The sequence below is a fragment of the Mesorhizobium sp. M8A.F.Ca.ET.057.01.1.1 genome (assembly GCF_003952565.1).
GTDB lineage: Bacteria > Pseudomonadota > Alphaproteobacteria > Rhizobiales > Rhizobiaceae > Mesorhizobium.
The window spans coordinates 114,201-983,914 of record NZ_CP034454.1; the positions used below are offsets into that span (position 1 = coordinate 114,201).

Annotated in this window: 731 protein-coding genes, 4 tRNA genes, 1 other RNA gene, 91 pseudogenes and 3 riboswitches (1 of these 830 only partly in view); of the genes and pseudogenes, 484 read left to right on the forward strand and 343 right to left on the reverse strand. The window is 61.4% G+C overall.

Translation table 11 applies throughout. The features are described from left to right. Nucleotides 1-633: the 3' portion of an SAM-dependent methyltransferase gene (locus EJ077_RS00565; protein ID WP_208699182.1), read on the forward strand. 630 nt of this gene lie to the left of the window's left edge; 633 of the gene's 1,263 nt are visible here — the last part of the coding sequence; its start codon lies beyond the left edge, outside the window; the stop codon is at nucleotides 631-633. Nucleotides 634-889: 256 nt separating this feature from the next. Here EJ077_RS00565 and EJ077_RS00570 read toward each other — a convergent pair whose 3' ends face one another. Then, nucleotides 890-1,630 carry an MOSC domain-containing protein gene (locus EJ077_RS00570; RefSeq protein ID WP_208699184.1) on the reverse strand — a complete coding sequence of 247 codons (741 nt, stop codon included), beginning with the start codon at nucleotides 1,628-1,630 and terminating at the stop codon, nucleotides 890-892. Nucleotides 1,631-1,638: 8 nt separating this feature from the next. Further along, nucleotides 1,639-3,594 (reverse strand): acetate--CoA ligase, encoded by a 1,956-nt coding sequence (gene acs / locus EJ077_RS00575; protein ID WP_208699186.1) that lies wholly within the window; start codon nucleotides 3,592-3,594, stop codon nucleotides 1,639-1,641. Nucleotides 3,595-3,900: 306 nt separating this feature from the next. On the opposite strand from acs, the gene EJ077_RS00580 reads away from it, so the two are divergent. After that, nucleotides 3,901-4,173: an usg protein gene (locus EJ077_RS00580; RefSeq protein WP_023784217.1), complete on the forward strand. Its 273-nt coding sequence runs from the start codon at nucleotides 3,901-3,903 to the stop codon at nucleotides 4,171-4,173. Between the two features lie 328 nt (nucleotides 4,174-4,501). Here EJ077_RS00580 and EJ077_RS00585 read toward each other — a convergent pair whose 3' ends face one another. Both EJ077_RS00585 and EJ077_RS00590 read right to left on the reverse strand, forming a co-directional pair. Then, nucleotides 4,502-5,536, reverse strand: a complete 1,035-nt coding sequence (locus EJ077_RS00585; RefSeq protein WP_208699188.1) for an aldo/keto reductase — start codon at nucleotides 5,534-5,536, stop codon at nucleotides 4,502-4,504. Between the two features lie 55 nt (nucleotides 5,537-5,591). After that, nucleotides 5,592-6,773 carry an MFS transporter gene (locus tag EJ077_RS00590; RefSeq protein WP_208699190.1) on the reverse strand — a complete coding sequence of 394 codons (1,182 nt, stop codon included), beginning with the start codon at nucleotides 6,771-6,773 and terminating at the stop codon, nucleotides 5,592-5,594. A 121-nt stretch (nucleotides 6,774-6,894) separates the two neighbouring features. Here EJ077_RS00590 and EJ077_RS00595 point away from each other — a divergent pair, with 121 nt between their 5' ends. Beyond that, the gene (locus EJ077_RS00595; RefSeq protein ID WP_208699192.1) at nucleotides 6,895-7,800 is read left to right on the forward strand and encodes a LysR family transcriptional regulator; all 906 of its coding nucleotides are present in this window, start codon (nucleotides 6,895-6,897) and stop codon (nucleotides 7,798-7,800) included. 56 nt (nucleotides 7,801-7,856) lie between these two features. Here the strand turns inward: EJ077_RS00595 and EJ077_RS00600 are convergent, their stop codons facing one another. Both EJ077_RS00600 and EJ077_RS00605 read right to left on the reverse strand, forming a co-directional pair. Continuing rightward, nucleotides 7,857-8,906, reverse strand: a complete 1,050-nt coding sequence (locus EJ077_RS00600) for an aldo/keto reductase (RefSeq protein ID WP_208699194.1) — start codon at nucleotides 8,904-8,906, stop codon at nucleotides 7,857-7,859. 388 nt (nucleotides 8,907-9,294) lie between these two features. Beyond that, on the reverse strand, nucleotides 9,295-9,957 hold the full coding sequence (locus EJ077_RS00605; protein WP_208699196.1) for a YggS family pyridoxal phosphate-dependent enzyme: 663 nt from the start codon (nucleotides 9,955-9,957) through the stop codon (nucleotides 9,295-9,297). 153 nt (nucleotides 9,958-10,110) lie between these two features. On the opposite strand from EJ077_RS00605, the gene leuS reads away from it, so the two are divergent. The 3 genes from leuS to EJ077_RS00620 all read left to right on the forward strand — a co-directional run bounded on the left by leuS (nucleotide 10,111) and on the right by EJ077_RS00620 (nucleotide 16,116). Continuing rightward, nucleotides 10,111-12,735: a leucine--tRNA ligase gene (gene leuS / locus EJ077_RS00610; RefSeq protein WP_208699199.1), complete on the forward strand. Its 2,625-nt coding sequence runs from the start codon at nucleotides 10,111-10,113 to the stop codon at nucleotides 12,733-12,735. Further along, nucleotides 12,722-13,300, forward strand: coding sequence for an LPS assembly lipoprotein LptE (gene lptE / locus EJ077_RS00615; RefSeq protein WP_208699201.1), 579 nt, complete (start codon nucleotides 12,722-12,724; stop codon nucleotides 13,298-13,300). Before leuS ends, lptE begins: the two co-directional genes overlap by 14 nt. Before the next feature lie 329 nt (nucleotides 13,301-13,629). Continuing rightward, nucleotides 13,630-16,116, forward strand: coding sequence for a DNA translocase FtsK (locus tag EJ077_RS00620; RefSeq protein WP_208699204.1), 2,487 nt, complete (start codon nucleotides 13,630-13,632; stop codon nucleotides 16,114-16,116). 73 nt (nucleotides 16,117-16,189) lie between these two features. On the opposite strand, the gene fsa is transcribed toward EJ077_RS00620, so the two are convergent. After that, on the reverse strand, nucleotides 16,190-16,846 hold the full coding sequence (fsa, locus tag EJ077_RS00625; RefSeq protein WP_208699208.1) for a fructose-6-phosphate aldolase: 657 nt from the start codon (nucleotides 16,844-16,846) through the stop codon (nucleotides 16,190-16,192). A 91-nt stretch (nucleotides 16,847-16,937) separates the two neighbouring features. On the opposite strand from fsa, the gene EJ077_RS00630 reads away from it, so the two are divergent. The 8 genes from EJ077_RS00630 (at nucleotide 16,938) to EJ077_RS00665 (ending at nucleotide 25,760) form a co-directional block, all read left to right on the forward strand. Beyond that, entirely contained in the window at nucleotides 16,938-19,121 is a 2,184-nt protein-coding gene (locus EJ077_RS00630; RefSeq protein ID WP_208699210.1) for a primosomal protein N', read from the forward strand. Nucleotides 19,122-19,171: 50 nt separating this feature from the next. Continuing rightward, on the forward strand, nucleotides 19,172-19,867 hold the full coding sequence (locus EJ077_RS00635; protein ID WP_208699213.1) for an aspartate/glutamate racemase family protein: 696 nt from the start codon (nucleotides 19,172-19,174) through the stop codon (nucleotides 19,865-19,867). A 94-nt stretch (nucleotides 19,868-19,961) separates the two neighbouring features. Further along, nucleotides 19,962-20,357: a DUF4345 family protein gene (locus EJ077_RS00640; RefSeq protein WP_127275645.1), complete on the forward strand. Its 396-nt coding sequence runs from the start codon at nucleotides 19,962-19,964 to the stop codon at nucleotides 20,355-20,357. Nucleotides 20,358-20,603: 246 nt separating this feature from the next. Continuing rightward, nucleotides 20,604-21,164: a F0F1 ATP synthase subunit delta gene (locus EJ077_RS00645; RefSeq protein ID WP_208699215.1), complete on the forward strand. Its 561-nt coding sequence runs from the start codon at nucleotides 20,604-20,606 to the stop codon at nucleotides 21,162-21,164. After that, entirely contained in the window at nucleotides 21,164-22,693 is a 1,530-nt protein-coding gene (atpA, locus tag EJ077_RS00650; RefSeq protein ID WP_208699218.1) for a F0F1 ATP synthase subunit alpha, read from the forward strand. Before EJ077_RS00645 ends, atpA begins: the two co-directional genes overlap by 1 nt. 31 nt (nucleotides 22,694-22,724) lie before the next feature. Then, nucleotides 22,725-23,612, forward strand: coding sequence for a F0F1 ATP synthase subunit gamma (locus EJ077_RS00655; protein WP_208699220.1), 888 nt, complete (start codon nucleotides 22,725-22,727; stop codon nucleotides 23,610-23,612). A gap of 70 nt (nucleotides 23,613-23,682) precedes the next feature. Next, on the forward strand, nucleotides 23,683-25,242 hold the full coding sequence (atpD, locus tag EJ077_RS00660; RefSeq protein ID WP_208699222.1) for a F0F1 ATP synthase subunit beta: 1,560 nt from the start codon (nucleotides 23,683-23,685) through the stop codon (nucleotides 25,240-25,242). A 110-nt stretch (nucleotides 25,243-25,352) separates the two neighbouring features. Continuing rightward, on the forward strand, nucleotides 25,353-25,760 hold the full coding sequence (locus EJ077_RS00665; RefSeq protein ID WP_127873378.1) for a F0F1 ATP synthase subunit epsilon: 408 nt from the start codon (nucleotides 25,353-25,355) through the stop codon (nucleotides 25,758-25,760). Nucleotides 25,761-25,810: 50 nt separating this feature from the next. Here the strand turns inward: EJ077_RS00665 and EJ077_RS00670 are convergent, their stop codons facing one another. Then, the gene (locus EJ077_RS00670) at nucleotides 25,811-27,304 is read right to left on the reverse strand and encodes a mannitol dehydrogenase family protein (protein WP_208699225.1); all 1,494 of its coding nucleotides are present in this window, start codon (nucleotides 27,302-27,304) and stop codon (nucleotides 25,811-25,813) included. Between the two features lie 196 nt (nucleotides 27,305-27,500). On the opposite strand from EJ077_RS00670, the gene uxaC reads away from it, so the two are divergent. The 4 genes from uxaC to EJ077_RS00690 are packed head-to-tail and all read left to right on the forward strand — an operon-like array spanning nucleotide 27,501 to nucleotide 30,882. Then, nucleotides 27,501-28,913: a glucuronate isomerase gene (gene uxaC / locus EJ077_RS00675; RefSeq protein ID WP_208699227.1), complete on the forward strand. Its 1,413-nt coding sequence runs from the start codon at nucleotides 27,501-27,503 to the stop codon at nucleotides 28,911-28,913. A gap of 43 nt (nucleotides 28,914-28,956) precedes the next feature. Further along, nucleotides 28,957-29,733 carry a FadR/GntR family transcriptional regulator gene (locus EJ077_RS00680; protein WP_208699230.1) on the forward strand — a complete coding sequence of 259 codons (777 nt, stop codon included), beginning with the start codon at nucleotides 28,957-28,959 and terminating at the stop codon, nucleotides 29,731-29,733. Nucleotides 29,734-29,768: 35 nt separating this feature from the next. Further along, nucleotides 29,769-30,533, forward strand: coding sequence for a 2-dehydro-3-deoxy-D-gluconate 5-dehydrogenase KduD (gene kduD / locus EJ077_RS00685; protein ID WP_208699232.1), 765 nt, complete (start codon nucleotides 29,769-29,771; stop codon nucleotides 30,531-30,533). A gap of 10 nt (nucleotides 30,534-30,543) precedes the next feature. Then, entirely contained in the window at nucleotides 30,544-30,882 is a 339-nt protein-coding gene (locus EJ077_RS00690; RefSeq protein WP_208699234.1) for a cupin domain-containing protein, read from the forward strand. Between the two features lie 143 nt (nucleotides 30,883-31,025). Here EJ077_RS00690 and EJ077_RS00695 read toward each other — a convergent pair whose 3' ends face one another. Together EJ077_RS00695 and EJ077_RS00700 are read right to left on the reverse strand one after the other, a co-directional pair. Continuing rightward, complete coding sequence (locus EJ077_RS00695; RefSeq protein ID WP_208699236.1) at nucleotides 31,026-32,048, reverse strand: glycosyltransferase family 9 protein; 1,023 nt, start codon at nucleotides 32,046-32,048, stop codon at nucleotides 31,026-31,028. Between the two features lie 170 nt (nucleotides 32,049-32,218). Beyond that, complete coding sequence (locus EJ077_RS00700; protein WP_208699237.1) at nucleotides 32,219-33,640, reverse strand: coniferyl aldehyde dehydrogenase; 1,422 nt, start codon at nucleotides 33,638-33,640, stop codon at nucleotides 32,219-32,221. Nucleotides 33,641-33,702: 62 nt separating this feature from the next. Here EJ077_RS00700 and EJ077_RS31675 point away from each other — a divergent pair, with 62 nt between their 5' ends. Then, nucleotides 33,703-35,457 (forward strand): hypothetical protein, encoded by a 1,755-nt coding sequence (locus EJ077_RS31675; protein WP_245458598.1) that lies wholly within the window; start codon nucleotides 33,703-33,705, stop codon nucleotides 35,455-35,457. After that, nucleotides 35,454-37,295 carry a DNA helicase RecQ gene (gene recQ / locus EJ077_RS00710; protein ID WP_208699240.1) on the forward strand — a complete coding sequence of 614 codons (1,842 nt, stop codon included), beginning with the start codon at nucleotides 35,454-35,456 and terminating at the stop codon, nucleotides 37,293-37,295. The genes EJ077_RS31675 and recQ overlap by 4 nt, the downstream gene beginning before the upstream one ends. Nucleotides 37,296-37,916: 621 nt before the next feature. On the opposite strand, the gene EJ077_RS00715 is transcribed toward recQ, so the two are convergent. The 5 genes from EJ077_RS00715 to EJ077_RS00725 all read right to left on the reverse strand — a co-directional run bounded on the left by EJ077_RS00715 (nucleotide 37,917) and on the right by EJ077_RS00725 (nucleotide 42,968). Next, the gene (locus EJ077_RS00715) at nucleotides 37,917-38,360 is read right to left on the reverse strand and encodes a hypothetical protein (RefSeq protein WP_208699242.1); all 444 of its coding nucleotides are present in this window, start codon (nucleotides 38,358-38,360) and stop codon (nucleotides 37,917-37,919) included. A 3-nt stretch (nucleotides 38,361-38,363) separates the two neighbouring features. Then, nucleotides 38,364-38,531 (reverse strand): hypothetical protein, encoded by a 168-nt coding sequence (locus EJ077_RS00720; protein WP_208699244.1) that lies wholly within the window; start codon nucleotides 38,529-38,531, stop codon nucleotides 38,364-38,366. Nucleotides 38,532-39,174: 643 nt separating this feature from the next. Further along, complete coding sequence (locus EJ077_RS31680) at nucleotides 39,175-39,717, reverse strand: shikimate kinase (protein ID WP_306462658.1); 543 nt, start codon at nucleotides 39,715-39,717, stop codon at nucleotides 39,175-39,177. Continuing rightward, nucleotides 39,605-40,537 (reverse strand): shikimate kinase, encoded by a 933-nt coding sequence (locus EJ077_RS31685; RefSeq protein WP_245458599.1) that lies wholly within the window; start codon nucleotides 40,535-40,537, stop codon nucleotides 39,605-39,607. The genes EJ077_RS31680 and EJ077_RS31685 overlap by 113 nt, the downstream gene beginning before the upstream one ends. After that, on the reverse strand, nucleotides 40,497-42,968 hold the full coding sequence (locus tag EJ077_RS00725) for a hypothetical protein (RefSeq protein ID WP_245455307.1): 2,472 nt from the start codon (nucleotides 42,966-42,968) through the stop codon (nucleotides 40,497-40,499). The genes EJ077_RS31685 and EJ077_RS00725 overlap by 41 nt, the downstream gene beginning before the upstream one ends. A gap of 422 nt (nucleotides 42,969-43,390) precedes the next feature. Here EJ077_RS00725 and EJ077_RS00730 point away from each other — a divergent pair, with 422 nt between their 5' ends. Next, the gene (locus EJ077_RS00730; protein ID WP_126057614.1) at nucleotides 43,391-45,973 is read left to right on the forward strand and encodes an EAL domain-containing protein; all 2,583 of its coding nucleotides are present in this window, start codon (nucleotides 43,391-43,393) and stop codon (nucleotides 45,971-45,973) included. 314 nt (nucleotides 45,974-46,287) lie between these two features. Here the strand turns inward: EJ077_RS00730 and EJ077_RS00735 are convergent. Continuing rightward, nucleotides 46,288-46,801 (reverse strand): annotated as a pseudogene (locus EJ077_RS00735) (IS110 family transposase); the annotation flags it as partial. Nucleotides 46,802-46,923: 122 nt separating this feature from the next. On the opposite strand from EJ077_RS00735, the gene EJ077_RS00740 reads away from it, so the two are divergent. Then, nucleotides 46,924-47,136 carry a hypothetical protein gene (locus EJ077_RS00740; protein ID WP_126057615.1) on the forward strand — a complete coding sequence of 71 codons (213 nt, stop codon included), beginning with the start codon at nucleotides 46,924-46,926 and terminating at the stop codon, nucleotides 47,134-47,136. After that, nucleotides 47,036-47,318 (forward strand): annotated as a pseudogene (locus EJ077_RS00745) (transposase); the annotation flags it as partial. The gene EJ077_RS00740 and the pseudogene EJ077_RS00745, both read left to right, overlap by 101 nt. Nucleotides 47,319-47,616: 298 nt before the next feature. Here the strand turns inward: EJ077_RS00745 and EJ077_RS00750 are convergent. From EJ077_RS00750 to EJ077_RS00805, 12 genes and pseudogenes are all read right to left on the reverse strand, one after another. Next, nucleotides 47,617-48,399, reverse strand: a pseudogene (locus EJ077_RS00750) (sensor histidine kinase); the annotation flags it as partial. A gap of 29 nt (nucleotides 48,400-48,428) precedes the next feature. Further along, nucleotides 48,429-49,061: an Hsp20/alpha crystallin family protein gene (locus tag EJ077_RS00755; RefSeq protein ID WP_126057616.1), complete on the reverse strand. Its 633-nt coding sequence runs from the start codon at nucleotides 49,059-49,061 to the stop codon at nucleotides 48,429-48,431. A 531-nt stretch (nucleotides 49,062-49,592) separates the two neighbouring features. Next, nucleotides 49,593-49,817 carry a DUF982 domain-containing protein gene (locus tag EJ077_RS00760; protein WP_245454712.1) on the reverse strand — a complete coding sequence of 75 codons (225 nt, stop codon included), beginning with the start codon at nucleotides 49,815-49,817 and terminating at the stop codon, nucleotides 49,593-49,595. A 627-nt stretch (nucleotides 49,818-50,444) separates the two neighbouring features. After that, a complete protein-coding gene (locus tag EJ077_RS00765) occupies nucleotides 50,445-51,260 on the reverse strand; it encodes a hydroxymethylpyrimidine/phosphomethylpyrimidine kinase (RefSeq protein WP_126057617.1) in 816 nt (271 codons plus the stop codon). Further along, nucleotides 51,251-51,856 carry a thiamine phosphate synthase gene (locus EJ077_RS00770; RefSeq protein ID WP_126057618.1) on the reverse strand — a complete coding sequence of 202 codons (606 nt, stop codon included), beginning with the start codon at nucleotides 51,854-51,856 and terminating at the stop codon, nucleotides 51,251-51,253. Before EJ077_RS00770 ends, EJ077_RS00765 begins: the two co-directional genes overlap by 10 nt. Continuing rightward, nucleotides 51,853-52,626: a thiazole synthase gene (locus EJ077_RS00775; protein ID WP_126057619.1), complete on the reverse strand. Its 774-nt coding sequence runs from the start codon at nucleotides 52,624-52,626 to the stop codon at nucleotides 51,853-51,855. The genes EJ077_RS00770 and EJ077_RS00775 overlap by 4 nt, the downstream gene beginning before the upstream one ends. 1 nt (nucleotide 52,627) lies before the next feature. Beyond that, a complete protein-coding gene (gene thiS / locus EJ077_RS00780; protein WP_126057620.1) occupies nucleotides 52,628-52,825 on the reverse strand; it encodes a sulfur carrier protein ThiS in 198 nt (65 codons plus the stop codon). Further along, on the reverse strand, nucleotides 52,794-53,795 hold the full coding sequence (gene thiO, locus EJ077_RS00785) for a glycine oxidase ThiO (protein WP_208699246.1): 1,002 nt from the start codon (nucleotides 53,793-53,795) through the stop codon (nucleotides 52,794-52,796). The genes thiS and thiO overlap by 32 nt, the downstream gene beginning before the upstream one ends. Continuing rightward, complete coding sequence (thiC, locus tag EJ077_RS00790; protein ID WP_126063809.1) at nucleotides 53,792-55,627, reverse strand: phosphomethylpyrimidine synthase ThiC; 1,836 nt, start codon at nucleotides 55,625-55,627, stop codon at nucleotides 53,792-53,794. The genes thiO and thiC overlap by 4 nt, the downstream gene beginning before the upstream one ends. Nucleotides 55,628-55,730: 103 nt before the next feature. Beyond that, a riboswitch (TPP riboswitch) is annotated at nucleotides 55,731-55,847 on the reverse strand. A gap of 121 nt (nucleotides 55,848-55,968) precedes the next feature. Further along, on the reverse strand, nucleotides 55,969-56,196 hold the full coding sequence (locus EJ077_RS00795; protein WP_245454713.1) for a hypothetical protein: 228 nt from the start codon (nucleotides 56,194-56,196) through the stop codon (nucleotides 55,969-55,971). A gap of 662 nt (nucleotides 56,197-56,858) precedes the next feature. Then, complete coding sequence (locus EJ077_RS00800; protein ID WP_208699248.1) at nucleotides 56,859-57,158, reverse strand: hypothetical protein; 300 nt, start codon at nucleotides 57,156-57,158, stop codon at nucleotides 56,859-56,861. 668 nt (nucleotides 57,159-57,826) lie between these two features. Then, on the reverse strand, nucleotides 57,827-58,078 hold the full coding sequence (locus EJ077_RS00805; RefSeq protein ID WP_126057623.1) for a hypothetical protein: 252 nt from the start codon (nucleotides 58,076-58,078) through the stop codon (nucleotides 57,827-57,829). A 138-nt stretch (nucleotides 58,079-58,216) separates the two neighbouring features. Between EJ077_RS00805 and EJ077_RS31690 the strand changes: the two are divergent. From EJ077_RS31690 to EJ077_RS00820, 3 genes and pseudogenes are all read left to right on the forward strand, one after another. Then, nucleotides 58,217-58,739, forward strand: a pseudogene (locus EJ077_RS31690) (SMC-Scp complex subunit ScpB). A gap of 533 nt (nucleotides 58,740-59,272) precedes the next feature. Further along, a complete protein-coding gene (locus EJ077_RS00815) occupies nucleotides 59,273-59,923 on the forward strand; it encodes a DUF433 domain-containing protein (RefSeq protein ID WP_126057624.1) in 651 nt (216 codons plus the stop codon). Nucleotides 59,924-59,927: 4 nt separating this feature from the next. After that, nucleotides 59,928-60,305: a DUF5615 family PIN-like protein gene (locus EJ077_RS00820; RefSeq protein WP_126057625.1), complete on the forward strand. Its 378-nt coding sequence runs from the start codon at nucleotides 59,928-59,930 to the stop codon at nucleotides 60,303-60,305. Nucleotides 60,306-60,326: 21 nt separating this feature from the next. On the opposite strand, the gene EJ077_RS00825 is transcribed toward EJ077_RS00820, so the two are convergent. Genes EJ077_RS00825 through EJ077_RS32670 form a run of 4 tightly spaced genes read right to left on the reverse strand, consistent with a single transcriptional unit; the run spans nucleotide 60,327 to nucleotide 70,276 of the window. Further along, nucleotides 60,327-62,960, reverse strand: a complete 2,634-nt coding sequence (locus tag EJ077_RS00825; protein WP_208699250.1) for an AAA family ATPase — start codon at nucleotides 62,958-62,960, stop codon at nucleotides 60,327-60,329. After that, the gene (locus EJ077_RS00830; protein WP_126057626.1) at nucleotides 62,957-64,081 is read right to left on the reverse strand and encodes a metallophosphoesterase family protein; all 1,125 of its coding nucleotides are present in this window, start codon (nucleotides 64,079-64,081) and stop codon (nucleotides 62,957-62,959) included. Before EJ077_RS00830 ends, EJ077_RS00825 begins: the two co-directional genes overlap by 4 nt. 13 nt (nucleotides 64,082-64,094) lie before the next feature. Further along, nucleotides 64,095-69,857: a DUF3320 domain-containing protein gene (locus EJ077_RS00835; protein ID WP_416859538.1), complete on the reverse strand. Its 5,763-nt coding sequence runs from the start codon at nucleotides 69,855-69,857 to the stop codon at nucleotides 64,095-64,097. Beyond that, nucleotides 69,800-70,276 carry a hypothetical protein gene (locus EJ077_RS32670; RefSeq protein WP_416859539.1) on the reverse strand — a complete coding sequence of 159 codons (477 nt, stop codon included), beginning with the start codon at nucleotides 70,274-70,276 and terminating at the stop codon, nucleotides 69,800-69,802. The genes EJ077_RS00835 and EJ077_RS32670 overlap by 58 nt, the downstream gene beginning before the upstream one ends. Before the next feature lie 452 nt (nucleotides 70,277-70,728). Here EJ077_RS32670 and EJ077_RS00840 point away from each other — a divergent pair, with 452 nt between their 5' ends. Continuing rightward, the gene (locus EJ077_RS00840) at nucleotides 70,729-73,413 is read left to right on the forward strand and encodes an AAA family ATPase (RefSeq protein WP_126063811.1); all 2,685 of its coding nucleotides are present in this window, start codon (nucleotides 70,729-70,731) and stop codon (nucleotides 73,411-73,413) included. A 21-nt stretch (nucleotides 73,414-73,434) separates the two neighbouring features. Here EJ077_RS00840 and EJ077_RS00845 read toward each other — a convergent pair whose 3' ends face one another. Then, on the reverse strand, nucleotides 73,435-73,764 hold the full coding sequence (locus EJ077_RS00845; protein ID WP_186815491.1) for a hypothetical protein: 330 nt from the start codon (nucleotides 73,762-73,764) through the stop codon (nucleotides 73,435-73,437). 154 nt (nucleotides 73,765-73,918) lie between these two features. Here EJ077_RS00845 and EJ077_RS00850 point away from each other — a divergent pair, with 154 nt between their 5' ends. From EJ077_RS00850 to EJ077_RS00860, 3 genes are read left to right on the forward strand one after another with little or no spacing between them, the layout of a single operon-like run. Beyond that, on the forward strand, nucleotides 73,919-75,280 hold the full coding sequence (locus tag EJ077_RS00850; protein ID WP_208699252.1) for a metallophosphoesterase family protein: 1,362 nt from the start codon (nucleotides 73,919-73,921) through the stop codon (nucleotides 75,278-75,280). Between the two features lie 2 nt (nucleotides 75,281-75,282). Then, complete coding sequence (locus tag EJ077_RS00855) at nucleotides 75,283-77,349, forward strand: hypothetical protein (RefSeq protein WP_126057629.1); 2,067 nt, start codon at nucleotides 75,283-75,285, stop codon at nucleotides 77,347-77,349. Next, the gene (locus tag EJ077_RS00860) at nucleotides 77,346-78,401 is read left to right on the forward strand and encodes a hypothetical protein (protein ID WP_126057630.1); all 1,056 of its coding nucleotides are present in this window, start codon (nucleotides 77,346-77,348) and stop codon (nucleotides 78,399-78,401) included. The genes EJ077_RS00855 and EJ077_RS00860 overlap by 4 nt, the downstream gene beginning before the upstream one ends. Nucleotides 78,402-79,007: 606 nt before the next feature. On the opposite strand, the gene EJ077_RS00865 is transcribed toward EJ077_RS00860, so the two are convergent. Continuing rightward, nucleotides 79,008-80,066, reverse strand: a complete 1,059-nt coding sequence (locus tag EJ077_RS00865) for a class I SAM-dependent methyltransferase (protein WP_024504268.1) — start codon at nucleotides 80,064-80,066, stop codon at nucleotides 79,008-79,010. Between the two features lie 57 nt (nucleotides 80,067-80,123). Next, nucleotides 80,124-80,344, reverse strand: a pseudogene (locus tag EJ077_RS00870) (insulinase family protein); the annotation flags it as partial. A gap of 1,108 nt (nucleotides 80,345-81,452) precedes the next feature. On the opposite strand from EJ077_RS00870, the gene EJ077_RS31695 reads away from it, so the two are divergent. Then, a complete protein-coding gene (locus EJ077_RS31695) occupies nucleotides 81,453-81,764 on the forward strand; it encodes an extracellular solute-binding protein (protein ID WP_245456295.1) in 312 nt (103 codons plus the stop codon). 464 nt (nucleotides 81,765-82,228) lie between these two features. On the opposite strand, the gene EJ077_RS00880 is transcribed toward EJ077_RS31695, so the two are convergent. The 3 genes and pseudogenes from EJ077_RS00880 to EJ077_RS31700 all read right to left on the reverse strand — a co-directional run. Continuing rightward, nucleotides 82,229-83,683 (reverse strand): glutamate synthase subunit beta, encoded by a 1,455-nt coding sequence (locus EJ077_RS00880; protein WP_208699254.1) that lies wholly within the window; start codon nucleotides 83,681-83,683, stop codon nucleotides 82,229-82,231. Nucleotides 83,684-83,724: 41 nt separating this feature from the next. Next, a pseudogene (locus tag EJ077_RS00885) lies at nucleotides 83,725-83,888 on the reverse strand (TlpA family protein disulfide reductase); the annotation flags it as partial. Nucleotides 83,889-84,163: 275 nt separating this feature from the next. Beyond that, nucleotides 84,164-84,349: pseudogene (locus EJ077_RS31700) on the reverse strand (pyridoxal-phosphate dependent enzyme); the annotation flags it as partial. Here EJ077_RS31700 and EJ077_RS00890 point away from each other — a divergent pair. Beyond that, nucleotides 84,264-85,217 carry a TauD/TfdA dioxygenase family protein gene (locus tag EJ077_RS00890; protein WP_024504271.1) on the forward strand — a complete coding sequence of 318 codons (954 nt, stop codon included), beginning with the start codon at nucleotides 84,264-84,266 and terminating at the stop codon, nucleotides 85,215-85,217. The pseudogene EJ077_RS31700 and the gene EJ077_RS00890 overlap by 86 nt on opposite strands. A gap of 594 nt (nucleotides 85,218-85,811) precedes the next feature. Here EJ077_RS00890 and EJ077_RS00895 read toward each other — a convergent pair. Next, nucleotides 85,812-86,081 (reverse strand): hypothetical protein, encoded by a 270-nt coding sequence (locus EJ077_RS00895; RefSeq protein WP_024504272.1) that lies wholly within the window; start codon nucleotides 86,079-86,081, stop codon nucleotides 85,812-85,814. Nucleotides 86,082-87,074: 993 nt separating this feature from the next. On the opposite strand from EJ077_RS00895, the pseudogene EJ077_RS00900 reads away from it, so the two are divergent. Beyond that, nucleotides 87,075-87,221: pseudogene (locus EJ077_RS00900) on the forward strand (multicopper oxidase domain-containing protein); the annotation flags it as partial. Between the two features lie 104 nt (nucleotides 87,222-87,325). Here the strand turns inward: EJ077_RS00900 and EJ077_RS31705 are convergent. Then, nucleotides 87,326-87,454, reverse strand: a pseudogene (locus tag EJ077_RS31705) (LysR family transcriptional regulator); the annotation flags it as partial. A 370-nt stretch (nucleotides 87,455-87,824) separates the two neighbouring features. On the opposite strand from EJ077_RS31705, the gene EJ077_RS00905 reads away from it, so the two are divergent. The 11 genes and pseudogenes from EJ077_RS00905 to EJ077_RS00955 all read left to right on the forward strand — a co-directional run bounded on the left by EJ077_RS00905 (nucleotide 87,825) and on the right by EJ077_RS00955 (nucleotide 99,738). Beyond that, the gene (locus EJ077_RS00905; protein WP_029356603.1) at nucleotides 87,825-88,106 is read left to right on the forward strand and encodes an acyl carrier protein; all 282 of its coding nucleotides are present in this window, start codon (nucleotides 87,825-87,827) and stop codon (nucleotides 88,104-88,106) included. Next, on the forward strand, nucleotides 88,107-89,315 hold the full coding sequence (locus EJ077_RS00910) for a beta-ketoacyl-[acyl-carrier-protein] synthase family protein (RefSeq protein ID WP_126057631.1): 1,209 nt from the start codon (nucleotides 88,107-88,109) through the stop codon (nucleotides 89,313-89,315). Between the two features lie 853 nt (nucleotides 89,316-90,168). After that, nucleotides 90,169-90,759 carry a NodA family N-acyltransferase gene (locus EJ077_RS00915; RefSeq protein WP_024505875.1) on the forward strand — a complete coding sequence of 197 codons (591 nt, stop codon included), beginning with the start codon at nucleotides 90,169-90,171 and terminating at the stop codon, nucleotides 90,757-90,759. Beyond that, nucleotides 90,756-91,415, forward strand: coding sequence for a chitooligosaccharide deacetylase NodB (gene nodB / locus EJ077_RS00920; protein WP_126057632.1), 660 nt, complete (start codon nucleotides 90,756-90,758; stop codon nucleotides 91,413-91,415). The genes EJ077_RS00915 and nodB overlap by 4 nt, the downstream gene beginning before the upstream one ends. 15 nt (nucleotides 91,416-91,430) lie before the next feature. After that, nucleotides 91,431-92,756 carry a chitooligosaccharide synthase NodC gene (gene nodC, locus EJ077_RS00925; RefSeq protein WP_032899868.1) on the forward strand — a complete coding sequence of 442 codons (1,326 nt, stop codon included), beginning with the start codon at nucleotides 91,431-91,433 and terminating at the stop codon, nucleotides 92,754-92,756. Between the two features lie 260 nt (nucleotides 92,757-93,016). Further along, nucleotides 93,017-93,931 carry a nodulation factor ABC transporter ATP-binding protein NodI gene (gene nodI, locus EJ077_RS00930; RefSeq protein ID WP_024505873.1) on the forward strand — a complete coding sequence of 305 codons (915 nt, stop codon included), beginning with the start codon at nucleotides 93,017-93,019 and terminating at the stop codon, nucleotides 93,929-93,931. A 3-nt stretch (nucleotides 93,932-93,934) separates the two neighbouring features. Next, on the forward strand, nucleotides 93,935-94,723 hold the full coding sequence (locus tag EJ077_RS00935; protein WP_029356621.1) for an ABC transporter permease: 789 nt from the start codon (nucleotides 93,935-93,937) through the stop codon (nucleotides 94,721-94,723). Nucleotides 94,724-95,012: 289 nt separating this feature from the next. Beyond that, the gene (locus tag EJ077_RS00940) at nucleotides 95,013-95,795 is read left to right on the forward strand and encodes a sulfotransferase domain-containing protein (RefSeq protein WP_208699256.1); all 783 of its coding nucleotides are present in this window, start codon (nucleotides 95,013-95,015) and stop codon (nucleotides 95,793-95,795) included. A gap of 355 nt (nucleotides 95,796-96,150) precedes the next feature. After that, nucleotides 96,151-97,437, forward strand: a complete 1,287-nt coding sequence (locus tag EJ077_RS00945; RefSeq protein WP_126063813.1) for a dicarboxylate/amino acid:cation symporter — start codon at nucleotides 96,151-96,153, stop codon at nucleotides 97,435-97,437. A 272-nt stretch (nucleotides 97,438-97,709) separates the two neighbouring features. Then, a pseudogene (locus tag EJ077_RS00950) lies at nucleotides 97,710-98,770 on the forward strand (LacI family DNA-binding transcriptional regulator). A gap of 164 nt (nucleotides 98,771-98,934) precedes the next feature. Then, a complete protein-coding gene (locus EJ077_RS00955; RefSeq protein ID WP_024505888.1) occupies nucleotides 98,935-99,738 on the forward strand; it encodes a TIM barrel protein in 804 nt (267 codons plus the stop codon). A gap of 48 nt (nucleotides 99,739-99,786) precedes the next feature. On the opposite strand, the gene EJ077_RS00960 is transcribed toward EJ077_RS00955, so the two are convergent. Further along, on the reverse strand, nucleotides 99,787-100,704 hold the full coding sequence (locus EJ077_RS00960; RefSeq protein WP_024505887.1) for a LysR family transcriptional regulator: 918 nt from the start codon (nucleotides 100,702-100,704) through the stop codon (nucleotides 99,787-99,789). 701 nt (nucleotides 100,705-101,405) lie between these two features. On the opposite strand from EJ077_RS00960, the gene EJ077_RS32675 reads away from it, so the two are divergent. The 7 genes and pseudogenes from EJ077_RS32675 (at nucleotide 101,406) to EJ077_RS00985 (ending at nucleotide 108,060) form a co-directional block, all read left to right on the forward strand. Further along, on the forward strand, nucleotides 101,406-102,023 hold the full coding sequence (locus EJ077_RS32675; protein WP_306462657.1) for an IS110 family transposase: 618 nt from the start codon (nucleotides 101,406-101,408) through the stop codon (nucleotides 102,021-102,023). 16 nt (nucleotides 102,024-102,039) lie between these two features. Then, nucleotides 102,040-102,225: pseudogene (locus tag EJ077_RS32680) on the forward strand (IS110 family transposase); the annotation flags it as partial. Then, nucleotides 102,146-102,634 (forward strand): hypothetical protein, encoded by a 489-nt coding sequence (locus tag EJ077_RS32685; protein ID WP_306462659.1) that lies wholly within the window; start codon nucleotides 102,146-102,148, stop codon nucleotides 102,632-102,634. The pseudogene EJ077_RS32680 and the gene EJ077_RS32685, both read left to right, overlap by 80 nt. 980 nt (nucleotides 102,635-103,614) lie before the next feature. Continuing rightward, nucleotides 103,615-103,896: an acyl carrier protein gene (locus EJ077_RS00970; protein WP_126057635.1), complete on the forward strand. Its 282-nt coding sequence runs from the start codon at nucleotides 103,615-103,617 to the stop codon at nucleotides 103,894-103,896. Next, a complete protein-coding gene (locus EJ077_RS00975; RefSeq protein ID WP_126057636.1) occupies nucleotides 103,897-105,105 on the forward strand; it encodes a beta-ketoacyl-[acyl-carrier-protein] synthase family protein in 1,209 nt (402 codons plus the stop codon). Between the two features lie 762 nt (nucleotides 105,106-105,867). After that, a pseudogene (gene nifA, locus EJ077_RS00980) lies at nucleotides 105,868-106,911 on the forward strand (nif-specific transcriptional activator NifA); the annotation flags it as partial. 582 nt (nucleotides 106,912-107,493) lie between these two features. Next, the gene (locus tag EJ077_RS00985) at nucleotides 107,494-108,060 is read left to right on the forward strand and encodes a sugar O-acetyltransferase (protein WP_024505228.1); all 567 of its coding nucleotides are present in this window, start codon (nucleotides 107,494-107,496) and stop codon (nucleotides 108,058-108,060) included. A 307-nt stretch (nucleotides 108,061-108,367) separates the two neighbouring features. On the opposite strand, the gene EJ077_RS00990 is transcribed toward EJ077_RS00985, so the two are convergent. The 14 genes from EJ077_RS00990 to EJ077_RS01055 all read right to left on the reverse strand — a co-directional run bounded on the left by EJ077_RS00990 (nucleotide 108,368) and on the right by EJ077_RS01055 (nucleotide 119,867). Beyond that, entirely contained in the window at nucleotides 108,368-109,261 is an 894-nt protein-coding gene (locus tag EJ077_RS00990) for an SIR2 family NAD-dependent protein deacylase (RefSeq protein ID WP_024505229.1), read from the reverse strand. Between the two features lie 34 nt (nucleotides 109,262-109,295). After that, nucleotides 109,296-109,508, reverse strand: coding sequence for a putative nitrogen fixation protein NifT (nifT, locus tag EJ077_RS00995; RefSeq protein ID WP_024505230.1), 213 nt, complete (start codon nucleotides 109,506-109,508; stop codon nucleotides 109,296-109,298). After that, nucleotides 109,505-109,825 (reverse strand): nitrogen fixation protein NifZ, encoded by a 321-nt coding sequence (locus EJ077_RS01000; RefSeq protein ID WP_024505231.1) that lies wholly within the window; start codon nucleotides 109,823-109,825, stop codon nucleotides 109,505-109,507. Before EJ077_RS01000 ends, nifT begins: the two co-directional genes overlap by 4 nt. A gap of 85 nt (nucleotides 109,826-109,910) precedes the next feature. Beyond that, complete coding sequence (locus tag EJ077_RS01005) at nucleotides 109,911-110,105, reverse strand: 4Fe-4S binding protein (RefSeq protein WP_024505232.1); 195 nt, start codon at nucleotides 110,103-110,105, stop codon at nucleotides 109,911-109,913. A 29-nt stretch (nucleotides 110,106-110,134) separates the two neighbouring features. Next, nucleotides 110,135-111,616: a nitrogenase cofactor biosynthesis protein NifB gene (nifB, locus tag EJ077_RS01010; RefSeq protein WP_208699258.1), complete on the reverse strand. Its 1,482-nt coding sequence runs from the start codon at nucleotides 111,614-111,616 to the stop codon at nucleotides 110,135-110,137. 273 nt (nucleotides 111,617-111,889) lie between these two features. Further along, a complete protein-coding gene (locus tag EJ077_RS31555; protein WP_245467364.1) occupies nucleotides 111,890-111,961 on the reverse strand; it encodes a helix-turn-helix domain-containing protein in 72 nt (23 codons plus the stop codon). A 933-nt stretch (nucleotides 111,962-112,894) separates the two neighbouring features. Next, nucleotides 112,895-113,242: an alpha/beta fold hydrolase gene (locus EJ077_RS31710; protein ID WP_300980046.1), complete on the reverse strand. Its 348-nt coding sequence runs from the start codon at nucleotides 113,240-113,242 to the stop codon at nucleotides 112,895-112,897. Nucleotides 113,243-113,638: 396 nt separating this feature from the next. Then, nucleotides 113,639-113,938: a ferredoxin family protein gene (locus EJ077_RS01025; RefSeq protein ID WP_024505235.1), complete on the reverse strand. Its 300-nt coding sequence runs from the start codon at nucleotides 113,936-113,938 to the stop codon at nucleotides 113,639-113,641. Between the two features lie 12 nt (nucleotides 113,939-113,950). Then, a complete protein-coding gene (locus EJ077_RS01030) occupies nucleotides 113,951-115,255 on the reverse strand; it encodes an FAD-binding protein (protein WP_126080604.1) in 1,305 nt (434 codons plus the stop codon). A 10-nt stretch (nucleotides 115,256-115,265) separates the two neighbouring features. Continuing rightward, nucleotides 115,266-116,345, reverse strand: coding sequence for an electron transfer flavoprotein subunit alpha/FixB family protein (locus EJ077_RS01035; RefSeq protein ID WP_208702881.1), 1,080 nt, complete (start codon nucleotides 116,343-116,345; stop codon nucleotides 115,266-115,268). Nucleotides 116,346-116,390: 45 nt separating this feature from the next. Further along, a complete protein-coding gene (locus EJ077_RS01040; RefSeq protein WP_126063816.1) occupies nucleotides 116,391-117,242 on the reverse strand; it encodes an electron transfer flavoprotein subunit beta/FixA family protein in 852 nt (283 codons plus the stop codon). A 188-nt stretch (nucleotides 117,243-117,430) separates the two neighbouring features. Further along, the gene (gene nifW / locus EJ077_RS01045; protein WP_024505239.1) at nucleotides 117,431-117,808 is read right to left on the reverse strand and encodes a nitrogenase stabilizing/protective protein NifW; all 378 of its coding nucleotides are present in this window, start codon (nucleotides 117,806-117,808) and stop codon (nucleotides 117,431-117,433) included. Nucleotides 117,809-117,988: 180 nt separating this feature from the next. Next, nucleotides 117,989-119,200, reverse strand: a complete 1,212-nt coding sequence (nifS, locus tag EJ077_RS01050; protein ID WP_126063817.1) for a cysteine desulfurase NifS — start codon at nucleotides 119,198-119,200, stop codon at nucleotides 117,989-117,991. A gap of 346 nt (nucleotides 119,201-119,546) precedes the next feature. After that, nucleotides 119,547-119,867, reverse strand: a complete 321-nt coding sequence (locus EJ077_RS01055; protein ID WP_029356570.1) for a HesB/IscA family protein — start codon at nucleotides 119,865-119,867, stop codon at nucleotides 119,547-119,549. Nucleotides 119,868-120,452: 585 nt separating this feature from the next. On the opposite strand from EJ077_RS01055, the gene EJ077_RS01060 reads away from it, so the two are divergent. Continuing rightward, on the forward strand, nucleotides 120,453-121,589 hold the full coding sequence (locus EJ077_RS01060; RefSeq protein WP_126063818.1) for a hemin-degrading factor: 1,137 nt from the start codon (nucleotides 120,453-120,455) through the stop codon (nucleotides 121,587-121,589). A 156-nt stretch (nucleotides 121,590-121,745) separates the two neighbouring features. Here the strand turns inward: EJ077_RS01060 and EJ077_RS01065 are convergent, their stop codons facing one another. Next, a complete protein-coding gene (locus tag EJ077_RS01065) occupies nucleotides 121,746-122,978 on the reverse strand; it encodes an MFS transporter (protein ID WP_126063819.1) in 1,233 nt (410 codons plus the stop codon). A 1,307-nt stretch (nucleotides 122,979-124,285) separates the two neighbouring features. Here EJ077_RS01065 and EJ077_RS01070 point away from each other — a divergent pair. The 7 genes and pseudogenes from EJ077_RS01070 to EJ077_RS01095 all read left to right on the forward strand — a co-directional run bounded on the left by EJ077_RS01070 (nucleotide 124,286) and on the right by EJ077_RS01095 (nucleotide 131,117). Then, the gene (locus EJ077_RS01070; protein ID WP_126063820.1) at nucleotides 124,286-125,242 is read left to right on the forward strand and encodes an IS481 family transposase; all 957 of its coding nucleotides are present in this window, start codon (nucleotides 124,286-124,288) and stop codon (nucleotides 125,240-125,242) included. 265 nt (nucleotides 125,243-125,507) lie between these two features. Further along, on the forward strand, nucleotides 125,508-126,686 hold the full coding sequence (locus EJ077_RS01075; RefSeq protein ID WP_164759124.1) for a cytochrome P450: 1,179 nt from the start codon (nucleotides 125,508-125,510) through the stop codon (nucleotides 126,684-126,686). A 29-nt stretch (nucleotides 126,687-126,715) separates the two neighbouring features. Then, nucleotides 126,716-126,838: pseudogene (locus EJ077_RS31715) on the forward strand (ferredoxin); the annotation flags it as partial. Nucleotides 126,839-126,976: 138 nt separating this feature from the next. Next, complete coding sequence (locus EJ077_RS01080) at nucleotides 126,977-127,564, forward strand: nuclear transport factor 2 family protein (protein ID WP_126083656.1); 588 nt, start codon at nucleotides 126,977-126,979, stop codon at nucleotides 127,562-127,564. Nucleotides 127,565-127,712: 148 nt separating this feature from the next. Continuing rightward, nucleotides 127,713-129,314, forward strand: coding sequence for an SDR family oxidoreductase (locus EJ077_RS01085; protein ID WP_063169384.1), 1,602 nt, complete (start codon nucleotides 127,713-127,715; stop codon nucleotides 129,312-129,314). Nucleotides 129,315-129,452: 138 nt separating this feature from the next. Beyond that, nucleotides 129,453-130,504: pseudogene (locus EJ077_RS01090) on the forward strand (LLM class flavin-dependent oxidoreductase). Further along, the gene (locus EJ077_RS01095; RefSeq protein WP_029356557.1) at nucleotides 130,491-131,117 is read left to right on the forward strand and encodes a nitrogen fixation protein NifQ; all 627 of its coding nucleotides are present in this window, start codon (nucleotides 130,491-130,493) and stop codon (nucleotides 131,115-131,117) included. The pseudogene EJ077_RS01090 and the gene EJ077_RS01095 overlap by 14 nt, the downstream one beginning before the upstream one ends. On the opposite strand, the pseudogene rpoN reads toward EJ077_RS01095, so the two are convergent. Further along, a pseudogene (gene rpoN / locus EJ077_RS01100) lies at nucleotides 131,114-132,545 on the reverse strand (RNA polymerase factor sigma-54). The gene EJ077_RS01095 and the pseudogene rpoN sit on opposite strands and share 4 nt — an antisense overlap. 68 nt (nucleotides 132,546-132,613) lie before the next feature. Continuing rightward, nucleotides 132,614-133,146, reverse strand: a pseudogene (locus EJ077_RS01105) (peroxiredoxin). 1,174 nt (nucleotides 133,147-134,320) lie between these two features. On the opposite strand from EJ077_RS01105, the gene EJ077_RS01110 reads away from it, so the two are divergent. From EJ077_RS01110 to EJ077_RS01125, 4 genes and pseudogenes are all read left to right on the forward strand, one after another. Next, nucleotides 134,321-134,632, forward strand: a complete 312-nt coding sequence (locus EJ077_RS01110) for a hypothetical protein (RefSeq protein ID WP_206437555.1) — start codon at nucleotides 134,321-134,323, stop codon at nucleotides 134,630-134,632. 832 nt (nucleotides 134,633-135,464) lie between these two features. Continuing rightward, nucleotides 135,465-136,580 carry a histidinol-phosphate transaminase gene (gene hisC / locus EJ077_RS01115; protein WP_126063823.1) on the forward strand — a complete coding sequence of 372 codons (1,116 nt, stop codon included), beginning with the start codon at nucleotides 135,465-135,467 and terminating at the stop codon, nucleotides 136,578-136,580. A 94-nt stretch (nucleotides 136,581-136,674) separates the two neighbouring features. Next, entirely contained in the window at nucleotides 136,675-137,709 is a 1,035-nt protein-coding gene (locus EJ077_RS01120) for an LLM class flavin-dependent oxidoreductase (RefSeq protein WP_095484287.1), read from the forward strand. A 244-nt stretch (nucleotides 137,710-137,953) separates the two neighbouring features. After that, nucleotides 137,954-139,160 (forward strand): annotated as a pseudogene (locus EJ077_RS01125) (IS3 family transposase). Between the two features lie 13 nt (nucleotides 139,161-139,173). Here EJ077_RS01125 and EJ077_RS01130 read toward each other — a convergent pair. Further along, nucleotides 139,174-139,291, reverse strand: a pseudogene (locus tag EJ077_RS01130) (transposase); the annotation flags it as partial. A gap of 492 nt (nucleotides 139,292-139,783) precedes the next feature. Here EJ077_RS01130 and queC point away from each other — a divergent pair. The 27 genes and pseudogenes from queC (at nucleotide 139,784) to EJ077_RS01260 (ending at nucleotide 164,404) form a co-directional block, all read left to right on the forward strand. Then, nucleotides 139,784-140,482, forward strand: a complete 699-nt coding sequence (queC, locus tag EJ077_RS01135) for a 7-cyano-7-deazaguanine synthase QueC (protein WP_063170389.1) — start codon at nucleotides 139,784-139,786, stop codon at nucleotides 140,480-140,482. Beyond that, nucleotides 140,482-140,838, forward strand: coding sequence for a 6-carboxytetrahydropterin synthase QueD (gene queD / locus EJ077_RS01140; protein ID WP_126063824.1), 357 nt, complete (start codon nucleotides 140,482-140,484; stop codon nucleotides 140,836-140,838). The genes queC and queD overlap by 1 nt, the downstream gene beginning before the upstream one ends. Before the next feature lie 5 nt (nucleotides 140,839-140,843). Next, nucleotides 140,844-141,569: a 7-carboxy-7-deazaguanine synthase QueE gene (gene queE / locus EJ077_RS01145; RefSeq protein ID WP_167498746.1), complete on the forward strand. Its 726-nt coding sequence runs from the start codon at nucleotides 140,844-140,846 to the stop codon at nucleotides 141,567-141,569. Between the two features lie 770 nt (nucleotides 141,570-142,339). Beyond that, the gene (locus EJ077_RS01150; RefSeq protein WP_126063825.1) at nucleotides 142,340-143,092 is read left to right on the forward strand and encodes a carbonic anhydrase; all 753 of its coding nucleotides are present in this window, start codon (nucleotides 142,340-142,342) and stop codon (nucleotides 143,090-143,092) included. 160 nt (nucleotides 143,093-143,252) lie between these two features. Further along, a pseudogene (locus EJ077_RS31720) lies at nucleotides 143,253-143,449 on the forward strand (7-carboxy-7-deazaguanine synthase QueE); the annotation flags it as partial. A 1,051-nt stretch (nucleotides 143,450-144,500) separates the two neighbouring features. Continuing rightward, a complete protein-coding gene (gene nifH / locus EJ077_RS01155; RefSeq protein WP_024505261.1) occupies nucleotides 144,501-145,394 on the forward strand; it encodes a nitrogenase iron protein in 894 nt (297 codons plus the stop codon). Between the two features lie 87 nt (nucleotides 145,395-145,481). Next, on the forward strand, nucleotides 145,482-146,984 hold the full coding sequence (gene nifD / locus EJ077_RS01160; protein WP_024505262.1) for a nitrogenase molybdenum-iron protein alpha chain: 1,503 nt from the start codon (nucleotides 145,482-145,484) through the stop codon (nucleotides 146,982-146,984). 129 nt (nucleotides 146,985-147,113) lie between these two features. After that, nucleotides 147,114-148,655, forward strand: a complete 1,542-nt coding sequence (gene nifK / locus EJ077_RS01165) for a nitrogenase molybdenum-iron protein subunit beta (protein WP_126063826.1) — start codon at nucleotides 147,114-147,116, stop codon at nucleotides 148,653-148,655. Nucleotides 148,656-148,716: 61 nt separating this feature from the next. After that, entirely contained in the window at nucleotides 148,717-150,192 is a 1,476-nt protein-coding gene (gene nifE / locus EJ077_RS01170) for a nitrogenase iron-molybdenum cofactor biosynthesis protein NifE (protein ID WP_095489376.1), read from the forward strand. A gap of 8 nt (nucleotides 150,193-150,200) precedes the next feature. Beyond that, nucleotides 150,201-151,553 carry a nitrogenase iron-molybdenum cofactor biosynthesis protein NifN gene (gene nifN, locus EJ077_RS01175; protein WP_126063827.1) on the forward strand — a complete coding sequence of 451 codons (1,353 nt, stop codon included), beginning with the start codon at nucleotides 150,201-150,203 and terminating at the stop codon, nucleotides 151,551-151,553. Continuing rightward, nucleotides 151,550-152,047: a nitrogen fixation protein NifX gene (gene nifX / locus EJ077_RS01180; protein ID WP_063169371.1), complete on the forward strand. Its 498-nt coding sequence runs from the start codon at nucleotides 151,550-151,552 to the stop codon at nucleotides 152,045-152,047. The genes nifN and nifX overlap by 4 nt, the downstream gene beginning before the upstream one ends. A 16-nt stretch (nucleotides 152,048-152,063) precedes the next feature. Further along, nucleotides 152,064-152,543 (forward strand): NifX-associated nitrogen fixation protein, encoded by a 480-nt coding sequence (locus EJ077_RS01185; protein WP_024505267.1) that lies wholly within the window; start codon nucleotides 152,064-152,066, stop codon nucleotides 152,541-152,543. Then, nucleotides 152,540-153,355 (forward strand): response regulator transcription factor, encoded by an 816-nt coding sequence (locus EJ077_RS01190; RefSeq protein WP_063169370.1) that lies wholly within the window; start codon nucleotides 152,540-152,542, stop codon nucleotides 153,353-153,355. The genes EJ077_RS01185 and EJ077_RS01190 overlap by 4 nt, the downstream gene beginning before the upstream one ends. A gap of 95 nt (nucleotides 153,356-153,450) precedes the next feature. Continuing rightward, entirely contained in the window at nucleotides 153,451-154,323 is an 873-nt protein-coding gene (locus EJ077_RS01195; protein ID WP_126087041.1) for a universal stress protein, read from the forward strand. 842 nt (nucleotides 154,324-155,165) lie between these two features. After that, nucleotides 155,166-156,464 carry a lysine N(6)-hydroxylase/L-ornithine N(5)-oxygenase family protein gene (locus EJ077_RS01200; protein ID WP_208699260.1) on the forward strand — a complete coding sequence of 433 codons (1,299 nt, stop codon included), beginning with the start codon at nucleotides 155,166-155,168 and terminating at the stop codon, nucleotides 156,462-156,464. A gap of 13 nt (nucleotides 156,465-156,477) precedes the next feature. Next, nucleotides 156,478-156,855, forward strand: a complete 378-nt coding sequence (locus EJ077_RS01205) for a hypothetical protein (RefSeq protein WP_024505270.1) — start codon at nucleotides 156,478-156,480, stop codon at nucleotides 156,853-156,855. Between the two features lie 254 nt (nucleotides 156,856-157,109). Then, nucleotides 157,110-158,273, forward strand: a complete 1,164-nt coding sequence (locus tag EJ077_RS01210; RefSeq protein ID WP_245438181.1) for a TlpA family protein disulfide reductase — start codon at nucleotides 157,110-157,112, stop codon at nucleotides 158,271-158,273. Nucleotides 158,274-158,593: 320 nt separating this feature from the next. Then, complete coding sequence (locus EJ077_RS01215; RefSeq protein WP_245458601.1) at nucleotides 158,594-159,037, forward strand: DUF269 domain-containing protein; 444 nt, start codon at nucleotides 158,594-158,596, stop codon at nucleotides 159,035-159,037. Nucleotides 159,038-159,127: 90 nt separating this feature from the next. Then, nucleotides 159,128-159,286, forward strand: coding sequence for a CCE_0567 family metalloprotein (locus EJ077_RS01220; RefSeq protein ID WP_224571204.1), 159 nt, complete (start codon nucleotides 159,128-159,130; stop codon nucleotides 159,284-159,286). Next, nucleotides 159,283-159,599, forward strand: a pseudogene (fdxB, locus tag EJ077_RS01225) (ferredoxin III, nif-specific). Before EJ077_RS01220 ends, fdxB (EJ077_RS01225) begins: the two are co-directional and overlap by 4 nt. 79 nt (nucleotides 159,600-159,678) lie before the next feature. Further along, nucleotides 159,679-159,870, forward strand: coding sequence for an exopolysaccharide production repressor protein (locus EJ077_RS31725; RefSeq protein WP_127394248.1), 192 nt, complete (start codon nucleotides 159,679-159,681; stop codon nucleotides 159,868-159,870). A 236-nt stretch (nucleotides 159,871-160,106) separates the two neighbouring features. Beyond that, nucleotides 160,107-161,120, forward strand: coding sequence for a 1-aminocyclopropane-1-carboxylate deaminase (locus EJ077_RS01235; RefSeq protein WP_024505903.1), 1,014 nt, complete (start codon nucleotides 160,107-160,109; stop codon nucleotides 161,118-161,120). 597 nt (nucleotides 161,121-161,717) lie between these two features. Then, complete coding sequence (locus EJ077_RS01240) at nucleotides 161,718-162,875, forward strand: TlpA disulfide reductase family protein (protein ID WP_126080608.1); 1,158 nt, start codon at nucleotides 161,718-161,720, stop codon at nucleotides 162,873-162,875. Between the two features lie 324 nt (nucleotides 162,876-163,199). After that, on the forward strand, nucleotides 163,200-163,637 hold the full coding sequence (locus EJ077_RS01245) for a DUF269 domain-containing protein (protein WP_126104992.1): 438 nt from the start codon (nucleotides 163,200-163,202) through the stop codon (nucleotides 163,635-163,637). A 46-nt stretch (nucleotides 163,638-163,683) separates the two neighbouring features. After that, a complete protein-coding gene (locus EJ077_RS01250) occupies nucleotides 163,684-163,887 on the forward strand; it encodes a CCE_0567 family metalloprotein (protein WP_063169367.1) in 204 nt (67 codons plus the stop codon). Continuing rightward, nucleotides 163,884-164,201 (forward strand): ferredoxin III, nif-specific, encoded by a 318-nt coding sequence (gene fdxB, locus EJ077_RS01255; RefSeq protein WP_208699262.1) that lies wholly within the window; start codon nucleotides 163,884-163,886, stop codon nucleotides 164,199-164,201. The genes EJ077_RS01250 and fdxB (EJ077_RS01255) overlap by 4 nt, the downstream gene beginning before the upstream one ends. Continuing rightward, complete coding sequence (locus EJ077_RS01260; RefSeq protein ID WP_208699264.1) at nucleotides 164,198-164,404, forward strand: exopolysaccharide production repressor protein; 207 nt, start codon at nucleotides 164,198-164,200, stop codon at nucleotides 164,402-164,404. The genes fdxB (EJ077_RS01255) and EJ077_RS01260 overlap by 4 nt, the downstream gene beginning before the upstream one ends. A gap of 597 nt (nucleotides 164,405-165,001) precedes the next feature. Here EJ077_RS01260 and EJ077_RS01265 read toward each other — a convergent pair. Beyond that, complete coding sequence (locus EJ077_RS01265) at nucleotides 165,002-166,801, reverse strand: ABC transporter ATP-binding protein (protein WP_208699266.1); 1,800 nt, start codon at nucleotides 166,799-166,801, stop codon at nucleotides 165,002-165,004. A gap of 635 nt (nucleotides 166,802-167,436) precedes the next feature. Between EJ077_RS01265 and EJ077_RS01270 the strand changes: the two genes are divergently transcribed. Beyond that, the gene (locus tag EJ077_RS01270; RefSeq protein ID WP_245458602.1) at nucleotides 167,437-168,108 is read left to right on the forward strand and encodes a LuxR family transcriptional regulator; all 672 of its coding nucleotides are present in this window, start codon (nucleotides 167,437-167,439) and stop codon (nucleotides 168,106-168,108) included. A gap of 93 nt (nucleotides 168,109-168,201) precedes the next feature. Here EJ077_RS01270 and EJ077_RS01275 read toward each other — a convergent pair. After that, nucleotides 168,202-168,437: pseudogene (locus EJ077_RS01275) on the reverse strand (transposase); the annotation flags it as partial. A 718-nt stretch (nucleotides 168,438-169,155) separates the two neighbouring features. Between EJ077_RS01275 and EJ077_RS01280 the strand changes: the two are divergent. The 8 genes from EJ077_RS01280 (at nucleotide 169,156) to EJ077_RS01315 (ending at nucleotide 181,876) form a co-directional block, all read left to right on the forward strand. After that, on the forward strand, nucleotides 169,156-169,872 hold the full coding sequence (locus tag EJ077_RS01280; RefSeq protein ID WP_224571099.1) for a radical SAM/SPASM domain-containing protein: 717 nt from the start codon (nucleotides 169,156-169,158) through the stop codon (nucleotides 169,870-169,872). A gap of 1,055 nt (nucleotides 169,873-170,927) precedes the next feature. Beyond that, nucleotides 170,928-172,184 carry a diaminobutyrate--2-oxoglutarate transaminase gene (gene ectB, locus EJ077_RS01285; protein WP_126104995.1) on the forward strand — a complete coding sequence of 419 codons (1,257 nt, stop codon included), beginning with the start codon at nucleotides 170,928-170,930 and terminating at the stop codon, nucleotides 172,182-172,184. Then, nucleotides 172,177-173,016: a hypothetical protein gene (locus EJ077_RS01290; RefSeq protein ID WP_128204855.1), complete on the forward strand. Its 840-nt coding sequence runs from the start codon at nucleotides 172,177-172,179 to the stop codon at nucleotides 173,014-173,016. The genes ectB and EJ077_RS01290 overlap by 8 nt, the downstream gene beginning before the upstream one ends. 1,014 nt (nucleotides 173,017-174,030) lie before the next feature. Further along, the gene (locus tag EJ077_RS01295) at nucleotides 174,031-174,960 is read left to right on the forward strand and encodes a 2-oxoglutarate and iron-dependent oxygenase domain-containing protein (protein ID WP_208699268.1); all 930 of its coding nucleotides are present in this window, start codon (nucleotides 174,031-174,033) and stop codon (nucleotides 174,958-174,960) included. 176 nt (nucleotides 174,961-175,136) lie between these two features. Then, complete coding sequence (locus tag EJ077_RS01300) at nucleotides 175,137-175,556, forward strand: DUF2267 domain-containing protein (protein ID WP_135929893.1); 420 nt, start codon at nucleotides 175,137-175,139, stop codon at nucleotides 175,554-175,556. A 733-nt stretch (nucleotides 175,557-176,289) separates the two neighbouring features. Next, entirely contained in the window at nucleotides 176,290-177,972 is a 1,683-nt protein-coding gene (locus tag EJ077_RS01305; RefSeq protein WP_245458603.1) for an aldehyde dehydrogenase family protein, read from the forward strand. Nucleotides 177,973-178,897: 925 nt separating this feature from the next. Then, nucleotides 178,898-180,241, forward strand: coding sequence for an ATP-grasp domain-containing protein (locus tag EJ077_RS01310; protein WP_135931024.1), 1,344 nt, complete (start codon nucleotides 178,898-178,900; stop codon nucleotides 180,239-180,241). A 354-nt stretch (nucleotides 180,242-180,595) separates the two neighbouring features. After that, nucleotides 180,596-181,876, forward strand: a complete 1,281-nt coding sequence (locus EJ077_RS01315; protein ID WP_208699270.1) for an NAD(P)/FAD-dependent oxidoreductase — start codon at nucleotides 180,596-180,598, stop codon at nucleotides 181,874-181,876. 114 nt (nucleotides 181,877-181,990) lie between these two features. Here EJ077_RS01315 and EJ077_RS01320 read toward each other — a convergent pair. After that, nucleotides 181,991-182,985, reverse strand: a pseudogene (locus EJ077_RS01320) (IS481 family transposase). A gap of 436 nt (nucleotides 182,986-183,421) precedes the next feature. Here EJ077_RS01320 and EJ077_RS31730 point away from each other — a divergent pair. From EJ077_RS31730 to EJ077_RS01330, 3 genes are all read left to right on the forward strand, one after another. Next, on the forward strand, nucleotides 183,422-184,336 hold the full coding sequence (locus EJ077_RS31730; protein ID WP_245458604.1) for a GMC family oxidoreductase: 915 nt from the start codon (nucleotides 183,422-183,424) through the stop codon (nucleotides 184,334-184,336). 14 nt (nucleotides 184,337-184,350) lie between these two features. Then, entirely contained in the window at nucleotides 184,351-185,106 is a 756-nt protein-coding gene (locus EJ077_RS31735; RefSeq protein ID WP_245458605.1) for a GMC oxidoreductase, read from the forward strand. 360 nt (nucleotides 185,107-185,466) lie between these two features. After that, on the forward strand, nucleotides 185,467-186,630 hold the full coding sequence (locus EJ077_RS01330; protein WP_208699272.1) for a M20 aminoacylase family protein: 1,164 nt from the start codon (nucleotides 185,467-185,469) through the stop codon (nucleotides 186,628-186,630). Between the two features lie 445 nt (nucleotides 186,631-187,075). Here the strand turns inward: EJ077_RS01330 and EJ077_RS01335 are convergent. Continuing rightward, nucleotides 187,076-189,564, reverse strand: a pseudogene (locus EJ077_RS01335) (FAD-dependent oxidoreductase). 828 nt (nucleotides 189,565-190,392) lie between these two features. Between EJ077_RS01335 and EJ077_RS01340 the strand changes: the two are divergent. The 14 genes and pseudogenes from EJ077_RS01340 to EJ077_RS01395 all read left to right on the forward strand — a co-directional run bounded on the left by EJ077_RS01340 (nucleotide 190,393) and on the right by EJ077_RS01395 (nucleotide 202,624). Then, nucleotides 190,393-191,571 (forward strand): M24 family metallopeptidase, encoded by a 1,179-nt coding sequence (locus EJ077_RS01340; RefSeq protein WP_128286277.1) that lies wholly within the window; start codon nucleotides 190,393-190,395, stop codon nucleotides 191,569-191,571. 175 nt (nucleotides 191,572-191,746) lie between these two features. After that, nucleotides 191,747-192,591 (forward strand): annotated as a pseudogene (ehuB, locus tag EJ077_RS01345) (ectoine/hydroxyectoine ABC transporter substrate-binding protein EhuB). Between the two features lie 58 nt (nucleotides 192,592-192,649). After that, the gene (gene ehuC / locus EJ077_RS01350; protein ID WP_208699274.1) at nucleotides 192,650-193,315 is read left to right on the forward strand and encodes an ectoine/hydroxyectoine ABC transporter permease subunit EhuC; all 666 of its coding nucleotides are present in this window, start codon (nucleotides 192,650-192,652) and stop codon (nucleotides 193,313-193,315) included. After that, nucleotides 193,312-193,473 carry a hypothetical protein gene (locus EJ077_RS01355; protein ID WP_210212150.1) on the forward strand — a complete coding sequence of 54 codons (162 nt, stop codon included), beginning with the start codon at nucleotides 193,312-193,314 and terminating at the stop codon, nucleotides 193,471-193,473. Before ehuC (EJ077_RS01350) ends, EJ077_RS01355 begins: the two co-directional genes overlap by 4 nt. A gap of 351 nt (nucleotides 193,474-193,824) precedes the next feature. Then, entirely contained in the window at nucleotides 193,825-194,667 is an 843-nt protein-coding gene (locus tag EJ077_RS01360; RefSeq protein WP_208699275.1) for a transporter substrate-binding domain-containing protein, read from the forward strand. A gap of 139 nt (nucleotides 194,668-194,806) precedes the next feature. Beyond that, complete coding sequence (locus EJ077_RS01365; protein WP_208699277.1) at nucleotides 194,807-195,571, forward strand: hypothetical protein; 765 nt, start codon at nucleotides 194,807-194,809, stop codon at nucleotides 195,569-195,571. A 284-nt stretch (nucleotides 195,572-195,855) separates the two neighbouring features. Beyond that, on the forward strand, nucleotides 195,856-196,332 hold the full coding sequence (locus EJ077_RS32470) for an aldehyde dehydrogenase family protein (protein ID WP_281040188.1): 477 nt from the start codon (nucleotides 195,856-195,858) through the stop codon (nucleotides 196,330-196,332). 112 nt (nucleotides 196,333-196,444) lie between these two features. Continuing rightward, nucleotides 196,445-197,341, forward strand: coding sequence for an aldehyde dehydrogenase family protein (locus EJ077_RS32475; RefSeq protein ID WP_281040209.1), 897 nt, complete (start codon nucleotides 196,445-196,447; stop codon nucleotides 197,339-197,341). 848 nt (nucleotides 197,342-198,189) lie between these two features. Beyond that, nucleotides 198,190-198,855 carry an ectoine/hydroxyectoine ABC transporter permease subunit EhuC gene (ehuC, locus tag EJ077_RS01375; RefSeq protein ID WP_208699279.1) on the forward strand — a complete coding sequence of 222 codons (666 nt, stop codon included), beginning with the start codon at nucleotides 198,190-198,192 and terminating at the stop codon, nucleotides 198,853-198,855. Further along, complete coding sequence (locus tag EJ077_RS01380; RefSeq protein WP_281040189.1) at nucleotides 198,852-199,352, forward strand: ABC transporter permease subunit; 501 nt, start codon at nucleotides 198,852-198,854, stop codon at nucleotides 199,350-199,352. The genes ehuC (EJ077_RS01375) and EJ077_RS01380 overlap by 4 nt, the downstream gene beginning before the upstream one ends. Then, complete coding sequence (locus EJ077_RS32480; protein ID WP_281040190.1) at nucleotides 199,292-199,519, forward strand: hypothetical protein; 228 nt, start codon at nucleotides 199,292-199,294, stop codon at nucleotides 199,517-199,519. Before EJ077_RS01380 ends, EJ077_RS32480 begins: the two co-directional genes overlap by 61 nt. A 1-nt stretch (nucleotide 199,520) precedes the next feature. Next, nucleotides 199,521-200,333 carry an ectoine/hydroxyectoine ABC transporter ATP-binding protein EhuA gene (ehuA, locus tag EJ077_RS01385; protein ID WP_143974811.1) on the forward strand — a complete coding sequence of 271 codons (813 nt, stop codon included), beginning with the start codon at nucleotides 199,521-199,523 and terminating at the stop codon, nucleotides 200,331-200,333. Nucleotides 200,334-200,820: 487 nt separating this feature from the next. Continuing rightward, a pseudogene (locus EJ077_RS01390) lies at nucleotides 200,821-201,162 on the forward strand (helix-turn-helix domain-containing protein); the annotation flags it as partial. Between the two features lie 432 nt (nucleotides 201,163-201,594). After that, nucleotides 201,595-202,624, forward strand: a pseudogene (locus tag EJ077_RS01395) (IS481 family transposase). A gap of 224 nt (nucleotides 202,625-202,848) precedes the next feature. On the opposite strand, the gene EJ077_RS01400 reads toward EJ077_RS01395, so the two are convergent. From EJ077_RS01400 to EJ077_RS01420, 5 genes and pseudogenes are all read right to left on the reverse strand, one after another. Beyond that, complete coding sequence (locus EJ077_RS01400) at nucleotides 202,849-203,886, reverse strand: IS110 family transposase (protein WP_208699281.1); 1,038 nt, start codon at nucleotides 203,884-203,886, stop codon at nucleotides 202,849-202,851. A 322-nt stretch (nucleotides 203,887-204,208) separates the two neighbouring features. After that, nucleotides 204,209-205,371: pseudogene (locus tag EJ077_RS01405) on the reverse strand (M24 family metallopeptidase); the annotation flags it as partial. Between the two features lie 138 nt (nucleotides 205,372-205,509). Further along, the gene (locus EJ077_RS01410) at nucleotides 205,510-206,688 is read right to left on the reverse strand and encodes a GlxA family transcriptional regulator (protein ID WP_416859540.1); all 1,179 of its coding nucleotides are present in this window, start codon (nucleotides 206,686-206,688) and stop codon (nucleotides 205,510-205,512) included. Nucleotides 206,689-206,831: 143 nt separating this feature from the next. Next, nucleotides 206,832-208,229: an aspartate aminotransferase family protein gene (locus EJ077_RS01415; RefSeq protein ID WP_208699284.1), complete on the reverse strand. Its 1,398-nt coding sequence runs from the start codon at nucleotides 208,227-208,229 to the stop codon at nucleotides 206,832-206,834. 12 nt (nucleotides 208,230-208,241) lie between these two features. After that, on the reverse strand, nucleotides 208,242-209,720 hold the full coding sequence (locus EJ077_RS01420) for an NAD-dependent succinate-semialdehyde dehydrogenase (RefSeq protein WP_208699286.1): 1,479 nt from the start codon (nucleotides 209,718-209,720) through the stop codon (nucleotides 208,242-208,244). Between the two features lie 661 nt (nucleotides 209,721-210,381). Here EJ077_RS01420 and EJ077_RS01425 point away from each other — a divergent pair. From EJ077_RS01425 to EJ077_RS01450, 7 genes and pseudogenes are all read left to right on the forward strand, one after another. Continuing rightward, entirely contained in the window at nucleotides 210,382-211,344 is a 963-nt protein-coding gene (locus EJ077_RS01425; RefSeq protein ID WP_208699289.1) for an HpcH/HpaI aldolase/citrate lyase family protein, read from the forward strand. An 18-nt stretch (nucleotides 211,345-211,362) separates the two neighbouring features. After that, a pseudogene (locus tag EJ077_RS01430) lies at nucleotides 211,363-212,544 on the forward strand (malate--CoA ligase subunit beta); the annotation flags it as partial. A gap of 13 nt (nucleotides 212,545-212,557) precedes the next feature. Continuing rightward, nucleotides 212,558-213,457, forward strand: coding sequence for a succinate--CoA ligase subunit alpha (sucD, locus tag EJ077_RS01435; RefSeq protein WP_208699293.1), 900 nt, complete (start codon nucleotides 212,558-212,560; stop codon nucleotides 213,455-213,457). Between the two features lie 360 nt (nucleotides 213,458-213,817). After that, the gene (locus EJ077_RS01440; protein ID WP_208699294.1) at nucleotides 213,818-214,999 is read left to right on the forward strand and encodes a M24 family metallopeptidase; all 1,182 of its coding nucleotides are present in this window, start codon (nucleotides 213,818-213,820) and stop codon (nucleotides 214,997-214,999) included. 1,203 nt (nucleotides 215,000-216,202) lie between these two features. Continuing rightward, a pseudogene (locus tag EJ077_RS31740) lies at nucleotides 216,203-217,438 on the forward strand (FAD-dependent oxidoreductase); the annotation flags it as partial. A 113-nt stretch (nucleotides 217,439-217,551) separates the two neighbouring features. Then, nucleotides 217,552-218,676, forward strand: coding sequence for an aminomethyltransferase family protein (locus tag EJ077_RS31745; protein WP_245458606.1), 1,125 nt, complete (start codon nucleotides 217,552-217,554; stop codon nucleotides 218,674-218,676). Nucleotides 218,677-218,869: 193 nt separating this feature from the next. Beyond that, on the forward strand, nucleotides 218,870-220,330 hold the full coding sequence (locus tag EJ077_RS01450) for an aspartate ammonia-lyase (protein WP_208699296.1): 1,461 nt from the start codon (nucleotides 218,870-218,872) through the stop codon (nucleotides 220,328-220,330). A 135-nt stretch (nucleotides 220,331-220,465) separates the two neighbouring features. Here EJ077_RS01450 and purF read toward each other — a convergent pair. The 3 genes and pseudogenes from purF to EJ077_RS01465 form a co-directional block, all read right to left on the reverse strand. Further along, nucleotides 220,466-221,850: pseudogene (purF, locus tag EJ077_RS01455) on the reverse strand (amidophosphoribosyltransferase); the annotation flags it as partial. Between the two features lie 275 nt (nucleotides 221,851-222,125). Further along, entirely contained in the window at nucleotides 222,126-223,271 is a 1,146-nt protein-coding gene (locus EJ077_RS01460; RefSeq protein WP_208699298.1) for a M20 family metallopeptidase, read from the reverse strand. Nucleotides 223,272-223,309: 38 nt separating this feature from the next. Continuing rightward, nucleotides 223,310-224,503 (reverse strand): aminotransferase class V-fold PLP-dependent enzyme, encoded by a 1,194-nt coding sequence (locus EJ077_RS01465; RefSeq protein ID WP_208699300.1) that lies wholly within the window; start codon nucleotides 224,501-224,503, stop codon nucleotides 223,310-223,312. Nucleotides 224,504-224,784: 281 nt separating this feature from the next. Between EJ077_RS01465 and EJ077_RS01470 the strand changes: the two genes are divergently transcribed. The 10 genes from EJ077_RS01470 (at nucleotide 224,785) to EJ077_RS01520 (ending at nucleotide 237,527) form a co-directional block, all read left to right on the forward strand. Then, complete coding sequence (locus EJ077_RS01470) at nucleotides 224,785-225,246, forward strand: Lrp/AsnC family transcriptional regulator (protein ID WP_126057703.1); 462 nt, start codon at nucleotides 224,785-224,787, stop codon at nucleotides 225,244-225,246. A gap of 1,627 nt (nucleotides 225,247-226,873) precedes the next feature. Then, nucleotides 226,874-227,728, forward strand: a complete 855-nt coding sequence (locus EJ077_RS01480; protein WP_245458607.1) for an alpha/beta fold hydrolase — start codon at nucleotides 226,874-226,876, stop codon at nucleotides 227,726-227,728. 109 nt (nucleotides 227,729-227,837) lie between these two features. Then, nucleotides 227,838-228,785 (forward strand): arginase family protein, encoded by a 948-nt coding sequence (locus EJ077_RS01485; RefSeq protein WP_208699302.1) that lies wholly within the window; start codon nucleotides 227,838-227,840, stop codon nucleotides 228,783-228,785. 664 nt (nucleotides 228,786-229,449) lie between these two features. Beyond that, a complete protein-coding gene (locus tag EJ077_RS01490) occupies nucleotides 229,450-231,048 on the forward strand; it encodes an ABC transporter substrate-binding protein (protein ID WP_208699304.1) in 1,599 nt (532 codons plus the stop codon). Between the two features lie 5 nt (nucleotides 231,049-231,053). Then, on the forward strand, nucleotides 231,054-231,995 hold the full coding sequence (locus EJ077_RS01495) for an ABC transporter permease (protein WP_208699306.1): 942 nt from the start codon (nucleotides 231,054-231,056) through the stop codon (nucleotides 231,993-231,995). Between the two features lies 1 nt (nucleotide 231,996). Further along, nucleotides 231,997-232,878, forward strand: coding sequence for an ABC transporter permease (locus EJ077_RS01500; protein ID WP_208699308.1), 882 nt, complete (start codon nucleotides 231,997-231,999; stop codon nucleotides 232,876-232,878). 7 nt (nucleotides 232,879-232,885) lie between these two features. Beyond that, on the forward strand, nucleotides 232,886-233,887 hold the full coding sequence (locus EJ077_RS01505; protein ID WP_208702885.1) for an ABC transporter ATP-binding protein: 1,002 nt from the start codon (nucleotides 232,886-232,888) through the stop codon (nucleotides 233,885-233,887). Next, a complete protein-coding gene (locus EJ077_RS01510) occupies nucleotides 233,884-234,909 on the forward strand; it encodes an ABC transporter ATP-binding protein (protein ID WP_208699310.1) in 1,026 nt (341 codons plus the stop codon). The genes EJ077_RS01505 and EJ077_RS01510 overlap by 4 nt, the downstream gene beginning before the upstream one ends. Before the next feature lie 81 nt (nucleotides 234,910-234,990). After that, entirely contained in the window at nucleotides 234,991-236,352 is a 1,362-nt protein-coding gene (locus EJ077_RS01515; RefSeq protein ID WP_208702886.1) for a CapA family protein, read from the forward strand. Nucleotides 236,353-236,528: 176 nt separating this feature from the next. Continuing rightward, nucleotides 236,529-237,527, forward strand: a complete 999-nt coding sequence (locus EJ077_RS01520) for a succinylglutamate desuccinylase/aspartoacylase family protein (RefSeq protein ID WP_208699312.1) — start codon at nucleotides 236,529-236,531, stop codon at nucleotides 237,525-237,527. 84 nt (nucleotides 237,528-237,611) lie between these two features. Here EJ077_RS01520 and EJ077_RS01525 read toward each other — a convergent pair. Then, nucleotides 237,612-238,906 (reverse strand): annotated as a pseudogene (locus tag EJ077_RS01525) (ATP-grasp domain-containing protein). A gap of 601 nt (nucleotides 238,907-239,507) precedes the next feature. On the opposite strand from EJ077_RS01525, the pseudogene EJ077_RS01530 reads away from it, so the two are divergent. From EJ077_RS01530 to EJ077_RS01540, 3 pseudogenes are all read left to right on the forward strand, one after another. After that, nucleotides 239,508-239,672: pseudogene (locus EJ077_RS01530) on the forward strand (ATP-binding protein); the annotation flags it as partial. 203 nt (nucleotides 239,673-239,875) lie between these two features. Further along, nucleotides 239,876-240,192 (forward strand): annotated as a pseudogene (locus tag EJ077_RS01535) (IS21 family transposase); the annotation flags it as partial. A 20-nt stretch (nucleotides 240,193-240,212) separates the two neighbouring features. Further along, nucleotides 240,213-240,620: pseudogene (locus tag EJ077_RS01540) on the forward strand (ATP-binding protein); the annotation flags it as partial. A gap of 294 nt (nucleotides 240,621-240,914) precedes the next feature. Here the strand turns inward: EJ077_RS01540 and istB are convergent. Together istB and istA are read right to left on the reverse strand one after the other, a co-directional pair. After that, nucleotides 240,915-241,673: pseudogene (gene istB, locus EJ077_RS01545) on the reverse strand (IS21-like element helper ATPase IstB); the annotation flags it as partial. Between the two features lie 16 nt (nucleotides 241,674-241,689). Then, on the reverse strand, nucleotides 241,690-243,237 hold the full coding sequence (gene istA / locus EJ077_RS01550) for an IS21 family transposase (protein WP_208699314.1): 1,548 nt from the start codon (nucleotides 243,235-243,237) through the stop codon (nucleotides 241,690-241,692). Nucleotides 243,238-243,411: 174 nt separating this feature from the next. Here istA and EJ077_RS32690 point away from each other — a divergent pair, with 174 nt between their 5' ends. From EJ077_RS32690 to EJ077_RS01595, 10 genes and pseudogenes are all read left to right on the forward strand, one after another. Further along, a complete protein-coding gene (locus EJ077_RS32690) occupies nucleotides 243,412-243,756 on the forward strand; it encodes a M24 family metallopeptidase (protein ID WP_208699316.1) in 345 nt (114 codons plus the stop codon). Nucleotides 243,757-244,445: 689 nt separating this feature from the next. Next, nucleotides 244,446-245,441 (forward strand): succinylglutamate desuccinylase/aspartoacylase family protein, encoded by a 996-nt coding sequence (locus tag EJ077_RS01560; RefSeq protein WP_208699318.1) that lies wholly within the window; start codon nucleotides 244,446-244,448, stop codon nucleotides 245,439-245,441. A 951-nt stretch (nucleotides 245,442-246,392) separates the two neighbouring features. Beyond that, nucleotides 246,393-247,124 (forward strand): hypothetical protein, encoded by a 732-nt coding sequence (locus EJ077_RS01565; protein ID WP_208699320.1) that lies wholly within the window; start codon nucleotides 246,393-246,395, stop codon nucleotides 247,122-247,124. A gap of 401 nt (nucleotides 247,125-247,525) precedes the next feature. Then, nucleotides 247,526-248,701 (forward strand): M24 family metallopeptidase, encoded by a 1,176-nt coding sequence (locus EJ077_RS01570; protein WP_208699322.1) that lies wholly within the window; start codon nucleotides 247,526-247,528, stop codon nucleotides 248,699-248,701. Between the two features lie 366 nt (nucleotides 248,702-249,067). Then, nucleotides 249,068-249,276, forward strand: a pseudogene (locus EJ077_RS31750) (amidohydrolase); the annotation flags it as partial. A gap of 210 nt (nucleotides 249,277-249,486) precedes the next feature. After that, nucleotides 249,487-250,593, forward strand: coding sequence for an ABC transporter substrate-binding protein (locus EJ077_RS01575; RefSeq protein ID WP_208699324.1), 1,107 nt, complete (start codon nucleotides 249,487-249,489; stop codon nucleotides 250,591-250,593). 241 nt (nucleotides 250,594-250,834) lie between these two features. Beyond that, nucleotides 250,835-251,872, forward strand: coding sequence for an ABC transporter ATP-binding protein (locus tag EJ077_RS01580; protein ID WP_208702887.1), 1,038 nt, complete (start codon nucleotides 250,835-250,837; stop codon nucleotides 251,870-251,872). 302 nt (nucleotides 251,873-252,174) lie between these two features. Next, the gene (locus EJ077_RS01585) at nucleotides 252,175-253,671 is read left to right on the forward strand and encodes an ABC transporter permease subunit (RefSeq protein WP_245458608.1); all 1,497 of its coding nucleotides are present in this window, start codon (nucleotides 252,175-252,177) and stop codon (nucleotides 253,669-253,671) included. 415 nt (nucleotides 253,672-254,086) lie between these two features. Next, a complete protein-coding gene (locus EJ077_RS31755) occupies nucleotides 254,087-254,326 on the forward strand; it encodes a succinylglutamate desuccinylase/aspartoacylase family protein (protein WP_245458760.1) in 240 nt (79 codons plus the stop codon). Nucleotides 254,327-254,547: 221 nt separating this feature from the next. Next, nucleotides 254,548-256,131, forward strand: a complete 1,584-nt coding sequence (locus EJ077_RS01595; RefSeq protein WP_208699326.1) for an integrase catalytic domain-containing protein — start codon at nucleotides 254,548-254,550, stop codon at nucleotides 256,129-256,131. Nucleotides 256,132-256,330: 199 nt separating this feature from the next. Here EJ077_RS01595 and EJ077_RS01600 read toward each other — a convergent pair. After that, nucleotides 256,331-257,355 (reverse strand): annotated as a pseudogene (locus EJ077_RS01600) (IS110 family transposase). A 468-nt stretch (nucleotides 257,356-257,823) separates the two neighbouring features. On the opposite strand from EJ077_RS01600, the pseudogene EJ077_RS31760 reads away from it, so the two are divergent. The 3 genes and pseudogenes from EJ077_RS31760 to EJ077_RS01615 all read left to right on the forward strand — a co-directional run. Continuing rightward, nucleotides 257,824-258,067, forward strand: a pseudogene (locus EJ077_RS31760) (hypothetical protein); the annotation flags it as partial. Nucleotides 258,068-258,663: 596 nt separating this feature from the next. Then, nucleotides 258,664-259,680 carry a D-alanine--D-alanine ligase family protein gene (locus EJ077_RS01610; RefSeq protein ID WP_208699328.1) on the forward strand — a complete coding sequence of 339 codons (1,017 nt, stop codon included), beginning with the start codon at nucleotides 258,664-258,666 and terminating at the stop codon, nucleotides 259,678-259,680. Between the two features lie 352 nt (nucleotides 259,681-260,032). Further along, entirely contained in the window at nucleotides 260,033-261,205 is a 1,173-nt protein-coding gene (locus tag EJ077_RS01615) for a M24 family metallopeptidase (protein WP_208699330.1), read from the forward strand. A gap of 88 nt (nucleotides 261,206-261,293) precedes the next feature. On the opposite strand, the pseudogene EJ077_RS01620 reads toward EJ077_RS01615, so the two are convergent. Continuing rightward, a pseudogene (locus EJ077_RS01620) lies at nucleotides 261,294-261,683 on the reverse strand (transposase); the annotation flags it as partial. A gap of 511 nt (nucleotides 261,684-262,194) precedes the next feature. Here EJ077_RS01620 and EJ077_RS01625 point away from each other — a divergent pair. Beyond that, nucleotides 262,195-263,433: an ATP-grasp domain-containing protein gene (locus tag EJ077_RS01625; RefSeq protein ID WP_208699333.1), complete on the forward strand. Its 1,239-nt coding sequence runs from the start codon at nucleotides 262,195-262,197 to the stop codon at nucleotides 263,431-263,433. A gap of 177 nt (nucleotides 263,434-263,610) precedes the next feature. Here the strand turns inward: EJ077_RS01625 and EJ077_RS01630 are convergent. Next, nucleotides 263,611-263,805 (reverse strand): annotated as a pseudogene (locus EJ077_RS01630) (IS256 family transposase); the annotation flags it as partial. A gap of 283 nt (nucleotides 263,806-264,088) precedes the next feature. On the opposite strand from EJ077_RS01630, the gene EJ077_RS31765 reads away from it, so the two are divergent. Beyond that, entirely contained in the window at nucleotides 264,089-264,436 is a 348-nt protein-coding gene (locus EJ077_RS31765) for an IS110 family transposase (protein ID WP_245458609.1), read from the forward strand. Next, nucleotides 264,433-264,693 (forward strand): hypothetical protein, encoded by a 261-nt coding sequence (locus EJ077_RS31770; protein ID WP_245458610.1) that lies wholly within the window; start codon nucleotides 264,433-264,435, stop codon nucleotides 264,691-264,693. The genes EJ077_RS31765 and EJ077_RS31770 overlap by 4 nt, the downstream gene beginning before the upstream one ends. Nucleotides 264,694-264,790: 97 nt before the next feature. Here the strand turns inward: EJ077_RS31770 and EJ077_RS01640 are convergent. From EJ077_RS01640 to EJ077_RS01650, 3 genes and pseudogenes are all read right to left on the reverse strand, one after another. Further along, nucleotides 264,791-265,390, reverse strand: a pseudogene (locus tag EJ077_RS01640) (transposase); the annotation flags it as partial. Nucleotides 265,391-265,420: 30 nt separating this feature from the next. Further along, on the reverse strand, nucleotides 265,421-266,011 hold the full coding sequence (locus EJ077_RS31775; protein ID WP_416859548.1) for a transposase: 591 nt from the start codon (nucleotides 266,009-266,011) through the stop codon (nucleotides 265,421-265,423). Between the two features lie 223 nt (nucleotides 266,012-266,234). Then, the gene (locus tag EJ077_RS01650; protein ID WP_208699335.1) at nucleotides 266,235-266,489 is read right to left on the reverse strand and encodes a hypothetical protein; all 255 of its coding nucleotides are present in this window, start codon (nucleotides 266,487-266,489) and stop codon (nucleotides 266,235-266,237) included. Between the two features lie 155 nt (nucleotides 266,490-266,644). Between EJ077_RS01650 and EJ077_RS01655 the strand changes: the two are divergent. From EJ077_RS01655 to EJ077_RS32695, 12 genes and pseudogenes are all read left to right on the forward strand, one after another. Continuing rightward, nucleotides 266,645-267,153, forward strand: a pseudogene (locus EJ077_RS01655) (IS3 family transposase); the annotation flags it as partial. A 317-nt stretch (nucleotides 267,154-267,470) separates the two neighbouring features. Then, nucleotides 267,471-268,724, forward strand: coding sequence for a methylaspartate ammonia-lyase (locus tag EJ077_RS01660; protein ID WP_208699337.1), 1,254 nt, complete (start codon nucleotides 267,471-267,473; stop codon nucleotides 268,722-268,724). Nucleotides 268,725-268,739: 15 nt separating this feature from the next. Continuing rightward, nucleotides 268,740-269,891, forward strand: a complete 1,152-nt coding sequence (locus EJ077_RS01665; protein WP_208699339.1) for a CaiB/BaiF CoA transferase family protein — start codon at nucleotides 268,740-268,742, stop codon at nucleotides 269,889-269,891. Nucleotides 269,892-270,140: 249 nt separating this feature from the next. Next, a complete protein-coding gene (locus EJ077_RS01670; protein WP_245458762.1) occupies nucleotides 270,141-270,914 on the forward strand; it encodes an HpcH/HpaI aldolase/citrate lyase family protein in 774 nt (257 codons plus the stop codon). 123 nt (nucleotides 270,915-271,037) lie between these two features. Further along, a complete protein-coding gene (locus tag EJ077_RS01675; RefSeq protein ID WP_135929580.1) occupies nucleotides 271,038-271,964 on the forward strand; it encodes a LysR family transcriptional regulator in 927 nt (308 codons plus the stop codon). 203 nt (nucleotides 271,965-272,167) lie between these two features. Then, a complete protein-coding gene (locus EJ077_RS01680) occupies nucleotides 272,168-273,601 on the forward strand; it encodes an NAD-dependent succinate-semialdehyde dehydrogenase (protein ID WP_135929579.1) in 1,434 nt (477 codons plus the stop codon). A gap of 6 nt (nucleotides 273,602-273,607) precedes the next feature. Next, nucleotides 273,608-275,150 (forward strand): annotated as a pseudogene (locus EJ077_RS01685) (fumarate hydratase). A 200-nt stretch (nucleotides 275,151-275,350) separates the two neighbouring features. Further along, a pseudogene (locus EJ077_RS32485) lies at nucleotides 275,351-275,847 on the forward strand (Lrp/AsnC family transcriptional regulator). Nucleotides 275,848-276,004: 157 nt separating this feature from the next. Next, a pseudogene (locus tag EJ077_RS01695) lies at nucleotides 276,005-277,408 on the forward strand (aminotransferase). A 460-nt stretch (nucleotides 277,409-277,868) separates the two neighbouring features. Then, nucleotides 277,869-278,477 (forward strand): helix-turn-helix transcriptional regulator, encoded by a 609-nt coding sequence (locus EJ077_RS01700; RefSeq protein ID WP_245458611.1) that lies wholly within the window; start codon nucleotides 277,869-277,871, stop codon nucleotides 278,475-278,477. Further along, a pseudogene (locus EJ077_RS01705) lies at nucleotides 278,455-279,081 on the forward strand (acyl-homoserine-lactone synthase). The gene EJ077_RS01700 and the pseudogene EJ077_RS01705 overlap by 23 nt, the downstream one beginning before the upstream one ends. Before the next feature lie 22 nt (nucleotides 279,082-279,103). After that, on the forward strand, nucleotides 279,104-279,253 hold the full coding sequence (locus EJ077_RS32695; RefSeq protein ID WP_164897495.1) for a transcriptional regulator domain-containing protein: 150 nt from the start codon (nucleotides 279,104-279,106) through the stop codon (nucleotides 279,251-279,253). Between the two features lie 636 nt (nucleotides 279,254-279,889). Here EJ077_RS32695 and EJ077_RS01710 read toward each other — a convergent pair. After that, entirely contained in the window at nucleotides 279,890-280,171 is a 282-nt protein-coding gene (locus EJ077_RS01710) for a hypothetical protein (RefSeq protein ID WP_135929577.1), read from the reverse strand. 197 nt (nucleotides 280,172-280,368) lie between these two features. Between EJ077_RS01710 and EJ077_RS31785 the strand changes: the two genes are divergently transcribed. From EJ077_RS31785 to EJ077_RS01740, 6 genes are all read left to right on the forward strand, one after another. Beyond that, entirely contained in the window at nucleotides 280,369-280,473 is a 105-nt protein-coding gene (locus EJ077_RS31785) for a hypothetical protein (protein WP_245458612.1), read from the forward strand. Between the two features lie 1,385 nt (nucleotides 280,474-281,858). Beyond that, the gene (locus tag EJ077_RS01720) at nucleotides 281,859-282,770 is read left to right on the forward strand and encodes a hypothetical protein (protein ID WP_091597930.1); all 912 of its coding nucleotides are present in this window, start codon (nucleotides 281,859-281,861) and stop codon (nucleotides 282,768-282,770) included. Continuing rightward, on the forward strand, nucleotides 282,767-283,234 hold the full coding sequence (locus EJ077_RS01725; protein ID WP_091597927.1) for a hypothetical protein: 468 nt from the start codon (nucleotides 282,767-282,769) through the stop codon (nucleotides 283,232-283,234). Before EJ077_RS01720 ends, EJ077_RS01725 begins: the two co-directional genes overlap by 4 nt. Then, entirely contained in the window at nucleotides 283,235-285,235 is a 2,001-nt protein-coding gene (locus EJ077_RS01730) for a hypothetical protein (protein ID WP_135929576.1), read from the forward strand. A gap of 1,152 nt (nucleotides 285,236-286,387) precedes the next feature. After that, the gene (locus EJ077_RS01735) at nucleotides 286,388-286,930 is read left to right on the forward strand and encodes an SET domain-containing protein-lysine N-methyltransferase (protein WP_135929575.1); all 543 of its coding nucleotides are present in this window, start codon (nucleotides 286,388-286,390) and stop codon (nucleotides 286,928-286,930) included. Between the two features lie 122 nt (nucleotides 286,931-287,052). Next, nucleotides 287,053-287,790, forward strand: a complete 738-nt coding sequence (locus EJ077_RS01740; RefSeq protein ID WP_135929574.1) for a class I SAM-dependent DNA methyltransferase — start codon at nucleotides 287,053-287,055, stop codon at nucleotides 287,788-287,790. Nucleotides 287,791-288,540: 750 nt separating this feature from the next. On the opposite strand, the gene EJ077_RS01745 is transcribed toward EJ077_RS01740, so the two are convergent. Then, the gene (locus tag EJ077_RS01745; RefSeq protein WP_135929617.1) at nucleotides 288,541-290,985 is read right to left on the reverse strand and encodes a GcvT family protein; all 2,445 of its coding nucleotides are present in this window, start codon (nucleotides 290,983-290,985) and stop codon (nucleotides 288,541-288,543) included. Nucleotides 290,986-291,707: 722 nt separating this feature from the next. On the opposite strand from EJ077_RS01745, the pseudogene EJ077_RS31790 reads away from it, so the two are divergent. Beyond that, nucleotides 291,708-292,181, forward strand: a pseudogene (locus tag EJ077_RS31790) (IS481 family transposase); the annotation flags it as partial. A gap of 963 nt (nucleotides 292,182-293,144) precedes the next feature. Next, the gene (locus EJ077_RS01750; protein WP_135929616.1) at nucleotides 293,145-293,882 is read left to right on the forward strand and encodes a helix-turn-helix transcriptional regulator; all 738 of its coding nucleotides are present in this window, start codon (nucleotides 293,145-293,147) and stop codon (nucleotides 293,880-293,882) included. Nucleotides 293,883-294,428: 546 nt separating this feature from the next. On the opposite strand, the gene EJ077_RS01755 is transcribed toward EJ077_RS01750, so the two are convergent. Beyond that, nucleotides 294,429-294,710, reverse strand: a complete 282-nt coding sequence (locus tag EJ077_RS01755; protein WP_127239666.1) for a DNA -binding domain-containing protein — start codon at nucleotides 294,708-294,710, stop codon at nucleotides 294,429-294,431. A gap of 116 nt (nucleotides 294,711-294,826) precedes the next feature. Here EJ077_RS01755 and EJ077_RS01760 point away from each other — a divergent pair, with 116 nt between their 5' ends. Beyond that, complete coding sequence (locus EJ077_RS01760; protein WP_091597910.1) at nucleotides 294,827-295,060, forward strand: helix-turn-helix domain-containing protein; 234 nt, start codon at nucleotides 294,827-294,829, stop codon at nucleotides 295,058-295,060. A 478-nt stretch (nucleotides 295,061-295,538) separates the two neighbouring features. Here EJ077_RS01760 and EJ077_RS01765 read toward each other — a convergent pair whose 3' ends face one another. After that, nucleotides 295,539-295,805: a DNA -binding domain-containing protein gene (locus EJ077_RS01765; RefSeq protein WP_029354712.1), complete on the reverse strand. Its 267-nt coding sequence runs from the start codon at nucleotides 295,803-295,805 to the stop codon at nucleotides 295,539-295,541. Nucleotides 295,806-295,914: 109 nt separating this feature from the next. On the opposite strand from EJ077_RS01765, the gene EJ077_RS01770 reads away from it, so the two are divergent. Beyond that, nucleotides 295,915-296,133: a helix-turn-helix transcriptional regulator gene (locus EJ077_RS01770; protein WP_029354714.1), complete on the forward strand. Its 219-nt coding sequence runs from the start codon at nucleotides 295,915-295,917 to the stop codon at nucleotides 296,131-296,133. A gap of 739 nt (nucleotides 296,134-296,872) precedes the next feature. Here EJ077_RS01770 and EJ077_RS01775 read toward each other — a convergent pair. The 7 genes from EJ077_RS01775 to EJ077_RS01805 form a co-directional block, all read right to left on the reverse strand. Beyond that, nucleotides 296,873-297,571 (reverse strand): OmpW/AlkL family protein, encoded by a 699-nt coding sequence (locus EJ077_RS01775; RefSeq protein ID WP_135929615.1) that lies wholly within the window; start codon nucleotides 297,569-297,571, stop codon nucleotides 296,873-296,875. A gap of 38 nt (nucleotides 297,572-297,609) precedes the next feature. Continuing rightward, nucleotides 297,610-299,772 (reverse strand): prolyl oligopeptidase family serine peptidase, encoded by a 2,163-nt coding sequence (locus EJ077_RS01780; protein WP_126097363.1) that lies wholly within the window; start codon nucleotides 299,770-299,772, stop codon nucleotides 297,610-297,612. Between the two features lie 213 nt (nucleotides 299,773-299,985). Further along, complete coding sequence (locus tag EJ077_RS01785; protein WP_126097364.1) at nucleotides 299,986-300,900, reverse strand: hypothetical protein; 915 nt, start codon at nucleotides 300,898-300,900, stop codon at nucleotides 299,986-299,988. Nucleotides 300,901-301,265: 365 nt separating this feature from the next. Further along, nucleotides 301,266-301,940 carry a hypothetical protein gene (locus EJ077_RS01790; protein ID WP_127275150.1) on the reverse strand — a complete coding sequence of 225 codons (675 nt, stop codon included), beginning with the start codon at nucleotides 301,938-301,940 and terminating at the stop codon, nucleotides 301,266-301,268. Nucleotides 301,941-302,048: 108 nt separating this feature from the next. Then, entirely contained in the window at nucleotides 302,049-302,243 is a 195-nt protein-coding gene (locus EJ077_RS01795; protein WP_135918317.1) for a hypothetical protein, read from the reverse strand. A 560-nt stretch (nucleotides 302,244-302,803) separates the two neighbouring features. Next, nucleotides 302,804-303,121, reverse strand: coding sequence for a hypothetical protein (locus EJ077_RS01800; RefSeq protein WP_126097367.1), 318 nt, complete (start codon nucleotides 303,119-303,121; stop codon nucleotides 302,804-302,806). Between the two features lie 29 nt (nucleotides 303,122-303,150). After that, complete coding sequence (locus EJ077_RS01805; protein ID WP_126097368.1) at nucleotides 303,151-304,260, reverse strand: helix-turn-helix domain-containing protein; 1,110 nt, start codon at nucleotides 304,258-304,260, stop codon at nucleotides 303,151-303,153. Nucleotides 304,261-304,400: 140 nt separating this feature from the next. On the opposite strand from EJ077_RS01805, the gene EJ077_RS01810 reads away from it, so the two are divergent. After that, a complete protein-coding gene (locus EJ077_RS01810) occupies nucleotides 304,401-305,075 on the forward strand; it encodes a hypothetical protein (RefSeq protein ID WP_126097369.1) in 675 nt (224 codons plus the stop codon). Nucleotides 305,076-305,668: 593 nt separating this feature from the next. Here the strand turns inward: EJ077_RS01810 and EJ077_RS32700 are convergent. From EJ077_RS32700 to EJ077_RS01825, 3 genes are all read right to left on the reverse strand, one after another. Then, complete coding sequence (locus EJ077_RS32700; protein WP_363233801.1) at nucleotides 305,669-306,037, reverse strand: hypothetical protein; 369 nt, start codon at nucleotides 306,035-306,037, stop codon at nucleotides 305,669-305,671. 528 nt (nucleotides 306,038-306,565) lie between these two features. After that, nucleotides 306,566-307,759 carry a TlpA disulfide reductase family protein gene (locus EJ077_RS01820; protein ID WP_245458614.1) on the reverse strand — a complete coding sequence of 398 codons (1,194 nt, stop codon included), beginning with the start codon at nucleotides 307,757-307,759 and terminating at the stop codon, nucleotides 306,566-306,568. Nucleotides 307,760-307,869: 110 nt separating this feature from the next. Then, nucleotides 307,870-308,145 carry a hypothetical protein gene (locus EJ077_RS01825; RefSeq protein WP_126097371.1) on the reverse strand — a complete coding sequence of 92 codons (276 nt, stop codon included), beginning with the start codon at nucleotides 308,143-308,145 and terminating at the stop codon, nucleotides 307,870-307,872. 331 nt (nucleotides 308,146-308,476) lie between these two features. Here EJ077_RS01825 and EJ077_RS01830 point away from each other — a divergent pair. Continuing rightward, nucleotides 308,477-308,798 (forward strand): annotated as a pseudogene (locus EJ077_RS01830) (hypothetical protein); the annotation flags it as partial. On the opposite strand, the pseudogene EJ077_RS01835 reads toward EJ077_RS01830, so the two are convergent. From EJ077_RS01835 to EJ077_RS32710, 4 genes and pseudogenes are all read right to left on the reverse strand, one after another. Continuing rightward, a pseudogene (locus tag EJ077_RS01835) lies at nucleotides 308,795-309,694 on the reverse strand (aldehyde dehydrogenase family protein); the annotation flags it as partial. The pseudogenes EJ077_RS01830 and EJ077_RS01835 sit on opposite strands and share 4 nt — an antisense overlap. Next, nucleotides 309,685-310,310 (reverse strand): annotated as a pseudogene (locus EJ077_RS01840) (type II toxin-antitoxin system HipA family toxin); the annotation flags it as partial. The pseudogenes EJ077_RS01835 and EJ077_RS01840, both read right to left, overlap by 10 nt. Before the next feature lie 269 nt (nucleotides 310,311-310,579). Further along, complete coding sequence (locus EJ077_RS32705; protein WP_335930839.1) at nucleotides 310,580-311,131, reverse strand: M16 family metallopeptidase; 552 nt, start codon at nucleotides 311,129-311,131, stop codon at nucleotides 310,580-310,582. A gap of 49 nt (nucleotides 311,132-311,180) precedes the next feature. Then, a pseudogene (locus EJ077_RS32710) lies at nucleotides 311,181-311,516 on the reverse strand (hypothetical protein); the annotation flags it as partial. Nucleotides 311,517-311,841: 325 nt separating this feature from the next. Here EJ077_RS32710 and EJ077_RS01850 point away from each other — a divergent pair. From EJ077_RS01850 to EJ077_RS01870, 5 genes and pseudogenes are all read left to right on the forward strand, one after another. Next, nucleotides 311,842-312,180 (forward strand): helix-turn-helix transcriptional regulator, encoded by a 339-nt coding sequence (locus tag EJ077_RS01850; protein WP_167498459.1) that lies wholly within the window; start codon nucleotides 311,842-311,844, stop codon nucleotides 312,178-312,180. Then, nucleotides 312,170-313,486 carry a type II toxin-antitoxin system HipA family toxin gene (locus EJ077_RS01855; protein WP_126063913.1) on the forward strand — a complete coding sequence of 439 codons (1,317 nt, stop codon included), beginning with the start codon at nucleotides 312,170-312,172 and terminating at the stop codon, nucleotides 313,484-313,486. The genes EJ077_RS01850 and EJ077_RS01855 overlap by 11 nt, the downstream gene beginning before the upstream one ends. A gap of 1,442 nt (nucleotides 313,487-314,928) precedes the next feature. After that, nucleotides 314,929-315,461 (forward strand): annotated as a pseudogene (locus EJ077_RS31800) (IS21 family transposase); the annotation flags it as partial. A 10-nt stretch (nucleotides 315,462-315,471) separates the two neighbouring features. Continuing rightward, nucleotides 315,472-315,784 (forward strand): annotated as a pseudogene (locus EJ077_RS31805) (ATP-binding protein); the annotation flags it as partial. Between the two features lie 192 nt (nucleotides 315,785-315,976). Further along, entirely contained in the window at nucleotides 315,977-316,606 is a 630-nt protein-coding gene (locus tag EJ077_RS01870; RefSeq protein WP_126080679.1) for a hypothetical protein, read from the forward strand. On the opposite strand, the gene EJ077_RS01875 is transcribed toward EJ077_RS01870, so the two are convergent. Both EJ077_RS01875 and EJ077_RS01880 read right to left on the reverse strand, forming a co-directional pair. Beyond that, nucleotides 316,572-316,811, reverse strand: a complete 240-nt coding sequence (locus EJ077_RS01875; protein ID WP_165349974.1) for a hypothetical protein — start codon at nucleotides 316,809-316,811, stop codon at nucleotides 316,572-316,574. The two genes, EJ077_RS01870 and EJ077_RS01875, sit on opposite strands and share 35 nt — an antisense overlap. A 769-nt stretch (nucleotides 316,812-317,580) precedes the next feature. Further along, a pseudogene (locus tag EJ077_RS01880) lies at nucleotides 317,581-317,891 on the reverse strand (IS256 family transposase); the annotation flags it as partial. Nucleotides 317,892-318,542: 651 nt separating this feature from the next. Between EJ077_RS01880 and EJ077_RS32715 the strand changes: the two are divergent. Both EJ077_RS32715 and EJ077_RS01885 read left to right on the forward strand, forming a co-directional pair. Then, a pseudogene (locus EJ077_RS32715) lies at nucleotides 318,543-318,713 on the forward strand (DUF6499 domain-containing protein); the annotation flags it as partial. Nucleotides 318,714-318,828: 115 nt separating this feature from the next. Beyond that, the gene (locus EJ077_RS01885; protein ID WP_224570032.1) at nucleotides 318,829-319,344 is read left to right on the forward strand and encodes a DUF2285 domain-containing protein; all 516 of its coding nucleotides are present in this window, start codon (nucleotides 318,829-318,831) and stop codon (nucleotides 319,342-319,344) included. A gap of 785 nt (nucleotides 319,345-320,129) precedes the next feature. Here the strand turns inward: EJ077_RS01885 and EJ077_RS01890 are convergent. The 7 genes and pseudogenes from EJ077_RS01890 to EJ077_RS01920 form a co-directional block, all read right to left on the reverse strand. Beyond that, nucleotides 320,130-321,605, reverse strand: coding sequence for an NAD-dependent succinate-semialdehyde dehydrogenase (locus EJ077_RS01890; protein WP_135863523.1), 1,476 nt, complete (start codon nucleotides 321,603-321,605; stop codon nucleotides 320,130-320,132). Nucleotides 321,606-322,010: 405 nt separating this feature from the next. Next, entirely contained in the window at nucleotides 322,011-323,276 is a 1,266-nt protein-coding gene (locus EJ077_RS01895) for a pitrilysin family protein (protein WP_335930842.1), read from the reverse strand. A gap of 9 nt (nucleotides 323,277-323,285) precedes the next feature. After that, a pseudogene (locus EJ077_RS01900) lies at nucleotides 323,286-324,590 on the reverse strand (M16 family metallopeptidase); the annotation flags it as partial. Nucleotides 324,591-326,540: 1,950 nt separating this feature from the next. Next, entirely contained in the window at nucleotides 326,541-327,785 is a 1,245-nt protein-coding gene (locus tag EJ077_RS01905; RefSeq protein WP_050580534.1) for a sensor histidine kinase, read from the reverse strand. Nucleotides 327,786-327,865: 80 nt separating this feature from the next. Then, nucleotides 327,866-328,524: pseudogene (locus EJ077_RS01910) on the reverse strand (response regulator transcription factor). 619 nt (nucleotides 328,525-329,143) lie between these two features. Next, nucleotides 329,144-329,578: pseudogene (locus tag EJ077_RS01915) on the reverse strand (helix-turn-helix domain-containing protein); the annotation flags it as partial. 244 nt (nucleotides 329,579-329,822) lie between these two features. Next, the gene (locus tag EJ077_RS01920; RefSeq protein ID WP_245458615.1) at nucleotides 329,823-330,281 is read right to left on the reverse strand and encodes a response regulator transcription factor; all 459 of its coding nucleotides are present in this window, start codon (nucleotides 330,279-330,281) and stop codon (nucleotides 329,823-329,825) included. 754 nt (nucleotides 330,282-331,035) lie between these two features. On the opposite strand from EJ077_RS01920, the gene EJ077_RS01925 reads away from it, so the two are divergent. Continuing rightward, nucleotides 331,036-332,157: a DUF418 domain-containing protein gene (locus EJ077_RS01925; protein ID WP_126097377.1), complete on the forward strand. Its 1,122-nt coding sequence runs from the start codon at nucleotides 331,036-331,038 to the stop codon at nucleotides 332,155-332,157. Between the two features lie 1,542 nt (nucleotides 332,158-333,699). Beyond that, the gene (locus EJ077_RS01930) at nucleotides 333,700-333,912 is read left to right on the forward strand and encodes a cold-shock protein (RefSeq protein ID WP_127249593.1); all 213 of its coding nucleotides are present in this window, start codon (nucleotides 333,700-333,702) and stop codon (nucleotides 333,910-333,912) included. Between the two features lie 228 nt (nucleotides 333,913-334,140). On the opposite strand, the gene EJ077_RS01935 is transcribed toward EJ077_RS01930, so the two are convergent. From EJ077_RS01935 to EJ077_RS01960, 6 genes are all read right to left on the reverse strand, one after another. Beyond that, nucleotides 334,141-334,611 carry a MucR family transcriptional regulator gene (locus tag EJ077_RS01935; protein WP_127249594.1) on the reverse strand — a complete coding sequence of 157 codons (471 nt, stop codon included), beginning with the start codon at nucleotides 334,609-334,611 and terminating at the stop codon, nucleotides 334,141-334,143. 894 nt (nucleotides 334,612-335,505) lie between these two features. After that, the gene (locus EJ077_RS01940) at nucleotides 335,506-336,048 is read right to left on the reverse strand and encodes a tetratricopeptide repeat protein (RefSeq protein WP_245458616.1); all 543 of its coding nucleotides are present in this window, start codon (nucleotides 336,046-336,048) and stop codon (nucleotides 335,506-335,508) included. 53 nt (nucleotides 336,049-336,101) lie between these two features. Then, nucleotides 336,102-338,165, reverse strand: coding sequence for a type III secretion system export apparatus subunit SctV (gene sctV, locus EJ077_RS01945; RefSeq protein ID WP_063169272.1), 2,064 nt, complete (start codon nucleotides 338,163-338,165; stop codon nucleotides 336,102-336,104). A gap of 232 nt (nucleotides 338,166-338,397) precedes the next feature. Further along, nucleotides 338,398-339,288, reverse strand: a complete 891-nt coding sequence (locus EJ077_RS01950) for a hypothetical protein (RefSeq protein WP_127249595.1) — start codon at nucleotides 339,286-339,288, stop codon at nucleotides 338,398-338,400. A 116-nt stretch (nucleotides 339,289-339,404) separates the two neighbouring features. Continuing rightward, the gene (locus EJ077_RS31810; RefSeq protein ID WP_224570034.1) at nucleotides 339,405-339,647 is read right to left on the reverse strand and encodes a nodulation protein NopA; all 243 of its coding nucleotides are present in this window, start codon (nucleotides 339,645-339,647) and stop codon (nucleotides 339,405-339,407) included. A gap of 72 nt (nucleotides 339,648-339,719) precedes the next feature. After that, nucleotides 339,720-340,049, reverse strand: a complete 330-nt coding sequence (locus EJ077_RS01960) for a hypothetical protein (RefSeq protein ID WP_091595908.1) — start codon at nucleotides 340,047-340,049, stop codon at nucleotides 339,720-339,722. Between the two features lie 1,351 nt (nucleotides 340,050-341,400). On the opposite strand from EJ077_RS01960, the gene EJ077_RS01965 reads away from it, so the two are divergent. Beyond that, nucleotides 341,401-343,515: a hypothetical protein gene (locus tag EJ077_RS01965; RefSeq protein WP_245458617.1), complete on the forward strand. Its 2,115-nt coding sequence runs from the start codon at nucleotides 341,401-341,403 to the stop codon at nucleotides 343,513-343,515. A 542-nt stretch (nucleotides 343,516-344,057) separates the two neighbouring features. Here the strand turns inward: EJ077_RS01965 and EJ077_RS01970 are convergent. From EJ077_RS01970 to sctL, 9 genes are all read right to left on the reverse strand, one after another. After that, nucleotides 344,058-344,861, reverse strand: coding sequence for a hypothetical protein (locus EJ077_RS01970; RefSeq protein ID WP_024505378.1), 804 nt, complete (start codon nucleotides 344,859-344,861; stop codon nucleotides 344,058-344,060). 356 nt (nucleotides 344,862-345,217) lie between these two features. Continuing rightward, the gene (locus tag EJ077_RS01975) at nucleotides 345,218-346,255 is read right to left on the reverse strand and encodes an EscU/YscU/HrcU family type III secretion system export apparatus switch protein (RefSeq protein ID WP_029354843.1); all 1,038 of its coding nucleotides are present in this window, start codon (nucleotides 346,253-346,255) and stop codon (nucleotides 345,218-345,220) included. Beyond that, nucleotides 346,252-347,070 (reverse strand): type III secretion system export apparatus subunit SctT, encoded by an 819-nt coding sequence (sctT, locus tag EJ077_RS01980; RefSeq protein ID WP_126105038.1) that lies wholly within the window; start codon nucleotides 347,068-347,070, stop codon nucleotides 346,252-346,254. Before sctT ends, EJ077_RS01975 begins: the two co-directional genes overlap by 4 nt. Nucleotides 347,071-347,078: 8 nt before the next feature. Beyond that, nucleotides 347,079-347,354 (reverse strand): EscS/YscS/HrcS family type III secretion system export apparatus protein, encoded by a 276-nt coding sequence (locus tag EJ077_RS01985; RefSeq protein WP_024505375.1) that lies wholly within the window; start codon nucleotides 347,352-347,354, stop codon nucleotides 347,079-347,081. Between the two features lie 2 nt (nucleotides 347,355-347,356). Next, the gene (gene sctR / locus EJ077_RS01990; RefSeq protein WP_095486053.1) at nucleotides 347,357-348,022 is read right to left on the reverse strand and encodes a type III secretion system export apparatus subunit SctR; all 666 of its coding nucleotides are present in this window, start codon (nucleotides 348,020-348,022) and stop codon (nucleotides 347,357-347,359) included. Then, nucleotides 348,015-349,043, reverse strand: a complete 1,029-nt coding sequence (sctQ, locus tag EJ077_RS01995) for a type III secretion system cytoplasmic ring protein SctQ (protein WP_126105039.1) — start codon at nucleotides 349,041-349,043, stop codon at nucleotides 348,015-348,017. The genes sctR and sctQ overlap by 8 nt, the downstream gene beginning before the upstream one ends. 89 nt (nucleotides 349,044-349,132) lie before the next feature. Beyond that, nucleotides 349,133-349,645 carry a hypothetical protein gene (locus EJ077_RS02000; RefSeq protein WP_095486055.1) on the reverse strand — a complete coding sequence of 171 codons (513 nt, stop codon included), beginning with the start codon at nucleotides 349,643-349,645 and terminating at the stop codon, nucleotides 349,133-349,135. Continuing rightward, on the reverse strand, nucleotides 349,621-350,979 hold the full coding sequence (gene sctN / locus EJ077_RS02005; protein ID WP_024505372.1) for a type III secretion system ATPase SctN: 1,359 nt from the start codon (nucleotides 350,977-350,979) through the stop codon (nucleotides 349,621-349,623). Before sctN ends, EJ077_RS02000 begins: the two co-directional genes overlap by 25 nt. Then, entirely contained in the window at nucleotides 350,976-351,599 is a 624-nt protein-coding gene (sctL, locus tag EJ077_RS02010) for a type III secretion system stator protein SctL (protein ID WP_091595841.1), read from the reverse strand. Before sctL ends, sctN begins: the two co-directional genes overlap by 4 nt. A gap of 169 nt (nucleotides 351,600-351,768) precedes the next feature. Between sctL and EJ077_RS32490 the strand changes: the two genes are divergently transcribed. Next, nucleotides 351,769-351,990 carry a hypothetical protein gene (locus EJ077_RS32490; RefSeq protein WP_029354860.1) on the forward strand — a complete coding sequence of 74 codons (222 nt, stop codon included), beginning with the start codon at nucleotides 351,769-351,771 and terminating at the stop codon, nucleotides 351,988-351,990. Between the two features lie 244 nt (nucleotides 351,991-352,234). On the opposite strand, the gene sctJ is transcribed toward EJ077_RS32490, so the two are convergent. Both sctJ and EJ077_RS02025 read right to left on the reverse strand, forming a co-directional pair. Next, nucleotides 352,235-353,071, reverse strand: a complete 837-nt coding sequence (gene sctJ, locus EJ077_RS02020) for a type III secretion system inner membrane ring lipoprotein SctJ (RefSeq protein WP_280953371.1) — start codon at nucleotides 353,069-353,071, stop codon at nucleotides 352,235-352,237. A gap of 36 nt (nucleotides 353,072-353,107) precedes the next feature. Next, entirely contained in the window at nucleotides 353,108-353,617 is a 510-nt protein-coding gene (locus EJ077_RS02025) for a nodulation protein NolB (RefSeq protein ID WP_095486057.1), read from the reverse strand. Between the two features lie 187 nt (nucleotides 353,618-353,804). Here EJ077_RS02025 and EJ077_RS02030 point away from each other — a divergent pair, with 187 nt between their 5' ends. The 12 genes and pseudogenes from EJ077_RS02030 to EJ077_RS02085 all read left to right on the forward strand — a co-directional run bounded on the left by EJ077_RS02030 (nucleotide 353,805) and on the right by EJ077_RS02085 (nucleotide 369,320). Next, nucleotides 353,805-354,503 carry a secretin N-terminal domain-containing protein gene (locus tag EJ077_RS02030; protein ID WP_095486058.1) on the forward strand — a complete coding sequence of 233 codons (699 nt, stop codon included), beginning with the start codon at nucleotides 353,805-353,807 and terminating at the stop codon, nucleotides 354,501-354,503. A 427-nt stretch (nucleotides 354,504-354,930) separates the two neighbouring features. Then, a complete protein-coding gene (locus EJ077_RS02035) occupies nucleotides 354,931-356,742 on the forward strand; it encodes an HrpF/NolX family T3SS translocon protein (RefSeq protein ID WP_245329904.1) in 1,812 nt (603 codons plus the stop codon). 1,008 nt (nucleotides 356,743-357,750) lie between these two features. Beyond that, nucleotides 357,751-358,095, forward strand: coding sequence for a helix-turn-helix domain-containing protein (locus EJ077_RS02040; protein WP_084831489.1), 345 nt, complete (start codon nucleotides 357,751-357,753; stop codon nucleotides 358,093-358,095). Nucleotides 358,096-358,132: 37 nt separating this feature from the next. Next, nucleotides 358,133-359,470, forward strand: coding sequence for a serine hydroxymethyltransferase (gene glyA, locus EJ077_RS02045; RefSeq protein ID WP_135871343.1), 1,338 nt, complete (start codon nucleotides 358,133-358,135; stop codon nucleotides 359,468-359,470). A 57-nt stretch (nucleotides 359,471-359,527) separates the two neighbouring features. Further along, nucleotides 359,528-360,703 (forward strand): methionine adenosyltransferase, encoded by a 1,176-nt coding sequence (gene metK / locus EJ077_RS02050; RefSeq protein WP_063169265.1) that lies wholly within the window; start codon nucleotides 359,528-359,530, stop codon nucleotides 360,701-360,703. Nucleotides 360,704-360,803: 100 nt separating this feature from the next. Further along, nucleotides 360,804-361,817 carry an adenosine kinase gene (locus tag EJ077_RS02055; protein ID WP_126063919.1) on the forward strand — a complete coding sequence of 338 codons (1,014 nt, stop codon included), beginning with the start codon at nucleotides 360,804-360,806 and terminating at the stop codon, nucleotides 361,815-361,817. Between the two features lie 65 nt (nucleotides 361,818-361,882). Beyond that, nucleotides 361,883-362,917 carry an L-threonine 3-dehydrogenase gene (gene tdh, locus EJ077_RS02060; protein ID WP_126063920.1) on the forward strand — a complete coding sequence of 345 codons (1,035 nt, stop codon included), beginning with the start codon at nucleotides 361,883-361,885 and terminating at the stop codon, nucleotides 362,915-362,917. Between the two features lie 714 nt (nucleotides 362,918-363,631). Then, nucleotides 363,632-363,800, forward strand: a pseudogene (locus EJ077_RS31815) (transposase); the annotation flags it as partial. 812 nt (nucleotides 363,801-364,612) lie between these two features. Next, complete coding sequence (locus EJ077_RS02070; protein ID WP_024505585.1) at nucleotides 364,613-365,299, forward strand: response regulator transcription factor; 687 nt, start codon at nucleotides 364,613-364,615, stop codon at nucleotides 365,297-365,299. Nucleotides 365,300-365,370: 71 nt separating this feature from the next. After that, nucleotides 365,371-366,792 (forward strand): type II and III secretion system protein family protein, encoded by a 1,422-nt coding sequence (locus EJ077_RS02075; protein WP_050580548.1) that lies wholly within the window; start codon nucleotides 365,371-365,373, stop codon nucleotides 366,790-366,792. 12 nt (nucleotides 366,793-366,804) lie between these two features. Then, nucleotides 366,805-367,365, forward strand: coding sequence for a CpaD family pilus assembly lipoprotein (locus EJ077_RS02080; RefSeq protein ID WP_063169261.1), 561 nt, complete (start codon nucleotides 366,805-366,807; stop codon nucleotides 367,363-367,365). Between the two features lie 83 nt (nucleotides 367,366-367,448). Then, nucleotides 367,449-369,320, forward strand: coding sequence for an acyltransferase family protein (locus tag EJ077_RS02085; RefSeq protein ID WP_126080682.1), 1,872 nt, complete (start codon nucleotides 367,449-367,451; stop codon nucleotides 369,318-369,320). A 482-nt stretch (nucleotides 369,321-369,802) separates the two neighbouring features. On the opposite strand, the gene EJ077_RS02090 is transcribed toward EJ077_RS02085, so the two are convergent. Further along, nucleotides 369,803-370,942 (reverse strand): porin, encoded by a 1,140-nt coding sequence (locus EJ077_RS02090; protein WP_126063922.1) that lies wholly within the window; start codon nucleotides 370,940-370,942, stop codon nucleotides 369,803-369,805. A 604-nt stretch (nucleotides 370,943-371,546) separates the two neighbouring features. Here EJ077_RS02090 and EJ077_RS02095 point away from each other — a divergent pair. Both EJ077_RS02095 and hemN (EJ077_RS02100) read left to right on the forward strand, forming a co-directional pair. Further along, nucleotides 371,547-371,903 (forward strand): hypothetical protein, encoded by a 357-nt coding sequence (locus EJ077_RS02095; RefSeq protein WP_024505577.1) that lies wholly within the window; start codon nucleotides 371,547-371,549, stop codon nucleotides 371,901-371,903. Nucleotides 371,904-372,373: 470 nt separating this feature from the next. After that, nucleotides 372,374-373,699: pseudogene (gene hemN / locus EJ077_RS02100) on the forward strand (oxygen-independent coproporphyrinogen III oxidase). A gap of 234 nt (nucleotides 373,700-373,933) precedes the next feature. On the opposite strand, the gene EJ077_RS02105 reads toward hemN (EJ077_RS02100), so the two are convergent. From EJ077_RS02105 to EJ077_RS02150, 10 genes are all read right to left on the reverse strand, one after another. Continuing rightward, the gene (locus tag EJ077_RS02105) at nucleotides 373,934-375,577 is read right to left on the reverse strand and encodes an MFS transporter (protein WP_126063923.1); all 1,644 of its coding nucleotides are present in this window, start codon (nucleotides 375,575-375,577) and stop codon (nucleotides 373,934-373,936) included. Nucleotides 375,578-375,750: 173 nt separating this feature from the next. After that, nucleotides 375,751-376,734 (reverse strand): beta-ketoacyl-ACP synthase III, encoded by a 984-nt coding sequence (locus EJ077_RS02110; RefSeq protein WP_126063924.1) that lies wholly within the window; start codon nucleotides 376,732-376,734, stop codon nucleotides 375,751-375,753. Then, nucleotides 376,731-377,996, reverse strand: a complete 1,266-nt coding sequence (locus tag EJ077_RS02115; RefSeq protein WP_126080683.1) for an adenosylmethionine--8-amino-7-oxononanoate transaminase — start codon at nucleotides 377,994-377,996, stop codon at nucleotides 376,731-376,733. Before EJ077_RS02115 ends, EJ077_RS02110 begins: the two co-directional genes overlap by 4 nt. Further along, the gene (gene bioD, locus EJ077_RS02120) at nucleotides 377,996-378,631 is read right to left on the reverse strand and encodes a dethiobiotin synthase (RefSeq protein ID WP_063169254.1); all 636 of its coding nucleotides are present in this window, start codon (nucleotides 378,629-378,631) and stop codon (nucleotides 377,996-377,998) included. Before bioD ends, EJ077_RS02115 begins: the two co-directional genes overlap by 1 nt. After that, a complete protein-coding gene (locus tag EJ077_RS02125; protein WP_024505572.1) occupies nucleotides 378,628-379,767 on the reverse strand; it encodes an 8-amino-7-oxononanoate synthase in 1,140 nt (379 codons plus the stop codon). The genes bioD and EJ077_RS02125 overlap by 4 nt, the downstream gene beginning before the upstream one ends. Further along, nucleotides 379,764-380,732 (reverse strand): biotin synthase BioB, encoded by a 969-nt coding sequence (bioB, locus tag EJ077_RS02130; RefSeq protein ID WP_245454882.1) that lies wholly within the window; start codon nucleotides 380,730-380,732, stop codon nucleotides 379,764-379,766. Before bioB ends, EJ077_RS02125 begins: the two co-directional genes overlap by 4 nt. 174 nt (nucleotides 380,733-380,906) lie before the next feature. Then, nucleotides 380,907-381,788 (reverse strand): carboxylating nicotinate-nucleotide diphosphorylase, encoded by an 882-nt coding sequence (nadC, locus tag EJ077_RS02135; protein WP_024505570.1) that lies wholly within the window; start codon nucleotides 381,786-381,788, stop codon nucleotides 380,907-380,909. Between the two features lies 1 nt (nucleotide 381,789). After that, the gene (locus EJ077_RS02140) at nucleotides 381,790-383,331 is read right to left on the reverse strand and encodes an L-aspartate oxidase (protein WP_024505569.1); all 1,542 of its coding nucleotides are present in this window, start codon (nucleotides 383,329-383,331) and stop codon (nucleotides 381,790-381,792) included. Beyond that, complete coding sequence (gene nadA, locus EJ077_RS02145; RefSeq protein WP_126063925.1) at nucleotides 383,328-384,302, reverse strand: quinolinate synthase NadA; 975 nt, start codon at nucleotides 384,300-384,302, stop codon at nucleotides 383,328-383,330. The genes EJ077_RS02140 and nadA overlap by 4 nt, the downstream gene beginning before the upstream one ends. Nucleotides 384,303-384,364: 62 nt before the next feature. Further along, nucleotides 384,365-385,327 carry an NUDIX hydrolase gene (locus EJ077_RS02150; protein ID WP_126063926.1) on the reverse strand — a complete coding sequence of 321 codons (963 nt, stop codon included), beginning with the start codon at nucleotides 385,325-385,327 and terminating at the stop codon, nucleotides 384,365-384,367. A gap of 171 nt (nucleotides 385,328-385,498) precedes the next feature. Between EJ077_RS02150 and panB the strand changes: the two genes are divergently transcribed. The 4 genes from panB (at nucleotide 385,499) to EJ077_RS02170 (ending at nucleotide 388,783) form a co-directional block, all read left to right on the forward strand. After that, nucleotides 385,499-386,335 (forward strand): 3-methyl-2-oxobutanoate hydroxymethyltransferase, encoded by an 837-nt coding sequence (gene panB / locus EJ077_RS02155; RefSeq protein WP_126063927.1) that lies wholly within the window; start codon nucleotides 385,499-385,501, stop codon nucleotides 386,333-386,335. Further along, entirely contained in the window at nucleotides 386,332-387,240 is a 909-nt protein-coding gene (gene panC, locus EJ077_RS02160; RefSeq protein ID WP_024505565.1) for a pantoate--beta-alanine ligase, read from the forward strand. Before panB ends, panC begins: the two co-directional genes overlap by 4 nt. 98 nt (nucleotides 387,241-387,338) lie before the next feature. Further along, nucleotides 387,339-388,058 (forward strand): LuxR family transcriptional regulator, encoded by a 720-nt coding sequence (locus EJ077_RS02165; protein ID WP_126057768.1) that lies wholly within the window; start codon nucleotides 387,339-387,341, stop codon nucleotides 388,056-388,058. A 92-nt stretch (nucleotides 388,059-388,150) separates the two neighbouring features. After that, a complete protein-coding gene (locus EJ077_RS02170) occupies nucleotides 388,151-388,783 on the forward strand; it encodes an acyl-homoserine-lactone synthase (RefSeq protein ID WP_126057769.1) in 633 nt (210 codons plus the stop codon). Between the two features lie 366 nt (nucleotides 388,784-389,149). Here the strand turns inward: EJ077_RS02170 and EJ077_RS31820 are convergent, their stop codons facing one another. Next, on the reverse strand, nucleotides 389,150-389,398 hold the full coding sequence (locus EJ077_RS31820; protein WP_063169245.1) for a DUF6074 family protein: 249 nt from the start codon (nucleotides 389,396-389,398) through the stop codon (nucleotides 389,150-389,152). Between the two features lie 599 nt (nucleotides 389,399-389,997). Between EJ077_RS31820 and EJ077_RS02180 the strand changes: the two genes are divergently transcribed. The 3 genes from EJ077_RS02180 (at nucleotide 389,998) to EJ077_RS02185 (ending at nucleotide 391,015) form a co-directional block, all read left to right on the forward strand. Next, nucleotides 389,998-390,468 (forward strand): Crp/Fnr family transcriptional regulator, encoded by a 471-nt coding sequence (locus EJ077_RS02180; RefSeq protein WP_245454734.1) that lies wholly within the window; start codon nucleotides 389,998-390,000, stop codon nucleotides 390,466-390,468. Beyond that, nucleotides 390,461-390,595, forward strand: a complete 135-nt coding sequence (locus EJ077_RS32495; RefSeq protein ID WP_256754986.1) for a hypothetical protein — start codon at nucleotides 390,461-390,463, stop codon at nucleotides 390,593-390,595. Before EJ077_RS02180 ends, EJ077_RS32495 begins: the two co-directional genes overlap by 8 nt. Nucleotides 390,596-390,769: 174 nt before the next feature. Next, nucleotides 390,770-391,015 carry a hypothetical protein gene (locus EJ077_RS02185; RefSeq protein WP_063169243.1) on the forward strand — a complete coding sequence of 82 codons (246 nt, stop codon included), beginning with the start codon at nucleotides 390,770-390,772 and terminating at the stop codon, nucleotides 391,013-391,015. Between the two features lie 189 nt (nucleotides 391,016-391,204). Here EJ077_RS02185 and EJ077_RS02190 read toward each other — a convergent pair whose 3' ends face one another. Continuing rightward, nucleotides 391,205-391,594 (reverse strand): hypothetical protein, encoded by a 390-nt coding sequence (locus tag EJ077_RS02190; RefSeq protein WP_024505560.1) that lies wholly within the window; start codon nucleotides 391,592-391,594, stop codon nucleotides 391,205-391,207. Between the two features lie 707 nt (nucleotides 391,595-392,301). Between EJ077_RS02190 and EJ077_RS02195 the strand changes: the two genes are divergently transcribed. From EJ077_RS02195 to EJ077_RS02205, 3 genes are all read left to right on the forward strand, one after another. Continuing rightward, complete coding sequence (locus EJ077_RS02195; protein ID WP_416859549.1) at nucleotides 392,302-393,501, forward strand: cation:dicarboxylase symporter family transporter; 1,200 nt, start codon at nucleotides 392,302-392,304, stop codon at nucleotides 393,499-393,501. 171 nt (nucleotides 393,502-393,672) lie between these two features. After that, complete coding sequence (locus tag EJ077_RS32720) at nucleotides 393,673-393,957, forward strand: thioredoxin domain-containing protein (protein WP_224570942.1); 285 nt, start codon at nucleotides 393,673-393,675, stop codon at nucleotides 393,955-393,957. A 731-nt stretch (nucleotides 393,958-394,688) separates the two neighbouring features. Next, nucleotides 394,689-395,690: an ArdC family protein gene (locus EJ077_RS02205; protein ID WP_126059319.1), complete on the forward strand. Its 1,002-nt coding sequence runs from the start codon at nucleotides 394,689-394,691 to the stop codon at nucleotides 395,688-395,690. Nucleotides 395,691-395,847: 157 nt separating this feature from the next. On the opposite strand, the gene groL is transcribed toward EJ077_RS02205, so the two are convergent. From groL to EJ077_RS31560, 3 genes and pseudogenes are all read right to left on the reverse strand, one after another. After that, nucleotides 395,848-397,503, reverse strand: a complete 1,656-nt coding sequence (gene groL, locus EJ077_RS02210; RefSeq protein WP_126057772.1) for a chaperonin GroEL — start codon at nucleotides 397,501-397,503, stop codon at nucleotides 395,848-395,850. Between the two features lie 65 nt (nucleotides 397,504-397,568). Continuing rightward, nucleotides 397,569-397,862, reverse strand: a pseudogene (gene groES, locus EJ077_RS02215) (co-chaperone GroES); the annotation flags it as partial. Nucleotides 397,863-397,924: 62 nt separating this feature from the next. Further along, a complete protein-coding gene (locus EJ077_RS31560) occupies nucleotides 397,925-398,272 on the reverse strand; it encodes a hypothetical protein (RefSeq protein ID WP_063169239.1) in 348 nt (115 codons plus the stop codon). Nucleotides 398,273-399,282: 1,010 nt separating this feature from the next. On the opposite strand from EJ077_RS31560, the gene EJ077_RS02220 reads away from it, so the two are divergent. The 7 genes and pseudogenes from EJ077_RS02220 to EJ077_RS02250 all read left to right on the forward strand — a co-directional run bounded on the left by EJ077_RS02220 (nucleotide 399,283) and on the right by EJ077_RS02250 (nucleotide 407,249). After that, nucleotides 399,283-399,606, forward strand: coding sequence for a DUF736 domain-containing protein (locus EJ077_RS02220; protein WP_024505644.1), 324 nt, complete (start codon nucleotides 399,283-399,285; stop codon nucleotides 399,604-399,606). Between the two features lie 181 nt (nucleotides 399,607-399,787). Beyond that, the gene (locus tag EJ077_RS02225) at nucleotides 399,788-400,057 is read left to right on the forward strand and encodes a helix-turn-helix transcriptional regulator (RefSeq protein ID WP_024505645.1); all 270 of its coding nucleotides are present in this window, start codon (nucleotides 399,788-399,790) and stop codon (nucleotides 400,055-400,057) included. A gap of 92 nt (nucleotides 400,058-400,149) precedes the next feature. After that, nucleotides 400,150-400,602, forward strand: a complete 453-nt coding sequence (locus tag EJ077_RS02230) for a S26 family signal peptidase (RefSeq protein WP_244514236.1) — start codon at nucleotides 400,150-400,152, stop codon at nucleotides 400,600-400,602. Continuing rightward, nucleotides 400,590-401,273 (forward strand): lytic transglycosylase domain-containing protein, encoded by a 684-nt coding sequence (locus EJ077_RS02235; protein WP_024505647.1) that lies wholly within the window; start codon nucleotides 400,590-400,592, stop codon nucleotides 401,271-401,273. Before EJ077_RS02230 ends, EJ077_RS02235 begins: the two co-directional genes overlap by 13 nt. 178 nt (nucleotides 401,274-401,451) lie before the next feature. Beyond that, nucleotides 401,452-403,422 carry a relaxase/mobilization nuclease RlxS gene (gene rlxS / locus EJ077_RS02240; protein ID WP_024505648.1) on the forward strand — a complete coding sequence of 657 codons (1,971 nt, stop codon included), beginning with the start codon at nucleotides 401,452-401,454 and terminating at the stop codon, nucleotides 403,420-403,422. A gap of 355 nt (nucleotides 403,423-403,777) precedes the next feature. Continuing rightward, nucleotides 403,778-404,763 (forward strand): annotated as a pseudogene (locus EJ077_RS02245) (AAA family ATPase). Between the two features lie 17 nt (nucleotides 404,764-404,780). Then, nucleotides 404,781-407,249, forward strand: a pseudogene (locus EJ077_RS02250) (S8 family peptidase). Nucleotides 407,250-407,481: 232 nt separating this feature from the next. Here EJ077_RS02250 and EJ077_RS02255 read toward each other — a convergent pair. The 4 genes from EJ077_RS02255 to EJ077_RS02270 are packed head-to-tail and all read right to left on the reverse strand — an operon-like array spanning nucleotide 407,482 to nucleotide 410,405. Then, nucleotides 407,482-409,011 carry an E2 ligase fold family C protein gene (locus tag EJ077_RS02255; protein WP_126057776.1) on the reverse strand — a complete coding sequence of 510 codons (1,530 nt, stop codon included), beginning with the start codon at nucleotides 409,009-409,011 and terminating at the stop codon, nucleotides 407,482-407,484. 3 nt (nucleotides 409,012-409,014) lie between these two features. Beyond that, complete coding sequence (locus EJ077_RS02260; protein WP_245454736.1) at nucleotides 409,015-409,401, reverse strand: Mov34/MPN/PAD-1 family protein; 387 nt, start codon at nucleotides 409,399-409,401, stop codon at nucleotides 409,015-409,017. Between the two features lie 4 nt (nucleotides 409,402-409,405). Continuing rightward, complete coding sequence (locus EJ077_RS02265) at nucleotides 409,406-410,116, reverse strand: putative metal-binding protein (RefSeq protein ID WP_208699345.1); 711 nt, start codon at nucleotides 410,114-410,116, stop codon at nucleotides 409,406-409,408. Next, a complete protein-coding gene (locus EJ077_RS02270) occupies nucleotides 410,109-410,405 on the reverse strand; it encodes a DUF2604 domain-containing protein (protein ID WP_126057779.1) in 297 nt (98 codons plus the stop codon). The genes EJ077_RS02265 and EJ077_RS02270 overlap by 8 nt, the downstream gene beginning before the upstream one ends. Before the next feature lie 311 nt (nucleotides 410,406-410,716). Here EJ077_RS02270 and EJ077_RS31565 point away from each other — a divergent pair. The 16 genes and pseudogenes from EJ077_RS31565 to EJ077_RS02345 form a co-directional block, all read left to right on the forward strand. Further along, nucleotides 410,717-410,956: pseudogene (locus EJ077_RS31565) on the forward strand (hypothetical protein); the annotation flags it as partial. Continuing rightward, nucleotides 410,945-411,868, forward strand: a pseudogene (fni, locus tag EJ077_RS02275) (type 2 isopentenyl-diphosphate Delta-isomerase); the annotation flags it as partial. The pseudogenes EJ077_RS31565 and fni, both read left to right, overlap by 12 nt. A gap of 515 nt (nucleotides 411,869-412,383) precedes the next feature. After that, nucleotides 412,384-414,688 (forward strand): annotated as a pseudogene (locus tag EJ077_RS02280) (prolyl oligopeptidase family serine peptidase). A gap of 1,396 nt (nucleotides 414,689-416,084) precedes the next feature. Beyond that, a complete protein-coding gene (locus EJ077_RS02285) occupies nucleotides 416,085-419,039 on the forward strand; it encodes a Ulp1 family isopeptidase (RefSeq protein WP_245458618.1) in 2,955 nt (984 codons plus the stop codon). A gap of 206 nt (nucleotides 419,040-419,245) precedes the next feature. Next, nucleotides 419,246-421,270: a conjugal transfer protein TraG gene (locus EJ077_RS02290; RefSeq protein WP_024502848.1), complete on the forward strand. Its 2,025-nt coding sequence runs from the start codon at nucleotides 419,246-419,248 to the stop codon at nucleotides 421,268-421,270. Nucleotides 421,271-421,386: 116 nt separating this feature from the next. Continuing rightward, nucleotides 421,387-421,800 carry a CopG family transcriptional regulator gene (locus EJ077_RS02295; RefSeq protein WP_095488561.1) on the forward strand — a complete coding sequence of 138 codons (414 nt, stop codon included), beginning with the start codon at nucleotides 421,387-421,389 and terminating at the stop codon, nucleotides 421,798-421,800. Next, a complete protein-coding gene (gene trbB, locus EJ077_RS02300) occupies nucleotides 421,797-422,765 on the forward strand; it encodes a P-type conjugative transfer ATPase TrbB (RefSeq protein ID WP_024502850.1) in 969 nt (322 codons plus the stop codon). Before EJ077_RS02295 ends, trbB begins: the two co-directional genes overlap by 4 nt. Before the next feature lie 12 nt (nucleotides 422,766-422,777). Further along, a complete protein-coding gene (locus EJ077_RS02305) occupies nucleotides 422,778-423,086 on the forward strand; it encodes a TrbC/VirB2 family protein (RefSeq protein ID WP_126057781.1) in 309 nt (102 codons plus the stop codon). Next, on the forward strand, nucleotides 423,086-423,358 hold the full coding sequence (locus EJ077_RS02310) for a VirB3 family type IV secretion system protein (protein WP_024502852.1): 273 nt from the start codon (nucleotides 423,086-423,088) through the stop codon (nucleotides 423,356-423,358). The genes EJ077_RS02305 and EJ077_RS02310 overlap by 1 nt, the downstream gene beginning before the upstream one ends. Next, nucleotides 423,352-425,802: a conjugal transfer protein TrbE gene (gene trbE, locus EJ077_RS02315; RefSeq protein WP_126057782.1), complete on the forward strand. Its 2,451-nt coding sequence runs from the start codon at nucleotides 423,352-423,354 to the stop codon at nucleotides 425,800-425,802. The genes EJ077_RS02310 and trbE overlap by 7 nt, the downstream gene beginning before the upstream one ends. After that, the gene (trbJ, locus tag EJ077_RS02320) at nucleotides 425,799-426,524 is read left to right on the forward strand and encodes a P-type conjugative transfer protein TrbJ (protein ID WP_024502854.1); all 726 of its coding nucleotides are present in this window, start codon (nucleotides 425,799-425,801) and stop codon (nucleotides 426,522-426,524) included. The genes trbE and trbJ overlap by 4 nt, the downstream gene beginning before the upstream one ends. Nucleotides 426,525-426,557: 33 nt before the next feature. Further along, complete coding sequence (gene trbL, locus EJ077_RS02325; protein WP_126057783.1) at nucleotides 426,558-427,880, forward strand: P-type conjugative transfer protein TrbL; 1,323 nt, start codon at nucleotides 426,558-426,560, stop codon at nucleotides 427,878-427,880. Next, nucleotides 427,881-428,501 (forward strand): annotated as a pseudogene (gene trbF, locus EJ077_RS02330) (conjugal transfer protein TrbF); the annotation flags it as partial. A 111-nt stretch (nucleotides 428,502-428,612) separates the two neighbouring features. Continuing rightward, nucleotides 428,613-429,638, forward strand: a complete 1,026-nt coding sequence (trbG, locus tag EJ077_RS02335) for a P-type conjugative transfer protein TrbG (protein WP_127232321.1) — start codon at nucleotides 428,613-428,615, stop codon at nucleotides 429,636-429,638. Continuing rightward, nucleotides 429,635-430,849 carry a TrbI/VirB10 family protein gene (locus EJ077_RS02340; RefSeq protein WP_126057785.1) on the forward strand — a complete coding sequence of 405 codons (1,215 nt, stop codon included), beginning with the start codon at nucleotides 429,635-429,637 and terminating at the stop codon, nucleotides 430,847-430,849. Before trbG ends, EJ077_RS02340 begins: the two co-directional genes overlap by 4 nt. 12 nt (nucleotides 430,850-430,861) lie before the next feature. Further along, the gene (locus EJ077_RS02345; RefSeq protein WP_126057786.1) at nucleotides 430,862-431,104 is read left to right on the forward strand and encodes a DUF2274 domain-containing protein; all 243 of its coding nucleotides are present in this window, start codon (nucleotides 430,862-430,864) and stop codon (nucleotides 431,102-431,104) included. A 235-nt stretch (nucleotides 431,105-431,339) separates the two neighbouring features. Here EJ077_RS02345 and hemN (EJ077_RS02350) read toward each other — a convergent pair whose 3' ends face one another. Next, nucleotides 431,340-432,689 carry an oxygen-independent coproporphyrinogen III oxidase gene (hemN, locus tag EJ077_RS02350; RefSeq protein ID WP_126059321.1) on the reverse strand — a complete coding sequence of 450 codons (1,350 nt, stop codon included), beginning with the start codon at nucleotides 432,687-432,689 and terminating at the stop codon, nucleotides 431,340-431,342. Between the two features lie 152 nt (nucleotides 432,690-432,841). Here hemN (EJ077_RS02350) and EJ077_RS02355 point away from each other — a divergent pair, with 152 nt between their 5' ends. The 13 genes and pseudogenes from EJ077_RS02355 (at nucleotide 432,842) to EJ077_RS31840 (ending at nucleotide 446,604) form a co-directional block, all read left to right on the forward strand. Then, nucleotides 432,842-433,585, forward strand: a complete 744-nt coding sequence (locus tag EJ077_RS02355) for a Crp/Fnr family transcriptional regulator (protein ID WP_126057787.1) — start codon at nucleotides 432,842-432,844, stop codon at nucleotides 433,583-433,585. Nucleotides 433,586-434,081: 496 nt separating this feature from the next. After that, on the forward strand, nucleotides 434,082-435,701 hold the full coding sequence (gene ccoN, locus EJ077_RS02360) for a cytochrome-c oxidase, cbb3-type subunit I (protein WP_126057788.1): 1,620 nt from the start codon (nucleotides 434,082-434,084) through the stop codon (nucleotides 435,699-435,701). Beyond that, entirely contained in the window at nucleotides 435,701-436,432 is a 732-nt protein-coding gene (gene ccoO / locus EJ077_RS02365; RefSeq protein WP_126057789.1) for a cytochrome-c oxidase, cbb3-type subunit II, read from the forward strand. Before ccoN ends, ccoO begins: the two co-directional genes overlap by 1 nt. Before the next feature lie 11 nt (nucleotides 436,433-436,443). Next, entirely contained in the window at nucleotides 436,444-436,593 is a 150-nt protein-coding gene (locus tag EJ077_RS02370) for a cbb3-type cytochrome c oxidase subunit 3 (protein WP_024502864.1), read from the forward strand. A gap of 2 nt (nucleotides 436,594-436,595) precedes the next feature. Then, nucleotides 436,596-437,459 (forward strand): cytochrome-c oxidase, cbb3-type subunit III, encoded by an 864-nt coding sequence (ccoP, locus tag EJ077_RS02375; protein WP_126057790.1) that lies wholly within the window; start codon nucleotides 436,596-436,598, stop codon nucleotides 437,457-437,459. A 166-nt stretch (nucleotides 437,460-437,625) separates the two neighbouring features. Next, nucleotides 437,626-439,185 (forward strand): cytochrome c oxidase accessory protein CcoG, encoded by a 1,560-nt coding sequence (gene ccoG / locus EJ077_RS02380; protein ID WP_126057791.1) that lies wholly within the window; start codon nucleotides 437,626-437,628, stop codon nucleotides 439,183-439,185. Then, nucleotides 439,182-439,679: a FixH family protein gene (locus EJ077_RS02385; protein ID WP_126057792.1), complete on the forward strand. Its 498-nt coding sequence runs from the start codon at nucleotides 439,182-439,184 to the stop codon at nucleotides 439,677-439,679. The genes ccoG and EJ077_RS02385 overlap by 4 nt, the downstream gene beginning before the upstream one ends. Beyond that, the gene (locus tag EJ077_RS02390) at nucleotides 439,676-441,949 is read left to right on the forward strand and encodes a cation-translocating P-type ATPase (RefSeq protein ID WP_126059322.1); all 2,274 of its coding nucleotides are present in this window, start codon (nucleotides 439,676-439,678) and stop codon (nucleotides 441,947-441,949) included. The genes EJ077_RS02385 and EJ077_RS02390 overlap by 4 nt, the downstream gene beginning before the upstream one ends. Before the next feature lie 5 nt (nucleotides 441,950-441,954). After that, entirely contained in the window at nucleotides 441,955-442,110 is a 156-nt protein-coding gene (gene ccoS / locus EJ077_RS02395; protein WP_081714250.1) for a cbb3-type cytochrome oxidase assembly protein CcoS, read from the forward strand. A gap of 612 nt (nucleotides 442,111-442,722) precedes the next feature. Then, entirely contained in the window at nucleotides 442,723-443,067 is a 345-nt protein-coding gene (locus EJ077_RS02400) for a hypothetical protein (protein WP_126057793.1), read from the forward strand. A gap of 280 nt (nucleotides 443,068-443,347) precedes the next feature. After that, a pseudogene (gene ubiM / locus EJ077_RS02405) lies at nucleotides 443,348-444,528 on the forward strand (5-demethoxyubiquinol-8 5-hydroxylase UbiM). Nucleotides 444,529-444,781: 253 nt separating this feature from the next. Continuing rightward, nucleotides 444,782-445,945, forward strand: coding sequence for a GGDEF domain-containing protein (locus EJ077_RS31835; protein ID WP_245455339.1), 1,164 nt, complete (start codon nucleotides 444,782-444,784; stop codon nucleotides 445,943-445,945). Beyond that, nucleotides 445,939-446,604, forward strand: coding sequence for an EAL domain-containing protein (locus EJ077_RS31840; RefSeq protein ID WP_245454739.1), 666 nt, complete (start codon nucleotides 445,939-445,941; stop codon nucleotides 446,602-446,604). Before EJ077_RS31835 ends, EJ077_RS31840 begins: the two co-directional genes overlap by 7 nt. Before the next feature lie 1,454 nt (nucleotides 446,605-448,058). Here the strand turns inward: EJ077_RS31840 and EJ077_RS02415 are convergent. Both EJ077_RS02415 and EJ077_RS02420 read right to left on the reverse strand, forming a co-directional pair. Next, nucleotides 448,059-449,381 carry a tyrosine-type recombinase/integrase gene (locus EJ077_RS02415; protein ID WP_126057794.1) on the reverse strand — a complete coding sequence of 441 codons (1,323 nt, stop codon included), beginning with the start codon at nucleotides 449,379-449,381 and terminating at the stop codon, nucleotides 448,059-448,061. 114 nt (nucleotides 449,382-449,495) lie between these two features. Then, nucleotides 449,496-449,585, reverse strand: a tRNA-Ser gene (locus EJ077_RS02420). 333 nt (nucleotides 449,586-449,918) lie between these two features. On the opposite strand from EJ077_RS02420, the gene EJ077_RS02425 reads away from it, so the two are divergent. The 3 genes from EJ077_RS02425 to EJ077_RS02435 all read left to right on the forward strand — a co-directional run bounded on the left by EJ077_RS02425 (nucleotide 449,919) and on the right by EJ077_RS02435 (nucleotide 451,678). Beyond that, complete coding sequence (locus EJ077_RS02425; protein ID WP_127275341.1) at nucleotides 449,919-450,587, forward strand: 50S ribosomal protein L21; 669 nt, start codon at nucleotides 449,919-449,921, stop codon at nucleotides 450,585-450,587. A gap of 98 nt (nucleotides 450,588-450,685) precedes the next feature. After that, the gene (gene rpmA / locus EJ077_RS02430; RefSeq protein ID WP_013529063.1) at nucleotides 450,686-450,955 is read left to right on the forward strand and encodes a 50S ribosomal protein L27; all 270 of its coding nucleotides are present in this window, start codon (nucleotides 450,686-450,688) and stop codon (nucleotides 450,953-450,955) included. A gap of 135 nt (nucleotides 450,956-451,090) precedes the next feature. Then, nucleotides 451,091-451,678 carry a GNAT family N-acetyltransferase gene (locus EJ077_RS02435; RefSeq protein ID WP_208699347.1) on the forward strand — a complete coding sequence of 196 codons (588 nt, stop codon included), beginning with the start codon at nucleotides 451,091-451,093 and terminating at the stop codon, nucleotides 451,676-451,678. 205 nt (nucleotides 451,679-451,883) lie between these two features. Here EJ077_RS02435 and EJ077_RS02440 read toward each other — a convergent pair whose 3' ends face one another. Continuing rightward, the gene (locus tag EJ077_RS02440; protein ID WP_208699349.1) at nucleotides 451,884-452,753 is read right to left on the reverse strand and encodes an endonuclease/exonuclease/phosphatase family protein; all 870 of its coding nucleotides are present in this window, start codon (nucleotides 452,751-452,753) and stop codon (nucleotides 451,884-451,886) included. Between the two features lie 130 nt (nucleotides 452,754-452,883). Between EJ077_RS02440 and obgE the strand changes: the two genes are divergently transcribed. The 5 genes from obgE (at nucleotide 452,884) to EJ077_RS02465 (ending at nucleotide 458,387) form a co-directional block, all read left to right on the forward strand. Further along, nucleotides 452,884-453,915, forward strand: coding sequence for a GTPase ObgE (gene obgE / locus EJ077_RS02445; protein ID WP_127872161.1), 1,032 nt, complete (start codon nucleotides 452,884-452,886; stop codon nucleotides 453,913-453,915). A 4-nt stretch (nucleotides 453,916-453,919) separates the two neighbouring features. Next, the gene (gene proB, locus EJ077_RS02450) at nucleotides 453,920-455,056 is read left to right on the forward strand and encodes a glutamate 5-kinase (protein WP_208699351.1); all 1,137 of its coding nucleotides are present in this window, start codon (nucleotides 453,920-453,922) and stop codon (nucleotides 455,054-455,056) included. A gap of 3 nt (nucleotides 455,057-455,059) precedes the next feature. After that, a complete protein-coding gene (locus EJ077_RS02455; protein WP_208699353.1) occupies nucleotides 455,060-456,346 on the forward strand; it encodes a glutamate-5-semialdehyde dehydrogenase in 1,287 nt (428 codons plus the stop codon). 27 nt (nucleotides 456,347-456,373) lie between these two features. Then, the gene (locus EJ077_RS02460) at nucleotides 456,374-457,006 is read left to right on the forward strand and encodes a nicotinate-nucleotide adenylyltransferase (RefSeq protein WP_245458619.1); all 633 of its coding nucleotides are present in this window, start codon (nucleotides 456,374-456,376) and stop codon (nucleotides 457,004-457,006) included. A gap of 88 nt (nucleotides 457,007-457,094) precedes the next feature. Continuing rightward, nucleotides 457,095-458,387 carry an MFS transporter gene (locus EJ077_RS02465; protein ID WP_208699355.1) on the forward strand — a complete coding sequence of 431 codons (1,293 nt, stop codon included), beginning with the start codon at nucleotides 457,095-457,097 and terminating at the stop codon, nucleotides 458,385-458,387. Here EJ077_RS02465 and EJ077_RS02470 read toward each other — a convergent pair whose 3' ends face one another. Further along, nucleotides 458,388-459,239 (reverse strand): mechanosensitive ion channel family protein, encoded by an 852-nt coding sequence (locus EJ077_RS02470; protein ID WP_135917109.1) that lies wholly within the window; start codon nucleotides 459,237-459,239, stop codon nucleotides 458,388-458,390. 242 nt (nucleotides 459,240-459,481) lie between these two features. Here EJ077_RS02470 and rsfS point away from each other — a divergent pair, with 242 nt between their 5' ends. The 7 genes from rsfS (at nucleotide 459,482) to alr (ending at nucleotide 466,532) form a co-directional block, all read left to right on the forward strand. Beyond that, entirely contained in the window at nucleotides 459,482-459,859 is a 378-nt protein-coding gene (gene rsfS, locus EJ077_RS02475) for a ribosome silencing factor (RefSeq protein ID WP_023777607.1), read from the forward strand. 82 nt (nucleotides 459,860-459,941) lie between these two features. After that, complete coding sequence (gene rlmH, locus EJ077_RS02480; protein WP_208699357.1) at nucleotides 459,942-460,424, forward strand: 23S rRNA (pseudouridine(1915)-N(3))-methyltransferase RlmH; 483 nt, start codon at nucleotides 459,942-459,944, stop codon at nucleotides 460,422-460,424. 153 nt (nucleotides 460,425-460,577) lie between these two features. Beyond that, nucleotides 460,578-461,927, forward strand: a complete 1,350-nt coding sequence (locus EJ077_RS02485) for a murein hydrolase activator EnvC family protein (protein WP_208699359.1) — start codon at nucleotides 460,578-460,580, stop codon at nucleotides 461,925-461,927. 1 nt (nucleotide 461,928) lies between these two features. Then, the gene (locus tag EJ077_RS02490) at nucleotides 461,929-463,260 is read left to right on the forward strand and encodes a S41 family peptidase (protein ID WP_208699360.1); all 1,332 of its coding nucleotides are present in this window, start codon (nucleotides 461,929-461,931) and stop codon (nucleotides 463,258-463,260) included. 189 nt (nucleotides 463,261-463,449) lie between these two features. Continuing rightward, on the forward strand, nucleotides 463,450-464,646 hold the full coding sequence (locus EJ077_RS02495; protein ID WP_208699362.1) for a divergent polysaccharide deacetylase family protein: 1,197 nt from the start codon (nucleotides 463,450-463,452) through the stop codon (nucleotides 464,644-464,646). Between the two features lie 155 nt (nucleotides 464,647-464,801). Next, the gene (locus EJ077_RS02500) at nucleotides 464,802-465,317 is read left to right on the forward strand and encodes an RNA pyrophosphohydrolase (RefSeq protein ID WP_208699364.1); all 516 of its coding nucleotides are present in this window, start codon (nucleotides 464,802-464,804) and stop codon (nucleotides 465,315-465,317) included. 75 nt (nucleotides 465,318-465,392) lie between these two features. Further along, nucleotides 465,393-466,532 carry an alanine racemase gene (gene alr, locus EJ077_RS02505; protein ID WP_208699366.1) on the forward strand — a complete coding sequence of 380 codons (1,140 nt, stop codon included), beginning with the start codon at nucleotides 465,393-465,395 and terminating at the stop codon, nucleotides 466,530-466,532. 64 nt (nucleotides 466,533-466,596) lie between these two features. Here alr and EJ077_RS02510 read toward each other — a convergent pair whose 3' ends face one another. After that, nucleotides 466,597-466,797, reverse strand: a complete 201-nt coding sequence (locus tag EJ077_RS02510) for a hypothetical protein (RefSeq protein ID WP_208699368.1) — start codon at nucleotides 466,795-466,797, stop codon at nucleotides 466,597-466,599. 10 nt (nucleotides 466,798-466,807) lie between these two features. On the opposite strand from EJ077_RS02510, the gene rnk reads away from it, so the two are divergent. From rnk to EJ077_RS02525, 3 genes are all read left to right on the forward strand, one after another. Then, nucleotides 466,808-467,227, forward strand: coding sequence for a nucleoside diphosphate kinase regulator (gene rnk / locus EJ077_RS02515; protein ID WP_208699370.1), 420 nt, complete (start codon nucleotides 466,808-466,810; stop codon nucleotides 467,225-467,227). Between the two features lie 14 nt (nucleotides 467,228-467,241). Then, nucleotides 467,242-467,787, forward strand: coding sequence for a nucleoside-diphosphate kinase (locus EJ077_RS02520; protein WP_208699372.1), 546 nt, complete (start codon nucleotides 467,242-467,244; stop codon nucleotides 467,785-467,787). A 116-nt stretch (nucleotides 467,788-467,903) separates the two neighbouring features. Further along, nucleotides 467,904-469,160 carry a D-amino acid dehydrogenase gene (locus EJ077_RS02525; protein WP_208702890.1) on the forward strand — a complete coding sequence of 419 codons (1,257 nt, stop codon included), beginning with the start codon at nucleotides 467,904-467,906 and terminating at the stop codon, nucleotides 469,158-469,160. Nucleotides 469,161-469,234: 74 nt separating this feature from the next. Here EJ077_RS02525 and EJ077_RS02530 read toward each other — a convergent pair whose 3' ends face one another. The 3 genes from EJ077_RS02530 to EJ077_RS02540 form a co-directional block, all read right to left on the reverse strand. Next, a complete protein-coding gene (locus EJ077_RS02530) occupies nucleotides 469,235-471,388 on the reverse strand; it encodes a phospholipase D-like domain-containing protein (RefSeq protein WP_208699374.1) in 2,154 nt (717 codons plus the stop codon). Further along, nucleotides 471,385-471,828, reverse strand: a complete 444-nt coding sequence (locus EJ077_RS02535; RefSeq protein ID WP_208699376.1) for a hypothetical protein — start codon at nucleotides 471,826-471,828, stop codon at nucleotides 471,385-471,387. The genes EJ077_RS02530 and EJ077_RS02535 overlap by 4 nt, the downstream gene beginning before the upstream one ends. Nucleotides 471,829-472,081: 253 nt before the next feature. Further along, complete coding sequence (locus EJ077_RS02540) at nucleotides 472,082-472,963, reverse strand: LysR family transcriptional regulator (protein ID WP_208699378.1); 882 nt, start codon at nucleotides 472,961-472,963, stop codon at nucleotides 472,082-472,084. A 205-nt stretch (nucleotides 472,964-473,168) separates the two neighbouring features. Between EJ077_RS02540 and EJ077_RS02545 the strand changes: the two genes are divergently transcribed. From EJ077_RS02545 to EJ077_RS02555, 3 genes are all read left to right on the forward strand, one after another. Further along, the gene (locus EJ077_RS02545; RefSeq protein ID WP_127872153.1) at nucleotides 473,169-474,665 is read left to right on the forward strand and encodes a CoA-acylating methylmalonate-semialdehyde dehydrogenase; all 1,497 of its coding nucleotides are present in this window, start codon (nucleotides 473,169-473,171) and stop codon (nucleotides 474,663-474,665) included. Between the two features lie 497 nt (nucleotides 474,666-475,162). After that, nucleotides 475,163-475,465, forward strand: coding sequence for a hypothetical protein (locus EJ077_RS02550; RefSeq protein WP_208699380.1), 303 nt, complete (start codon nucleotides 475,163-475,165; stop codon nucleotides 475,463-475,465). Between the two features lie 330 nt (nucleotides 475,466-475,795). Continuing rightward, nucleotides 475,796-476,107 carry a hypothetical protein gene (locus EJ077_RS02555; RefSeq protein WP_208699382.1) on the forward strand — a complete coding sequence of 104 codons (312 nt, stop codon included), beginning with the start codon at nucleotides 475,796-475,798 and terminating at the stop codon, nucleotides 476,105-476,107. 8 nt (nucleotides 476,108-476,115) lie between these two features. Here the strand turns inward: EJ077_RS02555 and EJ077_RS02560 are convergent, their stop codons facing one another. Then, the gene (locus EJ077_RS02560; protein ID WP_208699384.1) at nucleotides 476,116-476,808 is read right to left on the reverse strand and encodes a GntR family transcriptional regulator; all 693 of its coding nucleotides are present in this window, start codon (nucleotides 476,806-476,808) and stop codon (nucleotides 476,116-476,118) included. Nucleotides 476,809-476,877: 69 nt separating this feature from the next. Here EJ077_RS02560 and EJ077_RS02565 point away from each other — a divergent pair, with 69 nt between their 5' ends. The 13 genes and pseudogenes from EJ077_RS02565 (at nucleotide 476,878) to EJ077_RS02620 (ending at nucleotide 491,583) form a co-directional block, all read left to right on the forward strand. Then, nucleotides 476,878-477,771 (forward strand): dihydrodipicolinate synthase family protein, encoded by an 894-nt coding sequence (locus EJ077_RS02565; RefSeq protein WP_208699386.1) that lies wholly within the window; start codon nucleotides 476,878-476,880, stop codon nucleotides 477,769-477,771. 182 nt (nucleotides 477,772-477,953) lie between these two features. After that, nucleotides 477,954-479,204: an NAD(P)/FAD-dependent oxidoreductase gene (locus tag EJ077_RS02570; protein ID WP_208699388.1), complete on the forward strand. Its 1,251-nt coding sequence runs from the start codon at nucleotides 477,954-477,956 to the stop codon at nucleotides 479,202-479,204. A 31-nt stretch (nucleotides 479,205-479,235) separates the two neighbouring features. Continuing rightward, the gene (locus tag EJ077_RS02575; protein WP_208699390.1) at nucleotides 479,236-480,237 is read left to right on the forward strand and encodes a 4-hydroxyproline epimerase; all 1,002 of its coding nucleotides are present in this window, start codon (nucleotides 479,236-479,238) and stop codon (nucleotides 480,235-480,237) included. A 335-nt stretch (nucleotides 480,238-480,572) separates the two neighbouring features. After that, nucleotides 480,573-481,475, forward strand: a complete 903-nt coding sequence (locus tag EJ077_RS02580) for a branched-chain amino acid ABC transporter permease (protein WP_208699392.1) — start codon at nucleotides 480,573-480,575, stop codon at nucleotides 481,473-481,475. Between the two features lie 49 nt (nucleotides 481,476-481,524). Then, nucleotides 481,525-481,758, forward strand: a pseudogene (locus EJ077_RS32725) (DUF3382 domain-containing protein); the annotation flags it as partial. A 192-nt stretch (nucleotides 481,759-481,950) separates the two neighbouring features. Next, nucleotides 481,951-483,075, forward strand: a pseudogene (livM, locus tag EJ077_RS02585) (high-affinity branched-chain amino acid ABC transporter permease LivM); the annotation flags it as partial. Beyond that, complete coding sequence (locus EJ077_RS02590; RefSeq protein ID WP_245458620.1) at nucleotides 483,075-484,568, forward strand: ATP-binding cassette domain-containing protein; 1,494 nt, start codon at nucleotides 483,075-483,077, stop codon at nucleotides 484,566-484,568. The pseudogene livM and the gene EJ077_RS02590, both read left to right, overlap by 1 nt. Further along, the gene (locus EJ077_RS02595) at nucleotides 484,568-485,296 is read left to right on the forward strand and encodes an ABC transporter ATP-binding protein (protein WP_127276520.1); all 729 of its coding nucleotides are present in this window, start codon (nucleotides 484,568-484,570) and stop codon (nucleotides 485,294-485,296) included. Before EJ077_RS02590 ends, EJ077_RS02595 begins: the two co-directional genes overlap by 1 nt. Before the next feature lie 16 nt (nucleotides 485,297-485,312). Then, nucleotides 485,313-485,660 carry a DUF6867 family protein gene (locus EJ077_RS02600; RefSeq protein WP_149907541.1) on the forward strand — a complete coding sequence of 116 codons (348 nt, stop codon included), beginning with the start codon at nucleotides 485,313-485,315 and terminating at the stop codon, nucleotides 485,658-485,660. Nucleotides 485,661-485,797: 137 nt separating this feature from the next. Beyond that, entirely contained in the window at nucleotides 485,798-486,916 is a 1,119-nt protein-coding gene (locus EJ077_RS02605; RefSeq protein ID WP_208699396.1) for a branched-chain amino acid ABC transporter substrate-binding protein, read from the forward strand. Between the two features lie 287 nt (nucleotides 486,917-487,203). After that, nucleotides 487,204-490,662 carry a pyruvate carboxylase gene (pyc, locus tag EJ077_RS02610; protein WP_208699398.1) on the forward strand — a complete coding sequence of 1,153 codons (3,459 nt, stop codon included), beginning with the start codon at nucleotides 487,204-487,206 and terminating at the stop codon, nucleotides 490,660-490,662. Between the two features lie 162 nt (nucleotides 490,663-490,824). Continuing rightward, a complete protein-coding gene (locus EJ077_RS02615; RefSeq protein ID WP_140702457.1) occupies nucleotides 490,825-491,085 on the forward strand; it encodes a DUF2312 domain-containing protein in 261 nt (86 codons plus the stop codon). A 48-nt stretch (nucleotides 491,086-491,133) separates the two neighbouring features. After that, the gene (locus EJ077_RS02620; protein WP_208699400.1) at nucleotides 491,134-491,583 is read left to right on the forward strand and encodes a hypothetical protein; all 450 of its coding nucleotides are present in this window, start codon (nucleotides 491,134-491,136) and stop codon (nucleotides 491,581-491,583) included. A gap of 41 nt (nucleotides 491,584-491,624) precedes the next feature. Here EJ077_RS02620 and EJ077_RS02625 read toward each other — a convergent pair whose 3' ends face one another. Further along, nucleotides 491,625-492,134 carry an arsenate reductase ArsC gene (locus tag EJ077_RS02625; RefSeq protein ID WP_208699402.1) on the reverse strand — a complete coding sequence of 170 codons (510 nt, stop codon included), beginning with the start codon at nucleotides 492,132-492,134 and terminating at the stop codon, nucleotides 491,625-491,627. Between the two features lie 166 nt (nucleotides 492,135-492,300). On the opposite strand from EJ077_RS02625, the gene EJ077_RS02630 reads away from it, so the two are divergent. Continuing rightward, a complete protein-coding gene (locus EJ077_RS02630) occupies nucleotides 492,301-492,648 on the forward strand; it encodes a hypothetical protein (protein WP_245458621.1) in 348 nt (115 codons plus the stop codon). Between the two features lie 66 nt (nucleotides 492,649-492,714). Here EJ077_RS02630 and msrB read toward each other — a convergent pair whose 3' ends face one another. The 4 genes from msrB to EJ077_RS02650 all read right to left on the reverse strand — a co-directional run bounded on the left by msrB (nucleotide 492,715) and on the right by EJ077_RS02650 (nucleotide 495,795). Then, nucleotides 492,715-493,119 (reverse strand): peptide-methionine (R)-S-oxide reductase MsrB, encoded by a 405-nt coding sequence (gene msrB / locus EJ077_RS02635; RefSeq protein WP_027141754.1) that lies wholly within the window; start codon nucleotides 493,117-493,119, stop codon nucleotides 492,715-492,717. Between the two features lie 104 nt (nucleotides 493,120-493,223). After that, nucleotides 493,224-494,414 (reverse strand): vWA domain-containing protein, encoded by a 1,191-nt coding sequence (locus tag EJ077_RS02640; RefSeq protein ID WP_208699404.1) that lies wholly within the window; start codon nucleotides 494,412-494,414, stop codon nucleotides 493,224-493,226. Nucleotides 494,415-494,416: 2 nt separating this feature from the next. After that, the gene (locus tag EJ077_RS02645; RefSeq protein ID WP_208699406.1) at nucleotides 494,417-494,863 is read right to left on the reverse strand and encodes a GNAT family N-acetyltransferase; all 447 of its coding nucleotides are present in this window, start codon (nucleotides 494,861-494,863) and stop codon (nucleotides 494,417-494,419) included. Between the two features lie 92 nt (nucleotides 494,864-494,955). Further along, nucleotides 494,956-495,795 (reverse strand): AAA family ATPase, encoded by an 840-nt coding sequence (locus tag EJ077_RS02650; RefSeq protein ID WP_127278130.1) that lies wholly within the window; start codon nucleotides 495,793-495,795, stop codon nucleotides 494,956-494,958. 144 nt (nucleotides 495,796-495,939) lie between these two features. Between EJ077_RS02650 and ssrS the strand changes: the two genes are divergently transcribed. The 6 genes and pseudogenes from ssrS (at nucleotide 495,940) to EJ077_RS02680 (ending at nucleotide 499,120) form a co-directional block, all read left to right on the forward strand. Beyond that, a non-coding RNA gene (gene ssrS, locus EJ077_RS02655) (6S RNA) lies at nucleotides 495,940-496,095 on the forward strand. Nucleotides 496,096-496,191: 96 nt separating this feature from the next. Next, nucleotides 496,192-496,778, forward strand: a pseudogene (locus EJ077_RS02660) (5-formyltetrahydrofolate cyclo-ligase). 66 nt (nucleotides 496,779-496,844) lie between these two features. Then, nucleotides 496,845-497,669, forward strand: coding sequence for a TIGR00282 family metallophosphoesterase (locus tag EJ077_RS02665; protein WP_208699408.1), 825 nt, complete (start codon nucleotides 496,845-496,847; stop codon nucleotides 497,667-497,669). Nucleotides 497,670-497,747: 78 nt separating this feature from the next. Continuing rightward, nucleotides 497,748-498,515 (forward strand): TerC family protein, encoded by a 768-nt coding sequence (locus EJ077_RS02670; protein WP_208699410.1) that lies wholly within the window; start codon nucleotides 497,748-497,750, stop codon nucleotides 498,513-498,515. 135 nt (nucleotides 498,516-498,650) lie between these two features. Next, a complete protein-coding gene (locus tag EJ077_RS31845; protein WP_245458622.1) occupies nucleotides 498,651-498,821 on the forward strand; it encodes a BrnT family toxin in 171 nt (56 codons plus the stop codon). Between the two features lie 11 nt (nucleotides 498,822-498,832). After that, complete coding sequence (locus tag EJ077_RS02680) at nucleotides 498,833-499,120, forward strand: BrnA antitoxin family protein (RefSeq protein WP_208699412.1); 288 nt, start codon at nucleotides 498,833-498,835, stop codon at nucleotides 499,118-499,120. A gap of 5 nt (nucleotides 499,121-499,125) precedes the next feature. Here the strand turns inward: EJ077_RS02680 and EJ077_RS02685 are convergent, their stop codons facing one another. The 4 genes from EJ077_RS02685 to EJ077_RS02700 are packed head-to-tail and all read right to left on the reverse strand — an operon-like array spanning nucleotide 499,126 to nucleotide 500,930. Beyond that, complete coding sequence (locus EJ077_RS02685) at nucleotides 499,126-499,593, reverse strand: SRPBCC family protein (RefSeq protein WP_208699415.1); 468 nt, start codon at nucleotides 499,591-499,593, stop codon at nucleotides 499,126-499,128. Further along, the gene (locus EJ077_RS02690) at nucleotides 499,580-499,975 is read right to left on the reverse strand and encodes a hypothetical protein (RefSeq protein ID WP_208699417.1); all 396 of its coding nucleotides are present in this window, start codon (nucleotides 499,973-499,975) and stop codon (nucleotides 499,580-499,582) included. The genes EJ077_RS02685 and EJ077_RS02690 overlap by 14 nt, the downstream gene beginning before the upstream one ends. A gap of 50 nt (nucleotides 499,976-500,025) precedes the next feature. Then, entirely contained in the window at nucleotides 500,026-500,418 is a 393-nt protein-coding gene (locus tag EJ077_RS02695; RefSeq protein WP_208699419.1) for a VOC family protein, read from the reverse strand. A gap of 29 nt (nucleotides 500,419-500,447) precedes the next feature. Beyond that, nucleotides 500,448-500,930 carry an SRPBCC domain-containing protein gene (locus EJ077_RS02700; protein ID WP_208699422.1) on the reverse strand — a complete coding sequence of 161 codons (483 nt, stop codon included), beginning with the start codon at nucleotides 500,928-500,930 and terminating at the stop codon, nucleotides 500,448-500,450. Between the two features lie 51 nt (nucleotides 500,931-500,981). Between EJ077_RS02700 and EJ077_RS02705 the strand changes: the two genes are divergently transcribed. From EJ077_RS02705 to EJ077_RS02715, 3 genes are all read left to right on the forward strand, one after another. Then, on the forward strand, nucleotides 500,982-501,305 hold the full coding sequence (locus EJ077_RS02705; protein WP_208699424.1) for an ArsR/SmtB family transcription factor: 324 nt from the start codon (nucleotides 500,982-500,984) through the stop codon (nucleotides 501,303-501,305). 200 nt (nucleotides 501,306-501,505) lie between these two features. Next, nucleotides 501,506-502,255, forward strand: a complete 750-nt coding sequence (locus EJ077_RS02710; RefSeq protein ID WP_208699426.1) for a YebC/PmpR family DNA-binding transcriptional regulator — start codon at nucleotides 501,506-501,508, stop codon at nucleotides 502,253-502,255. 17 nt (nucleotides 502,256-502,272) lie between these two features. Beyond that, nucleotides 502,273-502,569, forward strand: coding sequence for a SelT/SelW/SelH family protein (locus EJ077_RS02715; protein ID WP_208699428.1), 297 nt, complete (start codon nucleotides 502,273-502,275; stop codon nucleotides 502,567-502,569). A 23-nt stretch (nucleotides 502,570-502,592) separates the two neighbouring features. Here the strand turns inward: EJ077_RS02715 and EJ077_RS02720 are convergent, their stop codons facing one another. The 3 genes and pseudogenes from EJ077_RS02720 to EJ077_RS02730 all read right to left on the reverse strand — a co-directional run bounded on the left by EJ077_RS02720 (nucleotide 502,593) and on the right by EJ077_RS02730 (nucleotide 504,118). Beyond that, complete coding sequence (locus EJ077_RS02720) at nucleotides 502,593-502,754, reverse strand: hypothetical protein (RefSeq protein WP_208703199.1); 162 nt, start codon at nucleotides 502,752-502,754, stop codon at nucleotides 502,593-502,595. A gap of 59 nt (nucleotides 502,755-502,813) precedes the next feature. Next, nucleotides 502,814-503,290, reverse strand: coding sequence for a DUF1772 domain-containing protein (locus EJ077_RS02725; protein ID WP_208699430.1), 477 nt, complete (start codon nucleotides 503,288-503,290; stop codon nucleotides 502,814-502,816). A gap of 1 nt (nucleotide 503,291) precedes the next feature. Further along, a pseudogene (locus EJ077_RS02730) lies at nucleotides 503,292-504,118 on the reverse strand (NmrA family transcriptional regulator). A gap of 121 nt (nucleotides 504,119-504,239) precedes the next feature. On the opposite strand from EJ077_RS02730, the gene EJ077_RS02735 reads away from it, so the two are divergent. Next, on the forward strand, nucleotides 504,240-504,869 hold the full coding sequence (locus tag EJ077_RS02735; RefSeq protein ID WP_208699432.1) for a TetR/AcrR family transcriptional regulator: 630 nt from the start codon (nucleotides 504,240-504,242) through the stop codon (nucleotides 504,867-504,869). A gap of 154 nt (nucleotides 504,870-505,023) precedes the next feature. Here the strand turns inward: EJ077_RS02735 and rpmE are convergent, their stop codons facing one another. Then, a complete protein-coding gene (gene rpmE / locus EJ077_RS02740) occupies nucleotides 505,024-505,245 on the reverse strand; it encodes a 50S ribosomal protein L31 (RefSeq protein WP_096451251.1) in 222 nt (73 codons plus the stop codon). A 205-nt stretch (nucleotides 505,246-505,450) separates the two neighbouring features. On the opposite strand from rpmE, the gene EJ077_RS02745 reads away from it, so the two are divergent. Beyond that, nucleotides 505,451-507,250, forward strand: coding sequence for an ABC transporter transmembrane domain-containing protein (locus EJ077_RS02745; RefSeq protein ID WP_208699434.1), 1,800 nt, complete (start codon nucleotides 505,451-505,453; stop codon nucleotides 507,248-507,250). 17 nt (nucleotides 507,251-507,267) lie between these two features. Here EJ077_RS02745 and EJ077_RS02750 read toward each other — a convergent pair whose 3' ends face one another. Then, entirely contained in the window at nucleotides 507,268-509,172 is a 1,905-nt protein-coding gene (locus tag EJ077_RS02750; protein WP_208699436.1) for a DUF3857 domain-containing protein, read from the reverse strand. Between the two features lie 219 nt (nucleotides 509,173-509,391). Next, a complete protein-coding gene (locus tag EJ077_RS02755; protein ID WP_208699438.1) occupies nucleotides 509,392-510,876 on the reverse strand; it encodes a carboxypeptidase M32 in 1,485 nt (494 codons plus the stop codon). Between the two features lie 142 nt (nucleotides 510,877-511,018). Between EJ077_RS02755 and EJ077_RS02760 the strand changes: the two genes are divergently transcribed. Next, nucleotides 511,019-511,372 (forward strand): DUF1304 domain-containing protein, encoded by a 354-nt coding sequence (locus EJ077_RS02760; protein WP_136092533.1) that lies wholly within the window; start codon nucleotides 511,019-511,021, stop codon nucleotides 511,370-511,372. Nucleotides 511,373-511,464: 92 nt separating this feature from the next. Here EJ077_RS02760 and EJ077_RS02765 read toward each other — a convergent pair whose 3' ends face one another. The 10 genes from EJ077_RS02765 to EJ077_RS02810 form a co-directional block, all read right to left on the reverse strand. Then, nucleotides 511,465-511,890, reverse strand: a complete 426-nt coding sequence (locus tag EJ077_RS02765; protein ID WP_208699440.1) for a hypothetical protein — start codon at nucleotides 511,888-511,890, stop codon at nucleotides 511,465-511,467. 249 nt (nucleotides 511,891-512,139) lie between these two features. Beyond that, nucleotides 512,140-513,171 (reverse strand): peptidoglycan -binding protein, encoded by a 1,032-nt coding sequence (locus EJ077_RS02770; protein WP_208699442.1) that lies wholly within the window; start codon nucleotides 513,169-513,171, stop codon nucleotides 512,140-512,142. Nucleotide 513,172: 1 nt separating this feature from the next. After that, entirely contained in the window at nucleotides 513,173-514,198 is a 1,026-nt protein-coding gene (locus tag EJ077_RS02775; protein ID WP_136092531.1) for a MotA/TolQ/ExbB proton channel family protein, read from the reverse strand. 179 nt (nucleotides 514,199-514,377) lie between these two features. Continuing rightward, nucleotides 514,378-515,064, reverse strand: coding sequence for a PAQR family membrane homeostasis protein TrhA (locus EJ077_RS02780; RefSeq protein WP_208699444.1), 687 nt, complete (start codon nucleotides 515,062-515,064; stop codon nucleotides 514,378-514,380). A gap of 84 nt (nucleotides 515,065-515,148) precedes the next feature. Beyond that, a complete protein-coding gene (locus tag EJ077_RS02785; protein WP_136092530.1) occupies nucleotides 515,149-515,949 on the reverse strand; it encodes an inositol monophosphatase family protein in 801 nt (266 codons plus the stop codon). An 86-nt stretch (nucleotides 515,950-516,035) separates the two neighbouring features. Then, nucleotides 516,036-516,602 (reverse strand): elongation factor P, encoded by a 567-nt coding sequence (efp, locus tag EJ077_RS02790; RefSeq protein WP_027141779.1) that lies wholly within the window; start codon nucleotides 516,600-516,602, stop codon nucleotides 516,036-516,038. Between the two features lie 165 nt (nucleotides 516,603-516,767). After that, complete coding sequence (locus tag EJ077_RS02795) at nucleotides 516,768-517,808, reverse strand: tetratricopeptide repeat protein (RefSeq protein ID WP_208699446.1); 1,041 nt, start codon at nucleotides 517,806-517,808, stop codon at nucleotides 516,768-516,770. Nucleotide 517,809: 1 nt separating this feature from the next. Then, nucleotides 517,810-518,457, reverse strand: coding sequence for a thiamine phosphate synthase (locus EJ077_RS02800; RefSeq protein WP_208699448.1), 648 nt, complete (start codon nucleotides 518,455-518,457; stop codon nucleotides 517,810-517,812). An 84-nt stretch (nucleotides 518,458-518,541) separates the two neighbouring features. Beyond that, nucleotides 518,542-519,144 (reverse strand): PH domain-containing protein, encoded by a 603-nt coding sequence (locus EJ077_RS02805; protein WP_208699450.1) that lies wholly within the window; start codon nucleotides 519,142-519,144, stop codon nucleotides 518,542-518,544. 68 nt (nucleotides 519,145-519,212) lie between these two features. Next, the gene (locus tag EJ077_RS02810; protein ID WP_208699452.1) at nucleotides 519,213-520,118 is read right to left on the reverse strand and encodes a DMT family transporter; all 906 of its coding nucleotides are present in this window, start codon (nucleotides 520,116-520,118) and stop codon (nucleotides 519,213-519,215) included. A gap of 129 nt (nucleotides 520,119-520,247) precedes the next feature. On the opposite strand from EJ077_RS02810, the gene EJ077_RS02815 reads away from it, so the two are divergent. From EJ077_RS02815 to EJ077_RS02825, 3 genes are all read left to right on the forward strand, one after another. Continuing rightward, complete coding sequence (locus tag EJ077_RS02815; protein ID WP_127872137.1) at nucleotides 520,248-520,700, forward strand: Lrp/AsnC family transcriptional regulator; 453 nt, start codon at nucleotides 520,248-520,250, stop codon at nucleotides 520,698-520,700. A gap of 91 nt (nucleotides 520,701-520,791) precedes the next feature. After that, nucleotides 520,792-521,520: a class I SAM-dependent methyltransferase gene (locus tag EJ077_RS02820; protein WP_208699454.1), complete on the forward strand. Its 729-nt coding sequence runs from the start codon at nucleotides 520,792-520,794 to the stop codon at nucleotides 521,518-521,520. Nucleotides 521,521-521,638: 118 nt separating this feature from the next. Beyond that, nucleotides 521,639-522,409, forward strand: a complete 771-nt coding sequence (locus tag EJ077_RS02825; RefSeq protein WP_208699456.1) for a sulfite exporter TauE/SafE family protein — start codon at nucleotides 521,639-521,641, stop codon at nucleotides 522,407-522,409. A 14-nt stretch (nucleotides 522,410-522,423) separates the two neighbouring features. Here EJ077_RS02825 and EJ077_RS02830 read toward each other — a convergent pair whose 3' ends face one another. Beyond that, nucleotides 522,424-522,975, reverse strand: a complete 552-nt coding sequence (locus EJ077_RS02830; protein ID WP_208699457.1) for a DUF2269 family protein — start codon at nucleotides 522,973-522,975, stop codon at nucleotides 522,424-522,426. Nucleotides 522,976-523,302: 327 nt separating this feature from the next. Between EJ077_RS02830 and EJ077_RS02835 the strand changes: the two genes are divergently transcribed. From EJ077_RS02835 to EJ077_RS02865, 7 genes are all read left to right on the forward strand, one after another. After that, on the forward strand, nucleotides 523,303-523,683 hold the full coding sequence (locus EJ077_RS02835) for a hypothetical protein (protein ID WP_208699458.1): 381 nt from the start codon (nucleotides 523,303-523,305) through the stop codon (nucleotides 523,681-523,683). Nucleotides 523,684-524,066: 383 nt separating this feature from the next. Beyond that, nucleotides 524,067-524,600: a DUF1465 family protein gene (locus EJ077_RS02840; RefSeq protein WP_208699460.1), complete on the forward strand. Its 534-nt coding sequence runs from the start codon at nucleotides 524,067-524,069 to the stop codon at nucleotides 524,598-524,600. 94 nt (nucleotides 524,601-524,694) lie between these two features. Further along, nucleotides 524,695-525,204, forward strand: a complete 510-nt coding sequence (gene ruvC / locus EJ077_RS02845; protein WP_208699461.1) for a crossover junction endodeoxyribonuclease RuvC — start codon at nucleotides 524,695-524,697, stop codon at nucleotides 525,202-525,204. 13 nt (nucleotides 525,205-525,217) lie between these two features. Continuing rightward, nucleotides 525,218-525,838, forward strand: coding sequence for a Holliday junction branch migration protein RuvA (ruvA, locus tag EJ077_RS02850; RefSeq protein ID WP_208699468.1), 621 nt, complete (start codon nucleotides 525,218-525,220; stop codon nucleotides 525,836-525,838). Between the two features lie 239 nt (nucleotides 525,839-526,077). Beyond that, nucleotides 526,078-527,202, forward strand: a complete 1,125-nt coding sequence (locus tag EJ077_RS02855; protein ID WP_208699470.1) for an RNA ligase — start codon at nucleotides 526,078-526,080, stop codon at nucleotides 527,200-527,202. Nucleotides 527,203-527,247: 45 nt separating this feature from the next. After that, a complete protein-coding gene (ruvB, locus tag EJ077_RS02860) occupies nucleotides 527,248-528,279 on the forward strand; it encodes a Holliday junction branch migration DNA helicase RuvB (RefSeq protein WP_208699472.1) in 1,032 nt (343 codons plus the stop codon). A gap of 200 nt (nucleotides 528,280-528,479) precedes the next feature. Continuing rightward, nucleotides 528,480-529,376 carry a metallophosphoesterase gene (locus EJ077_RS02865; RefSeq protein ID WP_208699474.1) on the forward strand — a complete coding sequence of 299 codons (897 nt, stop codon included), beginning with the start codon at nucleotides 528,480-528,482 and terminating at the stop codon, nucleotides 529,374-529,376. Nucleotides 529,377-529,384: 8 nt separating this feature from the next. On the opposite strand, the gene EJ077_RS02870 is transcribed toward EJ077_RS02865, so the two are convergent. Further along, nucleotides 529,385-530,635, reverse strand: a complete 1,251-nt coding sequence (locus tag EJ077_RS02870; protein ID WP_208699476.1) for a glycoside hydrolase family 5 protein — start codon at nucleotides 530,633-530,635, stop codon at nucleotides 529,385-529,387. A 53-nt stretch (nucleotides 530,636-530,688) separates the two neighbouring features. On the opposite strand from EJ077_RS02870, the gene ybgC reads away from it, so the two are divergent. The 9 genes and pseudogenes from ybgC to ftsH all read left to right on the forward strand — a co-directional run bounded on the left by ybgC (nucleotide 530,689) and on the right by ftsH (nucleotide 540,614). After that, the gene (gene ybgC, locus EJ077_RS02875; protein ID WP_208699478.1) at nucleotides 530,689-531,159 is read left to right on the forward strand and encodes a tol-pal system-associated acyl-CoA thioesterase; all 471 of its coding nucleotides are present in this window, start codon (nucleotides 530,689-530,691) and stop codon (nucleotides 531,157-531,159) included. A 259-nt stretch (nucleotides 531,160-531,418) separates the two neighbouring features. After that, entirely contained in the window at nucleotides 531,419-532,129 is a 711-nt protein-coding gene (gene tolQ, locus EJ077_RS02880; RefSeq protein WP_015315267.1) for a protein TolQ, read from the forward strand. A gap of 11 nt (nucleotides 532,130-532,140) precedes the next feature. Then, the gene (tolR, locus tag EJ077_RS02885) at nucleotides 532,141-532,593 is read left to right on the forward strand and encodes a protein TolR (RefSeq protein WP_208699480.1); all 453 of its coding nucleotides are present in this window, start codon (nucleotides 532,141-532,143) and stop codon (nucleotides 532,591-532,593) included. A gap of 7 nt (nucleotides 532,594-532,600) precedes the next feature. Continuing rightward, entirely contained in the window at nucleotides 532,601-533,758 is a 1,158-nt protein-coding gene (locus EJ077_RS02890; RefSeq protein WP_208699482.1) for a TonB family protein, read from the forward strand. Between the two features lie 40 nt (nucleotides 533,759-533,798). Continuing rightward, entirely contained in the window at nucleotides 533,799-535,109 is a 1,311-nt protein-coding gene (gene tolB, locus EJ077_RS02895) for a Tol-Pal system beta propeller repeat protein TolB (RefSeq protein WP_127872129.1), read from the forward strand. Nucleotides 535,110-535,357: 248 nt separating this feature from the next. Further along, nucleotides 535,358-535,864, forward strand: coding sequence for a peptidoglycan-associated lipoprotein Pal (pal, locus tag EJ077_RS02900; protein WP_127279987.1), 507 nt, complete (start codon nucleotides 535,358-535,360; stop codon nucleotides 535,862-535,864). 179 nt (nucleotides 535,865-536,043) lie between these two features. Beyond that, nucleotides 536,044-537,137, forward strand: a pseudogene (gene ybgF, locus EJ077_RS02905) (tol-pal system protein YbgF). Nucleotides 537,138-537,195: 58 nt separating this feature from the next. After that, nucleotides 537,196-538,563: a tRNA lysidine(34) synthetase TilS gene (gene tilS, locus EJ077_RS02910; RefSeq protein ID WP_208699484.1), complete on the forward strand. Its 1,368-nt coding sequence runs from the start codon at nucleotides 537,196-537,198 to the stop codon at nucleotides 538,561-538,563. A gap of 122 nt (nucleotides 538,564-538,685) precedes the next feature. Further along, nucleotides 538,686-540,614 (forward strand): ATP-dependent zinc metalloprotease FtsH, encoded by a 1,929-nt coding sequence (gene ftsH / locus EJ077_RS02915; protein WP_127279662.1) that lies wholly within the window; start codon nucleotides 538,686-538,688, stop codon nucleotides 540,612-540,614. 200 nt (nucleotides 540,615-540,814) lie between these two features. Here the strand turns inward: ftsH and EJ077_RS02920 are convergent, their stop codons facing one another. Beyond that, nucleotides 540,815-541,273, reverse strand: coding sequence for a hypothetical protein (locus tag EJ077_RS02920; RefSeq protein WP_208699486.1), 459 nt, complete (start codon nucleotides 541,271-541,273; stop codon nucleotides 540,815-540,817). A gap of 235 nt (nucleotides 541,274-541,508) precedes the next feature. Further along, the gene (locus EJ077_RS02925; protein ID WP_208699488.1) at nucleotides 541,509-542,363 is read right to left on the reverse strand and encodes a hypothetical protein; all 855 of its coding nucleotides are present in this window, start codon (nucleotides 542,361-542,363) and stop codon (nucleotides 541,509-541,511) included. A 369-nt stretch (nucleotides 542,364-542,732) separates the two neighbouring features. Here EJ077_RS02925 and glmM point away from each other — a divergent pair, with 369 nt between their 5' ends. The 5 genes from glmM (at nucleotide 542,733) to serA (ending at nucleotide 549,268) form a co-directional block, all read left to right on the forward strand. Beyond that, a complete protein-coding gene (gene glmM, locus EJ077_RS02930; protein ID WP_208699490.1) occupies nucleotides 542,733-544,085 on the forward strand; it encodes a phosphoglucosamine mutase in 1,353 nt (450 codons plus the stop codon). A 239-nt stretch (nucleotides 544,086-544,324) separates the two neighbouring features. Continuing rightward, nucleotides 544,325-545,176: an outer membrane protein gene (locus tag EJ077_RS02935; RefSeq protein ID WP_208699492.1), complete on the forward strand. Its 852-nt coding sequence runs from the start codon at nucleotides 544,325-544,327 to the stop codon at nucleotides 545,174-545,176. A 208-nt stretch (nucleotides 545,177-545,384) separates the two neighbouring features. After that, a complete protein-coding gene (locus EJ077_RS02940; RefSeq protein WP_208699494.1) occupies nucleotides 545,385-546,167 on the forward strand; it encodes an outer membrane protein in 783 nt (260 codons plus the stop codon). 259 nt (nucleotides 546,168-546,426) lie between these two features. Then, entirely contained in the window at nucleotides 546,427-547,602 is a 1,176-nt protein-coding gene (locus EJ077_RS02945; protein ID WP_208699496.1) for a phosphoserine transaminase, read from the forward strand. Between the two features lie 64 nt (nucleotides 547,603-547,666). After that, the gene (gene serA / locus EJ077_RS02950) at nucleotides 547,667-549,268 is read left to right on the forward strand and encodes a phosphoglycerate dehydrogenase (RefSeq protein ID WP_208699498.1); all 1,602 of its coding nucleotides are present in this window, start codon (nucleotides 547,667-547,669) and stop codon (nucleotides 549,266-549,268) included. A gap of 161 nt (nucleotides 549,269-549,429) precedes the next feature. Here serA and EJ077_RS02955 read toward each other — a convergent pair whose 3' ends face one another. Further along, nucleotides 549,430-550,332: a DMT family transporter gene (locus EJ077_RS02955; protein ID WP_208699500.1), complete on the reverse strand. Its 903-nt coding sequence runs from the start codon at nucleotides 550,330-550,332 to the stop codon at nucleotides 549,430-549,432. Nucleotides 550,333-550,543: 211 nt separating this feature from the next. Between EJ077_RS02955 and EJ077_RS02960 the strand changes: the two genes are divergently transcribed. Further along, entirely contained in the window at nucleotides 550,544-551,842 is a 1,299-nt protein-coding gene (locus tag EJ077_RS02960) for an adenylosuccinate synthase (RefSeq protein WP_127279499.1), read from the forward strand. Nucleotides 551,843-551,917: 75 nt separating this feature from the next. Continuing rightward, the gene (locus tag EJ077_RS02965) at nucleotides 551,918-553,669 is read left to right on the forward strand and encodes a hypothetical protein (RefSeq protein ID WP_208699502.1); all 1,752 of its coding nucleotides are present in this window, start codon (nucleotides 551,918-551,920) and stop codon (nucleotides 553,667-553,669) included. 26 nt (nucleotides 553,670-553,695) lie between these two features. On the opposite strand, the gene EJ077_RS02970 is transcribed toward EJ077_RS02965, so the two are convergent. The 4 genes from EJ077_RS02970 to EJ077_RS02985 form a co-directional block, all read right to left on the reverse strand. Next, nucleotides 553,696-553,995, reverse strand: a complete 300-nt coding sequence (locus tag EJ077_RS02970; protein WP_208699504.1) for a CcdB family protein — start codon at nucleotides 553,993-553,995, stop codon at nucleotides 553,696-553,698. After that, nucleotides 553,995-554,237 carry a type II toxin-antitoxin system CcdA family antitoxin gene (locus EJ077_RS02975; RefSeq protein WP_208699506.1) on the reverse strand — a complete coding sequence of 81 codons (243 nt, stop codon included), beginning with the start codon at nucleotides 554,235-554,237 and terminating at the stop codon, nucleotides 553,995-553,997. Before EJ077_RS02975 ends, EJ077_RS02970 begins: the two co-directional genes overlap by 1 nt. Before the next feature lie 85 nt (nucleotides 554,238-554,322). Beyond that, the gene (locus tag EJ077_RS02980) at nucleotides 554,323-556,140 is read right to left on the reverse strand and encodes an ABC-F family ATP-binding cassette domain-containing protein (protein WP_208699508.1); all 1,818 of its coding nucleotides are present in this window, start codon (nucleotides 556,138-556,140) and stop codon (nucleotides 554,323-554,325) included. A gap of 1 nt (nucleotide 556,141) precedes the next feature. Beyond that, the gene (locus EJ077_RS02985; protein WP_208699510.1) at nucleotides 556,142-556,786 is read right to left on the reverse strand and encodes a thiamine diphosphokinase; all 645 of its coding nucleotides are present in this window, start codon (nucleotides 556,784-556,786) and stop codon (nucleotides 556,142-556,144) included. Between the two features lie 86 nt (nucleotides 556,787-556,872). Further along, nucleotides 556,873-556,987: riboswitch (TPP riboswitch) on the forward strand. Between the two features lie 43 nt (nucleotides 556,988-557,030). On the opposite strand from EJ077_RS02985, the gene thiB reads away from it, so the two are divergent. The 4 genes from thiB (at nucleotide 557,031) to EJ077_RS03005 (ending at nucleotide 562,132) form a co-directional block, all read left to right on the forward strand. Continuing rightward, nucleotides 557,031-558,029 (forward strand): thiamine ABC transporter substrate binding subunit, encoded by a 999-nt coding sequence (thiB, locus tag EJ077_RS02990; protein WP_208699512.1) that lies wholly within the window; start codon nucleotides 557,031-557,033, stop codon nucleotides 558,027-558,029. A gap of 8 nt (nucleotides 558,030-558,037) precedes the next feature. Continuing rightward, the gene (gene thiP, locus EJ077_RS02995) at nucleotides 558,038-559,663 is read left to right on the forward strand and encodes a thiamine/thiamine pyrophosphate ABC transporter permease (protein WP_208702893.1); all 1,626 of its coding nucleotides are present in this window, start codon (nucleotides 558,038-558,040) and stop codon (nucleotides 559,661-559,663) included. Then, nucleotides 559,656-560,432, forward strand: coding sequence for a thiamine ABC transporter ATP-binding protein (thiQ, locus tag EJ077_RS03000; protein WP_208699514.1), 777 nt, complete (start codon nucleotides 559,656-559,658; stop codon nucleotides 560,430-560,432). Before thiP ends, thiQ begins: the two co-directional genes overlap by 8 nt. Before the next feature lie 230 nt (nucleotides 560,433-560,662). After that, nucleotides 560,663-562,132, forward strand: a complete 1,470-nt coding sequence (locus EJ077_RS03005; protein WP_023784820.1) for a M48 family metalloprotease — start codon at nucleotides 560,663-560,665, stop codon at nucleotides 562,130-562,132. Between the two features lie 15 nt (nucleotides 562,133-562,147). Here the strand turns inward: EJ077_RS03005 and EJ077_RS03010 are convergent, their stop codons facing one another. Then, entirely contained in the window at nucleotides 562,148-563,011 is an 864-nt protein-coding gene (locus EJ077_RS03010; protein ID WP_127279395.1) for an RNA polymerase factor sigma-32, read from the reverse strand. 313 nt (nucleotides 563,012-563,324) lie between these two features. Here EJ077_RS03010 and EJ077_RS03015 point away from each other — a divergent pair, with 313 nt between their 5' ends. The 3 genes from EJ077_RS03015 to EJ077_RS03025 all read left to right on the forward strand — a co-directional run bounded on the left by EJ077_RS03015 (nucleotide 563,325) and on the right by EJ077_RS03025 (nucleotide 565,683). Beyond that, nucleotides 563,325-564,098 (forward strand): amino acid ABC transporter substrate-binding protein, encoded by a 774-nt coding sequence (locus EJ077_RS03015; RefSeq protein WP_208699516.1) that lies wholly within the window; start codon nucleotides 563,325-563,327, stop codon nucleotides 564,096-564,098. 137 nt (nucleotides 564,099-564,235) lie between these two features. Further along, a complete protein-coding gene (locus EJ077_RS03020; protein ID WP_208702894.1) occupies nucleotides 564,236-564,916 on the forward strand; it encodes an amino acid ABC transporter permease in 681 nt (226 codons plus the stop codon). Further along, nucleotides 564,913-565,683: an amino acid ABC transporter ATP-binding protein gene (locus tag EJ077_RS03025; protein ID WP_208699518.1), complete on the forward strand. Its 771-nt coding sequence runs from the start codon at nucleotides 564,913-564,915 to the stop codon at nucleotides 565,681-565,683. The genes EJ077_RS03020 and EJ077_RS03025 overlap by 4 nt, the downstream gene beginning before the upstream one ends. A gap of 99 nt (nucleotides 565,684-565,782) precedes the next feature. Here the strand turns inward: EJ077_RS03025 and EJ077_RS03030 are convergent, their stop codons facing one another. From EJ077_RS03030 to EJ077_RS31850, 7 genes and pseudogenes are all read right to left on the reverse strand, one after another. Beyond that, a complete protein-coding gene (locus tag EJ077_RS03030; protein ID WP_006327799.1) occupies nucleotides 565,783-566,364 on the reverse strand; it encodes a CarD family transcriptional regulator in 582 nt (193 codons plus the stop codon). A 368-nt stretch (nucleotides 566,365-566,732) separates the two neighbouring features. After that, the gene (gene fdxA, locus EJ077_RS03035; protein ID WP_095089463.1) at nucleotides 566,733-567,071 is read right to left on the reverse strand and encodes a ferredoxin FdxA; all 339 of its coding nucleotides are present in this window, start codon (nucleotides 567,069-567,071) and stop codon (nucleotides 566,733-566,735) included. Nucleotides 567,072-567,306: 235 nt separating this feature from the next. Next, nucleotides 567,307-567,693, reverse strand: a complete 387-nt coding sequence (locus EJ077_RS03040) for an RNA-binding S4 domain-containing protein (RefSeq protein ID WP_208699520.1) — start codon at nucleotides 567,691-567,693, stop codon at nucleotides 567,307-567,309. A 13-nt stretch (nucleotides 567,694-567,706) separates the two neighbouring features. After that, a pseudogene (locus EJ077_RS03045) lies at nucleotides 567,707-571,092 on the reverse strand (helicase-related protein). A 728-nt stretch (nucleotides 571,093-571,820) separates the two neighbouring features. Then, on the reverse strand, nucleotides 571,821-572,546 hold the full coding sequence (gene phbB, locus EJ077_RS03050) for an acetoacetyl-CoA reductase (RefSeq protein WP_127277284.1): 726 nt from the start codon (nucleotides 572,544-572,546) through the stop codon (nucleotides 571,821-571,823). Nucleotides 572,547-572,670: 124 nt separating this feature from the next. Continuing rightward, nucleotides 572,671-573,855, reverse strand: a complete 1,185-nt coding sequence (locus EJ077_RS03055) for an acetyl-CoA C-acetyltransferase (RefSeq protein ID WP_208699522.1) — start codon at nucleotides 573,853-573,855, stop codon at nucleotides 572,671-572,673. Between the two features lie 23 nt (nucleotides 573,856-573,878). Next, nucleotides 573,879-574,037 (reverse strand): hypothetical protein, encoded by a 159-nt coding sequence (locus EJ077_RS31850; RefSeq protein ID WP_245458623.1) that lies wholly within the window; start codon nucleotides 574,035-574,037, stop codon nucleotides 573,879-573,881. 120 nt (nucleotides 574,038-574,157) lie between these two features. Here EJ077_RS31850 and phaR point away from each other — a divergent pair. Beyond that, nucleotides 574,158-574,765, forward strand: a pseudogene (gene phaR, locus EJ077_RS03060) (polyhydroxyalkanoate synthesis repressor PhaR). A gap of 96 nt (nucleotides 574,766-574,861) precedes the next feature. Here phaR and EJ077_RS03065 read toward each other — a convergent pair. After that, the gene (locus tag EJ077_RS03065) at nucleotides 574,862-575,281 is read right to left on the reverse strand and encodes a rhodanese-like domain-containing protein (protein WP_208699526.1); all 420 of its coding nucleotides are present in this window, start codon (nucleotides 575,279-575,281) and stop codon (nucleotides 574,862-574,864) included. A gap of 96 nt (nucleotides 575,282-575,377) precedes the next feature. Between EJ077_RS03065 and ftrA the strand changes: the two genes are divergently transcribed. Beyond that, a complete protein-coding gene (gene ftrA, locus EJ077_RS03070) occupies nucleotides 575,378-576,388 on the forward strand; it encodes a transcriptional regulator FtrA (protein ID WP_245458764.1) in 1,011 nt (336 codons plus the stop codon). Between the two features lie 16 nt (nucleotides 576,389-576,404). On the opposite strand, the gene EJ077_RS03075 is transcribed toward ftrA, so the two are convergent. Continuing rightward, nucleotides 576,405-577,547, reverse strand: coding sequence for a citrate synthase (locus tag EJ077_RS03075; RefSeq protein ID WP_208699528.1), 1,143 nt, complete (start codon nucleotides 577,545-577,547; stop codon nucleotides 576,405-576,407). Between the two features lie 92 nt (nucleotides 577,548-577,639). Here EJ077_RS03075 and EJ077_RS03080 point away from each other — a divergent pair, with 92 nt between their 5' ends. The 6 genes from EJ077_RS03080 (at nucleotide 577,640) to EJ077_RS03105 (ending at nucleotide 585,593) form a co-directional block, all read left to right on the forward strand. Further along, a complete protein-coding gene (locus EJ077_RS03080; RefSeq protein ID WP_208699530.1) occupies nucleotides 577,640-578,728 on the forward strand; it encodes a citrate synthase/methylcitrate synthase in 1,089 nt (362 codons plus the stop codon). 222 nt (nucleotides 578,729-578,950) lie between these two features. Next, on the forward strand, nucleotides 578,951-580,081 hold the full coding sequence (locus tag EJ077_RS03085) for a patatin-like phospholipase family protein (protein WP_135917151.1): 1,131 nt from the start codon (nucleotides 578,951-578,953) through the stop codon (nucleotides 580,079-580,081). Nucleotides 580,082-580,373: 292 nt separating this feature from the next. Next, complete coding sequence (locus tag EJ077_RS03090) at nucleotides 580,374-580,781, forward strand: hypothetical protein (RefSeq protein ID WP_208699532.1); 408 nt, start codon at nucleotides 580,374-580,376, stop codon at nucleotides 580,779-580,781. 118 nt (nucleotides 580,782-580,899) lie between these two features. Next, entirely contained in the window at nucleotides 580,900-582,075 is a 1,176-nt protein-coding gene (locus tag EJ077_RS03095; RefSeq protein ID WP_208699534.1) for an efflux RND transporter periplasmic adaptor subunit, read from the forward strand. Between the two features lie 71 nt (nucleotides 582,076-582,146). Next, entirely contained in the window at nucleotides 582,147-585,317 is a 3,171-nt protein-coding gene (locus tag EJ077_RS03100) for an efflux RND transporter permease subunit (protein WP_208699535.1), read from the forward strand. Between the two features lie 117 nt (nucleotides 585,318-585,434). Beyond that, on the forward strand, nucleotides 585,435-585,593 hold the full coding sequence (locus tag EJ077_RS03105) for a DUF3309 family protein (protein WP_208699537.1): 159 nt from the start codon (nucleotides 585,435-585,437) through the stop codon (nucleotides 585,591-585,593). Nucleotides 585,594-585,636: 43 nt separating this feature from the next. On the opposite strand, the gene EJ077_RS03110 is transcribed toward EJ077_RS03105, so the two are convergent. Then, complete coding sequence (locus EJ077_RS03110) at nucleotides 585,637-586,596, reverse strand: SDR family oxidoreductase (RefSeq protein WP_208699539.1); 960 nt, start codon at nucleotides 586,594-586,596, stop codon at nucleotides 585,637-585,639. A 94-nt stretch (nucleotides 586,597-586,690) separates the two neighbouring features. Here EJ077_RS03110 and EJ077_RS03115 point away from each other — a divergent pair, with 94 nt between their 5' ends. After that, entirely contained in the window at nucleotides 586,691-587,605 is a 915-nt protein-coding gene (locus tag EJ077_RS03115; RefSeq protein ID WP_208699541.1) for a LysR family transcriptional regulator, read from the forward strand. Here the strand turns inward: EJ077_RS03115 and EJ077_RS03120 are convergent. The 3 genes from EJ077_RS03120 to EJ077_RS03130 all read right to left on the reverse strand — a co-directional run bounded on the left by EJ077_RS03120 (nucleotide 587,563) and on the right by EJ077_RS03130 (nucleotide 590,019). After that, nucleotides 587,563-588,744, reverse strand: coding sequence for an MFS transporter (locus tag EJ077_RS03120; RefSeq protein ID WP_208699543.1), 1,182 nt, complete (start codon nucleotides 588,742-588,744; stop codon nucleotides 587,563-587,565). The genes EJ077_RS03115 and EJ077_RS03120 overlap by 43 nt on opposite strands. A gap of 98 nt (nucleotides 588,745-588,842) precedes the next feature. Further along, entirely contained in the window at nucleotides 588,843-589,151 is a 309-nt protein-coding gene (locus EJ077_RS03125; RefSeq protein ID WP_135882165.1) for a DUF1244 domain-containing protein, read from the reverse strand. A gap of 70 nt (nucleotides 589,152-589,221) precedes the next feature. Continuing rightward, nucleotides 589,222-590,019 (reverse strand): N-formylglutamate amidohydrolase, encoded by a 798-nt coding sequence (locus tag EJ077_RS03130; protein WP_208699545.1) that lies wholly within the window; start codon nucleotides 590,017-590,019, stop codon nucleotides 589,222-589,224. 287 nt (nucleotides 590,020-590,306) lie between these two features. On the opposite strand from EJ077_RS03130, the gene EJ077_RS03135 reads away from it, so the two are divergent. Both EJ077_RS03135 and pyk read left to right on the forward strand, forming a co-directional pair. Continuing rightward, nucleotides 590,307-590,753 (forward strand): DUF1036 domain-containing protein, encoded by a 447-nt coding sequence (locus EJ077_RS03135; RefSeq protein WP_245458765.1) that lies wholly within the window; start codon nucleotides 590,307-590,309, stop codon nucleotides 590,751-590,753. After that, nucleotides 590,750-592,183 (forward strand): pyruvate kinase, encoded by a 1,434-nt coding sequence (gene pyk / locus EJ077_RS03140; protein ID WP_208699548.1) that lies wholly within the window; start codon nucleotides 590,750-590,752, stop codon nucleotides 592,181-592,183. Before EJ077_RS03135 ends, pyk begins: the two co-directional genes overlap by 4 nt. A gap of 34 nt (nucleotides 592,184-592,217) precedes the next feature. Here pyk and EJ077_RS03145 read toward each other — a convergent pair. The 4 genes and pseudogenes from EJ077_RS03145 to ykgO form a co-directional block, all read right to left on the reverse strand. Further along, nucleotides 592,218-592,681: pseudogene (locus EJ077_RS03145) on the reverse strand (hypothetical protein). Nucleotides 592,682-592,723: 42 nt separating this feature from the next. Further along, the gene (locus EJ077_RS03150) at nucleotides 592,724-593,791 is read right to left on the reverse strand and encodes an alpha/beta fold hydrolase (protein WP_208699550.1); all 1,068 of its coding nucleotides are present in this window, start codon (nucleotides 593,789-593,791) and stop codon (nucleotides 592,724-592,726) included. An 83-nt stretch (nucleotides 593,792-593,874) separates the two neighbouring features. Further along, nucleotides 593,875-594,483, reverse strand: a complete 609-nt coding sequence (locus EJ077_RS03155; protein WP_208699552.1) for a tetratricopeptide repeat protein — start codon at nucleotides 594,481-594,483, stop codon at nucleotides 593,875-593,877. A 109-nt stretch (nucleotides 594,484-594,592) separates the two neighbouring features. Continuing rightward, on the reverse strand, nucleotides 594,593-594,718 hold the full coding sequence (ykgO, locus tag EJ077_RS03160; protein ID WP_006203764.1) for a type B 50S ribosomal protein L36: 126 nt from the start codon (nucleotides 594,716-594,718) through the stop codon (nucleotides 594,593-594,595). A gap of 242 nt (nucleotides 594,719-594,960) precedes the next feature. Between ykgO and EJ077_RS03165 the strand changes: the two genes are divergently transcribed. Then, on the forward strand, nucleotides 594,961-595,380 hold the full coding sequence (locus EJ077_RS03165) for a lysozyme inhibitor LprI family protein (protein ID WP_208699554.1): 420 nt from the start codon (nucleotides 594,961-594,963) through the stop codon (nucleotides 595,378-595,380). A 16-nt stretch (nucleotides 595,381-595,396) separates the two neighbouring features. On the opposite strand, the gene EJ077_RS03170 is transcribed toward EJ077_RS03165, so the two are convergent. The 11 genes from EJ077_RS03170 to EJ077_RS03220 form a co-directional block, all read right to left on the reverse strand. Continuing rightward, nucleotides 595,397-596,473, reverse strand: a complete 1,077-nt coding sequence (locus EJ077_RS03170) for a 5-(carboxyamino)imidazole ribonucleotide synthase (protein WP_208699556.1) — start codon at nucleotides 596,471-596,473, stop codon at nucleotides 595,397-595,399. Beyond that, on the reverse strand, nucleotides 596,470-596,967 hold the full coding sequence (purE, locus tag EJ077_RS03175; RefSeq protein WP_208699558.1) for a 5-(carboxyamino)imidazole ribonucleotide mutase: 498 nt from the start codon (nucleotides 596,965-596,967) through the stop codon (nucleotides 596,470-596,472). The genes EJ077_RS03170 and purE overlap by 4 nt, the downstream gene beginning before the upstream one ends. 98 nt (nucleotides 596,968-597,065) lie before the next feature. Beyond that, nucleotides 597,066-597,977 (reverse strand): anti-sigma factor family protein, encoded by a 912-nt coding sequence (locus EJ077_RS03180; RefSeq protein WP_208699560.1) that lies wholly within the window; start codon nucleotides 597,975-597,977, stop codon nucleotides 597,066-597,068. Further along, the gene (locus EJ077_RS03185) at nucleotides 597,974-598,513 is read right to left on the reverse strand and encodes a sigma-70 family RNA polymerase sigma factor (protein WP_208699562.1); all 540 of its coding nucleotides are present in this window, start codon (nucleotides 598,511-598,513) and stop codon (nucleotides 597,974-597,976) included. The genes EJ077_RS03180 and EJ077_RS03185 overlap by 4 nt, the downstream gene beginning before the upstream one ends. A gap of 46 nt (nucleotides 598,514-598,559) precedes the next feature. After that, the gene (locus EJ077_RS03190) at nucleotides 598,560-598,763 is read right to left on the reverse strand and encodes a hypothetical protein (RefSeq protein WP_208699564.1); all 204 of its coding nucleotides are present in this window, start codon (nucleotides 598,761-598,763) and stop codon (nucleotides 598,560-598,562) included. Nucleotides 598,764-598,901: 138 nt separating this feature from the next. Then, nucleotides 598,902-600,107, reverse strand: a complete 1,206-nt coding sequence (locus tag EJ077_RS03195; RefSeq protein ID WP_208699566.1) for an aminotransferase class V-fold PLP-dependent enzyme — start codon at nucleotides 600,105-600,107, stop codon at nucleotides 598,902-598,904. A 25-nt stretch (nucleotides 600,108-600,132) separates the two neighbouring features. Beyond that, nucleotides 600,133-600,594, reverse strand: a complete 462-nt coding sequence (locus EJ077_RS03200) for a RidA family protein (protein ID WP_208699568.1) — start codon at nucleotides 600,592-600,594, stop codon at nucleotides 600,133-600,135. Nucleotides 600,595-600,632: 38 nt separating this feature from the next. After that, nucleotides 600,633-601,427 (reverse strand): amino acid ABC transporter ATP-binding protein, encoded by a 795-nt coding sequence (locus EJ077_RS03205; protein ID WP_208699570.1) that lies wholly within the window; start codon nucleotides 601,425-601,427, stop codon nucleotides 600,633-600,635. Nucleotides 601,428-601,431: 4 nt separating this feature from the next. Further along, nucleotides 601,432-602,082, reverse strand: coding sequence for an amino acid ABC transporter permease (locus EJ077_RS03210; protein ID WP_208699572.1), 651 nt, complete (start codon nucleotides 602,080-602,082; stop codon nucleotides 601,432-601,434). A gap of 1 nt (nucleotide 602,083) precedes the next feature. Continuing rightward, a complete protein-coding gene (locus tag EJ077_RS03215; RefSeq protein ID WP_208699573.1) occupies nucleotides 602,084-602,749 on the reverse strand; it encodes an amino acid ABC transporter permease in 666 nt (221 codons plus the stop codon). A 73-nt stretch (nucleotides 602,750-602,822) separates the two neighbouring features. Next, on the reverse strand, nucleotides 602,823-603,653 hold the full coding sequence (locus tag EJ077_RS03220; protein ID WP_171892286.1) for a transporter substrate-binding domain-containing protein: 831 nt from the start codon (nucleotides 603,651-603,653) through the stop codon (nucleotides 602,823-602,825). 169 nt (nucleotides 603,654-603,822) lie between these two features. Here EJ077_RS03220 and EJ077_RS03225 point away from each other — a divergent pair, with 169 nt between their 5' ends. Continuing rightward, the gene (locus tag EJ077_RS03225; RefSeq protein WP_127278463.1) at nucleotides 603,823-604,611 is read left to right on the forward strand and encodes an IclR family transcriptional regulator; all 789 of its coding nucleotides are present in this window, start codon (nucleotides 603,823-603,825) and stop codon (nucleotides 604,609-604,611) included. A gap of 29 nt (nucleotides 604,612-604,640) precedes the next feature. Here EJ077_RS03225 and EJ077_RS03230 read toward each other — a convergent pair whose 3' ends face one another. After that, complete coding sequence (locus EJ077_RS03230; RefSeq protein ID WP_208699575.1) at nucleotides 604,641-604,844, reverse strand: YdcH family protein; 204 nt, start codon at nucleotides 604,842-604,844, stop codon at nucleotides 604,641-604,643. A 240-nt stretch (nucleotides 604,845-605,084) separates the two neighbouring features. On the opposite strand from EJ077_RS03230, the gene EJ077_RS03235 reads away from it, so the two are divergent. The 5 genes from EJ077_RS03235 (at nucleotide 605,085) to EJ077_RS03255 (ending at nucleotide 608,680) form a co-directional block, all read left to right on the forward strand. Next, the gene (locus EJ077_RS03235; protein WP_127278461.1) at nucleotides 605,085-605,264 is read left to right on the forward strand and encodes a YdcH family protein; all 180 of its coding nucleotides are present in this window, start codon (nucleotides 605,085-605,087) and stop codon (nucleotides 605,262-605,264) included. A 348-nt stretch (nucleotides 605,265-605,612) separates the two neighbouring features. Continuing rightward, a complete protein-coding gene (gene ispG, locus EJ077_RS03240) occupies nucleotides 605,613-606,866 on the forward strand; it encodes a flavodoxin-dependent (E)-4-hydroxy-3-methylbut-2-enyl-diphosphate synthase (protein ID WP_208702896.1) in 1,254 nt (417 codons plus the stop codon). 5 nt (nucleotides 606,867-606,871) lie between these two features. Continuing rightward, entirely contained in the window at nucleotides 606,872-607,726 is an 855-nt protein-coding gene (locus EJ077_RS03245; RefSeq protein WP_208699577.1) for a lytic transglycosylase domain-containing protein, read from the forward strand. Nucleotides 607,727-607,761: 35 nt separating this feature from the next. Beyond that, nucleotides 607,762-607,878 carry a phosphotransferase-like protein gene (locus EJ077_RS03250; RefSeq protein ID WP_245458624.1) on the forward strand — a complete coding sequence of 39 codons (117 nt, stop codon included), beginning with the start codon at nucleotides 607,762-607,764 and terminating at the stop codon, nucleotides 607,876-607,878. Nucleotides 607,879-607,927: 49 nt separating this feature from the next. Further along, nucleotides 607,928-608,680 carry a Stf0 family sulfotransferase gene (locus EJ077_RS03255; protein WP_208699579.1) on the forward strand — a complete coding sequence of 251 codons (753 nt, stop codon included), beginning with the start codon at nucleotides 607,928-607,930 and terminating at the stop codon, nucleotides 608,678-608,680. Between the two features lie 15 nt (nucleotides 608,681-608,695). On the opposite strand, the gene EJ077_RS03260 is transcribed toward EJ077_RS03255, so the two are convergent. Both EJ077_RS03260 and EJ077_RS03265 read right to left on the reverse strand, forming a co-directional pair. Next, complete coding sequence (locus EJ077_RS03260) at nucleotides 608,696-611,029, reverse strand: response regulator (protein ID WP_208699581.1); 2,334 nt, start codon at nucleotides 611,027-611,029, stop codon at nucleotides 608,696-608,698. Between the two features lie 171 nt (nucleotides 611,030-611,200). Then, nucleotides 611,201-612,118 carry a polyprenyl synthetase family protein gene (locus EJ077_RS03265; RefSeq protein WP_208699583.1) on the reverse strand — a complete coding sequence of 306 codons (918 nt, stop codon included), beginning with the start codon at nucleotides 612,116-612,118 and terminating at the stop codon, nucleotides 611,201-611,203. 221 nt (nucleotides 612,119-612,339) lie between these two features. Here EJ077_RS03265 and EJ077_RS03270 point away from each other — a divergent pair, with 221 nt between their 5' ends. After that, nucleotides 612,340-613,101 carry a biosynthetic peptidoglycan transglycosylase gene (locus EJ077_RS03270; RefSeq protein ID WP_208699585.1) on the forward strand — a complete coding sequence of 254 codons (762 nt, stop codon included), beginning with the start codon at nucleotides 612,340-612,342 and terminating at the stop codon, nucleotides 613,099-613,101. A 141-nt stretch (nucleotides 613,102-613,242) separates the two neighbouring features. Then, nucleotides 613,243-613,425, forward strand: a complete 183-nt coding sequence (gene rpmF / locus EJ077_RS03275; protein WP_008834724.1) for a 50S ribosomal protein L32 — start codon at nucleotides 613,243-613,245, stop codon at nucleotides 613,423-613,425. A 148-nt stretch (nucleotides 613,426-613,573) separates the two neighbouring features. Here rpmF and EJ077_RS03280 read toward each other — a convergent pair whose 3' ends face one another. Further along, on the reverse strand, nucleotides 613,574-613,807 hold the full coding sequence (locus tag EJ077_RS03280) for a hypothetical protein (protein WP_208699587.1): 234 nt from the start codon (nucleotides 613,805-613,807) through the stop codon (nucleotides 613,574-613,576). On the opposite strand from EJ077_RS03280, the gene EJ077_RS03285 reads away from it, so the two are divergent. From EJ077_RS03285 to EJ077_RS03310, 6 genes and pseudogenes are all read left to right on the forward strand, one after another. Continuing rightward, a complete protein-coding gene (locus EJ077_RS03285; protein WP_208699589.1) occupies nucleotides 613,788-614,282 on the forward strand; it encodes an Lrp/AsnC family transcriptional regulator in 495 nt (164 codons plus the stop codon). The two genes, EJ077_RS03280 and EJ077_RS03285, sit on opposite strands and share 20 nt — an antisense overlap. A gap of 5 nt (nucleotides 614,283-614,287) precedes the next feature. Next, a complete protein-coding gene (locus EJ077_RS03290) occupies nucleotides 614,288-615,145 on the forward strand; it encodes a transporter substrate-binding domain-containing protein (protein ID WP_208699591.1) in 858 nt (285 codons plus the stop codon). Between the two features lie 103 nt (nucleotides 615,146-615,248). After that, nucleotides 615,249-615,908 carry an amino acid ABC transporter permease gene (locus tag EJ077_RS03295; RefSeq protein WP_208699593.1) on the forward strand — a complete coding sequence of 220 codons (660 nt, stop codon included), beginning with the start codon at nucleotides 615,249-615,251 and terminating at the stop codon, nucleotides 615,906-615,908. Then, nucleotides 615,905-616,579: an amino acid ABC transporter permease gene (locus EJ077_RS03300; RefSeq protein WP_208699595.1), complete on the forward strand. Its 675-nt coding sequence runs from the start codon at nucleotides 615,905-615,907 to the stop codon at nucleotides 616,577-616,579. Before EJ077_RS03295 ends, EJ077_RS03300 begins: the two co-directional genes overlap by 4 nt. A 31-nt stretch (nucleotides 616,580-616,610) precedes the next feature. Then, nucleotides 616,611-617,563 (forward strand): annotated as a pseudogene (locus EJ077_RS03305) (agmatinase). 151 nt (nucleotides 617,564-617,714) lie between these two features. After that, nucleotides 617,715-618,116, forward strand: a complete 402-nt coding sequence (locus EJ077_RS03310) for a hypothetical protein (RefSeq protein ID WP_027141869.1) — start codon at nucleotides 617,715-617,717, stop codon at nucleotides 618,114-618,116. A gap of 3 nt (nucleotides 618,117-618,119) precedes the next feature. Here EJ077_RS03310 and EJ077_RS03315 read toward each other — a convergent pair whose 3' ends face one another. The 3 genes and pseudogenes from EJ077_RS03315 to EJ077_RS03325 all read right to left on the reverse strand — a co-directional run bounded on the left by EJ077_RS03315 (nucleotide 618,120) and on the right by EJ077_RS03325 (nucleotide 619,544). Continuing rightward, a complete protein-coding gene (locus EJ077_RS03315) occupies nucleotides 618,120-618,551 on the reverse strand; it encodes a GlcG/HbpS family heme-binding protein (protein WP_208699597.1) in 432 nt (143 codons plus the stop codon). Nucleotides 618,552-618,683: 132 nt separating this feature from the next. Continuing rightward, the gene (locus EJ077_RS03320) at nucleotides 618,684-618,947 is read right to left on the reverse strand and encodes a hypothetical protein (RefSeq protein ID WP_208699599.1); all 264 of its coding nucleotides are present in this window, start codon (nucleotides 618,945-618,947) and stop codon (nucleotides 618,684-618,686) included. Nucleotides 618,948-619,023: 76 nt separating this feature from the next. Next, a pseudogene (locus tag EJ077_RS03325) lies at nucleotides 619,024-619,544 on the reverse strand (winged helix-turn-helix transcriptional regulator). 92 nt (nucleotides 619,545-619,636) lie between these two features. Between EJ077_RS03325 and EJ077_RS03330 the strand changes: the two are divergent. The 4 genes from EJ077_RS03330 (at nucleotide 619,637) to EJ077_RS03345 (ending at nucleotide 622,178) form a co-directional block, all read left to right on the forward strand. Further along, a complete protein-coding gene (locus tag EJ077_RS03330; RefSeq protein WP_208699601.1) occupies nucleotides 619,637-620,473 on the forward strand; it encodes an alpha/beta fold hydrolase in 837 nt (278 codons plus the stop codon). A gap of 89 nt (nucleotides 620,474-620,562) precedes the next feature. Next, nucleotides 620,563-621,219, forward strand: coding sequence for a glutathione S-transferase family protein (locus EJ077_RS03335; protein WP_208699603.1), 657 nt, complete (start codon nucleotides 620,563-620,565; stop codon nucleotides 621,217-621,219). 5 nt (nucleotides 621,220-621,224) lie between these two features. Beyond that, nucleotides 621,225-621,548, forward strand: coding sequence for an ArsR/SmtB family transcription factor (locus EJ077_RS03340; protein WP_208699605.1), 324 nt, complete (start codon nucleotides 621,225-621,227; stop codon nucleotides 621,546-621,548). A gap of 165 nt (nucleotides 621,549-621,713) precedes the next feature. Further along, a complete protein-coding gene (locus EJ077_RS03345) occupies nucleotides 621,714-622,178 on the forward strand; it encodes an SRPBCC family protein (RefSeq protein WP_208699607.1) in 465 nt (154 codons plus the stop codon). 32 nt (nucleotides 622,179-622,210) lie between these two features. Here the strand turns inward: EJ077_RS03345 and EJ077_RS03350 are convergent, their stop codons facing one another. The 3 genes from EJ077_RS03350 to EJ077_RS03360 all read right to left on the reverse strand — a co-directional run bounded on the left by EJ077_RS03350 (nucleotide 622,211) and on the right by EJ077_RS03360 (nucleotide 624,037). Continuing rightward, complete coding sequence (locus EJ077_RS03350) at nucleotides 622,211-622,474, reverse strand: ArsR/SmtB family transcription factor (RefSeq protein ID WP_019861642.1); 264 nt, start codon at nucleotides 622,472-622,474, stop codon at nucleotides 622,211-622,213. 31 nt (nucleotides 622,475-622,505) lie between these two features. Next, nucleotides 622,506-623,753, reverse strand: a complete 1,248-nt coding sequence (locus tag EJ077_RS03355; RefSeq protein ID WP_208699609.1) for an MFS transporter — start codon at nucleotides 623,751-623,753, stop codon at nucleotides 622,506-622,508. A gap of 89 nt (nucleotides 623,754-623,842) precedes the next feature. Next, nucleotides 623,843-624,037, reverse strand: a complete 195-nt coding sequence (locus tag EJ077_RS03360; RefSeq protein ID WP_135920009.1) for a DUF1192 domain-containing protein — start codon at nucleotides 624,035-624,037, stop codon at nucleotides 623,843-623,845. A gap of 120 nt (nucleotides 624,038-624,157) precedes the next feature. Between EJ077_RS03360 and EJ077_RS03365 the strand changes: the two genes are divergently transcribed. The 4 genes from EJ077_RS03365 (at nucleotide 624,158) to EJ077_RS03380 (ending at nucleotide 627,675) form a co-directional block, all read left to right on the forward strand. Then, the gene (locus EJ077_RS03365; protein WP_127278220.1) at nucleotides 624,158-625,168 is read left to right on the forward strand and encodes an NAD(P)H-quinone oxidoreductase; all 1,011 of its coding nucleotides are present in this window, start codon (nucleotides 624,158-624,160) and stop codon (nucleotides 625,166-625,168) included. Nucleotides 625,169-625,348: 180 nt separating this feature from the next. After that, nucleotides 625,349-625,489, forward strand: coding sequence for a DUF1127 domain-containing protein (locus tag EJ077_RS03370; protein ID WP_064987068.1), 141 nt, complete (start codon nucleotides 625,349-625,351; stop codon nucleotides 625,487-625,489). A 262-nt stretch (nucleotides 625,490-625,751) separates the two neighbouring features. Then, nucleotides 625,752-626,834, forward strand: coding sequence for a helix-turn-helix transcriptional regulator (locus EJ077_RS03375; protein WP_208699612.1), 1,083 nt, complete (start codon nucleotides 625,752-625,754; stop codon nucleotides 626,832-626,834). A gap of 145 nt (nucleotides 626,835-626,979) precedes the next feature. Beyond that, entirely contained in the window at nucleotides 626,980-627,675 is a 696-nt protein-coding gene (locus EJ077_RS03380) for a DUF1013 domain-containing protein (protein WP_127278222.1), read from the forward strand. A 64-nt stretch (nucleotides 627,676-627,739) separates the two neighbouring features. Here the strand turns inward: EJ077_RS03380 and EJ077_RS03385 are convergent, their stop codons facing one another. The 4 genes from EJ077_RS03385 to EJ077_RS03400 all read right to left on the reverse strand — a co-directional run bounded on the left by EJ077_RS03385 (nucleotide 627,740) and on the right by EJ077_RS03400 (nucleotide 629,846). After that, nucleotides 627,740-628,459: a helix-turn-helix transcriptional regulator gene (locus EJ077_RS03385; protein WP_208699615.1), complete on the reverse strand. Its 720-nt coding sequence runs from the start codon at nucleotides 628,457-628,459 to the stop codon at nucleotides 627,740-627,742. Between the two features lie 72 nt (nucleotides 628,460-628,531). Next, the gene (locus EJ077_RS03390; RefSeq protein WP_208699617.1) at nucleotides 628,532-628,939 is read right to left on the reverse strand and encodes a hypothetical protein; all 408 of its coding nucleotides are present in this window, start codon (nucleotides 628,937-628,939) and stop codon (nucleotides 628,532-628,534) included. Nucleotides 628,940-629,004: 65 nt separating this feature from the next. Beyond that, on the reverse strand, nucleotides 629,005-629,595 hold the full coding sequence (locus EJ077_RS03395) for a DJ-1/PfpI family protein (RefSeq protein ID WP_208699619.1): 591 nt from the start codon (nucleotides 629,593-629,595) through the stop codon (nucleotides 629,005-629,007). An 83-nt stretch (nucleotides 629,596-629,678) separates the two neighbouring features. Continuing rightward, nucleotides 629,679-629,846 carry a hypothetical protein gene (locus EJ077_RS03400; RefSeq protein ID WP_015315361.1) on the reverse strand — a complete coding sequence of 56 codons (168 nt, stop codon included), beginning with the start codon at nucleotides 629,844-629,846 and terminating at the stop codon, nucleotides 629,679-629,681. Between the two features lie 263 nt (nucleotides 629,847-630,109). On the opposite strand from EJ077_RS03400, the gene EJ077_RS03405 reads away from it, so the two are divergent. Together EJ077_RS03405 and EJ077_RS03410 are read left to right on the forward strand one after the other, a co-directional pair. Further along, complete coding sequence (locus EJ077_RS03405; protein WP_208699621.1) at nucleotides 630,110-631,063, forward strand: ring-cleaving dioxygenase; 954 nt, start codon at nucleotides 630,110-630,112, stop codon at nucleotides 631,061-631,063. 97 nt (nucleotides 631,064-631,160) lie between these two features. Continuing rightward, nucleotides 631,161-631,340: a hypothetical protein gene (locus tag EJ077_RS03410; protein ID WP_189521867.1), complete on the forward strand. Its 180-nt coding sequence runs from the start codon at nucleotides 631,161-631,163 to the stop codon at nucleotides 631,338-631,340. Between the two features lie 27 nt (nucleotides 631,341-631,367). On the opposite strand, the gene EJ077_RS03415 is transcribed toward EJ077_RS03410, so the two are convergent. The 7 genes and pseudogenes from EJ077_RS03415 to tkt all read right to left on the reverse strand — a co-directional run bounded on the left by EJ077_RS03415 (nucleotide 631,368) and on the right by tkt (nucleotide 640,936). Continuing rightward, on the reverse strand, nucleotides 631,368-632,081 hold the full coding sequence (locus EJ077_RS03415) for an SGNH/GDSL hydrolase family protein (RefSeq protein WP_208699623.1): 714 nt from the start codon (nucleotides 632,079-632,081) through the stop codon (nucleotides 631,368-631,370). Nucleotides 632,082-632,219: 138 nt separating this feature from the next. Continuing rightward, nucleotides 632,220-632,956: pseudogene (locus EJ077_RS03420) on the reverse strand (DUF899 domain-containing protein). A 178-nt stretch (nucleotides 632,957-633,134) separates the two neighbouring features. Next, nucleotides 633,135-634,160, reverse strand: a complete 1,026-nt coding sequence (locus tag EJ077_RS03425; RefSeq protein WP_208699625.1) for a class I fructose-bisphosphate aldolase — start codon at nucleotides 634,158-634,160, stop codon at nucleotides 633,135-633,137. Nucleotides 634,161-634,307: 147 nt separating this feature from the next. Next, nucleotides 634,308-635,504: a phosphoglycerate kinase gene (pgk, locus tag EJ077_RS03430; protein WP_208699627.1), complete on the reverse strand. Its 1,197-nt coding sequence runs from the start codon at nucleotides 635,502-635,504 to the stop codon at nucleotides 634,308-634,310. Nucleotides 635,505-635,655: 151 nt separating this feature from the next. Next, nucleotides 635,656-637,535, reverse strand: a pseudogene (locus EJ077_RS03435) (potassium/proton antiporter). A 186-nt stretch (nucleotides 637,536-637,721) separates the two neighbouring features. Next, nucleotides 637,722-638,732 (reverse strand): type I glyceraldehyde-3-phosphate dehydrogenase, encoded by a 1,011-nt coding sequence (gap, locus tag EJ077_RS03440; RefSeq protein ID WP_208699629.1) that lies wholly within the window; start codon nucleotides 638,730-638,732, stop codon nucleotides 637,722-637,724. 212 nt (nucleotides 638,733-638,944) lie between these two features. Further along, entirely contained in the window at nucleotides 638,945-640,936 is a 1,992-nt protein-coding gene (gene tkt / locus EJ077_RS03445; protein WP_208699631.1) for a transketolase, read from the reverse strand. 261 nt (nucleotides 640,937-641,197) lie between these two features. On the opposite strand from tkt, the gene EJ077_RS03450 reads away from it, so the two are divergent. The 4 genes and pseudogenes from EJ077_RS03450 (at nucleotide 641,198) to EJ077_RS03465 (ending at nucleotide 643,738) form a co-directional block, all read left to right on the forward strand. After that, nucleotides 641,198-641,470, forward strand: coding sequence for a DUF4164 domain-containing protein (locus EJ077_RS03450; protein WP_015315371.1), 273 nt, complete (start codon nucleotides 641,198-641,200; stop codon nucleotides 641,468-641,470). Nucleotides 641,471-641,481: 11 nt separating this feature from the next. Beyond that, nucleotides 641,482-641,847: a cell division protein ZapA gene (locus EJ077_RS03455; RefSeq protein ID WP_027141889.1), complete on the forward strand. Its 366-nt coding sequence runs from the start codon at nucleotides 641,482-641,484 to the stop codon at nucleotides 641,845-641,847. 213 nt (nucleotides 641,848-642,060) lie between these two features. Beyond that, on the forward strand, nucleotides 642,061-642,720 hold the full coding sequence (locus EJ077_RS03460) for a peroxiredoxin (RefSeq protein WP_208699633.1): 660 nt from the start codon (nucleotides 642,061-642,063) through the stop codon (nucleotides 642,718-642,720). A 146-nt stretch (nucleotides 642,721-642,866) separates the two neighbouring features. Further along, nucleotides 642,867-643,738 (forward strand): annotated as a pseudogene (locus EJ077_RS03465) (MBL fold metallo-hydrolase). 81 nt (nucleotides 643,739-643,819) lie between these two features. Here the strand turns inward: EJ077_RS03465 and rpoH are convergent. After that, the gene (gene rpoH, locus EJ077_RS03470) at nucleotides 643,820-644,731 is read right to left on the reverse strand and encodes an RNA polymerase sigma factor RpoH (protein WP_015315375.1); all 912 of its coding nucleotides are present in this window, start codon (nucleotides 644,729-644,731) and stop codon (nucleotides 643,820-643,822) included. A 189-nt stretch (nucleotides 644,732-644,920) separates the two neighbouring features. Next, the gene (locus EJ077_RS03475; RefSeq protein ID WP_208699635.1) at nucleotides 644,921-645,976 is read right to left on the reverse strand and encodes an RluA family pseudouridine synthase; all 1,056 of its coding nucleotides are present in this window, start codon (nucleotides 645,974-645,976) and stop codon (nucleotides 644,921-644,923) included. A gap of 26 nt (nucleotides 645,977-646,002) precedes the next feature. On the opposite strand from EJ077_RS03475, the gene EJ077_RS03480 reads away from it, so the two are divergent. From EJ077_RS03480 to EJ077_RS03490, 3 genes are all read left to right on the forward strand, one after another. Beyond that, nucleotides 646,003-646,386, forward strand: coding sequence for a fimbrial protein (locus EJ077_RS03480; RefSeq protein ID WP_127277834.1), 384 nt, complete (start codon nucleotides 646,003-646,005; stop codon nucleotides 646,384-646,386). A 13-nt stretch (nucleotides 646,387-646,399) separates the two neighbouring features. Further along, a complete protein-coding gene (locus tag EJ077_RS03485) occupies nucleotides 646,400-646,807 on the forward strand; it encodes a VOC family protein (protein ID WP_208699637.1) in 408 nt (135 codons plus the stop codon). 90 nt (nucleotides 646,808-646,897) lie between these two features. Continuing rightward, nucleotides 646,898-646,972: transfer RNA gene (locus EJ077_RS03490), tRNA-Glu, on the forward strand. 6 nt (nucleotides 646,973-646,978) lie between these two features. On the opposite strand, the gene EJ077_RS03495 is transcribed toward EJ077_RS03490, so the two are convergent. Further along, nucleotides 646,979-647,392 carry a hypothetical protein gene (locus tag EJ077_RS03495; RefSeq protein WP_208699639.1) on the reverse strand — a complete coding sequence of 138 codons (414 nt, stop codon included), beginning with the start codon at nucleotides 647,390-647,392 and terminating at the stop codon, nucleotides 646,979-646,981. A 613-nt stretch (nucleotides 647,393-648,005) separates the two neighbouring features. On the opposite strand from EJ077_RS03495, the gene EJ077_RS03500 reads away from it, so the two are divergent. Beyond that, on the forward strand, nucleotides 648,006-648,308 hold the full coding sequence (locus EJ077_RS03500; protein ID WP_208699641.1) for a hypothetical protein: 303 nt from the start codon (nucleotides 648,006-648,008) through the stop codon (nucleotides 648,306-648,308). 15 nt (nucleotides 648,309-648,323) lie between these two features. Further along, nucleotides 648,324-648,692, forward strand: a complete 369-nt coding sequence (locus EJ077_RS03505) for a hypothetical protein (protein ID WP_208699643.1) — start codon at nucleotides 648,324-648,326, stop codon at nucleotides 648,690-648,692. A 44-nt stretch (nucleotides 648,693-648,736) separates the two neighbouring features. Here the strand turns inward: EJ077_RS03505 and EJ077_RS03510 are convergent, their stop codons facing one another. After that, on the reverse strand, nucleotides 648,737-648,952 hold the full coding sequence (locus EJ077_RS03510) for a hypothetical protein (protein WP_208699645.1): 216 nt from the start codon (nucleotides 648,950-648,952) through the stop codon (nucleotides 648,737-648,739). Nucleotides 648,953-649,138: 186 nt separating this feature from the next. Between EJ077_RS03510 and EJ077_RS03515 the strand changes: the two genes are divergently transcribed. The 8 genes from EJ077_RS03515 to phoB all read left to right on the forward strand — a co-directional run bounded on the left by EJ077_RS03515 (nucleotide 649,139) and on the right by phoB (nucleotide 660,242). Then, nucleotides 649,139-649,375 carry a hypothetical protein gene (locus EJ077_RS03515; RefSeq protein ID WP_135882130.1) on the forward strand — a complete coding sequence of 79 codons (237 nt, stop codon included), beginning with the start codon at nucleotides 649,139-649,141 and terminating at the stop codon, nucleotides 649,373-649,375. A gap of 584 nt (nucleotides 649,376-649,959) precedes the next feature. Then, a complete protein-coding gene (locus EJ077_RS03520; protein WP_208699647.1) occupies nucleotides 649,960-654,510 on the forward strand; it encodes a PAS domain-containing protein in 4,551 nt (1,516 codons plus the stop codon). A 530-nt stretch (nucleotides 654,511-655,040) separates the two neighbouring features. Beyond that, nucleotides 655,041-656,096, forward strand: a complete 1,056-nt coding sequence (gene pstS, locus EJ077_RS03525; RefSeq protein ID WP_127277560.1) for a phosphate ABC transporter substrate-binding protein PstS — start codon at nucleotides 655,041-655,043, stop codon at nucleotides 656,094-656,096. 66 nt (nucleotides 656,097-656,162) lie between these two features. After that, nucleotides 656,163-657,146, forward strand: a complete 984-nt coding sequence (gene pstC, locus EJ077_RS03530; protein WP_208699648.1) for a phosphate ABC transporter permease subunit PstC — start codon at nucleotides 656,163-656,165, stop codon at nucleotides 657,144-657,146. Nucleotides 657,147-657,149: 3 nt separating this feature from the next. Next, the gene (pstA, locus tag EJ077_RS03535) at nucleotides 657,150-658,001 is read left to right on the forward strand and encodes a phosphate ABC transporter permease PstA (RefSeq protein ID WP_208699650.1); all 852 of its coding nucleotides are present in this window, start codon (nucleotides 657,150-657,152) and stop codon (nucleotides 657,999-658,001) included. Further along, on the forward strand, nucleotides 657,998-658,801 hold the full coding sequence (gene pstB, locus EJ077_RS03540; RefSeq protein WP_127277554.1) for a phosphate ABC transporter ATP-binding protein PstB: 804 nt from the start codon (nucleotides 657,998-658,000) through the stop codon (nucleotides 658,799-658,801). The genes pstA and pstB overlap by 4 nt, the downstream gene beginning before the upstream one ends. A 25-nt stretch (nucleotides 658,802-658,826) precedes the next feature. Then, the gene (gene phoU / locus EJ077_RS03545; RefSeq protein WP_208699652.1) at nucleotides 658,827-659,534 is read left to right on the forward strand and encodes a phosphate signaling complex protein PhoU; all 708 of its coding nucleotides are present in this window, start codon (nucleotides 658,827-658,829) and stop codon (nucleotides 659,532-659,534) included. An 18-nt stretch (nucleotides 659,535-659,552) separates the two neighbouring features. Next, entirely contained in the window at nucleotides 659,553-660,242 is a 690-nt protein-coding gene (phoB, locus tag EJ077_RS03550; protein ID WP_032917568.1) for a phosphate regulon transcriptional regulator PhoB, read from the forward strand. Nucleotides 660,243-660,485: 243 nt separating this feature from the next. On the opposite strand, the gene EJ077_RS03555 is transcribed toward phoB, so the two are convergent. Continuing rightward, on the reverse strand, nucleotides 660,486-661,730 hold the full coding sequence (locus tag EJ077_RS03555; RefSeq protein ID WP_208699654.1) for an ROK family protein: 1,245 nt from the start codon (nucleotides 661,728-661,730) through the stop codon (nucleotides 660,486-660,488). A gap of 264 nt (nucleotides 661,731-661,994) precedes the next feature. Between EJ077_RS03555 and xylF the strand changes: the two genes are divergently transcribed. The 4 genes from xylF (at nucleotide 661,995) to EJ077_RS03575 (ending at nucleotide 667,134) form a co-directional block, all read left to right on the forward strand. Then, nucleotides 661,995-663,035, forward strand: a complete 1,041-nt coding sequence (gene xylF / locus EJ077_RS03560; RefSeq protein WP_208699656.1) for a D-xylose ABC transporter substrate-binding protein — start codon at nucleotides 661,995-661,997, stop codon at nucleotides 663,033-663,035. 142 nt (nucleotides 663,036-663,177) lie between these two features. Further along, nucleotides 663,178-664,530: a sugar ABC transporter permease gene (locus EJ077_RS03565; RefSeq protein WP_208699658.1), complete on the forward strand. Its 1,353-nt coding sequence runs from the start codon at nucleotides 663,178-663,180 to the stop codon at nucleotides 664,528-664,530. Nucleotides 664,531-664,540: 10 nt separating this feature from the next. Beyond that, the gene (locus EJ077_RS03570; protein WP_208699660.1) at nucleotides 664,541-665,353 is read left to right on the forward strand and encodes an ATP-binding cassette domain-containing protein; all 813 of its coding nucleotides are present in this window, start codon (nucleotides 664,541-664,543) and stop codon (nucleotides 665,351-665,353) included. Nucleotides 665,354-665,493: 140 nt separating this feature from the next. Then, complete coding sequence (locus tag EJ077_RS03575) at nucleotides 665,494-667,134, forward strand: CHASE domain-containing protein (protein WP_208699662.1); 1,641 nt, start codon at nucleotides 665,494-665,496, stop codon at nucleotides 667,132-667,134. Between the two features lie 145 nt (nucleotides 667,135-667,279). Here the strand turns inward: EJ077_RS03575 and EJ077_RS03580 are convergent, their stop codons facing one another. The 5 genes from EJ077_RS03580 to EJ077_RS03600 all read right to left on the reverse strand — a co-directional run bounded on the left by EJ077_RS03580 (nucleotide 667,280) and on the right by EJ077_RS03600 (nucleotide 670,711). Then, nucleotides 667,280-667,525 (reverse strand): YMGG-like glycine zipper-containing protein, encoded by a 246-nt coding sequence (locus EJ077_RS03580; RefSeq protein ID WP_027141909.1) that lies wholly within the window; start codon nucleotides 667,523-667,525, stop codon nucleotides 667,280-667,282. A gap of 83 nt (nucleotides 667,526-667,608) precedes the next feature. After that, nucleotides 667,609-667,935 (reverse strand): hypothetical protein, encoded by a 327-nt coding sequence (locus EJ077_RS03585; protein WP_135863092.1) that lies wholly within the window; start codon nucleotides 667,933-667,935, stop codon nucleotides 667,609-667,611. Nucleotides 667,936-668,364: 429 nt separating this feature from the next. Then, nucleotides 668,365-669,399: a sensor histidine kinase gene (locus EJ077_RS03590; RefSeq protein WP_208699664.1), complete on the reverse strand. Its 1,035-nt coding sequence runs from the start codon at nucleotides 669,397-669,399 to the stop codon at nucleotides 668,365-668,367. Between the two features lie 158 nt (nucleotides 669,400-669,557). Beyond that, nucleotides 669,558-669,722, reverse strand: a complete 165-nt coding sequence (locus EJ077_RS03595) for a DUF1328 domain-containing protein (protein WP_010911886.1) — start codon at nucleotides 669,720-669,722, stop codon at nucleotides 669,558-669,560. A gap of 194 nt (nucleotides 669,723-669,916) precedes the next feature. Next, nucleotides 669,917-670,711, reverse strand: coding sequence for a response regulator (locus EJ077_RS03600; RefSeq protein ID WP_208699666.1), 795 nt, complete (start codon nucleotides 670,709-670,711; stop codon nucleotides 669,917-669,919). A gap of 221 nt (nucleotides 670,712-670,932) precedes the next feature. Here EJ077_RS03600 and EJ077_RS03605 point away from each other — a divergent pair, with 221 nt between their 5' ends. Together EJ077_RS03605 and EJ077_RS03610 are read left to right on the forward strand one after the other, a co-directional pair. Beyond that, entirely contained in the window at nucleotides 670,933-671,136 is a 204-nt protein-coding gene (locus tag EJ077_RS03605) for a NepR family anti-sigma factor (protein WP_140755009.1), read from the forward strand. A gap of 3 nt (nucleotides 671,137-671,139) precedes the next feature. Continuing rightward, nucleotides 671,140-671,691 carry a sigma-70 family RNA polymerase sigma factor gene (locus EJ077_RS03610; protein ID WP_208699668.1) on the forward strand — a complete coding sequence of 184 codons (552 nt, stop codon included), beginning with the start codon at nucleotides 671,140-671,142 and terminating at the stop codon, nucleotides 671,689-671,691. A 43-nt stretch (nucleotides 671,692-671,734) separates the two neighbouring features. On the opposite strand, the gene EJ077_RS03615 is transcribed toward EJ077_RS03610, so the two are convergent. Further along, a complete protein-coding gene (locus EJ077_RS03615; protein WP_245458625.1) occupies nucleotides 671,735-672,115 on the reverse strand; it encodes a response regulator in 381 nt (126 codons plus the stop codon). A gap of 151 nt (nucleotides 672,116-672,266) precedes the next feature. On the opposite strand from EJ077_RS03615, the gene EJ077_RS03620 reads away from it, so the two are divergent. The 3 genes from EJ077_RS03620 to EJ077_RS03630 all read left to right on the forward strand — a co-directional run bounded on the left by EJ077_RS03620 (nucleotide 672,267) and on the right by EJ077_RS03630 (nucleotide 673,952). Beyond that, entirely contained in the window at nucleotides 672,267-673,028 is a 762-nt protein-coding gene (locus tag EJ077_RS03620) for a Crp/Fnr family transcriptional regulator (protein WP_208699670.1), read from the forward strand. 125 nt (nucleotides 673,029-673,153) lie between these two features. Beyond that, nucleotides 673,154-673,480 (forward strand): DUF883 family protein, encoded by a 327-nt coding sequence (locus tag EJ077_RS03625; protein WP_208699672.1) that lies wholly within the window; start codon nucleotides 673,154-673,156, stop codon nucleotides 673,478-673,480. Nucleotides 673,481-673,490: 10 nt separating this feature from the next. After that, complete coding sequence (locus EJ077_RS03630) at nucleotides 673,491-673,952, forward strand: hypothetical protein (RefSeq protein WP_208699674.1); 462 nt, start codon at nucleotides 673,491-673,493, stop codon at nucleotides 673,950-673,952. Between the two features lie 26 nt (nucleotides 673,953-673,978). Here EJ077_RS03630 and EJ077_RS03635 read toward each other — a convergent pair whose 3' ends face one another. After that, the gene (locus EJ077_RS03635; RefSeq protein ID WP_245458626.1) at nucleotides 673,979-675,511 is read right to left on the reverse strand and encodes a sensor histidine kinase; all 1,533 of its coding nucleotides are present in this window, start codon (nucleotides 675,509-675,511) and stop codon (nucleotides 673,979-673,981) included. A gap of 155 nt (nucleotides 675,512-675,666) precedes the next feature. Between EJ077_RS03635 and EJ077_RS03640 the strand changes: the two genes are divergently transcribed. Next, entirely contained in the window at nucleotides 675,667-675,840 is a 174-nt protein-coding gene (locus EJ077_RS03640; RefSeq protein WP_208699676.1) for a hypothetical protein, read from the forward strand. Nucleotides 675,841-675,869: 29 nt separating this feature from the next. On the opposite strand, the gene EJ077_RS03645 is transcribed toward EJ077_RS03640, so the two are convergent. Next, nucleotides 675,870-676,790, reverse strand: a complete 921-nt coding sequence (locus EJ077_RS03645; protein WP_208699678.1) for a diacylglycerol/lipid kinase family protein — start codon at nucleotides 676,788-676,790, stop codon at nucleotides 675,870-675,872. Nucleotides 676,791-677,040: 250 nt separating this feature from the next. On the opposite strand from EJ077_RS03645, the gene EJ077_RS03650 reads away from it, so the two are divergent. After that, on the forward strand, nucleotides 677,041-678,327 hold the full coding sequence (locus tag EJ077_RS03650; RefSeq protein WP_208699680.1) for a PRC-barrel domain-containing protein: 1,287 nt from the start codon (nucleotides 677,041-677,043) through the stop codon (nucleotides 678,325-678,327). 27 nt (nucleotides 678,328-678,354) lie between these two features. On the opposite strand, the gene EJ077_RS03655 is transcribed toward EJ077_RS03650, so the two are convergent. Beyond that, nucleotides 678,355-679,914: an alkaline phosphatase family protein gene (locus EJ077_RS03655; RefSeq protein WP_208699682.1), complete on the reverse strand. Its 1,560-nt coding sequence runs from the start codon at nucleotides 679,912-679,914 to the stop codon at nucleotides 678,355-678,357. 226 nt (nucleotides 679,915-680,140) lie between these two features. Between EJ077_RS03655 and EJ077_RS03660 the strand changes: the two genes are divergently transcribed. The 4 genes from EJ077_RS03660 to EJ077_RS03675 all read left to right on the forward strand — a co-directional run bounded on the left by EJ077_RS03660 (nucleotide 680,141) and on the right by EJ077_RS03675 (nucleotide 683,157). After that, complete coding sequence (locus tag EJ077_RS03660; protein WP_208699684.1) at nucleotides 680,141-681,073, forward strand: VOC family protein; 933 nt, start codon at nucleotides 680,141-680,143, stop codon at nucleotides 681,071-681,073. Between the two features lie 3 nt (nucleotides 681,074-681,076). Then, nucleotides 681,077-681,697: an alpha/beta hydrolase gene (locus EJ077_RS03665; protein ID WP_208699686.1), complete on the forward strand. Its 621-nt coding sequence runs from the start codon at nucleotides 681,077-681,079 to the stop codon at nucleotides 681,695-681,697. Between the two features lie 4 nt (nucleotides 681,698-681,701). Next, nucleotides 681,702-682,001: a GNAT family N-acetyltransferase gene (locus EJ077_RS03670; RefSeq protein ID WP_135882118.1), complete on the forward strand. Its 300-nt coding sequence runs from the start codon at nucleotides 681,702-681,704 to the stop codon at nucleotides 681,999-682,001. Between the two features lie 97 nt (nucleotides 682,002-682,098). Then, nucleotides 682,099-683,157, forward strand: a complete 1,059-nt coding sequence (locus tag EJ077_RS03675) for a dipeptidase (protein ID WP_208699688.1) — start codon at nucleotides 682,099-682,101, stop codon at nucleotides 683,155-683,157. 7 nt (nucleotides 683,158-683,164) lie between these two features. Here EJ077_RS03675 and EJ077_RS03680 read toward each other — a convergent pair whose 3' ends face one another. From EJ077_RS03680 to EJ077_RS03695, 4 genes are read right to left on the reverse strand one after another with little or no spacing between them, the layout of a single operon-like run. Further along, on the reverse strand, nucleotides 683,165-683,413 hold the full coding sequence (locus EJ077_RS03680) for a hypothetical protein (protein ID WP_208699690.1): 249 nt from the start codon (nucleotides 683,411-683,413) through the stop codon (nucleotides 683,165-683,167). A 2-nt stretch (nucleotides 683,414-683,415) separates the two neighbouring features. Continuing rightward, nucleotides 683,416-684,675 carry an aminomethyltransferase family protein gene (locus EJ077_RS03685; RefSeq protein WP_208699692.1) on the reverse strand — a complete coding sequence of 420 codons (1,260 nt, stop codon included), beginning with the start codon at nucleotides 684,673-684,675 and terminating at the stop codon, nucleotides 683,416-683,418. A 3-nt stretch (nucleotides 684,676-684,678) separates the two neighbouring features. Then, nucleotides 684,679-686,244 (reverse strand): phytoene desaturase family protein, encoded by a 1,566-nt coding sequence (locus EJ077_RS03690; protein WP_208699695.1) that lies wholly within the window; start codon nucleotides 686,242-686,244, stop codon nucleotides 684,679-684,681. Further along, the gene (locus EJ077_RS03695; protein WP_208699697.1) at nucleotides 686,231-687,850 is read right to left on the reverse strand and encodes a phytoene desaturase family protein; all 1,620 of its coding nucleotides are present in this window, start codon (nucleotides 687,848-687,850) and stop codon (nucleotides 686,231-686,233) included. The genes EJ077_RS03690 and EJ077_RS03695 overlap by 14 nt, the downstream gene beginning before the upstream one ends. Before the next feature lie 279 nt (nucleotides 687,851-688,129). Here EJ077_RS03695 and EJ077_RS03700 point away from each other — a divergent pair, with 279 nt between their 5' ends. The 5 genes from EJ077_RS03700 to EJ077_RS03720 all read left to right on the forward strand — a co-directional run bounded on the left by EJ077_RS03700 (nucleotide 688,130) and on the right by EJ077_RS03720 (nucleotide 693,275). Next, the gene (locus EJ077_RS03700; protein WP_208699699.1) at nucleotides 688,130-688,930 is read left to right on the forward strand and encodes a methyltransferase domain-containing protein; all 801 of its coding nucleotides are present in this window, start codon (nucleotides 688,130-688,132) and stop codon (nucleotides 688,928-688,930) included. 27 nt (nucleotides 688,931-688,957) lie between these two features. After that, a complete protein-coding gene (gene betI, locus EJ077_RS03705; RefSeq protein WP_245458627.1) occupies nucleotides 688,958-689,650 on the forward strand; it encodes a transcriptional regulator BetI in 693 nt (230 codons plus the stop codon). Nucleotides 689,651-689,693: 43 nt separating this feature from the next. Beyond that, nucleotides 689,694-690,776 (forward strand): ABC transporter substrate-binding protein, encoded by a 1,083-nt coding sequence (locus EJ077_RS03710; protein ID WP_208699703.1) that lies wholly within the window; start codon nucleotides 689,694-689,696, stop codon nucleotides 690,774-690,776. A gap of 115 nt (nucleotides 690,777-690,891) precedes the next feature. After that, the gene (locus EJ077_RS03715; protein ID WP_208699705.1) at nucleotides 690,892-691,968 is read left to right on the forward strand and encodes an extracellular solute-binding protein; all 1,077 of its coding nucleotides are present in this window, start codon (nucleotides 690,892-690,894) and stop codon (nucleotides 691,966-691,968) included. Further along, nucleotides 691,965-693,275, forward strand: coding sequence for a flavin monoamine oxidase family protein (locus EJ077_RS03720; protein WP_208699717.1), 1,311 nt, complete (start codon nucleotides 691,965-691,967; stop codon nucleotides 693,273-693,275). Before EJ077_RS03715 ends, EJ077_RS03720 begins: the two co-directional genes overlap by 4 nt. Here the strand turns inward: EJ077_RS03720 and EJ077_RS03725 are convergent. From EJ077_RS03725 to EJ077_RS03735, 3 genes are read right to left on the reverse strand one after another with little or no spacing between them, the layout of a single operon-like run. Further along, nucleotides 693,239-694,312: an ABC transporter ATP-binding protein gene (locus EJ077_RS03725; protein ID WP_208699719.1), complete on the reverse strand. Its 1,074-nt coding sequence runs from the start codon at nucleotides 694,310-694,312 to the stop codon at nucleotides 693,239-693,241. The two genes, EJ077_RS03720 and EJ077_RS03725, sit on opposite strands and share 37 nt — an antisense overlap. 52 nt (nucleotides 694,313-694,364) lie before the next feature. Further along, the gene (locus EJ077_RS03730) at nucleotides 694,365-695,186 is read right to left on the reverse strand and encodes an ABC transporter permease (RefSeq protein WP_208699721.1); all 822 of its coding nucleotides are present in this window, start codon (nucleotides 695,184-695,186) and stop codon (nucleotides 694,365-694,367) included. Then, a complete protein-coding gene (locus EJ077_RS03735; RefSeq protein WP_208699723.1) occupies nucleotides 695,183-696,100 on the reverse strand; it encodes an ABC transporter permease in 918 nt (305 codons plus the stop codon). The genes EJ077_RS03730 and EJ077_RS03735 overlap by 4 nt, the downstream gene beginning before the upstream one ends. 267 nt (nucleotides 696,101-696,367) lie before the next feature. On the opposite strand from EJ077_RS03735, the gene EJ077_RS03740 reads away from it, so the two are divergent. Further along, on the forward strand, nucleotides 696,368-697,786 hold the full coding sequence (locus tag EJ077_RS03740) for an aminotransferase (protein ID WP_208699725.1): 1,419 nt from the start codon (nucleotides 696,368-696,370) through the stop codon (nucleotides 697,784-697,786). A 143-nt stretch (nucleotides 697,787-697,929) separates the two neighbouring features. On the opposite strand, the gene EJ077_RS03745 is transcribed toward EJ077_RS03740, so the two are convergent. Then, entirely contained in the window at nucleotides 697,930-698,688 is a 759-nt protein-coding gene (locus EJ077_RS03745; protein ID WP_208699727.1) for an SDR family oxidoreductase, read from the reverse strand. A gap of 31 nt (nucleotides 698,689-698,719) precedes the next feature. Next, the gene (locus EJ077_RS03750; protein ID WP_208699728.1) at nucleotides 698,720-699,751 is read right to left on the reverse strand and encodes an aldo/keto reductase; all 1,032 of its coding nucleotides are present in this window, start codon (nucleotides 699,749-699,751) and stop codon (nucleotides 698,720-698,722) included. A gap of 225 nt (nucleotides 699,752-699,976) precedes the next feature. On the opposite strand from EJ077_RS03750, the gene EJ077_RS03755 reads away from it, so the two are divergent. Beyond that, nucleotides 699,977-700,483, forward strand: coding sequence for a TetR/AcrR family transcriptional regulator (locus tag EJ077_RS03755; RefSeq protein ID WP_127872168.1), 507 nt, complete (start codon nucleotides 699,977-699,979; stop codon nucleotides 700,481-700,483). Between the two features lie 44 nt (nucleotides 700,484-700,527). On the opposite strand, the gene EJ077_RS03760 is transcribed toward EJ077_RS03755, so the two are convergent. Then, on the reverse strand, nucleotides 700,528-701,730 hold the full coding sequence (locus EJ077_RS03760; RefSeq protein WP_208699730.1) for an aromatic ring-hydroxylating oxygenase subunit alpha: 1,203 nt from the start codon (nucleotides 701,728-701,730) through the stop codon (nucleotides 700,528-700,530). Nucleotides 701,731-702,168: 438 nt separating this feature from the next. Here EJ077_RS03760 and EJ077_RS03765 point away from each other — a divergent pair, with 438 nt between their 5' ends. Next, complete coding sequence (locus EJ077_RS03765) at nucleotides 702,169-702,576, forward strand: hypothetical protein (protein ID WP_208699732.1); 408 nt, start codon at nucleotides 702,169-702,171, stop codon at nucleotides 702,574-702,576. 135 nt (nucleotides 702,577-702,711) lie between these two features. Here EJ077_RS03765 and EJ077_RS03770 read toward each other — a convergent pair whose 3' ends face one another. Both EJ077_RS03770 and EJ077_RS03775 read right to left on the reverse strand, forming a co-directional pair. Further along, entirely contained in the window at nucleotides 702,712-704,799 is a 2,088-nt protein-coding gene (locus tag EJ077_RS03770) for a PAS domain S-box protein (protein ID WP_208699734.1), read from the reverse strand. 79 nt (nucleotides 704,800-704,878) lie between these two features. Then, nucleotides 704,879-705,652 carry a response regulator gene (locus tag EJ077_RS03775; protein WP_189343576.1) on the reverse strand — a complete coding sequence of 258 codons (774 nt, stop codon included), beginning with the start codon at nucleotides 705,650-705,652 and terminating at the stop codon, nucleotides 704,879-704,881. A gap of 45 nt (nucleotides 705,653-705,697) precedes the next feature. Here EJ077_RS03775 and EJ077_RS03780 point away from each other — a divergent pair, with 45 nt between their 5' ends. Next, nucleotides 705,698-706,399, forward strand: a complete 702-nt coding sequence (locus EJ077_RS03780) for a response regulator transcription factor (RefSeq protein WP_208699736.1) — start codon at nucleotides 705,698-705,700, stop codon at nucleotides 706,397-706,399. A gap of 71 nt (nucleotides 706,400-706,470) precedes the next feature. On the opposite strand, the gene EJ077_RS03785 is transcribed toward EJ077_RS03780, so the two are convergent. Beyond that, on the reverse strand, nucleotides 706,471-706,638 hold the full coding sequence (locus EJ077_RS03785; protein WP_127275745.1) for a hypothetical protein: 168 nt from the start codon (nucleotides 706,636-706,638) through the stop codon (nucleotides 706,471-706,473). A 41-nt stretch (nucleotides 706,639-706,679) separates the two neighbouring features. Then, on the reverse strand, nucleotides 706,680-707,012 hold the full coding sequence (locus EJ077_RS03790) for a hypothetical protein (RefSeq protein ID WP_208699738.1): 333 nt from the start codon (nucleotides 707,010-707,012) through the stop codon (nucleotides 706,680-706,682). Nucleotides 707,013-707,355: 343 nt separating this feature from the next. Between EJ077_RS03790 and EJ077_RS03795 the strand changes: the two genes are divergently transcribed. Further along, on the forward strand, nucleotides 707,356-707,811 hold the full coding sequence (locus tag EJ077_RS03795) for a L,D-transpeptidase (protein ID WP_127275743.1): 456 nt from the start codon (nucleotides 707,356-707,358) through the stop codon (nucleotides 707,809-707,811). Nucleotides 707,812-707,919: 108 nt separating this feature from the next. Here the strand turns inward: EJ077_RS03795 and EJ077_RS03800 are convergent, their stop codons facing one another. Beyond that, a complete protein-coding gene (locus EJ077_RS03800) occupies nucleotides 707,920-711,003 on the reverse strand; it encodes an efflux RND transporter permease subunit (protein ID WP_208699740.1) in 3,084 nt (1,027 codons plus the stop codon). Further along, nucleotides 711,000-712,358, reverse strand: coding sequence for an efflux RND transporter periplasmic adaptor subunit (locus EJ077_RS03805; RefSeq protein WP_208699742.1), 1,359 nt, complete (start codon nucleotides 712,356-712,358; stop codon nucleotides 711,000-711,002). Before EJ077_RS03805 ends, EJ077_RS03800 begins: the two co-directional genes overlap by 4 nt. 145 nt (nucleotides 712,359-712,503) lie before the next feature. On the opposite strand from EJ077_RS03805, the gene EJ077_RS03810 reads away from it, so the two are divergent. Beyond that, the gene (locus tag EJ077_RS03810) at nucleotides 712,504-713,037 is read left to right on the forward strand and encodes a TetR/AcrR family transcriptional regulator (RefSeq protein WP_208699744.1); all 534 of its coding nucleotides are present in this window, start codon (nucleotides 712,504-712,506) and stop codon (nucleotides 713,035-713,037) included. A gap of 39 nt (nucleotides 713,038-713,076) precedes the next feature. Here EJ077_RS03810 and EJ077_RS03815 read toward each other — a convergent pair whose 3' ends face one another. Continuing rightward, complete coding sequence (locus EJ077_RS03815; protein ID WP_208699746.1) at nucleotides 713,077-713,517, reverse strand: Lrp/AsnC family transcriptional regulator; 441 nt, start codon at nucleotides 713,515-713,517, stop codon at nucleotides 713,077-713,079. A 131-nt stretch (nucleotides 713,518-713,648) separates the two neighbouring features. Here EJ077_RS03815 and EJ077_RS03820 point away from each other — a divergent pair. The 7 genes and pseudogenes from EJ077_RS03820 to EJ077_RS03850 all read left to right on the forward strand — a co-directional run bounded on the left by EJ077_RS03820 (nucleotide 713,649) and on the right by EJ077_RS03850 (nucleotide 723,671). Continuing rightward, a pseudogene (locus EJ077_RS03820) lies at nucleotides 713,649-716,704 on the forward strand (aminotransferase class III-fold pyridoxal phosphate-dependent enzyme). Between the two features lie 117 nt (nucleotides 716,705-716,821). Further along, on the forward strand, nucleotides 716,822-717,829 hold the full coding sequence (locus tag EJ077_RS03825; RefSeq protein ID WP_208699748.1) for an amino acid ABC transporter substrate-binding protein: 1,008 nt from the start codon (nucleotides 716,822-716,824) through the stop codon (nucleotides 717,827-717,829). A gap of 200 nt (nucleotides 717,830-718,029) precedes the next feature. Beyond that, on the forward strand, nucleotides 718,030-719,100 hold the full coding sequence (locus tag EJ077_RS03830) for a LacI family DNA-binding transcriptional regulator (RefSeq protein ID WP_208699751.1): 1,071 nt from the start codon (nucleotides 718,030-718,032) through the stop codon (nucleotides 719,098-719,100). Nucleotides 719,101-719,122: 22 nt separating this feature from the next. Further along, on the forward strand, nucleotides 719,123-719,869 hold the full coding sequence (locus EJ077_RS03835; protein ID WP_208699753.1) for a transporter substrate-binding domain-containing protein: 747 nt from the start codon (nucleotides 719,123-719,125) through the stop codon (nucleotides 719,867-719,869). Nucleotides 719,870-719,934: 65 nt separating this feature from the next. Then, nucleotides 719,935-721,587, forward strand: coding sequence for an amino acid ABC transporter permease (locus EJ077_RS03840; RefSeq protein ID WP_208699755.1), 1,653 nt, complete (start codon nucleotides 719,935-719,937; stop codon nucleotides 721,585-721,587). Continuing rightward, on the forward strand, nucleotides 721,568-722,971 hold the full coding sequence (locus tag EJ077_RS03845) for a GH1 family beta-glucosidase (RefSeq protein WP_208699757.1): 1,404 nt from the start codon (nucleotides 721,568-721,570) through the stop codon (nucleotides 722,969-722,971). Before EJ077_RS03840 ends, EJ077_RS03845 begins: the two co-directional genes overlap by 20 nt. Before the next feature lies 1 nt (nucleotide 722,972). After that, complete coding sequence (locus EJ077_RS03850) at nucleotides 722,973-723,671, forward strand: SDR family oxidoreductase (protein ID WP_208699759.1); 699 nt, start codon at nucleotides 722,973-722,975, stop codon at nucleotides 723,669-723,671. A gap of 40 nt (nucleotides 723,672-723,711) precedes the next feature. Here EJ077_RS03850 and EJ077_RS03855 read toward each other — a convergent pair whose 3' ends face one another. The 6 genes from EJ077_RS03855 to EJ077_RS03880 all read right to left on the reverse strand — a co-directional run bounded on the left by EJ077_RS03855 (nucleotide 723,712) and on the right by EJ077_RS03880 (nucleotide 729,920). Then, the gene (locus EJ077_RS03855) at nucleotides 723,712-724,821 is read right to left on the reverse strand and encodes an ABC transporter ATP-binding protein (protein WP_208699761.1); all 1,110 of its coding nucleotides are present in this window, start codon (nucleotides 724,819-724,821) and stop codon (nucleotides 723,712-723,714) included. After that, on the reverse strand, nucleotides 724,808-725,746 hold the full coding sequence (locus EJ077_RS03860; RefSeq protein WP_208699763.1) for a PfkB family carbohydrate kinase: 939 nt from the start codon (nucleotides 725,744-725,746) through the stop codon (nucleotides 724,808-724,810). The genes EJ077_RS03855 and EJ077_RS03860 overlap by 14 nt, the downstream gene beginning before the upstream one ends. Beyond that, complete coding sequence (locus EJ077_RS03865; RefSeq protein ID WP_208699765.1) at nucleotides 725,746-726,768, reverse strand: SIS domain-containing protein; 1,023 nt, start codon at nucleotides 726,766-726,768, stop codon at nucleotides 725,746-725,748. The genes EJ077_RS03860 and EJ077_RS03865 overlap by 1 nt, the downstream gene beginning before the upstream one ends. Next, nucleotides 726,765-727,610, reverse strand: a complete 846-nt coding sequence (locus tag EJ077_RS03870) for a carbohydrate ABC transporter permease (protein WP_208699767.1) — start codon at nucleotides 727,608-727,610, stop codon at nucleotides 726,765-726,767. The genes EJ077_RS03865 and EJ077_RS03870 overlap by 4 nt, the downstream gene beginning before the upstream one ends. Then, nucleotides 727,610-728,494, reverse strand: coding sequence for a carbohydrate ABC transporter permease (locus tag EJ077_RS03875; protein ID WP_208699770.1), 885 nt, complete (start codon nucleotides 728,492-728,494; stop codon nucleotides 727,610-727,612). The genes EJ077_RS03870 and EJ077_RS03875 overlap by 1 nt, the downstream gene beginning before the upstream one ends. A gap of 187 nt (nucleotides 728,495-728,681) precedes the next feature. Next, nucleotides 728,682-729,920 (reverse strand): extracellular solute-binding protein, encoded by a 1,239-nt coding sequence (locus EJ077_RS03880; RefSeq protein ID WP_208699772.1) that lies wholly within the window; start codon nucleotides 729,918-729,920, stop codon nucleotides 728,682-728,684. 218 nt (nucleotides 729,921-730,138) lie between these two features. Here EJ077_RS03880 and EJ077_RS03885 point away from each other — a divergent pair, with 218 nt between their 5' ends. Next, nucleotides 730,139-731,353: an ROK family transcriptional regulator gene (locus tag EJ077_RS03885; RefSeq protein ID WP_208699774.1), complete on the forward strand. Its 1,215-nt coding sequence runs from the start codon at nucleotides 730,139-730,141 to the stop codon at nucleotides 731,351-731,353. 107 nt (nucleotides 731,354-731,460) lie between these two features. Next, on the forward strand, nucleotides 731,461-733,071 hold the full coding sequence (locus EJ077_RS03890) for an inorganic phosphate transporter (protein WP_208699776.1): 1,611 nt from the start codon (nucleotides 731,461-731,463) through the stop codon (nucleotides 733,069-733,071). A 228-nt stretch (nucleotides 733,072-733,299) separates the two neighbouring features. On the opposite strand, the gene EJ077_RS03895 is transcribed toward EJ077_RS03890, so the two are convergent. Both EJ077_RS03895 and EJ077_RS03900 read right to left on the reverse strand, forming a co-directional pair. Next, entirely contained in the window at nucleotides 733,300-734,460 is a 1,161-nt protein-coding gene (locus tag EJ077_RS03895) for a patatin-like phospholipase family protein (RefSeq protein WP_208699778.1), read from the reverse strand. Further along, a complete protein-coding gene (locus EJ077_RS03900; RefSeq protein WP_208699781.1) occupies nucleotides 734,453-735,241 on the reverse strand; it encodes an acetoacetate decarboxylase in 789 nt (262 codons plus the stop codon). Before EJ077_RS03900 ends, EJ077_RS03895 begins: the two co-directional genes overlap by 8 nt. Before the next feature lie 222 nt (nucleotides 735,242-735,463). Here EJ077_RS03900 and EJ077_RS03905 point away from each other — a divergent pair, with 222 nt between their 5' ends. From EJ077_RS03905 to EJ077_RS03920, 5 genes are all read left to right on the forward strand, one after another. After that, nucleotides 735,464-736,255, forward strand: a complete 792-nt coding sequence (locus EJ077_RS03905; protein WP_208699783.1) for a 3-hydroxybutyrate dehydrogenase — start codon at nucleotides 735,464-735,466, stop codon at nucleotides 736,253-736,255. A gap of 66 nt (nucleotides 736,256-736,321) precedes the next feature. After that, nucleotides 736,322-736,654: a metallophosphoesterase gene (locus EJ077_RS31855; RefSeq protein WP_245458628.1), complete on the forward strand. Its 333-nt coding sequence runs from the start codon at nucleotides 736,322-736,324 to the stop codon at nucleotides 736,652-736,654. Then, nucleotides 736,585-737,079 (forward strand): hypothetical protein, encoded by a 495-nt coding sequence (locus tag EJ077_RS03910; protein ID WP_245458629.1) that lies wholly within the window; start codon nucleotides 736,585-736,587, stop codon nucleotides 737,077-737,079. Before EJ077_RS31855 ends, EJ077_RS03910 begins: the two co-directional genes overlap by 70 nt. Nucleotides 737,080-737,238: 159 nt before the next feature. Beyond that, on the forward strand, nucleotides 737,239-738,237 hold the full coding sequence (locus EJ077_RS03915) for a Bug family tripartite tricarboxylate transporter substrate binding protein (protein ID WP_208699785.1): 999 nt from the start codon (nucleotides 737,239-737,241) through the stop codon (nucleotides 738,235-738,237). A 20-nt stretch (nucleotides 738,238-738,257) separates the two neighbouring features. Beyond that, entirely contained in the window at nucleotides 738,258-740,231 is a 1,974-nt protein-coding gene (locus EJ077_RS03920) for a tripartite tricarboxylate transporter permease (RefSeq protein ID WP_208699787.1), read from the forward strand. A gap of 98 nt (nucleotides 740,232-740,329) precedes the next feature. On the opposite strand, the gene EJ077_RS03925 is transcribed toward EJ077_RS03920, so the two are convergent. Together EJ077_RS03925 and EJ077_RS03930 are read right to left on the reverse strand one after the other, a co-directional pair. Then, nucleotides 740,330-741,799 (reverse strand): class I adenylate-forming enzyme family protein, encoded by a 1,470-nt coding sequence (locus EJ077_RS03925; protein WP_208699789.1) that lies wholly within the window; start codon nucleotides 741,797-741,799, stop codon nucleotides 740,330-740,332. After that, nucleotides 741,796-742,851, reverse strand: a complete 1,056-nt coding sequence (locus EJ077_RS03930; RefSeq protein ID WP_208699791.1) for a phosphopantetheine-binding protein — start codon at nucleotides 742,849-742,851, stop codon at nucleotides 741,796-741,798. Before EJ077_RS03930 ends, EJ077_RS03925 begins: the two co-directional genes overlap by 4 nt. 301 nt (nucleotides 742,852-743,152) lie before the next feature. Between EJ077_RS03930 and EJ077_RS03935 the strand changes: the two genes are divergently transcribed. From EJ077_RS03935 to EJ077_RS03955, 5 genes and pseudogenes are all read left to right on the forward strand, one after another. Beyond that, nucleotides 743,153-744,481: an NAD(P)H-dependent oxidoreductase gene (locus tag EJ077_RS03935; protein ID WP_208699793.1), complete on the forward strand. Its 1,329-nt coding sequence runs from the start codon at nucleotides 743,153-743,155 to the stop codon at nucleotides 744,479-744,481. A gap of 2 nt (nucleotides 744,482-744,483) precedes the next feature. Further along, entirely contained in the window at nucleotides 744,484-745,512 is a 1,029-nt protein-coding gene (locus EJ077_RS03940) for a thiamine pyrophosphate-dependent dehydrogenase E1 component subunit alpha (protein ID WP_208699795.1), read from the forward strand. Beyond that, nucleotides 745,512-746,510, forward strand: a complete 999-nt coding sequence (locus EJ077_RS03945) for an alpha-ketoacid dehydrogenase subunit beta (RefSeq protein WP_208702900.1) — start codon at nucleotides 745,512-745,514, stop codon at nucleotides 746,508-746,510. Before EJ077_RS03940 ends, EJ077_RS03945 begins: the two co-directional genes overlap by 1 nt. Nucleotides 746,511-746,513: 3 nt before the next feature. Beyond that, nucleotides 746,514-747,900 (forward strand): annotated as a pseudogene (locus EJ077_RS03950) (pyruvate dehydrogenase complex dihydrolipoamide acetyltransferase). A 171-nt stretch (nucleotides 747,901-748,071) separates the two neighbouring features. Beyond that, nucleotides 748,072-749,187, forward strand: a complete 1,116-nt coding sequence (locus EJ077_RS03955) for a DUF930 domain-containing protein (protein WP_208699797.1) — start codon at nucleotides 748,072-748,074, stop codon at nucleotides 749,185-749,187. A 32-nt stretch (nucleotides 749,188-749,219) separates the two neighbouring features. On the opposite strand, the pseudogene EJ077_RS03960 reads toward EJ077_RS03955, so the two are convergent. Next, nucleotides 749,220-749,444, reverse strand: a pseudogene (locus EJ077_RS03960) (HAD family phosphatase); the annotation flags it as partial. 177 nt (nucleotides 749,445-749,621) lie between these two features. On the opposite strand from EJ077_RS03960, the gene EJ077_RS03965 reads away from it, so the two are divergent. Beyond that, nucleotides 749,622-750,695 carry a DUF930 domain-containing protein gene (locus tag EJ077_RS03965; RefSeq protein ID WP_208699799.1) on the forward strand — a complete coding sequence of 358 codons (1,074 nt, stop codon included), beginning with the start codon at nucleotides 749,622-749,624 and terminating at the stop codon, nucleotides 750,693-750,695. On the opposite strand, the gene EJ077_RS03970 is transcribed toward EJ077_RS03965, so the two are convergent. Together EJ077_RS03970 and EJ077_RS03975 are read right to left on the reverse strand one after the other, a co-directional pair. Further along, the gene (locus EJ077_RS03970) at nucleotides 750,696-751,370 is read right to left on the reverse strand and encodes an HAD family hydrolase (RefSeq protein ID WP_208699801.1); all 675 of its coding nucleotides are present in this window, start codon (nucleotides 751,368-751,370) and stop codon (nucleotides 750,696-750,698) included. A gap of 101 nt (nucleotides 751,371-751,471) precedes the next feature. Further along, nucleotides 751,472-752,113, reverse strand: a complete 642-nt coding sequence (locus EJ077_RS03975) for a hypothetical protein (protein WP_140616780.1) — start codon at nucleotides 752,111-752,113, stop codon at nucleotides 751,472-751,474. Between the two features lie 192 nt (nucleotides 752,114-752,305). Between EJ077_RS03975 and EJ077_RS03980 the strand changes: the two genes are divergently transcribed. From EJ077_RS03980 to ptsP, 5 genes and pseudogenes are all read left to right on the forward strand, one after another. Next, entirely contained in the window at nucleotides 752,306-752,743 is a 438-nt protein-coding gene (locus EJ077_RS03980; RefSeq protein WP_015315467.1) for a transcriptional regulator GutM, read from the forward strand. Between the two features lie 53 nt (nucleotides 752,744-752,796). Then, nucleotides 752,797-753,558, forward strand: coding sequence for a PTS glucitol/sorbitol transporter subunit IIC (locus EJ077_RS03985; RefSeq protein ID WP_013892733.1), 762 nt, complete (start codon nucleotides 752,797-752,799; stop codon nucleotides 753,556-753,558). Nucleotides 753,559-753,574: 16 nt separating this feature from the next. Further along, the gene (locus tag EJ077_RS03990; protein WP_208699803.1) at nucleotides 753,575-754,579 is read left to right on the forward strand and encodes a PTS glucitol/sorbitol transporter subunit IIB; all 1,005 of its coding nucleotides are present in this window, start codon (nucleotides 753,575-753,577) and stop codon (nucleotides 754,577-754,579) included. Between the two features lie 27 nt (nucleotides 754,580-754,606). Then, a pseudogene (locus tag EJ077_RS03995) lies at nucleotides 754,607-754,986 on the forward strand (PTS glucitol/sorbitol transporter subunit IIA). 57 nt (nucleotides 754,987-755,043) lie between these two features. Further along, nucleotides 755,044-757,014 (forward strand): phosphoenolpyruvate--protein phosphotransferase, encoded by a 1,971-nt coding sequence (ptsP, locus tag EJ077_RS04000; RefSeq protein WP_208699805.1) that lies wholly within the window; start codon nucleotides 755,044-755,046, stop codon nucleotides 757,012-757,014. A 42-nt stretch (nucleotides 757,015-757,056) separates the two neighbouring features. Here the strand turns inward: ptsP and EJ077_RS04005 are convergent, their stop codons facing one another. Next, on the reverse strand, nucleotides 757,057-757,857 hold the full coding sequence (locus EJ077_RS04005) for a hypothetical protein (RefSeq protein ID WP_208699807.1): 801 nt from the start codon (nucleotides 757,855-757,857) through the stop codon (nucleotides 757,057-757,059). Nucleotides 757,858-758,160: 303 nt separating this feature from the next. Here EJ077_RS04005 and EJ077_RS04010 point away from each other — a divergent pair, with 303 nt between their 5' ends. Further along, nucleotides 758,161-759,066, forward strand: coding sequence for a sugar-binding transcriptional regulator (locus EJ077_RS04010; protein WP_208699809.1), 906 nt, complete (start codon nucleotides 758,161-758,163; stop codon nucleotides 759,064-759,066). Here EJ077_RS04010 and EJ077_RS04015 read toward each other — a convergent pair. From EJ077_RS04015 to EJ077_RS04025, 3 genes are read right to left on the reverse strand one after another with little or no spacing between them, the layout of a single operon-like run. Beyond that, entirely contained in the window at nucleotides 759,053-759,904 is an 852-nt protein-coding gene (locus EJ077_RS04015) for a TIGR01459 family HAD-type hydrolase (RefSeq protein ID WP_208699811.1), read from the reverse strand. The genes EJ077_RS04010 and EJ077_RS04015 overlap by 14 nt on opposite strands. After that, nucleotides 759,901-761,175, reverse strand: a complete 1,275-nt coding sequence (locus tag EJ077_RS04020; protein ID WP_208699813.1) for an FGGY-family carbohydrate kinase — start codon at nucleotides 761,173-761,175, stop codon at nucleotides 759,901-759,903. Before EJ077_RS04020 ends, EJ077_RS04015 begins: the two co-directional genes overlap by 4 nt. 15 nt (nucleotides 761,176-761,190) lie before the next feature. Continuing rightward, nucleotides 761,191-762,231: a class II aldolase/adducin family protein gene (locus EJ077_RS04025; RefSeq protein ID WP_208699815.1), complete on the reverse strand. Its 1,041-nt coding sequence runs from the start codon at nucleotides 762,229-762,231 to the stop codon at nucleotides 761,191-761,193. Nucleotides 762,232-762,412: 181 nt separating this feature from the next. Here EJ077_RS04025 and EJ077_RS04030 point away from each other — a divergent pair, with 181 nt between their 5' ends. The 9 genes from EJ077_RS04030 to EJ077_RS04070 all read left to right on the forward strand — a co-directional run bounded on the left by EJ077_RS04030 (nucleotide 762,413) and on the right by EJ077_RS04070 (nucleotide 770,532). Then, nucleotides 762,413-763,195, forward strand: coding sequence for a DeoR/GlpR family DNA-binding transcription regulator (locus tag EJ077_RS04030; protein ID WP_208699817.1), 783 nt, complete (start codon nucleotides 762,413-762,415; stop codon nucleotides 763,193-763,195). Further along, nucleotides 763,192-764,571 (forward strand): FGGY-family carbohydrate kinase, encoded by a 1,380-nt coding sequence (locus EJ077_RS04035; RefSeq protein WP_208699819.1) that lies wholly within the window; start codon nucleotides 763,192-763,194, stop codon nucleotides 764,569-764,571. Before EJ077_RS04030 ends, EJ077_RS04035 begins: the two co-directional genes overlap by 4 nt. After that, nucleotides 764,568-766,112 (forward strand): sugar ABC transporter ATP-binding protein, encoded by a 1,545-nt coding sequence (locus tag EJ077_RS04040; RefSeq protein ID WP_208699821.1) that lies wholly within the window; start codon nucleotides 764,568-764,570, stop codon nucleotides 766,110-766,112. The genes EJ077_RS04035 and EJ077_RS04040 overlap by 4 nt, the downstream gene beginning before the upstream one ends. Continuing rightward, nucleotides 766,109-767,107 carry an ABC transporter permease subunit gene (locus tag EJ077_RS04045; RefSeq protein WP_140754407.1) on the forward strand — a complete coding sequence of 333 codons (999 nt, stop codon included), beginning with the start codon at nucleotides 766,109-766,111 and terminating at the stop codon, nucleotides 767,105-767,107. The genes EJ077_RS04040 and EJ077_RS04045 overlap by 4 nt, the downstream gene beginning before the upstream one ends. Nucleotides 767,108-767,186: 79 nt before the next feature. Next, nucleotides 767,187-768,125 carry an ABC transporter substrate-binding protein gene (locus EJ077_RS04050; RefSeq protein WP_172735568.1) on the forward strand — a complete coding sequence of 313 codons (939 nt, stop codon included), beginning with the start codon at nucleotides 767,187-767,189 and terminating at the stop codon, nucleotides 768,123-768,125. A 74-nt stretch (nucleotides 768,126-768,199) separates the two neighbouring features. After that, nucleotides 768,200-769,093 (forward strand): sugar phosphate isomerase/epimerase family protein, encoded by an 894-nt coding sequence (locus EJ077_RS04055; RefSeq protein WP_208699823.1) that lies wholly within the window; start codon nucleotides 768,200-768,202, stop codon nucleotides 769,091-769,093. Between the two features lie 115 nt (nucleotides 769,094-769,208). Next, nucleotides 769,209-769,562 carry a cupin domain-containing protein gene (locus tag EJ077_RS04060; RefSeq protein ID WP_208699825.1) on the forward strand — a complete coding sequence of 118 codons (354 nt, stop codon included), beginning with the start codon at nucleotides 769,209-769,211 and terminating at the stop codon, nucleotides 769,560-769,562. 22 nt (nucleotides 769,563-769,584) lie between these two features. Continuing rightward, on the forward strand, nucleotides 769,585-770,238 hold the full coding sequence (locus EJ077_RS04065; protein ID WP_208699827.1) for a hypothetical protein: 654 nt from the start codon (nucleotides 769,585-769,587) through the stop codon (nucleotides 770,236-770,238). A 99-nt stretch (nucleotides 770,239-770,337) separates the two neighbouring features. Further along, nucleotides 770,338-770,532, forward strand: a complete 195-nt coding sequence (locus tag EJ077_RS04070; protein ID WP_208699829.1) for a hypothetical protein — start codon at nucleotides 770,338-770,340, stop codon at nucleotides 770,530-770,532. On the opposite strand, the gene EJ077_RS04075 is transcribed toward EJ077_RS04070, so the two are convergent. From EJ077_RS04075 to EJ077_RS04085, 3 genes are all read right to left on the reverse strand, one after another. Further along, complete coding sequence (locus EJ077_RS04075; protein ID WP_208699831.1) at nucleotides 770,524-771,102, reverse strand: cytochrome b; 579 nt, start codon at nucleotides 771,100-771,102, stop codon at nucleotides 770,524-770,526. The two genes, EJ077_RS04070 and EJ077_RS04075, sit on opposite strands and share 9 nt — an antisense overlap. A gap of 115 nt (nucleotides 771,103-771,217) precedes the next feature. Next, nucleotides 771,218-771,294, reverse strand: a tRNA-Arg gene (locus EJ077_RS04080). A gap of 85 nt (nucleotides 771,295-771,379) precedes the next feature. Further along, nucleotides 771,380-772,543: a M20 aminoacylase family protein gene (locus EJ077_RS04085; protein ID WP_127872191.1), complete on the reverse strand. Its 1,164-nt coding sequence runs from the start codon at nucleotides 772,541-772,543 to the stop codon at nucleotides 771,380-771,382. A 215-nt stretch (nucleotides 772,544-772,758) separates the two neighbouring features. Between EJ077_RS04085 and EJ077_RS04090 the strand changes: the two genes are divergently transcribed. Both EJ077_RS04090 and EJ077_RS04095 read left to right on the forward strand, forming a co-directional pair. Further along, nucleotides 772,759-773,925, forward strand: a complete 1,167-nt coding sequence (locus tag EJ077_RS04090; RefSeq protein ID WP_208699833.1) for a D-alanyl-D-alanine carboxypeptidase family protein — start codon at nucleotides 772,759-772,761, stop codon at nucleotides 773,923-773,925. 4 nt (nucleotides 773,926-773,929) lie between these two features. Next, nucleotides 773,930-775,069, forward strand: coding sequence for a CobW family GTP-binding protein (locus EJ077_RS04095; RefSeq protein ID WP_208699835.1), 1,140 nt, complete (start codon nucleotides 773,930-773,932; stop codon nucleotides 775,067-775,069). 9 nt (nucleotides 775,070-775,078) lie between these two features. Here the strand turns inward: EJ077_RS04095 and EJ077_RS04100 are convergent, their stop codons facing one another. The 5 genes from EJ077_RS04100 to EJ077_RS04120 all read right to left on the reverse strand — a co-directional run bounded on the left by EJ077_RS04100 (nucleotide 775,079) and on the right by EJ077_RS04120 (nucleotide 779,027). Continuing rightward, nucleotides 775,079-775,312 (reverse strand): sulfurtransferase TusA family protein, encoded by a 234-nt coding sequence (locus EJ077_RS04100; protein ID WP_208699837.1) that lies wholly within the window; start codon nucleotides 775,310-775,312, stop codon nucleotides 775,079-775,081. A gap of 5 nt (nucleotides 775,313-775,317) precedes the next feature. Beyond that, nucleotides 775,318-776,634 (reverse strand): L,D-transpeptidase family protein, encoded by a 1,317-nt coding sequence (locus EJ077_RS04105; protein WP_208699839.1) that lies wholly within the window; start codon nucleotides 776,632-776,634, stop codon nucleotides 775,318-775,320. 237 nt (nucleotides 776,635-776,871) lie between these two features. Next, nucleotides 776,872-777,822 carry an acetyl-CoA carboxylase carboxyltransferase subunit alpha gene (locus EJ077_RS04110; protein ID WP_208699841.1) on the reverse strand — a complete coding sequence of 317 codons (951 nt, stop codon included), beginning with the start codon at nucleotides 777,820-777,822 and terminating at the stop codon, nucleotides 776,872-776,874. 98 nt (nucleotides 777,823-777,920) lie between these two features. Then, on the reverse strand, nucleotides 777,921-778,838 hold the full coding sequence (locus EJ077_RS04115) for a site-specific tyrosine recombinase XerD (RefSeq protein ID WP_208699843.1): 918 nt from the start codon (nucleotides 778,836-778,838) through the stop codon (nucleotides 777,921-777,923). A gap of 36 nt (nucleotides 778,839-778,874) precedes the next feature. Continuing rightward, nucleotides 778,875-779,027 (reverse strand): hypothetical protein, encoded by a 153-nt coding sequence (locus EJ077_RS04120; protein WP_015315495.1) that lies wholly within the window; start codon nucleotides 779,025-779,027, stop codon nucleotides 778,875-778,877. Between the two features lie 211 nt (nucleotides 779,028-779,238). Here EJ077_RS04120 and EJ077_RS04125 point away from each other — a divergent pair, with 211 nt between their 5' ends. The 3 genes from EJ077_RS04125 to EJ077_RS04135 are packed head-to-tail and all read left to right on the forward strand — an operon-like array spanning nucleotide 779,239 to nucleotide 781,875. After that, nucleotides 779,239-779,850 (forward strand): shikimate kinase, encoded by a 612-nt coding sequence (locus EJ077_RS04125; protein ID WP_208699845.1) that lies wholly within the window; start codon nucleotides 779,239-779,241, stop codon nucleotides 779,848-779,850. Continuing rightward, nucleotides 779,847-780,983 (forward strand): 3-dehydroquinate synthase, encoded by a 1,137-nt coding sequence (gene aroB / locus EJ077_RS04130; RefSeq protein ID WP_208699847.1) that lies wholly within the window; start codon nucleotides 779,847-779,849, stop codon nucleotides 780,981-780,983. The genes EJ077_RS04125 and aroB overlap by 4 nt, the downstream gene beginning before the upstream one ends. Before the next feature lies 1 nt (nucleotide 780,984). Then, entirely contained in the window at nucleotides 780,985-781,875 is an 891-nt protein-coding gene (locus tag EJ077_RS04135; RefSeq protein WP_208699849.1) for an HlyC/CorC family transporter, read from the forward strand. Between the two features lie 95 nt (nucleotides 781,876-781,970). On the opposite strand, the gene EJ077_RS04140 is transcribed toward EJ077_RS04135, so the two are convergent. The 3 genes from EJ077_RS04140 to EJ077_RS04150 are packed head-to-tail and all read right to left on the reverse strand — an operon-like array spanning nucleotide 781,971 to nucleotide 786,803. Continuing rightward, complete coding sequence (locus tag EJ077_RS04140) at nucleotides 781,971-783,512, reverse strand: SpoVR family protein (protein ID WP_208699851.1); 1,542 nt, start codon at nucleotides 783,510-783,512, stop codon at nucleotides 781,971-781,973. 8 nt (nucleotides 783,513-783,520) lie between these two features. Then, a complete protein-coding gene (locus EJ077_RS04145; protein WP_208699853.1) occupies nucleotides 783,521-784,834 on the reverse strand; it encodes a YeaH/YhbH family protein in 1,314 nt (437 codons plus the stop codon). A 19-nt stretch (nucleotides 784,835-784,853) separates the two neighbouring features. Continuing rightward, nucleotides 784,854-786,803, reverse strand: a complete 1,950-nt coding sequence (locus tag EJ077_RS04150) for a PrkA family serine protein kinase (RefSeq protein WP_208699855.1) — start codon at nucleotides 786,801-786,803, stop codon at nucleotides 784,854-784,856. A gap of 317 nt (nucleotides 786,804-787,120) precedes the next feature. On the opposite strand from EJ077_RS04150, the gene EJ077_RS04155 reads away from it, so the two are divergent. Both EJ077_RS04155 and EJ077_RS04160 read left to right on the forward strand, forming a co-directional pair. Then, a complete protein-coding gene (locus EJ077_RS04155) occupies nucleotides 787,121-787,921 on the forward strand; it encodes an alpha/beta hydrolase (protein WP_208699857.1) in 801 nt (266 codons plus the stop codon). 116 nt (nucleotides 787,922-788,037) lie between these two features. Further along, nucleotides 788,038-789,590: pseudogene (locus EJ077_RS04160) on the forward strand (acetolactate synthase large subunit). A 7-nt stretch (nucleotides 789,591-789,597) separates the two neighbouring features. Here EJ077_RS04160 and EJ077_RS04165 read toward each other — a convergent pair. After that, the gene (locus tag EJ077_RS04165) at nucleotides 789,598-789,900 is read right to left on the reverse strand and encodes a BolA family protein (protein WP_127276016.1); all 303 of its coding nucleotides are present in this window, start codon (nucleotides 789,898-789,900) and stop codon (nucleotides 789,598-789,600) included. A 177-nt stretch (nucleotides 789,901-790,077) separates the two neighbouring features. Between EJ077_RS04165 and EJ077_RS04170 the strand changes: the two genes are divergently transcribed. The 6 genes from EJ077_RS04170 to EJ077_RS04195 all read left to right on the forward strand — a co-directional run bounded on the left by EJ077_RS04170 (nucleotide 790,078) and on the right by EJ077_RS04195 (nucleotide 795,727). Further along, a complete protein-coding gene (locus tag EJ077_RS04170; RefSeq protein ID WP_208699859.1) occupies nucleotides 790,078-790,707 on the forward strand; it encodes a J domain-containing protein in 630 nt (209 codons plus the stop codon). 123 nt (nucleotides 790,708-790,830) lie between these two features. After that, a complete protein-coding gene (gene cobS / locus EJ077_RS04175; RefSeq protein WP_127276014.1) occupies nucleotides 790,831-791,817 on the forward strand; it encodes a cobaltochelatase subunit CobS in 987 nt (328 codons plus the stop codon). A gap of 11 nt (nucleotides 791,818-791,828) precedes the next feature. Next, nucleotides 791,829-793,727, forward strand: a complete 1,899-nt coding sequence (cobT, locus tag EJ077_RS04180) for a cobaltochelatase subunit CobT (protein ID WP_208699861.1) — start codon at nucleotides 791,829-791,831, stop codon at nucleotides 793,725-793,727. Next, nucleotides 793,724-794,752: an esterase-like activity of phytase family protein gene (locus EJ077_RS04185; RefSeq protein WP_208699863.1), complete on the forward strand. Its 1,029-nt coding sequence runs from the start codon at nucleotides 793,724-793,726 to the stop codon at nucleotides 794,750-794,752. Before cobT ends, EJ077_RS04185 begins: the two co-directional genes overlap by 4 nt. Before the next feature lie 113 nt (nucleotides 794,753-794,865). After that, nucleotides 794,866-795,246, forward strand: coding sequence for an ArsR/SmtB family transcription factor (locus EJ077_RS04190; protein WP_208699865.1), 381 nt, complete (start codon nucleotides 794,866-794,868; stop codon nucleotides 795,244-795,246). Then, nucleotides 795,161-795,727 carry an SRPBCC family protein gene (locus EJ077_RS04195; RefSeq protein ID WP_245458630.1) on the forward strand — a complete coding sequence of 189 codons (567 nt, stop codon included), beginning with the start codon at nucleotides 795,161-795,163 and terminating at the stop codon, nucleotides 795,725-795,727. Before EJ077_RS04190 ends, EJ077_RS04195 begins: the two co-directional genes overlap by 86 nt. A gap of 153 nt (nucleotides 795,728-795,880) precedes the next feature. On the opposite strand, the pseudogene EJ077_RS04200 reads toward EJ077_RS04195, so the two are convergent. The 3 genes and pseudogenes from EJ077_RS04200 to rpmB all read right to left on the reverse strand — a co-directional run bounded on the left by EJ077_RS04200 (nucleotide 795,881) and on the right by rpmB (nucleotide 797,706). Next, a pseudogene (locus tag EJ077_RS04200) lies at nucleotides 795,881-796,554 on the reverse strand (spermidine synthase). A gap of 3 nt (nucleotides 796,555-796,557) precedes the next feature. Beyond that, nucleotides 796,558-797,241: a queuosine precursor transporter gene (locus EJ077_RS04205; RefSeq protein ID WP_208699867.1), complete on the reverse strand. Its 684-nt coding sequence runs from the start codon at nucleotides 797,239-797,241 to the stop codon at nucleotides 796,558-796,560. A 168-nt stretch (nucleotides 797,242-797,409) separates the two neighbouring features. Further along, on the reverse strand, nucleotides 797,410-797,706 hold the full coding sequence (rpmB, locus tag EJ077_RS04210; protein WP_010911765.1) for a 50S ribosomal protein L28: 297 nt from the start codon (nucleotides 797,704-797,706) through the stop codon (nucleotides 797,410-797,412). 260 nt (nucleotides 797,707-797,966) lie between these two features. Between rpmB and EJ077_RS04215 the strand changes: the two genes are divergently transcribed. The 3 genes from EJ077_RS04215 to EJ077_RS04225 are packed head-to-tail and all read left to right on the forward strand — an operon-like array spanning nucleotide 797,967 to nucleotide 800,406. After that, complete coding sequence (locus EJ077_RS04215; RefSeq protein WP_208699869.1) at nucleotides 797,967-798,755, forward strand: DUF3108 domain-containing protein; 789 nt, start codon at nucleotides 797,967-797,969, stop codon at nucleotides 798,753-798,755. A 44-nt stretch (nucleotides 798,756-798,799) separates the two neighbouring features. After that, the gene (locus tag EJ077_RS04220; RefSeq protein ID WP_208699871.1) at nucleotides 798,800-799,735 is read left to right on the forward strand and encodes a DMT family transporter; all 936 of its coding nucleotides are present in this window, start codon (nucleotides 798,800-798,802) and stop codon (nucleotides 799,733-799,735) included. Then, nucleotides 799,732-800,406 carry a lysoplasmalogenase gene (locus EJ077_RS04225; RefSeq protein ID WP_208699873.1) on the forward strand — a complete coding sequence of 225 codons (675 nt, stop codon included), beginning with the start codon at nucleotides 799,732-799,734 and terminating at the stop codon, nucleotides 800,404-800,406. The genes EJ077_RS04220 and EJ077_RS04225 overlap by 4 nt, the downstream gene beginning before the upstream one ends. Here EJ077_RS04225 and EJ077_RS04230 read toward each other — a convergent pair. Together EJ077_RS04230 and gloB are read right to left on the reverse strand one after the other, a co-directional pair. Next, nucleotides 800,381-800,821, reverse strand: a complete 441-nt coding sequence (locus tag EJ077_RS04230) for a cupin domain-containing protein (RefSeq protein WP_208699875.1) — start codon at nucleotides 800,819-800,821, stop codon at nucleotides 800,381-800,383. The genes EJ077_RS04225 and EJ077_RS04230 overlap by 26 nt on opposite strands. A 22-nt stretch (nucleotides 800,822-800,843) precedes the next feature. Continuing rightward, a complete protein-coding gene (gene gloB, locus EJ077_RS04235) occupies nucleotides 800,844-801,611 on the reverse strand; it encodes a hydroxyacylglutathione hydrolase (protein ID WP_208699877.1) in 768 nt (255 codons plus the stop codon). Nucleotides 801,612-801,871: 260 nt separating this feature from the next. On the opposite strand from gloB, the gene EJ077_RS04240 reads away from it, so the two are divergent. The 3 genes and pseudogenes from EJ077_RS04240 (at nucleotide 801,872) to EJ077_RS04250 (ending at nucleotide 805,512) form a co-directional block, all read left to right on the forward strand. After that, the gene (locus tag EJ077_RS04240; protein WP_208699879.1) at nucleotides 801,872-802,660 is read left to right on the forward strand and encodes a class I SAM-dependent methyltransferase; all 789 of its coding nucleotides are present in this window, start codon (nucleotides 801,872-801,874) and stop codon (nucleotides 802,658-802,660) included. Between the two features lie 132 nt (nucleotides 802,661-802,792). Continuing rightward, nucleotides 802,793-804,609, forward strand: a pseudogene (locus EJ077_RS04245) (ABC transporter ATP-binding protein/permease). A 99-nt stretch (nucleotides 804,610-804,708) separates the two neighbouring features. Beyond that, nucleotides 804,709-805,512, forward strand: a complete 804-nt coding sequence (locus EJ077_RS04250) for a DUF1194 domain-containing protein (protein WP_208699880.1) — start codon at nucleotides 804,709-804,711, stop codon at nucleotides 805,510-805,512. Between the two features lie 64 nt (nucleotides 805,513-805,576). On the opposite strand, the gene EJ077_RS04255 is transcribed toward EJ077_RS04250, so the two are convergent. From EJ077_RS04255 to EJ077_RS04265, 3 genes are all read right to left on the reverse strand, one after another. After that, nucleotides 805,577-806,500 (reverse strand): glycosyltransferase family 2 protein, encoded by a 924-nt coding sequence (locus EJ077_RS04255; RefSeq protein ID WP_208699882.1) that lies wholly within the window; start codon nucleotides 806,498-806,500, stop codon nucleotides 805,577-805,579. A gap of 327 nt (nucleotides 806,501-806,827) precedes the next feature. Next, a complete protein-coding gene (gene metW / locus EJ077_RS04260) occupies nucleotides 806,828-807,442 on the reverse strand; it encodes a methionine biosynthesis protein MetW (RefSeq protein WP_027143503.1) in 615 nt (204 codons plus the stop codon). Between the two features lie 121 nt (nucleotides 807,443-807,563). After that, nucleotides 807,564-808,733 (reverse strand): homoserine O-acetyltransferase MetX, encoded by a 1,170-nt coding sequence (locus EJ077_RS04265; protein WP_135883492.1) that lies wholly within the window; start codon nucleotides 808,731-808,733, stop codon nucleotides 807,564-807,566. A 106-nt stretch (nucleotides 808,734-808,839) separates the two neighbouring features. Further along, nucleotides 808,840-808,917, reverse strand: a riboswitch (SAM riboswitch). 137 nt (nucleotides 808,918-809,054) lie between these two features. Between EJ077_RS04265 and hisC (EJ077_RS04270) the strand changes: the two genes are divergently transcribed. Together hisC (EJ077_RS04270) and EJ077_RS04275 are read left to right on the forward strand one after the other, a co-directional pair. Further along, the gene (hisC, locus tag EJ077_RS04270) at nucleotides 809,055-810,164 is read left to right on the forward strand and encodes a histidinol-phosphate transaminase (protein WP_208699884.1); all 1,110 of its coding nucleotides are present in this window, start codon (nucleotides 809,055-809,057) and stop codon (nucleotides 810,162-810,164) included. A gap of 22 nt (nucleotides 810,165-810,186) precedes the next feature. Then, nucleotides 810,187-811,122, forward strand: a complete 936-nt coding sequence (locus tag EJ077_RS04275) for a prephenate/arogenate dehydrogenase family protein (protein WP_208699886.1) — start codon at nucleotides 810,187-810,189, stop codon at nucleotides 811,120-811,122. Between the two features lie 99 nt (nucleotides 811,123-811,221). On the opposite strand, the pseudogene EJ077_RS04280 reads toward EJ077_RS04275, so the two are convergent. Both EJ077_RS04280 and EJ077_RS04285 read right to left on the reverse strand, forming a co-directional pair. Then, nucleotides 811,222-812,149: pseudogene (locus EJ077_RS04280) on the reverse strand (sugar kinase). 130 nt (nucleotides 812,150-812,279) lie between these two features. Continuing rightward, complete coding sequence (locus EJ077_RS04285; protein WP_208699888.1) at nucleotides 812,280-813,278, reverse strand: DUF2125 domain-containing protein; 999 nt, start codon at nucleotides 813,276-813,278, stop codon at nucleotides 812,280-812,282. Between the two features lie 152 nt (nucleotides 813,279-813,430). On the opposite strand from EJ077_RS04285, the gene EJ077_RS04290 reads away from it, so the two are divergent. The 3 genes from EJ077_RS04290 to EJ077_RS04300 all read left to right on the forward strand — a co-directional run bounded on the left by EJ077_RS04290 (nucleotide 813,431) and on the right by EJ077_RS04300 (nucleotide 815,738). Beyond that, nucleotides 813,431-813,952, forward strand: coding sequence for a gamma-glutamylcyclotransferase (locus EJ077_RS04290; protein WP_208699890.1), 522 nt, complete (start codon nucleotides 813,431-813,433; stop codon nucleotides 813,950-813,952). 122 nt (nucleotides 813,953-814,074) lie between these two features. After that, complete coding sequence (locus EJ077_RS04295) at nucleotides 814,075-815,022, forward strand: aldo/keto reductase (protein ID WP_208699891.1); 948 nt, start codon at nucleotides 814,075-814,077, stop codon at nucleotides 815,020-815,022. Nucleotides 815,023-815,114: 92 nt separating this feature from the next. Then, nucleotides 815,115-815,738, forward strand: a complete 624-nt coding sequence (locus EJ077_RS04300; protein WP_208699892.1) for a LysE family translocator — start codon at nucleotides 815,115-815,117, stop codon at nucleotides 815,736-815,738. A 3-nt stretch (nucleotides 815,739-815,741) separates the two neighbouring features. Here the strand turns inward: EJ077_RS04300 and EJ077_RS04305 are convergent, their stop codons facing one another. Together EJ077_RS04305 and EJ077_RS04310 are read right to left on the reverse strand one after the other, a co-directional pair. Continuing rightward, nucleotides 815,742-816,545: a lysophospholipid acyltransferase family protein gene (locus EJ077_RS04305; RefSeq protein WP_208699893.1), complete on the reverse strand. Its 804-nt coding sequence runs from the start codon at nucleotides 816,543-816,545 to the stop codon at nucleotides 815,742-815,744. A 68-nt stretch (nucleotides 816,546-816,613) separates the two neighbouring features. Continuing rightward, the gene (locus tag EJ077_RS04310; protein WP_208699895.1) at nucleotides 816,614-817,516 is read right to left on the reverse strand and encodes a LysR family transcriptional regulator; all 903 of its coding nucleotides are present in this window, start codon (nucleotides 817,514-817,516) and stop codon (nucleotides 816,614-816,616) included. A 115-nt stretch (nucleotides 817,517-817,631) separates the two neighbouring features. On the opposite strand from EJ077_RS04310, the gene EJ077_RS04315 reads away from it, so the two are divergent. Both EJ077_RS04315 and EJ077_RS04320 read left to right on the forward strand, forming a co-directional pair. Beyond that, nucleotides 817,632-818,102, forward strand: coding sequence for a DUF1348 family protein (locus EJ077_RS04315; RefSeq protein WP_208699897.1), 471 nt, complete (start codon nucleotides 817,632-817,634; stop codon nucleotides 818,100-818,102). A gap of 151 nt (nucleotides 818,103-818,253) precedes the next feature. Further along, nucleotides 818,254-818,886: a pyridoxamine 5'-phosphate oxidase family protein gene (locus EJ077_RS04320; protein WP_208699899.1), complete on the forward strand. Its 633-nt coding sequence runs from the start codon at nucleotides 818,254-818,256 to the stop codon at nucleotides 818,884-818,886. Between the two features lie 7 nt (nucleotides 818,887-818,893). Here the strand turns inward: EJ077_RS04320 and EJ077_RS04325 are convergent, their stop codons facing one another. The 3 genes from EJ077_RS04325 to ftsE form a co-directional block, all read right to left on the reverse strand. Next, complete coding sequence (locus EJ077_RS04325; RefSeq protein WP_208699901.1) at nucleotides 818,894-819,619, reverse strand: YdcF family protein; 726 nt, start codon at nucleotides 819,617-819,619, stop codon at nucleotides 818,894-818,896. Nucleotides 819,620-819,727: 108 nt separating this feature from the next. Next, complete coding sequence (locus tag EJ077_RS04330) at nucleotides 819,728-820,714, reverse strand: cell division protein FtsX (RefSeq protein ID WP_208699903.1); 987 nt, start codon at nucleotides 820,712-820,714, stop codon at nucleotides 819,728-819,730. After that, a complete protein-coding gene (gene ftsE, locus EJ077_RS04335; RefSeq protein WP_010911739.1) occupies nucleotides 820,707-821,366 on the reverse strand; it encodes a cell division ATP-binding protein FtsE in 660 nt (219 codons plus the stop codon). Before ftsE ends, EJ077_RS04330 begins: the two co-directional genes overlap by 8 nt. Nucleotides 821,367-821,556: 190 nt before the next feature. Between ftsE and EJ077_RS04340 the strand changes: the two genes are divergently transcribed. The 3 genes from EJ077_RS04340 (at nucleotide 821,557) to EJ077_RS04350 (ending at nucleotide 823,371) form a co-directional block, all read left to right on the forward strand. Further along, a complete protein-coding gene (locus EJ077_RS04340; RefSeq protein WP_208699905.1) occupies nucleotides 821,557-822,201 on the forward strand; it encodes a hypothetical protein in 645 nt (214 codons plus the stop codon). A gap of 182 nt (nucleotides 822,202-822,383) precedes the next feature. After that, nucleotides 822,384-822,926: a hypoxanthine phosphoribosyltransferase gene (hpt, locus tag EJ077_RS04345; RefSeq protein ID WP_127279434.1), complete on the forward strand. Its 543-nt coding sequence runs from the start codon at nucleotides 822,384-822,386 to the stop codon at nucleotides 822,924-822,926. A 73-nt stretch (nucleotides 822,927-822,999) separates the two neighbouring features. Beyond that, the gene (locus tag EJ077_RS04350) at nucleotides 823,000-823,371 is read left to right on the forward strand and encodes a response regulator (RefSeq protein ID WP_208702902.1); all 372 of its coding nucleotides are present in this window, start codon (nucleotides 823,000-823,002) and stop codon (nucleotides 823,369-823,371) included. On the opposite strand, the gene EJ077_RS04355 is transcribed toward EJ077_RS04350, so the two are convergent. Next, entirely contained in the window at nucleotides 823,372-824,319 is a 948-nt protein-coding gene (locus EJ077_RS04355; RefSeq protein WP_208699907.1) for a DMT family transporter, read from the reverse strand. Between the two features lie 225 nt (nucleotides 824,320-824,544). Between EJ077_RS04355 and EJ077_RS04360 the strand changes: the two genes are divergently transcribed. Continuing rightward, nucleotides 824,545-825,420 carry a LysR family transcriptional regulator gene (locus EJ077_RS04360; RefSeq protein WP_208699909.1) on the forward strand — a complete coding sequence of 292 codons (876 nt, stop codon included), beginning with the start codon at nucleotides 824,545-824,547 and terminating at the stop codon, nucleotides 825,418-825,420. Between the two features lie 21 nt (nucleotides 825,421-825,441). Here EJ077_RS04360 and EJ077_RS04365 read toward each other — a convergent pair whose 3' ends face one another. The 5 genes and pseudogenes from EJ077_RS04365 to argH all read right to left on the reverse strand — a co-directional run bounded on the left by EJ077_RS04365 (nucleotide 825,442) and on the right by argH (nucleotide 832,238). Next, a complete protein-coding gene (locus EJ077_RS04365) occupies nucleotides 825,442-828,036 on the reverse strand; it encodes a TIGR02302 family protein (protein WP_208699911.1) in 2,595 nt (864 codons plus the stop codon). Between the two features lie 212 nt (nucleotides 828,037-828,248). Then, on the reverse strand, nucleotides 828,249-829,190 hold the full coding sequence (locus tag EJ077_RS04370; protein WP_208699912.1) for a threonine/serine dehydratase: 942 nt from the start codon (nucleotides 829,188-829,190) through the stop codon (nucleotides 828,249-828,251). A gap of 28 nt (nucleotides 829,191-829,218) precedes the next feature. Further along, nucleotides 829,219-830,486 (reverse strand): annotated as a pseudogene (gene lysA, locus EJ077_RS04375) (diaminopimelate decarboxylase). Between the two features lie 27 nt (nucleotides 830,487-830,513). Beyond that, nucleotides 830,514-830,720, reverse strand: coding sequence for a lipoprotein (locus EJ077_RS04380; RefSeq protein WP_015315543.1), 207 nt, complete (start codon nucleotides 830,718-830,720; stop codon nucleotides 830,514-830,516). A gap of 117 nt (nucleotides 830,721-830,837) precedes the next feature. Further along, nucleotides 830,838-832,238, reverse strand: coding sequence for an argininosuccinate lyase (gene argH / locus EJ077_RS04385; RefSeq protein WP_208699914.1), 1,401 nt, complete (start codon nucleotides 832,236-832,238; stop codon nucleotides 830,838-830,840). A gap of 37 nt (nucleotides 832,239-832,275) precedes the next feature. Here argH and EJ077_RS04390 point away from each other — a divergent pair, with 37 nt between their 5' ends. Continuing rightward, nucleotides 832,276-832,956, forward strand: coding sequence for a thiol:disulfide interchange protein TlpA (locus EJ077_RS04390; protein WP_208699916.1), 681 nt, complete (start codon nucleotides 832,276-832,278; stop codon nucleotides 832,954-832,956). An 18-nt stretch (nucleotides 832,957-832,974) separates the two neighbouring features. Here EJ077_RS04390 and EJ077_RS04395 read toward each other — a convergent pair whose 3' ends face one another. Then, a complete protein-coding gene (locus EJ077_RS04395; protein WP_208699918.1) occupies nucleotides 832,975-835,425 on the reverse strand; it encodes an EAL domain-containing protein in 2,451 nt (816 codons plus the stop codon). Between the two features lie 163 nt (nucleotides 835,426-835,588). Next, the gene (locus EJ077_RS04400) at nucleotides 835,589-835,807 is read right to left on the reverse strand and encodes a hypothetical protein (RefSeq protein ID WP_245458631.1); all 219 of its coding nucleotides are present in this window, start codon (nucleotides 835,805-835,807) and stop codon (nucleotides 835,589-835,591) included. Nucleotides 835,808-836,061: 254 nt separating this feature from the next. Here EJ077_RS04400 and EJ077_RS04405 point away from each other — a divergent pair, with 254 nt between their 5' ends. The 5 genes from EJ077_RS04405 to EJ077_RS04425 all read left to right on the forward strand — a co-directional run bounded on the left by EJ077_RS04405 (nucleotide 836,062) and on the right by EJ077_RS04425 (nucleotide 841,330). Beyond that, entirely contained in the window at nucleotides 836,062-837,414 is a 1,353-nt protein-coding gene (locus EJ077_RS04405; RefSeq protein WP_208699920.1) for an extracellular solute-binding protein, read from the forward strand. 105 nt (nucleotides 837,415-837,519) lie between these two features. Further along, nucleotides 837,520-838,404 (forward strand): carbohydrate ABC transporter permease, encoded by an 885-nt coding sequence (locus tag EJ077_RS04410; RefSeq protein WP_208699922.1) that lies wholly within the window; start codon nucleotides 837,520-837,522, stop codon nucleotides 838,402-838,404. 7 nt (nucleotides 838,405-838,411) lie between these two features. Beyond that, nucleotides 838,412-839,326, forward strand: coding sequence for an ABC transporter permease subunit (locus EJ077_RS04415; protein ID WP_208699924.1), 915 nt, complete (start codon nucleotides 838,412-838,414; stop codon nucleotides 839,324-839,326). Between the two features lie 13 nt (nucleotides 839,327-839,339). Further along, nucleotides 839,340-840,440: a sn-glycerol-3-phosphate import ATP-binding protein UgpC gene (locus EJ077_RS04420; RefSeq protein WP_208699926.1), complete on the forward strand. Its 1,101-nt coding sequence runs from the start codon at nucleotides 839,340-839,342 to the stop codon at nucleotides 840,438-840,440. 29 nt (nucleotides 840,441-840,469) lie between these two features. Beyond that, nucleotides 840,470-841,330: a phosphodiesterase gene (locus EJ077_RS04425; protein ID WP_245458632.1), complete on the forward strand. Its 861-nt coding sequence runs from the start codon at nucleotides 840,470-840,472 to the stop codon at nucleotides 841,328-841,330. Here the strand turns inward: EJ077_RS04425 and EJ077_RS04430 are convergent. The 5 genes from EJ077_RS04430 to EJ077_RS04450 all read right to left on the reverse strand — a co-directional run bounded on the left by EJ077_RS04430 (nucleotide 841,323) and on the right by EJ077_RS04450 (nucleotide 847,694). Next, nucleotides 841,323-842,405, reverse strand: a complete 1,083-nt coding sequence (locus EJ077_RS04430) for an ABC transporter ATP-binding protein (protein WP_208699928.1) — start codon at nucleotides 842,403-842,405, stop codon at nucleotides 841,323-841,325. The genes EJ077_RS04425 and EJ077_RS04430 overlap by 8 nt on opposite strands. After that, the gene (locus EJ077_RS04435) at nucleotides 842,402-843,982 is read right to left on the reverse strand and encodes an ABC transporter permease (protein ID WP_208699930.1); all 1,581 of its coding nucleotides are present in this window, start codon (nucleotides 843,980-843,982) and stop codon (nucleotides 842,402-842,404) included. The genes EJ077_RS04430 and EJ077_RS04435 overlap by 4 nt, the downstream gene beginning before the upstream one ends. Before the next feature lie 172 nt (nucleotides 843,983-844,154). Next, nucleotides 844,155-845,162, reverse strand: coding sequence for an iron ABC transporter substrate-binding protein (locus tag EJ077_RS04440; protein ID WP_208699932.1), 1,008 nt, complete (start codon nucleotides 845,160-845,162; stop codon nucleotides 844,155-844,157). A gap of 120 nt (nucleotides 845,163-845,282) precedes the next feature. Beyond that, entirely contained in the window at nucleotides 845,283-846,635 is a 1,353-nt protein-coding gene (locus tag EJ077_RS04445) for a hypothetical protein (protein WP_208699934.1), read from the reverse strand. A gap of 9 nt (nucleotides 846,636-846,644) precedes the next feature. Continuing rightward, the gene (locus EJ077_RS04450) at nucleotides 846,645-847,694 is read right to left on the reverse strand and encodes a hypothetical protein (RefSeq protein ID WP_208699936.1); all 1,050 of its coding nucleotides are present in this window, start codon (nucleotides 847,692-847,694) and stop codon (nucleotides 846,645-846,647) included. Between the two features lie 439 nt (nucleotides 847,695-848,133). On the opposite strand from EJ077_RS04450, the gene EJ077_RS04455 reads away from it, so the two are divergent. The 3 genes from EJ077_RS04455 (at nucleotide 848,134) to EJ077_RS04465 (ending at nucleotide 851,470) form a co-directional block, all read left to right on the forward strand. Next, nucleotides 848,134-848,685, forward strand: a complete 552-nt coding sequence (locus EJ077_RS04455) for a sigma-70 family RNA polymerase sigma factor (RefSeq protein WP_208699938.1) — start codon at nucleotides 848,134-848,136, stop codon at nucleotides 848,683-848,685. Nucleotide 848,686: 1 nt separating this feature from the next. Next, nucleotides 848,687-849,325: an NrsF family protein gene (locus tag EJ077_RS04460; protein WP_208699940.1), complete on the forward strand. Its 639-nt coding sequence runs from the start codon at nucleotides 848,687-848,689 to the stop codon at nucleotides 849,323-849,325. A 165-nt stretch (nucleotides 849,326-849,490) separates the two neighbouring features. After that, the gene (locus EJ077_RS04465) at nucleotides 849,491-851,470 is read left to right on the forward strand and encodes a PAS domain S-box protein (RefSeq protein WP_208699942.1); all 1,980 of its coding nucleotides are present in this window, start codon (nucleotides 849,491-849,493) and stop codon (nucleotides 851,468-851,470) included. A 9-nt stretch (nucleotides 851,471-851,479) separates the two neighbouring features. Here the strand turns inward: EJ077_RS04465 and EJ077_RS04470 are convergent, their stop codons facing one another. The 7 genes from EJ077_RS04470 to EJ077_RS04500 all read right to left on the reverse strand — a co-directional run bounded on the left by EJ077_RS04470 (nucleotide 851,480) and on the right by EJ077_RS04500 (nucleotide 856,995). Then, a complete protein-coding gene (locus EJ077_RS04470) occupies nucleotides 851,480-852,358 on the reverse strand; it encodes a 3-hydroxybutyryl-CoA dehydrogenase (protein WP_208699944.1) in 879 nt (292 codons plus the stop codon). Between the two features lie 210 nt (nucleotides 852,359-852,568). Further along, nucleotides 852,569-853,498 carry an electron transfer flavoprotein subunit alpha/FixB family protein gene (locus EJ077_RS04475; protein ID WP_208699946.1) on the reverse strand — a complete coding sequence of 310 codons (930 nt, stop codon included), beginning with the start codon at nucleotides 853,496-853,498 and terminating at the stop codon, nucleotides 852,569-852,571. 23 nt (nucleotides 853,499-853,521) lie between these two features. Then, on the reverse strand, nucleotides 853,522-854,271 hold the full coding sequence (locus tag EJ077_RS04480) for an electron transfer flavoprotein subunit beta/FixA family protein (RefSeq protein ID WP_208699948.1): 750 nt from the start codon (nucleotides 854,269-854,271) through the stop codon (nucleotides 853,522-853,524). Between the two features lie 205 nt (nucleotides 854,272-854,476). Beyond that, nucleotides 854,477-855,277 carry a rhomboid family intramembrane serine protease gene (locus EJ077_RS04485; RefSeq protein ID WP_208699950.1) on the reverse strand — a complete coding sequence of 267 codons (801 nt, stop codon included), beginning with the start codon at nucleotides 855,275-855,277 and terminating at the stop codon, nucleotides 854,477-854,479. A gap of 33 nt (nucleotides 855,278-855,310) precedes the next feature. Beyond that, on the reverse strand, nucleotides 855,311-855,892 hold the full coding sequence (locus EJ077_RS04490) for a cob(I)yrinic acid a,c-diamide adenosyltransferase (RefSeq protein ID WP_208699952.1): 582 nt from the start codon (nucleotides 855,890-855,892) through the stop codon (nucleotides 855,311-855,313). Between the two features lie 19 nt (nucleotides 855,893-855,911). Beyond that, nucleotides 855,912-856,103, reverse strand: a complete 192-nt coding sequence (locus EJ077_RS04495; protein ID WP_127277870.1) for a twin transmembrane helix small protein — start codon at nucleotides 856,101-856,103, stop codon at nucleotides 855,912-855,914. 25 nt (nucleotides 856,104-856,128) lie between these two features. Next, the gene (locus EJ077_RS04500) at nucleotides 856,129-856,995 is read right to left on the reverse strand and encodes an SDR family oxidoreductase (RefSeq protein ID WP_208699954.1); all 867 of its coding nucleotides are present in this window, start codon (nucleotides 856,993-856,995) and stop codon (nucleotides 856,129-856,131) included. 58 nt (nucleotides 856,996-857,053) lie between these two features. Here EJ077_RS04500 and EJ077_RS04505 point away from each other — a divergent pair, with 58 nt between their 5' ends. Next, a complete protein-coding gene (locus tag EJ077_RS04505; protein ID WP_127277868.1) occupies nucleotides 857,054-857,905 on the forward strand; it encodes a YihY/virulence factor BrkB family protein in 852 nt (283 codons plus the stop codon). Nucleotides 857,906-858,029: 124 nt separating this feature from the next. Here the strand turns inward: EJ077_RS04505 and EJ077_RS04510 are convergent, their stop codons facing one another. Both EJ077_RS04510 and gluQRS read right to left on the reverse strand, forming a co-directional pair. Then, complete coding sequence (locus EJ077_RS04510; RefSeq protein ID WP_208699957.1) at nucleotides 858,030-858,902, reverse strand: DMT family transporter; 873 nt, start codon at nucleotides 858,900-858,902, stop codon at nucleotides 858,030-858,032. 150 nt (nucleotides 858,903-859,052) lie between these two features. Continuing rightward, nucleotides 859,053-859,928, reverse strand: coding sequence for a tRNA glutamyl-Q(34) synthetase GluQRS (gene gluQRS, locus EJ077_RS04515; RefSeq protein ID WP_208699959.1), 876 nt, complete (start codon nucleotides 859,926-859,928; stop codon nucleotides 859,053-859,055). 75 nt (nucleotides 859,929-860,003) lie between these two features. On the opposite strand from gluQRS, the pseudogene EJ077_RS04520 reads away from it, so the two are divergent. Next, nucleotides 860,004-860,644 (forward strand): annotated as a pseudogene (locus EJ077_RS04520) (DNA-3-methyladenine glycosylase). 187 nt (nucleotides 860,645-860,831) lie between these two features. Continuing rightward, nucleotides 860,832-861,389, forward strand: a complete 558-nt coding sequence (locus tag EJ077_RS04525) for an HNH endonuclease (protein ID WP_027031236.1) — start codon at nucleotides 860,832-860,834, stop codon at nucleotides 861,387-861,389. 160 nt (nucleotides 861,390-861,549) lie between these two features. Here the strand turns inward: EJ077_RS04525 and EJ077_RS04530 are convergent, their stop codons facing one another. Next, on the reverse strand, nucleotides 861,550-862,068 hold the full coding sequence (locus tag EJ077_RS04530; protein ID WP_127872244.1) for a disulfide bond formation protein B: 519 nt from the start codon (nucleotides 862,066-862,068) through the stop codon (nucleotides 861,550-861,552). Between the two features lie 79 nt (nucleotides 862,069-862,147). Further along, nucleotides 862,148-862,741, reverse strand: a complete 594-nt coding sequence (locus EJ077_RS04535) for a YqaA family protein (RefSeq protein ID WP_208699961.1) — start codon at nucleotides 862,739-862,741, stop codon at nucleotides 862,148-862,150. A 269-nt stretch (nucleotides 862,742-863,010) separates the two neighbouring features. Here EJ077_RS04535 and EJ077_RS04540 point away from each other — a divergent pair. Beyond that, nucleotides 863,011-863,095 (forward strand) — tRNA-Leu (locus EJ077_RS04540). Between the two features lie 230 nt (nucleotides 863,096-863,325). Here EJ077_RS04540 and EJ077_RS04545 read toward each other — a convergent pair. The 6 genes from EJ077_RS04545 to EJ077_RS04570 all read right to left on the reverse strand — a co-directional run bounded on the left by EJ077_RS04545 (nucleotide 863,326) and on the right by EJ077_RS04570 (nucleotide 869,561). Then, nucleotides 863,326-863,691, reverse strand: a complete 366-nt coding sequence (locus EJ077_RS04545) for a GtrA family protein (RefSeq protein WP_208699963.1) — start codon at nucleotides 863,689-863,691, stop codon at nucleotides 863,326-863,328. A gap of 4 nt (nucleotides 863,692-863,695) precedes the next feature. Next, nucleotides 863,696-864,646 carry a WxcM-like domain-containing protein gene (locus tag EJ077_RS04550; RefSeq protein WP_208699965.1) on the reverse strand — a complete coding sequence of 317 codons (951 nt, stop codon included), beginning with the start codon at nucleotides 864,644-864,646 and terminating at the stop codon, nucleotides 863,696-863,698. Next, nucleotides 864,643-865,581 carry a glycosyltransferase family 2 protein gene (locus EJ077_RS04555; RefSeq protein WP_210212151.1) on the reverse strand — a complete coding sequence of 313 codons (939 nt, stop codon included), beginning with the start codon at nucleotides 865,579-865,581 and terminating at the stop codon, nucleotides 864,643-864,645. The genes EJ077_RS04550 and EJ077_RS04555 overlap by 4 nt, the downstream gene beginning before the upstream one ends. Then, on the reverse strand, nucleotides 865,578-866,708 hold the full coding sequence (locus EJ077_RS04560) for a DegT/DnrJ/EryC1/StrS family aminotransferase (protein ID WP_208699967.1): 1,131 nt from the start codon (nucleotides 866,706-866,708) through the stop codon (nucleotides 865,578-865,580). The genes EJ077_RS04555 and EJ077_RS04560 overlap by 4 nt, the downstream gene beginning before the upstream one ends. Nucleotides 866,709-866,880: 172 nt before the next feature. Next, on the reverse strand, nucleotides 866,881-868,161 hold the full coding sequence (locus tag EJ077_RS04565; RefSeq protein WP_208699969.1) for a GNAT family N-acetyltransferase: 1,281 nt from the start codon (nucleotides 868,159-868,161) through the stop codon (nucleotides 866,881-866,883). Then, nucleotides 868,161-869,561, reverse strand: a complete 1,401-nt coding sequence (locus EJ077_RS04570) for a lipopolysaccharide biosynthesis protein (protein ID WP_208699971.1) — start codon at nucleotides 869,559-869,561, stop codon at nucleotides 868,161-868,163. The genes EJ077_RS04565 and EJ077_RS04570 overlap by 1 nt, the downstream gene beginning before the upstream one ends. Nucleotides 869,562-869,714 lie beyond the last annotated feature (153 nt).

Below are 869,714 nucleotides of genomic sequence, written 5' to 3' on the forward strand. Positions count from 1 at the left end.
GGCCACGGTGTTTCGCTGTCCGAAGGACAGACCCGGCTGGCGCGTGAGCGCATCCGCGCCGAAGGGCTGGAGGAAAGGATCACCATCGACATCAAATCCTACACCGAGCTCGACGGCAGCTACGACAAAATCTCGTCGATCGGCATGTTCGAGGCGGTTGGCCTCGCCAACCACGACACCTATTTCTCGACCGTCCACCGGCTGCTGAAGCCCGGCGGCGTCTACCTGCATCATGCGATCACCCGGCGCGGCAAGGGCAGCGCGAGGAAGACGCTGCGCAAGGGCGCGGAGTACAAGGCGCTGATCAAATACATCTTTCCCGGCGGCGAGGTCGACACGATCGGCATGACGCTGGGCAATTTGGAGGCGCACGGTTTTCTCGTCCATGACGTCGAGAACCTGCGCGAGCACTATGCCCGCACCTGCAGGCTGTGGGCCGAGCGCCTGCGGGCACGGTTCGACGAGGCGATCGCAGAGGTGGGCGAGCCCAGGGCGCGGCTATGGCTGCTTTACCTGGCCGGCTGTTCGATCGCGTTCGAACGCGCTTCGGCGCAGATATTCCAGACCGTCGTCACCAAACGAGCGCGCGGCCCGAGCGGACTGCCACCGACGCGAGCTGACCTTTATCGGTAGTGATGTGTCTGATTCGGCGCCGGAACCCTCGCGCTTCGTCATCCTCGGGCTTGACCCGAGGATCCGTGCCGCGACATCCGCCGCGGATGCAGCGGAAGAGAATTCTGAACCGTTGCAACGCTTTAGCGCCACGGCATGGATCCGCGCCGCGCCGCGCCGCGTCGCTTCGCTCCTTGCTTCGCGCTGGGATGACGAAGGCGCGGAGGTTTCTTTCAATCTCCAAGGTGGGCGGTACGCTCGCTTCGCTGTCGGAGGTCTACAGAAACCGCATCGGCGCACCGATATCGACACGGCCGGGTTGGTCGACGGTGCAATAGACGCCGAGATTGTGGGCGTTGTAACGCACCAGATTGCGCAGGATGCCGGGATCGTTGTCGAAACCGTCCTGGGCGATGATGGTGAAGCCGCAGCGGCGGCACGGCTCGGAGATGGTCAAGACGAGGTCGCCGATGGCGAGCTTGCGGCCGATCCATTCCGTTTCGGGAAACGAGCCGTCGACCGGGGCCATGTCGACGACGATGTTGGGACGAAAGCGGCGCGGATCTGCGGCCCCGTCCGGATGCAGCGCCTTCAACCGCGCCAGGGATGCCGTGGTCAGGAGATGGATCGGCGCCTTCTTGTAGCGCGCCTGCGTCAGCGGGCCGGCATAGGCGGGCGGGGCGTTCTCGCGGCCGAACGGGCGAATCGAGGCGGCAAAGCCAAGATAGTCCGACACCGCGCGGTCGCATTCGGGGCCTGGCGCGCTGAGCCAGTCGCCGCCGGGAACGGCGATTTCCAATACGCGATCATGGCTCAACCGGGTCCTGATGCGCGGCACCTTGTGCCACTTGGCGTCACGATCGGGCCGGGCGATCTCGTTGTCCGACGTATCGACGAGGCCGAACATACGGTCGCCCTCGATACTGTCGGTGCCGACCGCTATCGCCTCCAGCCGCTCGCCGGCGAGCGAACTCGCCGGATAGCGCCAGAGTTCGGCAACGCTGCCGATCGCGGCCATGGCCGGCGTCAGCCCTTCTTGTTCTGCCGGTTGGCGACGAGGTCGTCGACCACGGCCGGATCGGCAAGCGTCGAGGTGTCGCCAAGGGCGCCGAAATCGTCCTCGGCGATCTTGCGCAGGATGCGGCGCATGATCTTGCCCGAGCGGGTCTTGGGCAGGCCGGGCGCGAACTGGATCTTGTCGGGCGTGGCGATAGCGCCGATCTCCTTGCGGACATGGGCGACAAGTTCCTTGCGCAGATCTTCGGTCGCTTCGACGCCCCTCATCAAGGTGACGTAGCTGTAGATGCCCTGGCCCTTGATATCATGGGGATAGCCGACGACTGCTGCTTCCGAGACTTTCTCATGGCTGACCAGCGCCGATTCGACCTCGGCCGTACCCATGCGGTGGCCGGAGACATTGATGACGTCGTCGACGCGGCCGGTGATCCAGTAATAGCCGTCCGCATCGCGGCGACAGCCGTCGCCGGTGAAGTACTTGCCCTTGTAGGTCGAGAAATAGGTCTGCACGAAGCGGTCGTGATCGCCATAGACGGTGCGCATCTGGCCCGGCCAGGAATCGGTGATGCAGAGATTGCCGTCGGCCGCACCCTCCACCACCTTGCCCTCGCCGTCGACCAGCTGCGGCTTGACGCCGAAGAAGGGCCGCGTCGCCGAACCCGGCTTGAGGTCGGTGGCGCCGGGCAGCGGCGTGATCAGGATGCCGCCGGTTTCGGTCTGCCACCATGTGTCGACGATCGGCACCTTGCCATCGCCGACGACGTTGAAATACCACTCCCAGGCTTCCGGGTTGATCGGCTCGCCGACCGAGCCCAGCACACGCAGCGATTTGCGCGACGTCTTCTTCACCGGGTCGTTGCCGGCGCCCATCAGCGCGCGCAGCGCCGTGGGCGCGGTGTAGAAGATGTTGACCTTGTGCTTGTCGATGACCTCCCAGAAGCGTGACTGCGAGGGGTAGTTTGGCACACCTTCGAACATCAGCGTGGTGGCGCCGTTGGCGAGTGGCCCGTAGACGATGTAGCTATGGCCGGTCACCCAGCCGACATCGGCAGTGCACCAGTAGATGTCGCCGTCATGGTAGTCGAAGATATATTGGTGCGTCATCGACACATAGACGAGATAGCCGGCGGTGGTGTGCAGCACGCCTTTCGGCTTGCCGGTCGAGCCCGACGTGTAGAGGATGAACAGCGGATCTTCCGCCTTCATCTTCTCCGGCTTGCACTCGGACTTCACCGTCGCGACTTCGTCGTGATACCAGACATCGCGGCCCGGCGCCCAGCCGATCTTGGCGCCCGTGCGGCGCACGACCACGACATTCTTGACCATGACGTGGTGCTTGGCGGCGATTTCGATCGCCTTGTCGGTGTTGTCCTTGAGAGGAATGGGTTTTCCTCCACGCAGGCCTTCATCCGATGTGATGACGAAGGTCGATTCGCAGTCGACGATGCGGCCGGCGAGCGCATCCGGCGAAAAGCCGCCGAAGACGACCGAATGGATGGCGCCGATACGCGTGCAGGCCAGCATCGCGTAGGCCGCCTCCGGGATCATCGGCATGTAGATGGTGACGCGGTCGCCTTTCTTGACGCCGTGCTTCTTCATCACATTGGCGAGCCGGCAGACGTGTTCGTAGAGCTCGTTGTAGGTGATTTTCTTGTCGTCGTAAGGGTTGTCGCCTTCCCAGATGATGGCGGTCTGGTCGCCGCGCTTCTTCAGGTGGCGGTCGATGCAATTGTACGAGACATTGGTCTGGCCATCCTCGAACCACTTGATGGAGACCTTGCCGTCGAAGGAGGTGTTCTTGACCTTGGAAAAGGGCTTGAACCAGTCGATGCGCTTGCCGTGCTTGCCCCAGAACTTGTCCGGGTTCTTCACGCTGTCGGCATACCATTTGAGGTAGGTGTCATTGTCGATCAAGGCGTTCTTCTTCCACGCCGGCTGGACGCGATGGACATGAACCTCGGACATTTCTTGGCTTTCCTCCCGAACCAATCCGCCGGCTTGAAACGCCTGCGGGATCGCGGCGACGCAGCCGCGAATTCGGCGGCATTATTACCAGTTCCGCCGCGACGGCAACATTAGACGTTGGATTCGCGCGGCGGGATGCCGCAGGGGCGCTTTTCGAGACTGTCAGCACTCGACCAGGTCCGCTGCTAACTGCATGTTTTTGCGGGAAAAGTTCGCTTTACGATCAAGAAAAATCAATAGACAGTTAAGTAACGGCGCGCACAATTGGTGCCAGGGAGGAAAGGAGAATCAACCTTGGGGACCGCAATGCGCGACCATCTTGAAATGGACCTGATGCTCAAAGGCTACGGCCTGACCACGGCCAAGATTCTTTATCATTTCCCCGACCACCCGCATCTCCTGCAGAGCTTCGTCTGGCAGGACTACGACATCGCTCCGAAGTTTCCGGTGCTGATCCGGTTCATCGAATTCTGGAAAGCCAAGCTGGATGGGCCGCTGCATTCGGTGGTCTATACGCACCAGAAGCTGATCGCCCCGAATGAATGGCGCAAGGTGGATGGAGAGTTCGTCCTGCATTAGGGGCAGTAGTGCCGGCATTTTTGTCGACCGGTAATGATTGGCGGTAACGCCCATCAGTTCGTCATCCACGGGCGGAGCAAGGAGCGTAGCGACGCGGCGCAGACCCCTGGAGCTGCTTCGCAGTCCAAAGGATCCATGCCGCGACTTCCGAGCGCCGTAGCGTCCAGAATTCTGCTCCGCCACGATCTTCGACCAAGTTCACGGCATGGATCCTCGGGTCTTCGCGACGCCGCTTCGCGGCTGCTTCGCCCGTGGATGACGAAGTTGAGGGGGGCTTCGGCTACTCGCCAATGTCCATGATGATCCCGAAACGTAGGATCCCAACCAATCACACCGCCGGCGGGTTCAACCGCGCGAAACCTTCCTGGCGCCGATAGGGAAAATACGGATAGGGGGCGGTGACTTCGCTCGCCGCGTCCAGCGTCTTGATCTGCTCCGGCGTCAGCGTCCAGCCGACGGCGCCGAGGTTCTGGCGCAGTTGCTCCTCGTTGCGGGCGCCGATGATAACAGATGAAACGGTCGGGCGTTGCAGCAGCCAGTTGATGGCGATTTGCGGAACCGTCTTGCCGGTCTCCTCAGCCACCGCATCGAGCGCATCCATGACCCGGTAGAGATGCTCGTCTTCGACCGGCGGGCCGAAGCTCGCGGTCTCGTGCAGGCGGCTCTTTTCCGGCAAGGGCTGTCCACGTCGGATCTTGCCGGTCAGGCGGCCCCAGCCGAGCGGGCTCCACACCAACGCGCCGACGCCCTGGTCGAGGCCGAGCGGCATCAGCTCCCATTCATAGTCGCGGCCGAGCAGCGAATAGTAGACCTGATGCGCGACATAGCGTGGGTAGCCGTGCGTCTGCGCCAGGCCGAGCGACTTCATCACTTGCCAGCCGGAGAAGTTGGAAACGCCGACATAACGCAGCTTGCCGGAGCGCACGAGGCCGTCCAGCGTCGCCAGAACTTCCTCGATCGGCGTCCCGGCATCGAAGGCGTGCAGCTGCAGCAGGTCGATATAGTCGGTGCCGAGACGCTTCAGCGCGGCGTCGACCGACTTGATCAGCCGCGAGCGCGACGAGCCATGGTCGGCCGGCCCGTCGCCCATCGGCAGCGCGGTCTTGGTCGAGATCAGCACCGCGTCGCGGCGGCCTTTTATCGCCTCGCCGAGCACCTCCTCCGAGGCGCCGTTCGAATAGACGTCGGCGGTGTCGAAGAGGTTGACGCCGGCCTCGAGGCAGATGTCGATAAGCCGCCGGGCTTCTTGCGCGTCGCTGTTGCCCCAGGCGCCGAACAGTGGGCCGGAGCCGCCGAAGGTTCCTGCGCCGAATGAAAGCGCCGGGACTTTCAGGCCCGATGCGCCGAGACGTCGATAGTCCATTTTCTTGCTCCTGGTGGTTTGTGAAGAGGTGAGGCGATTCGGATGTCGGCCGATGTCATGACCGGACAGGGACAGGCGCGCCGAGCCTGGCGCCGCGATCGAGGCGCAGCGCCAGTCCGGCCACGGCGAGCGCCGCGAGCGGCAGCAGGGCAGCGACCCAGGTGAGCGAACCCAGCCCAAGGCCATGGGCGATGACCGCGCCGCCAAGCCAGGCGCCGGCGGCGTTGCCGAGGTTGAAGGCGGCGATGTTGAAGGACGAGGCGAGGCTCTGGCCGGCGCCTTGCGCCTTTTCCAGCACCCACATTTGCAGCGGCGCCACGGTGGCGAAGGCCGCTGCACCCAACAGGCCGACATAGAGAACGGCCATGACCTGGCTGTGGATGGCGAAGCTCATGGTCGCGAGCACAAACGCCAGCACGACGAGACTGCCCAGCACCGCCGGCACCAGCCAGCGGTCGGCGACCTTGCCGCCGGCGAGGTTGCCCGCGATCAGGCCGCCGCCGAAGACGAGCAGGATCGGCGACACGGCGGCTTCCTTGAAGCCACTGATCTGCGTCAACAGCGGCGCGATGTAGGTGAAGACGGCGAAGACGCCGGCATAGCCGAGCACGGTGGTGGCAAGCCCGAGCAGGACCGGCGTGCGGCGCAGCACGGCGAGATCGGCCCGCAGGTCGCTCTTCTCGGGCGCGACCTGGCCGCGCGGCACCAGGGCCAGGATGACGGCGAAGGCCGCGAGGCCGACCGCGGTCACCGCCCAGAAGGTCGCGCGCCAGCCGAAGGCCTGGCCGAGCCAGGTGCCAAAGGGCACGCCGAGGATGTTGGCGATGGTGAGGCCGGTGAACATCAGCGCGATCGCGGAAGCCTTCTTGTTGGGTGCGACCAGGCCGGTGGCGACGACCGAGCCGACGCCGAAGAAGGTGCCGTGGGCAAAGGCAGTGATGATGCGGGCGCCCATCAGCGTCCAGTAATCGGGCGCCAGCGCACAGGCGAGATTGCCAATCGTGAAGATCGCCATCAGAGCCAGCAGCACGGTTTTGCGCGGCCAGTTGCCGGTGGCGATGGTCAACAAGGGTGCACCGATGACGACACCGAGCGCATAACCCGAGATCAATTGGCCGGCGGCCGAGATCGACACACCAAGATCCTTACTGACATCGATGAGCAGGCCCATGATGACGAATTCGGTGACACCGATGCCAAAGGCACCGGCGGCGAGGGCATAGAGAGCAAGAGGCATGGCGGTTCGTCCCATCTGTGGGCAAAGGACGCTTGGCCCGCGCCCGGCCCGGAAGATCGTGATCCGCCATGTTGTGAACCAGACTTGCTCAAGGCATATTTTCTGTGAAATAGATTCACAGATGGCCCGACCCGATATCAACCGCTCCGGCGAGATCGAAGTGTTCGTGCGTGTCGTCGAGGCGGGCAGCTTCTCGGCCGCGGCGCGACGGCTGCGCATGACACCGTCGGCGGTAAGCAAATTGATCGCACGGCTCGAAACCCGGCTTGGCGCGCGGCTTGTCAGCCGCTCGACGCGCAAGCTCCAGCTCACGCCGGAAGGAACGGCCTTCTACGACAGCGGTGTGCGCGTCCTCGCCGACATGGATAAGGCCGAGCGTGAAGCCGCGGCAGGAGCCGCGCCGCGCGGCAGGCTGAGGGTCAACAGCTACGTGCCGTTCGGCCAACATCGGCTAATGGGGCTGCTGCCGCGCTTTCTGGAGCGCTATCCCGAAATTTTCGTCGAGGCTGTGCTGACCGACAGCGTGATCGACCTACTGGAAGAGCGCGCCGATGTCGCCATCCGCGCCGGGCCGCTGCGCGAGTCACGGCTGGTGGCGCGCAAGCTCGGTCAAAGCCGGATGGTGCTGGTCGCGGCACCTTCCTATCTCGAAGCACACGGGACGCCGCGTGCGTTGTCCGATCTCGAGCGCCACAACATGCTCGCCTTCGGCTTCGTGCGGCATATCGACGGTTGGCCTTTTGTCGATGCGGCAGGCGCGCCGATCATCATCCCGGTTGTCGGAAACCTGACATTGACCGATGGCGAGGCGATGCGGCTGTCCGCGCTTTCGGGGGCGGGCATCGCGCGGCTGGCGCGCTGGCATGTCGAGCCCGACATTGCCGCCGGCCGGCTGGTGCCGCTGCTGGAAGATTTCAACCCCGGCGACGAAGAGCCGACCCATGCCGTCTTTGTCGGCCAGGGCAAGCATCTGCCCGCACGAGTGCGGGCTTTTCTCGACTTTCTTGCCGAGACGGTTCGGCTGTAATCGAAGCCGCGCGTCCATGAGACACGCGGCTTCGAGAAGGCTGGCTTTCCCGCAGGCTATGCCTTCGGGACGAAGGGCGCCGGACGCCGGCCGGCGCCCTGGCGCTCGACCATCCAGCCGGGATATTCGGCCGGCAAGGCGCTCACTTCATCCAGCCTGGCGAGATCGTCGGCATCGAGCTTGAGGCTGGTGGCGGCGAGGTTTTGTTCGAGCTGCTCCATGCGGCTGGCGCCGATGATCACGCTCATGACGAACGGTTTGGCCAGGACATAGCCGAGCGCCACGGTGGCGACGCTGACATCATGCTTCCTGGCGACCTCGCGCATGACGGCGACCGCCGCCCAGGCACGCTCCTCGTTGACCGGCGGGAAGTTGAAGGAGGCGCGGCGACCCTCGCCATTGCCCGGCGCGCCAGGGCCGTATTTGCCGGACAGCAGGCCGCCGGCCATCGGCGACCACACCATCAGGCCGAGCTTCTCCTCGTTGATCAACGGCACGATCTCGCGTTCGAGGTCGCGGCCGGCGATCGAATAATAGGACTGGATGGTCTCGAAGCCGGCAAAGCCCCTGCGGTCGGCGATGCCGAGCGCCTTGGCGATGCGCCAGGCCTGCCAGTTGGACACGCCGACATAGCGGACCTTGCCGCTGGAGACGAGATCATCGAGTGCCCGCAGCGTTTCGTCGATCGGCGTCACCGCGTCGGTACCGTGCAATTGATAGAGATCGATATGGTCGAGTTGCAGCCGTTCGAGGCTGGCATCGACCGAATCCATGATGTGGCCGCGCGAGGAGCCGCGCTGGTTCGGCCCGTCGCCGGTGGCGGCATGAACCTTGGTGGCGATGACCACGGTCGACCTGGCAATGCCGAGGTCCCGGAGCGACTGGCCGAGCAGGCGTTCGGACTCGCCGAACGAATAGACGTCCGCCGTGTCGAAGAAGTTGACGCCGGCAGCGATCGAACGGCCGACGATCTCGTTGACGCCCTTCTGGTCGAGGCTGGCGATCAGGCCCCATTGGGCGTTCTGGCCGGCGGCGCCGAAGGTCATGGTGCCGAGGCAAAATTCGGAAACGAAAAGCCCGGTATTTCCAAGCTGATTGTAGCGCATGGCGAAAGCTCCAGAGAAATGTGCGATGACACAAAACAAATAAGAACGGTACGTTTCGTTTCCAGTGCTGGCGTAATGGACCAGTCGCGGTTGGCATCATAGGTCCGTGAATTGTCGGTTGGCTACGAAGTAAATGTTCCCAGCGCGGCTGGCAGCCATGATTTCTCGGAACCTTGGAGATTGGCCGAAACATTTCTCACTTCGTCATCCACGGGCGGAGCAGCCGCGAAGCGGCGTCGCGAAGACCCGAGGATCAATGCCGCGACCTTGCTGACGGTTGCAACGGAACAGAATTCTGGACCTTCGCGACGTTTCGGAGTCCCGGCATGGATCCTGGCGTCTGCGCCGCGTCGCTTCGCTCCTTGCTCCGCCCCAGGATGACGAAGGCCTACCGGCTGCCGAAGATCGCCGAGCCGACCCTTACGCTGGTGGCGCCAAAGGCGATCGCCGTTTCGTAATCGCCCGACATGCCCATCGACAGTCTGGCGACGCCGGCTTCCTTGCCGAGCTTCTCCAACAAGGCGAAGTGCGGACCGGGATTCTCGTCGGCCGGCGGAATACACATCAGGCCTTCGATGGTGAGGCCGTGGACTTCCCGGCAGCGTTTGACGAAGGCGACCGCCTCGCGCGGTTCGATGCCGGCCTTCTGCGGTTCGGAACCGGTATTCACCTGGACATAGAGTTTTGGCACCCGGCCTTGCCGGACAATTTCCTTGGCGATCTCGGCGGCGATCTTTTCGCGATCGACCGTCTCGATGACGTCGAACAGTGCCACCGCCTCCTTGGCCTTGTTCGACTGCAGCGGGCCGATCAGGTGCAATTCAATGTCGGGCAAAGCTTCCTTCAGCGCTGGCCATTTGCCTTGTGCTTCCTGGACGCGGTTCTCGCCGAAGACGCGCTGGCCGGCCTCGATCACCGGTTGGATGTCGACGGCGTCGAAGGTCTTGGAGACCGCCACCAGCGTCACCGCGCCGTCTCTACGGCCAGCCTCCTGCTCGGCGGCGGCGATCTTCGCCTTGACCGCGAAAAACTGCTGAACGGTGTCGCCCATATGCAAATCCCGCTGTTTTGACCCGCGTTTTTGGCCGCCGCGATGCCCATATGGTTGACGGGTTTGCCAAACCATGGTGAACACCCGGACCACATTTCGTGAACTGCCGGGCTCTTGCCCGCAGTCCGCATGCTTTTAAGTGAAAAACGTCCCATGGCAACCGAACGATACAATCCGCGCGCGTCAGAACCCAAATGGCAGAGGGCCTGGGCGGAAAAGAAGCTTTTCGAAGCGCACAATGATGATCCGCGCCCGAAATACTACGTGCTGGAAATGTTCCCCTATCCGTCGGGGCGCATCCATATCGGCCATACCCGCAACTATACGATGGGCGACGTGGTGGCGCGCTACAAGCGGGCCAAGGGCTTCAACGTGCTGCATCCGATGGGGTGGGACGCCTTCGGCATGCCGGCCGAAAACGCCGCCATGCAGAACAAGGTTCATCCCAAGGAGTGGACCTACCAGAACATCGCCACCATGCGCGAGCAGCTCAAGGTGATGGGCCTGTCGCTGGACTGGGCGCGCGAATTCGCCACCTGCGACGTCGATTACTACCACCGCCAGCAGATGCTGTTCCTCGACTTCGTCGAGAAGGGGCTGGTGACGCGCAAATCCTCCAAGGTCAACTGGGACCCGGAGGACATGACGGTGCTCGCCAATGAGCAGGTCATCGACGGGCGCGGCTGGCGTTCCGGCGCGCTGGTCGAACAGCGCGAATTGACGCAATGGTTCTTCAAGATCACCGATTTCGCGCAGGACCTGCTGGATTCGCTCGACGGCCTCGACGAATGGCCCGAAAAAGTGAAGCTGATGCAGCAGAACTGGATCGGCCGTTCGGAAGGCTTGCTGATCCGCTGGCCGCTGGCGTCGGAAATTGCCGGCGAGCACGAGCTTGAGGTCTACACGACGCGGCCCGACACCATTTTCGGCGCCTCGTTCATGGCGATCGCCGCCGATCATCCGCTGGCCAAAAAGGCCGCCGAGACCAATCCGGCTTTGGCGAAATTCATCGACGAAGTCCGCCATATGGGCACTTCGGTGGCGGCGCTGGAAACGGCCGAGAAGAAGGGTTTCGACACCGGCATCCGCGTCGTCCATCCCTTCGACGATACTTGGACGCTGCCGGTCTACGTCGCCAATTTCGTGCTGATGGAATACGGCACCGGCGCCATCTTCGGCTGCCCGGGACATGACCAGCGCGACCTCGACTTCGCCAACAAATATGGCTTGCCGGTGGTGCCCGTGGTGATGCCGGACGGCGAGGACCCGTCGGCTTTCCAGGTGATCGACGTGGCCTATACCGACGATGGCGCGATGATCAACTCGCGCTTCCTTGACGGCATGACTCCAGATCGGGCTTTCGACGAGGTCGCCAGGCTGCTGGAACAAAAGACCATCGGCAATCGCCCCATGGCCGAGCGCAAGGTGAACTTCCGCCTGCGCGACTGGGGCATTTCGCGCCAGCGCTACTGGGGCTGCCCGATCCCGATGATCCATTGCGAGGATTGCGGCGTGGTGCCGGTGCCGAAGGCCGACCTGCCGGTCAAGCTGCCGGACGACGTCGATTTCGACCGGCCGGGCAATCCGCTCGACCGTCACCCGACCTGGCGGCATGTGAAGTGCCCGCAATGCGGCAAGGACGCGCGCCGTGAAACCGATACGATGGACACGTTCGTCGATTCGTCCTGGTATTTCGCCCGCTTCACAGCGCCGTGGGCGCATGACCCGACCGATCCCAAGGCAGCGAACGAGTGGCTGGCGGTCGACCAGTATATTGGCGGCATCGAGCATGCGATCCTGCATCTGCTCTATTCACGCTTCTTCACCCGCGCGATGCGCGAGACCGGCCATGTCGACCTGGCCGAGCCGTTCAAGGGCCTGTTCACGCAAGGCATGGTGGTGCACGAAACCTACCGTGTCGGTTCGGCATCGAACGGCCGCTGGCTGGCGCCGACCGAAGTGCGGCTGGAGGATGTCGACGGCAAGCGCCGCGCCATCGACATCGCCACCGGCGAGGCGGTCACCATCGGTCCGCTCGAGAAGATGTCGAAGTCGAAGAAGAACACGGTGAGCCCGGAAGACATCACCGACGGCTACGGCGCCGACACGGCGCGGTGGTTCATGCTGTCGGATTCGCCGCCCGAACGCGATGTCGAATGGACCGACGACGGCGCCGCCGGCGCGCACCGCTTCATGCAGCGCATCTGGCGGCTGGTGTCGACGGCGGCCGAGACGCTGGCAGGCATCGCACCGAAGGCCGCCAATGATGGCGAGGCCGGAGCGGTTTCCAAGGCCGCGCACAAAATCCTGAAGGCAGTCGGCGAAGACATCGAGAAGCTCGCCTTCAACCGTGCCATCGCCCGCATCTATGAACTGGCCAACGCGCTGACCACCCCGCTCAACGAGGTGGCGGAAGGCAAGGCCGATACGGCGCTGAAAAGCGCCTGCCGCGAGGCCGTGGAGATCATGGTGCATCTGATCGCGCCCGTGATGCCGCACCTTGCCGAAGAGTGCTGGGAGGCGCTGGGCGGCACCGATCTGGTCGCGGAAAGGCCGTGGCCGGTCTTCGATCCGGCGCTGGTCGTCGACAACGAAGTCACTTATCCGGTGCAGGTCAACGGCAAGAAGCGGGGGGATTTGACAATTGCCCGCGACGCGGACCAAGGTGCGGTCGAAAAAGCGGTCTTGGCTCTCGACTTCGTGCAGAAAGCACTTGAAGGTAAGGCTCCGTGCAAGGTGATCATCGTGCCGCAGAGGATCGTCAATGTCGTTGCCTGATCGGGAAAAGACAGAGTTGAGCCGTCTGCTTCGCCGCGTCGCGCTTGCCGGTCTTATCGGCTCGCTTGCGCTCGTCTCGGCCTGCCAGGTGCGGCCGCTCTATTCGAGCGCGCCGCTGTCGACCGGCTCCAGCGCCAATGCCGAGTTGGCTTCGATTGCGGTCAAGCCGGTCCGGACGCGTTATGCCCAGCAGGTGCGCAACAATCTGATCTTCGGGTTTGGGCGCGGCGCCGGCGAACCGGCCTCGCCGCTTTATTCGCTCGATCTCGGCGTGACAGAAGCTGTTGAATCATCGGCGCTGGTCCAGGTTGGAACCGATCAAGACGAGCCGACCGCCGGTTCGGTGACGCTGACCGCCGGCTACACGCTAACCGATGCGAAAACCGGCGCGGTGATCGCGGTCGGCAAGCGGGCGATCACCTCGTCCTTCGACAGGCCGCGTCAGGAGTTTGCTTCCTACCGCGCGCAGATCGACGCCGAGAACCGTGCCGCGCGCGAACTGGCCGAAGCCCTGCAACTGTCCATCGCCCAGGATCTGGCCCGGCACGGCAAGACGGCCAGCTAGCGCGAGTCATCGTCTTAGAAGAGGGCCGAATCGCCCTCTCTCCTGGATCCTCATTTCCTGTTCCCGGGGATTGAACCGTAGGCAGCCGGGCTGTCTGGCGGCATGAAATTTCCGTCCGATGGTTGTCAGGCGAGCAAAGGCTCGTCCCTTTCCAGTAGCCGCATTTGGATGAGCAACCGGTCGTGGAAACACCATCGGGTACTCAAGTCCTCATCGTGCGGCGTCGCCGCGAAAGATACGTCTCGATCGCTGAAGCGACGCTGACGGGAAGCAACTGTTAACCACTCGCTCCCTATTGCTCAGCAGACATTTCACAGTGAGTCTTGAGCATGGAAGCCAGGCGTTTTTCTCGGGTCAATTCGTTGCACGCAGTTTCGCCCGATGACCCCCAAGGAGAGCGTTCCGGCGGCCCGCGCGGCAAGGCGGATGTTGGCCAGTCCGGTGCTTCCCACGCAGGTCATTCCGGGCGGGTTGCCGATCTCGGCGGCGACACCGAAAGCCCTGCCTGGCAAGAGTATTTTTTCCTGGCGCCCAATGTGCGTTTTACACGCACGCCGGACTATGAACCCAAGCATCGCCAGCAGCACGACGAGGTTGCCGGGGAGGGTCGCCCGCAGGCGCTCCCGACGCAGCAGGCCGGGCCTGGCGCCGTCATGCATCGCGGGCCGTCACCGGCCGGGTCCGCCCAGCCAGCGCGCGGCGGCGAGACGTCGCAAGGCGTTGTGCCCGCGGCTCCGAAGGTGCCCGCAACGGCAGTGGCCACGCGTCCGGCGCCCGTCGTCCGGAATGGCGCGCCGGTCAATGCAGCCACCGCTGAAAAAGCCCGGCGGCCCTATCTTTCGGATCACGCCTTCTTCGAGGGCCTGGCTCCGCTTCTGGTCGATGTGACGTCACCGGTCCGGCAGGTCAGCCCGGCCCCGCGCGCACCGGTCGCGGCTCCGCCGGTTGCCGCGGCGCGGGCCGACATCTCCGCGTCCGCCGCGGCCGATGTCACCGCCTTGTTCCGTGTCATCGAATGCCTTCCCGGCCAGGCACCGTCCGCCCCGCCCGACGTCTTTCCGGCCAACTCCAACAAGGCCGTGGCCGAGCCGTCCGTTCCGGCGCGCAGGACTGCCCGGCAGGCTCGGATGACCACCGCCGTCGCACCTGCCGCAAGCAACGCCGCCCCGACGCCCATTGCGCAACGCGTGGGCGAAGCCGTCCCCGCAGCGCGGGCGCCGTCGCTGCCCATGGCTGGCAAGGTTGCTCAGCCGGAGACGGGCGAAGGCTACGAGCTTCCCTCGGAGGAGCTGCTGCAGCAGCCTCCCGAGGGCCAAGGCTTCTACATGTCGCAGGAGCGGCTCGAGCAGAATGCCGATCTCCTGGAAAGCGTGCTGGAGGATTTCGGCGTGCGCGGGGAGATCATCCACGTACGCCCCGGCCCGGTCGTCACCCTCTACGAATTCGAGCCGGCGCCTGGCGTCAAATCCTCCCGCGTCATTGGTCTCGCCGACGACATTGCCCGCTCCATGTCGGCGGTCTCGGCGCGCGTCGCCGTGGTGCCTGGCCGCAATGTCATCGGTATCGAGCTGCCGAATGAGACCCGCGAAACCGTCTATTTCCGCGAACTGATCGAATCGCAGGGCTTCCGCAAGACCAGCTGCAAGCTGGCGCTTTGCCTTGGCAAGACCATTGGTGGCGAGCCTGTCATCGCCGAACTGGCGAAGATGCCGCACCTGCTCGTCGCCGGCACCACGGGCTCCGGCAAGTCGGTCGCCATCAACACCATGATCCTGTCGCTGCTCTACCGGCTGAAGCCGGAAGAATGCCGGCTGATCATGGTCGACCCGAAGATGCTCGAACTGTCCGTCTATGACGGCATCCCGCACCTTCTGACCCCCGTCGTCACGGATCCCAAGAAGGCCGTCACCGCGCTCAAATGGGCGGTGCGCGAGATGGAGGACCGATATCGCAAGATGGCGCGGCTCGGCGTGCGCAACATCGACGGCTACAACGAGCGCGCCGCCCAAGCCCGCGACAAGGGTGAGACGGTCGTCATGAGCGTGCAGGCCGGCTTCGAGAAAGGCACCGGCGAGCCGCTGTTCGAACAGCAGGAAATCGACCTTGCGCCGATGCCCTACATCGTCGTCATCGTCGACGAGATGGCCGACCTGATGATGGTTGCCGGCAAGGAGATCGAAGGCGCCATCCAGCGCCTGGCGCAGATGGCGCGGGCCGCCGGCATCCACCTGATCATGGCGACGCAGCGGCCGTCGGTCGACGTCATCACCGGCACGATCAAGGCCAATTTCCCTACCCGCATCTCCTTCCAGGTCACCTCCAAGATCGACAGCCGCACCATCCTGGGCGAGCAGGGCGCCGAACAGCTGCTCGGCCAGGGCGACATGCTGCACATGATGGGCGGCGGGCGCATCGCCCGTGTGCACGGCCCCTTCGTTTCCGACGCCGAGGTCGAGCATGTCGTGGCACATCTGAAGGCGCAGGGCCGCCCCGAATATCTGGAGACGGTGACGGCCGACGAGGATGAAGAGGAAGAGGAAGGCGACCAGGGAGCGGTCTTCGACAAGGGAGCCGTTGCCGCCGAGGATGGCGATTCCAGCTATGACGAGGCGGTCAAGGTGGTGTTGCGCGACAAGAAATGTTCGACGTCCTACATCCAGCGCCGCCTCGGCATCGGCTACAACCGCGCCGCTTCACTGGTCGAGCGCATGGAGAAGGAAGGTCTGGTCGGCGCCCCCAACCATGTCGGCAAGCGCGAGATCATGGCGGGCAAGCGCCAGCTGGCGGCCGCGCCCGCCGATGACGACGCGGATTGAGCGGCAGGCCGCCACGAGACGCCAATAAAAAAGGCCGGTTGCCCGGCCTTTTTTGTATCTGGTGTCGGACCGCTCAGCCGATCTTCTGGCCGGTCTTGGCCCAGTCGGCGAGGAAAGCGGCAAGGCCCTTGTCGGTCAGCGGATGGTTGACCAGTGCCTTCAGCGTCGCCGGCGGCGCGGTGATGACGTCGGCGCCGATGAGAGCCGCCTGCTTCACATGGTTTACCGTGCGCACGGAAGCGGTCAGGATTTCGGTCTGGAAATCGAAATTGTCGTAGATCTGACGGATCTCCTGGATCAGCTCCATGCCGTCCGAGCCGGTGTCGTCGACGCGGCCGACGAAGGGCGAGATGAAGGAAGCGCCGGCCTTGGCGGCGAGCAGCGCCTGGTTGGCCGAGAAGCACAGCGTGACGTTGACCATGCGGTTCATCTCGGTGCGGATGGTCTTGCAGGCCTTCAGGCCGTCCAGCGTCAACGGCACCTTGATGCAGACATTGGGCGCGATCTTGGCCAGCACTTCGGCCTCAGCCATCATCTGCTTGTATTCGATCGCCACGACTTCCGCCGAGACAGGCCCTTCGACGATGTCGCAAATCTGCTTGGTGACCTCGGCGATCTTGCCGCCCGATTTCAAGATCAGCGAAGGGTTGGTTGTGACGCCATCGAGCAGCCCCAGATCGTTCAGTTCCTTGATCTCTTTGATATCGGCGGTGTCGGCAAAAAATTTCATGGCGGGTCTCCTGACGATTTCGTCGTGCTTGGGAGGGCACGTTCAGCGTTGCTCTTTGATCTAGACCAAAGTCAGGGCAAGGTCACGCCTCATGATCGAAGATTCGCCCTTTGTCGCGGCCGCACCGGTGCTGGTGCCGATGCCGGCCGAACGTCCCTACACCTATGCCGTGCCGGCCGGCATGCGGGTGGTGCCGGGTTCGATCGTGCGCGTGCCGCTTGGGCCGCGCCAGGTCGCCGGTATCGTCTGGGACGGCGCGGTCGAGCAGGTCGATGCCAGGAAATTGCGCCCGATCGAGCAGGTTTTCGACTGTCCGCCGATCGACCGCGCCATGCGCCGATTCGTCGACTGGGTGGCGCAATACACGCTGTCGGCGCCGGGCATGGTGGCGCGCATGCTGCTCAGGGCGCCGGAGGCCTTTGATCCCGAACCCTGGATCGAAGGGCTGCAGCGCACCCTGCTTGTGCCCGACCGGATGACGGATGCCAGGGCACGCGTGCTGGAGACGGCCGAGGGTGGGTTGGCCTGGACGCGCTCCGGCCTCGCGCACGCCGCCGGCGTGTCGTCGACGGTGATCGAGGGGCTCAAGGCGCAAGGCGTGTTCGAGACGGTGATGATCCCGCCGCGCCCGGTGGTGGCCGCGCCTGACCCAAGCTATGCCGTTCCCGAACTGATGCCGGACCAGAACGAGGCCGCGTCATTGCTGCGCGCCAATGTCGCGGCCGGCGAGTTCAATGTCGCGTTGCTCGACGGCGTAACCGGTTCGGGCAAGACGGAGGTCTATTTCGAGGCGGTGGCGGCCGCGCTAGAGCAGGGCGGCCAAGTGCTCATCCTGCTGCCGGAAATCGCGCTGACGCATGCCTTCCTCGAACGCTTCCAGCAGCGTTTTGGCGCCAAGCCGGCCGAGTGGCATTCCGACCTGCCGCCGCGCATGCGCGAAAAAGTCTGGCGGCAAGTGGCGGAAGGCGGCGTGCGCGTCGTCGCCGGCGCGCGCTCGGCGCTGTTCCTCCCATTCAAGCAGCTTGGCCTGATCGTCGTCGACGAGGAGCACGACCCCGCCTACAAGCAGGAAGACCGCGTCATCTACAATGCGCGCGACATGGCCGTCGTGCGCGGCCATATAGGCGGCTTCCCCGTGGTCCTGGCGTCGGCGACGCCATCGGTCGAGAGCCGGGTCAATGCCAGCCAGGGCAAATACAACAGGGCCGTTCTGTCCGCTCGCTTCGCCGAGGCGGCACTTCCCGACCTCAAGTCGATCGACATGCGGCGCGCGCCGCCGGCGCGTGGCGGCTTCCTGTCGCCGGTGCTGATCGACCATATGCGCCGGACGCTTGAGAAGAAGGAGCAGTCGCTGCTGTTCCTCAACCGGCGCGGCTACGCGCCGCTGACGCTGTGCCGGGTCTGCGGCCATCGCTTCGGCTGCCCGGTGTGCTCGGCCTGGCTGGTCGAACACCGCTTTCGCGGGCAGTTGGTCTGCCACCATTGCGGTCACAATGAGCGCCGTCCCGAAGCCTGTCCGGAATGCGGCACGCTCGACCACCTGGTTGCTTGCGGGCCGGGGGTCGAGCGCATCGCCGAGGAGGTCGTCACGCATTTCCCGGACGCGCGCACCATCGTGCTGTCGTCGGATATCATGGGGGGTGTACGACGGCTGCGGCTGGAGCTGGAGGCAATCGCCAATGGCGAGGCCGATATCGTCATTGGCACGCAACTGGTCGCCAAGGGCCATAATTTCCCTGATATGACGCTGGTCGGCGTCGTCGATGCCGATCTCGGCCTTGCCAATGGCGATCCGCGCGCCGCCGAGCGCACCTTCCAGCTGCTCAGCCAGGTCACCGGCCGCGCCGGCCGCACCGGCAAGAAGAGCCTGGGCCTGCTGCAGACGTTTCAGCCCGACCATCCGGTGATGCGGGCGATCGTCTCCGGCGACGACGAATCTTTCTACCAGCGTGAGATTTCTGAACGCGAACGCGCTGCCTTGCCGCCCTTCGGCCGGCTGGCCGGCGTCATCGTCAGCGCGGTGACGCGGGCGGAGGCGGAAGGCCATGCCCGCGGCCTGCGCCGCGCAGCGCCCGAGGCGTCGGACCTGTTCGTGCTCGGGCCGGCGGAGGCGCCACTGTCCCTGCTCGGCGGCCGCCACCGCTTCCGCCTGCTGATCCAGGGCGAACGGCGCGCCGACATGCAAGGGTTTATCCGGGCCATGCTGGCCAACGGACCGAAGCAGCGCGGCTCGGTCCGGGTGCAGGTCGACATCGATCCGCAGAGCTTTTTGTAGGGACGCAATTTCAGCTACAGCTGTCTCGGCGGGAGAAACGGAAAGATCAGATGAAAACCCTTGGCCTGCTCGGCGGCATGAGCTGGGAATCGACCGCCATCTATTATCGCCTGCTCAACGAGACCGTGCGCGGGCGGCTTGGCGGGTTGCACTCGGCCAAGCTTCTCATGTGGTCGTTCGACTTCGCCGAGATCGCCGAGCGCCAGCATCATGGCGATTGGGATGGTGCCGGCATGCTGCTGGTCGATGCCGCGCGCAAGCTCGAGGCCGGCGGCGCGCAAGGCCTGCTTTTTTGCACCAACACCATGCACAAGCTGGCCGACCAGGTGCAGGCGTCGGTCTCGATCCCGCTGATCCACATTGCGGACGCCACCGCAGTTGCGATCAAGCGCGCCGGCATGCGGCGCCCGGCCCTGCTGGCAACGCGGTTCACCATGGAGCAGGACTTCTACAAGGGCCGGCTTGCCGACAAGTATGGCCTGTCGCCAGTCGTACCCGATGCGGCCGGCCGCGACATGGTGCATGGCGTCATCTATGACGAGCTTTGCCAGGGCATTGTCTCCGAAGCCTCAAAGGCCGCCTATGTCGCCGAGGCCAACCGCTTGCGCCGCGAAGAGGCCGCCGACAGCCTGATCATGGGCTGCACGGAGATCACCATGCTCATCGGCCAGGGCGATTTCGACATTCCGGTTTTCGACACGACCCGCATCCATGCCGAGGCGGCGGTGGAATTCGCGCTCGGTTGATGCGGGTCACCTAAAGTGCCTTGAGCCATCTGGCGCGGCATTTTTCCTCCGCTAGAATGCCCGGAATTTCAAAACAGGCATTTCGAGGGACACGATGGATTTTGCGCTTCCATGGCCGACGAGCCAGGGCGAATGGCTGGCCTGGTCGAGCGCGGTCTTCACCGTGTTGCTCGGCCTTCTGTTTTTCCTGGCGCCGGGGCTGGCCTTCCGCATCCTGCGCCTGCAGGCGAAACCCGAGAAGGCGGCGGCGATCGCCGAGGGACGGGGCCGCATGTCGGGCTTCTATCTCGGGGTCGGCCTGTGCTGCATCCTGCTCGCGCAGCCGCTGGTCTACATGGCGCTCGGCTTCTCCTGGCTGTTCACTGCCTTCGGCCGGCTGCTGTCGATGATGTCGGATGGCGCCAATACGCCTTTCAATTGGGTTTCCATTGTGGTGGAATTGGCGCTCGCGGCCTTGCCGCTCGCCTTTGCCTTCGGCTTTGTGCCCTGAATCCAAGGGTATTCCGGCGCGCAGGACCCTGATCTTTCGCCGGATGCGACAATAGTGCCTGAAAACCATGCGGAACGACGCATTGCGGTCTTAAAATGCCTGTGCTAGACGGCAATCGACTTTCGGCCGGGGATAGCGGAAGCCGCGCCTCCGTGCTTGAAAAAATGCAGTAAGGTCAAAGATTTAGCCAGAGTTTTTGCTCGCGCCAACAATCTGCGGCCTGTCAGACAAGAGAAAAGACGGTCCGTGGCCCAATCGTCATCGCCAATCTCAGGTGTCGCAGAACGCTATGCCGGTTCGCTGTTCGAACTGGCATCGCAGGCAAATTCCGTGGCCAAGGTCGAGGCCGACCTCAACGGTTTCGAGGCACTGCTCGCGGGCAGCGCGGATCTCGCCCGGCTGATCAACAGCCCGGTGTTTTCCAGCGAGGACCAGGCCAAGGCCATCGCGGCGATCGCCGACAAGGCAGGCATCACCGGCCTGACCGGCAATTTCCTGCGCGTCGTCGCCAAGAATCGCCGCCTGTTCGCGGTGCCCGGCATGATCAAGGCGTTCCGCCAGATCGCGGCGGAAGCCCGTGGCGAGGCCGCCGCCGAAGTCACGTCGGCTCATGAGCTGACCGCGGCCCAGCAGACCGAACTCAAGGCGGCGCTGAAGAGCGTTGCCGGCAAAGACGTGGCCATTTCCGTCACCGTCGACCCGTCGCTGCTCGGCGGGCTGGTGGTCAAGATGGGCTCGCGCCAGATCGATACGTCGCTCAAAACCAAACTCAATTCGCTCAAGCTTGCACTGAAAGAGGTCGGCTGATGGACATCCGCGCCGCGGAAATTTCCGCAATTCTGAAAGACCAGATCAAGAATTTCGGCAAGGAGGCCGAGGTCTCCGAAGTCGGACAGGTGCTGTCCGTCGGTGACGGTATCGCCCGCGTCTACGGCCTCGACAATGTCCAGGCCGGCGAAATGGTCGAATTCCCCGGCGGCATCCGCGGCATGGCGCTCAACCTCGAAGCCGACAATGTCGGCGTCGTCATCTTCGGCGCCGACCGCGACATCAAGGAAGGCGACACCGTCAAGCGCACCGGCGCCATCGTCGACGCGCCTGTCGGCCCCGGCCTGCTCGGCCGCGTCGTCGACGCGCTCGGCAATCCGATCGACGGCAAAGGCCCGATCAAGGCGGTCGAGCGCAAGCGCGTCGACGTCAAGGCGCCCGGCATCATCCCGCGCAAGTCGGTGAACGAGCCGATGTCGACCGGCCTCAAGGCCATCGATGCGCTGATCCCGGTCGGCCGCGGCCAGCGCGAGCTGGTCATCGGCGATCGCCAGACCGGCAAGACCGCCATCATCCTCGACACGATGCTCAACCAGAAGTCGGTGCACGACAACGGCCCCGAGAAGGAAAAGCTCTACTGCGTCTACGTCGCCGTCGGCCAGAAGCGCTCGACCGTCGCGCAGTTCGTCAAGGTGCTGGAAGAGCGCGGCGCGCTCGAATATTCGGTCATCGTCGCCGCCACCGCTTCCGATCCGGCGCCGATGCAGTTCCTGGCGCCGTTCACGGCCTGCACCATGGGCGAATATTTCCGCGACAACGGCATGCATGCGCTGATCAGCTATGACGATCTGTCGAAGCAGGCCGTCGCCTATCGCCAGATGTCGCTGTTGCTGCGCCGCCCGCCGGGCCGCGAAGCCTATCCTGGCGACGTCTTCTACCTGCATTCGCGCCTGCTCGAGCGCGCCGCCAAGCTCAACGACGATCTGGGTGGCGGTTCGCTGACCGCGCTGCCGGTCATCGAGACGCAGGCCAACGACGTGTCGGCCTACATCCCGACCAACGTGATCTCGATCACCGACGGCCAGATCTTCCTCGAAACCAACCTGTTCTTCCAGGGCATCCGTCCGGCCGTCAACGTCGGCCTGTCGGTGTCGCGCGTCGGTTCGTCGGCGCAGATCAAGGCGATGAAGCAGGTTGCCGGCTCGATCAAGGGCGAGCTCGCGCAGTACCGCGAAATGGCCGCTTTCGCGCAGTTCGGCTCGGACCTCGACGCCGCCACGCAGCGCCTGCTCAACCGCGGCTCGCGCCTGACCGAACTCCTGAAGCAGCCGCAGTTCTCGCCGCTGAAGACGGAAGAGCAGGTCGCGGTGATCTTCGCCGGCGTCAACGGCTATCTCGACAAGCTGCCGGTCAACCAGGTCGGCAAATTCGAGCACGGCCTGCTCAGCCACATGCGTTCGGCCGGCAAGGACGTCCTCGACGCCATCCGCAAGGAAAAGGCGCTGTCGGACGATCTGCGCGCCAAGCTGAAGGCCGAGATCGACGCCTTCGCCAAGACCTTCGCCTGAGCGAAGTGCAAGACGGGATCAGGTTTGAAGCATGCCTTCATTAAAAGACCTTCGTAACCGTATCGCCTCGGTCAAGGCGACGCAGAAGATCACCAAGGCGATGCAGATGGTCGCCGCGGCGAAGCTGCGCCGTGCGCAAGAGGCGGCGGAAGCGGCGCGTCCCTATTCGGAGCGCATGGGTTCCGTCCTGGCCAACATCACCCAGGCGGTCGGTGGCGGGGGCGATGCCCCGGCGCTGATGACCGGAACCGGCAAGGATGACGTGCATCTGCTCGTCGTCTGCACCGCCGAGCGTGGCCTGTGCGGCGGCTTCAATTCGCAGATCGCCCGTCATGCCCGCGACCATATCCGCCGGCTTCTGGCCGACGGCAAGCAGGTCAAGATCATCTGCGTCGGCAAGAAGGGTTTCGACATCCTGCGCCGCGACTATGCCGCGATGATCATCGAACGCGTCGATCTGCGCGAGGTCAAGACGCTCGGCTTCGTCAATGCCGATGCGATCGCCCGCAAGGTCATCTATCTGTTCAACGAGGGCGCCTTCGACGTCTGCACGCTGTTCTACTCGCAGTTCAAGTCGGTGATCAGCCAGGTTCCGACCGCGCAGCAGATCATTCCGGCAGCGTCCGCCTCTTCGGCTCAGCCCGAAACGGCGGATGGCGCCAGCGCCGTCTACGAGTATGAGCCGGAGCCGGGGGAAATCCTGTCCGACCTCATCCCGCGCAACATCGCTGTGCAGATATTCCGTGCGCTGCTCGAAAACGCAGCGGGCGAAATGGGCGCCAAGATGAGCGCCATGGACAATGCGACGCGCAACGCCGGCGAGATGATCAACAAGCTGTCGATCACCTACAACCGCCAGCGGCAGGCGCAGATCACCAAGGAACTGATCGAAATCATTTCGGGCGCCGAGGCGCTCTAGGCGCGGTCAGCGGGTCATTGGCCCGCGAACAGGACCGCGTGAGAAACAAAGGACGAAAAGGGTAAAGACGATGGCGAAAGCAGCGACCCCGAAGACAGCAGCCCCCGCGAAGGCGGCCAAGGCAGCGGCAGCAAAGGCGGCTCCGGCCAAGGCAGCAGCAGCGCCGGCCAAGGCCGCCGCTGCCAAGACGCAGGCCGTGGCCACCAAGGCCACCGGCGTTGTCGGCAAGGTCCGCCAGGTCATCGGCGCCGTCGTCGACGTGCAGTTCGGCGAGCATCTGCCGCCGATCCTGAACGCGCTCGAGACCAACAATGTCGGCAACCGACTGGTGCTCGAAGTTGCCCAGCATCTGGGTGAAAACACGGTGCGCTGCATCGCCATGGACTCCACCGAAGGTCTGGTGCGTGGCCAGGAAGTGCGCGACACAGGCGGCCCGATCGCCGTGCCGGTCGGCCCGGGCATGCTCGGCCGCATCATCAACGTCATCGGCGAGCCGGTCGACGAAGCAGGCCCGGTCGACGCGGTCGAATTGCGCTCGATCCATCAGCCGGCTCCGGCCTATATCGAACAGTCGACGGAAGCACAGATCCTGATCACCGGCATCAAGGTGCTCGACCTGCTCGCGCCCTACGCCAAGGGCGGCAAGATCGGCCTGTTCGGCGGCGCCGGCGTCGGCAAGACCGTGCTGATCCAGGAACTGATCAACAACATCGCCAAGGCGCATGGTGGTTACTCGGTGTTCGCCGGCGTCGGCGAGCGCACCCGCGAAGGCAACGACCTTTACCACGAGTTCATCGAATCCGGCGTCAACAAGAAGGGCGGCGGCGAAGGCTCGAAGGCGGCGCTGGTGTACGGCCAGATGAACGAGCCGCCGGGCGCGCGCGCCCGCGTCGGCCTGACCGGCCTGACGGTTGCCGAATATTTCCGCGACCAGGGCCAGGACGTGCTGTTCTTCGTCGACAACATCTTCCGCTTCACGCAGGCGGGTTCGGAAGTGTCGGCTCTGCTCGGCCGTATCCCGTCGGCCGTGGGCTATCAGCCGACGCTCGCCACCGATATGGGCGCGCTGCAGGAACGCATCACCACCACCACCAAGGGCTCGATCACCTCGGTGCAGGCGATCTACGTGCCGGCCGACGACTTGACCGACCCGGCGCCGGCGACCTCGTTCGCCCACCTTGACGCGACGACGACGCTGAACCGTTCGATCGCCGAAAAGGGTATCTATCCGGCCGTCGATCCGCTGGACTCGACCTCGCGCATGCTCGACCCGCTGGTCGTCGGCGACGAGCATTATGCCGTTGCCCGCCAAGTGCAGTCGATCCTCCAGCGCTACAAGTCGCTGCAGGATATCATCGCCATCCTGGGCATGGACGAACTCTCGGAAGAGGACAAGCAGACCGTGGCCCGCGCCCGCAAGATCGAGCGCTTCCTGTCGCAACCGTTCTTCGTCGCCGAAGTGTTCACCGGCGCGCCGGGCAAGCTGGTCGACCTCGCAGACACCATCAAGGGCTTCAAGGGCCTCTGCAACGGCGACTATGACCACCTGCCGGAAGCCGCCTTCTACATGGTCGGCGGCATCGACGAAGCGGTCGAGAAGGCACAGCGCCTCGCGGCTGAAGCGGCTTAATCAAGGGAATAGGGAGTAGTCAGTAGTCAGTAGTGAATAGCAGCTGGGTGATCGGACGGTTGTCCTCTCTCCCTACTTCCTACTCACTATTCCCTACTCACTAAATTGACATGGCTGAAGCTTTCAAGTTCGAACTGGTCTCGCCGGAGCGCCTGCTGGTTTCCGCCGAGGTCGAATCCGTCGTCATCCCGGGCGCCGAGGGCGAGATGACCGTCATGGCCCATCACGCGCCGGTCATGACCACGATCAAGCCGGGCGTCGTCACGGTGAAGAATGCCTCGGGCAGCGAAGAACGCTATGTCGTGTTCGGCGGCTTCGCCGACATCGTCCCGGCTGGCTGCACGCTGCTGGCGGAATCGGCTGTGGCGGTGAAGGATGTCGACCGCGCCGACCTCGCCCGCCGCATCCAGGAAGCCAGGGAAGACGCGGCCGACGCCAAGGACGACCAGTCGCGCAGCAAGGCGGAACAGTTCCTTAGCCAGCTCACCACGCTGGAAGGCGCAATTCTGCCGGCCTGAAATCCACACCAATGACTTGATGAAAAGCGGGGCCTTGCCCCTCTTTTTGTTTATATGCCCAAGGCGGCGAAGGCCAGAGTCGGACCATCGCGCCGCAAGTGGACGAGATGCACCGCCGTGAGTTCGATCAGCGTCTGGCGTTCGGCGTGATCCCCGGCGAAGCCGGCCAGATCGAACACCGCCGTCACGGTTTCGTTCGCCGGCAGCTGCTGGTTCAAAAGCGCGGTCAGCGCCGCATCGAGCGGATCGGTGAAGTGGCCCTCCGGCAAGGTCTTGCCGCGCGCCGCGCAGGCGGCGATCCAGGCTGCGACCACCAGCGTGAGATGGACGAACTCGGTGCCGGCTTCGAGGCACTCGATGGCCGAGGCGATGATGCGCTGCGGCAGTTTCTGGCTGCCGTCATTGGCGATCTGCGCCGTGCGGTGGGCAAGTGCCGTGTTCGAAAAACGCTCGGCAAGCTCGGCCGTATAGGCCGATGTGTCGAGGCCGGCATCACCAGGCAATGTCGATTTGGCCTCCTCCCACAGCGCATCGACGAACCGCCGGATCGCCGGATCGGCGAAGGCGCGATCGACCGTGGCGTGGCCGCTGAGCAGGCCAAGATAGGCGATGCCCGAATGCGCACCGTTGAGCAGCCTCAGCTTCATGTCCTCGAAGGGGGCGACATCGCCGACCATGGTGACGCCGAATTTTTCCCAGGCCGGGCGCCCGGCCGGGAAATCGTCCTCGATCACCCATTGGCGGAAAGGTTCGGTCATCACTGGCCAGGCGTCCTCGATGCCAAGTTCGCCTGATATCCGCGCCCGGTCGGCATCGGTCGTGGCCGGCACGATGCGGTCGACCATGCTCGAGGGAAATGCGACCTGACCGGCGATGTGGCCGGCAATTCCAGCACCGCCCGCCGAACCAGGAGTGGCATCGCGCAGTGTGGCGAATTCGATCAGCAGCCTGTGCAAGGTGGCGCCGTTGGCCGGCAGGTTGTCGCAACAAAGCACGGTAAAAGGCGGGGTGCCTGCGGCCAGCCTCCGGGCGAGCGCTTCGGTCAGAAAACCATGCGCCGTCTTCGGCTTTTGCGGATTCGCCAGGTCGTGGACGATGTCGGGATGCGCCGTGTCCAGCCCGCCACCGGCCGCTCGCAAATAGGCTTTCTCGGTGATGGTTAGCGTCACGATGCGGGTGCGCGGATCGGCAAGCACCGCCAGAACCGCGGCCGGGTCCTCCGGCGCCACCAGCAGCGAGCCGATCGAGCCGATGACATGCAGCTTCTCGCCGCCGCTGCCGCGAACCGCCAGTGTGTACAGCCCATCCTGCGGCGCCAGCGCGTCGCGGGTGTCGGCGCTGCGCAGCGACACGCCTGTTATGCCCCAGCCCGTCTCGCCGGCGGCCAGGCATTCATCGATGTAAGCAGCCTGGTGGGCGCGGTGAAAGGCGCCGACGCCGAGATGCACAATGCCCGGCGTAATCGCGCTACGATCGTATCGAGATGCGGCGACCTTGGCCGGCAATGCCTGCGCCGTACGGTTGGAAAGGCGACGATCTGTCATAGGTTTTGCGGCACTCATCTCGGGGAATGGCTGGGTCATGGAACGGCTGGTGACCCACGGGCGGATCGCAAGCGGCGTAACATCGGCGGCGCCTGCCGACAATGCTCAGCATTGCTCAAAAGTCATCATACAACAATCCAATTTTTGTATGTTGACATTATTTCCAGCCAACCCTACCGATAGCGACCCTGGGAGGATGCCCGTGGCACTGACGAATGCGGATTTGCTGTTTCCAGCCGAGGCGCGTCCGCTCTCGATCGCCCGCGATCTCTATGCCGGCATCAAGGACCTGCCCATCATCAGCCCGCACGGCCACACCGACCCGCGCTGGTATGCGCTGAACGAGCCGTTCCCCGATCCCGCGCAACTGCTCATCGTGCCGGACCACTATATTTTTCGCATGCTGTTCAGCCAGGGCGTGCGGCTGGAGGCTCTCGGCGTGCCGACGCTCGATGGCGCGCCCGTCGAGACCGACGGCAGGGCGATCTGGCGGCTGTTCGCCGAGCACTATCATCTCTTCCGTGGCACACCGACCCGGCTGTGGTTCGACCATGTGCTTGCGCATCTGTTCAGCATCGAAGAACCGTTGAGCGCCGAAACCGCGGATCGCCATTACGACACGATCGCGACGGTGCTGCAGTGGGAGAACTACCGCCCTCGCGCCCTGTTCGAGCGCTTCAACATCGAGGTCATCGCAACGACCGAAGGCGCGCTCGACGACCTCAAATGGCACCAGATGATCCGCGACAGCGGCTGGGAGGGCCGCGTCGTCACCGCCTATCGGCCGGACGCCGTCGTCGATCCCGATTTCGAAGGGTTTTCGGTCAACCTCGACCGGCTCGGCGAGATCACCGGCTGCGACACCGGGACCTGGGCCGGCTATCTCGATGCGCACCGCCAGCGCCGCGCCTTCTTCAAGAGCTTCGGCGCGACCTCGTCGGATCATGGCCATCCCACGGCCGAGACCGCCAACCTTTCCGACGCTGCGGCGCAGGAGCTGTTCAACCGGATTCGCTCCGGCTCGCAGGACGAGCGTGAACGAAAGCTGTTTCGCGCCCAGATGCTGACCGAAATGGCCAAGATGAGCCGGGACGACGGGCTGGTGATGCAGATTCATCCCGGCTCCTGGCGCAATCATTCGGCGGGTGTTTTCCAGAAATTCGGCAGGGACAAGGGCTTCGACATCCCGACCCGCACCGATTATGTGACGGCGCTGAAGCCGCTGCTCGACTGCGTCGGGCTCGAGCGCGACCTGACCGTCATTCTGTTCACGCTGGATGAGAGCAGTTACGCGCGCGAGCTGGCGCCGCTGGCCGGCGTCTACCCGGCGCTGAAACTCGGACCGGCCTGGTGGTTCCACGACAGCCCGGAAGGCATGCGCCGTTTCCGCGAGATGACCACCGAGACCGCCGGCTTCTACAACACGGTCGGCTTCAACGACGACACGCGCGCCTTTCCGTCGATCCCCGCCCGTCACGACGTGGCGCGCAGGGTCGACTGCGCGTTCCTGGCGCGCCTCGTCGCCGAGCACAGGCTGCGCGAGGACGAGGCGCATGAACTCGCGAAGGAGCTTGCCTACACGCTTGCCAAGACGGCGTATCGGCTTTGAGCCGGATGCCTTGGTTGACGAGCGTGTTCAAATGGGGGGCGACATGGCATCGGATACCGCAACCGACCTCAGGGTCGGACGAAAACCCAAACTGTCGGAGACCGTGGTCGGGGCGATCCGCAAGCAGTTGCAGGCGGGCGAGATCCTGCCAGGGCAGAAGCTGCCGACCGAAGGCCAGTTGACCGAAACGTTCGGCGTCAGCCGCACCGTGATCCGCGAGGCGCTGGCCAAGCTTGCAGCCGATGGTCTCGTCGAGCCGCGCCAGGGTGCCGGTGTCTTCGTCATCGAGCGTGTCTCGACGATGTTCGGCGCGCTCGCCGCCGATATGGGGACGAAGGATTCGATCGCGCTCAACGTGCTCGAGGTACGCCTGGCGATCGAGATCGAATCGGCCGGGCTCGCCGCCATCCGCCGCATCGCCGCGCAGGAGGCGGCGATCCAGGAAGCCTTTTTTGAGTTCGAGCGGCTGCTGCTGGACAGCGAGCCGACCGAGGCCGCCGACCTCGCCTTCCACCGGGCGATTGCCAGCGCCACCAGCAATCCGTTCTATGTCGAGATGCTCGACGTGCTCGGCCGGCGCGCCGTTCCGTCTGAACGGACCACGCCCTGGTCGATCGAACTCGTCCAGTCGCAAGACTATCAGCGAGGGCTGCAGCGCGAGCATCTGGTGATCCTGAACGCCATCATTTCAGGCGATGCCGAGGCCGCGCGCGAAGCGATGCGCACGCACCTCACCGCCAGCCAGCAGCGCTATCGCGAGCGCCTGCATGCCAGGCAGGCCTTCCATGTCAGTTCGGTCAAGGCCGCGGCCGGCGAATGATAGAATGAGACGACCGATAGAATGAGACGAACGGCATGAGCGACTTCTCCGCTTTCAGCCTGGCCGGCAAGCGCATCCTGGTCACCGGCGCCAACACCGGTATCGGACAGGGCATCGCGCTCTCGATCGCGCGCGCCGGCGGCGCGGTGATCGGGGTCGGCCGCTCGTCGATGGCCGATACCGCCACCAAGGTCGCGGCTCTGGGCGGCGAATTCAAGGCGGTTGCCGCCGACCTTGCCGACACCGGAGCGGCCGGACCGATGCTCGATCGTGTCTGGGGCGAAAGCGGGCCTCTCGACGGGCTGGTCAACAATGCCGGCATAATCCGGCGCGCCGATGCCGTCGACCTGACGGAGGCCGACTGGGACGATGTCATCGACGTCAATTTGAAGACGGTCTTCCTGCTCAGCCAGTCCTTTGCCCGACGCGTCCTTGCCGACGGGCGCCAGGGCAAGATCGTCAACATCGCCTCGGTGCTGAGTTTCCAGGGCGGCATCCGCGTCGCGTCTTATACTGCCTCAAAGCATGGCGTGCTCGGCATCACCCGTCTGCTCGCCTGCGAGTGGGCGGCGAAAGGCATCAACGTCAACGGCATAGCGCCGGGTTATATCGAGACCAACAACACGCAGGCGCTGCGCGCCGATCCCGACCGCAGTGCCGCCATCCTCGGGCGCATTCCCGCCGGGCGCTGGGGCGAGCCGGGAGACATTGGCGATGCCGCCGTCTTCCTGCTGGCGCCGGCCTCGAACTACATGCATGGCACGGTGGTGCCAGTGGACGGCGGCTGGCTGGCGCGGTGAGGAGATGGCGATGACCGAGCCTAAGATTTTCGCGCAAGCCGGTGAGGGTGCCTGGACGCCGACCCCGGACGGCAATCGCCGGCGCGTGCTGCTCTCCACCGACGAGCTGATGATGGTCGAATTCGGCTTCGACAAGGGTGGCGTCGGCGCGCTGCATTCGCACCCGCACGTCCAGGCAAGCTATGTCGCCGAAGGCCGTTTCGAAGTGACCATCGACGGACGCACCGCAATCCTGGAGACCGGCGGCAGCTTCATCGTGCCGTCCGGCCTGGTGCACGGCGTCAGGGCGCTGGAGGCGGGACGGCTGGTCGACAGTTTCACGCCACACCGCGCCGATTTTCTCGCCTGACCCGGCCGCCGGCGATTTCCCGGCCAATGAAAAACCCGCACTTCCAAGGAAGCGCGGGTTTGTTGCCTGGGCGCCAATGGCGCCGCGGTACTCAAAACATCACCGCAGGACCGGAAACCTGCCGGATCATGGTGAATATAGACTTAATGCGCCGCGGGCCGCGGGTGGTCGCGGCGGCTGGTGGCCAGCAAGCGGTGCGTCGCCTCGAGGATCGCCTCGACCGGCGTGTCGGAGATATTGGCGGACCGCCCGCGCCTTGGAGCGGTCACCACCTCGACCCTGTTTGACAGCGGCCGCCACCGTTCGATGTTGGCCCCGTGGTTGATAATGACCGTCGGCGTCATGACGGTGGCGAAGAGGTGGCCCAGGCCGCCTTCCATGCCGACATAGGCTGCAGCCATTTCGCCGAGCGCCAGCAAGAGGTCGCCGAATGCCTCGACATCGAGCCCAAGGGCCGGCCCGATGGTCGCCAGCCGGCTTTCCCTGGCGGCCAGGCTTTGCGGGGTCGGTCCGCCGCCTGGGGTGACCAGGTACAGCACCTGGTAGCCGGCCTCGATGAAGTTGGCGGCGATGGCGGCGACCTGGCCGTCGCTCATGATCTTGTTGCTGCCCCTGGAATTGCCGCCGAGCAGGACGAGCGGGCGCTGGTCCGCGCCGCGAATCTTGCCTGCCAGAGTGCGGGCAGCCTGCGAAACCTCGAGCCTGTGGTCGAATGGCAGGTGTCGGCCGGCCAGGCGTTCGACGAGCCTGTGGTAGCGCCAGGCATTGTGCTCGGGCCGCAATGTCCATCTGGCGCCCCAATGCGAGGACAGAAGGTGGCCGGCGAAGTTGGGTTCGTATGAAACGCCACGCGCGGCGAGCCGCAGTTTGGTCACGATGTGACCGGGCACGCCGGTGCGGAAATCGACGACCGTCATTGGCCTGCCCGGCCGCGCAAATTCAGCGAGGATGGTCGAAAGCGGCACAATCGTCCTGAAATCATCGACCAGGGGCGCGGCATGTCTGCGCAGCACGCCCGTGAGCGATGATTTGCGCATGCTGCCATAGACGATCTGGCTTTGCGGAAAAGCCGTTCTTGCCGCCCGCAGCGCCGGTATCCTCAGCAGCCCGTCGCCAAGGGCGTCGTTGCGGACGTAGAAAATCAGCAGCGGCGCCGGCAATTCCATGACCAGGCGGATCCGTCAGGGTCGAGTTGGAGAGGGCAACAAGCTTCGAAAGGTCGTGCAAGAAGACAGCAAATCCCGGCCGAATCCAGAGCCAATATGCCGCCAGACCTCATAAAAGGGGCGGCGCCAACAGATATCGTGGTCGCCCGCCTCGCCGTCCCCGACAATGGTCAGGTGATGCGCCTCAGCAGGCCGAAAAGCCGTTCGAACGTCTTGCCATAGGGCGGGCGCAGAAGGGCTCCCGCGCTCAGGCGCGACTGCATGAAGACCGGCTTCTCCTTGCTGAAGCTGCGGAAGCCCCATTCGCCGTGATAGGCACCCATGCCGCTGGCGCCGACACCGCCGAAGGGCTGGTTCTCCTGCACCAGATGCAGCATGCAGTCGTTGATGGTGACGCCGCCGGCGACGGTCTCGCGCAGGATGCGCCGGCGGTTGCCGCTGTCGTTGCCGAACCAGTAGAGCGCCAGCGGCCGGTCGGCCCGGTTCACATAGTCGATGGCGTCGTCGACAGTGGCGTATTCGACGATCGGCAGCACCGGGCCAAAAATCTCCTCGCGCATCAGCCGCAGGTCCGGCCCGGCGTTGCTGACCAGGGTCGGCAAAAGCTTCCGGCCCGTGGTGCCGAGGTCTTCGCCGGCCGGGTTGATCTCGGTGACGTCGGCGCCGGCCTCGCGGGCTTCCGCGATCATGGCGAGCAGGCGCTGGTAATGCCGGTCGCTGATGATGGCGGTATAGTCGGGGTTGTCGCGCAGCGAGGGGTAGAGCCGCGCCACCGCGATTGCGAGCTTGGCCGCGACCGTGGCTGCCTGGCCCTTGGGCACCAGCAGATAATCCGGCGCGATGCAGGTCTGCCCGGCATTCAGCAGCTTGCCATAGGCGACGCTGGCTGTTGCCGCCTCGAGATCGCAGGAAGGGTCGAGGATAGCCGGCGATTTGCCGCCGAGTTCGAGCGTGACCGGGGTCAGGTTGGCGGCGGCGGCGATGGCGACCTGCCGTCCGACCGGGGTCGAACCGGTGAATAGCAGGTGGTCGAACGGCAGCGACACGAAGGCCTTGCCCATCTCGGCATCGCCGGTGATAACGCTGAGCTCATCCTGGGCGAAATGCTCGCCGGCCAGTCTGACCAGCAGTTCGGAGAAAGCAGGCGTCAATTCGGAAGGCTTGACCAGGACGCGGTTGCCGGCGGCGAGCGCTGCCGTGACCGGCGCGACGGCGAGTTGGAAGGGGTAGTTCCAGGGCGATACGATGCCGACCACCCCAAGCGGCTGCGGCAGAAGGCGGTTTTTGCCCGGCAGGAAGGGTAAGGTGGTGGCGACACGACGCTCCCGCATCCAGCCGCCGACATGCGCAAGCGCATGGCGAATGCCGGCGCGCACGACAAACAGTTCCGCAAGCCGCGTCTCGTGCGACGAGCGGCCGCCGAAGTCGGCGTCGATCGTGGCGCAGATTTCGGTCTCATGCCGCTCGGTCAGTGCCAGCAGGCGCCTGAGGCGGTCCTTTCTCAGGCCGAGGTCCGCAAAGGGCTGTTTCTCGATGGCGGCGCGCTGCATCCGGAACCGCTCGCCGAGGACATCCTGTCTTGCCTGCAGCATCGCGCCCTCCCTTGCTCCTGCCCAGCTTACATCAGGGCCAGCCTGAATCCAGTCAGGAGCACATGCCGCAAGGAGAGGCGAGGCTGACATGGCTGGTTGACCTTCCGTTTGCATCCATGCCGTTGTATCGAATGCGGCAAGCTGAAATCTCCGACAAGGGCGCGTGGCGCATGATTCCGCAAATTCGTGTCACGGCCATGCGACACGGACCCATCATTACGCCGGACATGCTGCCCGGCAATGACGGGGCCAACATCAACGGGCCGTCGCTGATCAGCATGCCTGACCGGGTGCCCGGCCGGCTTGGTGCCTACTATCTCTACTTCGCGGACCACACGGGGGCCTATATCCGCCTCGCCTACTCCGATTCGCTGCATGGGCCTTGGCGCATCCACCCCGGCGGTGTGCTGTCTCTTGATCAATGTCCATTCATCGTCGGGCACATCGCCTCGCCCGATGTTCACATCGACCAGAAGCTTCGCCATTTCGTGATGTATTTTCACGGCCCGGCAAAATCCGGTGAAGGCCAGATTACCTTCGCCGCGACATCCGTCGACGGGCTTCGTTTCACTCCGCTTTCCGAGCCGCTCGGGCCGTCCTACGCGCGCATCTTCCGTCACGATGGCTGGTGGTACGGTTTGCTTGGGACGGGAGCGATCACCGTCTATCGATCGACAAACGGCATTTCGGATTTTCAACGGGGTCCGGTCGTGCTGCCTGCCATGCGGCACGACCTCGCCCCACGGCATGTCGCGCTGCAGAAATCCGGCCGCTGGCTACGGGTCTATTACACGCGTCGGGGCGACGCGCCGGAACGGATCCTTTACGGCACAATCGATCTCGCCGAGGATTGGCGGGACTGGACCGTGCGGGGCGACAGCGAAGTGTTGCGGCCGCTGACGGAGTTCGAAGGGGCCGGCTTGCCGATCCGCCCCAGTCGGACCGGCCCAGCCCAGGACAGCGAAAACGCGCTACGCGATCCGGCCATTTTTGAACAGGATAATCAGACCTGGCTGCTCTATGCGGTCGCCGGAGAAAGCGGAATCGCCCTGGCCGAGCTTGGCTTTTCCGAGGTGCAAGCTGCGGCGGCCCGGAGGCCGATCGCGGCGTTACGCCGCCGCGCAAGGCGGCTTTTCTGGCACCTTCGACAGAAGGCGCCAATGCTGCCTTCGGCAATGAGATCCCGAAATAGAATTTTCATCGCCGGCTGCGCGCGCAGCGGCACCACGCTCAGCCTCAATCTGATGGGCTGTTTTGAGGATATCTATGTCCATACCAGCGAAGCGCCGTACCAGACACTGATCGAACTGGATCGCTACCAAGCCAACCTGGTCGTAAAACGCACTTTCGTGAGCTATAGGGATCTTGAAGATTTGCCCGCCTCGGTCGGCCTGATCTATTGCGTACGGCATCCTTTCGACGTGCTGACCAGCTCTCATCCGGAGACCGTCGATCTGCGGCCTTTTCACGTAACCATGGAGCGTTGGGAGGCGGAGTATGATGGTTTGATACGGCTGCGACAGGCCCAGCCGGAGAGAGTCATCTCCCATTTGCGCTATGAGGACGTGATCGCCGAATCGGACATCGTGCAGGCTAGGATTGCCCGATCCTTCGGCCTGGCGCCGGCTACGCTCTTCAGCCGCGATGCAAACAATCCCATCAGGTCCACCTCGCTGAGAAAATGGGAGCGCAATGAAGCGTTCAGGACCTATCTGCGCGGCCTGCCGCCGTCGTTTCTCGATCGCGTGGACGGCTTCTGCCGGGAGTTCGGCTATGACAATTCGGCCGGCATATTGACGACGGAATTGGCTGAATGACGGAGGCAACCGGCATTCTGGCCAGGGACCCCAAGCGGCACGTCCTGAAGGACGTGTTCGGCTTCGACGATTTCCGCCCCGGCCAGGCCGAGGTCATGGACGCGCTGCTCGGCGGGCGCCATGTGCTGGCCGTTATGCCGACGGGGGCCGGAAAATCGCTCTGCTACCAGGTTCCGGCGCTGGTGCTGGGCGGGCTCACCCTCGTCGTCTCGCCGCTGGTGGCGCTGATGCAGGATCAGGTCGCGGCGCTGCGGCTTGCCGGGGTAGCGGCCGATACGATCAATTCCTCGCTTGACCGCGAGGCCAATGTCGCGGCCTGGCGTCGCGTCGCTTCGGGCCAGACGCGGCTGCTCTATCTGGCGCCGGAGCGGCTGATGACCGAGCGCATGCTCGAGGCGCTCTCCAGGCTCGACGTCAGCCTGATCGCCATCGACGAGGCGCATTGCATCTCGCAATGGGGTCCGGCATTCCGGCCCGAATATGAAGATCTATCTCGGTTGCGCGGCATCTTTGCCAATGTGCCGATCATCGCGGTGACGGCGACGGCCGACGAGAGCACGCGCACCGACATCGCCACCCGGCTGTTCGCCGAGCGGGTCGAGACGCTGGTGCTGGGTTTCGACCGGCCCAACATCAAGCTGGCCATCGAATCCAAGCAGGACAGCAAGCGGCAATTGCTGCGGTTCATCGAGCGCCATGCGGGCAAGAGCGGCATCATCTACTGCCTGTCGCGCAAGAAGACAGAGGAGATGGCGGCCTTCCTGGAGAAGAACGGCGTCAGAGCGCTTGCCTATCACGCCGGCATGAGCAAGGACGCGCGTGAGGCGAACCAAAACGCCTTCATGACGCTCTCCGGCGTCGTCATGGTGGCGACCATCGCCTTCGGCATGGGCATCGACAAGCCCGATGTCGCCTATGTCTTCCACACCGATATGCCGGGCAGCCTGGAAGCCTATTACCAGGAAATCGGTCGTGCCGGCCGTGACGGGCGCAAGGCCGAGGCGCATATGCTCTACGGTCTTGGCGACATCCGCATGCGGCGGCTGTTCATCGACGACGAGGACGCCTCACCAGATCACAAGAGACGGTCGCATCGCCGGCTCGACACGCTGATCGGTTATTGCGAGACGGCGCAGTGCCGCCGCCAGGTGCTGCTCGGCTATTTCGGCGAAGAGGCTCAAGCCTGCGGCAATTGCGACAATTGCCTCGATCAGGCGCCGCGCGCCGACGGCAGTGCCGAGGCGCGGAAAATCCTCGCGGCGGTCGAGCAGACCGGCGAGCGCTTCGGTGCGGCCCATGTCATCGACATCCTGCTTGGCCACGAGACCGAGAAGGTGCTGGCGCGGGGCCATCAGGCGCTGAGCAGTTTTGGCACCGGCGCCGCGCACAAGAAGACAGTGTGGCTGTCGCTGGTCCGGCAACTGGTGGCCGGCGGGTTCCTGATGCCGGATCCCGAGGGCCATGGCGGTCTCGCCATCTCCGAAAGCGGCCGCGCGCTCGGCCGCGGCGAGATTGAATTCCGGTATCGCGTCGAGACGCGGGACCCTCTCGCGCGCGGCAGGAAGCGTTCCGGGGAAGGCTCCGCCGCCGACGACGAAGGCGTGGATGCCTCGCTGCTGGCGGCGCTCAAGGCGCTGCGGCTGCGGCTCGCCAAGGGGCGCCAGGTGCCCGCCTATGTGGTGTTTTCCGACCGCACGCTGATCGACATGGCCGCCCGCCGCCCGCGCGACCTCGACGCCTTCGCCGAGGTGAATGGCGTCGGAGGGGCGAAGCTCAAGGAGTTTGGGGCGGTTTTTCTGGCCGCGATCGCGGCGCATCGGCCCGACGGGGCAGGCTGAGGATCAGGCTTGGCGATGGGACTGCCTTCAGCTGCTGTTAGGCTACCCCGCCTCCGCCGAAACGACGGCCACCGCCATACTTCCGACGGTGTACCGATTGTTTGCGGATCGAACTTACCCACCCGCTCTCTTCTCCCAGACGACGACATGCGTCTTCGGCAGACGGGATCTGAGGCGTTTCTATGGGATTGTCATTTGAGGATGATGTAGAGCGGGATGAGGATTGCCAAGGCGGCGACGCCAATAGGTTAGTGATCATGCGCCGCCGCAGCGACGTGTCGGAATCTACGCAAAACCCGCCCCTCATTATTGCGCCAACTCAGCATCGCGTAATCAAGGCGCGAGCGCAGGCATCGGCTAAATTAGATGCTCAGGTTAGTCCGGCAGGGGTTATGAAGGCGCGAACGGCTACGTGGCCTCGTCCACCAGAGCAGCGCCGGCCCGATAGCGATGCAGCGGCTCGGCGTCCTTGCAAGAGTTGCCTGATGGCGCCGAGCCTAACCGGCGAGAGACTGGTAGGGGGCACGGCATCCCGCTGGCCAGGATGATCATGCGCCTTCCTCCAATAGAAGCGAAGTTATCCGAATGAATGAAATAGGAGGTATCCTTAGCGCGACCACGTCAGCGCCTCGCCAGTATGATCAAGGCGGCTGAAACGATCGCCATCACGATCACGAACAGCGCACCGACCTCAACCAATTTATACATCAGGGGGTCACTGGGGAGCGGTTCGTTCGCCATGCGAGCGATCAACCGTCGGGCACGTTCGTCCTCTTGGCGAGTTTCAGATTTCGCCTTGCACGCATCAAGCAACTCTTGGGCGTAGAGTTGTCTGGAGTCTTCCGAAGCGACCTGCGAATTGGTGCCCAACCAAACTTTGAACAAGTCGGGCTTGATGCGCATGGTAGCGTAGCTTAGCCCCTCCAAGCTCTCCATATGCGTCGCATCGAAATTCGCGTGCCACTCTTCCCAAGTCGGGGGCATATCATCGGCACCAGGAAGTTGCCGGATAAGTGGATAATCTTCTGGGGTGTACACCGGTAAGACCGGCAATACCCGCACCACTTTCTAACCCGCCAAGGCGCGCACGATGGCGAAGCCCACGCCGATCGCAAGGCCCGTGGCGAGGCTTTCGGCAATGCGGATGACAAAGGCGCCGTAGCGCTCGCGCAAACACGCTGGCGGGGCTCTCAGGACAGCAGGAATGTCGAAAGTGCGTTCCATGCCGAGCAACATAGATCGAAACCGGGACTCTGTGAATCCCCTCGATATGGCGTCATCGAACCCGGACGGGGGCGGTCAAGACGGTTTTAGCAGTGATCTCGCGTACCACAACTGGTTAATCAAAATCCGGTTAAGCGAAGTAATATCATTCTGCAAGCGAAACGAATTAGCCCGGCGGCCTCGGCTTCCGGACTTTTTGTGGGCATGCGACGGTTGTTATTGATGTTGTGGCGGAGAGGGAGGGATTCGGTTTCACGCCTATCCTGCTGAAAATGCTAATCTTTTCGCGCTTTTTGTTACGCAGTTTGTTACACTGCTACAACTGCGATTTACAATCGCTCTTTTGAGCTCGCCTGCCCAATCCATCTTATCTGTCGAAACCGACGCAATGGCGCGGCGGTGGATTGGGTCACTCTGTCATAGTATCCGCGCTTCATTAAGTTGACGATGCCGTTTAGACTCGGAGCTGATCCTTTCCGGTCGATCACCAGGATTTGGCGCGCGACCCGGCACCGGCGGTTCGTCTTTGTACGTTTGTGTCATCCAGGCCGGATCAACTCGGCCATCAGGCTTCTCACGACTTATGCATGCGTTTCCCACTTTTATTAGCATTCGGTGCGAACCCGCACCCTGCACCAAACCTGCGACGCCTAAGCTATCGTCCTCGACTTGAGCGTTCCCTGCTTCTCGTGGAAGACGCTAAATTCGCTCGTGCGTTATTGCCGGCCAGCAAAGGCTGCGGGTCGGCGGTGAGGGTGTCGAGGAGCGGCGGCCGTTCCCTTTCACTCAATAGTGCCGCCGGCGCCTGGATGGTTTCCACGACGCCGCCCCCGCAATCGTAGCCGTTGTGATGATCATCGTGCATGCGCTGAGCTGTTGGGGACATGCTGATGGCGGTGCCGGAAGCACCGGAGACATGTGATATCTCGGCAGCGGGCAGAGCGGCTTCTCTGTCGCTGCACAGGAAAGCGTAGAGTTCCTTCACGCAAATGCGGGCGTCCTTCTTGTCTTTTTGAAAGGGCGGGACGAGGGGCAACCTGATATCGGCCTTTTGGTAGAACGGACTGCGCTCTTCGTACAGCTGGTCAACCTTCTGCTCGATGTCGGCGCCTTGCAGCAGCGGCCGGCTGGTGTCCCTCTCGAGGCGCCTGCGGAGCTCTTTCAGCTCGGGTGTCGAGCCAGATCGACCTCGCCTTATTAAGAATCAGGGCTTGATTGGACTCCTTGCCAAAGCAGCCGCCGCCGGTTGCGATGACGATGGGGCCTCTCTCCAGCTGCTTGGCGAGCTCTTTGGTCTCCAGGTCCCTGAAGTGCGCCTCGCCACGGCCAGGGTCGGCGAACATCTCCATCAGATTGCCGTGATCGGCGACGATATGCTTATCGATGTCGACAAACTCCACCCCCAACTCCTTGGCAAGCTGGGCGCCGATGGTCGACTTGCCGCTCGCCGGCATGCCGACGAGCACGACCGGCCGCGTACCGAGGGCCGCGAGGATCTCGCCGGCTTGCGGCGAGCGAGCGACCGCAATCTGTTGTCTTGCGACGATGGGCGACCTGGAGGTCCCTGCCGCCCTCGACCTGCTTTCTCCTGACGAGTCCCAGTGTAATATCTCCCAGGCACCACGGGGAATGGGGACTAGCTGTGAGCTCTGCGCGCGGTGCGCGAGCTCGGCCCGATAACTGGCCGGCGTAGGGAACTCGACCTCGAAGCGATAGTTCTGCGCGGTTCTGAACGTCGTGTGAACGCCGCGTAACCGCGGCCTGTCCATCCTGATGACCCAGTTGGTGGTCTCGACCTCGCTGCAGTCCCGCTCCTCGAAGGCCAGTGCCGCCTTCCTGAAGGCGCGCGTAAAAGCCTCGTCCGGGATCTCGAAGACATGGCGCACGGCATTGGTGACCAGTTGGGCCTCCGGCGCCGTGCTCACGCTCTGGCCGGTCAACTCGTCGGCTATCCAGACCTGCCCGCCCGACCGTTGGTCAAGATGCGGCACCTTCACCTCGATGCCGTCCTGCCGCAAAAGCTCGGCAACCGCATGCACAATTTTTGGTAATCGCGCTTTCTTGCGCTTCGGCGGGGGCGGCTTCGAGCCTGGCCCGCTCAAGGGCCTGTTCGCTGCTCAGCGTTATCGTGCTGGCGCGGTCGTCTTCGGCCGAGATTGCTAAGGCGCTGAGCAGAATGCGCTTTTCGACGGCGAGTCTGATCGAGGCCTCCATGACCGATGCCGCCAGCGTGGGGTTGTCCTTCAGATCCGCCAGGCTGCCATCGACGTCGAACCGGCCCTGGTGGAGCTTTGCCGCCTGCGCCTTGACATATGGCGCCGACTTGAAGCCCGGCCTCTGCTCCAAGAGCCGCTGCAATTCGGTGGTTTTTTGCATGAACACCCGCGCACCGGTATCGGACTTGTAGGCGTCAGTGCCGACCTTGATGCCGACGCTCAACAGATTGATGGCGCTTTCATGCAGCTTGACTTCCGACTGCTCATGAGCCGGCTCGCTATTGAGCTGCAGGTTCCAGTCCTGGAGCTCGGCCACTAACAACGCGGCCAGTTCGCAGGCCACCGGATGCCTGGCGGCCTTGCTGTCTTCCCTCGCCCTGGCGATGAGCTCATGGAGGGCCTGGCCATCCGGCCGATCTTCCTGCAACAGTGCGCGGATGTCGGCCTTGAGCTCATTATGAATGCCCTCGTAGGTGCCGAAGATGGCACGCTCGGCAAACCAGCGTTGCGCCTCCAGCGGCTGCGCCAGCACGTTGCGCTGCAGGCAGCTGTAGGTCTCCAGCACCAGCCCGGTGGCCGACAGGATCTGCTTGGACCGGGTGAACTGGTAGCCGCTTTTCTCAATGGCCGGCGTGTGCGACTTCGGCGGCTTCATCGAGGCGATGCCGCGCGCCTGCAGCTGCGCGTCGAACTGGCGCACATGCTCGTAAAGGCGAGGCTGGTCGCCAATGATGACGACGGTGTCGCCATCAAAATCGCCGTCGAGCATTTTTTGTTCGACGCTTGGAACCGCAACCAAAGAGCCGGGCGCGAACACCTCCGTCGCCTGCAGGATGCCGACGCACTCGAGCGCGGTGTCGGCCTTGACCCGGTCCTTTTCCTCCAGCCAGTACGAATGGCACTTTACGTCCTCGGCAGACATCACGACCCCGCGCTCGGCGAAGTCCGCCGGCCACATTTCGTCGGGCACAACGATCAAGATGCCTTTGGCAAAGAAGGTCGGATCGTCGGCGGCAAGCCCAGCCCCCGACCTGTGCGCGAAGTTGAAGCTATATTGGAAGGCCACGCACCGATCCAGGAACGCCGCGGTCCGGTCGCCATCGCGCGCCGACCTGACCCGGTCGGCGGCGAACGGGCGCAGGTTGGGCTTGTCATAGGGGGAGCGTCCGACAAGCACGCCAGCGTCACGGGTCAAGGTCTTGCTCTTGCCCGTCGGCACATGCAGGCATTCGTCGCTGGACGGCACGGCGATAGCGCTCGAACCCTCGATATGCCCGCCCGTGACCGTCCGGAACAGCTCCTCGGCGGTGAGGCTTTGATGGGTTTCGAGCCAAGCCTGAGCCTTCTCGCGGGTCTCCTGTGCTACCTCGACGCTACGCGGATAATGTTGCAGCGCCGAGGGCGGTACCGCCGATTGCCTTTTATCGGCATAGGCAGGCATCCGCTCGGGAGCGTCGTGGCGAGCCCGGGCAATGGACGGCATGCGCTCGGCCAGTGAGGCCCTAATGAAGCCGCAGCCGTCATGCGGCCGCAAGGCGATCTCGCCGTCTCGCCCCTCGAACCGGAAGGGATGCACTGCGCCTGCGGGATGGTCGGGCAGAAGGGACAGCTTGAAGCACCCTTCCAGCGCATAATCATGGGGGCCAATGTCGGGGATGCCCGGCGGCGCGGCAAATCCGCGGCGCTGGGTATAGTAATAGGCTTCCTTGAACGGCGCCCAGGCCCGCGACAGCTGCTCAAAGGCCGTACCCGGAGCCGTCTCGGCATAGGGGATCGCCAAAAGCTTGCCGCTTGGGGCCTCTGCGGCCGTGAAAGGCAGGTGAGAGGCAAGCTGGTTCAGGCTCTTTTGCGGCGGCTTCAGTTTGCTGCCGCCGAACAGGTCCATGCGGTAGGGCACGCCCTCCACGGTGAACGTGCGTGTCAGCATGGCTCCAGTCGGAGTTCCCTTTAGCTGCACCGCCACCACCTTCACCGCGCCCGAGGTCAAGCGGTGGAAAATGGAATAGCGCAACTCGGCTTCGCTGGCCAGCGGCCGGCCTTGCATGTCGACCACCGGCAGCCGCATCAGTCCGGCATCGCCTTGCGGCGGTCTCGGCTCGTGGTCCATGGCCTGAAGGACCCGATGGACATCGAAGCTGGAGGCTGCATGCTGGGCCTGGATCATCGATGCGTTCTGCGCCATGAAGGTGTCGAGCGCTTCGAGCGGCTCCTTCGCCTCGATCTCGGCGATCACGCTCGAGTTCGCGCACCGCCTCGGCGCGCGCCGCGGCGCTCCTTCCTCGGCTGATGAACACTGCCGATCATAGATTCGACTGCCAGCCTCAAAGCCCCATCGTCGTGCATAATATGGGCTGGCCTCGCTACATTCGAAGGGGATCGAAGGCCGATCCCACGGTGCGGTGAAAGAAGCTGCAAGCGGCTTCCAAGACTAGGTGCGAGCACCTCGATCTCATTGTAGGCCCGTCATCGGATCATATGGAAATCGGTGAGCTTCATCCGCCGGCCTTTTACAACGTGGTTTGGTCGATCCTCTAGGGGATTACGCAGTCTTAAGCCAGCATTAATACCTTAGACGCGACACTAGGAATACTTTTACTATTCGCTAAAGCTCGATGCTATTTGACGAGGACTGGTCTTGCGTTTGCAGTTTTCTAGATGAGAGGGCTAAAGGACATTAGCGTCGGGACCAAGCTCTCGTTGGGCTTTGGGCTGGCGCTGCTGTGCGTCGTGGCCGTGGGAGTATTTGGGGTCGCGCAACTGCGATCACTCAACAAGGTCACGAGCGAGATCACCAGCGTTTGGTTGCCCCAGGTCCAGATCGTCGGCGAGATGAAGCGCAACCTCGCGGAACACCAGCTCTATGCGACGTTGCGCGTGCGCACTGCCGAGGCTGCGCAGATAGCCGGCATTGAGAAGGAGATGGCGAGGGAAAGCGACGAAATACTGCAAGGTCGGCGCGCCTATCGCCGGAGTGCCGGATCGCTGGCCGAGCAGCAGCTGTTCGACCAGTTCGTCAACCTATGGACGGCCTACGAAGATTCCCTGACATCGATTTTCCCGCTCCTCGAAACAGGAGGGCGAACAATGGCTGTCAAGGAGTTCGAGACGGTATCGCTCCCGACCGTTGCCGCCGCCACGCAGCGATTGGACGACCTGCTGGCCCTCACCAACGAGCGCAGCACGGCCGCGGCGGTGATGGCGGACAGGACCTACACCGTTGCGCAAAGATTGACTTGGCTGGCAGTTCTTTTTGCCGCCGGGTGTCTTGGTGGGCTTGTCGCCTGGATACGCCACAATGTCAGCAAGCCGATCCTCGCCGTGACCGAGGCGATGCGTTGCTTGGCGCAGGGCGAGCGCCGTTCGAGTCTCATTGCGCTGAAAAGGGATCGGCAGGACGAGGTTGGAGTGCTGTTCTCGGCCTTTGCCGGCTACCGGGCCAGCCTGGAGCGCAGCGATGCCTTGGCCCGAGAAGCCGAGCTGGAGCGGCAGCAATTGGCCGCGGCCGCCGCCAATATGCCCGTAGGGCTTTGCATGTTCGATGCGGAGAGGCGGCTGGTTCTGTGCAACCAAAGCTACGCCGATCTCTACCATGTGCCGGAGCCCCTGACTCGTCCCGGCACGCCGTGGATCGATTTGATGCGGTTCCGGATCGCGGCGGGCCTCTATGCCGGCCATGACCCGGAAAAGTATGTGCAGCAGCTGACGGAGACCATCGATCGCGCAGAGCGGACGGTGAGCCTGGTGGAACTCAGGGACGGACGCACCATCGACCTCATCCATCAGCCACTGCCGGGCGGCGGGTGGCTTGCCACTCACCATGACGTGACCGACTTGCGGCGGAGCGAAGCCAAGATTTCATACATGGCGCGCCACGACGGACTTACCGAGCTTCCAAATCGCATATTGTTCCGCGAACGCGCCGAGGAGGCTTTGGTCGAGATGCGGCGTGATGGTAGCAAGATTGCTTTCCACTGCCTCGATCTCGATCATTTCAAGATGGTCAACGACACGCTGGGGCACCCGGTTGGCGACGCCTTGCTGAAGGAGGTCGCCGCCAGACTGAAACAGGTGGCCCGTGAAGGCGACACCGTGGCAAGGCTCGGCGGCGATGAGTTCGTGATCATTCAAACCGCGGTTGATCAGCCGGTCGAGGCGACAGCTCTTGCCCAACGGGTCATTGATGGGCTGAGCGCACCTTATGTCGTCGATGGCCACGGGGTTATGATCAGCGCCAGCATCGGCATCTCGATCGCGCCGGACGATGGCATTGACGCCGACCAACTTCTCAAGACCGGCGACATGGCGCTCTACCGGGCGAAGGCGGAAGGCCGCGGAACCTACAGGTTCTTCGAACCGGAAATGGATGCGCGCATGCAGGCGCGGCGGTTTCTCGAACTCGACCTGCGCGAAGCGGTGGTGCGGCAGCAGTTCGAAATCTACTACCAACCGCTCCTCAATCTCGACCGCGGCGAGGTCAGCTGCTTCGAGGCGCTGCTGCGCTGGCATCACCCGACGCGCGGCATCGTATCCCCGGGAGAATTCATCCCGCTGGCCGAGGACATCGGCCTCATCGTCCCGATCGGTGAATGGGTTATCAAGCAAGCCTGTCTCGACGCGGCAAGCTGGCCCGGTAGCATCAAGGTCGCCGTCAATCTGTGCCCGGCGCAATTTCGCAACGCGCGCTTGCTCTCCACCATCGTCGAGGCATTGGATATCTCGGGACTGCCCCCCAGCCGGCTTGAGCTTGAGATCACCGAGACAGTGCTGCTGGCCAACAGCCAGGCGACTCTCTCGATGCTGCAACATATCCACATGCTCGGCGTTCATATCGCGATGGACGACTTCGGAACCGGATATTCGAGCTTGAGCTATCTGCGCTCGTTCCCATTCGACAAGATCAAGATCGATCAATCCTTCATCACGGACGCCGGAGATATCGACAGTTCCGTCGCCATCATTCGAGCGGTCACGAGCCTCGGCAACAGCCTCGGGATGCAGACCACCGCCGAGGGCGTCGAGACCGTGGAGCAGCTGGAACGGGTCCGAAGAGAAGGCTGCACCGAGGCGCAGGGCTTCCTGCTCAGCCGCCCGCTGCCCGCGCGGGACATCCCCGCGATGCTGGAGCGGACCCGCGCCGTGGTGGCGGGCGAGATCATTGAGACCGAACCCGAAACGTCAGGCGAGCGAGACACGGACAAGCCGGGCAGGCGTCGCAGTAGGGCGTCTGTCCCCGCCTAACCGGGATGCAAGCGAAAAACAGTGCCAACGAACATGAGTTTGCCGGCCTAGTTCAGGCCGCCACTCGGATCATGTCGATAGCGGGTGTGTAGGTCGGCGCGGCTCGAAATTAGGTGTGCTGAGCGCCGGTCAAAGTGGGATTAGCTTGTCATATCGATTATGGGATCCAGGTTGAACCCGACTTGCAGGACTCTGCTCGTAACCGAGCAGATCAACCTCACATTCGGTCGCTGCTCTTCACGGCTGCACCAACATCCCGCCTACGGCCGCTGGGCTCGGGCGACGAGACCATTCTGAGTGAGCGGCGTTTTATATACCCGTTCGGTCGTCAGTACCTTGCGTTCACGACAGATACGCCGGCGATCCTCCTGCTCCGGTGTTGGCTCTTTGACCATTGCACATATGCGCGGTTCGCCTCGCTTGAAGGCAAGGAGAGACGAGCGTTTCACCATCGATCTTATCGGTTTTGGCTCGGCGACTGCGACGAGACACTGCGATAGAAGCGGGATCAACGACGTAGCTCTCGATCCCCGCCTTGCTCAGAACCCGATGGATCCAGGAGCCATCGAGCCCGGCTTCCTGGATAGCGACGACGGGGAAGTCTGGCCCCATGCGTGCTCTTGCCTTCTCTCGCACGCTATCGAAGCGACGGAACAAGGCGGATAAATCACCACTGGGGACACTGTGTTTCGACAACTTCTCGCCGCCACCTGGCGACAACGACGAGATCAGCCAGGTTGAACGGCTGAGCTCCAGCGATACGAAGATTGCGCCCAGACCAGTCCGGATAGCAGTCAGAGTTTCGGATCGGTCGGCCACTACATGCATGGTGTTCCTCCGCGGGGTGTTTGTTAGCAGCGTCACTCTGCCAGAGCACGCGCCGCTATCCATCCGTCGCCATGGGATCTGGTGATTGTTCATGTCGCCGATTCCCGCGAAGGAACGCCACCATGACCAAGATTGAAAGTAAGACCGCCAGCGCTGCCGTCAAAGACATTCTGCTTTCAGACCCGGACGGACTTCACGAAATGATCCGTGCGGTGATGCAGGAGGTGCTCGAGGCCGAGATGGACGACGGTGGAGGAGACCATCGAGCGCACGCTGACCTTCTTTTGCCTGCCGCGCCAGCATCACAAGCATCTCAAGAGCACCAACATGCTTGAACGGCTCAATGAGGAAATCCGCCGGCGCACCTATGTCGTGCGCATCTTCCCCAACGCCGAAAGCTGCCTGCGCCTCGTCAGGGCGCCGGCTGTCGAAACCAACGAAAACTGGATGGAGGCCCTACATCAACATTGACGACCTGCGCGAGCACAAGAAGCTCGCTCTACGCCAAGCCGCATGACCAGCATCGTGGCCGCCCCATTTTGCAGAACTTGACGCACACAACCGCCACTTCGAGTTTACCGACCGCACCGAGTCATCCACGCAAAGACCTGCGCAGCGTCAGCTTCAGAGCTTGGTCCCACCGGCTGAACGCCAAAAAAGCGGATCTTGGCCATCGGAAGCGCCCTCAACCGACTGAGAGGTTTCGGCTTATGCGATGCGACTGGCAGTCCTGCGCTCCGGGGACAAGGCCGTGGCGGCAGAAGATCCCCTGGACATCAGGCGATGTCCGGAAGGCAGCATCGTAGTAACGGTTTTTACGCCGCTCGCGGCACGCGCGAGGTGAACGTCGCCCGGGTGACCGACACGCTGGTGCCGTCAATATCGCTGATAATCTCCACCCTGGCCTCCAGTTGTTTCACCAGTGCTTCGACGATGGCTGTTCCAAGTCCGGTAGCCGGTACGTCGTTGGCGATCTTGCCGACGCCATTGTCCGAAACCGTCAGTTTCCAGTCACTGCCCGCGGTCTCGTAGCTCACCTGGATGCGAGCGCCGGTTCTCTTCTTGGGGAAAGCATATTTGATGGCGTTGAGCACGAGTTCGGTGACAATTAGTCCCAGACTGACTGCCCTTTGCGAATCTATCCTGCCGCCTTCGGCCATTACGGTGACCGTGATCGGCTGGGCTTCGCCGACCATCGACGAGGCGAGGCTGCTGCACAATTTCGGTAGGTAAGAGCCGACATCGATCTCGTCGACGCCGGCGGAGGTGTGGAGATGGCGTTGCACCTCGGCCACGGACAGAACGCGCTGATGGGCGTCCTTGAGATGCTGGCGCGTCTCTTCCGACGTCACCGAGCGTGCCTTCAGCAACAGGATCGAGGCAATGATCTGCAGGCTGTTGGCAACCCGATGCTCCATCTCGCGCAGCAGGACGTCTTTCTGCCGAAGCAGGTCTTCGGTGCGACCGAGCAGTTCTTCCTTCTCCCGCTCGATGATACGACGGGCCGTTATGTCATTGAAGGCGAGAAGGATGGTGATGGCCGAACTATGGTCGTAAAGCACCTTGCGGGCATTGAGCAGCATGGTGCGACGGCCGATCCGCGTTCCTGAGCCATGCTTGCCTCCCTCTATCCCTTGATCTGGATCTTCTTCGGCCGATCCGCCTCCGGCCGGTGCAACTCGACTTCGAGCAGCCCGTTGGCGAAACGCGCCTCGACCCGTTCCGGGTCGACGCGGAATGGCAATTGCACTGTCCGGGAGAAGGTCCCATAGGCGCGCTCACGGCGGTGCCAGACGGATTTCTCGTCCTCCGTTCGAGGCTCGCGCGTTCCCTTCAATGTCAGAATGTTCTCGCGCACCGTGAGGCCGATTTCGTCAGGTGATATCCCCGGCAGTTCCGCGGCCACCGCCACGCTGTCCTCGCCAGTCCAAAGATTGATCGGCGGAAACTCCTGAGCGGCGCTGGCGGTCAGCCCGGCCAAACGCTGGTTTACTTCCTGTTGCATGCGCCGCATTTCCACAAACGGATCGAACCCGATGCGGCCGAAATCCGACAAAAGCATGTACATCCTCCTATGATTCACGACCTTGCATGATTGCCACGCGCGACACGTGCGTGCGCACCGGAAGCGGAATCGATCGATGGCAACAGGAGGGGCGATCAGCACAGAGACCGAGCGGCCCGATCGCGCAACCTCGCAGAATGCGAGAAAGAGGGGTTCGGGCAGACGCCGGAACACATCCTCCTTGCGAAGCGACATGAACCGAACTCGATCCACCGTAGGGCCGGACCGTCATTCCCGTGCCAGGACCCGATAGCGGCATCCGGCTTTATCATTAGGTGGCCCCAAATGGCCTTTCACGAGGTGATCTTTGACATTCCACCAGTCACCTCTTCGGCAACAGCGGGGTCCCTTCGAATCCGTAGCCACGTTGCCTCTAGTCGCTGATTTGGCTTCCCTTTGCGCAACTGTCGGGATCGACGAAGCGTCCCGAATTGCACCGCGGTTCGATCAACTGATCGCAGGCGACGCGCCGCATCGTCATGGTAGCTGACGAATGAATCGGCATGACACGTCGCAGTGACCGAGACATCAAGCCAGCACCTATGTCGGCTTGCCGCAAGTCAAAAGAATCCAGCCCTGCGTGCCGCGTTCGCTGACCTTCGCCAGTGACGCCATTTGCATTTCGGCCGGACAGATGGGCACAGACATGTGCAATTCCCGCATCGCCCATTATTGGAACTCACAAGGCGGCGTTCTTTCCGTCTTGGCGAGCAGCGGGCCAACGCGTTACCGGCGGTGATCTTCCTGCAGCTTTAAATCAGTCGCCACCAACGACGAAATCAGATTTGGCCAGCACGCCGGCAATCCTGGCAAATCCCACAATGCTTGCCGCGCCTGCTCGGGTGTCATCTGTCCGGCGATCGCTGCGTTGCTGCTTCTCACCGCGCAACTGAATACCGGTCCCCGACGCGCTTTTGGCCACTGATTCAGGAATACGAGCGCTTCGCGCACTGTGTTGATGTCGTGACGACGTCGTTGGTCTTAACCTGGACCGGCGATAGGAAAGCCAGACCGGTTATTCTTACCTCCCTGCGATCGCACGCTGGATCTTTCATTCGGTGGTTGGTTGCGTGACAGGTTTCGAACGTTAGGTCTTGTTTTCTCTGGAAGATCGGGCTGTACGACATAATCCAAATGTTGCGACGCAGCGAAGGCTTCTGCTGGTTCCCGAGTTGAAAAAGCCAGTTGCACCTGGATGAGTGTGTCGCCGCCACCCAATAGCCCATCAGATGTTCAATGGCAGGCGGCGTCCGACGCTCGAACAGCAAGCGCCACGGCCGGCGGGTAGCCGATGCCACAGCTTTGGAGCTGCCCCGGATACTATTATAAGACCGATTGACGCGGGGCTCGACGCGTTTGCGGCAAATAAGCTCGAGTGTGGACAGAGATGTGACGTTCTATTGAGTCGCTGACCCAATCGGTAGCGACCTGGTGATCCACGCAACCAATTCCGGTCGTTTCTGTCACTAAGAACTCGATATTCGCTATTTGCACCTCGAAAGTCGCATAATTGGCAGTGAGAAACTCAACGCGTTGTGAGGATGGCATAGAGAAGCAGTAGCCCCTTCTCTAGTCTCGCTACGGGAAAAATTCTGGAAAATGGGTCTGCTTGGCTGGACGCAGAACGCTGTGGTTATTCAGCCGGCATTTCTGAAGCCTCTCCAAGACAAACAGCTTGCCTTCGCGCACGCTGTCTTCGAGCGGCTTCGGCTTCGCCAGATGCGCCGCAATCGCGCTGGCCAGCATGCAACCTGTCCCGCGCATCGATGTGGCAAGGCGCGGTGCATCGAAGCGGATGGGTTCGTGCCCGGAGCGTAACAGAATATCGGTCGACCGGGTTCCCGACGCATGCCCACCCTTGATCAGCAGGGCTTGAGGGCCGGCGGCCAGCAGTCTTTTTCCTTGTTGGAGCGCTCCGTCCTCATCCACTGCCAGTTCGGAGCCACTAAGGAGCGCCAGTTCAGGGAGGTTGGGCGTGACAATGCAGCAAAGCGGCATAAGATCGCGCTTCATGGCAGCGATAGCGCCTGCTTGCAGAAGTGCGCGGCCTGAGGTGGAGGCCAGCACAGGGTCGAGTACTGCGGGGACATGCGGAAATTTGCGCAGCACTGCGGCAACGGCAACAATGATCTTGGCAGTCGCCAGCATGCCGATCTTGATTGTGGCCACGTCGTTGGCCTGCAGCGCGGCGCACATCTGATTGGCCACCAGGCTAGGTGGCGAATAATAGATTTCGATCACGGCGTCATGCGTTTGCACCGTTAGCGCTGTGACGGCGAGACAGGTGCGCACGCCAATGGCAGAGATCGTCTCGATATCGCGTGCAATTCCAGCACCGCCACTGGAGTCCGATCCACCGACGACAAGCACATGTGGTTCTCGCCTCAGCGCCATTGGTCCGTCTTTTCGATCCATTCTCGCGTGCGCGCCTCGGGGTCGTCGTTGAGCGTGATGTCGGTCACCACCGCCGCGCTGTCCGCGCCAGCCGCAAAGACACCGTCGAGCCGCTCAGGGTTGAGGCCACCAATGGCGACCAATTGAAACGGCGCGACCTGGCGCTTCCATTCGCTGATCCGTTCGACCCCTTGCGGCGCCCATTTCATCTTCTTCAGGATGGTCGGATAGATGGGTCCAAGCGCTATGTAGTCAGGCTCGGCGGCCATCGCCGTTTCCAGCTCCTGATGATCATGTGTGCTCAGTCCGAGCCTTACGCCGGCTGCCCGTATCGCCAAGAGGTCAGCGGTCTGCAAATCCTCCTGGCCGAGATGTATGAAGTCGCAGCCTTCCTCGATTGCCAGGCGCCAGTGGTCGTTGACGATGAGTTGGCACTGGTATCGAGCACACAAGGCCTTCGCGGTGCGGATCTCCGCGCGCAACCCAGCCTCATCCACGGTCTTGATGCGCAGTTGCAGAAGCCGGACTCCGAGTGGGACCAGCCGTTCGATCCAGGCAGCGCTGTCGACGATCAGATAAAAGGGATCGAGCTTCATGAAAAAACGGCCCTGCCGACCATCGGTGTCGATGGCACGGCGACGTCGCGCGGTTCGAGCATTCCCGAACTGAACGCCTCACGACCGGCGTCGACCGCCTTACCGAAAGCACGCGCCATGCCGACCGGATATGCCGCCTTGGCGACCGCTGTGTTCAGGAGCACGGCGTCAAAGCCGAGTTCCATGACGGTGGCCGCGTGCGACGGCCGTCCGAGCCCCGCATCCACAATCAGCGGGACGCCAGGGAAATATCCGCGCATCGAGCGCAGCGCCGTCATGTTGACCGGTCCCAAGGCGGAACCGATCGGTGCGCACCACGGCATCAGGACCTTGCAGCCCGTTTCCAGCAGCCGCTCGGCGACAACGAGATCGTCGGTGGTATAGGGGAATACCGCAAAGCCGTCCTCGCACAGGATGCGGGCGGCTTCAACCAGACCGAACACATCCGGCTGTAGCGTGTCGTGATTGCCGATCACTTCGAGCTTGATCCAGTTGGTGCCGAAGACCTCGCGCGCCATTTTCGCGGTGGTGACGGCTTCCTTGACGGAGAGGCAGCCGGCGGTATTGGGCAGGATTCTGGCGCCCAGCGAGCGGATCAACGACCAGAATTGTTCGCCGGCTCTACCGCCCGCCATCTCACGCCGCAACGAGACGGTCACCACCGACGTGCCCGACGCCTTGACTGCATCGGCAAGGATGGCCGGCGAAGGATATTGAGCGGTGCCGAGAAGCAGGCGCGACGAAAGCTCGGTTCCATAAAGCTCCAACATGCTAGCCGCCCTGCATGGGCGAGAGGATTTCGATCCGGTCGCCGTCGCTCAACTGGAACTCCGTGCGGTTGGCTTTGTGCACGAGGTCGCCGTTGACGGCGGTGGCGAGCCAATCGCCCTCATAGTCGAGCGCGGCAAGCAACTCGGCCAGCGTGGTGGCGGCAATCTCACGCGCCTCGCCGTTGACCATCAGTTTCATGAGCATGCTCCTTGGTTCTGTCTTGACTGAAAACCAGGCCGGCAGCCTGGCGCGCCATGGCGGGGGCGAGGAGAAAACCGTGACGATAAAGACCGTTGATCGCGATGATCTCACCGTCTGTTTCGACGCGTGGCAAATTGTCGGGAAATGCCGGACGGACACCCACACCGGTTTCAACGATCTCGGCCTCACCAAAGGCCGGATGGAGGGCATGGGCGGCGCCCAGCAGCTCCATCATGGAACGCGCCGTCACCGGTCCGGCGCTCTGGCTTTCAATCATCGTCGCTCCGATCATGAAACGGTGATCGGTGCGCGGCACGGCATAAAGCGGAAAGCGTGGATGAAGCAAACGGACCGGCCGCGACAGCGAGACATCAGGCGTGCGAAGGATCAGCATTTCGCCGCGAACACCGCGCAGCCTGTCATCGGCCGCTGCCATTCCCATGCAGTCTATCTGACGGGCGAAACCCGAAACAGGCCGGGCGTCGCAGCCGAAGTGGAATTTGACACCCATGGTCGCAAGGTTGTCATGAAGTGCCGCCATCGCCTGGCGTGGGTCGAGGTGAGCCTCGTTGGGGAAGAGCAATCCACGCCGGAAGCGGCCGGCGAGGTCGGGTTCCAGGAGCGCAATTTCGTTTTCATCGACGCGCCTATGCCCTGACGTGCGACTGGCGAACCGGTCAAGCTCACCGGCATCACGCGTCGCGGCCACGACCAATGTCCCGGCCCGTGTCACCTGACCCGACAGCACCGCATCCCACCAGTCGGCAGCGTCGCGTCCGAGATCCAGCACCGGCTGCTCCGCGCTTTCGCGCTCGCACCATGGCGCCAGCATGCCGCCGGCGAACCACGACGCGTTGCCGCCAAGGCCATGCCGCATCTCGGCGACTGTGACCGTCGCGCCGCGGGCGGCGAGTTCGAAAGCGACGGTGAGGCCGGCAACGCCGGCCCCTTTGACGAGCACCCTCATGATGGTTTGGGAGCCTCCGGCACGACCGGTACGCCAGTCTCGTCCGCCGGCATGTAGAGATCGCCGCCCTCCCGGTATTTTGCCGCCATTGCCGCCATGCCTTCCTTCTGAGCCTCGGCACGGATGTCGTGGGAAATGCGCATGGAGCAGAATTTCGGCCCGCACATCGAACAGAAATGTGCCAGCTTGTGCGCCTCCTTGGGCAAGGTCTGGTCGTGGAAGGACCGTGCGGTTTCGGGGTCGAGCGACAGGTTGAACTGGTCCTCCCAGCGGAACTCGAAGCGCGCGCGCGAAAGGGCATCATCCCTGGTTTTCGCTGCCGGATGGCCCTTCGCCAGATCGGCTGCATGGGCGGCTATCTTGTAAGTGATCACCCCAATCTTGACGTCGTTGCGGTCGGGAAGGCCGAGATGCTCTTTCGGCGTGACGTAGCAAAGCATTGCGGTGCCGAACCAGCCTATCATGGCGGCACCTATCCCTGAGGTGATGTGGTCATAGCCCGGCGCGATGTCGGTCGTCAGCGGCCCCAACGTGTAGAACGGCGCCTCACCGCACACTGCGAGCTGCTTGTCCATGTTCTGCCTGATCTTGTGCATGGGGACATGGCCCGGGCCTTCGATCATCACCTGGCAGTCCTTTGCCCAGGCAATCTTGGTGAGTTCTCCAAGTGTTTCCAGTTCGGCGAATTGCGCCGCGTCGTTCGCATCGGCGATTGAACCGGGACGAAGGCCGTCGCCGAGCGAGAAGGAAACGTCATAGGCTCTGGCGATGTCGCAGATCTCCTCGAAATGCTCGTAGAGGAAGCTCTCCCGGTGATGGTGCAGGCACCATTTGGCCATGATCGAGCCGCCGCGCGAGACGATGCCCGTGACCCGGTCGACGGTCAGCGGTATGTAGTGCAGCCGCACGCCGGCGTGGATGGTGAAATAGTCGACGCCTTGCTCGGCCTGCTCGATCAGCGTGTCGCGATAGACCTCCCAGTTGAGGTCCTCGGCGATGCCGCCGACCTTTTCGAGCGCCTGATAGAGCGGCACCGTGCCGATCGGCACCGGTGCATTGCGCACGATCCAGTCGCGGATGTTGTGGATGTTGCGGCCGGTCGACAGGTCCATCACCGTATCGGCGCCCCAGCGGATCGCCCACACCATCTTTTCGACCTCTTCGGCCATCGACGATGTGACAGCCGAGTTACCGATGTTGGCGTTGATCTTCACCAGGAAATTTCGCCCGATGATCATCGGTTCGCTCTCGGGATGATTGATGTTGGCGGGAATGATTGCGCGTCCGCGCGCCACCTCGTCGCGCACGAATTCGGGTGTGACGAAATCTGGGATCGCCGCGCCGAAGGCTTCGCCGTCGCGTTGCAGCTTGCCGCGCATCACCTCGCGGCCGAGATTCTCGCGGATGGCTACGAACTCCATTTCTGGCGTGATGATGCCGGCGCGCGCATAGGCAAGTTGGGTCACCGCCTTGCCCTGCTTGGCCTTGAGCGGCCGATTGCGTATCGGAAATTCCGGTGTCAGGCGCTCGCCGGTGGCGAATCCATTGTCTTCCGGCCGGACGTGGCGGCCGTCATAGGCTTCGACATCGCAACGCGCCGTGACCCATTCGTGGCGAAGCCGGGCAAGGCCTTTTTCGATGCTGGTTTGGACTGATGGATCGGTGTAGGGGCCGGACGGATCGTAGACGGTGACGGGCGGTTCGCCGGCCGTCGGATGGACGGAAATCTCGCGCATCGGCACCCTGATCTGCGGGTAGAGGACGCCGGGCTTGTGGATTTTCCGCGAGGCGGGCAGTGGTCCCGTCGACACGGCGGGGGTGAGGGCATTCATCGTGAGGCTCCTTTGCTCATGCATTGGAGACCCAGTTCTGTGCCGGAAGGATGAAAAGACGCTTCTGTAGACCTGCTGCAGCAGGACCTCGGGCGTAAACTCCCGCAAAGCGCTTGCACCGTCCCTACGCCAGTATGAACTGGATCAGGTTCAACGGGTCACTGCGCCGCGAAAGCCAGCAGTATCTCAGCCCCTTACCGGGACTCCCCTGGTGAATGCCTCAAGTTGAATGGGCCGGTGCTGCTTTGTCAAGCGCCTTCGGGCGCCTTCGGGCGCCTTCGGCCGGTGGCGACGTCCGGCGGCCGGCCGAGCGGAGAGCTCGCGCATGCATCGGGGACAAGTCACGCCCCGTAGACCAGGGCTGGAATGGCCAAAGTCTCATTCGCTTCGTGAAGGATGGAAAAACTGTATCGGCCATGTGCGTCGAGATCGACCGAGTAGCTCAGGCGGTCACGGATGTGGTTATCCTGGTCGAAGGCGACGATTTGCGGCTTCAGCGAGGTGATTTGCACCACGTCCAGGTAGATGGAGTTGCAGATATGATCTGGTCGTCGGGCTGGCAGGTGCAAGCGGCCGCTCTATTCAGGATGCGGCATCGGCGGCGTTCCCGATACCAATGATATCTTGCGGGCAACTTATGCAATCACCGGCTTCGTAAAACCCGACGGCGGCGGCCGTGTCCTGGCGCTGAGGATGTGCCGCTGTTCCAGCAGAGAAATCGCGTGGGCGCGGAGTTTTCGCTCTGCGAGGAAGAGTTGACGCAATCGTTTAGCTTGCTTGCAGTTCGTAGAGACCCGCCTTTGAAAGCAACTAAGCTATTGCATTGATATGTTGGTGCGCGATCGATCGCTACATAGCCGGCCGCCATTATCCGAGTATTGATCCGCCGGTGTTCGTGTTGCCGTATATGGCAATCCCTGCGAGATCGTCGCGGCCGGATCGGCCGCACCCTCTAGTCATAAAAGGGGAAGCGACCGAGAATTCCGCTGCCGAAAACTTCTCTGGCTTGGCTATGCATGCGGTAGATGAGATCGCCGCCTACCGCGACCTGGTCGAGGAAGGCATCGACGCCCAGTTCGGACAGCCTGGTTATCGCAATGCGTTAGCGGCTCAGACTTGCGGTCTCGAGAGCGGCCTTTGGGGGTCACCTCTTTTTTGTTTCAGAGGTTGGAAGACGGCTGCTCGTTACCCAATAGAAATGGCGACTACGGAACGCGATCGATCGCGGCCATCAGGAAACACCTGTCTTCGGCTCAACCTCGACATGGCGTCCGATCGACCGCAGATATACAGCTATCTCGTCCATGAGATGATCGCGTTCGCCGTAGATCTCAGCAATCCTGCGCAGCTGTGGCTCGACGGACCTCCGTTGCGCCGGCGTCAAATCAGCATCGCCAAAGACATATCCCAAGTTGCCAATCGCGCAAATGTTGCAGCCGGCCTCCACAACTGCTTGCACGAATGCCGGAATGTCTTTTCTTGCATAGTCTTCATGTCGAACCTCTCGTGAATGGCGTGCTTGCGCGCCCATGCTGCCTTTTCAGCGTGTCCTCTGGGCGGCGCAAGCCTTGAGCGTAATTGTGCCGGGCAACCTCGACTATCCCGTCTGCCACGCTCTTTAGAGTCGGTGGGGTCTGGTGATTGCAGGCTGGGCCACTCAAAAGCCTGCAAGAAGAAAGTCATGGCGACCATTGCTCAAGATCGCGAGGGTGCGTGCAAGACCTTCCGTTGGCAGTCATGCACGCTCACCCAGCAACTGGGTATTGAGCAACTGGGTCTCACGTCGCGGGTCTCGTGTGCTTCACAGCCGAAAATAAGGTACCACCGTGGCTATTCTCAAGTGCAGGCTACCTCTTCAGGACACGGCGGAGTGCCTTCCGACGCACCCCTGGTGCAACGTGCGACCTAACGAGACACATCTCGTTCGCGTTCCCTCGACCTTTCTTCGTATTGCTGCTTGCCCTGCGATTTCAGGCCCTCTGCTAGCTTCTCGGCCGCTCTTTGGCCTGCAATGTCACTATTCAAGATCATATCCGACATCCCTGGATGGTCATAACCGTAATGCGCATGCAGTTTCCCTCACGAGCAGCGCCTATCCGTCGATTAGTTCGTCTTCCGGAACCCGAAGCCCTTTTTATCCGGCGTACCTATCCACCATTCAACCGGTATACCTTTCCCAACTTTGGCGGACCATTTACCTCAGGCATGATCATCTCGCGTGACATTTTTTTTGGCGCCATCATCGCACGTGGCATTTTCTAAAAACCAAGACGTGTCAATTTGTAAAATCAAGGATGCGGCCGCGCCCGTTGCGAGGATTTGCAGGTAGCTCTTCAGCCCCAACACGATGTGTGAGGCGGCGGTGGAAAAGGCAACCGACGGCGTCGACGCGTCCTTTGATGATCGCAAGCGATATGCTTCGTCGCGAGCCCAGATTGCGGTCTCGGGCACAAGGCGAGATCACAGTTCTGCGATCTGTGGTAACGCGAGCCCGCAAAGCGCCGCTGCGGCCACCGCTTTTGGAATCTGGACGAGATTCGTCGTCGTCTGAGATCAGTTGATCGAGCAGTTCGCGCGCGCGGGACGCGCTTGCGGTGCAGTCTCTCCCGCGAGCTCGCCCGTGACCTTCTCATCGACGACATCCGAGAGCTGCGCGGACGGCCCTATGACCTCGTCGCTGTCGCCGGCGGCTGGAAGCACCTGACACGGCCGGCCTATGCCGATGCCATCCGCGCCTGCGGAAGCAGCGGGCGTGCCGTGGACCTGACGTGGTCGGACGTGCTGATGCTGATGTGCATCGGCACTTCCAGCCGATTACCCGCGCCGAATTGTCGTCGGTTTTCGGGAAGTAATCAGTCGCGACCTGATCGGCCATCTGCGGCACCGGCCTGATCGCGTCGAACCCGCGCAGTCCGACGCCCGGCGCTCCCTACACCTATGTGACGACAAAAGCGTCCTGCTCGAGTTCGGCCTCGACACGCTTCGCGATCTCCCGGACTGCGAGGCGCTCGAGGATGCCGGGCTGCTGAGCAGAGATGAGCTGCTTGCTGGTGAAATTATGCCAGAGTTGGCTAGTGGCCATGAGGATGCGGGTTTGGATACGGAGGAATAGCTTGGCGCTGCAGACGCTGTGGCCACCGGGCTTGCGAGTGCTTCCAGCTTTCCATAGCGAATCTAGCGCGCCCAAGGGCGTCCGAAATTTGTAGGCAAATTTCGGACATGGACACGGTCAGCGACGTCAAGCAGGCAGCGGTATGCGGCCTCTGCACCGCTGTCGCCCAAAAATTCGTGGCCATGGGCAAGCCCCACTTGAGACCCCCAGAGAGAACGCTCGTGAGCGATGGAAACGGTTTTGGTCCAAAGCTTGATACAGATGGCCTGCAGATGGGTGTAGGGTTTCAAAGCGCTCGAAGACGCGCCTTCGCAGAGTTAAAAGTCCGCGACGAACTCGTGTGTCGTTTGTCGCCAACTGCAAATTCGATAGTTAGCGCAATTATACTGCGCCGAGTCTGCCATCTCGAGCCCCAAGGGTTTGTGAGGCCTCTCGGCTCACCACCGCCTTTGCTAACCGCCGTGATTCCAAAGACGCGTGCCTTTACGGAGGGGGTCAAACGGCCTATATTATTCTTTATAAGGAGAAGAATAATGGGCACACTTGCTCGCATCTACACCCCCGCAGAGGCAGCCGCCGTCAGCGGGATAGGAATCAAGGCCGTGCACAATGCGATCGACAAACGCATTGTCGATACTGTGCCAAGCACTGCTCGGCGCATCGGTGGGGTCGTCCGACGGGCATTGACCGGCGAGGATTTGCTGCGGCTCAAGCTTTGGTATGGCGTGGGTGCGACATTGCCCGCTGATCGTCGCTACCGCCTGTTCGAGGAAATCAAAGCTGCCCCAAGGGCCAAGACCGTAAGGGCCGACGACCTGCTGATCGTCGACGTCGCCGAGGCACGTAAACAGCTCAAAGCGCGCATCGTGGATCTTGATGAAGCGGAGGCCGCCATCGGCCGCGTTAAAGGGGTGATGGGCGGAGAGCCTGTCTTCAAAGGAACCCGCATCCCTGTTCGTATGATCACGACGATGCTAGCGCAGGGCGCAGATGAAGCGGAGGTTCTGGAGGGATATCCGAAGCTAACGCCGCGCGTGATTGAGCTCGCCAGAATGTGGGTCGCCGCGCACCCGGTTCGTGGGCGGCCTAAGAAGCTGGTCGAGCAGGGCGTGAAAATAAAGTCGTCGAAGCGCGTGGTTTTGAAGGGCGACCCAGGTCCGTCGGCCAGGTCGAGACGCGTGTGACCTCGTGAGGTTTCTGATCGATGAGTGCCTGCACACGTCTCTGGTTGCGGTAGCCCAAGAACGCGGACATGAAGCAAACCACGTCAACTGGCTTGGGCTAAGCGGCGAAACCGACTGGGACCTCATGCCGCTCATTATCGATGAGGATTTCACCTTCGTCACCAACAATGCTAAGGACTTCAGGAAGCTCTATGCCAAAGAACCGGTTCACGCCGGCCTGATTATCGTCGTCCCTCAGGTCGGGCCTGAAAAACAGAGAGAGCTCTTCGATGCTCTCCTCGAGGATCTTGGCCCAGAGGAATTCCTGATTAATGAAGTTATCGAAATCGAGATCGAAAACGGCATTGCAATCGTAACACGATACGATCTGCCGTCGCCCTAGCTGAGGCTGCGCGATCTCCGCTTATGACCGACCCGGTTGCCAGTCGCTCATCTGCAAAATGTTACCGCCGAGTTTTGCAAACGCGCGTTGGCGGCAGGAGAAAACGAGAATCTGCTGATCGTGTGATTGACGATGCAAAGCGTCGAACATGCGCTCGATGCGGTCGTCATCGGAATAAACCAAAGCGTCATCCAGGATAACCGGTGTGGGTCGGCCGTCGCGGGCAAGCAAACGGGCGAAGGCCAGACGTGTCAGAACCGAAAGCTGTTCTCGCATGCCGCCACTCAACCTATCGACATCCTCATCCTGACCATTGCGGCGAACGGTCTGTGGCAACAGTGTGTTCTCGTCGAACACTATGGAGATGTCATCGAATAGCAATCCAAGCAGCGGTCGCAGCTCGGACATGACCGGCTTCAGATAAAGATCGCGTGCCGTCGAGCGCGCAGCGACCAGCGTCGTGCGCAGCCGGTCGAGGACGGCTTTTTCGAATTCGAAGCGTCTCGCTCGCTCTCCAGCGATTTCCAATTTTTCTGTGGCCTCGCGCAAAGCTTCTTCCACCGCGTCGTCGGACCGAGTGCGAATATGGCCATTGAGATCGGCCAGGGTTACACGCAACTGACTTGCTTCCTGTGTGGCGGCATCCTGAACCGAACGGGCGCGGCGCAGAACGGCTTCAGCGCTGGTGAGATCGCGAGCGCCGTCGCGCAGGGGAGCAGCGCGCATTTCGGCCGCTTCGCGCAGCTTTTGTCGTGCGGTGGCCTCGGTGAGCAGCAAGCGCCCCTTTTCCTCGCGCGCTGCATCGGGTCCCAATATGACCTCGAGGCTGGTCAGTTCCGCCTGGATGGTGACATAAGCCGTCTCCGCAGCCATGACAGCCTCGTCGGCATGGCTGCGCAAAGGCAAGGCCTCGCGCACGCTGTTGCGTGTTGTCGCCACACGCTGCTCGGCTGCGGCATGATGTTGCCGGATCTGTTCTGGATCGACTTTGAGTTCGAGGTCCCCGGCCCCGAGGGCACTCAGACGAGCAAGCTCCTCGTGTAATTGCTGTATCCCCTTGGGCGCGAGATCGGCAAGTCGCTGACGCGCCAAGCCCAGTTCGGTAGCTTTGTCGCGCGCTTCCACTAGGCGCTGGCGTGCCGTCCTGAGGCTATCGACACCGAGGGACGCAAGCAGGCTGCGGTGCTTCGCTTCGGCGTCTTCGATGGTCCGGTCGGCCTGCTGCGGCCGATTCGATCGCAGGGTCAAGGCTCCGATGCCGGCAATATCCAGGCGTACGGTGCCAGCAAAGCTTTGGTCTTCTGCATGGGGCAAGGGCTTGGCATCGATGGTCACCAAATCGGCGGCGCCGTCCCGGTATTCCATGCATAGCGTCGGCAGGGTTGCCAGGTGAGCTGCACGAAGGCTGGCGATCTCGATTTCGAGCGCCTGGAGTTGCTCGACAGCTTGTTCCGGCACCGCCAGCATCGCCAGTGCTGCCTCTCCATCTTCGATCTGGGTTCTGGCGACTTCGGCTTGTTTCAACCGGTTGTCCGAGCCGGCCAGTTGTTCGGCAGCGTCACGCGCCAAAAGAGTCGCATCCAGCCGCGCGAGCAATTCGCGTGCTTCGCGCTCTTCCAGTTCGGCTGCTTGAACTTCGCCCATCGCTTGTTCGTTTTCGGCAATGGCAGAAGCGCGCCGATCGAGAACCTCACTGCGGCGAAGCTGCGCAATCGTCGACTGCTGGCGCAAATCCGTGGCTCGTTTGAGCGCGGTCCGAAAACTATCGAGGGCCTGCTGCGCCGCGTCGTGGTGAATTGCGGCAAGGGCAGCTTCCGCCTCGGCGGCTTTCAAGGCTTCGCTGTGCGATTTGGCGGCCTCGACTGCGGCTTCCGCGGCCGAGATGGCTTCCCGCCGAGTGGCGCCTTCTTCGGGGTTTTCAAGCTCAGACAGACGCGCCAACGCCATGCGCCGCTTGTCGAGCGAATCGCGCAGACCGGTGACTTCGGCGCTGAGACGCTGCTCGTCTTTCACCAGCTTGTCACGCTCGTCGAGCGCTGCCGCATAGAGACCGCCGCTCTTGGGACGCAGCGTTGACGTAACCAGGCTATAGAGTTCTTCTTCACATGCCGCGGCGATTTCGGCCATGCGTCGCCCGCCGGTCAGGGCTTCAACTTCCCCCTGAACCGAGGACAGTAGGCTTTCGCGCACGCGTCTTTCGCCGTCCTCCTCGCTTTTGCTGCGCCTTTCGATGCCGGTGACCCCTTGGCGAACCCAGAGCAATCCTGCCGGTCCTGCGCTTCCGCCATGGATTAGTTTGCCGATAAAGGCTTCGGCCTCATCGGCTTGAGCCAACAGTCGCCCGCCGTCGAGGTCAATAACGCTGGCCAGCCTGCCGCCATAAAACTGCTTGGCAAGTCGATAGCGTCCTTCTGAAGTGGTGATGTCGGCCTCCACCACCGGATTGCCCCCACTGTAAGGCCGCAACAGTCGCACGCCTTCGGGTGTGCCCGTGTGAGGCTGGAAAAAGAGTGCGTGCAGCGCTTCGAAGAAGGTTGATTTGCCGAACTCATTGACCGCGCAAAGCACGTTGACGCCGTCGCCGATGTTTTCGATGGCGACGCCTTGCCCGGCGAACCGTTTGACGTTGTGGAGCCGAAGGGCCGTAAGTTTCATGATCCCATCGCCTCGCAATAGCTGAACAACCGAACCAGTGCTTCTCGCGATATGTCGCGTTCGACAGCCGACCGGGTTTCGTCGCTGCTTTCATCCAACAGTGCCTGCGCTGCCTCGCGAAGGGCACCAGAGCGGTCGATCCGATCCAAATCGCCACTTTCGCAGTCGGTCGCGAGCCCGTCCCCGTCCAGTTCCAGATAGGCGAAGTCGGGCGCGGCTACCGCGATCGCCGCTTGAAGGATCGTTCGCCCACTTAACCGCACCCGGCCAGACGCGGCAATTCGCAGCAAAGTCTGACGCCGCAGATGAGCCGGTGGAAGCAACGCTTCAAATGCCGCGGCGCTGTCGTCGCCAGACAGCAGATGCAGGGGAGCGGTTTTCCAGGAAAAGCTAGCTGTTTCAACGGCCACGATCTCGGGCACGGCGCCAGGCCCGGCAATGGAAACGACAAGGGCCTGACCGGGTGTATCATGCTTGAAACGGTCAGGTTCGGGCGCACCGCTATAACGGCTGCGCTCATTGATGGTGACGGGTCCGTGCCAGTCGCCAAGTGCCAGATAATCGAGGCCGGCCTTAGTCGCGCGATCTGGTGCAATGACATCGGACGCTGCTGAATCTTCGGAAAAGTTCTGAATAGCGCCATGAGCAAGGCCGAGCCGGATGGCGCCTTGCGGCGTCGCGGCGCTGTTCATCCACTCGGTAAGGTCGCGACCGGGTCTGCGGGTGGTGCAAGGTGCAGGCAGCAGCGCCACGTCCGCGCCAATGGTCAGGGTTTCGGGCCGCGTCGCCAGCAGGACATTGTCCGGCACAACGCTGTCCGCTGCACTCCACAATTGATCAGCCAACAGGGAATCATGGTTGCCAGGCAGCAATATCCAGCGCAGAGGCGCGCTCTGGCTCATCTCGGCCATGGCCTGCCGCAACATCGCTGGAGTGGGCGTTTCGGTATCGAACGTATCGCCGGCCAGAAGTATGGTGGATGCACCATGGACGCGTGCCTGCTCTGCCAGCCGGCTGATCGCGCCATGGCGCGCTTCACGGAGCCGCCCGCGCAGATCCTCTGGCATGTTGCCGAACCGCTTGCCGATATGAAGATCGGAGCTGTGGATGAATCGAAACATGGAGTCTCCGAGACTATGTCGATGCCAGGTTGCGCTGGGCGCGATCGATGGCTTCATCCAGCCGGGAGCGTGAAATCGCCGCAAGTCGCTCGACACCGAGCAGACGTGCAAGGTCGAGAGCGGGGTCGGACTGTTCCAGAATGTCCTCGTTCGCAACGACGACAGCGGCCAGCTCGGCGATTGGAATGTCGGCAATGGACCGGCGGGCATCGGCATCGAACGGCATGCGATAATCAAGCAGGTCGACCACCGTCCCTCTCTTCCATAGGAAGCTGCCGCTGGATTCTTCAGTTCTATCGAACTCGCGCAGATGCAGGTCGATCCGCTCCCGAATCTTGTTGCCCGTTCTGAGCCAGCCATGCGCCCGTGCGATGCGCTGCGCAAGGACGTCATCTCGCAGAGGTCCTTCCTGCTCGATCACCGCGTCGACCATGGACCGCAGCGTGCCTCGGTAGACGAAGTCATAAAACTGATCCGGGCTGGTGGAAAATCCGGTTAGATCAGTCAGGCGATAACGGCCGCCCGTCGGTACGGTATCATGCGTCGAATGCGCGGCCGCAGGCAAAATTCCTGCAGATGCCGATGGGCGCTCTCCCGTCGCGAGGGGAGCGGCGACAAGTTCTGGCTCTGATTTTATCGACGGATGTTCCGGTTCGCCGGCCGATGCTAGGTCTTCGGCTGGCAATGGGTCCATGGGGTCGACCTTATGTCCCATGTCCCAATGGATCGCGGCTTCACTTTCCTGTTGTTCAGCCTGTTTGCGACGGCTTTCCTCGAGCAGCGCGGCCAGGCTGGCATGAAGCCTCTCGGTGCAACCTTCGAGATCAAACCACCAATCGGTTGACCATACCCGGACAATGTTCCACCCGAGGCCGCGCAGGACCTGCTCGCGGACCTTGTCTCGATCTCGCGCCGTGGCAGAACTGTGATAGGTCGCGCCGTCGCATTCGACCCCAGCCAGATAGGCGCCGGCGAGATCGGGATGCCGGATCCCTATATCCACTCGAAAGCCCGAAATGCCGACTTGAGGAACGATGGTCCATCCGCGCTTCTCAAGCTCGGCAGCGACGGCCTCCTCGAAAGGGGATTCCAGGGCTCCGACCGATCCGCGTTCCTGCGCTGGCAATGCCACAGCGCCGCGTTCGGCAAAATCGAGAAAGGCTTTGAGATGCTGTACGCCGATCGCTTTGGTTCGGTTGGGGTCGATCTGGTCGGCGGCAAAACCTGAAAATACGATCAGTTCCTGCCGCGCACGCGTCACCGCGACATTCAGCCGGCGTTCGCCGCCGTCCCGATTCAGCGCGCCGAAATCCATGCTGCGCTTGCCGGCATTATCTTGCGAAAAGGTGATCGAAAACAGGATTATGTCACGCTCGTCCCCTTGGACATTTTCCAGATTCTTGACGATGGCGGGCTCAATACGCTCGTCGGCAAAGAACCATTCAAGCTCCGGCTCTGTCTGGCGTGCCTTGTCGAAAAGGTCGAGGATGAGCGACTGCTGTTGCGCGTTGAAAGTGATGACTCCGAGCGTGGGTCGGTCCTTTTCCGGTAGGGCCAGCCAACGCCGCATCCTGCTGACCGCCTCGTCGGTTACCGCTTGGGCTTCGATTCGATTGGTGCGGCTTTTGCCACGGTCATAGATGCCGGTCGTGATTTTTCGCAGCTGAACTGCCCGATCTTCCACCGTTGGCGAAGGGAATGTGATGAGCCGGTTCTGATAGTAGTGATGGTTGGAAAAGGCGATCAGCGACTCATTGCGGCTACGATAATGCCAGCGCAGGTCACGTACCGGGATGCCGGCCGCTTTGGCTTCGTCGAGAATGCTCTCAAGATCCTTTTCGTGTTCGACGACTTCCTCGTCCTCCTCGTTGCGGCCAAAGAAATTGGTGGGCGGCAACTGCTTGGGATCGCCTACGATTATGGTTTGATGGGCTCGCGCGATGGCACCGACGGCGTCCCAGGTGGTGATCTGCGATGCTTCGTCGAAAATCACCACGTCGAACAGGGCTTGGTCGGGCGGTAGATATTGAGCGATTGAAAGAGGGGACATCAGCATGCACGGCGCGAGCTTGGCAAAGCTCGTCGGCATCGCGCCAATCATCTCGCGGATTGACCGGCTGGGCCGCTGCAATTCCATCTGATGGCGCAACAGGCCCAACTCGGAATTGCGCGGGACGCCTTGCACAGCCGGCAAACCATGAGCGATGGCACTGATGACGCGAAGGCTTGCTTGAGCGCGGACAAGATCGTCGATTTCCCGGAAATCTTCGATGGCGTGCTCGTGCTGGAAGCGACGGAAATTCCGCAGCACCGGATCGGCATCCAGCGTGGCCGGCAGCCACCAGCGTACATAGGCCAGGCGGAACGCGGATTGAGCTTCAGCTGGTCGCACTAGACCCGCCTCGATATCGTCGACCAACGCTCCCAGATTGTGACTGACAGCCCTGCGACGAATGCCGCACCACGAAGTCCAGTCCCGGAGAAGATGACGGGCGTCGAGCAAGTCTCCCATCGCAGTCGTCAATTCGGTCAGCGGGTTATCATGTTCTGCCCAAGAAGGCGTCTTTCCAGCAGGGATCGCAAATTGGGTCTTGGCAGCCTCGAATGCTGCAGAAGCCGCAAGGAAGCGGGCTGCCCCATAGCGCATCGTGCTATCTGCTGCACCGCTTCGCAGGCTCGGGGCGGTTGCTTGCAGGAGCGCTTTGAAATCCTCCGTGCCGAGGCCGGGCAGGCGTAGCGTCTGTCGAAGCCTTTCGGCCATCGAGAGTATCTGATCGATACGGTGGGTGTCGGTATCAAGTGCGGCAAATCCGATCGGCTTCCCAGATAGGATGTTGGCTTCGACAGTGGCCCGGCGGTCCTGCATCAGGCGCAACAGCAGCAAGTCGTGCTGAGGATCGGCTACCCCCTCTGTGACATAGCCTTGAAGCAGCTTCTGGACTTTGCGTTTGCCCAACTGACTGTTTGGCCAGAATGCAGAAGCGGCCTGCTGCCATTGCTGCTCTATGTCCTCCACCCGTATGCGCGCAACGGCAGCCTCGTCATAGCGGGCCGACAGGTCCTTGCGAGACTTGCGATAGTCTCCGATTGCCTCATTGAGAGTGGCGAGGGCTCTCCGCAACTGGGCGAAATCTCGATCAAAGACAATGCTGACGTCATAGCCGGCACTGTCCTGGAGTGCCGCTGCTAGTTTTCGCAGCGCTTCGAGCTCCGCTTTTGACGCGTCGCCTTTGGCGCGCAGGCCGATGCTCACCAGGAAGGCGTCGAGTGCGGTCGCTAGAACCTCGGACGCATTCTTGAGGGTCTTTGCCCCTTCGAGCAAATTGTCCTGCCAGCCTGACGTCCACTCGGTGACATCTATAAGACGCAAGACCGACCGCATCTCCACCGACTGAAATGCGAGACCTGTTTCGGCGGCAATATGCTCCAGCGCCAGCCGGTTTGCCTCGTCATGGGAATCGCGCGATGGCCAGGACAATCTCGGAGCGTGCTGCCGCTTGTTCTTGAGAGCGATGCCGAGCGCCAGATAAGGCGTCAGACCATTGACATGGTGCCGATGCAGCGCTTCGACATAGGCATTCAGTTCGTCGCGACGGACGCGAAGCCGCTCGTTGATCGCAATCCACTCCGCTGCGTCCACGCGCACGCCGCTTTCCCAGCTGATCCTGAGCTGGGTGAGAAAGTTGCGTCGGTCCGCCTTGCTGGAATGGAGTTCGAGACAATGCGCGCCCAGGCCATGTTCGCGCAGGCGGCGATACACCACATCGAGCGCCGCCGTCTTCTCGGCCACAAACAGCACGGTTTTGCCAACTGAAAGACAGTTGGCAATCATGTTGGCAATGGTCTGGCTCTTGCCAGTGCCGGGAGGACCGATGATGACAAAATCGCGACCCTCAGCGGCGGCAAGACTTGCGGCGGTCTGTGAGGAGTCGGCCGGCAGCAGCAAAACCATGTCGGACGGGGCATAGTGCCGGTCGAGTTCGCGCTCGTCGCGGAATGATGCGCCATTGCCCTCGAAAGCTATCTCCGGCGTGTCGATCAGATGGCGCACGACACGGTTTTCGCGCAGCGCATCGGTACGCTCGACCAGATCCTTCCACATGAGAAACTTGGCGAAGGAAAAGGTCGACAGCGCCGTCTCGTCCACCACCTCCATGCCGGGGACGTCGCGCACTGCCTGGCGCATAAGACCGAGCAGCCTCGGCACATCAACGCCGCTTTCGTCCTCGGGCAGCTCACCGGAAAACTGTGGCAGTTTGAGCTCGAAGTCGCGTTCGAGAAACTGCAACAAGGTTGCGTTGAATCGCGGTTCATCTTCATGGAAGCGCAAGGTAAAATGCGATGTTGCGCTGCGGCGCTCGATTTTGACCGGTACGAGCAGCAATGGCGCGCGATAGCTGCGCTCGTCCTCGGCCTTCTTCTTCCAGCGCAGGAAGCCGACCGCCAGGAAGAGCGTATTCGCGCCGCCCTCGGCAAAATCGTTGCGCACTTGCCGGTAAAGATCGATCAGCCGGGATTCCAATTGACGCCCATCGAGCGTCGACGGGAGCTCGTCGCGCAGAAGCGCTTCCGCGGCAAAGCCACGCTGGAGGTCACGTCCGTGCACCTCGCGATAGAGGACAGCATCCCGCTCGCCCAGTGGATTCTGTTCGGGGAGCGAAATCAGCCGGATCGAAGCGCCTGCCATCAGACGGTCCTCGAGGTAGCCGACGTCAGTACAAAGAAACGGAATTGTCTTCTTGGAGTCCGGAAAATTGAGCAGGCGGTTCCGCAGTGTCAAATCGAGGAGCTTTTTCTGCCAGCGGTCGATCCGTCCGGCCGCTGTCGTCGGCTTTACCTCGACGATCTCGACCGGCAGGGCTACCACGGCCGGTGCGGCTGGCAACGGCAACGCGATTTCGGTTGCCGCCTCTGCATCCACGCTGCGGCGCGTCGGTTCGTGCGAAGCAAGCGGTGTGATGCCGCCGCTGCGCGAGCGGCGTATATCGATGGCTGCGACAAAGGTGGCTACCTGCGTTTCGTCGAGCCGCTGTTCGATTGCGTGTTGGGCAGCCTCCAACGTCATCGCCGGCCGATGCGTCACGCCTGTCGTCTCAAACACGATGAGTTCGCGCGATGCCAGCGCCTTGCGGACCTCCATGGCATCGGGTTCAATGGCGTTGGCGAGCGTCCTTTGTGTCATCCAGACGCCGACGGCCGCGTGTCCCTGAAACATCAAAACGACGGGATGCAAGCCCGTCGCCTCCAGGGCGGACGCGAATAACAGACTGGTATCGAGACAGGTTGCCAGCTTTTCTGCCGTAATAATTGAGGGACGTCGAATTTTTTGGCCGCGGCTTTCGAAGCTCGCAGGTGGCTCTGCATAATGCAGCGATAGGCCAGCAATGGCCGAATAAATTGCGGCCGCCAGCATGAATGCGCGTTGCGGATTGCCGCTTTGATAGCCATCGAGGCTGGAAGGATGACCATGCGCTGCGAGCAGCTCCGCTGCGGAACGCAGCAGTCCTGCGATCGCCGGGTCGTTCGGCATGACGAATGCGGCGAGCAATTGCGCCATATCGACGACGCCACCCCATTCGTCGCGGGCAAGCAGGCGCACCGCAACGCGCTGCTCGGCCAGCACTGCGCCTCCTGAGGTTAGGCGCAACGTTATCTCCCCGCGCTCAGCCTCGTTGAGACCGGCCAGATAGCCGGCGTCGAGATCGATTTTTCGATCGCTTAAGGGAAGCCGGTCGCCAGCAACGATCCGATCAATTGTCCAGCTTTTGGCGCGCAAAAAAGGGGGTTCGATGTCAGCTCGAGAGTGCATTTTTCGAAACCCTGCTGGGTCGGGTTGTTGAGCGCGATAGACCGGATCACCGGAATAGCATTTTGGAAGGACGCATATGTAAAGCTGGCGGCGATGTCCGCCACGACTTCTATTACGGGCGCGGCTGATATACCGGCAGCATCGCCAGTCTCCGAACTCGTTTCCATACCCCATCCCCTATTTTCATTTACGATAGAACTTTGCCGCCAGAATTTGAAAGTAAATTCTCGGTATGGTCGCCGCTTATGTCCAGCAGCATAGATTTCTAAAAGTGTTACCGCCCAGATAACGGTCGAAATGGAGACAGGCGATAATCGGTCGTCACGATTGGAGGGGATCCAAAAGTCGCGGAAATCGGAGCGCCGGCGCACGCTGCTGAAACCCAAGACGGGCAGGACGTCATCCGCAAATGTGTGGCGGTCCGGGCGCCATGGACCAAGCGTTGCGCGCCTATCGCGAGCGCTGTCGTGGCGCCTATCGCGGACTCGGACCCAGCCCGACAGTGACGGCGAACCTCGATCGGCCTATCGGTGAGGCGGTCGAATTCCGCCCATAGACTATCGAAAGGCACGCACTTCCAGCTCTATCTCCTCGTACGCGTTGCCGGCTACCTAAATTCGTGCGCGCGGTCCAATGCCTTTGATTGCTGATGTCGTTGTGGAGACGTTTGATCGCTGAAGCATTTGTTTGCTGACCTAGCGGCGCGGGGGGAGGTCATTTATTGGGTACATCTCCAGCACTCTATGTGCGATCGCGAGGAAAATTTGTCCAGACAAGCGAATTCATCGAATCTGGACTAATCAATAAGTATAATGATGGTAAGATTCGGGGGGCAGGAATGGCCGAGGTTGGACTTTTGGAATGGGCGGATAAGCAGCCCGACTGGATTAGGGATGCCTTAAGAAGACACGCCGCGCGGCCGGGCTTCAACCTCGAGCAGGAGGATAAGGCCGGTGTAACAGCTCGGGTCCGCCACGTCGGTGGATTTACCGCTGATCTGCCCGAATGCTCTCCGCTCTCGGCGGAGCATTTGAGGGCCAACAGTTCGAACGAGCCGCGCGCGGTGCTTTGCTCACTCGGCCCCGTCAAGCATTTGAACCGCCTCGCCGAAGAGCAGCAACTGCGTTTCGCCACCGATGGCATCACCATTATCTACGGCGACAATGGAAGCGGAAAGAGCGGCTATTGCCGGATCGCGAAGAAGCTTTGCCGTAGTCTGACGGCGGATGATCTTCTTGGCAACGTGTTCGAGATCGGCACCAAACCGCCAGCCGAAGTGCTTGTCCGGTTTCTCGAAGAGGGTGCTACGGAACCGACCCCCATAACCTGGAAGGACGGAACGCTGCCCCCCGCGTCAATTGCACGGATCTCCGTTTTCGACTCCGCGAACGCTCGCCTCTACGTCGATAAGCAAAACCGTATCGGTTTTCTGCCCGCAGCCATCGCGCTTCTCGAAAGCCATGGACGTCACCGCACCGAGCTCGAAGCCGACTTCCGGGAAGAAATCAAAGCGATCGAAAAGAACCTAAAGACACCATTGCCGAGTGGGTACACAGCTGCCGGCGCGGTCGTAAAGCTGCTGGCTCGTCTCGAAATCAAGTCAAAGGACGTGATGCCTTCCGCAGCCGAAATCAAAAACCTCGCTGCCCTCTCAGAGCAGGACATGGCTGATCTCGCTGGCCTCGAACAGGCTCTGGCAAGCGACCCTTCAACGATGGCGACAAAGCGTCGGCGTGCCAAGGCGGCCTTGGAAAAACTGCTGACTGCATCTGAACAGATCGACGCGGCTCTCTCAGCGGCGGCCCTCGAGATTTATCGCAATCTATATGCAACAGCCGATTCTACAGCGCAGGCTGCACAACTTGCCGCCTCAGGAGCGTTCGCGACTATGCCGTTGAGCGGCGTTGGGCTTTCTCCCTGGCGGTATATGTTCGACCATGCACGAGCCTATTTAGCGAGCGTCACTGGCATCGATCATCAGCACTTGCCAGATCAGGAAGGCGATCGTTGCATGCTCTGCCAGGAGCCGATGACGGCGGACGCCGCGGGGCGGATCCAATCCTTCAATGACTTCGTAACGGGCGCCGCAAATAAGGCGGCGCAAGTCGCATCTATTGCCCATGAAGAGGCCCTGCGCCAAATCAAAGGACTCACCATTGCGACCGGGGAGGCGGTTGAGGCGGCTCTCGGAGAGTTTGGCGATCTGTCCGCCGCACGCAAGGCGATGGTGGCCCTGATCTCGGCATATTATGTCGAGGCAGGTAAAAGGCGTGATGCAATTGTCGTTGCGGCTGCGCTGTCCGAGTACGCTGCGTTCCCGCAACTTGCGGCGCCAGTTGCATCGAAACTCCGAACGGAGGCGGAGGCGCTAGAGGCCGAAGCGCTGACGGACGACAAGGCAGCGGCCGACGACGGGAACCGCGCTACCGATCGAGCTCGTCGCGATACACTCAAGGATCGGAAAAAACTGGGCGACGATCTCACCATCGTTCTCGCGCGCTTGGCGAATCTCGAAGAGCGGCGCAAGCTTCTCTCATGCTGCGATGCTGTCGAAACAGGCTCGGTGTCACGGCAGATGACGTCGCTTCGACGAAGCCTCGTCATGCAGGATCTCGAAAAGCGCGTCGTCGCCGAGATTGAGACTCTGGCGTTAACGCACATCCCGTTCGCAGTTAATGATCGTAGTCAAGATGGGCAGAGCTATTTCGAGGTCGGGCTCAACGCGGCAAAAGCGATCTCAAACAGCAAGGTCTTAAGCGAAGGAGAGCAGCGCGCGCTTGCCCTGGCCTGTTTCTTAGCCGAGGTCGGAGGAGACACATCGCGTCAAGGCATGATCATCGACGACCCCGTGTCATCTCTCGACCATGTTCGGATCAGGCGGGTCGCGGCAAGGCTCGTAAAAGAAGCGGCCACAGGACGTCAGATTATTATTTTCACCCATAATCTTCTGTTCTTCAACGAGGTGGTTGACGCAGCTGCGCAGGCCAATCCGCCGATTCCCCTTGTTCGAAACTACATCAACAAGTCCGAATCTGCCGGTTTTGGCTTGATTAGCGAAACTGACGAGCCGTGGATCGCACAGTCTGTCACGAAGCGCATCGAGACTCTCAAGACGCGCCTGAAGAGCTTCGACGGCGCCACTGATTTCACCACCGATGCTTGGCGAAGGTCAGCGAAGGATTTCTACAGCGATCTTCGGGAAACCTGGGAGAGGCTCGTTGAAGAAATCCTGCTCGGTAAAGTCGTCGAGCGATTTAACAGCGATGTCAAGACACAGAGCCTGAAGGGTGTGGTGGTCGAGGACGAAGACCACAAGCGAATCTATTGGGCCATGAAGCGAGTTTCGGAGCGTTCTGGACATGACATGGCGTCCGCCAAGGCCATTCCAGTTCCAACACCAAACGATATGAAGAGCGATCTTGATGGAATTGACCAATATCGTATCGACACCACCAAACGAAAAAAGGATGCCGAAAAGCGCCGGATTGAATTCGAACAGCCTCCCAAGGCGACTGTACTCTAGCCTAATGACTATTGTCGTGTATTACTGGCCCTCACTGGCTTCATCCTGCTGCGCATGCCGGTGTCCGCCTGCCGCGGGCGAAGCCGACGTGACGAGGAAGTATCGCGAGGGCGCCAAGCCATCAATGGCTGTGCGCTCGCTCTTCATCTTGGATTTCAGCGCCGAGAAGCCTGACCGCTGGTAGTGCTTCGCCTGCACAATGTCGCCGCCGGCAAGGGCATGTCGACCATCCATCGCGTCGTCCGGTCCCTCGGGAAAGGCCTCGAAACGCTTGTCGATCTCGCGACCTACGAGGTCGCGGGCCAAATCCTCAAACTCGTTATGGGACAAACTCGAGAAATCATAAGCCATGCGCCCAGATTGAGTGCCCATTTGGTGGGCAGACAAGCAACCGGGGGCACAATTGCGTCGTGCCTCTCCATTACCAACAAAAAGATAAACGCGCTTTCCAGGCGATGCGGTCGGATGATCGTTTCGCGCTTGGCAAAAGCGAACGGATTAGTCTATGGCTCTCGGCGGGGGGCGAGTTATGCGACGGGTGCGAATCCTTCAAGTAGGCGATATTCACTATCCGGATTGGCATCCTTCCTCTAGCAACATCGATGCCAAGGATAGCAAGTTCGCTCCGAAAATAACGCAGAAGCTACGCGCGTCTTCGCTGCGTGCCGTCTTGACGAAGCTTCGGCGGCTGACGACTTCGAAGCCCTTGGATTCGATCGCCTTCATGGGGGATTTCACGAGCCGTGGCGACAAGACTTTCATTGCTTCGGCATTCCAGCATTTCACGTTGCTCTGCCGCGCACAGGGGCGCAGTTCAAAGGCGCTTCCGTTGATATTCGTACCGGGAAATCACGATGTGAACCGTGATGACGCGCGCGAACTTGGACCGACTGAGAAATTCAGCGAAATGGCGAGTTTAGCCGCCCGCTTGGGTTGGCAGACCGTTCCCGTGGACCAACCCGTGCACTTCAGACTTCCGACAGGATCCGCAGGCGCAAACTTCATCCTCGTCAACACAGCGATAGGCAGTTGGGAGCTTCAGAACCTTCCCGCGTTCCTTCGTGATCGTCTCGAGGCACTCGGTCCTTCTACAGAACCTGTAGATCTCGGCTCGCCGGACACCTCGGGACATTCGCCCGCGACACCTCCCAGCGATCCAGACAAGGAGGCGTCCGACGACGAGTATTACGGTCAGATGGACACGCCATACATCTCGCGTGAGATGCTTGCAGGCCTACAGGAATTGCTCCAGCAGCCCGACATGCGTTACGGCATCATGATCGGCCATCACAATCTGCTGCCACAAAAGACTCCGCGCATTACGCCATACGCGGAGATGCTCAACAGCGGATTTGTCAGAACTCAGCTGCTGCAGGGCAACAAGCCTATCGTCTACCTGCATGGACACATACATGCCGATCCGGTCGAGATCGTCAACGATCCAAGGTTTCCGGACGGCAAATTGATCTGCATCTCAGCACCAGAGATACAGTCAGGTTTCAATGAGCTCGTCTTCTTCACGACCGATCAGGGAGAGCTCGTCGGCATCCGACTTATACCCTACCGCACCAATGTCGCCGACGGGACGGTCATGGAAGGCGAACATTGCTTCATCTCGACTATGTCCAACGGCAAGGCCTTTCTGAACAACGACACGTTTGACCTGATGCGCCGACTGCGCGACCATGCCACCAGGCGCGGGAATGGGTTACTCTTCTGGGACGAGATCACTGAGATTGCCGCCTCCGCCGAGCTCGGGCTAGATTTGGAAGACTCTCTTCTGATGCTCCAAGCGGCGCGCTTCGTCGAGATAGACGGCCTCACGAAGGCAAACTCGGCTTGGCGCATTAAGGTAAGGGACGAATAGAGATGGAGAATCCGTTCGGCCCCAACAGGATCGAGTACGAAAGTCGCCCGATACTGTGGTTCAGTCAGAAGTCGGCCTTGATTTCTGCCGCCGCCAAGCCGGTCTTCGTCGCAGGGACGAGAGGCAGCGGCAAGACCAGTATTCTTCGCTCGCTTTCCACAGTTCATATCCTCGAAGACAAAAGTCTCGCGGACCAAGTCGGCAAGCTCGGCTGGTATGGCGTCTTCTTCCAGCTCAATGAGACATTTTCGCCCCTAATCGACAACGCGGTTCTGAACCTCATTCCGGAGCGGATACGCTTCGACACGGCCGCCGTGATCCCGCGGCAATTCGTAATCTTCTCTCACTATCTGGAGCTGAAGATAGTCGAACGCCTGCTCGAGAGCATCAGCCAGCTCAGACGCGACAGCCACTTGAAATACCGGGCCTCTGAAGATAGGGACGTCGCCTTGGCACTGCATCGCGAAGTGCTGCACTTCATACCCCAACCTGCCCGTCTCGACTTCTTCAGCATAGATGAGCTGCGGGGTGGGATAACCCGGTACGTCGACGAATGCTTCAACGCGTTCTTCTTTGCCGCCGATGAGGGAGCGACCGGCTTCAGAGCGACAGACCCTGGCGCGATCATTAACAAGGTCGCGACCGCGATCACCCCACTTTTAAATGGCCCATCTTTCGCCGGTGACAGGGCGCCCTTCTTCAAGATCCTGATTGACGACTGTGAGGCACTGACACCGCTCCAACAGCAGTTCCTGAACACCTTGGTGAGGAAGACGCGCGGCAATGTGAAATGGGTCCTCGCCTACATCGGCGGCCTTTACGACACGATCCGGACGATCATACCCGGCCAGTCGCTCTCGAATGCTGACCGGGACGTCGAGAATCTTGATTCAGTCGATCCGAGGGAGTTCGCCACGCTGTGCGAGAACGTGTCGTCGCTTCGGCTCTACTATGCGCTTCCTGACCATCTGCGGAGTGATCTCAAGCGCAACGATGCGCTCAGCGCGTTTTCGCTCAAAAACCGGCTGGGGCGGCTTTCCGTCAATGACATCATCGAGCGGGTTATCATATCGGGTCATTCCGAGGGCAGAGAAGAGCTTGTGGCACTCGCTGATGCAGCACGTGAATTCCTCTCCGTGAATTTGAGGACGGCGGATCAGCAGCAATTCCTTCTTGATCGAAAAGCGCGCCCTTATGCCGAAGGGCTGGCGCTCGCGCTCATGAACCCGGAAATCAAGCGCCGGCCCATGAGCAAGGCGGATGCTTCAAATCTGAAGAGGTCGATCGCCCGGAAACAGGGATGGGCTTTTCTGAAAGCGTGCCAGATGCTGCGTCTGCATGACTACCCGTACGTAGGGCACCAGATCATCACATCATTGAGCGACGTCTGTATACGCGATTTCCTTGATATAATGGGAGAGATCTTCCGCCGCAGTGTTCCGAGTTCCAGTGATCCACGAAAACTGGTGGAATTCATCAACTCGGATTTACAGATTCATCTCGAACAGCAGAGACAGGCTGTGAACGCCGCCTCTCAACGGAAGCTTGATGGACTTCAGGCGCTTTCACATCCGTACGAAGAAGAGAGCGTGCGCATGGTGCGGGCGTTGGGTTACCTGACCGCTCGCCTCCAGACAGAGTTTGCCGAAGAAAATGCTCTAGGAACGACAGAGAGAGGCATTTTCAGGGTTGATCTAAAGGAAATGCGCTCGCTGGTGAACCGACTGGAGCAACCCAGCGGAAAACTGGACGAGGTCCTGCGTCGGGCGGAAAGGGATGGGTTTATCCGGGAGGTCTCCGCCGCCGGCAACTTTGAGGTGGACCGCGCCGACCCCGCATCGAAGGAGATGCTGATCAGATTGCATCGGCGATTTGCACCTTACTTCGGGTTCTCCTATCGCGGCCCGTACGAAATCAACACAATCCCTGCGGCGCAGATGGTCGACCTGCTTTTTACCAGGCATCGGCTCCCAGAAGACTGGGCCGACTCGGTGTTTAAGGAGCTCGTCGCGCGGCCCGCACTCAAGACCGAATTCCAGCACTCGCTTTTCGAGAGCGATCTCGAATGACCGCTTCAACTGTCGAGTATCGAGTCTTCGGCCATCTGGCCGTCACTGAGAAGGCGAGAGATGCAGGTACCTGCGAAACGATGGAGGCAGATATCGCGATCGTCGCGCTTGGATGGGAAACGCGTTTCGCCGCGTTCGAAAACCATCTTGACCTGAAGGTCGGCAAAATCGTGGTTCTGGACTTTGCTCTGAAGGAAGCGAACGTCCCAGCCGTCGAAGAAAACCGGCGAAAGCTCATCGCTATGGGTACCCGATGGGGCGTCGAAGTGACTGCGATCACCCTCGAGCCTTCCATCGAGTATCAGAAGAACATCAATCTCCTCGATCACCTGCTCACTCAGATGGCCGCTTCATGTGGCTCATACGAAGGAAGCCTGCGGAAGGTTTTCGTCGAGTGCTCGACGATGCCGCGAATCTACATCCAATGGCTGATTGCGGTGGCATTCAAGAAAATGTCGATTCAGTCTCTCGAATTCGGGTACGCCGAAGGTATCTACGGGAACGCGATCGGCAAAGAGGATTTTTCCAGCGGCTTGGACCGATACGTCACCGTCCCTCATCTTCAAGGCAGCGGAGGAATGGGCGAAGAGAAAGTCCTGCTCGTGGGGATCGGAGGAGATGCCGACGTATTCTACGGATTGATCGATATCGTCAGTCCGGAACGGATCTCGCTCCTCGTCCCAAGAAGCGAGAAGAATGCGCATATCGATGCTTTGCTCGATCAACAGGTGGCCAAGGTACGTGAAACCCACCGGCTCGAAGATGGCGAAGTTCGCGACATCCAGGCTTTCGGGCTGATGGCCCACCTCGATGCTTTCGAGACGTATCTCGACGGGTTCGGCTCGCGTGCGGTGGTGAACGTTTTTGTCAGCGGCCCGAAGGTTCAGGCCATCGCTGCTGCCGTGCTCGCCTGCTCCGACAGCCGCGTCCATCTCAAGGCACGAATTCCCACCTCCTATGCCCATCGTGAAGTCTCAGCGAATGGGCGGTATCATATCTATAGGCTGATTGACCTGACATCCCCTGCCTGCAGCCTTCCCGGGACGTTCTGACACGATCTTGCATTCGAGTAGCATCATGGTCCCAGTAGCCGTTCCGCCAAGCCTTCAGCGCATGTTCGTGTCGCCCGATCCGGTCGATGGGGGACTAATTCCCACTTAGAAGCTGCTCTACATCAGATCAGGGGAAATGCAGACTGGCAGAATTCCATAATTAGCGACTCAAAACATATACTCAGGCGAGACTGTTTAGCATAGAAATAGTGAGCGCTCTCCAATATGTTAGGCTCTGTCGCAGTAGCGCAACAAGCTCAGTCTTTGGATGGGTGGTATGAGGATGAGACGACTGAATGTGTACAGGCTCAGTCATTTTATCGAGGCTCTCGTTTTTGTCGTAAGCGCGTTCGGTGCGACGTGGCTTACCAGCTTTGTGAACGCGCCATGGTGGGCATATGTGATTATAGCGGCCATCACTATGGGCATGTTCGTAGCCGTGCGTCGGGTCCTTTCTGAGCCGCAACGTATGGGACTCTTGGCACACAACTCGGCAGCGACCTCTGCGTGAACCCAGGCGCCTTGAAAATGTCCCCGATGCGTCCGGATTTTTGGCGGTGATCTTCAATCAAATGCGATGAGCTGCAATTTCTGGCGACGGCCACGCTAAGGGCGGGCCTCCAGCACCATGTTGAACGGTGTCTCCGCGGCGCGACGCAATCGCTTGAAGCCGCCGCCGGTCACAACCTTGCGCAGCCTCGCCTCACCGGCCTGGGCTCCAAGCGCGAGCCCGACTTCCTGCGACACGGATGCGGGCGTGCACACGAAAGTGGAAGCGGCATAGTAAACGCGGCCGACGGGATTGAGGTTCGCCGCCAGATGATCATGCGCGAACGGCTCGACGATCATCCACGTGCCGTCCGGCTTGAGCGATCCGTGGACATGGGTGGCGGCGCCCGTCGGGTCGCCCATGTCGTGAAGGCAATCGAAGAATGTGACGAGGTCATACGTTCCGGGATAGCTCTTGGCGGCCGCCACGTCGAACCGCGTGTTAACGCCGACGCCGGCTACCTCGGCCGCCTTGCGGGCGCGCTCAATCGAGGGGGCATGATAGTCGAAGCCGACGAAGCGCGAATTGGGGAAGGCCTGTGCCATGAGCACGGTCGATGCACCATGACCGCATCCAACATCCGCGACGTCCACGCCGCGTTCGAGCTTCTCGACGACGCCCTCCAAGGCCGGCAGCCAGGAGTCGATCAGATTGGCATTGTAGCCTGGACGGAAGAACCGTTCCGTACCGCGAAACAGACACGCGCTATGATCGTGCCACCCGACGCCCTTGCCGGACTGGAATGCCTGCCTCACCTTTTCTTCATCGAGCCACAGCGCGGACAGGAACTCGAATGCGCCTGCCATGAAGGCCGGGCTGTCTTCATCAGCGAACACCAGCTCTTGCTCGGCGTTGAGATAGAATTTGTCGCTCGCTTCATCGTAGTCGACGTAACCCGCCGCCGCCTGCCCGGAAAGCCATTCCCTTACGAGGCGTTCCTGGGTGCCGGTGCGTGTCGAAAGTTCGGCGGCCGTCATCTTGCCGCCTTCGCGCAATGCCTTAAACAGGCCGAGTCTGTCCCCCAGCAGGACTCCCGCGCCCGTTGCGATCGCACCGAGATCGCCGACCATTTTCCCCAAGAATGCGTCCAACTTTTCCTGATTCGCTTCAGACATCTGAATCTCCCTTTGGGTTCAATCTCTCCAGGCGACGGAGCCGTGCTCGTCATGAGGCGCCTTGAGCATCAGATGCTCGAAGACATGCAGATATCCCCGGCGGCTCATCCGCGCTGCCGATCCTGCACCAGACCATATCGGTGACGAGCGGCGCGGTGGTCGGGAATGACAGCCACCTCCATGCCGTTGAAAAGCAGGAAATCCGTCACTTTGCCCTCGTCGGTAACCGGCGGAGCCGGAGTGGTCGTCACCAGGGCAAGCCCTGTTGCAGCAGGTATCCTTGGGCAGCCTGTCAGAACATCGATGACTCCGGTTGTGGTGCCGGGGCGGGCGATCAGGGGCCAAGTGATTGTTCCGCGGCGGCTGTATGTTGTGGTAAGGTGATCATGCGAACTCTTGTTGGTCGGTCACGTGTTTTGCGGATGACCCGCATGTACTGTGCCAAATGAGAAAACCATTCAAACGCAATCCAGTAGATCTGACTGTATCCGACATTGTCGGAATTTGGACATCGCCGAACGCGAAGCGCTCGGGGCTTGTGACGATACTTGAGCGTGCTGCTTCGGAGGAGGGATGCGCCTCGAACCGGCCGCGAGGCCTTTTTCTGGCAACGGATATTCCGGCCGGGTTAGGCCGCGAGGAAAGCGACGGTGAATAAGAGGTAGAGGACCAACCGTTTTGAGCGGGTAGTTGCCGTGTTGCGCCCCCAGGCAAAGGCCAGCACCACGGAGCAGTATTTCTGGTGGCGATACTACATCGCCTTTAAGTGCCGGTTACCCGTTTTTACCCAGTTGGCCTGGTGCATTCAGAGCGAGGTCGTTGGAAACCGCTTATTGTGGCTATGAGCAAACTCGGGATGGAGGAGTGGACCCAAAAATTGGCAAAATGCCCCAGGGAGGATTACATGGGTCGCTCATTCCCCGTACTCGTTACAGGTGCGCGTCGCTACGCAAACAGCTTGCTTTTGACTTGGCGTTTCTTGCCGTTTCGGCATCGCTCACTAATTCGGCCGCTGCCGACACCGTGAACTGGCGTCAATTCGAAGGGACCAGCATAACTTGGGCCTACGACATCCACCCCTATGCGGATGCTCTCGCTGCGCAACTTTCCGGAGTTCGAGAAGCTGACCCGGCATCAAGGTCACGCCGGAACTCTACCCAGACGATTCTTACTGGAACAAGATGACGATCCAACTGACGACGAAGTCGCCAGCATGGGATGTGTTCGGCACTGGCATTCAGCCCGCGTAGGACCTCGCTCCGAGTGGCGCCTGCTGGACAAATACCTGAGTGATCCGAAGCTTACCGATGCTGGATACGACTACATTCGGACATGATCAAGAAGTGCGCGGCTCCTTCCTTCGCCAATGATAACTGGAACCAGGTCGTGGACGGCATCTCGTCCGGCCGCACCGCGATGACGATCGACTCAAAAATGTTCGGCTTCTGGAACGATGTTGCGGGGAAGCCGGCATCCGGCAAGATCGCCTTCGCTCCGCCGCTGCACGCACCGAGCGCCACGAGCTTGGATTCTGACATCTGGATCTGGGCTCTCGCCATGAACGCGGCTTCCGAAAAGAAGGGCACGGCCTGGCTGTTCATCCCGTGGGCCACCTCCAAGCAGGTGGCGCTCAAGGGTGCCCTTGCTGGCCAGCTCGTCAATCCGCCGCGCACGTCGACCTGGCAGGACGATACCTAGACTAAGTACGCTTCGCAGCCCGAGTTCAACAACTTCGTTGACAGCTTCAAAAAGATACAGGATCAAGCCGCGCTGGCTTTCACACCGCGTGTCGGCTTCGGCGAAGCCATGAACGCATGGGCCGTGGCGATGCAGAAGATGGCAAACGGCGATGACGTCGAGACGACGTTGAGGGCGCTTGCCGAAGAAATCCGCACTGGCCTCTGATCAAAAGGAACAGGGCAGTACTATTGCACTGCCCTGTTCCCGCCAACGGCGGAGATCACGCCGTGTCACCCCAAGCACTTAAACCCAGCGCTGCTTCGCCCGGCCGCGCCGACGATTTTTCTTGGCCGCCAAGGCGGCAGCCTGCGGCCGGGGCCACAACCGAAACGACCACGGCGATCAGTCCGTAAGCTGCCCGGGGCAGCGGAAGGGCGGAAAGCGCCTTCAGGTGGCCGCACAAGTAGGGTCTCGAGACGGACTCAGCGCGGCAGCACGCTCGATCCCATCAGCGCCTCATCGATGGCGCGCGCCGCCTGGCGGCCCTCGCGGATCGCCCAGACGACCAGCGACTGGCCGCGCCGCACGTCGCCCGCCGCATAGAGCTTTTCGACGCTGGTCCTGTAGTCCCGGTCATTGGCCTCGACATTCTTCGAGCGGCGGCTGTCAATGGCGATCTTCATCTGGCCGGCCAGTTCCGACACCGGCCCGCGAGCGGCTGGCCCGGCAAAGCCGATGGCGATGAACGCGAGATCGGCACGAATGACGAATTCGCTGCCGGCGATCGGCTTGCGCTTTTCGTCGACCTCGCAGCATTTGACCCCGGTCAGCTGGCCGTCTTCGCCGATGAACTCGAGCGTCGCCACCTGAAACTCGCGCTCGGCGCCTTCGGCCTGCGAGGACGAGGTGCGCATCTTGGTCGCCCAGTAGGGCCAGACCGAAAGCTTGTCTTCCTTTTCCGGCGGCTGCGGACGGATGTCGAGCTGGGTGACGCGGACCGCGCCCTGGCGGAAGGCGGTGCCGACGCAGTCGGACGCGGTATCGCCGCCGCCGACGACGACCACATGCTGGCCGCCGGCGAGGATCGGATGCGACGGCCACGCCACCGACTGGATCGGTTCGCCGCCGACACGCCTGTTCTGCTGCACCAGATAGGGCATCGCGTCATGCACGCCGCCGAGATCGTCGCCGGGAATGCCGGCCGCGCGCGGCGTTTCGGAACCGCCGCAATAAAGCACCGCGTCATGTTCGGCGAGCAGCTCGGCAACCGGCTTGTCGACGCCGACATTGACGCCGCAATGGAAGGTGACGCCCTCGCCCTGCATCTGCTCGATGCGCCGGTCGATATAGTGCTTCTCGATCTTGAAGTCGGGAATGCCGTAACGCATCAGCCCGCCGGGCCGGCTCTCGCGCTCATAGACATGGACGTCGTGGCCGGCGCGGCCGAGCTGCTGGGCAGCCGACATGCCGGCCGGGCCGGAGCCGATGACGGCGACGCGCTTGCCGGTCTTCTTCTCCGGCGGATAGGGCCTGATATGGCCGGTCTCGTAAGCCTTGTCGGCGATCGCCTGCTCGACCGTCTTGATGGCGACGGGAATGTCCTCGAGGTTCAGCGTGCAGGCTTCCTCGCAAGGTGCGGGGCAGATGCGGCCGGTGAATTCCGGGAAATTGTTGGTCGAATGCAGGTTGCGGATCGCATTGTCCCAGTCCCTGTTGTAGACGAGGTCGTTCCAGTCCGGGATCTGGTTGTGGATGGGACAGCCCGTTGGCCCGTGGCAGAACGGAATGCCGCAATCCATGCAGCGCGCGGCCTGTTTCTCGACCTCCTTGTCCGACATCGGCAGCGTGAATTCACGGAAATGCCGGATGCGGTCGGAGGCCGGCTGGTACTTGTGCACCTGCCGGTCGATTTCGAGAAAGCCTGTTACCTTGCCCATAGTCCAGCTCCTGCTGTCCAGATGGCGCGCCTGGCGACGCCCTGCAGCTGGATCAGATGGGGCATCCCGTCCACACATGGGCCGCACCAAGTTGCCCAAAATTCGACTATGTACACTTGCCGGGCTCAAAGCTCGTGAGGGGCTCGCCATGCAGCCAGTTCTCGACTCTAATCGAAGGAGCCGGGGACTCCATCTGCAATACCACGTTGCGGTCCAAAGCTATTTCCAAAGGTTTCTGCACGAGCTGGTTTCCTCTCAGAGACGGCACACGGGTTCAGGGAGGAGCGCATCGCTCGTCTTGCCCCATTAAGTGCAGTCACAGTCACTCAGTCTCAAAAGCCATGCCAACGCGCTCAGCGCGCAGTTAGCGCCCATTGCTTCGAAAAACCTCGTCAGTGCCCAGATGTTGGTTGTAATGAACCTGACATTTGTCTGACGCTGTCAGCTTTTGGACACGCGATCACGCGCTTCGTGCCGCCAGGCCAGGCCGAGCCCTGTGTTGCCAGCGGTCGCTTCGATGATTGTACCGCCCGGCGCGAGCTGGCCACGCTGTTCGGCATTAACGATCATCGACAACGCAATGCGATCCTTGATCGATCCGCCGGGATTTTGGCTTTCGAGCTTGACGAAGAGAATTCCTGACTCCGACGTTGTACCGCTGACCAGCCGTGTTGGAGCTGAAATCAGAGGAGTTCGCCTTGGTGGAGACCTTTCGGACGCAGCGATAGCAGCCATCAACCAGCTTCTTCTAAAACACAAGGTGATCTTCTTCCGCGGCCAGGAGCATCTCGACGATGCGGAGCAGGAATTGTTCGCGCGGCGTCTGGGTAACCTTGTACCTCATCCCACGCAGGGGCCGGCAGCCGGCACGGCCTCAATCCTCAATCTCGATTCCGGCCGTGGCGGTGGCAGGGCAGACCAGTGGCATACCGATGTGACTTTCGTCGATGCCTATCCGAAATTCTCGGTCCTACGTGGCGTCGTCATTCCGGCGGCGGGGGGCGACACGATCTGGTCCAACACGCACGCCGCGTACGAGAATCTGCCGGCGCCGCTCAAAATATTGGCGGACAATCTGTGGGCTATTCATAGCAATGCCTACGACTACGCAGCCGTGCGCCCGCGCGCCACAGCCGAAGAGAAGAAGCACTTCGAGGAAGTTTTCACATCGACGATCTACGAGACCGAGCATCCGGTCGTGCGCGTCCATCCGGAAACCGGGGAGAAGTCGCTGCTGCTCGGCAATTTCGTGCAGCGCCTCGTCGGCCTTTCCAAGAGCGATTCCGCCAAACTCTACGAGGTGTTCCAGTCCTACGTCACTGCCCCGGAAAATACCGTGCGGTGGCGCTGGCAAGTAGGCGACGTCGCTATCTGGGACAACCGTGCTAACCAGCATTATGCGGTCAACGACTATGGCGACCAGCACCGGGTTGTGCGTCGCGCTACGGTTGACGGTGACGTTCCGATCGGCGTCGACGGTCGCCGCAGTATAACCCATGTCAAGGCAGCCAAGCCGGCGGCGAAGGCAGCCTGACCGTCTGAACAGGGTAAAGATGAAAACTTCGTATCGCCGCGGCCATATCGCGCTGCTTAACCGCCCCACAAAGCCTTATGATTTCCGAGAAGCAAGGCGAGTTGCGGGCTCGAGGCTTGGCCCGAAATCGAGGTCCTGCAGCGTGGCGCATGGCTCGAGTCGCTGCTCGTGGCCCCGCTGCAGCGGTACAGGTCCCCCACCGCCCCACCATCTCGCCCGCCCTGCACCTCGGATAGCGATCATTCACCGTTTGTTCATTATGATAGCGCACGATCATAACTGGACATGCTGGTAGCTCGTACATGCCTGAAGGCCCTGCGCGCCGACCCAGCGCCGGGGCCTTTTTACTTCCGCAAAATCGATTCCAGCAACGCGGGCACTTCGCAGGATGTCGGAATCCCGCGCTTGCGATGATACGCCGTACAGCGAATTGCGCGAGTCAAACGAATTTGGGTTTCTCAAATATAGAATCGTCGATACCGATCCTGATGGATCGAGCCTCGACGACGAAGTCAACCATCTTCAAACGGAATTATTCAACATTGCCGAGAGCTCCCGGTGTGCCGTCGAAGCCGACATTGGGGAGGTCAGCGGTCACCAACGATCATGGTGATCGCCAGCATCTTTCGTATTCACATAACCGTCGGCCTTGTACTTTCCCGAGGCCATGACATGAGTGGGTCTTCCAAGCACCGATTTGGCCCGGTAGGATTTGCAGGGGGCGCGGACAAGCGGATGAACAAACGGAATGATGCCGGAAAACTGCGCGCGCCTGCTGGGATTTAGCCGACCGTCGATAGGAACATAGCCCTGGTCGACGGCTTTCTGAAGGGCAAGAGTTTCGCCGACCTGGCTCAGGAACATGGCTTGTCGACAACGAGGGTGCGCCAAATCATCGAGAAGGCCGATCGGCTCGTGGGCGGCGCATTCAGACCAAGACTGAAACGTCCAACGCCTCGCCTCGGTCCGATTTCATGGTCGACTATCCCTATGTGTGCAAATGGCCGAGAAGCACCGGCTGGGTAGCGTCACGCCGCATCATTCTTTGCGGAGCTGGAGCGCGCGGGATCGCTGGAGCGGCTGGTGAAAGCGGTTGCCGGGGCGCACAACACGTGAGCTGGCGCCTCGTGTGGCAAAAGGAGAGGGCGAGAGCCCATGGCCTGCAATGAAGCGATCAAGCATTGCGATCGTGGAACCAAGCTAGTCGACCATCCGGACCGCGGCCTTCAATGCCAGCTCGCCTTGGAATCGGCCTTCCAGGAATTGGCTGAGCGCGCAGCGGAATCCGGCTGGACCGAGGAGATAGCCACGCGCTCCTCGAACTCGCCGGCGCGCGCCTCAGGAGCGACTCCGCCAATGACAGACTGAGAGGACGATTAATCGTGCCAGGGCAACGAGAGAGCGGCAGGTTCAAGAAGCTTCGCCTGAACCGATAGGAACGTCGCTGCGCCAATAAAATTGGCGGTGAAGGCTGACCGCGGCCGAGTCGGGCAAGCGAGCGAAGTGCTGAAATAAGGGCGTGAGAATCCAAGACATCGTTTGTAGAGAGCATCGAGCTTCGCGAGATTGTGGTACAGGATCGACCGCAGGTGTTCTCGCAGCGCTCGCAGAACCCGGGATTCTTCCGCGGCACCCGCCAAGGCGAAGAACGGTCAGAGTTGCACGATAACGTTTAAAAGCGAGCCTTCCTCCGAAAGTCTGCGCGCGCAGTTCCACGGTCCGATGCGCTTTCATAGCTATTCCAATCGCCGCGCCCATCCTCTCCCGGATCAGGTCCAGCGGGTCTGCAGTGCATGCGCCCCCAAAGTGGACGCCATTGGGCCGGGTGAACCGGGCTCGATTGCGCGCCGAAGGCCCGTTCCAGGCCCGGAAATCCGGGTCCGTCAGGGCGAGCGCGTGCGGGTCGAGGTAGAGAACGGCCTTGCCGAGAAAACGACCGTGCACTGGCATCGCGTGCGTGTGCCACATGCCATGGATGGCGTGCCTCACCTCACGCAGAAGCCCGCGAAAAGGCAACGGAAGATCTAGCATTTATGGGGGAAATGTTTTTTCGGAGTGCTTGACCCGCAGGAAGGGCAGGGCATGACTGCCTATCGCCCGACCCGGCCGGCCGCACTCATGACCGGCTGGGCTCGGTTAATCCTGCATGCCGCGCCCATGAGGTTGCGCTCTGTCGGGAGTGCGTCGAGCACAACGACGAGATGTAGTTCACGATCTTTGAAACGCGTGTCAACCATCCAAAGTGTGGATGCCTTTCATCGAAACAAACGATTTCATCAATGTTCTGGAATCCTGCATGGGCAGAACAGAAACCGCCCGAAAGGAGATTTTTCATGCGCTCTACCGGGCAGTGGAGTGCTGGGAAAGGGAGTTGCAACTGACCGGGTCCGACTTCTTCCGAGTCTATGGACAGACTGGGAGACGCGCACGGTGTAGCGGCTCACATCGTCATACTGCACCTACGCCACACACCGGCCGGACCTGATCCGGCTTTATGAGCATTGGGCTTTGTCAGTTGCCCAAGCGTGATGGCTTTCGCGACGCGGCGCGCCTCAGGAACTGAGCCGCGTCCAGGTCGAAACGCGGGAAAGAAAGACAGGAAACAGAATGGCCGATCAATTCGCAACGGACGTCATTGCCCTGATCAAGAAACGCGCCGAGTCGGAGAGCGGTGAGGGAATGCCTGCGTCATTCGTCGGCGAGATAACAATCGCCACGGAACTGGACGCGCTCGGGTTTGATTCGCTGGGTTTGGCGGACGTCCTCTGGGATGTGGAGCAGGCCTACGGCATCAAGATCGACATGAACACGGCCGATGCCTGGTCCAATCTCAAGAATGTCGGCGACGTCGTGGAAGCCGTCCGCGGCTTGCTTGCGAAGGAGGCTTGAATGGACAGGCGCGTCGTTATCACCGGAGTGGGCGGCCTGTGCGGACTGGGCACCGACGCCGCCTCTATGTGGAAAGAGATGCGCGAAGGCCGCTCCGCCATCGGCCCGATCGCCAATTCCGAGCTTCATGACCTGGAGGGCATGACCGGCGCTGAGATCAAGGCGCTGCCCCAGCACGACATCAACCGGGGGCATCTCATCTCCATGGACCGCTTCAGCTTGCTCGCCGTGCTTGCAGCGCGCGAAGCCATGCGGCAGGCCGGACTTTCCTGGGACGAGGGGAATGCCCATCGCTTCGGCGCGACAGTGGGCGTCGGATTTACCGGTTCATACGCAACAGAACAAACTTACCGCTCACTGCTTTTGGGTAGCGCAATCCGTGCTGAACTCTTCACTGGAGTAAAGGTGATGCCCAGCGCCGCTTCCGTCCATCTTAGCTTGAGCCTCGGCTTGCGCGGGCCGGTCTTCGGGGTGACCTCCGCATGTGCCTCGGCCAACCATGCGATCGCCTCGGCGGTGGACCAGATCAAGCTGGGCCGGGCCGACGTAATGGTTTCCGGAGGCAGCGACGCACCCTTCGCATGGGGCGTGCTGAAAGCATGGGAAGCAATGCGCGTGCTTTCACCCGATACCTGCCGGCCCTTCTCCGCCGATAGGAAGGGCCTGGTGCTGGGCGAGGGTGCGGGCATGGCCGTGCTGGAAAGCTACGAGCATGCCACGAGGCGTGGTGCCACAATTCTTGCCGAGATCGCCGGCGTCGGCCTTTCCGCCGATGCCTTCCACATTGCCGCGCCATCTGTCGAGGGGCCAGCGTCGGCGATGCGCGCCTGCCTTGCCGATGCCGGGCTGAATGCCGAGGACGTCGACTACCTCAACGCGCACGGCACCGGTACCAAAAGCAATGATCAGACTGAAACGGCGGCGATCAAGCGTGTGTTTGGAAACCACGCTTATTTGATGTCCATCTCTTCCACCAAGTCCACGCACGCGCATTGCCTCGGCGCAGCGAGCGCGCTTGAAATGATCGCCTGCGTGATGGCAATCCAAGAGGACGTCGTGCCGCCGACCGCCAACTATCGCGAGCCAGATCCCGCTTGCGACCTCGACATCACACCCAATGTGCCGCGCGAGCGCAAGGTGCGCGTCGCCATGAGCAACGCCTTCGCCATGGGCGGTACGAACGCAGTTCTGGCATTCAGGCAGGTGTAGAAGCCATGCAAGACGCCTCATTTGAGGTCACCTGTCGTATCTAGCTGCTTGCCGGACCACTATGTGAAGCGAGCGCTATTGGCTGCCTCTGCGATGCGGGAATTGGCAGCGGACGTCTCACGATCAAACAGGCATCTGCTTGTAGAATTCTTTTAATCGTGAAGCGGCGCGAGTGCGCTATCCGTTGAGGTGAGCAAGGCCGGCGCCCTGGGTGAGCGCTGGTGTCGGGTGGTGGAAAGTACAGGGGGAGCTGTGTGGCCCCCTCTTTCTCGGCCTCGACGATGTGCGAAGGAGCCTGTGCGGCGAACGGGCCGACGCCCCAGGCTCAGAACCTGGGCGAACCTAACTCCCGCCAAAGGACAGCCCAGAGCTGGATACACGAAAGAGATACTGAACCCGCGAATCAGATTCTGATCAATCGTCGTGTCTGAGCTCCGCTCGGCTCTTACGGAGATAATCGCGCGGCCCGGCAACGGCCGCGCGTGCCGCGGGCGTGAGCTTTGCGCTTCGTCAGAAGTGCCTCGAGCGTGACGACGATAATTGACCAGCCATATGGAACGCATTCGCCCAGTTATCCAAAGCGTGGATACCTTTCATCTAAACAAAGGATTTTACCGTTTTTGCTGCAGGTCCCATAGAGGCGCTTCAAGTTGGAAAGATAGGTAGTTCCCATGGTTGCGTTGGATCCGAGGAGCATCATCTGGTGTGCGGGGCGCACAAAGTCAGTCGCATCTGCATTACGGCTTGGTCTTTCGGCGGTCTCCACAAGTTACGCCCCGTTGGTGCGATGCCAATTATTTAACCAATGCTTGGACATTTATCTCAACCAGACAGCTCCAAGGTGAGGTCTTCCATGCGCCCGAATGTCGATTGGAAGTTGTGCTGGGAAAATGAGCTGCAACTGGCCGACCATGTCGAACTCTCCGACTTTTTTCGAAAGACCTATGGACGGACTGGCGCCTTCAACGCGGAGCCATTCGAAGGCGGCCGCAGTTGGGCCGGCGCGAGGCCGGAATTCCGCGCAATCGGCTACGACGCGCATGGGGTAGCGGCTCACATCGGCATGCTGCGGCGCTTCATCAAAGTTGGCGAGGTCGACTTGATCGTCGCTGAATTGGGCCTGTACGCGGTTCGTCCGGATCTTGAAGGGCTCGGAATCGGTTTTTCGATGCGCGTGGCGTACCCAGTGCTCCATCAGTTGGGTGTTCCATTCGCTTTCGGCACGGTTCGGCACGCGCTGCGAAACCATGTCGAAAGATTCTGCAGAGCCGGCCTCGCGAACATTGTGTCGGGCGTTCGCGTACGATCGACCCGTCCAGATGTGCATCCCGACCTGCCGCCCACGCGCCTGGAAGACGTACTCGTGTTGGTTTCGCCGATCGGACGCTCGATGGACGAGTGGCCGTCCGGTACCCTGATCGACCGGAACGGTCCGGAACTATGAAGCCTCTGGACTACATATGCGAAGGGCAGAGTGACAATGCCGATGGCACTGCAGAGCGCAGCGTCTATCTGACGTTTGACGATGGTCCCAATTCATTTTTCACACCGCAGATACTCAATGTGCTGGCGCAACATCAGGTGACGGCGACCTTCTTCGTTGTTGGGGCCTACGCGGCCGACGAGCCGGAACTCGTTCGCCGAATTATTACAGACGGGCACGGTATAGCCAACCACACGATGACTCATCCGGACCTGGCCAAATGCGGGTCCGTCGAAGTCGACTGCCAGATAGTTGAGGCAAACAGAGTCATAGGGATGGCTTGCCCGCAGGCCATGGTTCGGTACTTTCGTGCACCGTATGGCATCTGGACCGAAGAAGTAATCGCTGCATCAGCGGGTGCGGCATTGGCGCCCGTCCATTGGTCCATTGATCCACGCGACTGGTCTCGCCCCGGCGTTGACGCCATCGTCGACAGAGTGCTCGCCGATATCCGGCCGGGCGCAATCGTGCTGTTGCACGACGGGTGCGCTCCCGACGAATTGCAACCAGGCAATCAAGCCAGTCTGCGCGACCAGACGGTGACAGCGTTGTCACGCCTAATTCCAGAATTGCACGGCCGCGGATTTGTAATCCGATCACTTCCTCAACACCCCTGAACAAACAGAGATCCTATGGACCTTCTCACCACAGCCAGTACTGTTGCCGTTTCGTCTTATGCGGTGCTCTCGACTGTTTACAGAGGCATGCAAGCGGTCTACTCCCAACCGGAAAATGTTACGCCGCCGTCGGAAAGCTTGTTCGGATCCGACCGTTGGCCGAGCGTGGATGTCATTATCCCCTGCTACAATGAGGACCCGCGCACACTCGCGGCGTGTTTAGCTTCCATTGCAAATCAAGATTACGCCGGAACATTTCAGGTCTATCTGGTTGACGACGGTTCTGGAAATCGTAATGCCGTCATCCCGGTACATCACGCCTACGAGGGCGACCCGAGATTCAATTTCATTCTGCTCCGCGAGAATGTTGGCAAACGCAAGGCGCAGATCGCCGCCATCCGCCGCTCATCTGGAGATTTCGTGCTCAGCGTCGACTCTGACACGACACTTGCGTCCGACGTCATCACAAAGCTTGCAGTAAAAATGCGGGATTCCATGGTCGGAGCGGCCATGGGCCAGCTGACGGCATACAACCGCAGCGACACTTGGTTGACCCGATTGATCGATATGGAATACTGGCTGGCTTGCAATGAGGAGCGCGCGGCGCAAGGTCGCTTTGGTGCGGTCATGTGCTGCTGCGGCCCATGTGCAATGTACCGCCGGTCTTGTCTCCTTTCTCTGCTGGATCAATACGAGACGCAGCTGTTCAGGGGGAAACCAAGCGACTTCGGTGAAGACCGTCATCTTACGATCCTCATGCTGAAAGCAGGCTTTCGAACCGAGTACGTTCCAGGTGCCGTCGCGGCGACAGTCGTTCCGGACAAGATGGGACCTTATTTGCGCCAACAACTCCGCTGGGCACGAAGCACCTTCCGGGACACGATGCTTGCGCGAGGTCTACTGCGTGGCCTGGATCGCTATCTAACTTTGGATGTGATGGGAGAGAATCTCGGCCCATTGTTGCTCGGCATCGCGGTAGTAACGGCGCTCGGTGAGCTACTATTTTCACATACAGTAAATTGGTGGACGGTGCTGGCTATTGTCACGATGACCATAATCAGATCTACGGTGTTATCTTTCCGCACTCGGCAGCTTCGATTCATCGGCTATTCAATGCACGCGTTAATCAGGATATTCCTGTTGATCCCCTTGAAGGCTTACGCCCTGTGTACATTGAGCAATAGCGATTGGCTGTCGCGTAAAAGTGTTCCCCTGCCCAACAGGAGCACAAAGGAAATCACAAGCGCGATGCCGCTTGCCGGAGCAAATGCTGCGGGCAATTCTGGAATTGCGGAGTCACTTCATACTGCAGATCTTTCGCTCACAGCTGGTGAAGTCTGACGGCCTTGCAGCGCCGAGTGACCGAGTAAGTTGTGTCAGTCGACACGGGGTGAAGCTTTCGAGTTACCTATGGTCAGAACGGGAACTATCTGGAAGCGACACGTGGCATCTTGACGTTATTCTTTGGCGGAAGCGATACACGCGTCGCTCCGGCCGCGACTTTCCAAAGGTGCCATCTCAAGGCGGTGGCCTGCTCTGAACCAGAATTCGCAAGTAAGCTGCCGGTGGCCAATCGGACTCATTCCGCTTGAGATAGACGCATGTCCAATGTAGCAATCGACCTTACCGGCGTAACCAAATTATTCGGAAACAAGCTCGTTGTGGACGGGCTGTCCTTCACCGTTGCATCGGGAGAGTGCTTCGGTCTGCTGGGGCCGAACGGCGCAGGCAAGAGCACGATTGCGCGTATGCTCCTCGGTATGACCCGGCCTGACGCGGGTGATATAACAGTCCTCGGTCTACCAGTGCCGGCACGCAGCCGCTTGGCCCGCAAGGGCATAGGCGTGGTCCCGCAGTTCGACAATCTCGACCTGGAATTTACGGTACGCGAGAACCTGTTGGTGTTCGGGCGCTACTTCGGCATGAGTACAAGAGAGATCAACGCCGTCATCCCACGGCTCCTCGAGTTCGCTCGCCTTGAGAGCAAGGCGGATTCACGTGTCGGCCTGCTATCCGGCGGGATGAAGCGGCGCCTGACGCTGGCACGTGCTCTGATCAACGACCCCCAGTTGCTTGTGATGGATGAGCCCACGACCGGCCTCGACCCGCATGCCCGCCATCTGATCTGGGAGCGACTTCGTTTCCTGCTGGCGAGCGGAAAAACGATCATTTTGACCACCCATTTCATGGAAGAGGCTGAGCGGCTTTGTGATCGGCTGTGTGTTCTCGAGCGGGGACGCAAGATCGCCGAGGGCAGTCCTCATGCGCTGATCGACGAGTACATTGGGTGCAACGTGATCGAGATCTTCGGCGGCAATCCACAGGAGCTGATTTCGCTGATCAGACCGTACGTTCAGCGTGTCGAGGTAAGCGGCGAGACGCTCTTTTGCTATGCGCCTGAGCCGGAGGATGTGCGCATCCAGCTTCGCGGTCGAGCGGGTCTGCGTATTCTAGAGCGTCCACCCAGTCTGGAGGACGTTTTCTTGAGGTTAACCGGACGTGAGATGGAGAAGTGAGCAATGGGTGAACGTTTTGCGGCCGCTCTACCCGCCAACGCCTGGAACTGGATCGCGGTGTGGCGCCGCAATCATCTGGCATGGAAGAAGGTGGCATTTGCTTCAATGCTCGGCACCCTTGCTGATCCGATGATTTACCTTTTCGGGCTCGGCACTGGCCTTGGACTGTTGGTAGGCCGCATCGAAGGTGCATCCTACATCGCCTTTCTGGCAGCCGGCATGGTTGCGACGAGCGCGATGACAGCATCAACCTTCGAAACAATTTACGCGGTTTTCGGTCGAATGCGCGATCAGGGCACTTGGGAAGCAATCCTGCACACACAACTTACCCTCGGCGACATCGTTCTCGGTGAATTGACCTGGGCAGCCACAAAGGCCTTTCTGGCCGGTACGACAATTGCGATTGTTGCCGCCGCGCTAGGTTATGCCGCGTGGACGTCGGTTCTCTACGTGCTGCCGGTCATCGCTCTCACCGGGTTCGCCTTTGCGAGCCTGGCCATGCTCGTCATCGCGCTCGCGCCCAGTTATCACTATTTTATTTTCTATCAGACGCTTGTCATCACACCCATGCTGTTCCTTTCGGGCGCGGTTTTTCCAGTCGGCCAATTGCCAGGAGTGTTTCAGCAGATTGCGGCCTTCTCGCCGCTGGCGAATTCTATCGATCTAATCCGTCCGGTGATGCTCGGCCGCCTGGGCGACAATGTAGGGCTGCATATAGGCGCACTTTGCATGTTCGCTGTATTGCCTTTTTTTCTGTCGGCTGGACTGTTTCATCGACGACTAATGCGTTGACGCTTACCTACGCCCATCAACGAGAAGGAGGTCCGCAATGCCGGATTGCAAACTGCCCCCAGCGGCCCGGAGGCATGCGTGTGCCAGGAATCGCGAGTGGTACAACAACGCCGAAGCCGGGCGCCACCCAGCCGCTGCAGGCACGCGCCCATCTTCGCGACCACACCTCGGAGTACAGGCTGGGTGGTGAGGCGCGCGGACCCACCCGGAGCGTTCAAGCGATAGCAGCCAAGCTTCTTGTGCGCGTCCCCAGACCGTCGCGGCCATTATTTAGTTGGATACACATGCAATGACCCACAACGAACCAACTCCTGAGCCTTTTGTGATCCTTGCTATGCCAAGGACCGGAACACACTATTTAGAAGAATTGCTAAACGAGCATCCGACCGTTCTGAGTAACGGTGAGTTGCTAAACGAATATGATCCCAATTGGCCCAGCACGGATCGCCTGCTAGGCACGGATCGCGAGCTTCTTGAGCTTGCCTATGTGCGCTGCCCTATGCGCGACTACAAGAATGTGACGCATCTTGGCTGCAAGATCAATGAACCTCAGTTTCGCGAGCGTCCAGCATTCTTTGCGGAATTAGCTCGTTGGCCAGCACTCAAGGTCATCCTCGTTGTTCGCCGAAACGTATTGGAATCGCTCCGATCCTTTGTGCAGGCCAGGGAAAGCGGTCAGTGGCTGAAGTTCAGCTCGGACAACGATACCGCTCGGCCACCGAGCGTCAGGTTGTCAATCGCCGACTGTGAGGCTTATTTCAAAGCCGCCGACGATTTTCACGCTCGCGTTATGGACTCCTTCACGTCGACCAACCTGCTTGTAATGGAATACGAGAGCCTACTTCACGAACCTGCCCAATGCTTGGGAGCGGTTTGGGATTTCCTGGGCGTTCCAGCGCTTGAGCCATCAGATAACGCCATCTTGCAGCGCCAGGAAACGCGACCGCTTGATCAAACGGTGGAGAACTTTGACGAGTTGCGGATTCACTTCGCACGCGGACCTTATTCAAGATTTTTGACCTCGGAGATTCAATGCGCTCCTACGCTTAATCGCTTGTACCGCGTGCTCTGATGGGCGTGTAGGATATCCTGCAGTTTGCGCGCATTCCGTTCCAAAACTGACAAACCAAAGTCACCAAGGCAACCGGCAGTCGATCTGCGGCGAACATCAAAGGGCACGGGCGCAAGGCGACCTGGTCAATTCCCTCTCTGATGAAGCACTTCCTCAGACGCGATCTTTGGCGAGCCTCGAGTGCAGAATTCCGGCAAGGTGGAGGGTTCCAGTGCGCAACTGCACCAATCTCGCTGGACGGGACAGGCGTCCAGTTGGCACGGCGCTTGCTCCGAGATGACAGCAGCGCTCGACCGGAGCGCAGCATGGGAGAAGGAGGAGCCCCCACCCCGATCCGGTCAGGGAGAGAGAAACGATGTTGGTTCCAAGAGTCCCCCGCGCGATCGCAGCGCCCCGCAAGCGCCATTTTGCCCGGACCTACGTGCAGGTACTTGCCGCCATGGTCCTTGGAGCCGCAATTGGCTACCTCTATCCGGAAACCGGCCAAAGCCTGAAGCCGCTCGGCGATGCCTTCATCAAAGTCATCAAGATGATTATCGCACCTGTCATCTTCCTGACAATTGCGACCGGCATTGCCGGCATGAGCGATCTGCAGAAGGTCGGCCGAGTTGCCGCCAAGGCGATGGTTTATTTCCTTACCTTCTCGACGCTTGCACTCGTTGTCGGGCTGATTGTCGCGAATATCGTTCAGCCTGGCGCCGGCCTCAACATCGATCCGGCCTCGCTCGATGTCGAAGCCGTTAAGGGCTATGTGGCCACGGCTCACGAGCAGTCCGTGACCAGCTTCCTGATGAACATCATCCCGTCAACGATTGCCAGTGCCTTCGCGGAAGGCGACATCCTGCAAGTCTTGTTCTTCTCGGTCTTGTTCGGCATTGCTCTGGCGATGACCGGAGAGACGAGCAGGCCGGTCGTTACCTTTCTCCAGGCGCTCACCGCCCCCATTTTTAAGCTCGTCGGCATTCTGATGAAGGCTGCACCCATCGGCGCCTTCGGCGCTATGGCCTTTACGATCGGCAAATACGGAATCGGTTCGGTGGCCAACCTCGCGATACTGGTCGCGACGTTCTATCTGACCGCCTTCCTCTTCGTGTTCGGGGTTCTCGGCGTGGTCTGCCGCTGCAACGGCTTCTCGATCTTTTCTCTTGTCCGCTACATCAAGGACGAGCTGCTGCTTGTCCTGGCAACGTCCTCCTCGGAGGCCGCGCTGCCCTCGCTCATGGAGAAGATGGAGAAGGCCGGCGCCGCGCGTTCGGTCGTAAGTCTCGTCATCCCTACTGGATACTCATTCAATCTGGACGGCACCAATATCTACATGACGATCGCCGCCCTCTTCATCGCGCAGGCGACGAACACAGATTTGTCAATTGCCGATCAGATCCTCCTGCTGCTAATTGCGATGCTTTCCTCGAAGGGTGCGGCAGGCGTCACCGGCGCCGGCTTCATCACATTGGCCGCTACTCTGTCTGTCGTGCCGAGTGTTCCCGTTGCCGGAATGGCTCTAATTCTTGGCGTGGACCGCTTCATGTCGGAATGCCGCGCGCTGACGAATTTAGTCGGTAATGCGGTGGCATCGCTCGTTGTCGCTCGCTGGGAAGGCGAATTGGACCAGTCCCGGATGGAAGCCGCTTTCCGCGGTTAGGGTTACATCAAACGGGCTCCCCGCAAGCAAGCAATAGCGCGACGTGTAAGTCACGGCCTTCACAGCAGTCGAATTGCCGGCCTCCAAAGAGCGCTGGAAATAGTGTACTAACGCGGAGAGTAATACAACACCATGAAGCCCCTAAGCAAACGAACGGTTCACGGAAACTCATCTGGGTCCGCATGGAGCGCTGTTCGTCGAATGCGTTATCAACCGTGGGGTGTGGTAACTATTTCAGCTTGCCGCCCCAAGCCGTCGCGGGATCGCACCGGATGACGGAGGACCGGCCGATCAGAATCGCTAGGGGAAAGCGCGTCACAATTGCCGATCTCGCCCGCGAAGCCGGAGTCAGCGTAGCAACAGTCGATCGGGTTCTGAACGTCCGCCTTCCGGTGCGAGAGGAGACCGCCCAGCGGGTCCATGCGGCCGCGCACGCGATCGGCTATCATGCTGCCGGTCTCATCAAACAGCGCTTGCAGCAGCACCTGCCGCACTACAAGCTGGGCTTCATCTTGAGAAAACCTGCCCACGATTTTTACCAAGATTTCGCTCGCAATATTGAAGAGTCGGTCAGTATGGCTAAATCCTTCCACGGCCTTCCGATCATCGAGTTCGCGCAGTCACATTTGCCGCGTGACCTGCTCCCGCTTCTTAAGGACCTTGGAAGCCGCTGCCAGGCGATCGCCATGGTGGCGGCCGATCACCCGAAAATCACAGCATCAGTCGAGGAGCTCAAGGCGAAAGGTATCCCGGTATTTTCGCTGTTATCCGACTTCGCCGATGGCGTGCGCGAGGGCTACATCGGCCTCAACAACAGCAAGGTCGGACGGACTGCCGCTTGGGTGTTTTCCAAGGCCGCAAAACGGCCCGGCAAGGTGGCGGTGTTTGTCGGAAGCCATCGCTTCCAGGCGCATGCGACGCGGGAAACGGCCTTTCGTGCCTATTTTCGTGAGAACGCGCCCAAATTCGAGGTGCTTGATCCGCTCGTGAACCTTGATGAACGGCAGCTCACTTACGAAAAATTGCTGGATCTTATGCAGCGGGAACCAGAGCTCGTCGGCTTCTATATGGCCGGCGGGGTATAGAGGGAGCAATTTCCGCGCTCCGAGAAGAGGGGAGCGGTCAGGATCTCGTCGCGATCGTGAGTGAAATGACGCCGCAGTCACGTGGGGCGCTTGCGGATGACATCTTGACGATGGCGGTCGGCACGCCAATGCGCCGACTTTGCCAGGAGCTGATAATGGCAATGGAGCGGGCCATCAAAGCCGGCGTCGCGGAGAGCCCGGGGCAGACATTTCTGCCGTTCGACATTTATCTTCCGGAAAATATTTGACCTTGATGGATTTCTATCATGAGCGCCCATTTTCCTTTCACCGATGAAAGGAAAGCTCGATTGACTCGGCCGTCTCTGTCCGATCTGTGAACCGGCGTGGTTCCGTCTTGAAAGAAGCCGGATGCCGAAATGGCAGCCGCGCTTCATGGAAGGAAAGTCAAGCAATGCGCCAGGTATCGCCCCGCTTTGCACTCGATCACATGGCGGCGCCCCGCCTTGACGTCAGTGCGCTTTTCGCGCTTGCCCGTGACCAAGGCCTGACCGACGTCCAAATCCGTTACCCTCATTTCAGCAATCCTGTCGCACGCGGCATTCCGGCTGCGGACGTTCGGTTTGCCGCTACCGAAGCGGGCGTCACGATCATCTCTGTCAACGCCTTGCAGCGGTTCAACGACTGGACTCCAACGCGTCAGGCCGAGGCAAGCAACCTCGCCGATTATGCGACGGCGTGCGGGGCAGAGACGCTCGTGTTGGTGCCGGCCAACCGCAGCTCGTGGCCCACCAATAGCGAGCGCCAGGACAATCTTCGTTTCGCTCTAAACGAGATCAAGCCAATCCTCCAGTCGCGGGGTCTGATCGGTCTCATCGAGCCGCTGGGTTTCCGAACCTGCTCGCTTCGATCAAAGAAGGAAGCGGCCGAGGCCGTTGCCGCGGTTGATGGCCAGTCCGTCTTTCGCCTCGTGCACGACACGTTCCACCACACCCTGGCCGGGGAGACATGCCTGTTCTGCGAGCTTACCGGCCTGGTGCACATTTCAAGCGTAAACGACCCGACCTTCTGGATTTACCCCGATCGCTTTCTTGCAGGTTCCGACAATGGCAGCCAGATTCAGGCGCTGCTGGATGGCGGCTACGCGGGACCTTTCTCGTTCGAGCTGATCGAGGAAGTCCATTCTCTGGACGATCTCGCAGGCGCACTTGCCGCCAGCATCGACTTTATCCGGCGAGGGCTATTGTCGTCAAAGTAGATGGTGACAGGTGTAGTGACTATAGGTGCGCCTGAATTTTCCGAGGGTTCACAGCGGGGCAGCCATCCGAGATGCCTCCTGTATCATTATCTCCCGCATCCAGATGCTTGCCGGATCGCTATTGTGGAGGGCCGGCCATTGGAGGGTCTCGGTGAATGTGGGAAATGGCAGCGGAAGTTCGATAACCCGCAGGGGGAACGTTTTTTCGAAATGCCTGACCAGCCGTAAGGGCATGGTCGCTATACGAGCTGTGCCGGACACCATAGGTGGAATCATGCTGAAGCCCTGCACGGCGACCTCGACACGTCTCTTAAGGCCATGCTCAAGCAAAAACCATTCCTCGATAGACGGCTTCATCGTACGCCCGAACCTGACCGCGACGTGCCTCATCGACATGTATCTCTCGAATGTAAGCTGCTGTGGCAGCTGCTTGTTTGTGGGACAGCCTACGCACACGAGCTTCTCGTCAAACAGCGCAATGCTTGAATGCACACTCGACGTGAACATATCCGGTAGAATTAGAAAATCGACGTCACCGCGCCGGAGAAGCTCATCGGGGCTATCGTCGACAGGCAGCAGTTCGAAGCTGACGGCGGGGGCTTCCCGTGAAATACGCTCCACAAGCTTTTCGAAAAACACGAGCGTGACGAAATCGGAAAGAATGATCCTGAAGAGGCGATCGGCTCGAGCTGGGTCAAACGGATCCGAAGAAATAATCGAGCACTGGATGTGCTGGAGAGCGTCGCGAACTGCGGGGGCAAATGCTGCCGCACGCGGGGTTAGAAATCGTTCGCGACCTCTTATCGTAAACAGTTCATCGCGGAAATAATCGCGCAGTCGGGCGACGGCCGCACTCATGGCGGGCTGACTCAGGTTGATCCTGCGTGCCGCCGCCGAGAGATTACGCTCCGTCAGGAGTGCGTCGAGCACAACGAGGAGATTTAGATCAAGTCCTTTGAAACGCATGTCATCAGCCATCCATGGGATGGATGCCTTTAACCGAAACAAACGACTTTAACAATTTAGCATTCTTGCAATCTTTTGTCGCAAAAAGTTTATGATGGATGACGTTAAGGTCCGACATATGAGCCGCGTGATCTGCCGAAGCGAGCAATCGTTCGTACTGTGCAGGTCAGAGATTGGCAGTTTGAAACGCCGGGCCGATGGCGCCGGGCTATCAACCAGCGTCTTCGGCGGCCCCGACCTAGCTGGGCGTGGAATCTAATAGGGTGCACCTTTCCAGTCCGAGGCGACTGATGGGCGGTTTGATCCTAAGCTGCCGTGAGGCCTGTGCCAATTGTATCGGCGAGCCAATGCAGCAGTCCGGCAGCGTTTTTGAGAGCTGTTGTAGGCTCGGCCTAAGCCCATTGGCGCAAGCCTATCTGAACGAAGCGCTTGGCCTTGCCGCTATCCGGTATGTGATCTGTGGTGTCTTCTCGTCCTGCTGTTCTTGTTTTGGAACGCCCTTATGGTGAGCCCATCCGGGACGTGGGGCACCGGGAGCACAAAGGTGCAGGCAGGCCGTCAATAGACCGTGGGCTGAGAGCCCGAGCTCGTTACATGGCCGCCCCTGGCGACTTTCCCGGATGCGCTGCGAGCGCGGATCAGTAGATGTCGTGTTGCCCGCCAGCTCCCGTCTTTGACCGAGCCAAGAAGGAGGAACGGGCATGCTTATCATCGGACTGGATATTCACCGCGCCTTCGCCGAAGCAGTGGCATGGGAGGAGGGCAGGCTCAGGCGACTCGGCCGCGTCGACATGCGGCGCGATCTGCTGGCGGCGTTCGCCGCGAAGCTGTCGCCGAACGATGTCGGGGTGATCGAGGCCACCGGCAGCGCGACGTCCGCTGCAGCTGTGATTGCGCCGCATGTGAAGAAGGTGGGGATCGCCAAGCCGAAACAGGTGTTTATCGTTGCCTATGCCAAGATCAAAACGACGATCGACGCCGACGTTCTTGCGCAGCTCTATGCCAGCGGCTTCTTGCCAGAAGTCTGGATTGCGGACGAGCCGACGCAGGCTCTGCGTCGACAGGTGACACGGCGCAATCAGATTGTCCGACAGAGATCTCGATTGAAGAGCGTCATCCAGTCGATCCTTCATAGCCACCTGATCCGTCCTGCCCGCATGCCGACCTGTGCGGCGCCAAGGGTCGGACCTGGTAATCGAGCAGGTCGTACCGCAGGACGAGCGCCTCGCGATCGATGGGCATCTGCGCGAGTTCGACCGATTGGGCGAAGACCTCCAGGTCATCGAACGCGATCTTGTCCGCTCGGCTCTCGAGGATGAAGGCGTGAAGCGGCTGATGACCATTCCCGGCGTCGACATCACCGTCGCGCTGGCGATGAAGGGCGGCGATCGGCGACGTGTCGCGCTTCGACGATCCGCAGAAGCTCGTGACCTATCTCGGGTTGAACCCAAGCGTCCAGCAGTCCGGCCAGGTCCGGCCTACCATGGGCGGATCACCAAGCAGGGCCGTGGTCATGCGCGCGGCATGCTCGTCGAGGCGGCCTGGGCGGCCGCTCGTGCTCCCGGACCGTTGCGAGCCTTCTCCCTGCGGCGTGCGAGCCCGGCGCGGACAGCATGTCGCGGCCGTGGCAACCGCACGCAAACTCTCTGTCGTGATCTGTCATCTGTTGAGAAGGGCGAGAGTTACGCGTAGGCTCGACCCTCCCTGCATGCCAAGAAGCTTGCGCGATGTGGAACTCAAGGCCGGGAGCAAGGCTGTGCGCGGCCAAAAGGGAGCGCACGCCTACAACATAAAGAGCCACCGGGAAGAAGAGCGCCGCTGGGTGGAGCAGGCCGAGGGCGCCTATGCACGCCTCGTCGCCGGTTGGAACCCACGAGGTCCGAAGAGGGTAGGCACGGATGCCGCAAACCGGGCGCCCAGCTTGGCATAAGGGCTACGTGGCCTCAGGAAGCGTCGTCGCCAATGCAGACCATGGACGAATTCCCAGCCGATGCCGAGATGCCGGTCGACCGTGCCTGTCGCCGTCCGGTGATGCGATGCCCCCGAGCGGATGAGTTCGCCCCGGATGCTCCCGGTCACGACGCACGGGTTCGGGTTCCAAGGCGCTCAGTTTTGTTCGCGCCCAATCGGTGTAGGACGCGGCAGAAAATACGAGCGTGACGAAATCGGGAAGAATGATCCTGAAGCGGCGATTCGGTAGAGCCGGGTCAAACTATCCGACGAAATAAACGAGCACTGGATGGGCGGGAGAGCGTCGCGAACTGGAGGGCAAGAGCTCCCGGACGCAGCGTTAAGTTTGAATACCTCCGCGGACATGGTCGCGAGCTTATCGCGCAAATAATCGAGCAGCCGAGCGCCGGCCGCACTCATGACCGGCTGGGCTCGGTTAATCCTGCATGCCGCGCCCATGAGGTTGCGCTCTGTCGGGAGTGCGTCGAGCACAACGACGAGATGTAGTTCACGATCTTTGAAACGCGTGGTCAACTATCCAAAGTGTGGATGCCTTTCATCGAAACAAACGATTTCATCAATGTTCTGGAATCCTGCATGGGCAGAAGCACCTGACGCACACCGATGCCCCCACTGCCTCATGGCGTGGCGAGCGTCTTAAGAAACCGCCCGAAAGGAGATTTTTCATGCGCTCTACCGGGCAGTGGAGTGCTGGGAAAGGGAGTTGCAACTGACCGGGTCCGACTTCTTCCGAGCCTATGGACAGACTGGGAGACGCGCACGGTGTAGCGGCTCACATCGTCATACTGCACCTACGCCACACACCGGCCGGACCTGATCCGGCTTTATGAGCATTGGGCTTTGTCAGTTGCCCAAGCGTGATGGCTTTCGCGACGCGGCGCGCCTCAGGAACTGAGCCGCGTCCAGGTCGAAACGCGGGAAAGAAAGACAGGAAACAGAATGGCCGATCAATTCGCAACGGACGTCATTGCCCTGATCAAGAAACGCGCCGAGTCGGAGAGCGGTGAGGGAATGCCTACGTCATTCGTCGGCGAGATAACAATCGCCACGGAACTGGACGCGCTCGGGTTTGATTCGCTGGGTTTGGCGGACGTCCTCTGGGATGTGGAGCAGGCCTACGGCATCAAGATCGACATGAACACGGCCGATGCCTGGTCCAATCTCAAGAATGTCGGCGACGTCGTGGAAGCCGTCCGCGGCTTGCTTGCGAAGGAGGCTTGAATGGACAGGCGCGTCGTTATCACCGGAGTGGGCGGCCTGTGCGGACTGGGCACCGACGCCGCCTCTATGTGGAAAGAGATGCGCGAAGGCCGCTCCGCCATCGGCCCGATCGCCAATTCCGAGCTTCATGACCTGGAGGGCATGACCGGCGCTGAGATCAAGGCGCTGCCCCAGCACGACATCAATCGCAAGCAGTTCGTCTCCATGGCCCGCTTCAGCTTGCTCGCCGTGCTTGCAGCGCGCGAAGCCATGCGGCAGGCCGGACTTTCCTGCGACGAGGGGAATGCCCATCGCTTCGGCGCGACAGTGGGCGTCGGCGGCTTGGGCTGGGATGTGATGGAGGAAACTTACCGGGCCCTCCTTTTGGACGGCGCGAGGCGAGTTGGCATCCTCGCTGTACCCAAAACGATGCCAAGCGCCGCCGCCGGCCAGGTGAGCTTGAGCCTCGGCTTGCGCGGGCCGGTCTTCGGGGTGACCTCCGCATGTGCCTCGGCCAACCATGCGATCGCCTCGGCGGTGGACCAGATCAAGCTGGGCCGGGCCGACGTAATGGTTTCCGGAGGCAGCGACGCACCCTTCGCATGGGGCGTGCTGAAAGCATGGGAAGCAATGCGCGTGCTTTCACCCGATACCTGCCGGCCCTTCTCCGCCGATAGGAAGGGCCTGGTGCTGGGCGAGGGTGCGGGCATGGCCGTGCTGGAAAGCTACGAGCATGCCACGAGGCGTGGTGCCACAATTCTTGCCGAGATCGCCGGCGTCGGCCTTTCCGCCGATGCCTTCCACATTGCCGCGCCATCTGTCGAGGGGCCAGCGTCGGCGATGCGCGCCTGCCTTGCCGATGCCGGGCTGAATGCCGAGGACGTCGACTACCTCAACGCGCACGGCACCGGTACCAAAAGCAATGATCAGACTGAAACGGCGGCGATCAAGCGTGTGTTTGGAAACCACGCTTATTCGATGTCCATCTCTTCCACCAAGTCCACGCACGCGCATTGCCTCGGCGCAGCGAGCGCGCTTGAAATGATCGCCTGCGTGATGGCAATCCAAGAGGACGTCGTGCCGCCGACCGCCAACTATCGCGAGCCAGATCCCGCTTGCGACCTCGACATCACACCCAATGTGCCGCGCGAGCGCAAGGTGCGCGTCGCCATGAGCAACGCCTTCGCCATGGGCGGTACGAACGCAGTTCTGGCATTCAGGCAGGTGTAGAAGCCATGCAAGACGCCTCATTTGAGGTCACCTGTCGTATCTAGCTGCTTGAGGGGCGGGGCATTGTGATACAGGGAGAGCTGTGGGGTCCCTCCTTCTCGGCCTCGACGATGTGGAAGGAGCCTGTGCGGCGAAACGGGCTAGACGCCCCCAGGCCCAGAACTTGGGCGAAACCAACTCCCACCAAAGGACAGCCGGTTTAGTAGCCGAACAATGAAACCTCGCTCGACGAGCCGCCGTCTCTACTGTCTCCGGCCTCACGCGGTTGAAGCGAACAGCGCAGCAGCTACTGTTCCGCACAACTCGGATGGCAATTGGGACAAGTCCGCACATGTCGTCACGTACGCTGAACGCCGCAGGTACAGCCAAACTGGGGCGGGGCGTTTCTGCCGTTTTGATAGAATTCTATCAAACTGACAATTTTCCTTGCATAAATGCAAGGAGAGCTCGGTTGACTCCCCTCCTTTCTTGTCAAGGATGAGTTTGCAGGCTGCGGTGCGGCAGAAGCCGGACAGAACAGCGACCGGTCGAGTAAAGGCCTGCGCAAACCGCATATTGCGAGCGCCCGCGCGGAGGAAGACGCTCGTCCTGGTGAAAGGCAACGATGCTCAGGCGCCATTGCCATTTGCCGAGGGCGTCCGCGCGCCGAAAATTTCGAAGCAACAAAGGTGAGATCGAGAATGATGATGACGAAATACAACACAGCTCACCGTCCAGTGCAGTTCTACCGGCGGGTGGCGGAGTGGGATGGGCTGCCAAATGGAACGTAAAAAGATCAGCAAGGAGATGCTTGGCGATAGTCAGGCGCTGCGCAAGCTGCGTGAGCACCTTGTCAAGGTGGCCAAGGCGAAGACTACGGTCCTGTTGCGAGGTGAATCCGGAACCGGTAAGGAGCTGGTTGCCAAAGCCATTCACGAGCTCTCGCCTCGCGCCAAGCAGCCCTTCATCAAGGTCAATTGCGCGGCGCTCACCGAGACGCTTCTGGAATCTGACTTGTTCGGTCATGAGAAGGGTGCCTTCACCGACGCGAGCAGTTTGCGCAAGGGGCGCTTTGAGGCTGCCGACAAAGGCACATTGTTTCTGGACGAGATTGGCGAAATATCAGGTTCGTTCCAGGCTAAGCTGCTGCGTGTCCTGCAGGAGCAGGAGTTTGAGCGCGTCGGCAGCAACCACACCATTAAAGTTGATGTTCGCGTGATTGCCGCAACGAACAGGGACTTGGAAACGGCAGTTCAACGCAAGGAGTTCCGGCAAGACCTCTATTATCGCATCAACGTCGTCACTTTACGCGTGCCGGCATTGCGCGAAAGGCGAGGTGATATTCCGCTCTTGGCCGCTCAGTTTCTCAAGAATTTCAATACTGAGAATGATCACACGCTGACCTTCGCTCCCGAAGCGATTGAGGTGCTAATGAACTGCGAATTTCCAGGCAACATCCGAGAGCTCGAAAACTGCGTTCAACGGACGGCAGTTCTGGCGACGGGTCCATCAATCCTCAGAACTGACTTTGCCTGTTACGCGGATCAGTGCTTGGCCGCGGCGCTGTGGAAGAACGGACCGCCGACGTCAGAGAAGTCGACTACGATCCAGCCTTCCGCCGCCTGTGCCGCCCCGCCCGTCGGCGACGGGCAAGCGCCGATAGGCCCTGCCACGAGTCGTGGTAGGGTGCCCGATGCCGATACGGTCATTGCTGCCATGGAAAAGTGTGGCTGGGTGCAGGCAAAGGCGGCGCGCCTGCTCGGTTTGACCCCGCGCCAGATCGGCTACGTGCTGAGAAAACGCGGTATCGAGATCAAGCGTCTCTGAAACAACCCGCCGAGCAAGAGCTGGAGCAGGTCAAGCATTGGTGCTCTGGCGAGCCCATCGGCCAGGCTTACGAAGTGGGTGTGAACAGCGCTGCCAAGATTCCGGCCGTGTGCTTTCTACCACGTAGTCATACTGGGGCTCTGCGACTGACAAACTAAAAAGGAGTAATCCTATGGCTAGTAACTTCGCTCTACACCGCAAGGCAAATCAATTCGACGTGCCTGGATCCAGAAATAATCGATGTATTATTGGTGACACGCCAGCATGCGTAGAGGCGACGCGCAGATCTCCGCTGGCGGGACCTGGTCGATACATTAGCTGATGGCTTACCGCTCGATATCACGCAATCTGAGATGGGCATGAAAGTGAGTTCGACCGCTGGACAGTTGCCGACCTCGTCAGGTATTGGCCCCTGCGACCGGTTGATCTGCGATATCCAAATTCGCGGAAGTTGGTCGAGACGAAACTGTCGCCCCGGCTCGTGACCGACCGCGCGCCCGGCAAGACCGAGTTACAAAGTTGCCGAGGCAGTTTGATGTGCGTTCCTGCATCACTGTACGGGACACGACCTGACGGGAGACTATGATGCGTAGCCAAAAAGAAAAGATGCTCGCAGGCGAGTTTTACAATGCGGCGGATCCGGAGATCCAAGCTGACCTGTTGGCCACCGGGGCTTGGCTCAAGCGGTACAATGATACGCTGGGGCAGACCACGGGGCATTGGCATGAGCTTTTGTCCGAGCGGCTGGGAGAGGTTGGGCGCGGAACGGTCATCCGTCCGCCCTTTTTTTGCGACTACGGATTCAATATCCGCATTGGAGCCAATGCCTACATCAACTTCAACTGCGTTATTCTTGACGTGGTAGAGGTCAAAATCGGGCAAGGAACGGCAATTGGGCCTGCTGTGCAGATTTATACCGCCGATCATCCACATGATGCCGAGCAGCGGCAGGCCGGCCTGCAGGTCGGGCGTCCTGTTCACATTGGCAGCCGTGTCTGGATCGGCGGTGGAGCAATCATTCTGCCTGGCGTCACGATTGGTGATAATGCAGTGGTAGGCGCTGGCTGCGTGGTCACACGAGATGTTCCCGCCGGGGCAAAGGTAGTGGGAATTCCTGCTCGCGTGGCCGACCCACATAAACAGGCATAATCAACCTCGTTGACCCTGGAGGTGCATGCGAACTGTCGAAACTGTGCCGAATTTTTGTCGAAGCCATTGAGCGCTGCATATGTTGTCGCGACTCGGGCGCTTCAGTTCTTTTGCCACGGGGGTCACAAGATCATGTGCGTAATGCCGCCGCAACGTGCTCACGTCCCGCAGCAGCGGACCCTTTCACATCGCCCAACGAATTCAGAGCCTACGTTGTGCTGCCACTAGCATTACTACTCACGAATGTATTCCCAACTGAGTTTTCGCCCTTGGAGGCAAGCAGCGACTCACCAGCAATCGCCGGCCATTAATCCTGGCTAGCATCGACCCCGACGAGGCGAGCCGCGGCGTTGCGGATCGGCATGTCGATGACCGTGATTGCGCCTTCGGCAAGGAAACGACGTTCGTTTCTGGTCAGCGTAGCCGAATCGATCACCGCAAAATGTGGGCCAGTGGAGCGCTTCATCAGCTGTCTGGCATATGTGCGCAGCATCTGATCGTTGAAGCGGCAGCCCACGAAGAAAAAACCCCGGTTGACGCGCCGTTGCTTCACCGCGTCCGGGATCGGCGTCTGGATATCAATTTCGGTTAGGACTTCGACGTAATCGGAATCAGCCACGAGGAAGTTTGCCGCCGGCCTGACGCTGCCGTGCGGCGCATAGAGCACCGTCCTAGCCACTTGTTCGGCCTCGAGTTCTGTTCCTGACAAATCGTAAGTTCTCGTCCAGATGTTACCGATTCCGGTCGCGCGCGTCGTTCCTTGTATCTCGACAACGTCTGTTTGGCCGGCCTCTGCAAGGGCTGCTCGCATGGCGCCATCGTACCAGCTGTCGATGATGACAGACAGTTGAAGGGTTGCGAGCCAGGCGTGAAGAACGGTCGGCTCGGCGGGGGCTGCGAATATCTCCGCCATCCACGCTTGGAGAGTCCGACGATGTCGGCGCTGCTCGATAAACTGCGCGACCGACCACATATTGGTGCGAATCCTGGAAGGGGCAGGCGCCCGCTTGTTGAGGGCCGCGGCGACATCTTCAGGGGTGCAAGGTACAGGTGATTCCGGTGGGTTAAGCTGCAGAAGACCAGGACCGAGATAGGGGATCACTCGATCGGCCTTGAGAGCGCCGTTCAGCAGGTCAATCAGTTTTTTGGCAAAACTGCCCCGGACGACGACGAGATGGTCCCAGCTCAGCATCGTGTTCATACGCGTTTCCTCTCCGCCACTGAACCCACCGGCATCAGGCCCCGTCGGAAATCTTCATCGCCTCGACGGTGATCGGCAAACGCGTGTCGCGCGGAAGGTCGGGCAGCATGAGCCGCCAACCGTTCCTGAGCGTCACGGTCCCGCCCCATAAGTCAGCGTTCTCAATCTCGGTGATCGGCTCTTCGAGATCCTTCTTGGGGACATAAGCCGACAAGCCAGTAGCGGTCCTGCGAATCATTACTTTCATCCGGCTGTTCCCCCGTTGGAAATGCCTTCAGCTCCGCAGGGAACCTCGACTTTGTCGAGGCTAATGAGTTCGCGCGCTCGCATGCCGACGACCGTGCCACGATCGATCCATTCGACCGCATAGATGAAGAATTGCTGGAGAAAGGTTCCAATGTCGCGCACGTAGCCTTCGTCGCCCTTCCGCACGAGGTTTTCGCCGATCTCCTTGCCGGGATAGGTGCCGTCGTTTTTTATGTGGCGTATCGCACGGACCCGCTCACCCTGCATGAACCGTGGCGGTCTGCCGATTTCGACCTCCTGTTCGCGTCTGGACCACATGCTGTCCATTCCTTTCTCGAGGCTTTTGTTGTGGTCGCGGGTTGCAGGCGTCGTCGTGCGGCGAACCCGACCGTTTCGGTAGGAATCAAGCGGGAACGCAGGTTTTCGGTACCGGACAGACCGACACGCATTGCTGCGTATCGAAGGCCTCCTTGCATTCGGTGCACTTGTTTGGATCGATCACATAGGCGTCGCCCTTGAACTTGATCGCTTCCGAAGGACATTCGAACTCGCAGGCCCCGCATTGGGTACATTGGGATGCGATGATCTTTAAAGCCATTCTAACTCCTGGTTATCGGACGAGACGGCTCAGGCCGTCGCCGCTAGTGGTCTGATCCCAAACTCTGCCGCGTAAAGTGCGCTGACTGCGGTCTCGATGTAGTCATGGCCATAGGCGTCGGTTACGCGCAGTCCAGCTCGCGAGAGTTGTTCCTTCGGGCGATTTCCGATCTTGGCGCATAGCACTATGTGTATGCCTTCGAGCGCTGCGATGACGCCCTCGAGGATGGCTTCTTCGCCCCCGCCTCCGAGGCAATACCGCTCGACCTTCCGATGCCCGACCAAGCTGATCCCTCTAGGCGAGACTTCATAAACCTGGAATTCCTTCGCGTGGCCGAAGTGTTCGTTGACCCGTCCACCTCCCTTAGTGGCCACCGCAACCAGAAGCGACTTTTCGGAGTCTGTTGCCTTGACCATACCGATGGCCTCGCTCCTCGCCGCCTCATGATCACGGCGCTCGTGTGCGACCACCTGCCGATAGGCCTGACGCTTGCCAGCATCGTAGGCGACATCGTCGGGAATCCCGTCCAGCGTGAATTCCTGGCCACGATCTTCACCGAGCAGGCCGACAGCATCTGCCCGGCACTGCCGGCAGTGGCGCATCAACTTGGCGCCACCTTCAAGTCGATCCTGAAGAGCCATCATCTCCATTGCCGTTGGGCCGCGCTGCCCGATGAGTCCGTAGTGGGTACCGTGCGCCGGGTCCGAAATCAGAGGCATCACGTTGTGCAGAAACGCGCCCCGCTCCCTGACCATTTTGTTCACCTCAAACAGGTGCTGGTCGTTCACTCCAGGAATCATCACCGAGTTGATTTTGGTGAGGATGCCGCGCGCGCTCAGCATCTCCAGGCCCAGCATCTGCCGCGCGTGCAAGATTCGAGCGGCTTCGATGCCGAAGTAGCGGCGATTTTCATAAAAGATCCATGGATAGATCTTCGCGCCGACTTCCGGGTCGACCATGTTGATGGTGACCGTCACGTGATCAACATTCATTTCGGCAAGCTCGGCGACATGGTCCGGCAGCACGAGCCCATTAGTGGAGACGCACAGCTTTATGTCGGGGATTTCCCTGATGACGCGGTCGAGCGTTGCCTTCGTTTTCTCCCAATCGTAACAGGCATCCCCCGGCCCAGCGATGCCAAGAACCGAAAGCTGCGGAACTTTGTTGGCAACGGCGATGACCTTGCGTAGCGCTTGGTCGGGCGTCAACTTCTCAGACACAACACCAGGCCGGCTCTCGTTGGCGCAATCGTATTTGCGATTGCAATAGTTGCACTGGACATTGCAAGCCGGCGCGACCGCCACATGCATACGCGCGAAATAATGATGCGCTTCCTCCGAAAAGCAGGGGTGATCCTTGATCCTTTCCCAAATAGCCGGATCCCCTTCGCCCGGGCTGGTCGGCGACGAGCCGTAGGAGGACGATGCGCAGCCACCGGATTTCGCGGCTGCCAGAAAACCCTCGGATGTCGTGCTAGTCGGCCCCTCAATCGAAACTGTCGGTGAGGACATCAAACGGCTCCGTTGCTGGTAACGTCGCGGTTCAAGGTGCAAGAGCCATACCAACTGAAAAAAGCGGCTTCAGTTCACTATTCGGGTCGATATCGCATTGTGTCAGGCCGGCGCGACACAATTTTGTCCTGCTTGCGACAGTGCAAGTCCAAATCCGTTCAGAAGCACGAAGCACTCCTTGTCGCGCACAGGGCGCGCAAGACCACTGGCCTGACGATTGGCTCATCAGGCTCTTAGAATTTCCTTCACCTCGATACTATGCCGGCGTATCGCCTAGCCGACTTGTCGCAGCTTGAGGCCGAGAATTCGAGCCGCATTAGCCTGAACCCAGCCGGCCTTCTCCATTGTGTCGATCAGCCGTCACGCTCCGTCCGCCGCGGTCTCAGCCCCCGTCCGGCCGTATCGTTAGAATCGCAAGTGGCTATCTCGTGTTCAGGGGGCGCCGATGCGCCGAACCGGCATCGTGCTGGCCCGTGAGAGCTCGTCGATGACATTGCCACGTTCCGAAAGATTGGTTCCTTCCAGAGGAGAACGCCAAGCACGCAGTTCTCCGGCTCGGACGTTGCCGGGGAAATAGCATTGCGAGATCAGCTCAACTGCCGACGGCGCAAAGCCATGGTTCTCCATATTTCAAGGGTAAGCGCTGTGTCCTTCCAGGAGGACCCGCGATCTGTGGGCCTGCCGATTCTGAGGTGGATCGGAGATCGGCTTGTGTCTGAACTTGAACTTACGATTGACCCTGAGCGGCAGCCTCGGCGTTTTCGAGGGTGATCAACGGCGCTGTTGGTCGGCGGCATTGGTCGATGGACGACAAGGCACGGAGTCATTCCGAGACCCTGGAGCCGACGCGGTGATCTCGGAGGTTGCCCGGCGCTACGGGCTGCGGCCGCGGCGGAACGCTCGCAAGCTTGCGACGTCGGCAGGACAGGCCACTCCCGCCTAGTGGTTTCGGTGGCGCCACCGGAACGACCCGTTGGGCCTATCCGTGCACCAGAGCTCAAGGCCACGGCCTGAGAATCGGCCGCCGCTCACCCTACTTGGTTCCTCAGCCGACTGCGCTAAGAAGGAGAGCAACTTCCGTCGGCGCGAGGATCATTGCGTCGTGGCCAGTGGCGAGTTCCTGCCACGCCCAGCCATCCTGCTTCGCCACCCATTCTCGCGCTCCCGCCATCGGCGGGTGGAGTGGATTAGTGCAGACGACATAGGTTCGGGGTCTGCCGTTGCCGAGCGGGTGCTCGAGCTTAAGTCCGCTTTCGTAGGTGCCTGCCGGATGCGGTGTTATCCGGCGCCGCACCCAGTCCGTGAGCGAGTGTCCCTCGGGAATGCCGAATGCTGTTGGCGGCGGAGTCGGCATGAAGATACCCCGTCCTTCCTCCGCAACCAATTTTCGACGGGCCGCGACGATGTCGGGGGCATGGTGCTGAATACACTTTGACCGCTCTCGACGATGGCGCTGTCGAGATAAACGAGATGGCTGATATGGTCGGGTATCCGGTCGGCGGCGCCGGTGATGCTGATGCCGCCTAGACTGTGACCGACAAGGATCACATCGCTCAGCTCTTCCGTCACAATGTGGTTGACGATGTCGGTCACGAATGTGTCGGGCGTGATGTCCTTGCACAGCAAACGTGCGCGTTCGCCGACACCTGGTCGGCGTGGTCACGTGGCATCCCATCTTGCGAAGATTGGCAGCCACGTCCCGCCAACACCATCCGCCATGCCAGGCACCATGCACTAGCACATACGTCTTTGCCATGGGTTGTGCCGTTCCACTTGCTCACCGGCCGTTGTGGCTGCCATCCGGCACGATGGCCGGGCGTTGTCCCAAAGGGGCTCGACCACGTGACCGGTGGTAAGTCCGGCGCACAGGGCAGCGCCGTGGCCTGAGGACACCGCTAACGAGTCAAGGAAATTTGAATTGCGAAAGGCCAATATTCACTAGCTCTTTGCAAGTGGATGGAGAGGCTCATGGTGTGCCGCAGTTGCTCGCTGCCGGCATGCTCTTGGCACGGTCCCGGCTGATCATCCGAACTTGAACAGGACACCAAAGCCGCCGCGCGGATAGTTCCACTCGATGTCGCCGCCTTTCTCGCACAATATCCGGCAGGTGCCGCATTCCATGCAGCCGTCGGCGGTGATCTCGACTTGACCCTTGTCATTCAACTCATAGCATTTCGCCGGACAGACGTAGGTCAACGCAAGCAAGTTCGCGCTTGGCTTGTCGTGCGGTCGCACTATAATATGGGGGCGGCCGGAATCGACCAGATAGCGGTTCTGGTAAAGTTTGTCCTCGACACGAACCTTCGTCACTGCGATCGTCATCTTGTACCCTCTTCAGCGCCATGCCAATGCCAGGCGGACCGCGTCGCTGACCAACCCCCAGCGCGAGCGCGCGTTGATGAAGGCGGCCGTGGTGTTCTTTTCCTTCTCGATCTTCGGCGTGCCGTCGACACGCATGAAGTTCTGAGCGGCATGCGACATCAGCCGCGGATAGCTGTCAAAAAAGTTGCTGGAATTGGTGTGGAGCAAGGCTGGCATGTCCTTGTATTTCTTAAGATCCTTGATCACAAAGGAGTCATCCAGCATCGTCTTGTAGAGCGCAAGGTTCGCTTTGGTCATAGGACCGTTGCGGCTTTTGACTTTGATGATCGCCTCAGCCGCGACACGACCCGAGGTCATGGCAAGGTTCGAACCCTCACGGTGAATGGCATTGTTCAGTTGCGCTGCGTCGCCGACGATGACCCAACCGTCGCCGAAGAGCTGCGGAATGGCCTTGTAACCACCTTCGGGGATAAGATGGGCGGCATATTCTTTCACCTCCGAGCCAGCGATCAGCGGCCGGATCGAAGGATGGTTTTTCATCGCATCCAGGAGGGCGGACGGGCTCTCCATCGTCGCGGCGAAATCCGAGACCAGGCAGCCGATGCCGAGTGATATCGACTCCTTGTTGGTGTAAAGGAAGCCGAGCCCGGCCATGCTGCGAGAGATCGTGCCCACGGCCTCGATTACGCAGCCTTCATCGCCCTTGACCCCGAACCGCTGGCCAATGACCTCTTCGGGCAAGAAATGCATTTCCTTGACGGCAAGCGCCACGGTCTCCGGCTTCGGCATCTCGCGCAGGCCTGCGCGAGTGCCAAGCAATCCCGACACCCCTTCTGCGAGAACGACCACATTCGCGAAGACCACTCCGCCAGCCCGGTCTGTGCGGACGCCGATCACCTTGCCATTGCCATCACGGACGAGTTCCGTCGCGGTCGTCTCACACAGGACCGTCGCGCCAGCCTCGCGCACCTTGCGGGAAAACCATTTGTCGAACTGGGCGCGAATGATCGTGTAGCGGTTGGGTTTCGCCTCATTGAAGTCGTCCGACCGGTAATGAATTCCGGTGTGAGACGTGTCGTCCAACACCCAAAGTCGCTGTTCGACCAGGTGCCGCTCGAGGGGCGCATCATCCCGGAAGTCCGGGATGATCTTCTCCAGCATGTTCGCGTACATTATGGCACCCTGGACGTTCTTAGAGCCCGGATATTCCCCGCGCTCCAACTGCAGTACCTTCAGCCCCTGGCTTGCCAAAGTGTAAGCAGCTGCGTTTCCAGACATGCCGGCTCCGACCACTATGGCATCGAATTGTTCAATCATGTCCTCTCCCTCAACTCGCAAGCTTGTCTCGACTGTGCGGCGACAGCCGCCGGGTGAAGGCTTCCGTCAGTGCGGGCAGGAAGCGGATTGCATCCGTGACGATCCCGAGGTGGGCGAACTCGAAAATCGGCGCGTTCGGATCGGTGTTGATCGCGACGATGAGATCGGCCCCCTCGACCCCAACTCGGTGCTGGATGGCGCCGGAAATTCCGGCCGCGATGTAAAGCTTCGGTCGAATGGTCTTGCCAGTTTGTCCAATCTGTCGATCAGCCGGCATCCAGCCCTTCTGGACCAAGGGGCGCGAACAGCCATGCTCGGCGCCGATCGCTCGGGCAAGATTCTTCACAAGCTGAAGGTTCTCCGCCGCTCCGAGACCGAGGCCTCCCGCAACCACGACATCCGCATAGGCAAGATTTGCCATTGCCGACTGGTTATCCGGTAGGAAGCCGAGGACTTTGGTGACGATATCGTCCTCAACGAGCGACAGCTTGTGCCGCATGACACGCCCGACCGGCTTATCCACCCGTTGCGGCATAGGCATGACCCTTGGTCGCACCGTCGCCATTTGCGGCCGGTAATTTAGTGTATAGATCGTACACAACAATGAGCCACCAAAAGTCGGACGGGTCGCGGCGAGTGAACCGTCGGAATCTACATCAAGTTCGGTGCAGTCGGCCGTGAGCCCCGTCTGCAGGGTCGTCGCTACCGAGCCTGCAAGATCCCTGCCCAGTGTGGTCGCGCCGAGAAGGAGGATTTCGGGTTTATGGGTATTGACCAGATCCGTGAGCGCCTTGGCGAACGGCTCGTTCCGGTAGTCGGCGAGCGGCGGCGCATCGACGATGTAGACAAGATCCGCCCCGTAAGCGAAGGCCTCGGCAACAGCGTCCTCGACCATCTCGCCCGGCGGTCCCAGCACGACGCCCGCGAGCTGGACTTCAAGCTTGTCGGCCAATTTGCGGCCTTCGCCCAGCAGTTCGAATGATACAGGATGCACATTGCCGCGTTCGAGCTCGAGGAAGACCCACACGTGCCGGTAGTCTTTGAAATGGTCGGGAAGTTCTTTCTTTACACCGGCACGGCCGGGGGCAATGCGAGGGTGGTTTGGCTTGCGGTCGACATTTTCTGCTCCTGGCCGTCACGTGCCGCTGTTGAAGGCCAGCTCATGTTCCAGCGCCGGCCGGCGGGTTAAGATATCGGCGATGAGTTCATCGGCTATGTCCTGCAAGCCCCTTTCCGCGGTGTCGATCTGCGCCGCCCTTTCTGCCCGTGCGGTGGGGGCGAAAACACGCTTGACGACTGTAGGCGAGCCACGCAGACCGCACCGGGTGAGATCGTCAATGCCGGCGTCGGCTGCAGTCCACTTCACGACTTGCCTGCGCGCCGCGCACAGAGCCTGCTGGAGCGAGCCCCGGCGGATTTCGTTGGTGTCTTCCAGCATGGTAATGAGGCAAGGGAGTCTGCTCTTCAGCAACTGGGTGCCGCCTTCGGCGCGACGCGCGACTTCGATCTCTCGCGTATCGAGATCGATGGAGGCAATCTTCGCGACATAGGTAAGTTGCGATAAATCTAGGCGCTTGGCTATGCCCGGTCCGACCTGGGCGGTATCGCCGTCAATCGTCTGCTTGCCGGTGAAGACGATGTCCGGCCTGCCGAAAGTCTCCCCAATTTTTGCGATTGCTTGCGAAAGAGCAAAGGAAGTCGCCAGCGTATCGGATCCGGCAAAATAGCGGTCCGTCAAGAGAACTGCTCGGTCAGCACCGTAACCGAGCGCCTTTCGCAGCGAGTCCTCCGCCATGGGCGGACCCATTGTGAGCACAGTAACCTCGCCACCATGAACGTCGCGCAGTTTGAGCGCTTCTTCGAGGGCGAACAGGTCGTAAGGATTGATGATGGTCGGAACACCCTGACGCATGATCGTGTTCGTCACCGGGTGCACGCGGATCTGTGCCGAATCCGGCACCTGCTTGATGCAGATTACGATATGCATTGGCGGTTTCTCTAAGCTCCCAGTCCGGATTCGTGCTTGGCGGTTCGCCTCATTGCCTGCATCGTTCATGCCAAGTCGTCTTCCTGCCTCTATTCCAGAAGGTGGCTTCGTTTGCTTCCGAGGAGGCGTCATGAGGACTGGATTTGTCGACTTCTCGACATTGTCGCGTCGCAGCCGTGTCGGGCTCATTACTTTCCGAACCGCTTCAGTGCAGAGTCGAGCGGGACGAAGGCGCGGCCAGGTGCGGGACATATGTTTGGATCGTGGTCCCTTAGCACCTTGAACACACGTTGCGTGAGCGGCGAGGAAGTCGCGAAATCTTCGTAGGCGCGTTCCAGCTTGGCGCGCACCCGCGCGGCGATTACCTGGTTAGGCAGACCGGAGAAATCTTCTTCGGCAAGGTATTGGCCCACGCGCTTCATGATATGGAGCCGCGAGACATTCATCACTTTCGGGTCGTAGGAGACGCCAAGGCAGGCGAAGAAGTCCTCCGCGGCCGACAGGCCCTTCAGTCGCGCTAGGATATCGGTGCGATCGATCGGGCGGCTATCAGCGGAGCAGTTCATTGTATTCTCCCGGCGCGTAATTGTGGTGTCGATGCATTGGTGACATTGCTGACGGCGTGCCGACCTCTGGCACGGCGGCTGGGCAAGAGACTTGGCGATCTCAAGCTTTTCTGAAGTGGTGAAGGCGACCCCGAGTTTGACTGCTCTCCATTGCGCAGGGTCGTCACGTTGAGGAAGACCTCACGGCTCGTCGGCTATTGTGCCGCTCGGACCCGGGCCGGAATGAAGCTGTTCTGCACCTCGCCCGCACAGTCCAGCACTGGGAACGGCCCGTAGCTTCTCGGTGATCGCAGGCAGGACCTCAAGCACGCGGTCTACGTCATCTTCGCCGTTGTCACGCGACAAGGAGAAGCGGACTGCCCCACATGCCGCGTTCATAGCGATCAGAACATGGCTCGGTTCCAGTGAGCCAGAGGCACAGGCGGACCCGGCGGAACAGGCGATTCCCAGCCGGCTCAGGACAATTGGAATTGCATCGCCTTCGATACCTTCGAATCCAATGTTTGCAGTGTTTGGCAATCGCTCTTGCGGATCGCCGTTGATGGATGTGTTTGGGATGCGCTGGATGATCCCGTTCTCAAGGCGGTCGCGCAACCATTTTATTCGTTTTGTCTCGTCCATGAATTTCAAGGCGAGTTCGGCCGCCATGCCCAGTCCGACTATGCCGGGTGTGTTTTCAGTGCCTGCACGCCGGTCGCGCTCTTGGTGCCCACCCTTGATCATGGAGGAGAAGCGCACGCCACGTCTTACATAAAGCGCGCCTATCCCCTTTGGACCATGCAGCTTGTGGGCGGAGAGCGACAGCATGTCGATCGCGGTCGATTTCAGCTCAATCGGAAGCCTTCCGACCGCCTGCACTGCATCAGTGTGGAAAAGCGCGCCGACTTCCCTGGCTAGATCGGCAAGCTTAACCACGGGAAAGATCGTACCGGTCTCATTGTTCGCCCACATTATCGAGACGATTGCCACTTGTGGAGTGAGAGCGGTTCTGTAGGCGTCCAGGTCGAGCCGGCCGTGGTGATCGACTGGGATAATGTGCACCTTGACGCCGCGCGTCTTTTCAAGGTGCGCGCACAACTTCAGAACGGCCGGATGTTCAACCGCGGAAGTCACTATTTCCGTTCGGTCGGGCATCACCTCCAGCGCCGAAAGGATGGCTGTACTGTCGCTTTCAGTCCCGCCCGAGGTGAAGATGATCTCGTCCTCGAATCCCGCGCCGATGAGGGCTTGCAACTGTTGCCTCGCCTTTCTCACGGCTTCAGCAACCGATGCGCCATAGGCGTGCATGGACGAATGATTGCCAAATTGCTCCGTAAAGAAAGGCAACATCGCTCCAACGACTGCAGGATCAACCCGCGTCGTTGCGTTGTTGTCGAGATAGACAGGGTTCATGGGAGTGATCCTTCAACTGCTGAAATGATTCAAGGGTAGGCGGGCCATTGAACCTCTGGCGCATATCGTATCTGGTAAGGTGGGCGGCCGGGCGAGCGATGGCTTGGCTGACCGGTCGCTGTCGACATTGCCCTTTGGTGGCGGCATCTGCCGGGAATTCAGCTGTTTCGGGCAATTTTGTTTGCTTGCCCACGGCAACGATCGATGATCGCGATTTGGCGCATCACCGAACGCAATTGTTCCGGGCCGACAGTGCGTGTCGGCCGGTTCCAGAGCGCCGGCGGTGCCGGTTCGACGCAGTATTCCTTGGCGTCGCTATAGTCGAACATAGCCTGTTCCCTCGCAATCATTTGCAGGACTTGCCGCAGCCGCACGTCTCACGCGCATTGGGGTTATCGAAAACAAAGCCGGATGTTTCGAGCCCAGTGACGAAGTCCACGGTCATGCCGGCTGCATGGGGTTGGGAGCCTCTATCCATGAACACCTTGAGCCCATCTCGCTCGATGATCGCATCGCCCTCACGTGAGACGCTCTCCAGGCCCATTGAGTATTGGAAGCCGGCGCAGCCGCCGGCATGGACCATGATGCGAAATCCTTCCGCCGGCTCGCTGGCGCGGTAAAGAGCGGCCTTGATGGCGGCAACAGCGTTGTCGGTGAGCGTAATCATGGCTCGATTTCTCCTCGGTCCGACGTTTTCGCGGATCATCTCGCATGGACCGTGCCAAAGGGAAGACGTGTCAAAAACCGTAGGACATCCCGACGTCTCTTATGCTCGATTGCTGGGGAGACGTCCGACAACCGACACTTACTGTCGGATTTGTCGCGTCCGCGTCACAGGAAGGGCGCCTGAGTTCGCGATGCACTCACGCGTAAAGCAATGAACAGAGCCAAAGATGTTCAGAGCTTGCCGCGGAGCAACTGGCACGATTTTTGTGAAGCCTTCGTTGCGGCGGCAAAATTGCCGGCCGATTCACCTTTGGGTTGCCCTCGCAATCGAAGAACGAAGGAGAGCAATATGATCCATCAGACCCGCCTTGAGTGGGAAAGCAGCACCGCCGGTGGTACCCGAATGCTCGATCGGCCGATTGGCGCCGACCACCCAACAATCGCTCTCTACCGGCGATTGGCCGCTGACCGCCCGGAGACAGGATTCGACTGGCATGTGCCTGACGATCGATCGCGTCCGCCGTGCACACCCCTGAGGCCCGTTTTTCGATCGATCGTCAAAAGAAGAACGGGGCAGGGGTAAAACATGGATCAGCGCAAGAAGCGGTCGCCCAACGAAATCCGGCGTGCGTGGGAAGTCTGTCCGAACATTCCCGCGCGTGATTTCGCAGCCCAATTGGCCATTTCGGAAGCGGAACTGGTCGCGGCCCATTGCGGTTTCGGCGCGGCACGCATCGACCCGCGCGTCAATCACGTTCTGACGGGCCTCGAATTCGTGGGCGAAGTGACGGCGCTGACCCGCAATCAAGGTGCCGTGCACGAAAAGATTGGCGTCTTCAACAGAGTGATAACCGGCAACAATCACGCCATGGTCCTTGGTGACGAATTCGACCTTCGCGTCTTCCCGCAAGCTTGGAGGTATGGTTTCGCTGTTGAAAGGCGCCATCGCGGCGGAATCCAGCGCAGTTTGCAATTCTTCGACGCCACCGGCGCAGCAGTGCATAAGGTGCATCTCAGGCCGGTCTCCAACCTTCATGCCTATCGAAAGCTGGTGGCCGAGCTCGTATCCGCCAACCAGGAGCCGACCATGTCGCTTAAGGCGAGAGTAGCCGACCTGGGCGCGAGGACTGCGGACTGGGCCGGCACGGTGGACGACCTACGCGAGCACTGGAGCCGGCTGACTGACGTCAACCTTCTAAAGACGCTCAAGCTCAGCCGCTGCCAGGCTTTGCGCATGGTCGGCCAGGATTACGCTTGGCTGCTCGACAATGCCGCAGTTGGCGCCGTGCTCCAGCGTGCGGCCGAAGACGAATTGCCGATCATGTGCTTCGTCGGCAACCGAGGTTCTATCCAGACCCATTCCGGCTTAATCAAGTCGGTCAAGCAGATCGGGCCGTGCATCCATGTGCTGGACGAAACGTTCCGGCTGCATCTCAGGACCCACCAAATCCGTGAGGTTTGGGCCGTGCGCAAGCCGACCAATGACAGTCACGTCACCTCGCTCGAAGCATATGGGTCCGACGGCAAGATCATCATCCAGTTGTTCGGTGCGCGCAAGGAAGGCGAACGCGAGCGCGACGACTGGCGGGTTCTGGCGGAAAACCTGCCTCGTTTCCCCGACAGCTACATGAGAAAAGACCGATCGTCGTCGGTGGGACGCCGGCGCCCATCTGCCTCCGCAGCCAGTAGCCGGGCATTGAAGCCGAGACCGGGGACACGATGACGCAATAAGCGCGCTGTATTATCGCAACGCGATGAGCAGGAAGCAATTTGGCGCTGCCCCATCGACCGCATGGTTACGACGAAGCCGCGGCCTTTGGGCCGAGCTCAGAGGTGGCAATAGCGTGAACGCCGCCGACCGTCACTCCCCACCAGGCGGTCAGGTTTTGCGGTTCGGGCCGAGCAAAAATACTGTCAAGACAGCGAGGAACGTGGCAACCGCGCTGTAGACAAAGACACTGGCAATACCCGTGTGATCCACCAATAGGCCACCGAAAGTTGTGCCGGCTGCGATGGCCACTTGGAAGGTTATGACCATCAGTACACCAGCGCTCTCGGCCTGTTTCGGAGCGGCGCGTAGCACCATCCATGTCTGCAATCCGACCGGGACCGCGCCAAAAGCAAAGCCCCATACGGCAACTGCAATTGCCGAGGTCAAGGCCGATGCTCCCATAGTCAGGAGCGAGACAGCGGCTACGGCAATGAGCAGGGGCGGCAGGGCCGCGACCGCCTTGAGACTGTGTTTGGTGAGGAATGCGCCGGCTAAATTGCCGAAGACGCCGGCCGTGCCAAAAGCAAGGAACACGAGCGGGATTGACTTCTTTTCGAGCGCAGGAACGCTCTCGAGAAAGGCGCGGATGTAGGCGAAGCTGGCAAAATGGCCGGAAGCGACCAATAGCACGACTAGCACCGCAACCTTCATCGCCGGATTCTTCGCGACATCCAGCGGACTGCGGAATCTGCGCACTTCGATCGGAGGCAGTGGCGGAATGGTTACGAGTTGCACGAGCAGCGCAACGGCACTCACGATTGCGGCGACCTTGAACGAGGCTCGCCATCCCCAAATGTCACCGACATAAGCGCCGATTGGAGCCGCGCAGACGGAGGCGACAGAAACGCCGGTGAGGATGATCGACATGGCGCGCGGCATGAGGTGACTTGGAACCAGCCGCATCGCCAACGCTGCCGAAATAGACCAAAAACCACCAAGCGATATGCCAAGGACGACGCGTGCCGCCAGCAAAACCGGCAGCGACCCCGCAACCTCTGCCAGAACGTTCGACAGGATCAGCAGGAGCGTCATCGCCCAGATGACGACCCTGCGGTCCAGACGCTTTGTCACGATGGCGATTATCGGTGCCGAGATCGCCGCGACGATTGCGGTCGCTGTTAGCGCCTGTCCAGCCGTGCCCGTGGTGATACGGAGATCATGCGCGAGCGGTGTCAGAACGCTGGCGGGCAGAAACTCTGCCGTCACAAGCCCGAAGGTGCCGAAGGAAAGCGAAATGATGGCACCCCATGCAGGGCCAGAACGTTGATAGGGACTTTCTGGGTCAAGCCGATCTCGGTCGAACAAAGCCGCGTCCACTAAATCTGTCGCCGATTCGGTCATGAATGAGTTCTCCGGCTAGGAGCTGTTGCAGCAGGGGTGGCTACATCGCCGGGGATCAAAGCCGCGAGACCTTCCGGCGGCGGCCAGTCGGCATCAGTCGAGGCCTCGGCGCCCGACGCATCCGAGGCCTCATCGGAGGGCCGACGGACCCAACCGTCGACAATGCGGGAGAGTTCTCGGCGCGGTCGCATCGATCGCATTCGTCGAAGTGCGGTCTGTTCACTGCGAACCAAGCAAGCCGAACGCGGTGTCCTCGATCGAGGCCTTGATGGGGGGATGATCGACGATCTCTATATTGCTTTGAAGCAGGAAGTTCCGTCGCCATATGTGGTTATCCTGGCAGCCAGAATTGAGCGGTTGTCGCAAGCACCAAGGCGGTCGCAATGAGTGCAACGAGGCGGAAGTCTGATCGATGGCTGCGGTTCGATGGCCGCGCGATCGACAAAATTGAGGTGATGAGTTATCCCTTTTGAAGCCGTTGCTCCCAATTCTGGGATAAGGTAATTGCAGGCGGTCCCAGCAACGTCGGGCGGCCTTTTTGGTGATCGAATTCATGGGACGACACTCTCGGTCCGTGACGCATCTGCGAATGACTCCGCAAGTTCCGTGCCATCAACGACAAATCTGGCTCTGCTGAGCGGGTGGTGGAGGCACGAGCGTGGGCTATCCCAAGAGCTTGCCGCAAGGTTGTTCGAAGTTGAGGTGCCGGATAGACCGCAAATATGTCGGGCGGCCTGGGGTTGGCCAACACGAAGATGCGCAAGTTCAAAAGGACGAGCTGAACCCTTGCCGATATCCATCCGAGGCTGATCTGGAGAAGGTCAAGAACTGCGTCTTGAAGGCTTCCGCCGCACCGGCAAATGCTAAGCCAAGGTGCTGGGCAAGATGGACAGGGCCATCCAACCCGTCGACTGGACGCTCATTAATGGCGTCGGTGTGGCTCTGTAGCTGGCGAGAAAAACGCCCTGCTGAAAGACAAAAGCTCGTGTGGCCGGCTCTGAAGGACGGCCAGTGAGGCAGGCGAGGAGAGGCTATAGCCCATTCGTGTAGACTGATCTTGTCCCACGGAGGCGGCTAACCACCCCGCCAGACATCATCGAGGGGAGCGCCACTAGGCTTACCCCAAGTGTTGGTCATTTCCACCTGGGTGACCTCGGCCAAGTCACCAAGCCGCTTAGAGCAAGCTTTCGAACTGGATGCTCCCCGGGCACATGATCGGCTAGCTGTGAGCTTTCGGGAGGTTGTCCATTCGGACCGGACCGAGGAGACTGGAGTTACCACGCTTCAGCATCCATCGGAGGATCCGAATGAACATCCATAAGAATGCCCGTCTCACACCGCTGCGTCGAGAGGAGATGGCGCTGTCGGTGATAGAAGGCGCTTTCTCCAAAGCCCATGCGGCGCGTGTCTACGGCGTGTCGGCCAAGATCGTGGCGCGCTGGGTCGAGCGCTACAAGTCCGAAGGGCGGGCCGGCATGATCGACCGTTCCTCGCGGCCCGCCCATATGCCGCAGGCCACCGCTGCGTTGATCGCCGAGCGCATCATGGCGCTGCGGCGGCAACGTTGGACCGGCAAGCACATCGCCCATGAGGTCGGCGTCTCGCCCGCCACCGTTAGCCGGGTTCTCAAGCGTGCCGGACTGTCGCGGTTGCGGGATATCGAACCGGCCGAGCCGATCCGACGCTACGAGCGCGAGCATCCTGGCGAGATGATCCATATCGATATCAAGAAGCTCGGTCGTTTCGAGCGCATCGGTCATCGCATTACCGGCAAGCGCACCGGCAATGCCAGCTCGCGCGGCAGCAGTTGGGAGTTCGTCCATGTCTGCATCGACGACGCCTCCCGCATCGCCTTCTCGCAGATCCTGCCCGACGAGAAAAAAGAAAGCGCCATCGCCTTCCTCAAGGCGGCGGTGGCCTACTACGCCAGCCTCGGCGTCACGATAGCCCGCGTCATGACCGACAACGGCTCCTGCTACAGATCAAAGGCCTTCGCCAAGGCCTGCCGCGATCTCGGCCTCAAGCACGTCAGGACAAGACCCTATACACCCAAGACCAATGGCAAGGCCGAGCGCTTCATCCAGACAGCACTGCGCGAATGGGCTTATGCCATCGCTTATCCGACTTCAGATCACCGCGCCGCAGAGTTGCCGGTCTGGCTGCACAGATACAATTGGCACCGTCCCCACGGGAGCCTAAAGTCCAAAACACCTATCAGTCGCCTCGCTCTAACCGAGGACAACCTGTTGAGGCTCCACAGCTAGCGATCCCACCAGTTGAGTTGCTCCAAGTCGGTGTCTAGCTTTCTACATTCTGTGTCCGACGCTGGACAAGAATGTTGCAATCCCGACCAGCAAGTCAGCGCAGGCGCCACCTGTTGCCCAGCAAACGGCAAGGATTATCGAAAGACGAATTCGGCACGGAGCTTGCACCAACGATTGCATGCAAATGCCGACAGCATCTCATGAACGGTCTCTCGATTCTGGCGCGGTTAAATCGCGGCCGGTTCCAGATCATGTCCCGCCCGAAATGGTGAGGGACTTCAGCCTGTTTACGTCGCCCGGCATGTTGCCGACCGCTAACGGGGATCCGCATGCAGCGGTTGCTTGCGTTCATGCCGGGCCTCCGATCTTTTATTCAACCAGCAACACGCGCGACGGTCGGGGTACCTGGGTCATCACTCGCGCGAGCGACCAGCGCCGGGTGCTGCAGGACACCGAAACGTTTTCCAGCCATCGCAGCATCTTCGCCTCTGTGCTCGGCGAGAGCTGGCCGATGATCCCGCTTGAGCTCGATCCGCCATTCCACGGTGTTTTTCGCTCACTGCTCAATCCGCTGCTTTCGCCAAAGCGGGTAATGGCATTGGAGCCGGCTGTCCGGGAACGAGCGATCAAGCTGATCGACAGGATCGCCGCATCAGGCACGAGCTGCGACATCATGAAGGATTTTGCAGTTCCGTTCGCGGTCAATATCTTCCTTCGCTTTATTGGGCTTTCGGACAACGGACTAGAAACATTTGTCGGCTGGGCTAGAGATCTGCTCCACGGCGATAAGGAGCAACGACCACCCGCAGCCCGGACGATCGTGGCCTTCATCGACGAACTTGCCACCGAGCGCCGCAAGGAGCCGGTCGATGATTTCATGACCTTCATCGTGAAGGCAAAGGTCGAGGGTCGTCTGCTCAGTGACGAAGAAGTCCGTGGCATCGGCGTGCTTGTGTTCGTCGCGGGACTCGACACGGTCTCAGCAGCCATATGCTTCGACTTGGCCCATCTCGCGCGCAACCCCAAAGATCAGGAATTGCTACGAAGCGAACCGGACCGGATTGCCGTCGCTGCGGAAGAATTGCTGCGCGCCTATTCGACCATTCAGATGATCCGAGTGGCAACGAAGGATGTCGACTTCAAAGGCGCGCCGATCCGCAAGGGAGACTATGTTTCCTGTGCCACGATGATTGCCAATCGTGACCCGGCGGAATTCGAATGCCCGAATGAGATCGATCTGGCGCGCGAGGACAACCGGCACGCTGCCTTTGGCTATGGTCCCCATCGTTGTCTTGGCTCACACCTTGCCCGGCGGGAGATTGTCATTGGCCTGGAGGAGTGGCTGGCGCGCATCCCAGCCTTTCGGATCAAGACAGGGACTGAACCTATCACCTTCGGCGGCCATGTGTTCGGGATCGAGAATCTGATCCTGGACTGGTCCTGAAGTTTCAGCCAACGACATTGGAGTTCGCTATGCGTGTCGTCGTACATAAAGCCAGATGCCAGGGTCATGCGCGCTGCTGGGCGCGGGCGCCGAGAGTCTTCAAGCTTGATGACGCCGGCTACATCTTGCCCGGTGATATTGATGTTGCCGATGGGGAGCAACTGCTTGCCTCAAAAGGGGTACGAGCCTGCCCCGAACAAGCTCTGGAAGTTGACGAGCCCCCCGCTAACTCAGTTGTAGAGAGAGACACACGCAAAGTGCAGACTGGCATCGGGAAGGATAAAACAATCATACAATTCGCGACAGACCCTGTCGACCACGCGAAAATTACCGAACTGCGTGACCGAGAGGCGATCCGCAACTGCCTGTATCGGTACTGCCGCGGGATAGACCGCGCCGATGAGGCGGCGCTGCGTAGCGCATACTGGCCCGAAGCGTATGACAGGCACGGTCCCTATTGCGGACCGGCAGAGGACTTCATCCAATTTGCTCTCGGTCTGCCGGGGCACCGTAACATCCATCAAATCACGAACAGCCTGATCGACTTCATCAGTTCAGCAGAGGCCGCGGTCGAGAGCTATTTCACCGCGCTGCAACGCGGACCGGATACAGACCAAGAAATACGTCAGACGCTGCTTTGCGGCCGTTACTGCGATCTGTTTCAGAAGAGGCAGGACGAGTGGCGAATTGCGGAACGGACAGTCGTCTACGATTGGGTTGAGGAGCAAATCCCGCCAGCGATTCTTGAGGCAGATAGGTTCGGCCGGCGACAGCCGATTGGAGCACAACATCCAGACGATCCCATCTACCAGTTGCTCAAGGGTCACATCCCCACCGACCAAGATGGCGTCGAGGGTCCCCAACTGGGAGCTGCATAAGTGGGTAGAAATGGAGGATGAGCGCCCTACGGGAACGACATCTGTGTGGGGCCGCAACTGGCGGTCACTGCAACGATTTGGCTCGGCCCTTCATTCCGCCCAAGGTTGATGGGCTGAGATCACAAGCGGTCATCGTGGAGAAGCTCTCGTGAAACTGGCAGCACGCACCGTAATCATCACAGGCGCTGCGGGCGGGATCGGCCGTGCCCTGGTCGATATCCTTGCCGCGGACGGAGACACTGTAGTTGCGGTGGACCTTCCGGGCAGTGGTGTGGTTGAACTGGCTCGGGATCTCGGGTCGCCGCACGTCGGTCTGGAGTGCGATGTGTCGCGAGAGAAGGACATGCTCTCACTTTTCGGCCAGGTCGAAGCACGGTTCGCGCAAATCGATGTCCTCATCAACAATGCGGCGGTTGGACCCACGATGGATAGGATCATCGACACCGCTGTCGATACCTTCCGACGCGGCGTGACAGTGAACCTTATTGGGCCATTCGTTATGGCCCGGGAAGCGGCGCGGCGCATGAAGCCGGGCGGTGCGATCGTCAATGTGGCTTCGATGGCGGGCGTGGTCGGCAATCCCAGGCGCAACGCCTACGCAGCCTCGAAAGCTGGCGTGATCTCGTTGACAAAGTCCCTTGCATGCGAGTGGGCTATGCGAGGAATCCGCGTCACGGCGGTGGCGCCGGGCTCCGTCCGCACCCCAATGGTCACAGAACTGGCACGCGCTGGCAAAATGGACCTCGCGGCGATACGCCGCCGCGTGCCGATGGGGCGCTTGGCTCGCCCCGACGAGATCGCCAGGGTCGTGCGTTTTCTGAGCAGCACGCAGGCGCGCTACATCACCGGCTCGGTGCTGGCAGTCGACGGAGGCTGGATGTCATTCAACCAGCCGGGGGATGCTCACCCGCCGGTGGATGGTGCGCTCCAAGCCGAGCTCTCCTGTCCGGCCGAATGCACAGATGCGCGAATCGTGCTCGTCACCGGTGGCGCAAAAAGCATTGGCGCGGCCGTCGCTCGCCGCTTTGCCGCGAACGGCGACACCGTCGTGATTGCTGATAAAGATGGCACTGCAGCGGCAGAGCTGGCTACATCGCTCCCCGGCAAGCATCTGGCGAAATCGCTGGACGTGGCCGTCGAGAGCGATGTGGTGTCGATGTTCGAAGAACTGAGGGGACGCTTCGGGTATATCGATGTTCTGGTCAATAGTGCTGATACCGCCGACAGGATTGTGCCTGCGATCGAGCAACTGTCGAAACAGCTCGAACACGTCCTGGATGTCAACCTTACCGGCGCCTTCACCTGCGCGCGCGAAGCGATCAAGGCTATGCGCCCGGGCGGCGTGATCCTCAATCTCGGGTCGATCGACAGCTTTCTGCCGTTCGCGCCGCGCCATGCCTACGGCGCCTCCAAGGCGGGGATGGATATGCTGACCCGTTGCATGGCGGCCGAACTCGGGCCGGTCGGAATTCGGACAGCCACCGTCGCTCCTGGCCACATCCGCACGCCCGCACTTGCTCAGTTGGCCAAAGCCGGCCGCATCGACCTGACAGCAATCGGACGACGCATCCCCATGGGCAGGATGGGACGGCCAGAAGACGTCGCAGATGCATCGTTCTTCCTTGCTTCGTCTGACGCCTCATACATCAACGGCTCGATCCTCTACGTGGACGGCGGCTGGACCTCGTTCGGTGATGCGGGAAACGCCAGCGAACTCTATGACGAATGTTTTGCGGAGGCCGCAGGTTAATTGCCAGGCCTTCGCAGGGCGACCGGCCGAGCATTATGAAGCCTCGGCTCCACGACGCACCTGAGGTGCTTGAGATCCAAGCATGTGCATGCCGAGCACATTCCCGGTCGGCTGACGTGTCTATAACGAGGAGAAATCATGGAATTTGCCACTTTCATTCTGGCCGCCCAGCGTGGCTATCACCAATCCTCAGAAAGCGTCATCCGCAACTCCATCGAACAGGCCGTCGCTTCGGAGCAGGCTGGGTTCAACACCGCGTGGTTTGCTGAGCACCACTTCAACAATTACAGCCTCATACCATCCCCGCTGATGATGGTGGCGCACTGCGCCGGCTTGACAAGCACGATTCGCCTGGGCACTGCCGTCTGCGTGCTGCCGCTTTACCAACCGCAGCGCCTGCTGTCCGAGATCGGCTTCGCCGACATCGTTGCGAACGGCCGTCTCGAGCTCGGCGTAGGCTTGGGATACCAGCAGTTCGAGTTCGAACGGTTCGGCGTGGACATCGATGAGGCGCCGGCCGTCTTTTCGGAATACCTGGACATCATTCTCAAGGGCCTCAACCAAAACGTCTTCGAACACGACGGCCAGTATGAGAAGATCCCCCAACAGCGATTTCGGTCCGCACAGTCCAGCAGCCGACGCCGCCTATCTGGATCGCTGGCGGAGCCGCACGGATGGCTCGGGCCTACCGCGAGGGGCACAATTTTTTTGTCACAGCCTTCCACGACGGCTTAGAGACTTTGACCACACTGCGTGAATCAGTCGAGAGGGCGGCGGCATCCGAGGAAAAGAACGTCACCGACGTCAAGATATCGCTGCTGCGCTGCTGCTATGCCAGCCACGACGAGTTGGAGATCAACAGCTATCTCGACAATGCCCGCTTCCAGCGCCGGCTTTCTGAAGCCCTGCATCAGCGCCGCCAACAGAGCCACGATGGCTACCTGCTGCAGGAGACACCGACCCAGCAGGATCTGTCCTTCGAGACCATGCGCAAAAATTTGCCGATTGGCAGCGTAAATCGCGTGATTGATCGCCTGCTGGAAGAGATCGATATCTTGAAACCGGACCAGATCGCAGTTCAGACTCAATTGGGCGACTTCGACCAAAAGACGATGCTGCGCCAGATCGAGCTCTGGGGCGACAAGATCATCCCTGCGGTCAACAAGGCGCTTTGTCATGCCGGAAGCTGAAGCCGGCCGTTACGATGATGGCTGCCTATCCAGCGCGCAATGGCGTGGGTCCGAGCTAGGGAGGAGCTTCGATCAGCATGTGCTGCCCTGCGTACATTCACGTTCGCTTGAGGAGGTCCAGGCGGGCGAGGTGTTGGCGACGGAGGGGACAGGCCTTTCGTCTGTCGAATTGCGTGATGTCTTGGCCGCAACTTTCCCGTCTACCTCCAGCAGCGTATTCGCTTTGGAGGAGTTGAGCGAGCCCGAGCCGGAACTGGAAGAGGAGCTGCTACGCCGGCTGCTGCTAGCGCATGCTGCGCCGGCCGACCCGGCGAGCGGCCGCTTGGCCAAGATCATCGCCCGGCGTGCGATGCGCACGGACCATCTTTGGCGGGATCTTGGCCTCTCAAATCGCGCTGAGCTCAGCCGCCTGCTTGCCAGACATTTTCCCGCGCTGGCGGCAGGCAACACAGAAAACATGAAATGGAAAAAGTACTTTTACCGCAAGCTGTGTGAGGCCGAAGGCTTTTCGTCATGCACTGCACCCAGTTGTCGGGAATGCCAGGACTTCGAAAGCTGCTTCGGCCCGGAGGAAGTTGAGAGTCGCCTCTCGCCGACCAGGAATGCCGGTTAGTCACTTCGCTTGATCGCAGCTGCGGACAAACGCTTATCGCGGCGCCGTAGTATGGAGGAAGGGATGTTCATCGCCTCGCGATATTTGGTGACGGTACGGCGAGCGACATTGATGCCGGTCTGCTTGAGCTGAGCAACGATGTCTTCGTCGGAAAGTACCTTGTCGAGCGATTCTTCGGCGATGATTGCCTTGATCCGATGGCGGACAGATTTGGCGGAGTGCGCGTCGCCGCCCTCGCAGGATGCGATTGTCGCTGTGAAAAAATACTTCAGCTCGAACACCCCGCGCGGAGTTAACATGTACCTGTTCGAAGCCACCCGGCTTACCGTCGACTGGTGCATTTTGATCCCGTCAGCGACATTTTTGAGACAGAGAGGCCGCAGATGGGCGACGCCGTGTGTAAAAAAGGCATCCTGCTGGCGCACGATTTCGGTCGCAACCTTAAGGATCGTCTTAGCGCGCTGCTCGAGGCAGCTGATCAGCCAGTTCCCTTTTTCCTGGCAATGGTCGAGAAACGCTTTGCCTTCCGGATTTTGATTGGTCAGCTGCGAGATTTCGGCGACATAGGTGTGGTTGATCAACACTTTGGGCAGCGTGGCCGGATCAAGCTCCACCCGCCATCCACCTTCGGACTTGGGCATTACCCAGACGTCCGGTACGATGGTTTCCGGCGTCCCGGACTGGAACCGGTCTCCAGGCTTGGGATCGAGCGCGCGGATTTCGTTCCTCATGTCGAGGAGATCCTCCTCGTCGACTCCGCAACGCTGCTTCAATCCCTGAAAATCCCCCGTGCAAGCATCTCGAGATTGGCGACCAAAGCTGCCATAGCCGGGTCGAACCGGTCTTGCTGGCGCAGCTGAATCTCCAGGCATTCGCTGAGAGTTCGCGCAAAAATCCCCGGCGGATCAAATTGCTGCAAGATTCCGATGACCCGTTCCACATCAGCTTGCCGAACGTTTAACCTCCTGGCCAGATCGAAAAGGTTTACCTGAAGATAGCCAGTGTCCTCCAGATGGGCGGCGAGCTGTCCGGCAATCAGCCGCTCCTGGGGGTGAACGGGGTGAGGGCGACCTGGCGGGCGACATGGTCGTGCAATGTTTCGGTGTGGGCGGTAAACTCCTCGACGGCAGGTCGATCGTTGCCGCTACTGCGTTGCGACTTCCATTGCCCGCGCCCGCCAGACGGCCCGCCAATGGGCGATTCGCCGATTTCGCTTCTGCTTTGACTGCTCCGCTGATCCACCCCTGACAGCGGCGAATCGTCGTCAAACGGGTCAGGCTTCAAAACGGGGTTCCTCTCGAGTGCCTGCTGCACGAGCTGATGGAGTTCAGTATGCGTCAATCGCAGCAAGCGAATAGCTTCAATGGCTTGAGGCGATAAGACCATACGTTGCTTCTGGCGTTGAAGCAGGCTTGCTGAGAGATGCATGTTGAACCGTAATCTGCCGAGGATGCTCTAGTGTGTGCTTGGGTTGTGTGAGACTTGCCACTTCTGGGTCATGCCGCCGCCTTCAGTTTGTCGAGAACGTTTTGCGGGGATGAAACGCCATAGGGGTCCGTCTCGCAGTTGTCACAGAAGCCTTCCTCCTCGAACCACTGCTCCACCACGCCATCGTCGATCAGAGCGGCGTATCGCCAGGAGCGCATGCCAAAGCCCAGATTGTCCTTCGCGACCAGCATGCCCATTTTGCGCGTGAACTCGCCCGACCCGTCTGGGATCAGCTCGATCTTCTGCAGCCCCAAGGACTTTCCCCACGCATTCATGACGAAAGCATCGTTGACCGAGACGCAGTAGATCGCGTCAATTCGCAGTTCCAGAAATTGATCATAGAGTTTTTCGAAATCGGGCAGTTGGAAGGTCGAGCAGGTCGGGGTGAAGGCGCCAGGCAGCGAGAACAGGATGACGCGCTTGCCCCCGAAATAATCGTCGGAGGTCTTGTTCTCCCACCGATAAGGATTTGGCCCCCGATCGACTCATCGCGAACACGCGTGCGAAAGGTCACGAGAGGAACGTTCTTTCTGTCGGTCATTGATTTGCTCCCAGGCCAAAGTGGTACGGTGCATTTTTCGGTTAAACTGAAGCGGCATCGACTTCGGTCGACAGTTCCGGCAGCCTCGCGCCTTGGCGTGGTTGCCTCGGACCGGTCTTGTGCAAGACCGCCCCCGAGCAGGCACGTTTAAAGGCGACGAGCTTCCGCGGAGACGGGGAATTTCGCTCGCGTGCTTTATCGAGCTTTGAGAGGTAGGCATGGTCTGCAACCGTGATTTTGACTGCGTTCTATCGACCGAGTCGCAAGCGCCATGCCAATTGACCCGATGCCTTGGGTTCACTTCGGTTTTTGCAGCAACTTTCGTGTTGTGCAGTAATGCCGGTCGATATTATTGCTCAAGCAGCACTGGAAATTGGGTGCGACTCCGTTCGGCAAACCCGGCCTTTGTCCGAAGCCGGACACGAATGTCGGAAATAGCCAAACGCCAGGATCTGGGGCGGGTTAAGAAACGTTGCCGTGGGCACCGGCTTCAGCACAATTGCGCCACGCGAGCATGGCTCCCAGCGTCAATGCCGTGCAGCAGCGAGACGAAGTCACTGCAGAATATCAACCTCTGCGAAGTCGTTGAAACCCAGCATGTGCGAGCCGTTCGAGGCGCAGATCAAGGCATGCTCGAGGAAGAGCTCGTGCTCTCGGCAGCAAGTGTTGCGACGTCTGACAAGGATCGTCGCGCTTCAAGGAAAAGAACCTGAATGGTGCACGGCTTGTGAAGGCCGGCGCATGGAAATGGCTGGGCTGATCATCCTCCATGAGGGTTGAATGAAGAGCTGGCCCCTATCTCCCTCAGCTGCAACGGGGGGAGGTAGGGCATGTCCGTCTATCGCGCTGGGTAACATTCCTCGGTGAGGCAATAAGGGGGAGCAATTTCTCATTTCGGCAGACACGACCCAGCTCTCCTTTCATGCGCTGATTCCCCCAAGGGAAATCGCGACTCCAGGCTTCCTATGCAGCGAATCGCGGTGCTGTCCGATGTCCGACAATGTCGGATGCGGATCGTAGCTGGGCTAGATCCGTCACTTTGCCTCGATGGTTTCCCACTGGCCTTATATCTGCTTCGCCCCAAATGCGGCGACATAACCTGTGCGGCATCTGTGAATGGATCGACTTCAATCGAGACCTCGGAGGTCCCGATGCGCGAAGGGAGCTTGCCGATATGACGGCCACCATAGCGAACCACGGTCCGGACGACGAGGGGACTTGGATCGGCGGGCCTGCGGCGCTGGGACACCACCGCCTGGCAATCATCGATATCCAGGGCGGCCGTCAGCCGAGGATGCTCCAGGAGGATGGCCGACCTGACTTGGTGCTCGTCTACACGGGTGAGACTTACAACTACCGCGAGCTGCGTCAACAGCTGGCCGGCCTAGTCCATCGCATGAACACGAGCAGTGACACCGAGGTGGTGCTGCACCGCCCCCGCGAGTGGGGCTCTTCGGCGGGTACACTTTTTTCACGAAATCCGTGAATGTTTCTCGCGACATCATCCCGCAATCGGTGGTGCAGCGGGTGAAGAGCCCGTATCCGGCTATCCAGAATGCCGCCTACGACAAAATACTACGTACGCGGTTCACTGCGATGCTGGACGACCTAGTGCCGGCAGTGGCACCGCTGTTGTCCGTCGACAGGTCCCGCGCTTGCTCGGTGCGACCAACAACCTTAAGCGCTAGGGCGTAACCTGACCCTGCAAGATCTCCTCACCGACTATAAGGTGCGCCTCACGATCTGAGACGATGGGACAGGATGGCTAAGGAGGTGCGCCGTCTTGCATGCCCCGCCACCGAGGCGAACCCTCTTGGCTACGCGCGCCACAGCGACGCTCCATATCGTCAGGCCTGCGTCTCATGCTCAGATGAGCCGGTATTTGGCTCTCTCATCAGCAAACCGAGAGAGCCCATGCCAAGACGGAAGCAAGCAAGACGAACGAGCGTCAGAGATATCCTGCGCCTGACCCATAAACAGGGCAGTCCGGTGGGCCAGGTGGCAGAGCAACTGAGGTTCGGCAAGACTTCGGCTTCCACCTATCTGCGGGCGCTGGAGACGGGCTGTCGTGCAGGCCCTGCATGCGGCTTTGAGGACGATGCGATGTTGAAACACCGTCTGTTGCGCCGAATCGGCCGTCGGCCACACGTTGGGTCGTCATCAGGTTCTCGACAGCTTGCCGGTGTCAAATCCAAACCGTGGTCGGCGATCCCCACCAGGGTGGGAAGGCAGCGCTGATATAGCCGAACGTCGATCAAGTCACGATCAACTATTGCCTCATGTCACATGCCCTGCGGGACTGAAAAACGGAGAAGAACATGTGCGATGCAAAACTGAAGACCGTGCTTTCGCTTTTTTCGCCGGTGGCCAGCAAATTAGATGCTCTCTCGTCCAACGGACCAGCGACGGATGCAAATTGCGTTAAGCTAAATACGAACGAGAACCCGTTTCCGTTGCCGAAGAGCGTAATGCAAAGTGCAATTGCTGCGATCGAACACCAGTATCTTTATCCGGAAGACGACAATCTCAGCTTAAGGGCAGCTGCCTCCGATGCTTACGGATTTTCCAAAGATCAGGTGATTGCCGGCAACGGTTCGTCGGAGCTGCTCGGACTCATCTACAGAGCTTTCCTCGCCCCAGGAGATAGAGTGGCGATGCTGTCGCCCGGATTTTCGTTCAACCGTAAACTTGCCATGTTGCAGGGTGCCGAGTTTCTCGAAATCGCATCGAGCGAAGCTCATCCCCTGCCGATAGAAAAACTGCTGTCCGGCCCCGCAAAAGACGCGAAGTTCATTCTGTTGGCTAATCCGAACAATCCGACCGGAACATTCGTGCCGGTGGCCGAAATCGAACGCCTTGTGGAGCAAGCAGATCGCTTGGTCGTCTTGGATGAGGCCTACGTTGACTTCGCACCCGACAATGCCCTGCGCCTCGTCAATAGACATCCGAATCTTTTGATCTTGAGGACTTTTTCAAAGAGCTATGCTGCTGCTGGCGTGCGAGTCGGCTTCGGTTTCGGTCACCCAGAAATCATTGGCAGGCTGCGCAACATCCAGAATGTCTTCAACATGAACGTGATCGGGCAGGCGGTCGGGAAAAGCATTCTTGCGCATCGCCACGCCTACGAAGAGAACCACAGGCACATCAAGCATGAACGACAGCGAGTGACCCTGGCGCTGTTGCAACTTGGCTTTTCCGTAACACCCTCCCACGCAAACTTTTTGCTGGCCCGTGTGCCGGCGGGACAGGAGGGCTCATGCTGGCAAGCCGCGTTGAAAGAGCAGGCGATCCTCATCGCCAGCTTTCCTGACGTAGATTTGAAGAACTGTATTCGCGTCAGCATTGGCACCACAGAGCAGATGGACAAATTCCTTGCTGCCGCCAAACGCGTCTGTATGAGCTTTAAGAAGAATCGCGGTGTGCACAAGCATTAAGTCAATTCACATTAAGCGCCAAGTAATAGGTGCTGATATGTCGCCAGCTATGATGATTAGCGAATAAATAATAGGTAATTTGGAGAACAATTAATTGAAGAAAATTTCCGCTTCGGGCCTGACCTTCGGCATCTTCGATCATCTGGACGAAAACGGCGATGACATCGCACAACAATATGCAGATCGGCTGAGCCTAGCAGAAGCGTGCGATGGCTATGGCTTTTATGCGTATCATCTCGCCGAGCACCACTGTACGCCGCATGGCAGAGGTCCATCACCGAATTTGTTCTTAGCGAGCGTCGCCCAGCGAACCCGCAGTCTTCGTGTTGGTCCCATGGTAATGCTACTTGCGCTCTATCATCCGCTGCGTGCCTTCGAGGAGATCTGCATGCTTGATCAGTTGAGCGGCGGCAGGCTTGAACTCGGCATAGGGCGCGGCTCTGCTCCCACTGAATTGGGATACTTCGGGGTTGCTGTAGAAGCAGCACCAGAACAGTATGCGGAGGCCAGTGAGATTCTCATCAATGCGATGAAAGGCGGGACGCTTTCTTATCAGGGCCGCCACTTTGAGTTGAAAGATGTTCCGCTGACGTTGAGACCTCACCAATATCCCCATCCGCCGACATGGATCGCCACCAATCGACCCGAGCCGGCTAGCTGGGCCGCTGCGAATGGGGCAAACATCGCCTGCGTCGGACCTTCCACTTCTGTTCGCAGCGTTACCGACGCGTTCCGCGCCGCCCGAATTCACGATGCTGACATTGGCCAGCAAGCGCCATTTCTTGGATTGCTCCGAATGGTGGTGATAGGGCGTTCTGAAACAGATGCGTATTTGCTCGCAGCACCTGCCTATGAACGATGGCTCAATAGCTTCAAATTTCTATACGAACTAAATGCCATTTCCACTCCACCAAACTTGCCTTTGAACTTCGATGCAGCAATTGAAAGTGAATTGTGCGTCGTGGGAACGGCAGATTCTGTCCGAAAAGCTCTCCTTGATCAGCTGGAAGAGGCAGGTGCTAATTATCTTCTGTGTCAACTGGCATTTGGGGATTTGCCGCTGGATGCCTCACTATACACCGCATCGGCCATTCGATCCGAAATCATGGCTCGAGTTGCCGCATCGTGAATCCGTCGTGTGATTGGAGGAGCAGCGGCAGCGCTGCTCCTCATTGCGAAACGGTTGTGGGGGCCGGACTCCTGTCAGGTGTAAACCATTGGAGCACGTCCTATCTGATCCAGGTCATATCCTGCGGCTTTGAAGTAGTTGGCACATTCGGCTGGGGTGAAGAGGTCGACGACCGCGCCGAGGCCTTGCCCCTCTGATCTAATCCGGTTTGAAGTTCGTTCTGGCCCATCCAGAGGATCAGGACATGAAACGCAGCCGCTTCTCTGAAGAGCAGATCATCGGAATTTTGAAGAAACACGAGGCCGGGGTATCGGTTGGCGATCTGTGCCGCAAGCACGGGGTCAGCGACGCCTCGATCTACAATTGGAAGGCCCGCTTCGGCGGGATGGATGTCACCGAGGCTCGGCGACCTGAAGGGCTGGAGGACGAGAACACGCGCCTGAAGCGGCTTCTGGCCGACGCCATGCTCGACAATGCCGCGTTGAAGGACCTTGTGGGAAAGAAATGGTGACGCCCGCCGCCAAGCGGAAAGCTGTCGCTCGCCTGAAGGAAGGCTTCGGGATGAGCAAACGGCGGGCGTGTAAAGCCATCGGCTGTTGCCGCATGACGGTTCGCTACCAGACCAGCAGGCCGGACGACCGGGAGGTTCGCGAGCGGATGAAGGCGATCGCGCAGGAGCGTCGCCGGTTCGGCTACCGGCGTCTTCTCGTGATGCTGAGGCGGGAGGGCCTGGTCGTGAACCACAAGAAGCTGTTCCGGCTCTATCGGGAGGAGAAGCTCGCCGTTCGCCGCCGTGGCGGCCGCAAGCGGGCGATCGGGACCAGGGCGCCAATGCTGGTGCCGCTGAGGCCCGACGAGTGCTGGTCGCTCGACTTCGTATCGGACCAGCTCACCGACGGGCGCCGCTTCCGCATCCTGGCCGTCGTCGACGACTGCACGAGACAGTGCCTGGCACTCATCGTTGATACGTCTCTCTCGGGCATGCGGGTTGCCCGCGAATTGGACCGGCTCATCACTAGCGCGGCCGGCCCAGGATGATCGTCAGCGACAATGGCAGCGAGTTCACCTCGAACGCCATCCTCTCCTGGGCGGATCAGAACCGCGTCGAATGGCATTACATTGCGCCCGGCAAGCCGATGCAGAATGGCTTCATCGAGAGCTTCAACGGCCGACTGCGCGATGAACTGCTCAACGAGACGCTGTTCACCTCGCTGGCTCAGGCGCGCGTAGCCATCGCCCTGTGGCACGCCGACTACAACACCGCGCGGCCGCACTCCCAAATCGCCTGGCAGACCCCGGCCAAGTTCGCCAGCACCTTCAATCCGCGACGGTCGCTCGCGCTGCGCTATGCCAAAGGCTCCGCGCCAGCGCCCGTCGCTTCACCCGCCCAGCAGGGCACAACCCACGCCGGAAACGAACTCAAAACTGCTGGGGCAACGTCAGTCCCATAGAGCCTTGATGGTCGGCCTTTGCTCGCAGCAGCGCCTTAGGTTGGGCGAAGGCGTTCTCAATCGGATTGAAGTCGGGACTGTAGGGCGGCAGGTAGAGCAGGCTCGCCTGCGGCCTCAATCGCGCCGCGCAGGGTTCTCCAGGCGGATGTCGCCAATGTCAAATTTGCTGGCATCCATGTCGCCCTCGCTTTCTGGTTCGAGATCGGAAAATCGCCGAATAATCAGCACATCAACCTGCGCCTGAAGGAGCTCACTGCCACTTTCGGCTGGCGGGGTGTGCCGCCCCACAATTAGAATGTCAATTGTCGTGCCAACCGCACAAGCGAAGGCCAGAAAGCCAACATGTGTTCTGCGGCTTAATTAAGAGTCAGCCGATGTCGGCCGAACATCACCTTGTCTCGAAGTCGACGATCCGACAGCAGATTGCGAAAGTTGGCGCGATGCGAAACAAACTGCTGAAGCGCTCAACTTTTATTGATCACGCGTGTTGGACGCGACGCACTCCCGTTCCAATCGGGCTGAGCGCAAATTCTCCCGGTTCACAAAACTGAGTCGCTGGAGTAGTGGGGGCGCAGAGAAATCTCCGGTCGCAGCCTTACCCGGTCAAAACAAGGATACCAATGATGAAGACTCTCGCCGTCTGCTCTGGCGGATTGGACTCCGTTTCCCTTGCTCACATGGTGGCAGCGGAGCACGAACTCACCGGCCTTCTATCTTTCGACTATGGCCAACGGCACAGGAAGGAATTGGGCTTCGCCGCTCTTTGCGCGCAGCGACTGAAGGTCCCGCACCAGATCATCGACATCGGCGAAATTGGCCGTGGCCTTTCCGGCTCAGCGCTGACTAGCAGTATCGACGTGCCGGACGGCCACTACGCCGAAGACACGATGAAGATTACGGTGGTGCCGAACCGCAATGCCATCATGTTGGCAATCGCCTTCGGTCTCGCCGCCGCCCACAGCGCCGAAGCGGTGGCGGCGGCCGTGCATGGTGGGGACCATTTCATCTATCCCGATTGCCGTCCGGCCTTCATTGAAGCTTTCCAGACAATGCAAGACCGCGCGCTCGACGGCTATGCGCAGATACGCCTCTATGCACCGTATGTGAATCTCGGAAAAGCTGACATTGTTGCGGATGGCGCAAGATACGGCACCCCGTTTGCTGAGACCTGGTCCTGTTACAAGGGCGGCGTGCGTCACTGCGGACGATGCGGGACCTGCGTCGAGCGGCGCGAAGCGTTCCATCTCGCCGGGCACGCTGATCCCACCGACTACGAGGACGCCGATTTCTGGCTTGAGGCGCTGCGCAGGAGGCGCGCGTAATGTTCCACATCACCAAGGAATTCCACTTCTCGGCCTCGCATCAGCTCACCTCCTTGCCTCCCAACCATCAATGCGCGCGCCTGCACGGGCATAACTATGTCGTCGTAGTGGAGCTGTCGGCCAAGGAACTGGACGCCCACGGCTTCGTGCGCGACTATCACGATCTGGCGCCGCTCAAACGCTACATTGACGAGAGCTTCGACCATCGGCACCTCAACGACGTGCTGGGACATGAGAAGGTCACGGCGGAATGCCTGGCCAGACATTTCTATGAATGGTGCAAGGCACGTCTGCCGCAGACCGCGGCCGTGCGCGTTAGCGAAACACCGAAAACTTGGGCGGAATACCGTCCGTGACCGACATGCATCCCGCAATCCGTGTGAGCGAGATATTCGGGCCGACTATCCAGGGCGAGTGCGTGCTCATCGGCTTGCCGACGGTGTTCATCAGAACCGGCGGATGTGATTATCGCTGTTCATGGTGCGACAGCCTTCACGCGGTGGACAATCAGTATCGCCATGAATGGCTACCGATGCCGATCGATGCCGTGTGGCAAACCGTCCATGCGCTTTCCGGCGGCAGGCCGGTTATGGTCTCCTTGTCAGGCGGCAACCCGGCCATTCAGCCGTTCGGTCCCCTCATAGAACGCGGCCATCGCGAGGGCTATCGTTTTGCACTGGAAACGCAGGGTTCCGTGGTGAGGGAGTGGTTTGCGGATCTTGACGTGCTGACCCTTAGCCCAAAGCCGCCGTCCAGCGAGATGACCACCCGTTGGGCTGCGTTTGATGCATGCCTCGAAGCGGCGCAAGAGAAGCCGCAAATCGTGCTCAAGCTCGTCGTTTTCGACGAGAGTGACTATGCCTACGCCAAAGAAGTCGCGGCGAGATATCCGCACCTTCCGATCTATCTGCAACCCGGCAATCACACGCCGCCGCGCCCTGGCAGTGAAGACGCCTCTGTCGACTTGGACGGAATAATGATGCGAATGGAATGGCTTGTCGAAAGGGTGACTAGCGACAGGTGGTTCGAAGCCCGCGTGTTGCCGCAGCTGCACGTTCTGCTTTGGGGTAACAAGAGGGCGGTCTAGTCTGCGGCTTGCGTCGCACCGGAAGGCCGGGCTCCAACGGCTTGGCAGGCTCTCTTCGCGTGCCGAGTACAGCCGAGCTTTGTTCGCGTCAGCGGTCTCGCGATTGTGCGGCTGGAAACCGCCCGGACACCCCGCTGCCGGCGTGTGTCACCTTGACTCCGATGAGCTGTCGTCACGCAAAGTTGAAATCCGCAAGAACTGGCCTTCTCGCCCCACCTGCTCCGTCGCAAGCACGTCATCCCCTCATCCTTGTCCAGCTCTTATCGATGTATCTCATTGTCCGGCCTGACGCACGACTGTCAGCATGGGAATGCATCCATTGCGCAAATGCCTTCCATAAAGAAGATCGATTTCCTCACTGGCCCAACGTGAAATATAGCAACGTTTTCGTGGCGTGGGTCGGCTGCGTCGGGAGTAGCGATGAAAACGTATTAGGGTCGCCTGCGTCTCCTTGGGCAGCGAGTGTAAAGTATAGCGATGCGGCCTCCGGCGCGAACGGCAGCCGCGCAGTGATCACCTTCGCCTGTGCCTTTGCGGCGGGGGTCAAGCGCTGGTCTGCTCAAATTTTTTATCGTTTAGCTGGTTGAAACTGCTCCCGTTGCGGGCTGCAGAAGCCGGCCAGCCGAGAAACGGCAGCCGCACTTATGAAAGCACGCCAAGGCATGCGGGCATCTATCAGTTGCAAAGGACAATACTGGCCGCGCCGATTGGCCATCACGCGTCCATTAGGGCAGCCACCAACATCAGTTCGCAAGAGGAGCAAAAGTAATATGTATCGTCGTCACCTGATCAAAGGGTTGGTTGCGCTCGGCGCATGCCGGATTTGCGTTCAAGCCGCCCAAGCGACCAGTGCCCATTGGGGGTACACCGGTCCGGTCGGACCGGAGCACTGGGCTGATCTGGATAAGGAAAATTTCGTATGCTCTGCCGGCACGCAGCAATCGCCGATCAATATCAACAGCGCGGTCAAGGCGGATATCCCGCATATCGCCATCGGCTGGCACAAGGGCGGCGGCAATATGGTGAACAACGGCCACACCATTCAAATCAATATGCCACAAGGCAGCACGCTGACCCGCAGCGATCGTGTCTACGAACTGGTACAGTTCCATTTCCATGCGCCAAGCGAACATCACGTGGCGGGCAAGAGCTTCCCGATGGAGGTGCATTTCGTTCACAAGGACACGCAAAGTGGTACTCTGGGCGTGCTGGGCGTCTTTTTAACGCCCGGCGCGACAAATGCCAGCTTTGCTGCCCTTGCTGCGGCCTTTCCCGAACTGCCGAATGGGGAGGTGACGATCGACGAGGTGAATCCCAACTGGCTTCTGCCAGCCTCGCTTGGCTATTGGACTTATGAGGGCTCACTGACGACGCCGCCGTGCACCGAAAACGTCGAGTGGATGGTGGCGATGGAACCGGTTGACGTTGATCCGGCAGACATCCAGCGATTTGCCTCCCTCTACCCGTCGAACGCGCGCCCTATTCATTCACCCAATCGACGCTTCATCCTGCGCCAGAGTTGAGCGCCGCCCCAGCGGTTCCGCACGGTCCAACATTCTTGGCACAAGTTGGCGCGAAGCCTCCTCTTCCGGTCTGGCGGTCTGACGGCGCTCCCCAAGCTGGCTAGTCTAAATGATAGGGATTCGGTGCCGACACCACTCGTCCCAAAGACGTCGCGGCGAGGTTTGTCTGCAACCCGGCAATCACACGCCGCCCCGGCGTGGTAATGAAGACGTCTCTGTCGAGTCCGACGGAATATGATGCGCATGGAATCGCTGGTAGAAAAGGTGACCAGCGACAGGTGGTTCGAAGCCCGCGTCTTGCCGCAGCTGCACGTTCTACTCTGGGGTAACAAGAGGGTGGTGTATACCTTCTCCTAGCTTCGCCGCCAACTACTCGGTTTTCCGAATTGCTCTCTATATTCTTGAAGACGATGCGTTCGTTAAAGACATGTGCTGCGCACCTGGTGTAAAAGCTGCTCTCATCATGCAGAGGTCAAGCCAGTCGGGCTCATCCGAGGCTATGGCCGTGAGCACTGTTCAGTTCGGCAGAGAGGGCGCTTTTGTACACACTTTGCGATCGTGGCGGCCCCGTGGGCAGATCTGCAAGCTGCCGCGACACTAACCTCTCGAAGCCCGCCCGCCCGCCTGTTGATGCGTGTCTCCCAGTAAGATTCCTGTCCAAGAACGTGATAATCTTCTTGCCAGTGTTGTAGCTGATGTTGCCCTTGATGCCGCAGCCTACCGCGGCGGGACCAAACTCAATGGCAAGCAGGCCGGCTAGGATCGTGCAGCCAGTCGCGAGCCTCGCCCACAACGGGGTCTCACGCGCATGAGGGCGCCGACCATGGGTTCGGCGGTTCGTACGCGTATAACACGTATCTTTCTGAAAAAATCAATGCTCTCGGCTAAGCTACTGAATTATTTGGCTTCCATATAGCGCGTCGGCGGAACCAACTTGTAGACGGGCTATGAAAGGTTAAGCGCGGATGTCTATCGGCCGCCGGCGTTCCCGCTCTGTAAGCCTGCCTGAACTACCCGCGCCGCGGTCAAGCCCCAGGCTCCTGCTCATCCAGCGACCGCCCGATCAATGGCAGGCTGGAAAGACAAGAGCCGATGTCTTCCGATGGTCTCGCCATCAGCTTTGGGCTAACTTCCCCATTCTCCCGCTTCGAGCTCGACACACGGCGGTTTGGATGGCGCACGACAATCTGTGTCGGCTTTGTCGTGTCCGTGACAGACGCCTGAAAGGCCCGTTCGCGCGTTTTGCCGCCGTCTAAGCGGCTGGAATTTAATGACAAAGTTTTTTCTGGGATCGGCCGATCACGCTGGTACGCTTTTTGCGATGCTTGGTGTGAGGCGGCACGAGCTGCCTATCGGCACTTGTGTCGCGGGCAGTCGCGATGATTAGAACGAAGGAAGGAAAGCTATTATGTCAGGTCTGCGTCAGATCGCCTTTTACGGAAAAGGCGGCATCGGCAAGTCCACCACGTCCCAAAATACGCTCGCTGCCCTTGTCGACCTCGGGCAGAGAATCCTCATCGTAGGATGCGACCCCAAAGCCGATTCCACACGCTTGATCCTGAATTCGAAAGCTCAGGATACCGTCCTGGATCTCGCCGCACAGGAAGGTTCGGTGGAAGACCTCGAACTCCAGGACGTGCTCAAGGTGGGCTACAGAGGCATCAAGTGCGTGGAGTCCGGCGGCCCCGAGCCGGGTGTCGGTTGCGCCGGCCGCGGCGTCATCACCTCGATCAATTTCCTCGAGGAGAATGGCGCTTATGACGATGTCGATTATGTCTCCTATGACGTCCTCGGCGACGTGGTATGCGGCGGCTTCGCCATGCCGATCCGCGAAGGCAAGGCCCAGGAGATCTATATCGTCATGTCCGGCGAGATGATGGCGCTCTATGCCGCCAACAACATCGCCAAGGGCATCCTCAAATATGCCCATTCGGGCGGTGTGCGGCTGGGCGGGCTGATCTGCAATGAACGTCAAACCGACCGCGAACTCGATCTGGCCGAAGCACTGGCTGGCCGATTGAATTCCAAGCTCATCCACTTCGTGCCCCGCGACAACATCGTCCAACATGCCGAACTCAGGAAGATGTCGGTGATCCAGTACGCGCCGGACTCAAAGCAGGCAGGGGAATACCGCGCTCTGGCCGAGAAGATCCACGCCAATTCGGGCCAGGGTACGATCCCGACGCCGATCACCATGGAGGAGCTGGAGGAGATGCTGCTCGACTTCGGCATCATGAAGACCGACGAGCAGATGCTTGCCGAGCTTCACTCCAAGGAAGCGGCGAAGGCGGCGGCCCAGTAGTGACATTAGCGCTGCCGTGAATCGGCGCGCCTTGCAGAGAACGGCGCCTATTCTTTGAGGCGTCACCCAACCTTGAAAGGGGGACTCATGAGCCGGGAATACGAGAATGACGGTGCTCTTCATGCGAAGCTTATCGAAGAGGTGCTGTCGCATTATCCCGACAAGGCGGCGAAGCGCCGCAAGAAGCACCTCAACGTCGCAAAGAGCGGCAACGAGGCTGGCGGGGAAAGCGAGGTCCTTTCCGAATGCGACGTCAAATCGAACATCAAGTCCATTCCCGGGGTGATGACGATTCGCGGCTGTGCATATGCTGGTTCGAAAGGCGTGGTGTGGGGGCCAGTCAAGGATATGGTCCATATCTCGCACGGCCCGGTCGGCTGCGGCCAATATTCTTGGTCGCAGCGCCGCAACTACTACGTCGGTACAACGGGCGTCGACACGTTCGGGACAATGCAGTTCACCTCCGATTTCCAGGAGAAGGACATCGTCTTCGGCGGCGACAAGAAGCTGGAACAGATCATTGACGAGATTGAAGTCTTGTTTCCGCTCAACAACGGCATCACCGTGCAGTCCGAATGCCCTATCGGCCTGATTGGCGATGACACCGAGGCCGTTTCTCGCAAAAAGACCAAGGAGTATGACAAGACGATCGTGCCGGTACGCTGCGAGGGCTTCCGCGGCGTCTCGCAGTCGCTTGGCCACCACATCGCCAATGATGCAATCCGGGATTGGGTCTTCGACAAAAAGGATGTCAAGTTCGAGGCCGGCCCCTACGACGTCAACGTCATCGGCGACTACAATATCGGCGGCGATGCCTGGGCCTCGCGCATACTGCTTGAGGAGATAGGGCTGCGCGTGGTTGGCAACTGGTCGGGTGACGCCACACTCGCAGAGATCGAGCGCGCCCCGAAGGCTAAGCTCAATCTTATCCACTGCTACCGGTCGATGAATTACATCTGTCGGCATATGGAGGAAAAGTATGGCGTCGCCTGGATGGAGTACAATTTCTTCGGTCCCTCCCAGATCGAAGCCTCTCTGCGCAACATAGCCAAGCATTTTGGGCCGGAAATCGAGGAGAAGACCGAAAAGGTCATTGCCAAGTACAGGCCGCTTGTTGATGCGGTCATCGCCAAGTACCTGTCGCGCCTGGAAGGAAATACCGTGATGCTCTATGTGGGCGGCCTGCGCCCCCGCCACGTCGTCACGGCCTACGAGGACCTCGGCATGGTCATCGTGGGCACCGGCTATGAATTCGCCCACAGCGACGACTATCAGCGCACCGGCCACTACGTGAAGAACGGCACGCTGATCTACGATGACGTGACCGGCTATGAGTTGGAGAAATTCATCGAAGGGATTCGCCCAAATCTGGTCGGCTCGGGAATCAAAGAAAAATACCCGGTGCAGAAGATGGGCATACCGTTCCGCCAGATGCATTCCTGGGATTATTCAGGCCCGTATCACGGCTACGATGGCTTTGCCATTTTCGCACGTGATGTGGATCTCGCCATTAACAACCCGGTCTGGGACCTATTCCACGCGCCTTGGAAAAGAAGCCGGGGCGATGAGCGGGCGATGGCTGCCGAATAAACATTTGCTTCAGCCCCAGTCTCCCACTGAGACGGTGAACTCCCGCGGCCTCTGATCCGCCGGAGCCTGGAACGTCTTGACGTCCTGAGCTGCCGTCCCGCGCAGCCAGATGCAAAAGAGGTAATCATCATGCCGCAGTCGGCTGAAAAAATTCTCGATCACGCTCCCCTGTTCCGCGAGCCGGAATACAGAAAGATGCTCGCTGAGAAGAAGCTAAACTTCGAATGTCCGCACCCCGATGAAATCATTTCCGATCAGCGCGATTTCACCCAGACGTGGGAATACCGCGAAAAGAACCTCGCCCGCAAAGCGCTTGTCGTGAACCCGGCCAAGGCCTGCCAGCCGCTGGGTGCGGTATTCGCTGCCGCCGGCTTCGAGCGAACCATGTCCTTCGTCCACGGCAGCCAAGGTTGCGTCGCCTATTACCGCTCGCACCTGTCGCGCCATTTCAAGGAGCCTGCCGCGGCGGTCTCCTCCTCAATGACCGAGGATGCGGCGGTGTTTGGCGGCCTGAAGAACATGGTCGACGGGCTCGCCAACACCTACCAGCTCTACGACCCCAAGATGATTGCCGTGTCGACGACCTGTATGGCAGAGGTCATTGGCGACGACCTGCACAGCTTCATCCAGAACGCCAAGGACGAAGATTCAGTCCCGCGCGACTTCGACGTGCCCTTTGCCCACACCCCGGCCTTCGTTGGCAGTCATGTCGACGGCTATGACAACATGGTCAAAGGCATTTTGGAGCACTTCTGGAAAGGTCAGGAGCGTACGCAAATCGAAGGAACCATCAACATCATTCCGGGCTTCGACGGCTTCTGCGTCGGCAACAACCGGGAGCTCAAGCGCCTGCTCGATGTAATGGGCGTGTCCTATACATTGATCCAGGATGCCTCTGACCAGTTCGATACGCCTTCGGACGGTGAATACCGCATGTATGACGGGGGCACGAAGATCAACGAGGTGAAGAAGGCCCTCAACGCCGAGGCAACGCTTTCGCTGCAGCATCACAACACCCGAAAGACACTGGGCTATTGCGAGGAGGTCGGGCAGGCGACGGCCTCGTTCCACTATCCGCTCGGCGTTCAGGCGACGGACGAATTCCTGATGGAGGTCGCGGCGATTTCCGGCAAGGAGATTCCCGAGGCAATTCGCCTCGAGCGCGGCCGACTGGTAGACGCCATGGCGGACAGCCAATCCTGGTTGCATGGTAAGAAATACGCCATCTACGGTGATCCCGACTTCGTTCACGCAATGGCCCGCTTTGTCATGGAGACCGGCGGCGAGCCAACCCATTGCCTCGCCACCAATGGCACCTCGGCATGGGAAGCCGATTTGAAGAAGCTGCTAGCATCCTCGCCTTTCGGCAAGGCTGCCCAGGTTTGGGCGGGCAAGGACCTGTGGGCGCTGCGCTCACTGCTCTTTACCGAGCCGGTGGACCTTTTGATCGGCAATTCCTACGGCAAGTACCTGGAGCGCGACACCGGAACACCGCTGATCCGGCTGATGTTTCCGATCTTCGATCGGCACCATCATCACCGCTTTGCGCTCTTTGGCTACCAGGGAGCGTTGCGCGTGCTGACGACGATCCTCGACAAGATCTTCGACAAACTCGATCGCGAGACGAGCGAGACGGGTGTGACGGATTATTCCTATGACCTCACGCGCTAAGAGCCGTGGCCGGCTTTTCGCCGAGGCCATTCCTTGCCCAATGGACTGGGGAGGCTGAGCAATGTCCTCCCTCAGCGCCAAAATCAAGGACGCCTTCGATGAGCCCGCCTGCGATAAGAACCGTGGCAAAGATGCCAAGGCGCGCAAGGAGGGCTGCTCGAAGTCGCTGACACCAGGGGCGGCAGCCGGCGGCTGCGCCTTTGACGGAGCCAAGATCGTCCTGCAGCCGATCACCGACGTTGCGCATCTGGTCCATGCGCCGCTCGCCTGCGAGGGCAATTCTTGGGACAACCGTGGTGCGGTTTCGTCAGGGCCGACCTTGTGGCGGACAAGCTTCACGACCGACCTCACCGAACTCGACCTTGTGATGGGGCAGGGCGAGCGGAAACTCTTCAAGGCGATCCGCGAGATCAAGCACACATACGCGCCGCCGGCGATCTTCGTCTACTCGACTTGCGTAACGGCGCTGATCGGTGACGACATCGAGGCCGTGTGCAAACGCGCCACGGAAAAGTTCGGTTTGGCCGTGGTGCCGATCAATGCGCCTGGCCTGGCAGGCTCCAAGAACCTCGGCAATAAGCTCGCCGCCGAGGCGTTGCTCGATCATGTCATCGGCACGGTCGAACCCGACGACCCCGGACCCTACGACATCAACATCCTTGGCGAATTCAACCTCTCGGGCGAATTCTGGCTTGTAAAGCCGCTCCTCGATCGGCTCGGGATCCGGGTGCGCGCCTGCATTCCCGGCGATGCGCGTTACCGCGACATTGCTTCCGCGCACCGCGCCCGGGCGGCAATGATGGTGTGCTCGACCGCGCTGATCAGTCTTGCCCGCAAGATGGAGGAGCGCTGGGACATCCCGTTCTTCGAGGGCTCCTTCTATGGCATCTCCGACACATCGCAAGCTCTTCGAAACCTTGTCAGGCTGCTGGTGAGGAAGGGCGCCGATCCGGAGATCCTCGAGCGCACAGAGACGCTGATCGCGCAGCAGGAGGCGATCGCGTGGAAGAAACTCGAATCCTACCGGCAAAGGCTCCAAGGCAAGCGCGTGCTGCTCAACACAGGCGGTGTGAAGTCCTGGTCGGTTGTCCATGCGCTGATGGAGATCGGAATCGAGATCGTCGGCACCTCGATCAAGAAATCTACGGTGCAGGACAAGGAGCGCATCAAACAAGTTCTCAAGCACGACAAGCACATGTTCGAATCCATGGCTGCGAGCGAGCTGTACGCCATGCTCTCTGAACACAGGGCCGATATCATGCTGTCGGGCGGTCGCACGCAATTCATTGCGCTCAAGGCCAAGACGCCCTGGCTCGATATCAACCAGGAGCGCCAGCATCCTTATGCCGGCTATGACGGCATGGTGGAACTCGTACGCCAGATCGACCTCGCCATTCACAATCCGATCTGGTCTCAGGTGCGCCAGCCGGCCCCGTGGGATTGCCAGCCTGAGCTGATAGGCGAATTGCCGTGCACGAGGAACGAGACCGCGTACCTGTTTGATGAATTCGCCTGCGCGACGGCACACGAGTGTTGAGGCGACCGATGGCCCGCATCCTTCCCCAGAGCAAATCGGCGGCAGTCAACCCGCTGAAGTCGTCGCAGCCGCTGGGTGCCGCCTTTGCCTTTCTTGGCGTCGACGGTGCGATGCCGCTGTTCCACGGCAGCCAAGGCTGCACAAGCTTTGCGCTCGTTCTCTTCGTGCGGCACTTCAAAGAAGCGATTCCCTTGCAGACTACGGCGATGGATGAGGTGGCGACCATCCTCGGCGCAGCCGACCATCTGGAAGAGGCGATCCTCAACCTCAAGAACCGCACGAAGCCAACGCTGATCGGGGTGTGCACGACCGCGCTGGTGGAGACGCGTGGCGAAGATTGCGCGGGTGATATTGCCAACATCATGCGGAAGCACACGCAACAGCTTGCGGGTACGGAGGTCGTGCTGGCCAACACGCCGGATTTTGACGGCGCGATCGAAGAGGGCTGGGCCAAGGCAGTCACCGCAATGATCGAAGGGATTACGCGCTCGGGCGAACGGGCGCGGCACCCGAAGAAGATCGCAATCCTGCCCGGATGCAACCTCTCTATCGCCGACATCGAGCATATGCGGGACATGGTTGAAAGCTTTGGGCTCAAGCCGGTTATTCTGCCCGACATTTCAGGCTCGCTCGACGGTACGGTTCCTGACCGCTGGGTAGCGACCACATACGGCGGCACCAGCGTCGAAGACATTCGCGAGTTGGGCACGGCCATGCAATGCATCGCCATCGGTGAGCACATGCGCCGCCCGGCGAAAGCGCTGCACGGGTTGACCGGCGTGCCTTACGTGTTGTTCCAGTCACTGACTGGGCTGCAGGACACGGACCGCTTCGTGTCGCTGCTGTCTGCGATTTCGGGCGCGGCGGTACCGGCCCGCGTGCGCCGGCGCCGGGCGCAATTGCAGGACGCGATGCTCGACGGACATTTCCATTTCGGCGGCAAGAAAATTGCCATCGCTGCCGAACCAGACCAGCTGTTCCAACTTGCGACCTTCTTTGCTGGCCTCGGCTCCGAGATAGCCGCGGCCGTCACAACGACCGACAGGTCTAAAATTCTCGAGAAAGTCCCGGCGGTTTCGGTTCAGATCGGCGATCTCGGCGATCTGGAAAGTCTTGCCGTCGGTGCTGACCTGCTTGTCACGCATTCGCACGGGCGCCAAGCATCGGAGCGGCTCCGAATTCCGCTCATGCGCATCGGGTTCCCGGTCTTCGATCGACTAGGCAGCCAGCACAAGCTCGCAATTCTCTATCAGGGCACCCGCGACATGATCTTCGAGGTCGCCAGCATCTTCCAGGCCAACCAACACGCGCCCACTCCTGAGGCGCTTGATCCACTCCGTAATCGAGAAATATCACGATGAACGCTGTTCGCCGCCTCTCGCTGGTCAGTAGTGAGGTTTTCGCCCCGATGCCTGAACGACGTAAGGGCGCATTGCGCGTTGCGATCGCCACTCAGGACATGCAGGACCTCAACGCCCATTTCGGGTCGGCCAGGCGCTTTGCTGTCTACGACGTGACGCGCGAGGAATGGAATCTCGTAGAAGCCGTGGCCTTCGATGACGTGTCCGATGAAAGCGGGGAGCATCGGGCCGAGCGCGATGATCGCATCACGCCAAAGGTGGATGCGCTCAAGGGCTGTCAGATCCTGTTTTGTCTGGCAATTGGCGGCCCTTCGGCAGCCAAGCTTGTCGCGGCAAAAATCCACCCGATCAAAGTGGCGGAGCCCCAATCGATCCCACAGGTGCTCTTGCGCACGCAGATGATGCTCAGGACGTGTCCTCCGCCTTGGCTGCGCAAGGTGCTGGCGCGAGCGGGCATTGCCGAAAAGAAACCGTCCTTCGAGGACGAGGACTGAAAAGAGGAGGACGCCAATGCCTGACCCCGCAATCCCCCCAGCTGTCGCCGAAGACGAGGCGGCTCTTTGCACCCCGTTCGTCAAATGCCTCGTGCGGCTGATCCGTTCTCAGGATTCCTATGGCTCGTGGGAACGCAAAGCGGACGCTGAGCTGCTGGGCGACTTCATCATTACCAAGGAACAGCGCCGAGGGATCCCAATCATCGGAGATCCCGATCCCGACGTGCTGTGGAGGCTCGACAAGTACTACGCCGCCATCGGGCTTGCGATCGAGGAGCGCTGCGGCCTTATGGCATCGCCGATGATCCAGGTGAGCCATGAGGGTTTTGGTCGGGTGCTTTTCACGACCGGACGGCTGGTCGTTTTGTCCAAAACGCTGCGCGATGTCCACCGGTTTGGCTTCGAGACGCTCCTGAAGCTCGCCACGGCCGGTACGAAGCTGGTCGACGATGCGATTTCAGTCATCGAAACCTTTCCCCACGTGGCGCTGGCATGATGGGCGCGATTTTCGAGAAAGGCCATCATGACGGACCCGAGAAACTATGTTGGCCAGTCCCCTCGATCCAGGGACTCGAGGCCGACCAGGTTGTTGGGGTATCGCCGATGAAGAAGCCGCTGGTCCTGATCTGCTCGCAAGATGCCGAGTTCTATCTGCTCTACAGCCACATACTGGAGGTTGACGGTTTCAGCAGTGAGACGGCAGACGGCGCGAAGGCTGCGCTGGCCTTGGCCGAACAACGGGAGCTTCAGGCCGTAGTGCTGGATTGCGACCCAGCCAGCATAAACGGGTCCGCAATTTGCGCCCACCTCAAGCGGGAACCGCGCACCACCGACCTGCCTATCATCGCCCTGATCGCGCCTGGCGCCGAGCACCAGCACCTCGATCTCTTGAAGGCAGGCGTTGAGAGCTTTGTGCGGCCGGTGGCTCCGGCCAAGCTGCTCGACTGCCTGCGGGCGAGGCTCGGGCTGACCAAGCGTGGTCCGAACGGGGTTGAAAACGACAGTTGGATTTGTTGTGGAGGCCTGGAGATGAAGCTCGATGCCCATCGGGTTCGCGGTAATGGCCACGACATCCATCTCGGACGGATCGATTTCAACGTGCTGCGGCTTATGATTGAGGCCCCCGGCAAGGTCTTCAGCCGGGACGAGCTTATCGGGGCGGCCTGGCTGCCCAACATTCATGTCGGTGCACGCACCGTCGATGTCCATATCAGCCGAATCAGGAGGGCGCTGAAAACGGCCTTGCCCGGCAGCGTCATTCGCACCGTCAGGTCGGCCGGCTACTCGCTCGAGAAGCCGGACGACTGAAATCGGTGATCGAACGTGGTGCCGCTCTCTCTTCCTCCTGAGAGCGGTGTTGCCGCTTTGAGGCGCTCCTAACGAAGACCAGGAGAAGCAGGCAAATGGAATTTAAAAGCATATTCAGTGTGACGGGTGCTGATCATTCTGATGAGGACCTCACAACAGCTGCCGGACTGTGTGCCGAGGTCGGCGCGCACCTATCGGTACTCATTATACCGCCTCCATTGCTCTTGATGTTGTCTCCGCCCCCCGAATGGAATACAGGACGTGCACAGGCAATTGCAGTACCGAACTATCGATTTCAGCAAATCGAGAAATTTTCACAGGACGTGACCAGAATGGAAAGACGGTCCGCGGATATCCTCAAAAGGCTGAAAGCTATGTCGCTTTCCTGTGACGTTGACACCGACTATTGCGATCCGGCTAGCCTCGGTGAAGTGGCACGACAGCGGGCGCTCTGCGCTGACCTGACGATCGTTGGAGGAGACCTCCTCAACGATGAGACTCTCGGACCTCCTGTTGTCAACGGCTGCTTGTTCGATAGCGGAAAGCCGGTGCTCATCGTGCCGAAGGGCGTTAAGGCGACGCTGTCGCCTCGACGCGTGCTGGTCGGCTGGGATTCGCGTGTAGAGGCCTCGCGTGCGGTTCGGGAAGCTCTTAGTATCCTATCCGCTGCCAAGGAAGTCTGTGTCGCTATGGTCGATCCAAAGGCGCAAAACAACGGGAAAGGCGCGCAGTCTGGAGCTGACATCGCTGCCTATCTTACTCGGCACGGTGCTCGGGTCTCCGTTGACCTGCTTAAGAGCGCCGGCAAATCGGCGGGCACAGTGCTGACCCAGCACGCGAACGACATCTGTGCTGACATGATGGTTATGGGTGCTTATGGCAGCCGTGGGCTGCGTGAGCGGATTTTCGGCGGTCCGCCGAGCTGGAGCTTTGGGAAGACCACATTGCCGCTGTTTTTGGCTCGCTGATCAGCTCCGTAGGAACACCGATCAGGTCGTAGGACCGCCAACCAGTCCGAAGTCGTCGTCGGTTACCGGTCGGATTGCGGAGACATGGCTGGATCCGCGAACATCTTGCGACGCTTGTCAGAGCCAAACCGGACGCCTCGACTGCTTCACGACGCTCTCGTGAACCAACTCGTGCGAGATCGTCCGCAACGGGCAGTAAAGACGAACGGCTGCAGCAGACCGCAGCCAAGCCACAGGGCGGGTGTACCAGGAGACCCCGCCTCGTGCGCGAACCCTGTTGGAAGGCCCCTTATCAGTACCCGGACGCGCGTCAAATCGGCGGCTGTCCCTGTCAGCCTGCGGTGTGCAAGGGCCGCTGCCGCGGAGCTTCCCCTGCCCGATCGTCGGGCGTGCGACAATGTCGGATTCCAGACGAGCTGGAACTGCGCGAACTCGTTGGTTTGACAGGTCTTTATCCGGCACGCCGCATGCATGGGAGTCTCCGAAAGCATTAAGAGCCGTTATCCATGGTTACGCCCCTCGAAAGAAAGAGCCGCTTCCGTCGTGGCAGGGAAACAGCCACTCCTGGGGTGGAGGCCGGCGCTAGAAGCCGCCGTAAGATCCGGAAGAGCCGCGCGACAGCATCACACACTTTCCTTCTGCTCTTGGGTTCGGATCACGCCGCGCCGCTGTCGATGCCGCCGACATTGAGCCCAAGACCTGGAAGGCGGCACACGCTTTTGCTGTCCTCTCAGTCGGGACCGCGGCTCAAGCATGCCTGTGAGGTTCGCATTGCTCAATGCCCGGCAATCGACGTCAACATGCCGCTGAGTTGGAAAACACTCCTAGAGGAGTAAGGATAAGTGGACCTCTTTTGTATTGGTGTGGGTGCTGGACCATCTAATTTGAGCCTTGCGTGTCAGATACAGGAAGAGATTGCGCAAGGGGCACTGTTCCTGGACCGGGAGGTCGATTTCCGAGGACATCCAGGCAGCGCTTTCGATTGCGCGGAGCTCCAGGTCGGCCACTTCCAGGATCTGGTTACTCTGGTCAATCCGCGATCAGCCTACACATTCGTAAACTACCTCCACGAGAACGGGCGTCTTTACAATTTCCTCAATGCGCCATTTCACGGGGTGCTTAGAGCCGAGTTCGCCCAATATCTCAACTGGGCGTTCCAGAAGAATCCGCTTGTCCGTGGCGGCGAGGCCGTTCGCGAAATCCGCTTTGACGGCGAGTTTCGCGTGCGGACGGACAACGCGGTCCTTGATGCAAGAAACCTCGTCATCGACATAGGCAAGCAGGCGCAAATTCCGCCTCAGTTTCATGGCTGGACTGGACCCAACCTGTTCCACTCATCTGAGTTGGCCCACATCAATCCTGAGGTGCAAAAAAAGCATGTCTGCGTTGTTGGCGGCGGACAGTCGGGAGCCGAGCTGCTACTGCACCTTGTCGGCCGGCCGAAAGAACGGCGGCCCGCGGCGATCACATGGGTCTTGACGCGCGAGATGCCTTTCGACGACCACGCGTTCACAAACGGGCTGTTCACGCCATGCTTCTCGGATCGTTTTGCTGCGATGAGCGAGGTGCATCGACAGCTGTTCCTGCGGCGTTTCGCGCTTGCCTCCGAGGGCATTTCAGAAAGCAAGTTGCGCGCGGTCTATCAGGCGCTCTACCACCACGCCTTTCTCGAGCCACACCAATGCGAGATCACATTGCGGCCAAGTTGCAACGTGTCGCGCTGCATCAATGCCGGAGCAGGGCACAGGCTCACGCTGCAACGCGGCTTGGACAACATCGGAGAAGTAACCGCCGATATCGTCATCCTGGCCACCGGGTACGAGAAACCGCTGCCGGGTTTCCTAGAACCGATCGCAGATCGCCTCGAACAGATCGGCAATGAGCTCGCCATCGGCGAGGATTTTTCGGTGTACTGGGACGGACCGCGAGACCGACGCCTTTTCGTTCAGAACGCCTGCCTTGGACAGCGCGGGCTGGCTGATCCGAACTTTGGGCTGCTGGCCTGGCGAGCGCGCCGCATCCTTGACAGCCTTCTGCGGCGCGCGCCATGCGCCAATCCCGAGCATCTAGGGTTCATCAACCGTCCCTTGACGGAGTGCTGGCCCGACCTCGGAGTCGAACAAATGGGCAGCGGGATATGATTCGTCGATATTGATGATCGGCGGTGGCATTCAGGAAAGATTTCCGCCTCTGGCGGCAAAAGCGGGACGAGCAATATTCCTACGGCGTCAGATCGCTCTGCTCGCGCTTGAGCAAGGTAGCGTCGCGCGACTCCTGCTTGGCGTGAAACAGCAAAGGGCATTCAATCACGATGCAGCTTTACGTGCTGTCGGGCTCAACGCCACGTGGATCGAGCCCAACGCCGCCGTTGGCAACCGCGACGCGAATTATGACGCCGGGCCACATGCGGCGGTGGCTGCAAGGGTACCGAGCCTCTCCCGCACTTTCGACCCCATCGCCGAAGTGCGACTACTCCAGGACGCCGAAGCCGGTCTTATCGCCAGCGGGCCAGCCAAACTCTCACCTTCCTAAACGGCAGCCGCTAAGGTGAGCCGTCGAAAGCCGACATTCAGGTTAACGTCAGCTGGCCGTGTTAGGGCTCGCTTATTCAAGGCGGTACCGGCGCTTGCCGAAGCTAAGAAGGGTTGGCATGCCCTTTGCCGTGCTTGATGTGCGGCAACACGGTGAGAGCTCCGCTGAAGCAAGCGAGAGGGAGCAATGCCCTCGAGACCGTGTCCGATTTTGACTGGAAAATATTCCGCGACAAAAGAGACGAAAGGTGTGGAATGACTTTGGACACCAAGATGGAACTGCGTATGGGGTCCCCGGCTCCTGCGCTGAAAGTGGAGAACTGGCTGCGTGGCGAGCCCCTCACGAGCCTTCGGCCCGGCAAGGTCTACCTCGTTGAATTTTGGGCGACTTGGTGCCGACCATGTGTCCACGCCATGCCCCATTTGATCGAACTGCAGGAGAAATATAAAGACAGCGGATTTGAGATTATCGGAGTCGCAGCTTGCGAAAAGGCTGCAACCGCGGACGAAGCGCGGACCAACGTGGATGCCTGGCTGACCGAGAAGTTCCCGAATCTGAATTATCGGACAGCGTTCGATTGCACTGGCGAAATGAAAAAGCTCTGGCTGGAACCCAGCTCTTCGTTCGGGATTCCCACCTCGTTCGTGGTCGACCGCGACGGCCACATCGCTTATATCGGCCACCCGGCACCTCTCGATGACGTTTTGCCGAAAGTCCTTAACGGCAGCTGGCGCAGCAGCTATGAAGCGAAAGCCGTCGATGCAAAGCGAATCTCGCGTGTGCGCGAATCGTCGCTGAGTCAGCCGATATACGCCAAACTTGGGCCGGCGATGCAGGACGAGGATTGGGCAGCGGCACTATTGGCCATCGAAGAAGGCCTCGCCGTGATGCCAGACTCTTTTGATTTTCGGCGGGTTCATGCGGATATTCTGCTTCACAAGCTGCGCGACATCAAAACCGGCTTGCCGCTTATGCGCGAATTGGTCGAGGACGCGATCAACAAAAAGTTCGAAGCGATGTCTTGGGTGGTGATGGCGCTGAACCAACTCTTCCATCCCACGATCGACAACTCCCATCTTCCGCATGATGATCGCTTTGCGATGGGCAAGGAGCTCTCCGAACAGATCCTGGAACTTAATCCTCCGCAAGGCGATGGAGACTTTAAATTCGGGTGTTACTTTCCGGTCGCTCAGTATTATTACGAGAGCGGCAACAAGGACCGGGCGATCGAGTTGATCGAGGTGGCAATCAAATCGCTGGACCATTCGGAGCCAGTGCCGGACCAAACCAAACAGCGCTACCTCACCTCGTTGCTCCAAGCCCTGGCCAACTACACGGGTGAGCCTGCCTGTCACGCGGGTCTCTGTGTGGCTCCGCAAAACAAGACTTCCGAAACTCAAAACGCTGTCACTTCCTGAGCAAGGATCGCGAAGGGCATGACAATTGGAATTGAACACCGGCAAATCCGCCCGCCCAGGCGCACTTCGCAGCAATAACGTCGATGCCGCAAAAGTGCGCGGCTTGCGGCAGGTGGAATTTCCATTGCGTTTACCTCGGGTCGAACCGCGGCGCAGGCGTTCGCGCCGCGGTGAAAGGTCTCGCATTGGTGGACGTGCTCGAGGTCGGCCACGGGACACTGTTGCGTGGGATCGGCTCGCCCAAGCCATTCCCCGCCCACGCAAGCGCCCGAACCACACATCGCAGAAAAAGAGATCGTCCTTCAAGAGGAGTACTGAAATTGGGGAAAAGCGAAATTCCTCATGAACCGGTTGGCCCTGCTGTCCACGGGGACGGCGAGGCCCTTGCTTCCCCGTTCGTCAAATGCCTCCTGCGGCTCATTCGTACTCAGGATTCCTTCGGCTTATGGGAAGGCCATTCGGATGCCGAGCTGCTGGCCGAGTTCATCATCACCAAGCAACAGCAACGTGCGGTACCCTTTGGCGGCGATCCCGATCCTGACGCGCTGTGGAGGCTCGACATGTTTTACACCGCCGTAGCGCTTGCGATCGAGGAGCGCTCCGGCGTGTCGACGTCGCCGACAATAGAAATGAAACCCGTGGGGGCTTCCGGCGGTTGGGCGTTCTGTCGAGACGTCCACCGGTTCGGCTTCGAGACTTTCCGCAAACTTGCTGAGGCCGGTACGAAACTGGTCGACGATGCGACTGCAGCCATTGAAGCCTAGCCCGAGATGGAGCGCATCAAGAAACCATTGTTCCAGAAAGGATCTATGTCAGACCTAGATAGGATGAGGAAAAAAGTCTGAAAGCTCCAGTTGCGTGCAGCTATTGCCAAGATGGCATTGCAGGACCTCGTCGAGGGTCTGCCGGGCAAGTGGGCCGACATACAGGAAGTCGCCGAGAAAACCCAAGCCGTTTATGCCGAGTTGGATGTTGCCAAGAGAGAACTCGCTTCAATGAAGAATTTAGGATGATGCGCACATTCACCACCCGTGACGGCTCCATTTGGATGCCGCCGTACCTGACCTCCATCGATAGCAAACCTGCATCGGCTGCTGCCGTTGTTTCAAGGTCTGCTCGCGCGATGTCATGCATCTTCACGGCGTTGATGATGCGGGTGAAATCCTCGGCCCCTGCGATGACGAGGACGACGATTTCGACGGCAAGCTCAATCGCATGATCATGGTTGTCGATGATGCCGGCCGCTGCATCGGCTGCGGAGCCTGCGGCCGCGTCTGCCCCAAGAACTGCCAGACGCATGTTGCGGCCGACGAGCTCGCAACATGATCTGGCGAAAACCAGGGGAGCGGCGTGCACTTCATCTTTTTGTCGGCTCGTGGGGCTGGTCCTGTGCAGCAATGCGTCGATGGTTTACTTCGCTTTGGATTCGCTCCGTGTGGCAGTCGTCACGACGCTGGCCTGTTCGCTGCTGCTTCAGGCCGGCTCCTTCGGCCGCGTGCTCTTTCTGATCTGGCAGTCCTCTAGCCGCGCTCGTGGAACTCGCCACAGGGGCCAGCATGCCGATGGTTACAGGAAAGCTCGGGTACCAGTCGTCTGACTCTGATCAACTGCGGAATGCAATTTTCAGCTGTGTCCCGGCTTGGTCGAATGCCCAGCATGTGCTGCTGCTTTGATGCGCGGATGACAGGATCAGTGCTCAGACCCACACCAATTTTGGTCACCCTCTGATGACTGAGCTGATCGTATAGGGAATCTGTGTTCGGCTAACACGCGACCATACCCCTGGGCTGACCGGTGCGTAGCCGGTTCAGGTACTTTTTTGCTGGAGATAGCATGCTGGAAAAATTCGAACGTTATCCGCTCACCTTTGGACCCACGCCGATCGAGAGGCTCGACCGCCTCGGCAAGCATCTGGGCGACAAGGTGGAAATCTACGTCAAACGCGAGGACTGCAACTCCGGTCTCGCGTTCGGCGGAAACAAGCTGCGCAAGCTCGAATACATTGTGCCCGACGCGATCGCGTCAGATGCCGATACGCTCGTCACAATCGGTGGCGTGCAGTCCAACCATACGCGCATGGTCGCTGCGGTCGCCGCCAAGATCGGCATGAAATGCCTCCTGGTCCAGGAGAGCTGGGTCCCACATGATGATGCTGTCTACGACCGGGTCGGCAATATCCTCTTGAGCCGCATCATGGGGGCAGAGGTGCGCCTGGTTGACGAGGGCTTTGACATCGGCATCCGCCGCAGCTGGGAAAAGGCACTTTATGAAGTCAAGGCAAGGGGCGGCAGGCCATATGCGATACCTGCCGGCGCCTCTGTCCACAAATACGGCGGCCTGGGCTATGTGGGGTTCGCTGAGGAGGTGCGTGCCCAGGAAGAGCAGCTTGGGTTTGCCTTCGACTATATCGTCGTCTGTACGGTGACTGGTTCAACCCACGGCGGCATGCTCGTCGGGTTCGCCAAGGATGGTCGACAGCGCAACGTGATCGGTATCGATGCCTCCGCCATGCCCGCCAAGACCAAGGCGCAGGTGCTCGGCATCGCCCAAAATACAGCGAAGCTCGTCCACCTCGGAGCGGAAATTGTCGAGGCAGACGTGGTGTTGTTCATGGACTACGCGTACCCGGGTTATGGCGTTCCATCGGAGGAAACCAAAGAGGCAATCCGTTTGTGCGCGCGGCTCGAGGGCATGATTACGGACCCCGTTTACGAGGGCAAATCGATGCAAGGGATGATCGACCTCGTCCAGAGGGGCTTCTTTCCACAGGGATCGAGGGTCCTCTACGCACATCTAGGCGGCGCGCCGGCGATCAACGGGTACGGCTACACCTTTCGCAACGGCTGACGTTCGGCAGTCTGCGATTCCGCGGTCGCGCTCGAACGTGGGTAGGTAGCGTCGTTCGAGCGCTTGGCTGGAGAAGTGGAGGCAGCGACGGGCATCCACTAATTGGTACCATTACGTGCTGTCGGGGCTCAACGCCACGCGCATTGAGCGCATGCCGCCGTTGGCAACCGCGAGGCGAATTTTGACTCCGGGGCAAGAATCCACACGCGGCGGTGGCGGCACGAGGACCAAGCCGGCGAGTTCGCGCTTTCGAACTGGCGCCAAACTGCCACTGCTCGAGGACCGAGGCCAGTCTAATCACAGGCGAGCCGTCCAAGCTCTCAAGAGATAGGGCGAAACCCGACAGCGGCAGAAGACATGTCGGGTTCACGACAATCGGCCGCATTTAGCCTCGTGGAGAATTTCAAAGCATTTCCCGCCGCTTACCGGAGCTGAGGGAATTGGCACCTCCGTTGCAGCTTGATGTGCGGCAACACGGTGAGAGCTTCGCTGAAGCAAGCCAGAGGGAGCGATGCCCTCGAGACCGTGTCCGATTTTGACGGGAAAATATTCCGCGACAAAAGAGACGAAAGGTGTGGAATGACTTTGGACACCAAGATGGAACTGCGTATGGGGTCCCCGGCTCCTGCGATCAAAGTGGAGAACTGGCTGCGTGGCGAGCCCCTCACGAACTTTCGGCCCGGCAAGGTCTACCTCGTTGAGTTTTGGGCGACTTGGTGCGGACCATGTGTCGACGCCATGCCCCATTTGATCGAACTGCAGGAGAAATATGAAGGCAGCGGATTTGAGGCGGTCGGAGTTGCCGCCTGCGAACAGGGTCCTACCGCAGACGAGGCGCGGACCAACGTGGATGCCTGGCTGACCGAGAAGTTCCCGAATCTGAATTATCGTATCGGGTTCGATTACATTGGCGAAATGAACAAGCTCTGGATGGATCCCAGCTCTTCGATTGGGATTCCCACCTCGTTCGTGGTCGACCGCGACGGCCACATCGCTTTTATCGGCCACCCGGCGGAACTCGATGACGTTTTGCCGAAAGTCCTTAACGGCAGCTGGCGCAGCAGCTATGAAGCGAAAGCCGCCGATGCAAAGCGCATCGCGCATAACCAACTTGCAGCGCGCGAAATGTCGCTTACCGGGCCGATATACGCCAAACTTGAGCCGGCGATGCAGGCCGAGAATTGGACGGCGGCGCTCTTGGCCATCGAAGAAGGCCTCGCCTTGATGCCAGACTCTTTTGATTTTCGGCAGATTCATGCGGATCTTCTGCTTCACAAGCTGCGCGACATCAAGACCGGCATGCCGGTCATGCGAGAATTGGTCGAGGACGCGATCGACAAAACGTCCGACGCGGTGTCGTGGATGGCCTTGGCCCTCAACCAACTCTTCGATCCCACGATGGACAATTCCCATCTTCCGCGCGCGGAGCGCTTTGCGATGGGCAACGAGCTCTCGGAACAGATACTGGCACTCAATCCCCCGAACGGCGATGGCCCGTTTAAATACCGCCGGTACCTCCCGGTAGCTCAGTATTATTACGAGAGCGGCAACAAAGATCGCGCAATCGAGTTGATCGAGGTGGCACTGAAATCGGTGGACCGGCTGGGGCCAATTCCGGACCACACCAAACAGTACTATCTTACCCCATTGCTCGAAGCACTGGCCAACTACACGGGTGAGCCTGCCTGTCACGCGGATCTTTGTGTGGCTCCGCAAAAGAAGGCACCCGAAACTCAAAACGCAGTCACTTCCTGAGCAAGAATCGCGAAGGGACTGACAATTGGAATTGAACACTGGCCAATCCGCCCATCGAAGCTCTCTTCGCAGCAAGTATGTCGATGCAGCAGGGCGGCGGCTTGCGGCAGGTTGGATTTCAATTGCGTTGACCACCGGTCGGATCGCGGCGCAGACGATGTGCGCCGCGAATTCGCGCCGCAGGTCTCGCACTCGTGGACATGTCGAGGTCGGCCACGGGGCACTCTTGGGGTTGGCCCGCCCAAGCCATTCGTCGGCCACGCAAGCGGACCCGGAGTGGGCATCGCAGGAAAAGGAAATCGTACCTCGAAGACGAAGACTGAAATGACGAACAACGAAATTCCTCCGGTTGGCCCTGCTGTCAACAATGACGACGAGGCCCTTGCTTCCCCGTTCGTCAAATGCCTCCTGCGGCTCATTCGTACTCAGGATTCCTTCGGCTTATGGGAAGGCCATTCGGATGCCGAGCTGCTGGCCGAGTTCATCATCACCAAGCAACAGCAACGTGCGGTACCCTTTGGCGGCGATCCCGATCCTGACGCGCTGTGGAGGCTCGACATGTTTTACACCGCCGTAGCGCTTGCGATCGAGGAGCGCTCCGGCGTGTCGACGTCGCCAATAATTGGAATGAAGCCCCTGCGGGCTTCCAGCGGTTGGGCGTTCTGTCGAGACGTCCACCGGTTCGGCTTCGAGACTTTCCGCAAACTTGCTGAGGCCGGTACGAAACTGGTCGACGATGCGACTGCAGCCATTGAAGCCTAGCCCGAGATGGAGCGCATCAACAAAACCATTGTTCCAGGAAGGATCTATGTCAGACCTAGATAAGATGAGGAAGAAAGTCCGAAAGCTCCAGTTGCGTGCAGCTATTGCCAAGATGGCATTGCAGGACCTTGTCGAGGGTCTGCCGGGCAAGTGGGCCGACATACAGGAAGTCGCCGAGAAAACCCAAGCCGTTTATGCCGAGTTGGATGTTGCCAAGAGAGAACTCGCTTCAATGAAGAATTTAGGATGATGCGCACATTCACCACCCGTGACGGCTCCATTTGGATGCCGTCGTACCTGACCTCCATCGATAGCAAGACCTGCATCGGCTGCTGCCGTTGTTTCAAGGTCTGCTCGCGCGATGTCATGCATCTTCACGGCGTTGATGATGCGGGTGAAATCCTCGGCCCCTGCGATGACGAGGACGACGATTTCGACGGCAAGCTCAATCGCATGATCATGGTTGTCGATGATGCCGGCCGCTGCATCGGCTGCGGAGCCTGCGGCCGCGTCTGCCCCAAGAACTGCCAGACGCATGTTACGGCCGACGAGCTCGCAACATGATCTGGCGAAAACCAGGAGAACGGCGTTGCACTTCATCTTTTTGTCGGCTCGTGGGGCTGGTCCTGTGCAGCAATGCGTCGATGGTTTACTTCGCTTTGGATTCGCTCCGTGTGGCAGTCGTCACGACGCTGGCCTGTTCGCTGCTGCTTCAGGCCGGCTACTTCGGCTGCGTGCTCTTTTTCACGGACGTCGATGATCTGTAGAACTGTTCATTCGCTCCGCAGAGGGCCGGCGAATCCAATCTCTTCCTAAGCCCGTTGGCCGTAATCGAAAGACACGGGGCCGGCGAGTTCGTGCTCAGCTGCCACTGTGCTAGCAAGGGAACGGAATCCAATCCCGGGGCAGATGGCCAGAGTTGAGCGAAGACTGCGGTCGGAGCTCCTGCGCTTCCGGGTCTCCAAGGGGACGACTTTGCGAACCGAAGGGACTTTGAACCGTTGACGTGGCCGGCGTGCGGTAGGTTGGGCCAGCGACAGGGATCCCAGCCGGCCGGGAAGCACCGCCCTCTCAATGTGCGTTGACTTCGCTTCCTTTGGCGAAATGTGGGTAACGGCGAGGGCCGCACTCTTCCCGGGCCGTCGACATTCCCGCCCTTTTGGTGCGTGCGCCGTTAGGCGCGACAATTCGGTGCCCGCGTGTAACTGCGCGCATTCGCCGAAGCTTAGACGTGGTGCATTCCCGCTCGCCCGTTTGGCGGACAGTTCCGGCCGTGCTGGTTTTGCCGCCTAACGCCCGCCGCTCGTCACTGCCACACCCCTCTCCGGCAACGGCTCGGCGCATCGCGCAAGCCGGTTTAGCGATCAGGCCAGGCCCTTCGCGAGTTCCAACGCCTGCCGTTCGAAGAGGCGGCGGTAAATGCCACCATCGAGATTGATCAGGGCGGCATGATCGCCGTCCTCCATGATGCGGCCACGGTCGAAGACGAGCAGCCGATCGAGCGAGCGGACCGTCGACAGCCGGTGTGCGATGACGAGTGTGGTTCGGCCCACCATCAACCGATCCACCGCTTGTTGAATGAGCACCTCGGATTCCGAATCGAGGCTCGATGTGGCCTCGTCCAGAATAAGGATCGGCGCGTTCGCGAGGAAGGCGCGCGCGATCGCCACGCGCTGGCGCTCGCCGCCGGAGAGCTTCAAACCCCTTTCGCCGACCAATGTCCCATAGCCCTTCGGCAGGGGCGCGATGAATTCGTGGGCACTTGCCAGTCGTGCCGCTTGCTCGATCTCGGCCTGGCTCGCGCCAGGCCGGCCATAGGCGATGTTCTCGGCAAGCGACCTGTGAAACAGGATCGGCTCCTGCTGCACGATCGCGATCTGCGAACGAAGGGACTCTTGGGTCACCTCGGAGACGTCCTGACCGTCTATCAGGATCCGGCCGCCGCTCAGGTCGTAGAGTCTCTGGATCAGCTTCACGAATGTTGTCTTGCCGGAACCGGAGGGTCCAACCAACCCAACCCTTTCGCCAGCTTCAATCGACAGCGAACATTCGCTATAGAGCGGCAGGGGATGGTTGGCGTAGCGGAAGTGGACGTTCTCGAAATCGATACGGCCCTTCGTGATCCGGATCGGCTTGGCCTCTGGACGATCGGCAACATCCACGTGCTGATTGTGGATGGCCACCAGTTCTTCCATATCATTAACCGAGTGCTGCACGTTGCGGACATGCATGCCGGCATCACGCAGATAGCCCTGCAGGACGATGAAGGACGTGAGAACATATGCTATCTCGCCCGGCGTTGCCTGTCCATGCGACCACAGAAGCAGGGCATATCCGACCACCGCCACCCTGAGCGCAACCAAAGTTACGCCTTGGGTTGAGCCGATGATCGTTCCGCGCACCCAGCTCCGGCGCGCGCGGTGCCGCCATTTCGTCATGATATTTGCAAGCCGCTCGTCTTCGCGAACCTCTGCGCCGAAGCCCTTGACCACAGCGTTGCAACTGACCGCGTCCGCAAGCGCGCCGCTGAGCCTTGTGTCCCATCGGTTGGCAAGGCTCGCCGCTGGCGCGACATAGCCGAGCGACAGCGAAATCGAAAACGCAAGGTAGACGAGAGAGCCGCAAGCAAAGATCACGCCCATGACCGGCCAGTGCCAGCCGAGCAGCACCGTCGAGCCGATCAAGATGACAAACGACGGGAGCAGCGTGACGAGTATCGTGCTGTTGAGGAGGTCGAGCGCCCACATGCCGCGCGTTATCTTGCGCACTGTCGAGCCGGCGAAGCTGTTTGCATGCCAGTCTGTCGAAAAGCGCTGCACATGATGGAACGCTTCGGTCGCGACGTCGGAAATCATTTTCAACACCAAGTCGTTCAGGCCAATTAAGGCGACGTGGCGCATGGCAATGCCACCGAGTGCCAATGCAATCGGTACAGAGAATGCTGCAACAGCTGCCGAAGCTGGTGCTGCCGCATTAGCAGCACGAGAAACAGCGTCGATAAGTCGGCCAGAATAGAGCGGCATCAACACGTCAGCCAGCGTGGAGGCGAGCATCGCGGTCATGATGATCGCGAGCCGGGCCGGCTGCCTGTTCCAGAGGCGAACAGTGAAGGCGAAAACGTCGCGACAAGTGGCGCCGCGCCCATGGACGGGGAAACGTCTCATAGTTTCCAAGCGGGCGCATCAACACGCTCGGTCCCAAAGACGATAAAAGACAAAACTGGAATTTCGACCTCCCCCATAACAGCATCAATTTTGGCGGGCAGCTCTTGCCGCCTCACGACGGTGAGTTCAAAAGTCGTGCCAACTGAGCGGGAACATCCGAAGGACAAATTCAGCAGGTTACCGAGCCTGGAGAAAGTCAGCCGCCATCCAGTCGAATACGATTGCTACGGCTGCTCAACTCGGGAGATTGGAAAAGAAGGTCGATGTATCGATTGAACTTTGAGCTTGTTCTTGCCTCGATCAAATAAGTACAGTTGCAATGCAGCTCTCAGGCCCGGCACTTAGGTGCTGATTTCAAAAGCGCGCCGCGAATACTTTCCTGCCCATATTCCGTCAATCGAATGCTCGACTGTCGGATTGTGCGCTCCCCGACACAGTGCTGTCGGTTCGCCTCCTGGGTACCTCCCCCGTCGATTGACGACCTGAAGGAGAAGCTTCGCTCGCAAGCTGGCACGACTCTTGAGGGTACTCCAGGTGGCGGAAGGAACTCCGGCTCGAGTCCCGTTGACTTCGGATGTTGCGAGGCTGGGTTGGAGCAAACTGTGCACCAATGAGAACGCAATGAAGGAGACATCATGGAACTCCGGCGGATTGCGGTGGAGTTAGACCTATTCCTCAAGATGACTGATGATGTCGCTCAATCCGAACGGTTGTTCGAACTGTTGTCTGCGTTTGCGCTGAATTTCGATTGCCCGTGGATTGCCTATGGGTCGCTCGCATCAGAACAGAGGGTTTTCAAGCCGAACCGAGAGGGTTCTGTGGTGATGTGGAATTATCCTGCTGAATGGCAGGAGCGCTACTCGAGAATGGGCTATGCCAAAATAGACCCACTCATCAAGAAAGGTCGAAAGGAGGCGGGACCCTTTCGATGGAGCGAGGTGTATACCGATGAAAGCATAACTGAAGATGGACGCCGCGTCTTGGACGAAGCAGCAACATTCGGCTTGAGGTCAGGCGTTACCGTCCCATTACATGGCCCTGGTGGCAGCTTTAGGTTTGTGAGTTTTGCTCAATCCTCGGACTGCGAATTGCAGAATAGAGCGATCACCTACCTGCAAATGGCCGCGCTGCGGTTTCATCGGATGGTTACGAAGTTCGACACTACGACTGCGTCGGAACGAGCTCATAACCTGTCTCCGAGAGAAATAGAGTGCATTGATTTGGTGTCACAAGGAAAATCATCTTGGGAAATAGGAACTATTTTAGGCAGATCACGAAATACGATAGATTTCCATTTAAAAATGTAATGCGGAAGTTGGATGCGACCAGCAGAACGGTAGCTGTTGTAAAAGCTTTGAATCTTGGGATTATCGAACCGCCGTAGGTGCGCAGCTAGTTCTCCGCCCGTAGTAGCGCGCGTGATAGCCGAGACGCTCCGGCGTGCGCTCGCTCTTCGAAGCACCCAGCGCCTCGTCCATCTCGGCCTCGAGCACCTCCTGCATCACGGCGCGAATCACCTCGTGCAATCCATCCGGCTTCGAAAGCAAAATGTCGTTGACGCTGCTATGGCGGATTTATCTTCAGGCTTGGTCCTGGTGGCGATGCTGAGTTCGCTTCGCTGAGATTGGGCGGTCATGACAGGGTGGTGTTCAATGTCACCGATTCCTGGAAGAAATTACCATCCGTATTAAGCGACTGACGATGAGTGATGTGTGTCCAAAATCTGACAGCTGTCAGAAAACATGTCGGGTTCAATACAGCGGAGCGTCTTAGCTCTGTCGGGCTTTTCGAAGCCTATCTCGCAGTAACTGCGCGCCAGGCGCACTAGCTCGGCCTTTGCTGGTCGATGTGCGGCAATATAGTGTGAGGGCTGACCCGCATGAGAACACGGAACTCGCTCGATGAAGGATGATCGACGGCATCCAGAAAGCTTCTCTCCGGCGGGTTCGAGGGTGCTGCGCGCGCATCTCGGCGACGGGCCAGCGACCAACGGTTGAGGCTACATCTCCGGAGCGAGTGATGCCTCGAAAGATGCAATGCTGTCTCTGGTCCGACGCGCTGGAAGTTTGTGAAGGTCGGCCCGGCAAGTCGGTGAACCGGGCGGCTTAGGCTGCCAAAAAGGGTAGATGTCTGCGTTGCCTCGGTAGATCAGCAGGCGGTATCAGAAAGCCAAAGGCACACGCACACCATCGTGGCGCTTCGCAGGAAGTAGATGGGAGTAATCACCAGTGATTTTACCGGAACTTCGCTCAGCAAACACAGCCGGCAGGGTTTTGGAGATAACGACGACCACAGGATGCGTCGTAGGATGTTCATATTGTCCCCAGGACAAGTTCGCGGTCCGGCAAAGAAAAGTGTCTCATGCGAGTCATCTGGATCTTGAAGATTTCAAGCGGTGTCTGGCCCGCGTACCGACTTCCGTCGACATTGGTTTTGCGGGATACTCCGAACCTTGGCTCAATCCGGACTGTACCGAAATGGTGGAGCACGCCTTCGCCAAAGGCCATGGCATCAGGATTTTTACGACGCTGGTGGGAATGAACGGGCAGGACCTGCAGCGATTGCAAGCCTTGCGCTTGGGCGTATTCGTGGTCCATGTTTTCGATGACGGCACCTACATGAACAGCCGCCTGGTCGGAGACAAGTATCGCGATCTGGTTCGTCAACTCGTCGACGCGGACATCCCCTTGATCCGATTCGTGGCCTTGGGCGAGCCCCACCCAGATATAGCCGACATTATTCCTACCGAAGCCCTGATAAAAGCGCGGCCGGTGAGCAGTAGGGGTGGAAGCGTCGACCCTAAGATCGTTGCACCACGTCAGCCAGTGGTCGGAGCCCTAACCTGCGTGGACGCACGACAGTATCGGAATGTTCTTCTTCCAAACGGCGACGTTACCCTGTGCTCTATGGATTTTGAACGGCGTCACGTATTGGGTAACCTTCTATATGAGGGTTACTCCGCTCTGTTTGAAAAGCCAGTTTTTCGCGAAATCGTCGACCGCATGAATGGAGCAGATGGTTTTCTGCTTTGCAGGATGTGTGAATTCGCCGACCCAAACGACCGGACCTGAGTGCATGCCGGCCGAGAGGGCGTGCCTGGCAGTGCGGATGGCCCCACGACAGATGCACCTGCCCGCGGCGCACGCCATCGTGTTTTCACGTTACGCCAGTATGTTCCTGTAGGCGCGGCAGTGGGTCTCGAGCATTTCGGAGACGAGCTCATCGAAAGGTCTTCGCCTTCCAACCGAGCTTGTCGGCCTGCCTAGCTTGAGGTAACGCCGATCACAGGTCAACCATCGGTCGGATGGAAACAGTGTTAGTCGATCCCGATCAGAGCTTGATTGCTTACTCACGGCTCACCTCGTCAACGCCTTCACCCTCCCGGACGATCTCCTTTTCGACTCGCCTGAAGGCAGCAGCCCAGCTGCGGCCGGGGATGGTTGCCGTCGCGGTAGTGGACGTTCTCGAAACCGATGCGGCCCTTCGCCAGCGCGTCTCCCGGTTGCTTCCGCCTGGCCTACGAACGGGCTTTCCGTCAAGGGGGTCCACGGCGGCCCCGCCCTCTTGATCCGGCGGCTCGGGCCAGACATCGCGCAAGAGATCGGAATCCGCATTCTTCTCAAAGAGAGCGTGGCTTTCGCTGTGTCATCGGTCATCAAATAGTTTCTTGAATCAGGTTGGTGTCCGCAGCCCGAGTTTGAACGGCGAATATTGATGACCGCCGCGAAGCCGCTCGCTCGCTACGGCGCTATTGAGGAGCGCGCTCGCGAGCGGCTTCGCTACCGCCGAGCGACACAACCTCTGGCGACGCGACCCTGCTGATCTCCTTGGACATTTGTCCGGAGGCGCTATGGGCAGCGATGGGTGGTACGTCAACTACCTGATGCCATAGTAGCGATGCTTTCGCGGAAGCTTTAGAAGCCATCCTGTTGCAGCACATTCTCCGAAAGCATCCGAATGGAGGGCAACGCAACCCAACAATATTTGATGAGGATGCCGGCATCACCAGACTAACCAAGGCTGCCTCCGGCATTCTGCTCTCAATGTTAGATGACGAACATCTACCGCGAGCAACCAGCCATTAATCGCTCTCTTCTTTGAACGACCCAAGTGCAGAGGACTCAATATGAACACCGACCCTTTCACGGCCCATGAGTCCAACGTTCGTCGCTACGGTCGGTCGTTTCCCGCCGTCTTTGCGAGGGCACTTGGGGCCACCATCTGGGACGAGACCGGTAACGCATACATCGACTTCCTCGTTGGGTCCGGGGCGCTCAATTACGGGCACAACAATCCGGATATCATGGCGCCGGCGATTGAATATCTCGTCGGTGAGAACATTCTTCTGTCGCTTGATATGCATACGGCGGCAAAGCGTGACTTCATTGAAGGGTTCGTCGATTGGATCCTGAAACCCAGAGGCCTTTCATACAAGATTCAGTTTCCTGGGCCGACCGGCACGAACGCCAACGAAGCGGCTCTGGCGCTGGCGCGAAAATACACCGGCCGCTCGAGCGTCATGGCCTTTACGAATGCGTTCCACGGTATGTCGCTCGGCTCTCTAGCGGTGTCGGGCTCGGCCTCAACCAGGGAACTGGGAGGCGTCGCTCGCCACGATGTGATCCGTGTTCCCTATGACGGCTATCCGAGCCAAGCTTTCGATTCCGCCAGTTACATCGACAGCGTTTTGAGCGACCCGGGGAGCGGCATAGAAAAGCCTGCCGCAATCATTCTGGAGACCATCCAGGCCGAAGGCGGCATGAACGCCGCATCCGCAGCTTGGCTCACGGAAATTCAGCGCATTTGCCGCACGCATGGCATTGTTTTTATCGTCGACGACATCCAGGCAGGTGCGGGCCGAACTGGCGACTTCTTCTCATTCGAGTCTGCAAAAATCGAACCGGATATTGTGTGTCTTTCCAAGTCCCTAAGCGGTTCAGGTAGTCCGTTGTCCATCGTTCTGATTCGACCCGACTTGGACATATGGAAGCCCGGAGAACATAGCGGGACCTTCAGAGGAAACAATTTCGCCTTCGTGACGGCAGGAGCCATGTGCAAGATGTGGTCGGATAGGAAATTTACTGCAGGTGTCGAGCGGACAGCCGTCAGGCTGCAAACGCACCTCGATCGCCTGGTTGCGAAATTTCCAAGATACATCGAACAGAAGCGCGGCCGCGGTCTGATGGCCGGCCTGAAATGCCGTTCACCGGCAGTTGTCGGCCGCGTGCATGATGTCGCATTCGAAAATGGCCTTCTTATCGAATCCTCGGGGCCAAATCGCGACGTTATCAAAGTCCTCCCGCCGATAACCATCACCGATGCCGAACTCGATCGTGGCATCACCATCCTTGAACACGCACTACAGGAGCAAGACAATGCCTAGTCAGATATCTCAAGTGCCAGCCATCTCGCCGGTTTCGATCAAAGAACGGACCGGGTCGATCAACACGGCGGAGATCATCTCGGTCCTGAAAGGTGAGCTCACCGCTCTGCACATCAAGCAAGCTTTCAGCACCGAAGTAGCCGAGGAGATCACTACGAACTTTATTGGAAGCTCTGGTCTCAGAGAGCGTAAAGATGGTGTGCCCGGACAATATGTCGGCGCATCTCACTACAGGAAGGATGCAGCCACCTATTTCGCAGACGCCGAAAACGCGCGGCCGTACGTCGATGCCCTTTTTAAGAATTTGGTTGACCCGGTTCGAGCAGTATTCGGGGCGTTGAAGCGAGAGCTTCACAACCAGGGCATCGAATTGCGGCTAGCCCGTTCCGAACACGGCCAGGCCAATGTTTGTCGCGCCCTCAGTTGGTCGGGCACAGGCACGTTTTCCTTGGATCCCCACGACGATGTCGCTCAAGTCTTACGTGCTGGCGATGATTACGAGCTTTCTGCGGTGGCGCACAACACGGTCGCAGCGCTCAACCTCTATCCGAGCATGCCCGAGAACGGGGGCAATCTGAGGCTCTGGAGCCATAAGCCGACAGTTGCGGACCGAAAGTCGCAGGGTGTGGAGACCACTGGATATCCCTATTCGGCAGCCTATCTTGAGGCCGTCCCGTGCCGCGAGTTCCAGCTCAAGGCCGGGGATATCGCCCTAATCGATGGCGGCTTCGTTCACGGGGTTACCGGTCAATCAGGCGACGGAAAGCGTCGCCTGGTGCTGAATTGCTTTTTCGGATTTGCCCGGCCTGATCTTGTTCTCTGGTGGACCTGAAATAGGAATGTCGCAGCGACCGACCGGATTTTAGCCGGCAGTTAAAGCGTGAACATCCTTCGTCACGGGGGACTTGCCACGGGTGATTTCCTCTAGCTGCAATTAGAGTCCATCCTAATTGGTTTAGAAAGAAGATCACTCGTGGCGTGAGTTCCAACGAGGACATCGTTGCTTGCAAGGAGCCGGCCTCCGAAGCAGGGAAAGAAACATGTGGGTCGTCGCACGAATTCTTTCTTGCGATCCGCGACGACTGCGGCGTCATAGCTTTGACCGGTTGAAAAGCCATTGACCATCCCACTGAGACGAACGCCTTGGATCCCTCGCCTCCGGCCCCGTCGCGTGCGTAAAGCGTCTGCCCTGGTAAGTCAGCACGGTAGAGATTGGGCCGGAATATTCTCATGCATCATGGCGCGCCACCTCCCGTCGAAAGCACTATCGATCTCGCCGTGCCAAGACCGATCTCCCCGCGTGACTTGACCTCGCTATCCGCGGCTGACGGCTTGGGTGGAAGGCACCATCGACACACTTTAAAGACGGCTCAATTTAAAAACGAAACAATCTTAGATTCTAAGTTTTTGAAAGATTTCTCGAAAGGTCGCTCCGACTTTGAAAGCTGGCCTGACTCCTGGTCGCCGCGCAGAGGAGAGGCCGAACCTCGCGAGCAATTGCCAGTCTGGCCTCACGGGAACTCAAACGTCAGTTCCTGTCCGGTTGGCTCTTGAAACAGAAGTCCGTGACGGTAATAAGCTTCGTACACCAGGAAAAGTAGTTAATGACACCCCCCCCAACGTAAAAGTAGGCGAAATCAAATACAATATCTACGTTGTTTAAAATTAAGGAAGTTGCATTATACCTTTAATACATTAGTTGTTGAATTGCCCCAAATAAAGTGATATTGATCCCTAAGTGAACTTTATCAGGAGGTCTCATTCGTTCATTGTACGTAGGAAGAAACTGAGTTGCCAGATTTTCCAGGGAGCCCAACAGGGGGCGCCGATACAGACGGAGATGACTATGACCGCGCTACCGCAAATCTCATTGGCGAAACTGTCTGCCGATGCGACGGGACATGAAGAGCAACAGCGCTTGCGCAATGCATGCGAGGTGTACGGGTTCTTCTACCTTATCGAGCACGGAATCCCGAAGGAACAGATCGCGGATGCCATCGACGCGTCCCGGCGGTTTTTCGCGTTGCCACTGGCTACGAAGGAACGCTTCGGTCACGCCGCACAAAACGTGTACCCCACTATCGCACGTGGATACAGTCCGCTGTACGGCGAAATCCTGCATCCTGAGGCCGGCCGCGATCCAAAGGAAGTGTTCGATCTCGGAATCGACAACGAAGGCGATCGGCGTCCGTTTGCGGGGAGCACACTGTTTCCGGATGAGGCTTTGGCTCCTGGTTTCGCGCGAAGCCTGCTTGCCTTGCAGGCTACCGTGCTCCGCGAAGTCGTCCCGCAGCTCGGAACCGCGCTTGCCGACGTGATCGGTTTGGAACAGGGCTGGTTCCAACGGTATTTCAGCCCGCCGACGCTCGAGCAACGCGTAATCCGGTATCCAGCTCGCGGCGGCACGTGCGCTAAGCACACCGATGGTGGCTTTTTCACGCTGCTGCTGCAGGAGGAACTCCCCACCCGGTCGTTGCAGGTGTGGTTGCGCGGGCGCTGGATGCCAGTGCCGAGCCTGCCCGACAGTCTCGTAGTCAATTTGGGCGATATGCTTCAGGCTTTGTGCGACGACCGCTTCAAGAGTACGCCGCATCAGGTCGCGCACAATGGTCTGACCGACCGAATTTCGCTTCCCTTCTTTATCTATCCCGACGTCGACGCGCGCCTGACTTCGCTGGAAGGGCGCCACACCTTCAGTGTCGCGGAAATGATGCTGCGCAATTACGAGTCAGTCGAGACAGGGAATGGCGCCGGGCGCGCCCGAGAGTTGCAGTAAAGTGTCCGGTGTCCTCAGGCTGCCTAAACTCATGCGACGACCACCTCGGGGTGACACGCTGGGAGAACTCACGCAAAATCCCGCGTCGCGCGTATAGCGCGGCGGCGGGCGGACGGAAGCCGTCTAGTCATGGTCCTTGCAGCCCTTAGACAACCTTCAAGAACAGAAAAATACTCATGTTCGTGAGTCATGATCTCACCTATGCATTGCAGGCGACCCAGAATTGGGTCAGCGATCTGGCGTGGAGACTTCGTTGGCATGATCGCGAGCGGGTTTTCCTAGCTTTGATTGCAACGCTGCACGCCCTGCGCGACTGCCTGGGTCGGGACGAGGCCGTGTACATGGGTGCGCAGCTGCCAGCCTTACTGCGCGGCTTTTATTACGAGGGTTGGCACCCCGGCCGACGGGCCATAGCCAGAAACCGGAATTCGTTTCTCGATCGGATCCACGACGGCGTCCACCGCGACCCGGCAGTGGATCCGGAAGAGGTCGCCCGCTCCGTCCTAGGCCAATTGGCGGACCGTTTGTCTGCAGCAGAGATCGAAGAGGCCAAGGCTGCAACTCCAAAACCACTGCATGATCTTTGGCCAGACTGAGAGACGTCTGCCCATGAGCATAGAGACATGAAGCCATCGGCTTGGGAGCCTTCGACCAGGAAAGTCGCCGGCGTTTCCATTTCCGCCAAAACGGGCGGTAAGGGCTCGAGGCCAGCGTTTTGAGGGCGCATCACGGCCCTAGGCCCACTTGAAAATTGGCCAATCTCAGACCCATCGAGCCAACAAAAGCGACCGGAACTCTGAGCTGCATAATTCGACCGCTGTCCTGCTGCTCAGTGAAGGCTGATGAAAGACCATCGCGGAGCCAGTGAGCGCCTCCTCGGCTTCATCCTGCTGACACCCAGCCAATTGGCGCCAGAACGCGTCGCTCTTCGCCGAATTCTAACACTATCCCCGTGGGGGACACTCGTCTCATCAGATCTCATTCAGTATGGCGTCAAACATCTTTTCAGCAAATAATGGTTGGGCTGTTCGTGTTTGCTCTAGGGCAGTATGGCATCACCGATGTCGCTGGCGACACGATGCCGGAATTTGCCGCTCCAGTTACTCCTGTTGGGTAATCAAAGAATGCTCGTCTGGCTAACAAGACAAAGTTACGCCTATATAATACGTTTCCAGCAAATGCAGCCCACGTATCTGGTAGGTACCCGAAGGTAGAAGACAAGCTATCATCGCGGGAGAGGAATTGGCTAAAAGGAATTTCAATCCTTGCGATTTGTCGGTCTTAGCGCGGGATCTGCGTCGTTATCGGTCGTGCGTGGGGCGGGGGCAGGTGGCGATTGAGGTCGCATCAAGAAATGCGATCCTCATAGGCAAGCAGGAATCGACCTCCGCTGTCGGCTTCTTCGAAGCCTATTTTTGCGCTCAGAAGCCCAAAGGCGGCTTTCCCAGGAAGACACGTACGAAACGTTTGATGCTCAGTACCAAGAGGAACCGGCGGCGATCGACAAGCATGGCTACTTCAGAAGTGATCAAGAATTTCATCGATGGGGAGTGGAGAGATTGTTCGTCCGGCAAACGGATCGAGGTTGATGACCCTTCAAACGGGGAGACGGTAGCGGTTATCGCAGAGGCAGGACCTGAAGAAGTACATCTCGCCGTTGCTGCCGCCGACCGTGTCTTTCGCGACCGCGTTTTGATAGACATGCACCCGTACGACCGTGGGCGTATGCTTTTCCGCGTGGCGGACGCACTTGAGTCACGCAGCGACGAGGTCGCGATCATTAACTGCATAGAGACTGGGAAGGCGTTGGACCTTGCCCGTGGCGAGGTTCGGACCGCCGTCAGATACCTGCGGTACTACGCTGGCTTGGCGGACAAGCTCGAAGGTCGCTCGATTCCGCGCGGGGCGGATCTTGTTGACTATACGGTCAGAAGCCCCTTCGGAGTGTCAGCCCAGATCGTTCCTTGGAACGGCCCCCTCGAACTGACGGCCCGTTCGCTAGCTTGCGCCATTGCAACTGGTAACTCAGTGGTAGTGAAGTCCCCCGAACTGGCCCCTTTATCAGGCATCGAACTTGCTCGCGCCTGTGAGACCGCGGGCCTGCCTGCCGGAGCCGTAAACGTGCTCACTGGGTACGGCCAGACGGCAGGCCAGGCGCTGATCGATCATCCCGATGTTCGCCACATCGTCTTTACGGGCTCCATGGCAACCGGGCGAACCGTCCTCAAGGCTGCAGCGGAGCGCATCGTACCCTGCATCATGGAACTGGGCGGCAAATCGGCCGCTGTCGTTTATTCCGATGCCGATCTCGATGCCGTCGTGGAAGCGGTGCGTATCGGAACCTATCTAAATGCTGGCCAGAATTGCAACAACCTCACAAGATTGCTTGTAGAGCGTTCAATCGCTGATGAAACGTTAGAAAGAGTGAAGGCTTGCGTCGAAGGACTCTCAATTGGACCAGGACGCGAAAACTGCGACATCACCCCGTTGATCTCTCAAAAGCAGCGAGAGGGGGTCGAGAGCGCCTGCCGGATGGCCCTGTCGCAAGGGGCACGGCTTGTGGCCGGCGGAACTGCACTTTCGGTGCGAAGCGGCTATTTCATGGCGCCGACTGTATTTGCCGATGTCGCGCCCGACAGTAGTCTTTTCCAGGAAGAAGTCTTCGGCCCTGTTCTTTCCGTTACTGCTTTCGATGATCCGATAAAAGGGATCGAACTGGCCAACGATACCGATCAAGGCTTGGCAGCGGGCGTTTTCACCCGGGATATCGACCGGGCTCTTTGGAGCGCGGATCGCCTTTGGGCTGGCCAAGTGTACCTGAATGGATGGTACGTCGGCGGCGTAGAAACGCCGTTCGGTGGAGTGAAGAAGTCTGGCTACGGCAGGGAAAAGGGTCAGGAAGCCCTTGATGGCTACGTGCAGACCAGAAATATTGGCATCCGGATCTCACAACCCTTGTCTGGTTCGGGCAACAGCGAGCCCGCCGTGAACCGATCCGATCGTTATTGCTAGTCGCCAATCCGCCGTCGGGAAGTCTTGCGGCGGAGGTTTAGTCGTCGATGCTGGTCTGGGGTCTTCACAGGGCACATCGCGCACCAGAACGCTGACCTAGCACCCGACCGGCACAGTATCTCTCGTCGTAACTTTCAGAAATGTTGAGAACCCGTAGTTGCGATTTGGAAAAATTGAACCAAGCCGGATGCAGGCGCATGAGCCCCCTACTCCCCTGAAAGCTGCGGGAGGGCACAGGGTTGTCAATCTCGCCGGATATTCCCACCGGTCCAGCGCGTGCATCGAGATCGAGGTGGTCTTGCGGCTGAGCCTCACGAACAACATCCGGTCGAGGATTACCCATGTCGTGTCGTCGGCCAGCGAGCGGGCATTCCAAGCATTCCAGTGCGTCTCCTGCTTGCCCCTTTCTAGGCGACGATCGACCAGGACGTCGTGATCTGCATCGGGCGCAAGGTGACACGAGGGAGTGTCGCGTGCTCATGCCCGCTAAGTAGTCTCGAGGCGAAGCCCCGGCGTCATCCGTGCGTCGCTGATTGGCGCTGAGCCCTGCTCCTCCATCCACTGGCTTTGCCTCGTCGATATCTAGCCCGCTCGCGGACCGGTGATCTGCTGATGTTGAAGGTCCTGTCAAAGTGCGCGTACGGTAGCCGGCGACATCGACGGCCTCATCAGCGCGCCGACGGCTGCTGGCCAAACAACGGAGACAGGCAAGCACCGCCCCAGCGACTATTCAGCGAGAGCCAACCGGATCCCAGCCGGGTGGTCAAAAATCGCAACAAATCATTCAGCTAACTTTACAAAATCTTCGCGAGATCAGATCGCTGAGCATGGTAGCTTCTCTTGGAGGCTGACGTCAGGCCGAACAACAAGTCGACGCCTGTTTACCCCCAGGCCGTCGCACTGCACACTGCGGAGATCGACGGCAATGACAAAAAGAGCTCTCATCCTGGTTGAAGGTAACAGAAGTACTGGTGAGCTATACGTTAAAGCGGCCAAGCGTCTTGGCCTTCATCCAATTACCTTGTCGGCTGACCCAACCCAGTACGATTATCTTGCAGCAGACGATATGGAGACAATCCGCGTCGATACGGACAACCTCGATGCCCTGATCAGCGAATGTTCCCGGGTGCGTGCAACTTATGATATTGCTGGCATCACCGGCTTTACGGGTCTCGATGAGTTAGCCTATGCTACAGTTGGTAAGCTATGCCGATCCTTCGCTCTGCCAGGGCCGAACCCCAGTTCGATTGAACGATGCTGCGATAAATTCACTCAACGTCAGATCCTCGCGGAGGCCGGCGTTCCTATGCCGGCCTATCGCTTAGCATCGAATGCCGCGGACGTACAAAGCTGTGCCGCGGAAATCAACCTCCCGGTAATTCTTAAGCCTGCCGTGGGCAGCGGCAGCAGCGGTGTCCTATTGTGCCGCGACGTCGACGAACTAGCAAAACATACGATCCATCTGTTGGGCGGGAAGCACAAATGGCGGGCTTCGCCCAGGATACTGGTCGAAGAATTCGCACAAGGCCCCTATTATTGGGCTGACATAATGGGGAATGAGGTCATTGGAATTGGCGGCGCTGACTTCGGGCGCCCACCGCATTTTGTCCATCGTGGGTGCACCTATCCAGCGGTGCTTACTGACGTCGAGCAGCAGCGTATCGCCGATGTATCGCTAAGCTGTTTGGAGGCTCTCAGCCTTGGCTGGGGGCCATCGAACATTGGATTCCGCTGGACAAGGCGTGGCCCAGTCGTCATCGAGGTCAATCCGCGTCTTGCTGGCGCGCCCGGTCCTCAAATGGTTAAATTGGTTTATGGTATCGATCTAGTTACCGAGCACATCAAAGTGGTTATCGGCGAAGAATCGGATTTGCGAAGTACGCGTTCGCATGTCGCGGGCGCTCGGTTCCTCCTCCCGGAGGGTGATGGCATCCTCGATTGGATTGATGGCGCCAGTCGAGCGGCTGCCATAGAAGGTGTCTCGGAGGTCAAATTGCATGTTCAGCCTAAGACACCTATCGTCAGGGAAGGCGATTACCGAGACACGATCGGACACGTCATCGCCGCTTCCCCGAGCCGCCCTCAGACCGACGCGATACTTCAGCACGCCGTTGCCTTGATTGATTGGTCGATCACGTCGGTTTCTGCCCTTGGCGAAACGGAACACGCTGTGGCCCCTTACCTTCCACCTGGTGCGGAGATGGTGACAGATAAAGGTACTCATCGCAGCATATTGGTGAAATCGAGTGCAGGAGACGATGCGGTCTAGGGTGAATTGGCCATCCGCGAGGTGACCATTATGCTGACGGGCGTCATTGCTTCCTAGAGCCGACGCGCTCGCCTACCTCCGCTTTTATGCACATGTCGCCGCACAAAGCCGATTTCCTGCGTGAACGCGGAAGATTCGAATAGATCGGCCATTTACATGCGCTACATTCAGTAAGGGCGCTCTGAGCGGTCCGGTCCTCTTATTGTAAGCGGGCCTGATGCGGCTGGTTCAGAACGTTTGCGAAGATACGCCTCCTCCCAAGGCGCACCTGCCCGGCAGCGAGCTAAGTCTCCTGCCGGGCGCCCTGAGTTGTGTGCGCACTGAGCCAGCGTCCAGCCTTATGAGAGCGGATGAATGCTGAACGATAGACGGTCCCATGGGCTTTGGGAGCGGACAGCTCCGCCGCCGCCTGCAACGGAGAATCTGCGAGGCAACCTCGTCGCCGATGTCGCGATCGTCGGCGCCGGCTACACCGGGTTGTCCACTGCGCTGCACCTTGCCGAGCGGGGCCTGGACGTTGTCGTGATTGAGGCAGCCGAAATTGGTTTTGGCGCCGCCGGGCGAAGCACCGGGTTGGTGAATGCGGGCCTTTGGGTTATGCCCTCGGCGCTGAAGGAGACGCTCGGTCCGCTCTATGGCGATCGTTTGCTTAATTTGCTGCGCGATTCCCCACGCACCGTCTTCGAGATCGTCGACAAGCACAACTTGCAGTGCGAGCTGAAGCGGGCCGGCACGATCCATTGTGGAGCCGATAAGAAGGGCGTTGCCGAGATCGCGGAGCGAGCTCGGCAGTGGCAGGCGCTCGGCGCCCCGGTGCACATCCTCGACGCCGGGGAGACGCGTGCCAAGACAGGCACCTCGGCCTTCCCCGGAGGCCTCCTCGACCTGCGTGCCGGGACGATCCAACCGCTCGCCTATGTGCGCGGCCTCGCTGGTGCGGCGATTGCCGCCGGCGCGACCGTCTTTACGGCGAGCCCGGTCGAGCACATCGGGCGCGAGGGCCGCCTCTGGCGGCTCGCCACGCAAGGTGGAACCGTCCGGGCGACGTGGGCGGTTCTTTCGACCGACACCTACACGTCGCGCATCTTCCCCGAGCTGCGTGGCGAGCAAGTGGTGCTCCCCTTCTTCCATGTTGCGACTGCGCCGCTGAGCCACAGAATTCGCCACACGATTCTGCCCGAAGGGCACGGCGCATGGGACACCCGCACCGTGCTGACCGCCTTTCGCACAGATAATGCCGGCCGCCTCATCGTCGGCAGCGTCGGCGCGCTCCGCGGCACCGGAATCCCTATTCATCGTAACTGGGCGCGGCGGCGTATCCGGGCGCTCTTCCCGCAGATCGGTGAGGTCGAGTTGGAGCACGAGTGGTACGGCCGGATCGGCATGACGAACGACCATCTGCCTCGCCTTCACCTCCCAGCGGAAAACATGATCGCGCTGACGGGTTTCAACGGACGAGGCATCGCGCCTGGCACAGTGTTCGGCCGCGAGCTCGCCCGCCATATCAGCGGCGAGCTGCCGCTCGACGGGATGTTCCTGCCGGTATCTTCGGCGCGGAGCGCCCCCTTTCGGGCCATCAGAGAAGGCTACTATGAGCTAGGTGCGCAGATCGCGCATTTGCCACCGGCCTGCTGATCTCGGGGGCACGGTCCTCGCGACCTCTGGGCATGAGCTATCCGGAATGCACTCGCTCTGCCGTCGGTTGCCGGACGCGTGCGCTGCCGACCACCGCGCTACGCGTCAGCCCTCCTAGATGTTTAGTCCCGGCATTTGCTGGAGCGGATCGAGTTTGAAGCGTTCCGGTTGTGACGCCCACGCCTTGCAGATGAACTCGTAGGGCGTAAGGCCTTTGAGGGTCTTGAGCCTGCGACCGAAGTTGTAGGCCGAGATGAAGTCGGCAAGGTGCTGGCGGAGTTGGTCGTGGCTCTCGTAATAGAAACGCCTGACGGTTGCATCCTTGATAGTCCGGTTCATCCTCTCGACCTGGCCGTTGGTCCACGGATGCCTTGCCTTGGTCGTTCGGTGCTCGATGTCGTTCGTGGCGCAAGCGTATTCGAAGGCATGGGCCCAGAAGCGTTCGCCGTTTGCGATGGCCTCCTTGATCAATGGCACGGCCGAACCGCCGGCGCCGGGCGTCGTGAACTGGATACCGTTGTCGGTGAGGACAGTGTGGATCTTGTAGGGCACGGCCGCGATCAGGCGCAGTAGGAAGTCTCTCGATATGGCGGTGGTGGCCTTCTCATGCAGTTCGACGAAGGCGAATTTCGAGGTGCGCTCGATAGCGACGAACATGTGCAGCTTGCCCTGTTCTGTGCGCACCTCGGCGACGTCGATGTGGAAGTCAGCCGATCGGATAGCTCTTGAACTTCTTCTTCGCCGGCTTGTCGCCTTCTACGTCCGGCAGGCGGCTGATGCCGTGGCGCTGCAGGCAGCGATGCAGTGATGAGCGCGTCAGGTGTGGGATCGTCGGTTGTAAGGCATAGAGGCAGTCATCGAGTGGCAACAGAGTGTAGCGCCGGAAGGCGACTATGACGGCCTCCTCCTCGGGCAAGAGCACTGTCGATCTAGGCTCTCTCGGACCGGTCGGCAAATCTGCCACCGAGGTACCGTTCCCGCCATTTGGCAACAGTCTTTTGGTTGATCCCGTAGCGCTTCGCCAGCGCCCTCAGGCTCTCTTGACTATGCTGTATCGCTCGACGGACCGCCTCTGTCGTCGTGGCGCTCCCATGAAGAACCTGGCCCATAGCGCATCCCTTGATTCGGAGGACAAGGATGCCCCATCAAAATCTGGGATCAAACATCTAGGGATGCCGCAGCCTCGAGATAGCATTGGCGAAAGGCGGGCCGCTGCAATCAGCTTGAGACCACCAGCAGCAGTTGACGAAACTAGAAGACCCAAAACGGGTGAAAAGAGTGGCCGCAAAAACTCAAAAGACGAGGCTTCGGGTTTCCTGCCGCTCATCGGGCGTGTCGAAACTCTTCCCGCATGGCTTCTGATAAGATGAGTTCCCTTACCGCCTAAAAGCGGAGGGAATTGGCTCCCTTAGTTGGAGTCCAGCAGGATGGCGATTTCTGCGGAATTCGTAAACAATCGCCGCTTTCCCGCCGAAAGGCGGTCCCATTCGCAGATCTTCGCTTCAACATTGTGCTAGCCTGCAGCCGCAGGATGGGGAGGAATTGTTGCTCTTTGACTATATAATTGTAGGTGGCGGCTCATCTGGATGCGTCCTAGCGAACAGATTGTCGGCCAATGGCAGTCAGGTGTTGCTCATCGAGGCGGGGCCTGACTTCCCCCCGAACGAAATTCCTGACGATATTCTCGACGGCAACCCCACACGCGCTTATTACAATCAGCGGTATCAATGGCCATCGCTTACCGCAGCCATCGCCCGAGATGGCAACAGACGCGTGCACTACGAGCAAGCTCGGGTCATAGGTGGAGGCTCCAGTATCAACGCTCAGGTCGCCAACCGGGGCGGCCCCGCCGATTATGATGAGTGGGCGTCCACGGGGGCAACGGGTTGGGACTGGGAAGGCGTATTGCCATATTTCCGCCGACTCGAATGCGATCTGGATTTTCGCGATCACTTCCACGGCAATAGCGGGCCGCTGCCGATTAGCCGGGCCGACAAACGAGAGTGGTCAGGATTCGTCAATGCGGTATCGACGGCTTTTGAGGATGAAAATATACCCTTTCGACCAGACTTCAACGGTGAGTTCCGCGACGGCCACTCAGTTGTTCCACTCACAAACCTCAACCGTCGCCGCGTATCAGCCGCGATGGCCTATTTGCCCGAGAATGTCCGTGCTAGGCCGAACCTCAGAATTTTGTCAGAGACTACGGTCGTAAAACTAACCCTTTCAGGTCGCCAAATAACCGGCGTGGATACTGAGAGTAAGGCTGGTCGCCAATCTTATAGCGCCCCAGAGGTTGTTCTATGTGCGGGCGCTATTCATTCGCCTGCGATACTGATGCGATCCGGTATTGGTCCGGGAAGAATTTTATCAGAGGTCGGCATTCAAGTTGTCGCAAATGTTGAAGGAGTCGGAAAAATCTCCAGGAGCATGCCGGGGTCGCCATCTCGGCGTACTTGAGACCGGAGGATCGGATGTTGCCGACCGCGACCGGATATATCCAATTGCATGCCCGGTATTCATCCGGTCACGATGGTTGCCCGCCTACCGATATGGCCATCTCAGTTCTGGCGAAATCTGCGTGGCACCCCGTTGGCAAACGTTTAGGGACACTGAATTTCTGGGTCAATCGTGTCTATTCGACAGGAACTGTCTCGCTCAAGAGTTCGTCTCATCTCGTTGAGCCAGAAGTGAATTTCGATATGTTGAGCGACCAACGCGACGCTGAGCGATTGAAAAATGCGTTTCGATTCGTTGCGAGACTGATAAATCATAAGGCCTTGGCGCACACGGCGCTTGACCCCTTTCCTTCTACCTGGACTGGACGAGCAAAGCGAATCGGCAAGTACAACCGTTTTAACTACGGTCTCACCTCATTTCTCGCAGTCCTTATGGATAGTTCCTCTTCGCTCCGGCGAAGCCTGATCAGGTTTGCAATCACTGATGGTCGCAGCATCTCAGACCTTCTAAATAGTGACCAGCTTCTTGATAGCTTCGTACGACAAAACGTTTTTGGGAACTTTCATCCCACTTCAACTTGCAAAATGGGATCTGCGCATGATCCAAACAGTGTGACGGATCCGACTGGGCGCGTTCATGGACTATCGGGTTTAAGAGTCGCCGATGCTTCGGTGATGCCATTCTGCCCGCGAGCAAATACCAATATCCCAACAATTATGCTTGCCGAGAAACTGTCTGACGCCATACTTCGTGAACGGGGGCGGCAATGAAGGTGACGTTTTGTCCAGGGGGTTCTGCAAGTTTAACCGGCCGCGGGGCACACCTCCGTCATTTTAGCTCGCTATCAATCTGGCTCGTCCGGAACCTTGCCGAATAACCAAGAATACTAACCGACCGCCGATATCGAGAGGCCCTTTGCAAACGCGGGATTTTGCCTCATCTCGATGCGAGATGGGGCCGATACACACAATGCATTTGACTGTAGAGGTTCATCCCTAGACTCTTTCCAGCGATAGCACAAACGATGCGGAACCGCCCATCTAGGATGCCCCCGAGAGCGGCGGCGCAGATGTGGCTCGAGCTGGCAGACCCGAGGCAAGGGTCTGCTCAATTTGGTGCAGGAGACAAGAATGCGCAGCGTCAATGATTTCCGGGATATTCATGATGAGGCTATCGCTTGGCGCCATCACCTCCACCAGAATCCGGAACTTGGATACAACGTGCACAATACCGCCCGCTTCGTCGCCGAAAAGCTTGCTTCCTTCGGGATAAATCATATCGAGACGGGCATCGCGGAGACCGGTGTCGTCGCGGTGATCCAAGGTGCAGGCGGGGATGGACCGACGATTGGCCTGCGCGCGGATATGGACGCGCTGCCGATCGTCGAGGCTACCGGCAAGCCTTGGACTTCGCAGATCGAGGGGAAGATGCACGCCTGCGGTCACGACGGCCACACCGCCATGCTGCTAGGTGCCGCTAAGCATCTCTCCGCCGCGCGGAACTTCAAAGGTTCGGTGGCGCTCATTTTCCAGCCCGCCGAGGAAGACGGGCAGGGCGCCGGTCGAATGGTGCAAGAAGGCTTGATGGACAGGTTCAATATCTCCCAAGTCTTCGGTATGCACAACATGCCAGGCATTGACGTGGGCAGGTTCGGTATTCGCGACGGATCGATTATGGCGGCCCTCGACGAATTTGACATCACCATTACCGGCCGGGGCGGACACGCCGCAACGCCTCATTTTACCATAGATCCGGTGGTGGTCGGAGCGCAGATCATCACGGCCCTCCAGACCTTGGTTTCCCGAAATCTCGATCCGACGGAAGCGCTCGTTGTGTCAGTGCCGAAATTCACCGGAAGTGAATCCTACCACATCATACCTGACTCCGTGACGCTGGGCGGAACCGTTAGGAGCCTATCGCCAGCATTGCGTGATTTTGCGGAAAAACAAATCAAGGTCTGCGCTGAAAATATCGCGGCAGCTTTCGGGGCTAAAGTGGAATATAGGCATAGGCGTCTCGAGCCGTTGACGTTTAACCATACAGCATCGACCGAATTGGCCGCCGCAGCCGCGCGGGCTCTTGTGGGGCGGGAGGCGGTCAACGAACAGGTCAAGCCGGTGATGGTCTCGGAGGACTTCTCTTACATGTTGCAGGCGCGACCTGGCGCGTTCCTATTCCTCGGCAACGGACCTACCGCGGGCTTGCACAATCCGACCTACGATTTTGATGACAATGCAATCCCTTACGGGATCGGCTACTGGGTCAACTTGGTGGAAGGCGGCTTGGCCGGTTAGCGCTGCTTACTCTCCTAAACTTTGCCCGCGCTCCCATCAGATAGTTACGCAGCGTTGCTAGCTTACTGGCCGCGCCGTCATGAGGCATGACAATCCGGCTCCGTCGTCTAACTGAGCAATCTGAGTGCCGAGCAAGTAGCCGGTCCCTCCACGCACCTGGCCGAGTACAGTCTGTGTGCGGCCCGAAACCGGATCATGGCTTGCGAGACAAGCCGATGGGCTGCCGTTCGACCTACTCAAACCAGAGCACAGTACCGTTCCCCCATAGCTGAGGGCCGTTGATACTTTGGCGGCAACTTGCGTCGTGTCTTTTGGGCCTATCGGGATCCGCTTCCATTGAGGGCCAGCATAAAGCTGGCCTGTAGCACAACAACATCTTTATCCCGCGACCCGAGGCAAGGCGCGCCCAGCGACCAGAAGCGCTCCAAGATTGCGCGGTCTAGTCTCAGGCCTTGAGGAGCTCTTTTGCGACCAGCTCCTCTACAGCACGCCACTCGCCCTTCACGCGGCTGCGCCCGGCGTCATAGAATGGCCGCAAAGAAGCTATGGCGGGATAGCGTTCGCCAGCGATCTCGATTTCGAAGGACCCTCCGGACAGCCAATCAGCCGTCACCCCTGCTTCTGCCTTGAGATACCCCATGCCAATACCACAGCCCACAGTGTGGCCAAAACCAGCTGAGCGAAGGTAACCGACGAGGCTGCCGTTACGCCAGACAGGCTCGGTTCCGAACATCAATGATTTGGCATTTGGGGCAGCGAACTGGACCAGCCGCCGGCGCAGAGGTTTGCCGCGCTGGGCCTCCAGTGCAGCGCGTCCAATGAAATTGTCAGGCTTGTCCCAGGCAACCGTGAACCCCAGTCCCGATTCCAAGGGGGTGTCCTCATCACCGACATCTGCACCCCAGTCACGATAGCCCGCTTCCAGGCGCAGCGTGTTGAGAGCAACATATCCGGCATGGCCTAGTCCGAGATCGGCGCCGGCGGCCACCAGAGCGTCGTAGACCCCTAGTGTTTGTTCGGTCGGGATGTGAAGTTCCCACCCCAACTCGCCGACAAAAGTCATCCGGAATGCGAGAGCGAGGCTATACCCGACCTCAATTTCACGAGCCGTTGCGAAGGGAAATGCCTCGTTGGAAAAATCCGCAGGACTGACGCGCTGCAGTAACTCACGCGATCGCGGACCCATCACGGACAGGGTGGTATATCCGGATGAGACATCTGCAACCGAGACGTGGCCGGCTTCATGCAACCGCAGCCAGGAGAGGTCACGGGTGCGTTGGATTGCCGCCGTTACGACAAGAAATTCCTCCTCGCCTATGCGTGCGATGGTGACGTCGGACTCCATACCGCCTCGCTCGTTGAGCCAAGGCGTATAGACGACGCGGCCGACGGCTACGTCGACGTCGTTCGTGGACAAGCGCTGTAGCAACGCCAAGGCATCCGACCCCTGTACCAAAAGATGCGCGAAGGAGGTTTGGTCGAACAGAGTGACCCCGGAGCGAGTGGCCGTATGCTCAGCAGCGCTCCGCTCGAACCATTCGTCCCGGCCGAAAGTTGCCTGGTTTTCATTCGACGATCCAGGCGCACCAAACCATTGAACGCGTTCCCACCCGGCGCTTTCACCGAAATTCGCGCCGACTGCGGACAGGCGGTCGTGCAGGGGGACACGCGAACGTTGCGTGCCGTCTTGGCTGACTTATGCGGCAGATGAAGTGCCCAAAGGTTCCCGACCGCCTCCACCGTGCGGTCGTACAGATACCGCCTGTTCCGCTGGAAGGGCATTGATCGACGGACGTCCATTTCCCAACAGTCTCCAGCCGGCAAGCCTGTCGACATCCATTCTGCCATGACCTTGCCCGCACCACCCGAGGATTCGATACCGCAAGAATTGAATCCAGAGGCGACATACAGACCTTGAATTTCAGGTGATGGCCCGAGGTGGAAGCGGTTATCAGGCGTGAAGCTCTCAGGGCCATTGAAATTCAGCTGAAGGCCAACATCTGCCAAGATAGGCATGCGCTCGATGGCCGCAGAGAGATATGGTTCGATGTGGTCGAAATCTTCGGGCAACGAATCGAAACTGAAATCCTGGGGTATGCCGTTCATGCCCCAAGGCTTGCCCTTGGCCTCGAAGAAACCCACGAGCAATTTGCCGGCGTCCGCTTTTGCATAGACGCGCGCGTCCATATCGCGGATTGTTGGCAGATCATGGGGTAGGTCGGGAATTGCCTCGGTGACAACATAGAAGTGCTCGGCCGCCTGCAATGGCACCGACCAGTTAAGTTCAGCAGCCACATTCCGCGTCCACAGGCCGGTGCAGATGACCGCGTGTTCAGCACGGACTGTTCCTTGACTGGTTTCCACGCCGACAAAACGGCCCTTCTCGACGAGGATGCGTGTGATAGGTGTCCGCTCAAGTATCGTTGCTCCACCCTGCCGCGCCCCAGTTGCGAAGGCACGGGCGGTATCGATAGCGTTGGTCATCCCGTCGGAAGCGATCCATGCCGCCCCAAGGACATCACTGACATCGAGCAACGGAACGCGGCGTTGGGCTTCCGCAGCGCTTATCATCTCCACGTCCAGGCCAAACGAGCGGCCCATCGAAGACCCGCGCTTAAGCTCTTCAAGGCGGTCCTGGGTCGCGGCGACAGTGATGGAGCCGGTTTGCCGAAAACCAGTTGCCTGACCGGTTAGATTTTCGAGGTCCCTGAACAGATCCGCAGAGTATTGAGCGAGCTTTGCCATGGTTTCGTTGGCGCGGAGTTGCGTCACCAGGCCCGCAGCATGCCAGGTCGTACCGCATGTCAGTTGGTCGCGCTCCAGAAGCAGAACGTCCCGGTGGCCGAGACGTGTCAGGTGATAGGCTATCGAGAGGCCGATAATGCCGCCTCCTATAACAACGTATTCGACATGCGATGGTACTTTGCTGGCCATTTGAAACCTGTTGGAGCTTGGGCCAAAGCGCGGGCTAAGGCGGACTGGTCGTGGCCAATAAAATATTGTCAGATATGCTCTGATTTCCGCTGATCTGCGTACCAGGAGTGCAGTATTTCTGCGCCGTGAGGCGGCCCAATGCAGCGTGACTCCAGCAGAGTGCACCAGGTGAATGTGGTGATGACTTGAAGGGCTGCCGTGCAACGTGAGCGGAAGCGGGAACGCGCCGAGATCGGCACCCGAGCGGTGGGGGTGCTCAAGGGGAGTTGAAAAGTCCTAGGCGACCTCGGCCATCGTCTTCGCTGGTAAGCGCTCCGCCTCGAGAGGCGCCTCTTGACCCGCCGCCAGGGGCAAGCGCTTTTCCTCCTGAGCCAGCACGTGCCGACAGGGGTCGAGGGAACCGGCGCCCTTATCAATATCAGGACCTTGGGCAGTGGTTCCCAGCATACCGGCTGCCCTGCGCCGCCACGATTGGCGTAAGCGCCGGTGCCCAAGCCGAAGACAACATCCATATGGGCACGATGGGTGCAGGTGGCCCAGCGTCAGCTGACATGGGCGTCTCTAGTCGAAGCCAGCGGCATTCTTCAACGCGCAATTTCTTGTCTGCAGGCGCCGGCATCTCGAAGCGAGATGATGCCGATATAAACACTGCATTTGACTGAGAATGCCTTGGGACAAATGCTCGTCTGAGCACCCGCAACACAAGCAAAACGGGACGTGCGAGAATGGGCATCAAGATTTCCGCGCGTCGCCTGCGGTTGTCCTGGGCCGCATGAGCTTGGGCGAACTCAAGAGCGCACATGCTCAATTTCGAGAAGGATCATATGCATGAGCTACCAAAAACCTTTTCTGCGTGAGGAGTTCGACCGGCGCGTCCAGGACACGAAGAAGCGGATGCAAAAAGCTGGTCTTGATCTCCTCATCTGCCAGGATCCAGCCAATATGTACTGGCTTACGGGCTACGACAGTTGGTCCTTCTACACGCCGCAGGCAGTGCTGGTCCATGTCAACGAGGATATGCCTCTTTGGTTCGGGCGCCCGATCGACGCAAAATCGGCTACCGTTACAACAAACTTGCCGGCCGAGAACATCTTCGGATTCGCGGAGACTTTGGTTCATCACCCGGAAAATCATCCTTTCGATGATTTATGCGGGCTCATCAATTCCAAAGGGTGGAGTTCCGATCGCATCGGCGTCGAGCTCGACACTCACTATTACACCGCGCGGGCCCATCAGCACCTCGTTAGAGGCCTGCCCAATGCGAAGATCTCGGACAGTCGGGAACTTGTAAACTGGGCGAGGCTCGTCAAGTCAGAAGCCGAGCTCGTCTATATGCGAGAGGCGGGTCGTATCATTAGCAGAACTATGCGAGAGGCGATTGCGAAGCTCAAGCCGGGGGTTCGCGACTATGAGGTCGTAGGGGACATTTACCGCAATCAGATTTTGGGTGAGGGCAAGTTCGGCGACTACACTGGTCTGTGTCCCCTAATCCAAATTGGTGAGGGGACGAGCACTTGCCACCTCACATGGACGGGCCAGGCGATCCCCGAGTCAGCGCTAGTGGTGATGGAGCTTGGCGCGGCACGCCGCCACTATAACGCGCCCCTGACCCGCACAATTCACGTCGGACAGCCGCCACAAGAAATCTCGCGTCTGGCCTCCGTGATCGTTGAAGGCGGCGACCTCGCACTCGAAGCGGCCAAACCGGGCGTGGCCGTCGAAGAGGTGGCCGCGGTGTTCCAACGTACACTGAAACGGAATGGCTACAGCAAAGACAGCCGCGTCGGCTACTCAATCGGTGTTGGCTACCCGCCGGACTGGGGCGAACGCACTATCAGCATCCGCGCGGGTGAAACAACGCTATTGCAGGAAGGAATGTGCTTCCACTTCCAATCCGGAGTGTGGCTCGACGATTTTGGCGCAGCGATCTCAGAACCTTTCGTGGTCACAGCGAAGGGCGGCCAGCGCTTCTGCGATGTGGAGCGCCGCTTGGTCGTTATCGACTGATTATTAGCCCATCAACTTAGCCTTAGCGGGCACGGACTATGCGGCAATCGCCCAACACCGGTTTGTTACTCAACGAAATAGGAGATCAGCTTCTGCAAAAAAAGACGCTTCTACAAAGCTGGAAACGCCCATCCCGGGCTGCTGGATAATTCAACAAATAAGAAGGGAACGAGAAATGAAGATCAGACTTTCATACATTGCGGCTGGCTTGGGCCTTGCCGTGGCGCTTGCCGCTTTTCAGGCCCACGCAGGAGAACTAACCGACCGTATCGCCAGCGGCAAGTCCATCCGCATCGGCTTCGCGAACGAAGAGCCGTTCGCCTTTCCGGACAGTAATGGTCACCCAGTAGGGTTTGTAAACGCGATTACTCTCGGCGTCCTTAAGCAGATGGGCTACGAAAACGTAGAGACCGTCGTAACAGATTGGGGCGGACTTATACCCGGACTGCAGTCTGGACGGTTTGATATGGCTACGGGGGGCTCTACATCCTTAAATCAAGGTGCCAAAGCGTTACATTTTCCGAGCCTTTGGCGAAAGTGACCGACGCGCTTATCGTCAAAGCTGGCAATCCTAAAGGGCTGCACAATTATGCAGATATCGCAGCCAAGGGGGCGACTATGGTGACCGGCATAGGATATAGCAATATAGAGCAAGCGAAAAAGGCAGGAGTTCCGGAAGCTCAAATCATGCAAGTGCCGGGACAGACAGAAATTCTTGCAGCGGTCGAGGCGGGACGAGCAGATGCCGGGGCATCGGGATACCTGTTGTCTCGATCTGTGGCTGGCAAATCGGGTGGAAAACTTGACGTAACCGACCCGGATGCAATGCCGGAATCAACTCAAAACTGGGTCAGCATAGCCTTCCGAGAGTCGGACAAGGACTTTGTGGAGAAGTTCAACGAGGCTCAGAAAAAATACATCGGTACGCCCGAGATGATGAAGGCTGTCGAGCCTTATGGCTACGACGCAAAGCTGCTACCAAATGAAAAGAGTGCGGAGTGGGTTTGCGCCAACCGCTGACCCCGCCCAGACACGGCCGGAGGCTTGCCTCCCGGCCGTGTCTGACGCAGGATGGCGAATGTCAATTTTGGAGTTTCTCCAAAACTATGGCCAGGCGCTCTTACAGGGGACCTTGGTCACATTCGCGCAATTCTTGCTTGCTACGCTGGTCGCTGTAGCTGCCGCCGGGGCCGCAGGCATCGGCAAACTGTCGAGCAAGTGGCCTATCCGGAGTGTTAGCGTTGTATACATAGAGATCTTCCGCGGAACGTCGCTGCTGGTGCAGCTATATTGGATTTTCTTCGTGTTGCCGCTGTTTGGTATAACGCTTCCGAACTTCACCGCCGGCTACATATCCGTCGGCCTCAATATCGGTGCCTATGGCGCCGAGATTGTGCGCGGCGCCATTGAGTCAGTTCCGCGCGGACAGTGGGAGGCGGGGACCGCGCTGTCGATGCCGCAGGGCGTGAGGATGCGCAGGATCATATTGCCGCAAGCGCTGGCGATCATGCTTCCGCCTTGGGGTAATCTCCTGATCGAGCTTCTCAAGGGAACCGCCCTGGTGTCCCTCATCTCGGTCGCCGATCTCATGTTCCAGACACGCCAGATCAACGCCTCGACCTATCTGTCGGCGCAGGCGTTTGGAACAGCTTTGATTATCTACTACATCCTTGCCAGGTTCCTCATAACCCCGATGATGCGCTGGGCGGAACGCTTGGTTGCCCGGAGGCTTGGAAGGGCATGACATTCAACTGGCGCTGGGACTTTACGTGGGAGATCCTGCCACAGTTGTTGTGGGCTACCCTCAACACGTTGATTGCGGCCGGGGTCGGGTATTCAATTGCTCTGGTCGGTGGCCTGCTGCTCGCCCTTGCGCCCCTCGACGACCGCCTTCAGGATTAAGATCCAGAGATTGTCTTCCGGCGCGGCTGAAGGCACCGGAGACACGAAAATGCCAGCTGAGGCTCAGGTCTCTCGCGTTGCGAAGATGCTCCCCGTGCCCTCCGCACCATTCCACCGATCTGCTCAGCCGTATTAAGTCATCCGTTTCGATGGTGCTCGTGCACGCAGGATGTCTGCGCTTGGGCGGGAAGTTTTGCAGTTGCAACGCCCAAGAGCTGCGTTCTTCGCAGAAAGGGGCACTTAAAATGGCCTATCATACCGGATGCAAGCGTTTCTTGCTCGAAGTGCAAAGGAAGAACGCCCATCGCCGCCGAGAGGCGCGCGTTCAACAGAACAAGAAAAGGGAACAAAATGGAACGCATAATCAAAATTTTTCTGAGCATTGGGCTCGTCGTCGTTGGTCTGACGGCGCCCGCTTACACAGGTGAGCTTGCTGATCGCGCGGCAAGCGGCAAGACAATTCGTCTCGGCTTTGCTTCCGAGCCGCCACAGGCATATCCTGGTGAGGGCAACAAGCCTCTGGGGTACGTAAATGCCATTGCCGAAGGGGTTCTTCGTTCAATGGGTTACACCAATATCGAGCCTGTGGTGACCGATTGGGGTGGGTTGATCCCGGGGCTGCAAGCCGGCCGGTTGGATTTAATTACAGGTGGCATGTATATCAATAAAAAGAGGTGCGACAACATAACATTCTCGGAGCCTGTTTCTAAAGAAACAGATGTCTTCATGGTGAAATCCGGAAATCCGGAACAAATCACTACGTACAAGGATTTGGTGACTAAGAATGCGACCATGGTGACTGGGGCAGGCTACGCTGGCATCGAGATCGCTAAGAAGCTGGGTGTGCCCGCATCGCAGATTATGGAGGTTCCGGGAGGTACCGAAATTCTTGCGGCGGTGATCGCTGGTCGAGCAGCCGCTGGAGTGACGTCTTATACAGTCGTCCAGGATATCGCCAAAAAATCTGGAGGGAAGGTGGAGGCCACCAATCCCGCCTTAATGCCGGAGGAATCGTCCGCTTGGATAGGTATTGGATTTAGGAATTCAGACAAAGATTTCGTGACAAAATTCAATACCGAACTGAAGCGCTATCTCGGAACGCCTGAGATGATGAAGGCTGCGGCAGAAGATGGTTACGACGAGAAGGCGTTGCCAGGCGATACAACAACGGAATGGGTCTGCGCTCATCGCTGAAAACTTGTTTGCTAGAGGCAGGCGACTGCCTCTAGCACAGCCAATCTCATCAGCAGCCGCTCTGCGAAAAACCAGGGATGACATATCAGAAAGTAAGAGTCTAATCCGGAAACGGATCGTACGCACGGAGAACTTTGACATGCCTAGTGAGACTGCGTTCTACACCACTCACGTTGAGCCATCATATCCTGCTGTGGCAACTGAGACCGTCATCGGATTGATCACCCCGTCCAACGACGTCCTCACAGAGCTTGAATTGCGCAGAATGATGCATGATGACGGCATCAGTTTCTGTGCCGCCAGGATGAAGCATCACGAGCCCAGTACGGTCGAAAACCTCTACCGCCATGTTGATGAGATCGCTAAGGTTGGCGAGCTATTCGACCCGCCAGGTGTCGTCAAAGTATTTGCCTACGCCTGCACATCGGGATCAGCCATCATCTCGCAGAAAAGGCTGGAAGAGGAGCTACAGACAGCCCGACCCGGGGCCTCCTTAACCTCACCGATGACAGGAGCTTTGCGCGCCTTCGACAGGCTCGAGGTGAAACGCATCGCCATGCTCACACCTTATATCGATCAGGTAGGCGCTGTCGTCACGGAGGCCCTCAGCAGGTCGGGTATTTCGGTCTGCGCGTCTGCTTCATTCCACTGCAAAAACGATTCCGACATCGCCGGACTTTCCCCGGAAAGTATCTTCGAGGCCTCTTGCTCGTTCGATTCCTCTGAGGCTGAAGCTCTTTTTATCCCATGCACCCTCCTTCGGACTTCAAGCATAATCGACCGCCTGGAGGCGCGCCTCGGCAAGCCAGTGATAACTGCAAACCAGGCTATGCTGTGGGACGCATTGAGGCTCGCGCAATATGGGAAGCCAATAGCCGGCCATGGCCAGCTCCTGATGCTGTAATCTTCAAGGGTGCTAGATAAGTTCTCAAACTGCCAAACCCGCCCTTTTGAACCACCCCGGGCATTGCAACCGCGGCCAACTTGCCGTTCGAGGTTCGGCTCCAGAATAGCTGAGTCCGGATCACAAACGGCCAATATTAACTAGGCCCGAGCCTCTGCAAGCCGCCCTAATGCTCTGCAGGCCCGAAACGCGCAAATGCGAAGGAGCCTCCCTAATGACTCAGCGAAAGCCTGCGCTTCTTTTGACCGGCTCGGATCGAATAATGGGTAAACTGGAGGACTTTGATGTCGAGCGCAGAAGTGATCAAGAATTTCATCGATGGGGAATGGAGAGATTGTTCGTCTGGCAAACGGATCGAGGTTGATGACCCTTCAAACGGGGAGACGGTAGCGGTTATTGCAGAGGCAGGACCTGAAGAAGTACATCTCGCCGTTGCTGCCGCCGATCGTGTCTTTCGCGACCGCGTTTTGATAGACATGCACCCGTACGACCGTGGGCGTATGCTTTTCCGCGTGGCGGACGCACTTGAGTCACGCAGCGACGAGGTCGCGATCATTAACTGCATAGAGACTGGGAAGGCGTTGGACCTTGCCCGTGGCGAGGTTCGGACCGCCGTCAGATACCTGCGGTACTACGCTGGCTTGGCGGACAAGCTCGAAGGTCGCTCGATTCCGCGCGGGGCGGATCTTGTTGACTATACGGTCAGAAGCCCCTTCGGAGTGTCAGCCCAGATCGTTCCTTGGAACGGCCCCTCGAACTGACGGCCCGTTCGCTAGCTTGCGCCATTGCAACTGGTAACTCAGTGGTAGTGAAGTCCCCGAACTGGCTCCTTTATCAGGCATCGAACTTGCTCGCGCCTGTGAGACCGCGGGCCTGCCTGCCGGAGCCGTAAACGTGCTCACTGGGTACGGCCAGACGGCAGGCCAGGCGCTGATCGATCATCCCGATGTTCGCCACATCGTCTTTACGGGCTCCATGGCAACCGGGCGAACCGTCCTCAAGGCTGCAGCGGAGCGCATCGTACCCTGCATCATGGAACTGGGCGGCAAATCGGCCGCTGTCGTTTATTCCGATGCCGATCTCGACGCCGTCGTGGAAGCGGTGCGTATCGGAACCTATCTAAATGCTGGCCAGAATTGCAACAACCTAACAAGATTGCTTGTAGAGCGTTCAATCGCTGATGAAACGTTAGAAAGAGTGAAGGCTTGCGTCGAAGGACTCTCAATTGGACCAGGACGCGAAAACTGCGACATCACCCCGTTGATCTCTCAAAAGCAGCGAGAGGGGGTCGAGAGCGCCTGCCGGATGGCCCTGTCGCAAGGGGCACGGCTTGTGGCCGGCGGAACTGCACTTTCAGAGCGAAGCGGCTATTTCATGGCGCCGACTGTATTTGCCGATGTCGCGCCCGACAGTAGTCTTTTCCAGAAAGAAGTCTTCGGCCCTGTTCTTTCCGTTACTGCTTTCGATGATCCGATAAAAGGGATCGAACTGGCAAACGATACCGATCAAGGCTTGGCAGCGGGCGTTTTCACCCGGGATATCGACCGGGCTCTTTGGAGCGCGGATCGCCTTTGGGCTGGCCAGGTGTACGTGAATGGATGGTACGTCGGCGGCGTAGAGACGCCGTTCGGTGGAGTGAAGAAGTCTGGCTACGGCAGGGAAAAGGGTCAGGAAGCGCTTGATGGCTACCTGCAGACCAGAAATATTGGCATCCGGATCTCACAACCCTTGTCTGGTTCGCGAAGCAGCGTCCGCAACAGCTCCACATGACCTAGTTGTCGCCAGCAGTTGTTCGCCACCCGCCACACGTCGGTGTGGCGGCCGAGACGCCGACATTTGCTAGGATCTACTTTTCGTTGCGCGAACTTAGCGCCGAGCCCGATGGGCTGATCAGTGGCCATGGCTGCCAGGTTGAGGATTGAAAATTGCTCATCTTATTGCGGTTCAGGTCATACGTCTGGCCCGCGGCACCCCCACTCCCTCTTTTCGAGCAGAATTTCTCGGACATCATTCTGAAGATTCCGACGACCTCGAACGGGTACCGCGCTGGCCTACGGACGGCCTTGGCGTCGTCGGCGAACGCTTGCGTTACGGCTCCAGCGATGCAGCGTCAGCTATTGCCGGAAGGGCCAGCACGTTCCGCGTGAGGACCCGCAGCTCTGCTATGTCGCGCATTGCACCTCGCCACCCTGATGCCTTCTGTGAATGTGAGATCACGCGATTTCTGGTATTCCGGGGAGGGGTCGCCGCCGGACGCTCGCCAGCCAGGTCATTGATGTGTGGATGCCGAGTTGCTGGGTAAGTCTTCCCGCCGGGCTGACGCATAGGTCCCCCTGCCGCTGCCCCCAACGGAACAGGTGTTTCGTCGGTGGGATTGTGCGCCAATAACAAAAAGAACGCAGTTTTCCTGCGGAGCGCCAGCCATAGGAGCCCGAATCGGTCTTGGAAGCGTGCTACCTTGACGGCCAGACGGAGGGTTATGGAAGGACATTTGTCGGGTCACGTGAGCTCTGAGATACGACCCTACGCTCAAGAGGCAGGACCGCTGAGCTAGCGCCCTTCGCTGACGGTGGCATTCCGGACTAGGCCTTACTTCCGATGCGTAAAGAGGATGGTGAATGTCAATCTTGGAGTTTCTCCAAAGCTATGGCCATGCACTCTTACAGGGGACGTTGGTCACATGCGCGCAGTTCCTGCTCGCTGCTCTCATAGCGATCTTGGTCGCCCATGTGGCAGGACTTGGAAAGATTTCGAGAAACCCGCTGGTCCGCGGGGCGTCGGTGATTTACATTGAAGTGTTCCGCGGAACGTCGCTGCTAGTGCAGCTATATTGGATTTTCTTCGTGTTGCCGCTGTTTGGTATAACGCTTCCGAACTTCACCGCCGGCTACATATCCGTCGGCCTCAATATCGGTGCCTATGGCGCCGAGATTGTCCGCGGCGCCATTGAGTCAGTTCCGCGCGGACAGTGGGAAGCGGGAACCGCGCTGTCGATGCCGCAGGGCGTGAGGATGCGCAGGATCATACTGCCGCAAGCGCTGGCGATCATGCTTCCGCCTTGGGGTAATCTCCTGATCGAGCTTCTCAAGGGAACCGCCCTGGTGTCCCTCATCTCGGTCGCCGATCTCATGTTCCAGACACGCCAGATCAACGCCTCGACCTATCTGTCGGCGCAGGCGTTTGGAACAGCTTTGATTATCTACTACATCCTTGCCAGGTTCCTCATAACCCCGATGATGCGCTGGGCGGAACGCTTGGTTGCCGGGAGGCTTGGAAGGGCATGACATTCAACTGGCGCTGGGACTTTACGTGGGAGATCCTGCCACAGTTGTTATGGGCTACCCTCAACACGTTGATTGCAGCCGGGATCGGGTATGCAATTGCTCTGGTCGGTGGCCTGCTGCTCGCTCTTGCACAACGCACAAAGTGGCCCGCACTGACATTTGTCGTCAGGGAGCTGATTGAATTCATCCGGTCCACGCCCTTGGTCCTGCAGATTTTCTTTGTTTTCTACGTCGGACCCCAGTTCGGGATTTTCCTGTCGCCCTGGGTATCCGGCATCTTTGCGATCGGTCTGCACTATTCGGCCTATCTCTCGGAGGTTTACCGCGCAGGCCTCAATTCCGTGGCTCCCGGGCAATGGGAAGTGTGCCGTGCGCTGAACATGTCCCCCGCGTCACCTATGTACGCATCATCATCCCGCAGGCGCTTGCGCCTGCGGTGCCAGGCCTCGGCAACTACCTGGTGGGCATCCTCAAGGACACGCCCATGCTGTCGGTAATTGGTGTCATGGAGCTAATGCACACGGCCAACGCTTTAGGGTCCGAGAACTACAGGTATCTGGAACCTTTTACATTGGTTGGCCTGATTTTCCTCTTGATCTCGCTTCCGACGGCCGGACTCGTCAGGATGTTCGAACGACGGCTGCGGCTGAGACTAGGACTGTAAAATGAGCAATACCGACTATCCCCTTGAACTGCCGGAGCATGACCGCCCCATGGTCCGGTTCATGAACGTCAGCAAGAGCTACGGAAGGCTCAACGTCATCAGCCACCTCGATTTTGACGTGGCCGAAGGCGAGATGGTTACCATTATAGGACCCTCGGGGTCCGGGAAGACCACGGTGTTGCGAGCCCTTATGACACTCGAAACTATCAATGGCGGCGTGATATACGTTGACGGCAAGCCATTGACACACATGCCCCGCGATGGGGTCCTTGTGCCGGCAGACGAGCGATACCAGCGGAAGATTCGCTCCTCGATCGGGATGTGTTTCCAGCACTTCAACCTGTTTCCGCATATGACCGCGATCCAGAACTGCATGGAAGGCCCAGTCCAGGTACTGGGGCTTTCGAGGAAAGAGGCGCTTGAGCGATCCGAAGAGCTCCTGAAAATGGTGGGTATGATCGACAAGCGCGACCAGCATCCTTCCCGTCTATCAGGAGGACAACAACAGCGTGTCGCCATAGCCCGCGCGTTGGCGATGCGGCCCAAGGTGATGCTTTTCGACGAAGTCACTTCCGCCCTCGATCCCGAAGTCATTGGCGAGGTGACACATGTCATTCGAAAGCTAGTCGCCGAGCACAATCTAACCATGATCATGGTCACGCATCAGATGGGCTTTGCTCGCGACATCTCTGACCGCGTGTGCTTCTTTTATGGCGGCTCGATAGAGGAGCAGGCGCCCCCGCAAATATTGTTCACCAGCCCACAGCGCGACCGCACCAAGCAGTTCCTCTCTGCCGTCAAGGAAGCGGTTTGAAAGATCCGCATTGAGTCTTCGTCCCCAATTGCATGGCCTTGACCCGCTGAGGGACTACGGCCATGGAGCGTTCCGACTTACTTTTAAGCCCGTCCCGACCGGTCAGCGAAGTATTGGCCTAGAGGCTTTGATGGATCGAGGCGCAGTTCCTCTCGTTACCCGAAGGCGATGGCCAGTCAGTCTGGCAACTGGCGCTTTGCGCGACATCCGTCGCGAAAGGACCGCTGCTGTCCAACTCCGCCCATTTTATTGCTGGGCAAAGATTGGTCTCATGAAGGCCAGCATGCCTCCACTTCAGAGCTTGCTACGGCGCAGACGCCTTAGGGGTCTGACGTTCTAAGTGCATCTGATAGCGAGACCATCTGGTCGTAAGATGAATGCGATCGGCAAACTGAATTTGACATAGAACCTCAGAGCAGTGAAACGTACCGGGGTTCAGTTCTTGCCTAGGTTCGCATTATCAAGATTAACCAGGACTGAAGCTTGAATGACAGCACCCCTCTCCAAGAGCCTGCGCGAGCGCATCGTACTTGCGATTGAAGCTGGCGAGAGCTGCCGGTCGGTCGCGGCTCGTTTTGGGATTGCAGTTTCTTCCGCCGTTAAATGGTCGCAGCGCTACCGAATGAGCGGTTCTATCGAGCCTCGCAAGATGGGTGGCCACCGAAAGCGCGTTCTGGAACCTCACCGGGATTTCATTCAGGAGCGAATCGACAAGGCCCCGCATTTGACACTGCATCAGTTGAAAGCCGAGCTTGAGGCACATGGTGTGAAGGTCTCACATGACACCGTTTGGCAATTCCTGCGGCGTGAGGGGCTAAGCTTCCAAAGGTGGACAGGCTCCGTGCCAATTTTGCGTGGCGACCCGAAAGCCGAGCCCGAGCAGACCCTGCATACTTGATTGGGTTATGCCGGGACCTGATGCAGAGTCATTCTTCTCGATGATGGGTGAGCTTGATAACGCTTTCAGGCTCTCTCATGTCTTATGCCTGTATCGCTTGACGGAACACCGCTGTCGTCGTGGCGCTCCCATGAAGAACCGGCCCATAGCGCATCCCCGGATTCGGAGGACAAGCCGCCTCAAAACCTGGATCAAACGTCTAGCGGAGGTTGCCAGAAGCTGGGGCGTCGCCCTTCCCAAGTTGATCGAGCCCGCCGCTACGCCAGTCGCGCGCGGGCGCGCCGCAAGAAGCTGAACGTACGCTAGATGTTTGATCCCAGGCTTTGATGGGGCATCCTTATCTCCCGAATCAAAGGATGCGCTATGGGCCAAGTTCTGCATGGGAGCGCCACAACGACAGAGGCGGTCCGTCGAGCGACAACATAGTCAAGAGAGCCTGAGGACACTGGCCAGGCGCTACGGGATCAACCAGAAGACGGTTGCGAAGTGGAAGAGGCGAGCTTCGGTCGCCGATCTACCGACTGGTCCGAAGGAACCGAGATCGACGGTGCTCTCGATTGAGGAGGAGGCGGTCATTGTCGCTTTCCGCCGCTACACGCTGCTGCCGCTCGACGACGGCCTCTATGCGCTTCAAGCGACCATCCCGCACCTGACGCGGTCTTCATTGCATCGCTGCCTGCAACGCCATGGCATCGGCGGGCTCCCGGATGTCGAGGGCGACAAACCGGCGAAGAGGAAATTCAAGAGCTACCCGATCGGCTACTTCCACATCGACATTGCCGAGGTCAGGACCGAGCAGGGCAAGCTGCACATGTTCGTCGCTATCGACCGCACCTCGAAGTTCGCCTTCGTCGAGTTGCACGAGAAGGCCCCCACAGCCGTATCAAGAGACTTTCTACTGCGGTTGATCGCAGCCGTGCCCTACAGGATCCACACCGTGCTTACCGACAATGGCATCCAGTTCACCACCCCCGGTGCCGGTGGCTCGGCGGTGCCGCTGATCAAGGAGGCAATCGCCAATGGCGAGATCTTCCGCGCTCACGCCTTCGAATACGCCTGCGCCAGGAACGACATCGAGCACCGCACGACCAAGGCTAGGCATCCGTGGACCAACGGCCAGGTCGAGAGGATGAACCGAACTATCAAGGACGCCACCGTCAAGCGCTTCTACTATGAGAGCCACGATCAGCTCCGGCAGCATCTCACCGACTTCGTCGCCGCCTACAACTTCGCCCGCAGGCTCAAGACCCTCAAGGGCCTCGCGCCCTACGAGTTCATTTGCAAGGCATGGGCGTCACAACCGGAACGCTTCAAGCTTGATCCGCTCCAGCAAATGCCGGGACTTCTCGTTGAAGTCAATCGCTTTCAAGCTTCCTCTACCACGGGCATTTGATGTCTTTCGCGAGGCCTTGCTTCTCTTCGGGATCGGCGCGTTGGCCCTCCCAGCATGGGATCAGTTGGAGTGAAGGGGACAATCTAAACAGCGTTCTCACCATGTTGCCGCGGTGGAAACGAGTCCCGGCACGTCCTCTCTTCATCCTCCGTCCCGCGAAGGACATTCATCCGCCCTGGCGGATCTCGTTATCGGATGTTCTCCCTTTCGTTTGGTGGACCCGGCTATATCACCGCCGTCGCTTCCTCTCGCGCCCAGCGGAACTCACTGCCATCGGACCATATTCTGTGCATGATGACAGCTAATCTGCGAGCAAGGGCAACGGTCGCTCTTTGTCGGCCCCGGCGCTTAGCGACGTTCATCGCCCAAGCTTTCAGCCATGACCACTTTTTCACCACCGTCAGCAAGACTTGCGCGGCTTCATAAAGTAGCGTTCGCATCATGGCGTCACCGCACAGGGAAACACGTCCGACGCGATTGTCCTCGCCTGATTGATGCAAGCGCGGCGTTAACCCAAGAGCCGGCCCTACGGCCTTCGAATTCTTGAAGCGGGCAGGAATGTCGACTGTGGCCTTGAAAGCCAGCGCAACGACAGGTCCGACACCAGGGACGGTCATCAACCGCCTGCAAACCGTGTCACCCTTCACGATCGACAACAGCCTTTCATGCAATACCGTGAACTGCTCGCGAAGTTTCTGCCGGGCGGCGAGCAACACCTCCATGATGTCACGTAGCTCCGGGATGTCGCCGGAAAGGTCCTGGATGCGATCCGCAAATTTGGCAGCGCCGACAATGCCAACCTTGAGACCGAAGTTACGCAACAGGCCTCGAATGTCGTTCTCAATTGCGATGGCCTTTTCCTGCAGCAACTTGCGGGCTGTCAACAGCGCCCGACGTTCCTGGCTCATCAGCGTCTTGACGTGCACCGGCCGGAACAAATTAACCCGCATCATCTGCGCGATGCCGCGCGCATCGTTGCGGTCGGTCTTGTTGACCTGCGCCTTGAGAAAGGCCTTCGCATGACGGGTTTCGATGCAGATTGCAGGTAGTCCGGCTCCCGCCAGACCACTGAACAACCATTGTGATAAGGGACCAGCTTCAAGCCCGATCCGGGCCAAATTCCAGGCGGGGTTCTTCAACGCCTCAACAAGATCGTCCGGATGGCTCGCAACCTTCATCTCTCGGCAAATGCGGCCTCCTTCATCCACGATGCAAACGGCCGTCTCTTTTACGGAGACGTCCAGTCCGGCATAATGCTTCATGCTGCGCTTCCTTTCCTGATGCTTGTGGCTGTTCACGCAGACCACGTTTTATCATCAGCTCGAAGCGCAGCACCTCAAACACCCGTTCAAGACGGGGGGCAAAGCCGAATACCCCATCTAAACATCTAAAGGCCCGATACCGGCAGCCGCGACGGCTTCGACGGCAATACCGAAGCGGGCCTCTGCCTCATGCCGCTGAACCGGCTTCTTCGAACACTGATTAAGGCCGGCGCATCGCTCTCTTCGCTCGACGTTGCCGAATTGCGATGGAGTTGGCGGTCGATCGGCGTCCCAGCGCGGGATAAATCATTGCCGACCAGTGTTTGACATGGATCTCTCGCGGGAAGCTGGTCAGAGTCTCGCAGCCGTCAGCAGTGACGAGGATGGTTTCGCTCACTTCGATCCCCCAGCCGTCCATCCAGATGCCGAGGATTGAATGTAGGACATTGCCCGGCTTCAGGATCGTCCCCTGGCGCAGGCTGATCGTGTGCTCGCCCCAGTCTGGCGGATAGGCCGCGCCGATCGAATAGCCAATGCGGGATTCCTTCTTCAGGCCGTAACGCTGGATGACCTTGCGCCAGCTCGCCTCGATGTCCTCCGCCCGCCATGCCTGATCGACGCAAGCACGGCCTCCATGCCTTCGAGCACGGCCTTGCCGGTGTCGCCGACCTTGGCTGGCATGGCGCCCAGCGGAAGGGTCCGCGCCAGACCGGCGGCATAGCGACGAACGACGCCGGCCAGCTCGAGCGCGACGGTTTCGTTGTGGCCAAAGCGACGATCGCTCCACATGATGTGCGGCGCCGATGCATTTTCGCCCCCCAGTATTGTCGGTGGTAGGGCGGTGATGTCGCCGGCGAAATCCGGCGATCCAGCTACCTGAGCGGCTTGGATTGTGGCGATGGCGTCGCACTCGCGAACGCCTGGCGCTATAACCTCGTAGGCCGCGGTGACCGCCGCCTCGGCAAGACGCGAGGCTTTGCGTAGGTAGCCGATCTCGGCTTCCGATTTGACGCTGCGGATCCAGTTCACCAGAAGGTCGGCGTCGTGGAACACTGCGTTTGGCAGGCCCGCTGTCAGGCGCGCATGCGCCTTGGGCGAATAGTAGTAGGCTTCAAGCTCGATGCCGATATTGCCGCGCCCCCAGCCCTTCCTGTTGATCCAGGCGGCAATCCAGTCCATCGGATGACGGTCGGTGCGCTGGACATGATCTTCGGGAAAGCCGACGACGTTCTCCGGCTTCATCCAAGCCGTCAGCAACCCGCCGGCGGCATCCATGGCGCGACCGATCCAGACCGGCTCCTCGTCGGCGAGCGGGACCAGGACCATCTGCGGCGTGTAAAACGACCAGCCGTCATAGCCGGTGATGTAATGCTGGTTGGCGACGTCGTTGACGATGAGAAGATCGAGGTTGCGGCGCGCCATTTCCGCGCGGATAGCGGAAAGCCTGCTGCGGTATTCGTCGGGGTGGAATGGTAATGGTATCATGTTGAGAAAATCCTCTCTATCGCGCCCGGGTCGACCCAGGGCGAGCCCGGTTTCGAACCTTACATTCGAGAAGAGCCCATCGACGTGAGCCCATCACCACACCAGCGCCATAACTGATATTCACAGAATAACTATCCGCTAGTGGCAGTTAGGCACGCTTTCGTAACTTAGCCTCCGATCGATTTTCCTGATTCTATTTTCTTCCGGCGCGCTCGATCGCGCTTTTTTTCGTTGGTGAACTGGCAGTCGTGATTGATGCGGCGCGCACCCGTAGGCGTCGCGGTACGCTTTTGAGAAGTGCGATGCGGAGATAAAGCCGCAAGCCATCGCTATCTCGACGACCGGCAGGCGGGAACTGATGAGCAGCAGATGCGCCCGTTCCAGGCGAAGATCCAAATAATAACGGCTTGGAGAACATCCCAGTTCTCTCCTAAATAGCCGCTCGATTTGACGTCGGGAAAGGCCGGCTGATCCCACAAGTTCGTCCAATAGCAATGGCTCCGTAAGGTTTGCCTCCATCTCCTCGATTATCTTGATGACCGCCCGATGGTTTAGTTGCACTCGTGAATGGAGTGGCAAACGTTGGCGGTCACCCGCTGAACGGGTCCTGCACGCGATAGCTTTTTCACAAATACGATTGACGACTATCGTTCCATGGTGACGGTCAACCAAATCTAGAAACATGTCGAAGGGAGCGTCTCCCCCGGCACAGGTATACAGGTCTCCATCCCGCTCAAAGGCGGTTTGAGTGGAGGACACACCTAGAAAGCGCTCAGAGAATATAGGAAATTGTTCCCAGTGAACCGCGCAACGCCGCCCTTCAGCAACCCCGGCTCGAGCAAGCACTATCGTGCCGCTACTTATGCCTACGAGGCAACTGCGGTGGTTTCTACACTCTCGAATCCAGGCCTCGAGCTGTTTGTGCGAGCTAGGAGCATTACGGCCACCGACGACGACGACGGCCGGTGCTGAGATTGATCGACGAGTTCTTTCACGTTCGAACGACAACGATGATTGAGCGCACACCAACAATCCGCAACTTGAGACCACAGGACCCCCGTCGTCCGAGACGACCTGCCAGCTATACACGTCCCGCCCCAACACTTCGTTGGCGAGCCTTAGCGCCTCTACTGCCGACGAGAACGCCTGGAGCGAAAAGGCAGGCAGGAGGTAAAAGCAAAAATTTCGGCAGGTCGACTGCGAGTCTAGCATCCCGGGAGTTCCTTCTCTGCTAGCCTGATCTCTCGTTCGTGAAACGGCCATGTGCAAAACTGCGCGACCGGCTTTGGCATTTGGATTGGCGCTGAGCCACCACATTCGGGTGCCGAGGATTCTCCCGCTAAGTGTCCATTGATATTCGCTAGCGTCGCCACCGGTGAACCGCTCAGGAGGCTGAACCTGCCTAAGGCAGACATCAGGGCGTCTGGCGCCGCAGGTTCGGCTGTCACCCGCCTCAGACGCTAAGCCCCCTCTCTCGTGAGCTCATCCATAACAAAGCGCACTGCACTCTCAGCGATGCCAATGATCTCTTCCACTTCAGACTTGGTTGTCACCAAAGGCGGAGCGAAGCCGAGGATGTCACCATGCGGCATGGCGCGGACGATCAGGCCGCGGTCGCGTGCTGCCTTCGAAATGCGTGCACCGACTTTCAGCGACGGATCGAAACGCTTCTTCTTGCCGCGATCGGCAACGAATTCGATTGCAGCCATTAGACCGACGCCGCGCACTTCGCCGACGAGCGGCAACTGCGCGAACTTCTCCTGCAACTGCGCCTGGAAGAACGCGCCGACGTCACGGGCATTGCCGGGGAGGTCTTCTTTCTCGACAATGTCGAGGACCGCGTTGGCCGCGGCGGCCCCGATCGGATGACCTGAATACGTATATCCGTGCGAGAATGCCCCGACCTTGTCCGCCCCGTCCTCCAGGACCTTGTAGACTTTTTCACCGACAATTGCCGCGGAAAGCGGGAAATAGGCCGAAGTCAGACCTTTTGCGATCGTGATGAGGTCTGGCTCGATCCCGTAGTGCTGCGAGCCGAACATGGAGCCAGTACGGCCAAAGCCGGTTATGACTTCATCTGCGATGAGCAGCACGTCGTGCTTCTTGAGCACGGCCTGGATTGCTTGCCAGTAGCCTTCCGGCGGAGGCGTGATGCCGCCGGTGCCGAGCACCGGCTCGCCGATGAAGCCCCCCACGTTGTCTGGCCCCAGCCGCTCGATCAGCTGATCAAGTTCCTCGCCGCGCCGCGCTGAAAATTCCAGTTCGGTCTCGCCCGGGGTTGCACCCCAGTAATGATGCGGAACACCGGTGTGAACGATCTGCGGAAGCGGCAGGTCCATGTGGTCGTGATAAAAGCTCATGCCGGTCATCGAGCCGGACACGACGCTGCAGCCGTGATAGCCGCGTTCACGCGAGATGATCTTCTTCTTGGTCGGCTTACCGCGGAGATTATTATAATACCAGACGAGCTTGGCCTGCGTCTCGTTGGCGTCCGAGCCGGACATGCCGTAGAACACCTTACTCATCTTGCCCGGCGCCATCTTCACGAGGCGATCGGAAAGGATTGCGAGCTCGTCGGTCGTGTGGGCGGCGTAGGAATGATAGTAGGCCAGACGGAAAGCCTGGCGGGAAATCGCTTCGGCGACCTCGGTGCGGCCGTAACCGACATTGACGCAATAAAGGCCGGCGAATCCGTCTATCAGCTGGTTGCCATGCGCATCTTGAATGCGGATGCCTTTGCCTGTCTCAACGATGGTCGGCTCGCCGAGCTTGCCGGTGGCAAAATCCTTGAGCTGTGTGAAAGGATGCAGGACAGCATTTCTATCCTTCTCGCTGATGTCCTTGATGTTGATACTCATGCGTCTGTCCCTTCAGTTTGCCGTATTACCGATGCACACGTATTTGGCTTCCAGATATTCGGCGAGACCATGCCTTGAGCCCTCGCGGCCGAGCCCGGATTGTTTCCATCCGCCAAAGGGTATGGGAGCGCCGGTGAATTTCGGGGTGTTGACGGCGACCATGCCGTATTCCAACTGATCGGTTAGCCGCATGGCGCGATTCAGATCTCTTGTGTAAACGTAAGCCGCAAGGCCCATTTCCGAGTTGTTGGCTCGTGCAAGCACTTCCGCCTCCTCATCGAACGGAAGGACTGCCGCCACCGGCCCAAAGGTCTCTTCCTTCGCCACCAGCATGTCGTCCGTGACATCGGCGAGAACAGTCGGGGTAACGAAGTTGCCCCCGAGAAGACTATCCTGTCCACCAACAACGATGCGAGCCCCGGAACAAAGAGCTTCGGACACCTGCCGTCTGCACTTTTCGGCGACGGATGGTCTGGTCATTGGGCCAATATCAACGCCGGGTTCGAATCCGTGCCCGACTTTCAGTTTACCGGTGGCCTTCGCGAATTCTTCCACGAAGCGCTCATAGTTGCCTCGCTGAACATAGATCCTATTGGCTGCCAGGCAGTCCTGACCGGATGTGGCAAATTTGGCTGCTATGCATCCAGCTACGGCTGTTTCCATGGGGGCGTCATCGAAAATGATAAAAGGAGCATTGCCGCCGAGCTCAAGCGAAGCCTTCTTCACGGTTTTTGCCGACTGCTCGAGCAGGATCCGACCGACCTCCGTCGAGCCCGTGAAGGAGAATGCCCGCACATCTCTATGATCCAATAGCCGTTTTGCGAGTGGGGCAGCCTCTCCCGTGATCACCTGAAACACGCCAGCCGGGATTCCTGCCTCCTCGGCAAGGCGGGCAAGCGCCAGAGCGGACAAGGGCGTTTCCGGGGCTGGCTTCACAATCATCGTGCAGCCCGCAGCCAAAGCGGCTCCTGCTTTCCTGGTGATCATCGCCGACGGAAAGTTCCAAGGGGTGATAGCGACCGTCACTCCGACCGGCTGCATCTGCACGGAGAGCCGGCTGCCCGCAAGATGGCTCGGAATGGTCTCGCCATATGCTCGCTCACCCTCTGCCGAAAACCAGTCAAGAAAGCTGGCGGCATATAAAATTTCACCGTGCGCCTCGGTTAATGGTTTGCCTTGTTCAGCGGTCATGATGGTGGAAAGGTCTTCCGCATTCTCGCGAATACCGGCGGACCATCTCCGCAGACATGCGCCCCGTTCCCAAGGAAGAATATTGCGCCAATGTTCAAACGCAGTCCTCGCGAAGCTGACCGCGTCATCTACATCAGACACCTCACAGGCAGCCACGTGAGCCAAGTCCTGGCCAGTAGCCGGGTCGACCACCAAGATCGTCGCAGCCTTGGAGAGCCAAGCTCCATTCACGTAGGCGCACTTTTGTAGGAGGTCCTGCCTTTTGAGCTCCTTTAACGCGGCAGTTGCTGTACCTTTCATGACTAACCTCACAATCGACCGTTCATTTCCGGCAAAATAGCCGTGCAACTGCGGCGATTGGCAGCGCGATCGAGGGCCACCAAGGCGTTCTCCTGCGAATAAGGGCATGCCACTGAGGTTTTTCGCCGTTTGATCTCTGTCGGCTTATGGGCAAGGTTCAGCAAGGAAGATGACATTGTCACCTGTGGCCATCCACGATCACACTTAGCCTCGAGGGGCGGCGAACGGTAAGTTGCAGTCGGCCACGCTAAGCGGACCTTTTGCGGGGCTGACACTTCGGCTTCGCAGTATACCTCAGGATTGTAATGGGCTTCGAAAGGTGGGGAAGTGTGATTGTAAGATCGGTGACCTGGTGGGGAGATATTGTGCTTAGATCGCCACTGCGGTTTGTGAAAACAGATTGGGGCAAATCACAAAAATCACACTAAATCGAAAATCCTCTTGCCGAAGATATTTCTGCTGCGCTCCAAATGGGTGGCAACCGCTTCCCAGGCGACGAAAGAACCAGGGAAGAGGATTTGCTGCGCGAGCGGCCGCAAATATGCAGATCTTGTGCGACGTCACCGGCTGGGCAGCACAACCCCAGCGTCCAAGGCGTGCTAGCCTGTGAAGAACACAAAAGGACTTGGAAAAGCAACAGCCCGATGCTGGGGAGCCCACGATGAGCCACACGATCAACCACCTGAAGAAACTGAGGCTGCAGCGCAGCGAGTTGGCCGTTCCCGGCTCCAGTCCGGAGATGATCGACAAGGCGGCGAACAGCGCCGCCGACTTCGTATTTCTCGACATCGAGGATGCGGTCGCGCCGCCTGACAAGGAACGCGCCCGCAAAAACATCATCCAGGCGCTCAACGACATCGACTGGCGCGCCAAGGGCAAGACCGTCTCGGTGCGCATCAACGGCCTCGATACCCATTACATGTATCGCGACGTGGTCGACGTCATGGAACAGGCCGGCGACCGCCTGGACACCATCCTGGTGCCGAAGGTGGGCGTTCCAGCGGATCTCTACATGGTCGAGGCCATGGTCAACCAGATCGAGATGGCTAAAGGTTTCAAGACCCGTGTCGGTCTAGAAGCGCTGATCGAGACCGCGCTCGGCATGGCCAATGTCGAGGCGATCGCCGCCACGCCGGGCCGGCTGGAAGCCATGCATTTCGGCGTTGCCGACTATGCCGCCAGCAACAAGGCGCGTACCGTCAACATCGGCGGCCTCAACCCCGATTATCCCGGTGACCAGTGGCATTTCGCTTTGTCGCGCATGACGGTCGCCTGCCGCGCCTACGGCCTGCGCGCCATTGACGGACCGTTCGGCGATTTCTCCGATCCCGAAGGCTACAAGGGAGCCGCAAGGCGCGCCGCAGCACTTGGCATCGAAGGCAAATGGGCGATCCATCCCTCGCAGATCGCGCTCGCCAACGACGTCTTCTCACCACCGGAAAAAGAGGTCACCCGCGCCAGGCGCATCCTCGAAGTGCTGAAAGAGGCCGAGGCGCAGGGCAAGGGAGCGGCAGCCCTCGACGGCAAGATGATCGACGCCGCGTCGGAGCGCATGGCCAGGAACGTATTGGCGGTTAACGAGGCGATCGAGCGCGCCGGCCAGGCGCATATGGCGGCGCAGTAAAAATACCGGGAGGACATGATGGACATCCACGAATACCAGGCCAAGGAACTGCTTGCCCGTCATGGCGTGCATGTGCCGCGCGGCGGGCTGGCCTACAGTCCGGAGCAGGCAACATACCGTGCCAGCGAGATCGGCGGCGGCAAATGGGTGGTCAAGGCGCAGATCCATTCCGGTGCGCGCGGCAAGGCCGGCGGCATCCGCATCTGCTCGTCCGACCAGGAAGTGTCCGATGCGGCCGAGGCGATGCTGGGCAGGAAGCTGGTGACGCATCAGACGGGGCCGCGCGGCAAGTTGGTGTCGCGGCTCTATGTCGAAGAGGCCGTCGACATTGGCCAGGAAATCTATCTCGCCTTTGTTCTCGACCGTAAAGCCGAGCGGGTGATGATCGTCGCGTCTGCGTCCGGCGGCATGGAGATCGAAGAGATCGCCGAAAAGCAGCCAGATTCAATCATTCGCGCGACAGTCGACCCTGGCGCGGGAATGCAGCACTATCAGGCGCGCGAGATCGCCTTCGGGCTTGGTCTCGAAAACAACCTAATTGGCAAGGCGACCGAAACCCTGCTTGGTTGCTACCGCGTGTTTCGCGACTACGACGCCTCGATGCTGGAGATCAATCCGCTGGTCGTCACGCGTGACGGTAATCTGATGGCACTGGACGCCAAGATGTCGTTCGATGAGAACGCGCTGTTTCGTCGTCCCCAAATTTCCGAACTGCGCGACAAGTCGCAGGAGGATCCGCGCGAAACCTTTGCCAGCGACCGTGGCCTATCCTATGTCGGCCTCGACGGCAATATCGGCTGCATCATCAATGGCGCCGGTCTCGCCATGGCGACAATGGACATGATCAAGATCGCCGGCGGCGAACCGGCCAACTTCCTCGACATCGGCGGCGGCGCCTCGCCCGAGCGGGTGGCGAAATCGTTCCGCGCCGTCCTTGGGGACAAGAATGTCAAGACCATCCTGGTCAACATCTTCGCCGGCATCAACCGCTGCGACTGGGTCGCCGAGGGCGTTGTCAGGGCAATCCGCGAAGTCGGCGTCAACGTGCCGTTGGTGGTGCGGTTGGCAGGCACCAAGGTCGAGGAAGGGCGCCGCATCCTGGCCGATTCCGGCGAGTCGGTGATCGTCGCCGAAACGCTTGCCGAAGCCGCCGAAAAGGCCGTCGCCGCCTGGCGCGCGGCCACAATGAAAAAACAGGCTGAGGGGACGAAAGATGGCAATTCTGCTCAACCGGGACACCCGCGCAATCGTGCAGGGATTTACCGGCAAGATCGGCAGTTTTCACGCTGAAGACATGAAGCGTTACGGCACTAATGTGGTCGGCGGCGTTACACCCGGCAAGGGCGGCCAGACACATCTTGGCCTCCCAGTGTTCAACACCGTCAAGGGCGCGGTGCGCGAAACCGGAGCCGATGCGAGCATCGTCTTCGTGCCGCCGCCCTTCGCAGCCGACTCGATCATGGAGGCGGCGGACGCCGGCATCAGGTTCTGCGTCTGCATCACCGACGGCATTCCTTCTCAGGACATGATGCGGGTGAAGCGATACATGCGGCGCTACCGCTTCGAGGATCGCATGCGGCTGATCGGGCCGAACTGCGCCGGCATCATCACGCCCGGCCAGGCGCTGATGGGCATCATGCCCGGCAGCATCTATCTTCCCGGCCGCGTCGGCATCGTCGGCCGCTCCGGAACGCTGGGCTACGAGGCGGCCTCGCAGATGAAGGCGCTGGGCATCGGCGTGTCGACCAGCGTCGGCATCGGCGGCGACCCGATCAACGGCTCGTCCTTCAAGGACATCCTGGAACTGTTCGAGCAGGACGACGATACCGACGCCGTGGTGATGATCGGCGAGATCGGCGGCCCACAGGAAGCCGAAGCCGCGCTCTGGGGGCGCGACAATATGCGGAAGCCCTTGATTGCCTACATTGCCGGTCTCTCCGCGCCGAAGGGCCGCCGCATGGGCCATGCCGGCGCAATCATCTCCGCCTTCGGCGAGTCTGCTCAAGAGAAGGTCGAGATCTTGAAGGAAGCCGGCGTCACTATCGTGCCGACGCCAGCTTCCTTCGGCGAGATCGTTGCCGGCGTGATGGCGGATCGGTCGAAGGCTGCATAGCGCAACATGCGGTCAATTTGAGGACCGCGTGTGATCTGAATGACGCCAGCCTGCGGCAGCTGCAGCGTTCTCCAGAAGAGCCCCGCCCTCGGCGTGGCTTCCGTGGATCAAGCGGCGGGTCACAGTTCCACCGTTGTCCGGCTATCAACAAATGGCCGCAGACCGCCCCGGAGATGCGCCGAGCCTTTCGCAAGGGGAGGGGAAGCTGCGCATGGAGCGCAAATCACGCAGGTTTTCTGCGATTGGACGAAGAGGTCCGCGCGAATCAGGCCTCCGAAGCATGCTAGGTTGGGAACCAGCACGGATTGGGCATGAATGCTTGGTCCGGTCAGCCAACCCAGGTGCAGAGGACGACTACAAATGGACTTTGAGAAACCCTTTCAGCCGGCGGAGTATGGACGCCGTATCCAAGACGTGAAGAGACGGATGGAGGAAGCAGGATTCGACCTGCTAATCTGCCAAGATCCCGCAAATATGTGTTGGCTGACCGGCTATGACGCCTGGTCCTTCTACACGCCTCAAGTGGTTCTATTGCATCTGAAGTCGGACTCGCCGGTGTGGATCGGACGGCTGGTTGACGTAAACGGCGCTCGTGCAACGACGAACCTGGCTGCTGAGGATATCATCAACTTCTCCGATGACCGGCTCCATCACGTGGAACTGCATCCCTACGACGAAGTCAGCGAAATCATAAAATCCCGCGGTTGGGGATCCGATCGCATAGGGGTCGAGCTCGATGCGCATTTTTATACAGCGCGGGCGCATCAGCACCTTGTCAACGGCCTTCCAAATGCAAAGTTCTCTGACAGCCGCGGCCTCGTTAATTGGGCCCGACTGGTTAAATCCGACGCCGAACTCGTCTACATGAGGGAAGCGGGTCGGATTGTCAGCCACACCATGCGCCAGGCGATCAATAATCTGAAGCCAGGAGTTCCTGAATACGAAATCGTCGCTCAGATTTATGCCGATCAGACAAGAGGCGTTGATGGGAAGTACGGTGACTATACAAGCCTCTGTCCATTGATCCAAGTTGACGAGAAGACGAACGCTCCACACCTCACATGGTCGGACAAGCCCCTGCCCAGGTCGGGGCTGGTTCTCCTGGAGATTGGAGCGGCCAGGCGCCACTATCACGCGCCTCTGACGCGTACGGTCTATATGGGAAAGCCACCTAAGGAGGCCCAGCACCTCGCCAATGCCATCATCGAAGGTGGCGACGCTGTTCTAGAAATGGCAAAGCCGGGTGTAATCGTCGACGAACTGAACACCGTTTGGCTGAGCGTTCTAAACCGCCACGGGTACGTCAAAAAAGGCCGTTCCGGCTACTCAATCGGCATGAATTTCCCGCCAGACTGGGGCGAGCGTACTGTGAGCATCCGCGCTGGCGAAATGACCGTGCTCCAGGCTGGCATGTGCTTCCATTTCCAATCGGGAGTGAGGCCTCCTGCCTTCGGAGCCGCAATCTCGGAGTCGTTTGTTGTTACCGAAAAGGGTGGCGAGCGGCTAGCCGACGTCGCACGAGAGTTGATAGTCGTAGACTAGCTGAAAGCTTTTAGGCAGCCGGATTGGGAAGGTGGCGGAAGTCGCTTCCCAATCCGTTAACTTTTCATCTTACCCGGGAAGAGCGCTGAGTTTACCTGTTTGGCAACTATCAATATTCCGGTCACTCATAACCCGTTCAATGCCACAGATCTTTCTCAATCGATGCGAGATGGTGCCCACGGAAGGGTGTAGCTGGGGACTTGGTCGCCGCGCGCTCTGGCATGCAGCCGGCGTATCATGTCAATGCCGGCAGGCCCATAAGCGGATCATGGCTCATCTGGCCTAACAAGCTCCTTCATCGCCATGAGCACGAGCAGCGCACCTGGAGGCGGACTATGGCATCTTAGAGAAGAAGCCGCCGACCATTGTCTTCCACTTGATCTAGCCGTTGAGCCGATCGCTTGGATTGGTACCATGCAGCTTCGCGGCAGCCGTGGTGGCGACGAGCTGAGGACTTCACCGGATCTGGTCAGCAGCGGCCGCTATTGGTCGTTCGCGCCAACCTCCCGCACGACTGCGGTCAGCGTCTTTTTACCGGGAAGCAGGAGCCCTCCGCAGCTTGGGATGCGCAAGCTCGAGGGTGCCGACGCGCGTCTCACAGTCGCGCGCAGGACAGCCGTGGCACTGGGCAAAGCGCTGGTTCTATTCGCTGGGGCGGACGGTGAGGGGGCGCCCGCCCTTCAGCTTCCTTGGCCGTCCGACGGCAAAGGCTACCACCCCGCACAGGATATCGGGGTGGGGTCTTCTCTGGCTATGCCCAGGTTCATCATTGTATTGGCTGTCGATGGTTTCCTCAAGCAGTTTGGTCGGCAACCTTACATGATGCCGTGTCGGAGCGCCCAGATGGCAAACTGCGCCATCTCTCACATAGCGGCCCTTCACCGCCCTCGATAGCGCTGTGACTAGCGAGTGGATTGCGGCGCGCTTTGCAAGGCAATCAGATTGACCTTGCTTCATCAGCGCCGCCCGCTCTCCGCGCGCAATAAATCAGCGCCCAACCGAAGAATACGCAGAACGACACCGCTTTTGCGGCCCAATTAGCGCGATCTACGCGAGCCTCGCCCCTTAGTCTGCTGGAAAGTGACTGACTCATGATCATAAAGCCGAAAATGCGCGGTAGCGGCCTGCATAAGCTCAACATGGCCGAACTCGTCGAAACACCTTGCCGCTGCCAGCTCCGAGTGAAACCGAACAAGGATACCTATGATTACGAATCCGCCTTTCCGTCCTCGTGAAACAGCGACTCGCCACCACGAGATCCTCATAGTTGGTGGAGGGATCGCGGGAGCAAGTGTTGCCTTTCACCTTGCAAGGAACGGTAAGAAGGACGTCGCACTCTTGGAGCGCAACAGTCTTACCTCCGGAACAACTTGGCACGCTGCGGGTTTGATCATGCAGACGCGTGGGACACACGCGCTGACGGAGATCGCAAAATACAATGCTGAACTTTACTCCGCGCTGGAGGCCGAGACTGGCCAAGCCACCGGATTTAAGCGAAATGGCACGCTTGGGGTCGCCAGAACCAAGGAACGCCTCTACGAAACTGCACGCAACGCCTCGATCGCCAAAAGTTTTGGCCTTGAGGCCAACATGATCTCGCCGAGCGAGGCGAAAAAACTCTATCCAGCGCTCAACGCGTCAATCATCGAAGGCGCAGTCTTTATCCCTGGTGACGGCCAGACCAATCCTGTCGACACATGCATGGCGTTAGCTCTTGGCGCCAAAAAGAACGGCGTAAAGATTTTCGAAAACGCGGAAGTCACAGACCTCTGGCGCACAGCAGACGGGCACTACCAAGTTCGGACTAATGACGGAGTTGTTGAAGCTGAAATTCTCGTACTTGCGTGTGGGCTTTGGACCAGAGAACTTGCGTCGAAGTTAGGTGCACGAATTCCGATATACGCGGCAGAGCACTTTTATATAGTGACCGAAGCCATGGATTTCGTGACGCCCACCTTGCCAGTGCTACGCGACACCGACGGGCATGTGTATCTCAAGGAAGATACAGGAAAGCTCTTGGTTGGTGCCTTCGAGCCTTGGGGAAAACCTTTGCCGATGGGGAAGCTTCCGAAGGAAACGGCGTACATCGAGCTTCCTGAGGACTGGGATCATTTTGAGCTACCGATGACCAACGCGATAGAGATTGTTCCTGATCTTGCGAACTGCGGCATTGCAAAGTTTTTCAATGGTCCTGAAAGTTTCACCCCTGACCTTCTGTTCATGATTGGTGAAGTTCCTGGATCGAAAAATCTTTTCGTTTCGACAGGTTATAATTCAGAGGGCATTGAATACGGCGCGGGAGCCGGACGAGCCCTGGCAGAGTGGATCATTGCCGGTGAGCCTCAGATGGATATCAGCTTCGTGGATGTCGCGCGTTTCCATCCCTTCCAGATCAATAAAAGATATTTGCACGATCGCACAGCCGAAGTTTTAGGTCTTCACTATAAGATGCACTGGCCGGCTTACCAGTCTGAGACATCCCGAGGTGTCCGCAAAAGCGCTCTTCACGACCGGTGGGCGAGGCTTGGAGCAAGCTTTGGCGAAGGGATGGGATGGGAGCGTCCCATGTGGTTCGCGGGGAGGGGGAATCGACTAAAAACGTCTATTCCTACGACGAGCCGAACTGGTTCAAATATACCAGTCAGGAGTGCAAGGCTGCCCGCAACAATGCCATCTTGTTGGACCAAAGCTCTTTCGGCAAACACTTGGTTCAGGGTCGCGATGCGTGCCGTTTCCTTCAGTGGCTTTGCGCCGGCAACGTGGATGTACTTGTTGGAAAGCTGGTATACACCCACATGCTCAATGAAAAGGGCGGGATAGAGACGGACATCACTGTGAACCGGTTGTCGCAGACAGAGTTCCTAATCATCTCGTCAGCGACCGTCCATCCTCGGGATAAGGCCTGGATATCAAAACACATTACTGACGAATGGAATGTCACGGTCACCGATCTCACGTCTGGGTACGCGGTCCTGTCATTGCAAGGGCCGCGATCGCGCGAGATCCTATCGCAGGTAACCGACACAGATCTGGCGAATTCGGCGTTCCCATTCGCTACCAGTCAGGAAATCGATATCGGATATGCTCGTGTGATAGCCAACAGGCTGACTTATGTCGGAGAACTTGGCTGGGAGCTTCATATTCCAACCGAGATGGCACAGCACGTGTTTGATGTTGTTTGGGAGGCCGGCCAGGCGTATGGCCTCAAGGCTGCAGGGTACCACGCGCTTGAACATCTGCGGTCCGAGCGCGCCTACCGAGAATACCAGCTCGATCTAACGCCAGTGGATACTTTGCTTGAAGCGGGGTTAGGATTTACAGTGGACTGGAATAAAGAAGGCGGCTTTATAGGAAAAGACGCTTTGACGTCCCAGAAAAATTCCGGACCGCTTAAAAAACGACTGGTATCATTCAAGCTTCGCGATCCGAAGCCTGTCCTCTTTCATGAAGAGCTTATCCGCTGTGACGGGAGGATTGTCGGATATATTTCGTCCGGCGTGAAGAGCTTTACGATCGGAACGTCAGTCGGAATGGGATATGTAAACCACCCCACTGGTGTCACGAAGGACCTGATTGAAAACAGTCGATGGGAAATCGAGATCGCCGGCAAACTCTACGAATGCGACGCGTCGCTCCGGGCGTTTTTCGATCCAAATGGTGATCGGGCTAAACAATAGGTCGTGCGCCACCATGGAGGCGGAGCGTGCTGATTCTCTTCTGTCCCGGACGGATCCGCTCCGCAACTACTTCGAAGCCGGGAGGCCCACTTTCCTTGTGGCTATTGGACCGCTCGGCCGCGGAGCTATGACGAGGCCTCGATGAGCTCCGAGCTGGAGGATTCCAACCGACATGCGCCTCTGCGCTAGCGCAATGACTGAGGTAATCGTGGTGACGAAGGCTCCAGAAATAGAGCGCATCGAGAAAGATCCGCTTGGCCCTGTAAGCATCCCGGTCGATGCCTATTATGGCCCGCAAACGGCTCGGGGCATCGCTAACTTCCCGATTTCTGGTATCCGGATCAGCCATTTTTCGAACTTCATCAAGTCGCTTGCCTACGTGAAAATGGCAGCGGCACGCGCCAACGCGGCGCTCGGCGATCTGGACAAGCAAAAGGCCGATGTCATCTGCCAGGTCTGCGAAGAAATCGCGGCCGGCAGGCATCTCTGCCATTTCCCGCTCGATGTGTTTCAAGGCGGCGCAGGCACCTCGACCAACATGAACATCAATGAAGTGATCGCCAACCGCGGCTTGGAGATCATGGGACTGCCACGCGGACAATACGACCAACTGCACCCCAATAACGACGTCAATTTCGCCCAATCGACAAACGATGTTTATCCGACAGCGATCCGCCTTGCGATCCTTCTTTCACGCGGGGCATTGCAACGGGCTTTGGAGCAACTCGCGACTGAGTTGGAGGGCAAGTCGGAAGCCTTTTCGGACGTGATCAAACTGGGCCGCACGCAGCTGCAAGACGCAGTTCCGATGACGCTTGGCCAGGAGTTTCAGGCTTTCGCGACGACGCTGCGGGAAGATGTGGCCCGTCTCGGTGAGATTGGCGCTTTCTTCCATGAAATCAATCTCGGTGGCACGGCGATTGGCACCGGCATCAATACGAACCCCGGCTATCAGGCGGCAGCTGTCGCCGAGTTGCGCGCGATTTCCGGCCTGCCCGTTATCCCGGCCGGAAATCTGATCGAAGCTTGCTGGGATACCGGTGCCTTCGTGCTCTTCTCGGGAATGCTGAAGCGGACGGCCACAAAACTCTCGAAGATATGCAACGATCTGCGGCTGCTTTCCAGCGGCCCGCGTGGGGGGCTGAACGAAATCAATTTGCCAGCGCTTCAGCCCGGCTCCTCGATCATGCCCGGAAAGGTCAATCCTGTAGTGCCGGAGGTGGTCAATCAGGTCGCCTTTCAGATCATCGGTTACGATCTCACGATCACACTCGCCTCCGAAGCGGGACAGCTGCAGCTGAACGTCATGGAGCCGGTGATCGCCTACAATTTACTGCACTCGCTTGAGCTTCTGACCAATGCCGTCGATGTTCTGCGCACGAAGTGCGTCGTGGGCATTACCGCCAATGCAGAGACTTGCCGCAGACATCTCGAAGCCAGCACCGCCGTGGCAACAGCTCTGACGCCCGCGATCGGGTATGATCGGGCGGCGGAGCTTGCAAAGTTAGTCTTGTCCTCCGGTAAAACGATCCGCGAAGTCCTGGCCGAGCAGCCGGACCTTTCGGAGGAGCTCATCGCACAGGCCGCCGATCCGCACCGTTTGACCCGCCCCATGCCATCGCGACCGGCTTCACAACAGCGGGCCGAAGATTGATCGACTGATCTGCGCAGCGGCGCTGTGCCGGGACACCGACGCTGCATCTGTCGGCGCGCCGTGTTCGAACAACACGGACCAGGGATCGCTCAGAGGTGGTGCGGTCGAAGGACTCTTCCGCAGTAAGCCCGCAGAAGTGAAGCAGGCGTCGCAGAATTGAGGCTGTTTGTTCTCACGGGCCGTTTCGCCGAGAGCTCGATAAAGCCCGTCGATCGACAGGAAGCCAAGCGAATCGACACGGATAAAGTTGGCCATTTCCTCGATCGACATGCGCGACGCTAAAAGTTTCGCCGTCTCGGGCGTGTCGACGCCGTAGAAGCATGAGGAGCGTGTCGGCGGCGAAGCAACGCGCATGTGAACTTCCTTCGCGCCGGCATCGCGCAGCAACTGTACGATCTTCTGGCTGGTTGTGCCTCGCACTACGGAATCGTCGACCAGCACGATCCGCTTATCCTCGATCATCCGGCGATTGGCATTGTGCTTCAGCTTGACGCCCATGTGGCGGATGGAATCCGTCGGCTGGATGAAGGTGCGGCCTACATAGTGGTTGCGGATGATGCCGAGCTCGAAGGGCAGGCCGGCGGCTTGGGCGAAGCCGATCGCGGCCGGCGTGCCGCCGTCGGGCACAGGCACTACGATATCGGCATCGACCGGGTTCTCGATGGCGAGCGCGGCGCCAATCTTCTTCCGCACTTCATAGACGTTGCGGCCCTAACCGACGAATCCGGACGAGAGAAATAGACATACTCGAAAATGCAGAACCGCGGCTTCTGCGTTTCGAACGGGAACAGGCTCTCCACTCCCTCAGCGGTGACGATGACCATCTCGCCAGGCTTGAGGTCTCGAACAAAGCGCGCACCGATGATGTCGAGCGCGCAGGTCTCTGAGGCCAGGATCCAGGCGCCGTCAAGTTCGCCTAGTACCAGCGGCCGGATCCCGAGCGCGTCGCGGCAGCCGATCATTTTTGTGGGGGAGAGCGCTACCAATGAGAATGCGCCCTCCAGTTGGCGAACCGCATCTATGAAGCGCGAAATGACGTCCTTCCCGCTGCTGGTTGCGATGAGATGCAGGATCGTTTCGGTGTCGGAGGTCGACGAGAAGATCGAACCCTGCTTCTGCAGCGTACGCTGCAGCGTCATCGCATTGGTGATGTTGCCGTTGTGGGCGATGGCAAAGCCGCCGTCGGCCAACTCGGCGAAGAAAGGCTGTACGTTGCTCAGCCCGGGTCCGCCCGCGGTGGCGTAGCGGGTGTGGCCGATGGCGCGCATGCCCTTCAGCCGGTCGAGGACCGGCTGCTTGGCAAAGGTGTCGCCGATCAGGCCGACATGACGTTCGACGTGGAACTGCGTGCCGTCATAGGAGACAATGCCCGCCGCCTCCTGGCCCCGGTGCTGCAGGGCATGCAAGCCGAGGGTTACGATAGTGGCCGCATCCAAGGGGCCAAAGACACCGAATATGCCGCATTCATCATGAAAATGATCATCGGCCTCCGCAGAAAAGTGTTCATCTGCCTCAAACATTTGTCATGGTCATTATCGGAAGCCCAAGATCAGGTAAGCTGTCGTCTTCGCCTGGATCGGACCATGAGGCCGCGGATATCGGCTGCGAAGCCCCCAGCCGATATCCGTCCCAATGCGCCAGCCTCTTGCCGCATCGAGGTCAGAGATGATCATCCGGCAACGGCGGGATCAAATGTAAGTGGCTTGGTAGGGCTTGAAATCTACCGTAAGGCACGTGGTCCGCGAAGCCGAGGTCATCGCGGGATCCTATTCTCGCGTGATTGTGCCAGTGGTCGCTAGTAGGTAAGCATGATCTTTTGGTAGATGTCGACCGCTTTGGCCAATTGATCAATCTCCACGTACTCATTGGCAGTATGGGCCTGATCAATACTTCCAGGTCCAAGAATAACGCAGGGAATACCTCCCAACGACAGCTGACTCGCATCCGTCCCATATGGAACTCCGCGGTGCTGGCCCGTTCCGGCGACTTCAGCACAGGCCTTTGCCGCCACTGCGGCGATTTTTGTGGCTTCCGCACTCGGGGGAGCTGGATCTTCCAGAGCGGGTAGCAGCGAGCGCACCTTGATCTTATCGGGACCCTGGCGCAGGCCCTCCAGGATGTTTTCTACCTCCTTGAGCGCGTCCGCCGGTCGCTCTCCCGGTATGAGCCGCCGGTCGATCCACACCCGGCAGGATGGCGGTACCGTCGCCAATTCCGCACCCCCTTCGATGAGCGTGATCGTGAGGGTCGGGGGGCTGACCAGGGGGTGCACGCGTTGGGACAGAGTCTCATTAATCTTGTCGAGCGCCAAGATAACCTTGGCCATTCCTGTGATCGCGTTCACTCCGAGATGGGGCTTGGAGCTGTGAGCGGGCACACCCTCCACTTCAACCTGCCAGCGGACCGATCCCTTATGTGCAACGACAAGCTCCAAGTCAGTGGGCTCGCCGACCACTGCGGCCTCGTAGGATACACCTGATTGAGCGATTTTTCGCGCCCCTTTCTTTCGGTATTCTTCGTCGACGCTTGCACCTAGGACAATCGTGTATCGTGGCTTACGGTCCCCCAGGGTGCTAAGAGCCATGAGCATTGCCGCGAGCGGGCCCTTATCGTCACAACTTCCTCGCCCATAAATCCGACCATCCCGTTCGTCCGGCGAAAAAGGATCTGCCTCCCAATTATCAACCGGCACCGTGTCCATGTGGGATATGAACAGGACACGCTTGTCGGGCTCCTGCCCAGGAACCCAGGTGAAGAAGTTGGCGCGGCCGTCGGTGACTTCCTGATACTCAAAGGGCAGATTACGCTCTCGGCAAAAGGCCTCGAGGAACTCAGCGACCTTTTGTTCACCGCTCCCCTTTGCCGACGCTGAAGGGTTGATGCTCTCAATTTTTATGAGTTGTTTGAGAAGCTCTACCGTTTGTATGCTGATGGACGACATGAATACTCCTATCCCTCCTTGAGAACGCAAGCTTGCGGCTATGCCAGCCAGTTCTTTGCCAGGCCGACAACTCGGTCAGCCTCGTCTGCTGTGTTGTATAAATGTAGCGAGAAGCGCAGCATTCCCCGGCGTGCTGAGACGATCACCTGGTTTTTCAATAAATGCTCGTGCAGCGACTGAATGCGGCTATCGGCTTTTCCCGAACTAGGTGCTGGATCTCCGAGAGCAACAATACTTCCGGTGTGATCCCCTGGCGTTCCGCCGCAGACCGGGAGCCCGAGGTCTAGGAGGCCCGACGCCAGTCGCCTTGCAACCGATGTAACGCTTTGTTCAATGGCGGGCGTGCCGATTTCCATCAGCTGTCCGATGGATGCGTGGACCGCTATGACGCCGGGAAAATTGAAGTGGCCAATCTCAAAACGGGGCGCGCCGGCGCGCAATTTTACCGAATCGAATATTGGAGCCGACTCTGGTGCGTCGCCCAAATCGACACTAAAGCGGGCGAGGTAGGCAGGGCTTAGGCGATCCGCCCATTCCCGGCGGCAATATAGAAATCCCAACCCATAGAGGCCCATCAACCCCTTGTAAGATGAAGCCACCAAACCGTCGACGCCAAGCAGTTTGACATCGGTATGGAGGATGCCAACTGATTGGGAGGCGTCGGCCAAAAGAAAGGCGCCAAGACGCTTGCAAGCCTCGGCTATCGGCTCCATCACTGTCTTGAAACCTGGCACCATTGTGACAGTCGATACTGTAACGATACGGGTGCGCGAGTCGATTTGATCGATAGTAGCGTCGCACGGGATTGCGCCGTTATCAGATGCTACAATCCGCAGCTCAACTCCGTGCTTGTCCCTGAGTTGCAGCCAAGGAAGGATGTTGTTTGCGTGCTCCAATTGGCGGCACAGGACAACATTGTCTCCGGGCTTCCAAGGAATCGCGTTTCCGATTATGTTAATGCCTTCCGATGCATTCTTCGTAACAGCGATTTCGTCCTTTTCGGCCCCAATAAATTGAGCAAATCTGGAGCGTGTTTGCTCGACAAGCTGCATCATTCCTTCTTCGTCATTCAAGCCGTTTAGTCGATTATCAAGGTGCTGATCCATGGACGTACGGGTGGTTCTGGATATGAGCCCCTGATTTGCAACATCCATGTAAATGGCGCTTTGGGTGGCTGGAAATTCCTGCCGGAGGACGTCCATAGGAAGAAAATGGCTTGTCATGCTCGTCATCAGATCCGTGTTACGTGGGTAAGGAGCGCAAAATCTACTCGGGACGCCCATTTCTGCAGTTGTGGCAACGAAATGCCTTGATTGAGAAGCCGTCGAGCTACCGTTGCGGGCGACCATACCATTCGGCCGAATTTATAAGACAAGAGGTTCACCACCGGGAGGCACATGCCTTTCGCTGATCGGATCATTTTATGGCTTGATCCTTGTGGAACTCAGGCTAATATCCTGTGAGCCAAGCAGTTTTTCTGCGCAAACCTCTCCTTTTTTGCAGTGATCGTGAAATGGACCTGGATCGAGTTGATCGCAAGCTTCTCAACGCAGTGCAGCGCGACAATCGCCTGACGACGGCTGAATTGGGCGAATTGGCGGGCCTTTCTGCGACCGCTTGTCAGCGGCGACTGAAGCGACTGCGTGATGAAGGTGTGATCGAGGCTGACGTTGCCATAGTCTCGCCACAAGCCGTGGGTCGTCCCATGCTCATGCTGGCGTCGATCAGTCTCGAGCGTGAGCGGGTAGATATCATTGATCGGTTCAAGCAGGCGGTTCGGCGCACGCCTGAGATCATGAGTGCGTACTATGTGACGGGTGAAGCCGATTTCGTTCTCTTGATCTCTGTCCAGGACATGGCCGAGTATGAGGCATTTACCCGCCGATTTTTTCATGAGTCCGATATCAAAGCAGTCAAGACGATGGTAGTAATGGATCGGATCAAGGCGTCATTGGCTCTGCCTATTGAAGAATAAGGGTATTATGCGCCCTGATCCAGTTTTACGCCGGCACTTTGCGGTCTTAAGCGCATCAACTTGATCGCCATCGCGGTTCGTCCGGTGGTGTGCGATCTAGGGCGGCGACGCGTCCTAAACTCCCTCATCAGATTGACCGCAAAGCTCGTCTGTCGGCTGGCAGCATCGATGACTTCGCTTTGTCGGCTCACTTGTGGGCTTCACGAATTGCGCCGGGATCAGTGTCCCCACCTGCGAACATCGTCTGGGGCGCTGCCCCTGCGATCGGATGTCTCCGCTGCCGATCAGCGCTGACATCGCCTGCTTGAAAACTGCATCAGCATACGTTGGCCAGGATCCACCACCACGTATTCGCGGCTGTCAGACGTCCATATTGATCCTCCCTGACGACCGCCGGTGCTCAGCACAAGACATGCAAACGCTGAGCACTCGCAGATACCGTGGCAGCCCTACGAATCATTGGATGAATGCTGCGCTTTTGGCCATGCCCCTGCAGCAAGGTCGCGTATCTTCTTAGGGCAGCATGGAAGCCGGGTGTCCGCTGATGGCCGGCAATGTTCTATACCTCAGTAATCAGAGTTGCGCGTGAAAAAAAACGCTTCTTTCCTGCGTTGAAACAGGGATGATTAACTCAAAGCGCATCCCGATCGGCCCTACATCTTGAAGCAGCGCTTTCGAGTTCGGCTCTGGCCTCGGATGATGTCCACACGAGCTCCTCTTGCCCAGAAGCGTCGTGGCTAGCCGATCGACCTGCTCGCGCATAAAGGCTCTCGATCCAGTCTTGGAGGTATGGCAGTGGATGTAACAACGCAACTCATCAGGCATGTTCTCGATTCCAGTCTCGAGGCGATACCTGAGCGATAAAGCGTGCGAAGCTGTCAATCCTTGACACGATCGCGTGCGCGATCGGCGGATCGAATGATCCTATCGCCCGCTTCTCTCGCGACTTGGGAGCGTTGTCGGGCGGCAACCCGGAATGTACGGTCTGGATTTCCGGAGAGAAGCTCCCCGCCAGCTTGGCGGTCTTGTCAACGCGACGACGGCCAGAGCCCTTGATTTTGATGAGACATATGAGCTCTGCATCAACCGCTGCCATGCAAGCGCCTATGATGTGCCGCCGGCGTTAGCACTCGCCGAACGTGACCCTTCCATTACCGGAAGCGAATTGCTCTCCAGTCGCGACCGCTATCGATTTGCACGTGCGACTTGCACGCAGCGTCAAGCCTATGTTCCATTGGCCGGATGTGGATTCCAATTTGCTTGGCGGTTGTGCGAGACCTGCGTGGGAGCGCACACAGGCGATCAGCCGAAGTTCTGACGGCCGACGCAGTTGCGGCGCCCCAGACTCCTATTCTCGAGGGCTCCCCCTCGCTTCGGCGGCTTTGCCCTCCGCCATGGTCCGGCATGCGACAAATAGCGGGACCCCAAAATACCTCGTACCCGATGCGACAGAGTCGCAGTTTATCGCGAGCTGATGGCGGAACGCCGATTTCCTGCGTTTGAACTCGGACAATTAAACAAGGCGGCCGATCTGCGGCTGCTATATTCGCGATGAGGGATTGGATCGGTTCCGCCCAAAGTAACAAAGCCGACCTGACGCTGCCAGTTTACTGAGGAACCCAAATAAATGATCACGGAACATAGCATCTCGGTTGGTGGTATTACGACCTCGTATTGTGAGAAGGGAGCCGGTATGCCGATAGTATTTGTACACGGTGCCGGCTTCGGCGCCGAGGGAAAGGCTTCCTTTGTTCTGCAGCTGAACGGCCTATCCGACCAATTCCGGGTGATCGCAGTTGATCAGCTCCACTTTGGTGGAACGGAATATCCCGCTGATCACAGATACATAAACCGGCTCGGTCGCGTGGATCACGTGATTAGCTTCATCGAAGCGCTGGGGTTAAAACAGATTACGCTAGCTGGCAATTCAGAAGGATCATTCGTCGCGACGCGGATAGCAATCGTGCGTCCCGATCTTGTTTCCAAGCTAGTACTGCTGACGGCGAACTCCGTGTCCCCAGCGTTTGGAGACGACCGTGACGAGGCTTGGATCCAAGCCAGCCGGCAGAGTTATGACTATTCGGGTCCGATGCCGAGCGAAGAGGAATACATCAACGGATGGTGGAAAGGCACCCGTGCCTCTAGGCAGGATGTAGAAGACGCAAAGCGAGAGGCTTATCGGCGGGCTGCGGCGCGCAGACAATACCAGATGTTTCAGAACTTGCCCGAAGAAGAGACCAATGAGCGTCTCTATGTTGCGCTACAGCACAGATACATCTTCCCCTACCTTGATCGACTTCAGGCCCCGACATTGATTATCTGGTCGAAGAACGACCCGACCGTGACGCCGGAACAAGGGCTGAAGCTGGCAAAACTGATCAGGAATTCGGATTTCCACCTGCTGAACAATGCAGGGCACGCGGTGCACATCGATCAGAGCGAGGCCGTGAACAGACTCATCCGTCAATGGCACGCCTCATGACAGTGAATGAACTCCCACATTTCCCGACCCGCGCCGGTTCTCACCGTTTATGGCCGCCAACGACGTGGACCCTAACTTCCCAAGTCAGCTTTACGCAGGAAGAAAAAGAATGAATCAACGCATCGTCGGACAATTTTCGACCCAGTACGGGCGGTTGCAAGCAGAGAAACGGCCCGGGCCGGGGGGCTTGGATATTGCCATCGCGGGTGTACCCTTCGATCAAGGCACCTTCTTCGACAGCGTTGGCCAACGCCTTGGTCCGGACCAGGCGCGCGCCTTCTCCAAGAGATTGTGGCAGGCTGACGAGCTCACTGGCCAAGCGCCTTTCGACTGGTGCCGTATCGCGGATGTTGGCGACGCTCCAGTCGATGTCCTGAACTTTGAGCAATCGATTCGAGGCATCTCCGATTTCTTCGCCCGTATCTCTGCAGCCGGGGCCGCGCCCCTAGCGGTCGGCGGGGATCATACCATCACATTATTGATCATGCGGGGCATGGTTCAGGCAGGAGTAAAGGTGCCTATGGGGATGATTCATTTCGATGCTCACCCCGATATGCGCGACGAGTACAACGGCAGCCGCATCAACTGCGCCACCGGGTTCCGCCGAGCCATCGAGGAGGGATTGATTGACCCTAAGCGCTACATCATGATCGGCATACGCTCCATAGGCGCCATCGAAAACTTGGATTGGGCCCGGAGGCAAGGAGTAACCGTTCTGACGGACGACGATTGTGCCGCGCTCGGCCGCCAGGGCGTGATCACTCGCACCCGTGAGGTGGTCGGCGCGGAACCGACCTTCCTCAGCTTCGATATCGACGCACTCAACATCGCTTACGTCCATGGTACCCAAGCACCCGTTCCAGGGGAGCTTAGTGTGCGGGACGTAAAGGTAATCATGCGCGGTCTGCGTAACGTCGACGTAATCGGCGCAGACGTCGTCGAGCTGCTGCCGGCACTCGACCCGACCGGGCACACTGCAATCTCTACCGTTCATGTGGCCTACGAAATTTTGTGTCTGCTCGCCGAGGCCCGGGCTAATCGCAAGGCCGCCAGCTAACGAGAGGCGCGGCTTAGGGTGTCGAAGGATCCGCCGAGGCGAAGACTCGGTCGCAGCAAATCGGCAACTGCTTAGCGGAACGGCTTTCTTTCAAACAGCCGCCCCCTAAAGTTTCAAGTCTCTCCGGCGCTTCGCGACGAGCTAAGGCCCGAAGCGCCCGGGGAAGGCGCCTGATCACCTCGGCACGGGTTCTTCATTGAGATCGTCTGATGCACGTCATTGCGGGTGGTACCATGCGAAGTTTGCGCAGATGGACCTCGCGATGCGCGCTGTCAAGGTGCTACTTGAACCGCGCTGGCGCGATAACCCGGCGTTGGGACTAGCCCGATAACGTGGCGCGCCTGCACTCTCGCGCTGAACGCTCGCTTCTGCGACGAGCACACGGTTCGGCTCAGCGGGAATCTGGACAAATTCACCTTTCGCTCTCCTCCGCCTCGCTATTCCTTCCGAGGGTCATGCGGCCCCAGACTTCCAATCTTCAGCACGGACACCTTCCAGGATACCCTCATATCCAGAACATCCAAACCGCTCTGAGAGGCATCTCACAACCAGATGGCAATGATACGCAATCTGAATTTGACGTAGACCGCCTAGCGACAGATGATCTTCTGGTATTCATCAAATAAGCGCGGTTCAACGGCGCGATTTGCAGAGGGAATGATCGATGACAATCTGTCGACGCGATCTCATCAAAATGGGTTTGGCCGCCGGAGCAGCTATATCGATCCCATCGGTACTACGGGCGCAGGCCGCGTCAGGTAGTACACCGACGGTGCGCATGGTGAAGGCGAATGACCTGCGCATCTTCGATCCAATTTTTTCGGCGACGAACGTCACCGCCGACCACGGCTTGGCGATTTACGATACTCTGTTCGGGGTGGACTCGAAGTTCATGCCGCAGCCGCAAATGGTCGGCAAGTGGAGCGTGTCCGAAGACAGAAAGACCTACACGTTCGAATTGCGAGACGGCCTAGTTTGGCACGACGACACTCCCGTGACCGCCGCGGACTGTGTGGCTTCGATCCGTCGCTGGGGCCAGGTGGCTCCAGGTGGACAGTTGGTCATGGAGCGCGCGAGCGACATCTCAAAGAAGGACGACAAGACGTTTGTGATCTCCCTCAAGGAACCGCTTGGCATTCTGGTCGATCTCCTGGCAGATCTGACACCGCCGTGCCTGTTCATAATGCGCGAGAAGGATGCCAGTCGCCCGGCAACCGAGCAGGTGACCACCAACGTCGGATCGGGACCGTTCAGGTTCAATGAAGCGCTTGTCAAGCCGGGCGCAAGCTACACCTACGATCGCAATGAAAAATATATTCCTCGCCAGGAGCCGGCGGATGGATTGGCTGGCGGTAAGATCGTCAAAATCGATCGCATAATCTGGGATAATATCTCCGACCCGCAGACAGCCTTCGCGGCCTTGCAAGCAGGGGAGATCGATTACGTTGAGGAGCCGCCCAACGACCTTGTCTCCGTGATCGAGAGTGATCCCAACCTTGTCGTCGATGTGCTGGACAAATCCGGCAAGAGCATGTTGCTGCGCCTCAATTGTCTCCAGAAGCCGTTCGACAACGTAAAGTCGCGGCAGGCGATGCTTCACCTGATCGACCAGGAGGCGTTCATGAATGTCCTGGCCCCGAAGTTTGGTCGCTCGGTCACTTCGATATTCGGTGGCGATACGCTCTATTCGAACGATGAGAATACGGGCTGGTACAAGAAGGGCGGCGATCCAGAAAAGGCCAAACAGCTCTTCAAGGAGGCCGGTTATGCGGGCGAAAAGATCGTGGTCTTGCAGGCAACCGATTGGGCGCCCAGCAACGATGGTTCGCAGCTGCTTGCTGCGGCTCTGCACAATATCGGGATCGATGTCGAGCTTGCGCCCAGCGATTGGGGCGGCCTCTCCACGCGACGCGCGAAAAAGGATCCCGTCGAGAATGGCGGCTGGAGCATGTTCATTACGTCTGAGGCAGATTTCTCCCTCGCCAATCCCTTAGCTACCCCGCTTCTCCTCGCGAACGGAGAAAACGCCTGGTATGGCTGGCCGAAGAATGATGAATATGAAGCGCTGCGGGCCAAGTGGCCATCTGTAGCAACGCTTGAGGAACGGAAGGCCTTGGCTCGCCAGATGCAAGGTCTCTGGTGGGATTTCGTGGGCGATGTTAGGTTGGGCCACTATGTCTCGCCGATGGCGCGCCGCAAGACGCTTACCGGGCTTATCGGCATGCCGCAGGTCGTTCCGATGTGGAACATGCAGAAGGCCTGAGCACTGTGGCTGGTTACATCTTTCGCAGGCTGGTTTCGGCCATCGCTGTCATGGCGATGGTCGGGGTCTTCGTGTTCCTGCTTCTCCGGCTGGCGCCAGGTGACCCGGCGGCGATGATGGCTGGCCGGTCGGCGACGGAGGAGATGATCGCCGGCATCCGCGAAAAGCTGAGCCTGAACGATCCCTTGCCAGTTCAGTTCATACATTGGGTGCGCGACATGCTCAGCGGCGATTTCGGCACCTCGATCTTTGCCGGACGACCGGTTCTCGAACTCATGTCGCAGCGGCTTGAGCCGACTCTTTCCCTGTCGATCTTGACGATGATCCTTTCAGTGACGGTAGGAGTTTCTTTCGGCATCTTGGCCGCGTGGCGGAGTGGTGGACCAATCGACCGCGTCCTCACTGCATTTTCAGCGCTTGGGTTTTCGGTTCCAGTCTTCGTTGTTGGCTACTTTCTCGTCTACTTCTTCGCGATGCGGGCGCAGTGGTTGCCGGTTCAGGGATACAAGCCCATTAGCCAAGGCCTCGGGTCCTGGTCTGAGCACCTGATCCTGCCAACGGTTGCTTTAAGTGTTGCCTACATTGCATTTATTGCCCGGATCACGCGCGCGAGCATGCTCGAGGTTCTTTCTGAAGACTATATGCGAACGGCCGCCGCCAAGGGCGCTTCGTCCTACGCCATGCTTTTCCATCATGCCCTGAAGAATGCCGGCGTCCCGATCCTGACCGTCATCGGAATTAGCTTCGCCTATCTCATCGGCGGAGTCGTCCTCACGGAGACGGTGTTCAACATACCCGGTATTGGTCGTCTGGTCGTGGATGCGATCAACAATCGCGACTATCCCATCATTCAGAGCGTGCTTATCCTGACTTCGGGTCTGTACGTCTTTATCAACCTGACGGTCGATCTCGCCTACACGCTGATCGATCCCCGCATCCGGTACTGATATGACGCTCCTCTCAGCACCGGTTGAAGCCGTGCCGATGGGCCGGCTGCAATTATCCGACCTTCCCCGCGTAGCCAAGCGGTACCCGCTGGTCTTGATAGGCGGCGGACTCCTCACGCTCCTGATCATTCTGGCGGTCGCTGCCCCACTTTACGCCGGCGACCCGGTGAACATAAATCCGTTCAAGCGCCTCCAGCCGCCCTCGGCCGAAATGTGGTTTGGAAGCGACAATCTGGGCCGGGACGTCTTTGCGCGAACGATCTTCGGTGCTCGCATCTCGCTTATGGTCGGATTGTTGTCGGCGGGGTGCGCGGCTCTTGCCGGGCTTCTGATCGGAATCGTCGCCGGCTACAGCCGCAGCTTTGACAACATGGTCATGCGCATCATGGACGGTCTGATGTCCATCCCAACGATTCTGTTGGCCATCGCCCTCATTTCCCTGACAGGGCCCGGCATTGGTATCCTTATTGTCGCCATCGCAATACCCGAGACGCCGGCCGTCGCGCGGCTGGTTCGTTCGGTGGTTCTGGGGGTTCGCGAGCGTCCCTATGTGGAGGCCGCCCTCTGTGGCGGGGCGCGTCTGCCGAGGGTGCTGTGGCGGCATATCCTGCCAAGTACCGTTCCTGCGCTGATGGTCCAAGCAGCTACTGTCTGCGCGAGCGCGATCCTGACGGAGGCTGGGCTGAGTTTTCTCGGGGTGGGCGTACCGCCCGAGATTCCGAGCTGGGGCAACATGATCGCCAGTTCCCGTCTCTATCTCGCCATTGCGCCGTTGACGATTTTCGCCCCTGGTATTTGCCTTGCCGTCACGGTCCTTGCCGTCAATCTGCTCGGGGACGGCCTGCGCGACCTATTCGATCCCCGCACCAAGCGGAGGCGCTGACGTGCAGATGCATCAAACGATAGCGAATGACGTGCTTCTTGACGTTCGCGACCTAGAGACGCACTTTTATGGCGAAGAGAGCGTCACCCGTGCCCTGGGCGGCGTCAGCTTCCAGGTCAAAAAAGGCGAGACGCTCGGCGTCGTCGGCGAATCCGGTTGTGGAAAGAGCGTCGCCGCTCTCTCCATACTTCGGCTCCTGCCGAAGCTGACCGCCAGGACCGTCCGCGGCGAGGTGCGCTTTCGCGGGCGCGACCTGCTTGAACTGTCAGACCGGGAGATGCGACAGATCCGTGGCGACCAGATCGCCATGATCTTCCAGGACCCGATGACCAGCCTGAATCCGGTCTATACAATCGGCCACCAGATCGCCGAAGCAGTGCAGATCCACACGAAAGCATCCCGCTCAGTGGCTGCGGCGAAGGCCGAAGAGATGCTGCGTCTTGTCCGCATCGCGGATCCGGAGCGTCGCGTCGACAACTATCCCCATGAAATGTCAGGCGGCATGCGCCAACGCGCCATGATCGCTATGGCTCTGGCCTGCGCGCCGGAACTGTTGATTGCCGATGAGCCGACCACGGCGCTTGACGTCACCATCCAGGCTCAGATCCTGCGGCTCATCGTTGATCTCAAAGAGCGGACGGGAACGGCCGTGATGTTCATCACGCACGATCTGGGCGTTGTAGCCGAGACATGCCAACGCGTAATCGTGATGTATGCTGGCCGGATCGTCGAACAGGCGAGTGTGATAGATCTGTTTGCGCGTCCAGCGCATCCTTACACCCAGGGCCTCATGCGATCGGTGCCGGATCCGCGGCGCGGCCGCCAGCGTCGCCTTCCAGAAATTCCTGGAGTCGTGCCAAACCTGCGAGAGCCCATTATCGGCTGCAGCTTTGCCCCTCGCTGCCCGTTCGCGATTGATATTTGCCGAGAGAAAACACCCATCCTGCGTGATGTCGGGTCGAGCCACGACGCAGCATGCTGGCGCGCCGAAGAGGTGATGGCCACATGACCGGTCCTCTGCTGAAAGTCGAGAACCTGACCAAGCATTATCCGCTTGGCTCGGGAATCTTCAAGAAAAGCATTCCGGTGATCCGGGCGGTGGAGGATGTATCCTTTTCTGTCGAACCGGGCGAGACGCTTTGCATCGTCGGCGAATCCGGCTGCGGCAAGTCGACCGTGGCGCGGCTCCTGATGCGGCTCGTCGAGCCGACGGTCGGGCGCGTGCTGATCGACGGGATCGACATAGCAGGCCTTAAGAAGGACGCCCTTCACGCGTGGCGCCGTCGGATGCAGATGGTCTTTCAGGATCCTTACTCGTCGCTCAATCCTCGGCTTACCGCTGGACAGATCATCACCGAACCTGTCGAGAATTTTGAGCGCCTCAGCCGGAAGCAGCGAAACGCGCTTGCCGCGGACCTTCTCCGAAAAGTCGGAATGTCGCCCGAGATGATGCACAGGCTGCCCTCCGAATTGTCGGGCGGTCAGCGCCAGCGGCTCGGCATTGCACGCGCCCTGTCGCTCAACCCCTCTCTCATCATTGCTGACGAAGCGGTGTCAGCCCTCGACGTCTCCGTGCAGGCGCAGATCTTGAATCTGCTTCTGGATCTCCAGCAGCAGATGGGCATCGCGTTCGTCTTCATCTCGCATGACCTCGGCGTCGTGGAGCATATCGGGCATCGCGTGGCGGTCATGTATCTGGGGCGGATAGTGGAGTTCGCCTCGAGCGAGGTGGTCTTCGCCAAGCCGGTGCACCCGTACACCGAGGCGCTGATTGCGGCCGCTCCGGTGCCGGATCCGACTCGGATTCGGCTGGAGGCGCCCGTCGACGGCGAGGTGCCGAGCCCCATCAACCCGCCGGCTGGCTGCGCGTTCCATCCGCGTTGCCCGCTCGCCATCGAGCGCTGCCGCATCGAAGTGCCGCCTTTGATGCCGATGGCAGACGGACGCGTGGTGGCATGTCATGTGCGCGCTCCGGCCATGGGGATGCCAGCGCCTGCGGCGGCCAATTCTTCGGTCACTCCCGTCGCTTAGCCACCGGACTTGGGCACCGCACAGATACGAACACGGAAAATGGCCAAATACGGCAGGAACAAGCGGGACGAGGAGAAATCTATGAGGAACGAGAACGCTCGTCATTCGATCAACGGGGCACCCGGATATGATGTGGTCGGGTCGATTGCAACGAACGTCGCGGACGGCTTCACGATGGTCGCGGTTGGCGACCTTATCGTATCACGAGCCGTGACCAAATCTCAGGAGTCTGGCTTCGGCGACGTCGTCAAGATCCTTCGCGATGCCGACACCACTTTTGGCAACCTGGAAGTCAACGCCTTCGATATCCGATCGTTCAATGGATACCCGCAGGCTGAATACGGCGGTGCGTATCACCTCAGCCTGCCAGAGGTAGGTCAAGACTTGAAGGCGATGGGATTCAACATACTTGGCCGCGCAAACAACCATTCATTTGACTGGGGCGTTGAAGGTATGCGCGAAACCAGTCGAGTGCTAGATCAAAACGGGATCATCCATGCAGGGGTGGGCGAAAATCTGGCACAAGCCGGTGCCGCCCGTTTTTTCGAGACCGCACGTGGTCGTGTGGCCTTGCTATCATGTGCTTCAACATTCAAACCGATGGCCCGTGCGGGCGATCCCGCTGGTGAGGCCCCAGGACGACCAGGACTGAACGCTCTTCGTTTAGCGGAAAGCATCGTGGTTTCGCCCGAAATGCTCGAAAATGTAAGGCTAATAAGTTCTGCCTTGCCTACCGACACCCCCTTCCGGGAAGATCCTCTTAAAGTCGTGCTCGCCGGAACAACCTATAAGGTTGGCGACAAGGTCGGATACAGTTTCGAACCAGACGCACGTGATGTCGCCGACATTCTACGAAACGTCCGGCGGGGCAAGCAGTTCTCCGATTTTTGCATAGTCGCGAACCACTGTCACGAGCCTGGGAACTGGAGCGACGAGCCGCCGGATTACGAACGATCCTTTGCTCATAGGCTGATCGATGCCGGGGCCGACGCATACATTGGCCATGGACCTCACCAATTGAGAGGTATCGAAATTTTTAAGGGTCGCCCGATCTTTTATAGCCTCGGAAATTTCTTCCAGGACGACTTGGGGACCCCTACGGGTGCCGAAATGTTCGGCGACTACGCCAAGGACCCTCGGGTCCACACGGATGCCGAGGTCAAGGTCGCAGAGATGGCCAGCTATTCAGACCCGGTTTTTTGGGAAAGCATCGTGGCGCGGAGCCAATTTAAGCAGAACCAGCTTGCCGAATTGCGGCTGTATCCGATTGAACTCGGTCGCTTGAGGAGATTTGCCGATCGCGGCGTCCCACGTCTAGTCAATCAGGAGCAAGCGAAGACCATTCTGAAGCGTCTACAGAAGCTCTCCGAGCCGTTTGGGACCGAGATCGCCATCGACAACGATGTCGGTGTGATAAGGCTGAAGCCTGGAGCATCACTATAAGGCACCTCTAGGCCCAAATTACCAGCCCTCGCGAAACACTTTGGATCATTGCGTCGCGATGTGCGGGCAAACCACGTCCCCGATTGAAAACTCGTGGCGCACCGCACCTCAGTGCCAAAGCTGATCGGAATCGGCGGAGATAGTCTCGTAGCTCAAATTTGAAGGAAATCTCGGCAATGAGCGAAGCACCACACCTTACGTTTGATCTCGACAAGCCCGGTATCAGCAACGGGCACCTTGTTGTCCCAAAAGGCGTCGATTGCGAAGCTCTTTCGCTTCCGGTCTTCAGTCTCAACAAGGGCGAGGGACCACGGCTCCTGATCACTGGCGGATGTCATGGCGATGAATTGGAAGGGCCGATTGTTGCGCGGCGACTTGTCGAGTGGCTTCCCGAAGCGCAAGCTTGTGGAAGAGTTGTAATCGCACCGGTGCTCAATCCACCAGCCGTAATGGCATGCAGCCGAAATACGCCGACCGACGGCTTAAATCTCAATCGAGTTTTTCCGGGCCGTAGCGACGGATCAGTAACCGAACGGATCGCGGATGCGGTTTCGCATATATTATTGCCATGTGCCGACATCGTCTTCGATCTGCACAGCTTTGGACTAGCGTGGGATTTCCCACCGTCGAGCACGACGCATCCAATTGCTGATCCCGTTCTCATGGCCAAGACGCTCCAAATGGCCGAGGCGTTCCAACTACCCATGACGTTGGTTTGGGAACATCCAGGTTCACCTGGAATGTTTGATACTTTGGCCCAAAAGCAGGGCAAGACATTCGTTTGCGCTGAATTCGGCGGCGGCACGGTCAGCTTCGACGCTATCGCGATCTACGAAGCTGGATTGCGCAACGCACTCATCGCGCTCGGACTCGTAGAAGGAAAGCCGGAGCATCCGACCTTTCGTCACCGGAAGTCCACCCAGACACTCGAAACGCGACGCTCGTCCGACGAACTGAAGTCGCCAGCGCGGGGCATCTTCGAACCTCGGTGCTCGGTCTTGGATGAAGTGAAGCTGGGAGATATCATAGGCGCTGTGTATCCGATGGATTCTTTGACGGCCGCCGCCATTTACATCCGTGCGCCTCAGGCATCCATTGTATACGCCATCCGATCCGGAACGTATGTCGACGTCGAGGAAGGAGTAGCGCTCGTTGCGCGACCGCTAAATCACTGAAGATGCTTCGATGTCTATAGATGTGGGAAGTACTAACCCTCATTGAGTTGCAACTCCCAAATTCTCGACCGCTTGAATGTTCTACTACGAGCACTTCTTGGGCGGCGGCACGTCCGCCGGTGCCAAAACGTCAGGTGCCGCTGATGGTCTTTGTTCGCCAAGAAACGGAGCGATCGACCAATTGATCAAGGCAGCCGCACGCTCAAGTATATCATCCGTCTGAGCAAGACGGGGTGAGGCGGCAATGACATGTCCGATGCGATCACGGTAATCTCCTTTTATGGCGATCGGCGTCTTGGGTCTAACATACCACTCAACCTCGACAACACCTGCTAGGGCAGCCGCATCACGATCGCCGGTGATCCAATCGAGGGTGCCATCGCGATCAGGAACTAGGAACCGCGCGCCGGCCGTATGGGAATGTCTTTTTTGCAAATCCCATTCCTCGCCGATCACAAGCTTGATGTGCTGGGCGACCAAGTCGACGCCGTAAGCCAACTGGACCAGCCGAGGATTAGGCCCCCCGCAAGCCGCGGATTGACTTCAATGACGACTGGGCCGCGCTTCGTCAAACGAAATTCAATGTTGCTTGGCCCCCAGCCAAGCTTGAGCGCTCGCAAACAGCTCAGCGAAACGTCGGCGATACGTTTATGGTCTTCCTCATTCAGCGCGGCCGGATGGGTGTACTCACGAAACACGAAATGCGGCGGGCGGCCGAATTTGCCAGCGGCAATACCAATGACCTCATCTCCCATGAGGTCAACGGCATAGTGTGGACCTTGCGCGAATTCTTCGACCAGTATTCCCGGCGAGGACCGCCTTAGATGGTGGGTCCCGCCCAACAGTGTCGCATGTTCCGCCAACTCATCGAAGTTGCGGCACAATAGGACTCCAATGCTGCCGCTACCTAAGGCGGGCTTAAGAACCACCGGCAACCCTATGTCCACGGCAGCGCTTTCAATTTCCATCGCATTCGCTGCCAAGCGGTAAGCAGGAATTGGAACGCCAGCCTCCGCGAGGACCTGACGTTGAGTGAATTTGTTGCAGCATCGTTCAATCGATGGGGGGTTAGGTCCCGGTAAACCCAAGTACTGACAGAGCTTACCCACTGTCGCATAGACCGACTCGTCGTCCCCCGCGAAACCAGTAATGCCAGCAATGTCATATGTCGCACCTAGCCGCGAACATTCATGGATAAGCGCATCTAGATTGTCTGTCTCGACACGGATTGCCTCACCACCTTCCGACGCAAGATAATCGTACTGAGCTGGGTCAGCCGACATTGTAATTGGATGAAGACCAAGGCGTCGTGCTGCGTTTAAGTATAGTAGACCGATCCGACTATGGCCTTCAAGCAGGATAAGCGCTCTTCTTGTCACTGGCTGTTCTCTCCGTTTGCGTGCTGCGGCGGCCTGAGCATAAATTGGAGGCGGCATTTCATTCCTGCCTTGACCCCAAATCTCGTGCTGAAGGTAACATTGTCAGCAATTTGTGTTTGCAAAGGTTCTGTGATTTTTGTGGCGAGCCCAACAGGACCGAAGAAATGTTCGTCGGGGGTACCGTCGTGCGGGTGGAGAACGTCGCTGATACCTATAGCCGATGCCCAGAAGAGAGCCTTCGCGGGTCTTGTGTTCCAGGCCCGCGCTTCGCAGATAGTCCGGAGAGGATCCCAGAGGCGGAACGTCCTTGTCAGCCACTGGGAACTGATCCGGCGTTGCGGGATATTTTAATCGAGAATTGTCTAAAGTTTGAACCTCGCCCTGCGTTGTTTCAACGGGGCTACCGAGTGATCGACATGTGGAGCGTGATCCGACGCTGGCATTTTCGAGAGCATTCATCGATCAGGGAAATTTGCCGCAGAACCGGCCCGCCCCGGAATGCCATCCGTATCCACGCCTGGACGGCGTGGAGCCTCCGGATTCTGCCGTGGACCCGGCCGCCAATTCCGATCAAAGACTGGTGAAGGGCGACGTGCGAATGGGCAGCGTGTTTGGCGATCCCGTGGTGGCAACGGCGATCCTTGATCGCTGCTTCATCATTCGACAGTGATAACCATCCGTGGCGACAGCTACCGGCTTCGCGCAAAGCGTCGTTCCGGCCTATTGCGGAAGGGCCGGAACGACGCTCGAGATCAAGGAAACCGCAAAACATCTTCGCTTGACACTTCATCCGGGCCACGTGGTAACGGACCGAGCAATCTCCCCCTTCGCTGTGCCTTGCGCCAATGCCTCGATTGCCATGCGAGACTCCAGGTCGAGCCGCCCATCCCTTAAAGGTCTGGGGCAACAAGATCAGCCGAGGACGACTGCCCGTAAATCTGGATGTCGCCTTATCCTTCACATCGCACGGATCTCGTGCGCAAGGTCCAGGCAGACTGCGCAATCGACCTGGACACGAACAGTTACTCGGTTCCCTGGCGGCTGATCGGGGAGAGCGTTCAAGTCGTGCTGCTGGGCGGCCGCGTTATCTGCGTCATGCGGGCGAGGTGGTGGCGGATCATGCCTTGTGCCGCGGACGTCGCCAACGGATCGACCAGCGCGCGCATCTTGCCGGCGTGGTCGGCGCTGCTGCGTTGGTACGATCGGCGCAGGCGGATATCGTTGCGCCTTCCGCGCTGTTGCGGCCATTGGCAGAATATGAAGCACTGGTGGGAGGCAGCTGGTGACGACGGCGGTCGATCACGAGATGCTGGTGGCTCAGCTCGACCGGCTGAAGCTGACCGCGATCCGGGACCAGCTCGATACGCTGCTGGACGAAGCGGCGCGTTCGCAAATGACCTTGCGCGAGGCTTTGGCCTTCCTGGTGACGCGCGAGATCGCGCGGCGCGACGAGCGGCGCATCTCTATGGCAGGCAAGATCGCGCAGTTCCCGTTTGTGCGCAAACTCGATGGCTTCGACTTCGACGCGCAGCCGTCGCTGGATCAGCGCCAAGTCCGGGAGCTGGCGACCTGCCGCTGGATTGCCCATGGCGACACGGTCCTGTTCCTTGGACCTCCGGGTACGGGCAAAACACATCTGGCGGTGGCTCTCGGGCGCGAGGCGATCCGGCAGAACCATAGCGTCCAGTTCGTCACGGCGGCCACGCTCGTGGCGATCGCTCCCGACCATTAGTGCGCGGTCATGACGGCTCTGCCTCACGACCTGCAGGAAAATACTGGCGGCAGCTATTCAATCAATGGCTGCCAAGGAAGGCAATGGGATCGCTTTGGCTCACACTACCATTTTGTTCGGGGAGCGAACAAAATTGCCGCACGCCGTGCCTACCGTGCGTATTTCGCAAAAGCCGGACAGGGGTTCCGCTAATTCCCGGACAGTAGTTTCGCTAATGTCGGGACAGTCTGGCGGCGTCGGTCCTTGGGTGCCTTTGTTGCGTTCATGGATGATTGATTCGCCGTTTTCGGCACCGGTCAAGAGGGGCGCGGCCTTTTGCTTTCGCATGCTGTCGCCCTGGAGCACGATGCGGTGGGCGTTGTGCACGATTCGGTCGAGAATGGCGTCGGCGACCGTGGGGTCTGCGATCAGGTCATGCCATCTGGCCACCGGGACCTGGGCGGTGATCAGGGTGGATTTGCGGCGATAGCGTTCCTCGACGATTTCGAACAGATGGAAGCGCTGCTGGTCGGTGAGGCTGTGGGTTCCGAAGTCATCGAGGATGAGCAGTTGCGCGCGGGTGAGTTTGTCGATGAGGCGTGGGAAGCGGCCATCGAGACGAGCGAGCGCCAAATCTCGAACAGGCGCGGCACGCGCACATAGAGCACGGAATGATCGAGCCGTGCCGCTTGCCGGCCGAAGGCGCAGGCCAGCCACGACTTGCCGGTTCCGGTCTGGCCGGTGACGATCAGGTTCTCATGCGCTTTCACCATTCGCCCTGGGCGAGCGCCATGGTACTGCGCCGGTCGAGTCCGCGCGGCGCGGCAAAGTCGATGTCCTCGATGCAGGCTTCGGGAAAGCGCAGCCTGGCTGAGGCGAGCCGGTTCCGGACGCGCTTGTCGGCCCGCATGGCGACCTCGCGGTCGAGCATCAGGCCGAGCCACTCGTCACGGCGAGATCGTTGGCGTTGTTGCGTTCGGCCAGTTCGCGCCAGGCGGCAGCCATGCCGGCCAGACCGAGGGCCTGCATCTGGTCGAGGGTGGGGTTCGTCAGCATTCTTTCTTCCTTTCCTTCACTGGTAATAGGTGGAGCCGCGGATGTTGGCGTGCTGGAGTGTCGGCTTTGCCGGTTCTGCGGAGCTGGCCCGGTCGAGGCCGGCTTTGAGGATGGCGGTGACGGAGGAGTAGGCGATCGCGTTGATCAGCAGCGCCCGCTCGCAGGCGGCATCGAGACGCTCCGGCCCATAGCGCGGCGCCAGCGACAGGATGCCCATGGCCGAGCGGTATCCCTGTTCCGGATGCGGCCGGTCGCGCATCATGCGCTCGACCAGGATGGCGGCGTTGGGGCCGATCCTGGCCGCCCGGCTGATCAGGCTGGCCGGCGTGGTGTTGGCGTAGCGCTGGTGCGCCTTGGGCATGTGTTCGTTGACGGTGACATGGCCGGAACGCTGCGAGCGACGGATATGGCTGGCGACACGCTGGTGATCGTGGAAGATCTCGACCACTCGATGCGTGAGCCGCACCTCGACGGTGCGCCCGATCAGCCGGTGCGGCACCGAATAGAAGGTCTTGTCGACCTCGACATGGTAGTCAGGATGGACCTTCGCCGACTTCCACTCGGCGTACTCGAACGGTGCCACCGGCAGCGGCTTCAAGGCAGCCCGCTCGATCTCCTCGAACAGTTCGCGGCGGCTTTGGCCGATATGGCGCATCGGCCGGTTGTTCAGCTCCTCGAGCAGTTCGGCGATCGCCGCGTTGAGCTCGGCGATCGAGAAGAAGGATCGGTTCCTCAGCCGCGCCAGAATCCAGCGCTCGACAATCAGCACCGCGCCTTCGACCTTGGCCTTGTCGCGCGGCTTGCGGCTGCGGGTCGGCAGGATGGTGGTGTCGTAGTGCTCGGCCATCGCGGCAAAGGTCGCGTTCAGCGTCGGCTCGAACCACAGCGCCTTGACGACACCGGCCTTCAGGTTGTCGCACACGATCGCTCTGGTGACGCCGCCGAAGAAGGCGAGCGCTCGCACCTGGCCCTCGATCCAGTCCGGCAGCTTCTGGCTGGAGCTGGCAAAGGCGAAGGTCAGGTTGGAGGCGCCCAGCACCGCGACAAAAATCTGCGCCGGGTAAATGACGCCAGTCGCCGGATCGATCACCGGCACCGTCTGCCCGGCATAGTCCGTCTGCATCACCGCGCCCGCCGCATGCCGATTGCGGAATGTCGCGCTCGTCCGGCGCTCGAAAGCGGCGAAGTGCTCGCAGAACCAGGTGTAGCCGTAGCCGTCGGGATGGGCGGCGCGATACTCCTGCCACAACAGCGTCAGCGTCACCCCCTTGCGCTTCAGCTCCCTGGCGATCAGCGCAAAGTCCGGTTCGCTCAGGTCTTGCGGCGGACGACCGGCACGGCCAAACAGCAGCCGCTCAAGTGTCGCGTCGTCGTGGCCCGGCGGCAGAGGCCAGCATGACAGCCCGGCCTCCCGCGCCCGTAGCAAATAGGTTGATACTGTCGTCTTGCTGATCTTCAGCCGTTCCGACACTTCACGCACCGAAAGACCCTGCTCATGGGTCAGGCGCAACATCGCTTGGATGTCCCTCACGCTCGTTCGTCTCGCTTGCTTCCGTCTCGGCATGGCCCCTCTCAACATCATCGTGAGAGGCCAAACTGCCAGAACGGCGCAGCCAAGAACCGACCGGTAAATCCGCTTCCGAAAACTGTCCGGGATTTAGCGGAATCGCTGTCCGCGAATTACTGAAATCACTGTCCGGGATTTAGCGAAAAGCGTGTCCGGGAATTACCGAAACACGTGCCTACCGCGCATTCAGTCAAGAAAGACGAGCCGGCCTTCTTAGAAGTCGCCGGATCGAAACATGGCTACGAAGCCTGGCTGGTACGATGCGCCGTTCTTGGCAGACACACCGAAACCGAATCTTTGCATGCCTTGGCGGAGGAGGTCATCGATGCCGTAGTCGCGGCCGCGAAACCGGGGGCAACTACTGGAAGCTTGGACGCTGCCGGGCGCAAGGTCCTCGACCGATCCGGCCGTCAAAGGGTGTTCCGCCAACGAACGGGATACCAAACCGGTTTATCAAGCGGACGCAGCGACCTCAGCTTGGAGCCAGTGGGAAGGAGACTCTTAAAAGCGGCATGACATTTCACATAACCAACATATTGTGCAGCGAAAGCGGCTACCTGTTTGGGACAGGGGCGCACATCCTGGTGACAGAGCGGGGGGCCGAACTGCTAAGCGACCCCCTAACACGCTGTACCGTGCATAAACCTCAGTAGTTCGGGATCACAATATACATCGCGCTGGGTCTATGGTTTCGTCGATTGTCGCCGGGATCGGCTGCACGGCGCAGACGCTGACGACTGGCTGAGAGAAGGCCTAGAGACCGACATCAGCGAGCGGTCCGTCGTGTCGACAGACGTTGGTCGAGAAGTTAAGGTCTCTGAGCGATAGTACCTAGAACTTCTTCAACTCGACATCCTGCAAAAGGCTTTGAGAATCACATTGTAGGCGATCCTCCATCCTTCGATGCCATTGCGAGCCTACGATAGCGGGTGGAAAGTTCGTTGAGGCACAAAGCTCACCCGAGATCGAATCGTCGGCGACCGTAGTAGGCATTCCGGCTGAAGTTATTGAGGACGCCATCCGGATATGGCAGCCTCACCGAAACCACACTGATAGCCATCTGGCAACGTGATGGGACCGTCCGGGACATTATATTGGCGAATTGGAGATTGCCGGGCGCATACTTCGAGAGCGGAGAATGCAAACGGGCAACAGCTCCGCAAAACGACCGCAATCGCGCCCGAATACTCGAAACAGGTTGAACGATGAGCGAAGCACCCCATCTTACGTTTGATCCCGATCTGCCCGGCACGAGCAAGGGACATCTTGTCGTCCCCGGAGGAACTGACCGAGGTGAGCTTCGGCTGCCTGTCTTTAGTCTTAACAAGGGAGAGGGACCGCGCCTTCTTATCACCGGCGGAAATCATGGCAATGAACTGGAGGGACCACTTGTCGCGCGAAGGCTTGTCGAGTGGCTACCAGAAGCGCAAACCTGTGGAAGGGTCATCGTCCTACCAGCCCTCAATCCTTTGGCCGTGGAGGCCTACAGCCGGAATACTCCGCTCGACGGGTTGAACCTCAATCGCGTGTTCCCTGGCCGCGCAGATGGTTCGGTCACCGAACGAATCGCGGAGGCAGTTTCGCGCGTGTTGTTGCCGATGGCCGATACCGTATTTGATCTGCACAGCTTTGGACCAACGTGGGATTTTCCGCCGGCCGCCACGACGCACCCGATCGCCGATCACAATCTCATGACAAGGACGGTGAGAATGGCGGAAGCGTTTAAATTGCCCCTGACTTTGGTCTGGGATTACAACGACACGGCTGGAATGTTCGATATCCTGGCCCACAACCATGGCAAGGTATTTGTTTGCACTGAATTCGGCGGCGGCACAGTCGGCGCTGATGATCTCGCGATCTACGAGATTGGAGTACGCAACGCGCTCATCGCGCTCGGGCTGGTCGAGGGTAGAGCCGAGTATCCAACGTTCCATCAACAGAAGTCCGGCCAAACACTCGAAACGCATTCGTCCGACGAGTTGAAATCGCCTGCAACGGGCATCTTCGAGCCTCGCTGCTCGGTGTTGGATGAAGTGAAGCAGGGAGATCTCATAGGCATCCTGCATCTGATGGATTCGCTGTCCACTGATTCTATTGATATCCTTGCACCGGGAGCATCCATTGTCGTGGCCATACGATCGGGGGCGCATGTCGAAATCAACGAAGGGTTAGCAATGGTTGCGCGACCACTGAAGATCTAAAACAGCTCAACGATCAACGGTCGTCATTCCCCGCAAACCAGCCACCTCCATCTATGTCGGAGGGCTGATGACATTGGGTTCAAGGCGCTTCGCGTTCCGCCATCTTCGCTCAGTATCGCTGACGCGATCCTTCCTGGAACCGGCTCAAATATGACATCGCGCGACCGGGCTGGGCACTACGGCTCGGCCACGACGCGCACAGCGAGGTGTTTACGACGGGTGCGCTATGCACTCTGAGTCAAGTCATGGATCACCGCGAGTCCCCTGATGAGCGGCAATCTTGTACCGGCGGCGACAGGCCTCTCGTCGAGGATAGCTTGGCGAAATCGGTAAACCGTGCCGGCCGGCCACAGGGTTCGGCGGTCGTCTCTCCCGGTCTTCGTCACCAGCTCTTGCTTATCCAAGGGCAGCCAACAGTTCGGCTTTGTTGACGAGCACCTCAATGGCGCTCGACAAAGTAGGGTCCACCACCGAGAAGGTTTTGCCATTGGGGTCTGGCAGGATTTGGCGTCTTCAGTCACAATGCCGAGCGATGTCTTTCCTTGAGGAGGTGCCCTATCCGCCCCAGTACAATCCAGATTTATATTTTTCGTATCCATTTCATCACTCTAACCCCAGAGCGTCCTGAGCGTTGCATGCCTTGCAGGGCTTCGCTTCTGGTACCGATAGCGGCCTAAGCCTATCTTTGAAATTATCTCGAAGTCAGATAATGGCGATATAAACAATGCATTTGACTACGCTAACTGCGCGGTCGATGTTTAGTGGAACGCAATCGCCCGAGCCATATTGTCCGCCGCGCCCCGCGAGGGCGTCTCAGTTCGTAGCCGGCGCGACTGCCCAATCTTGAGCACGTCTTCTGAACAATGAGGACATGCGTGGCGTTGAACATCGTCGACTCGACCGCGCAATCATTCGACGCGAATATCGCGCACTCAAGACGGAGGGTGAAAGATGATTGCCGGAGCCAGTGGATTCTCAACCAGAATTGACCCTGCCCAAGCATCGGCTACTGCGCTGCCCATTGGAATTCTCAGCCTTTGGGACGGTCATCCAACCAGTTCAGAATTGCAAACATTGGACGGTCGCCCTGTCATCTGTGAAAAAGTCCCCGGTGCATGGTGGCGGGCACTGCTCGATGACGACCCAGACCTTTATTGTGCTTACGCCGAAGCCGCCCGTCGCCTTGTCGACTGTGGCGCCACTGCGATTAGCTCCGACTGTGGCTATACCGCCCGATACCAGGAGGCCATCGCTGCCGCGGTGAAAGTGCCTGTGTCGACGGGGAGCCTCCTTTTAGCTCCGACCGTGATCCGCCATCTGCCCCCCCGCGCCAAACTCGGCGTCGTGGTCGCCCACGAGAAGTACATGGGTACCGATCTTCTGGGCATCATCCGGGCTCCTGAGGAACGCGCGCGAGTTGTAGTCGATGGCATCTCAGGCAGCATGCTTGTGGCGAGCGAACTGAAGCGTCCGACAGGGACGGCGCTGATCCCCGACTCTGACACAGAGCGACATCTCACAGAAGCCGTGCGGCGGCTTCGCGCTACTCATCCAGACATCGGCGGATTCATCTTTGAATGCACAGAGTTCCCAAAATTCGCACCGAAGCTGCGCCGCATGACGGGATTGCCCATCTATGACCACCATACGAGCCGGCGCATTATGCTTGGGGCGATAACCTGAGGGCGTCACACACGGCGATCTCAAATTGGTCAGGGAGGTGGACACCACCCTGACGCGATCCCTTTCAATAGAGGATGCCATAAAAACAAAAATTGGGCAAAGTGCGTCGGATCATCGCCGAACGTTTCGGCAAAACGCAAATAACTAGACAGTTTGAGCGAGCCAAGTTTGGTCTCATTCTGATTGCACGGTTTTGATGTGGCACGACAAGGCGCCGGCCATGCTTGGCTTGGATTGCGGAGACTTTTGCATCTGGCTGCCAGATGATGCCGATATAGGAATAGCATTTGACGCAAGTCGCTAGGAAAGCGGATTGTCAGACCGGATGAGCCGGCGAAGCGTCTGTGACGAACCGATCGCGCATTTTTGCGCAACCGAACCACAACACATTGAGGTGAGATATGGCGACGATGCGCCCCGCAATTCCTCTGACGGGTGTCCCCTTCCCAATATCGGAGTATGAGCGCCGACAAAACAATGTGGTGACTGCGGTTGCCACAGCAGGCTTGGACGCAATTGTGGTAACCGCGCACGGCCATTTGAAGTATCTCAGCGGCTATGATGGGAACGGCGGATATTTTGCGCCATTTCCTCTTATTTTGATCCCGGGGCGCGCTCCAATATTTGTCGTTCGCGAATATGATGAGCAAGCAGTGCGTTCATATAGTTGTATCGACGAAATTGTAACGTATACACATCAGCCGGATTTTGGCAGAGTATGCGCAGATGTATTGCGCCGACTCGGTCTGCAAAATAAATTGGTTGGTTTCGAGCTTGGATGCTGGAATCTAGCGCCGGCCGATGTGCGCGCAGTGCAAGACCAGCTTCCGGATCTGAAAATCACTGATGTCACCCGGCTGGTTTCGTCACTGTCCGCAGTGAAAGGAAAACTTGAGTTGGCCTGCATGCGCGATGCTGTTCGATTTACTGATTTGGCTATCCGAACCTTCCAAAAATCGCTTCGTCCCGGAATTACAGAAATCGAGATGGCTGCAGCCCTGGCCGCGGCGGTACAGAATGACCCAAGCAATGCGGCTGGGGATATCGAGCTGGCGCCGGTTACCATTTTGTTTGGGGAGCGGGTGAAGTTGCCCCATGCCCCAGCAACCCATCATCCTCTCAGCAATAACGAGCCAGCATTTCTGGAGGTAGGAGCGTCAAAGCACGGGTATACCGTAGGAATGGTTCGATGCGCAGTCCTTGGCAAACATCCCGAAACCGAATCTTTGCACAAGTTGGCTGAGGAGGTCATTGCAGCTCTGGTCTCCTCGATTCGCCCAGGTGCCACCCCAGCGGATGTCCACGCTGCTGGGCAGGAGGTATTGAAGCGATCTGGACGCAAAGGCGTCTTCCGCCAACGAACAGGATACCAAACCGGCATTAACTGGACTGAGCGCGGCGACTTGAGTCTCGAGCCCGATGTCAATGAATCACTCACCGCAGGCATGACCCTGCACATGCCAAACATTTTGTGCAGCGAAAGCGGCTACCTGTTTGGTGCCGGCGCGCACGTGCTCGTGACAGATCGTGGCGCGGAGCTCCTGAGCGAAATCCCGTCAACACTTTATCGGGCCTAACGCATAAAGTATGCGGGTTAAGTAGCACAGCGCTCGCAGTGCAGGGTAAGCTAGTTCGCGGGAGACGGAGGGTCGCCGTTGCCAGCGGACCAGATTTACGATTGCCCCTGCGCGACGTCTGAAGCGCGCATCCGATCCTTCTCCAGGCAGAAGCTTATCCGTTTAAGCACAATCGGATTGTTGTCAGGGTCGTAGTTGCGGGCACTAACACCGAGACCGTGGGACTATCTCGGTTCTAGATGGTGACAATATGCAAACTGAATTTGACGACAACTCCGGTGCCATTGATCATTCTTCACACACTGGCGCCTGATCCAAACCACTCGAATGCGGGAACGTGCCTATGGTTGGGGTTGACACAAGGAAATCTAGGTCGAAGCAACGACTTGGCGTTGGTATCTTCACGAGAACCCCGAACTTGACTATCGGGTGAATAACACAGCGTCGTTCGTGGCCGAAAGCTTGCTTCCTTCGGAATCAACTACATCGAGTGTAGGATAGCGGAAACCGGCGTGGTTGCATTGATCAAAGGTCAACTCGGAGATGGACCCAATATCGGGTTGCGGGCCGACATGGCGCGGCCGGCGGCATATATTCTGCTTGGAAATGGTTCGCTCCTGCTCTCCATAATCCAGCCTACGACTTTAACGACGAAGCACTGTTCTATGGCATAGGTACTGGCTCAACTTAGCCGAGGCTGCTCTCGCCGCGTAGGGGAGTTTTGGTTCGAATGCAAGAAATCTTAGCTAATCAAAGGCTGAGATAAACAATAAGAGGGTAATGACATGAAATACAAAATAAACCGGAGGCGTTTGCTGCAGACGACATCGACAGCGCTGGCCGCTGGCGCTTTGTCTTCCTTTGCGGGACGCGTTTCGGCGCAAACGCCGAACCAGATCAACGTAATGGTGGGAGGTGGCGATTATGGAAAAGCCAACATTGAGGCTTACGCAAAGCCATTTGAGGCTGAGACCGGTGTTAAGGTCAACGCGATCACCGACGACATGTATATGGGCGTAATCGAATTGATGGTTAAATCAGGTAACGTCACGATCGATGTAGGGTCGCTTGGTCAAGGAGAAAATCTTGTTGCAGTGAAAAAGGGACTTCTCGAGGAAATTGACTACTCTAACTTCAAAAATGACGAGCTGGAAGCCATTTATGACTTTGCCAAGCAGCGTTTTGGGGTTGCAGCTCTCATTTACTCCTACAACATGGTCTATAACACAGAAACATTCCCTGTAGATAAACCCCGTCCGACAAGCTGGCCCGAATTCTGGGATGTCGAAAAATTTCCTGGTGTCCGAACACTTGTGTCTGGTCAATACGGATCAGAAGGGCCTTGGGAAGAGGCCTTGCTGGCGGATGGCGTATCTCCCGACAAGCTCTATCCGATGGATATCGATCGGGTGTTTGCCAGTTTGGATAAGATCAAACCGCACATTCGGAAATGGTGGGGAAGCGGGTCAGAGATACAGCAGATGTTGCACGACAAGGTCGTGGACATCGCTCAAGCCTACGACGTAAGAGCTCAGCTGCTGATTGATCAAGGGGCTCCGACGGAGATCAATCGGAACCAGGCAAAGCTGCAATGGGACTACTGGATTATTCCGAAGGGGGCACCCAACGCAAAGACCGGCCAAAAGTTCATCGAATTTGTCACCCGCGCGGACCGTCAAGCCGCCTTTGCCCGATTGTTTTCTGGAGGGCCAAGCAACCGAAATGCGTTAAAACTCCTTCCCGAGAAGATTGCTCGCAAACTGCCTACTTACCCAGACTACATGAAGAGCAGCATCGCGATAAATGGCCAGTGGTATAGTGATGTGGGCCCCAGCGGCATTTCGAACACCGAGCTCCTTATCCAGCGTTGGAATGAATGGATATTGCAGTAGCGCCGGGTTGAAGTGCAGATATCCCCGTTGGGGTGATCGCCCTGTCGGGATACAATCGAAACGAATGCTGAAAAATGTGACCGGGGCGGGTTGGACCAAACTCGCTCTCCGCTCACGGCATCGGGTTTGAGGGCAGCAGGACGGTAAATGCCGGCGACTTAAGTCGGGCGATGCTGGAGGAGCTACAGTGAACATGCACTCAACGATCACCACCGCGAATCTGGACGATGGCGCTGGAGAGATGAACCGATCGCCTCAGATCGAATTCCGCAACGTTACCAAGATGTACGGGGCGGTGCCCGCAGTCAGAGACTTGTCATTAAGCGTTCGCCGCGGCGAGTTCCTGACTATTCTGGGTCCGAGCGGTTCGGGCAAGACAACCACTCTTATGCTTTTGGCCGGCTTTGAGGCTCCTAGTGCGGGCGATATAATGATTGCTGGACATTCGGTCGCCGCGGTCCCGTCCTATCGTCGCGACCAAGGCATTGTTTTCCAGAGCTATGCACTGTTCCCACATCTCACAGTGGCTCGAAACCTAGAATTCCCTCTCGAAATGCGCGGCATGGCTCCTGACCTGAGGAACGCTCGAGTGGCCCGGATGCTTGAGCGCGTGCATCTAAGGGAATTTGGCGGCCGCATGCCATCCCAATTGAGTGGCGGTCAGCAGCAGCGGGTGGCGCTCGCCCGCGCGTTGATTGCCGATCCACCCTTCCTCTTGCTTGATGAACCGCTTGGGGCACTCGACCGTAACCTGCGTGAGCAGATGCAGATCGAGATGAAGAGCTTACACAAGGAGTTCGGTATTACGACGGTCTGCGTTACGCATGACCAGGAGGAGGCGCTTACTCTGTCGGACCGGATTGTTGTGATGCGCGCAGGACGTATCGAGCAAATCGGTACGCCGGAGGCCCTCTACGACCGGCCATCATCATGCTTCGTAGCGAAATTTCTGGGTGAGGCGAATATTCTCGAGGATGGCATGTTGCCGACCAGAGCCGACAAGGCCCCCCAAACCGGCACACATGCTATGATAAGGCCAGAGCGCATAGGAATACTTCCGAAGACTGCGGAGCGCGCCCAAACGGACCAGCGCCAGTATGTTACCGGTGCGGTCCACGATATGATTTTTGCGGGCCCTTTGCGAAAATACCATGTTCGCGTCGGCAACACGGTGCTCGTCGTCCGGGAACATGTCGCGGCGGGCCAACCTGTTTTCCAGCCAAGCGAGGAGGTTTGCCTCACCTGGCTGCAGTCAGACATTCGCTTCGTTGCGGCATAAGCGATTGACAAGGTGATACTCATGAAGTTTCTGCGCAGAATGGCCCAGATGCCAATTGGGTTAGCCACCCCAGCGTTCGCGCTTTTGCTAGTGGTTTTTGGCATTCCTATAAGCTTGCTGTTCCTCAACAGTGTCACTGCTCCAGACTTTTCATTCCGATACTACGAGACGTTTTTTCTCATCCAGCCAATGTGCGAGTGCTCTTCCAGACGATCGAGATAAGCGTTGTTGCTACAGCCATCTGCTTAATCGTTGGCTACCCAACAGCGTACCTGATCGTTACCGCATCCAAGAGGCTGCGCATGACGCTCATCGCTCTCGTGATCATCCCCTATTTAACTAGTGGGTTGGCGCGTACCTATGCGTGGATTGTCATTCTGGGCGATCGCGGGGTCATCAATAACATGTTGCTGGACATTGGGTTGATCGATCGACCTCTGCAGCTCATCTATAACCGAACGGCAGTCTACATTGGTATGGTCCATATCATGCTGCCGTTGATGATACTTCCGTTGGTTAGTGCGATGATGGGGATCGATAGGTCCCTGATGGCTGCTGCACGCAGTATGGGAGCGGGACCGTTCACCGCATTCAGACGAGTATTCCTCCCCCTTAGCTTTCCCGGCGCAAGGAGTGGCTCGCTGCTGGTTTTTGTGTTCTGCCTAGGATTCTATATTACACCAGCGGCACTTGGCGGATTGCGCGATGCCATGCTTTCAACCTTCATTGCGGCCGAGGTGAAAAGCTCGTTCGATATTCCCCGCATCGCCGCTGCCTCCTTCGTTCTCCTCGCGTTTGCCATTGTGGTGCTTTCCATGGTAGGGCTTGACCTCTCGGGCAAGCACGGGCGCACCCAAACTCGAGCGCCGAAGAGCTGGATCTCCCGAGTACCCATTGTTCGCAGGGTGAAACAACACGTTAGTGAAGTTCTCCGCCCCCATCGGGCCAAACGGTGGATGGCCCAGCGCTACGCGCCTGGGACGGAGAGTCGATGGCCGAAAGTACTTGGGACGGGTTTTGTCGTTCTGGTGATGGCTTTCCTCCTATTCCCTGGGATAATCGTTGTTATCATGTCGTTCAGTGCCGGGGCATTTTTGCAATTCCCGCCTTCAGGCCTTTCGCTCCAGTGGTATCGATCTTTTTTCGGCGATCCGTCATGGAGCGGAGCGGCATGGACCAGCGTCCAGATCGGCGTCGAGGTTGCTGTTCTTTCCACCGTATTGGGAACCCTTGCTGCCTTCGGGTTGAGCCGTATGAATCCAAGGCTTCGGGGCGTGCTAACAATGATCATAATCACGCCTATCACCTTTCCAGTCATCGTAGTCGGCATCGCGACCTATCTAGGTCTCATCCAGATTGGTCTGATTGGCACAAAGACTGGTATCATCCTCGCTCACAGTATCGGCGCTGTTGGGATTGTTGTCGTGATCGTGTCAGCGACATTGGCTAACTTCGACCGGACGTTGGAGCAGGCGGCCAAAAGCATGCGTGCCGGACCGCTGCAAACGTTTTTCCGCGTAACATTGCCATTAATCAGGCCGGGCGTAGTGGGCGGCGCCATGTTCGCATTTCTCCATTCATTCGACGAAGCTGTCATCACGTCTCTGGTCGGGGGTCTATCGGTTCGGACTTTGCCCTTGAAGATGCTGGAGAACATCCGCCACCAAATCGACCCGACAATTGCTGCAGTCGCGTCCCTGTTGATGCTCCTGCCTCTGATCTGGCTATTTATCCTCTATGCGGTTTGGTGGCGTTCTCAACTTAGGATCCACCGAACGTTCCAGGAAGTTTCTGCCTAGCCGGCGAGCCAGATCCGCGCCCCGGATGATGTTTCCGCCTCCTCCCACTGATTGGCGGCATGAAGCTGGTTTTCGAGCCGGCCAAACGGGCGCTAAAACTGGCCGGCTTTGATGACCAAGGCCGAGTGGATTGTTTCCCAAACCCTTTACAGTATGAGGTCGCACAATGAGCAGCACGCCAGGCCTTACAATAGATCTTGAGAAGCCGGCTCCGGTCACCTAGTTGTCCCGGGCGGCGCCGACTGCGATGCTTTACCGATGCCCGTATTCTGCCTGAATAACGGGGAAGGCCCTCTGCTCCTCATAACCCCAGGGTGTCATGGTAACGAACTAGAAGGTCCTATCGTAGCTCGACGACTCATCGACTAAGCTGCCCAAGGAACAAACATGTGGATGGATCATCGTTCTACCAGTTCTGAACCCGCCTGCCATTCAGGCTTGGAGTCGCAATACCCCGATCGATGGATTGAATCTCAATCGCAGCTTTCCAGGCGGGATCGAAGGATCGCTAACCGAACGCATCGCTGACGCAGTGTCGCATTTACTGCTGGCCGATTACATTTCGATCTGCACAGCTGTGGGCCGCCGTGGAATTTTCCGCCGTCTACCAATTACACAGAGCGTGCATACCTCCGCTCGTCTCAACGCACCCTAGCAAGCCTACTGCTACCGCCCCCGCTAGAATCTAGAATCGTCCGCAGAGGCGGCTCCATGATGAAGGGACACCTTTCCGGCGATTGCGAAGTCTGTACCCCGCTGGAAATGTCGGGCGACATGGAAAACTGACCCCCCGCATTGCCTCAAGCAAAATGTTACCAATAGTGTCGCTGTTCCGAATGGGATGGTCAGGTGTTGTCATCCCGATTCGGAGGATGGATGGCAAGGCGGATCAGCATGGCGACACGGTCGGAATTGGTGGAAGCAATTGTCGAGCGGTATCGATCGGGGATCCGAAGCGATAAGCGCCTCATCCTCGATGAGTTCGTCGCGGTGACCGGTTATCATCGCAAGCATGCGATCCGAGTGCTCCGTCAACGCGCGTCGAAGATACCTGGCAACAAGAGGCACAGCCTTCGCTATGGCGGCGATGTTCGCGAAGCGCTCGTGGTGTTGTGGGAGGCATCGGAGCGGCTGTGTTCCAAACGGCTGCGGCCGTTGATACCTGTCTTGCTGCCAGCGCTTGAACGGCATGGCCGGCTAGAGCTCGATGCCGCGCTCCGCGGCAGGCTGCTGACAATGAGCCCGGCGACGATGGATCGGCTTTTGGCGGAGGTACGTGTTGTGGCTCGCGGCGGCCAGCGCCGGCGAGCAGGAATGAGTTCGGCGGTTCGCCGATCGGTGCCGGTGCGCACCTTCGGGGACTGGAATGATCCGCCGCCCGGTTACGTCGAGGTCGATTTCGTGGCGCATTCCGGCACATCTTCGTCCGGCAGCTTTGTGCAGACGATGGTGTTGACCGATATTGCCACGGGGTGGACTGAATGCGTTCCGGTCCGCACGCGCGACAGCGGCAATGTGATTGTGGCGATCAAACAGGCCCGCTCGTTCTTTCCCTTCCCCCTGCTCGGCGTAGATTTCGACAACGACAGCGCCTTCATGAACGAGTTCGTCGTCTCCTGGTGCCGCAGCGAGGAACTGGAAGTGACGCGCTCGCGCGCCTATCGAAAGAATGACCAGGCGCATGTGGAGCAGAAGAATGGCGCCATCGTGCGTCGCCTGGTGGGGTATGGTCGGTTTGTCGGCGCGGAGGCGACGGCCGCGCTTGGTAAACTTTATGCTGTCGTGCGGCTTTACGGCAATCTGTTCCAACCGTCATTCAAGCTTCAGGAGAAGACGCGGATCGGCGCTCGTGTGATCAAGCGCTATCATCCGCCAGTTCCGCCTGCGGCCCGTGTCCTTGCACATCCGGGTGTGGCCGAGGCCGACAAGCAGCGGCTCCAGGCGATGATGGAAACCGCCGATCCCGTGCTGCTGTTTGCTGGTATCCGCGCCGCGCAGGAGGAGCTTGGGCGGCGGGTCGATCGTCGTGGCCTGAATGCGAAGATTGAGGAGCCGGCCGTTATCGATCTCCAGCGCTTCGCCGCGAATCTGAAGACGGCCTGGAAGAGTGGCGAGACCCGACCAACGCATCGGCGGCCGTATCGGCGGACCAAACCCTATCCGAAGAGACCCAGCATGTACGAGCCGTTCGAGGCGCAGATCAAGGGATGGCTCGAGGAAGAGCCGGCGCTCTCGGCAGCAAGTGTGTTGCAACGCCTGACAAAGATCGACCCCTCGCGCTTTAAGGAAAAGAACCTGAGAATGGTGCAACGGCTTATGAAGGTCTGGCGCATGGAAATGGCTGGGCTGATCATCCTCGATGGCGGTTGGATGAAGAGCTGGCCGCTATCTCCCTTCGCCGCGACGGATGGAGAAAGGGCCCATGTCAGCCCTATCGCGTTCGGTAACATTCCTCGGTGAGGCAATAGGGGGGCAGTTTCTCATTCGCCCGACAACTGTGACCGCTGGCCCTGATGGTGTCCGCTGATCCTTTGGCCTGATCAAGAGAACGAGCTCGAAGCTCCGACTATGTTGCAGGCTTTCGAGATATGTCCTCGTCTGTTCCCATCAAGTCATTGTCACCCTCGATTCTGGACCGCAGCCTCAGCCGTTTTTTCCGTTACGCCGGCGTAGCGGTATAGCGTGCGTCATCACGCATGAGCGCGAATGCGATGCGGGCGAGCTTGTTGGCGGTCGCCACGGCGACAAGCTTGAACGGCTTGGTCTCCATCAGGCGATGGGCCCAGCTTCTCAACGCATCGCTGCAACGTTTGCGATGGAAGAGGACCGCGTGAGCGCCGACAACGAGCAGCTTGCGCAGATATCGGTTTCCCATCTTGGAAACTCGCCCCAGCCGCTCCTTGCCGCCTGATGAACTTTGCCGGGGCGTTAGCCCAAGGAAGGCCGCGAACTCACGCGGACCCGAGAAGGCGGAGATATCCTGGATACTTGCGGCAAGCGCAGAGGCGGTGACGGGACCGATGCCGGGAACGCTCATCAGACGGCGCGCGGTCTCATCGGCTCTGGCGAGAGCCAGAATGGCCTGATCGCTTTGTCCGATCTCATGATCGAGTTCGTTCAGCCGACGCACGACAGGCGACAGCGCCGAGCGTACGATCGCCGGGATCATGTCGTTGCTTTCCATGATCAGAACTGCCAGAGCACGAGCATTGTTCGGTCCCTGCGCGGCGATGATCCCGATCTCGGCCAGATGGCTGCGCAGGGCATTGAGCAGTTGCGTACGCTGTGCCACCAAAAGTTCGCGCACCTCATGGTGCACTCGACCGATCGCACCGGTACAAAGCGCATGGAGGGCCGCGTCACCGCCTCGCAGATGGCCGCTGCATCAGTGGCGTCGTTCTTCTGGCGACGCACATAGGCCTTCACATACGCTGGCGGCATCAGCCGCACGTCATGGCCAAAACTTGCCAGTTCGCGAGCCCAATGATGAGCCGAGCCGCATGCTTCCATGCCGATCAGGCACGACGGTAGACGCTCGAAGAATGCCAGCACATCTTTGCGCCGCAGCGCACGAGACATGACGACACGGCCGGCAGCGTCGACAGCGTGGACCTGGAAGACATGCTTGGCCAGATCGAGGCCGACGGTGGCTACAGCATTGAGTTCGATGTCAGTCTTTTCCATGGACGGTGCTCCTTCAGATGAGTGCTCGACAGCAGCCATCTTGGCACGCCTCTCACGAGGATGATCCGTTGCGGGCGCCGTCCACCCCATCAAGAGAGCCTGAGGGACGCTGGCCAATGCTACGGGATCAACCAAAAGACGGTTGTGAAGTGAAAGAACCAGACATCGGTTCCCGATCTTCCTACGGGTCCCAAAGACCGGAAGTCGACGGTGACGTGAACTTCACGATCGCCAGCTTCTACTCGACCGTCCAGGAACGGCGCGTCCACTGTCGTTCCGCACCTGGCGGCAGCGGCACAGCCGCAGGCGTGCTCGTTTCCACCGTCGACGCCGCTCCATAGCCATATACTTCATTAGCCATATACTTCATTAGCCATATACTTCATTCGCTAAAGTGTCCACTTAATCTAAGAGGACACTAACGCCTCAAGGTACGCGGCAGTAGGCGGACTTGGTCCTGTGCATACGGAGCTGGAAGAGGTCGACACCAAGCTGATGGCCGGCATCGGGCCGATGAATGCAGCCGCCGTCTGGCGCAAATCCCCGGCGTCGGTCCGATCGGCGCATCGCTGGATCGGCCTGACCCTGAAGATCACTCCACAGCCGGCAAGGTCCGGCTCGGCGCGTGGCGTGGGCGAACAAATCGCGCGCATCGCCTTGGAAGATGGCGGTGACCGGCGAAGCGTACCGAACCAATGCTGTGCCGCAGTGACTTAGCCTCAAGTGATCAGCGTCTGGTAGCAGAGTTTAATGACACCAAATCGCGCAGCCTCCGGTATGTGTCAGCATCAGCTAGCCTCCACGTGGCGCGCAACGTCGCTGACGCGGCACTGCATGGTCGACGGCACGAGAGGTGACTGTCGTTTGCTGCTATGCGTGAACTGTGTTCAGTTCCAGAGGGTCTATGTTTGGAATCCGACATACTGAAGCTGAATTATTGCGCGTTTTTTGGACGGAATGCATCTTTTTCTGCTCTGCGTGCGCGACCTTGGAATGGCGCGCCGATTGCATGGCACTCGGTGGAAGCGTCGCTATGCCCACGTGGTCTTGGCTTCAGTGGGCTATACGTGATTTCGATGATCCACATTGGATGGGAAAGACGTTACAATGCCTATTGCGTATCCGCCGTCCGACTGTCGGTGCGTCTGTCAACGTTATCCCTGTCGTTACGAGAGCTTGGGTTTATTTTACGCCCGGAAGGTGAAGCAAACCGCTGCCCCTTTTGTCGGCGCCGTTCCAGACGCTCTGCTCGCTCAAGCAAGGAAAGCGAGCGGAATAGATAGCCAGCAAACTTCGAAGGAGTAGCTCATGCGGGTAGCCGTCGTGTGGAACAACAATCTCGCGGGCGTGATCAACCGGTTCGGTCAACCTTATCCGACGCCGCCGGGACCTTGGCCGGAAGGGGGCTACAGCGGAACCATAGGGAGGATAGCAACGGCGCTGCAAGAGAGGGGGCATGATACATTGTTGTGTGAAGGCGACAAAGGGCTGCTCACCACTCTAGAGCAGTACATGCCACCCGACCTTCACCATCGGCCTTCGGGAATCGTCTTCAACCTGGCTGAAGGAATTCAGGGCGATTATCGCTTCATCCACGTTCCTGCGATGCTCGAGATGGCTGGCGTTCCATATACAGGATCAAGCCCACTCGCACAGGGGCTGCAAGATGACAAGGTCGTAAGCAAAACCCTCATTCGAGACTGCGGGGTTCCAACGCCAAACTATCGCGTAATGCGTCTCGGTACCGAGAGCAGTGGCGACCTGCGATTTCCTGTGGTGGTTAAACCACGTCACGAAGACAATAGCTTCGGATTGCATCTAGTAAATGAGCCAGCTCAGTTGAGGCAAGCTGTGGAGGAGATCGTCGCAACCTATAGGCAGGATGCGCTCGTGGAAGAATACATCGACGGGCGGGAGATCGCCGTGGGTCTGCTTGGAAACGACAACGATGTTGAGGTACTTCCTCTGTTAGAAAAGGACTTCGGAGATCGAGAGCCGAGGATCATGACTTGGGAAGCAAAGTATACTGCTTCGGGGGTGAAGAAAGTCTGCCCAGCGCAAATCGAAGGCTCCCTTGCGGGCGTGCTGAGAGATATCTCTGTTGCAACCTTCCGCGCTTGTTTGTGCCGGGATTATGCCCGTGTCGATCTCCGAATCGATCGCTCAGGCCGACCATTTGTGCTAGAGATCAACTCGATGCCGGGACTCAGTATGAACTCCTCTTATGTCGAAGCCGCGAAGAGTGCTGGATACAGCTTTTCCGGCCTAATCAATCGTATCCTTGATATAGCCCACAGGCGATATTTCGGGATGGACAGCCACTAAGCCGAGTATAGGAGGGCGGCAACCGCGGCTCCGAACTGTCGTACGCCATGACGGCTTAGTTCCTTGAAGCGGTTGTGCCCATTCCCCATTACCGCCTGGGATACATGCGTAGTCTTCGGCGGAGCTTCAAACGCATCCGTCGTTGAGAATTGCGTTACCTGGGCCGCCGTTTGCTTTCGCGTCGGTCATCTGGAAATAGGATGGCACCTTTAGCGACAAAATATTGGCGACCGACCTCAATTTCAGACACTAAGCAAAAGCGGGGCGTAGCAGCGGCCTCTCAATGCCGTCGCAAAAATTGCGCGAATTTTATGCGGACTGAACATCAACGCAGCAAAATTGAGGGTTACATATGGTCAAGACGTCTTCCCGGGTTTTTTTGCCAGGTATTCCCTTTCCTAGCTCAGAGTACGAGCGCAGGCAGCAGGGGGTTCTAGAGGCAGCCGCTATCGCCGGATTGGATGCACTTATGGTGACCTCCCGTAACCATCTTCAGTATCTAACCGGATATAATGGATCTGGTGTATACTATGCACCGTTCCCATTGATTCTGATGCCAGGACGGTCACCGATCTATGTCGTGCGTGAGTATGACGTTGAGACTGTGCGCGCAGAAAGCTGCATCGACGAGATCGTCCCCTATAGGTATAAGGGCGATTTTGCGAGGGTATGCGCCGATGTTTTTCGGAGATGTGGATTACAAAGCAAGCGGGTTGGATTTCAGCTCGGCAGCTGGGACTTGGCCCCAGTCGATGTGAGTGCACTTCAGGCGGCGCTTCCTAATCTGAGGGTTTCCGACGCAACCCCAGTGGTCACTTCCGTAGCGGCGGTGAAGAGCGAATTAGAGCTCGACGCTATGCGCGATGCGATGCGCATTACCGACCTGGCAGTCCGCACCTTCCAAAGCTCGCTGGAGGAAGGAGTTACCGAGCTGGAAATGGATAAAATACTGGCGGCAGCTATTCAATCAATGGCTGCCAAGGAAGGCAATGGGATCGCTCTGGCTCACACTACCATTTTGTTCGGGGAGCGAACAAAATTGCCGCACGCCGTGCCTACCGCGCATTCAGTCAAGAAAGACGAGCCGGCCTTCTTAGAAGTCGCCGGATCGAAACATGGCTACGAAGCCTGGCTGGTACGATGCGCCGTTCTTGGCAGACACACCGAAACCGAATCTTTGCATGCCTTGGCGGAGGAGGTCATCGATGCCGTAGTCGCGGCCGCGAAACCGGGGGCAACTACTGGAAGCTTGGACGCTGCCGGGCGCAAGGTCCTCGACCGATCCGGCCGTCAAAGGGTGTTCCACCAACGAACGGGATACCAAACCGGTTTATCAAGCGGACGCAGCGACCTCAGCTTGGAGCCAGGTGGGAAGGAGACTCTTAAAAGCGGCATGACATTTCACATACCCAACATATTGTGCAGCGAAAGCGGCTACCTGTTTGGGACAGGGGCGCACATCCTGGTGACGGAGCGAGGCGCCGAACTGCTAAGCGACACCCCTAATACGCTGTACCGTGCATAAAACCTCAGTAGTTCGGGATCATAGTATACAGAGCTGGCTCGGTCTGTTTCAACAGGATTTCCCGATTTATTAGTGGACCTGCCTGTGTTTAAGCCGCTTCGGGAAGGGTCATCAGGGTGAAGTAGGCCTCATCGGGCGTTCTGTTGACGCTTTCATAGGCATGGAGATAGACCTCGTTGTATTTGACGGTTCCCCATAGGCGCTCGACGAAGACGTCATCGCGCCAGGCGCCCTTACCATCCGTGCTGATCTGGATTTTCTGATCGAGCAGGATCTTGGTGAACTCGATGCTGGTGAACTGGCTGCCCTGGTCGGAGTTGAAGATTTCCGGCTTGCCATATCGGGCGAGCGCCTCCTCGAGTGCTTCAATGCAGAACGCCGTGTCCATCCTGATGGAGGGCCGCCAAGACAGAACCCTACGCGTAAACCAGTCGACGATGGCGACCAAATAACAAAACCCACGTGCTATCGGGATATACCCGCCGTTCCTGCACCAAGCCGCCCTCCCAGCTCCGGATGCGGCGAATCTCATCGGTGGTGGGCGCGGCAGCGATGGCTGCACTGCTTCGTTTGTTATGGACATGGCTTCACCTCGATTGGCGAGCGTGGGGCGGTAGCTCCGCACGCCACGTTCTGTGGGAACCGGGGGCGGGTGACCGCCTCAGGTGACCCGGTGGGCGACGAGCAATCGTCGCCTCTACTGGATCGGGACAACATGATCGTTGCCGTCATCGAAAGCGAGCCGCACGAAGTACTTTTGCAGGTCGAACTAGCCTCTCTTAAAAGGGCAAACATCGACAATTCGTCGAGACGCCTCATGCGAGGTAGATCAAGTATTGTTTCACATATCTGTCAAATAACTTTATATAATCTTTTCGTATAAAAGTCGCGTAATATGGTACCTTCGCTGCAAATGCGGATTTTTCAAGGGATAAGAAGCTGAAGCCGATACCGCGAACTCGGCAGAGCACACAACTGGGATTAAGCCAATGGCAAGAAGAGCTCTCATACTGATTGAAGGTCATTCCAGGGGGAATGGTCTGAGATACGTCCAAGCGGCCAAGCGTCTTGATCTTACTCCAATTACCCTATCGAGTGATCCGGCTCAATACTACTATCTTGCGGCGGAAGGAATTGAGACAATCCGTGTCGATACAGATGATCTCGATGCGCTGATCCGCGAATGTTCCCGCTTAGGTGGGACGTATAACATTGCTGGCATTACTGGGTTTGCGGGCGACGACGAGTCGATCTATGCGACGGTTGGCAAGCTGTGCCGGCATTTCGATCTACCGGGGCCGAACCCCGCATCCGTCGAACGATGCAGCGACAAGTTTACTCAACGTCAGCTCCTCGCGGAGGCCGGCGTTCCAATGCCTGCTTATCGCTTGGCCGCGAACGGGACGGACGTGGAAAGCTCCGCCGCGGAAATCGGACTGCCGGTGGTTGTGAAGCCTGCCGTAGGCAGCGGCAGCGTCGGCGTCCGATTGTGCCGCAACGTCGATGAGCTAGCCGAACATACGACCTATCTACTGGGCGGGCAGCACATATGGCGGTCTTCGCCGAGGATACTGGTCGAAGAATTCGCACAAGGCCCGTGTTATTGGGCCGATTTAATGGGAGATCAGATCATTGGAATTGGCAGTGGTGACTTCGGCCCACCACCACATTTCGTCTATCGGAGTTCCACCATTCCGGCCCCGCTGACTGATGACCAGCATGGGCGTATCGCCGATGTTTCGCTGAGCTGTTTGCGAGCTCTCGGCCTTGGCTGGGGGCCAACGGGCATTGAATTCCGGTGGACGAAGGATGGACCGGTCGTCATTGAAGTCAATCCGCGGCTTCATGGCACACCCAGTCCTCAACTGATTCAGCTGGCTTATGGTATCGATCTCATCACCGAACACATCAAGCTTGTCGTCGGCGAGGAATGGGATTTGCGCAGAAGGCATTCGCAGACGGCGGCCGCGCGGTTTCTGGTTCCTGATCGCGATGGCACCCTCGATTGGATCGATGGCGACAGTCAGGCGGCTGCTGTGCCCGGCGTGGCCGAGGTCAAACTGTATGTTGGACCCAAGACGCCGATAGTGAGGAAAGGCGATTACCGCGACTCGACCGGACATGTCATCGCCGCTTCGCCCAGCCCTGGTCAGACCGACGCGATACTTCGGCGCGCCATCGATTTGATCGACTGGTCGATCACACCATTTCCGACTCCCTGCGAATAGGAGAAATCGGTGGCCCTTACTTCCCTGCACCAACCGGGGTAGGCCAGGTAGGAGGTGGTGGTTGCTGAACAGAGTGCTGTTGAGAGGGAAAGAGAGACGGAAGTCGATGATGACCGGTGCCGTAGCGGATCGTGTTGGAATTTGGCGGAGCAGTCTCCGGTAGGTAAGATTATTGGCTCATGCGGCGAGGTCAATCTGCTGATCGAGTGGCTTGGTGATAAGCGTCTGCCAGCCGTCGATCTTTCGCATCGAGATCTGGCCGGAAGCCATCAACGCCCAGAAAAGCATGGCTGCGGTTTCGGCAGAGGGCAGCACGGTCTGGGTCTTGATGCGTCGCTTGAACTCCTCATGCAGACGCTTAGTCGCGTTGGTAACCGGTATAAGATTCGCGGTGCCGATGACCGGCTGCGGTTTCCAGGATCGCAGCGTATGGTGCGACCATTCGGGACAGAGGCCCGGGAGCACGAAGGTGCGGGTAGGCCGATCTACACAATCAGCCGAGAGCTCGTGATAGTAGCTGGCCGCCTCTTGACTCGCCCAGTTGCGCCGTGAGCGCGCGTAGTTGTCATGTCGCCTTGGAATGGACATCCACCGAACCCTCGGGGAGGTGGTTTTCTGGGAAGATGGGAGGCTTCGACATGGTGGTCGTGTCGACATGACCCGAACAGCACTGAAAGGCTTTTGGCAAGAGCCTTCTGGGGACGGACGAGGTGGTGATCAGGGCGGCCGGCAACTGCATGGCGGTGCCACGGGTGTTACCGCCTTCGTGAAGCGGGTAGTCATCGCCAACCCACTTCAGGTGAAGGCGATCGCCCATGCCCATGTGAAGACTGACAAGGTTGACGCGGGCACGCTGGCAAGCCTGTACGCCGCAGACTATATGGCAGAGATCTGGACGCCAGATGCCGCCACCGAGCGAATGCGCAGGCTGGCCGCGCGGCGCTATCAGGTCGTGCGGCATCGGACCCGGAATGAGGTGCATACGATCTGTATGCGCACGTGATCCCGAAGTGTCCGCACGCCGATCTGTTCAACGTCCGCGGCCGCGCCTGGCTGGCGCGCCAGCTAGTGCCCTACGATGAGCGGTTCGCGATCGAGCGGCATGTGCGCGAACTCGATCGGCTTGCCGAGGACCTGGCGATCCTCGACCGGGAGATTGCCCAGGAGATGCGCGTAGCCGAACAGGCCCAGAAGGGCTACGAACACTTTGTCGAGGTCTGGCGCCCGCGACAGCGGGCGCCTCAATCCGCCAAAGCTTGAATAAGGCTGCCCGGCGGCGCTTTCAGCCGATGCGCCACGCTTCGCCACGAGGTCGCCCGCGCCGTAAAAGAATACCACGACCGGAAAGAAAGCGCTTGTCGATCGCATCCGTCATTCTGGCGCTTTTCCATTGGCTCGGCGGCAGCCGGGTAAACTCTGATCCCTCGTGCAGGCGCTCGGGAGCGTGGGCGAGAAGATTCCTATGCTTGGACGGTGCATCTCTGCACCGGCATGCCGTCCCACAGCGCCGCAATTGCCCTGTCCAGTCCGGGCGCGCCATCGACGATGAGGAACTCGGGCCGCCGCAAGCCGCGCCCGACGAGATCGTCGAGATGGCCCGCCAGGCCTCAGTCGTCTCGCCGCCCATGTTCTTGACCGCGAGCAGGACCTTCTGGCCGTCCGCGCGCACACCGATGACCACGAGCAGCGAGATCGAGGTCGCCTTTGCGGTCGAGTCTGACACGAACCACGTGCCGTCGAGGACCAGGCGCACGATCGGCTGGTCGGCAAGCGAGCGGGCATTCCAGGCGTCCCAGTCCGTCTTAACCTTGCGCCAGATGCGGCTGATGTCCTAGCCAATCGCACCGCCGAACAGCGCGGCGAGCGCACGCCGCACGCGCCTGGTGTTCGTGCCGGCGAGATAGACCGAGGCGATCAGCGCGTCGGCGGCCAGAGTGCGCCGCTGGTAGGTGCGCAGACAGAACTGCGATCTTGCGGGCCGTGGCGGTCACAGCCTTGGCCTTGCCGGTGCGCGACGAAAGTCGCCTGTAAAAGGCGCCGAGCGCGGTGTCGGTGCGCCGACGGTGCGCAAAAGTGCCGCCGCCCGGCCGCCGGATCGGCGCGTTCGGGACGAAAGCTTCTCGCCGCCGGAGACCTTGTTGCTTGGCGCCAATCCCAGCCAGGGGGTAAAATGCTGTGCACTCTGCCATGAGGAGAGGTCGTCGCCGCATTCAGCGAGAGCAACGCGAACAGCGCTTTGCGGACGTGGAAAGCTAGAGCGTTCGCCTGATCGGTTCGAATTCGACGCCGCGAGATCTGCGACGCTGGTCCATGGACATGACCGCGATGGATGCTCGGTTCCTTCAACAAAGTGCCTGCTCCAGCGCAAACAGATGCTCGGCCCGGTAGCTTCCGGTGAGCGCCTTCGCGACCGTCTCGGCGCTGGAGTGGCAACTCTAATGGCGCAAGCACGCCAGCGCCTTAGGATCGCGTGCGCCGGCAAGGATCGCGCGTATGATACGCAGGGGCCGGTCGCGCCGGTGATGTCGGCGACGACGTGATGGAGCTGAAGATTCATCTCCGTCAAGGCCTTCTGCATTTGCTGGATGTGTGATTCCCCGTACTCCAGCAGACGCTCGCGCTGACGCACGTAGGCTCGCTGCGGCTCGGCAGGCTGTCCTTTCGGCCGAAAGCTGGCCCGCAGCAAGCTGAATGAATGGAGCCGCTGCAGCCATTGCGCATCGCTGACATCGGTCTTGTGCCCCGGCACGTGCTTGGTATCGCGCGCGTTGACAAGAAACGGGCATCGAGAGGCTCGAAAATCAGAATCCAGTAGACGCTGGTCGATTCCATGACGACGTCTCGACGCCGCATTCAGCAAACCAGTCGACCAGCCGATGTAGATCGGTCGTGAAGGTACCCGAACTGCGGACTGGCTCCGGTGCGCGATCTGCCCTCACGGCCGCCATATGCATGGTGGCGCCGATGTCGATGGCAGCCGCGTTCATGTGCAACATCGGCATCTTACCGCCGCCCTTCGAGTTCGATCTTTTGGGGTTCATCTGTAATTCCTCCATTCCTCCTGCTGACTCCAGCGGAAGGGCTGGGCTGCGCAATTCATTCAAATTCCTAAACGGGATCGCCGAGATGGCATCACCACTTTCAAGTGAGCAACCGCCCATGGACTAGGTTTTTTGACGGGGTCACGTGCCACCAACATCGTATCGGTCGCTTGAAGATCGCACGGCCAAACCATGTCTGGGCGATGGACATCAGCTACATCCCGATGCGGCGCGGCTTCGTCTATCTGCCAGCCGTCGTCGACGTGTTCAGCCGGCGGGTGCTGGCCCATCGGGTCTCAATCACGATGGAGGCGGCGTTTTGCGTCGAAGCGCTCGAGGAAGCCCTGGCCAGACATGGCCGACCCGAGATCTTCAACACGGATCAGGGCAGCCAGTTCAACAGCCTCGAGTTCACAGCCGTGCTGACGGCGGCGAGCGTGTCCATCAGCATGGATGGCAACGGTGCCTAGCGCGACAAAGTCTTCGTCGAGCGGCTGTGGCGCACGATCAAATCACGGGGATGTCTATCTGCGCGCCTACGACAGCGTGTCCGAGGCGCGACGCGTCGATCGCCCGGTATCTCGCCATCTATAATGGAGGGCGCCCGCATTCGAGCCTTGACGGGCGCACGCCCGACGAGGCTTATTTCGGCGCGCAAGCGATGGCGACGGCCGCATGATCGTCGCCGCGCGATTTTGCTGCAGCTCTGGTCGGGCTACGCCCCCCGTCGCCGCAGCAAAATCGCAAAGCCCGCGTTCAACTTAAACCCGGCAGGAAGCCACTTAAATTCCGCGGGGCGCTGTCCAGACAAGCGAAGCTAGCTCTGTTTATCGTTTGGTCTACAAACCTAAATGTCACATCCGCCATCTCAAAACACGATGGCACCGTCCGGAACATTATATTGGTGAATTCAACACCAAGTGGCGCATGCTTAGCAAGCAGCGAACGAACTGCAACCGCCCGTCAACGCAGTGCACAAGAATCGAGCGAAGTGAAGTGCAGATCAAAGATGTCCTGCTCGCGCCAGGGAACGGCGCATTTTTCTACGACGATCAGAAAGCCATCAGGTGCGGCGCTGTCCAAGACGGCTTCATCTATGTGGGCGCACCCACGACGCCCGGATTCAAGTCGATTCGTATTCCAGCATCTTCGCTCAGCATCGGGCTCGTCCTTACCGACGACACCGTTGTTTGGGGCGACATGATGAACGTTCAGTACTCTGGTGCCGGTGGACGCGATCCTCTGTTCGACACCAACAAAATCTCAGATTTAGCGTCACGCGTTGTCGCGCCGCGGCTTCTTGAAGTCGATGCCTCTCGGTTTCGTGATTCTTGCACGAAGGTTTTGGAATCAAAACAACATCGGCGGTTGCCTCTGGCTGTTGAGTATGGCGTCAGCCAAGCTCTTCTTCGCGCAGCCGCCCATCTTCAGCGCAAAACGATGGCGGAGATCATATGCACGGAGTTCGGTCTGCTGCTGCCGACGCGCAGGGTCCCGATTTACTGCCAGAGCGGTGATGCTCGCGAAATCAATGTTGACAAGATGATTTTGAAGGGCGTGGACGTGCTTCCCCACGGATTGATCAACTCACGGCAGAAATTCGGCGCCGCCGGTCAGACCTTCATGGAGTTCGTGAAGTGGGTGGCAACGCGTACGCGCAAAATCGGCCGGCCGGGGTACCATCCGGTGCTGCATTTCGATGTGTATGGGTGGATCGGCCAGGAAATCGGTCTGGAACCGCAGCTCATCGCTGACTTTATCTGCGGGGTTGCCGATACTATTCCGGGTTACACGCTCAACATCGAGTCTCCGGCGGATTTTGGTTCGACGCAGGCTCAAATTGAGAACTACGCTCAGATCGTATCGATTTTGGACAACCGGGGTTCCAGCGCTCGCATTGTCGTGGATGAGAGATGCAATACGCTCGAGGATATTCGGCTCTTTGCTGAAGCGAAGGCCACGCATCTGGTCCAAATTAAGACGCCAGACGTCGGCTCAATCGCCGATACGGCGCGCGCAGTTCTCATCTGCAAGGAAAACAAGGTAGGGGCTTATGTCGGTGGGAGCTGTACCGAAACTGATCTCTCCGCCCAGGCTTCAGTCCACGTCTCTGTAGCGACCCAAGCCGACATGATGCTCGCAAAGCCCGGAATGGGTGTCGACGAGGCATTCTCAATTGTTGGGAATGAACAAAACCGGTTGCTGGCGATACTGAACCGTCGTCGGGCTCAAAACGAAAAAATTGGATGAAAAGCACGGTGTCACATGCAGAACTCTCTTGAGGGGATCACGGTCGTAGCCGTAGAGCAGGCGGTGGCCGCGCCTTACGCATCGTCACGCCTTGCGGATGCTGGGGCACGTGTCATCAAGATCGAGCGGCCCGAAGGGGATTTTGCCCGAAACTACGACAAGTTGGTGCGGGGACAGAGCGCTTACTTCGTCTGGCTCAACCGGGGTAAGGAGTCGGTGTGTCTGGACCTGAGGTCGGAAGCTGACCGCGCCGTGCTGGACACGCTTCTTACCAGTGCTGACGTCTTCATCCAAAATCTAAAGCCGGGCAGCATAGAAAAACTGGGGTTCGGGTCTACGGATCTCCGTAAGCGGTTTCCTCGGCTGATCACCTGCGACATCTCCGGTTTCGGGGAGACAGGCCCGTATTCCCATTTGAAGGCATATGATCTCATCGTTCAGGCTGAAACGGGCCTGTGCGCGATCACCGGCAACCAACAAGGACCCGCGCGTGTCGGAGTCTCGGTTTGCGACATCTCGGCGGGCATGACGGCTCATAGCGCCATTCTTCAGGCACTGTATCACCGCGAAGTGACCGGCGAAGGGAACAGCATCCGGGTGTCACTGTTCGATGCTCTAGCCGATTGGATGAACGTGCCGGTTTTGCAAAACGACTACAGCGGCTATCGCACGGTACGCGCCGGCGTGAAGCACCCGTCGCTGGCGCCATATGGGGCGTATCGGTGCGCCGACGGCAAGGAGGTTGTCTTTTCGGTGCAAAATGACCGCGAATGGGTAAATTTCTGCGAGAAGTTCCTGAAGCGAACCGAGCTGACACGCGCACCTGGTTTTTCCGACAACATGGAGCGCCTGGACAATCGGGCGCAACTTGACGAGATCATCACGTTGCGCTTTTCCGAACTGTCCTGTCACGAAGCAATGCAGGAGCTTGAGGCAGCCGGTCTGGCATATGGCCGACTGAACGAGGTGGCTGATGTTTCTGGGCATCCCCACGTTCGCAGGGTAGCCGTTAGCACACCCGAAGGAACTATAGAGACGATAGCGCCGGCGGCGATCTTCAACGCGGAGCGTCCGTCGCTGCGCCCGGTTCCGGCTCTTGGCGCTCATACGCAGGCTGTCCGGGAAGAGGTTCTGGGGCTTTTGCGCGACAGGGCCGCGTCAGCATGAGCGCCCATCGTGTCGGGAGGTGGACGCGCTCGCGAGTTACAATAAGCGTGACGGTTACCAGTGCGGCACTCGGCCAACCGACTGCTACCGCCATCGCTAAAATCGGCGGCAGAGGCACTCCGTGATCAAGGACACCGTTCCGGCCGTTGAAGGCCCGACGTTTGTGCGCCGCTGGAGATCCCTGCTCTTCGTTCCCGCTCACGTTTCCCGTTTCGTGGGAACAGCTCATGAAAGGGGGCCGACGGCGTCATACTCGACCTCGAGGACTCCGTTCCCCAGGATCAAAAGGCTGAGTCACGGCGGCAGCTCCCTGAATCGGTGGCAAAGGTGGGGCGCAAGGGCGCATCTGTTTTGGTCCGCGTGAATCGTGGTTTGCGAGCGTTGGCGGCGGATCTCGATGCAGCTGTGGTGGCGGGTGTTGATGCGCTTGTCCTTCCGAAGACGGATTCGGCGGAGTGGGTAGCAGAGATCGCGAATGCCGTATTGGAACTTGAAGGAGAAAGAAATCTTGTCCAGGGACGCATCCGTTTCCTTGCCCAAATCGAGACGCCCGCAGCACTGCAAAGGCTCGCGGCCATAGCCTCGGCTCATCCCAGGATGCTTGCAATGGCGCTCGGTCCTGAAGACTTCAGTGCCGCTGTTGGAGGCACGCCGGAGTTCGACCTCCTTTTGACGCCGAACCTTTCCGTTCTGTTTGCCGCCCGTGCGGCCGGATTGCTCCCTCTGGGCTTTGTTGGAAGCATCGGCGAGGTTACAGACACTGATAAACTTCGTGAGACCGCGGCGCATGCGCGGCGGCTTGGCTTTGCCGGAGCTTTGGCGATCCATCCGACACAGGTCGCCATATTCAATGAGGCCTTCTCCCCGAGCGCACAGGAAATCAAGTGGGCCCGTGATGTCATCGCTGCAGAGAACGATGCGGCCGCCCGCGGGCTGTCTGCATTCTCGTTGAACGGTAAGATGGTTGATCCGCCGGTGGTTCGGCGCGCCCACGACACTCTGGCTCTCGCGGACAGGAACTGAGCTACCTCCGATCAATGAGACCGCGCATCTTTCCCGGCGTGGGGTAGGCAAGTATTACTTGCCGGCTATCTAGTTTCGAGATAATAGGATGGGACTGGGAAAGTGCCTCAGTTGGTTTAAACCGTGGATATCAGGCAGTTAAAATACTTCGTCGGCGTCGTGGAGGCCGGCAGTTTTACGAAGGCCGCTGCGCTCCTTCACGTTGCTCAAAGCGCTCTAAGCCTGCATGTACGTCAACTGGAGGAAGGATTCGGAACCCAGCTGCTCGTTCGCGATAGGACGGGTGTCAGCGTCACCGCGTCGGGAAACAGGCTGCTTGAGCGCGCACGGGTCATCCTAAGGGAAATTCAGCTCACTGAAGCGGAACTGACCAACTCGGTGGCTGCTCCTTCCGGAGAAGTGACCATTGGCATCCCGTCCGGCGCCGCTCGCGTGCTTAGTGGTCCCCTCCTCGAATCAGTAAGAAGCGAACTTCCGAGGATCTCGCTTAAGATGATCGAGGGCATGACGGGACCGCTGGAGGAGTGGATGGCTGCTGGCCGCTTCAATCTGGCAGTCCTGTATCGCACTGCCGAGAGCGTAGGGAAAATGACGGTGCTGGCCCGCGAAGAGTTTTACCTGGTGGTGCCGCCGGGTGAACCGCCCTTCGAAGATTCGATACGGCTTGCCGACCTGCACGCGTTTCCCCTGGCGGTTCCGATGCGCAATAACAACGTTAGGCGTTCGGTGGCTGATGTCGTTGCGCAACACGGTTGTGTGCTCGACGTAAGATTCGAAGTCGACTCCCTTTCAACGATCATCAATATGGTCATGGAAGGAAAGGCCTATTCTATCCTTACGCCGTCGGCCATTCAGAAAGAGGCGTCTCAAGGCCGCGTCCGGACAGTGAAGATCATTGATCCGGTGATCACCCGGTCCGTTGTCCTTGCCGTTAACCCGAAAGATGAGCGCTCTCCAGCGGTCTCTGCCATCCGCAACCTGATCCCCAGGGTCGTCAGGACATTGATCGAGAGCGGACACTGGTCAGCCATGGCTCCCGACCGGACTTAGGCCATCCTTCAAACCAAGCTCTTCCGCTGCTATCGCCGCGCTCCTTGGCGGTTGCCTGGGCGATATCCATCTGTATTCGAGATGGTTTTGCTCGACATTCCATATTTGACCGGGCGGGACCATCGCGATGAAACTGAAGGAAGCGAGCCTATGGTCGGGATATCGGCTGGTATCGCACTGAATTCAGCCAAGCGGAGCACGCTATGTCCCACGCCACGAGCTATGAGCTCTTTATCAACGGCAAATGGCGAGCCGCTAACAACAGAGCCACGTTGCCCGTTATTAACCCGGCGACGGAGAAGGTATTTGGCTCGGTGGCCTCGGCGACGGTTTCGGATCTGGATGAGGCCCTCGCTTCGGCCGAGCGCAGCCGCAAGGCCTGGTCCTCGCGGCCTGTAAAAGAGCGCGGCGAAATCCTTGTGGCAGCCGCCAGGATCCTTGCCACAAAGGCAGGAGACGCAGCAAAGGATCTATCGGCTGAACAGGGAAAGACGATTGCAGAGGCGACCGGTGAGTACGCACGCGCTGTAGAAACGCTGGAGTGGAACGGCACCCACGCCGAAAAGCTGTCGGCCCCGATTCCGTTGGACCCTAACAGGATGATCGTCCCGGAGCCCCTCGGTGTCGTTGCTGCCTTCACGCCTTGGAACTATCCCGCCGTTCTCATCGCCCGCAAGCTCGCCCCTGCGCTGGCAGCAGGCTGTCCGGTCATTCTTAAAGGTGCGGAAGAGACGCCGAGCGCCGCCGTTCATATCGTAGAAGCCTTGCGCCATGCGGGTGTCCCGGACGGCGTGGTCAATCTCGTTTTCGGTGTACCGGTGCATATTTCCCGCCATCTCCTCAGTTCCTCAATCGTGAAGGTCTTGACTTTCACGGGCTCCACGGCAGTCGGAAAACAGCTGGCCTCGCTCGCCGCGAATAATTTGCAGCGCTGCGTCCTTGAACTCGGTGGACACTCCCCCGTCGTTGTGTGCGCGGATGCGGACGTCGCACAGGCGGTCCCCGCCATATCGGAATACAAGTTCGAATGCGCGGGCCAGAGCTGCAACGCGCCGAGCAGGATTCTCGTCGCGCGGAATCTCTATCAGGAATTCCTATCCCGAATGACGGAAGCCGCCCGTAAAATCAAGATCGGTCCACCGGATGACCCGGCGACCGAGATGGGTCCCATGGCGAACGCGCGGCGAATTGAAGCTATGCAGCGTCTGATCCAGGATGCGGTCGATCGCGGCGCCCGCATTGAGACTGGTGGCACCCGCCTCGACCTGCCCGGTTTTTACTGGCCGCCAACCATCCTGACAGGGGTGCCAAAAGATGCCAAAGTGCTTCATGACGAGCCGTTCGGACCGATCCTCACCGTGGCGCCGTTCGACACGATGGAGGAGGCGATCGAAGAAGCTAACGCCACTGAGTATGGCTTGGCCGCCTACTTCTTCACCGAAGCCGCCAATGCGAAACGGGCGCTGATCGATGGTCTTTCGGCGGGCGCTGTCAGCGTGAATTACCTGAAGGGGGTTTCGGCAGATGCGCCGTATGGAGGCATTAAACAGAGCGGCTATGGATACGAAGGGGGTGAGCAAGGGGTGCGGAGCTTCCAAAGCCTGAAAATGGTTAATGGCCTCGGCTCATTTGGATGAGATCCGGTGGGAAATAGATCGCGGATCATCGCTGGCAAGGACATCACAAGGAGCGTTGCAGACGCTCTTCAGTATATCTCATACTACCATCCTCCAGATTATGTCCGGTCTCTTTCGCAGGCATATGCGCGCGAACAGAGCCCGTCGGCGAAGAATGCTATCGGGCAGATTTTGCTGAACTCGCGCATGGCGGGCTTCGGACGGCGCCCGATCTGCCAGGACACCGGTCTTGTGGTGGTCTTTGCAAAGGTCGGCATGGGGGTCCGCATTAAATCAGCGGCGAGTTTCGCCGACCTCGTGAATAGGGGCGTTCGCCAAGCATATCTCGACCCGGACAATCCCCTCCGACCATCGATCGTCTCGGATCCGCTTGGCCGACGGGTGAACACTCGTGACAACACGCCGGCAGTCGTCCACGTGGACCTCGTGCCTGGTAACCAGATTGAAATCACCATCGCAGCCAAAGGGGCGGGTCCGAAAACAAGGCGCGTTTCACCACCCTTAATCCCAGCGCGTCCGTTGCCGACTGGGTGGTTGACACCGTTTCGACCCTTGGCAGCGGATGGTGCCCACCCGGCCTTATCTCGGTCGGCATCGGCGGCAGCGCTGAAAAGGCCATGCTGCTGGCCAAGGAGGCCATGAACGAACCCATCGATATGTTGGAACTGACAGCCAAGGGGCCATCAAGCGCGGAGGAGGCACTACGGATTGAGCTTTATGAGCGAATCAATGGGCTTGGCATCGGCGCTCAGGGCCTGGGCGGCCTGACAACAGTCGTGGACGTCAAGGTTGCAACCTATCCTACGCACGCCGCGTCGAAGCCAGTCGCGCTCATTCCACAATGCGCCGCCAACCGGCACCTGACGTTTACATTGGACGGCACAGGGCCGGTCCAGCTCCAGCCGCCTGACCTTTCTGAATGGCCACAGATCGGAAATGAAGAATTGCACACTGCTGAGGTCAGGCGGGTCAACCTCGATGCGCTCACAAAGGAAGAGACGGCATCATGGCGTTGCGGGGAAACCCTTCTTCTGTCCGGAAAGATGCTGACCGGCCGGGACACCGCCCACAAGCGAATGGTCGATTTGATCGATGCCGGCGAGCAGCTTCCTGTAGATCTGCGGGGTCGCGTGATCTACTACGTCGGACCCGTCCGCGCGGTGAGGGATGAGGTTGTCGGGCCGGCTGGCCCAACAACCTCGAGCCGAATGGACAGTTTTACGGAAAAGATGCTCGCCGAGACGGGGACATATGCGATGGTCGGCAAGGCCGAGAGGGGCCGGCGGCCATCGAGTCAATTGTGAGACACAGAACGCCCTATCTCATCGCAGTGGGCGGTGCTGCGTACCTGATTTCAAAATCGATCAAGACCGCGCGGATCGTGGCCTTTGAAGACCTGGGCATGGAAGCCATCTATGAATTCGAGGTGCAGGACATGCCAGTCATCATGGCTGTCGATGTTGAAGGAAACTCTATTCACAATTCCGGGCCAATCGAGTGGCGTAAGCGCATGGCCGCCGATACTATCGCCCGCAACATCGGCGTTTGATTATTCCCGTTAGGCCAATTAGTCCTGTGTCGGCTACGCATAGACCATCAAAGGGCAGCGAGAAGCTTTGTTTTGTATCGGGCAAGCTGTGCGCATGGGCTTATGCCTACACCAGCTGCTGGCACGACCGGACCATGGATGCAATTGGCGGCAGACCCTCGTCAGACTAAACGTAAAGCCATACTCAGCCCGGCAACCCCATGAAGTCGAAAGTCAACACAGTTCGCCTGGACGCTTGGGACCTTCGGATCCTCGCGGAGCTTCAGACAGACGGTCGGATATCGAAGAGCGAATTGGCGAAGCGCGTTCACCTCTCCGCGTCGGCTTGCTCGGAGCGGCTCCGCATACTCGAAACAGCAGGGATTATCGAAGGCTATTGCGCGCGGCTGAGTCCATCCCTCACCGGGGGCGTGATTTTCGTAATGGTGGAGGTCGTTCTGGATCGTCACCGCCTCGAAGACCAAAGACACTTTGAGACGGCAATTCAAGGCATCTCCGAAATTTTGGACTGCTGGGCGATCGGGGCCGGGTAGATTACCTGATGCGCGTTGCAGCTCCTTCTATGGCTGCCTACCAGGAATTCATGGAGGGTTTGTTACAGGTTGGACTCGGGATCGATCAATATTACAGCCTCATAGTGACGAAATCCGTAAAATCCAATTCGCCCATTCCCTTGTCCGCGCCAAGACAACGCTGAGTTGTCCGTGTTTTCCACGGAGATTGACGCAACTTCCGTGATTTCATCGGCCGCGGACGTACATTGCCGTGGAACGTGAAGTGTGTCCGTCGGTATAGTAGCTCTCGACGAGCGGGGACTGAGTGTTCTCCGCCGGGCAATAAACGGGAGAGCGACAATGAGCCTGACCAATCTGGGAACCAAGCAAGTCCAAGAAAAGGATCGGAGCTTCGTCTTTCATCCGTCCACGCACTTGGCAAAACACAGCCGCGGCGAGACGCCAAACCGGATCATGGCCGGAGCGGAAGGCGTCTACATCTGGGATACTGAAGGCCGAAAGAGCCTCGACGGTTTCGGTGGGCTCTACTGCGTCAACATGGGATATGGATGCACGGAGATTGCTGACGCCATTGCCAAGCAAGCGCACGACTTACCGTTCGCTCATGTCTATGCCAGCCAAGGCACGGAGCCCGTTGCCCGCTTAGCGGAGGCCGTGGTGGAATATTTCGGGCAGAACATGCAAAGAGTTTATTTTGGCCTCTCCGGTTCGGACGCCAACGAGACCAATATCAAGCTCGTCTGGTATTATAACAACGTTCTCGGGCGTCCCGAAAAGAAGAAGATCATTTCGCGACATCGCGGTTATCACGGTTCCGGCCTGGTCACTGGAAGCCTGACAGGTCTTCCGTTTTTCATAAGTTTTTCGACCTGCCTTTGAATCTGGTACGCCACACAACGACCCCACATTACTATCGGCAGGCGCATGAGGGCGAAACCGAAGAAGCCTTTTCCAAACGCTGCGCCGACGAACTCGAGGCCCTTGTTCTTGCCGAGGGTCCGGAAACTGTTGCGGCCTTTATCGGAGAACCGGCACTTGGGACTGGCGGCATCGTTCCGCCCCAAGGGGTACTGGGCGGCTATTCAAGAGGTGCTGGATAGGCACGATATCCTGCTGATCGCCGATGAAGTCGTTTGTGGCTTCGCGCGAACCGGCGAGAAATTCGGCTCGCACCTCTATGGGATGCGCCCGGATTTCGTCACCATCGCCAAGGGCGTTAGTTCCGCCTACCTCCCAATTTCCGGGTCAATCATTGGCGACCGCGTCTGGTCTGTCCTGGAAGAAGGAACCGAGAAGAATGGACCTCTCGGCCATGGCTGGACATATTCAGGGCATACGCTTTGCGCGGCGGCCGCACTTGCCAACATTCAAGTACTTAAGGAAAGAAAGATCCTGGAGCATGTCCAGGATGTCGGGCCGTATTGGCTTTCCCGCATGAAAGCCGAATTGGAGGGACATCCCATTGTCGGCGAAGTTCGCGGCGTTGGAATCCTGTCAGCAGTAGAGCTGATGCGGGATCCCAAGGCGCGCGTACCGTTCGAGCCCGAGCTGCAGGTCGGCGCGCGTGCCGCCGCTGCTCTGCTTGAAAACGGTGTTATCGGCCGCGCCATGCCGCATGGCGATATCCTCGGCTTTGCACCGCCACTGATCATCACCCGGGCCGAAATCGACATCATCGTCGATGCGACGGCGAAGTCAGTTGACACGACATACCGCGCCTTGAAGGCGGAAGGCGCCGTATAATCTTCGTGAGCGCCAAACGACTTGTTTTGCTGCTGTCGTCCGGTCCTCCCATTTGACCGCTGGCGTTGCGCGGCGAGCCCTGCCGGTGTACCTCCCCGCCGGCAGGGAGTATTTCCGAGACGTAGCAGGTCCACCATCGCGCCAGTGAATTTATTTTGAATAGAACAATATCATCCAAAGAGACGCTTGTGATGCCGAGCACCTGGACTTGCTGCCGCCTGCAAGCAAGTTGCCGAAGACCCAAGGAACGTTCTGACAAGGGCAGACATGCAATCTGTCTTCGAAAGATTTTTGGAACAGCTTTCGGAAGGCGTCGATGAGGTCGATTTCCACAACGCCTTGGCCTATGTGAGCTCACAACTCGACCTGCTCGCTTTCGCCTATCTCTCGCTGCCGCCGCGGCCAGGTGGCAAGCCCACGCTGATCTCCAACTATCCGGCGCCCTGGACTGCGCGCTATCTTGTACCAGAGCATCGATCCCTTCGTCGTGCGTGCCCGCTTCGGCGGATGCTCGTTTCGATGGGACCCTGCACTGGATGTTGAGCCATCGGTAGCTGAGCAGAGGGTCTTTGACGAAGCGGCGCAATTCGGCATCTGCTGTGGTTTGACGATCCCCATCATCGATCTCCGAGGCAATTTTGCTGCAATGACCTTTGCCGCGGACAAGCGCGATGCTGCATTTATCCGCGCCGCGGAACGCTATGAAGACGATCTCCCTTACGTTGCGACCCGTTTTCACATGTTCGTTCGACGAAAACTGTCGGCTGACCGGATCGTTGACGGTGTGCGTTTGACGGCACGCGAATACGAGTGCGCGCAATGGGCAGCATGTGGCAAGACGGCCTGGGAGATCGGCTGCATTCTTGGGATCACGCGCCGCACGGCCGCGTTTCATCTCGATAACGCAGAAGCCAATTGGTTGCGCGTCTCACCAATTCGAAATCCTCGCCTCACTGACATTCTCACCCTGTGCAACTGGACAGGCTGCGCAAGCGTCGAGCTTCGCCTCCACTGCCGGGGAAAGTTTCCCCAACGAGGAGGCCTTGATGATCCAACTGATTGCACCTGACAGCTACGAGGACTTTGCCGACGACCTGCATTCCATGCATCGCCTGCGTTACCGGGTGTTCAAAGTGAGGCTCGACTGGCAGGTGAAAGGAAATGGCGGCTATGAGATCGATTCATTTGACGCGTTCAGACCGCACTACCTGTTGCTGCGGGGTTTCGAGGGTCGGCTGGACGGTTGCGTGCGCCTTTTGCCCACGACGGGCGCGACGATGCTTCGCGACACCTTTCCCATACTGTTGGAAGGAAAGACGGCGCCTGAGCATCCGAACGTATGGGAAAGCAGCCGCTTCGCGCTCGATATTGGTTCGTCGGCACCGAAGGGAGCGGGTGGCATTGCAATCGCCACCTACGAACTCTTCGCCGGCATGATCGTTAGGTCTCTCGCGCCAGCTCAGTCATATTGTAACGGTCACCGACTTGCGCATGGAGCGCATCCTTCGTCGCGCCGGCTGGCCGCTTGAGCGGATTGGAGAGCCGCACACCATTGGCGTCACCCGCGCGCTAGCCGGTTTAGAAGTGTCGGATAAGATGCTCCAGGCGGTGCGGCAAACGGTGGCATTGGCGGTCCGGTGCTGTGGGCGCCGGTGCTTCGCCGGGTAGCATGATCACGCGGCGGGGAGCACAGTCATGCCCATATCTGTCGCGCCAGATGCCGATCAGGAGTGGCAGGATCGCTGCTCCTATGGCTGCACTGCTCAATTGACGTCGAATGGCTGGGCCTGGGAGTTCTTGCGTCGCAATCCGGCATTCCGGCGTGATCTGGCCGCTGCCCTCTAGCAGGCCAATACACTGTCTCGCGGAGCCCTTATTGACGTGATCGCTTCGGCCGGCGATCTTTCGCGCTGCGGTGTTTTGTTTCGCCCAGTCTTACGCACGCACTGCGGTCGTGTTCTGGTGTCCGCGCCGGTGCGCAAATGTATAGCCGGTCGTCGCGAAACAGCCCTCTGTATCGCCAACCGCGTCGCCGTTCGACCTGACGGCATGGTCATGCCGAGCAACAGTTCTACTGGGATCCTATGAGCATCAGCACGTCCATCTTCGCAAGGCGGAGCATACCCTCCAGCTCGCAGTTTCCGGAGCGGATATCCTGCGGCCCGCTTGCCTGCGTGCTGAGCTGGCCCGCGCATTCGCTTGTGGGCGCTCGAATGCCTCAATACCCTTTGTCTCGATGGAGAAATGTCCGGCCGCTTGGTTCCGCCTGAAAGAGTCTTATTTCTTCGCTCGACGCTCGAGCATCCCACCGCGACATTGCTGAAGCGCTGATCGGCGAAGGGCGCGTCCGGGCCAATGGAAGGATCCTGGCGATCATTAGCGCGATGGAAATCCGCAGCGCTGGCGTTCGTGGCCGCGCGCTGATGAATGGCGGGACCGAGACTTCCTCGTCTAAAATGGCGTCGCGACTCGCTTTGCAGTTCAGCCTTCGAACAGTTGCCTGCAACCGGTTGTCACCATCCAATTAGCGCGGTCGATATGGCTGCGGACTGCCTTGCGGGCGCGGACTGGTTCAAGGATCGGGTCGATGCCGAGAACGAGATTGGCCATTTCTTCGACGCTGAGATTGTCGGCGCAGGCGTCGCGGATGCACAGGTAAATGGTGCGATGTTGCCTGTCGTAGCTCGTGATGCTATCTGACCAGGGGACTTCGTCGCACAGAGTTGAGCTTCGGGTCTCATCTGTTCCCGTTGATCGATTCATGGCTGCTGCGAACCTCGCCAGTTAAGCGCTAACCCAAGCAATATATGCCAAAATGGGATAATTCGAAACGAGATTAGTCGCTGAGCCGGTCTTTCCTTGACCGGTTCCCCTAATGCCCAGATCTCTTCGGTCCCCCGCCACCAGCGGTTTCTGGCCCAGCTAATCGCTGCGCAAGGCAAAACCTGACCCAGGAGCAGGTGGCCGAAAAGCTTGGCCGTACGCAATCCTTCGTGGCCAAGTACGAGGGCGGAGAGCGCCGTCTCGATGTCATTGAGTTTTCTCCATGTAACTGCGGTGTTTGACGCTGACCCGTGCGATATTCTGTCCAGCCTCGTCATAGTAGGCGCCTGCGCGCCTTAAGACGCGCCGAGTGGTCATGAACCGAGCCCTTTTCTTCGGCAGGCTCAGGCGGTCTCGGCCATCCCGCTCGTCCCTGACGTGGGGCAGCCTTACTGAAACACGGGGCGCCCGACGGACCTTACTTCGTGCTGGAGCATCCGCAGTCGCCGCGCGCCCTTCGGCGAATGGCCCAGTCCGAGTGGAATGATCCTCGCGATCACATGCGCGACCGCATCCGCCGCCTCTTGTAACAGCGCGACCGCGTGGGCGCTCCGGGTCCCTCTTCGTCCCGGCCCTCGGATGCGGTCCGCCTTCTACGGCGGGCCTTCCCGGTCGCTTTCGCCGCCCACCCCGCCTCTGGCCTGATTCCGGGGGGAGGGCGTGATTGGCGTGCGGAGGACTAGACAATGCGTGCAAATAACAAGCGTTCCGGCAGCCGAGAGGCTGGCGCGGGCAAGGGCGGGCCTCAGCCGCCAGCATCTCAGGAGATCACAAACCGCATCATTGCCGAACTCGAGCGCGGCACCGTTCCCGTGGGGGGCAAGCCCATGCGAAGAATGTCGCTTGGCGGCCAACCGCAGGCTCTGTCTGAACGCCCATCTTGCGTCTAGATCGTTAGCATATGCAAACTGAATTTGACGTAGGCTGCGCGGCCATCAATCCTCACGAACACCCCGCAGATAGGCGTCCCAATTTTGTAAAAGGGCTTGAACGCCTACGCCGCAAATGCGGTAGCAGCATGCAAGACTGAAATTTTGAGCGAGCTTATGATAGAACCTGAATTGCCTGCACCTCTCGACAACGTTCAGGCACTTCGAGGTGATGCGGTCGATCGAGCACACTCGAACTCACGGACGGCAGTACCTCAAGGGCCTCGCTTCCGATCCGCGCGAACTCCGGCCGGGATGAGGGTTTCGCCGGACCGGCCGACCACGTTTGAGCGCAGAGACAAGGCTGCCGACATGATGCGCTCACATTAATTGACATGAACAGCGGCACCTCCCGCTTCGGAGAGGCGCTGTTCACATCGACGGTCGTGGTGCTGCATCGCGGGCGGATTGTCTGTAAGCGTTGAGCCGCACCTGACACATACGTCCTGATCCGTCACGAAGACTTACGCCGGCGCGATACGACGCGGACGTGAAGAGAGCTAGTCTTAGCCGTCCGCAGGAATGAGCAGACCGTATTCCGTTATTTGCAGAGGCCGTCTTGGCGGATTTACGAATCTTCTGGTACTCCGCGACGCAAGTCCGACGTTTGCAGCCTGACGTTGTGTTATGTCTTTGCTGTTTAGAGGACGACGTGCCTTCTACCGTCGCGGGAACAGTGCTGAATTCGGGGCGGTAAATTGAGTCTTTGGTATCTGGATTATAATGGGGATGCTTGGGAAGGCATTTGCAACGTTCTCCTCGGCACGAAATACGGGACGGATTATCAGCCCATCGGCGACAAGGGTGGCGATCTAGGATTGGACGGGCTCAATCTACGAGCCGGTACGGCATACCAGGCGTACGGGCAGGAGCCTGAAAACAAGGATCCAGTATCCGGCGTTCGCAAAAAGATCGGAACTGACCTCAAGAAGCTGCAACTGAACGAAAGCGAAATAGCCGCGATCATTGGTAGTAAGAAGCTTCGGAACTGGGCCCTGCTCCTTAACAAGGAAATTCCCCACAACGACCTGCATCGATACGCAAAGCAAAAAGAGACAGAGGTCAAATCGTGGGGCCTTTCCATCATAGATCCGGACTTTCAAGTATCCATTCAGACACCATCGTTTCTTGAGACGGAATGGCTGGAGTATCAAAAACGGCGCGACGACAGGATAGAAGTCACGGTTGAGGATCAGCCCGTCCCCGCGCTCGTCGTTTTGCGACAAAATGAAAATTTTAAGCTCGTCTATGAAAAGTTCCGTGTCATTACGGACAATGATGAGGAGGCTGAGCAACTTGCCTATTTCGAATTGAAAAACTTTCTGGAAAATTCGATTCAGCTCAGCGAAATCCAACGCCGAGAACCTGACTTCTTCAGCCAAATTGAGGAAATTCGTTCAGACATCGAAAATGATGCCGAGCAGGGCAGCATCGCGGTCGGCTCCTGGAACTCATTCTCCCACGTTAAAACGACGCTCGAGGCCCGTCTCAACGCTGTCGTAGGCAGCCGTCTCGGCACCAAGACGCTGAGCAGGATCAGGAAGTTTACGATTGCAGACTGGCTGGTTCGCTGCCCTTTGAGGTTTAAGAGGAAAAGGTCGCTGCAGTGAACCCTGCCGAAAAGATCGAAATCGAGTTCACCCAGCGACCCGTCGATGTGCCCGCCGACCTAAGGCTCTATCGGCGGCTAGCCATGGTCTGCATCTCCGTGTCGGAATGCTGCCGCGCCGGCTCCGCATCGTTCAAGCAGCTTCATTTTATCAATTCGCTATTCATAAACGAGGATTTCCGAGGTCCGTACATGGAGTTCAGATCGGTCAGATTTTCGCCAAGGATCCTTGCGCCGTCTGCCGACCCCTACCTGAACCGATGTGTGAACTATGCCATGGGAGCGGGTCTCCTCGATCAGAAGGACGTTCAGCGTGGCTTTAGGGTGGAACTGACCGATAAGGGAACGGACTTTGTGAAAAGCCTCAGGAGCCAACAACTGGCGCTGGACGTATTTGCACTGGCCAGGGAAGTAGGCAGGATCTCTGAGAACGAAGTTCAGACCGTCATGAGGGAGGGCATCTAAATGCATCTCAGATATAGTCGAGTACGCCTCGAGGCGAAGCTTTTCAACGGTAAGCTCGCCTCATGCGAGGTCGAACTTCGTCCCGGCGCAAACCTCATCCTGACGGACAGCAACACACAAGGCAAAAGCACGCTCGTCAACGCTCTCGCGGTCGGGCTAGGATTAGACGATCTCGTGAAAGGCAATGTTGCCGCTCTGGTAAAGGACACATTGAGGGGCGCACAAGGGGATCAAAGGATTGTCGAAGCGGCAATTCTCCTCGAGATTGCCAACGCTTCTAATGAACTCTTGACCATCCGTCGATCCGTCAAACCGGAATTGTCACGCGGGATGCTAGTTCGGCGCGGGCCGCTCAGCCAATGGAGCGAGGCCGGATTGGAGGAATATTATTTGGGGTCAGGATCTTACACGGACACTAGAGGTTTCCACCGTTTGCTCTCCGAGTTCATCGGCTTCCCGGAGGTTCAAGTTATCTCTCAAGACGACGGCGTGATGCGGCTTTACCTGGAATACATATTCTCCGCGATTTTCATCGAACAAAAGCGCGGATGGGCGGATATCATGGCGAACATGCCTTATTATCGGGTCCGTGATCCCAAGAAATCCACCATCGCCGAACTTCTGGGACTCGACTACATCAGGAACAATCTGCAACGGAATGCCCTTAGGCTGGACGAGCAACGGCTGAAGGCGCGCTACGACACCGGAATCGCCATTCTTAGACGTCACGTAAACGGCAGACAGTTTTCAATTAAGGGTATTCCCTCGGACATCGGCGTAGGTTCATTCAGCCCGCAGATATTCAGAGTGACGGAGGGAGAAAAACAGCAATCCCTGGCAGATTTGCTGTCAGCCGCTGAGGCAGATCTCGCCAGCAAAATCGCACTAGCCGATCTTACGCCTCCAGATCCTAGCCTGCAAAGTCGGATAGACGAGATCTCAAAAAGGATCACAGCGTTGGTCACCAGGAAGAGCGAGCTCGACAACGCGATAGCGGCCATTCGCGGCAACGTTCGTCGTTATCAGCAGCGTCTGGAGGTGCTCGCACGGGACCTGCAAAAGAACAAGGAGGAGCTGAAAATCCGCCGGTTGTTCAATCGGGACGAATGGGCGATCACAAGTGCGTGCCCGGTTTGCGAGCAGTCGATCGATGGCACGCTACTGTCGCAGATGCGCAGCTTTCCGACCATGTCAATCGATGAAAATGTCGAATACATTACCGACCAACGAAACCTCTTGCAGGACATCATTAGCGTCGAGATCGCCAGGCGTGAGCGTCACCAAGTCGAATCAGAGCAGCTTGGAAACGAAATCAGTATTGCTCTGACCCAGCAGTCGGAAATCCAAAAAAGCCTGGCTGGTACAATTCCATCGGAACTAATGGCGCGTGCCCGCGACATCGCGCGAATAGAGAACGCGATAGGGAGCTATCGCGATCTGCTCGACCAGACTAGCAGCGAGCTTGCCGCTCTTCTGAACATTTGGAACGAGTATCTTGACGTTGCTGGAAAGCTTTCGAAACTGAGGAGTGACCTGAGCGCTGACGACCAAAGCCTTCTACGGCAATTCCAAAGAACGTTCAGAGATTATCTCGGGCGCCTAGGTTTCAATTCTTTCGAGATCGGCTCCATGGTGATCGATGAGGGCTCTTTCATGCCGAGAGTCATCGTAAACGATCGTGACCGGCGGGTTCGGGCCGATTTCGGGACCTCGGCTAGTGACTGGATCCGCATCATAACGGCCTTCGTGCTCGCCCTTCACGCCAGCCGTGATAACTCCCAGAAAAGCAACCATCCGAATCTGACTGTTTTCGACGAGCCTGCCCAGCAGAACATCGACCGACAAGATTACCTCAAGTTCTTCGATATCGTCGCAGACGTTTGCAGGAAGGGGGGGCAGGTTATCGTTGCCGCGACTGACAAGGATCACGCGGTTCGGGCGAGGGCACAAGGCCTTCACATGCACGTCATCGATTTCGGTTCAGAGTATATTCTGCGATAGAGCTTCATCGCCTCCTCGTGCCTTTTGCTAACGGCCCACAGTGCGCCAAGTATTATTCTGCGCAGTATCCGCATCACGACGATTGCTGGCGCAACGCTTCATCGGCGAGGGGCTGCGGGCTACATCACTCCGAAACCGCAGTCGTTCAGCCGTTCATGGGGGAGCCCGGGAGCGGCTGCCATATTCTCGACGATACCGCGTATCTGTGCCGCAGTAGGGTTCGGCTCGGCTTGTGAGCAAAAGCCTACCGCCCCCGAGATGCAAGGGCTCGCCTAACCCGTGTCGTTCATCCAAGGGCTCGGCATCACCACCTAGGTCATTGGCGGCAAGCACTTCGGTGCAGGCGACGTTTGGGGCCTTGCGGCGCGTGCGGGTCGCTGACTTGAGGTGATGTGAGCCCGGCGGCCCACCTCGTCGAGGTTAGTCACCGAAATAACGCGCTGACCGGTGGCGAGCGGACTGACCGAAGACCTATCCACATTCTGACTTCGCCGAAAGAATGATACGGCCATCCCCGAGGTAGGCCGGATCGTTGCGCTCGACCCAGGCGTGAAAGATATCATCGCGAAACGAGGCTTTGGAGTCGAACCTCAGATCCCCGACATTCCGCCGACGACTCAACAGGGGTGTGAATAGATCGAGATGTAGTTCGCTGTTGGCCGGTGATGAACCTCGTTGTAGATGCTGCATCGTGAGATCGGAAGCTGTAAGTCCCAAGGAACTCGCCTGGTTCGATCGGGCCGATCCTATCGCCGTTCGGGCCGGATCCATAGAATACCTGCCGTTCGAACCCAAGATCGTTCTCATTTCGCAAGGCGTCTTTGATGCGCTCGCCGATCGGTTCCCATTCGAGTACGTGGTCCCGGCCTTGGAATGCGTGAACCGGGTTGGTTGGAGCGAAACGTAAGTCAACTACGAACCCACGCATATTGGTAGGTATGACGAGGTTGAGAACTAGCTATGTTCTCTCACGGAGAACAAGTTGTGGAATGAGCCATTGAACCTCGTCCCCTAGAAGCGCTTTACCGATCCCACGATGCGCTCCTTAGTCGGGATGCCGGTTATCAGAGGACGCGAAGTGGAGAAAGTATACTTGGATTTGGTCGAGGCCTCAATGGCACCTCCGTGAGGAGGAGGTTTGCGGCGAGAACAGTGGGCCTCGTAGCTGAGCGCTCGGTCAACACGCCGCCGACTTTCGTTGAAGTAATTGCTGGTGAATCGCGTCCGGAAGCTCAACGACTGCCCATCAGCTCCAAACTCAGGATTAAGAAGGTACACACGATGGTCGATAGGGTTTTTGATCGCAGTAACGCTCTCTATGTGAAGACAGTTCCCGGAAAAGGGCGTGGTTTATTCGCCAATATTAATTTTAAGATTGGAGATTTAATTGAGCGAGCTCCAACGTGGGAATTTGACGATCGACAAGCAAATGTCATAGATCTCACAGGAATACTTCAATATTACTTCGTACGTGGTGACAAAAATCTTGGTCCTTTGGCGCGCTATGTTGTGTTTGGACTCGCATCGCTAGTTAATCACTCTGTGAACCCTAATTCAGAAACAGTTTGGACTGATCAAGAATCCGGCGCATGGGCCAGCCTTGTAGCAATTAGGGACATAAAGCCGGACGAGGAAATAACACAAACATACACGAACATACCCGATTATCCGAAGACTATCAAGTTCGTTGAATGATGCGCGGCAGGTCGAACGGAGATGCCATATCTTGATAAAAAACCTGTTAACTTTGCGCTATGTAGAAAAATTGGTCAGTTACACTATGGCCTTAACTGACTTCCGCAATGTGGAGAATAGGAATGTCCGACAGTTTTGCCTATGACGAGAGTAGGGCTTACACATATGAAAAATTTACCAGCTTATTAGGGAAAGTTGCGGAGGCAGACGAAACTGCTGCCCTCCTCGAGCAACTTTCCAGAGGAGGAGGGGCTCTTGAGCTCGGTATTGGCAATGGGCGCGTAGCGGTGCCGTTGAGCGAGCGGGGAGTCAGGGTCGAAGGCATCGACAATTCAGACAGCATGTTAAAACTTCTCGCCAAACGTACTGATGTGATCAAAGCCTGGAAGGGGGACATTTCCGATTTCAGCTCAGAACAACGCTACGATCTGGTCTATTGTGTTTATGGCACATTCACCCTGCTCTCCACGCGCGAAGAGCAAATAGCCTGCCTTCGATCGGCTGCGGAGGCGCTAACAGAGAAGGGGGTTGTGGTAATAGAAGTTCGTGTTCCACCCTTGGACGGTTTTGTCGGCGGCCAAAAAACTACTACGATGTACGTTGATCATGAGAATACCTTTGTCAATGCGGTACTCCATGACCCAGTAAACCAGAACTTGACTTCAACCATCCTCTGGTTTTCTGGTACATCCGTCAGACGTTTACCACAACGCGTTCGGTACGTTTATCACCAGGAGCTCGATACAATGGCCGAATGCGTTGGGCTGGAGCTGGCGGAGCGTTGGGGAGATTGGGCGAGGGGCGCGTTCACCAATGAATCCAAAGGTCACATCTCAGTTTACCGGCGAACCAGCTTGTAGTTGGTGACCTGCCTCTGAAGGTTCGTCAGTGAGAGCCTCGGCGGTCAGCCGATGCCAATCTTTGGGCCGCCCTTGGCCGGACGCTGCCTGGGGCCATACCTCAACCTTGGGCCGGTACTTGCGCCGACTCAGTTCAAAAATGGCGCTGGCCGCGCGGTAAAGACCGCCCTGGTCTAAGTCCCCGCCATGCCCAGCGGCTACACCTATAACGGTTTGATCGATCCGCCCGGCCTGGGCATCATCGAAGAGACCTGGCCAAGACCGACATGACGCCTACCCATGCTGGGCACCACGTGACCACTGGCTGGTCGACAAAACTGCCACGGCACGCGGGCTAATTCATTCTGCTGTCTCAGTTGCCTCCTTTCTGTCACAGGGTCCGCGATTGCTGCTCAAAGCTCATCCCTCGCAAAGCCCTTATCTGGCGGCCTCATGTCGTCCCGAGACGACCGCGCTCTCGGTAAACGATACCTCTTGGCAACTTGGCGTCCGTTCGGCGAGTAGAAGAGTGACATGATAACAGTGCTTCTTGATCGCATTGAACGGGGAGGCCAGCATTTCGATTCGCCCGGAGATTACGCCCATCCCCTGCGTTCGCGCTCGAGCTGAATCCAGTCGAACACGTGGCATCCGCACCAATTGGCTCGTGAACCGCGCCTTCGAGGTCCAGAAGGCCGTTTATTAGGCGCGGCCTGCGAGCTTCGATACTTAGGATACGTTTATGCATGCCGAACGGCTCCAATTGGTATATCAAGCCCGCATCCGCTCGCCCTTCGGGTCATACATCGGTTCGAGGGAGACTTCCGCGGCATAGCACTCGCCGGCGATCTCAATCTCGTAAGAAGAGGAGAGCAGAGCTGCCTCGCTTTCGTCCTTGCACGGTATATAGCCAAGGCCGAGAGCTCCACCGAGCGTGTGCCCGTAGTCTCCGGAAGTAATCGTTCCGGCGATCCGACCGTCTCGGAAAGCGACTTCGTTCTTATGAAGTAGAGGGGCAGGGTCTTTAAGTCGGAACTGAACCAACCGACGGTCGAGTCCCGTCTCAAGTTTTCTCAGCACCGCATCGCGGCCAATATATCCAGGCTTTGCCGTCTTGACAGCGAAGCCCAGCCCCGCTTCGAGCACGTGATCCCCGCTGCCAACATCATCGGGGAGGTGCCGACATGCCTTCTCCATGCGGCACGAGCCGAGGGCATGGAGCCCACACAGCTTGAGTCCGACATCGGCACCCGCCGCCTCTATTACTTCGAACACATGCGCGGCTTGGTCAGTCGAAATGTAGATCTCCCAGCCCAGCTCGCCGACAGAGGCCACTCTATGAGCCCGCGCCAGACCCATCCCGATCTCAATCTCCTGCCAGGTGCTGTAAGGGTTGTTCTCGTTGGAGAAGTCATTCGGACTCACTTTGCCGAGCAGTTCGCGCGATTTCGGTCCCATCACTGCCAGGATGCTTTCCGACGCCGACACATCGACGATAACGACGAACTCGTCGCCTAGATGCCGCCTAAGCCAACAGAGATTGGTTTGTAACGTAAGGGCTGACACGACCAGCAGGAAAGCAGTCTCCGTGAGACGACTCACGGTCAGATCGCTCTCGATCCCGCCTCGCTCGTTCAGCATTTGCGTATAGACGATCCGGCCAACCGGCACGTCGACATCATTGGAGCAAAGTCGCTGGAGGAACGTGGTAGCGTCTCGGCCCTCCACTCGGATTTTTCCGAATGAGGTTAAGTCGAAGATACCAACGCGTTCGCGTATCGCCAGGTGCTCTTCGCGCTGATTATCGAACCAGTTTTGGCGATACCAGGAGTATCGGTATTCACGCTCCTGGCCGTCCTTGGCAAACCAGTTGGCTCGCTCCCAGCCCACCATCTCACCGAACACCGCCCCGCGTGCCTTGAGATGTTCATGAATTGGCGAGCGTCGAATGCCGCGCGCTGTTGTCATCTGACGAGCGGGGAAATGGTCGCCAAACGAGAGTCCCACTATCTCCGAAACTCGCTCTCTCAAGTACGAACTGTTTTTCTGTAAGGACGCCATCCGACGGATGTCCACGCCCGATAAGTCGAAAGGCGGCTCATCGTCATTCATCCACTGCGCCAGCGCCAAGCCCGCACCCCCTGACGCAGCTATTCCTGTACTGTTGTAACCACATGCGACCCAATAGCCCTTCACATCGGGAGCTTCACCGAGGTGGTATTGGTCGTCCGGAGTGAAACTTTCCGGGCCGTTGAAGAACGTACGAATACCGGCTGTTGCCAGCATCGGAACTCGCTTGAGAGCCTTCTCCACAATGGGTTCGAAATGCGCAAAGTCCTCGGGCAACTGATCGAAGCAGAAGCTTTCCGGGATGCCGTTCATCCCCCACGGCTTCGCCTTCGGTTCGACTGCCCCAAAGAGAATTTTCCCTGCATCCTCCTTGTAGTACGTATATTCGTCGAGAACTCGTAGGACCGGCAGTCGATTTAGCCCATCTATTGGCTCTGTAATCATGTAGAAATGTTCGCACGCATGCAATGGAACCGCGACGTCACTTCTGGCGCCGAATTCCCGTGCCCACATCCCCGCGCAGTTTACTACGTTATCTGTTTCAATTACCCCTCGCTCACCATCCTTCTCCCATGTCACGCCCGACACCCGTCCGTTCCTCGCCTGAACACCGGCTACCTTCACTCCCTCAAAGATTGCGGCGCCACGCTGGCGTGCGCCTTTGGCCAGCGCCATCGCGACGTTGCCTGGATCACATTGTCCATCATTAGGGAAATGAAGCGCAGCAGTGACATCAGACACATCGATATGAGGGTACATTCCCTCGAGTTCTCGCACAGAGATCTTTCGCGCCTCCACGCCGTAGGCGGGTGCGAGAGAGAGTTGCCTGTAGAGCTCGTGCTTGCGCTCTTGGGTAACTGCGATAGACAATGAGCCGACGCGGCGAAGTCCGGTTGCAATCCCTGTCTCTTCCTCCAGGCTCGAGTAGAGTTGCATTGAGTACTTGGTCAATTTCGTCATGTCGCTAGACCCGCGAAGCTCGCTGAGTAATCCGGCGGCGTGCCAGGTCGTGCCGCACGTAAGTTGCTTACGCTCGAGCAGGATCACGTCCGTCCATCCTAGCTTCACTAAGTGATATGCGACGGAGCACCCCGACACGCCCCCTCCGATTATGACGGCTCGTGCTTTGGAAGGCAGTGGCTTCATTTCCGATACCTCAACCCGGCAAATTTCTGGTGCGACTATCATTGTAAGCTCCTGTTCAGTTTCTTTTCGGCACCCTCGCCAGAGCCAGGGGAGCGCGCCGTCCAGTTGTTCGGGATGAATGGTGAGCCTGGCGAGACCACGAGGCCACCGCAGGTCTCTATCCCTTGTCGCCTTCGCGAAGAGTGCCCGGCCAGAGCCGCATGGCGGGCTGGCGGGCGACGGACCGCGGCCGTATGGCGCCAGGACCAGAATAGTCTTGGTCGGGCATGTAACGGCGGAAAGCACCTGTCCTGATCCGATGGCGCGCGCTTGGTCGAGCGAGCGCCATCGCAACTAAATTCTTTCCGATCCAAGTGCGGCTCTCTTCGGCGAATGAGTAGAAGGGATTGCTCTAGAAGTTGCGTTTGTGGTCACGAACTTTCCGGTATCGTCTAGCCGTAGCCAAGCTCGGGACGTTCGACGTGCCGGCGTTACTCGATGCCGATTGGAAAGCAAACGCACCTTCTCGCGTCGGCTCGGGAACGCCCGGTGTCGCGGGGGCGAACGTATGTACGGCGAGCGTGATCATGGGATTGTCCCGTGCGGCGCGGCAGTGCTTGGTAGATTGGGACAGCACGTGTCGTGCCAAATGAGAAAATCATTTCAGAACAATGAGTCGGTCTGACGGGATTTGTGTCTCATGTCCGACATCGTCACAGATCCGTGTGCAGACGATCGAGCGGCTGCGTCCCCAGCGCTGGACGGGGAAGCAGATCGCTGCCGAGGCGGGTGTCTCGCCGGCAATTGTCAGCCGCGTTCTACACCGGTTGGGCCTCAAGGAGCTGAGCGCCTTGGAACCCGAACCCGTTCGCCGCTATGAACGGGAGCATCGGGCAAACTCATTCATCCCCACCTCAAGAAACTTGGCCGCATCGGCTAGTCTAGGTGGGGCATCGCATCACTGGACGGCGGACAGGCACGGTCAACCGGCATCTCGGCATTGGCTGGGAGTTCGTCCACGTCTGCATTGACGGCGCCTCTCGCGTCACCTTCGTGCAGGTCATGCCGGATGAGCGCAGGGCGAGCGCCGCTGCCTCCTGGGGGCCGCCGTCGCCTATTATGCCAAGCTGGGCATCCGGGTCGAGCCCGTGATAACCGACAGTGGCTCCTGCCACCGGTCAAAGGCTTTGCGGGCAGCCTGCAAACGTCTGGGTCTACGCATTGGGGGTGGGTAAAACGCCGATTCCCTGCGCGAATGGACGATGAATCGCGCAAATCGGTCCAGTGAAGCTGATATAAACGAGCGACCTCCTTGGCTCAACCAACAAATTCCACCCAACCCGCCCACCATGTTCCGGATTTCGATCGCAAGCTGTAACCGAATCAGTTCTGCCGCCGCTGTCCTGTTGCCCAACGACCAGGACCTCTGTGCGGCGCGCCCTGCGGGTGTACCTCCCCGCCGGCAGGGCGCCCTTTTTGACCCACGTAATCAGAATCACTATGGCCCGTCCGGAATCGAGGGTCTGGTAAAGGTCATCTGCACGTTCCGATGCAGATTGAGCTTAGACGCGCCCTTTACATCATTGCAGCGGGCCACGGTCGCCGGTTCCAAAGTGCGGCAACGCCGAAGATATCTTCCTTCAGATCACAAAGAGCAGAATAATCATTGCGGTGAATTTTTATCACACCAGGCATATAAAAGGACGATACTCTTACGCCATCCCCGTTCACAAGGAAAAGGCATTTTAACATTGTTGAGACGATTTGCCTGTCAATGAAAAGAAAGCATCGCAACACTTCTTTCCGGATGACGGCGCCCCGGGTGGGGATGAACGGCTATCCGAATTGTTATGCTAATGCCGACCCAAATTCCTGCAAAAGCTGGGTCAATGATGGCTTTTGGTCAGCGCAGGATGATTTCTCCTGATTCGGACGGTGCAGGGGCGGTCATGATTTAATGCATGGAGATTCTCTGATTGAGCTGTTGAAAGATCAAGAGGCGTCTGCCAGACGCCCATCGGGCGAGCCCAGCATGATTGGGATGACCGGCGAAGATCGAAAGTGTGGCAGCATTCTGGAGCCTGGTCAGCCCAGCGACGCCCGCGAAGTCAATCGCGTTTGTCGGGACATACACGACGCAGCCGGAAGGCGTGAAGAAAGAGGAAGAATCGAGCGCGACGATGACGAGGGACCTGCCACTTGTTTTCGAGACATTCCTTGAAAGACTGTCACAGAGTATCGATGAGGCAGATTTCCGGGATGCCATGGCTGAGGCGGCCGGACGATTTGACCTAATCTCCTTTGCCTACCTCTCCTTGCCAGCACGGCCTTCCGGCAAACCGAGGCTAATTTCGAACTATCCACCCCGCTGGACCAGACAGTATCTGGAAAATCAGTATGAGAAACTCGATCCTGTGATGTTGCGTGCTCGAAATGGCGGCTGCCCGTTTCACTGGGGATCGAATTTGGGAGGCGATAAAATGTCGCCGGCTCAACAGCAGCTATTCGATGAGGCGGCTCAATTCAGCATCTGCTGCGGTTTGACGATCCCAATTGTCGATCTCCGCGGCCGCATCGCTGCGGTTACTTTTGCCGCCGATGAGCCTCGTCCAGTATTTCTTCGGGTCGCTGAGCGGTACGAACAAGCTCTTCAGCTGATGGCGGCCTGCTTTCATCGTTGCGTTCGCCGCAAACTGCCGAGCGATCGAACAGTGGATGGGATTTCGCTGACATCCCGCGAATATGAGTGCCTGCGGTGGGCAGCGCGGGGTAATTCAGCCTGGGTGACCGGCCGCATCTTGGGCATCAAGCCACGCACGATCGCTTTTCATTTGGACAATGCCAAGAAGAAGCTAGGCGTGCGAACCCAAAATCAGGCTATAGCCCTTTTGGGGTCCGAAGGGTCCTCAATTGTCTGAGAAGCTTTTTGATCCGGTTGTGCTCGGTCCATTCGATCGCGCGCTTTGTATCGAGCGTTGACTGGATGCCGAGATCTTCTGTTCCGCCGGCTCGGTCAGGGCGATGCAGCCGTATTCTTCCAGTCCGCGCCGGTGATCTTAGTCTATCGGTGCTCGAGCGGGTGTTTCGTCGCTGACGAGCTAGTCGTGCGGTTTTATAGTTTCCGAGGATGGCCCGCTTGCATACCTGCCTGCCGGTAATCTTCAACCGTTGACTTAGGGCGATGGCTTTCGGTTATCCGGCTTGAAAGCGAAGAGGTGGACCCTTCTGGGTCGAGCGCCGGCACGATATGGAGTGCTGCTCCGGGCTATTACCCACCCAGACAGAGCGGAACCTTCTATCACGTCAGACGCTCGGACGAATTGCCAAAACCCGATTTCCTGGGAACTGAATTGTGCTCGCCACCGGGTCCATTTTGCCGGCGAGTCTGTGGTGCAGGTCCCGATCAGCCTGACCACTGGCTGCCACAGAACTGCCTACTTGTATGACCGAGCACTGCGCATTTGTCAGCTGGCGAACAATTCCTTGTAGCCGCTCGTCACCATCCAGTTCGCACGGTCGAGATGACTACGAAGCGCCTTCCTGGCGCGCTCCGGTTCAAGTGCCGGATCAATGCCGAGGATCAGATGGGCCATTTCCTCTTCGGGCGCCTCATCGGCTGAGGCGTCCAGGAGCCTCATATAGGTGGTAAAGTGCGCCCTGTCGTAGGCGGTAAGACGGTCAGACCAAGGGACTTCGTCGAGCAGTGTTGAGCTTTGATTCCTATCTGTTCCCGTTGATCGATTCATCTCTGCCGCGAACCTCGCATGTTGATCGCTGGATTCAAGGCAGAATATCCCAAGATGGGATAATCCGAAACGGGGATTAGTCGCTGAGCCGGTCTCTACCTGACCGGTTCACCTAAATGCCAAAATCTCTTCGATCTCCCCGCCACCAGCGGTTTCTGGCCCAGTTGATCTCACTGCGCAAGGTCAAAGGGCTGACGCAGGCGCAGGTGGCTGAGATGCTTGGTCGTCCGCAATCTTTTGTGGCGAAATATGAGGGTGGAGAGCGGCGTCTCGATATCATTGAGTTTCTCGACGTAACTGCGGCTCTCGACGCTGATCCGTGTGAGATTCTGTTGAGCCTGCGGACGTAGTGGGCGCCCGCGCCCATCACCGCGCGTGCCGGGTGCCGGTGGGTCGATCCCCGCTTTTCTTGGCTCAGGGCGTCTCGACCATTCCGCTGCACCTCCTAGCGCGTCGTTAGACTCTCGCAATTCTCTCTGTTGTGCCTTTCCCAGCAGGTGGCGCCGCATCCTTCTAGGCCCGCCGCGGCGTCCCGCAACCCTTAGCTAGCTGTGAGCTTTCAGTAGGTTGTCCATCCGGTCCTCCGGATGCGGTGCGGCTCAGACGGCGGGCCCGTTCCTGTCATGACTCGCCGCCGCACCGCTTCCTGGGAAGCAGCCATTGGCGAGCGGAGGACAAAACGATGAGACAGCGAAGCGCTGGGCCATCCGCGCCGACTGGAAGTCCTCGCGATCATCTTCGAGCGCATTCGCGCTGTGGTGATGCGTCGATGCATGGTGGTTACGCGACTTCGTTGCTTGAAGCGAAGCGACCGCACCGCCCATTTCGTCAACTGGCGAACAAATCCTTGTAGCCGCTCGTCACCACCCAGTTTGCACGGTCGAGATGACTGCGAAGAACGTTCCGTGCGCGCTCCGGTTCGCGTGCCGGATCAATGCCGAGGATCACATGGGCCATTTCCTCTTCAGTGGCGTTGTCGGCTGAGGCGTCCAGGAGCCTCATATAGGTTGTAAAGTGGTCCTTGTCGTAGGCTGTAATGCGGTCCGACCAGGGGACCTCGTCGGCAAACGGCGTGTTCGATTTGGGCTGTAACATCGCTAATTCTATCTCCGGCCAATGGACCCGCGAAGCCCTCTGCCTGCTAAATGTGGATTACATATTATAGTTGATAAACTCAAGCCGCCTGATCCGCTGGCTTGCGTGCATGGATATGCGCAAGTTGGTCGGACGGAATGTGCAGAGGATCAGGCAAAGGAAGCGTCTGACGCAGGAGCAGCTTGCGGAGATTTCCGGGTTCAGTCAGCAGTACATCAGCGGCTTGGAGAAAGGCCGAAGAAATCCGACAATTATCACGATCTATGAACTGGCATTGGCCCTCGGCGTCAGCCACATGGATCTGGTTCGGCCCGACAAACAGGCCTGATGCACCTGCCCTCCAAGTACCTGGCGGCCTGACGGCGCGCGCCGGGTGCTCGTGAACCCAATCCGCTTTTCTTAGGGCCCCCGGCAGCCCCTGCCATTTGGCTCGCCTGGCACGGGCGCACCCTATTGGACAGTCGGCCGCTGCGGTTTTTGTCAGCCTTTCCTGGGGCGTGGGGGTTGGTCGGCATCCCCTTTTAGGCCCGCCGCGGCCTCCCGCAACCTTCGCTCTCGCTTCAGGTCCTTCTCTTCGTTACGGTCCTTCGGATGCGGTCCGCCGCTTTCAGCGGGCCTAATCGCTTTCTGCCGCCCACCCACGGGGACAGGCACGCGAGACTGGTATGGAGCGTTGCGGTTAGCGCGCGAACAGCAAAGGAACTGAAAAAACAGGCAACTGTCGCAGCATGGCTGAACCAGCCATCGTGTCGGCATCTAGGAGCCGCGTGTTCGCCTTGCGCTGACACGAAGCTCAGACATGACGTCCGGGAGACGATGCTGGCAAATGGTCTGGCTGAAGCATTCCACCCATAATACCAAAGCCCGTCCCGATCCAAAGCGCTTCTAAGCACTCCATCTCAGGCGCAAGGCCGGTTGGCCAGTGCACCTTCTTGGTCCGCCAGAAGAGAACCCCGCCCGAGAATAGCTTCATGAGGTCTTGCCCTGCAGTGTCGACCGTAAAAAAGGGCGCGCGAGGCGCCCTTCACTTTAAACCGGCAGTCGGGAAGCAGACTTCACTCTGATATTCAAAAGCGGTAGGTGACACCTGCGCCTATCAGCCAGGGATCGAGCTCCGCCTTCCCCGTCAGCTTCGCGCCGGCCACCGTGACGTCGAAGTCCGGCTTCAGGAAAAGCTTCTTCACGTCGAAGTTGACGCCCCAGTGCTCGTCCACCATGTAGTCGAAACCGACCTGCAGCGCCGTGCCGAACGTATTCTTCACCTTGAGAGCGTCGGCGCTGCCGGTGTCCTGGTTATAGAAAACCGTGTAGTTCACGCCGGCGCCGACATAGGGCTTGAACGCGCCGAAATCGGTAAAATGGTACTGCAACGTGAGCGTCGGCGGCAGCAGCCAAACTTTGCCGATGCTGCCCAACCCACCGATCGTCCCTTGGCCCGCGATGTTGGCATAGGTGGTACCGAGTATGAGTTCGGCGGCGATGTTGTCGGTGAAGAAATACGAGATATCGAGTTCCGGCGTCACCGTGTTCGAATAGGAAAGACCGGAGCCGGGAAGCGTATCAACGTAGCCCAGATCTTTCGTAACGACGCCCAACCCCCGCAGGCGGACCTGCCAAGGGCTTGGCGCTTCGGTGACCGAGGCTCCCGTCTCCGCCAGGACGGTCTCTGCTTGCGCAGGCTCCGCGGCGACGGCCTGCTGTCCCACGATGATCAGGGCCACCGCCGCTGCTATTGCCCGCGCTACGCCCATTCGCGTTCTCGCCATGATATTCACTCCTTGATGTTCAGAAAGGATGCACTGCACTATTTCGTCTCCTGCTCGAATGAATTGTTGATGGACCTCAAATGCCCCACTTGCGTTGCAACGCGTTCCGCCGTCTCCGGAAGGTGATCGTTGAAGCCGATTGCGCTGCGGAGAAAATTGGTGCCTAGACTGATGAATGCGGCTTGCTCCCGATTGTCCTCGCCGCAGCCGTGCCCGCCTGCGCTGGCCTCGTAGAAGTAAGCGGGATAGCCAAGAGCCTGCAGTTTTGCGGCCATCTTGCGCGCATGGCCCGGATGGACGCGGTCGTCGCGTTTCGTGGTGGCGATCAGGATAGGCGGATAGGGCTGTCCCGGCGCTGCGGCGTGATAGGCGGAGATTTCCTTCAGGAAAGCCCAATCGTGAACCTTGTCCGGATCGCCATATTCGTCGATCCAGCTCGCGCCCGCCAAGAGCTTGGTGTAGCGACGCATGTCGATAAGCGGTGCTGTGCAGAACAGAGCCCCGAAATGCTCAGGATAGCGGGTCAGCATGTTTGCGATCAGCAGGCCGCCATTTGAGCCACCCTCGGCGGCAATCCGCCTCGGCAGGGTGATGCCCCTTCGCACGAGGTCGGCGGCAACGGCGGCGAAATCGTCATGGGCGAGACGCTTGCCCTCCCTGCGCCCGGCTTCGTGCCAGCGGGTGCCGAACTCGCCGCCGCCGCGGATGTTCGCCTCGACACACGTGCCGCCGCGCTCGAGCCACAGCTTGCCCAGCGGGGAGTTGTAGTAGGGCAGGAGTGATACGCCGAACCCGCCATAAGCGGAAAGGTGAATCGGAGCATCTCCGTTCCCGTTCGCCGGACCAACCTGCGTATAGGGGATCAGCTCATGATCGATAGAGACTGCCTCGTGGCGCGTGACCACCAGTCCGGATGCATCGAAATTCTCCGGGCTGCGCTTCAGGATTGCTGAAGCGCTGAGAGACGGCGCGGCATTGAGATCGAATAGCAAGAGCTGCGGCGGCGTGATCGGATCCTGAGCACAGACCAGGACCTCTCCATTGGCCTCGTGAACTGCCGCATCGAATGACCAGACGTGGACAGTCCCTTCGGCGGGCAGAGTGTCCAGGACTCGGCGCGTCCATTCCTGGTGGCCGGGAGTGAACATCTCGAAACGCGGTACGAGATTGATGAGGTAAGAGATAATGAGCTTCCCGTCATTCCAGAAGAATGACTGCAGGGAGCGCCTTTCCCCTGGTTGAAACAGGGTCTCAAATCGGCGTCCGCCGGCGAGGAAAGAGCAAAGCGAGATGACGATCAGCGCGTCGGCGGGATGGGTGGTGCCTCCCACCGTCCACGGCTTGCGCGGCCTTACCGCCAGCCAGTCGCCGAAGACCCGCCACGACGCGTCACGAGGAAGATCGATCTGCCTCCTCGGCCCGCTCCTGTCGCCGATCCAGCTGATTTCCTCGAAGAAGGCCGGCTTCTCGATGAACCAAAGGCGCTCGCTGCGGCCGGTGCGGTCCGAATGACCAGACACCTTGAGGCTCTCGAACCCGGCCTCGAAGATTACCGGTGTGGTGAGGGGATCCGCGTCACGCTTCCACAGTCGCACGGTGCGCGCATAGCCGGAGCGGGTGGCCATGCCATTACCAAGCGCACTGGAAAGCAGAAGCGTGTCAGGGTCCAGCCAACTAACGTAGCCTTTGGCCTCGGGGAGATTGAAACCGTCGGCGACAAAGCTCAGAGAGATCAGGTCGAATTCGCGATGCACGACCGCGTCGCTGCCGCCGCGCGACAGGCGCAGAACGGCTCTTTCCCGTCTCTCCGGCTCGATGGACGCGCCGTCCCAGATCCAATCCTCTCCGTCGCTAGCCGCGAGAGCATCCAGATCGAGCAGTAGCTCCCATTGGGGATCCGCCTTCATGTAGGCGGCAAGGGTGGTCCGGCGCCACAGTCCGCGTGGATTTCCGGCATCTCGCCAGTAATTGTGGAGGTACTGACCATGGCGCGCGATCAGGGGAAGGTTGTCGCGATTGTCGAAAATGGCTGTCAGAGCCGCGCGGTCGCGCTCGAACTGCGTTCCACCGAAGTGCTTTAGGGTCTTTGCCGACTGGCCGGCGGCCCAGGCAAGTGCCCGCTCGCCCTCTACATTTTCAAGCCAGAGATAGGGATCGTCGTCGGGAGCATCCAGCGTTGGACGGACATCAAATGCGTTCATGTCCGAACGACCTGAGGAATGAAAGTGGAATGGCTTCCGTTTGATCGGGAACGCTCAGTGTTGGTAGCGGCGCCCACATGTTCGAAAAGCGTGATCATTGATGAGTTCTTCCAGTCGGTGCGGCATCGCAGTGCTTTTGCGCATAGGACCGCAACCGACGTGCCAACTGGGAAAATCGTTTCGGAACAATGCGATCGCTCTGGAAGCGTTGTGTCACATGTCCGACATCGTCGAGAATCCGACAACGAGTGCTCCTCCTAATCCCGGGTCAACTCCGGCGCCAGTCGGTGACACCGTGCAGAATTCGAGCAGACGAGCGCCCCCAAGCTCGCGAAGCGCATTGAAATACGTGAGCACTGTCAGATACGGATCGGCGGCATCTTCCCCTTCTTGCGTCGGGCTGGAAGTCAATGCCTGCGCGCCTGCCAGCAGGGTCTGCATGCTCCGAAGAAAGAGGAGTTTAAGCCCGCGACCCTGACTCGCCACACCGACGTAGAGGCGGGCTGGCTCTCGTGCCGATGGCACAGTGCTGGCGAAGAAGCTGTCGGTACGGTGGATGCCGGGTGGCGGAAATACGGCCGTCTCCGAACGATCGAACAAGGCTGCGATCTGTTTCTCCGCCCTTCGGACGGTCGCGGTCGAGGCGACGATTTTTGGACGAATGAGTCCATGAAGACCCGGCCGCGACGACAGCAGGTCGATCGCTGTTTCGTAGAGTGCGGCCGCCGTTCCAAGCGGGCCAGAGATCAGGTGCAGTTCGTCCTGGATGACAAGATCCGGCGGATCGAGCCGATGCCCGTTTCCGAAGGGGCGACCTTCGCCTGGCTCAGACGCGCCGAAGAACCCCTTGTCCGGATCATGCCGATCTACGTGTCCAAAGAATGCGCCGCTCTTGCCAATCCATGGAAGGGAGGCAAATTTGTCCACCGTGGCGATGAGAAATGCGGGAAGACGGCGGTAAATTGGCTCGTCCACCACGAGCACCGGCAGGTGTCGATCCCGCGTGAAGTCGCATTCGGCGTTCTCGCATTTGAGCACTAGATTCTGCGGAGCTGTCCTGTTGGGCGTGAAGTGGAAGCTCTCTGGCTTGAAGGGCTCACCACACCAGGGACATGCCTTCAGTGGCACCGGGGTTTCGTCTTAGGTCTGCTCTGGTACCGCTTCAGCCAGGTCGTCGCGGCGTCCTTGCCGGAAGAATTTCGCGGCTGGATTGTTCGGTGAGGCTGCGCCGCCCACCCAGAGTCCAATCTCGATCGGCCATTCGCCAAGCGTCTTCCGGCCATTGTCATCATGGGTCCGCAGGAGTTCGAGCGCGCAGACGAGACCAGCGGCGTGAGCAGGCGTAACGTGTAGCGCATGATGACGCTGATGCCCGCACCCAGCACGCCAGATCCGCGGAGCCGCCTCGGCACAATCGCATAGGCGGCAAGTCCAAGATATGCTTCCGTCTTGCCGCCGCCGGTCGGAAAAAAAGCAGGTCGACGATCTCGCGCTCACCACTGTTTCGGTCGGTCACGCCAACGAGATTGAGGAGGACGAAGGCTAGCTGGAACGGCCGCCATGTTGGCGGGTCTACATCGCCCGGCAGCTTCTTCTGCCTCGCGCCGGCGGTTGGCCATCGCCATCGCCGTATTCATCAGGCCGAATGCTTCACGCGCCATCGTATCACGCTTAAGGAGATCTATCCCATCGCGAATCCTGCTGCCGGCGGTGTCAACATTTTCCAGAAGCGCCTGGCCCGTCTTTAGCCGTCTCGGCGCAAGCCCTGTCATCAGTCCTTCCTGACTCCGCCGCCACTCGGCGTAAAGTTCAGGCAGTGAATCCAAGGCTGCACTGACCGCTTCGGCTCCGGAAACGGCAGCCCGAGCGAGAGCCTCCATGCCGAACTCGACGCCATCGCTCCTTGCCGGGACGACACGTTCCACCTCCTGCTGCGGAAGGAAATCGGTCCAAACACGCGTCACGGGGAGCGGATCGTTCGTCGCGTCAAGCCGTTCTTGCCAGCCTGCAGATGTGTTGCGACCAACGGCATATTCGCGGACATCGCGATAATGGAGATCGCCCAGCCTAAGGTCGAAATCATCGGACTGGTAGGTGGACAGGTCGCTGCGCGGATAAAATCCATCCGCACATTCGAGCTCGATCCGGGTCTGGAACGCGTAGGCCACGTCCTTGTACGGAGCCTTTGTGCTCCGTCGACGGTTTACCAAGAAGACGGTGATGACGCGCAGACGCTCTTCAGCCCCCTCCGGAGTCTTTTGACGGAGCACACGGTGTCAACGGCGACTTCGATGCCGCCGCCCGGCCTCTGAGTCAGCGCTTTCCGGCAGCAGGATTCCGGACTGGTTCCGAGTGACGTCGAGGACGATCGCGGCTTCGCCGGGAACCCGAACCCAACGGAGGTTCTCGGGCTTTTCTGGCTTTGGCTTGCCCTTTCCCGACAGTTCGGGAATGAGGAGCGCATCGGGCAATGGGGGCTCCGTCTTATAGTTCCCCCATGTTGCGCGCAGCGTGACTTGACTCACCGTTTGCGGAAGAACCACCGTCAACCCTATCGACGACGGAAGAAACCTGTCCCGCGGTGGTTGGTCAGTCGAATCCTTCTCCTCGACCTCCCCTCGACAGCGGAGTCCAGCATCTCACTGGCGAGAAGGTCGTCGGCGGTTTCTTCGATGGTTTCCTCGCCGTCAGGTATCACAGGCGCAACACCGTCGTAGGCGGGAACGATAAAGCCCCGGCGTCCCAGCGATTGCTTCTCGGTCAAACTTCGCGTGCGAGATTCTGATCAAGGTCAGGATTCGGGCCGACTAGGTCGCGGCGGAGGATGTCGATCAGCTTGTTTCGTACCTCGAGCGAATTCGTCATGGTGTCGGTCTCTCAAGGTAAAGCTGCGCAGCGTCTGGTCGAGCCATTTTTGGGTATAGGCATCTTTAACAGGACCTTCGGACGATGGCCGATATCGGCGAGGAGCCGCTCCAACGAGACCAGTCTGTCGCGCAAGCCGAGGCGCAGCCCAACGCGAAGACTCGCCTTATCCGGACCGCAAAGGAGCCAAGCGTCGCTGCGCGTGATGGTGTGTCCAGAGCATCTGCTCTCCGGCGTCCAGAAAGCGCATATGGTCGTCACGCAATAGCGCGCTCGCGCGTTCAATGTCGCTGACCGGATGTACGGCTTTAAGTGTCTCTCTCAGAACATTAGCTTCGATCTGCTGTTCGGGCCGCCGCCTCTGGAGCCCTGTCTGGGTTTCGATCTCACACATCTCGACCGTCTCCACCGGGTACCCGCTCGTCAGCGCCTTCCATGCCGACACACGCCAGCACTCGATGATGACGTTGGTATCGACCAGCAACGAACTTCGGTGCCGCGGCATTCACCCGCCTACAACTCGTATGGCGCTTCCACGCTGTGAACTGCAAAGAGGTCCGCAAGATCGTCGATCGAGATGCCGAGCAGGTGCAATACGCGCCTCATCGCCACACGACCCTCATTGACAGCCTTGCCGATCACCTCGACGAACGTCGGGGAGAACAGCGGAAGCAGCGGCTCTTCGGCGGGCTTGCTACGGCCGTTGTTGCGAAGGCGATCTTCGGCGATACCCCTGCCAATATCCTTGTCGATCCAGTCAAGGCCGACCAGCCGCCAGCGCAATGCGGAAGCCGTGACCCTCAATTCATCTGCGACCGCGTTCAGCCGTACGATGAGTTCGTCGCCTGCCAATTCGGACCAATCGCCAACCTTGCCAAGCACAGTTGAAGGCATGAGGAGAGCCGAGGCGAAATTGTCGGCGAGTTGCTCGACCCGGCTACGTTTCTTGGGCACGACATCTTCGACATGATCCGGCGGCATCGCGTCCCAGGTGAGGATGTGGAAAAGCTCGTGAGCGAGGTCGAAATGGCGGCGACCCGCAACCTCGCGGCGATTGATCAACACGACATCCAGTTCCGGCAGGCGGCAGGCGGCGCCCGACACGCCTTCGATCGGATCAACCATCAGGACCAGCATTCCGAGATCCCGCTCCATGACCTCGGCGAGGCGAGCGGCAGGCACGTTTCCTAGCTTATATTCGCCGGCGAACCGGTCGCCCGCAGCCGATGCATCCTCGTAGCTGGATTCTTTTGAAAGACCGAGCGAGCACCTCAGCAGCGGAGCTTCCCTGCCCACTTGTGGCGCGAGCGTACGGAATGCCGCGATCACGCGGCCCGCGTCTTCTTCGTAACCCAGTAGGGCACGACCGATGACGCCGTTCTGACGCCAGGAGAACTTACCTTCGCCGACGAGCAGAAACGGATCGGTGAAAAAGTCCAGCGGAACGCGAAAGATTTCGACGGCGCGAACGAGTTCCTCGGCCGAAAGTCGCCGCTCGCCCGTCTCGATGGCGGAAATGGTCTGGCGGTCCTTGAAGCCGAACAGACGCGCGGCCTCCTCCTGCGAGAGGTTGCGCTGTCTGCGCAGCGCTTTCAAACGGATGCTGATGGTGGGAGTCGACATGTCGCACCTCCGCAATCGCTATAATCTTGCGAATTTTGAAATGCAAGGATATGTCGCGATTTGGACCAGCAAAGCCCCCGTGAGGATCGTGGCTGGCCGTTGATCGGAAACGAATCGGAGGCACCTTCAGGTAACGCACGATGAATTTCACCATTTCCCTTTCTGATGCAGCTCGTCACACTATTACGCTTGCCACACTGGAAGCCTATGTTCTCGGAGATGGTCGTCCGCGCCGAACAAAGCTGGAAACGCTGGGGTATCTTTGGGGCTTCAGTCGCGAGGACTCGAAAGGAACGACCCATTTCCATGTCGATCTTATGAGTCTCAGCATTTCAGCCGAGCGATCACGGAACAGCGTGAAGCCCAACAATCAGGCTGTCCGCCTGAAGAGCGAACTGATGGATCGATGGGCACCACACTTGACGCTCATCGGTGATTTCCACAGTCATCCCTATGAAAATCTTGCCGAGGTACGGGACAGTAGTGGATTCGAGTTTTCGGATGCTGACGAAGCAGCATTTCTAGACGACGACTTCCTGTGGGAGCGGGCTAACAGCCAGCCAATCATGCTGGCAATGACAATCTGCAAGCTGGCGCGGGTCCATGAAAAGCATGCCGCTGAGACCATACGCTCGAACATTGCGCATTTCGACGTGGGTGAATTTCGGTTCTGGTTGAATGCCGCTGTTGGATTCCTAGACGCCTCCGGGTCCAGACGCTGCACTGGGAATCGGCCTTCAAACGTGGAACTCAGAATTGATTCTCGCTTCTACAATTTCTCGAGAGACAGGCTCGTCGTTGCTACCGTGCATTGATTTCCTCGCCTTCTCCTATGGGACCTTAAGTTTCGTGCGGAAAAAACGATTATCAAGAACTCGCCGACGTAAGTCCGGAAATTGGCACGCTACAGGGAGGCCTTACGGTTGGAATGATAATGACACTAGAGCTCATCTTATGACTTGCGAGTCGGTTTCCGATGTAACTACGCGAAATATCAATTCGTCACAGCTATGTCCCTGTGGTTCATGACGGCGGTTTCGGGGGACTATTCTTTTGCAGAACGCTTCTTCGACGCGACACCGCCGAGTGGAAAAATCTCTGAGCGTGTTTCCGCTCCAGAAGAGACGTTGGTTGGAGCCGACGCAAGCATTCTAGACTTCATCCGAGACGCCGACCAAAGGCCGTGTCGGCTAGTTGTTTCCTGACGCCAGACCGAAGGTCTCGTCAGCATTTCAGACATGCAGAAATTGCCAGTGCGAGCAGCGTCCATGGCGGATGCGATAAGGAGACGCTTCGAAACGCCGGGCCGCTGGCTGGAGAAGCTTAGCGCCGAAAGAAGAAAGAAGATTTCTCAAGTGATCGCCGATGCGAAGAGTGATGATGGATTTGTGGACGAGATCCTATTCACTCAGTTCTGCGACAAATCTGATGTTGTTCGAAAAGGAATAGAGCTCCCCCGGAGCGCGACATCGGCCGCCGACGTGTTCCGGCGAGCTGAGAAACTTAGAAATGCTGTTGCGCATGGAAATGACTGTGCCTGGCTCCTTCCGCCGCGAAAAATATCGCAGTGTTGGTCACAGATATGATGATTTTCAAAAGGGAGATTGATGGATAGAAGGCTTGCTCTGCACAGTTGCCTTTTTGGTGCGTTGGGAGACTGTCGACAGCGCGGCCCTTGCGTGTTGGATAAAGCCGCAAACCGGTTGCAAGAAATTCCGTTCGGATCGACGAAAATGACGGTGGCCGCCATCCCATGCACCTGCATCATGCCATTCAAGGCCGAGGCTCTGGTCGAGGTCACCTCATTGAGGATGACGGCGGCCTGAATTGCCTGGATCAAGCAGCCAACCGTGGTACGCGACACCTCATTTATTGAATTGAGGGTGGGTCCGGTGTTCCGGCATTGAAGTCCTGATATCAATTGTGCGACAGGCTGCCTCATCGAACCGCTGGCGGAGGCAAGCGTGGGCTGCAGTACCAGATCACAGGCATGCCGCCAGCGAGGCCCTCCCATGTGCTTAATGGCCATGCCGCCAAGATCGAATTCGCTACCGGCATGAAACCTTGGTGTGGTGGAGGTGTTGAGAGGCACCTGCGCCAGGCTGGCGAACGGTTAGTAGCGGGCAAAACCCGTAGCTCAGCTCATAGCCCGCCTAAACAAAGGCGGGCATCGTACAAGGCCGCAGTCCTTCGGACTTAGGTCCAAAAGAGCGGCCCAGGTGATTTCGCAAGCCGGGCGGGGTTTGCGCCGTTCGCATCAAGAGCTGTCCGCCCGGCCAGTTCTGTCCCTCACATAAGCTGGCGGTCAGCCGCAAACGGTATACCAGCTGTCGAATCGGCCATTGTTTGGAACCGCACACAGAGCGCCGTAACAAACCTTCTCACCCTTGAAGTAGGCCAGGAACTGCAGCAAATGGGATATTTCGCGCTGTTCATCTTCGTCCCGGATAAGCTCCGGACCGCCCTGCGACTTCAGTGCCAGTTCGATCAACTCGATCGCCCGATCTTTGTTGCCGCTCTCGTGATAGTAGAGGGCTGCCAAACGATAGGGCAGGAGCTTACGTTTGTCGCTTTCCGGGGGATTCAGTGCCAGGATGTGTTCGGACAGCTGTTTTCCCATCGCCAAGCGCTCAGCAGACGGAAAGTGCGAATGGTCATAGTTCGGAAAGAAGAGCTCGTCTAACGCCGCAACCATCCAATTCTCGGAGTTTCTGTTGATCGCGTCGCGAACGAATTGGCGCATGACGGGCAAGCCGACCTGCATGTCCTTCATTTTGTGAAGCAACAGATTCACATGAGAACGGCGGAAACCGAGGTTGTCCGGCATCAAGGCGATGCCTTCTTCGATCGCCGAGAGCGCCGTCCTCCAATTCTTTTTCTCCACCGCCGCCCGATATCTGTCATTGATCGGCTTCTTCAGCGCTTGTTCGCGCGCTATGGGTTCGCCTTCCGCGATCCGCTCCGCATCGGCGGATTTTGCTTTATCGCTGGTGCGCCAGCTGCCGTTAAGCACCTTCGGCAAGACCTCATCGAGTTCCGTCGGTGCACCAATAAAGGCGATGCAGCCGTCTCGGTCGACCACGAAACTGGTGGGAATCCAGAAAGAAAAGCTGGGCTCCATCCAAAGCTTGTCCATTTCGCCTGTCGAGTCGAATGCGATCCGATAGTTCAGATTCGGGAACTTTTCCGTCAACCAAGCGTCCAACGTGCTTCGGGCCTCATCGGCCGTTGGAGCGCGTTCACTAGCCGCGACTCCTACGATCTCAACGCCGCTTTCCCTGTATTTCTCCTGCAGCTGCATCAGATGGGGCATCCCGTCCACACACGAACCGCACCAAGTTGCCCAAAATTCGACGATGTACACTTTGCCAGGCTCGAAGCTGGTGAGGGGCTCGCCACGCAGCCAGGTTTCCGCTTGAATCGAAGGAGCCGGGGACTCGATCTGCAACACCACGTTGTTCTCCAAAGCCGTTGTCAAAGGTTGTGAGATTTTCTGCACGAGCTTATTTCCCTCTCAGAGACGGCACACGGTTCAGGGGAGAGAACATCCTCGTCTGCTCCATTGCATACCGTCCTGCTGCAAGCGTTGCAAGGTCCATGCCAGCGGGCTCAGCGCGCAAGTGCATGAATATGCTTTGAAAAACCTCCGTAGTGCCCGGATGGCGGTTGGATTGAACCTGACAAATTTCTGCCTTTGTCAGGTTTTGAACGCGCATTGCCCGTGTTTCGCGCCGCCAGAAAAGCGTGGCCCATCCGCACGATCCTGAAGCCCAAACCGTCGAACCCGTGCGACACCGCCGCAATCATGTCGCGCCATGCATCGATGCCAAGCGCCTCGGCGTTGAGCTCGCAGCACGCCAGAGACATCATCGACGAGACGTTCAAGCTCTACCCGGGAACGGGAAAACGGCCCGAGGTTTGGCCTTGGTCGGGACGGCCGAACGGCAATATCGCCGAGAGGGAAAGACGCAGAAGAAGATCATCACACCCGGCGAGCCGAAAGTGTCGGCAAGCCATCGCAGAAGGCAGCAAACATGCAGGCCCAGACGTATCGCTGGGCGATCTGAGGGAGTGGCATACGTCGCGCGCCTGGTGCAGAAATTGCTCGCATCATGCCGAAGTAAGGTCGGCCGCGCTAATCCGCCGGTATGGCAAAGGCGCGCTATTCAGCACGGTCGAGGGCACTTGGTTGCCCGGGAATTGAACCGGCTCATCACTGGTCAGTGACAATGCCAGCGAGTTCATCTCGAACGCCATCCTCTCCTGCGCGGATCAGAACCGGTCGAATGGCATTCCATGCGCATGGCAAGCATCGCTATCGCCTGTGGCGCGCCGACTGCAACACCGCGCGGCCGCACTCCCAAATCGCCTGGCAGACATCGGCCGAGTTCGCCACCACCTTCAACCCGCGACGGTCGCTCGCGCTGCGCTATGCGAAAGGTTCCGCGCCAGCGCCCGTCGCTTCACCCGCCCAGCAGCGCACAACCCACGCCGGAAACGAACCCAAAACTGGAGAAACTCGGGGCGACGTCATTTAGATTCCACCCATGCAGAGGTACTTCATTCCGAGGTAGTCTTCGAGCCCGTGGCGGGAACCCTCCCGCCCGATGCCGGACTGCTTCAAGCCGCCAAAGGGCGCCGCTTCCGAAGACATACGCCCGTATTGATGCCAATCATGCCATCCAATGCCTCGGCCACGCGCCAGACACGCCTCAGGTTCGAGGCATGGAAATAGGCGGCGAGCCCGTAATCGTGTCGTTTGCCTCACAGATGACCTGATCCGCATCGTGGAAGCGGATGATCGGCGCCAACGGCCCGAAAGTCTCCTCTTGCGCAACCGCCATGATGCTGGAGATCTCGGTGAAGACTGTGGGTTTGAAAAAGGTGCCATCCTTGCCGATATGTTCGGCCGCGCATCGAATTATCCCACCTTTGGCAACGGCATCTGCGATGTGGGACTCGATCTTGGCCAAAGCATGCATGTCGATGAGTGGTCCGACGTCCACTCCCGGAGCGAAGCCGTCGCCAACCGATAAGTGCCGGACTTTCTCCACGAACTTCTCGACGAACTCATCGTGAACGCTCGATTGGACGTAAAGCCGGTTCGATGAAACGCGCAAGTCTGGCCGGCATTGCGGAACTTCGCCTGGATCGCGCCGTCAACCGCAGCGTCAATATCCGCGTCATCGAAGACGATGAAGGGCGCATTGCCGCCGAGCTCGAGGCTGACCTTCTTGATCTGGTCCGAGCGCTGGCGCATGAGCAGTCGGCCAACCGCGGTGGAGCCTGTAAAGCTGATCTTTCGGACCTTGGCATTGGAGCAGAGTTCGCGGCCCCACGCGACCACCTTCGGTCGCATAGACCCAGGTTGACGACGACGTCAGGAAAAGCCGGCTTGCTGCGCGAGGGCAAACATTGCACCTAGCCGTGCCACGCCACGATCAGATCGAGCGCGGCTTCGTTGCGTGCGGGTTCTGTGGTCAGTGGAGGGCGGAGGAAAAAGCGCTCGGCGTGCTCGCCCTCGCGATACCGCTGGTTCGCGCCGGCAAGCGCCCATGTCGCGTCGGCAGCGCCCTGGGCGCTGCCGTATTGTTCTATGAGGCGGTTCGCGATTGCCTCGCGCATCGTCTCGCCGATGGATGCCGCGTGTTCGCTGCGCAGGCGGAAAGCTTCGAGGAAGCGCTGGCGCATCGAGGAGACGTCGATCCGGAATTCTCCCATTCCATCATCGACAACCGCTTGAGCGACTGATGGGTGGTCGGGAGCTGCGTTCTGAATGATTTCCAGCAAGCGCAAGCGCGTGCGCTGTATTCGTCGCCCGCTCAGGAACAGGCGGCCATCCCGGGTCGGGCCGAGAAGCACAGCGCTCGCCGCCGAGAGGTAAGCGTTGGGATACAGGTATTTGGCGATGGCGTGCTTGAGTATCATGGCCTCGATATCCTCCCCGGCATCGAGATAGATGCCGCGCATTAACTGGACGAGCTTGCCCGTTTCAGCCTGATAGTGGCTGCGGGTTTTATCGATGTTTTCACAACGAGGTGAAGGGCCATTTCTAAAGTTCCCTGAGATACGGGAAAGCTAGCATAATCATCATATTCAAGAGTTTCTAACTTTCCCGTATTCGGTATACGCAAAAGTTAGAATACTTTCTCGGAACGACGGCATTCTTCGGGGCGGGAAATCGAATCACGGGAGAGAACCTGGTCTGCGAGGGCGCGCAGGCAGTCTCAAGGCGTTCATTCTGCCACACCATAATCGGATCAGCCACACGTAGTTCGGCGAGTCCTTCAGCTATTGTAGAGCGTGGGATTATTCGCTGTCACGGGCCAACGCCCGGCCGAAAGCAGCTTCTTCGCCGCCGCCCTGCCTGGTCGAGGATCACCTGCTCGATGAGGGCCGGGCGGCGCTGGATGTAGTCCATGCCGAGTTTGTCGAGCTGCAACCCGACAAGCGTGGCGGAAATCGACCTGGAGGAACCCAGATTGTCGATAGCATAGGCGCCGATCAGATACTTCTTGCTCGCTTCGAGTTCGGCCGCTGTTGGGCCTGTGTCCACCAGCTCGTTGATTGGTTGTGTTATCAGGTCGAGCGTCTCGGCCGCCCTGTCGGCGCGCGTCGACGTCGTCACGACAAGCATGTTGGAATGCTGGTAGCCTTCCAAGCTGGACGAGACACCGTAGGCAAGGCCGCGCTTTTCGCGCACTTCCTGGAACAGACGTGAGGTAAATCGTGAGCCTCCGACTATATCGTTCATCAGCTGTCCCGCGTAGAATTCCGGGTCGTTGCGTCCAATGGCGGGAAAGGCCAGCTGGAGCGAAGTCTGGTGGAGGGCGTATGCGACCTGCGTCCGCTCGGCGCTTCGGGGTGACATCAGGTACGGGGGCGAGCGCCTGTTTCTGAGGCAAATCGCCGAACAGCTGGTCGAGCCTTGCTCTCAGGGCTTTGGCATCTATGTCGCCTACGACCGCCACATGCAGCCCGTCGCGGGCGAAAGCGGCTTTGTGGAAGGCGCTTAGATCGGAGGGCGTTACGCTGGTCAGGCTCCCTTGGGCGGTCTCGAATACGCCGTAGATTCCGCGCCGCCAGGCCAGCTCGGCGATCGCGTGAGGTTCGCGCTCATTGGCAATGATTTCGGAGAGAAGCTGGGCGCGTATGCGGTCGAAAAGTGCTGGTATAGCCGGCTGCGAGTCCCGCCGCCGAGGATGTCGGCCAGTAGTCGAGCGCCTCGGCCTCGCACCAGGGACCGCCCATCGAATGACTCATGCGAGGCGTCTCAAGGCTGTCCGCGATCCAGCGCCAGATCTCCGCCTCGCCCGAGGCGCGCAGAGCTGGCCGGTTGTGCAGGAGCCGTAGGCAATATTCGCCTTCCTTGTTCGGACGTGTAACGCTTGCGTCTCCCGTCGCATTCTACCTGGCTTTCCGAACGTAGCCGTGATGCGAACTCTTGCTGCATATAAAGTCGAATCAGGGGGATTGAGTCATACGATACGGAGTCTTGACTTTGGCAGTCGCTCTGCGACATTACCTATATAAAGGTCGAAAGATGGTGATATGGATCATGCATAGGTCACGGAGACCCGAATGACGGCAGCGCATAAACGCACCTATTCGCGCTACGCGATGGAAGCGCTTGGCCTTTTCGGTAAGACCATCCGGCTGGGCCGGATGCAGCACCGATTAACCGCACAGGAGTTAGCCGAGAGAATCGGTGTTTCACGCAGCACCCTGCAGCGCATCGAGAAGGGCGATCCCAAAGTCGAAATCGGACTGATGTTCGAAGCTGCTGCCATTGTCGGTGTGAAGCTGTTCGATGCCGACGGCAATGGCATCACAGCCCTCACAGGCCGCATTGACGATCGCATCGCGCTGCTGCCGAAGCACGTCTACAAGGCCGGCAAGCAGATCGTCGATGAGTTCTAAGGTCCCCAAGTACGACGAAGCCTATGTCTGGGTCTGGCTGCCGGGCGAGACCGCGCCGGTTGTCGCCGGGCGGCTATATGCCCATGACGGACTCGTCAGCTTCAACTATGGCAGGAGCTTTCGTGAACTGGGCAGCGCGATCCCGCTTTATCTCCCGGAACTGCCCCTGAAGGCAGGCGAATTGCCTTTGCTTCCTGGCCTAACCATGCCGGGATGCATCCGCGATGCTGCCCCCGATGCCTGGGGACGACGGGTTATCCTAAACCGCAAATTCGGTGTGAAGGGCGATGAAATCGCGCGGCTCGATATTTCAGAACTGACGTTCCTGCTGGAATCAGGCTCGGACCGCATCGGCGCGCTCGATTTTCAGTTTTCGCCCACGAATTACGAGCCGCGCGCACTGGCCAATGCCACTCTCGAAGAGCTTGTCCAATCGGCGGAGCGGGTAGAGAAAGGTATTCCGCTCACCCCCGAATTAGATCAGGCGCTGCATCACGGCAGCTCGATCGGCGGCGCAAGGCCAAAGGCGCTGATCGAGGATGACGCCGTCAAGCATGTCGCGAAATTTTCCTCGTCTGCCGACCTTTACAGCGTCGTCAAAGGAGAATTCATAGCCATGCGGCTTGCCGCCTTGTGCGGCATCAGAGCGGCATCCGTCTCGCTCGTTCGCGCCGCAGGCAACGACGTGTTGCTCGTCGAGCGATTCGACCGGATCAAGGTCACGGGCGGCTGGCAACGCAAATCCATGGTCTCAGCGCTGACGATGCTCGCGCTCGATGAGATGATGGCGCGTTACGCCAGCTACCAGGATTTGGCGGAGATCATTCGCCACCGATTCACCGCGCCGTCGGAAACTCTGCGCGAGTTATTCAGCCGCATTGTCTTCAACATACTTTGCGGCAACACCGACGATCATGCCCGCAACCATGCGGCATTCTGGGATGGGGCTAAGCTCACCCTCACGCCTGCGTACGATATTTGTCCGCAGGCCCGCAGTGGCCAGGAGGCCAGCCAGGCCATGCTCATCAGCGGCAATAACCGCATGAGCCGGATAGCGTCCTGCCTTGAAGCCGCGCATCACTTCCTGCTCAGCGCGCCGGAAGCTCTTGCGATTGTTGAAGGCCAGCTCCGATGCATTGCGGAGAATTGGCCGCGTGTTAGCGAGGAAGCTACGCTATCCGGCACAGATCGCAATCTGTTCTGGGGCCGACAGTTCCTCAATCCCTACGCTTTTACGGCGCTGGAAGGAAGCGCCGACGTTCTCCGCGCTCTGGCTGACGAACTACGCAACAGTGTTCACGCCTGATCCGGCGCTGGATTTCGGACAAGCTCGGCAAGCGTAAGACGCCCACAATATGGACAACCCTTGCCGTGCCAGGACGAAGATTGAACAAACGGCTCTTCAACAGTGACAACGTGCACTGCGGAGAGATGTGGAGCTGACATCGCAAAAGCCCAAGACGCGCGACTTCCCGCGATACAACTCCACATAACTGAGCGTCTACAAGCGGTGCAGCCAGCCAAACATCCAGCCATCAAAGCGATGATCGTCTGATCTTTTGCCGATGACATCACGTCGGGGAAGACTTGTTCGAGCGCTTGCCGCTTCATATCGATACCGGCCTGGGCGTAGCGCATCGTTAGTTCAGCCCGAGTGGCCTGGCCATCGACTGATGGTGGCGATGTCAACACCCGCCTTGACGAGGTGGATGGCCGTCGTGTCCCGCAAAGGGCGATGATGGATGCTTTTTTCCGCCAGGGTGGTTCCTTCGCCCGCAGCCATGTGTGCGCAGCAAGTATCGAACACCGAACCGGGTGAGCAGTGTGGGGCGGTCGTTGCTTTGCTCGGCGGGACAGGGCGATACCAGACGAAGGTCACAATCGAAGAGTCAGGATCCCTGAACTCGTGCATCCGTATTGAACATCAGCGAAAACAGAGCGTAATCCCGCTGTCCAGAAGGCGTGCGGCGGTCGATACGCGCCAGGACGCTCTTGATTTCCGGGCTCATCGAGATATTCGACAGGTGCCACCCACGCGCTCTCTTGAAGGGAAGTGTCACCACCAGTTGCAGCGTATCCTAATATTCGGGGTGCTCCGAAATCAGGAACCGCGCAAAGGCATCCATCGCCGCCAGCCTTGCATTGCGGGTCGCAACTGCCACGCTCGACCTCAAGTGATGTGAGAAAGCTGCCCATCCTGTCGGTATTGATGTCGGAGACCGCTTCTTTCAAGAATATCTTCCCGCTCTCCCGCGGCATGAGCCCGTGGCATGCTTCGGCCCAATGCTGTGGATTGATGTTTCTTCATGCCACAACCTCGCTGACGAGACCGCCGAAAGCCCCTTCAAAGCGGTCGGTGGCGATCTCTCGCAGCTTTGGAAGGTAGTGCATTGATTTTTCGTGGAATGGGGACCCTGTTTAAAGGGTGATTTTCGTCCAAACGGGACCCTTTAACGATGGGGTCATCAAGATGCCTCCGGCTTGATCGGAGGCATTTGTGTTTTGGATGTTGGTTTTAGAGACGATTGCAAAGATACGTCGGCTGTCGCTGGTCCAGGGGAAGTCGATCAAGGCGATCTGCCGTGAGCTGAAGATCTCGCGCAAGGTGGTGCGCAAGGTCCTGCGTTCTGAGCAGACGGAGTTCCGCTACGAGCGCAAGCACCAGCCCTATCCCCGCATGGGAGCTCGGCGTGAGACGCGGGACCGGCTGCTGTCGGCGAATGCGGCCAAGCCGCAGCGGGAGCGGCTGCCGGTCGCTTCGACGGCTTCCACTGCATTCCCCCGTCGGTGTCGAAGACCTGCACGGTGCGCTTCGACAACAACAAATACTCGGTGCTGTCGAGTGCCGTCGGTCGGCCCGTCGAGATCCATGCTTATGTCGATCGGATCGCATCCGCCAGAGGATGGCGTGGTCGTGGGAGAACACGTTCGCTCCTTTGGCCGCAACGAGGTCGTCTACGATCCCTGGCACACGGCGCGCGCCGTTCCTTAGCTGGGTCGTGCGGTCGGCAATGGAGAAGGTGCGGCGCAGCTCAAGGCGGTTGATGACGTCGACCGGCAGATGGTGTTGATCCTCACCTGGGTGCTGACCGACGGATTGAGCGCGGTCGAGGCCGCCTGTCAGGAAGCCATCGAGCACGGTGCATCGTCGGCGCCGGTGATCCTCAACATCCTGGCCCGCAGCCGCGATCCGGCGCCGGGCACGATCCTTTCCATTCCCCAAGCGCTGAAGCTAGCTCACGAGTGTCGCCGACTGCACCCGCTATGACAGTCTCAGGAGGACAAACAGCCATGGAACGCACCGAGGTACTGGAACTGATGGGAGCGCTGAAGCTCTACGGAATGCGCAGAGCCTATGACGAGATCATGGGCGCGTCGCCATCAAGCGACGGCACGAGCCGCCCAGGATTGTCGGTGATCTCTTGCAGGCCGAGATATCGGAGAAGCAGGCCCGCTCCATCAAATACCAGTTCGCTGTCGCCAAGTTGCCGCTGGCCAAGGACATCGACGACTTCGACTTCGCCGACACGCCGGTCACCCCTGATGCGCGATCTCGCCCGGCCGCGCCTTCGTCGCCGATCAGCGCAACATCGTCCTGGTCGGCCGCCTTCACGGGTCACCCAACTCGCGCGGAAGGTCGACCGCATTGCGACGGGCGCGTGTCGACTTCCCAACAATGTCAGACAGGAGACGCAACGCTATCGGAGCGATCGCATTGCCCGAAACGATTTTCCCAGTTGGCACGACAATTGCGGTCCTATGCGCAAAAGCAAACTAGACCTGAGAGCCGCACCGCATGAATGTAGCCTCCCAATATCTGCCGCTTGTGGCGCATCACGAAGCCGGGCACGCGGTGGCCGCCATCGTTTTGCACCGTCAGACGTTCGACGACGACCGTGAACTCCCTGCTTTCTCAAGTGTTAGTATTTACCCCGACGCCGGTGACGGAGAGTGCGGTGGTGTTGTCGAAGGCGCGGGTTTTTATTCAGCGCAAGGATTCACCTCGAAGCGAAAGCCGATTTTCGAGGACGATATGGATCGATGTTTGGAACGCGATGATGCGATCCGGGAGATAGTTGCGTGTCTGGCAGGTCCTTTTGCAGACTCCGCATTCGAAGGCTATCTGGACCCGCGCGATATGGCGATGAATGCGTCCGATGGGAATGAGGGGAGCTGCGACTACGCGGATGCCAAGCGAATCTATGGTGAGTTGCGGTTCCTGATGCCGCGCCGCCCCGATTGGGGGCGGATCGAAGATTGCACGGCCCGGCTAGTACTCGATCACTGGTCGGCCATCGAAGCATTGGCCGCGCATTTGCTGGTCAAGCATGATCTCCAATTCGATGAGGCTCTGACGATTGTTGCGCCGCATCTTCCGCCCATGCCAGCAGCTACGCCGCCAGAGCGTCATCCGCAGCCTGCTTGATCAGCCATTCGATGTGATTTGACCACATCTGCAACACCTCGCGCTTCTCCTTGACTTTGCTATAGAGATTGTAGATTTCGCCAATGTCTGTCAAGGACGCCGCCTTGTGATTCAGTATGTGCTCGATGACGTGTGGCAATACCTGCCGCCTGCCGAGATTTGTCGCGAGCGTCCTGCGCAGATCGTGAAGGGTCCAGTTCTCCAAAGCCACCCCGTCAGTATTGACCTTGCCGTCTAGAGCCTTCTTGCCCTTCGCGTAGCCTGAGAAGTGGCTTCTTTCGTTGCCCCTCGCAGGGAAAAAAACGTGTCATTGGTCTTCGGTACCGTCTGGGGGACCGACACCGCCAGTGTGGGCAGCGGAATAAGCGTAGGCTCTTCGTTCTTCGTGCGGTCACCCGATAGTTCCATGTTCCGGCTTCAAGGTTGAGGACCAACGCATCGCGGCAACTTCCGTACGCCTCTGTCCGGTCAGAATGAGCAGCTTGACGATGGAGCCGAACGAATAGCCGATATCGCCCGGTTCGGGCTCACAGCCCGTTCATATAGCCGCCAGTTCGGCATCGTTCACCACTCGCTTGCGCTTGACGATCGGGGCCGGATCCGGATTTTCCAATCCCTCGCGGGGAAACCGCGGATGAGCCGTTGCGGCGGTTTGCGACACCAGTTGAAAAATGCCCGCATACACCAGAAGGCCGTGTTAGCCGCTTGCGGGTGACCCCCGGCGACGATCTTCTTGGTGACGTTAGCAATGTCGGTGTCGATCACATGGTGGATAGAGCGACTCCCGAGGGCAGGCACAAGATACCGGTTCAGGCTGGCCTCGACCAGTGCGGTGTTTTGAGGGTCGTTACTCGGCGGCCTGGAGGTGACCGCCATCGCCGTCCTCGGTATCGTCAGCGCTGATATGCGCCTGATCGGCAAGGAAGGCTGGCAGTTCCGATGGAGCTATGCTGGAATTTGGGTGACGAGGCTGATCAAGCGGCGCTCTGCGGCTTCGTTTCGATGACCTGGATTCCGTCCAGGAACCTGGCACCTGCGATGAGTTTCGGCAACTGATTTGTCCTTTCAATCGTCGCCACTTCCTGGCCGCGGCCAACAGCTTGAAGACCATCAGCTGGGCGGTTTTCGAGGATAGCGAGCCCTTGGTACGCACCGTGCGATAGCGAACGGTTGCAAAGACGCTTTCGATGGGATTGGACGTTCGCAGATGATCCCAGTGTTGGGCGGGGAAATCGTAGAGCGCCAGCGACGCAATATGATCTTTCGTCAGGCAGTCGACCGCCTTGGCATACGCCTCGGCCTCCATCTCGATCGCATGCGCAAGCAATTTGCGCGCGCCGCTGCGAAGTACATCCGTCAGGGTATCATCGATTTCGTCGGGCTGACGAAGGCGAACAATGTGTTGATAGTCTCGTTCATGGCGTATCACTCTCCTTGAGAGGTACTGGCAGGCTTCATCACCCGCCTCGATACGCCGCTCTCCTCAAGCCGCCATCATCCAGTTTCCGCCATGGCTCCCCCTGATTGATCCGCTTCACCTGTGCAACTGCACAGGCTGCCCTAGCGGGGAGATTGGCCTCCAATGGCGAAAGCTTGCCGCAGGAGACCCTCCGATGACCGTGCCTATGGCGCCGCCGCTACGACAACTTGCCGACAAGCAGCGTGCGATCCACTGCCGCGCTACTGCGCCTTCAAGGGACGTCTGGATCGCGACGCAGGAGCCGATGACTGTTACGGGATCAATTCCAGGTCGCGCTGGCCGTCGCTGTGCCAGTTCGACGGTCTGGTGGCAATTTGGGCACATCTTCTGTCGCCGACAGTGGCGATGGCTGACGCTTCAACGAAACGGGGTCTTCGACGTCTGCTGCCTACGCCGATGCTTTGCGAAGTGGCATAATGTTTCGACGCACGCAGGCGCGGGCAGGGGATGTCAGTCATGAATCTCCTGACTGGCGCGGATCAGGCCGATTGGCGGGATGAAAGATCATACGACTACACCGCTGGCCTGACGCTGCGGGAGTGGGCTTGGGAGTTCTTACGCCGCAATCCAGCGTTCCAGCGCGATCTGACCGCTGCGCGCCAGCATTGCAAGACTTGGTCTCTCCAATCCTTTCTCGATATGGTCGCGTCGGCCGGCGACCTGTCACGCTGGGGTGTTCTGTTTCGCGGAGTCTTGTGGCCGCGCTTCGGTCGTATTCTGGTGTCCGCTCTGGTGCGTCCATGTGCTGCCGGTCATTGCGGAACGGTTGCCTGCCTCGTCGCCGACACCGCCGTTCGAACTCTCGGCATTGCCCTGTCGTGCAATCGTCCTGCTGGCGCCCGACAAGAGCCAGCATGTTCTTCTTCGCAATGCGGACCACGCGCTGCAGCTCGCCGTCTCGGGCGCGAATATCCTCCACCCTGTTTGCCTGCATACGCAAGCCATCTGGCCCGCGGTGCTTTTAAAGCATCGACTGAGGGGACTGGAGTGCCTCAATGCTCTCAGTCTAGGGCAACAGTTGCCCCCCCGCTTGTTTGCGCCGGAAAAGCGCGGCGTTCGTTTGTCCTTCGTTCTTCGTGCGCTCGACGGTTCGCTCGCCGGAGCACCTCATCGCGAGCTCGCCGAAGTTCTCATCGGTCAACGGCGCGTCCATGCCGACTGGGCGGATCCTCGCGATCATCTGCGCGACCGCATCCGTCGGGCCGTCTCGCGTGGCCGCGCGCTCATGAATGGTGGCTACAGAGATTTCCTAATTTGAAAAGCGACAGTCCGCGCTGTGCGTCGGTGGATGAACGTTCGCTCGCAGCTGTACCCGTCACCAACAGTTCGCCCGCCGACAGGACTGCATGGCGCCTTGCAAGTGCGCTCTGGTCTAGCTTGTCGATGCCGAAAATGAGATGGGCGAGGGTGCCAAGGCGGTGGTTCATTAGGGCCGGCCTCGACCTGGACGCACATCATTGGTCGGAAAGCGGCGTGCACCGCAATGTCGCCATAGCAGCCAAGATCCTTTGAGTCCGGACCTGCAGTCCTGTTGGACCGGCGGGTGCAACAATATGGAGGGATTTGAGGCCTCACACCGTTCCCTGGTCGACAGCTCGGTCAGACATAGCACCCACCGCTTGATTATGGAAATGGTGTGCCTGGAGTGCAGCGAGTAGCGGCTTGCTGCGCACTGTCCTAAGAATAGCAGTCATGACCCGTCTGGGGTTCTGCAACACGACGATTCAACCGCTTGGGCATTGTCGCATATCCCACAATGTAGAATGCGCAACAGGGCAAAAGCTGATCCATCGGCGGTTTATCAATGCTTTTTGGCTTGGCACGGCACATGCAACGCAATCGGCAAAAGGCGCACGAACTGAGTGGCCCATCGGCCCTAGGAGCGCTGATTTATGCCCTCCCAAGGCATGTCCGGCCCGGCAGCGAGCTCAGTCTCCTGCCGGGCATCCGTGTTTCAGGTCAACGGCGTTTGGAACTTCCAATTAGGTGGCGGCATTGACCGCAGGCCGCCCCCGGTGGGGCGGAGAGACAGTGCAGCAGGTTTCAAATCCCGCCCATGCAAAGATATTTCATTTCCAGATAGTCCTCGAGGCCATGACGGGAACCCTCCCGCCCGATGCCGGATTGTTTGATCCCGCCAAACGGTGCCGCCTCCGAGGACATGCGTCCCGTGTTGATGCCAACCATGCCATATTCCAGAGCCTCTGCCACACGCCAGACCCGCTTCAGGTTTGAGGCATAGAAGTATGCGGCGAGGCCGTAGATCGTGTCATTGGCCTCGCGCACGACCTGATCCGCATCGTTGAAGCGAATGATCGGCGCGAGCGGCCCGAATGTCTCCTCTTGCGCGACTGCCATGACGCTGGAAATCTCGGTGAGGACCGTGGGTTCGAAAAACGTGCCATTCTTGCCGATACGCTGGCCCCCGCATCGTATTGTGCCGCCTTTCGCAATGGCATCTGCGATGTGAGACTCGATCTTGGCCAGAGCATGCTTGTCGATGAGCGGTCCGATGTCCACTCCGGCATCGAATCCGTCGCCAACCGACAAGTGCCGGATTCTTTCCACGAATTTCTTGACGAACTCATCGTGAACGCTCGATTGGACGTAAATGCGGTTCGCGGAAACGCAGGTCTGGCCGGCATTGCGGAACTTCGCCTGGACCGCACCGTCAACAGCACCGTCAATGTCGGCATCATCGAAGATGATGAAAGGTGCGTTGCCGCCGAGCTCAAGGCTAACCTTCTTGATCTGGTCAGAGCACTGACGCATCAGCAGCCGCCCGACCTCGGTCGAACCGGTGAAGCTGATCTTGCGGATCTTGGAATTGGTGCAGAGTTCACGGCCGACGCGATCACCTTCGGACGCATAGATCAGGTTGACCACGCCATCGGGAAAGCCGGCCTGATGGGCAAGGGCGAACATTGCGCCAGCCACGAGCGGCGTCTGTTCAGCGGGCTTGAGCACGATCGTGCAGCCCGCAGCCAAGGCCGGCGAGATCTTGCGCGCCACCATGGAGGCCGGGAAATTCCATGGCGTGATCGTGCCAACAACGCCGATGGGCTGCTTGATCACTAGCATTCGGCGGTCTGTCGAGGGTGCCGAGATCGTCTCGCCATAGACGCGATTGGCCTCCTCGGCATACCATTGCAGATACGCCGCCGCATGCGATACCTCTGACACGGCTTCGGCAAGCGGCTTGCCCATTTCCGCGGTCAGAATCGCGGCGAGATCGCCTGCATGGTCGATGATCAGCTGATGCCATCGCCAAAGAACGTCGCTACGCTCTCGGGCAGTCAACGCGGCCCATCCCGACTGCGCAACATAGGCCTTGTCTACCGCAGCACGTGTCTCCTCCACGCCCATATCGGGAAGCTCTGCCAAAACTTCGCCGGTCGACGGATTGACGACCTCGAACGTCTTATTGCCAACCGGTCTGCCGAGTGCCGGCAGGCGGTCGATGGCTCCAAACAGGTGCGGGGATTTCAGACGGCGGATCATCGGCAGGCACAGGGGCAATACCGGATTCCTCCTCAACGCAGCGAACATCCAGGTCGACAGGCCGTCGGTGTGTATTCTGCACCAGCGGGTTCGTCCTAGGGCCTCGGCAAAGCAGTTGGTAGACCAAACATACGACAACAGTTCCGTTAGTTTGAGTGCCCGCGGTTCATCAGTTGATGGATTGAGCAGCCGGATGTTTGCTTCATCCACCCGCTGCCTGCTGGTGGCGTGCGAGTGTATTCTGCAAAAGGCGGCATGCATGCTGAGGAGCGCCTTTTCGGCGAGAGGCCCCTGGACCGCCAATGCCGCGCAAGGCCCGCGAAACGACTCCGCGGGTCTGCATGATCTGCTTGGCCCACCGGCCTCCATATTCGCTCTTCCCACGAGAAGCCCCAAGGAAGAAGGAAGGCGAGATGAGTTTCTTTACTCATCCTTGCCGCCCAGCGGCGGGCCGACCACCAAAATGGCGGGCTCGGCCGAAAGCAGCTTCTTGGCCGCCGCCTTGACCTGTTTGAGCGTCACCCGACCGATGCTGCGGGCGCGACGCTGGTTGTAGTCGACGTCGGCATTTTGAATCTGCAAATCCAGGAGCCGGTCTGCAATCGAGCTGGTCGAGCCCAGACGGTCAATGGCATAGGTGCCGATCAGGTGCTTCTTCGCCGCCTTGAGCTCGGCCCCGGTCGGTCCTTGCTGCGCCATCTGCTTTACCACCTCTCGCACGATGCTCAGCGTTTGGGCGGCGCAATCCGAGCGTGTCTCTGTCGTAACCAGAAGCTTGTCAAGGGTCAGTTCAGAGCTGACGTGATAGGCAAGGCCGCGTTTTTGGCGTACCTCCTCGTAAAGGCGGGAAGTCAAGTATGAGCCGCCAAGGATGTCGTTCATCAGCACGGCGGCGTAGAAATTCGGCGCGCTACGCTTCACGCCAGGCCAGGCCAACGTTAGCGAAGTCTGCGGCAGGTCGTAGTTCTCCTCCACCAGTTGACCGAGTTTCGGCGCGACATCGTAGACGGGGACGAGGGTTTGTTGCTCAGGCAAATCACCAAACAGCTGGTCAAGCCTTTCCCTCAACGTGTTCGCGTCAATGTCACCCACCACGGCAATATGGAGCCCGTCGCGAGCGAAAATGGCCTGGTGGAAGGCGAGGAGGTCGGACGGCGTGATGCCGGCGAGGCTCTCTTTTGTGCCTTCTCCCGGCCTTGAACAAGGATGCGCGCCGTAGATCGCGCGCAGCCATTTGCGCTGAGCGATTGCGCCAGGGTCTCGCTCGCTGCCGACGATGCCGGAGACAATCTCGGCGCGGACGCGATCGATCGGCCCCTGGTCGAAGCGCGGCGCGTTCAGCGCGAGCCGAAGCAGGCCGAACGCGGCGTCCTGCTTTTTGGAAAGCATGCACACCGATCCGTAGATGTCGTCGCTTTGCGCGTCCAAACTCATTTCGGCGCCGGCATCGTCGAGCTTCACCTGGAAGGCATCGCTGTCGTAATGGCCAGCGCCTTCGATGAACAGGCCGGCCATCAGTTTGGCCATCCCCTCCTTCCCGACCGGGTCCTGCGTGGTGCCGCCGTTGAAGGCAAAGCCGATGTTGACGATTTCCACTGTGTGGTCCTCCACCAGCCAGGCGATGATGCCCTTTTCGGACTTCACCTCCTGGATGTTCATCGCAGCATGGGGCTGAGCGCCGAGCGTCATCTCTTGATTCTCCGTCTTGGGCAAGAGATAGCCCGTGGTCGAACGGTCGAACGCGAGATAGCGGGCGGCAACTGCTTTGATTTGCGCGGCGGTAACCCTGCGGATGCGAGACGGCCGTTCCTCGACATCTTTCACGGTGCCGCCGGTGGCCAGCGTCGAGCCGTAGATGCAGGCGAGGTCGTCCTGGTCGTCTTCGGCAAAGATCATATCGCGCACAAAGCGCTCCTTGGCCTTGCCCAGTTCCTCGCTGCTGACACCATCCTTGGCAATGCGAGCGACTTCGGCAGCGGCCGCCGCTTCGAGATCGGCCAGCTTGGCATCGCCGCGCGGCGCGCCATAGATGGCGAACCTGGTGTCGTCGAGCATGGTGCCCTGGAAATAGGCGCAGGCGCTGGAAGCGATACCTTGCTGGACAGCGAGCGCCTGGTAAAGCCGGCTGCGGTTACCGCCGCCGAGGATTTCGGACAGCAGGTCGAGCGCTTCGGCCTCGCCCGGCTTGGCGGTATGGTAAGACGGCACCACCCACTGCGTCGAAAAACTGGGCACGCTGACGCGGGCGTCGGAGAGCGTGACGGTGCGCCTGGTGTTCTGCTCGGGCTCAACCGGCCGGATGCGCGGCGGCAGGTCGGGCCCGCGCGCCACCTTGCCATAGGTCTTCTCGGCCAGCACCTTCACCGTTTCCGGCTCGACATCGCCGGCCACGATCAGCACGGAGTTGTTGGGCCAGTAGTATTTTTCATAGAAGGCGGTGGCGTCGACGCGGTTCAGCTGCTCGATCTCCTGCATCCAGCCGATGATCGGGATGCGATAGGGCTGGTTCTGCCACAGCGTCGCGTCGATCTCCTCATGGAGCACGTCCTGCGGGTTGGTGTCGGTGCTTGAGCGGCGCTCCTCGATGACCACGTCGCGCTCGGTCTTGACGACATCGTCGGTGAGGATGAGGTTTCGCATTCGGTCGGCCTCGAAGCTCATCATCAGCTCGAGCGCCGACGGCGCCACTGTCTGATAGAAGGCGGTGTAGTCGGAGGAGGTGAAGGCGTTGTTGGAGCCGCCGATCTCGAACACTGCGCGGTCGAATTCGCCGCCCGCATGGTTGGTCGTCGCCTTGAACATCAGATGCTCGAAGAAATGGGCGATGCCGGATTTGCCCGGCGGCTCGTCGGCGCTGCCGATCTTGTACCACACCATGTGGGTGACGATCGGCGCCCGGTGGTTGGGAATGACGACCACCTCCATGCCGTTGTCGAGCACGAAATCCCTCGCCTTGCCGTCCTCCCATGCGACGGGGATCGGAGCCGGCCCCGCGCCGACCAACTCGGACGCAACGGACGTCCTGCGAAGCCCATGAGTGCGGGGCTTGCTTGGTAGTTCTGGTAGGGAGAGTGGGGTTATGGGCTGCGTTCCTGGCAAAGTGATCTGTTCCTCATTTTGAAGGATCTATGTCTCCCGAACGCCTATTGGGAGAAAGTGGATCGGCACGCGACGCCGAGCCACATGAGCCGTCAGCGTGTTGCTGGGCCTGACGCGAGCCTCATCTTTGGATGCGTCCGGGAAACTTTCGGCATGGTGAGGCCATGGGAAGTCTGCTCGTTATCCATTGGGTGTTTGCGGATACCTGAGCATGCCCCGTGCCAAGTAAGAAAGCCCCGATTCGCAAGGTTTGATCCAACCTTGATACTTGCGATATCCGACATTGTCGGGCATCCGACAGAAAGCGCCTTTCGCCGGCGCGCCGGCTATGACGCTCGCCTCCTCCGGCGTGACGACGATCCTTTGGCGGGCGCCGCGCACACCGATCTGCCCGCCTATCAGCACCGCGACATCGAAGGACAGCGCGATCGTGACTGGATGGGTCTTACGCAAACATGCAGCAGTGCCACCGCGATCAGGACTTCATCCGCCCCACAAAGACCCGAGCGCGAGGGACGACGTGTAAGGCAACATGTCATCCTCGATAATGATGCCGCGCATAAAGAGGTAAGGTCCCTCGTCGTACCGGCGAGCCCCTTCGCTGGGTCTCGCGAGGGTCTGGTTTGCGAACGTCGACCGACAGCATCACGGCATGGGCGGCCCCATCGGTAGGCAAGCATTGACCGTGCCATCAGCGTTGAGGCAGCGCAGAGCCCAATTTCCCGGTGCCAGCCGGTACGTTGGAGCTTCAACTGTGGCCAGCCAAGCGGGCCGAGGCCGTGAAACTCCTGATACCCTGGACCGTCCGGATTGCAACGCACGACGCCTTGGTCTCGCGCCAACGTCCATTGACGCTCAGCGAAGCATCATGCGGACGAGCTGGGAAAGCTTGGCCGGGCCGGCGCCTTCCCAGGCGCACGGGACGCGCGACGACCCATGTGGACCTTGGATTTCACTACGCACTTACGCTGCTTTGGCCTTGTCAGCAGCCTGAGCATAAAGCGTGCTCAGCTTTCAGGGCGAGCCTCTTTCATGTTGATAGCATCTGTCGTCATTCAGGATCGCCCCATTTTCGCATGCCGCTTGCAGCTTTCAGACTGTTGTCAGCCAGGGCCGCCATAAAGGGTCTCGTTTAACGCATTCGGGAGGCTTCATGACTCGACCACATTAATTTCGGGCGGTTCGCCGGCGCTCCGAATGGCACTTAACACCAGATCCTCTCCAAACCCGTGATGATCCAAGAGGAAAACGAAAAATCCCTAAATCAGAAAAAAGCACCGATACGGTCGGCTCCAGGCTGATGAAATTGCGGTCTCACTGGCCACGCACGATACTTGCGATGGCGATGGCCATTGCAAAGGCCGGTCAAGCACCCAAGACGCTGACAAGCACGCCTCCGACCAAAGCTCGATCGTTGGCAGCCTTTCTAGCCGTATACTTGGGGCATTTTGGGCCGGCGATCCGGACGCCGATTAAAACCTGCCGGTCGTCTAAATGGAATGGTTGGTCCGGGTCCTTACTGGACCTGCGCCAACCCGATCGGGCCGGCGCACAGGGGCACCCAGACAATTGGACACGTCGCCTTTGCGCGGCGGCTTGCACTTTCTCGGATGGCCTCTTTTCTCCCCGGGCGAAATCGAGCGAGCGGTGAGGCGGAGCCTTCGATTTTGCCGATCATGTCGTGTCGCTTCGATCGAACTGCTCAGACGATGATAGCGGCATTGATTGCCGCGGCCGAAATGCGTTGTGTGAAGTACGATTTCTACGCCGTATACATACTGCCGTACAGTTCGCCATGTCAGCAGCCTTGCCAGCAATCCGCCCTGTGTCCAAATGTCGTCGAATTCACCGGTGTCATTGAGGAATTCGTATGATCGCCTCGAAACCATCATTGCGACCGCGGGCGGGCGACGCAAGCTCTAGACTGCCACCGATCCGCTGGATAACCATGTTAGCGATATGTAGACCAAGGCCTGAGCCCGCAGCAGGAGTAGCACCACGACTAAATCGCTTTGTAAGCCCTTCGAGGTCGGGGAGGGGCACCACCGGTCCGGCGTTTGCAATAGCGATGGTTCCATCAGTTTGGACGGAAACTGTTGTCGGAACAGTGGGCAGTCCATGTATCAGCGCATTCTCGATCAGGTTACGAAGGAGGATCCCAAACGCATCGACATCCACTTTGCGCATCAAAGTGGGGCAGCCGTCGACGTTAAGATGCAGGCGTCCGGCATATTGCGGCTTTTTCCTCAGGTCGTCGATTTCCAGCCGAACCGATCGGACAAGATCGATCGCGTGATCCGCCATGCCAACCCCCGATTCGGCTTGAGCGAGCTGAAGCACTTTTTCGACAAGGCGGCCAAGGCTCGACAGCGCTTGCTCGATGCCGCGCGCACGCATTTTGGCCGACCCATTGGGAAGCTCGGCCACTAATCTCTGCATCTGAGCGATTGAACCTGCGATCGGCGTGCGCAGTTCATGCGCACTGTTTGCGGCGAACTCGCGTTCGGCCTCGAGAGCCGCCCGCAGACGATCGAGAAGCCGATTGACGGATGCCGCGATTGGAGCCAACTCTGCCGGGAAATCGCCCAAGTCCATTGGTGACAGATTGCCGCCGTCGCGCGATCCGATCTGCTGTCGCAGTACCTCGATTGGCCGCAGCGAGCGCCGGATCACGATCCACCAAACAGCTAAGCTAAAGGGCAGGAGCACGAGTGTCGGAAGGAAGACAAAAAGTGCGCCCTTCGCGATTGTGGTACGGCGGCCATGAAGCGGTTCGGCCAACTGATGATACACGCCGTCTTGGATCTCCTCTGTGTAGACGCGGTAATCAGCGTTTCCCCAAAAGCCGTTACTCAGGGGAGCATCAGGGAAGGGCTGCTGACCCTCTTCCGGTTCAGAAATAAGCACTATCCCGTACTTATTAATAACCTGCTCACGATAGGTAAAGTACTTTTCGTAAGTGGGAAAGTTGTTATTGTATTGATCAACGTGTTTTCCATTCAAGACCTTGATCAGCTCTGGTTGTCTGTACTTTGCGCTCCCCTGGAGCAAGTCATCCGAACTTTCGTTTACATTATTGCAAAAAATGAACGCAGCCATGGTTGGGGCGGCGATCCAAACCAGGAGCGTTGCCCCGCCTAACCACGATAGCAGCTTTCTCGTCATGCTGTTCGAGTTCGTCATGTGACCACGAGCCTGTATCCGGAGCCACGCACGGTTGCTATTCTATCCCCGCCGATCTTCTTGCGGAGCCGGCTGACATAAACCTCCACTGTGTTGCTCTCGAACTCCGAATTGAATGAATAAAGCGCGTGCTCGATCCTCCCCTTTGAAACGACCGAACCGGGCTGGCGTAGAAGGCAGTCGAGCACCGCCCATTCGCGTCCAGACAGGTGGACCTCCTGCCCGTCGCGGAAGAGGCGTCGCTCGGCTGCCTGTATGGAAAGCGTCCCAACCGAAAATTGCGGCTCCGGAAAATGCCCTTGGCGACGTGCCACTGCACGGATGCGTGCCGAGAGTTCCCCAGATCGAACGGCTTGACCAAATAGTCGTCGGCGCCAGCGTTGAGCCCCTCGATGCGATGCGAAATCCGATCGCGGGCTGTCAGAATGATGACCGGCGTTGTATCAAGCCCCTTGATCAGCTCCCGCAGATAGTCGATGCCATTGCCGTCCGGCAGGTGAACGTCGAGCAAAATAACGTCGTAGCCGGCCACAGCTGCATGACCGCGCGCTCCGGACAGGCCCTCGGCCCAGTCGACCGCGTGGCCACCAGCCACCAAATGATCGTGCACAGCACTTCTAAGGTCGTCGTCGTCTTCAATGAGCAGTATTCGCATCAGGCTGCCGAGCTCCGGTATGAGGGCAAGGCTCCTGCCTTATTGATCGAAGCTGACAGTAGGCTGAACCGGCGCCAGCGAATATCTGGGGGCTTTCAGGCTGCTGTCAGCTACAATTGCAAGAAAGGGGTCGTTAACAAAGCCAAACGAAGAGCCCCTATGAAACCCCTCCTGATCTCGGCACTTTTGCTCAATGTGACCACCGGCGGCTGTACACTGGTTGGCGGGCAATTCGACGTGGCGGTCAACGAATGGCAGCCGCGCCACGCGTCAATGTCCAGGCTTGAAACTGACAGGTGTCTTAAATACGAGGGCACCGTAGCGGGTGCCTCCAGTTATCGAACAGTGCCTAGCAGGTCAGAAGTGCACTTTGACCATAGGGGTCGTCCGTATTTTCGGCGCTCGCGAACAGAGTCGACGGTCAATCGATGCGCCACTGCCAGAGTCTGGAACGGTCAAGTGTTTGTTATCCCCCGTCCGGGCCATATTCTCTGCCGAGGACCAAGAAGGCCCTATTTTCGGTGCCCACGAACAGAGCCAACGGTCAATCGATGCGCCACTGCCAGGGTCTGGAACGGTCAAGTGTTTGTGATCCCCTGTCCCGGCCGTGTTCTCTGCCGAACTCGCCCTTGTAGTCGGCACACCAAAGATCGTTAGGGCGACAGCCGTTTGAAAGTGGTGTCCCCGTCGCCCTGTTGCGCCTGCGCTTGCGGCGCTCGACCATGCCGTGGCGGTCGAGCACGGCATGCACGGTCGAGATCGCGGGCCGGTGCACATCCGGATACAGCCGGGCCAGCCGCTCGCGTATCTTCGGCGCACCCCATGTCGGCTTGTCTTGCTTGAGGCGCACAATCAGCTTCTCGATTTGAAACGGAAGCTGATTGGCGTGGCGATAGGGCCGCCGCGATCGGTCCGTCAGCCCCTCCAGGCCGCTGTCGTTGTAGCGCGTGAGGATCTTGTAGCCGGTCTTGCGCGAGATATCGAACTCCCGGCAAAGCACCGCCATCTTCTCGCCGTCCAGCAGCCGGGCGACGAACTTCAGCCGCTCTTCCATGACGTTACACTCCTTCCAAGGCACCTTGCTCTCCTTGCAAAGGGCCGAAAGTTTAACCCATCTATCCGGAATGAACTGTCACCCATCTCTCGGGAAGGGCAGTCATGGCCAAGGCAACTGGAAGCCGAATTTTCTTTTAGAGTATGAATCAGCGCCGTCTGCCGAAAAGCGCGTCCACGATCTTCCCTTTTGAAACGACCGTGCAGGGCTGGGGCAGACGGTAGTCGAGCACCGCCCATCCGCGTCAAGTCAGGTAGACCTCCTGCCCCTCGCGGAAGAGGCGTCGCTCGGCTGCCTGTATGGAAAGCGTCCCAACCGAAAATTGCGGCTCCGGAAAATGCCCATGGCGACGTGCCACTGCATGGATACGCGCTGAGAGTTCCCCCAGATCGAACGGCTTGACCAAATAGTCGTCGGCTCCAGCGTTGAAGCCCTCGATGCGATGCGAAATCCGATCGCAGGCTGTCAGAATGATGACCGGTGCCGATTCAAGTTCCTTGATCAGCTCCCGCAGATAGTCGATCCCATTGCCGTCCGGCAGGTGAACGTCGAGCAAAATAAGGTCGTAGCCGACCACAGCTGCATAATCGCGCGCTTCGGACAGGTTCTTGGCCCAGTCGACCGCGTGGCCACCAGCCACCAAATGATCGTGCATAGCACTTCCAAGGTCCTTATCGTCTTCAGTGAGCAGTATTCGCATCATGCTTCCGAGCTCCGGTATGAGGGCAAGGCTCCCATCTTATTGGTCGAAGCTGACAATAGGCTGAACCGGCGGCAGCGAATTATTTGGGGAGCTTTCAGGCTGCTGTCAGCTACAACTTGCAAGAAAGGGGTCGTTAACAAAGCCAAACGAAGAGCCCCTATGAAACCCGTCCTGACCTCGGCACTTTTGCTCAATGTGACCCCCGGCGGCTGCATCAGCAAATTGATTTGGGAAACAGGCGCGCCGGTTCTAATGACCGACGCAGGCCGAGGTCTGGAACAGCTGGACCAGCGAACGGCGTCTTCGGTTTTTCAGGCAACAGCCACATGGAAGAATATGATTGGCTCGACCATGCGCCGAGCTTTGTCGAACGGATTGGTCGCGGGCGCACCACCACAGATTATGGCAGGTTTACGCCCTGGCCTTGACACCCGGGGTGATCGTCACCGGCGGAGCCGCGGCGTACTGATCGGATATCCAACGTCGCTGAGTCTCTCGTCGGTGCAGTGGATCTCTCGGCTTAGCCATCATGCAAAAAACGACGGTTCCGCGACACCACTTTTCAGGTCCGTGACACAGGCTTTGTGAGCCGATCTGTTGTTCTTACCCCAGGCTAATGGCTGAACAGCTCTGTCGCCGGCTCGATGCGCCAGATGGCGCGATGTTTTGAACCCTTTCACGAGGCGACGGCAGCAGCCGACCGGCTCTCCTATCGCGGCTCCCGCGATCCACACACCCAACAAGGGAATCTACCATGGTAATGAAGGCACCGGTTGCCGACGCTAGGAATGGGTCGGTAGTAGATCGGCTGGTCGGCATCGACCTCGCTCGGGGCCTGGCTGTCTTCGGGATGTATGCCGCCCATCTCGGTCCCGACCCCGGCGAAGGAGGACTAGTCGGGTTTCTGATGGAACTAACCCATGGGCGGCCGTCGGCCCTGTTTGCCGTATTGGCCGGTTTTTCAATCCTCCTGATTACAGGTCGCAAGGCGCCGAAGTCGGGGATAGCCGGTAGACAGGCCATCGCCAGAGTCGCAATTCGTGCCCTTGTTTTGCTCGCGCTTGGCTCAATCCTGGGCTGCCTCGGTACCCAGGTCGAAGTCATCCTAGAATACTACGGAATTTGCTTCTTGTTGGTATTGCCGCTCCATCGGCTCAGCGCATATCAGCTGGGCTTGATCGCTGCCGCTACGGCATTAGTTCTCCCGCAAGTCCGTTCCTCCCTTCTGTCGGTTGCCCCCAACCTCCTCGACCCGGTCTTCAACCTCATGGTCAACGGCTACTATCCCGCGGTGACCTGGGTTCCTTTCCTCATCGCTGGCATGGCCATCGCGCGCCTTAATCTTAATACGCTAGCAGCGCATTGGCGCCTTGGTCTGGCGGGGGTCGCGCTGGCCGTGTTGGGCCATGGGGGATCCTTGCTCGCGCTGAGTTCCCGCGCTTTGACTGAAACCTCCTTGTGGTGGTCTGACGTTGACGGCGCTTTTGAGCCTTCCAAGTCGTCATTTATAGTCAAGTCGTCATGGATAGCCGCACCTCATAGCGAAACGACGCTTTCGATCGTGGGCAGCACCGGTTGCGCAATGATCATCTTGGCGGCTTGCATGCTCGCTGTGGATGCGCTCCCGCGTCTGCGAAAGCTGGTCTGGCCAATAATCGCAGTCGGCTCGATGTCTTTGACGGCCTATGTGCTGCACATTGCGGGAATAGCCTATCTTATGAAGATAAACATTTTCAAAGACGAGAGCCTGTCCACGCTCTTTGGCTTCGTTGTGGTTATCAGCACTTTTGCGGTGCTTTGGCTGCGCGTCTTCCAGCGAGGACCGGTGGAAGTGCTGATGGGTAGGGTCGCAGATCTCGCGCGTCACATCCGCTGAGCACCGCCGCGCCCCGGCCTCCCGATCACATTACGGACAAGGTGGGGCTTTGTCCAAAGCTTGTTCGCGGCAGGGGAGGGTACTTCCTCCCACCCTGCCGCCTTGTTGATGGAAGCTAAAACGGTCGCGCAGGCGCTAGAGTTGCATCGGCATAATCAGCTTAAACTCGCGAAGTTAAACCCGCGGTTGGTCTATCTCGGCCCGCCTCACCTGAAAGGCTAAGGTATCCGTTTCGGTCAAGGGTTTTAGGGGCCATTTTCGCTGCGCCTTGAGGAGAGCGTTTGCTAGGATGAGGAGCTTTCGCAACAAGATGATGACCTTTGCGGGTTTGCCTGCCGCCTTTAGCGCCTGGTATTTTGCCTTGAGGTCGGGGTTGAAGCGCAGGGCGAAGGCCGGGCATGTAGAGGGCCTGGCGAACATTGGCCCGGCCGCCCCGGATGAAGGCGCGGCCGCTCCATTTTGCCGAGGCCGGCGAGGCTTGCGGCCTTTGGTTCCGAGTTCCGGCATGTCGATGGTGAGTGTGCAGGCGGTGGCATCCGATGCGCCATATGCTGGTCAGGATTTCGCGGCGCTGGACAGCGTCGGGATCGGCTTTCATGAGGGTAAGCATCGTCTGATCGATATCGCTGAGTTCACGTGGATCTGCTTCCAGCCACTCGTTGTTGTGGCGCCTGAGCAAGGCAAGCGGTCAAGGTCTGGCTCTGGTGCTGGCTGCGGTGCGATCCCCGCACGGGCCAGGTGCCGATCGTGTCGACGATCCACCTCGCCGCGGCCAGAGAGCTGCTACTCTCTTCCGCTGTTCATTCTGGCCTCTTCGCAATGAATGTCATAAAATCACCTGTCGCAATTAATGGTTTTTGATTTGGCTCCAACAGCTGGCAGATATCGCCGAGAGTTCCGCAGAGAGCGTCGAAAGTTTTGGCCGCCTTCTTCCGCAGCCGCGCCTTGAGTTTTGAGCAGACCTGTCTTGATCGGGTTGAGATCGGGCGAGCATGGCGGCAGGATCAGGAGCCAGTGCCCCTTTGGCCAACCAGTGGGCGGCGCGTACCTTGCCGACAATCTGGGGTTCCGAACCCGACAGTTGGTTTTCAACCCGACAGTGGCCCGCCTCAGAGCAGGCTACCGCCCTTCGGAGCAGGCAGAAGCTAATCGAGGTTCGCGGGTTCCGGTTTGAATGTGCAGGTCGCTGCGCGCCTGATCTTTCGGTCTGGCGGCACATGACAAAAACCCTCATTTTGGCCGACGATACCCGGTCAGGAGCGGGTATCGCAGTCGAGAAGCGACCCGAGCACGTCCACAAGATGTGCCGAGTTTGCAAGGTGTGTCATTGTTTCTGTCAACGTTCGAGCGACAGGGCACGACGAAACGTCTGGCATACGCCTCGTCTGGCACGCGCCTCGCATATGTTGCAGTTGCTGCTGGAGATCAGGCGATCGAGTGGGCCTTGCAATTTTCCGATTTTGATGCGCCTAAAGTCTCGTGTACAAATCAGGCTGGCGTGAATGGCCTGCCTAAGTTGCGACTTATTACAAAGGAATGGATATGGCGACTGGAACGGTGAAGTGGTTCAACAGCACGAAGGGTTTTGGTTTTATTCAGCCTGACAACGGCGGTCAGGATGTCTTTGTCCACATTTCCGCTGTTGAACGAGCGGGCCTGTCGACCCTTAATGAGGGCCAGAAGATCAACTACGAGGTGGAACAGGATCGCCGCACGGGAAAGTCCTCTGCAGGCAGCCTCAGCAAGGTTGGCTAACGGTCCGGGAAAGCCTTGGCAAGGTTCGTCATCGCCGGAACGCATTGACGGCTCGAAACCCGGGCCGGAGCATGCAAGTTAATGCCGCGGCAGGGATTGCTGGAGCCATCATGAATTACTCTGGAAATGAGGCTCTTGGACGGGAAAGGCGGGGCTCATCCCCGCCCTTTGATTCCGCGCAGATTGGGCCAACGGCTGCTGCGCGTCCGAACGACTGTTAATACGGATTTAGGCTGCGACCTTCTTGCGGGTCCGTTTCGCCGGCGCCGTGGCTGGGGCTTCCGGCTCTTTCGGTTTGCGGCCGAGTCCCATGGTCTTGGCCAAGGCGGAGCGCGCAGCGGCGTAATTCGGCGCCACCATGGGATAATCCGACGGCAGACCCCATTTGGCGCGATATTCGTCTGGGGTCAGACCATAGTGCGTCGCCAGATGGCGCTTTAGCGATTTGAATTTCTTGCCGTCTTCAAGGCTAATGATGTAGTCCGGTTCGATCGACTTTTTGATCGGGACAGCAGGTTTTTTTAAAGGCACAGGCTCTTCTGCCGGTATGAGTCCAGCCGTGCCGTTTAGAGCCCCGTGCACTTGGGCGATCAGGGCAGGAAGCTCCCCCGCCGGGACGGGGTTGTTGGAGACGTAGGCTGATACAACATCGGCAGTGAGCTCGATGAGGATGTCGGTCTTGTGGGGTTCTTCTGTCATAAACTTCTCCGGGCAGCTTGAAACACAGTTGGGCGAAGTGTCGCTTCATAGTGGCGGTTGCCGCTGAAAGCAAATGGATCGACGGGTGCGCTGCTCCTCCACCATTGAAGTCTCGGCGACGCATCCCGTCATCGTCCATCGCTAAAGGCAGCGTATTGAATTATGGGAGCGGTCGCGCCCGCCCCACCATAGCGATACAGCAAGACAATCAAAAAAGCCGGTCTTTGCTTGGCCCCAAATCTTTTCTCCTTTCGTGAACGCTGAGCTGCCAAGCTGCTACAGTTCACCTCGCGGGGCAACCGTGCACAACACAGGAGTCGCCCGAGCGATACATTCTTCACTTGCCGCTTATCAGCGCTGGTGATTGCACTTTGCAGCCTGCCTCCGGACCCGCAGCGCTCACGCTGTTGGTTTTGCGCCTGCAGGCGTCGGAAGTCGGATCGCCGCAGCTAATTTCCTCAGGCGGACGAATTCAACAAATCGATTGTTTGGATCGAAGGCATCCACACCATCGATGCCTCTAGAATATGATCCAGCTACAATCACCGTGCTGTAATGGCCGGGACGGCCAGCACAAGCGCGACACGATCCGGCGGGTCCATCGCTGCGTTACGTATTCATGGCTACTGCATCGGGCGCTCGGTCGACCGCCTTAAGCCAGGTCGCCGCATTGCGAGACGGTGACCGGCGAGGGAGAGGGCGCTCTGGCAACGAAGCGAGGCGGGTGGCCTTGCGGGTGGCCGCGTGATGTCATCCGGCTCTCCTGCCGATCTCTGCCGGCCAGATCTGGAGCAACTGTTTTGCATAGATATGGCTCTCTTCAGGGGGCCATCTATGATGGGAGCCGAGCGCGTGTTCGAGCCGGGGAACAGGCTGCGCATGCACTGTGCCCACCTATTGCGATCGTGCTAACCTTGGTTGTTCGGACTTGCCGTTAAAGGCAAGCGACAGATTGAAGTTATGCTGCACCATCTCATTGCCTGGCTCGTTTTCGAGAGCTCGCCGATACAGGGCCTGTGCCGCGTCATGCCGCCCCTCAATGTCCAAAATCACGCCCTTCGCATTCAATGCACGTACGTTTCCTGGGGCTGCAACCAAGACGCTGTCGAGCACCTCAACCGCTTCGTGCGGGCGCTTCTGGCCCACCAAGGCATTTGTAAGTCGTATCGCCGCATCAACATTGTCCGGGTGCTGCTTCACCTCATCCCGCAAAGCCCGCTCTTGAACATCCTGACCAACTTCGCGCAAAATGCGTTCGCGCATAGCCGGATCGATTTGATCGGCGCTGAGCAACTCGGGGGAAGATGTCTCCTGCACGGAAAGAGCCGGCTTTTGCCAGCTGGCGCAACCGCCCAAAGGCAGAATGGCGAGTACGGCAAAAAGAAGTGAGTTCCGGCGCAGAAACATAGGCGATGGAGAAACTGTATTACTATTCATGTTATCTCTCAGTTATCGGGGAGGCGCGTGGCGTTCAGTTAGGAAAGGTGGGACTACTCTAACAATCCGCTGTTCGATCCGTGCGGGAGTGTGACGGATCCTGCGGGGCGAATTGTAAAGTCGGAGGCGAGGTCTTGATACGACAGCACGGCGAGATCAACCCCGTTTCGCGTCAGAAAGCCGCGGACGAAACGTCGGACATCCATCGACGTCAACAGAATAGGGCGGGTTTGACCCGGTTCTGCGTTCGAAAGGACCTGACGTATCTGTGATAGCATCGCTTCGCTTTGCCGATCCTCCAGTGCGAGATAGGGGCCTGCATCCGAATCTCGAACCGCGCCACGCATCACATCCTCGCTCTCGCGCTCGACGACCAGGGCGGACACGATGCCCTCCGTGTTGGCATGGCGGTGGCAGATCTGTCGCTTCAAACCAGAACGGACATATTCCGTCAGCAGGGCAACGTTTTGCTCACGCTCGCTCCATTCGGCCAATGCCTCCAACACGAGACGGGTGTGGCGGATTGGGATACCTTCCTCCAGGAGGCGGCGCAGAACATCGGCAATCCGAGGAATCGGCGTCGTGCGTAGCACCTCTTTCACAAGCTCAGAATATTCCTGCTCCATTCGGCCCAGGAAATGTCGGGTCTCTTGGATGCCCACCAATCGCGGTGCGTAGCGGGTCAACGCTGCATGGACGCGCAAGGCGAGGAGTTCGCCGGGAGCCCTATGCTCCGTGCCGGCGCCCGTAAGGGCCTTTGCAGGGGTATGTTCAACCGGGAGTCTGTCCGTTTTCGGCTCACGTCTAAGGGGGACACCGCTCGAGTCGACGTGCGCTACATCGGCTCGGAGCGCCATCTGGTTTGGATCTAAGGCGTCCTGTTCGACTGGCACGCCCTCGACATCAATTCGGAATTGCGATTCAGGCAGCTGCTCGTCAACCAAGACAGGGATGCGAGGAACGATAATGCCCAGATCGGCTGTGACCAGGAGCGAAACGCGCCCAATATGTTTTTGCAATTCGGCTTGATCGACCGCCTGCATAAGATCTGGCGCTAGAAAAAATGCGATCGGGAATTCCTTCGCAGGCGCGGCTTGCTTAGGCTCCGCTGCAGTTCCACCTTTCGCATCGGCAGTGCCGGCGCCCAGCACATCAGCCTTGACAATGCTTACCGCAGCGAACACTGCGGCCAGCATCAGAAAGACGGGGAGGGGAAACCCAGGAACGAACCCCATTACAACCAGGACGCCGGCCGCCAGTCGCAAGGCTCGAGTGCTGGCCGTGAGCTGACTGACCATTTCTGTACCGAGGTTGATCCTCGCCGTCCCAGTCACACGGGTGACGATGGTCGCCGCAGTAATGGAGAGCAGAAGGGCCGGAATCTGCGATATCAATGCATCGCCTATCGTCAGCAGAGTGTAGTGATGCAGTACCTCGCCGAAGGACATGCCCTTGGAGAGCAGGCCGATCGAAATTCCACCCAGCATGTTGATGCAGATAACCACCAGCCCGGCGATGGAATCGCCCTTCACAAATTTCATCGCGCCGTCCATCGCGCCATATAGTTGGCTTTCCTTCTCCAATTCGGCGCGCCGCCGGCGGGATTCGTTGGCATCGATGTGGCCGTTGCGTAGCTCTGCGTCGACCGCCATTTGCTTGCCCGGCAGAGCATCCAGCGTGAAACGCGCCGCCACTTCTGCCACCCGTTCGGCACCCTTCGCGAGGACCATGAATTGCACCATGGTGACGACCAGAAATATGACGAAACCCACCACGATATTGCCTGAGATGACGAAATCGCCAAAAGTATGAATAATGCTGCCGGCCTCCCCCTCGGCCAGGATCAGTCGCGTCGTTGCGACCGTGAGCGCGAGACGGAATACAGTGGAAATCAAAATAACGCCGGGCAAAGAGGAAAAATCAAGTGGAGTACTGACATACAGGGCAACCATCATCAGCAGTATGGCCAACCCCATATTGAATCCTATCAGGGCGTCGACCACCACGACCGGGATAGGCATGACCATCATCGCGACAGCCAGAAGCAGCATCAACGCAACCATTAAATCCGGGCTGGCCGGCGCACGCTTGATGAAGTCACGCAGGACGTTGGCCATCGAGACACCTTTGCAATCGGTTGAGACTTACTCTGCTGTTACGCCATGAAACGTGGCTTTCGAACTCCGAAGGCGCCTCAGCCTTGGCCAGCGCGTGACCCTGCATGAGAGCCACAAGCAGGCGCGAAATGGCTGGGCAGCAAATGTTTCCAACGCAGCCAGCTTGTCAGCACCGAGCGCGACAGGATGTTTGGCTGGCCATAGAGTGCTGCTTGATGGGGCCTGCGAGCTTTCAATATTGGAGAGCAGCAATGCGGCCATTCCTGCTCAGCAGCACACGGCTGTCCTCAATACGATCGACCACCCATCCATCAGCCAAAATGGCGCCGACAAAATACTTCTCGCTGTCGATGACAATATATGGTTGGACCCCATGCCACACAGCTTCGACCGCGATTGCGGATGGCGCCTTCTCCTCTTTGATGAGCACTCCGTTCACCAGTGTTAGAGTACCCTTGGTGCGACGATCGAACGATTGCTGAAGCTTCTGCCAGCTGATGACCGATTCAGACGTGACGGTGCCTTCGGCGGTCACAACACCCTTTGCCGACCCAATCTTGACGTCGAGAAGACCCGCTCGATCGACTTCCTCCTGCAGCTCTTGGGCCGCTGCCTCCGTAAGTTCATTGTCAGCGCGGTGACTGATCGTTCTGGACGCGACTTCAGCCCGAAGTGAATTGGGGCTCGATCCACTTGCATTGCCAAGATAGGAGATCGTGCCTGAAAGCGCGCCGATCCCGAGTGAGCTGATTATGACCATGGCGAGCACACCGATCGGTAGGCGCGGTATGCCGGTCGAACCAGGCGGCTCTGCATCCTGCACGGACAAAGCAATGGACATCTCGCCTACGAGCAGGACGACAGGAAGGGGCACAACAACGGACTGGCCTGCGGCGATATTCCGGTTGCCCTCGATACTGAGTCCGGGTGCAAGCGCCTCCAGTTCGATCGACTTGCCAAGAAGAGTTACACGAAGGTGCTGCGGTGCCAGTCCCTGCTCGACAAAGACCAAATCGGCATCGAAGCCGCTGCCGATTAAACACTTTTGAAGATCCGTCTTGCCGGTCAGACCGCAATAGTGCCCCGAACGCACTTCGAAACGGAGGGAAACGGCGTCATCCACAGAGCATCTCTCAAACAGGATAGAAGCCGCATGGCAATTGCCATGCGGCTCATTTCGGGACTACGTCGCGTCAATAAGGAGACGCGCTAGGGGCAGTCTAAAACCCGCTTCCGACATTACGAAACGCGTTCGTCGGCGGCCTTCTTGATGGTCTGGAGATTGGTCGTTAGAGTGCGCAACTGGACACTCCTTTTCGTCGCCTCCAAGCTAACATTGGTTAGTTCCTGCACTTGCGCCTGAAAAGCAGTAGCATCAGCTCCGCTTGTATTGCCGGGAGTGCCACTGTTAGTTTTATCGGTATTGCCGGCGCTACTGGTATTGGTATTGCCTGATTTTTTATTATTATCAACTGCAGCCATGATCATTCCTTTTTCTGTTGGAGTTGTGCCGTCAATAACGGCCTGTATGACCTCACGCCGGATTTTCCCGCGTCAGGCATCTTCTGTGTCATCCAAAGCTTCATCGGCCTCAGCCATCGCATCGTTCGCGAATTGGAACGCGAACGATCGCAGGATACTTTGGAAGGCTTCACTTTGTGCTGCAGACTGTGAGTTGTCTTGAAGTTGATCATTTGAAACGGTCCGGTTATCCGCCCGATCGTTCCCGCCAGCTGGCTTGCCATCATTCCCACCAGCTGGCTTGCCATCATTGCCACCAGCCGGCTTGCCATCACCAGAATGCTCGGATTTCGAATCCCCATGGCCCTTTCGGATCAAGGAAGTCCCGAGGTTGCCAACTCCACTCCCAATTGCTGCTATCATCAGGTACTCCGGCATTTGCCATTGGCGGCGACGTGTTAAAGGTTAACCTCGATCAAGCTAAGGGCGGGAGCTTTCGAGAACCTGACGGCTTTTGACAAAAACCGGCCAGCGCAAAAACGTATGCTCTGCAGGATGTTGCTCTCGCATCGAACAGTCGACCACGATCTCGGCTGTTCGGCCAATCCCGCCGTCCACGCATGCCGCGACCGAATGGCAGCCGCAGCAGCTCGTTTGCATCCTCGATGCTGTGGTGTCGAACAGGAGACACGGTCCACGTGCTGCATGACCGCAATGACCGTATTCTTGCTGGCTCCACGGGCGCACGCAACGAGCAGGAACTCGGTCTTTGCATCACCATTCTCTCGCCTGCACATCACGGCCCGGCGCGGTGAGCTCATTGGCTTCGAGAAGGTCGGCGACCGTACGAACATGGGATGGTCTGCCGGCTTTGGGAGGCCGGTGCGGATCCTCTTCTCACCATATCGAAAGCTTGAAGCGGTCGGATTTTCTTGCCCTGTTCGTGAGAACTCCCATCGTCAGCTAATCGTCAGCCAAGCGGTCTATCTAGGCCGGCCGTGCCTGACCTTCGGATCCAAAGGTCCCGTCTCGACACTTTTTGTAACTATAGATCGAAATGGTTTCCCGCGCGATACGCAACGCACACGCTTCTCTGAAGCAAATGTGTGACTTTGTCGGTGGCGAACGAGAGGAGTGACGCATCAATAAAATCGTCAGGCACGTGTCTAGGAAGGGGAGCTAGCCGAGTTGGTCTGATTTCATTCGCTGTTCCTGGAAATCGGCGGACTGAAGCGCTGATAATCTCAGGACATCGATGGCAACGTTGCGAAAGTCCTGTGAGCTCGGGCCAATCTTGGCCTGCTACTGAGAAGCACTTTGGCGGGAACATTACGCCGTCGCGGGTCTGGCTGACCGTGACGTTAACCGAAAGATGCCGCTGGTCTCGTCAGCCGCCAGCACAATAGCAGCACATTCTCGCCTACTACGGAGACGCAATATGAAGGGCATTGGCCGACCACGGAAATCGCAGGCTGAAACTGGAGCCAGCCGCGCGGGGCGGGCGAGCAGTTCCCTTTCGCAATCAAGTCTTGCTGCGGGAGAAGGTGGACAGTCATTCGATTCCGTTGTGGAGCAGATGCGCTCTGGGGACGCCGATAGGAGGCCCTCCTCCCTTCCAGTTGCGCGCGGTCCAGGCGATGCCCGCGAAAGTCTGCCAGGCGCCTCGATTGGCGAAGATCAAATCCTGAACGCACCGCCACGTGGAGCCGCTGCGCCACCACGCGGAACCGTAGCGCCACGTGGCGCAGCCGCAAGGCGGCGCGGTTCTCCCTCCATGTCTGAGGGCGAAGCCATGGCGCCGGTCGGTAGCCAACTATCAACCGCGCAGGTGGAAGGCACCAGCTCATCGTCAAATGAAGATATCAGTCCGACACAGCTCAGAATGAACAGTCTTGTTCAACAACTGACTGATTGCGAGGCTGCGGCCAGGAAAACCGACGTCCCCGAGGAGGCGGTGGAGCTGATCAGTCGGGTCGTCGATGCAGCCTCAGCAATTCTGGAGTACCGCGCTAGCCTGCCTGCGGCTGAGGCGCAGACAATTATGCCAGACGACAAGGTGCGTAGATGTTGCCAGATCGTGTGCGACGCCGCGAATGAAGTAGACAAACTTGGCCTGTCGACGATCACGAAATTGGACAAAAAGACCAAGAAAGCGGCAGGTATGGTCGATAAACTCTACTCCTACTCCCAGGCGGACCGGCAGGAGCTGTTGATTTTAAATGTGGAGAACCACCATACGGCGGCAATTAAGTGGTGGGAAAAAAAGGTATGGCGCTCCGAACGGCAGCGATCCGCCTGCGCTGCCACCGCTAGCCTATCCAGTGGAACGCCCGTGATGCGGGAAGCCGAGCGGTGCGCACTGCGGCTGCGTGCCGGCTCGGTACTGAGTGTCAGGATCTGGCTGGTCCGTGAGCGGATCGGTCTTGCGCGGGCCAAGATTGAACTGCGGGCGAGCAGGTTCGAGCCAGATTTGAAGGAACTCCTCGTCGGTCGAAATGGAGTGGTGCAGCTGATGGCAAGCGCCGGTCAAGAAGCTCTTCGCGCCCTCTCTTTGGCGAAGGGCATAATGGATGATGGCAAAGCACTCAACGCTCATGATTGCGCGGTTGTAGAAAAAATCATGGAGCGGCTTTCGGATTTTGGATTGGCGTTGCACGAGGTGCATACCAAGCTAAGCCATACCTACCCAGATGCCGGCCTCCCATTGAAACTGTTCGAACGGATCGTGGACGATGCATGGATCACTGCGCACGATGCCATGCACTTGTTGAACCTGCAGTCTCCGCCGTCAGCCATCATGGCGCCACAGGCCCAGGCGGGCGCTGCGATGCCGGCCAGGGCAGGCGCTGCGATACCGGCTGACACTGCTGGTACGGCTGCAGTGTCAGAAGGCACTACAGCGCGAAGGAAAGGGAAGTCAAAGCATAAGTCGGCAGCTCGCGCCGGGACTTCTGCCGCCGGGCAGCCATCAACACCAGTCGCTGCGAACGCCGGCACAGTGCCAGCAGCCAAGGTTCTCGCGCGCTCGGATCAAGTTGCGAGTACACAGGTGAGAGCGCAAGAGGTGGCTGCGAGTTCGTCGGGGGCAGGCTCGACAATCGGGGGCGCCGCGTTGTCAATGGAGGTATTGACGGAGCGGCTCAAACGATTGGACGAACTTTTGCAGTTCGATCTGGCCGGTCAGCAAAGCGTCGTCTCCCAAGTGCGCCAGATGAAGCCTGAGGAGGCCGGTAAGGTCGTGGACGATGTGGCCCAGTACCTGCGAGCCCAGGCCATTGAGATGCAAACCTGTCTCGCCGGGTTGCAGGGGCGTAATGTACGCCTGCTACTCACCTCCACCCAGCTACCCAAAGTGCACGAACGCACAGACCAGCTCAAAGGGTTGCTGAACATGGTGCTGGGACAGGCCAACGCATTGAATGAAGGAAAAGCCGGCATTACGACTGATTGCATGAAGACCTACGCATTTCCGGCGCAAAAATACCTGGAACATTTGTGCAATGCCGACGAATTGATGCCGCCGGAGGCACCGGTCGCGCTGCGTGGCGAGCCAGGAAAGCTGTTTGAGATGAAGCTGCAGCCCGAGATGCTGGTCAATGGTGCGATGCCGAGCCCGATGTGGGTGCACATCCACACGAGTCGCCCCGTCATGGCCAGAAACTTGGAAGGGCTGGCTGATTCCGAATTCACCGCTTGCCACGTTAAATCCAACGAACAGCGCGGCTACAATCGAGAGCGAGAGGAAGCCGATGCTAGGTCCGGTCGCGAGAAGGTCATAATTCATCGCGGCAAACTCACCCCCGCTTTCTGTAAGTCCTTGTTGACCTCGGGGCTTGGCCGCCAACCACGCCATTCGCGTGCCGAGCTCCCGTCGGCGCAGGCTGCATGACAGGGCACGTACTTTGGGGTCTAGGGCAGAATGCGGCCGGCCACGCTGTGAGTCAGCGAGCATTTCTCCTGGCCAAACCGCGAATGCCGCTGCGCGAGTTGCGGTCCGGCGATTGGAGTCGATCGGCTACCGTCAGGGCCGATTTGCGATGTCGCGTTACCTGCTGTTGACGTGGCGGCGTATCTTGCCTCCCATCCAACTTATCGCCGAGATCGCGCCGCCAAGATCGAGGCGGAAGGTCTTCCTGCGAGCGCGGAGCAGGCATAGCCGATCCGATCGGGATCGGCGCATCGCAACGACCCAACGGTGTGGTGGAGAAAATTGGATTCGGGAGAGCTCGTATCCAAGAGGCGGAGTTCCGGCCCGAATACAATCCGCTCGCAAGCACCCACGATGCGCATCCGCAGTTTATTGTCTGGGAGATGGGCTGGATTGCTCGGCGGCGCTGGCGCTAAGGCGGGGCTGTCGCCGGACAATTAGCATTCACTGCCAACAGCCTTGCAACCGTCACCAGTTGCAAGGCTCGGCGGCGGGTCGACAAATCACATGAAATCGTCGTCGGACCCGCTATCGCTGCTGTCGCTGTCCTCGGTTTTGTGGAGATAGAGTGGAGGTTTGCCTGCACGCTGCCACTCACCGGCACTGTTCTTCGTCCATTTGTCGGGATGCTGCGTAGGGTCAAGCACCAGGTCGCCATGATCCACTTCAACAAACCCCATCGTCTGCGCGCGCGCTTGTGCTTCCGGATTAGCCGCACGCCAATTCAGCAACGGTCGGTCGCCGTCTATCCGAAGTTGATGCTCCAGCAGAATATCGCCCGCATTTTCGACGAGCGGATGGGCGACTTGAAGATCCACTATGGAAGTGACCTCAGTTCGACCAGGAAATTGTTCCCGCCAACTTTCCGATTCGAACTCGTTCATGCTGAATCCGCCTTCCATTCTCAGCAGTCCGGCACTCCGGTCTCCCAATTGGTAACTGAAATATCGCGCGTGCTCCGTATCTCGACGGATGCCATATTGCTGAGCAACGTCCGCGGTGCGCCTGGCTCGTGACGATACGAACTCCGAATACTCTTGAGGATTGTCGGCGATGTGCGTGATTTCATCACCATGAAATTGCCTCACCTGTCTCCTGAAGGAAGTCCTGTTGATCTCCACCACAGGAGGTCGGGAATTGAGGGAGTATGCTTGGGGAGCCGCCGATGATGAGGCGCCGCTACCTTCCGATCCGGATAAGTGCATTCGGGCAAATGTGTCCGCGAACCCTTCGCTTCCTGCATCCGATTGCTCGCCGGCATTATGCGCGCGGTAACTATCGGATGAGCCACCAATTCGACCATACATGACGATTCGTACTCCTATGTTTCGCAACCGAGCTCAAGTTAGCACGGCTGTTCAACATAGGGCGCTTAGTTGACGACTAGCTGACGAGGGCATTCCAACGGCTGCACCAATCAAATCCGCACTGCCGGCCTCAAAACCTCGGACTGCGCCACGCACCGGCCAGCAGAGGCTGCAAGGTCATGCCCGGAGGACTTGCCGTAGTTGCTGGGTGGCAGATCCGAGGGGAGTGATTGCCCCAGGCCCGCGGTTGCGCGGTTGGCCTGGCAGAGACACTGGGGCACGGATGGCCAGCCGACATTTGCCACTAGCATGGAGCCAGGTCAGTTTTGAACTGGGCAGTCGTGGACTTCCAATGACTAGGCCAAGCCTGCGGCAAAGAATGCTTTCGCGACAGGCTGGAAATATTGCATAGGAACCGCGTGGCCGAGTTTTGTAGTGCTTATCAGCTGACGCGCTAAGACATGGTCATGGACGATCGTCAGGCGTAGTGCCCGCGCCTCACTCAACACATGTGAAACGCGCTCACCTTCGGCACGGCAAACTAAGAACGGCACCCCGGTTTCACCGCGAACGTAACGCAGACCGATCAGGACCGCCCTTCCTGTTAAGACCAGCGTGGCGCGATGCACGCCAAGCGCAGGCTCGTCGGCCGCCTCCTCGCGGATGCGACGCTGTTCACCTTTCAACTCTGGCGCTCCTTGCTGATCCTTCGACTCGCGCGTCACTTCGGTATTGGTCATGCGCATTTCGCGCAGATACAACGCGCGCTGGAGCAGGAGATCGATCAGTCCGCCGACCAGCAGTGCGCCGGCGCCAATTCCCATCAGCAATTTTGTCTCCATAAAGATGAGGCCAACACAGCCCATGCCGCAGATCGGCAGAGGGACCATTGTCTTCCACATCCCGAGAAGGACAATGGAAAAGGTTGCGCTGAGAACCAATACCTTGAACATGGTCTTGCAGACTTCGACCATGGAACGAGCAGACCCCAAGCGCTTCAGCCCTTCAAAGGGGTCAATTTTCTTAAAGCTGAGCTTCATCGGCTCCAGAGAGAAGACAAATCCACCATTGGCTAGCAGGCTGGCCAAAATCACCGCGGCGACGAGGGTTCCAAGCAGCGGGCCAACAGCCGCGACGGTGAGTTGGACGAGCACAACCAATGCCTGCGGCACCGCGGTATCGAAAGGTAGGCTCTGCAACTTGGTGGCTAATAGGAGCGCTTCCCGGCATTTGTCCTCGATCACGCTGCCTCTTAGCCAAAGGTAGCCGAGCCCAGCGCAAGTCCCGACCGCGCGGACGAAATCGGAGCTACGTGGCAGCTGTCCTTTTTTGCGCGCTTCACTTAACTTCTTCGGGCTGGCGGCGTGTGTCTTCTCTTCACTTGTGTCGCTCATGGCAGCAATTTGTCGAACCACTCCAGCACGCCGTTGGCACGTGTGACCTCCAGTTTCATGCTCTCCACCAGATAGGCAGCGTAGGTGACCATGAGAACTGGAAAGACAATGTTCTTGATTGCCGGAGACAGTTGGCTCGCCTTAAATTGCGGGGCAAAGCGACGCAGCAGCATCATCGATATATCAATCAGTATCAGGAAGAACACGACAGGCCCCGATACCAATAATGCCGTGCGCATTATGCTGTCGAGAAGCCCCAACAACTCCATTGCTCCTGGCCCGCTCAGTGTCGGGTGAAACTGATACACCGGCCAAATCAAGTAGCTGCGGTACAGGACACTGATCAAAGTTTCCAGGCCTCCTGATCCGACGAATATGGCAATCGCAGTGATCCCCAGAAAAACGCCCATCGCGGAAGCCTGACTGTTCGTCGCGGGATCGGCCGAAGCGGTCGGGCTGCTGATGCCGCGTTGGTTGTCGATAAGCTCCCCGGCAGCCTGAAGGCCCCAAAGCGGAATGCCAAGAAAAGTGCCAAGGAGTACACCGACAAAAACTTCCTTGAATCCGAGCAGGGTTAGCTGGATCAGGCGTGTATCAGAATCCAGCGCCGGCAATCCGCCGCTGACGTGTGCCAGGCATGGTAGTGCGAAGCCAACAGCCAAACAGCCCCGGATCAGCCCACTGATCTGCGAGCGTGTGAATACGGGAAAGATCAGCATGATGCCCATCGCGCGGGCTGCCCCAAGACCTGCCGCAACGACGAGTTCGAGAGCCGTCTGGATCAGAATTTGAATATCGGCCGATAGCGCGTCCATGGGGAGGACTAGTAGCTAAGTGTCATTGCGGGAAACTCGGTGAAGATCTGATCGGCTAGCTCTATGAGCGGGGCGCTTAGCACAGGAGCAAACAGCCCAATCACCGCGACAACGACCAGAAGCTTCACGGTGAGCGGCAAGCTTTCATCCTGGATCTGCGTCGCCGCCTGGAGGATGCCGATAACGAGGCCGACAACCACTGATGCAATGAGCGGCGGTAGAATCCAGATCATGAAAACCACCAGTGATTGGCTCATAAGAGTAATGATGCTGGATTCAGTGATGATCAGCCTCCCGGTAACGTATAACTCAGCACAAGCCCATGCATCAATTTTGACCAACCATCAATGGCAACAAACAAAAAGATCTTGAACGGGACAGATATAACAGTTGGTGAGACCATCGACATACCCATTGCCATCAAGATAGTTGTCACTATCAGATCTATAACAATAAAAGGCAGATAAAGTAGAAATCCCATCTCAAATCCGCGCTTCAATTCTGATAGCAAGAAAGATGGTACAAGTATTGCAAAGTCATCAGGCGTGGCTGCAGCGTGCATTTCCTCTGGCCAGACCTTTTCTGTCGAAGATAGGAAAAATCGCCGCTGCTCTTCATTTGTGAATTTCTTGAGATGCTCGCGCAAGGGCTCACTTCCGGCTTTAGCGGCGCTTACCCAGTCGTCGAATGTCTGATAGTGGAGCTTGGGATCCGACATGCGGTCATAGGTCTGCTCAGCAACGGGCGCACTAACGAACATAGTGAGGATCATCGCCGCGGCGTACAGCACCACATTGGGTGGTATGGTCTGGGTCCCGAGCGCATTGCGGACGAGGAAAAGAACAATTGATACCTTTACAAAGGCCGTTGTCGTGGCAACTGCTAAAACCAGCAGACCGAGTCCGGCGGTAACCGCAAGAAGCGCCAGGATTGTCGGCTGAGCTTCACTCATTGCATGCAAACCCGCCACGGAGCCTGATGCCCAGCTCTTCTCCGATGCGGACAATGTCGCCACGCCCGATACGCTGACCATTGGCCACTATGTCGACCGGGCCGTCGATCGGCCATCCAAGTTCAAAAATATGCCCTTCGCCGGCACTTCTTAATTCCCCAAGAGAAATAGGCCAGCGGCCGCATTCAAAGACAAGCACGATCTCGACATCGTCGAGATCCTTAGTAAGCTCCAGTTGCGATCCGGGTTGTGTCATATGCGCACTCTCCAAAGGACACGGTCGCGGGCGGAAAGGCCCCCGCAAGATTAATTCATCGCCGTCAAGATCCGCCTCGGCGCACAACTGGCCGACAGCTAGGGTGATCTGGCCGCGGCCGAACGGCGCAATATCGGGCAACAATGCATCACCGACACATGCGCTTCGAAGAAGCGCCGCAGGAAGGCGAAGCGTGCCGACCTCTCCTGCAACAATGAGCGGGAGCTCTGGAGGCAGCCCGCCCAGCTGCCGCGGCAACTGGGCAAGCAGTTCGCCTAGCGCGCGAAACGCAGGCGGTACTAAGCCGTCAAGAGGCGTGAACAGGAATAGACGGCCCTTGCCCTTGACCGCGCCGAAAATGATGTCGAGTTCAAGATGAGGAGCCAGCATCGTGGCTTCGCATACCCGCACGAGTTGCACGTTCAGACGCGTCGTCTCCTCCAGTCGAGTGACAAGCGGCTCCAGAGCGAGTTCGAGAATTAGCGAAGCAGTTGGCTCGGAAGGGAAGGCCAAGCCGTTCTGCACTGTCGTGATGAACTCCTCTACGAGCGGGCGCGACAGTGACAAGATGACCGTTTCGGCTCCCACTCTCCAGACGCAGTCAAGCATCGGAATGGCAGCAGGTTCCTGCTGCCAGACAAGCCCTGCCGTTCGCACCGATAGCGGCACCTCGTTGATCCGGCTTTGAAACGGCGTGCGCGGCGCTCCTGTATCATTGAGCCACGAGACAACCGTGCGGGACAGTTTCAGAACTGGTTCGAACATGGCGGGTGTGACCGCAGCGCCTATCAAAGACTGCACGGTCGTGTCATTCGGACGACCTCTTGCGACCGTCGGATCCGGTTGCGCGGCATTTAGGCAAGCGACCCCCTCGCATATTTCAGCAGTATCTCATCGTCGGCCTCGATCTCGGCTGCGGCCTCCGAATGAGTCTCGACGGCGCGCCGCACGTCGTCCTCGATTTGTTGCCATTTGTCCCTTGCCGCCGAACATATGACCCATAGCTCCCTCGTCCTGGACGCCGCCATCTCAGCCTCCTCTTGAGCGATTTGGGTATCATCAAGCATCTGCCGTCTGGAATTGATCTCAGCGGCAAGCTGTTCAGTGTGAAGGCGGTGACGGTCGAGCGCTGCGCTAGACAAGTTGTCGAGTGACATCAGATGCTGATAGAGCGCTGCTTCTTTTCTTGAACAATGTTGCTGTATCATTGCAAGCTCCCTAGAGGCATTTTGTACGGCTGAGGCGGCCACATCGCGCTGGGCTTCCTTCTTGGACAGCTCGCCAAGGGCACGACGCTCTTGCATTTCCTTCAGAAGCCGTAACCTCGAAGACTGAACCCAGTTCACGCGGTCAGACGCGACATCCATGCGACCGTCTCCTCGAAATCTGACGCGTCATCTTCGCTCTGGCGCAGAAACTCCCTCAGTTCGTCGATTGACGCGACGGCCCGGTCAGTCAGGGGATCTCCACCTGGCTTGTATTCGCCAACATTGATCAAGAACTCGGTCTCGGCATAGCGCGATAGGAGCTCGCGGAAAATGGATGCTGCCTTGCGATGTGTCCCCGAAACGACTGCATCCATGACGCGGCTGCGACTCTGCAGCACATCAATAGCGGGGAAATGCGATCGCGCCGCAATAGCGCGTGAGAGGATGACATGGCCATCGAGAATACCACGCGATTCCTCGGCGATTGGATCACCCGTGCCATCACCCTCTACAAGCACCGTATAGAAGGCCGTGATTGAGCCCCGCTCACCCATGCCGGCGCGCTCGAGCAGGCCTGGCAGCATGCCAAAAACGGAAGGAGGAAAGCCCCGTCGCGTCGGCGGCTCACCCGCAGCAAGGCCTATTTCGCGCATAGCGCGGCAGAAGCGCGTCAGCGAATCCAGCATGAGAGCAACGCGTAGGCCCTGATCGCGAAAATATTCCGCGAGCGCAGTCGCCATTGGAGCGCATTGCGCACGCTCCACCGCCGAGCGGTCGGAGGTTTCAACCACGACGACCGTACGGAGAAGGCCCTCTTCACCAAGATTCCTTTCGATGAATTCACGAACTTCCCGTCCACGTTCGCCTATGAGCGCCACTATGACGACGTCAGCGGCGGCACCCTTTACGATCTGTGACAACAGCGTCGACTTGCCACCACCTGGCTCGCCATAAATCCCGATCCGCTGGCCCTCGCCGCACGTCAGCAGACCATCGAGGACACGGACCCCAAGCGGGAATGGCCGCTCAATCATGCGCCTCGTCATCGGATTGGGGGCTCTGCCATGCAGGGGCCGAGTTTCGACGGTCTTGATTTCGCCTTTGCCGTCCAATGGGCGGCAACGACTGTCGATCACGCGACCGAGCAAATCGCCGCCGACGGGCACCTCACGCATTCGGCCAGTGGCCACGACCTCTGCGCGGCTGGATAGGCCCACCAAGTCCCCGATCGGTGTCAGCAATACACCATCACCCGACAGGCCGATCACCTCGGCCTCGAGCGACAGCCCGGTTCGCGGGTCCTCTAGGAGGCAAAGTTCCCCAATACGAGTATCTGGCAAGACGGCATGAACCAGTGTGCCGATAGCCCGCGTGATCCGACCGCGCACCGCACGCGTGTCAATTCGCTTGGCCGCAGCCCTCAAAGACGAGATTGCTGGAACGAGAGCTCGAGTGTCGGCGTCAGCGTTATGTTCTGGGACGGGCTTTCTCATAGCTCGCCTTTTTCACATAGCGTCCCGAAACCAAGGCGCAGCGCGCGCATCTGGGCGTCAAGTCCCAGGTCGACATTGCCGTACTCGCTCCACAGCACGCACCGTTGCGGCGACAACGTCGGGTCGGGCTCGATCCGCACCCTTGGTCGACCATCCTGGCCGTCGCATCGAGCAAACTCTCGTGCAAGCATGTCGACTTGCATGGGAGAAACATGAAGGCAAACTTCGGCGCCGCTGTATTGACACTCTATGGCGTGACGAACAGCCCTCACCAGTAGCTCGCCCGGATCGAAAGCGCCGATAAGATCGCTCAATATTTCCATCACGAGCTGCGGCAATTCCTGCTCCAGAGCCGCCTTTCGTCGCGCGATTTCGGAGATTGTCTCCGCAATCAGCCCTGCCATCTCCTCGGTGCCTGCATTCGAGCCCTCCATGTGGCCGCGCACCCACGCCCGCTGGTAAACGGCGCGTGCCCAGTTTCGAACGCGCTGCCGATGCCGTTCTGCCGCGGCAAGCGCTTGCGCGGCGCTGTGCCAGGTTTCGAGCTCGCTCGCGGGTATCAGTGGTCCGATTGGACGCATCTGCGGCGCTATTGGCCCCTCGGAAAGTTCGGCTGTCATTTCACCGGGGTCTCTGTCTCAAAATGAGCTAGTACAAGTGAAAGCAATTGGCCGGCGGCGGTCCAATGCTCAGGTGCTGGAGTCTCCGCGGCAGTCCCTCGGGCAACCGAAGAAGCACGCGGTTACGCTCGGTCGCTGAACTGTCCTGGAGCCAAGCCCCAAGACATGCATGTCCATCGTATTCGATTTGCTGAGCGAGTTTTTCTGGGTCCGCGATCAGTCTGTTCTCAACGGCATGCAGCAGGTGTCGGATTCCGAATGCGTGTGCATCCACGCCGATGCGTTTAACAAGGATGGCAAGCTCAGGCTGAGAGACAAACGCGACCAGCGAACGGGCATGCCAGATACTACCAGCAAGAAGGGCAGCTCGATATGGATCGTGCCCGCGTAGAAGGTCCGGCCTGCAGCCGATGTGGTTCAGATCCACGTCATAGTTGCCCAGCAATTCTGCCAGCCTTGGATGCAGTCTGGAACACTTCTGCAACTTCACTAACGTTTCTGCCGATAACGCTGGATCAAGACGCGCCGCTAGACGGGTCGGATGGGCCGAAGCCGCAAGCTCGCTCGCGCCCGGAAAACGCAATTGGTGCGGACCATCAGGTCGGGCGGTCTGTATAGGCATTGGCAATGAGATGTCACCCACGTCCAATTGCAGGCATTCTTTTGCGAATGGCCTCGACAGCAGAAGCATCCCGGCGCCCCTCGACCTTGGAAACGCCGGTTGATTGCTTGCGCCGACGCGTAGCAACGCTGCCCAAGAGATAACAGGCCACTGCGAATACGGCTGCGGCAAAACCTGTCACGGTCGCCAGAATTGGCGCAGGAAGAGGTGTTGATGCTTGTGGCAAAACAGCAGTCGGATCGGGCCGTTGCTCGTGTGCGGACCGTTCTACCGGCACCAAAACCACTTCCACCTTATCGTAGGACAAGCCTTCGATGCTGTCGGCTACCAGCATCTTTATCTTTGGCAGCAGAGCCGCGACATTTGTTTTGGCGTCGTGCCTGATAAACACCGCGGCCGAGGATGGCGTGGCGCCGGCTCGCACAAGGTCGTTATGCGGCAGCACGACGTGAACACGTACAGAAAAAACGCCATCGATATCGCTGATCGTCCGCGACAACTCTTCGCTCAGGGCATACACGTAACGGGCACGCTCCTCGGTCGGCGAGGCAATCAGGCCTGATCCTTGGAATATCTCACCGAGGTTCTTGAAGGATTGGCGCGGCAACCCCTTGGCGTTCAGAAGGTTGATTGAGAAGGCGAGCAGCTTTTCGTCAACCTGGATCGTGCTGGTTCCATCCTTGGCGACCACCCGGATCGCGGCGACCCCGTTGTCTTCAAGAAGTGCGAGCATTTCATTTGCCTCACGCTCTTGCAATTGCGTGTAGAGGTCGGCTTTGCAAGCAGTGAGGGCGACGAGAACTGGCAGCATGACAAGTCTAACCGACCGCCACCCTGACAGGCCACGCATGATTTCGCCCTCGGCCAAGCCAATCATGCGCGCGGTTCAGCCTTCCTTCAAAAGTTTATTCACGGATGATGTGACGCCGCTGACGCCTTTGGAGATAAGCGCCACCTGGGTGACGCCGTTGTAAACATCCCGAAGACCAGCCATCATCATTTCGAAGTCTTGCCCTTGTTGAGGAATGCCCGAGATTCCGGTTCCCGCCTCACCTGGGACGGGAAGCTTCTGCGCCGGTCCCGGTAGAGCGCCCTTCGAAAGGGCTATGTCATGGTCGAGCGCGGGGAAGGAAACAGTATTGTGTGGATATAGGGAGGAAATCGTCTGCAACACGCGATCGCCCATGCCGCTCGTCGGCGCAGCCGCGCGCTGAACATCCATCGCCGCAGCAACTGGCGCCGCACTCGCTGGCCCCGCGGCGGCATCGTTTTTCAGCGAGTCGGCTGCATGCCCTAAGGCGCGCTCAAACTGGGCCTGCTCGACAATCGACGGTGATCCGACCCTGGGGAGGCCAGCCGTTAGAGTGGCAGAGATCGACGTGACAGGCATCATCATGTAAGGACTCGGTTGCTCTCTCTGACCGGGCGAGCCCCGCCCATTCATCACCCGGTGTCGGCGCAACACTCCTAGGGGGGCAAGCTGACAACAAGCTGACTAACGGCGGCGTCATTTCGACAATCTAAAATCTCTTCGGCAATTTAGTCACTTGTGATGATTTCAGCGTTTGGTTTATCAGTGCGACATGCCGAGAACGCTTATCCAACCCGTCACCCTGCATGTTTTGAGACTTCTTTGTGCCGGGTTTTTTCTGTCCACCGGGATTCAACCGGCGCACGCAGTCCCGCTGTCCCTTCCGGCGACACCCTATAGATACACGGTTCTGGATCAGGAACTCGCTGCAGCGTTGCAGGAATTCGGCAACAACCTGAATATCAGGGTCAACATCAGTCCTGCGGTGAAGGGGCGAATTCGCGGACGTATGCCTGATTTGCCACCGCGCGCGTTCCTCGACCGCTTGACGAACCTTTACGGTCTCCAATGGTACTATGACGGCCTTGTACTCTATGTGTCTGCTGCACAAGAATCGCAAACTCGAATGCTTTTGATGACGTCGATTCGCTTCGATGCGTTCAAGGGGGCTCTCGACAAGCTTGATATCTCCGACGAGCGCTATGTGGTCAAACCCGTGCCAGGCAATGGCCTCGTCTTCGTTTCCGGTCCACCGCGCTTCGTCGCACTCGTGGAGCAGACCTTTAACGGCTTGGTGGCGGAGGCGCAGGCGCAGACTCACATAGCGGCCACGCCAAAGGAATCAGTGCTGATCTTGTTTCGTGGCTCCTCCACTACGGTCGTTCGCGACGGACGACCGGATGCTTCTTATTCTTCTGACATCCCACAACAGGATAGCGTTGGCGGGAAGCCTGAGCTGGGCAAGAAATGAACATTGAGGATTTCCCGCAGCTCTGAAGAACATGACTGCGGCTACCCCTTTGTGAACTCTTCGCAAACTCGTCAGTTTCTCGAAAGCTAATCCGCTCATGATGAGTCCCGGCAGCTCTCGCGGTGACTCCGGCCATTGTGTTGGACCGAACCTTGGAGCCGGCCCGGAACACAGCAATTGAAGGCAGGGCAGGCGCATTCGTGACCTGCCGACGCTTGGAATTGTCGAATTTTGTGAAACGCAAGGGATCTTCTGTCGGGGTCTCTTGTGGGGATTTCAACGTCACGTCTGAGGATGCATAATGTCGGCCAGCAATCTTTCAACTTTCTACCGCTCAAATTCGCTACAGTCCGCAAGGGGTTGGCCGGGCCTGAAAGTTTCCCATTTTGCGACCCAGCATCAGCAAAGTGCATCGTGCTTCGAAGCGATGCTGTCCACTTGTGTGCTGGCAGACAAGCCCGGCTCTTTCGCGCAAGGGGATCTGCCAGCGTCGAATCTTGATTCGACAATGGATAACTTGCGGCAGGACCCTTTGGGCCATCTGGCACCGGATGTCGAATTGACATTGAAGGGCTTGGAGCAACACCCACTGGATCTGCTGCCGCCAAATATGAGGGCGGCTCTCAAGGAGGACCAATCGCAACGCTCCAAGGCGACTGAAGCCCAACATCTGCTCCGCGTCACCCCGAAGATCGAGCCGGCTCCCAGGCCGAGCCCCGGAATCACGTGGAACGGTGGGTCGCTGACCACGGCTGAGTTGCAGATTGTTGCGGTACTCAACCGTCACAAGGACCAATGCCCGCTTACTTGGAAGTCGTTGACCGACAAAGCCAATGATCCCTCTACGCCACCGGATCTGAAAGCGGCGATCCAGGGACTGCAGCAGGATTCGGGACTTTTTTATGCGATTGGCTCGCAGGGCGACGGCCGCTGTGGAGGCAAGATCAACGCCAAGGACTTGGCCGGATTTTCAAACCACCACCCACAAGTTGCTGCATTTCAGGAAGCCCAAGCGCAAAGCTACGAGCAGAACTACATACCATCCGACGGCAGCGGAGGTTTGCAGCCTTCGGTCATGACTTTGAGCGATGCCTTGCGGGAGTTTTACCGGTACTCCGAAAATCTGTCCAAGGACCTGAGTCTGGATGAGTTCAAGAAAATGGTCGGCGGCGAATCGAAAAACGGCAAATTTCCGCCCCAGGTCATTGCGGCGGCGCAATATTTCCTCGATCACCCCGATGCTTGGAACCAGTTGTGCGGTGGCTCGAAAGGGAAGATGCACAAAGAGGATTTCCTGCAAGTCGCCTCATCGTCGATGAGCCTCACGCAAACTGAGCTGAATACGGTCGAGATGATCAAGGACCATCAGGACACGTTCTTTGGAAGCGGTGTTCTGACTCGCGACAAACTGGCGAAAATGAAAGACGACAAGAGCCTTGATCCGAAAGTGCGGGAAGCAGCCTCTCAGCTCCTTTCAGATCCTCTTTTGTTTGGCCTCCTGAACAATTCGATCACGGGCTATAAGACCCATCATAAATTCTTCGACTTTGGCGGCGGGCATACGGTTGATTCCGGCAATATCAGCAAAAAAGACTTTGCCCATTTTTGCACAAACATGTCGTCTGCGAACCGCAACGTTCAGCAGCCAATCACCCACGGCGCCCAAACCGCAGAAGAGCAGAATGCCGTCGCGGACATGAAGATGGGCCTGATGGACCAGCCTGACATTAAGTCAGCCAAAAAGAACGGCGGGGCCGTCATGCACGTCGTCGACTCCGTGCTCAAAATCGAGACGAAAGTGCTCGACTTGGCGGCAACGGCGGTGGGACTGCTCAGCTTCATTCCGGGCCTCGGACAAGTAGCCGATCTTGCCTCGATGGTTCTCGAGGCTGAGTCGCAAGCAGCCAATCTCCTGCGTACGGCCATTAACGGAGGCGATATGAAGCGAGCGCTGGAGGAAGCTGGCCTCAATATGGCCGCGCAGGCGATCGGCCTTATCGCAGGCCCCGAGGTCAAGCTGGCCATTCGAAATGGGCTCGTAAAGCACCTGATGGAAGAGGCCTTGGCGGCAGGCATTGATCTTTCGGTCTCGACGGCGCAGGACTACGCAGAAGGCTATGTGAATAACCTCAAAGCGCGCCTTGCAGGCGGCCCTGAGCAAAACCTAGGCCTGCCGAGCATGCCATCATTCCAGAGTGTGGCAAGCAATGTGCCCTTCGTCGGCATTGCCTTATCCTAGCCGTCGCCTTGCGCGGAAGCTTTGGCTCGCGCGCCGCGGTGTTCCTGACGCCATCTGGATCGGACTGTGAGGGGGATGTCCGAAGTCTGTGAAGGCTTCGGTATATGACGACTTCAGAGTTACGCTGAGCCCAGCCATCTCGAGCCGGTGCGCCGGGTCGAGGTTTTCACGGGCGCCGGCCGGCAGCGGGAATGGTCTCCGGAAGGCACGGCGCGGATGGTGGCGGAGCGGCGCAGCCGAAGGAACGGCTGTCGCGCGCCCAGGGCGGCCTCCCGAACAGCCAGACGATGATCTCCTGCCTTGGGCCTATATCCTTGTGCCCACGCTCAAGGCAGTCGGCTGAAAACAGCGCTGATTTAAAACAGCATTATCCTGCACTGCACCCTCGATCCTTGCGCTCACCGATCGCTCGTCGACACGCACGCGGTCAAGTCGTTATCGGCGCTATGCCGATGGGCTTCGAGAGCAAGGTGGACGCTGAGCGGTGCGTCAGCCTCAGGGCGCGGCTGGCCAGCTTTGCGTCTCACGCTCTATGACGGCAACACCCGGCTGATCCACTTGGCCTGTTCGCGGGCTCCCGGCAGCGGCGCGGAAGCCACGGTCCGCCTTCCTCGGCTTCAGGCCAAAGACACCGCAGCATGCTCCAGAGCTATGTCTGCCGCCTTCGCCCCATCGTCGCTGGTCATGTGGAAAGGACAAGTAGGCTACGCACCCCATAATCCCGTCGGGCAGGATTCGGCAGTCGACGGCGAGACATTCGCCAAACCTCATTCTTGATTCTCAGCAACGTTAAAAAAAATTCACATAATGTTCGTGAGCGTAGTCTCCTGTCAGGTGGTACATTCGCCACAATATCTGGCGTCTTAGTCGTAGAAAGGACTGTGATCCATCTTCCATTAGCATCCATACCAGCGGATTTACAGCAAATGACGAGAGAGGTCTCATGCGGATTGATGGGGATAGAAGGGCTAGCGGCTTGCTGCATCCCGTCCGGGTTGATGCCAACCAATGTTGACACTGGTAAATCGCCTAAGGACGGCAGCGCATCTTGATCGTCTTCGAATCCTGGGCCTTTGCGCGCATGCGGATCTAACCGTCGGCGAGCTGGCCGATATTACCAGTCTGCCTCGCGAGCAGGTTCGACGCCACGTCCGGCGGCTGGTCAGAGCCAACTTTCTTTGCTGCAACGAACAACGTCCGCAGTCTTCGTACCATATGCAAGCAGGAGGCAAGGATGGCGGGCTGGCTCAATTGGTGGTCGATCTCCTGCCCCACGATGATGGCCACCATAAAAGAGACCTACAACGCCTAGAAGCAATACAAGACGCGCGGTTGAAGGGACCGCCTGCTTGATCGTGAAATAGATCAGTCCAAATGGAGCGCGACTACCATGGATAACTCCGCCGGCGGCGCCATCGCGCAGCCCGACACTTACGGGCGGCCTCACTTAGCCGCCGTCGACTCCCGCGTTCACGAACTGCTTCTAAGACAGGAGCGCCAGGAGCGGACAACTCTCAAACTGATCGCCTCTGAGAACTTTGCCTCCTCGGCGGTGTTGGAAGCCACCGGGTCGATTTTCACCAACAAGTATGCCGAGGGATACCCCGGTGCGCGCTACTACGCCGGAAACGAGATCGTCGATGAGCTTGAGACCCTCGCGATCGAGCGCCTGAAAGCGCTATTTGGCAGTGAACACGCCAACGTCCAGCCTTATTCAGGCTCGCCAGCCAACCAGGCTGTCTATCGCGCGCTTTTGAGCCCCCGTGACAAAGTCATGGGCTTGCCTTTACCCGAAGGCGGCCATCTGACTCACGGTTGGTCCGTCAATTTTTCCGGCAGCGATTATCAGCGCGTCCCGTACAGGCTGCACGAAAAGACACAGCAAATTGACTATGACCACTTGCGCGAGACCGCCAAGGGGGAACGCCCGAAGCTAATTTGGGTCGGCGGAACTGCTTATCCGCGTATTTTTGACTACGCGGCAATGGCCGAAATTGCTTCGGAGGTGAACTCGTATCTGGTGGCTGACATCGCCCACATCTGCGGCCTGGTTGTCGCAGGAGTGCATCCGAACCCCGTGTCCCATTGCGATGTGGTCACCAGCACCTCTCACAAGTCGATCCGCGGTCCCCGGGGTGGCTTCATTTTATCAAGGAATGAAGACCGTTATCAGCCCCTCCATCATCCGAAGAGCAAACACAATCTGGCCAAACGTATAGACCGCGCCGTGTTCCCTCTTCTGCAAGGCGGACCGCATATGAATACTATCGCCGCGCTTGCCGTCGCTTTGCAGGAAGCAGCGAACTCGTCCTTTCGTGTCTACGGTCAGCAGATCGTCCACAACGCCAAGGCTCTGGCCCAGGCGCTTCTGGAGCGAGGTTATGAACTCGTCACCGGGGGCACTGACAATCACATGCTGATCCTTGATCTTCGGGACCGGCCGCTGTCAGGCAAAGCCTATGCAGAGCGCTTATCGCGTGCAGGCATCATTGCGAATTTCAATATGGTCCCGGGCGACCGGCGGCATCCGGCGCTGACAAGCGGCATCCGCTTAGGGACACCAGCGGTGACGTCCATGGGCATGCGCGAAACGGAGATGGTGCAGATCGCCGCTTTCATCGACTCGGTCTGCCGCCAGCCCGATGACCAGGAAGTTCATGCGAGCGTACGAAGAGACGTTGCCGACTTCTGCACTGCGTTCGATGTTCCCGGCATCCGCGACCGATAAGCCACCCCAATCCAGAAACTCCTCACTAACTCCAGCACTTGAAGCGAGGGCATTTTTATGACCAGGCAGTTCGTGTTCTCTTCCGAATCCGTCGGCGCGGGACACCCCGACAAGATGGCAGACAACATCTCCGATGCCATTCTCGATGCGGTCCTGCGCACCGATCCGAAGGCGCGCGTCGCCTGTGAAGTGTTGGTGAAGACGGGGATGGTCGTTGTGGCTGGCGAGATCACCAGCCATGCCCACATCGATTACAGCCAAGTCGCCCGCGATACGATACTCGATATTGGCTACGACGATGATGCGATTGGCTTTGATGGTCGACGTTGCGCCGTCGTTCTGGCCCTCACCGAGCAGTCGCCCGACATAAGCCAGGGCGTTGATGAAGGACGAGGGCAGGATCTCGGGCAAGGGGCAGGGGATCAGGGCATCATGTTTGGATTCGCATGCAACGAGACGGATACATTGATGCCCCTGCCGATCCAACTCGCTCACCATTTGACGAAAAGACAGGCCGAGGTCCGGAAAGCGGGACAGCTTGGCTGGCTGCGTCCGGACGTGAAATCTCAAGTGTCGGTACGCTACGAAGGGCTCCGCCCGGTGGCGCTGGATACCATAGTCCTGTCAACGCAGCATGACGAAGCGGTCTCACAAGCCACGGTCCGCGAAGGCGTCATTGAGGAGATCATAAAACCGGTCCTGCCGGCCCACCTGGATACTTCGGGGATCAGATTTCTGGTCAACCCAACAGGGCGGTTCGTGGTCGGTGGGCCTGCCGGCGACTGCGGCCTCACAGGACGGAAGATCATCGTCGATTCCTACGGTGGGACCGGGCGTCACGGCGGCGGTGCCTTTTCGGGCAAGGACCCATCCAAGGTTGACCGCTCGGCGGCCTATGCCGCCCGGTATGTCGCGAAGAACATCGTTGCCAGCGGCCTTGCAGAGGTCTGCGAGGTTCAGCTTGCCTACGCGATCGGCGTGGCCAGTCCGGTTTCTGTCATGGTCAATACCTTCGGAACCGCAAGGATCGAGGAAAAAAGGATCGAGCGCCTTGTTCTCGAGGTTTTCAATCTCCGACCGAAAGGCATCATCAAGATGCTTGATCTCTTACGGCCGATATACCGCAAGACGGCGACATACGGACACTTCGGGCGTGAAGAGCCTGAGTTCACTTGGGAGAAGACGGACAAAGCTGACGATTTGCTGCGTGAAGCCGGACCGGCAGCTGCGTGAGGGCGGCTGGATCAAGCGCATGCGGCAACCCATTTCAACTCGCGAGACCACGCCCGGCCGGCGTGGCAAGAAGCCGGCTCGGGTTTTGGCGGAGATTTTGATGCCGGATTATGACGTGCTTTGCATCGGCAATGCCATTGTCGACATCATCGCCCAGTGCGACGAGGAATTCCTCGAGACCAACGGCATCATCAAGGGCGCGATGAACCTCATCGACACACAACGCGCCGAACTGCTCTACAGCCGCATGGGTCCGGCGATCGAAGCGTCCGGCGGCAGCGCCGGCAACACGGCGGCCGGCGTCGCCAGCTTTGGCGGCCGCGCGGCCTTCTTCGGCAAGGTCTCCAACGATGCGCTGGGCGAAATCTACGCCCACGACATCCATGCGCAGGGCGTCGCCTTCGGCACCACGCCGCTCAAGGGTGAGCCGCCGACGGCGCGCTCGATGATCTTCGTCACGCCCGACGGCGAGCGCTCGATGAACACCTATCTCGGCGCCTGCGTCGAGCTTGGCCCTGAGGATGTCGAAGCCGACAAGGCGTCCGGCGCCAAGGTCACCTATTTCGAAGGCTATCTGTGGGACCCGCCGCGCGCCAAGGAGGCAATCCGCCAGACGGCGAAGCTGGCGCACGCGGCAGGCCGAGAAGTGTCGATGACGCTATCGGATTCGTTCTGCGTCGACCGCTACCGCGACGAATTCCTCGACCTGATGCGCTCGGGCACGGTCGACATCGTCTTTGCCAACAGCCACGAGATCAAGTCGCTCTACCAGACATCGTCGTTCGACGAGGCGCTGGCCCAGATCCGCAAGGATTGCCGGATCGCCGCCGTCACCCGCTCGGAAAAAGGCTCGGTGATCGTGCGCGGCGACGAGACCGTGGTGATCAAGGCGACCGCCATCAAGGAACTGGTCGACACGACGGGCGCCGGCGATCTCTATGCCGCCGGCTTCCTGCATGGCTACACGCAAGGCCGCGACCTGCAGACTTGCGGCGACCTTGGCTCACTGGCAGCCGGATTGGTGATCCAGCAGATCGGCCCCAGGCCCCGTCAGAATTTGCGCCGCGAGGCCGAGCAGGCGGGGCTGACCATTCCGGACGTTCAAACGAGTTAGTGGCCTACCTTCCCGTTGTGCAGGCTATCTCGCCAGAAGCGCAATCACGGAATAGGGAAATCCTGATGTCGAACATGATGAAGGCGCTTGTGAAGGCCAAGGCCGAACCGGGCATCTGGATGGAAGAGGTGCCGGTGCCGGAAATCGGCCCCAACGACGTGCTGATCAAGATCAAGAAGACGGCGATCTGCGGCACCGACGTGCACATCTACAATTGGGACCAGTGGGCGCAGAAGACGGTGCCGGTGCCGATGGTGACGGGCCATGAGTTCGTCGGCACCGTTGCCGATTTCGGCGCAGCGGTCACCGAATACAAGGTCGGCCAGCGTGTATTGGGCGAAGGCCACATCGTCTGCGGCCATTGCCGCAACTGTCGCGCCGGGCGAGGGCATCTGTGCCGCAACACACTCGGCGTCGGCGTCAACCGTCCAGGCGCCTTCGGCGAGTATCTGGCGATCCCGCAGCACAATGTCGTGCCGATCCCCGACGATGTGCCCGATGAGATTGCCGCGATCTTCGATCCCTTGGGCAATGCCGTCCACACCGCATTGTCCTTCGATCTGGTCGGCGAGGACGTGCTGGTGACTGGCGCCGGGCCGATCGGCATCATGGGCGCGCTCGTCGCCCAATGCGTCGGCGCGCGCAAAGTGGTCATCACTGACATCAACCCGGTGCGGCTGGCGCTAGCCAAGAAACTCGGCGTCCAGCATGTCGTCGACGCCTCGAAGGAGAAGCTGCGCGACGTCATGCCGGTGCTCGGCATGACCGAGGGGTTCGACGTCGGGCTCGAAATGTCAGGCGCCGCCCCCGCTTTCCGCGACATGATCGACACCATGAACAATGGCGGCAAGATCGCCATTCTGGGCATCGCGCCGACCGGCTTCGAGATCGACTGGAACAAGGTCATCTTCAAGATGCTGCATCTCAAAGGCATCTACGGCCGCGAGATGTTCGAAACCTGGTACAAGATGATCGCGCTTGTGCAGGGTCCGCTGGATGTCTCCGGCCTGATCACCCACCGCATCGGCATCGACGATTTTCAGATCGGTTTCGATGCGATGAAGAGCGGCAGTTCCGGCAAGGTGGTGATGGACTGGTAGGGATTGCCTTGGCCGCTATTCAGGAAAAGCTGACGACAGCACCTCTGGTCCGCCGGACATTTTCCAACTAGGGGAACATGGCTGGGTGGAGAGCTATGGCTCCGCTACGTGCGCTCGCTAATCATACACGGCGACGTATCGCGGCCCACCCGGTGACGGTCGATGGGGCAATTCGCTTCAGTCGATGACGGAAACCCGGTGAACCGATGCTGAGGCCCCGACGCGATCGTCTATTTCCTATGATCTGCGATTGAGGTCGAGGTGTTGCCGCTTTCAGCGGGTAAAATGCGATAGACGACTTCCGGTACCCTTCCGGTCAGCGAAAAGGAAGGCAACGAGCCGCATTGCCTCAAGCAAAATGTTACCAATAGTGTCCTGTTCCAAAGGGGATGGACAGGTCGTGCCATTCCGGTTCGGGGGAAGGATGGCGCGGCTCAGCATGGCGACACGGTGAAGCGGCGATCGTGGAGCTTTATTGCGGCGTTGACAAGCGGCGCATTCTGGATGAGTTCGAGGCGGTAACCGGCTATTATTCGCAAGCGCGCGATCCGTCTTATGAACCGTCGTGAGCAGAGGCCGTCTGCGGGCAAGAGCCGCAGCCGCTGTTACGGCAGCGATGTCCGCGACGCGCTCATCGTGTTGTGGGAGGATTCGGAGCGGCTGGGTCCGCATCGACGCTCGCGGCGGCCAGCGCCGCCGGGCAGGAATGAGTTCGCAGTTCGCCGCTCGGTGCCAGCCCGCACCTTCGGCGATTGGAAAGATCCGCCGCCCGGCTTTGTTGAGCGCATTCGGGCACGTCTTCGTCAGGGAGCTTCGTGCAGACGATGGTGCTGACCGGATTGCCGCCGGCTGGACCGATTGCATTCCGCTCCGCACGCGCGACAGCGGCAATGTGATCATGGCGATCAAGCAGGCCCGCTCCCGGTTTCGCTGACCCTGTGCTGCTGTTTGCCGGCATCCGCCCGCACAGGAAGAGCTTGTAAAAGCGGTCGGTGCGGAAATCGAGGAGCCGTTGGTCGTCGATCTTCAGCCTGAACGCGGTCGTTTGCTGGTGCCGCAAATCGGCTGTTGCATGTACATCCCTGTCAGACGTCAGTTTTCCTCGCCTATTTTGGTGTCGAGCGCGAAGTGCTCCAACCAGATTGCAAGGCTTTTTGGAAATGAGAGCGGCTTTGCGCAGGGCGCTCCGTTGTTGAGCATTCAAGCTACCAAGCCAATGACGCGCAGGTTCCACCAGGCTCGCCAGCCTTGAAGGACAGCGAAAAAAGCAGAGCACGACAGACACAACAGTGCATCAGGACGCCGCAGTCGTTGAAGATGGTGCGCTGCATCCATACCGTGGATGCATTCGATCCAAATAATCGATTTGTTCAATCAGTTTCTCGAAAGCTAACCCTACCCTCTGTGGGAATCGGGCTCTGAGCCGCGACGCTGCCTTGCGAGCGCAGGGGCTGCACGTAGGAGAGATGATGCAACGAGAAATCGCACGCGGGTTGCTGGCCTCGTGGGTTCGCCGACCGGCGTATTTGAGCCCGTCAGTTGGTCCTCACCCGCGCCTATTGCCACCGAGCGACTTGCATGTCCCTCCGACTCGGACCAGTTCCGAGAGCTGCGACGAGTTGCGCGCCGTGTGCTCCGATCAGATGGCCGCCGGTGACGCGTTCGATGGGCCGTCCCTCTTCGAGAGGAGATGAAATGCGAACGCTGCTCGTGGATCATCATGCGGATCTTGCGCGCGCCATGCGACTTGCGCTCGGGGATGGCGGCTTCGTCGTTGATGTCGTTGGTACTCTGGAACTGGCTTCGAGTGCATTTTCTTGCGCCAGCTATGAAATTCTCCTGCTGGAATTGGCTCTGCCAGATGGCGATGGCTTGGGTTGGCTGAGGCAGTTGAGGACCCACGGGCATTCAGTTCCTGCCGTCATTATGAGCAGCCTTAACGATCTCGATAAGCGAATTGCGATCTTCAACGGTGGTGCGGACGACTTTCTGCTCAAACCCATCTCTACCGATGAGCTTATTGCCAGAATGAGAGCCATTCTGCGCCGGGCGACACAGATGACCGACCTGAGGCTCGTATTTGGCAATCTCGACTTTGATCCGGTCGCCCGCCAGGTTTTCGTTGATGGGCACCCAATGATGATCGCACGTCGCGAACTCTGTATTCTAGAGCACCTGCTTAACCGGGCAGGCCGCATCGTGCCCCGTGCGCAATTGGAAGATCACCTCTATTCATTCAACGACGACGTGTCTGCCAACGCGCTTGAAGTCGGAATTTATCGTTTACGGGGACATCTGACCAGATCAGGTGCAACGCCACGGATCAAGACCATCCGAGGCATTGGTTACATCCTAGAATTGACTGACGCCTCGTCCGCATAGTTTGTCGAATCGAAAGAAGATCTATTTTGCTGATCCTTCAACATCCTTGCCATGCGCTCAATTGGCGGGCGATCGCCAACAAGGTTACAAGACCTGCAGTTCCCCGTTACCTGGGCCATCTCCTCTGCGCGCTTATTGTGACTTTCCCACTTGGTGTCGCGGCGCAAAACAAGCAGGACAAAGGCCCGCCGCATGCGGCTTCGAATAGCATCAACGCCACGCTGACCCTTTCCTCTTCGCTCGGGGAGACCGTTCATCTGCCCGCGCCAGCCACGACCATCTTTGTTGCTGACCCCACGATCGCGGATTTTCAGGCGCCATCGAGCAAAACAATCTTCGTCTTTGGCAAGAAATCGGGGCGGACCAGCCTATTCGCCTTGGATGGCAATGGCGAGCCTCTCGCCGAATTGCGTATCGTTGTCACGCAACCGATCGGGGATTTACGCGCCATGTTGCGGGAGCAGGTCGGCGACTATCCCATCCGCGTCAACTATACGCCGCGCGGCGCAATCCTTAGCGGGACGGCGCCCGACGCAGAGGTCGCCGACACCGCAAAAAGAGTCACTGAGCAATATCTGGGCGACGGAGCGCAAGTCGTCAACAACATCAAGGTCGCTGGATCCCTGCAAGTTAACCTCAGCGTGCGCGTAGCCGAAGTCTCACGCAGCGCCATGAAGTCACTCGGCGTCAACTTGTCCGCCTTCGGTCAAATCGGCAATTTCAAAGTGGGCGTTCTAAGCGGAAGCGCTGCAAGCGCTGGGTCTGGTTCAACCCAGGGTGGCGGTACAGCAGAAATCGGATTCGACAACGGTGCCGTCAACGTCAGCGCGGTTCTCGACGCGCTCGCCAAGGAGCATATAGCTTCCGTCCTGGCTGAGCCGAACCTCACCGCTATGTCGGGTGAAAAGGCCAGCTTTCTCGCGGGCGGCGAATTTCCCATTCCTGTCCTGCAGGAAAACAGGCAGGTATCGGTTGAATTCCGTCACTTCGGCGTCAGTCTGGAATTTGTGCCGACAGTTCTCAGCAACAATCAAATCAACATTCACGTAACGCCCGAAGTCAGTGAACTGTCGACGCAAGGTGCCGTGCAAATCAACGGAATTTCCGTGCCGGCAGTTTCCACGCGCCGAGCCGATACGGTCGTCGAACTCGCCAGCGGCCAGAGCTTCGCAATCGGCGGTCTAATCAGGCGGAACGTCAACAATGATGTCAGGGCCTTTCCCTGGCTCGGAGAACTGCCGATCCTGGGACCGCTTTTTCGCTCGACCTCGTTTCAAAAAGAGGAGTCAGAACTGGTCATTCTAGTTACGCCTTACATTGTAAGACCAGGCTCCAACCCAAACCAGATGAGCGCACCGACCGAGCGGGCGGCACCGGCTTTGAACGGAGGGGGCGCTCCGACGAATTCCGTGACAAGTCCCCCGCGAGACCGCGCTGCTATCCGTGCGGGCGCGCCAAGCGCCCAGGGCGGTCTCGGCTTCATCATCGAATAGTGTCATCCAAAGATGTTGCGTTTTATAATCCTCTTTGTCGCTCTGGCACCAAGCGTAAGTGGCTGCACAAGCACTACGCCAGTTGATGTCGAACCATCGGCACCAATGCTTGTCCGAGAGGAGACCACCGTCCTGACGTTGCAAAGCCTGCGCGCTTCCGAACGGCAGCGTTTGCGTGTTTTCCTAGACAAGGCCAGTCGCGGCCGGTTCGATGCCATCCACCTCCTCATCAGCGGTTCGCCCCAGCTCAGCGCAGGGGTAGCCCATCAGGCCAGGCAGTTGGCAATCGAAGAAGACAACATTCAATTGCGCGATCAACACGACGCCGGCTCAGTGCGAATTGAGGCGATTGTCTATCACGCCCGTCCGCCGGTCTGTCCCTCATATGGTGCCTTACCCAATGAAGAATCCTTCAAACAGCCGCTTGGTTGTTCGACAGGACATAACCTGGCCGTGATGGTCAACGATCCGCGCGATCTGCTCGACAATCAGGCCGTCAAGGCCGGCGATGGCGATCGTGCTTCTGTACCAGTTGCAACTTACAGAACATTCGGGACGGATAAAGGTGGCTGATACCGCCCTTATCTCGGCAGCACTCCTACCGGAGATTGAAAGCTTCCAATCGCGTCCTGATCTAAAATAAAAGGAACCGCTGGATGCAATATAGGCGCTATATCGAGGGCCTTAGGGCCGTTGCTGTACTTCCGGTCGTACTCTTTCATTTCGGAATTTCGGCGATCCCGGGTGGCTTTAGCGGGGTCGATATCTTCTTCGTCATCTCCGGCTACCTAACCAGCGGAAGCCTCCTGGATGACCTTGAACGCGGCCAATTTTCCATCGTCAACTTCTACTGGCGCCGTGCCCGGCGCATTCTGCCGGCGCTCGTCTTTGTGATGCTTCTCACCTGCATTGCAGCATTGTTCATTCTTCTGCCACCGGATCTGCGCGGATTCAGTCTTAGCATCATAGCTACCTCGACCTTCTGGTCGAACGTTTTCTTCTGGAAAACGTCAAGTTACTTCTCTATCGATGCCGCGCTTCTACCACTGTTGCACACTTGGCCGCTTTCCGTAGCGGAGCAGTACTACATCTTCGCACCAATCCTGATGTTCCTAATCTATCGCTACATCGGGAAGCGCTGGCTGACGACACTTCTTCCGATAATTCTCTGCAGCTTCGTAGTGGCGGTGATGGCGACATCGCTGGCACCCACCGCCGGATTCTATCTGCTGCCGACCCGAATCTGGGAACTCATGTTGGGCGCCCTGCTCATGCTCAAATGCCCCTCGCCGCTGGGCAACCGATTCCTGATGGAGTCGGTGGGGGTGGCCGGATTTGGCCTTCTCGCCATCGGGTTCTTCGCGATTTCGGCGAGTGATCCGTTCCCAGGCTACAACGCCTTGTATCCATGCATCGGAACGGCCCTTCTGATCTATGTTGGCCAAAATACCCCCTCGACGGTCGCCACCCGCATGCTCGAAGTCCGGCCGCTGGTCTGGATTGGGCTCATCTCGTATTCGTTGTATCTTGTTCACTGGCCTCTCAATGCGTTCGCGCACTATCTTTCGTTCCAAAAACTCGATCCGTTGATGACCGGTGCGATGTTGGTGGCAAGCCTCGCATTGGCTGCATTCTCCTGGAAGTTTGTAGAGCAGCCGTTTCGACAGAAGAGGGCCTTCACCTCCCCGGGGCCTATCTTCGCCTTTTCAGCGCTCGCGATCGTTGTCCTTTGTGCCGGCGGAGCGGCGGGGGCGCTCGGCAATGGCTTTCCGCAACGGTTTCCGGACTATGTCCAGCGGCGCATTTCCGTCGGGGACTGGAGGAATGGCATCTGTTTCAACGAGGGCACCAGCCGGATCGAAAGCTGGAATATGGAGGATTGCACGCGCACCAGCGGTTTTCCAACAACGGTTTTTTTGTGGGGCGACTCCTTCGCCGCGCACTATGTTTCCGGCTTGGGTGCTAACATAAATCGATTGCAGGCGAACATCGTTGAATATACGTACGCCAGCTGCGCGCCGATACTCTATTACTACCCTTACGATCGTCTTGATTGTGTCCGGTTCAATCGCAAGGCCTTGGACGTCATCTTGGAAGCGGACATCAAGACGGTTATCCTCAGCGGTAGATGGAGTGACTATGAGGTCAGAGGTTTCGACGGTCTTCAGCAAACAATCGCTACGCTTCGTGCCCTGGGCGTGCGCGTGTTTGTCATCGGCCAGTCTCCGCAGTTCCCAACTGACGTCCGGAAAATTGCGTTCTTCGCCAAGCGCCAAAATCTGGACGATACGTCCTGGCCGATCGCGATGGACCCCGACATCAACGAACGTGTGCGCTCATTTACCAAAGGCGCCACATTCATCGATCCGCTGAAATTCCTGTGCAGCGCAGGACGCTGCGCCTATTCCGATAGAGGAGAGTTTTTATATTTCGACTATGGTCATTTCTCTTCAGCCGGCGCCACACTGGCAATCTCGAAATACTGGCCGGCTTTTGGCAAGGACAATGCTCTTCCTAAGACGAAGTAGCGGCTCAGCGGCTGACAAGCACCAGTACGGGTCCCAGTGATAGCTCCTGCTTCCGCAGCAGCCGCGACGATGGAGCTGTTCAGGTTTAAGGCCCCCCGATAGTGACCTAGGATGGGTGCTGCCACGCGGCTCGGACTCAGCGTGCATTATCACGTAAATGTTGAGAGAATGAATGGCGCCGCGAAGGGCAATTCCAGCCGTCCAAAGCGACAGGCGTGTCGCGGCCTCGACATTGCAGTGGCGCTTACCTAACACGGCCTCACACTGCCCTCTAAGCGGCCCCGAATTTGAACTGACGGCCCCTGGCCGGTTCATCGGGCAGGTCAAGGGCTAGGTGTAGTACACAGGGCTCATAACTTTCAGTTTCTAGTTGGTACGATGGGCCGTGGACGGTCGATGCAGACTTCAAGATGGCGAACGAAGCTCTCCATGCGTGCGTTGTCGAGGCAAGTGCCTTTGCCATGCTCGCGACTGGAGAGATTTCAAAATGAGCCTTGTAAGCGGAGAATGCCGCCGACGCTGTTCGGCTTGCTCGTGCCCTTGACGGCGGTAGGCTCGGCAGGGCCGAGGCCAGAGTTGCCGTAGTGGTCGTAATCGACCTCGGCTGTGACCGTGAAGCCGGGAACGACCATGTAGGCGACGTTTGCAGCCACACCAGCATCCTTGAGCTGATCACCCGAGACCTGAAGGTTGAACGAAGTTTTCTCGTCAAACTCGTAGGTGGCGCCCGCCCAGAAAGCCCACTGGCCGTTCCAGATTTTGTACGAGCCGCGCCCATGATTGGCAATTGCGCCGTTTGAGTCCTCGTTGAGACTGGCATTGGAACCGTAGCCGAAGAGTCCAAACAGCGACAGCTGGTTTGTGACAGCGACGTCGACGCGGATCTTGCCGGCAAAAGCTTCGTAATTGCTGTCATAAGCCGCGACGCCGGTGATCGAGCCCCAGCCTTGCGTGTATTTCAAGCCGGCGACAACGTGCGGAATATAGCTGTCGATAGTACCGGCTGAGCCCGATCCTTGTTCGAGCGAAATCACAGTCGAAATGCCGTTGCCGGCGTCGAAGTGGTACTGAGCCACGTTGGTGTCGAAGCCGGCCGACGGAACGAGCATACTATCGAGAACGTCGCCAGCGTAGCTTACAAACGTATCGAAGGCCGACCCCTCCTTGCCAACTCGCAGGCCTCCCAGCTCGACCCAGGCAGAAGCCAGTGCGAGGCCGCTGTTGAAATCATAGTTCTGAGGACTGTCATGCGAGTTAGCGCTGTTGCCAAAATTCACGTGGGTTTCGGTATAGGTCGTCAACGCGCCGAGCTCGGTCTGCTGGCCGGTCCAAGTTTTGAACGTGAAGCGTGTGCTGTTTCGCCAAGTGCCTTGGTCCTCGCCAGTTCTCACGTCCGAGGTTCTTGCGCTGTCATACGATCGGACGTCACCCAGGCCGATATCGTAACGGACATAGCCGCCGATGCGCAGGCAGGTCTCGGTGTTGGGAATATAGGAATATCCCGAGCCGAGGACGTCGCAGATCTTGATGTACTCGGCCGGTTCCCGCTCGGCGCCAGCTGCTCGACCGACGGAAACGGTCATCAGAGCAGTTAAGCCGAGAAGAGGACTCTTGATGTACATGTCTAGATCTCCATGAAGGAATAAAAAGGATAGAGGCGAAAGAGCAAGCTTTTCCTCTAAATTTTGTGCGTGTTGTCTCCAATATGTGGACGCCAAAGCGCTTGACACGAGAGGTGAGCCAGCGTAAAAGCCACATGTACTTATAATAGTGTTTTCTGTTAGGAGATTCATTATCGTTTACATGTGAAACACTCCGGTCGGACCGCTGCAGCTCTCCGAATAGAGCAGCAAGCGACATGCCAACCTGAAGCGTAAATGCGGCCGACACCAAAATCGCACGCCTGCCATGTGACAGTCTCGTTAACAGCGACGGCTTCCCGTCTGACCGCAACGGAGGCCGCGCCATGCGCTACCGAGAAGGATCACTGCGCGTACGCTCCGCAAGGGCTGCGCCAGGAACAGAGGGCGTGCGCGTCCGAGGCGTCGCATGGTGGCCGCAGCACCTTTTCGCCGCTGTAAGTTCGCCGTGCAGGTACATTGCGCGGCCGGAAGCGAGAGGGAGCGCACCCTGAAACGGCTGCCTACGGCTCGCCTCGAGTAATTGGCGATGAACAGCATTCTCGAGAACTTAGTCTCGACGGAAAGAGCAACGAAAGGAAGCCGCTTGGACGAGCACGATCCGAAGGAAGAACCGATCGAGACCATTTTCCGCAACGGCACAATCACTGCCGTGGGTATCCTGCTTGCCTTTTCGCTCGGCTTCCTCACTCATTGGGCCGCGAACCCCTTGCCATGGCAACTCTACGATCTGTTCGCCGTAGTGCCGATCCTGCTCGGCATCGCACTGCAGATGAGAGCGCTGTCCATGCTGCTCGACATGAGTTCCTTGCGGCGCCCCATCTACGAACGCGCCAATCGCATTTTCATGGTCGGCCTCATCCAGACCGCGTGTGGCGTCGGCATGGCCATCTTGGTCGATCTTTTCGGGATATCGGTAGGGGGCACGCTGCCCGGCGCTTGACGACAAGCCACACCGCCGCTCTTCGCTCGAAGCGACGTCAAGCCGGGGAACCTTGTGCACCCCCTAGCGGCGTCCTCCTTTCATCAAATGAGCCGACGTCAGCTTTAGAGCGTCTCGGTGGCTAAAGCCGGTATGGTTTTTCGGCCGGCAGGGAAGGCCGCTGGCTGGACCTGGATGGCGTCTGAACGAGGCTTGACAGGTCCGTTGCGTCGGACATGAATTTCGCATTGCAAAGTTCTTCCGCAGACGCCTCAAGCACACTGCACTGGCGTCACGTACTACTCAGACGTTGAATGCGGCACCGCACCATCACCTCAGGCGCAACCATGGCACGCGCGCTCCCCGGCGTGGTTGACCCCATCCTGTCCAAACGAGACTGCGACATAAGCGGGACGCACTGACTTAGGTCAGAGACCAGGACGAGCGCGCAACGAAAGAATGATGGATCAGCGACGTGGGATGACAGCTCCTTGCACACCTCAATCCTGACAAAGTACCGGGACCCCCGGCCGCCTTGGTATACCATCTATCCGACTGTGCCAGACTTCTCTGCGGCAGTTGGTGCTGACGATTATGAGGAATGGCTGGGGGCCTCCCGGCCGACGAATCGGTGTCGCTCTATTTCCACATTCCGTTTTGCCGATCCATGTGCTGGTATTGCGGCTTCCCTACCGCGGTCATCCGTCGCAACGGCCCGATCCTTAATTATTTAGCGGTGCTGCGTCAGGAGATCAGTTTGGTGTCGGAGCAAGTGCGGCAAGGGCTGCCGGTGAGCGATGTGCATTTCGGCGCGGAACGCCTCACCTTATCGGGCCAGCCGAGCACTTGGCGCTGATGGAATTTCTACGCCGCCACTTCGCTTTCAGCAAAACTGCTGCGATCACCGTGGAGATCGATCCCCGAACGTTCACACCGGAAATGGCCGAAGCCTTGGCAGCTAACGGTGTCAACCGCGCGAGCATCGGCGTGCAGAGCTTTGATCCCGATGTGCAAAGGCGATCAATCGGATCCAGAGTAAGGTGCAGACGGCCGCTGCAGTCCAAAATCTCCGCCGGCATGGCGTTGGCCATATCAACTTCGACCTCATCTTCGGTCTACCGAAACAGACTGTGCAGTCCTGCATCCAGACCGCGATGGCTGCGGTCGCCATGCGCCCCAACCGGCTTGCGGTGTTCGGATACGCGCATATTCCTTCCGTGATAAAGAACCAGCGCCTATCGAGCAGGCAGGTCTACCGGACGGCGATCTTCGCGCCGAACAGGCTGCAGCTGTCGCCGAGACACTGGTTGGCGCTGGCTACCGGGAGATCGGGCTCGATCATTTCGCTCCGCCGGACGACGAACTCGCGCTAGCGCAGAAGACCGGGCGCGCCTACGGCGTAATTCGCTGGGATACTCGGCCGATACTTGCAAAACGTGATCGGCTTAGGCGCGTCGGCTATTGGCCGAGTCCGCGAGGGGTATGTTCAGAACGAAGTAACACGGGATTCTTACGCCCGGCACATCGCAAGTGGACGTCTGGCGACATCAAAGGGTCACCGTCTGACCGACGATGACCGGGTGCGCGCAGCGATCATCGAGCGACTGATGTGCGATTTGGAGGCCGACGTGCCGACCATCTGTGCCGCCCACGAAATCGAACCAGCTCGTTTTCTCGATTCAGTTGAGAGTTTGGTGACGCTGGCTGAGGAGGGGATCCTGGACGTCGAAAACGGCTTCATCCGCGTGCGGCCGGAGCACCGCTTTGTTGTTCGCGCCGTTGCTGCTGCATTCGATGCTTTTCTCGCGAATCGATGAGTTGAGGCCACGACGCCGAAAGGCATCAAACCTTGTTTGGCGCTCGTCGGCATGGGCTCTCGCAGAAGACTCCGCAAGCGTATGCAGGGGACTTCCACTTGACGCCGCGTTCACCATCATCTCGCCTGGGTGCGCGCGAAAGCGCACAACCCGGAGCACGCTGCTCTCGGTGTGAGGCTGTGCTCTGCAAAGCACCGGTGATCCACCCTGTCCCTGGACAGCAGCTTGATGGCGTCATCTTGGAGGACGAGAAAAGATTGTCGAGGTACGGGTACGAATTGCCTCGGTCGTCCGTTCAATCGAAAGCACTGTCTGCGGAGGCACCTCTCCTTCATGCAGTGACAGGAGATGCTGGGCGACTTCCTTATCTGCTGCGGTGAGTCGATGATTTAGGCGGAGAAAGTCCATCCAGGTGGGGGTGCGGAATGTCTCCGTCCAAAGTGACGGTGTTTGCAGATTTCGCTGGAGCGTCCAGTTTCGTGCACCGGCACGGCTCTGGACGTGTCGCCGCGTGCGCATGGAGCCCAGAAAGGCCTCGATATTTTCCTCCGATATCAAATACTCGACCTTGGCCACGATAGGGCCACTTCTGGGTTTCAGATCGAGAGCCACGTCCGGCGGATGAAAAACTGAACTTTCTTGATCGGTTTCTTCCCAGGGACGGACCGGCAACACGATCCCCGCTGCTGCAACCAGCAACAGAGCGCCTGCGGCGCCCTCCAATGCTAAGGTCAAGGAATAGTTTTGCGCGACAGAACCCCAGATCCAGCTGCCAGCAGCCATACCGCCTGCGCTCAAGGCGTAGTAAATGGAGAGCGTGCGGCCTACAACCCACCTTGGGCTTGCCAACTGCACCGACACGTCAATGCCCGTCCAGGTGATAAGCCAACCCGCTCCGCCGAGCGCCAGCGAAATGGCCGCCACAGGAATCGACGATGTAAGGGCAAGGGAGAGGCAACAGACTGCACAAGCCACAGAGGCGAAGGCCACCAGCCTGTTTTGAGACGTGACCTTCCTCAAGAAGCCGTTGCCCATGCCCGCGATGAAAGCACCCATGCCGAAGCCGGCCAATAAGATACCGTAGACAATTGGCCCACTCTTCAACTGATCCCGGACGACGAGGGGGAGCAACGCCAGAATGGAGATGCTTGCCAATCCGAAAAGAGCGGCTCGGGCGGTCGCTGCCCTGATCTCCAAAGACATCGCAGTAAAGCGCACTCCGTCATGAATTGCCGTCGTCATTCTCTCACGAGGGAGAGGCGAAGAGCGGACCTCCCATTTGGTGCGCCATATCGCGCTTATGGGCGCCAGATCACTCACCGCAGCCAAGGCGAAAGCGGCCAGCGGCCCAAAGACGGCCAGGATCACGCCCCCCAAGGCCGGACCAACGCTGCGCACAATGTTGTATCCGACGGACATAAGCGTCACTGCGGCCGGAATGTCGCGTTTGTGAAGGATATCGCCGACCGAAGCGTGCCAAGCCGGATCATTCAAGGCAAAGCCGCAGCCGGCCAGGAAACCTAACCCGAGAATCAGCCAAGGACTGACAAATCCCAGACCCACAGAAATCATCAGCGTCGTCGACGCCGATGCTATCAGGCAGTGTCCCGCAAACATCACCCACCGGCGGCTGAAGTTGTCGGCAATGGCTCCGGCGAAAACTGAGAGGAAGAACACCGGCAATGTGGATGCGGCCTGGACGAGTGCCACCATGAGGTCGGACGCTGAAATCGTTGCCATAAGCCAACTGATGGCGACCGTTTGCACTAGCCAACCGAGGCTGGAAATCTGGGTGGCCGCCCAAATTGAGCGAAACACCTTGTTTCGAAATGGGGCGAGCGTCTTTGAAACGGGCGGTTGAGGATTTTCGCTCTGCATGAGGTATTGCTGGCCTTCGATGAGCGCTGCGATTTGAGCAAGCGGGTCGATACTTAGACATCGCGGAGCACCGCACGGAACCCAGCTCTATGGAGCTTGCCGGCGACTATTTACGTATTGAGCCATTCTCATAGTCTCATTCATGAGCAGTCCTGTGCGCAAGCATTGCTTTGCTAAATTCCCACCACAAGCGCGCCGCCGCTGAGACCCGCACCCGCTGCCGCCAAGAGGACTTTCTCGCCAGGCCGAAACGGCTGCGCCCGATGGGCCAGCGACAATGAGAGCGGGATCGTCGCGGCGGAAGAGTTGCCATATTCGGCGATCGTCTTGACGATCGAGTGATCAGCGATGCCGAGGTTCCTGCCGACCGCGTCGAAAATGCGCGCATTGGCCTGATGCGGCACGAAACGATCGAGGTCTTGCGGCCTCAGTCGGGCAGCAGTGAGCGCATCTCTCGAGCAGGCGGTCATCATCTCCACGGCCTTGCTGAATACTTCACGGCCGTCAGTGATCGTCATCCGTGTCTGCGCGAGGTCGAGGTCGGCATGGAACGGAGTGTTGCTTCCCCCGGCGGGAATCTGGATTAGCCCGTAGCGCGAGCCGTCGGAATCCACCGAAGCGCCGAGAATGCCTCGATCCGGGTCATCGCAAGGACTGATCACCATGGCGCCGGCGGCATCGGCAAACAGCACGGCGCTGGCGCGCTCGGCCAAATTGATGCGGTGGCTGAGGATGTTGGCGGCGATGACAAGGCTCGCTTTGCCGTGCAGGCGGGTGAACCCGTCGGCGAACATCAGCGCATAGATGAAGCCGGCGCAGGCGCCGGTCAGGTCGATCGCTCCGGCGCGGCCTAGCCCCAGCCGATGTGCGACCAGCGGCGCGCTTGGCGGCAGAAGGTGATCGGGCGTCGACGTGGCGAGCAAGAGTAGACCGACGTCGCCGCGGTCGATACCGGCATTGGTCAGCGCCATGTCGCCGGCAGAGGCGGCAAGGCCCGACAGCGTGTCTTCGTCTGTTGCCCAGAAGCGCGAGCGAATTCCGGTGCGCCGCTCGATCCAGCCGGGCTCAAGCCCGAGCCGGTCTTCGATTTCCGGGTTCTCGACCTTGCGCGCCGGCGCATGATGGCCGAAGCCGAGAACGCGCGACGATAGGTTCATGGCCGCGAGCCGAAGCGTTCGCCGGCCTCCTCTATCGCGTCATAGAGCCCGCCCAATTCGTCGCTGGTGATGCAATAGGGCGGTAGAAGATAGAGGACATTGCCGAGCGGGCGCACAAGTAGCCCCCGCTCAAGGAAAAAAGCGCGCAGTTTTGGCCCGATCTCGGCCAGATAACCGGCTGAGCCGGTGCGTAGGTCGAGTGCCGCGATGGTGCCGGTTGTCCGGCAGTCGGTGAAATATGGATTGACCCGGAAGCGTTGCAGCCCGGCGGCCTGCCTCGCGCTCAAGACCGCGATCCGCTCGGCCACCGGCTCGTCACGCCAGATCTCGACATTGGCAAGTGCTGCCGCGCAGGCGATCGGATTGGCGGTGTAGGAGCTCGAATGGAAAAACGTCTTCTTGCGATCCTCCGAAAAGTGAGCGTGGAAGATGGCATCGGTGGCGATCGTGGCGGCCAGCGGGATGGTACCACCGGTCAGACCTTTCGAGGTGCACAAGATGTCGGGCGAGACGGACGCCTGTTCGCAGGCAAACATGGTTCCGGTGCGCCCCCAGCCGGTCATCACTTCATCGGCGATCAGCAGCGTGCCGGAGGCTTCGGCGATCCTCTTCAATTCGGCAAGAACCCAGGCCGGATACATCAGCATGCCGCCGGCGCCAAGCACCAGCGGCTCGACGATCAGCGCGGCTGCGCGCCGGTCGCGGCTAACGGCCTCGAACCGATCCAGCGTTTCCTGCTCGCGCCCGGCGGCCGGGAAGGGGATGGCGTCGACCTCGAACAGCAAAGGATCATAGGCGGCGTTGAAGACGCCGCGGGCGCCGACGCTCATCGCCCCGATCGTGTCGCCATGATAGCTGTGCTCCATGACGGCGATGCGCGAACGCGGCGCGCCGATGTTGCGGAAATAGCCGAGCGCCATCTTCAGCGCGACTTCGACTGAGGTGGAGCCACTGTCGGAATAGAACACCCGGTCGAGGCCGGCGGGTGCGATGCCGATAAGCGCCTCGGCCAGCCGTTCGGCCGGCTCGTGGGTGAAGCCCGCGAAGATGATCTGGTCGAGGCTCGACGCGGTCGTCTCGATGGCCTTCATGATGCGGGGGTGGCGATGGCCATGGGTGACGACCCACCAGGAAGAAATCGCATCGAGGATGCGGAAGCCGTCGGCCTTGTGGAGATAGGCGCCTTCAGTCAGCACGATTTCAGGGACCGAGGGCTCTAGCGCGTGCTGCGTGAACGGATGCCAGACTCGAGACTCCGCCATCAGTCGCCTCCGGCAATCATGGCCAGGTCGAAGCCGGAAATCATTGCATCTCTCAACGTTTCACCCGTCAGCGGACCGAGGTGCGGCAGCCTGCCCAGCTGCGGCACGCCGCCGAATTCCACGATTGTCCTTTGTGTATCGGCCACCTCTTCGCCAATGAAGGCAATGCCGATGAGCGGGATGGAGCGGGCTCTCAGGGCCTCGATCGACAACAGCGTATGATTGATGGTGCCAAGCGCGGTGCGGGCGCACAGTATGACCGGCAGCCGCCATTGTTCGAATATGTCAATGAACCTTGTCTGTCGATTGAGCGGCACCATCAGCCCGCCGGCGCCTTCGATGACGAGCGGTGTCGGCAGGACCGGAAATGAAAGATCGTCGGCCTCGATCGCGACGCCGTCGATTTCGGCTGATCGATGCGGCGACAGCGGCATCGTCAGTCGATAGACTTCGGGCAGCACGCGTCCGTCGGGCAAGCCGGAAAGCCGGGCGACGACCTCGCTGTCGGTCTCCTCGTTGAGGCCCGATTGCACCGGCTTCCAGTAGAAGCCGTCGAGCAGCCCGGCAAGTCCGGCCGAAAACACTGTCTTGCCAATTCCAGTGTCTGTTCCGGTGACGACGATGCGTTTGGTCATGCTGTGGCCAACACTCCGACGAGAGCCTCGACCATGGCGGAAATGTCGGCTTCGTCGACGTTGAGAGTCAGCGAAATGCGCAGGCGCGACGTACCCTCAGGCACTGTCGGCGGGCGAATGCCGCGTATGTCGAAGCCGCGTGCCTGCAGTCCTGCCGCCACCGCCATGGTGCGGCTGTTATCGCCGATCACAAGCGGCTGGATCTGCGAACCGCTGGGCATCACGCCGCAGCGTTCGGCCAATTGCCGGCTCGCGAAAGCGACACGCTCGTGCAACTGAGCACGACGCATAGGCTCGTCAGACAGAATAGTCAGCGCCTCACGTGCCGCGACTGCCATCAGCGGCGATGGTGCGGTCGCATAGATGAATGGCCGGCACCGGTTGATAAGATAGTCGCACAGTGTTCGCGGTCCGGTAACGAGCGCGCCGGATGCGCCAAGCGCCTTGCCGCATGTGTGGAGCGTGACGATGTTGTCGCGGCCTTCATACGCGGCGGCCAGTCCCCGGCCGTCCGGTCCCCAGACGCCGGTGGCATGCGCTTCATCGACGACGATGAATGCCTGGTACCGATCAGCCAGCGCGACCAGGCTCTCCATCGGCGCACGGTCGCCATCCATGCTGTAAAGGCTTTCGAAGGCGATCCACACCCGCCCCATGCCGCCTTCGGCGCGCCAGCGGGTGATTGCGTCCTCGACAGCGTCGACGTCGTTGTGCGCGGCCAGCTTGAACTCAGCGCGCCCGGCCTGGGCACCCTCATGCATGCTGGCATGAGCGAGCTCGTCGAGGACCAGCAGGTCGCCTTTCTGCGGCAGGGCCGTCAGCAGAGCGAAGTTGGCGATATAGCCGCTGCCGAAGAACAGTGCACGCTCGGCTCCGAAAAATGCCGCTGCGTCCGCCTCCAGTTGCTCATGTTCCGGTGCATTGCCGCGCAACAGCCGCGATCCGGTGGCGCCCACTGGCGTGCCCCGCGCAATCGCCGTCGAAACCGCATCGCCCAGTCTTTTGGAGGCGGCAAGTCCGATATAGTCGTTCGACGAGAAGTCGAGCCCGGCGCGCGGTGCGAGCGTCCGCAACCGGTCCTTGCGCCCCAGTCCCCGCAAGGTTGCGTCATAGCGGGCAAGAATTGCCTCCTTCATTGCGTGGCGAGTTCCATAGGCTCAATGCCGAGGCGCCGGAACAGAAGGGTATCCTTGTCCTCGCCGGGATTTCCCGCCGTCAGCAGCGTGTCGCCGACAAAGATCGAATTGGCCCCGGCAAAGAAGCACAGCGCCTGCGTTTCGTCGCTCATCGCCGTCCTGCCGGCGGACAGCCTTACATAGGATTTCGGCATCATCACCCGCGCGAGCGCAACGATGCGGACGAAATCGATCGGATCGATGGCGTCGGCCGCGGCAAGCGGCGTGCCTTCGATGGGAATAAGCATGTTGATCGGCACGCTTTCCGGCGGCTCGGGCAGGTTCGCGAGCGTGACCAGCATGTCGATGCGATCGGTCTTTTCTTCTCCCATCCCGACAATGCCGCCGCAGCAGACTTTCATCCCAACCGCGCGCACGTGCCCAAGCGTTTCCAGCCGGTCGGCAAAAGTCCTGGTTGAAATAACCTCGCCATAGTAGCGCTCAGAGGTATCGATGTTGTGGTTATAGTAGTCGAGACCGGCCTGCTTCAGGCGAGCAGCTTGCTCAAGATCGAGCATGCCGAGCGTCATGCAGGTCTCCATGCCGAGGGCCTTGACGCCCTCAATCATGGCGACCACAACCTCCATGTCGCGCTCCTTGGGACTTCGCCACGCCGCGCCCATGCAATAGCGCGTTGCGCCGCCATCACGCGCCATGGCCGCTTCGTCGATGACATGCTTGACGTCCACCAGCTTCGACGCCTTCACACCGGTTTCGTAATGCGCAGACTGGCTGCAATAGCCGCAATCTTCGGGGCACCCGCCGGTCTTGATGCTAAGGAGCCGCGACAGCTGCACTCGGTTTCGATCGAAGTTCTGGCGGTGGATCGTCTGAGCTAGGAACAGCAGATCGTTGAATGGCATGCCGTAGATGGCCTCGGCCTCTTTGCGGTTCCATCGCGGAGGCGTTCCATCGACCGATTGCATGGTCTGGTTCACGTCGAACTCCGAGTTCATTCCAATCGTCATCGTCAAACCTTTGTTTGCTAGTCCGGTACGCCTTCTTGGCTTTGGGGCGCACTCGCTAAAGGCGAGCTGCGGCACGTCTTTCCAGCACCTCCTACGCCTGCCGAGCTGATGTTGCTCCTCACGCCGTAATCCTCAGTTCAAGTGCTTGCAGATGTTCTGGTGGTCCGGCATGTCCAGGCCGATGTCGAGGATCGGGGCGCTGTGCGTCAGCCAACCCATGGAGATGAGATCGACACCGGTCGCCGCAATCGCCGCCGCCGTTTTCGGCATCACCCGACCGGACGCCTCGGTGATCGTACGGCCATCCACTATAGAAACCGCGCGGGCAAGATCCTCGACCGACATATTGTCGAGCAGCACCGCGTCAACACCAATCGCGAGCGCTGCATCGAGCTGCTTCAGCGTGTCGACCTCGACCTCGACCTTCACCATATGCCCTGCTGCGGCGCGCGCCCGCTCTATTGCTGTGCGGATATCGCCGGCGATCGCGATGTGGTTGTCCTTTATGAGCACGCCGTCATCGAGGCCGAACCGGTGATTGGCACCGCCGCCGACGCGCACGGCGTATTTCTCCAATGCCCGCAGCCCGGGCGTCGTCTTTCGCGTCGATACAATCCTCGCCTTGTGACCGCGCACGGCCTCAACCATGGCCGCTGTGGCAGTGGCAATGCCGCTCAGCCGGCATAAGAAATTGAGGGCCGTGCGTTCGGCCGTGAGCAGGCCTCGTGCGGGTCCGGACAATCTTGCAATGGTTTCCCCGGCCCCAACCTCGCTGCCATCAGGGCGCCAGATCTGGATGTTGATCGCCGGTTCCACGAGAAGGAAGGCATACGAGACCAGATCGAGCCCGGCAACGACGCCCGCCTGCCTCGCTTTGAGCACCAACGTGGCAGTGCAATCATACGGGATAACCGCATCGGTGGTCAGGTCGCCGGATCTGCCCAGGTCTTCGAGGAGCGCAACGCGCACAATCGGTTCGATCAGGGTCGCGGGGAGGGGGGAGAATGAAGTCATATCAAGTGCTCCGTATGGTAGCCCGGCAATCGAGTGCGGCCGCGGCCCGCATTGCGCTGTGCAGTGTCAGCCGTGATGGGCGCACGTTGGCATCGTGGAGCGGGAAATCGGACCGACAGTGCGCGCCTCGACTCTCTTCCCGCCTCAGGGCCGCCGCGGCGATCATCAGTGAGACCAAAGCCGGACCAGAGGCAGCGACACTATTGGCTGCGATCGGCAGCAGGGTCGCCACCGCTTCGCGCATTGCCTCGCCGTCGCGGATGATACCCAGGGCGGCGGAGACAATCGGGCGGACCACGGAAGCGTCTGGTCGTGGAGGGACGAATGTGGAGCATCTGCGCGGTCGCCGGGTATACGACGTGCCGGCAACGCTTTCGGCAACCCAGCTCGCGGTGACCGCCGCTTCGGTGAGCGAGTTGCTGGCCAGGCGGTTGGCGCCGTGCAGGCCGGTACAGGCCACCTCACCGCAGGCCCACAATCCCTCGATGGAGCTGCGGCCGGCGCTGTCTACGGCGACGCCGCCCATGTGATAATGTGCCGCCGGGCGCACCGGGATCAGGTCGGTCGCGGGGTCGATTCCTGCGCTCCGGCACAATTCGGCGATGCCTGGAAAACGCTTGCCAAATCTCGGGCCGAGACTTTGCCGTGCGTCCAGGAATACGCGGCGTCCAACGGCAAGCTGGTGCCAAATGGCGCGCGCTACGACGTCGCGAGGCGCAAGTTCACCGCCAGGTGTGTCGGCGAGGAAGCGCTCTCCTCGCTCATCGATGAGCACCGCGCCTTCGCCACGCACGGCTTCGCTCACCAGCGGCATCGGCCGGCGCGGACCGTCGAGCGCAGTTGGATGGAACTGTATGAATTCCAAGTCGGCGAGTTCCGCCCCCGCCCATGCGGCGAGCGCCAGCCCGTGACCCCATGAGCCAGCGGGGTTTGTCGTGTCGCAAAACAGCCCGCCGACGCCGCCGGTCGCCAGCACCGCGCGACGCGTGGGCAGAGCGAGCGCGCCGGCTCGTCCTGCTGCGACCACGGCGATGACCGACCCGTCCTGCACGACCAGCCGGCGGACCTCCACATTTTCGATAATGGTGATCGAGGCTGTACGCCGAACCGCGGCGACGAGCGCGCGCACCAACTCGCGACCGGTGGCGTCGCCGGCTGCATGCACAATTCGCCGTCGCGAGTGTGCCGCCTCGAGCCCAAGTCGCAACGCGCGGTCAGGGTGCTGGTCGAAGTCGACGCCGAACCTTTGGATCGTCCTAATCGCTTCGGGTGCAGCTCGTACCACTCGCCGCACCGTGGCCTCATCGCAGAGTCCGTCGCCGGCAGCTATCGTGTCGCAAAGGTGAAAATCTGGGCCGTCGTCGCCCCCGAGACTTGCCGCAAGACCGCCCTGGGCAAGTTCACTGCAGGCTCCGGTTCCAAGCGGCGCGTTGGTCAAAAGCACGACCGGTTCCGGCGCCAGATGAAGCGCCGTCATCAGGCCGGCAATGCCGCCGCCGATGACGACCGGCGCCCCGGCGATGTCGCGAACCTCCAGACTCATAGGGAAAGCATGCGCTCGACCGCGCGGCGGGCGGGGCCGGCAATTTCGGGATCAATCCGGACCTCATGCCGGTTCTGCTCGAGTGCGGCGCGAATGTTGGCCAGGTTGATGCGCTTCATGTGCGGGCACAGATTGCATGGGCGAACGAACTCGACGTCGGGATGCGCGACCGCGACGTTGTCGCTCATCGAACATTCGGTCAGAAGGACGACACGCGTCGGTTTCTCACGCTCGACATAATCCGACATCGCCGCGGTCGAGCCGGAGAACTCCGCCTCCGCGACAACGTCTGGTGGGCATTCTGGATGGGCCAGCACGATGACGCCTGGATGGGCATCGCGCAGTTCCCGGATGTCTGCTGCGGTGAAGCGCTCATGCACCTCGCAATGGCCTTTCCAGGCGATGATCTCGACGTCTGTATCGGCTGCCACGTTCCTCGCCAGATATTCGTCCGGGAGCATCAGCACACGCGCCACGCCAAGCGATTCCACCACCGCCTTGGCGTTGCCGGACGTGCAGCAGATGTCGGACTCCGCTTTTACGGCGGCGGAAGTGTTGACGTAAGTAACAACGGGGACCCCCGGATACCGCAGCCGCATTAGCCGCACGTCGTTTGCCGTGATCGATTCGGCCAGCGAGCAGCCGGCGCGGAGATCCGGGATGAGCACGGTCTTGTTCGGATTGAGCAGTTTTGCCGTCTCGGCCATGAAATGAACGCCGGCAACCACGATGATGTCGGCGTCGACCGTCACCGCCTTGTGGGCCAACGCCAGGCTGTCGCCGACGATGTCTGCCACGCAATGAAAAATTTCGGGCGTCTGGTAATTGTGCGCCAGCACCACCGCATTGCGCTCACGCTTCAGCGCTAAGATGGCTTCAATATCGCCGGCGAACGCGAGCCATTCAACGGGTGGGATCACCCGCCGGACACGCTCATACAGGGACGCAGCCATAGGTAACGCCCCAGTCATTGGCGCCTCGATTATATTCGGTTTGACAATAAGGGAATATATCTACCTTGACTATAAGTATGTCAAGCCCGCGCCAGCGGTAATTTTGTCCCGGCGATAGCCCTGTCGTCGAGGACGGCATGCCGGAAGCGATAAAGCTTCGCCGGTCGGCCGCCCGTGTCGAGGGAGGTCTCCCCGGTCTCCTCAACAAGTTCCTGCTGCTCGACCAATCTCCGGAAGTTCGGCTTGTTGATCAGCCTGCCAGCCAAAGCTTCCACGGTTCGCTGCAGTTGCAGCAGCGTGAAGGAAGGCCGCATAAGCTCGAACACGACCGGCCGGTATTTGATCTTCGAACGCAGCCGCGCGATCCCGGTTGCCAGAATACGACGGTGGTCAGCGACCATTGGTTTGCCAGCCGCGGCCGCAATCGCGTCCCTGCCGCCACCGGCCTCCTCAATCAGACCAGCTTCATAGAGCAACTCGTAGCGTTGGAGCGTGAGTTCCTCGTTCCAATGGCGGTCGTCGAAGCCGAAGGCTATCGCAGCGCGCTGCCGGCGCTCGCGTTGAGTGGTCGGCTCGCTGGCGCCGCCGGCCCACTCAATCAGGCGGGGCCGCAATCTATCGAGCAGCACAGGCGGCGTGCCGAAGCGGTGGTCCTCCCAGGGAAAATATTCGTACCAACTTTGCCAGCCGCACGCGGCCGAGTTCGTTGCCTGTTCCTTCCTGGTCAATGCGAGATAGCTGATTGAGATGACGCGCTGGTGGCGCTCAGTGCCGATGCGATCGCGATCGGCGAAGGTGTAGAGTTGCTCGATGTATCCAAGTGCATGGCCGGTCTGCTGCTCCACCCACCCCCTCAAACCCGACTGCAGTGATCGATGCTCAAGGGCAAAAGGTCCAGAAGGGAGGGTGTCCGCATGACCGACTGTGAGGACACAGGGCTCACTGTCGTTTACGGCGACCACGACGGCAGTCAGGTCCACTTTGGCTTCGTCAGCTTTGACGGCGGCTTTGCCTTTCTTGGTTCTTCTTGTCTGAGGATCCATGTTTGCGAAAGCGGGTTGGCCCAACGGAGCGCCTTAATCGATTGAATGTAACCTTGGAAGCCAGCACGTCAACACCAGAGTACTCAAGCGCTGTTTTTAGCTCTTCGCAGTCGCACAAAAATATGCCAAACGCGACACCCGCTGTTGGTAACGTAAGGGAAGGGGCCTCGGTTGAGCGCGGCTGGTGAGATAAAAGGGATGACTCCTCCAGATATTCGATCGCGAAAAGGCCAGACGCCACTTGTATGCTTGACGGCCTACACCACGCCGGTCGCGAGGCTGCTCGATCGCCACTGCGACATCGTTCTTGTCGGCGACAGCGTCGGCATGGTGCTGCACGGCCTGTCGTCGACGCTGGGGGTCACGCTCGACATGATGATCATGCACGGACAGGCCGTTCGCCGCGGCCTTGAACACGCGCTGATGGTCGTCGACCTGCCCTTCGGTTCCTACGAGGAAAGCCCAGAGCACGCTTTCGGCAACGCTGCGCGCGTGATGGGTGAGACCGGTTGTTCAGCGGTAAAGATCGAGGGCGGCGAGACCATCTCGGAAACCATCCGCTTCCTTACCGCGCGCGGCGTACCTGTCATGGCCCATGTGGGCCTGACGCCGCAGGCGGTAAACACGTTTGGAGGCTATCGTGTGCAGGGCCGGGGAGCCGATGCAGAGCGGATCAGGCGCGACGCCAGGGCGGTAACCGAAGCGGGCGCCTTCTCCTTGGTGCTGGAAAAGATACCGGAGCAGCTTGCACGGCAGATAACCGCCGATATCGACATACCCACAATCGGCATCGGTGCCTCGCCAGCTTGCGACGGCCAGATTCTGGTGAGCCACGATATGCTCGGGCTCTTCACCTCATTTCGGCCGAAGTTCGTCAAACGCTATGCCGAGCTCGGTGAGCAGGCTGAGGCGGCAATCGCCGCTTACGCCACCGATGTGCGGAACCGGCACTTTCCGGCGGTCGAACATCTCTATGTCAACGCCTTGAAGGCCGGTGACTTCACATGAGCGTGCCGATCGCTCGAACCGTGAGCGAGCTGCGCGGCGTCGTTGCGCAATGGCGTCGCTCGGGTGCCACGATCGGTATTGTGCCGACCATGGGAGCCTTGCACGACGGGCATCTGAGCCTCGTGCGGAAGGCGCTCGAAAGGGCCGAGCGGGTGATCGTGACGCTGTTCGTAAACCCCAAGCAGTTCAACAGCCCCGCCGACCTGATTGCCTACCCTCGGACGGAAAGCGACGATGCTGCCAAGCTCGCTCTGCTGGGCACGCATCTGCTCTATGTGCCGGACACAGAGGAAATGTACCAGGTGGGCTTCGCCACGGCCGTTTCAGTGTCCGGCATCAGCGAATGCCTTTGCGGCGCATTCCGGCCCGGCCATTTCAATGGCGTGGCGACGGTCGTGGCCAAGCTCTTCCTGCAGGCCGGCGCTGACTTCGCCTTTTTTGGCGAAAAGGATTTTCAGCAACTTCAGCTTGTCAGGCGCTTGGTCCGGGATCTCGACATTCCGATCACTATTGTGCCCTGTCCGACAGTCCGCGAAGCCGATGGTCTTGCGCTATCGTCGCGTAACGTGCGGCTCTCCCCAGCCCAACGCGCCATTGCCCCAAAACTAGCATCGGTCCTGCTCGATACGGCCGAGCGGCTTGCACGCGGCTCCCCCATCCTGCCTACGCTTGATGAAGCGCGTGCAGCAATTCTGGCTGCCGGCTATCGCGAGCTCGAATACCTGGAGCTGCGCGGAGAAACAGACCTGCAATCGTTAGCAAGCCTTGACCGACCGGCACGCTTGCTTGCTGCGGCTTGGCTTGGCGACACGCGGCTCATCGATAACGTCGCAATATCACCCATCGGTAGTTGGTCAGGTGGGCGGAGCTCTCTCCAATCGGAAGCAGCACAGCAATTGCGGTGATGACGGCGGCGCGTCGTATGCCCTGCAGGGACAGGCCATCATTTAGAACCACGTCTCCGTCGGCTTCCAGCAACCTCCGCGAGGTACGCTAAGCGCAGATGCATCGCGTATTTGAAACCTTGGTCGAGCAACTCTCTGCAAGCGTCGATGCCGTCGATCTCCATGAGGCAATGGCGTCCGCCGCAGCCGGGTTCGACTTTCCGCTCTTCGCTTATTTCACCTACCCATCCGCTTCCGGCGACAGGCCGCGATTGATCTCGAATTATCCATCATCATGGACATCACATTACCTGCAACAGCGCTACCACAGCGTGGATCCCGTGATCCTGCGGGGACTGCGGGGCTGGGATACCTTCGACTGGGGTGTGGACCGCGATCACCGTTATTTGCCGACCTCTCAGCAGGAAGTCCTGGAAAAAGCAGCTGAGTTCGGCATTCGCGGCGGACTGACCATGTCGATGCATGATCATCGCGGCCGGTTCGCCGCACTGACCTTCGCCTCCAACGAGGCGCATCCGCCATTTCTGAGGTCGCTGACGCGCTACGAAAAAGCAATGCAACTGGTTGCGATCAACGTTCATATCCATGCCCGGCGCAGGCTCGCCGAAGATTGCGTGGTAGATGGCATAACGCTCACCCGGCGGGAGTTCGAGTGCCTGAAATGGGCGGCGTGCGGCAAGTCGGCCTGGGATATCAGCCAGATTCTCGGTGTCTCGAAACGCACCGTGACCTTCCATCAGGAAAACGCCAAGGCGAAGCTTGGCGTGCGAACCATCAACCAGGCCGTAGTGCGGATGGCTGCTCGGGCGAGATCCTGATCCTCTCCAAGTCTAGCTGTAAAGGTCTACAGGCTGCATTCATGACGGCTTTGCCCTTCGATTGCGTGGACACATCCCGCACGGAGACGACAATGATGCAGCTGATAACACCCGACTGCTACGCCGAGTTTGCGAGCGAACTCAAGGAAATGCACGGACTTAGGTATCGGGTTTTCAAGAAGCGGCTCGATTGGGAAGTGCAGACCGAAGGCGAAATGGAAACGGACCCGTTTGACAGCCTGAACCCCGTCTACCTGCTTCTCAAGGGGTCCGATTGGCGAACTTGCGGCTGCGTCCGCCTTTTGCCGACCACCGGACCGACAATGTTGCGCGATACGTTTCCGACGCTGCTGGATGAGATGGTGGTCCCTGCGAGTGCCGATATCTGGGAGAGTAGTCGTTTCGCGCTCGATCTCCCTGCGACAGCGCCGAAGGCAGCTGGCGGCCTGGCCCAAGCAACCTACGAGCTCTTCGCGGGGATCATCGAATTCGGCTTGGCCAACAATCTCTCCGGGATCGTAACGGTGACAGATACGCGCATCGAAAGGATCCTTCGTCTCGCCACCTGGCCGTTGTCACGTATCGGACAGCCCAAGCAGGTCGGCAACACCGAGGCAGTCGCCGGCTTCCTCGATATTTCCTACGCCAGTCTCTTGCGCATCCGCTGGAGGGGACGCCTCAACGGGCCGGTGTTGTGGCAACCAGTTCTCATCCAATCGGCATAGCGCCTGCGGATGCTCAGCCGTGACTTGAGTTAAGTCTGCTCACGGCCGCCACCGCCGCCGTGAGGGTGAGCGGACCCGCCCCCACGAGCTTTCGACTGTTCCGGTCGATTGGCTCGCGCGGCCGGACTTTGGATTTCCGTAGGCGCAACCCGCAGTCCAGCGTGAGCACGCCAAAATGGCGCCCCTCCGCTTCGTCCAAAGAAGCCAACGTGGCTTCTGAGGTCGTCTTAGAATATTGGACCGGCCGCCGTGAGCGATCGCAACCTCAAACCTTTGCCGGTATGCCGGTTTGGCCGGACCGTCGGCCAGTCGGAGCAGTCCCCTGATAAGGACCCGAGCTGACGCGCGGTCCAACAGCGCCCGAGCCTATGCTTTGTGCATTACCGTTCGGTTGGCCATGTCGTCCAAGACCGCATGAAGAAGGCTTCCAACCTCCTGCGCAGCGAGCTCTGGCGCAATTCCTACATCGGACAATTGAATGAGCATTTTCTTGGCAGCACAGCGCCAGAACGCACTCGCCGCCTCGCCGTTCTTGGTCTCGAGGGCCTGGGCGATACTTTCGACCAATATACGTCGCCGATGCAGCGGAAATACGCAAATGTTTGATTCATGCATCAATCACCTCACAGATTCAGTTCCACAAAGAAAAACACCGGCGTCTTCAAAAGAGCCCCGCTAGCGCGGTGACGGTTCGCGGCGACATGACGAGTTCCACTTCCCCATCGACAAGCTATTGGGAGATGAGCCGCCGGACCGCATATCCGGGACCGCACATAAGGTGAACCACCATTGCTCATCCGGCTGCATTTTCCTGGGCCGTTCGACGAGGCGTTCCAGCCGAATTGACGTCCAATGACTTGATCTCTGAAAGGGCAGGGCGGTACGAATCACCCGATTGTTCCGCTGCTTACATTCCTGCGAGCTTGTGTATGAACGATTAAAGCGTGCCCGAGCCGTTCTTGGTGGCCGCCGCAGAAGGGAATCATGTCATCCGCTGCCTATCGTAGGCGGCGCGACTTCTAGCATGACTGCACTGCCCCGACAGGGCTTTGCAATCGCGCGTTTCGAAGCCTATGCTTTGGCATCGGCCGGCATTTACTTCGGTGCAGCCGACAGTAAGACGTACGCGCTCTTGCCCCGTTGGAAGAGAGCCTTGCCCGATCCCTCTTTCGCGACCAGGTGCTGAAGCCCTCACCCCGCAGGACTTCGCGCTTTTGCGACCATCGCTGCATCACGTCGAACCGGGCATCAAGGACCAGTTGGAGGTCGCGCATCAGCCGATCAAGAACGTATATTTTCCCGAGAGGGGCATCGCGTCGGTGGTCGCCACCATGACCGGCGGGCGGCAAGGTGAAGTCGGCATTGTCGGCTATGACGGGATGAAAGGAATTGCCGTCATTCTCGGAAAGGAAAGCACTACCTGGCGCCTGCCGGTTGAAAACCTTCGCCCTGCGATTAGCCCGTCGCTTCGCACCTCAGTGCTGGATTATGCCCACGCGTTCCTCGTCCAATCATGCCGGACGGCACTGGTCAATGGCCACTCCAAGATCGAAGAACGGCTGGCCCGCTGGCAGCTGATGGTCCACGACCGTGCGGAAGGAGATAAGATCCTCCCGACGCATGAATTTCTGGCGACCATGCTCGCGCCCACCGCCCGGGGTCACCACGGCCCTGCAAATGCTTGAGTATCGAGGACTGGTGCACGCCAAGCGCGGCGAGATCACGATCATCGACCGTGCCGGATTGATAAAGCTCACACATGGCGCTTATGACAAGGAGGAGCAGCGTTATTTCGGCCTGGCCGCTGCCTGAAGCATGTCGGTTGAAACGGGTTCAGCCGACGTCTCCTTGCCCCTCACCAGGTCGCCCAAAAGCATCAGCGGTTTTGAACGAATCGCAGCTATTGTCCGCAATCGGACATAGGCTTGAAGGCGGTCGAATTCGTGCCATAAGTCGGGTTGGTCAGGGTTCAGGGAGGAATTCGTCATGACCAATTCGTTTCACACCGTCACCGTCGAAAAAGCCGCAGAAGCCTATGTCCTTTCCAGGGGAAGGGTCCGCTTTCTCTCCATGGCGCAGGCGATCCGCGCCATCCGAACACTAATGCCGGCATGCAAGGCCACCGACCGCGAGTTGGAGGAACTGTTGGCGGCCGCTTCCTTCGTTCATGGCGTGCCCGTCGCCTTCGACACAAAAACAGCCGATGGTGTAGAACCACGGCTGCATTCCTAAGAGGGCATGCCGCGCCATGCAGACTGTCAGAGGGCATTCGTCAGATGGTAGTCCGCTAACTTAACTGCAGAGTCTAAAGGACGTGTTCCAGCATTGCGAACTCACCGATCGCTTTGTTGCCAAAGCTGCCAGCAAGCGATCGCCTCATCCAGCCGTTTGCACCATCTCATCACAGACATCATCGCGATGCTACCTGTCCAGCATATGTCCAGCATTTCGCAAGGCGGCCAGAAGGAGCCTCGCATAGCCTGTGACATCGATCTGGGCCTGCATCGAAAGGGGCATGCTGGTCCAGTTCTCCAACGGTGCAATGAAAGGTGAGAAGGTGCCATTGACTAGGCAACAACAGCTAACAAGGCCCTCTCGGTCCAATGCCACCACACCGATCTTGTCGCCTGGATATCCAATGGCTGCGACTCGCTGGACCTCCAGGTCACCGTCCACCCGCACGTCAAAAAGAAGGCTACCACGGCTCCTCGTGGCTATCTCAGCCGCCTTCTCATCAAAGCTTGAAGAGAGCAAGCGGACGCTTTCCACCGCCATCTGGAAAATCACCAAATCCAGTTCATTCACGGCCATATGGGCATTTCCGCGCAACGGGTGGTGATTGCAATGACACATACTGCTTGTTCACAGATGTCGGTCACGAACGATCATTCGTCGGGTTCCGGTTCCGACCAACGGTGTCGCCACCTGATCGTGCTGCGGTTCGAACCTTCCGAACGCGAGCCGAGCGCGCTATGAGGTTGGAGTCTAGGTCTCGGACCCTGCCTCGCGGCCTTCTCATCTTTGGCAGACCCGTTGCAACGCCGCCGCGATGGCGCAAACGCCAGATGACGCTGATCCATCGCTTGATCGTGAACTGAGCTTCTGAACACCATTGGGACAGCAGGGTGGAAGGGCTTGACCAACGCTGCCCCCGTTTTCCAAGAGGACCCGTCCTCGATTGAATCTTTCGAGCCCCGTGCGGCGCGCAGCCAAATGATGACGATCTGGACTCAGCTCGCAGACCGCAAGGCAAAGAGGGAACCTTCCAGGCAGCCAAGCTGCTCGACGCAAAGAGCGGCCTTTGGAGTTCCCAAGAATCGACCCTTCCATAGTTGCGACAGGCAACCACTGCACGAGTGTGGGAGAGCGAATCGCAAGCATTGCGTGAGGTCCTGCGCGTTTTCCCCTCTTTGCTATTTGGCACATCGTTTGCGCCGAAGTGGGCGCAGCGTTCGACCGGAGCACTGCATGGGAGAGGGAGGAGCCCCACCCCGATCCGGTCAAGGAGAGAGACGGTGTTGGTTCCAAGAGTTCCCCGCGCGATCGCAGCGCCCCGCAAGCGCCATTTTGCCCGGACCTACGTGCAGGTACTTGCCGCCATAATCCTGGGTGCCGCAATCGGCTATTTCCATTTGGAGACCGGCCACAGCCTGAAGCCGCTCGGCGATGCCTTCGTCGATGTCGTCAAGATAATCACCGTACCTGTCATCTTCCTGACAATGGCGACCGGCATTGCCGGCATGAGCGATCTGCAGAAGGTCGGCCGAGTTGCCGCCAAGGCGATGGTCTATTTTCTCACCTTTTCGACGCTCGCTTTTGTTGTCGGGCTGATTGTCGCGAATATCGTTCAGCCTGGCGCCGGCCTCAACATCGATCCGGCCTCGCTCGATGTCCAAGCCGTTAAGGGCTATGTGGCCACGGCTCACGAGCAGTCCTTGACCAGCTTCCTGATGAACATCATCCCGTCAACGATTGCCAATGCCTTCGCGGAAGGCGACATCCTGCAAGTCTTGTTCCTCTCGGTCCTGTTCGGCGCGGTCTGCCGCTACAACGGCCGCTCGCTCTTCTCTCTCGTCCGATACATCAAGGACGAGCTGCTGCTCGCAATGTCCTCCTCAGAGGCCGCGCTGGCCTCGCTCATGGAGAAGATGGAAAGGGCCGGCGCCACGCATTCGGTCGTGGGTCTCATTCCATTCAATCTGGACGGCACGAATATGATGCTCGCCGCCCTTTTCATCGCCCAAGCGACGAAAACTGATCTCCCGATCGGCTGCCGGATCCTCATGCTGTTTGTCGCATTGTTCCCTTCGAACGGAACAACCCGCATTACCGGTGCAGGCCTCGTCACAATGGCTGCAACGCTCTTTCTTGTTCCGGCCGCACCGGTCACCTCCGTGGGGCTTATTCTTGGCGTCGATCAGCTTATGTCCGAATGCCACGCGCTGACGGTTTTTCTCCGCAGCGTAGCGGCAACGCTGGCTGTCACCCGGTCCGGGGCGAGCGGGATAAACGACGATTCGGGGAGCGCCTCACTAGCGGACCGTTCAGCGCTCCGGCGGTGGACGGTCAAGTCGCCCGGCGTGGTGAACACAATTCCCCGTGCGAACGACGCTCAGCTATTGGGGTGGACCCGATGGCGCAAAGCCGTATTTGAGAAACCGCCAGATCGCACCGGCACCTGTGCGCCTGTAGCAACTGCGGGGCACGATCAAAACTGACCCATTTTACACCAAAAAGGCGGCCGTTGCTGCCACGCCGTCCATGGATTGGAGACTCATGTCTAAGCCGACTGCCATCACTGTCGCAGCTCTTCTTTTACTCCTCGCCTTGCTGGCGAGCCAATATAGCGCGAACCTGCACCGGCAGGCGTGGTCGACCGACAGGCAAAAGTGGAGCGGCGCATTCGACAACGATCTCCTTCGCCAATCGCCGGCAACCCGCAAGGCGATGCCGTTCTGGTCATATTCAATGACTACCACAACTGTCCGCATTGCAGACTGGCTGATATCAACTACCAAAAAGCCTTCAAGCATGAACCCAATCTGAAGCTTGTGATCAAACAGTTCCCGGTCCTGGGACCGGATTCCCAATTCCCAGCCTTCGCCGCACTCGCCTCGAGAAAACAGGGAAAGTTCGACGAATTCCACCGCGCCCTTATGATTTCCCCCAGTTGAAGGGTCACTCTCAAGATCGCAGCGCGTGTAGGCCTTGACGTTGAGCAGCTCAAGCGGGAATGCAAGATCCGGCCATCGCAGATGAAATGCGCGGTCCGCGCACTCGCGAAAGGTCTGCACTTAGACGGTACGCCCGCGTTGGTGGTCGGCGATATAGTGGTCGCCGACCTTGTGGACATGGCCAGCTTGCAACGCTTGCATCGCCGATGCGCGCTCAAAGCGTGCTGGCTCTCGTGCGGGGCAGCATCTGTAGACCGGCCACGCTGTTGTTGCCGGAGCGTGCCGTTTGTGGCAGCTGGCTTTGCTGTCGCTCCTCGTAATCTTGTTGCGGTCATCCAGCTGCCGTGGGCGCCAACAACAATCCTGAGCGCCCGCGCCTGAAGTCGCTGGCCGGGTGCTCGTGAACCGAGCCCGCTTTTCTTCGGCAAGCTCAGGCGGTCTTGGCCCTGCGGCATCGCCCCCTGGCGCGGGGCAGCCTTCGGCTGCTGACGGTCGCCGGCCTGTCGGCCGGCGTCTTTCTATTGTGGCCTTCCCCCTGGCGCAGGGTGGGCAGCACTCCCTTCTAGGCCCGCCGCGGCGTCCCGCAACCCTTCGCTTGTCGCTTTCGGGTCCTCCACTCCGTTCCGGTCCTGCTGATGCAGTCCGCCTCCGACGGCGGGCCTTTCCGGTCGCTTTTGCCGCCCACCCCGCTTCCGGGGAGGGCGCGCGATTGTAGAGCGGAGGACATCACGATGCGTGCAAACAACAAACGTTGCGGCAGCCGACAGGCTGGCGCAGACAGTGGCGGGCGCACCGGCGCCAGCCTTTATCAGGAAATCACCGACCGCATCATTGCCGAACTGGAGCGCGGCACCGTGCCATGGGTCAAGCCGTGGGGCAGGGCAAGGACAGGCCTCGGCCTGCCGCGGAATGCGGCCACCCAGCGCCGATATTCCGGCATCAATATCCTGATCCTGTGGGGCGCGGTCATCGAGCGCGGTTTCCCCAGCCAGAACTGGCTCACCTTCCGGCAGGCGCTTTCGCTTGGCGGCAATGTCAGGAAGGGCGAGCACGGCACCACCATCGTTCACGCTGACCGCTTTGTTCCCAAGAACGAAAAGCAACGCGCCGACACCGATGGCGACGAACCGCAGGCGGTGCCCTTCCTGAAGCGCTTCACCGTCTTCGATGTCGCGCAGTGCGATAATCTGCCCGAACATCTTTACGCCGCCGGCGAGCCTCTGCCTGAGCGCGAGATGGTCCCGCAGGCCGAGGCGCTCATTCATGCAACCGGCGCTGATTTTCGCATCGGCGGCGAGCGCGCCTTCTACATGCCCGGCAGCGACACCATACAGGTGCCGCCGCAGCCGGCTTTCTTCCACCAGATCGACTATTACCGGACCTGCTTTCACGAGCTTGGACACTGGACCGGCCACCCGAGGCGACTCGCGCGCGACCTGTCCGGCTCCTTCGGGTCCAACACCTATGCGCGCGAGGAACTGGTCGCCGAAATCGCATCAGCCTTCATCTGCAGCAGTCTCGGCATCGAGCCGAGCGTGCGCCATGCCGACTACATCGGCTCATGGCTGACGGTTTTGCGCGAGGACAACCGCGCCATCTTCCGCGCCGCAAGCCATGCCTCGAAAGCCGCCGATTTCCTGCTTGGCCGCAATGTCGATGTCGAAGGCGAGGCACATGCCGAAACCGCCTATGGGAGCGCGCAATCCTCACACGCGACCGCCTTGCGCCTCTGATGACGCAAAGCCGCGCGCAACCAACTCGACAGTTCTTTTGAGGTTGCCCTAACGCCGATGGCCGGCGTTGGCGTCGATCGTTCATCGGACCGAGGTTCGCAAAAAAAGAGGGCGGCATTGATGCCGCCCTCTCGTTGCGAAAGCTGCCAGAGCTGGATTAGAAATCCATGCCGCCCATGCCGCCCATGCCGCCGCCGCCCATGCCGCCAGGCATGCCGCCGCCAGCCGACTCCTTCTTCGGAGCCTCCGCGATCATGGCTTCGGTGGTGACCAGCAGGCCGGCGACCGAGGCCGCGTCCTGAAGAGCCGTACGGACAACCTTGACCGGATCGACGATACCCATGGCGATCATGTCGCCATACTCGCCGGTCTGGGCGTTGTAGCCGAAGGTCGCGCCCTTGTTCTCAAGGATCTTGCCGGCAACGATCGATGCTTCCGCACCGGCGTTGGCCGCGATCTGGCGGGCCGGAGCCTGAAGCGCACGACGCACGATGTTGATGCCGGCGGCCTGGTCGGCATTGACGCCGGTGGCCTTGATGTTGGCCGAAGCGCGCAGCAGCGCGACGCCACCACCAGCAACGATGCCTTCTTCGACGGCCGCGCGGGTCGCGTTGAGGGCGTCATCGACGCGGTCCTTCTTTTCCTTGACTTCGACTTCCGTCGCACCGCCGACGCGGATCACCGCAACGCCGCCGGCGAGCTTCGCCAGACGTTCCTGCAGCTTCTCCTTGTCGTAGTCCGAAGTGGTCTCTTCGATCTGCTGCTTGATCTGGGCAACGCGGCCCTGGATCTCGGCCTTCTTGCCGGCGCCGTCGACGATGGTGGTGTTCTCCTTGGAGATCGACACCTTCTTGGCGCGGCCGAGCATGTTGAGGCCGACGTTCTCGAGCTTGATGCCGAGGTCTTCCGAGATGACCTGGCCACCGGTGAGGATGGCGATGTCTTCCAGCATGGCCTTGCGGCGATCACCGAAGCCCGGCGCCTTGACGGCGGCGATCTTCAGGCCGCCACGCAGCTTGTTGACGACCAGCGTGGCCAGAGCCTCGCCTTCGACGTCTTCCGAGATGATGAGCAGCGGCTTCGAGGTCTGCACGACGGCTTCGAGAACCGGCAGCATGGCCTGGAGGTTGGACAGCTTCTTCTCGTGCAGGAGGATGTAGACGTCCTCGAGCTCGGCAACCATCTTGTCGGCGTTGGTGACGAAGTAGGGCGAGAGGTAGCCGCGGTCGAACTGCATGCCTTCGACGACTTCGAGTTCGGTCTCGGCGGTCTTGGCTTCCTCAACCGTGATGACGCCTTCGTTGCCGACCTTCTGCATCGCTTCGGCGATCATCTTGCCGACCGAAGCATCGCCGTTGCCGGCGATGGTGCCGACCTGGGCAACCTCTTCGGAGGTCTTGATCTTCTTGGCGTTCTTAATCAGGGTCGCAACGACGTCGGTTACCGCGAGGTCGATGCCGCGCTTCAGGTCCATCGGGTTCATGCCGGCGGCAACGGCCTTGTGGCCTTCCTGGACGATCGACTGCGCCAGAACGGTCGCGGTCGTGGTGCCGTCGCCAGCGATGTCGTTGGTCTTCGAAGCAACTTCGCGGACCATCTGCGCGCCCATGTTTTCGAACTTGTCCTCAAGCTCGATTTCCTTGGCGACGGTGACGCCGTCCTTGGTGATGCGCGGGGCGCCGAACGACTTGTCGATGACCACGTTGCGGCCCTTGGGGCCGAGCGTGACCTTCACCGCGTCAGCGAGGATGTTGACACCGCGCAGCATGCGCTCGCGGGCATCGCGGGAGAATTTTACGTCTTTGGCAGCCATTTTTAGCTCCTGGCAGGGGCTTCAATCGAGCCCGGGAATTCAGTTGACGAAAGGGCCTGATATGAGCCGATGATGCCCATGATGTCGGATTCCTTCATGATCAGAAGGTCTTCGCCATTGAGCTTGACTTCCGTGCCCGACCACTTGCTGAACAGGATGCGGTCGCCGGCCTTGACGTCCAGCGGGACCAGCTTGCCAGCTTCGTCACGAGCGCCGAAGCCGACAGCGATGATCTCGCCTTCCTGCGGCTTTTCCTTTGCCGTGTCGGGGATGATGATCCCGCCAGCGGTCTTGGATTCGGATTCGACCCGGCGAACGACCACGCGGTCATGCAGCGGGCGGAACTTCGACTTTGCCATTTTCGGATTTTTCCCTGGTGCGCTGTTGAGGGGTTTTTGTTAGCACTCGCGATGGACGAGTGCTAACGCGATAGTGAGGTAGGCTGTAAGCGGGCACTCGTCAAGACGGACGAGGGCAGGCGAGGAGCTCTGGCCCCCTCCCCGGTGGAACCCAACGCATACGCGGCATCCGCGTTGATGGCTGCGAGCCCCACATTTCCATTGAATTCGGCGTCATGACGCCAACTTGCTCGCGCCGCTTCCAAGTCGTCAGTCGTGCTGCCGTCAGCACGAACATAGGGCTGCGCTTCACTTCCCGTCGAAGCCGCGGCAAGCAGCGTCGCCGTCAGCACGCTCCTTTGCAGATGCTTGCCAAAGGTGGACAGTGAGCGCACCTGCGCCGGGCTGTTGGTGCGAACGTAAGACGTCATTGACAACTCCTTTTTGCAAGTCGAGCCCCTTCTCCACCTTCGGCCGCCGTCGACGCGAAGAAGTCCGCATCGCGTTGAAGACGAGCTGCGAAAAAGAGAAAGATGTGTTTGATGGCTGCGGCCCCAACGGTGCCTTCAGATTTGAGATCACTTCCGCCGCGAGCGGCTGAAGCTCCTCGCAACGTCAAATCGAATCTGCTGCCAAGCCTCCAGGAAAGGAGAGCATTGCTCATCTCGCGCTTGTGCATGCAGTCAACCTTCGATCCGTGTTGCCACATCAAGAGCAAATGCCGTGCCAAAGCTCACTGGGAAGTGAACGCATGGCTCTCCCTGAAAACCTCACAAATCCAGCATGGTCAATTGTGCGGAACCCGACATGCGTCTTCTGCCACTGTCAGCTTTCGGACAGGCATGACGCGTTTCGCGCCGACCACCGGTCGATCGGTTTTGGGGCCGGTCTGTTCGCCTCATAAGAGCGCGTTACATTGCGTAGCGGTTTCCCGAGCGCCGCCACATGACACTGGACCTGCAGGTAGCACCGGCTTCTCATCCAGCCTTACTTTGGCCCCCTCGCGTATCAAATTCCCGCTGGCGAGCCCTGCTTTCATAGATCGCACCATGCCGGATGTCTGCTCTGGCGCCCGACCCGCTGGCACGATCTCGATCCGGCATAAGGGCGCAGCATCTTTGCAGGCCGTTTCATCCCGGCGTCCTGCTTGGCTGACAGACCGCACTTGGCGAGCGGTCTCCATGCTCTCTCCAAGGACCATCCCTGCGGCTGGCTTGTCGACCTATGGGCGGGTCCGGCCGCCCGAAACCCTCGCGCCATCAGCTTTTTTCCCCGCCGCCTGCGGCGGCTTCCTCGCGCCGCTTCGCTCACAAAAAAGCTGCCCGCTCGGGTCCTTCACTGTCGCTGCGGCCCTGTCGGATTCAGGCGGTCCTGACGCGCCCATTACGGTGCGCCATCGCAGGGGATGGTCCCCGGCGAAACCACAAAAGGAGACTTCGAAATGACCGCGATCGGTTACGTCAACAAGCAGGAAAACGGCGCCTACAAGGGCCAGTTCAAGACGCTCAGCGTCCGCGCCGACATCGATATCGTCCCCAACCAGGCCAAGAGCGCCGATAACCATCCCGACTTCCGGGTGCTTACGCAAGGGGTCGAAGTCGGCGCTGGCTGGATCCGCACCGGCGAGACTTCCGGCAAGGATTATGTGAGCCTGTCGATTGCAGCGCCGGAGTTCGGACCGCGCAAGCTCTACGCCAATCTCGGCCGAGCCGCCGGCCAGGACGATCACGACACCTACGCCATCATCTGGAACCCGGCCGACTGACCGGCCGAGATAAGAGCCTCGCGCCGCAGCCCCGGCGCGGGGCTCATTCCCAGGAGTTCCACCCAAACCCCGTCCGCCCTAAAGGGCGGCGAAAACTCTCCCCCGACTCTTCGCCCGTCCCCGAGACGATCTCCCTCGCCCATCCTCGCCCTCGCTTGTCCGAAGCGAAACGAGGATCATCATGGACGACGAAAACGAACGCGCGGCCCGCGCGAAAAAGGGCAGCCCGTTTCTCAGCACAGCCCAAGCCGCCTTCTATATCGGGCTCTCCCAGCGCACGCTCGAAAAGATGCGGCTCAAGGGCGGCGGCCCGAAATTCCGCAAGCACGGCCGCTATGTCCGCTATCACATCGACGAACTCGACCATTGGTCGAAAGGACACCCGCAGCACTCCATCGCCGGCGATGGCAAGGCCGGTTCCGGCCAGGGCGGCACGGGAGGCCGTTCATGAGGCGGCGCCCTTCCATCCATCTGATCGGCAGCCGCCTGAGGCGTGTTCGAGCCCGTAAGACGGTCGCCTTGGCCGCGGCCGGTCTCGGTCTTTTGGGCTTCACGGCGCTGGGAAAGCCCGCCCCTTGGCTGGTCTGGAACGCCTCGGCCAGCGCGCCGATCGGCCTTTACCGCATCGCTGCGGGAGCGCTGGCGCGTGGCGATCTCGTGCTCGTGCGCCCGCCTGAATACGCGGCGTATCTCGCCGCCGAGCGCAGCTATCTGCCTCGCAATGTGCCGCTGGCAAAACGTCTTGCAGCGCTGCCGGACGATAATGTCTGCGCCTTCAATGACGCCATCATCATCGGCGGCGACATCGTCGCGCGCCGGCTCAAAATCGACGCCGAAGGCCGACCTTTGCCATGGTGGAACGGCTGCCGAGCGCTCGGGGATAACGAGGTTTTCCTGCTCGGCAGCGACAAAAACCGCTCCTTCGACAGCCGCTATTTCGGGCCTGTTCCCACTCAAAATGTCATCGGGAGGCTCGTACCACTATGGACCGAGTGACCCTCCTCTTGTTGGGCATGATCGCCATTGCGCCATGCGCCTGTTCCGCCTCGACCGGCGCTGAGCCGGTCGCCATCTCCCAAAGTCCGCAGCTGCGAAAGTGGCAGACGTTGGTATCGGAAGCAAGCCGGCGCTTCCATATTCCCCAAGCCTGGATCTATGCCGTCATGGCTGCCGAAAGCGGCGGCAAGACAATGCGCGGCGGCCGCCCCATCACCTCCCCCGCTGGCGCCATGGGCCTCATGCAGGTGATGCCCGGCACCTATGAAGAGATGCGGGTCGAACACGGCCTTGGGCCTAACCCCCACGATCCGCGCGACAATATCCTGGCCGGCACGGCCTATCTCAGTGCCATGTATGACCGCTTCGGATTTCCTGGCCTGTTTGGCGCCTACAATGCCGGTCCCGAGCGCTACGACGAGCATTTGAAGCGTGGCAAACCGCTGCCAGAAGAGACCGTCGAGTACCTCGACCAACTCAAGGCGGCCGGAGTTTCGGCGGCCGACATCGAGGCGTTCGAAAGCCAATCTGTCGCTCCAAAGGCGCAAATCGCTCCTCTCGGACGGTCGCTGTTCTTCATTCATGACGGTGTTCACTCAGGCGTGCGAAACGGCGATCTCTTCGTGCCGCTCGGCAAGGACGGCGCGCAGCCGAAGGAGCCGGTGCGTTAGCCATGGCGGACGGGGGCGCGTCTGGCGGGGCTGGGCGCGGAAGGCAAGATAAAGGTACCGCCTCCAGGAGGCGGTTAAATCTTTGTCTGCACATCGTTTTTCCGGGAGGCTGCCGCCGGTGCCAAGAGGGTTTGACGTGTAAGTGTCTGATTTTGCTTGATATGTCTGGGAGGCTCGCATTAAGGATGACGAGTTCAGGCCGAAGCTCGGCAAAATCGGGTCGCGCGGCTCGAAGGCCGGCAAACGCTATGCCGGCCAGGTTCGTGCGGCGATCAACCGGGCTGGCGGCCGGCCGCAACGCGGTGGTCGCTTCACAGGAAGCCGGACAGGGCGCGGCGGGGCGGCCGCCGCACTGCTGAAATCGCGCGACCGGTATGCCGCCTTCCGCCAGCGCCGGGTGATCGTCAAGGCGCGGGTCGTCAAGCTCGCCGGCAAGGGCGCGGACGGGGCGCGTGCCCATCTACGCTATCTTCAGCGCGACGGGGTCACCCGCGAAGGTGAACCTGGCGAGCTCTACGGCGCCGACAGCGGCCGCGTCGACGGCAAGGCGTTCATCGATCGCGCGGACGGCGACCGCCATCAGTTCCGCTTCATCGTCGCTGCCGAAGACGGCATCGAGTACGACGACCTCAAGGCGCTGACGCGGCGGCTCATGGCGCAGATGCAGGAAGACCTCGGCACGAAGCTCGACTGGGTCGCGGTCGATCATTTCAACACCGGCCACCCGCACAGCCACATCATCGTCCGTGGCAGGGACGACCGTGGCGAGAACCTGGTCATCGCGCGCGAATATATCTCATCTGGCATCCGCGAGCGGGCGGCCGAGCTGGTCAGCCTCGATCTCGGTCCGCGAACCGACCGCGAGATTGAGCTTCGCCTGCGCCGGGAAATGGAGCAGGAACGCTTCACCAGCATCGACCGTCGGCTGCTCAGCATGCGTGATGATGACGGCCTGGTCTCGCCGGGCGGTCCCGACGCCATTCGCCAGACGCTGCACCAGGGACGGCTGCGCAAGCTCGAGCGGATGGGTCTGGCCGCGGAGGTCGGCGCTGGCTCCTGGCGCCTCGACGATGAGCTCGAAGCCACGCTGCGCCGCACCGGCGAACGCGGCGACATCATCAAGACCATGCACCGCGAACTGACCGGCAAGGGGCTTGCCCGCAGGGCCGCCGACTGGGTGATCCACGATCGATCCGGCGAGCCCGTCCAGTCTCTCGTCGGTCGCGTTGTCGCGCGTGGACTGGCCGACGAGATCAATGACCGCCATTACATGATCGTCGACGCCGTCGACGGTAAGAGCCATTGGATCAACATCGGTAGAGGCGAGGCGATGGAAACGATGCCTAATGGCTGCATCGTGCGTGTCGCGCCAAGGAACACCGAGCCGAGGCAGGTCGATCGTACCATCGCCGAAATCGCCGCCGCGCATGGCGGCCGTTACGACGTCGATATGCACCTGAAGCATGACCCATCCGCCACCGAGAGCTTTGCGCGAACGCATGTGCGGCGGCTGGAGGCGATCCGCCGCGCGACCGGCGGCGTCGAGCGAGAGCCGAACGGCACCTGGCTCATCGCGCCGGACCATCTCGATCGCGTCGCGAATTATGAGGGCCAGCGGGCCAGGGCCGAGCCTGTCGTTGCCGACAAGCTCTCCTCAATGGCGCTGGAGCGACAGGTCAGCTTCAACGGCGCCACCTGGCTCGACCGGGAGCTGGTTGCCGATAGACCCGAGCCTTTGCACGGATCCGGCTTCGGCCGCGACGTGAGAGAGGCGCAAGCTCGCCGGCGGCAGTGGCTGATCGCGCAAGGCCTCGCGCATAAAGAACAGGATGGGATCGTCTATCGAGCCAACATGCTTTCGATCCTGCGCCAGCGAGAACTGAACCGTGTTGCTGGCCAACTGTCGGAGGAACTTGGCCTGCCCTATGCCGAAGCGCGATCCGGAGGACGAGTAGAGGGTACGCTCCGCCGCTCCGTCGAGCTTGCCAGCGGAAAATATGCCGTCGTTGAAAAGTCGCGCGAGTTCACGCTGGTGCCATGGCGGCCGGTGCTTGAGCGCCATGTGGGCAAGGAGGTCTCCGGTGTCGTAAGTGGGGAGGGGATTTCATGGACCGTCGGCCGGCAAAGGAGCGGACCTGGTGTTTCGTGAGATGGTGTACAGCTTTTTAGCCAGCGGCGCGGGCAGCCATGCGAGCCCGCGTAGACCTTATGGCCGCACGCCCGCAATCGGTCGCATGGACCTGCCAGGCGGGGCGGCTTTGGAGCGTTCGGACCCGACACGCTGCGTGAGTGGCCAGACTTCGAGCGCTCGAAGATGCGGACTGTTGTCTGCTGGCCGGCGTTATTCCGGCTGGCCTATGACCGCGGCGCAACAGTTCACCGCTGAAGTTGCCACGGGCGAACATCGACAAGAGAAAAAACACCATTGCGCGATACAAATCGCCGTTGAAAGCGTTTAGGTTGCATGCGCTTCGCCAAGTAAACGGATACCCCAGAAGAGAGCCATGACCACGGCCCGCCATATCGTGACGCTGCTTAAAAGCCACATTGCCGGCGACGAGGATCGTTTCCTCTCTATCGCGATGCAGCTTGCTGCGCATGAGGCACGTCAAGGCCATGGTAAGCTTGCTCAGGAGCTCAAGGATCTGGTCGACGCAGCCAAGAGCAGGGACGCCCGGATTGTCAAGAGCAGTCGGCCGGTTCCCCTTTTTCAGCCAAAGGGCGAGCTCGCAGGGCTCCTGCATGTGCGCTATCCGGACCTGCGACTGACCGACATGATTTTGCCGGACAGTCTGCGCTCGCGCCTGCACCGCGTGCTGGGAGAGCAGCGCCAACAAGCAAGCTTGCGCGAGCACGGGCTTGTTCCCCGTCGCAAACTGCTTCTGGTCGGCCCGCCAGGATCAGGCAAGACGATGACCGCATCGGCATTGGCCGGGGAGCTTCATCTGCCCCTTTTCACGATCGTCCTCGATGGTTTGATCACCAAGTTCATGGGAGAGACTGCCGGAAAGCTGCGGCTTGTTTTTGATGCAATGCAGGCGACGCGGGGCGTCTACTTCTTTGACGAATTCGATGCCATCGGCGCGCGTCGAGGCGAACGCCAGGATGTTGGCGAGATTCGGCGCGTGCTGAATTCGTTTCTGCAGTTTCTCGAGCAAGACGACAGCCACAGCCTGATTATTGCGGCAACAAATCATCCCGAGCTGCTCGACAGAGCTTTGTTCCGCCGTTTCGACGATGTCATCGAATACGCCGTGCCCGATCGGCCGATTATAGAGGCGCTGCTTCGGGCTCGACTCGACCGCTTCGACACCAGAGGGCTTGCCTGGAACGAGGCGATCTCTCAGGCAGAGAGACTGTCGCAGGCCGAGATCACGCGCGCGGCCGACGACGCTGCAAAAACCATCATATTGCGGGGGGGAAGCGGATCACCTCGGAAGCGCTCATCGACGCTCTGAAGGAACGCCGGCAGGCGTCGCTGTTTGAGTAGCGACAGCACAGATCATAATGGCAGACGATTTTCCGCGCGACCGCGCCCATATCCACCTTCGCAACAACGGCATTCGGGAAGCCTATCGGCGGCCCAACCAACTTATACATGCACCGCCGCTGCCGGCGCGTGATCGGGCGTCGCATGCTGCGGCCTTGACGCAATCCATCGAACAAGCGGTCGAAAGTGCACGCCAGCAGATTGCGGCGCGTGACCCCCAGCTGTCGGTCGGCACGCCTGGCTTTTACCTCGCGATCGATCTGCCCATGTCCGGACGGGCGGCCCTCGACCAGTTGGCCGATCGTCGCCAGCACATGGAGCTGGTCGCCGTCCATGAGCCAACTCAACCCGGTGCTCCCATCACAGCGTCGGTGTTCCTGCCGCAAAGCGCGCAAGCCTATTATTTGCGGAAAGTCGAGGCGTATCGAGACGTTGATACTGACCGCGGCAGACCGCGCAACGAGCCGCTCGTCTCCCGCATGGAGACAGTCAGGCTGGCGACTGCACGATCGTTGTTTACCGACCACGACGACCTCTTCCCCCAGGCCGCTGACGAGCAGGTGTGGTGGGAAGTCTGGCTGCGCGACGGTCGCCGCGAGAACTTCGAGCACATTGCCGAAGCCCTGAACATCACTTTGCGCACGCATGCGGTTAGGTTTCCGGAGCGGGTGGTCATGCTGGCCCTCGCCAGCACGGCAATGCTCGACCGCATGATTGCGCACAGCGATGTCGTCGCCGAGCTGCGGCGCGCGAAGGATACGCCGTCCTTCTTCCTGGGCCTTGGCGGCGCGGAGCAAAGGGACTGGAGCGACGAGCTTCTCGGGCGCGTCAGACCGCCTCAATCCGATATTGCGGTCTGCATTCTCGACAGCGGCGTGCGTCGCACCCACCCGTTGATCGAACCCGCACTTGCCGTTTAAGACTGGCACACCGTCAAACCGGCATGGGGCAGCGACGACACACCTGCGTGGAGCGGCCACGGGACGCGAATGGCAGGTGTCGGCCTGTACGGTGATCTGGTCCCGCTCCTGGTCGGAGGCGATCCAGTTCCATTGCCCTTTCGGCTGGAGAGTGTTCGTATCCTTCCGCCAGAAGACGAGGCAAACGATCCAGAACTCTATGGCGCGATCACCGCGGAAGCGATCGCCCGCGCCGAGGTGCAGGCGCCGGAGCGCCGCCGCGCGATCGCAATGGCTGTGACAAGCGCCAGTCCGGCGCGTGGAAGGCCCACATCGTGGTCTGCCGCTATCGACCAACTCTGTTTCGAAGAGGAACAGCGACGCTTGATCGTTCTCTCTGCCGGCAACATCGGCGATGACCTCATGCCGGCCGAGCATTTGACGCGCAACGATCTGGAAGCAGTCGATGATCCTTCTCAGGCCTGGAATGCGCTGACGGTCGGCGCTTTCACAGAAAAGGTCGATATCATTGACACCGACTTTTCGGGCTACGCTCCGATCGCGCCGGTCGGCGAGCTCTCGCCGCGCAGTCGCACTTCGGTCGTTTGGGACAGGCAGTGGCCGGTGAAGCCCGAGGTCGTCTTCGAAGGCGGCAATCTCGCCCATGACGGTGTGTTGCCCGGCGAGCCGATCGACGATCTGCAGATATTGACCACTTTCTGTCGACCCGAACTGCGCCACTTCACCACCCTCGGAGATACGAGCGCGGCAACGGCCCATGCCGCACGGATGGCGGGACTAATTCTATCAGCGCGCCCCGAGCTGTGGCCTGAATCGGTTCGCGCCCTGATCGTCCACTCGGCCGAATGGACTCCGGCGATGCGCGCACGCATCGATGCGTGCAACGGAGCGAAGGGCGAGATCCAGGCGCTCGTGCGGCGCTATGGTTACGGCGTGCCAGATCTTGGGCGCGCGCTTCTGTCAACGGTGAACGACCTCACGCTTATCGTTGAAGATGAGCTTCAGCCTTTCCAGCGCGAGGGCGGCGCGGCTGCCAAAACGCGTGACATGAAGCTGCATCGCCTGCCTTGGCCGAAGGAGCAGCTCGCGGCGCTCGGCGCTGCCCAGGTCGAGCTCCGCGTCACGCTGTCCTATTTCATCGAACCCAACCCCGGTGAACGCGGATGGACCCGCCGGCATCGTTACGCGTCCCATGGTCTTCGGTTCAGAGTAAAGTCAGCGACCGAGACAGTCGACGAATTCCGAGCCCGCATCAATCAGGCCGCTCGGGACGAGGAGGAAGGGGCGCCTGCTGGAGGCGGAGAAGAGTGGCTGCTCGGCACCTTCCGCGATCGCGGCTCGTTGCACGCCGATTTCTGGTCGGGCAGCGCCGCCGATCTCGCCGAGCGTGACGCGATCGGCGTGTTCCCGGTCGGGGGCTGGTGGAAGGAGAAGCCTTACCTGGAACGCGTCGACGCTCTGGCTCGGTACGCCCTGATTGTGACGATTCGGGCGCCTGGGGTCGATGTTGACATCTTCACACCCGTCGAAGCAGCCCTGACTGTCGAGACGTCGGTCGAGACCTGATGCAGCACTGTCCAAACCGGCCAACAACGGAGGTTTGACCAGCCTCTGGTGCCATGGCGGCTGGTGCTGGATCATCACGTCGGCACGGGATCATGCGCGGAGGACGATAGGCCGGCAAAGGAGCGGGCCAAGCGTGTCATAATGGCGCCCATGGTCACGCCCACAAGCCGCGCCCCCTGCGTCTACGGAGAGGTGCGCGTCTGCTTAGGCGGCCGAGACATCGCTTACCTGATCAACGCGCTCCGTATTTGCGCCTGTAAGCGGCAATGAAATCGTCGTCGCTACAGATGCAGCGGCCGCTGGAGTCCTTGGCCTTCGGATCGTGCAAGTGAGAGCCAAGGGGGCGCAGAAGATTCACCCGAGTGCTCGTCGTCGGGCTCATGGGAAACCCCGCACTATGCTTGACCAAATCCGCGGCAAGCATAATCCCGGCAAGCACCGACTGAAAGGCCATCGGAACCACAGTTCGAACGCGGCGACTTCCTTCGCTAAGCTGGAACACCAGACCGCCGCAGATAGCCTGCTGATAAAAGGAGCGCAGGGGCTGGCCGACAAACGGGGCTAGCGGTTCAAACGGCACAGCCATCGCTGTAGCCACGCGAACTACAAAGTCGTTGGGAACTCCGGCATTTGTCTGCAGGAGCGTTTTCACCTGCTCGTGTGCTTCCGGTATTCCGAGTTCCTCGGCAATCAGCTGGTGCTCGTCCTTGGATTTTCCGGATGGCAGGTACATGCAACAAAGGCAAGCCTGGCCGTCATCGAAACCATGCCGGGAGATACCGAGATCGTGCTCCTGCATCCAAGCGTTTGCGATCCATCGCGGCAGTGCACCTTGGACAGCCAGACGGTCGGCGGCGGTGTCAAGCGCCACACCCACTTGGTCTAAGACCCAATTGCCCCGGCGCGCAACATATTCTGCCCACGTCAGAGGGTGCGCCTCGACCTCAAGGCCAGTCGATCTAAGGGCGGTGGCTGCAAGAACCGCCTTGGACATACCAATCTCCGCCTGGCCGGCCAATGCGTAGCGCTGCAGGTTTGAGAGTTCGATCGCTTCGTGATCGATTACATGCAGACGACCCTTGAGATCGGGTTGTCTCGCTAGCGCCCAAAGCGAGCCATGGCCTATCGCACCGAGCCCAACGAGGTGGGTTTCGCCAAGGTCGACTGGGAAGTCGATCGGGCCAGCCTCCCCGGCTTTGGTCTTGTCGTAGCTGCATAGCGAGAGGTCGATGGTTTCGTCCAACTCGGCGCCGGTCAACTGGGCGGCGAAGATAGTTCGAAAGACGTTGGCGGCGCCGAAGCAACTGGCGGCGCCAGCTCCAAAAGGCAGCAGACTTGGGCCAGAGCCCACCGGGTCCGTACGCGACAGCTTTGCCGCCCAACCGTCCGATCCCACGAAAAAGATCGGGCACCGGAGTGATGGGCGCGTTACCCCTGCAACGACGCAGACGGTGGCAGACTTGCCGGAACGCCGGATGCCGACTTTTGGATTGATCGACTTTGCCAAGCGCTCCAGCGCTTGGGCTTGAGAGCTCGCCGCGCTGTCCAGCGGGAGTATCGCCAGAACCGGGTAGAGCCTAGCGAGCAATCTCACCGCAAGATCTAGTGTCGCCTGGCCTTCGGCGCAGGAAGCGGCCTGATGGTCGAAGGCGACTGCCACGACCTGCTTTTCAAGAGCTGCTTTGAAGTCTCCCAGATGAAAATCGGCCAGGACCTGAGATGCCGCCGTGGCGGCACGATCGATGAAGTTAGCGAATGCCATTGTTCAACTCGATATCATGATCATTCGCGACAGTGCCGCGGGAGGGAGCGCATTCCATTTGGCCTTTTCGTCAAGCCGATAGGCGGCGACCCGAGCAAAATCGAAAGGCTCGCGGGCGAAATTCGGCACTACCAGCGACAGACACCCAACCGTGGTAGCAACCGCATAAGCGTCGTCCGTCGTCGAATGGTAGGCGCGGCCCGGATGGCTGTGAATCTGGGCCAAGAGTTTCAGGCCGCTTTTGTAGAGCCAGACATTGAGCCGGTGCAGTTCTTCGGCCGCAACGATCACGCAAACGCCATCGTTTGTCCGAATGTGACGCTGCGCCGGGATAACCGTCTCTGTTACGGCAAAGTGCCGGTCTTGCTGAACGCCGACCCAGAGCGCCATCCCCTCATTGCCTTCGCGACCAACTGAGCGCAGATGCCCATGCGTGGTCGAGATGCAGCCGCGCGGGAGAGTCACGATCGTTACATCTCTCAAACCAGTCATTCTTGTATCGCCTGAGGGATACCACCATTCCTACGATTGCCGGTGGGAGTTGAATCTGCAACTGCTCTATAGGAATGATTCCGTACTTGATGATCTTGTCCAGGATGAAGGCCAAACAGCCTTCGCCAGAACCCCGATGAAGTAGCCATGGATCACCTGAATGGGCTGGATTGTCGTGGTATTCCCGGACGCCCGCCATGCACAGGAATGGTTCGTCCTCGGGACTGTTGGCCTGGATGAAGTCCGTCAGCGGCACGGCGTTCTGCTGGATGAGAGCTCCTATCATCTCCGGCGGCGTTCCGGGCAGCGGCGGACGTCTAAGCATTTTCAGGTATAGATCTTTCCGGGCAATCGGATGACGCGTAAACGGATCGACGAAGACCACGGACGGTGGTCTTAAGTCGTAGTCGGTGAAGTCGACCTCGCTCGCTGCGCTGATCACCCGTGGTTTTAACTTGAGGCTTGCGAAAATGAAGAAAGCGCGCGGAAAGGTCGCCTCGATCAAGAAGCAGCCCTGAGCCCGATAGACATCAGCATATGGCCGGAACCGGCCGATCTCCCGATCAAACTTCGCTCGGGAGACCTCCGGATCCACACTTTGGGGTTTAGGCACCTGCGACGCCCGCCTTCAGGCTGAGGAACAGGGTCACAGTATTCGGGAAACCGAAATCGCCAAGCTTCTTGTCGACGTCGAGCAAGTTGCCGGCCTCATCCTTCAATTCCCAATTCTCGGCTGGTTGGGCGACATTCTGCGTGTTCTCAAGGGCTTTGGTACGAATGACGTGAAGCGGCTGGTTGGGATTGGCTTCGACCTGCGTGGGCTGGCCGTTCACCACCATCGTGATCTCGATCTTGCCCGGCCCGCCGCCGTGATTATCGCCCTTACCCGAATCCTTCGACATTGTCCTACTCCTGTGGCTTGCCAACCGTCCCACGCCCTGGCGCCCACCTGCGAGTGAGACCGGCGGTCTTCAATCGTTCACCCGGCGCCACGGCCGCGAGTACGCGAAAGACAGGGGATAAGCTACCGAATCGGTGCTTGCCTTCTTTTATGGGTGACTTGAGCCGCAAGTAAATGGTCTCAAATTGCTCCTCACAACTATAATCGATTATAGCAATGCGAAAATATTGGCGACACGCCTATTCATCTGCTCTCTCACTCGCCTGCTCCGTGCTTGGCAAGGGGAGCTTTGACTGCGTCACGCGTCCCCCAATCCTGCAACGCATTCACCCGAGCCTGCGCGACACCAGCGCCCGCACCGGCCGTGATCCGCAGAACGAAACGCTGATCGTGGCGTTCTATCGCGAACTGGCGCTGCTGTTCTGGCTAGACGATTGCAACGACGTTGGCCTGATCGCGCCGGAGCAGCTCGCCGCCGTGGAGCAGGCGCTGGGGCACGGCGTACCGTGCGTTCTCTCCGGATTCGAGGGCTGCGCTCAGCTGCGCGCTTCGCTGGTGCTGGATCGGCGAACGGCGCCGGCCACGGTGGCCGCTGGCTGGGAGTACATCCATTTCGAACACTGCGCACTGCCCGAGTTGGACCTGACGCAGATCGACCTGCGCGCCTCGCTGCTGGGCAAGGCTATGCGCGCGCCGCTGCTGATCAGCTCTATGGCCGGCGGCATGCCACGGGCCGAGGCCATCAACCGGCATTTGAGCGAGGCAGCGCAAGCCTTGCGGATCGCCATGTGCGGTTCGCAGCGTGTGAGCCTGCAATCCCGTAACTCCCAGGGGCTAACGCGCGCGCTGCGCCGCCTGGCGCCAGACATTCCCTTGCTGGCCAATATCGGCGCCGCGCAACTGCGGGAGGCCGACGGCCTGGACCTGGCGCGTCGCGCGGTGGACGCGCTGGAGGCCGATGGGCTCATCGTCCATCTCAATCCGCTGCAGGAAGCGGTACAGCCGGGAGGGCGACCGCGACTGGCGCGGCGTCCTGGCGCTGATCGCTGGCGCCGCGCGCATCGTGGGCGTGCCGATCGTGGCCAAGGAAGTGGGGGCGGCCTGTCCGCCTCGGTGGCCTGTGCGCTCGTCGAGGCGGGCGTGGCGGTAATCGATGTCGCCGGCGCCGGCGGCACCAGTTGGGCCGCAGTGGAGGGCGAGCGCGCCCGCAATGCCGCCGACCGTGCAGTGGCGATGTCATTCGCCAATTGGGGGATTCCCACCCTGACCAGCGTGCAGGCGGTGCGTCGGGCGCTGCCAACGGTGAAGCTGATCGCGTCGGGCGGGATCCGCGATGGCGTCGACGTGGCCAAGGCCATCCGCCTGGGCGCGGACATCGCCGGGCAGGCGGCCAGCGTGCTGGGCGCGGCGACAGTGTCCACCGAGGCCGTTGTCGCGCATTTCGAGATCGTCATCCGCCAGTTGTTGGGTCACCATCAAACCAATTTGACGCCCCGGGACAATATCGTCCGGCATTGTCCGGTGTGCGACGATGTTGGGGATGCGACATAGGCGGATTGCCGTGTATTAAACCGCTTTTCCTTTGGCACGCATATTGCGCCCTATCGGTAAACCTCGTCATGGGCCGGCGGCAATCGCTCGGAGATTGTCGAAATAGCACAATCTGCCGGGGTGACATCCGGCCCGACTAGAGCAGGACCTTTCAGATGATGCAGAAAAGCAAGCGGCCATACTCGCGGGGAAATAGTCGCGTCAGGGCTGCATGGACGCTCTTTCCTGGTTGTTTCGGCGACGGACGCCAACTCTTCAATCGGCACCCGAACCAGTGCCTGGATGTCCAAGGAGCGCCCCTGTTGCGCGTGCCTGGCTGCACCCGCGTGCTGGCTCTCCTCCAAGGCGACGCTCGGCGCTGCTGCAGACCGGCGACGAGAACCCAACTTCAAAATTAGCATTCCGAAAACCGAAAGAAGTGAACAGGTATGTCCAGGATCGGCGCTTTGACGCGCGCGGCATGGCGATCGGCAACTCAGACGCTGGCCAAGGGTTCGAAAAGTTTACACCCGACGCTAGCGCCGGCCGATTTCAAGCGCGCACTTACGATCAACGATCGATATGGCGGGCTCACTGTCAATGTCCCCAAAATGCCTTTCTGGCTGACCGGGGGTGAAGCCTTCGTCTACCGCCGGACTAGCCACGGCGAGCAGCAGTTCATGCAGGTCGATGCTGCCACGGGTTTCAAGCGGCCCGCTTTCGATCAGGCGCGTCTGGCGGCAGCGCTAAACAAGGTGAGCCATGAGAGCTATCAAGCCGGCAATCTTCCGTTCGACCGTTTCGAACTGAGTGAGGATGGTCGCAGGCTCGACTTCCAGATTGAAGACACCCGGTGGAGCTGCGACCTTGCAAGCTATGACTGTACCAGCACCACATTCGATGCAAGGAAAGGGACCGTAGGGAGCTCAGCCACCGCTACACGCCGCCAGCGGAGAACAACCCCGACAAGAGCAACGCGTCGCCCGACGGCAAATGGATCGCCTATATCAAGAACTGCAACGTTTTCCTGCGCAGCGAGGACGGATTGCAGGATGTTCCTCTGAGCCGGGACGGAGCCGAAGGCAATTGCTACGTCTTTTCGACGCTGAGCTGGTCGCCGGACTCGCGCCACCTCGCCGCTTACCTTGTTCGCCCCGGCTATAGGCGAGAGGTCCGCTACCTCAATTCATCGACGGACCAGTTGGAGCGGGAATATTCAACAATATTCTATCCCAGGCCGGGCGATGTCCTTCCGCTGCCCCAACCAGTCCTGTTCGACATTGCCGGCCGGCGCCAGATCGTGATTGACGGTGCCCTCTTCTCGAACGTCTTCGAACTTTCCCCTCTCCGGTGGTGGGCGGACAGCCGCGGCTTCACTTTCGAATATAACCAGCGCGGGCATCAGCTCTATCGCTTGGTCGAGGTAGACGCCGCCTCGGGCCGCGGGCGCTCCCTGATCGATGAGACCAGCGAGACATTCGTGGATTATTTGCCGCTGGGCATGGCCAGGAGGATGCCGGAAAAATCTTCCGTTACGATGTCGATGACGGGAAGGAGATCATCTGGGCATCAGAGCGCGACGGGTATGAGCATTTGTATCTTTTCAACGGCCGGACAGGCGCGCTCGAAAACCAGATCACCCGAGGTGAGTGGGTCGTCCGGAGGGTCAACCATGTCGATCCGGTGAAGCGTCAGATCTGGTTCGAGGCGAGCGGGATGAACTCGCAGGAGGACCCCTATTGGGTCCATGCTTACCGCATCGGCTTTGACGGCAAGGGACTGACTGCACTGACGCCCGAACCGGCCAACCACCATATCGAGTTCTCGCCTGACAGGCGCTATTATGTCGATCTCTGGTCACGCATCGATCTGCCCCCGCGCATGGCACTCTACCGCGCCAGCGACAATGCCAAGCTCCAGCAGATCGAGACGGCCGACATTTCCGAGCTCGTCGCCGCAGGCTGGCAGCCGCCGCTCAGTTTCCATTCCAAGGGGCGCGACGGCAAAACTGACATCTGGGGTGTGCTCCACCTGCCAGCCAACTTCGACCCGACGAAGAAATACCCGGTTGTGGAGAATATCTATGCTGGACCCCACGGCTCCTTCGTCCCAAAATCCTTCTCGCGGTGGACAGAGCCGCTCACGCAGCTGGGCTTCGTCGTTGCTCAGATCGACGGCATGGGCACCAACAACCGCTCCCGCGCCTTCCATGATGTTGCTTGGAAGAATCTGAAGGACGCAGGATTTCCCGATCGCATTCTGTGGCACAAGGCGGCGGCCGCGCAATATCCATGGTACGACATATCCAACGTCGGCATTTTTGGCGCATCCGCCGGCGGCCAGAGTGCAGTCAGCGCGCTGCTCTTTCACCCCGATTTCTACAAGGTCGCCGTCGCCAAAAACGGCTGCTTCGACAACAGGATAGACAAGACCTGGTGGAATGAACTGTGGATGGGGTGGCCGGTCGGCATTGAATATTCGCAATCCTCCGCCGTTGACAATGCTCACAGGCTGCAGGGCAAGCTGATGATCGCGGTCGGCGAAATGGATGATAATGTCGATCCGTTTTGCTCGTTCCAGCTTGCCGATCGACTCATCAAGGCAGGAAAAGATTTTGACATTGTCTACGTTCCTGGTGCCAATCACCATACTCTAGGCACCTACACCGAGCGCAAACTCCTAGACTTCTTCGTTCGCAACATTCTCGGTCAGACCCCGCCCGACTGGAACAGCAAACCGATCGAGCTGGAGTAGCTTGTGGCTCTTGCAATTGTTAGCTCGCCTTATCGGCTGTAATCAGGGCGAGGCGCGAGCAAATCTGCACCGAAGGACGATCGTGGAGTCTAGGACTTGCGCTGCGTATTGAGGATAGGCTCGCCGCGACGTTGGTCTGAGCAAACTGCTTGATAGGCACGCCTGCAGACCGCGTGTGTGCGATTGCAAGATCCCCTATCAGCCTGGTGTGAAGCGTTCAGGGGAAAAGCCGCACCCAACGCCGCTTCCGCTCGCCGTAACGCTACGGCGGTGCGGCCCACCCGATCCGCTCGACGAGCATAGGAACACATAGGTCCCCGAACGGACGATTACCTTGGCAATAGAAGACCCTCGTCGGTCATCGCCGCTGTGGGTGGCAGCCCGTCGGTCTGGAGCTGCCACGATTCTCATCCTCGCGTCACATATGAGCTGAAGCTTTCCGGATCGGGTATCCAATCGGCATCCAGTTGCTCGGCGATATGGTTGAATTCTACCTCAGGACAAGAGTGAGTAGAGCAGCCCCGCTACGAAAATCCTATCCTGGTTCGTTTGACGCATCGACTATTCAGATTGATTGGCGTGATACCCGGCGCGGCCGCAACACGCTAGGCCGTCAACCGCTGAGCAGAAAACCAGCCTTCGCCTTCCGCGGCGGCGGACCTCGTCAGCCTTTCGAAAGCTTGCCTGAGTAGGTTGCTCATGTGATCTGTGGAAGTGAGGCTAGCGTGCACCCGTACAAACTGGACATTCATCGTAGCAGCTTGGCTGCAGGTGCAGCACGCCGTACCGCACGAGCAAGCGGACAAGCCGGCCAAGCCGGTTTTGAGCAGCACTTGGGCGAATTGCAGGCGGCGGATGAGTTGATGAGTGCACCAGGCGAGGATGTCCTCGTCAATGGCTCGCATGGCAAAGGTGAGTTGAGACCAACGAAGAGGCAGAGGATCCAAAGCAATCTGCAGCATGCTGTCACTGAGCGGCAACCAGGTCAGGTTGGTGACTCAGGCGCTCGCGCGATGATGCAACTCCCTGCCCATCAGGTGGGTACATCGGAACGGGAGGCGCAGCTCGCGATGCAGGGGATGAGCACGAATACACCCCAGCGCCGCATCTCGATGGGTCGATGCCCTCGACAGTGCAGCCGGATCGTCCAATTGTGGCCCCGACGGTGCCGACAAGCGTCCTGTTTATTCCAACGATGCCACCGCCATCGAAGGGCTGAAGTCTGCACTCCTTGCGGGTAAAGCCAGGCCGGACACGGTCACTCGCAGCGCAAATTCTCTTTCGGCTTTAGTCGTTGGCTCTTTCAAAACAAAAAGCCAGGGTTTGCTGCTCGGCTTTACCATCCGTCGCTGAGCCAGGATCTCGAGGAGTACGAGAGTAGGGTGGTTCCTCCACAGTGGCTGGCGCACTGCGTCAACTGATGAAGCCGATAGGCGGAGCCGCCCCGATTGTGGGTCGCGCTGTCCTGAACCCCCATCCTGACGACGCCGCGCTCACTAGACATTTCAGATCCGCGAGCGGCTACGCAACTGCTCTTAACCATTTCAGTCATTACCTACGTCAAAATGACAAGCTCGGGATTGCGGGCCGGATTTACGATGAATCGCTGGATAAAGATGTTGAGAGCTACAAGGCCGCCTCCTCTACTCGTGGAGCTCCGATCGAATCTGCACTGGTTTATATCCGCAAGCACCCGCCGCGCGTTATACTCGGGAGTCATCTGGAAAACGCGGTCAGCATGGAGGCTCGTCCCCGTGGCGACGCTGCTCAGCATACCGCACCACAGCAGGGATTCGATTGGCCAGAGGAGCTCCTGCCGGTAGGTTATAAGGAGGGCACCGATCTACCATTGTCTCTCGCCCCAACCGCGCACCAACACCAAGCACCCGACTTTGGAGAGGCCGTCCCTCACTTGAACTGGCGCCACGGCGACCAGGGCGCCCCGGAGGGGCTGGTAGCTGCACGGGACAGGAGCAGCCCGCTGCCAAGCGAGGCGGTGCCACATAAATCTGGACGGGGACTCGCTACGCAGCCCAGATTGTGGGCGGAGAAATCCGCCTCGCCAGAGCTCTTTCGACGGCGGGCGGAGCAGGCTCTGCCGGCGTCCGCCAGAGGTGTGGAGACATCCTCCGCGGTTGATGAAGCCGCCGCTCGCCAAGCTTTGGCTTGGTTGCAGCAGGAGATGGAGGGGATCGAACCGATGCAGGATCCTCATAAGGTGGCTACACCGGAATCTGAGGCGCAGCTCGTCAGGCAGAGGGATGAACACGAATCCACCCCAGCACCGCATCCCGGAGGTGGTGGTTCGATGTCCTCGACAGTGCAGCCGGATCGTCCAATTGTAGTCCCCAACGGTTCCGACAAGCGTCCTGTCTATTCCAACGATGCGACCGCTATCGAAGGGCTGAGGGCAGCATTCCACGCGGGTAAGGCCAGCGCGAACACGGTCACTTTCAATGTAAATTCTCTTTTCGGCTTTAGTCGGTGGCTCCTTCAAAACAACAAGCCAGGGTTTGCTGCTCGGCTTTACCATTCGTCGCTGGATCAGGATCTCAAGGAGTACGAGAGTACGGGTGGTTCCTCCACCGTGGCTGGCGCACTGCGTTACCTCAAGAAGTCGACAAGCGGAGCCCCGATTATGGGTCGCCCTCTCGTGATCCCCTATCCTGACGATGCCGAGCTCATTAGAGATTACAGAGCCGCTTCGACCAAGGAGTACCTGGCAGCGCCTGCGACCGGACGGAATCCAGATACCGTGGGCGGCTATACAAATTTTCTTAGACATTTTAGCCAGTATCTGCGTCAAAATAACAAGCCTGGGATTGCCGCTCGGATTCACGACAAATCGCTGGATAAAGATGTTGAGAGCTTCAAGGCTGTCTCCTATGGTAATAGACTAAGTATCGGTTCTGCATTGGCTCACCTCCGGGATATCCTGCCGCGCATTGTGCTCGGGCGCGAAACTGTCCTTGCTGCTCATCCGGCAGACGCAGTCACCAGGCGCGTTGGGGCCGCTGCTGAAGCTGGGCCAGCGGCACCGGCAAGAGCTCCCCAACCCGCCTCGCCAGCAACCGCTAAGCTGCCAGGCACCTACCGCGGCCTTCCACTGGTTGATGTGACCACACTGACGACCAGTTCCTCTGGGGCTCAGATCGGGGCGCTCGATCCGACAGCCCCGTCCAACGTTGCAACGGGGCGGGTGCTCGGCGCCGCCGAATGGCTGAGCGACGCCCATGTCCAGAGAGATTACAATTTGCTGGAGCGGCAACTGCAGGGGATCAATCCGGCGCTCGCTGCCCGGACTCGGCTGGTGGATCCTTCCGTATCCCATCTACTGCGACACACGTCGCCGCAAGACGCTCGAGGCATATTGCAGTCCATCTATAATCAAAACAACGCCACAGCCGACTTCCTGTTCTTGCCAGTGAATAATGGCACGGCTACTAGCCCCGGCACCCATTGGTCGCTGCTGCTCGTTGATCGCCGCGACCCCGAAAGGCGGTTCGCCTATCACTACGACTCCCTCCAGCGAGAGGGATATAACGACGTGCCTGCAAAACAGCTCGCAGGACTGCTGAATGCTACCTTGGCGCCAGCCCCCATGGCCAGACAGACGAACCATTATGATTGCGGCGTATTTGTCCTGGAGGGCACGTGGGCGCTGGTTGAACGATTGGTGAAAGGGCAGCGGCCAGACCACGAGCCGCTGCCCCTCGACAACCTCGTTGCCGATCGGCAGGCGCTGCAAGACCGGCTAAGGAGGCGCTTGCCGCACGAGGAAGAGCCGCGGCAGCTGCTGGAGGATGAACCCGCCTCCCCACCGATGATGGCATTCGAGCCAGGGGAACTGCGGCAACTGTTGGAAGACGAGCCTGACTCCCCACCAATGATGGCGTTCGAGTCAGGGGAACTGCGGCAACTGTTGGAAGACGAGCCTGCCTCCCCACCAATGATGGCGTTCGAGTCAGGGGAACTGCGGCAACTGTTGGAGGACGAGCCTGCCTCCCCACCAATGATGGCGTTCGAGCCAGGGGAACTGCGGCAGCTGTTGGAGGATGAACCCGCTTCCCCACCGATGATGGCGTTCGAGCCAGGGGAACTGCGGCAGCTGTTGGAGGATGAACCCGCTTCCCCACCGATGATGGCGTTCGAGCCAGGGGAACTGCGGCAACTGTTGGAAGACGAGCCTGCCTCCCCACCAATGATGGCGTTCGAGCCAGGGGAACTGCGGCAACTGTTGAATGATGAGCCTGCCTCCACTTGGGCACAAATCAATTCGACCCCACATGCGCGAGCGGACGGTGTTCATCAGCCAGCCCAGGCGCCCTGGCTCCCTGAACGCAGAAGATAACTTTGCGGAGGAGCGGTCACGCAACTGTCGGCGGCGCCGGGCCTCAGGGTGAATGGAGAGGATGGTGTCGCGTGAAGGCGCAACACGCGTGCTGACCGACCTGCATAGTAGGAAGTCGTTCATTGCTCCCAAATCGTATGTGAGGAACATTCCTGTCCCGGCTGCACCGCGCGATGCTAGGTCGCGTTGTTCAGCGGGCCAAGCCGATGACACCTACGAAGCTACTGATCGGGCAGATCGCCGTTGTGTGCGCAATTGTCATTATCGGCGTATGGACGGCAACCCAATGGTGCGCTCAAATGCTGACCTACCAGACGCCTCTCGGCGCACCATGGTTTCTCTTCGCCGGCTGGCCAATCTACAAGCCGTGGAAGCTGTTTGAATGGTGGTTCCACTTCGATGCTTATGCGCCGGAGGTCTTCGACAAAGCCGGTACGCTTGCAGGCGCCAGCGGATTCCTGGGCTGTGCCGCCGCAATCGCAGGCTCGCTTTTGCGCGCGCGACAGCGCGGGTCGGTTACGACCTATGGGTCTTCACGGTGGGCCACGACTCATGAGGTCGAGACGGCAGGGTTGTTACGGCCGGCGGGCGTTTTCCTCGGTAGGCTGAACGATCGCTATCTGCGCCATGACGGCCCGGAGCACGTCATGGCATTTGCGCCGACGCGTTCGGGCAAGGGCGTGGGGCTGGTTGTTCCAACGCTACTTTCCTGGACCGGGTCTGCCATCATTCATGATATAAAAGGCGAAAATTGGCAGTTGACCTCCGGCTGGCGGTCGAAATTCTCGTACTGCCTTCTGTTCAATCCGACCGACCCGAGATCGGCACGCTACAACCCGCTGCTGGAGGTGCGCAAAGGCCCAGATGAGATCCGGGACGTTCAAAACATCGCCGACATCCTCGTCGATCCCGAGGGCGCGCTGGAGCGACGGAATCACTGGGAGAAGACCAGCCATTCACTCCTAGTTGGCGCCATTTTGCACGTGCTCTACGCTGAAGAGGACAAGACGCTAGCCCGCGTCGCCACCTTCCTGTCGGACCCGCAACGCTCGTTTGCCGCAACGCTACGGCGGATGATGACGACAAACCATCTCGGGACGGGGCATAACCCTCAGGTCCATCCCGTAGTGGCCTCGGCGGCTCGCGAACTCCTGAACAAGTCGGAAAACGAGCGCTCAGGCGTCCTCTCGACCGCCATGTCCTTTCTTGGGCTTTATCGTGATCCAACGGTCGCGGCGGCCACTTCGTCCTGCGACTGGCGCATCGCTGACCTAGTGGATGGAGAGCGACCGCTGTCGCTCTATCTGGTCGTGCCGCCTTCGGATATCTCGCGCACCAAGCCTTTGGTGCGACTGATCTTGAACCAGATCGGCAGGCGGTTGACGGAGCGTCTGGAGGGGGACCCGAAGAAGAGCCGTAAGCATCAGCTGCTCATGATGCTGGACGAGTTTCCGGCGCTCGGTCGCCTCGACTTCTTCGAAACGGCGCTCGCCTTCATGGCAGGTTATGGCATTCGCTCCTATCTGATCGCACAATCTTTGAACCAGGTTTCAAAGGCCTATGGCGAGAACAATGCTATTCTCGACAATTGCCACGTGCGAATTGCCTTTTCCTCCAATGACGAACGCACGGCCAAGCGCATCTCGGATGCCCTCGGCACCGCAACCGAACTTAGGTCGATGCGCAACTATGCGGGCCATCGGCTTGCGCCCTGGCTTTCACATGTCATGGTGAGCCGCCAGGAAACCGCGCGCCCGCTCCTGACGCCAGGCGAGGTGATGCAATTGCCGCCGTCAGACGAATTGGTCCTGGTTTCTGGGTTGCCGCCGATCCGCGCCAAGAAGCTGCGCTATTATCAGGATCAGAATTTCACAGATCGGGTGCTGCCTGCGCCGGTGCTGCACGACGGACCCTATGCGGACTGCCCTGCATCACGCCCGGACGGCTGGACTGGACAAGTGTGCAGCGTCGATAGCCGACTTGCTGCGGACGAGGAAAGCGCCGACGCGCCAGTTGAAGACGAGGGAGGCGTTCAGCAGCAACGCCATCCAAGCCTGCCCGAAGAAGACGTTGTTGTCTCTCAAGAGCCCGATCAGGCCGATCTGTACAAGCCCGCAGACGATGACAGCGAAGCGCTCGCGGACAAGCGTGTCATGGATCGGATTTCCACTGCGGCCCGCGCCTACGGTATCAACGAGGGCAGGGGCGACGATGTCATTCCCGGCTTCTGAAGTCCGCTGAGTTGCAGAGCGCACCTCAGCGTAGATAACGGCCATAAGCAATTTTGAGCGTCTGGCCGATGCTTCTCCCGTCGCCGGCGCAACGCCGGGCCGTCGGAACGAGCCGCATGAAGCCGCACCGCATTCGCCATCAGTTTCTGCTTGAGCCGGAGCTCAGCGAGAAACTGGACAACCTCAGTCGCGATCCGTCAACGACCAAATCAGCGATCGTGGCGAAGGCGATCGAGGCGTTCATCGAGCGGCGTGGCGAGAGCGAGTTCGATCGGCGCTACGGCGTAAGGCTTGACCGGCTCTCCCGCGATCTTGCCCACGTCAGGCGCGATTCCGAGGTGATCCTGGAGAGCCTGGCGCTCTTCATCCGCTTTTCGATCACCCTTCACGCCCACACGCCGGTCCCGGATCGGGCAACGCAGGCTATTGCCCAAGAGCGTTTCGAGAAATTCGTTGAGAAGGTCGGCCGCCAGATCGCTTCCGGCAAAAAGTCGCTTAGCAAAGACAATGGTGGGGGAGGGGAAGGATGAGCTCTCATCCCGAGGCCGACCACCGGCGGCGTGTCATGCTGCGCACCGCCATGGGTCCGGCAATCACCGAAGCCCTGGCCGATCCGTCCGTCATCGAGGTGATGGTCAATCCCGACGGCGCGCTGCGACTCGACCGGTTAGGCGAAGGTCGGGTCGATACCGACGTTCACATGCACCCGTCCGAGGCAGAACGTATCATCCGCCTGGTTGCTTCGCACGTGCGCGCCGAGGCGCACGCCGACAACCCGATCGTCAGTGCCGAATTGCCGTCTGGCGAACGCTTCGAAGGCCTGCTGCCACCTGTGGTGTTGGCGCCATGTTTTGCCATCCGCAAGCCCGCCGCGAAAGTCTACACCCTGGCCGACTATGTTGCCGAACGCATCATGCTGCCGCTGCAGGCCGATGCGCTGAAAAAGGCCGTCCGCGAGCGGCGCAACATGCTGATCGCCGGCGGCACTTCCTCGGGGAAGACAACACTCGCCAACGCTCTGCTGGCTGAAGTCGCCGAATGCGACGATCGGGTGATCCTGATCGAGGACACACGCGAACTGCAGTGCGCGGCCAGGGACTGCGTTGCCCTGAGAACAAGGCGGGGCTCGGTCACCCTTGCCGATCTCGTGCGCTCGACGCTGAGGCTCAGGCCGGACCGCATCATCGTGGGCGAGGTGAGGGGCGCGGAAGCGCTCGACATGCTGAAGGCATGGAACACCGGGCACCCAGGCGGCATCGCTACCGTACACGCCAATTCCGCGCGCTCGGCTCTCTATCGCATTGAGCAACTCGCCCAGGAAGCGGTGGTCACCGTTCCCCGCCGGCTCATCGCTGAGGCGATAGATCTGATCGTCTTCATAGCGGGACGCGGCTCGTCGCGCCACATCGACGCAATCGCCGAGGTCACCGGTCTCGACGGCAGCGGCGATTACGCCGTTGCCCCGCTCACGCTTTCGCAACTCCAGCAGCTTTGAAAGGCCTTCCTCATGCGCAAGAAGCTTCGCTTTCTTTCGTCCACAGCGCTCGCGTTTCTTAACACGGCCCCGGTTTATGCCGCCGGCTCCGGCATGCCGTGGGAGCAGCCGCTGCAGCAGATCCTGGAGTCCGTGCAGGGACCGGTCGCCAAGATCGTTGCGGTGATCATCATTATCACCACCGGCCTGACGCTTGCCTTCGGCGACACCGCCGGTGGTTTTCGGCGCCTGATTCAGATCGTCTTCGGTCTGTCAATCGCCTTCGCGGCATCGAGCTTCTTCCTCTCCTTCTTCTCCTTCGGTGGTGGGGCGCTCGTCTGATGGCCGCCGGGGAGCAGCATATCGAGGGCTTCGCAGTACCGGTCCACCGGGCGCTGACCGAGCCGATCCTGCTCGGCGGGGCTCCGCGCGCGGTGGCGATCCTCAACGGTACAGTGGCCGCGGCCATTGGCTTCGGCTTGCAGCAATGGATTGCTGGTCTGGTGCTTTGGATCGCAGGCCACTCGTTAGCGGTGTTTGCCGCAAGACGCGATCCGGACTTCGCCAGCGTGCTTGTGCGCCACCTACGTCTGAAGGGGTGGCTTGCATGCTGAACCTTTCGGAATATCGAAGCAAAGCCGACCGGCTTGCCGACCATCTACCCTGGGCTGCCTTGGTGGCGCCCGGCATCGTGCTCAACAAGGACGGCAGCTTTCAGCGGACGTTGCGGTTCCGCGGCCCGGATCTCGAAAGTGCGACGGAGGCTGAACTCGTCGGCATTTGCGCCCGGGCGAACAATGCTCTCAGACGCCTTGGCTCTGGCTGGGCATTGTTCTTTGAGGCCGAGCGCACAGAAGCGCTGGGCTATCCGAACTCGCATTTTCCTGACGCCGCGTCGTGGCTGGTCGACGAAGAACGCCGCGCTGCTTTCGAGGGGAAGGTAGCGCACTACGAGAGCCGCTATCATCTGACCTTGGTGTTTATGCCACCGCCGGACGCCCAGGCGCGCGCAGAAAGCGCGCTCGTCGACTCTCATTATTCCCGAGGAGAAAGAGACTGGCGCCAGGATCTGGCGAGGTTCCGTGACGAGACCAACCGCGTGCTCGATCTCTTCTCGGGTTTCATGTCCGAAGTACGCGTCCTCGATGATGCTCAGACGTTGACCTACCTCCACGGCACGATTTCGCCTCGTCGCCATCCTATCATGGCCCCGGAAACGCCGATATATCTGGATGCAATCCTGGTCGATGCGCCGCTTACCGGTGGCCTGGAGCCGATGCTGGGTGAGCAGCATCTTCGCACACTGACCATCCTCGGCTTTCCGAACCTCACCCGGCCCGGAATCCTCGATACCCTCAATCATCAGGATTTCGCCTATCGCTGGATGACGCGCTTCATTCCGCTCGAGAAAACGGAAGCCACGAAGACGCTGACGCGATTGCGCCGGCAGTGGTTTGCCAAGCGCAAATCGATCGTGGCAATCCTACGCGAGGTCATTACCAACGAGCCGGTCCCGCTTGTCGATAACGATGCCGACAACAAGGCGCTCGATGCCGACGAAGCCCTTCAGGCATTGGGCGGTGATCATGTGAGTTTCGGCTATCTCACCACCACCGTGACGGTGTGGGGCGAGGATCGCCAAGCCGCTGCAGAGAAGCTTCGCGCGGTCGAGCGCATCATCAATGGGCTCGGCTTCACCACGATCCGAGAAGGCGTCAATGCGGTCGAGGCTTGGCTCGGCTCATTGCCTGGCCATGTCTACGCTAACGTTCGCCAACCGCTCGTTCATACATTGAACCTTGCCCATCTCATGCCGCTGTCGTCGGTTTGGGCCGGTCCTGCGACAAACGAGCATCTCGCGAAAGTCACCCAAACCGAAGCGCCACCGCTTTTCGTTGCCGAGACCAGTGGGTCGACACCGTTTCGGCTTTCCACCCACGTCGAAGATGTCGGCCACATGCTGGTTGTTGGTCCGACCGGCGCCGGCAAGTCGGTTCTGCTTGCTCTGATTGCTCTGCAGTTCAGGCGCTATGCCGGCGCCCAGGTTTATGTCTTCGACAAAGGCAATTCGGCCCGTGCTGCAACACTTGCCATGGGTGGAGAACACCACGCGCTAGGAGCGGACGGTTCCCTTGCCTTTCAGCCACTGCGCAGCATCAACGACCAGGCTAGCCGAAGCTGGGCGGCCGAATGGATCGCCAGCCTTGTTGCCCACGAGAACGTCACCGTCACGCCGGAGGTGAAGGAGGCTATTTGGTCAGCGCTGGCCAGCCTTGCCACCGCGCCGGCGCAGGAACGCACACTGACCGGTCTTTCGGTCCTGCTTCAATCCAATGCGCTGAAGACCGCATTGATGCCCTACACGCTCGACGGTCCCTTCGGCCGCCTGCTCGATGCCGATCATGATGGGCTGGCCTTGTCGGATGTGCAGTGTTTCGAGACCGAGGAGTTAATGCACAGCCAAGGCGCTTTGCTGCCGGTGCTTACCTATCTGTTCCAGCGACTTGAGGAACGGTTCGACGGACGGCCCACGCTGATCATGCTCGACGAGGCGTGGGTCTATCTCGACAATCCGCTGTTCGCCGCCCGCATCCGCGAATGGCTGAAGGTGCTGCGAAAGAAGAACGTGTCGGTTGTCTTCGCTACGCAGTCGCTGGCTGATATCGCGGGCTCTGGCATAGCGCCGGCAATCATCGAAAGCTGCCCGCAGCGCATTTTCCTTCCCAATGATCGTGCCGTGGAACCCCAGGCGCGCACAGCCTACGAGCGCTTCGGTTTAAGCGAGCGGCAGATCGAATTGATCGCCCGCGCCACGCCGAAGCGTCAGTATTATCTGCAATCGCGCCGCGGCAACCGTCTGTTCGAGCTCGAGCTTGGCCCCATCGCTCTTGCGCTTTGCGGTGCTTCCGATCCGGCCACGCAGACTCTGATCGACAGGATCATGTCCGAAGACGGGCAAGGCAGCTTTGCCTCGCAGTTCCTGATCGCGCGCGGCCTCGATTGGGCCGGCGAACTTCTCAAGCAATTCCCTCAACCAGACAAGGAGCAATTCTCATGATGCGGCGACGCCTTCTCTCCGGCCTGATCACCGTTTCCCTGATCGCCAAGCCTATGGCCGACTATGTGCAGCCCGCGTACGCCCTTATCGTGTTCGATCCGTCCAATTATGCGCAGAACGTGCTGACGGCCGCGCGCGCATTGGAGCAGATCAACAACCAAATCCAGTCGCTGCAGAATCAGGCGACCATGCTGCAGAACATGGCGCGCAATCTTCAGCGTCTGGATTTCTCTTCCGTTGGCCAACTCACCGGTTCGCTCCATCGCATCGACGGCTTGATGGACCAGGCGAGTGGCCTCAGCTTTGATCTGGGCAAGCTTCAAGACCAGTGGCGCAGCCAATATCCGGAAAGCTACGACGCCACGATCAAAGTCAGCGATGTGGCGAGTGCTGCGCGGGAGCGTTGGCAAACCGCCATGCAGGCGTTCCGCCAGACCATGGGTGTCCAGTCGCAAATCGTCGAGAACGTCCGCGCCGACGGCGATCTGCTCGCCGATCTCGTCAACCGCAGCCAAGGGGCGGCCGGTGCGCTTCAGGCAAGCCAGGCCACCAACCAGCTGATGGCGCTTTCGACAAAACAGCAGATGCAGATCCAGACGCTGCTCGCAACGCAGTTTCGAGCTGAGGCCGAGGATGCCGCCCGCAAGGCCCAGTCAGACGAAGCCGCCCGCGAGATGACGAAGCGGTTCTTGGGTACCGGCTCGGCTTATCCCGGCAATTAATCACGAGTTCATCACGACGAGAAAGGCAGCGGCATGAACGACCTTGGCGTCATCGATCGCTTCATGGAGACCTTCATCCGCTACATCGACAGCGGGTTCGGTCTGCTATCGGGCGACCTCGCCTTCCTCACTACCATTCTGATCGGCATTGACATCACACTTGCCGGCCTGGCGTGGGCGCTCGGCGACGAAACCAGCGTTCTCGGCCGGCTTGTCCGCAAGGTGCTCTATGTTGGCGTCTTCGCCTTCATTCTGAACAATTTCAAGAACCTCGCCGATATCGTTTATCGTTCTTTTGCCGGTCTCGGGATTAAGGCGTCGGCCGGCAATCTGTCGGCAGACAATCTCTTGCGCCCGGGCCGCATTGCCGCGACCGGTTTCGAAGGTGCTTGGCCAATGCTTGACCAAGCCAGTCAGCTCCTGGGCTTCCCGGAAATCTTCGGCAACGCACTGACCATCTTCGTGCTGCTGATGGCCTGGTTCCTGGTTATCATCGCCTTCTTCATCCTTTCCATCCAGCTTTTCATCACCATCCTAGAGTTCAAGCTCACCACGCTGGCAGGTTTTGTTTTGGTTCCATTCGCACTTTGGAACCGTTCAGCGTTCCTGGCCGAACGCGTGCTCGGCCATGTTATCTCGTCAGGCATCAAGGTGATGGTGCTCGCCGTCATTGTCGGTATCGGCTCCACGCTCTTCGGGGAGTTCGCTTCCGCATTGCAAGGCAAGGAGCCGGATCTTGCCGGTGCCATGTCCCAGGTACTGGGCGCACTGGCACTGCTTGGCCTTGGCATTTTTGGGCCGGGGATCGCGTCGGGTCTTGTCTCAGGCGCACCGCAGCTTGGGGCGGGCGCCGCCCTCGGCACGACCGCGGCGGCAGCGGGTGTATCACTCGTTGCTGGAGGCACAGCATTTGCTGGCGCGCGTATGGCAACCAGCGGCGGTCTCGCCGCCATCCGAGCCGGCACAACAATGGGATCGGCTGCTTCCACGTCATGGCAGATCGGGCGCGCAACCTCGCCCGACGCTGGCCTCTCCGGTGTGGCTGCTGGAATGCATGGTGTAACCAGTGCAGCTGGCGGCGCCGCTATACGCATAGCGCGATCCGCCACTGCAAGTGTTGGGCGCAACGCCGATGCCGGGCGCGATGCCGCGTGGACCGCGACCGGCGGCGCGCCGACAGCGTCAATGACCGAACGCTCTGCCGGTTCGGCCACTGTTTCGGCGCCGACGTGGGCAAGGCGCCTACGTTCTGAACAGACCGCCCGGGCAAATCGCCACGCTGCCATGCAAGCTGTCCGAGACGGAGACCGGCCGGGAGGCAGCGCCAACCCCTCTCTCAACGACAAGGATGACTAGATGCTCTTCAAGCGACCCGTGCACCGTTACGGCAAAACACCCGAACCGGTCACGCCGTATCAAAAAGCCGCCCAACTGTGGGACGAGCGCATCGGCTCATCTCGACTGCAGGCCAGGAACTGGCGGATCATGGCCCTTGGCTGCCTGGCCTTGGCGACCGGGCTTTCCGGCGGACTCGTATGGCAGTCGATGCAAAGCCGTGTCGTGCCTTATGTCGTCGAGGTCGATGGCTTCGGCGAGACGCGCGCCGTCGCGCCGGCGGTCCGGAATTATGAGCCCTCGGATGCTCAGATCGCCTGGCATCTCGGCCGCTTCATCCAGAATGTCCGTTCCGTTTCCACCGATCCGGTTTTGGTTCGGCAGAACTGGTTGGCAGCGTACGACTTTGCTAGCGATCGCGCAGCGCTCTTCCTCAACGAATACGCCAAGGCGAACGACCCCTTCGGTCAGATCGGAACGCGCAGTGTTTCGGTACAGGTCACCAGCGTGGTCAGAGCCTCCGAAAGTTCATTCCAGGTCAAATGGACCGAGCAGGTGTTTGAGCGCGGAAGCCTTGCCAGCACGATGCGCTGGACTGCGATCCTCACGATCGTGATCCGCTCGCCAAGCAATACGGATCAGCTGCGCAAGAATCCGCTCGGCGTCTTCATCAATGCCATTGACTGGTCACGCGAGCTCGACAGCGCCGTCCCAGCCCCCTTTCTCCGACGGAGTCCACCAATGAAAGGTAAAATGTCACCGATTCGTGCCGTGCTGATCCTATCGGTGTCGGCAGCGGTCGTTTCCGCTTGTGCATCGAAGAAGGTGCCGCCGCCTGAGATTTCCTATGACGCTGCCGACTTCAAACCGGCCGCGATCGAAAAAGCGCCGGAGAGGCCGATTAGAATTGTCGAGGTGCCAAAACCACTGCCGCTGCCTGGCCAAATGCAGCCCGAGCCCGGCAAGGCCGAGGACAAGCGCCCTCCTGAAGAACGCGTCGCTGATGCCAACAAAGCCGCGACCCAGCAACCCACCAAGTACGGGTATGTTAATGCAGTGCAAGTCTACCCCTTCACCGATGGCGCGCTTTATCAACTCTATGCCGCGCCGGAGCGCGTGACCGACATCGCTCTGCAGCCGGGCGAGAAACTAACCGCCGTGTCGGCTGGCGACACCGTGCGCTGGGTCATTGGCGATACCGCAAGCGGCACCGGTGACAATCAGCGCACCCATGTTCTGGTAAAACCCTTCGCGCCGGGTCTTGCCACCAATGTCGTCATTACGACGGACCGGCGGACCTATCATTTGCAGCTTCAAAGCACCGAGAAGACCGCAATGGCGGCAATCTCCTGGACCTACAGCCAAGACCAGATCATCGCGCTTCGCCAGCGCAATGCTCAAGCCGAGGCAGTTACACCGGTCGCGTCGAACATCGCGCTCGAAAACCTTCGCTTTCGCTACTCAATCAGTGGCGACACACCGCCCTGGAGACCGACGCGAGCCTTCGACGACGGCAGCAAGGTCTATATTGAGTTCCCTCGTCGCATAGATCAGGGCGAGGCGCCACCACTCTTCATCGTCGGCGCAGATGGGAGCAGCGAGCTCGTCAACTATCGCGTGCGCGGCAACTATTACATCGTCGATCGGCTCTTCGCCGCGGCCGAACTTCGCCTCGGCACCAAGCGGCAGCAGGTGATCCGCATCAGCAGGATTGACGGCAGGCAACCGCAACGGCGGATCTCGCTCTTTCGCGGCAGCCGGCGAGGTGAGGGCTCATGATCGAAAATTCCCGCTCTGGCATCCCGCCGAAACTGGATCCCGAGGAACTGCAGCTTCGGGCCTCTCCCCGCCGCGTGGTGCGGTTCAGGCGCGGTGTGATCATCGCTATCGCAGCGCTCGGATCCGGCGCTGTCTTCGGCGTTACCATGATCGCCCTCCAGGGGCCGGCCCTTCGCATCAGGGATCAGGCGGAAGATCTCTACAACACTGAGCGCAAACCAACCGCCGAGGGACTCGATACGCTTCCCCATGACTATTCCGGCATGAAGCCAAAGCCTCCCGTCCTTGGGCTACCTTTGCCGGGCGACCTCGGCCGCCCCATCCTCGAGCGGCAGCGCCAGCTCGGCATCGTGCCGGGCCAAGACATCTCGGCCGAGGAGCAGCGTCTAGCGCAGCAGGCGATCGAAGCGCGTGAATCGCGGGTGCTTTTCCGCGTCGAAAATCGAGCTCAACAGACAGATGTCGGAGAGAGCGTGCAAACTGCTCAGCATCCATTTGAGGCGCTTCCCCAATCCGAAGCAGGACGCGCGTCAGCCTCGGTGGCGGCGGCGGAAGGCGACCAGAACAATCAGCAGCGAAAGCTTGATTTTCTCAGCCAGCGGAGCACTGGCGGGATCTACAATCCGCATGCGCTTCAGACGCCGATCTCGCCATATCAACTGATGGCTGGCAGCGTGATTGCCGCCAGCCTGATCACCGGCATCAATTCCGATTTGCCGGGCCTTGTCGTCGCGCAAGTCACCGAAAATGTGCACGACACGGTCACGGGCAACATATTGCTGATTCCGCAGGGCTCACGTCTTATCGGCGTCTACGACAGCGTCGTCGCGTTCGGGCAAAAGCGAGCGCTGCTGGTCTGGCAGCGCATTCTGCTGCCCGACGGCTCGTCGGCCGAAATCGACAATCTGCCCGCGAGCGACACCGCCGGCTACGCAGGGCTGGAAGACAAAGTCGATTTCCACACTTGGCAGATGATCAAGGGAGTGGCGCTTGCCACATTGCTCGGTGTCGGCACAGAATTCAGCCTCGGCGAAAACGAGAGCGATCTGGTCAAGGCGATCCGGGAATCAGCCCAGCAGAACGCCAGTCGAGCCGGCCAGCGCATCACCGAAAAAAACCTCAATATCCAGCCCACCATCGTCGTCCGCCCAGGTTGGCCACTGCGCGTCATCGTGCACAAGGACATCGTGCTGCGGCCATACGCCAGTTGAGCAGGAGTTATCATGGCTGACCTGAAACTTGGAAAACTTCCGGACCGAACAGCTTCGAAGATCACCATTACCGTCAGCGCGGAGCTGAGCCAAACACTCAAGGAGTATGCTGCACTTTACCGTCAGACCTATGGTCAGTCTGAAACCGTGGCAGAACTCATCCCTTTCATGCTGGCGGCGTTTCTGGAAGGCGACCGAGCCTTTGCCAGGGCCAGAAAAGAACGTCTGCCGACGGAGCTTGCCGGAAAATCGTGACTCCTCCGCTAGGGCAGCTGGAACATTGCCTAGCTGTCGCGACCTACCTGCTCCTCGCGAAGCATAGGATCAAACCCCTTGGAATGTAGGTATGCGCAAGAGAGGATGTGGAAGGAGATACCGCGCAACAGCCTAAGTTTGCATTTTCGATTTGATGCGGTAGTCGCCTATGAGCGGTCAAAACGAACGCAGCTGGTTCGCCGATCGACCAAACGGCGAGCGCACTGTGCTTTGCTCAGACCGCCACCGAGTGCCTCGCCGTTCCCCCTTTGAAATATGTATCGAACTTGGCCGCGATGGTTCGAATGAAGGGGCGACTTTCAGTCCGTACGAGGAAACTGTCACCATCGAATTCAAGCGCTCGGGCAGGATCGTGGAGTGCGATGGACCTCGAGCGATGAAGGAGCTGCTCGCCGGCTTTGCCGAACCGCTCCACCAGATCGACTGCCGAGAAGGCAAAATCACACATCAGCCGCTCGATGATCCAGCCACGGACGCGATCGTCGTCGGAAAGGGCAACGCCGCGGACGGCAGCCAACCCGCCATCCGCAACCATGCGCCCGTACCCGGCAGTCGAAGCCATGTTTTGCACGTAGCCTTGGCGAAAACGACCGATGGACGAAGGGCCAAGTCCGATCAGTGTCGGGCAGCGATCCTCAGTGTAGCCCTGAAAATTGCGATGCAAAACCCCTGCGCGGGCCGCTATGGCCAGCGCATCGTCGGGCTTCGCGAAATGATCGAGTCCTATTGCCTCATATCCCTTGGCGACAATTGCCCGCGCCGCGAGTTGAGATTGGGCGAAACGCTCAGTGGGACTCGGCAGCCATGCCTCGTCGATCATCGTCTGATGCTTCTTGAACCAGGGCACATGTGCGTAGCCGAACAGGGCCATCCGGTCTGGCTCCAAGGTCAGTGCCTGCGCCACCGTGGAACAGATCGTCTCGCGTGTCTGATTCGGGAGCCCGTAGAGCAGGTCCAGATTGACCGATTCGACGCCCCGCGAACGAACCCCGTCGACGACTGCCTTGGTCTGCAAAAAACTCTGCTCACGATTAATTGCTTTTTGCACTTGCGGATCGAAATCCTGCACGCCGAGGCTCGCCCGGGTTACGCCGATTTGAGCAAGTGCATCAAGGCGCGCCTTGTCCATGTCGTTGGTTTCGATTTCGATGCTGACCGTAGCATCCGGGAGAAAGTCGAAGCTGTCCCGCAAGGCCGCTCCAAGAGCAACCATATCATCGGGCCTCAGAATAGTTGGCGAACCGCCACCGAAGTGGATTGCACGGACATGTGCCTTGCCGCTCAGCAGACCGGCAATCGTGACGATTTCGGCATTCAGCGAGCGCAGATAAGCGGCCACCGGCTCATATTGGTGCGTCTGCTTGGTGTGGCAGGCGCAGAACCAGCAGAGCTTGTCGCAGTAAGGAATGTGCAGGTACAGCGAGATTTCGTCGCCGCTTTCCAGCGTCTCCAACCAGCCACGGTAAATGGCAGCATCGATCCCCGAATGGAAATGCGGCGCCGTCGGATAGCTGGTGTAGCGTGGGACGTTCTCGCTGAGTTTGACAGCTATTTCCGATTGCATCTCGCGTTCACCGTGTTGCCCGCCGGAACACTGCACGCATCGCTGAAGCAGACCCTGATCTCGATCAGCCGCGCTCATGGACAAACCGCCGCAGGATTTCTCTACCCTGGATGGGTATCCTGCCGGCAGTTAGGATCGGGTAAGGCGAACGCATGACCTTTCGGCAAGACATTCATAGTTCCGGCATTCCTGTTCTTTGCTTCCCTTGCGAGGCACGGCGTCGCGGTGTCTGCGGTGCGCTCGATCCAGACAATTTGGTTGGGCTCGCCAAGACTTGCTCGCGTCGCCGGATCGAGTCAGGAATGGAGTTGACCGGCGAGGCACAGAACGTCGACAGCTACTCCAACGTGCTTTCAGGCGTTGTAAAGCTATCAAAGAGCCTGTCGGATGGGCGCCAGCAGATCGTCGGTCTCCAGTTTGCACCGGATTTTCTGGGACGTCCTTTCAAGGTGGAAAGCTCGATCAATGCGGAAGCGGCAACAGCAGTCACGCTGTGTTCGTTTCCGCGAGCGGCCGTCGAACGGATGATGAAGGCGTCACGGGAATTCGAGCATCGCCTGCTCAAACAGACGCTGAATGAACTCGATGAGGCGCGCGAGTGGATGGTGACGCTGGGGCGCAAGACAGCTCCGGAAAAGGTAGCGACTTTTCTCCTCATGATGGCCCGGAATATCGATTCCAGTCTCGATGCGGCTTCCGGGTCGGCGTCCTTCGATCTGCCGCTGACGCGTGTCGAAATGTCTGATTTCCTTGGAATCACCAACGAGACCGTGAGCCGCCAACTGACGCGATTGCGGGCTGACGGGGTGATTCGGATTGAGAACGCACGCCATGTGACGGTGGACAGCATAAGCCGTCTGGAGAAGCGCTGTGGCGGCGGACGCGAGCGGCCCTAAGCGGCGAGGCCATGTCGCATGACTCCGGGGCGGGCCGTGTTTGCCTTTTAATGCGATGTTGCCGCGCCTTCGACGAAGCGGCGTCACGGTCGAGACAAACAGCTTTCGGGCTTTGATAGGAACGTGACCAATCGCCAGGTGTGTTTCGGCACATACCGGCGAAGCATGGTCCTTAATCTGCCACGGCTCGGCGGAACGATCGCGTTCGTTTCCAATGGGATCCGAACAACGTTTGGCAGGGCATCGGCAATAGCATCCAACGCGCGCAGGGCCTCAGCTTTCGCCTCAGCGATCGCGTCTGCGCCCGCCCAACCCAGGGAACGCCTTCCATGAGGGGGGTGAGCCCGCGCTGCGTTCCTCGTTCATTCGCCACCTGCTGATTGCGCCGCCGACACAAAATCTTGCGGCCTGACATAGATCAGGGCGAGGGGGCGGCGGCTGCGCGATTAGTGCGCTGCGGATTTGGCATCCACCAGATTCGAGATCGGGATCTGCAATGAAATTCGGCACAGAGATCGTCCTTCTAAGCGTGTTCGCTTTTGCGGCCCTGGTGGCCGCCGGCTTCGGCGTGGATGAACCTTTCCGCCGACACATGTGGGTGTTGTTCTTCGCAGTGGCTGGTTTCACTGCGATCCTGTTGCGCAACACGGAGTTCAAGCCAGCAGCTCCGATTGACCCATCCGCTTACATGGATGGTCCGATCCGCTACGGCGCGATCGCCACCGTGTTCTGGGGTGTCGTCGGCATGCTGGTCGGCGTGGTGATCGCGCTGCAGCTCGCCTACCCCGATCTCAACATCCAGCCCTGGTTCAATTTCGGTCGTTTGCGGCCGTTGCACACATCCGGTGTCGTCTTCGCCTTCGGCGGCAACGCGCTGCTTTGCACGTCTCTGTATGTCGTGCAGCGCACCTGCCGCGCCCGCCTCTTCGGCCGTGATCTGGCCTGGTTCGTCTTCTGGGGCTACCAGCTGTTCATCGTCATGGCCGCGACCGGCTACCTGCTCGGCATCACCGAGGGCCGCGAGTACGCCGAACCCGAATGGTATGTGGATGTCTGGCTGACCATCGTCTGGGTCGCCTACCTCATTCTGTTCCTTGGCACGATCCTGAAGCGCAAGGAACCGCATATCTACGTGGCCAACTGGTTCTACCTGTCGTTCATCGTCACCATCGCGATGCTGCATGTGGTCAACAACCTGTCCATACCAGTCTCGTTCCTGGGCTCCAAGAGCTACTCCGCCTTTTCAGGGGTCCAGGACGCCTTGACGCAATGGTGGTACGGCCACAACGCGGTCGGCTTCTTTCTCACCGCCGGCTTCCTCGGCATGATGTATTATTTCGTGCCCAAGCAGGCGAACCGGCCAGTCTATTCGTACCGGCTGTCGATCGTCCATTTCTGGGCGATCATCTTTCTCTACATCTGGGCCGGGCCGCATCACCTGCACTACACCGCCTTGCCCGATTGGGCGCAGACGCTCGGCATGGTGTTCTCGATCATGCTGTGGATGCCGTCCTGGGGCGGCATGATCAACGGCCTGATGACGCTGTCCGGCGCCTGGGACAAGCTGCGCACCGATCCGATCATACGCATGATGGTGATGGCCGTCGCCTTCTATGGCATGTCGACCTTCGAAGGCCCCATCATGGCGATCCGGGCGGTCAATTCGCTGTCGCATTATACCGACTGGACGATCGGCCACGTCCATTCGGGCGCGCTCGGCTGGGTTGGCATGATCTCGTTCGGCGCAATCTACTACATGGTGCCGAAGCTCTGGAACCGGCAACGGCTCTACTCGTTGCGGCTGGTCACCTGGCATTTCTGGCTGGCGACACTTGGTATCGTTGTCTACGCCGCGGTGATGTGGGTATCCGGCGTCATGCAGGGCCTGATGTGGCGCGAATACGACGAGCAGGGCTTCCTGGTCTACTCCTTCGCCGAGACCGTCGCCGCCATGCACCCCTACTATGTCATGCGCGCCATCGGTGGGGCCATGTACCTCTCCGGCGCGCTGATCATGGCCTGGAACATCACCAGGACCATCCTCGGCCACCAGCGCGAGGAGGAGCCGATGCCGAGCCCCGTCGCCATCCGACCTGCGCGATCAGGAGCCAGGTAATGGGCTTGATGGACAAACACGCAATCATCGAGAAGAACGCCACGCTTCTTCTCGTTGGCTCGCTGCTCGTGGTGACGGTCGGCGGCATCGTCGAGATCGCGCCTCTCTTCTATCTCGACAATACGATCGAGAAGGTGGAAGGCATGCGCCCCTATTCGCCGCTCGAACTTGTCGGGCGCAACATCTATATGCGCGAGGGCTGCTACCTCTGTCATAGCCAGATGATCAGGCCGTTCCGCGACGAAGTTGAGCGCTATGGCCACTACAGCCTAGCTGCCGAGTCCATGTACGATCACCCCTTCCAGTGGGGATCGAAGCGCACCGGGCCGGATCTCGCCAGAGTTGGCGACCGCTACTCGAATGCATGGCATGTCGCGCATCTTACCGACCCGCGCTCGGTGGTGCCGGAATCGATCATGCCGAGCTATGGGTTCCTGAAAGACACGCCGATCGACGTGAAGGATTTCTCAACGCATCTGGTCGCCAACAGGCTTGTAGCCGTCCCTTACACCGATGACATGATCGTCCACGCCAATGCGGATCTGGCGGCGCAGGCCGATCCCAATGCCGACACATCAGGCCTTGAGGCGCGTTACCCAAAAGCCAAGATCGGCGACTTCGACGGCAACCCGCAACAGGTCACCGAAATGGATGCCCTGCTCGCCTACCTGCAGATGCTTGGCACACTGGTCGACTTCAAAAATTACGACGAAGCCGCCGGCTACCGCTGAGGAGAACGCTGATGACCTACAATTTGATGCGGGCGTTTGCCGACAGCTGGGGCCTGGTTGCGATGGCGCTGTTCTTCGTGGGGTGCATCGCCTTTGCCCTACGCCCCGGCAGCCGAAGGCTGGCCGACGAAGCGGCCCGCATTCCGCTCGAGGACGAGTGATCATGAGCGACGAGCATATCGATGAAATCTCTGGCGTCTCGACCACCGGCCACGAATGGGATGGCATCCGGGAGCTGAACAACCCGCTTCCCAGATGGTGGGTTATCACCTTTTACGTCACCATTGTCTGGGCGATAGGCTACACCATCGCCTATCCAGCATGGCCTCTGTTGCACTCGGCGACGAAGGGTGTGCTCGGCTATTCCAGCCGCAACGAGGTCAGGAACGAGCTGACTGCGGCTGAGGCCGCCAAGGGCAAATATATCTCGGCGGTGGAGTCCAAGAGCGTCTCGGAGATCTCCGCGGACGACGGCCTGCGCGAATTCGCAATCGCCGCCGGTGGCGCCGCTTTCAAGGTCAATTGCGTACAATGTCACGGCTCCGGCGCCCAAGGTTCCAAGGGCTTTCCCAATCTCAACGACGACGACTGGCTATGGGGCGGCAAGGCCGAGCAGATCCAGCAGACGATTACGCACGGCATCCGCTTCGCATCCGATCCGGACACGCGCCTGTCGGAAATGCCGGCCTTCGGCGACATCATTACCGCCGACCAGATCGCACAAGTCAGCGCCTACGTGGCCAGCCTTTCCGGCAAGGTCCGCGATGCAAGTCTGATCCAACCCGGCGCCAAGGTCTTTGCCGAGAACTGCGTCGCCTGTCACGGCGACAATGCAAAAGGCAACAGGGAATTCGGCGCCCCCGACCTGACCGATGCGATCTGGCTCTATGGATCCGGTGAGACAGCCATCGCCGCACAGGTCCGTGCGCCAAAACAGGGCGTCATGCCGGCCTGGGTTGGCCGTCTCGGCGAGATCAAGGTCAAGGAACTTGCAGTTTATGTCCATTCGCTTGGCGGCGGAGAATAGGAATGGAAGTCCTATTCTTCGGTCCCCCCTGCCAAGCGGACGAGGCCCGGCGTGAGCCGGGCCTCGACACCATCCCTAATGCGATCTGCACAACCCGGCAAGGCTATCCTACCGCGAGGCTTTACGACAGGTGCCCCTGACATTGGCTGGGAAAGTGGAGTTGCACATGCGTGATAAGACGCAGTTGACACGGCTCGAAACAGAAACTGTCAATTCCGCCAAAACCCGCAAGCCGCTTTATGCCGCGCGTCAAAAGATCTTTCCGAAGCGCGCCTCGGGCAACTTTCGTCGCTTCAAATGGCTGGTGATGACGATCACACTTGGCATCTACTACCTGGCTGCGTGGCTGCCTTGGGCTCGCGGTCCATTTGCCCCGGACCAGGCAGTCCTGCTCGATCTCGCGAACCGGCGCTTCTACTTCTTCTTCATCGAGATATGGCCCCAGGAATTCTTCTATGTGGCCGGCCTCCTGGTCATGGCGGGCGTCGGTCTTTTCCTGATCACCTCGACTGTCGGCCGTGCCTGGTGCGGCTATGCATGCCCTCAGACGGTGTGGGTCGATCTGTTCCTCGTCGTCGAACGTGCGATCGAGGGGGACCGCAACGCCCGCATGAAACTTGACGCAGGTCCCTGGACCGCGCGCAAGCTCATGCTGCGTGTGTCCAAGCACACCATCTGGCTGGTCATAGGGGCGGCGACTGGCGGCGCCTGGATCTTCTACTTTGCCGATGCACCGACGCTGCTCGGCGAGCTCTTCACCGGCACTGCGGCGCCCGTCGCCTACATCACTGTCGCCGTCCTGACGGCTACCACCTACACGTTCGGCGGTCTGATGCGCGAACAGGTCTGCACCTATATGTGCCCGTGGCCCCGCATCCAGGCGGCCATGCTCGATGAAAATTCCCTCACTGTCACCTACAATGACTGGCGCGGCGAACCGCGTTCGCGCCACGCCAAGAAGGTGCTGGCCGCAGGCCAGCCCGTGGGCGACTGCGTCGACTGCAATGCCTGTGTCGCGGTCTGCCCGATGGGGATAGACATTCGCGACGGCCAGCAGCTCGAATGCATCACTTGCGCGCTCTGCATCGACGCCTGTGACGGCGTCATGGACAAGCTCGGCAAGGAGCGTGGGCTGATCGCCTATGCGACGCTCTCCGACTACAACGCCAACATGATGCTGGCGACTGCAGGCGGGTCCAGCTCAGTCAATCCATCGCTGATCAGGACCGCTGATGGCCTGTTCTCCGACAAGGTGGCGCATTTTCACATCCGCAAGATCTTTCGGCCGCGCACCTACGTCTACATGGGCTTGTGGTCGCTGATCGGCCTCGGCCTGCTCTATTCGCTGCTGACGCGCGATCGGCTCGAACTGAACGTATTGCATGATCGCAATCCCCAGTTCGTCACGCTGACCGACGGATCCATCCGCAATGGCTATACCGTCAAGCTGCTCAACATGATCCCCGAGCCGAGGACGATCGTCGTAACCATGCAGGGCCTTGAAGGCGCTGACATGGTCGTCGTCGGCGACGACATCCCCGCAGGCCGTTCCTTCGCCATTCCGGTCGAACCCGACCGCCTGAAAATGCTGAGGGTCTTCGTTCGCCAGCCGGCGGACCAGATCCGCGCTCCGGCACAGACCTTCAAGTTCCGCGTCGAGGACAGAGCCAGCTTTGAGTCGAACGAGTACACCGCCACCTTCAACGCGCCGGAGCCCCTCAGATGACTGCCAATGTACAAAAGCCTCGTGAATTCACCGGCAGGCACATGCTGGTCATCATCCTGGCCTTTTTCGGCGTGGTCATCGCAGTCAATCTGACCATGGCAACGCTCGCCAGCACAAGCTGGACTGGCCTCGTCGTCGAAAACACCTATGTGGCGAGCCAGCAATTCAACAAGAAGGCCGAGGAAGGACGGGCGCAGGCAGCACTTGGCTGGACCGGCAAGCTGACCATCGCATGGGGCGAAGTTCGCTATGGCCTCGCCGACGTCGCCGGCAAGCCGGTTCCCTTGCACGGCGTCAAGGTGCTGTTTCGCCATCCCGCGTACGAGAAGGAGGACAAGTCGGTCACCCTCGCACCCGCCTCGGGCCAGGAATTCGCAGCCCAGCACATGCCGAAGGACGGCGTCTGGATTGTCGAAGTCGACGCCGACGCCGGTCTGGACAAACCGTATCGCGACGTCCGCCGGATCATGATTTCCAATGGAGCGCTGCAATGAGTTGTTGTGCACCGGGCGCCGAAATGGCGCTTGATCTGGTCAACACCGGATCGGTCCTGCCGTCCAGCCAGGAGATCAGGCTGGCGAGCCGATCGCTTGGCGATGATCTTCACCAGACCGATCTTTCAGTACCGACGGTTCATTGCGCAGGCTGCATCCAGACGATCGAGACGGCGCTGGGAAAGCTCGATCGCGTCGAGAGCGCCCGCGTCAACCTGTCGACGAAACGGGTCTCTGTCCGGTGGCGTGGTGACGAGGTCCCACCGTTCGTCGTCGCGCTTGGGCGGCTAGGCTACCAGGCGCATCTCTTCCCTTCCGAGGTCGGCGACAAGGACAGGACGTTATCGGATTTGATCCGCGCGGTCGCGGTTGCCGGCTTTGCGGCGGGCAACATCATGCTGCTTTCGGTCTCGGTCTGGTCCGGCGCCGAAGGTGCTACCCGCGACCTGTTTCACTGGGTCTCGGCGCTGATCGCCATTCCTGCCCTCGCCTTCGCCGGCGGCATCTTCTTCCGTTCGGCCTGGAATGCTTTGCGCCATGGCCGCATGAATATGGACGTGCCGATCGCGGTCGGTGTTTCGCTCGCCTACGCCATGAGCCTCTACGAGACGATCAACCATGGCGATCACGCCTATTTTGACGCGTCGGTATCGCTGCTGTTCTTCCTGTTGATCGGCCGCACGTTGGATCACGTGATGCGCGAACGTGCCCGGACCGCTGTGAAAGGCCTGTCCCAGTTGGCCGCACATGGCGCCATGGTGCTGCGCAGCGACGGCGCGCGCGACTATTTGCCGGTCGGCGAGATCGAACCAGGCATGCGGTTGTTGATCGCAGCCGGTGAGAGGATCCCCGTCGACGGCAAGATCATCCAGGGAACGTCGGATCTCGACTGCTCGCTGGCCTCAGGCGAAAGCACGCCGAAAAACGTGGCGCCGGGCGAAGCAGTTCAGGCCGGCGTGCTCAATCTTACCGGCCCGCTGACGATTGAGGCGACAGCCGCCGCGAAGGATTCGTTTCTGGCGGAAATGGTTCGTCTTATGGAAGCCGCAGAGGGCGGCCGCGCGCATTATCGCCGGATCGCCGATCGCGTTTCAGCGCTCTATGCCCCGGTGGTTCATCTCACAGCCTTCGCGACGTTCCTTGGCTGGATGGCGGTGACCGGCGACTGGCACCGGGCGATAACCATCGCCATTGCCGTTCTGATCATCACCTGCCCGTGCGCGCTCGGCCTCGCCGTACCGATCGTTCAGGTGGTCGCCGCGCGGCGCCTGTTTGAGAACGGCATCATGGTAAAGGACGGTTCTGCCATGGAGCGCCTGGCGACGATTGATACAGCGGTGTTCGACAAGACCGGAACGCTCACGCTCGGCCAGCCCCGGCTGGTCAATGCATCGTCGATCGATCCGGCCATGCTGGCAGTCGCGGGAGACATGGCTACGCATTCCCGCCATCCTTTTTCAAAGGCCATAGCCGGTTTTGCCCATCCCGGCGGGCAGTACAAATTTGATGCCGTCACCGAGCATCCAGGGTTTGGAATCGAAGCCACTGGAGCCGGAAGCACCTGGCGGCTAGGCCGACGCGGATGGGCTGGATGGAGAGCCCGGACCGGTGGTGAAGGCAAACATGGCGGAACCGTGCTGACAAAAGACGGGTTCATTGTCGCGACCTTCGATTTTGAGGACGCGCTGCGCGCAGACGCCAAGGCGGCGATCGGGCAATTGAGCCATGCCGGGGTGTCAGTGGAAATGCTGTCGGGCGATACTGCGGGTGCCTGCGGTGAAGTCGCAGAAATGCTGGGTGTCAAGGACTTCGTTCCGTGCCTGCTGCCATCCGGCAAGGTCGAGCGCATCGAGACCCTGGCGAAAGACGGACACAAGGTTCTGATGGTTGGCGACGGCCTCAACGACACGCCGGCGCTCAGCGCGGCGCATGTCTCGATCGCTCCAGCTACCGCCGCCGACATTGGCCGCAATGCCGCCGACTTCGTATTCCTGCGCGAAAGCCTTCTGGCAGTGCCTCTCGCGCTGGACGTCTCGCGCAAGGCGGGACACCTGATCCGCCAGAACATCGCGATTGCGATCGTCTACAATGCGGTGGCAGTACCAATCGCCATCCTCGGGCACGCCACGCCTTTGTTAGCGGCGATTGCCATGTCTGCCTCATCGGTGCTTGTTATTGGAAACGCATTGCGCTTGCACGGCTTCGGGGCGAATGCGACGCTGCAAGTTATTCAAAAAGTCGGACGCTCCGCAGTCAGCTATTCGGCATAATCCTCGTGACGACGTTGCTCTATCTCATACCAGTGGCCCTTTTTCTGGGTGCACTGGGTGTGTCCGGCTTCGTCTGGGCATTGCGAAGCGGTCAATACGAAGATCTCGACGGAGCCGCCGAGCGGATACTAATTGATCGGGACGACAAACCGGAACGCTGATTTCAATCCGCTGTGCATAAGATGCGCGGATCGCGCTCGTCAGTCGAGCCGGCTCGGTCGGGAACAAGCTGTCCATGCTCCATGCTCCATGCTCCATGACCATCTTGACCTAAGCTGCACACTACATTTGTGAAAAGCCTCTGTCGTGCGAAGGACTGCCTCCCATTGCACCCAGTATGAGGCGGCTGATGCCACGAGAGTACCTCGCGTGGCCGGACGAGAGCTTGGCCATGTGCGCACGGGTTCCAAAGTGGAACGTCACGGTCGATCACCTGACCGTGAACCGCCAGTGCCGATTGGTCATGTCTGGCTGATCCAGATCAGGGTCATACTCATCGGTGTGTTCTATTGACCAGTCTTCGACGGAGAAATGCATGACTTACGGAAAGATTGGTCGTCATTATCAGCACCTTCACGGTTCTGGGTTTTCTGTCGTGTGGTCGGCCATGCCTTGTGCTTACGGCGCAGCCATTAGCTGACCGGCGTCGTGTGTATCTCGCTTGCTGGCTGACCATCCGCGTGGCTGCGCGGACACGGGGGCCGATCAACAGCTTTCGCCTTTGATGGGTTGTGTGCGTCGAAAGTGGCCTTCTTTGGGCTGACTTCGTAGAAATGTTCCAGGGCTCGCATCCAGCGCCGAAGATCCTCGTGATGTCAACGTGCTGCGGAGCATCATCGGGGTTGGGACGTGCGTTTTCGAGATCGATCAACCGTCCGAAGTTGATCATTGGTTCGAGTGACGCGCGCTATTTCGACGACTATGTCGCCGCGTGGGCTTTGCTCTATCGGCGACTGAATTGCAAGGACATCGACATCGAAGCCATGCAGCAGGTTCTTGATGAGATATGCGCGGTCGTGGATAAAAGTTTCCGCTACCTTGGCTGGGATGACGAGAGAGAGCGCTACGTTCGATACCCTCGCAAGAGAGCCCGCTTCGACGTCGTGGAGCGTGAGTAGTATGCGCAAGGGTTCCAGGTGGAATGTGGCGATCGATGCGGCGCGGCCGTGGCTGACCAGCGTCGCGAGTGTCTCGCTTGCTGGCGGCGATCTGCGCGGCTGCGCGGCCAAAGGGCGGGATCGGTTAGCCGCATCCACCTCTGAGCGCTTTGAGTGCTTCGTTGCCGATCGATGCGAATCTCCCGGCCCAGCGCCTTTAGGCAATGCGGCGGCCACGGAGCTCATGTCACTCGGCTCAGTTCCACCGTTACACGAGGATAGGCGACCGGATGGCGGCACGCTGATGGGCTCTGACGATAATTTTGACATCGTTGTCGTTGGAGCCGGCCCGGTCGGCCTTTCGTTCGCTGCGTCGCTTGCCCAAAGCGAACTCAAGGTGGCAGTTGTTGAACAGAACACATTCGATAGTCTGGCGAATCCGGCTTTCGATGGTCGCGAAATCGCGCTGACCAACGCTTCGATCAGAACCCTTCGCGAGCTCGGCGCCTGGGATGTCATCCCGGCTTCGGACAAATCAGCACTTCAAGGCGCGCGCGTGCTCAACGGCTCGAGCGCATTCGCTCTTCGTTTCGATCCTCCCAGCAACTCTGGAGAACCGCTGGGGTTTTGGTTCCAAATTGCCGGATCCGCGAGGCGCTGTTCAAAATCGTCCGCTTGCAGGATCGCGCCCGGCTGTTGTGCGGCCACTCGGTCGTCGATGCAACAAACAGCCAAGAAGGAGCAGTCGTAACGCTCTCTAATGGCGCGCGTTTAACTGCTCGGCTGGTTGTTGCCGCGGATTCGCGTTTGTCCGCCACGCGTGATCTGCTAGGCATCGGCGCCGATATCAACCGGCTTGGCCACTCGATGCTGATTTGCCGAGTGAGGCACGAGCGCGCCCACCACCAGATCGCCATCGAATGGTTCGATCACCATCAGACGATAGCGATGTTGCCCCTCGCGGAGGGCATGTCGTCGCTGCTGCTCACATTGCGCTCAAACGAGGCCTATAGACTGCTTGCCTTCGATGATGATTTGTTCCTGTCGGAGTTGACGAAACGGTGTCGAGGGCGCCTTGGAAAAATGACCTTGGCAAGCAAGCGCCACACCTATCCGCTGGTCACGACCTGGGCGCACAAATTCCGGGCGCCGAGCGCCGCACTCATCGGCGACGCTGCCATCGGCATGCACCCGGTGACCGCTCACGGATTCAACATCGGTCTCAGCAGCCAGAAGCAACTCGCCCGTGGAATCATGACTGCGTGCCGCGACGGCCGCAATGTTGGCGACCCCGACATGCTGCATATATACGAAAGGCGGCTGCGCCTGTCGGCGGCGCCGCTCTACCATGCAACGAACATATTGATTGGACTCTACTCCAGAGACCACCTGGCGGCACGGCTTGCAAGGCATCTGGGGCTTCGCTTTGCCCAACATGTTCCCCTTGTCCGGCATGGGATATCGGCGGAGCTCCAGCGGTGATACTGCACCAGCAGTCGCATTTTTGCGCGTGCTGGGCGAGCGATGGGAGAGAGTGCATGATGCACCGGAGTAATCCTGCTCCCCGACGCTGATCTCCGATTGAAGAATTAACCCGTCCTTCAGGGGGCTGCATAGGCTGCGGACAAGCAGGAGTAAGCAAGCTGACCCGTCCAGCCTTGGAAAAGAAGATCCGCTGGAGGCGAGAATCCTTCAGGACCAGCTCGCTGATCTGAGGGCAGGCCTTTTCGTCTCAATGCCGATAAGCATTGTGCTGTCCGGGCTGATTTTGACCGTGCAGGCCCTTTCCGGGAACGGTCTTGCTGGCGCGGCCTGGTTTTCGGTCGTTAATGCGATAAATGCCGCCCGCCTTGCACTCGCCCGTCATCAGCTGAAGGAACCCGGAGTCCAGGATGATCTGACACGGGTTTGGCTGCGGCTTCGCTGGTTTGGCAGGCTTGCTCTTCTGGCGGGATTCACCTGGTCATTCCTTGCCATCCTAACGGCTGGATACACGACGTCTCAAGCATCGCTGCATCTAATAATTCTGGCGGGCATTTCAGCTGGCGCGGTCACGTACGGCAGCTCATATGCTGCGGCAGCGATATGCTTCATCACACCGCCACTCCTCATTGCCGCCGCATGTTTGCTGACGAAGGGAGCCCCGGAAAACTACATTCTGGCTTTTGCCGTCCTGCTTTTCGAGGGCGGCCTGGTTCGATCCTCGTTCGTTGGACAAGCGCGCTTCCGTGACGCGAGCCGCCTGAGACATCAAGCCGAGCGGCTTGCCGCGGAAATGGAGCGCAATTCCAGGGAGGACCATCTTACCGCGCTCCTCAACAGGCGGGGCCTCGAACATGCAATCGATCAGTTTGAGAACACCGATGGACCCTTTGTGGCCATGCTGATTGATCTGGACGGGTTCAAATCTGTCAACGGTACCTACGGTCACAGAACGGGTGACGAGCTGCTTGCCAGGATCGCCCGCCGAATAGAGGAAGAAGCACCGGAGGGCTCAACGCTCGCCCGCATCGGTGGGGATGAATTCGTGCTGGTTTTTTCTTCGCGAAAGAATTCTCCTTCTCCCACCAATCTCGCGTCCAATCTCATAGCCAAGCTTGCTCGCCCCTATCCTGGGATCGCATCCGTCCGCATTGGAGCGTCTATAGGAATCTACTTGGCTGAAAACCCCGGACTGACGGAAATGTTGTTGCGGGCCGACATCGCCCTTTACACAGCTAAGCGCCGCGGCAGGAATGAATTTTGTCTGTTCGGTGCCGAGCTAGCCCGGGAACTGCAACGCCGCCAGTCAATCGAACGCGATCTTCATTCGGCGATAACGATGAGAAGCTTGGTCGCTTGGTTTCAGCCAATCGTAAGACTCGAAACTGAAGCGTCGTCGGTTTTGAAGCCTTGCTAAGATGGTCTCACCCGCTTCACGGTCCCATTTCTCCGCCCGAGATCATGACAGCGGCACGCGAAACTGGAATGCTTCAGCTGCTAACTCAAACGGTATTCGCCGACTGTTGCGCTCTTATCGAGGGCTTGGTCAAAGCTGACCGTCGTGATGTTCGTGTGGCGATGAATGTTTCACCGCGCGAGTTGGAAGCTGGCGATATTGACGAGATGATTCTTAATGGTCTGGCGGCAAAAGACCTCCCTGCAACGATGTTCGACATCGAGATTACCGAAGAAGCCCCAGTGGATCCGGACAGAGTGGATGAAAAGCTCGGCCAGCTTTCACATGCTGGCATTTCTATCGCGCTCGAGGACTTCGGCACCGGTTTTTCGACGTTGGCATCGCTCAAGGACAGTCGGATCAGGAAAGTGAAAATAGATCAGGGCTTCATTCGCGGCTTAGCCAAGTCCCGGGAGAATCGGCTGCTTGTCAAAGCGGTGATTGACCTTGGTAGGACGCTCGGGATCGAGGTCATGGCCGAGGGCGTTGAAACAGAGGCAGATCGGCAAACTCTGTACAAGCTTGGCTGCAGAACCGCGCAGGGCTTCCTGTTCTCTAAGGCAGTGCCTCTCCATTTGGCACTTGATTCGGTAGTAAAAGAGCACGCGAAGGAGTTGTGACCGGCCTCTCCGTCCGTGCTGCTCGCGGAACTTTCATGTGGGGTGGACCTGACGCGCGAAAGCCGTTTCGGACGGTAGAGTTATTACGGGGGCGAAACTGAGCACGTGGTTTGGATAGCAGCAATCCGGTCCACCGGCGCACATGCAGCGGCTTCATACAAGCGTTCAAGTTGCGAGATGAGCTTGAGTGAACGACGTCGGAGAATTGCGTCCCTTGGACGCTGGTTTCGCGGTTCCCGTAGGATTCGATTACGGGAAGCGTTCTTGGCTGCTTCTCGGCTCAGCGCTCATCTGGATGAACAACGTACCCGCGGTCAAGGTTTTCGCGACCTCAACCCAGTCACCATCCCGCAACAGCAGCGGTCGGGTCCTGATCAAGCGCTCAGCCTCAGCACAGGTGCTGGAGCAACGGTAGAGCGCGGAAAACGTGTATCGGAATGCGCTGGCTCACCATAGGAAGCTGCCACGGCATGTCGAATGTCCCCAGGGGGCGGGACCGTTCCCTTGCATTTGTCTCGATGACGGGCTCTCAAAGCTAAAGCCAAGAGAGCTTTATAAAAATCGCACCCGATCGGCTGCGCAACGACGACCAGCTGAGGCCCGATCGGGTGCTAAGGTCGTGCCAAAAAAGGCGCGTCACTGTCGCATTTCTAGCCGGCTTGCGATCGGACGTCATCTCTTGGCGATCGTTGCCCCTTCTCTCAAATGCGCTTAGCGGCGCCGACGGCGAATAGCGCAAGCTTTTCCACCCGTTTCTACTCCACTACCGAGACTCGTCACCAACCTCCTTTTATTCGCTTCCATATGGCCCATCCTGTCTCCAATCGAGGAGGAGCGCGAACATGGGCCAAGCCGTAGAACGTCTCAGTCTCGGGAATTCTTCTGCTCGCCAAACTGCCGTTGTCACCGGCACCATATTTGGCAGGGTGACAGTGAACGACAAGATATCAGGCGTTCTTGTCTGGGCTGAACTATGCTTGCAAGCCATAACCCAAAAATCGCCGATCCCTTTGAATTCGAGCCGGATGAATGGGTGTTTCAAAATTTTTGGCGGTTTTAGGCAGAACCCTCCGATGGCCCGCGTACCGGTCAAGCTTCGTGAGCACTTTAGGTTCGTCGATCAGGCATAGGTTTGTATCCCATGCCACATGCTGGCCGTTTGCCTAGTTCGGAAGCCCTCGAGAGGCGTTGCTCGTCTTGGTATGGCGTCGCCCCTTTTTCCGATCCATCGGCCACGGAGCTAGAATGCTGTCTAGCTGTTGCCGCCTACTTGGTCATCCGGCATGGAGATGCCTATATACCGACCTTCGAAAGGCTGGAATACGAGGTCGAACAAATGCGGCGGAAGCTCGGAAATCGCGAGCGAGCGCAGCGCGTGCTGGCCACGCTCAACCTAAATGGCTCGGACAGCTGGAGCCGTGAGGTTGGTTCTCAAGGCCTGGATGGCGCCGCAATCACATTCGCCCGGGCGGGGTAAAAGCGATTTTTTGAAGCCACTCGCGCTTTTGCGCTAACGAAGGTCCCGCGCCGTATTTGGGCCGGATCCATTTGTGGCCCATCAGAGAAGCAATTACCTTCTCCGGCGCCTCAACTGCCGTCAGCCGGTCCTCGAAAGTGTGTCGCAGGCTATAAAGACTATGCTCGGAAGTCGGCAGAAGTTCCTTGCTGGCGAGCACCTTGTTGACGAGCGCTGAAAGTGACGCGGCCTTGTCGCGATAACGAGGAAAGCCGTCCGGATGGAGCTTGATGGCTGCAAGTGCGCCGCCAACCAAGGGAATGTCACGGGCTGAATGACCGGTCTTCAAGCGACGGCCATTGGGGCGCACCCGCACATGCGGGATTTCTTGATCGAGGTGGATTGTTTCGGTGGTGAGGTTTGCCGCTTCAGAAAGCCTGAGTCCGGTATCGGCAATCACATAGATTAGATGGCGGGCTTCGTCATTGAGTCCGTCGAGCGCGCCTTCAGCGAGTATCTTCTCCTGAATGAACTCCGCTGTGAACGCAGCGCGTTGCCCGGGGACGGCGCCGGAAAGACGCAGGTTTCGAAAAACCGGCTCCAGCTTGAGCTGGTGAGTCAGATCGACGACGCGCAGCATTTTCGAAACATGGCCGATGTCCTTGTTGGCCGTACCGATATCAAGTCCATCCTCAACGATCCGCTTTTGCCACCACTCGCGGAACGCGATTGCGTCGTCCCGAGTGAGGCTTGCGATCTCCTTGTCGCCAATGACTCCAACCAGATTGGCAACTGCGCGCTTTTTGGGGTTACGCCATTTCTTGATTTGGTTAGGCGACATGGTCAGCAAGTTCTGTTGCTCGATCGTCTCGAATTCCTTGATAAGACCGCTCAGGCGGACCGCTGGCCGCTTCTCCCCACCCATGACGGCCGAGACGTCCTGCGCGTCCTCGATCGATTTTTTGTCGAGGAGCAGCTTGATACGGGCCATGAGTTCGTCGAGCGGCCCCGCTGCTAGTTCCTCGTTAGAGCGATAGGCCAATCCAAATGACCGCGCGCGCTTCCTCGCGGCTTCGAAACGCAGCCCCGCCTCGGCGGATTGGCCTTCCCGCAGTCTACGCCAATACGCCTCCAGCCCCGCGCCGAGGCTTTGCACTGCATCTCGCGCCCGTACACCGCGGGGATCGTCAGCCACGGCGACGCCCGTGGAAATGCGTACTAGGCAGCGGCGATCAAACGCCGCGAATTCCTTCGGCACCCTGCGGACGAGATACCAGATGCCTTCACGTTTATGCGGCTTTGGCGCTGCGGAACGTCGCATTATCTTTCTCTAATGTTACACAGTTTGTTACACAGTCTAAGATAAGTTTCGCTTCGCGCTGGTCAAGCGCAACAAGGAAGCTTTTGAAAGGAAACGATTATTATGGAAGCTAAATGGCGGAGAGGGAGGGATTCGAACCCCCGATGGGCTTGCACCCATGCCGCATTTCGAGTGCGGTGCATTCGACCACTCTGCCACCTCTCCGCGGTCATGGTCCGCCGTTGCCGGCGCGGCGCACTAGATAACGGCTGATCGGGCAGGTTACAAGGCCAAATCCGCCGGAAATTCAGCTTGCCGTCCCGGACCTTGCCTGGACCGATGCTGCCTGTCCTCGGCAGGCAATGTCGGCTGGTCCGCCAAGGCGAGGAATCGGGCTGTTTGCCTTGACTCCCACGCAACCTTCGGTTAGGGACAGCGCGCAATCGGCGTGGAGGGTTCTTCCGCGCCGCTTGTTTTTTGAACCCGCAGACTGACAAAAAGACGGCCGACCCGCCAGAGGCGGTTCATCAAGGCCGACCGAACAGCGAAAGGCAAAAAATGTTCGCAGTCATTAAAACGGGCGGTAAGCAGTATCGCGTTGCCGCCAACGATCTCCTGAAGATCGAAAAAGTCGAAGCCAATGTCGGCGACATCGTCGAGATCGGCCACGTACTCGCGCATGGCGAGGGCGAGAATGTCACGTTCGGCGCGCCGTTCGTCGATGGCGCTCTGGTCACCGCCGAAGTCGTCGAGCAGGGCAAGAACCGCACGGTCATCGCTTTCAAGAAGCGCCGCCGCCAGAATTCGCGCCGCAAGATCGGCCATCGCCAGCTTTTGACCACCGTGCGGATCTCCGAGATCCTGCTGGGTGGCGCCAAGCCCGCCAAGAAGGCTGCTGTCAAGGCGGAAGCCAAGGCTGAGGTTGCTGCCGAGGCCGCGCCGAAGGAAGCCAAGGCCAAGAAGGACGCCCCCAAGGAAGAAGCGAAGGCCGAGGCCGTCGCCGCGCCGCTGTTCAAGGCGCCGAAGGGCGAGCCGGACGACCTGACCGTGATCAAGGGCATCGGCCCGGTCGCCGCCAAGGATCTCGCCGAGCAGGGCATCATCACCTTCGCGCAGCTCGCCAAGCTCAGCGACAAGGATGTCGCCAAGATCGACGAGCACATGCCGTTCAGCGCCGACCAGATCAAGGACTGGCGCGAACAGGCCAAGGAACTGGCGAAGAAGTAATTTTTCCGGCGAAACATCAGCCGGATCGGACTTGAAACGGAACGCGAACGCGTTCATAAGGCCTTTTAGGCGCCTTGCGGCGCAACGGAGTTAGTTAGATGGCACACAAGAAAGCTGGCGGCTCGTCGCGCAACGGTCGCGACTCGCATTCCAAGCGTCTGGGCGTGAAGAAGTTCGGCGGCGAAGCCGTCATCCCGGGCAACATCATCATTCGTCAACGCGGCACGACCTGGCATCCCGGCGTCAATGTCGGCATGGGCACGGACCATACCCTTTTCGCGCTCGAAACCGGCGCCGTGACGTTCAACAAAAAAGCCAACGGCCGAACCTACGTATCGGTCAACCCGATTGCCAAAGCCGCGGAGTAGCCGGTTCCGCACTAGAACACCGGCGCCCATCTCGGGAACCGGTGTCTGGAAGCCAGAAGGTTGGCAAAGCCAGGAAAAGGATCAGGGGAGATGGGTTTCCATCTCCCCTTTTTCTTTTGCCTGGAGGACGTTGAAATGGTTGCCGAAGCGGAAGACTCAGAAGACGAAAGTTATGCGATAGATTGTCCGGTGCTGGTTACAGAGCGGCTGGTCATGCGCGCTCCCGAGGAGCGGGATATCGCCCAACTGGTCGAGCTTGCCGACAACCGTCACGTCGCCGAAATGCTGGCCCGCATGCCGCACCCCTATGGCGAGGCCGAGGGGCGTGCCTTCCTCGCCATGACAAGGTCGCGCCGCGCCGGCATCGCCTATGCGCTGACGCTGGCCGGCACCGACACTTTCGTCGGCTGCGCCGGGCTGAACACCACCGATCGCGGGCTGGAGCTCGGCTACTGGATCGGCGAGCCTTACTGGAAGCGCGGCTATGCGACCGAAGCAGCGCACGCGCTGGTCGATCTTGCCTTCCAGAAGACGTCGATCCAGGTGCTGCATGCCTCGACCCGGGTCATCAACCCGGCCTCGCGCCGGGTGATCCACAAGTGCGGCTTCCAGTATGCCGGCCAGGGCATGCTGAACTCGATCGTCGCCGGCCAGGTGCCGGTCGAGCGTTACCGGCTCGACAGGAAGACCTGGACCAGCCTCAGGAACTGGGTCCACTTTTGATGATTGCCCTGAAGGCGGGCCCGAGCAAGAGCCCCCTCGCCCGGATTGCCAACCGAATTGCGAAGGGCAATTCGGGGCAATCCGACCTCTCCCCGAGGGGAGAGGAGGTCGCTGGTGCCGGCGTCAGTCTCTTCTCCCGTCGGATAGCCGCGCAGCAGCCGGATGAGGGGGCTTTCTCATACACGATTGGACTGGCGGCTTATGCTCAGCCCAGTTCGACCCAGACCGGCCGGTGGTCGGATCCGACGGCTTGCCGGTCGACCCACAGGCGCTTCAGGGAGCGGGCAAGCGACGCGCTGGTGAAGACATAGTCGATGCGCTTGTGGCGGCTGGCGTTGGTGGGGTCCTTGGGATCGACCCAGGAGACGAGATCCTCGCCAGCGACATCGAGGCGCACGGCGGCATCGACGGCGAAGTCGGCGGTCAGCGGCATGCCGAATTCATGGTCCGGCCGGCCGGCAAGTTCGACATATTCGGGCGAGCCGGCCAGCATGTTGAAATCGCCCATGCCGACAAAGGCTTCCGGATGGGGCAGTTCCGGCAGGCCGATCTCGGTGACGCCGGACAATGCGCCGCCTTCGAGCGCATAGTTCAACAGGCGCTGGCGCAGGAACTGAATCTGGCTGGCGCGCTCGACCGGGCTGCGGTGATCGAGATGGATGGAATAGAAGCGGATGAAACCAAGCGGCGTCTCGATCAGCGCTTCCAGCGCGCCGCGCTGGAAGTTCATCATCTCGAAGCTGCGGCTGCGCGGCAAGAGCAGGTTGCGCGACAGATGAATGGGCGTCTTCGACAAGACCATGTTGCCGAGCTGGAAGGTGGTGGTGATGGCGCGGCCGTTCTCGATGCGCGAGCCGATATTGGCCTCGAAATTGCTGCCATAGACGGCGAAATAATCGGGCAGCGCCTCGCCGATCTCGGCGACCATGTCGCGGCCGCCGTTGCGGGGATTGTTGCGGGTGACCTCCTGGAGCGCGATCACGTCGGCGCCGCGCACGGCATCGGTAATGCGCCCGATATCGTAGCGCCCATCGAGACCGATGCCGTACTGGATGTTGTAGGTTACAAGCCTCATTCCGACATCTCCGGCCGACCCCACGCGGCCATTGTCACAAAACGGCCTCGCCCTTGGCCGCGCCTTGGTTTAGAGCAAGGCCCAAGGTTTAGAGCAATGCCGCAAGGCCAATAAAAGAAACTGCGATCCCATGAAATTTCTCGATCAAGCCAAGGTCTATGTCCGCTCCGGCGACGGCGGCGCCGGTTCGGTGTCGTTCCGGCGCGAAAAATTCATCGAGTTCGGCGGGCCGGATGGCGGCGACGGCGGTCGCGGCGGCGATGTCTGGCTGGAAGCGGTCGACGGGCTGAACACGCTGATCGACTATCGCTACCAGCAGCACTTCAAGGCCAAGACCGGTGTCCACGGCATGGGCCGCAACATGACCGGCGCCAAGGGTGCCGACGTCACACTGAAAGTGCCGGCCGGAACGCAGGTCTTCGAGGAAGACAACGAGACGCTGATCTGCGACCTGACCGTGGTCGGCCAGCGCTTCCTGCTCGCCAAGGGTGGCAATGGCGGCTTCGGCAACCAGCATTTCAAGACCTCGACCAACCAGGCGCCGCGGCGCGCCAATCCCGGCCTGCCGGGCGAGGAGCTCAACATCTGGCTCAGGCTGAAGCTGATCGCCGATGCCGGACTGGTCGGGCTGCCCAATGCCGGCAAGTCGACATTCTTGGCCGCCGTCACCGCGGCCAAGCCGAAGATCGCCGACTATCCGTTCACGACGCTGCATCCAGGCCTCGGGGTCGCGCGCATCGACGCGCGCGAATTCGTCATCGCCGATATCCCGGGTCTGATTGAAGGCGCGCATGAAGGCGTCGGCATCGGCGACCGCTTCCTCGGCCATGTCGAGCGCACGCGTGTGTTGCTGCACCTTGTGTCGGCGCAGGAAGAGAATCCGGGCAAGGCCTACAAGACCGTGCGCGCCGAACTCGAAGCCTATGGCCACGGCCTGACCGACAAGGTCGAGATCCTGGCGCTGAGCCAGGTCGACACGCTCGACGCCGACGCACGCAAGAAGAAGGTCGCTTCGCTCAAGCGCGCCGCCGGGCGTGCGCCGATGCTGCTGTCCGCCGTCACCGGCGAGGGCGTCGAGGCGGTGCAGCGCGCGCTAATGGCGGTGATCGCCGAAGCCCGCGCGCAAATTGCCGCCCCGGTCGAGACGCGCTGGGAAAAGTAGGGCCATGCAGTCGCTCAGGAAATACCGGCGCATCACCGTCAAGATCGGCTCGGCGCTGCTCGTCGACCGCACGAGCGGCCTGAAGCGCGATTGGCTGGCCTCGCTCGCCGACGATATCGCCGTGCTTGCCAATGGCGGTGCCGAGATCCTCGTCGTGTCCTCGGGCGCCATCGCGCTTGGCCGTACCATTCTGGGCCTCGGCAAGCGGGCGCTGAAGCTTGAGGAAAGCCAGGCAGCGGCCGCCGTCGGCCAGATCGCGCTCGCCGGCGCCTGGTCGGACGCACTCGGCAAAGGTGCCCTGAAGTCGGGCCAGATCCTTTTGACCCTCGGCGACACCGAGGAACGCCGCCGCTACCTCAATGCACGCGCGACGATATCGACGCTGCTCAAGATGAAGGCGGTGCCGGTCATCAACGAGAACGACACGGTCGCCACCTCTGAAATCCGTTATGGCGATAATGACCGGCTGGCCGCGCGGGTGGCAACGATGATGGGCGCGGACCTTCTGGTGCTGCTGTCCGACATCGATGGGCTCTACACGGCGCCGCCGGCGCGCGACCCGCAAGCCAAATTCATTCCGTTGGTCGACCGTATCACGCCCGACATCGAGGCTATGGCGGGAGCCGCCGCGTCCGAACTGTCGCGCGGCGGCATGCGCACAAAACTCGATGCCGGCAAGATCGCCACCGCCGCCGGCACGGCAATGATCATCACCTCGGGGACCCGGCTCTCGCCGCTGATGGCGATCGAGCGCGGCGAGCGCGCCACCTTCTTCCGGCCAAGCAGCAATCCGGTGAAGGGTTACAAGACCTGGATCGCCGGCCAGCTCGAACCGGCCGGGCGGCTGACCGTCGATGCCGGCGCCATCGGCGCGCTCATTTCGGGCAAGTCGCTGCTGCCGGCCGGCGTGAAACTGGTCAGCGGCAATTTCTCGCGCGGCGATACGGTGGCGATCCTGTCGCCCGAGGGCCGTGAGATCGCGCGCGGGCTGGTTGCCTACGATGCCGCCGATGCCGTAAGGATCGCAGGCCTGAAGACGGCCGAGATCGAAACCGTGCTCGGTTACGAGGCGCGTTCGGCGATGATCCACCGCGACGATCTTGTGGTGAGTCACGCTGGAGGCGACATAAGCGGAGGATGAGCCATGCTGAAGCTGCATGAAAAATCCCGGGACGATACCGTGGCACTGATGGCCGAAATCGGCCGCCGTGCCCGCGCTGCCGCGCGACCGCTGGCCATCGCCACAACGGCCGCCAAGAATGCCGCGCTTGTCGCCATGGCGGACGCGATCCTCGCCCGGGAACAGGACATTCTCGACGCCAATGCCATCGACGTCTCGAATGGTGAGGAATCCGGGCTGTCGGCCTCCTTCATGGACCGACTTAGACTCAATCCGGCGCGCGTCCGCGCCATAGCGGACGGCATCCGCGAGATCGCCGCACTCAGCGATCCCGTTGGCGATGTCATCGCCGCGTGGGATCGCCCCAACGGCCTGCATATCGAGCGCGTGCGCACGCCGCTCGGTGTCGTCGGCGTCATCTATGAAAGCCGGCCGAACGTGACGGCGGATGCGGGCGCGCTCTGCCTCAAGGCCGGCAATCCGGTGATCTTGCGCGGCGGCTCGGATTCGCTCAATTCCTCCTCGGCGATCCACGCCTGCCTGGTCGAGGGGCTGAAGGCGGTCGGTCTGCCCGAGGATGCCATCCAGCTGGTGCCGACCACCGACCGCGCCGCGGTCGGCGAAATGCTCAAAGGGCTTGGCGGCAATCTCGACGTCATCATCCCGCGCGGCGGCAAAAGCCTGGTCGGGCGGGTGCAGAGCGAGGCGCGGGTGCCGGTCTTCGCCCATCTCGAAGGCATCTGCCATCTCTATGTCGACCGCTCCGCCGAGCTCGACATGGCGGTGCGGATCGCCGTCAACGCCAAGATGCGGCGCACCGGTGTCTGCGGCGCGGCCGAGACGCTGCTGGTCGACCGAGCCGTCGCCACGACCCATCTGGTGCCGATCCTCGACGCGCTGCGCGCCGCCGGCTGTGAAATCCATGCCGATGCCGAAGTGATGAAAGTCTTCTTCGACGCGAAGCCGGCGACCGATGCCGACTGGGTGACGGAATATCTCGACGCCATCATCGCGGTGAAGCTGGTCGACGGCATCAGTGGCGCGATCGACCACATCGAGACCTTTTCGTCGCATCACACCGAGGCGATCGTCGCCGAGGATGGCCAGGCGGTGGAACGGTTCTTCAACGAGATCGATTCGGCGATCCTGCTGCACAACGCCTCGACGCAGTTCGCCGATGGCGGCGAGTTCGGCATGGGCGCCGAGATCGGCATCGCCACCGGCAAGATGCATGCGCGCGGGCCGGTCGGCGTCGAGCAGCTGACCTCGTTCAAATACCGCGTACGCGGGTCGGGACAGGTGAGATCTTGAAGCTGTTCGTCGCCAGAGACTGAAGCGATGCTGGCTTCTTCCGAACCGGCGGTGCCCTCCAGCTATCTGAAGATGCCTCACGCCGAGAAGGGCCTCGCCGTGGGTCTGTTCGGCGGCTCGTTCAACCCGCCGCATGCCGGCCATGCGCTGGTTGCCGAAATCGCTTTGCGGCGCCTGGCACTCGATCAGTTGTGGTGGATGGTGACGCCGGGCAATCCGTTGAAGAGCACGCGCGAGCTGGCGCCGCTGGGCGAGCGCATCGCGTTTTCCGAGAAGATCGCCAAGAACCCGAAGATCAAGGTCACGGCCTTCGAGGCGGCACACAATGTGCGCTACACCGCGGACACGCTGGCTCTGGTCAAGGCGCGCAATCCCGGCGTCGACTTCGTCTGGATCATGGGCGCCGACTCGCTGCGCGATTTCCACCGATGGCAGCGCTGGCGCGAGATTGTGCTCACCTTTCCGATCGCGGTCATCGACCGTCCGGGCGCCACACTGTCGTTCCTGTCGTCGGTGGTTGCCAAGACCTTCGACTACGCCCGCATCGACGAGGGGGACGCGCCGCTGCTCGCCCGGATGAAGGCGCCGGCCTGGACCTTCATCCACGGTCCGCGCTCCTCGCTGTCTTCGAGCGCGATCCGCGAGATGGCGAAGGGCTGAGCGGCCGGTTCGGGTAGCGGATTCATCGGGCCAGCGATGTCGTTTTTGCAACGGCATCCGCCCCATCAATAGGCGATGCTGATCCGGCATGCTGGAAAAGACCCACCCCACGCTCGATCCCAAGCAGGGCGACACGCCCGCGCCGCTGATCGCGATTGCCAGCGTCATCGTATCGATGGCGCTGATTGCCATCGGCAATGGGCTGATGTTCGCCTACATCCCCGTGCGGCTCGGGGTGGAGGGGTTCGATCCGGTCTGGGCCGGGCTGATCGTCACCGGTCTGTCGGCCGGCGGCCTTGCCGGCTGCATCCTGACCGGGCCGCTGGTGCGCAGGGTCGGCCATGCACGCGCCTTCATGGTGCTGTCGGCGCTGATCGCGCTGTCGAATGCCGCTATCGGCGCCGGGCCGCACCCTCTGCTGTGGATCGTGGCTCGCGCGCTTTACGGCTTTGCCATATGCGGCCTGTTCATCGTCGCGCAGAGCTGGCTCAACGACGCGCTGCCGAACGCCATACGCGGCCGGCTGATGGCTGTGTTCTACGTCGCCTATATTGCCGGCCTTGGCGTCGGCTACGCAACGCTTGCCGTCGTCGACATCCACACGGCCGCGGCGTCGTTGATCGGCATCACCTTTACCGCCCTGTCGATCCTGCCTGTCGGCATGACGCGGCTTGCCCAGCCGCCGGCGCCGCAGGCGGCTTCGGTGGCGTTGCGCCAGGCCTGGCGGATCTCGCCGGTCGGCGTCGCCGGCATGCTGGCGGTCGGCGGGCTGTCGATGATCATTTCCGGCTTCGCGCCCATCCACGCCACAGCCAAGGGCTACAGCCAGGCCGATGTCGCGCTGCTGCTGTCGGCAATGCCGGTCGGCACGCTGATCCTGCAGATACCGCTCGGCTGGCTTTCGGACCGCACCGACCGGCGTTACGTGCTTGCCGGCGCCGCGGCGCTGGCGGCCGCAGCCAGCGTTTTTGCTATCGCCTTCGACGGCGGTGCGCTGATGGTCCTGTTGGTGATCTACCTGATCTGGGACGGGGCGGCGGAATCGATCTACGCGCTCTCCAGCGCGCATGCCGCCGACCGCGCCAGGAAGGATGAACTGCTCGCGCTGTCGAGCTCGATGCTGTTTGCCTGGTCGCTCGCCGGCTTCATCGTGCCGGGCATCGTCACGGCGCTTTCCGCTGTCTTCGGCACGGCAACCTTCATCTATGTCGGCATCGTCATCGCCTCGGTATTCTGCCTGTTCGTGCTGTGGCGGGTGATCGCGGCGCGGCCCGTTCCGGCGGGCGCCACGGGCAGTTTCGCGCCGATGTCGGCGCAAGCACCGTTGCCGGTGGAACTCGCCTTCTCGCCGTACGAAGAGGTCCGCCACAGGGGCGGCTGATTATTGTTTGCGGACCTCGGGTGGCGGCGCTTCCGGGGGTGGCAGCGGGATGGAGATGCCTTCGCTGTCGAAGGCCTGCTTGGCGCGTTTCGTCATGTCGATCTGGGTGGCGAAATAGTCCGCCGCCGCGGTCCAGTAGCGCAAGGTGAGCGAAACGGTCGTATCGCCGAGTGCGGCCACGAAGGCGATCGGCGCCGGTTCGCGGCGGATGCGCTTCTCGGCGCCGGCAATGGCAAGCAATGTCTTCTGCGCCCCATCTATGTCGTTCCAGGAGCCGATGCTGAGCGTGATATCGGTGCGGCGCACGCCGTTGCGGGTGAAATTGCGTACCGGCTGGTTCCACAGCGTCGAATTGGGGGCCAGTATGTAGACGCCGTCGGCGGTCCTGAGCTTCGTGGCGAAGAGGCCGATTTCCTCGACCGAACCGGCAATGGCGCCGACCTCGACGGATTCGCCGATGCGGAACGGCCGCAGCGCGAGCAGCATGATGCCGGCCGCGATGTTCTGCAGCGTGCCTTGCAGGGCGAGACCGATGGCCAGGCCTATGGCGCCGATCGCGGCGATGATCGATGCGGTCTGCACGCCGAACTGGCCGAGCACCATGATGACGACAAGGATCAGGATGGCGTAGCGCACGATCTTGGAAAAGAAATGCCGCAGCGTCGCGTCGAACCCGTGGATGTGGCCGAGGCCAGCCGAGATCGAGCGCTCGGCAAGGTTGGCAACGATGTAGCCGACCACCAGCAGGATGACGGCGCCGATGGCCGAGAAGGAATAGGAGACGATCAGCGTACTGAGCTGAGCGAGGCCGGCCTGGACGGTGAGAAGGGTGTTTTGCGGGTCGATCGGCATGGCGGGATTCCGGTTGGTCGGTCAGCCGATAACCGCTGCCGGACGCCTGGGTTCCGATGTTTTTGCGTCTCGCGCGGAACGATATGCCAGTCGGCAAGTTCGCTTCAGTTGGGGCTCCGTCTTGAAACTGCAACGGAACTCTGCCTATCTAAGTGGTGTCACCTGCTTTCAGGGGTGATTTGGTTGTTCTTGCTGCGAAAGGAAATACACTGAGAACAGCACTGCGGAAGAAGGCCGATATCATGCCTTCGCCGGCCAGGATCAGCGTAGACGACGCCGTGTCCCGTGCCATCAAGACAGTCCTTGCCAGTCTGGAAGACTCCAAGGCCGAAAACATTGTCTCAATCGACATTCAGGGGAAATCGAGCCTCGGCGACTACATGGTCGTCGCGTCGGGCCGATCGCACCGTCATGTCTCGGCTGTCGCCGACCATCTCCTCAAGGCGCTCAAGGATGCCGGCCTCGGCACGGCGCGCGTCGAGGGGCTGTCAGGCGCCGACTGGGTCCTGATCGATTCTGGCGATATCATCGTCCATGTCTTCCGTCCCGAAGTCCGCGAATTCTACAATCTTGAAAAGATGTGGCAGGCGCCGGATCTCGAGGAAGAGACCCTCCACTAAGCCGATTTTGTCTGATGCATGTCGTTGCCCTAAACCCGGTTCCCACTTGGGCGACATGCATTAGCGGCTCATAGAGGCGAGGATGAAGATTTCAGTTCATGCCGTGGGCCGAATGAAAGCCGGCCCCGAGCGGGAGTTGGCCGACCGCTATTTCGAGCGCTTCGCCAAGAGCGGGCCCGCGGTGGGGCTCGAATTCGCCGGGATCACCGAGATCGCCGAGGGCCGCGCGCAGAGCGCCACCGAGCGCCAGCGCGACGAAGGCTCGCGCCTGCAGGCGCAGCTGCAGCCAGGCACTGCCCTCATCCTGCTCGACGAGCGAGGCAAGAGCCTGTCCTCCCAGGATTTCGCCAGCCGTATCGGACAGTTGCGCGATGGTGGACGCAAGGCGCTGGTGCTCGCCATAGGCGGCGCCGACGGCCACGATCCGCCGCTGCGTGACCAGGCCGATCTGGTAATGTCGTTCGGGGCGCTCACCTGGCCGCATCAGCTGGTGCGCGTGATGCTGGGCGAACAACTCTACAGGGTGGCGACCATCCTGTCGGGCCATCCCTACCACAGGTCCTGAAAGCCGGGTCGCACCGAATTTAGCCCTAATGCCGCGTAAAATTCATTCCAGGGGCTGCCTTTGCTTTACAGGGCGTTTTTGCGAACCCTTTGGGCGACGGCGCTAACATGGTTGATGATTCGTTAACGAAGCCGCGGATAGAATCGATCGCGAATGTCTGAAGGCTATAAATCGACGACGGGCTCATCCACCGGGGGCTCCTGGCGCGCGCGCTGCGGCATCGCGGCGGCGGCGGTGCTTCTGTCGCTCCATGCGGTGCGGGCCGAAAACACGCTCGACATGGCGCCCGATCCAGACCAGAGCCGCGCCGAATACGAGCAGGTTTCCAAGGAAATAACGCTGTCGTCGGAACGGCTGGCCAAGCTCGCCGCCGATATCGCCGCGGTCAAGAAGGACCACGCCTCGATCACCGCCGCGCTGATCCAGTCGGCGATGACCGAACAGAAGCTCGGCCAGGACATCGAGGACATCGGCGCCAAGCTGGAGGGGCTGAAGGGCCAGCAACAGAAGATACGCGCTTCACTGGCGGCGCGCCGCGACGTGCTGGCCGAAGTGCTGGGCGCGCTGCAGCGCATGGGGCTCAATCCGCCGCCGGCGATCCTGGTCAAGCCGGAGGACGCGCTGTCGTCGGTGCGCAGCGCCATCCTGCTCGGCGCCGTGGTGCCGGAACTGCGCCAGCAGACCGATGCGCTGCTGGCCGATCTCAAGGAACAGACCCGGGTGACGGCTTCGATCGAGGCCGAACGGGCGCGGCTGACGGCCGCGGTCGGCGACCAGGCGGCGGAGAAGAGACGTCTTGGCATGCTGCTCGAAGCCAAGCAGAAGCTCGAGGCCGACACAAAGGCGCAGATGGCGGCCGAACGGCAGCGTTCCGAGCAACTGGCGGCCAAGGCCAGCAGCCTGAAGGATCTGATCGCCTCGCTCGAAGCGCAGGCGGACAAGAACCGCAAGGCCGCGGATGCCGCGAAGGCAGCCGCCGCCGGCCAGGCCAGCGGCACCGAGCCCGGAGGCGACCAGACGGCATCGCTGCCGGTTCCCGAGGGCAACCGGTTGGCGGCGGCGGCGCCTTTCTCGGCGCTGCAGGGACAGATCGCCCTGCCGGTCACAGGCCGCATCAAACGCCGGTTCGGTGCCGACGACGGTAACGGCGCCTTGATGCTTGGGGACATGGTTGCGACACAATCGGGAGCCATCGTTACCGCACCGGCGGATGGGAATGTGCTTTATGCGGGGCCGTTTCGCTCCTATGGTCAACTCTTGATCCTCAATGCCGGCGACGGTTATCATGTCGTCTTGGCTGGGATGAGCAGAATCAGCGTCGCGACTGGCCAGTCAGTGCTCGCAGGAGAGCCGGTCGGCGCGATGGGAGAAGCCCGGGTGGCAAGCACCTCGGTTTCGAAGAATGGAAATGCCACGCCGGAACTCTATGTCGAGTTCCGCAAGGATGGAAAACCCGTCGATCCGGCCCCATGGTGGGCGGACCGTTTTTCTGGAAGGACGTGAAATGATGCGGAAACTGTCGCTTCTGTTTGCCGGTGCGCTGATGGGCGCGTCCGCCATGAGCCTTGTCTATGGCGCACCCGGCTCGGCGGCGAATGCTGCGGGGTCGGAGACCTACAAGCAACTGGCGATCTTCGGCGACATCTTCGAGCGGGTGCGGGCGCAGTATGTGACCCCGCCCGACGACAAGTCGCTGGTCGAGAACGCCATCAACGGCATGCTTTCCTCGCTCGATCCTCACTCCTCCTACATGAACGCCGAACAGGCGCAGGACATGCGCGTGCAGACCAAGGGCGAATTTGGCGGCCTCGGCATCGAGGTCACCATGGAGAACGACCTGGTCAAGGTGATCACGCCGATCGACGACACGCCGGCTGCCAAGGCGGGCGTGCTGGCCGGCGACTATATTGCGAAAATCGACGGTGAAGAGGTTCGCGGCCTGACGCTCAACGACGCGGTCGACAAGATGCGCGGCCTGGTCAATACGCCGATCAAGCTGACCATCCTGCGCCAGGGCGCCGACAAGCCGATCGAACTGACGGTCGTGCGTGACATCATCAAGGTCAAGGCGGTCAAGTTCCGGGTCGAGAACGACATCGGCTACATGAAGATCACCTCCTTCACCGAAAAGACCTATGACGACCTCGAGAACGCCATCGACACCATCAAGAAGCAGGTGCCGGACGACAAGCTGAAGGGCTATGTGCTTGACCTGCGCCTCAACCCGGGCGGCCTGCTCGACCAGGCGGTGAGCGTGTCGGATGCCTTCCTCAAGCGCGGCGAGATCGTCTCGACGCGCGGCCGCGATCCCAAGGACGTCACCCGCTTCGACGCCAAGCCGAAGCCGACCGACGACATCAACGGCAAGCCGATGATCGTGCTCGTCAATGGCGGCTCGGCCAGCGCTTCGGAAATCGTCGCGGGCGCGCTGCAGGATCTGCGCCGCGTCACGGTGGTCGGCACGCAGTCCTTCGGCAAGGGCTCGGTGCAGACCATCATTCCGCTCGGCGAGAATGGCGCGCTCAGGCTGACGACGGCGCTCTATTACACGCCGTCGGGCAAGTCGATCCAGGGCAAGGGCATCACGCCCGACATCAAGGTCGACCAGCCGTTGCCGCCGGAACTGCAGGGCAGGGACCTGACGCGTGGCGAGTCCGATCTCAAGGGTCATATCAAGGGCGCCGACGAGAGCAAGACCGGCTCGGGCTCCGCAGCCTATGTGCCGCCGGATCCGAAGGACGACCTGCAGCTCATCTATGCCGAGCAGCTGCTGCGTGGCCAGAAGACCGATCCGGCCTTCCCGCCCAATCCGGAAAAGGCCGTGCTCAACCAGTAAGGCCGGCAACCGGTCTGGCCGGTTGAACGAAGCAATGCGATGCTGCCGGGACCGAAAGGTTCCGGCAGTTTGATTCGGGGGGCAGGACCAGGCCTCCAGGGACGGCGCCAAGGGGGGCGCCAGGATTGACGAATTCGTGCATGTCTTCCCGAAGGAGGTCGCCTTCGGACCGTGCACCGGGGACAGGGCTTGGCTGATATCGGCAAGGACATCGAACGCCCGCTTGGACAGACGGTCCGGGCGCCGCGTGCCGCCAGCAAGATCAGCGTAGGCGTGATCGCGGCAAGCGCGGTCGTGCTGGCCGTGGTCGGCGTCTCGGCCGCGATCGCGCTCCGGGAAAAGCCGTTTCGAAAACCACAGGAAGTTGCCGTTTCGACGCCGAAAGTGACCGCGGCGGCCGAGCCCACCGCGCCGCCTCCCGCATTGGCTCCGGCAGCGACGCCAAAGGTGGAGACGCCGGCGAAGGACTTGTCGACCAAGAGCGGCGGTCCGCAGATCATCCATGTGCAGACGGAAGAAGGCGATGGCCCTCCCAAAGCCGCAATCGTCATTCGCGATCCGTCGACAGTCGGCCAGAACCTCAAGATCGCGCATATTCCCGACAGGGCGCTGATCGAAACCAGTGAAACCGGGCCTTTGCCGATGCGCTCCGCCGATGGCCGGCGACCGTTCGACGTCTATGCGCGACCATGGTCCGGCACGCGTGGCGCACGTGTTGCAATCGTCATTGGCGGGCTCGCTGTTTCACAGACCGGCACCCAGGCGGCGATCGCCAAGCTGCCGGCGGAAGTGACGCTGGCCTTCGCGCCGCAGGGCAACAGCATCGGCCGCTGGATGCAGGCCGCGCGGCAGAGCGGCCATGAGATCGTCATGCAGGTGCCGCTCGAACCGTTCGACTATCCCAACGTCAACCCGGGCCGCAACACGCTGACGGTGGCGGCGACCCTCGACGAGAATCTGAGGAATCTGCACTGGGCGCTGTCGCGGACGACGAACTATACCGGCGTCATGAACTATATGGGCGCGCGTTTTTCCTCCGACGCGGCGGCGATGCAGCCGTTCATGGCCGAGCTCGGCAAAAGGGGCCTCGCCTATATCGACGACGGCTCGTCGGCGCGCAGCCTGGCTCCGGACATGGCGTTGAAGGATGGCGTGCCCTTCGTCGCCGGCGACACGGCGATCGACGCGGTTCAGGATCGCGGCGCCATCCTGAAGAAGCTCGACAGTCTCGAAGCGACCGCGCGTGCCAAGGGTACCGCCGTCGGTATCGGCTCGGCTTTCGACCTGACGGTCGACACCGTCACCTCCTGGATTGCTGAAGCGAAGAAGCGCGGCATAGAGATCGTGCCGGTTTCAGCGGTGGCCGTCGATCCGCAAAAAGGCTAACAGCCGTCTTGATAATTCGACTCCGACGGGCATCTGGCGCCGCTTTCCGCGCTTCTGGTACTCGCGTACTTTAAGTACGCTCCGCTCCGGTTCTCGAACCACTCGCCACCTCCCTCACCGGGAGCGAAATTCTCAAAACGGCTGGAGCCTCACTTATGGCCAAAAAAGTCGACCGCGAAACGCTGCCCTATCGGCCCTGTGTCGGGCTGATGATCCTCAATGGCGATGGCCTGGTCTGGGTCGGGCATCGCATTGCCGAACCCGACAGCGAATTCGCCGGCACGACGCAGCTCTGGCAGATGCCGCAGGGCGGCATCGACAAGGGCGAGGAGCCGCTGCAGGCGGCGGAGCGGGAGCTCTATGAGGAGACCGGCATGCGCAGCGTTTCGCTGCTGGCCGAAGCGCCGGACTGGATCAACTACGATCTGCCGGACCATCTCGTCGGCATCGCCTTCAAGGGCAGGTATCGCGGCCAGACGCAGAAATGGTTCGCATACCGCTTCCACGGCGATGCCAGCGAAATCCAGATCAACCCGCCGCCGGGCGGCCACACCGCTGAATTCGACAAATGGTCGTGGCGGCCGATGCAGGATCTTCCCGACCTGATCGTGCCGTTCAAGCGCAAGGTCTATGAAGATGTGGTGGCGGCGTTCCGGCACCTGGTGCCGTAGCCGGTTCGAAGGACCTTGGTTGCCGTGCCGGCGCGTCGGTCTTATTGATGTTAATCCGCTACAAGGAGGGTCGCCATGAACGACACCCCCGCAAGGTCGCTGCCCCATGACGTCGCCGCCGTAAGCCAAGCGGCTGCCGGGGCGATCTTGACCATCGATCTCGGTGCGATCCGCGAAAACTACCGACGGCTGAAGGCAAGGCTGGGCGGCGCACGCTGTGCCGGCGTGGTCAAAGCCAACGGCTACGGTCTCGGCGCGAGCCAAGTGGCATCGGCGCTAATGAAGGAAGGCTGCGGCGTCTTCTTCGTCGCACTGCTGGCCGAAGGCATCGCGCTGCGCAAGGCGATCGGAGCCGGACCTGAGATCTACGTGCTGAACGGACTGCCGCCGGGCTCCGAGCCGGAGGCGGTCGCGTCCGATCTGAGCGCGGTCGTCAACAGTGGCGCGCAGCTGAAGGCCTGGCGCGCGGCGGCGCATCGCGTTGGCCGAAAACTTCCAGCCGCCATCCAGGTCGACAGCGGCATGTCACGGCTTGGCATGGCGCCAGCCGAAGTCGAGGCGATAGCCGGTGATGCCGCCGCCTTCGACGGCATCGCCGTCAGATATGTGATGAGCCATCTGGCATGCGCGGACGAGCCGCGCCATCCCGCCAATGAACAGCAGCGGCTGGCCTTCGAGCGGTTGCGCGCTATGCTGCCCGAGGCACCGGCCTCGCTCGCCAACTCCTCCGGCATCTTTCTCGGGCCGTCCTACCATTATGATCTGGCCCGCCCTGGTGCCGCGGTCTACGGCATCAATCCGACGCCTGCCGAACCCAATCCGATGCAGCCCGTCGTGCGGTTGCAGGCCAAGGTGGCGCAGACGCGCAGTGTCGAACAGGGCACCGGCATCGGCTATGGCCACACCTATCACGCGGAAGCGCCGCTCAGCCTGGCGACGATCTCGTTCGGCTATGCGGATGGCTGGCTGCGCCGGTCCGCGTCGGCCGCCTGGTTCGAGGGAGCGCGTCTGCCCTTCCTCGGACGCGTGTCGATGGATTCGATCATTCTCGACATTTCCGCCCTGCCGCCCGGCAAGCTTCGCGAAGGGGATCTCGTCGAACTGCTCGGCCCTTCGCAAAGCGTCGACGACGCCGCCGGCCATGCCGGCACCATCGGTTACGAAATCCTGGCCAGCCTCGGCGCGCGTTTCCACCGGCGCTATGTCGGCGGTTGAGCGGTTTGGCCGCGCTTGACAAGCGGACGCCTGTCGGCAAGGTTCGGCGCATGAGCAACCTCGCTTATATCAGAACCTTGTTCAGGGTCTGCCCGATCGCGGGATCGTAGCCCCGGCGCGGCCGCCTTTCGGCGTTCGTCCGTCCCGGGGCGTCCATACATCCATCCATCGCCATCAAGCCGCACCGCTCTCCGCGGCTGCCGGCTTTCATCAGGCCGCCATCAACGCGGCGGCAAGCGCGCATCCGTTCGATGCGCCGATCCATGAGGTTTGCCATGCAACATGCAACGGGACTGCATCCATCCGCCCAGATTCTAATCAGCGACATCGACCGTGACAGATTGGCCGGCCTGGCCCGGACCGTACTCGACCGCGCGCCCGAGACGGCCGAAGAGCTGCTCGCGGAATTGGACCGGGCGGTGATTACGGAAGCGGCGGCAATTCCGGCCGGCGTCGTGCGAATGGGGTCGACAGTCACGGTTCGCGGTGAAGGCGGTGATATCAGGCGCATCACGCTGGTCTATCCAGGCGACGCCGACATTGCCGAAAACCGGATCTCGGTGCTGACGCCGATGGGAACGGCGCTTGTCGGCGTCAGCACCGGACAGGTGGTGTGCTGGAGCGGCCGTGGCGGCCGCAAACTGTCGGCAACCGTGGAGGCCGTCGATACGCCCGCCGGCGGCGGCGAGCACTGATCGTGGAGGCGATAATGAAAAACGGAAGCTGCCGCCTGACGACGAAGGATTTCGCCGTCCTGGAAGTGATGCTCGAGCGCCGGCGGGCATTCGCGGATCCGATGGTCGCGATGATCGAAGAGAAGCTTTCCAATGCCGGCGTCGTGCCCATCGAGTCGGTCGAACCCGATATCGTGACGCTGAACAGCCGGGTGGTGTTTTGCGTCGATGCCGGTGCGGCCGAGACGCGCACCCTGGTGCAGAACGACGTGCGCGGACCGGTTGGCTCCAGCCTGTCAGTGGCAACCAGGCGCGGCCTGTGCATGCTTGGCATGGCGCAAGGCCAGACGGCATCGCTCGAACACTCCGACGGCAGGCGCGAATCGATCCGGATCAAGGCGGTGCTCTACCAGCCGGAAGCCGAGCGGCGGGCGGCCCGGGAAAGAGCTTCCGCTGGCGGATCGCGGCCACACGGGCTGACCCTCGTCTACAGCGACGACACCTTTATCCGGCCTCTTGGCGAGACGGCAAGAATGCGGCAGACAGGGAAAGACGACGATCCCGGTCCGTCGGCGGCGTGAAAAAGGCCACGGCGCATGGTTGCGAAGATCGGAAGCGATTGTCGCCGGCGGTCGTGCGCAAATCGCAGATGTGGCCGTGTCCTTCGGCATGAAGGACACGGCGTAAGGAGTGAATGATGAAGATCATGGTGCTGGGCAGTGGCGTCATCGGGGTGACCACGGCCTACTATCTCGCCGAGGCCGGCCATGAGGTGACGGTGATCGACCGCCAGAAAGGCCCGGCGCTGGAGACCAGCTTTGCCAATGCCGGCGAGATTTCGCCCGGCTATGCCTCGCCCTGGGCCGGCCCCGGCATTCCCCTCAAGGCGATCAAGTGGCTCCTGATGAAGCACGGCCCGCTGGTGGTGCGGCCGGCCTTCGACCCGCATATGTGGACATGGCTGGTCAAGATGCTGCGCAATTGCACCGCCGAGCGCTACGCCATCAACAAAGCGCGCATGGTGCCGCTGGCGGAATACAGCCGCGATACGCTGAAGGCGCTGCGCGAAGCGACCGGCATTGCCTATGACGAGCGGACCCAGGGCACGCTGCAGCTGTTTCGCACGCAAAAGCAGCTCGACGGCACTGCAGGCGATGTCGAGGTGCTGAAGAAATATGGCGTGCCCTACGAGGTCCTCGATCCCGACGGTTGTATCGCGGCCGAGCCGGCGCTCGCAGGGGTGCGCGGGAAGTTCGTCGGAGGCCTGAGACTGCCGCATGACGAGACCGGCGACTGCAAGATGTTCACCGACAAATTGACGGAACTCTGCGTGGCGCGCGGCGTGAAGTTCGAGTACGACACCACGATATACCGCGTCATCCGCAGCCGTAACCGCATCTCCAACCTCAGCACCAGCAAGGGTTTCAAGGCCTCCGACGCCTATGTGATGGCGCTGGGCAGTTACTCGGCGGGCTTCATGCGCCGCATGAAGCGGTCGATCCCGGTTTATCCGGTCAAGGGCTACTCGATCACGGTGCCGATCAAGGACGCCGCCGCCGCACCGGTGTCGACCGTGATGGACGAGACCTACAAGGTCGCGATCACCCGGCTTGGCGACCGCATCCGCGTCGGCGGTACGGCCGAGATTTCCGGCTTCGATCTCAGGCTGCACGAATCTCGGCGCCGCACCCTGGAACACTCGGTCGGCGATCTCTTTCCGGGCGCCGGCGCCATGCGCGAGGCGACGTTCTGGTGCGGGCTGCGGCCGATGACGCCGGATGGACCGCCGCTGATCGGCCGCACCGAACTGTCCAACCTCTATCTCAACACCGGCCATGGAACGCTGGGCTGGACCATGGCCTGCGGCTCGGCCAAGGTGCTGGCCGACATCATCTCGAATCGGGTACCCGACATCGACGTGCGTGCCCTGGCGCAGGAGCGTTATCTTAAATAGCGGCGGGCGCGCGTCTCGCCGACGCGCTTTGCTTTGATGCATGTCGTTGCCCCATTACCGGGGCCACTTTTGCATCAAAATGCTTGCCTGACCCAGGCCTCGTCGAACAGCAGCCGGTAGGCCCACGGGATCGTCACGTTGGTGGAAACCGGGTTCGAGTGGGCGAGATAGTCGTCATAGACCGGCTTCATCCTGACGTAGAAGGCGGGGTCGAGCACCATCATGCCGTTCTCCGAATCGTGGAAGAAGCTGCGGTTGTTGAGGTTGACCGAGGAGATGGCTATCAGCCTTTCATCGATCATCATGATCTTGGAATGCAGCACCACATCAGGTGCCTTGAATTCGCGGATGTCGATGCGGTCGCCATATTTCTCGACGAACAGCTTGTTGAGCGCGGTGAGGAACCTGCCGCCGATATCGCCCTTGAGGTCGATGCGGCCGACAATGTCGATCTTGACGCCGCGGGCGAGCGCCCGATCGAAGGCCTGGGCGAGGCTCGGCGTCAGATTGAGGTAAGGGTTGACGATCTGGATATGGTGCTGCGCGGCGTCGATCAGCTCGACGAAATAGGCCTCCAGCGCGTGGTCGTCCTCATAGGGCACCGAAATGAAATGCCGGGCATTGCCAGATGGCAGGCCATCTCCGTGGACCGGGATGGAGAAGGGGCGCGCCAGGTTTGTGTCGGCGTCGCGCAGCCATATTGTCGACAGATGCGCGGCGAGCGTCTCGACCGTCGCCCTGTCGGCGAACTCGATGTCGAAGTCGCTCCAGTTCGAATAGTAGTTCAGCGAAAAGCCGTCGGTCTTGCCGTATTGCTGGAGGTCCGGATAGCGCGACAGGTCGATCGGCTGATGGAACAGGAAGCCGTCATGGATGTTGCGGCCGCCGATGATGACGCGCGAACGCGCGGGGTCCTGCGCCAACGTCGCCAGCATCTTGATATGATGGGTCTTGTGCAGCTGTGAAATCTGCTCGTCGATCGGCGCGCCATGATGCGCCCGCCAGCGATATTCCTGCAGCTCGACATTGGGGAATTCGGCCGCCAGGCGGTGCAGCATGGCGTCGTCCTTGTCACGCTCCAGCACGTCGGTGACCATGATGCGCACCTTGGTGCCAAGCGCCGCATGATGGCGGATCAGCCGTTCGATGATGCGCCCGGAAAAGTCGGCCTTGAATTCCAGCGACGAGAGATAGATCAGCTTCAGCCTTGGCGCCTTCGAGAAATCGAGCGGCAATTCCGGATCGCCCTTGTCGATGGCGGCATCGGACAGCGGCGCGCCCATCAGGGCCTCGACCTTGGCGTTGAAGCCGTCGCGCGATTTGCGCAGCAGCGTAGGCTCCCCGATCGGCATGGCGCAGGTCTGCGACAGCCACCGGCCGGCATAGAAGGCACGCTCGAGGGCGTCGAGGCCGGCGCCGTCGGGGACCGGGCAGCGCTGGTAGCGGCTGTCCAAACTGGCGAGCGCCGGATCACTGGTCTCTTCGCGCCGGATGGTGAGCGGCGCGCCGGTGGGCGCGAGGCTGGAACGGATCCTTGCCGTGCACCGGCCCAGGCCATCGGCCGGAAACAGGCTGACCGTGCCGTCCTCGCCCGACAGGCGAAAACGGAATGCCGCGCCAGCGGCAATGGTGCGTGAGGCTCCGGCGGCGCGGATCGCCAATGCGCCGTCGCAACTGCCTTCGATATCGGCCGGCTCCTTGCCGGCCTGGCGCACGACGATCTCGGTGCTGCGTGCCTGCAAGCCGGAGAAATCGAAGGTCTTGGAAGCCGAGGGCCGCGCCGCCGCGTCGATGTAGAGCGTCTGCCGCGACACCCGCCAGCGGGCGTCGAAATGGCCGTCGCCGCCACCCCCACTGGCCGGGGGCAGATGTGCGTTGGCGACCGGTCCGGCCAGTTGCCGTAGCGTCGAATATGTCGCCTGGAAATCGCGGTTCTGGACATCGCGGCGGTCGCGCCCGAAGGGGCCGGTGCCGTTGGCTCGGTCCATGGCGCCGAGCTCGTTGTTGGCGAGCAGCGCCAGGAACCGTTTTTCGTAGTCGCTGGCGCCGGCATTGGCGAAGAACAGCGCCGCCGCGACCTGTCGCCCGGGCGTGCTGGCCGACAGCGAGGGCCGCGCGCAAGCTTCCTGTCCCGCCAGGAGGTCGCAGGCATTGCCGCCCGCACCGGCACAACCGGCAAGGGCAGCCAGCCCGAACAGGGCGAGGACGATGGCCGTGCGGCTATTCACCCGGTGGCTCCCGCCTTCATGGCGCTCAACTGCGCCGGGTCGCGCGGCGGCATGAAACCTTGCGGAAAAACCTTGCAGACGGGGATGGCGAAGGTGGCGATCAGCAATTCGGCCTTGCTGCGGATCTTGCGCGGCGCCGTCTTGTCGTCGCGGATTGCCCTCGCCGAGGCGACGAGGGCGCCGTCGCAGTCGCAATGGTTGTGGCGGGCGATGTAGCAGGCGTCATGGGTTCGGCAAACGGCGTCGACGCGGTCGACCGGCCGGGCCGACAGATCGCCGGTGCGGGTGCCGGGACCGCAGTAATTGCCGATGACGAAAGGCGAGGGGCGCGCCATGGCGTCGCGGATCGGCCTGGGCAATTCGGCTTCCGGTACCTTTGTCCATGGATTGGCGCATGCGGAGACAAGAAGCAGCGGCAGGATGGCAAGAACGGCTCGCATGTCTATCCGCGCCAGCTTTCTGAAAGATTTCCCCACCGGCGCCCGCCTTACGTGGCCGAGGGCCGCACGCCTGATGCCACACTGGCTGGTTTTGTGGCAAGGAAAAGGCGGCGTGTGGGGACTTGGCCGTGTTTGTGCCGTGACGGCGCGTCTAGAGCGGTTCAGCGTTTGATAGAATCGCCGACCCGCTCTAACTCTTTGTTTTCACGCAATTCCGGACGGAAAACCGTCACACACTTTTCCTGGAATTGCTCTAAAGGAAGAGTCCCCGCTCGCGCTCCACCGCCTTGGTGATAAAGCTGGCGACGATCTGGACGCGGCGCAGTGGCCTCACCGATTCATGGTAGACCAGCCAGTAGGCGCGGCGGATAGGCTTGACCACGTCGACGGCCACCAGCTCCGGCATCGAGCGGGCGACGAAAGTGTGCAGGATGCCGATGCCGGCGCCGGAACGCACGGCTTCGGCCTGGCCGAGCGCCGAGGAGATGGCGAAGCTGGTGCGCCAGTCCGCGCTGAATTCGGCCGCGTAGTCGAGCGACGGGCTGACGATGAGGTCCGGCACGTAGCCGATGAGAGTGTGCTGGCCCAGTTCCGTGGCGCTCTTGGGCAGGCCATTGGCTTCGGCGTAGGCGCGCGACGCGAACAGGCCGAGCGAATAGTCGACCAGCTTTCCGGCAACCAGCCGCCCTTCGGTCGGCCGCTCGACGGTAATCGCGATATCGGCCTCGCGCCGCGACAGCGAAAAGGAGCGCGGCACCGGCACGAGCTGGATGGTGAGTTCGCGGTGAAGGGCGGTGAGTTCGCCCAGCCGCTTGGCCAGGAAGGCGACACCGAAGCCGTCGGGTGCGCCGATGCGCACGGTTCCGGACACGTCATCGCCTTCGCCCGATATGGTCGAGCGGGCGGCGATCATGTCGCCTTCCATGCGTTCGGCGATGTCGAGGAAGCGCTCGCCTGCCGGCGTCAGTTCGCTGCCGGTGGTCAGCCGGCGAAAGAGTTTTGTCCTCAGGGCCTCTTCCAGGGCCGCGATGCGGCGCGAAACGGTGGCATGGTTGAGTTCCAGCCGCCGCGCGGCGCCAAGGATCTGGCCGGCGCGCGCCACGGCGAGAAAGATGCGGACGTCATCCCAGTTCATGGGCGTGGTCCGGCAGGGACAGAGGGGGCGCGAGGGAACTCAACTTAACGATTCCAGTGATGACAACTCACCGTACCATTTGCGACAATTGATGCACAGGCATCCGCCGCTATCTATTTTCCGCACAACGGTTGCGTTCTCCCTCGCGTTGCCTTCGCCACCACAAAGGCGGACAATGCGCCATCACAAACAAGGGAGAGAAATCATGATCGACTACGGTCATTTCATCGGCGGCAAGCGTGTCGCCGGCACCAGCGGCCGCAAGCAGGACGTCATGCAGCCGATGGACGGCTCGGTGCGCGGCACTGTGGCGCTGGCCTCGCAGGCGGAACTGCGCGCGGCGGTCGAAAATGCCAAGGCCGCGCAGCCCGCATGGGCGGCCACCAATCCGCAGCGCCGCGTGCGCGTGCTGATGAAATTCCTCGAACTGGTCGCCCGCGACTATGACGAACTGGCCGACATCCTGGCGCGCGAACATGGCAAGACCATCGCCGACGCCAAGGGCGACATCCAGCGCGGCCTCGAAGTGGTCGAAGTCTGCATCGGCGCTCCGCACATGATGAAGGGCGAATTCACCGACGGCGCCGGCCCCGGCATCGACGTCTATTCGATGCGCCAGCCGCTCGGCGTGGTCGCCGGCATCACGCCGTTCAATTTCCCGGCGATGATCCCGCTTTGGAAGATCGCGCCGGCGATCGCTTGCGGCAACGCCTTCATTCTGAAGCCTTCGGAGCGTGATCCGGGCGTGCCGATGCGCATTGCCGAACTGTTCATCGAGGCCGGCCTGCCGGCCGGCATCCTCAACGTCGTCAACGGCGACAAGGATGTCGTCGACGCCATCCTCGACGATCCCGACATCAAGGCCATCGGCTTTGTCGGCTCGACGCCGATCGCCCACTACATCTATTCGCGCGGCACGGCGGCCGGCAAACGCGTGCAGTGCTTCGGCGGCGCCAAGAACCACATGATCATCATGCCCGACGCCGATATGGACCAGACCGTCGACGCGCTGATCGGCGCCGGCTACGGTTCGGCCGGCGAGCGCTGCATGGCGATCTCGGTGGCCGTGCCGGTCGGCAACGACACCGCCAACCGGCTGATGGAGAAGCTGATCCCTCGCGTAGAGAGCCTGAAGGTCGGTCCGTCGACGGATTCGGCCGCCGATTTCGGCCCGCTGGTCACCGCCCAGGCGCTTGAGCGCGTCAAGGGTTATGTCGACACCGGCGTCAAGGAAGGCGCCAAGCTGGTCGTCGACGGCCGCGGCTTCAAGATGCAGGGCTACGAGGACGGCTACTATATGGGCGGCTGCCTGTTCGACAACGTGACCGCGGACATGCGCATCTACAAGGAAGAGATCTTTGGACCGGTGCTCTCGGTTGTGCGTGCGCCGCGTTATGAGGATGCGATCAAGCTCGCCAACGACCACGAGATGGGCAATGGCGTCGCCATCTTCACCCGCGACGGCGATGCTGCCCGCGACTTCGCCAGCCGTGTCCAGGTTGGCATGGTCGGCGTCAACGTGCCGATCCCGGTGCCGATCGCCTACTACACGTTCGGCGGCTGGAAGGCGTCTTCCTTCGGCGACCTCAACCAGCACGGCCCGGACGCCTTCCGCTTCTATACCAAGACCAAGACGGTGACCTCGCGCTGGCCGTCCGGCATCAAGGACGGTGCCGAGTTCGTCATCCCGACGATGAACTAAGCCGGACGGTTTCTTGGCTGCGCGTCCTCGCCTTCGGCTGCGGGCGCGCGGGCCGGCATCAAGGACGGTGCCGAGTTCGTCATCCCGACGATGAACTAAGCCGGACGGTTTCTTGGCTGCGCGTCCTCGCCTTCGGCTGCGGGCGCGCGGGCCGGCATCAAGGACGGTGCCGAGTTCGTCATCCCGACGATGAACTAAGCCGAACGGTTTCTTGCTTGCGCGTCCTCGCCTTCGGCTGCGGGCGTGCTGGCCGGCATCGAGGACGGTGCCGAGTTCGTCATTCCGACGATGAATTGGCTAAATCCACAGATCGCACGAAAGGCCCGGGGCTATGCTCCGGGCCTTTCGATTCCGGCGCGGCACCATCTGCCAAAACGCTAATGTGATGGAACCAAGCAGCTGGGGCCAGCTTTAGCCTGTATTCCTGCCAAGGTGCAGGCCAATCCAAACAGCGCCGGTGTCAACCGGGGTTCTCGTCTGGCGCAAGGAGGTGTCAGATGAAACGGTATTTTATCGCAACGATATTCTGCACGGGGATGGTAATGTCCTTTGTCGTGCAGGCTGAGGCAGCCGGGCAATGCGGCGCGCGCGCCGACATCGTCAGGGCGCTCGGTGAGAAGTTCCGTGAGAGCGAAGCCGGGCGTGGCCTCATCAATCCCGGCGTGGTCCTGGAGGTCTTTGTTTCCGAGCAAGGCAGTTGGACCGTCCTGGCCTCCGATACCAAAGGCCAGAGCTGTGTCCTGTCCGTCGGCGAGGGCTGGGATAGCCCGACGATCAGGGCCACGCTGCCGGGCGCCTGAGCGGACGCGGCGCGTAGCGGTCATCCTGCCGGGGCCATTCACCAGCGCCGGCCGGCTGGCGACTGGGCGGGTGGCCTCCTCGCCGCCATCCAACAGGGTTTCGTGAGGCCTGACGCCGATGACGACCAAGCCCACGAAACGGTGCTTTTTTTTCAGATCGGGGCTTCACCATATCGAATCCAGGGAATGCGATAGAATTCCCAGACGACAGACCGGAAACCAGAAGGAGTGACGTGATGAAGACGTCGGACCCGGCCTGGAACGCTCCGGCACGTTGAGGCTCCGTGGGTGCCTCCCTTTGCCGGAACGTGAAGGCGAAGGAGGTGCCAGATGGCACGGATATTTTCGTTTCGATGGATCAGCTTAGCTGCGATCGACGCTGCGCTGGCGCTGTCGACCCTGTCCGCGCAGGCGCAGTTCGTCTGCGGCGGCCATAGTGACCTTGTCGCGGCACTGGCTAAGGCCTTTCAACAGAAGCAGATCGGCTACGGTGTGGTCAGCCGGGCCGCCATTGTCGAAATCTATGTTTCGGCAAGTGGAACCTGGACCATGCTGGTAACCGACGTGCAGGGCCGAAGCTGCATCTTCGCGACCGGTGAGGGATGGGAAAATACAGCCATCGCCGCCGCGCAAGGGATCTGATCGCCCGTTCAGCGTGTTGCAGCCACCTCGGCATGGCCGCGCAGCAGCGCCATCAGTTTCTTGGCGTCCTTGGCGGCGCCTTCCTCGTCGCCATCCAGGATCGACCGGATCAACGCGACATGGTGCTCGGCGGATTCCGCCAGCCCGGTGTCCGCCTTGTAGCGGAACCAGAAGCGGCGGCTGTGGGTCTGCAACGGGGCGGCCAGCCTCGCGGCGAACGGGTTGTCGGCAGCGAGCGCCAGCGCTTCGTCGAGCGCCTTGTCGGCCTGGATGAAGGCAAGCACATTGCCCGAGATGACCGCCTTCTGCATGGCGAGTGCGGCCTCGTGAAACAGGTCGGCGGCCTCGCGGGTGACGAAGCGTGCGGCCGATCGTGCGAGCACCACTTCGACGCCGCGCCTTGCGTCGAGCACGCGCAGCCAGTCGCCGGGATGCAGCGGTGCGATCGCGATGCCGGCACGCGGCCTGACATCGAGCAGCCCCTCCCAGGCCAGCCGCTGGATCGCCTCGCGCACCGGCGTGCGACCGAGCGCCAGCCGCTCGATCAAGGAGCCTTCGGTGACAAAACTCGCCGGGGCCAGTTCGAGCGTCACGATCATGTGTTCGAGGACGCGATAAGCCTTGGTTGCCGCGGGCTCCGACACGGTGGTTGCTTCCATGGATATCAAAGGCGGTCTCCTGATATATCTAAAATATATCATAACAGATTCCGCATTGACAGCGGCTTTCCTAACAGATATACGGCTGATATATCAGATGGAGAGATAGCCATGTGGACCGGAGTTTTCCCCGCCGTCACGACCAAATTCACCGCCGACGACGGGCTCGATCATGCCGAGATGGAGCGCTGCTTCAACCTGCAGATGGAGGCCGGCTGCGACGGCATCATCGTCTGCGGCTCGCTCGGCGAAGGCCCGATGCTGTCGCCTGACGAGAAGATCGAGGTGCTGAAGACCGCGCAGAAGGTGGCCGGCAAGAAGCCGGTGCTGCTGACGGTCAACGAGGCCGGCACCCGCGAGGCCGCCAGCATCGCCAGGCGCGCCGCCAAGGAAGGCGCCAACGGCCTGATGGTCGTGCCGAGCCCGATCTATCATACCAACGCGGAAGAGACCGTGGCGGCGCTGCGCGCCGTGGCCGAGGCCGGCGACCTGCCGGTCATGATCTATTCCAACCGGCTCGCCTACCGCGTCGATGTCACCGTCGACCAGATGGAGGAGCTTGCGTCGGACAAGCGTTTCGTCGCCATCAAGGAATCCTCCGACGACATCCGCCGCTCGACCGAGATCATCAACCGCCTCGGCAGCCGCTACGACCTGTTCACCGGCGTCGACAACCTCGCCTTCGAGGCGCTGTCGGTGGGCGCCATCGGCTGGGTGGCTGGCCTGGTCACCGCCTTCCCGCGCGAGACCGTCGCCATCTACCAGTTGATGAAGCAGGGACGCCGCGAAGAGGCGCTCGCCATCTACCGCTGGTTCCGGCCGCTGCTCGACCTCGATGTCTCGACCTATCTGGTGCAGAACATCAAGCTTGCCGAAGTGTTCGCCATCAACACCAATGACCGCGTGCGTATGCCGCGCATGCCGCTGTCGGGCGAACGCCGCAAAGCGGTCGAGAAGATCGTCAAAGATGCGCTCGCGGTGCGGCCGACGCTGCCGCAGTTCTGAATTGGCGATGGCGCAGGCCCCCTCATCCGGCCGTTTCGCGGCCATCTTCTCCCCAAGGGGAGAAGAGTTCGCCAGCGTTGGCGTCAGCCTCTTCTCCCCAGCTGGGAGAAGGTGGCCCGAAGGGCCGGATGAGGGGGCTGGCACGGAGAAGCGAGAGAGGGCGTTTTGCACTGTGCGCCGCCATGACTAACAATGCCGTAATCGACATCGCCATCATCGGCGGCGGCATCATCGGCATCTGCGCGGCGGCTTTCCTTGCCGAGGCGGGGCTGGATGTCACGGTCTTCGACCGCACTGGCATCTGCGAGGAGACGAGCTCCGGCAACGCCGCCGCCTTTGCCTTCTCCGACGTATTGCCGCTGGCCCACAAGGGTATGATCCGGCAGCTGCCGAAATGGCTCGCCGATCCACTCGGCCCGCTCAGCATTCCGCCCGCCTACCTGCCAAAGCTTCTGCCTTGGCTGATCCGGTTCTGGCGCGCCGGCGCGCCAGGGAAATACGAGGCGAGCCTGACAGCGCAGGCCGGCATGATGAAGCTTGCCGAGGCCGAATGGTGGGATCTGCTCGATCGTTCCGGCACACGGCCGATGCTGCGCGAGGACGGCTCGCTCGAGCTCTACGAAAGTGAGGCGGAATTCCGAGCGTCGCTGTCCGGCTGGGCGGCGCGCGAGCGTTTCGGCATAGGCTTCCGCCATGTCGCGGGCGAGGACCTGGCGGGCTTGCAACCGGGGCTGTCACCGCGTTTCGTCAAGGGCACCTTCGTGCCGGGATGGAAGACGGTCGCCGATCCAAAACTGCTCGGCAAGGCGGTGTGGGCTTATGCGCAGTCCAAGGGTGCCCGTTTCGAGATGGCCCGCATCGACGGGGTCGCCGCCGATCAAGATGGCGCGACGCTAACGCTGCCCGACGGCTCGACCAGGCAGGCCAGGCGCCTCGTCGTCACCGCCGGCGCCTGGTCGCATCTGCTGGCGCGGCAGCTCGGCGACCGCATTCCGCTGGAGACCGAACGCGGCTACAACACGACGCTGCCGACGAGCGCCTTCGACGTGACGCGGCAGCTGATCTTTTCCGGTCACGGCTTCGTCATCACGCCGCTCGAAACGGGACTGCGCGTCGGCGGTGCCGTCGAACTCGGCGGTATCGAGCGGCCGCCCAATTTCAACAGGTCGAAAGCGCTCTTGCGGAAGGCGCGGGAATTCCTGCCGGGGCTCGATCCCTCGGGCGGACGCGAATGGATGGGGTTCCGGCCCTCGCTGCCGGATTCGGTGCCCGTCATCGGCAAGGCGACGCGCAGCCGGTCGGTGATCTACGCCTTCGGCCATGGCCATCTCGGCCTGACCCAGGCCGCGGCAACCGGGCGGTTGATCAGGGAATTCATTCTGGGGCAGACTTCGTCCGTTGATCTGGCGCCCTTCAGCCCACAACGATTTTGATTTTTTCGGGTTTTGATTTTCGAGGAGCGACATGGCCAAGAAATCCTTCTTCTGCATCGACGGCCACACCTGCGGCAACCCGGTGCGGCTGGTCGCCGGCGGCGGTCCGTTGCTGCAGGGCTCGACGATGATGGAACGGCGCGCGCATTTCCTCGCCGAATATGACTGGATCCGCACCGGCCTGATGTTCGAGCCGCGTGGCCATGACGTGATGTCAGGGTCGATCCTCTACCCGCCGACACGCGAGGATTGCGACATCGCCATCCTGTTCATCGAGACATCAGGTTGCCTGCCCATGTGCGGGCACGGCACCATCGGCACGGTGACGATGGCCATCGAGCACGGCTTGATCAAGCCGAAGACGCCGGGTGTGCTGCGGCTCGACACGCCGGCTGGCCTGGTCATCGCCGAATACAAGCAGGTCGGCGAGTATGTCGAGGAGGTGCGCATCACCAACGTGCCGTCCTTCCTTTATGCCGAAGGGCTGACGGTCGAATGTCCTGGGCTCGGCGAGATCACCGTGGATGTTGCCTATGGCGGCAATTTCTACGCCATCGTCGAACCGCAGGCGAACTATCGCGACATGGCCGACTATTCCGCCGGCGACCTCATCGCCTGGAGCCCGGTGGTGCGGAAGCGGCTCAACGAGAAGTATTCCTTCGTGCATCCGGAGAATCCCGGCATCGCAGGGTTGTCGCACATGCTGTGGACCGGCAAGCCGACGGTCGAGGGCGCCGATGCGCGCAACGCCGTCTTCTACGGCGACAAGGCGATCGACCGCTCGCCCTGCGGCACCGGCACCTCGGCGCGCATGGCGCAGCTTCACGCCAAGGGCAAGCTCAGGGAGGGCGACGCCTTCGTCCATGAATCGATCATCGGTTCGCTGTTCAAGGGCAAGGTCGAAAAGGAGGTCGCCGCGGCGGGCAAGCCGGCGATCATCCCTTCGATCGGCGGCTGGGCGCGCATGACCGGGCTGAACACCATCTTCATCGACGACCGTGATCCATTCGCGCATGGTTTCGTGGTCAAGTAGGAGAATCCTGACCTTGGGGAAAGGAATGTGACGAAAAGACGAACCGTGTCAGGAACGCAACGATTCGTCTCATCACCTAATTTTGACGGTGATTTCTTCGAAACGGAGCGCATGATGCGGCCCAATCGTCAAAGACATTGCGTTATGCCAATGATAGGGTCCGCGATAGTCCAGGGGCCGGGTGCGAAAAAAGGGCGATCGGGAAGACGTGACTTGGAAACACGCGGAGCGGTCGAAAAAATCACGTTGCAATCCGGGCTCGAAACTTTACGACTAGGGGAAATACGAAAAGGGATGCGTCTGCATGGGCGACATTCCAGGGGAGCCATGTACACATGCAGTACTTTGTCCAGCAGCTTATCAACGGGCTGACGCTGGGATCGATCTATGGGCTGATCGCGATCGGCTACACGATGGTCTACGGCATCATCGGCATGATCAATTTCGCCCATGGCGACATCTTCATGGTGGGCGCTTTCACGGCGCTGATCGTCTTCCTCATCCTCGGCGCGCTGTTTTATTCGGTGCCCGTGGTCATCGCGCTGCTGGTCATGATGATCGTGGCGATGCTGCTCACCAGCCTCTACAATTGGACGATCGAGAAAGTGGCCTACCGGCCGCTGCGCGGTTCGTTCCGGCTGGCGCCGCTGATCACCGCCATCGGCATGTCGATCGCGCTGTCGAACTTCGTCCAGGTGACGCAAGGGCCGCGCAACAAGCCGATCCCGCCGATGGTCAGCCAAGTCTACAACATCAACGGCGTCAGCGTGTCGCTGAAGCAGATCATCATCGTCATCGTCACCGCTTTGCTGCTGGCGGTGTTCTGGTACCTGGTCAACAGGACCTCGCTTGGCCGGGCGCAACGCGCTTGCGAGCAGGACCGCAAGATGGCGGCACTGCTCGGGATCGACGTCGACCGCACCATCTCGATCACCTTCATCATGGGGGCGGCCCTTGCCGCCGTCGCCGGCACGCTGTTCCTGATGTACTACGGCGTCATCGCCTTCTCGGACGGCTTCGTGCCGGGTGTGAAAGCCTTCACGGCCGCGGTGCTTGGCGGCATCGGCTCGCTTCCGGGCGCCGTGCTCGGCGGGCTGCTGATCGGCTTCATCGAGAGCATGTGGTCGGCCTATTTCTCGATCGACTACAAGGACGTCGCCGCCTTCTCGATCCTGGCGATCGTCCTGATCTTCCTGCCTTCCGGCATATTGGGCCGGCCAGAAGTCGAAAAGGTCTGAGACCATGGCCGTAACCGTATCTCCAGAGCGCGACACCGTCGCCAGCCCCATGCAGCGCGCTCTGCGCGAGGCCTTCTATGCCGGCGCCATCGCGCTCGGCCTGTTCGTGCTCTTCATCGGCCTCAAGACCGACCAGAACATGTCCAACGAACTGGTCGTGGTGCAGCGCTGGGGCTTGCTTGCCGCGGTGGTGATCGCCACCGCAGTCGGACGCTTCCTCTACGTTGCCTATGGCCAGCCCTTCATGGCCAACCAAAAGGTCGCCAACGTGACCACCGGCCTCATGCCGGCAAGCGTGGCATCCCGCTTCTTCACCCTGCCGACCTTCATCGGAGCGGCCGTCGCCATGGTGCTGCTGTTCGTGTTCAACAGCTCTCTCGCCGGATGGATTGGGGCAGAACCGGCCGGCTATCTGCAATTCCTGCGTGCCCTGGCGCTCATCTATGTGCTGGCCTGCGTGATCTACTACTTCCGCGCCTTCATCCATGCCAACTTCACCAAATTGGGCATCTCGGCGCTGGTGCTGTACCCGATCCTCGTGGTCGCGGTGCTGTCGCTCAACGCCTGGTCGATCACCGGAGGGTTGCAGGGTTCGTTGAAATGGGTCGATAATTTCGGCATCCAGATCCTGATCTATGTGATGCTGGCCTGGGGACTGAACATCGTCGTCGGCCTCGCCGGTCTGCTTGATCTTGGCTATGTCGCTTTTTATGCGCTTGGCGCCTATGCCTATGCGCTTCTCGCCACGCATTTCGGCCTGTCGTTCTGGATATTGTTGCCCGCCGCGGGCGCCATGGCCGCGCTCTGGGGGGTGTTGCTCGGCTTTCCCGTGCTGCGCCTGCGCGGCGACTATCTGGCGATCGTGACGCTCGCCTTCGGCGAGATCATCCGCCTCGTGCTGATCAACTGGCGCGAGGTCACCAATGGGTCGGCCGGCATCTCCGGCATTCCCAAGGTCAGCTTCTTCGGCCTGATGACCTTCAACGTGTCGGACCCGAACTACATCGCCAAGGTGCTGAACATCGCCACGTCCAGCGCCTACTACAAGATCTTCCTCTACTACCTGATCCTTGGGCTCTGCCTGTTAACCGCCTTCGTCACCATCCGGCTGCGGCGCCTGCCGGTCGGCCGCGCCTGGGAAGCCTTGCGTGAGGACGAGATCGCCTGCCGCTCGCTGGGCATCAACACCACCACGACCAAGCTCACCGCCTTTGCCACCGGCGCCATGTTCGGCGGTTTTGCCGGCTCCTTCTTCGCCGCCCGGCAAGGCTTTGTCAGCCCGGAATCCTTCGTCTTCCTGGAATCGGCCATTATCCTGGCCATCGTCGTCCTTGGCGGCATGGGTTCGCTGGTCGGCATCGCCGTCGCCGCGATGGTGATGATCGGCGGCACCGAGGCGCTGCGCGAACTCGATTTCCTCAAGCAGGTCTTCGGGCCCGATTTCACACCAGAACTCTACCGCATGCTTTTGTTCGGCATGGCCATGGTCATCGTCATGCTGTGGAAGCCGCGCGGCTTCGTCGGCAGTCGTGAACCAACCGCCTTCCTCAAGGAGCGAAGGGCTGTCTCAGGCTCCTTCACCAAGGAGGGCCACGGCTGATGAATGCGACCACGCAAATGAACGACGCCATCCTGCAGGTCGAGCATCTGTCAATGAAGTTCGGCGGACTGGTTGCCATCGGCGACCTGTCCTTCACCGCCAGGCGCGGCGAAATCACCGCGCTGATCGGTCCCAACGGCGCCGGCAAGACCACGGTGTTCAATTGCATCACCGGCTTCTACAAGCCGTCGGAAGGCATGATCACGCTCAACCGGGCCGACGGTTCCAGCTACCTGCTGGAACGGTTGCCCAACCACGAGATTCCGGCGCGCGCCAAGGTGGCGCGCACCTTCCAGAACATACGCCTGTTCTCGGGCATGACGCTGCTGGAGAACCTGCTTGTCGCCCAGCATAACAAGCTGATGAAGGCTTCGGGCTATACGATCCTGGGCCTGTTCGGCTTCAGCGGCTACCGCAAGGCCTCGGCCGAATCGGTGGAGCTTGCCAAGCACTGGCTGGAAAAGGCCGATCTCGTCGATCGTGCCGACGATCCGGCAGGCGACTTACCCTATGGCGCGCAGCGGCGGCTTGAAATCGCGCGCGCCATGTGCACCGGTCCCGAGCTTCTGTGCCTCGACGAACCGGCGGCCGGCCTCAACCCGAAGGAATCGGCGGCTCTCAACGAACTGCTGATGGGAATCAAGCATACGACCGGCACCTCGATCCTCTTGATCGAGCACGACATGTCCGTGGTCATGCAGATTTCCGACCACGTCGTCGTGCTGGAATATGGCCGCAAGATCTCCGACGGCAATCCGCAGTCGGTGCGCACCGATCCGCGCGTTATCGCCGCCTATCTCGGCGTCGATGACGAGGAGGTCGAGACCGTGCTCACCGAAGTCGGCGACGAGGACGTCATCGAGCAGCTCGACATAGGGCCGGATGCCGCGCATGGCCCGGGGACATCGTCGTCATACCTGGCCGGACCAGTGAGCGACACGGTTGGACACAGCGAGGGCGAGCGCGTCACTGTGTCGAAGGGCGCCTCGAAGGCGGCGCAAGTCGATGCCCGTGTCGCGACCGTGGCGAGCAAGCCGGTGGCGGCCAAGCCGGTTCCCGCAGCCAGGCCGGCCGCGAAGACGGGGGCTACGAAGGCCGCGGCGAAGAAGCCGGCCGCCAAGGCACCGGCGGCAAAGGCCGAAGGCGTTTCGAACCGCCTAGCTGCCCCCCGTGGCGGCAAGGCCGACAATCTGACCCGCATCAAAGGCATCGGTACGGTCAACGAGAAGAAGCTCAACGAACACGGTATCTTCCACTTCGACCAGATCGGCGCCTGGAAGAAGTCTGACGTCGAGGCGGTCGAGGCCTATCTCGCCTTTGACGGGCGCATCGCGCGCGAGGAATGGGTCAAGCAGGCGAAGCTGCTCGGTCAGGGCAAGGATACCGAATTCTCGCGCCGCGTCGACGCGGGCAAGGTGGCGACGAGTCATGCGTCCGGCAAGGCCGCGAGCACAGGCAAGCCCGGTCAGGGCAAGCGTGGAGGGGGCAAGTGATGGCCACGACAACGCTGCTCGATATCAAGGGCGTGGAGACCTATTACGGCAACATCCGGGCGCTGAACGGCGTCAACGTCACCGTCAAGCAAGGGGAGATCGTGGCGCTGATCGGCGCCAACGGCGCCGGCAAGTCGACGCTGATGATGACCATCTTCGGGGCTCCACGCGCCCGCACCGGCACCATCACCTTCGCCGGGACCGATATCACCCAGCTGCCGACGCATGAAATCGCACGCATGCGCATTGCCCAGTCACCCGAGGGCCGGCGCATCTTCCCGCGCATGACGGTGATGGAAAACCTGCAGATGGGCGCCAGCCTCGACAACCTCAAATACTATGGCGAGGACGTCGAGAAGGTGTTCACGCTGTTCCCCAGACTGAAGGAGCGCATCGCCCAGCGTGGCGGCACCTTGTCGGGCGGCGAACAGCAGATGCTGTCGATCGGACGCGCGTTGATGGCGCGGCCGAAACTGCTGCTGCTCGACGAGCCGTCGCTGGGTCTGGCGCCGCTGATCGTCAAGCAGATCTTCGATGCCATCCGCGAATTGAACCGCACCCAAGGGCTGACCGTGTTCCTGGTCGAGCAGAACGCGTTCGGCGCGCTCAAGCTCGCCACGCGCGGCTATGTCATGGTCAACGGCAATGTGACGATGAGCGGTACCGGCAAGGAGCTGCTCGCCAATCCGGAAGTGCGCGCCGCCTATCTCGAAGGCGGACATCACTGAGTTCAGGAGACTTCCCATGCAAGGCATTCTCTACGAGGAACCGTCGATCTGGCAGTTCTTCTTCGTCACCTGCCTGCTCGGCGGCTGGGCGGCATGGATGACCGGCAAGGCCAGCGCCCAGACATGGCGCAGCTTCATCCAGCTGTTTGCCTATTTGCTCGGGCTCGGCATCGGCATCCGCTTCATCCATCACGCGCTGTTCGACGGTACGATGTTCTCACTGCATTACTATATCGTCGACACAATCGTGCTGATGATACTGGGCTTTGTTGGCTATCAATACACGCGAACCAACCAGATGGTCACGCAATATAATTGGCTCTACGAAAGAGCTTCGCTTTTGAGCTGGAAACCGAAAGGTTGACGTTCATCATAAACGCCGTTTCTGGGATGAATCGGCGTGACAAGTGCCTGAAAATGGGCAAACTATGCTTTCTGCGATAAGGGTGGGCATCGCATGAAAGCTTCATCCACGCCCACTCCGTTAATGGGAGCGTTTCAATGAAAAAGTCACTATTGTCCGCCGTCGCCCTGACCGCGCTCGTCGCGTTCGGCGGCAATGCGTGGGCTGATGTAATGTTCGGTGTTGCCGGTCCGATCACCGGCCCGAACGCGGCCTTCGGCGCACAGCTGCAGAAGGGCGCCGAAGCGGCCGTCGCCGCGATCAATGCCAAGGGCGGCATCAATGGCGAGCAGATCAAGCTCGAAGTCGGTGACGATGTCTCCGATCCGAAGCAGGGCATCTCGGTCGCCAACAAGTTCGTCGGCGACGGCGTCAAGTTTGTGATCGGCCACTTCAACTCCGGCGTGTCGATCCCGGCCTCCGAAGTCTACGCCGAAAACAACATCGTCGAAATCACGCCGGCCGCAACCAACCCGAAGTTCACCGAGCGCGGCCTGTGGAATGTGTTCCGTACCTGCGGACGCGACGACCAGCAGGGCAGCATCGCCGGCGCCTATATCGCCGCGAACTTCAAGGATGCCAAAGTCGCCGTGATCCACGACAAGACCCCTTATGGCCAGGGCCTCGCGGACGAGACCAAGAAGGCGATGAATGCCGCCGGCATCAAGGAAGTGATGTATGAAGGCGTCAATGTCGGCGACAAGGACTTCTCGGCGCTGATCGCCAAGATGAAGGAAGCCGGCGTCACCCTGATCTACTGGGGAGGCCTGCACACCGAAGCCGGCCTGATCATCCGTCAATCCGCGGACCAGGGCCTCAAGGCCCCGATGATGTCGGGTGACGGCATCGTGACGGACGAACTCGCCGCGATCGCGGGCGATGCCGTCGCCGGCACGCTCAACACGTTCGGCCCCGACCCGCGCCTGATCCCGGCCAACAAGGAACTGGTCGAGAAGTTCCGCGCGCAGGGTTTCGAGCCGGAAGCCTACACGCTCTACGCCTACGCAGCCGTGCAGGTGGTCGCAGAGGCGGCAGCCGCCGCCAAGACGAACGATCCGCAGGCTGTCGCCAAGGCGATGCATGAAAGCGGCCCGTTCCCCACCGTCCTGGGCGATCTCGCCTATGACGCCAAGGGCGATCCGAAGCTCCCGGGCTACATCATGTACGAATGGAAGAAGAAGGACGACGGCAAGTATTCCTGGTTCCCGAAGTCGTAATTCATTCGGATCCGAAACCAACGATGCCCGGCGCCTCGCGCCGGGCATTTTCTTTGACGCGGGCCGGCGCCGTGATATCCCCTGCCCGCGTTCCTTAGCCGGCAAGATCGCATCCAGGATCGAAATTGTCGCCATTGTTCGGCCCCTTGCGAACGAATGCATGCGAGTGTTGACCGAATAATTGATTTAAATCGGTTTAAATCAACGTCGATTTTGTTTGCACTGCAGCATTTTCACGCTAATCATTGCCCCGATTTCCTGTCCCTTCCGCTGCTGGAGCCCAGTCCTTGGCCATCACGAAGATCCTCGTCGCCAACCGGTCAGAAATCGCCATCCGCGTCTTTCGCGCGGCCAATGAGCTGGGTCTCAAAACCGTGGCGATCTGGGCCGAGGAAGACAAATACTCACTGCACCGCTTCAAGGCCGACGAAAGCTACCAGGTCGGGCGCGGTCCGCATCTCAACAAGGACATGGGGCCGATCGAGAGCTATCTGTCGATCGAGGAGGTGATCCGCGTCGCCAGGCTTTCAGGCGCCGTCGCCATCCACCCCGGCTACGGGCTGCTGTCGGAAAGCCCCGAATTCGCCGAGGCCTGCGCGCAGGCAGGCATCACCTTCATTGGTCCGAAGCCCGACACGATGCGGCGGCTGGGCAACAAGGTCGCCGCGCGCAATCTCGCTATCGAGGTCGGCGTGCCCGTGGTGCCGGCCACCAATCCGTTGCCGGACGATATGGAGGCGGTCAAGGAACTCGCCAAGACGGTCGGTTATCCGGTCATGCTCAAGGCTTCGTGGGGTGGCGGCGGGCGCGGCATGCGCGCCATCCGTTCCGAGGCCGACCTCGCCCGCGAGGTCATGGAAGGCAAGCGCGAGGCGAAAGCCGCCTTCGGCAAGGACGAGGTCTATCTCGAAAAGCTGATCGAGCGCGCCCGCCATGTCGAAGTGCAGGTGCTTGGCGACACGCATGGCAATGCCGTGCATTTGTTCGAGCGCGACTGCTCGATCCAGCGCCGCAACCAGAAGGTCGTCGAGCGCGCGCCGGCGCCCTACCTCAGCGAGGACCTGCGCCAGGAACTTTGCGGCTATGCGCTGAAGATCGCGCGCGAGACCAGCTATATCGGCGCCGGCACCGTCGAATTCCTGCAGGATGCCGATACCGGCAAGTTCTATTTCATCGAGGTCAATCCGCGCATCCAGGTCGAGCACACCGTGACCGAGATGGTGACCGGCATCGACATCGTGAAGGCGCAGATCCACATCCTCGACGGCTTCGCCATCGGCACGCCGGAATCGGGTGTGCCGGCGCAGCGGGACATCCGGCTGAACGGCCATGCCTTGCAGTGCCGCATCACCACGGAAGATCCCGAACACAATTTCATTCCGGACTATGGCCGCATCACCGCCTATCGCGGCGCCACCGGCTTCGGCATCCGCCTCGATGGCGGCACGGCCTATTCCGGCGCGGTCATCACCCGCTTCTACGATCCGCTGCTGGAGAAGGTGACGGCCTGGGCGCCGACACCGGCCGAGACGATCGCCCGCATGAACCGCGCCTTGCGCGAATTCCGCATCCGCGGTGTCGCCACCAACCTCACCTTCCTCGAAGCGATCATCAATCACCCGAGCTTCGCCGACAATTCCTATACCACCAAGTTCATCGACACGACGCCGGAGCTGTTCCAGCAGGTCAAGCGCCAGGATCGCGCCACCAAGCTGCTCAACTATCTGGCCGACGTCAGCGTCAACGGCCATCCGGAGACGCGCGGCCGGCCGACGCCAAAGGCGGACGCGGCGCCGCCCGTGGTGCCCTATCTCAATGGCAATGTGCCGAGCGGCAGCAAGCAGAAGCTCGACGTGCTCGGGCCGGAGAAGTTCGCCGCCTGGACGCGCGAGCAGAAGGAAGTGCTGGTCACTGACACGACGATGCGCGACGGCCACCAGTCGCTGCTGGCGACCCGCGTGCGCACTCATGACATTGCCGGCATCGCCGGCACCTATGCGCGCGCGCTGCCGCAGCTCCTGTCGCTCGAATGCTGGGGCGGCGCCACTTTCGACGTCGCCATGCGCTTCCTCACCGAGGATCCATGGGAGCGGCTGTCGCTGGTGCGGGAAGCAGCCCCCAACCTGTTGCTGCAGATGCTGCTGCGCGGCGCCAACGGCGTCGGCTACACCAATTACCCCGATAATGTCGTGCAGCATTTCGTCAAGCAGGCAGCGGCGGGCGGCATCGACCTGTTCCGCGTCTTCGACTGCCTGAACTGGGTCGAGAACATGCGTGTCGCCATGGACGCCGTGGGCGCCGAGGGCAAGCTGATCGAAGCGGCGATGTGCTATACAGGCGACATTCTCGATCCGGCGCGGGCCAAGTACGACCTCAAATATTATGTCGGGCTGGCCAGCGAATTGCAGGCCGCCGGCGCCCATATCATCGCGGTCAAGGACATGGCTGGCCTGTTGAAGCCGAGTGCCGCCCGCGTGCTCTTCAAGGCGCTGCGCGAGGCGACCGACCTGCCGATCCATTTCCACACCCACGACACATCGGGCCTGTCGGCGGCAACCGTGCTGGCGGCGGTGGAAAGCGGCGTCGACGCCATCGACGCGGCGATGGACGCCTTTTCCGGCAACACCTCGCAGCCGTGTCTGGGTTCGATCGTCGAAGCGCTGAAGGGCACCGAACGCGATCCGGGCCTCGACCCGCAATGGATCCGGAAAATCTCGTTCTACTGGGAAGCGGTGCGCAACCAGTACGCCGCCTTCGAAAGCGACCTGAAGGGACCGGCGTCGGAGGTCTACCTGCACGAAATGCCGGGCGGGCAGTTCACCAACCTCAAGGAACAGGCGCGTTCGCTCGGGCTTGAGACACGCTGGCACGAAGTGGCGCAGACCTATCATGACGTCAACCTGATGTTCGGCGACATCGTCAAGGTGACGCCGTCCTCGAAGGTCGTCGGCGACATGGCGCTGATGATGGTGAGCCAGGACCTGACCGTTGCCGATGTCGAGAATCCGGCCCGCGACATCGCCTTCCCGGACTCGGTCGTCTCGATGCTGCGCGGCGACCTCGGCCAGTCCCCGGGCGGCTGGCCGCAGGCGCTGCAGAAGAAGGCACTGAAGGGCGACAAGCCGATCACGGCGCGGCCCGGTTCGTTGCTCAAGCCGGCCGACCTCAAGAAGAGCCGCAAGGAGATCGAGGAAAAGCTCGAGCGCAAGCTGTCGGAATACGAGTTCGCCTCGTGGCTGATGTATCCGAAGGTGTTTTCCGATTTCGTCGCCGCCCAGGAAACCTACGGCCCGGTCAGCGTTCTGCCGACGCCGACCTATTTCTACGGCATGAAATCGGAAGATGAGATTTTCGTCGACATCGAAAAGGGCAAGACCTTGGTCGTGCGCTGCCAGGCGTTCGGCGATGTCGATGACAAGGGCATGGTCACCGTGTTCTTCGAGCTCAACGGCCAGCCGCGGCGTGTGAAGGTGCCCGACCGCGCGCATGGCGCTTCCGCCGCCAAGGCGCGTCGCAAGGCCGAGCCCGGCAACGAGGCGCATGTCGGGGCGCCGATGCCGGGTGTGGTTTCGGCGCTCGCGGTTGCCGCCGGCCAGGCGGTCAAGGCGGGCGACGTGCTGCTCTCCATCGAAGCGATGAAGATGGAGACGGCATTGCATGCCGAGCGCGATGGCACGGTCGCCGAGGTGTTGGTCAAGGCCGGCGACCAGATCGATGCGAAGGATCTCCTGATCGCGTTCAACTGAGAGTTCGCAAGGAACAGGCAGGTTGTCGGCTTCTGGCGGCAGCCCTTGGCGAGGCTGTCGATAACGGCTTGACCCGCCGGCCCCGGTCGGGCATCGAACCGCTGAAATTCGCCGCGGCACGTTCCCCGAGTCGCGGCGCGGAACCGATCTTTGGAGAATAACATGGCCGACGATATCACCGAGACCAGCCAGACTGTTGCCGCCGGCCAGCTGCGTGCCTTGATCGAGCGCATCGAGCGGCTCGAGGAAGAAAAGAAGACAATTTCCGACGACATCAAGGAAGTCTTCGCCGAGGCCAAGGGTACCGGCTTCGACACCAAGGCAATCCGCACCATCATCCGTCTGCGCAAGAAGGACCAGGCCGAGCGCCAGGAGGAGGATGCTATCCTCGATCTGTACATGGCCGCGCTCGGCATGGAGTAAGGCCCACGGCCGGCGCCCGATGCGGTTGCCGGAGACACGGTTCGAACCATGAGCGAATTCGACTTCGGCGGCCGTCGCGCCTCGGAATTCCGCCATCGCGGCTTCTGGTCGCTGTTTGCCGAACGGCATCCGGAAGAAAGAGCCCGGCTGGCGCGGCGCGGACCTTGGTTCTGGCAGCGCGGGCTGCCAGATTTCGCTTTGGTGGTTTCGATGTATGTCGCGCCGGCGCAGAGCCATGTCGGCGTCTTCTTCGGCCGCAACGAGAAGTTCGGCGCCACGCAAAGCTGGTCGCGGCTGAAGCCGTTCCAGCCGGCGATCGAGGACAGGCTGAGGCTCAGGCCGGAACAAAGCTGCGAAGGCCTTGGCATCAATTCGATGTGGCGGGTCAATTGCTATGCCGAGGACAACTGGCCGGCGATGACCGACTGGCTGGTCGTTGAGGCATCACGGATCGAGCGCGCCGTCGTCGCCGTCCTGCAGAACGATGCGCGGCCGTAAATCCGGATGCCACCCGCCTCTTTTGCGCGGCTGGAAGGCTTTCAGCCCTGCTGCGGCTGATGACGGCCGATTTCGTCCAAATGTTGCTGCAAAGCCGGATGATCGAGCGACGCTATCGGCAGGTTCGTCAGCAATGCGATGCGGTTGTTCATCATGCGATAGGCGTCGGCGAAGGCGAGGTGCCGTTCGGCGTCCGTGCCACCCGCCATCGCAGGATCCGGCACTGCCCACAGTGCGGTCATCGGATGACCGGGCCAGTCCGGTAGGCTTTCATTGGCCGTGCTGTCACAGACTGTGAAAACGAAGTTCATCGCCGGCGCGCCAGGTCCGGAAAATTCGTCCCAGCTCTTCGAGCGGGCGAACGACGTATCGTAGTTCAGGCTCTCCAGCAGCTGAAGCGCATAGGGGTTGACGGTGCCTTTCGGCCGTGCGCCTGCGGAATAGCCCTTGAAGCGGCCAGTTCCGACCCGGTTCAAGATGGCTTCGCCCATGATCGAGCGGGCCGAGTTGGCGTTGCAAAGAAAGAGAACGTTGTAGACTTGATCGCTCATGCCGAACCCCTCTGTGTTTGCGTTGCAAATGACAGAATGCGATACGGGTCACAGGTCTGGGATCGTACACGTCCCGGCGGCGGATTCTGCATCGTTCGCGGCAATTCTAGTGGCGTTCCGCTGTTGGTGCAGTCGAGACCTTTGGCGCCGTACAAACGAGGCTCGATTGGTTGATGACCTTGATCCGACGGGCGCCGCACCTGTGAAAACGAACCGCAAAGCCGGGTTCTTCCGCGCACGCTGGCAGCAAGACGTGCCGGGCGACCGATTGTTCTGGCGCGATATGATGATGGTCGGCACCGCCATCAACATCGCGTCTTCGGCTTTGGCGCTTGTGCTGCTCGGGCTGAAGCTGCCGCTTGGGGTGGTGCTGGCGGTGCATTTCGCGCCGGTGCCCTACAACATCTTTCTCACTCTCGCCGTCTGGCGGACCGCTGAGAAATCCGCAGGCGCCAAGGCCTCGTTCATGATGCTGGGTTCCGCGCTCTGGTTGATCGCGACGGTCGTCGTCTGAGGGAGGCATCCGCTTACGAAAAAGGGCGGCAGGAGCCGCCCTTTGCGAGAGATGTTGACGCCTTGCTCAGGCCGCTGGCTCGAATTTCAGCGCCACGCCGTTGATGCAGTAGCGCAAGCCGGTCGGCGGCGGGCCGTCCTCGAAGACATGGCCGAGATGGCTGCCGCAACGAGAGCAGTGGCACTCGGTACGGACCATGCCGTAGCTGCGGTCAACGGTGTTCTCGACCGAGCCCGGAACGGGATCGTTGAAGCTCGGCCAGCCGGTGCCGCTTTCGAACTTCAGCGTGGATTGGAACAGCGGCTGGTCGCAGCCGACGCAGGAAAACGTGCCGGCACGCTTCTCATAGAGCAGGGCGCAGCTTCCTGGCCGCTCGGTGCCGTGGTTGCGCATGACGGCATATTGCTCCGGCGTCAGCCGGGCGCGCCATTCGGCATCGGTGCGGGTGACGGGGTAGGTGTGGGTGTCCATTTGATCTCCTCAGCCTTGTCGGCTCGTTCTTGGTTGCAACCGGGTATTCGGCTGAAGATAGGCGTTTGTTACACATCTGCCCAGCCCCGAGCACTTCGGACATCTCAATGTCTGCGCGACAATTGCCTGGTGGCGCCTTCCAATCCGGACAGCGTCAGCGGGAACATGCGGCCGCCGAAGATGTCGCGAATCATGGCGATGGAATGCGTAAAGCCCCAATTCCTTTCACTCTCCGGATTCAGCCATACCGCGTTCGGCCATTGCTGCAGGAGCCGGCCAAGCCAAACGGCTCCGGCCTCGGGGTTCCAGTGTTCCACCGAACCGCCGGGGTGGGCGATCTCGTAAGGGCTCATCGAGGCATCGCCGACGATGATGACCTTATAGTCGGGGCCATATTTGTGGATGAGGTCAAAGGTCGGAATCACCTCGGCATGGCGGCGGCGATTGTCCTTCCACACGCCTTCGTAGAGGCAGTTGTGGAAATAAAAATATTCGAGCTGGCGGAATTCGGCGCGAGCCGCCGAAAACAGCTCCTCGACGCTTTTGATATGATCGTCCATCGAGCCGCCGACATCGAAGAACATCAGGAGCTTCACCGCACTGCGGCGCTCGGGCCGTGTCCGGACGTCGAGATAACCGTGCTCGGCGGTGGCGTGGATGGTGCCGGGCAGGTCGAACTCTTCCTCGGCGCCTTCGCGCACCCAGCGGCGCAGACGCTTCAGCGCAATCTTGATGTTGCGGGTGCCGAGTTCGACGGCATCGTCGAAATTCCTGAATTCGCGCTTGTCCCAGACTTTTACCGCGCGCCGGTTGCGGCTTTCGTGCTGGCCGATGCGCACGCCTTCGGGGTTGTAGCCATAGGCGCCGAAGGGCGAGGTGCCGCCCGTGCCGATCCATTTCGAGCCGCCCTGGTGGCGGCCCTTCTGTTCCTCGAGCCGTTGCTTCAGCGTCTCCATCAGCTTGTCGAAGCCGCCAAGCGCCTCGACCAGTTTTTTCTCCTCCTCGGTCAGGTGCTTTTCGGCGAGCCGGCGCAGCCATTCCTCGGGAATATCAGCGACGTCGACCGCATCCGGTCCGCCCAGCGCCTCGATGCCCTTGAAGACATGCGCGAACACCTGATCGAAGCGGTCTATATGGCGCTCGTCCTTCACCAAAGCGGCGCGGGCCAGGTAATAAAAACCCTCGACGTCATAATCGACAAGCCCGGCTTCCAGCCCTTCCAGCAGAGAGAGGTATTCCCTGAGCGAAACGGGAACGCGCGCTGCCTTCAGTTCAAGGAAGAATGGGATGAACATGGCTACAACAGATCATACTCGATAAAGCCGGTCCTGCGCGCCACATGGTCGTAGAGCTTGCGCGCGGTGGCGTTGGTTTCGTGCGTCATCCAGTAGACGTTCTTCACGCCGATCTTGCCGGCTTCCTCCTTCACCGCTTCGATCAGGGCAGCACCGATGCCCTTGCCGCGCACATCCGGGTCGGCGAACAGATCCTGCAGGTAGCAATTGTTTTTCTCCGACCAGCCGGAGCGGTGGTAGAGATAGTGGGTAAGGCCGACGGCCTTGCCGTCGAGGGTAGCTATAAAACCCTTCGGCTCGAATTCGCCTGTCGTGAATAGCCGTTTCCAGGTGATCGCGTAGACCTCTTCCGGCAGCTTGGTTTCATAGAAGGTCAGATAATCAGTCCACAAGCGGCGCCAGTCAGCGTGGTCGGATTGCACGAACGGGCGGACAACAATCTCAGACATTCTATCTCCTCCGAAGGGTTCTGGCCGATGCTGACGTGCTCCTCGGGCTGCCGCAACGGTCCAGAAGCGGGGAAAGCGCTACTGCTGCCTTGCTATTGCTGCCGTCTGGCCATGAAGGCCAGCCGCTCGAACAGATGCACATCCTGTTCGTTCTTCAGCAGGGCGCCATGCAGCTTGGGCAGCGCGTTCTTGGCGTCAGCGCGCAAATCCTCGGGCGCGATGTCGTCGGCGACCAGCAGACGGATCCAGTCCAATGCCTCCGATGTCGACGGCTTCTTCTTCAAGCCCGGCACGTCGCGGATTTCGTAGAACTGGGTGAGGGCCGCGCGCACCAGGTTCTGCTTGATGCCGGGATAATGGACATCGACGATCCTGTGCAGCGTATCGACGTCTGGAAAGCGGATATAATGGAAGAAGCAGCGGCGCAGGAAGGCGTCCGGCAGTTCCTTCTCGTTGTTGGAGGTGATGATGACGATGGGGCGCACGGCGGCGCGGATGGTCTCGCCGGTCTCGTAGACGAAAAACTCCATCCGATCGAGTTCCTGCAGGAGATCGTTGGGGAACTCGATGTCTGCCTTGTCGATCTCGTCGATGAGAAGCACGACCTTCTTGCCAGCCGCGAACGCCTCCCAAAGCTTGCCGCGCTTGATGTAGTTCTTGATGTCGTTGAACCTGACATCGCCGAGCTGGCTGTCGCGTAGCCGCGACACGGCATCGTATTCGTAAAGACCTTGCTGCGCCCGTGTCGTCGACTTGACATGCCATTCGATGAGGTCGAGGCCGAGTGCCGCCGCCACCTGCCGGGCAAGTTCCGTCTTGCCGGTGCCGGGCTCGCCCTTGACCAGCAGTGGCCGTTCCAGCGCGATCGCCGCGTTGACCGCCACCATCAGATCCTTGTCGGCGACATAGGCCGCCGTGCCTTCGAAACGCATTTTTGCTCCTTGGTTCATTCCGGGAACCGTAAGGAGGCCCTCCGGTCCGCGCAAGGGCGGGTCTGCAGAGGCGATGATGCCGACCGGTGCGGAAAGAGCGCCGTCTCTCTGGCGCTTGGGCCACCATCGGCCTATATTGATCGAGGCGGTCTGCGCTTCCCGGCAGGAGACACTTTTCCCCGGGGCCTTAACGATCCTTAGGGAGCTGTCCCTGGGAAGACCCGTGGGTTTTCTCACACGGCGCCCACCTACTTTGTAGGCACCCGGGATCGACCTCTCCACCGGTTGTGTGGACCGTCACTTGTCGCAAGGCGTCCACCCATCATGGTGGATGATGCGGTGGAAAACGTCGCGCTTGAGACCTCACGCAGCTCTGACCTTTTCTACCTTGGACGCATGACCCCTCCCAAAGACCTGAAAAAGCAGCTGCGCCTCGAGGCACTCGCTCGCCGCGACGCGCTGGATGAATTCTGGCGGGTCGAGGCCGCGCTCGAAATGGCGGAGACGGCGCGCGACCATCTGGAGATCGGGCCTGGCCAGATCGTCTCCGGTTTCTGGCCGATGCGCTCGGAGGTCGATGTCAGGCCGCTGATGTTCGCCTTGCGTGAGCAGGGCGCACGGCTCTGCCTGCCTGCCATTCTCGACAAGACCACCATCGTCTTTCGCGAACTGGTGCGAGGCGCGCCGATGGTTGACATGGGCTTTGGCACGGTCGGACCGCACGCGGAGGCCGAGGTTCTCGACCCCTCGGTCATGCTGGTGCCGCTCGCCGCCTTCGATGCACGCGGCCACCGCATCGGTTATGGCGCCGGCTATTACGATCGCGCGATCGCGAAGCTTGTCGACAAGGGCATACGCCCCGGCTGATCGGCATCGCCTTCGACTGCCAGGAGGTGGCGCGGGTGCCGGACGAGAACCACGACGTGGTCATTCCGGAAATACTAACCGAGAGTGGGTTGCGCCGCTTCGCACCGCAATTGTAGATAGATTTTGTCATGCATGATCTCTCGCGGAAAGTCATGCAACACTGACTTTCGGTTTGGGATCCCATGAGACTTCTTTTCCTCGGTGACATGGTCGGCAAGACAGGGCGCACGGCGGTGTGGGAACAACTGCCTGGACTGATCTCGGACTTCAAACTCGACTTCGTCATCGTCAATGGCGAGAATGCCGCCGGCGGCTTCGGCATCACCGAAGAGATCTTTCGGGAGACCATCGCCGCGGGCGCCGATGTCGTCACCACCGGCAACCATGTCTGGGATCAGCGCGATGCGCTGGCCTTCGCGCCGCGCGAGCAACGTTTCCTGCGGCCCTCCAATTTTCCCAAGGGCACGCCCGGTCGCGGCTCCGGCGTCTACATCGCCAAAAACGGTGCGCGCGTGCTGGTCGCCAACATAATGGGCCGGGTGTTCATGCATCCCGAGCTCGACGATCCGTTCCAGGCCGGCGAGCGTGAGCTTGCAGCCTGTCCGCTCGGCGAGCAGGCCGATGCGGTGATCATCGACTTCCATGCGGAAGCGACCTCGGAGAAAATGTGCTTCGCGCATTTCGTCGATGGCCGCGCCAGCCTGGTCGTCGGCACCCACACCCATCAGCCGACCGCGGACCACCAGATCCTCAATGGCGGCACCGGCTATCTGTCGGATGCCGGCATGTGCGGCGATTATGATTCCTCGCTCGGCATGGACAAAGAGGAACCACTCAACCGGTTCCTGTCGAAAGTGCCAAAGGGGCGCTTCGAAGCTGCGACCGGCCCGGCGACCTTGTGTGGGGTCGGTGTCAATATTTCCGATCGTACCGGACTGACTGAGAAGATCGCGCCGTTTCGTCGCGGGCCGAGACTGGAAGAAACGGTCCCGTCCTTCTGGTCGTGACATTGATATAGGCCCGCGCAGTACCTAACTGCCGACGACATCTGCTTCAGATCGTTAAAAGAGGGGACAACGACCTCCATGCAGCTTATCGAATTTCTTGCGCCGCATTTTCAATTCGTTTCCGATCCAACCGCATGGGTTGCCTTGCTGACGCTGGTGGTGCTCGAGATTGTGCTCGGCATCGACAATCTGATCTTCATCTCCATTCTGACCAACAAGCTGCCCGTGGAGCAGAGGGCTCGTGCGCGCCGGCTCGGCATCTCGGCGGCGCTGATCATGCGGCTGGTGCTGCTGGCCACCATCTCGGTCATCGTCCAGCTGACGACGCCGGTCTTCACCGCCTTCGGCCATGGCTTCTCCTGGCGCGACCTGGTCCTGATCGCCGGCGGCCTGTTCCTGGTATGGAAGGCGACCAAGGAGATCCACCACACGGTCGATCCCGACGACCACAAGGACACGATGCTGGGCGAAACGCTCAAGATCTCGCTCGCCGGCGCGATCTTCCAGATACTGCTGCTCGACCTCGTCTTCTCGATCGATTCCATCATCACCGCCGTCGGCATGACCGACGAGATCGCCATCATGTACATCGCCGTGATCGTGGCCGTCAGCGTGATGATGCTGGCGGCGGGTCCGCTGGCCAACTTCATCGCCAAGAACCCCAGCATCGTCATGCTGGCCCTGGGCTTCCTGTTGATGATCGGCATGACGCTGATCGCCGACGGCATGGGCTATCATGTTCCCAAGGGCTACATCTACGCGGCGATGGGTTTTTCGGCGCTGGTCGAGGGGCTCAACATGCTGGCGCGGCGGCGCAAGAAGGCGAAATCCGGCGACGGGCATTAAAGCGCGGACGCCACAGTCTGACTTTTGACTTGATTTTTACCGATCGAAGCTGCCCGCTTTGCGATTTGAATGGGACCTTGAAAGGCCAGACGCAATCTTGCCAAACATGCGGTTGCATTCGATCTCGCCCAGAAGGTGTTCGATGACCCGCTTCATCTTATCGTGCCTGACCGCTTCGAAGACGGTGAGCAACGATGGCATGCGATCGGGATGGTCAAAACCGTAGTGGTTCTGCTGGTTGTCCATACCTACCCGGATCGAAGAGCGGGTTCGGATTGTCGGAGCTCGGAAAGCGACGCCGCATGAAAGGAGGCGCTATGAGCAGGAAGGACCTTAGCAACGACCAGCGAGACCAGCTTGCAAAGCTGGCCGATTTGCCTGACAGCGAGATTGATACTTCCGATATTCCAGAAGCTCCGGCCGAGAACTGGATACATGCCCGTCGTGGGCATCTTTACCGCCCAATTAAGCAGCCGGTGACCATTCGGCTCGATGCCGACGTGCTCTCCTGGTTCAAGGAACATGTCGGAGGTGGGGGGTATCAAACCGAGATCAATCGCGTGCTCCGCCACCATGTGATCGAACAGGAAAAACGGCGATCATGAGTCGTTTAACCTGCCGGTACCCCCTTCGGGTGACGATCACCGATGAGGCCCAGCGTCAGGCCCTGTTCCAGCCAGGCTTTGGCGCCGGCGAGCACCAGTGTGAAGCCGCCGGTTGAGCCGACCGCTTCTTTCACCTGCTCGTCGCCATTGCCGGCAAAGCCGAAATTCCGGACCGCGAGGAAGGTTGTCTGACCGGGCATTTCCGTGAAGGTCCAGACCACGGTGGTTGGCGGGTCGCTCCACGTCATGACGATCCGTTCGTTCCTGACGATTTCGCTCACGCGGACCGTCGTCGAGACGCCGTACATGCGCCACTCCCAATGCGCCTCCTTGCCGCCGTCCAGCCGGCCGCTGCCGTGGGTGAACCAGAATTTTGTGGTGATCGCCGGGTCGACAATGGCCTCGAACACTTCGGCGACAGGCCGCCGGATCAGCATGCCGGCCTCGGCCGTGGGTGCTTCATGGATCTGCATTGTCGTTCTCCTTTCCGAACTCACCAGGCTCGGGTTCGCGCACCATGTGAATGATGCTGGCCGGATTGGTGATCCAGCCGCCACGGAAACCCTCGCCCAAGGGTTCGATGGCATCGCAGCGTACGACGCCGGCCTCGGCGAGATGCTTCGCGGCGGCCGGAAAATCCTGCGTGAAAAGCTCCAGCCAGATCTCGGCTTGGCTCAGCATCGGCGCTTCGTCGATCCATAGCCTGTTGGGGCCGAGTTCGAAGCCGATGGCCGGTGCCTTGGCCGTGAACGGCTTCAAGCCGACGACGTCGCGATAGAAGGCGATCGTCGCTTCATACTGGTGCGATGGCACCTTCATGGCGATGTTGATGCCGCCGGTGATCTTCGCGGTCATGGTTCATGTCCTTGTTGGGGTGCTGGTTGGCGGGTTCAACTGGCGTTCCATCATGGCAGGTTGATCTGCCAGGAGACGCCGAACCTGTCGTTCAGCCATGCGAAGCGGCGGCTGAAACCATAGTTGCCCGGCGGCATCAGGAAGCCGCCTCCGTCCGCCAAGGTTTCGACGATGCGCTCCAGTTCCTGTTCGGAGGAACAGTCGACATAGAGCGAGAACGACGGCGTGAAGGTGAAAGCGTGGTGAACAGGGCTGTTATAGACCGTCACCTCCAGGCCGCAGATGGAAACACGTGCCAGTTTGAGCATACCTTCCGCGCCGTCTTCACCGGAACCGTAACGTGTGACGTCGAGGATGCTACTGTCGGGAATGGTCTCGCAATAAAGGGTCATTGCCTCTTCGGCCTTGCCCTCGAACATCAGGAATGGCCTTACTTTCGTCATTGCGGGTTCTCCCCTTTTCCTATCGTCGTTCAAACATTGGCCTCGCTGGCCGGCTCGCCCTTCATCTCGCTGCGGTAATAGCCGTCGCGCAGGTTGATGCCGTATTCGACATAGGCCTTCATGCAGGCCAGCATCTGCGACCAGCCTTCGCAATTGAGGTAGGACTTCTTCAGGCCGACCGCGCCCTCCTGCCAGCCGCTCTCGGCGATGGTGACCAATGTGCCGCCATCGTCGAGCGGCTCGAAATCCATTTCGATGCGGGTCTTGTAGGCCGGCTTGCCGTCGGCGTCGGTGGCGTCCCAGCGCAGCACGATGCGGCTGTCCTTGACCACTTCGTCGACCTCGACCGGAACCTTGCCCCACCAAACGACGCCGACACCGGATTCCAGCGGTGCGCTGGCGCCGCCGATGGTGGTGAAATAGCCGCTCAACTTGTCCGGATTGACGACGGCGTCGAAGACTTCGGCGACCGGCCTGCCAACGCGGCCGGAAACCCTGAACCCAAGGGACATATCCACAGCTCCTTCCTTGCCTGCCAAAAGGATATGTTATAGAAATATAACATGTCAAGCCAATCGCGGGACGACAATGTTTTCAAGGCGCTGGCGCATCCGCGCCGGCGCGAAATGCTAGATCGGCTGAAAGACGAGCCAAAGACCACCGGCATGCTGTGCGACGCCTTTCCCGACATCGACCGCTGTACCGTCATGCTGCACCTCAAGGTGCTGGAGGAGGCCGAGCTGATCGTTGCGCGCCGTGAGGGACGTGAGCGCTGGAACCATCTCAACGCGCTGCCGATCAAGCACATTCACGACCGCTGGATCAGCCAGTATGCCGGCCATGCGCTCAGTATCATCGACCGGCTGAAGTCCGACCTGGAAGCATAGACACGGCCGGGATCGCCGTGGCGCGGCGCGGCTGGACGAATTGAGCCGATTTATCTATAAGCCGGCCATACCGACAAAGAGCGCCGCGCGTCCACCCGGACGCATCAGGGTCGTTCTGAAATTTTGAATTCGAGCCTTTTGCAAAGGCGAGGTGAAGCATCTCGCGGCAAGACGCTCTAGCCGAACACGACAGGGGTGCCATGGCTGGCCATTCACAGTTCAAGAACATCATGCACCGCAAGGGCCGTCAGGACGCGGTGCGGTCGAAAATGTTTTCCAAGCTGGCGCGCGAAATCACCGTCGCCGCCAAGAGCGGAACGCCCGATCCATCGATGAACCCTCGCCTGCGCCTGGCGATCCAGAACGCCAAGGCGGTCTCGATGCCGAAGGACAACATCCAGCGCGCCATCAACAAGGCGTCGATGGGCGACGCCGAGAATTACGAAGCCGTGCGCTATGAGGGCTACGGCCCCGGCGGTGTCGCGCTGATCGTCGAGGCGCTGACCGACAATCGCAACCGCTCGGCCTCCAATGTGCGGGCCGCCTTCACCAAGGCCGGCGGTGCGCTGGGCGAAACCGGCTCGGTGTCGTTCATGTGGAACCGGGTTGGCGAAATCTACTATCCGGCGTCAGTCGGCAGCGCCGACAAGGTGATGGATGCGGCGATCGAGGCCGGTGCCGACGACGTGGAGACCGACGAGGAAGGCCACACCATCTATTGCGGCTTCGAGACTCTCGGCGAGGTGTCCAAGGCGCTGGAAACCTCGCTCGGCGAAGCGGAATCGGTCAAGCCGATCTGGCAGCCACAGAACAACGTGCCGGTCGACGAAGAGCGGGCGCAGTCGCTGATGAAGCTGGTCGCCACGCTCGAGGATGACGACGACGTGCAAAGCGTCTACGCCAATTTCGAGGTCGATGACGAAACCTTGGCCAAGCTCAGCGCGGCGTGAGTGAAGCCCGATCCGACATGAGCAAAGCTCGGTCGCCCGCCATCCGCATCACCTATTGCACGCAATGCCAATGGCTGTTGCGTGCCGGCTGGATGGCGCAGGAGCTGCTCTCCACCTTCGGCACCGATCTCGGCGAGGTGACGCTGGTGCCGGGCACCGGCGGCATCTTCACCATCTCCTGCAACGATGTGATGGTCTGGGACCGCAAGCGCGACGGCGGCTTTCCGGACGCCGCTAAACTCAAGCAGTTGGTCCGCGACGTCATCGATCCGGATCGTGATCTCGGCCACGCCGACCGCAAGGCGAAGAGCTGAGATTTGCTGCGAAAGCAGGACCATCATTTTCCGGGCCGGCGTCCGAAAACAGCACCGATGCCGGCACCGATCGCGATGCCCACGCCGATGCCGAGGGCCGAATCATCCATCGCCGCGCCAAGGGCAGCACCGAGGCCAACGCCGATCGCGATGCCGATGGCCATGGTCGAATAGGGGTCGTTCACGGCTCTTCTCCCGATAATGCTTGCGGCCGCCGCAACGCCCGATGCGGCCCGCAAACATGTCAACGCGAGGCGAACCAGAAGGATGCCATCGCCACGATGGCGGTGACGGTGCGGAGGTGGTTCCACATCACCCAGTCCCTGAGAAAGTCGGACCAGACCGCGGCACCATTGCTGCTGGCTGGATCGACCGCGGCCAGTGCATCGTTGAGCGGCACGTTGAAGACCATGGTCACGATCGGGTTGCCGATCAGATAGATCACCGCGCCGGCCAGCAGCCAGTACGAGCCGGACTGGCTCCAGCCCATGAGGGCGGCGGCTATAAGCACCAGGCAGATCAGTCCGGTGCCGAAAAGCGCCGTCATGAAGGTTGGGGTGATCACCGTGACGTTGATCGAATTCATCGCGGCGATGCCGTCGGGGACGGGCAACCGGGCAAGCGCCGCCATGACGAAGTTGGAAAAGGCGAAGAAGACGCCGCCGACGACGCCCAAGCCGATCGCGGCGGTGATGGTGAGGGTGGGAACAAGCTTGCTCATCTCAGTTACTCCAGATTCGGCTAGCGGCGGTTTCGGTTGCGTAGGCGGAAAAGTCTTTCGGTGCACGGCCGAGCACGCGTTGGACGCCGTCGGTAAGCGATTCGTTGCGGCCGTCGAGCACCTTGGTGAACAGCTCATCGAGCAGCCAGACGATTTCGGGTGGCAGTTCATGCGACGCGACAGCGGCCGTGAACTCATCATGCGAAACTCTGACAAAGCGGATATCGCGCCCAACCGCCTTGGCAATCTCGGCGACCGCATCCGCAAAGCTCAACAGCCGCGGCCCGGTAAGCTCATAGAGCTGGCCGACATGACCAGGCCCAGTCAGCACCGCTTCGGCGGCGTCAGCGATGTCGTCGACATCGACAAAGGGTTCGCCGACAGGTCCGACCGGCAGCGCCACTTCTCCCGCCAGCAGCGGCTCGATGAGAAAACCTTCGGAGAAGTTCTGCGAGAACCAGGCGCAGCGCAGGATCGTCCACTCCGCGCCCGAGGCCTTCAGCATCTCCTCGGCGCGCTGGGCCTCCGCCTCGCCGCGCCCCGAGAGCAGCACCAGCCGGGTGACGCCACTGGCCACCGCAAGCCGGGAGAAGGCGCCAACGGTTTCGGCGGCACCCGGCACGGCGAGGTCTGGATAGTAGCTGATGTAGACGGCGCCGACGCCATCGAGTGCGGTCCCCAAGTGGCGGGAACTTCCCAGTCGAAGCGCGGCGCGCCGGAGCGCGAGCCGATGCGTACCGGCACGCCATGCGCGGTCAGCCGCGCGGCGAGACGGCTGCCGGTCTTGCCGGTGCCGCCGAGGATCAGGATTGGTTTGGTGTCAGTCATGTCATTTTCTCCGCTTCAAAACATGAGTAATCCTCACATTTGCAAAACGTGATAAACCCTCGTATTTTGTAAGTCAAGCCATTCCCGGCGATTTTGCCGAGCGCGTTTGTTGGAGACAGTCATGGAAGGCACACCGGCCAACGACCAGATCGCCTCGCCGCGCCGTGCGCCGAGCCAGCAGCGCAGCCGCGAGCGGGTCGAGCGCATGCTTGCCGCCGCTTCGGCGCTGATCGCCGAGCAGGGCAGCGATGCCATGCGCATGGGCGAGGTGGCGGAGCGGGCGGGAGTGTCGATCGGGTCGCTCTACCAATTCTTTCCGGACAAGCGGGCGATCGTCTGGGCGCTGGCCGAACGCTACACCGTGGAAAGCCAGGCCTGCATTTCGGCGGCGTTGAAAGACGTCAACGACGCCGAAGGGCTTGGCCGGGCGTTCTCGGAGCTGGTCGACATCTATTACGGGTTGTTCCTGGCCGAGCCGGTGATGCGCGACATCTGGTCGGGCACGCAAGCAGACAAGGCGCTGCGCCAGCTCGAGCTCGCCGACAGCCGGGCCAATGCCGAATTCCTGGTCGCGGTGCTGAAGCGGCTACGCCCCGGCGTCGACCCGGTATCCCTGGAGACCACGGCATTTCTCGTCTGGCAGATGGGCGAGGCGGTCATGCGCCTGGCGATTTCGGTCGAGCGGCAAGAGGGCGACAGGCTGGTCGCCGCCTATAAGCGCATGGCGCTGAGGGAATTGCTGGGCGAGTAGAGAAGCCTTGAGCTTCCCATAGTTTTAACATCCGGCCAAGCCGCCAAGGACGGAATCCCTCTCGCCGTCACTATACGGGGAGCAGGGAAGATGGTTCTGCGCAACAAAAAACCCGCCACGAGGGCGGGTCTTTGAACTGCGAAGGCAGCCTGGCTTAGAGGCCGAAACCCTCAAAACGCTTCTTGAACTTCGACAGGCGGCCGCCGCGGTCGAGCAGGGTCTGCTGGCCGCCGGTCCAGGCCGGGTGGGTGGTCGGGTCGATATCGAGGTTCATCGTATCGCCTTCCTTGCCCCAGGTCGAACGGGTCATGTATTCGGTGCCGTCGGTCATGACGACCTTGATGGTGTGGTAGTCGGGATGAATAGCGCTCTTCATGGCTCGGTTCCTGGCTTGTTGGCGCGGCTGACTGGCATAAGCCTGCGTCGATGCGCCCCTTTTTAAAACTCGAAGCCGCAGCTATTGAGGAGCCACGGCTTCTAAAACGGTCGGCGTGGCTATACATCAGCCGAAATTGAATCACAAGGCCGCGGCTAGCGCATATTGAGGCGCATGTGCTGAGACGGCTAGAGGAAACACCGAGATGGCGCAATCCAGCAGCGCAGACGAGCGTCGCCGCTCGCTCAAGCCGCTCAGGCGCCTGTTCCCTTATATTGGCCGCTACCGGAAAATAGTGGCGGGCGCCGTGGTCTCGCTGGCAATCGCCGCGATGACAACGCTGGCGCTGCCGCTGGCGGTGCGGCGCATGATCGATCATGGCTTCACGCCGTCGGGGTCCACTTTCATCGCCGAGTATTTTGCCGCGCTGGTGGCCATGGCGGCGCTTTTGGCGGCCGCCTCGGCCGGCCGCTACTATTTCGTCATCACGCTCGGCGAGCGCGTCGTCGCCGATATCAGGCGCGACGTTTTCGCTCATGTGACGACATTGTCGCCGGCCTTCTTCGACACCGCCCAGTCGGGCGAGATCGTGTCGCGGCTTGCCGCCGATACGACACAGGTCAAGTCGGCGGTCGGCGCCACGGCCTCGGTCGCGCTGCGCAACGTCATCCTTGGCCTCGGCGCCGTGGCGATGATGGTTGTCACCAGCCCGAAACTATCCAGCCTGGTCATAGCGGCCATTCCAATCATCGTGCTGCCGCTGGTCGCCTTCGGCCGCTCCGTGAGGCGCAAATCCCGGCAGGCGCAGGACACGCTTGCAGAGGCGACAGCCTATGCCAGCGAGCAGATCGGCGCGGTGCGCACGCTGCAGGCGTTCACCAATGAGACACTGGTCACCGGTCGCTTTTCGGGCGCGGTGGAAGCCGCCTTCGAGGCGGCGCGCGCCTCGATCTTCGCGCGGTCCTTCCTTACCTTCTTCGCCATCTTCACCATTTTCTCCTCGGTCGTTGCGGTGCTGTGGTTCGGCTCGCGCGACGTGCTCGACGGCAATCTGTCGCCCGGCACACTCGGGCAGTTCCTGCTTTATTCGGTGTTCGCCGCCGGCGCGCTCGGCGCGCTGTCGGAAGTCTGGGGCGAACTCGCGCAAGCAGCCGGCGCCGCCGAACGGCTGACCGAGATATTGGCCGAGACACCGGCGATCCAGGCGCCTGCCGATCCGAAGCCGTTGCCTGCGGCCGCCAAGGGCGCGATCGTCTTCGATGACGTCTCGTTCTCCTATCCGGCAAGACCCGATCGCGCCGCCGTTCATGGCTTGAGTTTTTCGGTCAAACCCGGCGAGACGGTGGCCATCGTCGGTCCTTCCGGGGCCGGCAAGAGCACCGTCTTTTCGCTGATCCTGCGCTTCTACGATCCCGAAACCGGCAAGATCCTGATCGACGGCGTCGACGTGCGCGAAGCCGATCCGGTTTCGGTGCGCGAGCGCATCGCCATCGTGCCGCAGGATGTCACCATCTTCGCGGCGAGCGCGCGCGACAATATCGGCTTTGGCCGTCCAGGCGCCAGCGAGCCCGAGATCGAGGCCGCGGCGAAGGATGCGCTTGCCGACGAATTCATTCTCAAGCTCGAGCACGGCTACGACAGCCCGGTCGGCGAACGCGGCGTGACGCTGTCGGGCGGCCAGCGCCAGCGGGTCGCGATCGCCCGCGCCATCCTGCGCGATGCGCCGATCCTGCTGCTCGACGAGGCGACCTCCGCCCTCGACGCCGAAAGCGAGACACTGGTGCAGACGGCGCTCGAGCGGCTGATGCAGGGGCGCACCACCATCGTCATCGCCCACCGGCTGGCGACGGTGCTGAAGGCCGACAGGATCCTGGTCATGGATGGCGGCCGCATCGTCGAGGAAGGCACGCATCAGAGCCTGGTCGCCAAGGGCGGCATCTATGCGCGGCTGGCAAAGCTGCAATTCGAGACCGGCGCCAGCGCCTTCAGGGGTGCGGCGGAATAGGGCATTTCCGGTAACAGTCAGTTCGCCTCGGTTTCGGCATAGGCGAAGTTGTAGTTCCAGCTGGAATTGTCGCCCATTTTCCGGCGTGACCTCAGGTAGGAACCGATGTCCTTGGCCGGAACCCGATCGCCGATGGTCTTCAGAAACCAGTCGACCTGAAACTCGGTCGGCGTGCTCGACCAGCGCGCCTTGAAGGCAACATAGGGCGTGATCACGTCGTCGGATTTCTCGGGCCCGACAAACTCGGCCTTCAGGTTTCTGACAATGCATTGATGGCGCTTGAACATCGGGCTGCCAAGCCAGACCGGCCCGGTCCTGCCGACCATGTCCGGCTCCGGCAAATTGCTGATGCCGACATCGGCCTTCAGCGGAAAATTCTTGGCGAGATCATCCTCGTCGAGCGCATCCGGCGGCAGTTCATAGACTTCGACCGTCGTGACCACGTTGCCGTCGCGATCGTCCCGTGTCGACAGCGGCGCCGGGCTGGTCATGCCCGGATATTGTCGGTTGTAATACTGGAGATAATCGTCGGCCAGCTTGGTGGCCGATTGTGAAACCAGCCTGTAGCGCATGCTGTCGGCATCCGCGTCCCGATAGGTCGTGCTGACCGTCAGTTTCAGCGCCTCGCCCTTTCTCTTCGGGAAGTCGAACGCCTCGCTGACGAAGGTTGTCGGCTGGAAAAGCTCCTTGCGCTCGATCCGTTCCATCCGTGCGCTGCCGGCGACGATCGGCAAGGCAAAGCCGTAGTCGGGCGGAACAAGGTTTTCGGCCCTGCCGCCCTGGAGATAATTGGTCGCGTCGATCCAGTAGGCCTGGCTTCCGATCGACGCCTTGACGATGACGTGGTCGAAAGCGCGTATCGTCGGCAGCATGTCGCCAAGCGCCAGTCCGTCATCGAGATCCGTCAGGGCCGGATCGGCCTGGACGCCGAGCCGGCGCAGACTGGAGGCAAGGAGCAGGGCCTTGTCCTTGCAGTCGCCGAAGCCGCTGGCAATCACGGTAGCCGGGCTGCGGGGAATGTAGGAGCCGCGGCCCATCGACAAGCTCACATAACGGATGGTGTCCTGGACCAGCCGCATCGCCTCGATCATCCGGTCCTCCGGCCTGACGTATCTGGTGGCGATGTCATCGAGCTTGGAGGCGAAGGCGGCCGGCAATTCCTGGTCGAGCCGGTAGTAGGGCAACATCGCATCGACGACGTCCTGCCATTTGTTCGTCGAGGAGATCTGGACCGTCGGATAGGTCAGGAAATCCGCCGGCAGATTCTCCTCGGCTTTGACCGGAGCGGGATTGATGCTTTGCCAGGTGTAGGTTTTCGAGGCACCTTCGGTCTTGATATCCGGCTGGATGTCGGTCCGGACCTGGCGGATGTTCAAGGGTTGATTTGCCGGCCAGATCACCCTTTCGCGGATGAGCGCGATAGGCTCCCCCCAGGCAACGGCGACCGAGTGGAAAAACAGATCCGCGCCGACGATCGGTGTCCTGATGGTCGTCTTGCCGTAGTCGATGATGTCGCCGACGCGGACATCGTCGACGTTGACATAAGCGGTGAGCCAGCCGTCGAACAGGCCTTTCTCGGCGTCCTTCTCGCGTCGGAACACGTCGAAACTGGCCCCTGGCAGGCGCTCGATCACCACGCCGTCGCGGATGATGTTCAGCCAGTTCATCGTGACTTGCGACGTCGCGGGGTCGAATTCGAAATTTATGGCGGCGCCGCGCTCGAGTCCGGTGCGATCGACTATTCTGTAGGCATAATGGTCGAATGCCTCGATGCCATCAGGCCGCTGCCGGATCTGGTACTCGGAAACGAGGTTGGAGATTCCGTTCTTGATCCGGCTGTCGAAACGCGGGTCGGCCCTGGGAAGCTCGATCCGGTCGATCCAGCCTCCGACTGTGCCCTTGTGAATTTCGGCGTCCGCCATGGCCGGCGCGCAGAAAATGGCAAAGGCAAACAAGACAACAAGCCGCGTGATCGCAGAAGATATCACCGGAAAGCACCCCCACCCGCATGATCCGCACGTGTCGCCAGATATCGTCGGATGCCACCAGTGATAGAAAAGTAGAGGCGATCCCGCAAGACGCGAGATGTTATCGCAGTGCGGCGGTGATGCTCCATTGCATTCCTGTCCGCCGGGTCGATTTCATCCGCCGTAGCGCTGCTTCAGGTGATTGACGAAATATGCAGCGTTGAGTTTTTCGCCGGTGGCGCGCTCAAGCAGGTCCGGCGTCGACCAGCGCGACCCCTGCGACCAGATTTTCTCGCGACGCCAGCCGTTGATATCAGCGAAATTTCCCTTTGCAAGGTCGTCGTCGGCCGAAGGATGCTCGCGCACCAGCGCGGCCCATTGCTGCGCCGCCATCATCGCGCCCAGCGTGTAGGAGGGGAAATAGCCGAAGGCGGCACCTGGCCAATGCACGTCCTGCATTGGTCCGTCCGCAGGATTGTCGATGGTCGAGAGGCCGAGATAGTCGCGCATCTTGGCATCCCAGGCTTCGGGCAGATCAGCCACCTCCAGCCTGCCCGAGACGAGTTCCTGCTCCAGTTCGTAGCGCAGGATGACATGCAGCGGATAGGTCACCTCGTCTGCATCTACCCGGATCAGGCCACGCTCGACGCGATGTATATGCGGCAGGAGATCGTCGAGCGACCAGGCTTCGCCGAGATGCTTTTCCACCACCGGCAGCGCCCAGCGCCAGAAGGCGGGATTGCGGCCGATCTGCTTTTCGACGAACAGGCTCTGGCTTTCATGCACGGCCATGCCGCGGGCCTTGCCGAGCGGCCAGTGCGACCATGCCTTGGGCAGGTTCTGTTCATAGAGCGCATGGCCGGTCTCGTGCAGCACGCCCATCAGCGCCGACAGGAAATCCGATGTCTTGTAGCGGGTGGTTATGCGCACGTCGCTGGGCACGCCGCCGCAGAACGGATGGTGCGACACCGACAGCGAGCCGTGCGTCAGGTCGAAGCCGACCGCGGCCATCATGGCAAGGCCGAGTTCGCGCTGCCGGTCGATCGCGTAGGTGCCCGAAAGCGGCTTCAGCGGATGCTTGCGCAGCCGCGCGTCCTGGATTGCCAGCGCCTCCGGCACGAAGCCTTTGAGGAAGGCCTTCAGGTCGGCGAAGACAGGAGTGATGTCAGCCGTGCGGTTGCCGGGGTCGAATTGCTCCATCAGCGCGTCATAGGGGGCAAGGCCGAGCACGTCGGAGCGCAGGGCCGCCTCTTCGCGCACCAGCGCCACCACGCCCTCGAGCGCCGGCTGGAAGCCAGCCCAGTCGTTCTTGGCGCGCAGGTCGCGCCATAGCTGCTCGCAACGCATGCGCGCCGTCGTCTGGCGTTCGACGAACTCGACCGGCAGGCAGGTCAGGTTGGTGTATTGCCGACGCAGCTCGGCCAGAGCCGCCCGCTGCTCATCGTCCAATGCCTCGCCTTCAGCGGCGGCGATCCAGTCCGATATTTCCGGCGCGGTCGCCCTGGTGTGATACATGCCGGCAAGGGCCGCCATCGCCTCGGCGCGCTTCTCGCCGCCGCCGACGGCCATGTGGGTCGCTTCATCGGCGCCGAGGATGGCCAGCGCATGTTCAAGCGCTTCGAGCTTGTGGCCGAGGTCGTCGAGTTTGTGAAAGGACATGGCGGCTTCCGTGATTGAGGACGGCGCGAAAAAACACCAACGCAAAAGCGTTGGCAACCCTCGGATACCATTCGGCGGATGCAGCTTGCGCAGGCGAGGTCGAGCATGAAATGCTGCCGGCGACGCATGAAGGGGGAGCAGAATGATCGGCAACATCCTGGTCGGGCTGGTGGCCTTGATCCATGTCTACATCGTCTATCTCGAGATGGTGCTTTGGGACACGCCGCGCGGGCACAAGACATTCCGCCTGACGCCGGAATTCGCCAGCGCCTCCAAAGTGCTCGCCGCCAATCAGGGCCTTTACAACGGCTTCCTCGCCGCCGGCCTGATCTGGGGGCTTTACCTCGGCGCCGCCGGTTTCCAGGTCAAGGTCTTCTTCCTGTTATGCGTAGCCATTGCCGGCCTCTATGGCGCGGCAACAGTCGGCCGCAAGATCCTTTACATCCAGACCGTGCCGGCGGTGGTTGCCCTGATCGCGGTCTGGCTCGGATGGTAGATGGGCTGGTAAGGAAAAAGGACGCCCGCGGGATTGGGGTCCCGAAGGCGCCAGTGGTCCCTTCCTCTGGGACCTTTCCAGGCAGGATGGCCTCAGCCGTTCGGATAGTTTCCGCCGTCGGCGCCGTCGCCCATCAGGAAACCGGTGCCGGTATCGACCCTCAGTCGCTGGTCGACATTGTCGAGCCGGCGCAGCAGGTCATGGTATTGCGCGACTGGTATCCTGCCGTGATCCGACGCGGCTATCTTCTCGGCTGCCTGACCGATGCGGGCCGTTCGCATTTCCAGGAGCTCCGCGACGGCCGGGGTGATGTTGTTGGCCTGCCTGGCGTCGACGATGCCCCGATGGACACCCTGAATCTGCTCAACGAGCGCCTCGACACGCGGACCCGTCATGTCGGTGGGGTCGGTCGCGTCGAGAGCGCCCTTGTGATGGCCCGCGGCATAGGCGCCGGCAAGCGGGGCGGCGACCAGAATTGCGGCAAGGGTTGCAGTCATGAGAGATACTGAAGAGCGCATGACGGCGCCTCCTTTTGCTGGGAAGGGAGCGGCCTTGCCGCTCCGCGTTCCGGACGTGGGCCGTCCGGTTCCGTCGCGTCGCGATGGGAGAGGCATCGCCGGCGGTTCTCGGCCCTGAGCGGCAAGCTAAGAGCGCTTCGACGCGAAGTGTAATTAAAAAAAGATAATCTTTTCAGGCCTTGCCGGCCGATCCCTGCGCCCTAGAGTTGAGCCGACGAACAATTTCGCGTGAGTTCACGTGATGATGGATCAACGTTCGGTGAGCTTCAGTTCAATGCGGCGGTTCTTGTTGCGCGCCTCATCGGTGTCGGAGGGATCGAGCGGCTGGAACTCGCCGAACCCGGCGGCGACCAGCCGGTTGGCTGGGACGCCGTTCTCGATCAGGAACTTGACCACCGAGGTCGAGCGTGCCGTCGACAGTTCCCAATTGTCTCGGTAACGGCCATTGCCGGACAGCGGCTTGTTGTCGGTGTGGCCGTCGACGCGCAGCACCCAGTTGATCTCCGGCGGGATCTCCTTCTGCAATTCGATGATGGCGTCGGCGAGCTTCTTCATCTCGACCTTGCCGGCATCGTTGATCACTTCGGAGCCGGTTGGGAACAGCACTTCCGACTGGAACACGAAGCGGTCGCCGACGATGCGGATGTTCTCGCGATCGGCGAGGATTTCGCGCAGGCGCCCGAAGAAATCGGAGCGGTAGCGGTTCAATTCCTGCACGCGCTGCGCCAGCGCCACGTTCAGGCGACGACCGAGATCGGCGATCTTGGTGTTGGAATCGCGGTCGCGCGTTTCGGAGACGTTGAGGGCATCCTCGAGCGCGCCGATCTGCTTGCGCAAGGCCGCGATCTGCTGGTTGAGGATCTCGACCTGGCTCAGCGCCTGCTGGCTGATCTGGCGCTGGCTGTCCAGTTCGCCGCCCAGCTCGGCGGCACGCTGGTTGGCGGCGTCGCCGGCGCCGGCACCTTGCGCCAGCAACTGTTCGAGCCGGCTCTTTTCCGCCTGAGCCGCCGATAGCGACGCCTGCAGATTGGCCAGCGAATCCTCCTTGTCCTGCGCCGTCGAGCGTTCCAGCGCCAGAAGCTGAGTCAGTTCGTTGATCTGCGAATTGAGGCGCGACAGTGCCGTGTCCTTGCCGGAGATTTCGCGGCCGAGCAGGAACTGCGCCAGCACGAAGACGGTGAGCAGGAACATGATGGCGAGCAACAGCGTCGACAGCGCGTCGACGAAGCCAGGCCAATAATCGATGCGGCGATCGGTACGCCGGCCCCTGGCAAGCGCCATGCTAGTGCACCCCGGGCTTCTTCAGCGCGTCGGCGATCTTTTCCAGCGTATTGCGCATCGCCTTCTGCTCGTCGGACTGGGCCTCGACCCAGTCGCGCATGATCTGCTGCTCGGAACGCATGTTCTTGACCAGGCCGGAAATGCCATCGGCGAGATTGGCCATGGCGGTGGCGACGCGCGGGTTGGAGCCGCCGCCATTCTCCTGCATGCTGCGCAGCCGCTCCGACAACAGGCGGATTTCGTCGGAGGGCTCGGTCTTGGACGCATCGGAGACGACGATGTCGGACGACAGGTCGGTGACCGAGGACAGCCAGTTTTCGAGTTCGGTGTAGAAGCGCGTCTGGGCGCGGCCGGCCTGCAGGTCGAGGAAGCCGAGCACGAGCGAGCCGGAGAGGCCGAACAGCGAGGACGAGAAGGCGGTGCCCATGCCGGCCAGCGGCGCCGACAGGCCCTGCTTCAGTGAATCGAGCACCGCCGCGGCATCACCCGTGCCGGGATCGAGAGACTCGATGGTCTCGCGGATCGAGCCGATCGTGTTCAACAGGCCCCAGAAGGTGCCGAGCAGGCCGAGAAACACCAGCAGGCCGACCAGGTAGCGCGAGGTGTCGCGGCTTTCGTCAAGGCGCGTGGCGATGGAATCCAGCATTGTGCGCATCGATGAGGTCGAAAAGGCCATCGAGGAGGAGCGGCCGATCATCGCCTTCATCGGCGCCAGCAGCACCGGTTCCGTGGTCTCCGAGCCAGCGCGGAACGAGTTGACCCAGCGCACCTCGCGAAACAGCCGCCCGACCTGCGTGAAGGCCAGCAGGATACCGACGACGAGCACGCCGACGATCAGGCCATTGAGGCCGGGATTGGTGACGAAAGCGGTGGTGACCTGGCGGGTCAAGATGGCGGCGATGAACGCGACGATGGCCAGGAAGATGACCATGGTGAGCAGGAAGACCTGCGGACTCGACAATTTATGCGGATCGTAGACCAGTACGTCGGAGCGCCTGCCCATGCCGAAGGATCTGAGAAAAGCCATCCGTGCCCCGTTTCCGATGCTCTGTTTGCCTTGACGCAATTCCGATCGGGAAACCGCTCACACTTTCCCTTGAATTGCCCAGTGCCGCCGATCACGCAGTTGGCGACTCTAAACGGAATTGTGACCAAATTGAATGGTGCTTGGCAATATTGCCACAGGCGGCGTTTGGAGCCGGCGCCTCAAAGGCGGTTGATGACCAGGCAGTCGACCATGGCCGCCAGATGCAGGCCGGCGCCGGTGACGACGAAGCCGTGCCACAGGGCGTTGTGGAAGCGCAGCGCCTTCCAGGCGAAGAAAACCACGCCGCAGGAATAGACGACGCCGCCGGCGACGATGAGCATGATCGACGTGGTCGGCAGCGTCTCGACGAGCGGTTTGACGAGGATGACGCCGCTCCAGCCGATGGCAAGGTAGAAGACGATCGCCAGCCTGTCGAAGCGGCCGGGGAAAAACACCTTGATGGCAATGCCCGTTGCCGCCGCGGCCCAGACCAGAACGATCATCCAGCGCGCCAGCGGCGAGTTTCCCAACTGGGCGAGAAAGGGTGTGTAGGTGGCGGCGATCAAGAGATAGATCGCGGCATGATCGAAACGCCGCAAGATCCACTTCGCGGGCGAGGTCACCGGCCACAGATTGTAGGTCAATGACACCGACAGAACGGTGAGCAGCGAGACGACATAGAAGACGGCGGCGATGTATTCGCCGGGCCCGACCCGGAAGGCGGCGAGCGCCAGCAGCGCCGAGCCGGCCGTGATCGCCAGCACGATGCCCACCGCATGGACGATCCCGTCGGCGATCATCTCGGCGCGCGAATATTGCCAGCGGCCGATGAACGGAATGTCGATCTGTGGCGGCGTGTTAATCATCTATCGTCCTGGCGTCACCCTTTATCTGGGCAACCGCCGGACAGTATTTCAAGCTTTGTTTGCGGTTTTTGCGACTGCGGCGGTTCAGCGCGGCGGGAGCGGCTTTTTCACCGTCTTCAGCAATGCGCGCTGGATGATCTCATTGCCGGCGACGACCGTGCCGGTGTCGAGCATATCCTGTCCGCCATCCATGTCGGAGGCGAAGCCGCCCGCTTCGCGGATCAAGAGCAGGCCGGCGGCGATGTCCCAGGCCGACAGGCCCACTTCCCAGAACCCGTCCATGCGCCCGGCGGCGACATAGGCCAGATCGAGCGAGGCGGAGCCCATGCGGCGGACACCGGAAACCTCGGCCATGACGTTGCGCAACTCGACCAGGAAATTGCCGTGGTGGCCGCGGCCGAGATGCGGTACGCCGCAGCCGATCACCGTGTCGACAAGCTTCGTGCGGCCGGCGACGCGCAGGCGGCGATCATTCATGAAGGCGCCGCCGCCGCGCTCGGTGGTGTAGAGCTCGTCCATGGCAGGATTGTAGATGACGCCGGCAACGATCTGGCCCTGGCGCTCGAGCGCGATGGAGACTGCGAAAAGCGGAATGCCGTGAAGGAAATTGGTAGTGCCGTCGAGCGGATCGACGATCCAGCGGTGCTGGCTGTCATCGCCGGCGACGGCGCCGCGCTCTTCCATCAGAAAGCCGTAGCCCGGGCGTGCCTTCGACAATTCGGCAAAGACGATGTCCTCGGCCTTGCGGTCGGCCTGGCTGACATAGTCGCCAGGCCCCTTCATCGAAACCTGCAGGTTCTGGACCTCGCCGAAGTCGCGCGACAGCGAGCGGCCGGCCTTCATTGCGGCCTGGACCATGACGTTGAGGAGGGCTGAGCGTGCCATAGTGCTTCTTCCTGGTGCGGCGCTTTAAATTCTGTCTCGATGCATGCCGGTGACCCAAATCCGGGGCCACTTTTGGGCAGCACGCATCAGTCGGCGCGGCGCACGTAAGTGATTTCGTTGGTGTCGACGATGATGCGTTCGCCGGCGCCGATGAAGGGCGGCACCAGCACGCGAATGCCGTTTTCCAGCACCGCCGGCTTGTAGGAGGACGCCGCGGTCTGGCCCTTCACCACGGGATCGGCCTCCGTGATGGTCAGCGTCACATAGTCGGGCAGCGAAATGCCGATCGGCCGCTCCTCGTAGAGCTGAACCGTCACCATCATGCCGTCCTGCAGGAACGCGGCGCGGTCGCCGACGAAATCCTTGTTCAGTTCGAGCTGCTCGTAGCTTTGGGTGTCCATGAACACCAGCGCGTCTTCCTGCTCGTACAGGAAGGAAAAATCCTTCAGGTCGAGCCGGATCTGCTCGACCGTCTCGGCCGAACGGAAGCGCTCGTTGAGCTTGGTGCCGTTGATGAGGTTCTTCAGTTCGACCTGGTTGTATGCGCCGCCCTTGCCGGGCTTGACGGTGTTGGTCCTGACCGCCACCCAGAGGCCGCCATCGTGTTCGATGACATAGCCGGGACGGATTTCGTTGCCATTGATCTTGGCCATGATGATGGGATCCGGGATGCTGCCAACGGCCAGGCCGTCGGTATGGGATGTTCGCCGTGACAAGCGATTTAAGGCTCCAAGACCACAAATCGCCCGGAGAGGCAAGGGAGTGGCCCATATGGGCCGAGCAACGGGGCTGGCACCGGCAGATCTTGCCAGCTGTCCTCAGGGCAGGCGGTTCGCCTTCTGCAGGGCTTGCTTGGTCTGGTCATCGCTCAGCCCTTGCAGGAAATCGTCCATCTCCTGATCGATGAGGCCGGCGCGGCGGGCGACGATGTACCAGGCGCCGGCGAGCACGAGGTCCGGATCGGTGCCGATGCCTTGCATATAGAGTTTTGCCAGGCGGTTCTGGGCCGCGACATTGCCGCCTTCGGCGGCCTGCTTCGTCCAGCCGAAAGCCGATTTCAGGTCGCGCGCGCCGCCGCGGCCCTCGATCATCCAGGCGGCGAGATCGATCTGCGCGGTGTCGTAGTTCTGACGGGCGGCCTGCGCCAGCAGCCGCCGTGCCTGTGCATCGTCGCGCGGCTTGCCACCGACGCCGTTGGCATAGATCTGCGACATGGCGTATTGCGCGTCGGCGAGACCGGTCGCGGCAGCGCGCTCATAGTAGGAAACCGCCTTGGCCAAGCCGGCGTCGCCGGGATCCTGCTGGACCAGCATCTGCGCGAAATTGAACTGCGCCAGCTGGTTGCCGGCTTCGGCGGCGGCCTGCATCAGGGCATAGGCTCCCTTCGCGTCCTTCTTGACGTAACGGCCGTCGAGCAGCATCAGCGCATATTGGAACTGCGATTCCGGCACACCCTGCTCGGCGGCAAGCGCGTACCATTTCGCGGCCTCGGCCGAGTTCAACGGCACACCCAACCCACGCGACAGGATCTCGGCCACCAGCGTCTGCGCCGCCGGGTCGCCGTTCTGCGCACGGATCAGAGCCAGATTATAGGCGGTCTTGTAAAGCCCGCGCTGGAAAGCGCCATAGGCGGCGTCCGCCGGCTTGGCGCCGAAGCGGTCGGGATTGACGCTGTCGACCGAGGGCAGCGGTGCGGGCTCCGCCGTGGTGGCGGGCTGCGGCAGCTGGTTTTCGATCGGCTTGTCGGTGTGCACGCCGGTTTCAGGCTTGGGCTGCGGCAAGGGTATAGTTTCGGCGGCGGCGGCCTGGATCACTACCGCCGCAAGCAGGGCCTGAAGGGAAAGCCTTGCCAGGGACACGTCAGTCCTCGAAGCGCGGCGCTGTTTCGTCGAGCAGCGCATTGGCCCGGCCGATCGCCACCTTCGGATCGACGCCGTCGGCGAACACGGCGCTCGACAGCGCGACGAATTCGGCGCCGGTGGCGGCCACGGTCTCGACGGAGGCAAGATCGGAACCGGCCTCGACGATGCAAGGGATCTGGATCATCTGCGCCCACCATTGCCCCAATGACAGGTTGCGCGGATGCGGCTCAGGCTTGTTGTCGTAGCCGAAGCGGCCGAAGAAAATGTAATCGGGCCTGGCTTCGCCGAGCTCCAGCGCGTCGTCGCGCGTCTTGGCGCCGCCGGCGCCGACCATCATTTTCGCCTGGAAATGCTCGATCGTCTCGGCGAGTTCGGCCTTGGAGACCTCGAGATGGATGCCGTCGGCCTGGACCCGGCCGGCGATGCGGGTGTCGCCAGCGATGATGACGGCCACGCCCGCGGCCTGCGCGGCCGGTACGACCTGTTCGGCAAAGGCCTGGAAGGAGGCCTCGTCCATGCCGTTCTCGGGCAGGATCAGCGAGGCGATGTCGCCGCCGTCGAACGCGGCTGCGATGCGGGCGGCCGGCACGCCGGGTGGCGCGATCAGTACGATGCGGCAGCGGTTGGGAGGCGTTGCGTCATTCATGGTTCTTCGATCCCGGGTTTCGCCTATGCCGGGCGAAGATGGTTGGATTGCGGCATAGAGCAAACTGCCGGGATTGAACAGGTGTCAGGTGTCAGGTGGCGCCCGGCGATCGGAACGAAGGGCGTTGCTGGCCCTCGTGATGATGTCGAAAACCCTCGACGGATCCTCGACGCCGAGAAATTGCGGGACCGGGTCAAGGGCCGGAGCCCAGCTGCCAAAATTCTGATAGCGGGACTGAGACCAGCCGCCAGGATTTCCGAAGAAGGATGTCGCGGCGCCGAAGCGCAAATTACCACGCTTTTGCCCCTCGCCGGAAAGCTGGATGTCGGGCAGGCGCTCCAGATCGATCGACGTGAAATTGGCGAAAGGGGCGGTACGCATGATGAGAATGCGCTTGTCCGTGACCGCATAGGAGGTACGCCGTCTCAACCATGCGTCGACTGCAAACCTGCCGAAGACGAAGAAGAGCCCAATGCAGATGAACATCGCTCCCCAAACATCGAAGAAAAGCGGCGCGCCTTGCATCGATGCGGAGTACGTCCAGAAGATTGCAAAGCCGCACCAGAGCAGGCTGAACGGAATGAGAAACACATCGCGACCGGCGAATAATACACCCTGCGCGGGAATACCGCTCCATAAGATGCGTTCGCGGGGCAACAGCCGTCGCTGAAAGGTTCCGACGTCCACGACACCACCCCCGCTGCGCCTACGCTCTCATCGCATGAGTCCTGCTTCCGGCGCAAATCCGCGGTGCTTTACCTGCCGAGCTGAGTGTTTTCCGCCAGTGACCTTGACTTCCACAATGTCCAGCCGAGGTTCATGCCGGCGGCAGCGATCAGGATGGCGGCGGCGCCGACGACCTGGCTAAGATGCAGCCGATGGCCGAAAGCTGTGACATCGACCAGGATGGCAACGACCGGATAGATGAAGGACAGCGACCCCTGCAGATGCGTCGGCAGCTTCTGGATGGCCCCGTACATCAGGATGTACATCAGGCCGGTGTGGACGATGCCGAGCGTTGCCAGCATGGCCCAGCTCCATGGGTCGGCGGGAAGATGCGAGAGATTGGCGAAGGGCGCCAGCATGACGACGCCGACGCAAACTTGGATGAGCGCGATCAGATGCGGAGGCGTGCCCTTGAGCTTCTTGGTGACGATGGCCGCGACGGCCCAGAAAAAGGCGGCGGCCAGGGCCATCAGGATGCCGGCGAAATAGTTCGTGCCGACATCGCCGGCGTCTGGGGCGGCTCCGACGATCAGCACCATGCCGGCGAAGGCGATTGCCAGCCAGGTCAGCTTGGTCAATGTCAGCCGCTCGGCGAACAACAGCGCGCCGAAGCCGACCAGCATGAAGGGCTGCGTGTTGTAGACCGCGGTGGCGATCGAGATGGAGGCGCGTGAGAATGCGCTGAACAGCAGCAGCCAGTTGATGACGATCGCCGCGCCCCCAAGTGCTGCGAGGCCGATGATGCGCAACGACAGCCTGTTGCGCAACAATCCAAGCGAAGCGCAGATAATGAGCAGCGTCAGCGCGCCGAACGCGCAGCGCCAGAACACCACATCCATGATCGGCTGGCCGGACATGATGACGAACCATCCGATCGTTCCCAGGATCGCCATTGCGGCCGACATTTCGACCGTGCCACGTACAGTATCGTTCATGATATCCTCTGAACCCGTTGAGCCAGCATAATCTCATGCGATGTCAAGGCTTTCCATCTCTTCAGAAAGGCTGTATGAGGAACTGACCTAATTATATTAGGCAACTGCTCGAATCCGCGAGAAAAAGAAATGCTGGACGATCTCGACCGAAATCTCCTCGAAATCCTGGTCAGGGATGCGCGGACCTCGCTGAAGGACCTGGCGGCCCAGGTCGGGCTGTCGTCGCCCAGCGTTTCGGAGCGGCTGCGGCGGCTCGAGGAGCGCGGCGTCATCCGGGCGTTCACCGTCGAGATCGATCCGCTGGCGCTCGGCTATACGCTGCAGGCGATCGTGCGGATCAAACCTTTGCCTGGCAAGCTGCACATCGTCCAGAAACTGATCGAGGAGATTGAAGAGTTTGGCGAATGCGACAAGGTGACGGGAGATGACTGTTTCGTCGCCCGGCTGTTCGTGCGCTCGATCGGCGACCTCGACGGCATTCTCGACCGGATCGCCGACAAGGCCGAGACCAGCACCGCGATCATCAAGGCACAGCCGATCCGGCGGCGGCCGCCGCCACTGGGGTTGCCGTCGGGCTCATAGGCTTGACACCCCGAGGCCATGGTGGAAAGGCGCGGCCAGTCCACCAAATGTCAGTCTTCCGCCAGATGGCTGTCTGAAGAACGAGAGAAACATGGCGCAGAACATTTACGATCAACCAGAATTCTTCGCGGGCTACAGCCAGCTTGGCCGCTCGGTCGAAGGCCTGGACGGCGCCGCCGAGTGGCCGGCGCTGCGCGCGATGCTGCCCGATGTCGCGGGCCTGAGGATCGTCGACCTCGGCTGCGGCTTTGGCTGGTTTTGCCGCTGGGCGCACGGGCAAGGGGCGAGCGATGTCCTTGGGCTGGACCTGTCGGAGAAGATGCTTGCCCGGGCGAGAGCGGCCGGCCCGGACACGGGCATCACCTATGAGAGAGCCGACCTCGACCAGCTCAGCCTGCCGCAGGCCAGCTTCGACCTCGCCTACAGTTCGCTCGCCTTGCACTATGTCGAAGATATCGAGCGCCTGTTCGGAACCGTGCATCAGGCCCTGTCGCCCGGCGGCCATTTTGTCTTCTCGACGGAGCATCCGATCTATATGGCGCCGACCAATCCGGGCTGGTCGACCGATGGCGAGGGGAAAAAGACCTGGCCTGTCGACCGGTATCTGGTGGAAGGGCCGCGCAAGACCGACTGGTTGGCCAAGGGTGTGGTGAAACATCACCGCACCATCGGCACCACGCTCAACACGCTGATCGGGACGGGTTTCACGATCGAGCATGTCGAGGAATTCCGTCCGACGGACGCGCAGATCGCGGCCATGCCGGGTCTTGCGGAAGAGCTCGAGCGGCCGATGTTCCTGCTGGTTTCGGCGCGCCGATAGGTATTCGACGCCCGTCGGCGAGGTTCGTCGCGGCCAGCCCATATTTGCGGTCGCCGGGCACGCGATTCTGGGTTATTCAGACGGTGATCCGCTTTCCCTCCAGACCAGTCCCTCCCCCATGTCAGGCCTGCTTTTCGATCCGTGGTTCTACGCGGCCGCCGTCCCGGCGGTGATTCTGGTCGGCCTGTCCAAGGGCGGCTTTGGCGGCGCCGTCGGCTTCGTCGGCGTGCCGCTGATGGCGCTGACCATGCCGCCGGTGCAGGCGGCCGCCATCCTGCTGCCGATCCTGTGCCTGATGGACATCGTCTCGGTGTGGACGTGGTGGGGCGTGTACGATCGCAGGATGCTGGTCGACATGATGCCGGGCGCCGTCATCGGCATCGGGCTTGGCTGGCTGACGGCGGCACTCGTCACCGAGGAAGCGGTGCGGCTTATCGTCGGCGCCGTCGCCATCATCTTCGTGCTGCGCTGGCTTTACCTGCAGTTTCGCCATGGTTCCGACCATGCCGCCGCACCCAATCGCGTGGCGGCCGCCATATGGGGCACGGTCGCCGGTTTTACCAGCTTCGTCGCCCATGTCGGTGGACCGCCCTTCCAGGTCTATGCCTTGCCGATCCGGCTCGACCCCAAGGTCCTGTCGGGCACGGCGGCGATCTTCTTTGCCGCCACCAATGCGCTGAAGCTCATTCCCTATTTCGCGCTCGGCCAGTTCGATACCGCCAATCTGACGGCATCGGCGGTGCTGATGCCGCTGGCGCCGCTGTCGACCATCGCCGGCGCGTGGCTGGTGCGGCGGATGCGGCCGGAGATTTTTTATCCCTTCACCTATGCGACCGTGGCGGTCGTGGCGGTGAAGCTGCTGTGGGACGGGATCGCCGGCATCATGTAGCGCTCCAGCCCGCGTCAGGCGGCGCTGGGCACCATACCTCTTGGCCGGCTGAGCGCCATGGCCGCACCGGCGGCAAGAACCACCACCATACCCGCGAGAATGACGACGTCGTGCAGGGTCGGCTTCAGCACCATGTCGGTGATGATGACGAGCATGACCGCATAGTCGAAGCGCGCGGCCCGCAGGATGCGTTGGCCATAGGCCAGTGCCGCGGGCGTCACGCCGTCCCTGGCGATCATCGCGCCCATGCGGTCGGCAGTCGGCTTGAAAACAAACATTCCGATGCAGAAGGTCGTGGCGTAGCCGGCAAGGCCGATCAGAACCCAGAGATCGGAGAAGCCGACCCAGAACGAGCACATGATCAATCCGAAGGCCAATGTCAGCATCGACATCGGCGCGAAGAACCGGTTGCCCAGCTCGCCGGTGGCGCGCATCGCCTGCAGCGTTCCCTGGATGTTGCCGGCTCGATCCGCCAGCGTCGCCAGCACCATCAGCGTGAAGCCGCCGCCGACCCAAAGCGTCGCCGAAAGGATGTGCAGCAATTTGACGATGGAATACCAATCCATGGCTTTCTCCCCGATGCCCAATGGTTGCTGGCGAGGGCGGGCCATTGCCCGTCCGCTCCGCCGCCGCTGCGTTTAGCGCCGCGGTTGTTTCGGGACGATGTCGTGGAAAAACCGGCTGTGTTTCAGGCTGCCGGCTAACGAAAGATACCGCTAATATGATGAAGGCGCCGCCCGGCTTTCTGCTATTGTCGGCATTGTCGGGGGGGCGTGACATCGTCCGGAAACAATGCCGATGCTAGTGCCGACGCCGGAAGTCCGGCGGCGACAGCGCTCGCCTGACGATCAACTCATTCCCAACTTGGGAAAAGGCAATTCGGGGACTAATATATGCAAGGGGTAGCACGGAATTTCTTCACGCTGGCGATCATCTATGCGCTGTGCGGCATGGCACTCGGCATCCACATGGCGATCAGCGAAGACCATGGTCAGATGCCGACCCACGCCCACACGATGGTGGCTGGCTGGCTTATGTCGGCGGTCTTCGCGTTCTTCTACCACCTGTTTCCGGCTGCCGGGCAAAAGACGCTGGCCCTCGTCCATTTCTGGCTGACGGCAATCAGCGGCATCGGGCTCATGATCGGCCTTTATATACTGCTTGCCGGAAATCCGGGGATCGAGCCGTTGCTGGGAATATCTTCGATCGGCTTCTACGCAGGCATGCTGCTGTTCGCCTTCATCGCCGTGCCGGTGGTGTGGAAAAAGGCCTGAGTGAGGCCGAAACCTTGCCTGTGCGGCTGTGCTGTTACGGCACAGGGGCAGCGCGTAGGATCAAAAATATCGGGGATGTTAAGGGTCCATTAAGCTTTACAGGCGTTTACTATGTGCATCCAGTGATCTGGATTCTTACCGAGTGGTTGGAGCCACTTTGTTTGACGCCTCCCTGTTAAACTCCTGAGAGCCGCCTTATCCGCGGCTCTTTTTTTGTCCGCATTCCGGCGGCATCCGGAGACGCCGGTCGCTGTTAACCTTCTGTTAAACATGTGCTTGCCTTCACACCGGACGAAGCGCATTTTCAAGCTTCAGTTTCATAGGGTCACGGGTGTATCGGCAGAGAGCCGAATCGGCCGGTTGCAAGTGCAGGGGCGTTATCAATGAACGAGCCGTCGAAAGGCATTGCGAAAACCGTCAAGCTGGCGGAACGCCGGGTGTTTTCGCACTCCTTCAAACCGCTTTACCAGGAAGGCATGGGGTTGGTCGAACAGGCGGCGGAATATCTCGACGGCAAGGGCCGGGCCGAGGCCAAGAAACTGTCGCGGCTGGCTGCCACGCTCTACGCGGCCGAGTCGATGCGGCTGACCACCAGGCTGATGCAGGTTGCCTCGTGGCTGCTTTTGCAGCGCGCGGCGAATTCCGGCGAGATGACCCGCGACCAGGTGGCTTCGGAAAAGTCCAAGGTGCGCCTCGACACCGCTTCCGCCCATGACGAGGCGGCCGGCTGGGCCGAACTGCCGAGCGATTTCCTCGACCTCGTCAACCGGTCGCTGCGCCTGCAGGCATTGGTGCGCCGCATGGACGAAGAGATCTACGGCGCCGGCGCGGTGGTCGACATGCAGCCCGTGGCTCGCCGGCCCAATCCGGTCTCGGACCAGATCAGCCTGCTCAACACCGCCTTCGCCCGCAACTGAGAAACTTCGAAGCCTTCCCCGGTTGGCGGGGCGGGCGTTTCCGGTTTGTTCACTTTTCGCTGGCATCGCTGTCCGCCGGAGGTACACTCACGGCATGGGGGACGCGATTCGCATCATCGGTATCGATCCGGGGCTCAGGCGCACCGGCTGGGGCATCGTCGAGAGCCTAGGCAATTCCTTGCGCTTCGTCGCTTCGGGCACCGTGCGCTCCGAGGACAAGGCGGCGCTGGCGACGCGGCTCTGCCAACTGCATGACGGGCTCGCCGAAATCCTGCATCAGGCCATGCCGCATGAGGCCGCGGTCGAACAGACCTTCGTCAACAAGGACGCCGTTGCGACGCTGAAGCTCGGCCAGGCACGCGGCATCGCCATGCTGGTCCCGGCGCGCGCCGGTCTCGTCGTCGCCGAATATGCGCCAAACGCGGTGAAGAAGGCGGTGATCGGCGTCGGCCACGGCAACAAGAAGCAGATCCACATGATGGTGAAGGTGTTGCTGCCGAAGGCGATCTTCGACACCGAACATGCCGCCGACGCGCTGGCCATTGCGATTTGCCACACGCATCACCGGCAAAGTGCCGCCTATAGGCTGGCGCTGGCATCATGAGAGGCTGTTGGTGATGATCGGCAAGCTCAAGGGTACGCTCGAAGAGATCGACGAAGACCATTGTCTCGTCGATATCCACGGCGTCGGCTATGTCGCCTATTGCTCGACCCGCACGCTTGCCGCGCTGCCTTCGCCCGGCGAAGCGGTGGTGCTGTTCATCGAGACCTATGTGCGCGAGGACATGATCCGGCTCTATGGTTTCCAGTCGCAGCTCGAGCGCGAATGGTTTCGGCTGCTGATGAACAATGTGCCGGGTGTCGGCGCCAAGGTGGCGCTGGCCATACTGTCGACGCTGGCGCCGGCCGACCTCGCCAACGCGATCGCGCTGCGCGACATCGCCATGGTTTCCCGCGCGCCCGGCGTAGGCAAGAAGGTGGCCGAGCGCATCGTCACCGAATTGAAGGCCAAGGCACCGGCCTATGCCGGCGCTGCCTCCGGCACGATCGGGCTGAAGCAGGAGCTCGGTGAAGGCGTGGCGCCGGCGCCGATCACCGACGCCGTCTCGGCGCTGGTCAATCTCGGCTACTCCCGCGACACCGCCGCCAACGCGGTATCGGCGGCGCTGAAGACGGCAGGAGAGGGGGCCGATGCCTCCAAGCTGATCCGTTTCGGGCTGAAGGAACTGGCGCGGTGAGCCGTGAAATTCAGCACCGGGATTGACTTCGAGCATCGTTTGGTCTTCTTAGTGCTCTCGGTTTTGCAAGAGTATTCGCCGTGCACCTTTTCGCGACCAACAATAAAATGAACTCAGGATCGGCCCTGGCCGTGTCCGAACGTCGCGCGTGCCTGCGGCATTGTCGAAGATAGCTTTATGCAGCAATCCACTCGTCAGGCCGCTTCCCAAGAAGCGGCCTTTTTTATTTGGAGCGAACGATGTTCCCCATAATCGAAACCGTCACAGACGTTCTGCCGCATATTCAGGGCAATATCGGCATCTTTTTAACGCGCTTCGATGAATACGATGTCATCGACTATGGATTTGTGGGTGACGAAACCTTCCGCAGTCCAATGACGCTTGAATGTCGTGGCTTGAAGTTCGCCAAGGATGGAAGGCTTATTGCCCGCCCGTTTCACAAGTTCTTCAACCTTGGCGAGAGACAGCGCCCCGAGGATATCGACTGGACAGTTCCGCATCTCGTTCTGTCGAAGCTCGATGGTTCGATGGTTCACCCGTGCATTGTCCGCAATGAACTGGTGTTCATGACACGCATGGGCATCACGGCGCAATCGATGGCTGCGTTCGCACATGCCGGAGAGAATGTTCGCCAGCTTTCGAAATACGCCATCGAAGCAGGCATGACGGTGCTTTTCGAATTCACCTCCCCCGAAAACAGGGTCGTGATCGCATATGATCAGCCGTCTCTGACGCTTCTGGCCGCGCGCGATAATCGGACCGGCCGTTATTCAACGCACCAGGAGCTTCGATCACTGGCCGGCCAATTCGACGTGCCGTTGATCCAGCCGCTTGAGTCGGTGGCCTCAATGAAGGATTTCGTCGCGAGTGCGCGAAGCCAAGACGGTATTGAAGGCTACGTCATCGCTTTCGAGGATGGCCACAGACTGAAGCTCAAGACCGCATTCTACGCACTGCGGCACAAGGCGCTATCTGGTTTGGCTTTTGAAAAGAACATCCTGGCATGGGTGGCAGAAGGGGCGGTGGACGATGTGATCCCCCTTCTGGCGCCCGACCTTGCCGAGGAACTCAGAGCTTATCAACTCGTGGTAGTCAACGGGCTCAACAGGCACCTTGGCGTCCTTGCTTCCTTCGTCGCCGAGCAGTCGGGGCGGGAGAGAAAGGAATTCGCCGCCGCTGTTCGCTCACGGCTCGATAGCAGGCTCCAGGGGGCCGCATTTGCCGTGTTCGATGGAAGAGACGGCAGCGAAGTGCTCAGGAAACAACTACTGTGGGCTAGCTACAGTGAGTCGCGGCTTGATAGCATCCGCGATCTCTATGGCATGGCATGGAAGTCTCCTGCTGTAGCGGTGGAAGCCGGTTAACCGGATGCGCTTGGCAATGCCCCGAGCAAGGACGAGGATGGATTTGTGAACGAGCGTCTCATTGCTCCTGAAAAACGCGGCGAGGATGCAGAGCAGACCTTGCGGCCGCAGACGCTTGACGATTTCGTCGGCCAGGCGGCGGTTCGGGCAAACCTCAAAGTCTTCATCGAGGCCGCCAAGGGCCGCAAGGAGGCGCTCGATCATGTGCTGTTCGTCGGACCGCCGGGGCTGGGCAAGACGACGCTGGCGCAGATCATGGCGCGCGAACTCGGCGTCAATTTCCGCTCGACCTCCGGGCCGGTAATCGCCAAGGCCGGCGATCTCGCGGCACTGCTGACCAATCTCGAAGAAGGCGACGTGCTGTTCATCGACGAGATCCATCGCCTCAACCCGGCGGTGGAGGAGATCCTCTATCCGGCGATGGAGGATTTCCAGCTCGACCTGATCATCGGCGAGGGACCGGCGGCGCGTTCGGTCAAGATCGACCTTGCCCGTTTCACGCTGGTGGCCGCCACCACGCGGCTCGGCCTGCTCACCAATCCGCTGCGCGACCGGTTCGGCATTCCGGTGCGGCTCAATTTCTACACGGTGCAGGAGTTGGAGCAGATCGTGCGGCGCGGCGCCCGCATCCTGCAGATGCCGCTCGGCGACGACGGTGCACTGGAGATCGCCCGGCGCGCGCGCGGCACACCGCGCATTGCCGGCCGGCTGTTGCGGCGCGTGCGCGACTTCGCCTCGGTCGCGGGCGACGGCCATGTCGACCGCCTGATCGCCGACGAAGCGTTGACCCGGCTCGAAGTCGACGCACTCGGCCTCGACGCGCTCGACCGCCGCTATCTCAGCATGATCGCCCGCAATTTCGGCGGCGGGCCGGTCGGCATCGAGACCATCGCGGCGGGCCTGTCCGAGCCGCGCGACGCCATCGAGGACATCATCGAGCCCTATCTGATCCAGCAGGGCTTCATCCAGCGCACGCCGCGTGGCCGCATGCTGACCGCCAATGCCTGGCGCCATCTCGGCCTCGATGCGCCTAAGGACCTGGCACAGCAGCAGATCAGCCTGTTCCAGGAAGAGTAGCCGGCAAGCGATCAGCCACGGGTTCCCGGACCAGTGATCAAGCATCAGTGAACGGGCCTGCGCAAATTCTCCTCATCTTCGCCGGCTTGCCGGCGTATTCCTGGATTGTATCGGGCTCGCTGCCTCCATGCATGTCGTCCGCCTCAAAGCGAGATCGACGCGCACCGGCGCGTGCCGAAATGAGGTTCCGGAGCCACTCAATGATAACCAGACGCGGGTTCATGCGCTTTATCGGCGGGTCGCTGCTGTCGGTCGCCTCGTTCAGCGCCTACGCCGTCGGCATCGAGCCGATGCTGCTGACGCATGTGAAGCGCTATGCGCTGACGCCACCGCATTGGCCTGATGGATTGAAGCTGCGCGTCGTCGCCCTTGCCGACATCCACGCCTGCCGGCCTTGGATGACGCCGGAGCGGATTGCTTCGCTTGCCGAAGAGGCGAATGCGTTGCAGCCGGACCTGATCGTTCTGCTCGGCGACTACATCGCCGGCATGCGCCTGGTGTCACGTAGGGTCACGCCGCCGGAATGGGCTGGCGCCCTGTCGGGCCTCAAGGCACCGCTCGGCGTGCTGTCGATCCTCGGCAATCACGACTGGTGGGCCGATGGCTTCGCGCAGCGTGCCGGAGTTGGTCCGACGATCGCGCGCAAGGCATTGGAGAAGGTCGGCATCCCGGTTCTGGAGAACGACGCCGTGCGTCTGGAAAAGGACGGACATGGCGTATGGATCGCCGGCCTCGCCGATCAGTTGGCGCTATTGCGGAAAAAGAACACCGAGCGTCCCAGAGGATTGGACGATCTCGACGGCACGCTGGCCAAAATCAGCGACGCCGCGCCTGTCATCCTGCTGGCGCACGAACCGGACATTTTTCCAAAAGTGCCGTCGCGTGTGTCGCTGACGCTAGCGGGACACACCCATGGCGGGCAGGTGCGGCTGTTCGGCTATTCGCCTATCGTGCCGTCGCAGTTCGGCAATCGCTACGCCTATGGCCATGTCGTCGAGAACGACCGCAACCTGATCGTCTCGGGCGGGCTCGGCTTCAGCAATTTGCCCATCCGTTTCGGCATGCGTCCGGAAATCCTGCAGATCGACCTCGGCTGACCGGGACTTCAGGGGAGGCTTCGGATTGCGTCCATCACGTCTGGCTCGGCCTTGTCGCCATTGAACGCATCGACGACGCCGAAAGCGCCGCCATAGCTCCACAGCGACCATGAGAAGCCGTGCGCTTCGGCCCGCGCGATCATATCCTTGACATAGGCAGCCCGACACTCCGCCGGCATCACATAGGCATTGCCATATTCCTGGCGGATCATGCCGAACTCGCCCAGGGTGATGTCTTGCGGCTTGATGCCGTTGGCCTTCGCCCACGCCTCGACGGTCTTGAACGGCGCATCCATCAGGCCAAGCAGCTTGTCGGAACTGTCCATGCTGGCGACCTGCTCGTCGAGATAGGCAAGCAGGCCGCCCTGCCGTGTCCACGGCGCCTCGGCCTTGATCCGGGCGCGGATGATGTCGAGCGTGACGTCGAGCTGCGCCTTGGGAACCGCGGTCAACGGATAGGGCAGACCAGTCACATAGGGGATAAAGTCGCCGGCCCAGGTCGCTCCCTGGTGGGTGAGCAGGAACGGATCGTAGGAATGGAAGGTCCAGATGACGTTGTCGTCGGGGATCGCCTTCGGGTCGATCCTTGCCAGCGACGAGGCGGCGGAATAGCAGGCTCCGGTCAGGACCAGCGTCAACTTCGTCGCCGAGGCGCGCGCTGCGGCGAACAGTTTGCGCTGGCGGTCGGGCCACAGGCTGGTGCCGTCGCTGTCGCAATCGACGATCGGTTCGTTCATCGGTTCGAAAGCGACCTTTTCGGGATCTTCGCCCGCCAGCGTGCGCGCCATGCCGCGAACCATCTCGACGTAGCGGTCGAAGGTCGCGGGATCGTCCATCACCTGACCCATGCCGATCTTGCGGCTGCCGCCGGCCGGAATCAGGTGCATGTCCACAATGACCTTCAACCCGGCGCGGTTGATCATGCGCGCCGAGTCCAGCACGCTGGCATAGAGCTGGTCACGCAGGTCGGATGTCTTGTCCGAAAGAAAAGGCGACGGATCGACCGGCATGCGCAGGAAATCGAAGCCGGCATCCTTCAGCGCCTTGAGATCGTCCTCCCCAAGGAATTTGCGCCATTCCGGGTAGGGCAGGATGGCCCTGGCATCGCCCCACCGATCCTCGCCCGGCCAGGTGACCCACTGGTCGAGATTGAGACCGCGCTTCATCGAGAAGGTTGCCGCCTCAGCCGAAAGTGTCGAAGCCGCCAGCGCCAGCACGACTGCCATCAAGGTCTTGATCATCGTCGTCAACAGTGCCATCGGGTTCATGCGCCAAAAATACCTGCCGCGTCGGCATCCAAAAGGGAAGCGCAATGGGCGATCATGGTGAATCCGCGGCATTGCTGGCTGGGCTTTCCGGCGCGCTGACCGAGTTCGGCCACCGGCTGATGGCGCGGGTCTATTATGCCGACACCGATTTCTCGGGCGTCGTCTACCACGCGCGCTATCTCGAATTCCTCGAGCGCGGCCGCTCCGACTATCTCAGGCTCACCGGCGTGCACCACACCGAACTCGCCGACGGCAAGCATGGCGAGAAGATCGTGTGGGTGGTGCGCCGCATGGAGATCGACTTCCGCATTCCCGCCCGCATCGACGACATACTGACCGTCGACACCCGCACCGATGCCATTTCCGGTGCGCGCATCTTCATGGCGCAGCAGCTCAAGCGGGGCGACGAGGTGCTGGTCGAGGCCAAGGTCGAGGCGGCGATCATCGGCGAGAACGGCCGGCCGAGGCGCTTTCCCAGGGAATGGGTGGCGGCGTTCATGCCACGGGTCGGCTGATATTCAGGTGATGCCGGCCTGCGATATCCAGGCGCGGCAATGCGCCGCGCCTTATACACTAACCTATCCTTAACCATAACGGTTCATGAAGAGACTGGTGAAGATTGGCGTTATCCGGCGCCTTCCTTTCACCAATATTTGCCCCGAAAAGGCCGCTAACGGCACGGTTTGGGGTGTCCGGTAGCTTCGTGCGAACCGACCACAAGGGATGCCATGGGCCAGCCGCCAGCTTCGCCCGGAAAATCTTAAGGACGTAACGATGGAAAATATCGCACTCGCCGAACCGGGCGCGCAATTGTCGATTTGGGCCTTGTTCATGCAGGCCAGCTGGGTGGTCAAGCTGGTCATGATCGGGCTGCTCTGCGCTTCGGTGTGGACCTGGGCGATCATCGTCGACAAGCTGGTCGCCTATGGCCGCATGCGGCTGGCGCTGAACCGCTTCGAGCAGGTGTTCTGGTCCGGGCAGTCGCTGGAGGAGCTCTACCGCACGCTCGCCGACCGCAAGACGACAGGCATGGGCGCCATCTTCGTCGCCGCCATGCGCGAATGGAAGAAGAGTTTCGAGAAAGGCGCCAAATCGCCGCTCGGCCTGCAGACCCGCATCGACAAGGCCATGGACCTGGCGCTGACCCGCGAGATGGAGAAGCTGGAGGGTCGCCTCGGCTTCCTCGCCACCACCGGATCGGCCGCACCTTTCATCGGCCTGTTCGGTACAGTCATCGGCATCATGACCTCGTTCCAGGCCATCGCCGGCTCCAAGAACACCAGCCTCGCCGTGGTCGCGCCCGGCATCGCCGAGGCGCTGCTGGCGACGGCCATCGGCCTGCTCGCCGCCATTCCGGCGGTCATTGCCTATAACAAGCTGTCATCGGATGCGAGCAAGATCGCCGTGCGCATGGAGGGATTCTCGGATGAGTTCTCCGCCATACTCTCGCGCCAAATCGATGAAAAAGTCGCGCCGAAGGCCTGAGGAGTAACGAGATGGGTATGTCCGTAGGCATGGGAGGGCGCGGCGGGCGCGGCCACCGGCGGCGCGGCCGTCACCATGGACTGATGTCGGAAATCAACGTCACGCCGATGGTCGACGTGATGCTCGTGCTTTTGATCATCTTCATGGTCGCCGCGCCGATGCTGACGGTCGGCGTGCCGATCGACCTGCCGGACACCCAGGCCAAGGCGATGAATGCCGACACCCAGCCGATCACCGTATCGATCGATGCGACCGGCAAGATTTTCCTGCAGGAAACCGAGATTCCGATCGAGGAGCTGGTGGCCAAACTGCAGGCTATCTCGAAGACCGGTTATGAAGAGCGCATCTTCATCCGTGGCGACAAGTCGACCGACTATGGCACGGCCATGAAGGTCATGGCTCGTATCTCGGCCGCTGGCTACAAGAACATCGGCCTGGTTTCACTGCAGGAACAGGATCAATAGACTCACGATGAGGACCGGCCTCACCACATCGGTGATCTTGCATACGGCGGTGCTGGCCTTCGGCCTGTTCACCCTGTCGGCGCCGGCCGCGCTCCCGTCCGCCGACGTGGAGTCGGTCGCGGTCGACATCGTGCCGATGGAAGCCATCGCGCAGACGCTGCAGGGCGACAAGAAGGCCGTCATGCATGAAAAGCCGGCGCCGCTGCCGACGCAGCGTCCCGACATCGTCCCGGCTTCGCAGAAGGTCGGCGAGAACAGCGTCGATACCGACAAGCCGATAACGCCGGAAGCCAAGCCGAAGCCGGTCGACACGACTTCGGCGCCAGCGCCGGCGCCGACGCCGAAAGAGACGCCGAAGACCGAAGACGTGCCAAAGCCGCAAGAAAAGCCCAAGCCCATTCCGGCGACGGAAGTGGCGCCGGCGCCGACGCCCAAGGAAGAGGTGAAGCCCGAGCCGGTCAAGCAGACCGAGCCCAAGCCGACGCCGGCCAAGCCGGCGCCGACCCCGCCGCCGCAGGACAAGACCGCCGCTATCGATCCGACACCCGAGGTCAAGCCTGATGCCGTCGCCGAAGCGATAGCCAAGGATCCGCCCACCGAAGAGACGCAGTTGCCGAGTTCCGCGCCCGCGCCGGAAGCGCGGCCGAAGCCGCAGCCGGCGCCTGCCGAAAGCGCCAAGGCGCCGGACCGCAAGAATGCCGAGAAGCCGGTCAAGGAAGCCTCGTCCAAGCCGAAGTCCGACGACAAGCAGTTCAACGCCAATGAGATTTCGGCCCTGCTCGACAAGCAGAAGCCGTCTGGCGGTGGTGCCAAGCGCTCGACCCAGCAGGCCTCGCTCGGCGGCGACAAGGATCAGGGCCAGAAGCTGTCGAAGTCGGAGCAGGGCGCCCTGGAAAGCCAGTTGGGCGGTTGCTGGACATTGCCGGCCGGGCTTGAAGGTTCGGAGAATTTCGTCGTCGTGGTCCGCTTCAACCTGGACAATTCGGGCAAGCTCGACGGCCGCCCGTCCGTCGAGAAGTCGAGCGGCAACCGGCAATTTGATGAAAGCGCGGTGCGCGCGGTTCAGAAATGCGACGTGGCCGGCCTGCAGGTTCCCGCCGGCAAACAGGACATCTGGAACGACATCCGGGTCACGTTCGACCCAAGGGAAATGCTTGGCCTGTAAGCCTGGCGTTCACCCAATCAAAGAAGAGAAGCGAGAAGATATGCGATCTTTCCTCAAGCCGCTCCTGACGATTGCAGCCATGGCGCTGGGCATGACGGCCGTCGTCCCCATGCCTGCATGGGCGCTGGTCGAGCTCAACGTCAACAAGGGCAATGTCGAGCCGCTGCCGATCGCCATCACGGATTTCCAGGGCGGCGATGCGCTTGGCGCGCAGATTTCCCAGATCGTCACCGCCGATCTCAAGCGCTCCGGCCTGTTCGCGCCGATCGACAAGAGCGCCTTCATCGAGAAGATCGCCAATCCGGACGCGACTCCCCGCTTCGACGACTGGAAGGTGATCAACGCGCAGGCGCTGGTCACCGGAAGCGTCAGCAAGGAAGCAGACGGCCGCATCCGCGCCCAGTACCGGCTGTGGGATACATTCGCGGGCCAGCAGATGGCCGGCGAGCAGTTCTTCGCCAACGACGCCAATCAGCGCCGCGTCGCCCATATCATCGCCGATGCCATCTATGAGCGGCTGACCGGCGAGAAGGGCTATTTCGACACGCGCGTCGTCTTCATCGACGAGTCCGGCGCCAAGAACGCGCGCAAGAAGCGCCTCGCCATCATGGACCAGGACGGCGCCAACATCCGCTATCTGTCGGATGGCCGGTCCATCGTGCTGACGCCGCGCTTCTCGCCGAACCGGCAGGAAATCACCTACATGTCCTATGAGAGCGGCCAGCCGCGGGTCTATCTCTTGCAGATCGAGACCGGGCAGCGCGAACTGGTCGGCAATTTTCCCGGCATGACGTTCGCGCCGCGCTTCTCGCCCGACGGCCAGAAGGTGATCATGAGCCTGCTGCGCGACGACGGCAATTCCAACATCTTCGCCATGGACCTGCGCAGCCGCTCGACCACGCGGCTGACCAACTCGACCGCCATCGACACCTCGCCCTCCTATTCGCCGGACGGCAGCAAGGTGGTGTTCACCTCCGACCGTGGCGGCCGCGCGCAGATCTACGTCATGGGCGCCGACGGCTCGGGCCAGACCCGCATCTCCTTCGGCGACGGCGTCTATTCGACGCCGGTGTGGTCGCCACGCGGCGACCTCATCGCCTTCACCAAACAGAGCGGCGGCGAATTTCAGATCGGCGTCATGAAGACCGACGGCTCTGGCGAGCGCATCCTGTCGTCCGGCTTCCAGCAGGAAGGCCCGACCTGGGCGCCGAACGGCCGCGTGCTGATGTTCTTCCGCGACTCCAATGGCGGCCCGAAACTGGTTTCCGTCGATCTCACCGGCCGCAACGAGCAGCCGATTCCGACCGCGAATTTTGCTTCTGATCCGGCCTGGTCACCGCTGCTGGAATAGATTCGACCGACTTGCCATAGACATGGAAAAGGGGCCGTTTCGGCCCCTTTTCCATGTCTTCGTCGCGTTTTGGCCGCATTTCCGCCTAGGGTCCGCGCCAACTGTGGCTTACGACAAACGGCTGCGGACGGGCAGCTTAAACCAAATTTTAACCGTGTTTCTTGAATGCCGGTTAACCCAAACGTGGTTACTGGGTGATCAACGAAATCACTCGAAACACGATCACTCGAATACGAAGGAGAGGCGGCATGGGCCGTATCGCAGCACTTACCAGAAACCCGGTCATGATCGCGCTGGTGGCGATGCTCGCCGTCGCAGGTTGCGCCTCGAAGAAGACGCCGAACAACGCGGCCGATCTTGGTCTCAACGGCGCCGGCGCCGCAACGCCCGGCTCGGCGCAGGACTTCACCGTCAACATCGGCGACCGTATCTTCTTCGATACGGACTCGACCTCGATCAGGGCCGACGCGCAGACGACGCTTTCGCGCCAGGCGCAGTGGCTGAACCAGTACAAGCAGTATGCCATCGTCGTCGAAGGCCATGCCGACGAACGCGGCACGCGCGAATACAATCTGGCGCTCGGTGCCCGCCGTGCGGCCGCCACCCGCGACTTCCTGGTTTCCAAGGGCGTTTCGGCCAGCCGCCTCAAGACGATTTCCTACGGCAAGGAACGTCCGGTCGCCGTGTGCGATGACATCTCCTGCTGGTCGCAGAATCGCCGCGCCGTCACCACGCTCAGCGGCGCTGGTTCCTGATCGGCAAAAATACAACACACTTCTGCGAAAGGCGGCCCCCGGGCCGCCTTTTTCGTATCCTGAGGCCCGAAACAAAATTTGGCCGAAGTCTCGCGCCCTGCTATGAGCCGAGGGCGCTTGGCTGGTCTCACATCGATTGGAAGGCGCGAACAAGCTAACGATTGGACGGCGAGAGGCACATGCATTTGAGATCGGTTCTGAGCGGCACGCTTGCGCTGCTGCTCCTATCAGGCGTAACCGCTTTGGCGAGCGGTTCGGGGCAATCAACCGAGAGCGGTTTTTCCTTCCATCTGCCGACACTCGAGTTGCCCAGCTTTTTCGGTGAGAAGAAAAAGCAGGATCAAGTCCAGCTCGCGCAGTCGAGCGGCGCCGGCGTGACCGGGCTCGAGGACCAACTGCGGCAGCTGACCGGCAAGGTCGAGGAACTCAATTTCCAGATCCTGCAGATGCAGGAGCAGATCCGCAAACAGCAGGAAGACAACGAGTTCCGTTTCCAGCAGCTCGAAGGCGGCTCGCAAGGTGGACAACCGCCGGCGCAGAAGAAGTCAGATGCCACCACCGGAACCAACACCGACGTGGCCTCGGCCCCGGCAACCCAGGCGCCGGCTGATGCCGGCGCCGCGCCCGGCGGCGATCAATCCACAGGCGGCAAGACGGTCGAGGACGTCATCGTCGAATCACCCGACGGTGACCCCGGCAAGGTGATCCCCGGCAAGGGGGCGCCCGAAAAGACCTTTGGGTCCATCACCGTCGACAAGAATGGCAATGTGATCGATGCCGACGGCAACACGCAGGCAACCGCGCCGGCACAGGACACCGCACCAGCCGCCAGCGCACCTTCCAAGGGTGGCAAGTCCGGCGGCACGCAGGTCGCGGCGCTGCCCGCCACCAACAATCCCGAAGAGCTCTACCGCAACTCCTACCAGTTCATCCTGTCGGGCGACTACGGCACCGCCGAACAGGGTTTCCGCGACCATATCTCCCGCTTCCCCAAGGACGCCAAGACGGCGGACGCGCATTACTGGCTGGGGAATCGCTGCTTGGCCAGCAGAAATACCGCGACGCGGCGGAAGTCTTCCTCGCCGCCAGCAAGGACTATCCCAAGGCCAAGAAGGCACCCGACATGCTGTTGAAGCTTGGTGTGTCGCTGGTCGGCCTCAAGCAGCATGATGTCGCCTGCGCCACCTTCAGCGAAGTCGGCAAGCGCTATCCTGATATTTCCAGCACACTCAAGGAACGCGTCAAGCAGGAGAAGGCCCTGGCTGCGTGCTGATCTTTCCCGGGGATGTCGCAGTCCCAAACCGGGGACCACATTTTGGCGACATGCACTGATGCTCGACACCGGGCCCGATTTTTCGACGAGACTTTTTTCGCATATCGATTTTACCAACGGCGCCGTTGCGGCCGTATCAGGCGGCAGCGACTCGACCGCGCTCCTTCTCCTTCTCAAACTGCATCTCGACAAAACCGCGCCGTCTACGAGACTGCTCGCGATCACGGTCGACCACGGCTTGCGGCAGGGTTCGGCCGGTGAGGCGCGGGTCGTGGCGAAGCTTTGTGCGGAGCGCGGCATCGCCCACCGCATCCTGGCCTGGTCCGGAGAAAAACCGTCGACCGGCCTGCCTGCGGCGGCGCGCGAGGCGCGCTACCGGCTGCTGGCCAGCGCCGCGCGGGCGGAGGGCATCGGCCTGATTGTCACCGGACATACATCCGACGACCAGGCCGAGACGGTGCTGATGCGGCGCGATCGCAACGATGCGGCCCGCGACGAAGGGCGCGGCCTTGCCGGCATGGCGCCCGCCACCTTGCATGACTGGCGCGACTGGATCGTGCGACCGCTTCTTGGCGTGCGGCGCTCTGGGCTGCGCGATTTCCTCCGCCGCCAACAGGTCGGCTGGGCCGAGGACCCGACCAATGCCGATGAAGCCTTCGAGCGGCCGCGCATGCGTGCGACCCTTGCCGGGGAGGCCGGCGCACAGCGTATGATCGACGCGCTGGCGTTGGCGGCACAGGAGGCCGGCGCCCGCACGCGGCTTGGCGCCGAGGCCGCCTGTCTGGTCGAGCGCTTTGCCAGCTGGCCGGCAACGGGTCTCATCCGGCTCGACCCGGCCCTGTTCGGCGCCGGCGACGACCGGGCGGCCGTCTACGCGCTGCGCATTCTCCTGGCGACGACAGGCGGGATTGCCTTCCTGCCGGACCAGGCTCGCAGCGAGGCGTTGTTCGCCCGGCTGAAGGCCGGATTTCTTTGCGCCACATTGTCGCGGACGGTGGTCGACTTCCGGCGCGCTGGCATCTTCCTGCGCCGGGAAATGCGGGGCTTGCCGGCGGCAGCGGCAACAGTCGACGCCGCCATCTGGGATGGCCGCCGTCAAATCACATTGAACGACGCCAGCGGCGCATTGTTGATCGCCCCATTCGGGGCAGCGGCGGCGAAGCGGCTGGCTGCAGGCCGAAGCGAAACCCCGCCAAGCCTGATGCGCGCGGCATTGGCGGCTGAACCAGGCCTTCTGCGAGCCGTCGAGAATGCCGGTCCGGCGCCTGATTGGCCGGCATCGCAGGGGTTCGCGGCCTCGCCGGTCGTCGCTCCCTTCGCCCGCTTCCTGCCGTCCTTCGATCTGGCCCCGGCACGCGCCGTCGCCGGGTTGATCGGCGCGCCGCCGCTTCCCGCCTTGCCATTCGCCGGCCACAGTGCCGGTTGATGCTGCGCGAAAGCTTAACCCAGACATGCTGTTCTGCTTGGCAAGGGGGGACGCTCTCCCTATGTTAGGCCCAAGTTTCCTCTCATGATGCTGTCCGCTCGCGGACGCCAACGGGACAATTGATGAATCCGAACTATCGCAACCTCGCGCTCTGGGCGATCATAGCGGTCCTGCTCATCGCCCTCTTCAATCTGTTCCAGACGCCGCAGACGCGCGGGGCTTCGAGCGATGTGCCTTATTCGCAGTTCCTGCAGGACGTCGCGGCCGGCCGGGTCAAGACGGTGACCATCGCGGGTGCCCGCATCACCGGCACCTACACCGACAATTCCAGCGGCTTCCAGACCTATTCGCCCGGCGATCCCCAGCTGGTCTCGCGGCTGCAGGACAAGAACGTCACCATCAATGCGCGGCCCGAGACCGACGGCTCCAATTCGCTGTTCGGCTACCTGATCTCGTGGCTGCCGATGATCCTCATCCTCGGCGTGTGGATATTCTTCATGCGCCAGATGCAGTCCGGCTCCGGGCGCGCCATGGGCTTCGGCAAGTCGAAGGCCAAGCTGCTGACCGAGGCGCATGGCCGCGTCACCTTCCAGGACGTCGCCGGCGTTGACGAAGCCAAGGAAGATCTCGAAGAGATCGTCGAGTTCCTGCGTGATCCGCAGAAATTCCAGCGCCTCGGCGGCAAGATTCCGCGCGGCGTGCTGCTGGTTGGTCCTCCCGGCACCGGCAAGACGCTGCTTGCCCGCTCGGTCGCCGGTGAAGCCAACGTGCCGTTCTTCACGATCTCCGGTTCGGATTTCGTCGAGATGTTCGTCGGCGTCGGCGCCAGCCGCGTCCGTGACATGTTCGATCAGGCCAAGAAGAATGCGCCCTGCATCATCTTCATCGACGAAATCGACGCCGTCGGCCGCCATCGCGGCGCCGGTCTCGGCGGCGGCAATGACGAGCGCGAGCAGACGCTGAACCAGCTGCTGGTCGAGATGGACGGCTTCGAATCCAACGAAAGCATCATCCTGATCGCCGCCACCAACCGGCCCGACGTGCTCGATCCGGCGTTGCTGCGTCCCGGCCGTTTCGACCGCCAGGTGGTGGTGCCCAACCCTGACATCGTCGGCCGCGAGAAGATCCTCAAGGTGCATGTGCGCAACGTGCCGCTGGCGCCTAATGTCGACCTCAAGGTCGTCGCTCGTGGTACGCCCGGCTTCTCCGGCGCCGACCTGATGAACCTTGTCAATGAATCCGCGCTGATGGCCGCGCGGCGCAACAAGCGCCTCGTCACCATGGCCGAGTTCGAGGACGCCAAGGACAAGATCATGATGGGCGCCGAGCGCCGCTCGTCAGCCATGACCCAGGCCGAGAAGGAGCTGACCGCCTATCACGAGGCCGGCCACGCCATCCTGGCGCTGAACGTGCCGTCGGCCGATCCGCTGCACAAGGCAACCATCATCCCGCGCGGTCGCGCGCTCGGCATGGTCATGCAGTTGCCCGAAGGCGACCGCTACTCCATGAGCTACAAATACATGGTCTCGCGCCTCGCCATCATGATGGGCGGCCGCGTCGCCGAGGAGTTCAAGTTCGGCAAGGAGAACATCACGTCCGGTGCCTCCTCCGACATCGAGCAGGCGACCAAGCTGGCGCGCGCCATGGTCACGCGCTGGGGCTTCTCCGACAAGCTCGGCCATGTCGCCTATGGCGACAACCAGGAAGAGGTCTTCCTTGGCCATTCGGTGGCGCGCACGCAGAACATCTCGGAAGAGACGGCGCAGATCATCGATGCGGAAGTGCGCCGGCTGATCGACGACGCCTATTCGACGGCGAAGTCGGTGCTGACCAAGAAGAAGAAGGAATGGATCGCGCTGGCGCAAGGCCTGCTCGAATACGAGACACTGTCGGGCGAGGAGATCAAGCAGTTGATCGCCGGGCAGAAGCCCTCGCGCGACCTTGGCGACGACACGCCGCCGAGCCGTGGCTCGGCCGTTCCGAAGTCCGGCGGCCGCCGCAAGAAGGGTCCCGAGCCCGAAGGCGGCATGGAGCCGCAGCCGCAAGGCTAAAGCTCAGGGGGCCGTCGAACCGTACGTTGGAGCGTCATCCTCGGGCTTGTCCCGAGGACCTGCAGACTCAGCTGGCGGTTTCCGACTCATACCCGGCGCCTAGATGTCGCCCGACAGCAGATCCTCGGGACAAGCCCGAGGATCACGGTTCAACGTCTGCGTGAAAAACGGTGAACCGCTATATCCGCCGTATTCGATTTTTATGATTCAGCTTTCAGCCGCGCATTGCACAGGCTGTAATAACCGCCGCCCTTCTGGATCCAGCGAAGGCCGTTCAACGTACCCGCGTCCTTGTTGCCGTGGTACCCCTGCAAGCAGGTCTTCATCCGCGCCTTCGCGGGCTTTTCGGTCTTGAACTCGGCGGCCAGCGTGGTGGGGAATGTCACGCCTTCTGGCGCTACAGTGGGGGCGACCGCCGTGCTGGTTTCCTTTTTCGCTTGCAGCGCGGTTTCGCCCGTATCCGCGCTGACACTCTCGGCGGCGGACGTCGCGCATTTCTCTTTGCGGAAAGCGGCCCAGTCCATGCCGTTCAGAGTGCCGCCTTCCTTGGCTGTCCGGTAATTCTCGCCGCATTCCTTCATCGTCAGTGCGCTTGCGGGGGCGACGCTCCAAGCAACAAATGCCGTTGCAGCCAATACCGCCAATTTCAAACCGTGCATAAGACCCTCCTTGTTGATGATAAGTTTGGCGCCTTTTTGTATATGGTTTGTTCTGTATATGTTCAACTAGAATCTTTGCAAGCTACCGAAGAGCCTGGCGGTGGGGAGTGTAGGCGAATTAACGGTGCCGGCAGCGCGCGATGTGCGAGCAAACGCCGGACGTCTTCGTGCGCAACAAAAAGGCCCGCGCATCTTGCGATGCGCGGGCCTTTTTTTGGAGAATATGGCTACGCGATCACCCCTTCAGCTTGGCATTGCAGAGGCTGTAGAAGCCGCCGCCCTTCTGGATCCACTTCAGGCCGCCGAGCGCGTTGGCGTCCTTGAGGACATAGTACTGGTCGAGGCAGGTATGCATACGGCCCTTTCCGGGAGTTTCGCTGGCATACTTCGCCGAGATCGCGGACGGGAAGGTGACGCCCTTGGGCGCAACCGTCGTCGGCTTTGCCGGCTCCTTGGTGTAGCTCGCCTCGCTCGGGGCGGGTACGGTGTCGTCGTCGGACGCGCCGGCGCCGCATTCAGCCTTGCGGAAGTCGTTCCACTTCATGCCCTTCAGCGTGTTCGCCGTCTTGGCAGCCTGGTACTTGGTGCTGCATTCGGCCATGCTCAGGCCCTTGCCAGAAGCAGCGGCCGGAGCGGCCGCCGCCTTGGTGGTCGCCGGCTTGGTGTCGGCGGCAGCGGATGCGCCAGCGGCGCATTCGGCCTTGCGGAAGTCATTCCACTTCATGCCGTTCAGCGTGCCGGCGGCCTTGGCCGCCTGGTACTTGGTGCTGCATTCCTTGGCGGTCAGGCCCTTCGCCGTGCTGTCGGCAGCCGCGGCCGCAGCCTTGGTGGTCTTCGCCGGCTTGGCTTCGGCCGGCTTGGTCGTGGCTGCCTTGGTCGTGGCCGCCTTGGTATCCGTGGTGGCCGCGGCGTCGGTACCGCATTGCGCCTTGCGGAACTGGTTCCAGGTCGCCCCCGCAAGCGTCCCCGCGTCCTTGGCGGCGTTATACTTCGTGCTGCACTCGGCCATCGTCAGCGCGTTGGCTGGCGCGGCCAGGAACAACGTCGCGACCGCGAGGCCGGTCAGAGTGGCAATTCGGTGGATGAGCATAGCGTTTCTCCGTGGCTGCAGCCCATTATACGTCCCAGCGAATCAATAACGCTCAACGGTCGGTTGCGCCAGATGCCAGGTGGCTTATATATCCCCGAAAATCGATTTCTAACGACAAGGTGATGAAATCATTTGACCTTACGGCGGCCGAGGTAAGAATTCTCGGGATGCATCCGCGCCGAATGGCTCGCAAAACTGGTATATTGTGGCGCAATGGTGGCTGCGTAACAGGGTGCCACCAGGTTGTGTGCAGTGCACAACAATGATTTTCTAAGGATTGGTAACATATAATCACACAATGTGATCGGGGCGCGACGGCCAATTGTGGCATGACGTGCCGGCTAAGGACAATCAGGGATACTGGCTAGCATGGCAGGGAATTACTTCGGCACGGACGGCATTCGCGGGCGCGCCAACAAGTTTCCGATGACCGCGGAAATCGCCATGCGGGTCGGCATGGCCGCCGGCCTTTCATTCCAGCGCGGCAGCCATCGCCATCGTGTCGTGCTCGGCAAGGACACCAGGCTTTCCGGCTACATGATCGAGAACGCGATGGTGGCCGGCCTTTGCGCCGCCGGCATGGATGTGTTCCTGCTCGGCCCGATCCCGACACCGGCGGTGGCCATGCTGGTGCGTTCCCTGCGCGCCGACATCGGCGTCATGATCTCGGCTTCGCACAATCCCTATTACGACAACGGCATCAAGCTGTTCGGCCCCGACGGCTACAAGCTCTCCGACGAGATCGAAGAACGCATCGAGAGCATGCTCGACAAGGATATCGAACTGGCGCTCGCCGATTCCGACGGGCTTGGCCGCGCCAAGCGCGTCGATGGCGTGCACGACCGCTACATCGAATTCGCCAAGCGAACCTTGCCGCGCTCGATGTCGCTTTCGGGTCTCAGGATCGTTGTCGACTGCGCCAATGGCGCGGCCTACAAGGTGGCGCCAGAGGCGCTGTGGGAGCTTGGCGCCGAGGTCGTGGCCATCAATGTCGAACCCAACGGCTTCAACATCAACAGGGAATGCGGCTCGACCCATCCGGCCGGGCTGCAGAAGAAGGTGCATGAAGTGCGCGCCGACATCGGCATCGCGCTCGACGGCGATGCCGACCGCGTCGTCATCGTCGACGAGAACGGGGCCATCGTCGACGGCGACCAGATCATGGCGTTGATTGCCGAGTCCTGGCACCAGAGCGGGCGGCTGGCCGGTGGTGGCGTCGTTTCGACCGTCATGTCCAATCTCGGCCTCGAACGCTTTCTCGGCGACATGAAGCTGCAATTGCACCGCACCAAGGTCGGCGACCGCTATGTCGTGGAGCACATGCGCGCGCATGGGCTCAATGTCGGCGGCGAGCAATCGGGTCACATCGTGCTGTCCGACTTTTCGACCACCGGCGACGGTCTGGTCTCGGCGCTGCAGGTGCTGGCCTGTATCAAGCGGCAGGGCCGCCCGGTCAGCGAACTGTCGAAGAAGTTCGAGCCGGTACCGCAACTGTTGAAGAACGTTCGCATCGCCGGAGGCAAGCCACTGGAGGAAGCCCTGGTCAAGGCCGCGATCGAAGACGCCCGCCACCGTCTCGGCAAGGCCGGGCGGCTGGTCATCCGCCCATCCGGCACCGAGCCGCTGATCCGTGTCATGGCCGAGGGCGACGATCCGCAACTGGTCGAGGCCGTCGTCAACGACATCATCGGGGTCATCTCGGAAACCCGCAGCGCCGCCTGATCTCCGGCGTGTGGTAGCGCCCCTGGTTGCACCGAAGCCCGCCCCGCCGGCGGGCTTTTTGTTGGCCGGAGAACCGGGTTCATTCTGTCGAAATCATCGCCAGATCTCCCGGATTTTAGAGATTCGTGGTTAATCGACAGGGTTAAACGCCTTTTAACTTTTGCAATTCATTATCCACGCCTGAAAGCCAATTCATTCGGACACGATCGCCGTTCCGAGGGTTTCTAGGGGTGACAAGCATGTTCAATACAGCAAGAAAGGCCCTGTTCGCGCTGCTGTTCGCGGGCTTGGCCTGGCCGGTACTCGCAGCTGATCTGCCCGAACCGCAGGTCGAGGAAGCGCCACCGCCGGTCTATGAGCAGCCTGTCGATGTCGGCGGATGGTATATCCGCGGCGACCTCGACTATCACAAGTCGAAGGTGGGTGACATCGACTACATCACCTATGGGGCCGCGCCTTGCCCGTGCGGACCTCCTGTGGGGGTCGCCGGCAGCAAGAGCTTCGACTACGGCAAGCTCAAGGGCGGCTTCTCGCTAGGCGGCGGCGTCGGCTACAAGATCAATGAACACTTCCGCACCGATCTGACCGCCGATTACTGGTTCAAGTCGAACTTCAACGGCGCCACCTCGGATCTCACCACGACCTCGACGGAAGTGTCGAAGATGAGCGCCTTGCTGCTGCTGGCCAATGCGTATGTCGATATCGGCACGTGGCACGGTATCACGCCCTATGTCGGTGCCGGCATCGGCGGTGCGCGCGTCAAGTGGGATACTGTCTACGATCCGAACACTACCGAGTCCAACCCCGGGACATCCAGCTGGCGCTTCGCTTACGCGGTCATGGCCGGCGCCTCCTACTGTCTGACCGACAAAGTCATCCTCGATGCTGGCTACCGTTTCTCCCATATTCAGGGCGGTCGCATGTTCGAGTATGGTCCAAGCAGCGCCACGCCGGGCGCCGGGCCGGGCTTCGATCACGGCTTCAACACCCACGAAGTGCGCGGTGGCTTGCGCTATCAGTTTGGCGGCAACAATGGGTGCAGTGTACCGGTTGCCTACCAGCCCGAACCCGAGCCGATCTACACCAAGTAATCGCCTCGAAGTTCCAAAAATTCGTCGACCGCCCGGCATCAGCCGGGCGGTTTTTTGTTTGAGATGATCCGGGGTGAGTTCGTTCGAGATCAATTCGCTAACGCTCTGTTAGCCTTAACCGGCACTTAACCACTATGGTTAACAATGCTCCTTGAAACGATGGCTGCCTGCGTGATCGCAGGTGTCGCCAAATCGGGAGTCGGGGACCATGACACTCATATCGCGTATTGCGTTGGCGCTTGCCGGATTCGGCCTCTTGCCACTGACATCGGCGCTCGCCGCCGATTACGATCCGCCGGTCTATGTCGACCAGGCGCCGGACTATGTGCCGGTCGAGGTCGGCTCCGGATGGTATCTGCGCGGCGACGTCTCCTACCTGGTGCAAAAGAGCTTTAAAAATGGGGATTTCACGTTCCCGTCGGCGATCAACAACGAGAACTTTAGCGAGAGCAACAAAGCGGCCTTCGCGAGCATCGGTTTCGGCTATCATTTCACCGACTATCTGCGCGCCGATCTCAACCTCGGCTATTTGCCCGGTAACGACGTCAGCTTCCGCTATGACGATTCGGCGGTCGTCACGCTGCCGACATTGTCGACCCAGGGATCGGGATCGCTGAAGAACTATGCCTTCTCGGGGATACTCAATGGCTATGTCGATCTCGGCACATATGTCGGAATCACGCCCTATCTCGGCGCCGGCATCGGTGTTGTCCGCAGCAGGCATACGCTTTCGGCGACTTACACGGATAACAATGTCCCCGCCAACAGTTTCGACCTGCAGGACAACAAGACCCAGTATTCCTTCGCCTATACGTTGAATGCGGGCCTTGCCTACCAAGTTTCCAAGAACGTTTCCGTCGATCTGGGCTATCAGTATTTCTCGGCCCCCGACGCCGAATATGTGACGGCCGAAAGCCTCACCTCCTTCCCGGTCCACAAGGGAATCAGCAATCATCAGGTCAAGCTCGGGCTGCGCTACGATCTCTGGTAGGCCCCCGGACAGATCAGCATTTTGGCGGCGGATCCCTGCGGTCCGCCGTCTGCTTTTGAAATCACGCGATCCTGATCACGGACATTCTTGTTTGATGCATGTCGTCGTCCCAAAACCGCCGCGAACTTTGGGCGACATGCATTTGGTATCCCGGCAGCGACAAAAACTTTCCTCTTGACGCCCGAGGCATGAACGCATATCGCCGTCCGTGGGCCACCCCTCCCCAACGAGGGGCCACTATCTGGAAGGATAGACCACGATGACGACGCATACGAAGCCCGGATTCCGTCCGGCAAATCCAAATTTTTCCTCGGGTCCCTGCGCAAAACGCCCCGGCTGGTCGGTCGAGGCGCTGAAATCCGCCGCGCTCGGCCGTTCCCATCGCGCCAAGATCGGCAAGACCAAGCTCGAACAGGCGATCGAGCTGACGCGCGAAATCCTGCAAGTCCCGGCGGACTACCGCATCGGCATCGTGCCGGCGTCGGACACCGGCGCTGTCGAGATGGCGCTGTGGTCGCTGCTGGGCGAGCGCGGCGTCGACATGGTCGCCTGGGAAAGCTTCGGCTCCGGTTGGGTCACCGACGTGGTCAAGCAGCTGAAACTCGCCGATGTCAGAAAGATCGAGGCCGGCTATGGCGCGCTGCCTGATCTGAGCAAGATCGATTTCGACCGCGATGTGGTCTTCACCTGGAACGGCACGACCTCGGGCGTGCGCGTGCCGAACGGTGATTTCATCCCAGCCGATCGCAAGGGCCTGACCATCTGCGACGCGACGTCAGCCGCCTTCGCGCAAAGGCTGGATTTCGAGAAGCTCGATGTCGTGACGTTCTCCTGGCAGAAGGTGCTGGGCGGCGAGGGCGCGCATGGCATGCTGATCCTGTCGCCACGTGCCGTCGCGCGGCTGGAGAGCTACACGCCTTCTTGGCCGTTGCCGAAAATCTTCCGTCTGACCTCAGGCGGCAAGCTGATCGAAGGCATCTTCAAGGGCGAAACCATCAACACGCCGTCGATGCTTTGCGTCGAGGACTATCTCGACGCGTTGAACTGGGCGAAGTCGATCGGCGGCCTCGATGCGCTGATTGCCAGGGCGGATGCCAATGCCGCCGTGCTCGACCGGTTCGTGGAAAGCTCATCCTGGCTCGGCCATCTCGCCGTCGAGCCGGCGACACGCTCGAACACGTCGGTCTGTCTGTCCTTCAGCGATCCGGATATCGCGGCGCTCGACGCTGACGGGCAGGCGGCCTTCGCCAAGGGGCTTGTCTCGATGCTCGACAAGGAAGGCGTCGCCTACGACATCGGTTCCTATCGCGATGCCCCGCCGGGGTTGCGCATCTGGTGCGGCGCAACCGTCGAGACCTCCGATCTCGAAGTGCTGCTGCCCTGGCTCGACTGGGCCTTTGCCAGCCAGAAGGCGTCGCTGAAAGCGGCTGCCTGAAGTACTCCGCGGCGGCCCGAGGGCCGCCCGTTCCCGGGTCAATCCCATTTTCAAGGAGGCCGCCATGGCGCCCCGCGTTCTCGTTTCCGACAAACTCTCTCCTACCGCCGTGCAGATCTTCAAGGATCGCGGCGTCGAGGTCGACTACCTGCCCGACCTCGGCAAGGACAAGGCAAAGCTGCTCGAAGTGATCGGCCAGTATGACGGACTCGCCATCCGCTCGGCGACCAAGGTCACCGAGAAGCTGATCAACGCTGCCACCAATCTCAAGGTCATCGGCCGCGCCGGCATCGGCGTCGACAATGTCGATATCCCGGCGGCAAGCCGCAAGGGTATCATTGTGATGAACACGCCCTTCGGCAATTCGATCACGACGGCCGAACACGCCGTGGCGATGATCTTCGCGCTCGCCCGCCAGATACCGGAAGCCAACGCTTCGACCCATGCCGGTAGATGGGAGAAGAACCGCTTCATGGGCGTCGAGATCACCGGCAAGACGCTCGGCGTCATCGGCTGCGGCAACATCGGTTCGATCGTCGCCACACGCGGCGTCGGGCTGAAGATGCATGTGGTTGCCTTCGACCCGTTCCTGTCGGACAAGCGCGCCGAGGAACTCGGCGTCGACAAGGTGGAACTGGACGAACTCTTCGCCCGTGCGGACTTCATCGCGCTGCACACGCCGCTGACCGACAAGACCCGCAACATCATCGATGCGGCGGCCATCGCCAAGATGAAGAACGGCGTGCGCATCATCAACTGCGCTCGTGGCGGCCTGGTGGTCGAAGCCGATCTGGTCGCGGCGCTGAAGAGCGGCAAGGTGGCGGGCGCCGGCATCGACGTGTTCGAGGTCGAACCGGCGGAGCAGAATGCGCTGTTCGGCATGGAGAACGTGGTTGCGACGCCGCATCTCGGCGCCTCGACGGCGGAAGCGCAGGAGAATGTCGCGCTGCAGGTCGCCGAGCAGATGGCCGACTACCTGATCAAGGGCGCGGTCTCCAACGCCATCAACATGCCTTCGATCACGGCGGAAGAAGCGCCGCGGCTCAAGCCGTTCGTCAAGCTCGCCGAAGTGCTCGGCGCCTTTGTCGGCCAGGTCACCGAGGATCCGATCACCGAGGTCGAGATCCTGTTCGACGGCTCGACCGCGACGATGAACACGCGCGCGCTGATCAGCGCTGCCCTTGCCGGGCTGATCAGGCCGCAGGTCGCCGACGTCAACATGGTCTCGGCGCCGATCATGGTGAAGGAGCGCGGCATCATCGTCGCCGAGGTCAAGCGCGACAAATCGGGCGTCTTCGACGGCTATATCAAGCTGACGGTCAAGACCGAGCACAAGACCCGCTCGATCGCCGGCACGTGCTTCTCCGACGGCAAGCCACGCTTCATCCAGATCAAGGGCATCAATCTCGACGCCGAGGTCGGTCAGCACATGCTCTACACGACCAATGCCGACGCGCCCGGCATCATCGGCCTGCTCGGTACCGTCTGCGGCGAGAATGGCGTCAACATCGCCAACTTCCAGCTCGGCCGCAATCGGCCGGGGGGCGACGCCATCGCTTTGCTCTATCTCGACGCGCCGTTCCCGGAAAAGGTGCTGGAGCAGGTGCGGGGCCACAAGTCGATCGACTCGGCAAAGCGGCTCCAGTTCGACGTGGGCGGGTTCTAGTCCATCCCTCCGCGCCCTGAGGGGTGACAAGCAAAACCACTATGACGCCCCGTTTGCCGGCATGAATGCGGGGCGTTTGCATGAACGCTGGTACGCCCGGCGGATGCGCCATTTCCGGCAGTGGCATGATTTGGAGCTGCTTCCGTTGACTGGCTGCGGCTTTATCGCCGGTTCAGCATCGTCATCTTTCGCCCGCTGTATTCGGCGAGCCAGATGCCGCCCAGAACGAGGACCAGCGCTAGCGCCTGATAGAGCTGGAAAGTCTCGCCGACGATCAGCACCGAAAGCAGCGTGCCGAAGATCGGCACCAGATTGATGAACAGGCCGGCGCGGTTGGCGCCGATCAGCTCGTTGCCCCTTATATAGGTAATCTGCGAGATCACCGAGGCGCCGATCGCCGTATAGACGATGACAGCCCAGCCGCGCGCATCGGGCACGATCACCTTGCCGGCGGCGGCCTCCCACAGAAAAAAGGGCAACGAGGTGATGAGTGCCGCGAACGACATGGCCAGCATCAGGCTTTGCCAGCGCATGGCCGGCTTCAGCCGCAACCCGACCGAGTAGCCGCTGTAGAGGACGACCGCGACCAGCATGATGGCGTCGCCGAAATTGAGCTCCAGCGTCAGCAGCCGGCGCGGATCGCCATGGCAGGCGGTCAGGATGACGCCGAAGATGGTCAGCACCACGCCGGCGATCTGCGCCCAGTTCACGCGCAGGCGGAAGAAAACGAAATTGGCTGTCATGATCAGGATCGGCATCGCCGCCTGCTCGATCGAGACATTGATTGCCGTGGTGTAATTGAGCGCGGTGTAGAAAATGGTGTTGAACAGGGTGAAGCCGCTGGCGCCCAGCGCCGCCAGCACGAACCAGTGCCTGCGCACGGCAGGCCAATCCTCCTGGATCGTACGCCAGCCGATCGGCAGCAGGATTGCCACGGCCAGCATCCAGCGCAGGAAGACCAGCGTCATCGGCGAGACGTGGTCGACCGCCAGTTTGCCGGCCACCGAATTGCCGCCCCACAGCAAGGTGGTGAGCAGCAGGAACATGTAGGCGCTTCGATGCATCGCGGGCTTCCGGTCGCGGGATTGGCCGCGGTGTTTGCCGGCCTATTGCCCCCGTCAGCCCAAGTAAATGATGTCAAAGCCGAAAATTGTTGTGCCTCAGGGCATTTTCGGCGGCAAAGAAAGGTCGCGCTCGCGAGGTCTTGACGCTATAGAGGCCTGTCGTTTCGAACCATATCCAAGCCGCGCTGCGGCGTCTCAAGGGAAAAGAAACATGGCCAATGTGGTGGTCGTCGGCTCGCAGTGGGGCGACGAAGGCAAGGGCAAGATCGTTGACTGGCTGTCGGAGCGCGCCGATGTCGTCGTGCGTTTCCAGGGCGGCCACAATGCCGGCCACACGCTGGTCGTCGACGGCAAGGTCTACAAGCTGTCGCTGCTGCCTTCCGGCGTCGTGCGGGAAGGCAAGCTGTCCATCATCGGCAATGGCGTGGTCTTCGATCCGCATGCTTTCGTCGCCGAAGTGGAGAAACTGAAGGGCCAAGGCGTGGACGTCACGCCGGATCGCCTGAAAATAGCCGAAAACACGGCGCTTATCCTGTCCGTACACCGGGAGCTGGACGGATTCCGAGAGGATGCCGCTTCGAATTCCGGAACGAAGATTGGCACGACCCGACGCGGGATCGGCCCCGCCTACGAGGACAAGGTGGGCCGCCGCGCGGTTCGGGTGATGGATCTGGCGGATTTGGAAACTTTGCCCCTGAAGGTCGACAGGCTGCTGACGCACCACAATGCGCTGCGTCGCGGGCTCGGCCATGGCGAAGTCACGCATGACGCGATCATGCAGGAATTGACCTCGGTCGCGAACGATATCCTGCCCTACATGGACCGCGTCTGGAAGGTGCTCGACGACAAGCGCCGCGCCGGCGAGCGCATCCTGTTCGAAGGCGCGCAAGGCACGCTGCTCGACATCGACCACGGCACCTATCCGTTCGTCACCTCGTCCAACACGGTCGCCGGCCAGGCCGCGGCAGGCTCCGGCGTCGGTCCGGGCGCCATCGGCTACGTGCTTGGCATCACCAAGGCCTACACGACGCGCGTCGGCGAAGGTCCGTTCCCGACCGAGCAGAAGAACGAGATCGGCGAGTTCCTCGGCACGCGCGGCCATGAATTCGGTGTCGTCACCGGGCGCAAGCGCCGCTGTGGCTGGTTCGACGCGGTGCTGGTGCGCCAGGCGGTTGCCGTCAATGGCATCAAGGGCATCGCGCTGACCAAGCTCGACGTGCTCGACGGGCTGGACGAGATTAAGGTCTGTACCGGCTACAGGCTCGACGGCGAGACGATCGACTATCTGCCGGCAAGCCAGGGCGCGCAGGCCCGCGTGGAACCCATCTACGAAACGCTGGAAGGCTGGAAAGGCACCACCGCCGGCGCGCGCAGCTGGAACGATCTGCCGGCCCAGGCGGTCAAATATGTCCGGTACATAGAGGAGTTGATCGGCGCGCCGGTTGCACTCCTCTCCACCAGCCCGGAACGGGACGACACGATACTTGTGACCGATCCGTTTCAAGACTAGTTTCTGAAGCCTTTCCGGGCATCGCGGCTGATTTGCGGGGGCCGGCGCGGAGGCAAAATACAGGTCGACTGAAGCATGGCAGATTTCGTTGCTGTTCTGAAAAACGCGTTCGAGAAGCACGGCGACGAGACGCCCGAGAAGCGTGCGCGCATCTATAACAGCGTTCGCGCCATGCTGGCGAAGAAGCTTGCGGAATATTCGCCGCCGCTGGCTCCCGAGGCCATAGACAAGCAGAAACGCTCGCTGGACGACGCCATTGCCGGCGTCGAGCGGGACTATGTCAAGAGTGTGCCGGAGACGGACCCGCTCGCGGAACTGGAACACATCTTTTCCTCCATCGACCGCAACAAGAACCAGTCCAACCACGTCAAGCAGCCGGCCAAGGCCGAATCGATTCCCGCCCCATCCCCGTACCGGCCGGCGCCTGCCGCGGCCAACCCGGAGCCGTACAAGCCGGCGCAGCCCTTGGCGAACCCCGAACCCAACCGGCCTGCTCCAGCGGCCAAGGCCGAGCCAGCCTGGCAAAGGTCGACGCCGGTCCAGCCCGCTCCGGACTTTTCGGAGAAGACCTTGCCGGGGATGGACGCGGATCGGGACGACGACCAGGACGATGTCTTTGCCAATGACGAAGCGCCGGCGACCGACACTTTCGAGCGGTTGCGTCCGGCCGAACGCAAGCGCGGCTATGGCGGACTGATCGCCGCCGTCGTCGCGTTGCTGGTCGTTGCCGGCGGCGGTTACGGTATCTGGCTGAACAAGGATGCCTTCGGCAAGATGCTGGGCCTGGGTGGCAGCAAGGTTGTTGCCAAGGTCGAACCGGTGAAACCGGCGCCGGCCAAGCCGGCGACCGATGCCGCGGCCACGCCACCGGCGCCCGCGACCGGCGCCGAAGGCACGAAATTCACGCAGCGGCTGACGCCCGAAGGCGGCGAAACCGATCCCGGCCCGGGCGGTGGACAAAGCGGCATAGGCGAGGGTGAATCCGTCGCCGCGCTGACGACGCCGCCAACGGCAACGAATGCGCCGGCCACGGCCGCGCCGGCGGTTCCCGCGCCGGCTGCCAATACGCCGGCTGCCAATACGCCCGCTGCTGCTGCGCCCGCGGCAGGCGCGCCTGCCCCCACCACGCCTGCGGCGGGCACCCCGCCCACCACACCACCCGCCAACGGAACCGCGCCCGCGGCGCCGGCCAATGCCGCCGCCACGCCGCCGCCCGCGCCGGCAGGCGCCGCTCCGGCGGCTACGGCTCCGGCTGCGGCGCAAAGCTCGGTTCCGGTCGGCCAGAAGGCGATCTTCTACGAGGAGCGTACCAGCACAGCGCAGGGTTCGGCCGAGCCCGGCAGCATCGTCTGGTCGCTGGTGCAGGAATCGCCGGGCGGCGACCTGCCGCCAGAGCCTGCGATCCGTGCCGAGGCGACCATCCCCGGCAAGGACATCCAGTTGCGCATGACCATTCGCCGCAACACCGACCAGACCCTGCCGGCTAGCCATATCATCGAGATGATCTTCCTGACGCCTGACGGCTTCGAGGGCGGCGGCGTCGACAACATATTGCGCGTCGCCATGAAGAGCTCGGAACAGGATGCCGGCAGCCCGCTGATCGGCATCCCGGCCAAGATCGCCGACGGCTTCTTCCTCGTCGCGCTCAACGACACCAAGGCCGACGAAGACGCCAACATGACCTTGCTGCGCGGCCAGGACTGGATCGATGTGCCGGTCGTCTACAAGACCGGACGGCGGGCGCTGCTGACCATGGAAAAGGGCATTCCCGGCGAGAAGGTGTTCGACGAGGCGATCAAGGCCTGGCAAGCGAAAACGGCGGGCTGAGCAGACGGCGTAACGGCCGCCTTCGATCAGAAACCCTGGAACAGCATGTCGAGCGCGGCGGCGATCTCGTCGTGATGTTTCGTCAAGTTCAGCCGACTTTCACCCAATTCGCTTGCCGGAACGGTAGCAATCAGGTGTGTCGCCATAACCAGCTTCCGGCCGTTGATGTCGAAGATCGGATGAAGCTTTCGCATCGGCGGCGGCACCGTTGCGACCGGCAGAAGCGGGACGACTACCCGCGTCCTAAAATTGTCGAGCAGATCGGATTGAACGTCGAGCAAATAGTTGCCTTCGACGCGACCGGCGAAGACATCATAGCGGGGCATCAGAACTGCCGGTACTCTTCCAACGGGATGCCATGTTTCTCGATGTAGTCGTTCCACGACTCCATCGTGGCGCGGTTCTCTAGCTTCCATAGTCGCGTTTTTTCGGCCGCCACCGCTTCCGCGATGCCGGCCTCCGCAGCGCGCGAGACATTCACATCAAGCCCTTTGGCTTCCCGCATGAGATTTGAGTCGATCGACAGATTTGCTGGCTGACGGACCGCATTCAAGGCAATCTTACGCATGGTGGCCTCCGCGACATGCGCATAATATATGCGCATTCCGATATGGAAAGCAATAAAATCGAGCTGCCCCGACCGCGGGCGGAACCTACCCTTCCATCTCTTCCCGCAGCATCTCCAGTTCCAGCCATTCCTCTTCCAATGCGGCCAAGGTGGCGCGCTCCTTGTCGAGGGCGGCGATGGTCTTCTGGAACGAGGCCGGGTCGCGCTCGTAATAGGCCGGGTCGGCGATGTTGTTCTCCAGCCGTGAAATCGACGCGGTCACTGCCTCGATTTTCTTGGGGAGGGACTCCAACGCGAACTTCTGCTTGAACGACAGTTTTTTGGCAGGCCCTTTTGCTGCGGCAGGTTCTGCCTTGGCAGTCGGTGCGTCGCCGGCTTCGGCCTTGGCGCGCGCCTTGCGGTCATCGAGCCGGGTGCCGCCGCGCTGCGCCAGCATGTCGGAATAGCCGCCGGCATATTCGACCCAGCGGCCGCCACCGTCGGGCGCGATGACGCTGGTGACGGTGCGGTCGAGGAAATCGCGATCATGGCTGACCAGGATGACGGTGCCGGCGAACCCGGCGACCAGTTCCTGCAGCAGTTCCAGCGTCTCCATGTCGAGATCGTTGGTCGGCTCATCGAGTACCAGCAGGTTCGCCGGGCGCGCCAGCACGCGCGCCAGGATCAGCCGCGCCCGCTCGCCGCCGGACAACTCGCGCACCGGCGTGCGCGCTTGCTCCGGCTTGAACAGAAAATCCTTCATGTAGGAGACAACGTGGCGCTGCTCGCCATTGATGACGAGGTTCTCGCCGCGCCCGTCGGTGAGATATTGCGCCAGTGTCTCCTGCGGGTCGACCGCTTCGCGCTTCTGGTCGAGCGTGGCGATCTCCAGATTGGTGCCGAGCCGTACCGAACCTGCGTCCGGCGCCAATTCGCCGGTCAGCATCTTCAGAAGCGTCGTCTTGCCAGCGCCGTTCGGTCCGACGAGGCCGACGCGGTCGCCGCGCTGGATGCGGGTCGAGAGCCCCTTGACGACGGTGAGGTCGCCGAAGCTCTTCTCGATGTTCTTGGCTTCGATCACCAGCTTGCCGGATTCGGCGGCGTCGCTGGCGACCATTGTCGCGGTGCCCTCCGCGCCGCGATGGCCGCGAAAGCGCTGGCGCATGGTCTGCAGTTCGCCGAGGCGTCGCATGTTGCGCTTGCGCCGGGCCGTCACGCCATAGCGGAGCCAGTGCTCCTCGCGCACGATCTGGCGACCGAGCTTGTGCTGTTCACGCTCTTCCTCCTCCAGCACAAGGTCGCGCCATTCCTCGAAATGGCCAAATCCCTTGTCCAACCGGCGGGTCTGGCCACGGTCGAGCCAGACTGTGGCGCGCGACACACGTTCGAGGAAGCGGCGGTCGTGCGAGATGACGATGAGCGCCGAGGAAGTCCGGACGAGTTCTTCTTCCAGCCATTCGATGACCGACAGATCAAGATGGTTAGTCGGCTCATCAAGTAGCAGAATGTCGGGCTCCGGCGCCATGACGCGGGCAAGGGCGGCGCGCCTGGCCTCGCCGCCGGACAGGTCTCCCGGCCGCTCCTCGCCCGACAGGCCGAGATGCTCCATCAGATAGCTGGCGCGGTAGGGATCGTCGGCCGGGCCGAGCCCGGCTTCGACATAGGCCCGCACATTGGCGAAGCCGTCCATGTCGGGCATCTGCGGCAGATAACGCACCGTTGCCGAAGGCTGCCGGAACACCTCGCCGTCCTGCGGTTCGATCAGGCCGGCGGCGATCTTGAGCAGCGTCGACTTGCCGGACCCGTTGCGGCCGACCAGCGCGATCTTGTCGCCGGCCGACGCGGTCAAGGCGGCGCCATCGAGCAGCGGCGTGCCGCCAAAAGTCAGTCTTATCCCGTCGAGATTGAGAAGAGGCGGGGCCATGTCAGCTTTCGGGCAATGGATAGGGATGGGCGAGCAGCAGCGCGCGGCCGTGGCCGAGCGCGATGTCGAGGCGGCCCTTGACCTCGTTGGAAATGGTCAGCGACGATCCGAAAGCCACCTTGACCTTGTCGAGCGGCCATTTGGCACCGGTGACGGTCAGGCCGGAGAGTTCGGAAAAGCCGAGAATAGAAAATAGCGTGCCGTCGGCATAGTCGAAGCTGGCCCCGCCGTTGAGCAAGGGGACACCCTCCTGGGCGCCGCTGGTCAAAAGCACATCCGTTCCGGCCTCGGCCAGCCGCAGGCCGAGCGCCAGATGCAGGAAGGCGTGATCGGCGCGCTTGCCGCCGAAGGCGCCCACCAGCACAAGGCGGGTCGCTCCGCGCTCCAGTGCGGCCGCGATTGCCAGTTCGCCGTCGGTCTTGTCCTTTTCCGCCGGGAAGGTTTGCCGGGGAACGGCGGCGAGATGGGCGGGCAGATCGGCCGGAACCGAATCGAAATCACCGACCCACAATTCCGGCACGAGGCCCAGTATCCGCGCATGACCGATGCCGGCGTCGGCGGCGATCACGCGCGAGCCTTCGACCTGGCGGTCGAGCCGGGGCGTGCGGAGGAGATCGCCGCCAAGCAGGATGGTGAATGTGCTCATATCCCGTCGCCTTACCAGCCCGGCACGGGAAACGGAAGGCGGCAAACTCCCACTTGCGTGTCCCACCCGCCGGGCCTATGTGTCGAAACGCTCTAACGGGGTGCCGGACGCGAATTTAGCGGACCGGCTGAGAGGCAGTCTCGCCAACCCGCTGAACCTGATCCGGTTTGTACCGGCGGAGGGATTAGACGTTTCGGACAGTCCGACGCCTCAATTCCTTTCAACGCAAACGAAGGAGGCGCCGATGCGCACGTTGTTATATTCTCTCATCGCAGCCACGGCAGTGACGCTGTCCGGGCCGGCTTTGGCCAAGGACAAGCTCACGGTCTACACCTATGAGAGCTTCACCGCCGACTGGGGTCCAGGTCCCGTGGTGAAGAAGGAATTCGAGGCCGAATGCGGCTGCGGTGTCGAATTCGTCTCGGTCGCCGACGGAGTGGCGCTGCTCAACCGCGTCAAGCTGGAAGGCGCTTCGACCAAGGCTGACATCGTGCTCGGCCTCGACACCAATCTGACCGCCGATGCCAAGGCCTCGGGCCTGTTCGCGCCGCATGGCGCGGTGAGCGATGTCAACGTACCGGGCGGCTGGAGCGACGATACTTTTGTTCCCTTCGACTATGGCTATTTCGCCGTCGTCTACGATACGCAGAAGCTGAAGTCGCCGCCGAAAAGCTTGAAGGAGCTGGTCGAGGGCAGCGCCGACGACAAGATCGTCATCCAGGATCCGCGCACCTCGACGCCCGGTCTCGGCCTGCTGCTCTGGGTGAAGTCGGTCTATGGCGACAAGGCGCCGGAAGCCTGGGCCAAGCTCAAGACCAAGGTGCTGACCGTGACGCCGGGCTGGAGCGAGGCCTATGGCCTGTTCACCAAGGGCGAGGCGCCGATGGTGCTGTCCTACACCACCTCGCCGGCCTACCACATGGTCGCCGAGAACACCGAGCGTTACCAAGCGGCATCCTTCGAAGAGGGCGAGTATCTGCAGATCGAGGTCGCCGGCATCACCACGACCGGCGCCAAGAACCCGCTGGCGGAGAAATTCATGGCCTTCATGACCGGACCGAAATTCCAGGACGCCATCCCCGAGACCAACTGGATGTTCCCGGCCGGCAAGACCGACAAGCCGCTCAACCCGGCCTTCGACAAACTGGTCAAGCCGACCAAGACCCTGATGTTCAGCCCGGATGAGGTCGCCGCCAACCGCAAGGCCTGGGTGGATGAATGGCTGGCGGTGATGAGCAAGTAGGCAAGCAGATGGCGCCGGCGCATTCCACGGATTCTCGTGTCGGCGCCGGCATCACCGCGCTCGCGGCAATCGCGCTGCTGATCGGCGGCGCGTTTGCCGGGCTGCTTGTCGAAGGCGCACACGACCTTTCCGGGGCCTGGGCGGCCTTCGATCCTTATCTGCTGCGCGTCGTGCGCTTCACACTCTGGCAGGCGGCCCTGTCAACCCTGCTCTCCGTCGGGCCGGCCCTGTTCGTGGCGCGGGCGCTGTCGCGGCATCCACGGTTTTTCGGCCGCGCCTTCATCCTGCAGCTCTTCGCCGTGCCGTTGGCGCTTCCGGCGATCGTCGCTGCGCTCGGCATCCTGGCGCTCTATGGCCGTGCCGGCTATTTCGCCGGCCTGTTCAACTGGGTTGGCGGCCAGGGCTGGCCGGGCATCTACGGCCTCTCCGGCATTCTCGTCGCCCATGTCTTCTTCAACCTGCCGCTGGCCACCCGCCTGTTCCTCGAGGCGCTGCAAACCATCCCCTCCGACCAGTGGCGGCTGGCGAGCCAACTCGGCATGGCGGCGCGGCCGGCGTTCCGGTTGATCGAATGGCCGACGCTGCGCGCCGCCTTGCCCGGCGTCGCCGGGCTCGTCTTCATGCTCTGCATCACATCCTTCACGATCGTGCTGACGCTTGGCGGCGGGCCGGCCGCGACGACGCTCGAAGTCGGCATCTATCAGGCCCTGCGCTTCGATTTCGATCCCGCGAGGGCTGTCGCGCTGACATTGCTGCAGATCGCCTTGACCTTCATCGTGGTGCTGGCGCTGACGCGGCTCGGCGCCAATGTCGTCGGCGACACCAACCTGCCGGTCGCGCCGCGCCGCCATCTCTCCGTCAACGGCACCGAAGCCGCGCTGAATGCCTTGCTCATCGGATTGGCGCTGCTCTTCGTCGCGGGACCGATGGCGGCGACCGTGGCGACCGGATTGGGCGCCGATCTCGGCCGGCTGGCCGGCGAGGCCACTGTCCGGCAGGCGACACTCACCAGTGCCGTGCTCGGCTTCCTTTCGGCGCTGCTTTCGGTGATGCTCTCGTTGGCATTGACCATGGCGCGGAGGGCGCTGGCATTGAACCGCCGCTCCGGCCCAATGACACTGCTCGAACACGCCACCGATACCGGCGCCGGCTTTGTGCTGGTCGTGCCGCCGATCGTCGTCGGCGCCGGCTGGTTCCTGTTGCTGCGCCATGCCGGCGACGTCTTTGCCGTCGCTCCGCTCATGGTCGTCACCGTCAACGCTGTCATGGCGATGCCTTTCGCGCTGCGCGCCATCCGCCCCGCCCATGATGCGGCAAGCGAGCGCCACGAACGGCTCTGCGCACAGCTCGGCATTTCCGGCTGGGCAAGGCTGAGGCTGGTCGAGTGGCCGTCGCTGCGGCGGCCGCTCGCCACCGCCTTCGCCTTTGCCATGGCGCTGTCGCTTGGCGATCTCGGCGTCATCGCCCTGTTCGGCAGCGATTCCGTGCAGACCTTGCCCTACCTTCTCCTGGCGCGCATGGGCAGCTACCGCACGCAGGACGCCGCCGGCCTGGCGTTGTTGCTGGCCCTTGTCTGCCTGGCACTGGTGCTGGCAGCGGACCGGCTGGGAAAGGGGATGGCCCGCGATGTCTGACGGGGCGGCTGAGCGCAAAGGGGTTCCGGTGCGGCTGGACAAGGTCTCGTTCAGTTATGGCGAGGCATTGTTCGCCTTCGATGTCGAGTTCACCGCGACGCAAATCACCGCCATCATGGGGCCGAGCGGTTCGGGAAAGTCCACGCTGCTCAATCTTGTGGCCGGGTTCGAGACGCCAAGATCCGGCCGCGTGCTGATCGGCGAGGCCGAGGTCAGCGGCGAGCCGCCGGCCGTGCGTCCGGTGTCCATGGTGTTTCAGGAGAACAATCTTTTCGCGCATCTTTCCGTCGAGCAGAATGTCGGGCTCGGCCGTTCGCCATCGTTGCGGCTGACCGAAGCCGACCACGCCGATATCGCGGGCGCCCTTGCGCGCACCGGTCTTGCCGGCAAGGAGAAGCGGCTGCCGCGCGAACTTTCGGGCGGTGAGCGCCAGCGCGTCGCCCTGGCTCGCGTGCTGGTGCGTGACCGCCCGGTGCTGCTGCTCGACGAACCCTTCGCCTCGCTTGGGCCCGCCTTGCGCGACGATATGCTCGACCTAGTTGCCGGCCTTCATGCCGAGCGTGGCATGACGGTTCTGTTCGTCACGCACCAGCCGCAGGATGCCCGCCGCATCGGCCAGAAAGTGGTGTTTCTGGACAATGGCGCCGTCGCTGCCACAGGCACGGCGGACGATTTCTTTGCCGGGGCTGGTCCGGAGGCGTTCCGGCGCTATATCGGTGCGGGTGCGGGGGATGCCTTATCACGAGATATTGCCCGGAAGCGGACATAATTTACGCTCAAACCGGCCCGAGGCGATGTGGCGCTTGCTTGCCATGACTGGAGTAGTGTGGCTAGGTCCGCTCGATACCGTCCGGCACAGGCCGTGATTTGCCTACAGCATCTGCTGCCCGCCCCGAGGGGCGCGTGACGGACGCTGTAGCAGTTTGTTTTGCGCATGCATGATTATGCGCAAGGACCTGAAAGGAGGCCATTCTGGCAATCGGCGTTGACAGGCTACGAATAAACCCGCTGGCGCGCTTCCTGGCGCTGGCTGGCTTTGCCGTGGCGCTGGCGAGCTGCCAGATGTTCACGCCTCCGGAGGTCCAGGAATCCGGCTTCCAGCCGTCCGACAAGCCGATCACGGTGGACAATGTCGCCGCCAACAACAAGCTTGCCGAACTCGCCAAGGCGCAGCATCCGCGCATCCTGGCGACCTATGGTGGCGAATATTCCGATCCCAAGCTCGAACGCATGGTCGCCAAGGTGGTCGGCAATTTGACCGTGGTATCGGCCAACCCGACCCAGACCTATCGCATCACCATCCTCAATTCGCCGAACGTCAACGCCTTCGCGCTGCCGGGCGGCTATCTCTACATCACGCGCGGCCTCCTGGCGCTGGCCAATGATTCGTCCGAGCTCGCCGCCGTCATCGCGCATGAAATGGGACACGTCACCGCCAATCATGGCCTGCAGCGCCAGCAGTTGGAGGCCGAGGAAGGCCTTGCGACCAAGGTCGTCTCGGATGTGCTCGGCGACAGCCCGACCGCCAAGGCAGCACTGATCCGCGGCAAGCTCAGGCTGGCGCAGTTCTCGCGCAACCAGGAACTGGAGGCGGACGCCATCGGCATCAAGTCGATCGGCGAAGCCGGCTACGATCCCTATGCCGCCGGCCGCTTCCTGCAGTCGATGTCGGCCTACACCGATTTCCGCTCGATCAGCGGCGCCACCGACGCCAGCCTCGACTTCCTTGCCACCCATCCCAACACACCACAGCGCATCGATCTGGCACAGCGCCACGCCCGCCAATTCGGCGCGCCCGGTTTCGGCACGCGCGACCGCGATTCCTTCCTCGCCGGCATAGACGGCCTGCTTTACGGCGACACGCCGGAAGAAGGCTATGTGCGCGGCGAAACCTTCCTGCATCCGGGCCTCGGCGTGTCGTTCACGGTGCCGGACGGTTTCATCATCGACAATTCGGCGGCGGCGGTGACGGCGACCGGTCCCGGCGACATAGCGATCCGCTTCGACGGCGTTTCGATCGACAAGAACCGCGCCTTGACCGACTATATCAGAAGCGGCTGGGTGGCTGGCCTCGACGACAGCACCGTCAAGCAGGAAACCATCAACGGCAATGAGGCGGCGACCGCGCATGCCGGCGCCGAAGGCTGGCAGTTCGACATCGCGGTGATCCGCGCCGGCGGCCAGGTTTACCGATTGCTGACCGCGGCCCCCTCTGCCAGCACCTCGCTGGAAACGGTGGCGCGCTCGGTCAGCGGCTCCTTCCGCATTCTCAGTCCCGCCGAAAAAGCGGCCCTGAAGCCACTGCATATCCGTGTGCTTACGGTACAGCCGGGACAGACCATGGGCTCGCTTGCCGCGCAGATGGTTGGCGTTGACCGCAAGCTCGACCTGTTCCGCGTGCTCAATGCGTTGTCGCCGGGTGCCGCGGTTTCGGCCGGCGACAAGGTCAAGATCGTCACCGACAAGTAGCGCCCATTGCGGGAATCAGGCGGCGGTCGCCATGAATTCGGGATTCTGCTTCACCAGCGCGACCTTGAGCTTTTCCATCGCGCGGGCCTCGATCTGGCGGACGCGTTCCTTGGAAATGCCGAGCGTCTCGCCGAGTGCCTCCAGCGTGGCGCCCTCGTCGGTCAGCCGGCGTTCCTCGATGATGCGGAGTTCGCGGGCGTTGAGAGCTTGAAGCGCCTCCCTCAGCCAGAGCGAGCGGCGCGCGACGTCGATCTTGTCGCCGACAATCTCGTCGGGCAGGGGATCGTCCGAGACCAGGAAATCCATCCGCTCGGTCGCCCCCGCATCGTCGGCAAGCGGCACATTGAGCGAGGAGTCCGGCGCCGACAGGCGTGAATCCATCAACGCCACATCAGCCTCGGAGACACCAAGCGCAACCGACACCTCGCGGTAGAGGGTTGTGTTGGAGAGCGGTTCGGCGCCGTTCGCGAGGCGCGCACGCAGGCGCCTGAGATTGAAGAACAGGGCCTTTTGCGCCGAACTGGTGCCGCCGCGCACGATCGACCAGTTGCGCAGGATGTAGTCCTGCATCGAAGCGCGAATCCACCACGTCGCGTAGGTCGAAAACCGTACCTCGCGCTCAGGCTCGAAGCGGGCGGCGGCCTCGAGCAGGCCGACATGGCCTTCTTGGATCAGGTCGCCGAGCGGCAGGCCGTAGTGACGGAATTTCGAGGCCATGGAAATGACCAGCCGCATATGGGCAACGGTGATGCTGTGCAATGCGTTCTGGTCGTTGTCCTCTTTCCAGAGCAATGCAAGCCGATGCTCCTCGTCGCGCTCAAGGTAGGGCGCCCTCATTGCCGCGCGGACCATGACCCGACCTGCCGTGTCTTCCATCATAAGGCGCTCCCTGGCTCAGGCGATGCGGATGACAGGCACCGGCTTGAAATGACGGCGTCGTGCCCTAGAACAGCCAAAACTGCCGCGCGCGGGAAAGGTTCCGCTGGCGCAGGCGGGGGAGCGATGACGTGCGGGCAATTTCGACACGGCTGCCCGTAACTGTGAATGCTGCAAAGAAATTCGTTTTGGAGTATTTGGTTTCCGAAATTGGTCCTCTTTGAAATTTCGTTCCTTATTTTTTCGACCCGCATCTGTCATTTTCCAGCGCCTCACAACATGCCTGACATCAGGCCAAGGACGGGATCACAGAAAAATGAAATGGCTCAAGTCACTCATCATCGCCGGAACACTGCAGGCCCTGGCGGTCGCATCGGGCCATGCCGGCGCCAATCTTGACCAGATCAAACAGGCCGGTGTCATCAAGGTTGGTACGGAAGGCACTTACGCGCCTTTCACCTACCATGATGCATCCGGAGCGCTGGTCGGCTTCGACGTCGAAATCGCCAAGGCGATCGCCAGCAAGCTCGGCGTCAAGGCGGAGTTCCTCGAGGGCAAGTGGGACGGCCTGATCGCCGGCCTCGATGTCAAGCGCTACGACGCCGTCATCAACGAAGTCGGCATCACCGATGCCCGCAAGGCCAAGTACGATTTCTCCGATCCCTATATCGCCTCCAAGGCGGCGCTGATCGTGCGCGGCGACAACACCGACATCAAGACCTTCGCCGATCTCAAGGGCAAGAAGTCGGCGCAGTCGCTGACCTCCAATTTCGGCAAGCTGGCCGAGTCGAATGGCGCCGAACTGGTCGGCACCGACGGCTTCGACCAGTCGATCCAGCTGCTTTTGACCGGCCGTGCCGACGCCACCATCAATGACAGCCTGTCGTTCCTCGACTTCAAGAAGCACAAGCCCGACGCCAATGTGAAGATCGCCGCCCAGGAAGAGAATGCCGATTATTCCGGCGTCATCGTGCGCAAGGGCGATCCGGAGCTGGTCGCGGCCATCAACAAGGCGCTGGCCGACATCAAGGCCGACGGTACCTATCAGAAGATCGCCGACACCTATTTCGGCCAGGACGTGTCGAAGTAATTCATAGGGCGGGGCCGGTTGCCGCCCCGCGGCCCATCCAGCGGCGAGCCGTTTTTGACGGCTCGCCGCTTTTGTCGTGATATGGCTGACGCATTCGCGCTTCGATGACGCCGCTCGTCCATTCCGGAGGATTTTTCGTGCTGCACTGGCTGCAACTGATGCTGGAGTCGCTGCCCTCGCTGCTGTGGGCAGCGTTGATCTTCACCGTGCCGCTGACGCTGCTGTCCTTCGCGCTCGGCCTGACGGTGGGGCTGGGCGCGGCGCTCGGCCGGCTGTTCGGCCCGAAGCCGCTGGTGATGCTCGTGCGCTTCTATGTCTGGATCTTCCGCGGCACGCCGCTCCTGGTGCAGCTGTTCCTGATCTTCTACGGCCTGCCTTCGGTCGGCATCCTGCTCGATGCCTTTACCGCGGCGCTGATCGGCTTCACCCTCAACATCGGCGCCTACACGTCGGAAATCATCCGTGCGGCGATAGGCTCGGTGCCGAAAGGCCAGTGGGAGGCCGCCTACTCGATCGGCATGACCTGGAGCCAGGCGATGCGGCGCACCATCCTGCCGCAAGCCGGCCGGGTGGCGGTGCCGCCGCTCTCCAACACTTTCATCTCGCTGGTCAAGGACACGTCGCTGGCCGCCGCCATCACCGTGCCGGAGATGTTCCAGGCAGCGCAGCGCATCGTCGCCACCACCTATGAGCCCCTCATCCTCTATGTCGAAGCGGCGATCCTCTATCTGGCGATGAGTTCGGTGCTGTCGGCCTTGCAGACGCGGCTGGAGGAGCGGCTCAACCGTTATGGCGGCTTCCTGGAGGCACGCTCATGATCGGCCTCACCAACATCGAAAAGCGGTTCGGCGACAATCTCGTGCTGAAGGGGGTGACGGTTGCCATCGCCGAAGGCAGCGTCACAGCACTTGTCGGACCTTCGGGCGGGGGAAAAAGCACGCTGCTGCGCTGCATCAACCTCCTGGAGATCCCGACCTCTGGCACTGTGCGGATCGGCGACGAGACGCTCGAGTTCCGCCCGGGCGGAAAGGTGCCGGCGGCGGACATAAGGCGTCTGCGCCTGCAGACCGGCATGGTGTTCCAGAATTTCCAGCTGTTTCCGCATCGCACCGCGATCGAAAATGTCATGGAAGGTTTGGTCACGGTGCTCAAATGGTCGCCCCAGAGGGCACATGAACGGGCCCTCGCTCTGCTGGAGAAGGTCGGCATGGCGCACAAGGCGGATGCCTGGCCGGCGACGCTCTCGGGAGGCCAGCAACAGCGCGTGGCGATCGCCCGGGCGCTGGCGCCGTCGCCCAAGGTGCTGCTGTGCGACGAACCGACTTCGGCACTCGACCCGGAATTGGCGCAGGAGGTTGTCGATGTGCTTAGTCAGCTCGCCAGCGAGGGAACGACCATGGTGATAGCGACGCATGATTTGCGCCTGGCTTCCAAGATCGCTCAGGAAGCGGTGTTCCTCGATGCCGGCGTCATTGTCGAGCAGGGGCCATCCGCCACGCTGTTCGGCAATCCGGAGCGCGAAAGGACAAAACGGTTCATCGCCACGCTGAAGCAGGAGGCGGCGGAGAAGGAGGCCGGCGCATAGGCGCGGCAATCTCCGGCAATCCCAAAGACAAAAAACCCGGCCCAAAGACAAAAAACCCGGCACGAGGCCGGGTTTTTCGTTAATTCGAAGGCGAAAAGCTCAGGCAGCTTCTTCCTGCTCGGCTTCCTCATTGTCGGCCTTGGCGCCACGCTTGGGGCCCTTGTTGAGGTTGACCTCGATCAGGCGCACGGCTTCGGTTTCCGACATGCGGTTGACGGCGGCGATCTCGCGGGCCATGCGGTCGAGCGCCGCCTCGTAGAGCTGGCGTTCGGAATAGGACTGCTCCGGCTGGTTGTCGGCGCGGTAGAGGTCGCGCACGACTTCGGAGATCGAGATCAGGTCGCCCGAATTGATCTTGGCATCATATTCCTGGGCACGGCGCGACCACATGGTGCGCTTGACGCGGGCGCGACCCTGCACGACCTTCAGCGCGCGCTCGACATAATCCTCTTCCGACAGCTTGCGCATGCCGATGGAGGTCGCCTTGGCGACCGGCACCTTGAGCCGCATCTTGTCCTTCTGGAAGTCGATGACGAACAGTTCCAGCTTGTGGCCAGCCACTTCCTGCTCGTCGATCGAGACGATCTGGCCGACGCCATGCGCCGGATAGACGATGTACTCGCCGGTCTTGAAACCGTGACGCGCGGCCGTGGACTTCTTCTGCGGGGTGATCGTTGCCATTACGCCCTGAACTCCTTGTTGTGGACCGGCGGCGGTGCCGGCTGAACTCATGTGATCGGGTCACCGATCATTCGCCGCACAACAGATGAACCCACCGGAAAAGCCGGGACCGGCAAACCGCACGAATTGCGACCGCCTGGCCCAGATCGCTCTGGTCCGGAATGGGATTTTCACCTTTCAGTGATTTGGGGCGTCTGCGCCATAAATCGACGTTGTGTCACCGGCATGTTTCGCTGATGTAACACAAAAAGTCGGAAGAATCAAGGTTTTGCTGTGTAAGCGAAGGCCACAACCAATCGCCGCCTGTCAAGGCGGTTAATTCGACGTGCCTGTTACGCTACGTCATACAAGCCTTTACAGCGGTCTTGTCAATCGCCTTCGCCGGGCTCGGCGGAGAAGTATTTCTCGAACTTGCCGGCCTCACCGTCGAAGCTCTTCGCGTCGGCCGGCGGCTCCTTCTTGGCGGTGATGTTGGGCCATTTCTCGGCATATTCGGTGTTGATCTGCAGCCATTTGTCGAGCCCGGACTCGGTGTCGGGCTTGATCGCGTCGGCCGGGCATTCCGGTTCGCAGACGCCGCAGTCGATGCACTCGTCGGGATGGATGACGAGCATGTTCTCGCCTTCGTAGAAACAGTCGACCGGACAGACCTCGATGCAGTCCATATATTTGCATTTGATGCAGTTGTCGGTCACGACATAGGTCATCGGTCGGCTCCGGGATGTCCCGTTTTTGTTGGCTTTTTTTGTGAGGTAACGCCTTTATCGGCTGCTTGCAAGGGTGGCCGTTCCCAGGGGCGTCAGGGTTTGGGAATGGAATTCCAGGCGGGCGGTGCCGCGAGAGCCCGACATGCCCCACCGGCCGTCCTGTTTGCCGCTCCCGGTTCTGCTTTTTGTTTGTCGTTGCCCTCGGGCAACGCCCCTCCGCGGTCGGTCGAACGGCTCAATCTTCGTCGAGCAATCGGTCGGTCTGGCGGCGCTCTTTTTTGGTCGGGCGGCCGCTGCCTGCCTCGCGCAACGCCGGGATAGCATCGGGAAGGGCGGCGGCCTTGGGTGCGGGCAGCGGCGACATGTCTTCATAAAGAGTGCGGGCTTCCTCGGCCGGGCCGCGCCGCACTCCGGCGCCAAGCACCTTCCAGACGAAGATACGCCGGTCGAGCGTGATGGTCAGCACGTCGCCCGGCTTGACCAGATCGGAAGCCTGCGCTGCTTTGTCGCGATTGATGCGCACGCGGCCGGCGACCACCAATTTGGCCGCCAGCGAGCGCGATTTCACCGCACGCGAAAAGAACAGCCATTTGTCGATGCGCTGGCGGCCTTCAGCAACCATCGAAGTGCCGAGCCTACTTCTTCAGTTGGTCGCGCAAGGCGGCGAGCTTGGCGAAGGGGGAATCCGGATCGAAGCGCACAGGGCGTTCCTCGCGCGGCTTGGGTTGGAAGGCGGGCTTTCCGCCCCCTTGCCTTCCGGCCTGCCGCCCTTCCAGTCTGGGCGGCCTTCGCGGCGCTCGGGACGATCGCCTTGCGGGCGGCCATCGCGGCGCTGCTCGCCGTCACCTTGCGGCTTGGGCTTGAACTTCGAGCGGTCGAAGCGCGGCTTGCCGGCGCCGTCGCGGCGTCCTTCATGGGCGGGACGGTCCGTGGGCGTGCCTGTTGCCGGTGCGCCGCCGGCATCGGCCGACGCGTTGCCTCGGCCACGCGCTTGTCCGTTTTGCGGGCGGTTGTTGCGGCCGTCGCGATGACGGGGACGCTGGTCAAAGCGGCCTTGGCGCCACAACAGGATCGGCTTTGGCGCTTCGGCTTCCGGCACCGTTTCGCCGACGGCTTCCGCCACCGCAACGGGTTCGGCGGCTTCAGTCGGCGCGGAGGCCTCGACGGCCGGCTCCGCCGCCGCGGCGTCCTCTTCCGGGGGCGCGGTGTCAATCTCGGCAGTCTCAGCTTCGGCCCGCGGCTCAACCGGCGCCGGCTCGACGGGTTCAACGGCGGCTTCGGCCACAGGCGCCTCTTCGCCACCTGCAACGTCAGCCGTGGCTTCCGCCTGCTCTTGCACGGCAGCTTCCGTCGGCGCGTCTGCCGCGACTTCGGCTGCAACCTCCATCGCCGCGGCGGTTGCCGCGTCCGGCACCAGCTCCAATCCCTCGGCGGCTGGCGCTGCCGCCTCTTCCGCCGCCTTGGCCTGTTCCGCGCGGGCTGCCTCCGCGGCTGCCTGCTTGGCCGCGGCGGCTTCCCGCGCGGCAGTATCCTGCGCTTCCAGCCGCGCCTTGACGTCCGCCGCCGGCTTCGGCTCGGCGCGATAGCCCAGGCCCTTCAGAATCTCTTCCATGTCGTCGGCGGTGGCGCCGAGGATCGACATCATCGGCGGCGTCACCATGAAGGATTGGCCGTCATAGGCGCCGTCCGGTCGCTGGCCGAGGCCGGGCTTCCAGTTGGTCGCCGGGCGGATCAGGTCCGCCAGCCGCTCCAGAATGTCGATGCGAACGGCGCGACGGCCGAGATTGCGGTAGCCGGCCAGCTTGTAGAACGCCTTGTCGAAGGCCGGATCGATGACCACGGAGGTGCGGCCCGATGCCAGGGCATGGACGACGTCGCCGAAGCCAGGCTTGTCCTTGCCGTCGTTCTTCAGCGCCCACAGCAAGGTCACCAGTCCGGCAGGCGCCGGCTTGATCAGCGCCGGCACGAAGACGTGGTAGGCGCCGAAACGCACACCGAGCCGGCGAAGCGCCGCGCGGCCCTCCTGGTCGAGCGACTTCATCTCCTCGGCGATGTCGCGGCGATTGATGAGGCCGAAATTCTCGACCAGCTGGAAGGCGATGCCGCGGCCGATACCGGAGATCTGCTCGGCATTTTTAAGGTCGACCAGCGGCTTCAGCAGGGATTCGATCTGGAAATTGACGAAGCGCTCGGCGCGCGCGGCGACCTTGTCGCGAGCCGGGCCGGTGAGCTGTTCGTCGGCCAGCAGCACCAGGCGCGGCTTCAGCGCGTCCTCGCCCGAAACCAGCGTGCCGATCGGCGCGCCGATCCAGCGCAGCGTGCCGTCCGAACCGAGCGCGAGATCGCCATTGGCGCAGGCACCGAAGCGCTCCGCGCGTGCATCGAATTCGGCGGCCAGCGCCTTTTGCGCAGCCGTGCGCACGGCCTTGGCGTCTTCGCCGCCGGCGGTCTGGTCGGCGGTGAAGCGGAACCCTTGCAACTCGCCGACATGATGGCCTTCGACAAGGACGGTTCCGGTAGGACTGATTTCGGCTTCAGGCATGGTATTTTCTCTAAGGCGCCGCATGAGGACGGAAGTCCTGCGGTCTACGAAGCGTTTCGTCAACCGCTCATGCAGCGCATCCGACAATCTGTCTTCGATTTCGCGCGTCTTTTCCTGCCAGTGTGCCTGATCGGCCAGCCAGCCGGGTCGGTTCGACACGAATGTCCAGGTGCGGATCTGGGCGATGCGGTGCGACAACGTGTCGATGTCGCCCTCGGTGGTGTCGGCGCGGCGCACCTGCTCGGCCATGTAGTTCTCGTCGACATGGCCATGCCGGGCGAGATCCATGTAGATCGAGGCGATGAGGTCGGCATGCTGGGCGGGCGCGATCTTGCGATAGTCCGGCAGCGCGCAGGCTTCCCACAGCAGCGCCACGCGCTTGGCATTGGTTGCGAGCGCGCGGATGCCTTCGTCGCGGGAGAGATGTTCGAGCGCCTGGGCATCGACGGCCGGCAGCGCGCGCGTGAGGCCCTCGACCGGGGCGTTGGTTTCGATCGAGCGCTTCAGCGCATCGAGGCTGGCGAAATCGAATTGGGCGGTGCGCCACTGCAGCACCTTCACCGGGTCGAAGTCATGGCCCTCGATCTTCTGGACCAGGTCCTCGTCCAGCGGGTCGACCTGGCCGGTGACGCCGAACGTGCCGTCGCGCAAATGCCGGCCGGCACGGCCGGCGATCTGGCCGAGCTCGGCCGCCGTCAAATTGCGGTACTGGTAGCCGTCGAACTTGCGGTTCTGAGCAAAGGCGACATGGTCGAGGTCGAGGTTGAGCCCCATGCCGATTGCGTCGGTGGCAATGAGATAGTCGACATCGCCCGACTGGAACAGCGCCACCTGGGCATTGCGGGTGCGGGGCGACAGCGCACCCAGAACCACCGCTGCACCGCCTTGCTGGCGCCGGATCAGCTCGGCGATGGCGTAGACCTCGTCGGCCGAGAAGGCGACGATCGCGGTGCGCCGTGGCAGGCGCGTCAGTTTCTTGGAGCCGGCATAAGCCAGATGCGACAGGCGCGGCCGCGTCACCACCGAGATGCCCTTCAGCAGCCGCTGGAGGATGCCGTGCATGGTGGCCGCGCCGAGCAGCAGCGTTTCCTGGCGGCCGCGCAGATGCAGGATGCGGTCGGTGAAGATATGGCCACGCTCGAGGTCGCCCGCCAGTTGCACCTCGTCGATGGCGACGAAAGCGGCGTCGGTCTCGCGCGGCATGGCTTCGACGGTGCAGACCGAATATTTGGCGCCCGGCGGCTGGATCTTCTCTTCGCCGGTGATGAGCGCCACCTTGTGGGCGCCAACTTTCTCGCAGACGCGCGTATAGACCTCCCGGGCCAGCAGCCTCAGCGGCAGGCCGATGACGCCGGTTTCGTGCGCCACCATGCGCTCGATGGCGAGATGGGTCTTGCCCGTGTTGGTCGGCCCAAGCACGGCGGTCACGTCGCGGCCCGACAGGATCAGCGGCTCGGTGTGTTTCTGCTGGATGTTCATCGGCTCGGAAATAAAGCTTTCTGGCCTCTCGTTGCCGGGAGCGTGCCTGGACGGCGCGTATGACAGCCGACACATAGGGATTTCGGGCGCGAAGCGAAAGCGGAATGTTCCGTCCGGGTTCCGAAGACGCCCGCGTCAGCCTGCAAATCAGCTCCTGCTTAACAGTTGGAACGAGTCTGGAACGAATCAGCGACGAATCGGTGACTCCGTCAGATTCAGCTTTTGTTCACGGCTAGATATGGATTTTGCGACCATGAGTCTCACCACATGCTGAATCAGAAAACTGGCCCGTTTTATGCTAGGCGAACTTGTCTGTTAACTTTCGCCGGGTGGCCGAGGCCGGGGGCTCGATGCGCACTGCTCAAGATTATGAAATTGTTAATCTTTCTGAATTGTGGGTTAACAAACTGTGGGTGATTTCGGCCTATTAATGTTAACTTCCGCTCAAAGCCGGAACGAATCGGCGACAAAACAGCGCCAGCGCTATTTTCCCTTTTTGTTCCCCCAATATGTTGTGTTGTGAACAGCTTATCCACCGAGAATCCACAGGCTTGCCCACAGGTTTCGCGCATGCGCCGCTGCCGCCATTAACCTTTGCGTGCCGGATTGGGGCAGCCGCTCGTAGCGAGGCGTCTTAGGCCAGAGCATCACTTGAAAACGGACCGGTTTCCCGGTCCGTTTTCGCCCGTCAAGGCTGCTGGCCGGGTGGGCCAGCCGAAAATCAACGCCTAGACGAAGTACTGGCCGCCATTGGCGGTGAGGGTCGAGCCGGTGATGAAACCGGCGTCTTCGGAAGCGAGGAAGACGACGCAGCGCGCGATCTCTTCCGGTTCGCCGAGGCGGCCGACCGGGATTTGCGGGATGATGCGCTCGTTGAGCACTTTCTCGTCGATCGCCTTGACCATCTCGGTGGCGATGTAGCCCGGGCAGATGACGTTGACGGTGATGCCCGCGCGGGCGCCTTCCTGGGCGAGCGCTTTCGAGAAGCCGATGTCGCCGGCCTTGGCGGCGGAGTAATTGACCTGGCCGGCCTGGCCCTTCTGGCCGTTGATCGAGGAGATGGTGATGACGCGGCCGAACTTGCGGTCGCGCATGCCACTCCACAGCGGATGGGTCATGTTGAAGACACCGGACAGATTGGTGTCGATGACCTCCTTCCACTGCTCGCGCGTTATCTTGTGGAACATGGCGTCGCGGGTGATGCCGGCATTGTTGACCAGTACCGAGACAGGGCCGAGGTCGGCCTCGATCTGCTTGATGCCGGCAGCGCAAGCGTCATAATCGGCGACGGACCATTTGTAGACCGGAATGCCGGTCTCGGCCTTGAATTTCGCCGCCGCATCGTCATTGCCGGCATAGTTGGCGGCAACCGAATAGCCGGCAGTCTTCAAAGCGATCGAGATGGCAGCGCCGATACCGCGCGATCCACCCGTGACGATTGCAACCTTGGTCATGTGTTCTCCTCCCGTTGGTCGGAGAAGCGAATAGGGAGTAGCCAATAGCGAATAGGGGTTTGATGTCCCGCCGCGCTGAGGCCGTTCTTCCCTATTCGCTGCCCCCTGTTCGCTATTGGCTTGTTCAGATTGCTTCCACGCACATGGCAACGCCCATGCCGCCGCCGATGCACAGGGTTGCAAGACCCTTCTTAGCGCCGCGGCGACGCATCTCGAAGACCAGCGTGTTGAAGACGCGGGCGCCCGAGGCGCCGATCGGATGGCCGATGGCGATGGCGCCGCCATTGACGTTGACGATCGAGGGGTCCCAGCCCATGCCCTTGTTGACGGCGCAGGCCTGCGCGGCGAAAGCCTCGTTGGCCTCGACTAGGTCCAGGTCGCCGACCGACCAGCCTGCCTTTTCCAGGGCGCGCTTCGAAGCGGGAATAGGTCCGGTGCCCATGATCGCCGGATCGACGCCGGCGGTTGCCCAGGACGCGATGCGCGCGAGCGGGGTGATGCCGCGCCGCGCGGCTTCCGCTTCGCTCATCAGCAGCGCGCCGGCGGCACCATCATTGATGCCGGAGGCGTTGGCGGCCGTCACCGTGCCGTCCTTGTCGAAGGCCGGCTTCAGCTTGGTCATGGCATCGATCGTGGCGCCATGGCGGATATACTCGTCCTGATCGACAACCGTGTCGCCCTTCTTGCCCTTGATGGTGAAGGCGACGATCTCGTCCTTGAACTTGCCGGCCTTCTGCGCGGCCTCGGCCTTGTTCTGCGAGCCCAGCGCGAACTGGTCCTGGTCGTCGCGGGTGATCTGGAACTGGCGGGCGACGTTCTCGGCGGTGTTGCCCATGTGGTAGCCGTTGAAGGCGTCCCACAGCCCGTCCTTGATCATGGTGTCGATCATCTTGTAGTCGCCCATCTTGACGCCGGCGCGCAGATGCTCGGCGTGCGGCGACAGCGACATCGATTCCTGGCCGCCGGCGATGATCACCTTGGCGTCGCCGGTGGCGATCTGCTGCATGCCGAGCGCGATGGCGCGCAGGCCCGAGCCGCAAACCTGGTTGAGGCCCCAGGCGGTGGTCTCCTTGGGCAGGCCGGCAAGGATCGAGGCCTGGCGTGCGGGGTTCTGGCCCTGGGCGGCGGTCAGCACCTGGCCGAGGATAACCTCGTCCACCTCGGCCGCCTCGACGCCTGTACGTGACAAAAGCTCCTTGATGACGACAGCACCGAGTTCGTGCGCCGGCGTGGCCGCGAAAGCACCGTTGAAGGAGCCGACGGCCGTGCGTGCGGCACTGGCGACAACGATGGAATTGGCAGAGGACATATTCTTCTCCAGACTTCGAGCTGTCATGTTTTCAGGCATTGTTGGCAACTTTTCTTGCCCTTTCCATGACTCAAGTCAAACCGGAAATCGGCATGGCGCCCATGCGCCGCAAGCAGGCCGCGCATCGGCGTGCCGGCAGACCGGGCGCTGCTGCGCAGCATATTTCGCCTGCTGTGCAGCATTATATGATCCCGCACTGCACAAACTGCTTGGAATTGTAGGGCTTTTGCGCATATCCTCAAAAAGGGCGCAATCGTTACCGGCTGCTTACTCAGGCGTGCCGGTGTCCGGGGAGGATGCAGATGGCCGCAAAAGACGACCCGATCATTATCAAAAATACGCCAACCGCCGCCTCTATAATACGGGGACGAGCACCTATGTGACGCTCGAGGATCTGGCCGAGATGGTCAAGAAGGGCGAGGAATTCACCGTCCAGGACGCCAAGACCGGGGACGACATCACCCATCCGGTGCTGACGCAGATCATCTTCGAACTGGAGAACAAGGACGGGCAGAACATGCTGCCGATCCCGTTCCTGCGCCAGCTGATCGCCTTCTATGGTGACCAGATGCAGATGATCGTGCCGAGTTTCCTCGAACAGTCGATGATCGCCTTCTCCAAGGAACAGGAGCGGTTCCGCGAGCAGATGAAGGGCGCCATCGGCAAGTCGCCCTTGGACGTGATGAAGATGGCGACGCCGATGAAGGCGCTGGAAGAACAGACACGGCGCAACATGGAAATGTTCCAGAATGCGATGCGGCTGTTCACGCCATTTCCGCCGGCGGGCTCCGCATCTGCCGCGGCCCCTGCCGAACCGGCCAGGAAGGAAGCGCCGGAGAAACCCGACGATCTGCAGCAGCTGAAGGACCAGATAGCGGCCATGCAGCGCAAGCTCGACACGATGTCGTAAGGGGCGGGGTCCAGGCCAAAATCCGCCCGCGCCTTATCGGTCGATGGTCGACTGCCACAGGTCGCGGATTTCGTCGGGTCGCCCGTCCAGTGGGCATCATGGACGCAGGACGCCAGGCTCCTTGCCCGAAGCGAAGGGGAGATCCTCATCCTGCCAGCCTGAAATGCCACCGATCATGATCTTGACCGGAAGACCGAGGCTGGCCAGTTTGAAGGCCGCCCGATCCGCGCCATTGCAGTGCGGGCCGGCGCAATAGACAACGAACAGCGTGCCTGACGGCCATTCTCCCATCCGCCCGGCCGAGATGTCGCGGTGCGGCAGATGCAGCGCGCCCGGCATGTGGCGGCGTTCATAGGCTTGCGGCGATCCAACGACGTGCAGAAGCACAAAGTCCGGCTCTCCGCCGCGCAGTGTCGCGGCGACATCGGAACAGTCGGTTTCCACGGAAAGCCGGCGCAGGAAATGGTCCCGGGCAATCTCCGGCAATGCCGGCGGTATGTCTGTCACATAGCTCATCAAATTTCTCCATCGCTGATGGAGCTGTTCTCCACCGCTGATGGATCTGAGGTAGCGCACCGAGCCGGGCGATTGCAGCTGGCGGCTTTGCCATATATCGTCAAGATCGTGCCAAATCTCCCTCCTGCTAATCCGCCCCCTGCCAATCCGCTTGTCGTCGCAATTGCCTATGACGGGCTGTGCACGTTCGAATTTGGCGTGGCGGCCGAGGTGTTCGCCTTGCCCAGGCCTGAAATGGGCCCGGATTGGTACCGTTTTGCCGTTGCCGGCATAGACGCCGGTGAAATGCGCGCGATGGGCGGCGTGCGCATCCTCGCCGACGGCGGACCCGACTTGATCAGCGAGGCCGGCACCGTCATCGTGCCGGGATGGCGCGGTGTGGATTGTCCCGTGCCGGCTTTACTGATCGACGCACTTCGCAAGGCCAGCGCGCGTGGCGCAAGGGTTCTTTCCATTTGCTCGGGCGTCTTCGTGCTTGCCGCGGCCGGCCTGCTCAAGGGCAAGAAGGCAACCACGCATTGGCGCTACGGCGAAAGGCTGGGGGAGTTGTACCCCGACATCACCGTGGTACCGGATGTCTTGTACATCGACGAGGGCAACGTCCTGACATCGGCCGGCAGCGCGGCCGGCATCGACCTGTGCCTGCATCTGGTCCGGCGCGATTTCGGCACCAAGGCGGCCAACATGGTGGCGCGCCGCCTGGTCGTGCCGCCGCACCGCGACGGCGGCCAGGCGCAATATGTCGAGAGTTCGGTGCCCGAACTTCACGAGCGCAGCCGGCTTGGACCGTTGATCGACAGGATGCGCGCCGACATCTCCGCCGACTATCCCGTTGCTACCCTGGCCAGTCTGGCCGGAATGAGCGAGCGGACATTTCTACGCCGATTCGCTGCCGCAACCGGCGTCACGCCGGCAAGCTGGCTCCTGTCCGAACGGCTTTCGCGAGCGCGTACGCTGCTCGAAGATACAAGCTTGCCGATCGACCGCGTTGCCGAGACCGCCGGATTAGGCGCGGCGGCGACGTTGCGGCATCATTTCCGTCGGCGGTTCGCCACGACGCCCGCCGCATACCGGGCGCGGTTCGGAGCCAATGCCAACTCCGGCTGACGGACTTCACACGCTGTCAGGCCAGCAATCCCTCATAGCGGCCGCGCGGCCTGATGCTGCTGCCGCTCACGATCTGTTCGACCATATGCGCGGCCCAGCCGACGCTGCGTCCAAGCGCGAAGAGCTGGAACGGTGCATCGCGCGGCAGGCCGAGGCCGCGCGTCAGCACCGCAAGTGCAAAATCTATGTTGGGTTGGGCACCGGTTGCGGCGATGGCGGCGGTCTCCAGCGACCGCAATGTCTCGTCGGTGTTGTCGATGGCCGCCAGAAGCGCCGTGGCGCGGGGATCGCCCTCGGGATAGAGTTGGTGGCCGAAACCCGGCAGCGGCCGATCGTGGCCGAGCCAGCGCCGGATCGCGGCATCGGATCCATGCCGCATCGCGTCTTCGGCGAGTTGCATCACCGCTTCGCCGGCGCCGCCGTGGCGCGGACCGGACAGCGTCGCCAGGCCCGCCAGCAGGCACGCGGCGGGCGAGGCGCCGGTCGAGGCCGCGACGCGGGCCGCGAAGGTCGATGCGTTAAGTTCGTGATCGGCAAGCAGGACAAGGGCACGGCGGATTGCTTCCGCGCCATCGTCGTCCACGGACCAGCCCCGTGCCAATCGCCAATGCACTGGTTCCGGTCCCGCCACGGCACCGAGGGCGCCGGCCAGCACGCCGATCGCGTGCGCCGCGTCGGTGCATAGCGAGGCGGCACTTCGTCCCAGCGAAGGCCGCGCCTGACCGGCAAGCAAGGCGAGTTGCGCAAAGGCCGGGGCGCGGCCGATCTGGCGCGCCGCATCCGGCGACGGCGTTTCGAAACGGACGGGGCGAGGCAGAGCCCAGAGCAGCCCAGCGGTTTCTTCCAGCGTGGCATGGTCGGACAGCGCTGCGGCGTCCCGACCTCGATAGATGAGGTGGCCGTGCCAGACGGTCGAAACCGAAGTGACAATGGACGGCTCGCCCCAGGCGATCGCGCTTTCGGCGATGGCCGAGGGGCTGCGCCCGCGCGCCCTTCGCGTTGCCAGCGCCGCGATGTCGTCGGCGCGGTACTGGCTGCGGCGCGGATCGTCCCGGTCCGGCCGCATCCCGATGCGGCCGCGGCTGACATAAGCATAGAGCGTCTGCGGCCTCACGCGCAGCCTTTCCAGCGCCTCTTCTCGCGACAGCCATTCGGACATATCGGCCCTGATATTGATTCAGTTGATCAAGATTGATGATTGTGTTGTCCACCCTTATCTCCCATCGGGAAAAGCTTCAAGGAGACAAGGCTATGGCGAATGGGCTCGATGATGTGGTGGCGGCCGAAACCGTGCTGTCCGATGTGGATGGTCTGGGCGGCCGCCTGACGATCCGCGGCCATTCGCTTGGGCAATTGGCTGGACGATGGAGCTACGCCCAGGTCGTCCACCTGTTGCTGGACGGCTTCTTCGATGATCTGCCTGGCGACGCCGATCTGGCGGCAAGGCTGGGCGCGGCACGTGTCGAGGTCTACGACCGGCTCGCGCCTACGCTGCCCCTGCTGGCACCGCTCGACATCTACAGCGCCATGCGTGCGGGCATGGCACTGCTGCCGGATGGCGAGACGCTGACGGACGCCTTGCGGCTGATCGCGGCGCCCGCGGTGCTGACGCCGGCCCTGCTGCGTCTGCAGCGCGGCGAGCAGCCGATCGCACCCGACGGCAAGGCGGACCATGCCGCCGACATGTTGAGGATGCTCAGGGGATCCGTCCCATCGCCGGCCTTGGCCAAAGCACTCGACACCTATCTGGTGACCGTGTGTGATCACGGCCTCAACGCCTCGACCTTCGCCACCCGAGTCGTCGCCTCGACCTTGGCCGGCCTGACATCGTCGGTGCTGGCGGGCCTCGGCGCGCTCAAGGGGCCGCTGCATGGCGGCGCGCCCGGTCCGGTCATCGAGATGCTCGACGCCATCGCCGCGCATGGCGACGCGGCCGGGTGGCTGCGCAACGAGATCGCGCAGGGCAGGCGCATCATGGGCTTCGGCCATCGCATCTACCGTGTGCGTGATCCGCGCGCCGATGTGCTGAAAGCGGTGGTGCGCAAGCTGGGCGGCGAGGGCGACACCGGCCGCCGGCTGGCTTTCGCCGAGACGGCCGAGCAGACGGCGCTCGAGGTGCTTCGGATCGCAAAGCCGCAGCGCTCGCTGCAGACCAATGTCGAGTTCTACACCGCGCTCGTGCTGGAAGCGGCTGGTTTTCCGCCGCAAGCTTTCAGCAATGTCTTTGCCGCGGGGCGCGTCGCTGGTTGGGTCGCGCATGCCCGCGAACAGCAGACCACCGGACGGCTGATCCGTCCGCAGTCACGTTATGTCGGGCCGGTGCCGGATCTCGTCGCCTAGCTTCAGTCTGCCAGGGTTCATGCCTGTTCGAAAGCTACGGCCTCTCCGCTTTGCAGCGGAGGGGCTTTTTCGACATGACCGAAATTTCATGTGATCACGCGACCGTGTTCGTGTTCTTGCCTTGGTCCATCCTTATATGCTGCACTGCAACATAAGTCGGCGACAGCTGCTTCCTTCCAATGACGTTGGGGCAGGCCGGCGCATCAGGATGACAGGAACGCCATGACGAAGAACGGCAAGGCGGAGGAAAAGAAGAAGATCAACATCGCGCTTCAGGGCGGCGGCTCGCACGGCGCCTTCTCCTGGGGTGTGCTCGACCGGCTGCTGGAGGACGGCAGGCTGGAGATATCGGCCGTTTCCGGTACCAGCGCCGGCGCCATGAACGCGGTGGCGCTGGCTGACGGCTTTGTCCGCGGCGGAGTCGAGGGCGCGCGCAAGAAGCTGGACGATTTCTGGCACGCGGTGGCGGCGAAGGGCCGGTTCAGCCCGGTGCAGCGCATGCCGTGGGATGTTGCCTGGGGCAACTGGTCGATCGAGAACACGCCGGGCTATGTCTTCTTCGACACCATGTCGCGGGTGTTCTCGCCCTATGTTGCCAACCCGCTCGGCCTCAATCCGCTGCGCGACGTGGTCGCGCGGGAGATCGACTTCAAGAATGTCCGCGCCTGCAAGTCGATGGAACTGTTTATTTCCGCCACCAATGTCGAGACAGGGCAGTTGCGGGTCTTTTCCGATGGCGAGATCGACCTCGACACGGTGATGGCCTCGGCCTGCCTGCCGCAATTGTTCCGTGCCGTCGAGATCAAGGGCGTGCCCTACTGGGATGGCGGTTATGGCGGCAATCCGGCGCTCTACCCATTCTTCAAGACGGCGGCGACCGAGGATGTGCTTCTGGTGCAGATCAATCCGGTGGTGCGCGAGGGAACGCCAAGAAGTGCCAACGAGATCCAGAACCGCATCGACGAGATCACTTTCAACGCCGGGCTGCTGCGTGAATTCCGCTCGATCGCCTTCGTCAAGGAACTGATCGCCGCCGGGCGTCTGCCGCATGGCGAATACCGCGACATCCGCATGCATCGCATCGATGCCGACGAGGCGTTCAAGGATTTGTCGGCATCCTCGAAGGTCAATGCCGAATGGGCCTTCCTGACCTATCTGCGCGACCTCGGCCGTACCGCCGCCAGCGACTGGCTGGAGGAGAATTACGATGCCGTGGGCAAGCATGCAACGCTCGATCTTTCGGGCGAACTCGATGACGGTTTCAAGCCGGTGCGCGGTCCCGCACCCGGCCGTCGGGTGAAGGAATTTCTCGCCGTTCGCAAGAACCCGGAGGCGGAGCGCCGTCGGGCCTGAATCTGACGGAACTGGCTTCAGGAGGGGCAGCCTTTGCCGGCAGCCGTGGCGAGGCTTCCGGAGCAGCGCCTGGTCTGGCGTCGGCGTGACAGCAACCTTGGCGTGCGGGAGAGCCGTCATCATGCTGACGTCTGCTGCCACCGACGATCGGACGGTGCCGGCCCCGGGTCGTTCTGAGGCATCGGGCGCAACGCTGGATCCAGAATTGCGAATGGGACGAAATACACCCCGCACCTGTCTCGTGCCAACCCCGTCGTCGCGCGTATCAGGACACGATGGGCGGGAGGTAATAATGTCAGCGCATTGGTGTTTTCAACATCTGGTTCGACTTCGGCGCATCGGGATCGGCACGCCTGATCCGAAACAGCTGCCGCGCCTTTTCCCGAGCGATTCCAGGATCTTGGCTCGGCGTTGTGGCGCCGCAGCCACTCGTCTCCTGCCGATAGCGGCGACGCGGATCGTCGGTTCGTGCCTGCACTTCAATCAACGAGGCGAAGCGGATCGCGGCTCTATGCCGGAGACGGCCCATGGCGAGCGGGGCTGGTCGCCCGTGGCCTCCGTTTCAGGCCGGATCGTGAGCCGGCTGGCGGCTTCGTCAAGTAGACTGGCAAGTCACGAAGAACCGTTTCATGGCGGCCACAGCTTGTGCGGCTACGCAATGCTGCTGCAACTTTCGGACTATATTGCGGTGCAACTTTGATGTAGAAGCGCGCTCGCCGATCACGGCAATTTGAACCCGGTCAGGCGCGCACCCATATCGGCGACGCGCCCGCATCATAAGACGCGGTGCTGGCCGAACCCGCAGTGGAAAAATGACGATGCCTAAAATCGGGTTTCACAAGCTTGCAGCCATTGTTGTGCTCATCGGTTTCGCGGCGTGGATGGCGACAGGTGAGTTCTCTTCGGTTGGCAGCGTAGCGGCCAACAAGGCTAAGGCAGCCGAGGTCGAGCAGGGCAAGGCGCCGAATGCGAGCAAGCAGAAGACGGCGGAAGCCGAACCCAAGGCCCCGCTGCGCACCGTCGCCGTGGTGACTCCGCCGCGCAAGACCTATGCGCGCGCCATCCGCATTTCCGGACTGACCGAGGCCGACAAGCGCGCGGTGCTGGCAACCCGCGTTGCCGGCGTCATCGACAAGCTGCCTGTCAAGCAAGGCGATCACGTCAAGACCGGCGAGCTTGTGCTGATGCTCGCCGCCGAGGAAAAGATCTCGATGGTCGACAACGCCAAGCAGCTCGTGGCGCAGCGCAGGGCCGAGCTCGATGCCGCCGAGCGGCTGGCCAAGACAGGCAATTTGCCGAAGCTGCAGCTCGACACCGCTCGCTCCAATCTAACCCAGGCGCAATCCCAGCTGGACACCGCGCAGGCCGAGCTCGACCGCAACGAAGTGAAGGCGCCGTTTGACGGCGTCATCGACCGGGTGCCGGTGGAACTGGGCAGCTCCGTCATGCAGGGCGGCGAGGTAGCGACCATCCTCAAGCTCGATCCGGTGATCGCGCGCGGCGAGATCAGCGAGCGCGACCTCGGCTATCTCAAGATCGGTGACAAGGCCAGCGTTCGGCTGGTCAGCGGCCAGACCGTCGAAGGCACCGTGCGCTATATCAGCCGCGACGCCTCGTCGGCGACCCGCACCTTCCGCGTCGAGATCGCCATCCCCAATGCCGATGGCTCGGTGCCGGCCGGCATGACGGCGGAAATCCAGCTCAGTGCGTTGCCGACCGACGCCGTGCTTTTGCCCCGCTCGGTGGTGACGCTGGGCGACAAGGGCGATCTCGGCATCCGCGCCGTGGGTAAGGACAACAAGGTGGCGTTCTTCCCGATCGACCTGGTCGACGACACGCCGACCGGTCTCGTGCTCGGCGGCATCCCGGCGGATGCGCGCATTATCGTCGCCGGCCAGGAACTGGTGAAGGAAGGCGACGAGGTCAAGCCGGTCGAGGCCGACCAGGCGACCATCAACAAGCTGATCGGCGAAGCCACCGCCGGGACGCAGTAGCGCAGGGCGCCGGCGCCGGCCTCGCCCGGCGACAGCGTGTCCGTTCCCGAAGCCAACAGCAGGCATAAGTCATGGATATCGTCAGACTCGCAATCAACAATGCCCGCCTGACCATCTCGGTCCTGGTCTTCCTGCTGATTGCAGGCTGGGTCGCCTATCAGTCGACGCCGAAGGAAGCGGAGCCCGACGTTCCGATTCCGATGATGTATGTCAGCCTGATCTATCAAGGCATTTCCCCTGAAGATTCCGAGCGCCTTCTGCTGCGGCCGATGGAAAGCAAGCTCAAGAGCCTGAAAGGCCTCAAGGAGATGCGCTCGGCCGCTTTCCAGGGCGGCGGCTATGTGCTGGTCGAGTTCCAGCCGCAGACGAACCTGGCGACGGCGCTGCAGGATACCCGCTCCAAGGTGCAGGACGGCAAGGCCGACCTGCCGCAGGCGGCCGAGGAGCCGGTCGTCACCGAGGTCAACATTTCCGAATTTCCGGTGCTCGTCGTCACGCTGTCGGGCGAATTGCCCGAGCGCGTGCTGGCGGCCGCCGCGCGCGAATTGCGCGACCGTATCGAGGAAGTGCCCGGCGTCCTCGAAGGCTCTCTGCAAGGCTCCCGCGACGATCTGGTCGAAGTCGTCATCGATCCGATGAAGCTGTCTTCCTACGGCTTGCAGCTCGACCAGCTGATCGGCGCCGTCCGCGCGTCCAACAGCCTGGTCGCCGCCGGCAACATCGAGGGCTCGCAGGGTAAATACGCCGTCAAGGTGCCGTCTCTGATCGAGACGCCCGAGGATGTGGCGGCACTTCCCGTGGTCGCCGGTCCCAATGCCGTGGTGCAGGCCAAGGACATCGCGACGATCCGCTCGACCTTCGCGGATGCCACGACGATCACGCGCCTCAACGGCAAGCCGGCCATCGCCATCGAGGTCAAGAAGCGCATCGGCGCCAATCTGATCGACACGCTGACCAAGGTCAGGGAGGTGTCCGACACCTTCGTCAAGTCCATGCCCGAAGGCATGCACGTCACCTACACGCAGGACAAATCGGTCTTCGTCAACCAGCTGCTCGGGGATCTGCAGAACCACGTGATGATCGCCGTCATCCTGGTGTTCATCGTCATTCTCTACGCGCTGTCCGGACGTGCCTCGCTGCTCATTGGCCTGGCCATTCCGTCATCCTTCCTGATCGGCATCCTGCTGCTTGCCATGATGGGCTACACGATCAACATGATCGTGCTGTTCAGCCTCATCCTGGCCGTCGGCATGCTGGTCGACGATGCCATCATCGTCACCGAGTTCGCCGAACGACGGATGAGCGAGGGCATGCCGAAACAGGAAGCCTTCGCGCTCGCCGCCAAGCGCATGGCCGGTCCGGTCATCGCGGCAACGATGACGCGTATTGCCGCCTTCTCGCCGCTGCTGTTCTGGCCGGGGATCATCGGCGATTTCATGAAGTACATGCCGATCACGCTGATCGTCACGCTGTCGGCCTCGATGCTCTATGCTCTGGTCTTCGCGCCGACGCTGGGTGCGATCTTCGCCAAGGCGCCGCAGCATCAGGAGGATGGCAATCGCGATGGCTGGTACATGGCTGTCGTCAAGCAGGCGGTACGCTTCCCCATCACCGTGATGGTGCTCACCGTCGTCTTGCTGGCCGGCATCTTCGTCGGTTATTCGAAATACGGTGCCGGCGTCGAGTTCTTCCCGAGCGTCGAACCCGATTACGGCCTGCTCTATGTGCATGCGCGCGGCAACCTCTCGCTGGCCGAAATGGATACCGCGACCAAGATTGCCGAAAACCGGCTGCTCGGCTGGCCGGGCGTGAAGTCGGTCTATACCCGCGTCGGCAAATCCGACGGCGGTGGCCAGGATGTGCCCGAAGACGTCGTCGGCGTCATCCAGTACGAATTCATCGATTGGCGCGAGCGCAAATCGGCCAATGATATTCTGAACGACTTGCGTGGCGTCATGGCCGGCATTCCCGGCGTCGATGTCGAGGTCCGCGTGCCGGAAGCCGGCCCGCCGACCGGCAAGCCTATCCAGATCAGGCTTTCGGCCATCGATCCCAAGGGGCTCGATGAGAAGGCGCGTGCTGTCGCCGCGCGCATCGCCAAGGTGCCCGGTGTCATCGACATTTCCGATGGCTTGCCGCCGCCTGGCGTCGACTGGGCACTCGATGTCGACCGGGCCAAGGCAGCCCAGTATGGCATCAGCCCGACCTCGGTCGGGACGGTGGTGCAGCTCGTCACCAACGGCCTGAAGCTTTCGGAATACCGGCCCGCCGGCGCCGACAAGGCGGTCGACATCCGTCTGCGCTTGCCGGAGAACCGGCGCACGCTGTCGACGCTCGACGAGCTCAGGGTGCAGACCTCGCAAGGGTCGGTGCCGATCTCGAACTTCGTCGTGCGCAAGGCAAAGCCGAGCGTCGGCATCCTCAACCGCATCGACGGCGCCCGCACCGTGGTGGTGCAGGCCAACGTTGCCGCCGGCGCCCAGGTGGCCGCCGTGCAACAGGAGGTCACCCAGGCGGTCACCGACATGAATCTCGGCAGCGGCATACGCTGGAAGCTGGCCGGCTCGAACGAGGACAGCGCGGAAGCCAGCGCCTTCCTCAGCAAGGCCTTCGGTGCCGCGATCTTCCTGATCTTCCTGGTGCTGCTGGCGCAGTTCAACAAGTTCACCAGCGTCTGGCTGGTGCTGTCCTGCGTGGTCATGGCGACGATCGGCGTGTTCCTCGGACTGCTGATAACAGGCGAGACGTTCGGCATCGTCATGTCGGGCATCGGCGTCATCGCGCTGGCAGGCGTGGTGGTGAACAACAACATCGTGCTGATCGACACCTATGACCGGCTGCGTGAAGAAGGCTGGGACAAGATGGACGCGGTGCTGCAGACCTGCCGCGAGCGTGCCCGCCCGGTGGTGCTGACGGCGGTGTCGGCCATTCTCGGCGTGCTGCCGATCGCCTTCGGGCTTGGGCTCGAAATCTTCCATCACGAGACGACGATCAACGCGCCGTCGACGCAATGGTGGATTTCGCTGTCCTCGGCGATCGTCTTCGGCCTGTCCTTCGCCACCATCCTGACACTGGTGGTGACGCCGTCGATGCTGATGGTGTTCACGCGCGCCAAGGTCAAGCCCGGCGCGCGGCGCGGTTGGTTCAGCCGCCTGTTCCGGCGTGGCAAGGGCGAGATCTCGTCGGACACGCCGGCAGCGGACGACGTGCCGGCGATCGCCTTCCCGAAAGCTGCTGAGTAAGCAGACTTCCCAATGAACGGCAAAGGCCGCCTGGAACAACCGGGCGGCCTTCTGCATTCTCCCCCAGGGCCAATGTCGGGCATTGTCTCGGAAGCAACCCAGAGTGGGGAATTTGCCATGCCGATCAGCACCATCGTCGTCATCGTTCTGGTCCTTGTCCTCATCGGAGCGGTGCCGGCATGGCCGCACTCGCGATCATGGGGCTATGGGCCCTCGGGCATTGTCGGCGTGGTGCTGGTGGTGGTCCTTGTGTTGCTGTTGGTGGGGCGGATCTGAGCGGCCCCTCGTTCGTCGATAGCCGCTGGCCGCGAGGAGCCTCTCAGGCAGCTTCCGCGGCGCTATTCGCGGTAGCGATCCCGATATCCTCAAGGGCCTCGGCGACCGCCTGATCGAGCGGCGTATGCGGAATCTCGCCGATGATGCTTTCCAGCCGCGTCGAGACCAGTTGGTGGGGTTCGAAGCGCAGATAGGACATCGAGACGATCTCGCGCCACATCGCCACGAACGGACTGCCGGCGCGCAGCACCCACCAGGGCATCGCTGTCATCTTCAACTGATGGCCGACGGCCTTCTCGGCGGCGGCCTTGATCTGGAGATCGGTGACGGCATGGCCCGGGAAGTTCAGCGCCTCATGGAAGCCGAGCTTGTCGAGATTGCGGGCCAGCGCGACGAACCCGACCGCGAAGTCCGGCAGGTAGGCCCATTCATGCACAAGGTCGGCCGGACCGGGCGCGGTGTAGATGCCCTTGTTGATCTTGGCGGCAACGACCAGGTCGAACCAGGAGCCGCTGCCGGTGCCGCCGAAAAAATCGCCGGCGCGCAGAAGGATGGTGCGCACCCGACCGGCCTCGGCCTCACGGCGGAACAAATCCTCCATGGCGCAGCGAATGCGGCCTTTCTCGGTGGTCGGGTGGAAGGGGGTGTCTTCCGTGATCACCATCGGCATGGGCGAGCCGTAATTGTAGACCGTGCCGGGGAAGAGATGCACCGTGCCATTCGCATGGCAGGCGGCCATGACATTTCCGGCCATCGGCAGGCACTTGCCCCAGTCGGTGTAGATCGGGTTCAGGCCGTTGAAGACGATGTCGACGCCTTGCGTGGCGCGAATGAGCGACTGGCGGTCCAGCGCATCGCCGGCAACCGCGGTGGCGCCGGCGAACTCTGCCGGCACCTTGCCGGTACGGGTGACGGTGCGGACGTCGAAGCCGGCGTCGATGAACGCTTTGGCAACGACGCGGCCGAGCCGGCCATTGGCACCGAGGATTGCGATCTTGGTCATTTCAGGTCTCCGTGTTGGTGTTGCAGCTGGAATATGGTTCCACCAATCGCGAATGGAAATTGACTATGAGCGGCGCTATGATATTCAAAATTGAATGGATGATATTGATTGGAATCTGATCAAGAGCTTTGTCACCGTGGCGGAAACCGGCAGCCTGTCGGCTGCGGCGCGCAAGCTCTCGGCCAGCCAGCCGACGCTCGGCCGTCATATCGGCGAACTTGAGCAGGCGCTGGGCGTCACCTTGTTCCGGCGCGGGCGGCGCGGCTATGAACTGACGGAAGCCGGCAGCACGCTGTTCGAGCGCGGCAAGGCCGTAAGCGAACAGGCGAGCGCCTTCTCATTGCTGGCGCTGGGCTCGGTCGAGGCGATCGAAGGCACGGTGCGCATCGCGGCCAGCGAGGTGGTGGCTGCCTATGTGCTGCCCGACATGATGGCGCGGCTCGGCATCGAAGAGCCCGGCATCGAGGTCGAGATCGTTGCCTCGAACCAGGTCGAGAACCTGCTGCGTCGGGATGCCGACATCGCCATTCGCATGGTCAAGCCGGCGCAGAACGAACTGGTGGCACGCAAGGTCTGCGATATCGCGCTCTGTGCCTGCGCGGCCATCTCCTATCTCGAGAGACACGGGCGCCCGCTGGAGCCGGCCGATCTCGTCAATCATGCCCTAATCGGCTTCGATCGCAGCGACGAGATTATCCGGGGCTTTGTCCATTACGGCATCCCAGTTACCCGCAACAGTTTCCGCTTCAGGGCCGACAACCAGATCGTGCTCTGGGAAGCGGTGCGGGCCGGAAACGGCATTGGTCTTGGCCAGGAGCCGTTGGCAGACCGCGATCCGCTGGTGGAAAAGGTGTTGCCCGGCCTGCCATTGCCTGTCCTGCCGGTATGGCTGGCCATGCATCGCGACGTGCGCGGCAGCGTGCGTATCCGCCGCGTGGCCGACTTTCTCCATGAGGAGTTGAAGCGCTATTCGGCAGGTGCCGCGTCGGGGGCGAACTCGGCGCGGTGAGCCAATCCGGCCATCAGCAAGACGATGATCAGCAGAATCGACATGGCGATGAAGATCGGGCCGAAGCTGGAATGCTCGGCGACGAAGCCGATCGCCGACGGCGCCACCAGAATGCCGGAATACCCCATGGTGGTGACGACGCTCATGCCGGTGCCCGACGACATGCCTTCCTGGTTGCCGCCGGCCGAAAAGATGATCGGGACCATGTTGGCAATGCCGAAGCCGCACAGCGCGAAGGCTGATATAGCGAGCCAGGGCGAGGGCGACAGGCCGGCGATCAGCATGCCGGCGGCCGCGACGATGGCCGACCCGCGCAGTGTCATCACCGCGCCGAAGCGGTTGCGGACGCCATCGCCGAAAAAGCGCATGATCGCCATGACGCCGGAGAAGGCGGCGTAGGCAAGGCCGGCGACGGCGAGGTCGGCGCCGAGTTCCTGCCGCAGATACAGGGCCGCCCAGTCGAGCACCGCGCCCTCGGAAATCATCGTCAGCAGGGCCATCAGGCCGATCAGGTAGACCAATGGGTTTGCCGGCAGAGCGAATTTATGATGCTCGGCCGCCCGCGGCTTGTTTTCGGCCACGATATGAGGCACCGCCGCCGCGATTGCCGCGAAGGCAAGCGCGGTCACCACCGAAGCATGGGCGAGATGGCCATAAGTCTGGATGGCAAAGCCGCCAAGGGCGCCGCCGGCGAAACCGCCAAGGCTCCAGAAGCCGTGCGAGGAAGACATGATGGCGCGCCCCAGCCGCCGTTCCACCACCACCGCATTGGCATTCATGGCCACATCCATGCCGCCGATCGAGCCGCCGAAGATGAACATGGCGACGGCCGCCAGCGGCACGTCGGGCGCCAGCGCCACGACCAGCAGGCCGAGGCTGCCGCAGAGACCGAACCAGCGCAGAACGGTGCGTGAGCCATGTTTGGAGATCAGGTGGCCGCACCATGTCATGGCGGTGACCGCGCCGGCGCCGAACAAAAGGATCAGCAGGCCGAGCGTGAATTTCGAGATGTCCAGCCGCGTCAGGAACACCGGAATCTGCGGCGCCCAACTGCCGGTCAGGAAGCCATTGGCGAGGAAAATGACCGCCACGGCCCAGCGGCCGCGAAGGGCTGTCTGCATGGCGTTCGGCGCGTTCATAAGGCAAATCCGGTCAGAAAATGGCTTTGCGCGGCAAATTAGATCGATTCAATGTTCAGTCAAGCGCTCTTTCGAGAAAGCATTTGGGCCAAACGGCCTCAGTGATCCTTGGGACGCCGGGCTTCGAATTCGGCCTTCTTGGCGTCCGAGGCTTCTGTCTGGTTGAGGGCTTGCCATTCGGCATAGGGCATGCCGTAGACGATCTCGCGCGACTGATCCTTGCCGAGGTCGACACCCTCGGCTTCCGCTGCCTCGCGATACCAATTCGACAGGCAGTTGCGGCAGAAGCCGGCGAGGTTCATCAGGTCGATGTTCTGCACGTCGCTGCGCTCGCGCAAATGCGTCACCAGCCGGCGAAAGGCGGCGGCCTCGAAGTCGCGCTTCTGTTCGTCGCTGAGTTTGGTCATCGAAACCTCCTTGCTCCGGTTCTCGAAACCACCATCATATGACTCGCCAGAGCGAATTTCGAAACAGTCTCTACAGCGGCCCGGTGCGCGAGCCGAACATCTTTACCGCATGTATATCGGCACGGCGGTCGATCGCGTCAACGATCGGCGCGAGCCGTTCGGCCCAGGCGAGAATGCCCTTCTGGTCGGCTATCAGGTCCTGGCGGATTTCGATCAGCGCGTGGGCATAGCCATTGACGATGGCATGCTTGAACATGGTGTCGCCGCGCAGAGCGCCGTCATATGGTTCGTTGTCGCCAACGATGAGGTTTTTGTCCTCGGCCAGCATGTCGATCAGCGGCCGCGCCACCCGGTCGTCCTTGTCCCAGAGGATGCCGACATGCCAAGGGCGTTTGATGCCCTGCATGACCGGCGTGAAGGAATGCACCGAAAAGATGAAGGGCGCCTGCCCGGAGGCCTGAACGACCGAAGCGATCATGGCGCCGACGGCGTCGTGGTAGGGCCGGTAGAAGCGGTCGAGACGCCTCTCGCGTTCTTCCGGCGCCATCGGATAGTTTCCCGGCACGACAGTGCCGTCATAAAGCTGGCGAATGAGCGTCGGGTCGTCCTCACCGCGATTGGGATCGATCAAGAGCCGCGAGAAATTGGCGATAAGTGCCGGCACGCCAAGCAAGGCGGCCAGTTCGCGCGTCACCGCTTCGACGCCGATGTCATAGGCGATATGACGGTCGAATTCGGCCGACGGCAGCCCCAGGCTGCCATACTCCTCGGGCAGGTCGCGGCGGGCATGATCGGCCAGCAGCACGATGCCTCGCTTGCGGTCGCCCTCGACGATGTCGAAGGGCGCGAAAACTGTGGATCGGGTCATTGGCGGAGAATGGTCGTTCGCTGGCTTTCGGGGAGGATGCTATCGTCATTCCACGAAGACGACGCGTGCGCAATGCCGTTGTTTGGCCAAGGTTTCCCGGGAAATCTGGCAAGGGGCGACGGATCGTGCGCCGGGAGCCTTCCTAAATCGATTGGAATTGGACAAAACGGCGCGTTGACATGCGCCCGGACTTTTCCGAAAAGGGGCGCAGAGAGATGCTGATGTGGTTCTTGAGGGGTTTTGGAATGGGTTCCGCCGGCAGGCAGCGCATGCGCTCCGGCTTTGCGATGCCGCTCCTGATCCTGACCGTTGGCGTGTCGGCAATGGTCATGGCCTCGCCGGCTCACGCCGATTTCCGCGTCTGCAACGCCACGCAGAACCTGGTCGGTGTCGGCATCGGCTATCGTGCCAAGGCCGGCTGGATCACCGAGGGCTGGTGGCACATCGAAGGATCGAGCTGCAAGACGTTGATCGAAGGGCCGCTGTCATCAAGGTTTTACTATCTTTATGCAGAAGACGCCGAGCGCGGTGGACGCTGGGACGGCCCGATCAACATGTGCGTGGCTGAAAAAGAGTTCAAGATCGCCGGCGTAAGCGACTGCGTCGCCCGGGGCTTCCAGCGCGCCGGATTCCAGGAATATGACACGGGCGAGCAGGCAAGCTGGATGGTCCAGCTCACCGATGAGCCCGCAACGGGAGGCGCCCCAGCCGCCCCGGGAACGAACAGTCAATGAGACGTAGCCGCAAGGTCAAGATCCTAGCCACCATCGGTCCGGCCTCCTCGTCCGAGGGGATGCTGCAGAAGCTGTTCGAAGCCGGTGCGGATGTCTTCCGCATCAATATGAGCCATACCGATCATGAGCTGATGCGCACGCTGGTCGCACGCATCCGGTCCGTCGAGGAAAAAGTCGGCCGGCCGATCGGCATCCTGGCCGACCTGCAAGGTCCGAAGCTGCGTGTCGGCAAGTTCGCCAACGGCAAGGAAGTGCTGACGCTGGGCCAGACCTTCACGCTCGACGACAATCCAGAGCCCGGCAGCTCGACCAGGGTCTACCTGCCGCATCCCGAAATCCTGAGCTCGGTCGAGGCTGGCCATCGCCTCCTGATCGACGACGGCAAGCTCGAGCTGAAGGCGGTGAAGAGCGACGGCAAGTCGATCGTGTGCACCGTCATTGCCGGCACCACGATTTCCGACAAGAAGGGCGTCAGCCTGCCCGACACCGACCTGCCGGTCGGCGCGCTGACCGAGAAGGACCGCAAGGACCTCGACGCGGTGCTGGCGACGGGCGTCGACTGGGTCGCGCTGTCCTTCGTGCAGCGGCCGGAGGATCTGGCCGAAGCGCGCAAGATCGCGCGCGGCCGGGCGCTGATCATGGCCAAGATCGAAAAGCCGCAGGCGGTCGCCCGTCTGGCCGAGATCATCGAACTGTCGGATGCGCTGATGGTCGCCCGCGGCGATCTCGGTGTCGAGATGCCGCTGGAAGCGGTGCCCGGCATCCAGAAGCAGATTACGCGCGCCGCGCGCCGTGCCGGCAAGCCGGTGGTGGTCGCCACGCAGATGCTGGAATCGATGATCACCGCCCCGGTGCCGACCCGCGCCGAGGTCTCCGACGTTTCGATCGCCGTCTTCGAAGGCGCCGACGCCATCATGCTGTCGGCGGAATCGGCGGCGGGCGCTTATCCGGTCGAAGCGGTTGCCATGATGAACCGCATTGCCGCCAAGGTCGAAACCGACCCGACCTATGCCGGCATCATCAACGCACAGCGCTCCGAGCCGGAAGCGACCGGCGCCGATGCTATTTCGCTGGCCGCCCGCGAAATCGCCGAAACGCTGAAACTATCGGCGATCATCACCTACACGGCGTCAGGCACCACCGGCCTGCGCGCCGCGCGCGAGCGCCCGCAAGTGCCGATCATCGCGCTGTCGCCGATCCTCAATACGGCGCGGCGCCTGTCACTTTTGTGGGGCACGCATTGCGTGGTCTCGCCAGACGCCACCGATCTCGACGACATGGTCAACCGCGCCTGCCGCATTGCGCTGGAAGAGGAATTCGGCAAGCCGGGCGACCGCGTCATCATCACCGCCGGCGTGCCGCTCAGGACGCCAGGATCGACCAACATGCTGCGCATCGCCTATGTCGGATCGGAAACAGCCGGACGGTAGGCAAGCTCAGGAATGACGCGCCTTGACGGCGGCTTCAGCGCATCGCGATGGCGAGCGCTTTCGCCGCGGCTTCGGCGTGGCTCCTGCGCCGAAGAAACCGTTCGGCGCGCGAGATGGGGTCGTGCAAATATTGATCCGGCCCCAGCATCTTTCGCCGATTGAGTTCGGCATTGTCGAGCAGATCGAAATCGACCCTGGTGATTGCGCAAAGCCAGCCGGGATGGCGGGATGACCATGCCTTTGCGTGGTGCTCCAGGAGCAGGCTGCAGCTGGAATAGCCGTGGTAGTCGAAAGCGATCACGCCGTTCGTCACATAGATATGGTTGCCGGAAAAGCCCTCGCCGGGAATGATACGTTCGCCGTAAAATCCCCCAGAGGTGGATGCTTGAGAAAGGTGCCGGCGAGAATGACGCACGCGCCGTGACCGAAGAAGACGCGATCCGGCAGTGCCCATCGCCTTTCGGCATTTTTCTTTATGCCGTGTTTCAGGACATACATGCCGCTCTGATCCCAATAGCGTCTTGCGATGGCTTGGGATTGTCAGGTCGGGGCGAGCTCGGCCTGTGGCTCCTTGATGTCGGCGCATTTGCCCACGCCATAGGCATCGTCGGAAATCCGGGCTTCCACCGTCCTGGCGATTGCTTCCAGGTCTATAGCCTTGCCGGCAACCTTCTCGATGGCGCCGACGACGAGGTCGGGGGCGATCCAGTCCGGCTTGTGACCAAGATTTTGCACCCAGACCAGCTCGGCGCCTGATATGTCGCGCACGAGGCCGACGGAGTGAATGTGGGCATAGACCACCTTGTCGCGATCGCCGGAGATGACCACGGTCGGCGCCGTGATCTCTTTGTAATGCGGTGCCGCGCCAAGCGCATACCGATAGAGCCCGGCGACGTCGGTGGCATTGGCGCGGAAGGCCGACGGCCGCAGCACCAGCGGGATCGCGGCTGAGGCGAGATAATTGTCCGGCACTTTGTTGGGCGAGAAGACGCAGGTCGTGGCCTCCGCCATCTGCAGCGTTCCCGCAGGATAGCTCAGCGTCTCGGAGAACAGCCGGCCGATCACCGGAATGGTGGTCAGGTCGTAGTACCAGGACGTCGCGCCGCCCGGCCAGGGATGGCTCGCCGGCGCCAGGAAGACGAGGCCGAGCGTCTTGTCGGCATGCTCGCGGCCGAAAGCCGCCGTCACCACGCCGCCGAAGGAATGGCCGACAATGATGGCCCGCTTGATGCCGAGACGGTCCATCAGCGCGGCGATGGTGTTGGCCTGCGCCGACGGATTTTCATTGTTGCCGGGGCCGCGTCCCGACCAGCCGGCTCCCGGCCGGTCGAAAAACAGCATTTCGGCACGGCCTTCGAGCAGCGGCCTGAGCGGCAGCATCTGGTCTTTCAAATTGGCGCTGGCGCCGTGAATGAAGACGATCGGTGGCAGATCCGCACCAGCTGGCGCGGGAACGTGGACATAGTGGATGCGGGCGGCGCCAATGTCGACGAATGCGCCGACCGGCGGACCGCGGCGCTCGATCAGCCACGAGCCGACGCGGGTGACGCCGACAAGGGCAAGGACGAGTGCGAAAAGGAAGGCGAGCGCGGCGTAGATCAGGTTCATGGGGGATATACGGGAAGGGAGGCTGATAAGTTGTAGGGCGGCAATAGGGAAGCTCAAGCGCCCAATGCCTATTGCCTAGTCTATCAAATTCCCTCGCCGGCAAGCTCTTCCGACAGGGTCGCGACCTGGTTCTGGGCGCTGCGCATCATGGGATAGATGGCCAGCACCTTCTGCCAGGCCTCGAGCGCCGATTGCTTGTGACCGGTCTCCGCCATGATCTGGGCCAGGCCCGACAGCGCGCCGAAATGGCGTGGCTCGAGCTGCAGCGTGCGGTCGATATCGGCCATCGACTTGCCGTAGTTCTTCATCATGAAATGCACGGTGGCGCGGCGGTTCCAGCCTTCGGCGTAGCTTGGCTGCAAGGTCACGACCTGGTCCAGGAAATCGAGCGCGACGTCGAACTTCTGATCGTTCATCGCCTTTTGCGACCACTGCATCATAAGGTCGATCGAGGCGCTGCCGGACTGGAACCATTCGTTCCAGATGTTGCCGGCAATGCGCTCGGCGGCCTTTTCGTTGCGCTCGCGCTTCAGGTCGGAGAACAGCCTGTCGAGCCGGGCCTGTTTCGTCATCGGCGGCCCCGGAGTGTCCGGGGCCGGCGGCTGGGCCGCCTGATCGTTCGCTGCCCTGGCCGCTATGGTAACGGCACCGGAAAAAGGGAAAGCGATCAAAAATGCAAAAAGAATCCGCATCGCCCGACTCTAGTCCCGGGCGGCGGAACATCAAAGTAAATTCAGCGTGGGAAGGTCGGCTCGCCGACAAGCATCAATGGGCGGAGGCAAAAAGCCTCCTGCCGAAAACTCAACCCTGGCGCGCCTTGTAGCGCGGGGCGGTCTTGTTGATGATGTAGATGCGGCCCTTGCGGCGAACCAGCTGGTTGTCGCGGTGACGCGCCTTCAGCGCCTTGAGCGAATTCTTGATCTTCATGGTCTTGCCTGTCGGTGTGGACCCGGTTCCGGGTCGAAATTATAAGGCGCGCCAGAAGACGCGCCTTTTGAACGGTGGGTGGCTCATAAACGAGGAGCCTTGCCCATGTCAACCGTAAGTCAACGGCAAGCGTGCTCCGCGTCCTGATATCATCAAATATCCGCCATGTCGGCCCCGTGGCATTGCGCGACCTTGGGCGGGCTGGGATGATGCCGCGACAAGCAAGTGATTTGGGGACAAAGATGCGTCGAATTTTCCTGTCCGCCGGTCTCGCCGTCCTGGCGGCAAGCGCGGCTGCCCGCGCTCAGGAATGCGACCGTTCCGACGACAGCCAGCAAATGATGAACATCTGTGCGGGCGAGGATTATCAGGCCGCCGACGCCAGGCTCAACGCAGCCTATCAGGCGCTGATCGGCTCCGATGATGCGGATGGCAAGCGATTGCTTCAGGTGGCGCAGCGCGCCTGGATAAGCTTCCGCGATGCCGAATGCGCGCATAACACCGCGGCCAGCGCGGGTGGCTCCATCCACGCGATGGAAGTTTCGCAGTGCCTGACCAGGCTGACCAATGATCGCATCAAGCAGCTCGCCGCCTCTGCCAATTGCGAGGACGGCGATGCAAGCTGCGCCGGCCCCGGCGAGGGCAGCGACGAGGTGCAATAGGCTCGTGTCCCGCGAACTAAGGACGTGAGCTGATGCGGGTGAAGTGGCCCATCTTGCGGCCAGGCCGGGCTTCCGCCTTGCCGTAGAGGTGCAGCATCAGGTCGGGCTCGGCGAGCAGGGCTGGAACACGCAGCACGTCGTCGCCGATCAGGTTCTCCATCACGCAATCGGAATGGCGGTTGGGGCTGCCCAGCGGCAGGCCGGCAATGGCGCGGATGTGTTGCTCGAACTGCGAAACGATGCAGGCGGCTTCGGTCCAATGGCCTGAATTGTGGACGCGGGGCGCGATCTCGTTGGCCAGCAGCGAACCATCGGCCAGCACGAAGAACTCGACACCGATGACGCCGACATAGTCGAGCGCGGACAATATCTTCGACGCGGCCACCCGCGCGGCTACCGCCGTTTCGGGTTTGATGCTGGCCGGCAAGGTCGATGTGTGCAGAATGCCGTCGCGGTGCACATTTTCGGCCGGATCATAGGCGGCGACCGCCCCATCGATCCCGCGCGCGGCGATGACGGAAATCTCGCGCTCGAACGGCACGAAGCTCTCCAGGATCAGCGGCACATTGCCCATTGCCTCGCAGGTGCCGGCGAAACCGCCGGCTTCCATGTTACGGAAGACGCGCTGGCCCTTGCCGTCATAGCCCATGCGCCGCGTCTTCAGGATGCCGCTGCCGCCGAATGCCTTCAGCGCCGCCGTCAATTCGTCGTCCGTGTCGACCGGTCGGAAATCGGCGGTGGCAATGCCGATGCTGTTGAGGAATGTCTTTTCGCTCACCCGGTCCTGCGCCACGTCAAGCGCACGCGCTGGCGGATAGACCGCCACCTTGGCGGCAAGCGCGATTGCAGCGGCCACCGGCACATTCTCGAACTCATAGGTGACGATGGCACTGGCGGCCGCCAGTTCGGCAAGCGCGGCCGGATCGTCATAGGGGGCCGTAATCTGCCGGTTGGCGACCTGGGCGGCCGGGCAATCCGGCTGCGGCTCCAATACGGCGGTGCGGTAGCCGAGGCGGGCAGCGGCCATTGCAAGCATGCGGCCCAACTGGCCGCCGCCAATGATGCCGATCGTCGATCCGGCGGGCAGGCTCACGGCGCGTCCGTCGGTTCTGCCGCGACCTTGGCGGTCTGCGAGGCGCGCCAGGCATCGAGCCTCTGGGCAAGCTTGTCGTCGTTGAGCGCCAATACGGCGGCGGCCAGGAGGGCGGCGTTGGCCGCGCCGGCCTTGCCGATCGCCAGTGTCCCGACCGGAATGCCGGCCGGCATCTGGACGATGGAGAGCAGAGAATCCTGGCCCGACAACGCTTTCGATTCCACCGGCACGCCGAACACCGGCAATGGCGTCATAGCCGCCGTCATGCCGGGCAGATGCGCCGCACCCCCGGCGCCGGCGATGATCACCTTGTAGCCGGCCGCCTTGGCGCCCTTGGCGAATTCGTAGAGCCGGTCAGGCGTGCGGTGCGCCGAAATGATCAGCCGTTTATGGGGAACGCCAAGCGCCTCCAGCGTTTCGGCTGCCTGGCGCATCGTCGCCCAGTCGGATTGGCTGCCCATGATGATGGCGACGTCGGCGCGTTGATCGTTCAAGCTTCTGCTCCCCGGCGACAAAGGCGCGCCTTAGCGGAATTCGCGCGGGGCCGCAAGGATATGCGGCTATCGGCGAGATGCCGACGGCCGCACCCGGCTCATACCGCCGCCTTGCGGAAGCGCGCGACGAAGTCGTCGAGTTCGGGCCGCTCCATGTCGGAGATCGCCCAGTAGGAGAAGGCGCCGTCGCTCCAGTGCACCATCGAGAAGCCGCCCGAGGAAAGATCGTCCGGCTGGGTGGCCTTGCCGCCCTGCTGCGGTTCGGCGACCAGCGTGATCAGGTGCTCGCGATGGCGGTAGACCAGGGCCGGTACCGGCCGGCCTGATATCACCTCGACCCGGCCGCCGATCAGCGCGAAGCCGTCCTGGGCAAGGTCGGGCGCCGGCGGCGAGACACCGATGCGGGCGTCGAGCCACGGCTTGACCGTATGGCGGTCGGAGGAAACGATGTCGATCGGACTCGCGGCGAGCAGGCTGCGGCGATGGCCGCTGGCGACGGCCGCGGCAAAGCCGTCCTCCGCGCCGTTGAACATCACCCATTGCGTCGCGCCGCTGGCCAGCACCGCGCTGATCATGATCGACGCCGCCATGGCGCGCCAGTCGAACGAGCCGAAGCGGCGCGCCCTTGGCGATGTGCGCGCCTGCGAAGGACGCGTCCCGGCTTCGCGTCTCTGGCCTGCGCCGGCGCCCGCGATCAATCCCGGCAGCGCCCACGACGTGCCGCGCTGCGGCTCGGTCGCCTCGGCATCGTCTTGCCGTTCGGTATCCGCCATGTCGATTGCCGCGATGCGGGCCAGAAACGCGTCGCTGACTTCGGGGCGGGGCAAGCGGCTGACCGCGCCCCGCAAGGCGACAATGCGGGCATGTTCGGCGGCAAGCCGGGGGTCGGCGGCGATGCGGCGCTCCACGGCAAGGGCGGCCGCGGCATCGAGTTCGCCATCTATAAGGGCGTGAATCATCAGTCTGATACCTTCGGGATCATTGGGCAGTCCGTCGTCATGGCTGGTCATGGCGTTCTCCCCAGTTCCGACGCCAGCAGGCCGCGGGCGCGGGCAAGCCTGGACATCACCGTGCCCATCGGCACGTCGAGCATGGCGGCTATTTCACGATAGCTGAGGCCGTTTATGTCGCGCAGCACCAGTGTCTCGCGAAACGGCTGGGGCAGGGCTGCGATCGCAGCTTCCAGTGCCGCCGTATCGGCCCTGGCGATCAGGCTCGCCTCCGGCCCGTCCTCGTCGGGCAGGCTGGTGCCATGGGCCGCCGCCATGTCGTCGAGATCGCCGAGATCGCCGACAGCCATCATGCCGCGCGGCCGGTTGCGCGCGATCCAGGTGTAGGAGGTGTTGCGCACGATGGTCAGCAGCCAGGCACGGGCATTGCCGCCGGCATAGCCCGATATGCCGGCATGCGCTTTGATGCAGGCGTCCTGCACGACATCCTCGGCGTCGGCGGCATTGCCGGTCAGCCAGCGGGCCAGCGCCAGCGCATCGCCGAGATGCGGCAGCACCACTTCGTTGAAGCGTTCTGCCAGGGCCCTCTCGCTCAAAGCAGCACCATGATCCGATACTCCGGGACGGACTGGGCGCGCCGCCTCAAGATGCGACAGCGATTTTGCCTTGCTTGCAGGAGCAAAGCCCCCGGAAACGGACAAGGTCGCCTGCCGTGCTGAAAGTGAATTCATCTGCATCACCAGTGTCAAGCACCACAAGGGAGAGCCTGACGACCATCATGCTCGCCAGCGCAGGACGGCGGCTGACGCCGCAGCCCTGTCCGCTGTGCTTGCAATGATGATGCATGCCGATCTCCTCAACGCCGGAAGTGGCGTATGTCGAAGAGACTTATCGAGGAGACGATTTATTCCCGCGTGGGCAAATCCGGCAGTTCACAGTCCCGTGATCAGCGGTGCTTTAGGCATTGTTGGTTCGGTTTGGCGATCAATCCGGCCAGCGCAGGACGCCGGACGAATCCTTGCGGGCGACCTTCATCGCGTCGGTCGGGCGGTCCTTCGCGGTCAATATTGCGCGCAGCTGGTCGGCGACGATTTCCGCCTCGCCGGGATGAAGATTGCAAGGGTCGAGGAAGAAATGGCCGCGTTCGATTTCGTGGTTGCGCACGATGATCGGCGGCGAGCCCGCGGCAAGCGCCGAGGTGAGGCCGGCGGCGGTGAAGCGGCTTTCCGGCGATACGAAGATCTGCAGGCGGTCGAGCGGATTGGCGGTGGGGTCGGGAATGATGATGGCGGCGATGCCGGGCAGTCCCTGCAGCGCATCCTTCCACAGGTTCAGTGCTGCCGCCTCGCGCCGGCGGATGCCGGCATGGTCACGCTTCTCCCAAGCTTCGAGCGCCGCCATGGTGCCGGCGATGCTTTCCTTGCCGACCTTCATGGCGCGCGCGACGCCGCGGTTCTGCAGATAGGCGGCCCGTATCAGATCCTTGCGGCCGGTGACGATGCCGCTGGTCGGCCCGCTCAGGAATTTATGGCCGCTGTAGATGACGACATCGGCGCCACGTGCGAGGAAGCCGTGCAGATCGTATTCGGACGCGGCATCGACGATCACCGGCACGCGCTTGGCGTGGCAGATCTCGCAGAATTCCTCCAGCGACAGCATGCCATACTGCACGGTGTGGTGGGCGACGACATAGAGGCCCGCCGCCGTGCGCTCGTTGATCGCATCGCGCACATGATAGTCCTGGGTGACGCTGACGGTCCCTGCCGGGATGACCTTGGCGCCGGCGACACGGATCGACTGGTCGATCGGCGCGCCGTAATTGACGATGTGGCCGAGCTGGATGACGACTTCCGACTTCAGCCCTTCGGTATCATCGGGCAGGCGCTCGATGGCGAGCAGGTTGGTCCCCGTCATCGCACCGGCGATCGCCATGGTGATGCCGCTGGCGCAGCAGGCGGTGATGAATCCGGCCTCGCCGCCGGTGAGGCGCGCGACGACCGTGCTCGCGGCGCGTTGCAGATCGTCCATCTCCACCCATTGCGACGCCATTTCGGCCATGGCGCTGATCGCCTCGGGAACGATGATCGAGGCGCCGAGCGCCGTCATGGTGCCGGAGACGTTGATGATCGGCCGCAAGCCCAGACGTTCGCGAATGGTGGTGTTGGAGCCGGCGGAGGACGTGGTTTTCATGTGAGCAAATCCCGTTGGTGGCAGGTCAGGCGGCGATCTCGACGACCGCTTCGATTTCGACAGTGATATTTCCAGGCAGCGAGCCGACGCCGATCGCCGAACGGGCATGGCCGCCGATCTTGTCGAAGACATCGGCGAACAGGTCCGAGCAGCCATTGACCACCCTTGGATGATCGCTGAAGGTCGGCGTCGCGTTGACGAAGCCGAGCAGCTTGACGACGCGCACGATGCGGCCGAGATCGCCGGCTGCCGCATGCATGACGGCAAGCAGATTGAGCCCGGTGAGGCGGGCATGCTCATAGGCCTGATCGACCGTCACATCCTCCCCCACCTTGCCGGTGCAAAGCGTGCCGTCGGCGCGCAGCGGCCCCTGGCCGGAGAGGAAGATCAGCCGGCCGCTCTCGGCATGGGTGACGAAGTTGGCGATGGGCGTCGGCGGCTCGGGCAGTGTCAGGCCGAGTTCGGCGAGCCTGATATAAGGCGTCATTGATGAAAGCTCCTTGGGGCAGCTTTGGCCGCCTGATGTCAGAAATGCGAGGCGCGGAAGCGCGCCAGGAAGGTGCGGAGGCGTTCGTTGGTGGTCTCCGCCGCGAGGATCTCCTTCGGCGGCCCGACGGCGCTGACGCCGCCATCGGCCATGAAGACGATGCGGCTCGAGGCGTCGCGGGCGAAGGCCATTTCGTGGGTTACCATCAGCATGGTCATGCCGTCCTCGGCCAGGCTGCGCACGACGGCCAGCACCTCGCCGACCAGTTCGGGGTCGAGGGCGGAGGTGATTTCGTCGAGCAGCAGGATCTTCGGTTCCATGGCCACGGCGCGGGCGATGCCGACGCGCTGCTGCTGGCCGCCGGAGAGTTCGGCCGGCAGGCTGTCGGCCTTGTGGGCAAGGCCAACCCGGCCGAGCCAGTGCTCGGCAATCGAGCGTGCCTCGGCCTCGTTCTTACCCCGCACCTTGGTCAAGCCCAGCATGATGTTGCCGGCCGCCGTCAGGTGAGGGAACAGGTTGAAGCTCTGGAACACCATGCCGGTCTCGGCGCGCATGCTGGCCAAATCGCGTTCGCTGCGGCGCTGGCGCGTTGCGGCTGAGAGATAGCCGACCTCCTTGCCGTCGATGCGGATCGAGCCGCTGTCGTAGCTCTCAAGGAAGTTGACGCAGCGCAGCAGCGTGGTCTTGCCGCTGCCGGAAGGGCCGATGACGGTCACCACCTCGCCGCGCTTCACCTGAAGGCTGACTGAGCGCAACACCTCGACGGCGCCGAAGGCCTTGGAGACATCGCGTACGTCGAGCAATGCGGGACTGGCGTTCGAGGCTTCGGACATCGTACTATTCCCGGATGAAGGAGAAACGCCGCTCGAGACGCCGGCTGGCGAGCGAGAGCGCGTAGTTGACCGCGAAATAGATGAGCGCGCCCAATATGTAGAGCGGCATCGCCTCATAGGTGCGGCCGATGACCTGATTGATGGCCTGCATCAAATCGGTGATGCCGAGCAGCGACACCAGCGCGCTGCCCTTGACCGCGTCGGTGACGCCATTGATCCAGGGCGGCAGGAAGCGCCTGAAGGCCTGCGGAAAGATGACGTAGGTGAGCCGTTGGCCAAAGGTCAGTCCGATCGCCATCGCGGCTTCGGACTGTCCCTTCGGGATCGAGCCGACTGCGCCCCTGAGATACTCGATGACCTGCGCCGTCTTGAACAGGGTCAGCGCCGACACCGCGGCCCAGAACGACGGCAGATGCAGCCCGATCGCCGGCAGGCCGTAATAGACGAAGAACATCAGCACCAGGATCGGAATGCCGCGAATGGTGTCCGAGAAGATCCGCACCGCCCAGCGCAGCGGCGCGGGTCCATAGACCAGGCCGACGCCCAACAGGACGCCGGCGATGAGCGACAGCACCACGACCAGCAGCGATACCCATAAGGTCACGGCGAAGCCTTGGGCGAGGAACGGCAGCGCGTAGAGGATCTGGCTCAACATGTCAGCGCGCCGCCCTGAACCGGCGCTCGATGAGCCGCAGTCCAAAAAGCAGGATGTAGCCGGTCACCAAATACATCGCGGTGGTGACCAGGTAGACCTCGACGATGCGGAAGGTGTTGAAGTTGATCCACTGGGCGCCGAAGGTGAGTTCGGGCACCGAGATGACCGAAGCGATCGAGGTGTCCTTGAACAGCGAGATGAAGGTGTTGGACAGCGCCGGCAGCGTGATGCGCAGCATGGTCGGCAGGCGCACGTGGAGCAGCCTTTGCCAGGGCGTGAGGCCGATCGCCTTGCCGGCGTCGAGCTGGCCGCGCGGGACAGCCTCGAGGCCGGAGCGAAACACTTCGACCAGATAGGCGCCGCTATAGACCGACAGGGTCAGCACAAACGAGGTCGGTGCGCTGTAGGCCAGGTCGACCACGGTCGGCAGGCCGTAGAAGACGAGATAGACCAGCAGGATCAGTGGCACGTTGCGGATGAATTCGACATAGGCGGCGATCGCCGCCCGCACCGCGCGTCCTGCGGAGACGTACCAGACCGCGAGCACCAGCCCGATGACGACGCCGATGGCGATCGAGATCACGGCAAGCTCGAGGCTGAGCAGCAGGCCGCCCCACAGCTTGTCGAAATGCCGCCAGATCAGATTGAAGTTGAGGGCATAGCCCATGCGTCCGCCTCGGTGTGAAGGGCGTCGAGTCGATTACGGAAGGGCTGGAATGCCGCCCTTCCGTAATTCGGGATCAGATGACCGGGAAGCCGGGATGACGCGCCGGCGGTTCCTGGCCGAAATAGTCCTTGAATGCGGCGTCATAGAGCGCCGATTCATGACCGAACATGGCGATGGTGAAGGTCTGGTCGACGAAGGTCAGCCAGTCGAGATCGCCTTGCCGAAGTGCCGCGCCATAGAGCATCGAATACCAGCTCTTGCCGGCATCGAAATATTTGTCGGGATTGCGCGAGGCGAGCCAGCGCACGGTGGACAGATCGACCGCGGCGGCATCGGCTCGTTTCGATTCCAGCGCCTGCAGCACGTTGGCCTGGGTGTCGATCTGCAGCACCTGGGCCTGCGGCAGAGCGTAGTGGACCGAGCTTTCGGCATCGACATTCTGTAGGATCGAAATGCGGGTCGCGGAACCGCCGGCGAGCAGCTTGTCGAAGGTCTTGTTCTCGGCGGTCGGCAGTGTCAGCAAGGCAACGCCTTCGACATAGTAGGGCCGGGAGAAATTGATCAGCTGCGAGCGCTGCGCCGTCATCGTCATGAACTGGATGGTGATGTCGACCTTGTTGGTGGTGACGTTGGGAATGCGCTGCGCCGGATCCTGCATGACGAACTCGACCTTGGTCGGGTCGTCGAAAAGGCCCTTGGCAAGGATGCGGCCCATGGTGATGTCCATGCCCACAAGTTCGCCGGCATCGTTCTCGAAGTGCCAGGGCGCGTTGGTGCTGCCGGTGCCGACAATCAGCTTGCCTCTGTCGAGCACGGTGCGCAGAAGACTGTCGGATGCGGCTTGCGCGGCGGCCTTCTGGGCATCGACGGTTGCCAGCACCCCGGCGGTGGCCAGTCCCGCCATTCCCAATTTCAGAAAATCACGTCTTCCGGATGTGTCGTTCACGGCGACCTCCTTTCGTGTTGTGTTCCCCAATGCACAGGTCATACACGCGACAGCGATTATCAAAATTGTCTCTTACAAGAGACGCATGTATCCTGTACAAGACAGATACTAACACCGGGAATCGACAATGCAAGATGGTAATGCCCCAGCAATTTCGGCGGACGAGAAGACGACCGCCTCTCGCGAGAAAGGCCTCAACCGGGTCCTGGAGATCCTGGAGTTTCTTCACACGACGCAGCGGGCGATCGGCATTGGCGATCTTGCCAAGGGGGTGAACGCGCCGCGTTCGACCACCTACACGCTGGTGCGGTCGCTGGTCGATGCCGGCCTGCTGGAAATGGCTGGCGACGGCAACCGCGTCTATTTCGGCAAGAAACTCTACCTCTACGGAATGGACTATGTGCGCGGCAACGACCTGTTGCGGCGCGGGCGCCAGGAGGTCGATCATCTGTCGCGCGAGACCGGGGAGACCTCGGAACTGTGCATGCTGCAGAGCGGCCGCTACACGATCGTGCATTCCAGCCCCGGCACCAGGCCGTTCCGCATCAGCTCCGCCACCGGCCTGCAGATACCGCTGCCCTGGACTGCCTCGGGACGGCTACTTCTTGCGGGGCTGGATAGAGCCGCGATCGAGGCCATGGTGTCCGACGACGACCTCGTGCTGCCCGATGGCCGCAAGCTGCGGCTCGACGATTTCATCGCCGACATCGCAAAGGCTGGGGTGACCGGCTACTGCGTCACCTCGGGCCTGGTCGACGCCTATACGAAATGCCTCGCCGTGCCGGTCTTCTCAGCACCAGGCAAGGTCGAGGCGACGATGTGCCTGGTGGTTCCGATCGACACGTCGGAGGAGCGGACCGCGGATCTCATCGGGCTGCTGCGCGGCCGCGCCGCCGGGCTCTCGATCGGCGGATAGGCGGAAAGTGCCGGCGGAGCGCTCGCGTTTCAGGCGATGATGTCTGGAATGATCTTGTCTTCCAGCTTCATCAGCCGGTCCTTGAGGACAAGCTTCTTCTTTTTCATGCGCTGAATCTGCAGCGGGTCGCAATTCATGGCGATCATCGCGTTGATCGCGGCATCGAAATCGGCGTGTTCCTGCTTCAGCCGGGAAAATTCGAGGCGAATATCGGCCTGTTCCTGATCGGACATTCTCTACCGTCTGCACGTCTGCGGCGCCCAAAACTGGGCTCTGGCTGGGCGGGGGCGGCAATTTCTGCCACCGGCGCGCAGCCCATATCACATTTCACGTTGTCGTGGAATGCTACCACGCAGCATTCGACATCGCTGTCCGATGATGGCACACTGTCATTGTGCCGTCACAGATACGACCTGCGGTGGACGTGCCTTTGACGGCTGCAATCGAGGAAACCATGAAAGGGAGAACCAATCATGTCTCTTGCATCCCATCTTGATGAGTTGCAGCGGAAACACGGCGACATCGAACGCGAAATCGATGACGCGATGAACCACCCGTCGGTGGACGACCTCGAAATCGTGAATCTCAAGCGACGCAAGCTGGCACTCAAGGATGCGATTGAGAAATTGAGGGCGCAACCAACCACGCATTGATCCTCATCTGATATAGCCGCTCACCACTGGCGGTCTTCCTTGCCGGCGGCGCCAGCCGCCGGTGCAGTGATTTTAATTTCAGCGATTCCACAAGCCGAAGCTAATATTCGTCAGACCCATTTATGCCGGGCCGCAGTAAGGTCGTGCGCTGTTTTAGCTCCTGGCCGGCACCAATTGCTGCCAGTGGCGACCTGTCGCCATTGACAAGCCATCTTTGCTCCTCCACCTCATGCCCGGACTTCAGCGCATCGGACCCGGCTTGTGCGTCCAAGCGGATGCACGGGCTTCAGAGAAACGCATAGCGCTCCAGAGAGACGCATGGCGCTCCAGAGTCAAAAGGCTGCCGGCATGACCGGGTATTTTTCCTTTCCCTTCCCCCGCCGCACCTCGGTCGGCGTCGATGTCGGCGGCGTGGTTGTCGGCGGCGGCGCCCCGGTCGTCGTGCAATCGATGACCAATACCGATACCGCCGATGTCGACCAGACGGTCGCGCAAGTCGCGGCGCTGCACCGCGCCGGCTCCGAGATCGTGCGCATCACCGTTGACCGCGACGAGAGTGCCGCCGCCGTGCCGCGCATCCACGAGCGACTGTTGCGGCTCGGCGTCAATGTGCCGCTGGTCGGCGATTTCCACTATATCGGTCACAAGCTGCTGGCCGATCACCCGGACTGCGCCGAGGCGCTGGCCAAGTACCGCATCAATCCAGGCAATGTCGGCTTCAAGGACAAGAAGGACCGGCAGTTCACCGATATCGTCGAAATGGCGATCAAGCACGACAAGCCGGTGCGCATCGGCGTCAACTGGGGCTCGCTCGACCAGGAACTGTTGACGCGGCTGATGGACGACAACCAGGACAAGGGTTTTCCCCTGACCGCGCAGGAAGTCACGCGCGAGGCGATCGTGCAGTCGGCGATCCTGTCGGCCGAGATGGCCGAAGAGATCGGTCTTGGCCGCGAAAAAATCATCCTGTCGGCCAAGGTCAGCGGCGTGCAGGATCTGATTGCCGTCTACACCGAACTCGCCACCCGCTCCAATCACGCGCTGCATCTCGGCCTCACCGAAGCCGGCATGGGGTCAAAAGGCATCGTTGCTTCTTCCGCCGCCATGGGCATCCTCTTGCAGCAAGGCATCGGCGACACCATCCGCATCTCGCTGACGCCGGAGCCGAAAGGCGACCGTACCCGCGAGGTGCAGGTGTCGCAGGAACTGCTGCAGACCATGGGCTTCCGGCAGTTCGTGCCGATCGTCGCGGCCTGCCCCGGCTGCGGCCGCACCACCTCCACCGTGTTTCAGGAACTGGCGCAGAACATCCAGGCGGACCTGCGCAAGAACATGCCGGTGTGGCGTGAGAAATACCCGGGCGTCGAGAACCTCAAGGTCGCGGTGATGGGCTGCATCGTCAACGGCCCGGGTGAGTCCAAGCATGCCGATATCGGCATTTCGCTGCCTGGTACCGGCGAGACGCCGACCGCGCCGGTCTTCGTCGACGGCAAGAAGGCGGCGACGCTGCGCGGGCCGTCGATCGCGGCGGATTTCGAAAAGATGGTCGCCGACTATATCGAGCAACGGTTCGGTCAGGGCGGCAAGGCGGCGGCAGAGTAGGTCAAATGCGGCGTTTCCTGTGGGCGACGCTGATTTTCCTGTGCGGCATGGCCTGGTCGACGCTTGCCCAGGCCGATCCGCCGCAATCGGCCAAGCAGCGGCTGATCGACAAGGTCTGCAACCTGATCCAGGCGCATGCCGACCAGAACGCTCTGCCCCGCGACTTCTTCGCCCGCCTTATCTGGAAGGAAAGCCGTTTCGATCCCAATGCCGTGAGCCCCGTCGGCGCCGAGGGTATTGCCCAGTTCATGCCGGGTACCGCCAAGATGCGGGGGCTTGCTGATTCCTTCGACATCAACCAGGCGATCCCGGCGTCGGCTAGATATCTCGCCGAAATGAAGACCAGTTATGGCAATCTTGGCCTCGCGGCGGCCGCCTATAATGCCGGCGAGAGCCGGGTGTCGCGCTGGCTGAATTCCGGCGGCTTCCTGCCGATGGAGACGGAAAGCTATGTGTTCGACGTCATGGGTGAGCCGGTCGACAAGTTCACGGACCCGGCCTATGCCGGCAAAGTCGAACCGCTCGATGCCAAGCTGGACTTCGCCGTCGCCTGCCGCAAGCTGCCGGTGATCATGTCGCGGACGGTCGCGATGGCCTCGATCAACATCAAGCCATGGGGCATTCAGGTGGCGGGGAATTTCCGCCGCAGCGCCGCGATCGGCCAGTGGCTCAGGGTGCGGGGCCGCTTCCCGGCGCTGCTTGCCGGGCATGATCCTGTGGTGAGCCGGGTCCGCACGCCGATCGGCCGGCGCAGCATCTACGCCGTCAGGATCGGGATCGACGACCGCGCCGCCGCCAATGTCATCTGCCAGAAGCTGCAAAGCGTCGGCGGCGCCTGCGTGGTGGTGCGCAACCGGTAAGGGCCTAGGGGCGCGAAGCGCTGCGCGCCGACAGGTTGGCGCGCTGGCAATATGAGCGCGTCCACAACGGGATACGCTACGACCTCGAAGTCGACACGAGCGCCCAAACGCTGCAATGTGCCCGTCGCATCCAGCAACGGTTTCAGCTATAGCGGCGGCCACCATCTCTCCTTGGACAGCAGCCCTGTCATGCGAGCGCCCATGTTCGACGGATACATAATCTGCGGCACACCCAGAACCGGCAGCACCCTGCTGTGCAAGTTGCTGGCGGACACCGGAACGACCGGGGATCCACACTCTTTCTACCGGCGGCAGGATGTGTCGGAGTGGGCTCAGGATTGGGGATTGCCCGCTCGCAACACGATGGGCGAGCTTGAATTCCAGCTTGCCTATCTCAATGCGGCGATCGGTGCCGGCAAGGCCGATACTGAAATTTTCGGCTTGCGCCTGATGCGTGAAAACCTGGACGAGCTTTCAGCCATCCTCGACCGGATTTTTCCGGAGCTTGCGTCGGACAAAGAGCGTTTCGAGAAGGTTTTTGGCCGTGTCCTCTACATACACCTGTCGCGCGAAAACAAGCTCGCGCAGGCCGTCTCCCTGGTCAAAGCACGGCAAACCGGTCTTTGGCATATCGCCCCCGACGGAACCGAAATCGAAAGGGTGGGGCCTGCCAGGGAACCTCACTATGATTTCGCGCGCATCAAGGACGAGGTCGAAGAGCTGGAAGCCTATGATGCGGCCTGGAACATCTGGTTCGCGCAACAGGGCATAGCACCATTGCGGATCGGCTATGAGCACCTTTCCGCCGAGCCGGCCGTGGCATTGCTGCGCATCTGCGAGGCCCTCGGCGTCCGGGCGCCGGATGCCGGGCATGTCAGGCCCGGCGTCGCGAAGCTCGCGGACGAGACAAGCCTGGACTGGATGCGCCGCTTTCATCTGGACGCGGCCGTCTGAGGCGTTGATGGGTGGTCAGGCGGTCTTGGCCACCACCGTCTCGCTGAGCCAGGTGCCGATCTTGGCGCCGAGGCGATCGGGCGAAACGGGCTTGGGCAGATAGTCGTCCATGCCGGCCTCGATGCACTTGTCGCGGTCGCCCTTCAGCGCATGCGCGGTGACGCCGATGATCGGGATGTGGCCGCCCGACGACGCTTCGATCGCCCGGATGGCGCGTGTCGCCTCGTAGCCGTTCATCTCCGGCATCGAGACGTCCATCAGAACCAGCCTCGGATGCAGCGACCGGTACATCTCGACCGCGGTGCGGCCATTGCCGGCGATGCGGTAGCTCAGGCCGAGCCCATTGAGGATCTGGCCGAACACCATCTGGTTCACGTCATTGTCCTCGGCGATGAGGATGTCGATCGGGCTGTTCGGCGCGGCATTCGATTCCGGCACGGTCGCGACCGGTACCGCGGGGCCACGGATAACCGTGAAGGGCGGTGTCGCCTGCATCGGTTGGACCGGTTCGCGAATGAACTGCGCCTTGCCGACCTGCGAGCGCGCCTTCTGGATGACCGAGATGACCGTGCCGAGCAGGACCGCCGACCGCGCCGGCTTGGTCAGGTGCGCCGATATGCCGAAGTCGATGATCATCTTGCCGAAATCGACCTGGTCGACAGAGGTCAGGATCACGACCGGAATGGCGGACAGCCGGCTGTCGGCGGCGATGGCCCGGGCGACATCGGCACCGTTCATGCCTGGCATCTGATAGTCGAGGATGATGCAGTCGACGCTGGCCCCGAGTTGGCAGGCGCGATCGAGGAAGGCGAGGCCCATTGCGCCGCTTTCGGCGGCGGCGCAGTCGAAGCTCCAGCTTCTGAGTTGTTCGAGCAGGATCTCGCGGTTGACCGGATTGTCGTCGATGACCAGCACGCGCGCGCCGGTGACGTCCACCGGCACGATAGCGTCGCGCGCCTCGGCGCGGTGGACCGGCAGCGGCACGGCGAACCAGAAGACGGAACCGCGGCCGATCTCGCTCTCGACGCCGATCTTGCCGGCCATCAGGTCGACGAGACGGGCGGCGATGGCGAGCCCAAGGCCGGTGCCTTCATGACGGCGGGTCGAAGACCCGTCGACCTGGGCGAACTTCTCGAACACGTTTTGCAATTTCTCGGCCGGGATGCCGATCCCGGTGTCCTCGACGCGCAGCTTGAGCTGGACGACGTCGTTGACGGTTTCGCCGCCGACATCGATCAGCACGTGGCCCTTCTCGGTGAATTTCACCGCATTGCCGACCAAATTGGTGACGATCTGCCGAAAGCGACCGGCATCGCCGACGACATAGGCCGGCAGCCTCGGGTCGACACGCACGATGAGTTCCAGGTTCTTCTCGGCAACGCGTGCCGAGACCAGCGTCGCCACATCCTCCACCGCTTCCGAGAGGCGGAAGGGGGCAGGATCGAGCGTCAGCTGCCCTGCATTGATCTTGGAGAAATCGAGGATGTCGTTGATGATGGTGAGAAGCGCGTTGCCCGATTTCACGATCACGTCGGTGAAGGTCTTCTGGCGCGGGTTCAGCTCGGTCTTGGCCAGCAGTTCGGCCATGCCGAGCACGCCGTTCATCGGCGTGCGGATTTCGTGGCTCATATTGGCCAGGAATTCCGACTTGGCACGGTCGGCCGCCTCGGCCTTGAACAGGGATTCGGCCGACTGGGCAAAGGCGCGGCGGATCGCCTGTTCCATCGGCCGGAAGATCCAGAAGGCAACGATGGCGAGCACGGCAAACAATAGGCCGCTCGCCCACAAAAGCAGCCGGTCGCTCGATGCGTCCGCCAGATGGCGTTCGTCGTCCATCGCGGTGCGGACACGCACCAGCATTGGCTGAACGAACAGGTCGTTCTGGTTGCGGATTTCGCGAGAACTCCACTCATCGGTCTTTTGCGCCACCGACATCAGATTGAAGTTGCGAACCATGTCACGCGGCGACCAGAACAGATCGCCATTGACGGAAGCGGCTGCAAGTTCGTTGACGGTCTTGGCCGACAGGCGCGGGCGGATCGCGGCGAACTGGGCGCTCAGTGTCTCGATCTCGCCGGTCAGGCGCTCGGAATGGTCGCGCGCCGAAGCCGTCAGCGCATCACGCGTCTCGATCCGCCAGGCGGAACTTGTCGTCTCGGCGAAGCTGGTGGCGTTGCGCAGGTCGCGGGTGAAAACGACGAGATTGCTGCTCAGCGCATCGATCTCATGGCGCAAGGAATTGACGCGATTGAGCGCAACCATGATGGCGGCCGAAGCCAGCGCGAAAACCAACAATCCCGAAAGATAACGTATCCGGACGGACCGGATGAAGGAAGAATATTCCGGCATGCGCAACCCCAACACATACGCATTATTTTAATGGTCGGGATTACGCTTCATTTACATTAAGATTTCGTTGGCGCATCGCATGTCAATGCATGCCTGGCGGGGACGCGGCGGATCGGATCGATGCGGTGACGCCGAGCCGTCGACCATGCGCAACCCGATATGGGCCTGCCGTCAGCTGTTGCGGGTTGCCACGAAGGTCGCGGCGGCCTTCAGCAGGGCCGCCTTTTCGCCAAAGGGTTCGAGCAGCTCGTGCGCCTGGCCGACGAGGCCGTCGAGCTGCTTGCGAGCCCAATCCGCGCCGTGCAAGGCCACCAGCGTACCCTTGCCCGCGGCGGCATCCTTGCCGGTCGCCTTGCCCATCTGCCTGGCGTCGGCCGTCAAATCCAGCAGGTCGTCGGCTAGTTGGAAGGCAAGGCCGATCGCCGAACCGAACTCGGCCAGCCTTTCCAGATCATCGGAGCGTGCGCCGGCCAGGATCGCACCCGCCTCGCAGGCGAAACGGATCAGCGCGCCGGTCTTCATCGCCTGCAGCCGGATGATGCCGGCCTCGTCCGGTCGCACCTGCTCGGCTTCGAGATCGAGCTTCTGGCCGCCGACCATGCCGCCGGCCCCGGCGGCGCGGGCAAGCGCCAGCACAAGGGCTGCGCGCCGCTCGGCCGGCAGCGCGGTCGCCTCGCCGGCGAGGATGTCGAAGGCGAGCGTCAGCAGTGCGTCGCCAGCAAGAATCGCAGTGGCCTCGTCGAAGGCCTTGTGCACGGTCGGCTGGCCGCGGCGCAGGTCATCGTCGTCCATCGCCGGCAGGTCATCATGGATCAGCGAATAGCAATGCACGCATTCAAGTGCGGCCGCGACGCGCAGCGCCGCTTCGCCATCGGCGGAAAACAGGGCAGCGCTTTCCATGACCAGAAAGGGGCGCAGGCGCTTGCCGCCGTTCAGCACGCCATGGCGCATCGCCGCCATCAGGCGATCGGGCCTGGCGATCTCGCCCGAAAGCGGGCGGTCGTCGAGCAACCGACGCAGCATCACCTCGACGGCGGCCGCGCGTCTGATGAGCGCCATTTCGAACGCCATTTCGTCGTCATTCGTCATGGCCGGGACCGGTAGCCGACACTCAGACGTTGCGCAAGAAGGCAAGCGCCATTATGCCGGAGCGGTAAGGGCCCGTTTGGAAACTCACCTCCTGCGGTCATCTGAAGGCGTTTTCCGCGCTTCCGGTGCTCACGTACTCGAATGTACGCTCCGCTCCGGTTCTCGAAACACCGTCTTGTGACCCTCGGGAGCGCATTTCGAGACGAGCTTCGTGGCACGGGTTGGGCGGCTTGGCGGAACCGATCGTCGATCATGAGACCGAAAAGCTGGACATGGCGACGAGATCGCGAGGCGTGAACCGCCGCAATCTCAGGCGCTGGGTACGGCGCGGCATCGTCGTGGCCGCCGTGCTGGCGTTTATCCCGGTGGTGCTGACCTTTCTCTACCTGCCGTCCTTCGTGCATCCAGTGTCGACGCTGATGCTGAAGGACCTGGCGACCTTCTCCGGCTACGACCGGCGCTGGGTTTCCATCGATGACGTGGCGCCCGTGCTCGCCCATTCGGTCATCATGTCGGAGGATGGGCAGTTCTGTTTCCACCGCGGCGTCGATCTCGGCGAGCTCAGGGGCGTCGTCGACGATGCGCTGGCCGGCGAGGCGACGCGCGGCGCATCGACCATCACCATGCAGACGGTGAAGAACCTCTTCCTTTGGTCGCGGCCGCTGGGCTCGGTGCGCAAGGTCGTCGAGTTGCCGCTGGCCGTCTATTTCGACGCGGTGATGTCGAAACGGCGCATCATGGAGATCTACCTCAACATCGCCGAATGGGGGCCGGGCATCTATGGCATCGAGGCGGCGGCGCAGCACCATTTCGGCATTCCGGCAAAGCAACTGTCCAGACGGCAGGCGGCTCTTCTCGCCGTCACGCTGCCCAATCCGATCGCCCGCAATCCGGCAAAACCCGGGCCGGGTCTCAGACGGCTGGCCAACCTGATCGAGCGGCGCGCCGGCCGCTCAGGCGCCTATGTCGGCTGCCTGGACTAGCCGGCACAAAAAAGATTCACCGCGGTGCTGGCCAAAACGGTGTCAGGCGTGTATAGGCACCCGACTTTCTCAGATTTAGGCCCCGACATGGCCCTTTCACGAGGGCGGGCGGGGCTTTTGACCATGTAGTGGAGCATATCCATGGCCGTTCCGAAACGCAAAACCTCTCCGTCCAAGCGCGGCATGCGCCGCTCTGCCGACGCCCTCAAGGCCCCGACCTATGTCGAGGACAAGAATTCCGGCGAAATGCGCCGTCCGCACCACATCGACCTGAAGACCGGCATGTATCGCGGTCGCCAGGTGCTGACCCCCAAGGAAAGCTGAGCCCAGCTTTACCCTGGATTTGAGCTACAAAAGACCGGCCTCTGGCCGGTCTTTTGCGTTTGGCGGCCCATGCTCCGACCGCCGAGCCTCGAGCGGCGCAGTTCATCTCGTTGCCTGCTCCCGTTCCACGTGACTTCGGCTTGCATCGTCAGAGGATGGTCGGCCCCTGCGTGAACGCATCGTGGCCCAGACCGGCCACTGCCAAGTTCCCAAAATCGAACAAACGCTCGCCAAGGCAGCCGAGGCAGGTGGCCACCGCCGCCTGCTGCTCGATGTTTTTCGATCGATATGGGATTGCGCTGCACGTTTTCTTATGCAATTTTCTGAATAATAGTCGGAAATCGACACAAATTGGGAAATGAATGTGGGATTTCGTCAGCACGAGTGACCTCGACGACACCGAACAGGCGGTGCTTTCCCAGCTCAAGGTCGACGGGCGGATGTCGAGTGTCGATATCGCCAAGCGCATCGGCGTCACTGAAGCGACCGTGCGGCGCAAGATGGCCCGCGTGCTCGAGGATCCGGATATCTCGATCCAGGCGGTCGTGCGGCCTTTGCGCAGCGATGTCGGCATCGCGGCCATCGTCGGGCTCGACGTCGACCGCGAGCACATCATCAGCGTTGCCCGCAAACTGTCGGAATACTCGTTCGTCGACAGCGTCTACGCCATGACCGGGCCGTTCGACATCATCATCCAACTTACATTGCCGTCGACGACCAGCTTGCACGACTTCCTGGTCAGCGAACTGACGAACGTTCCCGGGATCAAGGATTCCGAGAGCTACATGATCGGCCGCGTGTTCAAGCACTCAGGCCGGGCCTACCAGCGCAGTAAAACAGAAGAAAAAAGAGGGTAACAACAATGGGTGAGTTCTTTTTCGCATCGCGCCGCCGCGTCCTGTCCCTGCTTGCCGCCGCGCCGCTCTTCCTGTCATTCGCGTCCGCCTCCCATGCCGATGGTCTGGTCGACCAGATCAAGCAGCGCGGCACCATCGTCGTCGGCACGGAGGCCGCGTTCGAACCGTTCGAGTTCGTGCGCGACGGCCAGATCGTCGGCTACAACAAGGACATTCTGGACTATGCAGTCAGCCAGCTCGGCGTGAAGCTCGACCAGCTCAACCTGCCGTTCCAGGGGCTGCTTCCGGGACTGCTCGCCAAGAAGTTCGATCTCATGGCCACCTCGACCGGCATCAATCCCGAGCGGGCGGCGAAATATGCTTATACGCGGCCGACGGGCTCGTTCGAGAACGTCATCGTCGTGCGCGCGGACGAGGAACGCATCAAGAAGCCGGAGGACATCAACGGCATGGTGGTGGCGACGCAGCTTGCTTCTTCCGTACAGCCAATCATCGAGGCCTATGACAAGGAGCTCAAGGACAAGGGTGGCAAGGGCGTCGGCGAGCTGAAGCTATTCACCTCCTTCCCCGAGACCCATGTCGCGCTCGCTTCCGGCCAGGTCGACGCGATCGTCATCGCCTCGCCATCGGCGGCCGTGCTGATGAAGAACGTCCCCGACACCTACAAGGTCGTCGGCTCGATTGGTGAATTCTCCTATCTGTCCTGGGTCGTGCGGCCGGAGGACAAGGATTTGCGCGAATTCATCAATGCCAAGATCGGCGAGCTGAAGGACAGCGGCAAGTTGAAGGAGCTGCAGCTCAAATGGTTCGGCTTCGAGATGAAGACGCCGGACCAGGGTTATCTGCCGCCCGGCGCGCTCTGAGCCGTTTCGCCCCTTGAACATGTCTGGCGTGGCGCAGGCGATGCGTTGCAGCTGGTATCGCCTGCGTCGACGCCAGACGTTGCTTCTCCGTTCGAGTTGAAAAATGTTCCATTTTTCAAAAACGCTGACCTTCCTGCCGCAATTTCTGTCTGGCGCGGCCGTCACACTCGGGGTTTCGGCGCTGGGATTCCTGGTCGGCACGTTGATCGGCTTCGGCCTGCTCGCTTGCGGCCGGTCGCGCTGGCGTGTGGTTCGCTGGATCGGCGCGCTCTACACCAGTTTCATCCGCGGCACGCCGCTGATCGTGCAGATCTTCGTCGTCTACTACGTGCTGCCGGGCCTGGTCGGCATCGACTTGCCGCCGCTGTTGGCGGGCATCCTGGCGCTCAGCTTCAACAGCGCGGCCTTCGTCGCCGAGATCCTGCGCGCCGGGCTGACGCGCATCCCCGCCGGCCAGTATGAAGCGGCCAAGGCGCTTGGGCTGAGGCCTGTCGTGACCTGGTTCAAGGTCATCCTGCCGCAGCTCTTCCGCGCCATAGTCCCGCCGATGGTCAACGAGTTCACCATGCTGGTGAAGGCATCGTCCATCCTGTCGGTGATCGCGGTGGTGGAACTCACCCGCACGGCACAGAACATCATGAACGTCACCTACCGGCCGGTCGAGGCGTTCTGCATCGCGGCGGTGCTGTATTTCATCGTGCTGTTTTCCTGCAGCCTGCTGACCCGGCGCCTGGAACGCAAGGCGGAAGGCGCACGGGTATGAGCTTCGACTTTTCCGTCATTGCCGACAATTGGCAGATCCTGGCCAAGGGCTTCGGCAATACGGTGCTGATGTGCGCCGTGTCGCTGCCGCTCGGCTTCGCGCTCGGCATCGTGCTGGCACTGGTCAGGCTGCGCGGCGGGCGAGTGCCGGCGGCGGTCGTCTCGGCCTATGTCGAACTCTTCCGCAACATTCCGTTCCTGATCCAGATATTCCTGTTGTTCTATGCCTTGCCGATGTTCGGCATCCGGCTCTCGCCGGTGATGGTTTCGATCGGCGCGCTGTCAGCCTATGCGGGCGCCTACTCCGCGGAGATCATCAGAGGGGCGATCCAGTCGATCTCGCATGGTCAGGTCGAGGCCGGCTACGCGCTGGGGCTGCGCTACCTCACCATCTTCCGCAAGATCCTGGTGCCGCAAGTGTTGGGCTACATCCTGCCGGCGGCAACCAACCTCACCATCACGCTGATCAAGGAATCGGCGATCCTGTCGGCAATCACCGTTCCCGAGCTCACCTACATGGCCCAGAACGTCATCGGCCGCACCTTCTCGCCGGTGGAAATCTTCACGGCCATCGCATTGCTGTACTGGGGGCTGACCGCCCTTGTCGCGGCGATCTCGCGCAGCCTGGAGCACAGGCTGCAGCCCCATCTCGCGGCCCGCCGTGGCGCCTGATCCAAAAGCCTTTCAACATAGAGGAGACCCCATGTCCAAGCTCACCACCGCGCCGCGCGATGTCTTCCAGACATTCATGAACTTCCCGCTGGTCGAGGATCTCGATACGCTCAAGGCCGATGTCGCCATCATCGGCATGCCTTATGGCGACCCCTATACGATCGACGAGCTGATCAACGACCAGACCAACGCGCCGACAGCGGTGCGGCGGGCATCCAAGCGCATCAGCCAGGCGCTCGACCGTTATGATTTCGACATTGGCGGGCCGGTCTTCGCCGGCCAGGACATCAAGGTGGTCGATGTCGGCGACGTGCCCGGCAATGCCGCCGATCATGTCGGGCACTACGGCCGAGCCGAAGCGGCGATCCGCAAGATACGAGCGGCCGGCGCCCTGCCGATCACAATCGGCGGCGACCATGGCATTCCGATCCCGATCTTCAGGGCGCTCGACGGCGAAGGCCCGATCACGCTGGTGCAACTCGATGCCCATCTCGACTGGCGCGACAATGTCAACGGCGTCAAGGAAGGCTATTCAAGCACCATCCGCCGGGCCTCGGAAATGGCGCATATCAAGGATATTTTCAGGTCGGCGTTCGCGGCCAGGGCAGTGCGCGCACCGAGGAAGTCGAGGCGGCCCGCGCTTACGGCGCCAACATCATCACCACCAATGAATGGCAGGATATCGGCACGGCGGCGCTGCTCACGCGCATTCCGGATGGCGGCCGATACTACCTCACCATCGACGCTGACGGACTGGATCCCGCCGTCATGCCGGCGGTGGAGGGACCACAGCCGGGCGGCGTCAGCTACCGCCAGACGATCGAGCTGATCCAGGGGCTGGTCGGCAAGGGCAAGCTTGTCGGCATGGACATCGTCGAGATCGCACCGGCGCGCGATGTCAACGAAATCACCTCGATGACGGCGGGTCATATCATCCTCAACGTCATCGGTGCCGCCGTGCGCGCCGGCTACTTCAAGCGCTGAGCTTTCGTCTCTCATTTCCATGTCGGCCGGGCAACCGGCTGACATGGTTGTTGCATCCGGTCTTCGACCGTGTTTGCGGCCGCGCACGAAAAATCTTGACGCCGTGCCTGTGGAGCATTGTACAGAAGGTGCCCCCATATGGAGACGCCAGATGTTCGGTGCCGTCCCGCTTTTGATCGTGCCTTTCGTGCTCTACAATCTCGGCCTGCTCGGAATATTCGGCGGCGGCGACGATCCGTGGGCGAGCGAGATCTTTTCGTTCCGCATGATGTCGGGCGGGGTGTTCTCGATGACGCTCGGCGACCTGATTGTGCTGATCGGGCTGATCTTCCTGTTCCTCGAAATGGTGAAGTCGGCACGCACGACCACGGCCTCGATCATGGACCATCTTCTGTCGACGCTGGTCTTCGTCGCTTTCCTAGTCGAGTTCCTGCTGGTGAAGGGTGCCGCGCACTCGATCTTCTTCACGCTGATGATCATCGCGCTGTTCGACGTGCTGGCCGGGTTCGCGGTGTCGATGCGGTCGGCCAGCCGCGACATCAATTTGAATTGAGGCTCAGCCCGGATCGGCGGTGAAGCCGGCGGCTTCGATGCCGGCAATCGCCGCTGCCTCGTCATTGTCGGATGTATCGCCCGAAATACCGACGGCGCCGATGATGCTGCCTGCCTTGTCGCGGATCAGCACGCCGCCGACGACCGGCAGCACGCGTCCTCCCGACACGTCGGAAATGCCGGCAACCAGATGCGGACGTTCCTTGGCGAAAGCCTCGACCTTGCGCGAGCCCATGCCAATGGCCAGCGCGCAATAGGCCTTGCCGGCCGACATTTGCGGGCGCAGGAACGAAGCGCCGTCCTGGCGCTGAAAGGCGACCAGATGCCCGCCGGCGTCGAGCACCGAGACGCCGAGCGGCTTGAGCTTGAGATCGGAACCCCTGGCGAAGGCGGCATGGATGATCTCGACGGCTTTTTGGATCGGCAGCGCGGTCATGGCAATCTCCTGTTGAGCAGCCTGATCATCGGCGGCCAGCCGGGCGAGGCAATCCCGGTTTCGGTTGAAATTGCTTCCTGTGAAGTAGCGGGATGAAGGCGCGCCTGACCGGTGGCGTCACCACAGCTTGATTCAGGGCGAGGAATTGACGGAGGGGGAGACGTTACTTTTCTTGGCGCGGGCCGGCTTCTTGGCGGGTGCGGCAGGCGTGTTGGCTAGATCTTCGGCTTCCTTGGCGAGCCGCAGCGCCCGCAGCTTGTCGGTCTTGGCCTTGCGGGCATCGCTCTCGGCGACATACTCGGCCATGGCTTTCTGCCGGACTGTCGCCGCCTCTTCCTGCTTCTTGAAGCGCAGATCGGCACGCGCGCGGGCAGTGTCCCTAGAGTTCTCAACCAAGAGTCAATCCAATCCCATCACGTGTGATTTTCGTCCCTTGTAGCAGAGCCGGCCTTTCAACGGGGAAAATAGTTGGTCACCCGGCCGGACTGGCGTTGAGGGCCTTTTCGGCAACGACGGCTTCATAGGCGGCCCGGAGCGTCGCGCGGACAGAGGGGCCGGGCGCTGTATCGAGGGGGTCCCGAGATGCTCATGGCGCAACTCGGCCATGAATTTCTCCCACATTGGCGGTCCGCCCTTTTCCAGCAGTTCGGCGCGGATCGAGAGTTCCTCGCTGGTTGGCAGCCAGACGCGGCCCCAGGCGCCGAGATGGGCAAGGATGGGCACCAGTGTGATGGCCATCTCGGTCAGGCTGTAGATCGCTTTCTGCTTGTGACTGGGGTCGTCCGCTTTGGTCAACATGCCGAGTTCCATCAGCCGCTTCAACCGGTCGGCGAGGATGTTGGAAGCAATGCCTTCCATCGACCCGTTGAGCAACTCGCGAAAATGGCGCCTGCCGCCAAAGATCATGTCGCGCAGGATGATCAGGCTCCAGCGGTCGCCGAACACCTCGAGCGAGAGGTTGATCGGGCAGCCTGACCGGCGATCGAGGGACATTCGATTTTCTCCACAAAACCGGTTGCATTATCGTATCGGTTTTATTATCGTGCAACCGATTGCAAAATGCAAGCAGATGAGGAGGCCATCAGATGACAATCAAGGACCGTCCCGAGATCATATCCGAAACCTTTGGCGATCCGGCGGACCCCGCTCTGTTGTTGATCATGGGCGCTATGGCCTCGATGCTTTGGTGGCCCGAGGCGTTTTGCCGGAGACTCGCGGATGCCGGCCTGTATGTGATCCGCTACGACAATCGCGACACCGGCCGGTCGACCAAATACCCGGTGGGACAGCCGCCCTACACTTTCGATGACATGGCCGACGACGCGATTGCCGTTCTCGACAGCCACGGCATCGGCAAGGCGCATGTCGCGGGCATGTCGATGGGCGGCATGATCGCGCAACTCGTGGCGCTCAGGCACCCCTTGCGCGTCGCTTCGCTGACCGTGATCAGCAGTTCGCCCGTGGGGACCGACACTTCGCATCTGCCGAAAACGACCGATGCCTATCTGGAGCATTCGGCCGATGGAGCCAAAGTCGACTGGACGGATCGCCGCCAGGTCATGGACTTCATAGTCAGGGATGCGCGGGCGATCGCCAGCACCGCCCATCCGTTCGACGAGGCGGGAATGAAGGCGTTCATCGAACGGGATTATGTCAGGTCCGGCGGCTTCCTGAGCGCCACCAATCATTTCATGCTCAAGGGCGGTGACCAGTGGAAGGGCCGCCTGCACGAAATAGCGGCGCCGCTTCTGGTCATCCACGGCACGTCGGATCCGATCTTTCCGGTCGACCATGGCGAGGCCTTGGCCCAGGCTGTTGCCGGCGCGAAACTGCTTCGTGTCGACGGCGGCGGTCACGAACTGCATCCGGATGACTGGACTGACATAGAGGCCGCCATCGTCGCGCACGTCCGATCCAGCTGAGACTTCGCGGGTCGGCCTTGACGAGCGAAGCTCACCGCAATAGTTAAGTAAATACTTCAGTGTTGCCACAGAAACAGACGAGCACAAGAATGTCCCTGACGTTGCATTTCCATCCGCTGGCCTCCTTCTGCTGGAAGCCGCTGATCGCGCTCTACGAGAACGCCACGCCTTTTGCGCCGGTCATCGTCGATCTCGGCGACGAGCAATCGCGCGCGGCCTTCCTGAAGATTTCGCCGACCGGCAAGATGCCGGCGCTGCGCGATGACGCGCGTGATCGCACTGTGCTGGAATCGACCATTCTCGTGGAATATCTGGCCGCGCACTATCCGGGACCGGTCGAACTCGTTCCCGCCGACATCGATCTGGCGCTGGCGGTCCGTCAGGTTGACCGCTTCTACGATTTCTATGTGCAGGAGCCGATGCAGAAGATCGTCGGCGACAGGTTGCGGCCGCTCGACAAGACCGATCCATTCGGTGTCGAACAGGCGCGGGGCCAGTTGCGCAATTCCTACGCCATCATCGAACAGGAGATGCAGTCCAGGGAATGGGCGGTAGGCGATGCCTTCACCATGGCCGATTGCGCGGCGTCTCCGGCGCTCTTCTATGCCAACAAGGTCGAGCCGTTCGGCGACAAATATCCCGCCGTGAAGCGCTATCACGACCGCTTGCTGCAGCGCGCCGCCTTCATCAGGGTGATCGAGGAGGCACAGCCCTACTTCAAGTTCTTCCCCTACAACAACGGCTGATCGCGATGCTGCACGATCCCGCCCAGCTCGACCTGATGTTCCAGGCGCTCGCCGATCCGGCGCGGCGGCAGATGGTCGACCGGCTGTCCCGCGGCCCCGCCTCGGTGAGCCAGCTGGCCGAGCCGTTGGCGATGTCGCTGTCGGCGGTCGTCCAGCACCTCAATCTGCTGGAAGCGAGCGGCCTCGTGCGCACGCGGAAGGTCGGGCGGGTGCGCACCTGCCAGATCGATCCAAAGGCGTTGCGCGCGGCCGAGCACTGGATCAATGAGCGGCGCCTCTCGTGGGAGCGCCGGCTGGATCGGCTCGGCGATTTCCTGGCCGAAAGCTAGAGAGGAAAATGCCATGTCGAAGACCAAATCCGAATTGGTGCGCGGCCATTTCGCCGCCTTTCAGGCCAGAGACCGCGCCGTGATGGGTTCAAGCATGCTCCCGAAGACCGGCCTCCGGTTTTCGGGGTCACAGTCCGGCCAATTCAATCCACCGAGGAAGGTTTCATGACTGAGCGATCCGTTGTCCATTCCACCTTTGTCGTCGAGCGGAGCTATCCGGTGGCACCGGCGAAAGTCTTCTCCGCATTCAGCAGCCCGGATGCCAAGCGGCGCTGGTTCGTCGATCCCCATGACCCGGTACCCAGCCGGCACGAAATGGATTTCCGCGTCGGCGGCAAGGAGGTCAATGCCGGCTGCCCGAGCGATGGGCAGATGCATTTCTTCAACGCGGTCTATCAGGACATCGTGCCGGACGAGCGCATCGTCTACACTTATGAGCTGCTGTTCGGCGAAACCCGCGTGTCGGTGTCGCTGGCGACGATCGAGTTTGTGGCGGAAAGCGGCGGCACGCGGCTTGTGATGACGGAGCAGGGCGCCTTCTTCGACGGCCACGACACCTCAGCCACGCGCGAGCATGGAACGGGCGAACTGCTCGACGCGCTCGGCGCCTTCGTGAATTCGCAATCCTGACCGGGCAGCCCAGGTGCTCCAGGCAGAAACGATCAGGCTTCCCAGAATTGATCGAGCCAGATATTGAGTCTCAGGAAGCCGGCATTGCTCACCGTATAGACACGCCTTGTGCCTTCAGCCTTGGCGTTGACCAGCCCTGCGTCGAGCAACACTTTCAGATGCTGTGATACGGCCGGGCGGGAGACTGGCAGCCCGGACGCCAATTCGTTGACGGTCTTCGGACCGCGTCGAAGTTCTTCCAGAAGATGGCGCCGATTGGGGTCGGCGATCGCCATGAAGGCGTCGGAAAACATCATGCCTCATTTGTGAAGCAAAGTTTTTCAAATCTCAACTGTTTGCTTCTGCTTTTCTTCTCGGATCAAGCCGCAATGCTTCAGGGGTCACCGAACGGTCGGCCGGCTGCGTCTTGAAGGCATCGCGATCCTCGATCGGCACCGGCGCGCGGCGGCTGATGCGCAGCAGCGTGTAGCCTGCCAGGGACAGATGCGCCAAGGCTGTCGCCAGGAACAGGCCCTCCGGGCGCATCCAGCCCATCAGGGCGGCGGCCAGCAACGGCCCGATCATGGTGCCGAAGCCGTAAAGCAGCAGCAGGCCGCCCGACACCTTGACGAAATCCTCGGAGCGGGCGTGGTCATTGGCATGCGCCACGGCAATCGAATAGAGCGTGTAGGCGAAACCGCCGTAGGCGGCGGTGAAGACGAGGACGAAGACCGCGGAGCGCGGCTCGAACAGGAAGATGAGAAGCGCAAACAGCGCCGCGCCGAAGGCAGCACCGGCCAGCACGAAACGCCGGTCGGTCTTGTCGGAGAGACGCCCGGCCGGAAGCTGCATGGCGGCACCGGCGACGACCACCAGGCTCATCATCAAGGCGATTTCGGCGGTGGAGATGCCGATGCGGGCGCCGTAGACCGCACCGAGCGTGCCCCAGGCGCCGTTGGCGATGCCGATCAAGAGGCAGGCGATCGCCGACACCGGTGAGTTGGCGTAGAGCCCCTTGACGTCGAGCTTGACGTCCTGCAGCGGCTTCGGAAGGGAAGCGCTCGAAACCGCCGTCGGGAGAAGCGACAAACAAAACAGGATGCCGGTGATCATGAACAGCGACGCCGATTTCACGTCGCCGCCGGCGACGATCATCTGTCCGCCCATGATCGAGGCATAGGTGACCATCATATAGAGGCCGAAGACGGTGCCACGGTTCTCGTTGGTGGCCTTCTCGTTCAGCCAGCTCTCGATGACCATGAAGGCGCCGGCCATGGTGAAACCGGTGAAGGCACGCAGCAGGATCCAGACATATTCGTCGATGACCAGCCCCGTCAGCAGCGCCACGATGGCGCCGGACGCGGCAAAGGCGCCGAAGGCGCGCACATGCCCGGCGCGGCGCACGATGCGTGGCGCAAAGAAACAGCCGGTGACGAAACCGCCGGCCCAGGCTGTGCCCATCAGGCCGAGCGAAGCGGTCGAGAACCCTTCCACCTGGCCGCGCAGGGGCAACAGCAGTCCGTGCAGCCCCGACGCCGCCAGAAGGAAGGCGGTGCCGCGAAGCAGGGAAAGGATCGGTCTGTAGGCTGCGAGCATTTTTTGATCCGGCTGAGGGCTGGGAGGGACGCAGGTTTGAAGACAGTCGCATTCGGGCTTTTCGGCGGCGGGCGGCTTACCTCAGCGAATTATCCGCGCCGGAACAGCGCCTCGGCCGCCGACTTGGTGTTGTCCTTGGTCTTGAGTTCAGTCTCAAGCCGAGCGATCTCGTCGCGCAGGATGCCGATGCGCTCGGACAGTTCACCGACTGAAAGCAGCGACAAGTCTTGCCCGATCTCGTGCGGGCGTGCCTTCTTCTTGGGTTCGTCGTCGAAGATCGCCATCGTCGCTCCTCCTACGCCAGACCAGATTGCCCATTTGCCTGATTTGGCAATCAGCATACATAGGGCAGGGGCATCGATGCAAACAGCCGGTAAAAGCCGGCGAGGAAGACGGGAAACTTCATGGCGAGCGGACAGAAAATTCCGGCACGGATGACGGCGATCGCGATTTCGGAGCCGGGCGGTCCCCGGGTGCTGAAGCCGGAAACGCGCGACGTGCCGCTGCCCGGCCCCGGAGAAATCCTGATCAAGGTCCATGCCGCCGGCGTCAACCGGCCCGACGTCCAGCAGCGCAAGGGCGCCTATCCGCCACCGCCCGGCGCATCGGACCTGCCTGGTCTCGAGGCGTCGGGTGAGGTGGCGGCCCTTGGCGACGAGATATCGCGCTGGCGCATCGGCGACCGGGTCTGCGCGCTCACGCCCGGCGGCGCCTATGCCGAATATGTAAGGGTTCATGCCGGCAGCGTTTTGCCGCTGCCGGCGGGCTTCACCCACACCGAAGCGGCGGCAGTGCCAGAGAACTACTTTACCGTGTGGCACAATGTGTTCGAGCGCGGCGGGCTGAAGAAGGGTGAGACGCTGCTCGTCCATGGCGGCTCGTCCGGCATCGGCACCACGGCGATCCAGCTCGCCTCGGCCTTCGGCGCCTATGTCATCACCACCGCTGGATCGAAGGAGAAATGCGACGCGTGCCTGAAGATCGGCGCCGACCGCGCAATCAATTACCGCGAGCAGGATTTCGTCGCCGCGGTCAAGGAGGCGACCGAAGGCCGAGGCGCCAACGTCATCCTCGACATGGTCGGCGGCGACTATGTCCAGCGGAACTACGAGGCCGCCGCGATCGAGGGCCGCATCGTGCAGATCGCCGTCCAGGCCGGTGCTGTGGCGAGCGCCGATTTTTCCAAGATCATGGTCAAGCGGCTGACCCATACGGGTTCGACGCTGAGGCCCCGCACCGTGGAATTCAAGGCAGCGATCGCGGCCGCGTTGGAGGCGCAGGTGTGGCCGCTGCTGGGCACGCGCAAGGTGGCGCCGGTCATGGACATGATCTACCCGCTCACCGATGCCTGGCGCGCGCATGAGCGGATGGAGGAAGGGGATCATATCGGCAAGATCGTGCTCGACGTAGGCTAGGCCCGTATCCCCTAAATCTCGGCACCGTCCCCGGGCGCCCGCCTTGCCTGCAAGATGAACAGAATCTTAATGGTGCAATGCAGCATTTGCATCATTGCTATGCAAAATCAGCCGTTCAAGTCCTCATCGATGATCACTATTTGAGCATCATCGAAACGAACCCAATTCAGGAGGACTACCATGAACCCGATCCGCGCTTTCCGTAACTGGCGCATGTACAACGAGACCGTTCGCGAATTGAACCGCCTCAACGCACGTCAGCTCAGCGACCTCGGCATCAACCGCGCCGACATCGAAAGGATCGCCCGTCAGGCGATCTGATTGCAAGCGCGACCTCGCCGGAAGGCAGGGTCGCAATGTAGAGCCGACGCAGACGCCTTGTTCGTCGCCGGTTCCGAACCCGCTGGACCCTGTCCGGCGGGTTTTGTCTTTTGGGGTGCCAGTAGGCGTGAGCCGCCGTCACCCGTGTCAAGCACCAGGCGGCTTGACCTCTGTTTTCAGCATGGCATCTTGACGGATGGGGACCGGTTGCCGCGTGAGCGCGTGGCTGGCAGGGCAGGCATCGACGAAGGCTTCCACGCCCATGTTGGATGATCTTACCGACAAGATCTACGAGGCTGCTTTCGTTCCGGACCTGTGGCCGGAGGTGCTGGATGGCATAAATAGAGCCTCCGCCTCAGTGGGCGGCGCCGTGTTCCTGTTTGCCGATGAGCAGCCGGTGCGCGGAAGGACGGTGCCGCTGCTGCAGGACTTGCTGAATGAATTCCTCCTGGGCGATACGCTGCAGTTCTCCACGGCGGTCTCGCGCATGTGCGCGGTGCAGCCGGCCAGTTTCGTCGATGTCGAGAGTTTCCTGACAGCCGAGGAAATCGAGAACGATCCCATCCGGGTCCGCCTGCGCGCGCTTGGGATTGGCGCGCATACCTGCACCGCCATCCCGATGCCGAGCGGCGAACTGGCCATCTTCGTCTTCCAGCGAAGGCTTGGCGAGGGCCGCTACGACGCCGGCAGCTTCGACATTCTCGACGGTTTGCGGCCGGCCATGGCGCGCGCCAGCTTGATCGCCGCGCGGCTTGGCCTGGAGCGGGCCAAGGGAACCGTTGCCGCCATGACGGCCATGGGGCTGCCGGCGGCCATCCTCTCATCGAGGGGGCATGTGCTCGCCGCCAATCTGCTGTTCGAGAGCATGGGCTCGATCTTCCTGCCGGTTGCCTTTGGCGGCATGGCAATCGTCGATGCGGATGCCAATCGCCTGTTTCAGCAGGCCGTCGTCGCCGCACGCGGGGCCGCCGAACCCTCGGTCCGGTCCATCCCGGTTCCGGCCGCCGCCGACAGGTCGCCACTGATCCTTCATGTCCTGCCGCTGCGCCGTTCCGCCCACGAGATATTCTCGGGCGCCGACATCCTGGTCGCGGCGACGGCGGTGAACGCCAGTTCCATGGTGCCATCGCCAACGCTGCTTGCCGGACTGTTCGACCTGACGCCAGCCGAGGCGCGCCTGGCCTCGGCACTTTCGCAAGGGCGAACACTGGCGGAGGCGGCGGCAAGTGCCAACATCACCGTGAAGACCGGGCGAACCTACCTCGAACGGATATTCGCCAAGACAGGAACACGCCAACAGAGCCAGCTTGTCGCTCTGCTCAAGGGCACGGAGCCGTTCCGGTAACCGCCGGTTCGCGGTTTTCTGCGGGCTTTTCCAAAAACATTGCGAAGCGGGCAGGGAACGGCTATACAGGCCCCGAATTTCCCATTTTGGTGGCTCTAAACCACCGCCCGCGCGGGAACGCGGGCGAACGAGAAGGATTTTTGCGATGGCCAATACGCTGCTGATGCCCAAGGCGACCGCCGTCTGGCTGGTCGACAACACCGCGCTTTCCTTCGAGCAGATCGCGCAGTTCTGCGGGCTGCATCCGCTCGAGGTCAAGGCGATCGCCGACGGCGAATCGGCGCAAGGCATCAAGGGCATGGATCCGATCATGACCGGCCAGCTGACCCGCGACGAGATCGCGCGCGCCGAGAAGGACCCGAACCAGCGCCTGAAACTTTCCGACCCCAAGGTGCGGGTGCCGGAATCCAAGCGCAAGGGTCCGCGCTACACGCCGCTGTCGAAGCGCCAGGATCGGCCGAACGCCATTCTGTGGCTGGTGCGCAACCATCCCGAACTCAAGGACGCGCAGATTTCGCGCCTTGTCGGCACCACCAAGTCGACGATCGAGCAGATCCGCGAACGCAAGCACTGGAACTCGGCCAATCTGCAGCCAATGGACCCGGTGACGCTGGGTCTCGCCTCGCAGATCGACCTCGACATGGAGGTCAACCGCGCCTCGCGTGGCCGCGAACAGGCGCAGCCGGTCGGCGACACGCTGTTGCCGGCGGCATTGACCGAGCGGCTGGTGCCGGCGCCGGAGAAGCCGAAGGACGAGGACGCGGAGCTCGACGCCAACGCCGTCTTCGCCAAGCTGTCAGCGCTGAAGTCGAAGGACACCGATAAGGACGACGAGGAATAGGCTTTTCGCCAGTTCGACAAAAAAGCCCGCTTCGAGCGGGCTTTTTTGTGCGATCCGGCAAATCTCAGCTTCGCGCCGCGCGGTCCGGCGCCATGCCGTAGTCCTCGCTCCGCTCCACCGCCCGGTAGAAATCGGCGAGCTGCTTGCCGCGTTCCGGCTTGAAGACGCGGCCGGCGATGACAACCGAGGCGATGCGGTCGATGCGGAAAGCGCGAAAATCATCGCGCATCTCGCACCAGGCGACCAACGTCCAAACCTTGCCCCAGAACCACAGGCCGAGCGGCCTGATATCGCGCGCGGTACCGCGGCCGGCTTCGTCCGAATAGTCGATGGTCAGCACCTGGCGCTTTTCGACCGCGCGCTCGATCAGGTCGATCGCCTCGCGGGCGGCGTCGCTGACCACCCACATCGGCGTGTGGATCTCGGTGCGGGCGATGCGATCCTTTTCGGCATCGGGCAGTACGGCACCGATCTTGACCAGCGCCTCGTCGGCGGCGCGCGCCATGGCAGCGCCGCCAAAGGCGCGCACCATGCGGGCGCCGGCAACCAGCGCCACGATCTCGTCACGCGTGAACATCAGCGGCGGAAGGTCGAAACCCTCCCTCATCATGTAGCCAACGCCAGCCTCGCCGTCGATCGGCACCCCGGTCGACTGCAGGTCGGCTATGTCGCGATAGATGGTTCGCTCGGAAACCTCGAGCCATGTGCCGAGCTTCTGTGCGGTGACCAGGCGGCCACCACGCAGATGCTGCACGATCTGAAAGAGCCTGTCGGCGCGGCGCATCGTTTGCTTCCCCAGTGTCTTTCCCATGCATGCCGTGGCTCCTGGACCGGGTCCACTTCCACATGACATGCATTATGGTTTCAGCCCTTCGCGCTTACGCTGCGCGGCAACGAATTCCGCGCCGAAGGACAGTTTCCTCGTTGTCGGCGTCTTCGCATCGGGCACGCGCCAGAAGGGAGCGATGTCGCGGAGCGTCATGCCGCGTTCAAGGTCCTCCGCGGCCGCCTCGGCGACCGTGCGCAAATGATAGCCTATGGTGACCGGGCATGTCACTTCGGCGCCGTGCTCGATGGCGAGCGCGGTGCGCAACGCGCGTACATCCATCTCGACACCTTCAGGAATCGAGCGGATGAAATCATCGACCTGGCGCGCGGTCGGCACCAGCATGGGCTGGCCCTCGACGACGTCTCCCATCGTGCGCGGCGTTGGTTTCACGCCGTTGATGCCAGGCGTGTTCAGCCTGTCGTTCCAGCTTTTCATCGATCGTCCTCTCGGCCGGCCATGCGCATTTTCCACCATCGCACGCGCCTCCTGACAGCATACTGTCAGGAGGCTTCACCATACTCCTTGGCGAAGAGCGTCCGCATCTGCGCGAGATCACTGCCTTTTTCGGGATAGAGCGTCCGCAGAAAGGCAAGGGCGAAGGTGCCGGGCGCCGAGCCGGGCGCGGAGACGATCCTGCCGTCGGCCACAGCGTGCGGCACGTCCTGATAATTGCCGTCGCCAGCATAGCCGGCTTCGTGTCGGTTGATCCAGTCACGGCCATTGCTGGTATGCCTGGCCTTCTCGAACATGCCGGCTCGGGCCAGCGCCAGCGTCCCGGCGCAAATGCCGCCAACGACACCGCCGCGCGCCGCGACGGCCGTCAGCAGTTCGGAAGCATCCGGCGGCGCCTTGCCCGCCCACTGGTCGGAACCGATGACAGCCACGGCATCGAGATCGATATTGTCATCGGGGTCCGCCGACCGGTCCGGCGTCAGGCGAAAACCGCTGATTCCGGTCACGGGCTTGCCTGCCGGCGTCAGTGACACGGCGCGAGCGCCGAACCACTCGACCGCCGAGGCCGCCAGCAACCCATATTCCCAGTCGGCAAAGCCCTCGATGAAAAGGAAGCCGATTGTCTTGTTATCGGGCATGAGCTCGCTCCATCCCTCGTGCGCCGGACCTGATATCTGGGTGCTGACGGGTCAGCCTCCAACCGCTGGCTTGAAAATTCTGCTCAATTGCCGTGATGGCGACGCTCGGCATACATGTCGGGCCAGCCGATATCCTTGCGAATGTCGGCGGGCAGCGCGTTCATGAACCGCTGCGTGCGGATCTCGTTGCGCATCGTGCGGATCTTGCCGACATAGTGCTGCATGCCGCGCAGAATGGTAAAACCGTTCATGACCAATCTCCTCTCTCTAACTGGAGGCAGTATCGCATACCCCTCCTGACAGCAGTCTGTCAGGAGGATGGCAGGTCGTATCGCGGCAGTTCCGTTCTCGCCGTGGCAGGTCCTCCGGGCGCGGATCGTTCACCAAGATCAGGCTAATCGGGCTGCATTGTTCATCGCCTGGCGACAAATTGTCGGAATAGGGGCCTTCCGCGGGGCGACCGGAGTTCTGATATGAAGGGAGAAAATTCTTCCCCAAAAACAGGGAGACGACCATGAGCATGCAGCTGACAGGAATTCACCATCTGACCGCCATCACCGCCAATGCGCCCGGCAATCTTCACTTTTACACGAAGGTGCTGGGCCTGCGGCTGGTCAAGAAAACTGTGAACCAGGACGATAACTCGGCCTATCATCTCTTTTATGCCGACGGCGAGGCAACACCGGGTACCGACCTGACCTTCTTCGACTGGCCGGTCGGCCGCGAACGGCGCGGCACGCACAGCATCGCGCGGACCAGCCTCAGGGTCGGCAGCCAGGAGAGCCTTGCCTGGTGGAAGCAGCACCTTGCCAGCGAAGGCATCGTGACAGGAGAGATTGCCGATATCGGCGGCTACAAGTCGCTGGATTTCGAGGACCCCGAAGGCCAGCGCCTGCGACTCGTCAGCGATGACGGAAAGGGAGGCAGCCATCCCTGGGCGCAAAGCCCGGTGCCGGCCGAACATCAGATCCGCGGGCTCGGGCCGATCGTCATCAGTGTTCCCGACATCACCGACACCGAGGCGGTGCTGACCAGGGTGATGAACATGCGCAAGGTACGCGACTATGCCTCGCCGGACGGCGAGGGCCAGGTCCACGTGTTCGAAATGGGCGCGGGCGGGCCGGCGGCGGAGCTTCATGTCGCCGTGCAGCCTGGGCTGGCGCCCGCAAGGCAAGGCGCCGGTGCGGTTCACCACGTCGCCTTCAGGGCGCCGGACCAGGAGACGTTGCATCAGTGGACGGCGCGCCTTGCCGAATTCCGGCTGCCGTCGAGCGGCGAGGTCGAGCGGTACTACTTCCGCTCGCTCTATTTCCGCGAGCCGAACGGCATCCTGTTCGAGATCGCCACCGACGGGCCCGGGTTCACCGCCGACGAGCCGCTGGAAACGCTCGGCGAAAGCCTTGCCCTGCCGCCGTTCCTGGAGGCAAAACGCGCTTCGATCGAGGCTAGCCTCAAGCCGCTGAAGTAGATCGTTGCGCGGTCAAGGCGGGCGCCGCGTTCCGGTTCGCGATCGCGGCGCCTTTTCTTTCCGGAGACCGAGCGAACCGCTTTGACAGGTGACGGCGTTGCTGGTCAAAGGCGGCATGACGAAACTCCTCGCCCTTGTCATCGTCGGGTTCATGGTGATCCAGCTCATCAAGCCGCTCGGTTGGCCGGGGCTCAGGCGACGCGGCGATTTCTGGAAATTGGCGCTTCTCGCCATGGCGGCGATTTCGCTGGCGGCCGTGCTCGGGCATTTGACATAGGCTCTCGCAACGCCTGGCCGTCGCTCTTCAGTCGCCAAGCACAGGGTCGACGAGATGTTCCGCCCAGGCCCGGTAGCCGGCCTCCGAGGCATGGAAGCCGTCGGAGGCAAAGCCGGCTTCGGGGTTGGTGATCGGCAGGCGCAGCGCTGGCACCGCGCCGCGTTCAAGGCAGAGGCGTTCACCCATCCGGTTCATCGCGGTGGCGCGGACCTCGAGGATCTTGCCGAGCAGCGACGGCATGGCCGGCGCGCGCGTGAACTCCAGCACCGGCGACCATACCACGCGTGCCTCCGGCCATTTGGCGCCCAGCGCGTAGAGCAGGCCGCCGAACTCCTTCTTGAAGCGCGGCACGGAGTGGAAATTCTTGGTGTCGTTGGTGCCGATGGCGAGCACGATATGCGTCCACGGATCGGCCGACAGATTGGGCAGGACATGGTCGCGGATCTGGCCCGATGTCGCCGAATTGAAGCCAGCGGCACGCCAGCGCACAGCGCTGCCGGTGCGCTGCGCAATCAGCACGGCGAGCTGCGCGGCAAGGCCGTTTTCGGAATTGCCGATGCCGACCGACGCGGCGGAGGAATCGCCCAGCACCAGCAGCGAGATCACTGGGGCCTTGCCTGAGATCTCGTGCATGACCGGGCCTTGCGCGGGCAGCATGCGCGAGGTGCGGCGGCGCACGCCCAACCCCTGCCAGACATAGACCGGGAAGGCGAGCCAGGTGAGGATGGTCGGGAAACGCATGGCAATACCGTGAAATGACGAGGCAGCCTTAGCGCATGTTTTGGTCGGCGTGAACGGATCGCTGCCTCATCGGCCATGTCCTTTTGCTTTGGCGCAATTCCGGACGGAAAACCGTTTCACACTTTTCCTGAAATTGCCCTAGGGGCAAGCGTCGTCCTGCCGCGACCTGTTTCCATAGTCGTCGTGCAACCGCACCCAGTCCATCGACGTCCCGTAGGGCCGGTCTCCCCACGGCCTTTTGGCGCCATGTCGAGATATTGATAGGCGCCGATGAACTGCTCGCTGCCACGGGCGCGCGACATGAAGGTCAGGAAGATGTCGCCGGCTTCTTCCCTGTAGAAGACAGTGGTGCCAGGCAGGTCCTTCGATGTCGACACCGGTGTCTCGAAATTATAGACGGCTTCGCCGGAGGCGATCTGCCTGTCAGTGAAGGAGACCTGCATGTCGAAGTTGAAATCCGAGGCGTAGGAAGACACCCAGTCGAATTTCCATCCCATGCGCTGCTTGTAAGGCAGCAGCTCGGCGAGCGGCGCGCGCGCGATCACGACAAGCGACACGTCATGATGCCTGAGATGCTGGTTGGCGCCGTCTATGTGATCGGCGACGAAGGCACAGCTCTCGCAGTGATGCGTCGAGCCCGGCGCGAACACGAAGTGGTAGACGATCAGCTGGCTGCGGCCGGCGAAGAGATCGGCCAGTTTCTTCGGTCCGTGTTCCGTCTCGAAGACATAATCCTTCCGCACCTTCAGCCAGGGTAGCTTCCGCCGCTCGGCCGCAACGCGTTCGCGTAACCGCGTCAGTTCCTTCTCGCGGTTTAGATGTGCCTTGTGGGCCTCGAACCAGTCTTCGCGCGAAACGACCTTGTTGCGATGCATGAACATCTCCCTGTCTGCACCCCAAGGACGTACGGGATAGGCGCGAGCCGACATCGCCGCTGCCAGGAATGCCCAGAGGAAATAAGAATGCGAATGCTTTGCCCCAAGGCCGGCGCGCGCCAAAACAAAAACCCGGGCACGTCGGCCCGGGTTTGGAGGGAAGGGATGGCAGGGGGCTTCAGGCAGCCTGTTCTAGGCTCGCCTTCCATTTGCCGAGTGCGGCCAGATGGTTCATATGGGCGCGGTGGGTGAAGGCAGCCTGGCCGGCGGCGATGTTCGATGCCTTGCCGCTCCAAGCCTTCTGCGGCGCGGCCTGCAGCGCGCGGCCGTAGGAGAAGGTCAGCTTCCACGGGTGCGGGCCGATGGCGTTGATGGCGTTGAGATTGGCGGTCGCCTCCTCGTCCTCCTGGCCGCCGGAGAGGAAGGCGATGCCCGGTACCGCCGCCGGCACCGTCTCGCGGAACAGCTTTATGGTCTTTTCGGCGACGTGCTCGGGACTGTCCACGGTCCCCGACTTCTTGCCCGACAGGACCATGTTCGGCTTCAGGATCGTGCCTTCAAGCACGACGCGGGCCGCGTAGAGCTCGTCATAGAGCCTTGTCAGCGTCGCCTTGGAAACGTCGTAGCAGGTGCCGATGTCGTGGGCGCCGTCCATCAGCACTTCAGGCTCGACGATCGGCACGATGCCGGCCTCCTGGCAAAGGGCGGCATAGCGGGCGAGCGCATGGGTGTTCGCGCCGATCGAGGTGGCCGAGGGGACGCCCCTGGCGGTGTCGATGTCGATCACCGCGCGCCATTTGGCGAAGCGGGCGCCGAGCTTATAGTAGTCGGCAAGCCGTTCGCGCAGTCCGTCGAGGCCTTCGGTGACGGTGTCGCCGGGAAAGCCAGCCAGCGGCTTGGCGCCGGCATCGACCTTGATGCCGGGAATGGCGCCTGATGCCTTGATGATGTCGACCAGAGGCGTGCCGTCGGCGGCCTTCTGGCGGATGGTCTCGTCATAGAGGATGACGCCGGAAATGTACCTGGTCATCGCGTCCTTGGCGCGGAACATCATCTCGCGGTAGTCGCGGCGGCTGTCGGCGGTCGATTCGACACCGATGACGTCGAAGCGCTTCTTGATGGTGCCGGAGCTTTCATCGGCGGCCAAAAGGCCCTTGCCGTTGGCCACGATCGCGGCGGCAATGTCTTCGAGACGTTCGCTCATTCTGCTTCTCCTGACACGGTTGATCTGCGCCTAGCAGAACACTACCGCCAAAGGAATGACGCCGGAAAGCTCGAATCGATTGAAAGTCGCCGGCGCTGCCGCCGGCTCCCTTCGAGTTGATCGAATTGCCGGGAGCGGCCGAACGCTTCAGCGCTTCAGCACGTCGACGCCGGGCAACGGCTTGCCTTCCATCCACTCCAGGAAGGCGCCGCCGGCGGTCGAGACATAGGTGAAATCGTCGGCGACACCGGCATGGTTGAGCGCCGCCACCGTATCGCCGCCGCCGGCGACCGAAACCAGCTTGCCGGCCTTTGTGCGCGCGGCCGCATGCTTGGCCGCCGCCACCGTGGCGTGGTCGAACGGCTCGATCTCGAAGGCGCCGAGCGGACCGTTCCAGACCAGCGTCGCGGCGCGGTCGATCCACTCCCCGATCGTCGTCACGGTCTTGGCCCCGACGTCGAGGATCATGCCATCGGCTGGCACGTCGGAGATGGCGACGGTCTCGCAGGCGGCGCCCGCCTTGAATTCCTTGGCGACGACGCCGTCGACCGGCAGGATGATGGCGCAGCCGGCTTCGGCGGCCTCGATCATGATCTGCTTGGCGGTCGGGGCCAGGTCATGCTCGCAAAGCGACTTGCCGACATCGGTGCCGCGCGCGGCGAGGAAGGTGTTGGCCATGCCGCCACCGATAACCAGCGCGTCGACCTTCTTCACCAGGTTCATCAACAGGTCGATCTTGGTCGAGACCTTGGCGCCACCGACGATGGCGACGACCGGACGCACCGGATTGCCCAGGCCCTTCTCCAGCGCCTCGAGTTCGGCCTGCATGGTGCGGCCGGCAAAGGCCGGCAGCAAGCGCGCCAGCCCTTCCGTCGAGGCGTGCGCCCGGTGGGCCGCCGAAAAGGCGTCGTTGACGAAGATGTCGCCATTGGCGGCGAGCCGTTCGGCAAAGGCGGGATCGTTCTTCTCCTCGGCCTTGTAGAAGCGCGTGTTTTCGAGCAGCAGCACGTCACCCTTGTCCATGGCGGCGACAGCGCTCCCCGCCGTGTCGCCGACGCAATCAGAGGCGAAGCCGACGGGGCGGCCGAGCACCTGCGCGGTGGCCCTGGCGATCGGCTCGAGCGAGAACTCGGCCGTGGGGCCATCCTTGGGTCGGCCGAAATGGGCGAGCAGGATGACCTTGGCGCCCTTGCCGGACAATTCGGCGATGGTCGGCGCGATGCGCTCGATGCGGGTGGCGTCGGTGACCTTGCCGTCGGCGACGGGAACGTTGAGGTCGACGCGCACCAACACGCGCTTGCCGCCGATGTTGCCGATATCGTCCAGTGTCTTGAAGGCAGCCATGCCGGTCCCTTTCGTCTGAAAATCGCCGGGACCATACCCCGCATCGGCGGCGATGCAAGGCTTAGGCCGGGGTCGGATGCGAAATTTTGAGACGGGCGGGGACATAGTCCGTGAAGACCGCCCGGCGTATGTCGGGGCGGTGCAAACGGTGTCAGCGTTCGACCGATGCCTTCTCGACAGGCGGCTCAGGGGTGTCATCCGCTTGTGCCGCCACCTGCGCCTCGGCCGGCTTGCGCCAGTTGCGGATAAAGGCGCTCAGACGGTCGCCCATCTCGCCGGCGCTGAGGAAGACCGGCACGCGCGCCACCGGCGCGGTCGGCTCGAACGACAGGCCCAGACCCGAGATCCTGCCCTTCTCGTCGACATCCCTGACGATCAGCTCGATCGGGCCCAGCAACACGCGATCGGCATATTCGGCATGGCCGCCGAGCCGCGCCGTGACCAGCGCGCCGACGGTCTGTTTCTGCTCGGCCTCGGTGAGACCGGGCGCATAGGCGGCTTCCAGTTCGGCTGCGGAACGCGCCGGATCGACGGCGAAGGCGCCGAAGAAATCGGCATCCTCCGGGTCGACCACGGCGCGGCTGGCAAACAGCTTGTCGAGCAGGCGCGGATAGCGGTCGGGCACGAAGATGTAGACCTGATCGCCGGCGGCGAGCCGGCCCATGTCCTGGAAACGCATCGAACGGCCGTCACGCAGCACCAGCGAGGGCCGCGCCCAGCGCGGGATGCGCTCGCCGCGCGCCACCGGACTGCCCGGCGCCACGCGATAGGCAAGGAGCTCGTGATGCGCGGAGCCGGGCAGTTCCAGCTCAACCTTGTCCAGCGGTCCGAGCCGCGCCGGCACGATCAGGCCGAGGCGCCGCGCCAGCGGGCCGACCGTCCAGCCCTGGATGACCAGCGACACCAGAACGATGATGAAGGCGGCGTTGAAGATGGTGCGGCCGTTCTCTAGCCCACCGAGCAGCGGTGTGATGGCGAGCAGGATAGAGACGGCGCCGCGCAGGCCGACCCATGAGACGAAGGCGACTTCGGGACGCGGCAGGCGGAATGGGATCAGGCAGAGCCACACGGCGACAGGTCTGGCAATGAACATCAGGAACAGGCCAAGCGCTATCGCAGGCACCATGATCGCCGGAAATTGCGAAGGCGTGGCGAACAGGCCGAGGATGAGGAACATGATGATCTGCGCCAGCCACGACATGCCGTCCTGGAAGCGCTTCAGGATGGTGACGGCGCGGATGTCGGAATTGCCTGCGATGAGTCCGGCGATGTAGACCGCCAGGAAGCCCGAGCCGCCAATTGCGCCGGCGGCCGCGAAGACCATCAGCGACAGGGTCAGCACGAAGATCGGCAGCAGGCCATGGTCGAGGTTGAGCCGATCGACCAGGCGTACGATGGCGAGGCCGCCAAGCACGCCGACGATGGCGCCGAGGCCCATGTTGACCAGGAAACCGAGGATCAGATTGGTGACCAGGACATTGGCTTCGGGATTGGCGTGGGCGGCGATGATCTCGACCAGCGTGATGGTCAGGAAGATGGCGATCGGATCGTTGGTGCCCGATTCCACCTCGAGCGTGGAGCGCACGCGCTCGCGCAGATTGATCTCGCCGGCACGCAACAGGAAGAACACCGCCGCCGCGTCGGTCGAGGCGACGGCGGCACCGAGCAGGAAGGATTCCAGCCAGCTGAGATCGAGCAGATAACAGGCGGCGGCGCCGAACAGGCCGGTGGTGAGAAGCACGCCGAAGGTCGCCAGCGACAGGGCCGGTCCTGCCGCCTGCCGCAAGGCGTTGAGCGGCGTGCCGAAACCGGAATCGAACAGAATGACAGCGAGCGCCAGTGACCCGGCAAAATAGGCGATACGTGCGTTGTCGAACTGGATGCCGAGGCCGTCGGTTCCGGTAGCGAGCCCGATGCACAGAAACAGGAGCAGGAGGGGGCGCCGAAGCGGAAGGCGATCAGGCTCGAAAACGCGGCGGCGACAACAAGCGCCGTGCCGACCAGCGTAACGAGATAGATCGCATGCTCCATCCGTGATTTGCCCCTCGAATTCCTCTGTCTGCTGGCTTTACGGGAGAGTGGGGCGAAGGCGTGACCAGTGCAAGGCGGGAGGGTGGTTTTTTGCCCCGCGCCGCCGATTTTCGCGTTGCTGCTCCGGCAAACGAAAACGCCCGGACGAAGCCGGGCGTTTCGAGTGTCGGGAAGACGGATCTTCGATCAGGCGATGGTCTTGCCGAAAGCCACGGCGGTGTCGCCCATGCGGTTCGAGAAGCCCCATTCATTGTCGTACCACGACAGCACCGAAACGAAGTTGCCGTCCATCACCTTGGTCTGGTCGAGCGCCATGATCGACGAGCGCGGATCGTGGTTGAAGTCGATCGACACGTTCGGGTGATGGGTGACGCCGAGAATGCCCTTCAGCTTGCCGTTGGAGGCGGCGATGACCGCCTCGTTGATTTCCCGCACGGTGGTCGAGCGCTTGGCGATGAACTTGAAGTCGACGACCGAGACATTCGGCGTCGGCACGCGGATCGAGATACCGTCGAGCTTGCCCTTGAGGTCTGGCAGGACGAGGCCGATCGCCTTGGCCGCACCGGTCGAGGTCGGGATCTGCGAAAGGGCCGCGGCGCGGGCGCGGTAGAGATCCTTGTGCATGGTGTCCAGCGTCGGCTGGTCGCCCGTGTAGGAATGGATCGTCGTCATCATGCCCTTTTCGATGCCGACCGTCTCATGCAGGACGGCCGCCAGCGGTGCCAGGCAGTTGGTGGTGCAGGACGCATTCGAGATGACGATGTGGTCCTTGGTCAGCTTGTCGTGGTTGATGCCGTAGACGACGGTCAAGTCGGCGCCGTCGGCGGGAGCCGAGACCAGCACGCGCTTGGCGCCGGCGGTCAGGTGCGCGGCGGCCTTGTCGCGGGCGGTGAAGATGCCGGTGCATTCGAGCGCGATGTCGACGCCGAGTTCCTTCCACGGCAACTGGGTCGGGTCCTTGATCGCCGTGACCTTGAACTTCTCCTTGCCGACGGTGATCTGGTCGCCGTCGACCGACACTTCATGGGGGAAGCGGCCGTGCACGCTGTCAAAGCGCAGCAGGTGGGCGTTGGTCTCGACCGGGCCGAGATCATTGACGGCGACGACCTCGATGTCCTTGCGGCCGGACTCATGGATGGCGCGCAGGATGTTGCGGCCGATGCGGCCAAATCCGTTGATGGCAACTCTGACGGTCATTGTTCTCTCCCTGAGAGCTGGAAGGCAGACGATTGGTCCGCAGGTTCATAGCGGCGGACGGGCGAAGAATCCAGCCGCAGCGGGCTGGATTTAAATCGATTAGGTTAGGCCAGTTCGGCGAAACCGCTTTTCATGCGATCCCGCCGGGGATTTATTTTGTGCATGTCGTTATCCCAAAACCGCGATACACTTTTGGGCGACATGCCCGGGCCTCACTTGCCATGCAGGCGGGCTTCAGCTGCCTTGGCAGCCGCATCGGCGGTGATGCCGAAATGTGGATAGAGCTGCTCGATGGTGCCGGAGGCGCCGAAGCCGGTCATGCCGACGAAGATGCCGTCCGAGCCGATGAGATGATCCCAGCCCTGGCGGATGCCGGCCTCGATCGCCATCTTGATCGGCGCGTCGCCGATGGTCTTCTTGCGATAGGCGTCGCTCTGCTTGTCGAACAGTTCGAAGCAAGGCACCGAGACGACACGGGTCGGGTGGCCATGCTTTTCCAGCAGGTCGCGGGCGCCGAGCGCGATCTCGACCTCGGAGCCGGTGGCGAAGATCGTCACCGCGGCTTCACCGCTGGCGGCGGCGAGTTCATAGGCGCCCTGGCTGCTCAGGTTCTTTTCGGTGAACTCGGTGCGCACGGTCGGCAAGTTCTGCCGGGTCAGCGCCAGCGTCGACGGCGTCTTTTCGGATTCGAGCGCGATCTGCCAGCATTCGGCGGTTTCCACGGCGTCGGCCGGACGGAACACGTTGTGGTTGGGAATGGCGCGCAGGGCCGCCAGGTGCTCGACCGGCTGGTGGGTCGGGCCGTCTTCGCCCAGACCAATGGAATCGTGGGTCATGACGAAGATCGAGCGGATGCCCATAAGCGAGGCAAGCCGCATCGACGGGCGGGCATAGTCGGAGAAGCACATGAAGGTGCCGCCATAGGCGATGAGACCGCCATGCAGCGTCAAGCCGTTGATCGCGGCAGCCATGCCATGCTCACGGATGCCGTAGTGGACATAGCGCTGGCCGTAGTCGTCCGGCGTGATGTTCTTGGTCTGACTGGTCTTGGTGTTGTTGGAGCCGGTCAGATCCGCCGAGCCGCCAATGGTCTCCGGCACCGCGCCATTGATCACTTCGAGCGCCATTTCCGACGATTTGCGGGTGGCGACTTTCGGCTTGTCGACCGAGAGCTTCTTCTTGTAGTCGGCGATGACGGCGTCGAAATTGCCCGGCAGCTTGCCGGCGAGGCGGCGCTCGAACTCGGCCTTCAGCTTTGGCTCGGCCTTGGCGAGGCGGCCTTCCCAGTCGGTGCGCGCCTTGGCGCCGGCCTTGCCGGCGGTACGCCAGGCGTCGAGGATGTCGGCCGGAATCTCAAAGGGCGGCGAGTCCCAGTTGAAGAACTTGCGCGCGCCCGCGATCTCGTCAGCGCCGAGCGGCGAACCGTGCGCCTTGTTGGTGCCGGCCTTGGTCGGGGCGCCGAAGCCGATGGTCGTCTTGCAGGCGATCATCGTCGGCTTGTCGGAATGGCGGGCAGCTTCGATGGCATAGGCGATCGCTTCCGGATCGGTGCCGTCGATATGGCTGGCGTTCCAGCCGGAGGCCTGGAAGCGGGCGACCTGGTCGGTGTTGTCGGCGAGCGACACCGGGCCATCGATCGAGATGTTGTTGTTGTCCCAGAAGACAATCAGCTTGTTGAGCTTGAGGTGACCGGCAAGCGCGATGGCTTCCTGGGAAACACCTTCCATCAGGCAGCCGTCGCCGGCCAGCACATAGGTGTAGTGGTCGACGAGGTCGTTGCCGAAGGCGGCGTTCATGATGCGCTCGCCGAGCGCGAAGCCGACCGAATTGGCGAGGCCCTGGCCGAGTGGGCCGGTCGTGGTCTCGATGCCAGTGGCATGGCCGTATTCGGGATGGCCCGCCGTTTTCGAACCCAGCTGGCGGAAGTGCTTGATCTGGTCGATGGTCATGTCTTCGTAGCCTGTCAGATGCAGCAACGAGTAGAGCAGCATCGAGCCATGGCCGGCCGACAGGATGAAGCGGTCACGGTCGGCCCAGTGCGGGGCCTTGGGGTCATATTTCAGGAAGCGGGTGAACAGCACCGTGGCGATGTCGGCGCAGCCCATGGGCAGGCCGGGATGGCCGGAATTCGCCTTCTCGACGGCGTCCATGGAGAGAAAACGGATCGCATTGGCCATCCGGTCATGTTGTTCACGCGACGTCATGGTTCCTCCGAGGTGGGAGTTTGCGGGCTTGGGAGAGCCCTTGAAAAGGGTGCGCGACACATAGCAGGCGCGGGCTTTTAGTCAACAAATCGGGTGCAGATTTGCCGGTCTTGTGATGCCGCGGGCGGGTCTACATTAGCGTTAGCGGGGACAGTCGCGAGAGCTTTGTTGACGTTGCCTTCACCCGGTGCCTAATGTTTCTGACATAACGCGTTCTGAACGCGAACGATTCGGTGATGGGCAGGGCACAGGACGAAGGCCATGACCGGGGAAACCACGCTCAAGGAAGTAATCGCCAGGCTGAGCAAGGCCATCGAGGGGCTGGAAAATGCCGTCGCGGCCAAGCTCGAGCATGAACGCGACTATTCGGAAGCCGAGGCCGAAGTGCAGCGGATGAATGCCGATCGCTCCCGGCTGGCGCAGGAGCTCGACAATTCCGAAGCGCGCGCCGAACGGCTGGAAGATGCCAACAAGGAAGTCTCGCGACGGCTGGTGACCGCGATGGAAACCATCCGCGCCGTGTTGGACAGATAGGAGCTGGCCCGATGGCACAGGTCACGGTTTCAATCGACGGCAAGCAGTACCGCATGGCCTGCGACGAGGGCCAGGAAGAGCATCTGATCGATCTCGCCGAACGCTTCGACCGCTATGTCTCGCATCTGAAGGATTCTTTTGGCGAGATCGGCGACCAGCGGCTGACCGTCATGGCCGGCATCATGGTGATGGACGAGCTTTCCGAACTGCAGAAGCGCGTCAAGGGCATGGAGAGCGAAGTGCTGACCTTGCGCAAGACGCGCGACGAGGCGCTGACCAAGGCCGACAAGAGCGACAGCGTGCTGACCAACGCGCTTGGCGCCCTGGCGCAGCGAATGGAAGATCTGGCGACGTCGCTGGCGATCACCAAGGCCTGAGGCACGCCTCGCCGATCCCCCGCGTGGTCTCATGCCCGATGTCACGCCTTATTTTTCGCTCCCGATCCGCGGGCGCGGAAAAATTTTTACCCGCCAGGTGAATAGCCGTCATCTCCAGCGTTTAATCAGTCACGCTGCGGTGCTACGATCGGGTGCCGGCGCCGGCCGGCGAAAAGAATACCGGCTACATTTCACAAGGGGTAGGGATAGGTCATGAGTCTTCGTATCAACGATATCGCGCCGGACTTCACCGCAGAAACCACGCAGGGAACCCTCAAATTCCATGACTGGATCGGCGACGGCTGGGCGATCCTGTTCAGCCATCCGAAGAATTTCACGCCGGTCTGCACGACCGAGCTTGGCACGATGGCGGGTCTCGAGGGCGAGTTCAAGAAGCGCAACGTCAAGATCATCGGCATTTCGGTCGACCCGGTCGAAAGCCACGGCAAATGGCAGGACGACATAAAGACGGCCACCGGCCATTCGGTGCATTATCCGCTAATCGGCGACAAGGACCTCAAGGTCGCCAAGCTCTATGACATGCTGCCAGGCGGCGCCGGCGAGACCTCGGAAGGCCGCACGCCCGCCGACAACGCCACCGTGCGCTCGGTTTACGTCATTGGACCGGACAAGAAGATCAAGCTGGTGCTGACCTATCCAATGACGACAGGGCGCAACTTCGACGAGATCCTGCGCGCGGTCGATTCCATGCAGCTCACCGCCAAGCACCAGGTGGCGACGCCGGCGAACTGGAAGCAGGGCGAGGACGTCATCATCACGGCCGCCGTTTCCAACGAGGATGCGATCAAGCGCTTCGGCGCCTATGAGACCATCCTGCCCTATCTCAGGAAGACCAAACAGCCTTCCGCCTGAAGCCAACGCGTCGCAACCGTTTTTGGTTTTTCAGCTTCTGCGAGCCAAGTCATGCTTGACTGGCCCGCGGGAGCGGACAACCATGCCCGCAATGGGTTCCGGTGGAGAAAGTCGTTCCTGCCGGCCGTGGGGTGAGGGAGCCGGACGTGGATGTAGCTTTGGCCGGGCCTTTGGTCAGCGGCTTCTATGACAAGCCGACCGGGCCATTCAGTATGTCGTCACGGACCCGGCCACGAAGCGATGCGCCATCATCGATCCGATCCTGGATTTCGACGAGAGATCCGGCGCAACCGGTACGAGGAGCGCGGATGCCCTGCTCGATTTCGTTGGCGAGAACGGGCTGGTGCTCGAATGGATCCTCGACACCCACCCGCACGCCGACCATTTCTCGGCGGCGCATTACCTGAAACAGAAGACCGGAGCGCCGATGGCGATCGGCGACAGGATCGTCGACGTCCAGGCCCTGTGGAAGGTCATCTACAACTGGCCAGATTTTCCCGCCGACGGCACGCAGTGGGACAGGTTGTTCGCCGAGGGCGAGACGTTCCGGATCGGAACCCTTCCGGTCACGGTGCTGTTCTCGCCAGGACATACGCTGGCGTCGATCACCTATGTGGTGGGGGATGCGGCCTTCGTGCATGACACGATGTTCATGCCCGACAGCGGCACAGCGAGGGCGGATTTCCCCGGCGGCAGCGCCGCACGGCTCTGGCGCTCGATCCAGGATATCCTGGCGTTGCCCGACGAGACGCGCGTCTTCGTCGGCCATGACTATCAGGCCGGTGGCCGCGAGCCCCTGTGGGAAAGCACCGTGGCGATACAGAAATCCACCAACACCCATCTTGTCGCCGCGCGCACTGAGGCCGAGTTCGTCGCGTTACGCGAGGCGCGCGACCGCACATTGCCGATGCCGCGGCTGATCCTGCATGCGCTGCAGGTCAACATGAACGGCGGACGGCTGCCGGAACCGGAAGCCAATGGCCGGCAGTACCTCAAATTTCCACTGGATTCGCTTTGAAGTAACCGTGGCTCGCTGGGCGTACAAAAAAGCGGCGCCAGTTTCCTGACGCCGCCTTGATATTCCTGGACGATCCCGGCTTTAAGCCGCCGGCTGTGCCTCGATGGTGCGCAGCGCCTGCATCTGGCGCTTGGCGGCGGCCTTGACGGCATCCTGCACCTTCTCGAAGGCGCGCACCTCGATCTGGCGAACACGCTCGCGGCTGATATCGAACTCGGCCGACAGTTCTTCCAGGGTGAGCGGCTCCTCGGCGAGGCGACGGGCCTCGAAGATGCGCCGCTCGCGATCGTTGAGCACGGCCAGAGCGCCCGACAGCATGCCGCGCCGGTTTTCCAGCTCGTCCTGCTCGATCAGCATCTCTTCCTGGCTTTCGTGGTCGTCGACCAGCCAGTCCTGCCATTCGCCGGACTCGCCTTCCGTCGCCCGGATCGGCGCGTTGAGTGACGCGTCGCCGGACAGGCGGCGGTTCATCGACACCACTTCGGCCTCGGAAACGTTCAGCCGCGTGGCGATCTCAGCGATCTGGTCGGGCTTGAGGTCACCGTCATCCAGCGCCTGGATCTTGCCCTTCACCTTGCGGAGATTGAAGAACAGACGCTTCTGGTTGGCGGTCGTGCCCATCTTGACCAGGCTCCACGAGCGCAGGATGTACTCCTGGATCGAGGCCTTGATCCACCACATGGCGTAGGTGGCGAGGCGGAAACCACGCTCGGGTTCGAATTTCTTGACGGCCTGCATCAGGCCGACATTGCCTTCCGAGATCACCTCGCCGATCGGCAGGCCGTAGCCGCGATAGCCCATGGCGATCTTGGCGACGAGCCGCAAATGGCTGGTGACGAGCTTGTGCGCGGCCGTGGTGTCTTCATGCTCGGCGTAACGCTTGGCGAGCATGTACTCTTCCTGCGGCTGCAGCATGGGAAAGCGGCGGATTTCTTCCAGATAGCGGCTGAGGCCGCCTTCGCCGGAAACGATACTGGGTAATGACTGGGCCATGGTAGCGCCCCCTCTCTATTGGAGTGATGCCCCCGAAACGCGGCGGGCATGTGACGCGAGCACCAAAAGGCTCGCCCGCGACATCAGAACTTATACAGGAACAAAACCAGAAAAGACAGGCATTTGTTCAACACGAAACAGTGTGTCACGTTGAAGTGAACAATGCCACTCAGGTTTTTGATGGCAGGTTCAGAGTTTGCGAAAGCCGCCGACGAGTTCCTCCATGTCCCCCGGTCTCGGCGCCTCGAACCTCATCGTCAGATGGGTAGTGGGGTGCCGAAATGCAAGGAGCCAGGCATGCAAAGCTTGCCGGGAAAATGCCTTGACCTGGCTTTTCAGGGGCTCCGGCAGTCGGTTGGCCTTGGTGCGGAACGCCAGGCCGTAATCGGGGTCGCCGATGACGGGATGGCCGATATGGGCCATATGAACGCGGATCTGGTGGGTGCGGCCGGTTTCCAACCGACATTCGACGAGGCTTGCGGTGGCGAATTCCCGCTGGTCCTCGCCGAAACGCTCCTGCACGGCAAAGCGGGTGACGGCGTGGCGCGCGTCGTCGCGGCCTTCCGGCACGACAGCGCGGCGCACTCGGTCAGCGGCGCGGCCAAGCGGCGCGTCGATCGTTCCGGTCGGCCTCTGGGGTACGCCCCAGACCAGCGCCAGGTAGGCGCGTTCGAGGTCGCCCGTCAGGCCGTGGTCGGCGAAGGCCTCCGACAGCGCCTTGTGGGCGCGGTCGGTCTTGGCGACCACCATGACGCCGCTTGTCTCCTTGTCGAGGCGATGGACGATGCCGGGCCGGCGTACCCCGCCAATGCCAGACAGGCTGTCGCCGCAATGGTGGATCAGCGCATTGACCAGCGTGCCGGTCCAGTTGCCGGCGCCGGGGTGCACGACCAGCCCCGCAGGCTTGTTGATGACGATCAATTCGTCGTCCTCGTAGAGCACGTCGAGCGCGATGTTCTCGCCCTGTGGCTGCGCCGGTTCCGGTTCCGGCATGGCCACCGAAACATTTTCGCCTGCGCTCATCTTGCGCTTGGTTTCGTCGACCGGCTTGCCGTCGATGACGACGCCGCCTTGCCTGATCAGCAGCTGCACGCGACTGCGAGACATGTCCGGGCCAAGGGCCGCTGCCAGCCACTGGTCCAGGCGTTGGCCGACCGCATCCGCGCCGGCGACCAGCAAGGTGGGCGCGGCCCCTATCAACAGGTCCTCTATCAATTCGGGGGCCTCTTCGCTATGAGCGCTCATCGAAAAACCATTCTGGAATATTTGCCATGGCCCGGCCCGATGCCGATGAAGAACAGGAAAAGCCGCTTGACCCCGAGGTCGACAAGCTGCGCGGCAAGCTCATCCGCTTCATGGCCATCAATCTCGGCCTGCTCTTTCTGGCTCTTATGGTGGTGATCGCGGCGATTGTCTACAAATCACGCAAGGCGCCGCCGGCCAACCCGGCGCTGTCCGGCGACGTCCAGACGCCGGCGGGCGAGCCGGCCAGCGCCGATATTGTGCTGCCGGTGGGCGCCAAAGTGGTCAGCCAGTCGCTGTCGGGTGATCGTCTCTCCATCGATGCGGAACTCGCCGACGGCAGCCGTGCGATCTTCGTCTATGACATCGCCGAGCGGCGCCTGATCGGCCGTTTTGCAATCCGGAACAAATAGACAGGCAAAGACGATGGCCGGATACTCCGAACATCGCCGTGTCGCGACCGTTGCGCTGGTCGTCGCCGACTATGACCAAGCGATCGCCTGGTATGTCGGGCGGCTGGGCTTTCTGCTGCTCGAGGACGTCGATCTCGGCGACGGCAAACGCTGGGTGATCGTCGCGCCGGCAAAAGGGCAGGGCGCCAGGCTGCTGCTTGCCGAGGCATCCGACGAGGCGCAGAGGAAAATCATCGGCAACCAGACCGGCGGCCGGGTTTTTCTCTTCCTCGAAACCGACGATTTTGCCAGCGATCATACCGCGATGTTGGAGAAGGGCATCGAATTCCGCGAAGCGCCCCGTTTTGAGCCCTATGGAACGGTGGCGGTTTTCGCCGATCTCCATGGCAATCTGTGGGATCTGATCCAGCCGAAACGCTAGCTTGCGGGCTGTTTTTCGTCCGCTGCCGCAAAGCCGCCGAACCCCAGTTGCTTTTTGCCAGCCGCAAGCCTATATCGCCGGTTCTTGAGCGCGCCCATCGTCTAGCGGTCAGGACACCGCCCTCTCACGGCGGGAACAGGGGTTCGATTCCCCTTGGGCGTACCAAGCTTTTCAAGCACCTAGCTGGCAAGCTCGTCGATGCATCGAATAAGCATCGAATATAATCCGCGAATGGCTGACGGTTTCGCCGCCGATCGACCTCAACGGGCTACCTATAATAGTACCTGTGGTGGTGGTGGTGCCTATGGTGGTAGTAATATCTGTGGTGGTGCCTATGATGGTAGTAGTATCTGTGGTAATATCTGTGGTGATATCGGTAATACGGGCGATATTGCATGTCGTAATACGGGCCACCGTAGTAATCTCGGCTGTAATAGTGGCGGTAGCGGAAGGGGAACCCTCCACCATAGTCGCCACCATAGTACCCCCGAAGAAGGGCGGGAACAGAAATTGAGCCTGTGTCGGTGAAGAGACAGCGGCTGTGGTGACAAATGCGAGCGCGGATGCGAGTATCAGCTTCCTCACAGTTACCTCCATCGGTTCGATGGTGAATAACGCGCACGCTGGCGTGGTCGTTCCATATGTAGGAGCCCGCCACCGTGAGGCAGCGCGCCGTTTGTCACTCCCGGGAAATTAACGGTGGAACGCCGGGCAATCCTGCGACACCACCGGGTTGTGCGACCACTGGGCGGTTTCGCCGTCATATTCGGGCTCGGGGGCTTGGTCTTCCCGACGCTCATGGTCGCCGCGACCGCGATCCGCCCAATGCACCCGCGGCCGCAGCACCCACGGCCGCACTGAATGCCCGAATTCACCCAATTTAAGTCAGCCCGCGGCGCTTGAAAGCGCTGCGATCTCTGATACTTGCGGTGCGGGGGTAGCTTTCGCGGCAACGCGGATTTCGGGTCGGGTAGAGTTTGGAATGACTTCTGTGACGACGATATGCACGCACTGCCATGGTGGCGGCAAGGTTTTCGATTGCTCCAGATGGCGTGCGTCGAAAGGGCATTGCTGCCCGCAAGGGACGCATCAAAGTGGTTGTCCCGGAAAGACCGTGGTGTGCGCGCAGTGTGCTGGTCTCGGGACGATACCAGAAGCCGAGTTCAGGGCGGTCGCATAGGCCGTCCAACGCAAGGGGATGGCCTTCGCGGCTATCGATTCCCGGCTTGGTGCGCGGGACGGCAGGCGCGTTAAGGTTTGGTTTACCAATAGCCTGTCTACTGGAGACAATTCGCTTTCGGCCCGCGACCACGGATGTACTGGCGCAGCTGCCGAGGCGGAAAGGAAAGGTCGGCTCAGTGCCGGCCTTTTTGTTTTCGGCTATCGGCTCGCATCGGCCATGCTCTGTCCGAACAACTTTTTGGCAAGGGATATTGCCATTGCCGGTGTCGGCTCTACCATCGATCCCGGCGGTCCGGCACAGATTGCCGGCTGGTCGTGACGATGAGGGCTTGCGATGAAGGGTGTTGCCGAACTGGTCATTGCGGGTGTGATGTCGGCGGGGATCGTCTGTCCGTCGAGTGCCGCGACGCTCAACAGCATGGACGATGTCGGAGCCGCGATCCAGTCATGCTGGACGCCGCCCGCCGATGCCGGGAATTCGACTGTAACCCTGAGCTTCAGTTTCAAGCGCGACGGCACTCTGATCGGTCCGCCGCGGCCAACCGCGGCCAAGGTGGCCGGGGACGAGAAGGCGCGCAAGTCGTTCATCGATGCGGCCGTCGCTGCGGTCAAGAATTGCACGCCGCTGAATTTTTCACCTGATCTGGCGCAAGGCATTGGCGGCAACGTCTTCACGCTGCAACTCGTTTCACCCAAGAAATAGCTCTTGAGACAATTGCTGTCGGGCCTTTTCCCCAGCCCGGCAAATCAATGGCTCAGGCGCCGCAGTTCTGCATGCCGTGCGAGGTCCGGCGTCTCAAAGACATAGTCGCTCCAAGCTGATTCCGGTATCTGCCCGGCGAGATAGCACTCCAGCAACAGGCTTTGCTCGGCATTGAGCGGCCGTGGGGCACGGTCGTGATCCAGCCCAAGAGAGTGAAAAAGGTTTCTTGTCAGTTCCGATACCGTGAAGTGGATCGACATCCGCGTTCTCCTTCGCCCTTCAACGCAGCGGCACGGGCAAAGGTTTCAAGACCAGCCAGCGGTAACGCCTGATTGATCGCATGGCCCGACGCATCGGCCTGCCGACGGCCGCGACCCTGGCTAGAGTCCGGCTGGAACATGGACCTGCGCCCGGCGTTGTGGTCGGTATCAGGCAGGAGAAACGCCATGGCCACGTTTAGGGAAATGAGGGTCCTGGAGATCGTCGAAGACGGCTCCCTGACTACCGACCAGAAGATCGCCGAATTGCGCAAGATCGAATCCGAGGCGCGCGGGCTGCAGCGGGCGGCGTCGGAGGGGCCAATGGGCGACGATGACGGCTGGCAGGACGATCTGCGTCAGGTTCGGCTAGCGCTCGACAAGCTCGGGGCCAAGGAACCGAGGAAGGGCGCGGCATCGCTGTAGGATACTGTTCGCCGGAACAGCTGGGCGATGCTGTTAAGCGCCGAGCCGTTCTACTCGCACACCATGCGAACCCTTTGGCCGGGTGCGCCCACGTTCCTGCATGCCAATTGTTTTTCGGAGTCCGATGACTGGGGAGGCGGCGGTGATACCTTGGTTTGATACCGCCTGTGGACGGCAGGCTTGGCTCTGCGGTCGGAAACCCGCCCGGGCGGTTGGGGCGGCCCCGGAAAGGCGCCATTGTCGACCTGAGGCTGGTAGTCGACATTGGGCGGGGGCCGATCCCAGATCCGCCTGGCGTCGAGCGGCCGTGGGATAATGACCGTGCCGTCATAGCTGCGCGAGCAGCCGCCACCGAAAAGCAGCGCCACGCCCAGCAAGAAAGGCCCTATCCGTCCATACATTAGCAACACCCCTGCGCATGCTTATAGCGCGGCCTTGCTCCGCGCCACAACCGGACGGAATAACGCAGCAGGAACAGGCCAGTTGCGCCGTTAAGGTTAGCGGATCGTTAATGCTTCTGCGCCACATTCCGCCGACGAACCGCGGAGGGAGGGTTCGGCCTTGATTTTCGGGGTGGGGACAGCATGGCGGACGTGGACGAAGCAATCGGCGCGTGCGGCAAGCGCGAGCCCGGCAAGGCCGCCGCGCATGGCGGCGACGGATCATCCGGCGTCGACATGGATGGCGCAGACGCGCTGCGCCAACTTGTCGAAGCGGGCTCGGACTGGATTTGGGAAACCGATGCGGAACTGCGCTTTTCCTGGCTTTCACAAGGCTACCAGGCGGCGACGGGTATCGATCCGGCTGACGTGCTTGGCCGGTTCCGCTTCGATTTTCTCAATCAGGTCCTGAAGGGCAACCGCAGCGCGGCAGGCCATCTGGAGGATTTGCAGGCGCACCGGCCGTTCCGCGACTTCGTCTACGAACTGAAGGGTGGCCGCCCCGACTGCCGCTGGGTGCTGACTTCAGGCTTCCCGCGTTTCGACGGCGAAGGAAAATTTGCCGGCTATCGCGGCATAGGCCGCAACGTCACCGCGCTGGCCAGCGCCTTCGAGGGCAGGGAACCGCCGGTTGACGGCGAACCTGTCCGGCATCTTGCCGATCTCGAGCGGACGATGGACGCCATGCACATGGGCGTCGTGCTTCTGGACGCCAGGCTCGACACACTGATCGTCAACAAGGCCTATCGCGATCTCTCCAGGATTCCGGATGGGGCCGTGACCGTGGGCGCGCCGTTCAGCCTGTTGATGGAACTCAACCGCCGCAACGGCATCTATGGCGACATCGACGAGCAGCAATGGCAGCGCTACCTCGCCACCCGCGTCGAGGAGATCAGGGCCGGTACCGTCGCGCCTCGGGAGTTTGCCCACGCCGACGGGCGGACCATGATGTTCTCCGTCACGGCTCTGTCGGGAGGCAAGCGCCTGCTGACCTACTATGAGGTCACCGAGGTCAAGCGGCGTGACGCCGAGATCGAGAATGCCAACGCCAAGATCGCCGAGACTTTCGCCAATCTGCGCACCATGGTCGATCAGATGCCGATCGGTGTTCTCGTCCTCGACGCCGACATGCGTGCCGAGGTCATCAACCGTGCCTTTTACGATTTCTGGCAGATCGACGCCCGGCGCGCCGAGACCGGCTGCAGCTTCCGCGAGCTGATGGACGCGAGCCGCGAGATCGACCCGTATGGTTCGGACGACGCGACATGGCAGCGGCATGTAGCCGAGCGCGAGGCTGAAATCAGGTCCGGCATAGCCGGATCGCGGCTGTTTCCGCGCAATGACGGCCGGACGCTGATCTCGTCGATGGCGCCGCTGGCCGGCGGCAAGCGGTTCATTTCCTATGTCGATGTCACCGACATGAAGGATCGCGAGGCCGAACTCGCCGAAGCGCTGGAAAAGGCGCGGCTGGCGGAAGCGGTGATCAACGGCGTCAAGGATCCGATCTTCGTCAAGGACGACAATCTGCGCTTCGTCTTCGTCAACGAGGCCTTCGCGGCGCTGTTCAAGCAGGCGCCGCAAGCCATGCTTGGCAGGCCGGGAAGCGATTTCCTCGGGCCGGCCGAGGTCGCGCTGTTCGAAAGCAGCGAACGCGAGGTGCTGGCCAGCGGACAGCAATACGAAGTGGAAGAAAGCTTCGAGGCCGGCGGCGCCGGCCGTTCGCGCATCGTCAGGAAGAACCGGGTCCGCGTGGCAAGCGGCCGCGACTATGTCGCCGGCTTTCTCTTCGACATCTCCGACATGAAGCGGCGCGAGACCGAAGCCGAAGATGCGCGCAAGCATCTCGCCAACGTGCTGGAATCGCTGCCGGCCGGCGTTATCATCTACGACCGGGACGACAAGTTCGTCTTCGCCAACCGCAGGCTGCAGGATACGCTGCCGGCGCTGAAACCCTTCTGGCAGCCCGGCCGCACTTTCCGCGAAGCGCTGGAGTTCGGCCATTCGGTCGGCTATTTCCGTTCGAGCGGCGATCTTGGGATCGACAGCCTGTACGAAGTCGATTCCGAACGCTGGCTTGACGGCATCCTGGCGCGTTACCGTCTGCCCAATTCCTCCTATGAGCGCCTCAATGCGGATGGACGCTGGTACCAGGTCTATGACATGCGCACCGGCGACGGCACCTTCATCGGCGTGCGCGTCGACATTACCGACCTGAAGAGCCGCGAGGCGGCGCTTCGTGACTCGATGCGCCAGATCGATCTCTTCCGCCACGTCATGGACGAGTTACCGGTGGCCGCCTTCATCAAGGCGCAGGACCTGAGCATCGAATTCGTCAACAAGGCGTGGTGTGCGCTCACCGGTTTCACCAAGGACGATGTCATCGGCCGGACCGACCGCCAGCTGTTCAGCGGCGAGGAAGCGGAGGGCTTCAGCCAGGACGACACCGATGTCGTGACGAACGGCAATGTGCGCGAGGTCGAGGAGCCCGTTACCCATCGTGACGGTACGGTGCGGCAGTTGATGACGCGCAAGAGCCGCCTGATGGCCACCGACGGATCTGTGCATCTGGTGGGCTCCAGCACCGATATCACCGACGTCAAGGCACGCGAGCAAGCCCTCGAAGAGAGCATGCGCGAGAACGAGGTGTTCCGCAGCCTGATCGACAATGTACCGGTGTCGATCTACGCCAAGCGCTCCGATCTCCGACAATTCTACGTCAACAAGGGCTGGTGCGACCTCACCGGCTTCAGCAAGCAGGAGGCGATCGGCAAGACCGACGTCGAGATCTTCGGGCCGGATGGCGAGGCTTTCGTGGCCAGCGATCTCGCCGTGCTGCGTACCGGCGAGACCCAGGAGATCGAGGAGACGGTTCGCCTTCCCGACGGCAGCGTCAGGCATCAGTTCGCCCGCAAGGGCGCAATGATCGCCTCCGACGGTTCGCTCTACCTGATTGGTTCCACCACCGACATTACGGAGCTCAAGCAACGCGAGGCGGAGCTCAGCGAGGCACGCCAGCGCGCCGTGCTCGCCGACCGTGCCAAGTCGGAATTCCTCGCCAATATGAGCCACGAGATCCGCACGCCGATGAATGGCGTGCTGGGCATGGCTGAACTCTTGGCCAAATCCAATCTCGATCCGAAGCAGAAGACGTTCACCGACATCATCGTCAAATCGGGCAACGCGCTCCTGACCATCATCAACGACATCCTGGATTTCTCCAAGATCGATGCCGGCCAGCTGGTGCTCGATCCAGCGCCCTTCAATCTCGCCGAGGCGATCGAGGACGTGGCGACGCTGGTGTCGACGCGGGCCAAGGAAAAGGACCTCGAACTCATCGTGCGTATCGAGCCGCGGCTCGAAAGCCTGTTCATCGGCGATGTCGGCCGCATCCGGCAAATCGTCACCAACCTGCTCGGCAACGCGGTGAAGTTCACCGATGAAGGCCACGTGCTGGTCGACGTGACCGGCGAACGGGTTCCGACGGGGACCAGGCTGACGATCTCGGTCACCGACACCGGCATCGGCATCCCCGAGGAAAAACTGAAACTGGTGTTCGAGAAATTCAGCCAGGTCGACACGTCGTCGACGAGGCGTCACGAAGGCACCGGCCTTGGCCTTGCCATCACCTCGCGGCTGGTCGACCTGATGGGCGGCGATATCGGGGTCGAGAGCGCCGAAGGCAAGGGATCGACCTTCTGGTTCACCGTGACGCTGCCCGGGGCCGGGCAGCAGAACGGGCAGCGCATCACGCCGGTGGACGTGACGGGCGCACGCGTGCTGATCGTCGACGACAATGCCGTCAACCGCGCCATCCTGACCGAGCAGATGACCTCCTGGACGTTCGATTCCTGCGCGGCCGAAAGCGGCGCAGAAGGCCTCAAGGTGCTGATCGCCGCGGCAGCCTATGGCGTGGCGGTCGACTGCGTGGTGCTGGACTACCAGATGCCCGAAATGACCGGCGCCGAAATGGCGCGCATCGTGCGCAACACCGAGGGCCTCGCGGACACGCCGATAATCATGCTGACCTCGGTCGACCAGTCGCTTGCCAACACCAGCTACCGCGATCTTGGGATCGACGCGCAGCTGATCAAGCCGGCACGCTCCTCGGCGCTCCTCGAGACGCTGGTCGCGACCATCCAGCGCCATCGCCACACCACCAGCGGCCACGCCGTTCAGCCGCCAGCGGGCGAGGTGCTCGAGGTTGCCCCGCGGTCGCCTCTGGCGGTAGCCGAGCAGCGCGCGCAGTTGCAGCCGCCACCGGTTCGTCCCAGGCCGCCTGCCACGGTCGGCGGGCACAGGCTGGATATCCTCGTGGCCGAGGACAACGAGGTGAACCAGATGGTCTTCACCCAGATCCTCGGCGAGACCGGCTATGGTTTCGAGATCGTCGGCAATGGCCGCAAGGCGCTCGACGCTTTCGGCACGCTCAATCCGTGCATGATCCTGATGGATGTCTCGATGCCGGAGATGAGCGGTCTCGAAGCGACCGCCGCGATCCGCCTGCTGGAGCAGGAAACCGGCACGCATGTGCCGATCGTCGGCGTCACCGCTCATGCGCTCAAGGGCGACCGCGAACGCTGCCTAGAGGCGGGCATGGACGACTATCTGCCCAAGCCGATCAGCCCCAGGGCCCTGCTCGAGAAGGTCGAGCGCTGGGTCGGCGCCGGCCGTCAGGTCCACCGCAACGCGGGATAGCACCCGCGTCGCCCGGATTTCAGGATCCGGCGAGGCAGATCGAGGGAATCAGCAAGGGATTGCTGCTACCCCTGCGTGCAGTGGCTATGGTGCGATCGCGCCATATCAAAGGCGGTCTCCAGCCGGAACAATAGCAAAATCGAATTCCGCTCTTCTCGGTTACGGGCGGGAGCAGCGACCGCCTGCAAGAAACAGCGTCACCTACCCCAACGGACCTGTTTTTGGCGATGGCCCGGCCATGACACGCTCTGGCTGCGAGCAACGCGCTCCCGTCCGGATTTTCTTCACGTGGGAAAGCTCGGTCGAATCCCGGGTGGTTTCAACTGTCGGACGGCTCAAGCCCCTGATTCCGGCGGTAAACCCGGACCGCGCCGCGAGTGCCGGGCATCAGCGCCTTTCCCGGTGCGGGCGACGCGTTACCGGGCTGACACGAAACTGTCATGCGACTGTTATAATCCAGGGCTATTGGCCTCAGCGGGCGCCGGAGGAAATGGCGCCGAGAGACCATCTTCCGAACAGGAGCAGGCCACATGAGACATTTCATCCGCTCGGCGGCCGTTGCGATTGCAATGGCTGCGGCGTCCACCCTCACCCTTTCCGCAGCAATGGCAGCTGACCTTTCCGGCGCCGGCTCGACCTTCATCTATCCGGTGTTCGCCAAATGGGCCGACACCTACAAGAAGGACACCGGCATCGGCTTGAACTATCAGTCGATCGGCTCGGGCGGTGGCATCAAGCAGGTCATCGCCAAGACCGTGACCTTCGGCGCCACCGACAAGCCGATGTCCGATGCCGATCTGGAAAAGAACGGCCTCGTGCAGTTCCCGATGGTGATGGGCGGCATCGTGCCGATCGTCAACCTCACGGGCATCAAGCCGGGCGAACTCGTCCTCGACGGCAAGACGCTGGCCCAGATCTATCTCGGCGCCATCACCACCTGGGACGACGCCGCGATCAAGGCGCTGAACCCCTCGCTCACCCTGCCGTCGACCGCGATCGCCGTCGTGCATCGTTCGGACGGCTCGGGCACGACCTTCAACTTCACCGACTACCTCGTGAAGCTTTCGCCCGACTGGAAGGACAAGGTTGGTTCGGACACGGCCGTCGAATGGCCGACCGGCGTCGGCGCCAAGGGCAGCGAAGGCGTTGCCAACACCGTCAAGCAGACCGACGGCGGCATCGGCTACGTCGAATATGCCTATGCCAAGCAGAACAAGCTGTCTTACTCCAAGATGCTGAATGCAGCCGGCAAGGTCGTCGAGCCGTCGCTCGAATCCTTCGGCGCCGCCGCTTCGAATGCCGACTTCAAGACTGCCAAGAACTTCAACGTCATCATCACCAACGAGCCCGGCGACGCCACCTGGCCGATCGCCGCCTCGACCTGGGTGCTGATCCACAAGGCTCCGGACGATGCCGCCGCCACCGGCGAAGCGCTGAAGTTCTTTGCCTGGGCCTACAAGGACGGCAAGGAAACCGCCAAGGCGCTCGACTACGTGTCGATCCCCGACAGCGTCGTCGACCTGATCAAGGCTTCGTGGAAGGCCGACATCCAGGCCGGCGGCAAGCCGGTCTACGCTGGCGAGTAATATCATCCGAAGGAGCGCCGCTTTAAGCGGCGCTCCTTTTTCTCAACACAAAGAGCCGAGCTTGCCATGAGTGCTGTTCAGGAAGCCTTGCCAGCCATCAAGGGCTCGCGCGATGCCATCGTCAGACGTTTCGCGTTGACGGACACGATCTTCCATGCGGCGACCCGTGCCGCCGCGATCCTGGTGCTGGTCCTGCTTGGCGGTGTCGCCATCTCGTTGTTTGCCGGTTCCTGGCAAGCGCTCTCGACCTTCGGCTTCTCCTTTCTGACCACGGAAAGCTGGAACCCGGTGACCGAGAAATTCGGTGCGCTGGCGCCCATCTACGGCACCATCATTACATCCGCCATCGCCATCCTGATTGCCGTGCCGCTCGGCATTGGCATCGCGATCTTTCTCACCGAACTTTGCCCGCGCCCATTGCGGCGCCCGATTGGCATGGCGGTCGAATTGCTCGCCGGCATCCCCTCGATCATCTACGGCATCTGGGGCCTGTTCGTGCTGGCACCGTTCCTGCAGACGACGGTGCAACCCTTTATCATCTGGCTGTTCCATGGTGTTCCCGGGCTTAACAACCTGTTTGCCGGCCCCCCCTATGGTATCGGCCTGCTCACCTCGGCGATGATCCTCGCCATCATGATCCTGCCTTTCATCACCTCGATCACCAAGGACGTGTTCGACACGGTGCCGTCGGTGTTGAAAGAGTCGGCCTACGGCATCGGTTGTACGACCTGGGAAGTGACGCGGCGCGTGGTCATTCCCTATACCCGGATCGGAATCATGGGCGGCATCATGCTCGCCCTTGGCCGTGCGCTCGGCGAAACGATGGCCGTCACTTTCGTCATCGGCAACGCGCACCGCATCTCGACTTCGCTGTTCGCGCCCGCCACGACGATCTCGGCGACCATCGCCAACGAATTCACCGAAGCCGTTGGCGATCTCTATACGTCCTCGCTGGTGGCGCTCGGCCTGATCCTGTTCGTCATCACCTTCCTCATCCTTGCCATCGCACGCTACATGCTGATGCGCATCGACGCCCGCACCGGAGCCTGACCGATGTCGACAGCCGCATCGCTTCACCAAAGCCGCAAGCGCAGGAATGGCGTGATGATGGCGCTGTGCGTCGTCGCCGCCGGCATTGGCCTCGCCTGGCTGGCGCTTATCCTCGGCGCGCTGCTCTACAAGGGCCTGTCCGGCGTCTCGCTGGCTGTGTTCACCGAAATGACGCCTCCGCCCGGCGACGCCGGCGGCCTGCTCAATGCCATCTACGGCAGCGTGGTGATGACGATCATCGCCGTGATCGTCGGCACGCCGATCGGCGTGCTCGCCGGTACCTACATGGCCGAATACGGTCGCTTCTCCAAGCTTACCACCATCGTGCGCTTCATCAACGATATCCTGTTGTCGGCGCCATCGATCATCATCGGCCTGTTCGTCTACGAGTTGATGGTGCGGCCGATGGGACATTTCTCCGCCATTGCCGGCGCCGTTGCGCTTGCCATCCTGGTCATTCCGGTCGTGGTGCGCACCACCGAGGACATGCTCAACCTGGTGCCGAACGCGCTGCGTGAAGCCGGCACCGCGATCGGCGCGCCGCGCTGGGTGGTCATCAAATCGGTCGCTTACCGTGCAGCGCTTTCCGGCATTGTCACAGGCATATTGCTCGCCATCGCCCGCATCTCCGGCGAGACGGCGCCGCTGCTCTTCACCGCGCTCAACAACCAGTTCTGGTCGAGCAATCTCAACGCGCCGATGGCCAGCCTGCCTGTCACCATCTTCCAGTTCGCTCTCAGTCCCTATGAGGAATGGCAGCAACTGGCATGGACCGGCGCACTCATAATCACCCTGACGGTTCTCGGCCTGAGCATTTTCGCCCGCAGCCTTACCGGACGCAGAGAGGACAGATGAAACCGATGTTGTCCACCGAGTTGAACACGCCCGAAGTGGCCGTGGATAAGGCCAAGATCGAGGTCAAGAACCTCAACTTCTACTACGGCCAGTCGAAGGCGTTGAAGGATATCAGCCTGTCGCTGCCCGAGCGCAGCGTTACCGCCTTCATCGGCCCGTCGGGCTGCGGGAAGTCGACGTTGCTGCGCGTCTTCAACCGCATCTACGAGCTCTACCCGAAGCAGAGCGCCGACGGCCAGGTGCTGCTCGACGGCCAGAACATCCTCGACCGCTCGCAGGATCTCAACCTCCTGCGCACCAAGATCGGCATGGTGTTCCAGAAGCCGACGCCGTTCCCGATGTCGATCTACGAGAACATCGCTTTCGGCGTCCGTCTCTACGAGAAGATCAGCAAGTCCGAGATGGACGGCCGTGTCGAACAGGCGCTGAAGCGCGCGGCATTGTGGACCGAGGTCAAGGACAAGCTCAACGCCAGCGGCCTCAGCCTGTCGGGCGGCCAGCAGCAGCGTCTTTGCATCGCACGCACCGTGGCGGTGAAGCCGGAAGTCATCCTGCTCGACGAACCGGCCTCGGCGCTCGATCCGCTGTCGACCGCCAAGATCGAGGAACTGATCGACGAGCTGCAGGCCGACTACACGATCGTCATCGTCACCCACAACATGCAGCAGGCGGCGCGCGTGTCGCGCCAGACGGCTTTCATGTATCTGGGCGAACTGGTCGAATTCGACAAGACCGAGAAGATCTTCACGTCGCCTCGCGAGAAGCGCACGCAGGACTACATCACCGGCCGCTTCGGCTGATATCACGCATACGAGGACCAGGATCATGGCCGAACACACAGTCGCAGCCTTCGATGAGGATCTCGGACAGATCAGCAGGCTTATCAGCGACATGGGCGATCTCGCCGGCACGATGGTCGGCGGTGCCACCAAGGCTCTGCTGAATTCCGACAACGCGCTGGCACAGCGCGTCGTCTCCGACGACGCCATCATGGATGCGCGCCAGCGCGAACTCGACGACCGCGCCATCACCCTGATCGCCAAGCGCCAGCCGATGGCCGACGATCTGCGTCATGTCGTCGGCTCGATCCGCATGGCGGGCGACCTCGAGCGCATCGGCGACCTTGCCAAGAACATCGCCAAGCGTGTCGGTTCCGTCGGCCTCGCCGCCACGCCGCGCGACTTGTCGCACTCGATCGACTCCATGGCGCAGCTGGTGCTGATCCAGGTGCAGGGCGTGGTCGAGGAATATGCGGCCGGCGATGCCGCCGCCCTCGCCAAGCTCAGGAATGACGACGAACGCATCGACGTCAAATATACCTCGGTGTTCCGCGAACTGCTGACCTACATGATGGAGGATCCGCGCAACATCACGGCTTGCACGCATCTCTTGTTCTGCGCCAAGAATCTCGAACGCATCGGCGACCATGTGACCAACATCGCCGAGAATGCGTATTATGTGCTGACCGGAACGCAACTGCCCGCCAACCGTCCGAAGCAGGACGAGACGGCGATGTCGGCGCCGGCGGCTTGACGATAGGATGATCTGCCAATGATCGCGCCACGCATCATGGTGGTGGAGGACGAGGAGCCGCTCGGCGTGCTCCTCCGCTACAATCTGGAATCGGAAGGCTACCAGGTCGAGGTGGTGCCGCGCGGCGACGAAGCCGAGATCCGCCTCCAGGAGAACGTGCCCGACCTCCTGGTGCTCGACTGGATGGTGCCGGCTGTTTCCGGCATTGAACTCTGTCGGCGCCTGCGAATGCGGCCCGAGACCGAGAGGCTGCCGATCATCATGCTGACGGCGCGCGGCGAGGAGAGCGACCGCGTGCGCGGCCTCTCGACCGGCGCCGACGATTATCTGGTCAAGCCGTTCTCGACGCCGGAATTCATGGCCCGGGTCAAGGCGTTGCTGCGCCGCGCCAAGCCGGAAGTGCTGTCCAGCGTGCTCAAGGTCGGCGACATCGTGCTCGACCGTGAATCGCACCGGGTCTATCGCAAGAAGAGCGAAATCCGGCTCGGGCCGACCGAGTTCCGGCTGCTGGAATTCATGATGCGCCATCCCGGCCGGGTGTTCTCGCGCAGCCAGTTGCTCGACAATGTCTGGGGCGAGACGATCTATATCGACGAGCGCACGGTGGACGTGCATGTCGGCCGGCTGCGCAAGGCGGTCAACAATGGCCGCATGCCCGACGTCATCCGCACCATCCGCGGGGCTGGATACGCGATCAGGGAAGACTAGGTCGAGGGCGGCTACGCCCCTGACTTCGTCATCCACGGGCGGCGCAGACCCGAGGATCCATCCCGGGACCTCGACGCGTCGCCGCAGTGCGGAATTCTGCACCGTTGCACTCTACGATCGAGGTCCCGGCATGGATCCCAGGGTCTCCTCGACGCCGCTTCGCGGCTGCTCCGCCCAGGGATGACGACCTTGAGGGTGCTCGGCCAACCTCCAGCATTGGTGGTGATTCACCGGAGCGTTAGCTCAGGCGATGCTCTTCCCAGCACCGCCTCTCGCCTGCACGCCCGGCGCGAAAATCTCCTGGTCGACGAAGCTCAAGGCGCGCATGGCGCAGCCTTCGCGGATGAGCGGCAGTTCGTTCGGCTCGGTGTCGAAGGAAATCGATTCCGAATGCTGGCCGCCGGCGGTCTGGGCGATGGCCTCGCGCAAGGCCGGCTCGATCAGGTCGAAGGCGGCGGCACTGACGCCGACCATGGCGACCGGCGCCGGGTCGATCAGCGCAAACAGACTGCCCAGCCCATAGCCCAGCGCCTCGCCGGCCTTGCGATAGGCTTCGCGCTCCGGTCCGTCTTTCTCCCTTGCCGTAGCGGCGAGTGTCCGCATCTGCGCGTCGCTGACATCGGCGACCGGTTCGGCGTCCTCGCCAAGCTGCCTGGCATTACGCCAGATGGCATAGTTGCCGGCATAGGCCTCGACGCAGCCGCGCCGCCCGCAGCGGCAGAGCGCGCCGCCCGGGCGATGGATCATGTGGCCGAATTCGCCGCCCGATGAATGCGTGCCGGTGAACAGCTCGCCCTTCAGCACCAGGCCCATGCCAATGCCGTGCGAGAGCAGGATGGCGATGAAGTCGTCGCGGTACCGTTGGGGGTCGCGCCAGCGCAGCGCCACCGCCATCATGTTGCAGTCGTTCTCCATCGTGGCGGGGATGCCGAATTCGGCTTCGAGTATGTCGGCGAAGGCAATGTCTGTCTGTGGCGTGATCGGCGACCACAGCATGGCACGCGCCTTGGTGTCGGTGATGCCCTGGATCGCCAGCGCGATGCGGGCAACACTGCGGACATCGAGATCGGGGTCCTCGATGCGGCGGCGCACTATTGCCGTGCATTCGCCGATAAGCGCCTCGCGCGACATGGTCAGCGTGTCCAGCCGGCGCTGTTCCTCGGCGACCACCTGGCCGGCATAATCGATGACGGCGACGGATAGGAAATTCAGCGACAGCACCACGGTCATCACAGCCGCGGCCTCGGGGTTGAGGCCGAGGCCAACCTGCGGCCGGCCGCGTTTGAGTAAGCCGGCCTCGTTCGGCTTGCCTTCGGTCAGGATGCCCTCGCCGATCAGGTCGGCGGATATCGCCGATATGGTCGAGTGGCTGAGGCCGGTGCTGGCGGCGATCTCGGTGCGCGAGGGCTGACCCTCCCGACGCACCGCTGCAATCACCATTGCGCGGTTGCGCCGGCGCAGATCGTCGTGGCGGATTCCCACCGACATGCTTTTCCTCCCGGTTGCCGCGGTTCTTGATCCCCCTCGAATACCTCCGGCAACAGGGTCAAATACTGGCAGAAGCGGCTGGCGCTGTCATTTATTTATTGCGAGGCTCGAAAAAAAGTTTCCAGCACCTCAAAATCCATCAGAATCGATGTTGACAGTGTTCCGGCGATGGACCAGTGTTTTTTCGAGGCTCGAAAAAATAGAGCCTTTGTGCCGGCCTTCGGGCCAGTTTGGTCGCGCCATACGCGGCGCAGGGAGGATATCATGAAGAGATTCACAGCCGCCATCCTGGCGGGTGTCGCCATGTCGCTGACGCTGGGGTCGGTCGCGCAGGCAAAGGACAAGGTCATCGGCGTTTCCTGGTCCAATTTCCAGGAAGAGCGCTGGAAGACCGACGAGGCCGCCATGAAGAAGGCAATCGAGGCCGCGGGCGACAAGTACATTTCCGCCGATGCGCAGTCCAATCCCGGCAAGCAGCTGACCGATGTCGAGAGCCTGATTTCGCAGGGCGCCAATTCGCTGATCATCCTGGCGCAGGATGCTTCGGCGATCGGTCCGGCTGTGCAGAAGGCGCTCGACGAGGGCATTCCGGTCGTCGGCTATGACCGCCTGATCGAGAACAAGGACGTCTTCTACCTGACCTTCGACAACAAGGAAGTCGGCCGCATGCAGGCCCGCGAAGTGTTCAAGGTGAAGCCTGAAGGCAACTACGTCTTCATCAAGGGCTCGGGTGCCGACCCGAATGCCGACTTCCTGTTCTCGGGCTCGATGGAAGTGCTGAAGGAAGCCATCGACTCGGGCAAGATCAAGAATGTCGGCGAGGCCTATACGGACGGCTGGCTGCCCGCCAACGCCCAGAAGAACATGGAGCAGTTCCTCACCGCCAATGACAACAAGGTCGACGCGGTGGTCGCGGCCAATGACGGCACCGCCGGCGGCGTCGTCGCGGCGCTGACGGCGCAGGGGCTCGCCGGCACCGTGCCAGTCTCTGGCCAGGACGGCGACCACGCAGCGCTCAACCGCATCGCGCTCGGCACCCAGACCGTGTCGGTGTGGAAGGACGCGCGTGAACTCGGCAAGAACGCCGCCGAGATCGCCTCGCAGCTCGCCGACGGCAAGAAGATGACCGACATCGCCGGCGTGAAGGATTTCACGACGCCTGGCGGCAACACCGTCAAGTCGCTGTTCCTGACCCCGGTCGCCATCACCAAGGATAATCTCAACCTCGTCATCGACGCCGGCTGGATCAAGAAGGACGAAGTCTGCGCGGGCGTTGCCGCCGGCAGCGTCGCGGCCTGCAACTGAGTTTGACCGCTTGAAGAAATGAAGGCGCCGCGGCCCAAAGCCGCGGCGTTTTCTCAAAAAGATTTGTGTTTCCGCATCGCGCGGATAGCTTCTAGGCTGGCTTCGGCATCCGCTTCAGACGGCCAGCCGGTTGGAGGAAATCATGACCGATACCACGTCCAACCCGCAGGCCGACACCGCGCGCGCCTCGGAACTCGGCGCAGTCGCCCGGTTCCTGAAGGCGACCGAGATAGACACCCGCATGCTTGGCATGATCGGCGCCCTGCTGCTGATCTGGGTCGCGCTGCATGTGATTTCGAGCCTGCGTCTTGGCGTCAATCCGCTCGATTTCGACAGCCGCACGTTTCTCACGCCGCGCAATCTGTGGAACCTGTCGGTGCAGACGTCCGCGGTCGCCATCATGGCCTGTGGCATGGTGCTGGTCATCGTCATGCGCAACATCGACCTGTCCGTCGGTTCCGCCGAGGGCCTGATCGGCATGGTCATGGGTTTTGCGCAGGTGCATTTCCTGGTTCGGTTCGTGGGGCTTGAACTCGGCAACCCGTGGATCTGGGTCCTGGCTCTGGTCCTCGGCCTGGCGCTCGGCCTTTTGATCGGCGCCTTCCAGGGCTTCGTCATTGCCTATCTCGAAGTGCCGGCTTTCATCGTCACGCTGGGCGGCCTGCTGGTCTGGCGCGGCGCCGCCTGGTGGGTCACGTCAGGCCAGACGGTGGCACCGCTCGACGCCACCTTCCAACTGATGGGCGGCGGCCCGGCCGGATCGATCGGCGCCACCTGGAGTTGGGTCGTGGGCATCGTCGCCTGCCTGGCCGTCGTGTTCGCGCTGTTCAACGGGCGGGTGCAGCGCAAACGCTTCCGTTTCCCGCTGCGGCCGATCTGGGCCGAGACGCTGCTTGGCGCCGTCACCTGCGCAGTCATCATGGGCGCGGTCTGGCTGGCCAACTCCTATCCGTGGCCGATCGGCATCGTGAACCGCTACGCGGCCGCCAACAACATCACCGTGCCCGAGGGCGGCCTGTTCATCGCCCACGGCATCGCGATACCGGTGCTGATGGCGGTCGCCGTCGGCCTGATCATGACCTTCATCACCAACCGCACCCGTTTCGGCCGTTATGTCTTTGCCATCGGCGGCAATCCGGAAGCGGCCAATCTCGCCGGCATCAACACGCGCTGGATCACCATGAAGGTGTTCATGATCATGGGCGTGCTGGCCATGATCGCAGCCGCCATTTCGTCGGCCCGGCAGAACTCGTCCACCAATGTGCTTGGCACATTGGATGAGCTGCTCGTCATTGCCGCGGCCGTCATCGGCGGCACGTCGCTCGCCGGCGGTTCGGGAACGATCATCGGCGCCATGCTCGGCGCATTGCTGATGCAGTCGCTGCAGTCGGGCATGGTGCTGCTCGGTGTCGACTCGCCGCTGCAGAGCATCGTCGTCGGCGCCGTGCTGGTCATCGCGGTGTGGCTCGATACCGTCTATCGCAAGCGGGTTTAGGGATATGATCATGGCTGACGAAACCGCTCCCGCAACTGCCCCCACGGGCACGCCGCTGGTCGACATGCGCAACATCTCGATCGCCTTCGGCGGGATCCGTGCCGTGGACGACGCCTCGATCGATCTTTTCCCCGGCGAGGTCGTGGCGCTGCTCGGCCACAACGGCGCCGGCAAGTCGACGCTGATCAAGATCCTGTCCGGTGCCTACAAGCGCGATGCCGGCCAGATCTTCGTCAATGGCGAGGAGGCAGCGATCTCCAACCCGCGCGACGCCAAGAAATACGGCATCGAGACGATCTACCAGACGCTGGCGCTGGCCGACAATGTCGATGCCGCCGCCAATCTGTTCCTCGGCCGCGAGCTGATGACCGCCTGGGGCACGCTCGACGACGTCGCCATGGAGGCCGAGGCGCGCAAGGTGATGGGGCGGCTCAATCCCCGCTTCCAGCGCTTCAAGGAGCCGGTGATCAAACTGTCAGGCGGACAGCGGCAGTCGGTGGCGATCGCACGCGCCATCCTGTTCAACGCCCGTATCCTGATCATGGACGAGCCGACGGCGGCACTCGGCCCCCAGGAAACGGCACAGGTCGGCGAACTGGTCAGGCAGCTCAAGTCCGACGGTATCGGTATCTTCCTGATCAGCCACGACATCCACGACGTGTTCGAGCTTGCCGACCGGGTCTGCGTGATGAAGAACGGCCAGGTGGTCGGCACGGCACGCACCACGGACGTCACCCAGGACGAGGTGCTGGGCATGATCATCCTGGGCAAATGTCCTCCAGGTGCCATACCGGGGCCGGGGGCGCTGAGGATCGCCGCCTGAGGCCGGGCGCGCAGGCTGGCCAGGCCCTCGGGCACGCCCGTCGTGATATGCCAGTGATCACGATGGCTTGGCCTGACCATTGTGTTGGCCCGGCGACTTGCCCATAAAGGTCCTGTTTTGCTCATGGACCGCATCATCCGTTGAAGAAGCTTTTTCCAATCGTCGCGTTCATTGCCGTTGCATTGATCAGCATGACCATGGCGGGGTTCGCTTATTTCGCGACGCAGGAGGCCGCCCGCATAAAGTTCGAAGGGGCGGCTGATGACGCCCTCAACCGGATCGAGAGCCGCATCGACCTGCATCTGTCGCTGCTGCGCTCGACACAGGCCCTGTTCGACGCGCGCAACGGCGATATTTCCCAGAGCGAGTTCAAGGCCTTCTTCAAGGCGCTGGATGTCGACAGCAATTTCGCCGGCCTGCGCGGCATCGGCTTCCTGCGGCTGGTCAAGACGGGCGACGAAGCCGCGGTCGAGCGCGATATCCTCCACGATTTCGGCGCCAGCCATCCCGTCTATCCGGATACGACGCAGCCCTGGCGTACGCCGATAGTACTTTTCGAGCCGCTGGATCCGTCCAACCAGGCCAGCATCGGCTACGACATGTTCAGCGAGCCGGTGCGGCGCGCGGCGATCGAAAAGGCGATGGCCGACGACCAGCAGCATGCAAGCGGGCTGGTCCAGCTCGGCCAGGGCACGGGCGCCGCGCAGACCTTCACCGGCTTCCTGGTCTTCGTGCGGCTCAACGTAGAAACGGCGCCGGAGGTCATCAACGCATCGCGATCCTCGACCGCCGGCTTTCTCTATGCCGCTTTCCGGGCCCGGGATCTGTTCCAGATCGCGCTGAGCCGGGCGCCGCTGCTGCCGGTCAACACAGAGATTTACGACGGAGCGGTGAACGGCGACAATCTGTTGTTCCGCTCGGAGACGCCACCGGCTTCATCCGTGGGAGACCGCCTGCTGGTCACCCGCAAGATGACCGTGGCGGGGCGCCCTTGGACCGTTTTGTTCAGGCCGACCAGTGCTTTCTCGCAACCCTCGTCGCGCGCCATCCCCGTCATGCTCGGACTATTCGGCCTGCTCCTGGCCGGCGCCATCGCGCTGGTAGCGCGCTATCAGGAGCGGGCCTATGACGCGGTATCGGCCTTGCACGAGACAACGGAAAAGAGCCTGCTCGAAAAGGACCTGATGCTGCAGGAGATGAAGCATCGCATCAAGAACTCGATCACCAGGGTGCTGGCGATCGCGCGGCAGACGGCGTCGCGGGCAACCGACGTCAACGAGTTCTCCGCTTCCTTCTCGGCCAGGCTGCAGGCGATGGCCGCCTCGCAGGATATGTTGACGCGCTCGCGTTGGCAGAAAGCCGACCTTGCCGATCTGCTGCGCATCGAGCTCGGCCAGGTGTTCGGCAAGGAACTGCCGGCGGGTCTCCTGTCAGGTCCGGAGGTGCTGCTCGATGAAACCACGACGCAGGCGCTTGGCCTGACCTTTCATGAACTCGCCACCAATGCGCTGAAATATGGTGAAGCCGGCAATTCCGCCAATTCTTCCAAGGGAGATTGGGCGCTGAAGGTGGACTGGTCGCTGGAAGGGCGTGGGCGCGAGCGGATGCTGGCGCTGAACTGGCGGGAAGTTGGGAAAGACAGGGTCGAGGCGCCGGCCGTGACCGGATTCGGCACCAAACTGATCGACCTCAACGTCACGCGCGAATTGCGCGGCACGATCAAGCGCGATTTCCAGGCTGACGGCCTGAAGGTGGAAATCAGAATTCCGTTGGTCGGCTAAAATCCTGCCGGTCACGAGAAGCGGCGGATCGACACGCCAAGAAAATCCGGAGGCCGGATATGGCCCCCGGATCTGTATTCCATCGGAGCGGTTCAGCGTTTCATGGAATCGCCGAACAGCTCCTGGAAATGCTTCGATCGCTGAATTAGTTGCAGCGGGCCGTGTAGATCCGGCCGCGATGATCGCGATACTGGCAGTAGCCGTTGCGCAGGTTGCGAACCAGCAGGCCGGACCCGGCACCGACGGCCGCGCCGATCAGCGCGCCCTTGCCGCCGCCGACCAATCCGCCTACGCCCGCGCCGATCAAGCCGCCGCCGACGACGTCCTGCTCAGTCGTGGTGCAGCCGCTGACGGCAACCACCGCAACCATGGCAATAAGTATTTTCCGCATAGAGTCACTCCTCACTTGTGTCCACACTTTAGTAAGCTCCAACCGCCATTTAGCACGAAACGATGGCCTTTGCTGCTGCAAATTTATTGTTGGCTAAGGTGGTCTTTTTCTGGGCGGATCGTGTTCGATGCCATGACGAGGTTGGAAATCACCAACGAAGCGTCAAGGCTACCGTCTGGCCGCACCTTCCAGGCAATCTGATCGTAGTCGTCCTCCAGCGCGGGGTCGACCGCGAGGCATTTGGCGACGATATGCTGCGCCTGTCCCTGTACGTCGCCCATCGCGAAGGGGCGCTCAGCGGTGCATTCGTCGGCGGTTGCAAAAACACTGACTGGGACCTGCAATTCCCGGCATTCGGCCATCGAGTTCGAGCAACCGATCACCAGTAACAACGCGGCTATGTGTTCCATGACAGATGTTCCTCTGGCCGCAATAACGGCCAACATCGTCAAAAAGTTCCTGTCCTTCCCGGGGGAGTTACGCGAATGCTTGGATGACAACAGAGGCTCTCCTGGAGAGCAGGACCTAAGTCAGGTCAGCTGCCAGACAACGGCCAGCAACATTATCGCGGCCAAGGCAAGAAGGAGCCCCTTCATCAAACCCATATCTGCTTCAGGGGGTGTTCCACGGTGGGTTCGGCTTCCAGAAATTCGCCATCGAAATACGTGCGGCTTGTTCCAGCCTATTCATATCGGCGACTGTCAAGACATCCTCCCGCCTCGCGTTGCAAAGCCTGCAAACAATGTCCGACGGCGGGCAGGTTCCGGCGGGATCCGGGAAAAAACAGCATCCGCCCTTATGGTGAATAGCCGGTTAAGAATCGCTGCTTGTCGAGGCTCTCACTGCGTCTCGAAATTGCTGTGCGGAACGACAAGGCGATATTCGAGGTGGCCGCCGCTGATATCGAGGTCCGCGGTTCCGTTCAGGGATGCTGGCACCACCCGCTCCAAAGCGACGCTGCCGAATCGCTTTTGACCGCCTCCATCGCTGCTGGTTCCTATCGTTTCGGCCCACGTCAAGGACAGGGCTACTTCCCCCGTGGCGGCGGCGTCGAGGTCGGCGGTGACCTCGACGAAACCGTTCGGCCGGGACAGGGCGCCGTAGCTGACCGAATTGACGGCGAGTTCGTGCATCGCCAGGCCGATATGCAGCGCGGCGTTGGGATTGAGGTAGGGATTGGCGCCACGGAAGCGCAGGCTGTGCGATGGGTTTGCTCCGTAGCGGCCGACCTGGCTCGCCACCAGCTCATGAAGGGCTGCCCCTCGCCAGTTGGAGGATGTCACCAGATCCTGGGAGGACGCCAGCGACTGCAGACGACCCCGGAAGCGCGTCAGGAAGTCGCCGACGCCTTCGGAATAACGACCGGTCTGGGTCGCGATGCTCTGGATGATCGCCAGCAGGTTTTTCGAGCGGTGGCTGACTTCACGCAGCAGCGTTGTCAATGTCTGTTCGCGCCGCTTCTGCTCGGTCGTCTCGACCATGGTGGTGACGACGCCTTGTACATCGCCATCGTCGCCTCGGTCGGCATCGACCCAAATCTGAAACCAGCGGACGCCATTCTCGACCGGAACACTGATTTCAAGGCGCTGAGGATCACCGGTCGCGACCACATCGTGCCTAGCGGCGCTGATGCGATCGGCCTGCGCCGTCTGCAGGATGCCGTTCCCGTCGGCATCCTCGGAGGCCCAGGGCGCTCGCATGTTGCGGGCCCATACGGTCTTCATCTCGCGATCCTGGTAAAGGACGGAAATGCCGGCATTGTGCAGCGCGTGAAGAAGGGCCCGGCCAAGCTGCATGCCACTTTCGGCCGGATGCATGGCGATGACTTCATCGCTCCGTGCGCCTTCCGTTCTATCTGAAGTCCTGGAGCGCATCGATCAATCTGTCCACCCAAGGCTGAACGGCTCACTGTCGAATGGGTTCCCCTAAAAGCGGTCCGCCGGACGGTGTCCACTGAAGGACTCCGCCCGGCGGTGGCTGGAAACCGTTTGAGGGGTGCGGCTTCCAGTGTTCGCCTGATGAGTCGCTAGGCTCATGCCCTCCTGAACAGGCCGGCCAGAAGCGAAATGACCAGGAAAGCGAGGAAGATAAAGAACAATATCTGCGCGATTCCGGCGGAGGTGCCGGCGATGCCGCCGAAACCAAGCGCGCCGGCAATAATCGCCACGACGAGAAATACGAGCGCCCAGTACAGCATGGTTCATCTCCTTCGAATGATGCGACAAAAACGTGGGTGGATGCGGTTTGTTCCACCATTCGCCGAAAAAGACGGGGCTTGCAAATCGTTCCGCTAGAAATTCCGCAATGGCCGATCCGGTTGTCAAAAAACCGCTGGATGGGGGCGCATCCGGCGGCCTTTTTTGCCTTGTCCGACTTCCGGAGGGCCGCGATCTATGCGGCAGCCTTGGCCTGCCGATCGAAGAACAGCGCCTGGCTGATCAGCGCCTTCACCATGTCGGGATTGAACGGCTTGGTCACGAGGAAGGCGGGTTCGGGGCGCTCTCCGGTCAAGAGACGTTCGGGAAAGGCGGTGATGAATATTACCGGTACCGATGTCGAGGAGAGGATTTCGTTCACGGCCTCGATGCCTGAGCTGCCGTCGGCGAGCTGAATGTCGGCCAGCACCATCTTCGGTCGGGTCTTGCCGAACATCGTCACCGCTTCGGCATGAGTGCGCGCCGTTCCCACCACCCGATGACCGAGGCTCTCGACCATCTCCTCTATATCCATCGCAATCAGAGGTTCATCCTCGATGATCAGCACGTCGGTCGCCACCTGGCGGGAAATCTCGTTGCTTGCCTGGGCAAGCAACTCGGAGAATTGCTGGTCGCCGACGTCGAGGATTTCGGCCGCCTCGTCTTCGCTGAAACCTTCGACGGCCACCAGCAGGAAGGCTTGGCGCGGAAGCGGTGCGATGGCATTGAGATTGGCGGCCGCACGCTGTTCCCAGGCCGATTGTGCCTGCTCCTGCGGGACGCGGATGGCAACCGATGTGAAAAGCTTGGCGAAAACCTTGTACAAGGCGATCCGGTCACTCGATGCCTCGGGAAAGATCTCGACGTCGGCGATGATGGCTTCGAGCATCGCGGCGACCAGCGCGTCGCCACTCTCTTGCGATCCCGAGACGGCACGCGAAAAGCGGCGCAGAAACGGCAGGTGCGGTGCGATGGTAGCGGATAAACTCATGGTAAGACGTCTCCCTCAGATGACGCGATTTCACGCATTGCAGGTCAAGCTGATCGCAAGCCCGCTAATACAACGCGGGTTTTCCGAAAAAGTTCCGCTCAATATGGAACGAAAAGACGGGAACGGCGTTTGGTATCGGGATGGGCAACCCAGACGAGGATGCCGCTTGCCTTGTGTTGAGTTGTAATGAGTGGCTTGGGCGCTGGGACTATAAGGGCGAAATGAAGGATATGACGAAAGATATTTTGGCTGGCGCCGCGGGCAGGCGCCGGAACGGTGTCGGCGACCCGCTGGGGCCGAATTCCGAAATCGGACGCAAACTCAAACAATATTACGACGAGCTGGTCTCCGACAATGTGCCGGATCGCTTCGCCCAGTTGCTCAGACAACTGGAACAGGCCGAACCCGCACAGAAGAAGGACTAGAGCATGGGCGCGGTCTCCCAAGGCTTCAAGACCGATCTGCTTGGGGCAATCCCGAGCTTGCGGGCCTTTGCCGTGTCGCTGACGCAGAATGCCGACAAGGCCGATGACCTGGTCCAGGAAACGCTGGTCAAGGCCTGGGACAAGCATGAGAGCTTCCAGCCTGGTACCAATCTCAAGGCATGGCTTTTCACGATCCTGCGCAACGAATTCTATTCGCAGATGCGCAAGCGCGGCCGCGAGGTGCAGGACAGCGACGGCATCATGACGGCCCGGCTTGCGGTGCATCCGGCCCAGCACGGCCAGCTCGACCTCAAGGATTTTCGCGGCGCCCTCGAGCAATTGCCGGAGGACCAGCGCGAAGCCATCATCCTGATCGGCGCTTCGGGCTTCTCCTACGAGGAGGCCGCCGAAATCTGCGGTTGCGCGGTCGGAACGATCAAGAGCCGCGTCAGCAGGGCCCGCACACGCCTTCAGGAAATCCTGAAAATCTCCGGCGAGGACGAGTATGGTCCCGATGCGATCTCCGCCCAGGTCACCGGGACGGCGGGGCATTGAATGCGGGACGCATCACGGCAATTCGAGTGTCGTCGCGTCAGTCTCAGCCAGGGGAGCCGCGACCGTAGGCCAGCGCCACCGCTTCGATGAGGTCTTCGCCCGAATAGGGCTTGGTGACCAGCCTCACCCCAGGAAAGGATGCCTTGATCTCGTCCGCATCGGAATAGCCGGACGCAAACACGAACGGGACGCCGGTTTCACGCAGGCCAGCGGCGAATTCGAGGGTCGAAGTGCCGCCCAGCATCAGATCGACAATGGCGGCGTCGAAATGCGTCGCGACCTTGCGGCCGTCGATCTCGGCCAGATCGCGGGCAACCACCACCTCGCCCGCACCGTGGTCACGGCAGAGTTGCTCGACATCCATGGCTATGAGGAATTCATCCTCCAGGACAAGAATGCGCAATCCGTCAAGTAATGGGGGCACAGGCAATTGCTCCTTGAAACGCCGCGAGTCATGATCGCAATTTGGTGTGTTGTCATTTAAAAAAGACATGCGCCGGCGACGAAAAACCGATCTCGGGCAAACGCGTGAAACTGGCCTGCCGACCGGCAGACTTTCGCAACGGGGGGTCGAAATGCCAAGCCAGATCGGGCGCTCTTTTTCAAGCCGGCAATATCCCTGCGAGCAATGCCCATTACGGCCCTTGCAGGTGTTCCGGGAATTCGAGAAACCGGAGCTGGCCTTCATCAGTAAATTCAAGAAGGGCGAGCTCGCGGTCGACAAAGGTGCCACTGTTCTCGTGGAAGGAAGCCACAGCGCCCACCTCTACACCGTGCTGTCCGGCTGGGCGTTCCGCTACAAGCTGTTGCAGGACGGCCGTCGACAGATCCTCAATTACCTCGTGCCTGGCGATCTCATCGGCCTGCAAGGCAGCGTCATGGGGGAGATGCAGCATTCCGTCGAGGCCCTGTCGCCGATGCTGCTTTGCGTGTTCGAACGCGATAACCTGCAAGAACTCTACCGCAACCATCCGGGTCTCGCCTACGACATCACCTGGATCGCGTCGCGCGAAGAGCGCATGCTGGACGAGAACCTGCTCAGTCTCGGCCGCCGCAGCGCAATCGAGCGCGCCGCCTATCTTATCGCCTTCATCGCCAGCCGCGCCAAGGTCGTCGGACTGAACGGCAAGCAGTCCATCCAGATTCCGATCACGCAGCAGCACATCGCCGATACGCTTGGGCTGTCGCTGGTTCACACCAACAAGACGATCCGCAAGCTGATGGACCGCCAGTTGATAGTCTGGCGCGACGGCGGTTGCGGGGTCGTCGACAATGAAGGGCTGAAGCAGCTCGCCGGCTGGGAGGGGCTGGGCGAGGGCCGCCGGCCGCTGATCTGACGCAGCGCTTCTTGCCAGGCGGCGGATCGGGTGCGCATGACCGGGTTTTCGGCTAGTTTGTCCAGGCATCGGAACCTTGAGACGCACGGCGCGTTTGAAATCGAGCAATCACAAGGAGTTAAGCAATGGCAACCGCCGCAGGCAAGACCGCCAACGAAGCACGGACGAATCCGGATCTCGAAGCCGACATCAGGCAGTTGAAGGCCGATATCGACAAGCTCACCAAACAGCTGGCCAAGACTGGCGAACACGGCTACGGCACGGCGCGCCGGGCGGCGGCCGAAGGCGTCGAGCAGTTGCGCGCGCAAGGTGAGGCTGCCTTCGACAGCTTGCGCGGAAACGCCAGGGATATCGAGGCGCAGATGGTGGCAAGCGTGCGCGAAAAGCCCGTGACGTCGCTGGCAATCGCTGCGGGCGTCGGCTTCCTGTTCGCGCTGCTCGCGCGTCGCTAGTTCCGCCGAGATGGGACTGCTGGCTTCCCTGCTCTCGGGTTTTGCCTCGGGGGAAACAATGGCTGCGGTGCGGCGCGCGCGCACGGCGGCCATTGTCTATGCGCTTGCAGCGTTGGCGGCATTCTGCGGCCTCGGCTTCCTGGTTGGAGCAGCCTATATCTGGACGTCGGTGCGGTATGGATCGCTGGCTGCCGCGATTGGTTTCGGTATCGGCTTCCTGATGATCGCGGGCCTTGTTCTTCTGATCCACCGGCTGATGTCGGGCGCTCGGGTCCGCCGTGAGGCAATGCGGCGTAAGGCCGACATGAGGGCGATCGGCATTACGGCCGCGCTCGCCGTGCTGCCGACATTGCTCAAGGGAAAAGGCGGACTAGGGGTTATTCTTGGTCCGGCCGTGGCACTGGCGGCCTATGCCATCTACCGCGAGAACGTAAAGTCGGACACAGATCATCCGGGTGCCGGCGAAGGGTAGTTCGCCGGCATCTGGACAGCTTCATCTCACTCCGACAGATCTTCCAGGGGCATCGATATTTCGGCGAAGACCCCGTCCGGTCGGAATTCATGGGTCACTTCGCTCGAAATGACCTTGGCCAGACTGCGCCGGATGAGGATCGAGCCAAAGCCGTGCCGCTCGGGTGGGGCAACTTCAGGACCGCCGCTTTCGCGCCAGGTCAGAACGAGGCGCCGGTTGCCCTTCCTGCCTTGCGCCTTCCAGCCGAGATCAACCTTGCCTGATGCCACCGACAGCGATCCATATTGCAGCGCGTTGCTGGCCAGTTCATGCAGGATCAGCCCAAGGCCTACGGCCTGATCAGGCGACAGCAACAGGTCGGCGCCGGAGATCGTCAAGCGCGGCTGGTCGGCGTTGTCGAAGGGCCTGATCTCGATCTGGACGAGTTCGCGGACGCCGATGCCGCGCCATTCGCGGTCGGACAGCAGACCATGGGCAATGCCCAGGGCCTGAAGCCGCGCACTGAAGGCTTCGAGGAATTCGCTCGGCTGGCGGGCATGGCGCACGGTCTGCGTCGCCAGCGCCTGGACAGTTGCCAGCGTGTTCTTGACGCGGTGGTTGAGCTCTCTGAGCAGCAGCCGTTGCCGTTCGTCGCCGAGCTTGCGTTCCGAGATGTCGTAGTTGACGCCGAAAATCAGCGTCGGCTTGCCGTCGCCATCGCGCTCGATGACACTGCCGCGCGTGGCCACCCATCGCGGTGGATGAAAGCCTTTCACCCGGTATTCGCCGAAATAGTCGTCGCTGCCAGTCAAGGCGTCGCGAAAGCGCGTTTCGGTTTGATAGACGTCGCGCGGGTCGATGGCGGTCAGGATGTCGCGCGCCCGCAACCGCGTCGAGCGCGGCAGATTGAACAGTTCGGACAGCCTGACGTCGCACTCGATCATGTCCGTGCGGATGTCCCATGCCCAGCTGGCGAGCGACGCCGCGTCGAGCGCGATGGCGCGCCGCTTTTCCTCGCGAGCGAGCGCTGCCTCGGCGATCGCGCCGCTGCGGGTTGCATCCTTCAGGGTGAACAGGCTGCCGGCGAGGCCGGCGAGCATCGTCAACTGGTCCAGTGCGGCGCTGGATGGAAAGGCATGGGGTTTGCGATCCATCACGCATAGCGTGCCGATCCTGGCGCCGGCCACGAGCATCGGCGTGCCTGCGTAGAAGCGCACATGATGCTCGCCGGTGACCAGCGGGTTGTTCTTGAAGCGGGGATCCGCCGTCGCATCTGTCACCACCATGGGGCCGTCACCGGCGGCGATGGCGTGGGCGCAGAAGGAGATTCCGGTCGCTGTTCCCGTTTCGTCGAGGCCAAAGCATGACTTGAACCATTGCCGCTCGAGATCGACAAGCGTGACCAGCGCTATCGGTGCCTGCATTACGGCCGCGGCGAGGTTGCTGATGCGGTCGAAATCCACGTCGATCGTCGAATCGATGACCTCCAGCCCACGCAGCACGGCGAGCCGGTCTTCGTCCGTCACCGCCCGCGCGACCTCGGCTGGCAGACCCAGCACTGCTTCCGCCTTGCTGCTCACCCAAGTCCCCAATGCCCAGTCCCGACTTCCGCCGTCTTGTTGGTCTCTTCGCCGGCACTGGTCCGGCTTGCCTGGAACCATCCTAGCGAGGAACCGTTACTCGACCATGTTTTGCCGGACGCGTCAGCCGGCGCAAATCGAGACAAGAGCCGATCATGACCAAGACCATTCCCGAAAACAAAGCGCGTCAGGGGCGGTGGGGCTGGCATGTCTTGTATATCCTGATCGCCGCGCTGCTCCTGAGTTTCGCGGCTTGGGGTATCGCTGAAATCTATGGCCGGGCGGCCAAGACACCGGCGACCGAGCAAGGAAGCGCGCCGAGCAGCTAGATTTTTGGCTTTCGTGGTTCGAATCCGTATCACGCAGCCTTTGCCTCGGCGATGCTGGCCGGCACCAGGACGTTGAGCGCTCCGGGATGGATTTCGATGGTCGTCTCACGATCGAGCCTGACCAGTTCGCCATCCATGACGGCCCGGAACTTTCTGCCGCCGGAATGGATTTTCAGCACCGTACGGTCTGCTTGGTGGATTTCGACATGCTCATTGTCGCGCCACTTGCCGCGCGCAATGTCGAACAAGACCTTGACCAGTTCGGCGCGTTGCTGCGCCACCGTCACATAGATGCCGAGCACGCCCCCGGCAGGATTGTCGGCATAAGGCAAATGGCCTTCGCCGAACAGATTGTTGGTGACGCCGATGCCTGATATGCGCGCCGTCACCTCGGCGTCGCCGATGCTGAGCGTGACGTTCATCGCTGGCGGGTTCTTGATCGTTGCCCAGGCCGCCTTTGCCGAAGCCCTGATCTTGCCCAGGCGCGAACCGAATTCCATCCCCTGGCGCAGCTGCACCATCTTGGCATGCATGCCGATCGAGAACTGGTGAACGAAGGGCTGGCCATTGGCCGTGGCCATGTCGACCGCGATGATTTCGCCGTCGGCGAAGGATTTCAGCGCGGCATCGAGCGACTGTGGAATGCCGAGGCCGCGCGCGAACAGGTTCATCGTGCCGGCCGGCAATATGGCGAGCGCCTTTTTCTTGCCCATCAGCCTCGCGGCCGCGGCCGAGATGGTGCCGTCACCGCCGCCGGCGAGCACGACATCGACGGTGCAGCGTGACACGGCGTTGTCGAGGGTTTCCACGACATCCTTGCCGGCAACGATATCGATGCTGAGAGAGTGGCCCGCCGATTCCAGCGTCTGACGCATCCGGTCGGAGAAAGCCGAGATATCGGTGGTGCGCAAGGTGCCGCCATCTCGGTTCAGCACCGCTGCAAATTTCATGCCCCGCTCCGCTGGTCAATCACACCTGACCAGGACGCGCCCAGCCGGAGGCTGAAACGCTGCGGACTTGGAAAGGTTCCGGTTGCGCCGCAATCCAGGCCGGATTCGAAGCTGGGTAGCGGGCATTCGCTTCGTGGGAACAACAGCATGGTCACGACGTTGTGAACCTGTAGAGATGCCGCGTCCGATCTCCCCAGCGACGGTTCAACCGGGCGCGGCGTGCACGAAATCAGCACGAGGAGAGACTATCATGATCCGCACCTTTTTAGCCACGACCGCCCTTGCGACAATGGTCGCAACCGGTGCCTTCGCCCAAAGCACTGCAGCCCCGGCTCCCGCGAAGCAGCCTGCGGCCCAGGAGCCGGCCGCGCCGGTGGTGCACGCTGAGGGCAGCATCGTCACCAATATCATCGGCGAAACCGTCTACAACGGCACTGGCGACAATGCCGAGAACATCGGCAAGGTCACTGATGTCGTCTTCGACAAGGACGGCATGGTGAAATCCGTCGTCATCGGCGTCGGCGGCTTCCTTGGCGTCGGAACCAAGAACGTCGCCTTCGACTATGACAAGCTGCAATGGGCCGAGAAGAACGGTGACCGCTGGCTGGTCGCGCAGGCGACCAAGGACGAGCTGACGGCGCATCCGGAATTCGACAGCAAGGCTTATGCGCCGGTCCCGGCCGCATCGACGACTGCCCCGGCCACGTCCACCGACACCGCGCAGAAGCCGGCAGAAGCGAAGGCGGAACCGGTGAAACAGGCTGATGGCAATTTGGCCACAAACATCATCGGCGAAAATGTCTACAACGGCACAGGCGACGACGCCCAGAAGATCGGCGACGTGAACGACATCGTGCTGACCAAGGAAGGCAAGGCGCAATCGCTGATTATTGGCGTGGGCGGCTTCCTTGGCATGGGCGAAAAGAATGTCGCCTATGATTTCGCCAAGGCGCAGTGGGCACAGAAGAATGGCGACCGCTGGCTCGTTGCGCAGACCACCAAGGAAGAACTGCAGGCGCAGCCGGACTTCAACCGCAAGGCCTATGATCCGGCGCCAGCTACGACGGCATCGAACGAGCCGGCCGCAACCGCGCCAGCCACCGCGACAGCTCCTGCTGCCGCTCCGGCGGACAAGACGGCGGCGGCGCCGGCTGACGCCACAGCTCCCGACCAGACAAAGACCGCGGCCATCGACAAGTCGAAGCTTACGGAGATGCCGGTCGGCGAGATCAGGGGCGACGATCTGAAGGGTACGACAGTCTATGGCGCAAACGACGCCAAGGTCGGCGAGATCGGCGATGTCGTGCTGGCGCCCGACAAGAAAACCGATGCCGTGATCGTCGATGTCGGCGGCTTCCTCGGCATCGGTTCGAAGGAGGTCGCGGTCGGCATGGACAATTTGAAGTTCATGACCGACAAGGACGGCAAGAAGTACCTCTATACGACCTTCACCAAGGAGCAGCTCGAGAAGCAAGCGGCTTACGACAAGGGCTCCTACGCGCAGAAGCGCGACGAGCAGCGTCTGATCGTTCGGTAGGCAAGTACGGGCGGTAGGGGAAATCCCTTACCGCCCTGCCTGCGACCTTGCATATCCAGCCACCCCGTTTTCCGTCAGTTCCGAGAGTGCAAGCGACTGGTCGAGGTGTTCGGCCCGCCAGGCAAGCAGCCTTTCGGCGAATTCCAGGCGGGTGGAGCGATGTGCCGGACTGCTGGCGAGGTTCTTCAATTCGCCAGGGTCGTTCTCCATGTCGAAGAGCAAAGGCGGCAAGCCACCGCCAAAATGCACATATTTGAATTTTTGTGTGCGGATGACAGCGAGGTTGCACTGGCGCGAGGTAAGGCCGAAGTGCCGTTCGGCTTCTCCGTCGGCGATCGAGCGAAAGTCGAACTCCCAGTGCGCGGCGTCGCGCCAAACGGCGGGAGTTCCACCGCTCAGGAAGGGTTTCAGCGAGCACCCGTCAAGATGCGGTTCGGGAGCCACGCCGAGCAGGTCGATGAGCGTCGGCAAAATGTCCACCGCTTCGGTGAAGCGATCGACAGTGTTGCCGGCGGCTTTGCGATGGCGTGGATCGCGGATGATCAGCGGGATGTGATAGCTGCCGTCGAAATAACCGCCTTTGCCCAGCATGAAATGGTCGCCCATCATTTCGGCGTGATCGGAGGTGAGCACGATGATGGTGTTGTCCCAGGCGCCTTCGGTCCTCATCGCTTGCCACAGGCGGCCGAGCTGCGCGTCGACTTCGGAGATCATGCCGTAATAGTTGGCTCGGATGCGGCGGAAATCATCCTCGCTCCAGTCGTGTACCTTGCCCGTGGCGCCGGGGCGGAAACTTGCGCGGTTTTTCCGGTCAAGATCATAGGCGATGTAGGGGTGGCCCTGAGCTTCGGCTCGCCAACTTTCCGCACGGTGAAAAGCCGGGCCGTCCGCCGGATCGTATCGGGTGTTGTAGGGTTCCGGTACGACGAAGGGCGGATGCGGGCTGATAAAGGAAAGATGGGCAAACCATGGCGCCGTCTCCTCTTGCTCGCCCAGCCAGCGGATGAATTCGCCGGCAAGGAAAGCCGTTGGCGTCTGGTCCTTTGAGTAGACGGGTGGCGCTTCAGTCACCGCACCATCGGCCTCCCCCACGGGACGATGGATGTCGGGACTTCCAGCGCTGGCATCGATGCCCTGCTGCTTCAGCCATGACAGCCACTGTTTCTGATGTTCGGGGAGCAATTGGCGCACCGTGAAGCCGGGCAGCACGCCTTCATAGCTGTGCAATCGTGGATCACCCGGTGCCAGCTGGCGCGGGTCGAGCGACACATCGGTATAGCCGAACAAGGTCGGATCGTAACCGACGCTGCGCGCGGCAAGCGCAATATTGCCGTGGCGGGCATCGAGCGGCGTGCCGTTGCGGCAGACACGGTTGTTCATCTGGTAGAGGCCTGTGTAAAGGCAGGCACGCGCGGGCGAGCACGGAGCAGCGCCGCCGTAGTGGCGCTTGAACAGCACACCTTCGGCGGCCAGCGCATCGGCATTCGGCGTCTTCACCTGCGGATGGCCGGCAGCCGACAGGCAATCGCCGCGCCACTGGTCACAGGTAATGAGGAGGACATTTGGCCGCCTGCCTTTTCCAGTCACTTGCGCTACCCCTTCCCAGCACGTTCGAATGCGCACATGGAACCGATTCCATCAGCCGCGCAAGGCCAGGGCCGTTGGCAGAATGGTGAACGAGTGTCTTGTCACTGTTCACTTTTACAGCACAGTCCATTCTGTGTTTGCGGCCTTTGCCCCAACAGATCGTGTCCTCATATTGGCGTGGACAGCGGCGAGGGCCGCACACACACCAAGGGAAGGAGCAGAGACCATGCTCGACCAGATCAAGGGCCTGCATCACGTCACCTCGATGGCCAGGGATGCACGGCAGAACAATGATTTCTTCACCCACAAGCTCGGCTTGCGCCGGGTCAAGAAGACGGTCAATTTCGACGCGCCTGATGTCTACCATCTCTACTATGCCGACGAGGTCGGAACGCCGGGTTCGGTGATGACCTATTTTCCGTTTCCCAACATCGGCAAAGGCCGCCATGGCGTCGGCGAAGTCGGCACCACGGTCTACTCCGTGCCGGACGGCACGCTGGCCTATTGGGAAAAACGCTTCAACGACGAAGGCGTAGCCAATGTCGCCCGTGAGGAAAGTTTTGGCCAGAAGCGGCTCAGATTTGACGGCCCGGACGGCGACGGCTTTGCCCTCGTCGAGGACAAGGCCGACACCAGAGCGCCCTGGGTGAAGGGCGGTGTTGCCGCTGACGAGGCGATCCGCGGCTTTCATTCGGTTTCGCTGAGGCTGAAGGATGGCGGCGCCACCGAGGAGCTTTTGAAGTTCATGGGCTACGAGGAAGTCGACAAGTCAGGCAATGTCAGGCGGCTCGCCGTCAAGAACGGCAACGGCGCCGATGTCGTCGACATCGAATCGCTGCCGACGGCCCCCTTCGCCGATCTCGGCGCCGGCTCCGTCCATCATGTCGCCTTCGCCGTCGAGAACCGCGCCAAGCAGCTCGAAGTGCGCAAAGCGCTCATGGATACAGGCTATGGCGTGACGCCGGTGATCGACCGCGACTATTTCTGGGCGATCTATTTCCGCACGCCAGGTGGCGTGCTGTTCGAAGTCGCCACCAACGAGCCGGGCTTTGACCGTGATGAGGACACCGCCCATCTCGGCGAGGCGCTGAAGCTGCCCGCCCAGCATCAGCACCTGCGGCCCTATCTGGAACAGCATCTGCAGAAGCTGGAGGGCTGAGCGATGAGCAAGGACGCTTTCATCCACAAGGTGCTGCCCGGTTCGCCGGGTGGTCCGCTGCTCTTCGTCTTCCATGGGACGGGCGGCGACGAGAGCCAGCTTGTCTCGCTGGGGCGCGATCTCGCGCCCCAGGCCACCATCATCTCGCCGCGCGGCGATGTTTCAGAACAAGGCGCCGCGCGTTTCTTCCGCCGGACCGGCGAGGGCGTCTATGACATGGACGACCTGGCGCGGGCGACGGGCAAGATGGCTGAATTCGTCAAGGCGCATGTCGAGGCGGCGACGCCATCGGCCGTGCTCGGCCTCGGCTATTCCAACGGCGCCAATATCCTGGCCTCGCTGGTGTTCGAAGCCCCGGACCTGTTCGACGCCGCGGTGCTGATGCATCCGCTGATCCCGTTCGAGCCGGAGGTGAAAGGCAGCCTTGCTGGCCGTCACATCCTGGTGACCGCCGGCAGGCGCGATCCGATCTGCCCGCCGAACCTGACGGCGCGGCTCGAAGCCTATTTGCGTGCCGATGGCGCCGATGTCACAGTGGAGTGGCACGAAGGCGGGCACGAGGTGCGGCCAAACGAAATCGAGGCGGCGCGGCGGCTTTTTGCCGGTGTCGCCCAAGGAGTCTAGAGAGATGCCCGATCAACTGCCAGAGATCGAACTTGAGGATCGCGGATCCAAGGGTCGCTACTTCCTGCGCGGCGCCGGCGGCGCCGAGGCCGAGATGACCTTCACCAAGATCGGCGAGCACCAGCTCATCATCGACCACACCGAAGTGCCGGACGCCTTTCGCGGCCAGGGCGCCGGGCTTCGGCTCGTCACTCGCGCCGTCGAGGATGCGCGGGCAGCGGGCAAGAAGATCATCCCGCTCTGCCCGTTCGCCAACGCCCAGTTCCGCCGCCATCCGGAATGGGCCGACGTGCTGAAGCAATAGGTCGGACAGGCTTTGTCATTTGCGCGGGTAGCACATCTTGCCTAAGTGGGTATGATATATCGCTCCCGCGCCGATGAACGAACCGAATGACCCCCCTATGACCGAATCCGACCTCGTCCCCGTCTTCGACGGCCATAACGACACGCTGCTGAGGCTCTATCAGTCCAAGGACAGCGACGTCGAAAAGCTGTTCGTCGAAGGGAAATCGGGCGGCCATATCGACCTGCCGCGGGCCAAGGCCGGCGGATTCGCCGGTGGCATGTTCGCCATCTTTCCGCCGCCCGTCGAGAAAGCGCGGCGCAGCGCCGTGCCTTCGGCGCCGAGCGACAGCGAGCCGCTGCCGCCCGAGGTTCCGCGCGTCGATGCGCTCAACTCGACGATCGCGATGGCGTCCATCCTGTTCCGGCTGGAGCGCGCCGGCGCATTGGCGATCTGCCGCAGTGCCGGCGATGTGCGCAATGCCATGGCGCAAGGCACGATTGCCGCAGTGTTCCACATCGAGGGCGTCGAGGCGATCGATCCCGAACTCACCATGCTCGACGTTCTACATGCCGCGGGCCTGCGTTCGCTCGGCATCGTCTGGAGCCGGCCGAATGCGTTCGGCCACGGCGTGCCGTTCCGCTTTCCGTCCTCGCCCGACACCGGACCCGGCCTGACCGATGCCGGCAAGGCGCTGGTCAAGGCCTGCAACGAACTGAAGATCATGATCGACCTCTCGCATCTCAACGAGAAGGGCTTTCGCGATGTCGCTGAAATCAGCGATGCGCCGCTGGTCGCCACCCATTCCAATGTGCACGCGATCTGCGGCCATTCGCGCAATCTGACCGACTGGCAGCTCGGCGCGATCCGCGAGTCGGGCGGCATGGTCGGCCTCAACTTCGCCACCGGCTTCCTGCGCGAGGACGGTCGCATGAATGCCGACACCAGCCTCGACATCATGGTGCGCCATATCGATTCCCTGCTGCAGGCTCTGGGCGAGGACGGGGTCGGTCTCGGCTCGGATTTCGACGGCGCCATGATCCCGGCCGTCATCGGCGATGTCGCCGGTCTGCCGAGACTCATCGATGCGCTGGCGGCGCGTGGCTTCGGCCGCGCGCTGATCGAAAAGATCGCCTACCGCAACTGGCTAAGCATGCTCGAACGCACGATCGGCTGAGCCGACACTACTTGTCGAAGCCCATACGCTTCAGCCAATCCTTGCCGACGCCACGGTCGCGAATGATCGGCAACGGGTTCTCCGAATCGAGCCTGGCGCAGATGCGGTAGACCTCCAAAGTCTCCGCGCTCATCTCGTCGCGTTTGTAGAAGAACATGGCGGCGGCATAGCGTGTACGGCCCGACCATTTTTCGCCGAGCGGCGTGTTGACCAGTTCCCACTGTTCGGCGGCTTCGCCTTCCGCTTCCTCGGCCATGCTCAGAAATCCGCCGGCGGGTTGGCGGTGCGGCGGTCGAGCTTGATGAAGGGTCGCGCCACGACCTTGGCCCGTTTCATCAGCTTCTGGTACTGCAGCTCGCGCATGGCGTAGATCTCGACCCAGAGGTCTTCCACGACAGTATCACCATAGGGCCGCGCCAGCGAGGCGATGGCGATGCTGCGCTTGGCCATGGGCGACCACATGGCGGCGCTGACCAGGCCGACTTCCTGGCTCTTCTTGTGGTAGACGATCGCGTGTTCGGCCGGGATGTTGCCCTCGATCTCCAGCCCGACCAGGACATGGCGCAGCCTGCGTTTTGTCCTCGCTTCGAGGATGGCGCGGCGGCCGTTGAAATGAGCCTTTTCCAGATCGATCATGAAGCCGAGCCCGATCTCGTCGGGCATGCGCAGGCGGTCGGCCCGGATGGCGTGTTCGGCGGTGGTGAAATCGGCATTGGCGACAATCAGCCCTGCTTCGAGCCGCGCGCGGTTGAGCGCGGTGTAGCCGATGGCCCTGATGCCGAGCAGTTCGCCTGCCGTCATCAGCCGATCCCACAGGCTGAGCGCCTTGTCGGCCGGTACGAACAGTTCGTAGCCGAGATCGCCGGTGAAGCCGGTGCGTGAAATGATGACCGCGCCGCCGTCATGCGGGAACTCGGCGAGGTCGAATATTTTCAGCTTCTCGACACCGGCGAAACCAGCATCGCGCAGCACGGCGAAAGATGTGGGGCCCTGCAAGGCGAGCCCGGCGACGGCGTCGGTTTCCTCCACGATGGTGACGTCGAAACCAAGGGCGCTGTCCAGCAGCCAGGGCAGATGCCGCTCCTGCGAACACAGCCGGAAGCAGGTTGGCGAAAGTCGGAACAGCGTGCCGTCGTCGAGGACAAAACCCTCATCGTCACACCACGCGGTGTAATGAACGCGGCCGGGCTTGAGCTTGCTCACATCGCGCAAGGTGACGCGGTCGAGGAAGGCTTCGGCATCCGGGCCTTCGATGCGGTATTTGGTCATTGGCGAGATGTCGAAGAGCGCTGCCTGGCTGCGGATGGCGAAATATTCGAGCTCCTCGTCCCAGAGCGAATGCGGCGCGCGGTAGCCGGCCCAATTGTACCAGTCCTGGGTCTTGGCCAGTGCTTCGAGGCGCGGCTGGAACGGCGTGCCGAGACGCAGCGTGCGGAAGTGGGTTTGCGCCAGCGTGCGGGCAGAAACAGCCGCATTGACTGTCGTTGCAACGGGCGTCTTCCTGGTTGCCTGAGCCATAACCTACCCCTTCATCGCTATGATGCGCCGCGCGGCATTCAAGCCGGGCGCACCGGAAACACCACCACCGGGATGCGAACCGGCGCTGGCCAGGAAAAGGCCGTCGAGCGGCGTGTCATAGCCCGACCAGCCGGAGACAGGACGCGAGATCAGCATCTGATCTGCCTGCAGTTCACCATGATGCCAGTGACCACCGGGCATACGGTAGCGCTTCTCGATGTCGGCAGGGGTGAGTAGTTCGGTATGGCGCACGGTTTTGCCGATGCCAGGCGCGTAGGCTTCCAACTGCGCCATGATTGCCTCGACGAATTTCGGCTTGCCGGCATCCCAACCGTCTTTCAACTGATAGGGCGCGTATTGCACCACGGCTGACAGCACGCAGGCACCGTCTGGCGCCAGCGACGGGTCCGCAAGGCTGGGCAGGGTGACCTCCATCACCGGCTCGTGCGAGAATTCGCCATATTTGCATGGATTGAAGGCACGCTCGACATGGTCGGGGGAGGGGGCGATGACCAGCCGCCCCTGGTGGTCGGCGGCATCGGCGCCAGTGAATTGCGGTGGCCGGTCGAGCGCCAGATGAAGTTTGGCGGCATCACCCTTCATGCGGATATTTTTCACCTTGCGCGTGAAGCCGGTATCGATCGCGCGTGGTCCGACAAGATCGAGGAAGGTGGTCGCCGGGTTGATGGCGGAGACGATCGTCCTGGCGCGAAGCTCCTCGCCATTGTCGAGGACGACCCCGACGGCGCGGCCTTTCTCGACAATGATCCGTGCGACGGGCACCGATGTGCGGATCGCGACGCCGGCCTTTTCGGCGGCGGCGTGAATGGCCGTCACCACCGCACCCATGCCGCCTTTGGGCAAGATCTGCGCGCCGGCGGCTCCGCCGGTTTCGCCGGCCAGGCAATAATAGAGGCCGAGCAGCGAGGTCGGCGAGCGCGGGCCAAGATGACTGCCGAGCGTGGCATCGAAGGCGAGCAGCCCCTTCAGCCTGTCGTCGGCAAGCTGCTCGTCGAGCAGGTCGGCGACGTTCATCAGAAGCACGCGCAGGAAGTCGCGCATGTCTTCCTTGCCGAGTTTCTTCAGCGCCAAGGCGGTCTGGCCGAGCGCTGCGGTCTCCTTGAGCGACATGCCGGCAACATCGGGCGGCCGGCGCGGCAGGAACCGCTTCAATATGCCGGCATAGCGCAGCAGTTGCGCGCGCAGCTCCTTCCAAGCCGATTGCTCGGCGGAACTGGCGCCGGTCAGCACCTCGCCATAGGCGCCATGCAGGACCAGTGCCGGGCCGTCCTTCGACAGCGACACCGAGGGGAGGAAATCGGCGCGGGCGATTTGCAGCCCGTGCTTTTCCAGCTCCAGCGTCTTCATCACATCGGGGTGCAGCCGGTTCAGCACATGCGCGATCGACGAGACGCGAAAGCCGGGCGCGAATTCCTCGGTGCGCGCCGCGCCGCCGAGTTCGGCTGCTGCTTCCAGCACCAACACCTTGCGGCCGGCCTTCGCCAGCGTGGCGGCAGCGACAAGCCCGTTGTGGCCGCCACCGATAACGATGCCATCAAATAACGTCATGGGCCGGGCTCATATGCGAGGTGGATTTTGCGAGATCGCGCAGGATTTCGGCCGCGGCGTTGCGGCCGGGGGCGCCCATGACGCCGCCACCGGGATGGGTCGAGGAACCGCACATATAGAGCCCACTGAGCGGCGACCGATACTGCGCGTAGCCCGGTACCGGGCGGTTGAACAGAAGCTGGTCGAAGGTGAGTTCGCCTTGAAAAATGTTGCCTTCGGTGAGACCGACCTCGGCCTCGATTTCGCGCGGCGTACGCACCTCCATGTGGACGATGCGATCGCGAAACCCCGGCGAGTATTCAGCGATCTGCGCAATCACGCTTTCAGCAAAACCGTCGCGGTCGGCATCGGTCCACTCGCGGCCGTTCACCTTGGGCGGCGCGTACTGCACGAAGCAGCTCATGAAGTGTTTTCCCGGCGGCGCCATGGTCGGGTCGAGCGTCGTCGGGATCACCATGTCGAGGAAGGGGTCGGCGGACCAGCGGCCGGTCTTCCAGTCGTCATAGGCGCGCTCCATGCGCTCAATGGAATCGGTGAAATGCATGTCGCCGCGATAGACCGGCGAGTCCTTCGGCAGCGCCGGGAATTCCGGCAGCGAATCGAGCGCTATGTTGACCTTGCCTGAGGAGCCGCGGATCTTGAAGTTCTTGACCCGGCGCAGGAAGATGTCGGGCAGTTCCTTCTCCTCGACCAGCTTCAGGAAGGTGCGCTTTACGTCGGCATTGGAGACGACCAGCTTGCCGTAAATCTCCTCGCCGCCGGCCAGAACGACGCCCTTGGCCTTGCCTCTGTTCACCAGCACACGGTCGACCTCGGCGCCGGTGCGGATCGTGCCGCCGGAGGCCTTGAAGGAGGCTGCCAGCGCCTTGGTGACGGCGCCCATGCCGCCGCGCGCATAGCCCCAGGCGCCGACCGAACCGTCGACCTCGCCCATATAGTGGTGCAACAGCACGTAAGCGGTGCCAGGCGACATCGGTCCGAGTGCCGTGCCGATGATGCCGGACAAAGCAAAGTTCGCCTTGATGACGTCGGTCTCGAAATATTCGTCGAGGAATTCCGAGATCGACATGGTCCAGAAGCGCAGCGTCAGCGCCATTTCCTCGGCGGAGAGACCGGCGAATTTCTTGCCGAGATAGAGCAGTTCGCCGAGGTCGCGCGGCCGCAGACTGGTCGGGTCCGGCGCGGTGCGCATCAAGAGCGGCTGGATGAAGCGGCACTGGCGCGTCACGTCGCGAGAGTAGCGGTCATAGGCTTCGGCATCCCTTTTGGAGAAGCGGGCGAATTCGCGCCGGTGCGCGTCGTGGTCGCGGTAGTTGGCGAGGTAGTCGCCGTCGCGCGTGAACACCGCGCCGCCCTCATAGGAAATGACCTGCAGGCCAAAACGCGGCAGTTCGAGGTCACGCATGATTTCGGGGCGGAACAGCGAGCAGACATAGGAGCAGTTTGAGTAGAGGAAGCCTGGCGTCAGCTCCCGGCTGGTGGCAGCACCGCCGACCCAGTCGTTCTTCTCCACCACCAACACGTCGAGACCGGCGCGCTGGAGGTAGCAGGCATTGACCAGACCGTTATGTCCGCCGCCGATGACGATCGCATCCCAAGCTTTCATTGTGGCCCAGTTCTCCCTGTTTTGCGCAATTCCCAAGGGGAAGCGCTATGCGCTTCTCCCGGGGAAAATCGCCCACACTTTTCCTGGAATTGCTTAGGCGACCCGCCGTTCATTTTTGCGTGATCTGTTCCCGAATGCGCGGAATTTGGCACGGCATCAGCCATTCTGTCCAGCCATTCTGAATGAATGTTCAACAAATGATGTTGCGTTTTCCCGCATGTGCGCTACGCTTCGCCGGCGTTCGAACCGAGCATTCCGTCGATTGGGGACCGAGGGCTGATGATCGAAGCGGCAGACGCCGAACCGGAGTATGACGACACTGCCATCCGCTTCCTCGAGGCGCTGTGGGGCGATGGCTACCTGTCGCCAGGCGGGCCGGACGAGGTCGACCGGGTGGTCGAGGGGCTTTCGCTCAAGGGCAAGACTGTCCTCGATATCGGCTGTGGCTGCGGTGGCATCACGTTGCATCTGGTCGAGCGTCACGGCGCGGCCCACGCCACCGGCTTCGATGTCGAACGGCCGGTGATCGCGGCGGCCAGACAGCGCGCCGCCGCGCGTGGCCTTGGCGAGCGCGCCGGCTTCGTTCAGGCGCCTCCGGGATTGCTGCCTTTCGCCGACAGCTCCTTCGATGTCGTCTTTTCCAAGGATGCGCTGTTGCATGTGCCCGACAAGGACGGGCTCTTCGCCGAGATTTTCCGCGTGCTCAAGCCGGGCGGGGTCTTTGCCGCCTCCAACTGGATGATCTCGCATGACGGCGAACCATCGCCCGACATGAAGGCGTACATCGCAGCCGAGGGGCTGTCCTTCGCCATGGCCTCGCCGGCGCGCTATGCGAAGGCGATGCGTGGCGCCGGTTTTGCCGATGTCACCGTCAGAGACCGCAATCCCTGGTACCGCGAGGTGGCGCGAGGGGAGCTCGAAAGGCTGAAGGGACCGCTCTATCCGGCCGTTGCCGCCGTGGTGGGCGCGGCCTATGTCGACAAGAACATACGAACCTGGGAAGCCATGCAGAAGGTGCTTGACAGTGGAGAGCACCGTCCCACTCATCTTCGCGGGTCGAAGCCGGATGCAAAGCGATAGCCGGCGATGCTGGAGACCATCACACGCATGAAAACGGCAGATGCCAGGCACGCGCTCCTTGAACCGGCGCGGAAAGCCGAATCCGAGAAGCGCGGGCGCAAGGCCTCGAAGGAGGTCAGGCAGCTTCAGCTCATCGAGGCGACGATCGATTCGCTCGCCAAGCGAGGCTATTCGGAAACGACAATGGCCGACGTCGCCGATGGCGCCGGCCTGTCGCGCGGCATCGTCAACTTTCATTTCGAGAGCAAGGAAAAGCTGCTCGTCGCGACGCTGCAGCACATGTATGACGAGTATTCGGCGCATTGGCGCAATGCCCTGCAGAAGGCAGGCGACGATCCTGCCGACCAACTCCAGGCCCTGGTCGCTGCCGATTTCGACCGCTCGATCTGCAACAAGCGCAAGCTCGCCGCATGGTGCGCCTTCTGGGGCGAGGCCAAGTCACGGCCGACCTACCAGGCGCTGAGCAGCGCCCGCGACGTCGTCTATCAGGACATCTTCATCGAGCTCTGCGCGACGCTCAAGCAGAGCGGCGGCTACGCCTATGAGCCGCAGGTCATGGCATTGGCGCTTAGTGCGATGCTGGAAGGGCTTTGGCTGCGGCTGATGATGGGGACCGAGAACACGACCCGCGAGACCTCCTTGCAGGCGGCGAACGAATTCCTGTCGGCGGCTTTCCCCAGGCACTACCCGCTGAAGGGCGCCGGAACAACCAAATCATAAGAAAAGACGAAACCATAAGAAAACCACAGAGGATGGAACAGCAATGAAGACACTGACTAGACGCCTGACACTGACGCTCGCGCTGACCGGTGCACTGGCGGCTTCGGCCGCGGCCTTGGCGATCGCCGCCGACAAGGATCTGATCGTGTTCGACTGGTCCGGCTACGAGGATCCGGGCTTCCATCCGAAATATGTCGAGAAGAACGGCGATTCGCCGACCTTCGCCTTCTTCGGCGACGAGGACGAGGCGTTCGAGAAGGTCCGTTCCGGCTTCAAGGCCGACCTTGGCCATCCCTGCTCGCAGAGCGTGGTCAAATGGCGCGAGGCTGGCCTGCTGCAGCCGCTCGACACCTCGAAGATCACGGGCTGGAAGGACCTCAATCCCGGCATCATGGCGATGAAGAATCTCGCCACCACCGATGACGGAAAAGCCTGGTTCATGCCCTGGGATTGGGGCAATACGCAGCTCACCTACAATTCCTCCAAGATCGACGACAAGGACGTGCAGTCGCTGAAAGTGTTCGCCGATCCGAAGTTCAAGGGCCGGGTCTCGATCGGCGACAATGTCGACGATGCCTATGCGCTGGCGAGCCTCGCCATCGGCCTGAAGGACTGGACCAAGATGACCGACGACCAGTTCAAGCAGGCGTCCGACTTCCTGCGCCAGGTGCACAAGAATGTCCGCTCCTACTGGACCGATACCACCGACGTCGTCCAGCTTCTGAGCGGCGGCGAGGTCGACCTCGCCTGGGCCTGGAACGATGCGACCGTGCAGTCGGTCGCAGCCGGCGTCCCGATCAAGTCGAAGAAGGACACGGCGGAGGGCATCTCGACCTGGGTCTGCGGCTATGTGCTGTTCAAGGATGCGCCCGGCAACATCGGCAAGGCCTATGATTATCTCAACGCAGTCAACGATCCGGAGATCGCCAAGGTGCTGGTCAAGGACTGGGGCTACGGCCAGGCCAATGCCAAGGGCATGGCCGGCGTCGATCAGGCCGTCCTGAAGGAAAAGGGCTATGACGATGTGCAGAAATTCGTCGACAAGACGCTGTTCCAGCAGCCGCTGCCGTCAGATCTCAAGCTCAAGATGATCGCCGAGTTCGAGAAGATCAAAGCGGGCTATTAGTCTTCGCCTGCCGAGCCCGTCCGTGCGCCGGCAGCGGCGGATGGGCTCGCCAAAGCGCTTGAATTTGCCTAACCTCGCTCTCGACATCTTTGGCGATGGGGGAGTTTTTCGCACCATGAATTCCATGCTTCGCAGCCTTGTTGTCGCCGCCGCCTGCATGGTTGGCGCCGGCGCGGTTTACGCGCTCGCCGAAGGCGGCGGCGACCTCGTCGTATTCGACTGGTCGGGCTATGGGGATCCGCTGCTGCATCCGGCGTACACGACCAAATACGGCGCGGAGCCGACCTTTGCCTTCTTCGGCGACGAGGACGAGGCCTTCGAGAAGATGCGGGCAGGCTTCAAGGCCGATATCGCGCATCCCTGCTCGCAAAGCGTGGTGAAGTGGCGCGAGGCCGGCATGCTGCAGCCGCTCGACACGTCCAGGATCGCCGGCTGGAAGGACCTCAATCCCGGTATCATGTCGATGAAGGATCTCGCCGTTACCGCCGACGGCAAGGCCTGGTTCATGCCATTCGACTGGGGCAATACCTCGCTCCTCTACCGCACCGACAAGGTGACGGCCCAACAGGCACAGTCGCTCAAGATTTTCGCCGATCCGCGGTTCAAGGGCCGCGTCACCATCGGCGACAATGTCGACGATGCCTATGCGCTGGCGAGCCTGGTCATCGGTCTCAAGGACTGGACCAAGATGACCGACGACCAGTTCAAGCAGGCGTCCGCTTTCCTGCGCGACGTGCACAAGAACATCCGTTTCTACTGGACCGACGACACCGACCTCAACCAGGCCTTTATCGGCAACGAGGTCGATCTCGTCTGGGGCTGGAACGAGACCTTCGTGACGCTGAAGGGACAGGGGCTGCCGATCGCGATGAACCGCGAGACCAACGAAGGGATTTCGACCTGGGTGTGCGGCTACGTGCTGATGAAGGATGCGCCAGGCAAGCTCGACGAGGCCTATGATTTCCTCAGCGCCGTCAATGCACCCGGCGTGTCGGACTATATGGTCAAGACCTTCGGCTACGGCCACGGCAATGGCGCCGGGATGGCTGCGATCGACCACAAGGTGCTGGCCGACCGCGGCTTCGACAATCTCGACAAGTTCCTCGACAAGACCTTGTTCCAGCAGCCCGTCGCGCCGGAGATGAAGCAGCGCATGGTCGCCGAGTTCGAGAAGATCAAGGCCGGCTATTGAGCGACAAGACCGAAAGGACCGGCGTCGTCATCGTCGGAGCCGGCTTCACCGGCCTCTCGGCCGCGATCGAATTGAAGCGCGCCGGCGTCGATTTCGTGCTGGTGGAAGCCCGCGATCGCGTCGGCGGCCGCGTCGAGGCCATGCGAAACGGACTTGGCGAGCGCATCGACAGCGGCGGCCAGTTCCTGTGCGAGGACATGCCGCAGCTGATGGAACTGGCCCGGGCTCAGGGCAAGACCTTTGTCGAGACCTACGTCGAGGGCGATTTCATCACCCATCCGGCGATGTCGGTCCCGAGAGCCGAGCGGACCTATCATGCCTCGATGGCGATCCGCGAACGCATGAACGGGATCGAGCCCGACGATCCCGCGATCGAAGGCCTGACCGTTGCCGACTGGCTCGATGGCCAGAACGACACGGCTGACGCCAAGGCGGCCTTCCGGTCGATGATCGAGGGCCTGTGGTGCCTGGCGCTGGAGAAGGTGCCGCTCTGGTACCTGATCGACAATGACCGGCGCATCACCAATGAGGTGCCGGAGCTGCAATATTCCCTGCGCGAGACCATGCAGTCGGTAGCCGACGATCTGGCTGATGATCTCGGCGGCTGGGTGAGGCTGGGTGAACCGGCCATCCGCATCGAATATGGTGCGCCAGGGGTTCGTGTTGTCTCGAGCAACGGCGTGATCGAAGCACGCGCCGTTCTGGTGGCCGTGCCGCCGGCGACAGCCGCGAAGCTCGATTTTACGCCCCCCTTGCCAGCAGCCTTGGACAGGGCGCTCGGCGCCTGGGAAAGCGGCGCCGTGATCAAGATCCTGGTGCGCTATCCCAGGCCATTCTGGCGCGAGCGGGATTTGAGCGGGATGGTGATGTGGCGGGATCTGCCGGGGCTGTTTGCCTGCGACGCCAGCAAGGATCCCGATCATGCGGCGCTTGTCGTCTTCATTGGCGGGCCGCTGGCGCTGGGCTGGCACGAACTCGGCGAGGCGGATCTGCGGGCGCAGGTGACGACGAGGCTGGTGGAGGCGCTCGGTCCGGAGGCAGCGGACAGTCTCGATTTCAGCCGCCGCGACTGGACGCACGATGGCTGGAGCGGCGGTGCCTATAGCGACCTGATCATCGATGCGACGGCGAGAGATGCCGAGCGCACCATTCTTGCCGGTGCGCCGCCGCTGCATTTCGCTTCGTCGGAATTGTCGCCGTCATTCCCGGGCTATGTCGAAGGCGCGATCGTGGCCGGGCGCATCGCGGCGCGCAGGATCATCGCCGATGTTCAGTCGGCCATCGCGACCAGGGCTTCGGGATCATAGGCGAGGCGGATCGGGGTGCCGACCGGAATATCGTCGGCGCCGAAATCGTTGGTCTCTGTCACCGACAGCGGCTTTTCCAGGCCCGGGATTTCGACGATCAGATGGGTGATCTCGCCGAAATAGTGGCGCTCGACCACCTTGCCGGCGACCTCGAATTTGGCTTTCGCATTGTCCCATAGCACGCGCAGCCGCTCAGGCCTGATGCCCAGCGTTGCGGCGCCGCCATTGCGCACGAAGGCCTTGGGCTTGTCGGTCTTGATGCGGCCGAAGCCGAGCGTGTCGACGACCAGCGATGCGCCGTTCTCCTCGACGATCTCGGCCTTGACGAAATTCATGCCGCCCAGGAAGTCGGCGACCTGGCGGTTGACCGGGCGCTGGTAGATTTCCTTTGGGGAGGCGACCTGCGCGATCCTGCCGCCGAACATCACGGCGATGCGGTCGGACATTGCGAGCGCCTCATACTGGTCGTGGGTGACGAGCACGAAAGTGATGCCGACCGCTTGCTGCAGGCGGCGCAACTCGACTTGCATCTGCTCGCGCAGCTTCTTGTCAAGCGCCGACAGCGGCTCGTCGAGCAGCAGAACTTTTGGCCGCATCACGAGGGCGCGGGCAAGCGCGACGCGCTGGCGCTGGCCGCCGGAAAGCTCGGTGGCAAGCCGCTTGCCGAGGCCGGTGAGCGAGACCTGCGCCAGTGCTTCCTCAACCCGGCGCTTCTCCTCGCCGCCCTGCAGCTTCAACCGCTTCAGCCCGTAGGCGACGTTCTGCTCGACATTGAGGTGCGGGAAGATCGCGTAGCTCTGGAACACCATGTTGGTCGGCCGGCGGTTGGCCGGGATGCCTTCCATGGGCTGGCCGCCGACCGCGATCGAACCGCTGGTCGGATTGTCGAAGCCGGCGATCATGCGCAAAAGCGTGGTTTTGCCGCAACCCGAGGGGCCAAGCAGCGAGAAGAACTCGCCCTCCCTGATGGTCAGGGAGGCGTCGTCCAGCGCCTTGAACGCTCCGTAACTGCGGGTGACGTTCCGGATCTCGATCATCGGTCTTTCGGATTGGATCCTGTCCCCGTGAGGGCGCTCGATCCGCGGCTGCTCAGGCATAGAGGCCTCCCTCGTTCTGGGTGCGTCTGGCCGCGCGGCGACGCAGGATTTCGGCGATCGTCATCAGCAGGAAGGAGGCGACCAAAAGCAGCGTGCCGAGCGCCAGCACGCCGGGCAGTTTCGATGCGAAGCGCAACTGGCCCCAGATGTAGATCGGCAGCGTCGCCTCGGTGCCGGTCAGGAAGAAGGCGATGATGAACTCGTCCAGCGAGATGGTGAAGCAGACCAGCAGGCTGGAAATGATCGCCGGCGCCACCATGGGCAACGTCACCCGCCGGAAAGTGCCGAAGGCGCTTTCGCCGAGATCGGCGGAGGCTTCCTCGAGGCTGCGGTCGAAACCCTCGAAGCCGGAGGTCAGCACCGTCATCGAATAGGGAATGCAGACCAGGACGTGGCCGAGCACTACGGTGAACAGCGAAAGGCTGAGGCCCAACTGCAGCATCACCAGCAGCATGGAGATGGCAACGATGACTTCCGGCAGCACAAGCGGCGCCATGATCAGCCCGTTGATGGCGCGGCGGCCGGGATAGCGGTAGCGGGTGATCGAGCGGGCGGCGAGGATGCCGAGTACGGTGGAGAGGATGGCCGCCAAGACGCCGACGATCAGGCTGTTCCAGGTGGCGTCGAGCAGCGCCGGCGTGCGCGGCAGGTCTTCGTACCATTGCAGGGTGAAGCCGGTCAGCGGGAATTTCGGCGTCGCCGCCGTGTTGATCGAGAAGATCGGCAGGAAGATGACCGGCAAATAGAGGAAGACGATGTAGAGGAACGCATAGGCCGACAGCCAGCCGCCCGGCAGGAAGCGCCGCGCCCTCATCGCGCCATCCTTTGCAAGGTGCGGATGATCAGCACCGTGGCGCCCGCCATCAGGGAGACGATCAGCATGGTGGTAACGGAAAGTGCGGCGCCGAGCGGCCAGTTGGCGGCCTTGCCGAACTGCGCCTGGATCGCGTTGGCGATCATGACGCCGTCCTTGCCGCCGACGAGCTTTGGCGTGACATAGTCGCCGACCGTCGGGATCATGACGATCAGCGCCGCGGAAATGATGCCTGGCGCCGACAGCGGCAAGGTCACGCGCAGGAACGAGCGCAGGGGGCCATCGCCAAGATCGGTAGCCGCTTCGACCAGCGTGCGGTCGACCTTCTCCAGCGAAACGAAGATCGGCAGAATGGCGAAGGCCGCCCAGGCATGGGTGAGGGTAATGATGACGGCGCTCGAATTGTAGAGCAGGGCCGTCGACGGTTCGTCGATGATGCCCAGGCCCATCAGGCCGGAATTCAAGACGCCGTTATAGCCCAGGATGACCTTCCACGACATCACGCGCAAGAGATAGCTGGTCCAGAACGGTATGGTGATGAGGAACAGCCACAGGCTCTTGTGACGGCCGCCATGGAAGGAAATGAAGTAGGCGATCGGGTAGGCGAGGACGACGGTGAACAGGCTGACCGTCAGCGAGATGTAGAGCGAGCGCCACAACAGATCGCGGTAGATCGGCTCGGTCAGCGCGACACGGTAGTTCTCCAATGTGAAGGTGCGGTCGATCGTCAGGTAGTGCTGGGTCCAGAAGGAGTGGGCGATGACCACCAGGATCGGCAGGACCAGCAGGATGAGTGCGTAGAGGAAGGTCGGGCTGATCAAGGCAAAGCCCTGTACGGGCTCGGATCGCAGAAGGGCATTTCGTCTGGCCCGCGACATGCGCAACGAGGGCGACCCTTCCGCAGCCACCGTCATTGCAGGGCACCGGGGGCAGGGCTCCGGGTGCGATCTCGGTTGCTGGCCTGGACTGTCCCGCCATACGGCATCCCATTGGGCTGGCGCCGGCTATGTTCCCCTTGCCGGCTTTCTTTCATCATGCGCGCATCCGCGGATTGAAATCAAGCGCTAATTCTGCAATGTTGATTGAACGGACATTCAAGATCAGGCGAGCAGAGCGACGATTTCGGCCATGGCGGACCGGATTGATGCCCGGGAAATTCGACGGATGATGTGGAGGCGATGATGGCGGCTGTGAGAGATCTGAAGGCACGCGAAACGGCAGGTCCTGGCAACGACGATGCGGCCGAACTGGCCAAGCGTCATCTCATCCAGCCCTGGCCTTATGCCGGTTCCGTCGGTTCGGAAGCGCGCGCGCTGATCGGCGAGGGCGATGGCATCTACATCACCGACAGCGCCGGCAAGCGGCTGATCGATGGGCCTGCCGGCATGTGGTGCGTCAATGTCGGCCATCGTCGAGAGGAACTCGCCAGGGTGATGTACGACCAGGCGATGGCGCTGTCCTACAACACGCCCTGGTACACGATGAACGCGCCATCGGCGGAGCTTGCCAAACGCATCGCCGGCCATGCCCCAGGCGATCTCAGCCATGTCTTCTACACCACGGGCGGTTCGTCCGCGGTCGAGACGGCGTTGCGCTTCATGCAGTTCTACAACAATGTGCGTGGCCGGCCTGAAAAGAAGCTGATCCTGAGCCGAGGGGGCGCCTATCATGGCTCGACCTATCTGTCGGCCTCGCTCAATGGCCGTCCCCGCGATCGCGACTGGATGGACGGCGCGGACGAACTGGTGGTCAAGCTGTCCTCGCCCGATCCGTTCCGGCGCCCTCAAGGCATGAGCGTTGCCGCCTTCACCGATTTCCTCGTCGACCAGTTCCGCGACACGGTCGCGCGCGTCGGCGCCGACAGAATAGGCGCCTTCGTCGGCGAACCGGTGCAGGCGTCCGGCGGCGTCGTCGTGCCGCCCGACGGCTATCTCAAGCGCATCCGCGAGATCTGCCGTGACAACGACATCCTCTACGTCTCCGACGAGGTGGTGACGGGCTTCGGCCGGCTCGGCCATGTGTTCGCCTCGGGCGATGTGTTCGGCATCGATCCCGACATGATCATCTTCGCCAAGGGCGTCACCTCAGGCTATTTCCCGCTCGGCGGCGTCATCATTTCCGAACGGCTGCTGGAAAACCTGCGCCGGTCCAACCATCCCGACGCGCTGTTCGGCCATGGCCTGACCTACACCAGCCATCCCGTCGGCTGCGCGGTGGCCTTGAAGAATCTCGACCTGCTGGAGGAAAGCGTGCTTGCCCACACGCAGGCGGTCGCGCCCTATTTCCAGGCGCAATTGAAGACGCTGGAAGAGCTGCCGCTGGTCGGCGAGGTGCGCGGCGTGGGGTTGATGGGCTGCGTGGAATGCGTCGCCGACCGCGAAAGCAAGGATCCACTGCAACTCGACAAGGATGTCGGCAAGCGCATCGACGCCCACTGCCACGAACTTGGCCTGCTGGTGCGGCCACTGATCAACATGTGCGTGATGTCGCCGCCCCTCATCATCACGCGCGAGCAGATCGACGACATGGTGGCGATCCTGCGCGAAGGCATTTCACGCACGATGGATGATCTCAGGAAAGAGGGCGTGTGGCGGGGATGACAGCCGATCCCCCTCGCGGGGGATGCCGCCGGTACGTCTTGGCGATCAGTTCGAAATTATAGCAATTTTCCGCAAGCCATGGACGCCGCAACGCGGCAGATTGTCCCGGCAACGGCGGACAAGCCCTGAGAGCGGTATCCGGATCACCAGGGAATCGTTCCGAGTTCTGCGTGCGTGAACGTCCCTGTCGGGCCGTCCGGGCCAAGCATCGCGACACGCACCGCCTCGCGGGCGCCCTGCTCGACGGTCTCGGTGCCGGCATAGCCGTTGAGGTTGGTTTTGGTGAAGCCCGGCGAGACGGCGTTGACCTTGATTCCGGTCGGCTCCAGCTCGATCGCCATGGCCAACGTCATGGCGTTGAGCGCCGTCTTGGACGCGGGGTAGACCGGGCCGAAGATCGAGCGGTAGGGGAAGGCCGGGTCCGCATTGCGTGTCAGCGAACCGACGCCGCTCGACACGTTGACGATGCGGGCTGCCCGCGCTTCGCGCAGCAGCGGCAGCATGGCCTGGGTGACGGCAAGCACGCCGAACACATTGGTCTCCCAGACCGCGCGCACTTCGTCGAGGGACACGTTGCTCGGGCGGGTCAGCTTGGCATAGTCCTCGATGGATTGGCCGGGCCGCTTGCTGGTGTTCGAGATGGCGGCGTTATTGACGAGCACGTCGAGGCGGCCAAGCTCATTGCGGATACGCTCCGCCGCGGCGGCGATCGAAGCCTGATCCGTCACGTCGAGTTGGAATGCGCGCGCGCCCTGCCCGATATCACGGGCCGCCGCCTCGCCGCGCTCGAAATTGCGCGATCCGACCAGCACGGTGAAGCCGTGCGCCACGAGATCCCTGGCGATCTGAAGGCCTATTCCTTGATTGGCCCCGGTGACCAAGGCGACGGGTCTATCCAGCATGATGATCTCTCCTTCGACGGTTGTTCAGGATTTATGCAGCGGCGCGTTCGGCGGTCGGCCGGCGGCGCAGATCGGCTTGCAGGATCGCCGGCGGGTTGTAGTTGGCCTCGTTCAAGCCGACGTCGGTCCCGGGCGGGACGATCCGGTCGATCCGGTCCAGAACCTCGTCGCCGAGGTGAACCTCGGCGCCGACGAGCAGGTCGTCGAGATGCTGCATCGTACGTGGCCCGAGAATGGCCGACGTCACGGCCGGATGAGCCATGACGAAAGCCATCGCCATGTGGGTGAGCGACAGCCCCGCCTCTTCAGCCAGCGGGATGAGTTGCTCGACCGCATCCAGACTGCGCTCATCGGACATCTGCCTCGGCATGTATTTCACCCGCAGGCTGTCGGGCAGCGGTTGCCCCTTGCGATAGCGCCCGGTGAGCAGGCCTTTCGACAATGGGCTCCAGACCATCGCTCCCATTGCGTAGCGCTCGCAGACGGGGAGTACTTCGCGCTCGATGCCGCGATCGAGGATCGAGTAAGGCGGCTGCTCCACGCGGAAACGGGCGAGCCCGCGCCGCTCGGCGACCCACTGGGCCTCGACGATCTCGGAGGGCGGGAAAGTCGAGGATCCGATCGCGCGCACCTTGCCGGCGCGCATCAGATCGGTGAGTGCCGAGAGCGTTTCCTCGATGTCGGTGTCCGGTGCAGGGCGATGTATGAGGTAGAGATCGATGTGGTCGGTCTGCAGACGGCGCAACGACGCTTCCACCGCCTGAATAATCCAGCGGCGCGAATTGCCCTGGCTGTTCGGATCCTTGCCCATGGGGCCGTTCACCTTGGTGGACAGCACGACCTTGTCGCGCCGACCTTTCAGCGCCTTGCCGACGATCTCCTCCGACTCGCCATTGCTATATCTGTCGGCGGTGTCGACGAAGTTGATGCCAAAATCCAAGGCCTTGTGAATGATGCGGATGCATTCGTCGTGATCCGGGTTTGCGATGCTGCCGAACATCATCGCGCCCAGGCAGTAAGGGCTGACCTTGATGCCGGTCCGTCCGAGCGGGCGATACTGCATGTTTTCTCCTCGTGCTTGGCTGTGGCTAAAACCGCCTTGCTGTGCTATTCAGCCTAACCGGATCCATGTTCCACATTATACGGAACATTGTTCCGTTTGGCAAGCAGGTGGATTTTGGACGACAGAACGGACGATTCAGACGCTGGCGTGGGGCTGCGAGGCGTCGCGGATCGACGCGTGCGCGCCGACGCGCAACGCAATCTCGACACGCTGCTCCAGGCCGCCATGGCGGTGTTCGCGACCTCGGGCGTCGACGCCCCGGTGCGCGAAATCGCGGAAAAGGCGGGCGTCGGCATCGGTACTCTCTATCGGCACTTTCCGCAGCGCTCCGACCTGATCGCCGCCGTCTTTCGCCGGGAGATCGATGGCTGCGCGGACGCAGCATCCGTCCTGTCGGCCGGGCATGAGCCCTTCGACGCGCTGGCGGCCTGGATGCAGCGATACGCGGCCTTCATTGCCGCCAAGCGTGGCCTGGCCAAGGCCCTGCACTCAGGAGATCCGGCGTTCGACAGCCTGCCGGGCTACTTCGACCAGCGGCTGCGGCCTGCCTTGCGCACGCTTCTCGACGCGGCGATCGCCGCCAGCGAAATCCGTGGCGATGTCGATGCCGACGAGCTACTGGGCGCGGTGGCGAGCCTGTGTATGTCGGCCCACAATGCCGGGAGCGGCCGCGCGGAGCGCATGGTGGCTCTCCTCGTCGACGGGCTGCGCTACGGCGCGAAGTCGTCGTAGGAGTGATGTAGGAATCGTCCGGCCTATAGTGCGGTCGCGCGCACCTACGACCGCGACCGCAGCGCGTCGTTCAGATTCCACATGTCCTTTTCCTCCGGCGCGGTATCCAGGCCGAGCACCGGAATCTGCTTGCGCAGGTGGTCGTGGTGGGTGCGTACGCCATATTCGAGGTCGGAGAGGTAAAACCCCTCGAAGGCCTCGGACAGCATGGATTCGTTCGACCAGACAGAGAGCTGCACATCTTCCGACATTGTGTCACGATCGATACGGAAGGAGAGGTAGCGGGCAGCGGCCTGCTCGCGGCTTTCGTCGCGGTAGCGATAGATGGCTCCACGCAGCAGAGTCTCACCCGTCGACAGCGGAAACTCCTGATAGAACTGTACCGATTCCGGCATCACCGACAGAACGGCGTTGGGGAAGATGCCGTAATAGACCCAGGCCTTTCTGAGATGGTCCGGCAGATGCGTCGGCTCAGGCGCGATCTTGACGTAGTTCCTGACGCTCCAGCGGCGGCCGGCATGCGGGTTGTAGGTAGCGAAGGAGCGCGAGACGCCATTAACGAAGGGCTCGTCGAAATAGGTGGCGCCGTAGAGATCCTGCAGGGCCGGATGCGCCATGGCGACGTGATAGCCTTCATTGTCGACGTCGCGCACCGACTTCCAGTTGACCGGTGTCTTCTGGGTCCAGATGCCCCAGGAGGGCACCATGTCGGCGGCCTTGTAGTGCGCGAATTCGGGTTCGATCGGCCTCAACAGCTCGGCGACCGAGGGCTGTGGCCCGCCAGTGCGGAAGCGGATGAAGATGAAGCCCATCCAGACTTCGAGATCGAGCGGCATCAGGCCGAACTCGGTCTTGTCGAGGTCGGGGAAGGAGCGCGGCCGGGCGGCGCCGCGCAATGTACCGTCGAGATTATAGACCCAGCCATGGAACGGGCAGACCAGCGCGTTCTTGCAATTGCCCTGGCTGTCGGCCACGACGCGGCTGCCGCGGTGGCGGCACATGTTGTTGAAGCCGCGCACGACGCCGTCCTTGCCGCGTACGATCAGAGCGCGCTCGCCAATGACATCCATGGTGAGATAATCGCCGGCGTTCGGTATGTCGCAGACATGGCCGGCGATCTGCCAATGATTGCGGAATACATGCTCCTTCTCCAGTTCGAGAAGGGCGGCGGAATGGTAACTCCAGCCCGGTAATCCCCGCCGATCCCAATCGTTCGGGATTGCCACGTCACGGAGGTGCGGGTTCATAAAACGTCTCTTCTTTTTATTGAATATGCATTCAATATAATCATATTTCGCATTGAAATGCAATGGCTTGTGGAAATACGCAGAGTCCGTATCGATAATGCCAGCCCCGGGTCCAATGGTATCCGGCTCCGCCGCGGACCCCGAAAACCGCGGAAAATCCGGGTGTTAGCCGGAGTTCCATTACCTCCGCCCTGTCGCCGGTTCACGCTGCAAATCTCGCCCCTCGGACAAGGTATTGCGCTGGCAAGAAAAGCCCCGGGGGGCGCGCAGGGCAACCCGCCACTCAGGTCAAAAGAGCCAATGACCGATTTCGACCGTTTCTGACCGAATCGATGTTTCAATCCAGTTACATTGCCGCGCTCTCGTCACCTTTGCGCCGTTACAGAGCGCGATTAAATTCGTTTTATCGAAAAAAGAAAATCAACGAAGGGGATGATGATGCATGCGAAAGTCCAGATCACCAGCGGCAACCGCTTTCAGGCTCCAGAGCGCGCTGACCGCCGCCCGAAGCTGGCCCTTCGCCAGCGTGCCAGCGACCACCCGATGGCAATGTTCATGGCGCTGGCTGCTTGCGCCTTCGCCGGCATGGCGTTCACGCCGACGGTCGGTCCGGCCTTCGCTTCGTTGAATCCGCCCGCCAACATCGTCGAAGGTGCGCCGACCACAACCACGACCGCCCGTCTGCCGATGCCGGCGATCGATTTCGCCTGCAAGGGGCAGGCCTGGGGCGCTGAGAGCGTGGATTGCCTGCAGGCCATCGCCCAGCAGTCCGGAACGCACAAGGTCCGTGCGATTCGCATGATCGCCAACGCCGTGCCGGTGACCAGCACGCCGAACATCTTCTGATTTCCGACTCCGGGTTTCTGCCTGGGCATGATTCCGAAAACAGGTTCCCGTTTGGGGATCATGCCCTGACCTCCCCGAGCGCTCCTCCAGCGCTCCCTTGGGCTCCCGCCGCCATGTCGGCCGGGGGCCTCTTTTTCATGCTTTCAACGCGGCCTGCTCGGCAATGGTCGAAAGCACGCTGCGGACATCCAGCGTGCTGAACGGCTTTTCGAGGATCTGTGGCCGCTGCTGCGCCGGCAAGGCCTCGATTTCCGCCTTCGCGCCGATGAGGTCGCCGGTGACCAGCACGAAGCGCCGCGCCAGGTCGGGCCGCTCGGCGAGCAGTTCGCGGTAGATCGAAATGCCTGATGTGCCGGGCATGCGCAGATCCGAAAAAACGATGTCCGGCGGCATGTGGCCGCTCAAGGTGGCGGCGCCCGATTCCCAGACCGGCGCGATCCGCGACTTGATGCCCATCAGTTCGAGAATGTCGGACAAGGAACCGGCGACGTCAGGCTCGTCATCGATGATGAGGGCATGGCGCAGGCCACTCGATCGCGGCTGGCTTTCGCCAGCGGCGGCGATGCCGGCCGAGATAGCGGGCAACTGGACGACGAAACGCGCGCCTCTCGGCTGCACCTCCTCGAACCAGATATTGCCATTGTGCCGCTCGATGATGGATTTCGAAATCGACAGGCCGATGCCGGTGCCGACACCGACCGGCTTGGTGGTGAAATAGGATTCAAAAATGCGCGAACGGATGGCTTCGGGAATGCCAGGCCCGTTGTCCTCGACCGAGAAGCCGGGATTGCCCTGGTCGCCGCGGAAGCTCCGTACCTTGATCAGCCGATCGCCAGCGACGCCAGCCAGGGCGTGCTGGCTGTTGATGAGGAAATTGGCGGCCACCTGCGTCACGTGGTCGGCGTCGGCCATGGCCAGCAGGGGACCCGGCGCGAAATCGGTATCGATGATGATGCCGCTCGAGCGCGCGCCATAGGCGGTCACCTCGAGAGCGGCGCGGATCACCTGGTTGAGATCGGTCTCGGCCTGCGCCGCGGGATGGAGGCGGACCATCGACAGGAAGCTCTTGACGATGCGCCCGCAGCGCTCGGCGGCGGCGCGCACTTTTTCGGCGCGCACCTTGGTCTGCGGATCGCTTGCGAATTCATGCAGCAGCGTCGATTGCGCGACCACAACGGCCAGCGGGTTGTTGAGTTCGTGCGAGACGCCCGCGAGCAGCGAGCCCATCGCCGCCATCTTCTCGTTCTGGTGCAGCTTCTCGCGCTGCCGGTTGATCTCCTCCTCGGCGCGCAGCCTCTCGCGCAGGTCGCGGATGGAGCCGAAGATCAGCCGGCGGTCGGCGACCCGCATCTCGGTCGCCGTCAGCTCGATCGGAAAGACCTCGCCGGCGGCATTCTGCGTCACCGTTTCGAGCCGCTGGCCGACCATCGGCGCGCCGCGGCCGGACATGTAGTCGGCGCCCGAGGCATAGCCCTTGCGGTAGTATTCCGGAACCACGGTATCGAGCAGGTCCTTGCCGAGGATTTCGCTGCGCTGGAAGCCGAACATCTTTTCCGCGGCCGGATTGAATTCGATGATCGATCCGGCCTCGTCGATGACGATGATGGCGTCGAGCGAGGCTTGCAGCATGGTGCGGCGGATGACCTCGCTGGCATGGGCGTCGGAAGGGGAGTGTTCGATGGCGTCGCCGATGGCGAGCGCGATGATGTGCAGCGTCGCCTCTTCCTCATCGGTCCATTCACGCTCCTCGACGCAATCGTTGACGGCGAGCGTGCCCCAGAGATGGCCGTGCGCGAAGACCGACACCGACAGGAACGACTTGATGTTCTGCTTTTCGAAATCGGCCCTCAGGAACCCTTCGAGATCACGCGTATGCCCGGCGAAGATCTTGCCCTGCCGCTCATCCTCGGCCAGCCGCTCCAGCAGCGGATCCGAATTGACGATCGACTGCATGATAACGGTCGGTGAGGCCAGTTCGCCGCCGAAATCGGGGTCGATCCAATAGGCGGCGACCGACTGGGCGAAACCCTGGCCAGGCAGTTCGCGCAGGCGAAACAGGATGCCGCGCTGGCATTCCATGGCGAGGCACAGCGTTTCCAATATGCCGTCCATTTCGCGCTGCCAGTCGCCGGCCTCGCGCAGCCGGCGCACGACACGCACGGCCGCCATCGCCGCGCCTTGCCTGAAACCCTGCATATCCATGCTTGCCGTGTCGCCCGTCATTGTCAGCCGTTATTCCAGAGTCACGCCAATTCGATCGGCTGGCAACGGCTGCGGAGAGGAAACCCTGCGGGCCTGACGCTCAGTTGCCGTCGCCGGTCGGCAGCGAGAAGATATAGCCTTCGCCGCGCACAGTGCGCAGGAATTTCGGATTGGCCGGGTCCGTCTCGATCTTCTTGCGCAGACGCATGATGCGGATGTCGACGGCGCGCGATGATTCCGGATCCTCGGTGAAGCCGATCGCCTCGGAGATCGCGGCCCTGGTCAAGAGCCGGTTGGCGCGGGTCAGGAAAACCTCCAGCACGTCGAATTCGCTCTTGGCCATGTCGATCACCGTGCCGTTGGCGCCGGTGACCAGCCTGCCGTCGAGATCGGCCTGGAAGGGGCCGAAGGCGACGGAGCGGCGGTCGGTCCTGGCTTTCCTGTCCTGCGGCTCCGTCGGCTGCGGGACACGGCGCAGCACGCTGCGCACCCTGGCCAACACTTCGCGCAGTTCATACGGCTTGACGATATAGTCGTCGGCGCCGAGCTCCAGTCCGACGATGCGGTCGAGCGCGGTGCCGGCGGCGGTGGCATAGATGATGCCTATCGGCATTTTCGAGCGCAGCCAGCGGCCAAGCGACAAGCCATCCTCGCCCGGCATGGCGATGTCGAGGATGGCCAGATGGAAGGGTTGCGTTTCGATCAGGCTGCGCGCGGCGGCCGCGGTTTCCGCGGTCGCCACATCATAGCCGGCGGCGCCGAGATATTCGGCGACCGCGTCCCTCAGGTCGGGCTCGTCCTCGACGATGACAATTCTTGCCCGCACGATGCTCTCGCTCCCACTTTCAGTGGAAAGTAGATTGGGTATAAACATGATGTCCAGCACTCATATCCGGTTGCCAGGGAACAGTTGGAAAACATGGCCGCACGAGCCGTCATCGCGCTTGTTTCCGTCGCCGAGGTCGTGGCGACCGAGCTTGCCGACCATCTTGAGCGGCGCGGCCATGACGTGCGTCAGGCGCGGCAGCCCTGGGAGGCGGAATCGCTGCTGGAGGGCCGGGGCATCGATGTCGTCGTCGTCGGGGACAGCCTCAGCCAGGCGGAAGGGCGGGATCTGCTCAGGCGTTATGGCGGCCAAGGCGGGGGTGGCGAGCACGGACCGGATTTCATCCTGATATGCCGGCCGGCCGATCTCCTCGACAAGGTGCTCGCGCTCGAACTCGGTGCCGCCGACGTCGTCGAAAGCCCGCTCAATGTCAGGGAACTCGCCGCGCGTGTCGGCGGCCTGCTTTCGCGGCGCGGCAGGGGCGCCCAGGAACTGATCGTGCTGGAGAACGCGACCGTCGATCTGAGATCGGCGATCGTCATGCATCGCTCCGGTACGCAGGAGCAGCTCTCGCCCGGCCAGGTGGCGCTGCTCAGGCTGTTCCTGGCGAGCCCACGCAAGGTGCTGACGCGTGACGACATTATCGCCGCGGCGCCGGCCGAGAATGCCGACGCGTTCGATCGCTCGATCGACTCGCGCATCGTGCGGCTGCGCCGCAAGCTCGACACCGAGACCATCACCACCATACGCGGCGCCGGCTACAGGTTCGATCCGCCCCGGCAGTTCGCCGACTGACGGCTGTCTTTTCCCGCTTGTTCCCCGGATCAGCATCGGACCTTCCATTTCCGCCCCGATGCGCGCGAGGTTCAGCGCACCACCAGCAATGACGGGCCTGACGCCATGTCGCCGCCGGCGACGAACTCGCTTGCATGAGCGCGTTCCTTGAGGAGCACACTGGCGAGTGCGGCAAAGCCGAGCAGACCCTGCGCATAGAGCAGCGCGGAAAGCACGGAAGCTGCGAATTTTGTTTTCATCGTCGGAACTCCCCCAAGAAATGACTGTGTCGCGGGTCGCTTCAGGAAACTCCCGAAGTGCCCGCGCCGCCCACGGAGCCCCCCGTCGCGGCGCGGGCCTTCGGTCCTCTCGGCAGCAAGTTGCCGGAGGGGCCGCGCAATGCCAGCAGCCGAAGGCCAACCCGCCAGAGGGCCTTCAACCGGGCGATGCGCAGGCTGGAAACAATCCAGACCGCGGCGCAAAACAGGGCGACGTGCAGGGTCGAAATCTCACTCGAACTCATCGCTGCCAGCTTCGCCGCTGGGCCGCCGGCAATGGTGCCGACGCCGCCGATGGCTGCCGCCGCGATGCTGATCCTGAAGAGCCAGGACCGCGTGTTCGTTTTCGTTCCCATGGTCGTTGCCGTCTGCTTTCGTTGCGTCAACTTTTGCCTCCGGTCAGTATCCGGATCATGCCGCCCAAAGCCGCGCTTTGTTGCAGTTTGGTTTCGAAATCTGCTCTAACCCTTTCATATGAGGACTAGTCGAGCTTTCGTTTCTATATGAATACCTATGTACGTCGTCTTTGATCACGTGTTTCGGTGGGGCGGTTTGCCGACGACACCGATTGCTCTGTTAACCAGAGGAAACAAATTCGAAACACAAACGAGCATTTCGCGAAATCTCTCCGAAACATGTGGGAGGGATAAGCCGCTCATCGAATTGGAGCCGGCCTGACCGGCAGAGAGAGGGGACGTCATGCACACCGCCATTTCCGCAAAGCTCATCAACATCACCGCCGCCGCGTTCATGGGCAGCGTGCTTCTGTTCGGCGCAAACGCCGCCCATGCCGCCAACACCGTCGTGGCGCGCGTTTCGCTGTCGCAGCAGGTCATGGAGGTCTCGGTCGACGGCCGGCCGACTTTCGCCTGGAAGGTTTCCACCGGCGACAGGGCGCATGTGACGCCGACCGGCTCGTTCAAGCCGACGCGCATGCATGAGATGTGGTATTCGAAAAAGTACGACAACGCGCCGATGCCGCATTCGGTCTTTTTCAGCGGCGGCTACGCGGTCCACGCCACCTATGCCATCAAGCGCCTCGGCCAGCCGGCCTCGCATGGCTGCGTGCGGCTGCATCCGGACAATGCCGCGGATTTCTACCAGCTCGTCGAGACCTTCGGGCCGGCCAACACCAGCATCGTCATCGTCAAGTAGCAGGCAGGTTGCCGCGTTCGGCCATGCGCCGGAGCTGCTGGAGCGACCGCCAAAAAAAGAGGCCGGAAAAATTCCGGCCTCTTTTGTTTGTTTCCTGCGTCTTGCGCGTCAACTCGGCAGCGCCGGCATCAGCTTCGGATCTGGCTTTTCCGCCAGATGCGGCAGGTCCTTGCTGGCGATGAAAGTGTAGAACATGGGCACGACGAAGAGCGTGAACATGGTGCCGACCAGGATGCCGGTAAAGATGACCAGGCCCATCGAATAGCGGGCCGCGGCACCGGCACCGCTGGAAACGATCAGCGGCACCACGCCCAGCGCCATCGCGGCCGTCGTCATGAGGATCGGCCGCAGGCGCACCTTGGCCGAGGCGATGATGGCGTCACGCCGCCGCATGCCATGCAGTTCTCGCTGCTGGTTGGCGAATTCAACCAGCAGAATGCCGTGCTTGGTGATCAGGCCGATCAGCGTGATCAGGCCGACCTGGGTATAGATGTTGAGCGTGCCGAGGCCCAAATTGAGCGGCACGATCGCGCCGAAGATCGACAATGGCACCGCCATCATGATGATCAGCGGATCGCGGAAGCTTTCAAACTGCGCCGCCAGCACCAGGTAGATGACGATGACGGCCGCGCCGAAAGCGATCAGGATCGTGTTGCCCTGTTCCTTCTCCTGCCGGGACTGGCCGGAATAGTCGATGAAGAAGGTGTCGGGCAGGCTCTCCTTGGCAATGTCCTCGAGGACCTTCAAACCGTCGCCGGTGGTGACGCCGGGCAGCGGCAGCGCCGAGATCGTCGACGAATTCAACTGGTTGAACTGCTCGATGGCGGCCGGCGAGGCATTGTTCGAAATCGTCACCACGGCCGACAGCGGCACCATCTCGCCTGTCACGCTGCGTACGAAGTACTGGCCGAGCTTTTCGGGGTTGTCGCGGAATTCCTGCGGCACCTGCGGAATGATGTCGTAGCTGTTGGAGTCGCGGTCGAACTGCGCCACTTCGGCGCCGCCGACCAGCAGCGTCAGCGTCCGGCCGATATCGGCGATCGGCAGGTTGAGTGCGGCGGCGCGGTCGCGGTCGATGGTCACCGTCACCTGCGGCGCGTCATAGGCCATCGAATTCTGGACGACGATGAAGCGGCCCGAGGCCTGCGCCTTGTTCTTGATCTTCTCGGCTTCCTCGAACACCTGAGCGGAATCGCCGGTCGAGCGCACCACCATGGAAATCGGCAAGCCGCCACCTGATCCCGGTAGCGTCGGCGGTGCGAAGACGAAAGCCTGGACACCCGCCACCTTGGCGATACGAGCCGTAATGTCGGCCTGCAGCTCCTTCGAATTGCGCTTCCGCTCCGCCCAATCCTTGAAGGCAAAACCGACGAAAGCGCTGTTGGTCGTGCCGCCGAACGCGACGGCGGAGAACTGCGCTCGTGTTTCGGGGATATCCTTCACCAGGCTCAGGATCTGGTTGACGTAGGTCTCGGTGTAATCGGAGGTCGCATAGCGCGGCCCCGTCACCAGCGAGAGCAGGAAGCCCTGGTCTTCTTCCGGCGCCAGTTCCGTCGAGGTCTTGGTGAACATGAAGCCGGTCACGCCGACCAGCGCCAGCACGATGAGCAGCGTCAGCGGGCGATAGTTCAAAGACCCGGTGACGGCGCGCTCATAGACGTGCTCGACCCGCGAGAAGGTGCCGTCGACGATGCGCTGGAAGCGGCCGGCATTGCCGGGCTTCAGGAGGCGCGCCGACATCATCGGCGTGATGGTGACGGCAATGACGCCAGACAGCACCACCGACCCGGCAAGCGTCACCGCGAATTCGCGGAACAGGGCGCCGGTCAGGCCGCCCGTGAATGCCAGCGGCGCGAACACTGCGGCCAGCGTCATGGTCATGGCGACGATGGCCGACGCGATCTCGCGCATGCCGCTGAAGGCCGCCTGCATGGGCGGCATGTGGTCTTCTTCCATGTGGCGGTGGATGTTTTCCACCACCACGATGGCGTCGTCGACGACAAGGCCGATCGCCAGCACCATGGCCAGAAGCGACAGAAGATTGATCGAATAGCCCACCGCGAACAAAAGGAAGCAGACGCCGATCAGCGACAGCGGGATGGTGATGATCGGCATCATCACCGAGCGGAACGAACCGAGGAACAGGAGGATGACGATGACGACGATGGCGACCGCCTCGCCGATGGTCTTGAACACCTCGTCGATCGAGGCGCTGATCTGCCCGGTCGCGTCGTAGACGACCTCGATTGTCATGCCTTTAGGCAGCGTCTCCTGAATCTGTGGGACGAGCTTGGTGAGCGCCGCCGCGGTGGTCAGCGGATTGGCCGCCGGGGTTGGGAAGATGGCGAGGAAGGTGCCGGGCTTGCCGTTAAAGGAGACCCTTGTGTCGGTGTTGGCGGCGCCGAGTTCGACACGGGCCACATCGCGCAGGCGCACGACGTTGCCGTCGGTCGAACGTAGCGGCAGAGCCGCGAACGCCTCGGGCGTCTGCAGCGTCGAGCGCACCGTGATAGAAGAGACGACATATTCGTTCTGGGTGTTGCCGGGCGCCGACAGGAAGTTGGAGTTGTTGATCGCCGTCAGCACCTCGGCAGCCGTCACACCGCGGGCGGCGAGCCTGACCGGATCGATCCAGACGCGCATCGAGTATTCCTGGGCGCCGAAGATCTGCACGTCGGCGACGCCTTCGACCGTCGACATGCGGGGCCTGATGACGCGCTCGATATACTCGGTCAACTGCTCCTTGGTCATGTTCGGATTCTGCATCGAGATGTACATCATCGCGAACTGCTGACCCGTACCCTTGACGATGACCGGGTCCTTGGAGGCGTCCGGCAAGGTGCCGCGCACGCCCTGGACCTTGGACAGCACTTCGGTCAGCGCCACGTCGGGATTGGAACCGAGCTTCATCTGCACCGTCACGGTGCTGGAGGACGGGCGGCTGGACGAGGTGACGTAGTCGATGTTCTCGGTCGAGGCGACGGCGCGCGCGATCGGGGCGGAAATGAAGCCCTGGATCAGGTCGGCGCTGGCGCCCGGATAGGCCGTCGTGATGGTGATCGCGGTTTCGTCGACCTTCGGATACTGCCGGATCGACAGGTTGAAGATGCCCTGGAAACCGAGCAGCAGGATCATGCAGGCAAGGACCGTCGAAAGGACGGGCCGGCGGATGAAGAGATCGGAAAAGCTCATTGCTGGTCGGCCTGTTTGTTCGCCGATTTGGTCGGATCGATCGTGTTGTCGACGTTGACGGACATGCCGTTGAAGAGGCGGTTCTGACCCGCCGTGACGACCTCGTCGCCGGCCTTCAGACCCTTGACGATCTCGACCATGCCCTGATTGCGGCGGCCGGGCTTGACGAAGACCTGTGACAGGACCAGCGCGGGCTTGTCGCCTTCCGCCGCCGGCTTGGCTGGATCGGCCGGCTTGGCGGCGTCGGAGGCGGCCTTGTCCGCTGGCTTGGTTGCATCAGCCGCCGGCTTCATGGCATCGGCTGCCGGTTTCATCGCGTCTGCAGGCTTGGCGTCTGCAGGCTTGGCATCCGCCGGCTTGTCGGTGGCCGCCGCGGCTGCCTTTTCCTCCGGCTTGGCTGGCTGCGCCAGGGCCGCCCCGGCGGGTTTCGCCGGCTGCACCACGAAGATGTAGTCGCCATAGAGGCTTGTGGTCAGCGCCGTCTGCGGCAGTGATAGCACGTTCTGCTCCTCGGGCAATTCGACACGCACCTGCACGAACTGCCCAGGGGTCAGCTTGCCGTCGGGATTGGCGACTTCCGCCCGGATGTTGACCAGCCGGCTGGAGGGGTCGATCTTGGGGTCGATGCCGCGAATGGCGCCGGCAAACGGCTTGTCGTCACCACCCAGGCCAAGCCGAACGGTCTGGCCGATCTGGAGCAACGGCAGCTGCTGTTCGGGAACCGAGAAGTCGACCCGCATCGTGTCGAGATCCTGCAAAGTCACCACGGCGGTGCCGGGCGCCAGATACTGGCCGATATCGATCTTCGGGATGCCCGCCGTGCCGGCGAAAGGCGCGGTCAGCTGCTTCTGATCGAGCACGGCCTGCAATCTGTTGACCTGTGAAGCGGAAGCGCTTGCGGCCGCGCGTGCCGCGTCCAGGGTCGCATCGGTGCCGACGCCGCGCCGCTGCAGTTCGATGGCGCGCGCGAATGCTGCCTGATCGGATATGGCCTGCGCTTTCTGCGCTTCGAGATCGGCGCGCTCGACGGCATCGTCGAGTTGAAGCAGCACCGCATTGGCCGCCACTTTCTGGTTGGCGTGGAAAAGGATATCCTTGACGATGCCGGTGGTCTCAACCGTCAGGTCGACACCGCGCACGGCCCGGACCGTACCGATCGCCTCGACGCCCGGTGTCCAACTGGATGGCTTGGCGATGGTCGTCGACACGGTCGCCGCCGGCGGCTTCATGGTGGCGAAGTATTGCTTGATGCCATTGTCGCGCAGGAAGTTGAAGCCGACGATGCCGCCGACCACGATGACGAGCACGGCAAGGACCACAATAATGATAAAGATACGGAGTATGCGCTTGAACAAGGAAGTCCCCTCAGTCGAAATCCGGCGCGAAGCTCGGACATCGGGACACATATCGACCGCGGGTCCCGATTTCAAATAATGGCGGTCTTACTGTACCGTCTGGACGGTCTTGTCAATTGGGCCTAAGCTTGCTTAGGGAGGCGCCATGAGAGCCCGAAGACCGAACTCGCGCGAGAAGATTCTCGCTGCGGCGGCTGATGTCGCCCGGGAATCCGGGCCTGGTAGCCTGTCGCTCGATGCCGTCGCCAGCCGAGCCGGCGTGTCGAAGGGCGGGCTGCTCTACAACTTTCCCACCAAGGCCAAATTAATGCAGGGCCTGGTCGAAGGTTATCTACGCGATTTCGAGCAAGCGCTGGAGTCCGCGAACAGCAACGACAACGGCAAAAATCCCCTCGCCGTCTATATCAAACTGTCAGCGGAGGATTGCGAGGAAAAGCAGCCGTCCGCATCCTGGATCTTTTCGGCGATCGCCGAGGATCCCGATTTCATGACGCCGATAAAGACATTCAAGCGGCAGCTTTTCGAGCGCCTGAAAGGCGAGGCGCCGGACCTCAAATCGCTGCTGGTCTGCTATCTCGCCATCGAAGGACTGCGCAGCATGAACCTGTTCGATTCCGACGTGCTGTCGAAGGACGAACGCGAGCTCTTGGTATCGTCACTTCTGGACATCGCCAAATAGGCTGCCTGGCGGGCGAATGACGCCGCCGCAGCCCGCCGTTCAGTCGACGGCGCGTTCGATATCCCGGCGCAGGACGATCGCGGTTGTCAGGTCCTCGACGCCGCCGAGAGTGGCAACGAGGTCGCGCAGTGTGTTGAGCCGGTCGATCGCCGGCACTTCGACCTCGACGATGAGATCGAGCTGGCCGCTGACCGATGATACCCGCCGGACCTCCGGATAGCGTGCCAGTTGGTCGAGAATGCCGATCGACGGCGTGCGGATGAGCGTTACCAACAGAAAGGCGCGGATCAACCCCGCGTCCAGTTGCCCGATATCGGCCCGATACCCTCTGATAACACCGCTCTTTTCCAGCGAAGCAACCCGTTCGCTCGTCGCGCTGCGCGACAGGCCGACGCGCCCCGCAAGCGTTTTCAGCGGGATGCGCGCCTCCTTCGACAGGATGCCGAGAATGTCCCTGTCCTTGGCGTCCAGTTCCTTCATTGCACGCGCTCCATACGGTTCCGTCAATGTGCCGGTCGATGCGGTCATTGTGCCGGTGTAACCGACGCTTTGCCGGATGCCCGATTTTCTGGCCCATGCCAAGCTTTGACAAATCAGTTCTGGATTGCCCGATGACCAACGTCTCATACCCAGCGCCTCAAATCTCGCAGAACGAGGCCGTTGATATCGCAACACTGCACTTCGGCATTGGTGGCAGCATCACACCGCTGGACAGCGAACGCGACCGGAATTTCAAGCTGACCGCTCCAGACCAATCGCTCTGGATCCTGAAGATCGTCAACGCCAGCGAGCCGCTCGTCGAGAGTGAATTCCAGACCGCGTTGTTCGATCATCTGGAGCGCCATAGTCCGGACATCGCCGTGCCGCGTCTCAGGAAGACGGTGCAGGGCGCTTCGCTCGCCCATACAAAGGGTCAGGGCGGGGAAGATCATGCCGTTCGCCTGGTGTCGTGGCTTCCCGGGCGGCCGCTGGCCGAGAGCACGCCCAGTCCCGCGCTGCTGGAAAGCCTGGGCGGCGTGCTTGGCCGGCTGGATCGCGCCCTGCAAGGCTTCATCCATCCCGGCGCATTGCGCTCTTTCGACTGGGACATTCGCCAGGCAGGTGCCGCGCGGCAACGCCTTCACCACATTGACGACGAACAGGACCGTGCCTTGCTGGAGTGGTTCCTCGATCATTTCGATGCCGAGGTGGCGCCCCGGCTGCCGGCATTGCGGGCGCAAGTCATCCACAATGACGCCAATGACTGGAACGTGCTCGTCGATCCGGCAATGCCGGAGCGTGTCGCCGGGCTGATCGATTTCGGCGATGCGCTGCACAGCGTGCTCATCGCCGAGGTTGCCGTCGCCTGCGCCTATGCCATCCTCGACGCCGAGGATCCGATCGGCGCCGCCGCCCGTCTCGCCGCCGGCTTTCATGCCGAGTATCCATTGCAGGAGGAAGAACTCGACCTGCTCTTCGATCTCATTGCGATGCGTCTGGTCACCTCGGTGACGCTGTCGGCGGCACGCAGGGACCGCACCGCCGACAATCCCTACCTGTCGATCTCGGAAGCACCGGCCTGGCGGTTGCTGCATCGTCTGGGCAGGATGAATCGGCGCTTCGTGACGGCGATCCTGCGCCATGCCTGCGGCTTCGAAGCCGTCCCCGGAGCGCGCGCCGTCACAGGCTGGATCGCGTCCAACCGTGCGCAGCTTCTGCCCATCCTCGACCGTCACCCGGCGACGCTTGCCAAGGCGCTCGTGCCCTATGGCGATCCGCAAAATCCGATGACGGTGACGTCGGCGACACAGCAGCCCGACAAGGCGACCGAATGGTGGGATGCCTATTGTGCCGAGCATGGCGTCGCGCTCGGCATCGGTCCCTGGGGCGAGGCTCGCACCGTCTATACCAGCGACATTTTCGAGTCGCGTTTCGTCGAAGGCGCGCGCCGCGCCAACCATCTCGGCCTCGATCTTTTCATGCCGGCGGGCACACGGCTCTACACGCCGCTCGCCGCGACCGTCAGGAGCGTCGAGATCGAGGAGGATCCGCTCGGCTATGGCTGCCTGGTGGCGCTCGAGCATGCGCCACGGGGCTGCCCGCCTTTCGTCACGTTGTGGGGGCACATGGCGCATGAGGCTGGGCGGCGGCTGAAGGCCGGCGACCGGCTCGAAGCCGGCGCGCTTGTCGGCGAGATGGGCACGCCGGCGGAAAATGGCGGCTGGGCGCCGCATCTGCATTTCCAGATCTCAACGGACATAAGTCTGCCGGCACGTGACATTCTCGGTGTCGGCGAGGAGCGCTATCTCGACGTGTGGAAGGAACTGTTCCCCGATGCCGCGGACCTTGCCGGCATTCCGCCCGAAACCTTCCGCCAGAGCGGCCGGTCGCGTCCAGAGATCGTCGCCGCACGCAAGGCGTCACTGCTGCCCAATCTCTCCATTTCTTATTCCGAACCGATCAAGTTCGTGCGCGGCGAAGGCGCCTGGCTGATCGACGATCGCGGCCGTGCCTATCTCGATTGCTTCAACAATGTCTGCCACCTTGGCCATGCGCATCCCGATGTGGTCGAGGCGATCGCGAGGCAGGCGGCTAAGCTCAACACCAACACCCGTTACCTGCACGATGCCATCGTGACCTATGCGGAGCGGCTGACGGCGACGCTGCCCCCGGCCTGTCGGTGGCGTCCTTCGCCTGCTCGGGCAGCGAGGCCAACAGCCTGATGCTGCGCATGGCGCGGACCCATACCGGGCGCAGCGAGGCGATCGTGCTCGACTGGGCCTATCACGGCACGACGCAGGAACTGATCGACCTCAGCCCGTACAAATACAAGCGCAAGGGCGGTAAGGGACGCCCGGCGCATGTGTTCGAGGCGGTCATTCCGGACAGCTACCATGCTCCGACGGAGTGGGCTGAGGGCGAGCATGCAAAGCGGTTTGCCGAGAGCGTCGCCGAGCAGATCGCCGATATGGCGAGACAAGGCCGCGCGCCCGGCCTGTTCCTGGCGGAATCGATCCCCAGCGTCGCCGGCCAGGTGTTCCTGCCCGAGGGATATCTCAGAGAAGTCTACGCGATGGTGCGCGCCGCCGGCGGCATCTGCGTCGCCGACGAGGTGCAGGTAGGCTTTGGCCGTGTCGGCAGCCATTGGTGGGCTTTCGAAACCCAGGGGGTGACGCCCGACATCGTCACCATGGGCAAGCCGATCGGCAACGGCCATCCGATGGCGGCCGTGGTGACGACAACGGAAATATCAGCCTCGTTCAACAACGGCATGGAATATTTCAACACCTTCGGCGGCAATCCGGTGTCCTGCGCGGCCGGGCTCGCTGTGCTCGACGTCATCGAGCGCGACGGGCTGAGGCGCAATGCGCTGGAGATCGGCGACTATCTCATGGCGCGCTTCAAGGCGCTGCAGGCCCGCTACGAGATCATCGGCGACGTGCGCGGCCAGGGGCTGTTCCTCGGTATCGAACTGGTCGAGGACCGCAAGAGCAAGAGACCCGCGACGGCCCTTGCCCGCCGCATCAACGACGGGGTTCGGGCACGCGGCGTGCTGATCGGCACGGAAGGGCCGCATGACAATGTGCTGAAGATGCGCCCGCCGATGATCTTCAGCATGGCCAATGCAGATCATCTGGTCGGCGTTCTCGACGAGACGTTGGCCGAAGTTCTGGCGGAACGGGCTTAGGACGACACCGCGCAAAGAGGCGGGCGCGGGCGAAATTCAGGATCAACGATTTCAGGAACGTCCGGCGCGTCACGTGCCGGCGGGAGGAGAGGCTTTGCCTCGTCAAGGGAGGAAACCATGAAACATGCAATCGTCAGCGCGCTCTTGCTCGCATCGGCCACGTTGGCGGCGAAGGCGGACACATTCGACATCGTCAGGCAAAGGGGATCGATCATCTGCGGCGTCAGCCAGGGCGTCGCGGGCTTCTCGGCACCCGACGACCAGGGCAAATGGAGCGGCTTCGATATCGATTTCTGCCGCGCGGTCTCGGCCGCCGTCTTCGGAGACCCCGACAAGGTGAGTTACGTGCCGCTGTCGACCAAGGAGCGCTTCACGGCGCTGCAGGCCGGCACCGTCGACATCCTGTCGCGGCAGTCGACGTGGTCCTTGTCGCGCGACACCGGCATGGGCATCCATTTCGTCGGCGCCGCCTATTATGACGGCCAGGGCTTCATGGTGCGCAAGGACCTTGGCGTGGACAGCGCGCTGAAGCTCTCAGGCGCCACGGTCTGCGCCGAACAAGGCACGACGACCGAGCAGAATGTCGCCGACTACTTCACCGCGCACCAGATGAAATACGAGGCGGTCGTCATCGATTCCGCCGACAGCATCATCAAGGCGTTCGATAGCGGCCGCTGCGATGTCTACACCACCGACGCCTCGGCGCTCTATGCGCAGCGCCTGAAGCTGACCGATCCCGCCGCGTTCACGGTGCTGCCGGACATCATCTCGAAGGAGCCGCTCGGCCCAGCCGTGCGCAAGGGCGACGACAAGTGGTTCGACATCGCGCGCTGGACGCTGTTTTCGCTGATCGAGGCGGAAGAGGACGGCATCACGCAGGCCAATGCGGAAGCCTCGCTGAAGTCGCAGAATCCGACGATCCGCCGGTTCCTCGGCGTCGAGGGCGACAATGGCAAACAGCTCGGGCTCGACCCCGCATTCGCCTACAATATCGTCGCCAAGGTCGGCAATTACGGCGAGATGTTCGAACGCAATCTCGGCCAGTCCAGCCAGCTGAAAATCGCGCGGGGCATCAATGCGTTGTGGAACGCCGGTGGCCTGATGTACGCGCCGCCGGCACGCTGACACCTGCCGGCGAGCCGGGTGCCCCAGGTCCGCGCCCGGCGATGCTCGCCGCTGTGAAAAGGGGGTGGTGATGCCCGACCTCGACGCATTGCCACCCTCTTCCCTTGGCCATGAGGAATCCGCTAAAAACGTTTTTATTGTTGTTGAAAACGTTTTTATCCGATGATACGGATGCCGGCGTGAGGAATGGGGCGCCGTTGATGGCAGAGAACAGAGAACCCGAACGCCGAGAGCTTTCGCCAACGATCAAGACGTTGGCCGCCCACACCGGCTATTCGATCGCCACCATTTCCAAGGCGCTGCGGGGATCGCCGGTCGTCGCGCGGCCGACAAGGGATGCCATCGTCGCCGCCGCGCGGGAACTGGGCTATCAGGCGAATGCGCGGGGCATGGCGCTGAGGACAGGCAAGACCTATCGGGCCGCGGTGCTGATGCCGATAACGTCCGCCGTCGGCTATGAATGGGATGGTGTCGAATACACGCAGATCCTGAGCGGCATAAGCCAGGCGCTGGAAGACAGCGACTATCAGCTGTCCGTGCACGGCTTCCGGAGTTTTGGCGATGCTTTCGACATCGCCCGCCGCATCGTCGACCAGAGCGCGGCCGATGGCCTGATCTTTTCCGGCGTGCTGGCCGATGATCCCCGTATCGACATGCTGGTCGAAAGCGGCTTTCCATTCGTGTCGCTTGGCCGTTGCCGCAAGCCCCTCGTCTACGCCCATGTCGATGTCGACAATGAATGGGCTGCGTTCACCGCCACGGCGCGGCTGATCGCGGGCGGACATGAGCGTATCGCCCTGATCAACGCGGATCGGCGTCTTTCCTATGCCCTGGACAGGATCGACGGATTTTCGCGGGCCTTTCACGAGGCGGGTCTTGCCGCGTCGATGGACCTCGTGGCCGACGGCGACCTGTCCACCCGCTTCGGCCGCGACAGCGCGCTCAGGCTTCTTGGCTTGCCCAATCCGCCCACCGCCCTGGTCTGCATCAACGAATCCACCACGCTCGGCGTCCTGTCGGCGCTGGGCAGCCTTGAACGGCGCGTCGGGGTGGATGTCGACGTCATCGCCTATGACGACATCAACGTCAGCGCCTATTTCACTCCGCCGATCACGACATTCTACCAGCCGATCGAGCTTCTCGGCCGCAAGCTCGGCGAGTTTCTGCTGCGGCGCATGGCGGGCGAGAACCCGGCGGAACTCGCCCTGGTGTCGAGACCCGAACTCATCGGCCGGCAGCCGGACAATCTAGGCGGGCGAAACCGCAGTTAATCATCAAAATGGGAGGAAGAGCATGAAGAAAATCCTGATCGGGCTTGCGCTTGCGCTGCTGACAGCCGGCGCTGCCGGTGCCGCCGACCTGGGCGGCAAGGTTCTGAAGGTCGGTTCCGACACCACCTCGCCGCCGATGGAAAGCGTCGACACGGCGACCGGCCAGATCGTCGGCTTCGACGTCGACGTCCTGAAGGCGGTCTGCGGCAAGATCAACTGCAAGGCCGAATTCGTCACCACCGGCTGGGACGGCATCTTCGCCGCCCTCGATCAGGGCAGTTTCGACCTGGTTGCATCCGGCGTCTCCATCACCGACGAACGCAAGAAGGCGATGGATTTCTCCGATCCTTACATCGTCAACAGCCAGGCTGTGCTCATGCGAGTGGAAGACGAGGGCCTATCCCTCGATGATTTCAAGGCGAAGGGCAAGAAGCTCTCGGCGCAGGCCAACACCACCGACGCGCAGGTCGCCGAAAGCATTGTCGGCAAGGATAATGTGGTCGCTTACGACAGTTTCGCGGCCTCGGTCATCGCGCTGAAGAACAAGGACGTCGACGGCGTTGTCATCAACGGCGCCAATGCCGCCGCCTATGAAAAGGAATTTGCCGGCGAGCTGGTGGTGCCGATCAGGAATCTCCAGTCCGATCCTCTGGGGCTGGTCTTCCGCAAGGGCGACGAGAACATCGCAGCGTTCAATGAAGGGCTGGAGGCGATCAAGGCCGACGGCAGCCTCGACGCGCTGATCGCCAAATACTGGGGCGCAAAATAGCCGCTTGAAGGACTTCGGCTCCGGCGCCTGGCGCCGGAGCCATGGTAACGGGAGGACGGGACCGGATGCAGTTTCTCATGCGCCTGCGGCCCAGCAATCTGATCATCGTCGCGGCGTTGCCGTTCATCGTCTATCTCTTTGCTTCGTCGGTTAACTACCAGCGCTCGCTTCGCGCCATCCTCGGCGTGGAGAATGGCTCGTCAGCCTTCGTGCCGGGCTTCCTGGCGCTTGCCGTCGCGTTTATTGCCGGCCTTGCCGTGGTTGTGTTCTCGCGCGCCTCGTCCAGATCGCCGCGCCTCGTGGTCGTTGCTGCCGGGATCAGCCTTGCCACCGCGGTGGTGCTCGCGACAACCAGCATGATCCATCCCTTCGCGGCATCGGTCGTGGCGAACGCGGTCGATCCGTTCACCTCCGACCTGGTGGTTCAGGGCGTCACGCCACGGCGATTGACGGATGCCGCCGACCTCATCGTGCGCGGTCAGGCGGCCATGCTGTTGCGCGCTTATCTGGGCGTGACGATCGTGGCGCTCGGTATGTTCTTCATCGGCGCCGGTCGGGAGACCGGCAACACGATGCAGCGTTTTGCGCGCTTGGCGCTTGCGGCGGTGAATGGCGTCGGCTTGGTCTTTATCCTGCTTTTCGCGCATATCGCATTCGCCGCGGGTGTCGCCACGACGATCCGCGCCGCCATCGCGGCCTACATACTGGCGGCAATGATGGGGCTGCTCTGGGTCGGGCTTCTCAAGCTCAAATACAGCTGGCGGGCCGACCTGACCTGCATCGCGGCAACCACCCTCATGGTTTGCGCCGCAACGTGGTTCCTGCTTCAGCCGCGCGACAGCTACGTGCTCGTCGGCTCTCTCGCCGGGAAGGTCGCGGTCACGTCCGGCACGCCGTCCGGCATTCTCGGCGCTGTCCGCTATGGGCAATTTCCGGGCGGCCCCGAAAATAACGAGGTGCCGTTGCGCACCTTTCGGGGCGCGCGGGAGGCGATCGACGCGATCGGCAAGATACCTGATGTCAGTGCTGCGCTCGTTCCAGCCGCGATGGCGCCGGACGGACTGCAGGTGCTGTGGCGAACGGAGGCGTTGAACGACCGCGATAAGGCGTTCGGCATCACGATCGCGGTGCTGGCGATCGTGCTCGGCCTGCTGACTTTCGGCGGCCATATCCACCGCAGGCATCCGCTGTCCATCGGGTCGGAATTCATCGTCGACACGATCCGCGGCATCCCGATGCTGGTCATCGTGCTCTATGTCGGCCTGCCGCTCGCCGGAGCGCTCAAGGACGCGACGCAGGGCGTGGTCGATCCGCCGAACCTGGTGCGCGGCATCGCCGCCATGGCGCTCGCCTATTCCGCCTATCTCGCCGAGATCTTCCGCTCCGGCATCAATGCTATTCCCGCTGGCCAGATCGAGGCGGCGCACAGTCTCGGCCTCAACGGCTGGCGCACCGCCCGGCTGGTCGTGCTGCCGCAGGCCTTCCGCATCATCATCCCGCCGCTCGGCAATGAGCTGATCGCCATCCTCAAGGACACGTCGCTCTTGTCGATCCTGTCGATCCGCGACATCACGCAGCGCATGCGGGAATTCCAATCGGCAAGTTTCCTGCCGTTCGCGCCCTACAACTCAGCCGCCATCTTCTACATTTTCCTGACGCTGGCCGCGGCAAGCCTCGTCAGCACCATCGAGAGAAAATATGACATCAAGCATCGATAACGCTCGCCGGGCCCTCGAAGCCCGTGCCTCCGGGCTGGTCTTTCCCCGGGGCTTCGTGTTCGGCGCCGCGACCGCGGCCTACCAGATCGAGGGCTCGCCTGATGCCGACGGCAAGGGCGAAAGCATCTGGGACCGGTTCTGCCGCATTCCCGGCGCGATCGTGGACGGTTCGAGTGGCGATGTCGCCTGCGACCACTATCATCGCTGGAAGGAAGATATCGCCGTGCTCAAGGCTCTTGGCCTTGGCGCCTACCGCTTTTCCCTGGCATGGACCCGGCTTCTGCCCGAAGGCCGTGGCGAGGCCAATGCCGTGGGCATCGCCTTCTATGACCGGCTGATCGATGATCTGCTCGAAGCCGGTATCGAGCCCTATGCAACGCTCTACCATTGGGACCTGCCGCAGGCGCTGCAGGATCGTGGCGGCTGGTACAACCGGGAAACAGCCGCCGCCTTCGCCGATTATGCCGGGCTTGCCGCCCGCAGCTTCGGCGATCGCGTCAGGAAATGGACAACGCTCAACGAACCGTGGACGTTCTGCTGGTCGGGACACGCGACCGGAGAGGACGCGCCGGGATTCCGGGACGGGGTGAAGGGCGGCGTGGCCGCCAGTCATCATGCCTTGCTGGCGCATGGCCTGGCCGTTCCGGTCATCCGGGCCGAGGTGGCGGATGCTCAGGTCGGCATCGTCTTCGATCTCAACGTCGCGGAGGCCGCCAGCGAGGAGCCGCGCGATGTCGCCGCGACACGGCGCTTCGACGGCGCCCAGAACCGCTGGTTTCTCGACGCCGTCTTCAAGGGTGCTTATCCGGAGGACATGCTGGCGCTCTACGGCGATCTGTTGCCGCCGATCCACGCACAAGACAACGAGATCATCGCCGCGCCACTCGACTATCTGGGCATCAACATCTACCGCCGCTCGGTGATCGCGGCGGGTGACGAACTGGCGCCGCTGAGCTACCGGCGGGTACAGCCGGAAGGCATTTATTCGGCGGTCGACTACGAGATCTGGCCGCGCTGCATGTACGACATCCTGCGCTACGTGAACGACGGCTATGCGCCGCCGGCGATCTACATTTCCGAGAATGGGGTCGCCACGACGCCGGAAACCGTCGGCAAGGACGGGCATGTCTGGGATGATCTGCGCGCAACCTATTATGTCGACCATCTCGAGCAGGTGGCCAAGGCGGCGGCCGAGGGCGTGCCGGTGCGCGGCTATTTCGCCTGGACGCTGACCGACAATTTCGAATGGGCCTATGGCTATACGACGCCCTTCGGCATCACCCATGTCGATTTCGACACGCAGCAGCGCCACATCAAATATTCCGGCGACGTCTATGCCATGATCGCCCGGCAGGAGACCGCGCCTGTCGCGAAGAGCGCCTGACTTGACCGCGGACGGGCAAGGCGACCGCACGGTTCTCGTAACGGGCGCCGGGCGCGGGCTGGGCCGCGAACTGGCACGGCAATACGCCCAGTATGGCTGGTGCGTGATCGCGTGTGGGCGCATGCGTCCGGCCCAAGGTTTCGATGATGGAATCGAGTTCCAGCCACTCGATGTCGCGGATACAGCTTCCATCTCCGACCTTGCCTCGCGCCTCGCCGGCAGGCCACTGGATGTGCTTGTCAACAACGCCGCCATCCGCAGCGGAAACCCTGGCCTGCACGGTTTCGCCCCGGACGAATTCCTGGAGGTCATGCGGACCAACACGCTCGGTCCGCTGCTGCTGGCGAGGGCGTTGCGCCCGAACCTGGCCGCGGCGCGCATGGGGATCATCGCCAATATCGGCAGCCGTGCCGGGTCGATGACCGAGGGGCTGATTGACGATTATGATGACGACTATGCCTATCGCTGCTCGAAGGCAGCGCTCAACATGGCATGCGCTCAACTGGCGCAGGATTTACAGGTCGACGGGATAACGGTGTTGTCACTGCATCCGGGCTGGGTGAAGACTGATATGGGGGGCGATCAGGCGGTGCTGGCGGTCGAGGACAGTGCGCGCGGCCTGCGCACGATCATCGACAACGCAACGCTTGCGGCCAGCGGCTCATTCCAGACCTTCGATGGCACACATATCGGGTGGTAGCCGAATGGTACCGCCTGTCTAAGCCAGATGCCTCGGCGTGTCAGTGGGACGCCTTCCGTTCGAGACCCGTCGCCGGCAGGGCCTCGCCCGTCGAGGGGTCGAACAAGCGAAGCGCGGCCTCGTCGAAGATGAGGCTGCGCTTTTCGCCCTTGGCGACCTGGGCTCGCGGCGGCAGGCAAGCCGTCAGCCGCTGCGTGCCGATCCGGGCTGTCGTGACCAGTTCGGGGCCGGTCAGTTCGACGACCTCGATCTCCACCGGCAATGACAGGTCCGTGGCGGCTCCGGTCGCCACACGAAGCGCTTCCGGCCTGATGCCGACGACCATTTGTGCGCCTTCACGAGCCGCTTTCGCATAGCGTGCCGGCATGGAGATCCGTACATCGGACTCCGCGATGGCCAGTTTGCCGCCGATGACGGTGGCCTGCAGCATATTCATCGACGGCGCGCCGACGAAGCCGGCGACATAGAGTGTTGCGGGCTCGTTGTAGATTTCTTCCGGCGTGCCGAGCTGCTCGATCCTGCCGTCACGCATGACGGCGATGCGGCTGGCCAGCGTCATCGCTTCGATCTGGTCGTGGGTAACGTAGACGACGGTCGTCTGCAGCATCTGGTGCAGACGCTTCAATTCGGTGCGCATCTCCAGGCGCAGCTTGGCGTCAAGATTGGACAACGGCTCGTCGAAGAGGAAGACCTGCGGCTTGCGCACCAGCGCCCTGCCGATGGCGACGCGCTGGCGCTGGCCACCGGAAAGCTGGCTCGGCTTGCGGTCGAGCAAAGCTTCGATCTGCAGCAGTCTCGCCGCTTCGTTCACCGCCCTGTCGCGCTCGTCAGTGGCGACGCCGCGCATCTCCAGCCCGAAGCCGATGTTGCGGCGCACGGTCAGGTTCGGATAGAGCGCGTAGGACTGGAAGACCATGGCGATATCGCGGTTCTTGGGATGGACGCCGAGGATCGACCGGCCGCCGATCAGAACGTCGCCGCTGGTCGCCTCGGCAAGGCCGGCGATGATGTTGAGAAGCGTCGACTTTCCACAACCGGACGATCCGAGCAGCACCAGGAATTCACCGCTCTGCAGCGCGATGTCGATGCCTTTCAGCGTTTCGACACTGCCGTAGCTTTTGCGGATGCCGCGGATTTCAAGCGCGCTCATGCATGGATTCCCTAGACTGCATCGGCCCGCCATAGTTGCGGGGCAAGGTGGAAATGGCGCGCGAGGCGACATAGGTCGCGGCGCGGAGGCAGGCGGACAGCGGCTGTTCCTGCGCCAAAGCGGCCAGGAAGGCGGCATTGAAGACATCGCCGGCGCCGATCGTGTCGACGACACGGACATCGGGCGCGGCGGCTTCGACGAGCGTGTTGTCCGGGCCGATGGCGATGGCGCCCCGCGGCCCGCGCTTGACGACGAAGGTCGCGCCTTGCCTCATGCTGGATCGGATTTCACGCGCTGCTTCCTCAGGGCTCGGCAATCCCGCTAGGGTGACCGTCTCGACTTCGTTGAACAGCGCCAACGCACAGCGCGACAGCCACGCCCTTGTCGCGGCGCAATTGACCTCGGTCCAGCCATCGATCGGCCAGCCTGTGTCGAGCGCCACTGATATGCCGTGGCTGTCGGCCCAGTGGAAAAATGCATTGTAGTCGCGCGTGAGGTCCTCGGTCAGGAAGGAGCCGGAGAGCAGTGCGTAGCCGCCGGAGAGCGCGCTGCCGTCGAGAACGGACAAGACATCACCGAGGCTGAAGCGGGGCAGGTGGCCGCGCGTGGTCAAGAAAGTCCGTTCGCCATCGGGATGGGTCATGCCGACCGACAAGGTCGTGCCTTCGGGACGGACCGGCCATTTCTCGGCACGGGCGCCGAACGCCTCGCGAAGCCAATGGCCGAACTGGTCGTCACCGACATTGGCGGCAATGGCGAAATCGACGCCCAGCGCTTGCCAGGCGAGCCCGGTGTTGCCGGCCTGGCCGCCAACGCGCAGTTCGTCATGATCGACGACGGTCTCGGTTCCCGCCTTCGGCCATGGCGCGACCGGACCGACAATCAGGTCGACATTGACGTTGCCGATCACCGCAAGCGGACGCATCACTCGCTCCTGGTGATCTTGGTGGTGCGCACGGGCGTGCCGGCATTGTCGACGCGGCTGTCGGCGAAGGCGATCATGAGGCGCTGCGCCACCGGGAGCATGGCGAAGACAGCAGCCATCCCCGAAGCCGGTCTGAACGGGAGGGTGGCGGCGCTGGCGACAGGTGATTGTCCCGAGGCGTCGAAGATGACCAGCGGCGCGCCGGCCTCGGCCACTGAAACCGCCATGGCGGTGACAAGGTCTGACGTCGGATCGTCACCGCGAAACAGGATGACGCCGATTTTGGGGCCGAGCATTTCCATCGGCCCATGCCGCAACTGGCCGCCTTCCAGTGAAAAGCAGGGCAGCCGCGACAGTTCGGTCAGGCCAAGCGCCAGGGCTTCGGCCACGCCTTGCAGGCGGCGGCCGGAGGTGACGATCGTGTCCACCTTGCCAAGCATGGCAAGTGCGGGGGCAATGTCGCAATCCTGCGGAGCCTCGAGCATGGCGAGGGCAGGGGCCGGATCCTCACCCAGAGCCGCCAGGATGGCCAGATGCAGGGCCAGGGTCACGATCAGGCTGCGTGTGGCGGCGAAAGCCAGCTCCGTGCCGCCGGCACCGACCAGACAAGGCGCGGTGCGGGCGAGAAATGAACCGCCTTCGAGCGTCAGGCCGAAAATGTCCGAGCTGCCGCCGGGCTGCGAAAACCATCTGACGACCTCGGCGCTTTCGCCGGATTGCGAGGTCACGATCACGGTGCGGCCCGTGAGCGGCAGCGGCTGGCCAAGCTGTTCGGAGATCGGCAGCGCCAGCGCATCGATGCCGAGCGCGCGATAGAGCGGCTCGACGGCACGCCCCACCGCATGCGAGCCGCCCATGCCAAGCAGGAGCAGACGACCGGTGCGCTTGATGGAAGCGGTGGCCTTCTTCGCCTCGGCCGTGTTCTGCCGGAACGAAGCGATCGCATCCGCATGCTGGCGCGCCATTTCGCGGTCGATGGCGGCCAGTCCGGCCGGCCGTTCTTTATCTGCAGTCATCATCATCCTTTCACACCGCCGCTGGTCAGGCCCGAGATCAGCGCCCGCTGCATGACAAGGCCGATCAGCACCGGTGGTAGCGCGGCCAGAACGCCGGCGGTCGCTATCAGCCCGTAGTCGGAAACACGGCCGCCGGCCAAATCGGCGATGGCAACGGTCAAGGTCTTGGCGCGCTGGTCGGAGGTGAACAGCAGCGCGTAGAAGAATTCGTCCCATGCCAGCAGCAAGGCGAACAGCGCCGATGTCGCCATAACCGGTGCCGCCAGCGGCAATGTGATGATGCGCAATGTCTGGAACAGGCCGGCGCCGTCGATCATCGCCGCCGCCTCGATCTCACGCGGGATGGAATCGAAGCCGGATTTCATCAACCAGGTGGTGAAGGGCGCCAGGATGGTGAGATAGACCAGCGCCAGGCCGAAGACATTGTTGAGCAGGCCGAGATGCGACAGGCCCATATAGAGCGGCACGGCGAGCGCCACCGGCGGCAGCATGTAGGTGGCGATGACCATCGACAGCGACCAGCCGATCGCTGGTGTGCGCGACACCGCCCAGCCGGCGGGGATGGCCAAGGCGAGTGCCGCCAGAGTCGCCATGCCTGATATCTCGAGACTGTTGCGCAGCGATGAGGTGAAGGCGGCACCGGCGCTGTTTTCGGCCGTCGACAGCAATTGCCGGTAGCGGGAGAAGTCGGCTGCCTGCGGCCACCAGCGCAGCGGCTTGGCCGCAAGATCGACGGCCGGCGAGATGCTCATGATGAACAGCCATGCGATGGGCGCCAGGATGATTACGGCGAGCAGCAGCGCGCAGGCATAAATGAGGATGGTGAAGGCGGGGCTCCTGCGTTCCATCAGGCGGCGCTCCCGGCGGTCTTTCGCACCAGTGCCGCATAGGCGACTGCGAGCAGCGTGACGAGCAAGGTGACGATCAGCGCCAGCGACGCGCCCGAGCCGGCGCGCTGGAAGGAGAAGGCCTCCTGGTAGACGAGGATCGAGAGCGTTCGTGTGGTGTTTGCTGGCCCGCCGCGGGTCATCACCCAGATGATGTCGAAGACCTTGAAGGCCTCGATGGTGCGCAGCACCAGCGCCACCATCAGCGGCCCGGCGAGATAGGGCAGGATGACGAAGCGAAAGCGGTTGAAAGGTCCCGCGCCGTCGACGAGCGAGGCGGCGGTGATGTCACGCGGCACCGCTTGGAGAGCGGCCAGCGCGATCAGCGCCACCAGCGGGAAATTCTTCCAGCAATCGGCGACGATCAGGGCCGCCAGCGCCGTTCCCGGCTCACCGAGCCAGGACCGATAGGCGTCGATGAGATGCAGTTGCGTCAGCGCGGCATTGAGCGCGCCATATTCGGGATTGTAGATCAGCCGCCACAGCGTGGCGTTGACCACGGTCGGCAGCGCCCAGGGCAGGATCATCAGGGCGCGCAGGATGGCCCGGCCGCGAAATTCCTGATTGAGCAGAAGGGCCGCCAGAACGCCGATCACCATTTCGGCGGCAACAGAGATGACCGCGAACAATGTCGTGGTGACCAGCGTACGCGAGAAATTCGAGCTCGACAGCATGTTGGTGTAGTTGTCGAAGCCGACGAAATCGCCGCCCGTGCCGACCAGCTTGGCGTCGGTGAAGGAAAGGCCGACCGTATCGACCAGCGGCCAGCCGATGACGGCGACCATGACCACGAGCAAAGGCAGCATCAAGAGCCATGCGCGGGTCGTCATCCAGGTGCTCGACATCGGAGCAGCCTCTCTTCTTTCATCAGTGATCTGGACATAGCACGGGCGGCACTCGCGCATGACCCCGGAAATCGGAGGCCGATTTCCGGAAAGGATCATGCGCAAGATAGAAAGTGCTGAAGCGTCTTTTGCGCGTCATAAGGGACGCGACGCTGTAGTGCCGCCCATAATGAACGACTAGCTTGTCTCAGAGGCCGCTGTTCTGCGCGGCGGTCTTCAGGGCATCTTCCGGCGAAGATGTGCCGAGCAGCGATTCCTGGATTGCCTGCTGCAGCGCGGTCGACAGCTCCTGGTATTTCGGCGTGGTCGGACGCGGATACATGGCTGCCAGACCGAGTTTGGCGGCGGCGATCAACTCCTCCTGGCCCTTGGTGACGGCGGGGTCGTCGTAGGACGAGGCCCAGATCGGCAAAGAGAGCTTGGCGTACTGGTTCTGCGTTGCCTGCGAGGTCATGAAGGTTATGTATTTCCAAGCCTCGTCCGGGTGCTTGGAGACCGCGGTGACGCCGAGGCCCATCGAGCCGTTGACGGCCGACACTTCGCTGGTGCCGGCAACGCCCGGCGCCGGCACGACGCCGACCTTGCCGGCCACCTTTGAGTCCTTCGGGTCGTTGGCCATGTTGTACATGTAGGTCCAGTTCAGCGCGAAGGCGGCATCGCCATTTTCGAAGACCTTGCGAACGTCCTCTTCCAGGAATTCCTTGGAATTGGGATTGGTGAGACCCGACTTGTAGCTGTCGACCATGTATTTCAGCGCCAGCAGGCCGCCGCCATTCTGGAAGTCGGGCTTGCCGTCCTTGAGGAAGTCGCCGCCATAGGCGCTGACCAGCGTGGTGTAGTCGCAGATGGCTGCCTCTGCCTGCGACCAGCTCCACGCGATCGGCGTCTTCAGCAGGCCCTTGTCCTGGATGATCTTGGCCTGTGCGCCGAGTTCCTCCCAGGTCTTCGGCGGAGTCTTGATGCCGGCCTTTTCCAGGATGTCCTTGTTGTAAAACAGGTATTTGGTGTCGAGGATCCACGGCATTCCATAGGACTTGCCATCATACTGGACGGTGGTCCAGGCGCCCGGCAGCACGCCCTTCTTCATGTCGTCGGTGATCTTCGAAGACACATCGACCAGCACCTTGTTGGTAGCGTATTCGGCCGGCCAGATGACGTCGAACAGCACGACGTCATAGCCGCCGCCAGACCCTTGAGCGAGCACGGTCTTGTCGTGCAGGCCCTCATAGGGGACGAATTCGAGGTTGACCTTGACGTCGGGGTTGGCCTTGGTGAAGGCATCCGTCATGGCGCGCACGTCGGCCTCGCTGTAGGCGGCCTGCGCCATGAACAGCGCATTGAGCGTCGTCTCGGCGAAAGCGTGGGGGACGAACAGTCCTCCGGTAAAGACGGCGCCGACCAGTGTCTTGGTCATTGTCTTAAGCATTTTCTTCTCCCATTTCCGGCGTTGACGGGTCGGCGGTGCCTGCATTTGGCATCGTCTTCCCGGATCCATGTCGCGTGACCTGATGGTACCCGGCTGACCAGTGGCGACAGGCAGAGGCCTTGGCCATCTTGTTTTGCGGTGCTCGGCTTACATTAAGTCAACTCGCTTGACTTAATTAGTCGATCAATATTCTAATGGAGTCAAGAGGGGAAACGCCGATGGACGATATCAGCCCGATCCGCGCCAAGAGTGGCACCAACCAGGAGGGCACCAGCGCGCACAATCGCCGTGTCATGATCGAGGCGCTGCGTCTCAATGGCGCGTTGTCGCGGGCCGATCTGGCGCGGGCGACGCAGCTCACCAAGCAGGCGGTCTCCAACATCATCGAGGACCTGGAAAGCGATGGACTTGTCGTGGCGCTCGATGCGGTGCGCAAGGGCAGGGGCCAGCCGTCGACCCCCTACAGGCTGGTGCCCGAAGGCGCCTTCGCCATCGGCCTGCAGATCGACCGTTACCTGACGCGGGCGGTCGCGGTCGACCTGATGGGCAGTGTGCTGGCGCGCGCCGAGGCGAACCTGCCCTTTGATGAGCCGTCAAAGGGCGTCGAGGTGATCCTGGGCCTGATCGATGGCGTCCGGCGCGAGCTGGCCGGCATCTCCTCGCAGTCGGAGAAACGCCTCGTCGGTCTCGGCGTCGCCATGCCCGGCCCGTTCGGCCTGAAGAATTCGGATGACAAATGGATGATGCCGGCCTGGCAGAAGTTTCCGCTGCTGGACACGTTGGCCAAGGGCACGGGCCTGAATGTCGGCCTGCAGAACGACGCCGCGGCCTGCGCGACGGCGGAGCGGATCGTGGGTGCCGCGCATGGCGTCGACCACGCGGTGTGCCTTTATGTCGGCTATGGCATTGGCGCCGGACTGATCCTCAACGGCGAGCTGTACAGCGGCGGCCATGGCAATGCCGGCGAAATCGGCATGGCCTTGCTGTCACCGGCCGGTCCCGGCTCGACACCGCTTGAACATCGCGCGTCGCTGGCCTCGCTTTACCAGCATCTCGGTCTCGATCCCGCCGACGAGGACCTCTACGGAAAGATCGGCGCGCTGGCCGCATCGGCTGACGTGAAGATCATGCGCTGGATCGAAGGGGCGGCGCACGACCTGCGCTGGAGCGTGCATTTGATCGAAACCATCTTCGACCCACAGACAGTGATCCTGACCAGCGGCGCGCCGGAAGCGCTGGCGCGCCGGCTTGTCGAGGCGATGCATCCGCTGCTGCCGTCGATCGCCGACCGGCCAGGCCGGACCTTGCCGCGGCTGCAGCTCGGCACCACCGACCCCTGGTCGATCGCGCTGGGCGCCGCGGCGGCGCCGATCAGCCGTGCCTTCGATCCGCTGTTCTCGGCGATCCTGAAGACACGCTCAGGGCCCGCTTGAAGGAGACCGTGCGTCGAAGGCAGAGCCTCGCCCCGCGTCACACAGGGTTCATCGTCCGGACATAGCGTCTTTTCCAGTTCTTTGCTGCAATGCAATAGGAGTGGGAGATGGTGGACATAGTTTCTAGCGAGGTGGGCATTCCGAGACCAGATCATCCGCTGGATAGTTCTGGTGGCGCGAAGTGGTTCCTGCCGGCCTTCGGTGTGCTGGTGCTGGTCGGCGTGGTCTATGTCGGCTACGCGCTGAGCCAGGACCTGGCGGCGGCCAAGACGGTGCCCTGGATCCTGCTTGGCATCGCCTTGCTGATCGCGCTCGGCTTCGAGTTCGTCAACGGTTTCCATGACACCGCCAATGCGGTGGCGACCGTCATCTACACGCGCTCGCTGCCGGCGGAATTCGCCGTCATGTGGTCCGGCGCCTTCAATTTCCTCGGCGTTCTCACCTCCAGCGGCGCGGTTGCCTTCGGCATCCTGTCGCTGCTGCCGGTCGAGCTGATCCTGCAGGTCGGCTCCTCCTCCGGCTTCGCCATGGTGTTCGCATTGCTGGTGGCCGCGATCCTGTGGAACCTCGGCACCTGGTTCCTCGGCCTGCCGGCGTCCAGCTCGCACACGATGGTCGGCTCGATCATCGGCGTCGGCCTCGCCAACCAGTTCATGGCACCCGCCGGCAGCGCCACCAGCGGCGTCGACTGGTCGCAGGCGACCAATGTTGGCGTGACCTTGCTGGTGTCGCCGATCATCGGCTTCTTCGCCGCCGCCATCCTGCTCTATGCGATGAAGCTTCTCGTCCGCAATCCGGCGCTCTACGAGGCGCCGAAGGGCAATGCCCCGCCTCCCTGGTGGATCCGGGCGTTGCTGATCTTCACCTGCACCGGCGTCAGCTTCGCGCATGGCTCCAATGACGGCCAGAAGGGCATGGGCCTGATCATGCTGATCCTGATCGGTGTGGTGCCGACGGCCTATGCGCTGAACCGTACGCCCGACATCAATTATCTCGAAGCTTACAAGTCGGCTTCGGTTAACGTGGAGACCGCGCTGGGCAAATATGTGAAGTCTGGTGTCACCGTCGCCGATGCGAAGGATGCCAAGGCAGCGGTGCAGGATGCCGTGCGCACCCGGACCTGGAGCGACAAGACGACGGTTGCGTTGCAGACCTACATCCACAGCACGACGGCCGAGCTGCAGCCTTACGCTTCGGTCGACAATGTGCCGACCGATCTGGTCAGCAACGCCCGCAACGACATCTATCTGATCGGCGAGGCGCTGAAATTGATCGACAAGAAGCAGTTGCTGCCAATGGAGGCCGGCGATCTCAAGGCGGTCACCGGCTATCACAAGGCCGTCGACAACGCGACGAAGTTCATCCCGATCTGGGTGAAGGTCGCGGTTGCCTTGGCGCTCGGCCTGGGCACGATGGTCGGCTGGAAACGCATCGTCGTCACGGTCGGCGAGAAGATCGGCAAGAGCCACCTGACCTATGGCCAGGGCGCTGCCGCGGAACTCGTCGCCATGGTCACCATCGGCATGGCCGACCGTCTGGGTCTGCCGGTGTCGACGACCCATGTTCTGTCATCCGGCGTCGCCGGCACGATGGCGGCGAACGGCTCGGGTCTGCAATGGTCGACGGTGCGCAATCTGCTGCTCGCCTGGGTGCTGACCCTGCCGTGCTCGATCGCGCTCGCCTTCGCGCTGTTCATCGTCTTCCGTCAGGTGTTCTGAGCGGTCGAAGCAAAGATACTCAAGCAAAAGGCAGCGCCGGTCTCCGGCGCTGCCTTTTTCTTTGAGCGAGTCTGCATTCCAAGGGAGCTGTCGAGAGGCTTTGAAGATGCAGGCCTACGAGAGATTGGCCGGAGCGCCCATCGCTGCCGTCATGCGGAAGATCCTCATCACCCTAAACGCAAGGCTCAGAGACGCTCCCATTCCTCAGAGTTGGTGACGAAGTTGGGGCTAAGTCGGATCTTCGCGATGCAGGTCGTGGATGGTGACGCCATCGGCATTGGTCGGCAGCATCAGCCATTTCTTGTGACGCAGCGTGCGCTCGGTGTCCTCGAGGCCCATCTCCCAATGCTCGCGCATCGAGGTGCCTGAAAACTCGTAGTCCTTGGCGTGACCCTCGTAGCCTTTGTGCTGGTAGATCAGGTGGACGATGTTGACGACGCCGGCGTTGGAATAGTCGGCGATCAGCTCCTTCTCGCCTTCCCTGAGCTGCTCCGGCGGCACGCGCTTCAGCGCATCGAGCAGCTTCATCTTCAGCGCATGGATGCGCTCGAAATTGTCGGTGTTCTGCCGCGTGCGGCTCGAATACATGATGTCCTTGTGGCGCGACAGCACGTCGGCCATGCCGCGCGGCAGCACGCCGCGGGCACTGAACAGATCGACCTGAAAGACCAGCGAGGAACGGTCTTCTTCCTGGTCGAGCAGATATTGCAGCGGCGTGTTGGAGACGATGCCGCCATCCCAGTAATATTCGCCCTCGATGCGGATCGAGGGGAAGGCCGGGGGCAGCGCGCCACTGGCCATGATGTGCTCCGGCGCGATCCGCACCTTCTCGGTGTCGAAATAGACGAAGTTACCGGTCCTGACATTGACCGCGCCGACACTCAGCCGCTTCTTGCCGTCGTTCAGCACATCGAAATCGATCAGGCTCTCCAGCGTGTCCTTCAACTCGGCGGTGTCGTAGAAGCTGGTGGCGCCTTCCGCTCCCGACAGCTGGAACCAGGGATTGGGATTGCGCGGCTTGAAGAAACCGGGCTGGCCCATCGTCATCGTCATCAACGACGAGGTCTGGTTGCGGATGTCGCGGTATATGTCGCCTTCGGGCGTGTAGGACCAGATCTTGCGGCCGGAAATCGTCTGCCAGAACTGTTCCAGCCGCTGCAACCGGCGGCTCGGTTCATTGCCGGCGATGATCGCGGCGTTGATGGCGCCGATCGAGACGCCGGATAGCCAGCTCGGTTCGCAGCCGGCATCGGCCAGCGCCTGATAGACCCCTGCCTGATAGGCGCCGAGCGCACCGCCGCCCTGAAAGACCAGCGCGATACGGTCATACTGCGCCGTGATTTCCTCGATGGTGGCGGCTGCTGCCTTGTTGCGGGTACGCTCAAGCACCGACTTTCTCCAGCTGGGTTGCGCTGGCAGCGGATCGGCTGTGGTCAGCGAGGTAATCATGTACGACTTCGCCCAAGCCGAGCGTGAGGTCCGCCTTGAAGTGAACCGCCGACACGATGTCGAGCACGGGCAGCTTCGCCACGTCGGCCATGACATGGGGCCGCAGATCGAGCGCGGCTGGCGCGGTCCAGGCTTCCTTCAACGTGATGTCGGTGAGGTAGTAGCGGACCAGTTCGCAAATACGCGGCGTGCCGTCGACATGCGGGATGATCTTGATCAGGAAATTGGGGGCGGCGAGCGAAGCGAGCACGGAATCGTGATCGGCTTCCCGATGCTTGTAGCCCATCGTGCCGGTGGCGCACAGAACGCTGCCATAGTGCAGCGTGCCGACGATCACCTCGCCTTCATGGACGATCTTGGGGTTGGCGAGCTTTTTCGGAAACCCCCACAACTCACGGCCGCCGGCGATCGGCGCGTCGTCGTCGAGATACATGGAATGGACATAGCCGCCGTGCTGGCCCTTGTAGCGTACGGGAATGACCTGTCCGGTCTCGGTGTAATCGCCGAAGCCGGTCGAGTCCGGCATGCGGATGAATTCGTATTTGACCAGCGGCTCATCGATCTCCAATGGCGCCGGCACGACGGCCTCGAGCGCCTCGCGTGTCGTGCGATAGGTGATGATGATGTATTCGCGGTCGAAGAAGCGATAAGGGCCGGGCGGGAAGGAGGGATTGGTGAGCGGCATCGCGTAGCCGCGCTTCACGACATCGGCGATTTCCATCCAGGTGCCCCAACGGTTCGAAAATGACCCAGCGAATGCGCTGGGAAATATGTTGCATGGCAGCATGACAATGCCGTGTCATCGCCAAGACGCCCTTTCATGGAGCCGGCAAAGGCCGTCGCGGGGCTGTAATCGAGCCGACACATGGCCGTGGCATTGTCTTGTTGCGCCGCACAAACTATCTGCCTCAACAGTCCCTCCCACCTCTTGCGAGATCTCCCCATGGGTTCCCTGTCTTCGAAGAATGCGCTTGTCACCGGCTCGACCAGCGGCATCGGCCTTGCGATCGCCCGCGCCTTTGCGGCCGAGGGCGCCAATGTCACCATCAATGGCCTGGGCGACGCCGCTGCCATCGAGCAGGAGCGACGCGCCGGCATCGAAAAGGATTTCGGTGTCAGGTGCCGCTATTCCGACGCGAACATGATGGATGGCGCCGCGGTCACCGCCATGATCCACGACGCGGAAGAGGCGTTCGGCAGCCTCGACATCCTGGTCAACAATGCCGGCATCCAGCATGTGGCGCCGATCGAGGAGTTCCCTGACGACAAGTGGGAAGCCATCATCCGCATCAACCTCCTTGCCGCCTTCTACGCCATCAAGGCGGTGGTGCCGGGCATGAAGAGCCGCAAATGGGGCCGCATCATCAACACGGCCTCGGCGCACGCACTGGTCGCCTCGCCGTTCAAGTCGGCCTATGTCTCGGCCAAGCATGGCATATCAGGCCTGACCAAGACGGTGGCGCTGGAAGTCGCCCAGAACGGCATCACCGTGAACGCGATCGCGCCCGGCTATGTCTGGACGCCGCTGGTCGAGAAGCAGATCCCCGACACGATGAAGGCGCGCGGCATGACCGAGGAGCAGGTCAAGCACGACGTGCTACTGGCCGCGCAGCCGACCAAGGAATTCGTCACCGTGGAAGAGCTTGCGGCACTGGCATTGTTCCTGTGTTCGGATGCGGCCAAGCAGATCACCGGCACGACCTTGCCGATGGACGGTGGCTGGACGGCGCAGTAGAGCTGGTCGAAACATACCGGCTTCAGGCCGACGCCAGGCGGCGGCAGGAAGGCAGTGCGCCGGCCCATGAAAATCATCCAGCTCTCCGATCCGCATCTGATGGCGCCGGGTGGCCGTCTCCATGGCTCCGATCCGCTCACCCGGCTGGAGGCCTGCCTGGCCGATATCGGCAGGAACCATGCCGATGCCGATCTGGTGGTGATATCAGGCGACCTGACCAATGATGGCGATCGCGCCGCCTATGCGGCATTGAGGCAGGCGCTGGCGGGGTTGGTGCCGCCTTGCCGGCTGATGCTCGGCAACCACGACGACAGGGCGCTTTTCTTGAGATGTTCCCGGAAGCGCCGGCCGAGCGCGGGTTCGTCCAGAGCGTTTTCGATGGCAGCGATGGCCACCTGATCCTGCTCGACACGCTGGACGCCGGACATGTCGAGGGCAGGCTGTGCGCCGCAAGGCTGGGCTGGCTGGACGACAAGCTGCAGGAAGCGCGTGACCGGCCGGTTTTCCTCTTCGTGCACCACCCGCCGTTCCGGATCCACATGCCGGTGCTTGACGAGGTCAGGCTCACCGACGCCGATGCCTTCCATGACATTCTCCGGCGCCACGGCAATGTCGGCCACATCTTCGCCGGCCACGTCCATCGACTGATCGCCGGCAGCTGGCGCGGCATACCGGTCAGCACACTGCGCAGCACCAACCATCAGAGCGCACTCGATTTTTCGGACAGCTGGCAGCTGGGCCATGAGCCGCCAGCCTGTGCCGTCATCTTCATCGATGCCGATGGAGTGGTGGCGCATTTCCACGATTTTCCTGTCACCGGATAACGCACGGGACGCCGGCAGGATCAGGACGCCGACGCTCGTTCCTGGTCACGGAGTGGCTGTGGCAAGTGTGATCCGATACCCGTATCATCGCCGTGAAAATTATTACCGATTTGTAAGGTCATGGGTTAGAACCGCTTTGGGCTTCAAAGCGGGGTTGACATGTTGGCTACGATTTTTCGCGTATCGCGCGGTCCTTTGTTCCTGGTTGCTGGCCTTGCCTTGGCGATGTGCGCCCAGGCGCAAGCGGTCGAATTCAAGACAATCACGATCAAGGTCGGCTATGGCCCCGGCGGGGGCTATGACCAGACATCGCGGCTGATCGCACGCCACTTTAGCCGGTTCCTGCCGGGCAACCCCGACATCGTCGTTCAGAATGTGCCGGGAGGTGGCAGCCTCAAACTAACCAAGATGGTGCTGGGCAGCGAGCCGGCCGACGGGAGCGTCATCGCTTCGGTCAGCGAAGCCATGTCCTATGCCCCGGTGCTCGATCCCCAGAACGCCAATTTCGATCCGCTTGCCCTGCAATGGATCGGCTCGCTCGTCAATGAGCCGACCTATTGCCTGACCGCCAAAAGCTCGGGCATCGACACGATGGACAAGTTCCTCCAGTCCGAATTCCTGATAGGGGCGACCGGCAAGAGCAGCGTGACCTATATTTTCGCAGCGCTGGTCAAGAATGGGCTGAAGGCAAAGTTCAAGATCGTCACCGGCTTTGACGGCACCGCCGATATCGAACTGGCGATGCAGCGGGGCGAAATCGCCGGAATGTGCGGTGTTTCCAGTTACCACATCTCCGGAAACACGCTCAACCTCATCGGAACGTTCGGCTCAGGCACGGCCGTAAGCGAAGAAAAGCTACAACGGTTCAGTGACAAGATCGAGGATCCCAAGGTCCGGGAGGCAGTCGCGCTCATCGAGACGACCTTGCAGTTCCATCACCCATTGGTCGTCCCGCCGGGCACGCCGAAGGAGACGGTGGAGGCGCTTCGCAAGGGATATATGGAGATGGTCCGGGATCCGGCGTTCCTGGCAGACATCGGCAAGCTCAGCGAAATGACCGTCAACGCCACCAGCGGCGAAGACATAAGCCGGCTCGTGTCGAAGCAGTTGAAGGTGGGGCCTGATGTGTTCGAGGCCGCCAGAAATCTGGTGAAGTAGATTTCCGGCGAGGCTCAACGGTGGATCTGATCCTCACCGCCATTGTCGAGATGGCCCAGCCGTTTCGCATGCTGATGCTGGTGACGGGTGTTTTCGTCGGCCTCGTCGTCGGCGTCGTCCCGGGCATTGGCGGGTTGTTCGCGATGGCCCTGCTGATCCCGATGACCTACAACATGGATGCCTATGCCGCCTTCGCGCTCCTGCTTGGCATGGGATCGGTCAACACCACCTCGGACACGATCCCCGCGATCCTGTTCGGGGTTCCGGGCTCGGTAGGCGCGGCGGCAACGGTGCTGGACGGCCATGCCATGGCCAAGAAGGGCGAAGCCGCGCGCGCCTTCGGGGCCTCCTATTCCGCGTCGATGATCGGCGGCGTGTTCGGCGCGCTGGTGCTTGCCGCGGCTATTCCCGTGATGCGGCCGCTTGTCCTCTATTTGAAGACGCCCGACTTCTTCGCCATCTGCGCCTTTGGCCTCTCCATCGTGGCGATGCTGGCCGGGAGCCAGCCGCTGAAGGGGCTGGCGGCAGCCATGTTCGGCATGCTCACCTCCTTCGTGGGCATCGACAAGATCGCCGGCATCGATCGATGGACCTTCGGGGAAATCTACCTCTGGGATGGCCTGCCGGTCGCACTGGTGTTTCTCGGCCTGTTCGGCCTGCCGGAACTGGCTTCGCTCCTGTTGCGCGGTTCCATCCAGGGCAATGCGGAGAGTCCGACTTATGCCGGCATGTGGCAAGGCATCAGGGACACGCTGCGGGAATGGCCGCTGGTCCTGCGGTGTAGCACCATCGGCTCCCTGCTTGGCGCGGTTCCCGGTGTCGGCATCGCGGTGCTGGACTGGATCGCCTATGGCTATGCGTCGCGCCGGCCAGGCTCGGGACCGAGGTTCGGCGAGGGCAATGTCAGGGGCGTCATTGCTCCCGAGAGCGCCAACAATGCCAAGGAAGGCGGCTCGCTCATTCCGACCATCGCCTTCGGCGTGCCGGGTTCGGCCTCGATGAGCATCCTGCTCGGCGCCTTTGTCGTCCATGGGCTCGTTCCCGGCCCCGACATGCTGGGCAAGAATGCCGCGCTCACCATGTCGATGGTGTTCAGCATCGCCGTGGCGAATATTGTGGGCGCGGTGACCTGCCTTGTGCTGACCCGGCCGCTGGCGCGGGTGGCGCAGGTTTCGGCCGCCATACTGGTGCCGTTGGTGGTCACCTTCATCGTGGTTGGCGCATACCAGACCAATATGAGCGCCTTCGATTTCGCGCTGGTCATCGGCGTCGGCGCCGTCGGCATGGCGATGAAGGAACTCAACTGGCCGCGCTCGGCCTTTTCACTGGGATTCGTGCTCGGACCCAGCCTCGAGAACTATTTCTTTCTCGCCTATCAGATTTCAGGCTGGTCGTGGCTTGCCCAGCCGCTGGTGCTGATCCTGCTTGGACTGGCCGTGGTTGGTGTCGTCAGGCAGACGCTGTCATGGATCAGGGCCAGAAATCCCGGCGGCCCACTGCCGCCCGCGCTGCCCGACCTTGTCGCTGGCGCCACGATGACATTGCTGGCGTTTGCCGCGCTGGTGACCGCCGCAACCGGCTTTCCCTTCGAGGCGGCCGTCTTCCCGATCATCACGGCTGGATTGTTGATGGTGTTTTCGTTGGTGACGACAGTGCAAACGACCCTGCAATGGCGAAGGCGGGCGACGCCTATCCCATCCGCGCCTGACGGAATACCGGGCGAATGGTCGCCGGCGTCGGAACCCGCCATGAAAGGCAATCTTGCGATTATCGGCCTTTGCCTGGCCCTGGCCTTTCTGATCCTTTTGGTCGGCCATCTGGCGGCGACTTTCATTTTCGTAGCCGGCAGCATCATGGTGCTTGGCGTGAAGTCCTGGCGGTCACCACTGGGGATCGCCGCCGCCGCGACGGCCTTTGTCTATTCGGTCTTCGATATGCTGGCGTCCCAGCCCTGGCCGACGCCGTGGCTCGCCGGCATCGGAGGGATTTTCTAGAGCGGTTCAGTGTTTGATAGAATCTCTGACCCGCTCTAACTTCTTGTTTTTACGCAAATCCGGACGGAAAACCGCTACGCACTTTTCCTGGAATTGCTCTAAGAACCTGTTTGCGCCAGCGTCTCGACCAACTGGCGGCGCAGCAGTTTGCCGTTGCTGCTGTAAGGCAGCGACGCGACGACCCTTATTTCGCGCGGCCGCCGGTCGGACGCGATGTTGGCGCGCATGAAAGCCTGGAATTCCTCGACCGTTCCCAGGTCGGAGACGATGAATGCGGCGATTTCCTGCCCCATGGTCTCGTCTGGAAAGCCGGCCACGGCGACGTCCTGCACCTTGGCATGGGTGCGGATCAGTTTTTCAAGCTCCTGCGGCGCGACGTTGACGCCGCCGCGGACGATCATGTCGGCTTCCCGGTCGACGATCGTTATAAATCCGTCGGCGTCCAGAAATCCGATGTCGCCGGGGATGCCCCAATCGGAACCCATGATCTGCGGATCGACGAAAAGGCGATTGCCGGGCATCAGAACGGCGGACGCCATCGTCGGTGTCCGGGCCTTGATCAGCCCGCGCTCACCGTGTGGCAATACGTGTCCGTTCGCATCGAGGATCTCGACCTGTACGCCGGCCACCGGACGGCCGGCACTTTCGGGCTTTGCCAGAATATCCGCCCCCCATAGCGAGGATATGATGCCGGTAAGGCTCGAGGAATAGCTGATCCGGTATCCAGGCGAGAGATAGCGGTAGGCGGCTATCTTGTCTTCGCCCCTGGCCGGCCCGCCTATGCTGTAGAGAACGGAGAGCTCCGGAAGCAGGTGGGTCGCGCGCTCGCCTGCTTCCCTGACCATCCGTGCAATCACCGACGGCGCCAGCGCCGTGCCGCTTGCCTTGAACGACAGCAGCGCCTCGATGAGTTCCGAGGGGGTGAACAAAGGCGGGAAGAACCTGACGACGCCGCCGTAAAGCAGATAGCCCAGGACCTGGTGGCGCATTGCCGAGTATGACAGGGCCATCGGCGTCAGGAATCGCTTGGCGGTTCCCTCCACCACGCCGCGGCGCGCCGCGATGCGCCTGGCGAGAGCCTCATGCGACTGCGTGTAGGCCTTTGGATCGCCTGTCGTGCCGGACGAGAAGATCAGGAAGGCCGGACTGGCGTCATCCATCGGGGCGTTGGCGTCGAATCCTGGCGCCGAGGCCGATTTCCAGCCGGCGTCGAAAAGCGCGTTCGGATAGACCTCGTCGCCCGGCATGGCGCGGCTTTCGAAAACCATTTTCAGGCCGAAGTCGAGGGCCTGCCTGGCACGCTGGCTCCTGGGCGTTCGAAAATCGACAACGACAGGGGTGGCGCCAATTTTCCAGCAGGCAAGGATGGACAGCACCACGTCGATGTTGTCGACCATGGCGAGGCCGACGCGGTCGCCCGGCCCAATGCCCGATGTGCTGAAATTGGCGGCAAGATGCCCGCTCTGCGCCAGCGCCTGGGCATAGGTGATATCAGACCGGTCGCTGACCATCGCGACCTTGTCGCCATGGGCGGCGAAGGCCTCCAGTATCTGCCGGCCAAAACTCATTGGCGAGGCAGGATTTCGCGCGCGGCTTGGCCTCGGGCGGAGAGGAACGTCACGATCTCCGCGTCGATCGCATCCATGTTGGCCTTGCGGAATTTGTTGTGCGTGCCCGGCATGACGACCGTCTTCACGCTGGCCTGATCGGATGCCCAGCCCTTGTAATCCTTCACGGTCGTGGCGCCCCATTCCGAACTGGCGAGGATGAGGATGTCGCAGGGATAGGACGAGGGCACAAAGCCGGCCGCGGCCCGCAGCAACGCGCTCTTGTAGGCTTTCTTGCGCAGATGCCGCCCCAGACGTGTCTGTCCGAGGCCGACCGTCTTCAGCGTGTCGCGCAACAGGCGCCAGTAGATCACCTTGCGGGCGATATCGCGCCGCCTCCTCTCGGTGAGGCGATCGTCGGGCATTGGTTTCAGCCAGGCCGAACCTGGCGACGGCGGATCGATGAGCACTATCGCCGGCCGCTTGCCCGTCGCCTCGTGGCTCAGCCGGCCGACCTCGATTGCCAGCAAGCCACCCACGCATATGCCACCGATGATCTCGGGATGCCTGCCGGTCACCGAGGTCAGGGCTTCAAAATAGTTGGTGCCAATTTCGGCCATGGTGGAATAGGGCGTCTCGCCGGGTTCCGTGCCCATGCCACGCACCGCCATGATTGCGTATTTGTCTTTCAGACGCCTGCTGAAGCGATTGGCGAACAAGGCCGAGCCGGTGATGCCGTGGATCATCGCGATCGGCTCCTGGCCGACGCTGCCGGACACCGGCACGATCAGCTCGCGGGCCGGATGCTCCGGTACCAGCGACGCGACCAAGCGGCCGAATTCGCGCGGTGTCTGCGCTTCGAGCAGGACGGAGGTCTGCAATTTGACGCCGAACCGCTTCTGCACGGCAAGCACCAAAGTCTCCGCCATCAGCGAATCGCCGCCGAGATCGAAGAAATTGTCGTCGAAGCCGACTGCCGGTACGCCCAATTCCGCGGCGAAGATGCCGGCAATCGCATGGGCCGGGCCATCGCCCGGCGCTGCCACAGGTCTAACCCGTTGTTGGACGTTCATCGGAAGCCCCTAACCGATGCATGTTCACTGCCAACGCTTTTACGCAGGGTAACGGCTCCTAACAAGTGTCCTGTGCGCCATAGGACGGGACGCACGCGCGCCGCCATTGCGTGCCGTCTCGTCACGGCAATGTGGAATTACGCGGTTTGCCGGCTCTCGACCGGCTTTTTCTGCCGTGCTGAACGCATTGTGAAAGTGCTGCAAAAGTGCGCAGATTTGGACATTAGTCTTGACAGAAATACAGATGTTCAATACCCGTCAGGCAATTGAACAAGCCTGGATTATGGGAGGAATGAGCGGTATGGCTTCCAATGTTTCGTTGACGGGCCTTGCTCGCGATCTCGAGGAACGCGGCAAATCGGGCAAGCCGATCCGCATCGGTCTGATCGGGTCGGGCGAGATGGGAACCGACATCGTCACCCGTGTCGCCCACATGTCGGGCATCGAGATCGGCGCGATCTCCGAGCTGAACCTGCCTGCAGCCAGCAAGGCGGTGGACATTGCCTTCCAGGAAACCGGCCATGCGCGCGAAGTGTCGAACGCTTCGGCGATGACGGCTGCCATGGAAGCCGGCAAGGTGGCGGTCACCAATGACGCCAGCCTGGTCATCAACAATGATCTTATCGACGTCGTCATCGATGCCACCGGCGTTCCCGCCGTCGGCGCCGAGATCGGTTTGCGTGCCATGGAGCATGGCAAGCACCTGGTGATGATGAATGTCGAGGCGGATGTCACCATCGGCGCTTATCTGAAGAGCGAAGCCGACCGGCTCGGCGTCACCTATTCGCTGGGCGCCGGCGACGAGCCGTCCTCCTGCATGGAGCTGATCGAATTCGTCTCGGCGATGGGCCATCCGATCGTCGCCGCCGGCAAGGGCAAGAACAATCCGCTCAACATCGACGCCACGCCGCCCGCCTATGAGGAAGAGGCCAGGCGCCGCCACATGAATGTACGCATGCTGGTCGAGTTCGTCGACGGCTCGAAGACGATGGTCGAGATGGCGGCGATCGCCAATGCCACCGGACTGGTGCCCGACAAGGCCGGCATGCATGGCCCTGCGGCGACGCTTGGCGAATTGAACAAGGTCCTGGTGCCGCAGAAGGATGGCGGCGTGCTGTCCAGGGTCGGCGTCGTCGACTATTCGATCGGCAAGGGTGTCGCGCCCGGCGTCTTCGTCGTCGCCGACATGTCGCACCCGCGCATCTCGGAGCGCATGGAAGACCTGAAGATGGGCAAGGGCCCGTATTTCACCTTCCACCGTCCCTATCACCTGACCTCGCTCGAGGTGCCGCTGACCTGCGCCCGCGTCGTGCTCTACGGCAAGGCCGACATGGTGCCGCTGGCCAAGCCGGTGGCCGAAGTGGCCGCGGTTGCCAAGAAGGACATGCAGCCGGGCGAGAAGCTCGATGCGATCGGCGAATATTGCTATCGCGCCTGGATCATGACGGCGCCGGAAGCGCATGCCGTCAGGGCCATTCCTTGCGGCTTGCTGCAGGGCGGTTCGGTGACGGCGCCGATCAAGAAGGGTGAGTTGATCACCTACGCCAATGCCGCTCCCGCTCCAGGCTCCAAGATCGCCGAACTGCGCGCCCGCCAGGACAAGCTCGTCTACGGAACCGTGGAGGCGTGATCATGGCCGGAACCAGCAAAGCCGTCGCGGACAGCCGCGCCAACCTGCCTTTCGTCTATCGCCAGTACAGCGCCGAGCAGTTGAAGCAGGTGCTCTACAAGATGTACCTCATCCGCCGCTTCGAGGAGGGCGCGGAGGAAAGCTACACGCGCGGCCTCATCCACGGCACCATGCATCTGTCGATCGGCCAGGAGGCCAGCGCCATGGGCATCTGCATGCCGCTTGGCGAGGATGACCAGATCACCTCGACGCATCGCGGCCATGGCCACTGCATCGCCAAGGGCGCCGAGGTCAAGCGTATGTTCGCCGAGTTCTTCGGCAAGACCACCGGCTACTGCAAGGGCCGCGGCGGCTCGATGCACATCGCCGATGTCGCCAAGGGCAATCTCGGCGCCAACGGCATTGTCGGCGGCGGCATTCCGATCGCCGTCGGGGCGGCCCTCTCCTCCAAGATGATGAAGACCGGCAAGGTCGTCGTCTCCTTCTTCGGCGACGGCGCCAACAATGAAGGCGCCTTCCACGAGGCGCTCAACATGGCGGCGGTGTGGAAGCTGCCGGTCATTTTCGTGTGCGAGAACAATGGCTACGGCATGTCGACATCGACGGCCCGGTCGACGGCAGTCAAGAACATCGCCGACCGTGCCGCCGCCTATTCGATGCCTGGCGTCATCGTCAACGGCAACATCTTCTCCGAAGTCGCCGAGGCGTCGTACAAGGCGGTCGAGCGGGCACGCGCGGGCGAGGGGCCGACGCTGATCGAGTCCAAGACCTACCGCCATCGCGGCCATTCCAAAAGCGATCGCAATCGCTACCGCACCAAGGAAGAGATCGAAGACTGGATGTCGAACCGCGACCCGATCACGCTGTTCGAGAACGAGCTTCGGGAATTCGGTTTCATCGACGACAAGGGCATCGAGGCCATCCGCGACGCTGTGGCGCAAGAGATTGCCGACGGCATCGAATTCGCCAAGGCGAGCCCTTCGCCCGACGTCGGCGAGACCGGAAATTACGTGTATACGGAGCAGGCGTGATGGACGCGATGGTGCGTGAACTGAGCTACGCCCAGGCGATCCAGGAAGCCATGGCGATCGCCATGGACATGGATGAGCGCGTCTTCCTGATGGGCGAGGATATCGGCGTCTATGGCGGCGCCTTCCAGGTGACTGGCGACCTGGTCGATCGTTACGGCGCGGACCGGGTGCTGGACACGCCGATCTCGGAACTGGGTGGTGCTGGCGTCGCAGTTGGCGCTGCCGTCACCGGCATGCGGCCGATCTTCGAATTCCAGTTTTCGGATTTCGCCACGCTGGCCATGGAGCAGATCGTCAACCAGGCGGCCAAGATGCGCTTCATGCTGGGCGGCGAGGTTTCCGTCCCTGTCGTCATGCGCTTCCCCGCCGGCTCCGGCACGGGCGCCGCCGCGCAGCACAGCCAGAGCCTGGAAGCCTGGCTCGGCCATGTGCCGGGCCTGAAGGTCATACAGCCGGCAACACCGTATGATGCCAAGGGCATGCTTCTGGCAGCTGTCGCCGATCCGGATCCGGTCATGATCTTCGAGCAGAAGCTGCTCTACAAGATGAAGGGGCCGGTTCCCGAAGGCTATTACACCGTGCCGATCGGCAAGGCCGACATTCGCCGCGAAGGCCGCGACCTCACCATCGTCGCCACCTCGATCATGGTGCAGAAGGCGCTTGACGCCGCCGCCACGCTTGAGGCCGAGGGCATCGACGTCGAAGTCGTCGATCTCAGGACGATCCGGCCTATGGACAAGCAGACCGTCATCGACAGCGTCAAGAAGACGTCGCGGCTGATGTGCGTCTACGAAGCCGTCAAGACGCTGGGCATCGGCGCCGAGGTCAGCGCCATGATCGCCGAGAGCGAGGCGTTCGATTATCTCGATGCGCCGATCGTGCGACTGGGCGGCGCGGAAACGCCGATCCCCTACAATCCGGAGTTGGAAAAGGCCACGGTGCCGCAGGTTCCCGACATCATCATCGCCGCGCGCGACCTCGTGAAAGGGGTTCGCTGAGACATGCCGACTGAAGTCATTCTTCCCAAGGTCGACATGGACATGGCGACCGGACAGATTTCGCGCTGGTTCGCCGAGGAAGGCGCGCACGTCAAGAAGGGCGACGTGCTGTTCGAGATCGAGACCGACAAGGCCGCGATGGAGATCGATGCGCCTGCCAGTGGCGTGCTTCGCGACGTGACCGGCAAGGAAGGCGTCGACATTCCGGTCGGCGCGCCGGTTGCCTGGATCTATGCCGATGGTGAAGCCTATGCGGCAATCTCGCCCCTTGAGGGCGAGATGTCGGCAAAGCCGACAGAGGGGGGCGCCTCAGGAGGCACCTCTCTTGCGCCGAGACCGGTCGAACCGACCCCACCCGACCGGCCTTCGGCCGGCCACCCTCCCCTCGAGGGGAGAACGCGTGCTACACCCTTGGCGCGGCGTCTGGCCCGTGAGGCGGGTCTGAATCTCTCCGGCATATCAGGCACCGGCCCATATGGCCGCGTAGTCAAGGCGGACGTTGACGCCGCACTTTCCTCCCCCTCGAGGGGAGGTGTCCGCGAAGCGGACGGAGGGGGTCGCCTCAGAAGGAGCCTCCTTTGCGCCGAGTCCGGTCGAGCCGACCCCACCCGACCGGCCTTCGGCCGGCCACCCTCCCCTCAAGGGAGAGGGGGAGGTGCTGAAGCTGTTCGAGCAAGGCTCTTATGAGCTCGTCCCCCACGACAACATGCGCAAGACCATCGCGCGGCGCCTGGTCGAGGCCAAGACCACCATCCCGCATTTCTACCTGACGCTTGATTGCGAGCTCGATGCGTTGCTTTCGCTGCGCACGCAGCTCAACGCCGCGGCACCGGTGAAAAAGACCGACAAGGGTGAGGCGCCCGCCTACAAGCTGTCGGTCAACGACATGGTGATCAAGGCGATGGCGATGGCGCTGAAGGCGGTGCCGGATGCCAATGCCTCCTGGACCGAGAGCGCCATGGTCAAGCACAAGCATGCCGATGTCGGCGTCGCCGTCTCGATCCCCGGCGGCCTGATCACGCCGATCATTCGGCATGCGGATGAAAAGACGCTCTCCGTCATCTCCAACGAGATGAAGGATCTGGCCAGCCGTGCCCGCAGCCGCAAGCTGAAGCCGGAGGAATACCAGGGCGGCACGACGGCGGTTTCCAATCTCGGCATGTTCGGCATCAAGGACTTCGCCGCCGTCATCAACCCGCCGCATGCGACGATCCTGGCGGTCGGTGCCGGCGAGGAGTGGGCCGTGGTCAAGAACGGCGAGATCAAAATTGCCACAGTGATGTCGGTGACGCTGTCGACCGACCATCGTGCCGTCGATGGAGCCTTGGGGGCGGAACTCTTGGTCGCCTTCAAGAAGTTGATCGAAAACCCGATGGGCATGCTGGTCTGAACGGTTTTCCGCGCTGCCTGCGGAGTATGCCGGCAGCGGAAAGCGGGTTGACAGCAGGAGCCTGAGCCGCCCCGAGCGTGACATCCAGATCACTTAACCGTTAAGGGCAAAATTGCGCCAATCCAGTGCTCGCGCTTGAAGCCGCCGCTATTTCATTCCACATCGGTCTGGATGAAGGGCGAGACAGGCGAATGGCGTCGGAACCTGCTGTGGGGCTTGTCCGCATCGCTGATCCTGCATGCGTTCATCGCAGCGCTCCTGATCTACGGCCTGCCGAGGTCTTCCCAGGAGCCGCAGCAGGAACAGCCGATCACAGTCGCGCTCGTGCCTCCGCCCGATCAGCCGAAGCCGAAACCTGTTCCCCCACCGCCAAAGCAGCCCAAAGCCGAAAAGCCGCCGGAACCCAAGGTTGAAAAACCGCCCGAGCAGCCGCCCAAGCCGGTGAACACTCCGGTTCTGAAGCGCGTTTTTCAATATGGCGAAAAGGATACGGGGCCTGAGAAATCTCTCGACGGCGGCAGCGCTCAAGTCAATGCACCGTTGCCGGCCAAGGATGAGCCCGCGAAGCCTCCAGTCGAACCGAAGCCCGCGCCGACGCAATCCGCCGCGCCTGTAAATCCCGAGCAACAGGCAGCCTCAAACAAGGCCGACGAGAGGCCGGCAACCGCCGTGCCGGACGAAAAATCCGCGCAAAGCGAGGAAAAGCCGGCGACTGAGGACACCGACAAACAGCAAGCGGCGCCGCAAACCGGCGAAAAGCAAGCGGCCGTAGCGCCAAGGCCATTGGCTGCCGAGGCCGGCGACAGACCGGCGTCTCCATCCTCGGAAGAAAAGGCAAAGCCTAAACCCGCAAAGCCGATGAAGTTCAAATCCGCAACAGCCTTCAAAGCCCCAGGCGGGAAGGCGGGAAGGTCAAATCCCACCAACACCGAGGCTGCGGGATCGCCGATCTACTCCGGCCTTCCGGGCGTCAGAAAGCTTTACTCGCAGGGCGCGACCGGCAATGCGCTGGCCACAAGCTCCATGGACAACGTGCCGCGCGATCAGCGCGTTGCCAACCTTTGCGGCAACGTTCTGGACCAGGAATTGCAGAGTGCCGATTATTCGCCCAAATGGGTGCCAACCATTCCGCTGAAGCTGGGCAACGTCCTTAACCCTCCGCAGGCCGCCTTCAGCACCAGAACCCAATGGTACAGTCTCAACTTCCGGTGCGAGGTCGACTCCGATGCGACAAGGGTCCTGTCCTTCAACTTCCGTGTTGGGTCATTGATCCCGCCCGGCGAATAGGCCAGCCATGGATTCACTAAGTATCCGCTAAATTAGGCCGGCACGCCGAGCCGAGACAATTGCCGGCTAACTTCTTGCCCGTCGGCGCGGATGAAATCGGCACCAGCCGCCGTCGGCCGCGCTGCATGCTCGGCACAGCTATGGCCGCCGCCGGTGTGGCCGATCGCCGTCACACCGGCAGCAACCGCCTCCTGGATACCGAATGGCGAGCCGTCGATGACGATGCAGTCGGCCGGATCGGCCCCATCCTGGCGGCTAACTGGCTGATCCCAAGTCTTGATGGGTCGGATCGCAGCCGCTCGTTGGGACGCCCACCGCCTTGGTCGGGCCGCCCTGCGCGGGGTCATCCAGATCACCAAGCTGTCAGCGGTTAAATAGCGCCAATCCGGTGCCCGTGCTTGAAGCCGCCGCGATTTCATTCCACATCGAAGGCGATGAAGGACGAGGTACGAGAACGGCGTCGGAATCTGTTGTGGGGCGTGCCCGCATCGCTGATCCTGCACGTGCTCATCGCGGCGATCCTGATATATGGCCTGCCAATTCCTCCCCAACAGCCACGGGAGGAGCAGCCGGTCAATGTCGCGCTCGTGCCGCCGCCCGATCAGCCAAAGCCGAAACCTGTTCCGCCGCCACCGGAACCGAAGGTCGAAAAGCCGCCTGAGCAGAAGGTTGAGAAACAGCCTCCGTCGGAAAAGCCCCCGCCAGTCGAGGTCCTGAAGCCCGTTTTTCAGTTCGGCGACAAGGATACCGGCCCGAGGAAATCCCTGGATGGGGCCAGCGCTCAAGACAGCTCGCCATCCCCGGCCAAGGATGACCCTTCGAAGCCGCCGGTCGAACCGAAGCCCGCGGAAAACCAGCCTGCCGCGCCGCCAGACTCCGATCCAGCCAAGGCCGACGAGAAGCCGGCGGACTCGAAGCCCACACCGGACGCGCAGAAGCAGGCAGCTTCAACCGAGGACGTGGATAAACAACAGGCAGCCAAACAGGAGGCGGAAAAGCAGGCGGGGCTCGACGCCGCCAAGCAACAGGGCGCGATACCAACGCCGTTGGCTACCGATGGCGAGATCGAGCTTCCCACATCAGCCGAAGCGCCAAAGCCCAAACCAGCAAATGCGCCGAAACCCGAGGTCTCGAAGTCTGCGCCGCAGCGCGCCTCGGGCCTTCCAGGTGTTCGCAAGCTCTTCTCGCAGGGTGCCACTGACGATGCGCTGGCCACGACCTCGATGGGTGGTTTGCCGCGCAGTCAGCGAGGAGCCAAACTTTGTGCCAGTGTGCTGCAGCAGCAATTGCTGGACGCCTCTTACTTTCCCGACCTGATCCCAAGTATTCCACTTAGGGCGGGCAATGTTGTTGACGGCTCGGATGTAGCCTTCCGCACCACAACCACCTGGTATCATTTGGACTTCCGGTGCGAGGTCGACACCAATGCGACGAGGGTCCTTTCCTTTAATTTCCGTGTGGGGCCAGTGATCCCGCGCGACCAATGGGCCCGCCTTAGGCTTTACTAGCTACGCCGGCACGCCCAGCCCCGACAATTGCCGGCTAACTTCATTCCAGTCGGCGCAGACGAAATCGGCACCGGCGGCCATCAGTCGTGCGGCGTGCTCCGCATAAGTATGTCCGCCACCGGTATAGCCGACCGCCGTCATGCCGGCGGCAACCGCGCCCTGGATGCCGAAAGGCGAATCCTCGATGACGATGCAGTCGGCGGGATTGGCGCCCATCGCGGCCGCGGCGAACAGGAAAATATCAGGCGCGGGCTTGCCGTTCTTGACCATCGAAGAGCTGTAGATCGCATCGCCGAAGAACCGCGCCAGCCCGGTGATGGCCAGGCTGTGGTTGATGCGTTCGACGGAGGATGACGAGGCAACGCAGCGGTCGCTGTCGAGCGTCTCCAGGAATGCGGCGATTCCCGGTGTCGGCTTCAATTCCTGCGAAAACAGGATCTTGGTCTCGGCCCAGATATCGCTGTCGGCGGCCGCGGGAAACTGATGGCCGGTCAATTCCTTGATCCTGACGATGATGTCGGCCTGTTTCATGCCGACGCACTGCGCGATGATGCCGCCGTGAACGCCTGGCATGCCATGCTTTTCATAGACGCGCTCGTAGGCCCTGGCGGCCAAGGGCTCGCTGTCGACGAGAACGCCGTCGCAATCGAAGATGATGGGCCTTGCTCGCGCCACGCGCTTGTCTCCTCAACTCAAATTTCGCACATCGCTATCGGCAAAAAGTCAGATGTTCAATAGCGCGGTGTTTTTTGGGGACATGCGAAAACCGGCGATGCTCAAAGCTGGCGCAACACGTCGCTGGCGCGGGAGGACCCCAGTGCCCGTTGCATTGCCTGCCGCGACTGTGCGCGGTCGGGCGTGATCCAGTTGGGCTCGGCGCCGAGGAAGCGGTCGAGGAAAGCCACGGCGTAGGCCGGCATCTCGGTGACGTTCTCGCGATAGGACCACCAAGTGCGCAGGTCGTCGGCGCATTTGTCGATACTGGGCGCCGAGCCGAACTCCTGCTCGTAGATGGCCGAAATCACCGAGACGCAGTAGTTGGTGTAGAGAAAGCCTTCCGGCCAGAAGCGGATGATGTCCAGCGTGCCGGCATTCTGATCCGTTTCGATGAGCTGGGTAAGGCCGGAGATCTCCCTGGCCGGCGCCTGCTTTATCAGTTCGCGCAACACAAGGCCGGCGGCAAAGACGATGAAGTCGGCACGGTCGATCGCGGCAAAGCGCTTCTGCGCTTCCATGACCTCGACCCAGTCGAGAAAAGCCCGCGTCAGCTTCGCCTCGTCGATTTCGAAGCGTACGCCGAACGTGTCCGAGACCACCTTGGCGCTGCCACGGAAGGTGGCGCGGAACCAGCGCAACTGCCGCAGCCGGTGGCGCAGGTCGGGCATGAGGGCCAATTCGTCCCTGAAGGGCAGTTCCATTTCATGCATCCCGTTTGACGACAGGCTAGCACAGCCATGCCGCCGCCGAAATCGGCCGACGGCCCTGTGGATGACCGAGGTCGAGGTCAATATCATACATATTGACATTCGTGGAAACAAATGTTCTCACTTTGCTGTTGTCGCGTGCCGGTCCACGGTGCGCCTCGACTGAGGCTTCGGGAGGAGAACCGAATGGCGATTTGGCAGTGGGGACTGCTTCTGCTGGTTATTGTGTGGGCATTGCAGTCGCTCGGCGTCTGGCTGCAAATGCGGCACTATTCGGATGTCTTCAGGGGCGTCACCGACCAATACAAGGACGGCTTCGTCGGCGCCGGCAATTTTCGCGGCCGATTTGCCAAGGGAACCATCGCGCTGGTCGTGGTGACGCCTGACCTGATCGTGCGCCGCATGATGGTGATGAGCGGCCGGTCCGTGTTCACCAAATTCAAACGACATGAAGAATTCGAGGGTGTTCCCCTCGATCGACTCCGGTCCAACCCTGCGATCATGGGGGAGGGGGAACCCGGTGTGGCCGAGGCCGTGAAGCGGGCGATCGAACAGATCGACAAAGCACGGTCGGAGCCGGGGAAGAAGCCGGGCCTGGCCGGCTTGAACGTAGCAAGGGCATAGAGGAGGCCGTGCGCCGACTGGGATCACCCGGCGGGCCGGCATAAGGAGGAGAAATGTCTGTATTTTCGTTGTTGGCGCAGCATGCCGACATGGCCGTGCACAATCTGCATGTCGCAGGTGCCATGGTCTCGGATGCTGCTTTGCATGGCAAGCTCGCCGTCGAGCATGCCTCCGACCATCTCGTTGTCCTGGCGCAGGCCGACAGCGGGCCGATTACCGTCGATCAGTTCAAGGAAAAGTTGAAGGAGGTCCAGCAGGAAGAGCAGCTCGGCTGGCTGACCGCCATCGGCAAGTACTTCATCGGCATCTTCCAGAAAGGCGGCGAAGTGTTCGCCGGCTTCGTCACCGGCATCATCCCGACGCTTGTGGTGCTTATGACCGCCTTTTACGCCGTCACCGAACTGGTCGGCGAAGAGCGCGTGCATGGCCTGGCGCGCGGCGCCGGCAGGATCGCGCTGACGCGCTACACGTTGCTGCCGCTGCTGGCAGTGTTCTTCCTGACCAATCCGATGGCCTATACGTTCGGATCGTTCCTGGAAGAGAAGCACAAACCCGCCTTCTATGACGCGGCGGTCTCCTACGTACATCCGCCGCTCGGCCTGTTCCCGCACATCAACCCCGGCGAATATTTCGTCTGGGGCGGCATTCTGGTCGCGCTGCTCGAGCTGGAAAAGAAGGGCGCCGTCGTCGCCGGTTACCACGTCAAGGTGGCGATCTGGTACGCCATCGTCGGCCTGGTCGTCATCCTGCTCAAGGGCATGCTGACCGAGCGCATCACCGCCATCATGGCACGCCGCCAGGGCGTCGAGCTGTAAGGACGGGGAGGACATCATGGACAAGACATTCAAAGCCGTAAAGATCTCCCGGGGCAACACAGGCTGGGGCGGCCCGCTCGTCATCGAGCCGACCGCGCAGCGCGACAAGGTCGTCTCCGTTACCGGCGGCGGCATCCATCCCGTGGCGCAGCTTATCGCCGACATGACCGGCGCCACGGCCGTCGACGGCTTCAAGGCGCCGCCGATCGAAGGTGAGATGGCGGTCGTCGTCGTCGACTGCGGCGGCACCGCACGCTGCGGCGTCTATCCGCGCAAGCGCATCCCGACCGTCAATCTGACGCCGGTCGGACAGGCTGGGCCGCTCGCCCAGTTCATCACGGAAGATATCTACGTTTCGGGCGTGAAGCCGGCCAACGTCGCGATGGCGGACGGATCCGAAGCGGTCACCACTGCGGGGGGAGCAGCGTCGATGAGTTCAAACAACAACGCCTCAGCCGCTGCGCCACAGCCGCTGCCGAGCGAAGGCGGGCTTATCGGCCTGATCAGCTCGATCGGCCGCGTCATGGGCCGTGTGGTCGGCATCTTCTTCAATGCCGGCCGCCGCACCATCGACCAGGTGGTTCGCAACGTGCTGCCGTTCATGGCCTTCGTGACCATGCTCATCGGCTTGATCCTGTACACCGGCATCGGCGACGTGCTGGCGCAGCCGATGGGACCGCTGGCCAACAACATCGTCGGCCTGCTTATCATCTCGGCAATCTGCGGCCTGCCGTTCCTGTCGCCCATCCTGGGACCGGGCGCCGTCATCGCGCAGGTCATCGGCGTGGCCATCATCGGCCCGCAGATCGCCAACGGCACGATTTCGCCGGCAATGGCGCTGCCGGCGCTGTTTGCCTACAACACCCAAGTCGGCTGCGACTTCGTTCCGGTCGGCCTGGCGCTCGGCGAAGCCAAGCCGAAAACCATCGAAATCGGCGTGCCTGCGGTGCTCATCAGCCGCCAGATCATGGGTCCGGTCTCGGTGCTGATCGCCTGGGTCGTCTCTCTGATCGTGTTCTAAACACCTGAACTAACGAGGTTTCGCCATATGCCGGTTTTTCTCAAGACACGGGTCACGGCAATAGGACCCGAAGTGGCGGACCTTGCCGAAGGGGCGTGGTCATCCTGTTCGCGGATGGCTCGCCGCCGGAGCTTGCCGAAGTCTCGGTGCTCCACAAGACGGAGCTCGGACCCAGTGACGGCGCGCCAGAAAAGGGCGCGTCGATCACCCTTGGTCCGGTTGCCGCCGTCATAACCGCCGTCGGCTCCAGCGCCTGGAGCAAGGTCCTCGAGATGGGCCACGTCGTCATCTCGTTCAACGGCGCCACCGAGGCCGAAAGGCCGGGCGAGATCTGCGCATCGCAGGTCGACGCCCAAGCCCTCGTGGCCGCCCTGAAGACAGACGCGATCATCACCATCGCCGCCTGAAAGCACTCGCGCCCCGCCCAGTCTGGCTTTGGCGCCTAAAAAAGCAGAGTATTTGCCATGGAACGCTCGACCATCGTCAGAGTGCATGAAGGTTTGCACGCCCGCCCCGCCACACGCTTCGTGAAGCTCGCGAAGGGTTTCGAATCCGATGTCGAACTTGTCAAGGACGGCAAGGCGGTCAGCGCCAAGAACTCGGTCAAGCTGATGCTGCTGGCGGTCAAGGAAAACCAGGAAGTCACCGTGCGAGCGAACGGCGCCGATGCCATCGAGGCGATCGAGGCGCTGATCGGCTATCTCGAGAACCCCAAGGCGGGTCTCGACGACGAAGACACCCACGCCCCGGCGAATGACGCAGGCAAGGAAGCGGCGCCCGCGCCCCCGCCAGCGGTATCAGGCGAGGCTATTGGTTTGCACGGTGTCGCCGCAAGCGAGGGCGTCGCCATCGGACCCGCCTTCGCGCATTTCCCGCCTGATATCGCGGGACAGGGCCGCATGCTGCAGGCAGAAGAAATCGTCGGCGAAATCGACAGGTTCCGCTCCGCTGTCGCCGCCGTCCAGGCGCGCATGGACCGGGCGCTGGCGCAGGATAGTCTGTCGCCCGGTGACCGGGGCATCGTTGCGGCGCTCAGGGATATCGCCGCCGACGACAGCCTGACCGGCGAGGCCGAGAAGGCGATCAAGGGCGGCAATGACGCGGTGTCGGCCACGATCACCGCCGCTTCCACCATCGCGGCCGATTTCAGCGCCGTCGACGATCATTACCTCAATGCGCGGGCCGACGATGTCCATGCGGTCGGACGGCAGATCTGTCTGGTGCTGCTGGGCCAAGACGACGTCAGCCTCGAAAAAATCCCGCAGGGTGCGATCCTGATCGCCGATGACATCGGCGCCTGGGATCTGGCGCGCGCGCCGCTGAAACGCATCGGCGGCGTGGTGTGCGGCCATGGCGGCGCCACCTCGCACATCGCCATCATCGCCCGCTCGCATGGCATCCCGGCGGTGCTGGGCCTCGGCGACAAGATCAATGCCTTGCGCACGGCGCAAGAGGTGGCGCTCGACGGCAACAGCGGGCAGGTGATCATCGACCCCGACGCGGCGACGCGCGCCGATTTCGCCGGCCGCGTTGAAGCGGCGGCGGAGGAGCGTGCCGGCCTGACCGCCTTCAAGACGGTGACGCCGAAGCTGGCGGACGGCCGGACTATTGAGGTCGCGGCCAATATCGGCTCGCTGGAGGAGATCGAGGCTGCGCAGGAAGCCGGCGCCATGGGTGTCGGCCTGTTCCGGACCGAGCTTCTGTTCATGCGCCATATGCACCTGCCGTCGGAAGACATGCAGGCCGAGACCTATGCGGCGCTGGCCAAAGCCTTCGCACCCTATCCGGTCATCGTGCGCACGCTCGACATCGGCGGCGACAAGCCGATCGCCGGCATCGAGTTTCCCGACGAGGAAAATCCCTTCCTCGGCTGGCGCGGCATCCGCATGTGCCTCGACCGGCCCGATATCTTCAAGCGTCAGCTGAGGGCGCTGCTGAGGGCGGCCGTACACGGCAACATCAAGGTGATGCTGCCGATGGTGTCGGATATTTCCGAAGTCACGCGCACCCGTGCATTGGTCGACGAATGCGCCGCCGAACTCAAGGCCGAAAGCGTGCCGCACGCCACGTTCGATCTCGGCGTGATGATCGAAACCCCGGCCGCCGTGCTGATCGCAGCGGCACTGGCCAAGGAGGTGGCTTTCTTCTCGATCGGCACCAATGACCTAACCCAGTACATCATGGCCGCCGACAGGCTCAACCCGACCGTTGCGAAGCTCAACGACGTCACCAATCCGGCCGTGATGTCGGCGATCGAACTGACGGCCAGGGCCGGGGTCGCCGCCGGGATCATGGTGGGCATGTGCGGGGAGGCGGCAGGGCGGCCGGATCTCATTCCGGCCTTCCTGGAGATGGGTCTGACCGAGCTGTCGATGAGCCCGGCCTCGATCCAGCGCGCCAAGAAGACGATCACGGCCATCGCGGCCGGGGAGTAGTTCCGCGGCCCGCTCTGTTTCCTTGAATTGCGCTGGGAGGCCTTACGGCAAGTGCGCAAGCAAGGTGGCGAAGACAGGGGTCAATTCATCGACCGGGCTCGCCTTGGCGTACGCCTGGACAATGCGCTCATGACGTATATCGGCGGCCAGGATCGCTATCTCCAGCATGTCGGGCTCTGGCGCGCCGTCGCGGCCGGTTGTCGCCAGGCCGCAAGCCAGGACGACCGGCGCCAGGCAGCTTATATCAAGCGCCCTGCCGCCAGCAGCATTCGTTTCAGGCGCGGCTTCGCCAAAGCGGATCGGGCGCTGGTCGAGCAACTCGATCAAAAGCGCCGCGCAGGTGGCCGCGATTGCCTGCAGTCCAGCACCGGGCGCGGCCAGCGCGGCCAACAGTTCGCCATGGCGCTTGCGCATGGCGGCGTGAGCGGCGGCAAACCCGGCTTCATGGATGCGGGCATGGTCGATCTTCAGCCCGGCAAGCACCGCCTTGGTCAGATAGTACATGTCACGCCGGAACAGGCGCTCGGCGTTCAATTGCTGGTCTTCTTCCCCGGCCGGAAAATAGGTGCCGAGGCCTTTGACGCTCGTTCCATCGACCCTTATCGGGCGTTCATGGGGGACAAAGGATTCGGCGATCGACAGCGCTTCGTCGACGGCACTCGCGGCGTGGCTGAGCAGGCCCTCGATGCCTTTGCCCGGAAACGGCGGCAGATGGCTGGTGGCTTCGCGCAGGGCGCTGGCGTCGCCGCTGCCGTCATGACGGCTCTGGCGGATGATGTCGCGGACTTCCCGCAGCCGGTCCTTGAGGTTGACGCGGACATCTTCGGAGATTTGTCGGAGCATCGCGGTTTGCCTCGAAAGTGCCGTGCGGGGCCAGCTGCAGTGGGGCGGCCACCGACTCTACATTGTTCCTATCGATTGGTAGATCAATAGGCGATACTAGACCAGCACGCAGAATCGGCGACGGCGCGCGTCCGCCGCCGCGGGGGAGGGATGATTTGGCCAGGGGACGACAAACCGATGAAAGGGGGCCGATGAAAGGGGGCCGAGAAAAGGCGGGCCAACGAAAGACGGGAAGGAGCCGAAGCGACCGAGCCGGTCGTCAGCGAGAGCCGGACGGACCGCCTCAGGATCCGCGCCGCCTGGATGTATTTCGTCGAGCAGATGACGCAGAACGAGATCGCCGATGTGCTTGGCGTCGGCCGCGTCACGATCGTGCGCATGCTGGCCGAGGCGCGGTCGCGCAACGAGGTCAAGATCACCATCGAGAGCGAGCTTCTGGAGATCGTGCGGCTGGAGCGCGCGCTCGAAAGGACCTTCGGACTGCAGCAGGCGCTGGTGGCGCCGTTGACCGCGGCCAATGCCGATCCGATCCCGGCGATCGCCGCCAAGACCGGCATGTTTCTGTCCGACGCGATGAAATCCGGCATGCAGGTCGGCGTCGGCTGGGGCAATACGCTGTTCCACACCTTGCCGTTCATCAGCGCCAAATCGCTGACCGATTTCAAGGTGATTTCGCTGCTTGGCGGCGTCGGCGTCGCGCGCCGCGTCAACCCGGCCGAGTTCGCCTGGCGCTTCGCCCAGATTTTCCAGGGCGATGGCTATCTGATGCCGACGCCGGCCGTCGTCGACAGCGTCGAGACCAAGATCGCGCTGGTCGAACGCTGCGGCCTGCAGGAGGTTTTTGAGATGGCCGACGCGCTCGATGCCGTTCTGCTGAGTGTGGGCGGCATCGCTTCGGCCACAACCTTCTCGCGCGGCGGCTTCCTCAGGGAAACGGACCGCGAGGCGCTGCTGGCGCGCGGAGCCGTCGGCGACCTTCTGTTCCATTTCTACGACCGCAATGGCGATCTGGTCGACCATCCCGTCAACAACCATGTGATGTCGGTGGATGTCGACCGGCTGCGCAAGGCGCCGATCCGCATTCTGACCTCCGGCGGCGCGGAAAAGACCGACGCGCTGCTCGGCGCGATGAACCTGATTGCGCCGACAATCCTGATCACCGACGAGGAGAGCGCAAGGCGCATGCTGGAAGCGGTCAGCGAAAGCTGAACGATCCCGTGATGTAGTCCGGCCAGGCCTTGTGTTCGTCGAAAACAGCGGCGAGGTCAGCCGTGCCGGCCAATATCCCACCCAGCACCAGTGTCGTGGCGATGCCGACACCATTGCCGCCTGCAATATCGTGTTCGACGCTGTCGCCGACGCAGACCACGCTGCCGCGCTCCGGTTCGCCGGCCAGTGCAAGTGCGGCATCGAAGATCGCCGGAAAGGGCTTGCCGATGCGGGTGACGCTGCCGCCCAGGTTCTCATAGAGATCGGCGATCTCGCCGGCGCCGAAGCGGGGCCCGACCGCCGTCAGCATGATCCTGTCGGGATTGGTGCAGAAGCACGGCACTTGCCGCGCCGCTGCCGGGGCCAGCAGCCGGCGATAATGGTCGAGGTCGTGGCGGTCGCCCTCGCTGGCCGAGATCAGCACCAGCTCGGCGTCCTCGCCGGCTCCGGTCAATGCGAAGGGCAGGCCGTCGATCGCGCTGCGGTCGTCGTCGCGGCTGATCAACAGGCATTTCGTGCCGGACCGCAACACTCCTGCCGCCGCCATGTCATGGAAACGTCGCCACGCCACCTCGCCGGAAGACACGAAATGGTCCCAGCTGCCGGCCTCGAAGCCGAGCTTCAGCAGGCGATCCTCGTTGGGTTTGGCGCGCTTGCCGGAATTGGAAATCAACACCACCGTCTTGCCCGCGCGCTTCAGCGTGGACAGTGCCGCCACCGCGCCGGGATAGGGGGCCTGGCCGTCATGCAGCACGCCGAACTGATCGAGCAGGAAGACCTGGAAGCGTTGCGCCAGCCTCCCGATGCCGTCGAGACGTTCGACCTTTTTCATATTCATAGAAGCTCTGCCTGGCTTGCGCCTTTCAGCGCCAGCCGGGCCGTACCGGCGGCGGCCTCGTCCGACAATGCCGGGAGGAACGCGACGCCGACCTTGCGCTGCCGGATCGCGCTCCACACCGGGTTGGCGGCGCCGCCGCCGACGCTCCTGACCGAGGTCAGGGCCGGCGCGCCGAGTTCGGCCAGCCTGCGGTAGCCGAGCGCCTCGATGGCCGCCATGCCCTCGAACATCGCCTTGAGGTAATCGGCGTCGTCGGCAGGCCGCGGGGTGAGACGCGGCGGCAAGGCCGGATCGGCAATGGGGAAGCGCTCGCCGGCGGTGCCAAGCGGATAATAGTCGAGGCCGGTCTCGGTCGTGGGGTCTATCATCGCGCTGAGTTCGATGATCCGCGCGAGAGGAAAATGCTGCGCCAGCACCTTGCCGCCGGAATTCGACGCGCCACCCGCCAGCCAGGTGTCGCCAAGACGATGGCTGTAGATGCCAAAGCGCGGCGCCGAGATCGGCCGGTCGGACAGGATCTTGATGGTCAGCGAGGACCCCAGCGCCGTGACACCGTCGCCGGCAGTCTTGGCGCCCGTCGCCAGGAACGAGGCGCAGCCGTCCGTGGTGCCGGCAACCACGACAACATCGCGCGGCAGGCCGAAAAGCGCGGCGGCGGCTGTGGTAAGGGTGCCGGTGACGTCGCCCGGTTCGACGACATCAGGCAGCAAATCCATGCGCATGCCGGCGGCCGCGATCCAATCTGGCCAGCGGCGCTCCTCGACGTCGTAGCCGGTCTTGAGCGCATTGTTCTCGTCGCTGACGTCGAAGCGCCCGGACAAGTTGCCGGCGATCCAGTCGGCCTGGTGCAGCACGGCCGCTATGCCGGGCAGATGCTGGTACCGGAGCGCCTTGGCCAGACCGGAAGTTGCGCCGTGGGCGGCGCTCGCTTCCGGCGCCGCGCGGGCGATCGCGGCCAGGATGTCGCCGTCATCGACCTTGTCGTTGTACATCAGCGGCTCGGCCAGAGGCCGCCCGTCAGCGTCGACCGGCAGCAGGGTGCCCGACGTACCGTCGATGGCGATGGCCCGGATCGCGGCGCGGTCGACGCCCGAAAGCAGTTCCGCCAGCGCTGCCTGGACCGCCTGCCACCATGCCGAGGGGTCGCGGGGGTTCTGGCCGAATTTTTCGAGCCGGACAGCGGACTGGCCGGCAATGGAAAAATCCTGACGCATGGCGATGGCGCGGGCGCCGGAGGTGCCGATGTCGATGCCGACGACAAGTGGCGTCATGTCGTCCGTCCCTCGCTAGGCCGTGCCGGCCGCATTGAGCTTCTGGCGATACTGCTCGGCGTCCCAGTTGACCAGTTCGTCATTCTCGGCGGCGGTGAGATAGTTCAGCCGCGCCTTGCTGTCGACGCGCGCGGTCACGTCGGCAAGGCAACGCTGCATGGCGTCGGCACCGGCGCTGGCGTCGCCGCGCATCAGCACGCCGGCGCCGGGAAACAGGATCGCCACCGGTGCCGCGCCGAGCCGCGCGGTGACGCCAGCCACGTTCTCGCCGGGCCTCGCAACGACCGAGCCCTGGCCGAGGAAGATGACATGGTCCGGATAAAGGCTGCCGCCCTCGGCCATATCTAGGCTTTCCGGATCGAGCGCGACCGCATGCGCTTCGACATCCGCCGGCAATCGGTAGTCGCCGGCAAGCGCCGTCAAGGCGGCGATATCAGGCGGGGCGGTCGCGCGCGCCGGCCGCGCCAGCAGCGACCGGACGCGGTGCAGCAAAGCCTCCGCCTCGGCGACGGTTTCGGCAGCAACCACCAGCCCATGATTGCCAAGGATCAGCACGTCGACCCCGGGCCGCAATTTCGCGGCAATGCCGCGGGCGAGCGGCAGACCCGGCCGGAAGTAGGGTACCCAAGCCCATTCGATGCCGCCCAGTAGCCTGGCGACCTCGGTCTCGCCATCGGCTTGCACGGCAAGCGAAATCGTGTCGACGCAATGGACATGCAGAACCACGCGTTGCGGCATCAAGGCATGCACCGTGGTCTCGATCGACGGGCGCAGGCCACGCGGATTGAGGTTTTCGATGGCGAAGCCCTGGGGCTTGTCGGCGGCTGGATCAAGCTGTTCGACGGCCTCGAGCAGCGGTGCCATCGCCACCGGCACCATGATGTCGTCGCTGAGCGCATCCTTCAGCCAGGTGCCCGAGGCCTTGATCCACAGCGTGTCACCGGCCTTCAGCGAGGTGTTGCCGCCCGCCGCCTGCGTCATGTGCGGGTTCAGCCCAATGCTGGCCGAAAGCGCCCGCAAGGCGGCCAGTTCCTGTGCATCAGCTTGGGTTGCCACGGCGCCTTTCCTCCAACGTTTGCACGCAATCCCGTCGCCGGGCCGCTGTTGGCGCTGATATCGCAGATATGAGCGATCTGCGTCAATAGTGATCTACTATCATCAAAACCGGCTTGCAATCCGGCTAATGTTGATTAAGTTGCACCAATTGCCGTGGGAGATGGCGTCAGGGAGGAAAGGGTTGAGCGACTTCGGCCGCCAGCGTCAGATCGTCGAACTGCTGCGGGACCGCCCGTTCGCCTCCGTGCGCGAGCTGCAGGAGCGGCTCGGGGTCTCGGCAGCGACGGTGCGGCGCGACATCGACCGGATCGACGAGGCCGGTGAAGCCCGCAAGGTCTATGGCGGCATTTCTGCACTCGACGGGGCTTCGCATGCGGGCGTCGCCTATGCCCGGCCCTATGACGAGAACCGTGACCTTGCCGTCGAGGCCAAGCGGCAGATCGCAGCCGTCGCCGCGACCATGGTGCGCGATGGCGATGCCGTCATCGTCCATGGCGGCTCGACCTGCTTTCATCTCGGCGTCAAGCTCGCCGACCGCAACATCCGGCTCTACACCAATTCGATGCCGCTCGCGGCCTATCTCAGCGACCATGGCCATTGCAGCTTGACCGTCGCCGGCGGCGACCTGCACCGCGAGCCCGGCATCATCCATTCGCCGACCCAGGCGACGCCCTTCTATGCCTCGAAATTCTTTCTCGGCACGCAAGGCCTCAACCAGGAAGGGCTGCTGGAATCGCATCCCTTGCTGGTCCGCTCCATCGTCGATCTCAGCCTCTGCGCCGATCAGATCGTGGTGCTGGCCGACAGCCGCAAACTGTCGATCCACGCGCGCAATGTCGCGCTGCCGCTGTCGCGCATCGGCACACTGGTGACCGATGACGGCCTCTCCGATGCCGATGCGCGCATGCTGGAGGACGCCGGCGTCATGGTGCGGATCGCTTCGACCTCGGGAGCCCTCGCGTGAATGTGGCGGTGCTCGACTTCGGCAAGACCAATTCGAAGCTGTTCGTCTTCGGCCAGGACGGACGCATCCTCGACGAGCGCCGGACGCAGCCGAAATGGACGCGACAAGGCGCCTTCGGTGTGCTCGACGAGGCCGCCCTCCATGACTGGGCGTTCGGCGCCGTTACCGACGCGGTCGAAAATCATGGTGTGGAAGGGGCGATGGTGTCGGGCCATGGTTGCACCTTCGCCCTTGTCGACGGCAAGGCGCTGACCCATCCGATCCTCGACTACGAGCAGGAGCCGCCGGCCGAAATCGCGGTGCGGATCGACCGCCGCATCCCGGATTTCGCCGAAACCTTTTCTCCTCGCCTGCCGCTCGGCTTCAACTATGGCCGTCATATGCTGTGGTTGCAGCAGGTCGATCCCTATGCGTTTTCGAACGCGACATCGATTCTGGGCTATCCCCAGTACTGGAGCTGGCGCCTCGGCGGCAGGCCGGTCTCGGAAGTTTCCTATCTCGGCTGCCATTCGCATTTATGGGCGCCGCGCAAACGTGATTTCTCCTCGCTGGTCGACGCCGAGTGCTGGCGCGGCCAGATGCCGGCTTTCGAACGTGCCGGCGCCGTCATCGGCGAGCGGCGCTTCGGCAATACCGAGCGGTCGATCGCCATCCACAACGGCGTCCACGACTCCAATGCGGCGCTATACGCCTATCGCCGGCAAGGGCTTGGCCCGCTGACCGTCGTGTCGACCGGCACCTGGGTCGTCGTGCTCAATCCAGACTGTCCGCTCGAAGCGCTCGACCGCGAGCGCGACATGCTGGTCAATGTCGATGTCGACGGCGGTCCGGTGCCGACAATACGCTTCATGGGCGGGCGCGAATTCGCCGTCATCAGCGGCGGCTGGCAAGGCGCGATCCCGCTAGGCTCGATACAGCAGGCGCTCGACGCCGGTCTCATGGCACTGCCGAGTTTCGCGCCGGGTGGACCGATATCGGACCGTAGCGGCGAAATCGTCGGCGGTACGCCCAGCGCCGTGCAACGCGCGGCGGTGGCGCTGCTTTACGTGGCGCTGATGGTCGACCTCTGCCTCGATCTAATCCATTCCGATAACACGGTGATCGTCGATGGCGGGCTGAACACTGGCGGCCTGCTTGCCGGGATCATTGCACAATTGCGTCCCGGCCAGGCCTTCCTGCAGGGCGCCTCGCTGGAAGGCAGTGCCACGGGGGCGGCGGCGCTCGCCTTCGAGGGCGTTGGGCGCGAATTTGCCGCCGAGGCGCCAGAGCCGGCGCATGCGACACAATTCGGCGGCCTTGCCGGCTATCGCGATGCCTGGCGCGACCGCGTTGCCGGGCACGGTGCCGCCGCCAAGGCAGCGGGTGGTGCGCGATGAGCGCGGCAGTCCAACCACAGGCGACGCGCCAGCCGGTGCTGGAGATGCGCCACATCTCGAAGACCTTCGGCGCGATCCGCGCCCTGCAGGACGTGTCGCTCGGCGTCCACGCCGGCGAATTGCACGCGCTGATGGGCGAGAACGGCGCCGGCAAGTCGACGCTGATGAAGGTGTTGTCGGGCGCCTATCGGCCGGATCCAGGCGGCGAGATCCTGATCGATGGCGCACCCGCCGCGACCGGCGATCCGATCAAGGCACGCGCGGCCGGCATCGCGGTGATCTACCAGGAGCTGTCGCTGGCGCCGAACCTGACGGTGGCGCAGAACATCTTCCTCGGCAACGAGCCGCGGCGCTTCGGCGTCGTCGACCGGGACCAGTGCAACCGGCGCGCCGCCGAGATCGTCGATCGGCTCGGCGTCTCCTTCTCGGCGCGTGCCCTGGTTTCCAGCCTGTCGCTCGGCGAGCGCCAGCTGGTCGAGATCGCCCGGGCGCTGTCGACGAATGCGCGCATCATCGTCATGGACGAGCCGACCACGTCGCTGACCTCGCGCGAGACCGACCGGCTGTTCGAGGTGATCGCGACGCTGAAGGCGCAAGGCATCGCCATCATCTACATCAGCCATCGCATGGAAGAGGTCTACCAACTCGCCGACCGCGTCAGCGTGCTGCGCGACAGCGGCTATGTCGGTACGCTGGAGCGCGCCGACCTCAACGCCTCGCGGCTGGTGTCGATGATGGTCGGCCGCGATCTCTCCGCCTTCTACAAGAAGGATCATCGCCCGCCGGACGAGAAACGTGCCGTGGCGCTCTCGGTGCGCGGCATGTCCGACGTGCACTTGCTGAAGGACTGTTCGTTCGACCTCCACCACGGCGAGGTGCTGGCGCTGGCCGGCCTCGTCGGCTCGGGCCGCACGGAGCTTGCCAGGCTGATCTTCGGCGCCGACAAGCGCAGCGCCGGCACGATGGAACTCGACGGCAAGGCCGTGACCATCGCCTCGCCGCGCGAGGCGCTCGATGCCGGCATCGCCTACCTCACCGAGGATCGCAAGGAACTCGGCCTGTTCCTCGACATGTCGATTTCGGACAACATCAGCATGGGCGTGCTGGCCAGGGACGCGCGAGCCGGCGGATTTCGCGATTTTACCGCCGCCGACAGGAGAGCGGCGAAGGCCATTGCGGACCTCTCCATCCGCACCGGCTCGGCGCAGGCCAATGCCGGTTCGCTGTCGGGCGGCAACCAGCAGAAGGTGCTGCTCGCGCGCCTGCTGGAGACCGAGCCGAAGGTCGTCATCCTCGACGAGCCGACCCGCGGGGTCGATGTCGGCGCCAAGTCGGAAATCTACCGGCTGATCGACAACCTCGCCAACAAGGGCATCGCCATCCTGATGATCTCCAGCGAATTGCCGGAGGTGATCGGCGTCGCCGACCGCGTGCTGGTGATGCGCGATGGCGCGATCGCTGGCGAGGTGACGGCATCCGAAGGCGAGCCGCTTCGTCAGGAAGCGATCATGGAACTTGCGACGGGAGCGTCTCAGCGATGACAGACAGGACGACCGGGACGAAGAGTGTGGATCAGGCGGCGGTGAGGAGCCGGCGGCTGCGCACCGCGCTTGCGGCCCTTGGCATGCTGCCGGTGCTGGTGCTGCTGGCCGCCGGCTTCCAGTTCATCAATCCGCGCTTTCTGACCGGCACCAACCTGCTGATCGTCACCCAGCAATCGTCGATCAACATCGTGCTCGCCGCCGGCATGACCTTCGTCATCCTGACCGGCGGCATCGACCTGTCGGTCGGCTCCATCCTTGCCGCCTCGGCGATGGTGGCGGTGCTGGTGTCGCTGGTGCCGGACTGGGGCCTGCTCGGCGTGCCGGCGGCAATCCTGGTCGGCCTTGGCTTCGGGCTCATCAACGGGTTGCTGGTGGCCTATATCAGGCTACCGCCGTTCATCGTGACGCTCGGTTCGCTGACGGCCGTGCGCGGCGTTGCCCGCCTGCTCGGGCAGGACACGACGGTCTTCAACTCCGACCTGCCGTTCGACTTCATCGGCAACGGTTCGGTACTCGGCATTCCCTGGCTGGTCGTCATCGCGCTGTCGGTGGTGGTCCTGTCCTGGCTGGTGCTCAAACGCACCGTGCTCGGCACCTGGATCTACGCCGTCGGCGGCAACGCCGAGGCTGCGCGGCTAACTGGCATCAAGGTGCCGCTGGTGCTGCTTTTCGTCTATGGCGTTTCGGGGCTGCTCGCCGGCCTTGGCGGCGCCATGTCGGCGGCCCGGCTCTACGCCGCAAACGGCTTGCAGCTCGGACAAAGCTATGAACTCGACGCCATCGCCGCCGTCATCCTCGGCGGCACCAGTTTCGTCGGCGGCGTCGGCTCGATCTGGGGCACGCTGATCGGCGGCCTGATCATCGCGGTGCTCTCCAACGGGCTCATCTTGGCCGGCGTCTCGGACATCTGGCAGTACATCATCAAGGGATTGGTCATCATCGTGGCGGTCGCCCTCGACCGCTACCGGCTCCAGGCAGGGGCAAGAACGTGAGTGACCTGGTCGCCGGCATCAACGACCGGCTTGTGCAACGCACCGTGAGAGGCGCGGTGCATCGGAGGAAGTAAGCGTAATGAAGATCATCACCAGACTGCTCTGCGGCGCTGCGCTCGCGGCCGTCGCCATCGCGCCGGCATCGGCCAAGGACCTCAACAAGGTCGGCATCTCGGTCGGCTTGCTCGGCAACCCCTTCTTCGTCGCCACTATCAAGGGCATCGAGGATGCGGCCAAGAAGATCAATCCTAAGGTCGAGGTAACATCGGTCTCGGCCGACTACGACCTCAACAAGCAGGTCTCGCAGGTCGATTCCTTCATCGCCGCCGGCGTCGACGTGATCATGCTCAACGCGGTCGACGCCAAGGCGATCGCACCGGCGGTGAAGAAGGCGCAGGCCGCCGGCGTCATCGTCGCCGCCTTCGACGTTTCGGCGCCGGGCGCGGACGTCACCGTGATGACCAACAACGTCAAGGCCGGCGAGGAAGCCTGCCAGTACCTAGTCGACCACACCGGCGGCAAGGGCGACTACGTCATCCTCAACGGACCGGCGTCGTCGTCGATCCTGGAACGTGTGAAGGGCTGCAAGAACGTGCTTGCCCAGCATCCCGACATCAAAATCCTGTCCGACGACCAGAATGCCGAAGGCTCGCGCGATGGCGGCTTGAAAGTGTTCCAGTCGCTGCTCACCCGTTTCGACAAGATCGACGCGGTGTTCGCCATCAACGATCCGACGGCGATTGGTGCCGAGCTCGCCGCCAAGCAGCTCAACCGTTCGGAGTTCATCTTCACCGCGGTCGACGGCGCGCCGGATATCGAGAAGGAACTTTCTTCCGGCAAATCGATGATCAAGGCTTCGGCCTCGCAGGATCCCTATGTGATGGCCGGCCAGTCGCTGACCATGGCGGCCGATCTGCTGGCCGGCAAGAAGCCGGCGGAGGCCACCGTGCTGCTCGACCCGAAGCTGATCACAGCCGAGAACCTGAAGGACTACAAGGGCTGGACCGCGGCCCGCTAAGCCTCCCAAGGCTGGTGCGGCCGGTGCGATCCGGCCGCACCCATTCTCATCCCACCTCAGTGCCGGAGACGATCATGTCGCGCATCGGAATCCATTCTTTCGTCTGGTCGGCAAGCTCGGTGCAGAGCGAACTCGAACGCACGCTGGCCAATACCAAGGAGGCCGGTTTCGACCTGATCGAATTCTCCTATCTCGACCCCGCCGACGTCGATATTGGCGGGCTTGCCAAACGCATCGCCGATCTTGATCTCGGCGTGGCGATCAGCATCGGGTTGCCTGGTGATGGCGACATATCGAGCGACGACAAGGCGATCGCCGCGCGCGGCGTCGAGATCCTCAACCAGACCATCGCGTTGACGCGCGACCTTGGCGGCAGCAAGGTCGCCGGCATTTTGTCGACCAGCCATGGCCTGCAGGTCGAGGCGCCGACACGCGATCAATGGAACCGCAGCGCCGCGGCGCTGGCCAAGGTTGCCGAGACGGCGAAGGCGGCCGGCGTCACGCTCAACCTGGAAATCGTCAACCGCTTCGAAAGCAATCTGCTCAACACCGCCGCGCAGGGCCTGGCCTTCATCAAGGACACCGGGTCGGACAACATCTTCCTGCATCTCGACACCTTCCATATGAACATCGAGGAGGCCGATGTCGGGCTCGCCGTCCGTCACGCGGCAGCCAAGATCGGCTATGTCCATATCGGCGAAAGCCATCGCGGCTTCCTCGGCACCGGCAATATCGACTTCGGGGCGATTTTCGATGCGTTGACCGCAATCGGCTACGCCGACGATCTCAGCTTCGAATCCTTCTCCTCGGAGATCGTCGACGAGAACCTGTCGAAGAAGACCGCGATCTGGCGCAATCTGTGGACCGACAATATGGCGCTCGCCAAACACGCGCGCGCCTTCATCGGCCTCGGTCTGGAGACGGCGCAACGCAAGGCGGAACTCGTCTCGGCGCCGCACAAGCCGTAGCAACTCCAGGTCGGCGCGGGATGCGCGGCTGCGCCTGTTTCGCATGGCACGGCATTGCTCCCGCCATGTGCATCGGCTATCCGACCTCGAACATATGAAGCAAACGGAGCCCGGCATGACGAACAAGACCATTCTCAAATTCGGCGCGGTCGAGCACGCGGAAGCCGGCGATCTGCCTGGCTGGATCGCTGTCGAGGGCCAGCCGACCATGCAGACCGCCGTCCAGCACACGACCGAGGACGGCAAGGTGATATCGGGCACATGGCGGGCTTCGCCCGGCACCTATCATGCGACCTACACCGACTATGAGTTCGTGCACATGATCGCCGGCCGCATCATCATCACGCCCGACGGCGGCACGCCGGTCGAAGTTGGCCCCGGCGATGCTTTCGTGGTGGAAGCCGATTTCAAGGGGACCTGGAAGATCATCGAGCCGGTGACCAAGCATTTCGTCGTCCGGGTCGGCTGAGCCGGCCTGATCGCATTCGAGCATGAAAAATCCCGCCATGGTTCCTCATGGCGGGATTTTCGTTTGCGGCGTTGGACGGGTTGCTGCCTCGTTCAATGACCAGATGCATCGTAATGGGTCAGCTCGTCTGGCACGGCATTTGCTGCTGTGGCGAGGCGGCTACAAGGCCGTCCCGATCCAACGGTTGGCAACGATGCATTTTCGTCAGTTTCTCATCGGGATGACCACAGCGTCGGCGTCCGTCGCGCTCGCGGCCTATTTCAGGACGGGTTCGCCATGGGTCGCCCTTGCATGGGCCGCCGCCAGCGCAATCCTGCTGCAGACCGGTTACTTCATGCTGATCGTCAGGGAGATCTATCGGCCGGCAATCCCGGAAAGGACAGCGGCAAACCACGATGCACGCCAGCCCGAGGTTCGGCTGCCGGCGCGCCTGCTCACGCTCGTTGCGATCGCCATGCTGGCCAGCGCGGCGATGACGCAGACGACCCATGCGGATGACGATGACACTTACTTCGACTGCGTCATCGGCAAGGCCGAAGCGATCATGAAAAACCAACTTCACAAGGATGCCGAAGCGGCGCTGGCGAAAGCCTATGCGCTGTGCCAGCCGATGGAACCGCCCCAGGAGGCGGAGATGGACAACGGGCTGTCGTTGCCGGCGAATTTCGGTGGGTGAATTACGGTGACAGTGCACTAATTACTCGCCATACCTCCCTATCAAACATCTGACGGGCGAATCCGATGGCGTCACGGATCTGGAGCCGATGACGAACGGTTGCCGTCGCTGGCGGGGCTGCTCGATAGGATCGAGACGGATGTCACCGCATTCGACGCGCTGCGCAAAGCCAAGAGCATCGGCCGACCGGTGGGCGTGAAGCTCTTCAGGGTCGGATCGCCGAACAAACCGGAAGAGCCGGAAGCCGGAAAACGCGGCAAGCGACGGCAAGTAATTGGTGCACTGTCACCGTAATTCATCATCGGCCGCGCTCGCCGCTTTTTGTTCCCGCGAGGCCGCGTTCGACTGGCCGAAGACCATGCTTTCCATCACACCATCGCGCAACAGCGTGAAATGCACCAGGGCACCCAGGATGTGAACTCCGATGAGTCCGAGCAATATCCAGACCAGCTTTGCATGGACCAGCGCGAACCCTCTTGCCGACAGCGTGCCGACCGATGGCGCCAACGGTACCGGCACGTTTCCGAAAAGCCGTGCGGGTGGCATGAAAGGCATTGGCCGGTAGCCCAGCCACCCAGTTGCCAGGACGGCGAGAATGGTGACGTAGAGAAACAGGTGGAAGAAAGCTGTCGCGGAGCGCACGGGCCGTGAGGCGTGCCTGACGGGAGCCCTCGTGAAGACGCGCCAGCAAAGCCTGAGCACGATGATGGCCAGGATCGTCACGCCGATCGACATGTGGAGCGGAAGCCAGTTCATCGTCGCCATACCCGGGCCGTTCATCGGCCCGAAGGCAATGACGATCTGCGCCGCGAGCGCGATCGCGGTCAACCAATGCAGCAGACGAATGCCGAAATGCCAGTGCAAGCGAGGCTTCTCCCTCCCCCGAAACCCATCAAATGCGTACGGGGGCGTTTCGTGCTCTCCAACGGACCTGATTTGCAAGGGATACGACAGGTCTTCGCCAAGTCGTTGAGAAGCATGGTGATCCCGACAGGAATCGAACCTGTGACCTACAGATTAGGAATCTGCCGCTCTATCCTACTGAGCTACGGGACCACGCGGCCCGACACATAGCCGCTTCGAACCGTTTCGCCAAGAGGCCGGCCGAACGCAATTCGGCCGGCGCTTCACATGACCGGCATCAGGCGGCTAGCGCCGTCTCCGCCAGTTTCACCCAATAGCTCATGCCGTGCGGGATGGCTTCGTCGTTGAAGTCATAGGCCGGGTTGTGGAGACCGGCGGTCTCGCCATTGCCGATGAAGATGAAGGCGCCGGGCCGGGCTTCCAGCATATAGGAGAAATCCTCGCCGCCCATCACCGGCTGGATCGCGCGGTGCACCTGGGCATCGCCGGCCACGTCGGCGGCCACGTCGCTGGCGAACACCGTCTCATCCGCATGGTTGAACGTCACCGGGTAATTCGCGTCGTAGTCGACCTCGATCGTCGCGCCATAGGCGGTGGCCAGCCCCGCGCAGATCGCGCGGATACGCTCTTCCGATTTCTTGGCCACCTCCTTCTTCAGCGTGCGCACCGTGCCGGCGATCTCGGCCGATTCCGGGATGATGTTGTAGGCGTCGCCCGCGTGGAACTTGGTCACCGACACCACCACGGCCTCGACTGGATCGGTGCTGCGCGAGGCGATCGTCTGCAAGGCGCCGACCAGCTGGCTGGTGATGACGATCGGGTCGATCGTGCCGTGCGGCATCGCCGCATGGCCGCCCCGGCCTTTCACGGTGATGGTGAATTCGGCCGTCGCCGCCATGATCGGACCCGGACGGATGGCGAACTGGCCGACCGGCAGGCCCGGCATGTTGTGCATGCCGAACACTTTCGCGATATCGAAGCGCTCCATCATGCCGTCCTTGACCATCTCGTTGCCGCCGCCGCCGCCTTCTTCCGCCGGCTGGAAGATCACCGCCACGGAGCCCGTGAAATTGCGCGTCTCGGCGAGATATTTCGCTGCACCGAGCAGCATCGCGGTGTGGCCGTCATGGCCGCAGGCATGCATCTTGCCCGGAACGGTCGACGCGTAGGGCTTGCCGGTGATCTCCTTGAGCGGCAGGGCGTCCATGTCGGCGCGCAACCCGATTGTGGGGCCTTCCCCCTGACGGCCGCGGATGATGCCGACGACGCCCGTCTTGCCGAGGCCGGTCACCACATCGTCGCAGCCAAACTCTTTCAGCTTTTCGGTGACGAAGGCCGCCGTCTTGAAGACATCGAAGTTCAGTTCTGGCGTCTGGTGCAGATGCTGTCGCCAGCCGGCGACTTCGTCCTGCATTTCGGCGGCACGGTTCAGGATTGGCATGATGGTTCCATTTCGTTGTTGGTGCAGCCGGCTTCAGCCCGATGTTTTGGAATTGTGATTGTCGGGCGCTTTGCCATGTTGGCGTCACATAGGGTAAATAGCACCGCAATAATGCGGTCCGGTTTTTGAGGGTCGGATCCTTATGCTGGCGGTCACGTAACGAAATCTTACGGAGCCAGGGGCAATCAGGGCAAGAGGCGATTTCGGATTCGATCATGCGGCACAGGCATTTCCTCAAACTATTCCCGGCTGGCGCAATCATGCTGTCCGTCCTGGCTGGGCCGGCACTGGCCAATCCGGTGGTGGTCTTCGACCTCAAGAACGGCCAGATCCTGCAGCATCAGGATGCGTTCAAGCGCTGGTACCCGGCCTCGCTCAGCAAGCTGATGACCGCCTATGTGACCTTCAGGGCGATCGCGGCCGGGGAAGTCCAGCTCGATTCGCCGATCAAGGTGACCAAACACGCCGCCGGCGAACCGCCGAGCAAGATGGGTTTCAAGCCCGGCTCGGTGATGCGGCTCGACAATGCGCTGAAGATGATGCTGGTCAAATCGGCCAATGATATCGCCATGGCGGTCGGCGAGAATGTCGGCGGCTCGCAGGCAGCTTTCGCTGAAAGGATGAACGCCGAGGCGGCCCGGCTCGGCATGAACGGCACCCATTTCGTCAACCCGAACGGCCTTTACTCGCCCGACCAGTACACGACGGCGCGCGATCTCTCGATCCTGGTGATGGCGATCCGCCGCGAGTTCCCGCAATATGCGCCGTGGTTCTCGATCGAGGGGCTCGCGGTCGGCAAGAAGGCCATTTCCAACTACAATCTCCTGATCGGCCGCTATCCCGGCGCCGACGGCATGAAGACCGGCTTTGTCTGCCCGTCCGGCTTCAACATGATCGGTTCGGCGACCCGCAACGGGCGTACGCTGGTGGCGGTGGTGCTTGGCGAGAAGTCGGCGGTCAGCCGTGCCGAAACCGCGGCCAAACTGCTCGATCAGGGCTTTGACGCGCCTGCCGCCGGGTCGACCACCGTCACCACGCTGGCGCCCTACGGCGATCTGGTCTCGCCCAACGACATGCATGACGAGGTCTGCAAGAAGAAGACGAAGGCGGAGCAGTCCGAGGCGCCGCCAGCCGTCGCCGCCAAGGACGTGCCGAAATCGCCCTATCGGGAGAAGCTCGACCATGTGCCGACACTGGTTGCCGTCGGCCTCGGCGGCGCCACCGGTCCGGCGCCGAAGGCGATCCTCGACGAGGGCGCGCAGGAATATGCCGACGTGCCGATTCCGGCTTGGCGGCCCGACAAACCCGTACCGGCCGGCACCGGTCCGAAAGTCGTGGGTGCCGCCGCGCAAGGCGACCAGCCGACCAAAGCCGCGAATTAACCCGATGAGCGGTTTCCCGATACCCGTCTCGGTGCTGACCGGCTTTCTTGGCGCCGGCAAGACGACATTGCTCAACCGGCTCCTGAAGGATCCGGCCTTGGCCGACACCGCGGTCATCATCAACGAGTATGGCGAGGTGGCGATCGACCACCTGCTGGTCGAGCAGGCCTCCGACGGCATCATCCAGCTTTCCGACGGCTGCCTGTGCTGCACGGTGCGCGGCGAACTTGTCGACACGCTGGCCGACCTAGTCGACCGGCTGCAGACCGGCCGTATCGCCCGGCTTGCCCGCGTCATCGTCGAGACCACGGGACTGGCCGACCCGGCGCCGGTGCTGCAGTCCATCATGGCCCATCCGGCGCTGGTCCAGGCCTTCCGGCTCGACGGCGTCATCACCCTGGTCGATGCGGTCAACGGGGATGCGACACTCGATGCGCATGTCGAGGCGGTCAAGCAGGTTGCGGTGGCCGACCGTATCGTGCTCTCCAAGGCCGATCTGGTCGCTGATCCCAGCGACCTCGAAACGCTGCGGGCACGCTTGCGGCAGATCAATCCCGGAGCTCAACTGCTCGATGTCGGGGAGACGAAGACCGGCGTGGCGGCGCTGTTCGACTGCGGCCTCTACAATCCGGCGACCAAGTCCGCCGACGTGCGGCGCTGGCTCGGCGACGAAGCGGCGCACGATCACGATCATCACCATGGCGAGCATGACCATGCAGACCATGATCATGCAGACCATGATCGTGGGCACGGTCATGATCATGGCCATCGGCACGACCAGCGCGTACGCTCCTATTCGCTGGTCCATGAGGGGCCGGTGCCGTTCTCGGCCATAGAGATGTTCCTTGATTTGCTGCGCTCGACACATGGCGAGCACCTGCTGCGCATGAAGGGCGTCATCGAACTCAAGGAAGACCCTTCGCGGCCGTTGGTGGTGCACGGCGTGCAGAAGATCCTGCATCCGCCGGCGCGACTGCCGGCTTGGCCGGATGGCCAGCGCGGCACGCGGCTGGTGCTGATCACGCTCGACATGCCGGAAGATTATGTGCGCCGGCTGTTCGCCGCCTTCACCAACCGGCCGGGGATCGACACGCCCGACCGCGCGGCGCTGGAAAACAATCCGCTGGCGATCGCCGGACTGTAATTTTTTCGATTATTGCTCGCCGCGTTCGACCAGGAAGCGATGGCCGCCTGAAACCGACGCCGTTTCAATCAGCTGGTGGCCGGCATCCGAGCAGAAGGCAGGGATGTCGATGACGGCCAGCGGGTCGGTGGTCTCCAGCCAGAGCCGGCTGCCCGGCGGCATGCCGGCCAGCCGCTTCTTCGCCTTCAGCACGGGCAGAGGGCAGTTCAGCCCCTTGAGATCATAGACGGTGTCGCTGGCCACGGCGATCAGCCGCCGAACATGCCGAGCAGCTTGTTCTTCAGCTTGGTCACCCGGCTCTCATCGGCGTTTGCCGCCTGCGTTTCGGCGGGCTGGGCTTCGGTCGGAGCCGCAATGGTCGCGGTCGCGACAGGAGCTTCCTTGGCGGCCTTGGCCGCTATCTTGGCTTGCTTGGCCGCTTCCTTCTCGGCAAGAGCCTGCGCCTTGGCGGCTTCCTTGGCCTGCTTGGCGGCCTCGATGGCAGCCAGCCTCTGCTCCTCGGCCTTCTTCTTGGCCGCGTTTTGCGCGTCGAGCGCGGCCATCTTGCGGCCGGCGGGCGAATCGATGCGGCCCATGCGCGTCGTCTCGGTCACCGAGCCGTCGGTGTTGAGCGACGGCGGATCGATCGGCACGCGCTCGCCACGGGCCCGGCGCTTGGACCAATCGGAGACGATGCTGGCTTCCTTGATGCCGGCAATCGTCGGTTTTGGTGGCGGCACGCTGGCCTTGAGCGCGCCGTTGAAGGCCGCGTCATACGTGCTTTGATAGGCGTTGTAGGCACTCTTCAGCGAATCCGGCTGCGTGGTCGCCGGGCAGGCGCCGGTCGGATCGAAGGTCTGGCCGTCGGCGGCAACCTGGTTGAAGACGTAGCGCTTCTCGCAGACGTCGACCTTCGGCGGCACCTTGGTGACTTCGAAATTGTCGTAGCCGACCTTCAGCATCTTCCAGAACTCATAGTTCGGGTCGTTGCGGTAGCGCGCCATGTTGGCCGCGGTCATGCGGAACGGAAAAGCCTGGATCTGGAACTCAGTCTGGCCACCCTGAAAGGCATCGCGGCCGAAGGCATAGATCTGTTCGATCTGCGCATCGGTCATCGAATAGCAGCCCGACGACGAGCAGGCGCCATGCACCATCAGGTTCTGACCCGTGCGGCCATTGGCACGGTCATAGGCGTTGGGGAAGCCGATGTTGAAGGACAGATGGTAGTTCGAGCGCGGGTTCATCTGCGACGGCCGCACCGTATAGAAACCTTCCGGCGCCTGGCGGTCGCCCTCGGTGTATTTCGGCCCGAGCTTGCCCGACCATTTGCAGATATCGTAGCTCGCTACCATGTCGTAGCGGCCATTGGTCTTGGCCTTCCAGATTTCGAGCTTGCCTTCTTCCTTGAAGATACGGGCCATCACCGAGGAGGTGCGGATCATGCCCTTGGCCTTCATATCGGCCAAGATCTTGTCCGGCAGCGGCTTGTTGGCTTCCGGGGCAAAATCCTTCATCGACGAATCATTGCAGCCAGCAACGACTATCGAGGCAATGAGGACTCCGGTGCGGGCAAACTTGGCAAACATGGACGGCTATGTCTTTTTCCTCGGGTCCATGGCTTCAAAGCGGCTGGACCCGTATGCTGAACACCGACGGACCGTAAGCCCGTTAACCTTGAAAATTCCTTACCGCAAGCTTCCACAAACCCCTCACGGCAATTTCATTGAACCGAATCCGGCGGCATTTTTGTGGCGGAAGCGCTCATTACCGCCACATTGCCGTGGGCACGGGGCTTCCGATGGCCCCATTGTGCCGTCAGACGGTCAGAGGCTGCGGCCCATCGCCAGGTATTTCTCGCGACGCTGTTCGCGGAAATCGGTGTTGGCGCCGGCAAATTCCTTCATCGTCTTGGCGATGAGGTCGCCGGTCGCGGCAATCACCGTTTCGGGCGCGCGCTGGGCGCCGCCCATCGGCTCGGGGATGATGGCGTCGATGATCTTCAGTTCGAGAAGATCCTGCGCGGTGATCTTCATGTTGGTCGCCGCGTCCTTGGAGCGCGTCGTGTCGCGCCACAGGATGGAGGCGGCGCCTTCCGGCGAAATCACCGAATAGATGGCGTGTTCTAGCATGTAGACGCGGTTGGCGGTGGCGATCGCGATGGCGCCGCCCGAACCGCCTTCGCCGATGACCACCGAGATCGACGGGACCTTCAGTGCAAGGCAGGCAGACGTCGAGCGGGCAATGGCTTCGGCCTGGCCGCGCTCCTCGGCGCCGACGCCGGGATAGGCGCCCGCCGTGTCGACCAGCGTCAGCAGCGGAATCTTGAAGCGATCGGCGAGCTCCATCAGCCGCACGGCCTTGCGGTAGCCCTCGGGGCGCACCGAACCGAAATTGTGCTTCAGGCGGCTTGCCGTATCCGAACCTTTTTCCTGGCCGAGGATGGCCACCGGCTCGCCACGGAAGCGGGCAAAACCGCCGACAATCGCCTGGTCCTCGCCGAAATTGCGGTCGCCGGCGAGCGGCGTGAAGTCGCTGAACAGGCCCTTGATGTAGTCGACGCAGTGCGGCCTGTCGGAATGGCGCGCGACCTGCACCTTCTGCCACGGCGTCAGCGCCTTGTAGAGATCGCGCAGCGCATCGCGCGAACGCTTCTCGAGCCTGGTGATCTCGTCGGCGACATCGACCGCCTCGCCGTTCTCGGCAAGCTTCTTGAGCTCGAGGATCTTGAGCTCAAGATCCTGCACCGGCTTTTCGAAATCGAGGTAATTGTACATGCTTGAGCGGACCGATACGTCGGAAGGCAAGGACTGCGGAACCGTTGAAACCAAGGCTCCGGGCGGTGAAATGTCGTCCTCACATAGCGATATGAGGCCTAGTCGGCAAGCGGATGATGATCGTTGACCAGCCGCACCAGCCGCTCCTCAAGCACGTGGGTGTAAATCTGTGTCGTCGATATGTCGGCGTGGCCGAGCAGTTGCTGCACGGCCCTGAGATCGGCGCCGTTCTGCAGGAGATGGCTGGCGAAAGCATGGCGCAACACATGCGGCGATATTTTCGCCGAGGCAATGCCGGCGCGCGCCGCCAGCCCTTTCAGGTCGCGGGCAAAGACCTGGCGCGAGAGATATCCGCTATCGGATGCCGCCGGAAACAGGAACGGGCTGTCGTCGAAGGCAGGCACCTTGGCCCGGGCGTCAAGCCAACTCCGCATCGCCGCGCGCGCCTTGGCCGACAGCGGCACCATGCGTTCCTTGTCGCCCTTGCCGCGGACCATGAAGAAACGGTCGTCGCGCTGCGCCACCGTCACAGGCAGGCCGACCAGTTCGGAAACGCGCAGACCCGTGGCGTAGAGCACTTCGACCAGGGCATGCAGGCGCAAGGCCGCCAACCTGTCGGCATGACCGAGCCCGGCATCGCCGGCTTCGTGCGCGGCGCGGTCGATCAGCCGGCCGGTTTCGGCCTCGCTCATCGTCTTGGGCAGTGGACGGCCCTTCTTAGGGCTGTCCAGCGTGCCGGTCGGGTCGTCGCCGCGCAGGCCTTCGGCATAGAGGAACTTGAAGAACTGGCGGATCGCCGACAGTTTGCGCGCCTGCGAGGTCGGCGCGAAGCCGCGCGCGGCAATGTCGTCGAGATAGGCCCTGATGTCGGCGGCACCCGCACCGGCAAGCCCGCCATCGATTTCTTCCGAGGCGTCCTCCAGATCGCGGCGATAGGAGGAAAGCGTGTTCTCGGCGGCTCCCCGCTCGGCGCTCATCATTTCCAGGAAAGCCTCGATACGGGCGGCGCTGTTCATTTCGTTGAGGCGGTTCCGAGACAGTTTCGGTGTGGTTCAGTTTTTCTTGGGATTGAGCTTTTCCGGCGGAATACGCACGCTCATTTCCGCTTTTTTCGGCTCGACGAACATCACCAGCGCGAACATCGTACCATAGGCAATGCCGGCCAGAATCGCGAGGGTCACGACAAAGCGAAACAGTGTCGGCATCAATTCTCGCCCGTCTTTTTGTTCTGTGTTTCCAAACCCTGTGCCCTTATGGGACGCCAATCCGCCCAATTCAAGGAGGAAGCGGGGGCGTGTTAGCAACTTCTGATGCGAGCGTCCCTCTGTCCATGTCGAGCCCACGGCACTCGGCACGCTTGACGCAAACCGGCTTTTCATGTCGATACGCCGGCAAAGAGGGCGCAAGAAACAGCTGATGAACGCGCTACAGGCAAATCCTCCAGGAGAGACCCATGCCGCGCTGCTTGGCCGGCTGGGCGGCCGGTCCATTGTCTTTGTCGGCCTGATGGGCGCCGGCAAGACGGCAATCGGTCGCAAGGTGTCGACGATGCTTTCGCTGCCCTTCATCGATAGCGACCAGGAGATCGAGAGCGTGTCGCGGATGACCGTTCCGGAGCTGTTCGAGCGCTACGGCGAGACCGAGTTCAGGGCCCTGGAACAGCGTGTCATCCTGCGCGTGCTTGAAAACGGCCCGCAGGTTCTGTCGACCGGCGGCGGCGCCTTCATGAACGCGCAGACGCGCGATGCCATTGCCGCGCACGGCGTCTCGGTGTGGCTGAAGGCCGAGCTCGACCTTCTGATGGACCGCGTTTCCAAGAAGCAGAACCGGCCGCTTTTGAAAAGTGCCGATCCCCGCGCCGTGCTGGAGCGGCTGATGGAGGAACGCTATCCGGTCTATGCCACTTCCGACGTCACCGTGCCGACCCGCGACGACCGCAAGGAGATCATTGCCGCCGAGGTGCTTGAGGCGCTGTGCCGGCATTTCGGCATCGATACGATAGCCGCGACGGGCGAGGTCGAATCATGAGCGCGGATCAGCCTGTCATCGTCGAAGTCGGTCTCGGTGACCGGGCCTACGACATATTGATCGGCGCCGGCCTGCTGTCGCGCGCCGGTGCTGAGATTTCACGCCGGCTGCCGGGCACACGCGCCGCCGTCGTGACCGACGAGAACGTCGCCGCAGCGCATCTCGATACGCTGAAGGCCGGGCTAGAGAAGGGTGGCATCCAGCCCACCGTCATCACGATGCCGCCCGGCGAGAAGACCAAGAGCTTTGCCCATCTCGAAGAGGTGGTCGATGGCGTCCTGGCCGCCAGGCTGGAGCGCGGCGACGTCGTCATCGCGCTTGGCGGCGGCGTCATCGGCGATCTCACCGGTTTTGCCGCAGGCATCGTGCGGCGCGGCATGAATTTCGTGCAGATTCCGACCTCGCTGCTGGCGCAGGTCGATTCCTCGGTCGGCGGCAAGACCGGCATTAACAGCCCGCGCGGCAAGAACCTCGTCGGCGTCTTCCTCCAGCCCAAGCTGGTGCTGGCCGACACCGAAGTGCTCGACACGCTGCCGATCCGCGAATTCCGCGCCGGCTATGCCGAGCTCGCCAAATACGGGCTGATCGACCGGCCGGAATTCTTCGCCTGGCTGGAAGCGAACTGGGAAAAGGTGTTTGCCGGCGGACCGGAGCGGGCCGAGGCCATTGCCGAGGCCTGCCGCGCCAAGGCCGATGTCGTTGCCCGCGACGAGTTCGAAACGGGCGACCGCGCCTTGCTCAACCTTGGCCATACGTTCGGCCACGCGCTCGAGGCCGCCACGCAGTATGACGGCGCTCGCCTCGTCCATGGCGAGGGGGTCGCCATCGGCATGGCGCTGGCGCACCGGTTCTCGTCGCGGCTCAATCTCGCCAGCCCCGACGATGCGGCCCGCGTCGAAGCGCATCTGCGTGCCGTCGGGCTGCCGTGGCGGATGGCCGATATCCCGGGCGATTTGCCCGATGCGGATGCCCTGTTCGCCTTCATCACGCAGGACAAGAAGGTGTCGCGCGGCGCGCTGACCTTCATTCTGACGCGCGGCATCGGCCAGGCCTTCATCGCCAAGGATGTACCGGCCTCGGAAGTGCTGTCGTTCCTCAGGGAAAGCCATCCAGCCAGCCGGAAAGCCGGCTGAGATGGACAATGGCTGGATCGTCGTCGCCGTCCTTGCCATCATCATCCTGCTGGTCGTTGCTGTGCGCAAGCGTCTCCTCGCCATGTTCGGCTATGAACTGTCTCGCATCGGGCCGCAGCGCTCGAGCCAGGACGAATTGCGCGGCGCGGTCGACGATTTCCGCCGTGACGGCCAGGTGGTGCGCGAGGACCGCGACCGCATCGGCGGCCTGTTCGACCTCGAAGAGCTCGAAGTTTCCGACGTCATGGTCCACCGCACGAATATGCGCTCGGTCAACGCCGACAATGCGCCGGAAGCGGTGGTGCGCGAGATCCTGCAGAGCCCGCACACCCGCATGCCGCTCTGGAAAGGATCGCTCGACAACATCGTCGGCGTGCTGCACGCCAAGGATCTGCTGCGCGCGCTGAACGAAGTCGGCAACGATTTCTCGCAAATCGACGTGATGAAGATCGCGTCAAAACCCTGGTTCGTGCCCGACACCACGACCTTGCAGGAACAGCTCAACGCCTTCTTGCGCAGGAAAGCGCATTTCGCCGTCGTCGTCGACGAATATGGCGAGGTCGAGGGGCTGGTGACGCTGGAGGACATCATCGAGGAGATCGTCGGCGAGATCGCGGACGAGCACGATGTCGACATCCAGGGCGTCAAGCAGGAGGCCGACGGCTCCGTCGTGGTCGACGGCACGGTGCCGATCCGCGACCTCAACCGGGCGCTCGACTGGAACCTGCCCGACGAGGAGGCGACCACCATTGCCGGCCTCGTCATCCACGAGGCGCAATCGATCCCCGAGGAGAAGCAGGCTTTTACATTCCACGGCAAGCGCTTCGTTGTGATGAAGCGCGACAAGAACCGGATTGCCAGGGTCAGGATCCGGCCGGCCGGCGACGCCTGAAGCCTGTCTTTATGTCAGTCCCCCCAAGGCCGCTGCGCACTTTTTGATCGACATGCGCCAGCCTGGGCCCACGGGATCGGTGCAACAACCAAGCCTCATTCCGCGATCTGGCTCGTCGACCGTTCATGGACCGTCAGGCCCGTCTCAGCGTCGACGGCGGCCAGGCTGACCTCATAGCCCCAAAGCCTCCGGATGTGACGAAGCGTGGCGTCGCGGCTGGTGTCCTCAAGAAGGATGCCCTGTTTCACCTTGTGCTGCAGTCGCAAATGCCGATCGCCGAGCAGATCGACATCCACCACCTGAATATCCGGTCGGTTCGCGCCGACGTCGTAGCTGTGAGCGAGCGCGGCGCGTATCTTCTCATAGCCGCGCTCGTTGTGGATCGAGGCGACCTCACAATGCGGCTGGTCGGCAGCGTCGCCGAGTACAAAAAACCGCCATTTCCGGATCAAGGCCGGACTGAGGTACTGGCGGATGAAGGACTCGTCGCGGTGGTCTGCCCAGGCGTCGAGGAGGACCTCGCGCCAGTTGCCGTGGCCGGCGATGTCGGGAAACCAGTCTCGGTCCTCGGCCGTCGGCTTGGTCGAAATGCGCCTGATGTCCTGCATCATGTCGAGGCCGAGAGCGTATGGATTGATGCCCGAAAAACGCGGATCATCGAACGCCGGCTGGAAGACCACGTTGGAATGATTGCGCAGGATTTCGAGCATGGCGCCCTCGCTGATCCGGCCGCGGTCGAACAGCGTGTTCATCACGGTGTAGTGCACGAAGGTGGCGCAGCCCTCGTTCATCACCTGGGTTTGCCGTTGCGGATAAAAATATTGCGCTATGACGCGAACGATCCTGATGATCTCGCGCTGCCAGGGCTCCAGGACCAGGCTATTCTTTTCCAGGAAATAAAGGAGGTTTTCTTCGGGTAAGTTGAGCGATTTCTTCCACTCCGGGTCTTGGACCTTGACGTCGGCCCTGTGCTGCGAAGACGGCAGTGTGCGCCACAAATCGTTGTAGGAGCGCTCTTCGTATTCGAGACGCTCGCGAAGCCCTTCGCGCAGTCGCTCCGACGACAGCTTCGGCGGCCGCTGATAGCGGAACACGCCTTGTTCCATCAGGGCGTGGGCGGAATCGAGAACGGCCTCGACGGCAGCGAGGCCGTGCCGCTCCTCGCAACGGACAATGTAGCTCTTGGCGAAGTCCAGGTAGCCGAGGATCGCCCCAGCGTCCGTCCACTGCTTGAACAGATGGTTATTCTTGAAGAAGTGGTTGTGCCCGAGCGCGGCGTGGGCCGTCACCAAGGCCTGCAGGGCCATGGTGTTCTCCTCCATCAGATAGACGATGCAGGGATTGGAATTGATGACCAGTTCATAGGCAAGCCCGCGCCCGCCTTTGCGATAGAGCAGATCCTGGTGGAGGAAGTGTTTGCCGAAAGACCAATGTCGGTACATCAGCGGCATACCGATTGACGAGTAGGCGTCGAGCATCTGCTGGGAGGAGATGATCTCCATCTGCACGGGATAGATATCGAGATGGAGCTCTTCGACCGCGATCGCCTCGATCGCGTCATAGACCCGCGACAATTTCGTAAAATCCCAGTCGGATCCGGAAAAAAGCAGTTCGGAATTAGCGGCTTGTGTGGCCATCGGCTCCCTCACGCTCTCTTGAGGAGAGTCGGCTGTCTGCCGAAGAGCTGGCGAAAGACCGGGTAGATATCGGCGGGCGTGGCGATGCGGCTCATCTCGAAGTTCGGCCATTTCAGGTTGATCGCGCTATAGGCACGCCATAGCGATGTCCCGTTCTCGGTCGTGCCGAATATATGGGCTTCGCGCTCGTCGATGATCTCGACATAGGCAAAATACTGGCACAGCCGCATGAGCTTGCCGTCGAGCAGGGCTATGCAGCGCTCGGAATCGGTGATGGAATTGTCTCCGTCCGAGGCCTGAGCGGCATAGATGTTCCATTGGCTGGCCGGATATCGCTGCCCGATGATGCGATGCATTTCCTCGAGCGCGGTGGAAACGACGGTGCCGCCGCTTTGCGTGCAATTGAAGAATGTCTCCTCGTCAACCTCCTGTGCCTCGTGGGTATGGCGGATGAAGACGATTTCGATCCGGTCATAGCGCCGTTTCAAAAACAGGTGCAGCAGCACGAAGAAGCGCTTGGCCAAATCCTTTTCGCGCTCACCCATGGACCCGGACACATCCATCAGACAGAACATGACGGCATTGGCGTTCGGCACGGGCTGGGGATCGAAGCGGTTGAATCGAATGTCGACGGGATCGACATAGGCAATTCGCCTGCGCCGCCGCTCCAACCGGTCCAGCTCCTCGCGCAATGCCGCAATGCGCTGGCGCGTCGCTGCGCTGGATTGCGCCAACTCGAGCATGGCGATTTCCTCGAGGATCGCGTCCATCTCGCCCTGCTTGGGGCGCCTCAGGGCAATACGCCGGCCGTGACTGTTACGCATCGTGCGCCCGACGTTGATGTTGGTCGGTGAGCCGGTAGCGGCGAAGCCAGCCCGGCGCGGCTTGAAGGCAAGGATTTCCTTGAGGTTGAGCTTGACCATATCCGGGAGTTCGAGATCCTCGAAAAAAAGATCGAGCACCTCTTCGCGTGACAGCACAAAACGAAAGTCGTCTTCGGACGCGCTGTCTCCCGGGGACGACGCCCCGGCGCCGCCGCCCTGGCCGGGCTTGGGGATCAGATCTCCAGGAGAGAAATGCCTGTTGCCCGGCAGGATGTACTGGCGCCTGCCGCTGTTCCTGGCGTTGTTGAAGGTCGGCTCGCCCGTGCCCCTATCGGGCATGGGCACTGCGTGCTCGGCATCCACTTCGGCGATCCTGCCGATGCGGATCTGATCGCGTAGGCTTCGCTTGAGTTCTTCCCGAGCACGCTTGAGGAACCGCTGGCGATTGCCCAGGCTCTTGTCCTTCGGATTCAGGCGGCGGTCGATGAAAATAGGCATGGAACCATTCGGGCTTTTCTTAACCCGCCTTGTTCACCCGCATGTACCAGTCGACAAGCCGGCGCACCTGCCGCTCGGTGTAGCCGCGTTCCACCATGCGCTGCACGAATTCATTGTGCCGCTTTTCCGTGACGCTGTCCTGCTTGGAGCCGAAACTGATCACCGGCAAGAGGTCTTCGACCTGGCCGAACATCCGCTTCTCGATAACCTCGCGAAGTTTCTCATAACCTGTCCAGGACGGGTTGCGGCCGTGATTTCGCGCCCGGGCACGCAGCGTGAATTTGACCACTTCATTGCGGAAGTCCTTGGGATTGGCGATGCCGGCCGGTTTCTCGACCTGTGACAATTCCTTGTCCAATACCTCGCGATTGAGAATCTGGCCCGTGTCGGGATCCTTGTAGTCCTGGTCCTCAATCCAGGCATCGGCATAGGCGATGTAGCGGTCGAAGAGGTTCTGGCCATATTCGCTGTACGATTCCAGATAGGCCTTCTGAATCTCGTGGCCGATGAACTCGGCATAGCGCGTTGCCAGTTCCGACTTGATGAAGTCGAGATAGGCGCCTTCCGTTTCCTTTGGAAACTGCTCGCGCTTGATCGCCTCTTCCAGGATGTACATCAGGTGCACCGGATCGGCAGCCACCTCCTTGGTGTCGTAGTTGAATGTCTGGGACAAGATCTTGAAGGCGAAGCGTGTGCTTACGCCGGTCATGCCTTCGTCGACGCCGGCGGCATCGCGATATTCCTGGACCGATTTCGCCTTGGGATCGATCTCCTTGAGATTCTCGCCGTCATAGGCGCGCATCTTGGTGTAGAGCGGCGAATTATCGTGCTCGGCAAGGCGGGTCGAGACCGTGAATCGGCTGAGAATGTCCATCACTTCAGGTGCGCAGGGGCTTGCGGCGAGGTCGCTCTCGCGCAGCAGCTTTTCATAGATTTGCCGCTCTTCGGTGATCCGCAGGCAATACGGCACCTTGACCACGAGGATGCGGTCGAGAAAGGCCTCGTTGTTCTTGTTGTTTTTGAACTGTTGCCATTCCGATTCGTTGGAATGGGCAATGATGATGCCCTGGTAGGGAAAGGAGCCGAAATTCTCGGTACCGTTGTAGCTGCCTTCCTGGGTCGCCGTCAGCAACGGATGAAGGACCTTGATGGGTGCCTTGAACATCTCGACGAATTCGAGCAGGCCCTGCGTGGTCCGGTTCAGTCCGCCGCTGTAGGAATAGGCGTCCGGGTCGGACTGGCTGAAATTTTCCAGCTGTCTGATGTCGACCTTGCCGACCAGGGCCGAGACATCCTGATTGTTTTCGTCGCCGGGCTCTGTCTTGGCAATGCCGATCTGGCGCAGCCGGGAAGGCATCAACTTGACCACGCTGAATTTGGAAATGTCGCCGGACAGTTCGTCGAGCCGCTTGGCCGCCCATGGTGAGATGAGCCCATTCAGCCGGCGTCGGGCGATGCCGTATTTATCCTCCAGCAGGTCGCCCATTCGATCGGGGTGGAAAAGGCCAAGTGGCGATTCGAAAACCGGGCTGATCTGGTTGCCGACCTTCAGCGTGTAGATCGGGTGCTGTTCCATCAATTTCTTCAGCCGTTCGGCCAAAGAGGATTTGCCGCCGCCGACAGGGCCAAGGAGGTAGAGGATTTGCTTGCGCTCCTCGAGTCCCTGGGAGGCATAGCGAAAATATCCGGCGATACGCTCGATCGTTTCCTCCATGCCGTAGAAGTCGGAGAAGGAGGGATAGATCTTGAGGGTGCGGTTCGAAAAAATGCGGCCGAGCCGTTCGTCCTTGCTGGTGTCGACCAGGTCGGGTTCGCCGATCGCCTCGACCATCCGTTCAGGCGCCGAGGCATACATTGATTTGTCCTCTCGGCAGGCAAGGAGATACTGCTGGAGGCTGGTTTCTTCCTGGGCGGCGTTGGCATAAATCTCCGAAAAAAGATCGAAGACGTCGGACTGATTGTCGCGCATAATGCTTTGCCCTCAGAGCCGTGCTGGCTACCTAATGGCTCATCACATATTCAACTGCCGGAACGCATGGTGGTTCCCTTTATTATGAGAGCGCGTGCATTTGGCATTGAAACCCGGGCGCCAGCCATCTGGCCGAAATGCTTACCCAATACTTAGGTGGTGATGGCCAGATGAGGTCGTCAAGGGGCAGATTGATTTCGTGATCTGCACGGTATTGAAGCGTGTTGATGCGGCCTGAGGCGGCGAGAGTTGCGACCCGGTTCTGGACGCGCGTGGCGCCTGCGAGCACTGTTGGCCTGCACAGCCGGGAGACCGCGATGATCGATCGACGAAACCTCATCCTGACCTCCGTGGCGGCGATGCTGCCCTTGGAAGCATGGGCCGCGCCGCGCCAGAGCGCGCCAGAAACGTTCGACTACGGACCGGCTCGACTCGACCTTTATGCACCGGAGGACGCAAGCGGGCTGCCGGTGGTGTTTTTCGTTCATGGCGGCGCCTGGCGGCTCGGCAAACGCAGCCAGGTGGGCGCCAAGCCGGCCTTCCTGCTTGCCAACGGCTTCTGCTTCGTCTCGATCGACTACCGCATGCTGCCGCAGGCCGATGTCGCCACCCAGGCGGGCGACGTCGAAAAGGCCTATGCCTATGTCAGGGCCAACATCGCCCGGCATGGTGGCGACCCCAACCGCATCGTCGGCATGGGCCATTCGGCCGGCTGCCACCTGATTGCGCTGACCGGCATGCGCGGCGGGTTGCCTGGCGCCGCTGGCCTGCTTCTCGACGATACCCGGGCCTATGATCTCGCCGCGCTCGCCGAGAATGGCGGCATGGTGCGGGCCTATGCGCGCGTGTTTTCCGATCCTTCGCAATGGGCGGCGCTTTCGCCTGCGAGCTATGTGGACGGCCGCAAGCATCCGCCGACCTTCATCGCCTATTCTCGTGCCGACGGTCGCGGCGAGCAGTCCACGGCCTTTGCCGAGCGCCTGCGCGCCACAGGCACCGAGGTGACGCTGTTCGATGGCAGCGCGTATACGCATATGTCGATCAACCGCGATTTCGGCAGGGATGGCGACGCACTGACCGCCGCCGCGCTGACGTTCCTGAAATCGGCGGTCGGTTGACGCAGCCGATCGTCGCCCGCCCATTCTGTGGCTGGATCATGCCAAAAGCGCCGGCGGAATATTGCGGCGCGGACATGCGCGGGTGCAATTGCTCTTCGTGAACGGAGAAAATTTGCATGAATGGCGCCGATGTCCTGTGCGACGTGCTGCTGGCCAATGATGTGACGGTGTGCTTCGCCAACCCTGGCACATCCGAAATGCATTTCGTCGCCGCGCTCGACCGCAAGCCGCGGATGCGTTGTGTGCTTGGCCTGTTCGAGGGCGTGGTGACCGGTGCGGCCGACGGCTATGCGCGCATGACCGACCGCCCCGCAGCGACGCTGCTTCACACAGGGCCGGGGCTGGCCAACGGTCTTGCCAACATGCACAACGCAAGGCGCGCCAAGAGCCCGATGATCAACATCGTCGGCGACCATGCCTCATACCATCTGCCGCTCGATGCGCCGCTGACCAGCGATATCGAAGGCCTCGCTGCGCCGATGTCGAACTGGGTGGGACGCATCGAAGGGCCTGCCGATGTCCAGCCGGCCACGGAGGCGGCCTTTCGCGCCTCGCTGACGCCTCCGGGCGTCACGACGCTGATCCTGCCGGCGGACGCGGCCTGGGGGAGGCTGACGCGGTTTCGCCCAGCAAGGTTGTCCTTTCACCGCCGCCGGCCGTCGACGTGGATGCGCTGCGTAAGGTTGCTGCGGCGATCCGCTCCGCGCCCGGCCGTGTCGGCATGATCGTTCGCGGGCGGGCGGCGCGCGCCGATGCGCTCGAGATCGCAGGCCAGATTTCGGCAGCCTGCGATGTCAGGCTGTTCAGCGAGGTCCTCATCGCCCGCATGCAACGCGGGCGCGGACGTGTCGCGCCGACGCGCATCCCCTATCCGGTCGACGCGGCGACGGCAGCGCTCAGGGATATCGATGTCCTGGTGCTGGTCGGCGGCAAGGAGCCGGTCGCTTTCTTCGCCTATCCGGGAAAACCGGGACGGCTTGTCCGAGACGACTGCCAGGTGCTGACGCTCGCCGCCCATGGGCAGGACCTGCATGCGGCGCTGGAAGCGCTTCGTGACGAACTCGGTGTCAAGCCGTCACAGCCGATAGAGGTCGCCAGCGCCTTTCCCGACGAGGCAACGCCGAACGGCCCACTGACGGAAGACGCCATCGCACTGTCCGTCGCGAGAAAGCTGCCGGCCGACGCGATCGTCTGCGACGAGGCCGTCACCTCGGCGCGGCGTTTCTTCGCGCTGTCGGCCTTTGCCGCGCCGCACGATTACATGATGGGCACGGGCGGGTCGATCGGCGGCGGCATCCCGCTGGCGACGGGTGCGGCGATCGCCTGTCCCGGCCGCAAGGTGATCAATCTCGAGGCCGACGGCAGCGGCATGTACACGGTGCAGGGCCTGTGGACTCAGGCGCGGGAACATCTCGACGTGGTGACGATCGTCTTTTCCAACCGCACCTACGCGATCCTGCATGGCGAGATGAAGAATGTCGGGGTGAACGCGATCGGTGAGAATGCCAGGCGCATGCTCGATCTCGACCATCCGGCGCTGGACTGGGTTTCGCTGGCCAAAGGCATGGGCGTGGAGGCTGCGCGTGCGGATACCTGCAAGCGGTTCGACGCGCTGCTCGACGTTGCTTTGTCTCGCCCGGGGCCGTTTCTGATCGAAGCGGTAATCTGACCGGCTCTTACCAGCGCGTCTGTTCGCCGGGCGCCGCTGGCTCGATCGCCAGCGCGTGCACGCCTGCCTTCAACTCGTCGGCCAGCAGCTCGTTGACGGCGCGGTGACGGTCGATGCGGCTCATGCCGGCAAAATTCGGTGAGACGATGCGGACACGGAAATGCGTCTCGCCGGTGCCGTCGAACTCGGCGTGGTGGCCGGATTCCACGTGATGATGGCCGGCGTGGAGATGGCTTTCGTTGAGGATGACCAGCCGGTCCGGCGAAAATGCCTTGTTGAGCTTGTCTTCCATGGTCGCCTGTATGGACATCGTTTTCTCCCTTCACCACATATGGTTGGCGCTGCCGTGAAAACCAGAAATCGGTCCCACCGGGCCGCTGGCGCGCAACAAAATCAGTCATTCGCCTGCTTTAAGCCGCGATTCAGCGGTTAGGGCGATGATCGCGAAAATGTCAATTCTTGTTTCGCATCTGCGAACGCCCCATAAATGGGTGAGATGAAGCCGTATCCCAAATATTTCGAGAAGATTCGCGTTCGCCCCGACAAGGACGCGGAGCTGAAGTCGCACGCGCCGATCTGCCAGTGGGATGGCTGCAAGGAGGCGGGCACGCATCGCGCCCCGGTCGGACGCATGAAAGAGGGTGAGTATTTCCGCTTCTGTTTCGACCATGTGCGTGAGTACAACAAGGGCTTCAACTACTTCTCCGGCGTGCCGGACACCGAGGTCGCGCGCTTCCAGAAGGAAGCGATGACCGGCCACCGGCCGACCTGGAAAATGGGCGTCAACGGCGCCTCGACCCGCTCCTCGCCCGATATGGCGCAGATGCGCTCCGGCCGCGCCGGCTACTACAACCGCATGCGCGACCCGTTCGACCTGTTCAAGGGGCCGAAGGATCCGCGCGAGGCGCGCGAGCGCAAAGCCAAGCCGCTTGAGGCCAAGGCGCTGGAAACGCTTGGCCTTGATACAAAGGCGACTGGCAAGGACATCAAGGCGCGCTATAAGGAACTGGTGAAGCGTCACCATCCGGATGCGAATGGCGGCGACAGAGGTTCGGAAGACCGGTTCCGCGATGTGCTTCAGGCCTATCGCGTGCTCAAACAGGCAGGCCTGTGCTGAGCGACCCTATGGTTTGTGTCGTTTTCCAACTTTCATAAGGTTGGAAAAGGCTTTAAGACCGCCCCCGAACAAAATCGATTGCCGGCGAAACGCGACGTTTCGCTTGTGGAGACGTTTAGAGATATGAACAAGGTCGATCGCGATATCGCCAACCTGCCCGACACGACGGTGTCGGTGAAGGAGAAATTCGGCTTCGAGTCCAAGATGGTGGTGCCGGCCTATTCGGTGACATCAGAGCATGTGCCCGACATCGATCCCGACTATCTGTTTGACAAGGCGACGACCTTGGCGATCCTCGCCGGCTTTGCCTACAACCGCCGCGTCATGGTGTCGGGCTATCACGGCACCGGCAAGTCGACCCATATCGAACAGGTCGCCGCCCGCCTCAACTGGCCCTGCGTGCGCGTCAACCTCGACAGCCATGTCAGCCGTATCGACCTCGTCGGCAAGGATGCGATCGTGGTCAAGGACGGTTTGCAGATCACCGAATTCCGCGACGGCATCCTGCCCTGGGCCTATCAACACAATGTCGCCCTGTGCTTCGACGAATACGATGCCGGCCGTCCCGACGTGATGTTCGTCATCCAGCGCGTGCTGGAATCGTCTGGCCGCCTGACGCTGCTCGACCAGAGCCGGGTCATCCGCCCGCATCCGGCGTTCCGGCTGTTCTCGACCGCCAACACGGTCGGTCTGGGCGACACGACCGGCCTCTATCACGGCACCCAGCAGATCAACCAGGCGCAGATGGACCGCTGGTCGATCGTCACCACGCTGAACTATCTGCCGCACGACAATGAAGTGAACATCGTGCTGGCCAAGGCCAAGCACTATCGCGACACCAAGGGCAAGGACATCGTCAACAAGATGGTGCGCGTCGCCGACATGACGCGCTCGGCCTTCATCAATGGCGACCTGTCGACGGTGATGAGCCCGCGTACCGTCATCACCTGGGCAGAGAATGCCGAGATCTTCGGCGATGTGGGCATGGCCTTCCGGCTGACCTTCCTCAACAAGTGCGACGAACTGGAACGTTCGGTGGTTGCCGAGTTCTACCAGCGCGCCTTCGGGCAGGATCTGCCCGAGAGCGCGGCCAACGTGGTGCTGGGCTAAGCAGAGCCTCGATGGCGGGTCCGGGCGACAATACGCGCAACAAGTCGAAGACGGGGTCTGAAGCCGACAGCTTCAAGCGCGCCGTCACGGTCTGCATGCGCGCCATCGCCGGCGACAAGGAGATGGAAGTCGGCTTCGCCAAGGACAGGCCGGCGCTGGCCGGCAGCCGCGCGCGGCTTCCCGAATTGCCCAAGAAGGCATCGAAGGCCGACATCGCGATCACCCGCGGGCTCGGCGATTCCATGGCGCTGAAGCGCGCCTGCCACGACGTGCGCATCCACAGCAAGCTGGCGCCCGAAGGCAAGGCAGCCCGCGCCATCTACGATGCGGTCGAGCAGGCCCGCGTCGAGGCGATCGGCAGCCGCGCCATGCAAGGCGTCGCCGACAATATCGGCTCGATGCTGGAGGACAAATACGCCAAGGCCAACCTCGTCGACGTCAAGGACAAGGCCGATGCGCCCATCGAGGAAGCGCTGGCGCTCATGGTGCGCGAAAAGCTGACCGGCCGGCCGGTGCCGAAGAGCGGCGAGCGGCTGGTCGAACTCTGGCGGCCGTGGGTCGAGGAGAAGGCCAAGGCCGATCTCGACGGCCTGTCGGAAAAGCTCGAGGACCAGCAGGCCTTCGCCCGCGTCGTGCGCGAGATGCTCGCCTCCATGGAAATGGCCGAGGAACTCGGCGATGACCAGGAGACCGAAGACTCCGAGGACAATGACGACAACCAGCCGCAAGGCGAGGAACAGAGCGAGGAGGGCGGGGAAGACGATTCCGGCTCCGAGCAGTCGCAATCCGAGGACGCCGACGCATCGGCGGACGACGAGCAGTCGGCGGAGACCGAAGCCTCCGACGCGACGGCCGATGATCTGTCGGATGACGACGATGCCGATGCCGAGACCCCCGGCGAGGCGCGCCGCAACGACAATCCCTTCACCAATCTGCCGAAGGAAATCGACTACAAGGTTTACACATCAGCTTTCGACGAGACGGTCGGCGCCGAGGAACTCTGCGAAGAGGAAGAGCTCGACCGGCTGCGCGCCTTTCTCGACAAGCAGCTGGCCAATCTGTCGGGCGTCGTCGGACGGCTCGCCAACCGGCTGCAGCGCCGCCTGATGGCGCAGCAGAACCGGTCCTGGGATTTCGACCTGGAAGAGGGCTATCTCGACCCGGCGCGGCTGGTGCGCGTGGTCATCGATCCGATGCAGCCGCTGTCGTTCAAGCAGGAACGCGATACCAAATTCCGCGACACGGTGGTGACGCTGGTGCTCGACAATTCCGGCTCGATGCGCGGCCGGCCGATCACGGTCGCCGCCACCTGCGCCGACATTCTGGCGCGCACGCTGGAGCGCTGCGGCGTCTCGGTCGAGATACTCGGCTTCACCACGCGGGCCTGGAAGGGCGGACAGGCCCGCGAGAAATGGCTGAAGGACGGCAAGCCGCCGAACCCCGGTCGCCTCAACGATCTGCGTCACATCATCTACAAGTCGGCCGACCATCCGTGGCGGCGGGCACGGCGCAATCTCGGCCTCATGATGCGCGAAGGCCTGCTCAAGGAAAATATCGACGGCGAGGCGCTCTTGTGGGCGCACAATCGGCTGATTGCCCGGCCCGAACAGCGCAAGATCCTGATGATGATCTCGGACGGCGCGCCCGTCGACGACTCCACGCTGTCGGTCAATCCGGGCAATTATCTCGAGCGCCATCTGCGCGCCGTCATCGAACTGATCGAGACACGTTCGCCGGTAGAGCTGCTGGCCATCGGCATCGGCCATGACGTCACGCGCTATTACAGGCGCGCCGTCACCATCGTCGATGCCGAGGAACTGGCCGGCGCCATGACCGAGCAACTGGCTTCGCTGTTTGCCGAGGAAAGCGCGAAGGATACGCGTCGCGGCGGCATGCGGCGCGCCGGATGATCTTTTCCCGAGGCGGGTTTCGGCGCACGCTTTTCGCCGCCTTCGCCTTGCTTGCCGGCATGGCTTCGGCGCCAGCCGGTTCGGCCGGCCCGGCCCCGGTCGAGCCTGTCGCGGTCTCGGCCCGCCCGATCACCGAATTCCACATTGGCCGTACCGACAAGCAGTTTGGCCAGCTCGAATTCGTCGGCGGGCTGGAAATGACCTCGCCATCACGTGATTTCGGGGCGTTGTCGGCCTTCCGGTTTCTGAAAGCCGGCAGTGATTTCATCGGTGTGGCCGACACCGGTTGCTGGTTCTTCGGCTCGGTGGTCCGCGACGCTGACAAGCGACCCGTTGGCATCCAGAATTTTCGCATGCAGCAGATGGTCGACCAGAACGGCCAGCCGATCGACGAGAAATGGGAAGTCGACGCCGAAGGCCTCGCGGTCAAGGACGGCATCGCCACCGTGGGTTTCGAGCGCAACCATCGCGTCGCCCAGTTCAAAATTGACCCGGACAATATGAAGGGGTCGTTCCGGCAGCTGGATTTCCTGGTGCCGGCACGAGAGTTGCGGCAGAATCGCGGCTTCGAGACCGTCACCCATGCCAATGCCAACGGCCAGCATCAGGGCGGTCTGGTCGTGGTCTCGGAGAAGAGCCTCGACAAGTCCGGCAACATCTACGCCGCCATCATCGAAGGGCCGCACAAGGGCGTCTTCACCGTCAAGCGCAACGACGATTTCGACATCACCGATGGCGCCTTCCTGCCGGATGGCGATCTTTTGCTGCTGGAGCGCAGTTTCACCATGGCGGGCGGCCTCAAGATGCGGCTGCGGCGCATTTATGGAGAGGGCGTCGAGAAGGGCGCCGTCGCCGACGGGCCGGTGCTGCTGCAAGCCGACATGGGCTACCAGATCGACAATATGGAAGGGCTCGACGTCTGGGCCCGCGATGACGGCGCGCTGATGGTGTCGCTGATCTCCGACGATAACCACTCGATCCTGCAGCGCAATCTCTACCTGGAATTCATTCTGCACCAGGATTGAGCGGCATTCAGCCTGCTTGAAGTGGGGGCGACCGTCCATCACTCGATCTAGGCTGATCAAAACACTTTAGTGCCGACTTGACTATTCGCGCGATCAGCGCAATACTCAAGTCCATGCTTAACCATTCCAAGATCGACAGCATCCTTCGCGCTCTTGTCGAGCCCACGCGCCGGCAGATCCTGGAACGGTTGAGCAACGGACCGGCCACTGTCAGCCAGCTGGCGGAGCCGTTCGGCATGACCTTCGCCGCCGTGCTGCAGCATCTCCAGGCGTTGGAGGCCTGCGGGCTGATCCGCAGTGAAAAGATCGGGCGGGTGCGCACCTGCCGGATCGAACCGGGCGGGCTCGCCCCGCTCGCCGACTGGATTGCCGAACGCCGCATACCGGCGGAACGCCATCTCGACCGTCTTGGCCAGATTCTGGCCGAGCCAGACCCATCCCCAAAAGGCCAATCCCCCGAAAATCAGGACCAGGAAAAGGACGAACAGCAATGAACCAGATAGCCCCGTCAAGGACGAGCATTCCGTCATCCATTCCACCTTCACCATCGAGCGGACCTATCCGCAATCGCCGTCGCGTGTCTTCCATGCCTTCGCCGACAAGGCGACGGTGCGGCGCTGGCGTATCGAAGGCGATGGTTTTGCCATCGCCGAGTTCAGCTTCGACTTTCGTGTCGGCGGCGGCGAGGTGTCTCGTTTCAGCTATGGCGGCGGCCCGGAGGTCAGGCTCGACGCGCAATTCCAGGACATCGTCCCCGACCAGCGCATCGTGTTTTCCTACAGAATGGCGGTCGGACCGCAGCCCATGTCGGCATCCCTGACCACCGTGGAGCTGACGCCTTCCGGCGACGGCACAAGGCTGACCTATACCGAGCAGGGCGCCTTCTTCGATGGTGTCGATTCCGCCAAGGGGCGGGAGGAGGGAACACGCGGGCTGCTGGAGGCCCTTGCCGCGGAGCTGCAGAAGTCGAACTAGAGCAGTTCCAGGAAAAGTGCGTAGCGGTTTTGCGTCCGGAGTTGCGTAAAACAAGAAGTTAGAGCGGGTCAGAGATTCTATCAAACTCTGCACCGCTCTAAGTCCCGCTGAACATCGTCTGAGGCCAACCCGCCGTCCGACCTTACGTCGGAATCATCGGCCGTTGGTGGCGATCCAGATGACATGGCGCGCGCCGCGCTTGCCGTTGGCGCGCGTGTTGACCGCCTCAACGGCAAAGCCTGCCTGTTTCAGCCGCCGCGTGAAGCCGGCATCCGGGCCTTGCGACCACACCGCCAGCACGCCGCCCGGCTTGAGGGTGGTACGCGAGGCGCCGAGCCCTGCCAGGCTGTAGAGGGCGTCATTGCCCTTGTGGACGATGCCTTCGGGCCATTGTCGACATCGAGCAGGATCGCGTCCCAGGCTGCAGACTCGGACCGTATCAACTGGCCGACATCGGCCTCGCGGATGGTGACGCGGGGATCATCGAGCGAGCCGGTGAAAATCTCGGCCATCGGGCCGCGCGCCCAGGCGACGACGGCCGGCATCAGTTCCGCGACAACGATTTCGGCATTGTTGCCCAGTTCGGCGAGAGCAGCGCGCAGCGTAAAACCCATGCCAAGTCCGCCGATCAATACCCTCGGCTGAAGATGGCCCGCGATCCTCTGGCAGGACAGTCTCGCCAGCGCCTCCTCGGAGCCGCTGAGGCGACTGTTCATCAACTCGTTGGTGCCGAGCATGATCGAGAATTCGGAACCGCGCCGTTTCAGCCGCAGTTCCTGTTGGCCATCAGGCGTTTTCGCGGAGTCTAGCTGGATCCAGGGAATCACGACTTAGGCCGCGGCAACGGCCGGCTGGCTCCAGCGGGCGGCGAGGAGCCGGTAGGGGATCAGTGCCACGACAGCGATGATCAGTTTCACGCTGAGGTCGCCGAGCGCCCAGGACACCCAACGCATGGCCTCGACATGAAACACGCCCATCAACGGCGCGCTTTCCAGCGCGAAGCTGTCGCTTGGGCCGGCGAAGGCAAAGGCGGCCGAAAAGGCCACGCCGAAGAACACGATGGTGTCGAACACCGATCCGACCAGCGTGCCGATGATCGGCGCCCGCCACCAGCTCTGCCGGCGCAGCCGGTTGAACACGGTGACGTCGAGCAGCTGCGCGGTCAGGAACGCGGCGCCCGAAGCGGCCGCGATGCGCACCAGCCGGTCGGCCGACGTCTCGAATTCGATGAAGCCATGGCGAAACAGGAAGGGCGGGATCAGGATCGAGCACACCACTGCCGTCATGAAGCCGACAAAGACGATCCGGCGCGCCACGGCAGGTCCGTAGCGGCGGTTGGCGAGGTCGGTGACCAGGAAGGAGAAGGGATAGGTGAACGCGCCCCAGGTCAAAACGTCGGCGAGCGACAGGCCGCCAATCTGGCCCTGCATGGGAAACTGCACGAGGATGTTTGATGCCACGACGACGAGCGCCATGGCGGCCACGAAAGGCAGGTATCGCGAAAAGGAAGACATTTTTTATCCTGGGTAATGGAACCAGCGGAGCATCATGCCGATCGGGCTATGCTCGCTTCGTAGTTGAGCATCGGACTGTCGAGCCTTGCGGGTCTATCCGATGCTCAGTGGCCAACAAGAGGTTGGCCAGAGACCAACAAGAGGTTGGCCGGGGCGGTCGTCCTGATGTTACGCAGCGACCTGCTCGGCGAGCTTCTTGGCGATCTGCTTCTTCAGCAGGCGCGCGCGCTGCGACAGTTCCTTGACGTCGGCCTTGGCCAGGAAAGCGTCAAGACCGCCACGATGTTCGACCGAACGCAGCGCGTTGGCCGAGATGCGCAGGCGCACGTTCTGGTTCAGCGCTTCCGAAATCAGCGTCACATTGACGAGGTTCGGCAGGAAGCGACGCTTGGTCTTGTTGTTGGCGTGGCTCACATTGTTGCCGGTCTGGACTGCCTTGGCAGTGAGTTCGCAGGTGCGGGACATGGGTTCTAACCTTCAGTTCTTTCGTGACCTGCCAAACATTCAAGCCCACGCCGGGTGGCGCGCGGTTCTGGTCAGGCGGCCTTATGGAAAAAGTTGGCGTTCCATAGTTGCATTTCACCGGTGCGTCAAGCTCCGGCTTCGCCACGGAACCGCCCGGCATTTCATATTAAGGCCGGATTTCACCCTATAAGCGGTCTCATAGGGACATGCCAGACCGGAGTCGCCCGCCTCCGGCCGAAAATCAAGGATCCGATCCCGCCATGCCTCATTCGTCTCACGCGCTTGCCGCCGCGCTTGCCATTGCCTTGCCGTCCGCCGCGTCGGCTGCGTCGCCGCAATCCTTCAAGGGCGAATATACGGTGTCGTTCCTGGGTCTCTCGATCGCCAGATCGACTTTCTCCAGCAGCTATCAGAATGGCGTTTATGCGATCAATGGCACCGTCTCCGCAGCGGGTCTGGCCAAGCTGTTCGACGACACGCGTGGCACGATCTCGTCCAAGGGTACGATCTCCGGGCAGAAGATGGTGCCGCAGGCATTCCGTGCCGATTACACTTCCGGCAAGAAGGCATCCTCGATCGACATTCGCTTTGCCAATGGCAACGTGACGTCGACGCAGGTCATCCCCGCGCCGGGCAAGCGCGACCCCAAGGCCTGGGTGCCGCTCGGTGCCGGCGATCTGGCATCGGTACTCGATCCGATGGCCGCCACCGTCATCCATGCCGACAGTCTCGACCAGGTCTGCGGCCGCAAGGTCAAGTTCTATGATGGCGAGATGCGCGCCGACCTGACGCTGACCTACGCCTCGAAAGGAACGATCTCGGTTCCGGGCTACAAGGGCGACACCGTCACCTGCCAGATGGGTTTCGAGCCGGTGGCAGGCTATCGCAAGGGCCGCAAGGCGCTCAATTATCTCAAGAACAAAAGCCGCATGATGGTGACGTTTGCGCCGCTGGGCCAAACCGGCGTATATGCGCCGATCCACGCCACGGTCGGAACGCAGATCGGTACCTTGACCATCAGCGCCGGACGTTTCGAAGCGGTACAATAAGGCAGGCCACCGGCGACAGAATGGGGCGCGCCACTGGAGACAAAATGGGGCGCGCAACACTGATCGGCTTTTCAGCGGTCGCCATGTGGGCGTCGCTGGCGTTGTTGACGGACGCGTCCGGCAAGGTGCCGCCATTCCTGTTGTCGGCGATCACTTTCTCGATCGGCACGGTCGTGGGGCTAGTCGCACGGCTGTTCATGCCGGCTGCCGGCAAAAGCCAGAGGATACCGCCGCAGGTGTGGCTGATCGGCATTGCCGGCCTGTTCGGCTACCACTTCTTCTACTTTACCGCGCTGCGCAACGCGCCGGCGGTGGAGGCGAGCCTGATTGCTTATCTCTGGCCACTGCTGATCGTGCTCGGCTCGGCACTGATGCCGGGCGAAAAACTGGCGTGGAATCATGTCGTCGGCGCGCTGCTCGGCCTTGCCGGCACCGTGCTGATCGTCACCAAGGGTGGCGGCCTGGCCTTCGATGCGCGCTACGCCTTCGGCTATGCCATGGCCGCCGTCTGCGCCCTGCTATGGTCGTCCTATTCACTGCTGTCGCGACGCTTCCCGTCGGTGCCGACCAGCATCGTCACCTGGTTCTGCGCGGCAACCGCCGTGCTGTCGCTCGCCTGCCACCTGGCGCTGGAACAAACTGTGCTGCCTGAAGGTGCCGGCCAGTGGCTGGCCGTGCTAGGGCTCGGCCTGATGCCGGTGGGCGCGGCCTTCTATGCCTGGGACATCGGCGTCAAGCGCGGCAACATCCAGGTGCTCGGCGCGGCAAGCTATGCGGCGCCCCTTTTGTCGACGCTGGTGCTGATCGGGGCTGGCGTCGCCGAGCCATCGTTGCGCATTCTGGCCGCCTGCGTACTCATCACCGGCGGCGCGGCGCTGGCGGCAAAGTCGCTGTTTCTGCGCAAGCCGACGGCGACCGAGCGCGGAGCCAGGGCATCCGAAGGCGGAGCCGGGGCATCCGAAGACGGAGCCAGGGCATGACGATGCCGTTTGCCGGCGGCATCGACGCCAACGCCAATGCAACTCTGATCTTTTCGATGGTGGCGGCGGTGATCTATGCCTTCACATCAGGCATGCCGCCGACGCTGGCCCGCTCGGCGGCAAAGACGCTCGCCGTGGCCATGCTCGCCGCACTCGCCGCAATACAGGACGGCCCACTGCTGCTGGTCGCCGCCCTCGCGCTGAGTGCGATCGGCGACGCCTTCCTGTCGCGCGACGGGGAAAAGGCATTTCTCGGCGGGCTGGCGAGCTTTCTTGTCGCCCACATCGTCTATGTCGCGCTGTTCCTGCGTAGCGGTGGCGGATTGGAGTTGCTTTCCGCCGAATCCTGGCGGGGCGCGATTGCACTGGCCATGGCGGTGTTCGCGATCGTGATGCTGGCAGCGCTTTGGCGCCGTGTCGGCCCCGGCCTGCGTATCCCGATCGCCGTCTATGTCCTTGCGATCCTGGCGATGGGCATGTCGGCGCTTACGACAAACAGTATCTGGGTGATCGGCGGCGCCGTGCTGTTCATGGCATCGGACGGGCTGCTTGCCACGGAGAAATTCCTGGTAGCCGCCATCTCGTCGCATCGCGCCTGGATGCGCCTCGCCGTCTGGGTGCTGTACTACGCCGCACAGCTCGCCACTACCCTGGGTTTCCTGCTGGGTTAGGCTGCCAGCCCGGCTCGGCCAGTTCGAAGGCCGCGAAATCGAAACCCGCCGCGACGGTACAGCCGACCAGCGTCCACTCGCCCAGGCTGCGCGCCGATTGCCACCAGCCTGCCGGCACGACGATTTGCGGCCGTTCGCCCGCCGTGAGGTCGATGCCGAGGACCTGCTCGATAATGGCGCCGCCTTCTTCCCACATCGACAGCGCCAACGGCGCGCCGGCATGGAAATGCCAGACCTCTGCGGCATCCTTGACCCGATGCCAGGCCGAAAGCTGGTGCTGTTCCAGCAGAAAATAGATTGCGGTCGAATGGCCGCGCGCACCGCCGGCTTCGTCGCGAAAGGTTTCCGCATACCAGCCGCCTTCCGGATGCGGCTTCAGTGCGAGCGTTGCTATGATTTGCGCGGAACTGGTCATGGGCAGGAAGCTCGCATGGCGCTCAGAAATTGTCCTTGCGCTTGCGGATCTCGGCGAAGACCTCGGCATCCCCGGCCCTTTCCATGCCCAGATGCTTGCGGATCGCCGGATCGTGCCAGCGCAGGAAGGGATTGGTCGACAGTTCCTCGCCGATCGTCGTCGGCAGTGTCGGCTTGTTGTCGACCCGCAGCGCCTCGATCCGCGCGGCGCGTTCCTTCAATGCCGAATTGGTGGGGTCGACGCTCAGCGCGAAACGGGCATTGGCAAGCGTGTATTCGTGGCCGCAATAGATTGTCGTCTCGGCCGGAAGGGCTGCGAGCTTCTTCAGCGATTCGTACATGACCGGCGGCTTGCATTCGAAGAGCCGCCCACACCCAAGCGCGAACAGCGTATCCGCGGTGAACGCCACTTTCGATTCCGGCAGGTGGTAGGAAACATGGCCGGCGGTATGCCCGGGCGTGGCGATCACCTCGATGCGCTCATCGCCGAGATGAAGGACGGAGCCTTCTTCGACCGTTTCGTCGATGCCAGGGATTTTCGCCTTCTCCGCCTCCGGGCCGACGATGCGCAGCTTGAAGCGCTCCTTCAGCGCCAGGTTGGCCTCGACGTGATCCATATGATGATGCGTGGTCAGGATCATCGTCGGCGTCCAGCCGGTGCGCTTGATGGCGGCCAGGATCGGCGCTTCCTCGGGCGCGTCGATGATCGCGGTCTGGCCGCTTTTGGGGTCATGCACCAGCACGCCGAAATTGTCGGTGCGGCACATGAACTGTTCGATTTCGACCGGCATCGCGTCTCTCCATTAGAGCGCCGTGCGTCCCAGTTGGACGCACAAAGGACGCTCTAACATTTTTTAGCTGTTGCATCGGCCCGAAATCGAAACCGATTTCGGGCCGATGCAGTATCGCCGCAGACATAAGGCGCCGCTGCGCGAATGTCATCCCGGGTGACAAAGCGAATAGTCATCCTCGGATGTCAAAATGACATCCGCCGCGCCGACCACTTGGGCCTTTTGTTGAATCCGGCCGATATCACGGCTACATCCCTGACATGCATTCCGACATCGTCGACCTTCGCTCCTTCTATTCGACAACGCTCGGCCGGTTCGCCGAGCGCTCGATCACCATGGCGCTGTCGTCGATATGGGCCGCGGTGCCCAATGAGCGGCTGGTCGGCCTCGGCTACACCTTGCCCTGGCTGGAACGCTTCGGCTCCGATGCCGAGCGGGTCTTCGCCTTCATGCCGGCTACCCAGGGCGCCGTGGTCTGGCCGGCCACCGGGCCGACGGCTACGGCACTGGTCTTCGACGAGGAACTGCCGCTGGTCGATTCCTGCATCGACCGCATGCTGCTCGTCCATTCGCTCGAACATGTCGAGAATCCGCGCGAAACGCTGAACGAGATCTGGCGGGTGCTGTCGCCGGCGGGGCGCGTCGTCATCGTGGTACCCAACCGGCGCGGTGTCTGGGCGCGCTTCGAACATACGCCGTTCGGCAACGGGCGGCCTTTCTCACGCGGGCAGCTCACCGAATTGCTGCGCGAGGCGAATTTCACGCCGGCCGCCTGGTCCGATGCCCTGTTCTTCCCGCCGTCGCGGCGGCACTTCATGATGCGCTTCCACAATGTGCTGGAGCGTGCCGGGCGGCGGCTGTGGCCGATCTTCTCCGGCGTCATTGTGGTGGAAGCGCAGAAGCGGCTTTACCAAGGCGTGCCGGCGGCCCAGCGCGCATCTCGCCGCGTCTTCGTCCCGGTGCTGTCGCCCCATGGCGCGACGCGGCTCGGCCGCCGGGCAGAGGGAAGGGGTGCGGCGTCGTCGGCTCGGCAAGTGACACCTTCGTGACCGCGATGAAACTTGCATCGCGCGGCATCTTTCCGACCTATCTGTCGTTCTGGGCTCGCAGAGTGGTTGAGGGGCTGCCGCGGCTCTCTTCATCCGGTTTCAGCTCCGCCACTGAATGCAAGGATCTCGGCCATGGCTGATCAACTGGACAATCAGGCCACCGTTCAGCCGGTGGCCGTGGCCAGCAGCCTGCGCGATCAGGTGGCGACGATCAAACGGGCGCTGATCGGATCGCCGGTTCGCAAGTGGTTGCTGTGGACGTCGGCCGGCATCATGGCCGTCATCGTCGCGACGTCGATTGGCCAGGTTCTGCTCAATCGCTGGAACCAACCCTTTTACGACGCGCTCGCGCGCCGCGACATGGCCGCCTTCCTGCATCAGCTTCTCGTCTTTGCCATGATCGCCGGCGGGTTGCTGGTGCTCAACATCGGCCAGACATGGCTCAACCAGATGATCCGGCTGAAGCTGCGCGAGGCGCTGACGCTGGATTTGATCGACCAGTGGATGCGGCCGGCGCGTGCTTTCCGGCTGGCCAACGCCGGCGCCATCGGCGTCAATCCCGACCAGCGCATGCAGCAGGATGCCGCGCATCTGTCGGACCTGTCGACCGATCTTGGTGTCGGTCTGCTGCAGTCGTTCATCCTGCTCGTGTCTTTCGTCGGCGTGCTGTGGGAGCTGTCCTCGGGCTTTGTGTTCCACATTGGTGGCTTGTCGCTGGCGATACCGGGCTACATGGTCTGGGCGGCGTTCCTCTATGCCGGCACCGCCTCCTGGCTGAGCTGGCTGGTCGGCCGGCCGCTCATCCGTCTCAACAGCGACCGCTATACGCGCGAAGCGGAACTGCGCTCCTCGATGGTGCGCGTCAACGAGAACGTCGATGCCATCGCGCTGTACCGGGGTGAGAATGATGCCAGGCGACGGCTCGAACTCGACCTTGGCACGGTGCTGGGTGCCATGCGGCGCATCTACACCGCGCAGATCAACCTGTCCTGGGTAACCGACACCTATGGCTGGATCACTGTCGTCGCCCCGATCCTGGTTGCCTCGCCGGTCTATTTCTCGGGCGATATCAGCTTTGGCGGGCTGATGATGGCGGTCGGCGCCTTCAACCAGGTGCATTCATCATTGCGTTGGTTCATCAACAACATCGGCAGCATTGCCGACTGGCGTGCCACGCTGATGCGTGTCGCCGACTTCCGCATCGCGCTCGATGAAACCGATGTGCTGCACGACAAGGAGAAGCGTATCTCCTTCGATGAAAATGCCAATGGCAGCCTGACGTTCGAGAAACTCCAGGTGGCCTCGCCAGAGGGTTGTACGAAGCTCTCCGACCAGCATGTCGAAATCCATCTCGGCGAGCGCGTGATGATCACCGGCGAGCCCGGCGCCGGCAAGACGCTGTTCTTCCGCGCCATTGCCGGCCTGTGGCCATGGGGAGGCGGAAAGATCGGCATGCCGGCCGGAGAAGCCCCATCTTCGTGCCTCGTGTCCCTTACTTCCCCGCCGGTACGCTGCGCGAGGTGCTTGACCATCCTTATGGTGCCGCTCCGGCAAGCGATGCCGACATTTCGGCTGTCCTTGCCGAAGTGGGCCTCGAGCGGCTGTCATCCTCGCTCGACCGGTCGGCCCGCTGGGAGCGTGAGTTGGGCGATGACGAACAGCGATCGCTCGCCTTCGCCAGGCTTGCCTTGCGGAAGCCGAAATGGGTGATCATCGATGAAGCGATGGATGCGTTCGACGGCCCGTCGCTGAGGCGTGTGCTGTCGCTCATGGATAAGCATCTGAAAGGTGCCGCGATCATCAATATCGGGCGCGGCCTGCACAACAATCAATTCTTCCCGCGGTCCCTGACGATCGTGAAGGATACCGGCGTGCCCCCGCTGAAACCCGCCCGTGTCAGGGCGGGTGCCATCGAACCGCCGCCAGTCGCCGCTCGGCGCAAGACATAGAACGGCCGGCATTCGGACTGGGCGGCCACGCCTGCCACAAGCTTTATTTCGCCGTGATCGCGAGCGAATGTCGCGATCGAAACATCGCTCGTGCTGGCCATGCTTGAGATAATGAGCCTGCTTGCCTGCCTGGCTTGCGCCGAGGCCGCTCCGGTTCCTTCGGCGCCAAATACGCTGGCTGTCGACGTCGAACTGGTGCTGGCGGTCGATATCTCGCTGTCGATGGACGAGACCGAATTCGCCCTTCAACGGGCCGGCTATGTCGAGGCGCTGCGGCACGCCGATTTCATCCAGGCGGTCCGTTCCGGCCATACTGGGCGCATTGCGCTCGCCTATTTCGAGTGGGCCGGCACGGTGCGCGATGACGCGATCATCGGCTGGCAGATCATCGACAGTGCGCAGAGCGCCAACAGCTTTGCCGACAAGCTTGCGGCCCGCCCGTTCCGGAGTTTCCGCGGTACCTCGATTTCGAGCGCGCTTGCTTTCGGCGCCGAGCTTTTCGACGGCACCAATTTCGCCGGCGAACGCAGCGTCATCGACATATCTGGCGACGGCCCCAACAATATCGGGCCGCCGGTCACTGTGACGCGCGATGCGGCCATTGCCAAGGGCATCGTCATCAACGGCCTGCCGATCCTGATCAAGCCATCACCGACCTTCAGCCATCTCGATCAGTATTATGCGCAGTGCGTGACCGGCGGACCTGGTTCCTTCGTGCTGCCGATCCATGCGGCCGCCGAATTCTCGACGGCGATCCGGCGCAAGCTGATTCTCGAAGTCAGCGGCATTCAGGACAAGAACAAAATCATGCCCGCCGAGATGGACGCGCCGATCGACTGTCTTCTAGGGGAACGGGACAGGCGGTTCCTGTCGGATCCCTATTTCCCGGAACTGGACCGATAGGCCTGGCCGTGGGTCAGGCAGGCCCCTACAACGCGCCGTACTCGCTCGCTGAGCTGTCGCCAGATCAGGCCGGTGGCATTCCAAACTTCCCGCGAACTTCGTCGTAGAGGTCGCGCCGCCAGCGGCGGCCGTAGAGATAACCGGTGATCAGTTCCGGCAATGAATAACCAAGCGCGTCGGATGAGCGGTTGGCCATGTATCCAGCAAAGGCCTGTGGTATCCGCCCCCGGAGAATATCGGCGATGATCTGCCGCGTGATCATAAAGGGTGGAACATAGGGGTAAGAGCGAGCGATGTGCGGGTGCTTACTCATCAGGATCGCATAGGCTTCGACATAGCCGTCCCGGCGGCCCGAAATCGAATTCTGGGAATTGTGCTTCGTCCAGTCGATATCTTCCGACAATTGCGCGCCGAAGCGCTGTGCGAAGCGCAGCAGAAGCTCCCGGTCCTGCATCCGGGGGATGTCGCTGTCATAGCCGCCGATGGCCAACAAAGCTTCCCGCCTCGCCGTTATCGCCGACCCGGCGATGAAGGCCGTCTGCGCAACCACAGCCCGCTCCAGCATCGGCGGATTGAGGAAAGCACTACGGTTGACGCAGGCGGTGCCACGGCCACCCTTCACCGAGACATATGAGGAGAGCAGGACTTCGAGGGCCGGATTGTCGTCGAACCATGCCAGCGTTCGTTCAAGCCGGTGCGGCAGGAAGAGATCGTCCGAATCAAGAAAAGTCACCACGGGCGCCCTCGCCAGCTCGATGCCGGCATTCCTGGCGGCATTGGCGCCGCGCCATTTCGCGCCGACATAGATCAGCCGAGGGTCGCGAATGCGCGCAAGCGCCGCTTCCGTCCCATCGGTCGAGCCATCGTCGACGACGATGTGCTCAAACCGAGTCATGCTCTGAGAAAGCACGCTTTCCACGGCGCGGAGCACCGTTTCGCGCCGGTTGTGAGTCGGTGTGATGACCGTGATGAGGGGCAAATGCTCCACGTCAGCTGTTTCCAGCGCGAAAATGCACTTTCCGATAGCTCTTTTCAGTCCTCAGGATGGTTGAATGGATCGGAGTTCCCCCTTGGATGGGCCTCATCGGGATTAAGTGCGACGCTACAAAAAACAACCTGTTATGTCACCCATTGTGCCGTCGCTCTGACGACAAGGAATGGTGAATTCCGGCGCCCAGCGCTTCAACCGCAACACTTTTGCCAACCGCTGAAATTGGCGGAGGCTCTTGGCGGTTGCGCCATGTGGTGTTGGCCGACGGCGTTGAACATCCGCACAAGCCCACGGATATCCTGGCATAGGACGCCGACGGCAGCCTTATCGCTTCAGCAAAAACACCGCCTGCTGGCCAAAGAAATTCCAGAACCACCAAGGCATCGACAGGCCGATCTTCTGGCCGTTGGCGTCGAGCGCGGTCGCTTTTTCCACCGTCGCACCAAGCTCCTCGCACAGATTGACGAAGTCGCGGATGGTGCAGAAGTGGATGTTGGGCGTGTCGTACCAGGAGTAGGGCAGATCCTTGGTCACCGGCATGCGGCCCTTGACGAACAGCGACAGGCGCACCCGCCAATGGCCGAAATTGGGGAAGGACACGATGGCCCGATTGCCGATCCGGAGCAGTTCGTCGAGCACCAGCTTCGGGTTGCGGGTGGCCTGCAGGGTCTGCGACAGGACGACGAAGTCAAAACCCTTGTCGGGATAGAATTCGAGATCCTTGTCGGCATCGCCCTGGATGACCGAGAGGCCGCGCGCCACGCATTCGTTGACGCCGCGCTGCGAAAGCTCAAGGCCGCGACCGTCGACCTGCTTGGTTTCCTGCAGCAATTCGAGCAGCGAGCCGTCGCCGGAGCCCACGTCGAGCACGCGCGATTGCGGCGGGATGAGGTTGGCGACGACCTCAAGGTCGACACGCTGGCTGCCATTGACGCTCATGGCTTCGCCTCCTGAGTGGCGCATGACGATGGTCCGAAAAGTCCGCAATTTTTCTGGGTCATGGCTTCGCCTTTCCGTCTGACGCATGACCGTGGTCCGAAAAGTCTGCGACTTTTCGGGGTCATGCGCCGAGCCCCCTGGCGCGCGCGGCGGAACCGATAAAGCCGTTGATGGCGGCAAACAGTTCCGGTTCGTCGAGCAGGAAGGCGTCGTGGCCGCGGTCGGTCTCGATCTCCACGAAGGACACCGAGGCGCCGGCGGCGTTGAGCGCATGCACGATCGAGCGGCTCTCTTCGGTCGGGAACAGCCAGTCCGACGTGAAGGACACCAGGCAGAAGCGGGTCTTCGTGCCGGCAAAGGCGTCCGCCAGCCGGCCGCCATGGTCGGCGGCAAGGTCGAAATAATCCATCGACCGTGTCATGTAGAGGTAGGAGTTGGCGTCGAAGCGGTCCACGAAGGTCATGCCCTGGTGGCGCAGATAGCTCTCGATCTGGAAATCGGCATCGAAGCCGAAGGTCAGGGCTTCGCGGTCCTGCAGGTTGCGGCCGAATTTGCGGTGCAGGGCGGCTTCCGACAGATAGGTGATGTGGGCGGCCATGCGCGCCACCGCCAACCCCTTTTCCGGGCGCTTGCCGTGCTCGAAATATTTGCCGCCATGCCAGTCCGGATCGGCCATCACGGCCTGCCGCCCGACCTCGTGGAAGGCGATGTTCTGTGACGAATGGCGCGCGCCGGTGGCGATCGGCAGTGCCGAGAATACCCGTTCGGGATAGCTCGACGCCCATTGCAGCACCTGCATGCCGCCCATCGAACCGCCCAGCACGCAGAACAGCTTCTCTATGCCGAAATGGTCGACCAGCATCTGCTGCGCACGCACCATGTCGCGGATGGTGATGACAGGAAGGTCGAGCCCATAGGGCTTTCCCGTGGCGGGGTTGGTCGAGGCCGGCCCGGTGGAACCAAGGCAGCCGCCGATGACATTGGAGCAGATGACGAAGAAACGGTTGGTGTCGATAATCTTGCCGGGGCCGATCAGCACTTCCCACCAACCTGGCTTGCCGGTCACCGGATTGGTGTTGGCGACATGCTGGTCGCCGGTCAGTGCGTGGCAGACGAGGATGGCATTGGAACGGGCATCGTTCAGAATGCCATAGGTCTGATAGGCGATCTGGAACGGCGACAGCAGCGTGCCGGCATCGAGCTTGAGCGGCTTGTCGGGTCCGAAACGCAACACCAGGCTCGACGGATTGTCGACCTCGTTGTTGGTCCTTGCTGCGCGCAGAGCGGCCATTCTTGTCTCACTTGCTGCATCATAGCAGGCGAAAAATCGCCGCCGATGCGTCCGTCCGTCCGGCCGCGGACAATAAAAAACCGGCATTGCCATTCGCAAAGCCGGTTACGTCACGCAAACGGCCCTTTAGCGAATTGTTTAACGTGGCTGCAAGCCGACCGGCCAAATCACCACGGAACTGTCACCGCACTTCTAGAACCCGCCCGCCTCGCCGTCAATGGCGGCCGCTTGCACCACTGCCGCCCCTCGACATTGCCGGCCATGGCTTGTATTTCCGCAGCGGCTTCCGGATGGAGGCATTCTCGACGGATTTTGCAAGTTATGAACCAGACACCGGATCAGGCACGTCCAACCCCACGCGCGGGCATCATGGACATAGACGCCTATGTGCCCGGCAAGAGCACGGCGCCGGCCGGTGTCGCCAAGGTCTACAAGCTGTCGTCGAACGAGAACCCGCTTGGGCCGTCGCCGAAGGCGATCGAGGCCGCGCGTGAGGTCGCCGGCAAACTCGACGTCTATCCCGACGGTACCGCCAGACGGTTGCGAGAGGCGATCGCCGAGGTGCATGGCCTCAACGCGCAGAACATCATCTGCTCCAACGGTTCCGACGAGATCCTTGGCCTGCTGGCGCAGACCTATCTCGCGCCCGGCGACGAGGCCATGTTCACCGAGCACGCCTTCATGGTCTACAAGATATACATCCAGTCGGCGGGCGCCACCCCGGTCGCGGTCAAGGAGACCGACGAGCGCGCCGACATCGATGCGATGCTGGCGGCTGTGACGCCGCGCACGAAAATCGTGTTCCTGGCCAATCCCAACAATCCGACCGGCACCTATGTGCCGTTCCAGGAGGTGCGTCGCCTGCACGCCGGACTGCCGAAAAACGTGCTGCTGGTGCTCGACGCGGCCTATGCCGAATATGTCCGCCGCAACGATTACGAAGCCGGCATCGAGTTGGCCGGCAGCGCCGAGAACGTGGTGATGACCCGCACCTTCTCCAAGATCGGCCTCGGCGGCGCGCGTATCGGCTGGATGTACGGTCCGATACACATTGTCGATGCGATCAACCGCGTGCGCGGCCCCTTCAATGTCAATGCGACGGCGATCGAGGCCGGCATCGCCGCGATCCGCGACCGCGCCCATGTCGAGCGCAGCGTGGCGCATAACGAGACCTGGCTCACCTGGCTGAGCGGCGAGATGACTGGGCTCGGACTGCGCGTGACGCCCAGCGTCGGCAATTTCCTGCTCATTCATTTTCCCGACGACCAGAGGCATTCGGCGGCTGCGGCGGATGATTATCTGAGCGCGCGCGGCTATATTCTGCGGCGCGTTTCAGGCTACGGCTTTCCCAACGCGCTGCGCATGACCGTCGGCACCGAAGAGGCCAATCGCGGCGTTGTCGCCGCGCTCACGACATTCCTGAAAAGCTAGAACGCCTGAAAAGTTACACACCATGGCATCACCGATGTTCGAAAAAATCGCGCTGGTCGGCATCGGCCTGATCGGCTCGTCGCTGGCCCGCGTCATCCGCCGCGAAGGCTTGGCTCGCCATGTCGCGATCTCGACGCGCAGTGCGGCAACGCTCAAACGAGCCGAGGAACTGGGGCTCGGCGAGTCCTACACCACCGATGCCCGGGAAGCGGTGCGTGATGCCGATCTGGTCATCGTCTCGGTGCCGGTGGGCTCATCCGGTGCGGTGGCGCAGGAGATTGCGCCGGCGCTGAAAAAAGGTGCGATCCTCACCGATGTCGGCTCGACCAAGGCCTCGGTCATCGCGCAGATGCAACCGCATGTGCCTGAGGGCGTCCATTTCATTCCCGGCCATCCGCTGGCGGGTACCGAAAAATCCGGACCGGATGCCGGATTTGCCGACCTTTTCGACAATCGCTGGTGCATTTTCACGCCGGTGCCGGGCACCGATCCGGACGCGCTGGAACGGCTGTCGGAATTCTGGCGCCGCTGCGGCGCCAACATCGACACGATGGACCCGCAGCATCACGACATGACGCTGGCCATCGTCTCGCATCTGCCGCACATCATCGCCTACAACATTGTCGGCACCGCCGACGATCTGGAATCGGTGACGAAGACGGAAGTCATCAAATATTCCGCCTCCGGCTTTCGCGATTTCACGCGTCTGGCCGCCTCCGATCCGACCATGTGGCGGGATGTCTGCCTGCACAACAAGGATGCCATCCTGGAAATGCTGGCGCGCTTCTCGGAAGACCTGGCGTTCCTGCAGCGCGCGATCCGCTGGGGCGACGGCGACAAGCTCTTCGACCTGTTCACCCGCACCCGCGCCGTGCGCCGCTCGATCATCGAGGCGGGTCAGGATATCGACGCGCCGGACTTTGGCCGCCAGGCGGTCGAGCATCCGGCAAAGGTCTAGAGCGGTTCAGAGTTTGATAGAATCTCTGGCCCGCTCTAACTTCTTGTTTTTACGCAAATTCCGGACGGAAAACCGCTACGCACTTTTCCTGGAATTGCTCTAAGCTGTTTCAGGCCAGGTCGCTGCCATCATGGCGAGCGTTTCCGCCCGATCCGGCGCGCCCAGCCTGCCGCCGAAGCGCAGGCATTTGAGCGCGGCGGCGGCACTGGCAAAGCGCAGTGCGTGCTCGATCGGCATGGCTTCCGCCAGCCCGACGGCAAAGGCGCCATGAAAGACATCGCCGGCGGCCAGCGTGTCGACCGCCTTGATCCTCGGGGCCTCGACATGGCGGGATGATCCGGCGCTTCGATCGAACCACCAGGTACCTGCCGCGCCGCCGGTAACCGCGACGAACGCATCGGTGCGGGAGGCGAGGTCCGTGCAGGCGGTCTCCAGATCCAGCGCGTGGCCGCATATGATGCGCACTGCCGGCTCGGAGCCGACGACGTGCGAGGCCAGTGACAACAGCTGCTCCAGCACCGCCAGCGGCGCGGTATCGGCATCGAGGATAGCCGGCCTGCCCGCGGCGCGCGCCGCCTTCAGGGCAAGTGCCGCTGCCCCTGGCCAGCGCACGTCGGCCAGCACGGCATCGAATGCCGTGATGTCGGGAAACGGCAAAGCCTCGGGATCAGCCTGCGCGCGGGGTCGTAGAAGACACGATGATACGCTCGCCATGCGCATCGACCAGGATCGAGGCCAGTGCCGAACGTGCGCCGCCGACGCGGCGCACGTGGCTGCAATCGACGCCCTCGGCCTCGATCCCAGCAATCAGCTGATCGCCGACCGGATCGTCGCCGGCGCTCGCCCATAGCGATATCTCGGCGCCGAGACGATGCGCTGCGCAGGTCGCGCTTGTGGCCATGCCCGAGGCGATCTGGACGCCGTCGGAGGCGATGAATTTTCCCTGATGGTGAGGCAACGTATCGACACGCAGGATCGTATCCAGCGTCAACGCCCCGACACTCAGAAGCTTCACGTGTCTTGCCATGGCGGCGCTAGATCGGGATGACGTTTCGTTGAATCGTCATCCCGGTCGATCTCTTTGTTGGAGTATGATCTCTGGACAAACGGAAACCGTTTGTCCGCGAAAACCGGTTCCCACTTTTCGGGATCATGCTCTATTGCACCGGCTTGATCTTGCCCAGCGGGATGAAGCCGAGCGAGGCCTTGCCCTTGACCACCTTCAGCGGCATCGACGGTTCGCTGCCGAGCAGAGCCAGGGCGCCAAAACCCTGCTCGATCGCATTCTTCTGCTCGGGTATGGCGCCGGCAAGGATGGATGCCACGGCCTTCGGATCCTTGATCCGGATCATCAGATCGGCGTCGACCAGGCCTTCTGCATCGACCGACAGCGGCCCGGAAACGGTGACGCGCGCCGTCCCCGACGACAGATCGAGATTGCGGATTTCGATCCGCTGGCCGCGCAGGCTTTTCACCTGCGTGCCGACCAGCGCAACGCCGTTCTTCAGTGTCACGTCGCCACTGGCATCGAGCGCCGGCAACACGCGCCCGCCGATCGCGTCGGGATCGATTTCAAGATCGCCAAAGCTGCCGACATAGTCGAGATCCGCGCCATTCGGCTGCAACTGGCCTGATGCCTTGCCGGCACTGAACAGCTCGACCGGATCGGTATCGTCGGCCGGGTCGGTCTGGCCCGACAGGCCCTCGGCTTGCAGCGCTATACGCCGCGGCAGCGGATACCACAGTTTGACGTTGGCCTGCAGATTGTCCCAGTCGATCCAGAGCGGCATCATGCCCGGGACGGAGGTCCGGAGCGGACCGCGCAGATTGGCAACCGGGGACAAGGGCTGGACGACCTGGGCGATGGCATTGAAGGAGCCGGCCGAGGCGGCAATGTTCTTGGCATCGTCCTCGTAGGCGAGGTTGTCGCAAGAGACGGCAAAGCTCAGGGGATAGCCACTGACCTCGAGGTTGGCGCAGCCGGCCTGGATGCCGCTCTTGTTGAGCGTGGCAACCGCCTTGTCGGCCTCGGACCTCACCCTGTTGGCCAGATAGAACCAGCCGGCGCTGTATATGGCGAACAGCACCAGGATGAACGCGGCAAGCCACCACAGGCGGCGACGGTTACCCGGTTGGCGTTCGTCACTTGACGTCATGCTTTGGCTCTCATTAACGCATGGATGGTGTGAACGGATTCTCGATTCCGGCAACACCATTGGACAGAGACGATAGGTAGACGGACACGGGCGGAAAAAACACCGGTTTCCGGTGCGGTGTTGCCATTCTTTTTGCAATCAGGCGCGGCGATATGGGCGATTTTTGGGTGTTCGGCTACGGTTCGCTGATCTGGCGGCCCGGTTTCGCGCATGTCGAGACACGGCGTGCCCGCCTGCATGGCTATCGCCGCTCGCTTTGCGTCTATTCCTTCGTGCACCGCGGCACGCGTCAGCGGCCGGGACTGGTGCTTGGCCTCGACCATGGCGGGTCCTGCGTCGGCCTCGCCTTCCGCGTGCCCGGCGAACTGCGCGACGAGGTCATTGCCTATCTGCGCGAGCGTGAGCTTGTCACCAGCGTCTATCTCGAGCGGACGCTCAAGGTTCGTCTCGACGGCGGCGGCGCGGTCGAAGCGGTGGCCTACATCGTCGACCGCAAGCATGAGCAATATGCCGGGGCGCTGGATGCGGCGGATGCAGCGGCCGTGGTGCGCGGCGCGGTCGGCCGATCGGGCAACAACGAGGACTATGTGCTGAGTACGCTGAAGCATCTGGAAGCGCTCGATATAGAGGACCACTGGCTGGAGGATGTGGCTCGCCGGATAGCGTCTTTGTGAAGCGCTGGTTCGGCGGAAAACGGTGGCCAGGCCTTTGACCTCGATGCGGCAAGACCTAGGTTAGGCTCCGAACCCAGCCAGCGGGCGGCATCGCCCGGTCCCAATCATCACGGAGATCCGTCTTGCAGAAACGCCGTCTCGGTCGCACCGACCTTTCCATCGCGCCGCTGGTTCTGGGCGGCAATGTCTTCGGCTGGACCGCTGACGAGAAAACCTCCTTCGATCTGCTCGACCGCTTCGTCGGCGCAGGCCTCAATGCCATCGATACGGCCGACGCGTATTCGCGTTGGGTTCCCGGCAACAAGGGCGGCGAATCGGAAACCATCATCGGCAAATGGATGAAGGATCGCGGCAATCGCGACAAGGTCGTGGTGGTCACCAAGGTCGGCTCGGATATGGGTCAGGGTCACAGGGATCTGTCAGCCGCCTATATCGAAAAGGCCGTCGATGCATCGCTGAAGCGGCTGCAGACCGAATTCATCGATCTTTATCTGTCGCACTGGCCGGATCCGACGACGCCCTATGAGGAAACCCTCGGCGCCTATGAGAAACTGCTCGCCAAGGGCAAGATCCGCTATGCCGGCTGTTCCAACCTCGATGCCGGCCAGTTGCGTGCGGCACTTGACGTGGCAAGCCTGCGCGGCCTGCCGCGCTACGAGGTGTTGCAGCCGGAATACAATCTCTACGACCGCTCTTCCTTCGATGGCCCGCTGCGCGACCTCTGCATAGCCGAGGATATCGGCGTCATCACCTATTTCAGCCTGGCCAAAGGTTTCTTGAGCGGCAAGTACCGCACGGAAGCCGATCTTGGCCAGAGCGAGCGGGGGGAGGATGTCGGCAGCTATCTCAATCCGCGCGGCACGCGCATTCTGGCGGCGCTCGACGCCGTATCCGCCAGGCATTCGGCCAAGCAGGCGGAAGTGGCGCTTGCCTGGGCCATCGCTCGGCCAGGCGTCACCGCGCCGATCGCCAGCGCCACCAAGCCGAGCCAGATGGACAGCCTGATCAGGGCGGTGTCCTTGAAGTTGAGCGCCGACGATATCGCCGAACTCGACAAAGCCAGCGCCTGAGGGCTGCCGGCAAGACGGGACGCACGAACGTCCAAGACGATCCTCATGCCTTGCCATACCGTCCTTCGCACGGGCTCAGGGCGGAGGACCAGATGGACGGATCGCTTCTTTCGCAGCCGGAGCTTTGGCGCCAATTGCTTGCGCTGTTGCTGGCCGCCACCGTTGTCATGGGCAGCCCGGGGCCGGCGACGATAAGCGTTACCGCCGTCGGTGCCGCCTTCGGCCTGTGCGATTCGCTGCGCTACACCGGCGGCATCGTCCTGGGTACGATCGCCGTCCTGCTGGTCGTGGCGACCGGGGTTATGGCAGTGCTTGGGTCGATGCCGAAGCTGGCGCCGTTGCTGGTTGTCTCGTCGGCGGCCTACATCCTCTATCTCGCCTTCAAGATCGCCACCGCCCCGCCGCTGGCCGCACGTGCCGCCGAGGCTTCGCGCCCAACCTGGCTGGCTGGACTTCTCCTGGCGGTCGCCAACCCCAAGGCCTATGTGGCGATCGCTGCCGTCTTCGCCGGCGCCTCGTCGAGAAAGGGCGAGGTCGAGCTCGGCCTGTGGACGAAACTGACTGCTCTGGCGGTGATGATCGTCGTCCACGCCTTGTGGCTTCTTGCCGGTGCGGCGTTCGCGCGCTTCCTGCGCAGGCCTGTCGCCTCGCGGATCATGAATCTGGTCTTTGCCGCGACGCTGCTGCTGACCACGGTGCTGGCTGTGTACGGTTGACGATCAGGCCGCGGAGCCGTCAAGCTTCGCGCCGAGTTCCCGCAACCGCTTTGCCGCCGTTGTCGGCAGGGCCGGTGGGTTGGGCGCGCGTGATGCCTCGACAAGAAGCTGGTCACAGGCGGCTTCCGTCTCGCCGATCAGCCGCGCCATGAACTCTTCCTTGCCCAGACCCGGCGGTATGGGTGGCAGGAAACGTGCCTTGATGGTGCCGGGATAGCGCAGGAACTTGCGGCGCGGCCAAAAGAGGCCGGCGACATGGGCGACCGGCACCACCGGAACGCCAAGCTGCGAATAGATTTCAACGATGCCATATTTGTAGGCCGGCTCATCGCCCGGCGCCCGGCGCGTGCCCTCAGGGTAGATGATCAGCTGGCGCGGGTTGCGTGCCATCTCTTCCTTGGTCGCGGCGACGACGGCCTTCAAGGCCTTGGAGCGGCTGCCGCGATGCACCGGTATCATGCGCATCTTCAAGATGTACCAGCCGAAGAATGGGATCCAGGTCAGCTCGCGCTTCAGGATGTAGAGCGGGTCCTGGAGGTAAGGGAAGAAGGCGATCGCGTCCCAGAACGACTGGTGCTTGGGCGCCAGGATGAAGGAGCCCTCGGGCAGGTTTTCCTGTCCGCTGATGTCATTCTTCGTTCCGGCGATCTTGTCATAGAGCCACATCGAGGTGCGCGACCAGAATTTCGGCACGAACCAGGCACGGTGGCGAGGTGACAGGAAATAGTACGGAGTCCAGAGAATCATCTGGATGATCAGATTGACGTAGAAGAGGAAATTGAACGCCAGCGATCTGATATAGAGCATGAGGGAGGTCCGGTGAGGAAGTGTGCGTTGGTTACACCAAGCGCGGTGAAAAAGAAAATGGCCTCGCACTACGCCAGCCGTGTCAGCCTTTCTCTCAGGCGCGGGGCGGCGAAATCGAGAAAGGCGCGCAGCTTGACCGGCAGCAGCCCCTGACCCGAATGCACCAGCTGCACCGGCCAGGGCTCCGGCTCGAACTCCGGCAGGAGGATGCGCAGCGCGCCGGACCGTACAGCCGCCTCGACCTGGTAGGACAGAACCCTTGTCGGCCCGACGCCTGATATCGCGGCGTCGATCGCCGCCTCGGCGGTGTTGACCTGAAGCCGCGAGCGGACCTGAACCCTCGTCTCGGTCTTGCCCGATGCAAAGCTCCATGCCGAAAGCCCGCTCGGCCCCTCGAAAGTGATGCAACTATGCGCTGCCAGATCTTCGGGGATCCGCGGCGTGCCGTGTTCGGCGAGATAGGCCGGGCTGGCGCAGACGACCCGCCGAATCGCACCGACGCGCAGCGCGACCAGGCTCGAATCGGGGAGGGCACCGATGCGCACGGCAAGGTCGATATGGTCCTCGGCAAGCTGGGTTATGCGATCCGCCAGGGTCAGACGGATATCGACGTCGGGATAGGCGGCGAGGAAGGCGGTGACCACAGGCAACACGTGCAGGCGGCCGAAGACGACGGGCGCCGTAACCACCAGTTCGCCGGTCGGCACGTTGTATTCGCCGGCGGCGGTGCGTTCGGCCTCGCCGACATCATCGAGAATACGGCGGCAGGCGGCGAGATAGGCGTGTCCGGCGTCGGTCAAGGTCAGCCGCCGTGTGGAGCGGTTGAGGAGGCGCGTGTTGAGATGCCGCTCCAGGTCGGAGATTTTGCGGCTGACCGTCGCCAACGGAATGCCTAAATTGCGCGCGGCAGCAGAAAGGCTGCCGGCTTCCACCGCGCCGATGAATAGGGACATGGCCTCCAGACGATCCATGCTTTTTCTGGAAAATGGAAAGATGGATTGCAAGTATGCCATCTACATCGGAATGATGGAAGGCGCCAAATACGCTGCCTGAGCACAGGCGGCCTCGATCAGGGAAAAAATCGCCATGTCTGAAAGCCGCCCGCCGCTACCGCCCTTCACCGCAGAGACCGCGGCGCAGAAGGCACGCATGGCCGAGGATGCGTGGAACTCACGCGGTCCGGCCCGCGTTGCGCTCGCCTATACAGCGGACAGCCGCTGGCGCAACCGCGCCGAATTCCTGCAAGGGCGCGATGCCATCCAGACGTTCCTGACCCGCAAATGGAGCCGCGAACTCGACTACCGGCTGATCAAGGAAGTGTGGGCCTTCCACGGCAACCGCATCGCCGTGCGCTTCGCCTATGAATGGCACGATGACAGCGGCTCATGGTTCCGCAGCTACGGCAACGAGAACTGGGAATTCGACGAGCACGGGCTGATGCGCCTGCGCATCGCCAGCATCAACGACCTGCCGATCGCCGAAGCCGAGCGCAAATACCACTGGCCGCTCGGCCGGCGGCCGGACGACCACCCCACGCTGTCGGAGCTCGGGCTCTAGAGCGGTTCAGCGTTTGATAGAATCGCCGACCCGCTCTAACTCTTTGTTTTCACGCAATTCCCAAGGGCAAGCGCTACGCGCTTGTCCCGGGAAAACCGTTACACACTTTTCCTGGAATTGCTCTAGAAACGTTTCATGCAAGGAGGTCTCGATGAACGCACACGCTTTTACGAGCGATGTCGCCTTCACGCCCACAGTCAAGGCGATCCAGGCGCGCAAGGGTTCGCGCCAGTCCTATGCCCGCGTCGAGGAGCGCGGCGGCTGGCAGTCGGCGATCACACCGGACCTTGCCGCTTTCATCGAAATGCAGACCAGCGTCTTCCTGTCGACCGCCAATGGCGATGGCCAGCCCTATATCCAGCACCGCGGCGGCCCTGCCGGCTTTCTCAAGGTGCTCGACGACAAGACGATCGGCTTCGCGGATTTTTCCGGCAATAAACAGTTCATCACACAGGGCAATCTGGCCGACAATCAGAGGGCCTTCCTATTCCTGATCGATTACATGATGCGCCAGCGCATCAAGATCTGGGGTACGGCGCGCGTTGTCGAAGACGATGCCGAGTTGACAGCGAGGCTGATGCCGCCGGACTACAAGGCGCGTCCCGAGCAGGTCATCCTGTTCACCGTCTCGGCGTGGGACGCCAATTGCCCGCAACATATACCGCAGCGCTTCGAGGCGGCCGATGTGGCGGCGGCGCTTGCCGAGCGCGACCGGCGCATCCAGAACCTTGAACAGGAGATCGCGCGCCTCAACGGCGTTTCAGGGGCTGGCGCCCAGCAATGACGCGGGCTCAGCCGCCGGCGGCGGTTTCGGCCAGCGCGATGCCTTCGGGCGTCGGCTTCACCGGGATAATACCACGTGCCAGCGCCAGCAGATATTTGGTGTATTCGGTGAACAGCACGCGCAACGCCCGCGGCTTGGTCAGCCAGCCGCCATTGTCGAGATTGGAATTGACCACCGGATAGGGCTCAAGCTTGGCGCCATGCAGCAGCCGTCCCATCTCCAGCAGGCTGCGCGGCATGTGATAATTGTTGGTGACCAGGATGACCGTGCCATAGGCATGGTTTTCCACCCATTTGGCGCTTTCCTCGGCGTTGCCGATCGTGTCGAGCGCGGCGCGATCGATGTCGACGCAGCAGGAAAACAGCTTCTTGTCGCCGCCGGTCGCTGCCTGAAGCTGCCGACGGCTGGCCGAGGGATGCACACCACTGATCAAGAGCCGCTCGCCCTTGCCGGACGCCAGAAGTTCCATCGCGGCGTCGAGCCGCGATTGGCCGCCAGTCAGCACGATGATGGCATCGGCCTTGGCCGGGTTGGCGGGCGTGGTCAGATGGCTGACCTTGCTGGCAAACCAGCCGAAGCCGCCAGCGAACACAATTGCGAGCATAAGCAGGGAGAGAGCGAAGAGACGCAAGGCGGCCCTTAAACGGCTAACCTTGCCGGGGCCGCGCCAACGGGCAACCACCACTGGCAGCTGTCCAGCCGTCCCGGTCGAGTCCCGCACGTCCATAGCCATATGGTTAATCCCGAAATGCGGCCTTTGATAGGTAAAAGACGCAATTTGCGTTACGCGAGTTCTCCATCCGTGATCGCGCTCTTTCCATGCACGCCAAGACGAACTCCTTCATGCGTCGGGTTGGCGAACGTCGATGTCGCTGAGATAGGCGACGACGGTGGCGTGCGAGGTCGCCGCCGTCAGGCCGCCAATCACCAGCACCATCAGGACGACACCCAGGTAACCCGCCGAGCCGATGGCGAAGTTGCCGAACAAAGCGGTTGCCTGGTCGGCCTGCGGCGTTGCCATATTGCGCGACGACCACCAGGAGAAAACGATGAAGACGAGCACCGCCGCCGCTCCGCCGGCGGCCGCGCCCTTCATGCCTGTGACCAGGAAATGCCGGCGGAATTCGCGCGCGATGAATTGCGCCTCGGCGCCGACGAAATGCAGCACCTCGATGATGTGGCCGTTGCCGGCCATGGCGCCGCGGGTGGCAAAGACCACCGTCAGCACGGTTGCCGACAGCATCAGGGCCAGAACGGCGATGCCGATGGTGACCGTGGTGCGAGCCATGGCCACCAGCCGGTCGACCCAGGTGCGGTGGTCGTCGAGCGATGCACTCGGCAGTTTCGGCGTGATCGCGGCGCGCATGGCGGCGAAATCGGGCGGGCTGTTCTCGTCTATGGTGACGATGATCAGGCGCGGCACCGGCAGGTCGTCGATATTGAGGCCCGAACCCAGCCAGGGTTCCAGCAGCCTGGCGGTCGCTTCGCGGTCGATGATCCGGGTCGACTTCACGCCAGGGAATTCGCCGGCGATCTGCGAAGCCTGGGTAAGCGCTGCCTCCATGTCGAGGCCGTCGGCCGGTTTGATCTGGATGGTCGCCTCGCGCGAAATCTGGTTTTCCCATACCGAGGCCGTATCGCGCACCAGCGTCACCGCGCCGAAGGTCAGGCAGGACAGGAAGGTCATGATGGCGATGACCAGCACCAACGCGCGGCCGGCAATGTTCTGCGCCGGCACGATCGGCGCCATCTTGCGCTGGGCGCGCGGTCTTGTGGCGGCTGCCTCGGCGTCCTGCTCTTCGAAATGGTCGGCGGACAGATCAGTCATAGATATCCAGCCTTCCGCCGGCCAGGATCATGCGGCGCGCGTCGACCTGTTCCATCAAGCCGAGATCGTGGGTAGCGATCACCACGGCGGTGCCGAGGCGATTGAGCTCGATGAACAGCCGCAACAGGCGCCGCGCCAGCGGCGGATCGACATTGCCGGTTGGCTCGTCGGCGAGCAGGATTTCCGGCTGTTCGATCAGGGCGCGCGCGATCGCGGCGCGCTGCTTCTCGCCGCCTGACAGGACCGGCGGCAGCACATGCATGCGCTCGCCGAGCCCCACCCATTTCAACAGCTCGGTGACGTCGGTGCGGTAGCTCGCTTCCTCGCGCCCGCGCACGCGCAATGGCAACGCGACGTTTTCGTAAGTGGTCATGTGGTCGAGCAGGCGAAAATCCTGGAACACTACGCCGATGCGCCGGCGCAGGTGCGGCAGTTCGGTGCGTGAGATGCGGGAGCGGTCCTTGCCGAAAATGGTGATCAATCCACGCGTCGGCTTCAGCGACATGAACAGAAGGCGCAGCAACGTCGTCTTGCCGGCTCCCGAAGGCCCGCTCAGGAATTGGAAGGAGCGCTCCGGTATATGCAGGGAGATGTCGCGGAGGATTTCCGGACCCATGCCATAGCGGAGGCCGACATTTTCGAAGCGAATCAATTTCGACGACCTGAAGTTCCTGGCCGCGGCGAGCCAGCCTGTTCTGTGAAAAGACCATCGGCCGGCATGGTTAACCGGCGGTTAATTCCTGGCTTGTTTCGGCTCTTCAAGAGGGCTCCGGTGGGGAAGCGTTAACCATTTGTGTTTACGCAAAAGAAACGAAAAGCGAACGTGCCGCAATGCTGGGGCCATGATGGCTGACGAACGAACCGCGCGCCCGGTTTCCGGCGAAATCATGACCGAACCGCCGGCAATTGCCACGGCGGACCGGATCCTGCGCGGTCCGGCGGCAGATATCGTCGATGCGGACTATGTTGTGGTGTCGCGGCCCGTCTCACTGGTCGAAAACGTTTCGCCGCTGCCGCGCCTGATCGTCACCCCGCCCATCGAGGGCATGGACATGCTGCGCAAGGCGGAAGCGCCGGCGGAACGGCCGCCGGCCTCGCGCGGCGGTCCGATCTTCTGGATCGCCGGCATCAGTGCAGCCCTTGCCGCGTTCTGGGTTTCCGGTGGCCACGCGCTGGTGCGCCAAGCGCCGTTCCTGGCCGGCGCGCAAGCGTCGGCGCTGACCATTTCAGGCGTCACCTCACGCGTCGACGTCTCGGGCGCCAACCCGGTGCTGTTCGTCGATGGCGAGGCCGCCAATGACGGAACAAGCCCCGCGACCCTGCCGCCGCTCGAAATCCGGGTGACGGGCAATGACGGGCGCACGATCCGCTATACGTTGGGGACATCAGGCCATTCGCTGGCATCGGGCGAAAGATTCGGCTTTGCCAGCCGGCTCGACGTGCCTAAGAACGGCGTGAGAACCGTTTTGGTTACTTTCGCCGAATAGCGTGTGTCGATATTCAGGTGAGGCCGGCCTGCAAACGGCGGTTCCCTGCGCTTCCGGTGCTCACGTACTTGAGTACGCTCCGCTCCGGTTCTCGGAAACCACTGTTTTCGGCTCGGCCTGACCTGAATCTCGACACACGCTCGGTGTGAACGCGTCTGGGTAAAAACTCGAGGGGGCGAAAAATGCCAATCGTACGCGGCAAGGACATCGAAGTCCTGTTTTCGGCATCGGCGATCGCGCGGCGCAATCTCGAACTCGCCAAGGAGATCGCCGGGCACGACTATCACGATCTCTTGGTGATTTCGGTGCTGAAAGGTTCCTTCATCTTCGCCGCCGACCTGATCCGGGCCATGCACGATGTCGGCCTGTCGCCGGAAGTCGAGTTCATCTTCATCTCAAGCTATGGCGCCGGCACCAGCAGCGGCGAGGTGAGGGTGCTGCGCGACATCGACAACGAGGTTGCCGGCCGCGACGTGCTGTTGATCGACGACATTCTGGAATCGGGCAAGACGCTGAGCTTCACCCGCGACCTGATGCTGTCGCGTGGTGCGAAAAGCTGTTCGATCGCCGTCCTGCTCGACAAGCGCATGCGCCGCCAGACCGCGCTCAATGCCGACTATGTCGGCTTCGACTGCCCCGACTATTTCGTCGTCGGCTATGGCATGGACGTTGCGCACGCCTTTCGTGAATTGCCGTTCGTGGGTGTCGTCAAAGGCGACGTTTGAGCCACTCCCAAAAAGACTGCTGACCCGTCCCGCCTTCAGGAAAAGTCAACTTTTGCCCGCCAAATATGCCGGCATGGCAAAGCTTCTGATCGTCGAGGACGATGAGTCCGTCCGTACCCTGGCAGCCCGCGCGCTCGAACGCGCCGGCCACGCAATCGATATCGCCGCCGATGGCGCGCAGGGGCTTTCGCGGATCCGCGCCGCAAACGGCGGCTACGACCTCGTCGTCTCCGACATCCGCATGCCGGAGATGGATGGCATCGAGATGGCGGTTGCGGCCGCGGCGCTTTTCCCGGCGATGAAGATCATGCTGATGACCGGCTATGCCGACCAGCGCGAGCGCGCCGAGGAATTGAACGGCATCATCCTCGATGTCGTGCAAAAGCCCTTCACGCTGGCCGAGATCCGTTCGCGCGTGGAACGGGCGCTGATCTGCTTCGCCTGATCAGGCTGGATCCCTGGCGACAAGCGCTGGCGCCGGACCGGTCCGCCGCTCGGTGTTGAGCGCCAGCAGGCCGGCGCCGATGATGAGCGCCGCGCCGATCACGGTTGTCGAGCGTGGTACCTCGGCGAAGAACAGGAAACCCCACAGCGGCGACCACAGGATACCTGTATATTCGAAGGTGGCGACGCGGTTGGCCGGCGCCAGCCGGTAGCCTTGCGAGAGCAGGATCATGCCGGCCGAGGCGACGAAACCGCACGCCGCCATCTTCAGGAAATCCGGGAGTGTCGGCCAGATCCACGGCCGCACCAGGAATTCGAGGCTCGGGTGGGCGGCGTGGGTTATGCCGGCGAGGTGGAACGTGCCGGCGACCACGGCCGCGCCGACGAGATAGGCGCCGTTCTGGTAGAAGGCCATGACGGTGGACGATTCGGTGTCGCCGATCTTGCGGGCCATCAATTGCGAGAAGCCGTAGAGCGCCGCCGAGCCCAGCGACAGCAAGGCCGCCCAATCGAATAGCCCAGCGCCTGGACGCACCATCACGACCACGCCGAACAGTCCGATCAGCACGGTCGCCAGCGTCCGCCAGGAAACGCGTTCGCCAAGATACGGCCCGGCCAGTGCCATGATGAACAGCGGTGCCATGAAATAGAGCGCCACGGCGTCGGCCAGCGGCAGGGCGGCGATGGCTAGGTAGTACACCGTGTAGGAGGTGAACTGGATGAAGGCGCGTATCGTCAGCAGGCCGAAGCGGCGCGACAGGATGGCCCGCAAGCCGACATCGGCATGGACGAGAACGATCAGGATCGGCAAGGCGACGATCGAGCGGATCGCCATCACCTCGGTCACCGGGTAGCCACTCGAGACGGCTTTGACGAGCGGGTCCTGCAGCGAGAACACCAGCACGCCCAGGCACAGGCTCAGGATGCCGCGCACCATCCTATTGTGCATCCGCGTTCAGGCTCCCGCGCATACGATCCGGCGACCTTCTCCAGATCAAAAAGAACCCGCCACCGTTTCGGGCAGCGGGCACGAGTGAGGACTCTTCGATTTGGTCCGCAGCCGATTTCGCGGCTGCACCATATCCAATGGGCAAGGCGACTATCGGCCGAGGTTTGACATGTTGCAAACGAATTGGAATGATGCCAGCAATCAAATTTGCTTATGATGGATGCCATGCGGCCAACCCTCGACAGCGATCTCCTGCGTACCTTCGTGGCCATCGCCGAGGCCGGCAATTTCACGAGGGCCGCCGAGCAGGCCGGCCGCACCCAGTCGGCTGTGTCGATGCAGATGAAGAAGCTCGAGGAGTTGGTCGGCGACAGCTTGTTCGAGCGCGGTTCACGCGGCGTCGCACTGACGCGGCGTGGCGGCGAACTCATCGTCAATGCCCGCCGCATCGTCTCGCTGCTCGACGAGACGGCTGCGTCGATGGCGGCGGCGCCGCTGGGCGGGCCGGTGCGCATCGGCATTCCGGAGGAATATGGCCACGCCATCCTGTCGCGCGCGCTCGGCGCATTCTCGAAGCGCCATCCAAAGGTCGAAGTCACGGTGCGCTACGCCCATTCGTGGGCGCAGGTCGCGGCGCTCGCCGCCGGCGAGCTCGATCTCGCCGTGGTCTTCGAATGGCAGGACCTTTCCGGCGGCGAGGTGCTGATGCACGACCCCACCGTGTGGGTGACGTCGAACCTGCATCACATGCATGAGGAACAGCCGCTGCCGATCGCGCTCTACAACCGCGCCGGCTGGTGCAAGGACTTCGCCATCAAATCGCTGGAGCAGCGGGGCCTTGCCTATCGCGTCGCCTATACCAGTGATACCAATGGCGGCCTGAAGCTTGCGGTCACCTCAGGGTTGGCGATCGCGCCGATTTCGCGCAGCAACATTCCGGCGGACTGCCGCGAACTGACATCCGCGGATGGGTTCGGCGACATTGATTCCTCCAATGTGGTGATGCACCGCAACCCGAACGCTTCCGGCGAGGCGATCGATGGCATGCAGGAGGCGATCCGCGAGGCGTTCGTCAACAGGCAGGTTCAATCGGCGTCATAGACGTTCCCGGTTGCTTCGCCACTATTTCAGCTCCAGCAACCGTTCCAGATAGCTGCGCTCGATATCGGGGCTGAGCGCATTGCCGAGCCGCTTGCGGATCGCTTCCAGGATCTGGCGGGCGCGCTGCACGTCGATCTCGTCGGGCACTTTCACCGAGTCGCCGAAATCAGGACCCTGGCTGGCGCGGGGCCGGCCGAGCGGGTCACGGTCGGCGTCCTGCTGACGGCCACCTTCCTGGCTGCCGCCCTGGTCGCCCTGCATGGCCTGCATCTGCTTCATCATGTCCTTGGCGCCCTTGCGCAGCGCCTCGAGCGCCCGGCCTTGGTGGCCGACGGCCTCGTCGCCCTGACCCTCGCCAAGCGCCTGCTCGGCGCTACCCATGGACTTGCCGGCCTCGCCAAATCCTTCATTGGGCTCCATGCCCATGCCTTCGAGGCCCTTCTTCAGCTGTTCGAGATCGCTTTTGAGCTGGCCCTGGCCTTCCTGCAACTGCTTCAGCGCATCGGCAAATTCCTGCGGCGTCATCGGCTTTTGCCTGGCGAGCGGATCGCGGTCCTCGCCAAGCCCTGGCTTGTCCTGGTCCTCGCCGCTGCCTTCGCCGAGTTGCTCGTCGCGATTCTTGCCACGCTGTCGCTCGCCGCGCTGCATCTGGTCCATGCGGAACGTGTCGTTCATCATCTCCTGCTGGCGCCGCAAAATCTCGCCGAGCTTGTCCATCTGCTGGCGCATCTGGCTGTCCTGCTCGCCGCCCTGCTGCTGGCGGCCGGCCTGGAGGTTGTTCATCATGTCCTGCAGTTGCGACAGCAATTGCTGCGCCTTGTCGCGGTCGCCCGACTTCGCCAGGTTCTCGATCTGGTCCATCATGCGGTCGATGTCGCTCTGGCGTAGTTCCTGGCCGTTCTGCTGCATCTGCGGCGCATTCGGGTTCTGCTTGGCGCGTTCGGCGAATTCCTGCAGGAACTGGTTCATCGCCTCGCGCAGTTCCTTCATCGCCTTCTCGATCTCGGCGTCGCTGGCGCCGTTCTTGATGGCCTCCTGCAGCGCCTGCTGCGCCTGGCGCAGCCGCTTTTCGGCGGCCGATAGATTGCCCTCCTCGATGCCGAGCGCGATTTCCCAGAGATAGGCGACCTCGCCGCGCAGCTGATCGTCGTTCCCGGCCAGTTTCAGGCGGCTCATCGCGCTCATGATGGCGAGGTAGTGGGACATATTGTCAAACGTGTCTTCAGGCCGCAGCGTGATGGCGTCCATCAAGTCGAGCACGCGCGGCTTGGCATTGGTGTCGAGCGCGAGCAGGCGGCGCTGTTCGATCACGGCGCGCGCCAGCGGGTTGGCGAATGGGCGCTCGGGCATCACGAGCGTCTTGGTCTCGCTGGACGCGGTGTGTCCGGCGTCGTCGGTCGCGACCAGCGTCAGCTTGATGCTGCCGCCAGCCCAGACATGCTCTGTCAGGTCCTTCGTGGTCCGGGCGGCATTCGACTTGCCGCCGCGGCGCGGCGGCGTCAGCGGCATATCGGGCGGGCCATAGAGCGGATGCGCACCTGGCGCCTGCGGATCGGCCAGCGCGAAGACCGCCTTGGCGGTGGCGGCGCCATAGTCATCGTCGATCTGGTAGTTGAGCTCGAAGGCGCCGTTGGCCGCGCGCTTGGGCTCGCCGACGAAGCGGATCTGCGGTGGCGTGTCAGGGATCACGGCGAAGGCCCAGCGGCCAAGCTGGTCGTCGCCCGATTTCAGCGTCAACGTGCCGTCGCCAGTCAGCTTGCCGGCGAATTGGCGCACCTTGGACAGTGCCGGGCTTGCGACCGGTTTGGCCGTGGCGGCGGCTTGCGGGCTGGCCGGGTCGATGGCGCGCGCGTTGCCGTCCTCGTCGGCATAGGCAAGCGTTTCTTCGCCCGAGCCTCCGGTGACGCGCAAGGAGACGTCGCTACCCTCGGGGACGTGGAAAGTTGGCGTCGTCTGGTTGGCGTCGGCGGTCAGGAAGATCGGCGGCTTGCCAGTATAGGCCGGCGGCGTCACCCAGGCGTCGATGCGCGGCGGCACGGTGTCGAGCGTGCCGTGTGCGCTGAAACCGTCTGCTATCCTGCCGCCGGTCGGCCCGAAGGAGAAGGCAAAGGCGGTGACGAGCAGCAGCGCCGCCACGGCGCGAAGTCCCCAGGGGTCGCGCTCCGGTACGCGCGTGCGCGGCAGGTCGGCGCCGAGACTGTCGAGCTTTCCAGCCATGCGCTTCTGGTGCTCGCGCCAGAGCGCCTGCGAAAAGCTGCTTTCCTGACCGCTAGGCCGGTCGCTCTGCACCTGTACGGGGCTGTGCAGCAGTTTGTTGGCGGCCTCGATGCGGCGATCGACCTCGGCGGCGCCAGGCATGCGGAAAAAGCGCAGCGGATAGAGCGCGGCCAGCCCTGCGAGGCCGAACAGGGCGACAAGGCCGATGCGCATCACATCCGGGAGCCGGGGGAAAATGCCGAACCAGGAGGCGCTGAGGAAGAGAGCGGCGACAATGATGAGCGGGAGTAGCAGCGGCCAGCCACGCTCGACCGTCATCGCGACCCGCGTCGCCAGCCGGCTCAAGGCAAGGCGTCCGGCCAGGCCGCGGTCGTTGCTGAAGATGGGTCGTTGCGTCATCGGCCCTTCCCAGAGCCGGTTCCATCCCGAAGGCCCGGGAAGGGGCTCTATTTCCTTGAGCATGATCTGTTCCGAAAACCGGATTCGAGTTTTCGGGACTATGCCTTGGGGCGGGGCAGGATAGCCCAAGCCTCACGACTCGAAGAATACCAGCAAACACGGCAAAGGCGAGGCGGTTTGAGAAAACGTGAAGCCGGCCGAATTGATTGCGATCAGAAATTGGCGGGGTTTGCGTTGGCGCCACAGACCAGCACGGCCACCCGTTCGCCCGGCGTCGGCGTGTAGCGGCCGGACAGAATCGCGGCGAAGGCGGCGGCGCCACCTGGCTCCGAGATGATACGCACGCGGTTCCAGAGTGCTTTCTGGGCGGCGATGATGTCGTCGTCGCTGACCAGGATGGAGCGTTCCACGAAGGCTTCGGCGATCGGGAACATCATTTCGCCGACGCGCTTGGGCGCCAGCGAATCGGCGGCGATGCCTTCGGCCGGCGCGTCGACCGGATGGCCGGCCTCGAAGGCGCGATGAAGCGTCGGCGCGCCCTCGGGTTCGACGGCGACGATGCGGATGCGGCCGGCATACCAGGCCGCGATGCCCCCGATCAGGCCGCCACCACCGACGGCGACCAGCAGCGTGTCGATCTCAGGCAGATCGCTTTCGATCTCAAGCCCGAGCGTGCCTTGGCCGATCAACGTTTCCTCCTGGTTGAAGGCGTGGATCTGCAAGGCGCCGGTTTCCTCGGCGAAACGTTCGCTGGCGGCCAGCGCCTCGGCATAGCGGGCACCGCCGACGACGAGGTCGGCGCCATAGCCGCGAATGCGATCCAGCTTGGCCTGCGGGCTCACCTCGGGAACGAAGATGGTCGCCTTGTGCCCAAGCCGCATGGCGGCGTAGGCGACAGCGGCGCCATGGTTGCCGCCCGACGCGGCAACGACGCCGGCGCCGGGAACCGGCCGCTCCAAAAGGTTGGTGAAGGCGCCGCGCGCCTTGAACGAGCCGGAATGCTGCAGGCATTCGAGCTTGAGGTCGACCGCCAGTGGCGGCCGGTCGAAGTCGGCCATGTCGATGCGCAGCACCGGCGTGTGCCTGACATAAGGGCGGATGCGCGGTTCCATCGCGGCAATGCGTTCGCGTGTGACGGTGTTGCCCTGCGACATGACGTGTTCCTCGTATGAAAGTACCGGCTTATGCAAGCCAGTCCGGCACCGAATCCAGTCCGATCAGCTCGTCATAGGTCAGGCGCGGACGAACGACATGGAAACGGTCGCCGTCGACCAGCACCTCCGGCACCAACAGGCGGGTGTTGTAGGTGCCGGCCTGGACCGCGCCATAGGCGCCGGCGGTGGAAACCGCGACGAGATCGCCCGACTTCAGCCTCGGCAGGTCGCGATCGAGGCCGAGATAGTCGCCGGTCTCGCAGACCTGGCCGACCACATCGACCATCATGCGCGGCGTGTCGGCCGGTGGCTGCACGACCGGCCTGATCTCGTGAAAAGCATCGTAGAGCGTCGGCCTGATCAGGTCATTCATGGCGGCGTCGACGACGAGGAAGTTCCTGGCGTCGCCTTCCTTCACGAAAATCACTTCCGAGACCAGGATGCCGGCATTGCCGACGATAAGCCGGCCCGGCTCGAACATCACCTTCATACCCAACTTGGTGACATGCTTGCGGACGATCTGGGCATAGGCGTCGGGCAAGGGGGAGGGTTGTTGTCGACGCGATAGGGAATGCCGAGGCCGCCGCCGAGATCGACATGCTCGATCGCATGTCCGTCGGCGCGCAGCGCGCCGACCAGGTCGGCCAGCAGGGCGAAGGCGTCGTCGAAAGGCTGCAGTTCCGTGATCTGGCTGCCGATATGGGTATCGATGCCGGTGATCTTGATGCCGGGAAGCGTTGCTGCGCGGGCATAGACCTGGCGCGCCCGCTGCCACGGAATGCCGAACTTGTTCTCGGCCTTGCCGGTTGAGATCTTCTTGTGGGTCCTGGCGTCGACATCGGGATTGATGCGCAGCGACACCGGCGCCACCTTGCCGAGAGCCGAGGCGCGGGCCGACAAGAGTTCGAGCTCCGGCTCGGATTCGACGTTGAAGCAAAGGATGCCGGCTTCGAGCGCAAAGTCCATTTCACGCGCCGTCTTGCCGACACCGGAGAACAGGATTTTGCTGGCCGGGACGCCGGCTGCCAGTGCCCGGCGCAATTCGCCTTCCGAGACCACGTCGGCGCCGGCGCCGAGCTTGGCCAGGGTCCGCAGCACGGCCTGGTTGGAATTGGCCTTCATGGCGTAGCAGACCAGCGCGTCGAGCCCGGCAAAGGCCTTGACGAAGACACGGTAGTGCCTGGTCAGGGTCGCCGTCGAATAACAGTAGAACGGCGTGCCGACCTGTGCGGCGATATCAGGGATCGCCACGTCCTCGGCATGCAGCACGCCGTCGCGGTAGTCGAAATGGTTCACGAGAGTGGTTCCGGAAGTTGGCGGGCGCTAAATCAGCGGGTCGAGGATGAACTTCTTGTCCACGACCGGTTTTTCCGGTTCCGGCGGCACGGGCTGGTGGGCCTTCTCGGCATCCTTGCGCGCCTGGACAGCCGCCTCGTAGGGCGTATCGAGGCCGGCCTTGCGGCCGCAGGCGGTCACGGAGGCAAGCGCCGCAAGCAGCGTCAGCGTTACCAAAATCCTGCTTCCGGTCATCGATCCATCCGTCCGAAACGTTTGCCAGCCGCCGCTTTTAGCCGAGTTCTCAGCGTATTGCACCCCGGATATTGCCGATCGCAACATCGGGATATTTGCAGATCGCAATATCCGGGATCACGCCTTGGCGATACGCTTTTTCCAGGCGCGGACCTGCTTCCTCACTTCCGACGGCGCGGTGCCACCGAAGCTGGTGCGGCTCTTGACCGAGTTCTGCACCGCCAGCACCGAGAATATGTCTGGTGTGATGCCTGGGTTGATCGATTGCAGGTCCTCCAGCGCAAGCTTCTCCAGGCTCACCTTCTTCTCTTCGGCCAGTGCCACTGCGCGTCCGGTGACATGATGGGCCTCGCGGAACGGCAGGCCTAAGGTGCGCACCAGCCAGTCGGCAAGGTCGGTGGCGGTGGCGTGGCCGGAGCCGGCTGCCTTCTTCATCGCGGCCGCATTGACGGTCATGTCCGAGACCATGCCGGTCATCGCGGCCAGCATCAGGTCGAGCGTCTCGGCGGCGTCGAAGACCGATTCCTTGTCTTCCTGCATGTCCTTGCCATAGGTCAAAGGCATGCCCTTCATCACCGTCAGCAGGCCGACCAGATGGCCGTTGACGCGGCCTGTCTTGCCGCGCACCAGTTCGGCGGCGTCGGGGTTCTTCTTCTGCGGCATGATCGAAGAGCCGGTGGAAAAGCTATCCGACAGCCTGATGAAGCCGAATTGCGGCGTCGACCAGATGATGATCTCTTCCGCCAGCCGCGACAGATGGGTGGCGCAGATCGCCGCCATGGCGAGGAACTCCAGCGCGAAATCGCGGTCGGAGACGCTGTCCAGCGAATTACGCATCGGCTCGCGGAAACCGAGCGCCCTGGCGGTCTGGTGGCGGTCGATCGGGAAACTGGTGCCGGCAAGGGCGGCGGCGCCGAGCGGGCTCTCGTCCATCCGTTCGATGGCGTCGCGCACGCGCGACAGGTCGCGCGAAAACATCTCGACATAGGCCATGCAATGGTGGCCGAAGGTAACCGGCTGCGCTGCCTGCATATGGGTAAAGCCCGGCATCACGGTCGCCGCATGCTCCTCGGCCCGTTCGAGCAGCGCCCCGATCAACCCCTTCAACGCCTCGGCGACGCGAAAACACTCGTCCTTGACCCAGAGCCTCAGGTCGACCGCCACCTGGTCGTTGCGCGAGCGAGCTGTGTGCAGCCGGCCAGCCGCGGAACCGATCAGGTCGGCGAGCCGGGCCTCGACATTCATGTGGATGTCTTCCAGCCTGGTCGAGAACTCGAACGTGCCAGCTTCGATCTCTTTCAGGATCGTGTTCAGGCCGTGAGCGATTTTTTCTTGATCGGCCGCCGAAATAATGCCCGTCTGCGCCAGCATCTCGCTATGGGCGATCGAACCGCGGATATCCTGCGCGTAGAGTTTGCGGTCGAACGAGATCGACGCGTTGATCGCTTCCATGATCGCGGCCGGACCCGAGGCAAATCGTCCGCCCCACATCTGGTTGCTGGTCTTCTTATCGCTCATCGCTATAAAACCCGTGCTTCGGAGCAGTTTTGAGAAAATGGCAGACGGAAACAGATTTTTCCCGGCCCCGCGCCTGATCCTCGCCGCCCTGGTAGCGGGAGCGCTGGCCGGCGCGGTCGCGGTATATGTCAGCGAGAGCCGGTCTGGCAACAACGCACCGGCCCAGGTGGCCGCCGGGGACAGCAAGGACGACGTCGCCTGCGCCGCCAAGAGCGATCGCGCCAAGAAGGTGGCGGCCGCGGCCACCGGTGAGGTCGCGGCACTTTTGCCGGCCGATCCGCCGCAGTCGATGAGGAGCCTTGCCTTCAACGGCCCGGACGGCAAGCCGATGACCATCGCTGACCATGCCGGCAAGACGGTGCTGCTCAATCTCTGGGCGACATGGTGCGCGCCATGCCGTGCCGAAATGCCGGCGCTCGATGCGCTGCAAAAAGACAAAGGCAGCGACGCCTTTCAGGTCGTCGCCGTCAACGTCGATGCCGGCGACGATTTGAAGCCGAAGAAGTTTCTCGCCGATACCGGTGTGCACACGCTCGGCTACTACCGGGATTCGACGATGACGCTGTTCAACGATCTCAAGACGCGCGGTCTGGCGCTCGGCCTTCCCGTCACCATGCTGATCGACGGCGAAGGCTGCCTGATCGCCCATATGAACGGTCCGGCCGAATGGTCCGGGCCGGACGCCAAGCGGTTGGTCGAGACGGCGCTCGGGTCGTGAACCAATGCATGTCGCGCTTTAGGCCGAGCGCACGCTGGGCTTGAGCAGCACGAGGCTGCCATCCTGGCGGCCGGCACGCACCGGAGTGGGCTTGCCATGGCCGGTCAGGTCGTCGAACGCCTCGATCGGCGCCGGCTTGCCGAGATAGTAGCCCTGGCCGATCTCACAGGCCTCGGCGTCAAGGAACTTCAACTCGCCAAGCGTCTCGACGCCTTCGGCCAGAACCGGCAGGCCAAGGCCGCGCCCCAGCCCCAGCACCGCGCGCACGATCGCCGCGACCTGGCCGTTCGTGTCGACCGCCTTGATGAAGGAGGAATCGATCTTGATCTTGTCGAAGGGGAAGGCGCGCAGGTTGGAAAGAGAGGAATAGCCGGTACCGAAATCATCCATGGCCACGCGCACGCCAAGCGACTTGACCTGCCGCAGGGTTGCCAGCGCACGCGGCATGTCTTTCACCAGCGCGGTTTCGGTGATCTCGAGTTCAAGCCTGGTCGGGGCAAGGCCTGTCTTCAGCAAGGTTTCGTGGACCTTGCGGCTGAAATTGGGGTTGTGGAGTTGCACCGCGGAGACGTTGACGGCGACCGTCAGCGGGTTTTCCCAGCGCGCGGCTTCCTCGCAGGCCGCCTCGAGCACCCAATCCCCGATCTGGCCAATCGCGCCGCTGTCCTCGGCCACCGGAATGAAAGTGGCCGGGGAAACCTCGCCACGCTCAGGATGGCGCCAGCGGATCAGGGCCTCGAAGCCTACCATCTTGCCGCTGCTGATCTCCTTCTGCGGCTGGTAGACGAGGTAGAATTCACCGCGCACGACGGCCTGGCGCAATTCGTGCTCCATCACGCGCTTGTCACGAGCCTCGGCGCCCATCGAGGCTTCGAAATAGCGAAACGTGTCCCTGCCTTCGGTCTTGGCGCGATAGAGTGCCGTATCGGCGTGGCTGATCAGGCTGGTCTGGTCCTCTGCATCAAGCGGATAGACCGCGATGCCGATGCTGGCCGAGACCAGCCCGCCGCCGACCGCTGCCCGGTTTTCCTCACGCATGGCGGCGAGCACCGAATTGGCGATGCGGCCCGCCGCCTGCGGGTCGGGCAAATTAGGGGCTATGATGGCGAATTCGTCGCCGCCCAGGCGCGCAAGCATCTGGCCGTGGCGCAAAACGCCGGACGCGCAGCTTGCCACTTTCTGCAACATGGCATCACCGGCGCCGTGCCCGTAGAGGTCGTTCACCTCCTTGAAGCGGTCAAGGTCGAGCAGCAGAAGCGCAAGATGCCGGCCTTTGATGTTTGCGTCGGCAGTCGCGACGCGGTTCATGGATGCAATTTCCGTGTCGAGACGGCTGGAGAAACTGCGGCGATTGGCAAGTCCCGTCAGCGGATCGAAATGGGCAAGGCGAAGGATCTCCTGCTCCGCCTTCCTGCGTTCGCGTATGTCGCGCACGGCGATGACATTGTGGGGCTTGCCGCAATAATCGATACTCCTGGCGATCAGTTCGACGGGTATTCTCGTCCCGTCGCGGCTCCTCAGCTCCGCTTCCCGCGGCTGGCCCTCCAGGCTGGTCGCATCGGATGCTGCGCGTTCGTCGAAAAGTTCGCGCAGTTCCATCCCGTTCAGTGTCATAGCCGGCGCGCCGGTCAGCTTGGCCATGCTGTCATTGGCGCTGACGATGCGACTGCCGTCGCAGACGATCAGGCCTTCCACGGCTGCATTGGCCAGGCCATGCATGCGGTCGACCTCGAGTTTCTGGCGACGGAAGCGCAAGTCGATCCACAACGCCGACGCCGACAGAACCAGGATCACCAGGCTGGCGGCCGCGGCCGCGAAGGCCTGCGAGGTCGGCGCGATCGTGTACTGCGATATGACGATCGAGGAATCGGGAAAGATCGAGACCGCGCCCATGCCGATGAAATGCAAGGTGCAGATGGCCAGCGTCAGCAGCACCGCGCCGGCGGATGTCGCTGACAAGGAAGGGCGGCGCAGAACGACATGCAGCGCCAGTGCCGCAAGCGTCATACCGGCCAGCAGGGAAACGGCGACAAGCAGCAGGTTCCATTCGATCCGTCCCTGGACCTCGAACGCCGCCATGCCGATGTAGTGCATGGCTGCGATGCCGCCGCCCAGAATGGCGCCGCCAACGAGATGGTAATCGATCTCGTCCCGCAAGGTGGCGATCCACATGCCGGCCGCCGTCAGTGCGACCGAGGCGGCGAGCGAGATCACGGAGAGCCCCGGATCGTAAGCGCTAGGGATGCCCGGCGTGAAGGCGAGCATGGCAATGAAATGGGTTGCCCAGATGCCGAACCCGGTCGAAGTCGCTGATATCATCAGCCAGACCAGCCGGTTGCGGTCTGTCGAGCGGCTGATGTGGTGAAGCAGGTTTACAGCAGAGAAACAGGAAATTCCGCAGATCAGCGCTGCCAGTGCGACCAGTCGCAGATCGTGCTGGTGCACGATGCAGTTATAGACCGTCAGCATCTTATTTCCCCCTAGCCCACAGGAAATAAAAAAAGAAATATGACTGATTAATGCTTGGCTGTTGAAGGATCGATAAAGTCGCCTGCAACCATAGCGTGCCTTCACGGCGCAGGCTGACGCGCGAGCACCGTCCAGTTCAGCCACGTCGACTTGAAGATGGCGGCTATTTCAGGCGAACTGTCACGGCCAGGGTTTCATGATCCGAGCTCGGGCTGCCATCCGGCGGCACCGCCGGAAGGACCGCCGGCGCGCTGGCCGTGAGGCCGCGTGTGAAGAACCAGTCGATGCGGCCGACCGGCCGGCGCTGGGTGGGCAGGTCCATGTCGTTGGCCGCCTGCCATTCATAAGCCGCGCTCGGCAAGGGCCGCGAACAGCGGCTCATGGCGCTTGCTTCACCCGCATTTCATCATCCCTTTAGCCGGATAACCATGACGGCCTTTACGTCCCTGACAGCCGCCCTAGCTACCTAAGGCGCCGGTGTGACGTTTTCATGCCGGCGCCACCGCCGAGGGGGAGGAAAGACCAGCTGTCCACAGGCCCGGGAGGCCACAACGAACTGTCACATACCTTCTCTAAGAGAGCGGGCAAGGACTTGCGCAAGACCCTTGTCAACAGTCATTCAAGAGGGAAGAAACCATGACGATCATCAAGCGGGGCCTCGCTGCCCTTGCCGCTGGCGCGCTCAGCACCGCGCTGGCGGTTCCTGCCTTTGCGGAGCCGGTAAAATTCGACTTCTGGTTCGGCTTGTCGGGCGACCTCGCCCGCGTCGTCGATACGCTGTGCAAGAACTTCAACGCCTCGCAGAAGGATTATGAAGTCGTCTGCACCAGCCAGGGCAATTACGACGCCACGCTGCAGAACACCATCGCCGCCTTCCGCGCCGGCAAACAGCCCGCCGTCGTGCAGGTCTATGACGTCGGCACTGCCACGATGATGCTGTCGGCCGCCTACAAGCCCGCCGACAAGCTGATGGAAGAAAACGGCTACAAGATCGACTACGCCGACTATTTCCCCGGCATCGCCCGCTACTACGCGACCTCGAAGGGCGAGATGCTGTCCTTCCCGTTCAATTCCTCGACCGCGCTGATGTACTGGAACAAGGACGCCTTCGCCAAGATCGGCAAGACCGAGGCGCCCAAGACTTGGGAAGACGTCGGCGCCGACCTCAAGGCGTTGAAGGACGCCGGCTACGAATGCCCGATGGCGATCAACATCTCGGCCAATGAAAGCTGGCAGCTGATGGAGCAGTTCTCGGCCATCCACAACCAGCCGATCGCCACCAAGAACAACGGCTATGACGGGCTCGACGCGCGTCTGGAAGTCAACAAGACCAAGTTCGTCCAGTACGTCACCGATCTCAAGAAGTGGTATGACGCCGGCCTGATCAAGATCAAGTCCAAGGATCTCGGCCAGGATATGGTCCAGGCCTTCGCCTCGGGCACCTGCCAGGTGATCATGACCTCGGTCGGCGATCACGGCACGGTCGGCAAGACCCAGAAGGAAGGCATGAAGTGGGACGTCGCCGAACTGCCGGTCTATGCCGGTATCGAGCGCAAGAATTCGCTGGTCGGCGGCGCTTCGCTGTGGGTGCTCTCCGGCAAGTCGGACGCCGAATACAAGGGCGCGGCCGCGTTCCTCAACTTCATCCACGACCCCAAGACCGCTTTGTTCTGGTCGACCAACACCGGTTACATCCCGGTGACCAAGTCGGGCTTCGATTACATGAAATCCACCGGCTTCTACGACAAGGCGCCCTACAAGGGCCGTGAAACCGCGATCGCCAGCTTGACCGCGTCCGAGCCGACCGAAATCACCCGTGGCGTGCGCCTGGGCAACTTCACCCAGATCCGCGCCGAATTCGGCACGCAGATGCAGGCGATCTTCGCCAACAAGGTCAGCGTGCAGGAAGGTCTCGACACACTCGTCAAGAACGGCGACGCCATCCTCGACCGCTTCCAGCAGACCTATCCGGGCAAGACCCTGCCCTGATCGCGGGGGATTTCCCGGGCCGCCCGCCGAGATTCGACGGGCGGCCATTTCGTTATTAATCTCTGACTTGCTTTAAGCTGACCACTCTGCGGCAACGGCGGACCGATGGAAAAACGCGTCACTTTCGGCAGCTGGACAATCGGCATCCTTTTCGCGGTGCCACAGCTCCTCCTGATCTTCACGTTCTTCTACTGGCCTGCCGGCCAGGCCGTATACTGGTCGCTGACGCTGCAGCAGCCCTGGGGCGGCGGCAACATCTGGGTCGGGCTCGACAATTTCCGCTCGATCCTGGCCAACGCCGATTACTGGAACTCGATCACCGCCAGCCTCGTCTTTGCCGGGATCAGCACCGGGCTTGCGATGTTCGTCGCGCTTGTGCTCGCCGCGCTTACCGACCGCCAGCTTGCCGGCTCGCGCCTCTATCGCGTGGTGCTGATCTGGCCCTACGGCATCGCCGCACCCGCGTTGGCGATGGCGTTCCGTTTCATCCTGGCGCCGGAAGCCGGCTTCATGGCTGTCGTCAACCAGGTCTGGCCCGGCTTCTGGGACCCCGGCCTCGACGGGGCCGACGCCATGGCTTCGATCATCATCGCCTTCTCCTGGAAATATGTCGGCTACAACTTCATCTTCTTCCTCGCGGCGTTCCAGGCCATCCCGCGTCCCCTGATCGAAGCCGCCGCGATGGACGGCTCCGGTGTCATGAGGCGCTTCTGGGACATCCAGTTCCCGCTGATCACGCCGACGATCTTCTTCCTGCTGGTCATCAACATCACGGAAAGCTTTCAGGATTCGTTCGGTATCGTCGACATCATGACGTCAGGTGGGCCGGCGAATGCCACCAATCTAATGGTCTACAAGATCTATTCCGACGGCTTCAAAGGCCTCGATTATTCGGGCGCCGCCGCGCAGAGCATCATCCTGATGCTGCTCATCGTCGTGCTGACCATTTTCCAGTTCCGCTTCATCGAGCGGCGCGTGCACTACAGGTGAGATTGATATGGTCGAGCGCACCCCGTTCCTGAACTTCTTCACCCATCTGATCCTGTTTGTCGGCTTTGTACTTTGCATCGCGCCGTTCGTGGTTGTGGCCGTGGCCGCGTCGCACAACCTCAAGGATGTCAACGATGTGCCGATGTCGCTGCTGCCGGGCAGCGATTTTTGGACAAACATCAAGACGGCGTGGACGACGGCCGACCTTGGCCCCAAGCTGCTCAACAGTTTCATCATGGCTGCCGGCGTCGCGGCCGGCAAAGTCATCATCTCGGCGCTGACCGCCTTCTCGATCGTCTATTTCCGCTATCCCGGCCGCACCTTCATCTTCTGGCTGATTTTCGTCACCCTGATGCTGCCGCTGGAAGTGCGCATCGTGCCGACCTACGCGGTCGTCGCCAATGTGCTGTCGCCCTACCAGACCATCCTCGACATCACCGGGCTGAGCTGGCTGATCGAGAAGGTCTCGGGCGTCCAGGTTTCGCTCAGCCTAGGGCTGCTCAATTCCTATACCGGGCTGATCCTGCCGTTGATCGCCACCGCCACCGGCACCTTCCTCTACCGGCAGTTCTTCCTTACCGTGCCGGACGAGCTGACCGAGGCCGCGCGCATGGACGGCGCCGGCGCGCTGCGCTTCTTCATCGACATCCTGCTGCCATTGTCGCGCAACAACATGGCCGCGCTCGGCACCATCATGTTCCTGTGGGCCTGGAACCAGTATCTGTGGCCGCTGCTCATCACCACCGACCAGTCGCATGCGACCGCCGTCACCGAGCTCAAGCAGCTCATCCCCAATGTCGGCGGCATTCCGGAATGGAACATTGCCATGGCCGGAACGCTCATCGTCATGCTGCCGCCGCTGATCGTCGTGGTGCTCATGCAACGCTGGTTCGTGCGCGGCCTGATCGCCACCGAGAAGTAACAAGGAGACAAAGATGGCCTCCATCGCAATACGCGGCGTCAAGAAGAACTATGCCAAGACACAGGTCGTGCATGGAGTCGATCTCGACTTCGCCTCGGGCGAGTTCGTCGTCATCCTCGGCCCATCCGGCTGTGGCAAGTCCACGCTGCTCAGGATGATCGCCGGGCTGGAAGAGATTTCCGACGGCACGATCGCCATCGACGGCACGGTGGTCAACAAGCTCGAACCACGCGAGCGCGGCTGCGCCATGGTGTTCCAGAATTACGCACTCTATCCGCATATGAGCGTGGCCCAGAACATCGGCTATTCGCTGAAGGTATCAGGTGTTCCCTCGGCCGAGCGCAACCAGCGGATTCAGGCGGTGGCCCGCACGCTGGAACTTGAACAGCTGCTCGACCGCAAGCCGATGGCGCTTTCGGGCGGTCAGAGGCAGCGCGTCGCCATGGGCCGCGCCATGATCCGCGAGCCGAAAGTCTTCCTGTTCGACGAACCGCTGTCCAATCTCGACGCCAAGCTGCGCGTGCAGATGCGCTCGGAAATCCGCAAACTGCATCGCCGGCTGAACGCCACCTCCGTCTTCGTCACCCACGACCAGGTCGAGGCGATGACGCTGGCCGACCGGTTGGTGGTCATGAATGGCGGACGAGTCGAACAGGTCGGCACGCCAGGTGAGATCTACACCCGCCCCGCCAGTCGCTTCGTCGCCACCTTCGTCGGCGCGCCGGCCATGAACATTCTTGAAGGCACCGTCGAACTCGACGGGCTGTCGCTGCTCGACGGCAGCCGGCGCCTGGGCATGGCTCGCGCCGGCCTGCCGGTGGGCACGAAGGTGGCGATGGGCATCCGGCCGGAAGCCGTCCGGCTGGTGGCGCCGGGAACGCCGGACGCGCTCGATGCGACTGTCGACCTGATCGAGGAACTGGGTGCGGGGCGGGTCATCTATGTCGACCTCGACGGCGCTCCGTTTTCGGTGATGACCTCGGAGGCCGTTCATCCCGAACCCGGCAGCACCGTTGGCCTGAAGATCTCGCCGGACAACATGCACTTCTTCTCGTCGGAGACAGGGACCCGTCTCGATGTCTTCAAGGCTTCCGTGCCCGAGCCGGCGCTTTGATTTCCCAAACGCTCAGCCAAGAGACGCGCATGAAAATCATCCAGGTCACAGACGTGCATCTTGGCCGGCGAGGCGAGCGCCGCTATGGGGCAGACCTGCATCAGCGGCTGGATCGGTGCATCGCGCACATCAATGCGCATCATCCCGACGCCGCGCTTTGCGTCTTCACCGGCGACTTGACGGAGACCGGTGCGCCGCAAAGCTATGTCGATCTGCGCATTGCGCTTGGCACGCTGTCGATGCCGTACAGGCTGCTGCCGGGCAACCATGACCGGCGGGCCAGCCTCGTCGCCGCGTTTCCCGAAGTTCCGGTCGACGAAAACGGCTTCGTGCAGTCGGTCTATGATACCGGCAACGAAGTGCTGTTGTTTCTCGACTGCCTGGCGGAAGGACGCATCGGGGGCGAACTGTGCGACAGCCGGCTCGCCTGGCTCGAAGCCCGGCTGGAACAATCAGGCGGCAGGCCAGCCTACGTTTTCCTGCATCATCCGCCGGTCGCGCTCGGCCTGCCGCAGCTCGATCCGCTGGCGCTCGAACAGCCAGAGCGGTTGCTCGGACTGCTGCGGGGCCATGGCAACGTTCGCCATATCTTCTTCGGCCATGTCCATCGCGACATTGCCGGCACCGTTGCCGGCATTCCGTTCTCGGCGCAGCGCGGCCTGCATGCCCGGTTCGAGCTTGCCCTCGACCGATCGACCGAGATCGTCGAACAGGCGCCGCCTTCCTACGCCGTCATCCTCGTCGACAGCGCCAACCAGTGCGTGGTGGTAGCACGGTTGCGATTTTCTCGAGCAATGGCCGATCTATTCAGCGGAAACAGGCGAACGCATCACGGCGTGAGCTGGCCACTTCGCTTGGGTTCAGCGCCTTCAGCCGTCGCTCTCAAGTGAAGACATGCGCCTTTCCCGATACGGTCAGCCGTACGATCTCGCCGACCGCCGGTGCGTCCATGCCGGATTTGCGCAGGATCAGCGGCGTGCCGCCGATGGCGGCGGCGTCCGGCGGATCGGAATTGTTCAGAAGCCGGACCGCGACCGTGCATGTCGAGCCGGCGAACTCCGATTCCGTCACCTCGCCGAACAGCATGTCCGATGTGCCCGACATGCCCTCGCGCGAGGTGCGTTTCAGCCCGATCTGTTCCGGCCGCAGCATGATGCGGACGATATCGCGGCTGTCCGCCGTATCGACCGCGATGCGGCCGAGCGGGGAGCTGGCGAAGCCGCCCGAGACGCTGGCCGGCAGGATGATGGCATCGCCGAGGAACTCGGCGATCATCCTGTCCTTCGGCTTGAGATAGAGTTCGCGCGGTGTGCCGACCTGGGAAAATTTTCCATCGCGCATCACCGCCACCTGGCTGGCGAAGGACAGCGCCTCGGCCTGGTCGTGCGTCACCAGGATGGTGGTGATGCCGGCGGCCTCCAGAAGTTCGGCCACCGCTTTGCGCATCGAGGCGCGCAGGCCGGTGTCGAGGGCCGAGAACGGCTCGTCCAGCAGCATCAGCCGTGGCTTCATCGCCATGGCGCGAGCCAGCGCCACGCGCTGCTGCTGACCGCCGGAGAGCTCGTGCGGGCGGCGTTTCAGGATCGCCTTGTCCAGTCCGACGATATAGGCAAGTTCGACGATGCGCTCGGCGCGCTTGTCGTCGTCCCGGCCCATACCGAAGCCGATATTGTCCGAGATGGTCAGATGCGGGAACAGGGCGCCGTCCTGCGCCACCACGCCGATGCCGCGGCGATGCGCCGGAACGGCGGCGCCGCCATTGGCCAGCACTTGCCCGTCGAGCACTATGCGGCCCTGATCGGGCGCCTCGAAGCCGGCGATCAGCCGCAGCAAGGTCGTCTTGCCGCAGCCGGAAGGTCCTACGATCGCCGTGCGGCTGCCGCTGGCGACGTTCAGGTCGACGCCGGCCAGTGCGGCGACCGGGCCGTAATGCTTGTGCAGATTGCCGATTTCAAGAAAGCTCATCGTCCGGCCATCCGCTTCGACTGGACATAGAGCAGCCAGGTCAGGGGCAGCGACATCGCCACCATGATGAAGGCGTAAGGGGCGGCCGAGGCGTAGTCGATCTCGCTGCTGTAGGACCAGAATGCCATGGCCAGCGTGCGCGTGCCGTTGGGCGCCAGCATCTGGGTCGCGGTCAACTCGTTCATGATGCCGAGCGCCACAAGTGCCATGCCGGCCGCCGCACCCGGCGCCGACAGGCGGATTGTCGTCGACCACAGGGCGTTAAGCGGACGCCGGCCGAGGCTCGACGCGGCGCGTTCGAGCTCGACCGGCGCCTGGGCGATCGAGGCGCGCAGGCTGACCAGGGCACGCGGCAGGAACATCAAGGCATATGCGACCAGGATGGTGAACAGGGTCTGGTAGAGTGGCAGGGCGATGCGCACGGTGATGGTGACCAGCGCCAGCGCAATGACGACACCCGGCAGCGAGCCGACAATGTAATTGCATCCCTCCAGGAGACGCTGCAACGGCCCCGGCGCGCGGATCGAGATCCAGGCCATCGGCATCGCCGCGACAGTGGCAAGCAGCGCCCCGGCAAGGGACAGGAACAGCGTCTGGCCGAGAGCCAGTCCAATCTCGTCGAGACGCCAGACATCGACGCCGCCGGCGAGGAGCCAGCGCCCGATGGTGATGAACGGCACGCCAAGCGCCAGCAGCGTGGTGACGAGGAGCAAGGCAAGGCTCGGGATGGTGGCGCGGCCTAGGCCGATGCGTTGCTGATACCGCGCGGCACCCGAGCCGACACGGGCATAACGTTCCTCGCCGCGCACCAGCACTTCGAGACCGAGCAGCACGAAACAGCAGGTCACCAGCACGCCGGCCAGCATGTTGGCGGCCGGGCCGTTGAAGGTCGACTGGAACTGGTCGACGATCGCGGTGGTGAAGGTGTCGAAGCGGATGAAGACGTAGAGGCCATATTCGGCCAGCAGATGCAGTCCGACCAGCAGCGAGCCGCCGCAAATCGCCAGCCTGAGCTGCGGCAACACGACACGCCAGAACACGCGCCAGGGTCCGAGACCAAGTGCCGCCGCTGCATCCTCCAGGGCAGGATCAAGGCGGCGCAGCGCCGCCGATACTGGCAGATAAAGGAAGGGAAAATAGGCGATGACGGACACCAGCACACCTGCCCACAGGCCGTGCAACCCCGGCACCATGGTGATCCAGGCATAGGAGTGCACGAAAGCGGGGATGGCGAGCGGCGCCACGCTGAGCCAGGCCCAGAGCCGGGCGCCGGGCAGGTCGCTGCGTTCGGTCAGCCAGGCCAGCGTCACCGACAAGATGATGGCGATCGGTACGGCCAGCAGCGCCAGCAGGCCGGTGTTGACCAGCAGTTCGCCGACACGTGGCCGGAAGATCAATGCCGAGACGGTCTCCCAGCCGGTCTGGACCGCGATCCATATGATGAAAGCGAGCGGCAGCAGCGCCAGCAGGGAGACAGATATGGCGGCGGCGACAAGCCAAGGCGCCGCCCGCCGTTGCGCCCGCCGGCGCATCTTGGGCGGCAGGCCCGGGCGCGCGAGATGGACCGCGGACTGCATCAGCTCACACGCCGCGCCATTGCCGCCCGGCGGCGGCAATTGAAGGACCGCGGTCGCGGTCGGATAAGCAACGTGTCGTCATCGACGAATGCAATCTCGAAAAAGAAAACGCTCCCGCGGAAAGAGAGTCCGCGGGAGCACGGTCTGACGTTCTTATTAGGACGAACGCCAACTAAAGCAAGCCGGCTGCCGTCATCAGGTCGGTGACCTTCTTGGAGTTGAGGGTCGTGGCGTCGACCTTCGGCGCGTGCAGGTCGGCCAGAGGCACCAGCTTCGGATTGGACTGGGCGTCCTTGCCGACCGCATATTCGAAGGAGGTTCCATTCTTCAGCACGTCCTGGCCACCCTTGCCGGTCACCCATTTCAGGAAGGCCTGGGCTTCCTTCTGGTGCTTGCTCGAAGCCAGCACGCCGCCGCCGGAAACCGACACGAAAGCGCCCGGATCCTGGTTCTTGAAATAGTGCAGCGCGACGTTCTTGGAGTTCTCGCCGGTCTTGGCCTGATCGCCAAAGTAGTAATAGTGGTAGATCACGCCGCCTTCGATCTCGCCGGCATTGACCGCCTTCATCACCGTGCTGTTGCCCTTGTAGGCGGTGAAGTTCTCTTTCATCGCCTTCAGCCATTCGGCCGTGGCGGCCTCGCCCTTGAGCTGCAGCAGCGCGCTGACGATGGCCTGGAAATCGGCGCCGGAAGGCGAAGCCGCCCAGCGGCCTTTCCAGCTCGGATCGGCGAGATCGAGCATCGACTTGGGCAACTGATCAGCCTTGAGCTTGGTCGTGTTGTAGGCAAAAACGGTGCTGCGCGCGGCCACGCCCACCCATTTGCCGCTGGCTGGCTGATAGTCCTGCGGGACCTGAGCCAGCGTGTCGGCGTCGACCGGCGCGAACAGGCCGGCATTCTCCACCAGCGCCATGGCCGGCGAATTCTCCGTCAAAAACACGTCGGCGGGCGAAGCGGCGCCTTCCGAGACGATCTGGTTGGAGAAGTCGCTGTCGCCGCCGTTGCGCAAGGTGACCTTGATGCCGGTTTCCTTGGTGAACCCTTCGGCCCATTCTTTCGTCAGGCTTTCATGCTGGGCGTTATAGACGATGATGCCGGCATCTTCGGCCGTTGCCGGACCGGCGGCCAGGCTGATTGCAAGCGCCGCTACGCTGGCCAGGGCAAGAAGGGGGGATTTCATAAGGTACTCCTCGGGTTGCCCGCACTGCGGGTGCGTCCGAGTATCAATTCATGAATGGGTTAGTCAAGATTGAAAACCAATCGGTATCATCACGGTTTCGCGTGTCGGACGCATTTGACATCACCCGATATGCGGTGCCGGTGGCTGCTCCTGCGGGATGCAGCCATCGACCATGGGATGAATGGTCCAGCGCTGATCCAGGCCCTGCTGTGTTCGTTTGGTCTCCGGATCGAACGCGTCGTTCAGCATGGCGCACCAGGTTCTGCGCAAATTCTCGCAGCGTGTCCTGAACGCGGCGCTGCCGAGGCCGTCACGCATATCCTGCGCGGTGAGGTCCGTGGCCTCGCCCGGCGGTTTGGGCGGGACTGTGCCCATGTCGGGAAAGTCCGGGTTCCACTGAAGATAGTGTTTTGCGTCGACACCGGCGGCCGCATCGAACTTGACCACCGCCATCAGCGGATGAAACTCGTGCCAGCCCTTGTGATAGCCGTCATAGACATGTTCGCCGAGGACGGCGACATGATCGCCCATCCTGATGGGGCCGAGCGCCTTGTCGCCGACATTGGCGTCCTCGACATTGCCGGGGTTCCAGTTGAACAGCCCCTGCAGGACCGGCTTGACCCCGCCGAAGTAGGACGCCGCGCCGCCGATGGCGCCGCCAATGGCCGCCCCGAGCAATCCCCCCAGGAACGAGCCGATGGCGCAGCCCAGCGCACCCAGGAAAAACGACCCTATCGCGCAGCCGACGGCCGCCCCGACACCGGCGCCGGCGGCCGCCGCGGCCGCCGTGACGACCAGAGCCGCCGTCAGCAGGATGACGATGGCCGGCGCCCATTGGCGCATCTTGATCCAGAAGTCGCCCTCGGCCTCGCAGTGCAGGCCCCAGCGGGCATGGTCGTCGGCGGGTGCGTAGCCCAGGTCCGTCTTCAGGTCATCGCGCGGCAACAGCAGCTCATGACCCTGAAAGCCGTCATTGAGAATGTCGTTGGCCGGATGGGCCGCGATGCTGGCGGCGAATTCCGTGACGACGGTGCCGTCGGCATTGTAGCGATTGGCGGCCGCCAAAGCCGCCTCGTTGGTCTCGGCGTTGAGGATCTCGGTCGTCGGATGCGGCATCAGTATGACGTCGAAATACTGGTCGTTGTCGAAGGCGCCGAGATCGCTGCGGAACGGATTGTAGGAGACGATGCCGACCGCGCATTTCGGATTGTCCTTGTCGAGGCAGACCAGGCGATGGTTGAGCCATTCCCCGGCGGCCTTGTCGATCGTCGCGGTGGCGGACGCCAGAAATGCGATTGCCGCGGCAAGTGCCGCACCAACCGGCCCCAGCAGCAACCCGAACGCGGCTGCCAGCCCGGTGATGACGATGATCTGCAGCGCCTGGCCGGCGAGGAAAGCCAGCCGGTCGTCCTCATTGTAGGGCTTGCCACCGGCGGGATAGAGAAAGCAGCTCGTATAGTGCTTGTAGGCCATCGGAACGCCTCAGCCTTTCGTGGCGGTGAGCGTCACACCGCCGGTCATGGTGCGCGATCCGCTTTCGCCGATCGTGAAGACATGGACGTTGAAGGTCTTCGAGCCACGGAAGGCGGCGTCCTTCGCTTCGATCTCGACGGCGATCTCGGTTATCTGGCGCGGTTGCAGTGAAAGCGTTCTTGGAACGATCCTGACCGACCAGTCGTCCGGGATGGGAAACCGGCCATAGGCCTGTTCCTCGAGGGCCCTGGCCCAGCGTGCCTTGCTCTCGGCGAGCCGCGACTGCGGGGTGTCCGTGCCCTCGCCGCGACCTTCGCCGCGTGACGGGGCACATGGCCGCAGCTTCGGCAGGCCGTAGCAGTCCGCCTCGACCTGGAAACGCCGAACGACCGAGGCCTCGTTGCGGACGCTGAAGACGAACCTTGCCGGCGAGCGCATCTCGGCAATGTTGACGTTCTTCTGGCCAAGGTTGTTGCCGGGGTTGGCGTCATCGCCCCAGGAAAGCTGTGCCTGCAGGCAATAGTGGCCGCCGGTGGCGGGCGTGGTCCAACTGAACTCGGCATAGGCAGGGCAATCGATCGTGCCCTTGGCCCCGAGATTGACGGCGGTGTTGGCGATCGGACGGGAAACGGTCTGTGCGCCGAAGGACAGGTAGGACAATGCCACCCCGACGCCGATGGCCGGGGCGTCGTAGGACCCGTTCCAGACACGCACGCGAATGCGATATGTGTGTGCAGGCTGGAGTGCGCCGGTGACTGGCGCGGCCCCGTCGAAAATGTCGATGTCTGGATTGTCCCAGGTGACCGCGAGTCCCTGCGCCATCAGATAGTACTGGGCATAAAGAAGAGGATCGGCGCGCTTGTAGATGTCGGGCGGCAGCTGGATACAGCAATCGTTCTGCGCCGGGCTTGGCAGCCGCTGGCCCTTGGCCAGCCGGCATAGCAGCATGCGAATCGTCGCAAATAGCACTTTCAGCCCGGCGGCAAGACGCTTCCAGAATTCGGCGGCGAACAACAGCAGGGCCGCGGTTCTGATGTGATTGACCAGAGATCCTGCCATGTCGTGTTTCCCACGCTGAGAGGACGCAACGGTAATTTTTTCCTGGCGGACGTGTCCCCGCCGATTTTCCAGCGGCTATTTCTTCAGTGATCTCTGTCTTCGATAGAAGTAGATGGCAGCGACAAGGACTATGGCTGCAATGACAAGGCTGCCCTCGAAAGTTCCCGATCCTTTGTCGGGAGAAAATCCAAAAATGCGTTCAATGAAATCCATTTCGGCCGCCCTCCGATCCTTTGACGCTACAGAAGGGTTTACCCTGCGTCAATAAAGCTTGGCCCGTGCTGTCCTCGCGCCTGGGCCGGGAACCAGAGAACCCATCAGGGATTTCGCTGACCATCCCGCAAACTTTCGTGATTTGCCGGTAGTTTGGCTTGGACATTATTTCGACGGCCACGTAACAAATCAGTGCCGAGGCGCGAAGATCGGGGAGTGAACTCTTGTGAGCGGCAAGGACGAGGCCGAGCTTTCCCGGCTGATGCGGGCCGCGATCGCGGGAGATGAAAAGGCCTATGCCGACTTTCTCCACCGGATTGCCGCGCTCATCCGCGGCTTTGTCAGGCGCAAGATCGTGCAGGGCGGGGTCGATCCCGAGGACGTCGTGCAGGAAACCTTGCTGGCAATTCATGTGAAACGACACACCTGGCGCCAGGACGCGCCGGTCCTGCCCTGGGTCTATGCGATTGCCCGTTTCAAGCTGATCGACGCGTTCCGGCGGCGCGGACGGCGCATCGAGATCGATGTCGACGACATCGCCGAGACTTTGGCAGAGCCGGAGACCGATAAGGTCAGCGAACGCGACATCAACCGGGCGCTCGACGGCCTGCCGCCGGCACAGCGTTCCGTGGTGTCGGCCGTGTCCGTGGAGGGCCGCTCGATCGGCGAGACGGCGGCGAAGTTCGGCATCAGCGAGACGGCGGTACGTGTGTCGCTCCACCGGGGACTTACCGCCATAGCCAAGCGATTCGGACAGGGGCGGTTCGGACGGGAATGACATGAAGACCGACGATCTCATCAAGGCGCTCGACGCCGATGCCCGCAGCAAGGCAATGCCATTGCGCTTGGCCTGGTGGCTGGCGGCCGGTGCGGCCGTCGTCGTCGCGGCCGCTGTTTTCATGATGACGATCGGGCCGCGCGCCGACTTCATGGTTGCCGCGCACACGATGCGCTTCCTGTCCAAGTTTGCTTTCACCATCGCGCTCGCCATCAGCGCCTTCGCCCTGATCCGAGCCCTGTCGACGCCGGGTGCGGCGACAGGCCGGGCAATGGCGGCGATGATCGCCGCGCCGCTGCTGGTCGTGGTGGCCGTGGTGCTGGAGCTCTTCATGGTACCGCAGGCGCTGTGGGGCACGCGCATGATCGGCTCGAACATGATGATCTGCATGAGCTTCATCCCGCTGATCGGCATCGGCCCGCTGGCCATCTTCCTGTGGATGCTGCGCTATGGCGCGCCGACACGGCCGGTGTTTGCCGGCGCGGTCGCGGGGCTGCTTGCCGGCGGGCTGGCGGCGACTTTCTATGCGGCGCACTGCTTCGACGACTCGCCGCTTTTCGTTGCCACCTGGTACACGGTCGCCATCGCGGCCCTTGCCTTGCTCGGCGCGCTCGGCGGGCGGTTTTTCGTGCGCTGGTAGCGGGATACCCGCGCCCACACCCCCGTGAATACCGATCCTTAATCATGCCGGCAATTGTTTGCCGGTTGTCCATATCGCCGATGCCCCGGACGCAACCTTTCCTTAAAATCGATCCTTCAGGGTTTCGATGGAAAAAAGCGATTGCCCACGGGGGTGGCATAAATCGTGACACTGCGAAGTATCATCGGGCCGGGACGGTACAAGCATGCAGCGCTGGCGCTGCTTGCGGCCGGTCTTGCCGTGGTGGCCGCCTCGCTTGTGCCGTCAAGGCTGGACCTTGGCGCGGAAGCACTCAGACTTTGCCTTCAAATATCGGTCGCGGTGACGGTCTGCGCGCTTTTCCTGGCCTATCTGTTCATCGGTCGAATCTCGGAGGATCGACGGCAGATCACGGAGAGCGAGCAGCGGTTCCGCCGGGCCATGGAGGACTCGGCCATCGGCATCGCCATCGTCAGCCTCGACGGGCGTATTCTCCAGACCAACCCTGCGTTCGCCACCATGCTTGGCTACAGCCGCGGGGAAATCGAGGCGCTGACCTTCTTCCAGATCACGCATCCCGACGATCTGCAGATCGGACGCGAAACGATGGCCGGCCTGAGGGCGGGCACCGTCGATACTTTCCACTTCGAGAAGCGCTATCTCAAGAAGGACGGTACACCCGTCTGGGCTAATCTTGCCGGCTCCGTCATTCGCGATGGGAGGCGTGGGCGCCCGCTCTATCTCGTCTCGCAGATCGAGGATATCGACGCGCGCAAGCAGGCCGAAGCGCGCATCACCGAGGCCGAAACGCGCTGGAACTTCGCGCTCGCCGGCGCCGGTCAAGGTGTCTGGGATTTCGACATCCGCAAGGGGGGCACCACCTATTCCGCCACCTGGGTCAAGATGCTGGGCTATGGGGATGGCGAGCTCGACGGCGACCCCGACCGGTGGCTGACGATGATCCATCCCGACGACCGCGCCACGGTCGCGGAGGCCGATCGCGCCCATCTCGACGGCCAGACGGAATTCTTCGAGGCCGAGTTCAGGATGCGCCACAAGGACGGCCGCTGGATCTGGATCCTCGACCGCGGCAAGGCCATCGAGCGCGATGCCGACGGACAGTTGATCAGAGCGATCGGCAGCTTGACCGACATCACCCTGCGCAAGCAGGCCGAAGAACGGCTCATCGTCTCGGCGGCGATGCTGGCCGACGAGAAGGAGCGGCTTAAGGTGACGCTGCAATCGATCGGCGATGCGGTCATCTGCACCGATGCCGCGAACCGCGTCACCTTCATGAATCCGGTGGCCGAAAAATTGACCGGCGTTTTCAGCGACGACGCGCTCGGCAAGACGCTGAGCCATGTCTACTGGGCCGTCGACGAGGAGACAGGCCACAGGATCGGCATGACGCGGCCAGCGACAGGCGAAGAGGCGCGCTCCGACCAGAACAGCCGCGCGGTCCTCATCCGTCGCGACGACACACGCTGCAGCATCCGCCAGGTCGTGTCGCCGATCATCAACGAACGCAACGAATTCGGCGGTCTGGTGATCGTCTTCCAGGATTTCACCGATGCGCGCGCCCTGCAGCGCCAGCTTGCCCATGCCGCCGCCCATGATGCGCTGACCGGGCTTGCCAACCGCTCGAGCTTCATCCGCGCCATGGAGGGATTGGTCGATCAGGCCCGCAAGGACGGCTCGACGGCTGGGGGCCGCCATCAGTTCATGTTCATCGACCTTGACCATTTCAAGCTGGTCAACGACACGGGCGGTCACGCGGCCGGAGACGCCTTGCTGAAGCGGGTTGCCGAGGCGGTGCGCGGCGTGCTTGGTCCTGAAGACATCGTCGCGCGCCTGGGTGGCGACGAATTCGCTGTCATCCTGAAGTCGGGTTCAGCACCCGGCGCGAGGATCGCGGCGCGCTCCATCATCGATGCGATAGCCGGCCTGAACTTCACCTGGGATGGCCGACCGCACGCGATCGGCGCCAGCATCGGGCTGACGGCGATCTGCGCCAATTGCGGCGAAGTCGACGAGATCATCGCAAGGGCCGACGCCGCCTGCTATGCGGCCAAGGCGGCCGGGCGCGGATGCGTTTCCGTGGCGCCGGACGGCAAGATCAGCGACGACAGGTCAGAACTGCCCAAGCCGCTCGCCGCGGCCTCGTGAGCGGACGCGTCAGCGTGTCGGAACGGGGTGCTCGCCGCGATAGTCGTAAAAGCCGCGTCCGGTCTTGCGGCCGAGCCAGCCGGCCTCGACATATTTGACCAGCAGCGGGCAGGGGCGGTACTTCGAATCCGACAGGCCGTCATGCAGCACCTGCATGATCGACAGGCAGGTGTCGAGGCCGATGAAATCGGCAAGCTGCAGCGGTCCCATCGGATGGTTGGCGCCGAGCCGCATGGCGGTGTCGATGGCATCGACCGAGCCGACGCCCTCATAGAGGGTATAGATCGCCTCGTTGATCATCGGCAGAAGGATGCGGTTGACGATGAAGGCCGGGAAATCCTCCGAGACCGTGATCGTCTTGTCGAGCTGCTTCACATAGGTCTTCGCCGCCTCGAAGGTCTGGTCCTCGGTGGCGATGCCGCGCACCAGTTCGACCAGCTTCATCAGCGGAACCGGGTTCATGAAATGAATGCCGATGAAGCGCTCCGGCCGGTCGGTCTGCGCGGCTAGCCTTGTGATCGAAATCGACGAGGTGTTGGTCGCCAGGATCGCTTCGGGGTTGAGTTGCGGGCAGAGCTGCGCATAGATCTTGCGCTTGACGGTTTCGTCCTCGGTCGCCGCCTCGATCACCAGATCGGCGCCGGCAAGATCGGCCATCGCCGGTGCCGATACGATGCGTGCCATGGCCTGGTTGCGGAGCTTCTCGTCTAGCTTGCCGGATCCCACCTGACGGGCCATGTTGCCGCTGATGGTGGCGATGCCCTTTTCGATACGCTCGGGCGATATATCGTAGATCAGCACCTTGTAGCCCGAAAGTGCGGAGACGTGGGCGATGCCGCCGCCCATCTGGCCCGCACCGATGATGCCGATCGTCTCGATCTTGCTCATTACCCGATCCCGTCCGGAGCGTTCTTCGCCACAATCGCGAACCGCCCCATCTCTTTGTTTTCCCGCAATTCCCGGCGCAAAAACCCCTGCGCACTGCCGCTGGAATTGCTCTCAGCCTTTGTGGCCTGCTTATTGTGCGGTGCAAACTAAAAGGGTGGGGCGACTTCGTCTACCCCACCCCTGGTAATTTAATACGGTTGCGCGGAAGCGTCAAAGCGCCTTCTGCAACTCCGGCAGGACGACGAAGAGATCGCCGACGAGGCCGTAATCGGCAACCTGGAAGATCGGGGCTTCCTCGTCCTTGTTGATGGCGACGATAACCTTGGAATCCTTCATGCCGGCGAGGTGCTGAATGGCGCCGGAGATGCCGACCGCAATGTAGAGATCGGGGGCGACCACCTTGCCGGTCTGGCCGACCTGCCAGTCGTTCGGCGCATAGCCCGCATCGACGGCGGCGCGGGAAGCGCCGACGGCGGCACCGAGCTTGTCGGCGACCGGCAGGATGACTTCCTGGAATTTTTCCGAGGAACCGAGCGCGCGGCCGCCCGAGATGATGATCTTGGCCGAGGTCAGCTCCGGACGGTCGGTCTCCGACAGCTTGTTCTCGACGAAGGTGGACAGGCCGGGATTGGCCGCCGCGTGAACCGTCTCGACCGAAGCCGAACCACCCTCGGGTGCCGCCTGGAAGGAAGCGGTGCGCACGGTGATGACCTTCTTGGCATCGGTCGACTGTACCGTCTGGATGGCGTTGCCGGCATAGATCGGCCGCTTGAAGGTGTCAGGCGACACGACTTCGATGATCTCGGAGACCTGCGCAACATCGAGCAGGGCCGCGACGCGAGGCGCGATGTTCTTGCCCGCGGACGTCGCCGGCGCGATGATCGTGTCGTAGGCGCCAGCCAGCGAGACGACCACTGCCGCCGACGGCTCGGCCAGGCGCTCGGCGAGTTCGTCGGCCTCGGCGAGCAGCACCTTGCCGACGCCCTTCAGCTTCGCGGCTGCATCGGCAGCAGCCTTGGCGCCTTTGCCGGCCACCAGCACATGAACGTCCGAGCCGATCTGCAGGGCGGCCGAAAGCGCCTTGGCGGTCTGGTCGGAAAGGGTGGCGTTGTCGTGTTCGGCGATGAGGAGAATTGCCATTTATCTGTTCCTTTCCCGATCGCTTACAAAACGCCGGCTTCGTTCTTGAGCTTGTCGACCAGTTCGGCGACGCTCTTGACCTTGACGCCCGCCTTGCGGCCACCTGGCTCCTCGGTCTTGATCACCTTCAGGCGCGGCTTGACGTCGGCGCCGTAGTCGGCCGGGCTCTTCTCATCCAGCGGCTTCTTCTTGGCCTTCATGATGTTGGGCAGCGAGGCATAGCGCGGCTGGTTGAGGCGAAGGTCGGCGGTGACGATCACCGGCATCTTCAGCTCCACCGTCTGCAAGCCGCCGTCGACTTCGCGCGTTACCTTGGCCTTGTCGCCTTCGAGCACGACCTTGGAGGCGAATGTCCCTTGGGCCCAGCCCAGGAGCGCGGCCAGCATCTGGCCGGTCTGGTTGGAATCATCGTCGATCGCCTGCTTGCCGAGGATGACAAGGCCCGGCTTCTCCGCCTCGACCACGCCCTTCAGCACCTTGGCGACGCCGAGCGGCTCGGTCTGCTCGTCGGTCTTGACCAGGATGGCGCGGTCGGCGCCCATGGCGAGCGCGGTGCGCAGTGTTTCCTGCGCCTGCTGCGGGCCGATCGACACGACGATGATCTCTTCGGCCTTGCCGGCTTCCTTGATCCGGATCGCTTCCTCGACCGCGATCTCGTCGAACGGGTTCATCGCCATCTTGACGTTGGCGAGTTCCACCGCCGAACCATCGGCCTTCACGCGAACCTTCACATTCGCGTCCACAACCCGCTTCACGGGCACAAGGATCTTCATTTGCCTGTCACCTCTTCACGCTAGTTGGGCGCGCTATAGCAGCCTGCGCCCTTTCTGAGTTGTCGAAAGCCGACATTCCTGACTGAATTCCGGCCAGACGGAATTCTGGCCATTCTGGTCTTTGCCCGCCTTGGGCTGCGACGGAGACGTTTCCGTAATTGTGGCAACCCTTGCCGTCAATACGCTGGAAGCTGCTCAAATCGGTTCAGTTTGGGCCAGAAGGGTTCCCTCTGCCCCAGCGCGCCGTGGTGGCGGACGTTTGGGGCGTCGCTGGTTCGCCAACGGCCGGCGGCTGTTCGGGGGTCGGAGCCACGGCATCCTCGTCGGCGGGGGCAAATAGCGGCACGCCGCGACTGCGCAGGACCAGCACCAGGACAGCGCCGGCAATGATGCCGCCGATGTGGCAGGCCCAGGAGATCTGATCCTCGCCGCCGGCCGCGAACATGACGACCTGGAACGCCACCCAAAGTATGAGCGGGATGAAGGCTGGAATGCGCAAAGGGATGCGGGCAAAGGCAAGAACCCACACCTTCACCCTGGGATAGAGGATCAGGTAGGCGACGACCACGCCGGCAATGGCGCCCGAGGCGCCGATCAGCGGCGCTTGCGAATCCCAGGCGATGAGCCCCTGAAAAGCGGCTCCGGCGATGGCGCACAGGAGATAGAAGATCAGGTAGCGGATATGGCCGAGCGCGTCCTCGACATTGTCGCCGAACACCCAAAGGAACAGCATGTTGCCGCCGAGATGGAAAATGTCGGCATGCAGGAAAGAGTAGGTGAGGTAGCTCAGGCTCTCGGGGATGATGACGAAGCGGGGGTCGAGTTCGGCCGTGTCGTGAACGACGGAAGGGATGAAGCCGAGGCCAAGCACGGCGGCATTGGTGAAGTCCTTGCCGCCGAGCGCCGTGGCGCAATAGATCACCGCGTTGGCGACGATCAGCCCGATCGTTACATATTGCAGCCTGATATGGCGCAGCCTGTTGGTGTCGTAAAGCGGGATGAACATCGGTCGTCGGCCCCCTCCCGCCTTTCGGTCCGTTCAGCAGTTCTTGCCGGGAACCCATAGCACGTCGGTATTTCCATTGTCATTGACCACCCGGGCGGCGACAAACAGGAAATCCGAGACGCGGTTGATATACTTCAGCCCGTCGCGGTTGACGTGTTCGGCCGGGTCCTGCGCCAGGGCCACCATCAGCCGCTCGGCTCGCCTGGCCACGGTGCGGGCGAGATGGAGGGCGGCGGCCGCCGGCGTGCCGCCGTTCAGCACGAAGGATTTCAGCGGCTGGAGGTTTTTGTTGAGGAGGTCGATGTCGTGCTCGACACGGTCGGTCTGTGCGGCAACGATGCGCAGCGGCTCGTAGCCGAGCGGCTTGCCGTCATCAGGCACGGCGAGGTCGGCGCCGAGGTCGAAAAGGTCGTTCTGGATGCGGCCAAGCATGGCGTCGATCGCCTGATGGCTCTGTGCGGTATGCACGCGGGCCATGCCGATACAGGCATTGGCTTCGTCGACCGTGCCATAGGCGTCCACCCGGAGGTCGGATTTCAGCCGCCGCTCACCCGTGCCGAGACCGGTTGTGCCGTCGTCGCCGGTGCGGGTGTAGATCTTGTTGAGCTTGACCACATCGCCTCCCGAAAGGTCCTCACTTGCGGGTGAAATACACGGCCAGCAGGATCAGCGCCAGCGCCACGGCCTGCAGCAGAACGCGGGCTTGCATCAGCTTGTTGGAGGTCACACCGGAGCCGCCGCGCATCATGTTGATGAGGCCCCTGATCAGCACGACCACCACGGCGGCCATGACCAGAATGGCAAGGATGTTGAAGACGGTGGCCATTTTGCGTTTCCAGTTCTTCTCTTGTTCAAGCGCGCCTGGCGAGCAGGCGGTGTAGCATCGATGCAGGCAGGATGCGTTTGAGCACGGCCCCGATCCTGGCCGACATTGTTACCACATAGTGTGGGCGCGGGTGCCGTGACAGAAGTGCATGGCGAAGCACCTTGTGGACCACTTCCGGCCCGGGCTTCAGTGCCGATTGGCTGCCGCCGGCGCGCATGCGCTCCAGCTGCGCGGCATAGTCGGCGCGATGCACGGAATTCTCATGGTCGATATTTCTGAGGAACCACGGAAGGCCATTGGTGGCGATCTTCGATTTCACCGGCCCCGGCTCGATTAGCGAGACATGGATGCCGCTGCCGGCCAGTTCCTGGCGCTGGCAGAGCATCAAGGCCTCCAAGGCATGCTTGGATGCCGAATAGGCGCCACGGAAGCGCACCGGCACGAGACCCAGGATCGACGAGCAATGGACGAGGCGGCCGTGGCCCTGGCGGCGCATCACCGGAACCAGACGGCGGGTCAGGTCGTGCCAGCCGAAGAAATTGGCCTCGAACTGCTCTTTGAGTGCCGCAACCGACAGATCCTCGACGGCGCCAGCCTGGGCGTAAGCGCCGTTGTTGAACAGGGCATCGAGCTTGCCGCCGGTGCGCTCGAGCACGGCCGATGCCAGGGCGCCGATTGATGCCGGTTCAGTGTAGTCGAGATAGAAAGCCTCAATTCCGTCCGCTTTGAGCGCGGCGATGTCTTGCGGCCTGCGCGCCGTCGCGAACACCCGCCAGCCCTCGGCCTTCAATGCGCGGGCGCAATAGGCGCCTATGCCGGAAGACGCACCGGTGACGATGATGGTGCGCAACTCTGCCGCTGGAGAATTCGGAGTTTGACGAAGGGTTGCCATTTGCCGCATTCCCTTCCCATATTCGCGGCGTCGAGACAATCGAAGGGAGCGCGCGTTCTTGCTGCGGAATATTGTCGCCCTGCGTCGCGTGCTCTACGACGCGCTCGGCCATTTCAACACCGATGACGGCTGGGCGATGGCCAGCCATCTGGCGATCACCTCGCTGATGGCGCTGTTTCCGTTCCTGATCTTCGCCACGACGCTGGGCAGCTTCCTCGGCGCCCAGGCGTTCGCCGACACGGCGGTGCATCTGGTCTTCGACACATGGCCCGAGCAGATCGCCAAACCGATCGCGCATGAAGTGCTCAACGTGCTGACCGTCAGGCGCAGCGACCTGTTGACCTATGGCGTGCTGCTTGCCGCCTATTTCGCCTCGAACGGCATCGAGGCGCTGCGCACGTCACTCAACCGCGCCTATAGGGTCACCGAGACGCGCGGCATCATCTACCGCCGGGTGCAGAGCATCTTCTTCGTGCTGATCGCGACCGCCGGGTTCCTGGCGATCAGCGTGCTTCTGGTGTTCGCGCCCCTGCTGGCGCGGCTGGCGGAAGCCCATTTCGAGTGGATCAAACCCTATACGGGCACGATCACGCTGTGGCGTTACGTCATTGCCTCGACCGTCATCATCGGCGGACTTTTTGCCGTTCACTACTGGCTGCCGGCCGGCAAGCGCCGTTTCGTCTCGCTGGTGCCGGGCATCATCTTCACGCTGGCCGCATGGCTTATCGGCTCGACGATGTTTGCCACCTATCTCGACCATTTCTCGTCCTATGTGACGACCTATGCCGGTCTCGCCTCGATCATGATCGCAGTGGTTTTCCTCTACATCGTCTCGGCGATCTTCATCCTCGGCGGCGAACTCAACGCCGCGATCAGCCGCTATCTGGAGGCGCGTGCCCGGGTCGGCTGACCGGCCGAATTGAAGAACCGAGGAATTGAAGAAATGAGGAATTGAGGAAGAAGCACATGGCGCCGGATATGGCGCCTTTTTTCTTCAATTCCTCAATTCCTCAGTTCTGCAATTCCTCAATTCCTCACCTGGCCGGTCGCGCCGTTGCCAGACCCACGCCAAAGGTGGTGATCGCCATGCCGGCGATTTGAAGTGCGTTGAGCTGTTCGTTGAACAGGGCCCAGGCGATGATGGCCGTCACCGCCGGCACAAGGTAGAACAACGACGCCACTTTCGACATCTCGCCGTCGCGGATCATCACCATCAACAGGAAGATGGCGCCGAGCGACAGCACCAGCACCAGCCAGGCCATGGCGAAGATCAGTTCGCCGTTGATGACGACGGCGTGAGTTTCGAAGGCGAGCGCGGCCACGATCATCAGCGAGGCGCCGCCGACATATTGCCACATGGTGGCCGCGACGAGGTCGCCGCCGGAGGCAAAGCGCTTCTGCCAGATGGTTCCGGCGCTCATGCCGAGCACCGAGACCAGCGAGGCGGTCAGCGTCGCCGCCGTCACGCCGCCGCCGAGCGCACCGAGTTTTGGCCACAGCACGATGACGATACCGATCAGACCGATGCCAAGGCCAAGCCAGTGGCGCGGCAGAATGGCCTCGCCCAGAAACTTGCCGGCAAGCACTGCGGTGATCAGCGGCTGCAGGCCGACGATGAGCGCCGAAAAACCGGCCGGCATGCCCCTATGAATGGCCCAGAAGACGGCGCCGAGATAGACGCCATGCATCAGCACGCCCGCACCGGTGGCATGCAGCGCCTCCTCGCGGGTGGCTCGCTTCGAGCCCAGCACAAGCATCAGCACTGCCAGCAGAATGGCGGCTATGACGAAACGCGCCGCGAGGAAGGTGAATGGCTCCGCCCACGGCATGGCGTAGCGGGCGCCGATGAAGCCGGTTGCCCACAAGACAACGAAGGTGGCGGGGATGAACCGCTTGATGCTGTGCATTTTTTCCGGAGACCGCCACTGGTGAGAATTGACCGTGGCGATGCTCTAACCCTGTTCAACCTGGCGCGCAAAACCAAACCGTTGATCCATACATCACCGGAATTCAACGGGTGATGGGCTCAAAAAGGTGTCTCCCAAGGATTGCCGGGCTCAGAGCCCGATCGTCCGCCTGATGTCGTCTGGCGTCGTGCCGGCATCACGCAAGGCGGCAAGTCCGGTATCGCCAAGGCTCTTCGACAGTTTTCGGCCGTCTGGCCCGAGGATGAGCAGATGGTGGAAGTAGCTGGGCTGCGGTAGCCCAAGCAATTCCTGAAGCAGGCGCTGCACCCCTGTGGCGGAAAACAGGTCTTGTCCGCGCACGACATGGCTGACGCCTTGCAGGGCGTCGTCGATGACGACGGCGAGGTGGTAGCTTGTCGGGATGTCGCGGCGCGCCACGATCACGTCGCCCCAGTCCTGCGGACGGGCCTCGACCGGGCGCGTCGCGGATAGCGTCTCATCGGTGAATTCGGCCCATGCGAGGTCCTTGCCGGCATGCGCCATGGCGGCGCCGACGTCCAGCCGCCAGGCGAACGGCGCATTCTCGGCAATCCGCCGCTTGCGTTCCTTCATCGGCAATGCCTTGTCGGCTGGCGGATAGAGCGGCACACCGTCGGGATCGCGCGGCCAGTCGCGTCCGCGCATTTCGCTGTCGGCGATGAAAGCCCTGATCTCGCCACGGCTCATGAAGGCGGGATAGACCAGTTCCTCGCGGATCAGGCGCTCCAGCACCGTCCCATATTCCGCGAAATGCTCGGACTGGCGGCGCACCGGCTCTTCCCAGCCAAGGCCCAGCCATTTCAGGTCGGCAAGCATGCCCGCCTCGAACTCCGGCGTGCAGCGCGTGGTGTCGATATCCTCGATACGCAGCAGCAGACGGCCGCCTAACGCCTTTGCCAGCTTCTGGTTGAGCAACGCCGAATAGGCGTGGCCCAGATGCAGTTCGCCATTGGGGCTGGGCGCGAAGCGGAATGTCAGGAGCGTCATGTCTCGGGCGGCAATCGGGTTGTGCTGCGGTTTTGGCCGTTGCTACTTTGCGGCACATTCGCGGACAAGGATACCATGCAGCGCATCGCGACACTGGACGACGTTGAACGGGGGCTGGATGCGCTTTGCATCATCGATCCGCGCCTGGAAAAAGTGCGCGGCATGGCCGGCGAGGTGCCGCTCAGGCTTTCGGAGCCCGGGTTCAGGAGCCTCGCCTCGATCATCGTGTCGCAGCAAGTTTCCCGGGCGAGTGCCGATGCCATCTTCGCCCGGCTGACGAAACTGGTCGATCCGCTAACGCCGCGGGCTATCCTTGCCGCCGGCGAGGACATGTTTCGCGAGGCCGGCCTGTCGCGGCCCAAGCAGCGTGGTCTTATCGCGGCCGCCCAAGCCGTGGCCGACGGCCTCGACCTGCATCATCTCTGTTCGCTCGACGCCGGGGAAGCGATCGCGGCAATGACCGCGGTACCTGGTATCGGCCCCTGGACGGCGGAAGTGTATCTGTTGTTTGCCGCCGGACACCCCGATATTTTCCCGGCGCGTGACGTCGCCCTGCAGAGCGCCGTCGGCCACGCTCTCGGCATCGACCCGCGCCCGCCTGAGAAAACTCTGATCGCCTTGGCCGAATCATGGAGCCCGTGGCGAGGTGTCGCATCGCGGCTTTTCTGGTCCTATTATCGTGAAACCAGGGCCGGGACGCCGCACCGCCGGCCTAAATCCGCAAAAAGCATAAAAATCATGTGTTTTTGGCACGTCGCGACCGCGACAATCCGCTTCACATCCCTGTCATGTCAGGCTTACAGTATCCGCGCCGAACGGTCGGGCTTTTGAAGCAGCACGTGACCCTTTCCGAAAGTCGAATTCGATTTTCGGGACCATGTGCGAACCAAGGAGGTCAACAAGGTGACGGTTGCCGTATCTCCGGATGGGCTTCCAGCGCTGGTGCTGAATGCGGATTACCGTCCGCTCAGCTATTACCCCTTGTCGCTCTGGTCCTGGCAGGACGCCATCAAGGCGGTATTCCTCGACCGGGTGAACATCGTCGCCGAATACGAGCACGCGGTGTCCTCGCCGACCTTCTCGATGAAGCTGCCGAGCGTGGTCAGCCTGAAGGCCTATGTGAAGCCGTCGAGGCACCCGGCGTTCACCCGCTTCAACGTCTTCCTGCGCGACCGCTTCCAGTGCCAATATTGCGGCACGCCCGAGGACCTGACCTTCGACCACGTCATCCCCCGCCATCGCGGCGGCGCTACGACGTGGGAGAACGTCGTCGCCGCCTGTTCGCCCTGTAATCTGAGGAAGGGCGGCATGATGCCGGCGCATGCCAAGATGTTTCCTCTGCAGAAGCCCTACCAGCCGACCGTGCATGATCTGCACAACAACGGCCGGCTGTTCCCACCCAACCATCTGCATGAAAGCTGGATGGATTATCTCTACTGGGATGTCGAACTGGAGCCATAGAGTTCATTCGAGACTGCTCCGGTATGGGATCAGTCCGATCGTGCTTACTTGTCAGCGGCTTCGCGTTTGGCTGCCGGCTTCCGACCTGGCTCGAATTTAGAAACCCGCGCCATCCGACTCAGCCTGCCGAATTTCTGGACGAACTCTGCGTCGCGCTGGTTCAATCTCGCGAAAATGCGCCGCGGAAGGCGACGGCGGCGAGGATCAGGCTGGCGATGGCGTTCCAGCCGGCCAGTGACAGGCCAAGGATGCGCAGTGCGGCCTTGTCGCAGGAGGGCGGCACGAATTTGTCGAGCGCGTCGAGCACGCCTTTGCCGCCGGTGTCGACCGGGCCGGCGCCGGCCGTGCAATCGGCGGGACCCTGCCACCAGGCCCATTCGACGCCGGAGTGATAGACGCCGAGATAAAGGCCGTAGAGCATCAAGAGGCCGCCGATGGCCAGCAGGCCGCGCGTCACCCATGCCGGTGCGCGCAGCATCGATGCGATCACCGCCAGCACCATCAAGGGCACGCCGATGTAATACGGCGTGCGCTGTTCCAGACAGAGATGGCAGGGGATGTAGCCGCCAATGTGCTGGAAGCCGAGCGCCGAGCCAACGGTCGCGGCCATCGCGACCGCGAGAAACAAGGCAGCGCGTGTCCGCTGGCGTCCGGTATCGGCATTCATGGTCGCTGTCATGGTTCTATCGTCCGTTGTGTTCGCCGCCCGCCAGGTCCGCCTGCCGCTCTCAAAACAGTCACCCGGTTTTGAGAGGGCCTCAGATGGCGTATTTGATCAGGATATAGAGCAAAATCAGGGCAACCGCGGCGGCGCCGGCGATCAGGCCCAGGCGCTTTTCGATGAATTCGCGGATTGGCTCGCCATAGCGGCGCAAAAGCCACGCCAGGAGCAGGAAGCGGCCGCCACGCGCGATGATGGCCAGCACGATGAACAGCGCCAGGTTGACGCCCAGGGCGCCGGACAGGATCGTCACCACCTTGATCGGCGGCAGATGCGCGGCACCCGAGGTGACCAGCATCAAGGCGATGAACTCGATGCTTACGCCCGCGGAGGAGCGCAACTGTTCGAACTCGTCATACTTGCCGTAGAATTCGAGGATAGGCCGCGCCACCGCGTCATAGGCGTAGTGGCCGATGAACCAGCCGGCAATGCCGCCCAGCACCGAAGCGACGGTGGCGATGAAGGCATAGCGATAGGCCCGGTCCGGCCGCGACAATGCCATCGGCAGATAGAGCACGTCGGCCGGCACCAGGAATACCGAGCTTTCGACGAAGGCGATGAAGGCCAGCCACCATTCGGCGGATTTGCGGGCCGCCAGTGACAAGGTCCAGTCGTACAGTCCGCGAAGCATCGGCTCTCCTAGTGGATGTCGTGCGTGCTGCGGTTCTCGGATACCGGCATGCATGAGACAAGGGCCTAAAGCGCCGCAGCCATCGCTTTCGCGGACATTTGAACGCGAGCCTGTCTAGAAAGATTTTCCATGCCGCACAATGGCAGCGCTGTTTACGAAATCGTAAGGCGCGGGTTCAAGTGCGCCGACATCGGCAAATCTGCAACAGGCCAGTTGACGAACAGGCCTCCGACCGTATAGTCCGCGCCCATCCAGGCCGCCCGGCCTGAGCCCCTATGGCGGAATTGGTAGACGCGCTCGACTCAAAATCGAGTTCCGCAAGGAGTGCTGGTTCGATCCCGGCTAGGGGCACCATTCCATGTTCAGCTGCTGTTTTACTTTTGCTTGCCCGCGGATGGTCCAGGCAAGCTCGGTGAGGCATGGCTGTCCGATGACAATGAGGGCTGTTGGGATTTCACGCTCGCGGCTCATCCGGGACAATTCAGAGCAGCAGGCTGGCGCCGTTGCGGCAACCTGCTCCCGCTATATGATGTTCAATTCGGTCGTCATGATGCGGGGGCGAAATGCTGCCGAGACAACTTCGATCAGAGCGCCCTGCGAAATATCCATCGAGAGGCCAGGAAATTGAGAGTTGTGGTGATGGCGAGGGTGGCGAGGTATGCGGCCAGCGCGTTTTTGAGGATGTCTCGTAGAAAATGAAGGCTTGCCAATCCGATCAGGAACACGACGACCACCAGGCCGCCCATCGCCAGCCGGTCCGCAAGGGCGGTGCGGCCGCCTGGGAAAACGCGGTTCGGATAGAAGACCATGACGAATAACAGACCTGCCAGCCAGGCAATGGCATAGGAAAGACCTGAAGGCAGGACAGCGAGGCCGGCAAAATAGACGAGGCTGGTCAAGGCTGTGTTGAGACCACCGGCGACGAGGAAGCGGACAGCGTCTTCGCGCATTCGGTCAACGGCCGTCCTGTCCGACTACGCTGAGGAAATCCGTATAGTCCCTGATGTAGTCGCCCGCATCATAGTGATGCGAAGCCATGACCAGCAGGACCGTGTCCGGCTGGAATTTGTACTGGATTCCCCAGATGCCCGGCGGCATGTAGAGCCCGATCGACGGTTCGGCCAGAGAAACCTCTTTTCTGTCATGGCCGTTGTCGAGGACAACGGAAAGCCGGCCATGGGCCGCGATGAGGAATTGATGGCATTCGCGATGCGCGTGCTCGCCCCTGACCTTGTCGGAAGGCACACCGTAGACCAAGAAGGAGCGCGCCGGTTTGAAGGGCAGGTTCGAACCGAACTCCAGCGGTGCGATCTCGCCGCGCAGGTCGCCAAAATGCGGCAGCCTCCAGAGTTCGCTGCCGCCGATACCAAGCGGCATTCTTTCGCCGGGCATATCGGGGAATGTCTGCGTCACCGTCGGCTGGATTTGCGGACCGGTCTGGTAGCCGATGATGATGGCTGGATTTCCGACCACCACGGCATTGGCGGGAACATTCTTGGTCACCACCGCGCCGGCGCCGATCATCGCCTGACGTCCGATGACTATGCCTGGCAGGATGGTCGCATTGGCGCCTATCGATGCGCCGTCCTCCACCGTCGTCAGAAGAAATGCCTCGGGATACTCTTTCGAGCGCGGGAAACGATCGTTGGTGAATGTCGCGTTTGGACCGACGAACACGCGGTTCCCAAGGCGGAGGCCGTCCCACAATTGAACGCCGCTTTTTATGGTCACGTCATTACCGACCACCACGTCGTTCTCGATGAAAACATGATCACAGATGTTGCAGTCCGCACCGATCACGGCGCCCGGCAGAACATGGGCAAACGCCCAGATGCGTGTTCCCTGGCCGATATGCGGACTTTCGCAGATGCCCTGCTCATGAACAAAAAATGCCCTGTCGGTCATTTCGATGTCCCCTCGACGACGCGGCTGATCACTCGCAGGGGCCGTGACTTGGTGTTTTCAACCGCCCGCCAGAGATAGCAGCCCAGAATGCCCTGGACCATCAGGCTGGCCGATCCGAAGCCCACGATCAGCAGCACCAGCGTTGTGTAGCCGGCCGCGTCAATGTTGCCGAGCAACCGCGCCATGACGGTAACGGCTGCAAACAGCAGGCTGAGCAGGCAGCCCGCGAAGCCCACCCAAAGGGTCAGAATTATCGGGAAATCGGAGAACGAAAAGATGCTGTCCATCATGTATCTGAACCGACGGGCCATGCTCCACGCACTCGTCCCATGCTCTCGTTCGCGACGGCGATAGGGCACGAATTCCCGCCTGAAGCCGACCCAGAACAATTGCACGACAAGCGAGCTGTTGGGCTCCTCGATGGACAGGATCGCTTCCAGCACCTGGCGGTTGCAGGCAAAGATATCGACCCCACCGCTCGGCATGCTGGGCAGGACGAGCCTGCGGTAGGCCGCCCAGAACGCTTTCGACAAAAACCGCGTTACCGGCGGATCATTGCGGCCCGTCCTGCGCCCGAATACGACGTCGGCGCCATCCTTCTCCAGGATCGAGAAGAACTCCACGATCAGTTCCGGCGGCTCTTGCAGGTCGGCGGCCATGGCGGCGACATGCTCGCCAGAAGCATGTTCGAGACCGGTTCGAATGGCGGTGAAAGAGCCGAAATTCCGGCTGTGAAAGATGATTTTATAGTCGAAGCCGGAGGTCTTCAGCGCATTGAGAAGCAAGGGCCCCGATTCATCCGGCGACCCATCGATGACAAAGACGAACTCGATATCGCCCGCATACCTGGCGTGAAAATTGGCGACCGCCTGCATCAGGGAGGGGATATTCGCCTGATTGCGGTAGATCGGAAAAACGATCGTGCGTGTCGTCACATTGCCTCCCATTGGGCGAGTGCCAGACAGACTTGGCCGACCTCGTCATTCGTCATGTCGGGATAGCATGGCACGGTGCAGAGACGGTTGACGCTGGCCCGTGTGACCACCAGATCTTCGGTTCCTTTCATCGGCAGTCCTGCCCAGCCGACCTGATCGCAGTCAAGGACGGGGTAATGGATCTCGGTGTCGACGCCATGCTCTTTCATGAAAATCCTGAACGCATCGCGCTCGTCGCACAAGGCGACGGCAAGATGCGCGACCGAGCCGTCACCGCCTTCCACGAATTGCAGCCGCCGCCTGGCCGCCGACTTGTAGCGGCCCAGAATAGCACGGCGTCGTTCGTTTCTATCGCCCAGATCACGCAGAAAGACATCGAGAACGGCCGCCTGGACCTCATCCATGCGGGAATTCCGGCCATGGGGTACGCCGACATGATATTTTGAGACCCAGCCATATTGCTGCAGCCGCCGCACATGTTCGGCGATCGCCGGGTCCGACGTCAGAACGGCGCCTCCGTCACCCGTCGCGCCAAGGTTCTTGGTTGGGTAGAAGCTGAAAGTGGACACGTCAGCGAGCGAACCCGCCACGCGCCCGCCGATGCGTGCGCCATGTGCCTGCGCACAATCCTCGACGATCGGAATATGGGAGAGACCGGCCTCGGCAAGTGCGCTTTTGAGGGCGCCGACATCGACGACGCCGCCATAAAGATGCGTGACGACGATGGCGGCGGTTTCGGTGCCGGCCGCGGCCAGAACCGATGAAACGTTGATCAACTGGCTGGCTGCATCGATGTCGACATAGTGGGGGACAAGGTCGTTGTGCCAGCAGGCGCAACTCGCGTAGCCGCCGGCATTGGCAGCCGTGATGACTTCGCGCCCCCGAGCGCCTTTGCGCCCGACAGCCGCGGCCAAGGCCAGTTCGAGAGCGTCCGTTCCGTTGGCCACAAGAACGCAATCCGAGACACCGATGAAGCCTGCAAAGTTGGCTGCAAATTTCTTGCCCATCGCGCCGTTGAGCCACCATCCGGAGCGCAGTGTGCTCGTTACTTCACGTTCAATTTCGACCTGGTAGCGTTGATACAGCCGCTTGAGGTCGTTCATCGGGACGGAATCTTGTTTCGTCATCGGCGACTCAATAGCTGAATCTGTTTTTCACTTCGAGAGTGATCGCTGGACACAACTCTTGGCAAGCTGAATTAATGCTGCTGCCGAGAACCGCGACCTTCATTGCGGAACGCGATACGCCGGCTGTGGGACAAGCTGATTGAACGCAGCCGAGCTCGTCTCGACGGACCCCTTACCGTCGCCGCAGCAAAGTCTTCATCCGGTTGCGCAGCAGGCGCGCCATGTTGCGGGTCTCGCGGTAGAGATGCAGCTGCGAGGCGGCCTGGCGGGCGAGACGGTCGGCATCCCTGGTCAACCCGATCACCAGTGTGCCGACCGGCTTGCGCTCGCTCCACAGCCTGCTCATCACCGGGTGGTCGGGGACGGCGCAGGAATCGGTCATCATGATGTTGGGGTCGTCGAGATGCTGCCTGGTGACTTCGATCATCAGCAGCGTGCCGGGCGAATAGACTGCCAGCGTCTCGTCATAGGCGGTCTTCCAGGTGTAGGCGACGCCGGCTTCGACGAAGACGATCAGGCAAGCGATGGTGCGGCCGTCGAGCGTCAGCGAATGGATGCGGCACATGTCCTGTTCGGCGAGCCGGTGCACCGCCTCGCGGGCAAAGGCGGCGCGGAAGCGGTCGATCGCCATGGCGGTGCGCTCGCGGCCTTTCCAGCCGGACGCTTCCAGCGTCAGGAAGTGCTCGATGGCGTGACGGATCTCCTCGGGGCCGCGTGCCACGACATGCTCGAGCTTGCCGAGATCGCCGAGGCGCCGCTTCAGGCGGCGGAATTCGCGGTAATGGTGCGCGCTGAGCGAAGCCTTCAGATAATCGTCGCCGTCGAGTTCGCTCTCCAGCACGGGGCGTGAGATCTGGCCCGTGGTGACCAGCATCAGGCCGCGCGTCTCGGCCACGCTGCCGATCAGGCTCGCCACAGGACCGTCGAGCCTGATGTCAGGCAGGACCAGGACTTTAGGCAGCTTCAGATGCGGGCGCGACAGCATCGAGAAGAAATCCTCGACCACGCCGACCGGATCGTCGCGGTCGATCAGCGGCGTGCCGAGCGGGCCGAACGGGCTCGACCATGTGCGCATGACCGGCACGCCCAGCGGTATCACCGGCCGTTCCACCGAGATCGGCACCAGCAGGCGCAGCCGGTTGCGGTATTCATCACCGTCGCGGATCACCGCAAGACGCACCTCGCGGTCTTCGAGCCGCGGCATGGCCGGCGCCAGGAAGCGCGGGTTGAAGAAGACGTTCGGCTCGATCGTGCGGGCGCAGAGATAGTCCAGTTCCTCGACCAGGTCGAAGCCGGCCGATGCCGGGTAGATGGCGAGTTTGCGCTCGGGCCGGTTGTTGGCGAGGATCTCGATATGGGCCGGATCGGCGTCGCGCGCCAGCCCGGCAAGGCCGGACACCATGGCGCCGGCGGGACCGCCGCTGGTTTCCTCGAGCAAGGGGATGGCGGCCATCAGGCGGCTCCTTTGGCAGGCACGAAGATCGCCATGACGATGCCGAGCTTGCGCCAGACCGTGAAGGACAGCGCGCCGGCCTCGAAGATCATGGCAAAGGCGGTGGCCATGGCCGCGCCCCACAGGCCGAAAAGCGGGATCAGCACCACGTTGAGCCCGATGTTGAAGGCCAGGGTCATGGCATAGACGGCGGCGCAGACATTCTGGTTGCCGCTCATGGTGAGCAGGCTTTCGCAGGGACCCACGGCGGCCCGCGCCACGACGCCAAAGACGAGCAGGAACAGGAGTGGATAGCCCGACGTGAATTCCGGGCCGAACAACACCAGCATCGGTTTGCCCAGCGCCAGCACCAGGAACGCCATCAGCAGCGAGGGCCAAAACGTCCACGACACCGTCTCGCGGGCGAAGGCGGCAAGCTTTTCCGGCTCGCCATGGGTGAACTGCGCGTAGCGCTGGGCGACGCCGGCCTTGACCGCGAAATAGACGAAATGCACCAGCGCCAGCGTTTTGACCGTGGCGAAATAGACGGCGACGTCGTTGGGATCCATATAGGCGCCGACCATCAGCACATCGGCATTGGTGAGCAGGAAGAAGAAGCTCTCGACCAGGAAGATCGGCAGCGAGACGACGAACCATTGCGCGAAATGCACTTTCATCGGGCCGGCCGGAATCTGCCTTTCCATGCGCTGGGTAACGCCGATCAACTGAGACAGCGTGGTGACGTAGGTGGCGGCGATCGAGGCGAAGATCGCCGTCCTGGCATCGGCCGCGTAGCCGGCGAGAAGCATCAGCGCCATGAACAGCAGGATCAGCACTGGTCGTATCAGATAGGTCGGCGACAGGGCGAAAAGCGCCCAGCTGTTCGCCCTGGCCTGGCCCTGCAACAGATCCGACAGCGCGATCATCGGCAGGCAGATGACGCCGAGGATGAACGGGATCACGTAGTAGTTTTCGATCCACGGCGCCGACAGCCATACACCGAGCGCGCCGAGCCCAGCGATGATGGTGGAGGCGATCAGCACGAACAGGCGGCTGGCCACGACGATGCCGCGCAATTCGTCCATCAGGCCGCGTTCGCGGTATTCGGGAATGAAGCGGATGACCGATGTGTGGAAGCCGAGGCAGGCGAGATTTCCGACGATGACCATCGTCACCCAGACCAGGACGAAGATGCCGTATTCGAACGAGCCCATCCAGCGTGCCATCAGTACCTGGCTGATGAAGGCGATGACGGCGCTGACGATGCGGATGGAGAAGGCGATGACCGACATGCGGCCGGCTTCGCCGCGCTCATCGGCGGTGAACAGCACGGCGTCGATGCGGTCAAGCAGCGGCCCCACGCGCAGCGCCAAACGCTGCGGCAAGAACCGCCCGGCAGTCGTGGCCGCGGAAAAGCGCACCCCGGTTTCTCCCCGTTTTCCGCCTCTTTTCACGCTTTGGTGTAGCGAAGACACCTTAAGAAAGCGTGGGTGGGGCGCTTCCTTCTCCCGTCACTATACGGGGAGGAGGTTCCGGCAAGCGGATGGAGGGGCAGCGCCGGGTTTCGGAGATTT

What these genes read in the sequence shown, in the direction of transcription:
- EJ077_RS03235 (WP_127278461.1), top strand. Translation starts at nt 605,085, where the DNA reads ATGTCTCTTGCATCCCATCTTGATGAGTTGCAGCGGAAACACGGCGAC.
- thiC (WP_126063809.1), bottom strand. Translation starts at nt 55,627, where the DNA reads ATGAATGCCCTCACCCCCGCCGTGTCGACGGGACCACTGCCCGCCTCG.
- EJ077_RS04545 (WP_208699963.1), bottom strand. Translation starts at nt 863,691, where the DNA reads ATGCGCGAAGACGCTGTCCGCTTCCTCGTCGCCGGTGGTCTCAACACA.
- nifE (WP_095489376.1), top strand. Translation starts at nt 148,717, where the DNA reads ATGTCCTCCCTCAGCGCCAAAATCAAGGACGCCTTCGATGAGCCCGCC.
- EJ077_RS02715 (WP_208699428.1), top strand. Translation starts at nt 502,273, where the DNA reads ATGAGCAAAGCTCGGTCGCCCGCCATCCGCATCACCTATTGCACGCAA.
- ehuC (WP_208699274.1), top strand. Translation starts at nt 192,650, where the DNA reads ATGTCAATTTTGGAGTTTCTCCAAAACTATGGCCAGGCGCTCTTACAG.
- trbG (WP_127232321.1), top strand. Translation starts at nt 428,613, where the DNA reads ATGTCACCGATTCGTGCCGTGCTGATCCTATCGGTGTCGGCAGCGGTC.
- EJ077_RS03680 (WP_208699690.1), bottom strand. Translation starts at nt 683,413, where the DNA reads ATGGCCGAGGAAGCGGAAGGCGAAGCCGCCGAACAGTGGGAACTGGTC.
- sctN (WP_024505372.1), bottom strand. Translation starts at nt 350,979, where the DNA reads ATGAGAAAGCCCGTCCCAGAACATAACGCTGACGCCGACACTCGAGCT.
- EJ077_RS03590 (WP_208699664.1), bottom strand. Translation starts at nt 669,399, where the DNA reads ATGCGCTCCAGGACTTCAGATAGAACGGAAGGCGCACGGAGCGATGAA.
- rpmB (WP_010911765.1), bottom strand. Translation starts at nt 797,706, where the DNA reads ATGTCCCGCACCTGCGAACTCACTGCCAAGGCAGTCCAGACCGGCAAC.
- EJ077_RS01940 (WP_245458616.1), bottom strand. Translation starts at nt 336,048, where the DNA reads ATGAATAGTAATACAGTTTCTCCATCGCCTATGTTTCTGCGCCGGAAC.
- EJ077_RS01340 (WP_128286277.1), top strand. Translation starts at nt 190,393, where the DNA reads ATGAGCTACCAAAAACCTTTTCTGCGTGAGGAGTTCGACCGGCGCGTC.
- EJ077_RS03180 (WP_208699560.1), bottom strand. Translation starts at nt 597,977, where the DNA reads ATGACCAGCCATGACGACGGACTGCCCAATGATCCCGAAGGTATCAGA.
- EJ077_RS02855 (WP_208699470.1), top strand. Translation starts at nt 526,078, where the DNA reads ATGTTCCCCATAATCGAAACCGTCACAGACGTTCTGCCGCATATTCAG.
- kduD (WP_208699232.1), top strand. Translation starts at nt 29,769, where the DNA reads ATGAGCGACTTCTCCGCTTTCAGCCTGGCCGGCAAGCGCATCCTGGTC.
- EJ077_RS00690 (WP_208699234.1), top strand. Translation starts at nt 30,544, where the DNA reads ATGACCGAGCCTAAGATTTTCGCGCAAGCCGGTGAGGGTGCCTGGACG.
- EJ077_RS02520 (WP_208699372.1), top strand. Translation starts at nt 467,242, where the DNA reads ATGAAAAACGGAAGCTGCCGCCTGACGACGAAGGATTTCGCCGTCCTG.
- EJ077_RS04240 (WP_208699879.1), top strand. Translation starts at nt 801,872, where the DNA reads ATGCATTCCGACATCGTCGACCTTCGCTCCTTCTATTCGACAACGCTC.
- alr (WP_208699366.1), top strand. Translation starts at nt 465,393, where the DNA reads ATGAACGACACCCCCGCAAGGTCGCTGCCCCATGACGTCGCCGCCGTA.
- EJ077_RS00570 (WP_208699184.1), bottom strand. Translation starts at nt 1,630, where the DNA reads ATGGCCGCGATCGGCAGCGTTGCCGAACTCTGGCGCTATCCGGCGAGT.
- EJ077_RS32675 (WP_306462657.1), top strand. Translation starts at nt 101,406, where the DNA reads ATGCTTATCATCGGACTGGATATTCACCGCGCCTTCGCCGAAGCAGTG.
- EJ077_RS02870 (WP_208699476.1), bottom strand. Translation starts at nt 530,635, where the DNA reads ATGGCACTGTTGACGACGATGATCAAGACCTTGATGGCAGTCGTGCTG.
- EJ077_RS04310 (WP_208699895.1), bottom strand. Translation starts at nt 817,516, where the DNA reads ATGGATCGTCTGGAGGCCATGTCCCTATTCATCGGCGCGGTGGAAGCC.
- rpoH (WP_015315375.1), bottom strand. Translation starts at nt 644,731, where the DNA reads ATGGCCCAGTCATTACCCAGTATCGTTTCCGGCGAAGGCGGCCTCAGC.
- EJ077_RS03500 (WP_208699641.1), top strand. Translation starts at nt 648,006, where the DNA reads ATGGCCTTCGCGGCTATCGATTCCCGGCTTGGTGCGCGGGACGGCAGG.
- EJ077_RS00975 (WP_126057636.1), top strand. Translation starts at nt 103,897, where the DNA reads ATGGACAGGCGCGTCGTTATCACCGGAGTGGGCGGCCTGTGCGGACTG.
- EJ077_RS02110 (WP_126063924.1), bottom strand. Translation starts at nt 376,734, where the DNA reads ATGAACCTATCGTCGCGCGTTCTCGGCTTCGGCCATCATGCGCCGGCG.
- EJ077_RS01470 (WP_126057703.1), top strand. Translation starts at nt 224,785, where the DNA reads ATGGACCTGGATCGAGTTGATCGCAAGCTTCTCAACGCAGTGCAGCGC.
- EJ077_RS02650 (WP_127278130.1), bottom strand. Translation starts at nt 495,795, where the DNA reads ATGCGTTTCGAAGGCACGGCGGCCTATGTCGCCGACAAGGATCTGATG.
- EJ077_RS04105 (WP_208699839.1), bottom strand. Translation starts at nt 776,634, where the DNA reads ATGTTTGCCAAGTTTGCCCGCACCGGAGTCCTCATTGCCTCGATAGTC.
- nifT (WP_024505230.1), bottom strand. Translation starts at nt 109,508, where the DNA reads ATGAAAGTAATGATTCGCAGGACCGCTACTGGCTTGTCGGCTTATGTC.
- EJ077_RS02810 (WP_208699452.1), bottom strand. Translation starts at nt 520,118, where the DNA reads ATGAACGATACTGTACGTGGCACGGTCGAAATGTCGGCCGCAATGGCG.
- msrB (WP_027141754.1), bottom strand. Translation starts at nt 493,119, where the DNA reads ATGGACACCCACACCTACCCCGTCACCCGCACCGATGCCGAATGGCGC.
- EJ077_RS01235 (WP_024505903.1), top strand. Translation starts at nt 160,107, where the DNA reads ATGCTGGAAAAATTCGAACGTTATCCGCTCACCTTTGGACCCACGCCG.
- gap (WP_208699629.1), bottom strand. Translation starts at nt 638,732, where the DNA reads ATGACCGTCAGAGTTGCCATCAACGGATTTGGCCGCATCGGCCGCAAC.
- EJ077_RS00670 (WP_208699225.1), bottom strand. Translation starts at nt 27,304, where the DNA reads ATGACAGATCGTCGCCTTTCCAACCGTACGGCGCAGGCATTGCCGGCC.
- EJ077_RS02890 (WP_208699482.1), top strand. Translation starts at nt 532,601, where the DNA reads ATGAGGACCGGCCTCACCACATCGGTGATCTTGCATACGGCGGTGCTG.
- EJ077_RS00945 (WP_126063813.1), top strand. Translation starts at nt 96,151, where the DNA reads ATGTTGGTTCCAAGAGTCCCCCGCGCGATCGCAGCGCCCCGCAAGCGC.
- EJ077_RS02725 (WP_208699430.1), bottom strand. Translation starts at nt 503,290, where the DNA reads ATGAGCAAGCTTGTTCCCACCCTCACCATCACCGCCGCGATCGGCTTG.
- EJ077_RS03075 (WP_208699528.1), bottom strand. Translation starts at nt 577,547, where the DNA reads ATGTCCGAATGGCTGTCGCGAGAAGAGGCGCTGGAAAGGCTGCGCGTG.
- EJ077_RS01850 (WP_167498459.1), top strand. Translation starts at nt 311,842, where the DNA reads ATGACGGCAGCGCATAAACGCACCTATTCGCGCTACGCGATGGAAGCG.
- EJ077_RS04165 (WP_127276016.1), bottom strand. Translation starts at nt 789,900, where the DNA reads ATGTCCATACAGGCGACCATGGAAGACAAGCTCAACAAGGCATTTTCG.
- pyk (WP_208699548.1), top strand. Translation starts at nt 590,750, where the DNA reads ATGAGACGTAGCCGCAAGGTCAAGATCCTAGCCACCATCGGTCCGGCC.
- EJ077_RS03340 (WP_208699605.1), top strand. Translation starts at nt 621,225, where the DNA reads ATGCTGCACGATCCCGCCCAGCTCGACCTGATGTTCCAGGCGCTCGCC.
- EJ077_RS04370 (WP_208699912.1), bottom strand. Translation starts at nt 829,190, where the DNA reads ATGTCGCAGGGCAACACCGTCACACGCGAACGCATTGCCGCGATGGAA.
- EJ077_RS00755 (WP_126057616.1), bottom strand. Translation starts at nt 49,061, where the DNA reads ATGTCGCTTCGCAAGGAGGATGTGTTCCGGCGTCTGCCCGAACCCCTC.
- EJ077_RS03370 (WP_064987068.1), top strand. Translation starts at nt 625,349, where the DNA reads ATGAACCCGATCCGCGCTTTCCGTAACTGGCGCATGTACAACGAGACC.
- groL (WP_126057772.1), bottom strand. Translation starts at nt 397,503, where the DNA reads ATGGCTGCCAAAGACGTAAAATTCTCCCGCGATGCCCGCGAGCGCATG.
- EJ077_RS03040 (WP_208699520.1), bottom strand. Translation starts at nt 567,693, where the DNA reads ATGGTTGCTGAAGGCCGCCAGCGCATCGACAAATGGCTGTTCTTTTCG.
- EJ077_RS02945 (WP_208699496.1), top strand. Translation starts at nt 546,427, where the DNA reads ATGACGACGCATACGAAGCCCGGATTCCGTCCGGCAAATCCAAATTTT.
- EJ077_RS02770 (WP_208699442.1), bottom strand. Translation starts at nt 513,171, where the DNA reads ATGGCGCTTGCCAGGGGCCGGCGTACCGATCGCCGCATCGATTATTGG.
- EJ077_RS01585 (WP_245458608.1), top strand. Translation starts at nt 252,175, where the DNA reads ATGACGCTCATCGCTCTCGTGATCATCCCCTATTTAACTAGTGGGTTG.
- EJ077_RS01250 (WP_063169367.1), top strand. Translation starts at nt 163,684, where the DNA reads ATGTCAGACCTAGATAAGATGAGGAAGAAAGTCCGAAAGCTCCAGTTG.
- nifN (WP_126063827.1), top strand. Translation starts at nt 150,201, where the DNA reads ATGGCCCGCATCCTTCCCCAGAGCAAATCGGCGGCAGTCAACCCGCTG.
- EJ077_RS02125 (WP_024505572.1), bottom strand. Translation starts at nt 379,767, where the DNA reads ATGAAGGAGGCAATTCTTGCCCGCTATGACGCAACCTTGCGGGGACTG.
- EJ077_RS04440 (WP_208699932.1), bottom strand. Translation starts at nt 845,162, where the DNA reads ATGAAATCCCCCCTTCTTGCCCTGGCCAGCGTAGCGGCGCTTGCAATC.
- pgk (WP_208699627.1), bottom strand. Translation starts at nt 635,504, where the DNA reads ATGGCTGCCTTCAAGACACTGGACGATATCGGCAACATCGGCGGCAAG.
- EJ077_RS01060 (WP_126063818.1), top strand. Translation starts at nt 120,453, where the DNA reads ATGGATCAGCGCAAGAAGCGGTCGCCCAACGAAATCCGGCGTGCGTGG.
- EJ077_RS03255 (WP_208699579.1), top strand. Translation starts at nt 607,928, where the DNA reads ATGTTCGACGGATACATAATCTGCGGCACACCCAGAACCGGCAGCACC.
- EJ077_RS03195 (WP_208699566.1), bottom strand. Translation starts at nt 600,107, where the DNA reads ATGAAAACCACGTCCTCCGCCGGCTCCAACACCACCATTCGCGAACGT.
- EJ077_RS32470 (WP_281040188.1), top strand. Translation starts at nt 195,856, where the DNA reads ATGTCGAGCGCAGAAGTGATCAAGAATTTCATCGATGGGGAATGGAGA.
- nodC (WP_032899868.1), top strand. Translation starts at nt 91,431, where the DNA reads ATGGACCTTCTCACCACAGCCAGTACTGTTGCCGTTTCGTCTTATGCG.
- EJ077_RS02645 (WP_208699406.1), bottom strand. Translation starts at nt 494,863, where the DNA reads ATGTCTGAGATTGTTGTCCGCCCGTTCGTGCAATCCGACCACGCTGAC.
- EJ077_RS03115 (WP_208699541.1), top strand. Translation starts at nt 586,691, where the DNA reads ATGGATGATATTGATTGGAATCTGATCAAGAGCTTTGTCACCGTGGCG.
- EJ077_RS00910 (WP_126057631.1), top strand. Translation starts at nt 88,107, where the DNA reads ATGGACAGGCGCGTCGTTATCACCGGAGTGGGCGGCCTGTGCGGACTG.
- EJ077_RS03010 (WP_127279395.1), bottom strand. Translation starts at nt 563,011, where the DNA reads ATGATGGAAGACACGGCAGGTCGGGTCATGGTCCGCGCGGCAATGAGG.
- EJ077_RS02760 (WP_136092533.1), top strand. Translation starts at nt 511,019, where the DNA reads ATGATCGGCAACATCCTGGTCGGGCTGGTGGCCTTGATCCATGTCTAC.
- EJ077_RS01745 (WP_135929617.1), bottom strand. Translation starts at nt 290,985, where the DNA reads ATGAAGCCACTGCCTTCCAAAGCACGAGCCGTCATAATCGGAGGGGGC.
- EJ077_RS02440 (WP_208699349.1), bottom strand. Translation starts at nt 452,753, where the DNA reads ATGAGGCTTGTAACCTACAACATCCAGTACGGCATCGGTCTCGATGGG.
- EJ077_RS03090 (WP_208699532.1), top strand. Translation starts at nt 580,374, where the DNA reads ATGTCAGCGCATTGGTGTTTTCAACATCTGGTTCGACTTCGGCGCATC.
- EJ077_RS02820 (WP_208699454.1), top strand. Translation starts at nt 520,792, where the DNA reads ATGGCGCAGAACATTTACGATCAACCAGAATTCTTCGCGGGCTACAGC.
- gloB (WP_208699877.1), bottom strand. Translation starts at nt 801,611, where the DNA reads ATGCCGGTCGAAATCGAACAGTTCATGTGCCGCACCGACAATTTCGGC.
- EJ077_RS04275 (WP_208699886.1), top strand. Translation starts at nt 810,187, where the DNA reads ATGGCATCACCGATGTTCGAAAAAATCGCGCTGGTCGGCATCGGCCTG.
- glmM (WP_208699490.1), top strand. Translation starts at nt 542,733, where the DNA reads ATGGCAGGGAATTACTTCGGCACGGACGGCATTCGCGGGCGCGCCAAC.
- proB (WP_208699351.1), top strand. Translation starts at nt 453,920, where the DNA reads ATGCAGTCGCTCAGGAAATACCGGCGCATCACCGTCAAGATCGGCTCG.
- EJ077_RS00775 (WP_126057619.1), bottom strand. Translation starts at nt 52,626, where the DNA reads ATGTTGGAGCTTTATGGAACCGAGCTTTCGTCGCGCCTGCTTCTCGGC.
- EJ077_RS03790 (WP_208699738.1), bottom strand. Translation starts at nt 707,012, where the DNA reads ATGGGAACGAAAACGAACACGCGGTCCTGGCTCTTCAGGATCAGCATC.
- EJ077_RS04115 (WP_208699843.1), bottom strand. Translation starts at nt 778,838, where the DNA reads ATGAACAGCGCCGCCCGTATCGAGGCTTTCCTGGAAATGATGAGCGCC.
- EJ077_RS00940 (WP_208699256.1), top strand. Translation starts at nt 95,013, where the DNA reads ATGACCCACAACGAACCAACTCCTGAGCCTTTTGTGATCCTTGCTATG.
- EJ077_RS01460 (WP_208699298.1), bottom strand. Translation starts at nt 223,271, where the DNA reads ATGTCGTCCATCAGCATACAAACGGTAGAGCTTCTCAAACAACTCATA.
- EJ077_RS02070 (WP_024505585.1), top strand. Translation starts at nt 364,613, where the DNA reads ATGCGAACGCTGCTCGTGGATCATCATGCGGATCTTGCGCGCGCCATG.
- EJ077_RS02985 (WP_208699510.1), bottom strand. Translation starts at nt 556,786, where the DNA reads ATGAGCACATTCACCATCCTGCTTGGCGGCGATCTCCTCCGCACGCCC.
- EJ077_RS04065 (WP_208699827.1), top strand. Translation starts at nt 769,585, where the DNA reads ATGAAAAATCCCGCCATGGTTCCTCATGGCGGGATTTTCGTTTGCGGC.
- queC (WP_063170389.1), top strand. Translation starts at nt 139,784, where the DNA reads ATGAAGACTCTCGCCGTCTGCTCTGGCGGATTGGACTCCGTTTCCCTT.
- EJ077_RS04500 (WP_208699954.1), bottom strand. Translation starts at nt 856,995, where the DNA reads ATGGCAACCCTTCGTCAAACTCCGAATTCTCCAGCGGCAGAGTTGCGC.
- pstC (WP_208699648.1), top strand. Translation starts at nt 656,163, where the DNA reads ATGAGTGCTGTTCAGGAAGCCTTGCCAGCCATCAAGGGCTCGCGCGAT.
- EJ077_RS02295 (WP_095488561.1), top strand. Translation starts at nt 421,387, where the DNA reads ATGAAGCCGCACCGCATTCGCCATCAGTTTCTGCTTGAGCCGGAGCTC.
- EJ077_RS02510 (WP_208699368.1), bottom strand. Translation starts at nt 466,797, where the DNA reads ATGGATCGGCGCATCGAACGGATGCGCGCTTGCCGCCGCGTTGATGGC.
- EJ077_RS00680 (WP_208699230.1), top strand. Translation starts at nt 28,957, where the DNA reads ATGGCATCGGATACCGCAACCGACCTCAGGGTCGGACGAAAACCCAAA.
- EJ077_RS01520 (WP_208699312.1), top strand. Translation starts at nt 236,529, where the DNA reads ATGAGCGAAGCACCACACCTTACGTTTGATCTCGACAAGCCCGGTATC.
- EJ077_RS04395 (WP_208699918.1), bottom strand. Translation starts at nt 835,425, where the DNA reads ATGCTGACGGTCTATAACTGCATCGTGCACCAGCACGATCTGCGACTG.
- EJ077_RS00580 (WP_023784217.1), top strand. Translation starts at nt 3,901, where the DNA reads ATGCGCGACCATCTTGAAATGGACCTGATGCTCAAAGGCTACGGCCTG.
- EJ077_RS01485 (WP_208699302.1), top strand. Translation starts at nt 227,838, where the DNA reads ATGAATCAACGCATCGTCGGACAATTTTCGACCCAGTACGGGCGGTTG.
- EJ077_RS03380 (WP_127278222.1), top strand. Translation starts at nt 626,980, where the DNA reads ATGGCCAATACGCTGCTGATGCCCAAGGCGACCGCCGTCTGGCTGGTC.
- acs (WP_208699186.1), bottom strand. Translation starts at nt 3,594, where the DNA reads ATGTCCGAGGTTCATGTCCATCGCGTCCAGCCGGCGTGGAAGAAGAAC.
- EJ077_RS03085 (WP_135917151.1), top strand. Translation starts at nt 578,951, where the DNA reads ATGACGAAGAACGGCAAGGCGGAGGAAAAGAAGAAGATCAACATCGCG.
- EJ077_RS03030 (WP_006327799.1), bottom strand. Translation starts at nt 566,364, where the DNA reads ATGGCAACGATCACCCCGCAGAAGAAGTCCACGGCCGCGCGTCACGGT.
- EJ077_RS02400 (WP_126057793.1), top strand. Translation starts at nt 442,723, where the DNA reads ATGTTCCAGGGCTCGCATCCAGCGCCGAAGATCCTCGTGATGTCAACG.
- EJ077_RS04040 (WP_208699821.1), top strand. Translation starts at nt 764,568, where the DNA reads ATGAGCGCGGCAGTCCAACCACAGGCGACGCGCCAGCCGGTGCTGGAG.
- EJ077_RS03760 (WP_208699730.1), bottom strand. Translation starts at nt 701,730, where the DNA reads ATGAACCCGCACCTCCGTGACGTGGCAATCCCGAACGATTGGGATCGG.
- EJ077_RS04420 (WP_208699926.1), top strand. Translation starts at nt 839,340, where the DNA reads ATGGCCTCCATCGCAATACGCGGCGTCAAGAAGAACTATGCCAAGACA.
- EJ077_RS04045 (WP_140754407.1), top strand. Translation starts at nt 766,109, where the DNA reads ATGACAGACAGGACGACCGGGACGAAGAGTGTGGATCAGGCGGCGGTG.
- EJ077_RS01330 (WP_208699272.1), top strand. Translation starts at nt 185,467, where the DNA reads ATGCGCAGCGTCAATGATTTCCGGGATATTCATGATGAGGCTATCGCT.
- ehuC (WP_208699279.1), top strand. Translation starts at nt 198,190, where the DNA reads ATGTCAATCTTGGAGTTTCTCCAAAGCTATGGCCATGCACTCTTACAG.
- EJ077_RS01195 (WP_126087041.1), top strand. Translation starts at nt 153,451, where the DNA reads ATGGAATTTAAAAGCATATTCAGTGTGACGGGTGCTGATCATTCTGAT.
- pstS (WP_127277560.1), top strand. Translation starts at nt 655,041, where the DNA reads ATGAGACATTTCATCCGCTCGGCGGCCGTTGCGATTGCAATGGCTGCG.
- EJ077_RS03715 (WP_208699705.1), top strand. Translation starts at nt 690,892, where the DNA reads ATGAATTCCATGCTTCGCAGCCTTGTTGTCGCCGCCGCCTGCATGGTT.
- EJ077_RS03670 (WP_135882118.1), top strand. Translation starts at nt 681,702, where the DNA reads ATGCCCGATCAACTGCCAGAGATCGAACTTGAGGATCGCGGATCCAAG.
- EJ077_RS03215 (WP_208699573.1), bottom strand. Translation starts at nt 602,749, where the DNA reads ATGGGCTATGCCCTCAACTTCAATCTGATCTGGCGGCATTTCGACAAG.
- cobT (WP_208699861.1), top strand. Translation starts at nt 791,829, where the DNA reads ATGGCGGGTCCGGGCGACAATACGCGCAACAAGTCGAAGACGGGGTCT.
- EJ077_RS02685 (WP_208699415.1), bottom strand. Translation starts at nt 499,593, where the DNA reads ATGCAGATCCATGAAGCACCCACGGCCGAGGCCGGCATGCTGATCCGG.
- EJ077_RS04355 (WP_208699907.1), bottom strand. Translation starts at nt 824,319, where the DNA reads ATGCACAATAGGATGGTGCGCGGCATCCTGAGCCTGTGCCTGGGCGTG.
- EJ077_RS02575 (WP_208699390.1), top strand. Translation starts at nt 479,236, where the DNA reads ATGGCCAAGAAATCCTTCTTCTGCATCGACGGCCACACCTGCGGCAAC.
- EJ077_RS01560 (WP_208699318.1), top strand. Translation starts at nt 244,446, where the DNA reads ATGAGCGAAGCACCCCATCTTACGTTTGATCCCGATCTGCCCGGCACG.
- EJ077_RS02115 (WP_126080683.1), bottom strand. Translation starts at nt 377,996, where the DNA reads ATGGCGGAGTCTCGAGTCTGGCATCCGTTCACGCAGCACGCGCTAGAG.
- EJ077_RS03315 (WP_208699597.1), bottom strand. Translation starts at nt 618,551, where the DNA reads ATGACCGCGCTGCCGATCCAAAAAGCCGTCGAGATCATCCATGCCGCC.
- EJ077_RS02690 (WP_208699417.1), bottom strand. Translation starts at nt 499,975, where the DNA reads ATGACCGCGAAGATCACCGGCGGCATCAACATCGCCATGAAGGTGCCA.
- EJ077_RS01400 (WP_208699281.1), bottom strand. Translation starts at nt 203,886, where the DNA reads ATGAAGCATTATGCCGGACTGGACGTCTCCGTAAAAGAGACGGCCGTT.
- EJ077_RS31775 (WP_416859548.1), bottom strand. Translation starts at nt 266,011, where the DNA reads ATGCAGAAGGCCTTGACGGAGATGAATCTTCAGCTCCATCACGTCGTC.
- EJ077_RS04475 (WP_208699946.1), bottom strand. Translation starts at nt 853,498, where the DNA reads ATGGCAATTCTCCTCATCGCCGAACACGACAACGCCACCCTTTCCGAC.
- sctV (WP_063169272.1), bottom strand. Translation starts at nt 338,165, where the DNA reads ATGGCCAACGTCCTGCGTGACTTCATCAAGCGTGCGCCGGCCAGCCCG.
- EJ077_RS31560 (WP_063169239.1), bottom strand. Translation starts at nt 398,272, where the DNA reads ATGACGTCTTACGTTCGCACCAACAGCCCGGCGCAGGTGCGCTCACTG.
- panC (WP_024505565.1), top strand. Translation starts at nt 386,332, where the DNA reads ATGAGCGTGCCGATCGCTCGAACCGTGAGCGAGCTGCGCGGCGTCGTT.
- EJ077_RS00590 (WP_208699190.1), bottom strand. Translation starts at nt 6,773, where the DNA reads ATGCCTCTTGCTCTCTATGCCCTCGCCGCCGGTGCCTTTGGCATCGGT.
- EJ077_RS03965 (WP_208699799.1), top strand. Translation starts at nt 749,622, where the DNA reads ATGAAGGACGAGGTACGAGAACGGCGTCGGAATCTGTTGTGGGGCGTG.
- EJ077_RS04085 (WP_127872191.1), bottom strand. Translation starts at nt 772,543, where the DNA reads ATGCCAATCCTGAACCGTGCCGCCGAAATGCAGGACGAAGTCGCCGGC.
- hisC (WP_208699884.1), top strand. Translation starts at nt 809,055, where the DNA reads ATGAACCAGACACCGGATCAGGCACGTCCAACCCCACGCGCGGGCATC.
- EJ077_RS02090 (WP_126063922.1), bottom strand. Translation starts at nt 370,942, where the DNA reads ATGTACATCAAGAGTCCTCTTCTCGGCTTAACTGCTCTGATGACCGTT.
- EJ077_RS00695 (WP_208699236.1), bottom strand. Translation starts at nt 32,048, where the DNA reads ATGGAATTGCCGGCGCCGCTGCTGATTTTCTACGTCCGCAACGACGCC.
- EJ077_RS03520 (WP_208699647.1), top strand. Translation starts at nt 649,960, where the DNA reads ATGGCGGACGTGGACGAAGCAATCGGCGCGTGCGGCAAGCGCGAGCCC.
- EJ077_RS03365 (WP_127278220.1), top strand. Translation starts at nt 624,158, where the DNA reads ATGGCGAGCGGACAGAAAATTCCGGCACGGATGACGGCGATCGCGATT.
- EJ077_RS03600 (WP_208699666.1), bottom strand. Translation starts at nt 670,711, where the DNA reads ATGAGTTTATCCGCTACCATCGCACCGCACCTGCCGTTTCTGCGCCGC.
- EJ077_RS04135 (WP_208699849.1), top strand. Translation starts at nt 780,985, where the DNA reads ATGGACAATGGCTGGATCGTCGTCGCCGTCCTTGCCATCATCATCCTG.
- EJ077_RS00585 (WP_208699188.1), bottom strand. Translation starts at nt 5,536, where the DNA reads ATGGACTATCGACGTCTCGGCGCATCGGGCCTGAAAGTCCCGGCGCTT.
- EJ077_RS04125 (WP_208699845.1), top strand. Translation starts at nt 779,239, where the DNA reads ATGAACGCGCTACAGGCAAATCCTCCAGGAGAGACCCATGCCGCGCTG.
- phoU (WP_208699652.1), top strand. Translation starts at nt 658,827, where the DNA reads ATGGCCGAACACACAGTCGCAGCCTTCGATGAGGATCTCGGACAGATC.
- EJ077_RS03265 (WP_208699583.1), bottom strand. Translation starts at nt 612,118, where the DNA reads ATGACGAATGACGACGAAATGGCGTTCGAAATGGCGCTCATCAGACGC.
- EJ077_RS02225 (WP_024505645.1), top strand. Translation starts at nt 399,788, where the DNA reads ATGGACGACGAAAACGAACGCGCGGCCCGCGCGAAAAAGGGCAGCCCG.
- EJ077_RS03865 (WP_208699765.1), bottom strand. Translation starts at nt 726,768, where the DNA reads ATGATGATGACTGCAGATAAAGAACGGCCGGCCGGACTGGCCGCCATC.
- queD (WP_126063824.1), top strand. Translation starts at nt 140,482, where the DNA reads ATGTTCCACATCACCAAGGAATTCCACTTCTCGGCCTCGCATCAGCTC.
- EJ077_RS03100 (WP_208699535.1), top strand. Translation starts at nt 582,147, where the DNA reads ATGGATATCGTCAGACTCGCAATCAACAATGCCCGCCTGACCATCTCG.
- EJ077_RS01960 (WP_091595908.1), bottom strand. Translation starts at nt 340,049, where the DNA reads ATGATAGCAGCAATTGGGAGTGGAGTTGGCAACCTCGGGACTTCCTTG.
- EJ077_RS02755 (WP_208699438.1), bottom strand. Translation starts at nt 510,876, where the DNA reads ATGTCCTTTCACAAACTCGACGACCTCGGCCACAAGCTCGAAGCGCTT.
- EJ077_RS02605 (WP_208699396.1), top strand. Translation starts at nt 485,798, where the DNA reads ATGAAAAAGTCACTATTGTCCGCCGTCGCCCTGACCGCGCTCGTCGCG.
- EJ077_RS03130 (WP_208699545.1), bottom strand. Translation starts at nt 590,019, where the DNA reads ATGACCCGATCCACAGTTTTCGCGCCCTTCGACATCGTCGAGGGCGAC.
- rnk (WP_208699370.1), top strand. Translation starts at nt 466,808, where the DNA reads ATGCAACATGCAACGGGACTGCATCCATCCGCCCAGATTCTAATCAGC.
- EJ077_RS03650 (WP_208699680.1), top strand. Translation starts at nt 677,041, where the DNA reads ATGATCCGCACCTTTTTAGCCACGACCGCCCTTGCGACAATGGTCGCA.
- recQ (WP_208699240.1), top strand. Translation starts at nt 35,454, where the DNA reads ATGACGGAGGCAACCGGCATTCTGGCCAGGGACCCCAAGCGGCACGTC.
- EJ077_RS03745 (WP_208699727.1), bottom strand. Translation starts at nt 698,688, where the DNA reads ATGCTGGATAGACCCGTCGCCTTGGTCACCGGGGCCAATCAAGGAATA.
- EJ077_RS00605 (WP_208699196.1), bottom strand. Translation starts at nt 9,957, where the DNA reads ATGGGCGACACCGTTCAGCAGTTTTTCGCGGTCAAGGCGAAGATCGCC.
- EJ077_RS31855 (WP_245458628.1), top strand. Translation starts at nt 736,322, where the DNA reads ATGAAAATCATCCAGCTCTCCGATCCGCATCTGATGGCGCCGGGTGGC.
- EJ077_RS03350 (WP_019861642.1), bottom strand. Translation starts at nt 622,474, where the DNA reads ATGATGTTTTCCGACGCCTTCATGGCGATCGCCGACCCCAATCGGCGC.
- EJ077_RS03855 (WP_208699761.1), bottom strand. Translation starts at nt 724,821, where the DNA reads ATGAGCGCGCTTGAAATCCGCGGCATCCGCAAAAGCTACGGCAGTGTC.
- EJ077_RS01500 (WP_208699308.1), top strand. Translation starts at nt 231,997, where the DNA reads ATGACGCTCCTCTCAGCACCGGTTGAAGCCGTGCCGATGGGCCGGCTG.
- EJ077_RS03515 (WP_135882130.1), top strand. Translation starts at nt 649,139, where the DNA reads ATGGCCACGTTTAGGGAAATGAGGGTCCTGGAGATCGTCGAAGACGGC.
- ccoO (WP_126057789.1), top strand. Translation starts at nt 435,701, where the DNA reads ATGGGCTTGATGGACAAACACGCAATCATCGAGAAGAACGCCACGCTT.
- EJ077_RS02165 (WP_126057768.1), top strand. Translation starts at nt 387,339, where the DNA reads ATGCATCGCGTATTTGAAACCTTGGTCGAGCAACTCTCTGCAAGCGTC.
- EJ077_RS02385 (WP_126057792.1), top strand. Translation starts at nt 439,182, where the DNA reads ATGACTGCCAATGTACAAAAGCCTCGTGAATTCACCGGCAGGCACATG.
- EJ077_RS04265 (WP_135883492.1), bottom strand. Translation starts at nt 808,733, where the DNA reads ATGGCCGCTCTGCGCGCAGCAAGGACCAACAACGAGGTCGACAATCCG.
- EJ077_RS02600 (WP_149907541.1), top strand. Translation starts at nt 485,313, where the DNA reads ATGCAAGGCATTCTCTACGAGGAACCGTCGATCTGGCAGTTCTTCTTC.
- EJ077_RS02455 (WP_208699353.1), top strand. Translation starts at nt 455,060, where the DNA reads ATGCTGAAGCTGCATGAAAAATCCCGGGACGATACCGTGGCACTGATG.
- nifB (WP_208699258.1), bottom strand. Translation starts at nt 111,616, where the DNA reads ATGTCCTCACCGACAGTTTCGATTGAGGGGCCGACTAGCACGACATCC.
- EJ077_RS04360 (WP_208699909.1), top strand. Translation starts at nt 824,545, where the DNA reads ATGCGGCCAACCCTCGACAGCGATCTCCTGCGTACCTTCGTGGCCATC.
- EJ077_RS03245 (WP_208699577.1), top strand. Translation starts at nt 606,872, where the DNA reads ATGCGGCGTTTCCTGTGGGCGACGCTGATTTTCCTGTGCGGCATGGCC.
- EJ077_RS02040 (WP_084831489.1), top strand. Translation starts at nt 357,751, where the DNA reads ATGTTGACACTGGTAAATCGCCTAAGGACGGCAGCGCATCTTGATCGT.
- EJ077_RS01270 (WP_245458602.1), top strand. Translation starts at nt 167,437, where the DNA reads ATGGAACTCCGGCGGATTGCGGTGGAGTTAGACCTATTCCTCAAGATG.
- phbB (WP_127277284.1), bottom strand. Translation starts at nt 572,546, where the DNA reads ATGACCAAGGTTGCAATCGTCACGGGTGGATCGCGCGGTATCGGCGCT.
- EJ077_RS04145 (WP_208699853.1), bottom strand. Translation starts at nt 784,834, where the DNA reads ATGCCTATTTTCATCGACCGCCGCCTGAATCCGAAGGACAAGAGCCTG.
- EJ077_RS00800 (WP_208699248.1), bottom strand. Translation starts at nt 57,158, where the DNA reads ATGGGCGCGCAAGCACGCCATTCACGAGAGGTTCGACATGAAGACTAT.
- EJ077_RS01905 (WP_050580534.1), bottom strand. Translation starts at nt 327,785, where the DNA reads ATGGCTGCGTTCATTTTTTGCAATAATGTAAACGAAAGTTCGGATGAC.
- hemN (WP_126059321.1), bottom strand. Translation starts at nt 432,689, where the DNA reads ATGCAATCGGAAATAGCTGTCAAACTCAGCGAGAACGTCCCACGCTAC.
- EJ077_RS02435 (WP_208699347.1), top strand. Translation starts at nt 451,091, where the DNA reads ATGGTTGCCGAAGCGGAAGACTCAGAAGACGAAAGTTATGCGATAGAT.
- EJ077_RS02925 (WP_208699488.1), bottom strand. Translation starts at nt 542,363, where the DNA reads ATGCTCATCCACCGAATTGCCACTCTGACCGGCCTCGCGGTCGCGACG.
- nifW (WP_024505239.1), bottom strand. Translation starts at nt 117,808, where the DNA reads ATGAACTGCTCCGCTGATAGCCGCCCGATCGATCGCACCGATATCCTA.
- EJ077_RS02825 (WP_208699456.1), top strand. Translation starts at nt 521,639, where the DNA reads ATGTCAGGCCTGCTTTTCGATCCGTGGTTCTACGCGGCCGCCGTCCCG.
- EJ077_RS03355 (WP_208699609.1), bottom strand. Translation starts at nt 623,753, where the DNA reads ATGCTCGCAGCCTACAGACCGATCCTTTCCCTGCTTCGCGGCACCGCC.
- hisC (WP_126063823.1), top strand. Translation starts at nt 135,465, where the DNA reads ATGTGCGATGCAAAACTGAAGACCGTGCTTTCGCTTTTTTCGCCGGTG.
- EJ077_RS04460 (WP_208699940.1), top strand. Translation starts at nt 848,687, where the DNA reads ATGAAGACCGACGATCTCATCAAGGCGCTCGACGCCGATGCCCGCAGC.
- EJ077_RS04410 (WP_208699922.1), top strand. Translation starts at nt 837,520, where the DNA reads ATGGAAAAACGCGTCACTTTCGGCAGCTGGACAATCGGCATCCTTTTC.
- EJ077_RS02170 (WP_126057769.1), top strand. Translation starts at nt 388,151, where the DNA reads ATGATGCAGCTGATAACACCCGACTGCTACGCCGAGTTTGCGAGCGAA.
- tolB (WP_127872129.1), top strand. Translation starts at nt 533,799, where the DNA reads ATGCGATCTTTCCTCAAGCCGCTCCTGACGATTGCAGCCATGGCGCTG.
- EJ077_RS02865 (WP_208699474.1), top strand. Translation starts at nt 528,480, where the DNA reads ATGATAACCAGACGCGGGTTCATGCGCTTTATCGGCGGGTCGCTGCTG.
- EJ077_RS04140 (WP_208699851.1), bottom strand. Translation starts at nt 783,512, where the DNA reads ATGGCCACACAAGCCGCTAATTCCGAACTGCTTTTTTCCGGATCCGAC.
- EJ077_RS04470 (WP_208699944.1), bottom strand. Translation starts at nt 852,358, where the DNA reads ATGAGCAAGATCGAGACGATCGGCATCATCGGTGCGGGCCAGATGGGC.
- EJ077_RS01425 (WP_208699289.1), top strand. Translation starts at nt 210,382, where the DNA reads ATGAGCCACACGATCAACCACCTGAAGAAACTGAGGCTGCAGCGCAGC.
- EJ077_RS02625 (WP_208699402.1), bottom strand. Translation starts at nt 492,134, where the DNA reads ATGAGCGATCAAGTCTACAACGTTCTCTTTCTTTGCAACGCCAACTCG.
- argH (WP_208699914.1), bottom strand. Translation starts at nt 832,238, where the DNA reads ATGAGCGATAAGAAGACCAGCAACCAGATGTGGGGCGGACGATTTGCC.
- EJ077_RS04560 (WP_208699967.1), bottom strand. Translation starts at nt 866,708, where the DNA reads ATGACGAAACAAGATTCCGTCCCGATGAACGACCTCAAGCGGCTGTAT.
- EJ077_RS03910 (WP_245458629.1), top strand. Translation starts at nt 736,585, where the DNA reads ATGTTCCCGGAAGCGCCGGCCGAGCGCGGGTTCGTCCAGAGCGTTTTC.
- EJ077_RS04390 (WP_208699916.1), top strand. Translation starts at nt 832,276, where the DNA reads ATGGCAGACGGAAACAGATTTTTCCCGGCCCCGCGCCTGATCCTCGCC.
- EJ077_RS04315 (WP_208699897.1), top strand. Translation starts at nt 817,632, where the DNA reads ATGTCTGAAAGCCGCCCGCCGCTACCGCCCTTCACCGCAGAGACCGCG.
- EJ077_RS03955 (WP_208699797.1), top strand. Translation starts at nt 748,072, where the DNA reads ATGAAGGGCGAGACAGGCGAATGGCGTCGGAACCTGCTGTGGGGCTTG.
- EJ077_RS01665 (WP_208699339.1), top strand. Translation starts at nt 268,740, where the DNA reads ATGCAGAACTCTCTTGAGGGGATCACGGTCGTAGCCGTAGAGCAGGCG.
- EJ077_RS02745 (WP_208699434.1), top strand. Translation starts at nt 505,451, where the DNA reads ATGGCGCAATCCAGCAGCGCAGACGAGCGTCGCCGCTCGCTCAAGCCG.
- EJ077_RS00915 (WP_024505875.1), top strand. Translation starts at nt 90,169, where the DNA reads ATGCGCCCGAATGTCGATTGGAAGTTGTGCTGGGAAAATGAGCTGCAA.
- trbE (WP_126057782.1), top strand. Translation starts at nt 423,352, where the DNA reads ATGCTGAACCTTTCGGAATATCGAAGCAAAGCCGACCGGCTTGCCGAC.
- EJ077_RS03990 (WP_208699803.1), top strand. Translation starts at nt 753,575, where the DNA reads ATGGACAAGACATTCAAAGCCGTAAAGATCTCCCGGGGCAACACAGGC.
- pstA (WP_208699650.1), top strand. Translation starts at nt 657,150, where the DNA reads ATGTCGACAGCCGCATCGCTTCACCAAAGCCGCAAGCGCAGGAATGGC.
- EJ077_RS03930 (WP_208699791.1), bottom strand. Translation starts at nt 742,851, where the DNA reads ATGAACGTCCAACAACGGGTTAGACCTGTGGCAGCGCCGGGCGATGGC.
- EJ077_RS02260 (WP_245454736.1), bottom strand. Translation starts at nt 409,401, where the DNA reads ATGGCGCTCTGGGTCGGCGTTCAGCAAGACCGGCACTTTGCCGTAACA.
- EJ077_RS01935 (WP_127249594.1), bottom strand. Translation starts at nt 334,611, where the DNA reads ATGACAGAAGAACCCCACAAGACCGACATCCTCATCGAGCTCACTGCC.
- EJ077_RS00770 (WP_126057618.1), bottom strand. Translation starts at nt 51,856, where the DNA reads ATGAAGCTCGATCCCTTTTATCTGATCGTCGACAGCGCTGCCTGGATC.
- uxaC (WP_208699227.1), top strand. Translation starts at nt 27,501, where the DNA reads ATGCCCGTGGCACTGACGAATGCGGATTTGCTGTTTCCAGCCGAGGCG.
- EJ077_RS02550 (WP_208699380.1), top strand. Translation starts at nt 475,163, where the DNA reads ATGAAACGGTATTTTATCGCAACGATATTCTGCACGGGGATGGTAATG.
- EJ077_RS00825 (WP_208699250.1), bottom strand. Translation starts at nt 62,960, where the DNA reads ATGAAACTTACGGCCCTTCGGCTCCACAACGTCAAACGGTTCGCCGGG.
- EJ077_RS02735 (WP_208699432.1), top strand. Translation starts at nt 504,240, where the DNA reads ATGGAAGGCACACCGGCCAACGACCAGATCGCCTCGCCGCGCCGTGCG.
- EJ077_RS03725 (WP_208699719.1), bottom strand. Translation starts at nt 694,312, where the DNA reads ATGATCGAGATCCGGAACGTCACCCGCAGTTACGGAGCGTTCAAGGCG.
- ispG (WP_208702896.1), top strand. Translation starts at nt 605,613, where the DNA reads ATGACCGGGTATTTTTCCTTTCCCTTCCCCCGCCGCACCTCGGTCGGC.
- EJ077_RS03570 (WP_208699660.1), top strand. Translation starts at nt 664,541, where the DNA reads ATGGCTGACGAAACCGCTCCCGCAACTGCCCCCACGGGCACGCCGCTG.
- EJ077_RS01965 (WP_245458617.1), top strand. Translation starts at nt 341,401, where the DNA reads ATGTCTGAGGGCGAAGCCATGGCGCCGGTCGGTAGCCAACTATCAACC.
- tkt (WP_208699631.1), bottom strand. Translation starts at nt 640,936, where the DNA reads ATGACGTCGCGTGAACAACATGACCGGATGGCCAATGCGATCCGTTTT.
- EJ077_RS03860 (WP_208699763.1), bottom strand. Translation starts at nt 725,746, where the DNA reads ATGCGTCCGCTTGCGGTGATCGGCAACGTCAATGTCGACCTGATTGTC.
- EJ077_RS01930 (WP_127249593.1), top strand. Translation starts at nt 333,700, where the DNA reads ATGGCGACTGGAACGGTGAAGTGGTTCAACAGCACGAAGGGTTTTGGT.
- EJ077_RS03685 (WP_208699692.1), bottom strand. Translation starts at nt 684,675, where the DNA reads ATGGCTCAGGCAACCAGGAAGACGCCCGTTGCAACGACAGTCAATGCG.
- EJ077_RS04415 (WP_208699924.1), top strand. Translation starts at nt 838,412, where the DNA reads ATGGTCGAGCGCACCCCGTTCCTGAACTTCTTCACCCATCTGATCCTG.
- tolQ (WP_015315267.1), top strand. Translation starts at nt 531,419, where the DNA reads ATGGAAAATATCGCACTCGCCGAACCGGGCGCGCAATTGTCGATTTGG.
- sucD (WP_208699293.1), top strand. Translation starts at nt 212,558, where the DNA reads ATGGCAATTCTGCTCAACCGGGACACCCGCGCAATCGTGCAGGGATTT.
- EJ077_RS00855 (WP_126057629.1), top strand. Translation starts at nt 75,283, where the DNA reads ATGGAGAATCCGTTCGGCCCCAACAGGATCGAGTACGAAAGTCGCCCG.
- EJ077_RS31725 (WP_127394248.1), top strand. Translation starts at nt 159,679, where the DNA reads ATGGTTTACTTCGCTTTGGATTCGCTCCGTGTGGCAGTCGTCACGACG.
- EJ077_RS31765 (WP_245458609.1), top strand. Translation starts at nt 264,089, where the DNA reads ATGACCCGAACAGCACTGAAAGGCTTTTGGCAAGAGCCTTCTGGGGAC.
- EJ077_RS03310 (WP_027141869.1), top strand. Translation starts at nt 617,715, where the DNA reads ATGTTCGGTGCCGTCCCGCTTTTGATCGTGCCTTTCGTGCTCTACAAT.
- EJ077_RS02590 (WP_245458620.1), top strand. Translation starts at nt 483,075, where the DNA reads ATGAATGCGACCACGCAAATGAACGACGCCATCCTGCAGGTCGAGCAT.
- EJ077_RS03285 (WP_208699589.1), top strand. Translation starts at nt 613,788, where the DNA reads ATGTGGGATTTCGTCAGCACGAGTGACCTCGACGACACCGAACAGGCG.
- EJ077_RS03120 (WP_208699543.1), bottom strand. Translation starts at nt 588,744, where the DNA reads ATGAACGCGCCGAACGCCATGCAGACAGCCCTTCGCGGCCGCTGGGCC.
- EJ077_RS03300 (WP_208699595.1), top strand. Translation starts at nt 615,905, where the DNA reads ATGAGCTTCGACTTTTCCGTCATTGCCGACAATTGGCAGATCCTGGCC.
- thiB (WP_208699512.1), top strand. Translation starts at nt 557,031, where the DNA reads ATGCGCACGTTGTTATATTCTCTCATCGCAGCCACGGCAGTGACGCTG.
- EJ077_RS04015 (WP_208699811.1), bottom strand. Translation starts at nt 759,904, where the DNA reads ATGAATATGAAAAAGGTCGAACGTCTCGACGGCATCGGGAGGCTGGCG.
- EJ077_RS03645 (WP_208699678.1), bottom strand. Translation starts at nt 676,790, where the DNA reads ATGAAATTTGCAGCGGTGCTGAACCGAGATGGCGGCACCTTGCGCACC.
- EJ077_RS02775 (WP_136092531.1), bottom strand. Translation starts at nt 514,198, where the DNA reads ATGGCTTTTCTCAGATCCTTCGGCATGGGCAGGCGCTCCGACGTACTG.
- EJ077_RS31835 (WP_245455339.1), top strand. Translation starts at nt 444,782, where the DNA reads ATGCCGATAAGCATTGTGCTGTCCGGGCTGATTTTGACCGTGCAGGCC.
- EJ077_RS02190 (WP_024505560.1), bottom strand. Translation starts at nt 391,594, where the DNA reads ATGGCCGTGAATGAACTGGATTTGGTGATTTTCCAGATGGCGGTGGAA.
- EJ077_RS00905 (WP_029356603.1), top strand. Translation starts at nt 87,825, where the DNA reads ATGGCCGATCAATTCGCAACGGACGTCATTGCCCTGATCAAGAAACGC.
- EJ077_RS01810 (WP_126097369.1), top strand. Translation starts at nt 304,401, where the DNA reads ATGAATTTCACCATTTCCCTTTCTGATGCAGCTCGTCACACTATTACG.
- EJ077_RS03800 (WP_208699740.1), bottom strand. Translation starts at nt 711,003, where the DNA reads ATGAGCTTTTCCGATCTCTTCATCCGCCGGCCCGTCCTTTCGACGGTC.
- EJ077_RS04005 (WP_208699807.1), bottom strand. Translation starts at nt 757,857, where the DNA reads ATGCTCCGACAAATCTCCGAAGATGTCCGCGTCAACCTCAAGGACCGG.
- EJ077_RS02785 (WP_136092530.1), bottom strand. Translation starts at nt 515,949, where the DNA reads ATGGCACGCTCAGCCCTCCTCAACGTCATGGTCCAGGCCGCAATGAAG.
- EJ077_RS02615 (WP_140702457.1), top strand. Translation starts at nt 490,825, where the DNA reads ATGGCCGACGATATCACCGAGACCAGCCAGACTGTTGCCGCCGGCCAG.
- tdh (WP_126063920.1), top strand. Translation starts at nt 361,883, where the DNA reads ATGTCGAACATGATGAAGGCGCTTGTGAAGGCCAAGGCCGAACCGGGC.
- EJ077_RS04550 (WP_208699965.1), bottom strand. Translation starts at nt 864,646, where the DNA reads ATGACCGACAGGGCATTTTTTGTTCATGAGCAGGGCATCTGCGAAAGT.
- EJ077_RS01465 (WP_208699300.1), bottom strand. Translation starts at nt 224,503, where the DNA reads ATGACGAGCATGACAAGCCATTTTCTTCCTATGGACGTCCTCCGGCAG.
- EJ077_RS00845 (WP_186815491.1), bottom strand. Translation starts at nt 73,764, where the DNA reads ATGGCTTATGATTTCTCGAGTTTGTCCCATAACGAGTTTGAGGATTTG.
- EJ077_RS03605 (WP_140755009.1), top strand. Translation starts at nt 670,933, where the DNA reads ATGAAGGATATGACGAAAGATATTTTGGCTGGCGCCGCGGGCAGGCGC.
- EJ077_RS03150 (WP_208699550.1), bottom strand. Translation starts at nt 593,791, where the DNA reads ATGAACCTGATCTACGCCGCGCTCGCCTTCCTTTTCGCACTCGTCCTT.
- nodI (WP_024505873.1), top strand. Translation starts at nt 93,017, where the DNA reads ATGTCCAATGTAGCAATCGACCTTACCGGCGTAACCAAATTATTCGGA.
- EJ077_RS03700 (WP_208699699.1), top strand. Translation starts at nt 688,130, where the DNA reads ATGATCGAAGCGGCAGACGCCGAACCGGAGTATGACGACACTGCCATC.
- EJ077_RS02290 (WP_024502848.1), top strand. Translation starts at nt 419,246, where the DNA reads ATGACACCTACGAAGCTACTGATCGGGCAGATCGCCGTTGTGTGCGCA.
- EJ077_RS00880 (WP_208699254.1), bottom strand. Translation starts at nt 83,683, where the DNA reads ATGGGCAAGGTAACAGGCTTTCTCGAAATCGACCGGCAGGTGCACAAG.
- EJ077_RS00595 (WP_208699192.1), top strand. Translation starts at nt 6,895, where the DNA reads ATGGCCCGACCCGATATCAACCGCTCCGGCGAGATCGAAGTGTTCGTG.
- EJ077_RS01150 (WP_126063825.1), top strand. Translation starts at nt 142,340, where the DNA reads ATGTATCGTCGTCACCTGATCAAAGGGTTGGTTGCGCTCGGCGCATGC.
- EJ077_RS03945 (WP_208702900.1), top strand. Translation starts at nt 745,512, where the DNA reads ATGGACGCGATGGTGCGTGAACTGAGCTACGCCCAGGCGATCCAGGAA.
- EJ077_RS04530 (WP_127872244.1), bottom strand. Translation starts at nt 862,068, where the DNA reads ATGACAGCGACCATGAATGCCGATACCGGACGCCAGCGGACACGCGCT.
- EJ077_RS31735 (WP_245458605.1), top strand. Translation starts at nt 184,351, where the DNA reads ATGTTGCCGACCGCGACCGGATATATCCAATTGCATGCCCGGTATTCA.
- EJ077_RS01750 (WP_135929616.1), top strand. Translation starts at nt 293,145, where the DNA reads ATGACGAGGGACCTGCCACTTGTTTTCGAGACATTCCTTGAAAGACTG.
- queE (WP_167498746.1), top strand. Translation starts at nt 140,844, where the DNA reads ATGCATCCCGCAATCCGTGTGAGCGAGATATTCGGGCCGACTATCCAG.
- EJ077_RS03690 (WP_208699695.1), bottom strand. Translation starts at nt 686,244, where the DNA reads ATGACGTTATTTGATGGCATCGTTATCGGTGGCGGCCACAACGGGCTT.
- EJ077_RS02560 (WP_208699384.1), bottom strand. Translation starts at nt 476,808, where the DNA reads ATGATATATTTTAGATATATCAGGAGACCGCCTTTGATATCCATGGAA.
- fdxB (WP_208699262.1), top strand. Translation starts at nt 163,884, where the DNA reads ATGATGCGCACATTCACCACCCGTGACGGCTCCATTTGGATGCCGTCG.
- EJ077_RS03580 (WP_027141909.1), bottom strand. Translation starts at nt 667,525, where the DNA reads ATGCGGAAAATACTTATTGCCATGGTTGCGGTGGTTGCCGTCAGCGGC.
- EJ077_RS03665 (WP_208699686.1), top strand. Translation starts at nt 681,077, where the DNA reads ATGAGCAAGGACGCTTTCATCCACAAGGTGCTGCCCGGTTCGCCGGGT.
- EJ077_RS02965 (WP_208699502.1), top strand. Translation starts at nt 551,918, where the DNA reads ATGGCAGATTTCGTTGCTGTTCTGAAAAACGCGTTCGAGAAGCACGGC.
- EJ077_RS03630 (WP_208699674.1), top strand. Translation starts at nt 673,491, where the DNA reads ATGGGACTGCTGGCTTCCCTGCTCTCGGGTTTTGCCTCGGGGGAAACA.
- EJ077_RS04430 (WP_208699928.1), bottom strand. Translation starts at nt 842,405, where the DNA reads ATGAGCTTTCTTGAAATCGGCAATCTGCACAAGCATTACGGCCCGGTC.
- EJ077_RS02800 (WP_208699448.1), bottom strand. Translation starts at nt 518,457, where the DNA reads ATGAATGACGCAACGCCTCCCAACCGCTGCCGCATCGTACTGATCGCG.
- EJ077_RS01110 (WP_206437555.1), top strand. Translation starts at nt 134,321, where the DNA reads ATGACGGCCACCATAGCGAACCACGGTCCGGACGACGAGGGGACTTGG.
- EJ077_RS02035 (WP_245329904.1), top strand. Translation starts at nt 354,931, where the DNA reads ATGCTGTCCACTTGTGTGCTGGCAGACAAGCCCGGCTCTTTCGCGCAA.
- EJ077_RS02920 (WP_208699486.1), bottom strand. Translation starts at nt 541,273, where the DNA reads ATGCACGGTTTGAAATTGGCGGTATTGGCTGCAACGGCATTTGTTGCT.
- EJ077_RS03710 (WP_208699703.1), top strand. Translation starts at nt 689,694, where the DNA reads ATGAAGACACTGACTAGACGCCTGACACTGACGCTCGCGCTGACCGGT.
- EJ077_RS03565 (WP_208699658.1), top strand. Translation starts at nt 663,178, where the DNA reads ATGACCGATACCACGTCCAACCCGCAGGCCGACACCGCGCGCGCCTCG.
- fdxA (WP_095089463.1), bottom strand. Translation starts at nt 567,071, where the DNA reads ATGACCTATGTCGTGACCGACAACTGCATCAAATGCAAATATATGGAC.
- EJ077_RS04215 (WP_208699869.1), top strand. Translation starts at nt 797,967, where the DNA reads ATGCCTCATTCGTCTCACGCGCTTGCCGCCGCGCTTGCCATTGCCTTG.
- EJ077_RS04495 (WP_127277870.1), bottom strand. Translation starts at nt 856,103, where the DNA reads ATGGCCACCGTCTTCAACATCCTTGCCATTCTGGTCATGGCCGCCGTG.
- EJ077_RS04150 (WP_208699855.1), bottom strand. Translation starts at nt 786,803, where the DNA reads ATGCGCGACAATCAGTCCGACGTCTTCGATCTTTTTTCGGAGATTTAT.
- metW (WP_027143503.1), bottom strand. Translation starts at nt 807,442, where the DNA reads ATGAGCGTCAATGGCAGCCAGCGTGTCGACCTTGAGGTCGTCGCCAAC.
- lptE (WP_208699201.1), top strand. Translation starts at nt 12,722, where the DNA reads ATGTCGTTGCCTGATCGGGAAAAGACAGAGTTGAGCCGTCTGCTTCGC.
- EJ077_RS01065 (WP_126063819.1), bottom strand. Translation starts at nt 122,978, where the DNA reads ATGACCGAATCGGCGACAGATTTAGTGGACGCGGCTTTGTTCGACCGA.
- EJ077_RS00830 (WP_126057626.1), bottom strand. Translation starts at nt 64,081, where the DNA reads ATGTTTCGATTCATCCACAGCTCCGATCTTCATATCGGCAAGCGGTTC.
- EJ077_RS03055 (WP_208699522.1), bottom strand. Translation starts at nt 573,855, where the DNA reads ATGTCCTCTGCCAATTCCATCGTTGTCGCCAGTGCCGCACGCACGGCC.
- EJ077_RS02780 (WP_208699444.1), bottom strand. Translation starts at nt 515,064, where the DNA reads ATGATTAACACGCCGCCACAGATCGACATTCCGTTCATCGGCCGCTGG.
- EJ077_RS01510 (WP_208699310.1), top strand. Translation starts at nt 233,884, where the DNA reads ATGACCGGTCCTCTGCTGAAAGTCGAGAACCTGACCAAGCATTATCCG.
- thiO (WP_208699246.1), bottom strand. Translation starts at nt 53,795, where the DNA reads ATGAGGGTGCTCGTCAAAGGGGCCGGCGTTGCCGGCCTCACCGTCGCT.
- EJ077_RS01415 (WP_208699284.1), bottom strand. Translation starts at nt 208,229, where the DNA reads ATGAGTATCAACATCAAGGACATCAGCGAGAAGGATAGAAATGCTGTC.
- EJ077_RS02665 (WP_208699408.1), top strand. Translation starts at nt 496,845, where the DNA reads ATGAGACTTCTTTTCCTCGGTGACATGGTCGGCAAGACAGGGCGCACG.
- sctT (WP_126105038.1), bottom strand. Translation starts at nt 347,070, where the DNA reads ATGGACGCGCTATCGGCCGATATTCAAATTCTGATCCAGACGGCTCTC.
- EJ077_RS01185 (WP_024505267.1), top strand. Translation starts at nt 152,064, where the DNA reads ATGCCTGACCCCGCAATCCCCCCAGCTGTCGCCGAAGACGAGGCGGCT.
- EJ077_RS01650 (WP_208699335.1), bottom strand. Translation starts at nt 266,489, where the DNA reads ATGGAGGAATTACAGATGAACCCCAAAAGATCGAACTCGAAGGGCGGC.
- nifH (WP_024505261.1), top strand. Translation starts at nt 144,501, where the DNA reads ATGTCAGGTCTGCGTCAGATCGCCTTTTACGGAAAAGGCGGCATCGGC.
- EJ077_RS02935 (WP_208699492.1), top strand. Translation starts at nt 544,325, where the DNA reads ATGTTCAATACAGCAAGAAAGGCCCTGTTCGCGCTGCTGTTCGCGGGC.
- EJ077_RS00765 (WP_126057617.1), bottom strand. Translation starts at nt 51,260, where the DNA reads ATGGCGCTGAGGCGAGAACCACATGTGCTTGTCGTCGGTGGATCGGAC.
- ccoP (WP_126057790.1), top strand. Translation starts at nt 436,596, where the DNA reads ATGAGCGACGAGCATATCGATGAAATCTCTGGCGTCTCGACCACCGGC.
- EJ077_RS04365 (WP_208699911.1), bottom strand. Translation starts at nt 828,036, where the DNA reads ATGACGCAACGACCCATCTTCAGCAACGACCGCGGCCTGGCCGGACGC.
- EJ077_RS03395 (WP_208699619.1), bottom strand. Translation starts at nt 629,595, where the DNA reads ATGCCCGATAACAAGACAATCGGCTTCCTTTTCATCGAGGGCTTTGCC.
- metK (WP_063169265.1), top strand. Translation starts at nt 359,528, where the DNA reads ATGACCAGGCAGTTCGTGTTCTCTTCCGAATCCGTCGGCGCGGGACAC.
- EJ077_RS04445 (WP_208699934.1), bottom strand. Translation starts at nt 846,635, where the DNA reads ATGGCCTACAAGCACTATACGAGCTGCTTTCTCTATCCCGCCGGTGGC.
- EJ077_RS01870 (WP_126080679.1), top strand. Translation starts at nt 315,977, where the DNA reads ATGAATGTAGCCTCCCAATATCTGCCGCTTGTGGCGCATCACGAAGCC.
- EJ077_RS01975 (WP_029354843.1), bottom strand. Translation starts at nt 346,255, where the DNA reads ATGAGCGACACAAGTGAAGAGAAGACACACGCCGCCAGCCCGAAGAAG.
- EJ077_RS00600 (WP_208699194.1), bottom strand. Translation starts at nt 8,906, where the DNA reads ATGCGCTACAATCAGCTTGGAAATACCGGGCTTTTCGTTTCCGAATTT.
- EJ077_RS03980 (WP_015315467.1), top strand. Translation starts at nt 752,306, where the DNA reads ATGGCGATTTGGCAGTGGGGACTGCTTCTGCTGGTTATTGTGTGGGCA.
- obgE (WP_127872161.1), top strand. Translation starts at nt 452,884, where the DNA reads ATGAAATTTCTCGATCAAGCCAAGGTCTATGTCCGCTCCGGCGACGGC.
- EJ077_RS03555 (WP_208699654.1), bottom strand. Translation starts at nt 661,730, where the DNA reads ATGTCGGTGGGAATCCGCCACGACGATCTGCGCCGGCGCAACCGCGCA.
- bioD (WP_063169254.1), bottom strand. Translation starts at nt 378,631, where the DNA reads ATGACCAAACGCATCGTCGTCACCGGAACAGACACTGGAATTGGCAAG.
- EJ077_RS03345 (WP_208699607.1), top strand. Translation starts at nt 621,714, where the DNA reads ATGACTGAGCGATCCGTTGTCCATTCCACCTTTGTCGTCGAGCGGAGC.
- EJ077_RS00990 (WP_024505229.1), bottom strand. Translation starts at nt 109,261, where the DNA reads ATGAACACGATGCTGAGCTGGGACCATCTCGTCGTCGTCCGGGGCAGT.
- hpt (WP_127279434.1), top strand. Translation starts at nt 822,384, where the DNA reads ATGCCAATCGTACGCGGCAAGGACATCGAAGTCCTGTTTTCGGCATCG.
- EJ077_RS01505 (WP_208702885.1), top strand. Translation starts at nt 232,886, where the DNA reads ATGCATCAAACGATAGCGAATGACGTGCTTCTTGACGTTCGCGACCTA.
- EJ077_RS02150 (WP_126063926.1), bottom strand. Translation starts at nt 385,327, where the DNA reads ATGGATCCTCAGACAAGAAGAACCAAGAAAGGCAAAGCCGCCGTCAAA.
- EJ077_RS04230 (WP_208699875.1), bottom strand. Translation starts at nt 800,821, where the DNA reads ATGACCAGTTCCGCGCAAATCATAGCAACGCTCGCACTGAAGCCGCAT.
- EJ077_RS32695 (WP_164897495.1), top strand. Translation starts at nt 279,104, where the DNA reads ATGCCCATATCTGTCGCGCCAGATGCCGATCAGGAGTGGCAGGATCGC.
- EJ077_RS03455 (WP_027141889.1), top strand. Translation starts at nt 641,482, where the DNA reads ATGGCACAGGTCACGGTTTCAATCGACGGCAAGCAGTACCGCATGGCC.
- EJ077_RS04450 (WP_208699936.1), bottom strand. Translation starts at nt 847,694, where the DNA reads ATGGCAGGATCTCTGGTCAATCACATCAGAACCGCGGCCCTGCTGTTG.
- EJ077_RS01595 (WP_208699326.1), top strand. Translation starts at nt 254,548, where the DNA reads ATGGCAAGGCGGATCAGCATGGCGACACGGTCGGAATTGGTGGAAGCA.
- EJ077_RS03940 (WP_208699795.1), top strand. Translation starts at nt 744,484, where the DNA reads ATGGCCGGAACCAGCAAAGCCGTCGCGGACAGCCGCGCCAACCTGCCT.
- EJ077_RS03810 (WP_208699744.1), top strand. Translation starts at nt 712,504, where the DNA reads ATGAGAGCCCGAAGACCGAACTCGCGCGAGAAGATTCTCGCTGCGGCG.
- EJ077_RS02255 (WP_126057776.1), bottom strand. Translation starts at nt 409,011, where the DNA reads ATGGCATTCGCTAACTTCATCGATCGTGCCGCCACGGCGGCATCTCAG.
- EJ077_RS02640 (WP_208699404.1), bottom strand. Translation starts at nt 494,414, where the DNA reads ATGTTCATCCCATTCTTCCTTGAACTGAAGGCAGCGCGCGTTCCCGTT.
- EJ077_RS02545 (WP_127872153.1), top strand. Translation starts at nt 473,169, where the DNA reads ATGATCGACTACGGTCATTTCATCGGCGGCAAGCGTGTCGCCGGCACC.
- EJ077_RS03890 (WP_208699776.1), top strand. Translation starts at nt 731,461, where the DNA reads ATGGTGGACATAGTTTCTAGCGAGGTGGGCATTCCGAGACCAGATCAT.
- EJ077_RS02815 (WP_127872137.1), top strand. Translation starts at nt 520,248, where the DNA reads ATGCTGGACGATCTCGACCGAAATCTCCTCGAAATCCTGGTCAGGGAT.
- EJ077_RS03405 (WP_208699621.1), top strand. Translation starts at nt 630,110, where the DNA reads ATGAGCATGCAGCTGACAGGAATTCACCATCTGACCGCCATCACCGCC.
- EJ077_RS01190 (WP_063169370.1), top strand. Translation starts at nt 152,540, where the DNA reads ATGATGGGCGCGATTTTCGAGAAAGGCCATCATGACGGACCCGAGAAA.
- EJ077_RS03290 (WP_208699591.1), top strand. Translation starts at nt 614,288, where the DNA reads ATGGGTGAGTTCTTTTTCGCATCGCGCCGCCGCGTCCTGTCCCTGCTT.
- EJ077_RS01970 (WP_024505378.1), bottom strand. Translation starts at nt 344,861, where the DNA reads ATGTATGGTCGAATTGGTGGCTCATCCGATAGTTACCGCGCGCATAAT.
- EJ077_RS02305 (WP_126057781.1), top strand. Translation starts at nt 422,778, where the DNA reads ATGCGCAAGAAGCTTCGCTTTCTTTCGTCCACAGCGCTCGCGTTTCTT.
- EJ077_RS01260 (WP_208699264.1), top strand. Translation starts at nt 164,198, where the DNA reads ATGATCTGGCGAAAACCAGGAGAACGGCGTTGCACTTCATCTTTTTGT.
- EJ077_RS02465 (WP_208699355.1), top strand. Translation starts at nt 457,095, where the DNA reads ATGCTGGAAAAGACCCACCCCACGCTCGATCCCAAGCAGGGCGACACG.
- ykgO (WP_006203764.1), bottom strand. Translation starts at nt 594,718, where the DNA reads ATGAAGATCAAGAATTCGCTCAAGGCGCTGAAGGCGCGTCACCGCGAC.
- EJ077_RS03415 (WP_208699623.1), bottom strand. Translation starts at nt 632,081, where the DNA reads ATGCGTTTCCCGACCATCCTCACCTGGCTCGCCTTCCCGGTCTATGTC.
- EJ077_RS01515 (WP_208702886.1), top strand. Translation starts at nt 234,991, where the DNA reads ATGAGGAACGAGAACGCTCGTCATTCGATCAACGGGGCACCCGGATAT.
- rpmA (WP_013529063.1), top strand. Translation starts at nt 450,686, where the DNA reads ATGGCACACAAGAAAGCTGGCGGCTCGTCGCGCAACGGTCGCGACTCG.
- EJ077_RS01380 (WP_281040189.1), top strand. Translation starts at nt 198,852, where the DNA reads ATGACATTCAACTGGCGCTGGGACTTTACGTGGGAGATCCTGCCACAG.
- EJ077_RS04425 (WP_245458632.1), top strand. Translation starts at nt 840,470, where the DNA reads ATGAAAATCATCCAGGTCACAGACGTGCATCTTGGCCGGCGAGGCGAG.
- EJ077_RS04330 (WP_208699903.1), bottom strand. Translation starts at nt 820,714, where the DNA reads ATGACTGATCTGTCCGCCGACCATTTCGAAGAGCAGGACGCCGAGGCA.
- EJ077_RS01070 (WP_126063820.1), top strand. Translation starts at nt 124,286, where the DNA reads ATGAACATCCATAAGAATGCCCGTCTCACACCGCTGCGTCGAGAGGAG.
- EJ077_RS01615 (WP_208699330.1), top strand. Translation starts at nt 260,033, where the DNA reads ATGGTCAAGACGTCTTCCCGGGTTTTTTTGCCAGGTATTCCCTTTCCT.
- EJ077_RS04185 (WP_208699863.1), top strand. Translation starts at nt 793,724, where the DNA reads ATGATCTTTTCCCGAGGCGGGTTTCGGCGCACGCTTTTCGCCGCCTTC.
- EJ077_RS04435 (WP_208699930.1), bottom strand. Translation starts at nt 843,982, where the DNA reads ATGCAGTCCGCGGTCCATCTCGCGCGCCCGGGCCTGCCGCCCAAGATG.
- EJ077_RS01710 (WP_135929577.1), bottom strand. Translation starts at nt 280,171, where the DNA reads ATGAATCGATCAACGGGAACAGATGAGACCCGAAGCTCAACTCTGTGC.
- EJ077_RS03585 (WP_135863092.1), bottom strand. Translation starts at nt 667,935, where the DNA reads ATGGAACACATAGCCGCGTTGTTACTGGTGATCGGTTGCTCGAACTCG.
- EJ077_RS03795 (WP_127275743.1), top strand. Translation starts at nt 707,356, where the DNA reads ATGCACACCGCCATTTCCGCAAAGCTCATCAACATCACCGCCGCCGCG.
- EJ077_RS02680 (WP_208699412.1), top strand. Translation starts at nt 498,833, where the DNA reads ATGAGCAGGAAGGACCTTAGCAACGACCAGCGAGACCAGCTTGCAAAG.
- EJ077_RS01770 (WP_029354714.1), top strand. Translation starts at nt 295,915, where the DNA reads ATGGATATGCGCAAGTTGGTCGGACGGAATGTGCAGAGGATCAGGCAA.
- nifK (WP_126063826.1), top strand. Translation starts at nt 147,114, where the DNA reads ATGCCGCAGTCGGCTGAAAAAATTCTCGATCACGCTCCCCTGTTCCGC.
- EJ077_RS04305 (WP_208699893.1), bottom strand. Translation starts at nt 816,545, where the DNA reads ATGCTCTATATCAGATCGCTGGCGTTCAATTTCCTCTTCTACGTCAAT.
- EJ077_RS01610 (WP_208699328.1), top strand. Translation starts at nt 258,664, where the DNA reads ATGCGGGTAGCCGTCGTGTGGAACAACAATCTCGCGGGCGTGATCAAC.
- EJ077_RS01055 (WP_029356570.1), bottom strand. Translation starts at nt 119,867, where the DNA reads ATGATTACGCTCACCGACAACGCTGTTGCCGCCATCAAGGCCGCTCTT.
- EJ077_RS02620 (WP_208699400.1), top strand. Translation starts at nt 491,134, where the DNA reads ATGAGCGAATTCGACTTCGGCGGCCGTCGCGCCTCGGAATTCCGCCAT.
- EJ077_RS02830 (WP_208699457.1), bottom strand. Translation starts at nt 522,975, where the DNA reads ATGGATTGGTATTCCATCGTCAAATTGCTGCACATCCTTTCGGCGACG.
- EJ077_RS03220 (WP_171892286.1), bottom strand. Translation starts at nt 603,653, where the DNA reads ATGGCGGGACTGGCCACCGCCGGGGTGCTGGCAACCGTCGATGCCCAG.
- EJ077_RS02355 (WP_126057787.1), top strand. Translation starts at nt 432,842, where the DNA reads ATGACCTTTCGGCAAGACATTCATAGTTCCGGCATTCCTGTTCTTTGC.
- trbJ (WP_024502854.1), top strand. Translation starts at nt 425,799, where the DNA reads ATGATGCGGCGACGCCTTCTCTCCGGCCTGATCACCGTTTCCCTGATC.
- EJ077_RS01575 (WP_208699324.1), top strand. Translation starts at nt 249,487, where the DNA reads ATGAAATACAAAATAAACCGGAGGCGTTTGCTGCAGACGACATCGACA.
- EJ077_RS00890 (WP_024504271.1), top strand. Translation starts at nt 84,264, where the DNA reads ATGCGATCCTTGATCGATCCGCCGGGATTTTGGCTTTCGAGCTTGACG.
- EJ077_RS31850 (WP_245458623.1), bottom strand. Translation starts at nt 574,037, where the DNA reads ATGCTGCACAGCAGGCGAAATATGCTGCGCAGCAGCGCCCGGTCTGCC.
- EJ077_RS03905 (WP_208699783.1), top strand. Translation starts at nt 735,464, where the DNA reads ATGGGTTCCCTGTCTTCGAAGAATGCGCTTGTCACCGGCTCGACCAGC.
- EJ077_RS01295 (WP_208699268.1), top strand. Translation starts at nt 174,031, where the DNA reads ATGACCGCGCTACCGCAAATCTCATTGGCGAAACTGTCTGCCGATGCG.
- thiS (WP_126057620.1), bottom strand. Translation starts at nt 52,825, where the DNA reads ATGAAACTGATGGTCAACGGCGAGGCGCGTGAGATTGCCGCCACCACG.
- ectB (WP_126104995.1), top strand. Translation starts at nt 170,928, where the DNA reads ATGAACACCGACCCTTTCACGGCCCATGAGTCCAACGTTCGTCGCTAC.
- EJ077_RS03295 (WP_208699593.1), top strand. Translation starts at nt 615,249, where the DNA reads ATGTTCCATTTTTCAAAAACGCTGACCTTCCTGCCGCAATTTCTGTCT.
- EJ077_RS04325 (WP_208699901.1), bottom strand. Translation starts at nt 819,619, where the DNA reads ATGGCTATGGACGTGCGGGACTCGACCGGGACGGCTGGACAGCTGCCA.
- EJ077_RS02940 (WP_208699494.1), top strand. Translation starts at nt 545,385, where the DNA reads ATGACACTCATATCGCGTATTGCGTTGGCGCTTGCCGGATTCGGCCTC.
- EJ077_RS01855 (WP_126063913.1), top strand. Translation starts at nt 312,170, where the DNA reads ATGAGTTCTAAGGTCCCCAAGTACGACGAAGCCTATGTCTGGGTCTGG.
- EJ077_RS31675 (WP_245458598.1), top strand. Translation starts at nt 33,703, where the DNA reads ATGCCGCAAGGAGAGGCGAGGCTGACATGGCTGGTTGACCTTCCGTTT.
- bioB (WP_245454882.1), bottom strand. Translation starts at nt 380,732, where the DNA reads ATGCAATCGGTCGATGGAACGCCTCCGCGATGGAACCGCAAAGAGGCC.
- EJ077_RS01075 (WP_164759124.1), top strand. Translation starts at nt 125,508, where the DNA reads ATGGTGAGGGACTTCAGCCTGTTTACGTCGCCCGGCATGTTGCCGACC.
- EJ077_RS03675 (WP_208699688.1), top strand. Translation starts at nt 682,099, where the DNA reads ATGACCGAATCCGACCTCGTCCCCGTCTTCGACGGCCATAACGACACG.
- EJ077_RS01775 (WP_135929615.1), bottom strand. Translation starts at nt 297,571, where the DNA reads ATGGCGAGAACGCGAATGGGCGTAGCGCGGGCAATAGCAGCGGCGGTG.
- nifS (WP_126063817.1), bottom strand. Translation starts at nt 119,200, where the DNA reads ATGAACCCTGTCTATCTCGACAACAACGCAACGACGCGGGTTGATCCT.
- EJ077_RS03610 (WP_208699668.1), top strand. Translation starts at nt 671,140, where the DNA reads ATGGGCGCGGTCTCCCAAGGCTTCAAGACCGATCTGCTTGGGGCAATC.
- EJ077_RS01480 (WP_245458607.1), top strand. Translation starts at nt 226,874, where the DNA reads ATGATCACGGAACATAGCATCTCGGTTGGTGGTATTACGACCTCGTAT.
- pstB (WP_127277554.1), top strand. Translation starts at nt 657,998, where the DNA reads ATGAAACCGATGTTGTCCACCGAGTTGAACACGCCCGAAGTGGCCGTG.
- EJ077_RS03450 (WP_015315371.1), top strand. Translation starts at nt 641,198, where the DNA reads ATGACCGGGGAAACCACGCTCAAGGAAGTAATCGCCAGGCTGAGCAAG.
- EJ077_RS32495 (WP_256754986.1), top strand. Translation starts at nt 390,461, where the DNA reads ATGCTTGAGTATCGAGGACTGGTGCACGCCAAGCGCGGCGAGATCACG.
- EJ077_RS04285 (WP_208699888.1), bottom strand. Translation starts at nt 813,278, where the DNA reads ATGACGTCAAGTGACGAACGCCAACCGGGTAACCGTCGCCGCCTGTGG.
- sctQ (WP_126105039.1), bottom strand. Translation starts at nt 349,043, where the DNA reads ATGTTCGAACCAGTTCTGAAACTGTCCCGCACGGTTGTCTCGTGGCTC.
- EJ077_RS02960 (WP_127279499.1), top strand. Translation starts at nt 550,544, where the DNA reads ATGGCCAATGTGGTGGTCGTCGGCTCGCAGTGGGGCGACGAAGGCAAG.
- EJ077_RS04055 (WP_208699823.1), top strand. Translation starts at nt 768,200, where the DNA reads ATGTCGCGCATCGGAATCCATTCTTTCGTCTGGTCGGCAAGCTCGGTG.
- EJ077_RS01780 (WP_126097363.1), bottom strand. Translation starts at nt 299,772, where the DNA reads ATGAACGCATTTGATGTCCGTCCAACGCTGGATGCTCCCGACGACGAT.
- EJ077_RS31810 (WP_224570034.1), bottom strand. Translation starts at nt 339,647, where the DNA reads ATGGCTGCAGTTGATAATAATAAAAAATCAGGCAATACCAATACCAGT.
- nadC (WP_024505570.1), bottom strand. Translation starts at nt 381,788, where the DNA reads ATGACTTCATTCTCCCCCCTCCCCGCGACCCTGATCGAACCGATTGTG.
- EJ077_RS02340 (WP_126057785.1), top strand. Translation starts at nt 429,635, where the DNA reads ATGATCGAAAATTCCCGCTCTGGCATCCCGCCGAAACTGGATCCCGAG.
- EJ077_RS04060 (WP_208699825.1), top strand. Translation starts at nt 769,209, where the DNA reads ATGACGAACAAGACCATTCTCAAATTCGGCGCGGTCGAGCACGCGGAA.
- EJ077_RS03135 (WP_245458765.1), top strand. Translation starts at nt 590,307, where the DNA reads ATGCCGCTCCTGATCCTGACCGTTGGCGTGTCGGCAATGGTCATGGCC.
- EJ077_RS04110 (WP_208699841.1), bottom strand. Translation starts at nt 777,822, where the DNA reads ATGTACAATTACCTCGATTTCGAAAAGCCGGTGCAGGATCTTGAGCTC.
- EJ077_RS02470 (WP_135917109.1), bottom strand. Translation starts at nt 459,239, where the DNA reads ATGCCGATCGACCCGCAAAACACCCTTCTCACCGTCCAGGCCGGCCTC.
- EJ077_RS03165 (WP_208699554.1), top strand. Translation starts at nt 594,961, where the DNA reads ATGCGTCGAATTTTCCTGTCCGCCGGTCTCGCCGTCCTGGCGGCAAGC.
- EJ077_RS03780 (WP_208699736.1), top strand. Translation starts at nt 705,698, where the DNA reads ATGGCCGCACGAGCCGTCATCGCGCTTGTTTCCGTCGCCGAGGTCGTG.
- nifD (WP_024505262.1), top strand. Translation starts at nt 145,482, where the DNA reads ATGAGCCGGGAATACGAGAATGACGGTGCTCTTCATGCGAAGCTTATC.
- EJ077_RS03695 (WP_208699697.1), bottom strand. Translation starts at nt 687,850, where the DNA reads ATGAAAGCTTGGGATGCGATCGTCATCGGCGGCGGACATAACGGTCTG.
- EJ077_RS02710 (WP_208699426.1), top strand. Translation starts at nt 501,506, where the DNA reads ATGGCTGGCCATTCACAGTTCAAGAACATCATGCACCGCAAGGGCCGT.
- EJ077_RS01490 (WP_208699304.1), top strand. Translation starts at nt 229,450, where the DNA reads ATGACAATCTGTCGACGCGATCTCATCAAAATGGGTTTGGCCGCCGGA.
- EJ077_RS00955 (WP_024505888.1), top strand. Translation starts at nt 98,935, where the DNA reads ATGCGCCAGGTATCGCCCCGCTTTGCACTCGATCACATGGCGGCGCCC.
- EJ077_RS03740 (WP_208699725.1), top strand. Translation starts at nt 696,368, where the DNA reads ATGGCGGCTGTGAGAGATCTGAAGGCACGCGAAACGGCAGGTCCTGGC.
- sctR (WP_095486053.1), bottom strand. Translation starts at nt 348,022, where the DNA reads ATGAGTGAAGCTCAGCCGACAATCCTGGCGCTTCTTGCGGTTACCGCC.
- sctJ (WP_280953371.1), bottom strand. Translation starts at nt 353,071, where the DNA reads ATGCGTGGCCTGTCAGGGTGGCGGTCGGTTAGACTTGTCATGCTGCCA.
- EJ077_RS02185 (WP_063169243.1), top strand. Translation starts at nt 390,770, where the DNA reads ATGACCAATTCGTTTCACACCGTCACCGTCGAAAAAGCCGCAGAAGCC.
- EJ077_RS03835 (WP_208699753.1), top strand. Translation starts at nt 719,123, where the DNA reads ATGAAGAAAATCCTGATCGGGCTTGCGCTTGCGCTGCTGACAGCCGGC.
- EJ077_RS01210 (WP_245438181.1), top strand. Translation starts at nt 157,110, where the DNA reads ATGACTTTGGACACCAAGATGGAACTGCGTATGGGGTCCCCGGCTCCT.
- EJ077_RS03985 (WP_013892733.1), top strand. Translation starts at nt 752,797, where the DNA reads ATGTCTGTATTTTCGTTGTTGGCGCAGCATGCCGACATGGCCGTGCAC.
- EJ077_RS02140 (WP_024505569.1), bottom strand. Translation starts at nt 383,331, where the DNA reads ATGAGTCTGGAGGTTCGCGACATCGCCGGGGCGCCGGTCGTCATCGGC.
- EJ077_RS03730 (WP_208699721.1), bottom strand. Translation starts at nt 695,186, where the DNA reads ATGAGGGCGCGGCGCTTCCTGCCGGGCGGCTGGCTGTCGGCCTATGCG.
- nadA (WP_126063925.1), bottom strand. Translation starts at nt 384,302, where the DNA reads ATGACTGGGGCGTTACCTATGGCTGCGTCCCTGTATGAGCGTGTCCGG.
- atpA (WP_208699218.1), top strand. Translation starts at nt 21,164, where the DNA reads ATGGACATCCGCGCCGCGGAAATTTCCGCAATTCTGAAAGACCAGATC.
- EJ077_RS03460 (WP_208699633.1), top strand. Translation starts at nt 642,061, where the DNA reads ATGAGTCTTCGTATCAACGATATCGCGCCGGACTTCACCGCAGAAACC.
- EJ077_RS02695 (WP_208699419.1), bottom strand. Translation starts at nt 500,418, where the DNA reads ATGACGAAAGTAAGGCCATTCCTGATGTTCGAGGGCAAGGCCGAAGAG.
- EJ077_RS00730 (WP_126057614.1), top strand. Translation starts at nt 43,391, where the DNA reads ATGAGAGGGCTAAAGGACATTAGCGTCGGGACCAAGCTCTCGTTGGGC.
- fsa (WP_208699208.1), bottom strand. Translation starts at nt 16,846, where the DNA reads ATGAAATTTTTTGCCGACACCGCCGATATCAAAGAGATCAAGGAACTG.
- EJ077_RS01410 (WP_416859540.1), bottom strand. Translation starts at nt 206,688, where the DNA reads ATGTGGTGGCTCAGCGCCAATCCAAATGCCAAAGCCGGTCGCGCAGTT.
- cobS (WP_127276014.1), top strand. Translation starts at nt 790,831, where the DNA reads ATGAACAAGGTCGATCGCGATATCGCCAACCTGCCCGACACGACGGTG.
- EJ077_RS03925 (WP_208699789.1), bottom strand. Translation starts at nt 741,799, where the DNA reads ATGAGTTTTGGCCGGCAGATACTGGAGGCCTTCGCCGCCCATGGCGAC.
- EJ077_RS00970 (WP_126057635.1), top strand. Translation starts at nt 103,615, where the DNA reads ATGGCCGATCAATTCGCAACGGACGTCATTGCCCTGATCAAGAAACGC.
- EJ077_RS03625 (WP_208699672.1), top strand. Translation starts at nt 673,154, where the DNA reads ATGGCAACCGCCGCAGGCAAGACCGCCAACGAAGCACGGACGAATCCG.
- EJ077_RS01565 (WP_208699320.1), top strand. Translation starts at nt 246,393, where the DNA reads ATGATTGCCGGAGCCAGTGGATTCTCAACCAGAATTGACCCTGCCCAA.
- EJ077_RS03105 (WP_208699537.1), top strand. Translation starts at nt 585,435, where the DNA reads ATGCCGATCAGCACCATCGTCGTCATCGTTCTGGTCCTTGTCCTCATC.
- EJ077_RS04010 (WP_208699809.1), top strand. Translation starts at nt 758,161, where the DNA reads ATGTATTTCGTCGAGCAGATGACGCAGAACGAGATCGCCGATGTGCTT.
- EJ077_RS04405 (WP_208699920.1), top strand. Translation starts at nt 836,062, where the DNA reads ATGACGATCATCAAGCGGGGCCTCGCTGCCCTTGCCGCTGGCGCGCTC.
- EJ077_RS04170 (WP_208699859.1), top strand. Translation starts at nt 790,078, where the DNA reads ATGGGTGAGATGAAGCCGTATCCCAAATATTTCGAGAAGATTCGCGTT.
- ybgC (WP_208699478.1), top strand. Translation starts at nt 530,689, where the DNA reads ATGGGCGATCATGGTGAATCCGCGGCATTGCTGGCTGGGCTTTCCGGC.
- nifX (WP_063169371.1), top strand. Translation starts at nt 151,550, where the DNA reads ATGAACGCTGTTCGCCGCCTCTCGCTGGTCAGTAGTGAGGTTTTCGCC.
- EJ077_RS02700 (WP_208699422.1), bottom strand. Translation starts at nt 500,930, where the DNA reads ATGTCCCTTGGGTTCAGGGTTTCCGGCCGCGTTGGCAGGCCGGTCGCC.
- ccoN (WP_126057788.1), top strand. Translation starts at nt 434,082, where the DNA reads ATGAAATTCGGCACAGAGATCGTCCTTCTAAGCGTGTTCGCTTTTGCG.
- EJ077_RS04250 (WP_208699880.1), top strand. Translation starts at nt 804,709, where the DNA reads ATGCTTGAGATAATGAGCCTGCTTGCCTGCCTGGCTTGCGCCGAGGCC.
- EJ077_RS02525 (WP_208702890.1), top strand. Translation starts at nt 467,904, where the DNA reads ATGAAGATCATGGTGCTGGGCAGTGGCGTCATCGGGGTGACCACGGCC.
- EJ077_RS00740 (WP_126057615.1), top strand. Translation starts at nt 46,924, where the DNA reads ATGACCAAGATTGAAAGTAAGACCGCCAGCGCTGCCGTCAAAGACATT.
- EJ077_RS03385 (WP_208699615.1), bottom strand. Translation starts at nt 628,459, where the DNA reads ATGCGCCGCGCCGACAGGCTCTTTCAGATCGTGCAGCATCTGCGTGGT.
- EJ077_RS03825 (WP_208699748.1), top strand. Translation starts at nt 716,822, where the DNA reads ATGAAACATGCAATCGTCAGCGCGCTCTTGCTCGCATCGGCCACGTTG.
- EJ077_RS03015 (WP_208699516.1), top strand. Translation starts at nt 563,325, where the DNA reads ATGAAATGGCTCAAGTCACTCATCATCGCCGGAACACTGCAGGCCCTG.
- EJ077_RS03425 (WP_208699625.1), bottom strand. Translation starts at nt 634,160, where the DNA reads ATGAGCGAACGTCTCGAAGACATTGCCGCCGCGATCGTGGCCAACGGC.
- ruvA (WP_208699468.1), top strand. Translation starts at nt 525,218, where the DNA reads ATGATCGGCAAGCTCAAGGGTACGCTCGAAGAGATCGACGAAGACCAT.
- EJ077_RS01760 (WP_091597910.1), top strand. Translation starts at nt 294,827, where the DNA reads ATGCCAAAATCTCTTCGATCTCCCCGCCACCAGCGGTTTCTGGCCCAG.
- EJ077_RS03390 (WP_208699617.1), bottom strand. Translation starts at nt 628,939, where the DNA reads ATGAAAAGCTGGAACGACAGGCTGAACACGCCTGGCATCAACGGCGTG.
- EJ077_RS03065 (WP_208699526.1), bottom strand. Translation starts at nt 575,281, where the DNA reads ATGAGCTATGTGACAGACATACCGCCGGCATTGCCGGAGATTGCCCGG.
- EJ077_RS03935 (WP_208699793.1), top strand. Translation starts at nt 743,153, where the DNA reads ATGGCTTCCAATGTTTCGTTGACGGGCCTTGCTCGCGATCTCGAGGAA.
- EJ077_RS04220 (WP_208699871.1), top strand. Translation starts at nt 798,800, where the DNA reads ATGGGGCGCGCAACACTGATCGGCTTTTCAGCGGTCGCCATGTGGGCG.
- EJ077_RS02535 (WP_208699376.1), bottom strand. Translation starts at nt 471,828, where the DNA reads ATGCGAGCCGTTCTTGCCATCCTGCCGCTGCTTCTTGTCTCCGCATGC.
- EJ077_RS01205 (WP_024505270.1), top strand. Translation starts at nt 156,478, where the DNA reads ATGATCGGCGGTGGCATTCAGGAAAGATTTCCGCCTCTGGCGGCAAAA.
- EJ077_RS04510 (WP_208699957.1), bottom strand. Translation starts at nt 858,902, where the DNA reads ATGCACAGCATCAAGCGGTTCATCCCCGCCACCTTCGTTGTCTTGTGG.
- EJ077_RS03475 (WP_208699635.1), bottom strand. Translation starts at nt 645,976, where the DNA reads ATGAGCGCTCATAGCGAAGAGGCCCCCGAATTGATAGAGGACCTGTTG.
- EJ077_RS01450 (WP_208699296.1), top strand. Translation starts at nt 218,870, where the DNA reads ATGACTGAGGTAATCGTGGTGACGAAGGCTCCAGAAATAGAGCGCATC.
- EJ077_RS02670 (WP_208699410.1), top strand. Translation starts at nt 497,748, where the DNA reads ATGCAGCTTATCGAATTTCTTGCGCCGCATTTTCAATTCGTTTCCGAT.
- EJ077_RS02750 (WP_208699436.1), bottom strand. Translation starts at nt 509,172, where the DNA reads ATGGCGGACGCCGAAATTCACAAGGGCACAGTCGGAGGCTGGATCGAC.
- EJ077_RS03735 (WP_208699723.1), bottom strand. Translation starts at nt 696,100, where the DNA reads ATGACGGTGGCTGCGGAAGGGTCGCCCTCGTTGCGCATGTCGCGGGCC.
- EJ077_RS00895 (WP_024504272.1), bottom strand. Translation starts at nt 86,081, where the DNA reads ATGTTCCTGAGCCAGGTCGGCGAAACTCTTGCCCTTCAGAAAGCCGTC.
- EJ077_RS02555 (WP_208699382.1), top strand. Translation starts at nt 475,796, where the DNA reads ATGGCACGGATATTTTCGTTTCGATGGATCAGCTTAGCTGCGATCGAC.
- EJ077_RS01625 (WP_208699333.1), top strand. Translation starts at nt 262,195, where the DNA reads ATGGCAAGAAGAGCTCTCATACTGATTGAAGGTCATTCCAGGGGGAAT.
- EJ077_RS00720 (WP_208699244.1), bottom strand. Translation starts at nt 38,531, where the DNA reads ATGTTGCTCGGCATGGAACGCACTTTCGACATTCCTGCTGTCCTGAGA.
- rpmE (WP_096451251.1), bottom strand. Translation starts at nt 505,245, where the DNA reads ATGAAGAGCGCTATTCATCCCGACTACCACACCATCAAGGTCGTCATG.
- EJ077_RS02835 (WP_208699458.1), top strand. Translation starts at nt 523,303, where the DNA reads ATGCAAGGGGTAGCACGGAATTTCTTCACGCTGGCGATCATCTATGCG.
- EJ077_RS01365 (WP_208699277.1), top strand. Translation starts at nt 194,807, where the DNA reads ATGCCTAGTGAGACTGCGTTCTACACCACTCACGTTGAGCCATCATAT.
- EJ077_RS03095 (WP_208699534.1), top strand. Translation starts at nt 580,900, where the DNA reads ATGCCTAAAATCGGGTTTCACAAGCTTGCAGCCATTGTTGTGCTCATC.
- thiQ (WP_208699514.1), top strand. Translation starts at nt 559,656, where the DNA reads ATGTCTGACGGGGCGGCTGAGCGCAAAGGGGTTCCGGTGCGGCTGGAC.
- phoB (WP_032917568.1), top strand. Translation starts at nt 659,553, where the DNA reads ATGATCGCGCCACGCATCATGGTGGTGGAGGACGAGGAGCCGCTCGGC.
- EJ077_RS01310 (WP_135931024.1), top strand. Translation starts at nt 178,898, where the DNA reads ATGACAAAAAGAGCTCTCATCCTGGTTGAAGGTAACAGAAGTACTGGT.
- EJ077_RS03190 (WP_208699564.1), bottom strand. Translation starts at nt 598,763, where the DNA reads ATGCATCATCATTGCAAGCACAGCGGACAGGGCTGCGGCGTCAGCCGC.
- EJ077_RS03330 (WP_208699601.1), top strand. Translation starts at nt 619,637, where the DNA reads ATGACAATCAAGGACCGTCCCGAGATCATATCCGAAACCTTTGGCGAT.
- EJ077_RS04350 (WP_208702902.1), top strand. Translation starts at nt 823,000, where the DNA reads ATGGCAAAGCTTCTGATCGTCGAGGACGATGAGTCCGTCCGTACCCTG.
- EJ077_RS01420 (WP_208699286.1), bottom strand. Translation starts at nt 209,720, where the DNA reads ATGAAAGGTACAGCAACTGCCGCGTTAAAGGAGCTCAAAAGGCAGGAC.
- glyA (WP_135871343.1), top strand. Translation starts at nt 358,133, where the DNA reads ATGGATAACTCCGCCGGCGGCGCCATCGCGCAGCCCGACACTTACGGG.
- betI (WP_245458627.1), top strand. Translation starts at nt 688,958, where the DNA reads ATGAAAACGGCAGATGCCAGGCACGCGCTCCTTGAACCGGCGCGGAAA.
- trbB (WP_024502850.1), top strand. Translation starts at nt 421,797, where the DNA reads ATGAGCTCTCATCCCGAGGCCGACCACCGGCGGCGTGTCATGCTGCGC.
- EJ077_RS02370 (WP_024502864.1), top strand. Translation starts at nt 436,444, where the DNA reads ATGACCTACAATTTGATGCGGGCGTTTGCCGACAGCTGGGGCCTGGTT.
- EJ077_RS02765 (WP_208699440.1), bottom strand. Translation starts at nt 511,890, where the DNA reads ATGCGCTCTTCAGTATCTCTCATGACTGCAACCCTTGCCGCAATTCTG.
- EJ077_RS02390 (WP_126059322.1), top strand. Translation starts at nt 439,676, where the DNA reads ATGAGTTGTTGTGCACCGGGCGCCGAAATGGCGCTTGATCTGGTCAAC.
- EJ077_RS03225 (WP_127278463.1), top strand. Translation starts at nt 603,823, where the DNA reads ATGCAAGATGGTAATGCCCCAGCAATTTCGGCGGACGAGAAGACGACC.
- sctL (WP_091595841.1), bottom strand. Translation starts at nt 351,599, where the DNA reads ATGACAGCCGAACTTTCCGAGGGGCCAATAGCGCCGCAGATGCGTCCA.
- EJ077_RS02270 (WP_126057779.1), bottom strand. Translation starts at nt 410,405, where the DNA reads ATGTCGAAGGATTCGGGTAAGGGCGATAATCACGGCGGCGGGCCGGGC.
- EJ077_RS03880 (WP_208699772.1), bottom strand. Translation starts at nt 729,920, where the DNA reads ATGCTTAAGACAATGACCAAGACACTGGTCGGCGCCGTCTTTACCGGA.
- EJ077_RS03510 (WP_208699645.1), bottom strand. Translation starts at nt 648,952, where the DNA reads ATGTCGATCCACTTCACGGTATCGGAACTGACAAGAAACCTTTTTCAC.
- EJ077_RS32705 (WP_335930839.1), bottom strand. Translation starts at nt 311,131, where the DNA reads ATGTCACCCCGAAGCGCCGAGCGGACGCAGGTCGCATACGCCCTCCAC.
- EJ077_RS03620 (WP_208699670.1), top strand. Translation starts at nt 672,267, where the DNA reads ATGCCAAGCCAGATCGGGCGCTCTTTTTCAAGCCGGCAATATCCCTGC.
- EJ077_RS02415 (WP_126057794.1), bottom strand. Translation starts at nt 449,381, where the DNA reads ATGCGACGTTCCGCAGCGCCAAAGCCGCATAAACGTGAAGGCATCTGG.
- EJ077_RS02000 (WP_095486055.1), bottom strand. Translation starts at nt 349,645, where the DNA reads ATGGATGTCGCGTCTGACCGCGTGAACTGGGTTCAGTCTTCGAGGTTA.
- aroB (WP_208699847.1), top strand. Translation starts at nt 779,847, where the DNA reads ATGAGCGCGGATCAGCCTGTCATCGTCGAAGTCGGTCTCGGTGACCGG.
- ptsP (WP_208699805.1), top strand. Translation starts at nt 755,044, where the DNA reads ATGGAACGCTCGACCATCGTCAGAGTGCATGAAGGTTTGCACGCCCGC.
- EJ077_RS02080 (WP_063169261.1), top strand. Translation starts at nt 366,805, where the DNA reads ATGTTGCGTTTTATAATCCTCTTTGTCGCTCTGGCACCAAGCGTAAGT.
- EJ077_RS01025 (WP_024505235.1), bottom strand. Translation starts at nt 113,938, where the DNA reads ATGACGATCGCAGTGACGAAGGTTCGTGTCGAGGACAAACTTTACCAG.
- EJ077_RS04340 (WP_208699905.1), top strand. Translation starts at nt 821,557, where the DNA reads ATGATGGCTGACGAACGAACCGCGCGCCCGGTTTCCGGCGAAATCATG.
- rpmF (WP_008834724.1), top strand. Translation starts at nt 613,243, where the DNA reads ATGGCCGTTCCGAAACGCAAAACCTCTCCGTCCAAGCGCGGCATGCGC.
- EJ077_RS01240 (WP_126080608.1), top strand. Translation starts at nt 161,718, where the DNA reads ATGGAACTGCGTATGGGGTCCCCGGCTCCTGCGATCAAAGTGGAGAAC.
- EJ077_RS03485 (WP_208699637.1), top strand. Translation starts at nt 646,400, where the DNA reads ATGGCCGGATACTCCGAACATCGCCGTGTCGCGACCGTTGCGCTGGTC.
- EJ077_RS02460 (WP_245458619.1), top strand. Translation starts at nt 456,374, where the DNA reads ATGCTGGCTTCTTCCGAACCGGCGGTGCCCTCCAGCTATCTGAAGATG.
- tolR (WP_208699480.1), top strand. Translation starts at nt 532,141, where the DNA reads ATGGGTATGTCCGTAGGCATGGGAGGGCGCGGCGGGCGCGGCCACCGG.
- efp (WP_027141779.1), bottom strand. Translation starts at nt 516,602, where the DNA reads ATGGCCAAGATCAATGGCAACGAAATCCGTCCCGGCTATGTCATCGAA.
- EJ077_RS01920 (WP_245458615.1), bottom strand. Translation starts at nt 330,281, where the DNA reads ATGATGCGAATACTGCTCACTGAAGACGATAAGGACCTTGGAAGTGCT.
- thiP (WP_208702893.1), top strand. Translation starts at nt 558,038, where the DNA reads ATGGCGCCGGCGCATTCCACGGATTCTCGTGTCGGCGCCGGCATCACC.
- EJ077_RS02105 (WP_126063923.1), bottom strand. Translation starts at nt 375,577, where the DNA reads ATGCAGAGCGAAAATCCTCAACCGCCCGTTTCAAAGACGCTCGCCCCA.
- EJ077_RS03770 (WP_208699734.1), bottom strand. Translation starts at nt 704,799, where the DNA reads ATGACGGGCGACACGGCAAGCATGGATATGCAGGGTTTCAGGCAAGGC.
- EJ077_RS01755 (WP_127239666.1), bottom strand. Translation starts at nt 294,710, where the DNA reads ATGAATCGATCAACGGGAACAGATAGGAATCAAAGCTCAACACTGCTC.
- EJ077_RS00640 (WP_127275645.1), top strand. Translation starts at nt 19,962, where the DNA reads ATGGATTTTGCGCTTCCATGGCCGACGAGCCAGGGCGAATGGCTGGCC.
- EJ077_RS02580 (WP_208699392.1), top strand. Translation starts at nt 480,573, where the DNA reads ATGCAGTACTTTGTCCAGCAGCTTATCAACGGGCTGACGCTGGGATCG.
- EJ077_RS04225 (WP_208699873.1), top strand. Translation starts at nt 799,732, where the DNA reads ATGACGATGCCGTTTGCCGGCGGCATCGACGCCAACGCCAATGCAACT.
- rlmH (WP_208699357.1), top strand. Translation starts at nt 459,942, where the DNA reads ATGAAGATTTCAGTTCATGCCGTGGGCCGAATGAAAGCCGGCCCCGAG.
- EJ077_RS04290 (WP_208699890.1), top strand. Translation starts at nt 813,431, where the DNA reads ATGGGCGATTTTTGGGTGTTCGGCTACGGTTCGCTGATCTGGCGGCCC.
- EJ077_RS03840 (WP_208699755.1), top strand. Translation starts at nt 719,935, where the DNA reads ATGCAGTTTCTCATGCGCCTGCGGCCCAGCAATCTGATCATCGTCGCG.
- EJ077_RS00665 (WP_127873378.1), top strand. Translation starts at nt 25,353, where the DNA reads ATGGCTGAAGCTTTCAAGTTCGAACTGGTCTCGCCGGAGCGCCTGCTG.
- EJ077_RS01925 (WP_126097377.1), top strand. Translation starts at nt 331,036, where the DNA reads ATGGTAATGAAGGCACCGGTTGCCGACGCTAGGAATGGGTCGGTAGTA.
- EJ077_RS03375 (WP_208699612.1), top strand. Translation starts at nt 625,752, where the DNA reads ATGTTGGATGATCTTACCGACAAGATCTACGAGGCTGCTTTCGTTCCG.
- EJ077_RS03080 (WP_208699530.1), top strand. Translation starts at nt 577,640, where the DNA reads ATGGCGAATGGGCTCGATGATGTGGTGGCGGCCGAAACCGTGCTGTCC.
- EJ077_RS31745 (WP_245458606.1), top strand. Translation starts at nt 217,552, where the DNA reads ATGGGAGCGTCCCATGTGGTTCGCGGGGAGGGGGAATCGACTAAAAAC.
- EJ077_RS03975 (WP_140616780.1), bottom strand. Translation starts at nt 752,113, where the DNA reads ATGGAACTGCCCTTCAGGGACGAATTGGCCCTCATGCCCGACCTGCGC.
- ccoG (WP_126057791.1), top strand. Translation starts at nt 437,626, where the DNA reads ATGCGTGATAAGACGCAGTTGACACGGCTCGAAACAGAAACTGTCAAT.
- EJ077_RS02840 (WP_208699460.1), top strand. Translation starts at nt 524,067, where the DNA reads ATGAACGAGCCGTCGAAAGGCATTGCGAAAACCGTCAAGCTGGCGGAA.
- EJ077_RS00655 (WP_208699220.1), top strand. Translation starts at nt 22,725, where the DNA reads ATGCCTTCATTAAAAGACCTTCGTAACCGTATCGCCTCGGTCAAGGCG.
- EJ077_RS02220 (WP_024505644.1), top strand. Translation starts at nt 399,283, where the DNA reads ATGACCGCGATCGGTTACGTCAACAAGCAGGAAAACGGCGCCTACAAG.
- EJ077_RS03200 (WP_208699568.1), bottom strand. Translation starts at nt 600,594, where the DNA reads ATGACGCCTTATATCAGGCTCGCCGAACTCGGCCTGACACTGCCCGAG.
- EJ077_RS02205 (WP_126059319.1), top strand. Translation starts at nt 394,689, where the DNA reads ATGCGTGCAAACAACAAACGTTGCGGCAGCCGACAGGCTGGCGCAGAC.
- EJ077_RS01740 (WP_135929574.1), top strand. Translation starts at nt 287,053, where the DNA reads ATGTCCGACAGTTTTGCCTATGACGAGAGTAGGGCTTACACATATGAA.
- EJ077_RS03125 (WP_135882165.1), bottom strand. Translation starts at nt 589,151, where the DNA reads ATGACCAAACTCAGCGACGAACAGAAGCGCGACTTCGAGGCCGCCGCC.
- EJ077_RS02025 (WP_095486057.1), bottom strand. Translation starts at nt 353,617, where the DNA reads ATGATGATGCCTGTCACGTCGATCTCTGCCACTCTAACGGCTGGCCTC.
- EJ077_RS04320 (WP_208699899.1), top strand. Translation starts at nt 818,254, where the DNA reads ATGAACGCACACGCTTTTACGAGCGATGTCGCCTTCACGCCCACAGTC.
- EJ077_RS04485 (WP_208699950.1), bottom strand. Translation starts at nt 855,277, where the DNA reads ATGTTCATCCCGCTTTACGACACCAACAGGCTGCGCCATATCAGGCTG.
- EJ077_RS00815 (WP_126057624.1), top strand. Translation starts at nt 59,273, where the DNA reads ATGGGCACACTTGCTCGCATCTACACCCCCGCAGAGGCAGCCGCCGTC.
- EJ077_RS02085 (WP_126080682.1), top strand. Translation starts at nt 367,449, where the DNA reads ATGCAATATAGGCGCTATATCGAGGGCCTTAGGGCCGTTGCTGTACTT.
- EJ077_RS04480 (WP_208699948.1), bottom strand. Translation starts at nt 854,271, where the DNA reads ATGAAGATCCTTGTGCCCGTGAAGCGGGTTGTGGACGCGAATGTGAAG.
- EJ077_RS00935 (WP_029356621.1), top strand. Translation starts at nt 93,935, where the DNA reads ATGGGTGAACGTTTTGCGGCCGCTCTACCCGCCAACGCCTGGAACTGG.
- serA (WP_208699498.1), top strand. Translation starts at nt 547,667, where the DNA reads ATGGCGCCCCGCGTTCTCGTTTCCGACAAACTCTCTCCTACCGCCGTG.
- EJ077_RS02595 (WP_127276520.1), top strand. Translation starts at nt 484,568, where the DNA reads ATGGCCACGACAACGCTGCTCGATATCAAGGGCGTGGAGACCTATTAC.
- nodB (WP_126057632.1), top strand. Translation starts at nt 90,756, where the DNA reads ATGAAGCCTCTGGACTACATATGCGAAGGGCAGAGTGACAATGCCGAT.
- pal (WP_127279987.1), top strand. Translation starts at nt 535,358, where the DNA reads ATGGGCCGTATCGCAGCACTTACCAGAAACCCGGTCATGATCGCGCTG.
- EJ077_RS04095 (WP_208699835.1), top strand. Translation starts at nt 773,930, where the DNA reads ATGAGCGGTTTCCCGATACCCGTCTCGGTGCTGACCGGCTTTCTTGGC.
- EJ077_RS02980 (WP_208699508.1), bottom strand. Translation starts at nt 556,140, where the DNA reads ATGGCCCCGCCTCTTCTCAATCTCGACGGGATAAGACTGACTTTTGGC.
- EJ077_RS03785 (WP_127275745.1), bottom strand. Translation starts at nt 706,638, where the DNA reads ATGAAAACAAAATTCGCAGCTTCCGTGCTTTCCGCGCTGCTCTATGCG.
- EJ077_RS03025 (WP_208699518.1), top strand. Translation starts at nt 564,913, where the DNA reads ATGATCGGCCTCACCAACATCGAAAAGCGGTTCGGCGACAATCTCGTG.
- EJ077_RS02570 (WP_208699388.1), top strand. Translation starts at nt 477,954, where the DNA reads ATGACTAACAATGCCGTAATCGACATCGCCATCATCGGCGGCGGCATC.
- EJ077_RS01680 (WP_135929579.1), top strand. Translation starts at nt 272,168, where the DNA reads ATGTCCCACGCCACGAGCTATGAGCTCTTTATCAACGGCAAATGGCGA.
- EJ077_RS00635 (WP_208699213.1), top strand. Translation starts at nt 19,172, where the DNA reads ATGAAAACCCTTGGCCTGCTCGGCGGCATGAGCTGGGAATCGACCGCC.
- EJ077_RS03595 (WP_010911886.1), bottom strand. Translation starts at nt 669,722, where the DNA reads ATGCTGTACTGGGCGCTCGTATTTCTCGTCGTGGCGATTATTGCCGGC.
- EJ077_RS02030 (WP_095486058.1), top strand. Translation starts at nt 353,805, where the DNA reads ATGCCGAGAACGCTTATCCAACCCGTCACCCTGCATGTTTTGAGACTT.
- EJ077_RS31820 (WP_063169245.1), bottom strand. Translation starts at nt 389,398, where the DNA reads ATGCATGAATCAAACATTTGCGTATTTCCGCTGCATCGGCGACGTATA.
- EJ077_RS01895 (WP_335930842.1), bottom strand. Translation starts at nt 323,276, where the DNA reads ATGACGCTCGGCGCTCAGCCCCATGCTGCGATGAACATCCAGGAGGTG.
- EJ077_RS01005 (WP_024505232.1), bottom strand. Translation starts at nt 110,105, where the DNA reads ATGGCTTTAAAGATCATCGCATCCCAATGTACCCAATGCGGGGCCTGC.
- EJ077_RS01805 (WP_126097368.1), bottom strand. Translation starts at nt 304,260, where the DNA reads ATGTCGACTCCCACCATCAGCATCCGTTTGAAAGCGCTGCGCAGACAG.
- EJ077_RS04190 (WP_208699865.1), top strand. Translation starts at nt 794,866, where the DNA reads ATGCTTAACCATTCCAAGATCGACAGCATCCTTCGCGCTCTTGTCGAG.
- EJ077_RS01265 (WP_208699266.1), bottom strand. Translation starts at nt 166,801, where the DNA reads ATGAGACGTTTCCCCGTCCATGGGCGCGGCGCCACTTGTCGCGACGTT.
- EJ077_RS01315 (WP_208699270.1), top strand. Translation starts at nt 180,596, where the DNA reads ATGCTGAACGATAGACGGTCCCATGGGCTTTGGGAGCGGACAGCTCCG.
- EJ077_RS03640 (WP_208699676.1), top strand. Translation starts at nt 675,667, where the DNA reads ATGACCAAGACCATTCCCGAAAACAAAGCGCGTCAGGGGCGGTGGGGC.
- EJ077_RS02425 (WP_127275341.1), top strand. Translation starts at nt 449,919, where the DNA reads ATGTTCGCAGTCATTAAAACGGGCGGTAAGCAGTATCGCGTTGCCGCC.
- EJ077_RS04565 (WP_208699969.1), bottom strand. Translation starts at nt 868,161, where the DNA reads ATGGCCGCCATCCCCTTGCTCGAGGAAACCAGCGGCGGTCCCGCCGGC.
- EJ077_RS02540 (WP_208699378.1), bottom strand. Translation starts at nt 472,963, where the DNA reads ATGAACTGGGATGACGTCCGCATCTTTCTCGCCGTGGCGCGCGCCGGC.
- EJ077_RS04020 (WP_208699813.1), bottom strand. Translation starts at nt 761,175, where the DNA reads ATGACGCCACTTGTCGTCGGCATCGACATCGGCACCTCCGGCGCCCGC.
- EJ077_RS02490 (WP_208699360.1), top strand. Translation starts at nt 461,929, where the DNA reads ATGATGCGGAAACTGTCGCTTCTGTTTGCCGGTGCGCTGATGGGCGCG.
- EJ077_RS02705 (WP_208699424.1), top strand. Translation starts at nt 500,982, where the DNA reads ATGTCAAGCCAATCGCGGGACGACAATGTTTTCAAGGCGCTGGCGCAT.
- EJ077_RS01580 (WP_208702887.1), top strand. Translation starts at nt 250,835, where the DNA reads ATGAACCGATCGCCTCAGATCGAATTCCGCAACGTTACCAAGATGTAC.
- gluQRS (WP_208699959.1), bottom strand. Translation starts at nt 859,928, where the DNA reads ATGACGCTCCTGACATTCCGCTTCGCGCCCAGCCCCAATGGCGAACTG.
- EJ077_RS01730 (WP_135929576.1), top strand. Translation starts at nt 283,235, where the DNA reads ATGCATCTCAGATATAGTCGAGTACGCCTCGAGGCGAAGCTTTTCAAC.
- tilS (WP_208699484.1), top strand. Translation starts at nt 537,196, where the DNA reads ATGCTCGACACCGGGCCCGATTTTTCGACGAGACTTTTTTCGCATATC.
- EJ077_RS01290 (WP_128204855.1), top strand. Translation starts at nt 172,177, where the DNA reads ATGCCTAGTCAGATATCTCAAGTGCCAGCCATCTCGCCGGTTTCGATC.
- EJ077_RS03755 (WP_127872168.1), top strand. Translation starts at nt 699,977, where the DNA reads ATGGCGGTGTTCGCGACCTCGGGCGTCGACGCCCCGGTGCGCGAAATC.
- EJ077_RS03815 (WP_208699746.1), bottom strand. Translation starts at nt 713,517, where the DNA reads ATGAAGGAACTGGACGCCAAGGACAGGGACATTCTCGGCATCCTGTCG.
- EJ077_RS00630 (WP_208699210.1), top strand. Translation starts at nt 16,938, where the DNA reads ATGATCGAAGATTCGCCCTTTGTCGCGGCCGCACCGGTGCTGGTGCCG.
- EJ077_RS01360 (WP_208699275.1), top strand. Translation starts at nt 193,825, where the DNA reads ATGGAACGCATAATCAAAATTTTTCTGAGCATTGGGCTCGTCGTCGTT.
- EJ077_RS00860 (WP_126057630.1), top strand. Translation starts at nt 77,346, where the DNA reads ATGACCGCTTCAACTGTCGAGTATCGAGTCTTCGGCCATCTGGCCGTC.
- EJ077_RS32490 (WP_029354860.1), top strand. Translation starts at nt 351,769, where the DNA reads ATGTCCATCGTATTCGATTTGCTGAGCGAGTTTTTCTGGGTCCGCGAT.
- EJ077_RS01765 (WP_029354712.1), bottom strand. Translation starts at nt 295,805, where the DNA reads ATGTTACAGCCCAAATCGAACACGCCGTTTGCCGACGAGGTCCCCTGG.
- EJ077_RS01570 (WP_208699322.1), top strand. Translation starts at nt 247,526, where the DNA reads ATGGCGACGATGCGCCCCGCAATTCCTCTGACGGGTGTCCCCTTCCCA.
- EJ077_RS02235 (WP_024505647.1), top strand. Translation starts at nt 400,590, where the DNA reads ATGGACCGAGTGACCCTCCTCTTGTTGGGCATGATCGCCATTGCGCCA.
- ruvC (WP_208699461.1), top strand. Translation starts at nt 524,695, where the DNA reads ATGGGGGACGCGATTCGCATCATCGGTATCGATCCGGGGCTCAGGCGC.
- EJ077_RS00985 (WP_024505228.1), top strand. Translation starts at nt 107,494, where the DNA reads ATGATGCGTAGCCAAAAAGAAAAGATGCTCGCAGGCGAGTTTTACAAT.
- EJ077_RS03775 (WP_189343576.1), bottom strand. Translation starts at nt 705,652, where the DNA reads ATGTTTATACCCAATCTACTTTCCACTGAAAGTGGGAGCGAGAGCATC.
- EJ077_RS02565 (WP_208699386.1), top strand. Translation starts at nt 476,878, where the DNA reads ATGTGGACCGGAGTTTTCCCCGCCGTCACGACCAAATTCACCGCCGAC.
- EJ077_RS04120 (WP_015315495.1), bottom strand. Translation starts at nt 779,027, where the DNA reads ATGCCGACACTGTTTCGCTTTGTCGTGACCCTCGCGATTCTGGCCGGC.
- EJ077_RS01040 (WP_126063816.1), bottom strand. Translation starts at nt 117,242, where the DNA reads ATGCATATCGTAATCTGCATCAAGCAGGTGCCGGATTCGGCACAGATC.
- EJ077_RS03870 (WP_208699767.1), bottom strand. Translation starts at nt 727,610, where the DNA reads ATGGAACGCAGGAGCCCCGCCTTCACCATCCTCATTTATGCCTGCGCG.
- EJ077_RS04205 (WP_208699867.1), bottom strand. Translation starts at nt 797,241, where the DNA reads ATGTCTTCCTTTTCGCGATACCTGCCTTTCGTGGCCGCCATGGCGCTC.
- EJ077_RS04300 (WP_208699892.1), top strand. Translation starts at nt 815,115, where the DNA reads ATGGACGGATCGCTTCTTTCGCAGCCGGAGCTTTGGCGCCAATTGCTT.
- EJ077_RS03205 (WP_208699570.1), bottom strand. Translation starts at nt 601,427, where the DNA reads ATGTCCGAAGCCTCGAACGCCAGTCCCGCATTGCTCGACGTACGCGAT.
- EJ077_RS00865 (WP_024504268.1), bottom strand. Translation starts at nt 80,066, where the DNA reads ATGTCTGAAGCGAATCAGGAAAAGTTGGACGCATTCTTGGGGAAAATG.
- istA (WP_208699314.1), bottom strand. Translation starts at nt 243,237, where the DNA reads ATGCCGAGACGGAAGCAAGCGAGACGAACGAGCGTGAGGGACATCCAA.
- EJ077_RS01245 (WP_126104992.1), top strand. Translation starts at nt 163,200, where the DNA reads ATGACGAACAACGAAATTCCTCCGGTTGGCCCTGCTGTCAACAATGAC.
- EJ077_RS03155 (WP_208699552.1), bottom strand. Translation starts at nt 594,483, where the DNA reads ATGCGGATTCTTTTTGCATTTTTGATCGCTTTCCCTTTTTCCGGTGCC.
- EJ077_RS01030 (WP_126080604.1), bottom strand. Translation starts at nt 115,255, where the DNA reads ATGATTGAACAATTCGATGCCATAGTGGTCGGAGCCGGCATGTCTGGA.
- EJ077_RS00850 (WP_208699252.1), top strand. Translation starts at nt 73,919, where the DNA reads ATGGCTCTCGGCGGGGGGCGAGTTATGCGACGGGTGCGAATCCTTCAA.
- EJ077_RS02500 (WP_208699364.1), top strand. Translation starts at nt 464,802, where the DNA reads ATGGCCAAAAAAGTCGACCGCGAAACGCTGCCCTATCGGCCCTGTGTC.
- EJ077_RS04090 (WP_208699833.1), top strand. Translation starts at nt 772,759, where the DNA reads ATGCGGCACAGGCATTTCCTCAAACTATTCCCGGCTGGCGCAATCATG.
- ehuA (WP_143974811.1), top strand. Translation starts at nt 199,521, where the DNA reads ATGAGCAATACCGACTATCCCCTTGAACTGCCGGAGCATGACCGCCCC.
- EJ077_RS03765 (WP_208699732.1), top strand. Translation starts at nt 702,169, where the DNA reads ATGCATGCGAAAGTCCAGATCACCAGCGGCAACCGCTTTCAGGCTCCA.
- EJ077_RS01000 (WP_024505231.1), bottom strand. Translation starts at nt 109,825, where the DNA reads ATGTGGTCCAGACGCGAACAGGAGGTCGAAATCGGCAGACCGCCACGG.
- EJ077_RS02310 (WP_024502852.1), top strand. Translation starts at nt 423,086, where the DNA reads ATGGCCGCCGGGGAGCAGCATATCGAGGGCTTCGCAGTACCGGTCCAC.
- rsfS (WP_023777607.1), top strand. Translation starts at nt 459,482, where the DNA reads ATGCCTTCGCCGGCCAGGATCAGCGTAGACGACGCCGTGTCCCGTGCC.
- EJ077_RS00840 (WP_126063811.1), top strand. Translation starts at nt 70,729, where the DNA reads ATGGCCGAGGTTGGACTTTTGGAATGGGCGGATAAGCAGCCCGACTGG.
- xylF (WP_208699656.1), top strand. Translation starts at nt 661,995, where the DNA reads ATGAAGAGATTCACAGCCGCCATCCTGGCGGGTGTCGCCATGTCGCTG.
- ftsH (WP_127279662.1), top strand. Translation starts at nt 538,686, where the DNA reads ATGAATCCGAACTATCGCAACCTCGCGCTCTGGGCGATCATAGCGGTC.
- EJ077_RS03660 (WP_208699684.1), top strand. Translation starts at nt 680,141, where the DNA reads ATGCTCGACCAGATCAAGGGCCTGCATCACGTCACCTCGATGGCCAGG.
- EJ077_RS03885 (WP_208699774.1), top strand. Translation starts at nt 730,139, where the DNA reads ATGGACGATATCAGCCCGATCCGCGCCAAGAGTGGCACCAACCAGGAG.
- EJ077_RS03875 (WP_208699770.1), bottom strand. Translation starts at nt 728,494, where the DNA reads ATGTCGAGCACCTGGATGACGACCCGCGCATGGCTCTTGATGCTGCCT.
- atpD (WP_208699222.1), top strand. Translation starts at nt 23,683, where the DNA reads ATGGCGAAAGCAGCGACCCCGAAGACAGCAGCCCCCGCGAAGGCGGCC.
- EJ077_RS02345 (WP_126057786.1), top strand. Translation starts at nt 430,862, where the DNA reads ATGGCTGACCTGAAACTTGGAAAACTTCCGGACCGAACAGCTTCGAAG.
- EJ077_RS00620 (WP_208699204.1), top strand. Translation starts at nt 13,630, where the DNA reads ATGGAAGCCAGGCGTTTTTCTCGGGTCAATTCGTTGCACGCAGTTTCG.
- EJ077_RS04155 (WP_208699857.1), top strand. Translation starts at nt 787,121, where the DNA reads ATGATCGATCGACGAAACCTCATCCTGACCTCCGTGGCGGCGATGCTG.
- EJ077_RS03110 (WP_208699539.1), bottom strand. Translation starts at nt 586,596, where the DNA reads ATGACCAAGATCGCAATCCTCGGTGCCAATGGCCGGCTCGGCCGCGTC.
- leuS (WP_208699199.1), top strand. Translation starts at nt 10,111, where the DNA reads ATGGCAACCGAACGATACAATCCGCGCGCGTCAGAACCCAAATGGCAG.
- EJ077_RS04535 (WP_208699961.1), bottom strand. Translation starts at nt 862,741, where the DNA reads ATGCTTCGCGGACTGTACGACTGGACCTTGTCACTGGCGGCCCGCAAA.
- EJ077_RS01300 (WP_135929893.1), top strand. Translation starts at nt 175,137, where the DNA reads ATGTTCGTGAGTCATGATCTCACCTATGCATTGCAGGCGACCCAGAAT.
- EJ077_RS03400 (WP_015315361.1), bottom strand. Translation starts at nt 629,846, where the DNA reads ATGAACGGTTTTACCATTCTGCGCGGCATGCAGCACTATGTCGGCAAG.
- EJ077_RS03335 (WP_208699603.1), top strand. Translation starts at nt 620,563, where the DNA reads ATGTCCCTGACGTTGCATTTCCATCCGCTGGCCTCCTTCTGCTGGAAG.
- EJ077_RS02970 (WP_208699504.1), bottom strand. Translation starts at nt 553,995, where the DNA reads ATGCCCCGCTATGATGTCTTCGCCGGTCGCGTCGAAGGCAACTATTTG.
- EJ077_RS01355 (WP_210212150.1), top strand. Translation starts at nt 193,312, where the DNA reads ATGACATTCAACTGGCGCTGGGACTTTACGTGGGAGATCCTGCCACAG.
- EJ077_RS02485 (WP_208699359.1), top strand. Translation starts at nt 460,578, where the DNA reads ATGTCTGAAGGCTATAAATCGACGACGGGCTCATCCACCGGGGGCTCC.
- EJ077_RS04050 (WP_172735568.1), top strand. Translation starts at nt 767,187, where the DNA reads ATGAAGATCATCACCAGACTGCTCTGCGGCGCTGCGCTCGCGGCCGTC.
- EJ077_RS03260 (WP_208699581.1), bottom strand. Translation starts at nt 611,029, where the DNA reads ATGCCGGAATATTCTTCCTTCATCCGGTCCGTCCGGATACGTTATCTT.
- EJ077_RS00700 (WP_208699237.1), bottom strand. Translation starts at nt 33,640, where the DNA reads ATGCTGCAGGCAAGACAGGATGTCCTCGGCGAGCGGTTCCGGATGCAG.
- EJ077_RS02055 (WP_126063919.1), top strand. Translation starts at nt 360,804, where the DNA reads ATGCCGGATTATGACGTGCTTTGCATCGGCAATGCCATTGTCGACATC.
- EJ077_RS04380 (WP_015315543.1), bottom strand. Translation starts at nt 830,720, where the DNA reads ATGACCGGAAGCAGGATTTTGGTAACGCTGACGCTGCTTGCGGCGCTT.
- EJ077_RS03900 (WP_208699781.1), bottom strand. Translation starts at nt 735,241, where the DNA reads ATGGAAATCGCCGATGTCGTGAAGCGCGGCTACGCGATGCCGCTCACC.
- trbL (WP_126057783.1), top strand. Translation starts at nt 426,558, where the DNA reads ATGAACGACCTTGGCGTCATCGATCGCTTCATGGAGACCTTCATCCGC.
- EJ077_RS01440 (WP_208699294.1), top strand. Translation starts at nt 213,818, where the DNA reads ATGGACTTTGAGAAACCCTTTCAGCCGGCGGAGTATGGACGCCGTATC.
- EJ077_RS02955 (WP_208699500.1), bottom strand. Translation starts at nt 550,332, where the DNA reads ATGCATCGAAGCGCCTACATGTTCCTGCTGCTCACCACCTTGCTGTGG.
- EJ077_RS03480 (WP_127277834.1), top strand. Translation starts at nt 646,003, where the DNA reads ATGGCCCGGCCCGATGCCGATGAAGAACAGGAAAAGCCGCTTGACCCC.
- EJ077_RS03830 (WP_208699751.1), top strand. Translation starts at nt 718,030, where the DNA reads ATGGCAGAGAACAGAGAACCCGAACGCCGAGAGCTTTCGCCAACGATC.
- EJ077_RS02975 (WP_208699506.1), bottom strand. Translation starts at nt 554,237, where the DNA reads ATGCGTAAGATTGCCTTGAATGCGGTCCGTCAGCCAGCAAATCTGTCG.
- EJ077_RS03360 (WP_135920009.1), bottom strand. Translation starts at nt 624,037, where the DNA reads ATGGCGATCTTCGACGACGAACCCAAGAAGAAGGCACGCCCGCACGAG.
- EJ077_RS00960 (WP_024505887.1), bottom strand. Translation starts at nt 100,704, where the DNA reads ATGCGTTTCAAAGGACTTGATCTAAATCTCCTCGTTGTGCTCGACGCA.
- EJ077_RS03230 (WP_208699575.1), bottom strand. Translation starts at nt 604,844, where the DNA reads ATGTCCGATCAGGAACAGGCCGATATTCGCCTCGAATTTTCCCGGCTG.
- EJ077_RS04400 (WP_245458631.1), bottom strand. Translation starts at nt 835,807, where the DNA reads ATGAGCCGCTGTTCGCGGCCCTTGCCGAGCGCGGCTTATGAATGGCAG.
- EJ077_RS01095 (WP_029356557.1), top strand. Translation starts at nt 130,491, where the DNA reads ATGCCGGAAGCTGAAGCCGGCCGTTACGATGATGGCTGCCTATCCAGC.
- EJ077_RS03845 (WP_208699757.1), top strand. Translation starts at nt 721,568, where the DNA reads ATGACATCAAGCATCGATAACGCTCGCCGGGCCCTCGAAGCCCGTGCC.
- EJ077_RS03505 (WP_208699643.1), top strand. Translation starts at nt 648,324, where the DNA reads ATGAAGGGTGTTGCCGAACTGGTCATTGCGGGTGTGATGTCGGCGGGG.
- EJ077_RS03210 (WP_208699572.1), bottom strand. Translation starts at nt 602,082, where the DNA reads ATGTTGAGCCAGATCCTCTACGCGCTGCCGTTCCTCGCCCAAGGCTTC.
- EJ077_RS03750 (WP_208699728.1), bottom strand. Translation starts at nt 699,751, where the DNA reads ATGCAGTATCGCCCGCTCGGACGGACCGGCATCAAGGTCAGCCCTTAC.
- EJ077_RS03915 (WP_208699785.1), top strand. Translation starts at nt 737,239, where the DNA reads ATGTTGGCTACGATTTTTCGCGTATCGCGCGGTCCTTTGTTCCTGGTT.